This window comes from Rhizobium sp. R86522, assembly GCF_042466255.1.
Lineage (GTDB): Bacteria > Pseudomonadota > Alphaproteobacteria > Rhizobiales > Rhizobiaceae > Allorhizobium.
In genome coordinates, this window is record NZ_JAXHBX010000001.1 from 1130136 (window position 1) to 2040537 (window position 910402).

Sequence of the window (910402 nt, forward strand, 5' to 3'; positions counted from 1 at the left end):
TCGATGCGGTCGTGACGTCGTCGTCCCAGCCACGCGGCGCAGGTGCGGGTTCGGAATAGGGATCGTAGACGCCGGGCAGGCCTCGGTTTCCGCCACGCTGGCGGGGAGGATAATAGCTTTCCGCCGGAATCTCGGTTGCGACCAGATTGCCCATGCGGTCGATCAGCACCGTGCGGCCCATTCGGTCTCGGCTGATCATGACTTCGCCGGCTTCCGGCACATAGTCGAGGATATCGCCCTCCGGCGAGACGAGCAGCATCTGGGCGTTGCGACCGCCATAGGCCGATTGTGCCGAGGCTAGGCTCACAGATGTGAGAGAGGCGGCGGCCAAAACCGCAAGTATCAAGCTAGATTTCCTGAAGTCGAACACGATTCGGTTTCCTCGTCTGAGCCGGCGACAAACGCGATAAATTTGACACTAATGTGGAAAAGGTGAATTCATAATGAATTGAGAGTTAACTCGCTGTGGGGGCGGAAGAGATAACCGGGCTGGATGCAGGGTTGCAGCTCCGGGGTGAGAGGGGACAATGCAGGATAGACTGAGGATGGAGGCATTTATGCCCTTTCGGCTTTTACGCGTGGCCGAAAGCGTTGACCACGGCTTCATGCAGTTCTGCGGCCCGGAAGACGAGTTGTCGTGGTCCGAATGGCAGGTTCTCTGGTCGCTCGGCGAACACACGCCGACAACGGCGAAGGCCATCTCCTCCCATTCGGGTCTTTCCAAGACAAAAATCAGTCGTGCCGTGAAGGTCCTAGAGGACAAAGGATATCTCATTCGCAAAAAGGATCGATCGGACCGGCGCTTTGAACTTCTGTCGTTAACGCTCAAGGGGCAGCACAGGTTCGAACGGCTCGCGGACGAGGCTGGGGCTTTCCAGCAGTGGCTTGAGCGCAGTGTCAACATCGCCTATCTCTCCTCGCTCGACAGCGGGCTCTTGGGCTTGGAGGATCTCATCTCCACCGGTCACCTCAGGGCCCCGCAACGGCAGGCCGAGGAACCTCTTGCATGATCACTTTTTCCGGTCCCAGGGGACCGCGTCTGGCACTGGACGAAAGCTCGGTATTCGATATCGGCTCGTGCATCGTCGAGGGCGTCGATCTGTCTCCCGGCCGGGCGATCCCCGATGACGGCGATCCGCGGATTGACCATTCGCTGGAAGGGTTCCTGTTCACCTGCGGACCCGACCATATCCGCCACCGAGAGCCGATCGCGGGCACGGACCGGCACTTTCCTCTGCATGGTTCCTTTTCAGCCAACCCGGCGCATTCGATCGAGATGGCGGTCGAGGGAGAGGATCTCGTGGCGCGGGCCGTGGTCGATGTGACACTCGCGGCTGGCGGCCACGCGCAGTTGCGGCGGCAGTGGCGCCTGAAGGCCGAGAGCGGCGAGGTGCAGCTTTCGGATACGCTCGTCAATGTCGGCGAAACCGCCTTTCCGACCTTTCTGATGTATCACATAAATCTGGGCGCGAAGCACTTCGACGACGAAACGCAGCTCGAAGGGGCGATGCTCGACGGCGGTGGTTTTCCTTGGGCCTTCGGCGAAGCGGAGGGCGGCATCTTCTGTGTTTCAGCGGGTCATGGCGGCTGGGCGGAACTGCGTCTGGGGCCGATCGCGACGATCGGCGGCAGGCAACTCAAGGTCCGTTTCCGAACCGATACACTGCCGCATCTTCAAGTGTGGCGTAACCAGAGGCTGCCTGCCCATGTGCTTGGCATCGAGCCGGTCTCGCATCGCTGGGTGGGGCGTGCCGAGCTCGAGGCTGCGGGCGAATTCAATATCCTGCAGCCGGGCGAAAGCCGGGACTACGGACTTGCATTTTCCTTCGTCTGACGACCGATCGGTGCTCCCCTACGATTGACGCTCAGGGATGCCCGTCGTAGATGATTGGCCCTAAGGAAATTGACGAGGAGCCCCGATGAACATCCGCCAGATCAACGAGGAATATTCGGTCAGCGGCCAGATCACGGTCGACGAGGTCGACGAGATCAAGGCGCTCGGCTTCAATTCGATCGTCTGCCATCGCCCGGATGGTGAAGAATTCGGCCAGCCTGAATTTGCAGCCGTTGCCAAGCGCGCGGAAGAACTCGGCCTCAAGATCAAGCATGTGCCCGTCGGGCCGATGGGTGTCACGCCGGATGCCGTCGCCGACATGGTCGATGCGCTCGAAGAATTCGAACGCCCGATGCTCGGCTATTGCCGCTCCGGTGCCCGTTCGAACGCAACCTACGAACACGCACAGCGCCAGCGCGGCTGACGCGTCTTTTCCATTATCCTTGGCCGGACGTTCGCGTCCGGCCTGTCTGTTTTCTAAACCAGCCTCAAGCAGGAGTTATCCCATGAGCATCAAGCGTATCGAGCCCGGCAAGCGCATGAGCGGCGCCGTCGTCCACGGCAACACCGTTTACCTCGCCGGCCAGGTTGGTGAAGGCTCTACCGTGACGGAGCAGTCGAAGTCGGCGCTCGCCGAAGTCGACCGCCTGCTGGCCGCCGCCGGTTCGGACAAGTCGAAGATCCTGCAGACGATCATCTACCTCTCCGACATGTCGACCTTCGGCGAAATGAATGCCGTCTGGGAAGCCTGGATCGATCCGGCCAACCCGCCGGCCCGCGCCACCAGCGGTGCGCCGCTCGCGACGCCGGACTATCTGGTCGAGTTCATCGTCACAGCTGCTGTCTGATTTTTCAGGGCAACGCACAGAATGCGAAAGGCCGGGAGCGATCCCGGCCTTTTTTTCGTTTTCTCCGCCGGTTGCTCAGGGCTCACGGGCTGGCGGACTTGTGTCTCCTGGCAAGGAGCCAGCGATATAGGCGCCCGTCGATGGAGAGCAATCCGAGCGCGATCAGGCCCATTCCAGCGAAATGGTTGGGTGCCAGCCTTTCGCCGAGGAACAGATAGCCGAGCAGGATGGCGCTGACGGGAATGAGCAGGGTGACGAGGGAACTGTTGATAGCTCCACCGACCGCGAGGATGTGGAAGAAGAGGATATAGGCGAGCGCCGTCGACAGCAGCCCGAGGCCGAGAAGCGCAGCGATGGTCGTAATTCCCGGCATCGGCAGATGCCATGGGCTATCGACCAGCGCGACCACGGGCATCATCATCAACGTTGTCGCCGATACCTGACCGAATGCACTGGTTGCCGGCGAGATGCCCATGCGCCGGAAGCGCCGGCCGAATACGCCAGCAAAGCCATAGGACAGGGCTGCGCCAAGGCAGGCTAGCAGCGGCAGGAGCGGTATGGCCTCTGTCTTCACGTGGTTTCCGGCCATCAGCACTGCGACACCCAAGAACCCAAGGGCGATGCCGACGAGCTTGTTGCGCGTGATGCCTTCGTCCGATGTCAGAACATGCGCGACGAGGATCGAGAAGATCGGAGTGGTCGCGTTGAGGATCGAGGCGAGACCGCTGGCGATCTGGGTCTGCCCCCAGAAGAGAAGCGTGAAGGGGATGAGATTGTTGAGGAGACCCATGCCCAGGAAAGCGGTCCAGATGGTGGCGTCTGCGGGGATGGGCTGGCGGCGGATGCGCAAATAGACAAGCAGAGCCAATGCCGCGATCGCCACGCGGGCCAGGACCACCGTGAGCGGCGGAAGCTCAGAGAGGGCGACTTTGGAAAAGAAGAAGGAGCCGCCCCACAGAACGGACAGTGCCAAGAGTAGAGCCCAGCCGGCAAGGCTCATGGATTGGTTCGTCTGCATGCGATTGTTCCAGCGTTGATCTGATGGACATGAGTGGCGTGCCGAACCGCGATTTGCTCGCCGGATTCGGACTCTGTCCTTTTGAGGGGCCGAACGCTGATGTAATCTCTGATCATGAGCCTCGATATCCACCAATGTGAACAGGCATGGCTTGCGCGTGATCCCGAGTTTGACGGCCGGTTCTTCATCGGCGTTCGAACCACAGGGATCTATTGCCGGTGTGTCTGCCCGGTGCGCCAGCCTTATCGCTGCAATATCGAATTCCTGCCGAGTGCGGCAGCGGCCGAACTTGCGGGCTATCGCCCCTGCCTGCGCTGCCGGCCGGAAACGGCGCCGTTCAGCCCGGCGTGGAAGGGCAGTGCTGCCATCGTCGAAAGGGCAGCACGATTGATCCGCGAGGAAGGCGCGCTCGATGCGCCGGATGCGACCGTCGAGGCGCTTGCGGCCCGCGTCGGGGTCGGCGGTCGGCATCTGACGCGGCTGTTTCAGAAGCATCTCGGCGCAAGCCCGCTGCAGGTAGCAAAAACGGCGCGTGTTCAGCGCGCCAAGCGCCTGCTGACTGGCACGGACATGACGATCACCGAGATTGCGCTGCAGGCGGGGTTCGGCAGCGTCAGGCGGTTCAATGCCGTCTTTCAGGAGGTGTATAGACGTCCACCCACAGAGATCAAACGCCGGCTGTTATCGGCAAAAATCTGAGTTGCGGCGCAAGGCCGGGCTCACAGTGCAAGAAAAGCCGGGAGTGATCCCGGCCTTTATCATTTGGCTCAGCCTTCTATTCTCTCTGAATACTCACTGCTCCTCCGCGGTGCGAACATGGTGCGAAGCGTGGACAGTGCGCCGACTAGGGAGCTCACGGCACCCCGCAGCAGCTTGTGCCAGAAGGCGGCAATCGCCTTGCGGCGCAACACAGCTGCGCGGGCGCGGTGGAAGTCAAAGTCGATCTCTCCATCCGCGCCCACCCTTGCATCTGTGGCTTTCGAACGTCGCATGATGTGATCCGCCTGTTGTCATGACCGAGAATTCATGAATTATCATGGTTGATGCGGCTGATAATCAGCTCGTTTTGCCGCTATCTCGTGACTGAGGTTCATGAATATGACTGCATCGGCCGACATGAAGGCATTTGTCCGGATCGTTGAACTCGGTTCCTTTGCCAGAGCGGCGGAGGATCTGAGAGTTACCCCGTCTGCGCTGTCAAAACTTATATCGCGGCTGGAGGACCGATTGGGTGTGCGGCTGCTGATGCGCTCGACGCGGCGACTGGCGCTGACGCCGGAAGGCGCCCTCTACCATGAAAGGGCGCAACAGGTTCTCGCGCTGATCGAGCGGACAGAAGCTGACGTGGCATCATCGAGGTCACGACCCAAAGGGCTTTTGCGGATCAATGCCAGTACCGGCTTTGCGCGCCAGACACTGCTGCAAGTCGTCCCGGCCTTTATGGTGCGCTATCCCGAAGTGCGCATAGACCTCAGCCTGACCGACAGGCTGATCGACCCAGTCAGCGAACGCGTCGACATCGTGATCCGTGGAAGCCCGACAACATCGGGCGAGTTTACCGTTCGCGAACTTTCACGGGGGCGGCGGGTCATCTGTGCCGCACCTGCCTATCTTGCGCGTCGGGGCACGCCTTCCGTTCCGTCCGATCTCGCGTCTCACAATTGCCTGGCGCTGACGGGGCGGCTGCCGCCCCCAACCTGGTCCCTTTCCATAGCGGGGACCATGGTCGAATTCGAACCGCAGGGATCATTCTCCAGCGACAATGTCGGCATGCTGCTCGACATGGCGCTGGAAGGACATGGCATAGTCCGACTGGCGGATTTTGTCGTCGGCCCCGCGTTGAAGGACGGGCGGTTGGTTGAAATCCTGACGGACGCGAACTGCGGTGCGCCGATCAGTCTTTGGGTGCTGATGGCCAAGGGACGGTTCGTCAGTCCGCGTGTCCAGGTTTTCCTGGAGTTCCTGGAACACTTCCTCTCACGCTCGGGAGAAATGCGTCCCGCTCCTGCTTCCTGAGGCGACAGTCGGATCCGGATATCACGCTTTCTCTCTGATCTGGCTCAATGTCTTTGTCGGCGTGATCGCCTCCGGGTCGAGCTTGATCTCGATGATCGAAGGCTTGCCGGAGGCGCGGGCGCGCAGGAAGGCGGGGGCGAAATCCTCCGTCTTCTCGACGGTTTCGCCGTGGCCGCCATAGGCCTTGGCGAGGGCTGCAAAATCGGGGTTGGTCAGGTCAGTGGCGCTGACGCGGCCCGGATATTCGCGCTCCTGGTGCATGCGGATCGTGCCGTACATGCTGTTGTTGATAACGAGCGTGATGATCGGCAGGTCGTAACGGATGGCGGTCGCGAATTCCTGGCCATGCATCATGAAGCAGCCGTCACCGGCAAAGCAGATGACCTCACGCTCCGGGAAGAGCTGCTTGGCAGCGACGGCTGCCGGCAGGCCGTAGCCCATGGAGCCGGAGGTCGGAGCGGCCTGGGTGTTGAAGGCCTGAAAGCGGTGGAAGCGGTGCAGCCAGGTGGCGTAATTGCCGGCGCCATTGGTGAAGATCGCATCCTTCGGCGTGTTGGCTTCGATCCACTCCATGATCGGGCCCATCTGCACGGCGCCGGGGCCGGCCTTCGGCGGTGTCGACCAGGCGACATAAGCGGCGTGCATGGTAACTGTGCGCTCGGCCCATACAGGGGCGGCGGGTGCATCGAGCGATGCGAGTGCTGCGACGAATTCCTCAGGCGCGGCACAGATCGCCAGATCGGCGCGGTAGACCCGGCCAAGCTCGGACGGATCCGGATGGATGTGGACGAGCGTCTGCGCCGGGTAGGGGATGTCCATCAGGGTATAGGAGGAGGACGGCATTTCCGAGAAACGTCCGCCGAGCAGGATCAGGAGGTCTGCCTCCTTCACTTCCTTCGCGAGCGCCGGATTGATGCCGATGCCGACATCGCCGGCATAGGACGGATGCAGGTGATCAAACAACATCTGGCGGCGGAAGGAGCAGCCGACCGGCAGCTTGAACTTTTCCGCAAAGGCCTGGATGCCGGCAACGGATGCCTCACTCCAGCGCGTGCCGCCGAGAACCACCATCGGGCGCTTCGCGGTCTTCAGCATCTCGCCGAGGGCTGCGATCTGGCTTGGACCGGGATGGGCTTCTACGGGCGTGTAGGGCTTCGCTTCCGGGGCTTCGACTTCGTCGAGCAGCATGTCTTCCGGCAGCGTCAGCACGACGGGGCCGGGGCGGCCTGATGTGGCGACGGCGAAGGCGCGGGTGACGAATTCCGGGATACGGCGGGCGTCATCGATCTCGCCGACCCATTTGGCGAACTCGGTGAAGGCGCGGCGGTATTCGACTTCCTGGAAGGCTTCGCGCTCCTTCATGTCGCGACCGATCTGACCGATGAAGAGGATCATCGGGATCGAATCCTGCTTGGCGACATGCAGTCCGGCAGACGCGTTGGTCGCGCCCGGACCACGGGTCACCATGCAGATGCCGGGTTTGCCGGTGAGGCGACCCCAGGTGTCGGCCATCATCGCCGCGCCGCCTTCCTGGCGGCAGACCAGCGTCTCGATGCCGCTGTCCTTCAGCGAGTCGAGCACGGCCAGAAAGCTTTCGCCGGGAACGCAGGACACGCGCTCGACGCCGTTGGCCTTCAAGGCTTCGACTACAAGGGCTCCGCCGGTTCTCTTCATTTGATCTTCCTTTCCAGCTCGGCCAGTTCGGCCAGAATGTCTTCGCCATGCTCGCCAATGCGCGGGCTCGGGCGCTCGTAGCGCAGGGGTGTCTCGGAGAGCACGATCGGCGTGCGCACGCTTGGGATGACCGTGCCCTTGTCGTCGGTCAAATCGATCTTGAGGCCGCGGGCCTGGACCTGCGGGTCGGCGAACATTTCCTCGATCGAGTTGATCGGTCCCGCGGGCACGGCATTCGCCTCACAGGCCGAGAGCAGGTCGCGCTTCTGCCACTTCGCGGTTTCTGCCGTGACGATCTGGCGGACTTGGACCTTGTTGGCGACGCGGGCCTTGTTGGTGGCGAAACGCTCGTCCTCAGCAACAGCGGGGATGCCAAGGATCGTGCAGAGGCGCTTGAACTGGCCGTCATTGCCGACGGCGAGGATCAGGTGGCCGTCTGATGTCGGCACGACTTCATAAGGGCTGATGTTCGGATGGGCATTGCCGAGGCGTGTCGGCGGCTTGCCCGAGATCAGATAGTTCATGTTCTGGTTGGCCAGCACCGCCGACATCACGTCGAGCAGGGCCATGTCGACTAACTGGCCCTGGCCGGTTTTCATCACGTGGATCAGGGCGGCCTGGATGGCGGTCACGGCATAGATGCCCGTGAAAATGTCGGCAATCGCGACGCCTGCCTTCATCGGTTCGCCGTCCTTCTCGCCGGTGATCGACATGAAGCCGGACATGCCCTGGACGATGTAGTCATAGCCGGCGAAATCGGCATAGGGGCCGTTCTGGCCAAAGCCGGTGATCGAGCAGTAGACGAGCTTCGGGTTGATCGCTTTCAGGCTCGCGTAATCTAGACCGTATTTCTCAAGGCCGCCGCGCTTGAAGTTCTCGATGACGACATCGGCCGAGGCGCAGAGGCGGCGGACCGTTTCCTGGCCTTCGGGCGTCTTGAGGTCCACGGCAATCGAGCGCTTGTTGCGGTTGGTGGAGTGGTAATAGGCGGCCGAGAGGTTTTCGCCGTCGGCGCCCTCGACGAAGGGCGGACCCCAGGCGCGGGTGTCGTCGCCACCATCAGGGTTTTCGACCTTGATCACGTCGGCGCCGAGATCGGCTAGCATCTGGCCTGCCCATGGGCCTGCGAGTACGCGGGCCAGTTCGATCACGCGGATGCCGGTGAGCGGGGCAGGGGATGATGGCTTGGGCGTCATTGCGCGATCCTGTGCGGCGTCGTCAGGTTCGGCGATCCGACAAAATTGGATCTCCTGCCATGACAAGAACTGCTATCGACAGAGCTATATCGCCCCATTTTGCCATTCGCACCTGATATTCTCTCATGGCATCATTCCGTTTCGGCAAGATCTGGCCAGATCAGGGTCCGAGATTGCCGATCCAAGCGAGGAAATCGGCGATCGCCTTTTCGCGACCGATCTCGTTCAGCGTCTCATGGCGCATGCCGTCATAGACCGTGGTTTCGACATCGGTCATGCCGACATCGAGCATGCGCTGGCCGAGCCAGCGGATCTCGCGGCCCATATTGGTCGCGGGGTCCTCAGCGCCGCCGACCAGATAGACGGGGAGGCGTTGCGGCAGGCGCTCAAGACGTTCGGGGGCGGCGCCTGCGAAAGTCAGGCGAAAGATATCGCGCCACATGGAGACGCTGGCATCGAAGCCGCAGAGCGGATCGGCGATATAGGCGTCGACCTCGCGCGCGTCATGCGAGAGCCAGTCGAATGGCGTCCGATGGCCCTTGATTGCGTGGCCCCAGGCAACGAAGGTCGCCTTTGGCAGGATTAGTGACGGGACGTCGGAGCCCTTCAGCATCTGCTCAAGAGAAAGCACGGCTTGGGCGAAGCGTCCGGCAAGGCCGGGATTGAAGTTGGAATTCCAGATCGTCAGTCCATGGAAGGCTTGTGGATGTTCATTCGCGACGTTGAGCGCGATCAGGCCGCCCATGGAGTGACCGAAGAGGATGACCGGAAGCCCCGGATAGGTTTCAACGGCAAACTCGCGCATGGCCATGACATCGGCGATCACCTTTTCGGCCCCGTTGCGGCGCGCGAATATCCCGAGTTGAGCGTCCGGTGCCGTCGTCTCGCCGTGTCCGCGGTGATCATGGGCAAAGACGTGGTAGCCATGGGCGGCCAAAGACGAGGCAAATCCCGCGTAGCGCCGGGAATGCTCCGCCAGGCCGTGACAGATGAGGACGATACCGCGCGGCGCGGTCGTCGATGGCTGGTGGTGGTAGGCAAGACGGGCGCCTGATGGCGATTGGTGAAAGGCACGATCTGAAAACATTTGGTTCCCCCGATGGCGCGATAGGAGGTCATTTCTCTGCCATGCGCAATAGCGTCAGTGGCTTGACGCCGGATGCGCGAACAAGCCGCCGAGTAGCGACCCCGGCCGGCGAGGCGGGGATGTGGAATGATCTGAAACTTGCGAGAACTGCTGTATTTCTCGGCAGTTTTTTGTGCGCCGCATTGCCCCAAGGACGCAATTCGCCTACATAGCGGCAAATTCCCATTCCCGCCGGAGCAAGACCCCATGGCACGCCAGTTCATCTATCACATGTCGGGACTTAGCAAGTCCTACGGCGCAAAGAAGATTCTCGAGAACATCCACCTCTCGTTTTATCCCGATGCCAAGATCGGTATCCTCGGTCCGAACGGTGCGGGTAAGTCGACCGTGCTGCGCATCATCGCCGGTCAGGACACGGAATACACCGGTGAAGCCTGGCTTGCCGAAGGTGCGACCGTCGGTTATCTCGAGCAGGAACCGCATCTGGATCCGGCGAAGAATGCGTTCGAGAACGTCATGGAAGGCGTGGCCGACAAGCAGGCCGTGCTCGACCGTTACAACGAACTGATGATGAACTATTCCGACGAGACCGCCGACGAAGGCGCGAAGCTCCAGGACATCATCGACAGCCAGAACCTCTGGGATCTCGAACAGCAGGTCGAAATGGCGATGGAAGCGCTGCGCTGCCCGCCAAAGGACGCCGACGTCACCCTGCTTTCCGGTGGTGAACGCCGCCGCATCGCGCTCTGCCGCCTGCTGCTCTCGCAGCCGGACCTGCTTTTGCTCGACGAACCGACCAACCACTTGGACGCCGAGACGATCGCCTGGCTTGAAAAGCACCTGCGCGACTATCCGGGCGCCGTGATGATGATCACCCACGATCGCTACTTCCTCGACAACGTCACCGGCTGGATTCTCGAACTCGACCGTGGCCGCGGTATTCCGTACGAAGGCAACTATTCGGCTTACCTGCAGGCGAAAGCCAAGCGCATGCTTCAGGAAAACCGCGAAGAGGCCGGCCGCCAGAAGGCGATCTCGCGCGAACAGGAATGGATTGCATCCAGCCCGAAGGCCCGTCAGGCCAAGTCCAAGGCCCGTATCAAGGCCTATGAACAGCTGGTTGATGCGGCTGAAGGCATTCGTCCCGGTGATGCGCAGATCATCATTCCGGTCTCCGAGCGTCTCGGCCAGGTGGTCATAGAACTCGACGGAATCACCAAGGGCTTTGAAGGCCGCACGCTGATCAACGACCTGTCGATCAAGCTGCCGCCGGGCGGCATCGTCGGCATCATCGGCCCGAACGGCGCCGGCAAGTCGACGCTGTTCAAGATGATCACCGGTCAGGAAAAGCCGGATGCCGGTTCGATCCGCGTCGGTGATACTGTCCATCTCGGTTATGTTGACCAGAGCCGCGATGCGCTGGATGGTTCGAAGACCGTCTGGGAAGAAATTTCGGGCGGTGCCGAAATCATCAAGCTCGGCAAGTTCGACATGAACTCCCGCGCTTACTGCGGCGCCTTCAACTTCAAGGGCGGCGATCAGCAGCAGAAGGTCGGCAACCTTTCCGGAGGTCAGCGCAACCGCGTGCATCTGGCCAAGATGTTGAAGGCCGGCGGCAACGTTCTTCTGCTCGACGAACCGACCAACGACCTCGACACGGAAACGCTGGGCGCGCTGGAAACGGCACTCGAGAACTTCGCCGGCTGCGCCATCATCATCAGCCACGATCGCATGTTCCTCGACCGTCTGGCGACGCATATCCTCGCCTTCGAAGGTGATGGCCATGTCGAATGGTTCGAGGGCAACTTCGAAGACTACGAGCAGGACAAGATCCGCCGCCTTGGCCCGGATGCGCTCAACCCGGGCAGCCAGGCTTACAAGCGCCTGACGCGCTAAATCGAGACAGGCTTTCCCTGTTGCTCGTCAAACTGGTTCAATGTGGCTCGCAATCTCTGCGGGCCACATTTCGTTTGGCTTGCGCATCGTCGCAACAATAGCAATACTTTCGTGTATCACGATAAACTGAATCTAAACAGTTTGTGTATCATACCAGTTCCGGGAGCCGCGCATCAGGCGCAGTGGGGAATTGGCAGAAGACGACATCAGGTCCGCCTTCTCTGTCTGGAGGGAACTGACAGGTGTCTATCCTGGGAAAAATTTCGTTTCAAAAAGCGCTGACCCTGATCGCTTTGGTGCCGTTGCTGGCCGTCACCGGTCTTGGTGGCGCGGCTGGCTATAACAGCTATCTGGAGTATCAGAAGCTCACACGCGCAGCGGCGCTCGCAGAGCTCGCCTATCAAGGCGGCGAGCTGATGATGATCATGCCGCTGGAGACGGCGCCGAATCGCATGGAGATCCGCAAACAATCGGATGCGATCTATCAGGCCATGATGGATCAGATGGCCGAGCTCGACCGGATGGGATACGGCGATCCGATCACCCTGCAGCTCCGGGCCAATCTGGAGAAGATGTATGCCCGGATGCCGGAGTATCGACAGAAACTCGATGCCGGCGACAAGGATCCGATCCTGCCGCTGCGTTACGCCCAGCCAGTCGCCGCAGCCGGACTTGAGCTGACGCTCAGAACGGCGAACCTCACCGAGGATCTGACGCTCTCGTCCGACATCCGTGCGCATCATGCGCTGATGAAGGTCAACGAAGCCTATCTCGGTCTCAATCGCATGGGCCAGTTCTACATCGACAACGGCGCCTTCGGGAAGGCCGAGCTTGTCCGGTTCAGCGCGCTGCAGAGCCAGCTACGGACCTTCGACGGTCCCTTCCGTGAGCTTGCGCGTCCAGATGTGATCAGCCGCTTCTATTCCTTCTTCGATACGGCAGAGGGCAGGCAGATCAACGAAACGCTCCAGGCGATGGAAAGCCTCGAGGATTACGCTGGGGCGCGTGATCCGAAGCCTTTCACCGAAAGCATGGCGAAGCGCCGTGACTTTGCGGCCGCGATCATCCGCGACAACGCCACGGCGTTCCTCGAGGCGATCAATGATCGTCTGGCCGATGCGCGCTTCAGCATGATTTCCGTCATCGTCGGTCTTTCCAGCTTCATCCTGCTGGTCGTGGCCTTCAGCGTCTCCATCACCCGCACGTTGTCCCGTTCCATTGGGCGTGTCAGCTGTTCGATGATCGGACTGGCCAATGGCGATACGCTGCAGTCCATCCCCTTCACCGAGCGCACTGACGAGATCGGGGCGATGGCCCGGTCTGTCGAGGTCTTCCGTGAGGCTGCCATTCGCAATGCCGAGCTGGAAGCCGAAGCATCCGAAAGTCGGGTTCGCAGCGAGCGCGAGCGTGCCGAGATGCAGGCGCGTGCTGAGGCCGATGCCGAGGAACGCCTGACAAAGGCAACCGGCACGCTGGCCGCAGGTCTCAAGCGGCTGGCATCGGGCGATCTGCTTTGCGAGATCGAGGAGGAGTTTGCCCCTCAGTTCGAAGCTCTGCGTCACGACTTCAACACGTCGGTGCAACAGCTGCGTGGCGTTCTGGTCTCGGTTGGCCGCTCGGCCCATGCCGTCAGCGGTGGTTCCGGCGAGATCTCACATGCCTCCGACGATCTGGCCAAGCGCACCGAACAACAGGCAGCTTCGCTCGAGGAGACCGCAGCGGCGCTCGAAGAGATCACCTCCAACGTGACGGCCACGTCGCGGCGGACCGGAGAAGCGCGCGACATCGTGCGCAACACCCGCAGCCGTGCGGAACAGTCCGGTGTGGTGGTCGGAAACGCGGTCACTGCGATGGAGCGCATCGAGCATGCCTCCAAGCAGATCAGCCAGATCATCGGCGTGATCGATGAGATCGCTTTCCAGACCAACCTTCTGGCGCTCAATGCCGGTGTCGAGGCCGCGCGTGCGGGCGAGGCAGGCAAGGGCTTTGCGGTCGTCGCGCAGGAGGTTCGCGAGCTCGCGCAGCGTTCGGCGAATGCGGCGAAGGAAATCAAGGCCCTCATCGGGAATTCCGAAGTCGCTGTCAGCGAAGGCGTGAAACTGGTCAACGAGACCGGCGACGGCCTGACGGCGATCGCCGGCCTGGTTCAGGCGATCAACGAGCATATGGATGCCATCGCCTCTGCCGCGCAGGAACAGTCGGTCGGTCTCGGCGAGGTCAATCAGGCGGTCAACCACATGGACCAGGCGACCCAGAAGAATGCGGCCATGGTGGAGGAGATGAACGCGGCGTCCGCGGGTCTCGCTCAGGAAGCAGCAAGCCTTGCGGAGCTGTTGCAGCGTTTCCGGACGGGGCAGGGCGCGGCCTCGGCTGCTCAGGCTTCGCGCCAGACGCGTTCGATGGCTCCGGTATCGCCGCAACCAGCACGGTCTGCTGTTCCGGCCGCACAGCAGGCTGCTCCCCGTCGAGTGACACCCGCTGTGTCCGGCAATACCGCGCTCGCAAGCGAGAGCTGGGAAGAGTTCTGAGGCTTCTGTCAGTCGCTTGACGAGTGTCTCACTGAGATCGCGACGGCCGCCTGAAGAGGCGGCCGTTTTCCTTTTCACCGTCAAGCTAGCGGTGGTCGCGGATTAAGGCTTGCATCACATCGAAAACGGACATAAAGATATCTTTATGTCGTTATTGCGGTGGTGTGAATGAGACTCGGTGTCGATACTCTTGTGGAATTGCTGAAGGCGGCAGGCGAGCCGACCCGCCTGCGTCTCCTCACGCTTCTGTCTGCGGGCGATCTCACGGTTACCGATCTTACCGAAATTCTCGGTCAGTCCCAGCCACGAATCTCCCGTCATCTGAAGTTGCTTGCGGAAGCCGATCTGATTGATCGCTATCAGGAGGGCGCGTGGGCCTATTTTCGGCTGAAGCAGGAAGGCTCGGGCGCGGCACTGGTTCGACTGCTGCTGGATGCTGCCGAGGAGAGCGATCCTGTCCTCCAGCGTGACCGGGATCGCCTGGCCAGCGTCAAGCGGGCGAGGGCTGAGAAGGCGCAGGCCTATTTCAGTCGCAACGCTTCCGAATGGGATGAGCTTCGCCGGCTGCATGTTAATGATGCCGATGTAGAAGCGGCTCTGCTGCGGATCGTCGGAACCGACGCGGTCGAATCCATGCTCGACCTCGGCACAGGCACTGGCCGTATCCTGCAACTGCTTTCGCCACGCTACCGCCGCGCAATCGGGATCGATGCCAGCCGCGACATGCTGGCGGTCGCCCGCTCCAACCTCGACAAAGAAGGCATCCTGTCCGCCAGCGTGCGTCATGGTGACATCCTGAACCTGCCGCTCGATGCCGGCGACTACGACCTTGTCACGATCCATCAGGTTCTGCACTTCCTTGAGGAGCCGGAACTGGCTCTCGCCGAGGCTGCGCGCATGCTGAAGCCGGGTGGTCGGCTCGCGATCATCGATCTCGCACCCCATGCCCATGAATATCTCCGGGACGAGCACGCCCATGTGCGCCTCGGCTTCTCCCATGGCGTCATGGCCGAATGGCTCGACCGCCAGGGTTTGGCCGTCGAGGACGTCATCGACCTGCCGCCGGAAACTGCGGCGGGGCGCGGGCTCACCGTGACCATCTGGCTTGCCCGGCGTGGGAGCGCTGCGGGCAGGGCCACTTCAGTACAACCCCTTGCCTTGACCGGGAGCAGATAGATGACTATGCCCGAACGGCCGATCGCCAAGACCCCTGATGCGCGGATCTCCTTCGAGTTCTTCCCGCCCAAGTCGCCCGATATGGAGGATCAGCTCTGGCAGGCGGTGAAGGCCCTGCAGCCTTACCAGCCCGATTTCGTTTCGGTGACCTATGGTGCCGGCGGTACAACGCGCGAGCCGACCCTTGCGACCGTCAAGCGGTTGATTGCCGAGACCCCGCTTGCCACTGCTTCGCATCTCACCTGTGTGGGTGCGACGCGTGACGAGGTGCGCGCGGTCGTCGAAGAATTTCAGGCCGCCGGCGTTCGCCACTTCGTGGCGCTGCGTGGCGACCCACAAGGGGGCGTCGGCAGCCGCTATGCGCCGCATCCGGGTGGCTTCGTCAATGCTGCCGACCTCGTCTCCGGTCTGCGTGACCTCGGCGATTTCGAGATTTCCGTCTCGGCCTATCCCGAGCGCCATCCGGAAAGCGAAAACGACGACGTCGATCTCGACATGCTCAAGCAGAAGGTGGATGCGGGAGCAACGCGCGCGCTGACGCAGTTCTTCTTCGACAACGATATCTTCGAGCGCTACCTGGAACGTGTCCGCGCGGCGGGGATCACCATCCCGATCGTGCCCGGCATCATGCCGATCCAGAACCTGACGCAGCTGAAGCGTTTCGCTTCTATGTGTGGCGCCAGCACCCCGTCGTTTCTCGACGAGCGCTTCCAGGGGACCGAGGGCGATGCTCAGGCGCGTGCCGCCGTTGCGGCCGACATTGCGGCGGAACAGATCGCCGATCTCGCGCGTCGCGGTATCGAGGAGTTTCACATCTACACGATGAACCGGGCGCCGCTGACCATTGCGACCCTGGACCGGCTCGGCATCACGGCGAAGGCCGCCAAGGTTTCCAGCGCTGCTGCTTGATCTGAGGTCGCCGTCGGCATGAGAAAAGGCGCATGACGGTCCGTGTCATGCGCCTTTTATTCGTTTTGAAATCATATCTGCTGGAGAGGCCTAACCAGGCCAACTCATGGGTTTCAGTTACTCAGACCCGTGTCAGATAAACAGCATCGTTGCGATGAAAACAAACGCTGCACCGACGATCAGGACATTAATTGAATTAGTCAGTCCCATGTGTGCCTCCTTGCGTTGACCGTTAGATATTATGTCTGATTTGTGTCGGCGCAAGGGCAAATCTGTGCTGCGCTGCGTCATTCTACAGTGGATAAAGTATGCCTAACATTCGATAAGCTAGGCGTTTCAACGGCTTGTTTCAGATCTCGCGCTGTTAATGAAGTTTAATTTCCGTGAGCTTTTGTAGGCCGACTCAAGGCGCTGAAATCCTCAGCGTCAACAGATCGACAGCTGCTCGAAACAAAAAAGCCGGGGCGTGGAGGCGCCCCGGCTCGATCATGTGGTCTTTGATGCGGATATCAGAGTGCGGCCAGCAGTGCCGGTGTCGGCCAGCCATCGGCGGGTAGGCCGACTCGCTGCTGCTCCTTCTGCACCGCGACGCGCGTGCCGGCGCCGAGGATGCCGTCGATCTTGCCGACGTCGTGGCCAAGGCCCTGCAGCTTGGTTTGCAGCGCCATCATCTGGTCGGTGTCGAGGCCCGGTTCGGGGTTGCCCTTCTGATAGGCGGGCGCACCACCGAACTGGGTGGCGAAAAATGCCGCCGAGGTCGTGTAGATGAAGGACTGATTCCATTCGAGATAGATGTTGAAGTTCGGATAGGTGATGAAGGCCGGCCCCTTGCGGCCCTGCGGCAGGATCAGCGAGGCGGGCAGGGCAGAGAAAGCTGTCTCGCCATCGCGAGGCTGAACGCCGAGCGCAAACCACTCACCTGCCGTCATCGTGCCTCCAAGGCCGGACTTCTCGAAGGGCAGGTTTTCCGGAATGCTGACTTCCTGGATCCAAGGTTCGCCGCGCTTGAAGCCGAGATGCTGAATGAAGCGCGCAGCCGTGAGAAGGGCGTCAGGGCTGCTCTGCTTGACGTTCACATGGTTGTCGCCATCGCCATCCACGCCGAAGGCGATGATGTCTTCAGGGAGCATTTGCACCTGGCCAATTTCGCCGGCCCAGGCTCCGGTGTTGGTCGCAGGGTCGAGATCGCCGTGCTCGACCATCTTGATGAGCGCCAGTAGTTGCGGGCGGAAAAGTTCCGGACGGCGGCAGTCATGGGCGAGCGTGACCAGCGCGTTGCGGGTGTTGAAGTCGCCCTGCACGGCGCCAAAGTCTGTCTCCTTGGCCCAGAAGGCGGTGATGACGCCTGCCGGTACGCCATATTCCTGTTCGGCGCGTGCGAAGACATCGGCGTATTCCCTGATCTTCTTAAGGCCGGTGTCGAGGCGCGCCTGACTGCCGGTGCGGCTCGAGAATTCCAGGAAGGTCTGGCGGAAAACGCCCTGCGAACGGTCGCGCGAGAGAACCTTCTGGTCGATGGCCGCACCCGCGAGCGCCTTGTCGGCAATCTCTGGAGGCGAGCCCGCGGCAATGGCTTCCGCCTTCACGCCTTCGAGGAAGGTCGCGAGATCGCCGCCGCATTGCTGCTGCGCCTGGGCGAAACCGGCTGAGGCAAGAATGAGGGCGAGAGGGAGCGCATGACGCAGGGCTTTGTTCATCGATCAGTCCTTCGGGTTGCGTGCCGCCGCAGGCCGCGTTTGCACCGGCATGCGATGGCATGGGTTTGTTTCTCAGAGCCTCTAGGCTCCGTTTGCGATCATTTCGAGACGGCGGCGACCCAGTTCTGCCAGTTCTTCTGGGTGCCGGCGAAAACGTTGATATCGGTTTCGCCGCGGATGCCGGGAATGACGCCTGTCGACGTGTATTGCCAGAAGGACCAACGCCGTTCCGGATAAATCACGCTTGGATGCTGCGCCACGGCCCGGACCCAGAAGTGATGGTCCCTGAATGCGCCTTCGAGGTTGTCGCGGTGGAAGTCGACGGAGGTGTAGATGATCGGACGCTTGCCGAAATGGGCCTCTATGCGCTGCATGAAGCGCTGCATTTCGCTGCGCACCGTTGCGGGATCCGGCCGCAGGCGACAGGTCGGGGAGGTCGGGTTCCACTCGACGTCGAGCACCGGTGGCAGAAGGTTGGCATCGCGCGGCACGTTCTTGATGAACCAGTCGGCCTGCTCGTCGGCCGTCGAACAGAAATAGTAGAAGTGGTAAGCAGCGTGCGGGATCCCGGCATCGCTCGCGCCCTTCCAGTATTCGTGGAAGCGTGGATCAAGCATGTCCTTGCCTTCCGTCGCCTTGATGAAGACAAAGGATACGCCCGACTTTTTCACCTGGCGCCAGTCGACGTCGCCGTTCCATTTGGAGACGTCGATGCCATGTACCTCATGACGATGCGGTGTCTTGCCCTCGAAATGCTGGGGATCGGTGTCCTGGAAACGCGGAGAGAGGGAGGCTGTTTCCAACAGGTCGTAAGTGCCCGAGGTGCAGGCTGTGACTGCAAGGCAGAGCGGGAGAATAAGTGTGGGAAGCCACCGCATCGAGCGTCCGTGATCTCATCATTAAGGGAAGTTGCCCCACAAGGTGCAACAACGACACGCGTGGGAGCCGACCGTCGTCGCCCATCATCGTCAAATCCGGAATAGATGCAATCTTGCTTGCGCGAGGCCGTCAGCGGGTGAGGACGGCGTGCCAGGCATAGCCACGCCAGAGGGGCTCGAATCGCAACTGCAAGCCCTTTGCCGCCGCCCGCTCTTCGAGAACGCTTTTCAGATCCGGGCGGGGGCTGACGTGGAAGCGGGCGAGCCAGGCCTGCAGACCCTTCTGAAACCACTGGGGCAGGCGCTCCTGCTGGCCGAAGTCGACGATGTGCAGGGATCCCTCTGAACCAAGCGCTTCGATACCCCGGTCAATGGCCCCCTGCCAGTCGGGAATCATCGATAGGGCATAGGAGATCATCACCCGATCAAAATGCGGCTGTCCGAAATCGGCGGCGCGAAATGTCGTGGCGTCGGCGACCTCAAGCCTTGGGCGTGACGCCTTGCCCTCGAACTTGGCCTGGGCTGTTGCGAGCATCTCTGCCGATATGTCGAGGCCAAAGAGGTTTGCACGCTGAAAGTGCCGCCGGGCAAGGACAAGGTTGCGACCCGTGCCGCAGCCGATTTCCAGGAGTGAGCCGCCGTTTTGCAGATCGAGACCTGCGATCATGTGGTCTCGACCGAGCAGGTAGTATTTCCGCGTCAGGTCGTAGATATGCCGCTGATAGCGATACATCTGGTCCATGCGGTCCGCGTGGTCCTGGCTGGTGGTGGCAGCGAGGGCGGCAGGGCTCTCGCTCATGCGGGCCGCTTCTCATAGATGTGGAAGCCACCATAGATGGCGGAGCGGTCCTGAGTGTTCAGGGTATGCGAGCGTTCGGGCTGATAATGCCACTGGTCGAGCAGGGCGGGTGCGAGCTTTCCGTCCAGGATGCTGTCTTCCGCCGCGGTGCGGAAGATGACGCGGGCGCCTTCAGAGGCGGTACGCGTGATTTCGGTCCACAGCTCGTTCAGCTGTCGCTCGTTCATCCAGTCCTGTGCGTCGAGCAGCACGTAGCGATCGACGCTGCCGGCTGGCTTTTTCGCCAGGAGTTCGGTGAAATTGGCGTGGTGAACGGTCACGCGATCCGCTGTGTCCCGGATGGCGCGGTAGTGCTGTTCCTGCAGATAGGTGGGCAGAACGCCTTCCTCCGGCTTCGGATAGCGGCGGAGAAATGCCTGCCAGGCGAAATAGTTGTCGCGCAGCAGAAAATGGCAGCAGAGCTTTTCCAGGCGGTGGCGCAGCACGGGAGCGATCGTCCCGTCGTTGGCCAGCGATGCGAGCTCGTCATATTGCTGCGGCGGGATGCCAAGGCCGAAGAGTGAACTCTTGCGACGGGTCAGCCAGCGAATCAGCGGCTTGTCGAACAGCGGTGCGATGCGGCTGTCGAAAAACATCCGCTGTTCGCGCAAGGAGCGGGTTTCGGCAAGTTCTTCCAGGCGAACGCCATGGCTGCGGGCGATAAGGTGGCCGACGGTGATGAACCGCCCAAGAAGGCCGGTGCGGTAGATGTTGCGGTTGAAGACGGAAATTCGTTTGCGACCCGTCAAGCCGCGCGCTTCCCAGTGGCGCCGAGTCGCTGTGTCCAGGTTGGGCGCGATGTGGCGGTCATACATCCGGACATTGGTGCTGACGCCCTTTTCGCCAAGCAGGCGACGGACGGAGGCGTGGTCGGGCAGGTGGCGGAAGGCGGCAAGCTTCAGACGGTTGAGGGCGATATGGTTCGGGTTCAGGTCGACCACATCGATCGAGGCCGGGCGACGGCTGAGATAGGCGAGCATGTTGCAGCCGCCCGAGCCGATGGTGACGATGCGATGGCCTTCGGAAAGATCCATGGCCTGCATGTCGACCTCCGGATCCTCCCAGATCTGCGCATAGACGAGGCCGGAAAACAGCAGGCCGAAAAGCCGTTCCGAAAGGCCCGCCGGCGAAAGGGCGGCATGTTGCAGCAATGCACCCTTCAGCTTCTCGTTTCCGCGAAATCCGGCATCGGGTGCAAGCTCAGTCATGTCGATCCGCCCTCTTGTTGGGTTTCACGGCGTGTAGCGCCCGGGTGCTACAGTTTGATGACGTCGTTGACGGCGCGGCGGTAACCGAATTTCAATGCATTTTATACAAATTGTCCTCAGTTATTTTAGGGGTGTTTAACATGATGTTAAGTGAAATCCCGTTTGGGAGGCGACTGCGCTACGGTCTTGCGGGGTTTCTGGGCGGCGCTGCGGCTCCGGCAGCCATGGCTCTACCCGTTGTGGTGCAGTCCGGTTTTGTCGGTCTTTCCACAGCTTTTCTGAGTGAATGGTCCTCACTTGCGGCCATCAGCCTGCCGCTTGTCGGCGCCGCAGTCGGTTGGCGAATCGCCGCCTGGGAGGCCATGCTGCATGAGCGCATCAGTCGCCTCGAAGGTGGTGCGACAGCGCTTGAGGCTGCCTCACGTTTCGATCGTCTAACCGGGCTTGGAAACCGCCAGGCGCTGAACGAAGCACTTGACGCCCTGCTGGCGGCACGTGGTCCTTCCGGCGGTACGCTTCTGCTCATCGATCTCGACCGCTTCAAATATGTCAACGACACGCTGGGACATGCGGCTGGCGACGCACTGTTGGTCGTCGTGGCCGAGCGTCTGCGCCAGGCTTCGGGCGAGGGCGCGCAGTTGTTTCGTCTCGGGGCCGACGAGTTCGCGGCCATCCTGCCGCAAGCACTGCGCCGCCCGGTGGCAGAGTTCGTCTGCCTGGCGATCGAAGACGCGCTCGCCCGCCCCTTCGAACTGGAGCAGGGCCGCGTCTTGGCCGGGCTTAGCATCGGGGCGACGCTCATCTCGCCCGAGGACCGGAACGTCACGGCCTTGTTGCAGCGAGCGGACCTTGCCCTCTATCGCGCCAAGGAGGTCTTCGGCCCCGCCCATGCCTTCTACGATGAAAGTCTCGCCCGTGAAGTGCGGGAAGGCCTCGAGCTCGAGCGCGACCTTTCGCGCGGCTTCGTCGACGGGGAATTCTATCTTGAATACCAGCCGATTGTTGCCGTGGAGAATGGCGACGTGCGATCGCTGGAGGCGCTTCTGCGCTGGCGCCATCCGACGAGAGGATTGATCACGCCTGACATCTTCATCCCTCTCGCAGAGAAGACCGGCATCATTCAGGTGATCGGCAAATGGGTCGTGCAACAGGCTTGCGCCGCAGCCGTAACCTGGCCGGAACCGACGGGCGTCAGCGTCAACGTGTCGGGCGACCAGTTCAAGGATCCGAACTTCGTGACGCATATCCTCGATTGTCTGGTGGATACCGGGCTGGCGCCCGAGCGGCTGACGATCGAAGTGACAGAGGCGGTCTTTTCCGTCGATATCGATCTTGTTTGCCGCAGTCTCGCCGAGCTTCGCTCGAGCGGCGTGCGCATCGCGCTCGACGATTTCGGCACCGGCTTCTCGTCGATCAACAATCTGCGGCTCTTCCCGCTCGACGAACTGAAGATCGACCGCTCGTTTGCGAAACAGATGCTCGAGACCAGCCAGGGTGCGAAACTCGTCGACCTGATGCACAAGCTGTCGGAGACCTTCCAGATCCGGACCACCATCGAGGGGATCGAGACGAACAGCCAGTTGGATTTCGTCAAGCGCCTCGGCATCGGCGAGGCTCAAGGGTTCCTGTTTTCAAGACCCGTTGCAGCTGCGGAGGCGCTCAACTACCTGCAGGCCCGGCTCGCGCAACGCGCAGCGCCCGTCGGTTGAAAGTCGCGGGATAACTTCAGGCACGCGGCCTGCTCATCTTTCGCCTGTCATCCATTCCTGCTTCGATAGCGGCAACAGGAGGAGAGGCTGATGCGGAGACTGATGAAGTGGGGCGCACGGGTGGCGGTGGCCCTCGTAGGCATCGTTGCCGTGGCCGCAGCCTGGATCGTCGCATTTCCGCCCGAACTTCTCAGGGTCGGCACCGGCTATGCCGCCAAGATCGTCTGCTCGAACGTGTTCATCGCCGGTCGCGACGCCGACGAAGTGCTGCGCGACGATGTGCAGGCCCCCGGGCACCCCTTGCTCAAACTCGTGCGCGCCGAGGTCGATCTCGAACAGGGCCTGGTGAAAACAGCCTTGCTCGGTGTCGTCGCACCATCGGCCGCACTGCATCGCACCGGCCTGGGCTGTGCTGCAGTCAACGAATCCGAGATCGACGCGGCAAGACGCCTGTCTGCTCCGCCGGCCGACGTGGCCTCTGCGGATACGGCCCGGGCCTGGCCGGATGGTGACGCAGTGGCGCAGAACGATCCGCGGCTCCAGGCCGTGCTTTCCGATCCCGACCTTCTCGGGCCGAGTGCTCGTGCAGTCGTCGTCGTGAAGGACGGCCGGATCGTCGGTGAAGCCTATGGTCCCGGTTTCAATGCGGAAACACCGCTTCTGGGCTGGTCCATGACGAAGACGGTGACGGCCGCGCTGGTCGGCATCCTCAAGGGGGAGAGGCGGATCGACGAGAATGCGACGAACCTCTTTGCCGAATGGAATAGTGACAGCCGCGCCGAGATCTCGCTTTCGGATCTACTCGCCATGCAAAGCGGTCTCAGTTTCAATGAGAGCTATGGCGACGTGACCGACGTGACGCGCATGCTCTATCTCGAACCGGATATGGGTGCCTATGCGGCGTCGCTGCCTCCGGCGGCAGGGCCGGGCACGCGGTTCAATTACTCCTCCGGAGAAACGGTGCTGATCTCGCGTTACTGGATGTCGCGGTTTTCGAACCGGGAGGCGACGCTCGCCTACCCGCGGGAGGCTTTGTTCGATGTGATCGGTATGCGCAGCGCTGTGCTCGAAGCGGATGCGACCGGTACTTTTGTCGGCGGTTCCTATCTGTACGCGACTGCCCGAGATTGGGCACGGTTCGGTCTCTTGATTGCGGAGAACGGACGCTGGTCCGGCCGTCAGCTCGTCGATCCGTCCGTCATGGCACGCGTCTATGAACCGGCTGCCGTTTCCAACGGCGCCTATACGAGAGGGCAGGCCTGGCAGAATGGTCCCGGAGACAAGGACAGCAATTTTTCGCTGCCCGATGAGACGCTCTGGATGCTCGGCCATGACGGACAGTCGATTGCCGTCATTCCGTCTGAGAAACTGGTGGTCGTCCGGCTCGGGCTTACACCGCGCCGCCTGGACTACAGACCACAGAGGCTCCTGCAGGCCATACGTGATGCCCTAAGCTGAGGAGACGAGTTACTGCATCAGATGCAGCAGGCCCTTACGCTTGGCATCGTAGTAGTAGCCACGGGAGTAGAGGCGGACGGCCTGGTCGTGATCATTGTCGGCGACGACCCAGGCGCCCTTCAGATACTTGACCGCATATTTGATGTTGGTTTCGGCGTCAAACAGGCCATCGGCAGGGCCGTCATAACCCATGGCCTTGGCCGTGTTGTAGCGGATCTGCATCAGGCCGTAATTGCCCTTGCTGTAGGCGGCCGGATTGTAGCGGCTTTCGCGGTGCACGACGCGATGCACCAGATCAACCGGGATCTCGTGGAGCCGTGAGTATTTCTCGATAAGCGCGTTCAGACGCGTCGGGCCAACCGTATCCGGCTTCCGACCCGCATTGGGCACCTGCGGCTCGCCCGGAGGCGACACGTCGAAGGGGTCGCCGAAGCTGGTGAGCGCAGTCGCGCGCAGGGGGGCTGCATAAGCCAGGACGACGGGAGCCTGTACCGCTGCTGGCGCTGTCGCGGATGCCGGTGCAGGTGTTGCACTTGCGCCAACGCCAGGAGGGGTGAGCGTCGCTTCGGTCGAAGCTGCCGCAGCCGTCATCTGCTGGCTCCCTGTGGTAACAGGCGTTGTTACCATGGCCAGTGCATCGGTGGCCGCTGTCTGCGGCGTGGTGGGGGAGAGAGCCGAGGCCTTCAAGGCCGGGATCGGCGCTGCGGTTTCCGTGCCGGGAATGAGTGGTGCAGGGCCCGGGTTTGCGGCTGCGAGCTCGGCCTGCGTCATCAACGACGCCTGGGCCCCGGCTGTGCCATTCGTGGCGGCCTCGGCAGCCATGGCAGCCTGCATTTCCGGAGACTTCGGATTGGCGACCGGTGCGGCAGCGAGATCTGCCTTCACGCTTTCATCGATCGCGGTGCATCCACCCAGTCCAGCCAACAGTGAGGCAGCCATGCAGAGAGCGATGCCGCGGTCAGTTCTGACGTTCATGCCACTATCCGTTACGAGATGCACGCGAGGTCACCGGCAAATCAGCCGACTGTTCGTTTCCGTTTCTTAATCTATGCCCAGCATTGCGGCAAGCTTGCGACCTCGGGGGCATTTCGCAGACGCGTCCCGCGGCTCAGGCCGCGATCTTTCGATAGCCGGCCGTAACCGCCTTTGCCGCAATCAGGACGGTGCGGCCGGAACGGTTCACAGTACGGCGAACTGCATGTTTCCTAACGATTTTTCGGACGCGTTCGGGAAACAGTGCATAGACGATGCAGGACAAGGCCGAGAGGGCAACGAAGGTGGCGCCAAGCGCGATCGCCTGGGGAATGAACGGAGCGGCCGGCGTCAGGAATTGCGGCAGAAGTGCGGCAACGAGCAGGCTGCTGCGCGGGTCGCGGGATTCGCTTTCGAAGCAATGCGCGATGACGCGAAGCGGTTTTTCCTCCGGCAGATTGTCGTTGTCGGCTACCGGTTCGATGCCGGCAGGCGCACGCGCGAGGCCAAGCCCGAAGAGCATAAGCCAGAACAGGCCGACCCACTGGAAGATCGAAAATGTCAGCGTCGACAGCGAGATCAGGCCCCAGGAGATGGCGAGTGTCGCTGCGACCGACACGGCAGTGCCGAGTGCAACGCCCGTTCCCGTGGCGAAGACGCTCTTGCGGCCATGGGCCAGCGCATAGGACAGAACCATGCGCTTGGACCGGCCGGGCACGACTAGAAGGGCCGCGGCGACGACTGCGAACAGGATCCAGGTAGAATGGGGCATGACACTCACTCCTCCAGGAGAGGAAGCCAGCTTTCGGCGGTCAGGTCAATGGATGGGGCGGTACTTCTGCCCGAGATAGTCCATCACTTCTTTGAACCACGGCGTGCCGAGGTCAAAAGGCTTGCCACCCTTGATCCGCGGGAACTCTATGGTCCGTAGGCGTCCGCCCTTGTCTTCATCATGACCGGTCACGCCCGACACCTTGTTCAGACCGCTTTCGACCGCGAGATCGACCATGCTCTGGATGAGGCGAAGGTCTTCGTAGTTGGCGGGGGCAGAGCGGGCGTAGTAGCCTGATTTCTGCACCATCGAGCGATCGGCATCGAGCAGCTTGGCAAAGTGCTTCTGGAACCAGTTGCCGACATTGATCGTGTCGAGCTTCACATGGCCGAAGGCGTCACGCTTGATTTCCTCGCCGGCCGCCTCCCGGTCGGCGACGATCTCGTCCATGCAGGCTCCTTCCGAAACGAAGAGCGTGACGAAGCCGGTCCGGTCCATGATGTCCTTCAGGCGGGCGGCTTCGCCCTCCATGTCGAAATGGGTCTCGGGAAGATAGAGGCCGTCGATGTTCTTCAGCTCCTGGTTCATCATGAAGCCTTCGATGTATTCATTGTGCTGCGTGCGCTGCATGTAGGCGCGGGCGGTGGCTGCTGTCAGCCAGCCGCAGTGGCGGCCCATGACCTCATGAATGACCAGCGTGCGTGGCGAAGCGCTCTGTTCGTTGGAAACATGGTCGAAGAATCGGGCGCCGACTTCGGCGGCCGTCCAGGCGCCGAGCGTCTGCTTGATCGGGTAGACGTCGTTGTCGACGGTCTTGGGCATGCCGACGACCGTCAGGTCGTAGCCGTTGGCGCCGAGATAGGCGGCGAGGTCGGCAGCGGTTGTGTTGGTATCGTCACCGCCAATGGTGTGAAGGATCGTGACGCCATCTGCCGCGAGCCGTTCGGCTGCGACGCGGAGCGGATTCTGGTCTTCCCTGACCAGGCCGCGCTTCACGCAATCGGCGACATTGGTGAGCTTGACGCGGCTGTTGCCGATCGGCGATCCACCATAGCGATGCAGCACATGCGCCTTCTCGCGCATTTCCTTGGTTATCTCGATCTTGTAGTCCATCAGCAGGCCGCGAAAACCGGACTTGTAGGCGATGAGCTCGATTTCGGGTGCGATGTCGGTGTAGCGCTCGATCAATCCGCCGACAGCGGACGAGAGACAGGGCGCGAGGCCCCCGGCGGTCAACATCGCGACTTTCTGCTTGGCCATCGATCCTCCTCGGACGCTTCATCGCCCGTGCAACTTGGGTGTTCAGGTGGCAAATGGATGCGATAGGCGCGGCGGCCTGTAAAGCCAAAAAATCAAGGAAATCGGGCATTTCGCAACCATGCGAGCTTCAAATCCGAATATAATCGTTTCAATCGCGGCCGGGTGACGGGATGGCTTCTGTGGATAATCGATTGGAGCCGATGCCGGGCGTCGGGGCAGCGCGAGTTCAGCGAAACGGATTCAAGATGAAGAAACTTTAATCCTCGCTATTGGGCTCGGCTCCTTGCTTTTTCTGGGTATATTTGGTCAAGCTTTCAACATGATCTTCGATTTTGCCTGCGAACAAATATCGTCATTCTGGGACCGGTTGCTCGGCGCGATCGGTGATGCGGCTGGCAATGTGATCGGCAGTATCGTCGAGGCCGTGCGCACGGCCTTCGAAGGCGATCCGGAAACGCGCCGTCGCGTGTCCTTTTCGGTTGCCATCATCGCGCTCTCCGCGAAGATGGCGAAGGCCGATGGCGTCGTCTCGAATGCCGAAGTCGAAGCATTCCGCAAGATCTTCGAGTTTCCGCCGGAAGAGGCCCGCAATGTGGCCCGGCTTTACAATCTCGCCCGCCAGGACGTCGCGGGTTTCGAGACCTATGCGAAGAACCTCGCAGGCATGTGCCGGACCTGCGACGAGTTTTGCCCGGTGCTCGAGGATATCATCGACGCCCTGTTCCACATCGCCAAGGCGGACGGCCTCGTGCATGAGAAGGAACTCGCCTTCCTGTCGCGCATCGCCGAGATCTTCTCAATCTCGGAAGAACGGTTCGCGATGATCACCGAACGGCATATCCATCTCGACGGCGATCCTTATGGGGTTCTCGGCGTGCAGCCGTCCGACGATTTTGCGACGATCCGCAAGAAGTACAGGGCGCTGGCGGCCGAACATCATCCCGACCGACTGCATGCGCGCGGCATTCCGACGGAATTCCACAGCGTCGCCAACCATCGCATGGCCAAGTTCAACGAGGCCTATTCGGCGATCGAGAAGGCGCGCCGGGCGGCATGAGTTCGTTCACCGGGGATTTCAAGCGCGCGGAGGTCTGTCCTTCGCCCAATCACGGCGAACGCGTCGGCGTCGATCGCCTGGATATTCTCCTTTTGCACTATACGGGCATGCCTTCCGCCGAGGGCGCGCAGGCTTGGCTTTGTGCGCCGGAAAGCCAGGTCTCCAGCCATTATCTGGTGCATGAGGACGGCCGCGTGGTTCAGATGGTGCCGGAAGAGCGGCGTGCCTGGCATGCGGGCAAAAGCATTTGGGGCGGCGAGACCGACATCAACTCCCGCTCTATCGGCATCGAGATCGCCAATGCCGGACACCCGGGCGGCCTTCCGGACTTTCCCGAAAAGCAGATCGAAGCCGTCATCGAATTGTGTCTCGAATGCGTCAATCGGCACGGTATCGCCCCTGAAAGGGTGCTTGCCCACTCCGATGTGGCCCCCATTCGCAAGGTCGATCCGGGTGAAAATTTCCCCTGGGATCGGCTGCATCGGGCAGGGGTCGGACACTGGGTTGAGCCGGGTCCGATCGGCGGTGGTCGCTTCTTCCAACGCGGTGACCGGGGGCAACCCGTCGAGGCGCTGCAGTCGATGTTGTCGCTCTATGGGTATGGTCTTGAGATTACAGGCGAATTCTGCGCTCAGACGGAAGGCGTGGTCGCCGCATTCCAACGACATTTCCGGCAAGCCAAGGTTGATGGGGTTGCCGACAGCTCGACCATCGAGACCCTGCACAGGCTGCTGACCAGCCTGCCGCGGTTCGGCTGATCCAATCCCATCCCACGGTGTTTTCGGACCAAGGAAATCAACGCCTCTGGCGACGATTTGTTGCGGTGCCACAGGAATTCCTCATTGGGCGGCTCTAAAGGACGGGCTGAACAGCGCCGAGGGTTCGCAGACGGACCTGGCGCAAACATCAACTTGAGAGACCCGGAACTGGCGGCCTGACAGGGGCTCGCGGCGCTTAACTGCGCCCGCTTTGACGCGCGTGGATACCGGTGGCTCGACTGGAGACTGAACCTTCTCATGACACGACGACTTGTTGCTGCCGCGGCATGCATTGCAATGCTATTGACCAACGCCCAGTCCGCGCTTGCCGGCAGCGAGGAACGCCGCTTCAAAAAGCCCCTCAAGACGATCACTCGCGACGCCGGTTATCCGGCGGCGCCTTCCTTCTCGAAAAGCCCCTACAGCGCGATCATCACCAAATATGCGAAGAGCTACGGCGTCCCGGTTGATCTGGCCCATGCCGTCGTTCGCGTCGAGAGCAATTTCAATCCCAAGGCGCGTGGCAGTGCCGGCGAAGTGGGGCTGATGCAGATCAAGCCGGCGACGGCGCGAGCCATGGGCTATCGCGGCAAGACCAAGGGGCTCTACGATCCGGAGACCAACATCCGCTACGGCATGAAGTATCTCTCGATGGCCCATGAACTGGGGGGCGGCGAGACCTGTGGCACCATCCTGCGCTACAATGCCGGCCATGGCGCCAAGCGCATGAACCCGATCTCCAAGCGCTATTGCGGCAAGGTTATCGCCTTAATCGGAAACTGAGAAAGAGCTGTGCCCTTGCCGTTCCTGTCACTGGACACGGGGACTTGCCATGCTATCACCGGACGCAACGTAAGGATGGTGACGCATGATTGAGCGGTTCAAGTCGATAGTCGTTGGCCGAGGCATGATGGGTGCTGCGGCGGCCCGGTACATGGCACTTTCGGGAGAGGGCGTCGCCGTCATCGGTCCCGACGAGCCGAAGGACTGGTCGAGCCATCACGGTGTTTTTGCGAGCCACTACGACGAGGCCCGGATTACCCGGACGATCGATTCGAACCCCATCTGGGCCCGGCTCGCCAATCGCTCGATCGCGCGCTACGGCCAGATCGCTGCGGAAAGCGGCATCGCGTTTTATGATGAGGTCGGATGCCTGATCGTCGGGCCGAAGCGAGGCGGGCGCGATCCCTATGTCGGCCAGGTCGAGGCTGCCGCACGAGAGCTCGGGGTGTCCGTCGAAATGCTGTCAGACGCTGCGCTCAAGTCGCGGTTTCGCTATTTCGATTTCGGCTCCGATTGCGAGGGTGTCTACGAGCAGCGCAATGCGGGTTACGTCAATCCGCGTCGGCTCGTCGAGGCGCAGAGCCTGCTTGCGGAGAAAGCCGGTGCCAGGGTGATTCGTCAGACGGTGGTTTCCGTCCGGGAGGAGGGCGGTCTTGCCATCGTCACCACCGATGATGGCGCGGTCTACTCGGCCGAGCGCGTGCTGATCGCGGCCGGCGGCTTCTCGATCAACGAAAACCTGTTGCCGCGTCCCGTCGACCTTAAGGTCTATGCGCGTACTGTCGCCTTCTTCGAGGTCCCGGATGAGGATCTTGCCGCCTATTTCGGCATGCCGTCACTCATCCATCAGCCGGCTGATCCCACCGACCACATCTATCTTCTGCCGCCGGTGCGCTATCCCGATGGCAAGACCTATCTCAAGATCGGCGGGGATCCTGACGATCTGCAACTCGAGACGGAGCCGGAGATTCGGGCCTGGTTCAGGCGGGGTGGTCGACTGACCACGCGCGATCACCTGCATCGGATCATCACCGGCCTCGTGCCGACCCTGGCCGATGCGCCGATTTCAATGGCGGCCTGTGTGACCTCGTTCACCCCGGAGAACTATCCGTCGATCGGTTTTGCGAGTGAGCATATTGCAGTACTCACGGGCGGCTGTGGCGCGGCGGCCAAGAGCTCCGACGAGATCGGGCGGCTGGGTGCAGAGCTTCTCCAGCACGGCCGAATCATCGACGAGGCCTATGGCGACGTGTTCCGGCCGGTCTTCAGAGACTGATTTACCAAAAGCGCCCAAGTGGTCCTCGATGCTCGCTTTTCGATGGCAATCGGGCAAAGGGTCGGTTAAGGACGCCTTGCCAGTTGGCTGGGCAGCCGCGCTTTACCAATGCCGAAAGGCGGTAAGGTGAGGAAAGTCCGGGCTCCACGGAAACACGGTGCCGGATAACGTCCGGCGAGGGCGACCTCAGGGAAAGTGCCACAGAAAGCAAACCGCCTCGCATGCGAGGTCAGGGTGAAAGGGTGGGGTAAGAGCCCACCGCGTCGCTGGCAACAGGGACGGCACGGCAAACCCCACCGGGAGCAAGACCGAATAGGGATGACGCGGGTGGTGCGAAAGCACCGCTACAGCCTGTTTCCGGGCCAGTCATCCGGGTGGGTTGCGCGAGGCAGCGTGTAAACGCTGTCCCAGATGAATGGCTGCCACGTTCCGGGAAACCGGGGCCATACAGAACCCGGCTTACAGGCCAACTGGCAAATTTCCCCTTTTTCGACTTTTCGGCGAACCACCTGAAATTTCAGGTGGAACGGCCTCGGGTTCGGCGAATCACATTTGCGGCAACGATTGTCGAATTGCGCACCGAAAACAGCAGTTTCTAACCATTCGTTAAGCTTAACCGCCTATCAATGTTTGAATCGCGGAAGAGGTTCATCCCGGCCGTTCCCATTGACGCCCATATTGTCCCATGGTATCCCAATTGCATGCCGTTGCGGGGGTCGTTTCATCCCCGAAATCTCGTGAAGCAGGTGCTTCCTCTCGCATTTCAGGCGGGTGTGTTGCGGGTTCGACGGTTGGCGTAATCAGGTGTGTTCCGGGGTCTCTGATCGACCCTGCATCCAAGGGGAGGCCGGTTGTCAGTGATGAGCCGCTTCCTGTCCAACGCGACAAACAGGATCGATGCGAAGGGGCGGGTTTCCGTCCCGGCGGCGTTTCGTGCCGTGCTGGTGCAGCGCGGAATTCAGGAGCTTTATTGTCTCCAGGATTTCGTCTATCCGGCGGTCAACATCGGTGGTCCGGATCTGCTCGAGCGGTACGAGCGGAAGATGGCGGCCGAGGATCCCTTCGCGTTGGAGGCAAACGAGATGTCGCTGCTGCTTCATGGTGGCGGCGTCTTTGCGCGACTCGATGCCGAAGGGCGATTGGCGGTGACGGATTTCATCCGGGATTTCACGGGGATTTCCTCGGAGGTCTGTTTCGTCGGTCGGTCGGATCATTTTCAAGTGTGGCAACCGCAGGCGTTTCACGAGGCGCAGGCGAGAGCCAGAGAGGTGGTCAGGCAGCGAGGCCTGCGCACCTAGAAAGACGGAGAAACGGAATGGCGGCGAACTTTGGCGAAGGTTTTTCCGATGCCGATGGCGGACCAGTTCGCCACATTCCGGTTCTTCTTTCCGAAGTCCTGAAGGCTCTCGAGCCCGAGGCTGGCAAAGTCATTCTTGATGGGACCTTCGGCGCCGGTGGTTACACCTCCGCCATCCTGGCCAAGGGCGCCGACGTCATTGCGCTCGACCGCGACCCGAACGCCATTGCCGGCGGCAAGGCGCTCGTCGAGGCCAGCGGTGAGCGGCTGACCCTTCATCATACGGAATTCTCCAATCTTGCTGAGTTTGCTCCCGACGAGGGTCTCGACGGCGTGGTGCTCGATATCGGCGTCTCCTCCATGCAGATCGACGAGGCCGATCGCGGCTTCTCGTTCCAGCGCAACGGGCCGCTCGACATGCGCATGGCGGTCTCCGGTGTTTCGGCCGCCGATGTCGTCAATCGTGCCAAGGTGTCTGATCTGATCCGCATCTTCGGCTTCCTCGGCGAAGAGAAGCATGCAGGGCGTATTGCGCGCGCCATCGAAAAGCGCCGCGCGATCGAGCCTTTCCAGACGACGCGTGATCTCGCCAACCTCATCGAGACCGTCAATCCGCGCAAGGCCAAGGACAAGATTCATCCGGCAACGCGCGTCTTCCAGGCGCTGCGCATCTACGTCAATGACGAACTCGGCGAGCTGGCGCAGGCGCTGTTTGCGGCTGAGCGGTCTCTGAAGCCTGGTGGTCGGCTTGTTGTCGTGACCTTCCATTCGCTTGAGGACCGGATCGTCAAGAAATTCTTCTCCGAGCGGTCCGGCAAGGCGTCAGGTTCGCGCCATCTTCCCATGGTGGAAGCGCGGCCGGCAACCTTCGAGCCGGTCGGCAAGGGCATGGTGGCGGCGAGCGAGGAGGAGGCGGAGATCAATCCCCGCGCCCGTTCCGCGAAGCTGCGCGCCGGCATCCGTACCTCGGCGCCCGCCGAGCGGGCCGACATGTCGATCTTCGATCTGCCCGACCTTGCCACACTCGAAAAGATCGGAGGCTGACAGTGCTAAGAACCTTCGACTTTCTGATGATCGGAGCCATGCTGGCCGCAGCCACCGTGACCTACCAGATCAAGCACAACACGGACAACAAGGCAGCGGAAGTCCGTCGCCTTGAGGCCGAGATCAAGCTGGAGAAGGACACCATCGACCTGCTCAAGGCCGATAGGGCACTGCTCACCCAGCCGAACAGGCTTGAACGCCTGGTTCAGGCCTATGCCGCCGAGTTGCAGCTTGTGCCGACCGAGCCGAGCCAGCTGGCGCGGCCGATGGAGCTTCCCATGCTCAAGGATTTGGTGCCTGTGCCGGAAGGCGAAGAGGGAACCGTGAGTGCGACAGCACCCTCCGATCCCATCAAGGACCTCATCACGACAGGATCGGTGGACCGCTGATGACCTTTCTTTCGCGAATCATGCTGTTGAAGAGCCAGGCGCATTTCTCGACCGATGTGCAGCGTGGCGGTGCCGTCGTGAACGGAGCGACCTTCAAGGGGACCGGCAAGCGCAAGTCGGAAATGGCCAAGACCCGCGTCGGGCTGATGATCGCGACCTTTTGTGTCGCCTATGCCGTGATCGGTGGGCGTCTCGTGCAATACGGTCATGCGCAGCCTGAGACCGTGTCCAGCATCCTGCCGGCCGACCGGCTGATGGCCTCGCGCCCCGACATTCTCGATCGCAATGGTGAAGTGCTCGCCACCGATATCCGCACCGTCTCGCTGTTTGCCGAGCCCCACAAGATCGTCGATGCGGACGAGGCGGTCGAACGCCTGTCGACCGTCCTGAAGGACCTTGATGTCCGGGATACGTATCGCAAGCTTTCGTCGAATTCGCGTTTCCAGTGGTTGCGCCGGCAACTGACCCCGAAGCAGCAGAGCCAGATCCTGGCGCTCGGTATTCCCGGCATCGGCTTCCGGCCTGAGAAGCGACGCTTCTATCCGGGCGGCGCGACTGCCTCGCATATCGTCGGCTACGTCAATATCGACAATCGCGGCATGGCCGGGATGGAGCGCTATATCGACAATCAGGGCATGGCGGATCTGAGAGCGCTTGGCATGACCAGCGATGCGCCGCTGGAACCGGTCCGGCTGTCGGTGGACATCCGTGTCCAGAACATCTTGCGTGATGCGCTCGTCAACGCTGTTGCAAAATACGAAGCGATCGCCGCCGGAGCCGTGGTTCTCGACGTTCACACCGGTGAAGTGGTCGCCATGTCATCGATTCCCGATTTCGACCCGAATCGGCCTCAGGAAGGGGCCGAAGAAGGCTGGATGAACCGGATGACGAACGGCACGTTCGAGATGGGGTCGACCTTCAAGACGTTCACGACGGCCATGGCGCTCGATTCGGGCAAAGTGACCATGAATGACAGTTTCGATGCCCGTTATCCGATCCGCATCGGCCGGTTCACCATCAAGGATTTCCATGGAAAGCACCGAGTGCTGACCGTGCCTGAGATATTCCAGTATTCTTCGAACATCGGAACGGCCCGCATGGCCGAAGCCGTCGGGACCGCCGGCCATCAGGAATTCCTGACACGCTTGGGTCTCCTGACCAGACTGGAAACCGAACTGCCGGAAGTGAAGGCACCGTCGCAGCCGCGGGAATGGAAGCAGATCAACTCGATCACCATTTCCTTCGGCCACGGCGTCTCGACCACGCCGCTGCAGACTGCGGTTGGAGCCGCGGCGCTGGTCAACGGTGGAAAGCTTCTGCCGCCCACCTTCCTGACCCGCGACCGCGAGCAGGCCGATCAGATTGCCCAAGTCGTGGTGAAGAAACAGACCAGCGATGATATCCGGCATCTGTTCTGGATGAACGGCAAGGCTGGTTCCGGCAAGTATGCGCTTGTTGATGGCTTCAATGTCGGCGGCAAGACCGGCACGGCCGAGAAAGTCATCAATGGCCGCTATTCCGACGATCAGAATTTCAACTCGTATGTCGGCGCCTTCCCGATGGATGATCCGAAATATCTGGTGCTGAGCTTCATCGACGCGCCGAAGACGGGCGAGGGTGGTGGTCGGACCGCGGGTCTTACCGCCGCACCCATCGTCGGCGAGATCATCCGCAGAAGCGCCGCAATTCTTGGTGTAGAACCCAAATACGGGGAAGACGGCTCAGCATTGCTCGTCTCTTATTGATCAGATCGACTACAGGCGGGGCGATTCGCGTAACTTGCCCCTCAAGGATGGACTGCAAAATGCTTTTGGGTGCACTGGCTGGCGAGGAGTTTGGGGAACAGGTGGCAGCCAGTGGTGCTGCAGGCGTCGAGGCTCGTGGGCTTTCAGCCGATAGCCGCAAGGTCGAACCGGGCACCGTGTTCTTCGCTCTGTCCGGCTCCAGGGCGGACGGTTCGGCCTATGTAGCCCAGGCGGTCGAAAAGGGTGCCGTGGCTCTTGTTGCATCGCATGCGCTCGACGCCACTGTACCCGTCGTCATCGTCGATAATCCTCGCCGGTTCCTCGCGCTTGCCGCAGCCCGCCTCGTCGGGCGCCAGCCTGAGACGGTGGTCGCGGTGACCGGCACGGCGGGAAAGACTTCCGTGGCCTCCTTTACCCGTCAGATCTGGGCCGAGGCCGGCCATGCCGCCGCCCAAATCGGCACGACCGGCGTCATCTCGCCGAAACGCAACGACTACGGCTCGCTGACCACGCCCGATCCGCTCGCACTCCACACGCTTCTCGGCGAACTCGTCGATGAGGGCGTCACGCATGCCGCGATGGAAGCGTCCAGCCACGGCCTCGATCAGAGCCGTCTCGACGGCGTGGTGCTGTCGGCCGCGGGTTTCACCAATCTTGGCCGTGACCACATGGACTACCATCCGACCATGGAAGATTACATGGCGGCGAAGATGCGGCTCTTCGAAACGCTGCTGCCGACGGGCGCCCCTGCGGTCATCTTCGCTGATGATGCCTGGTCTGACGAGGCGATCCGGGTCGCCAAGGCCTGCGGCCACGATGTGCGCACGGTTGGCCGCAAGGGCGATTTCCTCAGCCTGAAGCGGGTCGAACATTTCCGCCACAAGCAGGTCGCCGAAGTGCATCATGGCGGTGACATCTTCGAAGTCCACATTCCTTTGGCCGGCGATTTCCAGATCGCCAACGCGCTGGTTTCAGCCGGTCTTGCCATTTCGACCGGCGTTGCCCCGGCCGTGGCGCTGAAGGCGCTGGAGCATCTCAAGGGGGCCTCCGGCCGTCTCGAACTGGTCGGTCAGACCAAGGCTGGCGCGCTCGCTTATGTCGACTATGCGCACAAGCCGGAAGCGTTGGAAAACGTGCTGACCTCGGTGCGTCCCTTTACGACCGGTCGTGTGATCGTCGTATTCGGCTGCGGCGGAGATCGCGACAAGGGCAAGCGGCCGATCATGGGCGAGATCGCCTCGCGGCTTGCCGACATCGCGATCGTCACCGACGACAATCCGCGTTCGGAAATGCCCGCGACCATCCGCTCGGAGATCATGGCGGCAACGCCCAGGGGGATCGAGATCGGTGATCGCGCCCAGGCCATTCGCGCCGGTGTGGCTATGCTCTCCACGGGCGATACGCTGATCGTGGCGGGCAAGGGGCATGAGGAAGGACAGACCGTCGGTTCCGAGACGCATCCGTTCTCGGACCACCAGGAAGTCCGCAAAGCCTTGGGGGAGTTCGACCGTTGACATTGCTTTGGACCGCGCGTGAAATGGTTGTCGCCATGGGCGGCCGGCCTTTCGGCAATCTGCCGGAAGGTGTGACCGGCATTTCGATCGACAGTCGGACGATTACGCCTGGCGAAGCATTCTTCGCCATCAAGGGCGACCGCGTCGATGGTCATAACTATGCCAGTATCGCCATCGCCAACGGGGCTGCCCTGCTCGTCGTCAGCGAGGCCAAGCTGCCGGCGCTCGGTCGGCTGACTATCCCGATGATCGTGGTCGAAGACGTTCTCGTCGGCCTGCAGAAGCTCGGCATGGCCGCCCGCGATCGCACGCCTGCGACCGTCATTGCTGTCACCGGCTCCGTCGGCAAGACGACGACCAAGGAGATGCTGCGCGCAACACTTGCGCCATCCGGCAAGGTGCATGCCTCCGTCGCGTCCTTCAACAACCATTGGGGCGTGCCGCTGACGCTCGCCCGCATGCCGATCGACACCCGTTACGGCGTGTTCGAGCTGGGCATGAATCATTCCGGCGAGATCGGGCCGCTGTCTCGCATGGTGCGTCCGGACGTGGCGGTCATCACGACGATCGCGCCGGCACATCTCGGCAATTTCGCCAGCGTCGACGAGATCGCGGACGCCAAGGCCGAGATCTTCGAGGGTGTCGTCAATGGTGGGGATGCGATCCTCAACCGCGACAATCCCTACTACGAACGCCTTGAGCAGGCGGCGCTCGCCCAGGGTGTCGAAAACATCCACAGCTTCGGTCAGCATGCCAAGGCCGAGTTCCGGCTGGCGGAATTCGATGGTGCTGCCGAGCTTTCCACCGTCTGGGTGTCCTTCGGTGGCGAGACGCGTGAAGTGACGATCGGAGCGCCGGGCCGGCATCTCGCAGAGAATGCCATGGCGGTTCTGGCAGCCGTATCGCTGGTTGGCGCGGACATTGATGCGGCAATCGAAGCCCTGGAAAACCTCGCTCCGGTCAAGGGGCGCGGTGAACGCCACAGGCTGCAGTTGCCCGATGGCATCCTGACGCTGATCGACGAGAGTTACAATGCCAACCCCGCGTCGATGCGGGCCGCCATTGCCGTGCTTGCCTCTTCCCAGCCGACAGGCGAGGGGCGGCGGATCGCCGTGCTCGGCGACATGTTGGAGATGGGCGAATTCGCGCCTTCCGTTCATGCGGAGCTCGCAGGTCCTCTGCTGGCCGCCGGGATCGAACATGTCTGGCTCGCAGGCCCGGAAATGGTGGCGCTGCGCGACGCCCTGCCGGAAACGGTTCACGTCGTCTATCTCGAAACCACGCAGGAGCTCGCGAATTTCGTCAGCGCCGAGGTCCGCGCGGGCGATGTCGTGATGGTCAAATCTTCTCTCGGCATCGGTTTCGGCAAGATCGTTTCGGCTCTGCTTGACAAGCATCCGGCATTCACCGACACGGAGCGCCACTTTTAATCCGGGCTTTTGGAAAGGGCTCCAATGCTGATCTGGCTTGTGGAACTGGCGGATAACCTTCAGTTTTTCAATCTCTTCCGTTACATCACCTTCCGCACCGGGGCTGCTCTCCTCACCTCGGCGCTGGTGGTGTTCCTGTTCGGCCCGGCCATCATCTCGTCCCTGCGCGTGCGCCAGGGTAAGGGACAGCCTATCCGCGCCGACGGACCACAAACCCATTTTAAGAAGGCGGGAACGCCGACGATGGGCGGGTTGATGATCCTGGCCGGCATCGTCGTGTCGTCACTGCTCTGGGCTGATCTCTCCAACGTCTATGTCGTCGCCACACTGCTGGTGACGCTCGGCTTTGGCGCAATCGGCTTTTATGACGACTATCTCAAGGTGACCAAGCAGACGGAGAAGGGCTTCTCCGGCAAGGCGCGCCTCGGCATCGAATTCGTGATTGCGGGCATCGCCGTCTATTTCATGATGTCGACGGCGCTGAGTTCCGGGCCTCAAGGCTCAACCTTCGGATCCTCGATCGCCTTTCCCTTCTTCAAGGACTTCCTGATCGATCTCGGGATCTTCTTTGTGCTGTTCGGTGGCTTCGTCATCGTCGGCGCCGGCAATGCGGTCAACCTGACGGACGGTCTCGACGGTCTTGCCATCGTGCCTGTGATGATCGCTGCTGCCTCCTTCGGCGTGATCGCATATCTCGCCGGCAATGCGGTGTTCTCCAACTATCTGCAGATCAATTTCACGCCGGGCACGGGCGAACTTGCGGTGGTGCTCGGTGCCGTGATCGGTGCAGGGCTCGGTTTCCTGTGGTTCAACGCCCCACCGGCTGCCATTTTCATGGGAGATACGGGTTCGCTTGCCCTTGGTGGCCTGATCGGCTCCGTCGCTGTTGCTACCAAGCATGAGATCGTCATGGCGATCATCGGCGGCCTCTTCGTCATGGAAACGCTTTCGGTCATCATCCAGGTCGGTTACTTCAAGCTGACGGGCAAGCGGGTTTTCCTGATGGCGCCGATCCACCACCATTTCGAAAAGCTCGGCTGGACCGAGAGCCAGGTGGTCATCCGCTTCTGGATCATCGCGGTTGGCCTTGCCATGCTCGGCCTTTCCACCCTGAAGCTGCGGTGAGGCGGCGATGATCGCGGCCAACACCTTCAAGGGCAAGACCGTCGCGCTGTTCGGGCTCGGCGGTTCGGGTCTCGCCACGGCGAAGGCTCTTCAGGCCGGTGGCGCAAATGTCATTGCCTGGGACGACAATCCCGACAGCGTTGCGCGGGCTGAAGCCGAAGGCGTACCGACCCGGGACTTGCGCGAAATCGACTGGTCGTCGGTCGCATCCTTTGTGCTCTCGCCCGGCGTGCCGCTCACCCATCCGAAGCCACACTGGACGGTTGGTTTTGCCCGCAATGCCGGCGTGGAGATCATCGGCGATGTCGAGATCTTCGTGCGCGAGCGGCGGGCGCAGGCACCGGATTGCCCGTTCATCGCGATCACCGGGACCAACGGCAAGTCGACCACGACGGCTCTGATTGCCCATATTCTTCAGGCGAGTGGTCGCGACACCCAGCTTGGCGGCAATATCGGCCGTGCGGTGCTGACGCTCGATCGGCCGAAGGATGGCCGCTTCTTCGTCGTTGAATGCTCGTCCTATCAGATCGACCTTGCCCCGACGCTGAACCCGACTGCCGGCATCCTGCTCAACCTGACGCCCGATCATCTCGATCGCCACGGCACGATGCAGCATTATGCCGAGGTGAAAGAGCGTCTTGTCGCCGGAGCGAAGACTGCGATCGTCGGGACCGATGACAGCTATTGCGAGCTGATCGGCGACCGTGTCGAACGTGCCGGGACCAAGGTCATCCGGATCTCGAAGCGGCAGCCGCTCGCCGATGGCCTCTATGCCGACGGCTCGCGCATCATGCGGGCCGAGAACGGAGCATCTGCTCCTCTGGTCGATCTCGATGGGATCCAGACGCTGCGCGGCAGCCACAACGCCCAGAATGCCTGCGCCGCGATTGCCGCCTGCCTGGCAGCAGGCGTCTCGGAAGACGAGATCCGCAAGGGCCTTCAGAGCTTCCCCGGCCTCAAGCATCGCATGCAGCCGGTCGGGCGGCGACGTCACGTAGTTTTCGTCAACGACAGCAAGGCGACCAATGCGGATGCTGCAGCACCCGCCCTTTCCAGCTATGAGCGGATCTACTGGATTGCCGGCGGTCTGCCCAAGGAAGGCGGCATCGCAAGCCTCGCACCACTCTTCCCGCGCATCGTAAAGGCCTATCTGATCGGCGAGGCTGCTTCCGCCTTTGCGGCACAGCTCGGCGACCGCGTGGCCTACGAGATCTCGGACCACCTCGAGCGCGCCGTGGCGCATGCCGCTGATGATGCCGATCGGGATGGCGAAGCTTCGGCCGTGATGCTCTCACCGGCTTGCGCAAGCTTCGACCAGTACAAGAATTTCGAGGTCCGCGGCGACGCCTTTGTTTCGCATGTCGCAGATCTGGACGGAGTGACGATGCTGATCGACCTGCCGACAGGAGGCAAATGAGATGGTAAGCCGCGTAGAGAGAGGACCTGTCGCAGACTGGTTCTGGACGATCGACCGTCTGTTCCTGATCACCTTCGTTCTCCTGATGGGGATCGGGTTGATGCTCTCCTTCGCAGCCTCGCCGGCGGTTGCCGAACGTCTCAATCTCGACAGCTTCCACTTCGTCAAGCGTCATGCCTTTTTCATGCTGCCGGCACTCGGGGTGATGATCGGACTGTCCTTCCTGTCGCCACGACAGGTCAGGCGGATGGCCATGCTGATCCTTGCGGCCTCGCTCATCATGATGGTGCTGGTGCTTTTCATCGGTCTCGAGGTCAAGGGCGGCCGCCGCTGGCTGTCTTTGGGCTCCATGTCGATCCAGCCGTCGGAATTCATGAAGCCGGCCTTTGTCGTGATCTGCGCCTGGTTGTTTGCCGAACATGCGCGCCAGCCTGAGATCCCGGGCAATCTCTTTGCCATTCTGCTCTTCGGAATTGCCGCAGCCCTCCTGATCGCCCAGCCTGACCTCGGGCAGACCATCCTGATTGGCAGCGTATGGGGGGCGATGTTCTTCATGGCCGGCATGCCCTGGCTCTGGATCGTCGTGCTCGGCGTACTCGGCGGTGCAGGCTTCTTCGGGGCCTATCTGACGCTGCCGCACGTCGCCGGACGAATAGACCGGTTTCTGACCGGCGAGGGTGATACGTTCCAGGTCGATACCGCCCGCGAAGCGATCATTCGTGGCGACTGGTTTGGCCAGGGGCCGGGCGAGGGTATCGTCAAGCGCATCATTCCCGACAGCCATACCGACTTCATCTTCTCGGTCGCTGCGGAAGAATTCGGCATCGTCTTCTGCATGGCGCTGGTCGCGATCTTCGCCTTTCTTGTTCTGCGCGGCCTCAGCCATGCCTACAAGGAGCGCAACGACTTCAACCGTCTCGCCGTGTCCGGTCTCGTTCTGCTCCTCGGCGTCCAGTCGATGATCAATATCGGCGTCAATCTCGAACTTCTGCCGGCCAAGGGCATGACGCTGCCGCTCATCTCCTATGGCGGATCGTCGATGACAGCGATCTGTGTCACGGCCGGCTTCATCCTGGCGCTGACCCGCCGCCGTCCGGAAAAGCGCGCCCAGGAGCGCAGCCTGTTCCGTTCGGTCGCGGGCGTGCCTGCGGAGTAAAGCGTAATGACCAAGGGTATCGTCTTTCTCGCCGCCGGGGGAACCGGCGGCCATCTCTTTCCGGCCGAAGCGCTGGCGCATGAATTGAAGGCGCGCGGCTATGGCGTGCATCTGGTGACCGACCGGCGTGCCGAACGTTACGCCGGAAGCTTCCCGGCCGATGAGATCCACACCGTTTCGTCTGCGACGATCGGTTCGAAGAACCCGGTCGCCGTGGTCAAGGCGTTTCTCTCGCTGTGGCGCGGTTATCGCGAGGCGCGAGCTCTGGTGTCACGCCTGAAGCCGAAGGCCGTTATCGGCTTCGGCGGATACCCGACCGTGCCGCCACTTTTCGCGGCCTCCGGTCTCGGCGTTCCGACGGCGGTGCATGAGCAGAATGCCGTGATGGGACGGGCAAACAAGCTGCTTGCCTCGCGAGTGCGGGCGATCGCTGGTGGTTTTCTGTCACCTGAAGGCGAACACAAGGCCAAGATGGTGCTCACCGGCAATCCGGTAAGGCCGGCCGTCATCGCGGCCGCGGCCCAGCCCTATGTCGCGTCCGGCGCTGGCGAAACCTTCAACCTCGTGGTCTTCGGTGGAAGCCAGGGCGCGCAGTTCTTCTCCGACGCTATTCCGGGCGCCATCCGGCTTCTCCCCGACGCGCTGCGTCAGCGCCTCGTGGTCACCCAGCAGGCCAGGCCCGAAGACCGCCAGAAGGTCATCGATAGCTATGCGACGCTTGGCATTCGCGCTGATGTCGCGCCCTTTTTCACCGACATGGCGGAGCGTATGGCAACGGCCCATCTCGTGATCTGCCGCTCTGGCGCATCGACGGTCTCCGAACTCGCGGTCATCGGTCGCCCGAGCGTGCTTGTTCCCTATCCGCATGCACTCGACCACGATCAGGCGGCGAATGCCGCAGCACTCGCGGCGCAGGGCGGCGCGCAGGTGATCGCCCAGTCGGCGCTTTCTGCCGAGCGCATTGCTGACCTTCTGACGACGGCGATGGAGGGCCCGGAGCGGCTCGCAACCATGGCGGCCGCCGCGAAAAGCACGGGCAAGCCTGACGCTGCCGGCTTGCTCGCAGACCTCGTAGAGGCTATTGCCGCCGGCAAGGGCATTGCCCAGTCGAAGGGAGCCACACAATGAAAATGCCGAAAACCATCGGCCTCGTCCATTTCATCGGGATCGGCGGCATCGGGATGAGCGGGATTGCCGAGGTGCTGCACAATCTCGGTCACAAGGTGCAAGGGTCGGACCAGGCCGAGAGTGCCAACGTCCAGCGGCTGCGCGCCAAGGGCATCGAAGTTTTCGTCGGTCACACGGCCGAGAACCTCGGTGATGCCGAAGTCGTCGTCGTCTCGACCGCGATCAAGAAGAACAATCCGGAACTGATTGCCGCCCGCGAGAAGCTCTTGCCGATTGTCCGGCGTGCCGAAATGCTCGCCGAGCTCATGCGCTTCCGCAACGCGATCGCAATCGGCGGCACGCATGGCAAGACGACGACGACCTCGATGGTTGCCGCTCTCTTGGAAGCGGGCAATCTCGACCCGACCGTCATCAATGGCGGCATCATCAATGCCTATGGCACCAATGCCCGCATGGGTGAGGGTGAGTGGATGGTGGTCGAGGCTGATGAGTCCGATGGTACCTTCCTGAAGCTTCCGGCCGATGTCGCTGTTGTCACCAATATCGACCCTGAACATCTCGACCATTACGGCACCTTCGACAATGCGCGGGCGGCTTTCCGCCAGTTTGTCGAGAACGTCCCGTTCTATGGCTTCGGGGTGATGTGCCTCGACCATCCGGAAGTTCAGGCGCTGGTGAGCAAGATCGAGGACCGCAAGGTCATCACTTATGGCGAGAACCCGCAGGCCGATGTGCGGTTCTCGAATGTGCGCCTCGATGGCATCCGTTCTATCTTCGATGTGGAGATCCGCCGTCGTCGTACCGGCCGGGTTTTCAATTTCAAGGATCTGGTGCTGCCAATGCCGGGCCGGCACAATATCTCCAATGCCTGCGCCGCAATTGCTGTCGCGAACCGGCTCGACATTTCGGAAGAGAGTATTCGCAAGGGACTTGCCGGCTTCGGCGGCGTCAAGCGGCGCTTCACGCTGACGGGCGTATCGAATGGCGTGCAGGTGTTCGACGATTACGGCCACCACCCGGTGGAGATCAAGGCGGTGCTCAGAGCGGCCCGCGAAGCCTGCCAGGGGCGGATCATTGCGGTGCATCAGCCGCATCGCTATTCGCGCCTTGCCAGCCTCTTCGATGATTTCGCCAACTGCTTCAACGATGCCGACACGATCTTCCTCTCGCCGGTCTATGCGGCCGGTGAGGATCCGATTGAGGGTATCGATTCAGAAACGCTGGTATCGCGCATCAAGTCAGGCGGTCATCGCGACGCGCGTTACTTGGCCGCGCCGGATCAGCTCGCCTCTCTCGTTGCAGGCATTGCACAACCGGGTGATTTCGTGGTCCTGTTGGGGGCCGGCAACATTACCCAGTGGGCTGCTGCCTTGCCGACGGAACTAGATGCAATTGCGGGAAAGTCTTGAATGAAACAGGTGGATGGGGAAAAGCTTCTGGCGTCGCTCGGCCCGGGGGTCAACGATCTCAAGGGGCGGTTGACGCCTGATGCGCCAATGGACCGGGTGACCTGGTTCCAGGCCGGCGGGCTGGCGGAGCTGATGTTCCAGCCGCATGACGTCGAGGACCTCACCAGTTTCCTGAAGCTTCTGCCGGAAGAGGTGCCGCTGACCGTAATCGGCGTCGGATCGAACCTTCTGGTGCGCGATGGTGGCATTCCCGGTGTTGTTGTTCGCCTGTCTGCCAAGGGTTTCGGACAGGTGGAGCTGGCCGGCGAGAACCGCATCCGTGCCGGAGCGATCTGCCCAGACAAGCACATCGCCGCCATGGCGATGGACAATAATATCGGCGGTTTCCACTTCTACTACGGTATTCCCGGTTCGATCGGCGGCGCGATCCGCATGAATGCGGGCGCCAATGGCGGTGACACGGCCGGCCGGTTGATCGAGGTCGAGGCCGTCGATCGCAAGGGCAATGTGCATGTCCTGTCGAATGCCGACATGGGCTACAGCTATCGCCATTCGGCCGCGTCCGAAGGCCTGATCTTTACCAGCGCGCTCTTCGAAGGCTATCCGGAAGAGAAGGCGAAGATCCGCGCAGACATGGATGCGGTTCGTCACCATCGCGAGACGGTACAGCCGGTCAAGGAAAAGACCGGTGGCTCGACGTTCAAGAACCCCGAGGGCCATTCGGCCTGGGAGTTGATCGACGAGGCAGGCTGCCGCGGTCTGATGATCGGCGGGGCGCAGATGTCGTCGCTCCACTGCAATTTCATGATCAATGTCGGCCATGCGACGGGCTACGATCTCGAATATCTCGGCGAGACCGTTCGCCAGCGGGTCTTCGAAACCTCCGGCATCAAGCTTGAATGGGAAATCAAACGCCTCGGCATTTTCATGCCCGGTCGCGAAGTGAAGCCGTTCATGGGCGTCGCCGAGGCCTAAGCCTTCGGCCTCTTTCCTACGAAGTTTTAACGTCGCTCGGTTAAGCTCCCCGAAGGTTCGGGGAGTTTCATGTTTGATCTGGTGCATGTCTGGGTAATCCGGCAGCTCACGCTTGGCGAGTTTTCCTCGCGGCAGGCGGTGCTGTGGAAGGCCGTGGCCATGGCAGCCAAGATTGCCGTGTTTGCCTATGGCCTCAACGTCATCAGTCACTTCATCCTCGTCGGTCTCGGGCTTCTGCCATATCCTCTGGGGCCGGCGCTTGTCGTCGCGACAATGCTGACGCCGCCCGTCTCCTTCATCGTCGCCGTGATTGCCTATTCGGTAGTCGGCCTTGCGATCTACGACCTTGGCGTATCGCGCCAGCGTTTCGAGACATTGAGCCGAACCGACATGCTGTCCGGTCTGATGAACCGCCGGGCATTCCTCGACACGTTCGAGGCCGCGCGCGGGCCGGTGGCCTTGATCCTGCTCGATATCGATCGTTTCAAGTTGGTCAATGACACTCTCGGTCACAAAGCGGGTGACGACGTCATCGTGCAAACGGCGAACTGCCTGACGAATGTCCTCGGCCCGGATGAGGCCATTGCCCGCATCGGCGGCGAGGAGTTTGCCGTCCTCTTGACCGGGCAGGGGACGGAGCGAGTGATGGAGATCGCCGAAGCGATCCGCGCATCTGTCGAAGGCATGGGTTTGGAAATTTCAGGGCGGCCTGTTTCGATTTCCGTGTCTGCCGGGGTCTCCGACGGCGTCGCCGAACTCGGCTTCAGCGAGCTGTTTTCAGGCGCCGACCGCGCCCTTTATCTCGCCAAGGCCAGCGGGCGGAATCGAATCGTGCATGCGAAAGATGTCCCTGTGGCACCTTTCGCGGCTCCGGTTTCTGACGATGGTCAATCCGCCGTGAACCGGTCGCGGCTCAGCGCCTGATTGATCTCATCCGTTAACTTTCTCTGTCTTTTCATCGGCTTCGTCCGATAGCCTCAAGTCTTTGTTTGGCTTGCAGGGTAGGCGCTTTTGCGACCAAATTAACAAAAGTAAACGGTTCATTAACCTTAATGTTGTTCAACTGATCTGACAAAGCCGGATCAGTCGGTGCGATTGCCGGTCGAATTTTAGATTTTGCGAGGCGTAGATGAGTGGCAAGCATGTCGCGGTTTTGATGGGTGGATTGTCCTCCGAGCGGCCTGTGAGCTTGTCCTCTGGCAACGCCTGCGCTTCGGCTCTCGAGGGTGAGGGCTTCAAGGTCACGCGCGTTGATGTCGGTCGCGATATCGGTCGTGTTCTCGAAGATCTGAAGCCGGATGTCGCCTTCAATGCGCTGCATGGTCCCTATGGCGAAGATGGCACCATTCAGGGCGTGCTTGAATATCTCGAAATCCCCTACACCCATTCCGGCGTGCTTGCGTCGGCGCTTGCCATGGACAAAAAGCAGGCGAAGATCGTGGCTGCCCAGGCCGGTATTCCTGTCGCCGAAGCCATGGTCATCAACCGCTTTGACGTCGGCAATACGCATCCAATGGCGCCGCCCTATGTCGTGAAGCCGGTTCGTGAGGGGTCGAGCTTCGGTGTCGTCATTGTCCGTGAGGACATGGCGCACCCGCCGCAGATCCTGACGTCAAGTGAATGGCGTTACGGCGATCTCGTGATGGTCGAGCGTTATGTGGCGGGTCGCGAACTGACGTGCGGCGTGATGGATGGCAAGGTGCTCGGCGTCACCGAGATCGTGCCGCTCGGCAACAGCTTCTACGATTACGACTCCAAGTATGCGGCGGGTGGTTCGGAGCACGTGCTTCCTGCGCAAATTTCACCGAAAATTTACCAAAAAATACAATCATTAGCGCTGAAGGCACATCAGGCGCTCGGGTGTCGCGGAGTGAGTTGGTCCGACTTCCGCTATGACGATCGCTTCTCCGAGGATGGTGATCTGATTTGGCTGGAGCTTAACAACCAGCCGGGCATGACCCCCACTTCGTTGCTGCCTGAAATGGCTGCCCTTGCGGGCTACAGCTTTGGTGAATTCGTACGTTGGATTGTGGAGGACGCTTCTTGTTCTCGTTGAGCGGCAACAAATTGGTGGGTGGGTCCGGCGTGTATCCGGCTGCGCCGATTGCGTCGGGTGAGACGAAGGTGCTGCCGCGTCCGCTGCGCCGCCTGGTGCGATTTGTGCTTGCCTTGTGCTCGGGCCGTATCGCGCTGCCGCGCCATCTCGGCAAGGTCGGTCTGGTGGCGTTCTATGGTTTGGTCAGTCTGCATGGAACTGTGGTCGGTGGCCACGGCCCGATCGTCATGCAGACCGTTACGGCGTCGGCTGGTTTTGCGGTCGAAGATGTTCGGGTCTCCGGCAATCAGCATACGTCGGAAATCGATATCCTGCAGCTGCTCGGTCTTGATGGGTCGACCAGCCTGCTCGGCCTCGACATTGCTGCTGCGCGTCAGGCGCTCTCCGAGCTTCCCTGGGTCGAATCGGCCGAGGTCCGCAAGGTCTATCCGTCGACCGTCGAAGTGGTTCTGCGTGAGCGTCAGGCCTATGGCATCTGGCAGCACGGTAATGATCTCTCGCTTATCGAGCGGTCCGGTTCGGTGATCGCGCCGCTGCGTGACAACAAGTTCGCATCGCTGCCGCTCTTCGTCGGTCGCGATGCCGAAACCGCAGCTGCAGCCATAGATGAGGAATTCTCCCAGTGGCCGGCGATTGCCTCGCGGGTAAAGGCCTTCATACGTGTTGGTGGCCGTCGCTGGGATGTTCACCTGGAAAGCGGCATTGTCGTTCGCCTGCCGGAAGAGAACGTCCCGGGTGCTCTCGCACTGCTCAATCGCTTTGACGCCGAGCAGCAGGTTCTGTCGCGCGACATCGCAGTCGTTGATCTGCGGCTGCCCGATCGTGTCGCCGTTCGGCTGACCGTCGGCGCGCAGGAGCGCCGTACGGTTGCCCTCGAAGAGCGTCGCAAGGCTCTGAAGAAACTGGAGCAGAAGATATGAGCATCTTCGGTGGCTCTTCCTTTGGTTTCCCGCGCACCAAGCCGCTTTCGTCGAAGCGGGCGCATGTCGTGTCGGTGCTCGATATCGGCTCGACCAAGGTGGTCTGCATCATCGCGCGCCTCACACCGCGCCGCGAGTTTGCTGTCCTGCCGGGTCGTACGCACAATGTCGAGGTCATCGGTCTCGGTCATCAGCGCTCGCACGGCATCAAGTCCGGCGTGATTGCCGATCTGGACGCCGTTGAAAATGTCGTGCGCTTGGCCGTCGATGCTGCCGAGCGCATGGCTGGCCTCACCGTGGAGAGCCTGATTGTCAACGTTTCTGCCGGTCGCATCGGTTCCGACGTCTACACCGCGTCCATCGATCTCGGTGGGCAGGAAGTCGAATCCGGCGATCTGCGCAAGGTGCTGATCGCTGCCGGTCAGCAGTCCCAGGGCAATGACCGTGCCGTCCTGCATTCGCTGCCGACAGGCTTTTCTCTTGACGGAGAGCGGGGAATCCGTGATCCACTTGGAATGTATGGCGACGTTCTCGGCGTCGACATGCATGTGGTCACGGCCGAACGTGCAGCGCTTCGCAATCTGGAGCTTTGCATCAACAGGGCCCATCTGACCGTCGAGGGTGTGGTCGCCACGCCTTATGCCAGCGGCCTTGCGGCCCTGGTCGACGACGAAGTGGAGCTCGGTTGCGCGGCGATCGACATGGGCGGTGGCATGACCACCATCTCTGTCTTCGCCGAAGGCAAGCTGATCCATACGGACGCCATCGGGATTGGTGGTCACCATGTGACGACCGATCTGGCGCGCGGGCTTTCGACCCGTATCGAGGATGCAGAACGTCTGAAGGTCGTTCACGGTTCGGCTGTCGCCAACGGCGCCGACGATCGCGAGGTCGTGTCCGTTCCGCCGATAGGCGAAGACGATCGTGATCAGCCGACCCAGGTATCGAAGGCACTTGTGACCCGGATCATCAGCGCGCGGATCGAGGAAACCCTCGAGATGCTGCGCGACCGGATTCAGAAGTCGGGCTTCTCGCCGGTGGTTGGCAAGCGCGTGGTACTGACCGGTGGTGCCTGCCAGCTCACCGGCATGCCGGAAGCGGCCCGCCGCATTCTGGCCCGGAACGTGCGTATCGGTCGTCCGATGGGTGTGTCCGGCCTCCCGGCCGCGGCCAAGGGACCGGCCTTCTCGACGGCCGTCGGGCTGACGATCTATCCGCAGATGGCGGATCAGGAAACACATGCCGGGCAGGGCGGGTTGTTCTCGCCCTTCGGCAACGGAAACAGCCGCTTCGCCCGCATGGGCCAATGGCTGAAAGAGAGTTTTTGAGTTTACCCGGCCGGACACAAGGTTCGGCCAAGGGAAATCTGTTGAAATGACATGGCCGGCTTGGCGATGCGGCCGGAAAAAGAAGGAACGGGTACCATGACCATCAAGCTGCAGAAGCCAGATATTACTGAGCTGAAGCCCCGCATCACCGTCTTCGGTGTCGGTGGCGGTGGCGGCAACGCCGTCAACAACATGATCACCGCTGGTCTGCAGGGCGTCGATTTCGTCGTTGCCAACACGGATGCCCAGGCGCTGACCATGACCAAGGCCGAGCGCATCATCCAGCTCGGCGTCAATGTCACCGAGGGTCTCGGCGCAGGATCGCAGCCGGAAGTCGGTCGCGCTGCCGCTGAAGAATGCATCGACGAGATCATCGACCATCTCAATGGTACCCACATGTGCTTCGTCACCGCCGGCATGGGCGGTGGTACCGGTACCGGTGCCGCTCCGGTTGTCGCCCAGGCTGCCCGCAACAAGGGTATCCTGACCGTTGGTGTCGTCACCAAGCCGTTCCACTTCGAAGGTGCGCGCCGCATGCGGCTTGCCGAATCCGGCATCGAGGAGCTGCAGAAGTCGGTCGACACGCTGATCGTCATCCCGAACCAGAACCTCTTCCGCATTGCCAACGACCGCACCACCTTCGCCGACGCCTTCGCGATGGCCGACCAGGTTCTGTATTCCGGCGTTGCCTGCATCACCGACCTGATGGTCAAGGAAGGCCTGATCAACCTCGACTTCGCGGACGTTCGCTCCGTGATGCGCGAGATGGGCCGTGCGATGATGGGCACCGGCGAAGCATCGGGTGAAGGTCGCGCAATGCAGGCTGCCGAAGCCGCAATTGCCAATCCGCTGCTCGACGAAACCTCGATGAAGGGCGCTCAGGGCCTGTTGATCTCGATCACCGGCGGTCGTGACCTGACCCTGTTCGAAGTCGACGAAGCTGCGACCCGTATTCGCGAAGAAGTGGACCCGGACGCCAACATCATCCTCGGTGCCACCTTCGACGAAGCGCTCGAAGGCATCATCCGCGTGTCTGTCGTTGCCACCGGTATCGACCGTGCAGCACTTGCCTCCAAGGGCTTCGAAGCCGCTCCGCTGGCAAAGCCCGCTATGCGTCCCTCCGCGGCCGTTGCTCCGGCACCGGCCGCATATCAGCCTGCAATGACGCAGGCCCCCAAGCCGACCATGGATCCGGTCGCAGACACCATTCGTTCGGCTGAAGCAGCCATGGAACGGGAACTCGAGATCGCAACTGCCCGCCAGCCGATCATGAGCCAGCCGCAGCCCGCTTCGCAGCAGGAATTCCGTCCGGCAAGCCGCCTGTTCGCTTCGCCGGCTCCGGAAGCAGCTCCCGCTCCGCTGATAGTCCAGCCGGTTGCTCCGGCTCCCGTCATGAGCCAGCCGGCACCGGTGATGCAGCAGCCCGCTCCGGTCATGCAGGCGCCGGTCGCTCCGGCACCTGTCATGGCAGAGCCGCGCATGGCAGCTGAGCCGGTCCGCATGCCGAAGGTGGAAGACTTCCCGCCGGTGCTGCGCGCCGAGATCGACCACCGCGCCCAGCCGGCAGCACCCGCTGCCCAGGACGAGCGTGGCCCGATGGGCCTCTTGAAGCGAATCACCAATTCGCTCGGCCGCCAGGCAGACGAGGAGACTGTCATGGGTGACATGACCGGTTCGGCTCCTGCCGCAGCATCGCAGCAGCGTCGTCCGCTGTCGGCCGAAGCCAGCCTCTACGCTCCGCGTCGTGGCCAGCTCGACGATCACGGCCGCGCCACGCCGGCCCGCGCCACAAGCGAAGACGATCAGCTTGAAATCCCTGCTTTCCTGCGTCGCCAGACGAGCTAAGGAAAGCAAGACTCACCTTCGAGAGACCCGGGTCGAGAGGCCCGGGTCTTTACGTTTCACGTTCTGTTGCAAGGCGTCGAATTCCTGAGGATAATCAAGGGACTGGCTTCGTTACAAAGCGAAAGAATCAGTGATTTGGCTCACGTCCCGGTCACACGTATGTATGTGATCGACAACAGGGTCTTTTGATCCTTGGACAAGAGATTGCGACGGGAAGCACAAGATCCACCGCCTCGTCGCTTCATTTTAAGGCTATCGGAATGGCAATTGCTTTGCTCGGATTTCAGACCACGATCGCAGCGTCTCTCACGCTGACGGGTATCGGGGTTCATTCCGGCCGCGAGGTCTCCATCACCCTCCAGCCGGCTGAAGCCGGGACAGGTATCGTGTTCGTCCGCCAACACGATGACGGTTCTACCAGTGAGTATCGCGCAGTGTCTGCGCATGTCGGCAATACCGATCTCTGCACCGTGCTCGGCACCAATCCGGCGCGGTCCGTTGCCACCATCGAACATGTCATGGCCGCATTTTATGCGCTCGGTCTCGACAACGTCGTCGTCGAAGTCGATGGCGCTGAAATGCCGATCATGGATGGCAGCTCGGAAGTCTTCATCGATGCGATCGAACAGGTCGGCATCACGAATCTCGGGGTCAAGCGCCGCTACATTCGCGTCACCAAGCCGGTTCGCATCGAGGCCGGTGCGTCCTGGTCCGAGTTCCGCCCCTATGACGGCACGCGTTTCGAGGTCGAAATCGACTTCGACAGCAAGCTGATTGGCCGACAGAAGTGGGAAGGCGACCTGACGGCCGAAACATTCAAGACCGAATTGTCGCGCGCGCGCACCTTCGGCTTTATGCGCGATGTCGAGCGCCTCTGGGCTGCGGGCTTCGCACTGGGTTCTTCGCTTGAAAACTCGGTGGTCATCTCGGACGACGATACAGTGATCAATGTCGAAGGCCTGCGCTACGAGAAGGACGAATTCGTCCGTCACAAGACGCTCGACGCCGTGGGTGACCTCGCTCTCGCCGGCGCCCAGTTCATTGGCTGCTACCGCTCCTATCGCGGCGGTCACAAGATGAATGCGAATGCACTGAAGGCGCTGCTCAGCGACCCGACCGCCTATGAGGTCGTGGAAGCGCCGAGCCGCAGCCACCAGGTTCGCGCCCGGGAATTCGTTCCGGTTCAGGTTTCGGAATTCGCGCCCTGGTCGGCGTAAGTACACGACAGGTCAATCAAAGTTCAACGCCGGCTTCTTCCTGAAGGCCGGCGTTTTGCTGAGCAGGCAAGGATAAGGGCAGAATGGCACTTTCTGGGTGCCCTGCCACAAAAATGCGTTAAAGTCACATCACTGCGTTGCCCTAGTGCCGCTTTTGTGGCTAGAAACGCCAGTTGAAGGCGACGGTTTTCAAGCGGCGCTGCAATCGGGATCTTTCGAATGAATCAAGTGGGATCGGTCGTTGTGAAGAATGCCGTGCGTATTGCGGGCCTGAGCGTGATGTTGTCTTTCGGCGCCGTGCTCGCGGGATGCCAAAGCGACCCTGATATCGACATCAGCAAACTCGCTGCCGAGACCGAGCCGCCGGAAGTGCTCTACAATCAGGGCCTTGCCAACATCAAGGCTGGCAACATGAGCGAAGCGTCCCGCAAGTTTGACGCGGTCGACGCCCAGAATCCTTTCTCTGAATGGTCGCGCAAGGCACTCGTCATGAGCACCTTCACGAAATACCGCCTTGGCCGCTATGCCGACGCGATTGCGACCGGCAACCGCTACCTGAGCCTCTATCCGAAGTCCGAGGATGCGGCTTATGCGCAGTATCTCGTCGGTCTGTCCTACTGGAAACAGATTTCCAACGTCACGCAGGATCAGCGCAATTCGGTCAAGACGATCGAAGCGATGCAGCGTGTCGTCAACGACTTCCCCGATTCGGAATATGTCGATGACGCACAGGCGAAGATGCGTTTCGCGCGTGACCAGCTCGCCGGCAAGGAAATGCAGGTTGGACGCTACTATCTGGAGCGGAAGGAATATCTCGCAGCCGTCTCGCGCTTCCGCGTTGTCGTCGAGCAGTATCCGAACACCAACCAGATCGAAGAAGCTCTCGCCCGTCTGGTCGAGTCCTACTACGCGATGGGCGTGGTTTCGGAGGCTCAGGCTGCGGCGGCGGTGCTCGGACACAACTATCCGGACAGCCAGTGGTATGCCGACAGCTATGCGCTGTTGCAGAGAGGCGGTCTCGAACCGCGTGAGAATTCCGGTTCGTGGATCACCCGCGCCGGTCGCAGGCTGCTGATCGGGACCTGATGGTCTTAAGTCACGAAGTGAGAAACTGAGCCTATGCTGGTCCAGCTGTCGATCCGCGATATCGTTCTGATCGAGCGGCTGGATCTTGCCTTCGAGACCGGTCTATCCGTGCTGACAGGGGAAACCGGGGCCGGAAAATCCATTCTTCTCGACAGCCTCTCGCTGGCCCTTGGTGGCCGCGGCGACGGTTCGCTCGTGCGCCATGGCGAGGACAAGGGGCAGGTCACTGCCGTCTTCGATGTTGGCGGTAGCCATCCGGCCCGGACACTGCTGAAGGGGAATGGCGTCGATGACGACGGCGACCTCATCTTCCGCCGCGTGCAATCCGCCGATGGCCGCACCCGTGCCTATATCAATGATCAGCCTGTCAGCGTGCAGCTGATGCGCCAGGTCGGCCAGTTGCTGGTCGAGATCCATGGCCAGCACGACGATCGTGCGCTGATCGACACGAACGCCCACCGCATGCTGCTCGACGCCTTTGCCGGTCTGACCGACGAAGCGCTTGAACTCGGGGACAGCTATCGCCGCTGGCGTGAGGCCGAGCGGGCCTACAAGACCCACAAGGCGAAGGTTGAGGCGGCCGCACGCGAAGCCGATTACCTGCGGGCCTCCGTCGAGGAGCTGGAGGGTCTCTCGCCGCTTGATGGCGAGGAGGACGAGCTCGCCGAGCGGCGCTCCGCCATGCAGAAATCCGAACGCATCGCCGGTGATATCGCCGAGGCCTCCGAATTCCTGAATGGCAATGCCTCGCCAGTACCGCATATCGCATCCCTGATGCGCCGACTGGAGCGCAAGAGCCATGAGGCTCCCGGACTGCTGGAAGAAACCGTGCAGCTGCTTGGCACGGCCCTCGACACGCTGTCTGCAGCGCAGATGGAAGTCGAAGCCGCCTTGCGCCGCACGGAGTTCGATCCGCGCGAGCTGGAGCGCGTCGAGGAGCGTCTGTTTGCGCTTCGCGCGGCGGGCCGGAAATATTCGGTTGCCGTGGCAGATCTCCCGGCACTTGCCGAAAAGATGGTGGCCGATCTCGCCGATCTCGATGCCGGAGAAGAGCGGCTTGGCCAGTTGGAGGCAGCCGTCCTCGAAACCCGGGCGCATTACGACCATCTGGCGCTGCAACTGTCCGGCAAACGGCAGAACGCCGCTCAGGCGCTTGCCGATGCCGTCATGCAGGAACTGCCGGCGTTGAAGCTTGAGCGTGCGCGCTTCATGGTCGAGGTCTCAGCCGACGCCGAGAACGCGACCGCGGACGGTATCGACACGGTCGAGTTCCACGTTCAGACCAACCCCGGCACGCGACCCGGCCCGATCATGAAGGTTGCCTCAGGCGGTGAGCTCTCCCGCTTCCTGCTGGCACTCAAGGTGGCGCTTGCGGATCGAGGCTCCGCGCCAACACTCGTCTTCGACGAGATCGACACGGGTGTCGGCGGTGCGGTGGCCGATGCCATCGGCCAGCGGCTGAAGCGCCTGTCTGCCAAGGTTCAGGTGCTGTCCGTCACCCATGCGCCGCAGGTTGCGGCTCGCGCTTCTGCGCATTTCCTCATCTCCAAGGGACCGACCGGTGATGCGGGGGACAAGATCGCGACCCGGGTTGCCATCATGGAGCCGGAGCATCGGAAGGAAGAGATCGCCCGCATGCTTGCCGGCGCTTCCGTCACCGATGAGGCGCGGGCGGCAGCCGCCAAACTGCTTGCCGCCGGCGAGTGAGCCACATCCATCCGGCCGTGGTTGCCTTCCACCCTGAAACCTGTTTCGTTGCCGCATCATGATGGACCTGATCCAGATCTACTGGGCCGAAACCCTTGCCGTTCTGTCCGTCGTTTTCGGCACGGTGGCGGCCACCCATGCGGCGATGACGAAACGCGAGGTGCGCTCGGCGCTTGGCTGGGTCGGCATCATCATCCTGTCGCCGCTGGTGGGCGCAATGATCTACGCGGTCGCGGGCATCAACCGCATCCGTCGCGCAACGCTGATCTCCAGACGCGCGCTCGAACTCGACGAGATCTGGCGCAGCCTTTCGCTCTACAGCATCGACCGCGAAACCGTGGCCGCCCAGTTCGGTGATCGATTCGGACCGATGAAACTGCTCGGTGACAGGGTAACCCGGCATCCTCTGTCGTCGGGCAACCACATCGCGATGCTCTCGACCGGGGAGGAGACCTTCGATGCCATGTGCCAGGCAATCGAAGCCGCGCAACACAGCATCATCCTCGAAACCTACATCTTCGATCGCGATGTCGTCGGCCGACGCGTGGCCGACTGCCTGATCGCCGCGCATCAGCGTGGTGTCGCCGTCCGGGTGATCGTCGATGCCGTCGGTGCGCGTTACAGCGTACCCAGCATCATCGGCTATCTCGAAGAGGGGGGCGTTCCGGTCGCCGTCTTCAACGGGCAGGTCATCATGGGCCTGCGGCTGCCTTACGCCAATCTGCGGACGCACCGGAAAATCCTGGTGACGGACGGGACCACAGCTTTTGTCGGCGGCATGAATATCCGTGCGGGGTTTACCGGGCCGGATGGCGCGCGCGACACCCATTTTCGGGTGACCGGACCTGTTGTCGCCGACATTCTGGCGGTTGCTGCCGAAGACTGGCACTTCGAGACCGGCGAAGTGCTGCTGGGGCCGGAATGGGGCGTCCGGCTCGATGACGCGGTGCCGGGGGCAGGGACCGCTGTTCGGGCGGTGGTATCCGGCCCTGACACCCATATCGAGACGAATCATCGGCTTCTGCTCGGCGCGTTTTCCGTGGCCGAACGGTCGATCCGGATCGTCTCTCCATACTTTCTGCCCGACACGACATTTATTGCGGCACTGAACACGGCTGCCCGTCGGGGCGTTCAGGTGGACGTGATCGTGCCCTCGCAGAACAATCTGGCGATCGTTGCGCGTGCAATGATGGGGCAGTTCGACCAGATCCTGCGCGAAGGGTGCCGGGTGCATCTGGCGGATGGTCCATTCGATCATTCGAAGCTGATGGTCATCGATCGGCAATGGTGTTTCATTGGCTCGTCCAATCTCGATTCGCGTTCGCTGCGATTGAATTTCGAGATCGATCTCGAGGTCTATGATCGTGACCTTGCCGCGCAGATCGAAGACCGGATCGATCTCAGGCTGTCCAGCGCCGGGCAGGTCACTCTTGATACACTCCGCACACGATCTCTGCCCAATCGGATGATTGATCGCTTGTTCTGGCTCGGATCGCCCTATCTTTGATCGAGGACGGCGTTTAGTGCGTGGCCTCAACCGCAACCGGCCCCCGGCCCAACCGACGACGGATGCAACAGGTGTGATGAAGAAGACCAAGCCGAGCCTCGCCCGCACGATGGTGACATCCATTCGCAATCGCAGATGGCGTCCAGCGGAGCGGGTGGTCCAGGCACAGGTCGATGGTGCGCTGACCGTCGCTTCCTACAATGTGCACAAATGCGTCGGCACTGACGGCCGATTTGATCCCGAACGCATCATCGACGTTATCAGGGAAATCGGTCCGGACGTGATCGCGCTGCAGGAGGCAGACCAGCGTTTCGGCGAGCGCTCCGGGCTTCTCGATCTCAATCGGCTGCGGCTGGAGACTGGCCTTCTGCCGGTACCGGTATTAACCGGGCCGAAGTCGCATGGATGGCGGGGCAATGTGCTGCTGTTTCGCGAAGGGATTGTGCGTGACGTGCATCAGGTGGCACTGCCCGGTCTTGAGCCGCGGGGCGCTCTGGTGGCCGAAATCGATATTGAAGGCCGGGCCGGGCTGCGTGTGATTGCGGCGCATCTCGGATTGTTGCGCTGGGCGCGCCGCCAGCAGGCGGATGTCATTCTCGATCTCTTGCAGAACCGCGCCGAGCGGGCCACGCTCTTGATGGGGGATTTCAACGAGTGGCGGCTGGGGCCCGGCTCGGCGCTCACACGGCTTGAGCCGGTTTTTGGGCCGTTACCGCCACCAATCCCGAGTTTTCCCGCTCGTCTGCCGGTTCTCTCGCTCGACCGGATCATGGCGAACCGGTCTGGCCTGATCGCCGATCTGACGGCCCATGATACACCTCTTGCTCGCCTTGCTTCCGATCATCTGCCGCTGACGGCAAGGCTCGATCTCAGCAAGGTGGAGGAGTGAGCGCACGCTCTTTTCATTCGCCGATTTTCCGCTAAACCCGACTGAAGAAATGCGGAGGTTGCCATGGCTTTTGAGACCATTCCTGTCGAGACCTTGACCGAGGAACAGGCGAAGGCCGAATTGCAACGGCTGGCAAGCGAGATTGCCCATCATGACGCGCTTTATCATGGCAAGGATAAGCCGGAGATTTCGGACGCGGATTATGACGCGCTGAAGCGGCGCAATGATGCGATCGAAGCGCAGTTTCCGCAGCTGGTGCGGACCGATAGTCCCTCGCAGCGTGTCGGTGCGGCCCCTGCCGGCATCTTCGCGCAGGTCGTTCATGCCCGCCCGATGCTGTCGCTCGACAACACCTTTTCGGATGAGGACGTCCAGGACTTCGTGTCTTCCGTCTACCGCTTCCTCGGTCAGTTGCCGGACAATTCCATTGCCTTTACCGCCGAACCGAAGATCGACGGGCTCTCCATGTCGCTGCGCTACGAGAACCGTAAACTGGTGACGGCCGCGACCCGCGGTGACGGGACGACGGGCGAAAACGTCACCGCCAATATCCTGACGATCAAGGAAATCCCGACCGAGCTCCCGGCGGATGCGCCCGATGTCGTTGAGGTGCGCGGCGAAGTCTATATGGCGAAGTCGGACTTCCTGGCGCTCAACGCGCAGATGGAGGCGGAGGGCCGGCAGACCTATGTCAATCCACGCAACACGGCTTCCGGTTCACTGCGTCAACTCGATCCGAAGGTGACGGCGAGCCGCAAGCTACGCTTCTTTGCCTATGCCTGGGGCGAGATGAGCCAGATGCCGGCCGAGACGCAATGGGAGATGGTGCAGGTCTTCGGCCGCTGGGGTTTCCCCATCAATCCGCTGACGCAGCGGCTGACGTCGATTTCGTCCATACTCGACCATTACCGCGAGATCGGGCTGCAGCGTCCAGATCTCGACTACGATATCGACGGTGTCGTCTACAAGGTCGACCGGCTCGATCTTCAGGCGCGCCTCGGTTTTCGGTCCCGATCGCCGCGCTGGGCGACGGCTCACAAGTTCCCGGCGGAGCAGGCCTTCACCACGGTCGAAGCCATCGACATCCAGGTGGGCCGCACGGGTGCGCTGACGCCTGTCGCGCGTCTGACGCCGATCACCGTCGGAGGCGTCGTCGTGACCAACGCGACGCTGCATAACGAGGACTACATCAAGGGCATCGGCAATTCCGGCGACCGCATCCGGCCTGACGACCATGACATTCGTATCGGCGATACCGTGATCGTCCAGCGCGCCGGCGACGTTATCCCGCAGGTGCTCGACGTGGTGCTGGAAAAGCGGCCAGAAGACTCGGCGCCGTATGTCTTTCCGAAGACCTGCCCGGTCTGTGGCAGCCATGCTGTGCGGGAGAAGAACGAGAAGACGGGCAAGCTTGATTCTGTCACGCGCTGCACCGGCGGTTTCGTCTGCCGTGCGCAGGCTGTTGAGCACATCAAGCATTTCGTCTCACGCAATGCTTTCGACATCGAAGGGCTCGGGACTAAGCAGGTCGACTTCTTCTTCGAAAGCGACGATCCGGCGCTGATGATCCGCACGGCGCCCGACATCTTCACGCTGAAGGCACGTCAGGACCAGTCGCTGACGAAACTCGAAAACATCGATGGGTTTGGTCGTGTCAGCGTGCGCAAGCTGTTCGAGGCGATCGATGCCCGGCGCGAGATAGCGCTCCACCGCTTGATCTTCGCGCTCGGCATCCGCCATGTCGGCGAGACCACGGCGAAGCTTCTGGCGCGCTCCTATGGCAGCTACGCTGCCTTTGCGGAAGCCATGCAGGCGGCCGGGCCAAAGTTTGGCGACGCCTGGAACGAGTTGAACAGCATCGATGGGATCGGCGAGGTGGTCGCCGCCTCGATCGTCGAGTTCTTCAAGGAGCCGCGCAATCTGGAAGTCGTGCAGCGCCTTTTGAGCGAAGTGATGCCCGTGGACGCCGAGGCGCCGGTCGCAAGCGACAGTCCCGTGGCTGGCAAGACCGTCGTCTTCACCGGATCGCTGGAGCGCTTCACGCGTGACGAGGCGAAGGCCCGAGCAGAAGGGCTCGGAGCCAAGGTTGCGGGCTCCGTGTCGAAGAAGACGGATTATGTGGTTGCAGGGCCGGGTGCCGGCTCCAAGCTCGACAAGGCCCGTGAGCTCGGCGTCCAGGTGATGACCGAAGACGAGTGGTTGGCGCTGATCGGCGGCTGAGGTCAGGCTGCGGTAATCGCCGTTTCCGCAAGGTCGAGCCGAACGGGTTCAGGCTGATAGGGCGTGCGCGGCAGATCGCGTTCGAGCACGATCCTGTTGCGGCCGGACGACTTCGCGAGATAAAGCGCCTGATCGGCTGCGGCGTAGACGGCCGTGAAATCGCGAAGCGGTGTGATGTCGGCCAAGCCGCCGGATATGGTGACGGCGATCGACTGGTGCATGGACTCGACCAGACGGTTGGCAATGTTTCGCCGTAGCTTTTCCGCCATCGCGATGACATCGGCAAACTCGGCATCCCGAAAGAGGATGGCGAACTCTTCCCCGCCGATACGCGCGACGAGATGGGCGGGTCCGGTGATTTCGCACAGCGTTCTTGCAACCGAGACAATCACGTCGTCGCCGGCCAGATGGCCATAGCGATCGTTGATCTGCTTGAAACGGTCGATGTCCAGGATCAGCAGATGCCCGCGCTCAACCTGAGAGAGATCATCGATGAAGGCGCGGCGATTGAGAAGGCCGGACAGCATGTCGGTTCGGCTCAACTGGCGGAACTCGAGCCGTGTTCTGGCGAGGTGAATGACCGCATAGCCCATGTAGAGCGAGCAGAGCATCGTCAGGACGAAGGATACAATCATGGCGATGCCGCAGCCGATTGCCAGATCGCGCAACAGCGGGTTGAGCAAGACATCGAAGGCATGCAGGACAAGCAAGATGCCTGCGACCATGAAGCAGGCGATGATGGAATTACGGATCGACAGTCTGGTTGCAAAGCGGATTACCGCATCCCAGTTGTCGAATTCTGTGAGCCCAATATCGCGGATGACCCACGCTTCAATCCGTTGCTTCAACATAGGTTTTGACCATACAGAATGACTTGAAACGAAAATCGATCAGTCGACGCGAGAGCTTATCTGCCGCCGTCTGCTGTCATGAAATATGTTTGCTCGCAAACATTGCGACCGCCTAGCGTCAAGGTGCCGAATGCAACCCTGGCCGTAAAGAGTTCATTTTCATTTATACTAGTATTAATCCCCTAAAAATTAAGGTTCGATGAATCCAAAACCCTGGATTGCATATGGCCGCGTGCCGATCCGAGACGTTCACGGCTCAGTGAAGCCGGATGGGACAACCTGCAGCTGATGGAGAGACGGATTGTTGACGAAGAGCAGGCCGCCCCGGGAAGTCGACCCGGCAGCGACGTAGTCGAAGGTCATTCCCGCTTCCTCGACCAGCTCAGGTCCGTCGAGGAGGGACGCCTTTATGTCCACTGCAGCGGCCGCCTGATCACCTGAATTGCGCACCTCGATCATGACGCGCCAGCCGGAGGGCTGGGGATCAATGGCGAGGATCTGGACGGCAAGCTCCGGTGGGCGATCGTCGCTCGTCATCGCTTCGAATGCCATCCAGCCGATCACTGCCACGACAATGGTGGTTGCCGCAAGGCCGGTGAGCCATTCCACCCAATGCGGGCGGATGGGGTCGGTCGCTTTGCTGGCATTGTCACGGGTCATGGCGGGCCTCCTTAAAGAATAAGTCTGGCGGCGGCCGCGCCGATCGCTGCCGGAAAGCCGAGCACGACCAGCGTCAGAAGGGCCTCTGCCATGCCGAGGTCATCCAGCCGACCGAAGGTCCAGAGGCTGTAGAGGCTGACGGCGAGGGCGACAACGTAACCGGGGATGGTGAACCTGACAAAGGCATGCCAGACCGGCGTTTCCTCCTGAAGACTGTGGCCGCCCTTGAAGGCGAGCGCATAAACGAAGCCATGCATCAGCATCATCGACAGTGCCATGAGGGCAAGCGCATGCCAGATGGTCATTTTGTAGGCGAGAAGGATCATCTCCTCTGTCGGGGCCAGATTGAGCGACAGGAAAAGTGCACCCACGGCCATCATGAAGAGCTCGGTGAGGTAGCCGGTATTGGCCTCCTGGCTTGGATCGGCACCGTCCTGCTCGTCATCGGCATCCTCGTCCTGCATGCTGAGCTGGCTTCGGCCGAGCAATGCACCGATGCTTGCCGGTACTGCCTGTAGCGCCACCATGCCGACCCATTCGCGCGGCGCCATATCGAGCTTAATCACCCCGAGCAGTACGAGGATCAGCGCACTGGCGGCGACGCCCATGCCATAGGCAACGATCGCGTCGCGGGCCGATTCGCGCCATGTGGCGGTCCGCTCGAAGCCGATACGGTGGGAAAGTCCGACGAGGAGAGGCAGGTTGAGGACCAGCAGCAGAAGAAGCCGCTCTCGGTCCATGTAGAAGCCGAGGAACCACATCTCCATGGTCATCAGCATGGGGATGGAGAAGAGAAGGGCACCGGCAAGCCCGCGTGCAAGGCCGACGAGAAACCGGCTTATCCGTGCCGATTCGTGAGTTTCGTTCGCGACTTCTGCCATTGTTCCACCGTCCCTTGCCGCGCAGGGAATGCGCAAATGGGGGTGGTTGTTCCGTCCGGCGGGAGGTTGACCGGCTGCCGTGAGGCAACCGGTTCATGTCTGGCAGGAGCGTTGCATGTACACGTCCTGCGGCCAGGGGCCGATCAGCCCTTCGGCTTGAAGGTCTTTTTCTTGGGGCCTGCCGATGGGCCACGGTCGTCGAACTTGCCCTTGGGCTTGCCGGCGCCGGCGAAGGCGGGCTTGTCGCCCTTCGGCTTGCCGGCCCAGTCGGGCTTGGCAGGCTTGTCCCAGGAATTCGACGCACCCTTCGGCTTCTTCTTGAAACCGGGCTTGTCGTCGCTCCAGTCGGGACGCTTAGGCTTCGGCGCGTCGCCCCAGACTTCCGAGTCCGTCACCGCCATGGCGTCGCGCGGTGGCCGGGCAGGGCCGTCGTCCTTGCGGGCGTAGGGCTTCTTGTCGCCGAACGGCTTCTTTTCACCATAGGGTGCCTTGTCGCCATAGGCCTTCTTCTCGCCGTAGGGCTTCTTGTCACCATAAGGCTTCTTGTCGCCAAAGGGCTTGCGATCTCCTTCCTCGCGCGGTGGGCGGGGGGCGCGCTCCTTCGGAGCCGCGTTGAAGTCCGGCATGCCTGGGAGCTGTGACAGCGTAATGCCGCGCTCAAGCGCCTTGTTCGGGCCAAGCGCGCCCAGGAACGTGTCGAGCGCGCTCTCAGCGATCTCGACGAAGGTTTCCTCCGGCTGCATCTTGATCGCGCCGATCTCGTTCTTGGTGATGTTGCCGTTGCGGCAGAGCATCGGGATCAGCCAGCGCGGCTCGGCATTCTGGCGGCGGCCGACGGAAACGGAGAACCAGACGCTGGCGCCAAAATCGCCACGCGGCTTGGTCGCCGAGTTGGCCGGGTTGGCATAGTCCGGCTCCTTGCGCGCCTTGCCGGCTTCTAGGCTGACGGGGATCAGATCTTCGGGTGCCGAACGCTTGCCGCGCTGCAAACGCAGGAAGGCGGCGGCCACCTGTTCGGCGCCGTGGGTCGCGATCAGCGATGCGATCATCGGTGCTTCGTCTTCGGTGATCACTTCCGTCAGCATGGGATCGCCCATCAGGCGTTCATCGTCGCGGGCCTGAACTTCGTCGGCGGAGGGCGGAAGCGCCCAGGTCGGGCGAACATTGGCGCCGCCAAGCAGGCGCTCGGCCTTGCGACGGGCACTGTTCGGCACGATCAGCGCCGAGACGCCCTTGTTGCCGGCGCGGCCTGTGCGGCCAGAACGGTGCAAAAGGGTTTCGGAATTGGTCGGCAGGTCCGCATGGATGACGAGCTCGAGGCCCGGCAGGTCGATGCCGCGGGCGGCAACATCGGTCGCGATGCAGACGCGCGCACGGCCATCGCGCATGGCCTGCAGCGCATGGGTGCGTTCATTCTGCGAAAGCTCGCCTGACAGCGCCACGACCGAAAAGCCGCGGTTGTGCAAGCGTGCGGTCAGGTGGTTGACGGCAGCACGGGTGGAGCAGAAGACAATGGCGTTGCGGGCTTCATAGAAGCGCAGCACGTTGATGATGGCATTCTCGCGATCGGGATTGGCGACGGCGAGCGCACGATACTCGATGTCGACATGCTGCTTCTGTTCGGACACGGCCTCGATGCGGCGTGCGTCGCGCTGGTAGCTCTTGGCGAGGTCTGCGATCGAGCGCGGCACGGTTGCCGAGAACATCAGCGTGCGTCGATCGTCGGGCAATTCTTCCAGGATGAATTCGAGGTCTTCGCGGAAGCCGAGATCGAGCATCTCGTCGGCTTCGTCGAGCACGACGACGCGCATCTGGGACAGATCGAGCGCGCGGCGGGTAATGTGGTCGCGCAGGCGTCCCGGTGTGCCGACGATGATATGGGCACCGCGCTCTAGAGCGCGGCGCTCATTGCGAATGTCCATGCCGCCGACGCAGGAACCGATGATTGCGCCGGTCTCGGCAAAGAGCCACTCCAGTTCGCGCATGACCTGCATGGCCAGTTCTCGGGTCGGTGCGATTGCGAGAGCCAGCGGTGCGCCGGCGCGCTCGAAACGACCGCCTTCCGGCAGCAGCGTCGGGGCCATGGCGAGACCGAAGGCAACCGTCTTGCCGGAGCCCGTCTGGGCGGAGACGAGCGCGTCGCGACCTTCCAGCTCGGGGTCGATCATGGCCTGCTGCACGGGTGTCAGGGTATCGTAGCCGCGCTTGCGCAAGGCCTCAGCGATCGCCGGAACGATGGCGTCGAAATCAGTCATGGAGTGGTCTTTCGAATGTGATGGATGATGCGGGCCAAAGCACCGCGCCCGCCGATTGCGGGTATGTTGGCGCTGTTCCTACCCGTCTCGACCCAGAAAGTCGAGGGGCAGGGAACGAAAACGCTGCGCTATGGTGAACCATAGGCCTCGCACCACCCGGACACGTCATCAGCGAAGCCGCGCCATGGCCAAGGCCTCGACATAGGCTCCGCCGCGAAAAGCGTAGTCCGCCATCCTCCCTTCCACGGTGAAGCCGAAGCTCTCATAGAGGGCGATCGCGGCGCAATTGTCCGCATAAACGGTCAGTTCAAGGCGTCGCAGGTTCAGCCAGTCATCGGCGATGCCGACGGCTTCGCCGAGGAGCGCGCGCCCGATCCCGCGTCGGGTGAAGTCGTCATGCACGCCCATGCCGAGCGTTGCGACATGGGCACGCCTGCCTTTTGCCAGCGACAAACCGATATCGCCGACCACCGTGCCGTCGAATAAGGCCACGAGGTATCGGGCATCGCCGGACTGCTGTTCTATGCCGCGCCTGATTTCCTCGACGCTGTGATAGGGGAGGCGCATGGTGCCCCAGCGGTAGCCTGGCAGATTGTGCAGGTCGGCGATCGCGGCGGCGTCTACTTGAGATCGCGCACGGATCATCAGGCCTTCTGGCCAGGGATGCTCCTCGCGGGAAGCGACGGGATGTGATTGCGGCATTCTTGCTCTCCATGTCGTGGGCGGGAGAGCGAACCGGACGCCTGCTCAACCGCAGGGCGTTCGGGATAAGTAGGTTCTACAGACGCGACCTGACCCGCACACCCTTGCAAAGGGGGATCACATGAAGGGTCATAGAGGTGATCGAGTAAGTTTTAGCCATAGGCAGATGATGGAGAGGGCGTAGGCGTCGGTCAAGAGCGACGCCCGGACCCTTGTCCGAATCCGCTTGAGGTTTTAAGGCTTTCGAATGTCCACCTCCCAATTCTCCGGCAAGACGATTGCCATCGACTTCGAGACCGCGACCGAGGCGCGTGCCAGTGCCTGCTCCATCGGCCTCGCCTTCATCGAGAATGGCCGTGTCGTGCGCGTCGAGGAGCGCCTGATCCGGCCGCCGGAGAACCGCTACTCGCCCTTCAACGTCGCCATTCACGGCATCCGTCCCGAACATACGGCCAATGCGCCCGAGTTTCCCGATGTGATGGCAGAGTTCGCCGGTGACTTCGAGGGCGCGCGCATGATCGCCCACAATGCCTCCTTCGATTTTTCGGTGCTGAGGGCCTGCCTCGATTTTTCGGGACTGGAGTATCCGGAGCTGTCCTATCTCTGCAGCGTCAAGCTCGCCCAGCGCCACTGGCCCTCGCTCGGATCGCACCGGCTGAACGTGCTGGCCGCGCATCTCGGCTTCAGCTTCCTGCACCACAATGCCGCCGAAGATGCGCGCATCTGCGCCGAAGCCTGCCTTGCCATGGCTTTGGAGGCCGAGGTCGAAGACCTCTTCGATCTCGCTGTGAAGCTCGGGCTCAATCCGGGGCGTCTGCACCGGCAGGGCTATGATGCCTGCTCCTTTGCCCGCAAGCCGAAGAAGAAATCGCTCGCCTTGCAAGCGTGACCGGGCATCCTATCTTCAGGGATATCACGAAGGAGTGAAGTCCATGTCGATTCGCAAAGCCGCCGCCGCTGCCGCCATTCTCGCCTCGACGGCGATCCCCGCATCGTCCGAAGTCGTCGGCAAGGTCGGCGTGGACTGGGTCGGCAATGACATCGTCATCGAAGCGATGACCGATCCCGAAGTGAAGGGCGTTACCTGCCACGTCACCTATTTCGATCGCTCGATTATAGATCGGCTGTCCAAAGGCAACTGGTTCGAGGATCCCTCGAACAACTCGATTGCCTGCCGCCAGACGGGACCGATCGAAATCGGCGATATCGATCTTTCGGAGGATGGCGAAGAGGTCTTCCGGGAAGGGCTCTCGATCATCTGGAAGTCGCTCGTCGTCAATCGCATCTACGACAAGAAGAACGATACGCTGATCTATCTTGCCCATTCGCGACAGGTTGTAGAAGGCTCGGCCAAGATGGCGATCTCGACCGTGCCGCTGTTCAATCAGACGGTCGTCTGGACATCGGGCAAGCCGAACTGACAGACCAGTTTTGGGGGGAATCGGGATCGGCATGCCCGGTGTGACATCTGTCACTTCAATGGGGCGATACAGTGGGTCATGCATTTTGAACCGGCTCCGCGTCACCCCCAATTTCGCAGCCGGACGGAGAGCATCCTGTTCAACTCTCCACACAAAGACGCCCTGGAGCCTTGCGGATCCAGGGCGTTATTGAACGTTACGTAAGCGAGCTTACTTAACGTAGACGACCTTGCCACCGTTTGCGGCCGTCTCGACGTCGATGACGTTCATGGTTTCGATGCTCTTTTCCTGCAGAGCTGCCATGATAGCCGCATCAGCGCTTGCTTCAGCCTGCGCTTCAGACAGGGCGCTCTGGTCGTTGACCATGGCTTCGAGGCGCGTATGCTGCTGACGGTTCTGATCATTGTTCAGGCTGTCAAGGTAAACGATGTTCACGCCTTCAGCCATCGTCGTGGAATTGGTGGTGGTCGTCGTGTCGACCATCGGTGTAGCGGTCTGCGCGAGAGCAACGCCCGAGACAGAGGCGATAGACATAGCACCGGCGAGCGCGAGCTTTACTGCATTATTCATGATGTTTCTCCTTGGTTTCTTTTCAGAAACTTCCGCTTCGTTGGAAGTCATGGAGAAACGTCAAAATGCCGCGACGGTTCCGTATTTGGTAAAATAAGTGTTGACTATAACTTGTAGTCCCGCTCGCCCAGGCGGATATCCACCGGGCCTGTCTGCTGCGCAAACGGGAACGAGCCCCGACAATGTCGAGGCTCCTTCCTGGGAAGAAATAAGATCTGATCAGGCGGCCTGAGCGAGCTCGTCGGCGATGACGGTGTCGAGATTGAGGAAGCAGACCATCGACTTCTCAAGTGCGACGATGCCGCGGCAGAAGGCGCGCTGGGCTTCCGGGATGATTTCCGGTGCCGGCTGCAGGTCTTCACTCTTGATCGTCATCATGTCCGAGACCTGTTCGACCAAGAGACCGACCAGCTTGCCGGCGATGTCGGTGACGATGATCGCTGCGCGTTCCGACGGTTCGGTCATCTTCATGCCGAGACGGCAGGCCATGTCGATGACCGGGATGACGGCGCCGCGCAGGTTGATCAGGCCGAGAACGTAAGGGGGGGTATGCGGCATCGGGGTGACCGGTGCCCAGCCGCGGATTTCGCGGATGGCCATGATGTCGATGCAGAATTCCTGATCGCCGAGGTGGAAGGATACGATTTCCAGATAGGCGCCCGACTGTTTGATGGCATTACTCATGTTCAGAACTCTTCCCAGTGTTCCTGTGCTGCGGCAGCAGAGGCTGTTGCCGTGGCGGTACGGTTGAACGATCCCGCAACCTTGTTCATCAGCGCCCGTGCGGGAGACGGTCTCTGAGGGGAGGCGGCGCGCGCAGCCTCCTGATATTGGTCATGAGCAGCCTCGCCCAAGTTCACCTTGAACTGTCCGACAAGTCGCGAAAGGTTTTCCGCGTCACTTGCCAGCGTGTGGCTCGCCGCATTGGTCTGCTCCACCATCGCGGCATTCTGTTGCGTGACCTGGTCCATCTGGCTGACGGCCGAATTGATCTCGCTCAGTCCAACTGATTGTTCTCTCGCGCTGGTAACGATTGCCTTAACGTGCTCGTTAATTCGTAAAACATCTTCGCCAATCCGGTGCAGCGCCTGTCCGGTCGCCGTCACCAGCTCCACCCCGGAGCGCACTTCGTCGTTGGAACGGGTGACCAGGGTCTTGATGTCGCGCGCCGCATCGGCAGCGCGTCCGGCCAATGCCCGGACTTCCTGCGCCACGACGGCGAAGCCCTTGCCGGCGTCGCCGGCACGGGCCGCCTCGACGCCCGCGTTCAGAGCGAGAAGGTTGGTCTGGAAGGCGATCTCATCGATGACGTTGATGATCTTGCCGATTTCGTCGGTCGCATCCTCGATGCGGTTCATCGCGGACATGGCGTCATTGACGACTGCGCCGGATTTCTCGGCGTAGTCCTTCGCATTGTCGACCATATGGCTGGCTTCTTCGGCCCGGTCGGTTGCGCTCTTGACGGTTTCGGTGATCTCGGAGAGGGCGGCGGACGTTTCCTCGAGCGAGGCGGCCTGCTGCTCGGTGCGACGCGCAAGATCGTCTGCGGCGCTCTTCATCTGCTGGCCGTTGGCGCGAATCGAGCTGCTGTTGGTCGCGATCTCGGTCATGACCCGCTTGAGGTTGATGGCCACTTCGTTGAAATCGATCCTGAGCCGCTCGAGATCCTGCGGGAAGGGGCCGGCGATGGTTGCGCAGAGATCACCCTGAGACAGGCGGGTCAGTCCTTCGCCGAGCGCGTCGACCGCGAGCTTGAGGGCGCGTGTATCGGCTTCCATGGTTGCCGTGCGGCTCTCGCGCTCAGCCTCGTTCTGCCGCCGCTGGGAAAGGCTTGCTTCCTCCAGGTCATGCTTTTCGATAGCCGCCTTGCGGAAGATATCGGCCGAACGGGCCATGCCGCCGATTTCGTCATGCCGGTCAGTCCCGGCGACTTCCGTCTGGTAGTCGCCATCCGTGATGCGTTGCATGCTCGTGCGAACGAGCCGGATGCCGTTGGCAATCGAGTTGCCGTGAATGAGCTGGAGTGCGATGACCGAGAAGAAGGCGATGCTGCCCAGCCCAAGCTGGAAGGTCAGCGCCTGATTGCTTCGGCGTGTCGCCTCGTTGACATAGTCCTCGACCAGATTGCCACCGAGGGCCGAGAGGTTGTTGAGCACGTTGCCCAGACGCTCGCCCGCACCGTCGATCGCATCGTCGATGGCGGCGTATTCTTCTTCCGGCGCGCCGGTCTCGACCATGCGTTTCAGGTCGACCTGGATGGCTTGCGCGACGGCATTCAGGTCGGCTTCGTAGCTCGCCACTTCCCCCGGCGAACCGGCTTCTGCAGCGACAGAAGCAAGGACGGACGCACCATCCCGAAGGAGCGCGACAGCGGCGTTGATGATCTCGACACGCTCCGGCTGGATGCTTCCTTCCCCGCTGTCGATGATCGTGTCCATGGCCGCCAGCACCATGTTGGCATTGGCCAGGCGCATCTCGTTGATGCGCTCGACTTCATTCTTGATCTCGATTGAGTCGTGGATTGCGGTCGATATGCGTGCGTTCTGGTACCAACCGACTGCCAGCATAGAGCCGATGCCCAGCACTGCCGCGGCGCCCAGCGTCATAAGGCGCTGTTTGACGGACAGGTCTTTACCCGTGATGAGATTGACCATGAAACTCCCCAGCCCTTGTCCCGACTGCCCCTGCACGCCGGTGACGTGTCATGCGCAATCCGGAGAGGAGTATCCCGGCGGACGATCATGTCCGCTTGGCTCATTTGAGCCAAAACGCCGATGCAGAATCTCTAATATTAGTTAATCAGGAACTAATAATGCAGCCAGCGGTCGAATTCTTTGTGTCTCGCGAGTTAGGTGGCTGTGATTGCGCGACGATAAAGGTGCCATGTCGCGTGTCCTGCGACCGGCAAGACGACCAGCAACCCGAGAAAAAGCGGCGCCATGGCGAGTATGGCCAAGGCGGCAATGATCAGTCCGAAGACGAGCATGGGGGCTGCGTTCTCGATCACCGTGCGCATGCTGGTCAGCATGGCGGTGACGAAATCCACATCGTGATCGAGAAGCAGCGGCATCGAGATGACCGTGGCGCTGAAGAGGATCATTGCAAGGACTGCTCCAACCACAGTGCCCACGGCGAGGAAGAGCAGACCTTCCGGGGTGGTGAGCACGACATTGACGAATGCGTCGAGGGTTGCGGGAACACGGAAGCCGAGGAACAGCGCCATCAAAAGACGAACCTGGTAGATCCAGATCCAGAAGATGAAGAGCACGACGAAGGCCATCCAGGACAGTTGCCGCTCGCGTTGGCGAAAGACTTCAGCGAGGATCGCCTTCCAACTGACGGGTTCGCCAAGCCTGTGCCGGCGGCTGATCTCGTAGAGACCAACGGCAATGAACGGTCCGATCAGCGGGAAGCCGATCGCGACCGGAATGATCATCCATGGCAGGTGGTAATAAGTAAGCATCACGGCGATGAAGATGCCGCCTGCCGCATAGATTGCACCAAAGAACAGGCCGTAGGCGGGATAGGTGCGAAAGTCACTCCACCCGTCGGAAAAGGCGGCACGGATATCGTTCATGCGCAGCCGGTTGATCTGCAGCTTCGGCAGAGAGCCCCGATCGAGTGCCTGCTGTTCCATGCGTCCCTCCCAAGACATGCGGTGCTGCGACAATCTGTCAGAAACTACCACGTGTGTTCCTTGATATCCGTCAAATCGCAAGGCCCGGAGTTCAAATTCTCGCGTTTCATCCTGAACGAACTGCGCTATCATAGCGTCATGTCCGATTTCGCGCGCTCACAGAAATGGTTGCCTCTGACCGCCCTCATGCTTGCAGGGACGTTGTTCACTGTGACTGTCTTCCTGGGCTGGCTGCACTATGGCTCGGACATCTTCCTAAGCTTGATCGAATCCGGTCTGGCCTATTGCTTCTAGCCATCGTGGTCCGTGACAAATCAGCGCTCGTTCCAGCATTTACAGCGAGTTGAATTGCCTTCTTTCGCCGGGAGGCTTATCCGGCTGGGCGAGAAGTTCGATTTCAAGGGAATGCCATCATGAAAACGGTCAGGGTCATCTTGTGGGCGGCGGTGGTCGTCATGGCGGGTGTTCTCGGCTGGCTGACCTACTCGGTCACGCAGTCGGATCAGAAGACAGCGGAGGCGCCCTTCGGCGTGCCGTTTGAGCTCGTCGACCAGAACGGCCAGCCGATCACCGAACAGGCGTTCCGCGGCAAGCCGACGGCGCTTTTCTTCGGCTTCACCCATTGCCCGGAAGTCTGCCCGACAACGCTTTTCGAGCTGGATGGCTGGTTGAAGCAGGTCGATCCCGACGCCAAGGGTCTGCAGGCCTATTTCGTGACTGTTGATCCCGAGCGGGATACACCGGAGATCCTCGGCCGTTATGTCTCCAACGTCACGGATCGGGTGAAGGCGATTGCTGGGGAACCCGACAAGGTCGCAGAGGTCGTCAGGGGGTTCCGGGTCTACGCGAAGAAGGTCCCGCTCGATGAGGCACAGCCCGATGGTGACTACACGATGGATCATACTGCTTCGATTTTCCTGCTCGATGCCGAGGGACGCTTCAAGGGCACGATCGCCTATGGCGAAAACCCGGATACGGCCGTCAAGAAGCTCGAAAACCTGATGAAGGGCTGATCTCAGCCGCTTCGCCGGAGGTTGCCATGGCGTCATTTGCGTTGTACCGCAACGCCTGACCGCCCAGACCTTCGAGGAAGACGACCGTGAGCGAAATTCGCCTCTATGTGAGCACCACCGAAAAGAACGCCAATCGGATCCTCGATCTGATGAGCTTTGCTTTCGGCGAAGAGGATTTCGCGATCGCGACCACCGAGGTCGATGAGAAGGCGGATGTCTGGGAAGCGTCCATCTATATGATGGCGGACCAGGAAGACGAGGTCAGGCCACGTGTCGAGGACCTGCTCGCCGAGGAATTCTCCGATGCGACGATCGTGCGGGAGGTTATCCCGGACATCGACTGGATCGCCAAATCGCTCGAGGGATTGAAGCCGGTGCGCGCCGGTCGCTTCCTGGTGCATGGTTCCCATGACCGGGACAAGGTGCAGATGCATGATGTCGCGATCGAGATCGACGCTGGCCAGGCCTTCGGGACGGGTCATCACGGCACAACGGCAGGCTGCCTGGAAGTCATCGAGAAGGTGGTTCGCTCCCGCAAGGTCCGCAATGCGATAGACCTAGGTACGGGCAGTGGCGTGCTGGCAATCGCCGTGCGCAAACTGCTCCCGGTGCCGGTGCTGGCGACGGACATCGATCCGATCGCCGTCCGCGTCGCCAAGGAGAACGCGCGTCGCAACCAGATCGTCGAGGGTATCGACTTCCGCACGGCGCCCGGGTTTCACTCGACGGCTTTTCGCGAGCATGGTCCGTTCGATCTCGTCATTGCCAACATTCTCGCGAGACCGCTGATCAAGATGGCACCGCAGCTGGTCGCGCATCTCGCGCCGGGTGGCTCCGTCATCCTCTCCGGTATCCTTGCCGAGCAGCGCTGGAAGGTGATTGCGGCCTATAGCGGCCAGGGCCTGTCGCATGTGAAGACGATCTGGCGCAATGGCTGGGTGACGATCCACTTCACGCAAGGGAAGGGCTGACACCTTACGTCAGCCAACGAAGAATACAAAAAAAAGGCGGCCCGCAAGGAGCCGCCTTTTTGGCATCGGCATCATGCCGCGCCGAGGTCCGCGAGCGTGGGAGGAGCGCTCAAGCGGATGCTAGACTGTACGGCCGTTCAGACCGTCAAGTGATCAGATGATCGAGTGCTGGTGCGGACGACGGCGCAGTTCCTCGCGCTTCAGGCCCATGGCCTCCAGCGATGCGTCATCGAGCGACAGGAGAGCGCCCGTCGTATAGAGATCGGCACGGCGCTGGCGTGCCTCGACGAGATTGCTGAGGGCGGTGCGCAGGAAAGACTTGGCCATCTCTCGGTTCCTTTTCCGTTGTGGACGCTGGTTTGTCGCGTCCTCGATGACCCTGATATAGTCTGTTCTCGCTTGTTCAGTCAGAGGGGCTAGAGCACGGGAGACTTGCGAATGCTGCATAGCAGCATAAGCTCTGCCTGAATTTGCGGCATAACAATAGCTGCTGACGCGCATATGCTGCGAAAGCGTGCGGCGGTGGTGGTGGGGGCGATGCGGCCTTGCTATAAGCCCTGACAGAATCCGAAACCCATCGCGAGCCATGCCATGTTTCAGTCCTTTGAGGTCAAGTCCACGCCGCATCACGGCAAGTCCAGGATCGCAGCCCTTCGCGCGCTGTTTGCCGAACTTCAGATCGATGGACTGCTCGTGCCGCGCTCGGATGAGTATCTCGGAGAATATGTGCCTGAGTCCGCCGAGCGTCTCGCCTGGGCGACGGGCTTCACCGGTTCCGCCGGCATGTTGATGGTAACCGAAACGCTCGCCGTCGTTTTCGTCGACGGCCGCTATGTCACGCAGCTTGCCCAGCAGGTCGATGCATCGGTGTTCACGCCGGGCGACCTCGTCGGCGAGCCGCCGCACAAGTGGATCGAAAACCGCGCATCGAAGGGTTTCCGCCTCGGCATCGACCCCTGGACCCATACGGGAGCGGAAGTCCGCCGGCTGGAGAAGGCGTTGGCCGACAAGGGCGGCAGTCTGGTGTTCCTGCCATTCAATCCCGTCGATCGCCTCTGGACCGACCGTCCGGCCGAGCCCAAGGGCGCGGTGATGATCCAGGCGCTGAACCAGGCCGGTGTTTCTGCCGCCGACAAGCTGAAAACCATTGCCGCCGATCTCCGCGACAAGAACCTGGCGGCTGTGCTGATTGCCGATCCCTCGTCGGTGGCCTGGATCTTCAACCTGCGGGGTAGTGACGTGCCGCATACGCCGCATCCGCTTTCGCGTGCGATCATCAAGGCAGACGGTTCGGCCGAACTCTTTCTCGACAGTGCAAAGACCAATCTCGAAGTGGAAAGCTATCTGCGCGATCTCTGCGTGCAGGTGGATCCGGCGGTTCTGGCCGAACACATCGAGCGAGTGGCGGGTGACGGTGCGCGCATTCTGGTCGATCCCGACCTCACGCCCTACGCACTTTCGCGGATGATCCGCGAGAGCGGTGGTGAAGTTGTCGAAGGCAACGACCCGGCGAAGCTTGGTCGGGCGGTCAAGAACATGGTTGAGCTCAACGGCTCGGCGGCTGCACACCTGCAGGACGGTGTGGCAATGGTCGAGTTCCTTCACTGGTTCAACGAACAGCCGCATGGCAGCCTGACGGAGATTGCGGCGGCGCAGAAGCTCGAAGCGGTGCGCGCAGCGGTTGGTGAGCGGATGCAGAACCCGCTCAAGGACATTTCCTTCGACACGATCTCCGGTGCCGGCGAGAACGCCGCCATCATGCACTACCGTGTCACCACCGAAAGCGACCGACAGATCCGTTCGGCCGAGATGTTCCTGATCGATTCGGGCGCGCAGTATGTGAACGGAACCACCGACATCACCCGCACGCTCGCTGTCGGCGAGGTTCCGGCGGAGCAAAAGCGCTTCTTCACGCTGGCGCTCAAGGGGATGATCGCGATCAGCACGGCGCGTTTCCCCAAGGGCACGCGTGGTTGCGATCTCGATCCCCTGGCGCGTATCGCTCTCTGGAAGGCCGGAGCCGACTTCGCCCATGGCACGGGCCATGGCGTCGGTTCCTATCTCTCGGTGCATGAGGGGCCGCAGAGGATTGCCCGGCTTTCGACCCAGGAGCTGCTGCCCGGCATGATCCTGTCGAACGAGCCCGGCTACTATCGTCCCGGCAGTTTCGGTATCCGCATCGAAAACCTGATCTATGTGCGCGAGGCCGAGGCGATCGAAGGTGGTGACCAGCCGATGCTCGGCTTCGAGACGCTCACCTTTGTGCCGATCGACCGTGCGCTCATCGTCGAGGACCTGCTGACGCGCGACGAGTTGCAGTGGCTGGATGCCTATCATGCCAAGACGCGCGCAGAGCTCTTGCCGTTGATCCGGGACGCTTCGACCCGGGAGTGGCTGGAACAGGCAACGGCGCCCTTTGGGCGCTGAGCGTCAGCCGACGAACTGACGCATCAGCATGACGGCGGCCCAACCGCCGATCAGCATCGGGATTGCACCGAAGCGCAAGCCGATCAGGAAGGCCGCCGCCATGGCGACCTTCACGTCGATCTCGCCATAGAAGAAGGCTGGCGCGACAAGGGTCGTCAAAACCGCTGCCGGAACCGCGTTCAGCGCCGCCTCAAGTCGGGGCGGCATGTGCTTCAAGCGCTTCACCAGAATATAGCCGCCAATGCGGGTCGCGAAGGTCGCAGCGGCGGCGGCTGCGATCAACAGCGTCATGTAGGGCGTGAAGAGTGTGCTCATCGGCTCGCCTCCTCGCGCTCGACCGGAGGTTCGGGCAGCGGCAGCAGGGCCGCGAGCAGGACGCCGGCGAGTGCCCCGACACTGATGTGCCAGGGTGAGCCGATCAGATGCTGGGCAATGATGGAGACCACCGCGCTGACCGCCACGATCAGCAAGAAATTGCCTCGCTTGCGGAATCCGAGCACCAGGCCGAGGAAGTAGATCGGCAGCAGGACGTCGATGCCCCAGTCTGCCGGGTCGCCCATCGCCTTGCCGACCAGTCCGCCAACGGCTGTCATGGCGACCCAGGGCACATAGATCATCGCACCGAAACCAAAATACCAGGGGAAGGACACGCCGCGGCCGCTTTCGCCACGCGCCAGCGTTTCGGCGAATTGCGGATCAGTGAGCAGGAAGAAGCTCAACATTTTCTGGGGCAGCGTGAAATGATCCATGAAGGGCGTGATCGCGGCCGAATAGAGGATGTGCCGGAAGTTCACCGCGAGGATCGACAGGACCACGACCCACATGGGCACGGCCTGGCCGAAGAGCTCGATGCCGACCAACTGACTTGCGCCGGCATAAACCGTCGCGCTCATCAGGGCGGCCTCGGCGACGGTCTGTCCATTTGCGACCGCCACGGCGCCAAACAGCACGGCGAAGGGGCCGGCTGATATGATGACGGGCAGGGCCTTCAACGCACCCACGGTGAACTCTGATCGGGACATGGCGCAGTTTCTCACGTTTCTCTGCTGGCTAGCCGCTGTCGGCTTGTCCGACAAACCAATTCCGCTGATGGAACGACCATCGGCATTGATGATTGCCTATTGGCCTTGGGTGACTGCCGGCGTCTTGTCGAAAAGTCGCATTCAAGGAAGTTCACGGACTGCCCGCGCTCCGGCTTCATCGCCGCGGCTGTCGATTGTGGTCAGATCGACACCGGGCTTCGGCCGTCAATCACGACCCGCTTGCGCTGTGAAATCGGCGGATATCTGAAAATACTGTTTTCAGGTTCCTCCTGAATCAGCGCTCCTTCCACTTCGACCGCGCTGATCCAGGATAGGCCATATTGGGTGGCGAGATCCCGAACGGCTCTCCAATGCGCCGCTTTAGCGGTGTCTCCGGCTCGGATGGCGCTTCTGATATAGGTGATGCACTCGTCGGACAGTCCCACTGTCAGAGGGTGTCCCCACGCCTCGCGCAGCGCACAGAAGTCGCGCCAAACCTCGCCGCTGACAACAAAGATCACGTCAGGGCGATAGTCCTTCATCGTCCTGGCCCGACTGTCACATGAGTGCGTTGCGCGACATCTGTGTCAGCGTTCCCCAGCGCCAACCGCGCTTCATCTAACTCCTGAGAGCAACCGTCGCGGAAACCATTCCGGTCAGCTGAGGGACCCATCGAAATTTTGGCTACTTCTTCGGCCGGATCTGGAATGTGTGTTCCTGGCCAGGGAAGATGCGCTCCTTGACCTCAGCCGCGTAGTCGCTTGCGGCTTTCTCGATCACCTCGGCAAGTTCGCTGTAGTGCTTGACGAAACGCGGCTTGAACTCGTTGAAAAGGCCCAGCATGTCATCGGAGACGAGGATCTGGCCGTCGCAGGCCGGCGAGGCGCCGATGCCGATTGTTGCTGCCTTCACAGTGGTGGTGATCTCGCGGGCGAGCGGTTCGACTGTGCCTTCGATCACCATGGCAAAGGCGCCGGCCTCGTCGATCGCCTTGGCATCGCGGCGGATCTTGTCCTGCTCGACTTCGCTATGCCCCTTCGAGCGATAGCCACCCGACGTATTCACCTGCTGCGGCATCAGGCCGATATGGCCGAAGACGGGCACGCCGCGGCTGACAAGGAATTCGACGGTTTCCGCCATTTCCGCGCCGCCCTCGAGCTTCACGCCGTCGCAGCCGGTCTCCTTCATAAGGCGGACAGCATTGCGGAAGGCCTGTTCCTTGCTCTCCTGGTAGGAGCCGAAGGGCAGGTCGACGATGACGCAAGCACGGGACACGCCGCGCATGACGGCCTGACCGTGGGCGACCATCATGTCCATGGTGACGCCGACGGTCGTGTCCATGCCGTAGAGCACCATGCCGAGGCTGTCTCCGACGAGCAGCAGGTCGCAGTGGCGGTCGAGGATGCGGGCGATGGGGGTCGTGTAGGCGGTCAGCGACACGATCGGCCTGACGCCTTTAAGGGCGGTGATGTCGGCCGGGGTGAAACGCTTCTGGCGGGGTGGTGTGCTCATTTTCAGGCGGCCTCCATGCCGGTGGCGGCCGCTTGGCCGATGATGCGGTTATCGAGAAGTTTGGTCTTGCCGAAGCGCACGTAAAGAAGCACGAGGGCGGTCTCCTTGACCGTCTCGATGCGCTCGAGCGTGCGCGGATCGCGGATGGCGACGACCTCCGGCTCTGCCAGCGGTTCCGTCTGCAGAAACTCGACGAGTTTTGCTTCCAGGGTCGCGACGTCGCGAATGCCGGTCAGCAGAAGCCTTTCGGCCTCGGCAAGAGTCTTCGGCACGATCACCGCTGCGGCGCGTTCGGCAGGCGAAAGATAGACGTTGCGCGAGGAGCAGGCGAGGCCATCGAATTCGCGCACAGTCGGGACCGGTACAACGCGCACCGGTTGTGCGAGGTCCTCGACCATCTTCTGGATGATGGTGACCTGCTGGTAGTCCTTCTCGCCGAAATAGGCGGCATCCGGCTGGACGATGTTGAAGAGCTTGGTGACCACGGTCGCCACACCGGCGAAGTGGCCCGGACGAGCCTCGCCTTCGAGCTCCGAGCCGAGTTTCGGCAGATCGACAGCCGTCTGCATCGGTTCGGGATACATGTCTTCCACGCCCGGCGCGAAGAGATAGTCGACGCCGGCTTGTTCCAGCATGGCGCTGTCACGGGCGAGGTCGCGCGGATACTTCTCCAGATCCTCGTTCTTGCCGAACTGAAGCGGATTGACGAAGATCGAGACGACCGTGACGTCGTTTTCGGACTTGGCGCGGCCGACCAGGCTCAGGTGACCCTGATGCAGATAACCCATGGTCGGCACGAAGCCGATGGTCTGGCCGGCGCGGCGGCGGGGCGCGAGCTTCTGTCGCAAAGCGGCGATCGTGGTGACGACTTCCATGACCGGCGTCCTCCCTGTCTTCTCACTGGCTCGGCTCTAGCGCTTGCCGTCAAAAAAGGCAATCGCACGAATCCTTTGCAGAAACTTCCTCAGAAACCGATTCGGCTGCTGTTGATGATCTCGACGTCCGCCTCGCGCATGGCCTCGATTGCGTCCTCCACGCCCCTCGCATCGATACCACGGCAACCATCGGCGATCAGGCGGACCTTGACGCCCGGCAGCATGTCCACGGCATCGAGAGCTGAAAACTTCACGCAGTAGTCTGTGGCCAGTCCCATGACGTGGAGTTCGGTCACAGCCTTCGCCTTCAACCAGTCGGCCAGACCGGTGAGTGCGGCTTTGTCATTGTCGCGGAAGGCGGAATAACTGTCCACGGCGGGGTTCTCGCCCTTGCGCTGGACGAAATCGATGCGGTCTGTGTCTAGATCGGGGTGAAAGTCCGCGTCCTGCGTGCCCTGCACGCAATGGTCCGGCCACATCACCTGCGGCTGCCCGGAGAGTTCGCCCATGTCGAAGGGCTTCTTGCCCGGATGCTGGGAAGCGAAGCTGCCGTGGTTTGCAGGGTGCCAATCCTGCGAGGCAACGACCAGATCATAAGTGCCGTTTGCCATCAGGCGGTTTGCCACGGACACGACTGCGTCGCCGTCTTCAACCGGCAGATTGCCGCCCGGGCAAAAACCGTTCTGGATGTCGATAAGCAGCAGGGCCTTGGTCATGATCGCACTCCCATTCTTGTGCGGCGCAAGATGGCAATCGATAGCGGCGGGATCAAGAGCATTCCACGGTTTCCGGAGAGGTTTCAGAAAATGGAACAATCACGCTTTTGCCACGTTCGGCCTTGGTGATTGTTGTCTTTACCTCAAAAGGTCAGGGCCAATTTTCCATCTCGCATTACGATTGGAACCGGTATGTTTCTCACTATCACCGCTGTCATATTCGGCGTGCTGGGCCTGGTGCTCGGCATCGGTGGCGCACAGCTCTTGCTGCTCGGCGGCAGCCCTTATTTCCTGATCGCCGGCCTTGTTTTTCTCGGGACGGCCTTGCTGCTTGTCTTGCGCAGGGTCGAGGCTCTCTGGCTTTACGGCCTTTTCATTCTTGGCAGCCTCGTCTGGGCGCTGTCCGAAGTCGGGCTCGACTGGTGGCAGCTTGGACCGAGAGGTGGACTGATCGTCGTTCTCGGCCTCTGGCTGATGCTTCCGGCGGTTCGCCGGCAATTGGGGCCGGCCCATCGCCGTGGCCGTGTGGCGGCGGGTCTCCTGCCGGTCGCCGTGCCCGTGCTGATTGCGACGGTGGTCGCTGTCATTTCGCTGTTTACCAACTCGTATGACCGCGATGGTCGGCTTCCGACCGAACAGGTGGCGGCAGCGCCGGCGCTTGGTGGTGACGTGCCCGACGCTGACTGGCACCAGTATGGTCGCACACCCTACGGGCAGCGCTATTCGCCGCTGACCCAGATCGATACCGAAAACGTTCAGGATCTGAAGATCGCGTGGACCTATCAGACGGGTGACGTCAAGCTGCCGGAGGATGTTGGCGAGACGACCTATCAGGTCACTCCGCTCAAGGTCGACGATACGCTCTACCTCTGCACGCCGCACAATTGGGCGATCGCAGTGGATGCCGAGACTGGGCAGGAAAAGTGGAAGTTCGATCCGAATGCCGGCCTCGAACCCGACCGCCAGCACCAGACCTGCCGCGGTGTCACCTACTACCGCGATCCGACAGCCGTTGAAGGCACTGTTTGTGCCGAACGCGTTTACCTGCCGACCTCGGACGCGCGTCTGATCGCGCTTGATGCCGGAACCGGCTCCATCTGCGAGAATTTCGCCAATGGCGGCACGCTGCGTCTCGAGCAGAACATGCCCTACAATCCGGCCGGTTACTACTACTCGACGTCGCCGCCGGTCATCGCTGCTGGCAAGATCATCATTGGGGGTGCCGTCAACGATAACTACTCGACGCAGTCGCCGTCCGGCGTGATCCGTGCCTTCGATGTCAACACGGGCGAACTGGTCTGGAACTGGGACAGCGGCAACCCGACGGAAACTGCTCCGATCGGCCCCGACGAGGCCTACACGCCGAATTCTCCGAATAGCTGGTCGATCTTCTCGGTCGATGAAGCACTCGGCCTCGTCTATATCCCGCTGGGCAATCAGGTTCCTGACCAGCTCGGTATGGGGCGTAGCGAAAGCGTCGAGAAATACTCGTCTTCGATCGTCGCGCTCGACGTCAATACCGGACAGGATCGCTGGGTGCGGCAGACCGTGCATCACGATCTCTGGGACATGGACGTGCCGGCACAGCCCGTGCTTCTGGATTTGACGAATGCCGAGGGTGCGGTGACACCCGCGCTGATTGGCCCAACGAAGCAGGGTGACATCTATGTGCTGGACCGCCGGACGGGCGAGCCGATCATTCCGGTGCGCGAGATCCCTGCACCGGGTGGTGCGATCCCCGAAGACTTCACAGCGCCGACCCAACCGATCTCGGATCTGACCTTCCGTCCGCCGACACTCACTGAAAGCAACATGTGGGGCCTGACGATCATCGACCAGATGATGTGCCGCATCCAGTTTCATCAGCTGAAATACGAGGGTCAGTACACGCCGCCTTCGCTGGAAGGGACACTCGTCTATCCCGGCAATTTCGGCACCTTCAACTGGGGTTCGGTCGCCGTCGATCCGGAGCGCCAGGTGATGTTCGGCATGCCGACCTATCTCGCCTTTACATCGAAGCTGGTTCCGCGTTCCGACATTCCGCCGAAGGAAGAAGGCGCAACAGGGTCCGAGCAGGGACTGAATCGCAACGAGGGCGCACCTTACGGCGTCGTCATGGGGCCGTTCCTGTCGCCGCTCGGCATTCCATGCCAGGCGCCGCCGTGGGGCACCATTGCCGGCGTCGACTTGCGGTCGGGCGATATCGCCTATCAGAAGCGCAATGGTACGATTTACGACATGACGCCGCTGCCGCTGCCCTTTAAGGTCGGGGTGCCCGGTATTGGTGGTCCGATGATCACCAAGGGCGGCGTGGTGTTCCTCGGTGCAGCCGTCGACAACTACCTGCGTGCCTATGACCTGACGACCGGCGAGCAGCTTTGGGAGATCCGCCTGCCAGCTGGTGGCCAGGCGACCCCGATGACCTATGCGCTCGACAACGGCAAGCAGTATGTCGTGATGGTCGCTGGTGGTCATGGCTCGGTGGGCACGGATCCGGGCGACTATATCATCGCCTACACGCTGCCCGATTGACCATGGTTCAATAGCATTGAACCCGCTCGCGATCGCGGGCGGGTTCACTTTCGGCACACTTCAGCGTGTCTGGCCTTGCTGCGAAACGGAACGTTAACCATGTGATTCTACACACATGTCGTAACGTGAGGATGTTTCGCATGAGTAGCCAAGCCATGAACGGCCAGTCCAACCCGACGACAATCGCCTTCTTTCCGCTCGCGAGCCGCCGGGATCTGGTGCGCCGTTCCGCGATCGAACTCGACCGCCTGAATGGCTATGCCGCGACGGAATTCTGGAAGACGACATGCCGCCGGCTCGGCAGCGAACTTCTCGAACTCGGTTGCCCGGAAGACGAGATGCGGGCCGAAATCATGGACTTCCAGGCGGCCGTCCAGGTCGAACTGATGTGGCTGCATCGCGAGGAAGCCGCGCAGGGCTGAGTGGCCCGAGGTCAGGCGCGATACTTCCTGTTGGCAACGCTGGCCGGTGCTTGTCCGCCATCTCATCTCTCCGGTATGACGGCGCCAGCATCACTCCAGTTCGAGCAGCGCAGCCTTGGCCAAACTTCATTTCATCTATGCCACCATGAATGCTGGCAAATCGACGCTTCTTTTGCAGGCTGCGTACAACTACCGCGAACGCGGCATGCGGGTGGCGATGCTGATCAGCGCGCTGGACAATCGCGCGGGCAAGGGCTTCATCGGGTCGCGGATCGGGTTAAAGGCCGAGGCCGATGCCTTTGGTCAGGAAGAAGATCTCTTCGCCGCAATCAAGGCCGATCACGAGACTTCACCGCTCTCCTGCGTCTTCATCGACGAGGCACAGTTCATGACGACGGATCAGGTCTGGCAGCTTGCGCGGGTCGTCGATGTGCTCGACCTCCCGGTCATGGCCTATGGTCTCAGAACGGATTTCCGCGGTGAACTTTTCCCCGGGTCCAAGGCGCTGCTCGCGATTGCCGACGAACTCACCGAGGCCCGTTCCATCTGCCATTGCGGCCGCAAGGCGACCATGGTCGTTCGCGTCGGCGAAGACGGCAAGGCACAGCGGGACGGTGCGCAGGTGCTGATCGGTGGAAACGAGACCTACACCTCTCTCTGCCGCCGTCATTGGCAATTGGCCTTCGCCGCGGAAGAAGTTACCGCCAGCAAGTGAGCATTTGCAGCGTCAGCCGTTCCGGTTGACCAGCTTCTGCCAGAGCAGCAGTCCGCCGCGCGCCAGAACCCGGCTCAGCTCCAGATAGGCCCGGTAGGGCAGAACCGTGAGATAACGCCAGCGCGGCAGCTTGTGGGCGTTTATATTGCCCTGGATCTGCGATTCGAAATCGGAATCCTGGCTCGCCACCAATGGGCTGACGAAGGCGCCCTTCAGACCTGATAGATATTCGAGATCGAAGGCGATGTCATACGCAAGGCGCATCGGCACCAGTTTCTCCGCAATCCAGCGGGCGGCCTTGCGGTTGATCATGTAGGCGCCCGAGCCCTTCTCACGGGTGAGGGCAATTGCCAGCGAGCGACGGTCCGTCAGCTTGCGATAGGGGAATTTCCGGCCGCTGCTGACTGTGGTGAGGCGCAAAATGTCCCAGGCGTCGGCATTCTTCGCTGCAGCATCGATCGTTTCGAGAAAGTCCGGCTCGAATGTCACGTCGTCTTCGAGGATGAGGCAAAGATCCGCGTCGGAGGCGAGAAAGCGGCGTGCGCAATCGACATGGCTCAGATAGCAGCCGACCTCGCCGTGTTTCAGGCGACGGCCATGCAGCAGCTTGTAGGAGAGTTCGGAGAATTCCGGAATCGGGAAGTTGAGGTTGCGCCCGATCACCGCCGGGACACGCTCCGCGACGATGCCCGCGGCAGCCGTCTCGCGGTTCATCACCTCCATGCGATCTTCCGCGCCGTCCATGTTGATCAGGTAGACGGCGAGGTTCAGGCGGCTTTCCGGAAGGACTTGCAAAGCTGTCTCCAATGACAGGGTCGAACAGACTGCCTTCTGCGCAATCCGCACGAAAGCGTCAATAGTGCCTGTCGTCTCAGGCCTTCTCGACGAAACCGTCGAGCACGCGCTTCTGGCCGGCGCGGTCGAAATCTATGGTCAGCTTGTTGCCTTCGATGGCCGAAATATTGCCGTTGCCGAACTTCATATGAAAAACGCGGTCGCCCACGGAAAAGCGTGACGGTTCCGATGTCGTGGACTTGGCGACGAGCTCGCCATCGATCGTCTTTGCGCGTGGTCCGCTTTCGCCGTAGCCGATGCGCTCAACCGCATGGCCGGAGCGGTTGCCCCAGTTGTCGCGTGTGGCGTCGGTCTTGTTGGCTTGGGCGCGCTTCCAGCCTGGCGTCGAATAGCTGTTCTGGAAGGGCTCCTGCTTGTCGAAGCGGGACTGGCCATAGGGGTTGCGGCCATAGCCGCCATAGGAGGTCTCGGCTTCGGCGACCTCGACATGGGCGGGCGGCAGCTCTTCTAGGAAGCGCGAGGGCAGGGTGGATTGCCAGAGGCCGTGAATGCGGCGGTTCGAGACAAACCAGATGTGGCAACGGCGCTTGGCGCGAGTGATGCCGACATAAGCGAGCCGGCGCTCTTCCTCGAGGCCTGAGCGTCCGCCTTCGTCGAGGGCGCGCTGATGGGGAAACAAGCCTTCTTCCCAGCCGGGCAAGAAGACGGTCTCGAATTCCAGGCCCTTGGCCGAATGCAGCGTCATGATCGACACGGCGTCGAGGTTCTCGTTGGTCTCGGCATCCATGACCAGCGAAACATGTTCGAGGAAGCCGCGCAGGCTCTCGAAGGCTTCCATCGAGCGGATGAGTTCCTTCAGGTTTTCCAGACGTCCCGGCGCTTCCGCCGACTTGTCGTTCTGCCACATGGCCGTATAGCCGCTCTCGTCGAGGATCTGCTCGGCAAGTTCGGTATGCGGCGTGTTTTCGAGCAGGGTCTGCCAGCGGCGGAAATCGGTGACGACGTCGAAGAGCGCCTTGCGGGCCTTTGGCTTCAGCTCGTCGGTTTCGATGATGTCGGCCGCTGCCGCGAGCATCGGGATGTCGCGGGCGCGGGCATAGTCGTGCAGATTGCGGACCGTGGTGTCGCCGAGACCGCGCTTCGGCGTATTGACGATGCGCTCGAAGGCGAGGTCGTCGGCCGGCTGGCAGACAAGCCGAAAATAAGCCATCGCGTCGCGGATTTCGAGGCGCTCGTAAAAGCGCGGGCCGCCGATGACGCGGTAGTTGAGACCCAGCGTGACGAAGCGATCTTCGAATTCGCGCATCTGGAAGGAGGCGCGGACCAGGATCGCCATGTTGTTCAGCGGGTGCTGGTTACGCTGCAGCTGTTCGATCTCTTCACCGACGGCGCGGGCTTCCTCTTCAGAATCCCAGGCGGCATGGACGACGACCTTGTCGTCGTTGGGATCGACGCGGTCAGTAAAGAGGGTCTTGCCGAGGCGGCCCTCATTGTGCGCGATCAGAAAACCGGCGGCACCGAGGATATGCTCGGTCGAACGGTAGTTTCGCTCGAGCTTGATGACCTTGGCGCCGGGGAAATCCTTCTCGAAGCGGAGGATGTTGTCGACTTCGGCGCCGCGCCAGCCATAGATCGACTGGTCGTCATCACCGACGCAGCAGACGTTCTGCGGCACGCCCGGCGGCCGCTGGGCGAGCAACCTGAGCCACATATACTGGGCGGTGTTGGTGTCCTGATACTCGTCGACCAGCACGTATTTGAAGCGCTGGTGGTATTCCTTCAGGACATCAGGGTTCGCCTTGAACATGCGGATCGGATGCAGGAGCAGGTCGCCGAAATCGCAGGCATTCAGGGTCTTCAGACGGTTCTGATAGGCGATATAGAGCTCGCGGCCCTTGCCGTTGGCGAAGGCGCGGGCGTCGCCCTCGGGAATCTGGCTTGGGTCGAGACCCTTGTTCTTCCAGCCGTCGATCATCTGGGCAAATTGCTTGGCCGGCCAACGCTTGTCGTCCAAACCTTCAGCCTGGATGATCTGCTTGATCAGACGCACGACATCATCGGTATCCAGGATGGTGAAGTCGGAGCGTAGGTCAACCAGTTCAGCGTGGCGGCGCAAGAGCTTGACGCCGATCGAGTGGAAGGTGCCGAGCCAGGGCATGCCTTCGACGGCGCCGCCGACAAGATGGCCGATACGCTCCTTCATCTCGCGGGCAGCCTTGTTGGTGAAGGTCACCGCCAGGATCTGGCTCGGGAAGGCCTTGCCGGTTGCCAGGATATGGGCAATGCGGGTGGTGAGCACGCGGGTCTTGCCGGTGCCGGCGCCTGCGAGCACGAGTACCGGACCATCGACGGTTTCGACGGCTTCACGCTGTTCCGGGTTCAGGCCGGAGAGATAATCGGGCGCACGAGCTTGATCACGGGCAGCCATAGCGCGGGCCGCAATGCCAAGCCCACCGGCAGCAGGAGCGCCAGAAGTGGGGGCAGGGGACGCGGCAGGCTTGCGCGGTGCGGGTTCTTCGTCGAAGAAGGGAATGTCGTCGAAACCGTTACTCATGCGGCTCAATGTAGTGATTCGGGTCGGAAAGGCCAGTGACGGCGTTCTGGTTTTATTCCTTGCGCCGTGTTGCTCACGGATTTCGGCAGGCTTTAGGCTTTAGGCTTTAGGCTTTAGGCTTTAGGCTGTGGGATGTGCTAAGCTCTCGTCCGGACGGTTTCGCCCGGCATGCAGGGGTTGCGGGATCACGGCGGCGTGAAAAGACGCGAGATTACAAATCAGTAAGCTTGACGTTCTGGCATTGCCACTGACTGTTTGCGCCCGATACTTAACCGCTGACATTCCGTTTTACATTTTGGAGCCTTGCATGCCGGTTTGGAAGCAACTCGCCATCAGTTTCGCCGTTCTTTTCGTCGGTCTCTGTTCCCTCGTCTATTTTTCACCCGGAGCGGGGCAGGCGCTCGTTTCAATGGGGGTGCCCGCTTCGGCCGTGGCGCTCGTGTCGGGCACGGCAGAAGGTGAAGGGCAGGGACAGCGGGGCCAGGGGCAGGGCGGGCAGCAGGCGCAGTCCGGTGGACAGGGGCAGGGCCAGGGAAACCGCCGTGGCGGCGGCAATCAGGCCATTCTCGTGGCCACGCAGCCAGTCGCCATGGGTGTCGTCAACGACCGCCTGAGTGCAATCGGCGATGGGGAGGCGATCGAGGCGGTGACTGTCATGCCGCAGGCGTCCGGAACCCTCGACCAGATCCTCGTGTCTTCCGGCCAGAAGGTCAGCAAGGGTGACCTCATCGCCCGGCTCGATCGTGAGGAGCAGGTCATCCTGCGCGATCAGGCGGCCGTTGCGCTTCGCAGTGCGAAGGAGAAGGCCGAATCCTACCGCAATCTCCAGAGCTTCTCGCGGCTCGACGTGCTCGACGCGCAAATTGCCGAAGAACAGGCGCAGCTGCAATTGACCACGGCCGAACTCAATCTGAAGCGCCGCGACATCGTGGCGCCGATCGATGGTGTGATCGGTATCGTTGGCGTCAGTGTCGGCGACAATGTCACGAATACGACAGCCATCGTCTCTCTCGATAATCGCAGCCAGCTGCTGGTCGATTTCTGGGCTCCCGAACGTTTCGTCGCGGCCGTGCGGCCGGGTATGCCGGTCGAAGCCAAGTCCGTCTCGCGTCCAGGCCAGGTTTTCCAAGGCACGGTCGAAGCGGTCGATAGCCGCGTGGATCAGGCGAGCCGCACGATCCGCATTCGCGCCAAGATCGACAATCCCGACGATGTGCTGCGCGCCGGCATGTCGTTTGCTGTTGCGATGCGGTTTCCCGGTGACAGCTATGCGGCCGTAAACCCGCTCGCGGTGCAATGGGACGGTGAGGGCTCCTTCGTCTGGCAAATTGTCGACAACAAGTCCGTGAAGACGCGCGTGACGATCGTGCAGCGCAATTCTGACCAAATCCTCGTCGAAGCACCGCTCAAGGAAGGCGACGTGGTCGCCGTCGAAGGGCTCCAGCGTGTGCGTGAGGGTGGGACCGTCGAAATTGCCGGCGAAACCCGCGCCGATGCCGAGGAGGTTGCTGTTCGATGAGCGCGAGTGAGAACGGTTCCGAACAGTCCGGGCGCAGCTTTACCGCCCTTTTCGTGCGCCGCCCGGTTCTGGCGGCGGTGCTGAATACACTGCTTGTCGTTGCAGGTCTGGCTGCCCTTGCCGGCATCGAAATCCGCGAATTGCCTGACGTCGACCAGCCTGTCATCACGGTCAGCACGGACTATGATGGTGCTTCCGCGCAGACCATGGACCAGGAGGTGACGCGCATCATCGAGGGCGCAGTCGCCCGGGTCAGCGGCCTCAAATCCATGTCGTCGCGCTCCCAGTTCGGCGAGAGCCGTACGACGCTGGAGTTCAGCGACAATGTCGACTTGGCAGTCGCCGCAAACGACGTGCGCGATGCGCTCGGTCGGGTGCGCAACCAGTTGCCCGACGACACGGACGAACCGCGCATCGTCAAGGCGGACGCTGATTCGCAGCCGATCATGCGGCTTGCCGTGACCTCCACCACGCTCTCGATGGAAGACCTGACGCTGCTGGTGGACAACGAGATCTCGGACCGGCTGGCCGCCGTCGAGGGCGTCGCCGACGTCCAGATCTATGGTGATCAGGAAAAGGTTTTCCGCATTGACGTCAATCAGGCGGCACTCGCCAGCCGTGGCTTGAGTGTGGCCAGCCTTGCATCCGCATTGCAGAATTCCTCGCTCGACGTTCCCGCCGGTTCGCTCGAATCACAGACGCAGGACATTGTTGTGCGGGCGACCGCCAGCCTCGCCACGGTCGACGATTTCGAAAATGTCTTGATCGGTGAGCGCGTGCGCTTGCGCGACGTGGCGACAGTGACGCTTGGGCCTGACGATGGTTCGACCTCGCTGCGTTCCAATGGTGTGCAGGGTGTCGGTCTCGGCATTATCCGTCAGGCGCAGTCCAACACGCTGAACATCTCCGCCGGCGTCCATGGTGCCGTCGAGGGCATGGCGAGCGCCCTGCCGGAGGGTACGCGGGTTATCGTCACCAGCGACGATGCGGTCTTCATTCAGGGCGCTCTGCACGAGGTTGAGATCGCGCTCGGGCTCTCCGCCGTAATCGTGCTTGTGGTCCTCTTTCTGTTCCTGCGCGACTGGCGCGCGACGTTGATCCCGGCGCTCACCATGCCCGTCGCTCTGATCGGCACGCTGGCTGCGATCTATATGGTCGGCTTCTCGATCAACATTCTCACACTGCTCGCAATCGTTCTCGCGACCGGCCTCGTCGTGGACGACGCGATCGTCGTTCTCGAAAACATCGTCCGCCGCCGGGCTGAGGGCATGGGGCCGCGCGCGGCTGCAGTGCTCGGAACACAGGAAGTTTTCTTTGCGGTCCTTGCGACCACGGCCACACTCGCCGCAGTCTTCGTGCCTTTGTCCTTCCTGCCGGGCCAGCTCGGTGGTCTCTTCCGCGAATTCGGCTTCGTGCTGGCCTTTGCGGTTCTGCTCTCGTCGGTGACGGCGCTTACCTTGTGTCCGATGATGGCATCGCGCATGCTCAAACGGGAAGCCGATGACGACCGGGGATTGCTCGGTGCGTTCGGCAAGCGCTTTGCCGGCTTCTATGGCCGAACGCTTCGGGCCTGCCTTTCAAATCCGTTGATCGTCTGCGTCGTTGCTGCGGTGTTCTCCGGCGCCGCCTATCTCGCGTTTACGTCAATCCAGAGCGAGATCACGCCCCGCGAAGACCGCTCGGTTGTGCTGATGCGGCTTTCCACCCCGCAGGGGTCGAGCCTTGCCTATACGCGTGATCAGGTGCAGCGGATGGAGGAGAACCTGAAGCCGCTCCGTGACAGCGGGGAGATTGTCAGCATATTCTCGATCTCCGGTCAGGGCTCATCCAACAGCGCCTTCATGGTGATGACGCTGGCACCCTGGTCGGAGCGTGAACGCAGTCAGAACCAGATCGTTCAGGACGTCAACGCCGCCGCCGCTCTGGTGCCCGCGCTGCGTGGCAATGTGTTCCAGACCAACAGCCTCAGAATCCGTGGTGCCGGCAGCGGCCTGCAGATGGCGGTCGTTGGTTCGAACCATGAAACGCTGACGGCATCGGCACTGCAGATCGTCGAGCAATTGCGTGACCGTCCGGAATTCCAGACACCGCGTCTCGACAATGAGCCGACCCAGGCACAGATCTCGGTGACGATCGACCGCGAACGGGCCTCCGATCTCGGCATAGATATCGGCGCCATCGGCACGTCGTTGCAGGCGCTGCTCGAGGGACGTTCGGTCACCGATGTCTTTGTCGATGGTAATTCGATCCCGGTTCGCCTTGTGTCGAGCACGCAGCCGATCAATGACCCGACGGATCTGGAAAACATCTTCCTCACTACATCCGACGGCCGCGTCGTACCGATGTCGACTATTGCCTCGCTCGAGGAAAATGCCGTCTCGCCGACGCTGAACCGAGATCAGCAGCTCGCCTCGGTGTCCTTCTCGGCAGGCCTTGGCGACGGCGTTGCGCTCGGAGATGCTGTCGAGATGGTGACACAGATTGCGCAGCCATTGCTGCCGCCAGGCTCGCGCCTGATCCCGCTGTCCGAAGCGGCGACGCTGGAGGAGAACAGCTATGGCATGGCGCTGACCTTCGGCTTCGCGATCGCGATCATTTTCCTGGTGCTCGCCGCGCAGTTCGAAAGCGTTGTGTCTTCGCTGATCATCATGGCGACGGTGCCGCTCGGGCTTGCCTGTGCCGTCTTTGCGCTTGTTGTCACTGGCTCGACGCTGAACGTCTATAGTCAGATCGGCCTTGTGCTACTCGTTGGCGTCATGGCGAAAAACGGCATCCTGATCGTCGAATTTGCCAACCAGTTGCGTGACAGGGGGCTATCCGTTCGCGAGGCGATCGAAACGGCCTGCACCATCCGTCTTCGTCCCGTGATGATGACGATGATCGCAACCGTGCTCGGTGGCGTGCCGCTGGTGCTGGCGCAGGGCGCCGGTGCGGAGGCGCGCATCGCGCTCGGTTGGGTGATCGTCGGCGGTCTCGGCTTTGCGACCCTCGTGACGCTCTACATCACGCCGGTCGCCTATCTCCTGCTTGCCCGCTTCTCCAAGCCGCATGCCCAGGAAGAGGCGCGCCTGAAGACGGAACTCGAGGATGCCACGCTGAAGATCGCCAATGATCGCGGCGCGCCGCCGAGGGTTGCGGCCGAGTAACAGGAATAGCTTGCCTGTGCGGCTGTCTGACGACTGGACAATCTCCGAGCCCTATCCCATAGCAGGGACGCACCAATTTCCCGGTGCGTCCCAAGGCTATTATTCGGGAGGTCGCGGATGGCCCGCAAGGATGTGATCGACGGCAAACGCAATGAAGAAGGCATCGCTCTGGCCTTGCCGCTCCTCAAGCAGCGTTTCGGGGAGCGCTTCCAGACAGGTCAGTCGTTTCGCGACCAGCACAGCCACACCACCACCTATCTGCCGTCACAACGACCGGATGGGGTCGTCTTCGCCGAAAGCAGCGAGGATGTTCGAGAGGTCGTGCGGATCTGCGCCACGCATCGCGTGCCGGTCGTGCCCTTCGGCACGGGCTCCTCTCTGGAGGGGCAGGTGAACGCACCTTGCGGCGGCATATCGATCGATTTCAGCCGCATGAACCGGATCATCGCGGTCAATGCCGAAGATCTGGACTGCACGGTCGAGCCGGGCGTGACGCGTGAGGATCTCAACACCTATCTGCGCGACACCGGTCTCTTCTTCCCCATCGATCCGGGCGCGAATGCGTCGCTCGGCGGCATGGCTGCAACGCGTGCATCCGGTACCAATGCGGTGCGTTATGGCACGATGAAGGACAATGTGCTGGCGCTGACGGTGGTGACGGCCGATGGTGAGGAGATCCGCACCGCGCAGCGGGCCCGCAAGTCGTCGGCCGGCTATGATCTGACCCGGCTGTTCGTCGGTTCGGAAGGCACGCTCGGGGTGATCACCTCGGTTACGCTCAGGCTCCAAGGCATTCCGGCGAAGATCAGCGGCGGTGTCGTGGCTTTCCCGACGCTCGAAGACGCATGCAATGCCGTGATCATGACGATCCAGATGGGCATCCCCGTGGCGCGCATCGAACTCCTGGACGAGATGCAGATCCGCGCCTGCAACGCTTATTCGAAGCTTTCCTATGCCGAGCGTCCGACCTTGTTCGTCGAGTTCCATGGCACGGAAGAGACCGTGGCGCTCCAGGCAGAACAGTTCGGCGAGATCGCGGCCGAGTTCGGCGGTGGAGAATTTGCCTATACCGCCAATGCGGAAGAGCGGAACCAGCTTTGGAAGGCGCGCCACAATGCCTATTGGGCAAGCCGGGCACTGGCGCCGGAACTTTCGGCCCTGTCGACGGATGTTTGCGTGCCGATTTCGCGTCTCGCGGAATGCGTGGCCGCGACGCAGGCTGATATTCGCGAACATGGCTTTCTGGCCCCGATTGTCGGTCATGCCGGAGATGGCAATTTCCACGTCCTGCTGTTGTTCAACGACAAGGACGCCGCTGATGTCGAGAAGGCCGAAGCCTTTCTGGAGCGGCTGAACGGGCGGGCACTTGCCATGGAAGGCACCTGCACCGGCGAACATGGGGTCGGACAGGGCAAGATCAGCTATCTGGAGCAGGAACTGGCCTCCGCACTGCCGGCGATGCGCGCCGTCAAGGCTGGGCTCGATCCTGACAATATCTTCAATCCCGGCAAGATCTTTCGGCTGTGACTGCAAGAGCTTGCGGGTTGCCCCTGCGGTGAATTGCGTTACCTTCGGGCCGTAATCAAGGGAGTGGCATTCGGTGCTCGGACGCATACTGGTAACGCTTGGCGGCCTGCTCGTGGTTGCGCTTTTTGCAGCGCTGCTTGCGCCGCTGTTCGTCGACTGGACCAATTTCCGCCGTGACTTCGAGGATCAGGCGAGCCAGTTGCTCGGCAAGAAGGTCGTGGTCAATGGTGAGGTTTCGGCACGGCTCTTACCGTTCCCGTCCGTCACCATGGAGGATGTCACTGTCGGGACCGACGTGGACGGTACGCCGCTCGTCAGGATCGCCCGCTTCTCGCTCGATGCGGAACTCGCGCCGTTCCTGTCTGGCGAGGCGCGCATCTTCGACATGCGCATCGAGGAGCCGAAGGCGCGTATCCGGCTTTTGCCTGATGGGACGCTTGACTGGTTGCGCGGCAGCAGACCCAGCATTCCGGCGCGCACGGTCGTTCTGGAGAAGGTCTCCGTCACCGGCGGTAGTGTCGAGTTCATCGATGAGCAGTCGGGGCGAAATCGCATGCTCACCGAGTTGGACGCTGCTCTTTCGGCGCGAACGCTTGCGGGCCCCTGGTCGGTCGAGGGCAGGGCCGTATTGGACGGAGAAGCGGCGCAGTTCGGCCTGACGACCTCGGAAGTCTCAGGCGTTGCCCTGCCGCTTCGCCTGCGGATCGAACCTGAAGCGCGTCCCTTCGACCTGATGCTCGAAGGCGAACTGGCGCTGGAAGAGGGCAAGCCGCAGTATGCCGGAAGCTTCTCGTCCACCTGGAAAGTCGCGACACCGGCCGAGGCCCTGGAGCCGGGGCAGACACCTGTGCCTGCACCGCGGATGCGGGGCGAGTTCAAGCTTGCCAATGACAGCATCACGGTTCCGAGCTACCGCCTTGAACTCGGCGAGGTCGTCGACCCTTATGTGATCTCGGGCGAAGCCAAGCTCGACACCGGTGCCAATCCGGAGTTCCTGCTGACGGCCGAGGGCCAGCAGGTCGACGTCAACAGGCTGGCGGCCGATGGTAGCCGGGCCAAGACCTCGCGCAATGGCAGCGTGTCCGTCCAGCAGCGCCTGGCGCTCTTGCTCGCCAGCGCTGCAGAGATCCCGATCCCCAAGGTTCCTGGCCGTGCCACGCTGCGCCTGCCGGCGATTGTCGCGGGCGATACCGTGTTTCGCGACCTGCAGCTCGACGTCCGCCCCGCAGGCAACGGCTGGGCCGTGGAAAAGGCCGTCGGCCTTTTGCCGGGCCGCACTCAGGTCGAGGCGAGCGGCCGGCTGACGCTCATCGGCACGCCATCTTTCGAAGGTAATCTCCTGATCGCATCGACCCAGCCGTCAGGCCTCGCCACTTGGATTGCGGGGCGCGTCGATCCGTCGATCCGAGGCCTTTCCTCGGCCGGATTTTCGGCCTCGGTCAATCTGACGCCCGAACTGCAACGGTTCGAAAACCTGGAGCTTGCGATCGGCGCGGAGCCTCTGAAGGGAAGGATCGAGCGAGAATCGCCCATCGGTCAAGCGGCGAGCCTCTCCATCGATCTGACGGGAGACGGTCTTGATCTCGATGCGGCTCGGGCGATCGTCGCCCTGGTCGTTGGCGAGGATGCCGAACAGCGGCTGCTCGCCGAACGGGTCGCGACCCGTCTGAAGCTCGGCACCCTGCGCGCGTTCGGTGTCAGCGCGGAAGATGTCGAAGCGATCGCCACATACGAGGCGGGGCAGCTTTCGATCGAGCGGTTCAATCTGGGTAGCGTTGCGGGCAGCGCGATCCGGGTGAGCGGTGCGCTGAGAGAGACAGAGACTACTCCAGTAGGTGAAGCGGAGATCGGTTTCGTCTCTGACGACCCAGGCCCGTTCCTTGCACTGCTGCGGGAACGCCTGCCGGCCAACGCTCTCGTCGATCGCTTGGCCCAGAGCGCGCAATGGTATGCCGACACTGACGTCAAGGGCAGGTTGCAGGTGACGGAGGCGGGTGCCGTGACGCTCGGCCTGACTGGCCGCGTCAACCAGACAGCGCTTGCCGCGACAGCCGAGGCTGACGAGATCTCTGCGTTTTTGGGCGGCGGGCAACGCAGTGTAGAAATCCGGCTGGAGAACGAAGAGGCACAGGTCCTGCTCGGGCAGGCAGGTTTTGATCCGCTGCCATGGACCACCGGTGAAGGTGGTGTCTTGACCTTGACGGTGAATGCCGCAGGTGAAGGCAATGCCGATGCCGTCGTCAGTTTTGCCGGGCCTGTCACCACGCTCGAGGCAACGGCGCAGCTGACGGCTATGGGCACGCCTGGCATGCTGGATGGCAAATGGGATGTGTCGCTTGATAGCCAGGACATCGGCCCCTATCTTATGGCGCTTGGTCTCAGCCTTCCCGACGCGGCAACCGGTCTGCCGCTCAAAGGAGAGACGCAATTCTCGTTTGGCGATGATCAGCTTGCGATCGAACGCATGACGGGCACGATCGGTGGACAAACGGTCGAGGCTGAGGGACAGGTGAACCTGACGGGATCCGTTCCCTCGATTGCCGGCACTGTGAGCCTCGATCAACTCGATCTCGACTGGCTTGCGGCGACCATGATCGGCCCGCTCACGGATCCGGTTGATGGCGCCTTGTCGGAGGCGGCTCTTGGCGTCGTCAGCTTGCCCTTCGATCTCGATCTCGGCCTGACCGTCAAGCAATTCTGGCCCGGTGCGGAAGAGGCCATGACGGATGTGTCCGGAACGCTGCGCAACAAGGCCGGTGAACTAAGCTTCGATGACATCGCTGGTGACTGGCTAGGCGGCAAGGCCAAGGGTCGGTTCTCGGTGGCCAACACCGACGGAAACGGCTTCCTGCAAGCCCGCCTCGATCTCGTGGGGGGCGATGTGCTGAGAACGGTCAATTCACTTCGCATCGGGCGCGGAATGACCGAGGCCGAAACGCCCGCCGGGCGCATGGATGTGACGCTGGTTGCCGAAGGCGCCGGCAAGACGCCGGCTGAGTTGATCGGTACGGCCAGTGGCTCTGGCGAGGCGCGGTTCAACAGCCTCACGCTCGACCGGCTGCAGCTCGACATCATGCCGGCACTGATTGCCGAGGTGGATGCTTTGGGAACGGAGATCAGTGAGGACAAGGTTCGGGATATCACCGATCGTCTGATCGAGGATGGCCGAACGGAACTGAGGGGATTGGTCCTGCCCTTTGCCTTGTCAGACGGTACGCTGCGCATTCAGGCGGCGAGCCACCAGGCGGATGCGGCCAAGCTCGGCGGTGCGCTCAGGCTCGATCTGCGATCCGGCCTGCTCGACGGGGAAATCAGTGTCGCCCTGAACGCCGGAGAGGCCGCCATGGAGGGGGGAGAGCCGAATTTCCGGCTTCTCTTCCAGGGTGACGCGCTCTCGCTCAGTCAGTCACTTGACGTTACGGAACTTACCAATTTTGTCTCTCTGCGCGCCTTCGAGGCCGAGCGGCGGAGGGTTGAGGCGCTGCAGGCAAGCGTTCTCGAAAAACAGAGGCTGAGGCGTGAGGCGGCACTTGCGCGGTCGCGTGCCGAAGAGCGGGCGCGGGCAGAAGCGGAACGCCTGCGGCTGGAGGAGGAAGCGCGGCTCAAGGCGGAAGCGGAAGCACAGGCTGCGCAAGAGGCCGAAGCAGCTGCTCAACCTGAGGCGCCGGCGGCCACACCGGTGGAGCCCCTGACGACGGACACGGTGCCCGTTGCGCCAGTTCTCCCGGTGGCACCGGAAGAGCGCGTGATCCGTCAGCCCTTGCCAGAGATGCGGTTCGAGGGACTGCCTGGGGTCAACTGACCGGATTGCGTTGGAAGTTCGCCTCTGCCGGTCGTTCCAAGACCTTCTCCTCCGCCTCCTCAACCGCCTGCTTGAACTCTCGCAACACGAACAGGCGGAGGGCAGAAGAGAGGTTCGAGTTGAGCGGCCGGCTTTCGTCGATTTCGGCGATCAGGGCAGCAAAGCTCAAACCGCGTTTCCTGGCGATGGTCTTCAACTCGTCGAGGAAGGGATCTTCGACCGAAAAACTGGTGCGGTGTCCGTGCAGGGTGATCGAGCGTTTGCGGATCATGGCGGTCACCGTCTGGATGTTCGAGGTATGGCCGTCCCGATGCGCCCAGGCATCTTTTCGGATCAATCCTGCTCGGGCTTCTCGATCCGCCCCTGTTCGTGCTGCCGGGCTGCCTTGTCGTTGCGTGCCTTGGTCAGCGATTTTTCCGCTTTGGTTCTGCCATGGCTTATGCGGTTCTGTTCGGCCACGCTCTCGCGCTCGTCGCGGGCTTTCGCCTTGCGGAACTGACGGAGATTGACGATGTCGGCCATGGTCTCAACTCCACGGAAAAGGCCGGGCAGGGGCCCGGCCGTTCGTCATGTCTTCACTGCTTCTTGCGGAAAGCGTCGAGCGAAACGACGGAGCCTTCCTTCTTTTCTTCCGTCTTTCCGGCTTCCGTCTCTTCCGTCTTGGCGACGGCTTCCAGCGGGTAGGCGGTGATCTCGGCCTCGCCTTCCTCCTCGTCCGCCAGCGGCACGTCGAATTCGAGTTCGAAGTTCACGGAGGGGTCGTAGAATCCACGGATGGCGTTGAAGGGCACCACGAGCTTTTCCGGTGTATCGGAGAAAGAGAGGCCGATCTCGAAGAGGCTGTCGGTTACCTTCAGGTCCCAGAACTGGTGCTGGACAACGATCGTCATCTGCTCGGCATATTTCGCCTTCAGATGCTGCGAGATCCGCACGCCCGGCGCGCCGGTCAGGAAGGTGATGAAGAAGTGATGGTCACCCGGCAGGCGCCCCGTCGCGGCAACCTCGGCCAAGACCTTGCGGATGACGCCACGGAGTGCGTCCTGGGCCAGAATGTCGTAGCGAATATGGTCGTGCCCCATCAGATCCCTGCTTTCGTTATCATGCCGATTTTCAGCGGCTTATGCCACGACGCGGCGGCGCGGAAAAGCCCCGGCGCGTGAAACTGGTTCGCGCAATGTACATCAAATCTCTGCCTGCTGGTAGCAGCGAAATCCGAAGCAAAGTCATGGGGAAAGACTGAGGGTTATTTGTGCGTAGGAGGTAGGTGAAGGCTTCTGTTGCCAGGTGCCTTCGGACCCCGCCTTAAGGGGCTAACCCTAAGGACTTAGAGCGGGTTTCCCGCACCGCCATTAGGCAGCGAGAGCGTAACCCTTAGCGTTGTTGTCGTTTGCAACTACACTTGTGACCCGATAACGGCGGTATCATGCCGAGCAAAAGTTCGATCTTTACGCCCTTGTCGATCCTATTTCGCCCCCATCAAAAGCCGGTCTGAAGAGATATCAGATCCGACCGGTTTTTGGTGGAGGCGCCGGGTACCGCCCCCGGGTCCAATAGGTTTATTACACCGACCGTTTATTGCCATAGCCGGAGCAAGCCCCAGCAAAGGTGATATAGGTGTTTCCGATCCCGATGAAAAGAGGGCGAACGGACCGGAACGCGGATTATGCCGCGCGGACGGGGAAAACCCATGAAACCGCATTGGTTCGGGGCTCCGGCAGCGATAAGATGACATCGTCAACGACTCGATGAATGGACCCATGCACCAGTATCACGACCTTCTGCGCCACGTTCTGGAGACCGGCAGCGATCGCGGTGACCGCACGGGAACCGGCACCCGCTCCGTGTTCGGTTACCAGATGCGCTTTGATCTGGCGGAAGGTTTTCCAGTCATCACGACGAAGCGCCTGCACCTGAAGTCGATCATTCACGAGCTGCTGTGGTTCCTGAAGGGCGATACGAATATCGGCTACCTCAAGGAAAACGGCGTCAGCATCTGGGACGAGTGGGCCGACGAGAATGGCGATCTCGGTCCTGTCTATGGTGCCCAGTGGCGCTCCTGGCCCGATTATGATGGCGGGCATATCGACCAGATGGCCAAGCTCGTCGAGAGCATCAAGACCAACCCGAACTCACGACGCCACATCGTCACGGCCTGGAACCCGGCGCTGGTCGACGAGATGGCATTGCCGCCGTGTCACTGCCTCTTCCAGTTCTACGTGGCCGATGGCCGCCTTTCCTGCCAGCTGTACCAGCGCTCGGCCGACATCTTCCTCGGCGTGCCCTTCAACATCGCGTCTTACGCGCTGCTGACCCTGATGATTGCGCAGGTGACCGGTCTGGAGCCGGGAGACTTTGTCCATACGCTGGGCGACGCCCATCTCTATGCCAATCATTTCGATCAGGCGAAGCTGCAGCTGACGCGCACGCCGAAGGCGCTGCCGGTCATGAAGCTCAATCCCGACGTCAAGGACCTGTTTTCCTTCGCGTATGACGACTTCAACTTGATCGGCTACGAGGCCGATGCAAGCATCAAGGCGCCTATCGCCGTCTGACGGTGTGGTGAAACAGGTTGGACATGGCTGACATCAAGACCGTCATCATCGTTGCCGTGTCGCAGAACGGGATCATCGGCCGCGACGGCGACATGCCGTGGAAGCTCTCGACGGATCTGAAGCGCTTCAAGGCGCTCAGCATGGGCAAGCCGCTGGTGATGGGACGCAAGACCTTCGAATCGGTCGGGTCGAAGCCGCTGCCAGGGCGGCCGCATATTATCGTCAGCCGCAGTCAGGCCTTCGACATGCCCGGCGTTGAAACCGTGACGAGCCTGGACGAAGCCCTTGAACGGGGCAGGGCAATTGCGGCCGAGCTCGGTGTGGACGAGGTGTGTGTCGTTGGTGGTGGCGAGATTTACCGCCAGGCACTGGGGTTTTCCGATCTCCTGCATGTGACCCATGTCGAGACGGTCGTCGACGGAGATACCTCATTCCCGACGATCGATCCTGCGACGTTCGAATGTGTCGAGGAAATCGACGTTCCGCCCGGCGAGAAGGACAATTACCCCACGCGCTACGCGATATACCGTCGCAGGGATGCCCGATAACGCAAAATTTGCCCTTTCCGAAGAAGAAGTTGGGCCCCTCGCGTTGAAAGCGGGGGCTTCGATACCTATAACCCTCTGGAACCTCATGCATGTCGGTCGATCGATCAGCGGGCGGGGGACTTGGGAGCTTTTACAGCAAAGAGGTATTGATGCCCTGGAGCAATCAAAACGGCGGCAGCGGCGGTCCTTGGGGCGGCGGCGGTGGCGGCGGTAACAATCAGGGCCCCTGGGGGCAGGGGCCAAACCGGCCGCGTGGAAACGGCGGTGGCGGCGGTGGCGGCAACCAGCCCCCGGATCTGGAGGATCTGATCCGCCGAGGTCAGGATCGACTGAAAAACATCGTGCCCGGCGGGTTCAACGGCGGTGCATTTGTGATCGTCGGTATCGTGCTGGTCGCCTTCTGGGCGATGCAGGCCGTCTATACGGTTCAGCCGGACGAGCGCGGCGTGGAACTTCGCTTCGGTAAGCCGAAGGAAGAAATTGCGATGCCGGGCCTGCATTTCCATCTCTGGCCGATCGAAGCGGTCGAGATCGTCAAGGTCACCGAACAGCAGCAGAACGTCGGCAGCCGCCCGACATCGAACAATCCCGGCGCCGGCCTGATGCTCAGCGGCGATCAGAACATCGTAAGCGTCCAGTTCTCGGTGCTCTACACCGTGTCGGATCCGCAGTCCTATCTGTTCAACCTCGAAGATCCGACGCAGACACTGCAGCAGGTGTCCGAAAGCGCCATGCGTGAGGTGGTCGGTCGTCGTCCTGCCCAGGACGTCTTCCGCGACAACCGCGAAGAGATCTCGACGCAGGTTCGCGACATCATCCAGGGTACCATGGACACCTATGGCGCCGGCATCGCGATCAACGCGGTTCCGATCGAAGATGCGGCACCGCCGCGTGAAGTGGCCGAAGCCTTCGAAGAAGTGCAGCGTGCCCAGCAGGATGAAGATCGTTTCGTCGAAGAAGCCAACCAGTACGCCAACCAGCGTCTCGGTCAGGCCCGAGGCCAGGCAGCACAGATCCGCGAAGAGGCAGCCGCCTACAAGGATCAGGTCGTCAAGGAAGCAGAGGGTGAGGCGCAGCGCTTCATTTCGATCTACGACGAATATGTGAAGGCGCCTGATGTGACGCGCCAGCGTATCTACCTGGAGACCATGGAGAACGTCCTGCGCAATTCGAACAAGGTGATCATGGGCGATCAACAGGGTGTCGTACCTTACCTGCCGCTCAATGAACTCATGCGCCAGCCGGGCAACCAAACGACCGGCCAGTCTACGACGGGAGGGAACTGACATGCAGAACCGTCTTCCCTATTTCCTCATCGCCCTCGGCGTCGCATTGTTCTTCGTCTACTCGTCGATCTTCGTGGTCAACGAGCGTGAACAGGCGATCGTTCTGCGCTTCGGTCAGATCCAGGACGTGAAGAGCGAGCCGGGCATCTATTTCAAGCTGCCCTTTGCCTTCATCGATGCTGATCGTGTCCAGTATGTCGAGGATCGCGCGCTTCGCTTCGATCTGCCTGACATCCGTGTTCAGGTCCGTGGCGGTGCGTTTTATGAAGTCGATGCATTTGCCGTCTATCGCATCAGCGATGCCCGCCGTTTCCGTGAAACGGTGTCGGCGGACCGCGAAGCTGCCGAATCGCGTCTTCGCACCCGTCTCGATGCAGCGCTCCGCCGCGTCTACGGTTTGCGGAACTTCGATGCGGCGCTTTCCGAAGAGCGTGGTTCGATGATGTCCGACGTTCGCAACGATCTCCAGGCGGCGGCTGAAAGCCTCGGTCTGCAGGTCACTGACGTTCGCATTCGTCGTACCGACCTGACGCAGGAAGTCTCGCAGCAGACCTTCGAGCGGATGAAGGCTGAGCGTTTGGCCGAAGCAGAATTCATCCGCGCCCGCGGTAACGAAGAAAGCCAGCGTCGCCGGGCTATCGCCGACCGTCAGGTCGTCGAACTCCAGGCCGAAGCGCAGCGCGATTCGGAAATCCTGCGCGGTGAGGGCGATGCCCAGCGAAACAACATCTTCGCTGATGCGTTCCAGCGGGATCCGAGCTTCTTCGAATTCTATCGCTCGATGCGCGCCTATGTTGCATCCATGAGCAACCAGGGCACGACGATGGTGCTGTCGCCCGACAGTGACTTCTTCCGCTTCTTCAACAGCGGAGCAGGCACGGGCAACTCGGCGACACCGACACCCGCACCAGCGGTTGCCCCGCAACCGGCTACGCCGCCGGCGCCTGCCGGCAACTGACACCATGGACGACCTGCTCGCAGGGATCGCCATATTCATGATCATCGAGGGGCTGGCCTATGCGCTGGCCCCTCGTTTTCTTGTGCGCATGGCCCGGCTCCTGCCGCAGATCCCGGAGGATCAGCTGCGTCTGCTCGGCCTCACCGCGATTACCACGGGCGTGGCAATCGCGTGGTGGGTGCGCGGCTGACAAGATCTGGTCGCAAGTCGAGGTTAGATCTCTTCCGGCAATTGTGATTTTCCCTCAGCCCATTCCGCCTTATGTTCACTACGACCCCAGACAAGCCAGTGAGGAAGCCGATGATGAAACCTGCCCGCGCGTCGCGAATGATTCTTTCGGCGCTTCTCACGGGGACGGCCCTGATCGTCGGGACCGTGAGTGAACCGAACCCGGTGGTCGCCCAGCAAGGGCCTCAATCCGTTGCCGATCTCGCAGGCGGCCTGCTCGGCGCCGTTGTCAATATCTCGACGTCGCAAAGCGTTGCCGACGAGGGCGATGGTCCGCTTCCGCAGGTTCCGGAGGGCTCGCCCTTTCAGGAATTGTTCGAGGATTTCTATCGGAATCGCGAAGGTGGCGGGACCAACAACAAGGTGAATTCACTGGGGTCCGGCTTTGTGATCGACCCGACTGGTTTCATCGTCACCAACAATCACGTGATCGAAAACGCCGATGACATCGAGGTCATTTTCTCCGACGGTTCGAAGCTCAAGGCGACGCTGGTCGGCACCGACACGAAGACCGACCTTTCCGTTCTCAAGGTCGAGCCGCCGCAGCCGCTGACATCGGTGAAGTTTGGCAATTCCAAGACAATGCGAATCGGCGACTGGGTCATGGCCATCGGCAATCCGTTCGGCCTCGGGGGCTCGGTGACCGTCGGCATCATCTCGGCAAGCGGCCGCAACATCAATGCCGGCCCCTATGACAACTTCATCCAGACGGATGCGGCGATCAACAAGGGGAATTCCGGTGGACCGTTGTTCAACATGAACGGCGAGGTCATCGGCATCAATACCGCGATTATATCGCCGAGCGGCGGCTCGATCGGCATCGGCTTTGCCGTGCCGACGGAATTGGCTGAAAACATCGTCAATCAATTGATCGAGTTCGGCGAAACGCGTCGTGGCTGGCTCGGCGTTCGCATCCAGCCGGTTTCCGACGAGGTGGCGCAGAGCCTGAACATCGACCGAGCCCGCGGCGCGCTGATCAGCGGCATCGTCGAGGGTGGCCCTGTCGCCAACGGGCCGATCAAGGTCGGTGACATCATCACCACCTTCAATGGACGGGCGATTTCCGAAACACGCGACCTGACCCGTATCGTTGCCGAAAGTCCGATCGGTGAACCGCTCGACGTTGTGATTCTGCGGGACGGGCAGGAGCAGTCGGTGAAGGTGACCCTTGGGCGTCTTGATGATGACGAGGTCGCAAGCAACGAGACGGATCCCGAAACTACCGTCGAGTCCAATGAGGAGGGCACGACACCCGATGGCGATCAACAGGCGCCTGCAGAGCCTCCGGCCGGCGAGGAGGCCCCTGACGGAAACGAGCAGGGCGAGCCTCCGGCTGCGCCCGATCAGGCACAGCAGAGCGCGCCCGTGACGGAAGGCTTGATCGGTGTGGAGTTGACGGCACTTACCGATGCGAACCGTCTGAGCTTCTCGATTGCCGAAGGTGTCGAAGGCGTTCTCATCACCCGTGTGCTTCCCGGCTCCAAGGCCGAAGGCAAGGGGCTGAAGGTCGGCGAGGTGATCGTGGAGGTCGCCCAGGAATTCATGAAGACGCCGCAGCAGGTTGCGGAAAAGCTCACCAACATCAAAGGCGAGGGGCGTCGCAGCGGCTATCTGATGATCGCCGACAAGGACGGCAATCTCCGTCTCGTGGCGGTCCCGCTGGAATAGCTCAGGCGTAGAGCCTCTCGACCGAGGTGCTGTTCTGCCTCAGATATTCCTCGAACTGGTCGACCGGCATCGGTCGGCCGGCGAGGAAGCCCTGGATCTCGCCGCAGCTCATTTGCCGAAGCAGGTCGAACTGACCCCGGGTTTCGACCCCTTCTGCGGCGACGCTCATGCGCAGATCGCGCGCCAGGCGAATGACGGAGTCGACGATGGCGCGGCTGTCGGCATTGGTCTCAAGGTCGGATATGAACGACTGGTCGATCTTCAATTTGTCAAAGCGATACTGGCGCAGGTAGCTCAAGGATGAGAAGCCCGTGCCGAAGTCATCGAGCGCTATGCGAAGCCCGAGCCTTGCAAGGGAGGCAAGGGTCTGTTCGACCCCGATCGTGGTTTCCATCAGCAGACTTTCCGTCACCTCCAGTTCGAGACGGTGAGCGGGCAGGCGGTTCTGCTTCAGCGCGCCTTCAACGAGTGGCAAGAGCCCCGGGCTCAGAAACTGGCGTGAGGACAGATTGACTGCCACGCGGATGTGGTCCGGCCAGTTGACGGCGTGCTTGCAGGCCTGGCGCAGAACCCAGCTGCCAATGGCGCCGATCTGGCCGGATTCTTCGGCGATCGGGATGAATTCGCCAGGGCTGATGGGGCCGAGCGTCGGATGGTTCCAGCGCAGCAATGCCTCGGCACAGACCACCTGCCGGCTCTGGGCGTCGACGAGCGGCTGGAAGTTGACGGTCAGGCTCTCCTGGGCAACTGCAAGCGCCAGTTCCTGTTCGATCAGATTGCGGCGTCGCGCAGCGGCATCAAGCGAGCTATCGAAGAAGCGGTAACGGTTGCGTCCGTCTGTCTTGGCCCGATAAAGGGCAAGATCGGCGTTGCGCATCAACTGGTCCGGATCGGTGCCGTCGATCGGGGCGCAGGCGATGCCGATGCTGACGCCGACATGGGCCGTGCCGCAGCAAAGACTGATCGGTTTGCCAAGCTTTTCGATGATGCGGGAGGCGAGGCCCGCAGCGCTTTGAGGATCGTCGCCAGACATATGGAGGATCGCAAATTCGTCGCCGCCAATGCGCGCCAGCGTGTCGGTCTCGCCGCGGATCTGGCTCAGAATGCTGGCAATGGCGCGCAGCAGTTCGTCGCCGCCGGCATGGCCGAAATTGTCGTTGATGTGCTTGAAACGATCGAGATCCAGCAGCAGGACCGAGAAAGGGTCGCCGAAGCGCTGATAACGCGATACCGCGCGTTCGAAATCTTCGGAGAGGAGAACCCGGTTGCCGACTTCCGTCAACGGATCATGGCGGGCCATGTGTTCGATGCGCAGACGGCTTTCGCGGCTCGCCGTGACATCGCGACCTACTCCGCGATAGCCGCAGAACTGCCCTTCGTCGTCCTGTATTGCCTTTGCTGTCAGGGACCAGATCGCCAGTTCCCCTCCCAGTTCGACACAGATATCCTGATCACGGAAGGACTGTCTCGTCTCCAGACAGGTGATGAAGTTCTCCCTGCAGTCCATGCCCTCGATCCCGACGGCGGCGAAGGGCATGATCGCGGCGAGCGGCTTGCCGATCACCATGGCTTCGGGGACCTGCATCTGTTCGTAGAAACGGTTGGAGGCGCGAACCAGGTTGATATCTTCGTCGGTGCCCCACAACCAGTCCGCCGCATTCTCTTCGAAGTCGTTCAGCAAGAGATTGATGACGTCTCGCTGTTCGTCGGCTGCAAGTTTGGCCCGGACGCGCTCCGTGAGGCTTCGGCAGACCGCGAGCGACGAGCGGATGATGATCGCGGCGAAGATCAGGTAGAGGACGAAGAGATAGGCGCCGACGATGGTCGGATCGCGGGAGAGGGCGATTGCGGCCCCGACAGCGACGGTGCCGCAAAAGACGATTGATGCCGACGGGATGGTCGCCAGGGCGAAGCCGCCGCCGCCGGCCATGCCGACGGTGAGCGCGATCAACACCATGCGCTGTGTTTCATCGGCCGTGTGGTAGGCGGCTACGTCGAGGGCCGCCCAGAGGCCGCTCAGGATCGCGGCATAAATGATCGCGCGAACTGTCCCGCGCAGGCTTGCCCGCTCGCGCATGCCGCGTTTGCGATTGCGCCACCAGGAAAGGGTCGTAAATGCAACTACAGTCAGGATCAGGCCGCAGATCACATAGACTTCGGTCGCGGATGGGCTGCCGTAAAAGGCAAAGACTGTCAGGACCGCGTTGCAGAGGTTGGCCACCATCATCCACGGCGTGCTGGTACCGACGACCGCCAGTCGGACTGCGCGGATACGCTCTGCCTCTTCCGCCGTCTGGTCACCTTCACCAAGGCGCAGGAAGCGGTCGTAAAGGTTCGCAATCGGTGCCGCGACATGCGCGGAAAACATCTTCTGCATACGGAAGTTCGTAGCAGATACATTTTAAGTCTCAGTAAATTAGGAATATCACCTTGTTCGGATCTCGATGGAATCGAACTGTGTTCTGAACAATACATGCCGCTTCAGGTGCGGATGCGTTTCGGGGACCTTGGGATGATCGAAATCCTGGCCAATCAGACGCTGCATGCCGATCCTTTGCATGACAGCGATCGAGCGATGATTGCGGTCCACGGCAAAGGCATGGACGTCGGGCAAGCGGAGGTCGGCGCGCGCGTATTCAATCAGTCGAGATGCCGCTTCGGTAACGTAGCCTCGACCCCAGAAGCGGGTGGCCAGCCGCCAGCCGATCTCGATTGCTCCCTCGGGCAGGATGCCGGGAAGGTCCACGGGTGAGAGGCCGCAGAAGCCCATCGCTTCGTTGGTTACACGATCGGTCAGCGCGTAGAAGCCAAGACCCGTTTCGCTGATCATGTCCCGGTTCCGGTCGAACATGATGTCGCATTCGGCATGGCTGCGGCGGAGCGGGAAGAACTCCATGACCTTTGCGTCGCGGTTGATCTCGTAGAACAGGTTGCGATCCTCGTCCTGCCAGTTGCGCAGGATCAGCCTCTCCGTCTCGACGATCAGCATGATCAACCCTTATTCGGTCACGAAGTCCGACTTGCGGTAGCCCTGCAGATAGAGAAGCGCGGTGAGATCGCCGTGGTCGATGCGGATCTTCGCCTCGGCGGCTACGGCCGGCTTGGCATGCAAAGCGACGCCGGAGCCGGCGATGCCGAGCATGCCCAGATCGTTGGCGCCGTCGCCGACGGCAATTGTCTCGTTCGGGCTGATGCCGAGGCGGCCTGCGATGTCGAGCAGGGAATCCACCTTGGCCTGCTTGCCGAGGATCGGTTCGGCAACCTCGCCGGTCAGGACGCCGTCCTGCTCGATCAAGATGTTGGCGCGGTTCTCATCGAAACCGAGCATGGTGGCGATCGGTCCGGTAAAGACGGTGAAGCCACCGGAGACGAGTGCGGTGTAGCCGCCTTTCGCCTTCATCGTCGCAATCAGTTCCTTGCCGCCCGGCGTCAGCGTAATGCGCTTTTCAATGACCTCGCCGACGACCGAGATCGGCAAGCCCTTCAACAGCGCCACACGTTCGCGCAGGGCCGGTTCGAAAGCGATCTCGCCGTTCATGGCGCGGGCCGTGATCTGGGAGACCTTGTCCTTTAGGCCGACCTCGGCTGCCAGTTCGTCGATGCATTCCTGGCCGATCATCGTCGAATCCATGTCGGCGATCAGGAAGGACTTGCGGCGGGTATCGGCATCCTGGACCGCGACATCGACGGGCTGACCCTCCAGCGCCTGCCGCAGGGCGCGCTCGGCCTCGATCGGATCAGTGCCATCGGGAAGGGGTATGTCGCAGGCGATCCCGTCGGCCAGCCAGTAGAGGCGCGAGGACGCGACGGCCTCGGTGGCCTTTTCGGCGAGGGCCCGGCTCAGAACAGGGTTTGACGGATTGGCGACAAGCGTGGCAACCAAGGCCATGATGGAAGATCCTGACAAGAACAACGACGCGATCCTGATAACCGGGCCGACCGCCAGCGGCAAGTCTGCGCTCGCGCTTCAATTCGCCCGCCGCCAAAACGGAGTCGTCATCAATGCCGACAGTATGCAGGTCTACGACACGCTACGTGTCGTCACTGCCCGCCCGGGCGAGGCAGAGATGGGTGGCGTGCGGCACGAGCTCTATGGTCATGTCCCGGCCGGCCGGACCTATTCGACCGGCGACTGGTTGCGTGAAGCGGGTGCGCTGGTCGAACAGTTGAAGCACGAGAAGCGTCTTCCGGTGTTCGTCGGCGGCACCGGGCTCTACTTCAAGGCGCTGACCGGCGGGCTTTCGGAGATGCCCGCAATCCCGGCCGACCTGCGGGCGGAGATCCGCCAGCGGCTTCAAACCGAGGGTGCCGATGCGTTGCATAGGGAATTGGTTGAGGTAGATCCGGCGATGGCGCAGCGCCTCAGTCCGGGCGATGGACAAAGGATCGTGCGGGCGCTCGAGGTGTTCCGGGCGACAGGACGGTCGATCGCCGAGTTTCAGAAGCAGTCCGGACCGCAGCTGGTCGATCCGGATCGCGCCCGCAAGCTCGTGGTCCTGCCAGATCGCACGGTGCTGCACGACCGGATCAACAGGCGCTTCGAGCTGATGATGGACGAGGGGGCGATCGAGGAGGTCGAAGCGCTTCTGTCGCTTGGCCTTAAGCCGGAGATGCCTGCCATGAAGGCGATCGGCGTGGCGCAAATCGCCGACATGCTTGCCGGCCGGATCACCCGACACGAGGCGGTCGAGCGCGCGTCTGCTGCGACGCGCCAATACGCAAAGCGCCAGATGACCTGGTTCCGTAACCAGATGGATGAAAGCTGGGAAAGGGTCGACCCGGCAGTTTTCCGGATCGGCTGACGTTTAGTCGCGCTTGTAGAGGCTCGATAGCGGCTTTTTCAGAATGCTCTCGCGCAGGGAGGAACCACCTTCGCGGCGCAAGGGCTGGGATCCGAACGTTGCCGAGGGGGGATCGGCAGCTACGGTGTGAGCCGGAGCCGGGGAGTCCATGCGTTGGCGAGGCGCGTCGTCGATACCAGAACGGGGCAGCATGTCCGGACGGTAGGGCTCGATCGTCGGCGTCTCCGAGGCTGGCAATGCCTGTCGCTGGATCGGCGTCTCGAAAGGCTGACGCGTCACGGGTGACGGTGATGTCATCGGGAAAGAGGCTGCGGTCGGTCGCGCCGGTGGCTGTGGGGCAGGCGACGGGCGCAACGAGGCGAAACCTCCGTCGTCGTCGTCGAACTCTTCGTCGTCGTAGAGGCCCTCCGGCGCAGTCGGTATGCCGCCGAAACTGGTCTCGAAGCTCTGCTGGAAGGCTGAGATGTCCGGCCCGGCGATGGCACGCATACGACCGACAATGGTGCGCAGATCGACGGTGTCAGGCGTTTCTTCGGTCTGTTTGGCGTTGACGCCGTTGGCTTTCGGCAGCGCCGACTCCGCCACACGGGTGAAGCGCATGCGCATGGGAACGGCGATCGCCTCACCGAAGGCGATGGCTTCGCCGTTGCCGATCGAGGAAATGAAGCTGGTGGTCGAGATCGAACTGTCGGGGATGGCCGAGCGGATGATCTCCTGGTCGCGGTCGTTGGCAAGGCGCATGGCAAACAGCGTCGAGCACTGCGACAGGATGGTCGGGTCCAGTTCGCCGGGACGCTGGGTGACTACACCCAGCGAGACGCCGTATTTCCGGCCTTCCTTGGCGATGCGGGCGATGGCCTGGCGCGTCGGGAAGAAGCCGAGAGTGGGGTCGGCAGGCACGTAGCGGTGGGCCTCTTCGCAGACGACGAGCATGTGGATCGCGCCGTTCGACCAGAGCGCCAGTTCGAAGGCCATGCGGCAGAGAACCGAAGCAACCGAGTTGACGACTTCCGACGGTATGCCGGCAAGCTGGAAGGTCGAGATCGGGCGGTCGTCACCCGGGATGCGGAAGATATGCGCGATCGTCTCCATGATCGTGTCGCTGATCGTATTGTTGGAGAACATGAAGTGATAGCGCGGGTCGTTGACCGCCGACATGATGCGCATTTTCAGCGAGCGCAGGAATGGCTTTTCGCCGCGACCTTCCAGACGTCCGATGCGCTCGTCGATGAGCGCGAGCAGGTCGGCGATGCGGTAGGGCACCGGTGTGTCGGCGGTCATCGAGCTCTTGTCGGCCATGCGCCGCATCAGGGCGCTCTCATTGCCACGGAAGGCGCGTTTGGCTTCGGGCATCAGGTCGCGCAGGATATCGAGTTCTTCGGCAACCGGCGGGCGGCCGCGGAACAGGACCTCGGCAAATTCGTCGAGGCGCATGAGCCAGAAGGGCAGGTCGAGCGTGTCGGTGTCGATGACGACGGCAAGCTCGGGGAAGGCGGCGGCAAATTCGTTATGCGGATCGAGAATTAGGATACGCAGCTTCGGATCGCTTTCGATCGCCTTGCGCAAGAGCAGCGAAACGGCGGTCGATTTGCCAACGCCGGTCGAGCCGACCACGGCGAAGTGCTTCGACAGCATGGACGGGACATGGATCGTCGCGTCGATCGTTTCGTCCTGGGTGAGTTTGCCGATGACTGCTGTGTCGCCGAGGCGGGTGTCGTAGATGCGCAGAAGATCGGCCGCACGAATGCGGTGGGCGATGGCTCCGAGATAGGGATAGCGCGAGATGCCGGTCGAGAACAGTTCCTGGCCGTCTTCGTGAACGTAGACTTCGCCGAGCAGTTCGACTTCGATCAGAAACTGGTTGTCGGCCCCTTCGCCCCAGTCCTTGCCCTCCGTCTGCATGGAATAGGCGAGTGCTACGACGCGGTTCTTGCCAACGGTGATCGAGATCAGACGACCGACGGACCAGAGCTCCGTGAGATCCGTGCCGCCGTCTTCGGCGACGGCTGCAATCGTTGCACGCGCGCCGTTGCAGGCGACGACGCGTCCTAGCATCCGGTTGCCAGGCCGCATGCCATCGCGGCGGTCTTGATCTCCGGCTGCGCCGGACTTGCGAAGATCATCATTCAACAAGCGCATTCTCCCTGCTGGCGCAAGCTTATGGGGGCGCGCTTAAAATTTCGTGTAACGCATTAGGCTGGCGGTGATGATTTATCATTGTCTGCGCAACAAACTTTCGCTTTGGCGTCGGAAATTTTGCAAAAGATGCGTTGACGCTTGCGGGCTTTCTGGCTAACACTTCGACCCATGAAAAACTCGGTTGCACTTATCGTGGTGGGACGGCGCATGGGCAGGATGGTGTAACCATCCGGCGATAGCCACCCATGCGCTAGATGACAGGCTCCTCAAGGGGCCTTTTTTTATGCCCTAAACCGGGTTATCAGCCCCAAAAACCAAGAAGGCAGATGGAAACACAGCATGACGGGTAAAGACAATCAGATGACCGGCGCCGAGATCGTCCTGCGCGCGCTCAAGGATAACGGTGTCGAACATATCTTCGGCTATCCCGGCGGCGCCGTGCTTCCGATCTATGACGAGATCTTCCAGCAGGAAGACATCCAGCACATCCTCGTGCGCCACGAGCAGGGTGCCGGCCACGCAGCTGAGGGATATGCGCGCTCGACCGGCAAGGTCGGCGTCATGCTGGTCACGTCAGGTCCTGGCGCCACCAATGCGGTGACGCCGCTGCAGGATGCTTTGATGGACAGCGTTCCGCTCGTCTGCATCTCCGGCCAGGTTCCGACCTCGCTGATCGGTTCGGATGCCTTCCAGGAATGCGATACCGTCGGCATCACGCGCCCCTGCACCAAGCACAACTGGCTGGTCAAGGACGTCAACCAACTGGCCTCGATCATCCATGAAGCCTTCCGTATCGCCCAGACGGGCCGTCCGGGCCCGGTTCTCGTCGATATCCCGAAGGACATCCAGTTCGCCACCGGCACCTACACGCCGCCGGATGCGCACAAGGCGCTGAAGAGCTACCAGCCAAAGGTTTCGGGCGATGCCCGCGCCATCCAGGCTGCCGTCGAGCTGATGGCGACGGCTCGCCGTCCGATCATCTATTCGGGTGGCGGCGTCATCAATTCCGGTCCGGAAGCAACCAAGCTGCTGCGTGAACTGGTCGGTCTCACCGACTTCCCGATCACCTCGACGCTCATGGGGCTCGGCTGCTATCCGGCTTCGGGCAAGAACTGGCTTGGCATGCTCGGCATGCATGGTTCCTACGAAGCGAACATGGCGATGCATGACTGCGACGTCATGGTCTGCATCGGTGCGCGCTTCGATGACCGTATCACCGGCCGTCTGAACGCATTCTCGCCGAACTCGAAGAAGATCCACATCGACATCGATCCGTCGTCGATCAACAAGAATGTCCGCGTCGACGTGCCGATCACAGGCGATGTCGGTCGCGTTCTCGAAGACATGGTCCGCGCCTGGCGCGCCCTGCCGAAGAAGCCTGAGGCGTCGCAGACGGCCGAATGGAATGCCAGCATTGCCAAGTGGCGGGCTCGCAATTCCTTCGCCTACACGCCGTCCAAGGACGTCATCATGCCGCAATATGCGCTGCAGCGGCTTTATGAGCTGACCAAGCATCGCGACACCTACATCACGACGGAAGTCGGCCAGCACCAGATGTGGGCGGCCCAGTATATCGGCTTCGAGCAGCCGAACCGCTGGATGACCTCGGGTGGCCTCGGCACGATGGGTTACGGCCTGCCGGCCGCAATCGGCGTCCAGGTCGCACATCCCGACGCATTGGTCATCGATGTCGCGGGTGATGCCTCGATCCAGATGTGCATTCAGGAAATGTCCTGCGCCATCCAGTACGAGCTGCCGGTCAAGATCTTCATCCTCAATAACCAGTACATGGGCATGGTCCGCCAGTGGCAGCAGCTGTTGCACGGCAACCGCCTGTCGAGCTCCTATACGGAAGCCATGCCTGACTTCGTCAAGCTGGCGGAAGCCTATGGCGCGGTTGGCATCCGTTGCGAAAAGCCCGACGATCTCGACGGTGCCATCCAGGAGATGGTCGACGTGAAGAAGCCTGTCATCTTCGACTGCCGTGTCGCCAATCTCGCCAACTGCTTCCCGATGATCCCGTCGGGCAAGGCCCATAACGAAATGCTGCTGCCGGACGAGGCGACCGACGAAGCGGTTGCCACTGCCATCGATGCCAAGGGCCGTCAGCTCGTCTGACCGGGAGGAAAAAGATCATGAACGCTCATCTTCAGCCGACCGGTTCGGCCTATTTCATCGCCAAGGAAACCTCCGCAATCGAGAGCCATACGCTCTCGGTGCTCGTCGACAACGAGCCCGGCGTTCTCGCCCGCGTCATCGGCCTGTTCTCCGGTCGCGGCTACAACATCGAGAGCCTGACGGTCTCGGAGACCGAGCACGAGGCGCATCTGTCGCGCATCACGATCGTGACGCGTGGAACGCCTGGTGTGCTTGAGCAGATCAAGGCGCAGCTTGAGCGCATCGTGCCAGTGCACCGCGTCCTCGACCTGACGGTTCGCGCTAAGGAGCTCGGCCAGGAGCGGCCGATCGAGCGGGAGGTGGCGCTGGTGAAGGTCGTTTCGACCGGTGAAATGCGTGCCGAGACGCTTCGGCTTGCCGATGCCTTCCAGGCCAAGGTCGTGGATGCGACGGTCGATCACTTCATCTTCGAGATCACCGGCAAGTCGTCGAAGATCGACCAGTTCGTCTCGATCATGAAGCCGCTTGGTCTGAACGAGATCTGCCGCACCGGCATTGCTGCGATGAACCGCGGCCCGCAGGGCATGTAAGGAATTCGGCAATTGCCGAAATGAAAAAGGGCGACCTCGCGGTCGCCCTTTTTTTGTTGCCGGCTGTTTCAGTTCATGCCGAGCAGATCGAGAAGGCCCATCTGCTGCGGTGCCGGAGGCAGATCGGCTTCCGCCTTCTTCGGCTTTTCCTTGGCCGGTTTTTCGGTGTTATCGGCTTCGGCGGCTTTCCTAGGCTTCTGGGTGGAGGCTTCGGCTTCTGCCGCACCGGTCTTCTTCTTCGAGGGCTTCTTCGCCTTGGCTGCTGCTTCCTCGGCGGTCGCTGCCTCGGTTGTTTCGCCGTCGACTTCGGTCGTGCTCAGCATGGCGGTCAGTGCATGGCGGAGGGCCGCCGGCCTCAGGCTGTAGTGGATATACTGGCCCTTCTTCTCGCCCTCGATCAGTTCGGCATTTTCGAGGATCGAGAGGTGCTGGGAGATCGAGGGCTTGGCCATGTCGAAGCGGGCGGCGATCTCGCCGGCGGTCAGGGTCGATTGCGACAGATGCACCAGCATCATCCGGCGTGGATCGGAGGCGAGTGCGTGGAAGACGCGGGACGAGGTCTTGTCCATTGCCGGATGTATTTCGGTTTTTCCGCGCTTTGCCATGTGGTCCCTCAGTCGTGCGGCTCTTTCTCCGCAATTCTCAAATTAGGCAATCTCCTAATTTCCTGAGGGGCTGGCGTAAAGTGCCGGAAATGCTGGGCCTGTGGATAGATCGCGATTTTCCGATGCATGGGAGAATTTCGGGCGCCCTGCTTTCTCTCTCCTTTACAACATTGCCAGCGGTACTTTCCGGGACGGGGGCGGGAAGGCCACGTCCAGACGCGCCCAGTCCTCATCGGCGATGTCGAGATCGACCGCCTCGCGATTCTCCTGCAGGCGGCGCATGTTCGAGGTCTTCGGGATCGGGATCACGCTTTCGCGCTCCAGCAGGAAGGCGAGCGCGACCTGTGCCGGAGTCGCCTGATAGGCCTTGGCGATGTGGATCAGTTCAGGGTGCTGGAGGATGCGGCCCTGCTCGATCGGCGAATAGGCCATGACCGGGATCTGGTGCTCCTGGCACCAGGGCAGGAGGTCGAATTCGATGCCGCGGCGGGAAAGATTGTAGAGGACCTGATTGACGGCACAGTTCCCGCCATCGGCCACCGAGAACAGTTCCTCCATGTCATCGATATCGAAATTCGAGACGCCCCAGGCGCGAATTCTGCCCGCAGCTTTCAGTTCTTCCATCGCCGCAACCGTGTCTTCGAGTGGGTGTTCCCCGCGCCAGTGCAGGAGATAGAGATCGAGATGGTCGGTCCCTAGCCGGTCGAGGCTGGCATGGCAGGCCTTGATCGTGCCGTCGTAGCTGGCATTCCACGGCAGGACCTTGGAGACGAGAAAGGCGTCTTCGCGCCGATCCTTCAGCGCTTCGCCGACGATGCGTTCGGCGCCGCCATCGCCATACATTTCGGCCGTGTCGATCACGGTCATGCCAAGGTCCAGTGCCAGCCTGATGGCATCGACTTCGGCTTTCGCGGCGGATCGATCCTCGCCCATCATCCATGTGCCGAAGCCGAGGCTCGGGACCTCTGCGCCGCCCGGCAAGGTGACAGTTGGAATGGTATCATGCATGGTGAAGCTCCTCGAGGCGGGGTGTGCGAAGGATAGCGAGGCGGTCCCGCGAGGCAAGCGACAAAGTCCCGCTCCTTCGTGTCACCATAACAAGAATGGTGATGGCGTGGGCTCAAAGGACAGATAGGCTGACATAAAAATCCGGGAGAAACATCCATGTCGGCCGATACGCTTCTGGCGCTTGTGGTCTTTGCCTTTGCGACCTCGATCACCCCGGGTCCCAACAACATGATGCTGTTTGCATCGGGGGTGAACTTCGGCTTCCGCCGGACCATTCCGCATATGCTGGGAATCGGGGCCGGATTCTTCTCGCTGCTGATCGGTGTCGGCCTCGGCCTCGGCGCTATTCTTTCGGCCTATCCACCTGCCTTCATCGCGCTCAAGGTTGCCGGCGGGCTCTATCTCCTCTGGATCGCCTGGAAAATCGGTTCGTCACGCACGATGGGTGAGGGGGAGGCCAAGGCACGACCGATGAGCTTCCTGGGGGCTGCCGCATTCCAGTGGGTCAATCCGAAAGCCTGGGTCATGGCCGTGACTGCCATGGCGGTCTATCCTAACCCGGAGCATTATGCTCTGACTGTCGGGATAGTCGCGCTGGTCTTCGCGGCAGTCAATGTTCCCAGTGTATCCACCTGGGCGGGTTTCGGCTCGGCTCTTCGGGAATGGTTGTCGGTCCCGGTGCGGCTCAAATGGTTCAACATCACCATGGCCTTGCTGCTGGTGCTGAGCCTTTGGCCCATGCTCAAATAGGAAACTTCGATGTCTGGTCACCACCCTGAAGATCATGATCACCACCATGACAACCGGTATTCCGATATGGAAGCCCGCGTGCGGGCGCTCGAGACTTTGATGACCGAAAAGGGCCTGACCGACCCGGCTGCCATCGATGCCATCGTCGAGACCTATGAGACGAAGGTGGGCCCAAGAAACGGCGCGCGGGTCGTGGCGAAGTCCTGGGTCGATCCCGAGTTCGCCAACTGGCTGAAGCGCGATGCAACGGCGGCGATCGCGAGCCTCGGCTATACGGGCCGTCAGGGCGAGCATATGCGCGCCGTCTTCAACACCCCCGACACCCACAATCTCGTCGTCTGCACGCTGTGCTCCTGTTACCCGTGGTCGGTGCTCGGTCTGCCGCCGGTCTGGTACAAGGCGCCGGCCTATCGGTCCCGAGCAGTAATCGATCCGCGCGGTGTGCTTGCCGAATTCGGGGTGACCTTGCCGGAGGAGATGCAGATCCGCGTCTGGGATTCCACGGCGGAGCTTCGCTATCTCGTAGTGCCCTTGCGTCCTGCAGGGACGGAAGGGCTGGACGAAGAGGTACTCGCCAAGCTCGTGACGCGCGACTCGATGATCGGCACTGGTCTCGCGTTGTCGTCGGAGGTCCTGTCATGAACGGGCCGCATGATCTTGGCGGGCAGATGGGCTTCGGTCCGGTCGCGCCTGAGAAAGGCGAACCCTACTTCCATGCAGAATGGGAGAAGCGGGCGCTCGGCATCACGCTCTCCTGCGGCGCGTTCGGTGCCTGGTCCATCGACGAGAGCCGGCATGCGCGCGAGAATATTCCGCCGGCGAGTTATCTGGCGGCGAGCTATTACGAAGTGTGGATACGCGGGATCGACATGCTGCTCGAGCGGCATGGTTTTGCCACCGCCGAAGAGCTGGCAACAGGGCAGTACGCGGAACAGGGCCGAGCGCCGAAGCGCGTCCTGAAGGCCGAGATGGTCGAAGGTGTGCTGGCCCGTGGCGGACCTTGCGACCGGCCCGTCGAGACCGAGCCGAAGTTTGCCGTCGGTGACCGGGTGCGGACGAAGAATTTCCATCCGACCGGCCACACGCGTCTACCCCGCTATGCCCGCGCGAAGACAGGTGTTGTCGAGGCCGTGCAAGGCGGTTTCGTCTTTCCTGATGATAATGCCCATGGACGCGGCGAGAACCCGCAATGGGTCTATACGGTCGTGTTCACGGGTGACGAGATCTGGGGCGAGGACGCCGACCCGACGCTGACCATCTCGATCGATGCCTGGGAGAGCTATCTTGAGCGTGTGTGACACGGTGACCGATCTTGCAGAATCGCCGGGCTTGCCGCGCTCGCCCGAAGGCGCGCCGGTCTTCGCCGAGCCCTGGCACGCGCAGGCCTTTGCCATGACCGTGCACCTACATGCACGTGGCGTGTTCAGCTGGACCGAATGGGCGGACAGCCTGTCTGCCGAAGTCCACAGACCGGAGCGGGCGACTGACGGTTCCGACTATTTCGACGCCTGGGTCGCGGCATTGGCCGGGCTGCTGGAGCGCAAGGGGCTGGCCGATCGCGATACCGTCGAGGCCTTGCGCGAAAGCTGGCAGCGGGCGGCCGAGGCGACGCCGCATGGTACGCCCATCGAGCTCGCCAATGATCCGCTCAAGGGCTGATGTCCACGATTTGTTCTGACTTTCCCGGCTTTGGCCTTGCATCGGGCCAACGAATCCGCGCATGACCTAGGTCATGCAATTCGCGCCCCAGCAAGACGAGGCCCTCAAGGCCGTTTCGAAATGGCTGAAGGAGGGGAAAACCCCTGTCTTCCGGCTGTTCGGCTATGCCGGAACGGGCAAGACGACGCTTGCCAAGCATTTCGCCGAGCACGTAGACGGCGACGTGCTGTTCGCGGCCTTCACCGGCAAGGCCGCGCAGGTTCTGCGCTCGCGTGGCGCCTCGAATGCCAAGACCATCCATTCGCTGATTTATCGCCCGCGCGGCGAGGAGGCGGTGGAGGACGAGGAAACCGGCAAGACCTCGATTGCGCCGATGTTCTCGATCAACCGCCAGAGCCCGGTCGCCAAGGCGGCACTCATTGTCATCGACGAATGCTCGATGGTCGATGAGGCGCTGGGACGCGACTTGATGAGCTTCGGCACGCCGATCCTGGTGCTGGGTGATCCCGGCCAGTTGCCACCTGTTTCCGGCGGTGGATTCTTCACCGATCAGGAGCCGGACTATCTGCTGACAGATATCCATCGCCAGGCGCGCGACAATCCGATCATCCAGCTTGCAATGCATATCCGTGAGGGCAAGGAGATCATGTATGGCGATTACGGCGATACCGCACGCGTGATCTCGAAGAACGAGGTGACGCAGGATCTTGTGCTGGGGGCGGATCAGGTGCTTGTCGGAACCAACAAGACGCGGCGGCGCTACAACATGCGGCTGCGCGAGTTGAAAGGCTTCACCGTCGACTATCCGCAGGCCGGCGACAAGCTCGTATGCCTTAGGAACGATCAGGTGAAGGGCCTGCTCAATGGGTCGCTGTGGCAGGTCATGACGTCGTCGCGCGAGACGGTGAAGCCCGGCATCAATCTCCTGATCAAGCCCGAAGACGACGACATGGATCGCGGGGCAGCCAAGATCAAGCTGCTCAAGGACGCCTTCGCGGATATCGAGACGGAGATACCTTGGTCGACGCGCAAGCGTTACGACGAGTTCGACTACGGCTATGCACTGACCGTGCACAAGGCCCAGGGCTCACAGTGGAACGATGTTGTCTTGTTCGACGAGAGCTGGGCGTTTCGCGATACACGCGAGCGCTGGCTCTATACCGCCGTGACCCGCGCGGCAGAGACGCTCACCATCGTCAGATGAGCGCTCCTGACTAGGTCACTTCGCCTTGAGGGCGGTCAGCGTCGCCATCAGCTCCACGTTGTCCTTGCCGGACGCCTCGGCGATCTCGGACAGGCTCGTAGCGCCATCCGCTGCCGCAAAGCCTTTCTGTTTCAGCCCATCGACCACTTCGGCTTCAGATCTTCCGAGCAGAGGTGCAACCTCACCCGGCGTGCCGGCTGCGATGATATTGATCATGGCAAAAGCCGGATTTCCACCGCTACCGCTTGCCGAACCTGTGATGGCAGGCCAGGCGAAGGCGAGGCCGGTGACCAGACAGAGGCCGAGCGACAGGGTCATCGGCAGGCGCTTGAAATAGGCGAGGAACGGGCGCCAGTTTTTCCAGACATGCAGGACGAAAGGCAGAATGAGAACAAGGCTCAGCCATTCATGCATCTCGCGGAAGGCGGTCGTGCCGTAGTGAAAGAACAGGGCTATCCCGGAGATCAGTGAGATCAGGAACAGGCCGGTGGTGAAGGGGGTTGCATAACGGGACAGGATACTCGGCATGGGGCGACCTCAGTCTTTGGGTATGACCCGCTCCTAGCTCCAGCTGCAGCCGCTGTCCCGTTAAACTTCCTCCACTATTGATGATGGACAAGACCAGGGCTGGTCTTCAATTGGCGACCAAACCGAGAAGAACGGCTTTCGCCACGGCCTGGAAGCGGTTTTGCGCTTGGAGTTTGCCGACGATGCTCGCCTCCACGGTACTGACCTCTTCGGTTTTCAGTTCGAGCGTCCGCGCGATCCGGATCGGCGTATAGCCTTCGACCATCAACTGCAGGCAGCGGGCTTCCGTCTCGGTCAGGGTTGGCCCCTTCTGTTCCGTGTTCAACTGACCGGCTTCGACCTCTTCGTGGTCGAGCAGGGCATTGAGTTGCTGGAGCTGACGGTGGACCGTCGAAAGGTTTGACGCCAGTTCACGGCGACGGCCGAGCAGGGCTTCCTCAAGAATCAGGTTTGCTTCGCTTGTCGAGGTAGCGGTCGAGAGTGTTTCGAACAGGTCCTGGATGAGCGAGACCGACATGCCGACCTCTCGGCACACATTGATCAGGGCCATCCGGGCGATTTCATCGCATCCGTAGACCCGCATGAGGCCCATGCGTCGGGCGGTGAGCAGGCCCTTTTCCTCGTAGAAATGCAGCGTTCGGTGGGTGACGCCGAAGAACTCTGCCATTTCGGCAATCGCGACCGGCTCTTTCGGTGGGGTTCTCGTCTGGACGAGGTCCGGCAAGAGAAACGCCTTGTTAGGCTGACCGGATACGCTGGTGATCGGTTGCAGATGGTGTGTTCCGTGCGGCATGTACCCCTCCATGTTCAGTGCCAACGCGTCTGCTGAAGCCGATAGTTCCTCTTTTGCTGTGCTGTCTCGCTGACCCCGCTGCATCTCGAATCGCCGTCTGATTGAAGATTATAGTATATTTGAAATCCGTAAAATAAGTTTTCGCAAAAGGGAATTGCGCCTCATGTCTGGAACGCGTGGCTCAGCGTGGCAGGGAGGAAAGGGCGATCAGCCTCGTCATCTCGGTGATGATCTCGCTGCTCTGGCCGAGGCCGGCCCATTGCTGCTGGGACTGACGGGCAGTGATATAGCTCGCATCCGAACGCTCCAGCGTATAGCGATAGGTGGCGTCGAGGCACTGCATCTGTCCCGTCGATAGATCGTTCTTGTGGCAGAAGCGATAGATCGAACCCGGTATCGTGAGGTTTGCTCCGGCAAAGCCGTTCGCCAGCGCACCGATTTCCAGACTGTCGCCGGAAGTCTCGCAGACGCCCATGCTGATCGGCACCTCGCTGCCGGAGCGGAGATGGCGCAGGCCGAGTTTGAGCTCGGTGCCGAGACTATGCGCCTTCAATTCGAAATGGAGGGGATGCGGTGCTCCGCCTTCGAAACTGGGTTTTTCACTCGGGCCTGCGATGCAGACCGCCCAGAGCCTCGTGCTCCAGAGCCGGGTCGCATTGACGAAGATCGAGGCGATGAGATCGTCGCCGTCCGGGCGGCGGATGAAAAGCCTTGGGAGTGAGGCCTTGTCGTCGGCGAGAGCAGGGCTCTCGACATCAGCGAAGGTGGTCTCGATCAATTCGAGGTCGCGCTCACGGACCATGCTGGCTTGCGATGCGACGCGGTCGTAGACCGGAACATAACCGCCGAGCGGAATGCGAATGCGTAGCGGATCATCGCGGCCCTCGCAGGCATAGAACTGGTTCAGCAGCTTGCGCAACTTTCCGGCCTGGACACGGACCAGCGGATCTGTGCCCGGATCGAAGCCGTGGCTGCGGCTGAAAACATCGATGCCGATCGTGTAGCCTTTCAACTGATGCGACAGGCCGAGCTGCTCCATCTCGACGATGAATTTGAGGAATGAGCGCAGTCTTTCGGAGCGTGCGAATGTCCTGCTCCGCAACACCCGCTGCAGAGCGTCCGAAACCTGCTCGCCATCGATCCCGGTTTCCGTCAACATGCTTGCTCCAACCGCTGCAGGGGACGCCTGCGCCGTCATCCGATAGTGCGCATTGTGCTATCCGTCACAATCGAGACCTGACTAAAGGATGGGGGCCAGGCGTCAATACCTTAAAGTCTAGGGGGTGGACGCGATTGCCATTCATCAATTTCCCGCATCGGAGCATTTGCGATTCTCGTTGGCCTTCGATACCGCGATGCCGTAAGGATGCCCCAGACCTCTTCATCGCCGGATCATGCCGCCATGCCTGCCAAGCTTTCCGTCAACCTCAATGCCATCGCCATGCTTCGCAACCGCCGGGATCTTCCCTGGCCTGACGTGGCCGGTCTCGGCCGTATTGCCCTTGCTGCTGGTGCCAGTGGCCTGACGGTGCATCCACGCCCGGATCAGCGGCATATCCGCTTCAGCGATCTGCCGGTGCTGCGGGCTCTGATCGACGACGCGTTCCCCACGGCCGAGTTCAACATCGAAGGTTATCCGAGCGAGGATTTCCTGGCGCTCTGCGAGGCAACCGAGCCGGAGCAGGTCACCCTGGTGCCTGATGACCCATCGCAGGCGACGTCCGACCATGGCTGGGACCTTGTCGCGCATCAGGATTTTCTCAAGCGTGTCGTGTCGCGGCTTCGCGCCAAGGGCATGCGGGTGTCGCTCTTTGTTGATGGCGATGGGCGGTCCGAACCGATGGCGCTTGCAAAGGCGACCGGTGCCGAGCGCGTCGAGCTCTATACCGGCCCCTATGGCGGTTGCTACGACAATCCGGATGAGGCTCTGCGCCAGGTCGAACTGCTCGGATTGACGGCAGATGCCGCCCGCGCCGAGGGGCTCGACGTCAATGCCGGGCACGACCTGACGGTTGCCAACCTGCCGCTTCTGGTCAAGCGCATCCCGCATCTTGCCGAAGTCTCGATCGGTCACGGCCTGACCGCCGATGCCCTGGAATACGGTATGGCCGAAACCGTCCGGCGGTTCTGCCGCGCCTGCGGCCAGACGATCTGAACGCAGGCCACTAATCAGGCAGCCCGGATGTCGCGATCGCCTTGCAGTGCGAAGGTAACGGCCGCTTCGGCATGGATGGTCGTCGAGTTGTAGCCGGGCAGCTGAAGTGTCGTCGGGTCGAGGATGAGGCAGATCTCCGTGCAGCCGAGGATAACGCTGTCGGCACCTTCAGCCTTGGCCTGTTCGATGATTCCGTTCAGCTTGTCGCGTGACGTGTCGAGAACCCGGCCCGCGCAGAGCTCTTCGAAGATGACATCATGGGTGACGGTCCGCCCTTCCGCATCCGGCACCATGATCTCGATGCCGTGGCGCTTCATGCGCTCGGCGTAAAACGGTTGTTCCATGGTGTAGCGTGTTGCGAGCAGCAGCGGGCGTTTTGCGCCGCCGGCCTTCAATGCATGGGCGGTTTCATCGATGATGTTGATGAGTGGTACGTCGATCCGTGCCTGCACCTCGTCGGCGACGAGATGCATGGTGTTGGTGCAGATCAGAACGCAGTCCGCGCCGGCCTTTTCCAGGCCTGTTGCGACGTCGCCCAGACGCTTCGCGGCAAGGTCCCAGCGGCCGGCCTTCTGCAGTGCGACGATCTCCGCAAAGTTCACCGAGTGCATCAGGACCTCTGCCGAAGTGAGGCCGCCGAGGCGGGCGCGGACGGCCTCGTTGACCTGGCGGTAATAGACCGCCGAACTTTCGAAACTCATCCCGCCAATCAAGCCAATCGTCTTCATGTCTCGTCTCCGTCATTTGATGCGAAGATGATGATGCGAATTCGGCGCAATTGGGTTGCAATGATCGGATAGAGAACAGCCCTTGGCGCATGGCAGTTGGCGCGATATGAGGGGATCGCGCAGATTATTTGCGCATTCATGGGTTTGGGCCGGGGAGATGTGGCGTGATTGACGAAAGAGACAGGAAGATTCTCGATCTGCTGCAGCAGGATGCGAGCATTGCGGTTGCGGATCTCGCTGAGCGCGTGGCCTTGTCAACGTCTGCCTGCTCGCGGCGGATCCAGAAGCTGGAGGAGCAGGGCTATATCGCCCGGCGCATCGTCGTCCTCGATCGCGAGAAAATCGGCGTGCCGACCACGGTCTATGCCCTGGTGAAGACAGCCCATCATGCCGACGACTGGATCGAGGAGTTTCGCCGCGCGATCAGCGATATCTCGGAGATTGTCGAAGCCCATCGATTGACGGGGCATTACGACTATATCCTGAAGCTGGTGCTGCCGCGCGTCGAGCATTACGACGTCGTCTATCGCCGGCTGGTGAAGCGCGTCGAACTCTTTGACGTCTCGGCATCTATCTCTATGGAAATTCTCAAGCAGGGGCTGGCCGTGCCTGTCGATTACGCGCGGTGATTATTCCGGCGAGGGCAGGGCCTTGTCGGCGCGGCATTGGCTGATCGGCAACTGCTTCACGGCGTAGATGGCCGAGATCCTGCCGAGGAAGCTGTCACCAAAATCGCTGCTGCGCTCGGTTTCAGCCTCGATGCAGCCGCAGGCATAGCCATAGTAGCCGTTCGTCTGGACGAAATCCCCTGTGGTGAAATCAGGCATGTTCTCCATGCCGAGCGGCTCGATCTCGGAGCCTTGCGTCATCAGTATCCATGAGCCTTCGCCATCATCGAGCCAGTAATTTCCGGGGGTCGGATTCTGTATCCAGCCGCAGCGGTTTTCCTTGGCGGAGAGGGCCGGGGTTCCGGCAAGTGTCAGGGCAAGGCAGATGAGGAGGTGTTTGGTGCGCATGGTGTTTTCCTAGATTTCGCCGCACCATACCCATCACCTTTGGCGCTGGGAATGACCAAGTCTGGACACTATCGCAAATGCAAAAAAAAAAGGCCCCGGGACTGATGCCCCGAGGCCCACCACGCACCCTGGAATCAGGAAGCGTTGGAAACTGTGCGGGTGACGAGGGTCACCGTCTGGTCGGCATTGACCTTATAGACTTCGTTCACGTCACGACCACTGCCGTCTGAGAAGGTGTGGAAGAAGGTCGAACCAACAGGTGCCTTTTCCAGCTGAACGTTTGCGTTGTCATAGGTGATCGAGCCCGGGATCGGCTGGACGGAAGCGAAGGCTGCCGAGCCGGCTGCGAGGGTAATCAGGGCTGCAGAGATGATGGTCTTCATGGTTATATTCCTTTGTGCGTTGGGTTGGCGGCGGCTCAGTGTCAGTGGGGGAGGGGCCGAGCCTGCCGCCGAAGGGTGTCGCGTCTTGGGAGGCGCGCTGATTACGAAGCGTTGGAGATCGTGCGGGTGACGAGGGTCACCGACTGGTCGGCGTTGACCTTGTAGACTTCGTTGACGTCACGACCACTGCCGTCTGAGAAGGTGTGGAAGAAGGTCGAACCAACAGGTGCCTTTTCCAGCTGAACGTTTGCGTTGTCATAGGTGATCGAGCCCGGGATCGGCTGGACGGAGGCGAAAGCGGAGGTGCCGGCAGCGAGGGTGATCAGGGCTGCAGAGATGATGGTCTTCATGATGATATTCCTTTGTGCGTTGGGTTGGCGGCGGCTCAGTGCCAGAGGGTAGGGGCCGAGCCTGCCGCCGAAGGGTTTTGCGTCCTGGGAGACGCTGATTACGAAGCGTTGGAGATCTGGCGGTTAACGAGGGTCACCGACTTGTCGGCATTGACCTTGTAGACTTCGCTGACGTCATGGCCGCTGCCGTCAGTGAAGGTGTGGAAGAAGGTCGACCCGACAGGAGCCTTTTCCAGCTGAACATTGGCGTTGTCATAGGTGATCGAGCCCGGGATCGGCTGGACGGAGGCGAAAGCGGAGGTGCCGGCAGCGAGGGCGATGAGGGCTGCAGAGATGATGGTCTTCATGGTCGTATTCCTTGTGTAGCGTTTTGTGGGCGGCGGCTCGGGGCGGTGGAGAGGGTCGAGCCTGCCGCTGGAGGTCTTCACGTCTTGGGAGGCGTGTTGGGTTGAGCGCTTCGATTACGAAGCGTTGGAGATCTGACGATCGACCAGGGTTACCGTCTGGTCGGCGTTGACCTTGTAGACTTCGCGAACGTCGCGGCCGTCACCGTTGGAGAAGGTGTGGAAGAAGGTCGAACCAACAGGTGCCTTCTCGAGCTGAACATTTGCGTTGTCATAGGTGATCGAGCCCGGGATCGGCTGAACGGAAGCGAAAGCGGCCGAGCCGGCTGCGAGGGTGATGAGGGCGGCAGAGATGATGGTCTTCATGATCGTGTTTCCTTATCTTGAATTGAGCTCAGCCTCAGGCGTTCAGCTCTAGATTGTATTGATGGGTAGCATCTACCCGTGATGGGGATCGTCTTGCGTGCCGTCAGTCGTTCGCCATGGAACGGGAGACGATGGAGACGGTCCGGTCTGCATTCACCTTGTAGATCTCATGGACTTCCGTGCCGTTGAGATGGAAGGTGTGGAAGAAGTTCGAACCGGCGGGTGCCTGTTCGAGCCTTGGCTGCGCACCGCCATAGGTGATTGAGCCTGGGACTGGCTCGATCGCGAAAGCGGCCGAAGCGGCTGCGATGGTGGTCAGGAGTGCTGCTGCGATGGTCTTCATAGTGTGTAAGCCTTTAGAACCTTGCTTTATCGAACTGCTCGGTTCGATGAGATGTATTTGGCGTATGGCGCTGGAGAAATCAATACCCCTTTGCGCACAATCGAACTGATTGGTTCGGTGAGAGTACCCGGTATCACGGAGGATACTTGAAGGGTGAGGTGAGGAAAAACAGCGGGTTAGGCTGCAAATGCACTGTCATTTAACTATGACATACAACGATTATTTTTTGTCACAATCACCCTTTTGTGACAGCTTGGTGGGGTGAAAGGGGAGGGAGTGATGCTCAAAACAGGATCTCCTTTCTGAGGCATCTGCTTGCTTTTTTCGCAAATTCATTCTTGACCCGCCCGCCTCCGCGGTACATAAAGCGTGCGAACCGTACCGTACGGTACCAGGAGCCGGCCATGTCCATCGACAATCAGACCTCGGAATTTACGCCGCGTCAGAACGCCGTTCTGGCGGAGGCTCTGCGTCTCCTCGTGGAGGGCGGCGACAAGGCAGTCACCACGGCCGGTCTGGCGCGCGCTGCCAATTGCTCCAAGGAAAGCCTCTACAAATGGTTCGGCGACCGCGATGGTCTGCTGTCAGCGATGATTTCCTATCAAGCCAGCAAGGTACGGACGTTTGAGCGGCCGGGTGAGCGCCTGACTGTTGCCACCCTTACAGATCATCTGGAGGTCTTTGCCCAGGATCTGCTCGAGGTTCTCGCCGGCGATGTTTCGCTCGCCCTCAACCGGCTGGCCATCGGCCAGTCGAGCCGTGACGGTTCGAAGCTCGGCACGTTGCTTCTGGAGCGTGGTCGGCGCCAGATCGATCGCCGGGCAAGGGCGCTGCTCGATGCCGGCCAGCGAGACGGCCTGTTGCGTTTCGGCGATGGCGAGGACGCGTACCGTACCCTTTACGGCCTGATCGTCAGCGATCTGCATGTCCGCATGCTGCTCGGCGAGGCGCCGCAGACCCACAAATTCGGCGCCCGGGCGACGAAGGCGGTTTCCGCCTTTCTCGCTCTCTACGGGACCGACCGCGTACTGGCGGGCCTGGATGGGGCATCCCGTTCCGGCTCTCCGATCAACAACATCCACCACAACTGAAAAGCATAGGGAAGGACACTACAATGCGCGTCTATTACGATCGTGATGCCGACTTGAACCTGATCAAGTCGAAGAAGGTTGCCATCATCGGCTACGGTTCGCAGGGCCGCGCCCATGCGCTGAACCTCAAGGATTCGGGCGCCCAGAACCTCGTCGTTGCCCTGAAGGCCGGTTCGCCGACCATCAAGAAGGCTGAAGCCGATGGTCTCAAGGTCATGACGGTTGCCGAAGCTGCCGCCTGGGCCGACCTGATGATGATGGCGACCCCGGACGAACTCCAGGCCGACATCTACAAGGCCGACATCGCACCGAACATCCGCGACGGCGCCGCCATCGCATTCGCGCACGGCCTGAACGTCCATTTCGGCCTCATTGAGCCGAAGTCGACCGTCGACGTTGTCATGATCGCTCCGAAGGGCCCCGGCCACACGGTTCGCGGCGAATACCAGAAGGGCGGCGGCGTTCCCTGCCTCGTCGCAATCCATCACAACGGTTCGGGCAACGCGCTTGAACTCGCTCTCTCCTACGCCTGTGGCGTTGGCGGCGGTCGTTCTGGCATCATCGAAACCTCCTTCAAGGAAGAGTGCGAAACCGACCTCTTCGGCGAACAGGTCGTTCTCTGCGGCGGTCTCGTCGAGCTGATCCGCGCTGGCTTCGAAACACTGGTCGAAGGCGGCTACGCGCCGGAAATGGCCTATTTCGAGTGCCTGCACGAAGTGAAGCTGATCGTCGACCTGATCTATGAAGGCGGCATCGCCAACATGAACTACTCGATCTCCAACACCGCCGAGTGGGGCGAATACGTCACCGGTCCGCGCATCATCACGGCTGAAACCAAGGCTGAAATGAAGCGCGTGCTGCACGACATCCAGACCGGCAAGTTCACCTCGGACTGGATGCAGGAATACCGTGCCGGTGCTGCCCGCTTCAAGGGTATCCGCCGCATGAACGACAGCCACCAGATCGAAGAAGTCGGTGCCAAGCTGCGCGGCATGATGCCGTGGATCGCCAAGAACCAGCTGGTCGACAAGGCCCGCAACTGATCTTCATCTTCAGGGATGAATGAGAGGCCGGAGAGGGAAACTTCTCCGGCTTTTTCGTATCCGTGTGGCGTGCTCAGGCGGAGCCCACGAGCCTTTCCTCATGGTCGGTGTCAAAGACCCTGTTCCTGCCGCAGGCCTTGGCATCGTATAGCCTGCGATCGGCAAGGGCGATCAGGCTGCGCTCATCGTCTTCAGGGCCAGCGGTTGCAACGCCGATGCTGACAGTCAGGTCCGCTGATCCACCATCTGCCGTCGGCAGGAACAGGGAAGCGACGCGTTTGCGCAGATCTTCGCCGAAGACAGCCGGCTGCAGGGCATGATTGCCCTGCAGGACGACGGCGAATTCTTCTCCGCCATAGCGTGCAGCCGTGCCGTCGACGTCCCGCATGCATGCAGCGATCACTTCCGCCACCACCTGAAGTGCAGCGTCCCCGGCCTGGTGGCCCCGGGTGTCGTTGAAGAGTTTGAAGTGGTCGATGTCGATCAGGAGCAGCGCCAGAGGTTCGCGGTCATTGCGGTATCGACCGAGACAATGGCTTAACTGCACGTCGAAGCCACGCCTGTTGCCAAGGCCCGTCAGGGCGTCGGTCTCGGCATGACGGCGCAATTGCTCGTTGGCATAGGTGAGTTTCTCGTTGCTTTCGGCCAGGGCTGCCACCAGCGTTCGGGTCTTCGTCTCTGCCGCCAGGCGTCTCTCGTCCATGGCGATCAGCCGGATCATGTAGCTGGCGAGAAAGCCGACATAGGCGAGGCAGATCGGAACCATGATCCAGTTGCCCTCGCGGACCGCGACCAGGTTGATCGCGGCGATCATCACGAAAATGACCAGCAGAGTAGAACGGGGCGCCATATAGGCGCGTGCCGCACTCGATTGGAGGATGCCGCAACCGATGGCGAGGATGACCACCTGCGTGTCGGGGCTGCCGCCACTATAGAGGATGGCAAGTGAAGCGCCCCAGGCGACGCCCGAAAGGACCGAGACAAGGGTGAATCGCTTGAGCCATTTCTGCGCCGTGTCGGATGGATGCCGTCGCCGGAAGCCAAGGTCGGCAACCCCTCGCATGATCACCTGCAGCGAGAGGATCGCAAACACGACCAGGACCTCGAACGTCCGACCCTCCATATATGGGAGGGTGGCGGCCGACAGGATCGCAATGGCTGCGACGATGTGGGGGAATATATGGAAGAGAGTGCTCAGATGCTCCCAGGGCGGATCCGCTTCATTGTCGATGCCGACCATCGGCAGGGTAAGCTTTTGGATCGGCAAGTGGCGGGTCCTTTCACTGTTGCGGAGACTATAGAGCGAATCATCTCGCGTTTTAGGCTTGCCTGAAGAAACAGCAGCAACATGGTTGCCAAACTGTAAAGTGCAGCGGTCAACCTCGATAGGTCAGTATTGTTGACCTATCGAGGTTTTCATGGTCTGCTGCCTCAGATAACAACAAGTCTTGAGGAAACACCGATGCTGAACTGGGATCATGTCTTTGCCACGCGATCGTCCCGCATGCGCGCCTCCGAAATTCGAGAGCTCCTGAAGCTCCTCGACAAGCCCGATATCATCTCGTTTGCGGGCGGCATTCCCGATCCGGCACTGTTTCCCGAACGGGAGTTTGCCGAGGCTTATGCCGGCCTGTTTGCCGATGGAAAGGCCGGCGGCGCGCTGCAGTATTCGGTGTCTGAGGGGTATCTGCCGCTGCGTGCCTGGTTGAAGGAGGAAATGAGGCGGTTGGGCATTGCCTGCGAGCTCGACAACATCTTCATCACGTCAGGCTCGCAACAGGCGCTCGACTATCTCGGGAAGCTGTTTCTGTCGCCCGGCGACACGGCGCTTGTGACCTGGCCGACCTATCTCGGCGCGTTGCAGGCCTTCAATGCCTATGAACCTGCCTATGATCAGCTGTCGATCGGAAACCGGACGCCCGAGAGCTACAGGGCGGAGGCGGCGACGCAGGGGAGTGCCGTGAAGTTTGCCTATCTCTCCACCGATTTCGCCAATCCGACGGGTCAGACTGTCAGCCTTGAGGAGCGGCACCAGATCCTGGCCTTGGCGGACGAGCTCGACATTCCGGTGATCGAAGACGCGGCCTATCAACATCTGCGCTATGACGGCGAGGCCATCGCGCCCATCCTTGCGCTCGACATTGCCCGCAGCGGCGGCATCGACGCCTGCCGGACCATCTATTGCGGCAGCTTTTCCAAGACGCTGGCACCGGGTCTGCGCGTCGGCTATGTCGTGGCTGCCAAGCCGGTCATCCGCAAGCTGGTTTTGATGAAGCAGGCGGCGGATCTGCATTCCTCGACGATCAACCAGATGGTCGTGGCCGAGGCGGCCGCAAAGCACTTTCCGGCACAGATTGCGAAGATACGGGCAGCCTATGTGGCGCGCCGCGATGTCATGCTGGCGGCGCTGGAAAAATACATGCCCGAAGGTGCCGAATGGACGCGGCCGGAGGGCGGGATGTTCGTCTGGGTCACGCTGCCTAACGGTATGGACGGCGCAGAACTGCTGGCCCGGTCGGTCGAGACGGAAAAGGTGGCTTTCGTACCGGGCCAAGCCTTCTTTGCCGATCGTTCCGGTGCCAATACGATCCGGCTTTCCTATTCCTGCGCCAACGAAGCGATGATCGAGGAAGGCATCCGTCGTCTGGGCCGGCTCGTCGGGCATGCGCTGGCCCAGGCGGCCTGACAGCTTTAGGCGCGCCTGCTTTGGGTTGCGGATACGGAAGGGGCGTGATTGACTGCCGTCGATCCGCCGCTTTCGCAACCGACCTCCCGTCAGGTGTTCATGTCCATTCGCATCGCGACCTTCAACATCGAAAACCTGATCGCCCGCTTCGATTTCACCGGCTATCGCAACCAGCTGAAATCCGATCGGGTGTTGAAGCTGTTCGACATCAAGTCGGAAGCCGACTACCAGCGGCTCGAAGCGGCGCGGGTCGTATCCTCCACCGACGATACCCGGCAGCTCTCGGCGCTGGCGATTGCGGACACCAATGCCGACATCCTGTGCCTGCAGGAGGTCGACAACATGGAGGCGCTCAAGGCCTTCGAATACGGCTATCTCTTCCGCATGATCGGCTCTGGCTATCGGCAGAAATATCTGGTCGAGGGTAATGACAGCCGCGGCATCGACGTTGCCGTGCTGATGCGAGAGAAGACCCGCGACGGTCAGCCGATCGAGCTGCGCGACGTCACCAGCCATGCAGCGCTCACCTATCACGATCTCGGCCTCTATCATCCGGGGCTCGGTGAGCGGGTCCGGCCGGATGACCGGATCTTCAAACGCGACTGCCTGGAACTCGACCTGCGCGTCGGAGGTCGGCCACTGACGGTCTATGTGGTGCATTTCAAGTCGATGACCAATGGCCGTGATGGAATGGATGGCCGCACCTCGACCATGCCGATCCGCGAGGCCGAGGCAAAGGCGGTACGGCACATCATCGAGAATTGTTTCGGGTCAGAGAGTGCTTCGCGGCACAACTTCGTGATCTGCGGCGACATGAACGACTATCAGGAGCGCATCGACGTGATCGGCGATCGGCGCTCGGGCTATGACTACATCCACCGGCCGGACCTGCCGAGTGCGCTCGATGTGTTCTCACATGACGGTTTTGCCGAAAACCCCATGCTGCGGCGGGACCCGCTCGATCGCTGGACGCTCTATCATTCGCGCGGACCCGAAGAGCAGCACCTGTGTCAGCTCGACTATATCTGGCTTTCCAAAGGGCTCGCACAGGCCAATCCGCAGGCGCTACCAGAGGTCATCCGCAACGGTCAGCCATTCCGCACACCCTTTCCGCCGGGGCAGGAGGTCGAACGCTATCCGCGTACCGGATGGGACCGGCCCAAGGCATCCGACCACTGCCCGATTGCCATCACCTTGCATCTGCCATGAGCGATCTCTTGACTGACGAGGTTGGCCTGCCGACCGATGGCAGCCTGTATCCGGTTCGCTCGCTGGCGCTCAGGGTGGCAGCCGATCCTCATCCGCTGGACCTCACTCAAAGCACCGCCATCTCTGCCAATTGGGAGCGTGAGGTGACGGCGAACCCGGCACTCTTCAACGGCCGGATGATCCTGCAGCGTCAGATCCGCTATCGCGATGGGCATCTTGAGGCACTCGGCCATGTGTCGAACTTTGCCACCTTCCTTTGGTGGCGGCGCCAGCCGGAGCTTGCCGGTGCCTGTCACCTGTTCGGCTATCCCGTCATCGTCTCATCCGACGGGGCGCTGGTCGCGGTTGAGATGGCGCCGCACACCGCCAATCCCGGACAGGTCTATTTTGCGGCGGGCTCGCTCGACTTGTCCGATGTCGTTGACGGGGCCTGCGACATCGAGGGCAACATGCGGCGCGAGGTGATGGAGGAGACAGGGCTCGATCTTGATCTGGCGCATGCCGATCCTGTGCTTTACGCCAGCTATCGCTCGCGACGCCTCACCTTGGCACGCGTCTTCACGTTTTCGGAGACGGCGGAGGCTCTTGTCGATCGGATCGACGCCTTTGCCCGCGATTGTTCGGAGCCGGAAATCTCCCGTGCGGTCGTGATCCGCTCTGGCGATCCTGCAGCGCAGCGTTACGGGGCCGCGATGCTGCCGATTCTCGGCTGGTATTTTCAGGATCGAGGATGATCGGGGCTCGGCTTGCCTTGCCGTTTCGCCTCGGGCAGTGTGTGCCGCGAGCGTGACCTTCAACGGAGATAGGCCCGTGGCGAGACAGTATGCCATCTATGACGTGTTCACCGACCGCAAACTGGCGGGCAATCCGCTCGCTGTGATCTTCGACGGTGCCGGCCTGTCCGACGAGATGATGCAAACAATTGCCGGAGAGATGAACCTCTCGGAGACCGTTTTCGTCCAGCCCGCCGATCACGCATCGCACACCGCCCGGATCCGGATCTTTACCCCTGGCCGAGAACTGCCCTTTGCCGGGCACCCGACGGTGGGTAGCGCGATTGCGCTGGCCGAGCGCGCCTATAGTGGCGAGACCGCCAACATGGATCTCGTTTCCGTGCTGGAGGAGACGATTGGTCCGGTGCGCTGTGCCGTCCGGGTCAGGCCGGGGGAGGCAAGCTTCGCCGAATTCGACCTGCCGCGCCTGTCGAGCCGCCATGAGTTGCAATTGGATCGGCAGGGGCTTGCCGATGCGTTGTCCGTCAAGGCCAGCGCCATAGGGTTTGAAAACCATGTGCCGATGGTGTGGAGTGCCGGCGTCCCGTTTCTTCTCGTGCCTCTGCACGATGTGGCGACGATCGAGAGCGTCGAATTCGAGCCGCAACTGTGGGAACGCGTGGCGCCGATGAGCGAGGGGCGACTGACGTCTGCCTACATCTATTGTCGCGGCGGGGTGCATCATGCCGCAAAATTCCATGCGCGGATGTTCTCGCCCGATATGGGCATTCATGAAGATCCGGCGACAGGGTCTGCCGTGGCAGCGCTTTCAGGCGCCATCCATCATTTCGACGCACTGCCGGACGGTCATCACCCGATGATGATCGAGCAGGGGGTTGAGATGGGCCGCCCTTCCTACATTCACCTGCATATCGATGTGAAAGACGGCGCCGTCTCGCGGGCGCGGATCGGTGGTCAGGCCGTCCGCCTGGCCACGGGAACGCTGGATCTCTGAAAACATTGGGTATTTCCAGGTTTTTGAAATTTTTTTGACCAAACGGCCAAGAATTTTTGCAGCGGCGCTAGACAAGGTCGCAGATCCTGTTTATACGCCCGGTCACGCCACCAGAAACGGGGCGGACGAGACCGGAAACGGTGTCAGGCGGGTGATTAGCTCAGTTGGTAGAGCAGCTGACTCTTAATCAGCGGGTCGTAGGTTCGAGCCCTACATCACCCACCATTTTCTTCTTCAAAACAATATGTTGGCCTTATGCGCAGTTATGCGCACCTCGGGTTTGTTGGTGTCTTCAGGGCGTGCCTGGATGGCGATAATCAACCTGACTGGTCGTTCGGCAAGCCCTTCCTGGCCGAGTCACAAACCAGCTTAGCCGGCTATCAAAAAGTCGTTGGAAAAAGCGGGCGGACATCTGTCGCTCTGGTCGCCGATGTTCGCTAGGTGTTCTCACGTCTGGTCGCGTGTGTTCCTTGTTCGTTGCGGTTTTTTGTGCGTGTTCGTTGATTTTGCCCTGTGGATAACTGTGGACAACTAAGGTAGCCGGCTCAGCGTGTCGCGCTGAAGCGGGCCTGGGGCAAGACATAGGGTATCGCCTCGCTCGGCAGCCGTCCGACACTGCCAGCAATGCCGTAGACATGCGCGATGGTCCCATCGTCGATGGTTTCCTTCGGATGGCCTTCCCGGATGAGTTTGCCGTGGTGAAGGACGGCCAAATGATCTGCGAATTCGGCGGCAAGGTTGAGGTCGTGCAGAATGGCCAGGACGACACCGCCGCGTCGGGCAAAGTCACGGGCGAGCTCAAGAACCGAGATCTGGTGACCGATATCGAGGCTTGCCGTCGGCTCGTCGAGGAAGATCGCGCGTGGACGACCATCAAGAACAGGATCGGGCATCTGTGACAGCACGCGGGCCAGCTGCACGCGCTGTTGTTCGCCACCTGATAGCGCGTTGTAGCTGCGCCCCTCAAAGCCACTCAGCCCCACACGGATGAGCGCCTGGCGTCCCGCAAGATTCGGATCGCGGCTGCCATGCGCAACGGCGCCCATGCGCACCACCTCAAGCGCCGTGAAGGGGAAGGAGAGTGCTGTGGATTGCGGCAGCACTGCCCGCTCTCGGGCGAGCTCCACGGGGCTCAGCGAGGCGATGCGCCGGTCCTGGTAAAGGATGTCACCGTGGTCGGGGCGCATCTCGCCAGAAAGGGTCTTCAAGAGGGTGGACTTGCCCGCCCCGTTGGGGCCGATGATCACGGTGACCTTGCCCGCTTCCAGATGGAGGCTGACCTTGTCGACGAGAACGCGTCCACCGCGGCTGATCGTGATGTCGTGTGCGCGGATCATTACAAGCCCTCCATGGCCTGGCGGCCCTGTTTGCCGAGTAGAAGCATCAGGAAGACGGGCGCGCCGAGGATCGCGGTGATGATGCCGATCGGCAGTTCTGCCGGTGCGGCGATGGTGCGGGCGACCGTATCAGCGAGAAGCAGCAAAGCTGCCCCGCCGAGCGCGGAAGCCGGCAGCAGGAAGCGATGTGACGGACCGATCGCGAGACGCAGCAGATGCGGCACGACAATTCCGATGAAGCCAATCGAGCCGGCAGCCGCAACGGTTGCGCCACAGGCGGCTGCCACGGCGAGGATCGTCATGCGCTTCAGCCGCTGCACGGGTACGCCCATGTGGAAGGCTGCGGCGTCACCGAGGATCAGTGCGTCGAGGCCGCGTGCGACGAAGGGGATGATCGCCAGCACGAAGACAACGAAGGGCAGGATGGCGATGATCTTGTCCGTCGTCGCGCCGCTCAATGAGCCGAGAGACCAGAAAGTGATGTCGCGCAGCGCCCGGTCATCGGCGATGAAGATCAGGAGGCCGGTGGCAGCCCCTGTCATGGCGGCGATCGCGATCCCCGAGAGGATCAGGGCTGTCGTCGATGTCTGGCCGTTACGGGTGGCGATGACGTAGAGCAGGAAAGTGTTGCCGAGACCACCGAGGAAGGCCATCAGCGGCAGAAACTGTTCGCCGAACACGACCTGCAACGGAAAGAGGAGGGTCGGGCCGAGCACGATGGCGATTACGGCGGCAAGTGCTGCCCCGGAAGTGACCCCGACGATGCCGGGGTCGGCCAGCGGATTGCGGAAGAGGCCCTGCATCATGGCGCCGGAGACACCCAGTGCTGCACCGATCAGAAGGCCCATGCCGGTGCGTGGCAGACGCACGGCTTCCAGGATGATCAGGTTCTGCTGGTCCATGCTCGCATGATCGCCGGTCACATAGGCGATCAGATGCGGCAGGCCGACGCCGGTTGGACCGATCACGATCGAAACGAAGATGGCGATCGCCAGCAGAACTGCCAGCAGGGCAAGGACGATAAACCCGAGAGCGGAGCGATCTCCGTCACGCCTGCCGAGGGTCGACATCAGGGCCAGCGTGTTCACGATTACTGCCCTTCCGGATAGAGCATGGCGTTCAGGTCACGGGCGGCGTCGGCAGCACGCGGTCCAAGACCGAGGAGATAGAGGCCGTCCATGGTGAGGAAGGCCTTGTTCGCGCCGGCCGGGGTTGCTGCAAGGGCGGGGAGCTCAAAGGCCTTTTCGGCCGTCAGATGCTGGGCGCCGCCGCTCATCACGAGGATAACGTCGGGGGCTGCGGCAATCACCGCTTCATCGGTCAGCGGCTTGTAACCGGAGATCGTGGACACGGCGTTCTCGCCACCGGCGAGCCGGATCATCGCGTCTGCAGAGCTCTCACTGCCGGCCGCCATGACGCGTCCATTGGCGAGGGAGAGAGCGAACAGGACTTTCTTCTTCGGCCCTGTTGCCGCCTTCACCTTGTCTTCAATGGCTTTGAGGCTGGCCTCGACCGACTTTGCCAGTTCGTCTGCCTTTTCCGCGCGCCCGATTGCCTGGCCGATGGCGCGGATCTTTGCTGGGATAGCCGATGTTTCAGGGGGCGAGGGGATGCTGACGAAGCTGAGGCCGCTCGCCTTGAGGATGTTGATCGAATCGATAGGGCCGGCACCGGCTTCCGCGATGATCAGATCGGGTCTTTGGGAGAGGACACCTTCTGCCGAGACCTGGCGAACATAGCCGATATCAGGCTTGGAGCTTGCCTCCGGCGGATAAAGGCTCGTCGTGTCGACGGCGACCACCCTGTCCCCCTCGCCGAGCGCATAGATGATCTCCGTCACGGTGCCGCCGATCGCGACGATCCGCTCGGCATCCTTGGCCCCCGCCGTCTGCGGCAGAACAAGCGGCAAGGAAAGCGAGAAGGCGAGGGCGGAGAGGAGCTTGCGGCGGGATGGGCGAAGGGACAACATGGATGTGCTCGAACCTATGATCCGGGCGCCCGGAGGCAGGCACAAAGCCGTCTCCGGATCGCCGATAATGAGAATACGCATGTGCGGGGAACTCCCGACATTTAACTTGACTGTGCTACACAAGTTTAAATAGGAAGGCAACAGAGCGCGGTCGTTCCAGAACGCCGGTTTTCGAGGTAAACTCGCCAGCCGAGCGCATGCCCGATCGCGACGATCAGATCTTGTCTTGCAAAGAGGGAAGCAGACCCATGTACATCGCCATGAACCGTTTTCGCGTCGTCCCGGGCTTCGAGGAAGCCTTCGAGAACCAGTGGAAGGCCCGCGAAGGCCGACTGGCCGAAATGCCGGGTTACATCGAATTCCACATGCTGAAGGGTCCGAAGGCCGAAGACCATACGCTGTATGCCTCGCATACCGTGTGGGAGACCCATGGCCATTTCGTCGCCTGGACCAAGTCTGAGCAGTTCCGCGCCGCCCATGCACGCGCTGGCGAGAGCAAGGTTCAATACCTCTCCGGCCCGCATTTTGAAGGCTTCGACGTCATCATCCACGAAGATCGCTCGGGCAAGCGCTCGGCTTCCGAAGCCGCGTGAGGCTCTGATGGACACGTTGACGCAAAGCCACGGCGAAAGACGCGAGCGGGCGCTGGCTGCGCTTGCCGAAAAGCCTGACGGTGTGATCGAACAGATCGCCGCCAAGGCCGAGGTGACACCTGCCGACGTGCTCGCCATCCTCCCGGAAGGGGCCGCTGTGCTGGTGCCTTCCGAGAAGTGGGAGCCGATCTGGAAGGACCTCACATCCTGGGGCGAGATCCTGATGATCGTCCACACCGAAGACATCGTGCTCGAAGTCGAGGGCAGTCTGCCCGAAGGCAGCGAGGGGCATGGCTGGTTCAACATCCATGGCGACAGTCCGATCGGCGGTCACATCCGCAAGGAACGTTGCGACTCGATCGCTTTCGTCGATCGCGGCTTCCATGGGCGCCGGTCTTGTTCTGTCTGGTTCATGAATGCCGACGGAAAGGCTATGTTCAAGGTCTTCGTCCGTCGCGACAAGGAGCGCAATCTCCTGGAAGATCAGGTCGCGCGTTTCGAAGCTTTGCGACAGACTTTCGCCTGACGCATCAATTTGGCCCGCCGGTCCGTCAGGGGCGGCGGGTTCTTCCATTAAGCCCTTCTTTCTTTTGCCTTTAACTGGATCTATTGTCCTGCGGCTTTCATCCACGCACTGGACCACGTTTTGATCCGATTCCGTTCGATTTCTTTCGCCGTCGCGCTCTGCCTGCTGGCGGCGGGTTCTTCTTTCCTGCTTACGTCAGGCGTCGGTCTGGCACAGGACACCGATGCCACGCCGGCGGTGACTGAGCCGGCCCCGGTTGAAGCGCCAGAGGGACCGCAGCTGCAGCCGGAAACATCGGCGCCGGCTGCGGCCCCTGTCGCGCCGCCGCCGCAACGTGACGAGCAGATCGTCGCCGCCGAGAAGCGCGTCGAGGAAGCGCGAGCGCGCCTGACCGGCCTGCGCGATCAGGTCGAGAAAAACCTCCAGGAAGACGGCGTCCTTGCAGATCTCAAGGTTCAGTCCGATGCTCTCGGGCGGGAAGCGCTTGCGATTACCGTCGATTTGCGTCCGCGGATCGATGCCATTCAGGGTCGGTTGACGGAACTGGGCGAGCCACCCGCCGAGGGGCAGCCGGCGGAAAGCGCGAGCGTCGCTGAGGAGAGGTCGCGGCTCAATGCCGCGCGGGCGGAAGTCAATGCGCTCACCGGCCAGGCCGAGGATCTGTCGATCGAGGCGAAGACGCTGTCCGATCGGGTCTCGGACACGCGTCGGGCACTGTTTACCAGCCGGCTGCTCGAGCATACCGAAATCAATGGAAGTGTGCTCGAGGAGGCGCTCCAGTCTTTCTCCGCCGATGCGGCGCGGGTTCAGCGCAGCATCACGAGCTGGCTGAGCTTCGTCATCAAGTTCAAGGCCTTGCAGTTGGCCATTGCAGTATTTCTATCGATGGCCTTGGCTTCGCTGATCCTGTTTGTCGAGTACCGTCTGTTCGGACGGATCAACAGGCGCGATCCGACCAACGAAGCCCCCTCCTATCTCAGCCGCTTCTCGGTCGCCTTCTTCTCGACGATCCTGCCGTCTCTGGCACTCAGCTTCTTTTTGGCTTCCACCTATTTCCTGCTCGACACGTTCAATGTGCTGAGAACCGACATCGCTCCAATCGTTGCATCGGTCTTTGCATTGATCGGTCTTGTCTTTTTCGTCATGGCCATTTCAAGAGCGGTGCTTGCGCCCGCGGCGCCTAACTGGCGGTTGGTCAAGCTTTCAAATAAGGGAGCGCGCGACCTCAGTATCGCAATCTTCCTGATGGCGCTCGTCAACGGCCTCGACTACGTCGTGTCCGTCATTAACGAGAGCTACAGCTCGCCAGTCGTGCTGACGGTGATGCGCAGCTTTGCCTCCTCCGTGGTTATCGGCCTGCTGCTGTTCTTCGTGTCCTTCCTGCGGCCGGTGCTCGCCGAGTCAGGCGATCCCGCTGTCCGGGGACGGCCCTGGCCACGGGCGGTGGCGATCACGCTTCGGATTGTCGGCGCCGTCCTGATCCTCGCTGCTGCCATCGGCTATGTCGGGCTCGCGCGTTTCCTCGCGACCCAGATCGTTCTCACGGGCGCGGTTCTGGCGACGATGTATATCGGCATCCTGACCGGCAAGGCGATTTCCGCTCCCAATCAGTTCGGTGAAACCAGGGTCGGTCGGTTCATCGGCCGCCGTTTCCGCCTCTCGGCTGTCGTGCTGGACCAGAGCGGTATCGGCGCCGGTCTGGTCATCTACGCCTTTGCGCTCGTGACCGGCATTCCGCTCATCCTGATGTCCTGGGGGTTCCAGCCGCGCGATCTGCAGCTCTGGCTCTTCAACCTCTTTACCGAGATCAATGTCGGCACGATCCGCATCTCGATCTTCGGAATTCTCGGCGGTATCCTGCTTTTCGCTGCCGGCCTGTTCGTGACGCGCTGGTTCCAGAAGTGGCTGGACGGCAATGTCATGGCGCGCAGCCATATCGACGTCGGCGTGCGCAATTCGGTGAAGACCGGTGTCGGTTATCTCGGTACCGGCATTGCCGGCATCATCGGCATTTCCGCAGCCGGTATCGATCTCTCCAGCCTGGCGCTTGTTGCCGGTGCCCTGTCTCTCGGTATCGGCTTTGGCCTGCAGAACATCGTCTCCAACTTCGTCTCCGGCCTGATTCTGCTGGTCGAGCGACCCTTCAAGGTCGGCGACCACGTGATCACGGGGGTCAATGAAGGCATCGTCAAGCGAATCTCGGTCCGCGCGACCGAAATCGAGACCTTCCGGCGCCAGTCGATCATCGTGCCGAATTCAGAACTCATCAACTCGCCGCTCGGCAACTGGACGCATCGCAACCGCATGCAGCGCTCCGAAGTGCCGGTCAGCGTGGCTTATGATGCCGATCCGCAGGAGGTGATTGACGTGTTGCTGGCCGTGGTCAACGAGCGGACCGACGTCTTGCGCAATCCCGAGCCGTATGTCGAGTTCTTGCGCTTCGGAGCATCCTCGCTCGATTTCGAACTTCGTTTCCACCTCGGTGACATCGCCGATGGTCTGCGGGTGCGCAACGAAGTCCGTATCGAAATCCTCAGACGTTTTCGCGCCCGCGACATCGTCATGCCTTACCCGCATCAGGACGTCATGCTGCATCTCCAGGAGCATGACCGGCAAGCTCTTGTCCGGCGCAAGAAACGGGCGGACGATCGTCCCGAGGTGGCGGAGGAATTGTCTCCGGACCCGGATGATGACAAACTCCTGCCATGAACGCCGCATTCAGCCGCCATTCAGGCGAAATGGGGCACAAGAGGGGCAGGAGCGGTCGGAAGTGTACCGGGCGCGATTGAGAGGACGGAGCCTTTGGCTCCGCTATCGGCATGAAGCAGTTCTATGCGCAGCTGGTTGTCGTGGTGGTTAGCAGCTTGTTGGCGGGGACGACACTGGCAGCCTCGGTGCTGAACACCGGCAGCTCCGCCGTGGTTATCGTCGTGGTCGAAGAAGGCACACGAACCGAGATATCGCTCGATGCCGGGGGCTCCGACACGATCTGCGCATCCGGGTGTTTCCTGACACTGCCCAACGGAGACCGGATCGGGCTCGCCGGTGATGAAACCGTCGAAATCAAGGATGGTATCGCCACCATCAAGTGAACGGCTTTGACGCTGCTCGCCGAGATACCTGGATATTCTTGAATGCTTAACTATGCGGGAGTGTTGATACGGGCCGAGGGCCTGAGTTAACGCTTCCGCAAAGGGCCTTTGTTAGATGTCTTACAAATAAACAAGACAGTGAAGGCTGGTCATGGCAGTTCTCGGCATTTCTGGAATGCAGTATTCGGGAGAGACATTTCCCGACGTTCGGATTGTTCTCGGTGAGGACTCCAATGTCTTCACGCAGATGATCAGTCAGCGCCTGAAGGAGCTGATGGGTGTCGACATCGAGATATGCCGCACGTTCGAGGACTTGCAGATGGCCAATGAGCTGTCGCAGGAGCCGGTGGTGCTGGCGATCTCGAACATCAACCTGCCGGGCGCCGAAAACGGCGAAGCGCTGGAATACCTGATCGACTGCAACATCCCGACCGTGGTCTTCACAGGGACTTTCCAGGACGAGATGCGCGAAAAGCTGCTCGCCAAGGACATCGTTGACTATATCCTCAAGGACAATGTCTTTGCCGTCGAAATGCTGGCGGAGTTGGTCTATCGCTTCCTGACCAACCACCGTCACCACGTTTTGATCGTCGATGACAGCCCGACCGCACGCGCCCTTCTGTCGAGCCGCCTGCGCCGCTACAATTTCCGCGTCAGCCTCGCCGAGAGTGGCGCCAAGGCGATCGAGATCCTGAAGGCCAATTCGGATATCGGCCTCGTGGTCACAGACTACAACATGCCCGATATCGACGGTTTCGAACTGACGCGACGCATCCGTTCGGTGCGCGGGTCGCATGAACTGCGAATCATCGGCGTCTCGTCGTCGACCAACCGACTGCTGTCGGCACGCTTCCTGAAGGTTGGCGGAAACGACTTCATGCTGCGTCCCTTCATCGACGAAGAGTTCTATTGCCGCGTGAACCAGAACCTGGACACGCTCGTTCAGATTAAAGCTGCGCAAGCCCGCAAAAAATAGGTGCGACTTATAATTAAGGTCGCTAGTGTTCTGCCGAGGGAGGAGGTCGCTTGTTGAGCGATCTCGGGAATTCGGTGGACATTTTATGTATTTTTCTGAGCAGTTTGACACCAAGCCCGCTGTCGTGGGTTCAAAACGCGCGGAGCAGGGCCGAGTCCTGATCATCGAGGATTCTCGCGCGGTCTCCCAGGTGATGCGTCACCGATTGGAAAACGACTTCTTCTGCCAGGTGACCCAATGCGCCTCGGCAGACGTCTTTCGCAACGCGATGCGCGGCGGCGACACGTTCGACGTCGCGGTCGTCGATCTCAACCTGCCCGGTGCATCGGACGGCGAGATCCTTGATGCCGTGATTGCGCAGGGGATCCCGGCGGTCGTGTTCACTGCCGATTTCAATCGTGACCTGCGCGAGCGCCTGCTGCAAAAGGGCGTGGCCGACTACCACGTCAAGAACAATGAAGGCGCGATCGACCTCGTCGTCTCGTCTGTCCTGCGCCTCCTTGGCAATCGACAGGTCGGCGTGCTCGTCGTCGATGACCTGCCTTCGGCCCGGGCCATGCTGGCCGACCTCCTGCGAGTGCAGAAATTCCAGGTCTACGAGGCGGCTACGGGATATCAGGCCATGGATATCCTGACGCGCCAGCCGCATATCGAGCTCGTGATCACCGATTACAACATGCCTGACATGGACGGCTATGAACTGACGCGACGAATCCGTCGCGACCACAATAGCGACCGTCTGAGGATCATCGGCATTTCCTCGTCCGCCGACCGCCTCTTGTCGGCAAGCTTCCTGAAGGCCGGCGCGAATGACTTTGTCTATCGTCCCTATGTCATCGAGGAGTTGCAGTGCCGTATCCAGCACAATATCGAAACGCTTGCGCAGCTCCGGCAGCTCCGCGTGGCCGCCTTCAGCGATTATCTGACAGGTCTTCCCAATCGCCGCTATTTCTTCGACGAGGGGCCGGCGCAAGTGGCAGGACGGCTTGAGCGGGACGAGCCGTGCTGCATCGCCATGCTCGACATCGATCACTTCAAGAAACTCAACGACACCTATGGTCATGAAATCGGCGACCGGGTTCTGCAGGCTGTCGGTGCCAAGCTCGCGCGCCGGCTCGACGGCAGCGGTCACCTCATGGCCCGGCTCGGTGGCGAGGAGTTCAGTGTCTTGATGCTGGGCCTCGATGTCGAAAAGGGATCAGCGCTCTGCGAGACATTGCGGCGCGAGATCGAGAGCCTGCGAGTTGCACTCGACGACCAGGATATCAACGTGACCATCTCGATCGGGCTTGCGGAAATCGCCGGACGGGAGAGTTTCAGCAATTATCTCGCAGCGGCCGACCAGTTGCTTTACCTCGCGAAAAGCTACGGCCGGAACCGTGTCTATTCCGAGACCATGCTTTCCTGACCTGAATTCCATTGCGCTCTGGTCGTGCTGCGGGCGCATGCCCATATGTGTGCGACCATCCGCAGCCCGGAGAGTCAAATGCCTCCCATTATTTCTATTAATTCTCTCTCCAAGACCTATTCCAATGGTTTCAAGGCGCTCGACAGCGTCAGTTTCGACATTGAAGAAGGCGAGATCCTCGCGCTTCTCGGTCCCAATGGCGCCGGCAAGACGACGCTGATCTCGATCATCTGCGGTATGACCAATCCCAGTGGCGGGCAGGTGACGGTCTCCGGTCATGACGTGGTCAAGGACTTTCGCAAGACCCGGGCCGAGATCGGTCTGGTGCCGCAGGAACTGACGACCGACATGTTCGAGACGGTGTTCAACACAGTCAGTTTCTCGCGGGGCCTGCACGGCAAGAAGCCCGATCCCGCCTATATCGACCAGATCCTTAGGGATCTCAGCCTCTACGAGAAACGCAACAATGCGCTTCGCGAATTGTCGGGTGGCATGAAGCGGCGGGTGTTGATCGCCAAGGCGCTGTCGCACCAGCCGCGCATCCTCTTCCTCGACGAGCCCACCGCCGGCGTCGACGTGGCGCTGCGCAAGGACATGTGGCAGCTCGTCGAGCGCCTGCGCAAGACCGGCGTGACCATCATCCTCACCACCCACTACATCGAGGAGGCGCAGGGCATCGCCGACCGTGTGGGCGTCATCAATCGTGGCAAGCTGCTGCTGGTCGAGGAGAAGAATGCGCTGATGCGCAAGCTCGGGCGCAAGCAATTGACCATCGTGCTCACCGAACCCATCCAGGCGATACCGGCAGACCTCGCCGGCTATTCGCTCTCACTCGGCGAAGACGGACGCGAACTCGTCTACGACTATGAACTTGGAAGCGAAGACGGTGAGATTGCCCGGCTTTTGGCTGCGATCGATGCCGCCGGCCTGAAATTTAGCGATGTCTCCACGCGCCAGACGTCTCTGGAAGACATTTTCGTCTCGCTGATCGGAGAGGCTGCATGAACATCGAAGCGATCAAGTCCATCTATGTCTACGAGATGGCACGGATGCGCCGCACACTGCTGCAGAGCGTGATCTCGCCCGTCCTGTCAACAGCGCTCTATTTCATCGTCTTCGGGGCAGCCGTTGGCTCGCGCATGGAAGAGATCGGCGGCGTCTCCTATGGCGCCTTCATCACGCCCGGCCTGATCATGCTGGCGCTGATCACCCAATGCGTGTCGAATGGTTCGGCGGGCATCTATTTCCCGAAGTTCACCGGCACGATCTATGAAATCCTCTCCGCACCGGTCGCGATGACGGAGATCCTGATCGGCTATGTTGGTGCTGCGGCCACTAAGGGCATGATGATCGGTCTGATCATCCTGGCAACGGCGATGTTCTTCGTCGATCTCGAAATTGCCCATCCCGCACTCATGCTGTTCTTCATGGTGCTGACATCGATCACATTCAGCCTCGCCGGCTTCATCATCGGCATTCTGGCGAAGAATTTCGAGCAGTTGAGCCTCGTGCCGTCGCTGGTCGTGCCGCCGCTCACCTTCCTGGGCGGTACCTTCTACTCGATCGACATGCTTCCGCCGTTTTGGCAGGCCGTCAGCCATCTCAATCCGGTGCTCTATCTGGTGAGCGGTTTCCGCTGGAGCTTCTTCGAGGTGTCGGATGTGCATCCGCTCATCAGCCTCGGCATGATCGGCATTTTCCTCGCCGCATGCCTCGGTTTCCTCGCCTGGATCTTCAAGACGGGCTACAAGCTCCGACCCTGAAGCGATCCGTCAATCACGCAGCCTGAGTTCGTCGGTCTGCATCTGCATGGAACTCAGCGTCGAGAGAAAACTCATGCCGAGAAGGCTCTGGTCGAGCAGGCCTTCTTCGAGCACGACGGCATCCACGTTTGTTCGAACGATGGGGCCGAGCCGCATTTCGGGAATGCGCAAGGGGGCAGCGGAGGCGCGACCGTTGGCGGTAAGCACCGTGCGGGTGAAGCTGAGCTCGCCTGGATCGATCCCCATCACCATGGCGTCTTCGTAACGCAATGCGACGGAACTCGCTCCGGTGTCGATCAGCACGGGCACTGCGACGGCACCAATCTCGACCGTGGTCTCGAAATGCCCACCGAGCGCCTTGTGCAGGATCACTTCGGCGGAACCATCGGCTGTCGTGACTGTAATCGCCCGACCCGGGATCAGGCCTGCGAGAACACGCTCGCCAACGCTGCGAAAATCGCCGCGATAGAGATAGCCGGTGACGAGGACGAGAGCGATCAGTACCCAGATCGCCATCTGGCGCAGGCTTTGGCCCAGATTGCGCCGGCCGACCAGAATGCCGGCTGAGATCATCAGCAGGATTGGGAGCGCCACGACCAGGCGGCCGAAGGCTTCGTTGTCCAGGCCGAAGCTCTGGCCGCTATCGTGGTTCATCACGAGAATGACGAGGCCGACCGCAAGAATGGCGATGCCGATAACAAACCGCATCAGCCGCCCTCGCGTTCGCGCACCAGTCGCGTTCGGCGCGTTTCGCGGCGGGGCTTGCGCTCGACGTTTTCGAGGCGCGCCGGCAGTTCAGCCATGATCGATCGCCGCTCGAGGCCGGTATAGCTCGTCCACAGGCCGATCTCTTCGCGCGTTCGGCCGCATCCGAAGCAGTAGCCGGTCTTGTCATCGATCGAACAGATGAGAATGCAGGGAGATTCCATCGCGAGCCCTTTGGTTTCGCTCCTATATCGGTCGCTCAGAGAATGATGGCAAGGGCCACGAGGAAGGCGATCTCGCAGAGTTGTTGACTGGCGCCGATCGTGTCGCCGGTATGCCCATCGATGCGCTTGCGGCAGTGGCGCGTGAAGGCCGCCACGATGCCGGCCGCAAACAGACCGGCGGCAAACCACGCGTGGAACGGGAGGGCAAGGAGGCCGATGCCGGCCGTCAATACGCCACCGAGAAAGAGGGCTATGCGCGTCGCCTCCGGATCAGGGGCGCCGGCCGATCCAGCCACGCCATCCGGCCGAGCCGAGGGCAGGGCGGACCAGTGCCAGACCATAAGGCTTCGGCTGAGGTTTGCTGCAGCCAGCCAGGCAAGGGCCATGGCAAGCGGTGGTAGGGTTTCGATCAGGATCGCGAGCGCCGCGACACGGAGCGCGATCGACAGGATCAGCGCCAGCGCACCATAGGTGCCAATGCGGCTATCCTTCATGATCGCCAGCGCCTTCTCGCGGCTGCGACCACCTCCGAGCCCGTCCGCGGTGTCTGACAGGCCGTCCTCGTGCAGGGCGCCGGTCAGCATGACCTGCAGCCCGATACCTATCAGAGCCACAAGCACCGGGTCGACACCGGAGGCCGACAGGAGTGCCATGATCAAGGCAGCGGGGAGGGCGATGATCAGGCCAGCCAGCGGGAATCCGGCGACCGTCCGGCTTAAGCTCCCGTCATGCCCTGCAAAGAAGCGATCCGGGACCGGCAGGCGGCTCAGGAAGGAAATGGCACGTGCCGTTTCCGTGACGAGGTTCTCGACGACCTGCATGGGTCCTTTCCGTTTTGTCATCGACCGACTGCGTCGCTTTTTTTGAGTTGAGCGGTGCGGGTCCGGTCTTTAAGAGAGAGGCCACAAAGCCTGATTTGCTGGAAGAATACAAGGAAGCCCGACCCATGAGCGTTACCGGCCTGCCATTCGACGATTTTCGCACGCTATTGCGTGACCTGCCGGGACCCAGCACTGCGGCGCTCGTGGCGGCGCGCGAACGCGACAAGCAGCTGACCAAGCCGCCGGGCGCGCTTGGACGGCTCGAAGAGATTGCCATGTGGCTTGCCGCCTGGAGTGGACGGGCCCCTGCGGTCAATCGTCCACTGGTCGCGATCTTCGCCGGCAATCACGGGGTTACCAAGCATGGCATCACGCCGTTCCCGCCATCAGTCACCCAGCAGATGGTCGAGAATTTTGCAGCCGGTGGCGCTGCCATCAACCAGATCTGCGTGACGCATGATCTCGGCCTGAAGATCTTCGACCTCGCACTCGATTACCCGACCGGTGACATCACCTGTGAAGCCGCACTGTCGGAGCGCGATTGCGCCGCGACCATGGCCTTCGGCATGGAGGCGATTGCCGGTGGAACCGATCTTCTTTGCATCGGGGAAATGGGCATCGGCAACACGACGATTGCAGCCGCGATCAACCTCGCGCTCTATGGCGGCGAGGCAGAGGACTGGGTCGGTCCGGGCACGGGCTCGGAAGGCGACGTGCTGGCGCGCAAGGTGGCCGCCGTCAAGCAGGCGGTCGAGTTCCACCGGGAGCATCTGTCCGATCCGCTCGAAGTCCTTCGTCGTCTCGGCGGTCGCGAGATCGCCGCAATGGCCGGTGCGATCCTCGCAGCCCGAATGGAAAAGATCCCGGTCCTGATCGACGGCTATGTGGCAACGGCTGCTGCCTCGATCCTGAAGGCGGCCAATCCTTCCGCGCTCGATCACTGCCTGATCGGCCACGTCTCGGGCGAGCCGGGGCATCTGCGCGCAATCGAACGCCTCGGCAAGACTCCGCTTCTGGCGCTCGGCATGCGACTGGGTGAGGGTACCGGTGCGGCACTCGCGGCCGGCATCGTCAAGGCTGCGGCGGCCTGCCATTCCGGCATGGCAACCTTCGAACAGGCTGGGGTATCCAACAAGTCACATGAGTGATCGCACATCAAAGCCCGGCGATGCGGAGCCGCTCGCCTCTAAAGTCATCAAGAAGAAGACAGGTATCGCGCATCTCTTTGCCGCCGCTCAGTATTCGGCTCAGGGATTTCGACGTCTGATCCAGGAAGCGGCCTTCCGGCATGAGCTTCTGGCATTTGTCGGCGGTCTGGTCGTGTTCGTTCTCGTCGGTGCGAGCCTCTTTGAATTCCTCGGCTTCGTCGTTTTGATGATGCTGATGTTTTCGGTGGAGGCGCTCAACACCGCGATCGAAGAACTGGTCGACCGCATCTCGCCGGAGATCTCGACGGTCGGCCGCAATGCCAAGGATCTAGGATCCTTTGCTGTCTTCTGCCTGATCATGGCCAATGGCGCCTTTGCTGCTTACGTCGTCATCAGCCGGCTGTTTCTCGCCTGATCAGGCGAATTGCCGGCGGCGCGGTTCGATGGCTTTGACTTCCGAGACAGCCGGCAGGCTTTCGAGCACGCGGCTCGATGGCAGGATGGCGATGACTTCCGTGCCTTCCCTGAGCTTCGACTTCAGCTTGAATTCGCCGCCATGCTTGGCGAGGATCGCCTGGACGATGGGCAGGCCGAGCCCCGTGCCCTGTTCGGCGCTCTTGATCGCGATCGAGCCCTGACCAAAGGCGGAAAGCACCACCGGGATTTCGTTTTCCGGAATGCCCGGGCCGTTGTCCTTGATCGAGATGTATTGTCCGCCGCCGGCGGTCCAGCCGGCCTTGACCATGATCTCGCCGCCCTGGGGTGTGAACTTCACCGCATTCGACAAGAGGTTCAGGATCACCTGGCGCAGAGCCTTTTCGTCAGCCCAGAGTGACGGCAGTGCCTTTTCGAATTGCTGGTCGATGCGGATGTTCTTCGATTTGGCGCGCAGCTGGATCATGCCGATGCAGTCTTCGGCGACCTCCAGGAGAGACACGCTTTCTTCGCTCAGCTCGTATTTGCCGGCCTCGATCCGCGACAGGTCGAGGATCTCGTTGATCAGTTCGAGCAGATGGCTTCCCGAGCGGTGGATGTCTCCAGCATATTCCTTGTAGAGCGGGTTGTTCAGCGGCCCGAGCACTTCCGTCGCCATGACTTCGGAAAATCCGAGGATGGCGTTGAGCGGGGTTCGCAGTTCGTGGGACATGGAGGCGAGGAAGCGCGACTTTGCCATATTGGCCTCTTCGGCCCGACGCCTTGCCTCATCGGACAGGGACTTGGCGACTTCCAGTTCCGCAATCAGGTCGTCCTTTTCCGTCTGGAAGGACAGAAGCTTGAGATTGGCCTGATGCAGTCGGTTGGTGATGTAGATGAAGAAGATCAGCGCAGTGGTGAAAACCGCCGTCAGGCCGATGTCGAGGATATTCCGGCCGGTGATCGACACGACGGTCAGCGCCGCCACCGTGGGCAGGAAGCCGAACAGCACGGCCTGACGCAAAAGCATGCTGGCCATGGCCGTAATGGAAAGGGCCACCAGTAGCACGGCACCCTTGTAGAAGGTGAAGGCTGTCGGATTGCAGGTGTCGCAGTCCTGCAGGACGAAGATCGCCCAGGACAGTCCCATGGCTGCCTGCGCGGCCAGCAAGATGCGACGCCATCTGATCTGGTTTTCCGGCGAGATTTCGGTCTTGGATGCGCGCCTGACGATCAGGATGCCGATTGCATGCATCGTGAGCGCAAAGAGGCCCCAGATGATGAAATGCGGCTGCGCAGTGAAATAGGCACCGGAGGCCGCGATCAGTAGGATCGTGATCGGGATGACGGCCGCACCCTGCAGGCAGGCGCCGACATGCATCGCGAGGATCTCTGCATCGAAGGCCGGGGAGGTGCCCGGGCCCGTCTGAAGACGTTCGCGGGTGGTCCGGACAGCGCGCGTCGTTGCCCTGTTGCGATTGTGTCGCGTCAGGTCGAGAACGTTTTTGTCCGCCGATGTATCTACGCCGTTACTCATTGCGTTGCAGTCTTCCGCGCCTTGGTGAACCCTAGCGGGGAATTCTTAAGAAGATCCTGTCTTGGAAGGTTTTGTTTGCCATGTGTAAAAAGGATCTGTTGTTGAAGTGGGTGGAAATGTGACGAGACACGTTCGGCGCCTGCGCGACCTGGTTCTAGGGCTCGCCATCCTGGCGCTCGCATTGCTTGTCATCGCCAAGCTCGAGAACGAACAGGCGCTGCGCTTTTCCGGCTCGTTCTCGGTGATCGATGGCGACACGCTGAGCGCAGACGGCGAACGGCTGCGGATCGAAGGGATCGATGCGCCCGAACTTTCTCAGGTTTGCAAGGCGGCGGATGGGGCACCCTATGCCTGCGGCGAGGAGGCGCGCCGTGCCCTGATCGCGCTCGTGTCCGGGCGTAGCTTCGAATGCACAGGTACACGCCGTGATCGTTACGGCCGGTTGCTCGTGGTCTGCAAGCGGGGCCTCGACGATCTCGGGGAGATACTCGTGCGGACCGGGTCTGTCGTTGCCGATGGACGTTACCTTGCGAGCGAGGCAGAGGCTCGGCGGGCGGGCGAGGGGATCTGGCGGGGCAATTTCGAGCGCCCGGCTGACTGGCGACGACAACGACAGATCGAGGAAGCGGAACTCACGGGTTGGGTCGAGGCGTTACTGCCGCGATGGCTGACGAATTGGTTTTGAGGACGAAAGAGAGAATGGCCGCTGACAATCCTTCGCTGCCGAGCATGCCCCGCGATGACGTGCCGCCGACGATCGACGCCTTGTCGAGCGCGATCGCCCGCTGTCGCGTCTGTCGCGATTGTCCGGCCGGTGGCCCCGAGCGGCGCATGCCGCATGAGCCTCGACCGGTCGCCTGGCTTTCGGCGACGGCAAGGGTGCTGATTGCCGGGCAGGCGCCAGGGCTTCGGGTGCATGAGACGGGCATCCCCTTCAACGACGCCTCCGGTGACCGCCTGCGCCAATGGTTGGGCATTGATCGCGACACCTTCTATGATCGCAGCAAGCTGGCGATTGCGCCGATGGGCTTCTGTTTTCCCGGCTATGACGAGAACGGACACGATCTGCCGCCGCGCCGGGAATGTGCGCCGCATTGGCGACAGACGGTGATGGATGCCATGCCGCAGGTCGAGCTCATTCTCGCCATCGGGCAATATGCGCAGGCCTGGCATCTTGGACGGCTGCGCCGCAAGACCATGACCGAGACGGTGACCCATTGGCGGGACTTCCTTCTCGCCAATCGCGAGGGGCCACGCGTCTTGCCCCTTCCCCATCCGAGCTGGCGAAACACGGCCTGGCTGAAACGTCACCCCTGGTTCGAGGCCGAGGTGCTGCCGGTGCTGCGACGAGAGGTTTCCTTGTTGATAGCTTGAAATGATTTTCCATAATTTTTATCAAATCGGCTATATCAAGAAAAATCAGTTTTTATAGGGTTTGCCATGGACCGCCTCGATCGCAAAATTCTCCGTATTCTTCAGGAAGATTCGACGCTGGCCGTTGCCGATCTCGCCAAAAAGGTCGGGTTGTCCACGACGCCTTGCTGGCGCCGCATCCAGAAGATGGAAGAGGACGGTGTCATCCGTCGGCGCGTGGCATTGCTCGATCCCGCCAAGGTCAACACCAAGGTGACGGTGTTCGTCTCGATCCGCACGTCCAGTCACTCGATCGAGTGGCTGAAGCGGTTCTCCGAGGTCGTGTCCGAGTTTCCGGAAGTGGTCGAGTTCTACCGCATGAGCGGCGATGTCGATTATCTGCTGCGCGTCGTCGTGCCTGACATCGCGGCCTATGATGCCTTCTACAAGCGGATGATCGCCAAGATCGAGATCCGCGACGTGTCTTCGGCCTTTGCCATGGAGCGGATCAAATACACGACCGAGCTGCCGCTCGACTACATGGTGCTCGACAATAATAAAGCCGGCGAAGAATAGACCGCGCTGGCGATTACCTGAGCTTCGCGATCCGCTTGGGGTCGCGCATTTCCCGCAAGGCATCCTTGCCGATCCAGCGGGCTGTGGCATCGCTCTTTCCCGCCAGTTTTTCAGCCAGAAGGACCGCACCCGTGTGGCAGGCGCGGCTGCGCTTGCCCGTGTTGCGCAAGGCCCAGTTCACAGCCTTCTTGACGAAGTTGCGGGGATCGGTGGCGTGCCGCTCAATCAATGGCAGCCATTCGAGGAACGTCGCGTCCGGCTCATTCCGGTTGTGAACAGTCGCGCCCGCGATCATGGCGAAGGCGCTTCTGCGGATGAACTCCCGGTCGTCGGCGGCGAAGTCTTCAACCAGTTTGCGCCAGCCGGGCGTCCCGGTCAGCAGGTCGGCCGCCGCGTCGACGATTTCCCACGAGTTGAATTCGTCGGCGAGCCGCCGGATGTCGTCCGATGACAGCAGCGTCGGAACGAAAGTCCAGATCGCCAGCAGGCGCGCTTCTCGTATGCCGGATGCCCAGAGGTCTTTCGCGCGCGCCTGATTCGGGCCGATCACCTTGGCCATCTGCCGCAAAGCGGGATTGCCGATGCCAAGGGCATCCTCGGTGACAATCCCGTAGCGCGCCAAGCCGGCTATGTTCTCCTCCGACCGCATCGAGCGCAAGTATGCGATGATCTCGGCTGCGGTGGAGGAGGGGCCGATCATTTTGTTTCGAGCCGGGCCAGCAGGGAAGATGTGTCCCAGCGGTTGCCGCCGAGTTTCTGCACCTCGCCGTAGAATTGATCGACGAGCGCCGTGACCGGCAGGTTCGCACCGTTGCGGCGCGCTTCCGAGAGCACGATGTCGAGGTCCTTGCGCATCCAGTCGACGGCAAAACCGAATTCGTATTTGCCCTGGTTCATGGTCTTGTGGCGGTTTTCCATCTGCCAGGAGCCGGCAGCCCCCTTGGAGATGACCTCTATCACCTTTTCGATGTCGAGCCCGGCCTTCTTGCCGAAATGCACGCCCTCGGCCAGGCCCTGGACGAGGCCTGCAATGCAGATCTGGTTGACCATCTTGGTCAACTGGCCAGCGCCGGCGGGGCCCATCAGGCCGACCATGCGGGCAAAGGAGTCGATGATCGGCTTGGCGGCCTCGAAGGTGTCCGGTTCGCCGCCGCACATCACGGTGAGCACACCGTTTTCAGCACCTGCCTGGCCGCCCGAAACCGGGGCGTCGATGAAGCCGCAGCCTTTGGCCGCGGTGGCTTCGGCGAGTTCGCGTGCGACCTCGGCGGAGGCCGTGGTGTTGTCGATCAGGATCGCGCCCCGCTTCATGGCGGCAATCACGCCGTTTTCGCCCGTCGTGACCGAACGCAGGTCGTCGTCATTGCCAACGCAGGTGAAAATGAACTCTGCGCCCTCTGCGGCCTCAGCCGGGGTCAAGCCATGGCTGCCACCGAACTTCGCCACCCAGTCCTCGGCCTTGGCCGTCGTGCGGTTATAGACCTTTACCTCGTGGCCACCCTTGACCTTCAGGTGTCCTGCCATGGGAAAACCCATCACGCCCAAACCGATGAATGCGACCTTTGCCATTTCGTCTCTCCTGCCTTGCGGTATGAGACATGCATAGTCGAAGCTCCGTGGCCTTGAAAGGCCTTCTACTGTTATTGGGCAGTGTCGGGGGCAGCCGCTTTCCGACGGATCTCATCGTCCGGGGTCAGTTCAAGGCTCATCTTGCCCAGACGGCTTGAGATCTCGTTCCACAATCGCCGTAGACGGCGAACATGGAGGTCGTCGCCGATCCAGTCCATCAGATGCTCGATGGCGCGCGAGGACATCTCCGGCGTTTCACTGATGGTCGTCAGTGCCCAGATGCTGAATTCCCGCGCATCGACTTCCTTGATCTGCCCGTCTGCACCGGGAATCAGGAATTTTGCCGTACTCGTTTCCTGAACGTGCTTCATCGGCCCGGTCGGGGCCAGAAGAACTGCTGCATAGATGCGGTCAAAGGCATCGATTGCCTTTTCTTCCGTTGAGGTGTCGCTGTTACGGTTCTGTTTCAGGGCCCGTTCCAGGTCGAAGATCGTGCGGACGTTGAACTGGCGCAACAGCAGAAAACGATCGAGACCGACGACGCAGCACAGTTGGGCCTGGGCTATCCAGTCAACCGTCTGGTAGATGCCGAAGGGTGTTTCGATGTGCAGCATGATCGGATTGTAGGTGGCGAGCGACTGCACATCGGAGATTCCGCATTCTTCCAACCGGAAGCGCGTGAAGAAGTCGATGCCGTCGATCGCGTCGAGCGGCACGACCCTTGTCCACTCGATGAAGCGGTTGTCGGATTGCTTGATCCAGTTGATCTGGCTCCCCACCTTGACGAGGATGAACTGGAGCACGCTGCCGGGCAGCAGGCCGAAGGCCAAGCCAAGCAAGATCCAGAGAGAGGACAGCTCGGTGACGGGCGCGGTTCTCTCGATGCTGATCACCTCCTGGACCGCACTGAGATCCGGCAAGGCTCGATAGAGTGCGGCCGAGGCAAGCACCGAGATCACGATCATCGCCGCCTGTCGGATCATCGTGTAGCCGTTCAGATCGAAGACCGCGAGCGCCTGGATGAGATAGCGCAGAGAGGACAGGTAGGCGCCGACAAATGTAATCGCTGCGACAGTCAGGACGTTTTCGGCGAGCTGCCTGAGGTCGGTTGCGGCGGTATCTGCCGCAACATTCATTCCTCCGACGGTCAGGAGGTTGAAGGTCGGAATGCTTGGGCAGTCCCCGGTCGGTGCAAGACATCCAAAGCCTGAGAGGGTTAGCGTGAACCCGGCAAAGACGACCAGCGAATAGGGAAGGGCCGCGACGAGCAGTCTCATGTCACCGCGATTGAGGAAAAACCGTGTCTGTGAGATCGTCTCGTTGATCTCGGTGATGATGTCTTCCGGAGATCGTCCTGTGTGATGCGCACTCGCGTCACCGTTCTCGCCATTGCCTCTCACATCGGCGGCATATTTGGTCCGGACAAACTCGAAGGAGGGGCTCGTCGCATCCTCAGCCTGATCGACGACCGGAAAGGTTTTGACGTAGTCCCGGATGAGGCGCAGACGCCTCAACCTGATCTCGTATCGCCCGAAGATCAAGGCGAAGACGGTCACCAGAGAGATTACAAACGCTAAGATAAGCGTCCAGATGACGGGCCCGCTCCCGCCAAGCGCAGTGGCAACTTCTGTTTGCATGACTTCCCCCTTTTTGTCAGGGGAAGCCTAGGGATCGGGCGCTTCTTGGCTACTAATCGTATGCAGCCCTGGGTGGAAAATACATCCTTGGGTTTAGGTTGTGGTCTTTTTCGCGACGACCAGATGCCCTGGCGACGGGTTGCCGTCCTGCATGCGTACGTTGATGTCGGTGATCTCGACCACTTCGAAGCCTGTCGCGGCCAGTCGTTCACGCACATAGGTCTCGGAATGTACGAAGCGCTGGTGCGGGCCGACCATGAAGGGCCTCCCGGCCATGATGTCGTCCGGCATCGTTTCGGACGAGAAGACGAAGATCCCGCCGTCGCTCATGTTCTCGGCAGCGCCAAAGAAAAGCGGTTCGAGGGCGCCGAGATAGGGCAGCACGTCGGTTGCGGTCACGAGGTCGAAGGGTTCGTCGTCATTGTCCTCGAGGAAATCCTCGAGTTCGGCCACATAGAGGGTCTCGTAGAGATCCTTTTCATGGGCGATCTCGACCATCTTTTCGGAAATGTCGATCCCGGTCATGTCGTCCACCACGTCGCGCAGCGCGCCGCCGGTCAGGCCTGTGCCACAGCCGAGGTCGAGAAGGCGCTTGAACGGGCCGAGACCGAGCGACTGCAGGCGCTGGCGGACCATCATCGGCACGGTGTAGCCGAGCTGTTCGACGAGAATGTCCTCGAAGGCATCGGCGTGCTGGTCGAAGAGCGTCTCGACATAGGCGTCGGGTGCTTTGGGCGGGGCTTCGCCGCGGCCAAGTGCAGCAATACGGACCGATGCGCCGCCGTGGTCATCGGGGTCGATCGCCAGCACTTCCTCATAGGCCTTGACAGCTGCGTCGATATCGCCTGCCTTCTCAAGGGTGAGTGCGCGGTTATAGGCTTCTGCCAGGGCTTCTTCGTCGATCTTGGCCATGTAAGGCTCCTGTTATCGCGGCCGCTCATCGGGCCTTTGCCGGTCGTCTAACGGGTCAGGCCGAGCTTGGCAATGCAAACGGAACACTGCGGGGGCTCTTGGTGTTTCCTGATCAGGGAGCTAAGCATGGAACAAACGTCTGAGGATAAGTCCGGCATCCTGCCGCTGGAGAGCGCAGAGCCCGCGCGCCTCGCACCGGCCTTGCCGGCGAGTTCGGCCGAGAAGGCCAACATGATCATCCACTATTATCGGGGCGAGATCGGTCGCATGACGAGCTGGCGCGACCGGATAGACCGAACGACGAACTGGTCTATGACGGTCGTGGCGGGCCTTTTGTCCGTTTCGCTGTCAACGCCGTCGTCGCATCATGGCGTGGTGCTGTTCGCCATGCTTCTGGTCTCGGTCTTCCTCTTTATCGAGGCGCGCCGCTATCGCTTCTTCGATGTCTACCGGGCGCGGGTCCGCCAGCTCGAGCGGCACTATTTCTCCCAGGCGCTCTGCCCGCAGGCCGAATTGAAACCCGATTGGGCGGCGGCGATCGCGGCCAGCCTTCGACGGCCCGTCTTCCTGATGGCGTACCGCGAAGCACTCTTCCGCCGTATCCGGCGAAACTACATCTGGATGTATCTCATTCTGCTTCTCGCCTGGGCGCTTAAAATCTCCAGCCCGAAGCTGCAACAGAACGAGGCGCCCGCCGAGTTCGTCAGCAGCCTGTCCCAAATCGTCCAGAACGCCCATCTTGGACCGCTGCATGGCGGCATCGTGCTGGCGCTGGTCGGCGCCATCTATATCGCGCTGCTCCTCGCCATCCTATACCGGGAGCCGAAAGATGGGGAAATTGCCCATGGCGAGGTGCATGTCTGATCTCAGTGCAGAATGAACTCGCCCTTCAGAGAACGCCATTCGCTGGCCGCGATCATCCTCTTGTGCACATAGGTCACCGAGTGGAGCGGGCCTTCGATCTTGTCCTGCCAGAAGCGCAGGAAGCCGCGCATCTCCGGAAAGTCCGGAGCCAGATCGTAATGCTGCCAGATATAGGTCTGCAGCAGGGAAGGATGATCGGGCAGGCGGTAGAGGATCTGGGCGGTTGTCAGCCCGTAACCCTTCAGCATCAGTTCCATTTCGCTGTTCATGTGCCGACATTCCCCGTGTTCTCGTGGAAGACGGATCGACGCGGGCGGTGTCATCGCTTCCGCGACCGACCGGGGCCGCGACCGACGCGGGCCCTGACATGATGGAAACATCTGTTGGTGAAGGAAGTGCTAATAAAGGCGGTTGGCGACCCAAGACGGGGTCGCCAACCGATGGTCAGCGTTTCAGGTGACGGGTCAGGCGCGCCTCGATCGCACCCCATGCGTGGCGCAGCGCCTCGACGATGGCGAGATAGAAGATCGCCGCCCAGAGATAGGTCTGGTAGTCGAAGGTGCGCGAGAAGGCATAACGGGTCTGGCCCATGAGATCGAGAACGGTGACGACTGCGACGACGGCCGAGCCCTTGATCATGAAGATGATCTCGTTGCCATAGGGGCGAAGGGCGACGATCAGGGCCTGCGGCAGGATGATCTTCCAGAAGGTAATCGACGTGGGCAGGCCAAGAGACTTGGCGCCTTCCGTCTGACCACGCGGTACGCTTTGGATAGCACCGCGCAGGATTTCCGCCTGATAGGCTGCCGTGTTCAGCGTCATGGCAAACAGCGCGCAATACCAGGCCTCGCGGAAGAACCACCAGAGGCCGATCGCTTCGATCTGCGGACGGAATGAGCCGAGGCCATAATAGATCAGGAAGATCTGCAACAGCATCGGCGTGCTGCGGAAGACATAGACATAGGCATAGGCGACCGTGTTCAGGATCGGGTTCCGCGCCATGCGGGCGAAGGTGACGGGAAGGGAAAGGAGCGCGCCGAGGGTGATCGACCCGAAGGTCAGCATCAGGGTGGTGGCGAGACCGTCCAGGTACCGCCAGCCATAGCGCTCGATCTTTGCCGGATCCCAGCTCGATGCGAGGTACCAGACAAGTGCGAGCCCGAGAACAGCCCAGAGAGTGAGGATTCCATAGCCGGCGACGCGGGCCAGGTTGATGCGGCTTGCCTTCACCGGTGGCGCCGGGCGGGCAGGGATCATCTCCAATGCGTGGGTCATCGGCTCGCCTCCGCGCGGTTTGCCCAGCGTGCGATGGCGTTCAGGCCGATCGAGGAGACTGTGGCAAGCACGAGATAGAGAAGGCAGGCAATCCCGTAGAACATGAAGGCTTCCTTGGTCACGCGCGCCGCAACACCCGTCTGCCGCACGATATCGGCAAGGCCGATGACCGAGACGAGCGCCGTATCCTTCAGGAGCACCAGCCAGAGATTGCTGAGGCCCGGTAGGGCGATGCGGATCAACTGGGGCACGATGATCAGCCACATGGTCTTGCGCCTCGACAGGCCGACCGCGCTACCGGCCTCGTACTGACCGCGCGGGATGGCCTGGAACGCCGACAGCAGAACTTCCGAGGCATAGGACGAGAAGACGACGGAGAGGGCGATCATGCCGGCCACGAAGGCATTGATCTCGACGCGTTGGTCGATTCCGAGCCAGGTCAGGACGGACTGGACGAGAATCTGGAAGCCGAAATAGACGATGAAGAGTGTCAGGAGTTCGGGCAGCCCGCGAAAGATGGTCGTGTAGACCCCGGTCGCAGCCCGCAGGCTCCATTCACCCGATTGGCGCGCCAGTGCAATCAGGAAGCCGAGGGCAAGACCGACGGGCAGGGTCGCAAGTGCCAGCGAGATCGTCACCTTGACGCCGAAGGCAATCTCGTCGCCCCAGCCGGTGTCGCCGCAGCCGACAAGCGTATCGGTCGCCAACAGCCGGAAGAGCCCAACGGGACCACAGAGCGGATCGAACGTATAATTGATCCAGTCCCAGATCGAGCCGAGCGCGGAAGACAATCCGCCCATGCCATTCCCCCTTGGCGGTTTTTCCCGCCTTTTTCATGTCGTTGCAGTTCAAATGCAAAATGGCGGAAGTGTTCGACTTCCGCCACTTGGTTTTATCGGTCTATCCCGGGATCACTCGCCGTAAACGTCGAAATCGAAATACTTCTTGTTGATTTCTTCGTACTTGCCATTGGCACGGATGCCGGCGATCGCTGCGGTGAACTTGTCGGCCAGCTCTGTCTCGCCCTTGCGGACGGCGATACCAGCGCCATCGCCGTTGATTTCGACATCAACCGGAAGCGGCGTCAGGATCTTGCAGCAGGCGCCGGCTTCGGTCTTCAGCCATTCCGAGAGAACGACGATATCGTCGACGACGGCGTCAACGCGGCCGCCTTCGAGGTCGAGCTTGTATTCGTCAGCGGTCGGGTAGAGCTTCAGTTCGCTGTCCGCCATATGCTTTTCCGCATAGTTGGCATGCGTGGTCGAAGACTGGGCGCCGATCGTCTTGCCAGCGAGGCCGGCTACGTCGGTGATGGTCGAATCCTTCGGCACGGCAACGGCCGGCGGAGTGTTGTAGTACTTCTTGGAGAAGTCGACCTTCTCCAGACGTTCCGGGGTGATCGACATGGATGCGATGATGGCGTCGAACTTCTTGGCCTGAAGGGCTGGAATAATGCCGTCCCAATCCTGGGTGACGAATTCGCAGGTGACCTTCATCTCCTCGCAAAGCGCCTTGGCGATGTCGATGTCGAAACCAGACAGCGAGCCGTCGGCTTCAAGGTTGTTGAAGGGCGGATAGGCGCCTTCGGTGCCGATGATCAGCTTTTCCTGCGCCATGGCCGAACCGGCAAAGAGCGAAAGGGCAGCGATCGATGCTGCGGCCAGAAAACGTGTCGGAATACGCATGAGATCCTCTCTGTTGGGTGGACGCCGTTTGTTGTTTTGAGGCGGCTGTCCGTGATCGTGTGGTATGGTCGACCACACTTGGGCCCAATATTCGTCTGGTTTCCCAGCCGAAATCAACTACAAACCGCGTGATCGACAAAATTTGCCCCCTTAATTCCACCAGGGGCCACGGAAGACATTTTTTTGTTCAGCCCGGTGTTGTCTGGTGGAGCAAAAGCCGCTCCAACTCGTTCAGCCACGGTTAATTATGAGAAATCTAGTTTGGCAGCAGCTTCGGTTCGCACAATCGAGCACGCATTCAACAGCACGGACCCGGATGACACTGTCACCGGCCCGTGCGTAGGGAAGGAAACGCAAGGTATGTTCAACAAGAGATTGCTCAACACAGTGGCAATCCCGGTCCTGTCTGTCGCGGTACTGGCGAAGCCTGTCGCGGCGTCTGTCACCGGACATCCAGAACGCCAGACGCAGACGCGACAGGCTGAAGAACAGCTGATCCAGCTGGCCCAGGCAGTCACCTGCACGGATGGCTCGGAAGCGCCTGATGCTGAGACGTGCGCTGCCCGCGATGCCCAGGCGGCGGCTGAGGAAGAAGCACGCCGCCAGGCCGAAGCGGAAGCTCAGGCTGCCGCCGAGGCGGAGGCGCAGCGTCAGGCTGAGGCAGAAGCCCAGGCAGCCGCTGAGGCGGAAGCTCAGCGTCAGGCTGAAGCCGAGGCTCAGGCCGCTGCCGAAGCGCAGGCCGCCGCCGAAGCAGAAGCTCAGCGTCAGGCCGAAGCCGAAGCCCAGGCAGCCGCCGAGGCGGAGGCACAGCGTCAGGCCGAAGCGGAAGCTCAGGCCGCCGCCGAGGCAGAAGCCCAGCGTCAGGCCGAAGCGGAAGCTCAGGCCGCCGCCGATGCAGAGGCTCAGGCAGCATCAGCAGAAGCAGAAGCTCAGGCCGCTGCAGAAGCGGAAGCTCAGCGTCAGGCCGAAGCAGAAGCTCAGGCTGCCGCAGAGGCCGAAGCCCAGCAGCAGGCTGAAGAAGCGCAACCTGTCGAGGAACCGCAGGTCGTGACCTGTGCCGATGGTTCGCAGGCAGCCTCAGAAGCTGAATGCCCGGCTCCCGCAACTGAGCCGACCGAGGAGCCGCAGCCCGCTCAAGAACAGCCAGCCGAAGAGCAGCAGCCGACCGAGGAAGAGGCAGCTCCCCAACAGTCCGACGAGCAGGCTCCTGCCGCCGAAGAAGAGCTGCGCCCCGGTCAGGACGCTGCAGGCGAACAGCCGGCGACCGAAGGCGAAGTGCCTGCCAATCAGGCTGAACAGCCGGCCGACCAGCAGCCCGTGGAAGAGCAGGCAACCGGTGAGGACGTACCAGCGGAAGGCCAGCCGGAAGGCGAGCAAGTGCTCGTTCCTGCCGTAGAGCCGCCGGCCGATCAGCCGGTGCAGGAGATCACCGACACCCGCACGACCGAAGAGAAGGAAGCCATCGCCGAGGATCCGTCCCAGACGTCCGAGACGGTCGTTCTGCCGGTTGAAAACGGTGCAGCCGTCCTCGACAGCGACAAGGATGCCGACAACACGGGCGGCGAGGGTGTGCGTGAGCAGCGCAACGAATTGCGTGCCCTGGAAGATGTGGCGCCGCCGCCGGAAACCGATGCTGAGGCTCAGGTCGAGACGACCGCCGCCGATCAGGAGACGATGCAGGCGACGATTGCCGAGCAGGGCACGACGCTTGATGCTGCGCCGACCTTCGAAGTGCCGACAACCGTCGTCAACAACGTGTCGAACAGCACGGTGACCAACAATGTCACCAATAACGTCACCAACAACACGATCGTGCAGAACAACGTGGTCAATCAGGTCACAGAGGTCCGGGTCATCGAGCAGATCGATAACCGCACGGTCATCAATGTCGGCGACCGGATCGTTGTTCGTGGCGACGACCGCGAACGTCTGCGCTACGATGCCGAGGAGACCTATTACGAGCAGCTCCCGCGTGGCCGCACGCGTGAGACCATCGAGCGTGCCGACGGCAGCAAGCTGGTGACGGTCTACAACCGTTACGGTGACATCATCATCCGTTCGCGCATTTCTCCGCGTGGTCGGGAATATGTACTGATGTATTCGCCGGAAGCCGACAGAGAACGTCCGACCATGTATGTCGACGTCGGTCTGTCCTTGCCGCCGATGCGTCTGACCATTCCGGTCAGCGACTACATCGTCAGCACAACGCGTTCGCCGGACCGGGACTACTATGAGTTCCTCGGCCAGCCGCCGGTCGAGCGTGTCGAGCGCGTCTATTCGATCGACGAAGTGAAGTCGTCGGCGCGTATCCGCGACAAGGTTCGTCGTATCGACCTCGATACGATTACCTTCCCGTCGGGTTCTGCCGAGGTGCCGCTGGAACAGGCTCGTACACTGCGCAAGGTTGCCCAGGCGATTGAGCAGCTGCTCGAAAAGGATCCGGGCGAAGTCTTCCTGATCGAAGGCCATACGGACGCCGTCGGTTCGGATCGTTCGAACCTCGTCCTTTCCGACCGGCGTGCAGAAACCGTCGCGAACCTACTGACCGAAGTTTACGGCATCCCGCCGGAAAACATGTCGGTCCAGGGCTACGGCGAGCGCTTCCTGAAGATCCGCACGGAAGCGGCCGAACAGCAGAACCGCCGCGTCGCGATCCGCCGCGTGACCACGCTGGTCCGCCCGGCCGGTGTGTCGAGCAACGATTGATCGACCAACTGACGAAACGAAGAAGGCCGCCGGAGCGATCCGGCGGCCTTTTCTGTGGGGGTATGTCAGGACAGCGGTGGCAGCCCCGTGACCGAGGCGATGAAGTCGGCAATCGCCGTGGTGTCGTCGAGGTCGAAGACCGGCAGATCGGTGTCCTCGATGCGGTGGTCAGCCGCGATCGCGCGGATGTGCGGATCCGTTGGTGCCAGAGGTTCGCGGTTGGCGGATGCTTCCCGACGCGCTTCGATCTTCGGGACGGGCTCTCGCTTGTAGCCTTCGATCAGCACGAGGTCGCAGGGGCCGATGCGGGCGAGGATTTCCTCGAAACTCGGTTCGCGAGCGCCACGCAGCTCGTGCATGATGGCATAACGGGTTCCGGACACGATGACGACCTCGTGGGCGCCGGCCTCGCGGTGCCGATAGCTGTCGGCACCGACCTTGTCGATGTCGAAGTCATGATGGGCGTGTTTGATGGTCGAGATCTTGTAGCCGCGCCGGGTGAATTCCTCGACCAGCCGCACGGCAAGCCCGGTTTTTCCGGAATTTTTCCAGCCGGCAATGCCGAAAATGCGCGGGGTTTTGGTCATCTTGAACCCTGATCGACGATGGCCTCGGCGATTGCGAGGTCGTCGGGCGTATTGATGTTAAAGAAGGGGTCGACTGGACCAAAGGGCCCTTCGAAAGGGTCGAAATCCACAACCTCCACCGGGTGGCGGGCGACGTAGTCGAAGACGCGCCGATGCTTCGGGTCATCAAGCCAATGTTCGAGATCCTCTGCCAAAGCGACCGGCCAGAGCGCCGTGATCGGATGGGTGCGGCCGTTGCTGGCTGCCAGCACGATCGCTTCGCTTCTCGCGACTTCTGCCAGGCGCATCACCAGATCGCTGGGCAGGAAGGGCGTGTCGCAGGGGGTGGTCAGGAGATGCGTCGCCGCATCAGGTAATTCGGTAAATCGCTTCATGCCTGCCAGCACTCCAGCGAGAGGACCGGGCCGGTCGGGACGCGTGTCCGGGATCAGCGGGAGACGCGCTGCAAGCGGATGTCCTTCAGAAGCGTTGAGGTAGACTGCGGAAGCCTGCGGCTGCAACCGTTCGGCCACCCTGAGGGCTAGCGGTATCGCTCGCAGTTTCAGTTCCGCCTTGTCTGCGCCCATTCGGCGTGACATGCCGCCAGCGAGAATGACGGCGGGCGGTTGGAACTCGTACATCACGGGATCACCCTTCTTGCCCTGGCGCGAAGCGCAGGAAAGCAACCGCGACGAGGGCAAGGATGCAGCAGGCGAGCATGACGAGAAGCAAGGGCATGGCGCCGGTTTCGACCGACAGGATGCGGGATGCAAGCCAGGAGACGAAGGCGCCGCCGCCCATGGTGATCGCGCCACCGAGCCCGGAAGCCGAGCCCGCGAGTTCCGGCCGGACGCTGACGATGCCGGCATTGGTGCTCGGCAGGGAGAGGCCGTTGCCGAAGCCGACGACGACCTGCGGGGCGAAGAAGGCCAGATAGGAGGCATATCCCTGGGCAAGCAAGATGATCGGAATGGCGGCGCCGACCAGGGCGACCACGCCACCGACCAGCATCATCATGTCTATGCCTGCGCGGCGAGCGAAACGTCCGGACAGATAGTTGCCGGCGATATATCCGGCTGCGATGAACATGAATTGCAGGCCGAGCATGCTGGGCGTCAGGCCCATCAGTGTGCCGCCGACGAAGGGCGCACCGCCGAGAAAGGCGAAGAAGGCGCCAGACGTGAAGGTGCCGGCCATGGTGTAGCCCCAGAAGCGGGGTGACGCGAGAAGCCGCGGCCAGGCCCGGAACTGCTCGGAAAAACTGCCGCTCTTCTGGCGGTTGGTCTCGCCGAGATCGCGGTAGACGAGCAACAGGACGGCAAGTGCTGCAATCAGGATGGCTGCGAAATTCGAGCGCCAGCCGAAATTGTCGCTGAGCACGCCGCCGAGCGTCGGGCCGATCATCGGGATGAGCGTCATGCCCATGGTCACATAACCGATCATCGAGGCCGCTTCGTCCATGGGGACCATGTCGCGGATGATGGCGCGGGAGAGAACGAGACCCGCGACCACAGCCGTCTGGATCATCCGGGCGAATGTCAGGACCTCGATCGAACTTGCCAGCAGGCAGACCAGCGAGGAAACGATCAGGATCAGCAATGCGCCGATCATCACCGGTCGCCGGCCATAGCGATCCGACAGAGGGCCGATCACCAGCTGCACCAGCGCGGTCATCGCAATATAGCCTGAGACCAGGACCTGCACCCGGTCGTAGTCGACACGCAAATCGAGGGCCATGGCCGGCAGCGCCGGCAGAAAGATGTTCATCGTCAGCGCCGACAATCCGGCAATCGCCACGAGACTGACGATATGCGGGGCCGTGGTCCTGTCGAAAAAGCGAGACTGCTGCTGCACGCTCAAATGTCCTTGCACTGCAAACGAGATCAGCCCGGGGAGGCCGGATCGGCGCGGCGGGCGAGGGCCGCCTTCCGCTTGCTCTCGCGATAGAATGTGTAGAGGCCGGAGCCGATGACAATGGCAGCGCCGACGACCATCCAGACATCCGGCACTTCACCGAAGAAGATCATGCCGAGCAGCACCGCCCAGAGCAGGCTGGTGTAGCGGAAGGGCGCGATGAAGGAGATCTCGCCGGTGCGCATGGCCATGATGATCGCCTGATAGCCGGCAAACAGGAAGATCGAGGCAAAGGCGAGCTTGCCGAGCGCGCTGCCGGACATCGGTTGCCAGCCACCAAAGGCTGGAATGAGCAGCAGGCCGGCAAAGGAGATGGAGGCTGCGGTGAAAAGGGTGACCGAGAGCGAAGAGATGCTCGGATCGATCCGGCGCGTGACGAGATCACGGCCGGCTGCGGTGATCACGCAGAAGACGATGTAGAGCGAGGCGAGCGTAAAGCCCTCCGGGCCTGGCTGAATGATGACGAGCACGCCGATGAAGCCGAGACCGATCGCCGTCCATCGACGCCAGCCCACGGGCTCCTTGTAGAACAAGGCGGCGCCAAGGGTCACGGCCAAAGGCAGAGACTGCAGGATCGCAGAGGCATTGGCCAGCGGCACCTGGCCGAGTGCTGCGAGAAAGGCGACGGCTGCGACCGTCTCGAAGGCGATGCGCAGCAGGATCAGGGGCTGCAGGATGTTCTTGATGTGGTCGAGCGCACCCATGCGGCGCGCAACGATATAGACCAGAACCGCGGTAAATGCACCGCGCACGAACATGATCTGCGCCACGGTCAGTTCAGCGGTTACCGATTTCGTCAGAGCGTCGTTGAAGGTGAAGCCCGCCATCGAGATCGCCATCAGAAGGGCGCCTCGGGTGTTCTCGGATAATGCCATGCTCGATTCCCGTGCGTACCCGCTGGTTCTAGACCAAGGAGCACGCGCGAGAAACCTTATTCCCGCTGTTATGGCCCTGAAACGATGCTGCAGTGCCAAAAACGCGGTCGCCGGTTAACCTTTGTTCAAACTCCCGAAGACAAGCTCGCCGATGGAACTGCATGAGGCGGCTCCTTTCCTTCGATCCTGCGCGATGAGCTCGCGGGATTTCGGCCTTCCCGAGGGTCTCATGAGTTTTATTGATCGCCTCCTGCAAAGTCGCAGGATCGTCACCAAAGTTTTGCTTTTTGTTGTTCCTCTCGTTCTGCTCATGGCCGGTGTCGGCCTCCTGGGCTATTGGACTGCCACCACCCTCAACGGGCATATGACCGTCACGCGTGCCACGATCGGCAATATCAGTGATCTGGAAAAGCTGCAGCAGGGCCTGCAGGAGTTCAGCCTCGATCCGACAGAGGAGAGCAGGGCAGCTCTTCTTTTGGCCATCGACGGCCAGGACAGGGGGCTCGGCGTGCTGAATGGCGTGCTCGCCAAGCAGGCTCAGACCGTCGACCTGTCGGCACTGACGCAGTTGCCGGTCCAGATGCGGGCTCAGACTTCAACCTTGTGGGACAACAAGACCGCGCGCGAGGAACTGGATTCTGGCCTGAACGCGGCCGTTGCCGCCTTGCAGGCGGAGGGCCAGCAGATCGTCAAGCAGGTCGATTTCGTCCGCGACGATCTTGCCGGCAAGGAGCGCTTCGCCAAGGAATTGCTGTTCGACGCCTCCGCCTTCAAGTCGCTGCTTGATCGTCTCGGCAAATTGCGTGTCGGCGTGCAGATGGCCTTCACACCGGAAGAACAGCTCGACGAAGCGAAACTCTATCTCGCTCCGATGCAGAAGGATCTGGCCAAGGCGAACGAGATCGCCTCCGAAAAGGGCAAAGTCCTTGTTGGCGAGGTCGGTGCCGCAATCGGCAAGATCGAAACGATCCTTGCCCAATCCAACCCGGTTGATGCCAAGGCCCGGGAACTCGGCCTTGTGCTGTCCGAACTCGTTGAGATCGAGCAGAAGATCACGTTGCAGGCCGCCAAGAACAGCGATGTCGCCGCCGACCGTTTCGTCAGCCTCGACAGACTCGTTGCCGAGCAGAAGGAACTGATGGCCCTCGTCGATACCGCAGCACTCGGAGTGGCGACCATCGAGTTGCGGGTGCAGCAGATGCTGGGTTCGCTCGACGACGACCGCCGCATCGTCGTCATCCGCGAAATGGACGCTCTTCAATCTGTCGCAGGCCGGATCTCTGAACTTGGCGCCAAGAACAGTGCACTGCGCGACTTCCCCCAAAAGATTGCACCGCATCTGGCGGCAATCACGGAGATGTCCCAGGCTAGGCTCGACGCCGGGCGTAGCTGGCAGAACGAGCGACTGGCCGCCAATGCGGCCGTTTCTGCCGCCATGGAATCGCTGCGAAATTTCGTCGCCCAAGCCCAGGAAATCGGCCGCGAGGACAGCGAACGGTCGGCGACGATTTCCGTGATCACCATGGTTGTCGGGACGCTGCTTGCGATCATCGGCGGTCTGATGCTTGTCGAGACACTGCGTGCGCCGCTCAAGCGGATCACCGGCGTGATGTCGCGACTGGCGAGTGGCGACCTGTCTGTCCCGATCGAGGGCCGCAATCGCGGCGACGAAATCGGCGATATGGTGCGGTCGGTCACCGTTTTCCGTGATGCGGCGCTCGAAAACCGGCGACTGGAAGAAGAGGCTGAAGCTGCGCGCACGCGCTCGGAGCAGGAAAGCGCGCAGCGTGCCCAGGACCGGGCCCGCGTCGAGGCCGACCAGCGGTCGGCGCTCGAAGCGCTGTCCTCGGTGCTTGAGGCACTTGCCAACGGCCAGCTCAACGTCTCCATGCGTGACGACCTGCCGGCCGATTTCGTCGCCATGGCCTCGACATACAACCAGGCGGTCGAAGCACTGCGTGCGACGCTCGAAGAGGTTCGTGCGGCGAGCGTCGACATCAATGCCGGAACGGAGAACCTTGCGGTTTCCGCCGATGATCTTGCTCGCCGGACCGAACAGCAGGCGGCGGCGCTTGAGGAAAGCGTACGGGCGCTCTCGCATCTGAGCGATGTCGTACGCTCGACAGCCGACGGGGCAGGGCGCACCGCACAATCCGTCCAGTCGGCCCGCGATCACGCCCGCCAGTCCGGCGTGGTGGTCAAGAAGGCGGTTGAGGCCATGGCTGAAATCAGCCGTTCCTCTGAGAAGATCTCGACCATCATCGGCGTCATCGACGAGATCGCCTTCCAGACGAATCTGCTGGCATTGAATGCGGGTGTCGAAGCGGCTCGGGCCGGCGAGGCTGGTCGTGGCTTTGCTGTCGTCGCGCAGGAAGTGCGTGACCTTGCTCAGCGCTGCGCCAATGCGGCGAAGGAGATCAAGACGCTGATCTCCGTCAGTGGCAATCAGGTCAAGTCGGGTGTCGAACTCGTCGAGAACACCGGTGTCGCGCTGCAGTCGATCATCGATCAGGTCGAAGAGGTGCAGTCGCTGGTGGAACGCATTTCGGCGGCGACCCGTGAGCAGTCAACCGGCATCAGCGAGGTGACGTCCGCCGTGCGTGATGTCGAGCTGATTACCCAGCAGAATGCCGCCATGGTCGAGGAAAACAATGCCGAGATCCAGGGCCTGCGTCAGCGGGTCGATATCCTGATGCACAAGATCTCGCGCTTCCGGACCGATACTGAGCGCGGTGCGCCACAGGCTTATCGCCGGTCGGCGTAACTGTGAAGAACAAGCCGGCGGCGCTTAGCCGCCGGTGACGCTCATGTGGCGGGCCACCGCTGGTTTGCGGTGGTTGCGATCGATGATGAAGTCGTGGCCCTTGGGCTTGCGCGAAATCGCTTCGTCGATTGCGGCAGAGAGATAGGCGTCGTCGTCGGAGGCGCGCAGTGCTGTACGCAGGTCTGCGGCATCATCCTGACCGAGGCACATGTAGAGCGTGCCGGTGCAGGTCAGCCGGACACGGTTGCAGCTTTCGCAGAAATTGTGGGTGAGCGGCGTGATGAAGCCGAGGCGCCCGCCGGTTTCCTTCACCTCGACATAACGGGCGGGGCCGCCGGTGCGGTAGGGAATTTCGTCGAGGGTAAACTGTTCCTCGAGCCTCTGACGCACGAGGGAGAGCGGCAGATACTGGTCTGTCCGGTCTTCGCCGGTCTCGCCCATGGGCATGGTCTCGATCAGCGTCAGATCCATGCCTTCGCCATGGGCGAAGCGCAGCAGCTCCGGGATCTCGTGTTCATTGAAATCCTTCAAAGCGACAGCGTTGAGTTTGATGCCGATGCCGGCGGCCTGGGCCGCGCGAATGCCTTCAAGCACCTTGTCGAGTTCGCCCCAGCGTGTGATTTCCTTGAATTTTGCAGGGTCAAGCGTGTCAATGGAGACGTTGATGCGGCGAACGCCGCAATCCGCAAGCTCTGCGGCATGGCGGGCGAGCTGCGAGCCGTTGGTGGTGAGGGTCAGTTCGTCCAGACCGCTGCCGAGATGGCGGGAGAGGCCGCGTACGAGATGCATGATGTTCTTGCGCACCAGCGGTTCGCCGCCTGTCAGGCGTAGCTTGCGCACGCCTTTGGCGATGAAGGCGGAACAGAGTTGGTCGAGCTCTTCCAGTGTCAGGAGATCCTTCTTCGGCAGGAAGGTCATGTTCTCCGCCATGCAATAGGTGCAGCGGAAATCACATCGATCGGTGACGGAGACGCGCAAGTAGGTAACCGACCGGCCAAAGGGGTCGATCATCGGGCTTGCTTGGTCAACGAGCGGTTCTGCTTGGCGCCAATCGGCGGGGCTATGATCCAAAAAACTCTCCCGGGTGTTTGGATCAATGTGGTGCCAAGCCTTGCAGGCGTCAAGTTGACACCGGCCCGTTGCATCAATTCGGATTGCAAACGGCGCGGGATCGACCTAGGTCTGCGCCAACTGCCTGGAACACTGCGAGGACTGCATGACCGAGATCTGGCCGACCGAACTGAAGGTGTCCAAGGACAGGCGCCTGCTGACCGTGAGCTTCAATGACGGTGTCACAGCTATGCTTCCTGCCGAGATGCTGCGCGTGCTGTCTCCCTCGGCAGAAGTCCAGGGCCATGGTCCGGGCCAGAAAGTCACCGTGCCGGGCAAGCGCAATGTCGCAATCCGGCAGATGGTGCCGACAGGCAATTATGCCGTTCGCATCGCCTTTGACGACGGCCATGATACCGGCATCTTCACCTGGAACTATCTGCGCGAACTCGGTGAGAGCGGCGGCGAAAAGTTCGCGGCTTACGAACAGGAACTGGCAGAGAAGAAACTCAGCCGCGATCCTCGCTGAGGTCAGGATCGACCAGAACGTCGGACGAGAGCATGCGCTGGATCAGGAGGTCCATCGTCTCGGCGAGGCGTTGGCAGTCGTCGAGGGGCGTTGCAGACAGTGTCCGCTCGATGAGTTCCGTCTGGATCTGCATCGCCTTCTCGCTCAGGCTCCGGCCCTCTTCCGTCAGGAAAAGTCTCAGCACCCGCTTGTCCCGCTGGTCGGCCCTGCGCTCGAGAAGCCCGCGCTTTTCCATCTGTGGCAACAGCATGCTCATATTGGAGCGCCCAACCAGAAGCTTGCGGGCGAGTTCCTGCTGGGAAATCCCCTCGAACCGGTAGAGATTGACCAAGATGTCGAGGTGCGGTGGCTTGATGTCGAGCGGAGCGAGCGCGCGTGCGAGTGCCTGCTGCATCAGCTGGCAGGCGCGCGCCACCGATATCCAACTGCGAAAACGAGGATGGTCCCAGGGGAAGGCTTGCTTTTCGTTCATTCTTGTACTTTATTGTTCAACATTGAACATTATGATGGGATTCCGACTATGCCATCCTTTCCTCTCAAGGTCACCCGCCTGGCTTTCGCGCAGCTGGAGAAGGTCTCGCCGACCGTTGCCGGCCGGATTGCCTTCGAGCTTTTCTGTCGAACCCCGAGCCGCCGCCCGAAAGGCGACAAGGCACGGCAGGTCTTCATCGCCGGACGCAGTCGGCTGCGTCAGGCCTCGACCGTTCGTCTGGCACTGACGCGCGGCATGGCCGCCGCCCACCATCTCAGCTCGCAATCGGGGAGCGGTTCTGCCCCAAGGTTTCTTGTGGTCCACGGCTGGGGCTCGCGTGCTGAGTATCTCTCCGAAATGGCGCTCGGATTGCGTGAAACGGGTGCCGAAGTGGTGGTCCTTGATCTGCCTGGGCACGGTGCGTCGAGCGGCCGCCGGCTCGACCTCAAGATTGCGGCCGAAGCCATCGTTGCCGCCGAGCGCCATTTCGGGCGGTTCGATGGCGTCGTCGGCCACTCTTTCGGTGGTGCCGCCGTCATGATGGCGGCAGGGCGCGTGTTTCCGGAACTGCAGCCGCTAAATGCGCCCAGGATCGCGCTGATCGGTTCACCTTCCAGCATGGGCGAGGTGTTCAACGGTTTTGCTGCCATGGTGGGGCTTGGGCGTGGCAGCGTCGGCGCCATGCGCAATCGGGCCATGGATCTTGTCGGCGCGCAGGTCGAAGATCTTGATGGTGTCGCGGTCGCACGACGCATCGATCGGCCGCTGCTTGTGGTGCATGCCGAAGACGACAAAGAGGTCAATGTCGGCCATGCGCAGCGCTATATCGGCGTGTCGCCGCATATCCGCCATCTCTGGGCCAATGGCCATGGACATCGAAGGATCGTCAGCGCGCCGGAGGTCATCGCCGCGGTTGCCTCCTTCCTCGCCGGCGCGGAGGGCATGTCGAGGGCCGGGGACCGCAAGGTGTCATAGAGCCGTCATTGCTCTTGCCTAACCCGAGGCTGCCGCTAGGCTCGGCGGTCGGAGTGAGGAGTTCGGCATGACAGTGATAACGACGGTCGAGGACTTGAAAGCGATCTATGGCGAGGCAGGCGAGGCCTCGACCGCCAAGGTGACGGCCTCTTTGACCCCGACTTACAGGACGATGATCGAGCGCTCGCCCTTCGTGGCGCTCGCGACCGTCGGGCCGGAGGGCCTCGATTGCTCGCCCCGCGGCGATCGCGGCGCTGTGGTGCGGATAGAAGACGACCGGACGCTCGCGCTTCCGGACTGGCGCGGCAATAATCGCGTGGATTCGCTTTTGAACATCGTGCGGGACCCTCGCATTGCACTGATGTTTCTCATTCCGGGCTCGGACAGTGTCATGCGGATCAACGGCCGGGCTGTGGTTTCGGTCGCGCCCGAACTTCTGGAAAGCTTCGAGATGGATGGACGCCATCCGCGAAGCATCGTCGTGGTGACGATCGAGGAGGCATACTTCCAGTGTGCGCGGGCCGTCATGCGGGCGGAGCTGTGGAATGCCGAGAGACAGGTCGCGGCGAACGACCTGCCGACGCCTGGTGACATGCTGAAGGCTGCAAAGCAGGACTTCGATCGCGATACCTATGATCGCGAATGGCCTGAGCGGGCTGCCAAGACTATGTGGTGATCACCGGTAGGGATCACCGTTTGTAGATCAGCCAGCTCTTGGTGAAGTCCTTCTTCATCCCGTCTTCATAGGGCTTCGTCCGGTTCCTGCCGGCATTCTTGGCGCAGTAGAGGGCGATGTCGGACTTCGCGTAAAGTTCGCCGGCATCTTCAGCATCGGCGGCCATGGCGAACCCGAGCGATATGGTGATCGGGCCGTAGTTGACGCCGGTCTTGGAGTTCTTGAACGGCGTCGTTTCAAGCGCAATGCGGACACGTTCGCAGGTCTGGAAGATTTCCTCTGCGGTGTTGCCCTCGATGATGATCGCGAACTCTTCGCCACCTGTGCGGGCGACGAAGCAGTCCTTGCGGACATTGCTGCGGATCACGGTGGCAACTGTTGCGAGGATCTTGTCGCCGACCGGATGGCCGTACGCGTCGTTGACCTTCTTGAAGTTATCGATGTCGGCGAGCACGAGAGCCGCCAGCGGTCTGGCATCGCTCGTGTAGACGGCGGCGAGCTTTTCGTCGAAGGCGCGACGATTGGCAATGCGCGTCAGGGAATCGGTGTTGGCAATTCGCTTGTATTCGTCGAGTTCGCGACGGACTTCGTCCATCTCCTTCGACCGTTCGGACATCTGCACGACGGTTTGTTCGCCATGCGCCATGGTCGAGCCTGTGGCTTCCGTCAGGATGTTGATGGCGCTGCGCAGGATGTCGGTACTGTTCGTGCTCTTCGAGTTGATCCGGTGATAGGTTTCGCCGAGGAGCCGGTTGTAGCTTTGCAGTGATGTCTGTTCCTGCTGCAGCAGGCGCAACAGTCCATCCAGCTCGCCGATCAGCTTCGAATGGGCGTTCTCGATGGCGCGGCCCTGATGGTTGCCGAAATACTGCTCTCCGAGCGCGTCGAGCTCGTCCTGCGTGGCACGGCTACCAAGTGCTGCCAGCTCGCGGGTGAGAGACGGATTGGAGCCGATATAGGCTTCATAGAACAGTTCATAATTGCGCGGGATCGGGGCGACCCCCATCGAGCGCATTGCGTATGTGATCTGTGCCGCAACGTCAGGTACCTGCGTCTTTGGCGGTGTTGCCGTGCTCATTCGGCCAACTCCAATTGTGGTCACTCGAGACATTCAAGGGTCCAAAGATTTAATTAGCGGCAAATGATTTGAAAATGTTTAATCTTCTCGCCATGAGAAGTGACGGGCGCGAAATGAGCGCTTAGCGCCCACTTTCACAACATCTTGTAAAACAAGCGGTAATTTACCGTTGCGGAGGTTTCCCTCCGCAACGTGCGAGCATTGTTTTCGACGAATTTCAGCCGAGATTGAATTCCTGGAAGAAATCGTTGCCCTTGTCGTCGGTGACGATGAAGGCCGGAAAGTCTTCGACTTCGATCTTCCAGACGGCCTCCATGCCGAGTTCAGGATACTCCAGAACCTCGACCTTCTTGATGCAGTCCTGGGCGAGACGGGCGGCCGGGCCGCCGATCGATCCCAGGTAGAAGCCGCCATGGGTCTTGCAGGCCTCGCGCACGGCGCGCGAGCGGTTGCCCTTGGCCAGCATTACCATCGAGCCGCCGAAAGACTGGAACTGGTCGACATAACTGTCCATGCGGCCGGCGGTGGTCGGTCCGAAGGAGCCTGAGGCATAACCCGTTGGTGTCTTGGCCGGACCGGCGTAGTAGACCGGATGGTTCTTCATGTAATCCGGCATGCCTTCGCCCTTTTCCAGGCGGTCGCGGATCTTCGAATGGGCGAGGTCACGGGCGACGATGATCGTGCCGGTCAGCGACAGGCGGGTCTTGACCGGATGTTTGGTGAGCTCGGCCAGAATGCCGCTCATCGGCTGGTTGAGGTCGATCTTGACGACGGAGGAGGAGAGCGCGGTGTCGTCGATATCTGGCATGTATTTCGACGGATCGGTCTCAAGCTGCTCGATGTAGATACCGTCGCGGGTGATCTTGCCCTTGGCCTGACGGTCGGCGGAACAGCTGACACCGAGGCCGATCGGCAGCGACGCGCCGTGGCGGGGCAGGCGTATGACCCGCACGTCATGACAGAAATACTTGCCGCCGAACTGAGCGCCCACGCCCAGAGACTGGGTGAGCTTGTGGATTTCCTTTTCCATCTCCAGATCGCGGAAGGCGTGGCCGCTCTCCGAGCCTTCGGTCGGCAGGTCGTCGAGATAGCGCGCCGAGGCGAGTTTGACGGTCTTTAGCGTCATCTCGGCGGAGAGGCCGCCGATGACGATCGCCAGATGGTAGGGGGGACAGGCTGCCGTACCCAGCGTCAGGATCTTCTCCTTGAGGAAGTCGATCATCCGGTCATGGGTCAGAAGCGACGGCGTTCCCTGATACAGGAAGGTCTTGTTGGCCGAACCGCCGCCCTTCGCCATGAACAGGAACTTGTAGGCATCCTCACCCTCTTGATAGAGGTCGATCTGGGCCGGCAGGTTGGTCTTGGTGTTCTTTTCCTCGAACATCTTGATCGGTGCGAGCTGCGAATAACGCAGGTTGCGGCGCTCATAGGCGTCGCGCACGCCTTCGGCCAGTGCGGCATAGTCCTGGCCATCGGTCCAGACGCGGCGGCCCTTCTTGCCCATGACGATCGCGGTCCCTGTGTCCTGGCACATGGGCAGGATACCGCCAGCGGCGATATTGGCATTCTTCAGGAGGTCAAAGGCGACGAAGCGGTCGTTGTCAGTCGCCTCAGGATCTTCGAGGATGGAGGCGAGCTGCTTCAGGTGGCCGGGGCGTAGGAGGTGGTTGATATCCGAGAGTGCGGTTTCGGCGAGCAGGCGCAAGCCCTCGGGCTCGACCGTCAGGATATCCTGACCCTTGAAGGTTTCGACAGAGACGTAGTCGGACGTGATCTTGCGGTAGGGGGTCGTGTCTTCGCCAATTGGGAACAGATCGTCTGCCATCACGGGGCCTTTCGTGGCATCAGCTTGGAGTTTGCGGTGGTTTAAGCGTTAGCCCTTAAGATTTCAATGCGCCGAAAGCCGAAGGCTCAAGCGTTGACAGGGCGGCCGCGTATCTGAAAAACCCCGGCCCGGACACGCGTTGCGTGCGTTGGATTCGGAGGTGCATCATGGGCTTGAATGTAACGCAGGGAACGAGCTGGCGACGATCGATCGTCGTCAAGATTTTTCTGGTCTGCTTCGTCTGCATCCATATCCCGTTGATCGCCTTGCTGCTCAACTTCGGCACTGGCGCCAGTTCGAACGCGCTGTCCGTCGGCCTTGTCGTTCTGGTGGCAACGCTGATCGGTACGATTGCCTGCCTCGCAACGATGTGGTGGCTGACGCTACCGCTGCGAAACCTCGCGAGCGCAATCAGCCAATACCGCGCCGGCGGCACCTTCACCGAGGAAAAGCTGAGCAAACACGGCGAAGACGAGATTTCGGTGGTCACGCGGGCTGTCTGCGGCATGGTCGGGGAGATTTCGGCACTTGCGGAACGGGTGAACGGACAGCCGGCACTTGATCCGCTGACCGGTCTCTTGAACGCCAGCGCCGCTTACGCGGTGCCACTGCCGCACCTTCCCGGTCAAGTCGACGGTGGCATCGACATCATCGTCGTCGTCTTCGAACTGGAGACGATCGAGGCGGTGAGTGCCAGGCATGGACGCGAGGTGGCCGATCTTTCGCTCGTGGCCGTCGGCGATCTGGTGCGCCATCATTTTGCGCCTCGACAGATTGCTGCACGCATGTCGGGAACGACCTTCATGCTGCTTTTTGCCGATGACGCGCCCGCCGTGGTCCATGCCTGCTGCGAGGCCATTCGGAGAAGCGTCGAGCAACTTGAAGTCGGCCTGCTTTCTCCGGGCAGCCTCAAGCTGACCTTTGGCCTTGCTCCACGCCGGGGTGATGAAGCAATGGCCGACCTCCTGCACAGAGCGGACATGGCGCTTTTCAGAGCCAAGGATACGCTTCGCACCGGACTGGAGACATTGAAGCCCTGAGGCGAGGGGCTCGTACCCCTCGCGTCTTGCGGACCTGATGACAGGTGTCACTGCGGTCCGATCATCAGCTCCGGCCGCACATATTGGTCGAATTCCTCGTTGGTGAGATAGCCGCCGCCGACGGCTTCCTCGCGCAGAGTGGTGCCGTTCTTGTGGGCGGTCTTGGCGATCTTGGCGCAGAGGTCGTAACCGAGCTTGCCGTTGAGCGCCGTCACCAGCATCAGCGAATTCTCGACGCCCTTGCGGATGTTGTCTTCGCGGGCCTCGATGCCTACGACGCAATTGTCGGTGAAGGAGACGGCGGCGTCACCGAGCAGCTGGACCGACTGCAGGAAGTTGTAGGCCATCATCGGATTGTAGACGTTGAGCTCGAAATGGCCCTGGCTGCCGGCGAAGGTGATGGCCGTCTGGTTGCCGAAGATGTGGGCGCAGACCTGGGTGAGGGCCTCCGACTGGGTCGGATTGACCTTGCCCGGCATGATCGACGAGCCGGGCTCGTTTTCCGGCAGCGCCAGTTCGCCGAGACCGGCGCGGGGACCCGAGCCGAGGAAGCGGATGTCGTTGGCTATCTTGAAGAGAGCTGCGGCGGCTGCATTGATCGCGCCATGGGCAAAGACCATGGCGTCATGGGCGGCCAGCGCTTCGAACTTGTTCGGCGCGGTGATGAAGGGCAGGCCGGTGATCTTGGAGATTTCGTCCGCCACCTTCTCGGCAAAGCCGATCGGGGCGTTCAGGCCCGTGCCAACGGCCGTGCCGCCCTGGGCGAGTTCGTAGAGGCCGGGCAGGGTGATTTCGATGCGCTTGATCGATGAGGCGACCTGAGCGGCATAACCGCCAAATTCCTGACCAAGTGTCAGAGGCGTCGCATCCTGCGTGTGCGTACGGCCGATCTTGATGATGTGCGCAAAGGCTTTCGCCTTGGCATCCAGCGCGGCGTGAAGGTGCTTGAGCGCCGGCAGCAGATGATGGACGACATGTTCTGCCGCCGCGATATGCATGGCCGTCGGATAGGTGTCGTTCGACGATTGGCTCATGTTGACATGATCGTTGGGGTGAACAGGCTTTTTCGAGCCCATCTCGCCACCCAGCATCTCGATGGCGCGGTTCGAGATCACCTCATTGGCATTCATGTTCGATTGCGTGCCGGAGCCCGTCTGCCAGACCACCAGGGGAAAGTGATCGTTGAGCTTCCCGTCGATCACCTCCTGGGCCGCCGTGACAATCGCATCGCCGAGAGCCGGATCGAGCTTGCCGAGCGCCATATTGGCGCGTGCGGCCGCCTGCTTGACGATCCCCAGCGCTCGCACGATCGGCAGCGGCTGCTTCTCCCAGCCGATCTTGAAATTGCCGAGCGACCGCTCAGCCTGTGCGCCCCAATAGCGGTCGGAGGCGACCTCGATCGGGCCGAAAGTGTCGGTTTCTGTGCGATGGGCCATGGGTTTTCCTGCCTGTGAGATGGTGGGTCTGGCTGGTAACGGAGCGGTGCTTTGCATTTAGGGAGCGACGCATGTGATGCAAGCCGATGAACATAAGTAGACAAATCATGTCAAGTAATCTGTGGTGCCGCTCACGCATGCCTGATGTCGGGCGGCTGTGTCCTTTCCGGCACGTCTCACGACTATTTGTCCGCGGCTTGAAAGGGTTCGTCCGTCGTCTCTGTGCAGGATTTGTTAACGTCAATCAAAATTTAACGAATATTTCCATTTAGTTTGCGCTGAGGCGATGGCGGAAATCGCCGGTCGGGTCACGCAAAGTTGAGGCCGACGGGTGAACCCGCATGACATTGTCCAACTTTTCAATGAAATGCCGATCCGCTAGTGATCCGCGCATGGCCAAACGCGCCGCGAGTCCTTTTGCGACTCGGACCGGGAGATGGAACAGAGAATGACGAGAAACAGGAAATTCGCAGTCACCGCACTTCTTGCTGCGACGACTGCGGTCGGAACTCTTCCGGGCGATGCTGCCGCCACCACGCTTCTCGATCTTCTCCGGGGTGGGCCCGGACGCCAGGCAAAGGAGCAGGCAGCTCCCGCCTCGCTGGAGAGCCAGGCCCAGGGCGGCCTCGAAATGGGCGATCCCGAGCCGCTGCCGAAAATCGCCGGCCCGCGTTACTATACCTACAAGCCCGAGGCGCAGCGCGCGATCAAAATCAAGCTGCCGGTGACGGAAGCCGCAGCCGGATCGACTGAAGCACCTTCCGCAGAAGTGCTTGGCGCCCGCCGTTTTCTGTCCGATGTCTCCGTCCGCGCTACGGATGAAGTCGCCAAGACCGTTGAGGCGTACTACGGCAACCCCAACAAGCCGCTGATCTGGACCAGTGAAGACGGTATTTCCGAGCGCGGTCGCGCCATGATGTCGGCGCTCGCAAGCGCCGACACGGTCGGTCTGTCGCCGGACGATTACCTTGTGGCGATGCCGGCCGAGACCGCCGACCCGACGGATCCCGAAAAACGCCAGCGCGAACTGATGGCCTTCGAGGTTGCTCTGTCCGCCAAGGTTCTCACCTACGTCCAGGACACCACGCGCGGCCGGATCGATCCGAACAAGATATCCGGCTACTACGATTTCAAGCGCAAGGGCGTGAACGTTGCGCCCGTGCTCGACATGCTGCGCATGAGCCCTGACGTCGCGGCCTATCTGCGCAACCGCGATCCGAAGAGCCCGCAATTCGTGGCACTGCGCGATGAACTCGCGCGACTGAAGGCTGAGGATGCTAAGGCCGATACGCAAACCGTCACCATTGCGCCCGGCACGCTTCTGAAGCCCGGCCAGAGCAAGCCCGAAACGGCGCAGGTCATCGGCGCCCTGAAGCAAGTCGCGTCGGACGCGGTTCTCACGCAGCATGCTGCGACGCTGACAGCCTATACCGGGACGCCGGAATACACCCCCGAACTCGTTGCCCTGGTCGAGCAATTCCAGGAAGAGAAGGGCTTGAAGCCGGATGGTGTCGTTGGTCCTGCGACGATCCGGGCAATGACCGGTCACACCAATGCCGAGAAGATCGCCAAGCTGCAGGTCGCCATGGAGGCGATCCGTTGGCTGCCGGCCGATCTCGGTTCGCGTCACGTCTTCATCAACGCACCGGCCTTCGAGGCGACCTATGTCAACGAGGGCAAGGAGCAGCTGTCGATGCGGGTGGTTGTCGGTTCGAAGGCGAACCAGACCTATTTCTTCCAGGATCAGATCCAGACCGTCGAGTTCAATCCCTATTGGGGCGTGCCGAAGTCGATCATTGTCAACGAGATGCTGCCGAAGCTCCGGGCCGATCCGTCCTATCTCGATCGTCTCGGCTATGAGGTTTCCTATGGTGGCCGTAAAGTGGCCTCAAGCCAGGTCGACTGGAACGCCACCCATGCGGTCGATGTGCGCCAGCCGCCTGGTGGTGACAATGCGCTGGGCGAACTCAAGATCCTGTTCCCTAACGAACACGCCATCTACATGCACGACACCCCATCGAAGAGCTACTTCAACAGGGACATGCGCGCGCTGAGCCATGGTTGCGTGCGTCTCTCCGAGCCGCGAGTGATGGCGGCAGCCGTCATGGGCACGACCGTCGAGGAGATTGGCAAGCAGATCGCATCGGGACAGAACCGTGCCGTGCAGGTGCCGGAGAAGATCCCGGTCTACGTCTCCTACTTCACGGCCTGGCCGAACAAGGATGGCGTGATCGAGTACTTCGATGACGTCTATAGCCGCGACGACTTTACGGCCAAGGCGTTCAAGGCGACGACCGACGCGCGTGCGCCGCGCGTCTGAGTTTGCGATCGGATTTGAGGCATGACGGATGGCGGACCCTCGGTCCGCCATTTTGCTTTTTGGCTGTGTCAGCCAACCAGCTGTTCGACGAGTTCGACCGTCAGTTCGTCGAAATGGCTGATGATGCGCGAGGCGCCGAGCTCTTTCACCGGTACGTCCGAATAGCCGAAGGGCACCGCAATCGAGGGGATGTTGCCATTGCGGGCGGCCATGATGTCGTTGATGCTGTCACCGATCATGAGGACCTTGCCTGCCTGACCGCCAGCACGCTCGACCGTCGCAAGAATATGTGCCGGATCCGGCTTGCGAAAGGCGAAGGTGTCGCCGCCGGTGATCGTGGCGAAATAGGCTGTTAGTTCCAGACGCTCGAGGAGCGGGAGCGCCAGTCGCTCCATCTTGTTGGTGCAGACAGCGAGAATATAGCCAGCAGCCTTCATTCGCTCGAGTGCCTCGATCAGCCCGGGATAGGGGCGGCTCTTGCCCGGCATGCCGACTTCATAGTGGGTGATGAAGCGGTCGAGCAGGGCAGGGATCTCATCTTCTGCAATCGGTGCGCCGCGCAGGGAAAAAGCGCGCTGGATCATCACGCGCGCGCCCTGGCCGACCAGATGCGTCAGGTCCTCGTAGCTCACGGGTGCGAGATCGCGGGCCGCGATCGTGTGGTTCAGGCTTTCGACGAGATCGGGTGCGGTGTCGATCAGGGTACCGTCGAGGTCGAAAACGATGGTCGTGGTGGTCAAGCCGGCTCTCCCGAGACAATTCCAATGTGCTGGCGGGTTATGGGAAATCCTCTGAAAAGGCAATGTCGCATGGCGATGCAGGGCTTTCACTCGATCGAGGAGGCGTGTAAACAGCTTCCAACGAAACGGACGGGAGCTTTCGGCGCATGGACGCCCGCGAAATGAAGATCAAGGCCGCAGCCGCGGCGCTGGAGCATGTTGAAGACGGCATGCGTCTTGGGATCGGAACCGGTTCTACGGCCGAAGAATTCGTCCGGCTGCTGGCCGAGAAGGTTGCCGGTGGGTTGAAGGTTCAGGGTGTGCCGACGTCCGAGCGTACGGCGCGTCTCTGCCTCGAACTCGGCGTTCCGCTGAAGTCGCTCGATGAATTGCCCGAGCTCGATCTGACCATCGATGGCGCTGATGAAATCGATCCGCAGTTCCGTCTGATCAAGGGTGGTGGCGGTGCGCTGCTGCGTGAAAAGATCGTCGCTGCGGCCTCGACACGGATGATCGTGATTGCCGACGAAACAAAGCTTGTCGAGACGCTTGGGGCATTCCCGCTGCCGATCGAGATCAACCCGTTCGGCCAGGCATCGACCGTCTTGGCCATCGAACGTCTGGCATCCGAATTAGGCCTGTCCGGACCGATGAAGCTCAGGACCCGGTCGGATGAAAGCCTGTACATGACGGATGGCGGTCACCTCATTCTGGACGCATCTTTTGGCCGCATTCCTGATGCAGACGCACTGGCAAGCCGGCTCAATCAAATCCCCGGCGTGGTGGAACACGGCCTTTTCATAAACTTGGCATCGCTTGCAATCATCGCCGGACCGGCAGGTGCGCGAGTGCTGGAGCCGAAGAACTAACAGGAGCATAGAATTTCATGATCAGCTTTACGCGTATGGGCCGCTTCGCCTCGATCGCCGTGATTGCCGGTAGCGTCATGCTGGGTGCGGTCTCCGCCAAGGCCCAGGATGTGCCGGCAGAGCATCTGCAGGCTGCACGCGAGGCGATCAGCGCACTCGGCGTGACCGATCGCTTCGATGCCATCCTGCCGAACATCGTCGACCGGCTGACCGCCCAGCTCATCCAGGCCTATCCGAATCTGCAGGACGTCATCTCGGCGAAGGTCGAAGAGGAAGCCCTCAAGCTCGCCGCGCGCCGTGCCGATCTGGAGCGTGAAGCAGCTGTCGTTTACGCGAATGCCTTCACCGCTGCGGAACTGAACGAGATCTCCGCCTTCTACGGCAGCGAAACGGGCAAGAAGCTTCTCAAGGATGGTCCGATCGCCACCCGCGAATTGCTGAAGGCCGCGGATATCTGGACTGCCGGTATTGCACGCGATCTGGAACAGCAGGCGAATGATTCGCTGCTTGCCGAGGTCCAGGCAGAACAGCCTGCCGCTGAAGCGGCGCAGCCGTAAGTCGACCAGCGTTGATTTTTAAGCCCGGGCGAAAACCCGGGCTTTTCTTTTTGTGCTGCCGTCTCCTATATCAGGCGCAGTTGCAGCAAGAGCCCGACCGGGCAGGAGATCCCCCATGAGCCAATTCGACTATGACCTCTTCGTCATCGGTGGCGGCTCCGGCGGGGTGCGCAGTGCGCGGGTCGCGGCATCCCTCGGCAAAAAGGTTGCGATCGCAGAAGAGTACCGGTTTGGCGGCACCTGCGTGATCCGGGGCTGCGTGCCGAAGAAGCTGTTCGTTTATGCGTCGCAATTCCACGAACATTTCGAAGATGCCGCTGGCTACGGCTGGACCGTCGGAGAAAGCCGTTTCGACTGGCCATCGCTGATTGCGGCCAAGGACAAGGAGATAGCGCGCCTCGAAGGCCTCTATCGCAAGGGGCTGGATAACGCCGGCGTCGAAATCCTGGAGACGCGCGCCGAATTGACCGGGCCGCATAGCGTTCGTCTGGTGAAGTCCGGCAAGGAGGTGACCGCCGAGCGCATCGTCGTGGCCGTTGGTGGTGCCGCCAATCCCCATGCCGCACTTCCTGGCCACGAATTCTGCATTTCCTCCAACGAGGCTTTCCATCTGGAGGCGCTGCCGCGATCGATCCTGATCGCCGGCGGCGGTTATATCGCGGTGGAGTTTGCGAACATCTTTCACGGGCTTGGTGTCGAGACGACGCTGATCTATCGCGGGGCGGAAATCCTCAGCCGCTTTGACCTGGACATGCGGCGCGGCTTGCACGAGGCGATGGAAGCCAAGGGTATTCGCATCATCTGCCATGACCACATCCAGAAGGTGTCGAAGTCAGCCGCCGGCAATCTGGAAGTCGAGACGATCAACAATGGTCGGCTTGTCGTGGAGCAGGTGATGCTGGCGCTCGGCCGCGATCCGAACACGACGGGCCTTGGGCTCGAAGCTGCGGGTGTGGAGACCAACGAGCGCGGTGCGATCGTGGTCGACAGATATTCCTGCACCAATGTGCCGAGCGTCTTTGCGCTCGGCGACGTCACGGATCGTGTCCAGTTGACCCCCGTCGCCATTCACGAAGCGATGTGTTTCATCGAGACGGAGTACAAGAACAATCCGACGTCGCCTGACCACGAACTGATTGCCACCGCCGTCTTCTCGCAGCCGGAAATCGGAACGGTTGGCCTCTCCGAAGAAGCTGCGGCGAAGAAGTTCGAGGAGATCGAGGTCTATCGAGCGCAGTTCCGCCCGATGAAGGCGACGCTGTCGGGGCGCGCCGAGAAGATGATCATGAAGCTGATCGTCAATGCGGCCGATCGCAAGGTTGTCGGCGCGCACATTCTTGGACACGACGCCGGCGAGATGGCGCAGCTTCTCGGCATCACGCTGAAGGCCGGCTGCACCAAGGATGACTTCGACCGGACCATGGCGGTTCATCCGACGGCAGCGGAAGAACTTGTAACCATGTACACGCCGAGCTACCGGATCAGGAACGGCGAACGGGTCTGATCCGTCGCCGCTCTCACGCTCAGCAGGCATTGCGGGCCTCGAAAAGGCCCGCCTTCGCCACTCAAAGTTTCGAGATGAGATCCAGGCCCAGAACGGGTGCCGACAGGGCGGCGAGGCTCAGGAGAGAGAGCAGGATGATCCGCAGTCTGCGGCTCTTTCGGGTTTGTATGCCAGTCCAATCATACGCCATCACACGATCCTCATGATCAACGCAGGAAGCCGAAACTTCCCGAACACCACGCTACGCCCCCGGGTGGCCGAGGTAGAGGTCGAGGCTTGCGTGAGGCTTGCCTCCGACCGGATCCATGAACGACTGCTTAACTCACAGTCCCTTCAGACATTACATGCTGGCATCAATGATTTGCTTTGCAAGGAAATGCTGATGCGGCGACGGGATTGCCCCTGTGAATCATGTGGGTAACGATGGTGCGGTGCAGCAGTTGCTCAACGTTTCAACCAGTCGATTGCCGGCTGCCACAATGTGTCTTTGAAGGCTGAACGGAAGAAACCAAGGTGTCCGACGCGGCCGCCAGCTTCCTCCGGCGAAATCCAGCGGATCTCCGTCGGAGCACGGTTGTAGTATTTGAGCAGCGCCTGCTGCGCTTTCGGTGTGCCCCATGGGTCGTCCGTCAGGCCGATCACGAGGATCGGGGTCTCGACTTCCGCAAAGCGGCGGGCGGCATCCATCGTCGGGTCGGCGAAGAAGTATTCGGGATGTCTGCCCCAGCGCGCCCATTCCCGGAAGATGGTGCCTGGCAGGGTCTGGCCAAGGCCGATCTGGCCTGGGACCCTGCCGAGCAGCGTTGCCAGGGGAACGCCGACGAGGTTCATCTGGCTGAAGACACGAAAGCGCGGCTTGGTGTTGCCCCAGTAGCCCGTCATTGTCGCCACCATCAGATAGCGGGAGAAGCGCTTCGAGCGCCCGCCAAGGGCAAGAACCTGTCCGCCGAAGGACTGGCCGATGCCGACGAGCGGGTGATCAGGTGCTTCCAGTTCAAGTCGATGCAGGGCGGCGGGCATGTCGAAATGAGCCCAGTCGCGCATCAGCAAAGGACGTTTCCAGTGGCGCGGAGCCTGTGAGCCGGCGACCCCGCGATAGTCGTAGGTCAGTGCGGCTCTGAAACCGTGATGGCTTACGAGGTGTTCGGCGAAGCGGGCGTAAAACCCGCGGGGTACGGCGGCGGCCGATGAGATGAGAGCCATCGGACCATTGCCGCTGCCGCGCATCAATGTGCCGTGCAGGGGGAAATGATCCGTGGTTTCGAACTGGATCTCGGATTTTTCCATCACGTGTTGCGTCATGCCGAACCTCCCGTTCCGGATGTCAACTCAGATCTTACGTTTACGTTCATGTCATATCAAGCGCAGGGCTAGGTTCGTTCGTAAGAGGCGACTTTTCCTCATGTGGACGATGTCCGCCCCCGGTGTCCCACCCTTCGAAAGTCCCTAAACTACGGCTTTGCAAGCGGAGATTAACCGTTTATAAGCCCCCATCCGATGCGGCCGGGAGGTTGCCGCAGTTAGTTTCAGACAGGTGAAGACCATGGCGCAGAATTGGACCCCGAGCAGCTGGAGACAGAAGCCCATCAAGCAGGTTCCGGCTTATCCGGACCTCGATGCATTGAAGGCTGCCGAGCAGCAGCTCTCGACCTATCCGCCGCTGGTCTTTGCGGGTGAAGCCCGTCGCCTGAAGAAGTCGCTTGCCCAGGTCGCCGAAGGCGAGGCATTCCTGCTGCAGGGCGGCGACTGCGCCGAGAGCTTCGCCGAGCATGGCGCCGACAATATCCGCGACTTCTTCCGCGCCTTCCTGCAGATGGCCGTAGTCCTGACCTTCGGTGCGCAGCTGCCGGTGGTCAAGGTCGGTCGTATCGCCGGCCAGTTTGCCAAGCCGCGCTCGTCCGACATGGAAAAGATTGGCGACGTGGAGCTTCCGAGCTACCGTGGTGACATCATCAACGGCATCGAGTTCACCGAGGACGCACGCATTCCGAGCCCGGAACGGCAGCTGATGGCCTATCGTCAGTCGGCCGCGACGCTCAACCTGCTGCGCGCTTTCGCCATGGGTGGCTATGCCAACCTCGAAAACGTCCATCAGTGGATGCTCGGCTTCATCAAGGACAGCCCGCAGGCCGAGCGTTACCGCAAGCTCGCCGATCGCATCTCTGAAACGATGGACTTCATGAAGGCCGTCGGCATCACCTCGGAAAACAATCCGAGCCTGCGCGAAACCGATTTCTTCACCAGCCACGAAGCGCTGCTTCTCGGCTACGAGGAAGCACTGACGCGCGTCGATTCCACCTCGGGCGACTGGTATGCCACATCCGGCCACATGATCTGGATCGGCGACCGTACCCGCCAGGCCGACCATGCGCATCTGGAATACTGCCGCGGCATCAAGAACCCGATCGGTTTGAAATGCGGCCCATCGCTGCAGGCGGACGATCTCTTGAACCTGATCGACATCCTGAACCCGCAGAACGAGGCCGGTCGCCTGACGCTGATCTGCCGTTTCGGTCACGACAAGGTTGCCGAGCACCTGCCGCGTCTTATCCGTGCTGTCGAGCGCGAAGGCCGCAAGGTCGTGTGGTCCTGCGATCCGATGCATGGCAACACGATCACGCTCAACAACTACAAGACCCGCCCGTTCGAGCGGATCCTGTCGGAAGTCGAAAGCTTCTTCCAGATCCACCGTGCGGAAGGCTCGCATCCGGGCGGCATCCATATCGAGATGACTGGCAAGGACGTGACCGAATGCACCGGCGGCGCGCGCGCGGTCACCGGCAATGATCTTGCCGACCGTTACCACACCCATTGCGACCCGCGCCTCAATGCCGACCAGGCGCTGGAGCTGGCATTCCTGCTCGCCGAGCGGATGAAGAGCGGCCGCGATGAAAAGCGCATGATGGTTGCGAACGGCTGAAGCATAGGTTCAGCTTTCCGAGTTTGACGACCGGGCGGGCTTCCACGAAGCTCGCCCGGTTCTCGTTTCGGAGGTGGATATCATGCAAGACAAGATGGGGCGCTGCCTGTGCGGCGCAGTGACCATTGCGGTTCGCGGAAAACTTGGTCCGGTCAGCTATTGTCACTGCTCGCAGTGCCGGAGACAGACCGGGCTCTACTACGCGACGACCGATGCCCTGATCACAGACGTCGAGATCACGGGGCGCGATAGCATAGGGACCTTTCGTGCAAGCGCCGACGCGGAGCGAGCCTTCTGCCGCGAATGCGGCTCGGCGCTCTACTGGAAGGGTGATGGAGAGGGCAGGATTTCGCTCTTGGCCGGCCTTTTCCCGAACCCGACGGAGTTCGAAGGCGGCTATCACATCTTCTGCGCTGACAAGGGCGACTTCTACGAGATCAATGACGGACTGCCGCAGTATGCCGCGAGCCGCGACTGAGCGTCGTCAGGCTGCGGCGGAGTCGGCGTCTGCTGTCTCGATCCCGAGTTCCGCCAGGGCTTTGTGGTAGGAGAGATCGACGGCGGCGAATTTGGCGGATTGCCAGGCGAAATAATCCTCGACGAAGCGGCTGCTGAGCATCAGATCACCTCGGCGTCGCGGCTGTTCCCACTGCAGCAGGTTCTCGGTCTCGGCCTTTTTGAACATGCGCTTCAGATTGGTGGTCGAAACCTGATAGGTCTCGCTGAGATCCGTGAGGCTGACCGGGCCGCAGGAATGGGCCTCGGCCGTGCGGTTCACGTCGTCCAGGCGAGAGATCAGATCGTGCAGTATGATGCCGCCGAGATCAGACCACAGGAAATGGCCGATCGTATCCGGCGGATCGCGCCAAATCGGATCGCCCACCATAAGCTCAGCGCCGATCGGCTGGGCGATCAGGAAAATCCGCTCTTCCGCATGCGATGTCATTTCCCGGTTTCCGCCATCGAGGCGGTCTAGGCAGGCGAGGTGCCCGTTGAACCAGCTTCTCAGGCCATTCAGGCTGAGTTCCGTCGGTTCGAGGACGCGCACGCGCTTGTCGGGCACTTCGGGAACATCCCGCAAGAACTTGTAGGCGACCAGCTCGGCGAGGTAGCCAGTTGCCGTGTTGCGGCTGGCTGCGCCAAGGCGCATGACCGTTTCGACGAAACGAGTGGCCGTCAAACCCGACAGCGGATCATCAGGCGTGCGCCGCAGTGCCAGCGCAAAGACCGACTGCGTCATCAGCCACTTGCGATGCGATGCCTTGAGACGCGACATGCGCGGTGTGCGCATGTGGATCGCAATCAGGTGCTGGGCAATCTGTTTTTCGATGGCCGGGTAAAGCTGATGTGCAAATATTTCGGCGCGCGTCAAAAACGGCATGGCAATGGCTCGTCTCTAAACTATGAGTGCCAACAAAGGGTCCGGCTACACACGCAATCCGGACACGACAGCATTCGCAATACTGTCAAGAACTCTGATTTGTCGAACAAAAAAAGTCTATGGCCGAAATCGGGGGGCTCTGCAATAGCAGTTCCCCGTCAAACTCTCTTTATGGATAATTGTGATCGCAAGTAACGGCCCGCTTAGCTGCTGGGCTGAAGTCTACCCGACTGTTCCGGGAAGAAACGATCCATACCGTAGCCTTCGCCGAACATCACGTCATGCTGAAGCAGGCGATAGTCGCGGATTAGCGGATCGATCCGGCCCGAAAGGGCCCAATCGGCCTGGGCCTTGTTGTTACGGCCAATCAGCTGATGGCGGTCGATGACGGCGTAACGTTCGGCCACACGACCGAGCATGCCGGTGTAATAGGGATGGCGGTAACCTGCCATACGCACGATGTAATAGGGCAGCTGCGACGGGCTCACGGAGCCGATATCCTTCTGGACGCCACGCTTCGACGACCAGACGACCAGCGGCGTCTCATGCTCGCGCTTCATCGTCTCGACCGACGCCTTGCGGGTCGCCACCACATTCGCCATGTAGCCGCTTTCTGTATAGACCTCGTTCAGCGGCGGCAGATGGTCGCCGAACAGCACAATGATCGTTTCGCGGCGCCGCTTCTTGGCCCAGTCCATCAGATCCTTGAGGCTCTGGTCGGCTTCCTTCACACCCTGCGTGTAGGTCTCCAGTGCGCTCACGTTGTGCTCGGACAGGGTGGGTGCGTCCACGCCGATCGTATTCTTTGCATAGCGGTTGCGCTCGTAAGGGCCGTGGCCCTGCAGCGTGACGGCAAAGAAGAAGAAGGGCTCGTCCGTGTTGTCGGCCTCCTTGATGATGTAGCTTGTCAGCGCGTCGTCGGACGCAAAGATGCCCCGCTTGTCCATGGCCGGCATCGTTTCTTCCGAATGGAACTGGCGGAAGCCGAGCGACTGGTAGACGTTGTTGCGGTTCCAGAACCAGCCCTGGAAGGGGTGGAAGGCCTTCGTCACATAGCCCTTGGATTCAAAGAAGGTCGCAAGCGAGGGGACCGGGCGGCGGATATACTGCTGATAGGGGATGCTGCCATAGGGCAGGAAAGCGTTCGAAAAGCCGGTCAAGGCCTCGAATTCGACATTGGCAGTCATACCGCCGAATTCCGGCGAGAAGACGTGGCCGGATTGGCTCTGACGGATGGTCGGCATCGGATCCGCCGAATAGCGGATGCTGCTCATGCGGGTCGGATCCCAGAGGGATTCGCTCATCACGACGATGACATCGGCCTGACGGCCGGAGAAGAAGGAAGCCGGCAGCAGATCGGTCTGCATGTCGGTGATCGCGACCTTGCTGTAGCCGTCGGGTGCTGCGACGTTGGCCATCGGTACATTGAAGGCGAAGGCGAGCAGGAAGCCGTTGTGGCGATAGTTTTCCTTCTGGTCCCACATCATCGGCACGATGTTCAGCCGATCCCGGACAGCGGAAAACGCCATCGGATCCATCAGCGACGCGAAGCCGGCGAGCAGCGGAATGGCAAGAGCAGCCCGAACTCCGCGGCATGTCAGGTTGAGGCGTGGGAAGACCTTCCGGCTCTTCCAGATCAGCGCGACAAAGGCCGCAACGGCAACAAAGCCGCCAATTGCGAGTGCGACTGCCTTCATCGGTTCTGCGGCGACCATAGCCGGCAGGAGCTGCAGGATCTGGCGACCAAAGAGAAGGTCGCTGGGAAAGAGCGGATCCGACAGGAAGAGCTGTTTCTGGCCGGAGAAAAAGGCCGGCAGGAGTGCCAGCGGGGCGACGAGAAGTGTCGACTGATAAGCCTTGCCAATGATGGCATCTGCAAAGGCGAGTATCAGGAATACGATGCCGACCGCCACCAGACCCGGACGGCTCAACTCCGTCATGTAGTCAACCACATCGACCATGGTGCCTCGCGCCAGGATCTCGCTCAGCAAGACAATGGCGACGGCGATCAGTGCGGTGTTGATCAGCTGGATTGCGAGCTGGACGATTGCGGAGCTGCCGTATTCGCGTTCGCGCACCGCGCCAAAGGCGCTGACAATTGTTGCGACTCGCGATTTCGGGCTCGTTTGGACCACGTCTAACTCCAGATCATGGGAGGGTGTCATCAAAGGTTCGCATAGGTGTCACATAAGCGTCATGAATGCTACATGAACCACGACATATGAGCTTAAGTTCCCGGTGTTTTCCGCGGTTTGGTTAGTGTCGGGCTCGCCTGCAGTCCGCCTTCGAAAGAAGCGACGTTGCGATCCGTGCGACGAGCCGCTAAATCGGTGTCATGAGCGAAACAAAGAAGATCTCCGACGTCCTGCGCATTGCGGTGGCACAGTTCAATCCTGTTGTCGGCGATGTCGTCGGCAATCTTGCCAAGGCCCGTGCGGCTCGTGCGGACGCTGCCGGGCAGGGGGCTGACCTCGTCTTGCTGACGGAGCTCTTCATTTCCGGCTACCCGCCCGAAGATCTCGTCCTGAAACCGTCTTTCCTCAAAGCCTGCCTGCAGGCTGTGGAAGCGCTCGCTGCTGATACCGCCGATGGCGGACCGGGCGTCATTGTCGGCTTTCCGCGTCAGGGTGAGAAGGGACGGCACAACTCCGTCGCTATCCTCGATGGCGGCAAGATCCTCGCCTTCCGCGACAAGATCGATCTTCCGAACTATGGCGAATTCGACGAGAAGCGGGTGTTTACCGAAGGCGAGATGCCGGGACCGGTCAATTTCCGCGGTGTCCGCATCGGCGTGCCGATCTGCGAAGAGATCTGGAACGATCTCGGCGTCTGCGAGACGCTGGCCGAGACGGGCGCCGAAATCCTGCTCGTGCCGAACGGCTCGCCCTATTATCGTGGCAAGGTGGATATCCGTCATCAGGTGGCGCTCCGCCAGGTGATCGAGACCGGCCTGCCGCTGATCTTCGCCAATCAGCTGGGCGGGCAGGACGAACTGGTCTTCGACGGCGCGAGCTTCGCCTTCAACGGTGACAAGTCGCTCGCCTTCCAGATGAGCCAGTTCGAGGAGACGCTGTCTGTCACGACCTGGAAGCGGACCGCGGATGGCTGGCGTTGCGATCAGGGGCCGATGTCGCGCATTCCGGAAAAGGAAGAGGCCGACTACCGCGCCTGCGTGCTCGGCTTTCGCGATTATGTTAACAAGAACGGCTTCAAGAGCGTCGTGCTCGGGCTTTCGGGTGGCATCGATTCCGCCATCTGTGCGGCGATCGCCGTGGATGCGCTCGGCGAGGAGCGGGTGCGCACGATCATGCTGCCTTACCGCTATACCTCGCAGGAGAGCTTCTCCGATGCCGAGGCCTGCGCCAAGGCGCTGGGCTGCCACTATGACATCGTGCCGATCCAGGAACCGGTCGAAGGTTTCCTCTCGTCACTTTCCGACATGTTCGAGGGGACCGAGAGCGGCATTACCGAAGAGAACCTGCAGAGCCGGACGCGCGGTACGATCCTGATGGCGATCTCCAACAAGTTCGGCTCGATGGTGGTGACGACCGGCAACAAGTCCGAGATGTCGGTGGGTTATGCCACGCTCTACGGCGACATGAATGGCGGCTTCAATCCGATCAAGGACCTCTACAAGATGCAGGTCTATGCGCTCTCGGCCTGGCGCAACGAAAACGTGCCGCCCGGTGCGCTTGGTCCGTCCGGCGAGGTGATCCCTGCCAATATCCTGTCGAAGGCGCCGTCTGCGGAACTGCGCCCGAACCAGACCGACCAGGACTCCCTGCCGCCCTATCCGGTGCTTGACGACATTCTCGAATGCCTCGTCGAAAAAGAGATGGGTGTCGATGAGATCGTCGCGCGCGGCCATGACATTGCGACCGTTCACCGGGTCGAGCATCTGCTCTATCTCGCCGAATACAAGCGTCGCCAGTCGGCGCCGGGCGTGAAGATCACAAAGAAGAACTTCGGACGTGATCGCCGCTATCCGATCACGAACCGGTTCCGGGATCGCTGAGCGTGTCGATAGAGGATATCGATGCCTTGGCTGCTTTGCCTGATTTCACGGCGGAGGAGCGCAGCTATATCTTTGCTGTCGGAGCGCATGACAATCAGGATAGCGGGCTGTACCGGACGCTCTCGGGCGCCGCCTATTTCCTGCCCTCGATCGCGATTGGCTGCTACGGCCTGTGGGACGGGAGCTACAAGATGCTCGGCATCGGGTTCCTCACGCTGAACGTCAGCCTGATCTGGGGTTTCTACACCGAATGGCGCAGTGCTCATGTTGAGCAGACGGGCCGGGCGATCTTCGCCAAACTGCGCCAGGCGATGGAAAATCGCTCGACCGCAGACTGACTTTTCCAAGGAGACCATGATGCGCAGTTCGGTCGAGATCTACGATATGACGACCCGTGAATGCGAGGTCGTCTGGCAGACGGATGACCTCGTCGAGGCGCCCAACTGGTCGCGCGATGGCGAGTTTCTGGTCATCAACGGCGATGGTCTTCTTTATGCGTTGCCGCTCGACGAAGACGATCCCGAACCGGAGCTGATCGACACGGGTTTTGCCGTGCGGCTCAACAACGATCATGGGATCTCGCCCGATGGCGCCTCGATCGCGTTTTCCGATCATACGCTTTTCGGCAAGTCCTGCATCTATCTGCTGGGTGATGGTGACGACGAGCCGCGCCAAGTCACCGACAAAATGCCGTCCTACTGGCACGGCTGGTCGCCGGACGGTAAGGAGCTTGCCTATTGCGGCGAGCGCAACGGCGCCTTCGATATCTATACCATCTCGACCAAGGGCGGGGCCGAGCGGCGGCTGACGAACGGCGAAGGGCACAATGATGGCCCTGATTACACGCCTGATGGACAGTGGATCTATTTCAACTCCAGCCGTACCGGCACCATGCAGATCTGGCGCATGCGCAGCGATGGCAGCGACCTGCAGCAGCTGACCTCAGACGGTTATGGTGACTGGTTCCCGCATCCCTCTCCGGATGGGAAGAAGATACTCTTCCTCTCCTACGATGCCGATGTCGAAGGTCATCCGCGCGACAAGCAGGTGCGACTTCGGCTGATGGACGCCGATGGCGGCAATGTCGAAACACTCATCGAGTTCTTCGGCGGTCAGGGCTCGATCAATGTGCCGAACTGGGCGCCGGACGGATCGGCTTTCGCCTTTGTCCGCTACTTCCCGGTCGAGGCTTGAGCCTGTCGCATTCCACTCTGTCCTGCGGCTGGTTCTTGCGGTATTGATCCGACGTCAGGTGCTTGCCGTTAGGTGAGAGAATCGGGAAGCCGGCGAAAATCCGGCACGTGCCCAACGCTGTGAGGCGGACATGATGCGCGAGGGGAAACCCGGCCACTGGAGCAATCCGGGAAGGCGCGCATCCTGGATGATGCCCAGTCAGAAGACCGGCCTGGCGAGATAGACCTTTCCCGCGTGGACGGCGGGTGGTTGCGCATTGTGGGGATTACGATGCACGACAGACCGAACGAGTTCCTCGTCCGGACGGCGCCCTTCGCCGACCAGGACAAACAGGCCGTCTACCGAGCCATTCACACGCGACGCGACGTCCGCGACCAGTTTCGCTCTGATCCGCTGCCGGATGATCTGGTGCGGCGATTGCTCGAAGCGGCGCATGCCGCCCCCTCCGTGGGCTTCATGCAGCCCTGGAGTTTCCTGCTGATCCGCTCTGCTCGAAAGCGCGAGGCCATCTGGCAGGCGTTTCTGCGGGCGAACGAGGAGGCGGAGGCCATGTTTCCGGTTGAGCAGCGGGACGTCTATCGATCCCTGAAACTGGAAGGCATCCGCAAGGCGCCGCTCAATATCTGCGTCACCTGTGATCCCGATCGTGCGGGACCCGTCGTGCTCGGACGCACCCATGATGTCAGGATGGACGCCTTCTCGACTGTCTGCGCCATCCAGAATCTCTGGCTCGCAGCACGTGCGGAAGGGGTCGGGCTTGGATGGGTCAGCATCTTCCACGAGGCCGAGGTGAAGGCGCTCCTTGGGATCCCGGAGCGGATCCAGATCATCGGTTATCTTTGCCTTGGCTATGTCGACGAACTCTATGCGACGCCGGAGCTCGAGGTGAAGGGATGGCGCAAGCGATTGCCGCTCGACGATTTGATCTTCGAGGAAAGCTGGGGGCAGATCGCGGAGCGGCCGATCACTCCTGCAGCGGCTGTGGACCTGACGTCGCCGGGTTCCTGAGGTCGATCGTGCCCTTGTCGGAGGGGAGGAAGGCCGGGCCGACGCGGCGTACGTTGAGGCTGGCCTCATCCAGCACGCGCTCCGTGGCAGGCACCGTCGCTGACGCAGCCTCCCGTTTTCCCGGTGCAACTTCGATGAAGGACGACTGGTAGTCCGGTACGGCCGGACGCGGCGTCATGCGCTGGTAGTATTGCTGCAGGTTGCAGGCGCAGGCGGGTTCCGCGTCGCTGCGTCGGTTGCGGTAGAGGAAGGCATTGGGCAGATCGCGATAGGGGCGGCCGCTGACTGCCGAGATCATGTCCACGGTCTCGCTGCGCTCCGGCGCGTGGAAAAACAGCTCCGTTTCCGTGCCCGGACACATCTGCTGGCATTGCGCCGCATCGCGGCCGAAGTTCATTGCCGAGGTCTGTGACGAGATCGGGAAGAAACCGCCATCGCAGGTGCGCACACACAGCGTGCGGACATTGCCGCTGGGCATCATGCTCATCGGCGGGGGCGGCGCTGAGTAGGCGGCTTCGGCTGCCCGGTCCGGACGGTAGGGTTCCGCCAGCGTGTCGAGGTAAGGGATACGCTCTGCTTCTTCCGGATAAGCCGCTTGATCCGGCCCACAACCATTCGCCTCAAGTGCTGTGACGAGGGCGGCGCGCGCATCTTCTACGCGGCTTTCGCGCAGATCCGAAAGCCTTGCTGCCAGGATGTCGCGATTGGCCTCCATGCGGGAGATTGCCGATGCCAGATCGCTGCAGTCATTGCCGCCATCGGGACGGATCTGGACGATGGACGAGGTCAGGCAGCGCAGCCGCCGCTGATCCTGGCGGGCCTTGCGAAGTTCGAGGTTCTGCTGGGCTATGGCGCTGGCATAGCTGTTAATTTCAGGCGACTGTCCGCCCTGTTCGACCAGAACCAGCCTATCGCGCAGCCGCTCGCAGAGCGCCGAGGCCTCAGCCTCGTTCGGCAGCGCGCTGCCGAGGGCGATCAGCAAAGCAATGGAACTGACTATCCTGCTCGGCACATCCGGATCCCAGTTGTCGTTTGCAGGGCGGAGGACGACCCTAGTGACATCAGGATAGCCGAGTGCCGGCCAAATGAAAATGACGGATGACGTGGCGGAGGCGCGAGCGGCCATCCGCCACGTCTCGCGTCAGGCGGCCTGCGCTGCCGTCAGGGTCATCGGCGCTTCGAGCACGCTGCCGTCGATTGCTGCCACCGCCTTCATTCGATCGAGCAGATCCTGCGACACCTCCCAGGAGACTGCGACCGCCTGGACCACACCAATCCGCTGAGGTTCACCGATCCGAATGCCCGGGCAGCCCATACGTTTGAACATGCGTTCCAGGAAAACATCGGTGACGGTAACGATATGGCTGAGACCGGATGCAAGGCCCAGCTCGCCCACCCCGCACATCAATTCGGCCGCCGCGATCGTCACCTGGTTGCTTGCCCGGTCTTGAGAAATCTCCGGATCGATGCAGAAGCGGCTCGATTCCCAGACTGCTGCGCTGCGGATCTGCGGTCCATCACCGAGGAGGACGGGAAAGGTGTCGTCGAGCATGTTGGGGCCGAGCGTCGGCAGCAGGCGCAATGACCCGCGCAGTTTTCCCTCGTCGCCATAGGAGAGGACATAGAGAGGATTGGCGCGATCATAGTCGTCGATTTCCCAGGCGTCGCGCACCTGGACGTCCCAACCCAACAGGTCATGGAAGACCCGCTTTCTCAACCTGTGCATGGCGTCGATATCGGCGGGAAACTGATTGCGACGGGTGCCGTTGATGATCCTGATCATGCTTTGCTCCTTCTTGCAGAACGGAACAGGCAGCATGCGTTTCCAAGGAAAATTCTAAAACTGGCGGTGGCGCCAGCTTTCGGAAATGCAATCTATGATATCGTGAAGGGATTTCTCCTTGTCATGGGGATTCTGGCTCGACGAGCCGCGGGATCAGGCCGCGCCAGACTGCTTCCGCGACGGCCTGGGCATTGTTGACGACGTCGAGCTTCTGCCGCGCATTGGCCATGAAATGCCGGATGGTTCGTTCGGAGATGCCGAGGATGACGGCTGTTTCCCAATAGCTCTTGCCGGCTGCGATCCATGCCAGTGTTTCGCGTTCTCGGCGGGTGAGAGGACGGGCGCGGGCCGCTTCCAGCTGTGCATCGGTCGATGCTCTGGCGAGGCGCGCGTTCAACAAGGTGCCGAGGCTCAGCATGTCGCGGTCATGGGCGCGGCGCCAGGCCGCCAGGCCCTCCGCAGTGGCGTTCAACTCGACCAGCAGACAGCTTTGCCGTCCCGGCAGGGGGTAGCCGACGATCCGGTGGTCGCGATTTGCGCTGCGCTGCCATGCCTTGAGCTCGACAGGTTGAAGCCCTGGCAAGAGGCTGGCGATCTGTTCAAAAGCCGCTTTGCGGTTGAGTGAGCGGGCGAGGTGAAGGGAATTTCGTCGATGGCTGTCGTGAATGTTGTGGGGGCGCAGGCGTGCGCTAGCGATCAATCCACCGAGATAGGTGATGCGGCCCGTCCGGTAAGCGCTCTGAAGCCTTGACAGGAAGTCTCCGGGATCAAGCGTCTCCTGGCGCTCCAGCAACTCCAAGAGATCGAAATACGTGCCTGAGAGCCCCATCAACAATACCCGAGATTTCAAGGGGCGCAGTGTCGGGGCTACAGCTTTGGCTTGTCCAGATGGCAAATTTCGTGAAAGCGAGCGGCAAACCTGATCGCCGCTCGCAAAAGCTTTTTCAGACCGCCGGCTGCGAAGCCTCGACGACGGCAAGCGCCGCCATGTTGACGACGCCGCGCGAGGTGACCGAGGTGGACAGCACGTGGGCGGGCAGGGCGGCACCGAGGAGGATCGGGCCTACATGCAGCGCGTCCATCATCATGCGGACGATGCCGAGCGAGATATTCGCGGCATCGAGGTTCGGGAAGACGAGCAGGTTTGCTTCGCCGGTCAGCGTGCTGTCCGGCATGGCGCGCTTGCGCAGAACTTCCGACAGCGCCGAACCGCCCTGCATTTCGCCGTCGACCTCCAGATCAGGGGCGCCAGCGCGGATGATTTCCAGCGCCCGGCGCATCTTCGAGGCGCTGGCGGACGGCCGCGAACCGAAGTTCGAATGCGACAGGAGGGCTGCCTTGGGTGCAATGCCGAAGCGACGGATTTCCTGGGCCGCCAGCATCGTCATTTCGGCGATCTCTTCCGCACTCGGGTCGTCGGTGACGAAGGTGTCGGTGAAGAAGATTGCACCGCGCTGCGAGATCAGAAGGCTCAAGCCCGAATAGTCGCGTACACCGGCGCGCTTTCCGATGATCTGGCGAACGTCGCGCACGTGGCGGTCGAAACGGCCTTCTACGCCGCAGATCAACGCATCTGCGTCACCGCGTTTCACAGCCAGAGCACCAATCACGGTGGTGTTGGTGCGCACGATCGTGCGAGCCGCTTCCGGGTTGATGCCGGCGCGGCCGACGAGGGCGAAGTAGTCGTCGACATAGTCGCGGTAGCGCGGATCGTCTTCCGGGTTGACCAGTTGGAAATCGGTGCCCGGGCGGATGCGCAGGCCATAGCGCTTCAGGCGAGTCTCGATGATCTGCGGGCGGCCGATCAGGATCGGTTCGCCGATGCCGTCTTCGAGCAGCACCTGGGCGGCACGCAGCACGCGCTCGTCTTCACCTTCGGAGAAGATCACACGCTTTTTGGACGCAGTCTTCGCTGCCGCGAAGATCGGCTTCATCACGAAGCCGGAGCGGAAGACGAAGCGGTTCAACTGGTCGAGATAGGTGTCAAAATCGGCAATCGGGCGGCGAGCGACGCCGCTGTCTGCCGCGGCCTTGGCGACAGCCGGTGCGATGCGCAGGATGAGACGCGGATCAAACGGCGAGGGGATGAGATAATCCGGACCAAAGGTCGGCGTTTCCCCGGTATAGGCCTTGGCCGCGACTTCCGAGACTTCTTCGCGGGCGAGCGCTGCAATCGCACGCACCGCCGCCATCTTCATCTCTTCGTTGATGGTGGTTGCGCCACAGTCGAGCGCGCCGCGGAAGATATAGGGGAAGCACAGGACGTTGTTGACCTGGTTCGGGAAATCCGAGCGGCCGGTGCAGATCATCGCGTCCGGACGGGCGGCGCGCGCCTCTTCCGGCATGATCTCGGGCTTCGGGTTGGCCAGGGCCATGATCAGGGGCTTCGGCGCCATGCGGGCCAGCAGCTCCGGCTTCAGGACGCCGGCTGCCGAGAGGCCGAGGAAGACGTCGGCATCGTCGATGCTTTCGGAAAGCGCGCGCTTTTCGGTTTCCTGGGCGTAGACTTCCTTCCAGGGATCCATCAGCTCGTTGCGGCCCTTATAGACGAGACCCTCGATGTCGTGCACCCAGATATTCTCGCGCTTGGCGCCGAGGATGACGAGCAGGTTGAGGCAGGCAAGGGCGGCTGCACCGGCACCCGAGGCGACGATCTTGACGTCCGCAATGGTCTTGCCGGCCAGTTCCAGACCGTTCAGGATAGCGGCCGCAACGATGATCGCGGTTCCGTGCTGGTCGTCGTGAAAGACCGGGATGTTCATCTTGGCGCGGAGCTGGTCTTCGACCTGGAAACATTCCGGTGCCTTGATGTCTTCGAGGTTGATGCCGCCAAAGGTCGGCTCAAGAGCCGAAATGGTCGAGACCATGTCGTCGACACCGGGTGCATCGATTTCGATGTCGAAAACGTCGATGCCGGCGAACTTCTTGAAGAGGACGGCCTTGCCTTCCATGACAGGCTTGGAGGCGAGCGGTCCGATATTGCCGAGGCCGAGAACGGCCGTACCGTTGGAGATGACGGCGACGAGGTTGGAGCGCGCCGTGTAGTCATCGGCTGCTGCCGGATCGTCCTTGATGGCGAGACAGGGGGCTGCGACGCCGGGCGAATAGGCAAGCGCCAGGTCGCGCTGGTTGCCAAGCGGCTTGGTGGCCTGAATCTCCAGTTTCCCGGGACGGGGATAGCGGTGATAGAAAAGCGCCTGCTCGTCGAGATCAGCGGTCGGGTTTGCAACTTGCGGCTTGTTCTTGTCCTGAGAAGTCATCGGTTCACCGGCAATTCCTGTCTTCACTTACTCCTTGTCGTCATACACGAATTGGCTGCGAGTGGTAGACTTTAGTTCCGCGATCCCCTGTCTGCGCGGAATGCGTGCCGGAACCGGCGATCCGCCGCGAATCTCCCGATGTCATCTTCCTGAAACACGAGTTTGATTAAGCGCTCATCAGACAGCGATGAGGACCGTGCCGTGGAAGACGCCAGCGAAACACGCCATTTCAGGACCCTGTTCATTTCGGACGTTCACCTCGGATCGAAAGCCGCCAAGACCGACTTTCTCCTGGATTTTCTGCGCACGCACGAGGCCGACACCATCATCCTGGTCGGTGATATCGTCGACGGCTGGCGTCTGAAGCGCAGCTGGTACTGGCCTCAGTCCTGCAATGACGTCGTGCAGAAACTGCTGCGCAAGGCCCGCAAAGGCACGCGCATCGTTTACATTCCCGGCAATCACGATGAGTTCATGCGCGACTTCCCGGGCATCCATTTCGGTGGCATCGAAGTTGCGCAGCGGATCGTGCACGAGATGGCCGACGGCAAGAAATATCTGGTTCTGCATGGCGACGAATTCGACGTTGTGGTTCGCAACGCCCGTTTGCTGGCCTATCTCGGTGACTGGGCCTATGATACGGCGATTGCGATCAATGTCATGCTGGCGGCTATCCGTCGTCGTCTCGGCATGCCCTACTGGTCTTTCTCCGCCTGGGCCAAGTTGCAGGTCAAACATGCGGTGAACTTCATCGGCGAATTCCAGCGGGTGGTGGCCGACGAGGCTCGTCGCGCCGAGGTCGACGGTGTCATCTGCGGCCACATCCATCATGCTGTCATGGAAGACATCGACGGGATCCACTACGTCAACACGGGCGACTGGGTCGAAAGCTGCACGGCGATCGCCGAGCACCCGGATGGCCGTCTGGAGCTGATTTCCTGGGGTCACAAGATCAGTGAAGCACCAGCGGCCAGCAAGCGTGCGAACAAACTCGTCCCCATCCTGCTGCCAAAACCGATTGCCGAAACGGCCCAGGACGACGGGATACGCGCGGCCTGAACCACCGCTCTGTTGCAAAGCGGTCATGACGCCCCGCAATCGGGTTGGAAAACGCGATTAACGGTTTGCAAAGGATTTCTTCGCAGGCGGCGATGGTTATAGTGTGCAGCCATCTGTCACGTGATTTGCGAACCCGGATCCCCCGGCGCGAATTTGGAAGTTGTCGCCACCTTGAGTTCGGTTGAGCAAGAAGACGCCCGTATTGAGATCGATGAGCAGCCGGACGGAAACGCCCGGCTTATCCGGCTTGCCGGTCGCTGGAAGAACAACAGCCTCACCGCGATGATCAAATCCGCCGGCCCGCTGGTCGATTCTCCGGTCGTGCAGCGAGAGACGATCGATCTCAGTGCCGTAAGCGACATGGACACGGCCGGCGCATGGCTGGTTCGACGTTTCATCACCGAAAGGCGCGAGCGCGGCGGTTCGATCGAGATCGTCGGCGGATCCCCCGGCATGCGCGAGTTGATCGAAGCCCTTCCTGAGCACGTCACTGCTCCGGAAAAGCCCGTCGATCACCGCACCCGTTTCGAGCGCATCTTCGAACCTGTAGGGAAAGTCACACTCAGCCTTTGGGGCGATCTGATCGCCATGATGTTCGTCCTCGGATCTGCTGTCCGCGGTGCGCAGACCAAGGCTGGTCGCGGCTCCGGGGTGTCTCCGGCGTCCGTGGTCAACCAGCTTGACCACATGGGGGTGAGGGCGGTGCCGATCATCGTCCTCATGTCCTTCCTGATCGGCGCGATCATTGCCCAGCAGGGCGCGTTCCAGTTGCGCTATTTCGGAGCGGAAGTTTTCGTCGTCGATCTCGTCGGCATCCTGCAGCTGCGCGAAATCGGCGTGCTGCTCACCGCGATCATGATCGCGGGTCGTTCCGGCAGCGCCATCACGGCTGAAATTGGTTCGATGAAGATGCGTGAGGAAATCGATGCCCTGAAGGTCATCGGCCTCAATCCGATCGGGGTGCTGGTCTTTCCGCGACTTGTTGCGCTGACGATTGCACTGCCCCTGCTGACGATCGTCGCCAACTTCTCGGCGCTCTACGGCGCAGCGGTCGTGGTCTGGGCCTATTCCGGCATCACATTCGATGTCTTCATCACCCGCCTTCACGAGGCGGTCGATTATTCGACGCTTGCGACCGGCATGATCAAGGCACCGTTCATGGCGCTGATCATCGGCATCATCGCGGCTGTCGAAGGCATGAAGGTGGGCGGCAGCGCCGAATCTCTCGGACGCCATGTGACAGCATCCGTGGTCAAATCGATCTTCGTTGTCATTCTCGTGGACGGGCTGTTTGCCATGTTCTACGCCGCGATCGATTTTTGAGGAGGGCCAGATGAACACCAGACCCTCCCAGGACCGCGAGGTCATCCTGTCGGTAAAAGATCTGACGGTCGGCTTCGGCGAGAAGATCGTTCTCGACAAGCTGAACCTCGACATCTACCGCGGCGAGATCCTCGGCTTCGTCGGAGCATCCGGCGCGGGCAAGTCCGTTCTGATGCGCACTGTGTTGCGCCTCCTGCCGCGTCGTTCCGGCAAGATCGAGATCCTCGGCGCGGATTACGATGCCGTCGACGACCTGCAGCGCATGACGCTCGATACACGCCTGGGGGTTCTTTTCCAGCACGGCGCCCTATTTTCCTCGCTGACTGTGAAGGAAAACATCCAGTTGCCGATGCGTGAATATCTGGATCTGCCGCAATGGCTGATGGATGAGCTTGCCTATCTCAAGATCGAGCTGGTCGGCCTCCATCCCGATGCTGCGGACAAATACCCATCCGAACTCTCGGGCGGCATGATCAAGCGTGCGGCACTTGCGCGTGCACTGGCGCTCGATCCGGATCTCGTCTTCCTCGACGAACCAACCTCCGGTCTCGATCCGATCGGGGCTGCCGAATTCGATGAATTGATCGCGCAGCTGCGCGATACGCTTGGATTGACCGTCTATATGGTGACCCACGATCTCGACAGCCTGTTCTCCGTCTGCGACCGTATTGCGGTCCTCGGGCAGAAGAAGGTTCTGGTCGAGGGGACGCTGGACGATATGCTCGCCTTCGATGATGCGTGGGTGCAATCCTATTTCCGGGGCAAGCGTGCCCGTTCCATTCCCCGGCCGGAGCAATCCGCCGGACATCCGGTAGAGTGAGCCATGGAAACCAAAGCCAATTACGCGATCGTCGGTTTTTTCACGATGCTGGTCATCGGGGCCGCCTTCGGGTTTGTCTATTGGATGGCGGAATATGGAAGGGGCGGAGAGATGGCGCCGCTTGCGATCCGCATCCCGGGCTCGGCCAACGGTCTGAGCATCGGCTCGCCCGTGCGCTTCAACGGCATCTCCGTCGGTTCGGTCCGCAATCTCTACATCGACAACGAGGACCCGAACTTCTCTGTCGCCTTCACGGAGGTGCGTGCTGATGCACCCGTGACGTCGGGCACGAAGGCTGTTTTGGAAATTCAGGGTCTGACCGGTGCGGCTTATGTCGAGCTTTCCGGCGGAGGTCCAGGTTCCGGTGACGCGATCCTGAAGCGGGCACTCGATACCGGGGAGCCGGCCATTCTGATCGCCGACCAGTCGAGCGTGACCAATCTGCTTTCGACGGCAGACCGCATCTTGCAGCGCGCTGACGGCGCTGTTGCCGAGCTGCAGGGGTTCATCGAGGATGCACGGGGACCGCTGACCAACACGGTGCGCAACGCGGAAACCTTTTCGAAATCGCTCGCAGACAATGCCCAGGGCATCGATGAATTCCTGAAGAGCGTCAGCGCCCTTTCCAATTCCGTCTCGGGCCTGTCCGGCCGCCTCGACTCGACATTGTCCGCCGCCGAAGATCTGTTCAGAGCACTCAACTCCGACAAAATCGATCAGATCCTGACCAATACCGAGGAGGCGACGGCAAGCTTCGCGCAGGCCTCTAAGAGCATCGGGCCTGCGATCGACAGCTTCCGCGAGACGGCCACCACCTTCCAGCGCTTTGGCAACAATGCCGATCAGACGCTTGAGAAGGTCTCCAGGCTGATCGATGCAGTGGACAGCCAGAAGATTGGCCGCGTGGTCGACGACGTCTCTGTCGCGACTGCCGATGCGCGTCAGGCCATTGCCGGCTTCCGGGATCTGTCGAACAGCATTACCGGCCGCAAGGACGATATCGACCGGGCGATCGACGACTTCACGCAGCTTGCGAACCGTCTGAACACCTCATCCCAGCAGGTCGACGGGATCCTTAGGAAGGTTGATGCGTTCCTTGGCTCGGGTGATGCAAATTCGCTCAGCGTGGAAGCCCGCAAGACGCTCGAGGCCATCCGCATGACGGCCGAGAACCTCAACGCCCAGATTGGACCGATTGCCGCCAACCTGCAGCGCTTCTCGGCGACGGGTCTGCGCGATATCCAGACGCTGGTGAACGATACCCGCAACACCGTTCGCGGCCTGAACGACGCGATCACCAATTTCGACCAGGATCCGCAGCGCCTGCTCTTCGGCGGCGACACGGTCAAGGAATTCGATGGACGGACACGCCGATGACGAGCAGCACCGAAAAGGACGACAGCATGGACGGGATCGGCGTGAAGGGGGTGGCGGGCGTGGCTCGGTTCCGGCGGCTTCTTCTGGCCTCGGTGCTCGTGCCTGGCCTCGGCCTTGGCCTTGCGGCCTGTGGCTCGAAAGCGAACAACGACACATTCGATCTGACCGCTTCCGTGAGCGAGGTGGCGACATCTGCCAGCGCCCGCAACAGGCAGCTTCTGGTGGCCGATCCGTCGGCGCTCAAGGCGCTCGACAGCGAGCAGATCCTGGTGCGCGTATCCGGCGCCGAGATTCGCTATCTGTCGCAGTCCCAGTGGAGCGATCGGCTCACGCGGGTCGTTCAGTCGAAACTCGTGGTCGCCTTCGAAAATTCCGGGCGCCTCGGTGGCGTTGGACGGCCGGGGCAGGGACTGGCGATCGACTTCCAGCTGATCACAGATGTGCGCGCCTTCGAAATTTCAGCCGAGGGAACAGATCGCGGGGTCGTCGAGATATCGGCCAAGCTGCTCAACGATCGCAATGGCACCGTCAAGGCGCAGCGGGTCTTCCGCGCCGAAGTGCCGTCCTCCGGCTCGGACAACGCAGCTTACGTGGCGGCACTCGACCGTGCTTTCGCCCGCGTCACGGCTGACATCGTGGCGTGGACGCTGCAATCGATCTGACCGGCGACAATTCCCATTCCGTCGAGCAAAAGAAAACCCCGGATCAAGCAATTTGATCCGGGGTTTTTCCGTCTGTGAAGAGCCGGATGACCGGCTCCTTTATTGGTTAGCTATCAGCTGAAACGGCCTGCCGCATGGGCGAGCATTGTGTAGACCTTGCCCGTGTCCGAGGTCAGGTAGGACTGGGTGATCGACTTGTCGCGGTCGGTGCGGGCAACGTCCGAAAGCAGTTTCTCGAAATCGGCGATGTAGCGATCCACGGCAACGCGGAATTCCGGCTCGCGGTCATACTTGCGCTTGATCTCGTCAAAGGTCTGCTGGCCCTTGAGCGTGTAGAGGCGACGGGTGAAGATGTCGCGCTCGCCGCGCTGGTAGCGGCGCCATAGGTCGACCGAGGCGTCGTGGTCGATGGCGCGGGCGATATCGACCGAGAGCGAGTTCAGCGATTCGACCATGTGACGCGGATTGCGGGTGTCACCCTGGCGGGCCGGCTGGCCTTCGGCCACCGGGCGCTGCGGTGCAGGGGCAGGGGCCGGGCGGGCCGGAGCCGTTTCCTGCGGCTCCTCGCGCGAGGCGCCTCGCAGCAGATCGCTGATCCAGCCACCGCCTTCGGCGCGCGTCGTGGCCGTGCTCTGCTGGCCGTAGGCTTCTGTTGCGCCGAGGCTGCCGCGAAGCCCGAGGGTTTCGGTCTGGCGCGCCGGCGGCTGTGGCTGCGGTGCGGCGGGTGCGGCGGCCGGCTGGCGGCGTACCGGTTCAGGCTGGGCTTCGGCCAGGCGGCGTGCAACCGGCTCGGAGATTTCCAGCGTCTGGCTGGTTCGGCCGACGAGTTGCGAGATGTCCTGCAGGGCTTTGATCTGCTCGGAGACGGCGCGGCGCATCTGGGCGGCGCTTTCCTTGGCTTCCTCGGGCAGGTCGAAGGCACCACGCTTCAGCTCGTTGCGGGTCAGGTCGAGTTCCTTGCGGATATCGACTGCCGAGCGGCGGATCTCGTCGGTGGCGCCGGTGAAGCGGGCAACAGCCTCGCTGACGGCTTCCTGCATGGCCTGACGCAGGGCAGCGGCTGCCCCTTCCGACTTCCGGCCGGCTTCGCCAAGCAGGTGGTCGATGTCGCTGAGCGAGACTGCCAGTCCGCCGCGCAGGCGGTTTGCCAGTTCGCCTGAACGCTTCTCGGCCTCGGTCAGCGTCTTGTCGATGGAAACCTGTGCTTCCTGTTCGGCTGACAGGAGGGCATTGCGCATGTTGGCGGCGGTGATCTGCGCCCTTTTCTCGGTCTCGCCGAGCATCTGTCCCACGTCGGAGAACGAGGCCTGGACGCTGTCACGCATGGAGGCAGCCGTCGACTGGGCGCGCTTTTCGGTCTCGCCGAGGATTTGGCCGATATCGGAGAAGGAGGCCTGGACGCTCTGGCGCAGGTTGCCGGCCATCTGGCCGGAGCGCTGCTCGGCGCGATCGAAGGCGGTCTCGACCATCTTGCCGAGGGTCTGCATCGTCGTTTCGATCTCTTCCGAGCGCTTGACGAGGCCGATGGAGAGATCGCGGAGAGCCTGCTGGCGTTCCTCAAGCGTGCCCACGAGGTTGGACTGGGCGGCCGACAGAAGCTCGGAGGCCTTGCCCAGCACCTGGGTGTGGTCGCCGAAGCGGCTGACGATCGACGATACCTGCTGTAGCGTCTCGCCGGAGACGGCGGTGAGGCGGCCGAGCTTGTCGTCGAGCAGGCGGTTCGAGGTCGACAGCATGTCGGTTGCCTGGTTCGCCGTTTCGCTGAAACGGTTTGCCGTTGCGCCGAGGCGGCTGTCGAGCGAGCCGATGCTCTGCACCGCCTGATCGATCATCGTGGACAGGCCGACATTGCTATCGCCGAGGCGCTCGATGAGCTGCGAGGCACTGGCAACCAGGTTCTGCTCGGCGGTGCCGAGGGTTGCAACAGCGCGGTCGGTGCGCTGGCTGATCGCGTCGACGAGGGCTGCGTTTTCGGCGCGCAGGCGCTCTGCGCTCTGTTCTGCTGCGGCGGCAATCTGCTCGGCGGCTGCACGGCCGGTCTCGGCATAGGAGGCGACCACGGGGGCTGCCTTCTCGTCGATGAGGCGCGACAGTTCGGCCGAGCGCGTCGAAAGCATGGAGTTCAGCTCGCGGGTCCGGTCGTCGAGCACCGAGCGGATCGAATTGCCGCGGGCTTCCAGTGCCTTTTCCACCGCATTCATGGTGGTGGCGAATTCCTGCGTGTTGCCGGAGATCGCGTCGCGGATGGAGTTGCCGCGAGCCTCAAGTGCCTGCTCTGCCGCATTCATGGCAGCAGCGAGTTCCTGAGTGTTGCCGGAGATCGCGTCTCGGATTGCGGCGGCGCGCTGTTCCAGCGTGGTGCTCACTTCGCCGACAGTCCCCGAAAGGTTGGCAACCTGGGCGCTGACCAGGGCTTCTGCCTGGTTCACCTTGTTGCTGATGACATCGCCGGCCTGCGAGAAGGTTTCGGCGATCGTCGCGGCCTGTCCGGCGAGGCGGTTCTGTGTGTCGGTGATGCGCCGCGCGAGGTCCTCCGAGCGCTCCTCGACCGTGCGGTTGAGTTCGGCGCTGCGTTCGCCAATCTGCTCGGCAAACTGCGAGGTGGTGGTTGCGAGGCGATCGACCGAGCGCTGAGCCTCGGCATCGAGGTCGCGGGCAGCGTCGGTGACGGCGCTGCGCAGTGCGGTTGCAAGACCGGCTGCCTTGCCTTCGATGGTGCGATTGACGTTTTCGAGGCCGATATTGAGGGCACGGTCCATGGTCGCCAGACGCTCTTCGATGACCGGCGTGCGGGTGTCGAAGGTTTCGGCGACGCGGGTGGTGCCTTCATCGAGGACCTGGGCGACGCGCATGCTGGCTTCTGCGCCGACACGTTCGATCGTCGCGACCTTGTCGTCGAGGCGTGAAGCGAACTTTTCGCCGGCATCGTTGACGCGGGCGTCGACACCATCGAGGCCATTGCGCAGACGGTCTTCCAGCGTCCCGAGGCTCTGCTCGATGCGGGTGCTGGTTTCGTCAAGGCGGCTGGTCATGCCGGATACGGATTGTTCGACCGTGCCCGAGAAGCCCTGCGCCGAGCGCGTGATGTCGTCGGCGGCGTCGCGGATCTGCTCGGTCAAGGCGCCGGCCGTGCCACGCAGGCGCTCGTCCAGCGCACGGCTCGATTCGTCGATCGCCTTGCGCAGGCTTTCCTCGTGATCCTCAAGGCTCATTTCGAGCATGCCAGCGCTTGCTGCAACGGAGGCACCGATCGAGGTCGCATGTTCGCCGAGGCTCAAATCTAGCGCATCGCGCGCGTCGCCGATGGCCGCCGTGATCGCCTGTGTCCGGTCGTCGAGCGTGGCGCGGATCCGGTCATGCGTGTTGACGAGACGGTCGTCGATCGCGTTGACGCCCTGGTCGATCGTCTGCGCGATCCGGTCGGTGTTCTCGCCGAGCGTGGTTGCCAGCGCGCCGGTCGCGGCATCGAGGCTGGAGCGCAGATAGGCGCCGGTCTCGGCAATGCGGCCGTCGATGTCGTTGACGCCGGACTTCAGCGTTTCGGCGATCTGGCTCGCATTGTCGGCAACGGTATTCGAAATCGTGCTCGAGGCGGTCGTGAGCAGGGTATCCAGCTGCTGCTGGCTCGCACCCAGTCTGGTTTCGAGCTCGGAGATGCCGTTGGTGACGGTTTCCGCGATCTGGCCCGAGGCTTGGCCAAGGCTACGCTCGATGTCGCCGGTGGCGTCTTCCAGCGTAGAGGTGAGGTAGGAGGTATGGCTGGCAAGCGAAAGTTCCAACCGCTCCTGGTTTTCGCCATAGGCATTGCGGATAGTCTCTGCCTTTTCGCTGAAGGCTGCGTCGATGCGACGGTCGGCATCGGCGACCGTCTCGATGATCGCGGAGGCGCGCTGGGTCAGTGTCTCGTCGATCCGGCGCTGGCTGTCGTTGAGTGTCTCGGAGAGATCCTGGGTGCGGGCGGTCAGCGTCAGGTCGAGTTCGAGGCTCTTGGTGTTGAGAGCATCGATCAACTGCTCGCTCTGACCTTCGACCAGGCTCGCGATGCCGCGCGCCTTGGTGTCGAGGGTTTCGGCGAAACGGTCCTGGTTGGTTTCAAGCGCGTTGACGATGTGCTCGGCTCGGGTCGAGAGGGTCTGCTCGAAGCGCGACTGGTTGTCGGTCAGCGCATTGTAGAGCGAGCCACTGCGCTCTTCCATCACCTGGTCGATCCGCTTCTGGGCGTTTTCCAGGCTTTCGGTGAGTGCCGCCGCGCGTGCCGACATCGCTTCCGCGATTTCCTGAGCGCGGTCGGACATGGAGCTATCAAGCATTTCCTGGCTGGTGCTCAGGGTCATTGCAAGCGCAAGCGACTGATCGGTCAGCGTTCCGCCGAGACGCTCGATGCTTGAACTCAGGATGCCACTGATAGAATCCGTTCCGCCGTTCACCGTTTCGTTGATGCGGGCGAGGCTTTCCATCAGCTTGGAATCGAGCGAGCCCGAGCGCTGGTCGAAGGCGCTGGCGAACTCCGCGACCCGCTGGTCGAAGGTTGCGTTGATCTGGCCGATGGTGGTCTGGAAGCGATCCTCGAACAGGCCCGAACGCAGGTCGAGGTCGACGATGGCATCGTCGGCGCTGGCCTGAAGGCTCTGGCGGAAGCTGCGGCCACGCTCGTCGAGCGAGCTGTTGAGGCGTCCCAGCACGTCGTCGAGCGATGAGGTGATCGCGCTTTCGCTGCCCTTCAGGGTCTCGGCGATGTCACGGGTACGCTCGACCAGCGTTTCGTTCAGCTGGCGGGCACGCTCGTTGAGGGCCGCGTTCAGCTTCTCCGTGTTGGCGTCAAGCGTTGAAGCTCGGGTCGCGAATTCACCGAGAAGTTCGCGACCGCGTTCGCTGAGCGTTGACGTCAGCGACTTGAGCTGGGTGTCGAACTCGCTGGACAGAGACATGCCGGACGCGGCCAGCGTCTGGACCATGTTTTCCGTCTTGTGCGCGAGCAGGGAGCCGAGTGCGGTTACGGCCGCATCGGACTTTTCCATGATCGTTGCCGCGCGCATGTCGATCATCGAGGCGAAGGCCTCGCCCGACGTCTGCAGGCGGACGGAAATCTCTTCGGTCGCCAGCGACAGCTCTTCCTTGAGCTGCTCATGGGCGCCGACGATGGAGGAACGGATGCGCTCGGCGTGGTTGACGATCGCGTCGCGCTCGGCGCCGAGTTCGTGGACCAGGCCGCGGACGCGCAGTTCGTTATCGGTGTAGCTGCGTTCGAGCGCCGTTACCTCGGAATGAACGAGCGTTTCAAGCTCCGTTGCGCGCGCAATGGTGCGTTCGATGCCTTCGTTCATCGCCGAGACTTCGCGGCGCACCGCCTGGCCGACGGTCATGATGCGTTCGGAGGCGATCGTTTCGGGTTCGGCCAGACGAAGCGCCACTTCCGCCATCGAGCGGGCGGCATTGCGCAGGTCATGGGCGCGGGCCATCATGATGGCGAAGGCGAAGAACAGCATGATCGGCAGGAAGGTGCCGACGACGATGGCGACCACGCCCGGCATGGCGACGATGTCGGCAATCGATCCAGCCTGCCAGATCGCGCCACCGTAGAGCAGTTGGGTCAGGCCGAGGGCGCCGAGGACCCAGAGTGCCGAAACGACAGCAGCATTGCGCAGTGCAGAGGTCAGCGACGCGCCGTCCAGAGACTTCAGTATGGCGGAGGGTGTGCGCCGAGAGCCGTCATTGGCTGGAGCGAAGGCTGGCGCCTTGGGGGCAGGTTCGGGATTGAGTTCACCGGCGCGGGCGGAGCGCCGCTCGATCGTCTTCTTCGCGGCGGAACGCGGGATACTATCGGACACATTTGCCTCCGGGGCGCGTGCTTGAGACCGTGCCTTGGGGGGCGCGGCGGCTTCCTCACCGTCGAAATCGATGCTCAGGGCCGCCTCGAGTGCCTGGAACGCGTTCTCGTCAATCGAGTCGGTCTTCTTGTTCGCCATAGGGTTACGCCTCGTTACCGCTTACTCTCGGGAGGACGGACTGAAGCGGCGATGCCGCTCATCGCCATGCCGTATCCGGACCTCACCGTTTACCTGAAACCCCGCCTGCCGCCACGCCAGACGAAATCCCTTCTTTTCACAGTGCGGCCACTGACAGCCGGCGTTCCCGCCGGAAGTTCTAGCACCGACTGGCTTGCAGGCAAAGTTCACGCAACTTTGCCCAATCAACCGTATCGTACTGACACATTTGGTCATCCGTTACAATTAATGCGCTTTCGCGGTGCCTGGTCCCGCAGCTCTTGTTAACAGTATTTCAATCAAGGTTGCGGCTGAAAAGCCAGTCTGCGTCGGGGTTTAATTTGCATTAACCATACCTCAAGCTTTTTGCCGCCATCCCCGGCATTTTTAACGGCATGCCCATGTGGTGGCCGCAAACTGGCGGCAGCAAATAACAAGAAATCAGGATCAAGGGCATGGCAGCAGCAGTCAATATCGCATTCGAGGCTCCGGACAACCTGCATGGCCTCACCCCTGCGCAACAGCGTCCGATCGACCTCGTGCATCTGGCGACGCAGACGAAGGGCGACAAGGCCGTCGAGAGCGAGATCCTGCAGATCTTCGCGCGTCAGGCCCGCGGTTGCCTGGTGGCGCTCTCCAGTGGTCGCAGCAAGGTCGAGGTCAAGGCTGCCGCCAATCGCCTTCGCAATGCCGCGATGGCCGTTGGCGCCCTGCGTGTCGCGACGGCTGCAGATCTGATCGAAACCAGGGGTGCCGATGCGGATGCGCTTGCGTCCGTTGCGGCTGCCGTGCTCGAAGCCGAGCACTTCATCCTGAAGTTGGCCCGCTGAGCCGCACACCATCGCGACGCGAAGCGATCCCTTGATCGCTTCGCCGTGAGTTGACTGACTTTCCGATTTGGGAGATGACTTCGCCGGTTTTCACAAGGCGAAGTCTGGACAGGAACTCATGGCAAACATCAGCATCATCGCATTTGACGGCACACGTTTTGACATCGCGGCAGCCGACGGCTCCACGGTCATGGAAAACGCCGTCCGCAACTCGGTCCCCGGGATCGATGCCGAATGTGGCGGTGCCTGCGCCTGTGCCACCTGTCATGTCTATGTCGATGATTCCTGGTCAGAAAAGGTCGGCCAGCCGTCGGCCATGGAAGAGGACATGCTGGATTTCGCCGTCGACGTGCGCCCAACTTCGCGACTTTCCTGTCAGATCAAGGTGACGGCGGCCCTGGAGGGGCTCGTCGTTCACGTGCCCGAGCGCCAGGGCTGAGCACTACTGTCAGCGCTACCCGCCCAAAAAAGCCCCGCTTTCGTTTTCACGAAAGCGGGGCAAGGGGGCGCATCGCCAACCAGGCGAGGGAGGAAGCACCTGTGGCACCAGGACGCGCCGGGAGAACGGGGAAATCGCTTACGCTCATGCAACGTATTCGATGACACTTATATTTCAGATTTGTATCAAGGGCCACGCCGAGAAATAGCCGGTTATTCACAGGCCATGTCGCAAGCTTCGTGCAAGCCGAAGCCTTGCAGCAACACTTCCCCTTGGAAGTCAGGGGTGATTTCTACTGATTTTCCTGGCTTTCGCGACGGTAGCGCAGGATCCGCAGCATGCGATCCTGGAAATTCTTCGCTTCAACACGATCGAATTGCATCTGTGCTGCGTCATGGGATGCAGTCACGTCGTCGGTGACGACAGCGACCCGATCCTGCAGGATCTCGCAATTGCGTTCCGGTCGCAGCTTCATCAGCCTCTGTTCGAGCAGCTTTGCATGCTGGCGCGCGATTTCGGCATGACGCTCCTCGTGCCGCTTGATGTCGGCCGACAGTGCGTCCCACAACAACGCCATCTCGGTGGATGCGCGTTTGCGGTTCTTCCAGCGCGGCAGGATGAGCTTTGTTTCGACAGTGACGCGCACATCATCGATTGCGCAACGGGTTCCGCGTCGTGTGTAGGTGAGGTCGCCGCCGAAGCGTATCTGGGTGGCGCCGGGGTGGCGACTTCCGCTCGCCTGGGTGAAGGGCCCTTTGCGCGACAGTTCCGCATCGAGTTCGGCTGCCGTGCGGCCGCCGATCTGAAAGTAGGTAATGGACTTCTGGACGACGACGTCCGCGCTGGCCGAAAGCGGCAGGGATATGCCGGTCAGGACTGCCATGATCACGGCGGCCCGAAGACGGCGGGAGTGCTTCATTCTTTTTTCCGCAATGTTGTATTCGCCGCGCCCTTGGGGCATAGCCAACCCGGTCTGCACTATCGCAGCTTCATGCTTTTCCGTCGAGGGGTTCGAAGGTCGGGTGGCCATAGTTGAGCATACAATTTGGCGCGTAGGGCACGGTCGCACACTCGACCTCGCCGAGCGTGGCGTGATCATGGCCATCGTCAATGTGACGCCGGATTCCTTTTCCGACGGCGGTCTGCACAATACCGTCGATGCGGCCGTGCGGCACGCGCTGGCGTGTGTCGATCAAGGTGCCGTGATCCTCGACATCGGAGGTGAATCGACGCGCCCGGGTGCGGCCGAAGTCAGCGTCGAAGAGGAGATCGCCCGGGTCGTTCCGGTGATCGCAGCGCTCCGCGATCAGACCGACGCGCTCATTTCCATCGATACCTATCGAGCGGCCACCGCAAAAGCGGCCGTCGAGGCCGGCGCGCATATCATCAACGACGTGCATGGCCTGCAGCGGGAAGCCGAGATTGCGAAGGTCGCGGCAGAACATGGCTCCGGGCTTTGCATCATGCATACCGGCCGCGGCCGCGAGAAACTGGCCGATCCGATTGCCGATCAGCGGCACTTTCTCAAGCACTCTCTTGGGATTGCCGCGCAGGCCGGTGTTGCGTTGGAAACAATCGTGCTCGATCCGGGTTTTGGTTTCGCCAAGGAAAGCCCGGAGGAGAACATGGAGCTCATCGCCCGCTTCGAGGAACTGCACGACTTCGGTCTGCCACTCCTGGCCGGCACGTCGCGCAAACGCTTTCTCGGCGCGCTGACCGGCCGGGAAGCCGCCGACCGGGATGTGGCAACTGCGGCGACGACTGTTGCGCTGCGCTTGAAGGGCGCCTCCGTTTTCCGGGTGCACAATGTCGCGATCAACCGGGATGCCCTGATCATGGCCGATGCTATGCTCGCAACCGAGCGGCGGATTGCTGCGAGGAAGGATAAGACTGCATGAGCGGTGTTTTCACCATCACCCTGAAGAATTGCGCTTTCTTCGCCCATCACGGCGTTTTCCCGGAGGAGGGGGTGCTTGGACAGCGTTTCTTCGTCGATGCGGAGTTCGACGTGGACGCGATTGCTGCCGCAGAGACCGATACGCTCGATGGGACGGTGCATTACGGCATTGCCTTCGAGGTGATCCGCGACATCGTCACCGGCAGCCGCCGGCAGTTGATCGAGGCGCTGGCGCTGGCCATTGCGCGCGGACTGCTCGACCGTTTCCCCGAAATGCTGCGCTGCAGGATCACGGTGCGCAAGCCGAGCGCGCCGATCGCCGGCATCCTCGACCATGTGCAGGTGAGCGTTGAACAAGTCAGAAGTTAAGCGCTGGCAGGCCGCCACACTGGGTCTCGGTGGCAATGTCGGCGATCCCGTCACGGCGATGGCCGAAGCGCTGCGCCGGCTCGACCAGCGGTCCGATTGCCGCGTGATCTCCGTGTCGAGGCTCTATCGCACGCCTCCCTGGGGCAAGACGGATCAGGCCGATTTCTACAATGCCTGTGCAGCGGTCGAGACGCTTCTCGAGCCGCAGGAACTGCTCGCCGCCTGTCTTGAGATCGAGCGGACAATGAAACGCGTGCGCGTCGAGCGCTGGGGGCCGCGGACCATCGATATCGACATTCTGACCTTTGCTGGGCGCATGATCGATGCCGAGCATCTGAAGATCCCGCATCCGCGCATGACAGAGCGCGCTTTCGTGCTGATGCCGCTCGCCGACATCGATCCGCAGCTTCCTGTCAAGGATCGGGTGGTCGCTGACTGGCTCGCGGATGTCGATCGGACGGGTATTGCCGTTGCAAACGAAAACCGCGCCTGGTGGCGCGGTTGAACTTCTAGCCGAAGGTTAACAGGCGGATCAGTCGTTCTCGGCCATGGCGGTTGCTTGGCGGTTCAGCTTGAGGCCGATGACAGGGATCATCCGGTCTTCTACCTTCACTGAAATGGTGATGTTCATTGAATCGCCCTCTTCCAGGCGCGCGACCATGGCACCGTTCAGCTTGGCGCGATTGATGCCCATGACAGCGCGGTTGCCGGTGACCTGGCCCGATACGATGTCGAGGCCCTTGCCGTCTGCGCCGTCCAGGAACTGGCCCTTATAGCTGCCGCCGGCCTGAGAAATGACGGCCGACATCGGCTGGCTGAACATGCCGACGCGGCAGGTGCCGTCCAGCTTCAGCCCGGTTTCCTTGCCCTCGGCCGGCAGGCCGATGAGATTGCAGGTGAACTTGGTGCCCTTGTATTTGCCGGCAACGATCTCGCCCGGGCCCTTCCAGGATCCGGCGACGGATTCGAAGAAGCGCTTGTCGCGCGAAGCAGCATCAGCGACCGTGACCGGCACGAGTGCGGCAACGGCAAGGATGGCGGCGCAACGGCCGAATGTCGAGGAGCGAGAGAACATCGATTTGCCTTGGTACGAGAAACCAGAAACCCCGCGAAGACCCTAGCGGAAAAATGGTTAATGCATCCTTGCCAATACCCTCAAATCGGGTGCTCGACAATCGGCAAAACACACTGGTTTCCCGGGTGTGGCCCGTCTGCCTCACCCGGCCCTGGTTTCATCCTTGCCCGTCATCGACGGCGTCAGGTCACCGATGAAGTCGCCGATGCCGGGGCGTTTGGCTGCGCGAAACGGCAAGGGCCGGCAGAGATCCATGGCGGCGATGCCGATCCTTGCCGTCATCAGGCCGTTGATAACCCCTTCACCGAGGCGGGTCGACAGCCGCGCCGCGAGGCCATGGCCCAGCACCTGCTGGGCAAGGCCATCGCCTATGGCGATGGAGCCGGTGACCGCGAGGTGGGCAAAGACGTCGCGGAGCAGCCGCAGCATGCCCAGCGAGCCGGGGCGTCCGCCATAGAGATCCGCCATGCTGCGGACGAGGCGAACCACTTCGAAGAGAACATAGGCGAGGTCGACCACCGCGCGAGGGCTGACGGCCGTGACGACCGAAACCCGCTTGGCCGAATTCAGGATGAGAGCCCGCGCCTTGATATCGAGGGGTGACAGCAGTTCCCGTTCGGCAAGTTCGATCAGCTGCGGTGCATCGATGATGTCGTCCTCGACGGCGGCGAGCGTCTTCTGACCGCGTGCGGTCTCGGCGCGATGTGCGACGAGTGCGGTCAATTTCTTCACCACCGTGGCTGCCTGCTTGCGCTTGCCGCTCTCGGCTGCTGCTTCCGCCTCAACCTTGAGGTCTTGCACAGTATCGAGGCGCCAGAGCCCGACCAATTCGCGTCCGACGGCGACAATCAAGGCCAGAAGCCCGATGGCCAGTGCGCCTATCGCGAGGTAGCCGAGCCAGTCTGCCCGGGCGAAGAGATCCGAGATCAGGCGGTCAACCCAAAGGCCGAAGGCGAGCGACAGGAGGAGCCCGAAGGCTCCGGTCGCAAGCTTGGCGAAGGAGAAACGTTTGCGGCGCGGTGCAGCGACGGGCACTTCGGGCAGGGTCTCGGTTGCGGCGATGAAGGGGTCCTGGTCGTCAGGCACGATGACAACGTCGCCGGCAAAGCTGCGCGGCGTACGATTTTCGGCCGTGCGGGTGCGTGGTGCCTCGGGCTCGACAGTGAAGGACGCCGGCCGCCTCTGGGGGGCAGAGTGGGATGACGAAGACGGGCCGGTCGGAGGTACGGTCGGTTTCTTCATGCGAGACGGTCTCCGAGCAGGAATTGCAGCGCCCGGTCGAGGCGGATATGCGGCACGGACAAGGTGATACCCTGCTTCTCATCGAGTTCGGGCGGCCTGAAACGCACGATGCTGAGATCGGGCAGGGCGGCGGAGGCGTCGTTTTCATCGACCGAGCGGAAGTAGGCTTCCGGATCACGCGGCAGATCGCCGGGAAACACTGCCGTCTTGCGTTTGCCGTCGAAGAGTTCGTCGCCGATGCGCTCGCCGGCCATGGGGGTGCCCACGATAACAGGGAGGTCGTGGCCGTCCTGCTTCACATTCGCTTCACGGGTCGCTCGCACGGAGGCCAGCGCCATGACCTCGATGCCGGCGCCGCTCATGCCGATCGTCTTGATGGCGCGGTTGACAAGGCGTCTCGTCAAAACCTCAAGACGGTCATGGCTTTCATGGTGCAGGTGGTCCGCCTTGGTGGCGGCAACCAGCACCCGGTCGATCCGGCGGCGTACGAGGGCCGTCAACATATTGTTCGATCCGGCCCGGAAGCAGGCGAGCACGTCGCCGAGCGCCCGTTCGAGATCCTGGACCGCTTCGGGGCCGCGGTTGATCGCCTGGAGGGCATCGACCAGCACGATCTGGCGGTCGAGCCGGGCGAAGTGCTCGCGGAAAAAGGGTTTAACCACGACGGTCTTGTAGGCCTCGAAGCGGCGCTCCATCATCGCCCGCAGCGAACCCTTCGGCGCTCGGCCTTCCGGCAAAACGGGGAGCGGGGCAAAGGTCAGGGCCGGCGAGCCGTCGAGGTCGCCCGGCATCAGGAAGCGCCCCGGCGGAAGCGTCGAAAGGGAGCGCTCATCCGACTTGCAGAGCCGCAGATAGGTGGTGAAGGCTTCGGCCAGCCGTTTTGCCGTAATCTCGTCTGCCGGCCCATCGGGATCCACCGCAGCTGCGAGCGCCAGCCATTCCTGCGCCAGTTCCGCGCGAACGCCGGAGGCGGCGAGGCTCACCGTGTTTTCGGAGAATGTCCTGTAGTCCTGCCCCAGCAAGGGAAGGTCGAGAAGCCATTCACCGGGATAGTCGACGATGTCGATCGACAGCTTTCCCGAAGACAGCATCCGGTTCCAGGTGCTGGCGCTCTTGTATTCGATCGTCAGGCGCAATTCCGAGATCGCACGGGTCGAGTCCGGCCACACCCGCTCCTCCACCAGTGCGCGGATGTGATCTTCGTATTGGAAGCGCGGCACGGCGTCATCGGGTTGCTCCTGAAGTGCAGCACCGATCATGCGCCCGGAACGGAGCGGCTCGAACAACGGCAAGCGACCGCCATGCAGGAGATTGTGAACCAGCGACGAGATGAAGACCGTCTTGCCCGCCCGCGACAGTCCGGTCACGCCGAGCCGGATGGTCGGATTGACCAGGTGGGCAGCGCGGTCGGCGAGATTGTCGAATGCGATCGCGGCTTCGTCGGTCAGGCTGGTGAGGGAAGGGGGCAAGGCATCGTCCTGCAGAGACTGTGGCGGGTATGGCTTGTCGGCGGCACGCGGCCGTCAACGCCATTTCACTACATATAGGCGGGGCGTGCAGCGCAAAAAAGAGGCGACCTACGCGTCGCGGCTGATCTGGTCAGCCGACGAGAAAGTCCCGAAGCGCATAGGCTTCCTCGCTGATGGCGTCGATCACCGCGAGGCCAGAGGTCGGATAGCCCTCTGGCACGGTGCGGGCCATGACGTCGTTTCCGCACAGACGTGCAAAGACTTCCTCAATGGCCGGGTTGTGGCCGACGAGCATCAGGGCCTCGACGCCACGGATCGAGCTGACGATTTCGAGATAGGCCTCGGCGGGTGCATTGTAGAGCGCGTCTACATGGCGAAACTCGACGAGGCCGGAGAAGACGCGGTTGATCGCCTCTGCCGTCTGTCGGCAACGCTTGGCGGTCGAACATATCACCAGATCTGGGCGATAGCCCCTGTCGGCTGCTGTTTCTGCCAGGATCTCCGCTTCGGCGAAGCCGGCATCCGAAAGGCTGCGGTCGAAATCGCGACCGCCGGGCTCGGCCCAGCCGGATTTCGCGTGACGCAGCAGATAGATGCGCTGGGGAAGCTGAATGGAGGGCGTCATCCTTGAGGTATCCACATGCGATGGAGCTTGAGAATTGACCTACCGGTTCTTGTGCCTTGCCGTCAACCATGCCGCATTGAAGCCAGTATCAGCCTATCGCGGTGGAAGGGTATGTATCGGCCGTCTGGATGCAAGCAATTTATGCTTAAAAAATAGAAGTTTAGATGAAAAATGTAACAGATTTAAAAATGGCTTTGAAACAGTCAGAAGGCTTGAACCGGTTGCCTTGAAAGGATATACACCCGCCCATTGAGATGTTCTTCAGGAGAATCGCGTTGAGTGAGAAGATCAATCTTAGCAATTATGTGCTCTCGGAGGACGAAGAGTTCATGAACGCCAATCAGCGGGCCTATTTCAGGGCAAAGCTGATCGCCTGGAAAAACGACATCCTGCGCGAAGCGCGTGAGACGCTCGACCATCTGGCTGAAGAGAGCGCCAATCATCCTGATCTTGCAGACCGGGCTTCCTCGGAAACCGACAGAGCCATCGAGCTTCGAGCCCGTGATCGGCAGCGCAAGCTGATTTCCAAGATCGACGCGGCACTGCAGCGGATCGATGACGGGACTTACGGCTATTGCGAAGAGACCGGTGAGCCGATCGGTCTGAAGCGTCTGGATGCCCGCCCGATTGCGACGCTGTCGATCGAGGCACAGGAACGGCACGAGCGCCGCGAAAAGGTCTATCGCGACGAGTGAGGTCGAAGCCTCAGGTAAATCTTCCGAACGAGTTCAGACCCGCCATTGGCGGGTCTTTTCGATTTTGCGGCATGCTTTGATGCCAGAGCCGTAACCCGTCACGGATTTCGGCTGGCCGACATCTCGCCGAAGATCCGGGCAATCTCGTTCTGCAGATTGGGTTCGGGAGCCGGCTGTGGGGCGTTGGGTGTTGCGGCAGTTGCGCGATTTGCTTCCGGCAAAATGGCGGCAATCGGCGGGCGCGGGCGGTCGGCGCGGGTTTCAGGCAGGATCTGCGGCGTTTGAGGCGCCGGCTGCGGCGCCGGGTCCGTGGCCAGATGCAGAGCCATTTCTTCTTCGAGGACGCGCTCGAAATCGCTCATGTCTCGCGCTTCGGGTTCGGCCGGTACGCCAGAAGCCTCGCTTTCGACCTGCGGTTCAAAACGTTCCGGTTCCACGAGACGGGAGGTTGCGGGCGCTTGAACCGGCACAAGAACCCGTTGGCGTGCCGCTTCCAGCAGATCTGCTGCGGCGGGCGCATCGATGACGGTGGGCGCTGCCGCTTGCGGTCCGACCTTGATGTCCTCCACCTTAGGGGCATCAAGCTCGTTCCTCATGATCGGCTCGACCGGCTCAACCCTGAAAGCTTCAATCGGAGGCGTGCCGCTCGTCTTGGCCTCCGAGGGGCTGTCACCCCTGTCGAGCATCGGCTCATTGCGGCGCATGACCTGTTCGACGGCGGCAGAAGCGGTTGCGGTTGGCGCAGGTGCGACCATCATCGGCTCAAGGCTTGCGGTCGGCTGGGTTGCTGACGGCTCGACAGGCGGTTCAGGGCGCGCGATCGGTTCCATTGCGGGCGACTGGACCCGAACGGGAGGCGCAATCTCCGGGCGTCTTGCGGTGGTCACGGCCGCAGCCGCTATGGGGGCCGCTGCGGCGGCCGCAACTGCTGCCACCGGGGGTGCTGTCACCACGTTCTCGACGGCAGGTTCGGGGCCGCGCACAGGTGCCGCTTGCTGACGACGCTGCTCGACCACAGGCGTCGGCGCGGGCTGGGGATCGGCCGGCGGAGAAACGGTTGCGGGCCGGGGCGTTTCCGCGGCCACAGGGCGTCTGGCCGGCGCTTCTGCTGCGCCATTGGCCACAATGGCAGGCGATGCCACAGCGGGGGATGCGATGGCCGGTGCGGCCGGTTCGGTCGCTACGAGCGCCGGTTGAGCAGCGGGTTTGGGTAAATCCTGCTGCTCGGCCAAAGCCTGGGGCTGGATTGGTCTTGCGCTGAGATAGGGACGTTCGTCGCCGATACCGCTTTCGATCACGATGTCGGTCGGGCCACCGATCATCACGAGATGCTCGACATTGTCGCGGCGGACCAGCACGATCCTGCGGCGAGTGTCGACGGCTGCGGCATCAAGCACTTGCAGCCGGGGCTGGCGGTTGCGGCCGCCACGCACAAAAGGCGAGGGAGCCCGGTTGCGCAGAATCCAGAGCACGATGAACAGGCAGAGCAGAGCGAGGCTGACGCCGAGTGCCGCCACGAGAAAACGATTGCCATAGGCCGAGATCAGGTCATCCAGCATGTGCGTGCTCCTTTTGACTGGCTTTCTGGCAGAAGACGGCCCCTTCCGCAATCTTGCGTGCGACCGCGCCCCTGTCGCCGGGGGCGGAAGGTCGGGCAAGATCGGCCAGGATTGCGGCATTCCTGTGGGGGAGCGGCTGGGCGGAGCCGTATGGCCCTTTCTTTGCTTTTTGCAGCTACGGCATATTGATAAACAGGTGGGAGCGCCAATTCTCGCTAGGTCGGATCTTCCGTGCGCTTAGGCAAGAGGCATCAATGACACGAAAGCAGTATGATCGAGATGGAGACGGCCCGCTGGTCGATCGCCGTAATGGCGTCGGCATGGCGTTGCGCATCCTGCTGCTCGCCCTTGCCCTGATCGCGGCGTCCGCCGCCTTCATCTTTTTCCGCGACCAGCTCGACAATCAGGTTGTGCTTGGCGTTCTCGGCATCCTTGCGATGATGGGGATCTTCTTCATCGTGTCCGCGGTGATCGGTTTCGTCGAGGTCATGCCGCAGTCGAACAACGACACGCTTGCGCGCCGTTTCCTCGCAAGCCAGCCGGATGGCACGCTGATTACCGACAGCGAAGGCCGCATTGTCTTCGCCAACGTGGCCTATGGCACGATGACCGGCGCGCGCAAGCCAACGGAGGTGCAGACACTCGAAGCGCTGCTCTCGCGTTACCGGGAATCGAGCGAGGCGCTCTACCGCCTGACCAATGGTCTTCGCGAGGGGCGCGACAGCTACGAGGAATTCCGGCTGCTGAAGCCGCTCGGCAATCAGACGGTCAACGGCTCGGGTGCACACTGGTACCGGCTGAAGGCGCGGTTGTTGTCGGGCGAAGGACGTGGCAAGCCGCTGCATGTCTGGCAGATTTCGGACATCACCGCCGAACGTGACGATCAGGAGCGCTTCTTCAAGGAATTGCAGCACGCGATCGATTATCTCGACCATGCCCCCGCCGGTTTCTTCTCCGCCGGCCGCAAGGGCGAGATCTATTATCTCAACGCGACGCTCGCCGAATGGCTGGGTGTCGATCTCACCCAGTTCAATCCGGGCTCGATGACGATCTCGGATCTCGTGGCCGGGGAAGGCATGGCGCTGATCGATTCGGTGCAGGCCGAACCGGGCCAGGCTCGCACGGAAACCCTCGACCTCGATCTCAGGCGCGTGAACGGCCAGAGCCTGCCCGTGCGCCTCGTGCACCGCGTCCGCGCCGCCCGCGATGGTGCGCCAGGTGAAAGCCGGTCGATCGTGCTTGCGCGGAGCCAGAGCGAGAACGGCGACCAGTCCAATTCGGTCGCTTCGATGCGCTTCACCCGCTTCTTCAACAATACGCCGATGGCGATCGCCTCTGTCGACGGCGAGGGCCGGATCCTGAGGACCAACGCCCCGTTCATGAAACTCTTTGCCGATATCATCTCGCGGGACGAGATCGAACGGCACGGGCTGATCGAGGTGGTTCTGCACGAGAGCGAACGTGAAGGCTTCCGGGGCGCGCTCGCCGCCGCCATGGACCGACAGGTGGACATCTCGCCGATCGACAGCCGCCATCCGACAAATGACAGCAGGCATTTCCGCTTCTACGTGAACGCCGTGATCGACCAGAGCGACGAGGCGCCGGAAGAGGCGGCGATCGTCTATGCCGTCGACGTGACCGACCAGAAGGCGCTTGAGGCGCAGATGGCGCAGACGCAGAAGATGAACGCGGTGGGAACACTCGCCGGTGGCATCGCGCATGACTTCAACAACGTGCTGACGGCCATTCTTCTGTCCTCCGACCACCTGCTTCTGCAGGCGCGGCCGTCGGATGCAAGCTTCGCCGACCTCATGGAGATTAAACGCAACGCCAACCGCGCTGCCGTTCTTGTGCGGCAGTTGCTTGCCTTCTCGCGCAAGCAGACAATGCGGCCGAGTGTGTTGAACCTCACCGATGTGATCGGCGACCTCAGAATGCTGGTCGATCGATTGATTTCGGGCACGAACGTCAAGCTCAAGGTCGAATACGGCCGCGATCTCTGGCCGGTGAAAACAGACCTGTCGCAGTTCGAGCAGGTTCTCATCAACCTCTGCGTCAATGCGCGCGATGCGATGCCCGATGGCGGTTCGATCACCGTTTCGACACACAACATAACTGCCGAGCAGGCCGAAGGCTTTGGTTATCGCGGTCTGCCGTCGGAAGACATGGTGCTGGTCGAGGTGGCCGATACCGGCACCGGTATTGCGCCCGAGATCATGGACAAGATCTTCGAGCCCTTCTTCACGACGAAGGAAGTCGGCAAGGGTACGGGCCTCGGGCTTGCGATGGTCTACGGCATCGTCAAGCAGTCCGGGGGCTACATCTATCCCGAGTTCGAGGTCGGCAAGGGGACGACTTTCCGCATCTTCCTGCCGCGCCACGTGCCCGAGGTTCAGCCGGTGGCCGAAGGCCAGGTCCTGGCCTCCGTCAGCGGTGACACGATCACGGTTGCGACGGCCAGTGCCAAGGCTGAGGCGCAGGATGCTCCTGATCTCACAGGCAAGTCGGCCGTCGTTCTTCTCGTCGAGGATGAGGAGGCCGTTCGGCGCGGCGGTAAGCGCATGCTTGAGACGCGCGGCTATACCGTGCATGAGGCCGGCTCCGGCGTCGAGGCGCTCGACATCATGGAAGAGCTCGACGGGGCGGTAGACATCGTCGTCTCCGACGTCGTCATGCCCGAGATGGACGGCCCCACCCTGCTCACCGAGCTGCGCAAGAAATATCCGGATCTGAAGTTCATCTTCGTGTCGGGTTATGCCGAGGACGCCTTTGCCCGCAATCTGCCGGCCGACGCCAAGTTCGGCTTCCTGCCGAAGCCCTTCTCGCTCAAGCAGCTGGCCGTCGCCGTGCGTGAAATGCTGGATGGCGAAGGCTGAGGGCGTTTGTAGAGTTATGGAGTGTGCTTGAAACAAAGAACCCGCCGGATCGCTCCGGCGGGTTCTTTTCTTGTCACGTGATGTGTGGCTGTCAGCCGTTCATGGCGACGGCGATCTCGGCTGCCAGGCGGGCATTGTTCTCGACCAGCGCAATATTGGTCTTCAGCGAGCGACCGCCGGTCAGGTGGAAGATGTTGTCGAGCAGGTATGGTGTCACTGCCTTGCCGGCGATCTCGTCGCGTTCGGCATTGGCAAGCGCCCGGCTGATGTAGATTTCCATCTCCTCGCGCGGGATCTCGTCGCCTTCCGGAACCGGATTGGCGATCAGCATGCCGCCATCGATGCCGAGCTGGTCGCGCATCTTCTGGAAATTGGCGATCGCGGCCGGGCTCTGCAGGTTGAGCAGGCTCTTCAGGCCCGAGCTGCGCGACCAGAAGGCGGGGAAGTCTTCGCTGTCATAGGTGACGACGGGCACGCCGCGCGTTTCCAGAACTTCCAAGGTCTTCGGAATGTCGAGGATCGCCTTCGGGCCGGCCGAAACGACGATCACTGCCGTGCGCGCCAGTTCTTCGAGGTCGGCGGAGATGTCGAAGCTTTCTTCGGCGCCACGGTGCACGCCGCCAATGCCGCCGGTTGCAAAGACATGGATACCGGCGCGGTAGGCGGCGATCATCGTTGCTGCAACGGTCGTCGCACCGTTGCGCCGCTCGGCGATCGCAAAGGCGAGATCGGCGCGCGAGAGCTTCATCACATGCTCCATCTGCGCCAGCGCCTCGAGCTCTGCCGGTTCCAGGCCGATATGCAGCACGCCCTTGATGACGGCAATGGTCGCGGGCACGGCGCCCTGCTGGCGCACGATGTCTTCGACGCTGCGGGCCATCTGCAGATTGCCCGGATAGGGCATGCCATGGGTGATGATCGTCGATTCAAGTGCGACGATCGGCGCGCCGCGCTGCTTGGCGGCGCTGACTTCGCTCGAATAGGTGATGGGCAGAAGGGGCGAGATGGAACGGGTCATGGGGGGATCTTCCGTTAGAAATTCAGGGTCTCATGACAGGAAACGGGCCGGCGCGACAAGAGCCATCTGACGTGCAAGCTTTTCCGGGGAGAGATTTTCATCGGTGGCATTGGGACAGGCGAGCGTGATCGCGGCACTTGCCGTGCCATGGCGGAGCGCTTCGTCCAGTTTCGCGCCGGACAGGCGGGCATGCAGGAAACCGGCGGCGAAGGCATCGCCGGCCCCGGTGACGTCGGCGATCTGCTCGAGCGGCTTCGGCTCTATCACGGCGACGCTGCTCTCATCGAAGACGACGGTTAGGCCGCTGCCGCTTGTGACGCTGCCACCGCGCAAGCCCTTGGCGCGCAACAGGTCCGGCCAGTCCTCCGGCCGCTCGGGGCGCTGACCGGCAATCGCTTCAGCCTCAGCACCATTCATGAAAAGATGGGTGAGCAAGGGCAGGGCGCGCGCGAATTTCACCACCTTGGCAGGTGAAATCGCGATGGCCGACAGCCCCTTGCCGGCCGCATGGCAGGTCGCCGCCAGTACAGTCAATGTGTCTGCCGGCAGGTTGGCGTCGGCCAGAACATGATCTGCCTCGGTCAGGCTGTCGCGCAGCGACCGCGCCCGCATCCGCCGCGCTGAAAAGGCGTCATACAGTGCCATGTCGGCAAGGGCGATGACCAGATTGCCGTCGCGCTCAAGGATGGCCGTGTAGCTCGGGGTCGCGCGATCGAGGAACATCACGGGCTGGTCGTCGAGACCGGCGCGTTCGGCTGCATCCGCCACCATCTGGCCTGCCGCATCGCCGCCGCGTGGCGCAATCAGGCGGACCGAACGGCCCAAGCGGGAGAGATTGCAGGCCGCGTTGAACACGCCGCCGCCCACCTCCTCGAACCATTGGCCGGGATTGCTGGCGCCCGGCTTCGTCTCTGCAAAAATGCGGCCGCGTCGGTCGATATGGGCGCCGCCGATCGCCAGGATTTCGATCGTCATGGGCATGCCTCCAGCATCGTCGAAACACGAATCGAACCGCTACCCGGCCGCGTTGACTTAGCAGCTACGCCCGCCACGCGCGGACTCGTGCAGGCGCGCGGAACATCATTCGAACACGCTCTCGAAAACGATTGAGATTCAACCGCTTGGCTTGCTCTTGCAAAATGAGAACAAAAAGAGTACATATTCCCCATCGGCGGCTTCATTGCCTATGCGGCCTCAATAACCTAAAGGTGGATCAAATGGCACAGAATTCTTTGCGGCTTGTAGAGGACAAATCGGTGGATAAAAGCAAGGCATTGGAAGCGGCGCTCTCGCAGATCGAACGGTCGTTCGGCAAGGGCTCGATCATGAAACTCGGCGCGAACGAGAGCGTGGTCGAAGTCGAGACGGTCTCGACGGGGTCGCTCAGCCTCGATATCGCGCTCGGCATTGGCGGCCTGCCGAAGGGGCGCATCATTGAAATTTACGGGCCTGAAAGCTCGGGTAAGACGACGCTTGCGCTGCAGACTATCGCCGAAGCGCAGAAGAAGGGCGGCATCTGCGCCTTCGTCGATGCCGAACATGCGCTTGATCCTATCTATGCCCGCAAGCTCGGCGTCGATCTGCAGAACCTCCTGATTTCGCAGCCGGACACCGGCGAGCAGGCACTTGAAATCACCGATACGCTGGTGCGCTCAGGCGCGATCGACGTGCTCGTGGTCGACTCGGTTGCTGCGCTGACGCCGCGTGCGGAAATCGAAGGCGAAATGGGCGACAGCCTGCCGGGCATGCAGGCTCGCCTGATGAGCCAGGCGCTGCGCAAGCTGACGGCCTCGATCTCCAAGTCGAAGACGATGGTCATCTTCATCAACCAGATCCGCATGAAGATCGGCGTCATGTTCGGCTCGCCGGAAACGACGACCGGCGGTAACGCGCTGAAGTTCTACGCCTCCGTGCGTCTCGACATTCGCCGTATCGGTGCTGTCAAGGATCGCGAAGAGGTCGTCGGCAACCAGACCCGCGTCAAGGTCGTCAAGAACAAGATGGCGCCGCCCTTCAAACAGGTCGAATTCGACATCATGTATGGCGAAGGCGTCTCCAAGACCGGTGAGCTCGTCGATCTCGGCGTCAAGGCGGGCATTGTCGAGAAATCGGGGGCCTGGTTCTCCTATAACAGCCAGCGTCTCGGCCAGGGGCGTGAGAACGCCAAGCTCTTCCTGCGCGACAATCCTGCGGTGTCCCAGGAAATCGAGATGGCGCTGCGCCAGAATGCCGGACTGATCGCGGAGAAATTCCTTCAGAACGGCGGGCCCGACGCCAACGACGGTGATGTTGCCGACGACGCGTAAACTGCCCTCCATTTTCGACTATCGTGTCGGCCGCGTTTCCTTCGAGACGCGGCCGGTTTTCGTTTCGGCTGCTGGACAGGGATGAAGCCGGGCGATAAAAGCCATTGATTTTGCAAATTGGCCGGCTTCCCGGCCTGAATGAAGGGCGTGACATGAGCGGTGTAAACGACATCCGGTCGACTTTTCTCGATTACTTCAAGACGAACGGTCACGAGGTCGTTTCCTCCAGCCCGCTGGTGCCGCGCAACGACCCGACGCTGATGTTCACCAATGCCGGCATGGTGCAGTTCAAGAACGTCTTCACGGGTCTTGAGCAGCGCCCCTACTCGACAGCTGCGACCGCGCAGAAATGTGTTCGCGCCGGCGGCAAGCACAACGACCTGGACAATGTCGGCTATACCGCGCGCCACCACACCTTCTTCGAAATGCTCGGCAATTTCTCCTTCGGTGACTACTTCAAGGAACGTGCCATCGAGCTTGCCTGGAACCTGATCACCAAGGAATTCGGCATCGACCGCAACCGCCTGCTGGTCACCGTCTACCATACGGATGATGAGGCCCATGGCCTCTGGAAGAAGATTGCCGGCCTCTCGGACGACAAGATCATCCGCATCCCGACCAGCGACAATTTCTGGGCGATGGGTGATACCGGCCCCTGCGGTCCATGCTCGGAAATCTTCTACGATCATGGCGACCACATCTGGGGCGGCCCTCCGGGCTCGCCGGAAGAAGACGGCGACCGGTTCATCGAAATCTGGAACCTCGTCTTCATGCAGTATGAGCAGGTGACGAAGGAAGAGCGTATCGACCTGCCGCGGCCGTCGATCGACACCGGCATGGGTCTCGAGCGCGTTGCGGCCCTCCTGCAGGGCAAACACGACAACTACGACATCGACCTGTTCCGCGCATTGATCGACGCCTCCGTTGATCTCACCGGTGTGAAGGCCGAAGGCGAGCGTCGCGCGAGCCACCGCGTCATCGCCGACCACTTGCGCTCGTCCGCCTTCCTGATCGCTGACGGCGTGCTTCCTTCAAATGAAGGTCGTGGCTACGTGCTTCGCCGCATCATGCGCCGTGCGATGCGTCACGCGCAGCTGCTCGGCGCGAAAGATCCGGTCATCTACAAGCTGCTGCCGGTCCTCGTTCAGCAGATGGGCCGCGCCTATCCGGAACTGGTGCGCGCCGAGGCGTTAATCTCCGAGACGCTCAAGCTCGAGGAAACCCGCTTCCGCAAGACCCTGGAGCGCGGCCTGACGCTGCTGTCCGATGCGACGGCTACCCTCGACAAGGGCGACAGCCTCGACGGCGAGACCGCCTTCAAGCTCTACGACACCTATGGCTTCCCGCTCGACCTGACCCAGGACGCGCTGCGCGGCCGGGGTATCGGCGTTGACCTCACCGGCTTCAACGATGCCATGCAGCGCCAGAGGGCCGAAGCCCGTGCCAGCTGGGCGGGCTCCGGTGACAAGGCCCAGGAGACCGTCTGGTTCGAGCTCAAGGAAAAGTTCGGCGCAACCGAATTCTTGGGTTACAGCTCGGAGACCGCCGAAGGCCAGGTCCTGGCCGTCGTCAAGGATGGCAAGGTCATCGAGCAGGCGAGTGCCGGTGACGAGGTGCAGATCGTCGTCAATCAGACGCCGTTCTACGGGGAGTCCGGTGGCCAGATGGGCGATACCGGCGAGATCGTTGGCGAAGGCTTTTCGCTTGCCGTTAGCGACACCCAGAAGAAGGGCGAGGGCGTCTTCGTGCATGTCGCGACCGTCCAGAACGGCGTGGTCAAGGCCGGTGGCGCGGTTCAGCTGAACGTCGATCATGCCCGTCGCTCGCGGCTGCGCTCGAACCATTCCGCTACCCATCTTCTGCATGAGGCACTGCGCGAGGTGCTCGGCACGCATGTCGCCCAGAAGGGTTCGCTCGTTGCACCCGAGCGCCTGCGTTTCGACATCTCGCATCCGAAGCCGATCTCGGCCGACGAGCTGAAGGTGGTCGAGGAGATGGCAAACGAGATCATCATCCAGAATGCACCGGTCACCACCCGCCTGATGGCGGTTGACGATGCGATTGCCGAGGGCGCCATGGCGCTGTTCGGTGAAAAGTATGGCGACGAGGTTCGCGTCGTATCGATGGGAACGGCGCTGCGTGGCGAGAAGGCCGGCAAGTCCTACTCAACCGAACTTTGCGGCGGCACGCATGTGTCGGCGACCGGCGATATCGGGCTGGTTCGTCTGGTCGGAGAAAGCGCCGTGGGTGCCGGTGTGCGCCGCATCGAAGCGCTGACGGGTGAGGCGGCGCGCGCCTATCTCGCCGAGCAGGACGAGCGCGTGAAGACGCTCGCTTCGACGCTCAAGGTTCAGCCGACTGACGTCGTCGCCCGTGTCGAGGCCCTCGTCGACGAGCGCCGCAAGCTCGAGAAGGAGCTTGCGGATGCCAAGCGCAAGCTCGCCATGGGTGGCGGCGCATCGGGCGGTGCCGAGGCACCGAAGCAGGTGAACGGCATCAATTTCATCGGCCGCATCCTGGCTGGCATCGACGCCAAGGATCTGAAGGGCATGGCTGATGAGGCGAAGGCCGATCTCGCGACCGCTGTCGTCGTCCTGATCGCAGTTGCCGAAGATGGCAAGGCGAGCGCTGTGGTCTCCGTCACGCCTGACCTGACCGACCGTTTCAGCGCCGTCGATCTGGTGCGCGTGGCCTCTGCCGCGCTCGGCGGCAAGGGCGGCGGCGGACGTCCCGATATGGCCCAGGCCGGTGGTCCGGATGGTGCTGAGGCCGAGGCAGCGATTGCTGCAGTGGAGGCAGCACTTGCCTGATCTGATTGCATTTACGGGATGATCGAGGCCGGGCTTTGCCCGGCCTTTTTCGTTTGAGATTATCGGGATTTACCAATTACTTTTCAATTTCCTTCAGCCTTGCGTGCTAAGTCACAGTCCTCTTTGAGGTTCGCGACTTGGCCCAAGTTTTCCACATTCCGACGCTTACCGTTTGCCTGGCGGGAACGCTGATCATGGTGTCGGGCTTTCTGACCCTGCTCTGGACCCATGAGCGGGACAACCGAGCCCTGGGTTTCTGGGCGCTGGGTTTCTCGGCCGGTGCGCTCGGCATGATTCTGGTCAGCCTTCGCGACCTGGCCCCGCCGTTCATCGCGCTTGGTCTCGGCAATGGGCTTGGGATTTTCAGTCTTGGCCTGATCTGGCTCGGCTGCCTTGCCTTCGAGGGCGAAACCAGAAAGGGAGCTGGTTTGGTTGCGGCGGCGGGCGGTATCGTCTGGCTGTCGCTTTTTGCCGTGCCGACATTTGTCGCAGACTTGGGCGTCCGCATTTTCGTCGCCTCCGTCCTCTATTCGGGCTATTCGTTCCTGATCATGCCGGTCCTGTTTCGGGGGCAGCGTCGCGAACCTCTTCCCGCTCGCATGCTCGCGCTCATCGCCTTTGGAACGCATGGGGCCGCCTATCTCATCCGTATCCCGATGCAGTTCGTCGAGCCGGTGCAGCTCGTCGCCGGGCATGCGCCATTCTGGTATGGCGCCATGACATTCGGCTTCTTCCTCCAGGGGCTGGTTGCCGCATTGGCTATCTTTGCCATGGTGCATGAACGGGCCACACGCCGATACAAGATCGCCTCCGAAACCGATGCTCTGACCCTCTTGCGCAACAGACGGGCGTTTATCGACGCCATCACCCGGGCGCGTGCCGATATGGGCGGTTCAGCGCCAGGTGCGGTGCTCGCAGTTGTTGATGCGGATCATTTCAAGCAGGTCAACGATACTTACGGCCACGCCGCAGGCGATACGGTTCTGATGCAACTCGGCCGCCTCTTAACACGTGAGGTTCCCGAGGCTGGCATCGTCGGGCGTCTGGGTGGCGAAGAATTCGGTGTCTATCTGCCGGCCAGTGTCGTGCTGCGTCAGCCGGATCTCTTGGATGTTCTGCGTATCCATGTCAGCAGCATGATCGTCCACCATGAGGTTCTGCTACCGACGATAACCGTCAGCATCGGTGCGGCGTCGCTACCCTCCGGGCCTCTCGATTTCCCCCGTGCCCTGGCGCGCGCCGACAAGGCGCTCTACGTTTCGAAGAAGGCCGGGCGCAACCGGGTGACCTGGGGCGGCTTGGACTGTCCTGCGGATAGCCAGCACCATCCCCAGGCGACAGAAACTTCCCCCGAAGCGGCTTCCCCCGAAGCGGCTTCCGCCGAATCAAGGTCCGCAGCCTGATCGGTTCAGTCGTGACCTTGCGCCGGGCCATTGGCGAGGGTTTCGCGTGCTTCTGCGAGTGTTTTCACGAAGTGGACGCCCGTTTCCGGGATTTCCTGATGATGCAGCATCGTCTTCAACTCGCTGCGTTCCGTGACAACATAAACCTCGACGCCGTGGCGGACGGCCTTGCGGATCACGCTTGCCAGTAGATTGACGCCTGAGGTGTCGACGAAGCGGATCCCGGTGCAGTCGAGTACAAGGTTGCGATGGTCGTCCCCGATGCGGTCGAGCACCGCGCCGGCCGCTGCCACGGCGCCGAAGAAGAAGGCGCCGTCCAGGCGATAGGTGACGGTCGCCGTGTCCGTCGCATCAAGCGGCTTTTCCGGCCCTTCGGCGGTCACGCGAATGTTCTTCGACATGTGGTGGATGAACTGTAGCGCGGCCAGCGAAAAGCCGACCACGATGCCTTCGGTCAGGTCGCGGAAGACGACGAGCAGGAATGTGACGGCGAGGATGAGTGCTTCGCCGCGCGAGGAGCGGACGAGGGCGGCAATCGCCGATTTCTCAACCATGTTCCAGGATACGACGGCGAGCACGCCCGCGAGTGCTGCCAGCGGGATATAGGCGGCAAGCGGGGCGGCGACCAGCATGAAGGCAAGCAGGAAGGCCGCATGCAACATGCCGGAGACGGGGCTCGTGGCGCCGGCTCGCACATTGGTCGCGGTGCGCGCGATCGTGCCTGTCACACAGATGCCGCCGAAGAACGCCGAGCCGATATTGGCAACGCCCTGTGCCAGCAGTTCCGTGTTCGACCGATGGCGCCGTCCGGTCATGCCGTCCGCAACGACTGCGGAAAGAAGCGACTCGATCGCGCCCAGGAGCGCAAACGCGATGGCATCCGGGAGAACGGCGATCGCCAGTTCGGGCGTGATGGTCGGCAGGGACGGCAGAGGCAGGCCGGAGGGAATACCACCGAACTTCGAGCCTATCGTTGCGACCGGCAACTGCAGCAGTGCAGCGGCGAGCGAGGCGACGACGACCGCAATCAACAGGCCCGGCCATGTTGGCCGGACCCGGCGCAGGACAAGGATGATGGCAATGGTGAGAGCCGCGATTGCTGCGGCTGAGGGGGAGAAGGCCGGAAGGGCGGCGACAATTGCTTCGAGTTTGTCGGCCAGAGGGCCGGGTTCGCCACCGGGGAATGTCAGGCCCAGCAGTTCGCCGATCTGGCTTGCGAAGATGATCACGGCAATGCCGGCCGTAAAGCCGACGGTCACCGGATAGGGGATGAACTTGATGTAGTCGCCGAGCCTCAGCAGGCCGCAGGCGATCAGCATCAGTCCGGCCATGGCGGTTGCGAGCAGCAGGCCGTCGATTCCGTGGGTGGCAACAGTTGTGCTGACCAGAACGATAAAGGCACCGGCCGGTCCGCCGATCTGGTGGCGGCTGCCGCCCAGAAGCGAGACGAGGAAACCACCGATGATCGCAGTATAAAGCCCACGGTCCGGCGTCACGCCGGAGGCGATCGCAATGGCCATGGAAAGCGGCAGGGCCACGATGGCAACGGTCAATCCTGCCAGCGCATCCGCCTTGAGGCGGCCAAGGCCGTAGCCTTCGCGAAATACGCTGATGGTTTTGGGCAGGATGACGTCAGTCATGGTGGTCGCGCTTGCCGGTGGGGGCGTGGCTGGCCCCTCCCGCCACACCTGTCATTCTATTGGACGCTGAGTCCCGACTTTTGACAACATGGCCAAAGGGATAGTGTCGGTGCGCTGCGCTAGCGGCTCCCAGCGAACGCTGACCGACAGCTGCTGCCAAACCGGTTCTGTTCGCCGTCGCGAATCTTGCCTATGGTGATCGTTGATGAAGACCGAGACAACATATCCCACCCTGATCGTCTATCCGCGCCGGGGCTTTGCCGTCCTCTGGGCGGCGACATCCGCAATCGTCATGTCCGTGGCCTTCGGCGGATTGCTGGCCAGCCTGCTCGGGAGCGGTTGGGCCAGTCCCATGGTGCTGGTCTATCTCGCGCTCCTGGCGCTTTCACTCTTCGGTCTTCGAAGGGGCTGGCAAGGGATTGCAGGGTCGATGCGGCCCCTTGTCGAGCTCAACAACGAAGAGCTGATCGACTATCGCACCGATCGGCGGATCGCCTGGGCATCCATGGTCGAACTGGCGCAGCGGCGCGTCGAAGGGCGCTGGGTGATCGATATCGACCATCTCGGTGAGGATGAACCCGAGCGGCTGGAGACCTATGCGCTCCCGCTTTCGGGCTATCACATGACCGGCCGCAGGCTCGGTGCGGAAATCCGCAAGCGCTTCGACGAGGTCGATCAGGGCGAGGATCTTGCTGATCCAGAATTGGAAAACCCGGCCACGTTGCCGTGACCGGGTTCTGAATGCTCAAACCTTGGCTGCCGATCAGGCGGCCATGGCCTTCTTCAGGTTCTCGTCAACCTTGTCGAGGAAGGCGGTCGTGGAGAGCCACGGCTGGTCCGGACCGATGAGCAGGGCCAGGTCCTTGGTCATGAAGCCTGCCTCAACCGTGTCGATGCAGACCTTTTCCAGCGTCGTTGCGAAGTTGGCCAGCTCGGTGTTGTCGTCCAGCTTGGCGCGGTGGGCGAGGCCACGCGTCCAGGCGAAGATCGAGGCGATCGAGTTGGTCGAGGTTTCCTGACCCTTCTGATGCTGGCGGTAGTGGCGCGTGACCGTACCGTGGGCAGCTTCGGCTTCGACCGTGCGGCCATCGGGCGACAGCAGAACCGAGGTCATCAGACCGAGCGAGCCAAACCCTTGCGCAACCGTATCCGACTGTACGTCACCGTCGTAGTTCTTGCAGGCCCAGACGTAACCGCCGGACCACTTCAGAGCCGAGGCGACCATGTCGTCGATCAGGCGGTGTTCGTAAACGATGCCGATTTCCTCGAACTTCGCCTTGAACTCGGCCTGGTAGACTTCTTCGAAGATGTCCTTGAAGCGACCATCATAGGCCTTGAGGATCGTGTTCTTGGTCGACAGGTAGACCGGCCACTTGCGCATCAGGCCGTACATCATCGAGGCGCGTGCGAATTCGCGGATCGATTCGTCGAGGTTGTACATCGCCATGGCAACGCCGGCGCCCGGTGCGTTGTAGACTTCCTTCTCGATCACTTCGCCGTCTTCACCGACGAACTTGATGGTCAGCTTGCCCTTGCCCGGGAACTTGAAGTCGGTCGCCTTGTACTGGTCGCCGAAGGCGTGACGGCCGACGACGATCGGCTTGGTCCAGCCGGGAACGAGGCGGGGGACGTTCTTGCAGATGATCGGCTCGCGGAAAATGACGCCGCCCAGGATGTTGCGGATGGTGCCGTTCGGGCTCTTCCACATTTCCTTGAGGTTGAATTCCTTGACGCGCTGCTCATCCGGGGTGATCGTGGCGCACTTGATGCCGACGCCGTGCTTCTTGATGGCGTGGGCGGCGTCGATGGTCACCTGGTCGTTGGTGGCGTCGCGGTTCTCGACGGACAGGTCGTAATATTCAATGTCGAGATCCAGGTAGGGCAGGATCAGCTTGTCCTTGATGAACTGCCAGATGATGCGGGTCATCTCATCGCCGTCGAGATCGACGACCGGGTTGGCTACCTTGATCTTGGTCATGAATATCCTCACGAGTTTTTGCCTGACGCGCAGGCGCGGGGAGGGCGCTCTGCCGATGGCCTGCCTATAACATTCTCTCGTTACAAGGCAAACAGCAGAGGCCGCCTTCGGGGAAAATCTCGCTCAGACTTTTGGCGTGCGTTTTCGTCCCAAACTTGGTCCTTATGGCGCGCACGCTTTCAGTTAGAACGGCGGCAGAGAGAGCCTCGGGAGAGTTTTCATGAAGAGCACCTGGATCGTATTGCTGCTGATGCTGTCGTCGGGCACTGCCATGGCAGCGGATGTCACGACGCCTGTTCGCGAAGTGGTGGAGGCGACCGCCCGGAATTGGGCCGAGGGCACCACTGGCCAGGAAGAGGACGTCTTTTCGAAGGACCGGCTGTCTCGCGTGTTCAGCGAGGACTTCGCATCGGCTTTTGAAGCGGCTTCGAAGAATCCGCCCTATGACATTCCCGAAGGAGAGACTACGGGCTTCCCCTTCGACTATGACCCGATCGCGCAGGGACAGGATGGATGTCCCTTCGAAGACATCAGGATCGAGGACGACGGCGACGGGCAGGTAACCGCCCTGTTCGACAACCGTTCCTGTTTTGGTGGCGGCGATGCGCCGGATACCGTCCTGATCTTCCACGTTGTCGAGGAGGGCGGTCGCCCTGTCATCGACGATATCTATCCCGTCGAGAACGGGCAGTCCGGCAGTTCGATCAAGCAGGACCTGAAGCTGCAGGGTGGCCTGTGAACCGCCTCCGCTCCGTCGGCCTCACCGCCGTTGCCGCAATGGTGGGCTTAATTCCGGCAAAGGCGGTCTTGGCGGCCGATCTGCTTGAACCTGTCCGGATCGTGATGAGCATCGCTGGATGGAAAGACAAGGATGCGCCCAAGGTGGAGGCGTCCGGCTATTTCGATGATCGCCTGCTTGCGACGATCTACAGCGCAAGCTTTGTCGACGTCTATCGTCTCGCCGAGAAGACGGACGCGTTGCAGGATGGCAGCGGCTACATGCTCGGCTACGACGTGGTCATCGGCGGCCAGGACAGTTGCGAATTGAAGGATGTCCGCATCGAGGCCCGGGTGGAGCGGGATGGGGTTACCCCCGTCGACGTCTATTTCGATGCCGTCTCCTGCTTCGGCCATGCGCCTGATCTCTCTCGACCACAGACGGTTTTCCATGTCGTCGAGGAGAACGGTCGCTACGTGATCGACAACCTGTGGAGCGATAGCGACCGCGAGGTTGCGCTCGAAAGCTCGGTCAAGGCGCAATTCGCTGCCATGACCAAGGCCTATCTCGATTTCCGGCTGACGGGATCTTGGCCCAAAGAGTAGGCCCTCCTCTTTGCCTGCGGGGTATTTTGTGCCAAGGGGTGCGCGAAATAGCTTTGAGGGAAACGTAATGGCAGGGACGAACAGTGAGCGCGTTCTGCTGGCCGAGGGGCCGGCAATCATTCTGGTGGAGCCGCAACTCGGCGAAAACATCGGCATGGTGGCGCGCGCCATGGCCAATTTTGGCCTGGTTGAGCTGCGTCTCGTCAATCCGCGTGACGGTTGGCCGTCCGATAAGGCCCGTGCTGCGGCCTCCAAGGCCGATCATGTCATCGATGGCACTGTCGTCTATGACACGCTTGAGGAGGCTATCGCAGACCTGAACTTCGTCTACGCGACGACTGCGCGGTCCCGCGACGGCTTCAAGCCTGTCCGCTCACCGGTGACGGCGGCGGAGACGCTCCGAGCCAAGTTCCGCACCGGTGAAAAGACCGGCATCCTCTTCGGTCGCGAAAAGTCCGGCCTGTCGAACGAGGAAGTGGCGCTCGCCGACGAGATCGTCACCTTTCCCGTCAATCCTGCCTTCGCCTCGCTGAACATCGCCCAGGCCGTTCTGCTCATGTCCTACGAGTGGATGAAATCCGGCATGGAGGATGTGCATGGGGTGCCCTTTGACGCGCCGGAACAGCCGCCAGCGACCAAGGAGCAGGTCATCGGCCTGTTCGAACATCTGGAAGAAGCGCTCGATGCGCGCAACTACTTCCATCCGGTCCACAAAAAGGCCAGGATGATCGAGAACCTGCGAGCCGTGTTCAGCAGACGTGCTTTCACCGGTCCGGAGATCCATGTGGTCCGCGGTGTCATCAGTTCGCTCGACCGTTTTGCACGGCCGGGCCAGAGACCGCCTGCGGGAAAGAGCGAGAGCGAGGCTGAGGCTCAGCATGACGACAACCGGGACGCCTGATCTCAAGCCTATCCTGGTCTTCGATTCCGGGATTGGCGGTCTCACCGTCTTGCGCGAGGCGCGGCTGCTGATGCCGGAACGTGGCTTCATCTATGTCGCCGACGATGCCGGCTTTCCCTATGGTGGCTGGGAGGAAGAGCCACTCAAGGCTCGTATTGCCCTGCTGTTCGAAGAGCTTTTCGACCGCTACGATCCAGACGCCGTAATTGTCGCCTGCAATACGGCGTTCACGCTTGCCGGCGCCGATCTCAGGCATCGCTTCCCTGACATGCGCTTCATCGGTACGGTGCCGGCGATCAAGCCTGCTGCGGAACGCACGCGATCCGGGCTTGTCTCGGTTCTGGCGACGCCGGGCACTGTCAAGCGGGCCTATACCCGCGATCTGATACAGTCTTTCGCCTCGCAATGCCATGTGCGGCTCGTCGGCTCCGAAAACCTCGCGCGCATGGCAGAAGCCTATATCCGCGGCGAAACCTTGGATGACGCGGCCGTTCTGGCAGAAATCGCGCCGTGTTTCATCGACAAGGACGGCTTGCGGACAGACATCGTGGTGCTCGCCTGCACCCATTATCCCTTCCTCGCCAATGTCTTTCGCAGGCTTGCGCCCTGGCCGGTGGACTGGCTCGATCCGGCGGAAGCGATCGCGCGTCAGGCGCGGCGGCTTGTCCCGCTCGTCGACGGGGCCGAGCATCCCGATAATTTCGATTTTGCGGTCTTTACGTCCGGCAGCCAGGATTTCTCCACTCGGCGCCTGATGCAGGGCATGGGATTGGCCGTGAAGCCGCTCGACACGCCATTTTTCCGCTGATCTCCCTTTGGGACCTGAGGTGCGCCGTGTTACCTATGAGGCGTTGCCGGACGCTCAGCCGGTGTAGAGGAGCTTAGCCCCTTAGTTGTTTACCGAAATTGCGATTGTTCTCTTTCTGACCGTGCTCAACGGCGTTCTCGCCATGTCGGAGCTTGCGGTCGTTTCTGCCCGTCCTGCGCGCCTCAAGGTGCTTGCGGAACAGGGCAGCCGGGGAGCCGAAACGGCGCTCAAGCTTCAGAGTGACCCCGGTCGTTTTCTGTCCACTGTCCAGATCGGCATCACGCTCGTCGGCGTCCTGTCCGGCGCTTTCTCGGGCGCCACGCTCGGTGCGCGGCTTTCCAGCTGGCTGCAGTTGCAGGGGTTTTCAATTGTCGTCTCCGATGCGCTCGGCGTCGGTACGGTGGTCGTTCTCATCACCTATCTGTCGCTGATCGTCGGCGAACTGGTCCCGAAACAGGTCGCACTGCGCAACGCCGAAGGTGTTGCTGCACGTGTCGCCATCGCGATGTCGGTCCTATCGAGGGTTGCTGCGCCGCTCGTCTGGCTGCTGGACGGGTCGGGCAAGCTGGTGCTTGCCCTTCTCGGACAGAGTGGTGCTGGAGGTGGCAAGGTGACGGATGAGGAAATCCGTACAGTGTTGGCCGAGGCCCACAGCGCCGGTGTCATCGAAACCAGTGAATCCGCCATGCTCTCTGGCGTCATGCGGCTCGCCGATCGGCAGGCACGTGGCCTGATGACGCCGCGTCGCGACGTGCAGATCCTCGATATCGGGGACACGGTGGAGGAAGTCCGCCTGAAACTACGCGAGATCCCCCATTCGCGCATCCCGGTGCGCAGTGGCGATTCCGACGAGATTGTCGGCGTGCTCTTCACCAGGAAACTTTACGAGCAGATTGCCGAAGGCGGCGCGCTCAATCTGCCGGACCTCATCAGCGAAGTGCCCGTAGTCTCTGATCTGGCCAAGGCGTCCGACATCATCGAATCCCTGCGCCGTACCGCTCTGCATATGGTCCTCGTCTACGACGAATACGGCCATTTCGAAGGCATCATCACCTCCGGCGACATTCTCGAAGCCATTACCGGTGCTTTCAGTCAGGACGAGACGGAAGAGCAGGCGATGGTGCAGCGCGAGGACGGCTCCTATCTGGTGGCCGGCTGGACCCCCGTCGACGAGTTCATCGACATCATCCGTGTGCCGATCGATCCGGATCCGGACTACACGACCATTGCCGGCTTCGTACTGGACGAACTGAAGCGGATCCCCGAACTCGGCGAGAGTTTCGTCAAGGGCGACTGGCGTTTCGAGGTGATTGTCCTCGATGGCCGCCGGATCGACAAGCTCCTCGTTTCCCGCGCCGTCGAGGTCTAAAGTCGACGGACGCCCTGCGACAATTTGTTGCATAAGTGCAACGGCTCGCCGCAAGTTCTGCAATCTCGAATTGCGCGCTTGCGGCGCGCTTTTTGGCGTGGCATGTTCCCAGCATCCGCAACACAAACAACAGGAGGCGACAGATGACTCAATTTTTCATGCGTATGCGCCTCTCTGGCGGATCGGTGTCACCGGCTTTCGTGGGATTTTCCGCGACCTGCCGCTACACCCGATGACTGTCTGATCAGTCATTTTCCCTGCCTTTTTCGGCGTTTTTCCACCATCTGACGTGACTTGCCGCCTGCGCGTGTGAATGCGTTCGCGTGCCTGCATCACGTCGCTTTTCATCATCGAAAGGACCTGGGCGCATCCGCGTTTCCGGGACGGACAAGTCATGCACAAAAATCAATCCATAGTTGAATTGCCGCTGGCCGAGCGGATGGACGAACTTCTTGAGCGTTTCGGCTCCTGGCGGCTTTTGGCCGCTCTGGTCAGGGCGAGCTGGAGGCGGCGGCAGATCCGCAATCTGGCGTCTCATCTGTCGCCCCAGCTGCGGCGCGACATCGGGCTCCCGGAAGAGGACGAGGCGTGGAGGAGACCGAGAAGCCTCGTCCTCTGGGATTTCCGTGTCTGAGGCAAGGAAGAACGGTTCAGGCGACTGAGCCGTTATTCCTTTTTTGCCGGCAAGAAGACCAGTCGACGCAGTGGTCTTCTTTCCAAACCGCTGCCGCTCGCTGACAGTTGGGATCGACGTGATTCCCTGCCATACCTCCCTCCGGTTCGTTGATGTCCCCCAAACTCACCATCATGGTAGCCTTCTTCTTGCAGCCGATTGCCTTTGGCAGCTGGCTGCCGCAGATCCCCGGCGTTCAGGAGCGGCTGTCGCTCGGCCCTGCCGAACTCGCCATGGCATTGCTCGGACTGCCTACGGGCATACTGCTGATGCTGCCCTTTGCCGGGCAATTGGTTGGGCGTGTTGGTAGCCGCAACACGCTGATCTTCGGGTTTCCTGTGTTTCTGGCGCTCGTGCCGCTGCCCGTGGCTGCCCCCGGTCTTGCCTCGCTGTTCTTCCTGCTCGTGCTTCTCGGGATCGGCCTTTCGACGATTGAGCTTGGGCTCAATGTCGAGGCGGATGTTATCGAGAAGCGCGGCACGGTGTCGATCATGAACCGTTGCCACGGTTTCTGGAGCCTCGGTATCATGATGGGTAGCCTCATCGGTGCCGGTTTCCTTGCGCTTCAGACATCGCCCTTCGTGGCGATCGGTCTGCTGTCGCTCGTGCTGGTCCCTATTTCAGTGATGGTTTGTCGCGCACTACCCGTCCACGAGGCTCCCGTGACCGAAGCGCAGCCTCGCTCGTCGTGGCGGCGCCCAAGCCCCGGTATTCTCGGCATCAGTCTCTTCGTCTTTGGCATCACGATGACGGAAGGGGCGGTGGCCGACTGGTCCGCCGTCTACCTCAAGGATGTGTTCGCGACGTCCGGCATGGCAACCGGCATGGGTTACGTCGTCTTCGCCCTGATGGTCTCGGTCGGGCGATTTGTCGGTGATGGTGCAAAGGAGCGGTTCGGTTCGGTCATGCTTGCGCGGGTCTGCCTCGTATTCGCGCTTTCCGGCATGGTGCTGGTCGTCATGGCGCCGGTCACGCCGCTGGTATATCTGGGGCTCGCCTGCGTCGGGCTCGGCGTCTCAGTCGGGTTCCCGCTCGCGGTCACGGCGGCCGCCGATCTCGGCGACCGTCCGGCGGCCGAGAATGTTGCGATCTTGAGCTTCATTGCGCTTCTCGGCTTCCTGGTTGGGCCGCCGATGATCGGTTTCGTCGCCGAGGTGCTCGATCTGCGTAGCGGGCTTGCCACGCTGCTGCCGGCACTGCTACTCAGCATTCTGCTTGCAGGACTGTTGCGTCCGCGCCGGGGCGCCTGAGAACGCGCAGTTCCCTGTGGGTTTCGCGGATGCGCCCCACACGCAAGCGTCCAAGTCTGTTAGGGACTTGAGATCAACACATGATTTGAGGATGCCGCCATTGAAGGTCGGAATCGATATGGGAACGGTGCAGGGGGGACAGCCTGCCAAGCTCGATATCGAGGAGCTTCTCGCCACGCGCCTTTTGGTGCAGGGCAATTCGGGCTCGGGCAAGTCGCATTTGCTTCGCCGCCTGCTCGAGCAGTCTGCCCAGTGGGTACAGCAGGTGATCATCGACCCCGAGGGTGACTTCGTCACGCTTTCCGACAAGTATGGCCATGTGGTCGTCGACGGCGAGCGCACTGAAGCCGAGCTTGCCGGTATCGCCGACCGCATCCGCCGCCACCGTGTTTCCTGCGTGCTGACGCTGGAAGGTCTCGATGTCGAGCAGCAGATGCGCGCCGCCGGCGCCTTCCTGAACGGTCTCTTCGATGCCGATCGCGAATTCTGGTATCCGGTGCTGGTCGTCGTCGACGAAGCGCAGATGTTTGCGCCGGCCGTCGGCGGTGACGTCTCGGAAGACGCGCGCAAGATGTCGCTCGGCGCGATGACCAACCTGATGTGCCGTGGCCGTAAGCGTGGACTTGCGGGTGTCATCGCGACGCAGCGTCTGGCAAAGCTCGCCAAGAATGTTGCGGCCGAAGCCTCCAACTTCCTGATGGGGCGCACTTTCCTCGATATCGACATGGCGCGTGCAGCCGACCTGCTCGGCATGGACCGTCGCCAGGCGGAGATGTTCCGCGACCTGCAGCGCGGCAATTTCGTGGCGCTTGGTCCTGCCATGTCGCGTCGTCCGCTGCCGATCGTCATTGGGGCGGTAGAAACGTCGGCGCGTTCGTCATCGCCGATGCTGATGCCACTGCCGGATGCACTGCCGGATGTCGAAGACCTGATCTTCACGCCGGATCCGGAAGAGTTCACACGGCCGATCGTGCGGCGTGCACCACCGGCGCCGCGTCCGACGACGGATATTCTGGCCGAACTCTCCCGCTCGACGCCGGCTTCACTGGCTCCCTCCTCGAGTGAGGCGCCCAGCCGTGGCGCGGAAATGTCGGCCGAGGAGCGTGAGGACCGGCTATCCGCCGTGCTTGCCGAAATCCTCGGCGATCCGCAGGCCGCTTACCGGACCGACAGCGTGCTCTACCAGGAGTTCCTGGTGCGCGCCCGCATGCGCCGCGTGTCCGGCCCGCCCATGCCGATGGGAGAATTCCGCCGTCGTGTCGCAATCGCCCGTGCCGGTGTGGACGAGGAGACAGCGGCGAGCGAGGGCTGGCAGACGGCGCTGTCGCTGTCCGTCCGCGTTTCCGACGATTTGCAGGGCGTGTTCCTGCTGCTTGCCAAGGCGGCGCTTCGCAATGAGGAGTGCCCCTCCGACCAACGCATTGCGAGAGCGTACGGCACCCATTCGGCCCGCCGTGCCCGGCGTCTTCTCGGCTATTTCGAGGAGCAGGGGCTGGTTGTCGTGCACACCGACTTTTCCGGCAAGCGCATCGTCGCCTTCCCTGATCTCGAAGCCGAGACGCAGCCCGGCGATCCGAACCAGGTGGATGCCGAGGAGCGGACGCCATCGGCTGCCGAGTGAGAGCCTGGCGGCTCTTTACCGGGCGGCTTAGGCCGCCCGCTCTTCCCAGACCCGGACGAGAGCGACAATCGTCTCCACGGCCTTTTCCATGTCCTGAACGCTCACCCATTCGAGCGGTGAGTGATAGGCGTGGCCGCCGGTGTAGATGTTGGGGCAGGGCAGGCCCATGAAAGAGAGGCGCGAGCCGTCGGTGCCGCCACGAATGCTGTGGCGGACGGGTTCCAGTCCGACGCGGCGCACGGCTTCCTCGAGATTGTCCATGATCTCCGGATGGCGGTCGAGGACTTGCCGCATGTTGCGATACTGGTGCCTGACCGTGAGCGTGTGGTTCGAGCCCGGATAGGTTGCCATGACCTCCTGGGTGATCTTCTCCAGCAGCTCTTCCTTCTCTTTCAGGCCGACTTCAGTGAAATCTCTGACAATGAGCTGCAGTCTGGCGCTTTCCATGCTGCCGGAGATGTCGACCGGGTGGATGAAGCCCTGGCGTCCGTCGGTGCTCTCCGGTGCGATGTCACGCGGCAGGCGGGCGACGATGTCGCTTGCGGCTTTGATGGCGTTCTCCATCTTGCCCTTGGCATAGCCTGGATGCATGGCGACGCCGGTGATCTCGATCGCCACACCATCGGCGGAAAAGGTCTCGTTTTCGATCTCGCCGACCGTCGAGCCATCGAGCGTATAGGCGAAGCGGGCGCCGAGCTTCTCAAGATCCACCTTGTCGGCGCCACGGCCGATTTCCTCATCTGTCGTGAAGAGGATCTTGATCGTGCCGTGCCTGATGTCGGGGTTGGCCATGAGATGAGCGGCTGCCGTCATGATCTCGGCCACACCTGCCTTGTCGTCCGCGCCGAGCAGCGTCGTGCCGTCGGTCGTGACGATGTCGTTGCCGATCTGGTTCTTCAACTGCGGATGGGAGGCGACGCGGATCACCTGGCTGGTGTCGCCGGTCAGCGTGATGTCGCCGCCCTGGTAGTTGCGCACCAGCTGCGGCTTGACGTTCGTGCCGGTGAAGTCGGGCGCCGTGTCCATGTGGCTGCAGAAGCAGATGACCGGCACGTCCCTGTCCGTATTGGATGGGATCGTCGCATAGACGTTGCCGTGCTCGTCGAGATGGGCGTCGGTGAGACCAAGCGTCAGCAGTTCGGCGACTAGAACGCGCCCGAGATCCTTCTGCTTCTCCGTCGAGGGCTGGCTGTCGGAGGCCGGATCGGACTGTGTGTCGATAACGACATAGCGGAGGAAGCGGTCGAGAACGGCGTCGGTCATGGCAATGGCTTTCTTGGGGCTTCCTGTCGTCACTGGCTGGCTTTGGTTCCGAAGTGACGGTCGAACAGCGTGATCATTTCCTGCGTGCGAGCATTGGCGCTGTCAGCACCCAGAACCACGCCGATCAGGCGGCGGTCACCCTGGCTTGCCGATGTCACGATGTTGTAGCCCGAGGCATTGGTGAAGCCGGTCTTGATCCCTTCGGCGCCCGGATACTGCACCAGGAAGGCGTTGTGACCGCGAAATTTCATGCTGCGGAAGATCATGCCGCGCGAGGCGAACAGCTTGTACTCTTCGGGGAAGTCCCGCAGCAGCGCCAGACCAAGACGCGCCATGTCGGTGGCGGTCGTCACCTGGCGGGTGTCGGGCAAGCCCGATGGATTGGTGAAGACGGTGCTGGTCATTCCGAGTTCACGGGCTTTCGATGTCATCATCTGTCCGAAGGCTTCCTCCGAACCGGCAAGCGTTTCGGCGACGGCCGTCGCTGCGTCATTGGTCGACAGTACGACCATGCCCATGACCGCTTCCTGCACGCTGATCGTGTTGCCGGCTCCGACTGCGAACTTGTATGGCTCCTTGCCGTTCGCATTCTCGGACATGACGAGGCGCTCGGCCCACTTCAATCGTCCGGAATGCAAAGCCTCGAAGGTCAGATAGAGCGTCATCATCTTCGTCAGCGATGCCGGATAGAGAACCATATCGGCATTTTGGGCCTCGAGGATCGCACCGGTGCCAGCGTCTATCAGGATATGGGCATGACCGGGTTTCTGGACTTCGGCCGCTGCCGACGCACACATCGAGAGCGTTACTGCGAGGGCGAGCAGGATACGGCGGGACAGGTCTGTCATCATCGAGGAAGAGACTTCTTTCATGGAGGATGGTATGGGGGATAGCGAACTTCTCTGCCTCTGTCAGCCTTTGCAGGCGCTATCGCCCGGTTTTCCGCCAGAGAATGGGCCAATGCTGCAGTCACTCTTTCGTCACACACGCTCCTGATAACGTGTTGACATTTCTCACGCACCCCACTAATGACGCCCCAACGCCGGGCCGAAACGCCCGGTGTTTGTTTTGACATGTCCCGTGGTTTTCTCCGTTCGCTGACGTGAGAATCCTGTCGGAGCCTCGGAAACGGAGGCTCAGAGGAGGGCGTGTTTCCTTAAGCGGCTTGGTAACAAACCGCTGTAACCTGTTGAGAGGAAATACGGATGAGCAAGCGCGCATCTTCCAAGTACAAAATTGACCGCCGTATGGGCGAAAACATCTGGGGCCGTCCGAAGTCCCCGGTGAACCGCCGCGAATACGGCCCGGGCCAGCACGGCCAGCGCCGCAAGGGCAAGCTTTCGGACTTCGGCGTGCAGCTGCGCGCCAAGCAGAAGCTCAAGGGCTACTACGGCGATATCCGCGAGAAGCAGTTCCGCGCCACCTACGACGAAGCCAACCGTCGCAAGGGTGACACCGGCGAAAACCTGATCGGCCTGCTCGAGTCGCGTCTGGACGCCATCGTCTACCGCGCCAAGTTCGTACCGACGGTCTTTGCTGCCCGCCAGTTCGTCAACCACGGCCACGTCACTGTCAACGGCGTTCGCGTCAACATCGGTTCGTACCGCTGCAAGGCCGGCGACGTCATCGAAGTTCGCCAGAAGTCGAAGCAGATGGTCACGGTTCTGGAATCCGTATCGCTCGCTGAGCGTGACGTTCCTGACTACATCGAAGTCGACCACAACAAGATGGTTGCCACCTTCGTTCGCGTTCCTGGCCTTTCGGATGTTCCGTATGCGGTCATCATGGAACCGAACCTGGTCGTCGAATTCTACTCGCGCTAATTGCTCGCGAGACGGATTTGTGGAAAGCCGCCCTTCGGGGCGGCTTTTTCTGTTTGCAGTGCAGCGTTCACCGGGAAAGATGTCGGGGTACGAACGCGGGTAAGGGGAACGACATGGATCTGCAGCTGATCGCCGACGAGATTGTCAGTGCGCTCGAACCGCGCCTTGGCGAGGGCAAGGTGGCCGACTACATTCCCGAGCTCGCGCGTGTCGATCCGAAGCAGTTCGGGATCGCGATCACCACCGTTGACGGGCAGACCTACAAGGCCGGCCATGCCGACACGGCCTTTTCGATCCAGAGCATTTCCAAGGTCTTCATGTTGACGCTGGCGCTCGGCAAGGCCGGCGAATCGATCTGGAAGCGGGTGGGTCGCGAGCCGTCCGGCTCCTCCTTCAATTCCATCGTCCAGCTCGAACACGAGCATGGCATCCCGCGCAATCCCTTCATCAATGCCGGTGCGATCGTCGTCACCGACATGGTGCTTGCGGGCCATGCACCGCGCGAGGCCATCGGCGAGTATCTGCGCTTCATGCGCTATCTCGCCGATGACGAGACACTGTCGATCGACGAGAAGGTGGCCCAGTCGGAGCAGCGCACCGGTTACCGCAATTTTGCGCTGGCGAATTTCATGCGCGGCTTCGGCAATCTGCAGCATCCGGTCGAGCACACGCTCGGGGTCTATTTCCATCAATGCGCGCTGGCGCTGTCCTGCGTTCAGCTTTCCCATGCCGGCCTGTTTCTCGCCAACAGGGGCACCAATCCGCTGAGTGGCTTTTCTGTCGTCTCGCCGAAGCGGGCGCGCCGCATCAACGCGTTGATGCTGATGTGCGGCCATTACGATGGCTCGGGCGATTTCGCCTATCATGTCGGTCTGCCGGGCAAGTCGGGCGTCGGCGGTGGCATCCTTGCCGTTGCTCCGGGCAAGGCGTCGATCGCCGTCTGGTCGCCCGGGCTGAACAAGGTCGGCAATTCGGCGCTCGGCTCGGCAGCGCTTGAAATGCTTGCCACCCGCACGGGCTGGTCCGTCTTCGGGACTTGATCTTGCCGGTCGCAAAGGGCATTGGAGAGCCGAACAGCCGCCGAGGCCGGAGCCGAAGATGAACCTCGTCAACATGATCGACAGTCAGAATGCCGCCGCGCTTGAAAGCGAGGACGAGCTTGATCTCTCGACGGTGCATCCGGTCTTCACTAGGGCACCGCGCTCGGTCTCGTTCAACAAGCTGCGCAAGCGGCTGATCCGCCAGGTGCGCCAGGCAATGTCTGACTTCGACATGCTCAAAGGTCAGAAGCGGTGGCTGGTCGGTCTGTCGGGAGGCAAGGACAGCTACGGCCTGCTGGCGATCCTGCTCGATCTGCAATGGCGTGGCCTGCTGCCGGTCGAACTGGTCGCCTGCAATCTCGACCAGGGGCAGCCGAATTTTCCGAAGCATGTCCTGCCCGAATATCTAGCCTCAATCGGTGTGAAACATCGCATCGAGTATCGCGATACCTATTCGATCGTGAAGGAGAAGGTCCCCAGCGGCGGCACCTATTGCTCGCTCTGTTCGCGGCTGCGTCGCGGCAACCTCTACCGGATCGCCCGCGAAGAGGGCTGCGATGCGCTGGTGCTCGGCCATCACCGCGAGGACATTCTCGAAACCTTCTTCATGAACTTCTTCCATGGTGGCCGCCTCTCGGCCATGCCGGCCAAGCTGTTGAACGACGAGAAGGATCTCTTCGTCCTGCGTCCGCTGGCTTACGCTGCGGAAGAGGACATGGCGCGTTTTGCGCAGGCCATGGAATTCCCGATCATTCCCTGCGACCTCTGCGGATCGCAGGACGGTCTGCAGCGCAATGCGATGAAGGAGATGCTGGCTGGTATCGAAGCGAAGATGCCCGGTCGCAAGGATGCGATGCTGCGCGCGCTTGCCCATGTCGATCCCTCGCATCTGCTCGACCCGAAGCTCTTCGATTTTGCCGGGCTCGCTGTCATGACGCCGTCACAGACGGACGGCTAAGAACGACCACCTTCAACCTCAAGACCCCAAGACAGATCTTCATGCAAGGGCTCCAAGGAATGCCAAGTGGCGATCCGCGAGAGCTCGACGTATGTCTGTCATCCTGGCGTCCAGGCAGTGCAAGTCGGACCAAGTGCATGACTTTTCGCGACAGTGATCTCTTCGATATCCTCGACCTTGTCAGGACGGCCGGGCAGAGGGAGATCCTTCCGAGGTTCCGCCGCTTCGATGCGCCCGATATCGTCGAAAAGAAGTCCTCGATCGATCTTGTAACCGATGCGGATCTCAAGACCGAGGCCTATCTCACGGCAGAGCTTCTGAAGCGATGGCCGGAGGCGCTGGTCGTCGGAGAGGAGGCCTGTGAAAGCAATCCGGCGCTCGTATCCGCTCTGCCCGATGCAGACCTGGCGTTTGTCATCGACCCCGTGGACGGGACCTTCAATTTTCAGGCGGGATTGCCGGTCTTCGGGACCAACCTTGCCGTGGTCAAAAGGGGCGAGACGATCGCGGCATTGATCCATGACTGCGTGCTCGCTGACACGCTGGTCGCGAGCAAGGGTGCGGGCGCGCGCTGGCTGAGGGCCGACGGCACTGAGGCCGCGATCCGGGTTGCAGCGGCGACGGAACTTTCGATGATGGTGGGCACGATATCGATCAATGACATCGGCGAGGAAGAGCGTCGGCGTATCGCCGGCAATCTGGCGCAAACCAGGATGGCCTTTGCCTATAACTGCTCAGCCTACGAATACTGGCTTGTCGCAACCGGCAAGGTTCACTTCATCGGGCACCACAAGCTGATGCCGTGGGATCATCTTGCTGGCGTTCTTCTGCATGAGGAAGCCGGTGGCGTGACGAGGAGGTTTGACGGCTCGCCCTATCTGCCTGGGCAAACGACCGGTGGCATTCTCAGTGCACCGGATGCCGATAGCTGGGAGATGATCCTGTCGAGAGTGGTTCTTGCGAGCTAGGGCGATTTGCGATGGGTCGTTGGCGGGCTGCCTCCGGGTGGCTCGATCGGCAGGTCCCAGGTCTGTCGCAAACAAGACACAGGAAATGTCAGTATTTCCGGAAGTGCTTGTGACTTTGGCTGGACTGTGTCGGAGCCTTCTTGCACATTGCGGGTCAACGAAGATCCTTGAGCCTTGCTCTAGGTTTCGAGCAGTGCGTAGGAGTAGGAATGTCTGAGGTCGCTCAGCCTTCGGTGTCGAGACGTGCCGTGTTTCTCGTCGGAGGATATGAACGCAACGATGCTGCAGGCTTCTTTCGGCGCATCGGCCGCGAAATGGAGCGCTTCTGCAAGTGCTGGTCGGTCGAAGCCAAGCTGGGGGTACCGGTCGAAGCGACCGGCACCATGGCAATGACTGCGGTGGCCGATTATCGCGGGCCCGACGGTGCCTGCCGATCCGAGATCACTTTTTTGAGTTTCGACGATATCGTCAAGCATGATGGGGCCAGACCGTTCATCTCGCGGCTCTTTGCCTATCTCATTGCGTTCATCGACTATGTCGTCTCTGGAACGATGTTCCGCTTCTTTGCCACCAACTGGCGCTTCGCACTCTATTTCCTATATCCGCTGGTCATGCTGGGGCTGTTCGTCTGGTTCGGGACGATCGCTTACCGTCTCGTGGACTGGATCGGGCTTCCCGGTGGCCCGCTTCTGCCGGGACTTGCCGGCCTTGCTGTCATCTATGCTCTCGGGCGTTCTGTCGGCCGCCGCTATTTCGTCTACCATCTCATGGATCTCTGGTCGTTCAGCCGCGAGCACCTCCATTGCCGGCGCCCCGGCATGGATCAGCGGATCGATGCCTGGGCCGCGTTGATTTCGCAGCGCATGGCGCAATCGGTCTATGACGAAGTCCTGCTTGTCGGGCATTCGACAGGTGGCGCTCTCATCCTCGACGTCGCTCACCAACTGGCCGAGAGGCTGCTGGCTGAGGGCAGGCCAGTCGACTTCCAGCTGCTCACTGTCGGCTCGACATCGCTCAAGGTTGCACTGCACCCGGCCGCATCACGGGCACGTTCGCGCCTTGAGGCGCTTGCTCGTCATCCCGGCATTCGCTGGACGGAGTTCCAGGCGCTGACCGACATCATCAACTTCTACAAATGCGATCCTTACACCCGCGCTGGCCTCAATCATCAGCGGGCTGACCAGTTCCCGCGGCAGTTCCAGGTGCGCATTCGCGACATGCTGGAGCGGGAGACCTATCGGCGCGTGAAGAAGAACTTCTTCCGCGTTCACTATCAGTTTATCTCGGCCAATAGCCGCCGGTATTTCTACGATTTCTTCATGATCTGCTGTGGCACCCGGCCGATCGAAGCCGTAAGAGGCGATAGGCTGCCGCTATCGGCAGAGGCAGGCAAGACGGTAGAGGCGACTTCATGATCCGCATTTCCTTCATCCTCTGGGCCCTGATGCTGGTGACCTGGTGCGGCATGCGTTATCCGGCTATGCGTCGGGCGCGGCGGCAGAAGACGGCGGTCGACAAGCGCACGCCGCTCGACATTTCACTGCTCGTCTTCTGCACGTTCGGGCTGGTTGTGATGCCGGTTCTCTGGCGGCTGGAGGTCCTTGGAGGGCTGGCCGATCGCGGGCAGGGGGCGGTTATCCTGGTCCTCGGGACGCTCTCCGGGATAGCCTTTCTCTGGCTCTTCCGCCGCAGCCACAAGGATCTCGGCAAGAACTGGTCGGTGACCCTTGAAGTGCGAGAGGGACATCAACTGGTCACCGGCGGTGTCTACGCCTATGTGCGTCACCCGATGTATGCCTCCTTCCTGCTCTGGGGCGTGACCCAAGCGCTGCTCATTCCCAACTGGATTGCAGGCCTTGCCGGACTGGTCGCCGTCTTTGCCCTTTATGCCGTGCGTCAGTCGCGCGAGGAGGCAATGATGCGGGACACCTTCGGCGCCGAATACGACGCCTATTGCGCCCGCACCAAGCGGCTGGTTCCCGGCATATTCTGAGCGCCTCAGCGACGACGAAGCGCCTGCTTGATTTCCTTGATCGACCGCTCATGCAGCTTCGGGTTCTTGTCGATGTTGAAATGGCCGATGCCACTGATCGCCGTTTCGCCCTGGCGCAGGTTGATGTTGGCGAGTTCGCCCTTGAAGCCGGGCGCGGGCAGGACGGGTGACCAGAGGTTTTCGCCACCGGTGTAGAAGTTTAGCGTCTTCTTGACGTTGGCGGGCACCGGCCCCTTGCCGGTCGGATCGAAGCTCAGGATCAGAGCGACCGGGATCTTCATTGGCTGCAAGGCGCGTGCAACTGAAAAGGTCATGTCGGCCCCGAGCGAATGCCCGACCAGGACTATCGGGCGGGCACCCTTCGAGGCGCGGTAGCGATCGGCAATCCTGCGTGCAAAGGTCTGAGCATTCGGGAGAGACATCACCTGCGCGTTGACGCCATCCGCCTTCAGCTGCTGCCCCAGGGTATTCAGACCCGTCGAGAAAATATCGGCAAATCCGCGAAACAGGTAAACCTGGCCATTCGGCTGCTGCGGCTTTCGGGGCTTTGCGGCTTCGGCGGGCAGGACGGAGGCTGCGAGAAAGAGAGATGCGTGGGAGAGGAGGGTGCGCCTGGAAATCATGTCTGAAGGACATCCTCGAAAATGGAGTGCTTTCGGATTCATGCATGATTTGACGAGCCTGACAACCGACATGCCGGGCCATCGGCCCTGTACTTCGCCCTTGTCGGCAGGCTAGAACGGGCGCACCCCGGACGGCGCCAGATTTCGCGCCTCTCTTTCACGGATCAGAAAGGCCACTCATGACCGCGACCATCGATATCGCCGCCCTTGCAAATCTCCTGCAGGAGGCTGCCGTCGAAGAGATCCTGCCGCGCTTCCGCAATCTCGGCGACGGTGATGTCAGGATGAAGACCGAAGCGATCGACCTGGTGACAGAAGCGGACGAGGCTGCCGAGCGTGTCATCCGCAAGGGGATCGAGGCTATCATGCCTGATGCCCTGTTCGTCGGCGAGGAATTGGTCGCGGCCGATCCGGCGCTTCTCGATCGACTGAAGGGCGCCGAGCTTGCCGTCGTGGTCGATCCGATCGACGGGACCTTCAACTTCGCATCGGGGCTAACACTGTTCGGCATGATCCTCGCCGTGGTGTCCAAGGGCGAAACCATCGGCGGCGTCATCTACGACCCGATCGGTAACGACTGGGCGCTGGTAGAGAAGGGATCGGGTGCCTGGATCTATCGGCCAGATGGCAGCCAGGAGCAGATGCAGGTGCGGCCCAGCGGCCCGCTCGAACAGATGATCGGGATCGCCAATACCGGTTTCTTCGATATCGAGACTCGCCGAAAGATCCTGTCCAATCTCGCAGAGGTCCGTCTCTTCACCAGCTATCGCTGTGCCGCCCATGAATACCGGCTGCTCGGCCAGGGGCATATGGATTTTGCCATGTACAACAAGCTGATGCCCTGGGACCACCTCGCCGGCGCGCTGATGATGCAGGAGGCGGGCGCCCATGTCGCGCGCTTCGATGGTTCGCCCTACCTGCCGCATCATACGTCGGGCGGACTGCTCGTGGCCTCCGATGCCGACGCCTGGCAGGAGTTGCGCGAACGCATCTTCACCGTCGACTGATCAGGAAAAAGGCCCGGCGATGACCGGGCCTTTCGCTTTTCCGAGGAGTGTCTTGGATCAGACCGGCTTGTTGTGGGCCTGGAACAGCCGACCCTTCTCGCCGATCAGCACGAAGATCAGACCGATCACCGAGACCACGAAGAAGCCTGTGACCATCGGCAGTGCGGTGCCATCGAAAGCCTGGCCAATGGCCGCGCCGATGATCGAGCCGCCGATCGTGCCCATGAAGCCTAGAACCGACGACGCGGTGCCCGCGACATGGCCGAGGGGCTCCATGGCCAGCGAGTTGAAGTTCGAACCGATCCAGCCGAACTGGAACATCGCCAGCGAGAAGAAGGTGATGAACAGGAAGAAGGGCATCGGCTGGGGGCCGAGTACCTGCACCACCAGCCAGATCAGGTTGATCGCGATGAAGCCGAGCAGCGAGCCATGCGAGAGCTTGCGCATCCCGAAGCGGCCGACCAGCTTGGCATTGACGAAGGACGACAGTGCCATGAACAGGGCCACTGCCGCGAAGGCGACCGGGAACCAGACGCCCAGACCATAAATGCCGACATAGACCTGTTGGGCGGAATTGATGAAGCCGAACAGCGCGCCGAAGATGAAGGTACTGGCGATGGTGTAACACAGCGCCACACGGTCGGTGAGGACGATGCGGAAGCCGTCGAAGATCACCTTCACGGTGAAAGGACGGACATCTGCGGGCGCCAGCGTCTCCGGCAGGCGGACATACATCCACACGCCGACGATCACCGCGATCACCGCCATGAAGACGAAGATCCAGTGCCAGTCGCCGAACAGCATGATCACCTGACCTGTGCCGGGAGCGACGACCGGAATGACCATGAAGACCATCATGATCAGCGACATGACTTCCGCCATCTGGCGGCCACCGAAAACGTCACGGACAATCGAGACCGTGATGACGCGGGTTGCCGCCGAGCCGATGCCCTGGATGAAGCGCAGGATCAGCAGTGATTCGAAGGAGGGAACAAAGACGACGGCAAGCGACGATACTACGTAGATCGCCAGGCCGATGATCATTGGAATGCGCCGCCCGAAGCGGTCGGCGATCGGGCCGTAAAAGAGCTGGGCGAAGCCGAATCCGATCAGGTAGGCGGAAACGACATACTGGCGATGGTTTTCGTTTTCGACATTCAGAGCCGCGCCAATTTCCTGGAGACCCGGCAGCATGATGTCGATCGCAAGCGCGTTGAGCGCCATGAGGAATGCCATCAGCGCTATGAATTCGGCACGTCCCATTCCCCCAAGTGTCTTGGGAGGGGACTGTAATGAATCTGACATGAATAATGACCTTAGAACGGCATGAAGGCGTTGCTTGGGACAACGCCTTCATGCCTGGAGATTTTTTGAAGCCTTGCGGCTGATGTTGTCAGGCAGCGCCGCGGACGGCGATGCCCTGATCTTCGAAATGCTTCTGCAGTTCGCCCGCCTGGAACATCTCGCGGACGATGTCACAACCGCCGACAAACTCACCCTTGATGTAGAGCTGCGGGATCGTCGGCCAGTTGGAATACTGCTTGATTCCTTCGCGGATTTCCATGTCGGCCAGCACGTTCACGCCCTTGTAGTCCACGCCGAGGTAGTCAAGAATCTGAACAACCTGACCGGAGAAACCACACTGCGGAAACTGCGGGCTGCCCTTCATGAACAGGACGACATCGTTGGTCTTGACTTCGTTGTCGATGAATTCGTGGGCGCTCATAGCATTCTTCCTTTTCACATGCCGTTCAAGGCGGCAGCTTCGATCTGTCGTAGAAATAGCAACACGGTTTTACTTTTGCCAGTGGCGACTTTGCGACAGCGCCGGAATTAACGGCTGCGCTGGCGGCTACGCTTGGCAGCCGTGCGGCGACGGCTCACTTGTTTGCGGGGAGGGGCTTTGACACGTTTCGTCGTCTTGCGGACATAACGGCCCGTGGTCGCGGAGCGGGTCTGGCGCTTGCGCCTGCGCGTGGTGCCCTTGCGGGTCGACTTCTTGAGTATTTCCTTCAGCACGCCCTCTACGACGTCCTTGACGATGTTGCCGATCAGATCCGCCATCTTTCCTCCCCCATGCCCTCGAATTGAGAGGGTTTTTGTTCCCTCTGCTCTTTAAATCAGCGCAATTCTCGTCTAGCAAGCGCCACCTGCGGCGGCGAGCCGTCTATCAAGTGACCGTCTCAATGATCCAAAGCCGCATCGTGCTGCATTTCCCGGGCTTCGAACCCCTCGACGCCGAAGCCCATCGTCAGCGCTACAAGCGTTCTGCAGCGCAAGCCTCGGCCGTCTGGCCGGCGCGGTTTGAGGTCGGTGACCTCTTGGTTGACGGGCAGGGTGCGCATTTCGCGGTGAATGCCCTTGGGGACGGTTATGCGGTCCGGTCGCAGATCCATGTTTTCGACCATAATGCCCTGATTTCTGCCATGCGGTCAGAGCCGCTCTGGATGCAGATTGCGAAAGGCTTCAAGGCGGGCTTTGACGTGGTGCGGCAGGGCGGTGCCTGGCGCTATTTTCGCAACGCCTGGCGCTTTGGTCTGTTCTTTCTCTTCCCCTTCCTGTTCGTGGCCGCGGGCCTCGCGCTTGCGGTGAACATCGCGGCCATTCCCTCTACCTTCGAGCTCTCCGCCTGGTGGTTCCTGCTGGCACTTCCTGCCGGCTATCTCGTCTTCCGCCACGGGGTCATTCCGTTTTCGGACCGGTACCACGTCCTGCATCTGCTTGCAGACTGGCGCCTCGCCGTGGCGGTCGCGGAAAATCGCCGAGAGATCGATGCCTTCATCGAACGGGCAGCAGACGAGGCGGCTTCTGCCTTGGAAGGCCCAGCCGACGAAATTCTTGTTACATCCCATAGCATGGGCGCGAATTTCGCCATCTCCGTCGTGGCCCGGCTTCTCGAAAGGTCTCCAGGCGCGCTCCAAGGGCGACGGCTCGTCTTCGTTACCCTGGGCGGTGCCGCCCTGCAGTGCAGCCTTCTGTCGTCTGCGTCCGTCCTCAGGCAACGGATCGGCGCGCTCGCGCGCCATCCATCCGTCGACTGGTTCGATATCCAGTGTCTCACGGACCCGATCCATCTCTATAAATGCCACACCGTTGCGCTGTCGGGACATTCAAACGCGCCGCAGCCCAAGCTTGTCTTTATCCGATTCAAGCATGCGCTCTCTGCGGAGCGCTATCAGAAGAACCGCCGCGACTTCTTGAGAATGCACCGGCAATATGTGCTGGGACCGGATCAGCCGAGCGGTTTCGACTTCACGCTGATGACGGCGGGACCGTTGCCGGCGCGTTCGTTCGAAGCGCTGGAATCGGCAAAGCCCCCGAAACTCGAAGCCTTCGCAATATAAAAAGGCCCGCCACTGATAGGGCAGGCCTTTGGCAGTGTCTCGATCGGGTCGGCTTAAATCAATCAGGGATGCTCGTCTGCAATGCCAGCGCATGCAGCACGCCGCCCATATTGCCCTTCAAGGCGTCGTAGACCATCTGGTGCTGCTGGACGCGGCTCTTGCCCCGGAAGGCTTCGGCGACGACCTCGGCGGCATAGTGATCGCCGTCTCCCGCGAGGTCACGGATAACGACCTTCGCTCCCGGAATGCCGGCCTTGATCATGTCTTCGATGTCGCCTGGTTTCATCGGCATGTAATGGATCCCTCATGCAAATCAGCTATGCGAGAACTATCGTGCATTCGCAGAAGCGATTCAATGGGGCAGGCAGCGCCTACCCCATGCTCCACAGGCATGTGATCGCAGGCTTCAGGCCAGTTCGCCGTCCATAAGCGCCGGGAACCAGGCTTCGTGGGCCGTCTTGAGGTCCTCGACCGCGACAGGCTTGGCATCGCCGAGCACGACGTTCGAACCGCCGGTGCGGCCGATCCAGGGGCAGAAGACGCCCGCGGCTTCGGCGCGGACCTGGACCTGGTCGACATTGGCTTCGGTGACGGTCAGGACATAGCGGCCCTGGTCTTCGCCATAGAAGACGGCGATCGGGTTCGCATCGTTCAAGGCGTTGATATGCGCGCCGATGCCGGAGGCCATGGCCATTTCGGCTACGGCCAGGCCAAGGCCGCCCGACGAGCAATCGTGAACGGCGGTCGCAAGGCCGTCCTGGATCAGGCCGCGGACGAAATCGCCGACCTTCTTTTCATGCGCGAGATCGACATGCGGGGCAGGGCCATCGGTGCGGCCATGGATGTCGCGCAGATAGACGGACTGGCCGAGATGCGAGCCCCAGCCGGACGGAGCGCCGGCCAGCAGGATCGCCTCGCCCTGAGCGGCAAAGCGGATGCGGGCCATCTTCTTCCAGTCCTTCATCAGGCCAACGCCGGCAATGGTCGGGGTCGGCAGGATGCCCTGGCCGTTGGTCTCATTGTAAAGCGAGACATTGCCCGACACGATCGGGAAGTCGAGGGCGAGGCAGGCCTCGCCAATGCCCTTGATGGCGAATACGAGCTGACCCATGATCTCGGGGCGCTCGGGATTGCCGAAGTTCAGGTTGTCGGTCGCGGCGAGCGGGAGGGCGCCGGTCGCGGTGATGTTGCGCCAGCATTCGGCAACCGCCTGCTTGCCGCCTTCGAAAGGATCCGCCTCGACGTAGCGCGGGGTAACGTCCGAGGAGAAGGCGAGCGCCTTGGAGGCATGGCCTTCGACGCGGATGACGCCAGCGTCGCCGCCCGGCAGCTGAAGCGAATTGCCCTGGATCAGCGTGTCATACTGTTCGTAGACCCAGCGGCGCGAGGAGTTGTTGGCCGAACCGACGAGCTTCAGCAGGGCGTCTGCGACGTCGCCGGCCGGGGTGTCGTTTTCGGCAAGCGGGGCAGGCGTCTTCGGCTCGATCCACGGACGGTCGTACTCCGGGGCTTCGTCGCCCAGTTCCTTGATCGGCAGGTTTGCGACTTCCTCGCCCTGGTGCAGAACGCGGAAGCGCAGGTCGTCGGTGGTGTAGCCGACGATCGCGAAATCGAGGCCCCATTTGACGAAGATCGCCTTGGCGACTTCTTCCTTGGAGGGTTCGAGTACCATGAGCATGCGCTCCTGGCTTTCCGACAGCATCATTTCATAGGCCGTCATGCGCTCTTCGCGCACCGGCACCTTGTCGAGATGCAGCTCGATGCCGAGGTCGCCCTTGGCGCCCATTTCGACAGCCGAGCAGGTCAGGCCGGCCGCACCCATGTCCTGGATGGCGATGACGGCGCCAGTCTTCATCAGCTCAAGGCAGGCTTCGAGCAGGCACTTCTCGGTGAAGGGGTCGCCGACCTGCACGGTCGGGCGCTTTTCTTCGATCGACTCGTCGAACTCGGCCGATGCCATGGTCGCACCACCGACGCCGTCGCGGCCGGTCTTTGCACCGAGATAGACCACCGGCAGGCCGACGCCCTTGGCTTCCGAGAGGAAGATGCCGTCTGCCTTGGCCAGGCCGGCTGCGAAAGCGTTCACCAGGATGTTGCCGTTGTAGCGGGCGTCGAATTCGACTTCGCCGCCAACCGTCGGCACGCCGAAGGAGTTGCCGTAACCGCCGACACCGGCCACGACGCCGGCCACCAGATGTTTGGTCTTCGGATGATCCGGCGCGCCGAAGCGCAGCGCGTTCATGGCGGCGACCGGACGGGCGCCCATGGTGAAGACGTCGCGCAGGATGCCGCCAACGCCGGTTGCCGCGCCCTGATAGGGCTCGATGTAGGAAGGGTGGTTGTGGCTCTCCATCTTGAAGACGACGACGTCGCCGTCATCGATGTCGACGACACCGGCGTTTTCGCCCGGACCCTGGATGACGCGCGGCCCCTTGGTCGGCAGCGTCTTCAGCCACTTCTTGGAAGACTTGTAGGAGCAGTGCTCGTTCCACATCGCCGAGAAGATGCCGAGCTCGGTGAAGGTCGGCTCGCGCCCGATCAGGTTCAGGATGCGATCGTATTCGTCCGGCTTCAGGCCGTGGCTTGCGATCAATTCTGCGGTGATGGGACGGGAGTTGGAAACGGTCATCTGGCTCTCAGGGCAACGGGAGATCGGTGGGAGATCGGTTTCGAGGCAGGCTATAACCCAAGCCTGCGCCCGGCGCACTTGAAAAATGCGCGCAATCAAGCCTTTCCTGCCGGTTTCGGCGCCTTACGTCTGGAGCTTTCCCGATGGATCAGACGATGGCGCTGGTGCCAAGCGGCGACTGGTCGAGGATGCGGCGGACCGTCTTGAGGCCTTCGATCGATATGGTGCGATCCCGGCCCTCGCTGAAGCCAACGCGGACATGGTGATAGACCCGCGAAGAGCGGGCTGGCTTGAACTCGTCCTCATCGTCGATCAGAACATCGGCATCGAGCACGGCCTGCTTGAATGTGCCGGACATCCAGGGTTCGGGAAGCTTCAGCCAGAAGAAGGGCAGGCGCGGATGGGAGCGGAAATCCTTGCCGGCAAAAAGCTCGCGGACCACTGTCTCCCGTTCGCCGATCTCGGCGAGCACCTTGCCGCGTATTTCGGCGGCGGCACCCGACAGCACCAGCCGGGCCGAGAGTTCGGCGAGCAGAAAAGGCAGACCGCCGCTTACCATCTTCTGGGTCACGCGCACGCGCTGGCTCATATGCGGCGGACAGGCCACCCAGCCGCCGCGCACGCCGGCCGCCACGCATTTCGACAAGCCGTTGAGCAGGAATGTCCGGTCCGGTGCCAGTTCCGCCAAAAGCGGGATCTCGTCTGCGATCATGCCACCATAGAGATAATCCTCGATCAGCCAGACATTGTACTTGCGGGCGATGTCGACGATGTCCTTACGGCGGGAGAGCGGCAGGCAGGCGAGCGTCGGGTTCTGGCCCGACGACATGATGAAGGCTGCCTTGGGGTGTTCGCGGGCGCAGACGCGTTCGAAATCCCCGGGAAGAATGCCGTCCTGATCCGAATCGACCAGCGCGATCTGGCGGCCCATGAGGTTGGCGCTGCGCGACACCTGCGAATAGGTGAGGTGCTCGCAAACGATCCGGTCACCGGCGCCGCTGACTGCGGCGACAACGGCGTTGATGCCGGCATGCACGCCAAGCTGCGGCAGGACCTGCTCGGCCTCCGGCTGCCAGCTACCCGAAGCGAGCCATTGCCGACCCGCCTCCAGCCAATCGGGAGAGAGTGTGCGGGTATAGCTCGAAATCTCGCCCGGATGGGCCGTGGCGATCTCCGCCATGATCCGGCCGACCGTCTCGGCCTGACCGACGTCTATCGCCGCCGTGGTGTCGAAGCGCAGTTTGCCCGGCGGCGGAACCATCGCCCGGGTGCCCCCATAATTGATCGTCACCGGGTCGCGGGCCGAAAGCTCGTTGCCGCCGCTGCTCGCCTGGACATAGGTGCCGCGGCCAACCTCGCCGGTCACCAGTCCGCGCTCTCGAAGCAAAGCGTAGGCGCGCGAGATTGTCCCTATTGTCACCCCAACATCATAGGCGAGATCGCGCTGCGGCGGCAGCTTCGCTCCATGGGGGAGGGTGCCTGATTTTATGGCGCTTTCCGCATCATCCGCAATGCGTATGTAAAGCGGACCAGTGCCGGTATCGAGTGAGGGGAGCCAATTTGTCATGAGGACAATTCTATAGATTGTCACCCTCTTCCAGTCAATTCATAGAGAATTCCTAGAAGAGAAAAACCAGGATTTGCCGCCATGGTGACAATAGATACAATGCCGTCGAGCGACTCCCGTCAAAAGATCGCTTTGCCGATCCGCAACGAGGCGTCGTCGCCATTGAGCAGTCTTGCCAGAATGCTCAAGCTGTGGTGGCGGGTGCGGAAGACGCGTGTGCAGCTTTCGCAATTGACGGAAGAGCAATTGCGCGATGTCGGACTGTCGCCTGATATGGCCGAGCGGGAAATCAGGAAGTCGCGGCTGCTTTTGATCGATCGGTGTTTTCAGCCGCCCATGTGATCAGCAGTCATTCCTGCCGTTGGCCCATCGAACGACGTCCTGGCGAATCCGCGGCGCGACATCCTCGTTCAGGAGTGGGCCGAATGCGTCAAGGCGAGGGGGCTTTCCTTCCGCCTGAACCACCAGCACGGGGCGGTCGTCGCGTGATCCCTTGCGCACCAGGAGGATCCGTGGACGACCGGAGAAAGAGCTGAGTTCAGGGGAAAGCTGGTAGGTCTTGAACGCGGCGTCTCCGGACTTGAACCAGCAGCGGTTCGCAGCGACAGCGACTTTTTCCATGATGTCGAGTGCCGATTGACCGGCTGCCGGCGGGCGCGGTGCCTCCGGCTTGCAGGCGGAAAGGCCGGCTGCTGCAACGAGAATGGCGGAGAAGGCGAGGCGGCGCATGGGCGATCTTTCGGCTGATGGCCGCCTTCCCTTAAACGTCCGTGGTTAAGCGAAGCTTACTTCAGGCCGCGATGACGTCCAGCGCCGAGGCGAAGATGCCGCGGCCATCGTTGCCGCCGTGGGCAGCTTCGATCAGGTTTTCCGGATGCGGCATCATGCCGAGCACGTTGCCCTTCGCGTTGATCACGCCGGCAATGTCGTTCATCGAGCCGTTCGGATTGGTGCCGTCGGCATAGCGGAAGACGACCTGGCCATTGCCCTCGATTGTCTTCAGCGTCTCTGCGTCTGCGATATAGTTGCCGTCGTGGTGTGCGACCGGGCAGCGAATGATCTGGCCCTTGGCATAGGCGCGGGTAAAGTCGGTATCGGCGTTGACGACCTCGAGCTTGATTTCCTTGCAGACGAACTTCAGCGAGGTGTTGCGCATCAGTGCGCCCGGCAGCATGCCTGCTTCGACGAGGATCTGGAAGCCGTTGCAGACGCCGATGACCTTGACGCCCTGTTCTGCCTTTTCCTTGATCGCCTGCATGACAGGCATTCGGGCGGCGATCGCGCCGCAGCGCAGATAGTCGCCGTAGGAGAAGCCGCCGGGGATCACGATCAGGTCGACATCCGGGATCTCGGTCTCGGTCTGCCAGATCGTCACCGGCGCTTGGCCGGAGATCTTGGTGAGGGCCGCGATCATGTCGCGGTCACGGTTGAGGCCTGGGAGCTGGACGACGGCTGATTTCATGGCTGTGGCTCGAACCTTGCTTGGGCTTCCTGGAACTCGCGCAGTTCCAGACGATTGTCGATCCGGTCTAACCGGCTTTCGAAGTGTCCGACGGTTGCGCGCAGGTTGTTGACGTCGCCCTGCAGCGCATGCAGTTGCGCGCGCATTGTCTGATTATCCGCGCGCAACTCGCTGATGGCAAAGTCCACCTTGTCAAATCTCTGATGGAGCTTCTTCAGAAGCTCGAACATCAATTCGCTGGTGACTTCAGCCATCGCGCATCTCCTACAACCCTCAGGCGATGGAGATAGTATAGTTCTCGATGACCGTGTTGGCGAGGAGCTTCTCGCACATCGCCTTCAGGTCGCTTTCAGCCTTGGCCTTGTCTTCGCCTGCAAGCTCGAGATCGAAGACCTTGCCCTGGCGGATCTGGCCAACGCCGTCAAAGCCGAGCGCGCCGAGCGCGCCTTCGATGGCCTTGCCCTGAGGGTCAAGTACGCCGTTTTTCAGGGTTACGGTGACGCGTGCCTTGATCACTGATCTCTTCTCCAAAGCTTACTTGACGAGAACCGGGCCAGTGCCGCGCACCGGTTCGTTTTCATTCATGATGCCGAGACGACGGGCGACTTCCTGATAGGCTTCAAGCAGCCCACCCAGATCCTGGCGGAAGCGGTCCTTGTCGAGCTTCTCGCGGGTCTCGATGTCCCACAGACGGCAGCTGTCCGGCGAGATCTCGTCCGCCAGGATGATGCGCATCATATCGCCTTCATAGAGGCGGCCGCATTCGATCTTGAAGTCGACGAGCTGGATGCCGATGCCGAGGAAGAGGCCTGAGAGGAAGTCGTTGACGCGGATGGCGAGCGCCATGATGTCGTCGAGCTCTGCAGGGTTCGCCCAGCCAAATGCCGTGATGTGCTCTTCGGAGACCATGGGGTCACCGAGCGCGTCCGACTTGTAATAGAACTCGATGATCGAGCGCGGCAGCACGATGCCTTCCTCGATGCCGAGGCGGGTTGAGAGCGAGCCGGCGGCGACATTGCGCACAACGATCTCGAGCGGGATGATCTCGACTTCCTTGATCAGCTGCTCGCGCATGTTCATGCGGCGGATGAAATGGGTCGGGATGCCAATCTTGTTCAAATGCGTGAAGACGTATTCGGAGATGCGGTTGTTTAGAACGCCTTTCCCGTCGATGACTTCATGCTTCTTCTTGTTGAATGCCGTTGCATCGTCCTTGAAGAACTGGATCAGCGTGCCGGGCTCGGGACCTTCATAGAGGATCTTTGCCTTGCCCTCGTAAACGCGGCGGCGACGGTTCATGGGTGGTTTTCTCTATTGTTGGCATCCCGGCGCGCCTGGCGCGGATGCAGTGGATCGGTCTTTGAAGCGGTCCCTTAACGGAAAACCTCGGTTTTCACAATGCGCAGATCACCCCTTCCTGCCAAAACGTCGCGCTGCCAACGACTCATCCGGACTCTGCGGAAGTTTGCATTGCACTTTGTACTCCCTTTTGATTAATGGGGAAACGAAACCGCACGATGGCGGCACAAAATGGGAGATCGATATGAGCGGCATCAGTGATCGCGAAAAGGCCTTCGAAAACAAGTTTGCACACGACCAGGAGCTTCGCTTCAAGGCAGAAGCCCGCCGTAACAAGCTGGTGGGTCTGTGGGCCGCCGGCCTGCTCGGCAAGGCCGATCCGGACGCCTATGCGAAGGAAGTCATCGCTGCCGATTTCGAAGAGGCTGGCGACGAGGACGTGATCCGCAAGGTCATGGGTGATCTGACTGCCGGTGGCGTGTCGATCACCGACGAAGAGCTGCGCACGAAAATGGTCGAGTTCCTCGGTCAGGCCATCGACCAGATCCAGAACAGCTGATCAAACGATCCGCGACTGCAACGACAATCCGCCCGGGCTCAGCCTTGGGCGGATTTTCTGTTTCTGAGCCGTTCGGAGACATCACTGAAGCTGGCCGGCCAGGCAAGGCCGTAGCCCTGCAGGATATCGCAGCCGAGCCGGGCGAGGATGCGGGCATGCTCCTCGGTCTCCACCCCTTCTGCCGTCACCTTGATGCCGAGTGAGCGCGCGATCTGGATGATCGACTTGACCAGGATGCGCTGCTCCTGGCTGTCGGGCACGTCCTCGATCAATTGTCGATCGATCTTCAGTGTGGTCGGTTTGAGGTTCAAAAGCCCGACGATCGATGCATGTCCGGTGCCGAAATCGTCGATCTCGATGTCTATCGCCAGGCGCCGCAGCATGTCGAGGTTGCTCATGACAGCGGAGTCCTGACGGTCGAGGAAGACGCTTTCCAGAAGTTCGAACGACACCGTGCCCGGCTTGATGTCGAGATCGGCGAGGCCACGTGCCAGGTCGGGGTCCGTCAGCCGGCGGGCGGAGACGTTCACGGAGATCTTCGGTGGAGCGATGCCCTCCTGGCGCCAGGCGTCCAGGTCGCGAAGCGCCTTTTCAAGGATCAGGCCGTCGATCTGGGCGAGGATGCCATACTCTTCAGCAATCGGAAGGAACTTGTCGGGGCCGAGGATGCCACGGGTTGGGTGGCGCCAGCGTGCGAGGCACTCCGCCCCGGCAACGGCCCGCGTGCGTGCGTCGAACTGCAGCTGGTAGTGGGGGAAAATCTCATCGTTCTCCAGCGCCCGCAGCAGTTCGCTGGAGAGACGGTTGGTATCGGCGATCAAGGTTCGGCTTGCCTGGACATAGAATTCGTAGCGGTTGCGACCGAGATTTTTTGCCTTGTAGAGCGCAATATCTGCATTCTGCAGCAATTGCTTCGGGTCGATGTCGCGGGTCAGGGTATGCGCGATACCGATGCTTGCGCCAAATCGGCATTCGTGGCCATTGTACCAGGCCGGTTGCCGCATCTGGGCTATGATGCGGTTGGCGATGGCGATGAGAGTGGGTGTTGCGCCGTCGTGGTCAAGGAGAACGACGAACTCGTCTCCCCCGATTCGCGCGGCAAAGTCGGTGATCCGGATGTTTTCGCGCAGGATGCGGGCCGCCAGCATCAGCATGGCGTCGCCGGCGCCGTGACCGAGCGTGTCGTTGATCTGCTTGAAGCGGTCGAGGTCGATGTGCAGGATCGCGATGCCTGATCCGAGCGTGCCCTTGCCGGCGCGCCATTCTTCGAGCTTTTCCTCGAGGTAGCGCCGGTTCGGCAATCCCGTGAGGTAGTCGTGCAGGGCCGACTGCTCGGCCTCCAGTCTTGTCCGCTCAAGCTCCGCATTGCGTGCTTCGGCGAGCATCTTCTGCTGCTCTAGTTCCTGTCTGAGGCGCTGATCCTCGGTCACGTCCCAGTTCACGCCGATCATCTTCAGCCGGCCGTCGTGGTCCACGAAGGGGAGGCTGTTTGAGCGGATATAGCGTGTGCTGCTGTCCCGGGCGATGATCCGGTAATTGTCAGTGAACGGTTTCAGTTCGGCAATCTTTGTCGCGACGTAAGCCAGCGTCCGGGCACGGTCTTCCGGATGAAGCTTGCTCTCCCAGAAACCGCCGATCTGGACTTCGCAATCGTTTTCGACCTCGAAGATGCGGCGCATCCCTTCGTCCCATTCGCTGGTGCCGGCGTCGAAATCCGTTTCGAAGATGCCGATACCCGAGATGTCGATTGCGAGCTTCAGGCGGCGGGAGAGCCCCTCCAGCCATTCTTCCTGCTGCTTGCGGGCGCTGATATCGGTGTCGGTGCCGATGATGCGGGCGGGCTTGTCGTTTTCGTCGCGCTCTACGCAGGCGCCACGGCACTCGATCCAGACATAGTGACCGTCCCGATGGAGTTCCCGGTACTGGAAGACGCTGTAATCCGGGTCGCCCGCGTTTTGCCGTTCGATGCAATGCACGACGCGCTCACGATCCTGAGGATGCACGAGTTCCAGCCATTCCTCCATCGTTGGCGGGAAAGTGTCGTGCGGTCCCAGTCCCCGGATCTTGCGCCAGACGTCGGAGTAATAGAGTTCGCCCGAACTGCGTTGATCCCAGACACCCAAGATCGAGCCGACCAGCGCGTGGTTCCAGCGGCTTTCGCGCTCTTGCACCTCATGCAACTGTCGGCGAAGGGCTGTCACGTCCGTCATCTGGAGCAGCACGGAACCGACCCTGGAGTCTGCTGAGGCTTGGCTTGCCAGCGTGACGATGAAATGTCGGGCGTCGCCGCCCGGCGTCGAAATTTCCAGTGTCGACGGAGCCCCGTCCATCCGCCGGCCAAGGGCCAGCAGCAATTTGGCGGCGTCGGCGCCCTGCAGGTGTCTGGCGAGATTGTCGCCGGGCGCAACGGCCTCCCCGAGGGCCGCGCCCAGAGCCTTGTTCATCGTCCGGATTATGCCGTCGGGATCGAGCCAGGCCGCCGGGAAGGGAAGGCAGGCGATGTCGATACCATCCGCGCCGGGAGTAGAGGGAGAGGCCGCGTGTGGGCGCAAAATCAGGCTCCTCGCTTCACATGATTGCAAGGAGTTTATGAGTACCCGCTTAAGAAGGGCTTAAACTGGTCCTGAAGATGCCAGGATTAACCCAACGTTTGCATCTCTTCGGATTGGACGCTTGCTCTCGAACTCAGGCCTGCAGGCGGCCGATGAACTGCGCGAAGACCATCGTGCCTTCCGGCCATGGTCCGTGCCCGGATTCGGCGTTTATGTGACCCGATTCGCCTGCATCGATCAGGAACGAGCCCCAGGCATTGGCGATATCCTCTGCATGGGCATATTCGCCGAAGGGATCATTCCGGCTCGCGATCAAGAGCGATGGAAAGGGCAGGGTCAGGCGCGGATAGGGCCCGAAAGTCATCAGGTGCTTGGGCCGGATCTCGGGATTGGAAACGTCGGGCGCGGCGACGAGAAAGGCGCCGGCGACCTTGTTCTTCATCTCCGGGATCGCATGCACGATCGCGGGCACGCCAAGCGAATGCCCGACGAGTACGACCGGCTTGGTGGCCGCGTTGACCTCTTCGGCCACGCGGGCGACCCAGTCTTCGCGCACGGGCTTTGACCATTCCGCCTGTTCCACGCGCCGCGCCGTCGATAGCTTGCCCTCCCACCGGGTTTGCCAGTGGTCGGGGCCGGAATTGGTGTAGCCGGGAACGATCAGGATTTCTGCGTCTGAAACTTTCATGGCCCCTATCTGCTGTCCCGCATGGTCCTCGTCAAGATTATGCCTCCTCGAAGGCTCGATAAAAATAATACGCAACACATACTAGTTCGATCTTGTGGGCGGTGTTACGATCAGATCTTGCCCGGATCGGGAGGAGATCGATCGGGGCTGTTATCGGGAGGAATTTCATGAAGCACGTCCATTTGACGGCGGCGGCACTGCTGCTGCTCGGCCTTGATCCGTCTGCCGCGCGCGCTGCTATCACTTGCGCCGACCTCGCCAAAACAGAGAACACGCCCGCCGACGTAACAATCACCGAGGCTGTCGAAACGCTTCCGAGTGAGGAGGTTTCCGTCGCCCATTGCCTGATCAGGGGCAAGACGCCCGACAGGCAGGGGATCGATGGCAAGGCCTATGCGATCCGCTTCGAGTTGCGGCTGCCGGTCGAATGGAACGAGCGTTTCGTTCACCAGTTCAATGGCGGGAATGACGGCGCTGTCGTTCCGGCGCTTGGTCCTCTCCTCGGAGGTCGCAAGAGTGACACGGCGCTTGCGCGGGGTTACGCCGTTGTTTCGAGCGATGCCGGTCATGACGGCAAGGCCAATCCGGACCGGGGTCTGGCCGGCGGAGCGGCCTTCGGCTTTGATCCGCAGGCGCGCCGTGATTATGGCTACGGCGCCGTCGCGACCCTGCAGCCGATCGCCGAGCAGATCGTCGAGAAGCATTACGGCAAGCCGATCGCCTATCGCTATGGGATTGGCAGCTCCAATGGCGGCCGGCACGGCATGATGGCGGCTGAGCGGATGCCCGAGGTCTTCGACGGATTGCTGGTCGGTTATCCCGGTTTCAACCTTCCGAAGGCGGCGATCCAGCACGCGCTCGACATCCAGGCCTGGTCGACCGTCGATCCCGATATTGCGAAGGCTTTCAGTCGCGATGACCTCAAGACCGTGGCGGATGGTGTGCTGGCCGCCTGCGACAGTCTCGACGGTGTTCCGGACGGCATCGTCGCTGATGCCGACGCTTGTGAAGCGACTTTCAAGATCGAGACCCTTGCCTGCGCGAGCGCGGCCGATACAGGCTGCCTTCGTCCGGAGCAGATCGAAGCGCTCAAGACATCCGTTGCCGGGCCCAAGGATGTGGAGGGCAGGGCGCTCTACACCCGTTGGATCTTCGATACCGGGATCGCCTCGTCCAACTGGCGTACATGGAAGCTCGAGAGCCCGATCGAACCCTGGGCCAAGAGGCCGATCATCGGGGTGATGGGGGCAGCCTCCCTGGCCCAGGTCTTCACGACACCGCCGACGGAAGTGGGCGGCACTCCGGACGAGCTGATCGCTTTCCTGCGCGACTTCGACGTTGCGCGCGACGGTGCGAGGATCGCGGCGACCGATGGCACCTTTACCGAGTTGGCCATGGACTTCATGGTGCCGCCCGGTGCCGATAATCCCCGGCTCGACGCCTTCCGGGAGGCGGGCCACAAGATGCTCGTCTTCCACGGCAATTCCGACCCGGTTTTCTCGGTCGTCGATACGGTCAATTGGTACAAGAAGCTCGATGCCAACCATGATGGCAAGGCGTCGGATTTCGTGAAGCTCTACCGCATCCCGGGAATGCCGCATGGGGCGAGTGGTCCGAGCTTCAACGACTTCGATTTCTTCACGCCGCTCGTCGACTGGGTCGAGCAGGGTAAGGCGCCTTCGGGCGTGGCGGCAGGAATAACGGAAGACAATACGGAAGCGGCTTCGCTCGAGGGCACGCGCTTCCTTTATTGCCCCTATCCTTCCGTGACGCGTGCGGGCGCCGATCCGGCCGCCGACGGCGAGGGCCGCTATACCTGCCGTTGACGGTCCGGCCCCGGCAGCGGCACTGCCGATCCGCCGGGGCTGTCACGGCTTCGTGCGCAAGTTGCGCAGGACATGGCAAGTGTTAGCTGATACACTAATTAGCTCAGGACAAAGTGCGTCGCATGTTTCTTGAAGTATGCGATGTCCCTGTTTACGGCGCGTTGTCGCGACCGCTCCGGCCCCGACGCCGCCCACGCATTTCACTTTGCAGCTTACAGACCCTGTTGCTCGAGGAGGAAGTGAGAATGTCGACATTTCATGTGATGACCGGTGCGACCGGCACGATTGTCAGGCCTACGGTACGGCAGATCGCCGTGTCCGATGTCTTTGCAGCACTGCGTGAAGGTTATGAGGATTTTCGTGAAAAGCCTTCCCACTATGCCTTCGTGGCGCTGATTTATCCGATTGCCGGCGCAATCATGATCGGTTGGAGTTCAGGCGTCGAACTGCTGCCGATGGTTTATCCGCTGCTGGCCGGCTTCGCGCTTGTCGGCCCGCTTCTGGCGCTCGGGCTGATGGAAATCAGCCGTCGCCGCGAACTCGGCCAGCCTGCCAACTGGTCCGACGTGCTCAGCCTCTTCAAGTCGCCATCATTGCCTGCGCTTCTGATGATGAGCCTCTACCTGCTGACGCTGTTCATGGTCTGGCTGGTGGTGTCGCGCGGGCTCTATCTCTCGCTGATCGGTGACTATCCGTCGCCGGGCCTCTTTGCCTTCGCGGGCGGCATTCTCGACCATCCGAATGCCCTGGCCTTCCTGTTCTGGAGCAATGGCTTCGGCTTTGTTCTTGCGCTGATCGCGCTTGTGATCAGCATCGTCGCCTTTCCGATGTTGCTGGACCGCGATTGCGGCGCTGCCTCGGCGGTTTCGACGTCGGTCAGGGCAAGCCTTGCCAATCCGGTGCCGGTCGCCGTCTGGGGCCTGATGGTCGCTGGACTGCTGGCGATCGGGATGGCGACGCTGATGGTCGGGCTCGTGATCATCGTGCCGGTACTTGGCCATGCGACCTGGCACTTCTATCGCCGGCTGGTGGTCTGATGCTCGACCCTCATGCGCCGCCGACGGCATAGGCGGCGAGCGCCGCCAAGGATAAGACGAGAGGCAGCAGGCGCTCGCCTCTCGTTCGCGCGTTGGTGATCAAGGCCATCATCGCAGATGCAGCCAGCGCGGCCGCAAGCAGTAGCGTGCGAACCAGCGCGCGGCTGCCATCAGTCTCGATCCCGGAGGGGTCGATGGTCGGATCAAGCCCCGGCATCCAGTCGTATCGGTCGCCGCTCAGCAGCAAAATGCCCGAAATGGCAAGGATAGCGGTTGTCGAAAGAAAGAGGCGTGACAGGCGCGCCATGCTTCACTCCTCCCCAATCAAAACGGGCGCGAATGTCTCCGCGCCCGTCTCGTTGTGTCCCATGTCCGTTCGCCGGGTATCAGCCGAAGACGCGGGCAAAGATCGTGTCGACATGCTTGGTATGGTAGCCGAGGTCGAACTTTTCGCGAATGTCTTCTTCCGAAAGCGCTGCGCGCACCTCTTCATCACCCAGAAGTTCCTCGAGGAAGTCGGCGCCTTTTTCCCACACCTTCATCGCGTTGCGCTGGACGAGCCGGTAGCTGTCCTCGCGCGAAACGCCGGCTTGCGTGAGCGCCAGCAGAACGCGCTGGCTCATCACCAGGCCCTTGAACTTGTTCATGTTCTTCAACATGTTCTCGGGGTATATCACGAGCTTTTCGATGACGCCGGCCAGACGGTTGAGCGCAAAATCAAGGGTGATCGTGGTATCGGGGCCGATGGCGCGCTCGACGCTCGAATGGCTGATGTCACGCTCGTGCCAGAGGGCGACGTTCTCCATCGCCGGAACGACCGACATGCGCACGAGGCGGGCGAGGCCTGTCAGGTTCTCGGTCAGAACCGGGTTGCGCTTGTGCGGCATGGCGGACGAGCCCTTCTGGCCCGGCGAGAAGAACTCTTCGGCTTCGAGTACTTCCGTGCGCTGCATGTGGCGGATTTCGATCGCGACGTTCTCGATCGAGGACGCGATGACGCCAAGCGTGGCGAAGAACATCGCATGGCGGTCGCGCGGGATGACCTGGGTCGAGATCGGCTCCGGCACGAGGCCGAGCTTGGCGCAGACATGTTCTTCGACGCGCGGGTCGATATTGGCGAAGGTGCCGACGGCGCCGGAGATCGCGCCGGTCGCGACTTCCGCACGGGCATTGACCAGACGGTCACGGTTGCGGGCCATTTCGGCATAGAAGCGGGCGAAGGTCAGGCCCATGGTCGTCGGCTCGGCATGGATGCCGTGGCTGCGACCGATGCGGACCGTGTCCTTGTGCTCGAAGGCGCGGGCCTTGAGGGCTGCCAGAACACGGTCCATGTCGGCGATCAGGATGTCGGCGGCGCGGACCAGCTGAATGTTGAGGGTCGTGTCGAGCACGTCCGACGAGGTCATGCCCTGGTGCACGAAGCGGCTATCCGGGCCAATGAACTCGGCGAGATGCGTCAGGAAGGCGATGACGTCGTGCTTGGTGACGGCCTCGATCTCGTCGATGCGGGCGACGTCGAATTCGGCCGGACCACCCTTTTCCCAGATGGTGCGTGCGGATTCCTGTGGGATCACGCCGAGGTCAGCGAGCGCGTCGCAGGCATACGCCTCGATCTCGAACCAGATGCGGAACTTGGTTTCGGGGGACCAGATGGCGACCATTTCCGGCCGGGAGTAACGCGGGATCATCGGGCTCGTCTTTCGTTGGACATGGGAAAATGCTGGCCCCCCTTAGCAAAGTGGGGCGGCAAGCTCAACGGCTGCGGCGGGCCATCACCATGCTGAGCACCAGAAGCATGGCCAACCCGGCCGGCAGCAGGTGGCGCAGCCCGAGCACGGCAAACTGGTAGAGGGCGGATGCCGTGGTGAAAATCTGCTGATAAACCCAGATGCGCGAGGGGAATGGCGCGTGCCAGTGGGCATAGAAGCTTCGATATTGCAGGGCATAGATCCCGGAGATCGCACCGACCGTGACGACGCCGAGCAGCAAAAGCCAGGCTGCCAGAACGGTCTGCGGCCCTCCGCGCTTTTCGACCACGTGGATCAGGGGCAGGGCGACGAGCCAGCCGATCAGACCGCCGGCAGCGTAGATCAGGGTCAAGGCGAGGTCATGACTGCTTGTCGCGCGTCCGAAGAGATGGACGGAAAGCTGAAAGCTTGCCGCCATGGCCAGAGCCCAGGCAAGCGAACCGCCCATCCACAACTGCACCGACGGCAGCGGGCGGCGCGGCATCAGGGCTTCACCGGGACGGCCAGCCAGCGCAGATTGTTGCCCTCGAAGCCAAGGGATGCCACTTGGACCATGATCATGTGCGGTCCGTTCGAGCCGTAGCCTGGGGTAACGACACCGCCGACGGCGTAAGCACTCGGGCAATTGCGGCTCTTCGCAATGGATTTGTCGCGGTAGACCTCGCGCCGCACCTCGGGTTTTGCATCATCGGCGATCGAGAGCGCAAAGCCGCGCACATTGACGTTCAGGTTGACACAGAGATCCTCGCCCTTGGCCTCGAATTGTTCGAGGCTCACGCGGTACACTCCTTCCGACACATAGAAGCTCGGATAAGCCTGGTAGCGTAATTCATCGGTTTTGCCAGCGAGTTCGCCGATCGGTGCCATGGCCACCAGATGCCCGGGGTCGTCACCGATTTTGCGTTCATCGAGGATGGCCTTCGCCTGTTTCAGGCTCTCCCGTCGTGCTTCACCGATGGGGGCTTCCTCCCGCTTGATCAGAACGCTGACCGGCGTGCCCGGAACATACTGGTCCGTTTCGGTGTCGATCACCTGAATTTCGGCATAGGCGAAGCCGGAGCCATCCTGCTCGCCGAACTGCTCGAAGGCGAAGAACTTGCCGTCAGGCGAGAAACCCAGGGGACGCATTTCCGCCACGTCTCCGGCTGAGGCCGCAGAGGCCGTCAGAAGCGCGAGCGCGATTGCAGATAGCTGCAGTTTCAAGCCCGACCTCCCTCGGCTGCCTGGCGCAGACTGTCGACCGTCTTGCGGTAGTCGTCAACGCCCTTGCCCTTGAAGATTGCCGAGCCTGCAACCAGCGCATTGGCGCCGGCCTTGGCGATTTCGGCGGCATTGTCGGCGGTGACGCCGCCATCGACCTCGAGGTCGATCGGGCGGTTGCCGATCAGGGCCTTCGCCTTGGCGATTTTGTCCGTCATCGCCGGAATGTACTTCTGGCCGCCGAAGCCCGGGTTGACGCTCATGATCAGGATCAGGTCGAGATCATCCATCACATGCTCGAGGACCGAAAGCGGCGTTGCCGGATTGAGCGAAACGCCGGCCTTCTTGCCGAGCGCCCGTATGGTCTGCAGCGAGCGATGCAGGTGCGGACCGGCTTCCGCATGCACCGTGATGATGTCGCAGCCGGCATCGGCGAAGGCGGCGAGATAGGGATCGGCCGGCGCGATCATCAGGTGGCAGTCGAAGACGGCCTTGGTCCAGGGGCGCAGCGCCTTGATGATCGCGGGGCCGAAGGAGATGTTCGGGACGAAATGGCCGTCCATCACGTCGAGATGCACCCATTCTGCGCCGGCGTCGACGACGTCGCGCACTTCTTCTCCGAGGCGGGAGAAGTCGGCAGCCAGAATGGAAGGCGAGATCAGGAGAGGGCGGGTCATCGGAAGCTCCTCGCGGGCCAGGGATCGATCGATGCCGTCGCGGACGAGAGACGCGGGCACCAGCTGTTGATGGCGGTCCGCATAGCATCGGCGCCCTTGAGCGGCAACCATGCCTTCGGATGAGACGCCAGTCATCGGCATGGCTGGCCTTGACGATTGCTGCCCGGCGCTGCATCCCTCGGCAAAAGCATAGCCATCCGGGAGGACGTCGTGGCCAAATTTGCAATCATCACCGGCGGAAGCTCCGGCATCGGCCGTCATCTGGTGTCGGCCTTTGTGCGCGAAGGATATGACGTCGCCTTTACCCATCTCGGTCAGCCGGATGCCGCAGCGGAGGTCGAGAAGGATGTGTCTGCGCTTGGTGGTCGCGCGATCGGTCGGGAATGCGAGGTGGCCAACAGCGCTGACATCGAAGCATTCCTGGACGAGGTGATCGCCTGGGCGGGACAGGTGCCGGACGTGCTCGTCAACAATGCCGGCATCCAGACCTGGGCCTCGATGCTTGAGCTTTCCGAAGAGCGCTGGGACGCCGTCATCAGCACCAATCTCAAGGGCACCTTCCTCAACAGCCAGCGTGTGGCGCGCCGCATGGTCCAGGCGGGCAAGGGCGGGTCGATCATCAATCTCGGTTCCGGCTGCAACAAGCAGGCCTTTCCGAAACTGGTCGACTATACTGCATCGAAGGGCGGCATCGAGCAGCTGACCAAAGTGTCGGCCGTCGAGCTCGGGCCGCATCAGATCCGCGTCAATTGCGTGGCACCCGGTGCGATCGAAACGGCACGCACCCAGGCCGAGGCTCCCGATTATGCGAAGACCTGGGGCGATGTGACGCCTCTGCGTCGTGTCGGCACGCCGGAAGACATTGCAGGACCGGTCCTTTTCCTCGCCGGTCCGCAATCGGCTTTTGTGACCGGCCAGACGATCTGGGTGGATGGCGGCGTGTTCAGCCAGGCCTTCTGGCCCTACCGCGACTGATCGCGGTTACTGCGATGGTTCGGACACGGGCACGAATGCGTTGTCCTGCCATTTCAGCAAGCGATAGGGGTTCTCGGTCAGCTCGTGATCCTCACCGAAGGTGATCGGGCCGATCACCGTCTCGAAGGTCGTGCCGATCAGTGCATCCGTGACGGGTGTGCCCATGGCGGACGAGATGCCCCAGGAATCCGCGAGCATGGTGACGGCCGCATGGGCCGGCAGAACATAGCCCTCTGGAGCTATCCCTGCCGCCTCGAAATCGCCGATCAGCGCCGGAGCCGATGGCCCCTGCGGTGTCTCCACGAGACCGACCGCGAGCACGCCATCTTCCAGTGGAACCGGTTCATCTGCCGCCCGCATGGCTTCGCCGCCGAGAAGCGTCAGTGACAGGTCTTCAGCCTTGGCGTCACGGGCGATGATCGAGACATCGTTGCGATCGCCACCGACAAAGACATGGCTGATGCCGGCCGTCTTGAGCCGACGGACCAGTGTCAGCTGCTGCTCCTGACCCGGTCGGAAGGTGTCAATGAAGGCGGGTTTCAGGCCGCGTTCTTCGAGCGTGATCCGGATCGCCTCGGTCAGTTCTCGGCCGCGGATCGTGCCGTCTTCCAGCAGAGCCACCGGTTCGCCTGGCCAATCACGCAGGATGACCTGAGAGAGCTTGCCGGATTCCTGATCGCCATTGGGTGCGAGACGGAACAGCGGCCAGCCGGCCTTTACCGCATCCTCCATCAGCCCTTTCCAGCGGACCGACAGTGTCAGTGCGGGAAGGTTGGCATCTGCCAGAACGGGCAGGCCCTCCTTCAAGGTTTCGCTGCAGAGAAAGCCGACCGCTGCCTTCACCCCTGCCGCCGTGATCGCTTCGGCCACCGCCTGGCCGCTGCCTTCCGCGCAGGGCTCGTCGATCTCGACAATGCTGATTGATAGTCCTTCTGCGGCCAGCGCCGCGCCCTCGCGCACCTGGTCGCCGAGCACGGCGAAGCTACCGGCCGTCGGGGCGACCACAGCAAGTTTCAGCTCCGCAGCCGACGATGCGGGCACGCTGAGCACGAGCAAAGCGGGGAGCGAAAGCCAGGTTGTGAAAGGGCGTGCGTGGGTCATGGCACGATCCTAGCCGAACGCGCAGGCAATTGGAAATGCTGGCTTTACGCCGGGCAATGCGGGGCATCACCGAAATCGTGATGGTGTTGTGGAAAAGATAAGGGCTGCGGCCCATATTGCGGTGTCTTGAGTGCAAGCTTCCAAGGGGGAAACGTGAGTTTGAGCATGCAAGTTCTGGATCCAGCCGTTTATCGCGAGGCCATGAGCCATTATGCGGGGCATGTGCAGATCGTGACGACGGAGCACCAAGGCATCCGGCGCGGGGTTACGATCACCGCCGCCTGCTCGGTGTCCGACAGCCCGCCCATGGTGCTTGCCTGCCTCAACAACAGCAATGCGAGCAATGCCGTGCTTTTCGAGAGTGGGCATTTCGCCTTGAATACGCTGGGCGCCCATCACCAGGATCTGGCCAATGCCTTTGCAGGGTTCGGCAAACTCTCTGCCGAAGACCGGTTTGCCCAGGCTGAATGGCAGGTGATGGAAACCGGGTCGCCGGTGCTTGTCGATGCGATCGTCGCCTTCGACTGTGTCGTGACCGACCGCAAGGTGACGAATACCCATACGATCCTTTTCGGCGAGGTGAAGGCGGTGCATTTCGGTCAGCGTGAGCCGTCGCTCATCTATCTGGACCGGGGCTATCACACGCTATAGACTTCCCCTCGAACATGGGAGGAGACATGGCAGAGACCTCGGGAAAGGTGCTGCCGGAGACGATCGATGGCATAATCGATCTGCTTTCGGCTGAGGATTATCTGGCCGGCAGGCCGCTGGCGACGGTGCTATTTCTCGCGCTCAAGATGAAACGGCCGCTTTTCCTGGAAGGGGAAGCCGGTGTCGGCAAGACCGAAGTCGCCAAGGTGCTGGCCAAGGCGCTCGACCGCCCGCTGATCCGCCTGCAGTGCTACGAAGGCCTCGATGTGGCCTCCGCAGTCTACGAGTGGAACTACCCGGCACAGATGCTGGAAATCCGCATGGCTGAAGCCTCCGGCGTCTCGGATCGAACCCGGCTCGAGGGCGATATTTTTTCCGAGCGCTATCTGATCCGCCGTCCGGTCCTTCAGGCGCTGCAAGGCGAACCGGGACGCGCGCCGGTTTTCCTGATCGACGAACTCGACCGCACAGACGAGGCCTTCGAGGCTTTCCTGCTGGAAGTCCTCTCGGATTTCCAGGTGACCATCCCCGAATTCGGGACGGTGAAGGCCTCCGAGCCGCCGATCGTCATCGTCACGTCGAACCGCACCCGCGAGGTGCATGACGCGCTGAAGCGCCGGTGCCTCTACCATTGGGTCGACTATCCGGCCGCTGCCGACGAACTGGCGATCATCCGCCGCAAGGTGAAGGGCTGCAACGAACAGCTCTCCCGGCAGATCGTCGCCTATGTGCAGAAACTCAGGACCATCGACCTGTTCAAGAACCCCGGCATCGCCGAGACCATCGACTGGGCAACGGCGCTTACCGAACTCGACCGGTTGGCGCTCGATCCGGAGACGATCGCCGATACGCTCGGCACGCTTTTGAAGTACCAGGAAGACATCGCCCGCATCCAGGGCAGCGAGGGCGAGAAGCTGCTCTCGGAAGTCAAAGCCGAACTCCTGGCGAAGGCCGGCTGAGATGGAAAGCTTCGGGCCGCATCCCGCCAGTGGACGTGACGGAATCGTTGTGCCGCCACCGGTCAAGGGTGATGGGCGGCTTGCCGACAATATCGTGCATTTTGCCCGCGTTCTGCGCAGGGCCGGTCTTAAGCCCGGACCGGGAGCCGTGATCGACGCCATCGAGGCGATCGACGCGATCGGCATCGGCTCGCGCATCGAGTTCCATGCGGCGCTCTCGGCGATCTTCGTCAAACGCCACGAGGATCAGCCGGTTTTCGACGAGGCCTTTTCGATCTTCTGGCGCTCACGGGATCTCGTCGGCAAGATGATCGCGCTGATGTCGCCGGTGGCGGCGATCGGAGAGCGGCAGAAGCCGAAGGCCGGCGGAGCGCGTGTCAGCGATGCTTTGTTTGCCGACAGAAAACGCGAGCCGAAGCCACGCGACGAGCCGGATGTCGAGATCGATGCTCGGCTCACCGTTTCGGGCCAGGAGGTCTTTCGCCGACTTGATTTCGGGCAGATGACAGCGAGCGAACTGAAGGAGGCGCGGCGTGCCATTGAACGCTTGGCCATGCCGCTCGATCTCGTTCAAACGCGCCGTTACCGGATGTCGCCACGCGGGCGCATCATCGATCCGCGCGCCAGCATGCGCCAGTCGCTGCGGACCGGCGGCGACCTGATGCTGCCCAAGTTTCGAGAGCGCCGGCAACAGCCGCCGCCGCTCGTCATCCTCGCGGACATTTCCGGTTCGATGAGCCAGTATACCCGCATCTTCCTGCATTTCCTGCATGTTCTGACCGAGCGTCGCCGCCGGGTGCATACCTTCCTCTTCGGTACGCGGCTGACCAATGTGACGCGGCAACTCCGTCACCGAGATCCGGACGAGGCGATTGCGCAATGCACAGACGCCGTGGCCGACTGGTCGGGCGGTACGCGGATCGGCGAAACGCTCAGGCTCTTCAACCGCCATTGGGGCCGTCGCGTTCTGGGGCAGGGTGCCGTTGTCCTCCTGATCACCGACGGGCTGGAGCGGGACGAGGTCGATATGCTTGCCCGCGAGACCGACCGGCTACATCGTTCGTGTAGGCGCCTCGTCTGGCTCAATCCGCTGCTGCGCTTTGCCGGTTTCGAAGCGCGCGCGCGGGGGGTGCGCGCAATGCTGCCGCATGTCGACGAGTTGCGGTCAGTCCATAATCTGGAAGCGCTTTCGGATCTCGTCCAATCTCTTTCCGGGGCGCCGGATCGGAACTGCGACCCCCGGCGTTACCTCGCTTCAGACAGGAGCCAGCCATGATGACCACCGACGCCGTTCTGCGCGATCCGCTCGAAATTGCCGAAAGCTGGTTCGCCGAGGGACGATCCGTCGCGATCGCGACCGTGATCGAGACCTGGGGCTCGGCGCCGCGCCCGATCGGCAGCCATCTTGTCATCGATGGCGAGGGTAATTTCGAGGGCTCGGTGTCCGGCGGCTGTGTCGAAGGGGCTGTCATCACGGAGGCGCTCGACGTGATCGAGAGCGGGACGCCGAAGATGCTCGAATTCGGCGTGGCCGACGAGACCGCCTGGCGGGTGGGGCTGTCCTGCGGCGGCCGCATCCGCGTGCAGGTCGAGAGGCTCGGCTGATGGAGATTTCGACGCTTGCGGCTCTGAACGCCGCGAAACGTGACCGTCTCGGCGCCGTGCTGGTGAGCGACCTCGACACGGGCGTCTCGCAACTAATCACCGAGGATCAGGTTGCGACCGATGCCCTGGGGCAGGAGATCCGGGCGCGTCTTCTCTCCGGCAAGTCGGGCACTGCCGAGATCGCGGGCAAGAGCCTGTTCCTGAACGTGCATCTGCCGCCGCCGCGGATCGTCGTGATCGGCGCCGTGCACATCAGCCAGGCACTGGCGCCGATGGCGGCGCTATCAGGCTTTGCCGTCACCATCATCGATCCGCGCACAGCCTTCGCAACGCCCGAGCGCTTCGCCGGTATCGATCTACGGGCTGACTGGCCGGACGAGGTCTTCGCCGGGATGCCGCTCGACCGCTATTCCGCCATGGTGGCCGTCACCCATGATCCGAAGATCGACGATCCCGGCCTGATCGCGGCGCTGCAGGCGCGCTGCTTCTATGTCGGTGCGCTTGGCTCCCGCAAGACGCATGCGAAGCGCGTCGAGCGCTTGACGGCGGGCGGTCTGGATGCCGAGACCATTGCCGCCATCCGGGCCCCGATCGGCATCGATATCGGCGCTGCCACACCGGCCGAAATCGCGGTCGCGATCCTCGCCGATGTCATCCAGTCGCTGCGCCGGCGTAGTGTCGGGGCGGCCTCCGGCTCCCATGAGGCATCGCCGTGAAGTTCGGGCCGATCCTGACACCAGAAGCTGAGGGTGCGATCCTTGCGCATTCCCAGCCACTCGCCTCCGGCAAACTGCCGAAGGGACACCGCCTGCAGACGGCGGATCTCGTCCGCTTGCAGGCAGAGGGGGTAACGACCGTCATTGCCTGCCGGCTGGAACCGGGCGACCTGATGGAAGACGAAGCGGCCGACCGGTTGAGCGCTGCAATAGAGCCCAGAGGCCTGACCCGCAGTCCGGCCTCGACCGGGCGGGTGAATTTCTATGCCTCTGCAAACGGTCTCTTTCGCGCGAACAGGACGTTGGTCGATTGCTTCAACGCCGTCGATCCCGCGATCACGCTCGCCTGTCTCGCTGATCGGCGGGACGTGCGGGCCGGTGATCTCGTCGCGACCGTGAAGATCATCCCGCTGGCCGTGGCCGGTGCACGTGTTGCAGAAGCTGCTGCCCTCCTGCAGGAGGTCATCGCCTTTGAGGTCGCGCCCTATTGTCGCCACCGGGTACATCTCGTCGCGACCCATCTGCCGTCCCTGAAACCGTCTGTCATGGACAAGACGACCCGCGTGCTTGAAGCCCGGCTTGCGCCCTCGGCGAGCCGACTTGCATCTGAACACCGGGTCCCGCATCGGGCTGACGCCGTGGCGGACGCCATCCGCGCCTCGCTTAACGACAGAGCTGCCGTGGAAGACGGTCCGCCGCTCTTCGTCGTCTTTGGTGCCTCGGCCGTGGCAGATGCCGATGACGTGATACCCTCCGCCATCCGCCTTGCCGGTGGCGTGGTCGATCAGGTCGGCCTGCCCGTGGATCCTGGCAATCTGCTGGTTCTCGGTCATGTGGGCGATGTCCCCGTCATCGGTGCGCCAGGCTGCGCCCGCTCGCCGAAGGAAAATGGTTTTGACTGGGTCCTGAATGGCATTCTCGCCGGTCAACCGCCCGACCGCATGGAAATGGCGGGCTGGGGCGTCGGTGGTCTGCTGATGGAGATCCCGAGCCGTCCGCTGCCGCGTCTAAGTGCCACGAAGGACGTCGATCCGGCGGCCTTTGGCCTCGTGGTGCTTGCCGCAGGGCGGGCAAGCCGGATGGGCGAGGGTGGTCGCCATAAGCTGCTCGCCGAGTTCGAGGGCGAGCCGCTCGTACGACGCTCCGTGCGTCAGGCGATCGAGGCCGGCGTCGGTGCTGTTACGGTCATCACCGGCCATCGCAGCGGCGAGGTTGCCGAGGCGCTTGCAGGGTTCGCTGTTGAAGTGCTGGAAAATGAACACTTTTTGACCGGTATGGCGAGTTCGCTGAAGGCGGGTCTTGCCTCGGTCGAGGCCAAGGGGCTGCCTGGCATGATGGTGCTGCTGGCTGACATGCCGAACGTCTCCAGCGCGGATATCGCAGCACTTGCAAGCGCTTACGGTAAATCCGGCGGCAAGGCGATTGTGCGCGCCGTTTCCGATGGCCAGCGCGGCAATCCCGTCATTTTGCCCGCAGCAACCTTCGAGGCCTTGAAGACGCTTGAAGGCGATATCGGCGCCCGGCCTGTGATCGAAAGCGCGGGGCTTGCCGTCATCGATGTCGAGATCGGCCCCGCTGCCCGTCTTGACGTCGATACGCCCGAGGCCATTCTGGCAGCCGGCGGGATCCTGAAGGATTGATCATGGACAATGCGGCGATTGAGGAGATGTTCGAGGCGGTCGGGCCGGTGTCGATCCGTCGGATGTTCGGCGGCAAGGGCATTTATGCGCGCGGCATCATCTTTGCACTCGAACTGCGCGGCGAACTGATGCTGAAGGGTGACGAAGAGAGTGCGCCCTTGCTCGAAGAAGCCGGCGCCCGGCGCTGGTGCTACGAGGGTCGAAGCGGCAAGCCTGTCGCCATGCCCTATTGGACGATCCCCGACGAAGCGCTCGACGACCCCGACATCATGGCGAAATGGGCTCGGATCGCGCTCGATGCCGCGAGGCGGGTTACTGAGCGTGAGGCCGCTCAGCGCAGATAGGTCAGAACCGTCTGGGTGAAGACGGAAAGCGGCTGCGGCAGGTCATCGAGATCAAACCAGCCGATTTCCGAAAGCTTGTCCGGTTCGGTCAGTTGTGGATCGCCGGATGTGTCGTCGGTGACGTAGAGCAGCGAAATCCAGTGCTGACGGTCCGCCTCGATCAATTGTTCGGTAATGCCGAGATAGCGGATCGGACCGATCGAGAGCCGCGTTTCTTCCTCGGCCTCACGGCGCGCGGCAAGTTCCGCCGGTTCCATGTGGTCGACCTTGCCGCCGACGATGTTCCAGTGGCCGGCTTCCGGCGCCTTCATGCGCTTGCACAAAAGCAGTTTGCCATCCCGAAGGATGGCAAGACCAACCCCGAGACCGGGGAAATCGATACCGGGCTGACCCACAGGGATCAGGCCTTGGCGGCGGCGACGATCAGCATGAAGGCCGGGATGTCATCGCCGAAGCCAACGGGCGTCGGGCCGTCGTCATGGTCGTTATGACGGTTGCGGCGGCGATCACGATTGTCGTCGTTTGCCGGATAAGGATTGTTGCGGTTGTTGCGCGGGTTCTGATCGCGGCGCTTGTCCGTTTTGCGTTCTGTCGCCACCGGCTCCACCTTGATCGCTTCCACTTTCACCGCTTCCATCACCTGTTGTTCCTCTGCCGGTTTGACATACTCGCTGCGCGTATCGGATTTATGACCGCCGCGCCGCTCACGACCCTTGTCGCGGCCGCGTTTTCCACGGCTTTCGTCATGGCTCTCAGCCGGCGCCGGTAGGGCCGACAGGTCGCCATCAAGCCATTCGATCTTTTGATCGATGAGCTTTTCGATGGCATCAAGGAACTTGGTGTCGCTGCGCGTCACCAGGGTAAAGGCCGCGCCTGAGCGTCCGGCACGACCGGTACGGCCAATGCGGTGGACATAGTCTTCGGCGTGGATCGGAACGTCGAAATTGAAGACATGGCTGACATCGGGGATGTCGAGGCCACGGGCGGCGACGTCAGAGGCGACGAGCAGCGTGATCGCGTTGGCCTTGAAACCAGCCAGCATGGTCGTACGAGAGCGCTGGTCCATGTCGCCATGCAGCGCGCCCACCGAGAAGCCGTGGCGCTCGAGCGAACGGAAGAGGTCGGCGACATCCTTCTTGCGGTTGCAGAAGATGATCGCGTTCTTCAGGTCGTCCTGGGCGCGGATGAGGTCGCGCAGTTTCGAACGTTTCTCGTAGTCTTTGTTGTGGCATGCGACGAGGCGCTGCGTCACCGTCTTCGCCGTCGATGACGGCGGAGCGACTTCGATTCGCTCTGGATTCTGCAGAAACTGGTCGGCCAGCTTCTGGATTTCTGGCGGCATGGTTGCCGAGAAGAACAGCGTCTGACGCGTGAACGGGATCATCTTGGCGATGCGCTCGATATCGGGGATGAAGCCCATGTCGAGCATTCGGTCGGCTTCGTCGATCACGAGGATCTCGACGCCTGTCATCAGAAGCTTGCCGCGCTCACAATGGTCGAGCAGGCGGCCTGGTGTGCAGATCAGGACGTCGGCACCACGTTCCAGTTTGCGATCCTGCTCATCGAACGACACGCCACCAATCAGCAGCGCCACGTTCAACTTGTGATTCCGTCCGTACTTCTCGAAGTTCTCGGCGACCTGGGCTGCCAATTCGCGCGTCGGCTCCAGAATGAGCGTGCGCGGCATGCGAGCCCTGGCGCGGCCCTTCTCGAGCAGCGTCAACATGGGGAGAACGAAGCCTGCCGTCTTGCCGGTGCCTGTCTGGGCGATGCCGAGAATGTCACGCCGCTGCAGGGCCGGCGGAATTGCGCCTGCCTGGATCGGGGTCGGAATGGTGTAGCCGGCATCGGTGACGGCAGAAAGGACTTTTTGGCTCAGGCCAAGGTCAGCAAAAGTGGTCAAAGGGAAGTAGTTTCCGTTCCTGTTCTCGCGAACATCGCTCAATAGCCCGGAAGATCGGGCAACAATGGTTGCGGCGAATAGAAGGAAACTGCCGGAAAGTCAAGGAAACGGGCGGATTTACCCCTACAAAGGCTTAATGATCACGATTAATTGGCTTGCAACGTCATGGTGATCCGCAAACCGGAGCCCTGCTGACGGAAAATCTGCTGCGAATCGTCCTGTCGCCGTCAATTGATCAGCGGCGTCAGCTTCATTCCGGCATTGAGAAAACGCATGGGATCGACAGGGTCGCCATTGCGCCGGACCTCGTAGTGCAGATGCGGCCCGGTCGACCGTCCCGTCGAGCCTGCCAGGCCGAGAATCTGCCCGGTTTCGACCGTGTCGCCCTCGCTCACCAGAATGCGGGACATGTGCCCGTAACGGGTGGAGAGGCCGAGGCCGTGATCGATTTCGACCATGTTGCCATAGCCGCCCGAAAAGCTTGCGGTGACGATCTTGCCTGCCCCGGTGGAGCGGATTTCCGTGCCCGTCGGAGCGCGGAAATCGATGCCGGCATGCATGGCAAGTCCGCCGAAGAAGGGATCCGGACGGTTGCCGAATTGGCTGGTGATTTCCCTGCCAGGGGCGGGGTTTGCAAAGGGCAGGCGCTTGGCCGTGTCGCGAACCGTTTCCAGCCGCGTGAGGGCGACATCCAGCGCATTCAGCGAAGCGTTGAAATCGCGGTCTGACTGCGGCGCCAGATATGGACCACCGACGGCGTCGGTTGCCGGCAGTGCCGCCTGTTCGTCGATCGGCACGCCCTGACGCCTGAGGATCGCGGCAATCTCGTCGGCGGTCTGCGAGGCGCCGTTCGCCAGTTCCTCGATTCGTTGCAGCTGTTCGGCCTCGATCTCCTTCAGCGACAGCGTCATGTTCGAAAAGAGGCGGTCGGCGCGATCGGCGACATTTTCGCCGGTCATCGGCACGTAACCAAGCGCGAGCGCCGGCCTATGCGGGACCTCGGTCTTGGGTTCTGGTGCTGTTTCGCCGAGCAGGGCGGCGAAGGCCTGTGTGCCCGTTGAGAAGGAAGCCTGATCCTTGCCATCGACCACTGGCTTCTCGGCAGGCAGGGGGCCATCCGTCGGCAAAGCGTCAGGCTCACTTCCCGTCTGCAGAAGCGCGTCGATCCGGCCATGGCGGGAGGTGAGAGCCATCTGCTGCTCGAGCAGTTTCTCGACCTTTTCCTCGACTACCTGCTGGTCGAGCAATTGGCGCGAGGTGACACGGTCGACTTGGGCGCGGAGCGCTGCGATCCGGTCTTCATATTCATGCTGCATGCGCGCCTGGCGTGCCATCGTGGCGCCAATCAGGTTGTCGCGCAGGACGAGGTAGGTCGTGGCGCCGAGGTAGCCGATCGCCATGGTGCCGAGGAAACAGACTGTGAGCGCCACCATCCAGGGACGGATCGTCATGTGCCGGATGCGGTCGCCGCTCGCCAGGATGACGATATGCTGCTCCCTGCGCTTTCCGAAGACCTGGCTGTTCGAACCCGTCGTCACGCTGTCCCCCAATAAAGTCGGGCGCGCCTCGCGTAGCGTCATGCCCGATATCGGCGAGTCGCCTGTCCGATCCGCCGTTAGCAATTACGCATAATTAGGGTTAATGAAGCGTTAGGCGCTTGGAATTGCGCGTCAAACCGACGAGTTGTTCTTGGAGGACAGCGACCGGTAGAAGGATGGCGTCAGGCCCGCTTCGGCGCGTGCGACATCGTTGAAAGGTGCCTTCAGCTGGCCGCGGAAATTGGCGCGCACCAGGTCCTGAAACGCCCGTGCGGGGTCACGCTTTTCGCGGGCGCAGAGGAAGCGGAACCATTTCGCGCCGACGGCCACATGGCCTTTTTCGTCTTCGTAGATGACCTTCAGCACGTCGGCGCTTTCGAGATCGCCCGTTTCTCGCATCTTGTCCTGCAGCGACGGCGTAACATCGAGGCCGCGGGCTTCGAGGATGAGCGGCACCACCGCAAGGCGGGCCGTGAGGTCGTTCTTCGTCGAGTGCGCCGCCTGCCAGAGCCCGTCATGGGCGGGCATGTCACCATAATCTGCACCGAGCGCCCGCATGCGGTCGCGCACCAGCCGGAAATGCTTGGCCTCCTCGTAGGCCACCTTCATCCAGCCGTCGAAGAAGGAATGCGGCACCGGTTCGGTGGCAAAGCGGGCGACGATGTCGAGGGCGAGATCGACGGCATTGAGTTCGATATGGGCGAGCGCGTGCAGCAGAGCGATGCGGCCGGGCAGGGTGTGCAGCGAGCGCTTCCCGACGGCCTTTGGCGGCACGAGCTCGGGTTTTGCCGGGCGGCCCGGCCGATCCGGAAGCGGCGGATCGAGCGGCGAGCGCAGCGACAGGCGGCGCTCATGCCAGCGGATCGCAGCAGTCTGGGCGAGCGCCGTCTTCTCGTCGAGGTCGGCGCTCAGGATTGCGAGGGTGGCAGCGCCGCGAAGGGAATGGAAAGCCGTCTCGGGCTGCGTCGTCTCCAACATGTCAGAGAGCCTGCGTCGCCTTCAACACGGCCTCGGCATGGCCGGGGACCTTCACCTTGCGCCAGACCTCGGCCACCTTGCCGGACTTGTCGATCAGGAAGGTGGAGCGTTCGACACCCATATAGGTCTTGCCGTACATGCTCTTTTCCTTCCAGACGCCATAGGCTTCCAGTGCCTTGTGCTCCTCGTCAGCGGCCAGCACCACCGAAAGGTTGTGTTTGGCAGCAAACTTGTCATGGCTCTTCACCGAATCAGGCGACACACCGATGACGGTCGCGCCGAGCTTTGCGAACTCCTCGGTCAGACCCGAGAAGTCGACCGCTTCGGTCGTGCAGCCGCTGGTGTCGTCCTTCGGGTAGAAATAGAGAATCACCGGCTTTCCGGCGAAATCGGAAAGAGAAACGGTGCCGCCGCCATTGCGGGGCAGGGAGAAATCGGGGGCCATGTCCCCGGCAGTCAAATCCGTCATGGGATAACCTTTCTTTTGCCCGTTTTGTGGGTGAATGTGGGCGCCTTCGATATATAGTCCGCTCCGCAGTCGTCCAGAGCGACTTGTTAGCGGCATCGATCGACGGAGACAATCACCAGGACATGTCGGAGATCCGGGGCGAAAAGCTACGGTTTCGCAAGCGGGACATTGTGCCGCTGCATGCTCTTCCGTCTGCCCAGGCCGAGGATCCCCTCATTGTGCATTGTCCGCCGCCGAAGCGATCGCTGTTTCGGCGCCTGTTGCGGGTACTGGCCGGCTTCGCGGGGCTCTGGGTCGTCGTGTTCTTTGCGGTCTATGCCGTGGTCGAAAGCGGCACCCTCGATGCCGCCCTTGCGCAACGAGCGCAGGCCGTCCTCAACAATGCGCTCGGACCGCAGTTCACCGCCAAAATCGGCGGCACGGAAGTGCGCTTCTCCAATGGGATGGAATTGTCCGTCGAGGCGCGGGACGTCACTTTGCACGAACAGGCCGGCGGCGAACGGGTCGCCCTGACGAATTCGGTCCGATTCATCCTTGAGCCCTTGGCGCTTCTAGGCGGTCGGTTCTCCATACGCGAGATCGTCAGCGAGGGCATCGATCTCGATGCGACGGTGCTGCCGAAGGGTGAGCGTGTCGACATCTCGGATTGGCGGATCGATCATATTCCGGCCCGGTTGGCAGATGCCTTTGCCGAACTCGACCGGCTGCAGGGTTTCATTGCCCGCGGCGGTCTCGACCGTATGCGCCTTGCCGGACTGGAGATCGCCTCCACGAGTACAAGTGGGCGGCCGATGACGCTTGCGATCGACGACATCGTGCTGGAGCGCGGGGATGACGGTTCCCTTTCGATCTTCGGCGCGGTTGCAGTCAACGGGCAACAAACGGAACTGACGGCGCTGACCACGAATGTCGACGGCCGTGCCGATTCGCTGACGATGCGGGTTGCCGATGTGCGGCTGACCCCGTTCCTGCTGCGGCGTTCCAGCACGGGCGAAGCGCGCCAGGGCATCGACGGCTCGGCCGAATTGCTGCTGAATGCTCGGCGCGAGGCGCCGGATCAGGATGCCAGCGTCTCGCTCGGCATCAACATGCAGAAAGCCGGCTTCTACTCCGACGGCCAACGCCAGGAGATCACCGACGCTCGTCTCAGGCTTTCCTACGACTTTGCCAAGGATACGATAGAACTTGCCGATTCGACTGCCCGATTCGACCAAACCATCTTTCCGCTCTCCGGCGGCCTGATCGATCTCGATCGGCTGCCGGAAGGCAGTAGTTTCGGCAAGGGTTTCGGCATCGATCTTGTGGTCACCGATGGCCGAGCAAATGTGCCGCGCGCCGGCGAAGCACCGTTTCCCTTCTTCCTGAAGGGCTATGGTCGCTACCTGGTCGAAGAGAACCGCCTGCAACTCGACACGCTCGACGTTTCCACGCCGTCGGGCAACATGCGCGGCAAGCTTCAGGTGGGCTTCGGTGGAACGGGGCCGGAGATCCGGTTCAACGCCGTGGTCGAGAACATGCGCACCACCGTGGTGAAGCAGTTGTGGCCCTACTGGATTGCCTCCAAGCCGCGCGAATGGGTTCTCGGAAACCTCTATGGCGGCCTGATCCCCAAGGGGACGATCGACGTCTTCATTCCGCAGAACCGCCTGTCGATCGACCCGAAGCCGGTGCGGCTTGATGCCGACGAACTGAAGATCGGTTTCGATCTGGAAGACGCGCGCCTTAACCTGACCGGCGAACTGCCGCCGCTTCGCGACGTCTACGGCCGCTTCGACATGGTGGGCGAGCGGGTGGATGTCGCCATCCGCTCAGCGGGTTCCTTCTTTCCGTCGGGCCGCATGGTCAAGCTGGAGAGCGGTCGTCTGGTGCTGCAGGACGCCTATGAGAAACCTCTGATGGCGGATATCGATCTCGATATCGCAGGCGCTGCGGATGCCGTGGCCGAACTCGTTTCCTTCAAGCCGATCGAAGCGCTGAAGGTCGTCGACTTCCAGCCCTCGGACTTCTCGGGCAAGGTTCGCGGGCAGGCGAAGATCCGGCTCGGTCTGGTGCCGGATCAGTCGCCGCCCGATCCGAGCTGGACGGCTGAAGTCGCGCTCAACGATGTGGATGTGGCCAAACCCTTCGACGGGCGTCAGATCGCCGATGTCACCGGATCCCTGTCTGTCGATCGCGACAAGGCCATGCTCGATGCATCAGCGAAGATCGACGATGTCCCGATGGAGGTGAAGCTCACCGAACCGGTGCGTCGCGGCGATGGTGCCGTAGCCCGCGAACAGGTCGTAACGGCGACACTTGACAATGCAGCCCGCGAAAAGCTCGCGCCGGGGCTCGGCGAGATCGTCAACGGGGCGATCAAGCTGGAGCTGCGCCGGCTCGACGATACGACACAGGCCGTGTCCGTTGATCTCCGATCCGCGACGCTGACCATTCCCTGGGTGGGGTGGTCGAAGGGGCAAGGCATTGGCGCGACCGCCAAGTTCGAGTTGACCAAAGACGGAAAGCTGTCGGTGATCCGCAAGTTCGCTCTGGATGGTGAGGGCTTTGGCGCCTCCGGCGACATGAGCATTGATGATACCGGGCTTGTTGCGGCCAATCTGTCGCGCGTCCGCCTGTCGCCGGAAGACGAGGTGGCGCTGACCGTCCGTCTCAGCAAGGGCGTCTATTCGGTTGTGGCCAATGGCCGCGCCTTCGACGCTCGCTCTCTGATCTCCACCCTGCAGCGACCGTCCGGCGAGGGCGGCGATACGAAGGCGGCGCGGACTTCGCTCAGGATCGAAGGACGCTTCGACCGTGTGGTCGGCTTCAGCGGCGAGCAGTTGTCTGGTGTTTCGATCATCTATGGAGCGAGCAAGGGCCGGGTCAGTGCCGTCGACTTTTCCGGTGTGACAAGCAGCGGTCAGGCACTGGTCGCCAAACTGCGTCAGCCCGAAGCAATGAGGGAACTCTCCGTCACCACCAGCGATGCCGGTGCCGTCCTGCGCTTTCTCGACACGTACAAACGGCTGGGCGGCGGTCTTGCCAACCTGCGCCTGACGGAAACGCGCGACGGCGCCTGGAGCGGCAATCTCGATCTGCGCAACTTCCAGGTCGAGAACGAAGAGCGGCTTCAGACGATCGTCTCCGCGCCGACCGGTGCCGGCGGACGCAGTCTCAACAATGCCGTACGCAGCGATATCGATGTGAGATCTGCCCGCTTCCAGCGCGCTTTTGCCCGGCTTGCGCTGGTCGGCGGTACGCTTAGCGTCGAAAACGGTATCGTGCGCGGCGAGCAGGTGGGTGCGACCTTCCAGGGGATCGTCCGGGATCAGGCCGGGCGGATCGACCTCACCGGCACCTTCATGCCGGCCTATGGGCTCAATCGACTGTTCGCCGAACTGCCGGTGATCGGCGCCATCCTCGGCAATGGGCGCGACCGCGGCCTGCTCGGCATCACCTTCAAGTTGACCGGGCCGACGATGAAGCCGAATCTGGTGATCAACCCGCTGTCGATCATCGCGCCGGGTGTGTTCCGCCAGATCTTCGAGTTCCGCTGAGCCGCAAGCTGTTCAGTCGCGTTCGAGCATCACGACGGGCATGGCGAGGCGTCGTGCTGCAAGGATCTTGGCATAGCCGGCGGGACCACCAGAATTGCGGCAGACGAGATGCGTGACGCCATGTGCCGTCAAGAGGTCTGCCTCGCGGTCGGGATCGCTTGCCGGTTTGCCAAGGACGAGGGTGTAATCCGCGAAGGCGAGCGGCGTTTCCGGCGCATCGACCATTCGGATCACGAAGCGGCAGTCGTCCCGCCCGACGAAAGCGTCGAGATACTGTCGGCCAAGGGCGAGGAAGACAGTCGCGCCCGATGGCAAGGCCTCGGCCGCCGCCTCGAGTGTGGCTACGCTCCTCCAGCGGTCACCCGGCTGTTTCTGCCAGCGAGGGCGCAGCCGCTGTTCGAGCGGCACGCCTGAGATCGCCGCAGCCTTGATCGCATTCTCGCTGATCCGCCGCGCGAAGGGATGGGTGGCGTCGATTATCCGGTCGAATCCCTCCGTCTTCAAATAGACCGCCAGGCCTTCCGCCCCTCCGAATCCTCCGATCCGCACTGCGCCCGCAGGCAGGATTGGGTCAACCGTTCGCCCCGCCAGCGAGGTGGTGACAAGATGGCCTTCGACCACGAGCCTTTCCGCCAGAAGACGGGCCTCGGCCGTGCCGCCAAGGATCAGGATTTTCTGCGGCGCATCCTCCGGTTCAGCTCGCATGGGCGATGATCGCTCCCTTGCGATCTGTGACGATGATGTCCACCACAACGCCACTGTCGCGCAGCACGCCCTCGGCCGTGCGTTTTGCCGCCTCGGCCACAGATGCGGCGATTGCGATCCCTTCTTGTGTCATGATCTCAAGTACTTCCATCGCAGTATTCGCGTTTTCGACGGCACTACGAGCAGAAGCTTTGAGGATATGACTGCAAGGCATTGAAAGAAAGAAATTATTGTCGATTTGGCTGCGTGAGGAATGCAGGTCGAGAGCGCCCTGGGCCAGTTTCGTCATCTTGGCAAAGCCGCCAGCGATCGTCAGCTTGGGGACTGGGTGGGCACGCAGGTATTTCAGCAATCCGCCGGCGAAGTCGCCCATGTCGATCAGGGCGCCGTCCGGCAGGTTGTGAAAGATCTGGGCCGCTTTTTCCGATGTCGAACCGGTCGCGCCGAGCAGATGGGTCAGGCCTTCGGCGCGGGCGACGTCGATGCCGCGGTGGATAGAATGGATCCAGGCAGCGCACGAGAAGGGATGCACGATGCCCGTCGTGCCAAGAATTGAGATCCCACCGAGAATGCCGAGCCGAGGGTTCCAGGTGCTTTCTGCGATCTGTGCGCCGCCGGGAACGGAGATCTTCACCTCGAGATCCGGCGTGACCTCATGAGCTGCAGCAATCGCTTCGATCTCCGCCGTCATCATGGCGCGGGGTACCGGATTGATCGCCGGTTCTCCGACGGCAATCGGAAGGCCCGCTTTGGTGACGGTGCCGACCCCGTCGCCAGCCACAAAGCGGATGCCGTTTCCGGGAGGTAGGCGGGTCACCGTCGCGATTACGGTGGCGCCATGGGTCACATCCGGATCATCACCGGCATCCTTGACGATGCCCGCATAGGCGCTCTCGCCGTCGAAACCTTCGCGGGCGAGGGCGAAGGCCGGCGTTTCGCCTTTCGGCAGTGTGATCGAGACGGGGTCTGGAAAGTTGCGCGTCAGAAGAGCCGTGAATGCCGCCTTGGTTGCCGCCGTCGCACAGGCTCCCGTCGTCCAACCATTGCGCAAGGGGGTGCCTTCCGGCTTTTCAAGCCGGTGGCCCTCGGCCCCATTTCTTCCAGCCTGTTTTTCGACGTCACTCATGGCTCGCTTATAGGCGAGCCGGCGGTCTTGAGGAAGGCGTATGGGCGAAGGTTTGGGGCGGAAAGGGCCATGGCGGAATTGCAATTTTGCCGCACGAGGCCTAGACCATGACCATGAGTGACACGATGCGTCTAGCCCTTCCCATGAGCCTGCCGGCCCTCGAGCCCGGCCATGTGTGGCTGGCCGGCGCCGGCCCCGGCGATCCTGGCCTCCTGACGCTGCTGGCCGCCAAGGCGCTGTCGGAAGCCGATGTCATCGTGCACGACGCTCTGGTGAACGACGACTGCCTGAAACTCGCGCGCAGTGGCGCCATTCTCGAATATGCAGGCAAACGCGGTGGGAAGCCGTCGGCCAAGCAGCGAGATATATCGTTGCGTCTTGTCGAACTCGCAAAGGCCGGCCACCGCGTGCTCAGGCTGAAAGGCGGCGATCCCTTCGTCTTTGGACGGGGCGGCGAAGAGGCGCTAACGCTCATCGAATATGGTGTGCCCTTCCGCATCGTTCCGGGCATCACGGCGGGGATCGGCGGGCTTGCCTATGCCGGGATCCCGGTCACCCACCGCGAAGTCAACCATGCCGTGACATTCCTGACCGGCCATGATTCCTCCGGCGTCGTGCCCGATCGAATCGACTGGGCCGCCATCGGTCGCGGCTCACCCGTCATCGTCATGTATATGGCGATGAAACACATGGGCCAGATCGCCGCCAATCTGATGGCCGCCGGACGCCGGGCAGACGAGGCCGTGGCCTTCGTCTGCAATGCCGCGACCCCGGAACAGACCGTGCTCGAAACCACACTGGGACGCGCCGAAGCGGACATGCTTGCCGCGGGGATCGAACCGCCGGCGATCGTTGTCATCGGTGAGGTCGTGCGTCTGAGGCCTTCGCTCGACTGGCTGGGCGCCCTCTCGGGCCGCAAGCTTCTGCCCGATCCCTTCGCCGTGGAGCGGAAAGACACGGCATGAGCGGATTGCTGATCGCCGCGCCGGCTTCCGGTTCGGGCAAGACAGTGGTGACGCTCGGCTTGATGCGGGCGTTGAAGCGTCGCGGTCTAGTGGTCGCGCCCGGCAAGGCCGGTCCGGACTATATTGATCCCGCCTTTCATACGGCTGCGAGTGGTACACCCTGCTTCAACTTCGATCCCTGGGCCATGCGCCCGTCGTTTCTCCACGCACAGGCCGCTCAGACATCACCTGATGCCTTGCTGGTCATCGAGGCGATGATGGGGCTCTTCGATGGCGCGGCCGACGGGAGGGGAAGTGCAGGGGATCTCTCGAGCCTTCTGTCCCTGCCTGTTATGCTGGTTGTCGATTGCGCTCGTACATCGCAATCCGTCGCGGCTGTCGCAACGGGCTTTGCCCGATTTCGCGCTGACGTGCGGGTCGCCGGCGTCTTCCTCAACCGCGTCGGCAGCGACCGCCATGAAGCCATGTTGCGCGCCGCAATGGCCAAGACCGAGGTGCCGGTGCTGGGTTGCCTCAGGAGTGACCCGCAGCTTTCCCTGCCGGAGCGGCATCTCGGTCTGGTGCAGGCCGGCGAACATGCTGCTCTCGAGAACTTCATCGAGCGAGCGGCCGATGCGATCGATGCGGGGATCGATATGGGCGCACTGCTTTCCATCGCCCAGGCAGCGCCTCGCAGAGAAAGCGCGCCGGTGCGCGGCATCGCCCCGCTCGGTCAGCACATCGCCGTCGCCCGCGATCTCGCCTTCGCCTTTTCCTATCCGCATCTCCTGGAGGGCTGGCGGGAGCAAGGCGCGACACTCTCCTTCTTTTCGCCGCTCGCCGACGAGGGGCCATCGCCAGATGCCGATGCGATCCACCTGCCGGGTGGTTATCCCGAATTGCATGCCGGGAGATTGGCCACTGCTGACGGCTTCCGCTCGTCAATGATGGGAGCGGCGGACCGGGGAGCGCGGATCTATGGGGAATGCGGCGGCTATATGGTTCTGGGCGATGGGCTCGTCGACGCTGACGGCCATCGCCACCCCATGCTCGGCCTCTTGCCGCTGGTGACGAGCTATGCGGTCCGCAAACGTCATCTGGGTTATCGGCGGTTGAGATCGCTCGCGCCCGATCTGTTTGCCGGCAGCTATACCGGCCACGAATTCCACTATTCCACGGTTGTTGCGGAAGGGGCGGCGGACCGCCTGTTCGAGGCAGAGGACGCTCTCGGCGAACCGCTCGGTGCCGTCGGGCTGAGGCGCGGTTCCGTTGCGGGGTCTTACATGCACCTCATCGACATTGCAGGAGCGGGCGCATGAGCGGGCCGATCCAGCATGGTGGCGGTCTCGCCGCTGCTTCAGCCCTCTATGGCGGGCGCATTGAAGACTGGCTCGACCTGTCGACCGGCATCAACCCCTGTCCGCCTGATCTGCCCGAGATCCCGATGCGGGCCTGGCATCGCTTGCCCGACCAGGAACGGGAGACGGCGTCACGGCACGCGGCTCAGCGCTTCTATCGCGCGGGCCATCGGCTGCCACTTCCGGTGCCGGGGACGCAATCGGTCATCCAGTTGCTGCCGCGCCTGGTGCCATCAGGTGCCCGGGTTGCAGTGGTCTCGCCAACCTATGGCGAATATGCGCGCGCCTTCACGCTTGCCGGGCTTGCCGTGGATGCTATCAGTGATCTCAATGAGATCAGCAAGGCGCATGGTCTTGTCGTGGTGGTCAATCCGAACAATCCGGACGGACGGCTCCACACACCGACCGAGCTTCGAGCGCTGGCCGGTGATCTCGCAGATCGGGGCGGGATGCTTGTGGTCGACGAGGCCTTCGGTGACATGCTGCCCGACCAGAGCCTTGCCGGCGATGACAGTGCGAACCTGATCGTCTTCCGCTCCTTCGGAAAATTCTTCGGCCTTGCCGGCATTCGCCTCGGATTTGTCATCGCCGCCGACGAAGTCGCAGCGCAATTTTCCGAATGGCTTGGACCTTGGGCCGTATCCGGCCCGGCGCTCGTGCTTGCCGAGCGTTTGATGTCTTCCGATACCAGCCTCATTGCCCAGCAGATCCGAAGCCGCGCGCTTGCACTTCAGGAGATTCTGTCCGAAGCCGGCTTCACAGTCAGCGGTGGCACCGAGCTTTTCCAACTGGTCGAAGATGCGAGAGTTGGCGAATTGTACCGGCATCTCTGCAGCCGCCAGATCCTGACGCGCAAGTTCGACTACCGACCGGACTGGCTGCGTTTCGGCCTTGCCCCCGACGAGGCGGGCGATACGCGTCTCCGCGAGGCGCTCAGAACATTCCGGAGTTCGTCAGCATGAACCATCTGCTGCTCCTTCTCGTCGCCATCCTTGTCGACCGGGTCGTCGGCGATCCGCCATGGCTCTGGCAACGTGTGCCGCATCCGGTGGTGATCTTCGGCAAAGCGATCGATCTCTTCGAAAAGCGCCTGAACAGAACAAGTTTCACAGCCGAAGGTCGACGCTTGAATGGCGTCTTCACGATCGTGGCGTTGCTCGCCGCCTCGGCGGCCGTCGGCATGCTGCTTTCTGCCCTGTTCGACCATCTCGGCCTTGTCGGCATCATTCTCGAATTGATCGTCGTGGCCGTTTTCCTCGCCCAGAAGAGCCTTGGCGATCATGTCCAAGCGGTGGCCGACGGTCTCTTGCGTGATGGTCTCGGGGGAGGTCGTCAAGCGGTTGCGATGATCGTCGGGCGCGATCCGAAGACCCTCGACGAGGCCGGCGTTTCGCGCGCGGCGATCGAAAGCCTGTCCGAAAACTTTGCCGATGGTGTCGTTGCACCGGCTTTCTGGTACGCGATTGCCGGCCTTCCCGGCATCCTCGCCTACAAGATGCTGAACACGGCTGATTCGATGATCGGCCACAAGAATGAGCGCTTCCTGCAATTCGGCTGGGCCTCCGCCAGGCTCGATGATCTCGCGAACTGGCCGGCTGCGCGGCTATCCGCCGGGTTCATCGCCCTGGCTACAGTCTTGAAACGCGGGGCAGGGGCCGGCCGTCGCTCATTGTCTGCGGCCTTGCGCGATAGCGGATTGCATCGCTCGCCGAATTCCGGTTGGCCGGAAGCCGCAATGGCGGGAGCACTCGATCTGCAGCTCGCTGGTCCGCGCGTCTATGGCGGCACCAGAGTGAGCGAGCCGATGATGCATGCATCCGGCCGCAGCGATGCCGGGCCTGCTGATATCCTTGCGGGAATCGGTGTTTTCTACGCAGCCTGCGTCGTCATGGCGGCATTAATCGCCCTGATATGGGCGATCTCGAAAATCATCTGACGTTTCTAGCTTAAATTGGCTCGCGTTATGCCCCGGCTTCGCCTCTGACAGCACAACTTATCAGTCTATACCGGCTGCGTCGCGCAGGCGTTCGAGTTTCGGCACGATGACGTGGCGGTTGTTCTCGATGACGATGATGCCGTCCTTGCGCAGTTTGGTCATCTGGCGGCTGACGGTTTCGATGGTCAGCCCGAGGAAGTCGGCGATATCGGCACGCGACAGCGGCAGATCGAAGGTCTGTGTGCCCTCGCTTTCGGGGTCAATGTGAGTCGCGATCAGATAGAGGAAGCTCGCCACTTTCTCCTGGGCTGTCTTGCGGCCCAGCGTCAGCATCCAGTCGCGGGCCTCGTCCAGTTCCTTCAACGACTGGGAATGGAGCTTGCGCTCCATGTCGGGCACTTCGCCAACCATGCGGTCTACGATGTTGCGTGGGAAGGTGCAGATTTCCGTATCCGTTGCGGCTTCCGCCGTGATCGTGCTTTCGCCAAGGAACGGGCGGCCAAGGAAGTCGGGTGCAAATTGCAGGCCGACGATCTGCTGGCGGCCATCCGCCATCATCTTCGACAGCTTGATAACGCCCTTGAGGATGTTGCTGTAGCTTCCGACCTGTTCGCCCTGGCCGATAACCTCGTTACCGGCGTCGACCCGGCGGCGGATCGAATGCTTGTTCAGTTCGGTCAGTTGGGCGGAGGTCAGGACTGAGCAGAGGCCGCCATGGCGCGCGTCGCAGGATCGACAAACGGCAGGAGCCTCACATTCCGGAAAATGTTTTCTGAAAGTGTCCATGGTCGTGCCATCCAATCAGACCGTCTCTGGACGCCATGCGTCCCTCGGTCAGTGCCCAATTCGGGCTTCTGAGTTTCAATAAACTCTACGTGAGAAATGTATCAGTAAATTGATCGATGTCAAAGGCCGGGACAAGAGACGGCGCTATCTTTGGTCGCAGCTCGACACGTCTCAAGGCAGCGCAAAACCATGCAAAATTCCCTTCTGGCCAAATACTCCGGCGCTGTCCCTCGTTACACCAGCTATCCCACGGCGCCACATTTTCACGAAGGCATCGACTGCGGCAAATATGCGCAGTGGCTGCAGGCGATCACTGGACAGGAGCGCATCTCGCTCTACATCCATGTCCCCTATTGTGACCGCCTCTGTTGGTTCTGTGCCTGCCACACCAAGCAAACGCTGAAATACGAGCCGATTGCGATCTATCTGGAATCGTTGAAAAAGGAGATTGCGGCCGTCGGCGCGCTGGTCAGTCGCGACGCAGCCGTGACGGCGGTTCATTTCGGCGGGGGGTCTCCCACGATGGTCCGGCCGGACGACATGATCGACCTGATGGCAGCACTCCGCTCGGCCTTCACCTTCGCCGAGGATGTCGAGATCAGCGTCGAGATGGATCCGAACGACCTCGATGAGCCGCGTTACGATGCACTCGCCGCCATCGGCATGACGCGCGCCAGTCTCGGCGTTCAGGACTTCCACCCTGAGGTGCAGAAGGCGATCAACCGTATCCAGACCTTTGAACACACGAAGTCGGTGGTCGAGGCTGTCCGCGCGCGCGGCGTGCATTCCGTCAATTGCGACATCCTCTATGGTCTTCCGCACCAGACGGAGGCGACTGTCGCTGAAACGGTGAAGGACATCCTTTCCCTTGCCCCCGATCGGATCGCGCTTTTCGGTTATGCGCATGTGCCGTGGATGAAGAAGCACCAGACGATGATCAAGGACGAAATTCTACCCGGGCTTGATGAGCGTTTCGCGCAGATGAACCTTGCCGCCTCGATGCTGGTTGCCGCCGGTTACGAGCCTATCGGCATCGACCATTTCGCGCTGCCCGACGACCGGATGGCGATTGCAGCGCGGGAAGGGCGGCTGCGGCGAAATTTTCAGGGCTATACCGACGATGCCGCCGAAGCGCTGATCGGGCTGGGCGCCTCCTCGATCGGTCAGTTGCCACAGGGCTATGTCCAGAACATGCCGGCAACCGGCGAGTATCAGCGCATGGCCGACGCCGGCGGACTGGCAGCCGTGCGCGGCATCGAGGTCAGCGAAGACGACAGGCTGCGGCGTCGGGTGATCGAGGAAATCATGTGCCGCTTCGCCATGTCCTTCTCGGAACTGCGGCAGGAGTTCGGTGATGCGGTCGATGCGATCGCAGCCGAGGCGAAGAGCTTTGCGCTATCCAACCAGGATCGTATCTGCCTCATCGAGGGTGATCGTTTCGTCATCACGGATGCCGGCCGGCCCTTCGCGCGGACCATTGCCGCCGTCTTCGACAGCTATCTCGCCAATGGCAAGGGACGCCATTCGATTGCTGTTTAAGCAACACTTAGGCTCCAAATTTCGCTGTCGCACAAAACCACCATTGGCATTTGACCGTGTTTTCCTTATGTGGAACCCAGAATTTGAGACACATGAGGTACTGGCGTGACCGCTACATTCGACAAAGTTGCCGACATCATTGCTGAGACCAGCGAAATCGACCGCGAGACGATTACGCCGGAAAGCCACACGATCGATGACCTTGGCATCGACAGCCTCGACTTCCTCGACATCGTCTTTGCGATCGACAAGGAATTCGGCATCAAGATCCCGCTCGAGCAGTGGACGCAGGAAGTCAACGAAGGCAAGGTTTCGACCGAAGAGTACTTCGTGCTGAAGAACCTCTGCGCCAAGATCGACGAACTTCGCGCCGCCAAGGGCTGACCCGTCTCCAAAGGAGCGGACACCGTCATGCTGCTTGAATATTTCCAGATGATTGACAAGGTCGAGAGCGTGGATCTCGGCCTTGGTCGTTTGAAGGCCACGTCGACCGTGCCGATGGAAAGCCCTGTCTTCGAAGGGCATTTCCCCGGCATGCCGCTGGTTCCCGGCGTGCTTTTGATCGAGACCATGGCGCAGGCCTCCGGCATGCTTTTGCTTGCCGTCAAGGACTTTGAGGCCATGCCTTTCCTGATGTCGGTCGATGGCGCGAAGATGCGTACCTTCGTCGAGCCCGGCGCTGTCCTCGATATCGAGGCGGAGCTTGAGCATGACGGTTCGGGCTTTGCCGTCACCAAGGCGAAGATCACGAGCGGCGGCAAGAAGGTCTGCGACGCCCAGTTGAAGCTCCGCACCATGCCGTTCTCCGAGGTGCCGCTCGCGCCGATCGTGCGCAAACGCGCCGAAGAGGTTGGTCTGATGGCCGCGATGGCGACCCAAGGCTGACACGCTTTCGGCCGCAAGGGCGCAATTCCTATTGACCTTGGGGCCTTATTCGGGAAAACCCGCATTTTACGTCGGTGAGCCTGCCGGCGAGAGGATTGCATATGGTCAAACAACCGAATGATGTGGTGATCACCGGCATCGGGATCGTCACCTGCCACGGCACCGGCAAGGACGCGCATCTCGCGCTGCTCTCCGCAAAGACCGCACCTGAACCGGTGCTCGAGACCGAAAAGTTCGCGCCTTACGTCGTGCACAAGCTGCCCGAGATCGACTGGTCGCAGCAGATCGCCAAGCGTGGCGACCAGCGCCAGATGGAAAACTGGCAGCGCCTCGGCGTCTTTGCAGCTGGCCTCGCGCTCGACGACGCCGGCATGAAGGATGACGCAGACGCCTGCGGCACCATGGACCTGATCGTCGCCGCCGGCGGTGGCGAGCGTGACATCGCGGTCGACAGCCTGATCGTCGACGAGGCGCTGAAGCGCAATGACCGAGAGAAATTCCTGATCGAAAAACTGAAGACCGAGCTTCGTCCGACACTGTTCCTGGCGCAGCTTTCCAACCTGCTCGCCGGCAATATCTCGATCGTTCACAAGGTCACCGGTTCCTCTCGCACCTTCATGGGTGAAGAAGCGGCCGGTATCTCGGCGATCGCAACCGCATTTGCCCGCATCAAGGCAGGCCAGTCGACGCATACTCTTGTCGGCGGCGCCTTTGTTTCCGAACGCCCCGACATCCTGCTTCTGGTCGAAGGTATCCGCGCCCATCAGACCGGACCTTGGCAGCCGCTCTGGTCGCGCGATGGTTCCTCGGGCGGTGGCATGATTCTCGGCACGGTCGGCGCCTTCTTGGTGCTGGAATCGCGTGAACATGCCGAAGCCCGTGGCGCGCATATCTATGCCGTGCTCGACGCTGTCGAAGGTGATCGCGGCAATCGCGATGAGGGCAAGCTCGAAGCGCGTCTGGGCCGCATGGTGCCGGAGGCCGAATCGCTGTCCGCTGTGGACACCGTCGTGTTCTCGGGTGCGTCCGGCCTCGCCGATCTTACGCAACGTGAGAAGGCTCACCTTGCGGAACGTTTCGCCGGCATGCCGGTGCGTGGGTATGCCGGTTCGATCGGCCATTCCGTGGAAGCCCAGTTCCCTGCGGGCCTCGCGCTGGCAGCGCTTGCCATCGACGCCCGCGCCACGGTGCCTGCCTTCGACGCTGCGAACGAAGCGGCCCAAGCCGGTCCCGCCAAACATGCCATCATCTCCACCGTCGGCTATGTGCGGGGCGAAGGCCTTGCCGTGCTCTCGGCGAATGCGTGAGGATTTAGATCCATGACCGACAGCCGTTTCAAGGATCATCTCGGCCGCCCGATCATCGCCGTCACCGGCATGGGCGTCATCACCTCGCTCGGCCAGGGGCTTTCCGACAACTGGTCGAAGCTGACGTCGGGACTATCCGGCATCCACTACATCAAGCGATTCGACACCGAGGGCATGTCGACCCGCATTGGTGGCACGGTCGATTTCATTGCCGTGCCCGCCAACAATGCCGTCGAGCGCTCCTATGCGCTGGCTCGCGAAACGACCATCGAGGCACTGGCCCAGGCCGGCATCAATGGCGACTTCAACGGTCCGCTGTTCCTGGCCGCCCCGCCGGTCGAGCCGGAATGGCATGACCGCTTTGCGCTGGCCGAACGTGCGCCGGCCTCGACCCAGCCGGGCGACGCCTATGACCGCTTCCTCGCCGCCATGCGCGAAAAGCCGGATCCGGTCTTCCTCGAAGCCGTGCAGTTTGGCTCGATCTCAGAGCGTCTTTCCGACAAGTTCGGCACGCGCGGTCTTCCGGTGACGCTGTCAACGGCCTGCGCCTCGGGTGCCACCGCCATCCAGCTCGGCGTCGAAGCAATCCGCCAGGGCCGCACGGAGCGTGCGCTGACGGTTGCGACCGACGGCTCGATCAGCCCGGAAGCCGTGATCCGCTTCTCGCTGCTCTCGGCGCTTTCCACCCAGAACGATCCGCCGGAAAAGGCATCCAAGCCGTTCAGCAAGGAACGCGACGGCTTCGTGATTGCCGAGGGCGCGGCAACGCTCGTCTTGGAATCGCTGGAATTGGCGATTGCCCGCGGCGCCAAGGTGCTCGGCATCATCAAGGGCTGCGGCGAGAAGGCGGATCATTTCCACCGCACACGCTCCTCGCCGGACGGCGGTCCTGCGATCGCCACGATCAAGGCAGCGCTTGTCGATGCAGGCCTGTCCGAGAATGCTATTGGCTACATCAACGCTCATGGCACATCGACGCCTGAGAACGACAAGATGGAATATGGCGCCATGCTGTCGGTCTTCGGCGACCGGCTGAAGGATGCTATTCCGGCCTCGTCGAACAAGTCGATGATCGGCCACACGCTGACGGCCGCCGGAGCGGTCGAGGCGGTGTTCTCGATCCAGACCATGCTGACCGGCACGGTGCCGCCAACCATCAACTACACGAACCCCGATCCCTCGATCGTGCTCGACGTGGTGCCGAACGTGAAGCGGGAGGCCTCGGTTTCGGCTGTGCTCTCCAACTCCTTCGGTTTCGGTGGTCAGAACGCCAGCCTTGTCATGACGCGGGAACCGGTCTAAGGCCTGCGCCAACAATTCGGGACGTCATCCTCGGCCTTCGAGCCGGGGATCCACGCACCTCGCAAGAACAACGAAGGTCGGCAGATGCCAGGGATTAGCCCCTGGTATGACGATGAAAGCGTGACGACGCCTCATCCACATCTGCCCGATAGGCCCTGAAGGAAACATGTCATGCGCGCACTGCAACTCGTCGAAGACCGCAAGCTTGAAATCGTCGACCTGCCGGAGCCGGATGCTCCGGGTCCAGGTGAGGTTACGCTGCGCGTCAAGGCGGTTGCGCTGAACCATATCGACGTCTGGGGCTGGCGCGGCATGGCATTCGCCAAGCGAAAGATGCCGCTCGTCATCGGTGCGGAAGCCTCCGGTGTCGTCGAGGCGATCGGTCCAGGCGTCGGCAATATCCTGCCTGGCCAGCTCGCCGCCGTCTATGGCGCGCGCACCTGCGGTCTCTGCAAGCCCTGCCGCGAAGGCCGTGACAATCTTTGCGAAAACGTTTCGGGCGTGCACGGCTTCCATCTTGACGGCTTTGCCCAGGAAAAGATCAACCTGCCGGCCCGCCTTCTCGTGCCGGCCCCTCCGGGCGTCGATGCGGTTGCCGCGGCTCTCGCCCCCGTCACCTTCGGCACAGTCGAACACATGCTGTTCGACAATGCCAAGCTCCAGCCGGGTGAAACCATCCTCATCCATGCCGGCGGTTCCGGTATCGGCACGGCTGCCATCCAGCTTGCCAAGAAGATCGGCTGCACTGTGATCACCACCGTCGGCTCCGACGACAAGATCGAGCCGGCCAAGGCACTTGGCGCCGATCACGTCATCAACTATCGCACCGACCGCTTCGAAGGCATGGTCCGCAAGATCACCAAGAAGAAGGGCGTCGATGTCGTCTTCGAACATGTCGGCAAGGACACGTTTGCGGCATCGATGTTCTGCCTGAAGCGCGGCGGCCGCCTCGTGACCTGCGGCTCCACCTCTGGTGTCTCGACCGAAGTGAACCTGATGATGCTTTTCCAGCAGCAGCTCAAGCTCTTCGGCTCCTTCGGCTGCCGCATGGAAAACATGGCGGATGCCATGCAGAAGATGGCGCGCGGCCTCGTGCACCCCGTCATCGACACGCAGGTCTCTTTCGACGATATCGACAAGGCCCTTGCCCGCATGGAAGGCCGCCAGGTCTTTGGCAAGATCATCCTGAAGATGGACTGACCGCGTGCGGATGCTCGTCACCCGCATCGTTCTGGCGCTGCGCAAGTTCTATCAGTGGTCCGTCGCCCAGGCGGCCTTCGGCTTCCTTACGGCATTGAAGATCCTGCCGGCGGATGCCGCGATCAACTTTGCCGACCGGCTGATGCGCTGGGTCGGGCCGAAGACGAAGCGCCATCGGCTGATGCAGGTGAACCTGCGCAATGCGTTTCCCGAGAAGTCGGATGCCGAACGGGAGGAGATCGCGCTGGCGAGCTGGGGCCATATGGGCCGGCTTGCCGCCGAATATGTCTTCCTCGACCGTCTGTTCGACTTCGATCCGGAAAAGCCAGGCGAGGGCAGGGTAGAGGTGTCGGGCGTCGAGCAGTTTCTCGACCTGCGCGATAATCCGCGTCCCTTCATCGTCTTTACCGGCCATACCGCCAATTTCGAACTGCTGCCGGTCGCGGGTGCCGCCTTCGGGCTTTACGTCACCGTCCTCTTCCGGCCGCCGAACAACCCCTACATCGCCGAGAAGGTCTTCGAATTCCGCCGCAAGCGCATGGGCAAGCTTGTGCCGTCGCATGCTGGGTCCTCCTTCGCACTGGCCCGGCAGCTGGAGCAGGGGGGTGGCGTCGGCGTGCTCGTCGACCAGAAGTTCTGGAAGGGCGTCGAGACCCAGTTCTTCGGCCAGCCGGTCAAGACCAATCCGCTGCTCGCCAAGCTGACGCGTCAGTTCGACTGTGAAGTCTATCCGGCGCGTTGCATCCGCCTGCCCGGCAATCGTTTTCGTCTGGAGATCGAGCCGCGCATCTCGGTGCCGCGCAACGAGCGGGGCCAGGTGGACGTGAACGCCACCGCCCAGCTGCTCAACGACAAGGTCGAGGCCTGGGTTCGGGAATATCCGGAGCAGTGGCTCTGGTATCACGATCGCTGGGCGATCAAGGACAAGATCTGACGGTCTCTGCTTCAGGCTCGTCTGAAAGATAAATCGGAATGTGCGCGGAGCGTCGCGGCCGGTCGCCATGCGCATTATCGCCTATTCGTTTCATCTGATATTGCAGATATTTTTTGGGCTGCGATGCGCGTGAGTGCCCGTAGCGATTGAAGGTGACGCAACCTCATGTTACGGACGCCGAAAGTGGTGTGACGTAATCATTTCTTTTGTCACACCTGAGGGATGAGGTTGCTGATGTCTTTTGGCGAATTCCGTGATTCGAATCTGCGCGCAATGTTCGAAGCGGTTTCGTTGAAGAACCTTCAGTTGCAGCAGGCCATCCGCAATGGTGACGACCATCTCGTGCGCATGCTCGATCGCGAGATCGATCCGCTGATCGCAACGCTCGTCAACTACCGCGCCACGGATCTCGACGATGTCTATCTTCAGATGCGGCTTCTGACGAAGCTGCTGCGGGAGGATGCCGATGACGGGGCCTGCGTGCTGCGCCACGCCTCCATGCTGTCCTTGCTCGTCGAGCGCTATTTCGGTCCGAAACGCAGTGATCAGAGCCCAGCACCACGCGCTTTCGACACGCGCCAGCCGCGTGATGGTGACGATGAGCAGCTGAACGAGGCGATCCTCAACAATTTGCCGGAACGTGTGGCCGTGGTCACCCGCGACTGTCGCTATCTCTTCGCCAACACGGCCATGGCCAGAATGCTCGGCATGCGACAGATCGAGCTGATTGGACGCAGCGTCTTCGATCTCGGGCTTGCGGCCGGCGGTCATGATTGGCTTCAGGATGCACTCGATTCGGCCTTTGCAGGACGTTCGGGATCCTTTGTCGCCCGGATGTCGGCCGCAACCGTCACCGGCGACATGCCGGCTCGTTTCAGCCCGTTTCGGGCCGCAGACGGCAGCATTAGTGGTGCCATCCTGACGCTTGGGGAATGCGAGCCGGTCTATGGTGGCGTCGCCGCCTGATCAAGGCCGAGGCGCGCAGTACCAATCTGGCGGCAGGCTCTTGCCGCCCCGTTTTTCTCAATCCGTGACGCCCTGAAGCAGATGTTCTCGCTCGAAGGCGATGTGGCGTCTGATACCCTCGAAGAAGCCTCGCAACATGTAGCCGACGGCCTCCATGTTCACACGATCTCCGGATCCCAGCTTCAGCAGCGCATCCGTCAGTTCCTCGGCGAAGCACTCGTCCTCGCAATGCTCGAACTTTAGCCGCTCCAGCGTCGGTCCCAATGCGTCCGTCGCGTCGGGGCTCGACTGTAGCTGCGGAAACAGCACCGTCTCCTCGTAGTGATGGATGCCCTTGATGAGCGGGCCGAGCGCCTTTGCCGCATAGATGCATTTCTGCCGGTTGATGCTTGCCGGCAATGAGTCGGCGATCTCTTCCAGTTCCCGGCAGAGCGCGAGCTGTTCGGTGTGAGCGCGGTGAAGCCAGGCGAGGTCGCGCTTGCCTGCATCGAGCAGGCGGTTGCCCGTCCATGTGTCGCTCGCACTCCGCTTGCTGTTCTCGATATTCGTCAGCATGTCCGTTTTCTCCAACGGGGCTTTTCGCCGCGCGTAACCCCAGTGCTCCAAGACACGCACGAGCGGGCCTTGGCCCAAGCGATGTGCCGGCCTTGGTGTCCGAAGGTCGCAAACCCGATTGCAGCTTCGAGCCTCGCGAATTTTAGAGAGACTTGCATTGACTTGGATCAAGGTGGCTGGGCGGCCCCAGTGCGATTGGTGCATTCGACGCGGGAGGCATTTCCCCAGGGTGAGGCCCCCGCGATGAGATCAGCAAGCCGTTGGGGGATACCAACAATGAACTATACGTTAGAGACACTGGTGATGGCGGTACTCGCCTTCGCCGCGCTGCTCGGGGTGGCTTTCGCCCATGACAGCCTCTTCGCGGCCCATATGTGGGTCGCCTTCTTCGTGCTCGCGGGGGGCACGATCATCATGCTGCGCCGGATGCAGTTTGCACCGACCACGGCATCCTCCTCCTCTTCCGGCCAGTCCAAGGCAACACAGTCGGAGTATTTCGACGACGTGGTGCGTTACGGCGTCATCGCCACCGTCTTCTGGGGCGTCGTCGGCTTCCTGGTCGGCGTTGTCGTCGCGCTGCAGATGGCCTATCCCCAGCTCTATATCGAGCCCTGGTTCACCTTCGGCCGCTTGCGTCCCCTCCACACCTCAGCCGTTATCTTTGCCTTCGGTGGCAATGCGCTGATCGCCACGTCGTTCTACGTCGTCCAGCGGACCTCGCGTGCACGCCTGTTTGGCGGCAATCTCGGCTGGTTCGTTTTCTGGGGATACCAGTTCTTCATCGTCATGGCGGCCACCGGCTATCTGCTGGGCATCACCCAGGGCCGCGAATATGCCGAACCGGAATGGTATGTGGACATCTGGCTGACCGTGGTCTGGGTCGCCTATCTGATCACTTTCATGGGCACGATCCTGAACCGCAAGGAGCCGCATATCTATGTGGCGAACTGGTTCTACCTGTCCTTCATCGTCACCATCGCGATGCTGCATATCGTCAACAATCTGGCGATGCCGGTGTCCTTCCTTGGCGTGAAGAGCTACTCGGCCTTCTCGGGCGTGCAGGATGCGCTGACCCAGTGGTGGTACGGCCATAACGCCGTCGGCTTCTTCCTGACGGCCGGCTTCCTCGGCATGATGTACTACTTCGTGCCCAAGCAGGCTGGTCGCCCTGTCTATTCCTACCGCCTGTCGATCATCCACTTCTGGGCCCTGATCTTCATGTATATCTGGGCAGGTCCCCACCACCTGCATTACACGGCTTTGCCTGACTGGGCGCAGACGCTCGGGATGGTGTTCTCGATCATGCTCTGGATGCCGTCCTGGGGTGGTATGATCAACGGCCTGATGACGCTGTCTGGCGCCTGGGACAAGATCCGCACCGATCCGATCATCCGCATGATGGTGATTGCCATTGCCTTCTACGGCATGTCGACCTTCGAAGGCCCGATGATGTCGATCAAGGCCGTCAACTCGCTCAGCCACTACACTGAGTGGACCATCGGCCACGTCCATTCGGGCGCTCTCGGCTGGGTCGGCATGATCACCTTCGGCGCCATCTATTACCTGACGCCCAAGCTGTGGAACCGCAACCGCCTCTACTCGATGCGCATGGTCAACTGGCACTTCTGGCTCGCGACGCTCGGCATCGTGGTCTATGCCGCCGTGCTCTGGGTCGCCGGCATCCAGCAGGGTCTGATGTGGCGCGAATACGACGATCAGGGCTTCCTGGTCTACTCCTTCGCCGAGTCGGTCGCTGCCATGCATCCCTACTACGTGCTGCGCACAATCGGCGGTGTCATGTATCTCCTGGGCGGCATCATCATGGCCTACAACGTCGCCATGACCATTCTCGGCTACGAGCGTCAGGAAGCACCGATTGCCGGAGCGATCGCGCCTGCTGCCGCGCAGCCTGCTGAATAAGAAGGAAGGCTCACATGTCCATTCTTGATAAACACGCAATCCTCGAGAAGAACGCGAGCCTTCTTTTCCTCGGTTCGCTGGTGGTCGTGACCATCGGCGGTATCGTTGAAATCGCTCCGCTCTTCTATCTCGAGAACACGATCGAAAAGGTGGAGGGCATGCGGCCATACTCGCCGCTCGAACTCGCCGGCCGCAACATCTACATCCGTGAAGGCTGCTATGTCTGTCACAGCCAGATGATCCGGCCGTTCAAGGACGAGGTCGAGCGCTACGGCCACTACAGCCTCGCAGCGGAATCGATGTACGACCATCCGTTCCAATGGGGATCGAAGCGAACCGGGCCTGACCTCGCGCGCGTCGGTGACCGCTATTCCAACGAGTGGCACGTCCAGCATCTCGTCAATCCACGCGACGTGGTGCCGGAGTTGATCATGCCTGGCTATGCCTTCCTGAAGGAAACGCCGCTCAAGATCACTGATATCGGCATGATGCTTCAGGCCAACCGCACCGTCACCGTCCCCTATACGGACGAGATGATTGCCGAGGCCGAAGCCGATCTCACGGCACAGGCTGATCCGAACGCCGATACGACAGGCCTGATGGAGCGCTATCCGAAGGCCAAGGTGGGTGATTTCGACGGCGATCCTGCCAAGCTGACAGAGATGGACGCGCTCGTCGCCTATCTGCAGATGCTCGGCACGCTGGTCGACTTCTCCACCTATGACGACGCAAGCGGTTACCGCTGAGGAGGACATCATGGAAACCTATACCGCCATGCGCCAATTCGCCGACAGCTGGGCTCTGCTTGCAATGACCCTGTTCTTCGTCGGCGTCGTCCTCTTCACATTCCGCCCGGGCGGCAAGAAATCTGCCGACGACGCGGCCAGCATCCCTCTCAAGGAGGATTGAACAATGGCAGACAAGAAACACATCGACGAGATCAGCGGCGTCGAGACCACCGGCCATGAGTGGGATGGCATTCGCGAGCTGAACAACCCGATGCCGCGCTGGTGGGTCTATACCTTCTACGCGACCATCGTCTGGGCGATCGGCTACACGATCATGTATCCGGCCTGGCCGCTCCTGACCGACAACACCAAGGGTCTGCTCGGCTATTCGAGCCGTGCAGAAGTCGCTCAGGAACTGGCGGCGGCGAAGTCTTCGCAGGCAGTCTATCTCGACAAGATCGCGACCCTGCCGCTCGAAGAGATCATCGCCGACAAGGAACTGACCCAGTTTGCCGTTGCCGGCGGTGCAGCCGCCTTCAAGGTCAACTGCTCGCCTTGCCATGGTTCGGGTGCTGCCGGCGGCGCCGGTTATCCGAATCTCAACGACGACGACTGGCTCTGGGGCGGTGATCTCGAAGCGATCCACACCTCGATCGCCCACGGTATCCGCTATGACCAGGATCCGGACACCCGGTTCTCCGAAATGCCGGCCTATGGCGACATTCTCGACGCCGATCAGATCAAGCAGGTGGCGGCTTATGTCGTCAGCCTGACCGGCACGCCCCTCGAGGCCTCGATGGTCGAGCCCGGCCAGCAGATCTATGCCGAAAACTGCGCAGCCTGCCATGGCGAAGATGCAAAGGGCGGGCGTGACTTCGGCGCGCCGAACCTCGCTGACGCCATCTGGCTGAAGGTCGATGGCGAAGCGCAGATTGCGGCCCAGATCCGTCAGCCGCGTCACGGCGCGATGCCCGGCTGGGGCCAGCGCCTGGGCGACACCACTGTCAAGCAGCTGACCGTATACGTGCATCAGCTCGGCGGCGGCGAATAATCGACCTGTCCTCCGAAAGCTTGGGCCGCATCCGGTGATGCGGCCCTATTCGTTTTATATTGCGCAAAACATATGTATTGCGACGCTTCGCCGCTGCTTGACTTAAGTCAAGGCGAGCTGGTCTGCGAGATGGGACAAGGCGAGCATCAGAAGAAGGTTCTCGTCCCATGAACATACTTTCCGAGCCACACCGAGCACCGGACGCGCCCGAGGTCGAAAGACTCGACGCCGAGGCCGTGATGTCGGCCAAGAGCCGGGGTCCGCTCTATGAAGCTCGCAAGAAAATCTTTCCCAAGCGTGCCGAAGGTGCATTCCGCCGATTTAAGTGGATTATCATGGCGATCACGCTGGGCATTTATTACCTCACGCCCTGGCTCCGCTGGGATCGTGGCGAATTCGCGCCCGACCAGGCCGTGCTGATCGATATTGCCCACCGCCGCTTCTATTTCTTTTTCATCGAGATCTGGCCGCAGGAGTTCTTCTTCGTCGCAGGCCTGCTCGTCATGGCCGGATTCGGCCTGTTTCTCGTCACCTCGGCCGTCGGCCGTGCCTGGTGCGGCTATACCTGTCCGCAGACGGTCTGGGTCGATCTCTTCCTCGTCGTCGAGCGTTTCATCGAGGGCGACCGCAATGCCCGCATCAAGCTTGAATCAGCGCCCTGGACCTTCGACAAGATCTGGAAGCGTGTCAGTAAACACGCGACCTGGATCCTGATCGGTGTGCTGACGGGTGGTGCCTGGATCTTCTATTTCGCCGATGCGCCTTCGCTTGCCATGGATTTTCTCACCGGCAACGCCGCTCCGATCGCCTATATCACCGTCGCCATCCTGACCGCCACAACTTACGTCTTCGGTGGCCTGATGCGCGAACAGGTCTGCATCTACATGTGCCCGTGGCCGCGCATCCAGGCCGCCATGCTCGACGAGAATTCGCTGGTCGTGACCTATAATGACTGGCGCGGCGAGCCCCGTACCCGCCATGCCAAGAAGGCGATTGCATCAGGCGAATCGGTCGGCGACTGCGTCGACTGCAATGCCTGCGTCGCCGTCTGTCCCATGGGCATCGATATCAGGGATGGCCAGCAGCTCGAATGCATCACCTGTGCGCTGTGCATCGACGCCTGTGACGGTGTCATGGACAAGATCGGCAAGCCGCGCGGACTGATCGCCTATGCCACCCTCGACGAGTATCAGTCGAACATGGCGCTCGCCACCAATGGCGGCGTAACTGCGATCGATCCGAAGATGGTGCGCAACGCCGATGGCAGTTTCTCCGACAAGATTTGCCATTTCGACTGGCGCGTGATTTTCCGCGCTCGCACGCTCCTCTACATGGCAGTTTGGACTGCCGTCGGTGTCGGCATGCTGGTTGCGCTTCTTGGTCGCGACCGACTGGAGGTCAACGTCCTGCATGATCGCAATCCGCAATTCGTGCTCGAATCCGATGGTTCGATCCGCAACGGCTATACAGTGCGCATTCTGAACATGATCGCCGTCCCGCGCGACATTGAGGTGTCGATCGAGGGATTGCCGGATGCCTCGATGAAGATCAACGGCATCAACCAGCCGCCGTCGCGTGCCTTCACGGTATCGGTCGAGCCGGATGAAGCCACGACACTCAAGGTCTTCGTTACACTTGCCGGTGACAAGGTCACCGATGCCAACCAGAATTTCCAGTTCATCGCCCAGGATGCCGACGGCGACGAGCGGGACGTCTATGATGCAGTCTTCATGGGGCCGGGAGCCAGGAAATGAGCACTTACGCCAAGAAACCCTTCACCTTTACAGGCTGGCACATGCTGGCGATCATGCTGGCCTTCTTCGGCACGATCATCACTGTCAACTTCACCATGGCCTATCTCGCCACATCGACGTGGAGCGGTCTGGTGGTGAAGAACACCTATGTCGCCAGCCAGCAGTTCAACGGCAAGACTGCCGCGATCCGCGAGATGCTCGCAACCGGTATTGCGGGTGAATTCTCTGTCGATGCCAAGGGCATGCGCTACCGCCTGACATTGCCTGAAAACACCCCTGTCATTGCCGATTCGGTCACCGCCCATTTCAAGCGTCCGGTCGGCACTGCCCAGGATTTCGAACTGCAACTGACGCCGGCCGGTGATGGCCTCTACCTCGCCGAGATGGACGTGCTTGCGGGCAGCTGGATCGTCGAGATTCAGGCGATCAAAGACGGCAAGATGATCATGCATGAGGCGAAGCGGATCACCGTTTCGGGAGAATGACGATGAGTTGCTGCGCGGCAGGGACCGAAGGGGCACTGGACATGGAGCGGGCAGGGGTCTCCCTGCCGTCGGCTGAAGAGCTGAAGCTCTGCAGCCGTGCGGTCGGGCCCGGCCTCTGGCAGCTCGACATGAGCGTGCCCGCGGTCCATTGCGGCACCTGCATCTCGACAGTAGAAGGTGTGCTCAAAGCCTTGCCGGAAGTCGAGCGGGCCCGCGTCAACCTCTCGACCAAGCGCGTTTCCGTCGTCTGGAAAGAGGCGGTCGACGGGGTCGAGACCGATCCGGTGAACCTCGCGCGTGCCATCGCCACAACAGGCTATTCCGCCCATCTCTTCACAGCCGCAGAAGAAGCCTCTGACGCCTTGCGCAATCAGCTGGTCCGCGCGGTTGCCGTGTCGGGCTTCGCTGCCACGAACATCATGCTCCTGTCCGTGTCGGTCTGGTCGGGTGCAGATGCCTCGACACGCGATCTCTTCCACTGGATCTCGGCGATGATCGCGGCCCCTGCGCTGATCTATGCCGGCCGCTTCTTCTACGAATCGGCCTGGAATGCGCTGAAGCACGGGCGCACCAACATGGATGTGCCGATCGCCATCGGGATCACGCTCTCCTATTTCGCTTCTTTGTGGGAGACCATCCATCACGGCGAACACGCCTATTTCGATGCGACGGCCTCGCTGCTCTTCTTCCTTTTGATCGGCCGCACGCTCGATCACATCATGCGTGACCGGGCGCGCTCCGCAATCAGCGGGCTTGCCCGCCTCAATCCGCGTGGTGCCATGGTGCTTTCTGACGATGGCTCGCGGGAGTATCGCGCGGTCGATGAAATCCGCGTCGGCGATCAGGTGTCCATCGCTGCCGGCGACCGGATCCCGGTCGACGGTGTCGTCATCTCTGGTGAGAGCGATCTCGACATGTCGATCGTCAATGGCGAAAGCGCACCTGTTTCGGTCCGCCCAGGCTCCGACGTCCAGGCGGGTACACTCAGCCTGACCGGTTCGCTGACGGTCAAGGCGACAGCCACGGCGCAGAACTCGTTCCTCTCAGAGATCATCCATTTGATGGAGGCAGCCGAAGGGGGCAGAGCACGATATCGGCGGATCGCTGACCGTGCAGCTCAGTATTATTCGCCTGTCGTGCACCTGCTCGCCATCATCGCCTTCATGGGCTGGGGGCTTTATGACGGCGACTGGAAACACGCGATGATGGTGGCGATCGCAGTCCTCATCATCACCTGCCCCTGTGCCCTTGGTCTCGCAGTCCCGGTCGTTCAGGTCGTCGCTGCTGGTCGGCTGTTCAAGGCCGGCGTGATGGTCAAGGACGGTTCCGCCATGGAGCGGCTCGCCGAAATCGAGGCCGTCGCCTTCGACAAGACCGGCACGCTGACACTGGGGCGCCCGAAGCTGGTGGACGTTGCCAAAATTGAGCCGATTGGCTTCGCTGTCGCCGCCGGTCTTGCCGCCCATTCCCGCCATCCGCTGTCGCGGGCGCTGTGGTCCGCTTATGGCGGCCAGCCGCGCGGCTTCGACACCGTTCGTGAAGTGCCGGGCGCTGGTGTTGAGGCGGAGACGGAAGAGGGTGTCTGGCGTCTCGGCAATCGCCGCTTTGCCTGTGCGACCGAGGCGATCGATGTCAGCGACAAACCCTATTCCGAAGTCGTCCTCTCTCTCGACGGTATCGAACGCGCCACCTTCCTGTTCGAAGATACGCTCCGGCCACGGGCCCGTGCCTCGATCGAGACGCTGAAGAATGGTGGCCTCGAACTCGGCATCCTCTCGGGTGATCATGCGCCTGTGGTGGCCAAGCTTGCCGCCGATCTCGGGATCACCAACTGGCGCGCTGGCCTCACGCCACGGGACAAGGCCGAAGCCTGCGCTGAGGCGTCCGCCCACGGCCAGCGCGTGCTGATGGTCGGCGACGGCATCAATGATGCTCCGGCGCTTTCTGCAGCCCATGTCTCCATGGCGCCGGCGACGGCTGCCGATGTCGGGCGCCAGGCAGCCGATTTCGTCTTCATGCGCGATGGGCTCGAAGCCGTGCCCTTCGCCATCGAGGCCTCGCGCCGGGCCGGACGTCTGATCCGCGAGAACTTCGCGCTCGCCATCGGCTATAATGTCATTGCCGTGCCGATCGCGCTGCTCGGCTATGCGACCCCGTTGATTGCCGCGGTCGCCATGTCCACCTCGTCTATCATCGTGGTTGCCAATGCGCTCCGGCTCAACCGGCTTTCGCTCGATGAGCGGACATTGACCGAGCGCCCGGCCGCTGTCCTCTCGACGGGCGCCTCCGACAATGCGAGGATCGCCGCATGAACATGCTGATCTACCTCATCCCGATCGCACTCTTTCTCGGCGGGCTCGGTCTGTTCGCCTTCCTCTGGTCGCTGAAGAGCGGTCAGTACGAAGACCTCGACGGAGCGGCCTGGCGAGTGATCTCCGAGAAGGACGACCAGCCGGACGCTTGATACAGCGTTTACCGAACGGTCAAATTTCAGTCTTGCCGCATCCCTTCGCGAATGCGAGAAAGCCCCATCCATGAAATTGCATGCGGAGGCTTCATCGTGCAGCAGGCGGAAATCGGACTGATCGGTCTCGGAGTCATGGGCTCCAATCTGGCGCTCAACATTGCCGAGAAAGGCAACCGCATCGCGGTCTTCAACCGGACGCCTTCGCGCACGGATGAATTCCTCGGGGAAGCCGGCGATCTGGCCGGCCAGATCATCGGTTGCCATACGATCGAAGAGTTTGTTGCCGCTATCCGTCCGCCGCGTCCGATCATCATCATGATCAAGGCGGGCGAGGCCGTCGACCAGCAGATGGCAGCCCTTCTGCCGCATCTTTCCAAGAACGACATCATGATCGATGCCGGCAACGCCAATTTCCGCGACACGGTTGCGCGCTTCGAAAAGCTTGCCGGTACCGACGTCACTTTCATCGGCATGGGTGTGTCCGGTGGTGAGGAAGGCGCCCGCCACGGGCCCTCGATCATGGTCGGCGGCACCGAAGAGAGCTGGAAGCGCGTCGAGCCGGTGCTGACCTCGATCGCCGCCAAGTTCAACGACGAGCCCTGCGTTGCCTGGCTCGGGACCGATGGTGCGGGCCATTTCGTCAAGACGATCCACAACGGTATCGAATATGCCGACATGCAGATGATCGCCGAGATCTACGGTATCCTGCGCGACGGCCTCAAGATGTCAGCCGCCGAAATCGGCGAGATCTTCGGTCAGTGGAACAAAGGCCGCCTCAATTCCTACCTGATCGAGATCACAGAGAAGGTTCTCAAGGCTACCGATCCGGAAACCGGCAAGCCGATGGTCGACGTGATCGTCGATGCCGCCGGCCAGAAGGGCACCGGCAAGTGGTCGGCCATCGAGGCGCAGAACCTCGCGGTCGCCGCATCCGGAATCGAGGCCGCGGTTGCCGGTCGCGTGCTTTCCTCGCTGCGCGAAGAGCGTATCGCTGCGGAAAAGCTCTTCGGCCTGCCGGGACTGACGGAGGCTCCCAAGGACAAGGCCGCCTTCATCGCCGACCTTGAGAATGCGCTGCTCGCTGCCAAGATTGCGGCCTATGCGCAGGGCTTTGCCGTGATGTCCTCGGCCTCGGAAGAGTTCAACTGGTCGCTGCCCATGCCGACGATCGCCAAGATCTGGCGCGCCGGCTGCATCATCCGCTCGCAGTTCCTCGACGAGATCACCTCGGCCTTCACCAAGGATCCTGATGTGGCGAACCTCGTCGTCACGCCGGCCTTTGCCGCCATGGTCAAGGAAACCGACGGGGCACTTCGCCGCGTGGTTGCCCATGCCGTCCTGTCCGGCCTGCCGGTCCCGGCGCTGGCCTCGGCGCTCTCCTACTTCGACACCTATCGTCGCGGCCGTGGTACGGCGAACCTGATCCAGGCACAGCGCGATTTCTTCGGCGCGCATGGTTTCGATCGTCTAGACGGCAAGGACATCCATCACGGCCCCTGGGCCGGCCAGTTCTGAGCGATCCCGCAACGTCTAGCAGTTCGAGGCCCGATATCCCGCGATGTCGGGCCTCTTTTTCATTGGGGGCAGATCATGACAGACAGGCTTACGCTTCTCGGCACCAAAGGCGGCCCCGCGATCCGTCCCGGCGGACCCAATCCGACGTCGTTGCTGCTTGACCTGTCCGGGCGCCGTATCGTCATCGATTGCGGGCTCGGTGTGGCGCGGGGTCTGGTCGAGACCGGCATGTCGCTCAAGGAACTCGACCTCGTCTTCATCACCCATCTGCATTCCGACCATGTCCTGGAGCTCGGGCCGCTTATCCACACCGCCTGGACAACGGGGCTAGATCATTCCGTTACTGTCTATGGTCCCAAGGGTACGCAGAACGTCTGGACGGGATTTCTCGCCTCGCTCGCCTATGACATTGAAACGCGGATCGCCGACGAGGGGCGTCCGGATCTGGCGAGCCTGGTCGAAATTGTCGAATATGGTCCGGGCGAGATCTTCCGGCAGGGGGATCTGGTCGTTGAGGCACTGCGCGTCGACCATCCTCCCGTGACGGACTGTTTTGCGCTGAAGGTCTCCGGTGCGGATAAGACGCTCGTCTTTTCCGCCGATACCGCGCCGTTCCCGCCGCTTGTCGACTTTGCCCGGGGGGCCGATATCCTCGTGCACGAGGCGATGCTGCCGGAAGGGCTGGACAGCATTGTCAGGCGGACCGGAAATGGTGCCCGTCTGCGCGAGCATCTCGTTGCCTCGCACAGTTTCGCTGCGGATGCGGCTCAGATTGCAACGAAGGCTGGCGTCGGCATGCTCGTCCTCAATCATCTCATTCCGGCCGATGATCCCGCCTTTACCGAGGACGACTGGCGGGCGGCCGTCGCGCCGCATTGGACCGGACCGCTCATCATCGGTCGCGATGGCTTCGCAATTGCCTTGTGAATGAAGGCGTCGGCGCGCCGATTTTGGTAAAATCCTATGTTTTCGTTTACCTTGGAGTTAACGCCTGTCGCCTAGCGTGCCGGAGCGGTTAACGATTCCGCGCGTATTTCAGGCGATTCATGATGGTATCCGTTAATCTATCTACACTGGCGCTCGGCGCATTCGCAGTTCTGGCGGTCTTTGCTGCGCTTTATGCGCGGCATTGGCGCGAGGAGCCGAATCGAAACGAATTCTTGCTGTTTGCCGCGGCATCCGGGCTTGCTGCGCTCGGTGCATTGCTCTCGGCCTTCTCGGATGGCGGCCACGGACTGATGACGGTTGTTATTGCCCAGACGCTCATTCTGTCGGGCGCGGCACTTGCCTGGCAGGGCATGCGTGCTTTCGATCACCGGGCTCTTGATCTGAAGCTCGCCGCCGTGGGGCCGCTTGCCTTTTTCCTGCTCGCGGCGTCTGCGCCCCTTTTGCAGGACGACGTGACGGCCCGTTTTCTGGTCGCCGCCGTTGTCGGCGCGATCTATACCGGATTGGCTGCCTGGGAGCTGAAGGCGTCCGAAGTCGAAGAGCGACTTTCCAACCGTCCCTTTGCCTATCTCTGGTTTGCGGCCCTATCCGTGGTTCTGCTCATCGCGGCTCTTGTGGCCTATGTCTGGCCGTTTAACGCCTCCGATGTCGTCGGCTCCGGACCTCTCTGGCTGACCGTCGTCGCGTTTGCTGCCTTCCTGCACGCGGTAGTCGCGCCGCTGTCGATCTTTCTTCTGGTGCGCGACCGCCTGCTGGTGGAACATCGCTGGTCGGCAGCGACCGATAACCTGACCGGCCTTGCCAATCGCTTCACCTTTCTCGACATGCTGCAGACGCTCTCGACCAAGGTGCGCGGCGAGGGGGCCTTCCTCTATGTCGATGTCGATCATGTGAAGCGGATCAATGACCAATACGGGCATTCCGGCGGTGACGAGGTCTTGAAGACCTGTGCTGAACTCATCCTGCGCGAGTTGCCCGAGCATGCCCTGCTCGGCCGTCTGGCAGGCGCCGAGTTTGCCGCCTATGTGCCCTTCTGCAAGGTCGAGGAGGCCGAGAAGCTCGGCCACGTCATCCATGACAGTGTGGAGCAGCAGATGTTCTTCCTCGGTGGCGAACTCGTGCCGGTGACGGTCAGCGTCGGCGTGGCCCATGGCGCAATGCAGGTCACGGCGGACGAGCTCTTGAAGCGGGCGGACGCGGCGCTGCATACGGCCAAGGTCAACGGCCGCAATTCCGTGGTGGTCTGGGACGGCGGCCAGCGTCCGTCCTACGCCTGACCGAACTCAACGCGCAAAACGGGTTGTCCTTGGTCTGCGTTAGGACTGCTCCCAGCGCGGCTCGCTGATGCTCTGCAGCAGTCCAGGGTCGACGCCGTCGATCCGGGCGATGACCGCCTTGGCGAGCTCTCGGCCTGATTGCCGCACATCCTCGTAGACGGCGATAATCTCGGGACGTATCCAGTTGAGGATTGGTGTGCCCTGTTTGGCCACCAGGTCAATCTCTACGCCGACCCGCTTGCCTGCCGCTTCGATGCCGGCATTGGCGGCAATCGCGCTGCTGCCGGAAGAGGAGATCAAGCCGTCCGGCGCATCCGATCCTCGCATCAGATCCTCGACCGCCGCGCGGATCTGTCCGAGCGAGGCGTCGATGTTGATGTGTAGCGGCACTTCCTCCGCACCGAAGGCCTTCAGGCCGCGCATGAAGCCGTCGAAGGTGTGCTTGTAATAGGTCAGCTTGCTCGGGGGCGGCAGAAGTGCGATGCGCTTGCGGCCGCGCTTCACCAGCCGTTCGACCGCCTGGAAAGCGAAGGTCTCGTTGTCGAAGTCGTGATAGGGATGCTCGATGCCCATGTCTGTGCGACCATGGGTGACGAAGGGCATGTTCTGCTCGGTGAGCAGTCGCACCCGGGCGTCATCCGGCTCGGTGCGTGAAATGATCACACCATCGGCAGACCCGGTCTCAAGGATGTAACGCACCGGCAGCATCGGATCCTTGGTATGCGCATGAGGCGTCACGACGATATGGTAGGGCGTACCGGCCAGCACCTCCGATATGCCGACGACCATCTGGTTGGAAAAGCCGAGGATTTCCTCGTCGATCCCAAGCACCAGCGCGATCACGTTGGTCTTGCCGGTCCTGAGGCGGACACCCGCGCGGTTCGGCTGATAGCCGAGCTGACGTGCGACCATGCGCACGCGTTCCTTGGTCTCCGCGCCGATGTCGGGCGCATCTTTCAGGGCGCGCGACACCGTGGTGATGCCGAGCCCGGTCATGAAGGCGATGGTCTTGAGCGTCGGCCGCTCTTTCGTCGCCACTGGGCGGTCCATCAGGCCGCTCCCCTGCTGATCTGTCATGTCGTCCCCGTCACTCGCACAAGTCACGCTTATAGTTGGCTTTTTCCTGCCTGCAAACCTGGAGACCGGCACCTCCTCCCGGTGCGGTGAAGGAAAAATCTGAAACGATACAGTCGATTTGTCGAGCCCTTTTCCATGCTGCGCTGCGAATGGGTGCAACCAAGACGGGAGATGGCGCGTTATTCTGTGGTTTACGTCGGATATATGCGCTCCTGGACGCCCATGCAGCAAATTATTCTTGATTTGTCCGCAAGACATTGGAGCTGTAACGATACTTCTCATGCTGCTGCGCAATATCCATCTCCCCCAAAGCGTTTTGAGCGACGCGCCTGAAGCACACGCCTGCGCTGAAATTTGGCTGTAATGGAAAATTTACAATCCGACAGGTTGCGCTCCAAAATTCTTTGACATAAGTTTTTCCGGCAACGTTTCAGTGAGGGAGGAGACTCATGAATTTTCGTAGCTTTGCGGCAGCTTTGGCCGCTACTGTTGTCATGCCGTTTGCGGCAGCGCAGGCCACCGATCTCGAAGTAACCCATTGGTGGACGTCGGGCGGTGAAGCCGCTGCTGTCGCCGAGCTTGCCAAGGCATTCGACGCCACCGGCAACAAATGGGTCGACGGTGCTATCGCCGGTTCCGGCGGTACCGCCCGCCCGATCATGATCAGCCGCATCACCGGTGGTGATCCGATGGCTGCAACCCAGTTCAACCACGGCCGCCAGGCCGAGGAACTGGCTGAAGCCGGTCTGATGAAGGACCTCACGGCCGTCGCCGAAAAGGAAGGCTGGAAGGACATCATCAAGCCGGCAAGCCTGCTTGAAAGCTGCACGATCGACGGCAAGGTTTACTGCGCCCCGGTCAACATCCACTCCTGGCAGTGGCTGTGGCTTTCGAACGGAGCATTCGAAAGTGCGGGCGTCGCCGTGCCGAAGAACTGGGACGAATTCGTCGCGGCAGCCCCCGCACTTGAAGCGAAGGGCATTATTCCGCTCGCCGTTGGTGGTCAGCCGTGGCAGTCGGCTGGTGCCTTCGACGTTTTGATGGTCGCCATCGCTGGTAAGGAAACCTTCGAAAAGGTGTTCAAGGACAAGGATGCAGACGTTGCAGCCGGTCCTGAGATCGCCAAGGTGTTCGCCGCTGCCGACGATGCGCGCAAAATGTCCAAGGGCTCCAACGTTCAGGATTGGAACCAGGCTACCAATCTGGTCATCACCGGCAAGGCCGGCGGCCAGATCATGGGTGACTGGGCACAGGGCGAATTCGCTCTGGCCGGTCAGGTTGCCGGGAAGGACTATACCTGCCTTCCGGGCCTCGGCGTGAACGAGATCATCTCGACCGGCGGTGACGCATTCTACTTCCCCGTCCTCGATGACGAAGAAAAGTCTGCTGCACAGGACGTTCTGGCTGCCACCCTGGTTGCACCCGCAACACAGGTTGCGTTCAACCTGAAGAAGGGCTCGCTGCCGGTTCGCGGTGACGTCGATCTCGCTGCTGCCAACGACTGCATGAAGAAGGGCCTCGACATTCTCGCCAAGGGCAATGTCATCCAGGGCACCGACCAGCTGCTTTCTGCCGACAGTCAGAAGCAGAAGGAAGACCTCTTCTCTGAGTTCTTCGCCAATCCGTCCATGACCGTCGAAGATGCGCAGAAGCGCTTCGCCGACATCATCGCTTCCGCTGATTAATCGCGGGTGACCTGTCCAGCCAGGGGCGACCCTGGCTGGACGCAGGCCATTTCGACCGGGGTAGGGCGTCCGCGCCCGTGTAACGGCTGCGTGCGGGAAGCGTGTGTTTTCAGCGTGACGGCCTTGGTACGAGCACCCGTGTCCAGGACGAGGAGGACTGACCCATGGCGAGCCCGTCGCATGCTGGTCGACCCAACAAGCTGTTTCGCAATCTGAACGCCAAGATCGCGTCCATTCCAATGGTGCTGACCGCCATGGTCATCTTCCTTGGAGGGACAATCTGGACGGTCGTCTATTCCTTCACCAATTCGCGGCTTTTGCCGCGCGCCAACTTCATAGGCTTCGAGCAGTATGAACGTCTGTGGGATGCGCCGCGATGGATCATTTCGATCCAGAACCTGGCGATCTACGGGATACTCTCGCTGATCTTCTCGATCGTTATCGGGTTCCTACTGGCCGCGCTGATGGATCAGAAGATCCGTTTCGAAAACGCGTTCCGCACGATCTTTCTCTATCCCTTCGCGCTGTCCTTCATCGTCACCGGTCTCGTCTGGCAATGGATCCTCAACCCGGATTTCGGGGTGCAGTCGATCGTGCGGTCGTTGGGCTGGGAGACCTTCACCTTCAACCCGCTCTACAATTCGGAGATCGTCATCTACGGCATCCTGATCGCCGGTCTGTGGCAGGGCACGGGTCTCGTCATGTGCCTGCTGCTCGCGGGTCTGCGTGGCATCGACGAAGACATCTGGAAGGCCTCGCGCGTCGACGGCATTCCCATGTGGAAGACCTATCTCTTCATCATTATCCCGATGATGCGCCCTGTCTTCATCACCACGCTGGTCATCATCACATCCGGCATCGTCCGCCTCTACGACCTCGTCGTCGCCCAGACCAGCGGCGGCCCCGGTATCGCCTCCGAAGTCCCTGCAAAATACGTCTACGACTATATGTTCCAGGCACAGAATCTCGGCCAGGGCTTCGCCGCATCGACCATGATGCTGCTGACGGTCGCGATTATCATCATCCCCTGGGCCTATCTCGAATTCGGAGGAAAGAAGCGTGGCTAATCCCGGTTCTCTCAACGCTACCGCCGCCGGTTTCGACGCGGTCTCAAATCAGGTTGGCTCCGATCATGTCGGGTCGGGCCCACGCGGTGCCAAGCCGAAGCGCACCTTCTCGGGGCGCAACATCATGCTCTACGGGTCGCTGATCTTCTTTGCGATCTACTATCTGATCCCGCTCTACGTGATGATCGTGACGTCGCTGAAGGGCATGCCGGAGATCCGTCTCGGCAATATCTTCTCGCCACCGATGGAGATCACCTTCGAGCCGTGGGTCAAGGCCTGGGCAACCGCCTGCACCGGCCTGAATTGCGACGGCCTGTCGCGCGGGTTCTGGAATTCGGTCCGGATCACCGTGCCTTCGACGCTGATCTCGATCCTGATCGCCTCGGTCAATGGCTATGCACTCGCCAACTGGCGCTTCAAGGGTGCGGAACTGTTCTTCACGATTCTGATCATCGGCGCCTTCATTCCCTATCAGGTGATGATCTACCCGATCGTCATCGTGCTGCGCGAACTCGGCATCTACGGCACGCTGACCGGCCTTGTCGTCGTGCACACCATCTTCGGCATGCCGATCCTGACGCTCTTGTTCCGCAACTACTTCACCTCGCTGCCGGAAGAGCTGTTCAAGGCCGCCCGTATCGATGGGGCGGGGTTCTGGCAGATCTATCTCAGGATCATGCTGCCCATGTCGTTGCCGATCTTCGTCGTCGCCATGATCCTGCAGATCACCGGCATCTGGAACGACTTCCTGTTCGGCGTCGTGTTCACCCGACCGGAATACTACCCGATGACGGTCCAGCTCAACAACATCGTCAACTCGGTCCAGGGCGTGAAGGAATACAACGTCAACATGGCCGCAACACTTCTGACCGGCGCCGTGCCGCTCATCGTCTACTTCATTTCCGGACGCCTCTTCGTCCGGGGCATCGCCGCCGGCGCAGTCAAGGGTTAAGCTCATGTCGCATAGTGTATCGATCAAGGACCTCTCTTTGAGCTTCGGCGCCGTCAAGGTGCTGGAAAACCTCAATCTCGACATTGTCGACGGTGAGTTCATCGTTCTCCTGGGCTCATCCGGCTGCGGCAAGTCCACGTTGCTCAACTGCATCGCGGGACTGCTCGAGCCGACCGACGGGCAGATCTTCATCAAGGGCAAGAACGTCACCTGGGAGGAACCCAAGGACCGTGGCATCGGCATGGTGTTCCAGTCCTATGCGCTCTATCCGCAGATGTCGGTAAAGAAAAACCTCTCCTTCGGCCTGCAGGTCGCCAAGATGCCGAAGGACGAAATCGAAAAGCGCGTCCAGCGTGCCGCCGATATCCTGCAGATCGGTCCGTTGCTCGACCGCAAGCCCTCGGCACTCTCCGGTGGTCAGCGTCAGCGTGTGGCGATCGGCCGTGCCCTGGTGCGCGACGTCGACGTCTTCCTGTTCGACGAGCCGCTTTCCAACCTCGACGCCAAGCTGCGCTCGGAACTGCGTGTCGAGATCAAGCGCCTTCACCACAGCCTCAAGAACACGATGATCTACGTCACGCACGACCAGATCGAGGCGCTGACGCTTGCCGACCGCATTGCGATCATGAAGAGCGGCGTCATCCAGCAGCTCGCCGATCCGAACACGATCTACAACCAGCCGCGAAACCTCTTCGTCGCCGGCTTCATCGGCTCCCCGTCGATGAATTTCCTGAATGGTGATCTCGTCAATGAAGGCGGCGAGGTCTTCTTCCGCACCCATGACGTTCTCTTCTCGTTGAAGGGATATCGCTCGGCGGAGCCTCTGACCGGCGGTCGCAAGGTGGTGCTCGGCGTGCGTCCGGAGCATATCAAGGTCGACGAAGAGGCCGGTATCGGCGAGCTGCACGAGGCGATCGTCGACATCGAGGAGCCGATGGGCGCCGACAACCTGCTCTGGCTCAAACATGCCGGCCACACCATGTCGGTCCGCATCGGCGGCACCCGTCGTTATGCGCCGGGCGCCAAGGTTCGCCTCGGCTTTGACATGGAAGTTGCCTCCCTTTTCGATGCGCAGACCGAAGAGCGCATCTGACACGTTCCCCCCTGCGTCCCGGCCTGTGACCGGGGCGCCTTTTTCTTCTGCAGGACTGTCGTCATGACCCAGAATGCCCACAACGGCGCCATCGATCTTCACGGCGAATGGCGTCTTTCGTCCGCCAACGGCGACCATCAGGCGGCGATCACGCTGCCGGGCGATGTGCATTCGGCGCTGCATGCCGCAGGCCTGATCCCCGATCCCTATTTCGGTCGGAACGAAGAGGTCGTGCAATGGGTTGCCGAGCGCGACTGGGTCATCGAACGTCAGGTCGTCGTTCCCGATATTTCCGGCAGCTGGTATCTCGACATCGACTATCTCGATACGGTCGCCGTCGTCTTCGTCAACGATGTGCCGGTGCTATCCGCCGACAACTGTTTCCGCCGCTATCGGCCCGATGTCAGCCACGCGCTGCAGCCGGGCGAAAACACCATCCGCATCTTCTTCCATTCCAGCATCACGGCTGGCGCCGAACGCCAGGCGCGCCAGCCCTTCTATATTCCGTATTCGACTGCGAATTCCCCGATCCCGAACGGCAACATGCTGCGCAAGCCGCAATGCCATTTCGGCTGGGACTGGAACATCGCGATCGCCCCCCTCGGGCTCTACGGGATCATGGCTCTCAAGAAGCTCGACCCGGCGCGCATCGAGCACGTGGAGACCGAGCAGGTCCATCACACCGATGGTCGCGTCGAGCTCAAGGTTACCGCTACCATCCACTCTGTTGAGCCGGCCGTCGTGCCCGTGCATTTCTCGCTCGACGGTGAGCGTGTGCGCCTGGACGTCGGCATTGCCGCTGGCGAGACGAAGATCGTGCATGTCTTCGAGATCGAAAACCCGCGGCTCTGGTGGCCCTCCGGTTCCGGCGAGCAGGCGCTCTATACGCTGACCGTCGACCTGCCGAGCGAAACCGTGACCCGCCAGATCGGCCTTCGTACCGTCGAGCTGATCACCGATCCGGACGAGGCTGGCAGCCGCTTCGCGCTCAAGGTCAACGGTCGCGAGATCTTCTGCCGCGGCGCCAACTGGATCCCGGCGGATGCGCTGTTCTCCCGCTCGTCGGAGGAGAAGACCACGGACCTGCTGCAGTCGGCCGCCGACGCGCATATGAACATGATCCGCGTCTGGGGCGGAGGCTTCTACGAGCCGGACTGGTTCTACGATCTGTGCGACCGGCTCGGGCTGATGGTCTGGCAGGACTTCATGTTCTCTTGCAACCTCTATCCTTGCACCGATGACTTCCTCGACAATGTGGCCCACGAAGTCGAATACCAAGTCAAGCGTATGTCGAGCCATGCCTCCATCGTTATCTGGTGCGGCGACAACGAGCTCGTCGGTGCGCTTACCTGGTTTCCGGAATCCCGCGACAACCGCGACCGGTATCTCGTCGCCTATGACCGCCTCAACCGTGTCATCGAGCAGGGCGTCAAGAAGACTTATCCCCAGGGCATCTGGTGGCCATCGAGTCCAGCGTCGGGGTATCTCGACTATGGCGATGCCTGGCATGCCGATGGCTCCGGCGACATGCATTACTGGTCGGTTTGGCATGAGAACAAGAGTTTCGATAATTACCGAACCGTCAAACCGCGCTTCTGCTCGGAATTCGGCTTCCAGTCCTATACCTCGCTGCCGATCATCGAAGGGTTCGCCGACAAGGGCGACATGAACATCGCGTCGCCGGTGATCGAGCTGCACCAGAAGAATGCCGGCGGCAATGAGCGGATCGCGGGCACAATGTTCCGCTACTTCCGCTTCCCCAAGGACTTCGCCAATTTCGTCTATCTGAGCCAGATCCAGCAGGGCCTCGCCATCAAGACCGCCGTCGAATACTGGCGGTCGCTGAAGCCCCATTGCATGGGCACCATCTACTGGCAGCTCAACGACACTTGGCCGGTTGCTTCCTGGTCCAGCCTCGACTACGGCGGCAGCTGGAAGGCGATGCATTACATGGTGCGCCGCTTCTTCCAGCCGGTCGCGGTCGCCGCCATCCCGTCCGAAGACGGCAGCACCATCGCGCTATCCATGGTCAACGACACGCTCGATACCGTCACCATCGACGCCAATCTCTTCGTTTTGACGCTGTCCGGCGATCGCATTCCGCTGAAAAGCGTGCAGGGCGATTGCGGTCCTGATGCCGCAGATGTGCTGGTCACGCTCGATGCCAGCGAGATCCCGGCCGACGGGCTGCTTGCCTGGAGCTTCATTGCGTCCAACGGCATGAGCGGGGAGGGGCATTTCCTTGATGGCACCTACAAGGCGCTGGAGCTTGAACCCCCGCGTCTGGAAACCACTGTTGCCCCGACCGTCGACGGTGCGTTCGAGGTGACGGTCACGGCCAGAGGCCTGGCACTCTTCGTCATGCTCGAAAGCGCAACCCCCGGGCGCTATTCCGACAACGCCTTCGACCTTTCGGCCGGCGAGAGCCGCCGCATCACTTTCAAACCGGATGCCGCGCTGCCCGCAGGCACCCTGCCGGCGTTCCGCATCTACGATCTCTATAGCTGCCAGTCGGTGGACTGACAGGCGACACAGATAAGGCCCTGGGCGCCCGATCCAGGACCAAACGAGGAGGAGACTACCCCCATGACCAAACTCGGCTTCCAACTTTACAGCGCCCGCAATTTCCAGCCCTTCAGCGGCATCTATCCGAAGCTTCAGGCCGCCGGCTACGGTGAGGTCGAGGGTTATGGTGCGCTTTACGCGTCGCTTGCCGATGGCGAACTCGATGCGTTCCGCAAGGAGCTTGATGACAACAGCCTGACCATGCCGACCGCCCATTTCGGCCTCGACATGATCGAGAACGATCCGGCCCGTGTGATCAAGATCGCCAGGACGCTCGGCATCGACGCGGTCTACTGCCCCTATCTGATGCCCGATCAGCGTCCGACGGATGCGGCCGGCTGGTTCGCCTTCGGCCAGCGCCTGCAGGCCGCCGGCAAGCCGCTGCGCGATGCGGGCCTCGTCTTCGGCTGGCACAATCACGACTTCGAATTTGCGGCCCTGCCGGATGGATCGACCCCGCAGGAACAGATCTTCGCCGGCGGTCCCGAGCTCGACTGGGAAGCCGATATCGCCTGGGTCATCCGTGGCGGTGCCGATCCCTTCTCCTGGATCGAAAGCTACGGCAAACGCATCAGTGCCGTGCATGTAAAGGATATCGCCCCCGCAGGTGAAAACACCGAGGAAGACGGCTGGGCGGATGTTGGCCATGGCACCGTCGACTGGAAGGGCCTGATCGCGGCGCTGAAGAGCACCCGCGTCAAGCATTTCGTCGTCGAGCACGATAATCCCAAGGATATCGACCGGCTGATCACCCGTTCGATCGCTTCCTTCAACACCTATTGAACCCATCGCAGCAAGCAGGACATTTCCATGGCACGCGAACTCGGCGTCGGCATCATCGGATGCGGCAATATTTCCACCACCTACTTTACGCTTGCGCCGCTGTTTCGCGGTCTGAAGGTCGTCGCCTGCGCGGATCTCAACATGAGTGCGGCACAGCTGCGCGCCGAGGAATACGGCGTCAAGGCACAGACGATCGACGAGCTGCTGGCCAATGACGAGGTCGACATCGTCGTCAACCTGACGATCCCGGATGCGCATTATCCCGTCTCCAAGCGTATCCTTGAAGCCGGAAAGCATGTCTATTCGGAAAAGCCGCTCGTGCTCTCACTGGAGCAGGGCGAAGACCTGCGTGCCATTGCCAAGTCCAAGGGCCTGTCGGTCGGCTGCGCACCCGATACCTTCCTTGGTGGCGCCCACCAGCTGGCGCGTGCCTATATCGACAAGGGCGGCATCGGCCGCGTCACCTCCGGCACCTGCCATGTGATGAGCCCCGGCATGGAAATGTGGCATCCGAATCCGGACTTCTTCTTTCTGCCCGGCGGCGGACCAGTTCTCGACCTCGGACCCTATTACATCGCCAACCTGATCAACCTGATCGGCTCCGTGAAGCGTGTGGCGGCCCTGACCTCGATGGCGAACGAGACCCGCACCATCACCAGCCAGCCGCGCAATGGCGAGACGATCCCGGTGAAGACCCCCACCAACATCCATGCGCTCCTCGAATTCCAGAGTGGCGCGACGATCACCCTGTCGGCCAGCTGGGATGTCTGGAGCCACCGCCACGCCAATATGGAACTCTACGGCACCGATGGCTCGCTCTACGTGCCCGATCCGAACTTCTTCGGCGGCGTCGTCGAGGCATCCGGTCGCGACAAGAACATCCAGCCGCTCGAGGCCTGGGATCATCCCTTCGGTCGCAACAACCAGGAAAGCCCGCAAGGTCCTCGCGCCAACTACCGCACGGCCGGCCTTGCCGACATGGCGGTCGCGATCCTCGAGGGCCGCGATGCCCGCTGCTCGCTGGACCGAACGCTACACGGCGTCGATGTCATGGTGTCGATCCTGAAGTCCGGCGAGACGGGTGAATTCGTAACCCTGTCGACAACCTGCACCCAACCGGCGGCTCTGGGTATCGACGAAGCGCAGGCTCTGCTTAGATAAGGGGGAGCTATGCCCCTCATCCGGCTGCCGCCTCCTTCTCCCCGCCTGCGGGAAGAAGGTCCCGGCAGGGGGATGAGGGGCAAGCAACAAGCGTCTGCATCCGGGAGAGAACCATCCATGACCTATACCCCCGCCGAAAACCGCTATGAGCGGATGACCTATAATCGCTGCGGAAAAAGCGGGCTGAAGCTGCCGGCAATCTCGCTCGGCCTCTGGCACAATTTCGGCAATGACACGCCGCATTCCACCAAGCAGGCGATCTGCCGTAGGGCTTTCGACCTCGGCATCACCCATTTCGACCTCGCCAACAATTACGGCCCGCCGGCCGGCTCTGCAGAAGAAGCCTTTGGCGAGATCCTCAAGACCGACTTCCGAGGCTACCGCGACGAACTGATCATCTCGTCCAAGGCCGGCTACAACATGTGGCCAGGTCCTTACGGCGAGTGGGGTAGCCGCAAATATCTGATCGCTTCCTGCGACCAGAGCCTGAAGCGCATGGGCCTCGACTATGTCGACATCTTCTATTCGCACCGCTTCGATCCCGACACGCCGCTCGAGGAGACCTGCGGCGCGCTCGACCACATCGTCCGTTCGGGCAGGGCGCAATATGTCGGCATTTCCTCCTACAATTCCAAGCGCACCCGCGAAGCCCATGCCATCCTGAAAAACCTTGGCACGCCGCTTCTCATCCACCAGCCCAGCTATTCGATGATCAATCGCTGGATCGAGGAAGACGGGCTGATCGATACGCTGGAAGAACTGGGCGTCGGTTCGATCGTCTTCTCGCCGCTCGCGCAGGGCATGCTGACCTCGAAATACCTGAACGGCATTCCGGAAGGCACCCGCGCCACGCAGGACAAGTCGCTTGATCCGGGCTTCCTCAACGACCGCAATCTCGAAAACATCCGGGGCCTCAACAAGATCGCGGAAAAGCGCGGCCAGACGCTGGCGCAGATGGCGCTGTCCTGGGTGCTGCGTGGTGGCCACATCACCACGGCGCTGATCGGCGCGTCGAAGCCCTCCCAGGTCGAGGATTGTGTAAAGGCGATCGAGACACCTGATTTCACGGCGGAAGAACTCGCCGAGATCGACGTCTTCGCCAAGGACGCCGACATCAACATCTGGGCCGCGTCCGCCGAGCGCAAGGGCCCGCCACGGAAGAAGAAGTAGAAACCTATCTCCCCCCTTGCGGGGGAGAACGGGATTTCAGCAGCTTAGCGTCAGCAAAGTGCTAGAAATCCCAAGAGAGGGGCTTGTCAGTCAGGCAGCCCCTCTCCTGAAAAATCTAGGGCTTGAGCCTTTGGCTAGACCCTGATTTTTCTTCCTCTCCCGCAGGGGGAGAGGTAACTGCGGAGGAGGAACCACACGTCATGATCATCAACCCCATCCTGCCGGGCTTCAATCCGGATCCGTCGATCTGCCGCGTGGGCGAAGACTACTACATCGCCACCTCCACCTTCGAATGGTACCCCGGCGTGCAGATCCATCATTCACGCGACCTCGTGAACTGGGACCTCGTGACCCGCCCGCTCAACCGCGCAAGCCAGCTCGACATGCGCGGCAATCCCGACAGCGGCGGCGTCTGGGCGCCGTGTTTGTCCTATGCGGACGGGTTGTTCTGGCTCGTCTATACCGACGTGAAGCGTTTCGAAGGTTCCTTCAAGGACGCACACAATTACATCGTCACCGCACCTTCGATCGAAGGGCCCTGGTCCGATCCCATCTATGTCAATTCCTCAGGCTTCGACCCCTCGCTCTTCCATGACGATGACGGCCGTAAGTGGTTTACCAACATGCAGTGGAACCACCGCCCCGAAGCCCGCAACACCATCGGCCATGCCAAATTCGACGGCATCCTGCTGCAGGAATGGGACCCGAAGACGAAGACGCTCACCGGCCCGATCAGGAACATTTTCGAGGGCAGCAAACAGGGCCTCGTCGAAGGCCCGCATGTCTTCAAGCGGAATGGCTGGTACTACCTGACGACTGCCGAAGGCGGCACTGGATATGACCATGTCGTCACCATGGCCCGCTCGCGCGCCATCGAGGGTCCCTATGAGATGCACCCGAATACGCATCTCATCACCTCCAAGGATGACCCGGACGCCGATCTGCAACGCGCCGGTCACGGCCAATATGTCGAAACACCGGATGGTCAGTTCTATCACACCCATCTCTGCGGGCGTCCCATGCCGCCCAAGCGTCGCTGCACGCTGGGCCGCGAAACGGGCCTGCAGAAATGCGTCTGGAAGGAGGATGGCTGGCTCTATCTCGAACAGGGCGGCGTCGTGCCCGCCGTCGAGGTTCCGGCGCTTAATGGAGCCATCAAACGCGACGAACCGGTCGAGATCGTCAGGATGTTTGACAGCGCAGACTTACCTAGAGAATTCCAGTGGCTGCGCACTCCGCATCCGGAACGCCTGTTCAGCCTAAGCGAGCGGGCCGGGCGCTTGCGCCTTTTCGGCCGGGAAAGCATCGGTTCCTGGTTCGAACAGTCGCTGATTGCCCGCCGTCAGGAGCATCACAGCTTCCGCGCCGAAACGCGCCTCGAATTCTCGCCCGAAACCTATCAGCAGGTCGCAGGCCTGACGCATTACTACAACCGCACCAAATTCCACGCGCTCGGCATTTCCACGGACGAAAAGCTCGGCCGCTCGCTGATCATTCTCTCCTGCCCGGGTGACTATCCCTCCGGTAATCTGACCTTCCCTGTTGGTATGGGCCAGTCGATCCCCGAAGGTGCCATCGATCTCGCCATGGATATCACCGACAACGATCTGCAATTTTTCTGGCGGGCCGTAGGCGAGGGCGCGTGGCAGGCCATCGGCCCCGTCCTCGACGCCGGCGTCGTCTCCGACGAAGGCGGCTTCGGCGAACACGGCTCGTTTACCGGGGCGTTTGCCGGCATGTTCTGTTTTGATGTGTCGGGGCAGGGCAAAGCGGCGGATTTCGAACGGTTTGTCTATCGGCGGGGGTAAGGGGCGCGCTGACATACGCCGCCGTCATCCTCGGCCCTGCACCTAGGATCTGCCGACGTCGCACATGCCGAGCATGGCGATCAGATTCTGGGCGGACAGCCTGTCGACTAGGTGGCGAAAAGGATTGCCAAGCCAAGTCTCAGCATCGAGACGGGATTGCTCAGGCCGAACATCACGAAGGCGACTACGGTCAGCAGCCCCCATGACAGCCAGTATGTTCGATAGTTTCCTGTGCGATAGCCGAGAACGCAGACCAGCAGGTTTGACACCACGAGCAGCGAGCCCAACCAGATTGATCTAACGCCCATCATCGGTAGCAACTGAGCCAGGGCGGCGATAACCACCGCCGAAACGAACTACTGCCGGGTTTTGTTCATGGCCTGTGTGTCCCCTCTGCGAGGAAATAGCCGGCTGAGTGAACGGTATCACCCCAACCGCTGCGCATGCCACTTCAGATGATCCTCCATGAAGGTCGAGATGAAGTAGTAGGAGTGGTCATAGCGCTCATGCATGCGCAGCGTCAGGCCGATATCCGTGCCCTTCACCGCCTTTTCGAATTTCCAGGGGGCGAGACCTGTCTCGAGGAAGCTGTCCGCCTTGCCCTGATCAACAAGGAATTCCGGGAAGCGGGCGCCGTCCTCGACCAGCGCGCAGGCATCGTATTCGCGCCACTTGGCGCGGTCGGCCCCGAGGTATTTTTCGAACGCATCCTGCGTCCAGTCGGCGGTCAGCGGATTGACGATCGGGGCGAAGGCCGAGCAGCTCTTGAAGCGCTCAGGGTTCTTCAGCGCAATCGTCATGGCGCCATGGCCGCCCATGGAATGGCCGAAAATGCCCTGGCGGTCCATGTCGGCGCGGAACTGCTCGGCGATCAGGCTGGGAAGCTCTTCCGTGATGTAGGAATACATCTTGTAATGCTCGGCCCAGGGCGTTTCCGTGGCATTCAGATACATGCCCGCGCCCTTGCCCATCTTCCAGTTGGTCAGCTCATCGGCCACGTCATTGCCGCGCGGGCTCGTATCCGGGCAGACGACGATCAGGCCGAGTTCGGCGGCCATGCGGCGGTACTCGCCCTTTTCCATCACATTGGCATGGCTGCAGGTCAGCCCTGAGAGATACCAGAGCACCGGCCGCTTTTCGGTGGTCGCCTGGGGTGGCACGAAGACGGCAAAGGTCATCTCGGTGCCGGTCGCCTCCGATGCGTGAGAGAAGACGCCCTGCATGCCGCCGAAGGCGGTGTTCTGGGAAAGGATATTCATGGGGATCTGTCCTTGTTCAGGGCCCTTTCGGGGCTCATTTCTTCACCCGACGGCAAAGCCGGTCGAGCGTTTCGAGGAAGGCCGAACGGTCGCGCGGCGAAAAGGCGGCATTGTAGCCCTTGCTCTCGCCGGTCTCGCGCAAGTGTGCGCCAAGGTCGCGCATCGCCGTCGCCATGCCAATATTGGCCGTGTCGAAGATCCGTCCTGTCGGGCCGGTGACCAGTGCACCGGCGGCGACGCATCGACCGGCCAGCGGCACATCGGCGGTCACGACGATGTCACCTTCGCTGCAGCGCTCGGCAATCCAGTCGTCAGCCGCATCGAAGGCGCCTGATACAATGACATTCTTCACCATCGGATCGCGCGAGGGGCGAAGGCCGGAATTCGCAACAAAGGTCACCGGTAGATCATGCCGCTCGGCCACTTTCAGGATCTCCGGCTTCACCGGACAGGCGTCGGCATCGACATAGATTTCGGGCATCGGCTATCCTTTCCGCAGCATATCCACATGCGGGATGCCATCCTCCAGATACTCCTCCGAGATCACCTCAAACCCCAGCGACCCATAGAATTTCTGCAGATGGCTCTGCGCCGAAATCTCGATCGGTTCACCCGGATGGCGCTTCTCGACCTCTGAAATCGCCTCGCGCATCAGCGCTTCGCCAAGCCGCTTGCCGCGATGATCAGGAGAGACCGCGACGCGGCCAATGCGCGGATGGTGCTCCGCCGAAGGCCGCCACAGCCTTGCGCAGGCGAGCAGGTCCTCGCCATCGAGCAGGCGAAGATGCAGGCAGTCCTTGTCGTTCCCGTCGAGCTCCGGATAGGGGCAATGCTGCTCGACGACGAAAACGTCGACGCGCAGCTTCAGCATGTCGTAGAGGTCGGCGGCGGAGAACTCGTCGAGCCTCCGCACGTCGACAGTGTAAGGCGCAGACATCAATAGACCACGACGCCGCGGATCGATTTGCCCTTGTGCATCAGGTCAAAGCCCTTGTTGATGTCTTCGAGCGGCATGGTGTGGGTGATCATCGGGTCGATCTGGATCTTGCCCTCCATGTACCAGTCGACGATCTTCGGAACGTCGGTGCGGCCGCGCGCGCCGCCAAAGGCGGTGCCCATCCAGTTGCGGCCGGTGACCAGCTGGAACGGACGCGTCGAGATTTCCTGCCCGGCACCGGCGACGCCGATGATGACGGACTTGCCCCAGCCGCGATGCGAGCTTTCCAGCGCCTGGCGCATCACCTTGGTATTGCCGGTGCAGTCAAACGTGTAGTCCGCGCCGCCGATCAGATCGTTGCCGCGCTTCGTCATGTTGACGAGATAGGGCACGATGTCGTCGCCGACTTCCTTCGGATTGACGAAATGCGTCATGCCGAATTTTTCGCCCCAGGCCTTGCGATCCGGGTTGATGTCGACGCCGATGATCATGTCGGCACCGGCCAGGCGCAGGCCCTGCAGCACGTTCAGACCAATGCCGCCGAGACCAAAGACGATGGCGGTCGAGCCGATCTCGACCTTGGCGGTGTTGATGACCGCACCGATGCCGGTCGTCACACCGCAGCCGATGTAGCAGATCTTGTCGAAGGGTGCGTCCGGGTTGACCTTGGCAACGGCAATCTCGGGCAGAACGGTAAAGTTCGAGAAGGTCGAGCAGCCCATGTAGTGGTGGATCTTGTCCTTGCCGATCGAGAATCGGCTCGTACCGTCGGGCATCACGCCCTGTCCCTGGGTTGTGCGGATCGAGGTGCAGAGATTGGTCTTGCGCGAGGTGCAGGAATAGCATTCGCGGCATTCCGGCGTGTAGAGCGGAATGACATGGTCGCCCTTCTTCACCGAGGTCACGCCCGGGCCGACATCAACCACGATGCCTGCACCTTCATGGCCGAGAATGGCCGGGAAGAGACCTTCCGGATCGGCGCCCGAGAGCGTGAAATCGTCGGTGTGACAGATCCCGGTGGCCTTCACCTCGATCAGCACTTCGCCGGCGCGCGGGCCTTCGAGTTGAACGGTCATGACCTCAAGCGGCTTTCCAGCCTGCACGGCGACGGCGGCGCGAACATCCATGGTTTTTCTCCTGACAAATCGTTGGTGGCGACTTTGGCACGCCTTCGCCATCCGGCTCAAGGCCCGAGCCGGATTTTCTCAAAAGTCTGATTTTTATCGTCTATTCGGCGGTGAGCACGGGGAAATGCGGGGCTGCATCTGGCCGCAGTTTACCCGTCTGTCTGGGATCTTCGAAAATCTCGACCATGCGCTTGTAGGGCTTGAAGCCGGAGCGCTGGTAGAATGCGAGTGCCGCCGGATGGTCGAGATGGCAGGTGTGAACCCAGAGGCGTGAAATGGGCTTTTCCCAGGCCGTGTCGATCGCGACATTCATCAGGATACGCCCGGCGCCCGATCCAATCAGGCTCTGGTCGAGACCGAAAAAAGCGAGTTCGCATTCTGCGCCTTCGCGGAAGTCGAGTTCCAGCAGCCCGAGCTTTTCGCCGTTGCGCGTCAGCGCATGGATTTCAACGGCGGGATCTTCGATGATGGCCCTCAGCTTCTCGTCATCCATCACGGCGCGCGAGACCCAGAGCCAGTCCTCTCCCACGCGGCGGTAGAGCGCGCGGTAATCCTCAAGCGCCGGCGCGTTCCAGCGCTCCACCGTCAGCCCATCGGTCGGCGGATTGGGGCGAGGTGCTGGTCTTGTCGTCATTTCAAGGCAGGTGACGATGGTCGCGAGCATGTTCGGCGCGACGTCGTGATAGCCGGCGGGGAGGAGCTTTTGATCGGTATCCATGCGGTCTCTTGGAGCTTGAGCGCCGCCGCATGTCAAGCGGGTGAAGCAGCGGCGGGATCAAGGAAACAGTCTGTCGCAGGCATAGATTACGGCGTAGACGTGGATGGCCAAGGCTGCATAGTAGCCGAAGCCGGTCATCAGGCGCTCCGGACCATTCATCGGCACGAGGGCCTCGCGGGGCTTTGCCGACTTCGTCCTGATCATGCCAAGCAGGGTGAAAAGTGCCACGCCGATCGTCAGTGCTGGTGCTGAAAGCCCAATTCGCCATCCGGTCCAGGCCACCACGCCCGTCACCAGAAAACTGGTGAGCGCGAGGGCGCGTGGCGCCTGAAACACCTGTCGCAGCACCTGGCCGCCGTCAAAGCGGTAGGTCGGAAGAAGGTTGAGAAGATTAAAGGCGCCGAGAATCACCAGAAAGACCAGGATCGGGCCATCCATCGCCGTCGAATGGGGAATGTCCCCCGCCGATTGATGGGCAGCGACAAGGATCGGGACAAGCAGCGCCGAGAAGCCGGCCCCCATCAGGGCGCAGGTTGCGACCTCGAAATGGGTATTGTAGGGGCGCCCGCCGATGGCCACGCCGCCAAGCAGCGGCACGAACAGCATGCGCGTCGTCGGATGGCCGAAGGCGCGGTAGGCCACCATGTGGCCGAGTTCATGCAGCAGGATGACGAGGGTCAGGAACACCGAGATCATCAGGCCCTGTGCGGTCAGGCCAAAAAATGGCCAGAGCAGAACGGTCGAGAGCAGCACGAGTACGGTTTGCCAAAGCGGGTGTTCGAAATGCAGAAGGCCCGACGCCGGACTTTCCTCCACATGGTTCTGCAATGCGGAGAGTTCGCGGGCGAGGGCTATGCGCCGGAACAGATAAAAGGCGAGCCCGCGGTAGTTGTCCGTCTGCTCGAAGGTGACCCGGCTGCCGAGGGGGGCACGTTCGACCTTGCGGCTTTCGCGATAGCCTTCCCAGAAGGTGTGGTCGAGCGTCGTATCATTGACCACCCTCAGTTCGCAGGTGAAACAGCCGGCGGCCGTCATCGCGGTGCGGTCAACGATCATGGTTCGTCTGCTGGGATGCCCGTGACGATCGCTTTGCCGATAGGCGAATTCCACCAGGTCCGGTTTGCCATCGACAGGTTCGACGGCAATGACGTTGGGATGCCAGGAGGTTTGGTCGCCAGCGGGACGGGTGATGTTCCACAGCTCTTCAGGACGCTCGCGGATGATACGGCTCACGCGGATGGTCCGCCGCCCAAGCGGTGCTGCCATCAGAAGCCACAGCAGGCCGAGATTGAAGGCGGCCAGAAACACTGCGGCCTGATACGTCGCCAAGAAGCTCTCCCGGTGCTGCGGATGAATGCGCCGAACCTAGGCGAGAACCCTTAGAATCCCGTGATTGAAATCATTCAAATGCCGTCGAACGGCCGGTCTTTCAGGCAATGTCCGCGACGGTCCGTGCCGGCGTTGTGCGTCTCTGTTCGCGCCAGAGAATGAAGAGACCCGATCCGACGATGATCAGGATGCCGAGCCATTTGGACGGTGTCGGAAATTCGTCAAACAGCAGGTAACCCAGCGCAACGGCGGCGATGATCTCGAAATACTGGAAGGGCGCGAGCACGGACAGCGTCGCCATGCGAAAGGCGCGGACTACGAGGAGATGGATGTAGCCGGAGATCGCGCCGAGCAGGACGAGCAGGACGAGGCCAAGCCATGAGGTCGGCAGCGACATCTCGAAGTCGACGCCGTCGGCAGCGGTGCCGAGCAACAGGGCGCCCCCCATGAAAATCGTGCCACCGATCCCGGCCATGGTCTGCATGGTCATCGGGGTGTCGGCCTCGCCGATCGCCCGGTTCAGGAACATGTAGAGCGCATAGAGAAAGGCGCAGGCGACAGGCAACAGGGCCTTCATGCCGAATACTTCGTAGCTCGGCTGGATGACGATCATCGCACCGCCGAAGCCGACCGCGATCGCCAGCCAGCGGCGCCAGCCGACTTTTTCCTTGAGGAAGATGGCCGACATGGCCGTCAGAATGAAGGGCTCGACAAAGTAGATGGCGAAGACATCGGCGAGCGGCATGTATTTGACCGCCATGAAAAACATCAGGCTCGCGGCGCCATGGATCGCGCCGCGCAGCAGGTTCATCCACGGCCGTTTCGCCGAAAAGGCTGCCAGACCGTTGAGGGCGATCAGAACCGGCAGGACCGAGGCCAGCTGGAAGAAGAAGCGGTAAAAGGTTACCTGTCCCGGTGACATGCCTTCGACCGTCGCCATGTATTTGGCAATGGCATCCATCACCGGAAGCACGAGCATGCAGCCCGCCATGAGGACCATGCCGCGAAATGGACTGGAAGGCGTGGCGCTCATTGTCGGGACTCACCGGAGGACTTCGTGCTTGAGAGAACAAGCATGAGGCGCGCTCCGTGATCAAGCAAAGAAAATGCGGAACAAAATTTCGCTGGCAGCGTTTACGACGCGTTTGTACGCATCTCCAGGATGTCGCCGTGTGACGGGTTTTCACCTGTTGGTGGCGCCTGCGGAAAGATGCAGGATCATCATGTCGTCTAATGTAGCGATGTGAGATCGAGGTAGAAAGGACCGTCGCCCTCCGGGTCGGCGTTTCCTCACGGTCAGGAGAAGTCGCATGCCCACACGTAAGGTCTATCCCCGGATGACGGATTCGAGTGACGATACGCTTGGGGGTCGCCTGTCGGCTGCGCGCGACGCATCTGGCCTCTCACTTGCCGATGTCGCAAACCGCGTCGGTGTGAAGCGCGACAGCCTCTTGGCCTGGGAAGCGGATCGTGCCGAGCCGAGACCGTCAAACCTGATCGATCTCGCAGGCATTCTCGGTGTTTCGCCCATGTGGCTGATGACCGGCGTCGGTTCGGGCCCCATTCAGGAGGCCGGCGATCTGCCGCTCGAAGCGCTCAAGCTCGATCTTCAGCGCCTGACCGAGGCGCATCTCGAATGCGGCCGGCTGATCGAGAAGATTGCACAACAGATCGAGACTTACGAGGAACGGCACGAAAGTCGCCGCGATTCCGGCGATCTCGACGGTCCGGTGATGGGACGCGCCTGAGGTCTCAGCCTTCGTTCACCGTAGGCCCGAAGACGTCTTCGAACGCTTCGCGCAGGCGCATGTCGACGTCTGCCATCATCACCGGCAGCCCGAGATCGACGAGGCTCGTCACACCATAGGCGGAGATGCCGCAGGGCACGATCCCGGTGAAGTGCGAGAGATCGGGATCGACATTGATCGACAGGCCGTGAAAACTCACCCAGCGGCGCAGGCGAATGCCGAGCGCTGCGATCTTGTCCTCGCTCATCGTGCCATCGGGCAGAACAGGCTTTTCCGGACGACGCACCCAGACGCCGACGCGGTCCTCGCGGCGCTCGCCCTTGACGTTCATGCTGTCGAGCGTGCGGATCACCACTTCTTCGAGGGCCGCCACATAGGCGCGGACATCCTGGCGCCGGCGCTTCAGGTCGAGCATCACATAGGCCACCCGCTGGCCCGGACCATGATAGGTGTATTCGCCGCCGCGACCGGTCGCGAAAACCGGAAATCGTTCGGGCTCGATCAGGTCCTTGGAATCAGCACTGGTGCCGGCCGTATAAAGGGGAGGGTGCTCCACCAGCCAGACCAGTTCGTCGGCCTTTCCGTCGGCAATCAGAGCCACCTGATGCTCCATTTCGGCAACCGCATCCTCATAACCCACGAGACCGTCCGAGACTCGCCAACGCACCGAAGGTGAGCCTTCACGAGGGTGCATGGCATGGTCGAGATCTGTGCGAAGCATGAAAATTGCCTTGGGCTGTGGATTGGCGAAAAGCCTTGTTTTCCCTGTATTTGGCAAGAAAAGCCCCGGAGTTCAAGGGCGCCGGCCTCCCCCATGCAGGGGGCTTATCCACCGGTCATGACGAATTTTCAAAAATCTGTCACGGCGGGCTTGTGGACCCCCAAGGCTTTTGCTACATGCAGCCCCGCCGGAGCAATTCGGCGCCTACCACGATGCGGTCGTGGCGGAATTGGTAGACGCGCAGCGTTGAGGTCGCTGTGGGGCAACCCGTGGAAGTTCGAGTCTTCTCGACCGCACCAAAAAAAACCCGGCCTTCGAGCCGGGTTTTTTGTTGCCCGCATGGCGGGCCGCCTGTTCGGCACCCAGCGGATGCCTCAGAAATTCTCTTGTGTGCAACGCTAGTAGCGCGACAATTTCTTGTGTACGATTTTTACACTTTGCTAAACATTGGCATCGGCATAGTCTGATATTATATTATGTGCGAGGGGCGTTATGTATCAAACACTTGCCAGTGCCGGCGGGCTTGCTTCAGGCCGTATCCCGCGTTCGCTCTCGTTCGGCATATTCCCTCGCGTCCTCGGTCTTGCCTTGATGATCCTAGTTGGCCCGCTCGCGGCGAACCCTGGACTTGCGCAGACCCCGTCGTCCGACGAGGGTCGGCTTGTCGAGAGTGTTGATATCGTTCTCGCCAATCCCTCTGCAGATGCGGCAGCGAATGACCGAGTGATCGATGCGATCCGGCGCAATATCGGCCTGTTTCCAGGCGCATCCTTCAACCGTGCCGAATTGGAGATCGCGATTGCCCGGGCCAGCCGTCAGGCGACGGTGGCGTCGGCCGAACTCGAAGTCTCCTCCGGGCGCTCGGGTGGGGTCGCCCTGACGATCAATGCAACGCTCAGCGACCAAATTCTGCGCGCGGATCGGGGGTATTTGGTCAGTGGAGACACCAAGGATCTGCCCATCCTCTATGACAGCGAAGGGACCATCATCGTCGGGAAACTCGAGACCCTGACGATGCTCTATGGCAATGTCGATGCTTGGTATGGACGCCCCGACCTGTTCCTAAATGGAAATCCGTTGGCGTCTGGAAACATGGCCGGCAGCGGCGCAAGCGGATGGGGGGAAGGCTTCATCCATACGGGGCTCTATGGATTGACGCCGATTGGCGACGATATCTATGCCTATGGCGGCCTCAGCGGCATCGTCAGCGGGTCGGCGGGAACCGAGTTGTTCACCGATGAAAGCCGCGCACACTTTGGTGTCGAAGACGCCTATGTCGGTCTTGTCGGAGGTCAAACCTACGACTCGGGCGACCGGCTCGTGTGGAACGCCTCAGTCGGGCGCAAGCGCTATGCGATCGCCGACAGCATGATTATCGGAAACACCGCATCGAACGGCGATGAACGGGCTGCGCTGCAGTCCAATCCGCGCTGGGCGGCGGACATGCTGGTGCTGGGGCAGTTGCGCTACAACAACAGCCTGTTCGAGCTGTTCTACCTCGATCCCGACGAACTTCCCGTCGTCGATTCTCGCACGCGCATGGTTGGGCTGAATGTCGAGACGCCGGTGGGCGGCGGTTTCAAGCTCGGCGGCAGCTATATCAGAGTTCTGGAATCGAGCTCTTCCTATTTCGCCCAGACTGCGCCTAATCCCACCACGGCCAAACTGGGGCGCAAAGGGCTTGAGGTGTTCAATGCGCGCATTCGTTGGGATCAGCCGAATGGCGACTTCTTCGGCAATGCGGAATTCGCCCTGCAGCGCAACGACAATTTCGATATGCACGCGACAGCGCTGGCGGCCGAAATTGGCTACCAGTTTTCCGAGATAGCGTGGCAACCCGTCGTCAGCTATCGCTACGCCCAGTTTTCGGGTGACGATCCCGCCACCGCGCGTTTCGAACGCTGGGATCCGCTGCTGTCCGGCGGAAACGGCGAGCAATGGGTGCAGGGGATCAACCATTTCAAGGTGTTCCAGGATAGCAACCTGATCGCCCACCGTCTGCAATTGCGTTTGCGACCCACACCCATGGTCGAACTGGTGCCGCAATTCTGGGTCTTCAGGGCTGACAGCGCCACCAATCTCGGTGGCAACCCCGCTTTGTCATCACTAGGTTCGAAAGAACTCGGCTACGAGGCCAACCTGACGGCCAAGTGGTTCATCTCCCCCAAGGTGATGCTGCAGGGCCATGTTGCCGCGACTTTCCCGGGCGATGCGGTCAAGCAGGCGACCTCGGGTGGTGCCGATACTTGGTGGAGCGCGATGGCCTTCCTGCGCGTGGCGTTTTGAGTTTAACAATTTCCAAGGAGGATGCCGAAATGGACAGACGTGATTTGTTGAAGGGCGTGTCGCTTGCTGCCGGTGCGGTCGCAGCGAGCGCGGTCATTGATGGGGTCGCCGGTAACGAGGCCACTGCGCAGATGGGTGGCGGCCGAGCCGATGGCAACGCCGTTGTCGGCATTACGCCCACGCCTGAAGATTTCTTCATATCCAACCGATTCGCGGGTCGAACCTTCATCGTGACCGGCTCGGCGCGCGGCATGGGCCAGGCAGCGGCGATCCGGCTTGCGCGCGAAGGCGCCAATGTCGTCGGCGTTGACTGGATCAAGGATCTCGGAGAGGCGACGCACAATTCAATTCTTGCCGGCGGCGGCAAGAGCGTTTTCGTGTTCGGTGACGTCGGCGATCCCGCCGTCTCGGAGCAGGCCGTTGCCCAGGCCGTATCGCAGTTTGGCAAGCTCGACGGGGCACTCAACAATGCGGGGGTGATGGACGGCGTCTACTCGGGTGATCCGATCAATTACGAGAAGCAGCGCGACCTGATCTTCGCGCCGATTCACGAGGCCGGCGACCTCTATTGGGACAATGTCTTCAAGACGAACGTGACCGGCGTGTTCTACAGCATGCGGGCGCAGTTGAAGCAGCTGGTCAAGCAGAGCGCCGGCGGAGCGATTGTCAATGTGGGCTCCATCGCCGGCATGACGGGGCTTTCCGGCAATCCGGCCTATGTGGCGAGTAAACATGCCGTCACCGGATTGACCCGGAATGCGGCGATCGACTACGCGCCCTACGGCATTCGTGTGAATTCGGTCAACATGGCGGCGACCGATACGCCGATGGTGGCGCGCGCCGGCGAACTGGTGGCGCTCGCGTCGCAGGCCGCGACCGGACCGACCATGGGGCGAATCAAGATCGACAGCATCCTCGCCTATACCGACAAGAAGCATCGTCCGGCGACTGTGGCCGAGCAGGTGAGCATGATGTTGTTCCTGCTGTCCGACGAGGCGTCCAATTTTACCGGCGGCATCTACGCGACCGACGGAGGCTGGACGGCCTATTGAACCGACCGTGCAAGGCGGCGTATCATCGGTTCAAGACCAATGATGCGCCGCCGGCCATCTTCGTCTGCATTCTTCCTGGCCGATGCCCGGCGAAAAGGAGCGGTCCATGACGATCTCACTGGATGCTGCAGCCCAAGTTTATCGTGAAGCGGTGCGCCAGTCCGTGCGCAAGCATGCGACGTTCCATCTCGTCGAGGCGGCACTGCTGGTGGTGACGGGCATCTTCGCGGCTTTGTTTCCGTTGGTCTCGTCCGCCGCGGCAGTTGTCACCTTCGGCTGGCTGATGGTGCTGACAGGCCTGATCCAGTGCCTTGGACTGATCAGTGCTCGCCACGCGCCGAATTTCTGGCTGCAGTTCACTTCCGCCGTGCTTGCGGTGCTGCTGGGTATCCTGCTGCTGCGCAATCTCGGCGAAGGCCTTCTGCTTCTCTCGCTGCTGATGGTGATCTTCCTCATGATCGAAGGGATTTCGAAGGTCGTCTTTGCGATGACGATCCGTCCCCTGCCAACCTGGGCCTGGACGCTGGTGAGCGGACTTTTGTCGATTGCACTTTCGCTGGTTCTGCTTGCGGCCATGCCGCTCGCCGCGCTATGGCTGATCGGCTTGATCCTCGGAATCAATCTGATCGCCATTGGTATGGCCCTCGGCGCTCTGGCATGGGCTGTTCGCCAAAGCGCCGCCTGAAAGGGCGGATTAATCCCCATCATGAGGAATGTGACTGTCGACGCCGAGCGTTGTGATGAAGTTCTTCACGTCGCTGACGCCGTTCACGCCCAGTACCTTCAACTCGACCATCCGGCGCTCCTCCGCCGTGTCGACCGACCCGCGCAGCGTCACGGCATGGCCGTCCACATGGATATCGAGACCGGCCAGAATGGTGTCATCAAGACCTTCAAGCGCGGTCGCGATATCGGATTCGAGCTGGTCATCGTCTTCTCGGCCATCCGTGGTCGGCAGTACCGGTGTGGCGACATCAGGCTCGAAGCCGTCGGCATTGACCGCGTCGATCCGAAAACCTTCGTTGCGGTCACGATCGAAGTTGGCGCCGGTTTCGCCATAGCCGCGATTCTCGACCGGTGTCGCCGTCGCACCCGCGCCATCGGCATAGGGCCAGCCTTCGCCGATATTGCGCTGGTCGTAATCGCGGTAATCGTCTTCGCGGGAAAATTCGGTCTTGCGGTCGTCCTTGGCCATGGGAGGGCTCCTTTTCATCTCGTCTGACGGAGATAACGCCCGGCCACTGGCTTTGTTCGATGCCGTCAGCGCGGCGCCTTGTCCCATTTCTTCAACAGCCGCTCACGCTTCAGGCGCGAGAGCCTCATGATCCAGAAGATGCCGTCGAGCTGGTCTATCTCGTGCTGCATGCAGATCGCGGCAAAACCTTGCATCTCCTCCTCGACCACGGTCCCGTCCAGCGTCTGATAGCGGATCCTGACGGCCTCGGGTCGCGTGACCTCGTCGGTCATTCCCGGCATCGAGACACTGCCTTCAGTATGGGTCATCATGACATCGGAGGCCCAGAGGATTTCCGGGTTCACATAGTCGCGCCGCCCGCCAATTTCGGGGAGGTCGATCACCGTCAGTCTTTGCAGAATGCCGCAATGGGGTGCGGTGATGCCGACACCGGGGGCAGCCTTCATCGTTTCGTAGAGATCGTCGGCGAGGGTGGCGAGGTCAGCCCCGAAGTCGCTGACGGGCTCGGTGGTCGCCTTCAGGGCGGGGTCGGGATAGCGGCGGATGGTCAGGCGGGTCACGAAAAGCTCATGTCTTCAGGTGTGATGTGATTGTCGGCTGTGGCGGTCCGGCGACGCTAGCAGGCGCAGCATCGCTTTGCACTGACAACAGGAGATTTCCGCTATCTGCTTGTTGACTTGAGGGTTTTTGCGGCCATTCTCCGGGGCGTCCGAGTGTGGTGCCGCGAGTGAGAGGTTGGGATGACAGAGAACGAAGACGAAATTGTCAACCGTCCCGCGGCCGAAGAAAGCCACGACGACATCTATGACGACGAGGGATCTGTCCGTCACGATTTCCTGACGTTGGTCGGGGCGGCGATCACTGATCGTGACGTGCTGTTTCTCCGCCAGAACGTCGCGCGATTGCACGAATCGGAACTCGGCGACCTGATCGAGGCGATCCAGCCCGATCAGCGTTTGGCAATGATCCGCCTTCTCGGCGACGACTTCGACATGACGGCGCTGACCGAGGTCGATGAAACGATCCGTATGCAGATCGTCGACCAGATGCCGAACGAGCAGATTGCTGCTGCCATCGGCGATCTCGATTCGGACGATGCCGTCTATATTCTCGAAGATCTCGACGACGAGGACCGCGAGGAGATCCTTGCCCAGCTGCCGTTCACCGAACGGGTGCGTCTGCGTCGTGCGCTCGACTATCCCGAAAGCTCGGCCGGCCGACGCATGCAGACCGAATTCGTTGCCGTGCCGCCCTTCTGGACGGTTGGGCAGACGATCGACTATATGCGCGACGAGGAAGACCTGCCGGAGAGCTTTACCCAGATCTTCGTTATCGATCCCACCTTCAAGCTGCTCGGCGCGGTCAATCTCGATGCGATCCTGCGCACCAAGCGCCAGGTGAAGATCGAGACCATCATGCATGCGACCAACCACCCGATCCCGGCCGAGATGGACCAGGAAGAGGCGGCCCAACTCTTCGAACAATACGACCTCTTGTCGGCCGCCGTCGTCGACGAGAACGAACGGCTGGTCGGCGTTCTCACGATCGACGACGTGGTCGACGTCATCCAGGAAGAGGCGGAAGAAGACCTGTTGCGCCTCGGCGGCGTCGGCGACGAAGAACTCTCCGACAGCATTGCCGAAACGTCTCGTTCGCGCGTGCCGTGGCTTGCGGTCAATCTGGTGACCGCATTCATGGCGGCCTCGGTGATCTCGCTGTTCGAGGCGACCATCCAGGAGATCGTCGCACTCGCCGTCCTGATGCCGATCGTCGCTGGCATGGGTGGCAATGCCGGTTCGCAGACGATGACGGTGACGGTGCGGGCGCTTGCGACCCGCAATCTCGACATTCACAACGCCTTCCGCGTCGTGCGCCGCGAGGCGGGCGTCGGCCTTTTGAACGGTCTGATCTTCGGCGTTTCGATCGGTGCGGTGGCGGGTTTCTGGTTTCAGGACCCCAATATCGGCGTCATCATTGCCACGGCGATGCTGATCAACATGATGGCGGCCGCCATCGCCGGGATCCTCATTCCTATGTCGCTTGATCGGTTCGGCGCCGATCCTGCCGTCTCCTCGGCCGTCTTTGTCACAACCGTAACCGACATCACTGGCTTCTTCGCCTTTCTGGGGCTCGCGACCTGGTGGTTCATGTGACCGGCGACACAGGCAAGACTGCATAATCGCGCAAGAGGCGGTCAGGGCAATGCCGAAAAATTGACTTGTACGTAAAAGTCAATATCATGGTCATCCCTACAGGATCGGATGACCGTGAAGAAATACTATAGCATAACAGAGCTCACGCGAGAATTCGGTGTGTCAACGCGCACCCTGCGTTTCTACGAGGACGAGGGCCTGCTGCATCCGGAACGTCGTGGCCGGACGCGCCTCTACCGTGCCGCTGACCGCCGTTTCCTGCAGGAGATCCTGCGCGGTCGCCGTATCGGCTTCACGATCGCCGAAATCCGCGAAATCGTTCACGTCTACAAGGAGCCGCCGGGCGAAATCGGGCAGCTCAAGCTGATGATGAAGAAGATCGACGAGAAGCGCGACGAGCTTCGCCAGAAGCGCCGCGATATCGACGAGACGCTCTCGGAACTCGATCAGGCCGAAGAAGCCTGTCTCACCCGCCTGGTGGAAATCGGCGTCGGGACCTGATCCCGGGCCGGCAATCTCCCCGAATCAGATCCAGCGCCGCGTGCGCTTGCGGTAGCTTTCGTAATCGTAGCCGAAGCGGGCTTCGAGATGGCGTTCCTCCCTGGGGATCGCCAGGATCCGTGTCGCCAAAAGCGCCAGGAATGCCGCGATGAAGAACCAGGCATTGCCGGTTATAAAGCCGAGCGCCACCGTGAACAGCGTATAGGCGAGATAGATCGGATTGCGGCTGAACCGAAACGGACCGCAGGTCACGAGATGGCGCGCACAGCCGGTATCGAAAACCGGGGTCTGTCGCTCCATAAGGGTGCGCACCGCCCAGATGTCGAGGGTAACGGCAAAGAGGCCGATACTGAATCCGATCGACGGCAGAAGGTAGGGAAGCGGCGAGGGGACCGGCGCCAGGGCAGTGAACCTGCCGGCCATGATCGCACCGATGATGCCAGCCAGATAAAGCAGTGGCGGCCAGGGATATCGCAGAGGCTTCGCGCGGTAGGCATTCATATTAGAATTCCCCCTTGTACCAAGTCGAGGTGATGGAGGACCTATGGGGGCCTATCGTCGAGATTTGGTACTACGGCGCTGGCTGACTCCTGATGGTGCATTCCTCGGCCAGCGTCTGGATGCGTGTATTCTGCTCGTCCAAGTTTGCGCCAGACTGGACAGGGTCGAGGAGGTTTTCTGCCTGCAGGCGCTCCAGGGTGCAGCTGCAGAAACGCTCGCAGAGGCCCGCATCGTTGCCCTGCTGTGCACAACTTGCCTCGCAGCTCCCGATATAGGATGCGACCGGATCCAGGGCGGGCGGCGGTATGACGAAGCTCGCCAGATAGACGCCGGCAATCAGCACCGGTTGGTGTAGCAGATAGACGGTCAGCGAGTGGCGTCCGCCCCAGCGTAACCAGCGAGGCCCCGCCGGCAGCCGGTCGATCCAGCCGAGGCGGTTGCGATCGACCAGAAACCGTGCCGTGGCGATGCCGGTCAACAATGCGCCGATCCAGGGCAGGAGGGGCACATAGTCATTGGATCGGGGCAGGGTCTCCGAGATCCCGAGGAACCAGAACCAGGCCGAATTGAAGGCCGATGAGCGCAGGAATTCGGGGAGAGAAAACGCCACGACTGCCGAAAGCAGTGTCAAAATCGGCGGGACCCGGAGGAAGAGAAGGCCGATCAGGCTCGAGAGCGCGATGGCATGCAGAATCCCGAAAAAGATCCAGCTGTCGGGCGTGAACCAGTAGGTGGCAATGGAAATGGCGGCCGCTGCGGCGGCGATCACGCCAAGGCGCCGCAGGAAGGGGTCAAGCCTGAGCCTCGGATAATGCGCAAGCACGAGGCTGAAGCCCGCAAGGAACAGAAAGCTCGACGCGATCATGCGGGCGTAGAGACGCAGGAACCCTTGAGTAGATGTCCCGGGCGCGAGGTAACCGAAGAATTCCAGGTCCCAGCTGAAGTGATAGGTCGCCATTGCGATCAGGGCGAGCCCGCGCGCCGCATCAAGCGCCAAAAGGCGCGGTCGGGTCGCAACGGTTCGGGGCTCGGTCGGATCTGCCACTTGCTCTTCCTTAAGCTCTTCGACGGTGGACCTCGCCATCGTCACTATGGTTCGGCGGGGTCGGCACCAAAGACGGCGAATTCAAGGCTGCGGCCACCATGCCTGCCATCACCTGTCGCTCGTGTTGAGGAGGGCAAGGCGCGCCTCGGAGAAAAACTGACGGCGCAGCAGCACGATGAAGACGAGTACCGTGGCGATCATGAAGACCCAGGGGCTGACGAACCAGCCGAGATAACCAATCGAATAGAAGATCGCTCTAAGTCCCATGTTGAAGTGGCTGGCAGCGATGATGTTCATGCGAATTGTTCGCTCGGCGGTTTGCATCGCCCGCTCAGGATCCTTTGCCGCTTCGTCCGCCATCGGGATCGCGCCGAAGAGAATGGTGCAGTAGTTGAACAGGCGATAGGACCAGCCGAACTTGAAGAAGGAGTAAGCAAACAGTGCGATCAGGCCGCAGACCTTCAGCTCGAAGATCGCGCGCCCGCCCTGCACGATGTAGGGGATGTCCCTCAAGATGGCATCGACCTGCTCGGTCGCACCAAGAAGCGCGAAGCAGCCACCGATCGCGAAGATCGTCGTGGAGGCAAAGAAGGCTGTTCCGTTCTGCAATCCGCCCATGATCTGCGTGTCGATCATCTTCAGATCACGCTTCATCGAGTTCAGGATCCATTCGCGTCGGCGCTCGGCCATGGCCTTGGTGAGGCTCGTTCTCGACAGGATCTGCTGGTCGCCGGTGATGCGAGCATAAGCGAGCCAGAGCAGCAGAAAGAGCGCCATGGCGCAGTAGTCGACAATGGTCATATCGAGCGAATCCCAGGGGCAAGATCGGTTGGGGCATTATCCTGCCGTTCGGTTCATCCACAACGGAAATTAACCACCCGAAAGATATTGGCCCGAATTGGGGCAGGGCGGTTGCGGTTCTGATGTACGCAGCAAGCTGCTATCCCATTGAAATCTCGACAATCCATGCAAGCTGCGCATGCCTGCCTCCCATCTGGAGCCTTCCTTTTGCCATTTTTGCAGTTGCGAACCCGCTCCGATTTTAATAGATCAGGCGTCAGAAAGCGGTCGGGGGACGGCTTTCCCTGTGAATGTGATCTCACTCGGAGTTTTCATGGAAGGTAGTTTCCATAAGTCGTGCTGGGGTGTTACATTTCGTGCCTTGATGGGTTTCGCCGGCTTCATGTGCCTGGCTTACCTTTTTGGGTCGATCTGACTCCCGCCACAGGCGATTGATCAAACAGCGCGGTCCTCACGGCCGCGCTGTTTGCGTTTCCGCAGTTCCGATCTCATCTCTCGTCATGTCGCGGCGGTGAAAGCCGATGTCGATTGCAAGGAGCATTCGTGCTACGCGATGCTCTAGCCTTTGCGCTTTCAATCCCGCATGCGAGGAGCTCCATGTTTCTTTCGGTTTTCGACGTGTTCAAGATCGGCGTCGGCCCCTCGAGTTCCCACACCATGGGTCCGATGACGGCGGCCAACCGGTTCCTCGACCTCATTCTCTCCGACCAGTGGCCGCGTCCGGCTGGCGCGCAAGTGGCAGCGCTCAAGGCCAGCCTGCATGGTTCGCTCGCCTATACCGGCATTGGTCACGGCACGGGCAATGCTGTCATCATCGGTTTGATGGGCGAAGCGCCTGATAGCATCGATCCCGATCGCATGGAGGGCATCATCGCCGAGGTCGAGCGATCCGGGCGCGTCACCCCTCCGGGTCACCCGGCTTATCATTTCCAGCCCAAGGACGATCTTGTCTACGACAAGAAGACGCCGCTCTCGGGCCATGCCAACGGCATGCGGCTTTCTGCGCTCGACAAGGACGGTCGGGTTCTGCTCACCCAGATCTACTATTCGATCGGCGGCGGTTTTGTCGTCACCGATACCGAGCTGCTCGCCATGCAGAAGCAGAAGAAGCAGGCCTCGTCGCAAAAAGTGCCCTATCCCTTTTCCTCGGCGAAGGAAATGCTGGCGATGGCCGCGGCTTCAGGGCTTTCGATTGCCCAGATGAAGCGGGCAAACGAGGAAGCGGTCCGCTCGCGCGAGGATCTGGATGCCGGGCTCGACAAGCTCTGGGACGCAATGTCGAGCTGCATTGATCGTGGCCTGCGCCAGGAAGGCCAGCTACCGGGCGGTCTCAAGGTTCGCCGCCGGGCCAAATCGATCCACGACAAGCTGCAGGAAGAGTGGCGCTCCAACCGTCTCAATCCCGTTCTCGCCAATGACTGGCTCTCGGTCTATGCCATGGCCGTCAACGAGGAAAACGCCGCTGGTGGCCGCGTCGTAACCTCGCCGACCAATGGGGCGGCCGGTGTGGTGCCGGCGACTGTCCGCTATTACCTGCATTTCCATCCCGATGCCGATCAGGAGGGCATTCGCGACTATCTGCTGACGGCGGCTGCCATTGGTGGGATCATCAAGCACAACGCTTCGATCTCGGGCGCGGAAGTCGGCTGTCAGGGCGAAGTCGGCTCGGCCTCGGCCATGGCCGCAGCGGGTCTTGCCGCCGTTATGGGCGGCACGCCGGAACAGATTGAAAACGCTGCCGAAATTGCGCTCGAACACCATCTCGGCATGACCTGCGACCCCGTGGCAGGCCTTGTCCAAGTACCATGCATCGAGCGCAATGCGCTTGGCGCCGTCAAAGCCGTCACCGCCGCCTCGCTCGCGCTCAAAGGCGACGGCGTGCATTTCGTGCCGCTCGATGCCTGTATCGAAACCATGCGCCAGACCGGCAACGACATGAGCGAGAAATACAAGGAAACCTCGCTCGGTGGGTTGGCCGTCAACGTCGTGGAATGTTGATGCGGGCAGGGGGGCTGGCGTGGCGGCGGCTGTCTCGACACCTTCCCTCCGTCATCCTCGGGCTTGTCCCGAGGATCTGCCGCCGCTGCGATGTGTTCGGCGCCAGTGGTCTGTTCTTCCTGAACGTTCGGTCCTCGGCCTCTCTCAATAGATCCTCGGGGCAAGCCCGAGGATGACGCCGTGTCCAGAAAAACACCGAAACTGTTGAGCACATCACCCCTGCGACACGCGGGCCCTTGACCCGCCAGTGGGACTGTCTATCTCGGGTGTCATGGCACTGCATCTCCTCAAGCTCTGCGTCGGAGCCGACTCCATCGATGATCTGCGCGACTGGGTCGCCGAACGCTGCCTCGTCGCGGTTGCGGCGGGCCTGGAGCCGCATTCTTCGCATGTCACCCGCATGGTGCCGAAGCGCATGGAGGAACTGCTCGATGGCGGTTCGCTCTACTGGATCATCAAGGGCCAGTTGTCTGCGCGGCAGAAGCTCCTTGATATCAAGACCTTCACCGGCGGCGACGGGATTACGCGCTGCGAGCTGATCCTCGGCCCCGAGGTCATCGAGGTGGCACCGGCGCCGCGCCGTCCGTTCCAGGGCTGGCGCTATCTGGATGCGGATGTCGCCCCGCGCGACCTTGCTGCCTCCGGCGCCGATATCGAGGACATGCCTGACGATCTCAAGCGGGAACTGGCCGAACTCGGCCTGCTTTGAGTTGTCCTTTTTGATCCGCATCAGGAGAAGGTTCCGGCTTGTGAGTGCCGGTCTCTGACGGTACCCTAAATTTTGGGTGGATTGCGCTGCCAGGGGGCAGGGCGCGGTCCGGGATCAGGGGGAACCATGCCGTCTTATAAAATGCCTTGTCTTGCGCTGGCGCTGGCTGTCGCCGCGTCGCATCCTGCTGTGGCGGAAAACTCGTCGATCGATCTGAAGCTCTTCGGCAAACACGAGATCGAGGGCGGCCTCAGCACCTGTCATCTCGCCTTCTGGCAGAGCAACAAGGATCCCGAGACCGACAAGTATGCCTATCTGATCTATATGCCCTTTGATCAGGACGGCGTGCCGTTGCAGGCGGTTGTCGAGATCGGCACGGAGAAGATTGCGCTGACGGAGAGCGCGCGCGGCGATTTCGATCCGCCGTCGCGGCTCGGTTACCGCCTCTTTTCCAGCATCGACCACGAGACGCATATGCTGGTTCGGATCGAAGAGGCTGTCGTGACCGGTTCGTTGCAGACGGTCGGCAAGGCAACCGTCACTGTGGTGCGGCAGGATCTCCCGCCCTTCGTTGCGGGCGCCAAGGGCGTCATCGGCTGCCCTGGCACATCGGCGCCCGAGACGGCTGCCGCTATTCCTTCTGAGCCCGTCTCCGACGAGGGTGCCGCCGCCGGCGGGCCGTCGCCCTATACCGGCCCCGTCGGGCTGCCGCTTGCCCCGCCTGTCCTTCTGGCATCGACAAGCGAGGTGCCGGATGCCGTTCGCCGCGAGATTGCGACCTATGCGCCGGATCAATGCAGCGAGCCGGAAACGCTTGCCTATCCCGGTCAGCGTTATGCCGTGAACGACAACTTCACTCTCTGGGAAGTACCGTGTTTCCTCGGCGCTTATCAGGGCACGAGCATCTTCGCGATTACCCAGAACCCGCCTGCCGACTGGGCGACGATGCTGAGCCTGCCCAATCCGCCAGCGCTTGAGGGCGAGAACAATGCCCAGATGATGAACCCGGAGGTCTTTGCCGAAAAGGGTCTGTTCATCTCGACATCGCTCGCGCGCGGCGAGGGGGATTGCGGCACCTATCAGGTCTTCCGCCTGATGGATGCGCCGGGCGAGACCCTTGAATTCCAGCTGATGGAGTATCGCGAGAAGGTGAATTGCGACGGCGTGCAGAGCGAGCCATCCGAATGGCCGCTGCAGTTCCAGCCCGGAGAATGAATAGCGCGGGTGCCCTCATGCTGACCGAATTGCAGGATCTGCGACCAGGTCGGATACTTCGGCCATCGAAACGTCCCAATTCGATTTCAGTCGTCGATGACAGTCAACCAGTCGGCCATGAGAGGAACTCGTTTGCGCGCCCATGATCTGCCGATCTCCGATAAGACGCCTCAGCGGACAGGAACCCTCGCGCGGCGGATCGCGCTGCGCCTTGGGCTTACCCTTGTCGGCCTCGCCGGCCTATTCGGTGTCTATGACGGCCTGCTGATCTTCTCGGGCAATTTCCACGAAATTGTGCCGGGCCAGTTCTATCGCTCGGCGCAGCTTTCCGGCGAACGCCTCGGCGCCGAGATCGATCGCTACGGGATCAAGACCGTGATCAATCTGCGGGGAGAAAGTCCGGACAGGGGATGGTATATCGACGAGGTTGCGGCGACGGCTGCGCATGGGGCAACCCATGTCGATTTCGGGATGTCCGCCAGCCGCGACCTGACGCCGGAGCGGACACAGGAATTGCTGACGCTGCTGAAAACCGCCAAGCAGCCGATCCTCGTGCATTGCATGTCCGGCGCTGACCGCACCGGGCTTGCCTCTGTGATCTTTCTTCAGCAAGTGGCCGGCATCGACGAAGAGCAGGCCGAGTGGCAGCTTTCGCCGATCTACGGCCACATCAACCTGCCCTTCCTTGCCGTCTATGCCATGGATGATACCTGGGAGAGCCTTGAAAAACTGATCGGTCTGGAAAGCTGACGCAGCCACCCCTGGGCGCGATCGGTCGGTGTCCTTTCGTCGCAAAGCATGCTATGGGCGCGGCCATGACGACAGAACCCGACTTTTTCACCCGCGCCACTCCCGGTCCCGTCCCCTATGGGCGGGCGGTGTTTGCGGTTGCGCCCATGATCGACTGGACGGATCGGCATTGCCGGTTCTTCCACCGGCAGCTTTCGGCCCGCGCGCTGCTCTATACCGAGATGGTGGTGGCGGATGCAATCATCCATGGGCCGCGGGAGAAATTGCTATCGTTCAACGAGGCGGAACATCCGGTGGCGCTGCAGATCGGTGGTTCGGATCCGCGAAAGCTGGTCGAGGCGGTGAATATTGCTGCTGATTACGGCTATGACGAGATCAACCTCAATGTTGGATGTCCCTCGGACCGGGTTCAGTCGGGGACGTTCGGGGCTTGTCTCATGCAGACGCCCGCAGTGGTCGAGGCCTGTGTCACGGCCATGAAAAAGGTGGCGACGGTACCGGTGACCGTCAAGTGCCGGATCGGGGTGGATGAGCAGGAGCCGGCGGAGGTGCTTCCCGATTTCCTCGCCCGGATGATCGGGGCGGGGGCGGATGCGATCTGGATCCATGCCCGGAAGGCCTGGCTGAAGGGGCTTTCTCCGAAGGAAAACCGCGAGATCCCGCCGCTGGATTACGAGCTGGTCTACCGGATGAAGCGGGAAAACCCCGGTGTTTTCCTCGGCATCAATGGCGGGATCAGCGATCTCGATCAGGCCGTTGAGCATCTCTCCGTCATGGATGGGGTCATGCTGGGGCGGGCGAGTTATCACAATGCGACGCTTCTGACCGAGGTCGATTCCCGTATCTACGGCGAGCCGGCCGTGGCGGTCGATTGGGACCAGGTGCGTGATGTGATGATCGAATATGCGGAGCGGGTGATCGCATCCGGCGGGCGGCTCAACCATGTCACGCGGCATATGGTCGGGCTGTTCCAGGGCTATGCCGGTGCCCGCCGTTACCGGCAGATCCTGTCGTCGGAGGCGACCAAGCCGGGTGTCTCGCCACAACTCATCGCCGAGGCCTTTGCGGCGGTCGATATTGCTGGCGGGCCAAAAACACACGGCGCGTCAAGCACCTCTGCCGCTGCGGAATAATCTCTAGCGCTGCTTTTCGGCAAATCTTGGTCTGAAATCGAAAATGGCGTCCCGTGGGACGCCATTCGAAAGTCAGATCAGGCAGCCTGGATGTTGACGGCCTTGGGGCCCTTGCCCATGCGGTCCGGCTCGGTGTCGAAGGTGACCTGCTGGCCGTCCTGCAGGGTCTGGAGACCCGAGGCCTGAAGCGCGGAGATGTGGACGAATACGTCCTTCGCGCCGCCTTCCGGGGTGATGAAGCCGAAGCCCTTGTCCTGGTTGAAGAATTTTACGGTGCCCTTGGTGGCCATGGGGATAGTCCTTATTCCCGTGTTGTCGTCTGCGCCGCGGCCGGCTGACCGGAAGCGGCTGGTTGAAGTTCCGCCGAAACGGAACCGTCGAGGGATCGCGATAACGGGGAAAGAACGTCTACCGGCGGGAGAAGGCCCCCAATGACCGCGCGGGCGGTCGATACAAGTCAGTCCAGTCTCCGGGATCATTTGTGCCCGAACCTACAAAGAGGTAGGGACATTTCGGAATCTTGGCAAGTATGAAAAGTCACAGTCGGGCCGACAAAAGCGCGGCAACGGGCTGAAATCCTTGAGATTTAAAGGGTGGTACCGTTTCCATGCACCCGTCCTGCACCCGATACCCTTGGGCAGGCCGTGCAGATCGCGACCGGGGACAGATGTTTGTTCCGTCTTGAAGCAGCCGCCATCCGGGTTTAGGGGAGAGGTGGCTGGGCACGGGAGTGGATGAGTATGGCAAAGACGGGTGCCGCAGTGATCGACCCTTACGAGGTCCTGGGCGTGGCCCGCGATGCCGACGAGGCCGCCATCAAGGCCGCCTACCGCAAGGTGGCGAAAACAGCCCATCCGGATGCCGGTGGCGATACGGAAGCCTTCGCGAAGATCTCCGCCTGCTACGAACTGCTGAAGGATCCCGTGCGCCGCCGCGTCTTCGACGACACCGGCTATGATCCGCAGCTGGCCGAACCCGCCGACCTCAAGGGGCTGATGGTGCTGGAAACGCTGATCAACGACATGATCCTCGACGAGCGCGAACCCGGCTCGTTCGATCCGGTCGCGGGGCTGCGCCGCAAGCTGACCGACGACATCCTGAAGGCCCGCTTCCACATTCTTGAGCTGGAGCGCCACCGGGCGCGGGTGCGCAAGCATCTCGACCGGCTCGGCCGCCGCCCCGAGACCGATGTGCTCGGCTCGATGCTGCGGGCCCGGGCGCAATCGATCACCGATGCCATCAAGGCCTCCGATGTGCAGATCGCCGCGATCGAGCGGGCCTATTCCATGCTCGAGGGCTATTCCTACGAGATGGAGCCTTTGCCTTTGGAAGTCGAGACCGAGGAGCTGCCGAAGGCGGCTGAGTAGGGGCGGAACGTAAGCTCCGGCTGACCTTTTCCGGCCGAAAGCCTGACAAAACACAAATCTCGTGGAGAACCTGTCAACGCCTGTTGACAGTGACTTAGCGTTTTTTAGTATCGCGACATACTCCGGTGAACTGGCCCTTGTCGAAGACAGTATCGGCACTGTCACCCCAGTAGGACTGGCATGGCATGACATGGCATGGCATGGATCAGGTCCGCCGGGCGCTGCGCGCGTTTGCGCTGCCTCATCCTGATCCGTGAGCCCCTGGGAGGGGGTCCCCAGATACCAACAACTGGAGAAGGCACAGATGCATAGCGACGGCTTCGTATCGCAGGCGCGCGAGACGATCATACACTTCCCCCTTGCGCATCGTCGGCAACTCGTTCGCTCCGCCGCCTGTCGGCTGGATCAGCTGAACGGACAGGCGGCGACCGATTTCTGGAAAACGCTCTGCAGCCGGTTGAAAACCGAGCTGTTCGATACCGGCCAAACCTATGAGGATGTGCGCCGGGAGATCCTCGCCTTTCAGGCCGAGGTGCACCGGGAGCTGTTCCTGCTCTACGAGCCTAATGGCTGCGAGCGCAGTCTCGCGGCGACCTAGCGTCGCTTCCACTCCCTTGCGACAACAATGGCTTTGCGGCCTGTCTGGCGTGACGACGGCAGGCCGTGTCATTGCGTGTCGCAGGATGGGGGCCTGCCTCCTGACGACGCGGAGCCCGGATTTGCGCGTGGGTTTGTCTCCCGCTTGGAGTGGCGCCAGATTCGGCGGCACAGGGCGGATAGTTGCGGGTTTGGGTCGCTGGCGGCCCAGGCGGCAAGCGCTGTCCGTTCGCTCTCCGGATGCGGGCCTGGGCGGGTGTGGATGCGCTCGACGATCGCCAACGCCTGGCGAAGGTTGTTGGCCGCCTCTCTGTCATCCGGCCAGATGCCGGGGGCGGTGCTGTCATCAAGAGGCGGAAGCAGGTCACTCGCCATGGCCAGGAACTGCCGGCGTGCTTCGGGTTTGGCGCGGAGGGCGCAGGGCGGCAGCCTTTCGTCTGCGGTGAGCGGGGCGACCGGGCTGAGTGCTGCGCCGCTGCAGTGTCGGCTGCGCCGGCACTGGCGCCGTGGGCAGCGGCGCGGGATTCCGCGTTCGTCGAAGGTGTCGCGCAGCAGGCGCAGCTCCAGCGGTTCGGGGGCGGGGGTTCGTGGGTCTGGCATGTCGGGCTCCTTTCGGTTGTTAGGGAATTGGCGAAATAGGGAAGCAAGGAATGGGCGGGTGGGGTGCCTCTCCCCTTGTGGGAGAGGTTACAAAATCGAGGGCTTAGCCCGATCAGGGCTAAACCTCAGATTTTGTTGGTGAGGGGATCGGTGATGGTGGCACGACGAACGGACCCCCTCACTTGCGATTTCAGATGTTTAGGCGGCTTGCGCTCGCCTAATTCATCGAAATCGCTTTCTCCCCCACCAAGGGGGAGAGGGGCTCCGCGCTTGCGGCCCGCTCTCCACCCTCCAGGAACTGAACTGTCAAAAACCCCAAGCTTCGCCGCCGGTCGGGATCACCTCCCTCCGGGTGGGTCATGCTTGTTTCGGACGAGGCGCCAGAAGCAACCTGTCTAAGTAATGTATGTGGCTCCTTCCGGCGCCTCGTTCGGCGTCTATTCCCGCTGCATGCGTCTCTCTGGCAAGGCGGCGACGGTCCTTGGAACTTGCGTTCCAGGAATGACCGGGCGTAGGGTCCGGCTTGGCAGAGTCCCCCGAAGAGTGTTCTGCCAGAGCCTGGCCGGTGGCCCGGGAGGTTCCCGCCGGATGGTGCACCATGCCGACCGGGACCCTCGCCCGGGGGATGTTTTTGGATCATTGGCGACCGTCCATCATCCCCGCCGTTTTGTTCGCCCCGCCGTCTGGATATTCGCGACAGCGTGGGCGCCTTGTCTGTGTGCCTCTGAGGCACGTCCTTCCGATCGGGGTATCCGGTGAGAGGCATCCGACCCCGTCACCTTCGTATCCAGCCCCACGTCCGGAGGGAGACCGTTGCAGCGGGCCGGGGATTTGGATCTGCGACAACCCTCCACCCCGGCGCCGGCCCCGCCTCGCCTGACATCGCATCGTCAGGTGTATCCGAGGGCGGGACGGGGATTAGGGTAAAACAGGGAAAATGGGCGGGGATGAAAAAACTTTGTTTTGTTGATTTTGTTGGGGGATTTTCGAAAGTCGTCCCCCTCCGACTGCGGGAATTGAGGGGTTTTTGGCGGCTTTTCTCTTCTCCCCAGCGGGGAGAAGGTGCCCCGAAGGGGCGGATGAGGGGGCGGCGCAGCCGAATGCCGACGGGCACAGAATAGCCCGGAACCCTCAACCATCGTGCCTTGCGCTCCGCGCCCCCCTCATCTGGTCCTGCGGACCATCTTCTCCCCGCTGGGGAGAAGCGGGAGCGAAACGCAAGCGCGACGCCCATCTCCCCCCTTGCGGGGGAGAAAGCGAAATCGAGGAATTGGCCCGATCAGGGTCAAACCTCAGATTTCGCAAGAGGGGGGCTCGGTGAGGTGAGTGCCAACGGAACCGTGCCCCTCTCCAGGAAAATCTGAAGTTTAGGCGGCTTGCGCGGACCTCAAGCCTTCAATTTTTTGTTCAGATGGGCATGGGCGGAGGGGGGGCCATCTACCACCGTCTAAACGAACTGGATTGACACTGGTCGTCGATTATAGCCTCCGATATAGCAATGATGGGGAATACAACTTCAGCGGGGGACTATACCGATGGGAATTCGGCCGCCGGACAATGTCATGGCTTGGCTTGGCTCGGGCCTCTGGTGCTGATCAACACTTTCCTCTGGATTCTTCTTTCGGTGCCTGAAGCAGGTCAGGCTGTTTGCGGGCAGTCCGACACGTGTTTGGTTGACTGGGTCGGTGCGCTAAGCGGATGGGCCGGCGCTTTCGGCGCTTTGATCGCGGCTTGGTGGACAGTGTCGGGTCTCCGAAAGCAGATTCAACTACAGCAATTCCAGATTGATTTTCAGCTAGGCGATGGTGCGCCGACAATCCAACCGCTCGGCAAGAGAGGAGATCGCGCGCCAGCTCGATTCAAAATCGTCAATTGGAATCGAAGAACGATTTCCATCACTAGAATAACCGCTACGGCTGGAGACTTTGTGGCACCAATAATTGCGATGGAGCAAGAAATTGCTTCGACTAAAGGGGGTAGCGATTATTCCGTAAGACCCGATGGGACATTAGATTGGAAGCCCTATTTGGAAGGCTGGCTCGACCGTAGCGCAGCTGCTCCAGCTTTAGTCTTTAAAATCAAGTACAACGAAGAAGATCTAGATGTTTTTCCGACTTAACCGCGTCAACCGGTAACCATCCAAGTGTACCTCCGAGCTGTCGGCGAACCTACAGCTATGGAGTGGCGAATTGAGTTAACAATGGATCGATGGGCTGTGTTTCCGATCAGTGAGGCCTACTATTTTGACCATGACCATCTATTTCGGCAAGGAAATTACGAAGGATGAATTTGGCTGACGCGTAGGTGAACACAAATCAGGTTAGTGTTGTCCACAACACCCACACCAACCCTAGCACCAATGTTACCGTCACACCCCGCACCAGCCAACGCACGCCGCGGGAACGGCTGCGCGAGCCGGCGGTCATGTAACTGAGGATATCAGAGAGCAGGTTTGCCAGGTCTTGCATGGTGTCCGCTTGTGCCCCTCTCTTGGAATTTCTATCACTTAGCTGCGCTAAGATGCTGAAATTCCATTCTCCCCCGCAAGGGGGGAGATGACCTAGCGCCCCGGCCGCCCCGTCTTGCCCTTCGTTCGGCCCTTGCGCTTCTGATCCACCGGATCCTCGTAGGAGCCGGCGCCGGAGCGGGCGCGGATGATGGGGCGGGGGTCGTCGGACCCCCTCACCAAGTTCGCCTCGCCAATCGGCTTCGCCTCTTGGGGCGAACTATCCTCTCCCACAAGGGGAGAGGCGGGAGCGCGGGGCTTCTCGGGTAGCTTGCCGGTGACAGGCTTTTCCGTGCGGCCGACGGTCATTTCGTCGAGGGTGTTCTTGCGGAAATAGGAGCTTTCCGGGCCGGATTTCGGCATGGGGACGGCGCCATCGGTGCCGGGGCCCATGTCGTCGATATGGGGTTTGGAGAAATAGCTGCCCTTGCCTTCCGGGGCGCCGGATTTGTTGCGGCCGGAGGGGGAGATGCGGGGTTGATCGGCGTCGCCGGTTGTGGGTCCTTGGGTCAAGCCCGAGGATGACGACGGAGGGGGCGGCGCCAAGTTTTTCCCTCTCGTGCCTTCGGCACTCGACGCCTCTTGCTTGGCGATCGGGTCGTCCATGGCGGCGAGTTCGACGGCCTTGAGGCGTTTGATTTCGTCGCGCAGGCGGGCGGCCTTTTCGAAGTCGAGGTCGGCGGCGGCGTTGCGCATGTCTTTTTCGAGCGCGTTGAGATGGGCCTGGAGGTTGTTGCCGACGAGGTGGCCGCCATCGGCAAAACCCTTGCCGGAGGTGCCGGATATGTCGGCGCGGACGTGGTCGCGCTCGTAGACGGAATCCAGGATGTCGGAAATGCGGGCCTTGACCAACTCAGGCGTGATGCCGTGTTCGATGTTGTAGGCCATCTGCTTTTCGCGGCGGCGGGACGTCTCGTCCATGGCGCGCTGCATCGAGCCGGTGATCTGGTCGGCATAGAGGATGACCTTGCCGTCGACGTTTCTGGCTGCGCGGCCGATGGTCTGGACCAGCGAGGTTTCCGAGCGGAGGAAACCCTCTTTGTCGGCATCGAGGATGGCGACGAAGCCGCATTCGGGGATGTCGAGGCCCTCGCGCAGCAGGTTGATGCCGACGAGCACGTCGAAGGCGCCGAGGCGAAGATCGCGGATGATCTCGATGCGCTCCAGCGTGTCGATGTCGGAGTGCATGTAGCGGACGCGCACGCCCTGTTCATGCAGGTATTCGGTGAGGTCTTCGGCCATGCGCTTGGTGAGCACGGTGACGAGGGTGCGGTAACCTTTCAGCGCCGTTTCGCGGATCTCGCCGAGCACGTCGTCGACCTGGGATTTGGCCGGGCGGATCTCGACCGGCGGGTCGATGAGGCCTGTGGGTCGGATGACCTGTTCGGCAAAGACGCCGCCGGCGGCTTCCATTTCCCAATTGCCGGGCGTGGCGGAGACGGCGACGGTCTGGGGGCGCATGGCGTCCCATTCCTCGAAGCGTAAGGGGCGGTTGTCCATGCAGGAGGGCAGGCGGAAGCCGTATTCGGCCAGTGTCGCTTTTCTGCGAAAATCTCCTCGGTACATGCCGCCGATCTGGGAGACGGAGACATGGCTTTCGTCGATGAAAAGCAGCGCGTTGTCGGGGATGTATTCGAACAGCGTCGGCGGCGGCTCGCCGGGCTTGCGGCCGGTGAGGTAGCGCGAATAGTTCTCGATGCCGGCGCAGGAGCCGGTCGCCTCGAGCATTTCGATATCGTAGCGGGTGCGCTGTTCCAGCCGCTGGGCTTCGAGCAGGCGGCCGCCCTTTTCGAGCTCGGCGAGGCGGATCTTCAGCTCGTCCTTGATCGATTTGATCGCGCCGTTGAGGGCGGGGCGCGGCGTGACATAGTGGCTGTTGGCATAGATCTTCACCGTCTTCATGTCGCCGGTCTTGTGGCCGGTGAGCGGGTCGAATTCGGTGATGCTCTCGATCTCGTCGCCGAACAGGGTGATGCGCCAGGCGGCATCCTCCAGGTGGGCGGGGAAGAGTTCGATCGTGTCGCCGCGCACCCGGAAGGAGCCACGGACGAAGTTGATGTCCTGGCGCTTGTATTGCTGGGCGACGAGGTCGGCGAGCAGCTGGCGCTGGTCGATGCGGTCGCCGACCGACATCTGGAAGGTCATGGCGGTGTAGGTTTCGACCGAGCCGATACCATAGATGCAGGAGACGGAGGCGACGATGATGCAGTCGTCGCGCTCGAGGATGGCGCGGGTGGCGGCGTGGCGCATGCGGTCGATCTGTTCGTTGATCGAACTCTCCTTCTCGATGAAGGTATCCGAGCGCGGCACATAGGCTTCCGGCTGGTAGTAGTCGTAATAGGAGACGAAATATTCGACCGCATTGTCGGGGAAGAAGTTCTTGAACTCGGAATAGAGCTGGGCGGCGAGCGTCTTGTTCGGCGCGAGGATGACGGCGGGGCGCTGGGTCGCCTCGATCACCTTGGCCATGGTGAAGGTCTTGCCCGATCCGGTGACGCCGAGCAGGACCTGGGTGCGGTCGTTGTTCTCAAGGCCCTCGACGAGGTCCTTGATCGCGGTCGGCTGGTCGCCGGCGGGCTCGAAATCGGAGGCCATGCGGATCGGCACGCCGCCTTCGGATTTCGCCGGGCGGGCCGGTCGGTGCGGCATCCAGAGTTCGCCGTTCTTGAACAGCGGGTTGCCGCTTTCGATCAGGGCGGAGAGAGCTTCGACGGTGGCGGTGACGGCGCCGGGGGCGAGCAATTCGGCTTCCTCAAGCGAGACGTCCATGCCGGCGATCGGATTGAGGCCGGCGGCGGCGCGGGTCTTCGGATCGGAGGAGGCGCCGATCGAGACGCCGCGGGAGGTCTTCTGCGAGGTGGTGTTCTTGGCGGTTGGTTTGGTCGTCGCCTTTTCCAGCGCGACCTTTTCCGCATGGCGGCGGGCCTCGATCTCGATCTTCTTGCGGTGCTTGCCGGCTTTCGAAGCGAGTTCCCGCTGGCTCTCGACCGTGGATGCCTCGGCTTCCGCCTCCAATTGCTTCACCCAATCCGAAACCGACCCGGACAGGGGCGCGCCTTCGAATGCAGTCTGCGGGGCTTCCTCGAAACTATCAGAGGGGGCGGAGGATTTGGGAGACTTTGCCATGGCCGGAATATGGAGAAGCGCGCCGGCAAAGGGAAGGGGCGGGGCCAGGATAATCAGAACAAAAACGCAACAGGAAGAGGAGGTTGTTGCCAGCGTGGTGGCAGGAGGGAAAGGGCGTCAGTGCTTGAAGACGTTGTCGCGATGCCAGCCGAGATAATGCGGGTGGGGACGCAGATGCGGGGCGGCCGGGACGCGTGCCTTGCCGTCCTTGACGAGCAGGTGGGAGATGTCCTCGTTCAACTGGCGGGACTGCAGGATGGTGAAGTCGTCTGCGAGTGACAGGAGGCCGCGATCGAACATCCAGTGGACGGTGCCTGAGAGGGCGATACCGTTTTGCACGGAATCGTTGCCGCCACGTTCGACGGGCACGATATGGGCTGCTTCCACTTCGGGCCGGCCTCCGCCGTTGATCAGGCGAAGGCCCGTGAAGGCGCAGGTGCGATCATAGACCCGACGGATATGCTGGCGGAATTTCGCATCCCGGAACGGACGATTGATCGTGTGCTGCAGGATCGGCCGTTCATAGCCGTCTGCGACATACCCGGCTTGCGCCGGCTCATCGACTTCGAAGTAGGTTAGGGGGTCGGCTGGCAGATGACTGTCTCCCGCCTGGTCGATCCTTTGCGGCCACTCATCGGGTTCGGACAGGCCGCTGTTCACCAGGGCAGCAAATTCACCGTCACTGATCACGCGGACTGCCTGGACGCTGCGCCCGGGATTGACGCTTCCATCGGGGCTTACCAACTGCCGCTCTAACCCGCCGTTTTCGCGGTAATCCAGTGGACGGTCAAAATCGATATAGTCAGCCAACCTGGCGTAATAGTGATCCGCAATCTCGTTGTCGTCGTCGATCGCCGTGACCCTGGCAAGGCCAGAGTAGTAGCGGCTCGGCATGCCCGTCAGGGGGCCGTAATAGACGATCCAGTCACCCAGAGACTGCTGCACTCGGGAGAGGTACATTTTCGGGAAGTGATAAAGCTGTCCTCGGACATCCTTATAGCCGCTCCCGTCCTTGTGGTAGAAAATCGCCTTTGCCATGGCCGTCCCGAGTCATTTCGCTTCGCCACTATGCAGCCGTAGTCGGCGGACGCAACCATCGTTCAATCACGCCACCGACAGATGTTTTGACCGGGTCTTGCGCTTGAGTGCGGTCGGCTGGTTCTCGGCGATCCAAGTGTCGAGGGCGTTTGCAGGCATGGGGCGGGCGAAGAGATAGCCCTGGGCGATGCTGCAGCCGAGGCGGGCGAGGATGGCGGCGTCTTCGGGCGTCTCGACGCCTTCGACGACGATGTCGAGGGAGAGGGACTGGCCGAGGCTGATCATGGCCGAGATCAGTTTCTGGTTGGTCTCGCTGCGGGCGACGTCCTTGACGAAGCTGCGGTCGATCTTGAGGCGGTCGACCTTCAGGCCGATCAGATAGGCGAGGGATGAATGGCCCATGCCGAAGTCGTCGACGGCGAGCTTGTAACCATCCTGTTCGAGCTGCTTCAACTGCTCGTCGGCCAGTGCAGGATCGAGAATGGCCTCCTCGGTGATCTCTATCTCGAGTGCCGATGGCGCCACGCCATGGGCGCTGGTGACACGCTGCAGCATGCAAGGCACGGAATAGAGCGCAAATTCCCGCGGCGAAACGTTGAGTGCCACCGTCACCTCGCCGAGGCCGACATCAGGCAGGCGGCGGGCGAGCAGGCAAGCATCGCGGGCGATACTTGCCGTGAGCTGTTCCGAGAGATGCACCGTGCGTGCGGCGTTGACGATTTCCGGTGGTGACACGAAGCCGAGCTGCGGATGCTGCCAGCGCACCAGCGCCTCGAAGCCGGTGATGCGGCGTGTCGTCAGGTCGACCTGGGGCTGGAACCAGGCGCCAATGGCGCCGCTCTGTATGGCGCGGTCGAGATCCTGCTCGATGATGCGCTTGCGCTCGGCATTGCGGCGCAGGTCGGGGTCGAACTCCCGCAGCTGGCGGCGATCGGCGCGCTTGGCGTCGTAGAGTGCCATGTCTGCGCAGGCGAGCAGTTCTTCGGCATTGTCTGCGTGATCTGGATAGGCCGCGAGGCCGACGCTCAGGCCGATGACGGACTGGCGCTGGTGCCAGTGAATCGGCCGGCGGCTGGCTTCGAGCACGGCGGCCGCATGGGTGCGGGCGCGATTCAAGGCATCCGGACCGCTGACGACCACGGCGAATTCATCGCCGCCAAGACGGGCGATCAGGCTGCCGTCCTCGACGAGCGATGCAAGGCGGGTGGCGATCTCACGCAGCAGCGCATCGCCGGCGCTATGGCCAAGCGTGTCGTTGATCGACTGGAAACGCTCGACGTCGAAGATCAGCAGGGCGACCTGTTCGTTGACAACGGCGGCCCTGGCGATGTCGCCGGCGAGGCGTCCGTGAAAGAACATGCGGTTGGCGAGGCCGGTCAGCGTGTCACGGTTGGCCAAGGCTTCGAGACGCGAGTTCTGACGAAGGATGTCGCTGTTGGCACGGGTCAGACTATCAGCGAGTGCGGTCGCCTCATGGCGGGCGACCTGGCTGTTGACGAACATACGCTCCGCCCAGAGGCTGCGGCGGATGAAAACGAAGATCATCAGGCTGAGGCAGACGCCGACCAGCACGTCATTGAAGCGCCAGTTGCCGATCAGATTGACCATGAGGGAGAGTAGAATCGGGATGGAGTAGTTCAAGGCGAGCGGCGTGTAGCCGATCTGCTTAACGACCGATCCGGCGGCCATGCCGCCCATCATCAAGAAGAGTGGGGCATGGCGCCCGAGCGGTTCGAAGTCGTCAATTGTCCAGGGCAGTGCGGCCCAGACGATGCCCGAGGCGAGCGCGCCGAGCGAGAGAATGGTCAGGCTGCTCTGCGGCGCCGACAACAGCTTGCCGCGCCGATTGAGCGCATTCATGGTATAGGCCCTGATGGCGACCACGATGATCGACACGACATACCAGGAGACGTTTGTCCAGCCTGCCTCGTTCTGAAGGTGCAGGATGAACAGGCAGACGGTGAGTGTGATCAGGTTCAAGACGAGTGTGGAGCGATAGCCGTCGGCGATGTCCGCCACCTGGGCTTGCAGCACTGCCGGCACTGTTCCGCCGCTTCGGCTCTCGTTCAACCACATAAAACAAAACCCATACCAATCGCAATAAAACATCAATAACAAGAGCGACTTAACGGGGTGTTATCGCGGCTCGCCGCAATTTAACTAGAAATCATCGGCAACTTTTTGGTGGTGCAAAAATGTGAGTTCGCGTCGCTTTTGCCCGCTTTCACTCTGGCCTTCCAGGCCCTGATTTCGTCGCGCAGGTTGCAAAACGCTACACGCAAGGGAATTCATTGGCGGCCAAGAATGCACAGCCCATAGTCGAGACCATTTAATATGTAGAGATGTGCAGGCGACTCATGGGTCGCCTGCATCTCCCCCTCCATCTCACGAGTTCTCCATGCCGAGCCTCTCTCCCGCCGCTCTCTGGCCGATCCTGCTTCTTTCCCTCTCGAACGTCTTCATGACATTCGCCTGGTACGGGCATCTCAAATACAAGACGTCCGCCCTCTGGATCGCGATCGTCGCGAGCTGGGGCATCGCCTTCTTCGAATATTGCCTGGCGGTTCCTGCCAACCGGATTGGTGCGGAGGTCTATTCGGCCGCGCAGTTGAAGACCATTCAGGAAGTCATCACGTTGATCGTCTTTTCCGGCTTCTCGGTGTTCTTCCTCAAGGAAAGCCTGACCATCAACCATGTGATCGGCTTTGCCCTGATCGCTGCCGGGGCTGCCTTCGTCTTTCGCGGATGAAAGGCGGCGCGACCAAGTTCTGGTCGCGCCGTCTTCTGGCCGGTTTGGGGCCGCCGTGTCTCTAGCTTGCGGTAGCGACGCGATCCGTGCCGATACGCCAGGCCGGAAGGACGATGGCAGCCAAGAGGAGAGTGTTGAGCAGGACGTTGACGCTCGCGCCGGATACGAAGGAGCCAGTGCTGTCGACGAGATACCAGGCAAATGTCCCCTCGATCATCAATAAACGGGCAAGCTTTGGATCGGCCGGCAGCAGGCGGTCGATGATCAGCCACATCATGACCCCCCAGCCGACCATGACCCCGCCGCCTATGGCAGCGAGTACGCGGGCGGCCTGGGTATCTATGGGCTGTGCGCCGTCAAGCGGCCAGAACACCGCGTCGGCGAGGAGGGTTGCCGGCAGCGAAACGGCCGGGTGGGCGCCGAGGGCGACGAGCAGGCCCAGCAATACGATGAAGAGACTGGTCAGCTTCAGCCAGGTGGCGGCAAAATCACGGGACATTGGCAATTTTCCTTTCCGGTTGCGATGACGTGACCATGGCGGCCGGCCGGACGTGTCGCAATTACTCCGCAGGTAAGTGACGAGGCGCGCTGCATCTGCCAGAAGTTTTTGCAATTGCCGCTCGGAACGCTGCAGCATGGAGGATGTCATGACGGGTGATTTTGGTGGCCAGTTGCGCAACTGGCGCGGCAAGCGACGGATGAGCCAATTGCAGCTGGCGCTGGTTGCCGATGTCTCCGCGCGGCACATCGCCTTTCTTGAGACGGGACGGGCGAAGCCGAGCCGGCACATGGTTCTGCGGCTCGGCGAGGCGCTGGAGGTGCCGCGGGCCGAGCGCAACCTGATGCTGGATGCGGCAGGCTACCGCGCGGCCTATGCCCGCCGGCCGCTGGACAGCGCAACCATGGCACCTATCCGCAGGGCGATCAGCCACATGATTGCCGGGCATATGCCCTATCCGGCCTTTGTCTTCGATCGCTGCTGGACCGTGATGGATGCCAATGCGAGCGGTCATGCCATGTTGTCGGGCTTCGGCCTTGCTGCCGGGGACAGCTTCGTCGACTTCCTGCTGCAGCCCGGACGGGGCGCCGAACTGGTGGAGAACTGGCATGAGGTTGCCGGGCATCTGGCGGCCCGTTTCAGACTGGAAAGCGCTCATCTCGGCGGCGATGCGATGCTGGAGCGGGCAGCCGAGGCGCTGGCTTGCGAGGTGGGAGAGGGCGATCACGGCGTAAGCGGCGACCTGCCACCGGTTCTGGCGGTGCGCTTTCGCTTCGGTGGAATGGTCTATCCGATGTTCTCAACGATCACGCAGTTCGGCACGGCGGATGACATCGCGCTCGCGGATATCAAGATCGAAATGTTCTTCCCGTCGGATGACGCCTGCGAAGCTTTCTTCCTCAGCATGGCCGGCTGAGGCCGGTCAGGCCTGGGGCACCGGCGTCGGCTTGCCATCAGCATCGAGCGCGACCATGACGAAGGTCGCTTCGGTGACTTTTTCCATGACATGGGTCAGATAGCGCTGGGCCCAGGTCTCGACCTTGAGCGTCATGGATGTGCGGCCGACGCGGCTGATTTCCGTATAGACGCACAGCGTGTCGCCGATTTTGACCGGCATGGCAAAGGCCATCTCCTGGACGGCAGCCGTGACGACGCGGCCTCGGGCACGCTCGGCCGCCCGGATGCCGCAGGCAAGGTCCATCTGGGCCATGACCCAGCCACCGAAGATATCGCCTGCCGCATTGGCGTCTGCCGGCATGGCAAGTGTCCTCAGGGTCAGTTCGCCGGTGGGTGTTTGCGTTGTGCCGATCATCATTCTGTCGAGACTCCTGTGTGTGCTGCACAGAGAAGTACGCGGAGCAGCCGGTGCGCCACTACTAATATTCACATACAAAAAAGTACCCGTAACATTTTGTAAGACCGCATTTACGGAGTTTAGAACTGATAAATATCAAAATTTGGCATTCGAATCAAAGTTGGGGGTGGAAAGCATGAAATCGGTGTCTCTGTCTGTGCGGCTATACGCACTGGTCGCACTGGCTCTGGCGGTACTCGTGGGCACACTGACATACAGCCTCGTTCAATCGTATGACGCGCTGGTACACGAGCGTCGTCTGGGTCTGGCCCAAATCAATGATCAGGCGATCTCGATTTTCGACACGTATCACAAGCAGGAGCTCGACGGCACGCTGACGCGCGAGGAGGCGCAGGCGCGGGCCAAGGAAGTCACCGGCGCGATGCGCTACAATCCTGACGGCTACTACTTCGTCATCGATATGCAGCCGGCCATGGTCATGCATCCGATCAAGCCGGAACTGAACGGCAAGGATCTGAGCCAGAACAAGGACCCGAACGGCAAGTTCCTGTTCGTCGAGTTCGTCAATACGGTCAAGGCTAGCAAGGAGGGCTTCGTCGACTATTACTGGCCGAAGCCTGGCTTCGAAGAGCCGGTCGAGAAGCTGTCTCATGTGATCGGCTACGAGCCATGGGGCTGGGTGGTCGGCACGGGCGTCTATTCTGATGACCTCGCAGTGCTCTTCCGCGGCACGGCGCTCCGCTATGGTGTCGTGATTGGTCTTGCGGGCATCGGCATGGTGTTCTTTGCCTATCTCGTTGTGCGCAGCATCGTGCATCCGATCAACCGCCTGAAGGGCGCAATGAACGACATCGCTGAGGAGCGCGTCGACGTTTCCATCGGTGACATCGAGCGTCGGGATGAGATCGGCGGCATGGCCAAGACGCTTGAGGTTCTGCGTGGCAGCGTGCGCGAACGCATCGAGCTGCGCGATCGCGAAGCGCAGCAGCAGGCTAATCTGAACGGCGAACGCGAGCGCAACGAGCTCAATCTGCGCACCTCTTCCGAGCGGCAGAACCATGCGATCAATGCGCTGGGTTCGGCGCTGGAGCGTCTGGCAGAAGGTGATCTCACCGTGCAGATCGGCGTCATCGGTTCGGAATACGAAAAGCTGCGCGACGACTTCAACCGCGCAGTGGAATCACTGGGCGGCGTCATTGCCGCGATCAACCAGACGAGTGACATCGTAACGTCCTCGGCCGGCAATATCAGCGAGGCGACCAACAACCTGTCGAAGCGCACCGAGCAGCAGGCGGCAGCCCTCGAAGAGACGGCGGCGGCCCTCGACGAGATCACCGCAACCGTTCGCACGGCGGCTGAACGCGCCAATGAGGCACGTCAGATGGTGGCCGAGACCAAGTCGAGCGCCAACCGCTCCGGCGAGATCGTGCGCAGCGCGGTCGATGCCATGGGCCGGATCGAGGGCTCTTCGCAGAAGATCAGCCAGATCATCTCCGTCATCGACGAAATCGCCTTCCAGACCAACCTGCTGGCACTGAACGCCGGCGTCGAGGCGGCGCGTGCCGGTGAAGCGGGTCGCGGCTTTGCGGTCGTGGCGCAGGAAGTGCGGGAACTGGCGCAGCGTTCGGCGAATGCGGCGAAGGAGATCAAGACGCTGATCAGCGCATCGGCTGCCGAAGTCGATACCGGCGTTGGCCTGGTGCGCTCGACCGGCGAGGCACTGATCGAGATCGAGGCCTTGGTCAACCGCGTCAACGAAAGCGTCAACACGATCGCGACCGCGGCGAAGGAACAGGCCACGGGCCTGGCCGAGATCAATACCTCGGTCAACCACATGGACCAGATGACGCAGCAGAATGCGGCGATGGTCGAGGAAACCTCGGCTGCCGGCCAGTCGCTGGCGGAAGAGAGCTACAACCTGCGCCAGCTGCTCTCGCGCCTCAAGGTGAACGCTGCGCAGGCGGCGGCCGGTCATCGCCGAGCGGCGTAAGCGTCAGGCTTGACGCACGGACAATCGACAGACCGGGGCCGGCGGAGCGATCTGCCGGCCCCTAATTTTTGCCCTGGATTCCTCAAGGTTTTCGTTCATGGCGCATTAAGCCGGGATCGCCTATGCTGTCTTTCGTTGTCCCATAAGGGGATATCGAGGGTGAAATGAGTGTTGCGTTTTCGTCCCTTGGCAGCCGGCTGACGGTTGCCGTCCTTTCGCTCCTTCTCGTCGCCGGTTGTTCCGGCAGCGACCGGATTCCTTTCGCTGACGTTGGAGGGCCGCGCGCCGGCGACCAGCTGATCGGCAAGGTCGATCGCAGCAAAGACGGGCGGGTGCTTGTCGGTCGCGTCGGCGACCCACGAGCGGAGGCGGCGGCCTATGCGCCGCGGGCTGCCCAAAACGGTGGCGCCCAGGGGCTCGACTATCTCGATACACCCAACCTGGCTGACAGCGATGCCCCACAGGCCGCGCCGATGATGGCGGCGGGCACTGAGGCGCTTGTTGACGCCCAGGACCAGACGATGAGCGCGATGGTGATCCCGGAAGGTGGCGTCAATATTGATGGCGCGCTCGGGATCGGGGCCGAGCCCGGGATTTCCGATGTCGCTTACGCGGATGCGACGAGCCCGGTCGGCGTGCAGCCGCATGTGGTGACGCGAGGCGGGGCCATGGCGATCGCCGAGGGCTATACCAGCCAGCCGGTGGTCGACGGGATCGGCTTCGACGAGCCGACGCAGATCGTGACGGGGCCGAGCGGGGCGCAGCAGCCCGTAATGCAGGAAACGCAGGTGGCCGCGATGTCGGAGGAGGGCGGGATCCTGCCGCTTTCGGTGGATAGTGGCAATTCCGGCATTGATGATCCGGTCCCGGTTTCGAGCCGGCGGACAGTGGCGGCTTCGAAAGCGCGGGCGCCTGCGGGCAAGGATTGTTCGCTCTATCTCGACAAGCGGAACTGCCGCTGAGCGGCTCCTCAGCCCCTATCCTATTTTGCTAAATGCCTAATCGTTTCCTGGTAAGCGCTTGCTGACGTTCTGGTCCGGACCTCACCGGCGGGTGCGGGGGTGCTGGGGGGGGATGGGTGTGGGTGCTTGGCCATCATGCGTGGATTTTGGGAAAAGGCCCCTCCCAACCCTCCCCACAAGGGGGAGGGCTTAATCCGGCGGTACGGTCGTCTTTGCTGCCGGGTGCCGGGGCGATGGGCGATTGTGGGGGCAGGAGGGGCGCGAGCCGTACCGCCCGGGGCTTTGGCAGGCTTGCGGGCGGGGCGGTGAGCGCCTAGAGGCTTGGACAGGGGTGGTTGGCCTTCCACCACAGTCACTGTCGCGCGGGGCCCCGCGCTTGATCCTGCCGCTTTCCTCGCCGCCCGGCCGGGCGGTTTTATCTCCGGAGTGAGCCATGCCGCCGATTGCCGATATCCTGTTTTTCGTCGCCCTGCTGGTGGCGGCCGGCGCCGTGGCGGGGCTTCTGGCCGGTGTGTTCGGGATTGGCGGGGGGGCGGTGCTGGTGCCGGTCTTCTACCAGGTCTTCGGCTATGCCGGGATCCCGCAAGAGGTGATCATGCATCTGGCTGTGGGAACCTCGACGGCGCTGATCGTGCCGACCTCGATCCGCTCGTTCCAGGCGCATCGGAAGCGCGGGGCTGCTGATATGGACCTCCTCAAGGGCTGGACGATCGCGGTGCCGCTGGGTGCGCTGCTCGCCACCGTGGTCGCGGCTTACGTCTCGAGCGAAGGTCTTCGCCTGTTCTTCGCTGTCATGGGCCTCGTGCTCGCCGCCCGCATGCTCTTCCTCTCCAACCGGATGCATCTCGGCACGGAACTGCCGGGCCAGCCATTTCGGTTCCTCACCGGTTCGGCGATCGGGCTCTTCTCCGGGCTGATGGGGGTCGGCGGCGGGGTGTTCAACAACACCTTCATGACGCTTTACGGAAGGCCGATCCACCAGGCGGTGGCGACCTCGTCGGGCGTTGGCGTGCTGATCTCGATCCCGGCCTTTTTCGGCTTCATCTATGCCGGCTGGGGCGAGGCGGGGCTGCCGCCGTTTTCGACAGGTTTCGTCAACTGGATCGCCTTTGCGGTGATCTTCCCGATCGCCATGCTGGTCACGCCCTATGGCGCGCAGCTGGCGCACCGGCTCAACAAGCGGCAGCTTGAACTGGGTTTTGCGGTGTTTTTGTTATTTGTGTCGGCGCGGTTTTTCTGGAGCCTGTACGGCTGACGGCATGGACGCACCGGCCTTGTCGATGCGTTCCTGTTAAAACAGCAATCCCTTCTTGAGTTTGTCGTAAAGCTGGTCTCTCCTATCGGCACCGATCAACGGTGACACAATGAGGGAGACCGGCATGGGTTTGTTCAATTTCATCAAGAGTGCGGGCAAGAAGCTCGGGATCGGCGGCGATGACGACGCGCCGGATGCGGAGGCCGTGCAGAAGGAACTCGCCTCGCACGGGCTCGGCACCGATGCCGTCCAGGTCGAGGTCGTCGAGGACAAGGTGGTGCTGAAGGGCACGGTCAAGGACCAGTCGATCTTCGAGAAGGCCGTCGTCGCCGTCGGCAATACGCTCGGCATTTCCTCGGTCGAGGCTGCCGAACTGACGATCGCCGAGACGCCGGACGCAGCCCCGGTCGCCGCCAAGGAGCCGGTCTTCTACACGGTCAAGAAGGGCGACAATCTCTGGAAGATCGCCGAGGCGCAATATGGCAAGGGCAAGGGCGCGAAGAACCCGGTGATTTTTGAGGCCAACCGGCCGATGCTCAGCCATCCCGACAAGATCTATCCGGGGCAGGTGTTGCGGATTCCGGAATTGGCCGATTGAGAAGAGCGCGCGGGTGGCCACGATGGCGGCCCGCGCTTTTGCACCGGTTATGTCAATTGCATCGCCTTTGCGGTGATCTTCCCGATCGCCATGCTGGTCACGCCCTATGGCGCGCAGCTGGCGCATCGGCTGAACAAGCGGCAGCTCGAGACGGGCTTTGCGGTGTTTCTGCTGTTTGTGTCGGCGCGGTTCTTCTGGAGTTTGGTGGGATGAGGGACGAAAGGCAACTTATGGGCGTGACTAGCCGTTGCGGCTTATTCTGCCGCTATGGACGATCCATGCCCTCTATAGAGCTTTGATCGAAGCGTTGAAAATATGGCCTCAGAAATGATCGGCGATACACTATTTCCAATCATGCGGAAGCTGTGCCAAACGGTCGGGTGGAATACGAAGCTATCTGGAAAGCCTTGCAGCCGAGCAGCTTCCCTCACAGTTATAACACGTGGAAGGTCAGGGTGTATTGGACGCACCGATTGAAACGACCCTCGATCACTTCCGGTCCCCGCCCGTAATGTTGGGCATTGCCCATCCCAGGCAAGCCGCGGGTGTCGACCGACTTTATCTATTCCACCCATCGGAACATTTTTGAACCGCGCCGTTACTTCGTCAGTGTGCAGTGTCGGTCGATGCCCGGTAAATCTTCGATCTGCTGTAAGAAGTGCGTCACGATACCGATTTGGCACGACCTCAGGCGGCAACTGCCATATGTCGAAGCCATCAGTATGACCAATCTCTCTCGCGTGTCTCAGGTCTTCAATTGCATCTGCGACAGTCGCAGCAGGTCTGCGAGCTCCGAGGAAGTCCGCCGTGGTTAAGTCGTCGCAACGGGCTCGATCATAGCCTATTACAAAGAGACGGCGCCTTTTAGTTGCGGCTCCATACTCCGCAGCATCAAGCACGACGGGGCCGACGATTTCGTAGTTGCTGGTCACCAGGCTGAGCGCTTCTTCAAGCACCGGTTTGGCGTCTGGGTAACTAAGGCCTACCACATTTTCCATTACGAAGAACGACGGCCTTACTTCCGCAACCAGTCGGAAGAAATGCCCTAGCAGTTCTCGGCGTGGATCTTCACTATTTCTGTGCCCCATTGCGCTGAAGCCTTGGCATGGCGGCCCGCCGAATATTCCGTCAATTTCGTGCCCGGCGTACTGTATCAGTTGCTGTCCCGTCAGTGTCGAGACGTCCCTGTTTAGTAATGTGGTCTGGCCGAAATTTCTGCTGAAGGACGATGTCAGGGTCTGGTCGATGTCTATAGCTGTTGTGACTTCAAACCCCGCCCGGTGTGCTCCAAGCGAAAAGCCTCCGGTGCCGCAGAAAAGGTCGACGAGCTTCGGGCGTATCATGTTAGGTATTTGGTCTCCGGGTGCGGCTCGTATGCCTATGACAGGATTTGAGCAAAAGAAGGGTACTGGCGGTAGTAAGTCTGAAAGGCTTCGATCTGCTGATCCTCAAGGTCAAATCCTAAGCTCTGTATGATAGCCCTAGTTAGCTTTTCTTTTCGCGGCAGCTTTGCTTGGAGCATTGCCGCTTCCTTCAGGGTTAAATGCGGAGCGGTAATGGGTTTAGATGGTCTCCCGCACCAGTCTTGAGCATCGACCAAATCGCGCACTAACTTTGATGCCCCTTTAGTCGGCAAAACTCCGCCTACCGTGACCATCGGCGCAGAATCCTGATAGACAATTCGGAATCCTGGCACAAAGCCACCTGGCCGTCTGATGTCCAATGCGATCGACTGCATGAAATCTAGCAAGAGATCCGCAAGCGTCTCTTGCATACGCTCGTCGCGGCATGCCCTTTTCGGCATTTCGTCTGGAACAATTGCACCAAATATATCGCGGAGGCGCTCTACACGGTCAGGCACTCGACCGTAAGACATCTCATGCCCGTTCACCGTAACTAAGAGTACTGAATTCGCCGGTGCGTTTTCGATCACCGAACGGACATCATCAGCGCATCCCTCATCAAAGGCGCCGTCATAATCTAACCAGATCATCCACGGACGAGCGGAGTACGTTGGGTCCAGAAACAGTGCTGGAAGCACCTCGTGTGTGTATCCCTGCTTCACCTGTACTGTTGCATAGGGTGCATTGAACACTGCTCTCTTGTATCCTACTTCATGGGCCTCAATAGAAACCATATCTTCGATGCCAAGAACTTTATGGGCCATAGTAAAATCTGTAAACCATACCGATCCAAGGCCGATGTATGCCATCTTCTCCCAGTCCATGTGGTTTTGAAGACGTCTAGCGCCCTCAAATATAACATAACGCTGTATGCTTTTGCTTGGGCGGAGGCTGTAATTGATGCTGTCGAACGATGCCATTCAATCCTCTCCGACGAAATCATCAAACGCATAGTCGAACGTCTTCAGGCCGACGTCGCGGTAGGACATGTTGGAATTCCCAAGCTCTTTCGCCAGGCGTTTGAGGCGAGCCAACGGTACAGAATATGCGACGTTTGCAACTCTCTCTCTGGGCGCGGCAACCAACTTGGGTAGATTGACAGATGCTCTGGGAGCAACTTGGTAAATTGAGACGGTTTTCGCAGCCGCTTCAGCTTCCTTCGCGGCCTCTAGCGCCTGTTTGCGGACGTTTGTGTAATCTATCCATGCTCGTGACGCATCTCGCATCCTAGGCTTCGCTCGTCGGTAGACTTCCGAAGATTGATCAACGCTTCTTTTTGTAGTTGTCATCGGTAGGGCCGCAGCGTTCGCCGATGTGAACAGTATGATGCCTATAAAGCCGGAGTACTGCCTGTGCCACTGCGGCCAATTGTCAGTTCCCCAACCCGCGACTGTGCTCTTATCTGCAGCAAGCACGATACGGCCGTTACAGACCACATACCATCCGTATCTTTTGTCACCTTCGTCTTCTTCGTCTGGATCAGAGTCTTCGGGTGGTGGCGCGGCCATTCCAGCAATGATTTCGACCAACACGTCGTCTGGACCCGTATGGTCAGTATATTCAACTCGTACTGGCGCGAAGATATCGCTTTGTCGGAGTTCAATCGTCCATCCCGTGATCTTCTCGCCATTGAGTGTTATGGTAAGCCCCCGGTTGAGGTGCAGCGAGTAATCCCGACTAATCGTGCGCCGGAGATTCTGTAGGAAAGCCGCGCTTTCGAATGCAGCAGCTGCGCCGTCAGTCAGATCATTAATGGAAATTTCGACACCGTTCGAGATGAGATGCTTGCTAGCTTCGATGTCGAAATCCCATGGTGGGGTATCATCATTAAGCCAACTATTGACATTAATCGGCACAACGAAAGACTCGCTTAATCCCGCAGCGGTTTTGTATGTGCTCCGCACCTTGATGTCTCGTCCAATCTTGAAAACGGCACGCTTCATACCAATGCCGTAAACTCCAATACTATATTGGTCGTGCTCCTCTTTTGCGGGGCGTCCGAAGCTAAACGCGTGGTTGACAGCATCGTCTAGCGTCATGCCACCACAGTTATCTATAATCGAGAAGAGACCGCCCGATGCGATGATGTCAACGCGGTATTTGGCAAGATCGGCGCCTTCGGCGAGGCCTATCGGTTTCCCGCCTTCGCAACTCCAGGCACCATCAATGCTATTATCGATAAGATCCAGGATGCAGTCTTCGAGAGTAATGTCTCTCGTTATCATTGTGACGAAAAACTGTTTGGTTGGATTAGCAGTTGCTCTCTTGTCCGTTGTCGCCATCACTGTCTCCCTCTCGCCTGCTATGGATAATATGTCTCGATGAAGATGACAATCGCAGGTTGGGGAAACGTTTCAGCTAAAAATGCGCGCTATTTGCGTTACCGCGCCGAGACTTCGTGTCTGAGATTTGCAGCCTTTATTCGGATACATTCCATCTAAGCCAGGCGCATGTTTGAGCCATTATTGAAGCCTCAAGAGATCGATCTGGGTGCTTCGACGACCTCGGGTGGCGGACTTACACCACAACCCCCGTCCTATTGCTCGACATTGTGAGCTTCCGCTCCGCGCGCTCCTGCTGGGGGGAGCGGTTGTAGAGTTCGCGGTAACACTTGGAGAAGTGGGAGGCGGAGACGAAGCCGCAGGCGACGGCGACTTCGACGACTGGCATGGAGGACTGGACCAGTAGGTGGCGGGCGCGGTCGAGGCGGATTTCGAGGTAGTAGCGGGCGGGGGAGCGGCCCATTTCCTGTCTGAACAGGCGTTCGATCTGGCGGCGCGAGAGGCCGGCGTCATCGGCGATTTCCAGAAGCGACAGGGGTTCTGCGAGATTGGCTTCCATCAGCTCGATGATCTGCAGCACCTTGGAATTCTGCACGCCGAGGCGGGCCCGTAGGGGAAGACGCTGGCGATCGTTGGCGGAGCGGACGCGGTCGGTCAGGTGCTGTTCGCAGACGCGGTTGACGAGGCCTTCGCCGAAATCCTGGCCGATCAGGTTCAGCATCATGTCGAGCGAGGCAGTCCCGCCGGCGCAGGTGTAGAGATTGCCGTCGACTTCGTAGAGGTCGGCATAGACTTCGGCCTGCGGGAAGGTTTCGGAGAAACCGGGCAGGTTTTCCCAGTGGATGGCGCAGCGCTTGCCGTTCAGCAAGCCGGCCTGGGCCAGCACATGGGCGCCGGTACAGAGGGAGCCGACGGCGACATTCCGGTTGTAGGCTTCGCGCAGCCAGGCATTGACCGACTTGTTGTTGAACTCCTCAACATAGATGCCGGAACAGACGATCGCCATGTTCGGGCGGTTTTCGCCGCCGAGAAAGCGGCGCTCGTCGGCGAGCGAGGAATTCACCTCGATGCCGATGCCCGAGGAGGAATAGACCTTCTGGCCATCGACGGAGGCGAGGCGCCACTCATAGGCGGCATAACCCAGCATGCGGTTGGCGATGCGCAGCGTCTCGATGGCGCCGGCAAAGGGCAGAAGGGTGAAATGCGGGACGAGGAAGAAGACGATGGATCGCTTCTTGGTTTGCGGCTGTATCTTGCTCATGATGATGCCCAGTTGTCCTTGCTGCCGTTCCCTTGTTTTGCAGGCATGCTCCGCCTGAATCGATCGGCGCGATTGTCGTTTTACGACATTGTCATCCTATCGCGCGCCGCGCCCGCATCGGCAATTGCTAAAGAACGACATTTTCCGACTTTTTTCAGGCTGCGACGCCGTGAGCCAGGCGCCTGATGCGGCTCGGCGGCAGGTAATTGAAAAACCTTGATTTCGCGGACCGGGGTGGCTTGGACTGGGAGGTGGGCACTGCCCCGTTTGCGACGCGGTTGGGCGGCTCCGTCGCAAACGGGGTGCCGGATCGGCGCGAGGCGCCGCCGGGGTCGGCGGCCAGTGTCAGGGCGCGGTGTCGCCGGAAGGCCAGCCGAGGTCCTTGCGCAGGTCGAAGGGCAGGGCTTCGAGGGCGGCCGCGTCAAGACGCCGGCGGCGGTGCTCGGCGAGGGCGCGGGACAGCGTCCGGATGATGGTCGCGAGGCGATCGGCGGCATGGCTTGCGCGCTCGTCGAGCGTTCGCGCGGCGGCGGTCAGGCCGGCGCTGTCCGTGCGCGCGTTGAGCCGCGGGATCGTCCGGGAACTCGGCCGAGGCAAAGGGGTGTCGCAGCAAACCATGGTCATGGTTGTTATCCTCTTGGTGGTGGCCCGTCTTTCGCCTTGCTGGTTGGGCCAGAGCTCTGTTGTGATCGGCTTCATTCCATCAATCAAACGAATGTTTCTGATGTTTGGCATTCTGAAAACTGATCAATTGGCGATGGCGGGTGAGGCCGATATCATCGCGCAGGGCGGGGCCGAGGATGGCGAGCGCCGCGCGGGTCTGCTCGCGCACGGCATGGCGGCGAGTGTTGCTGAGCAGCGTCTCAAGCTTCTGCTGGACGGTCTGGAAACCTTGCTGTGTCATGCGGCAATCCTCCTGTTGGCGGTCTGTGAGGAGAAGGATGCGCCCGGATTGACATTCAATCAAACGCAATAGTATCGTTCTCAAGTTCAATTTTGTTGAAGGTCAATCCTCATGACTCTCATGCTGCGCCAACCGCTTCCGCTGCTCGACAACGATGTTCTCCGGACCTTCGTGGCAATCGCCGAGACCGGCAGTTTCACCACCGCCGCCGACCGGGTCTATCGCACGCCGTCGGCCGTCTCGATGCAGATCAAGAAGCTTGAGGAGCAGCTGAATGTGACGCTGTTCCTGCGCGATGCGCGCTCGGTGACGCTGACCGAAAGCGGCGAGGTGCTGCTTCCCTATGCGAGGCGGATGCTGGCGCTGTCGAACGAGGCGGTGGGGCGTTTCCGCATGCCGGAGATGAAGGGGGTCGTCAGGCTCGGCGCGCCCGACGATATCGGCGAGCGCTTCATGCCGACGATCCTGCGTCGCTTTGCCGAGCTCTATCCGCTGATCATGGTGGACCTGACGGTCGATACATCGGGTGCGCTTCGGCGCAGGCTTGCCGAACAGCGGCTGGATCTGACACTGGTCAATTGCGCGCCGGGTCAGGTGGTGCATGAGGGCGAGGTGATCCACCAGGAACAACTGGTCTGGGCGGGTGCCAAATGCGGTACGGCGCATATCCGCGATCCGCTGCCCGTGTCGATCTGGGAGGATGGCTGCTGCTGGCGGGCGGATGCGCTGGCGAGACTCGACAAGGACAAGCGACCCTATCGCATCGCCTATCTCTCGGCACACACGATGGCGCAGCGGGCCGCCGTGATTGCCGATCTCGCGGTGGCGCCGCTTCCGCGCAGCTATCTCACTGATGACATGACGGCGCTGGGTTCCAAGCACGGGCTGCCGGAGCTGGGGTCCTTCGAGGTCAGGTTGCTCACCGGCAAGGAGACGAGTGAGACGATCCAGGCGGTGGCCGACAGCGTGCGTTATGCCTTTTCCGAGATGATCGGGATGGCGGCGTAAGCCTGCGCGATCGGTAAACGGTTAGGGAATTGGCTAAGTGGCGAATAGCGAGTAGGATTTGATTTGATATGACGGATGACAAGCGGCCGGCACTGCGGCTCGAGGATTTTGCGGGGCAGGCTTACGACAAGCTGCGTTATGGCGATACGGACCGGCAGGGGCATGTCAACAATGCCGTCTTTGCCACCTTCATGGAAACGGGGCGTGTGGAGCTGATCTACAACCCGCAAGATCCGCTGCTGGACGAGGGTTTTTCCTTCGTGCTGGCCAAGCTCGATATTGACTATATCGCCGAGGTTTTGTGGCCGGGTAAGGTCGAGATCGGTACGCGGGTAACGCGCGTCGGGCGGTCGTCGGTCTCCATGCAACAGGCGGTGTTTCAGGCGGCCAAGCTCTGTGCCTCTGCCGAGACGGTGGTGGTGCATTTCGACCAGACGACGCGCAAGTCGCATCCGTTTTCGGAGGCGCAGCGGGCGAAGCTCGAGGGGTGGATGCAGGTGGGGTGAGGTGTCAGGCGATCCCGGCGAGGTGGGCTTTCTCGCCGAGCTGGATCACACTGCGGCTCTTCCACTGGGTGTTTTCCGCGAGATGGGTGATGCTGCCGGAGGGGACGGGGAAACTGACCCGGCCGAGGCAGTCAATCGGCATGCCGATCCACCAGGCGATGACGAAGGTCAGTGCGAAGCCGTGGGTAACGATGACAAGGGCATCGGCCGGATCGGCCATCAGCGCATCCATGGCGGCGTATATTCGGGTGCCGGTCTGGCGTCGGCTTTCGGCCCCTTCGATGCCGCCGGTGTCGTCGAGGCCGCCTTCATCGGGCACCGGCAGGCGGCGCGTGTCGAGCCAGGCCTGTGGCTTTCCTTCCGCGACACCGTAGCTCATTTCGCGCAGGCCGGGCGTCAGGCGGGGCGTGAGGGAGAGGTGTCTGCCGATGATTTCGGCGGTCTCGCTGCAGCGCAGGAGGTCGGAGGAGACGAGGGCCGGGGTGTCTTCGGCGCAGAGTTCGGTGATGCGGGCGGCGATCGCGTCTGCCTGACGGCGGCCGAGATCGGTGAGCGCGGTATCATACCAGCCGCCGACGCGGCCTTCGACATGATGGACCGATTGCGGATGGGTGACGACGTAAAGGGTCTTCATGCGGGGCCTCGCTTTCGATGCGCGCCCCGCAATCGGAGGCCTGGATCAGGTCTGCTTTTCGTAGAGAGCCTGGCTCTCCGTCAAGACCTCGTCGAGGCGTCTGCCCGCTTCAAAGTGGGCGAGGTGGTCGGGGAAGGTCACACCTTCGGGCACCTTGGGGCAGATTTCGGGCAGGCCGAGCCGTGTCTCGACCGGGATGACGCCGGCCCAGACGCGGGCATCGACATCGGCTGGGTCGTCGGAGACGCCGCCTGAGCGGACCTTTGCCGAGGCCTCCTCGATGCGCATGCCGATGACCATGGTGCCCTTGGCTTCCTGCGGGTCGTTTTCGCGCAACACGTCGGTGCGGCCGGGATAGAAGCGGTCGACGACGGCTTTGAGCGCGTCCGCCTTTTCCTCCGGGTCGTCGATGATATGGGCCGTGCCAAAACACATGGCGGAGCGGTAGTTGGCGGAATGGTGGAAGCCGGAGCGGGCGAGCACCAGGCCGTCGAGATGGGCGACGGTGAGGCAGACGGGGATGCCGGACTTCTGGCTCTTCAGCATGCGGCTGGCGGACGAACCGTGCCAGAACAGCCAGTCGCCGTCGCGCCAGTGGATGGTCGGCGTGCAATAGGGCTGGCCGTCAATGACATAGGCGACGTGACAGAGCAGGGCCGCATCGAGCACGGCATAGACGGCGTCGCGGTCATAGGCTGCGCGCTCATGCAGGCGTTTTGCCCGGTTGCGCGGGGTAACGGGGAAGGATTGTGGCTCGGGTCTCTCGTTCATGCTTGCCTCCTGACGGCTGATGCGGCAGGGATAGTCTGATAGATTGGTCCAAAGAAGATCCATAATGGCTAAAAATATCCGAACCAATTCCGACTGGTCTGCGAGCACGCCGATGCTGCCGGCGCAGGGGCCTCGGCGGCTGGCGCTCTATCGTTCGCTGCGCGGGCTGATCGAAAGCGGCCAGATGAAGCCCGGCGACAAGCTGCCGACGACGCGGGATATCGCCAAACGGTTTGGCGTGTCGCGTGGGGCGGCTGTCGCGGCTTACGAGATGCTGGTGGCGGATGGGTTTGCCGAGGCGCGTGTGGGGGCAGGGACCTATGTGGCCGAGGCCGTGCCACTGCTGCAGGCGGTGTCCGAGCCGCAGGTGATCGAGGTCCAAGAGGTGGAAGCGCCGCTGCCCGGCGCACTCGGTTGTTCGACGGCGGACGAGACGACGCTTCGCATCTTCCGCATGCTGATGAACCGGCATCTCACGCAGCCCTCGGCGCGGCATTTCCACTACAACGATCCGGCGGGAAGTCATGCGCTCCGTGTTGAGGTCGCGGCCTATCTGAAGGCGGCGCGCGGGGTGGTGTGCGAGCCGGATCAGTTGATCATGACGGCGGGGACGCAGCAGGGGCTGGATCTGGCTGTCAGGGCACTTCTGAAACCCGGCGATCCGGTCTGGATCGAGGACCCCTGTTATGCAGCGGCGCGCGAATTGTTTGACGGCACGGGGATTGCCGTGACGCCGGTGCCTGTCGATGGCGAAGGGATCGATGTGGCCTCAGGGATTGCGGCGCGGCCGGATGCCAAGGCCGTCTATGTGACGCCGTCGCATCAGTATCCGCTGGGTGTGACGCTTTCCATGGCCAGGCGGCTTGCCCTGATCGACTGGGCGCGGGCCACGGGAGCCTATATCATCGAGGATGATTACGACAGCGAGTTCCGCTTTGCCGGCCCGCCCTTGAGCGCGCTTCAGGGCATCGATGGCGAGGGGCGGGTGATCTATTTGGGCACGTTTTCGAAGACGCTGCTGCCCGGTTTTCGCTTCGGCTATGTCGTAGTGCCCCGACACTTAAGTGAGCGGATCCTGACGATTCGCCGGCTAATGGATCGCTTCCCGTCGACGCTGGCGGAGGATGCTCTGACGGAATTCCTGCGCGACGGGCATTTTTCGGCGCATATCAAGCGGGCGCGCAAGCGGGTGAAGGCGGCGCGGGATGCGCTCATCGAGGCGCTCCGCTGCGATCGGCTCGCGGTGACCGTGCCGGAACAGGGTTTGCATCTGGTGGCCGAGCTCGACGGGGCGGAAGACGATGTGGCGCTGGCGGCTGAGGCGCGGGCCGTTGGTTTCGGCGTCAAGGCGCTGTCGCCGCTTTATCATGGCGAGACGAAACGGCGCGGACTGGTGATCGGCTTTTCCGGCTTTGCGCCTGACGTGCTGGCGCAGGCGGCCCGGCGTTTCGTGTCAGGCCTTCAAGGCTCGCCGATACGCGACGCCGTCGACCCAGATCGTCAGCATCTGAGATAAGAGCTGCTGCGGCGGCGCAGGGTTTGGCCGCGACTGCTTTAGCCCTTCCGACATTTCGAAGACGATGACCTCATGGAACAGCGCCTGGGCACCCCGGGCGTAAAGGCGTGCTTCGCCTGAGGTGAGAGAAGGATAGACGCGGGTGAAGAGGGCGGCGACCTGGTCTTCCACCTCGAAGCAGAGGCGCATGAAGGTCTCGGTATAGGGGCCGGTGACGATGGCCGCCTGGCTGAGATAGAGCTCGGCAAAGGCCGGCTCGCGGCAGAAATAGGTCAGCCAGGGGCTGAGCAAAGCGCCAATCTGGGTGTCGAGCATTGATTCTGGATCGATGCCGACGCCCTTGCGGCCGGCTTCGGCCAGCTGTTCGATCTCGGTCAGGCCGAGGGCCGCCAGGAGATTGGTCTTGTCGCCGAAATGGGCAAAGACGCTGGATTTCGCGACTTTGGCGGCATTGGCGATCTGGTCGATGCTGGTCTGCTCGTAACCCTGACGGGAAAAGAGGTCTCGCGCGGCGGCCAGAATATGATCCCTGGTCTGACGGCTGCGGGTTTGGCGAAGCTTCATGCGCGAATCCTTTTGGTCGAGCCTACGCCAAATATATGTTGACCACGGTCAATTTCATCTCCATAAAATGACCACGGTCAAAAATACGAGTATTCCTCATGTCCTTCCTGTCGCGCGATGCACAGCCCTCCCGGCTTCTTGTTCTCAACGGCAATCCGGCCAGGGATGCCCTGTGCGGCGCCATGGCGGAAAAGATCGCCAACGAGGCGCGGCGGCGCGGCCAGACGGTTCGGCTGGTGCATCTTGAGGATCTCGATTTCGACGCCAATCTCCGCCAAGGCTACCGCGCGCGCATGGAATGGGAACCGGATCTTCAGGCCTTTGCCGATAGCCTGACCTGGTGCGACCGGCTGGTGATCGTGCATCCACTCTGGTGGGGATCGGCGCCGGCGCAGCTCAAGGGCCTGCTCGATCGTATCCTGATGCCCGGTTTCGGCTTTCAATACATCGAGGGTAAGGCCTTCCCGAAGCCGTTGCTGGCAGGCCGCAAGGCCCGCGTCGTCATCACCTCGGATACGCCGACCTTCTTCCTCAAATGGTTTTACGGCAATGGCTGGGTGAAGGTGCTGAGACGCCAGATCCTGGGCTTTTGCGGCTTCAAGGATTTGAAGGTGAAGTATTTCAGCCCCGTGCGCGGTGCAAAGCCGGAGGCGCTTGCGAAGATGGTGGAGGATGCGGCGGGGATTTTGGGGTGAGGAGAGCCGGGATTCAGCTTTAGTAGTGCCCGATGTGGAATGGCGGGTTTGGTACCCTGTGTCGCGCTACGCCTTCGGCGTTGAGGTTCTCACGAGGGTGCTCCGATTACTCGAACTCGCCGCGGACCGTTCGGCGAAGTCTCGAAACGAGGTCCCGCAAAGCGAACTCACCACCGCGATGGGTGGGGCGATAATAGTCTTTTCCAACCAGCAGATCCGGCGGATACTGCTGCTGGAGAACACCGTCTGCGTTCGTATGCGGGTAGCGGTAGCCGACTGCATTTCCCAGCGCCTTTGCGCCGGAGTAGCGACCATATCTCAGGTGTGCCGGTATGGATCCGACAGCGCCCGCTCGAACATCCGAAATAGCCTCATCGATCGCCATGATGACCGAATTCGATTTCGGGGCCGTCGCTAGATAAACTGTTGCCTGCGCCAGCGCCAAGCGCGCCTCGGGCATTCCGACGAGTTCAACAGTCTCTGCCGCAGCCACCGCAGTTACCAAGGCACTGGAATCGGCCAGCCCGACATCTTCACTGGCATGGACAATCAACCGTCTAGCGATAAATCGGGGATCTTCTCCCGCAACAATCATCCGTGCAAGATAGTGGAGGGCAGCGTCCGCGTCGGAACCTCTAATCGACTTAATGAACGCGCTTATGACATCGTGATGTTGGTCGCCATCGCGATCGTAGCGCACTGAGACTTCTGCAATCACCCTTTCCACCGCACTCAGATCGACCAAGCAGTTATCTTTGGAAATCAGGCCATCTGCGCTTGCCTCCAACACCGTGAGGGCTCGGCGGGCATCCCCCGCTGCAAGACGAACTATCGCGTCGATCGCTTCGGACGAGATCGAGATGCGGCGGTCAAGTCCGCGTGGATCCGTCACGGCCAAAGCAATGACTTCACGAATATCGGAATCGGTTAGTGATTGAAGCTGGAGCACCAGCGACCTCGACAGGAGCGGTGCCACGACTGAGAATGACGGATTCTCAGTCGTGGCGGCCACCAAGTGCACAACCTGGTCCTCAACGGCACCCAGCAGCGCGTCCTGCTGGGTCTTAGAGAACCGATGCACCTCATCTATGAACAGTACCGTCTGTTGAGAGAATTGATCCCGCCGCCGCCGCCCATCGTCGATAACTTCGCGTATTTCCCTGACGCTGGTGGAGAGCGCTGACAGAGCCACAAAGTGGCGCGACTCGACTGCGGCGAGCAGACGGGCGATCGTCGTCTTTCCGGTTCCCGGAGGCCCGAACAACACTATTGATGCTGCTGGGCCACCTTCGATGAGGCGTCGAAGAGGAGTGCCGGGACCCAATATCTGCGACTGCCCGACAACCTCCTCGACCGAACGCGGACGCATGCGTACCGCCAATGGTAAACGCACTCCCGTTTGTTTCGACTGAGAGGCGCCGGATTGCAATCCTTGGAACAGATCCTCTGTCACGATCGCCCTAGCTCCTTGACATCAATCCAGGGCAACAACTGCCTCTACCTCGAAGAGCATCGGGTCGATCGCCAGCTTTGGCACTGAGATCATGGTCTGTGCCGGCAGCGTTTGCCCAAACATACGGGTTACGTTTTCCGTGAGGATGCCGAGCTTGGACATGTCGTGATCGACAACAAAAACCGTAAGCTTGGCAACCTGATCCGGTCGAGCGCCGATCGCTTCGAGGGCCACCGCGAGATTGTCGTAGGCCTGCGTCACTTGGGTGGCAAAATCGGGGGAAAGTTGGCCTCTGCTGTCGAAGCCTCCCTGTCCCGATACAAAGGCCAGGCGTTTCCCCTGCGGGATAACGACTGCAGTGCTATAACCCTTTGACGTTGGGTCACCCAGGCTCGGCGGGTTCACTATAACCAGATCATCGGCAGTTGCATTTCCTGTAAGACCCATAATGATTGCTCCTCCAATGAGCAGATGTTTGCAGCCTTTTGTCATCGTGTTGTTCCCTTGCGTCTCAACACGATCAGCAGTACGAGCAAATGGTGCCAGAAATTGTCACCAATCATGCTAGGGTGTGGTCATGAAAAGCCGCACCCGCCAAGATGCAATAGTTCGCGCCCTCCGTCGCTCCTCAAGCGCGACAGTGGACGAGTTGGCCTCAGAAGTAGAGGTCTCTCGCCGGACGGTGCTTCGGGACATCAGCTCGCTGCGGGATCAGGGCTTCGTCATCCATTCGGAACCGGGGCCGGGAGGCGGCCTTCAGCTGGAACCGCGGTCAGTGCAGACTGCGTCGCCACTTTCTGTCGCCGAGGTGTTTGCGCTGGTAATCAGCGTCTCCACGATGCAGAACGGGCAGAGCTTTCCCTTTTCCACTCTGGCCGATTCCGGCCTTGGCAAGATCGAACGGACCCTTCCCCCGGAAAAGGTGCGTGAGCTACGTAGCCTTCTCGCCAGTCTGCATGTTGGCCGGTTATCCCCACTCCAAGACATCTCGGGAGCCGGCCCGGTCGATCCTGACTTGCTTCCCGCTTTCGAGGCTGCATTCCTTCAGCGAAGACTGCTGCGCTTCAGCTACAAGGATGCAAAGGGCGCGCAAACCTACCGAGAGGTTGAACCGCAAGCCATGCTGATTCTACCGCCGCTTTGGTATCTTGTGGCGTGGGATCCGGGACGCGCCGACTTTCGGCATTTTAGGATGGATCGGATCAGTAGCCCCCTTGTCGTTGACGGAGCAACGTTCCGCAAAAGACGCGTACCCTTCGAGGACGACGTATGCCCGTTCCGAGACCTGAAGGATCGTGGAGCTTGAAAGTGTCTGAGCTATAGAGGCATGCAGGCGCGGTTTCTTGGCCTATAGTCACATTCAAGGCAGAAAGCTGCCTATCATGATAAAACGCCCCCCTTCTACTCCCTACTCCTCCTTCTCCTCCGCCCGCCACCCTCACCATCCCCCTCCGCCAGCACCTTCCGCTCCGGCAGTGTCACGACGCTTGCGAGCTTCGGGAACGGATCGACCTTGTTGGGCAGCGCCATGGCGTCGATGAAGAGTTGCTGGAAATGCGGCTCGAGGGCTGTTTCGATCTTTTCGATGCGGGTGACGGTTTCCTCGATTTCGCGGCGGTAGTCGCGGTTGAGGAGGGCCATCAGGGCGCCTGTGCCGGCGGCGTTGCCGACGGCCTTGACTTCATCAAGCTCGCAATCGGGGATGAGGCCCAAGACCATCGCGTATTTCGGATCGATGAAGGAGCCGAAGGCGCCGGCGAAGCGGATGGTGTCGACGGTCTCGACTTCGAGCTTTTCCATCAGGAGCTTGATGCCGGCATAAAGGGCGGCCTTGGCGAGCTGGATGGCGCGCACGTCGTTCTGGGTGACGGTGATCTTCTGGGCGCCGTCATGCAGCAGGTAAGAGAAGGTGCGGCCGTTTTCGAGAATTCTATGGCTTTTCGCAGCCATGCCGCCGTCGACGACGCCATCGGTGGAGATGACGCCGGAGAGATACATTTCGGCGACGACCTCGATGATGGCCGAGCCGCAAATGCCGGTGATGCCGGTCTTTTCGGCGGCCTCGGCAAAGCCTTCCTCATCCGACCACTGCTCGACGCCGATGACCTTGAAGCGGGGTTCGAGGGTAACAGGATCGATGCGGACGCGCTCGATGGCGCCAGGGGCGGCGCGCTGGCCGCAGGAGATTTCGGCCCCTTCGAAGGCAGGACCTGTCGGGGACGAGGCTGCTACCGTGCGTTCGCGGTTACCAAGGACGATCTCGGCATTGGTGCCGACATCGACCAGCAGCATCATCTTGTCCTGACGGTGCGGGCCTTCCGAGAGCGTGGCGCCGGCGGCATCCGCGCCGACATGGCCGGCGATGCAGGGGAGGCAATAGACGCGGGCGCCATGATTGATGGCAAGATCGATCTCGCGCGACCAGGTGTGCACGGCGCCGGAGACGGCGAGCGCAAAGGGTGCCTGGCCGAGTTCCGTCGGGTCGATTCCGAGGAAAAGGTGGTGCATGATCGGGTTGGCGACGAAGACGGCGTCGAGGATATCATTCGGATCGACGCCAGCTTCCGCGCAGACCTTGACGGTGAGATCGTTGATCGCCTGACGCACGGCCTTGGTCATCGCCTCGCGGCCATCCGGGTTCATCATCACATAGGAGACGCGGCTCATCAGATCCTCGCCGAAGCGGATCTGCGGGTTCGACGTGCCCGAGGAGGCGATGACGCGGCCTGACAGAAGCGAGACGAGATGCATGGCGATCGTCGTCGAGCCGATGTCGCAGGCGATGCCATAGGCCTCGTTGTGCAGCCCCGGCCAGAGCGCGATCATGTTGGGGCGCGAGGTGTCGAGGTCGCGGTGGATGGCGGCGGTGACGCCCCAATTGCCCTTGCGCAAGGTCTTCTGGACATCCGGCAGGAGATGCTGAGCGACGAGGATGTCGTTGAAACCCCAGTCCTTTTCCAGCATCAGGTTCAGGCGGTCAAGATCGCCAAGCGGCTTATGCATGTCGGGTTCGTCAACCTCGACATAACATAGCTGGATGGCCGGATTGCGCGGGAAGGTGCGGTCGGTCGCGGCCTTGCGGATGACCTGGGCATTGACGACCGTATCCGGCGGCACGTCGACGACGAGATCGCCCTGGATGGTGGCCGAGCAGGAGAGGCGGCGGCCTTCCGGGATGGTGCGGACCTCGGCGTAACGCTTTTCCTTCGGGCCGACGGGCGAGATATGGTCGTTCGACGAGGTGATGCCGTGTTTGGCGAACTGGCCTTCCTGGACCTCGATCTGGCAACGCCCGCAGGTGGCGCGACCGCCGCAAACGCTCTCCACGTAGACGCCAAGCGTGCGCGCTGCTTCGAGCACTGTGGTGCCGATGGGGAAACGGCCACGCTTGCCGGAGGGCATGAAGAGGACGAGGGGATCTGCGGTCTCGGTCATCAGGGTCTTTCAGTTTCGAGGGACGTCTCCCTCATTGTTGGCGTCGGGGGTGGTATACCCCCCTCTGTCACTGCGTGATATCTCCCCCACAAGGGGGAGAGTGGTTTCCTTCTCTTCTCCCCAGCGGGGAGAAGATGCCCGAAGGGCAGATGAGGGGGCTGCTTGCGAGACGGTGGCTTCGCTCCCCCTCATCCGGCGCTGCGCGCCACCTTCTCCCCGCTGGGGAGAAGACAAGCAGCCAGCGTCTCATTCACTCCGTAGGTGCGCCACCGCCCACACGCGCGGCACGGCCGCCGCGGCGGCCGCCGCCGGTTGCGGCAGAGGCGGGGGAAGCGGCCGGGGCTGCGTGGGCGCCGCCTTCGGCGGGCTTGTAGTCGCGGTAGGTCTTGATCCAGTTGTAGCAGTTCTCGTCGGTGCCATTGAGCACGTTGGCGGCGCGGACGGCTTCCATTTCCTGCGGGCGGCAGGGGTTCATGATGGCAGAGGTCATGCCGGCACCAATGACCATGGGGATGAAGCCGGCATTGATGCCGTGACGATGGGGCAGGCCGAAGGAGATGTTGGAGAGGCCGCAGGTGGTGTTGACCTTCAGCTCTTCGCGCAGACGGCGGACCAGCGCAAAGACCTGCAGGCCTGCCGAACCGATGGCGCCAATCGGCATGACCAGCGGGTCGACAACGATGTCATGCGGCTTGATGCCATAATCCATGGCGCGCTCGACGATCTTCTTGGCGACGGCAAAGCGGACGTCCGGATCCTGGGAGATGCCGGTTTCGTCGTTAGAGATGGCAACGACCGGGACATTGTACTTGGCGCAGAGCGGCAGGATGGCTTCGAGCTTTTCCTCCTCGCCGGTGACCGAATTGACCAGCGGACGCCCCTTGGCGACCTTCAGGGCTGCCTCGATGGCGGCGGTGACGGAGCTATCGATCGCGAGCGGCACGTCGACGAGGCCCTGGACGATTTCCATGGTCTTGACCAGAAGGCCGGGCTCGGTCTCGTTCGGATTGACGGAGGTGACGCCGGCATTGACGTCGAGCATGGTGGCGCCCGCGGCGACCTGTTCCAGCGCGTCCTTGATGACCGTGTCGAAATTGCCAGCCTGCATTTCGGCAGCAAGCTTCTTGCGACCCGTCGGGTTGATGCGCTCGCCGATGACGCAGAAGGGCTGGTCGAAACCGATGATGATTTCCTTGGTGGCGGATGCGACGATGGTGCGGGTCATTTCAGTCCTCCGGTCGGTGCCGGCTCTCGCACGGCGGGAATGGGGTGTGCCGGCAAGAGCCGGGGAGAATCAATGGGGCTGGGTATTGGCGGCAAGGCCTGCGAGCGTCTGCTGGTCCTGGACCGGATCGGCGCCGATTTCGCGCATACGCTGGGCAGCGATGTCGTCGGCGCGGCCGTGCTCGCGCTTCCATGGGCGGCGGCCTTTGAGGATGCCCGACTCATGGACGATCTCGGCGACATATTCCTCCTGGCGATAGGCCATGACATGCACGCCGGAGACGCCCTCGATCTCCTTCACCTCATTGATGATGTCGATGCAGAGCTGCTTGCCTTCCTTCTTCTGATCCTGCGCCCCTTCGAGGCGGGCGATCACGTGGTCCGGAATGTGGATGCCCGGGACGTTGGAGCGGATCCACTTGGCCGTCTTGGCAGAGGCGAGCGGACCGACGCCGACGAGGATGTAGCATTTCTCGTGGAATCCGAGGTCGCGGACCTTCGCCATATAGTCGCGGAACATCGGCACGTCGAAGCAATACTGGCTCTGGACGAACTGGGCGCCGGCCTCGATCTTCTTGCCAAGCCGATAGGGGCGGAAGTCATAGGGCGGGGCAAAGGGATTGATCGCGGCGCCGAGGAATACCTTAGGCGGACTGGTCAGTTTGCGGCCGGACAGGAACTTCGATTCGTCGCGCATGGTGCGCACGGTCTCCAAGAGCGACATGCAGTCGAGATCGAAGACGGGCTTGGCGCCAGGCTGGTCGCCGGCCTGAACGCCATCACCCGTCAGGCACATGATGTTGGCGACGCCCATGGCGGCGGCACCGAGAACGTCGCCCTGGATGGCGATGCGGTTCTTGTCGCGGCAGGCGATCTGCATGATCGGGGCGTAACCCATGCGGGTCAGAAGCGCGCAGATGCCGACCGAGGACATGTGGCAATTGGCGCCGGAGGCATCGACCGCGTTGATGCCGTCGACCCAGCCGTCGAAAACCTTGGCGCGCTCATAGACGTCTTCCGGGTCGGCACTATCAGGCGGGTTGAGTTCGGCGGTGACGGCGAATTCGCCGCGGCGCAGGACGCGCTCCAGTCGGCCGAGCGAGGAATGGCCGGGCAGGGGATCGAGCGGCAGGTGGACCCCAAGCGGATTTTCATCGATATGGGCCATGCTCAGGCTTCCTTTGCCGTCTGTTTTTCCCGCTCGGCGGCGGCTTCCGCCGTGACGCGCAGCCAGGAGGATGTCTCGCGCAGCGACTGGTTGACCGGCTTCTGCACTTTCAGGATCGTGTCTCCTGCGACCATGTTGCGCGAGCCGTTCCAGGCCTGAACCCAGACGCAGGGCATGTCGGGCTCGACTTCGCAATTGCCGTTGGCGCGCACGCCGCCGCAGGGTCCGTTGCGCAACTGCTTGGGACAGTTCATCGGGCAGGACATGCCGGTCGAAGACAAGACGCACTGGCCACACATGCGACAGTCGAAAAGCAGGCCCTTCACATTGCGTTCGACGAAGGTGACCGGCGTTTCAACCCTGTTGTAGCCGAGCTTCTTCCAGACCGGATGGAGGAAGAGGAAGGCATTGGCGAAGTTGCGGTAGAACCATTCGAGGAAGCGCGAATTCCGTACGGCCCAGAGGCGGATCGTATAGGAGCGCCGGGCGCGGCGGTTGGGAGACACGCCTGCCGGCGTGAATGCACCGGTCTTGGCCTTGGCTGCGGGAGCGGCATTGCCCTTTTTTGGCGGGCCGGGATCCACGAGAACAGGTTCACCCATTGTCGCGGCCTCCGGCATGGACAAGCGCCACGAGGCGGGCCTTGTCGTAGGCGGCTTCTATTTCGGCGGCTGCCGTTTCGGCTTCGGCTTCGAGATCGTCACCGACCGGAACCGGATCGGCCTTGCGCCAGTCGGCGAGATAGGCGTCGGTTTCCGCAGCGCCAGTGCGCATCGCGGCCATGTCGATCGCCTCGGTGAAGCGCAGCGAGAGCTCGCGCTTGGCCGATTTGCGACCCTGCTTGACGATCACCTGAGCCGGAATATCCCGCCAGTAAACGACGATCTTGTCTGCCATGCCACTCTCTCCCTTTGGTGCCAGAATGCACGGGGGGCATTCGCCGGACTGCGCTTTTCACGACGTCGCTTGTCGCCAAAAACGACGCTGCCATGAGTCCTGATGTTTTTACCAGATTCGGCGCGTGAGACCGCACCAGATCCACGACCAGAGAGTGGGTGGGAAGCGCAGGGCGGACGGACCTTGCGGCTTGATGGGGGCGAGGCGACCGTTGAGCGCGTCGTCGATCGATTGGCGGGTGATGTCCAGAGCGGCAAGGGTCAGCAGAAGGGGATAGGTGGAGATGAAGTCTGATGATGCGGGTTTCGTGCGGACCTCGTAGAGCGTGCCGCCGGTATCCGTTCCGGCATCGACGAGATGCAGGGTGGCGCCGAAATTTTGCGGGTCGTTTTCGCGCAGCGACCAGTAGCCGCCCATCTGGCCGCGATAGTTCGGATTGATCCCGGCATGCAGGTTGATGACCGGGCAGGGCATGGCGGCGAGCTGACGCGCCGACATCAAGCGGGTCGATACGAGCAGGATGGCGCCGGGCTTCAACTGCTCGACGAGGACTTTCGTCTCCGGGGCGTTGATCGAGGTGACCGGATGGATCGGGACAGTGTCGGGCAGTGTGCGGTCCAGATCATGTTCGGCCAGCAGCGCCTCGACACGGCGATCCGCAAGGCGGCGCAGAAGGCGGGCGGCGATCATCGTGCCAAGCTGGCCGAGCGCTGTAATCCAGCCCAGTCTCCGTGCGCGACGTCGGGTGATCTCGCCCTTTCCCTCCGGGTTTTCCAGGAGAACGTGGACATCCATGCCGGCCTTGGCGAGATGCTGGATGACAATAATGGGATTGAGCCTGCCGGCGGTCATGACGACTACGCGGCGGGGTTCCGGTTCGGCTGCGTTCTCCATCATCATACGACGAGCGCGACAACGGCCACGGCGGTGTAGACGACAAAGGCGGCGACGACGAGAGAAAGCACTCCGATCACACAGCCGGCGACGACACCGAGACCGTCACGCTGGGAATGGGCAAAGCCGAGGACTGCCAGCGCAAAGGCCGGAGGCCAGTTTCCGAGCGGGATCGGCAGGAAGACGACGATGGCGAGGATCAGCGCGAACACCCCGATAAGCCGTTCGGCAAAGCGGCTCTCGAACAGCCAGAAGCGTGGGACTACCAGCTTTTCGGCCCAGCGCATCCAGGGAACCAGACGCTTGACGATTGCCTCGAAGGTCTGCGGCTCGACGCCGTAATCGCTTACGACACGAGGAAAGAACACACGCCCGCCCGGAGAGGCCATCATCTGCCAGGCGACGAAGATCAAGGGTAGCCCCAGGATGAAGGTGGCACCCGGTGGCATCGGCACGAGATTCGGAAGCGCGAAGACCAGAAGGAAGGCGCCGAAGGAGCGGTCCTGCAGCGCGATCGCGATGTCGCGGATCGTCACCTTGCGGTCCGTCGTGCGGGCCAACCGGACCAGAAGATCCGAGAGGTTTTCGGGATGCTTGTGTTCACGCGCGGTGGCAAGACCAGCCACCCATGTTTCCGCCCTGTCGGTCATTCGTTTTCTCTTGGTTCTTTGTTGACCTGACTGGCAGTGTCGCAAGGGTAGATTACAGGGAAATTAAAGCGGATCGGTGACACGGTCACGCTTTTGCGAATGGTGAAGGGAGAGTGAAGAGCGATAGGTCGAGTTATCTGATCATCGACGTAAGCCGCTGCCTTGATTTTTCCGCATGTGCTGGGCACCTAAGACGTCGGATATCGATCAGACGGGGAATCAGGATGACTGTTTTTTCTCAGCGCTTTGCAGGTGTCGGCGCCCTCATCATCGCCATCATGTTCGGCCTTTCCTCTTGCGGCAACACCATCCGCGGGATTGGCAATGATCTCGGCAATGCGGTCGACGCGACGCAGGATGCCGGTCGCAGCGTTGCGAATTCGGTGCGCTGACGCAGAGGTCACCCAAATTTGAGATGATCAGGCGGCCGGGGCGGCGCCCAGTGCTGCCGCAACCAGTTCAGGCTGCAGATCGCCGTAGCCTGTGAAGCGGTATTCGTAGTCCAGCTTCAGATAGTCTGCCGCCCATTTCGCCTTGGCTTGCAGTTCGGCGTCCTCGGTCTGGGCGAGGTAGACGATCTTCGTGTAATTGCCGAAGACCATGTCGCGCAGTTCGGGGTGCCGGTCGAGCTTCAGGGGTTCGATGACGAAGGCCTCGAACTGGCGGGTAATCAGGTCGGTCAGGTAGAATGCGGTAAATTCGGTCTCGCATTCAGCGAGAAACTTCTCGGTGCCGGTGAAGAAGGCATAACAGTGAGGCCCAGACAGGCGCTCGATGCCTTCCTCGCGACAAATTCTGTCAACTTCGCCTTGAGTGCCGCATTCGGCATAACCAATGAAGATGTTGTCATGGCCGGCAGCGCGGGCTTCAGCGATCTTTTCGTGCAGTGCCGGAGCGATGCGGTCCGGCCAGACATGCCAGATGGCGGGCAGACATTCCAACGTCAGATGATCAAGGCCATTCAGGGCTTTGACGGCCAGAATCTCGCGGGCAATCGCTCCGCACGCAATCACGTGAACCTTTTTTGATTTGGCGCGTTGTTCCATCGCATTCCACTCGTCACCCATACAGAAGGTACATCAACATGATGGCGAAAAAACTGACAGCCGGCGCAGCTCTCATCCTCACCGTCTTCGCACTGTCGTCCTGCGGCAATACGATCCGTGGCGTTGGCCAGGACGCTGCCAACACCGTCGATGCGACGCAGTCTGCGGGCCGCAACGTCGACGCTGCGGCTTCGCGCTAACCAGCGAGGCGAGGCAAGGCCCTGAGCGGCGCTGTAACAGGAGAGGGAGCATGACGCTCAGACGATTGCAAAGGCCAGTGCCATCTACATGATGGCGGCCATCCTGTACGCCGGAGGGCATGTCGCATGGCAATCCATGGCGAATGCCCCTCAGGACAACGTTTACGCAGAAGCCGGCCTCTAAGGCCGGCTTCTCTGTTTCTCAACCTCAGGCGCGAGCACCCATGCTGTTGTGCTTGCGGGAAATGAATTCCTTGGCCGTTTCAACGGCGACAGCGGCATCGCGGCAATAGGCGTCGGCACCGACAGCCTTGCCGAACTCCTCGTTGAGCGGCGCGCCGCCGACGAGCACGACATAATCGTCGCGGATTCCCTTTTCCTTCATCGTATCGATCACGACCTTCATGTAGGGCATGGTCGTGGTCAAAAGTGCCGACATGCCGAGGATATCGGGCTTTTCGCGTTCCAGGGCTTCCAGATAGTTTTCGACCGGGTTGTTGATGCCGAGGTCGATGACGTCGAAGCCGGCGCCTTCCATCATCATGCCGACCAAGTTCTTGCCGATGTCATGGATGTCGCCCTTGACGGTGCCGATGACCATCTTGCCCTGCTTCGGTGCGCCGGTTGCGGCGAGCAGCGGGCGCAGGATCGTCATGCCTGATTTCATGGCGTTGGCGGACAGGAGAACTTCCGGCACGAAGAGAATGCCATCGCGGAAGTCGATGCCGACGATGCGCATGCCTTCGACGAGTGCCTGGGTGAGGACGTCGTAGGGTGCCCAGCCACGGTCGAGCAGAATACGTGTCGCTTCCTCGATCTCTTCCTTGAGGCCGTCATAGAGGTCGTCATGCATCTGCTGCACGAGCTCTTCATCGGAGAGTTCGGAAAGAATGATGTCGTCTTCGGCCATGGTGGTGCTTCCCGCTTCTTTTCAAACGCGATTCCGGTCGCGCCGGGCATGAGACTGCCCGATCGAAAGTTAAACCTCAAGTTCGTGAAAAACTCTTTTCGATTACGACGTGGCAACCCTGAAAAGCGACGGTCCGGGACTAGTACGCCCAAAAGGCGATGTCTGTGAGACGCAAGCGGTTGGCGCATAAAGGATGGTTTCACATGCGGATTGGAATAGCATAATGGAGGAGAGAAGCAGCGCGGACGAGCGCTCGAGCGAGGAAGCAGACATGGACGACATCACGGCAGAACCGGGAGCAGGCCGCCGCCAACGCGGCGAAGGACGAGGGGCTGCGGCCCGCAGGGCATCGCGCAGCGGCGGCGGTGCCGGTCCGTCGATGCCCTATATCACCCGCAAGATCAAAACCTACGAGGTCCTCGACGAGGAAGGCCTGGAGCTGATCGAGCGCAATGCCGACACCGTTCTCGAAGAGATCGGCATCGAATTCCGTGAAGACGCAGAAGCGTTGGAGCTGTGGAGACAGGCTGGCGCCGACGTGAAGGGCGAACGCGTGCATTTCCCGAAGGGTTTGTGCCGCGAACTCTTGAAGACGGCCCCGTCGGAATTCACCTGGCATGCGCGCAATCCCGAGCGCAGCGTGCAGATCGGCGGCAATGCCACGGTGTTTGCGCCGGTCTATGGCTCGCCTTTCGTGCGCGATCTCGAAGGCGTTCGCCGTTATGCGACGCTCGAGGATTTCCGCAACTTCGTGAAGCTGGCCTATATGGCGCCATCGATGCATTCGTCGGGCGGCACGGTTTGCGAACCGGTCGACATTCCGGTGAACAAGCGTCACCTCGACATGGTCTACAGCCACATCAAATATTCCGACAAGCCGTTCATGGGCTCGGTCACGGCACCGGAGCGGGCGGAAGATTCGGTTGCGATGGCGAAGCTCGTTTTCGGTGACGAGTTTGTCGAAAACAATTGCGTCATTCTGAACCTGATCAACGCCAACTCGCCGATGGTCTTCGACGAGACCATGCTCGGCGCGGCCAAGGTCTATGCCCGTCACGGTCAGGCCTCGGTCATCTCGCCTTTCATCCTGTCCGGCGCAATGAGCCCGGTCACGGTTGCGGGCACGCTGACGCAGATCCTGGCGGAAGTTCTGGCTGGTGCCTCGTTCACCCAGCTCATCCGTCCGGGTGCGCCGGTGCTGTTCGGGACGTTTGCCGCTTCGATCTCGATGCAGTCGGGTGCGCCGACCTTCGGTACGCCGGAGCCGGCACTGGTGTCCTATGGAGCTGCCCAGCTCGCACGGCGCATGGGTCTCCCCTTCCGTACGGGTGGCTCACTCTGTGCGTCGAAGGTTCCGGATGCTCAGGCAGCCCATGAGAGCGCCAATACGCTCAACATGACGCTGCTTGCCGGTGCCAATTTCGTCCTGCACGCGGCCGGGTGGCTCGAGGGCGGCCTTGCTGCCTGCTACGAGAAGTTCATGATCGATCAGGACCAGCTCGGCATGATGCAGAAGATGGCACAGGGCGTCGATCTGACCGAAGACGGTCAGGCGATGGATGCCATCCGCGAAGTGGGTCCGGGTGCGCACTATCTGGGCTGCGCTCATACGCAGGCGAATTTCCAGACGGCCTTCTACCGCTCGGCGCTCGCCGACAACAACTCTTTCGAGCAGTGGGAAATCGAAGGTCGCAAGCGGATCGAGGATCGCGCCAATGTGCTCTGCCGCTCCTGGCTCGACGCTTACGAGGCGCCGGCGCTCGATCCTGATATCGACGAGGCGCTGCTTGCTTTCATCGCAAGCCGCAAGAATTCGATGCCTGACGCCTTCACTTGAAAGGGTCCCGTTGCCAGGGAGCAAGGCGGAGCCAACCAGGTTGCCGACATGATCCAAGAGGAGGTCTGGCGACCCCATTACAAGATCGAGGGGCCGCGATGAGCGGCCCTTCATTCGTTGTGCACAGTCTCGAGGCGCGGTTCGCTGCGCATGGACTTGCGCCGCGCGGACTTGTTCACTTCGGAGGGCAAGACGAGGCGCCGATGCTTGCCGACGGCGCGCCGGCAAAGGCCGCTCTCCTGATCGGGGTCATGGGTGGTGCGATGTGGCCGCATTTCGAGCGCTGGCGGATAGCGCAAGCCGACCATGGTGGCGCCGATCCGCTCGACCGTTGGTCGAAGCTGGTGATCGATCAGGTCGCCGATGAGATCGAGGCGGAAGCGTGCTATCCGTCAGATACGCCTTACCAACCCTTCCATCGCTGGGCGATGCGGGCCGAGGGACTGAAAGCATCGCCGCTCGGGATCCTGATCCATCCGCAGTTCGGTCTCTGGCACAGCTATCGTGGGGCGCTTCTGTTTCGCAACTGGGACGAAGCACAGGAGGAGCGGCCTGTGACCGGGCCGCAGCCCTGCGAGACCTGTCGCGGCAAACCTTGCCTGTCGACATGCCCTGTCGGCGCCATCTCGCTGGACGGGTTCGAAGTGGCGGCGTGCCGCGCGCATCTGGCGAGCCCTGAAGGGCAGGGTGGTTGCATGGCGTCGGGTTGTCTCGCCCGCAATGTCTGTCCGGTTGGAGCCGACTATCGCTATCCGAATTCGCAGCTGCGCTTTCACATGCAGGCGCTGAATTTGCTGGGATGATGGGGCTGCCCCGGTTCTTGGGATTTTCAGGCAAATGGCCTTCACATCGCCCGGAATCAGCGCCAAGAAGCGGGCTCACGAACAAGGGGGCTGCGTGCGAAAACTCCTCTCCATTCTCGGTCTTCTGATCGGCTCGAGCCTGCCTACGCTTGCGCTAGCGGCCTGCGAGGACCTTATCGACGGGGATGCCCGCTATCTCGCCTGCCGGTTCGATCCTGCCCGCGACGAGATAAGGCTGCATCTGGCCTCGCCCGAGGGGCAGGTCTATGGCGGGTTTGCCAGCTTGAGGCGCCAGCTCTGGGCCGAACGGCGCGTGCTGACATTTGCGATGAATGCCGGTATGTATCACGAGGACCTTTCGCCGGTCGGTTACTTCGCCGAATATGGCAAGGTGCTGAAACCGGCTGTCACGGGCGGTGGATGGGGGAATTTCCACCTGCTGCCGAATGGTGTCTTCCTGATGAAGGATGGCAAGGCGTCGGTGATCGAGACCAAGGCCTTCGTCGCCAGCGGACTGACACCCGACTTCGGCACGCAGTCCGGCCCGATGCTGGTCATCGACGGCAGACTGCATCCGCGGTTTCTGGCCGATAGCGACAGCTTCAAGATCCGCAACGGCATCGGCGTCGATGCCGAGGGGCAGGTGCACATGGTGGTGTCGCGGGTACCGGTACGGTTTTACGATTTCGCCCGCCTGTTTCGCGACAGGCTCGGTTGCGCCAACGCACTCTATCTCGACGGCACGATTTCAAGCGTGTTCATCGCCGAAGAAAAGCGGATGGACCGGCTCTTTCCCATGGGGCCGATCCTCTCGGTCAGCATGCCGATCCCGCAGTGAGACTGGGGTCAGACGGCGGCCTTGGGATAGGCGCGCTCGAGGCCTCCGGAACGATTGAGACCGGTGCGGAAGGCGGCAAATGCCGGGTGCTGGCTGGAGCGGGCGGCTTCCATCAGGCGGATCTGCAGGCGAGCCGGGGCATTGGCGCCGATCCACTCGCCATTGCGCTCGAGCTTTAGCGAATTCAGAAACCGGGATTCCGAGGCGATCTCGAGATAGACGTAGAGACCTTCAAGCAAGGCATCGTCCTGGGCCGGGTTTTCGAAGATGAGCTTCAGGAAGGCCTGGTCGGGCTCCTGCATAGAGGCGATCTTGGCGGCGACGGTGTCGCGGTCCGGAAAGGCGGACATGGGCTTACTCCCTCTGCTGGTCAAAATACTCATGAACGCATAGCCGGGCCACGCATCCATTAGGTCAAGCTACAGCATGCCAAGTTTGCCCCAAGCTGGTCGCGCAGTTCCGGGACCGGCCGTCATTCGTGGCGGAGCGCGTCGATCGGGTTCATCTGCGCGGCGCGGCGGGCGGGGAAATAGCCGAAGACCATGCCGATCGCTGCGGAAAAGGCGAAGGCGAGCAGGATGATCGAGGGGCTCGCGACAAAGGGGACCGACATCAGCGTGACGGCCGTATAGGCGATGCCAAGGCCGAGTGCGATGCCAACCACGCCGCCGAAGACGGACAGCGTGACCGCTTCGACGAGGAACTGCATCAGCACCTGGCGCTCGACTGCGCCAATCGCCAGCCTGATGCCGATCTCGCGCGTTCGCTCGGTGACGGACACCAGCATGATGTTCATGATGCCGATCCCGCCGACGAGCAGCGAGACGGCGGCGACCGCACCGAGCAGGCCCGTCATCAGCGTCGTGGTGCCGGTGAGCGTCGCTGCCATCTGGGTCATGTCGTTGACGGTGAAATCATCGTCGCGACCAGCAATAATCTTGCGGCGCTCGCGCAGCAGGCGTTCGACATCGGCCTGCACCTTTGCCGTGGATACGCCGTCTTCGGCCGAGAGCATGATGCTGGAGATATCCGTCGAGCCGCCGATGCGGCGCTGGAAGACCTTGAGCGGCATCATCACGACATCATCCTGGTCGCTGCCCATGCCGCTTTGCCCCTTCTTGTCGAGAAGGCCGATCACCTGGCAGGCGACATTGCCGACGCGGATGGTCTGGTCGACGGCCGGGGTCGAGCCGAACAGCCTGGAGCGCACCGTCTCACCGATGATGCAGACGGCCTGTCCGCCGCGCTCTTCGGATGGCAGGAAACTACGGCCGGAGGCGAGTTCCCAGTTCTGGGCCACGAGATAATCGTTACCCGAGCCGATGATCGTGGTCTGCCGGCTCTGGCCGCTGAAAACCACCGTCTGGCTGGACTGGTTGATGGCGGCCACGGCGCGCAGGCCCGGGATCTGCTCGCGGATCGCGTCGAGGTCCCGGATGGTGAACTTCTTGGCATCGGTTGCCGCGCGACCGGGGCCGAATTGGCCGGGGCGGACGAAGAGCAGGTTGGTGCCAAGCTTGGAGATTTCCGCCGTGACCTGAGCCGTGGTGCCGTTGCCGATCGTCACCATCGCGATGACGGCGGCGACGCCGATGACGACGCCGAGCACAGTGAGGAAGGAGCGCAACAGATTGCGGCGGATGGCGCGGAGTGCGAGCTTCAGGGTCTCAAAGAACATCGGCGACCTCCGCTCCAGCATGGGTGTCGGACTGGATATGGCCATCGACGAAACGCAGCGTGCGCTTGGCATAGGCTGCAATATCGTCTTCGTGGGTGACCATGATGACGGTTATTCCGTGGTCACGGTTGAGGCCGGTGATCAGTTCCATGATCTCGCGGCTGGTCTTCGTGTCGAGATTGCCGGTCGGCTCGTCGGCCAGGAGCACGGATGGGCTGGTGACGATCGCCCGGGCAATGGCCACACGTTGCTGCTGGCCGCCGGATAGTTCCTGGGTCGTGTGGTTTTCGCGGCCGGCCAGACCGACCTGCGACAGCGCGGTCAAGGCGCGGGTTCGCCGTTCACGGGCATCCATGCCACGATAGACAAGGGGCAGTTCGACATTCTCGACGGCCGAGGTGCGGGCGAGCAGGTTGAAACCCTGGAAGACAAAGCCCAGCATGTGACGGCGCAGCAACGTGTATTGCGCTCGGTCGAAGCCCGTCGTGTCGATGCCCTGAAACAGGTACTGACCAGAGGTCGGCACATCCAGGCAGCCGAGGATGTTCATGGCGGTCGATTTGCCCGAGCCGGACGGGCCCATGATCGCGACGAATTCATGCCGATCGATCGTCAGGTCGACCTTGTCCAGCGCGCGGATGGTTGCTTCACCGCGGCCATAGACGCGGGAAATCTGGCGAAACTCGATGAGTGGAGCCACTGCCATCCTGTGCCTCAACCGTTGCGAACCGTTTGATCGGTGATCACCCGGTCGCCTTCCTTCACATCGCCCTTGACGATCACCGTATTCTGCCCGTCGGAGGAACCGATCTCGATGTTGACGGCGACCGGCTGACCGTCGCGCAAGAGCCAGATGGTGCGTTCGCTGCCCGTCGGCTCAGGCGCGCTGGCGGGTGCCATGCGTGGTGGGCGAAACAGGCTGAATACGCCGCTGCCGCCTTCGGCGGTCTCGGTCTGCGTGGCGGGGGGCGAGTAACGCAAGGCGGCATTGGGAATGAGCAGGCCGTCTTCGACCGACTGGACGACGATATCGGCGGTCGCCGTCATGCCCTGGCGCAGAAGAAGCTCGTCATTGGCGACGGACAGGATGCCCTTATAGGTCACGACATCGTTGACCGTTTCGGACGCATAGCGGATCGAGGTGATCTCGGCCGGGAAACGCTGATCGGGAAAGGCATCGACCGTGAAGGTGGCGGTCTGACCCACGGCGACCTGCCCGACATCGGCCTCGTCGATAGAGACCTGCAGCTCCATTTCCCGGAGATCGCCCGCGATGGTGAAGAGTGTCGGCGCCTCCAGCGAGGCTGCCACCGTGGCGCCGGGATCGACATTGCGCGAGAGAACTATGCCGTCGATCGGCGACGCGATGGTCGCCTTGGAGAGTGACAGATTCGCCTGTTCGAGAGCGGCTTGTGCCGAGATGACATCGGCGTCTGCGCTCTGGCGCGCGGCAGATGCGGCCTGGAAGGTGTATTCGGCGGTGTCGAGATCCTGCTGGGTGGAGACGCGGCTGGAGACCAGCGTGGTCAGCCGGTCGAGCTTGGCCTTGGCGGACTGCTCGTCGGCCTCAGCCTTGGAAACGGAGGCGCGGGCAGAGGCAAGCGCAGCTTCCTTGGCCTTCAGATCGGCATTCAGCTTGTCTGTATCGAGGCGCGCCAGGACGTCGCCCTTATTCACCTCGCTGTTGTAGTCGACCAGTACCTCCCGCACGGTGCCTGATTGTTCCGAGGAAACGTCGACCTGAACGGTGGGCTCGACCGACCCGGTGGCGGTGACGATCACCGTCAGATTGCCGGGTTTCGGCTCCGACGTCGTATAGCTCACCGTCGTGCCGCCGGCCGACCAGAGATATGCGCCGTAGCCGAGACCAGCGAGGGCGAGGATGACAAAAACGCGCAGACCCCAGCGCCGCTTTGGCCGCGCGGCATTGGCCAGGATCGCTTTCAGTTCCTCGGCTTCGGCGGAGTTCTCCGGTTTTACGTCTTCGCTCACGTCTGCTCCGTCACACTGCATTCTCACTTTGCCGGGACCATGGCCCAAGCTCGGGCCGTCGCCCTTGATCGGGGTCAAGTGGCGACGGGTTCCCTATTGATGCAGATAGACCTTCGCGGCGGAAAGGACAGTGAAACATTGGTAAGGTTGGTGGGAGGTGCGGCAACTGCTCTCAGATGAGTGCTGGAGGCTGAGCATATGGTCGGCCTGACCGGCTATTTCCGTGCATCATACATAGACCGGGCGGCGTCGATCTCGGCTCGATGCTCAATCGCCCAGGTGGCGAGAGGGGAAAATCGAGCGAACAGGCTCTGACCCAAAGGGCGCAGCAGATAATCCACCCGCGGCGGGGCCGTTGGAGTGACGATGCGTTCAATCAGCCCGTCTCGTTCCAGCTTTCGCAGCGTCTGCGTCAGCACCTTTTGCGATAGGTCGGGGATGTCGCGACGCAATTCCGAGAAACGGCGCGCCGAAAGATGCAGCGCCGCCATGACCAAGATGGACCACTTGTCGCTGACGCCGTCCAGCACATGGCGGACGGGACAGGTCGCCGGGTCAAGCGAAATGCCGGGGGTCTCTGACAATTCTTGTATAATCACGACGTCCTCACGGGTTCCTGATCAGATTTGGCACGGTTACCAAAAAGTGCCTCCTTTATCAATTGCAACATTATTAATAGGACGTTGGTATCGAACGGATACCTACTTGTTGTGACGCTCTGTCTTGCGCTTCCCAATCGGTTCGGTGCCGGCTTGATCTCGCTCGTGAAACCTCAAAAATAGGAATCTTCCATGTCCCTTCTCAGAACCGGCGCGCTTGCGCTCGCGCTCACCTTTTCATCCCTTGCTGGAACCGCAATGGCGCAAGAATCCAACAAGGATTTTGTCGTGAAGGCTGTCACGGAGCTATTTTCCGAGAAGGATCTGACCGCGATCGACCGCTATTGGGCCGACAGCTACATGCAGCGTAACCCGGGTCTTGCCTCGACCAGCGCGGTGCTGAAGGAGGCGCTGAAGGACATGCCGGCCAACATGACCTATGAAATCGGCATGGTGATCGCCGACGGCGATCTGGTGGCCATCCATGGTCGCTATACCGGCTGGGGACCAACGCCGCTGATCGTCGTGGACATCTACCGCGTCGAGAATGGCAAAATCGCAGAACATTGGGATGTCGGCCAGGACGAGGTGCTGGAAACCGCCTCCGGCCTGCCTATGTTCGAACCGATGAAATGAGCCTGGTGGCGGGGGCTGCGGCCCTCGGCCCACTGCCTTTTCGAGCCGGTGGTTGCCGGCCGCGTCAACGACAGGAGACAAACCATGACCGACCAGAGCAAGGCCCCCGCCCGCCGCAGGTTTCTGAAATTTGCCGCCATGGTGCCGGCCAGCCTTGGCCTCTCGGTCTCCTGGGCCAAAGCACAGGAGGCCATGATCCCGACCTCCGACGACATGGAGGGCCCCTATTACATCAGCAACACCCCCGTAGTTCGCAATCTGAACCGCTTTGGCAAGCCGGGGGAGGTGATGCGGATCGCAGGCCAGGTGATGAACGCTGCGGCCCCGGATGTGCCGGTTGCTGGCGCAAAGCTCGAACTATGGCAGACGGACGGTCGAGGTCGCTATCACCCGCAAGAAAGCGGGGACTATAGCGATTTTCGCGACGACCAGATCGATCTGCGCGGCACAGTGATCGCTGATTCGCAGGGCCGATTTGATGTTCTTTCGGTCTTTCCGGCTGAATACTGGCCTCGACCGCCGCATATCCATTACTGGATCAAGGCCGAAGGTTTCCACCCGCTGGTAACCCAGCACTATCTCGATACGGGGCCCGGCACGCGGCCGCATCGCACCGCGCGCGTCCTGCGCGATCAGAGACCGGCACTCTATCCGGCACCGACATTTTACATCGAGCCAGTCTAGCCACCGTGTCACAGACGACGGGAAGCAAGGCTTGCGGAATATTCCGATGGCCTTGAGACGTGGGTAAGCACCACCCTCAGCGACCACCAATCGGACTGAACCGCGCAGCCAGCTCCCGCAAGGTCGAGCGGGGCGCAACCACAAGAGGTCCCTAATCTCTATTCAACCAATCTTAATTTCTCATCGGTACCGAAGTCATGCCGATCCGATAAACTGAAATGCCGCTCGATACGGAGCCCAGATGAGATCCTTGATATCGCCGAGTTTGCAATCCGCTTTGGAAGCGCAGGCCCTTGAGGAGGGGTTGCTTAGCCGAGATGATTACAGCTACGGCGAACTCTATGACGTGCCAGCGGCGCTGCGCAGCATCAAGGACCACAAAAAAATATTGCCCTATCTATGCCTCTTCCCCAACGTTGAAGGGACGGAGTCAGAGTTCGATAACAGAAAATTGGCGAGTCGGATCGGAATGGAGTTTGAGCCCGTCTCGGTTCGCGGCATCCGTTCACAGTTTTTCAAGCAGAAATCTGCTGACGGGGAAGGTTCAATAGAGGCATTTATGTACGAGTGTCACAGCCGCGCCTTCGCAACGTTTGAGTCACAACGCGACCAAATCCTGCCGATCGTATTTGCTCATATGAGCAAAGAGTGGAACAGCCCCTCGGCGACCCGCCATAGGCAACTGAACTTTTATACCGAGAGTTTCGCCATCCGCGAGGCGGCTTTGCATGCCGTCGATATGATGGCACAATGGTATGCAACCGACTTGGCATCTCCGATGTGGAGGTATGATACCCGCGCCGAACAGAGATTAGCCGACTGGTCTGGTCTGCCTCGGAACCTAATCGCGGAACCCGATTTTGAGCTCTGGCTGGACAAACTTGACGATTTTTATGTTCGGCACTTTGCGACCATTTTCTGGTCTGGCGTAAACGAGCGCGCCTTGTCTATTCAAGGTGAGGGGCGAACCGCTGCATCTCAATCAGTTGAAGTCAAGAAAAAGGCGGCGGAGACCGCCGCGCTTTTATCAATCAACTTTCGCGACGAGTTGAGGGTAGTGCCAGACCCGCGGAGCCTCGCTGAGGCAATCGAGATGGCGCATTCGACCGAGATGTCACGTCTGCGAGAAAAAATTTTTGAATGGATCTCTATCGCAGGCCAATCTGACGCCTCTCTAGATCAGCGAATCCGAAGAGACATCGCAAAGGCGTCGGCGGAGTTGAGGAGATTGCGCAGCTATAGGGAGTTAAACTCCAGCCCCTGGTTCTTCACTGCCAAGTTCTTAACTGCGCAGGTGCCGTTAGTTTCTAACGTCGCATCTGTTATTGAATATGGCCTCACTTGGTATGAAAAATGGGCTACAGAGAAGAATGTGTGGGTCGCCATACGCTGATCGCGAAGACCAAGATTTGCCAAATGAAACGTCCTAGTGACTGCCGACTAGTCAAACCTCCCCGAAGGGCAGGGGCTTCTTCATGGCTCATGTGCCGCAAATTACCATTATTACATCGTTGAAATCATTTAGACTTCGTTGGTGAGAGCGCAGGGATTCGAACCCTGGACCTACTGATTAAAAGTCAGTTGCTCTACCGGCTGAGCTACGCTCTCCCGTGCGGTTTTGCGCCGCCTCAAGAAGTGCGCGGAACATAGGCAGGTGACCCCGGCCGGTCAACCGCAAAAATGCAGTTTCGGCAGCAAAATTCAGTCCTGTTGTCGCAGTCTACGCAATGGTGATTGGCAAGCACCGGCTTGCGGGATTAGGAAGGGCCGGTTCGGGTTCCGGAGTTCACAGTGTCGATTGCCGATATTTCCTTTTTCAGCGCGCTTCTGGCCGGAGCCCTGTCGTTCCTTTCGCCCTGCGTGCTGCCGCTGGTGCCGCCGTATCTCTGTTATATGGCCGGTATTTCGGTCGATCAGTTCCGCGACGGAGCCCAGGCTGAAAATGCGGCTGCCCGCCGGACGGTGATGTTGACGGCGCTTGTCTTCACGCTCGGTTTTGCCACCGTCTTCGTCGCGCTCGGTGCCGGTGCCTCGACGATTGGCGGGCTTTTGCGTCAGCACATGGATCTCTTGTCGAAGATCGGCGGCGTTATCATCATCATCATGGGGCTGAACTTCCTCGGCGTCTTCCGCCTCGGGCTGCTTTCCTCGGAATATCGATTCGCAGGCGGGGGAAAGCCCGCAACGCTTTCGGGCGCCTATGTGATGGGTCTCGCTTTCGCCTTCGGTTGGACGCCCTGCATCGGCCCGGTCCTGGGCGCCATCCTCGGGGTTGCGGCCTCGAAGGAGACCGTCGGGGATGGTGCGCTGCTGCTGGCGATCTATTCTCTGGGGCTTGCCGTGCCCTTCTGGATCGCGGCCGGCTTCTCGGGCGCCTTCATGCGGTTTCTCACGCGCTTCCGCCGGCATCTCGGCGTGGTGGAAAAAGCCATGGGCGGGCTGCTGGTGCTGACCGGGCTTGCCTTCATCTTCGGTTATGTCTCCGACATGGCGATCTGGTTTCAGCAGACCTTTCCAATCCTGTCGCAAATCGGCTAAGTCCGGTCTGAACGCATCGTCGCGTTCGGGGGGAGTGAGCCATGGCGGATATCATCGCGCTGGTCTTGCCGTTTTTCGGCCTGATCCTGATCGGCTACGTGTCGGGGAAGCTCGGCGATCATTCCGCCCAGGCGCTCGGCTGGCTGAACTTCTTCGTCATCTACGTCACGCTGCCGGCGCTGTTCTTCAAGCTCGTTTCGCGCACGCCGATCGAACAGCTGACGCGGATCGACTTCATCGCGGCCTGCCTTGCGGCCACCTATTCGATCTTTGTCCTCGTCTTTGTGATCGGCCGCTATGTTCGCGGTAACAACATCGCCGAATTGACCGTCCAGGCGCTGGCGGGCGCCTATGGCAATATCGGTTACATGGGGCCGGGCCTGGCGCTGCTCGCCTTCGGCGAAAAGGCTGCCGTCCCGGTCGCACTCGTCTTCTGCTTCGAGAACGCGGCGCATTTCATCGCCGCCCCTGCCTTGATGGCCTTTGCCGGTGGCGACAAGCGTCCGCCGTTGCAACTGGCGCTCGATGTGGCGAGAAAGATCCTGACCCATCCCTTCATCATCGCGACCTTGGTGGGTTTCGTGGCCGCCGCCTTTGCCTTCGAGCCACCGCTCGCGCTGCAACGCCTGATCGACTACCTCGCTCAGGCGGCGGCCCCTTGCGCTCTGTTTGCCATGGGCGTGACGCTTGCGCTGCGGCCGCTCAAGCGCATTCCCGCCGAGATCGGCTACATCGTGCCGATCAAGCTCGTGCTGCATCCGATCCTGGTCTATGTCGTCCTGAGTTTTGTCGGAAACTTCGACCCGCTCTGGGTCTATACTGCAGTGCTGCTCGCCTCGCTGCCGACGGCCACAAATGTCTTCGTCATCGGCCAGCAATATGGCGTGTGGCAGGAAAGGGCGTCTGCGACGATCCTGATCACCACGGTCATTTCGGTATTCTCGGTGTCGGCGCTGCTGTTCGCCATCACCCAGGGTTACCTACCGGCGGACCTTTTCCCGTAGCAGTAACGGCAGGTTCTTCAGTCCACGCCCGGGCGCCACGCCTTCCTGCATGACGAGATTGCGCAGTGGGCCGACGCTCGCCAGCACCTGGAGGCCGGCCGCCCGCAGCATCTGAACGGGCAGCAGGCCCGACAGCAGCGATCGATTGAGAAGATCGACGCTTGCCGTTCGGCTTGCGATGTCAAGCCGGCGCTTGCGGTCGAAGAGGTCGCCCGCGTCCGCCGCAATCGGTGAAGAACTGGGGTCGAGCAGAATGTCTTCCAGGGCTGCGATGTCGCGCAGGCTGAGGTTCAAGCCCTGGGCACCGATCGGCGGGAAAGCGTGACCGGCTTCGCCGATGAAGGCCGAGCGGCCCTTGCCATACTGACGGGCCGTCATGCCCGAGAGGGGCCAGGCCTGGACGCCGTCCTCCACCTGAACCTTGCCCAACATGGACTGCATGCGCGCCTCGACTTCGGCCGAGAGTTGATCCGGTGACTGCGAGATCATCCTGTCGGCTTCCTGCGGCGGCAGGACCCAGACGAGGCTCGAGCGCAGGCCGGGCAGTGGGACCTGGGTGAACGGACCCGATTCGGTGTGGAACTCCGTCGAGACGTTCTGGTGCGGCAGGCTGTGGATGAAGTTCATCACCACGGCCGTTTGCGGGTAGGACCAGGTTTTCACGCCGACGCCTGCACTTTCGCGGGTCTTGGAGCGGCGGCCGTCCGCTCCGATCGCAAAGCCTGCGGTGATTGCGTCTTCACCGTGAATGCCGATGGTGACTGCTTCTGCGCCGATATGGATGGTCTCGGCCGCCAAGGTGCGGCGGGTAATCAGCGGCTCGGCCGCGACCGCCTTTGCCAGTGTTTGCAGCAGTGCGGAATTCGGAACGTTGTAGCCGAAGGCGTCGAGCCCGATTTCCGCGCTCCGGAATGCCACTGTCGGTGCGCGCAAGAGGCGCCTTGTGCCATCGACGATCTGCATGACGGTGAGGGCGGCGGCGGTCTCTTTCAACTCCTGCCAGAGACCAAGGCGTTCGATCATCGCCAGCGACTGGTCCATGAGGGCCGTAGTGCGCCGGTCCGAGCCGTTGGGTTCCGGTCCGACGAGCACGACGCGGCGACCGCCGCGGGCCATAGCAAGGGCGGCAATCTGTCCGGCGGGACCGGCGCCGATCACGGCAATGTCGAATTCGTAGCTCATGGTGAAGGTCCCGATTGGCATCTTGTAACGTTATCTAGAGCCGCCGCACGGTAAAATCCATGGGCCGAAATGGCGCATGCTCCTGGCGGGTAACGGGCGAAATCCGGGCATAGACCGCCACTTGTGTTGCAATGCGCGCCATTTCGTCCGATACCGTTTCCTCCGAAGTGCCGCCGACTGGAGCAGGGATGAAGATCTTTAATTACAAGCGTGTGCCCTATGCCGAAATCCGTGCCTTTTCGGTTCATATGCTCACTGCTTCCGGATCCTTTCTGGCCTTTCTGGGTGTCGTTGCTGCAGCTGAGAACCGCTTCGTCGACATGTTCTGGTGGCTGGGGCTTGCACTTGTCGTGGACGGCATCGACGGACCGATCGCCCGCAAGGTGCGCGTCAAGGAAGTCCTGCCGAACTGGTCCGGCGATACGCTCGACAATATCATCGACTATGTCACCTATGTCCTTCTGCCAGCCTTTGCGCTCTATCAGAGCGGCATGATCGGCGAGCCCTGGTCCTTCGTTGCCGCCGGACTGATCGTGGTGTCGAGCGCCATCTATTATGCAGACATGGGCATGAAGACGGATGAATACTTCTTTTCCGGCTTCCCGGTCGTCTGGAATATGCTGATCTTCACGCTCTTCGTGATCGATGCGAGCGCCACCACGGCCCTGATCGCGGTGCTCGTTTCTGTTGTCCTGACCTTCCTTCCGATCTTCTTCCTGCACCCCGTGCGTGTGAAACGGCTACGCAATCTCAACATGGCGGTTTTCCTGCTGTGGTGCGCTTTCGGCGGTTATGCACTCCTCCTGCATTTCCAGTCGCCTCCCTGGGTCGTCTGGGGCATGATCCTGACCGGGATCTACCTGTATGTCATCGGCGGCGTGTTGCAGTTTTTCCCGAGCCTTGGTCGCCGCGATTGACCGTTCTGGCACGTGGCTGGGCAAAACCAAAAAAAACTTTTGCCTATATATTGTGCGCTGCCGCAAACAGGTTATGAATTGAGCGGTGGACCGGGCGCAAGACCCGGCCGACGCGCATGAGAGTGCAAGGGGGACCTGTGCCGCATCAACCGCCCGAGGGCGAAAAGCCGCTTTTGACCGTGCGGGGGCTGACGAAGCTGTTCGGCAGCTTCAAGGCCTGCGACGACATCGACCTCGACATCGGCCATGGCGAGATCCACGCTCTTCTCGGCGAGAACGGTGCCGGCAAATCCACCCTTGTGAAGATGCTATTCGGTATTCTCGCACCCTCGGCGGGCACGATCGCCTGGCAGGGGCAAGACCAGGCCATCCCCAATCCTGCCGCAGCCCGGCGTCTCGGCATCGGCATGGTCTTCCAGCATTTTTCGCTTTTCGAAGCGCTGACGGTTGCCGAGAACATCGCGCTGTCGCTCGACGAGAAGATCTCGATCTCCGAGCTTTCCAAGAAGGCGGCAGAGCTTTCGGTCGCCTATGGACTGCCGCTCGATCCCAATGCCCATGTCGCCGATCTCTCGGTCGGTGAGCGCCAGCGCATCGAGATCGTCCGCGCGCTCTTGCAGAACCCCAAACTCATCATCCTTGACGAGCCGACCTCGGTGCTGACGCCCCAGGAAGCCGACAAGCTGTTCGAGACCCTGTTCAAGCTGAAGGCGGAAGGTCGCTCCGTTCTCTATATCAGCCACCGGCTTGAGGAAGTGCAGCGCATCTGCGATCGCGCAACCGTGCTCCGTCACGGCAAGGTCACGGGCGCCTGCGACCCGCGGCAGGAAACGCCGGCTTCGCTTGCCCGGATGATGGTGGGCGCCGATGTCGCCGGCGTCGAGAAGGTCGAGCCGCCCACGGATGGCGTCGTCCAGCTGCAGATCACCGAGCTCTCGGTCAGCCCGCGAACACCTTTTGCCATGCCGCTAAAAAACGTTTCGATGACCGTCAAGGCGGGCGAGATTCTCGCCATTGCCGGGGTCGCCGGCAACGGCCAGAGCGAGCTTTTCGATGCGCTTTCCGGCGAGTATGTCGTGCCCAATCCCGATGCAATCCGCCTGCGCGGCAAGTCCGTCGGTCGCCTCGGGATCAACGAACGCAGGCTGCTCGGCGCTGGCTTCGTGCCTGAAGAGCGCCACGGCCATGCGGCAATTCCGGCCATGAGCCTGTCGGAAAACCTGTTTCTCTCGCGCAATGCGTCCGACCGTTCAGCCTACCTCGCAGGCGGGAAAATTGGTCTCATACGCCATGGGCTGGTGCAGCAGGCAGCGCGTCGCATCTCCGAGATGATGGATGTGCGCAAGAGTGGTGATGATCCCTCCGCCGGTTCACTCTCGGGTGGCAATCTGCAGAAATTCATCGTCGGCCGCGAACTCGACCGCCAGCCTTCTGTGCTGGTCGTCAACCAGCCGACCTGGGGCGTCGATGCCGGCGCTGCAAGCCGTATCCGCCAGGCGCTGGTCGATCTTGCCAAGGCGGGATCCGCTGTGGTCGTCATCAGCCAGGACCTCGACGAGATCTTCGAGGTCGCAACTTCGATTGCGGCCATCTCCGAAGGCACGCTGTCCGACGCCTATCCCGCCTCGACCATGACCCGCGAACGCATCGGTATCCTGATGGGCGGCGTGCATGGCCTGACCACTGCCCCGGAGGCGGCCCATGCGCATTGAACTCGAACGTCGTTCCCGGCAGTCCAGCCTGTTTGCCATCGTCTCGCCTTTGCTGGCGCTGGCGCTCACCGTCTTCTTCGGCGGCATCATGTTTGCGATGCTTGGCAAGGACCCGGTCTCGGCACTCTTCAGCTTCTTCATCGAGCCGCTGCTGGAGGTCTGGTCGCTGCATGAGCTTGCGGTGAAGGCCGCACCGTTGATCCTGATCGGTGTCGGCCTGTCGGTCTGTTATCGCTCGAACAACTGGAATATCGGTGCCGAGGGGCAGTTCATCGTCGGGGCCATCGTCGGCTCGATCCTGCCGATCACCTTCTATGAATGGAACTCGCCGCTGCTCTTGCCGATGATGATCGTCATGGGTGCCATCGGCGGTGCCGCCTATGGCGCCATTCCGGCGCTCTTGAAGACCCGCTTCAACACGAATGAAATCCTGACCAGCCTGATGCTGGTCTACATCGCCCAGCTTTTCCTCGACTGGCTGACGCGCGGGGTCTGGAAGGACCCGGCCGGCTACAATTTCCCGCAGTCGCGCTCTTTTGTCTCGGAAGCCGTGCTGCCAGAAATCCTGTCCTCCGGCCGCGCGCATCTCGGCATCATCTTTGCGCTGATTGCCGCCGTCGCCGTCTGGTTCATGATGCGCTACACGCTGAAGGGCTTTCAGGTCGTGGTTCTCGGGCAGTCGGAACGGGCAGGGCGCTTTGCCGGCTTCTCCTCGCGCAAGATGGTCTGGTTCTCGATGATGTTCTCGGGCGCGCTGGCCGGGCTGGCCGGCATTTCGGAAGTGTCGGGCTCGATCGGTCACCTGCAGCCGACCATTTCGCCGGGCTACGGCTTCACGGCCATCATCGTTGCCTTCCTCGGGCGTCTTAATCCGCTCGGCATCATCGCCTCCGGCTTCGTGCTGGCGCTGACCTATCTGGGCGGCGAGGGCGCACAGTTGTCGATCGGCGTCTCCGACAAGGTCACACGCGTCTTTCAGGGGCTGCTTCTTTTCTTTGTGCTCTCCTGTGACACACTCATTCTCTACAAGGTGCGGATCGTCTTTGATCGTGCCCGCAATGCCGCGACGAAGGGGGCTTGATCATGTTCGAGGCCATCCTTCTCACTGTCATCACCGCCTCGACGCCGCTGGTGATCGCCGCCATGGGCGAACTCGTGGCCGAGCGTTCAGGCGTGCTGAACCTCGGCGTCGAAGGCATGATGATCATCGGTGCGGTCTGCGCCTTCATCGCGACGAACCTGACCGGCTCACCCTATGTCGGCGTTCTTGCAGGGATCGCGACCGGCGCGGCCTTCTCGCTGCTCTTCGGTTTCCTGACGCTCACCCTCGTCGCCAATCAGGTGGCGACCGGTCTGGCACTCACCATCCTCGGCCTTGGCGTCTCCGGTATGATCGGCGAAAGCGTGGTCGGTGTGCCCGGTGTGAAGATGCAGCCGATCGTCATTCCGCTTCTGTCGGACATTCCTGTAATCGGCCCCATCCTCTTCGCCCAGGACCTGTTTTTCTACCTTTCCATTCTGCTGGTTGCCGGCGTGAACTGGTATCTGTTCAAGAGCCGCTCGGGCCTCAAGCTGCGCGCGATCGGCGACAGCCACGGCTCGGCGCATACGCTCGGGCTACCCGTCATCCGGACGCGCTATCTGGCGGTGATGTTCGGCGGCGCTTGTGCCGGTCTTGCCGGTGCGCAGCTGTCGCTGGTGTATACGCCGCAATGGGTGGAGAACATGTCCGCCGGCCGCGGCTGGATCGCGCTTGCGCTCGTCGTCTTCGCCGCATGGCGGCCCTGGCGGGTTCTTGCCGGCGGCTACCTCTTCGGTGCCGTGACCATCGGGCAGCTGCATGCGCAAGCGCTCGGCATCGGTCTGCCCTCGCAATTTCTGTCCGCGCTGCCCTATGCGGCGACCATTGTCGTGCTGATCATAATCTCCCATAATCGCCGCACGACGCTGATCAACACGCCGGCCTGCCTCGGCAAGCCGTTCGTGCCGGATAGATAATCAAAACAAAAGCTTCAACCTAACCAGACAGGGGTACATCATGAAAAACATCCTCCTCGCGCTTGCCGCATCGGCAGCCGCAATCGTCGGCGTCGCGGCACCCGCCGCCGCTCAGGACAAGACGAAGATCTGCTTCGTCCACGTCGGCTCGAAGACCGACGGTGGCTGGACCCAGGCGCACGATATCGGCCGTCAGGAGCTTCAGGCTCATTTCGGCGACAAGATCGAAACGCCTTACCTCGAAAACGTGCCGGAAGGTCCGGATGCCGAGCGCGCCATCGAGCGCATGGCCCGTTCCGGCTGCGCCCTGGTCTACACGACCTCCTTCGGCTTCATGGATGCAACCCTGAAGGTCGCCGAGAAGTTTCCGGACGTGAAGTTCGAACACGCCACCGGCTACAAGACTGCAGACAATGTCGCGACCTACAATTCGCGCTTCTATGAAGGCCGCTTCATCAACGGTCAGATCGCCGGCAAGATGTCGAAGACCGGTGTCGCCGGTTACATCGCTTCCTTCCCGATCCCGGAAGTCGTCGCCGGCATCAACGCCTTCCTGCACGGCGCCCGCACCGTCAACCCGGAATTCAAGCTGAAGGTCATCTGGGTCAACACTTGGTTCGACCCCGGCAAGGAAGCCGATGCCGCAAAGGCGCTGTTTGACCAGGGCGTGGACATTCTGACCCAGCACACCGACACGACGGCTCCGATGCAGGTTGCCGAAGAACGTGGGATGAAGGCCTTCGGTCAGGCCTCCGACATGATCGCCGCCGGCCCGACTGCGCAGCTCAGCGCCATCGTCGACACCTGGGCGCCCTACTACATCAAGCGCACCCAGGCTGTTCTCGACGGCACATGGAGCTCGGCGCAGACTTTCGACGGTCTCGTCGACGGCATTCTGTCGATGGCGCCCTATACCAACATGCCCGACGACGTGAAGGCCATGGCCATGGACACTGAAGCCAAGATCAAGTCCGGCGAACTGAAGCCCTTCACCGGTCCGCTCAACAAGCAGGACGGCTCCGTCTGGTTGGCGGAAGGTGAGTCGGCTGACTACGGCACCATCCTCGGCATGAACTTCTACATTGAAGGTGTAGACGACAAGCTGCCGCAGTAATCTGCGACTTGCGGAAATGGAAAGAGCGCCTTTGGGCGCTCTTTCTTGTTTAGGATTCCTAAAATTGCAGGAATACTCAGATAGCGCCTTCACCCGCATTGGCCTTTCGTATAACTACCCCAGCAAATAAGTCGGGGTGTGAGTCAGGATGCGGAAGGAAGAGGTTCGGGAACTGAAGGTCGTTTCCAATCTTCGGACGAGCCATGCGAAGGTGGTCGAGCAACTCGGCCTTGCGATCGTCGGGGGTCGATTTGGCATCGGCGAACCCTTGCCTGGGGATGCTGAACTGGAGGCTCAGTTCGATGTGTCGCGGTCCGTGCTGCGCGAGGCGATGAAGACGCTGACCGCCAAAGGTCTGGTGGTTGCCAAATCGCGTGTCGGGACACGGGTGACTGACCGCTGTCACTGGAACCTTGTCGATGAAGACGTGCTGCGCTGGCATTTCCGGACGGGCGTCACACACGAGTTCATCGATCATCTCTATGACGTCCGCATGGTCCTGGAGCCGGCATCGGCTGCGTTCGCGGCGCTGCGCGCTTCGGCGGCGGACTGTGCGGAACTGCGTCATTACGCCATGCTCCTGGGTTCCAACGAACTCGACTGGCAGGGACAGGTGGAGGCAGACTTACGCTTCCACGTTCTTTTGACCCTCGTCGGGGCCAACCCGTTTCTCGAAAGCATGGTCGGTTTCATAAAGGCCTCGCTCGACGGCGCTTTCACCATGGCCTTCGATCCTGAACTTGCCGGCCGCGGGGAGGCGATCAGCGAGCTTCATCTGGCCATCGTCGATGCGATCGAGCAAGGCGATGCCGAGACTGCGCGGGCCGCCACCGAACGGGCGATCGAGCAGGGGCGTGCAGCAGCGCTGAAGGCCGTCGAGAACTCCCAGAAGCGCGGCTAGTTCTCCGAACACTTGCGGGCGGCACCTGCTGGTATTAGTGAGGAACGCCATTCTCAGCTTGGAGCCATCCATGAACCGTACCTGTCTCGCCGTCGTTCTCGCTGCTGGTGACAGCACCCGCATGAAGTCGTCGATGTCGAAGGTGCTGCATCCGGTGGGTGGGCGTCCGATGATCGCGCATGTCATGGCATCGATCGCCGCGTCTGGTGTGTCTGATGTGGCGCTGGTTCTCGGTCGTGATGCCGAGAAGGTCGAAAAGGCAGCCTCGATCGAAGGGCTTGCGGTCGCAGGCGTGTTGCAGACCGAGCGCCTCGGCACCGGTCACGCCGTTCTGATGGCCAAGGAGGCGATTGCCCGCCGTTATGACGAGATCCTCGTTGCCTATGGCGATGTGCCGCTGATCACTGCCGCGCCGCTGAAAGCTGCCCGCGAAGCGCTTGCCGGCGGTGCCGATGTCGCCGTCATCGGTTTTCATACGGCCAATCCGACAGGTTATGGCCGTTTGCTTGTCGAAAATGGCGAGCTGGTCGCCATCCGCGAGGAAAAGGATGCGACCGAGGCCGAGCGCGCCGTGACCTGGTGCAACAGTGGTTTGATGGCGATCGACGGCAAGAAGGCCCTCGATCTCCTCTCCCGGATCGGCAACCAGAACGCCAAGGGTGAGTATTATCTGACCGACCTCGTCGAGATTGCCCGGTCCTTGGGTGGCAAGGCTGTCGCCGTGGACGCGCCGGAGAGTGAACTGACCGGCTGCAACAATCGCGCCGAGCTCGCCGTCATCGAGCGCCTCTGGCAGGAGCGCCGTCGCCACGAGCTGATGGTTTCGGGCGTGACGATGATCGCACCTGAGACGGTCTTCCTGAGCCACGACACGGTCATCGGACAAGATGCGCTGATCGAGCCGAACGTCGTCTTCGGTCCCGGGGTCACCGTCGAGGGCGGTGCCATCATCCATGCCTTCTCGCATCTCGAAGGCGCCCATGTGGCTGCTGGCGCGACCGTGGGCCCCTTTGCCCGCCTGCGTCCCGGCGCCAGCCTCGCCGAAGGCTCGAAGGTTGGCAATTTCTGCGAGGTGAAGAAGGCCGAGATCGGCCGTGGCGCCAAGGTCAACCACCTGACCTATATCGGCGACGCCGTCGTTGGCGCCGAGACCAATATCGGCGCTGGCACCATCACCTGCAATTATGATGGCGTGAACAAGTTTGAGACGCATATCGGGGCCGGGGCCTTCATCGGTTCCAATTCGTCGCTGGTGGCCCCGGTGAAGATCGGCGATGGCGCGCTCATCGCGTCCGGCAGCGTCATCACCGAGGATGTGCCCGCCGATGCACTCGCCTTTGGCCGTGCTCGCCAGGAGATGAAGCCGGGCCGCGCCGCAGTGATCCGCGAACGCAATCTGGCAATCAAGGCCGCCAAGAAGTCCGGCAAGTAAGAGCGCTAAAACAAACTTCACCGCTTGTTATGCTGCGTTGCATTACGAGACGAAATGCAATTTGACCTCACGCACAATTGCCTATTGCGGTGGAACCGCTAGGAAAAGCCGCGTGGTTGATACGAAACGGAGAATTTCATGTGCGGCATCGTTGGCATGGTCGGTAACAAGCCCGTAGCGGAGCGTCTGGTCGACGCCTTGAAGCGGCTCGAATATCGCGGCTATGATTCCGCCGGTGTGGCCACCATCAACGACGGCAAGCTCGACCGCCGCCGCGCTGAAGGCAAGCTCTTCAATCTTGAGACGAAGCTCGCAGGCGATCCGCTGCCCGGCAATATCGGCATTGCCCACACCCGCTGGGCAACCCATGGCGTGCCGAACGAAACGAACGCGCATCCGCATTTCGTGGAGGGCGTGGCGGTCGTTCACAACGGCATCATCGAGAATTTCTCCGAGATCAAGGAAGAACTCGCTGCCGAAGGTGCCGTCTTTGCCACCCAGACCGACACCGAAGTCGTCGCCCAGTTGCTCGCCAAGTATTGCCGCCAGGGTCTTGGCCGCCGCGAAGCCATGCACGAGATGCTGCGCCATGTGACCGGCGCCTATGCGCTTGCCGTCATCTTCCAAGACGATCCCTCGACCATCATGGCGGCCCGTTCCGGCCCGCCACTGGCGATCGGCTTTGGCGATGGCGAGATGTTCCTCGGCTCGGATGCCATTGCGCTCTCGCCCTTCACCAACCGCATCGCCTATCTCCACGACGGCGACTGGGCTGTCATCGGCAAGCAGGGCGCCCACATCTTCGACATGGACGGCAATCCGGTCGAACGCCCGGTGCAGATCTCCTCGGCGTCGGCCTACATGATCGACAAGGGCAATCATCGCCACTTCATGGAGAAGGAGATCTACGAGCAGCCGGAGGTGATCTCCCACGCCCTGTCCCATTACGTCGACTTCGCCAAGCACACCGTGCGCGAAGCCGCGAACGAGATCGATTTCGCCGGTTTGCGCGGCCTCGCCATTTCCGCCTGCGGCACAGCCTATCTGGCTGGCCTCGTCGGCAAATACTGGTTCGAACGTTATGCCCGCCTGCCGGTCGAAATCGATGTCGCCTCGGAATTCCGCTACCGCGAAATGCCGCTTTCGAAGGACCAGGCCGCCCTTTTCATCTCACAGTCCGGTGAAACTGCCGATACGCTCGCGTCGCTGCGCTACTGCCGTGATAACGGGCTGAAGATCGGTGCTGTCGTCAACGTCAAGGAATCGACGATCGCCCGCGAATTGGATGCTGTCTTCCCGATCCTCGCTGGTCCGGAAATCGGCGTCGCTTCCACCAAGGCCTTCACCTGTCAGCTCGCCGTGCTCGCCTCGCTGGCGCTCGCCGCCGGTCGTGCCCGTGGCACGATTGATGAGACGGAAGAAAAGCAGCTGGTGAAGAGCCTGGCCGAAATGCCGCGCATCATGAGCCAGGTGCTGAATGCGGTACAGCCGCAGATCGAAGCCCTGTCGCGTGACCTCTCCAAGTTCAAGGACGTGCTCTATCTCGGCCGTGGCACCAGCTATCCGCTGGCACTCGAAGGCGCGCTGAAGCTCAAGGAAATCTCTTATATCCACGCCGAAGGCTATGCCGCCGGCGAGTTGAAGCATGGCCCGATCGCCCTGATCGACGAGAACATGCCTGTGATCGTCATTGCACCTTTCGACCGCTTCTTCGAGAAGACCGTGTCGAACATGCAGGAAGTGGCAGCCCGCGGCGGTAAGATCATCTTCATCACCGACGAGAAGGGCGCTGCCGCCTCGAAGCTTGAGACCATGGCAACCATCGTGCTGCCCGTCGTCGCCGAGATCATCTCCCCGATGGTCTATTCCATCCCGATCCAGCTTCTCGCCTATCACACAGCTGTCTTCATGGGCACCGACGTCGACCAGCCGCGCAACCTCGCCAAGTCCGTCACGGTCGAGTGATCCCCGATCGGGGCAGTCCGCTGCCCCAATTCTTGCTCTTGCGCCATAGGTGTCACTCCGGCATTGTCCGCAGCGTTACGGCACTGCACAATGACGGCGGGCATGACCGAAGGTTCTGACAGGATTTCGATGGCGACCCGGCTCAGGAACAACTTCCTGACTGGTCTCATCATCTGCGCGCCGATGACGATCACCATCTATCTGACCTGGACCTTCATCCGCTGGGCAGACAGTTGGGTGAAGCCCTATTTGCCGGATCGCTACAATCCGGAAGCCTATCTCAAGTTCGCGGTGCCCGGCACCGGACTTCTCATCGCCATCCTCTTCATCACGCTCGTCGGCTTTCTTGGCCGCAACCTGATCGGTCGCTCGATCGTTTCCTACAGCGAGAATATCCTCAACCGGATGCCGCTGGTGCGTACCGTCTACAAGAGCACCAAGCAGATCTTTGAGACCGTGCTGAAGGAGCAGGGCAATTCCTTCAAGAAGGTCGGCCTGATCGAGTTTCCGCGCGCCGGGACCTGGGCGCTGGTCTTCGTTTCGACGGATGCCAAGGGAGAGATTGCCGCGAAGCTCAACCAGGACGGCGAGGAAATGGTGGCGGTCTTCCTCGCGCCGACCCCTGTTCCCACAGCCGGCTTCCTGATGTTCGTGCCGCGCAGCAAGCTGATGCTGCTCGATATGAGCCCGGAAGAGGGGGTGAAACTCTTGATCTCGGCCGGTCTGGTCACGCCGGACTACAAGCCGACCGTCGCGGACGCCATGGCGGCGTTTCAGGACCTCGCTGCGGACGACCCGGTTGGACCGCCCAAGCGCGCCGGCCGTTCCTGAATACGTCTTTCCTCACCCCGCATGCAGGAAGCGGATCGCCTCGTCGCGGCGATGCAGATAAAGCAGCGTTCTGACGGCTTCTCCGCGCTCCGACGTGAGTTCGGGGTCCCGCTCCAGCAGATAGGCCGCATCCTTGCGGGCGATCTCCAGCAGGTCGCCATGATGTTCAAGGCTGGCTATCTTGAAGCCTGGCGTGCCCGACTGCCGTGTGCCGAGAAGCTCGCCTTCACCGCGGAGCTTCAGATCCTCTTCGGCGATCAGGAAGCCATCTTCCGAATCGCGCAGGATCGACAGCCGCGCCTTGCCGGTTTCGCCGAGCGGGCCCTTGTAGAGCAGGATGCAGCTAGAGGCCTCATCGCCACGCCCGACGCGACCGCGCAGCTGGTGCAGCTGGGCAAGACCGAAGCGTTCGGCATGTTCGATCACCATGATCGTCGCATCCGGCACGTCGACGCCGACTTCGACAACGGTGGTGGCGACCAGCAGCCGCGTCTCGCCATTCTTGAAGGCAAGCATCGCGGCATCCTTTTCCGGCCCCGCCATGCGCCCATGCACCAAGCCGATCGGCGCCTTGATGAACTGGGCCAGCACCGATTGCCGCTCCTCGGCCGACATCAGCTCGCTTTCCTCCGTTTCCTCGACCAGCGGGCAGATCCAGTAGGCCTTCTTGCCCTCTGATATCGCGGCCCTCAGCCGTTCGATGACATCGGGCACACGCTCGGTCGGCACGGTCACTGTCTGGATCGGCTTGCGGCCTGCGGGCTTCTCGGTGAGCTTGGAGACATCCATGTCGCCGAAGGCGGCGAGCACCAGCGTGCGCGGGATTGGCGTTGCCGTCATGACCAGCATATGCGGCGAGATGCCCTTGGAGGTCAGCCGCAGACGCTGATGCACACCGAAGCGATGCTGCTCGTCGACCACGGCCAGCGTCAGGTTGTTGTAGCTGACGGCATCCTGGAAGAGGGCATGTGTGCCGATGACGATCTGCGCCTCGCCGGATGCGATCCGCTCCAGGATTGCCTCGCGCTCCTTGCCCTTTGTGCGGCCGGTCAGGACCTCAATCTTCAGACCGGCCGGCGCGCCGAGCTTGGCAAGGGTCGCATGATGCTGCCGCGCCAGGATTTCCGTCGGCGCCATCAGCACGGCCTGTCCGCCGGCCTCAACGGCTGCTGCCATGGCAAACAGCGCCACCAGCGTCTTGCCGGCACCCACGTCACCTTGCACCAGCCGCAACATGCGCTGGTCCGTCGCCATGTCCTTCAGGATGTCGTCGATCGCCGCCAGCTGGCTGTTGGTCGGCGTGAAGGGGAGGGTGGCGCGGATCTTTTCGCTGATCTCGCCGGTCGGCTTGATGGGGATGCCGGGAACCCTACGGAGCTTCTGCCGCACCAAGGCGAGCGACACCTGGCCGGCGAGGAATTCGTCATAGGCGAGCCTGCGTCTCGCCGGCGCCTGCGGGTCGATGTCCTTCTCGTCGCGCGGATTGTGAAGCGCAACGAGGCTTTCGCGCACGCTGGCGAAGCCCTGTTTCATGGCAAGCGGCGCATCCGCCCATTCCGGCAGCTCCGGCATACGCTCGACCGCAGCCTCCACCGCCTTGCGCAGCACCTTGGGTCCAAGCCCCGCCGTCAGCGGATAGACCGGCTCGACCAGCGGCAGGTTTTCCGCCTCGCTCGCCTTCATCATCAGGTCCGGATGCACCATCGAGGGGCGACCGTTGAACCAGTCGACCTTGCCCGACACCATGACGATTTCGTCGACGGGCAGCGCCTTTTCGAGCCAGTTGCCCTTGACCCGGAAGAAGGTGAGCGCCAGTTCCCCCGTCTCGTCATGCAGCATCACGCGGTAGGGCAGGTTGCTCTTGCCCTTAGGCGGCGGCAGATGTCGGTCGACACGGCCGGTGATCGTTACCAGCGAGCCCTGTTGGGCGTAGGCGATGCCCGGCTGGTGGCGCCGGTCGATCAGCCGGTGTGGCGCGAGGAAGAGCAGGTCGACGACGCGTGCGTCCTCGGCATCCTCGCGCCCGAGCAGTGTGGCGAGAAGCTGGGCAAGTTTGGGACCGACTCCGCTGAGCGAAGCCACGGAGGCAAAGAGGGGATCGAGAAGATGGGGACGCATGATGGGGGCAAAATGCCTCGCAAAATGCCTGTTTGGCAAGCTGACATTTGCCGGTCGCTGCTCTATAGAACGCCTAGAATTGGAAGGATGCTAAGATGACTGGACTGGTGAAAAGCAGTGCCGACCTCGATCCGCGCCGTCGGCGCATCCTGTTCCGCTGCTGGCATCGCGGTATCCGCGAGATGGACCTGATGCTTGGCCAGTTCTGCGAGGCCCATATCAGCGAGCTCTCTGATGAGGAGCTCGACGAGCTGGAGCGCATCATGGTCGAGGAGGACAACGATCTCGTCCGCTACATCACTGGTGCCGATCCCGTGCCGGCCCATCTCCAGACACCACTCTTCGAACGCATAGCCGCCCTGCGCCCGGATTTCTCACCGGTGACCGGCGAAGAAACCGCTGCAAAGTAACTGATATGCCCCTGATCGATGTGAAGCGGATTGTCGGCGCACAATCCGCGCTGACGCTTTCCCATGTACCCGACGGCATGGATGCCTTCATCCTCGCCGAACTGGCGCGTGAGGGGAAACCTGTCGCCTATGTGGTATCCGACGGGCAGCGGCTGCAGAACCTCGAGCAGACACTGAGTTTCGCAGCACCGGACATTCCGGTGCTGAGCCTGCCGGCCTGGGACTGCCTGCCTTACGATCGCGTCTCGCCGTCCGCTGATGTCTCGGCCCGGCGATTGGCGGCACTGTCGGGTTTGATTGCGCTCTATCTCAATCCGCATCCGGCAATCGTGCTGGTGACGGTCAATGCCATGCTGCAAAAGGTGGCACCGGCAGACGTGATCGACAGCCTCGGTTTTTCGGCGAAGCCCGGCAACCAGGTGCGCATGGACGACATTGCCGCACGTCTGGAGCGCAACGGTTTCGACCGCGTCGCAACGGTCCGCGAGGTCGGCGAATTCGCCGTGCGCGGCGGCATTCTCGATGTTTTCGTGCCTGGTGCGGAAGAGCCTGTTCGCCTCGATTTCTTCGGTGACACACTCGAAAGCATCCGCTCCTTCGATCCGGCAAGCCAGCGGACGATCGCACAGGTCCGTTCGCTAGATCTCAACCCGATGAGCGAGGTGACGCTGACGCCGGAGAGCATCAGCCGTTTTCGCAAGAACTATCTCTCGCTCTTTGGAGCCGCGACCCGCGACGATGCGCTCTATGCCGCCGTCTCGGAGGGGCGCCGGTATGCCGGCATGGAACATTGGCTCCCGATGTTCTACGACAAGCTGGAAACCACCTTCGATTATCTGCGCGGCTTCCGTATGGTCACCGACCATACCGTGCGTGAGGCAGCGGAAGAACGCGCCAAGCTGATCCGCGACTATTACGAGGCTCGCCTCAACTCGGCGACACCCGGCAAGGGCCATCTCGCCCAGGGCACGCCCTACAAGCCAGTTCCGCCGGAGCGGCTCTATCTCGGCGCTGGCGAATTCGGCAAGGCGCTCGACGCCTTCGATCCGATCCGCATCACGCCCTTTGCCGAAGCCAGTGGCGAGAGCCGCAAGGTGATCGAGGTCGAGGCACGACCAACACCGCGCTGGGCGAAGTCTGCCAATGAGGCGAGCAGCGAAGAAGGCAATCGTGCCAACGTCTTCGGCCAGGCCGTCAGCTATATCGCTGACAAACGTGCGGCCGGCTCCAAGGTCGTGGTGTCTGGTTGGTCGGAAGGTTCGCTCGACCGACTGCTGCAGGTGCTCAACGAACACGGACTGGAGCGGCTGGTGCCGGTCGCAGCACTCAAAGATGTCGACAAGCTGAAGAAGGGCGAGGCGGGCACTGCCGTGCTCAGCCTCGAAGGTGGTTTCGAGACAAACAATCTCGTCATCATCGGCGAGCAGGACATTCTCGGCGACCGTATGGTCCGCCGCTCCAAGCGCCGCAAGAGGGCCGCCGATTTCATCTCGGAAGTGGCTGGTATCGACGAAGGCTCGATCGTTGTGCACGCCGAGCATGGCATTGGCCGCTTCGTCGGTCTGCGCACCATCGAGGCCGCGGGTGCCCCGCATGCCTGTCTTGAATTGCAATATGCCGATGAGGCCAAGCTCTTCCTGCCGGTCGAAAACATCGATCTTCTCTCGCGCTATGGCGGCGAGGCGACCGAGGTGCAGCTTGACAAGTTGGGCGGCGGCGCCTGGCAGATGCGCAAGGCGAAGCTCAAGAAGCGCCTGCTCGATATGGCAGGAGCCCTGATCCGCATCGCCGCCGAGCGCATGACGCGGACGGCTCCGGTGCTCACCACCCAGGAAGGCCTCTACGACGAATTCGCCGCTCGTTTCCCCTATGACGAGACGGAAGACCAGGAAACGGCCATCGAATCCGTCCGTTCCGACCTCGGCGCCGGCCGGCCCATGGACCGCCTCGTCTGCGGCGACGTTGGTTTCGGCAAGACGGAAGTGGCGCTTCGCGCTGCCTTCATCGCCGCGATGAACGGCATCCAGGTGGCCGTCGTCGTGCCGACCACGCTCTTGGCCCGCCAGCATTTCAAGACCTTCTCCGAACGCTTCCGCGGCCTGCCCATCCGCGTCCAGCAGGCCTCGCGCCTTGTCGGCACGAAGGAGCTGAACCTCGTCAAGAAGGAAGTGGCAGACGGCAAAACCGACATCGTTGTCGGTACCCACGCGCTGCTCGGCACCGGTGTCAACTTCGCCAATCTCGGCCTGCTGATCATCGACGAGGAGCAACATTTCGGCGTCAAGCACAAGGAACGGCTGAAGGAGCTGAAGTCGGACGTGCACGTCCTGACGCTTTCGGCCACACCCATCCCGCGCACTCTGCAGCTTGCCATGACCGGCGTGCGCGAACTCTCGCTGATCACCACGCCGCCGGTGGACCGAATGGCGGTGCGCACCTTCATCTCGCCTTTCGATCCGCTCGTCATTCGCGAGACCCTGATGCGCGAGCATTATCGCGGCGGACAAAGCTTTTATGTCTGCCCGCGTCTCGCCGATCTCGCGGATGTGAAAAGCTTCCTCGACGAGAACGTGCCGGAGCTGAAGGTGGCGATCGCCCATGGCCAGATGGCCGCCGGTGAGCTCGAAGACATCATGAACGCCTTCTACGAGGGCCGCTACGATGTGCTTCTTTCGACGACCATTGTCGAATCCGGCCTCGACGTTCCCACGGCCAACACGCTGATCGTCCACCGTGCCGACATGTTCGGTCTCGCCCAGCTCTACCAGATCCGTGGCCGCGTCGGTCGCTCCAAGGTCCGCGCCTTTGCGCTGCTGACGCTGCCGGTCAACAAGGTGCTGACGGCGGGTGCCGAACGGCGTCTGAAGGTTCTGCAGTCGCTCGATACGCTGGGCGCCGGCTTCCAGCTCGCCAGCCACGATCTGGATATCCGCGGCGCCGGCAATCTGCTCGGCGAGGAGCAGTCCGGCCACATCAAGGAAGTCGGCTTTGAACTCTACCAGCAGATGCTGGAAGAGGCGGTTGCCGAGGTGAAGGGTGTCGATGAAGTGGTCGATACCGGCTGGTCGCCGCAGATCCAGGTCGGCACCTCGGTCATGATCCCGGAAAACTACGTGCCGGACCTGCATCTGCGCATGGCACTCTATCGCCGCCTCGGCGAATTGGACGACCTCAGAGAGATCGACGGATTCGGCGCCGAATTGATCGACCGCTTCGGTCCGATGCCGATCGAGGTTCAGCACCTGCTCAAGGTGGTTTACATCAAGGCGCTGTGCCGCACGGCCAATGTCGAGAAGCTGGAAGCAGGCCCCAAGGGTGTCGTCGTTCAGTTCCGCGGCAAACAGTTCCCCAATCCGGCAGCGCTGGTCGGCTATATCGCCAAGCAGGGCAGCATGGCGAAGATCAGGGCGGACCACTCGGTGTTCCTCACCCGCGACCTCCCGACGCCAGAAAAGCGGTTGGCAGGGGCTGCAGTGGTGATGACGCAGTTGGCGGAGTTGGCGAAGGGCTGATCCGTCGGCTCTTCCTGTTCGCCAGCGAATCGGTCTAGTTTCGTTGGGTGCACGGCCCGTGCCTCCCCCCTCCACTCGGGAAAGCATTTTCTATGTTGGGCGTTGATTGACATCCGAACCGAAGATTCGGGCGCGGCATGAGGAGGGGTTGCGATTTTTGCCCGTCATCAGAGGTAATACGATGACGCAATCCATTCCGTTATTTTATCTGAAGCGCAAAGCACGTCTCATGAGCAGACGGGAGGGCATTCCCCTGGCCGCAGCGCTCAACGAAGTCGCACGCGAACAGGGTATTTCGAGCTGGAGTCTGCTTGCAGAAAGGCGAACTGCTACAACATCTAACCGCATGAATTATCGGCGTTTGCGGGCGGGTGAACTGGTGCTGGTTGCCGCCCGACCAGGGCAGGGGAAGACACTTCTCACCCTGCAGATACTAATCGATGCCATGCGCAATGGTCAGCATGGCGTGTTTTTTACCCTTGCCTATACCGAACGCGAAGTTCTTGAGCGGATGCATCGGCTCGATGCAACCCCGTCGGAATTCAACGGTCTCTTCGAGCTTCATGATTCCGACCGTATTGATGCGGATTACATTATCGCCTCGCTCGACGGTCTGCCGTCGGGCACTGTGGTGGTGATCGATTACCTTCAAATGCTGAACGAACGACGGGAGACCCCTGACCTCGAGCATCAGGTTGGTCAGTTGCGCGCCTACGCAAAGGCAAACGGGCTCGTAATGATCTTCATCTCGCAGGTCGATCGACGCTTCGAGGCGGAGCGGGGCGGATTGCCGGGGCATGCCCATATCCGCCTGCCCAACCCGCTTGATCTCTCCCTGTTCGATCGCTTCATCTTTCTGAACGCAGGTGCAATACAAGAGGTGAATGCAGCCTGACAGGGCTAAAAGAGGTCAATCACCGGCGCGGCGAGCTTCGCCGTCCTCCGGCTTGATCGCCAGCGCCGCATCCGTCTTGCCGGCTACCGGCGGCGGAAGCGGCGTGTCGCGTTTGCGCTCGCGGATCAGCGTCAGGAGCCCTGACCCGACGATCAGCACGATGCCGATGCCCATCGGCCAGTCGACCTTGTCGCCGAAGACGAGGTAGCCCAGCAGGATGGCCCAGAGCATCTGGCTGTACTGGATCGGTCCGACGATCGGGGCGGGGGCATAAAACGACGCCAGCATCATGAAGATGTTGCCGACGGCGGCGAGCAGGCCGAAGGCGGCAAGCAGCATCAGGTCATAACGGTCGGGTGCCTGGAAATCCGGCAGAGAGAAGGCAGCACAGATGATCACGCTGCCGAGCAGGCCCGCGCCGTAGAGCGAGATGTTCTTCTCCTGCGGGCCCATGGCGCGGAAGATGATGATCGTGACGGCGCCGGCAAAACCGGAAATCAGCGCTGCCAGATGCCCGATTTCAAGTTCGCGAAAACCAGGCCTCAGCACCACCAGCACGCCGAGGAAGCCGATCAGGACGGCTGCCCAGCGTTTCATACCCACCTCTTCCTTGAGGAAGATCACCGACATGATCGTCGCAAAGCTCGGCAGCAGGAAGATCAGGCAGAATGCTTCCGCCATCGATAGCTGGGTAAAGGCAATGATGCTGCCGACCGTGCCCACGGCAGAACAGACGAAGCGGAGGCCCCATAGCGGCCAGTTTGTGCTGCGCACCAGATCCGTATAGCGGTCGCCGCGCTTCATCAGGAAGGGGATTGCCAGGAAGCCGAACAGGCTACCGATGAAACCTGCCTCGAAGGCGGGTACGCGCCCTTCCACCAGCTTCACGGCGGCATCGCTGAAGGAATAGGCGGCAAAGCAGATGAAGGCGAAGAAGACGCCTTTGAGGGTCGTGTCGGAGGATGACAAGGTCATGATCCCGGGGAGGAGGTTGCCTCTCCGGGATACGGCTGTTCGTTACAACCGTCAATTCAGATTGCGGAGAGCTTCGGCCTTCGCCTTGGCGATTTCGCGCAAGGCATTGGCGAGTTCCGCCGGCGGCTGGGCGCCGCTGACCGCGTATTGCTGGTCGAAGATGAAGAACGGCACACCGTTCACGCCCATCTGCTTGGCGGCTTCCACCTCGGACAGTACGTGGTTGACGTCAGCATCGCCTGACAGCAGCGATTCGATCACCGGACGCGACAGACCGGCCTCGGTCGCGATGTCGAGCAGTACGGCAGTGTCGCCGATATTACGGCCCTGCTCGAAGTTTGCCTTGAACAGGAGATCGACCACGCGGGTCTGCGTCTCCCGGCTTTCCTGGCCGGCCCAATGGATCAACCGGTGCGCATCGAGCGTGTTCGGGCCGACTTTGATGGCTTCGAAATCGAAGGCAATGCCGACCTCGGCGCCGAGCGACTTCAGATGCGCATGCGCCTGGTCCATCTTGTCCTTGCCGCCCAGCTTCTTCGCCAGTTCCACCTGCTGGTCGACACCTTCTGGCGGATAGTCGGGATTGAGCTGATAGGGGCGCCAGTTGATGTCGACGCTGACTTCGTCTTGCACTTCGGCGATCGCGAGTTCGAGCCGCGCCTTGCCGAGATAACACCAGGGGCAGACCACGTCGGATACGAGGTCGATGGTGATGCGGTCCATGAGGGTGTCCTTTCCTGGCAGAGGTATGCCTGTCACTTAAAGCAAAGCGGGCCGGAGACAAGCTCCGGCCCTGAAACACAGCGTCAATTGCTTGGGGTTACTGGGCGCGTGCGTCGAACCAGGTCGAGCGCTGGTAGCCATAGAGCGGGGCTGCGTCCGGCCGTCCGATATGCTTCCAGCGGGCGACCCATTGCTCGCCGATATGATAAAGCGGCACGAGATAGTGCCCGGCAACCAGGAGCCGGTCATAGGCGCGTACGGCCGCCTGGAAATCGGCTGGATCGCGGGCCTGCAGGAGCGCCTCGATCATGCGGTCGATGTCGGGATCGGCAACGCCGGCGTAATTGAAGCTGCCCTGGGCGTCCTTTGCTTCGGATGCCCAGCGATTGACCTGCTCGGCGCCGGGCGAGAGCGACGAGGTGTATGCTTTGATGATCATGTCGTAGTCGAAGCTGTTGGAGCGCGCCTGATACTGCGCGTCGTCAACTGTCCGGATGGCCATGTCGATGCCGATCAGCTTCAGCGTCCGCTGAAACGCGATGGCCATCTTCTCCTGACCTTCGTTCTGGGTCATCACCTCGAAGGTGAGCGGCTTGCCGGCGGCATCGATCATCTTGCCGCTCTGGATCTTGTATCCCGCTTCCTGGAAGAGCCTGACGGCCTTGCCGAGCGCCTTGCGGTCGCCTCCAGAGCCGTCCGTGGCCGACTGCGTAAAGGTGCCGGCGAGAATTTCCGGCGACAACTTGTCCTTCGCAGGCCCGAGCAGAGCGAGTTCCTTCTCGTCTGCGGCATTGCCGAAGGCCCCGAGCCTAGAGTTCTGCCAATAGCTTTGGGTACGGGTGAAGGCATTGCCGAAGAGTGTCTTGTTCATCGATTCGAAATCGAAGGCGGTGCTGATTGCCTCGCGTACCTTGACGTCCGAAAAGATCGGGCGGCGGGTGTTGAAGACAAAGCCGAGCATGCCGGAGGGAAGGCCAGGTTTGAAGGCTTCCTTCACGACATCGCCATTCTCTGCGGCCGGGAAATTGTAGGCCCGCTGCCAATGGTTGGAATCGCCATCCGGATAGATGTCGATCTCACCCTTCTTGAAGGCCTCGAACAGCGTTGCCTCCTGGAGGAAATAGGTGACGCTGATCTCGTCGTAATTGTCGAAGCCGACCTTCGAAGGAAGGTCCTTGCCCCAATAGTCGGGATCACGCGCCCAGGTGACCTTCTCGCCGGGTTTCAGCTCCTTGATCCTGTAGGGACCCGAACCGACGGGGATGGCAAGTCCGCCCTGATCGAAGGTCTCAGGATCGATCGCGTGCTTCGGCAGGATCGGAGTTGAATTGGCGAAGATCAGCGGTGTCTCGCGATTGGCCTTTTCGTTGAAGGTGAACTTGATGCCGTGCTCGCCGACCTTCTCCATGCTGGCGACGGCATTGAGCCGGCCGTTGAAGGGCGGTCGTCCCTTGTCGCGCAACAGTTCGAAGGTGAAGATCACATCTTCGGGAGTGACCGGCTTGCCGTCATGCCAGCGCGCTTTGGGGTTGAGATTGAACTGCACATAGGTGCGGTCGGCATCCCATTCGACGGTTTCTGCAAGCAGGCCGTAGAGCGTGAAGGGTTCATCGGCAGACCGGGACATCAGCGGCTCGTAGAGCAGATTGCCGAATTCCGGATCCCAGACGCCGCGCGCCGTCGTGCGCATGCCCTTGAGGACAAAGGGGTTCAGCGCATCGTAGGTGCCGACCACGCCGTAATTGACCTTGCCACCCTTCTTCACATCAGGATTTACATAAGGAAAATGCGTGTAGTCGGCGGCAAGCGCAGGCTCGCCATGCATGGCGATCCCGTGCATGGGTTGTGCCTGAGCGGCAGCGGCAAAGGGTAGAATAAGCAGAGTGAACAAGAGACGGCGCAAGGCGGCGATCCTCCCCGAATTAGAATCTCGAATGTACCGGGACGCTAGCACACTCACCATAAAACCAACACAAGCGGGTGAGAATGAGGAGATGTGAGTCGATCCGGCGTCAAAGAAACGCTGGATATTGTGGCCGCCGCGATGTAACAGGTGAGCCAGATCGCAGGGTCATGTATTTGCCTCATTTGAACCACAGGTGAGGGCAGACAAGACCGGTGAATGACGCGGCACACAAGTCCGCGCGACAGGGGTTTTCAGGAGACGGAATACGTATGATGTTCAAACTTAGCAACGCAACGCGGACGGCTGTGTCTGCAATCGCTCTGTCCTTCGCGGCAAGCGCCATGCCGGTCGTCGCACAGGCACAGGAAGCCGCCGCTCCCTCCGAGCCGCGGTGGTTCAAGACCTGCGCCAAGCAGGAAGAATCCGACGTCTGCGTGGTCCAGAACCAGCTCGTCGCCGCAAACGGCCAGCTGATCACCGCCGTCGGCCTGATCACGGTCGAAGGCAAGGTCAATCGCAAGCTGCTGCAGGTCACGGTTCCCTCGGCCCGTCTCATCCCGCCGGGCGTGATGATGCAGATCGATGGCGCCAAGGGCACCAAGCTCGACTACGCTGTCTGCCTGCCCGACCGCTGCACCGCCGAAATCCCGCTGACCGACGCGATCATCGACAGCCTGAAGAAGGGTGGCGAGGTCGTGTTCACCTCGATCAACTTCCGCCGCGCGCCGAACCCGATCAAGATCCCGCTGAGCGGCTTCACCGGCGCGTTTGACGGCGAAGCGATGTCGCAGTCGCAGGCCGAAGAGCGCCAGCGTCTGCTGCAGGAAGCGATGCAGAAGAAGCAGGAAGAGCGCAACAAGGCGATCACCGACGCCCAGAACGCTGCCAAGCAGGGCAACTGATCCGCTTCACGGCACTGAAATGAAAAAAGCCCGCGTCATCAGACGCGGGCTTTTTCGTATCAGGCATAGGGCTTGCGTTTAGTGCGCAAAGTTCATCTTCGGCTTGTAGCGACCCGTCTGCTGGGGTTCGAAGATCTGCTGGATCTGCGGATTGCGCAGAGGCTCCGGGCTCTGGTCGCGCTCAAGATTCTGCTCGGACACGTAAGCCACATATTCCGTCTCGGAGTTCTCCGCGAGCAGATGATAGAAGGGCTGGTCCTTGTGCGGCCGAACCTCGGCAGGAATTGCGTTCCACCATTCCTCGGAATTGGCAAACTCCGGATCAACATCGAAGATCACGCCGCGGAACGGAAAGAACTTGTGCCGTACGACGTCCCCGATACCAAATTTAGCGCTTCGTTGTTTCATGGTTTGACTTCCTTTCCTTGTCATATCTGGGAAGAAAGCCCGGCAAAATCAAGGATGGTGTGTGACAGCGTGGCCGGATGCCACAGCTAGGCCGTTTTTCGCCCAGGTGCGGTTGCAAGGATCAGTCCGCCGGTCACCAAGACGATGCCGATGGCGTGATAGTGTTCGAAGCGTTCGCCGAGGAAGACGACGGCCATCAGGATGGACATCGGCGGCATGAGGTAAAGGGTCATTCCGGCGATCCCGGGCCCGAAGACCTGGACGGCATGCTGGAAGCAGTAGAAGGCCGCCAGCGAGGCAAAGAGAATGATCCCGGCAAGCTTGGCGAACTCCATCCAGGTGTCGGGCAGGGGGCCGCCCGAGGCCATTTCGATCAGTCCCGGCGGGATCAGGACAATCGCGCCGGACAAAGCCAAAAGAGCGAACAGAGGCAGCGGTGGCATTGCGCGGACGGAGGGGCGCCGCAGCAAGAGGGAATAGGCGGCAAAGGCGACTGCAGCCACAAGGATGGCGAGATCACCGATGTTGAAGGTGAGTTCGAGAAGCGCTTCGGGGTGGCCCTTCAGCACGATCGCAACGACCCCGCCGAAGGCGATGATCATGCCGAGAAGCTCACGACCGGTGATCGCGCGCTTCTGAAACAGCCACTGGAACAGGATGATGAAGAGCGACGAGGTCGTGTAGATCAGCGTCGCGTTCGAGGCGGTGGTGAGGGTCAGCGCCCAGTAGACCACGCCGCCGCAAATACCCATGCCGAGAATGCCAAGCGTCAGCCAGAGCGCGGTGTGTTGCCGGACAAAGGCCATGCAGGCCTGCCGCTGCTGCCAGATGAAGGGCGACATCAGGATCGCGGCTCCGACCCATCGCAACAGCGCCGTGGTGAAAGGCCCGACCTCACCGGTGATCCCGCGACCGAAGATCAGGTTTGACGAGAAGAACAAGGGCGCCAGGAAGAACAGCAGCCAGTCGTAGAGGCGCGGATCGGTGGTCTGGTGGGGAGCGGGCATGGAGGATCGCTGTCGCGGAGGGAAGGGCTATCCAAGTGCTAGCGCGTCACTGTCCTTCATGAAAGCAGCATTTCCTCGAAACCGTACCCATGTGAACGAAAAACGCCGGCGGATCTCTCCGCCGGCGCCTCTTCATTGTCAGGCTCGGACAATCAAGCCGAGTAGTACATGTCGAATTCGACCGGATGCGGGGTCATTTCGAAGCGCATGACTTCCTGCATCTTCAGTTCGATGAACGAATCGATCTGGTCGTCGTCGAAGACGCCGCCGGCGGTCAGGTACTTGCGATCCTTGTCCAGGCTTTCGAGCGCTTCGCGCAGCGAACCGCAGACCGTCGGGATCTTCTTCAGTTCCTTCGGCGGCAGGTCGTAGAGATCCTTGTCCATGGCCTTGCCAGGATGGATCTTGTTCTTGATGCCGTCGAGACCGGCCATCAGCATGGCAGCGAAAGCGAGGTAAGGGTTCGCGGTCGGATCCGGGAAGCGGACTTCGACGCGCTTTGCCTTCGGGTTGGAGCCGAACGGGATGCGGCACGAGGCCGAACGGTTGCGGGCCGAATAGGCGAGCAGAACCGGTGCTTCGTAGCCCGGGACCAGACGCTTGTAGGAGTTGGTCGACGGGTTGGAGAAGGCGTTGATCGACTTGGCGTGCTTGATGATGCCGCCGATGAAGAACAGGCAGCTTTCCGAAAGACCGGCATATTCGTCGCCGGCGAAGGTCGGCTTGCCGTCCTTCCAGATCGACATGTGCACGTGCATGCCAGAGCCGTTGTCACCGAAGATCGGCTTCGGCATGAAAGTCGCGGTCTTGCCATAGGCATTGGCGACCTGGTGGACGACGTACTTGTAGATCTGCATCTTGTCGGCGTTGCGCACCAGCGCGTCGAACTTGATGCCAAGCTCGTGCTGGGCTGCTGCCACTTCGTGGTGGTGCTTTTCGACGACGACGCCCATTTCGCCGAGAACCGTCAGCATTTCGGAACGCATGTCCTGCAGGCTGTCGATCGGCGGAACCGGGAAGTAGCCGCCCTTGACGCGCGGACGGTGACCGAGGTTGCCGGTTTCGTAGTCGGTGTCGTCGTTCGACGGCAGTTCCGTCGAATCGAGCTTGAAGCCGGTGTTGTAGGGGTCGGCCTTGTACTTCACGTCGTCGAAGACGAAGAATTCGGCTTCCGGACCAACGAAAATGGTGTCGCCGATGCCCGATGCCTTGAGATAGGCTTCGGCCTTCTTGGCGGTGCCGCGCGGGTCGCGGTTATAGGCTTCGCCCGAGACAGGATCGAGGATGTCGCAAAGGATGACCATCGTCGACTGGGCGAAGAAGGGGTCCATGTGGACGGTGGCCGGATCCGGCATCAGCACCATGTCGGACTCGTTGATGGCCTTCCAGCCGGCAATCGAGGAACCGTCGAACATGACGCCATCGGCGAACATGTCTTCGTCGACGCAGGCGATGTCCATCGTCACGTGCTGCAGCTTGCCCTTCGGATCGGTGAAGCGCAGGTCGACGAACTTGATGTCGTTGTCCTTGATCTGTTTCAGAATATCGTTTGCGGTCGTCATATTCTTATATTCCTCGCGTGAGCTGACGATTGAAACCCGACCTCCCTTGGTGTCGGGTCCGATTATATGGCGTCGATACCGGTTTCGCCGGTTCGAATGCGGACGACTTCTTCGACGTTCGAAACGAAGATTTTGCCGTCGCCGATGCGGCCCGTCTGAGCTGCATTGCGGATGGCGTCGATGACGGCCTCCACGTTTTCGTCGGCCAGTACAACTTCGACCTTCACCTTGGGCAGGAAGTCCACGACATATTCGGCGCCGCGATAGAGCTCGGTATGGCCCTTCTGGCGACCGAAGCCCTTGGCTTCCGTCACGGTGATACCCTGCAAGCCGACTTCCTGAAGGGCTTCCTTCACTTCGTCGAGCTTGAAAGGCTTGATGATCGCTTCGATCTTTTTCATGAGAAAATTTCTCTCCGCTTCCTCAGTAAAGCAGGATGAGCCCCGCCCGCCGGGCTGGATGCAGGGAATGTGCCAGTTTTTCGCGAAAATCGCGCGAAAACCGTCGCCTCCTCCGTCCGACAGGGCAAATCTCCAGCAAAATGACCGGAAAAGCCAGCCCGTTTCCTGCAAAATATCGATTTTAGCCAATCTTTTTTCCAGGGCTGCTATACCACTAACATGCTGGCCTCCTTGCGCATTTTCTGATCTTAAAGCCTGCAAACTAGGCATTTGCACAGAAAGACATCAATTGCCTTTGCCTAAAATCGTGCAGCGTTGCGCAAGGCGTGGATTCTGCTCTAACCTTGATCCATGACCCGCCCAAGCAAGCACGCCCGCCCCGAGATCCTTCTGACACCGAATGCCATGGCCCGTGTGGATGCGGCCGCTGCTTCGTCTGGGATCGACAGCTTTGGGTTGATGCTGCGTGCGGGGGAGGCGGTCGCGGCGGCAGCCCTTCGTCACTTTCCCGGAGCCTTGAGGTTCGTGATCTTCTGCGGGCCGGGAAACAATGGCGGAGACGGATATGTCGCGGCTTCTGCCCTGGCGCGCTCGGGCGCCGATGTCCACGTCTACAGTCTGGTGGAGACGGCGGCGCTCAAGGGAGATGCCGCTCGCGCGCATGCCGCCTGCCCACTTCCGGTGATGGCCATCGAGCGGTTCCACCCTGATGCAGGCGAGGTGATCATCGATGCACTGTTCGGGGCGGGCCTGACGCGGGATCTTCCGGACGCCGTGCAGGCGCTCATCCGCATGATCCGCGAGGCGGGACTGCCTGTGCTTGCCGTTGATCTTCCGTCCGGCATCGACGGTGCAACGGGGGAAATCAGGGAGAATCCTTCGAAGCTAGCCACACTGTGACCTTCATGACGAGGAAGCCTGGGCATGTGCTCCTGCCAGGGCGTCTCCAATGCGGGCCCCTTGAAGTTTTCGACATCGGCATTCCCCGGCGGATCGTCGAGGCGGACGCCCGACCGCTCTGGATCAACGGTCCTGCGATCTGGGCCGGGCATGCCCGACACAGTTCGGCGCACGACCACAAGTACCGCCGTGGCCATGTGACTGTGTTTTCCGGTCCGCAGACGGCGACCGGGGCAGGGCGCCTTTCCGCGGAGGCTGCGTTGCGGGCTGGTGCCGGACTGGTGACGCTTGCGTCGCCATCGGAGGCGCTTGCGACCAATGCCGCCCACCTGACGGCCGTGATGCTGAGTTCGGTCGACGGTGTCGATGACTTGTCCGAATGGCTGTCCGACACGCGCCGCACCACATTCGTGCTTGGCCCGGGTTTCGGTGATCGGCATCGTGCCTGCGCTTTTGCGGAGATGATCGGCCGGGCCGGACGCACGCTCGTTCTGGATGCCGACGGTATCACTGCCTTTGCGGGTGCCGCTGAGCGATTGGACGCGATTTTCAGTACCAATGAGCCGAGACTGGTCGTCACGCCGCATGAGGGCGAATTTTCACGCCTCTTTCCGGAGATTGCGGCGGACCGCAGCTTGGGCAAGTTGGAAAAGGCGCTGGCCGCTGCCAAGTGCCTGGGTGGCATCGTCGTCTACAAGGGAGCGGATACCGTGATTGCGGCGCCGGACGGGCGCTCAGCCATTGAGGAAAAGGCGCCTGCGACCCTCGCTACTGCCGGATCGGGTGATGTCCTTGCCGGCATCATTGGTGCAAGGCTGGCCAATGGGATGCCGGCGTTCGAGGCGGCCTGTGCGGCTGTCTACCAGCACGGTCAGGCGGCGCTCCGTGCCGGTCGCACGCTGACGGCCGAAGACCTGATCACCCAGATCCAGGCGGACTAGGCGTCAGCAACCTCGACTTTAGCGCTCACAACTCCGCCGGTTGCATGAGGCGGCTGCGCCGCAACATGCCTTCGCCCTCGAGCAAGGGATAGGCGATCGAGACGAAGAGGGAATTGATCTCTTTCAGATCGCGCATGGTGTCGATATGCAGCGAGCTCGATTCGAAACTTGCGGCATTGCCCTGGCGCAGGCGCTGAAGATGGCTCTCCTCGCTGGTCTTCACCAGGTTACGGATCGCTTCCTTGCGGGCGACGAGCTGGCGGGCATGCTCGAGATCGCGGGTGACGAGCAGGTTGAAGGCGAGGTGGGCATTCTTCACCACCTCGTTGTGCATGGCGCAGAGCTCCGCCCAGCCCTCGGCCGAGAAGGCGACGTTGCGCTCCTTCTTCTTGCGGGCGCGTGTCAGCATGTTCTGCGAGATGATGTCTGCCGCCTGCTCGATCTTGATCGTCGCGCCTAAGAGGTTCTGGCATTGCGCTGCCGACGTCTGGTCGAGTGCGGTTGCGGAAATGCGGGCGAGGTAGAACTTGATGTCGCGATGGATCGTGTCGATCTGGTCGTCGAGCGTTTCAATCCGCTCCATCTTCTTTGGATCCCAATGCTCGAAGAGATCGAAGATGCCGTCCAGCATCACCTCTGTCTTGTCGCAGACAGCCAGAACCTCACGCGTCGCGTTGGAGATCGCCTGCTGCGGATTGCCGAGATCCAGCACGTTCAGGGCCGAAAGACGATCGTCATTGGCCGGCCGCTCCTCGCTGCGGGCGAGCATGCGCTCCAGAAGGCCTGCAACGAGCCCGGCAAAGGGCAGACCGAGCACGAGCACGGCGCCGTTCATCGCCAGATGCACCATGACGACGGCATCCCCGGGAAGGGCGGCAAAGACCGTCGGGCTAATCGCAAACACAAACTGGGCCGCGAGCGCGATCAAAGTCATCATCCCACGGATCACAACATTGCCGAGCGGCACGATTCTGGCGTTCGGCGCGGCATTCTTGGTGAGCAGTGCAGCGATAATGGCGGCGCCGAAATTGATGCCGAGCACCAACGGAATGATCAGCGCATCCGGCAAGAGATGCTGGTCGGCGAGCGAAGCGACCAGGAGGACGGCGGCGACACTGGAATGGAAGGCCCAGGCGAGCAGGGCTGCGAGCGCAAAGGCGCTGATCCAGTCGCTGGCGAGATAGTTGAAGAGCACGGGCAGTATCCGGCTCTCGCGCAGCGGTTCCGACGCCTCGCCGATCAGTCTGAGAGACAGGAGCAGCAGGCCGAGACCGAACAGGATGCGGCCAATCTGCCGCCAGCCACGCGCCTCGGATGTTCGGAAGGCGACGGTGCCCGCGAGAAGCAGAACGGGAACAAGCAGCGAGAGATCGTAGCGCAGAATGCGCACGACAAAGGCAGAGCCGAAGTCGGCACCAAGCAGGGTCGCTACACCGATGGCCGGCAGCACATAACCGGCTGCGGAAAAGGACGAAACGATCAATGCGACGGCAGTTGCACTTTGCAGCGCTACCGCGAACAGAAAGCCTGCGAATGCCGCCGAAAAGCGGTTGCCGACGGCATGCCGGAGCTTGTCCTTCAAAACGCCGCCATAGGCGCGCTCGATCCCGGTGCGTACCATGCGGGTCGCCCAGAGAAGCAGCGCAACGGCGCCGGCGAGATGAATGAAGACGGCAATGCCCGACATGAAAGTGCCCCGAAAATTCGCAATGGTGGACGCGCACGTCCAAAACGGAAACCATGCCGGCCGAGGCCGCGGTCTTGTCCGCGACTCTGCGACCGAGCCTAGTCCAAATTCGCCATTGTCACAAATTGATGACTTTCAGTCGGCTGGAGCGCTCAACCAACCTTCTTTTGCAGTTCCATCGCGCCGCGCGGCGCATTCACCTTGCCGCCGGAGATGAAGAAGGCAAAGACGTCGCGAGGTTTTTTGGTCGCTGCACTGTCTTTGGCAATCAGCGGGAGATCGTCGGGCACACCGCCGCTAGCGTAGGTTTTCAGCCGTTCTGACCAGGCATCGAGTTCCGCCGGTGGGTAGCAGGTCGGCGTCTCGTCCGTGCCCTTTTGCAGCCGTGCATAGACGAAATCGGCCGTCGGATCGGCGAACATCGGGTAGTCGTGATGATCGGCGCAGACAGCGGCCACGCCATGGCGCCTCAGCATCTCGATGAATTCTGGCACCTGGAAGGAAGCATGACGCGGCTCGACGACATGGGTGAGGGGACGACCTTCCAGGGTCTTCGGCAGAAGCGCCAGAAAGGCTTCGAAATCCTCGGGCTCAAACTTCTTCGTCGCCATGAACTGCCAGAGGATTGGTCCGAGATGATCCCCGAGTTCGGCAATTCCCTGGTTGACGAATTTCTCGATCGACGGACCGGCCTCGGCCAGCACCTTGCGGTTGGTGCAATAGCGGCTTGCTTTCAGCGAAAAGACGAAACCCTCCGGCACCTCCGATGCCCATTTGGCGAAGGTCGCCGGCTTCTGGCTGGAATAGTATGTGCCGTTGACCTCGATCGCAGTCAGCTGCCGGCTGGTATAGTCGAGTTGCCGCTTCTTGGGCAGATCGGACGGATAGAAACTGTCGTCCCAGGGATCGAAGGTCCAACCACCGATGCCGGTGCGGATCGTGCCGGATTTGGTCATGAAACCTCTCTTGCGAAATAAATTTAGGCAACTGGCTAAACAAAGAAATACCAGCTTAGTAGCCGAGACGCCCCAGCGTTCGAAAGCGCGGGCGGATCACTCCGCCGCCTGCACCTTCTTCACCGGCCGCCGCTGCAAAAGCTCCTTCAGAAACTGCCCGGTATAGGAGGCCTCGACCTTCACCACCTCTTCCGGTGTGCCCTGGGCGACGATCTGGCCGCCGCCATCGCCACCTTCCGGACCGAAATCGAGAATATAATCGGCGGTCTTGATGACCTCGAGATTGTGCTCGATCACGACGACAGAATTGCCCTGATTAACCAGTTCCTGCAGCATTTCCAGGAGCTTGGCGACATCGTGGAAATGAAGGCCAGTCGTCGGCTCGTCCAGGATATAGAGCGTGCGGCCCGTCGAGCGCTTCGACAGTTCCTTAGCCAGTTTGACGCGCTGCGCTTCGCCGCCCGACAGCGTGTTTGCCTGCTGGCCGACCTTGATATAGCCGAGGCCAACATCAAACAGCGCCTGCAGCTTGTCGCGCACCGCCGGCACCGCCTGGAAGAATTCGACACCTTCCTCGACCGTCATGTCGAGAACGTCGGCAATCGACTTGCCCTTGAAGGTTACGTCGAGGGTCTCGCGGTTGTAGCGCTTGCCGTGGCAAACGTCGCAGGTGACATAGACGTCGGGCAGGAAGTGCATCTCGATCTTGATCACGCCGTCGCCCTGGCACGCTTCGCAGCGGCCGCCCTTGACGTTGAACGAGAAGCGACCGGCCTGGTAGCCGCGCGCCTTGGCTTCCGGCAGACCGGTGAACCAGTCGCGGATTGGCGTAAAGGCACCGGTATAGGTCGCCGGATTGGAGCGTGGGGTGCGCCCGATCGGTGACTGGTCGATGTCGATCACCTTGTCGATGAATTCGAACCCGTCGATCCGCTCGTGCTCTGCAGGATTTTCGCGCGCACCCATGACACGGCGGGCCGCCGCCTTGTAGAGCGTCTCGATCAGGAAGGTCGACTTGCCGCCACCCGACACGCCGGTGACTGCCGTGAACACGCCGAGCGGGATCGAGGCGGTGACGTTCTTCAGATTGTTGCCCTTGGCGCCGACGACCTTGATCTGCTGGCCCTTTTTCGGCTTGCGCCGTTGGGCTGGGACACTCACACCCATCTCGCCGGTCAGGTACTTGCCCGTCAGTGATTTCGGATTGGCCATCACGTCCTGCGGCGAGCCCTGCGCGATCACCTGGCCGCCATGGATGCCGGCCGCCGGGCCGATATCGACGACGTAATCGGCGGTCAGGATCGCATCCTCGTCATGCTCGACGACGATCACGGTGTTGCCGATGTCGCGCAGGTGTTTCAGCGTGTCGAGGAGCCGCGCGTTGTCGCGCTGGTGCAGGCCGATCGACGGCTCGTCCAGCACATAGAGCACACCCGTCAAGCCGGAGCCGATCTGCGATGCCAGACGAATGCGCTGGCTTTCGCCGCCAGACAGTGTGCCGGAATTTCGCGACATGGAGAGATAGTCGAGGCCGACATCGTTGAGGAAGCGCAGTCGCTCGCGGATTTCCTTGAGCACGCGCACGGCGATCTCGTTCTGCTTATCGGTCAGCTTCGCCGGCAGCTCCTCGAACCAAGAGCCGGCATTGCGGATCGCCATGTTCGTCACCTGGCCGATATGCAAGCCATTGATCTTGACGGCCAGCGCCTCCGGCTTCAGGCGGAAGCCATTGCAGGCCGGGCAGGGGGCGGCCGACATGAAGCGCTCGATTTCCTCGCGGGCCCAGGCACTGTCGGTCTCCTTCCAGCGCCGCTCGAGGTTCGGCACGATGCCTTCGAAGGTCTTGGTCGTGGTGTAGGAGCGCGCACCATCGGCATAGTGGAAGTCGATCTTCTCCTCGGTGCCGTGCAGGATCGCCTTCTGCGCCGCCTCTGAAAGATCCGACCACTTGGCCGTCAGCTTGAAGCCGAAGGCCTTGCCCAGCGCTTCCAGCGTCTGGTTGTAATAAGGCGAGCTGGATTTGGCCCAGGGCGCGATTGCTCCGTCGTTCAGCTTGCGATGCACTTCCGGAACGATCAGCGCTTCATCGATCTTCTGCTGCGAACCAAGGCCATCGCATGTCGGGCAGGCGCCGAAGGGATTGTTGAAGGAGAAGAGGCGCGGCTCGATTTCCGGAATGGTGAAGCCGGAGACGGGGCAGGCGAATTTCTCCGAGAACAATACGCGTTCATGCGTTTCGTTCAGCGACTTGTTGGCCGAACCGCCGGCAGATGTTTCCTCTGGCGGCAGCGGCTTGTCAGCAAATTCCGCGACCGCCAGGCCGTCGGCCAGCCGAAGGCAGGTTTCCAGACTGTCAGCCAGGCGGCTCGCGATGTCAGGCCGCACAACCACGCGGTCTACGACCACATCGATATCGTGCTTGTATTTCTTGTCGAGCGTCGGGGCCTCGGCGATTTCGTAGAACTGTCCGTCGATCTTGACGCGCTGGAAGCCCTTCTTCATCAGCTCGGCGAGTTCCTTCTTGTACTCGCCCTTGCGGCCGCGGATCATCGGCGCGAGGATGTAGAGACGGGTGCCTTCCTCGTAAGCGAGTATCCGGTCGACCATCTGGCTGACCGTCTGGCTCTCGATCGGAAGGCCGGTCGCCGGCGAATAAGGCACGCCGACACGCGCAAACAGCAGGCGCATGTAGTCGTAGATCTCGGTGACCGTGCCAACCGTCGAGCGCGGGTTGCGCGAGGTCGTCTTCTGTTCGATCGAGATCGCCGGCGACAGACCCTCGATCTGGTCGACGTCTGGCTTCTGCATCATCTCGAGGAACTGGCGGGCATAGGCCGAGAGGCTCTCGACGTAGCGGCGCTGCCCCTCGGCATAGATCGTGTCGAAGGCGAGCGACGACTTGCCTGAGCCGGACAGCCCGGTCATCACGATCAGGCTGTTGCGCGGCAGATCGAGGTCGATGCCCTTCAGATTGTGCTCGCGCGCACCACGGATGGAAATGGTCTTGAGTTCGCTCATGTCAGGCTCTGATCGGCAAAGGGAAGGGGACGGTCCTTGGGAGAACTGTCCTTATGTAGGCAACGGCGCCGTTGAGTCGAGGCACAAGGCGCAACGGCTGTGGAATTTCGATTCTGTTGACAGGATCATAGAGAAATACTAGAACAAATAAAGAACATTTTCGCTGTGGATTTAGCCGCCTGTTCTCCCACTCGCGGGAACGGATGGGATAAGGTGGCATTTGATTGGATTTTGAACGCCGCGGCGGCGCGGCAGTAAGGTGAGTGTCATGGCTGGTAGCGTCAACAAGGTCATTCTGATCGGCAATCTCGGTGCCGATCCCGAAATTCGCCGGACCCAGGACGGCCGGCCGATCGCCAACCTGCGCATCGCGACCTCGGAAACCTGGCGCGACAAGAACAGCGGCGAACGCAAGGAAAAGACCGAATGGCATTCGGTCGTGATCTTCAATGAAGGCCTCTGCAAGGTTGCCGAACAGTATCTGAAGAAGGGCTCGACCGTTTACATCGAGGGCCAGCTGCAGACCCGCAAGTGGCAGGACCAGAGCGGCGCGGACCGTTACTCGACGGAAGTCGTGCTGCAGGGCTTCAGCGGCAACCTGACCATGCTTGGCGGTCGCGGTGATGGCGGCGGCGCCTCGCGTGGCGGCAATGACTTTGGCGGTGCCGATTACGGCGGCGGCGGTGGCTACGACGGCGGCTACGGTTCGCCTGCACCTTCGCGTGGCGGCGCCTCCGGTGGCGCAAGCCGAGGCGGCAGCGCCCCTTCCGGCGGCTTCTCCCGCGATCTCGACGACGACATCCCGTTCTGAGAACAGGCCGGATCAGATGAAAAATGGGGGCCTCGGCCCCCATAATCATTTGCGGTCAATGCTGGTCTGCAAGTCGCCCGCCCGAAGGGAATTCGGCAATTGGCGAATTGCCTTCGGGCCTGTCAGCCAGCGAAGGCGGACTTCACGCCATCGACGACAAACTGGACCGAAAGCGCGGCCAGCAGCACGCCCAGCAGACGCGTGAGCAGCGCGCGGCCAGTCACTCCGAGGAACTTGTTCAGCCTTTCTGCGAGGTAGAGCGATACCAAGACGAGGCCGAGGACCACGGCGATGACGGCAATCAGCTGCAGCTTTCCGATCCATCCGTCCATCGTACCCGAGATCAGCACGGTGGCCGATATGGCGCCGGGGCCGGCGATCAGCGGGATGGCGAGCGGGAAGACGGCGAGGTTGTGGATGTGATCCTTGGTGATCGCATCGCCTGTCGTCTTTTCCTTCCGCTCGTTGCGCTTCTCGAAGATCATCTCGAAGGCAATGGCAAACAGCATCAAGCCGCCGGCGATGCGGAAGGCGCCCATGGAAATGCCGAGCGCGCCGAGAATGGTGGCGCCGAACAGCGCAAAGACGGTCAGGATGGCGAAACCCATCACGGAGCCGCGAATGGCAACCTGCTGGCGCTGCTCGCGCGTCATGCCCTGGGTGAGGCCGAGGAAGAGCGGGGCCAGCCCCGGCGGATCGACGGTGACCAGCAGGGTCGTCAGCGCGCTGATCATCGTTTCTGTCATCGCCATGGTGTATCTTTCTCCTGTCCAGGCACGCATAAAGCCGAAGCCTTGGTGGCCTTGCAAGGCTGGCCCCCAAGATATTGACGAAAATGCCTTTCCCAGGCCGTAAAAGCCTGTTTATAACCGGCCTCGAAATTGGCGCGCGCGCGCGTGTTCCGCTATAGATTTCCCAGTGATTCCGAACAGAGATCGTGACCTGATTTGACTGAGCAAAGCACTCCCGGCGGCGGCAAGTTCCCGCAAGGCATCGAGCCTATTTCCATCATGGAGGAAATGCAGCGGTCCTATCTCGATTATGCGATGAGCGTGATCGTGAGCCGCGCACTTCCCGATGTGCGTGACGGGCTCAAGCCCGTGCACCGCCGTATCCTTTACGGCATGAACGAGCTCGGCCTCGACTGGAACAAGAAATACGTCAAGAGCGCCCGCGTCACCGGTGACGTCATGGGTAAGTATCACCCGCATGGCGACTCCGCGATCTATGACGCGCTCGCCCGTATGGCGCAGCCATGGTCGCTGCGCATGCCGCTGATCGACGGCCAGGGCAATTTCGGCTCCGTTGACGGCGATCCGCCGGCAGCACAGCGTTACACGGAATGCCGCCTGCAGAAGGTCTCGCACGCGCTGCTCGACGACCTCGACAAGGAAACGGTCGACTTCCGCGACAACTATGACGGCACCATGTCGGAGCCGGTCGTCGTTCCTGCCAAGTTCCCGAACCTGCTGGTCAATGGTGCGGGCGGTATCGCGGTTGGCATGGCCACCAATATCCCACCGCACAACCTGGTGGAGGTTCTCGACGGCTGCACGGCGCTGATCGACAATCCGGCGATCGAGCTGCCGGAACTGATGCAGATCATTCCGGGTCCCGACTTCCCGACCGGCTCCATGATCCTCGGCCGCTCGGGTATCCGGTCTGCCTATGAGACGGGTCGCGGTTCCGTGGTCCAGCGCGGCGTCGCCCGCGTTGAGCCCATGCGCGGCGACCGCGAGCAGATCATCATCACCGAGATCCCCTACCAGGTGAACAAGTCGACGATGATCGAGAAGATGGCCGAACTCGTGCGCGAAAAGCGCATCGAGGGCATCTCCGACCTGCGCGACGAATCCGACCGCGATGGCTACCGCGTCGTCATCGAGCTGAAGCGCGACGCCAATGCCGATGTCATCCTGAACCAGCTCTACCGTTACACGCCGCTGCAGACCTCCTTCGGCTGCAACATGGTGGCGCTGAACGGCGGCAAGCCGGAACAGCTGACCCTGCTCGACATGCTGCGCGCCTTCGTCAACTTCCGCGAGGAAGTCGTCAGCCGCCGCACCAAGTATCTGCTGCGCAAGGCACGTGACCGGGCCCATGTCTTGGTCGGTCTCGCGATTGCCGTTGCCAATATCGACGAAGTCATTGCGCTCATCCGCAAGGCGCCGGATCCGGCAACCGCCCGCGAACAGCTGATGACGCGCCGCTGGCCGGCCCATGATGTCGAATCGTTGATCCGCCTGATCGACGATCCGCGCCACCGGATCAACGAGGACCTCACCTACAACCTGTCGGAAGAGCAGGCACGCGCCATTCTCGAACTGCGTCTCGCTCGCCTGACGGCACTCGGACGCGACGAAATCGATGAAGAGCTGAACAAGATCGGCGCGGAGATTTCGGACTATCTCGACATCCTCTCGTCGCGCGTTCGCATCCAGCAGATCATCAAGGATGAATTCACCGCTATCCGCGACGAATTCGGCACGCCGCGCCGCACCCAGATCGTCGATGGCGGTCCCGACATGGACGACGAGGATCTGATCGCCCGGGAAGAGATGGTGGTCACCGTTTCGCATGCCGGCTACATCAAGCGCGTACCGCTGACGACCTACAGAGCCCAGCGCCGTGGCGGCAAGGGTCGCTCCGGCATGGCGATGAAGGACGAGGATTTCGCGACCCGCCTGTTCGTCGCCAACACTCACACGCCGGTTCTGTTCTTCTCCTCGCGCGGCATCGTCTACAAGGAAAAGGTCTGGCGTCTTCCTATCGGTACGCCAACCTCGCGCGGCAAGGCGATGATCAACATGTTCCCGCTGGAGCCCGGCGAGCGTATCACCTCGATCATGCCGCTGCCTGAGGACGAGGCAAGCTGGGGCAATCTCGACGTCATGTTCTCGACGACCCGTGGCACGGTTCGCCGCAACAAGCTGTCCGACTTCATCCAGGTCAATCGCAACGGCAAGATCGCGATGAAGCTCGAGGAAGAGGGCGACCAGATCCTCGGCGTCGAGACCTGCACCGAACATGACGACGTGCTGCTGACGACGGCCCTTGGACAGGCGATCCGCTTCCCGGTCGACGAAGTGCGCGTCTTTGCCGGCCGCAACTCGATCGGTGTCCGTGGTCTGACCTTGGCCGATGGCGACCGGCTCATTTCGATGACCATTCTTGCGCATGTCGATGCCGAACCGTGGCAGCGTGCGGCCTATCTCAAGCGTTCGGCAGCCGAGCGCCGGGCCATGGGCGTCGACGAAGACGATATCGCCCTGGTCGGCGAAGAAGTCGGCGCCGAAGGCGAGTTGTCGGAAGAGCGGTATCAGGAGCTCAAGGCCCGCGAGCAGTTCGTGCTCACGGTCTCCGAGAAGGGCTATGGCAAGCGCTCTTCGTCCTACGATTTCCGTACCTCCGGTCGTGGCGGCAAGGGCATCCGTGCTACCGACACGTCTAAGACGGCGGAAATCGGCGAGCTGGTTGCGGCCTTCCCGGTCGAGGAAACAGACCAGCTGATGCTCGTCTCGGATGGCGGCCAGCTTATCCGCGTACCGGTCAACGGTATCCGCATCGCCAGCCGTGCGACCAAGGGCGTGACGATCTTCTCGACCGCCAAGGATGAGAAGGTTGTTTCGGTCGAGCGCATCACTGAACCGGAAGCGGATGACGAAGTCATTGAGGCTTCGGAAGGCGTCGATGGCGAGGGCACTGCTGCTCCGGTCGAAGACGCAGGCGGCGAGGCCCCTACGGAATGACATCTGGCCGGCCCGCAAGGGCCGGTTTCTCCATTCATCAATCGACAAACGAAAAGCCCGCCGGATTGTGATCCGAGCGGGCTTTTTGCTGGAGGTCTGCATCAAGTTTGACGCGGTCTTGTTTTTGGGCCGGTGTGTGGATCCACCGACTGTGACCGCTTGGGATCGGTCTCAGAAGGCCTTGCGGCGCTCCATCATGGCCCGGAAATCGTCGTTTTCGCGCTTCAAGGCCGTGAGCGCCGAGGCGACCGAGGCGACGAACATGCCGCTGATCAGAGCAGCCAGAACAGACAGGGTGATAAACATGTCATTCCTTTCTTTCTCAGCGTGTCGTTGCGTTTCTAGCGGCGAAAACTCGTATCCGATTAGTGGCCGAAGCTATGGTAACGGGCCGTCATCGGGGGGCCGTAGAATGCAGCGTCACTGCTATCCTTGATGTAAAAGGTTGCAGAGGTGGCAACCATGGCAGTCATCATCATCATCCATACGAGGTTGATCAGGGTAACTTTGTCATGCATTGCTTTAGTCCTTTGAATGCCGGCATTCGCTGCCGTAAAATGCTTGCGTGCGGAAATAGTTCCCGCACAGTGTAGGAAGACGTTTAGCGGGATGCGCCTGAAGTCCTCTTGAACGTGTCGTTCATCTCCCGTTCATCTTCGCAGTCCAATGGCGACAGCTCCATCCAGTCCCGCGCGACCATCAGCCCAAGCTCGATGAGCAGAGACGCGGCGATGGCGGAAGCGATCAGAAGAGCGAGCATTGGAACGTCCTTGAACTGTCTCGGTTTGGTTGACGATTCGAACTTAGTTATCTCGGCCTGAAGCACGCTTGAATGGCGCGTTCATCTGCGGTTCAGCGGTCTGACCCGGAGCGCCATTTGGGAAATACGTGACAAAGACGCGCGCTCAGAGTGCTTGCGATCAGCCGCCTTCCGTGACAAAAGGCGAGCGAAACCAACCGACGGGTTCTCATGGCGAGTGCATTTTATCCTGGCTCTTTCGATCCGATGACCAACGGCCACCTGGACGTAATCGTTCAGGCGCTGAACATCAGCGATCGCCTGGTGGTCGCAATCGGAACGCATCCGGGAAAGACGCCGCTGTTTACCTACGAAGAGCGTGCCGATCTGATCCGTGCGTCGCTTGTTGCAGTTCTGCCGGACAGGGCAGGGGACCTTGAGGTCGTGTCCTTCGCCGACCTCGCCGTCGATGCCGCCCGCAGGCATGGCGCCCGGATCATGGTGCGCGGTCTGCGCGACGGAACCGATTTTGACTACGAGATGCAGCTTGCCGGCATGAATGCCACCCTGGCGCCGGATCTGCAGACCGTCTTTCTGCCGGCGGCAACCGCCTCGCGGCCCATAACCGCCACATTGGTCCGCCAGATCGCCGCCATGGCTGGCGATGTCGGCTCCTTCGTGCCGGCCCCGGTGCTGGCTGCCCTCAATTCCAGATACGGCCGCTGAGCCGCAATTTTCAGAACGGGAGTGATCATGAAGCTCGTCCAACTCGCAACCGCATTCCTTCTGGCTGTAGTCGGTTTCGGCTCCGCCCAGGCCCAGTCCAACGAAGACTTCCTGACCATCCAGCTGAAGGACGGTCCGGTCGTGATCCAGCTGATGCCGGACGTGGCACCGAAGCACGTTGCGCAGATCAAGGATCTCGCCGCCAAGGGCGAATATGACAATGTCGCCTTCCACCGCGTGATCGAAGGCTTCATGGCCCAGACCGGCGACGTTCAGTTCGGTGATATGGAAAACGGCTTCGAGCCGGGTCGTGCCGGTACCGGCGGCTCCAGCCTGCCCGACATCGAGGCTGAATTCTCGAGTGTGCCCTTCGAGCGCGGCACCGTCGGCATGGCGCGCAGCCAGGACCCGAACTCTGCCAATTCGCAGTTCTTCATCATGTTCGCCGAAGGCGGCTTCCTGAACGGCCAGTACACGGTCGTCGGCAAGGTCGTGTCCGGCATGGAATATGTCGACAAGATCAAGCGCGGCGAAGGCGGCAACGGCGAAGTCACCGACCCGGACCGCATGGTCAAGGTCACCGTCGGTCGCAACTGATATCAAAAGGGCGCTACGCCCCAATCCAAGGAGAAACACCATGGCCGAGATCAAGGATCCGGAAAACACCATCCTGATGGAAACCACCAAGGGCAAGGTCGTCATCGCGCTCTTCCCGGATCTGGCCCCCGGCCATGTCGCCCGCATCAAGGAACTGTCGCGCGAAGGCGCCTATGACGGCGTTGTCTTCCACCGCGTCATCCCCGACTTCATGGCCCAGACCGGCGACGTGAAGTTCGGCAAGAAGGGCGGATCCGACTTCAACCCCGGCCGTGCCGGCATGGGCGGCTCCGACAAGCCGGACCTGAAGGCTGAATTCTCGGCCACCCCGCATGTGCGCGGCACCTGCTCCATGGCGCGCTCGCAGAGCCCGAACTCGGCCAACTCGCAGTTCTTCGTCTGCTTCACCGACGCACCCTGGCTGAACAAGCAGTACTCCGTCTGGGGCCAGGTCATCGAAGGCATGGACATCATCGACCAGATCAAGAAGGGCGAGCCTGTCAGCGATCCCGATTCGATCGTCTCGATGAAGGTTGCCGCCGACGCCTGATCGGCTTAAAGCCACACGAAGCCCGCCTCGGTGCCTGGCACCCGGGCGGGTTTTCGCGTTTAGATCTTCCACCCACATTCTGACAGACAGCGATGCGTGTAGACCTCTTCGACTTCGATCTTCCGGACGACAATATTGCGCTCAGGCCCGCAAGCCCGCGCGACCATGCCCGCTTCCTGGTGGTACGGCCGAATGCCACGCAGGTGCTCAAAGACCACCATGTTTACGACCTGCCGTCGTTCCTGAGACCTGGCGATGCGCTTGTGTTCAACGACACAAAGGTTATCCCGGCCCAACTCGAAGGCATCCGCCATCGTGACGGCGCGGAAGAGATCGCGGTCTCCTGCACGCTGCATATGCGGGTTGGTGCCTCCAGATGGAAGGCCTTTGCCAAGCCCGGCAAGCGCATCAAGCAGGGTGATCGCATCGATTTTGGTCTAGGGCAGGGCGAGGGTGCCGCCTGCCTCACGGGTTCCCTCGTTGCGACCGTCGCCGAAAAGGGCGAGGCGGGCGAAATCGACCTCGCCTTCGATCTCTCGGGCCCCGACCTCGATCAGGCGATCGCTACCGTCGGCCACATTCCGCTTCCGCCCTATATCGCAGCCAAGCGGCCGGAAGATGAAATGGATCGCGCCGACTACCAGACCATTTATGCCCGCGAGGAGGGTGCGGTTGCGGCCCCGACCGCCGGCCTGCATTTCACACCCGACCTCTTCGCCAAACTCGATGCCGCCGGCGTCGAGCGCCATTTCGTCACGCTGCATGTCGGCGCCGGCACTTTTCTGCCCGTCAAGGCGGATGATACCGCCGAGCACAAGATGCACGAGGAGATCGGCTATATCTCGCCGTCGACGGCCGCCGCGCTGAATGCCGTGCGTGCCCGTGGCAACCGCATCATCGCCGTCGGCACCACCTCGCTGCGGCTGCTTGAAAGTGCTGCGCTTGACGATGGCACCATCCCCGCCTGGTCGGGTGCGACCGGCATCTTCATCACGCCCGGCTATCGGTTCAAGGCAATCGATATGCTGATGACCAATTTCCACCTGCCCAAATCCACGCTCTTCATGCTGGTATCCGCCTTTGCCGGCCTCGACACGATGCGGGACGCTTATGCCCACGCCATCGAGACCGGCTACCGCTTCTATTCCTACGGGGATTCCAGCCTGCTCTTCCGGAAAGACGACTGACCGATGTCCGAGAATTTCACGTTCAATCTGAAGGCCACCAGCGGCAAAGCCCGTCTCGGCGAGATCACCATGCCGCGCGGCACGGTCCGCACACCGGCCTTCATGCCCGTCGGCACCGTCGGCACGGTCAAGGCCATGTATCTCGACCAGGTCAAGGAAGGCGGCGCCGATATCATTCTCGGCAATACCTATCACCTGATGCTGCGCCCAGGCCCCGAACGCGTCGCCCGCCTCGGCGGCCTGCATGAACTGATCCGCTGGCCGGGTCCCATTCTCACCGATTCGGGCGGCTTCCAGGTCATGTCGCTGTCAGGCCTGCGCAAGCTCGATGAGCAAGGCGTCACCTTCAAGAGCCATGTCGATGGCTCGCTGCACCATATGTCGCCGGAACGCTCGATCGAGATCCAGGGCCTGCTCGACAGTGACATCCAGATGCAGCTCGACGAATGCGTGGCGCTGCCCAACGAGCCGCGCGAGATCGAGCGCGCCATGGAACTGTCGCTACGCTGGGCCGAACGTTGCCGCGTCGCCTTTGGCAATCAGCCCGGCAAGGCCATGTTCGGCATCGTTCAGGGTGGCGACCAGCCGGCGCTTCGCATCCGCTCGGCAGAGGGCCTGAAGCAACTCGACCTCAAGGGTTACTCGATCGGCGGTCTCGCCGTCGGCGAACCCCAGGCCGTCATGCTCGACATGCTGCGCATCACGCTGCCAGTGCTGCCCACCGAAAAGCCGCGCTACCTTATGGGCGTTGGCACGCCGGACGATATGCTGAAATCGGTCGCTGAAGGCATCGACATGTTTGACTGCGTCATGCCGACCCGCTCTGGTCGCCATGGCCTCGCCTTCACTCGTCGCGGCAAGGTCAACATCCGCAATGCCCGACATGCCGAAGACATGCGCCCGCTGGACGAGCAGTCGTCCTGCCCGGCGACCCGCGACTACTCGCGCGCCTATCTGCATCACCTCGTGCGTTCCAATGAAGCGCTCGGCGGCATGCTCTTGTCCTGGAACAACCTCAGCTACTATCAGGAACTGATGCAAGGCATCCGCCAGGCGATCGCGGAAGACCGGTTCGAGGATTTCAAGGCCGAAACGATCGAGATGTGGGCACGCGGCGATATCGACCCGGTCTGATAAAGGTCAGGGCAGGGCGGTCATGCCGCCCACCCATCTTTCAGATCAGATGCCCTGACTGTTCGTTTCGCGCTTGATGCGGACACCGTTGATGGCGAACTGCCCATCGCGCTGGCGCTTCAGCTCGTAATAGACGGCCCAGTCCTTGCCGTCAGGCGCCGAGATCAGCACTTCCTGATAGGCGACCGTACCGTCGGGTGAGACCTGGTTGCGGCCGAAGGCGTAGTTGCCCGGTCTGTAGACGGGGCCATAGCTCTTCTTCACCATATCGAAGAAGCGCTCGGCATTGGGGAACACCGACTTGATCTCCGGCGAGGCGAAGGAATAGGCGGTCGTCGCATCGTCATTGAGGAAGGCTGCGATCTGCTGCTCGATCACGTCCTTGGCGAGACCCGCGGCCTCGGTCTTAGCATCCTGCTGGGCAATGGCCGGGGCAGCGAGCAGGCCGGCCATGAGAAATAGGGCAACTCCAATCCGCATGCGCATCATCATCCCCTTGTTTCAGGAAGTCCGAAATAAAAGGATAGGCCGATTCGTGACAATGGGAAGTCCGTTCAAGCGGATGTGAGCGGGGCATGCTCACATCCGCCGCTCAGCGGTACCAAAGTGTGGGCAGCCAGAGTGTCAGATCAGAAAACACCGTAATCAGCATCAAGACGGCGAAGAGAGGGATGAGAAAGGGTGCGGTCGCTTTCACCGTTTTCTCGATCGACAGGTTGGACACCCTGGCCAACACGAACAGAACCATGCCGATCGGCGGCGTGATCAGGCCAATCATCAGGTTGAGGACCATCACCACACCGAACTGAACCGGGTCGATCCCGACATGCAGGACGGCCGGCATCAGGATCGGCACAAGGATCGAAATCGCTGCGATCGTCTCCATGAAGCAGCCGACGATCAGAATGATCACATTGATGATCAACAGCAGCATGATCGGGTCATCGGTGATCGTCAAAAGCAGTGCCGTGAACTGCGCCGTGACCTGGGTTACCGTCAACACCCAGCCGAACAGCGAGGCAGCCGCGACGATGACGAGGACAGACGCCGTCGTTTCGATCGTCTGGATCGAAATCTGGTAGAAGCGTTTCACCGACAGGGTCCGATAGACGACAAAGCCGAGGATCAGCGCCCAGGCACAGGCCGCAATCGCAGCCTCCGTCGGCGTGAAGGCCCCTGTGGCGATCCCGCCGATGATGATTGCCGGTGTGAGCAGCGCGGGTACGGCGTTAATGAAACTCGTTGCCAGCACGCGCAAACGAAAGGCCTGATCTGCGCCGATCTTGTGCCGCCACGAATACCAGGTGATGTAAAGCATCAGGGAGCCGGCCATCAGCAGGCCCGGAATGAAGCCTGCGGCGAACAGCTGTCCGATCGAGACATTCGCCATCACCCCGAAGATCACCATCGGCAGGGACGGGGGGATGATCGGTCCAATCGTCGACGATGCGGCAGTCACACCGACGGCGAGGTGATCATTGTATCCGCGGTCCCGCATGGCCTTCACTTCGATCGTGCCGAGCCCACCCGCATCCGCGACGGCCGCCCCTGACATGCCTGCGAAAATCACAGATGCAATCACGTTGACATGGCCGAGTCCGCCCTTCAGCCAGCCGACGGCCGCCGTGGCAAAGTCGAAAATCCGGTTGGTGATCCCGGCGGAGTTCATCAAATTTCCCGCCAGGATGAAGAAGGGCACGGCAATCAGCGGAAAGCTGTCAACGCCCCCCACCATCCGGTGCAGTACGACGAAGTCCGGAAGATTGCCGATGAAATGCGTATAGGCCAAGGAGGCTCCGCCGAGTGCGACAAAGACCGGGACGCTGATCAGGAGCAGGACGAAGAAGACAACAAGAAGAAGGACCATAGCCAGACCTCAATCGAACATCTGCGAGGGATCCGACACCGGATCCCAGCGACGCTTGGCATTGGAGATGAAGGCCTGAACAGCCCTCCAGAGGATCAACAGGCAGCCGACGAGCACGCCGCCATAGACCACGCTCATCGACACATCGATCACGGTCATCCGCTGGATCATCATGCGCTGGGTCAGGTTCCAGGCGAACCAGACGAGCAGGATCACGAAGCCGAGCGTGATGACATCCGCGATGCAACGCATGATCCTTGCCTGCGGACGGGGAAGCATGTCGACGATCACCTCGACGGCGATATTGGTTCGTCGCCTGAAGACGATGGCGGCGCCAAAGAAGGTCACCCAGATCAACAGATAGCGCCCGATTTCTTCCGTCCAGGCAACGGAATCATTCAGGACGTAGCGGCTGAAGAATTGCAGAAAGGTGACGCCGCCGAGAAGCCAGAACAGGCAGAAGGCCAGAACATCATCAACGCGGAAAACAATGGGCGGATCGGCCTCGTCTTCCAGATGCAGCATGGTGGCTGCGTTCACAGGCTCGTCAATCGGCTCGTGTGTCATGTGCCTTGCTCCGCGCTGGCTGGCCACTGAAGCGGCTGCGGCGCCGGGCGCCACAGCCAGAGATCCTGAACGCGCGAAGTGTCAGAGCGCCTGCAAGGCGTCGTATTGCTCCTTAGACCAGCCGGCGCCGGCCTCCGGATCGTTGTGCAGAGGCACAGCCGCATCGATGAATGGTTGGCGATCCACCTCGACAACCGTCTTTCCGAGGCCCCGGAACTCGTCGGCAAGACGGCCTTCTGCGGCACGGATCTCATCCGTCGCGCGGGAGGCGGCCTCTTTCAGGACCTCATCCATGACAACCTTCTGCTCATCGGACAACTGCCCCATGACATGGCCACCGACGATGGTCAGGAGCAATTCCGTGATATGGCCGCTGAGCATGATATGGCTCTGTACCTCGTAGAACTTCTTGGCCATGATCGTCGGCAAAGGGTTCTCCTGGCCATCGACCGTGCCCTGCTGCAGGGCGAGATAGACTTCGGCAAAGGCGATCGGGGTGGCATTCGCACCGACAGACTTGGTGAACATCAGGAAGAGCGGAGCGGGCGGGACGCGAAGCTTCATGCCCCTCATGTCATCGGGCTTGGTCACTTCCCGGTTCGCTGTCAGATGCCGCTGGCCGTAATAGGTCAACGCATGCACCTTGTGGCCGGTCGCAGAGTCGTAGCCGCCCGCAATATCCTTGAAGAGGTCGCTGTCGCGATAGGCTTGCCAGTGGTCGAAATCCCTGAGAATGAAGGGGGCATTGGAGATCGCGATCGGCTTGTGGATGGCGCCGGCGAAGGCAACGCCGGTGTAGATGATGTCGACGGTCCCGAGGCCAAGTCCCTCGTTGATCTGGTTCTCATTGCCGAGTTGCGAGGCCGGAAAGACAGAGATCGAGATCTCGCCATTGGTCCGCTTCTTGATCTCCTCGGCCGCCCACATCGCTTGCGTGTGATAGGGCTCGCCGGTCTCGTATACATGCGCCCATTTGAACTCCATGGCCGCCTGTGCCGGTGCTGCGAAAATGCCTGCCAATGACAGTGTGGCGAGCGCCAGGGTGGCGCCTCTGCGCGTCAGTTTCATGATCAGTCCTCCCAATGCCGGGGATCCCGGCCGTTCCTCCGAATGATCGTCCAGCCGCGCAAGACAGCATGCCCGCCTTCCGCCGACGTGCCGCATGCGCCGTCGCTCTGTCCGAGGCTGAAACGCGACCTCCATCACGCCAACCTGTCATACAGGTAGTTTCTGATAAGTCGATGGTCAACAGACAACTTTGAGCGAGCTCAAATTTGCGCGGCTGGGCGCTCTAAACAGCCATGACGTGCATATTGCCCTTGTATTCTTGGCGCCTTTGTCGTTGGCTCCGGACAAAAGTATCCTCTTGGGGATTACCGCGTGCCCCGAGACATGAGATCAGGAGGAAGACGCGTGCTCGACGAATTGCTCGACCAGATGACCCTTGAGGAGCAGGTTGCGCTGCTGGCGGGGGCAGATTTCTGGACCACGGTTGCGGTTGAACGCCTCGGCATTCCCAAGATCAAGGTGACCGACGGGCCGAACGGCGCACGCGGTGGTGGATCGCTGGTCGGTGGCGTCAAATCGGCCTGCTTCCCCGCAGCCATCGGCATCGGCGCCAGCTGGAACCCCGAGCTGGTGCGCGATATGGGCGTGGCACTGGCTGAAGAGGCGAAGACAAAGAGCGCGCGGGTCCTTCTCGCGCCGACCGTCAACATCCACCGCTCAGGCCTCAACGGCCGCAACTTCGAATGCTATTCGGAGGACCCGATGCTGACCTCGGCGCTGGCGGTCGCGTATATCGAGGGGGTGCAGTCGCAGGGCATCGCTGCCACGATCAAGCATTTCGTCGCCAATGAAAGCGAGGTCGAGCGGCAGACCATGTCGTCGGATCTCGACGAGCGCACCCTGCGCGAGATCTACCTTCCGCCCTTCGAGGCGGCCGTGAAAAAGGCTGGCGTCTGGGCGAACATGTCCTCCTACAACCGGTTGAACGGTGTCTGGACCAGCGAAAATCACTGGCTGCTGACCGAACTGCTGCGCGCGGAATGGGGCTATGACGGAATCGTCATGTCCGACTGGTTCGGCTCGCATACGACAGAAGCCTCTGTGATTGGTGGGCTCGATCTTGAAATGCCCGGTCCGACGCGCGATCGTGGCGAGAAGCTGGTCGCAGCCGTCCGCGAGGGCAGGGTGCCGGCCGAAACCGTCAAGGCTGCCGCACGCCGCATGCTCTTGCTGCTCGAGCGAGTCGGAGCATTCGAAGACCCGAAGATGGAAGAAGAGAAGGCCGTCGATCGCCCCGAACACCGTGCGCTCATCCGCAAACTTGGCGCCGAGGGCATGGTTCTCTTGAAGAATGATGGCATCTTGCCGCTCGACAAATCTGCCCTCGACCGTATCGCGGTGCTCGGCCCCAACGCCGCCGAACCGCGCGTCATGGGCGGCGGCAGCGCCCAGATCAACGCGCATTACAAGGTGAGCCCGCTCGAGGGCATTCGCACAGCGTTGTCGGGTACCAATCGGGTCATGCATTTGAAGGCTTGCCGCAACAATCGCCTGACGCAGATGATCAGAGGCGAGGTATTCGTCGACTTCTTCCATGGCCGTGACTGGTCCGGCCCGGTCGTGCAGCGCTCCACGGCCGAGGAAAGCCAGTTCTTCTGGCTCGACATGCCGGATGCCTCCCTCGACCCTCGGAATTTCTCGGCGCGCATCACCACGCGCTTCCGCCCTGAGGAGACAGGCAACCATGTCTTCGGCCTGACCAATGCGGGCTTCGCCAAGCTCTGTGTCGACGGCGAACTTGTCGTGGATGGCGAGACCGGCTGGGCGAAAGGCGACAATTTCTTCGGCCTCGGGAATACCGAAGTGAGGGTCGAAAAGCCGCTCGAAGCCGGACGCACCTATGAGATCCGCGTCGATTACCGCGCCATGCCCGAGGGTTATGAGGGCATCGAGATCCGTGCCGTGCGCTTCGGCGTGGAACTCCCGACGTCCGATGCGGCGATCGCCGAAGCCGTCGAGCAAGCCAAGGCCTGTGACGTCGCCATCCTACTTGTTGGCCGGGAAGGGGAGTGGGATACCGAAGGCCTCGACCTGGCCAACATGCGCCTGCCCGGACGGCAGGAGGAACTGATCGAGAAGGTCGCAGCCGTCAATCCGCGCACCGTTGTCGTCCTCCAGACCGGCGGCCCGGTGGAAATGCCATGGCTCGACAAGGTCTCGGCCGTCATCGAGGCCTGGTATCCGGGCCAGGAAGCGGGCAATGCGATTGCCGACGTGCTCTTTGGCGATGCCGAGCCTGGCGGGCGTCTGCCGCAGACCTTCCCGCAGCGTCTTTCCGACAATTCCGCCATGACAGGTGATCCCAGAACGTATCCGGGCGAAAACGGCCATGTCGTCTACGCGGAAGGCCTCGCGGTCGGCTATCGCCACCATGATGCGGATGGCGCAAAGCCGCTCTTCCCATTCGGTTACGGCCTGTCCTACACGACATTTGCCTGGTCCGTGCCGCGTGCCTCGAGCGTCGATATGGGGGCTGACGGCGTTGCTATCGAAATCGAAGTGACGAACACAGGCGACCGGGCAGGGGCCGAACTGGTCCAGCTCTACGTCAAGTCAAAGGCGTCGCGCCTGCGGCGTCCGGTAAAAGAACTGAAGGCCTTCGCAAAGCTGCATGTCCCGGCCGGCGAGACTGCGACGGCAAGGCTTTCGGTCGCCGTCCGCGACCTCGCTTACTTCGATCCGCAAGCCCGCGCCTGGATTGCCGAAGCCGGCGAGTACGAGCTCGTCATTGCCGCCAATGCCGAGGATGTCCGCGCCAAGCTGCCGCTGAAGTTGGTCAGCGAGTGGCGGGAAGTGGTATCGGCCCCGCCTCTGCCTGCGGTCGTCGACTGAAGCGATACGCGATGCGGCGGAGAGATCGAGCCCTCCGCCGTCTCTTGCCGTGCCGTGAAATTCGATTAGAAGGCTATCATGTCTTCGAAACCGCAGCGGATCCCTTGAGTATGCGCCTCTTCCTCGGATCCGACTTTCACGTCGATTACCGTCAGAACCTTGACTGGCTGCGAGCGCTGTCCCGCGCCGATTTCACCGATGATGTGCTTATGGTCGCCGGCGATCTCTCCGACGAACTCGATCTGGTGAAAGCCAGTTTCGACGAACTGGTGCCGCGCTACGCCAAGGTGCTCTTTCTGCCGGGCAATCACGATCTCTGGACGGCGAGAAGCGGGAAGGGGCCGTCCTTCGAGAAATTCGAAACTCTGAACGCGCTCTGCCACGGCTACGGCATCGAAACCCGACCGGTGGCCTTCGGCAAGACCCTGATCGTGCCGCTACTCGCCTGGTATGATTATTCCTTCGGCGAGCCCGGCCCGACCATCCGCCGCGGCTGGATGGACTTCTACAAGTGCAACTGGGAAGGCTTGGACCCCGCCGAGGTCGCGGCCCGTTTCGACGCGATGAATTTGATGCCGGATACGTCAGGCTTTGATGCCATCTACAGCGTCTCGCATTTCGTGCCGCGCATCGACCTGATGCCGGCGCGTTATCCCGAGAAGCACAAGGCGCTGTTTCCGGTGCTCGGCACAGACCGCCTGGAGCGCCGCATTCGTTCGCTTGGATCCTCGAAGCATTTCTATGGACACAGCCATCTGAACCGCAACAAGGAGATCGACGGCGTCACCTACATCAACAATGCCTTCGGCTATCCCAAGGAAACCGAGATCTCGGCCAAGACCATCCTGCAGGTCGCTGATCTCTAAGCATGGGGAAGCGCCCGACCGAGCGCCTCGACCATACAAACAAAGATCGCATAAGATAGATTATGGAACTTAAGTGCACATTGTAGTGGGGCCTAGTCCGGTCACAATGCATTGAATATCACCGCCTCGCAGCAAACTCAGCTTCTCAGGAAACTCAGATATCCAATTCAAATTCCATGACAAACTGATCGTAGCCTGGCTCGACATGCGGCGGCGTCTCACCCATCACGGTTTCATAGTCGAGCGGCGTATGCATATGCGTGAGCACCGCATGTTTGGGCGCCAGACGCTCGATCCAGCCGAGTGCCTGTTCGAGCGACAGATGGCTCGGATGCGGCCGGTACTGCAGTGCGTCGATGTAAAGCAGCTCAAGCCCTGAGAGCTTGGCGACCGTCTCTTCGGGAAAGTCGGAGACATCGCAACAATACGCCACATCACCGATGCGAAACCCGAGCGATATGATGTCACCATGCTGCTGGACCAGCGGCAGAAGCATTATGGAACCACCGGCGCCATCTATGACGATGGGTTGGTCCATGTCCTCGACAATGACCGGCGCCACGATCGGCGGATAGCTGCTGCCCGGCGGCGTCTTCAGGCAATAGCCGAAACCTTCCTCGATGCGGGCCATCGTCGCTGGCTCCGCATAAATCGGGATCCGGTTCTTCTGGGTGATGAAATATCCTCTGACATCGTCGATGCCATGCAGATGATCCGCATGGGCATGGCTGTAGACGACGGCATCGAGATGCTCGACCTTGGCGCGGATCATCTGCTCGCGAAAATCCGGGCCGGTATCAACGACGACAGTCGTTTTGCCGCCATCGGGTCCGATCTGTTCGATCAGGAAGGACGCGCGGGTCCGCCGGTTGCGCGGATTTTCAGGGTCGCAATTGCCCCAGTCGCCGTTGATCCTGGGGACGCCGGGAGACGAGGAACAACCGAGCAGCGTGAACCGGCGCGTGACCTGCATCAGGGTTCCCTCAGCCCAGCCTGGGCATCTTCGAGAAGCAGCGGAAGGCGTTCTCTGTCGTCACGTCTGCCATCTCCGCGTAGCTCACGCCTTTGACCTCGGCAAGAACCTCGGCCGTGTTCACCACATAGGACGGTTCGTTGCGTTTTCCACGCCAGCGCTTCGGCGCCAGATACGGCGCGTCTGTCTCGACCAGCAGCCGGTCCATCGGCACGCTTTTCACGATCTCGCGTAGCTCTTCCGACTTCGGGAAGGTCACAATGCCGGAGAAGGAGACGTAACCGCCGAGCGCCACACCGGTATCGGCAAGCGCCTGGCCGGACGAGAAGCAGTGCAGAATGAAGGGGAAGGCGCCCTTCCCTGTTTCCTCGGTCAGGATGGCAGCCATATCTTCGTCAGCGCTGCGGCTGTGAATGACGAGTGGCAGGCCCGTGCGCCGCGCCGCCTCGATATGGCGGATCAGGCCCGTCTTCTGGTCCTCGGGCTTCTGCGTGTCGTAGAAATAGTCGAGACCAGCCTCGCCGATCGCCACGATCTTCTCGTGGCTTTCCGCAAGTTCCACCAGTTCATCTGCCGTCACATCCAGCTCGTCGCCGGCATTGTTCGGATGCGTACCGACCGAGCAGAAGACGCTGGGGTAACGCTCGGTGAGCGCCAGCAACGTCGGAAGCTTGCGAACCCGCGTCGAGATCGTCACCATCTGTTTCACGCCGGCCTGATGCGCGCGCGTGACAAGCTCGTCACGCTCAGCGTCGAAATCGGCGAAATCCAGATGGCAATGGGTATCGATCAACATCGTCTCACGCCTTGCCCGCGTCCGGGGCAACGTAGCGCGGATAGACCGGCGAGGGTGCCGGCAGTTCCGTGCCCGGCTGGAGACGTCCTGCAGCGCCGAGCTTGGCGAAGACGCGGTCTTCCTCAGCCACGGCGACCAGATCGAGGATCTTCGCCGAAGTTTCCGGCATGATCGGTTGGAAGAGGACCGCGATCTGGCGCACGACGTCCGCCGTCACATAAAGCACCGTGCCCATGCGCGCCTCGTCGGTCTTCTTCAGAACCCACGGTGCCTGGGCCGCGAAATAGCGGTCGGCCTCGTTGACGATGTTGATGATGGCAGCGACCGCCTTGTGGATCTGCTGCTTGCCCATTTCTTCGCGGCAGATATCGATCGCCTCGTCGGCGATCTTCAGGATCGCCTCGTCTTCCGGCGTCAGCGCACCGGGTGTCGGCACCCTGCCCTCGCAGTTCTTGTTGATCATCGACAGCGAACGGGAAGCCAGATTGCCGATGCCATTGGCGAGATCGGCATTGATGCGTGTCCCAATGCCCTCTTCCGAATAGCTGCCATCCTGACCGAAGGAAACTTCGCGCAGGAAGAAGTAGCGGACCTGGTCGAGGCCGAAATGGTTCACGAGGTTCACCGGATCGACGACATTGCCGAGCGACTTCGACATCTTCTCGCCCTTGTTGAGCAGGAAGCCGTGGGCATAAACTCGGCGGGGCAAAGGCAGACCCGCCGACATCAGGAAGGCCGGCCAGTAGACGGCGTGGAAGCGGATGATGTCCTTGCCGATGATATGCACGTCGGCCGGCCAGTATTTGGCGCGCGGGCCGTTTTCGTCTTCGACATAACCGGTGGCTGTGATGTAATTGGTGAGCGCATCGACCCAGACGTACATGACATGTTTGTCATCACCGGGCACCTTAATGCCCCAGTCGAAGGTGGTGCGCGAGATCGACAGGTCCTTCAGACCCGACTTGACGAAGGAAGTCACCTCGTTGCGGCGCTCGTTCGGACCGATGAAATCAGGCTGGTCCTCGTAGAGCTTGAGAAGCTTGTCTTCATAGGACGAGAGCTTGAAGAAGTAGCTTTCCTCTTCCACCCATTCGACTGGCGTGCCCTGGGGACCGTAGCGCACGCCATCGGGCCGCACTTCGGTTTCCTCTTCCTGGTAATAGGCCTCGTCGCGCACCGAATACCAGCCGGCATAGCCGCCCTTGTAGATGTCGCCGTTCTTCTCCATCCGGCGCCAGACTTCCTGCACCGTCTCGTGATGGCGCTTTTCGGTCGTGCGGATGAAGTCATCATTCGAGGAATTGAGCAACTTGCCCATTTCGCGGAATTCGTTGGAATTGCGCTCGGCAAGCTCTTCCGGCGAAATGCCCTCGGCGCGTGCCGTCTGCTGCATCTTCTGCCCGTGTTCATCCGTGCCCGTCAGGAAGAACACATCCCGGCCGTCGAGCCGCTGAAACCGCGCCATGGCGTCGGTCGCGATCAGCTCATAGGCATGGCCGATATGCGGCTTGCCGTTCGGATAGGAGATGGCAGTCGTGATGTAGAAGGGATCGCTCATGGCTTCTTGTTGTCTTTTCGTCGGTTGCGATTGTCGTGTGCTGTTGTCTCGGCGCCTGACCATGGCGGCGCGCAGCGGCCTGCCATGAACAGCGAAAACAAATGGGGTCGAACGCTCTTAAAACATTCCTCAGGCTTTAGGAACATCCGTTTTGCTGCAGCGCCATGAAGACGGGTAATCGCGCCCGTCAGCGCACGATCGCCGCGAGCACGTCGAGCATGGTCTGCTTGCGATCGAGATTGTAGGCCGCGGCAATGCCGAGCTGCTGATTGATGACAGACGAAAGCCGCGCATAGTGCTCGGCGCCTGAGAGATCGCCCGTCAGCGCGAGGCTTCTCGCGGTTTCGGCCAGGTGGTCGCCCAGATGTTCAACGAAGAAGCCGAAGGCGACCTCGCTGTCCTTGCCCGAGAGCGCATCGGCGATCTTGAACATCATCTTGCGCTGCGCGGGGCCGGATGCAGAAAGCATCTGCTCAAAGGCGTCGAGAATGTCGGCGCCACCGTAATTGACGAGCTTCAACGCGCGGGCGACGCTGCCCTTGGCGAGCGTCAGCACGGCTTCGCGCTTTTCGGCCGGGATCGTGAGACCCAGTTGTCCGAGCGCCTGATCCATCGCCTGAGGTGGCAGTTCGTGCAGCCGGAGCGGCAGGCAACGCGAGCGAATGGTCGGCAAAAGCTTGCCTGGGGCATGGGAGAGCACCAGGAACATTGCCCGCTTTGGCGGCTCTTCGAGGATCTTCAGAATCGCATTCGCCGCGTTGCGGTTGAGGTCGTCGGCCGGGTCGATGATCACGATGCGCCAGTTTCCGGTGCCCGAGGTCTGGGCGAAGAAATGTCCGGCCTTGCGGACCTCGTCGACGGTGATCGCGGTTTTGACCCGTCCGGTCTTTTCATCGACCGGCCGCGAAAGGTGCAGAAGGTTGTGACTTGCCCCGGAAGCGAGCTGGCGGGTGACCGGATGCTCGGGATCCGGATCAGAAATCACCTCCGGTGCGCTTGCCGGATCAGGATGGCGCAGGATGTGGTTGGCGAAACGGAAGGCAAGCGTTGCCTTGCCGATGCCTTCCGGCCCCTCGATCAGCACGGCGTGGTGCCCCTTGCCCGAACGGTAGCTGCGCGCCAAGAACGCCTCTGCGGCTTCGTGACCGAAGAGATGCCGATTGCTGACGGGTGCAATCGCCCCGTCAAGAAGCCCCGCCCTCTCCTCGCTCATGAGCGTGCCGCCTGTCCGCCGTCGCCGGGCGTCGCCGCCTTGCGCGTTATGACCTGCAATACCTCCGACAGTATACCGCTGGCGATCCTAGTCTGGTCGAGCGACGCATCGATCACGCGGCAGCGTTCCGGTTCACGGCTGGCAATATCGAGGAAGCCCTGCCTGCGCTTCTCGTGGATCTCGAGCTTTTCCTTTTCGAAGCGATCGGGGGCAGCAGGTGCCGCCTCCTCCCCTGCCCGTTTGCGGGCGCGCTGGAGGCCGACATCGGCTGACAAGTCCAGCACCAGCGTTACATCGGGCATGGTGGTGCCGATCGAAACGCGCTCAAGGGCCGCCATAAGCGGCGGCTCGATATTGCCGGTGACACCCTGATAGACGCGGGAGGAATTGACAAAGCGGTCGCAGAGCACGATATCGCCGCGGGCGAGCGCCGGCCGGATCACGCAATCCAGATGATCGGCACGGGCGGCGGCAAACAAGAGCGCTTCCATGCGCACTCCGAAGGCCTCGGCGGCGCCGGACAGGAGCACATGGCGGAGGGCTTCAGCACCCGGCGATCCGCCCGGCTCGCGTGTGGTGACGACCGTGTGGCCCTTCGCGCGCAGGTTCTCGGCCAGCAGGCGGATCTGGGTCGATTTCCCGGCCCCCTCGCCTCCCTCGAAACTCACGAACAATCCGCGCGCCGTCGTCAATGCCTTGCTACTTCCCGCCTGAAGCGTTTCAGAACCAGCCCCTCGGGCTTTCCTACGGCTCTAAACCAAGATGGCAGCCTGCGAAACCGCTGATGACCTGGAGGCTCCAAATTTTCCGTCAGATCCAGAAAAGCAGGAGCTCTATCAAGGCATCCCAGGCCCGCTGACTGAGCGTTCCGACTTCGACGGCTTCGGCACTCTTCAAGGGCACGCTGACCAGCGGTCGATCGCCTGAGAAGACATTGAGCGTAGCGATCGCGGCGTCGGCTGCAACCGGCGGATTGAGCGGCCAGCGATAGACGATGCGTGCCTGCAGACGTTCCGGATTGTTGACGGGGACATAAACTTCCACTGGCTGCGCGGCGACCAGCGGGACCTTGGACTGCGCCCCGCCATAGATGCTCGCCTCACCGATGATCTCGCCGGTCTGGAACAGGGTGCGCATCTCGAAGCTGTCAAAACCCCAGTTCAGCAAACGTCTTGCCTCTTCCGTCCGCTCCTTGTCGGTTGCAACGCCGCTCAGCCCCAGAAACAGCCGTCGCCCGTCGCGCTCGATCGAGGCGACGATGGCAAAGCCGCTGCCTTCGGCAAAGCCGGTCCCAAGCCCATCGGCGCCGAACGACAGAAGCGGATTGCGGTTGCGCTGCAGGATCTTGTTCCACTCGAATTCCGGCAGGCCGAAGGTCTGGTAGAGATCGGGATAGGTTGCGACCAGATGGCGCGAGAGCTTCACCAGGTCATAAAGGGTCGACCGGTTGTCTGGATGCGGCAAACCGGTGGCATTGCCGAAACGGCTTTCGACAAGTCCGAGTTCGGCCGCCCGCGCATTCATCCGCTCGACGAACTTCGCCTCCGAGCCAGCCATGCCCTCAGCGATGATCAGGCAGCCGTCATTGGCGGTCTGCACCGCGATGCCCCTGATCAGATCGGCGACCGGAACCTGGCTTTTCACGGCCGCGAACATCGTTGAGGTGCGGGACGGTGCGCCGCCTGTCCGCCAGGCATATTCCGAGACCGGAAAGTTCGTTTCCGGCCTGATTTCGCCCTTCTTGAGGGCATCGAAGACCACTTCCAGCGTCATCAGCTTGGCAAGCGATGCCGGCGCAAAACTCTGTCGCTCGTTCTTGGCGAGCAGAACCGTGCCGGTCGACGCCTCGACCAGATAGGCCTGGGCAGACTTGGTTTCGATCAACTGCGGTGTCGGAACGGCTTGCGCCCGTGCGGTGCTCGTGATGGACCCGTTTGGTGACAGCAATGCCAGCAGCAGGAAGGCGGAGAGGATAAGACGCATGTTCACACTTCGGCTGGCCGGCTCAACAGTGATGCGCCTTTTCCAGCACGGTCGCTGCGGGTTCAGCGCCCGCTGGAGAGCGTGATACCGCCCTTTGCGACCGAAGCGAGAATCGAACGCTCGGTGAGACCGTCATTGCGCACGAGAATAGCCTCGAAGGCAAGCGCGCCAGCTTCCGGACGTTCCGGTGCATAGGCTGCCGCGTAGCCGGATCCGTCGTAACCGTCGATATGGTGAGGACGCGCCATCGGCATCGGCCCAAAGTCCGGAAGGGCCGCGAAGCTTTCGCCTGAGACCACGGCACCCGGGGCGGCCGTGCCCGCCTGCATCAGCAGCTGCGCATCGAGCGTCTGAGGCGTCGTATTGCCGCTCGGTGTCGGCCCTGCGAGCGCCGTCTGGTAGGTCGTGGCCACTGGCGGCTGATAATCGGGCGTATTGGTCTCATTCGACGCCACCATCACGCCGGAGGCGATCTGGCCGCCCGGATCGATGACCGGTCCGCGCTCGCCCTTGCGGATGTAAGAGGCCATCAGATAGGGCATGTCATGGCCGTCCATGCGTGCCGGCCCGATATACTGCACCCGCACCTCACCGGTACCGCTGTGCTTCATGTCGAGCATGTCAGCCGTCTTGCGCGACAGATCGATGATGCGCCCCTTGTGAAACGGTCCACGATCATTGATTCGCACGATGACAGAGCTGCCGGTGTTGAGATTGGTGACACGGGCATAACTCGGCAGAGGCAGTGTCGGATGGGCGGCCGACAGATGTTCCTTGTCGTAGAGCTCGCCATTGGCGGTCAGCCGGCCGTGGAAGGCATCGCCATACCAGGACGCGACACCCACCTTGTCGTAGCGCGGATTTTCCTTCGGCACGAAGGTCTTTCCCTTCACCACATAGGGCTTGCCGACCATATAGCGGCCACCGCCCTTCGGGATCGGACCGCTCGCCACAACCCTCGGGCTCGCCTTCACGCCATAAACGGACTCGGCGAAATATTCCTTCGAGCGCTTCGGCTTTTCAGCCGTGTCCTTGGTGGTCGAGCAGGAGGCGGTAAAGGCACAGAGCAGGGTTAGCGCCAGCCACTTCCGGGAATTGGCCAAGAGGCCGCGCGTCGTCAGATGCATGTGTCCCACTTCAGATCGCGGACGCTGATCATCTGCGCCCTGTCCAAGAGGCCGCCATGCCTCCGCTCACTTGCGCGCAATGAAGGCTGTGCAAAAATGGCCAAAATGGGAAAAGTCACAATTTCAGTGATCATTCCGTTCCGGATTCGATGAGCATGGTTAACGCTTCGTTGCCGCTCGGCACTGTCGAAAACAGGTTTTGAGCACCAGCCAAGGCGCCCGCGTATGCCTTACAATTTGCTAGAGCACACCCTTGCCAAATCCTGCAGCTTTGCGCATAACGCAGCCGTCCGGATGGGTGTCCGAGTGGTTTAAGGAACCGGTCTTGAAAACCGGCGTGCGGGAGACCGTACCGTGGGTTCGAATCCCACCCCATCCGCCATTATTCTCACCAAGATACAGAATTCATTGTTTTTTCTTGTGGGTCGAAAATTCTGGCCCGCCACGCACAACTGACGTCAAACCGACGCGGAGACTTGTGGATCACGGGGCAAACTCAGAATTTCCAAATGCGATGACATTCGATTACACCGCACTGGTATAGGCATAGAACCTTTGCGCAAGACGTGCTCAGTCCTTCAGAAGGGACTTCCATGTCTGAATGCAGCTCTCCCTCGCTCCCCTCTTCCACGGATCTTCTCGAATCGAGTTCACCTTGCGAGGAAGTGCGGACGGAGGTGCGGGCATCTTCGGCTGCGCCACTAGCTGGAACGCCCGAAGCAACATCTTCCACAAAAGCTGCCCGCACGTTGAAACCCGGCTTCGAGGGCGGAGTTGAAGACGAGCGCTTCCTGTCGGCTCAGGACGTTGCGTTGCGATTGCGGTAAGTGTCGCCACCATTTGGCGCCAAACCAAGGAAAACACGGCATTCCCGAAGCCGCTGAAGGTCCTCAACGGATCAACGGGCGACGAATTGCCGGAGGCGGCGGAACGAGGGAACTGCCGAGTTGGTGGGTTGAGGCGACTCTGAGCCAGCTTGGTTCCTGGCAAGGCGGAGGCACGCCCGACAAATCAAGCGCGGCGCACTGGACCGGTCGCAGTATCCCTTGGGCATCTCCCAAGGACATGAAGCGCTTTCACATCTCAGAGGCTGAAGATCAGATCACGGAAACAGCTTTGGCTGGATCGTCGTCGAATTTGGTCGCCGAGAATTCTGTGCTCTTGGTCACGCGAAGTGGCATCGAATCCGCGCCGGGCGCGAGGCGGCACCGAAGGTGAAACGCGGGCGGGGAGCGAAGGGATGACAACGCTCTGTAAGCTTCGGCCGGGGCGCCTCTCGCCTCTGCGCTTGGACGCTGGAATGCAGGTAGAAGTCTTCATCATGACGGATGGCCGAACGCCCCTGCAGTTCTTCCTGAAGCCTGTTCAGGATCAATTCGCGCGGGCCTTCCGAGAAAGGTGACGAAGCAGCGCTTAGAGCGGCGGTGGCCGGGCCATGAGTTTGGTTTGAGCCTGGCGAGGACCAGAACATGTTGACGCTTGCCTCGTGAACAGATCTGCCATCAGTGACTGATCATCCAGGGGCGTGCGGAAGGAAAGGTCTTTGCGCCATCGGCGCGAAAGATTGTTTTGGATTTTTTCGGTGCACCACTGCAGCAGACACATCCAGCGCCGTGACCAAGCGACTTCGATGTCTTCGGCTCATGGGCAGATCGCTCGTTGGTGCCGATCGCACTGCGGGTCGCATTGTCCATCAATGCGAAGAAGGGGGTCGAGAAGAAGGCCCTCGGCGAGGCCGCGCCGCAATTTGGGCAGTCGCAAGGATCACCGGACATCGCCATTGGGCGGTTCTGAGTGAATCCGCCACAGTCCGTGCAGTTGTAGTCGTAGTTCGGCATGCTCTGTCTCTCCATCAGGGGGCTGCAGAAAGGTGCGGAGGGCGCGGATGGTCCATCGACGCCCTCCCCTTCCACCTTACAGGTCGCGGGCTAGCGGTACGTCGATCTTGCCGTCGAGGAACTTCTTCGGCCCATCGGAACCGGGCTTCATGTCGAATTCGAAGATGTCGAGCGGGAGCCAGAGCGTCGCGCAGGCATTTGGGATGTCGACGACGCCCGAGATGTGACCCTGGACCGGGGCTGTGCCGAGGATCGCATAGGCTTGCGCCCGGGTGTAACCGAACTTGGTCATGTATTCGATCGCGTTCAGGCAGGCCTGGCGATAGGCGATGTGGACGTCGAGGTAGTGCTGCTTGCCGCCCTCATCGACGGAGATGCCCTCGAAGATCAGGTAGTCGTCGTATTTCGGCGTGATCGGTGACGGCCGGAAGATCGGGTTCTTGATCCCGTATTTGGCCATGCCGTCCTTGATCAGCGAGACCTTGATATGCAGCCAGCCGGCCATTTCGATCGCACCGCAGAAGGTGATCTCGCCGTCGCCCTGGCTGAAATGCAGGTCGCCCATCGAAAGACCCGCACCGTCGATATAGACGGGGAAATAGATCTTCGAACCGCGCGACAGGTCCTTGATGTCGCAATTACCGCCATGCTCGCGCGGCGGCACGGTGCGCGCACCTTCGGCTGCGGCCTTGTCGCGCCCCTCCCCCTTGAGGCTGCCCATATGGGCGGTCGAACCACCATCCGGCAGGGCGGCGAGCGGTGGAACACGACCGGGATCCGTGTCGAACAGCGCCTTTTCCCGGCTGTTCCACATCTCAAGCATCTTGTGATCCGGCAGGCAGCCGATCAGGCCTGGATGGATGAGCCCGGCATATTTGACGCCTGGCACGTGGCGCGAGGAAGTGAACATGCCGTGGAAATCCCAGATAGACTTTTGCGCCTCGGGGAAGTGCTCGGTCAGGAAGCCACCACCGTTCTTCTTGGAAAAGAAGCCGTTGAAACCCCAGAGACTGTTGTCGAAGGCTCCAATGTCGAGAATGTCGACGACCAGCAGGTCGCCGGGCTGGGCGCCCTTGACGCCGATCGGCCCGGACAGGAAATGCACCTGGCTGAGGTCCACATCGCGCACATCAGCGGCATCGTCGTCATTCTTGATCTGGCCGCCGGTCCAGTCATAGGTCTCGACCCGGAAGTCGTCGCCCGGCTCGACCCAGCAGGCCATCGGAATATCAGGGTGCCAGCGGTTGTGGATCTTCTCGTTGGTATAGGGCGACTCGTTAAGATCAACCTTGATCAGTGTATCGGGCATGGCTTGGCTCCTTCCTTGGGTGTGAAGCGACTTGGTTTGGTGGGTCAGACGGAGAGGAAGCTGGAGACGCGCGCCTCGTCGATACCGGCGCGCGGCGCCTCATGGACGATCTCGCCCTTTTCGATCACCAGCACCCGGTCGGCCATGTCGAGCGCAAAGCTCAACACCTGTTCAGAGACGACGATGGAAAGACCGATCTCGTCGCGGATCCGGCAGAGCGTTCGCGCCATCTCCTTGATGATCGACGGCTGAATGCCTTCGGTCGGCTCGTCGAGCAGCAGCACCTTCGGCTTCGACGCAAGCGCGCGGGCGATCGCCAGCTGTTGCTGCTGGCCGCCGGAGAGATTGCCGCCGCGCCGCCCCTTCATCTCGAGCAGGACGGGGAAAAGCTCGTAGATCTGCCCCGGCACGGACTTTTCGCCAGTAACAGTGAGCCCGGTCTCGATGTTTTCCTGGACGGTGAGTGTGGAGAAGATCATCCGCCCCTGCGGCACATAGGCGAGCCCTTTGGCCACACGTTCGTAGCTTTCGAGCCGCTCGACCGGGGTCTCGCCGATCCGGATCGATCCGGCGGCGGAGGGAACGACCCCCATCAGCGACTTCATCAGCGTCGTCTTGCCCATACCGTTGCGACCCATGATCGCAACGATCTCGGCGGGTTTGACGTCAAAGGACAGACCGTGAATGACCTCGCTCTGGCCATAACTGACCTTCAGTTTTTCGACAGACAGCATGACGATCTCCTAGTGACCGAGATAGACTTCGACGACCCGGGGGTCGTTCTTGACGCGCTCCATGCTGCCTTCCGACAGGACCTTGCCCTGGTGCAGCACGGTGACGCGGTGGGCGATGTCCTCGACGAACTTCATGTCGTGCTCGATGACGATGACCGACTGGTTCTTCGTGATCGTGTTGAGGAGCTCTGCCGTCTTGATGCGTTCGGCCACACTCATGCCGGCGACCGGCTCGTCGAGCATCAGAAGCCGTGGCTTCTGGATCAGCAGCATCCCGATCTCCAGCCACTGCTTTTGGCCATGGCTGAGGATCGCCGCGTCGGTATTCAGGTGATCCTTGAGGAAGATCAGTTCGGCCACTTCCTCGACCCGCTCGATCACCTCGCGGTCGCGTCGGAATGTGAGCGCGCCGAAGACGGAGCGTCCTCGGGGAAAGGAGAGTTCGAGGTTCTCGAAGACGGTGAGATCTTCGTAGATCGATGGGTTCTGAAATTTTCGACCGACGCCGGCATGCACGATCTCGTGCTCGCGCATCCGGGTGAGCTCACGGCCATCGAACCGGATGGAACCGGAAGTCGCCTTGGTTCTCCCGCAGATGAGGTCGAGGACCGTGGTCTTGCCGGCCCCGTTCGGGCCGATGATCACCCGGATCTCGTTCTCATCGACATAGAGCGAGAGATCGTTCACCGCCTTGAAGCCGTCGAATGACACGGTGAGCGCATCAATGCTGAGGATGAAGTCTCGGGCGGGCTGGGCAGCAACTTGCATGATCGCCTCCATCATTCGGCTGCTTGCGGCTGCGTCAGCGGCGCGCGTTTCAGGAAGCCAGGCATCCGACGTGCGAAGAAGGGCTCGACATGGTCCTTGACGAGGCCCGCCAGGCCGTAGGGGAAGGCCATGACGACAGCGATGAACAGACCGCCCATGGCGAACAGCCACAGCTCGGGGAAGCTCTCGGAAAAGGTCGTCTTGGCGGCATTGACGAGAAGCGCGCCATAGATCGCCCCGAACAGCGACAGGCGTCCGCCAACGGCCGCAAAGATCACCATCTCGATGGATGGCACGATGCCGACGAAGGACGGCGACATGAAGCCGACCTGCAGCGTGAACATCGCACCACCGATGGCCGACATCGCGGCGGCCAGGCAAAAGATGAAGATCTTGAAATTGGCAACGTCATAGCCGGAGAAGCGAACCCGGTCCTCGCGGTCACGCATGGCAATCAGCAGCCGGCCGAATTTCGAGATGCGGACCGCCTGGGCGAGCAGCAGCACGCCGATCAACAGCACGGCGTTGACGAAGTAGAGGATCAGCTTTGCCTCGTCGGTACGAATATCCCAGCCGAGCAAAGTCCTGAGATCGGTGATCCCGTTGACACCGCCGGTATAGCCCTGCTGGCCGATGATCAAGATGGTGAGGATCGCGGCAACGGCCTGGGTGATGATGGCGAAATAGACTCCACCGACCCGTCGCTTGAACATGGCCGCCCCGATGATGAAGGCGAAAACCGATGGCACCAGGATGATGGCCACAAGCGTGAAGGAGAAGGAATAGAAGGGCGCCCACCACGATGGCAGCGCAGTGATCTGGTTCCAATCCATGAAGTCGGGAATACCCGGCGTCGATTGGATCTTCGTCGCTTCAGGCGTGGAGGCCTCAAGCTTCAGGAACATGGCCATGCAGTAGCCGCCGAGGCCGAAGAAGATCCCCTGACCGAGGCTGAGGATGCCGCCATTGCCCCACAGAAGCACGAGGCCGACGGCAACGAAGGCATAGGTCAGATACTTGCCGATCAGATTGAGCCGGAAGATGTCGAAGCCAAGGGGCAGAACGACGAGGAGCAGCGCGGCCAGGATAGCAAAGTAGAGCCATTCCTTGCGGGTAAAGAGAAAGCCGACAGCAGGCATGGGAGGTCTCCTTAGCGGCGGATGTTGAGGGAGAAGAGGCCTTGCGGGCGCAGCATCAGGATGCCGACGACGGTCAGCAGCGTCAGGACCTTGGCCATGGAGCCGCTGAGGAAGAATTCCATCGTTGACTGGGCCTGGGAGATGGTGAAGGCCGAGGCGATGGTGCCGATCAAGCTGCCTGCACCGCCAAAGACGACAACAAGGAAGGTATCGACGATGTACAGCTGTCCGGCGGTCGGACCGGTCGAGCCGATCATGGTAAAGGCAGAACCGGCAATGCCGGCGATGCCGCAACCGAGACCGAAGGTCATGCGATCGACTTTCTTGGTATTGATACCGACGGCACCGGCCATGACGCGGTTCTGCACCACGGCGCGCACCCGCTTGCCCCAGGAGGAGCGATACATAAGGAAATAGACGGCGCCCGCGATGATCAGGGTAAGGGCCATGACGAAGAGACCGTTGAGCGGCACCTCGATCGTGTCACTGACGGCAACGGAGCCCATCATCCAGTCGGGCAGGGTCACGCCGACCTCTCGGGCACCGAAGACCGAGCGATAGAGTTGCTGCAGGACGAGCGATAGGCCCCAGGTGGCGAGCAGCGTGTCCAGAGGGCGGCGGTAGAGATGGCGGATCAGCGCCCATTCCACGAACACGCCAAGCGAAAAAGAGGCGGCGAAAGCGAGCGCCATGGCAACGAAGAAGTAGAAGGGGAAAAGCGCGGGCAGATAGGCAGTCACCAAAGTGGAGACGAGATAGGTGACATAGGCGCCAAGGATCATGAACTCCCCATGCGCCATGTTTATTACCCCCATCTGTCCGAAGATGATGGCAAGACCGAGCGCCATCAGCACGAAGACGGAAAACAGGATCAACCCTGCAAAACCCTGCATGGCCAGGATCGAGAAGAATTCACTATAGGTATATTCGCCGATCATTGCGTCACCTCGCATGCCCTCGAAAACGTTCGGGAAAAAGGGGGCCGGCCTGTGCCGGCCCTCCAGGCGGGGAACAATGCTTATTGATAGCCTTCCGGGAACGGGTCCGGCTCCATCAGGTCCGTCGTCTCGTAGACGACGTCGTACTGGCCGTCGGCACGGGCGTGCCCGATGCGGGTCTTGGACCAAAGGTGGTGGTTCTCGTGGACCTTCACATAGCCTTCCGGTGCCGTCGTCAGTTCGATGCCAGGCGAAGCGGCGCGCACCTTGTCGATGTCGAAGGAACCAGCCTTCTCCACCGCCGCCTTCCACAGCCAAGGGCCGAGATAGGCGGCCTGGGTGACGTCGCCGATGACGATGTCGTCGCCCCACATCTTCTTGAACTCGGCGACAAAGGACGTGTTGTTGTCGTTCGGCAGGCTCTGGAAGTATTTCATGGCGGCATAGGCGCCCACCATGTTCTCGCCGCCAATGCCGAGGATCTCGTCCTCAGTGACCGAGATCGTGAGAAGCAGCGGCTTCTCCTTGGTCATATCAATGCCGGCAGCCTTCAGCTGCTTGTAGAACGCAACGTTCGAGCCACCGACGACGATGGCATAGATGACATCGGGCTTCTTCAGCTTGATCTTGTTGATCACCGAATTGAACTGGGTATGCCCGAGCGGGTAGTATTCCTCGCCGACAACTTCGAGGCCGAGTTTCTCGATGTGCTTGCGGGCGATCTTGTTGGACGTGCGCGGCCAGATATAGTCAGAGCCGAGCAGATAGAAGCTCTTTGCGCCCTTCTCCTTTACCACCCAGTCAATGCCAGCGAGAATCTGCTGGGTTGCTTCCTGACCGGTGTAAATGACGTTGGGCGACTGCTCGAGCCCTTCGTAGAATGTCGGATAGTAAAGCATGCCGTTATACTGCTCGAAGACGGGCAGAACAGCCTTGCGCGAAGCCGAGGTCCAGCAACCGAAGACGGCCGCGACCTTGTCCTCAACGAGCAGCTTCTTCGCCTTTTCGGCGAAGGTCGGCCAGTCGGAGGCACCGTCTTCCTGGATCACCTCGATCTTGCGACCAAGAATGCCGCCACTGGCATTGATCTGTTCGATGGCGAGCTTTTCAGCTTGAACCGAGCCGGTCTCGGAAATCGCCATGGTGCCGGTAACAGAATGCAGGATGCCCACTTTCACGGTGTCGTCGGTCACAGCCAGGCCAGTGGCATTGACGACTGCAGTGGATGTGTCCTGCGCGAAGATCGGCGTGCTCAGCGCCGTCAACAGCGGGATCGATGCCACGCCTGCAAGCAGGGCTCGGCGACTGATGCTCAGCGGTGGGATTTTGGGGTCGTCAGACATGGCGTGCCTCTTCGTCGTTGTGGAGGGTTGCAGCAGGGCCAGCAGCGAGGGAACCGGCCAACTGGAGGTAACCTCGTCGCAATTGGTGCAACGCAACAATGGAGCGTTTGACGTATACCCACCCGGGTCTTTGTCCCTTAAGGTCGTATCCAGTTGAGGCAATCCGACCGAGAAACAAAGAGAAACCAAGGACCTGCGCTACCCGTCCATTTGACCCGCATCCGTCTTTTGTAGGGTTATGAAAACGCTCGTTCTTTGACTGGTACGAGAATTGCTTCGCGAGAGGGCGTACAGCGCGCGACCGGCCGTCGCCGGTCGCAGGGGGATGAATTGAACCAGGCCGAGCGGATTCCCAGAATTCGGCGGACCTACAACAAGTGGGTCGCCAACCAGACCTTGGAGGATTATGCCCTCCGCTTCACCGCACACGAGGTGCGTCGCTTCTCGCCGGGGCGGATCGCCAATACGGCACTAGGCGCCATTTCATTCCTGGCGCTGGAGGCGATCGGGGGGGCTATAACCCTGAGCTACGGCTTCACCAATGCAACGCTTGCGATTCTGGTCGCATGCTCGGTCATGCTGGTGATCGGCATTCCGATCGCCTACAGCGCCGCCCGTTACGGGGTGGATATCGATCTGCTCACCCGTGGTGCCGGTTTCGGCTATCTCGGCTCCACGGTCACCTCGCTGATCTATGCCTGCTTCACCTTCCTCTTCTTCGCCATTGAGGCCGCCATCATCGCCAAAGCGCTGGAGTTGATTACAGGACTGCCGCTCTCGATCGGCTATATCGTCAGTGCAGTCGCGATCATTCCGCTGGTCACCCACGGCGTGACGTTCATCAGCCGGTTTCAAGCCTGGTCGCAGCCCTTCTGGGTGGTGCTACAGCTTGCTCCCTTTGTCTTCATAGCATCTCAGGGGCTGCAGCCGGTGCGGGACTGGACCGGTTACACCGGGCTCCTCGGCCCGATGGACCACAGCTTCGATGTTGCGCTTTTTGGTCTCTGCTCGGCCGTGGTCTTCTCTCTGGCCGCACAGATCGGCGAGCAGGTGGACTATCTCCGCTTCCTGCCACGTAAAACCGAAAAGAACCGAATCCAGTGGTGGGTCGCTCTTCTCAGTGCAGGTCCTGGCTGGATCGTGATCGGCGGCCTGAAGATTCTGGCCGGCTCCTTCCTCGCCTTTTACGCCTTCCGCAATGGGGTTGCATTCGAGGATGCATCCGACCCGACGCAGATGTATCTGACCGTGTTCAGCCAAATGCTGGGCTCACCCGAATTTGCGCTCGGCGTCACCGGCATCTTTGTTGTGATCTGCCAGGTCAAGATCAATGTCACGAACACCTATGCAGGCTCCATCGCCTGGTCGAACTTCTTCTCGCGCCTGACACACAGCCATCCGGGCCGTGTGGTCTGGCTCGTGTTCAACGTGCTGATCGGCCTGCTGCTGATGGAATTCGGCATCTACAAGGCGCTGGAGACCGTGCTCGGCCTCTATTCTATTGTTGCGATCGCCTGGACCGCCTCGATCGCCGCCGACCTGATGATCGCAAAGCCTCTCGGCCTGTCGCCGCCGATCATCGAATTCAAGCGTGCCCATCTCTACGATATCAATCCGGTTGGCTTCGGCTCGATGACGATCGCCGTGCTCGCGGCCTTCGCCGCCTATGGCGGGCTGATGGGTGAGCTCGCCACCAAGATTTATGTCTACGTCGCACTCGCTTTGCCGTTCCTGCTCGTACCCTTGATTGCGAAGGCGACGGGCGGGCGCTACTACATCGCCAGAACGAGCTGCGTTGAGGCCGACGCCCAGGGGCATACCGGATGTTCGATCTGCGAACTGAAGTTCGACCGGGAGGACATGGCGCATTGCCCAGCCTATTCGGGACCGATCTGCTCACTTTGCTGCTCACTGGACGCACGATGCCACGACATTTGCAAGTCCGATGCGCGGTTCAGCCAGCAGGCGAAGTCACTTGCCCAGTCCTGGCTGCCGGCCGGAGTGGCCGAGGCGGTGAACGGCAGCGTGATGCGCTATCTGGCGCTTTTCTCAGTTGTGAACGCCTTTATGGGCAGCGTCTTCTGGCTCATCCACTTCCAGAGCACGATCGAATATCCGGATGCTGCGGAACTGATCGGTTTCGAGCTCTGGAAGCTCTACATCATCCTCTTCATCCTGGCCGGCATCGTCACCTGGCTTTTCGTTCTGGCACAGGAGAGCCGTGACTTCGCAGAGGAAGAGGCCAGTCGCCACACCCGCTTGCTCATGGACGAAATCCGGGCGCATGAAGAAACCGACCGGCTGCTGCAGAAGGCGAAGGAGGCGGCGGAATCGGCCAATCTTGCCAAGAGCAAATATGTTGTTGGCCTCAGCCACGAACTACGCACGCCGCTGACCGCGATCCTGGGTTATGCTCAGGTGCTTGAGCGTCAGCAGGGCATGCCGAACATCGTCCACAATGCCGCCCGGACCATCAAGCGCAGCGGAGAGCATCTCGCCGACATGATCGAGGGGTTGCTTGATATCTCCAAGATCGAGGCCGGCAAATTTGAGATCTACCGCCACAAAATCGCGCTCGGTCCGTTCCTCGACCAGATTGTCGATATGTTCAGCCTGCAAGCCCAGGCCAAGGGTATTGGCTTCGAGTTCCGCGCCACCTCCCCCATCCCGGATTATGTGTTCGCCGACGAGAAGCGCCTGCGACAGGTGCTGATCAACATGCTCTCAAACGCCATCAAGTTCACCCATCGCGGGCAGGTCTGCTTCACGCTATCCTATCGCGGCCAAGTGGCCACCTTTGAAATCGAGGATACCGGCGTCGGCATCAAGCAGCAGGATCTGGAGCGGATCTTCCTGCCGTTCGAACGCGCGGAGCAACCACACGGCCAGACCCAGCCCCCAGGAACGGGGCTTGGGCTCACGATCACGAGACTGTTGGTCGAGATCATGGGCGGAGACCTGAAGCTCGCAAGCCGCCCGGGTAAGGGCACGCAGTTCACCATCCGGCTGATGCTCTCCGAGGCGCAAAGGCCTGAGGACATGGTGGCGCCGGCTCTGGCCGTCGCCGGCTATGAGGGACGCCGCCGGATGATCCTGATAGCCGATGACGATACAACCCAGCGGGCGCTGATGGAGGAGGTTCTGACCCCGCTCGGTTTCTCGGTGGTAACGGTGAATGATGGTCCGGCCTGCCTCTCCACGCTCGCTCTCCATCGCCCGGATATTGTCATTCTCGATCTTGCGATGCCCAGCATGTCCGGGTGGGACGTGGCCAAGCGCATCCGCCAACGTTACGGCCGGGATCTTCCCATCCTGATCCTGTCGGCCGATGCCGGAAACGAACGCACCAAGCCCGAATATGCCCCGCTCTTTGATTCCTACCTGATCAAGCCCTTCAATTTCGAAGGACTGTTCGAACGTCTGGCGACCCTCATTCCGCTGACATGGATTCTCGATGACGGCGTTCACGTCGAGGCTTCCCAACGACCTTCTTTCACGCTGGAGGAACTGCCCGAGCCGCGCAAGCTACAGCAGCTCAAAACGCTGGGCGAGACAGGCTTCGTCCGTTCGATAGAAGCGATGCTCAACGATCTGGAAATCTCCACCCCTGGAACAGAGCGCTTCTGCAGGCATATGCGCCAACTGGCCACGAACTATCGCCTCCGCGAGTTCCTGGCGATTATTGAGGATACCAAGAGCCATGCCTGACGCATTCGATGGCAACCGTGTTCTGATTGTAGACGATTCCAGCGAGGCGCTCGCCATGCTCTCGGACGCCCTCAGCCTTGAGGGCCTTGAGGTGCACACCTCAAGCAGCGGAAGATCAGCCATTTCCATGGCCAATTTCAAAGTGCCTGACATCGTCTTGATGGACGCGATGATGCCTGGACTGGACGGTTTCGAGACCTGCAGGATTCTGAAGGCGGCCCGCGGCTTCGAAGACCTGCCGGTAATCTTCATGACCGGGTATAACGAGAATGAGCATGTCGTGAAGGCGCTTGCATCAGGCGGCGTCGACTTTGTCGTCAAGCCGATCCGGCTCGATCAGCTCTTTGCCCGCATGCGTGTCCATCTGAGCAATTCTAAGCGCGCGCGGTCGGCCCGTCATGCTCTCAATTCTACGGGTCGCTGGATTGTCGCTTGCGACACGAACGGGCTGATCGCCTGGTCGACACCCCAGGCATCGGATCTCTTGGCCAAGGTTGGCATAAGGGCAGACACCAACAGCTATCTGCCGCTCGAGATCCTCTCCTGGCTGGCGGACGGCGCTTGCAATGATGTTGGCGGCAATCCGAACGTCTTTCATTACGCGCGGCTTGGCCACGACATTGAGTTTCGGCGCCTTTCGGACAGCGGGGACGACGAGATTTTGCTGCGGCTTGTCGACCGTCGTCGCGGCGCCGACGAGGAACAGCTTGCAAGGGCCTTCGGCGTGACACTGCGTGAGGCGGAGGTTCTCCTATGGGTGGCCCACGGAAAGTCAAACAAGGAAATTGCAGATATCCTGGACATGTCACCGCGCACCGTAAACAAGCACATGGAGCAGATCTTCAACAAACTCGCTGTTGAGAAGCGGACCTCCGCCGCCACTCTGGCCGTGCGAGTGCTGTGGCGGGAGTGATGAAAGAGCGACCACGAGTGCCATCATACTGGCCCGCTGCCGGTTTCATGGAAATCGGGCTAAAGCGTTCCTGCTGAACCCGGAGAGCAGGAATTCAAAGATGAATACTCACCCCGTGAGTCCAAGCTTGAAGCCGTGACGTTGCCGCGAGAACCTGGGGTCAGTGTTGCGCAGACCTCATGATCCTGATGTTCAAAAGGTGACCCGCGTTTCGGTCAACCACTGCCATCTGGCTCGACAAGTTGTCCGGCGTGTGGATAGTGTGAGGCCAGGAGGCTGGGAGGCGAGCCGAACGCAGATCAGTGAAAGCCGCAGTATCGATCGCTCGTGCCATCGCATGAGCGATGCATAGGAATGTCCGAAGGTTGCAAAGACAGCTATGACGGAACTCACCACATCGTTCAGCTATAGCCCGGTCCTCGTCGCCCTTTCAGTGGTGGTGGCAATCCAGGCGGGATACGTCGGCATCAGTCTCGCGCTTCTCATACCAGCCGCCTTTGCCAACCGACGCCGCCTCCTGATCGCAGGCTCGGCGATGACGCTCTCAGTCGGCATCTGGAGCATGCATTTCATCGGCATGCTGGCGATCACCACCGCCGTCGCGATCGACTATGCCGTCGTACCCACGCTTCTCTCATTCCTCATTTGCTGTCTTGTCACGGGCGTCGCGATCTACCTTGCGAGCCTGCGATCGCAACGCCTGCTGGTGATCGCCGCAGTGCTCATGGGCATTGGCATCACCACAATGCACTATGTCGGCATGACGGCCGTGCATTCGGTATTTCATCTCACGCACGATCCCGCCTACGCTCTGGCCAGTATAGCGATTGCCATCGCTGCGTCCGGCCTTGCGCTCTGGCTCGCCTTTTCCGCCGACAGGCGACCGCCACTGTTTCTCTGTGCCGTGGTGCTCGGCTGCGCAGTATCGGGTATGCACTATATGGCGATGGCAGGAACGACACTGCATCTGGCCGCTGCAGAGGTGGCAAACACGACATCCTTGATGTCCGGCGACATACTGGCAGCCATTGTGAGCGTGGTCGCCTGTAGCATCTCGGCCGTGTTCATGCTGGCGCTGGTCCCAACAGAGCCGAAAGATACGCGCGGCGAGAACGCCTGGAACGCGGCACATGCTGTGCCAGACGCGCGCCCACAGGAAGGCCCCCAATCGGACATTACCCCAACGATCTCGCTAAATCCGGCCGAGCAGCACCTCATGCAGACCGCGACCGAACCCGGCCCGATGGTGGCCGCAGTCGCTGCGTCGCCTGCCCCAATTCTGTCCGCAGACGATCTCCTGCTGCCGATCGAAAGGAACGGCAAGCGTTTTCACATTGCAGCAGATGACATCGTTTCGGTTCATTCCAACGCGCATTACACCTATATCTTCAACGGTCGTGACGACCTTTTCTGCCCACTGTCGATCTCCGACATCGCAGCACGCCTGCCCGAGACGATTTTTTCCCGGGTCCATCGCAGCTATATCGTGAACCTCTTCTTCGTTGTCCGCATCAAGAAGACCGGTGACTCGGGCGCGGTCGAACTGGATACGCCGATCAGGCGTACGGTGCCTGTCAGTCGGTCGAGGCTGACAGGCTTTCGGTCTGAGCTCGCCGCCTTCAAAGCATCGAGAAGCGGCACCACCCCCGACTGTCGTTAGGTCAATTCTCCTGCCGCATTTCGTGCGGAACTCGCTGCATTTCGTGCAAATGGAGGCGTTTTGGTGTGCTTGCCATTGTTTGGCGGCAACATTCATCGCCTGCTGTGCTGACTCGACAAAGGCCAAGGAGGTTCGGCCTTTAACGATGCGAGACGAAGCTTTGGGAGGAGCGACGGATGATACCTGGCACGTTCGATTACCATCGGCCAACGACAGTCGAAAGCGCTGTCGCATTGTTGTTGCAACTCGGCGAGGATGCCCGGCCGCTGGCCGGCGGTCACAGCCTGATACCGCTGATGAAGACACGGCTGGCAGCGCCTGAGCATCTCGTTGATCTCACCGCTATCGAGGGGTTGCGTCGCCTGGAAGTGGTCGGCACTGATGTGATCATCGGGGCGATGACAACACAGCATTCGGTCATCACCAGCACCTTGCTCGCAGACCTCGTTCCAATCCTTCGCGAGACAGCCCTCGTCATTGCCGACCCACAGATCCGCTACAAGGGCACGATCGGCGGCAATTGCGCCAACGGTGATCCCGGCAATGACATGCCGGCTCTGATGCAGTGTCTTGGAGCCAGCTACCAGCTGACCGGCACCGGTGGCAGCCGCCAGGTTCCGGCGCGGGATTTCTATCTCGGTGCCTATGAGACCGCTCTGGAACCCGGCGAGATCCTGACCGAGATCCGTATTCCGATCCCACCTGCCGGTCATGGCTACGGCTATGAAAAACTCAAGCGCAAGGTCGGAGACTATGCAACCGCAGCTGCGGCGGTGGTCATCACCATGGCGGGAGGCACCTGCACCAGTGCCTCCATCGGCCTGACGAATGTGTCCGAAACGCCGCTCTGGGCGTCCGAGGCAGCTGGCATTCTGGTTGGCAGCACGCTCGATGCGGCAACCGTCAATGCGGCAGTCGCTGCGGCCGAGGCCATCACCAATCCGGCCTCCGATATGCGTGGGCCTGCCGAATACCGCACCAAGATGGCCGGTATCATGCTGCGCCGGGCACTCGATCGGGCACAGACCCGCGCCAAGGGTTGAGGGGGGGAAACCATGACAAAGTCGCATATCAAGGTCACCATCAATGGCAAGGCTGTGGAGGCTCTCGTCGAGCCGCGCACTTTGCTGATCCATTTCCTGCGTGAGCAGCAGAACCTGACGGGCGCCCATATCGGCTGCGACACCGGCCATTGCGGCGCCTGCACGGTCGACATGGACGACATGTCGGTGAAGAGCTGCATGACCTTCGCCGTCCAGGCCGATGGCGCCAGCATCACCACGATTGAAGGCGTCGCCAATCCGGACGGAACGCTCAGCGCTCTGCAGGAGGGCTTCCGCATGATGCACGGCCTGCAATGCGGATACTGCACGCCGGGCATGATCTTGCGCGCCCATCGCCTTCTTCAGGAAAACGCCAATCCGACCGAGGAGGAAATTCGCTACGGCATCGCCGGCAATCTCTGTCGTTGCACCGGCTATGTGAACATCGTCAAGGCCATCCAGTATGCGGCGGCCAAGATCAATGGAACACCGTTTCAGGAGGCCGCGGAATGAACGAGCAAGTCAAGATTGACACCGATCGTGCCGAGCGGACCGAAAAGCTGCAGGGCATGGGCTGCAAGCGCAAGCGCGTCGAGGACATCCGCTTTACGCAAGGCAAGGGCTCTTATGTCGACGACCTGAAACTGCCGGGCATGTTGTTCGGCGATTTCGTCCGGTCGCCCCACGCGCATGCGCGCATTGTCAGCATCGACACGTCGCGCGCCAAGGCGCTGCCGGGGGTGATTGCGGTGCTGACAGCTGCCGATCTGAAGCCGCTTGGCCTGCACTACATGCCGACGCTTGCCGGCGACGTCCAGGCGGTTCTGGCTGAAGAGAAAGTGCTGTTCCAGAACCAGGAAGTCGCCTTCGTCATCGCCGAGGATCGCTACATCGCCTCTGATGCGACCGAACTTGTTGATGTCATCTATGAGGCGCTGCCCTGCATCGTCGACCCGTTCAAGGCCATGCTCCCGGATGCGCCGATCCTGCGCGAAGACATCAAGGACAAGATGGTTGGCGCCCACGGACCGCGCAAACATCCCAACCACATCTTCGAATGGCAGATCGGCGATAGACAAGCGACAGACGATGTTTTTGCCAAGGCGGATGTGACGATCAAGGAAATGCTGGTCGACCACCGCACCCATCCGTCGCCGCTCGAAACCTGCCAGTCGGTCGCCTCGTTCGACAAGGTCAAGGGCGAACTGACGCTCTGGGGTACCTTCCAGGCACCGCATGTCATCCGCACGGTCGTCTCGCTGATCTCCGGCCTGCCGGAACACAAGATCCACGTGATCGCGCCGGATATCGGCGGTGGCTTCGGCAACAAGGTCGGCGCCTATGCCGGCTATGTCTGCTCTGTCGTCGGCTCGATCGTGCTGGGCGTGCCGGTCAAATGGGTGGAAGACCGGATGGAGAACCTCTCCACCACATCCTTTGCCCGCGACTATCACATGACCACGGAACTGGCCGCCACCAAGGACGGCAAGATCCTCGGCATGCGGGTGCATGTGCTGGCCGATCACGGTGCCTTCGATGCCTGCGCCGACCCGTCCAAATGGCCGGCCGGCTTCATGAACATCTGCACCGGCTCTTATGACATCCCGGTGGCACATCTGGCCGTCGATGGTGTCTATACCAACAAGGCGTCCGGCGGTGTCGCCTATCGCTGTTCGTTCCGGGTGACGGAGGCGGTGTTTGCCATCGAGCGGGCCATAGAAGTGCTGGCCCAGAAACTCGGCATGGATGCCGCGGAGCTGCGGATCAAGAATTTCATCAAGGCCGAGCAGTTTCCCTATCACTCGGCGCTCGGCTGGGAATATGACAGCGGCGACTATCACACCGCCATGAAGAAGGCGATGGACGCAATCGACTATAAGGCCCTGCGTGCCGAACAGGCGGAAAAACGCGAGGCATTCAAACGCGGCGAAACGCGCGAGTTAATGGGCATCGGCATTTCGTTTTTCACCGAAATTGTCGGCGCGGGACCGGCCAAGAACTGCGACATTCTCGGCATCGCGATGTTCGATTCCGCTGAGATCCGCATCCATCCGACCGGCTCCGTGATTGCCCGGATGGGCACCAAGAGCCAGGGGCAAGGGCACGAGACGACCTATGCCCAGATCATCGCCACCGAACTTGGCATTCCCGCCGACGACATCATGATCGAGGAAGGCAATACCGATACCGCACCTTATGGTCTCGGCACCTACGGCTCCCGCTCAACCCCGGTTGCCGGCGCTGCAACCGCAGTGGCTGCCCGCAAGATCAAGGCCAAGGCCCAGATGATCGCCGCCCATATGCTCGAAGTGCATGAGGGCGATCTGGAGTGGGATATCGACCGCTTCCGCGTCAAGGGCCTGCCAGAGAAGTTCAAGACGATGAAGGAGATCGCCTGGTCGGCCTATAATGCCCCGCCGCCGAACCTCGAGCCCGGTCTGGAGGCGGTCAACTATTACGAGCCGCCCAACATGACCTATCCCTTCGGCGCCTATTTCTGCGTCATGGATATCGATGTCGATACGGGTGTGGCCAAGACGCGACGCTTCTACGCGCTGGACGATTGCGGCACGCGCATCAATCCCATGATCATCGAGGGACAGGTGCATGGCGGGCTGACGGAAGCCTTTGCCTGTGCCATGGGCCAGGAGATCCGCTACGACGAGATGGGCAATGTCATGGGGGCGTCCTTCATGGACTTCTTCCTACCGACCGCCGTCGAGACGCCGCATTGGGAGACGGACTTTACCGTCACGCCCTCGCCGCATCATCCGATCGGTGCCAAGGGCGTCGGTGAAAGCCCGCATGTCGGCGGCGTGCCGTGCTTCTCCAATGCGGTCAACGACGCCTATGCCTTCCTCGATGCCGGCCATATCCAGATGCCGCATGATGCCTGGCGGCTGTGGAAGGTCGGCGAACGTCTCGGGTTGCACGGGTAAGTACGGATCAGTCAATGGCAGTGACACTTCCTCAGGAGAAGATTGCCGCGCAGATGGCCGCGGTCGGGTATGTGCCCGATCGCGACCTGTCGACCGCGCTATGGCTGATGGACAGCCTGTCACGGCCGCTGCTTCTGGAAGGCGAGGCAGGTGTCGGCAAGACGGAGGTCGCACGCGCCCTGGCGCTGGCGCATGAAACAAAACTGATCCGGTTGCAATGCTATGAAGGGCTGGACCAGAGTTCGGCCCTCTATGAATGGAATTACCAGCGGCAGTTGCTGGCGATCAAGGCGCGCGAAGGCATCAATGCCGACGAGGTCGAAGAGGCGATCTTCTCCGAAAAATACCTGCTTGAGCGGCCTCTGCTGGCCGCCATCCGGCAGGCCAAGGCACCCGTTCTGCTGATCGACGAGGTTGATCGGGCAGACGAGGAGTTCGAGGCCTTTCTTCTGGAGATTCTATCGGATTTCCAGGTGTCGATACCGGAACTCGGGACGATTACGGCGACGGCCATTCCGCGGGTTATCCTGACCAGCAACGGAACCCGCGAGTTGTCCGACGCGCTCAGGCGCCGGTGCCTCTACCATTACGTCGATTTTCCCGATGTTGACCGCGAGGCGCGGATCATCCTGTCGCGGCTGCCGGGCATTGATGCGGCGCTGGCCTTGCAGATCGCTTCGATGGTCGGCCTCATCCGCAAGGAGGACCTGCGCAAGACACCGGGTGTCGCCGAAACGCTGGATTGGGCCGCAACGCTTGCCGGCCTCGACATCCGGCATCTGCATGACGAGCCCGAAGCGGTGCATGAGACCTTGATGTGTCTGATCAAGACAGCGGAGGACAAGGCCCGCATGTCGCGCCAGGTTACCGAGCGACTGCTCGGAAAGGTGGCGTGAGATGAGCGCGCTGCGGATGGCCGAGCCAGACCTGGGTGAGTTGATGCGGACTAAGCTCTCTGGCTTCGTGGCGACGCTGCGCGACAACGGTTTCATTGTCGGTCTCGCAGAATATCGTGATGCGCTCACTGTGATGAGCGGCGACAGCGCCAGCCGTCCGTCGCGGCTGCGTCCGGCACTCCGATCGCTCTTCTGCAGCCGACATTCCGACTGGACGATGTTCGATGAGATTTTTGATGCCTTCTGGCTAAAACGGGGCATGAAATCTGCCACGCGGATGTCGGGCGCACCGCAAAAGGCCCCTGACGGGGTGCAGGCGGCCGCGTCCGGAGCGCGCGGTCAGGGGGCCCAAGAACACGCGGATCATGTCCAGCGTGGTCAGGGTGAAGAGGCTTTCGAGACCGGCGAAACCCGGCGTGAGGGCGCGTCCCGCGCCGAGTTCATCGGCAAGACCGACTTCCGGCACCTGACGCATCCGGACGATCTCGCCGAGGCGCATCGCCTGGCTGAACGCCTCGCCGTTTCGATGCGTGCGCGCATCACGCGGCGCATGCGGGCACGGCGCCAAGGCCAGCGGCTTGATCTCAGGCGCACGATCCACAAGAGCATCGCGAATGGCGGCACGCCGATACAGTTGGTGTTTCGGAAGCGGCGGGAAAAACCGCTGCGGCTGGTCGTGCTTCTCGACGGTTCCGGCTCGATGAGCCTCTACTCGGCGGTGTTCCTGCGCTTCATGCATGGCGTGCTCGACGCATTTCGCGAGGCCGAGGCATTCCTCTTTCACACGCGCCTCGTTCATATCGCGCCGGCGCTGCGGGAGCGCGATCCGCAGCGTGCCGTCGAGCGGATGGCGCTGATGGGTCAGGGAACCGGCGGCGGAACCCGCATCGGCGACAGTCTTGCAACCTTCAACAGATGGCATGCGAAACGCTGCATCCATTCGCGCACCTGCGTCATGATCGTGTCGGACGGTTACGATACGGGTCCGGCAGAACGGCTGGGCGACGAGATGCGGGCGCTCCGGCGGCGGTGCCGGCGGATCGCATGGCTGAACCCGATGATCGGCTGGCAGGACTATGCCCCGGAGGCGGCCGGTATGAAGGCGGCGCTTCCTTACGTCGATCTCTTTGCGCCGGCTCACAACCTGGAGAGCCTCAAGGCGCTCGAACCCTATCTGGCGAGGATCTGAGCATGCAGGACACCTCCGATATTCTCGATCTGGTCAGTCAGACCAAGGCGCGTGGAGAGCCCTTTGCCATCGCAACGGTCGTCCGCACCGTCTCGGTTACGGCTGCCAAGGCGGGTGCCAAGGCTGTGGTCTTGGCAGACGGTAGCATCTCTGCCGGCTGGATCGGCGGCGGTTGCGCCCGTGGTGCCGTGCTGAAGGCTGCGGCTGAGGCCATCCGCGACGGTCAGCCTCGCCTGATCAGCATCCAGCCGAAAGACCTGCTTGAGGTGCAACAGGTCAAACCCGGCGACATGAAGGACGGCGTGTTCTACGCCCGCAACATGTGCCCGAGCCAGGGCACGATGGATGTGTTCGTCGAACCCGTCCTGCCGCGCCCGCACCTTGCTATTCTTGGCACCTCTCCGGTGGCTGTGGCCCTTGCCGATATCGCCCGGCGCATGGGATTCTTCGTCACGATCTGCGCGCCGCAGGCCGATCATGCCGCGTTTGGCATCACGGACCGGATGGTGGATGGTTTCGACCTGCCGACCGACGGTTCACAGCAAGGATATATTGTCATTGCGACCCAGGGACGCGGTGATAGCGCAGCGCTGAAGGCGGTTCTTGGCATCCAAAGCCGCTATACCGGCTTCGTCGGTTCGCGCAAGAAATTTGCGGCGCTGAGACGCGACCTGGAAGGCGACGGGATCGATGCCAGAGCGTTGGACGACATTCACTCGCCGGCAGGCCTCGACCTCGGCTCCATTACACCAGACGAAATTGCCTTCTCGATCGTCGCGGAAATAATCGAGATCAGGCGACGCGGCCAAAGAAACGCATAATGGGAGAACAATCATGGACATGAACGGATCACAACGCATAGAAGCGTCGCGCGAAGCCGTCTATGCGGCTCTGAACGACGTGGACATCTTGCGCCAGTGCATACCCGGCTGCGACTCCATCGAAAAGACGTCCGAAACCGAGATGGTCGCCAAGGTGACGCTGCGCATCGGCCCGGTCAAGGCGAGCTTTGCCGGCACTGTCACCCTGTCCGATCTGGATCCGCCGAATGGCTATACGATCTCTGGAGAGGGGTCAGGCGGCATGGCCGGTTTTGCCAAGGGGGGCGCCAATGTCACGCTCGAACCGGATGGCGATGCAACAATTCTGCACTATGTCGTGAAAGCCGAAATTGGCGGCAAGCTGGCACAGATGGGCAGCCGGCTCATCGACAGCACGGCGAAGAAACTGGCGGGCGACTTCTTTGAGAAATTCGGCGCGGTTGTCGGCGAACCGGCTGTCGTAGAGCCGCTTGCTGTCGAAGAACCTTCTGAAGAGAAGGCCAGCAAGGGGTGGATGAGCCGCATCCTCGGTACCAGCACCACAGCCTTCCTCATTCTCGCCCTCACACCGGGCCTATGCTGCATCGCCGGCGATCATTCGGCTATGGGAGAAGACATGATGATGTCCTCGATCTGTTCAGAGCAGCCAGGGTCGCTCTGAACACCTGCAGGCCTTTCGTTGCGTGTAAGCGGTGCGCAGGAAAACTTGAGGCATTTCTCCCAAGAATCTGGTTTTCGTCCATATTGCTTTTGAGGCATTCACATCCACCAAGCTGTTCCGATTCACGATGCCTTGCAGCTCTGGTCCCAGATCACAAGCGTTTCAGGAATACGGTGCAGGTGTGTGTGAACAGCACGCAAATGAGATTTCCAGTCCCGACTTTGCCTGCGGGAACCAGATTAGAGACCTGTGATCGTTCCATCCGATACTGGCTTGTCGTCCGGTTTCAACCGCCTGGCCTTGGCGTCGCCCAACATCAAAAAATCACTTCATTTCGCATCGCATGCATCCGGCCTAGCCCGCCATTTGGCCCGCCACTACCACTGAAATTCGGCGCAAAGACATGCGACGAAATGGAGTGTGGAAGATCGCGAAAGCTACATTTTGTGTTGTGCGTTCAATGCGATACGAGCCAAAAGTAGATCGATCGAGACTCAACGGTAGGCAGAAACCCGGTCCGCCACGAAACACAAATGTCCATACCGAAGACTTCCGTGATCGCTCGCGCCGGATCCACGGTGCCCTCCCCCGAACCTGACGTGCGCCCTACGGCGGTTGCCCTCCGGAGCTGCCCGTAAGGATTTCGCGTGCCGCGCCAGGGTGGAGCTCTGTTTTTTCCGCAAGATCGATCAGATTGTAATAATTGATTTAGCCGATCACCAAGGCCCGTGTCCTATTCTGGATCAAGGCAGGTTGGCAGGATTGGTTTCATGCGTGTGACGGTGGCCCTGATGATCGCGGCGGTGTTCAGCATCCTGGCGATCAAATATTCCGAGCAATCCCTCGGTGGCGGACGGTTGACGGCATCTGCGACCGATGTTTCTGCAGGTTGATCTTCTCAGACGACCGGGGTTGTGGCTTTTCGACCACAGCCTGCTGTCTTTCGATGTATTTCCAGCTTGAAAGCGGCCTCAGAGGAACCGGTTTTGCCGCAATCTCGTTGAGGATCGCCAGGCAGGAGCAAAGACCATGAGATACATTTTCATCCTGCTGATCGCCTCGGTGCTCAGCATACTCGCCTTAAAACATGCGAACAATTCGCTCGGCGGCGGCGAACTGATGGCATCGCCGATGGATGTGTCGCAGGAAACCTGATTGCGCAACCGTTCATCCGGCGGCTCAGAATGCGCCGCCCCGTCAGCCTAGAAGGCCATCCAGCCATTCACGCGACAGGCGTGTTTCCAACTCCGTCGCCAGATCGTCCAAGGCCGCGTCGACACTCGCCCGATAGTTCGTTCCGCCGCCATGAACCCCGAAACTCTCGAGAAGCTTGCGTCTATAGGCGTCGCTCGAGAATAGCCCGTGCAGGTAGGTTCCGATAACGCGCCGATCGGCGGAGCCCGCACCGTCAGCCCGTCCGTCGATGCGAATCGGGGCTCGTAGCGTATCCGGTCCTTGTGTCACCCCGAGATGGATCTCGTAACCCGCGAGAGCGACGTCGTGTTCGAGAGAGTGGGCCTCGCTGTTGCGGACCGTTTTTTCCGGCGCCATCACGGTTTCGACGTCGAGCAGGCCAAGTCCGTCAACTGTGCGTGGCGCGCCTTCCAGACCAAGGGGGTCGGAAATCTGGCGACCCAGGATCTGATAGCCGCCACAAATGCCGATTACGCGTCCGCCGCGCCTGACATGCATTTCAAGATCCCGGTCCCAGCCGTGGCTCCGTAGTTCCTCCAGATCAGCGATCGTGGACTTGGAGCCAGGCAGGACCACCAGACCAGCATCGACAGGCAAGGGTTCGCCTGCGCGGACATAAACGAGATCGACCTCCGGTTCGGCTGCGAGCGGATCGAGATCGTCGAAATTGGCAATGCGCGACAGGACGGGCACGGCGACCTTCAAGGCGCCGCCGGTGCCCTTGACCAGGCGCTCCAGGACGACGGAATCCTCCGCCGGCAGGCGCGCGGCGGCCTTCAGCCAGGGGATGACGCCGAAGCAGGGCCAGCCGGTAAAGGTGCCTATCGCCGAAAGACCGTCGTCGAACAGCGTGACGTCACCACGGAACTTGTTGATGATGTAGCCGATGATCTGGGCGCGATCCTCGTCCGGCAGTATCGTATGCGTGCCCACGAGGGAGGCGATCACCCCTCCCCGATCGATGTCTCCGACAAGCACTACAGGCACGCCGGCGCGGGTGGCAAAGCCCATATTGGCAATATCGCCGGCCCTGAGGTTGATTTCAGCGGGCGAGCCGGCGCCTTCGACGATGACGAGGTCCTTACCCGCACAGACAGTTTCAAAACTTTCAAGGACGGCGCCCAAAAGCTGCGGTTTCAGCCGTTGGTAGTCACGACCCTTGGCCTGGCCGAAGACCTTGCCCTGGACGATGATCTGGCTGCCAGTTTCGCTCTGGGGCTTGAGCAGAACAGGATTCATGTGAACGGATGACGGCGTGCGGGCGGCGAGCGCCTGGAGCCATTGCGCACGGCCGATCTCCCCGCCGTCATCGGAGACGGCTGCGTTGTTGGACATGTTTTGCGGCTTGAAGGGCGCCACCTTGAGCCCCCTGTTCGCAGCCAGACGGCACAGTCCGGCCACAAGTATCGTCTTTCCGACATCCGATCCTGTCCCCTGCAACATGATCGCTCGTGTCATCGTGTCCTGTCCCGTTTCCGCCGCGGCATTGTCTGCCTATTTTTCATGATCTTGCAGCGATCTCGCCCGCAAAGTTGATGCAAATGCGACACTGCGGCAGCCTGTCGCGGCCGATAGCTCAGCAGTTGATCATTTGCGACATTCAATGACGGTTTGCGCGCTGGTGCGGAGACTTCGCAGTGATTATCTGCGGCTCGAAACCAGCGCCCTCAAGAGCGCGGCAATCTAGGAAACACCCATGCTCTACATCCTGCAGAACCGCAATAGCCTGGCTATCGCCTGGAACGGCCGTGCGCCGCAGCACAAGACCATCGCACGCTGGGAAGTGCGCAATCCGATCTCGTTTCGCAAGGGTTGATTCTCAGCAGGCGGCCGATCGGTGACTGCACCTCTTGCGAAGTCACTCTGACTATCGGTCGAGCCTGAAAAACAAAACGCCCCGGGACGCAATACTCGATCCGGGGCGCAACCGACAGTAACGCGTCGGCCCTCTCATCTACCGCTGTAGATGTTACCGGATCGTTAGCCCGCCGCCGCGGGCGACATTTTTTCAATTTTTTTTGTGCCTGCACGCGCGCGCCTTCGCGCCTGTCATATTGACGCAGTTGGGACAGGTTAGGTCTCACGTTGGATTGCAGCCAAACCACGCTTCTGTTCCGCCCGACACAACTGCTCGTCCGTTGGGCGCATTGACCTCGCGCCGAGGCCGAAATGCGGCAAAATCAGTCGCAACAATAGCTTGGCGCCGCTGCCGCCGCTGATCACAGGGGTCGCGAGAGGTTGATTTTCGAAACCAAAGACGTAGGCTTAGTGTCGTGACACGAGGTCGACGGGCAACAACGCCCCTTAAGACAAGGCCTGGTCCACTGGATGACGCACCGGCCAGACGCGTCCGGGCGCTCATGCGCATGAAGACAAAATTGGCAGCGCGGTCCGCAGTAGCCGCCCCTGCCCTTCCCGATGAACGCTGCAAGATAAGACTGGGAGGTCTTAACTCCATGAAGAAGCTGATTGCTTCCACCATTCTCGCCGCGGGTCTCTACGCAGTTGCCGGCTCTGCCCAGGCTGCCGAATGCGGTGATGTTTCGATTGCCGAAATGAACTGGGCGTCGGCCGGTGTCGCCGCCTATGTCGACAAGATCATCCTGGAAAGCGGCTATGGCTGCTCGGTGACGGTCGTCACCGGCGACACGATGCCGACGTTCGCCTCCATGAATGAAAAAGGCCAGCCGGACATGGCTCCGGAATTCTGGGTCAATGCCGTGCGTACCGCGCTTGACGAAGCCATTGCCGAAGGTCGTCTGATCCAGGCCGCTCCGTTGCTGTCGGATGGCGGCGTGGAAGGCTGGTGGATTCCGAAGTTCATCGCCGACGCCAATCCGGACATCAAGACTGTCGAAGATGCGCTTGCCCGTCCGGAGCTTTTCCCGGCGCCGGAAGATGCAACCAAGGCTGCAGTGACCAACTGCCCCTCGGGTTGGAACTGCCAGGTCTCGACCGCCAATCTCTATCGTGCACTCGGCGCCAAGGAGAAGGGTTTCGAGCTGGTTGATACCGGCTCGGCTGCCGGCCTTGACGGCTCGATCGCCAACGCTTTCGAAAACAAGAAGGGCTGGCTCGGTTATTACTGGGCTCCGACCGCAATTCTCGGCAAGTACGAGATGGTGAAGCTCTCCTTCGGCGTTGAACATGACAAGGCCTCCTGGGATGCGTGCACCGCCGTTCCAGACTGCGCTGATCCGAAGGTAAATGCCTATCCGGTTTCCGACGTCTACACCGTCGTCACCAAGGGCTTTGCCGAAAAGGCAGGCGTTGCCATGGATTACGTGAAGACCCGCAAATGGGACAACGCGACCGTCGGCAAGGTTCTCGCCTGGATGGAAGAAAACCAGGGCACCAACGAAGACGGCGCCAAGCACTTCCTCGAAACCTATCCGGACATGTGGACGACCTGGGTTGCCCCTGAAGTCGCCGAAAAGGTCAAGGCGTCTCTGTAAGCAAGATCGACGACTAACTGCGGCGGGCCCTGGTGCCCGCCGCGCTTTCTGCGAAGCGGCATGCCGCATCACGCCATTCAACGACTCCCGACGTCGCAGACGGCATGAATTCCCTTCCGGAACTCAATTAGCCTCTCACTCGGGAATATGGCATCGCCGTCAGGGGCCCATCGCAGCGTTTCACACGTCATAAAGTGCGAGGGTCGACAAGGGGAACGAGATGGCTTCGACTTTATGTAACTACCTGCCCGAAGTGCTGTGCAGGTTTCCAGAAATCGACGATACCGTCATGCGCGTCGCGCGAAAAAGTATCGACGACAGTTTCAAGGGCTTCGTGCGTGCCTATGGCAATGTCATTGACGCGGTGACCCATCCACTACAGCTCTTCCTGAACTGGCTTGAAGCGCTGTTCGTCAGCACGCCCTGGTTCATCTTTCTGGCGGTCATGGTCCTGATTGTGTATTACGCCAGCCGCAACATGCGGATCGTAGGTTTGACGATCATCGGCATGCTGTTCATCGGCTTCGTCGGTCTCTGGGAAGATACGATGATCACATTGGCCATCGTCACCGTGTCCACTCTGCTCGCCATTATCATCGGCATCCCGCTGGGGATCCTTATGGCGCGATCAGACAGAGCCCAATCCATCATCAATCCGATCCTTGACGTCATGCAGACGATGCCGAGTTTCGTCTACCTCATTCCGGTCGTCATGGTCTTCGGCATCGGCAAGGTTCCGGGCGTCATCGCCGTTGTCATCTATGCCGTTCCGCCGATGATCCGCCTGACCAATCTCGGCATCCGACTGGTCGATCGCGAAGTGCTGGAAGCGGCAGATGCTTTCGGGTCCTCACCGCGGCAGAAACTGATGAACGTGCAGATCCCGCTCGCGCTGCCGACCGTCATGGCCGGCATCAACCAGACCATCATGATGTCGCTCGCCATGGTCGTCGTCGCCTCGATGATTGGTGTCGGCGGGCTCGGCAAGAACGTGCTGCAGGCGATCTCCAACCAGTTCCTGACGATCGGGTTCCTCAACGGTTTTGCGCTCGTTGCCATCGCCATCATCTTCGACCGCGCCAGCCAGGCTTACGGCAAGCGCCTTCAGCGCCACACGGAGGTGGTCCATGGCTAGTCACGACATCGAAATCCGCAATCTCTACAAGATCTTCGGCCCCAATGGCGGTGCCTTCATCGACCAGGTGAAGGCCGGCATGTCGAAGTCGGAGCTTAATGAGACCCACGGACATGTGCTTGGCCTCAAGGATATCAACATCGAGATGCCCGGCGGCGGCATCACCGTCGTCATGGGCCTGTCGGGCTCCGGCAAGTCGACACTGATCCGCCACATCAACCGGCTGATCGAGCCGACGTCGGGCGAAGTTCTCTATGACGGCGTCGACGTCTGTCAGATGAACCCGCTGGAGCTTAGAGAGTTTCGCCGCCACAAGACGGCGATGGTGTTCCAGAAATTCGCACTGCTGCCACACCGCACCGTGCTCGAAAACACCGTCTATGGTCTCGACATCCAGGGCATTCCACGCTCAAAGAGCGAGGAGATCGGTCGCCGCTGGATCGACCGCGTCGGGCTCTCGGGCTTCGAGGGGCATTATCCGAACCAACTCTCGGGTGGCATGCAGCAGCGTGTGGGGCTTGCCCGGGCGCTCTCCAACGATGCTGACATTCTGCTGATGGACGAAGCCTATTCGGCTCTCGATCCGCTCATCCGCGTCGATATGCAGACGGTTCTGCTCGATCTGCAGCAGGAATTGAAAAAGACTGTCGTCTTCATCACCCACGATCTCGACGAGGCGCTGCGTCTCGGTGACAAGATCGCGATCCTGAGGGATGGCGAGGTCATTCAGCAGGGTTCCGGCCAGGACATCGTGTTGCAGCCGGCCGACGACTACATCTCGGCCTTCGTCAAGGAAGTGAACCGCGGCCGTGTCATCCGTCTCGACACGATCATGGGGCCTCTGACCGGGACTGCCGAAGGTCTCGCGATGCCGGGCGCAACGGTCTTGGAGGCTGCAGCCCGCACCATGACGGATGCGCGGCAATCGAGCGCAGTGGTCACCAACGACGGCGGCACGCCAATCGGACGCGTCGATCTGCAGCAGATCATTGCCGCCATGGTCACGCCGAAGAGTCACGAAGACAACCAGATCGCCGCCGAATAACGACGATACTAGTCGATGTCTTCTACAATACGGCCCCGTCTCTCGCGGGGCCGCTCTGTTTTTCGAGATTGAAACCATATAAAGACTTCTTTATATGATTGGCATGACCATTAGAGGATCCGCCATGGTAACCGCTTCCAATCCGCTCTCCGAACTTCTGGCCGAAAAGGGCGTGTTGCTCGCCGACGGCGCGACCGGCACCAACCTCTTCGCTCAGGGCCTCGAGGCCGGTGAGGCGCCGGAACTCTGGAACGAGGCGCAGCCGGAAAAGATCGTCAAGCTGCATCAGGATTTCGTCGATGCCGGCGCCGACATCATCCTGACCAATTCCTTCGGCGGCACGCGCCATCGCCTGAAGCTGCACCATGCCCAGGACCGCGTTCATGAACTGAACAAGAAGGCCGCAGAGATCGCTCGTTCGGTTGCCGACAAGGCACCGCGCAAGGTGATCGTCGCCGGCTCTGTCGGCCCGACCGGCGAGTTGCTGATCCCACTCGGTGCGATGTCTTACGAGGAAGCTGTTGCTGCCTTTGTCGAGCAGATGGAAGGCCTGAAAGCGGGCGGTGCCGATGTTGCCTGGATCGAGACCATGTCCTCGGCGGACGAAATCCGCGCGGCTGCCGAGGCCGCCGTCAAGGTCGGCATGCCATATACCTTTACCGGATCGTTCGACACGGCCGGCAAGACGATGATGGGTCTTCACCCGAAGGACATTCATGGTGTTGCGCCCGACATCGGGACCGGTCCGCTGGCGGTTGGTGCCAATTGTGGCGTCGGCGCGTCCGACATCCTGCAGAGCCTGCTCGACATGACCGGGGCCAATCCGGAGGCGACTGTCATCGTCAAGGGCAATTGCGGCATCCCGGAATTCAAGGGAACCGAGATCTTCTATTCGGGCACGCCGCCGCTGATGGCGGATTATGCACGCCTCGCCCGCGATGCCGGCGCGAAGATCATCGGTGGCTGCTGCGGGACGTCCTGCGATCATCTAGCCGCCATGCGCAAGGCGCTCGACGACTATACGCCCGGGCCCCGCCCGACGCTCGACGTCATCGTCGATCGCATCGGGCCGCTGCGCAACAAGACTGCAGACGAGAGCGGCGCGCAGGAAAGCAGTCGTCGCCCCCGCCGTCGCGGCAACTGAGACAGCCAAACGAATGCAAATGGAAAAGGGCGCCACAGGGCGCCCTTTCTGTTTCCACGGTAAGCCGAGGGGATCGGCCGACGAAGCCGCAGATGACGAAGAGTTGGCTGATGGCGCCGAGGCAGCCAAACAGACATTCGAGATCGCCATCCCGCGCGTCACCTAAACGTGAGATGTAACTTCGAGCGCCCTTCGACACAGTCCGGCTATTGGACGGGTCCTCAAGGCTTCGGCTTTGCATCAAGGAGACATCACTGTGCGAAAATCAGGCCTTTTGACTTGGCTCGCAGTCAGCATGACTGCAGGCTTCGTTTCCGCCCAAGATATGAGCAGACTGCCGGATGGTGAGATAACCCGCTTTGGCAGCTATTCCGCATGGCTGGTTGGTCCGACAGATATCTATCGCCATGCGGCTCTGGGGGACGCCATTGAGGCGGAAGGCTTCGTCATCGAGCGAGACGGATCGCCTCTCTCCTATCGGCTACAGGCGGATCAGGTCTATGAAGATCGGCGTGTTCGGCTGACCGATGTGGATGGCGATGGCAGTCCGGAAGCCTTGATCATTCGGGCCGATCTGGCACAGGGCGCGTCCCTTGCCCTATACACAATCAAGGGAGACGAGATCGAGTTGATGGCGGAAAGTGAGCCTATCGGCCAGAGGAACCGCTGGCTCAATCCCGTCGGCATTGCCGACTTCAGCGGCTCAGGCGAGCCGCTCATCGCCGCAGTTGTCACGCCCCATCTGAGCGGATCGCTGCGCTTCTATCGCATCGAGGGCAAAGGGCTGGTCAATCTGGGCGGCATTGACGGTGTGACAAACCACATCAATGGTAGTCGGGATCTGGACCTCTCGCATGTTGCAGACCTGGACGGCGACGGCAGCATGGAGATCGTTCTGCCCTCGCTGGACAGGACGCGGTTGGTCGCAGTTTCCTTTCGCCAAGGACGCGCCAAAATCGAGACGGAATGGCAGGTGCCCTCGCCCATCCAACGAATGATCACGGCCGGCGACGGCACAGTCAAACTTGAACTGGCGAACGGCCAAAGATCGACTGTTAACCTGCAAAAATGAAAACGCCCGGCGCAATGGCCGGGCATCCTGTCGGAACTGCGTTTTCAATCAGCCAACGAAGGCGCGTTCGATGACGAATTCCGCCGGCTTGTTGTTGGCACCTTCGGTGAGACCCGCCTTTTCCAGGAGTTCCTTGGTGTCCTTCAGCATGGCAGTCGAACCGCAGATCATGCCGCGATCGATGGCCGGATCGAGTGCCGGGACGCCGAGATCGGTAAACATCTTGCCGTTCTCGATCAGGTCGGTGATGCGGCCCTTGAAGGGATAATCTTCGCGGGTGACCGTTGCGTAGTGCTTCAGCTTGTCGCCGACCACCTCTGCCAGGAATTCGTGGTTCTTGATTTCCTCGATGAGGTCGAAGCCGTATTTCAGTTCGGCGACGTCGCGGCAGGTATGGGTGAGGATCACTTCCTCAAACTTCTCATAGGTCTCGGGATCGCGGATCAGGCTCGCGAAGGGTGCGATGCCGGTGCCGGTCGAAAACATGTAGAGGCGCTTGCCGGGGGTGAGCGCGTCGAGAACCAGCGTTCCGGTCGGCTTCTTGCGCATCAGCACCTTGTCACCCGGCTGGATGCGCTGCAGGTGCTGGGTCAGCGGACCGTTCGGCACCTTGATCGAGAAGAATTCGAGTTCCTCGTCCCACGCCGGGCTTGCGATCGAATAGGCGCGGTAGATCGGCTTGCCCTCGACCATCAGGCCGATCATCGCAAACTCGCCGGAGCGGAAGCGGAAGCCGGCCGGCCTTGTCATGCGGAAGCGGAAGAGATGGTCGGTGTAATGGGTAACGCTCAGAACCGTTTCGGCATAGACGCCCTCGGGCACGATCAGTTCGGCATTGTCGGTCTTCACAGGAGCATTCATAGGCTGTCGGTCCTATCGTTCAGTCGATTGGGATCAAGCCTATAATCCAGACCGTCCCATTCCACAATTAAGCCGGCATGCAGATTTCGCAGCCGAGATATCCAGGAAAGCGAAGGCGGCATCCTTGACCGACGTCAATTCGCCGCCCTCACATTGCGATTTATTGATGTCTCAGGCGCCGGTGGAGCCGAGGCGACGCCAGCTGAAGCCGCCAACTTCCTCGGAATCCCGAGCCGTCGGCTGGTAACGCTGGGCAACGCCCGTGAGACAGTTTTCGGCCAGACGGCGCTGGGCGACCGGATTGGTGACGGCGAAGCTGTCGAAGCCGGTGCGCAGCATCAGCGGCACCTGGTCAATCAGCACATCACCGACGGCACGCAACTCGCCGGTATAACCCAGACGTTCGCGGAGCAGCGTTGCATGGCTGAAGCCTCGACCGTCGTTGAAGGCCGGGAAGGCGACGGCGATCAGCGCGATGCGGTCTAGATACGGCTCGAGCTTCGTCACGTCGTCCGCCGGTGCGATCAGCACGCCGAGGCCGACGTCGTTGGTTTCGCCAACGGCTTCGACGAAGGCTTCCAGCGATAGAATGGCCTTCTCCCCCTCGCCTGCCTTGCGCTCTTCCGTTTCGGTCACCCAGCTATCGCCAACAACGAAACCGGTTTCTTTCCAGATCTTGGTCATGTCTCGTTCCGTCTCACGCGGCTTCAACTGGGGCAGCGCCATAGAGCGCGTCCTTGAACGGCTTCGGACCGACACGGCGATATGCTTCGAGGAAGGTTTCCTTCGGATCGAGGCGCAGGCCGAGATAGGTATCGACGATCGTCTCGACGGCGTCCGTCACCTTTTCCGGCTCGAAGCCGCGACCGATGATCTCGCCGATCGAGGAGTTCTCGTCGCCGGAGCCGCCAAGCGTGATCTGGTAGAGTTCGGCTCCCTTTTTCTCGACACCGAGCAGGCCGATATGGCCGACATGGTGGTGGCCGCAGGCATTGATGCAGCCTGAGATCTTGATCTTCAGTTCACCGATTTCCTGCTGTCGCTCCAGCGAGCCGAAGCGGGTCGAGATTTCCTGCGCGACCGGAATGGAACGTGCATTGGCCAGCGCGCAATAGTCCAAGCCGGGACAGGCGATCATGTCAGTGATCAGGTTGGAGTTGGCCGTGGCGAGGCCTGCCTTTTCGAGTGCCTCGTAGAGCGGATAGAGATCACCTCTGGCGACATGCGGCAGGATCAGGTTCTGCTCGTGGCTGACGCGGATCTCATCGAAGGCGTAACGCTCGGCGAGGTCGGCGACCAGATCCATCTGTGAGTCGGAGGCATCACCCGGCGTTCCGCCAATCGGCTTCAACGAGATCGTGACCATGCCATAATCGGGATGGCGATGCGCCTGAACGTTCTGCTTGACCCAGGCGGCAAAGGCCGGATCCGCCTTCTGGGCGCGGGCGAGTGCTTCCCAGCCGTCCGGACGGTCTGTCAGCGCCGGCGGGGCGAAATAGGTTTCGATGGCGCGGATATCGCCTTCCGGCAGCTTCAATTCGCCGTCACGGATCTGGTCGAATTCGGCATCAACCTGACGCGTCAGTTCCTCGACGCCCGTCTCGTGGACCAGGATCTTGATGCGCGCCTTGTACTTGTTGTCGCGGCGGCCATGCAGGTTATACACGCGCACGATCGCGGTGATGTAGGTCAGAAGATCGGCCTCCGGCAGGAAGTCGCGGATCTTCTTGGCGATCAGCGGCGTGCGGCCCTGGCCACCGCCAACATAGACGGCAAAGCCGAGTTCGCCGGCTTCGTTCTTCTTCAGATGCAGGCCGATGTCATGCACCTGGATCGCGGCACGGTCCTTTTCGGCACCCGTCACGGCGATCTTGAACTTGCGCGGCAGGAAGGAGAATTCCGGATGCAGCGAGGACCACTGGCGCAGGATCTCGGCATAGGGGCGCGGGTCGGCGACTTCGTCGGCGGCAGCACCAGCGAAATGGTCGGCGGTCACATTGCGAATGCAATTGCCGGACGTCTGGATGGCGTGCATCTCGACGCTTGCGAGATCCTCCAGAATGGCCGGCGTGTCCGAGAGCTTCGGCCAGTTGTACTGGATGTTCTGGCGGGTGGTGAAGTGACCATAGCCGCGGTCGTACTTGCGGGCGATATGCGCCAGCATGCGCATCTGCCTGGAATTCAGCGTGCCATAGGGAATGGCGACGCGCAGCATATAGGCATGCAGCTGGAGATAGACGCCGTTCATCAGGCGCAGCGGCTTGAATGCGTCTTCGGCAAGCTCACCCGACAGGCGGCGAGCCACCTGGTCGCGGAACTGTTCTACGCGGGCCGACACAAAAGCGTGGTCGAATTCGTCATAACGATACATGTCTTACCTCAGGCCTCAAGCCGCGATGAATGCCGGGTCGGCATAACCGTGACCCTCGGCATAAGCAATGGTCGGGCCTTCCGCCCGGATGCGTTCCCGCAGGCGCAAGGGGCGCAGCTTGCCGTCTTTCTCCTCGATCTCGATGACGTTCACATCGACAACGAGATTGCTGGCAAAGGCCTGCTTGCCGGCGGTTTCCAGCGCTTCGACAGCCTCGGCATGGCGGGCAATGAACGCTTCCTGCAGACGCTCGGTCCACTGGCCATTTGCGTCGAGCCAGACGGCGATGCCGTCGGTCAGGCGGTTTGCGGTCAGAACCTTGTCTACCATGTCAATTCCTCTGCGTTTCCAGTTCAGCCGTCACGCGCGCGCCCAAAGGTTCGGAGCGGCTGAAATCGGCACCGGCGACGGCGTCGCCGATGATGACCATGACCGGACCCGTGAGCTCGGTGCGAGCCTCCAGGCCTGGCAATTCCTTCAATGTACCATGCAGCAGGCGGCTGTCGCGGCGTCCAGCATTTTCGACGACGGCGACCGTCGTGTCCTCAGCGAGCCCGCCTGCCATCAGCCGTTCGGCGACCGAGGCCGCCACTGTGCGACCCATATAGACGGCAACGGTCGCGCCGGACAGCGCGAGACGCGCCCAATCCGGCAGCACATTGCCCTGAAGATCATGGCCGGTCGTGAAAACCAGCGACGAGGACACGCCACGCAGCGTCAGCGGCAGTTCGAAATCAGCGGCGGCAGCGAGTGCCGAGGTAACGCCCGGCACGATCTCGTAGGCGATGCCGGCGTCGCGAAGTGCTGCCATCTCTTCTCCGGCACGACCGAAGACCAGCGGATCGCCGGACTTCAGGCGGACGACACGCTTGCCGGCATGGCCGAGTTCGACCAGCAGCGCGTTGATTTCGCTCTGCGACTTCGAATGACAGCCCTTACGCTTGCCTACGGGAATGCGCTCAGCGTCGCGGCGACCCATGTCGACCACTTCGCGCGGCACCAGCGCATCGTAGACGATCACGTCGCATTCCATCATCAGGCGATGGGCGCGGAGCGTCAGCAGATCTTCGGCACCCGGGCCTGCACCGACGAGAAACACGCGGCCCTCGACGCGGTCGGCAGCGACACCCTTCAGAATACGTGTCGCCTCACGGCGGGCGAGGCTGATCTCGTCGGATTCGACGTGGTCGGCGACCTTGCCCTTGAAGAAATCGCGCCAGAACAGCCGGCGCGGCGCACCGCGCGGCACGAGGCGATCGACGGCGCGCCGATAGGAATTGGCGAGGCGACCGAGCTTGCCAAGCGAACGCGGCAGGAGACGGTCGATGTCGGCACGTATCATTTGCGCGAGAACCGGGCCTACGCCTTCGGTGCCGATGGCGACCGCAATTGGTGCGCGGTTGACGAGCGCGGGCGTATAGAAATCGCAGTAGTCGGGCTGGTCGACGGCATTGGCGGGAATGCGGGCAGCGCGGGCGGCGGCCACGATCTCGCGGTCGAGAGCACCCTCACCCGTTGCAGCAAACACCAGGCGCGCACCGTCAACCTGCGAGGGCTCGAAGGGCAAAGCCACCTGTTCGATGCCGTGCTGGGCGAGGAAGGCAGCGTAGTCATCTTCCGGGGCATCGGCATAGGCGATGATGCGGGCTTCGGTGTTTTTCAGCAGGCGTGCCTTCGCATAGGCCTCGTCGCCGTTTCCGAAAACGGCGGTAACCTCATTCTCGACCTTGAAGAAGGCCGGAAAGACCGAAAGCTGTTTGTCCTGCTGCACCATGAATCATCCGTTCAACGTCGAACGCATCATCGCGTTTTGGCCTTAAGAATTGAAGAAACAGGAATCCCTTCGCCCCCACTCTGCGGTATTTCTGTCCTAGTCCCCCAGCCCTTGCGAGCAAAATGCACCGGCTTGCACACACTCCATCGCGATCCCGTCGACCTCTAGCAAATGGCGGGAAAAACCGAACTCAGCGCATCATTTCCCTTTCGGCTGGCGCTCGGCAAGCGCTAGGATCGCATTGCACAACATTGCGGAGCGTATCACCTTGACCACACCGGAGCTCACCCGTCGCCTTCTCGACGTGATCGAACATGACATCCTGCCGCTGACGGCCAAAGGTGTCGCAGCCGGCAACAAGGTTTTCGGCGCCGCGATCCTTAGGAAGACGGACCTGTCTCTCGTTCTCGCCGAGACCAACAATGAGCTCGAGAACCCGCTCTGGCACGGCGAGGTGCATACGCTCAAACGCTTTTACGAACAGGGCGAGCGTCCTGATACCAAGGACCTGATCTTTCTCTCGACCCATGAACCCTGCACGATGTGCATGTCGGCGATCACCTGGGCCGGTTTCGACAATTTCTACTATTTCTTCAGCCACGAAGACAGCCGCGACGCCTTTGCCATCCCGCATGATCTGAAGATCCTGAAGGAGGTTTTCGGCCTCGAACCCGGTGGCTATCGGCGGCAGAACGCCTTCTGGCTAAGCCATGCGATGATCGAAATGGTGGCCTCCGCCAGCGATGCCGATCGCCCTGCCCTTTTTGAACAGGTGAGCCGCATCAAGGCGGAATATGACCTGTTGTCGGAAACCTACCAGTCGTCCAAGGGCGACAATGACATTCCGCTCAACTGAGCGAGCCATACGGGATTACAATGGAAGCCTCCACCGACATCAACCGCCTGCTCGAGATCATGGCGGCGCTGCGCCAGCCCGAGACGGGCTGCCCCTGGGACATCGTCCAGACATTCGAGACGATCAAGCCCTATACGATCGAGGAGGCCTATGAGGTGGCGGATGCCATCGAGCGCAAGGATCCGGATGATCTCTGCGAGGAGCTGGGCGATCTCTTGCTGCAGGTGGCATTCCACGCCCGTATCGCCGAGGAGGAAGGCCTTTTCTGTTTCGGCGACGTCGTCGAATCCATCACGCGCAAGATGATCCGTCGTCATCCGCATGTCTTTGCCCGCTCGGATGCCGATACGCCGGAAGCCGTGAAGGCGCAGTGGGACACGATCAAGCAACAGGAGAAGGCGGAACGGCTCGCACGCCGCGCGGCCCGTGGCTCGGCTGCCGATCCCGACACCGGCTATCTCGGCTCGGTGCAGCGCTCCTTCCCGGCACTCACCGAAGCGCTGAAGCTACAGGAACGGGCCGCCAAGGTCGGGTTCGACTGGTCGGAAGCTGCCCCCATCCTCGACAAGATCGAGGAGGAGATCGGCGAATTGCGCGAGGCGCTGGCCGGGAACCAGCCGGACAAGGTCAAGGACGAACTCGGCGACCTGATCTTCGCATTGGTCAACATCGGTCGGCATGTGGGGGCAGAACCGGAACAGGCGCTGCGCGGAACGAATACGAAGTTCCGCAATCGTTTCAGCTATATAGAAACGTCTCTTCATGCATCAGGCGGAACGCTGGAAGCAACTCCGCTCGAACGGATGGAAGAGCTCTGGCAGGCGGCAAAAGGCATCCAGCGGCAAATTGGTTGAACCAGCATGAAGCTCACGGGACTTGATGTTGCCATTGCAGGTGCTGGCGTCGGGGGATTGGCGCTCGGCACCATGCTCGCCCGGTTCGGCGCCTCCGTGACACTTTACGACCAGATGGATGCGCCCCGTCCAGTTGGCTCCGGTTTCGTGCTGCAGCCGACGGGGGCTCAGATTCTTGCGGCCATGGGGCTTCTCGATATAGTCGCCGCACGCGGGCGACGCATCGACCGGATGGTCGGACGCTTGAAAGACGGCGGCAAGCCGGTGCTCGACGTGCGCTACCGGTCGGGCGAGTTCGGGATCGCTGTCCAGCGGGTGGCGCTGTTCGACACCTTGTTTGAGGCGGCGCGCGCGGCCGGCGTGACTTTCGAGGCATCGGCGCGGATCAGCGGCGTTGAGCCGGGGCCACGTGCCCGCCTTGTCTTTCAGGACGGTGTGCGTTCATTGCCGGCAGATCTTGTGATCGATGCCATGGGTGCCAATTCCCCGATCGGCAGTCGCCCGGATAGCGAACTCAGTTATGGCGCACTCTGGGCCACGGTGCCCTTCCCCGATGGCGGGCCATTCCAAGAGAACCTGCTCGAACAGCGCTACGACCGTGCCTCGCTGATGGCAGGTGTACTGCCGGTCGGGACCGCCCGCGAAGGGGCGCCCGCCATGGCGACCTTCTTCTGGAGCCTGCGAACGGCTGACCATCCCGAATGGGTCAAGGCTGGACGCGACGCTTGGCTGGAGGCGGTGGCCAAGCTCTGGCCCGCTGCGCTTCCGCTCGCGGCCGTCGCGGAGCCGGTTCATGCCCGCTATCGCCACCAGACGCGCCCGCCGGTGATCGGGCGGCATGTCGTGAGGATCGGTGATGCCTGGCATGCGACAAGCCCACAGCTCGGCCAGGGCGCGAACATGGCGCTGCTCGACGCTGCATCGCTCACCTCCGCACTGGTTGATGCAGAGGACGTCGAAGCGGCGATCACACGGCATCTGCGGCAAAGGCAGATGCATGTGCGCAGCTACCAGTTCCTCAGTCGGGTGCTGACGCCCTTCTACCAATCGGACAGCCGCCTCCTGCCTGCCTTGCGGGATCATCTGATCGCGCCAGTGACGACCTTGCCGGGCGTGCGATCCATCATCTCGACGCTTGTGACGGGCGATCTTCTCGACCCCGTCGGTCGGCTGCGGCTCTCCGAGACATTCGGGCCCGCCGCAGTGGCCCGGTCGCACTCGTAATCGTCCATTCGCAACAGTCATTGCCCTTGGCTTGGCAGCGAGGATGCAGGACCGAGACTTGGGTTGCGGTCAAGGTGGCGAAGAGGCGTTCGAAGACGGCGCCATGCCAGGGGCAGCCGGGCGTAGCAAGCGGGTTTTCCTGGATTGCTAGCTGCACGACCGGTTGGCGCCAGCCACGGACCTCACCTGAGAACCGGCCGCTCCCGGCAAAGGTCCAGGCATGGGCCGAGATAGCACGGACAAGCACGCGAGCCGAGACGGCGGCCGGCAAGTGCGGCAACAGGCGGCGGGCCGGTTTCGGGATGCGATGGGCCAGCAGATAGTGGCCGGTACGGTGTCCCGCTTCCGCCAGGACGCGGGTGGCGTCCTGATCCGACAAGGTGTCGCAGAGTACGGCGAAGAGGCGCTGCGGCTCGCGTTCATCCAGCATCGTGCCGGGTGGATCGGCGTAACGATGGCCGATGCCCGCGCGATCAAAGATCTGGCGGGCCGTTTCTTCGCCAAACAGCGCCGATAGCGCCTGTCCCGTCTGGATCAGGCTGTTCGGCCCGATCCGGGCTGGCGGCCTGGCTTCTGGGACATCATCTGCGACATCGTCGTCGTACAGTCGCGCCAAGCTGCTGTCAGACGTGGGCATCGTGGCTCTCCGGCCCTCCGCCGCAGGCCAAGACCGGGGTGCGCGCCTCTTCCGCCGCCCCAGCCTTGCGTGCGCGCAGCTGGCTTGCTCTGTCGGAGGCCGCCTGCCAATCGTCGATCTGGGCCGGTGCGATCTTGCGGGTCATGTCGAAGCCGAAATCGACCTTATCTTTGGATTGCGGGCCCCAGTAATTGTGCTTGCCGAGATCGTAGAATTTTCGTTCGAAGCCGGCTTTCATGAAGGCCTTGAGACAGCCGAGAAGATAGCGCCGCCGAAAGCCCTTGCCGCGCCAGGGGTAATGAAAGAGCGCCTTGATCGTGTAGAAGCGTCGGTAGTTGTTCATGACGCGGTCGAGCAGTTCTGCGCGGTCCATGGCATCCGGCTTCATGATCGGTGTTACGAAATTGTATTTCGAGAAGTCGAAGATCTCGACCTTGTCGCCGAGTTCCTGGAAAAGCGGCGAGAAGGGCCAGGGCGTATACATCGCCCAGTTGGCGAGATCCGGGTTCCAGTCGCGCGCCATGCGATAGGTCTCTTCCAGCGTCTCCGCCGTCTCATTTTCGAGGCCGACGATGAACTGCGCCTCGGTGAAGATGTCGGCCTCACGCAAGAGGCGGATCGCCTTCTTGTTCTCAGCGACCTTGGTCTCCTTGTTGAAGCGGTCGAGCTTCAGCTGGGCGGCGGCTTCCGTGCCGAGCGAGACATGCACGAGGCCGGCCCTGCGATAGAGGGCCAAATATTCCTCGTCGCGGATGATATCGGTAACGCGGGTGTTGATGCCCCATTTCACCTTGTCCGGCAGGCCGCGGGAAATTAGCTCTTCGCAGAAGGCGATGAACTTCTTGCGATTGATGGTGGGCTCCTCGTCGGCGAGGATGAAGAAGCCGACCTGATGGTCGTTGACCAGCTTTTCGATCTCGTCGACCACCTTCTTCGGATAGCGGATGCGGTAGTCGCGCCAGAACTTCCACTGCGAGCAGAACGAGCAGGTGAAGGGGCAACCGCGCGCCATGTTGGGGATCGCGACGCGCACGCCGAGCGGCACATAGATGTATTTCTCCCATTCGAGCAGCGTCCAATCCGGCTCGACGGCATCGAAGTTCTTGACGGTGGGAGCCGCTGGCGTCGCGATGATCTTGCCGTCGTCGGTGACATAGGCGAGACCCTTGATGCCCGCCCTCGCCTCCTTCCAGTTGCCGGCGGCAAAGGCGCGGGCAAGTTCGACGATGATCTCCTCGCCCTCGCCACGGACGATGACGTCGATATAGGGCGCCTCGGTCAAGACCTGCTGGTACATGAAGGTGGCATGGATGCCGCCGAGAACCCGGAGCGCCTTGGGGCAGACCTCTTTTGCGATTTCGAGACAGCGTTCGGCCATGTAGATCGACGGGGTGATCGCGGTGCAGCCGATCAAGTCCGGCTGAAGGCGGCGCAATTCGTCACGCAGCCGATCCTCGGTCATGTCGTTGGTCATGGCATCGAGGAAGTGGATGTCGGTGAAACCTGCGGACTTCAGCGCGCCGCCGAGATAGGCGACCCAGGCGGGTGGCCAGTTGCCGGCAATCTCGGCGCCGCCGGAATGATAGTTCGGATGAATGAAGACGACGCGCATGACCACCTCCCAAATGTGTAAACAAAAATTGACACATCTTGTCGGGCGATCAGTTGACCTGGATCAATGGGTTGAGAGGGGGCTCAGCGCTCCCAATCTTCTTTTTCGGTTGGCTTCTGGGCCCCGAGCTTGCGTTCGAGTTCCTGGGCCTGGCGGTCGGTCAGGCGCACGTCGAGGCTGACGGAGCCGTCTTCATGGTCCTCCCGGTCGCTGACTACGGCGTTTTCATAAAGCCAGGAGATCACCGCGTGCTTGTCGGCGGGAATGGTGATCGTCGCCTCGGTCAGGACGCCGGAGAGGCGCTGCGAGATCACGTCGAGAAGGGTGTCGACGCCCTCCCCGCTGATGGCAGAGACGGGCAGGACGTTTTCGCGGCCGGCCGCCTTTTGAAGGATGCCGTCGTGGTTCTCGGGATCGAGGCGGTCGATCTTGTTCCAGACTTCAAGGATGCGCTCGGCGCGTTCCTTCTCGTCGATGCCGAGGTCGTCGAGGATGCGCAGCACATCCGCCGACTGGGCACCGTTGTCCGGGTCCGACATGTCGCGGACATGCAGGACGAGATCGGCTTCCAGCACTTCTTCGAGCGTTGCGCGGAAGGCGGCGACGAGGTGGGTCGGCAGGTCGGAGATGAAGCCGACGGTATCAGACATGATCACGGTGCGGCCATGCGGCAGCTTCATCCGGCGGAGCGTCGGATCGAGCGTGGCAAAAAGCATGTCTTCGGCGAGCACGCCCGCACCGGTGATGCGGTTGAACAGCGTCGACTTGCCGGCATTGGTGTAGCCGACAAGTGCCACGATCGGATGCGGCACCTTGCGGCGCTTGGCGCGGTGCAGCTGGCGGGTCCGGACCACCTGTTCGAGCTCGCGCTCAAGCTTGATGATCTTGTCCTGCAGCTGGCGGCGGTCGGCTTCGATCTGGGTTTCACCCGGACCACCCATGAAGCCAGCACCACCGCGCTGGCGTTCAAGGTGGGTCCAGGAACGGACCAGACGGCCCTTCTGGTAATTCAGATGGGCGAGCTCGACCTGCAGCGTGCCTTCCTTGGTGGAGGCGCGGCGGCCGAAGATCTCAAGAATCAGGCCCGTACGGTCGATGACCTTGGCGCCCCATTCCTTTTCGAGATTGCGTTGCTGAACCGGGGTGAGCGGATGATCGACGATGACGAGACCCGCGTCGAACTCGTCGAGCAGTGCCTTCACTTCGGCGATCTTGCCAGATCCCATCAGCGTTGCCGGGCGCGGCTGGTTGACCTGAACAATCAGACCCTGAACGATGGTGAGGTCGATGGCACGGGCAAGGCCGATCGCCTCTTCGAGACGTGCTTCGTTGGACCGGCTCGGGGCCGGCGGGGCCCCTTCAGGCAGTGCTTGCGCCTTCGCCTGCTTCAGGACGGGCACGAGCACGAGCGCCCGCATGTCATCCCGGCGCTTTTCGTCCTCCGGGATGATCGATTCGTTCTTTGTATCTCGGCTTGTGATGATCTCAGTCCTGTCCGGAAGAGGCTTCGTCGTTCTCGAACATCGTCATCGGCTGGCCGGGCATGATGGTCGAGATGGCGTGCTTGTAGACCAGCTGGGAATGGCCGTCGCGTCGCAGGAGAACACAGAAATTGTCAAAGGATGTCACAACACCGGTCAGCTTCACGCCGTTGATCAAGAAGATCGTCAGCGAAATCTTCTGCTTTCGTACGGTGTTGAGGAAGAGATCCTGCAGGTTCTGAGAACGTTCCGCCATGGCGCCGCTTCTTTCTTTCTTGCCGGTCCTTTGTCGACCGGTGTGATTATTGTTTGTTAACTGATCAGCGTCGGGAAAATGCCCCTCGTCCCTTCGCCGAAAAAACGTGGTATCAAATCACCGTCTTCTCCGCAACGTCGAAAAAGGTCGAACGGATGCGCTCGGCCATGGCGCCGGGATGGCCGTTTCCGATCGGCTGGCCGTCGATTTCGACGATCGGAAAACAGATGCTGGTGGCGGCGGTGATGAAGACCTCGCGCGCATTGAGCATTTCCTCGCGGGAAAACTCTCGCTCCTGCACGTTGATCCCCAACCTGTCCGTTACGTCCATCAGGCCTGTGCGCGTGATGCCGCGCAGGATGCCGTGTTCGGCGGGACGGGTGACGAGCACCCCATCCTTATCGACGATCCAGACATTGGTCGCCGCCCCTTCCGTCACCATGCCGCGCGAATCGACATAGATCGCTTCCTGCGCACCCTTCTCCTTGGCCGCCTGACGGGCCATGGCATTGGGCAAAAGGCCGACTGTCTTGATGTCGACGCGGTCCCAACGGTTGTCCGGCAGAGTGATCGCCTTCAGACCCGTCTCATTCTTCTTCGCGATCACAGAGGGATCGGTGATCTTGGCTGTGATCACCAGGCTCGGCGGCGTGTCGGCTGAGGGATAGACATGGTCGCGCCGGGCCACACCGCGCGTCACCTGGAGATAGAAGAGACCATTCTTCACACGATTGCGGCGTGCCACTTCACGGATGACCTGGGTCAGGGCCGCGCGGCTCATCGGGGACTTCATCTGGAGTTCGGACAACGAACGATCAAGGCGATCAAGATGTCGGGTGAGATCGACGATCACACCATGGCGGATTTCGCAGACCTCGTAGACGCCATCGGCGAATTGATAGCCGCGATCCTCGATATGCACCGCCGCGTCGGCATGAGGCAGGTAACGGCCATTGACATAGGCGATGCGTGGCATGGGGTTGGGACCTTCAGAAATACTGGATGGAAACGCGGAAGAGTTGCTCGACGTGGCGCACGGCGTCGGCAGCGGCGAACATCACGACGCGATCCTTGGCCTTGATCTTGGTTTCACCATTCGGGCGGATAACCGTCTTGTCGCGCAGGATCGCGCCCACGCGCAGGCCGGGCGGAAGCTCGAGTTCACGGAAAGGTTTGCCAACCAGAGGCGAGGTCTCAAGCGCCTCAGCCTCGATGACCTCGGCTTTGCCTTTCTGGACCGCATAGACGGCGCGGATACGGCCTTTGCGCACGTGCTGGAGTACGCGCGAAATCGTCACGGCACGCGGATTGATGTGAGCATCAATGCCAATCGACGTCGCCAGATCATGGAAGGACGGGCTGTTGATCAGCGCCATACCCGACTTGCAGCCCAGGCGCTTGGCCATCGCGGCACTCAGGATGTTTGTCTGATCATTGTTGGTCAGTGTCACCATCAGGTCGGCGTCCTGGATGTCGGCCTGCTGGAGGATGTTCTGATCGAGCGCCGAGCCATGCAGCACGATGCCGTCCTGCAGTTGATCCGATACGGACAGCGCGCGCTCGCGGTCGTTCTCGATGATCTTCAGACGCGTCTTCGGCTGCATCTGCTCGATAGACTTGGCGACGTAGTAACCGATGTTACCGCCGCCGGCGATGACGATACGGGCGGCTTCCTGTTCTTCATGACCGAAAAGGCCAAGGGTTCGACGGGCGTGGTCCCGCTGGCAGATGACATAGGCCAGGTCGCCGACCTGCAGGTGGTCCTGCGAGCGAACGACGTGCAGCCGACCGTTACGCCAGATTGCGCAGACGGTCGCCATCAGATCGGGGAAAAGTTCGCTCAACTGATTGAGCGGCGTATCCACCACCGGGCAATCTTCCATGCACTCGATGGCAAGCATCGCAATATGGTCGTCTGCGAAACGGACGATATCGGTGGCGCCGGGGAAGGAAATCCGGCGCAACACCATCTTGCCGACTTCGATCTCGGGCGAGATCGTGACGTCGATCGGCAGATTGTCGCGACTGAAAAGGTCCGAATATTCGGGACGCAGGTAGTTTTGCGAGCGAATACGGGCAATCTTGGTCGGCACGTTGAAGAGCGAATGCGCGACCTGACAGGCCGTCATGTTGATCTCGTCATAAAGCGTGACGGCGATCAGCATTTCGGCCTGGTCTGCGCCGGCGCGCGCCAGCACGTCCGGATGGGCGCCGTGCCCGACATAACCGCTGACATCGAGGGTCTCGGTAATGTGGGAGACAAGCGATGCCGAGGTGTCGATCACCGAGACGTCGTTGCCCTCCTGGGAGAGGCGTTCGGCGATACCGTAACCGACCTGGCCCGCGCCGCAGATGATGACTTTCATGGCAAGCTTCCTGCCCCAGGTTCGCGTCTACCGGATTCGTTTCGCCCGCTTATACGCCAAGCGATTTCAGTTTGCGATGGAGGGCCGAGCGTTCCATGCCGACGAATTCCGCGGTCCGCGAAATATTGCCACCGAAGCGGTTGATCTGGGCAATCAGATAGTCGCGTTCGAACATCTCGCGCGCTTCGCGCAGCGGCAGCGTCATGATGTGCGTGTCGTTGCGAGCGGACACCTTCGGCAGCATGTCCGAGAGATCCTGCGGCAGCATTTCGGCGCTGATCGGCGAATCAGGGCTGTCGCCCTGAGCCAGGATCATCAATCGTTCGATGTTGTTGCGCAGTTGACGGATGTTGCCCGGCCAGTCGTTCGCCTGCAGAACCGCCATCGCGTCGTCGCCGATCTTGCGCTGGCGGATGCCGGCCTGTTCGGAAACCTGACGCATGAACATGTCGACGAGGAACGGGATATCCTCGCGGCGCTCGGCGAGTGCCGGCACCTTGACCGGGACCACGGCCAGGCGATGAAACAGGTCCTCGCGGAAGCGACCCTCCGCGATCAGGCTCTCCAGGTTGTAGGCGCTCGACGAGATGATGCGGACGTCGACCTTGACGCGCTTGGATCCGCCGACACGCTCAAACTGCTGTTCGACGAGCACGCGCAGGATCTTGTTCTGCGTCTCGCGCGGCATTTCGCCGATTTCATCGAGATAGAGAATACCGCGATGGGCCTCTTCGAGCGCACCGATCCGGCGCGGTTGGCCAGGTGTGCCCTCGGTGCCGAACAATGCCATTTCCATGCGATCAGGCGTGATCGCTGCCGCGTTCAGAGAGACGAACGGTCCGCCCGAGCGGGCCGATCGCTTGTGGATCATGCGTGCGACGAGTTCCTTGCCCGAACCTGAGGGCCCGAAGATCATGATGCGGCTGTTGGTCGGCGCAATCTTTTCGATCGTCTGGCGCAATTGCGAGACGGCGACCGAAGTGCCGATCAGTTCGATCGCGTCACCCGTGCGGCGCTTCAATTCGGAGACCTCGCGTTTCAGCTTGGAATTCTCCAGCGCGCGCTCGGCAATCAGGATCAACCGATCCGCCTTGAAGGGCTTCTCGATGAAGTCGAAGGCGCCCCGCTTGATCGCCGAGACTGCTGTCTCGACATTGCCATGTCCCGAGATCATCACCACAGGCAAGTCGGGATGGCGCAGCTTGATCTCGTCGAGCAGCGACAGGCCGTCGAGGCGGCTGCCCTGCATCCAGATATCGAGGAAGACCAGACGCGGCACCCGATCCGAAATGGCGGCCAGTGCGCTATCGGCGTCATGGGCGGTACGGGTTTCATGCCCTTCATCGCTCAGGATGCCGGAGACGATCTCGCGAATGTCTTCTTCGTCGTCGACTACGAGAATATCAGAGGCCATGGACCTTTTCCTTGTCGCTTTCAGTCTCGATGGCGGTAGCGTCTGCTCGCGGCAGGATGATGCGGATCATCGCGCCCCTGCCCCGGTCGAAATCGGCCGGTGCGTCATGCAGCTCGAGCTGCCCGCCATGCTCTTCAATGATCTTCTTCACGATCGCGAGTCCAAGGCCGGTGCCCTTCTCGCGCATCGTCATGTAGGGCTCGAGAATCCGATGGCGGTTCTCGCTCGGCAGCCCGCGGCCATTGTCGATGACATCGACAATGAACCGGTCCTGGTCACCGTCGAAGGCCGACCGAACCAGGATCTTGCCGCCCTCGCCAAGTTCGTCCTTCGGCACGGCTTCGATCGCTTCGACGGCGTTCTTGACAATGTTTCCGACCGCCTGCGCCAGCATGCGTGCATCGAAGTTTCCTTCGAGCGGCTCGGTGCCAAAGTCCCGCTGGAACTCGATTTCAGCACTGCCGATTTCGCGCAGAAAGACGGCGTCCGTCAGGATCTCGCGCAAGTCGGAGCGTTGCTTCGTCGGCTTCGGCATGCGGGCAAAGGCCGAGAACTCGTCGACCATGCGGCCGATGTCCTCGACCTGACGGACGATGGTATCGGTGCACTGGTTGAAGACGGCCTTGTCGTCCTCGGCAATCTGCTTGCCAAAGCGACGCTTGAGGCGTTCGGCCGACAGCTGGATCGGCGTCAGCGGGTTCTTGATTTCGTGTGCGATGCGCCGTGCAACGTCGGCCCAGGCCGTCGAACGCTGGGCCACGACCAGATCGGTAATCTCGTCGAGGGTGATGACGTAGGAATCGACCGAGCCCCGTGTCTCCTCGCGGGTGACCTGCACGTTGAGCGTCCGCTCCTTGCCACCTCGGATCATGTTGATCTGCTCGCGATAGCCACCGCGATGACGGACGGCGGCCTCTGCGAGAACGCGATCCACTTCCGGCGCCACCAGAGCAAGTTTCTGCCCGATCAGCTGCTCGGAGGGCAGCGCCAGGAAATACTCGGCCGATGGATTGACGATTGTGATGATGCCGTCGTCTTCGACGCCGATGACGGCAGCCGTGACACCGGACAATACGGCCTCGATGAAGCGGCGGCGGTCATCGACCTCATCCTTGGCCTCGAGGATCTCGTCACGCTGCGAACGGATTTGCGAGACCATCTTGTTGAAGGTCCGCGAAAGGCTGCCGACATCGCCATCGGCGGCGCGAACCGGCACGATGACGCTGAGGTTGCCCGAGGCGATGCTGTCCGCCGCCCCGATCAACAGCCGGATCGGCCTGACGATCCGGTCGGCAACCGCAATCGCCGTCCAGATGGCCGCGAGCAGAACGATCAACGCGAAGCCGAGATAGAGAATGGCGAAGGCGATCTGCAGCGTCGTTCGGCCATCTTCCATCGACTGGTATTCGGCGGTGTTCTCCTCCATCAGGCGCATGGCCTGCATGACCTTCGGATCGACGGCGCGTATGGTGTAGAGGAATGTGCCGGAAATGCTCTCCAGCTTGATGATGGCGCCGACGAGGTTGGTCACGCCGGGTGGGATCAGCGTCGGCTGGCCGGAAGCGGCGCTGCCAAGGGCATCGCGCGGAATCGCTGGAAGTGGCTTGTCCGTATCGATATCGGCCTGTGTGATCGCCGATCCGTCCTCGCGCACCAGAAAGGCACCGAGCATGCCGCGGCCCCGGGCCTGGCGCGTCATCAGATCCACAAAGCCCTGGCGGTCGAGATAGAAGAGGGCGCGATTGCGTTCCAAGTCGTTGGCCATCGAGATCGTCTGGCCCTGCAGATAGCTTGCGCTTTCCAGCATGTAGGCCTGGGCGACATTCATCGACGAGGAGACGATCGACTGCGTTCTGATGGAGAACCAACGGTCGAGGCCGACATTGAGCGTGATCGACGCGAAAATCGCCACCAGGATCGCCGGCGTGATCGCGATGATGGAAAACAAGGCAACGATTCGTACATGCAGTCGCGCGGCGGCACGCCCTCGGTTGCGCGCCTTGAAGAGACGCATCACCTCGCGGCCGATCAGGAACATCAGGCCGACGATGAACAGCGAATTGATGACCGCAGACGCAATGAGGACCTCCGAGGTCGGCTCGATTGCCGTAAGGCCCAGCAAGATCGGCAGCGTCAGTGATGCACACAGGAGCGCGCCGCCAGCCAAAAGAAGGCCCGGCAGTGCGAAGGATGCGCGCCGATCCTGCGCCAATGCGCTGTCGACGTCTGCTGCGGAGGCAGTCCTCACGCGTGCCATCATTTTCCCCCGGATCCGCGAAACCGGATCTCGTTGATGCGGCGACCTCTCGATCGCGGCAAATCTCTATGCTTCAAAGCTCCGACGAACCTGCCTCGCGTCAAGAGCGCGTCAGGCGTCGAAGCAACGTGGCTTTTGAGCAACGCATTGTGGCGAAATTGCAACGGCGGCTTGAGCCTTGTCAAGCCGAGCGGGAACTGCGGTAAACCGACACGCCGAGCTCGCGGATCTTCTTGCGCAGCGTGTTGCGGTTCAGGCCGAGCAGATCGGCCGCCTTGATCTGGTTGCCTCGGGTGGCAGTCAGGGCGGCAAGGATCAGCGGATACTCCATCTCGGTCAAGACCCGGTCGTAGAGACCCGACGGCGGAAGCGCTTCACCGAAGGATGCGAAATAGGTCCGCATGTTTTCTTCGACGGCCTGGGAGATCGTCATCGTGCCCGAGGGCATGCCGACCTTGGAGATCGGGCTGTCGGCGACATCGGCGCGCAGTTCCTGCTCGACGATTTCACGGGCAATCACGTCCTGTGGGTAGAGCGCCATCAGGCGGCGTACCACGTTCTCCAGCTCGCGCACGTTGCCGGGCCAGGCATAGGCCTTCATCACCTCGAGCGCCTCGTGGTCGAAACGCTTGGCATCGAGGCCTTCTTTTTCGCCCTGCTGAATGAAGTGTCGGACCAGATCGGGGATATCTTCGGCGCGGTCGCGAAGCGGCGGCAGGCGCAGCGGCACGACATTCAGTCGGTAATAGAGGTCTTCGCGGAAGAGGCCCTGATTGATCGACTGTTTCAGATCCTTGTTGGTCGCCGCGACGATACGGACATCAGTGCGTATCGGGGTGCGCCCGCCAACGGTCGTGTATTCGCCCTGCTGCAGCACGCGAAGCAGACGGGTCTGGGCGTCCATCGGCATATCGCCGATTTCATCGAGGAAGAGCGTGCCGCCTTCGGCCTGTTCGAACCGGCCGGTGGAACGGTTTTGCGCGCCGGTGAAGGCACCTTTCTCGTGGCCGAAGAGTTCCGATTCGATCAGGTCCCGCGGGATGGCCGCCATGTTGATGGCAACGAAAGGACCATTCCGACGCTTGCCGTAGTCGTGCAGCGCCTTGGCGACCAGTTCCTTGCCGGTACCGGATTCGCCGGTGATCATCAGCGTCAGGTCCGTCTGCATCAGGCGCGCCAGCACGCGGTAGATTTCCTGCATGGCGGCAGAGCGGCCGACGAGCGGCATGCCATCCTGCATGTCGTCGTCGAGACGGGCTGGACGCTTTTTCGGCTCCGACAGCGCGCGGCCGATGATGGCGATCAGTTCGGTGAGGTCGAAGGGTTTCGGCAGGTAGTCATAGGCGCCCTTCTCGGACGCCTTGATGGCGGTCATGAAGGTGTTCTGGGCGCTCATGACCAGCACCGGCAGATCCGGCCGCGCCTTCTTGATGCGCGGCAACAGATCGAAGGCGTTTTCGTCGGGCATGATGACATCGGTGACGACGAGGTCGCCCTCGCCCGCCGAAATCCAGCGCCAGAGGGTCGCCGCGTTGGAGGTGATCCTGACGTCGTAACCCGCGCGGCTCAGCGCCTGGTTCAGGACCGTGCGGATCGCAGCATCGTCATCTGCAACAAGGATCGTCGCTGTCATCAGTTCGTTCCCGTGGATTTTGGCAGAGGCGCGTCTTCGAGCGCCGTCTCTTTCGACATGGGCATCAAGACCCGGAAGGTGGTGCGGCTCGCCTGGCTGTCACACTCGACGATGCCGCCATGGGCGCCGATGATCTTGGCGACGAGCGCCAGACCGAGCCCCGAGCCGTTCGTCTTCGTCGTGATGAAGGGATCGAAGAGATGGGGCAGAAGGTCTGATGGTACGCCGGGCCCGTTGTCATGGACGCAGAATTCCAGCGGCAGGGAGATCTTTTCGCGCGAGCCAGCGACCGAGAGGCGAATGCCGGGTCGATAGGCCGTGGTGAGCTGGATTTCGCCGTCGGAGCGCTCGCCGATGGCCTCGGATGCGTTCTTCACCAGGTTCAGAAAGACCTGCACCAGCTGGTCCCGGTTGGCATAGACCGGCGGCAGCGACGGGTCGTAATTCTCGGTGATCCTGATGTTGCGGGCAAAGCCTGCTTTCGCCACAGCCTTTACCTGATCGAGGACAGAGTGGATGTTGATCGACTGACGATCGACCGGCCGCTCGTCGGAAAAGACCTCCATGCGATCGACAAGCGAGACGATACGATCCGTCTCGTCGCAGATCAGGCGGGTCAGCGCCCGATCTTCGTCTGTGACGGCTGTCTCGAGCAGCTGCGCAGCACCACGGATGCCGGAGAGCGGGTTCTTGATCTCATGCGCCAGCATGGAGGCAAGGCCGGTGACCGAGCGGGCCGCTGCGCGATGGGTCAGCTGGCGGTCGATCTTGTCGGCCATCGACCGTTCCTGGAAAACGACCACGACATTGCCAGGCTGGCTGAGGACCGGTGCCACATAGAGGTCAACGAGCTTTTCCTGACCGAGGCGCGGCGAGCTCAGGTCGACGCGGTATTCGTTGACCGGCGCGCGGCGTTCGCGCACCTGTTCGATCAGCGACAGCAGCGGACTGCCGAAAGGGATGAATGTCGAAATACGGTAGCGGGCGAGATGCGTGGCGCTGGCGCCAAAAAAGGCCTCGGCCTCCCAATTGGCAAAGGCGATATGCCCATTGGCATCCACCATCACCACCGGGTTCTGGATGGCGTTGAGCACGGCCATGGCGAGGCCACCGCTCTTGTCATTCGCCGTCATGCGGCCTCCTGTCTGGCGCGCGCGCCATCGTTCTCCGAGAGTGCCCGCTGCAAGGCCCCGACAACGAAGCCCTGATCTTTCGATGTCATGATGGCTGCCTTCGCCTCCGGTGCGAGATCCGGCGCGTGGCGATCGAGATACCAGCCGAGGTGCTTGCGGGCGTGGCGCACGCCGACTTCGGCACCATAGTGATCCAGCATCGCCCGATAGTGGTCCACGACGACATCTGATATCTCAGATGGAGCGGGGGCGGCATGACCTGCGAGAACGCCGGCATGCCATGGGCGGCCCTGGCAACCGCGACCGATCATGACGGCGTCGGCGCCGGAGCGGCGCAGGATCTCGTTGGCATCCTCGACGGTTTCGACGTCGCCATTGGCGATCAGCGGAATCCGGATGGCGTCGCGAACTGCGGCGATCGCATCCCAATTCGCCTTGCCCTCGTAGAACTGCATTCGGGTGCGGCCATGCACGGTAATCAGCTGCACACCGGCGGCTTCGGCGCGGGCAGCAATGTCGGGCGCATTGATCGAGGTGTCGTCCCAACCGAGGCGCATCTTGACTGTCACCGGGATCTTTACCGCCTTGACTGTTGCCTCGATCAGAGAGAGGGCGTGATCAGGTTCGCGCATCAGGGCGGAACCGGCATAGCCACCGATCACCTTTTTGGCCGGGCAGCCCATGTTGATATCAATGATATCGGCGCCATTGGCCTCAGCAATCACCGCCGCTTCGGCCAGCCATTTTGCTTCGCGCCCGGCCAGCTGCACCATATGCGGGGTGAGACCTGCCCCGTTCAGCCGTGACCAGCTTTCGGCTGCGTTGAAGACCAGTTCGCGGCTCGCCACCATTTCAGTGACCACGAGGCCTGCGCCAAAGCGGAAGGCGAGCTGGCGGAACGGCAGATCCGTGACGCCCGACATCGGCGCAAGCACAACACGGTTCCGAACAGGAACCGGGCCAATGCTGAAGGGCGTGTCCAACGCGACGGAAATCAAATGATTATCTTTCAGGCAAAGGGCGAATTTGCACTATTTTTAGCCAGCGTTGTCCGGCTTGCCAAGAGGCAAAGCTCACCGTTCGACAAAAATTCGTGCAAATGCTGGAAAAGCCGATAGCGAGCCGATAGAGCACGGTTGCGAAGGAAATGTGTCATGGACCAGGCGGAACGATGGAGCAAGAGCTGAGCGATACAATCGGTGTTGTCGTGGTTGCCGCCGGCCGTGGCGAACGCGCCGGAGCCTCCGTCGAAGGGCCGAAGCAATACAGGCGCATTGGCGGCAAGCCCGTCATCTGGCATACGCTGAAACGCTTTCTGGACTGGCCCAAAAGTGGCCCCATCGTCCTCGTCATTCACCCGGAAGATCATGGACTGCTGGAAGCTGCGATTGTCGACCTGTCTCCCCGGGATACTTTGATCGTGGTCGAGGGCGGCGCCACCCGTCAGGCCTCGGTGCTCAACGGGCTGCAGGCGTTGCACGACCAAGGCATTAGACACGTGATGATCCAGGACGGTGTGCGTCCCTTTGTCGACGAGGCTCTTCTCGACCGGATCGCCGTCGAACTCGATGCGGGGAAACCGGCCGTGTTGCCCGCCATCCCCTTGTCGGACACAATCAAGCGCGGCGACGCCGCAGGCCTCATCACCGGCACGGTGCCGCGCAAGGATCTTTACGCGGCGCAGACACCGCAGAGCTTTCACTACGCAACCATACTCGCCGCCCACGAGCGCGCCGCGACCGAGCAAGCCGCGGACTTCACGGACGACGCCTCGATCGCGGAATGGGCTGACATCCCCGTCCAGTTGGTTGAGGGATCAATCGACAATGTCAAACTGACCGTAAAGAGAGATATCGCCATGGCCGACGAAAAACTGAAGGCTAGCGCCCTCCCCGACGTTCGCACTGGAAACGGCTATGACGTGCACCAGCTCGAGCCCGGCGATGGCGTCACGCTCTGCGGCATCTTCATTCCGCATGATCAGAAGCTGAAAGGCCATTCCGATGCCGATGTCGCGCTGCATGCCCTGACAGACGCATTGCTCGCCACCTGCGGCGCCGGCGATATCGGCGATCATTTTCCGCCGTCGGACATGCAGTGGAAGGGCGCGCCGTCGCGTATCTTTCTCGAACACGCAGCGCGGGTCGTGCGCGGTGCCGGCGGCACGATCATGAATGCGGATATTTCGCTAATTGCCGAAGAACCTAAGATTGGGCCGCATCGTCAAGCCATGCGCGAGAAGCTCGCCGAGATCCTCGACATCTCGCTCGATCGCTGCTCGGTGAAAGCGACGACCAACGAGAAGATCGGCTTCATCGGTCGTCGCGAAGGCATCGCCGCCATCGCCACGGCAACCGTCGTCTTTCGAGGAACGGACTGATGGGGCTCTATCCGGGAGATATCGAGCAGCAGGCCGCAGCGATCATCGCGGCCTATCGGGATCTCGGCTGGATGATTGCGACGGCCGAATCCTGCACCGGTGGCCTGATCGTCGGTGCGCTGACAGAGATTGCCGGTTCGTCGGCGGTCGTTGATCGCGGTTTCGTCACCTATACGAACCAGGCGAAAATGGATTTGATCGGCGTTTCGAGCGCAACGCTTGAAGATTTCGGAGCCGTCTCGAAGGAGACCGCATTGCAGATGGCGCAAGGCGCACTTATCCGTTCGACCGCGCATGTGGCGGTCGCTGTGACAGGCATTGCTGGACCGGGTGGCGGATCGGCTGGCAAGCCGGTCGGGCTGGTGCATCTCGCGCTTCGGAGTCGCAGCGGGGAAGTCGAGCACAGGGAAATGCGCTATAGTGATATCGGCCGCGATCAAGTGCGGCTCGCCACTGTCAGAACAGCACTCGACATGCTGGCACGCGCGGCTCAGCTGCCAGCGTAAATCTTGTCGGCACGCTCCTCGAAGGCTTCCGAAAACATGCGGAAGGCACGGTCGAACATTGAGCCCATCAGAGCCCCGAGGATGCGGTTCTTGAATTCGTAGTCGATGTAGAAATGGACCGAGCAGGTGCCCTCGCCTGCGTCTTCGAAGCGCCAGCGATTGTCGAGATACCGGAACGGACCTTCGATGTATTTGACATCGATGGCGCGCTCGGCAGCCGTCAGCAGAACCTGCGTCGTGAAGGTCTCGCGGATCGCCTTGTAGCCCACGGTCATGTCGGCGAGCAGCAGTTCCTTGCCGTCACGCTCCCGGCGCGAGCGAATGGTCAGCGCTTCGCAGAGCGGCAAAAATTCCGGATAGCGCTCGACGTCGGCGACGAGGGCATACATACGTTCGGGCGAGTGCTTGACGAGGCGGCGGGTTTCAAACTGTGGCATGCCAGCGACTTAATGAGGAAGCCCCGCAAGATCAAGCAGGTGCGCCATTTCGCCATGGGATTTCAGGGTCACGACCGGCACGTTCGGGCCTTGACGCTCGATTTCCTGGATGATCCGCGGGGCATAGCGACGCTCGAAATTCCAGATGTAAGAGAGGAAATCGCGATCGGGCAAGGGCTCGGGGCAGCCTTCCGCCATATCCGGCCGTACCGTACCCCTGAAACGACAAACCCTCTTTGCAACGCCCAGCAGACATCTCCATCGGGGAATTCGCAACCAAAGGATGAGATCTGTGCGCGGCAGCCTGATATCGAATGATGACGAACCACTGCCGTCGATGACCCAGCCGTCGCCGTTGACAAAGGCGCCCAGTCGCTCACGCTGCTCCTCCCTGCTACGCTCCTGCCAACCGGGCAGCCAGCGCACATCCCTGTCCAGGGATACATAGCTCAGGCCCAGAGCGCTCGCGAGCTTCTGCGACAGAGTGCTTTTTCCGCTGCCAGACGATCCAATCACGCAGATGCGGCGGGCTTGGCGCAGGGCTTGTGCAGCAGCACTAAACGGCTCCAGTTCACGCATTTGGAGCAGTCCGTCAAGCTGCCGCAACAGGCCTGATCTGGTCGATCCCGGTCGCTGTTTTGCTGGCCAGGGCGAGGTCGTAGGTGCGCTGAAGATTGAGCCAGAACTCCGGTGTGGTCGAAAAATAGCGGGCCAGCCGCAGAGCAATCTCGGCCGTTATCGCACCATGGCCATTTTGCAGGCCCTCGAGCGCAGCCCTTTCGATACCGGTGTCAGTGGCAACCTGGTCAAATGTCAGGCCGAAGTCGGCGATGAAGTCGTCAAACAACACGCAACCGGGATGGATTGGTTCTTCAGTCACATGCAGCATTGCGCACCTCAGTGATAGTCGCACACTTCGACATCAAACGCGTCCCCGTTGGCCCATCGGAAGCAGATCCGCCACTGATCATTGATGCGGATCGAATGCTGTCCCTCGCGATTTCCCTTGAGCGCTTCAAGCCGATTGCTCGGTGGCACGCGCAAATCCGAAAGGACATGAGCTGCGTGGATCGCCATCAGCTTTCGCCGGGCACGCTCGGTTACGTCTGGCGGAAATCCTCGGACGTTCGATGTTCTGAAAAGCTGCTCCGTCAGTTTGTCTTTGAAATCTCGTATCATGATTTCACCCAAACCGACAGAGGCAGCCTAGGCCCGAACCAATTGCAGCTTCTCCCGCGCCGCCTTCAGCCGGGCAAAGTCATCGCCGGCATGGTGCGACGAGCGGGTCAGCGGGCTCGAGGACACCATCAGGAAGCCCTTGGTGTAGGCGATGTCCTCGTAGGACTTGAACTCTTCTGGCGTGACGAAGCGCTCGACCTTGTGGTGCTTGCGGGTCGGCTGGAGGTACTGGCCGATGGTCAGGAAGTCGACGTCGGCAGAACGCAGGTCGTCCATCAACTGCAGCACTTCGTTGCGCTCTTCGCCGAGGCCGACCATGATTCCGGACTTGGTGAACATGGTCGGGTCGAGTTCCTTCACCCGCTGCAGCAGGCGAACGGAATGGAAATAGCGGGCGCCGGGACGGACCGTCAGATAGTTGCCCGGCACGGTTTCCATGTTGTGGTTGAAGACGTCGGGCTTGGCCGCGACGACTCGCTCAAGGGCACCAGGCTTCTTGAGGAAGTCAGGGGTGAGGATCTCGATCGTCGTCTCGGGCGATGCTTCGCGGATCGCCCAGATCACCTTCTCGAAATGTTCGGCGCCGCCATCAGCCAAGTCGTCACGGTCGACGGAGGTGATGACAACGTGCTGCAGACCCATCTGGCGGACGGCTTTGGCCACATTTGCGGGCTCGTCGAGATCGAGCGGGTTGGGCTTGCCGGTCGCGACATTGCAGAAAGCGCAGGCGCGGGTACAGATCTCGCCCATGATCATGAAGGTCGCGTGTTTTTTGTCCCAGCACTCGCCGATATTCGGGCAGCCGGCCTCTTCGCAGACCGTCACCAGCTTGTGGGAGCGGACGAGCTCGCGGGTCTCGTGATAGCCCTTGGATGTCGGCGCCTTGACGCGGATCCATTCCGGCTTGCGCAATACCTCGGTGTCGGGCTTGTGGGCCTTTTCCGGATGGCGCACACGCTTTTCGTCTGCAGGCGCCAGGGGTGCCGCGTTCGAAAGATTGGTCCTGTCGAGAATGGTGACCATGGTCAAAACCCTATCCCGCCGCTGGTGCGGCTAATCGAGATTACCGCCGGACAAGCCGGGCAATGAAGAGAAGGAGGCTGGCGCCAACGAAACTGGTGATAAGGTATCCGAGCCAGTCACCCTCGACAAAGATGCCGAGGCGACGGAAGATCGCCGCTGCGATTGCCGCGCCGACAATGCCAATCACGATGTTCATGAAGACGCCAAAGCGCATGTCCATCAGCTTGCCGGCAAGCCAGCCAGCGAGGCCGCCGAAGAAGATCGTCGCGATAATGCCGACTTCAAACCCTGCCACGTCGAACTCCCTTTGGATCGTCAATTTGGAACCTGCCGCCCATATAGGCGGCGAGGTCCCGTTTCACAACCTTACTTCAGGCGTTCAGCACCCGGCCGTAGGCATCGAGCACGCTTTCCTTCATCATTTCCGACAGCGTCGGATGCGGGAAGATCGTGTGCATCAGCTCTTCCTCTGTCGTCTCGAGGTTCATCGCGACAACGAAGCCCTGGATGAGCTCGGTCACTTCCGTGCCGACCATGTGCGCACCGATCAGTTCGCCGGTCTTCTTGTCGAAGATCGTCTTGATCATGCCTTGGTCTTCGCCGAGCGCGATCGCCTTGCCGTTGGCGGCGAAGGAATAGCGACCAACGCGGATTTCGCGGCCCTGCTCCTTGGCTTTGGCTTCCGTCAGACCAACCGAAGCGACCTGCGGGTTGCAATAGGTGCAGCCGGGGATCTTGGCCTTGTCCATCGGGTGAACGTTCGGCAGGCCCGCGATCTTCTCGATGCAGATGACGCCTTCGTGCTCGGCCTTGTGGGCGAGCATCGGGGGCCCTGCCACGTCGCCGATCGCATAGAGGCCCGGCACGTTGGTCTTGCCATAGCCGTCGATGACGATGCAGCCGCGATCGGTCTTTACGCCGAGCGTTTCGAGGCCGAGGTTCTCGATATTGCCCTGAACGCCGACGGCGGAGATCAGGCGGTCAGCGGTGATGGTCTGGACCTTGCCGTCCTTGGTCTCGACATGGGCAGTGATGGAGTTTGCACCCTTCTCGACCTTGGAGACCTTGGCTTCGGTAATGATCTTCAGGCCGCGCTTTTCAAGCTGCTTGCGGGCGAAGGTGGAGATCTCCACATCCTCGACCGGCATGATGTTGGCCATCAGCTCGACAACGGTGACGTCGACACCCATCGAGCGATAGAAGGAGGCGAATTCGATGCCGATCGCGCCCGATCCCATGACCACCATCGACTTCGGCATGAAGTCCGGCTTCATCGCTTCGAAATAGGTCCAGATCAGCTTGCCATCCGGCTCGATGCCAGGGAGTGCACGCGGACGGGCGCCGGTCGCAACGATGATGTGCTTGGCGGTGTAGGTGCCTTCAGCCAGCACGCCCTTCGGAACCGGGTGTTGCGGCTCGACGACGGGCTTCGACATCTTGCCGACGACGATTTCGCCGGGCTTGGTCAACTTGGCTTCGCCCCAGATCACGTCGATCTTGTTCTTCTTCATCAGGAAGCCGATGCCACCATTGAGGCGGGCAGAGACACCGCGGGAGCGGGCGACGACTTCCTTCACGTCGGCTGTCATGGTGCCGTTCAGCGTCAGGCCGTAGGATTTCGCATGGTTGGCGTGATCGAGGATCTCGGCTGAGCGCAGCAGCGCCTTTGTCGGGATGCAGCCCCAGTTCAGGCAGATGCCGCCCAGATGCTCGCGCTCAACGATCGCGGTTTTCAGTCCGAGCTGGGCGGCACGGATGGCGGTGACGTAGCCGCCGGGGCCGGAGCCAATGATGATGACGTCGTAAGCGTTCGACATAGGTGCTTCCACTCCTCGGTTTCCTGCGAGCCTCCATTCTCACGGAGGCCCGTTTCGGGACTGGAAGCGAAACCCTCAGGCTGCGGGTGTCTCGGCTTCCGGTTCGTGACGAACCAGCATCCCGTAGATTTCATCCTTGAGCTGCATCCGCTTCTTGCGCATTTCCACGATGTGGAAGTCGTCTGCAGGCTCGATATCGGTTTCGGCGCGGTGGATGGCCCGGTTCACCTCATGATAGGTTTCGAACAATCTTGCAAAATGCCCATCCGTTTCTTTCAGATGACGCATCAGCGCGACGTGTTCCGGGAATTCCACTGCCAGTTCGTGCGGTGTGTTCGACATGATCCCATCTCCTCTTGTCGGGGTTGATGGGTACAGGTTAGACGCAGCGCACAAGACCTCCTTGATTTTGATCAACGCGCCCTGCCAGAGGATGCAGGATGCGGTCTTTCTTCAAAGCCCAAGCATCATGCGGACGACAGGCTCAAGACCGCGACCGATCGCACGGGTGTTTTCCGCATCGAGATGGATGCCGTCGAGCGGCGTGGTCTCTGCGACCGATCCTGCGTCGAAGAAGGCGCATCCCGATTCGTCTGCCGCATCGCGGTACATGCTGGCGAGCATGGCGCCTTCGTCCACCGAGTGGTTGAACATGGCGCCGAACACCGAATTGGCCGTCTCGCGGATCGCCGGCGGCGCGACGATCAGGATTTCGGGCTCGTCGAACTCGAAACCCCAGTCGTGCTTCTGAACGAGCTTGACCAGCCGCTTGACGCCACTGGTCGCGCCGATGGCCGTGCCCTGAATGCCCCGCTTGAGGTCATTCGTCCCCAGCATGATGACAACGAGATCGATCGGCTTGTGCGTTGCGAGAAGCGTCGGAAGCAGCTTGGTTCCGTTGCGCTCGCAATCGCCCAGATGGTCGTCATAGGCGGTGGTACGACCGTTCAAGCCCTCGGCGATCACCCGGACCCCGTGGCCGAGCGCCTTTTGCAAGACACTCGTCCAGCGGTCCTCATAGGCATGCCGACCCAGATTCACCGGGTCATATCCCCATGTCAGGCTATCGCCATAGGCGAGAACGGTCTTCATCTTAACCGCCCCCGGTTCAGACCAGCATACCCATCGGATTTTCGATGTAGCGCTTGAAGGCACCGAGCAATTCGGCTCCGAGCGCGCCATCGACGCAACGGTGGTCGGTGGAGAGCGTCACGGTCATGACATTGGCGATCTTCATCTCGCCGTTCTTGACAACGACCCGCTCCTCGCCGGCGCCGACCGCAAGGATCGTTGCATGCGGCGGATTGACCACGGCCGAAAAGCTCTTCACGCCCATCATGCCCATGTTGGACACGGCAGTCGTGCCGCCCTGGTATTCCTCGGGCTTCAGCTTGCGGTCCTTGGCGCGCTTGCCGAGGTCCTTCATCTCGTTGGAGATGGTGGACAGGCTCTTTTCCTCCGCCTTGCGGATGATCGGAGTGATCAGGCCGCCGGGGATCGAGACCGCCACGCCAACATCGGCATGCTTGTGCTTGACCATGTTGGTGTCGGTCCAGGAAACGTTGGCATCTGGCACGTCGCGCAGCGCGAGAGCCAGTGCCTTGATCACCATGTCGTTGACCGAGAGCTTGTAGGCCGGCTTGCCGTCTTTTTCGGGGGCTGCTGCATTGAGCTGGGCACGAAGTGCCAGCAGCGCATCCAGTTCGCAATCCACGGAGACGTAGAAATGCGGAATTGTCTGTTTGGATTCCTGTAGGCGCTTGGCGATCGTCTTGCGCATGCCGTCATGCGGCACGAGCTCGTAGGAGCCTTCGGCGAAGTTCTTGAGAACAGCTTCTTCCGAGGCGCCCTTGGCCATAACCGGGGTAGCTGCAGCAGTTGACGCTGCTGCTGGCGCCGGGGCAGCCTTTGCACCACCGGTGCTGACGGCCTTTTCGACGTCGCTCTTGACGACGCGGCCCTTCGGACCGGAGCCAGAGACTGCCTTCAAGTCGAGACCGGCTTCCTTGGCGAGGCGACGGGCGAGCGGCGAGGCAAAGACCCGTTCCCCGCTCGACGCTGCCGGAGCAGCCGACGCGGCAGCAGGAGCCGGCGCTACAGCTGCAGCCGTGGCGGGCGCAGGTGCTGCTTCCGCCTTCGGAGCAGGAGCCGCCTCAGCCTTCGGCGCGGACGAGCCGCCACCAGCAGCAGCGGCTGCGACGTCCTCGCCTTCCTCAGCAAGGATCGCGATCAGCGCATTGACCTTCACGGCCTCTGTGCCGGCGGGAACAACGATCTTTGCGACGATGCCTTCATCGACGGCTTCCACTTCCATGGTCGCCTTGTCGGTCTCGATCTCGGCGATCACGTCGCCGGACTTGACCTTGTCGCCTTCCTTGACCAGCCACTTGGCCAGATTGCCCTCTTCCATCGTCGGAGACAGGGCCGGCATGGTGATATTGATCGGCATGACCTTGCCCCCCTTACTTGTAGCAGACGGTTTTGACGGCCTGAACGACTTCGGCAACGCTCGGCAGTGCCAGCTTTTCAAGATTGGCCGCATAAGGCATCGGAACATCCTTGCCGGCGATCGTGAGGATCGGCGCATCGAGATAGTCGAAGGCCTGCTGCATGACGCGGGTCGCAATTTCGGTGCCGACGGAGGACTGCGGATAGCCTTCCTCGACGGTGACCAGGCGGCCGGTCTTCTTGACGGATTCGATGACGGTCGGCAGGTCCATCGGACGGATGGTCCGAAGGTCAATCAGTTCGACGTCGATGCCTTCCTTCGCCAGCTCCTCGACGGCCTTGACCGAATAGGTCATGCCGATACCGAAGGAAACGATGGTCGCGTCCTTGCCGGTCTTGTGGATGCGTGCTTTGCCGATCGGCAGGACGAAGTCATCCATCTTCGGCACTTCGAAGGAGTGACCGTAGAGGATTTCGTTTTCCAGGAAGATGACCGGGTTCGGATCGCGGATGGCCGCCTTCAGCAGCCCCTTGGCGTCAGCCGCCGTGTAGGGCATCACGACCTTCAGGCCCGGGATCTGGCTGTACCAGGCAGCGTAGTCCTGGCTGTGCTGGGCGCCAACGCGGGCAGCTGCACCGTTCGGACCACGGAAGACGATCGGCGCACCCATCTGGCCGCCGGACATGTAGAGCGTCTTGGCAGCCGAGTTGATGATGTGGTCGATCGCCTGCATGGCGAAGTTGAAGGTCATGAACTCGACGATCGGCTTCAGGCCGGCCATTGCCGCACCAACGCCGAGACCGGCAAAGCCATGCTCGGTGATCGGGGTGTCAACGACGCGCTGGGCGCCGAATTCCTGCAGAAGCCCCTGCGTGATCTTGTAGGCGCCCTGATATTCGGCGACTTCTTCACCCATGATGAAGACGTCAGGATTGGCGCGCATTTCCTCGGCCATGGCTTCGCGCAGCGCTTCACGCACCGTCATCGTCACCATTTCGGTGCCAGCCGGAACGTCCGGATCGGCAGCGACTTCAACCTTCGGAGCAGCCGGAACGGCGGCAGCAGCAGGCGCTTCGGCTGCCGGTGCGGATACCGGCTCGGCGGCAGCAGGCGCTGCCTTCGGAGCGGGGGCAGCATCAGCGCTTTCACCATCCTGAAGCAGAACGGCGATCGGCGTATTGACCTTGACGTTCTCGGTTCCGGCCGCGATCAGCAACTTGCCGAGCACACCTTCATCGACGGCTTCCACTTCCATGGTCGCCTTGTCGGTCTCGATCTCGGCGATCACGTCGCCAGACTTTACGGTGTCGCCTTCCTGCTTGATCCACTTGGAAAGCGTGCCTTCTTCCATTGTCGGAGAAAGGGCGGGCATCAAAATTTCGATCGGCATGGGTTCCCTCCCCGATTACAGAAGAATGTCGGTGTAGAGCTCGGAAACATCCGGCTCCGGATCGGCCTGGGCGAAATCGGCACTGTCCGCAACAATGTCACGCACATCCTTGTCGATCGCCTTGAGCTGGTCTTCTGAGGCCCAGCCATTCTCGAGGAGACGAGCCTTGACCTGTTCGATCGGATCCTGCTCCGACCGCATCTTCTGCACTTCTTCCTTGGAGCGATACTTCGCCGGGTCTGACATCGAGTGACCGCGATAGCGATAGGTCAGCATTTCAAGAATGATCGGACCCTTGCCGGAGCGGCAATGTTCAAGCGCCTCATCGGCGGCCGCCTTCACCGCGCGCACATCCATACCGTCAACCTGGACGCCGGGGATGCCGAAGCCGGAGCCGCGCAGCGAATAGTTCGACTGTGCCGTGGCGCGCGCCGTCGAGGTGCCCATGGCGTAACGGTTGTTCTCAACGATGTAGATGATCGGCAGCTGCCAAAGGGCAGCCATGTTGAAGCTCTCGTAGACCTGGCCCTGGTTTGCAGCGCCGTCGCCGAAATAGGCAACAGCAACATTGTCATTGCCGCGATACTTGTTGGCAAATGCAAGACCGGTTCCGAGCGAAACCTGCGCGCCGACGATGCCGTGGCCACCATAGAAATGCTTCTCTTTCGAGAACATGTGCATGGAGCCGCCCTTGCCCTTCGACAGGCCGCTGCGGCGACCCGTGAGCTCGGCCATGACGCCGCGGGCACTCAAGCCGGCTGCGAGCATGTGTCCATGGTCGCGATAAGCGGTGATGACCTGATCACCTTCCTTCTGCGCCATCTGCATGCCGACAACGACCGCTTCCTGGCCGATATAGAGGTGACAGAAGCCCCCGATGAAGCCCATGCCGTAAAGCTGGCCGGCCTTCTCTTCGAAACGGCGGATCAGAAGCATTTCACGATAGGCGTGAAGCTCTTCATCCGCGCCGAATTCGGGTGCGTTTTTTCCGGTGAATTCCTTGCCGGCCGACTTGGCCGAAGACTTCCGACCGTTCGCAGCTGCTGGCTTGCGAGGCGCCATGCATCCCTCCCATGGGTTTATTATGGTCCAGAGTTGGGGACAGAATAGGGAAGAAAGAGGACGGCGGCAATGCCATAAATGCATGGCTCACATTCGCCGCAAGCAACTGTAATGACTAAAAAATTTACGATTAACTCAATTCAGGTTAATCAGAAATAGGTATTGAAGATGACGATTTCGTCCGGACGCGACATGTTGAGCTGATAACGCGCCTTTTCGTCGATGATATCCTCATCGAGAGAGCCGTCACTCAAGAGACTGACATCCTTTTCAAGCACTGTCCGCTGGGCGACGAGCGCCTCAAGCTCCGATGCGCGCTCCTGCCGGATGCGCTCGAATTCTTGCCCCGCCCTGAGGCCGTAATCACCATGGATGGAATGGTAGCCGAAATAGGACAGGAAAGCGACGGTGACAGCGGGAAGAATAAGACGGCCGTATTTCTTCTTCTTGTGATGCCTGGTCCACATGCCGACAAATGCCCTGAAACGCGAAACTTGTCGCAAGAGTAACCGTCAGATCTTAACCGACCGTTGACCCTAATCGCAGCGCAAAAGAAAAAGCCCGCGCCGGGGAACCGGCACGGGCTTCGAAGGAATTCGACCGAGATCAGCCGCGCAGGATCGACGAGCCTGCGTAAACGGCCTGCGGTCCGAGTTCTTCCTCGATACGGATCAGCTGGTTGTACTTGGCGGTACGGTCAGAGCGGGCCAGCGAGCCCGTCTTGATCTGACCGCAGTTGGTGGCAACCGCGAGATCAGCAATCGTCGAATCCTCGGTTTCGCCCGAGCGGTGCGACATCACGGCCGTGTAGGCGGCACGGTGTGCGGTCGAGACGGCGTCGAGGGTTTCCGACAGCGATCCGATCTGGTTGACCTTGACCAGGATGGAGTTGGCCACGCCCATCTTGATGCCGTCGCGCAGGCGGGCCGAATTGGTGACGAAGAGATCGTCGCCGACGAGCTGGATCTTCTTGCCGACCTTGTCGGTGAGCGCCTTCCAGCCGTCCCAGTCGTCTTCAGCCATACCGTCTTCGATCGAGAAGATCGGGTACTTGGCGGCAAGCTCGGCGAGGTATTCGGCCATGGCTTCCGGCTCAAGCGTGCGTCCTTCACCTTCCAGCACATACTTGCCGTCCTTGAAGAATTCGGTCGAGGCACAGTCGAGCGCGATGTGCATGTCTTCGCCCGGACGATAGCCGGCCTTCTCGATCGACTTCATGATAAAGTCGAGGGCGGCAGGCGCGGAGGCGAGACCCGGCGCAAAACCGCCTTCATCACCGACATTCGTGTTGTGGCCGTCGGCCGCGAGCTGCTTCTTCAGCGTGTGGAAGACTTCCGAACCCATGCGAACGGCGTCGCGGATGCTGTCGGCACCGACAGGAACGATCATGAATTCCTGGAAGTCGATCGGGTTGTCAGCATGCGCGCCGCCATTGATGATGTTCATCATCGGAACCGGCAGGACATGGGCGTTCGGGCCGCCGACGTAACGGTAGAGCGGCAGGCCAGAGGACTGGGCTGCAGCCTTGGCGACGGCGAGCGAGACGCCGAGGATGGCATTGGCGCCGAGGCGCGCCTTGTTCGGCGTGCCATCGAGCTGGATCATCAGGTTGTCGATCTGGATCTGGTTCTCGGCATCGTGACCGCCGATCGCATCATAGATCTCACCGTTGACCGCTTCGACCGCCTTTTCGACGCCCTTGCCGAGATAGCGCGAACCACCGTCACGCAGCTCGACGGCTTCATGCGCGCCGGTCGATGCGCCCGAGGGAACCGCAGCGCGGCCCATGCTGCCATCTTCGAGATAGACGTCGACCTCGACGGTCGGGTTGCCACGGCTGTCGAGGATCTCGCGGCCGATGATGTCGGTGATGGCGGTCATGTTCGCTCCCTGTAGACGGAAATTGGACAAGGCTCGGTAGGCCGATCGCAAGCCAGAAGCCAGCGGACCCGCCCGTTGAGTCATCCTCTCTTATCCGATGATCGGGAAAATACAATGACGGATCAGAGCCGAAACGAACGAAATCTAATCGATTTAAACGGCGATGACCTCCGGCGCTTCCGGTTCAACCGATTGAAGCGCCGCGATAGGACGATCAGGATGCCTTGGCGATGTCGTCGAAGGCGATGAGTTTTTCGAGCAGACGACGCATGTCCGTGATCTTGACCATGTTCGGGCCATCTGACGGTGCGTTGTCCGGATCCTGATGAGTCTCGATGAAGAGACCACCGACACCGACGGCAACAGCTGCACGAGCCAGCGTTTCGACGAATTCCCGCTGGCCACCAGAGGACCCACCCTGCCCGCCCGGCTGCTGGACCGAATGGGTGGCGTCGAACACGACAGGTGCGCCCATGGCCGCCATGATCGGCAGCGAGCGCATGTCGGAGACCAGCGTGTTGTAGCCGAAGGAGGCACCACGCTCGCAGAGCAGGACGTTCGGATTGCCGGAACCGGTGATCTTGTTCAGGACATTCTTCATGTCCCAGGGCGCCAGGAACTGGCCCTTCTTGACGTTGATCGCCCGACCGGTCTTCGCCGCAGCCACCAGCAGGTCTGTCTGGCGGCAGAGGAAGGCCGGGATCTGCAGGATATCAACGGTCGGGGCAACGGCGGTGCATTGCTCTTCCGTGTGGATGTCGGTGAGAACCGGAACGCCGAATTCCTTCTTGATGTCGGCGAAGACTTCCATTGCCGTTTCCAGGCCAATGCCGCGCTCAGCAGACAGCGAGGTGCGGTTCGCCTTGTCGAAGGATGACTTGTAGACAAGGCCGAGTCCGAGTTCGCGGCAGAGCTCGACGAGCTGGCCGGCGATCATGAAGGCATGGTCGCGGCTTTCCATCTGGCAGGGACCAGCGATCAAGGCAAAACGGCCCTTCTGGGAGAAGACGGCCTTGGCCGCGCCTTCGCCAACGACGACTTCCGAATTGGGGGACACGCTCATTTCAACTCCTCGAAGGCAAAGGTAACACCCTGCCCCTTCTCCGGCGCGACGACGAGGCGTGCGCCCGTTTTTTGATAGGTGACGCCCTTAGCAGCGAGGCAGGCTTCTGTCACGCCGAGATCATCAACCGCGAAAACCACGGCTGCCCCGACGAGCCCCCGTTCCGAGACCGCCACGTCCTGTCCGAAGTGAAGCCGGAAACCCTCCGGTGTCAGGACATCGACGGACGTATGGGCGGCCTGGATGGAGAGGCCGAAGGAATGGGCCGTGACATCGCGCTGGTCGAGGACCATTTCCAGCAGATATTGGAAGTCGCTCGGGTTCTCTTCGACCAGCACCACGCTTCGAATCCCTGCTGCGCCATTGGCATGTACGAGCAGGGCCCCCCGATCGGTCGGGAGAGGATTGATGCGCTGACAGGCGAAGGCGAAGAAATCAGGCGCGCGCAGGTCTGCGGCAAAGGCGAGGCGGAACGAACCCTCCGCGGTCCGCCCATCCGGAAAACGAAACTGGCGTGCGAAATCAAGCACAGGGCCGGCACTCATGCCGTCTTGGCGATACTGCGAATCGTCAGCCAACGCGTCCTGCGTCTTCACGACAATGCCGGAGAGGCCCTCGCCTCGTCGAAAGCGAAAGGCCTGATCGCGAGCGACAAAGACATTGCCCATGCGCGCCGCTTCCAGACAGTCCTCTCGGCTGCCGACCGCCAGCGGTTCCAGATAGGTGTCGTCAGCGAAGAACACACAGGCATTCTCTGTGCCGAACGGGTGGCGGGCATCCGCCGCAACGGTAAAGCCGAGACGCCCGAGCCTGTCGCGGGCGGTTTCGAGCTCGAAGACCGGCAGGACGAGATGATCGATGGCGCGGGCTGAGGAAATGGGATTGGACATGTTTGCTCTCGATTAATTCTTCAGTCTTGAGAATTGTGCGCCTGGCTTGAAAGGGTCTCGATCGCCTGGCGCAGCGCATTAATCTCCTGGCGCGCCTCGCGCAGCTCTTTCACCACCTCCTCGTCGATCTTGTGGTGCAAGGCCAATACCTCGATCTCTGCCTTGAGATTGATCTCGTAGTCTTTCGCCGCCATGAAGCGATCCCGCTCGGTCTGGCGGTTCTGGCTCATCATGATGATCGGTGCCTGGATGGCGGCGAGCATCGACAAGAGCAGGTTCAGGAAGATGAACGGATAAGGATCGAGCGCACCTGTTGCCAGAATCACCGTGTTGAGGATGACCCAGGCGACCAAAAACAGCATGAAGCCGATGATGAAACCCCAGGAACCACCGACCCGTGCGATGCCATCAGCGACCCGCTGGCCGAACGTGGCATGAGCCAGAAAGTCCTCGCCGGCATTGGTCGACACCGTGCGTCGCTCGCGCGCCCGCTTCAGCACCTTCTGCTCTGCTGACGAAAGATCGGATGACGACTTTCCCAGAACGAGCTTCTCGATATCCTTCAGCATTTACAGCATCCTTGAGGGCGGTTTGCCTGATGTGTGGGGGGCGGATCTGCACTCTCCTCTGCAACACGCCAAAATCCGACAGTTTCAAGACCTTTGTCCGCGGCTATCGCATTTTATCACTGGCTCTTCACAAAAATTTATCCCCTTGCGGAACACAACTGGAACATATAGTGTCTGTTCTGTATTTGTTTCACCTCGGGGGCACCGCATATGCTGACGCGCAAGCAACAGGAACTGCTTCTCTTCATCCATGAACGGATGAAGGAATCGGGTGTCCCGCCGTCCTTCGACGAGATGAAGGATGCGCTGGACCTCGCATCGAAATCCGGGATCCATCGCCTGATCACTGCGCTCGAGGAACGCGGCTTCATCCGACGCTTGCCGAACCGGGCTCGTGCACTGGAGGTCATCAAGCTTCCGGAAGCCTATTCGCCAAGCATCCAGCCGCGCCGCGGCTTTGCGCCGAGCGTGATCGAGGGCAGTCTCGGCAAGACGCCGCCGGCGCCAGCACTGACAAAGCCGCCCGTCGAAGACAACGGCTCGTCCGTCTCGGTTCCGGTCATGGGCCGAATCGCAGCCGGTGTGCCGATTTCAGCCATTCAGAACAACACTCACGACATCACGGTACCGGCGGAGATGATCGGCGCGGGCGATCACTACGCGCTTGAGGTCAAGGGCGATTCGATGATTGAGGCCGGTATTCTTGACGGCGATACGGTTATCATCCGCAATGCCTCGAACGCCAATCCCGGTGACATCATCGTGGCGCTCGTCGACGACGAGGAGGCGACACTCAAACGCTTCCGCCGCCGCGGCGCATCGATTGCGCTGGAGGCCGCCAATCCGGCTTACGAAACCCGTATCTTCCCGCCGGATCGCGTCAAGATCCAGGGCAAGCTGGTGGGCCTCATTCGCCGCTATCACTGATCGGGCTTCGGCCTCGGTCGGACGTTCCTAGTCGGACCCGCAAATTCATGCGTGTTATCGGAAAGGCCGCTGCGCCAGTCGTAAAGTCGGTGCGCAGTCCAAGGTCTTGAGGGTCCGTCGAGCGCTGACCTGACCGTCATGGCTTGTGAGGTGGCGGCTAGGCCCGCGACCTCGAGGGAGCCGGTTGCGCGCTGGCTCGCCTCGGAAATCAGGAGCGCGCCAGAGCGGCAGGTTTTGACGCGCGTGCGCGCCGACAGAACCACGATATCAGCGCGGTCGCAGGCTGCGCCGATGAGGTCCGGGCGTTCCAGCGTCAGCAGCGTGTTGCCGTTCTCCAGTCTGATGGCACAGGCCTGCTTTACGCAGGTGAACTGTTCTCTCCCGGCGGCCTTGAGTAGGCTATAAAATACAGCCTCTGCGAGTTTGCGCTGCTCCTCCGACAGGGTTTGGCCATTACGCCATTCTGGCGCTGGCGGCAGGGGGGCGGTCTCGAGCATCACCGGGCGCCTTGGTTCATCGATGCCGAGCACGGGTCGCCATTGATCGAAGATGAAGGCAGGCGGGCGGGCTCGGTTGATTGCAATGATGGACGTGTCGTCATTTGCGACCCGAATCGCGACCAACCGAGCGTCCTCGCTGATCATCAGTTCGCCACCCGGGGGTCGTGGAGCAAGGAAGGCAGCAGCGAGCGTTGCGACGATGAGAGCCGTGCCGACATGCCTGATCGGGGTTCTGAGTAGCATCAGCAAGAGCATGCCGGCGATTGCGCCGGGCATGAACCATGCCGGCAGACGCGGGAAGACGTAGCCGCCGCCCCAGCCGGAGACGGTGTGAGCGACAATGAGCACCATTTCCAGGCCCTGTCCCATGATCCAGAAGAACGGCGCGTCGAGGCCAAATGGCATGAGCAGCATGGCAATGAAGCCGGACGGCATCACGACCAGCGAGATCAGCGGCATGGCGGCGAGGTTTGCCTCCAGTCCATGGGTCGACAGCCGGTGGAAATGGCTGATGGCAAAGATGGCGGTCGAGACCCCGCCGATGAAGGAGGTCGCCAGCGTCCCACCGACGAACATGGCAAACCCCGCCACAATCCGCATGGCAAGCGAGCGGGCTTTGGGCAGGATCGCGCGCGGTCGCGCCCGCCACCCGGCATAACCGGCAATCAGGGCTGCAGTCGCCGCGAAAGACATCTGGAAGCTCGGCCCCATGACGGTCGAGGGCTGGACCGCGAGGATCGCGGTGGCCGCAAGCGCGAGATTGTGGAGGCTGACAGCCGGGCGGTCGAAGAGGACGGCGCCGAGCATGACCGCCGTCATCAGATAGGCCCGCAGCGCCGAGACCTGGTAGCCGGAAATGAGCACATAGCCGGTCGTCGCCAGAAGCGCGCCGGCGGCCGCGATCTTCTTTACCGGAAAGCGATGCGCAAAAGTCGGCATTAGGCTCAGAAGCCCTCGCAATCCGACAAAGAAGATGCCGGCGGCAAGCGCCATGTTGAGGCCCGAGATCGCAGTGATGTGAGCGAGGCCCGAGACGCGCAGCGCCTCCGTCGCCTCTTCCGACATCGATCGGCGTTCGCCGGTAATGATCGCAGCTGCGAAGGCGCCGGGATCTCCGGGCAGGATGCTGCGAATGCGGTTTGAGATGCGATCCCGGAGCGAGAACAGGGCCGCGTCGAAGCGCGCCCACAGACCCTTTTCCTCCCATGAAGCGGAGGTTTTGGCCTGGGGCGGACCGAGGAAGAAGCCGACAGCGCCGATGCCGGCGAAGTAGCTTTGGAAGCTAAAGTCGTTCAATCCCGGCAAAGCCGGACCTGACGGTGGTGACAGACGGGCGCGGCCGCTCAATTGCTCGCCGATGGCAGCTGGCACATGCTTGCTTCGGGCAAGGAGGGACACGCGTCCCGGCGACCGGCGAATGCTCGGCTCTGCGGTCTGGATCACGCGTAACACGTAACGCCATTCACCGCCCGCCCCCTGCTCCCGTCGCTCGACGACCCCGGTGACCGTGGTGACGAGCGGCTGATCGAGGATCACGGTGGACGCTCGCCGTGTCTCCCATTCGGCCATCAGCATGCCGAGAAGGATCAGGCACATACTCCACAGGACCACATGCGCCACGGTGTCGCGCATCGCCCGCAAAAGTGCAAAAGCCAGGCAAGCAAGGAGCAGTCCGAGGACGATGGCCGGCGGGGGTTGCCCAACGGAAAACCAGATTGCAGCACCCGCGCCGAGCCAGACAGGCACGAAGAGGAAAAAATGCCCGTGCCGACTTTCGTCTGAGACGTACTGTCGAACCTGCCTGAGAATGCGATGCAAAACAGCGCGAGCGGCGACAGCACGGCCGATCGTCGTCAAACCGGGCATTGCGCGTTTTTCGAGTGGTCGAGGCAGGTCTCGCCGGCCCGATATACCACCGGACCGGAGGTGCCCTTCCCCCTGTATTTCCGCTACTTCCCCCATCAGCCATACCCGGCCGGATCTACCCCATCTGCAGACAGAATAAGCGAAAACTGTCAGCAATCAATGCGTGCAACGAATCGGGTTTTCGCCGCCTATCCAGGCTTCAAACGATTAGAACCGTTCGGTTCGATTGTTGCTGTTTTCGCGACGCACAATTTGCCCTTTGGATAGCTTGGCATTAACTTCGGTATCATATAGCTACATCACACGCTTAACCGATGGCGGCTTTTTCAAGACGCCTTCCCGCCAATTCCGGAGGATCAGCATGACGGACAAAAGCGCTTCTTTGAAACTCGGTGACAAGACGGTCGACCTGAGCGTCAAGGCCGGCACGATCGGCCCAGATGTCATCGACATCGGCGCCCTTTACAAGCACACGGGTACGTTTACCTACGATCCGGGCTTTACGTCCACGGCATCCTGCGAATCCAAGATCACCTATATCGATGGCGACGAAGGCACGCTGCTGCATCGCGGCTACCCGATCGAACAGCTTGCTGAAAAGGGCGACTTCCTCGAGGTCTGCTACCTGCTGCTCTACGGAGAACTGCCGACAGCTGCGCAGAAGAAGGACTTCGACTATCGCGTGACGCACCACACCATGGTGCACGAGCAGATGAGCAAGTTCTTCTCCGGGTATCGCCGTGACGCCCATCCGATGGCGGTCATGGTCGGTACGGTCGGCGCGCTCTCCGCCTTCTATCACGACTCGACCGACATCACCGATCCGCATCAGCGCATGGTCGCCTCGCTGCGCATGATCGCCAAGATGCCGACGATCGCGGCCATGGCCTACAAGTATCACGTCGGCCAGCCCTTCGTTTACCCGAAGAACGATCTCGATTACGCGTCGAACTTCCTTCGCATGTGCTTTGCCGTGCCCTGTGAAGAGTATCAGGTGAACCCGGTTCTGGCGCGCGCCATGGACCGCATCTTCATCCTGCATGCCGATCACGAGCAGAACGCCTCGACATCGACCGTGCGTCTCGCCGGCTCTTCAGGCGCCAATCCGTTCGCCTGCATCGCAGCCGGTATCGCGTGCCTTTGGGGCCCTGCCCATGGCGGCGCCAACGAGGCTGCCCTCAACATGCTGCAGGAAATCGGCTCGGTCGACCGCATTCCGGAATACATCGCCAAGGCCAAGGACAAGAACGATCCGTTCCGTCTGATGGGCTTCGGCCACCGGGTCTACAAGAACTACGACCCGCGCGCCAAGATCATGCAGAAGACCATGTACGAGGTCCTCGAAGCGACCGGCCATGCCGACGACCCGCTAATGAAGGTGGCACTCGAGCTCGAGAAGATCGCGCTCAACGACCCCTACTTCATCGACAAGAAGCTCTACCCGAACGTCGACTTCTATTCGGGCATCACGCTGCGTGCGCTCGGCTTCCCGACGACCATGTTCACCGTTCTCTTCGCGCTTGCCCGCACCGTCGGCTGGATCGCGCAGTGGAACGAGATGATCGAGGATCCGCAGCAGCGCATCGGCCGTCCGCGTCAGCTCTATACCGGTGAGCCGAAGCGCGATTACAAGGCGCTCTCGGAGCGCTGAGACATTCGTCTATCTTGAAGTATCGAGAAGGCCGGCTTTGTCCGGCCTTCTTTCGTTTTGACGAGGGCCGATTGCGTCCCGGATCGCAGGCAAGAATCAAACTCCCCGTGATGGTCGCGCATTTCGCCGTCGGATGCCTTCAATTCCCCGGAGCTTTGTTCTAAGGAAGTCAACCTGCTTCGTCCCGGACGAAGATTTACAATGAGGTTTATGCGTCCCGATGCTCGTCTTCTTGAGAAAAGCTTCCCAAACCCTGTTTGCCAAGATCTTGCTTCTCCTGCTCGTCCTCTCCTTCGGCGTCTGGGGTGTGTCGGCCTCGCTGTTCAGCAATACGTCCGACACCGTCGTCGCCGTTGGTGACCAGTCAGTGTCGTCTGCCGACTTCGCCTTCGCCTATCAGCGGCAGGTGACGGACATGAGCAACCGGTTCGGGATGCAGCTCACGACCGAACAGGCGCGCGCCTTCGGTATCGAATCCCAGGTGTTCTCGCAGCTTGCCGCAGGTGCTGCGCTGGACCAGTTGGCCGCAGACATGAACCTCGGCCTGTCTCAGGACCGCCTGGCGCAGCTGATTGCCGATGATCCGGCCTTCAAGAACTCTGGCGGAAATTTCGATCGTGCGCTCTTCTCCTCGCGGCTGCGCAATGCAGGTCTTCGCGAAGACGACTATATCGAGGAGCGCTCAAAGGTCGCCATCCGCAGCCAGATCGTCGACGCGACCGCTGACGGCTTCGTTGCGCCGAAGGTGTTGATCGACGCGATCAAGGCCTATCGCTACGAAAACCGCGACATCAATTACATCCTGCTGACCAACGCCAACATCGAGCTCATCAAGGCACCCGATGATGCGACCCTGGCAGCCTGGTTCGAGACGACGAAGTCCGGTTACCGCGCACCGGAATATCGCAGCTTCAACTATGTGAAGCTGGAACCCTCCGACATTGCCGACACGGCCTCCATCACCGACGAACAGATCCGCGAAGACTACGAGCGCCGCAAAGCTTCCTACGAGATCGCCGGGACACGCACGATCGAGCAGTTGAGTTTCGAAAACCGCGAAATGGCGGAAGCAGCGCTTGAAGAACTGCAGAAGGGCACGAGCTTCGACCAGCTTGTCACGGATCAGGGCAAGACTGCCGGCGACGTGCTGCTCGGCGACTTCACCCGCGATCGCCTGCCTGATCCGACCCTTGCCGAGGCAGCCTTTGCCGTGACGGCCGAGGGCGGCACGACTGGTGTCGTCGACGGTGCGTTCGGCCCGGTCATCCTGCGCGTCACCAACATCAAGGAAGGCCGCACACAGAGCCTCGACGAGGTCAGGGAAGAGATCCGCGAAGCGCTGGCCGAACAGGCCGCGATCGCCGACCTCACGGCTGTCCACGACCAGTTCGAAGATCTGCGGGCCGGCGGCTCGACGCTCAAGGAAGCAGCCGACCAATTGCAGCTTCAGACAGTGACTGTCACCGATATCGACCGCCGCGGGCTCGACAGTCGCGAGACGGAAGTTGCCGGTATCCCTGAACGGGACAAACTGCTCGCAGACGTTTTCAGTACCGAAATCGGTGTCGAAGCCTTGCCGGTTACCCTGGGCAGCAACGGCTTCATCTGGTTCGATGTCACCGACATCAAGGCAGAGCGCGAGCGCGAACTGGCCGAAGTGCGCGAGAAGGCCATCGCCGACTGGACCGCAGAACAGCAGCGCATCGCACTCGGTGCGAAGGCGGAGAGCCTGCGCCAGCGGATCGCAGACGGCGGCAATCTGGAAGAGGTCGCGGCCGAACTGGCGCTTGCAGTTGAAAGCAAGGCCGGCATCACCCGCCGCACCGAAGACGCAGTTCTTGGCGCAACGGCAATCACGGCCGCCTTCTCTGGCCCGCAGGGCACGGTCTCGACTGCCTCTGGTGCCGATCCCTCCACACAGATCCTGCTGACGGTCACGGCCGTTCGCGACCAGCCTACGGGCGGCGTGCCGCTCAATGAGGACGAGCAGATCGCTCAGGTCGCGAACTCCGCAGGCGACGACATCCTCGACCAGATGGTGGGTCAGCTGCAGTCGGAATATGGCGTGACGATCAATCAGGCGCTGGCTCAGCAGGCCATCGTCCGATAACCGTCGGCCAAAGGGGGAGTTGCAAATGTCCGGGTTGAAGCCCTTCATCGCCAAGATCGCAACGCGCCAGCCGCTTTCGCGGCAGGAGGCGAGCGACGCCTTCGAAATTCTGATGTCGGGCGAAGCCAGCATGGCGCAGGTCGGCGGCTTCCTGATGGGGCTTCGGGTCCGCGGCGAAACCGTCGACGAAATTGCCGGTGCCGTGTCGATCATGCGCCAGAAGATGGTGCCGGTGGATGCTCCCGAAGATGCCATTGACATCGTCGGCACGGGCGGTGACGGGACCAACACCTACAACATCTCGACGCTGGCCGCCCTGATCGTTGCAGGCGCGGGTGTCCCGGTTGCGAAGCATGGCAATCGGGCGCTGAGCTCGAAGTCAGGCACGGCCGATGCGCTGTCGCAGCTTGGCGTCAAGCTCGATATCGAACCGGACATGATCTCGCGCTGCATCCGCGAGGCAGGGATCGGCTTCATGTTTGCGCAGCTGCATCATCCGGCCATGCGGCATGTGGGCCCCGCCCGCGTGGAACTCGGGGCACGGACCATCTTCAACATCGTAGGGCCGCTTTCGAGCCCTGCCCGCGTCAAGAAGCAGCTCTTCGGCGTCTACTCGCCGGAATGGCTCGTTCCCGGGGCGGAAGCCTTGCGCGATCTAGGCCTCACCAGTGCCTGGGTCGTGCACGGCAGTGGGCTCGACGAAATCACCACCACCGGCCCGAGCCAGGTGGCCGAGCTGAAGGACGGCGAAATCCGGACCTTCGAGCTGACACCGGCTGATTTTGGCGTGGAAACCGTTTCTCTCGATGCGATCAGGGGTGGCGATGGAACTGTCAACGCAGCTGCACTGCGCGACGTGCTGGGTGGCGCCAAGACTGCCTATCGCGACGTGGCACTCTGCAATGCCGCAGCCTCGCTGATCGTTGCTGGCAAGGCCAAGGACGTGACCGAGGGCATGCATCTCGCCAGCCAGTCGCTGGACACCGGCAGTGCAGCACGGGCACTCGAAACGCTGATCGCCATTTCCAATTCTGCCGCTCAAGAGTAAACTTCAGACCATGACCGATATCCTGAAGCGCATCGAAACCTACAAGCGGGAAGAAATCGCGGCCGCCAAGGCTGCCGTCTCGCTGTCGGAACTCATGGACCGGATCGCGAGCCAAGACGCGCCGCGCGGCTTTTACCGTTCGCTTCTCAGCGCTCGGGACGAAGGCCGGTTCGGCCTCATCGCCGAGATCAAGAAGGCGAGCCCCTCCAAGGGTCTCATCCGCCCCGATTTCGATCCGCCTGCATTGGCGGCAGCCTACGAAGCCGGTGGAGCCGCATGCCTGTCCGTGCTCACGGATATGCCGAGCTTTCAAGGGGCGCCCGAATACCTGACGGCCGCTCGCAAGGCCTGCTCGCTGCCGGCGCTGCGCAAGGATTTCATGTTCGACGCCTATCAGGTCTACGAGGCCCGTGCCTGGGGCGGCGACTGCATCCTGCTGATCATGGCCTCGCTGTCTGATACAGAGGCCGCGGAACTGGAAAGCGTCGCCTTCGACCTCGGTATGGATGTACTGATCGAAGTGCACGATGCCGAGGAAATGGAACGTGCGCTGAAACTCAAGTCGCCTCTCGTCGGCATCAACAACCGCAATCTGCGGACCTTCGACGTCAGCCTCACGGTCAGCGAAGACCTTGCTGCCATGGTGCCGCCCGATCGGCTCCTGGTCGGCGAGAGCGGCATCTTCACCTATGAAGACTGCCAGCGGCTGCAGAAATCGGGTATCACGACTTTCCTCGTCGGCGAGAGCCTGATGCGCAAGGACGATGTTGCCGAGGCAACACACATGCTTTTGACCGGCAAGACCGGCGCGCTGGCTGCGGAATGACGGCCGCCGCCGGTGGTCTCACCCATATCGGCGCCTCCGGCGAGGCGCATATGGTGGACGTCTCGGCCAAGGATGACACGGTTCGAATCGCGGTCGCCGAAGGCTTCGTGAAGATGAAGCCGGAGACGCTTTCAACGATACGCGAGGGCAATGCCAAGAAGGGCGATGTGATCGGCACCGCCCGCATTGCTGGCATCATGGCGGCCAAACAGACGAGCAATCTCATTCCGCTTTGTCATCCGCTGATGCTATCCAAGGTGACTGTCGATATCGAGGAGGACTCGAATCTGCCGGGCCTGCGCGTCGCGGCGACCGTCAAGCTGACCGGCAAGACCGGAGTCGAGATGGAGGCGTTAACCGCCGTTTCCGTGACATGCCTGACGATCTACGACATGGCCAAGGCCGTGGACAAGACGATGGAAATCGGTGGGATCCGCGTGATGGAAAAGAGCGGCGGCAAATCGGGCGATTTTCGCCACCCGGAGCGGAGCTGATGTCGCTGCTGCCGGTCGAGGAAGCGCTCTCGCGGCTTCTGGCCGCAGCGCGACCTATGACCGATACACAGCAGGTTTCGCTGCATGAGGCCAATGGTCGGGTGCTTGCGGCCGATCTGGCGGCCCGCCTCACCCAGCCCCCCTTCGATGCCTCGGCCATGGACGGCTATGCGCTGCGCGCTGCAGACGCCACCCAAGTCGGGTCCATCCTCACGGTCATCGGCGAATCGGCAGCCGGGCATGGATACTCTGGAACCGTCGCTTCAGGCGAAGCCGTGCGCATCTTTACCGGGGCCCCCGTCCCTGCTGCTGCCGACAGTATTCTTCTTCAGGAGGATGCCGAAAAGCTTGAGGGCGGTCGCATCCGAAGCAATTTCGCCGTGACCAAAGGGCGACATATCAGACCACGTGGACAGGATTTTGCCGAGGGTGACGTCGCGCTGTCTGCGGGCCTAAGCCTCGATTTCAGCCATCTGACGCTCGCGGCTGCGATGAACCATGCGACGCTTCCCGTCTTTCGTCGCCCGCGCGTCGCAATCCTTGCCACGGGTGACGAACTGGTGTCTCCGGGGACGTCCCCCGGCCCAAGCCAGATCATCGGCTCCAACACGTTTGGCATTGCTGCACTTGCCCGCGACAATGGCGCCGAGGTCATCGATCTCGGCATCGTCGCCGACAACCGGGGCCTGTTGCTTGAGGCGATCGAGCGAGCGCGCGCCAGCGGTGTCGATGTCCTCGTCACCCTGGGAGGGGCCTCAGTCGGCGATCATGACCTTGTGCAATCGACGCTCGTCTCCGCTGGCATGGAACTCAACTTCTGGCGGATCGCCATGCGGCCAGGCAAGCCGCTGATGGTCGGCCGGCTGGGCGCGATGCAGGTCCTGGGACTTCCCGGCAATCCGGTCTCCAGCCTCGTCTGTGGGCTTTTGTTTCTGGAGCCTCTGCTGTGCCATCTCGGACATCGGCAGTCCCCCCGGCGGATGGCCTCGGCGACGCTGCGCAATGCCCTGCCGGCCAATGACAAGCGGCAGGACTATGTGCGGGCGAAGCTAACAGACCGAGACGGCGAACTGCCTTTGGTCGAGAGCTTCGGCAAGCAGGACAGCTCGATGATGCGGATCTTCTCGCAGTCGGACTGCCTGATCGTAAGGCCACCGCATGCGGCGGCTGCTGAAGCGGGTGAGACTGTCCCGGTTATGCTGCTCCGACCCTGAGCGCACCACACACCCCTCTAGAACGCGATTGAAAGCAGAAGACCCGGCACGAGGCCGGGTCTTTGCATTTGTTTATCGTCGGCCGCCTCAGACCAGTCGGCTCTGCTCCAGCGCCGCACCGATGAAGCTCGCAAACAGCGGGTGCGGGTCGAGCGGGCGCGACTTCAGTTCCGGATGGTACTGAACGCCGATGAACCAGGGATGGTCAGGATATTCGACGGTTTCCGGCAGCAGACCGTCCGGCGACATGCCGGAGAAGACCAGACCGCAGGCTTCCAGCCGGTCCTTGTAGTCGACATTGACTTCGTAGCGGTGGCGATGACGCTCGGAGATATCCTGGGAGCCATAGATCTCGGAGATCTTGGTGCCCTTCTTCAGCGAGGCCTTGTAGGCGCCGAGACGCATGGTCCCACCGAGATCACCGACAGCCGAACGTTTTTCGAGCTCGTTGCCCTTCATCCATTCGGTCATCAGGCCGACGACCGGCTCTTCGGTCTTGCCGAATTCGGTCGAGGACGCGTTCTCGATTCCGGCAAGATGACGGGCCGCTTCAACGACGGCCATCTGCATGCCGAAGCAGATACCGAAATAGGGCACCTTGCGCTCGCGGGCGAATTGGGCCGCGAGGATTTTGCCTTCCGAACCGCGCTCGCCGAAGCCGCCGGGCACGAGGATACCGTTGACCTTTTCAAGCCACGGCGACGGATCTTCCTTTTCGAAGATTTCCGACTCGATCCATTCGAGCTTCACCTTCACCCGGTTGGCGATGCCACCGTGATAAAGCGCTTCAATCAGCGACTTGTATGCGTCCTTGAGGCCGGTGTACTTGCCAACGATCGCGATCGTCACTTCGCCTTCCGGCGTGCGGATGCGGTTGCAGACCTCTTCCCAGGCATCCAGACGCGGCTTCGGCGCCGGCTCGATGCCGAAGGCGGCCAAAACCTCGTTGTCGAGGCCTTCCTTGTGGTAGGCCATCGGGACATCATAGATGTTGGCGACGTCAAGCGCCTGGATCACGGCACTTTCACGCACGTTGCAGAACAGCGACAGCTTGCGGCGCTCGGCCTGCGGGATCTCACGGTCGGCACGGACCAGCAGAATGTCCGGATGGATACCCAGCGCCTGCAGTTCCTTGACGGAGTGCTGGGTCGGCTTGGTCTTCAGTTCGCCGGCCGCCGGAATGTAGGGCATCAGGGTCAGGTGGACATAGACGGCCGTGCCGCGTGGCAGGTCGTTGCCGAGCTGGCGGATCGCTTCCATGAAGGGCATGGCTTCGATGTCGCCGACAGTGCCGCCGATCTCGCAGATGACGAAATCGTATTCGTCATTGCCTTCAATGACGAAATCCTTGATCTCGTTGGTGACGTGCGGAATGACCTGAACGGTTGCGCCGAGATAGTCGCCGCGACGTTCCTTGTCGATGATGTTCTTGTAAATGCGACCGGTGGTGATGTTGTCGGTCTTGGTGGCCGACCGCCCCGTGAAGCGCTCATAGTGACCGAGATCGAGGTCGGTCTCGGCACCGTCGTCGGTGACGAAGACTTCGCCGTGTTGAGTCGGGCTCATGGTGCCCGGGTCAACGTTCAAGTAGGGGTCCAGCTTGCGCAAACGTACGCGGTAACCGCGTGCCTGCAACAATGCTCCGAGTGCCGCGGCCGCAATTCCTTTGCCAAGAGAGGAAACCACGCCGCCAGTGATGAATACATATCGCGCCATGGGCTTCACCGGATACCGTTTCAGATTCGATTCCGCCAGCCCTAATCGGGTTTGTCCCACATTTTTCGTGGAAATGGCGGAATATGGACAAAAGAAAACCGGCGGACCCTGGAGCCCGCCGGAGTGATGGAAGTCGTTCCGATCAGTTGTTCGGAACGGCGTTGGGGTCTGCTGCAGGCGCTGCAGGCGTCGGCTGAGCCGGTGCCGTGCCCGGAAGCTGGTCGAGCACACTGCCGCCGCCCTGGGTCGTACCGTTGCCCGCCGGGATGCGGTCGAGGATATCGGTCGGACGCGACTCATGGCGGGCCAGAATACCGAGCGCCAGCGAGATCACGAAGAACAGGGTCGCTAGGATCGCCGTGGTGCGCGTCAGCGCATTGGCCGTGCCGCGTGCCGACATGAAGCCCGAGCCGCCGCCGATGCCGAGGCCACCGCCTTCGGAGCGCTGGATAAGGACGACGCCGATCAGGGCGACGACGACCATGAGATAGATAACGAGCAATACGGTCTGCATGGAATGTCCATCCTGCCCGATAAGGGCAAAATCAATGAGGTTGGCGGCTCTTTACATGAGAGGAACGGGCATTGAAAGCCCCTCTTCCGCATTTCGGGGCTTTGCCCCTCAGGCGGTGAGTTCCTCATAGACCTGGTATATGGCGAGGAAATCGGCTGCCTTCAAGCTCGCACCACCGATCAGGGCACCATCGACATTGTCGACCGCCATCAGTTCCTTCGCATTCGAAGGCTTGACCGAGCCGCCATAGAGAAGGCGCATCTTCTTGCCCACGTCGCCGAAGCGCTTGACCAGTTCGGCACGCAGGAAAGCATGCGCTTCCGCCACGTCCGCAACGGTCGGCGTCAGGCCGGTCCCGATCGCCCATACCGGCTCATAGGCGATAACGGTGCGTTCTGCCGTCGCGCCATCCGGGACGGAGCCGGCAAGCTGACGCTTAAGTATGTCGAGTGTCTGACCGGACTTGCGCTCGTCTGCCGTCTCGCCAATGCAGATCACGGCTGTCAGGTCCGCCGCAAAGGCGGCTTCCGCCTTGGCGCGCACCAGGTGATCGGTTTCGGCGTGGTCGGTGCGGCGCTCGGAGTGGCCGACGATGACATGCGTGCCAAAGCAGTCAGCGATCATCTCGGCCGAGAGATCGCCCGTATGGGCCCCCGACGCATTCTGATGGCAATCCTGGGCGCCGATCTGAAGCGGGCTGTCGGTACACAGCGCGGTCGCGACATAAAGCAGGGTTGCCGGCGGGCAGATCAGGCATTCGACCTTCTCGGACAGCGGTCCCTGGACACCTTCAGCAATCGCCTTGATCTGATCGAGCGAGGCTCGCGTGCCATTCATTTTCCAATTGCCCGCAACAAGCGGGCGAACATCCGGTGTCATATCGTCTCAACCCCTATTTCGCTTGTGCGAAGTAGCAAATCTGAGCCCAGAAGAAAAGATTGCGCTATCCGATTGGCCCGTTTATCGGGCGACATGGTGAAAATGTGAACCTCGGCCGCCCGGATAACCGGCAGACCAACCCGTTAGCGGATCAGCCAATTGAGAAGGGCACGCCAATCCGACATACGTACCGGCGTCCCGTGCGATCCGGTCTCGAACAGAGTGAAGCGTACCGGCTGACCGGCTGCGCGGAGCTTCCTGAAGATAGAAACCTGGCCTTCGGCCGCGTAGACACTGTCGCGGCTGCCATGGGTGAACCAGATCGGCAGCCTGGCCTTGGCTGCGGCACTCTTCGGCAGTGCCGGATCCGGCGCACCGCCGAGGATCGCCATGCCTGAGAGCTTCGCCACGGTTGCCGGGTCCCGCGACAGGCCCGAGCAGATGAAGCTGCCCATGGATGCACAAGCCAGAACCACCGGCTTGCCACCGGATTGAGCCGAGGCGTAGGCAACAAGGGACGCGATCTCGCTGACGCCCTTGTCGTCGAAGCTTCTCACCGAAGGCGCGTAATAGGTGCCGCCGTTTTCGGCGGCGAGGTTCTTCAGGCGATTGAAATTGCCACCGAAGCTGATGTCGTTCAGCCCAAGGCGTCTGTCCCCGCCCCTGCCGTGAATGAAGATCACGGTGAAGGCCTGGCCCTGATCACGGCCGACCCGTCCGACCTCCATCGGCCCGGTCGGGAGCTGCAGTGTCTGGTTCTCCTGGACCCGTCGAACCTTCAGCGACACATAGCGATCCTTCACGCGACGCTCAGGGATGCTGTCGCGACCGTTGATGTCGCGCATCTCATCATAATCGATGCGGGTGAAATCGCCGCCGTCTCCAGTTTCCAGCACCGTCTGGCTTGAAAACAGCTCATCCTTGAATGGTGCGATGGTCTCGGCTCTGGCACTCGACAGGAACAGAAACGGAAAGAGAACGCAGGAAATCGCCGCAGTGCGGAAATGAGCTGTGGACATCTGCATGGAAGATGGGTTTCCTCTCGGCTCACGCTTGCCTTCGCGAAATGCGCCACGCAAAGCTGGCCCGAATTCAACATGCGCCGGCTCTATGGCCCTTCGCGCCTGCCCTGCCTATCTGGCACAATCCGACCAATTCGCAGATGCGACTGGCCTGATGCGGCGGCTTTATGAAGGTGCCGCGAAGCCGGCATCGAACAGCAACAGAGTATCGAACGACGCCATGGACGACAACGATCTCTTTTCCGGCATGCCGCTCGCTCAGAAGGTCGAGGCGGAAACCGTAACGACGCCGACACCGACCCCTACGCCTGCCGCGCGACCGGCGGCCCCTGCTTCGACGGCGGGACCTGAGGAATATGGCGCGTCCTCCATTCGCGTTCTCGAAGGCCTCGAGCCGGTGCGCATGCGTCCGGGGATGTATATCGGCGGCACGGACGAAAAGGCGCTGCATCACCTGTTTGCCGAAGTCATCGACAACTCGATGGACGAAGCGGTTGCAGGACACGCCAACTTCATCGACGTGCATCTGGATACCCAGGGCTTTCTGACGGTCACGGACAATGGACGTGGTATCCCGGTCGAACTGCATCCGCAGGTGCCGGGCAAATCGACGCTTGAAGTGATCATGACCAAGCTGCATGCCGGCGGCAAATTCGACGGCAAGGCTTATGAGACTTCAGGTGGTCTGCACGGCGTCGGTGTCTCCGTCGTCAACGCGCTGTCCGACCTGCTCGAGGTCGAAGTCGCCCGCAACCGCAAGCTCTATCGCCAGACCTTTTCGCGCGGCGTGCCGCAGGGCGGGCTTGAAGAACTGGGCGAAGTGCACAACCGGCGCGGCACGCGGGTACGCTTTCACCCCGATCCGCAGATCTTCGGCGATCATGCAAAGTTCGATCCGGGCCGGATCTTCCGCATGGCCCGGTCGAAGGCCTATCTGTTCGGCGGCGTCGAGATCCGCTGGTCCTGCGATCCGGGCATGGTGCCCGAGGGTGGCGACATCCCGGAGAAGGCCGTCTTCCACTTCCCCGGTGGCCTGAAGGACTATCTTGCCGCGACGCTCGGCAAGGACTTCACCGTCACCCGCGAGATCTTCGCCGGCAAGACCGAGAAGACCGGCGGCCATGGTGCGATGGAATGGGCGGTCACCTGGTATGGCGGTGACCCGGCTCTGCATTCCTATTGCAACACCATCCCGACGCCTGAAGGCGGCACCCATGAAGCCGGTCTGCGCATTGCGCTGACCAAGGGCTTGAAGAACTATGCTGAACTGACGCAAAACAAGCGCGCCAAGGAAATCACCACCGACGACGTGATGATATCTGCTGTCGGCATGCTGTCGGTTTTCATCCGTGAGCCTGAGTTCGTCGGCCAGACCAAAGACAAGCTCGCGACCGTCGAGGCCCAGCGTCTTGTCGAAAACGTGCTGCGCGACCCCTTCGACCATTATCTCGCCGACAATCCCAACGAAGCGGCCAAACTGCTGGACTGGGTGATCGAGCGCGCGGAAGAGCGATTGCGCCGCCGCAAGGAAAAGGAAGTCAATCGCAAGACGGCCGTGCGCAAACTGCGTCTGCCGGGCAAGCTTGCCGACTGCTCACAAAACACGGCCGAAGGCGCCGAACTCTTCATCGTCGAGGGTGACTCGGCTGGTGGCTCGGCCAAGCAGGCGCGCAACCGCTCCAATCAGGCGATCCTGCCGCTGCGTGGCAAGATCCTGAACGTCGGGTCGGCGAGCCGCGAAAAGCTGATGGCCAACCAACAGATCGCTGACCTGATCCAGGCGCTCGGCTGCGGCACACGGACGAAGTATCGTGACGAAGACCTGCGTTACGAACGCATCATCGTGATGACCGATGCTGACGTCGACGGCGCACATATCGCATCGCTGCTGATCACCTTCTTCTATCAGGAAATGCCCGAACTCATCCGCGGCAACCATCTCTATCTCGCGGTGCCCCCGCTTTACGTCATTCGCCAGGGCGCCAAGACGGTCTATGCCCGCGACGACGCCCACCGGGCCGAGTTGATGGAGACCGTATTCAAGGGCAAGAAGGTCGAGATCGGACGCTTCAAAGGCCTTGGCGAAATGATGCCGGCTCAGCTCAAGGAAACGACCATGGATCCGAGCAAGCGGACGCTGCTCAGGGTCGGCATCGATGACGTGGATTTCGAGGGCACGCGGGACGCGGTAGACGCCTTGATGGGAACGAAGCCTGAGGCCCGCTTCCGCTTCATCCAGGAGCGCGCCGCCTTCGCCGAGAACCTCGACATCTGAGGCATAGTGACGATCACTTCCGGGGCCGCCGCTTGTTTCCAGCGCGAGAATGCGCCATATGCAGGGCAGCATTAACGGGATAGTCCAGAACGTGAGTCAGGCTGAAATTCAGACCCCGTCGAAAGGGCCGCGTTGGCTCGGTCAGGCAACGGCAAATCGTATCGCCCTGATTACACCGATCTCCGTCGCACGCTGGCTGCTGGTACTGATCGGCATTGCCGCGATCTACTTTTTCCACGGTTTCGTCGTGCCTGTGATGGCCGCGCTCGTCATCGCCTTTGCAAGCTGGCCGCTTTACCGCCGGCTGCTTGAACGCATCGGCGGCAACACGACGATCGGCGCAACGATCGCGCTCATCGCCATCTTGGCCTTCCTCATCATCCCGATCGGCATCGCGATTTCTTATGCGGTTGACGAGATACGCCAGTGGATCAGCTGGGCGGTGCAGGCAAACGAGACCGGCGCCCCGCCTCCGGCCTGGATTGCGGCCCTGCCACGCATCGGTGACTGGCTCGTTGCGCAATGGAACGAGCATATCGGGCAGCCAGGTGCGATTGGCGAACTCATCCAACTGGTGAGTGGTGCCAATATCGGCAACATCTATCGGGCTGTGATCGCCGCAGGAGATGGTCTTTTCCATCTGGTGTTGACGCTTCTGTTCATGCTGATCGCCCTCTTCTTCGTCTATCGCGATGGCGCCAACTTCTCGCGCCAGCTCGACCTGCTCGGCGAGCGCATTCTGCCCAACCGCTGGGAACGGATTTCACGCGTGGTTCCCGCGACGATCAGTTCCACTGTCACAGGCATGACGCTGATCGCAATCGCCGAAGGCATCATTCTCGGCATCGCGTATTGGCTCGCTGGCGTGCCCTCCCCGGTCACCCTGGGCGTGATCACCGGCGTCATGGCACTCATTCCGGGTGGCGCACCGCTCTCGTTCACACTGGTTTCGATCTATCTCGTCGCCAGCGGCTCCATGTTCGAAGGCGTTGCCCTTTTCGTCTGGGGCTCGGTCGAGCTCTTCATCGTCGACAAGACCGTCCGTCCGCGCCTCGTCGGAGGTCCCATCAAGCTGCCGTTCCTGCCGACCTTCTTCGGCCTGGTGGGCGGCGTGAAAACCATGGGCTTCCTCGGCCTGTTCATCGGCCCGGTGCTGATGGCGCTCCTTGTCTCCATCTGGCGCGAGTGGATCCGCGAGGTCGAACGCTCCGACGACGTCCTTCCCGTGGACGAGCAAGGGGAACTCGATCTCTTCACCGATTCGGGCCGTGAAGCCACGCGGGTTTCGATCGCCTAGCGGGATCTGCCGGTGCACGAGTTTTCGGCCCGTACTCGCCTGAAGCCCTTCGTCGACGAAGCAACGGTATCCTGCCTTGCTTCGGCTCCAATCATTCTGTTTCGTCTGACCGCCAACGACCCTGACGGGAGCCCCCTGCGATGAAGACTGCACTGATCATGATGACGATCCTTGGCTGCGACGACAGCGTCAGCCATTGCGAGTTCGTCGAGACGCCGGTCGAGCAATTCGTCTCCATCGAGCTGTGCAACGCTGCATCGGAACAGGTCCTGGGGCGCTATACCAATATCGGCTATCCGACGGCCGTTGCCGTCTGCCAGACGCCTCCACCAGAGATCATGGAGGCACTGGCTGCGCAGTCACCGCAGACGGACAGCAGTGCTGCTATTGTGGTGCCGACAGCAGAACAGGAGCGTACTCTAAAGGATCGTGCGATCGACGCGGTCCGCGAAGTCCTGCCCGGCAAGGCTGCGATCAAGATGATCTTCGAGAAGCCGATCCACGTTGTCTCGGAAAGCTATTCATGGGTCGCCAAGAAAATCGTGCCGTGACGGGTCAGGCGGCGGCGAGCGCGAAGCCGGAGGCATAATCCCGCGCCAGGCGACGTTCTTCCGCGATGGCGAGCCGCTCGATCATGTCGACGAGCACACTTGCGGGTTCAGTGAGATTGCTGTCCCCGCGATAACGCTGCACAAGGCGATGGGCGATGTGATCGAGGTCGAAGCCGCTCGCCGACTGGATGAGCCCGCGCCACAGCATGACGGCATCGACGAAAAGCGGGCTGACATCGCGGCCGAGACCAGCGGATTCCAAGAGTGCGCGCACGGCGTGGAAGCGTCCGGTTGCGAGGATAGAGCGCACGCGGCGCTCGTCGAGCCCGGAAATCGCAACGATGGCGCAGGAGAAAAAGTCGGTCCGGCCAGCGCATAGCGCATGCATCAGGAAGGCGGGAGTCAGCCGGCCTGCGACCCGGAGCTGCTCCGTCAGGCGCGCGAGTTCGTCGCCATGAACGTCGGCAAGCAGGGCGATGGTGGCGCTGTCGCCAGCTTCGCGTGCGATTCGCTCGATGCGACGACTGCCGATGGCGCCGATCACCAAACCTGAGCCGGCGAGCGCTTCAGTGACGAACTGGACGAGGAGTTGCCGCACACCACTCGTCAGATCGTCACGATCCAGAAGAAGGGCGCGGATTCGTTCGCTGTGGCCGTGACGCTCGGCAATGCGGCGCAGGGTAAAGGCAGTGATGCGGGCGCCGGGATTTTCCAGGAGGACCTCAAGCTCGGCCGCATCGCCGATCTCAGCAAGTGCTGCGGCCACGCCAACGCTGACCTGCTTGCGAGCAGCAATCAGGGCACGGGTTTCGACGGTGCCACGGCCGGCAATGTCGACCAGATCGGCATCTGACAGAACCGGCGAGCACAGAATGACGACCGAAGCGATTTCCGGCTGATCCTCGGCCAGCGATACCATCAAGGCCCGTGGAGCCCGCTCTTCCGGGGCAAGAATATCGGCGAGCGCGAGCCGCACCTGTGGTGCCGGGTCGTCGAGCAGATAGGTCATCGCCATCTGAGCTGCCTGGCGCTCGTCCGGGGCCATGTCGGACTTCAAATAGGCGCGAGCAAGCGCGTTTGCTGCACGCGCCCGATCCTGCGTCTTTGCCGTTTCGACCCATCTGAGAAAAGCTGCAACGATCAAAGTCGAACCCACTCGCCACCTGTACAAACCCGAAGCATTCGGTGTTTTGACAGTAGGATCAAAGTGTTTAAGAAACGTTCACCACGTTCATTAACCACAACACTCGACCCGGTTCAGCACCGCGTGGACCGGGTCGAGATGCCATGTCAGGTCCTCTGGCTCGGCCGTTTGAGTTCGAAGACAGGCCCCATGCCGGCATAGTCCATATAGCCAAGGCGCATGATCGGGTCGGCAACAGCCAGATCGAATTGTCCGTTCCGGATCACCGCGTCGGCAATATGGATGCCGACGATCTGGCCGAAGACGGCATGGCTGTCGGTGTCATTCCCGTCCATGTCGGGCAAGGTCAGAACCTTGGTCACCCGGCATTCGAGCGCCGCGACGGCTTCCCCGACAAAGGGAGCGTCGACGATTCTCCCGGGTGCGGGGGTCAGACCCGCCAGCTCGAATTCATCCGTCTCATAGGCAACGGCGGCCGACAATTCGTTCATCCGGTCCATCAACGTCCGGCTCACGAAGCTTGCCGTGAAGACGCCGGTTTCCTCGACGTTCCTTAAGCTGTCCTTGCGGCCGCTGGACGAGAACATGACCATTTTCGGTCTGTCGCCGACGGCGTTGAAGAAGGAATAGGGGGAAAGATTGCGGATGCCGTCCCTGCCCTTCGTGCCGATCCAGCCGATGGGCCTCGGCGCCACGATCGCCTTGAAGGGATCATGTGCCATGCCATGGGCATTCGTCTCGGTGTCATAGAACATCAGTCTTCGCCACCCTGCCAGGAAACAAGATCTTCCACCGCCGGACGCGGACGCTCGACGATCGGAAACTCGGTCGAGCCGATGTGAATGAATCCGGCTACCTTCTCACCGGCCTTTACGCCGAGAAGCGGATGGGCGCGCTCGTCGAAGGCGAACCATTCACTGAGCCAGTTCGATACATAGCCATGGGCATTGGCCGCCATCAGCAGATTGAGGCAAAGGGCACCGGCGGACATGACCTGCTCCCATTCCGGGATCTTCGCATGCGGGGCTGCCGTCGAGATCACAGCAACGACCACCGGCGCCCGGGTGAAACGCGCGCGTTCGACCTGGATCATCTCCTCGGAAAGACCAGGGTTCTTTTCCACTGCCATCTTCAGCAGTTCTTCGCCGATGCGGACGCGTTCTTCGCCACGGTAGACGATGAAGCGCCAGGGAGCGATCTTGCCGTGATCGGGAACGCGGACCGCCAGCGTCAGAATCAACTCGATTTCCGCCTTGTCCGGACCCGGCTCGCACATCTGAAAGGCGGGCACGGAGCGGCGAACTGCGAGATAATCGAGCAGCTTGATGTCTTTTTTCATTTTCTTGATACCTTCATAGGCCTTTACGGTAGCGGCAGGTCTTGAAATTGCCATGCGGTTCGGTTTGAAGTTGCCGGCATTGGGAAGGAAGTCAACACACAGTGCATCGCATGTCACGCCAATCTGGTCTTGTCCGACTGCTGCTCTGGCTACTCGTTGCCTCGGCGGCAGCGTCGCCGTCTTTTGCTCAGGAAGCCTTTGAGACCTTCAAACAGCTGAACGGCTCGACCAAGATGCCTAAGCTGAAGGCGTTTTCGGCTCCGGGTGCAGCCGCGATCGCCAATGTGACGCAAGGGCGCAGCGTCAAGCTCGATGCCAAGCTGACCGACCAGGGCGAACCGATGCAGCATGGGCTGTCCTGGCGCGTGTTCAGCCCCATTCCCGGGGCCGACGGCAAGCTGCCCTTGCTTGCCAGTGCCGAAGGTGGATCGGCTGCGTTTCAGCTGGCGCCCGGTGACTATTTCGTCAACGTATCCTTCGGGCGTGCAGGTGCTACCAAGAAGCTCAACGTGCCGGTCGAAGGTGAAGTCGCCAATCAGGTTCTGGTGCTTGATGCCGGCGGCATGTCGCTAAGTGCCATCTCTGGCGCCGACACCCATATTCCCGACAAGCAGCTGAGTTTCGACATCTACGCCTCCGAGGTGCGCGAGGACGGAGAGCGCGGCCTGGTGCTTGCGGATGTTAAGCCGAACACCATCGTGCGCCTGAACGCCGGAACCTATCATGTCGTATCGGAATACGGATCGATCAACGCCGTGGTACGCGCCGACATCACGGTCGAAGCTGGCGAACTGACGGAAGCGACGATCCAGCATCGCGCTTCTCAGGTGGGCTTCAAGCTGGTCTCTGACGAAGGCGGGGAAGCGATTGCTGATACCGCCTGGTCCGTCCTGACATCAGGCGGCGACATCGTGGCGGAAAGCGTCAGCGCCTTCCCGGTGATGGTGCTGGCGGAAGGCCAGTACACGGCGGTTGCCCGCAACAAGGACAAGCTCTTCCAGCGGGATTTCGAGGTGAAGGCCGGGGTCAACCTGGATGTCGAGCTGATGCTCGACCAGCCCTGACGCCTCAAGCGACGCGGCGAAACTTGCTTCGTTCGACGGGCGCCATGCTGAAAACCGCGCCGAAAAGCCGCGCCAAGAGATCCTTGCGGTCCGCATGCGTGCTCAGCTCTTCCCACGGAATCATCACCCCGACGCGCGCCCGAATCGTCGAACCGGACAGACGGCGGAACTCGCGGATCAGCAGCGACACGCGCAAGGTCAGTGAGATCTTGCTGGCGAGATGAAAGAGGCGGCCGTTCTGGCCTTCGAAGAAAACCGGCACGACATTGGCCTTCGCAGCCTGGATGAGCTTGGCCGGAAACATCTTCCAAGGCAGATCCTCCGCCCGGCCAAAACCCTTCCGGGCGGTCGCGACGCCGCCTGCCGGAAAAATCACGACGGTCACGCCTTCTTTCAATAAACGCAGAGCTTCGTGCCGGGTCTGCATGTTGATGGCGAGCGCTTCCTTGGTTTCCTCGAAGGAGACGGGCAACGAGTAAGGCGTCATTTCCGGCACCTTCAGAAGTTCGTTGTTGATAAGCACGCGGAACGGACGGCCGAGCTGTTCAGCCAGCGCGAGGACCGCGATGCCATCGCCGATGCCGAAGGGATGGTTGGCGACGATGACAACAGGGCCTTCGGGAATGTTCGCCGGCGGCCAAGTACCCTCGACCTTCAGATCGACATTGATCAGGTCCAGCATCTTGCCGAAGACGCGATCGGTCTTGCCGACGATATCGTTGCGCCAGATCTCGTAGAGCCGGGTAAAACGGTCGCGACCGGAAAGCCCTTCGATCGAGCGTATGAACCAGCGCTTGAGCTTCGGGTCACGCTCGTTGGCATAAGAGAGTTCTTTGAACTTCACGATAAGGCTCCGGTGATACGGAAAGTCATCGGACCGTCATATGCCGTTTCGATGACAGCCGTCTGACAGTGCGGCAACACACTGTCAGACGGCCAATTTTGGTTAGGCCTTACGGTTCGCCAGCTTGCGCTTAACGTCCGGCGGGGTCGCCTCGCCTGCCAGCACCGCGACGGCCTCAACGAGCGGCATCGCAACCTGCTCCTGCGAACCGAGACGACGGATGTTGACAGTCTTTTCTTCCGCCTCGCGCTTGCCGCAGACGATGATCACCGGCACCTTGGTGACGGAATGCTCGCGGACCTTGTAGTTGATCTTCTCGTTGCGGAAGTCGGTCTCGACCTGCAGGCCCGCGTCGCGGAGCTGCTCGGCCACTTCACGACCGTAGTCGTCGGCATCCGAGGTGATTGTCGCAACGACGACCTGCAACGGTGCGAACCACAGCGGCATGTGGCCGGCGAAGTTCTCGATCAGGATGCCGAGGAAACGCTCCATCGAACCGCAGATGGCGCGATGGATCATGACCGGCTGAACCTTTTCCGAGTTCTGGTCGATATAGAAAGCACCGAAGCGCTCCGGCAGATTGAAGTCGACCTGCGTCGTGCCGCACTGCCATTCGCGGCCGATTGCATCGCGCAGGGTGTATTCGAACTTCGGACCGTAGAACGCGCCCTCGCCCGGCAGAATGCCGGTCTTGATGCGTCCGCCGGACTGTTCCTCGATCTGCTTCAGCACGTCCATCATGACGCTTTCAGCGCGATCCCAGAGCTCGTCGGAGCCGACACGCTTTTCCGGGCGGGTCGAGAGCTTCACGACGATCTCGCCGAAGCCGAAATCCTCGTAGACCGAGAGAATCAGGTCATTGATGCGCAGGCATTCGGCCGCCATCTGCTCTTCCGTGCAGAAGACATGGGCGTCGTCTTGGGTGAAGCCACGCACGCGCATCAAGCCATGCAGGGCGCCGGAGGCTTCGTAGCGATGAACCGTGCCGAACTCGGCGAGGCGGACGGGAAGCTCGCGATAGGATTTGAGGCCATGCTTGAAGATCTGCACGTGACCCGGGCAGTTCATCGGCTTCAGGGCGAAGACCTTCTGGTCGGCTTCCTCGTCATCCGGATGCATGAAAGCATGCGCCGACTTCACGGCGAACATGTTCTCCTGGTACCAGCCCCAGTGACCCGAGGTCTCCCAGAGCGACTTGTCGAGGATCTGCGGCGCGTTGACTTCCTGGTAGGTCCCATCGAGTCGACGGCGCATGTAGGAGGTCAGCGTCTGGAACATGCGCCAGCCCTTGCCGTGCCAGAAGACCACGCCGGGGCCTTCTTCCTGGAAATGGAAGAGATCCATTTCACGGCCAAGCTTGCGGTGGTCGCGCTTTTCGGCTTCGGCCAGGATATGCAGATAGTTGTCCAACTGCTCCTGTTCGGCAAAGGCCGTTCCGTAGATGCGGCTCAGCATGGCGTTGTTGCTGTCGCCGCGCCAATAGGCTCCGGCGACCTTCATCAGCTTGAAGGCCATACCGATCTGCCCGGTGGACGCCATATGCGGCCCACGGCAGAGATCGAACCAGTCGCCCTGATAGTAGATCTTCAGATCCTGGTCTTCCGGGATCGCATCGACCAGCTCGACCTTGTAGTTTTCGCCCTTGGAGGCAAAGACTTCCTTGGCCTTGTTGCGCGGCCAGATTTCCTTGGTGAATGGCTTGTTGCGCTGGATGATCTCCGTCATCCGCTTTTCGATCTTCGGCAGATCCTCGGGCGTAAAGGGCTCAGCCTTGGCGAAGTCGTAGTAGAAGCCGTTCTCGATCACCGGCCCGATGGTCACCTGCGTACCGGGCCAGAGCTCCTGCACGGCCTCGGCCATCACATGGGCAGCGTCATGGCGAATGAGTTCCAGTGCCCGCGGATCCGTGCGGGTGACGATCTCGATCTTGCCATCAACGATCGGGTCCGAGAGGTCGCGCAGGGTGCCGTCGAGCGCAATGGCGACGGCCTTCTTTGCCAGCGACTTGGAAATGGACTCAGCGACCTCAGCGCCGGTCGTGCCGGCTGCGTATTCGCGGATAGAGCCATCGGGGAAAGTGAGAGATACGGAAGCGGACATAAACGTCTCCTGATCCAGTCCCGCCAACGAATGCGGGTGGTGAAAATTGCGGGGTTAAAACCTCGCCACGAACCGGCGCTTGATAGGCTGAAAGTGCTGATGAGTAAAGGATCTTGCTAGGCCGATCCCATCGACCAGAAGCCGCGGGCTTCGTCGGACAAGGTCTTCATGACCCGGTCGAAGGCAGCAGGGTCGACATGTCGCCTGATCGTTGAAGTTACTTCTTCGATCGCGGTTTCGGTCGACAGATTGTGTTCGTGGCGGAAGGCGCGGACTTCCTTCATCAACGCATCCCTTTGAGCAAAGGGCACCGTTGGAGACTCGACATCCCAATCGCTGATGAAGATGGCGCGCAAGACGGGCGGCAGCACACTTGCGAAGGATATGGCCTCAGCAGCGGTCAGCCGTCGCCGGAAGACCTGCAGCACAGCCTGCAACATCGTATAGGCCTGATGCGACGATGTGAGCATCGAGGTCGCGACCAGATCCTTCATGAAGGCATCGAAGTCGGCGGAGGCCTGGCGATATTCGAGCGGCATGGGCATGCGTTGTCTCCCGAGCGATTCGGAATATCAATCCTAGGGCGAAGTCCGGCCGCCTTCGAATTGTGATCACGGAGCCGGTTTACGGCCGAAGGTCCAAAGTCGCCAGGGCGCATACCAGGTGTAACGCTGAGCCAAAGTCTCGGGCACGGGATCCGGTCCCCAGGTTCCGCCGGGACCGCAGCGGACGACGCGAAACAAGGTCAGCCATCCGCCCTGCCAGAGACCGTGGCGCGCGACAGCCTCGTAGCCATATTCGGAACAGGTTGGCATGTGGCGGCATGAGCTGCCGACAATGCTGGACAAGGTCAGCTGGTAAAGGCGGATCAAGCCCATGCCGAGCAGCCGGCCCGGGGTCTTGCGGAACGGCCCCTGCCAATTGCGGCTCTTCAGTCCACCGCCCGCCGGCTGGTGACCGAAATCGGGGCTGTTGCACATGTTAGCTGGCCTCGGCGGCCGCAGCCGGGGATTCGAGACGGTCCAGACAGTCGACGACTGCGTCAAAAGTGAGCATCGTGGAGGCGTGGCGTGCCTTGTAGTCCTTTACGGGCTTCAGGAAGCGCATGTCCTCGAAGCGACCCGAGGGTCCCTCTCCGTCTTCCTTCAACATGGCCAGCATGTCCAGTCGTGCCTGCCGCAGTTCGGCCGATGTCGCCCCGACCACATGGCGGGCCATGATTCCCGACGAGGCCTGACCCAATGCGCAGGCCTTCACCTCATGGGTGAAATCGGTCACCACGCCGTCGCGAACCATAAGATAGACGCGAACCTTGGAGCCACAGAGCTTGGAATGCTTTTCCGAAACGGCATCCGCTTCGGCGAGCACGCCAATGCGGCCGATGTTTCCGGCAAATTCGAGGATCTTGGTGTTGTAGATGTCGTCCATGGTCAATCCGGTTCAGCGCCTCTCCCGTATATAGGAAGGAGTTCTGGCAATGCAGCCTTCATCATGTCGCAGCGGCCGTCTTTTCGTCGTTCTCGAAGGACACTATATCGGACTGACAGAGGCAGGACAAACGCAGGCTGGCCACGGACGAAACGATCTTCTCGGCTGAAACACCGATAACGGACTTGCATTATGAGCCGCATTACGCCTTTACAATCCGGCAAAGCCAAACCAGCGGCTCGCCTCACGCGGGACCGGGAGACCAAGGCCATGGATGCCATCGTCAAGAAACTGTCCGTCGAAGCCCCGCGGCCGACGCGCGAAGAGGCCGAACAGGCCGTGCGCACGCTTTTGCTCTGGGCAGGTGACGACCCGGAACGCGAGGGCCTGCTCGATACGCCGGCACGCGTGGCAAAGGCCTATGAAGAGCTGTTTTCCGGCTACAGCGCTGACATCGAGGACGTACTCGGCCGGACCTTCGAGGAGGTCGGCGGCTATAACGACATGGTGCTCGTCCGGGATATCTCGTTCTTTTCGCATTGCGAACACCACATGCTGCCAGTGATGGGCAAGGCGCATGTCGCCTATCTCCCCAACGGCCGCGTACTCGGCCTTTCGAAGATTGCGCGCATCGTCGATGTGTTTGCCAAGCGCCTGCAGACTCAGGAAAACATGACCGCACAGATTGCCCAGGCGATTGACGAGACTCTGCTGCCACGCGGGGTTGCGGTATTCCTCGAGGCCGAGCATATGTGCATGGCCATGCGCGGGATCCAGAAGACGGGTTCCACGACGCTCACCACAACCTTCACCGGCGCCTTCAAGGACAATGCGGCCGAACAGGCACGCTTCATGTCCATGGTTCGGAGCCGCTAAGACCGCGAGTGCCCATGTCCGGTTTCGTTTTCGACGCTCCCTCGGCAGACAAGAAGATCCTCGAGGAGGGTCTCGCCTTCACCCCCAAGTTCGATGACCATGGGCTTGTGACCGCCGTCGTCACGGATGCGCGGGACGGCGAGCTTTTGATGGTGGCGCATATGAACGCCGAAGCCATCGCGCTGACGCTCGAAACCGGGATCGGTCACTATTACAGCCGCTCACGCGCGAAGATCTGGAAAAAGGGCGAGAGCTCCGGCAACCTTCAGACGGTCAAGGAAATCAAGGTCGACTGCGACCAGGACGCGATCTGGCTGAAGGTCGAGGTCGCCGGTCATGATGCGACCTGCCATACCGGACGCCGCTCCTGCTTTTATCGGACCGCCCAGCTCGTTGACGGCGAGCCGTCTCTCAAGATTGCCGACGACCACCGGCACTTCGATCCGGATAACGTCTACGGCCATTGACCTCTGGCGTCTGCATAACGAAATCGTAAGCAGACGATGTCCTAATGGAGCCCTGAGTGTTCAGCTTATGGGGTAGCGGAGATGCTGAACTGGAGCATGATTTCGAACGGCGGTGCGACTGTCTCGCAACCGTCCAAGGACGTCGGCACGCCGCCGGCTGGTCCGATCGTTCCCGAGGTACGCGCAAAGGCTAAAGTGGCGCTTGCCCTTGGCGGCGGTGCGGCTCGCGGCTGGGCGCATATCGGCGTCTTGAGAGCGCTCGACGAGGAAGGCATCGAAGTCGGCATGATCGCGGGCACCTCGATCGGCGCCCTGGTCGGCGGCTGTTACCTCGCTGGCAAACTCGACGAACTGGAAGCCTTCGCCCGGTCGCTGACCATGCGCCGGATTGCCTCGCTGCTCGACCTGACCATCGGAGGCGGCGGGCTTCTCGGCGGCATGCGCCTGACCAAGCGCATGCAGGAGCATCTCGAGGGCCTGAATGTTGAGGATTTGCCGAAGCCCTTCGTTGCGGTCGCATCGGAGCTCAACAGCGGCCACGAAGTCTGGATCGACGGCGGCAGCCTGATCACGGCGCTTCGGGCATCTTACGCCCTGCCCGGCATTTTCGAACCCATTCATTGCAACAATCGAACGCTGATCGACGGCGCGCTTGTCAATCCGGTGCCTGTGTCCGTCTGCAGGGCTTATGAGCAGCCGCTGGTGATGGCGGTCAATCTGCATTACGACGTTTTCGGACGGTCCGCAGTCGTCAAGCACAAGGCTTCAACGCCGGACAAGGCGAGCGCAGAAACAGCCAGGGCACCAAACAAGGTCGGCCTGACCGGCGTGATGGTGCAGGCCTTCAACATCATTCAGGACCGCATTTCCCGGGCGCGCCTCGCCGGAGACCCGCCGGACCTCGCCCTGCATCCGCGTCTGAACGACATCGGTCTTTCCGAGTTTCATCGGGCCGGCGAGGCGATCGATCGCGGCTATGAGGAAGCGAAGGCCCGCGTGACGGAAATCCGCCGCATGCAGGAAGCAGTTCTCCGCTAGGCGCAGCGTCTGCCGCACCTTCTGACGGGCCTTCGCACAATCTGAGAATCAGCCGGCGATATAGGCCTTGATGTGTTCGGCTTCCTGCTCGATCTCGCGGATGCGCGACTTCACCACGTCACCGATCGAAATGATGCCTGAAAGCTTGCCGTTATCCTCGACGGGCACGTGGCGGAAACGCCGGCTGGACATCATCTCCATCAATTCATTGACGCCGGTCTCTTCGCGGCAACGATAGACATTTGCGGTCATGAAGGCCGAGACCGGCTGGTCAAAGGCATCTTTACCGCCTGTCCCGATCGCACGAACCACGTCACGTTCGGTGAAGATGCCGACGATGCGGCTTTCCATGCCGACGACGACGACGGCACCGATCTTGTGTTCTTCCAGCACCCGGGCCGCCTCGCCCAAGCTGATGCTCGGGCTGATGGTGATGACATCGCGGCCCTTCTGTTCGAGTATGCTTCTGGCTGATGCAGGCATGAGTTCCTCCTCGCATAGAACACTCGCGCGGCGGCCCAATCCTCCTTGGACCGCCAGGACGAAGGGTGCCCTTTATTCAAGGAGAATGCAATAAGTCCGGCATCACGCCCTTGTGTGACGGCCCGTGTAGGGATCGAAGGCTGCAAATCCGAAGAAGCCGAGCAGGAAGCCGCCGATATGTGCATCCCAAGCAATCGACGCGGAACCACCCCCGAGCATCGGAACGCCAAAGGCGATGGCAATATTGCCGAGAAACCAGACGATGATGAAGACGCGGACGGTACGGTCAGCCAGGGCCTGCCCCACCGACAGCAAGGGAGGCTGCCATCCGGACAATCGAGCCAGGCTGCGCTGCCGTTCGCCGAAAGCGAATCGGCAGGCGGCACCCATCAGAGCAGAAATCACCCCGGACGCGCCGACCATCAAGGATGGCTCTCCCCAATTGACGAATGCATGCAATGCGGCGGCAGCCACTGATGACACCACCCAGAACAGGAGAAATCTGACCTCACCGATGCGGCGACAAACGGGTGTCCCGAATGCGGCAAGCCAAAGACTGTTGAAGGCGAGATGCTCGAAGCTGCCGTGCAGCAACGAATAACTCACCGGCGTCCAAAGCCACGCCAGCGACTGTTCATCGAGCGGATAGAGATAGCGGATTGGCGAAAAACCGAATTCGACGGCGACCCACTGATTGAGTGCCGGCGACAGCAGGAATTGCTGGATCGCATAGTTGCCGCAGATCAGGGCAAGCGCCACAAGGATGCCGGTCGGCAGGTTGAAGATGGGCGGGTTCTCTTCGGATCGCGCGCCGATCTCGGGCACAAGGCCGTCGTTATCCCGGCGCTCCTCGCCTCGAGATCCTGTCTCATCCTGCATCTGCAATTCCTTCTGTTGCGAAACCATCAGGTAATGCAGGCCGCGGATAAAAAAAAGGCCGCCCGGAAACCGAGTGGCCTTGCTGGCGCTAGGCGGATCGTCGCGCCGACTGGAGTTGGTGCCGAAGGAAGCCCTTCGCGTTTGGTAGAACCCTCATGCCATGAGCAAGCGAGGGCCACAACCGAAAGCCTTCCTTAACCTTAATCCTGCGGCGATATCGTTCCGTCTGGAAAAAGCGCACCCAAAAGCAAACACTATATTAACGGCTCGCCCCCTAATGTCGAGCCATAGAGAAACAGACAGAATCTCCGAGATGTACTCAACGCAGGCAAGCCATACGAACACGATCGCTTCGCCGGGACAGCAACGCGCCTTTCAGCGCGTCGCCGTCAGCCTGCAGGGTCGTCTCATGCTTGCCAGCTATGAGGAGTATGTCTGCAAGGTTATCGACATGTCGCCAGGCGACGTGCGCTTCGCGTGTGCCGGCATGCCGCGTCCGGGCGAACGTGTGATCGCATATATCGATCATCTCGGGCGCATCGAAGGCACCGTGATCAAGTTGACCGATGACGGTTTCGTCATCTCCATCAACGCCACTGTTCGAAAGCGTGAAAAGCTTGCGGCCCAGCTGACCTGGATCGCCAATAAACATGAGCTTGGACTGCCGGAAGACCGTCGTCACGATCGTTTGACGCCGCGCCAGACGAGAACAGAACTCACGCTCGAAGACGGCAAGACCTATCCGTGCCGCCTGATGGACCTGTCCCTTTCGGGTGCGGCCGTCGATATCGACATTCGTCCGCCGATCGGCTCGGCCGTTCGCCTCGGCAACATGCGCGGACGGGTGGTTCGCCATTTCATGGAAGGCGTCGCCGTCGAGTTCCTGACACTGCAGTCCAAGGAAGCACTCACGGAATTCCTCTGAGGGGCTGAGAATTCCTCCCCCGACAAGGCGCCTGCGGACCCCGCAAGGCGCCTTTTTCTATCGCGAGACGAAAATCGTCTCAGACCGGCACAGTTTTTTTCAAAAAAATTCAGGCTCGAAAATGGCCTTGAGACGGCGCTCAAGGTGGATGATCGAACCAAGTTTCGACATCCGGAACAGTCAGCAACGCCACACTCGTCGGCCCAGAATCCAGGATCGCAACCTCCGACCTGAAATGACACCCCCCAATTAGCTCGCTGTATTTTCTAGCTTTTTGACCTTCGCAACGACCCAAGCCACATCAAAAGGTAGAATACCGATCAAATTTTCATCAAACTTGTCATGAATTCTATTCAAATATAATTCGAATAACTCTCAATATAGATTCTCTTTTTCATAGATTTAAGCTTATATCTTACCACTAATATTCGCGGGCCATCAAAATATCTCTGTCATTGCTATCTCCATTACCGGGAGACAACCAATGACAACAAAGAAAAATCTGGGTATTGGAACTCTGGCCGCCGCCATCGCTGGCGCACTGGCCTTTCAAGTGTCGGCCATGCCGGCCAACATGCAGGTGGTCGGCAAAGCCAATCCACCGATCGGGCATTACGAATTCTGTCAGACCTATCAGGGCGAATGCGCGGGCAGCCAGACGGATAGCGGACCGATGATGCTGACAGAGCAGCTCTGGAAAACCATCCTTGACGTCAATTATACCGTCAACAGCTCGGTCACGCCGCTGACCGATCTCGAGATCTATGGTGTCGAAGAACGCTGGACCTACCCCCGCAGCGTCGGCGACTGCGAAGACTTTGCACTCCTCAAGCGCAAGATGCTGGTTGATCGCGGCCTCGACCCCGCCGACCTTCTGATGACCGTGGTCCTGCAGCCGAATGGCGAAGGTCATGCCGTACTGACCGTCCGGACCGACCACGGCGACTTCATTCTCGACAACATGCGCAACAAGGTGCTGCTGTGGTCCGAGACCGAATACACCTATCTGAAGCGCCAGTCTTCGAGCCATCCAGCCCGCTGGGTGAAGCTTCAGGATGGTCGCGCGAGCTACGTCGGCAGCGTATCGCAATAATCACGTTGCCGCCGCCTTCTGGCCCGGTCTGTCCCCGCCTACCCGTCCCCCGACCGGAGCCAATGAGCCGGTCCCGTCCAACCGGGACCGGCTCTCTTTTTGCCCCCATCGCCGACACCCGACCTTAATCAGAATTTAACCACGTTCACCGAAGTCTGATCTCGCGGGCGCATTCCAAGAAAGCCGCACCGAGAGGATCAGGGCGAGATGCAAGGCGACGATAAAGGTCTGCAGGCGGACGAAGAACGTTCACCGCTCATTTCGACGCGCTTTCTGGTCATCGCGACAATCACCATCTTGGCCCTGGCTGCAGCCTCGATTGCCATCAGCTGGTTTGGCAGTGCCTACGGTGCGCGGCTCTCGCTCGCAGGCCACAGCGAAAGCACCGAGATCGTCGACATCACGATTGGCCGAGATCGGCTCGCCTTTCCCGCAAACGCCATCCGCTTCGAGCATCAGCGCCGCAGCGGCCTGGCCGAACGGATAGACCTGTATCTGCTCTGGCCCGAGATGACCGGCTATTCAGCCAAAGAACGACGCCGTTTCGACGACCTTGCGCTATCACAGTCTCTTGTCTTCCTGCAGATCTCGCAAAGCACGATGTCGAGAGACATGTCCGGACGCGTCGAGCCGATCTACAGGAGCCTCCTCGAGCCACAGACCAGCGAGGGGCCCGCCGGACTGCATAGCCACGTCTTCAGGGCGGGAACAGGTTACGAGGGAGAAAGCTTGCTGACAGCCACGGCTCCCGACGGAACCGCCTATGCGATCCGCTGTCTCCTTCCTTCAGTCGCCGAGAAAGCCACCAGCAGCGATTGCCAGCGCGACATCCATGTTGGAGAGGATCTTACGGTTCTCTATCGATTCTCAAGCCGAATGCTCGACGATTGGCAATCAATAGACGCGGCGGTTCGGGCCTATGTTGCGGGGCGTTCGGGCCCCGCAACCGCAACCACGACGCTTAAAAATCAATCCAAAGCGTCAACCGACCGTTCATCATAAACCTCTTGGTAAGGCTAATTCCGTAGGGTCCACGGGAGATGGTCGCGATTGGGGGAAGAGCGTCCGGTCGTCAATGGTGAGATTCAAAGAGTATCGTGGTGCATAAAGTTTTCGGAAGCTCCAACTTCGCAGCCGCAGTGCGTCGGCTTTTCCTCGCGGCGTTTGCGGTCTTCGTGGCGACGGTCGCTGCCGTCAGCACTGCACAGGCAAATCCTAAATATGCCGGCATCGTCATCGACGCCAAGACGGGCAAGGTTCTCTATAGCGAGAATGCCGACAGCCTGCGCTATCCGGCTTCGCTGACCAAGATGATGACCCTCTATATGGTCTTTGAGGCGCTGGAGGCGGGCCGCGTTTCGCTGAACAGCAGAGTTCCGTTCTCTGCCAATGCCGCCAAGGAGCCGCCGTCAAAGCTCGGCGTTGGCACCGGCCGCAGCGTCACCGTCGAGCAGGCGATTCTCTCGCTCGTTACGCGTTCGGCCAATGACGTTGCGACCGCCCTTGCAGAATATCTCGGTGGTTCCGAGCAGCGTTTCGCCCAGATGATGACCGCCAAGGCCCGGAGCCTCGGCATGACGAAGACAACCTACCGCAACGCCCATGGCCTGCCGAACACGGCTCAGATGACCACTGCTCGCGATCAGGCCCGGCTCAGCGTCGCGCTGCGCCAGCACTTTCCGCAGTATTACGGCTACTTCTCCACGCGCAGCTTCAAGTTCGGCAAGCAGACGATCGGAAACCACAACCGACTGCTGGGCCAGGTCCGCGGCGTCGACGGTATCAAAACCGGTTTCACCCGGGCTGCCGGTTACAATCTCGCGACTTCGGCTGAACTCGGTGGTCGCTCCATCGTCGCAGTTGTGCTGGGTGCAACATCCGGTGCACGGCGGAATGCGCAGATGACCAGCCTGGTTCAGCGTTATCTGCCGGCCGCCACAAGCACCCGTGGCGGCAGCAACCTGATCGCCAAGAACAACACCTCGGTTGCGCCTTCAGGGTCCGCTGCTCGGGCGGCCGGTGGCCTGCCGCAACTGCCGCAGACCGGCCCCATGCCTGACGTACGCTACACCGGTGTTGCCCAGGCCTATGCTGCGGCGCCGGCCGGCAATGCGGCAAGTGCTGCTCTGAACACCATGCCTGCCGCACCGTCGGCGTCGGCGCCCCCCGTCCCTGTACCGCAGCCTGCCCCGGCCTATCTGCCCAATGAGGGTGCGGCAGCTGCACCACCGGCAACCGCGGCGCAGTCGGTCGCAACGGCTGCCACCACGCCCCCCGACGTCGACGCCATGACGACCGCATCGACTGCTCCGTCCGGCGGTTGGGTCGTGCAGATCGGCACGTCGCCGGATCGGGAACTGGCCATGGAACTCCTGCGTGACGCGCAGGCGAAAGGCGGAAAGGTATTGCGTTCCGCCACCCCCTTCACAGTCGCTTACGGCGACGGCTCGAAGCAGATCTTCCGGGCACGCTTTGGTGGCTTTGACGAACAGAAGGATGCAGTCAACGCCTGCAAGGCGCTCAAGAAGAAGGGAATCGGTTGCTGGGCCGCCGCCCAGTAAGACGATCGCCCAAAACCCTCGATTTGTATTGTTTACGAGGATCATGAAATGGCATCGAAAGACTTCCACTATGGCTTGGTCGAGGATCAGGACAATGGCGGCCTCGCGTCCGCGAGCAGCGTCCTGCATCCTCTCCACGAGGCCGCTTATCGTCTGGCCGATCTCGGCTTGCGCGAAAAGCGCTCAAAGACCAAGGATCTGATCGGTTTGCTGCTCAGCCACGGCGCGCGCGCCTGGCGCTATTCGCAGCCGGAGGCCAACATCCATCTGCATGTCTCGGCACAGTCCGGCCGGTTCCCCGTCATCCTGCGGCTGCGTTGACGGAAAGGCGCCTGAGATGCCGCTCTATCGCCTCGGGGACAAGGCTCCCGTCCTTCCCGCAGCTGACCGGTTCTGGCTGGCACCCGATGCCCAGGTGATCGGTGACGTGCGTCTGGCAGAGGATGTCGGCATCTGGTTCGGGGCGGTTCTTCGTGGCGACAATGATCCTATCGTGATCGGTGCAGGCACCAATATCCAGGATGGTGTCATGGTGCATACCGACCCCGGCAAGGGTGTCACGATTGGCGAAGGCTGCACGATTGGCCACCACGCCATTATTCACGGCTGCACGATCGGAAACAATTCGCTTGTTGGTATGGGGTCGACCGTCCTCAATGGTGCACGGATCGGTGATAACTGCCTCGTCGGGGCAAACGCCCTGGTCACCGAAGGCAAGAGCTTCCCGGACAATTCACTGATTGTCGGCTCCCCAGCACGGGCGATCAGAGAGCTTGACGCCGCTGCTATTGCGGGACTTCGGCTGTCAGCCGAAAACTACGTGCGCAACTGGCGCCGCTTTGCACGGGATCTGCATCCGCTCTGACAAAGCCTAAGCCGCGATCTCCGTGCACTCAGCACAAAACCCTCTGATTTCAATCGTCGTCTTTTCAGGCTTGAAGCTGCGCCCACGGGTGATCGTTTCCAGGCGGTGATCGATCTCGTGGTCGTGGAATTCCGTCACATGACCGCACTTGTTGCAGATCATGAAGGCGACGGTGCCATGGCCCGTGCAGCCCTCATGCGGATGGGCGCAGGCGACAAAGGCGTTCAGGCTTTCGAGGCGATGGACCATGCCGAACTCGACCAGCTTGTCGAGCGCGCGATAGACCTGCAGGGGCGCGCGAAAGCCGTGTTCGCGCAACTTGTCGAGCAAGGTATAGGCCGAAAGGGGCCCTTCGGCATGGACGAGCGCATCGAAGACGAGCGACTGATTGCGAGTGAGATCGGTCTTGGTCATGTCATGCCCTCGTGCTGATGTCGCGAGCCTTGCTGCCAGGACGCGGCAGAAGGCTGACGAGGAAGAGAAGAAGTGCTGCAACGACGATCGACGGTCCCGACGGCGTGTCGTAGGTCAGTGAGCCGAAGAGCCCCATGACAACAGCAACGGCACCGATCAGCGAAGCGAGGACCGCCATGATTTCCGGTGTCGAGGCGAAGCGCCGTGCGGCGGCGGCCGGAATGATCAGCAGGGATGTAATCAGCAGAATACCGACGATCTTCATGGCAATCGCAATGACGAGCGCCATCAGCAACATGAAGATCAGGCGGGCACGTTCGGGCTGCATGCCCTCGGCCTCGGCCAATTCGGCATTAACGGTGCCGGCAAGCAGCGGTCGCCAAAGCCAGGCAATCACGCAGACGACAAACAGGCCGCCGATCCAGACGATGGCGACATCGGTCGGCGTGACCGCGAGAATGTCACCGAACAGGAAGGCGATGAGGTCGAAGCGCACCCAGGTCATGAAAGCCACCATCACGAGGCCGATGGCAAGCGTTGCATGACTTAGGATGCCGAGCAGGGCATCGGCCGACAGTCCCTGACGCTTCTGCAGGACGATCAGGATCAGCGACACCATCGAGGCAACGACGAAGACGCTGACCATCAAATTGAGCGAGAAGAACAGCGAGAGAGCCACGCCGAGCAGAGCGGAGTGAGCCATGGTGTCGCCGAAATAGGCCATGCGCCGCCAGATCACGAAGCAGCCGAGTGGACCCGTCGTCAGGGCGAGGCCGATGCCGGCGAGGATGGCGCGCACGAAGAAATCATCAAGCATTGCCGTGCTCCCGGTCCTTCACCGCCGCCACGGCAGGCGGCCCATCGTGATGATCATGGCAGTCATGATGGTGATCATGCCCGTGATGATCGTGATCGTGGCCATGGTGGTCGTGATGGTCGTGATGGCCATCATCCGGGTGGCAGTGGTCGGTGACGCTGCCATCGGCATGGAGCACGCGCCCGTCCGGCAGATGGGTATGGTCATGGTCGTGGCTATAGACGGCGAGCGTCCGTGCTGCCTTGGCACCGAAGAGCTGCATATATTCCGGGCTCTGGCTGACGGCCGCCGGCGTCCCGCGGCAGCAGACATGGCCGTTGAGACAGATGACCGTATCGGTTTCAGCCATGACGACATGCAGGTCATGCGAGATCAGCAGGATGCCGCAGCCCGTCGAGTTGCGGATGGAAGTAATCAGATCATAGAGCGCGATCTCGCCGGAGAAATCGACACCTTGGACGGGCTCGTCGAGAACAAGGATATCGGGCTTGCGGGCCATGGCACGCGCCAGCAGAGCACGCTGAAACTCGCCGCCAGAGAGGTGCTGCACCTCGGCACCCGCGAGGTGGGCGATGCCCACAGCCTCGAGAGCCTCTTCTACCTCCGTATTCGAAAGGGGGGAGGTCAGCGTCATCAGACGGCGAACCGTGAGCGGCATGGTCCAGTCAACGCTCAGGCGCTGCGGCACGTATCCGACGCGGAGACCCGCTTTGCGCTCCACCCTGCCCTCGTCTGCCTTGATCACGCCGATCGCCATCTTGGCGCTCGTCGACTTACCCGATCCATTCGGGCCGATCAGGGTCACGATCTCGCCGGGACGGACGGAAAAGTCGACCCCGCGGACCAGCCAGCGTCCGTTTCGGTAGACACCGGCGCCGGTGAGGGACACCAGCGGTGCGGCCTCCCGTGATTTCATCGCATTCATGGAGATCTCAAGATTTTGATGTTGCCTCTCCCTATGCCACACGTTATAGCATAACGCAACTTGGGTAATATTATTACATAACCATCCTCAGGAGCTGTGCATGACCCGCTATCGCCTCGGACTGGCTGCCTCGACGGCGTTTCTCTTTCTGTCTCCGACGCTCGCCTCAGCAGCGCCGGATGTCGTCGTCTCGATCAAGCCTGTGCATTCGCTTGTCGCCTCGATCATGAAGGGTGTCGGCGAACCGTCGCTGATCGTCGAGGGTGCGGCTTCGCCGCATACCTATTCGCTGAAACCTTCCAATGCGCGTGCACTCGAAAACGCAGACTTGGTCTTCTGGGTTGGCCCCGGACTTGAGGCCTTCCTTGAAAAGCCGCTCGAGGCGCTGCCAAAGAATGCCAAGGTCGTCGAACTGGAAGATGCGCCCGGCCTCACCAAGCTTCCGTTCCGTGAAGGCGGGGCATTCGAGGGCCATGACCATGACGCGAATGAGGAAGAAGGCCATGCCCACGGACATGATGACCATGGCCATGAGGAAACTGCCGCCGAGGCCGGCCATGATCATGACCACGGTCACGGGCATGATCATGGACACGAACAGGAAGCCGCCGAGGCTGGTCACGAACACGAGCACGACGACCACGCGCATGGCGGCATGGACATGCATCTCTGGCTCGATCCGACAAACGCTAAAGCCATGGCCACCGAGATCACCAAGAGCCTTATTGAAGTCGACCCATCGAACAAGTCGACCTACGAGGCCAATCTGACGGCCGTCAATGCCGAGATCAACGCTCTCGATACAGAGATCGCCGCGCAGCTGAAGCCTGTACTCGAGAAGCCGTTCATCGTCTTCCACGACGCCTATCAGTATTTTGAGAAACACTACGGTGTGCGCGTTGCCGGTTCCGTGACGGTGAGCCCAGAGACCATGCCGGGTGCAGAACGTCTGTCCACCATCCACGCCAAGATCGAGGAGCTCGGAGCGGCCTGCGTCTTCGCCGAGCCGCAGTTTGAACCCAAGCTGATCGGCGTCGTGACGGAGGGAACCGAAGCCAAGTCCGGCGTTCTCGATCCCGAAGGTGGTGCGCTGGAAGCGGGGCCTGCGCTGTATGGCCAGCTGATGCGCAATCTGGCGACGTCGATCAGCACCTGCTTGTCTCAGTAATCCCATCCCTCCCCCGGGCGACAAAGGCGGGACTTCGGTTCCGCCTTTTTCAGATTTACATTTGTTATGTTATTACATTAAATAGGAGCCTCATGAAAAAGCTACCTGTCACTGTTCTCTCCGGGTTTCTCGGCGCCGGAAAGACGACGCTGCTCAATCACGTACTCGCGAACCGCGACGGGTTGCGCGTTGCCGTCATCGTCAACGACATGAGCGAGGTCAATATCGACGCGGCACTCGTGCGCGGCGGTGATGCAGCCCTGTCACGCACGCAGGAACAACTGGTCGAAATGAGCAATGGCTGCATCTGTTGCACGCTGCGTGATGACCTGTTGAACGAAGTTCGCGGCCTCGCCGAGCAGGGTCGCTTCGACTATCTGCTGATCGAGGCGACGGGCATTGCAGAGCCCTTGCCGATCGCCACCACCTTCGATTTCCGCGATGAGGAAGGCCGCAGTCTCTCTGATATCGCGCAGCTCGATACTATGGTGACCGTGGTCGATGCCGCCAATCTGATCGGAGACTACTCCTCCAGCGACTTCCTTGCCGATCGTGGCGAGACGGCTGGTGAAAACGACAACCGAACGCTGGTCGATCTGCTAGTCGAGCAAATCGAGTTCGCCGATGTCATCATCCTCAACAAGGTCGGCACAGCGACCCCGGATCAGCTCGACGCGGCACGCAAGATCATTGCAGGTCTCAATGCCGATGCGCGGGTGATCGAAACCGATTTCGCCGAGGTGGCGGCAAAGGACATCCTCGGAACCGGGCTGTTTGATCTCGCCAAGGCGGAGACGCATCCGCTGTGGTTCCAGGAACTGCATGGCTTTCGCGATCATGTTCCGGAAACCGAGGAGTACGGCATCCGCTCTTTTGTCTACCGGGCACGAGCGCCATTCGATCCGACACGCTTCCGGGCCTTTCTCGATCGTCCCTGGCCGGGCGTCATTCGCGCCAAGGGCTTCTTCTGGCTCGCTACCCGACCGCATCACGTCGGCGAAATGAGCCAGGCAGGACCGCTCGTCCGCACGACGAAAATGGGGCTCTGGTGGGCATCTGTGCCGAAGTCACGTTGGCCGGACGATCCTGGCTTCCTCGACGCGATGGCACCCTATCTGGACAAGGAATGGGGCGACCGGCGACAGGAACTCGTATTCATCGGCGCCGATCCAATGGATCAGCGCAGGATCGAAGCCGAGCTCGATGCGTGCCTGGTGGCGGAAAAGAGCTTCACGCCTTCTGCCTGGGAAAGCCTTGCCGATCCCTTTGTGCGATGGGCTTGAGTCAGAGCCTGCCGCGCTTTTGAAGCACAGACAGAACCACGGCCGCGCCGGCTTGACCGGCCGGCCTTTCCGTCTGCAGCCTTTGCCAGACGTCGTCATAGCCCGCGAGCATCGAGGCGCGCTGTGGCGTGTCCGCCGACAGCCGTTCCGCCCAACGGACGAGGCTTGCAGGGCGCAAGACATCGTTGAAGTATTCCGGAATGACCGCGTAGTCGGCGATCAGGTTCGGCAACGCACCGGTCCAGATCTTGATGCGGTGACTAAGCATTCTGACGATCCAGTCGCCCTTGTAGGTCGAGACCACGGGCACATGCGCCAATGCCAGTTCCAGGATCACGGTCCCTGAGGCGGCGATCGCGGCATCCGCCTCTTCGAAGGCGCGCCACTTCGCTTCGTCTCCGAGCACGATCTCGGGCCTCAATGTCCAACTCTGAGTGATCTCCCGGACACGTGCTTCCTGACGCGGCACAGTGGGGAGCACGAAGCGTGTATCGCCATTGCGGACGACGAATTCCTGCATGGCTTCACCAAATACCGGCAGAAGCTGCGTGATTTCGCCACCGCGCGAACCGGGCAGGAGAAGGATGGTCCGCTTGTCGCCCGCAGCTCTCACTTCCCTCACCTTGCGTGCTTCCCGTATCCTCAGAATGTCGGCATTGCTTGCGAGCCGATGACCGACGAAATGGGTCTCCGGACCGCCGAGACGCTGCATCACTGACGGCTCGAAGGGCAGAACGGCGAGAACCGCATCGACATAGGCGAGCATGGCCTTGGCGCGATATTCCTTCCACGCCCAGACGCTGGGGCAGACATAGTTCACGACCGGCAGATCCGGCAGCTTGTGCCGAACCTTCCTGGCCACGCGATGGGTGAAATCGGGACTGTCGACGATCAGGAGCAAGTCCGGCTTGGCCGCAACAATCGCATCGGCTGTCCAGGAGATCAGCTTGATCAGCCGGGGCAGCTTCGACAGCACCTGGGTAATGCCCATGATCGAGAGTTCGGAGAAGTCGAAGAGCGACTTCAATCCTTGAGCCTCAAGCGCCTCACCGCCGACGCCGACCAGTTCGACCGGCCCTGAATGCAACGTCTTCAGATACGCAACCAGATCTGCACCCAGGAGATCGCCGGAGACCTCGCCGGCAATGACGGCAATCTTCAAGGGTTTGTCCGACATATTGCCTACTCCTTGCGCGAACGATCCAGACCGACGACGAACAGACCGGCAGCATCTGCCGCCGCAATCATCGCCTCACGCTCGACAACCAGCGCGCGGCCGGCTTCAACCGCTATGCCGGCAAGCCCTGCGGCCTTGGCATTCTCGACGGTCGAGACGCCGATGGTCGGCAGATCGGCCCGCAGATCCTGCTGCGGCTTGCAGAGTTTGACCAGAACGCCCTTGCGGCGCCTGGAAATTCGCCCCTCTGCGCGCAGACCCTGGACACGTGAGAGCATTGCGTCGGTGCCCTCGACGCCCTCCAGCGCCACGATGCGGCCGCCGACGGCGACAGCACCCTGCCCCACATCCAGCCGGCCAAGGGCTTCGGCGGCCTCTGCCGCCTTTTCAATGTCACGCTCATCATCAGCATCGGGGGATACGGCACCAAGCGGTCCGACCGTCGCCAGCAATCCCGGCAGGATCTCGTGGGCACCCAACACTTCGCAACCCTGTGCCTCGATCAGCGAGATGACCATGCGCAGCACCGCATCGTCTCCCCCGGCCAACAGCGTTTTCAGCGCCCTCGGCAATTTCAGCAGTGATTTCAGATTGACGCGGATTTCGCCGAAAGCCGGTCGGCGCTTGACCGCACCCGACATGACGACCCGGCGAATGTCGTGCTGGCGAAACAGCGCTGATAGGCCGGCCATGTCGCCGACGCCGATGACGGCGTTTTCAAAGCCCTGCCAGATATCGTCGGCCTCGTTCTTCAGCCTGAGAACGAAAGGATCTTCGCCGGCTGCCCGTGCTGCTTCGGCAAGAAAAAGCGGCAGCTTTCCACTGCCGGCAATAATGGCCAGACGACCGGTCCTTGGCAGGCCGTCCGGTTGAGCGGCCGCCGTCATCACTCAGTTCTTGCCGCGATTGGGCGAGGACAGTGCCCGATCGCTTTCGGCGGCGATGAAGTCGAGGATTTCGATCACCGGAGCGCAATCCAGATACTCGTCGCGAATGGCGGCCGCATTGGTACGGGCCGATCCTTCGCTTTCGAAGATCTGTTTGAAGGCGCGACGAACCTGGTGGATCACCGAGCGCTCGATGCCAGCGCGGGTCATGCCGACCACATTCAGGCCGCCGAGAATGCCGGGATTGCCGTTCAGCATGCCATAGGGAATGACATCGTAGGCAACGGCGGACAAACCACCGATGAATGCCTGACGGCCGATACGAGTGAACTGGTGCACGGCGCAGCCACCGCTGAGAATGGCTTTGTCACCGACGTGAACATGGCCGGCCAACATGACGTTGTTCGACAGGATGATGTCATTGCCGAGAATGCAGTCATGGGCGACATGCGAATTGGCCAAGAACAGGCAGTTGTCGCCGACGCGGGTGATACCGCCACCGCCGACCGTGCCGCAGTTCATTGTCACACCTTCACGCATGGTGCAGTTTTCACCGACGACCAGCGTGGAATCTTCGCCCGCCTCGTGCAGACTTTGCGAGACACCGCCGATCACGGCCATCGGGTGGATCTTGGTGCCGGCGCCGATTTCGGTCAGACCGGTGACAACAGCGTTCGAAACGAGCTCGACGCCGTCTTTCAGCGTCACGCGCGACCCCACCCGGCAAAACGGACCGATCCGGACATTCTCGCCGATCACCGCGCCGTCTTCGACCACGGCCATCGGATGGATGACGGCGCTTGCGGCAATCTGGCTCATTTCTGATCCTTGCGCATGATCATGGCACCAATGTCGGCCTCGGCGACCAGAGCTCCGTCGACCTTGGCGTCGCAATGGAATTTCCAGATATTGCCGCGCTGCTTCTGCTTGACGACATGGAATTCAACGCGGTCGCCAGGAACGACCGGCTTGCGGAACCGCGCGTTATCGATCGTCATGAAATAGACGAGATTTCCGCCCTCGCCCTGAAGCCGAGCACAGATGGCGCCGGCGGTCTGGGCCATGCCTTCGATCAGAAGGACGCCCGGCATGATCGGGCTTTCCGGGAAATGTCCGGTGAAATGCGGTTCATTCGCCGTGACATTCTTGATGCCAATGGCGGAATTGTCGCCGTCAATCTCGATGATCTTGTCCACCAGCAGGAAGGGATAGCGGTGGGGCAGAAGCTTCATGATCTCGAGGATATCAGCCGAACCCAATTCGCTCTTCGCGAGTTCAGTCATTGCTGGTTCCTTTTTCCTTGGCGCGGCTGTCGTAGCGGCTGAGCGTATCGGCCACCTCGCGCAGATAATCCTTCAACGGGCGGGCTGGAACGCCGCCGTATTTCTCACCGGGCGGCACCTCGGCCAGAACGCCGCTCATGGCGGCAATCTGAGCACCATCGCCGATCTTGATATGGCCGTTGATGCCGGCAGCACCGCCAATCATCACGCCATCACCGATCACCGTACTTCCGGCAATGCCGACCTGGCTGACGATGCCGCAGTGGCGGCCGATACGAACGTTGTGGCCGATCTGAACGAGGTTATCGATCTTCGTCCCCTCACCGATCACGGTGTCGTCCATCGTGCCGCGATCGATCGTGGTGTTGGCGCCGATCTCGACATGGTCCTGGATGATCACGCGACCGATCTGGACGATCTTCAGCATGCCGCGAGGACCCGGTGCGTAGCCGAAACCGTCCTGTCCGATGCGGGCACCGTTATGAATGATGACATTGTTGCCGACGAGAGCGACCTGGATTGTCGCGCCACCTGCAATCACGCAGTCGCGACCCATCCGAACACCCGGACCGATCACCGCACCCGGGCCGATCCGCGTACCACTGCCGATTTCGACATCAGCGCCGATCACGGCCATGGCCTCGACTTCGACACCATCTTCGAGCTTCGCTGTCGGATCGATATAGGCTGCCGGTGAGATCCGCGCCGGCTCGGTCGTCATCCTGATCGGCTTCAAGGCCGTCGGATGCAGGATTGCGCCTGCAAGCGCGAAAGCGGTCTGAGCGCTCTTGGCGAGAAGAACTGGAATATGCGCGGGAATGAGCGAGAGAAGCGGCTTTTCGCAAAATATCGCAGCAGCCTGGCAGGTTGCCAGCTCTTCCTTGTTGCGACGGGAGAGGATGTAGCAGACATCCCCTTCCTTCGCTCTTGAGACCGGCGATACGGACCTTACGATCCGTCCGCCGTGGCTCTCGTCCTGCAATTCCGCCCCCGTCTGAACTGCAAGCGCAGCCAGGGTCACCCCGGCATGGGGCGGAAAGAAATGATTATGGTCCATCAGCAAACGCTCCAGAACGTCAACCTGTCAGCAGTTCTGGACAACCAGTCTTAGAACTGGTTCGCCATGCTGAAACGGAATTCCTGGGTATCGTCGAAGTCTTCCTTGGCGACCGGAACCGCGTAGTCGACACGAAGCGCGCCGAACGGCGAGTTCCAGATCACGCCTGCACCAACCGACGCACGGAGCGACATGTCGGTACCGACGGCGCCCGGCTGGTTGCGCAGGTCGCTGCCGTAGAGCGTACCGGCATCTGCGAAGACCGCACCACGGAAACCGAGGTCCTGGGGCACGAGCGGAAGCGGGAACGTCGCTTCAGCCGAGGCCGTGAAATAGGTTGTGCCGCCGATCGAGTCGCCATTGATGCGCGGGCCGATACCGCTGTTGTCGAAGCCCCGGATTTCCTTGCCGCCGATCTTGAACTGATCGAAGACGTTCAGGTTGTCACCGAGGGCAACGACATGGCCGGCCGAACCAGCGAGCGATCCGACGATGTCGAACTCGTCAGACAGCGTGTAGAAGGCGCGAGCGCGGACAAATGCCTTATAGTATTCGGAGTCACCGCCGAGGCCGGCATATTCATGCGTAAAGCTCGCATAGATGCCTTCGTGCGGGTTCTGACGGTCGTCAACGGTGTTGTAGACGATCGAGTGACCGAGGATCGACTGCTTCCACGTGCTGCCCGTGATCGCATCGATGTAGGGGGCTGCCACACGATTATCAGTGCCGGTAGCAAGGCCGTCCGGCCCAAATGCACCGTCATTGATATAGTCGAGTTCCTTGTAGGTGTAGCGCAGCGTCGTCGCCAGATCTTCGGTGATCGGCGCAGTGACGCGAACGGTACCGCCCTGCTCTTCGTAATCATAGTAGGAGTTCGCGCTGGTCGAGCTCTTGAACACGTCAAAGCCGGCAGCCAGGCGATAACCGAGGAAGTAAGGCTCGGTGAAGGAGAAGTTGTAGGTCTGCGTCTCGTCGAAGCCACCACCGGCGGCAACGCGGATGAACTGACCACGGCCGAGGAAGTTCTTTTCTTCAACCGAGGCTTCAAGAACCAGGCCACCGTCACCGACGGAGTAGCCTGCACCGATACCGAACGAACCGGTCGGCTGATCCTGCACGTCAACAATCACGACAACGCGGTCCTGCGAGCTGCCAGCCTGGGTCGTGATGTTGACCGAAGAGAAGAAGCCGAGGGCTTCCAGGCGACGCTTGGCGCGCGAGATGGTCTCCTGGTTGAAGGCGTCGCCTTCGGAGATATCGAATTCGCGGCGGATGACGTAGTCACGAGTACGGGTGTTGCCACGCACTTCGATACGCTCGACGTAAGCGCGCTCACCCTGGTCGACCAAATAGGTCACGCCGATGGTGTTCGTTTCGAAGTTGCGGTCACCGCGCGGAACGACGCGAGCGAAGGGGTAGCCGGCCGACGACACGCGGCGGGAGATGGCTTCCATCGACTTCTGGATCTCACGGGCGCTGTAGGTCTGACCCTCGCGGGTCTCGAGAAGACCCTCAAGCTCCGCACCGTCGATGCCATCAACGGTCGATTCGACCGATACGGCGCCGAAGCGATAGCGCTGACCTTCGTCAACAGTGATATTGATCGTGTATTCGTTACCGGTCTCGTTGAGGACGGCTTCAGACGAGATCACGCGGAAGTCGGCGTAACCGTGGTTGTAGTAGAACTGGCGCAGCGCTTCTTCGTCCGCGCGCAGCTTGTCCTCGTTGTAGACGTCCTTGCGGGTCAGGAAGGACAGGATGCCCGATTCCTTGGTCTGCAGGACGGCGGCCAGACGGCCGTCGGAATAGGCGTTGTTGCCAACGAAGTTGATCGAGCTGATCTTGGTGCGCTCGCCTTCGTTGATGACGAAGGCGAGGTTTACGCGACCTTCGGCAACCGGAACGACCTGCGTCGTCACCTCGACATCGGAACGACCGATGGCGGAATAGGCTTCGCGGATGCGCTGGATGTCGGCGCTGATCAGGCTGTCGCTGTAAGGACCCTGGCCCTGCGTCTGAACGATGCCCTGGAGCTTGTCGTCCTTGATCTTGCGGTTGCCGTTGAAGACCACCTGATTGATCAGCTGGTTTTCAGCAACCGTCACCACCAGCGTCCCGCCGGAAACGGAGATCTGGACATCGGAGAAGAAACCGGTCGCGTAGAGGCGCTTGACCGATTCATCGATGTCGGCATTGGAGAAAGTCCGACCCGGCTGGATCGAAAGGTTGGAGCGCACAGCTTCCGGACCAACACGCTGAGCTCCGCGTACGTCGATACGCTGAACCACTGCGGCTTCGGCAGCAATTGCCGATGCAAGAACGGCAATACCTGCGCCCGAAGACACGACACCAGCAGACAGCGCGACCGCCGATACTGCGTTCAAAAACTTTGAACCAGCCTTCATGTGTATACTTTACCTTCTTCCATTGCCCCGTAGTCGGCACCCGACTCCGGCCCGTGTGTGGTTTTAACGGGTTTTACCCTACAAGCAAGTGCGTGCGTTAATTTCTGTTTACTTCATTTCAACGCGTGGCCCAATCGCCACTATCAATTTGAAACAGCGTAAACAAATCCTTTCGCGACATGCGTGCTCCCGCCTAGCCAATCAACCGGCTGATATCATTCCAAGTGGCGAAGACCATCAAAGACAAGATCATCGCCATACCGATCCGGAACGCGATTTCCTGTGCACCCTGCCCCATCGGCTTCCCCCGCACTGCCTCAATCGCGTAGAGAACGAGATGGCCGCCGTCAAGGACCGGAACTGGGAACAAGTTCAAAAGCCCCAGCGAAACGGAAAGAACCGCGGCCAGATTTAACAGAGCGATAACGCCGAGCGTCGCCATCTGACCAGAGGCCTGAACGACGCGAACCGGGCCGCCGAGCTGATCGGCATTCATGCGGCCGGCAATCATGTTGCCGATATAGTCGAAGGTCCCGGTGACGATGTGCCCGGTCTGACGCACGCCTTCCCAGACGGCCTCAAGCGGGGACAGCTCCACGATCCGGAAATTGCCGGCCTGCTGGTCGGTGATGATACCGATCTGGCCGACTTCCATTTCATTGCCGAATTGATCGCTGGTGACGGCACGCTTGGGGGTCAGGGCGAAATCGATCTCCTGGCCCTCGCGCCTCACCGTCACTTCCACCGGGATCTCCGGGCGCATGGTGATATAGCGGACGACATCGTCGAAAGTCTCGATCATGCGGCCGTCAAGCGCGAGCAGGACGTCGCCGCGCTGGATGCCAGCCTCTTCCGCAGCACTGCCGGCCTTGATGTCGGCGACGACAGGATCCGATACGGGCTTGCCCATGGTGGCGAACATGCCGGCGAAAATGACAATGGCCAGCAGGAAGTTTGCAAGAGGGCCCGCGGCGACGGTGACGGCGCGCTTCCAGAGCTTGGCGCCGTTTAGGGTCTGGGCACGCTCTTCCTCGGTCAACTCTTCTGCGAAGGAGCCGTCCGGACGGCTCGCAGCATCCGCATCCCCGTAGAACCGCACGTAACCGCCCAAGGGAACCGCGGAAAGTTTCCAGCGTGTCCCGTGCTTGTCGGTATAGCCTACGAGCTCAGGACCGAACCCGACGGAAAACGCCAGAATGCGTATTCCCGACCAGCGCCCGGCCAGATAGTGACCCATCTCATGAATGAAGACGAGCAGTGACAGAATGAGAATGTAAGGCAGGATGTATCCGCCGAGAAAGCCGAAGACTGCGCTGATGTGATCCATCTGTCCGTTTCCTGCACTCGCTTCAGCGAGAATTTATACCCGTCACCTGAGGCCCACCATCCGCCTCAGAGACCGAAGAGGAAGGCGCCCATCGAGACGACGGTGCCGACACCGCCGGCAGAACTGCCGATCGCCAAGAAGAACGCGGCAAAACAGGCAAATACAAGGCCATCGACTCGGTCCATGACCCCGCCATGCCCCGGTATGAGGCGGCTCGAATCCTTCACGCCGAACCGGCGCTTGATGAATGATTCGAAGAGGTCACCGATCTGGCTTGCGACCGACAAGGCGAAGGCGACGACCGCAACCCAAAGCCCGACATCCTGGAAATGTGCCATCGCGATCAGAACGCCGCCGATGACGCCGGCCACCGTGCCCCCGATTGCCCCCGACCAGGTCTTTCCAGGGGAGATCTTCGGCGCAAGCTTCGGTCCGCCGATCGCCCGTCCGACAAAATAGGCAAGGATGTCGGTCGACCATACGACGATGAAGACGAAAAGCATCGCAACGAAACCGAGCGAATCTTCGCCGCGGATAGCCGACAGCGAGATGGTGCTCAGCCCCGCGTAAAACAGTCCGCCCGGCTGCCACCAGTTCACACGGCGCAGAAAGGCCGGGATTGCCGCCGTGACCACCAGGCCTGCAAAGAGCGGCACGGTAAATTCCGCCTGCCCGAACAACATGTTGAGGCTGATCACCGCCATCGAGAACCAACCGAAGGCATTCGCCCGGATATTGCTTTCCGCGAGCCGCGTGATCGTCGACCATTCGTAATAGATCAACAGGCCAATGCTGGCAGCCACGAGCTTGAAGGACAGTCCGCCAAACCAGGTTGCCGCGAGAACCACCGCGATCATGACGATGGCGGAAACAATTCTGAGCTGAAGTTCTCGCGACATCGTAAGCGTCATGAGCCGACGGCCACGGCTTTGGCCGAGAGGCCGCCGAAGCGACGGTCGCGGGCAGCATATCGCTCGAGCACGGAATCAAACAAAGCCGGCGTGAAGTCCGGCCAGAAGTCCGGCACGAACATCAATTCGGCATAAGCCGCCTGCCACAGGAGGAAATTCGACAGACGTTCCTCTCCGCTGGTGCGGATCACCAGATCGGGATCGGGGATGCCCGCGGTATCCAGGCAGTCGTTGAGCTTGCCTGCGTCGATCTGCGACGGTTCAAGCCGGCCCGCCTGCACGTCGGCAGCCAGACGCGCGGCGGCGCGCGCAATTTCGTCACGTGACCCATAATTGAAGGCGATGACGAGCGTCATGCGGGTGTTATTGGTCGTGGTTTCTTCCGCTTCCAGGAGCAGTGAGCGGATATCGTCCCGCAGGTTGACGCGATCGCCAATGATCCGGATACGGATGCCGGCACGATGCAGATCGGCGAGATCGCGGCGAATGAATGCCTTGAGCAGACCGAACAGTTCGTTGATCTCAGCCTCGGGACGACGCCAGTTCTCCGAGGAGAATGCAAAAAGCGTCAGAAAACCGACACCTGCCTCGCCGGCAGCCTTCACGGTCTCGCGGACAGTCTCAACACCCTTGCGATGGCCAAACGTCCGGGGCAGGCCCCGGGCGTTTGCCCAGCGACCATTGCCATCCATGATGATCGCAACATGCTGCGGAACGATGCGATGTTGAACTGTCGACATTGGCGAGGATCCAGGCGGCGTTAAGAGTGCTCGAGCGAAACGACTCTGCCTTAAACCTGCATGATTTCCTTTTCCTTCTCCGCGAGCAAGCGGTCGACATCGACAATCGTCTCGTCGGTCATCTTCTGCACCCGCTCCGACTGGCTGCGGCTGTCATCCTGACCAATCGTGCCGTCTTTTTCGGCCTTCTTCAGGCCATCCATACCGTCGCGGCGGACGTGGCGAATCGCGACCTTGGCCTTTTCGGCGTAGTCGTGTGCCACCTTGACCAGCGACTTGCGGCGCTCTTCGTTGAGTTCAGGCAGCGGAATACGCAAGTTCTGGCCATCCACGATCGGATTGAGGCCGAGATTGGCTTCGCGGATCGCACGGTCCACAGCGCCGACCATGGACTTGTCCCAGATCGAAACACCGAGCATGCGCGGCTCCGGCACCGTCACGTTAGCGACCTGGTTCAGCGGCACGCGCGAACCATAGGCTTCGACCACGACCGGATCCAGTACGTTGGCGGAGGCCCGGCCGGTGCGCAGCGATGCGATGTCGTTCTTGAACGCGTTGATCGCGCCGTCCATGCGGCGCTTGATGTCGTTGAGATCAACCCCTGCGGTCATCATGGTTCTCCCATTGCTCTGTCAGTCGGCGGCATCAGATCGCCGCCATTCATGTGAAATCAGTTGTCGGTAACGATCGTCATACGGCCAGCGCCGGACAGAATTTCGCCGAAACCACCCTTCTCGTGGATCGAGAAGACGATGATCGGAATATGGTTTTCGCGTGCGAGTGCAACGGCGGCGACGTCCATGACGGCAAGGCCCTTCTGCAGGACTTCATCATGGGTCAGGCTGTCGAAGCGGGTTGCAGCGGGGTCCTTCTTCGGGTCGGCCGAGTAGATGCCATCGACCTGGGTGCCCTTGAATATGGCCTGTGCGCCAATTTCGGCTGCGCGCAATGCAGCGGCGGAATCGGTGGTGAAGAACGGGTTGCCGGTACCACCGGCAAAGATCACCACCCGGCCCTGGGCCAGATGGTGCAAGGCGGCGCGCTGCGAGAAGCTCTCGCAGATCTCAGGCATGGCAATGGCCGAGAGAACCACGGTGTCGATGTCGAGCTTGCGCAGCGACGTGGCAAGCGCCAGCGCGTTGATGACGGTCGCCAGCATGCCCATGTGGTCACCGGTCACGCGATCGCCACCCTTCGACGCGACGGCCACGCCACGGAAGATGTTGCCACCACCGACAACGACGCCGACTTCCACGCCCATGCGGCGGGCTTCGGCGATGTCTCCGGCGATCCGGTCGGCCACTGCCACATCGATCCCGAATCCCTGGCTACCCATGAGGGCTTCGCCCGAAGCCTTGAGGAGGACGCGCTTGAACAATGGCTTGGCTGACATGAATACTCCCGAGATCAATTCTGTGCCGGATACACGAAGGGCACCGCGTTGTCACGCGATGCCCGATGTTTTCCCTCGAAGAAGGGTAACTGAGATCAGCCCTTGGCGACGGCAGCCACTTCAGCGGCGAAGTCGCTCTCTTCCTTCTCGATGCCTTCACCGAGGAGAAGGCGGGCCATGCCGGTCACTTCGATCGGGGCGCCAGCATCCTTCTCGGCAGCCTTGATCGCGTCGCCGACGGTCACCTCAGGATTGATGACGAAAGCCTGCGAGAGAAGGGCGACTTCCTCGAAGAACTTGCGCATGCGGCCTTCAACCATCTTTTCGATGATGGCGTCCGGCTTGCCCGAAGCGCGGGACTGCTCGATGAAGACGTTGCGCTCGCGTTCGGCAACAGCGGCATCAACTTCTTCCGAACGGATCGCGAGCGGGTTGGTCGCAGCGATGTGCATGGCGACCTGGCGGCCGATGGCAGCCAGCACGTCCTTGTTGCCGGTCGACTTGAGCGCGACGAGAACGCCGAGCTTGCCGAGGCCTTCAGAGGCGGCATTGTGGATATAGGTCGCGACAACACCGTCTTCGACCGAGAGCTTGACGGCGCGGCGCAGCGTCATGTTCTCGCCGATATGGGCGATTGCGTCCTTGATGGTGTCGGTGACGGTCTTGCCGCTGGCCGGATAGGTGGCAGCGCCGATCGCCTCGACGGAACCGTCGGTGCCGATGGCAACCGAAGCCACACCGCGGACGAGGTCCTGGAAGGCGTCGTTGCGGGCAACGAAGTCGGTTTCGGAGTTGACTTCGACGACCACGGCCGAGGTGCCGGCGCCGTTGATGCCGATCAGGCCTTCAGCAGCCGTGCGGCCCGACTTCTTGTCGGCCTTGGCGATACCCTTGGCGCGCAGCCAGTCGATGGCGGCTTCGATGTCACCGTTGTTTTCGGTCAGAGCCTTCTTGCAATCCATCATGCCTGCGCCGGACTTTTCGCGCAGTTCTTTTACCAGTGCTGCAGTGATTTCAGCCATTGTGTGCCTCTTGTCTGTTCAGGCGGACGATCCGTGGCTTTGGGCGAACGGAGGACCGCTATGTTGGGGACGAAATGTACCCGGATGTATGACAACGTGATGAAGCAGGTCACCACGGAAACAATCGGCCGTCTTCGACGCCCTCTCGCCTATGGCAAGCGGCATCCGGAAGAACGGAGGCCGCCCGCTGCTCGAAGAGCGCACAGGCGGCCATTCCCTTGACGGGAAAAGCGGCGGGGAGCCCGCCGCTATACGCGATTATGCGTCGGCTTCGGTTTCGAGAGCCGGCTCGATCGGAGCTTCGGCAGAGGCGCCGATGTCACGACCGGAAGCGCCCTGCTGGCGAGCAATGCCGTCGATGGCAGCGCGCGAGATCAGTTCGCAGTAGAGAGCGATGGCGCGCGAAGCGTCGTCATTGCCCGGGATCGGATAGTCGATCAGGTCCGGATCGCAGTTCGAGTTGATGACAGCAACAACCGGGATGCCGAGGCGCTTGGCTTCGTCGATCGCGATCTTTTCCTTGTTGGTGTCGATGATGAACATCAGGTCCGGGGTGCCGCCCATGTCGCGGATACCGCCGAGAGCCTTTTCAAGCTTCTCGCGTTCGCGCTCAAGGTTCAGGCGCTCCTTCTTGGAGTAGCCAGAGGCTTCCGAGGCCAGGATCTCGTCGAGCTTGCGCAGACGGGCGATCGAGTTCGAAATGGTCTTCCAGTTGGTCATCATGCCGCCGAGCCAGCGGGAGTTGACGTAGTACTGGGCCGAACGCTTGGCGGAATCAGCGATGATTTCCGAAGCCTGACGCTTGGTGCCGACAAACAGAACGCGGCCGCCACGAGCGACGGTGTCGGACACGACCTGAAGGGCGCGCGACAGCATCGGAACGGTCTGAGCCAGGTCGATGATGTGGATGTTGTTACGATCGCCGAAGATGTACGGCTTCATCTTCGGGTTCCAGCGGTGCGTCTGGTGACCGAAGTGAATGCCAGCTTCCAGAAGCTGACGCATGCTAAAATCAGGCAATGCCATGCCTTTTTCTCCTTTTCCGGTTGAACCCCCGTGAAGCAAACAGCAGTCCTTTCGGACTGCCACCGGGCGGAAGCGGCAGGATTTCTCCCTGTCGATCCCAAGCCTCACGTGTGGAATAAGGCCGGCCATACAGGGGCGCCGGTCAAAAATCAAGGGTAAAACAAGCGATTTCCAGGCGTGCAGGCAGCTTTACGGGCAACCAACGTCCGGCTTGCCGAGAACTTCGAGCTTGGTCAGCTTGCCGGCCAGAACGAAATCGCCGTAGTCCAGCGTCAGGTCGCGTGTGACGCCGTTATCATACAGCTTGAAAGACTGACTGTAGATCGGCTCCTGATCGCCCCTGGTCTTCTCATCGAAATAGGCGATCGACACGGGCCAGTAGTCTTGGGCGCCGAGCGACTCCAGGGCCTTGGCTTCCGGATCTGTGTCGCTCGACTTCGTCGGGCCACCGACGATGGTCGTTGTCAGGTAGGTCTGGTCGCCATCCTCGGAGCCGTCGAAGATCCGCAATTCGAAGACCTGTTCACCCTTTCGCGCCCGGGCAATCACTTCGAGCATGTGCTCGGCCGGAAACCGGCTATCGGCAAGCTCGAGCGCCCGCTTGTCGGGGCCGGTCAGCTCGATCTTGACCTTGCCACCGGCTTCGGCCGCGGCGCCGCTGACATCCTTGTCGAGCTGATCGTCCGTGAAGGACTTGTTCTCAAAGCGAAATGTGCCAGCCGCGACATCTTCGAAGGTGGAAGAACGCTGGTCGGTGACACGCACGCCCTCACCGACGTCGATGCGGGTGACGAAACGGAACTGGGTGTTGAAGCCCTTGCAGGCCGAGCCGCTGAATTCATAGACCATGCGGCCGCGTACCAATTCGATACCGGAGCGGTCGGACGCTTCCTTCAGCCCGATCTCGTAGACGGCGCGATGCGGCACGAGGCCGACGGTCGCCGCGGATGCAACCTGCCCGGTCGCACCAAAGGCAGCCAGGGAAAGCGTCGCACGGACCGCCATTCGCAAAGGAAACATCGACACCCTCCTGTTGAACTCGTCGTCGATGTTATAAGAACACATCCGGCAAAAGCGAGACATGCTTTTCGTCACCACAACTTTCTCAACTTTTATCAACAGACCGGGAATCGACCATGTCCGACACAATCGACGGCCGCCTTGCAGCGCTGGGCATCAGCCTGCCGGAAGCCGCAGCCCCCGCCGCCAATTACGTGCCCTATGTGATCAGCGGAAACCTGCTGTTCCTCTCGGGACAGTTGCCGATTGAAGGCGGAAAAGTGGCGGTGATCGGTCTCGTCGGTGGCGATGTCGCGCTTGCCGAGGCTCAGAGAGCGGCAGAACTCTGCGCCATCAACATCCTTGCCCAGGCGAAAGCGGCGCTGTCCGGCGACCTTTCGCGGATCAACCGTGTCGTGAAGCTGAATGGTTTCGTTGCATCCGCTCCGGGCTTTATCGAGCAGCACCTCGTCATCAACGGTGCCTCGAACTTGATCGCAAACGTGCTTGGTGACGCCGGCAAACATGCACGCGCGGCCGTGGGCGTTGCGCAGCTGCCGCTGAATGCCGCCGTCGAAATCGACGCCATCCTGGAGATTGCCTTGTGAGCGATATCGACTGGATCAAGGACGTCCCCGTCGCCCATCGCGGCTATCACGACATGAACAGAGAGATCTGGGAAAACACACTATCGGCCTTCAGCCGGGCGATCGAGGCAGGCTTTGCCATCGAATGCGACATCCAGCTTTCGTCCGACAGCGTGCCGATGGTCTTCCACGACCACGATCTGCAGCGGCTCTGCAACATGAATGGTGAAGTGCGCGAGCGCACAGCGGGCGAATTGCGGATGCTGTCGATCGGCGGAACCGCAGACAAGATCCCGACGCTTCGCCAGATGCTCGATCTCGTGAAAGGCCGGGTGCCGCTGGTGATCGAACTCAAGGGCCTCGATGCCGAGCAGGATGACGGTTTCGTCGAGGCCGTGCTTGAGGTGCTTGAGGGTTACGAAGGCAAGGTCGCGCTGATGAGCTTCGACTATCACCTGCTGCGGGCATTGAAGGTCGCGGAATGCCCCTGGCCCGTCGGCCTGACTGCGGAAGGCGTGAAGCCGGAAAACTTTGCGGCGCATCGCGAAGCCATGGATCTCGGGCTTGATTTCACGTCGTATTGCGTCGCCCATCTGCCGAATGATTTCGTCGCAGACCTGCGTGAAAAGGGCGCGCCCGTGATTACCTGGACAGTCAGGGATGAAATCATGCGGGCACAGACCTATAAATATGCAGACCAGATGACATTCGAAGGCTTCGACCCGCGCCAGTCGCCGGCGATCGCCTGACGGGAGATCCATGGCAGACGAGGTGACAATCCGTGTAGTGCGCTCCTTCAAGGAGATCGCTTCCGCCGAATGGGGAGAGCTCACTGGAGCGTCCCGCTCCGCCCCAGGCTACAACCCCTTCACCTCGTTTGCCTTTCTCTCGTCCGTCGAGGAGTCGGGTTCCGCAACCGCCGAGACAGGCTGGATGGGCCACCATCTGCTGCTTGAACAGGAAGGGCGCCTCATCGGCGCCATTCCCTGTTATCTCAAGAGCCACAGCCAGGGTGAATATGTCTTCGACCATGGCTGGGCCGATGCCTTCCACAGGGCCGGCGGACGCTACTATCCCAAGCTCCAGGCTTCCATCCCTTTCACTCCGGCCAGCGGGCCCCGGCTGCTCGTCCGACAGGGCGAGGACGTATCTCGCGTCCAGGCGCTACTCGCCCAGGGACTGCAGCAGGTCGCCCGCGAACTCGGGACATCCTCGGCACACGTGACGTTCCTGCCGCAAGGGGAGCTTACTGCCCTTACGGAAGCCGGCTTTCTGCAGCGCACGGACCAACAGTTCCATTTCATCAATCGCGGCTATGCCGATCACGAGGCATTCCTCGCCGAACTCTCCTCGTCGAAACGCAAGAACCTGCGCAAGGAAAGGCGGAACGCGCTCGAGAACGGCATCAGCATCGACTGGCTGACGGGCAGCGATTTGACCGAGGAGATCTGGGACCAGTTCTTCCGCTTCTACATCGACACCGGTAGCCGCAAATGGGGCCGGCCTTACCTGACACGCCAGTTCTACTCGCTGGTCGGCGAGCGCATGCCGGACGACGTCCTGCTCGTGATGGCAAAGCGTGACGGTCGCTATGTGGCGGGCGCCATCAACTTCATCGGTTCGGACGCACTTTATGGCCGCCACTGGGGCTGCGCCGAGGACCACCCCTTTCTGCATTTCGAAGTCTGCTATCATCAGGCAATCGACTTCGCGCTTCACAAGGGCCTTGCCCGTGTCGAAGCCGGCGCGCAGGGCGAACACAAGCTCGCGCGCGGCTACGAACCCGTCACCACACATTCCGCCCACTTCATTGCCCACCCGGGGCTGCGCAGGGCCGTCGCCGACTATCTCGAACACGAACGGCGCGAAGTGGCCCAGGTCGGGGAGTATCTCGGGGAACATACGCCCTTCCGCAAGGGCGAGCGCCAACCGCGCGAGGGCGAGGAATTCGACGGTTGAGAGCCGCAAGCTCAGGCTTGAAGCCCAGCGTTCCTTGCCGTTAAGTGGCCGCAGAAATCGAGGAGACCACCATGACCGCCTATGATCCCAACAACATCTTCGCCAAGATCCTGGCCGGCGACATTCCGTCGGTGAAACTCTACGAGGATGAAAACACACTGGCGTTCATGGATGTCATGCCGCAGGCGCCGGGGCACTTGCTCGTCATTCCCAAAAAGGGTTCGCGCAACCTGCTCGACGCCGAGCCGGAAGTGCTGTCGACGCTGATGCCGGTCGTGCAAAAGCTTGCCAACGCCGCGAAGGACGCCTTTGACGCCGACGGCGTCTATATTGCGCAGTTCAACGAACCGGCAGCCGGGCAGACCGTCTTCCACCTGCACTTCCACGTCATCCCGCGCCACGAGGGCGTGCCGCTCAAGCCGCATGCGGGCGGCATGGCCGATGTCGACGTGTTGAAGGCTCAGGCCGAGAAGATCAAGGCGGCGCTCTGAAGCGAGCGCCAGCCCGATATTGCCGCGCCATCAGCCAATGAAGCCGCCGATCACCAACACGGCGGCAACACCGACGAGCGAGAGCACCATCAACGGAAAGGAGCCCGTCGCGCTCCAGCCGCCACTGCGGGCCGACGTCTTGCGCAGGTCATCCGGCAAGACCTTGAAACGGGGTGGGTCCCCGTGCTTCAGCTTTCGGAAGCGTACTACCTTTGACATTTCGCTATCCTCTGGTTGATCGGACACCCGATTTGGGAAGCGAAATGTGGCAATTACAGCGATCACACGTGTCTGTGAACGGAGATGAAGTCAGAGCCAGAGCAGGCCCGCACCCAGGATCGCCAGGGGAACCACGACACCGACGATGACACGCTGGCCGGCCAACAGGAAGGCAGCAAAGCCGATTCCGGCCGCCGCGAGCCTCAGCCAGAGCGGAGAGCTCTCGAGTGTACCCGTCGGGAAGACGACGAGTTTTGCCGTCACCGCCATCACCAGCGCCGTCGCGACCGCCCTCACCCAGTTCAGCGCTTCGGATCCCTCCTGCAGCCGGTTTCCGGCCAGCACGCCGAGCCAGCGCCAGATGTCCGTGGCAAGCCAGCCGGCGACGATGATGACGATATAAGGCCAATAATCCTGCATCAAACCACCTCGTCTGCTTGGGTGGTCGGATCGATGCCAGCGGCGGTGGCCTGTTTCTGTCCTGCACGGATCACGTAGCGGTCAAACAGGTAGGCCAGCGTGCCGCCGCCAAGGCCGGCAATCAGGATGTCGAAACCGGGTATGACCAGCGCCAGGAGCGGGCCGGAGACGGCGCCGACGACGAAGCCCACCTTGACGACGGACTGCCGGCCCGTCGCCCAGATGGACGCGATGAAATAGACCGGGGTCAGGAAGAAGAGAAGGCCGGCAACCACGGGCGGGAACTTCGCCACCAGCCCATAGCAGACGCCGACGAGGATCGTGTTCACCGTCACCAGGGTGATGCCGAAGCCGGCGAAATAGGCGACCCGCCCTTCCCTCGGCACAGTCTTGAAGCTGCCCATGGCAAAGACCCAGGCGGTTATCGCGATGAAATGCGACAGGAACAGCAAAAGCCAGGTCGGCGTGCGTTCGGTGCGCATTTCCGGCACGAGCGAGGCGACCATGGGCATCATGCGGATGGAAGAGAGCGAGACGGCCAGGAAGATCGCCAGCAGATTGGCGCCGCTGGTCATCGTGCCGATCAGAATCATCTTGGCCGGCAGCGCCCACACCGCCGCTGTCATGAACATCGCTTCCGCGCGACTGACGCCCGATTCAAGTGCGAAGGCAGAAAAGCCGACGAAGGAAATCATCAGGATGATCGCAGGCAGGCTGTAGAGCCCGCGCATGCCGGTGAAAAACCACCGTGTTTGGGAAATATCTGAAGAGGCCGAAGACATCTGAAAATCCGGATCGGCAAAAAGAAAGTGCCGGGCGGAACGCCCGGCACGGGTCTCTCAAGCTTGGGGTGCTTACTTCTTCTTCGGCACCTTCGGCACGGCGGAGCGTTTCGGCTGCTTCGGTGCCTCGTCGATGACGGCGACATCACCCTCATCGACAATCGCCGTGGCCTTTGCCGCCGGCTTGCGCTTCGCCTTGGCAGGCTTGGCCGATGCCACTTCGGCTTCCGGCTTCGGCTTGACGGCGGGCACCTCTGCAATCGACTCCAGATCGAGCACTTCCGCGCCGGTGTCGTCGGTCTTGGTCCCGACCTTGACGACGCCACCCTTCTTCAGCTTGCCGAAGAGGATCTCGTTGGCGAGCGGCTTCTTGATGTGCTCCTGGATCACGCGACCCAGCGGGCGGGCACCCATCTTCTCGTCGTAACCGCTCTTCGCCAGCCAGGCGATCGCGGATTCGGACAGATCGAAGGTCACGTTGCGCTCGGACAGCTGGGCTTCCAGCTGCATGACGAACTTCTGCACCACCTGATGGATGACTTCCGTCGGCAGCGGTGCGAACGGGATCGTCGCATCAAGGCGGTTGCGGAATTCCGGCGTGAACAGGCGGTTGAGCGCCTCTTCGTCTTCGCCGGTGCGCTTGGACGAACCGAAGCCGATCGCCGACTTCGCCATTTCCGACGCGCCCGCATTGGTCGTCATGATCAGGATGACGTTGCGGAAGTCGATCTTCTTGCCGTTGTGATCGGTCAGCTGGCCATGGTCCATGACCTGCAGCAGGATGTTGTAGATATCCGGATGCGCCTTCTCGATTTCATCGAGCAGCACGACCGAATGCGGGTGCTGGTCGACGCCATCGGTCAGAAGACCGCCCTGGTCGAAGCCAACATAGCCGGGAGGCGCACCGAGCAGACGCGATACCGTGTGCCGCTCCATGTATTCCGACATGTCGAAACGCAGGAGCTCGACACCGAGCGACGACGCCAGCTGCTTGGCTACTTCCGTCTTGCCGACGCCCGTCGGACCGGAGAACACATAAGAGCCGATCGGCTTGTTCGGTTCACGCAGGCCGGCACGGGCAAGCTTGATCGAGGTGGAGAGGGCTTCGATTGCCTTGTCCTGACCGTAGACGACGGAACGCAGTTCCTTTTCGAGATTGGCGAGCACCATCTCGTCGTCCTTCGACACCGTCTTCGGGGGAATGCGTGCCATCGTCGCGATGGTAGCCTCAATCTCCCTCTCGGTGATCAGCTTGCGGCGACGCGAGGCCGGCAGCAACATCTGGGCCGCACCCGTCTCGTCGATCACGTCGATCGCCTTGTCCGGCAGCTTGCGGTCGGAGATGTAGCGGGCCGAAAGCTCGACAGCCGACTTGATCGCTTCGTTGGTGTAACGGAGCTTGTGGTAGTCCTCGAAATAGGGCTTCAGGCCCTTCATGATCTCGATCGCATCATCGATCGAAGGCTCGTTGACGTCGATCTTCTGGAAGCGGCGGACGAGCGCCCGGTCCTTTTCGAAGAACTGGCGATATTCCTTGTACGTGGTCGAACCGATGCAACGGATCGCCCCTGAAGAGAGCGCCGGCTTCAAGAGGTTCGACGCATCCATGGCGCCGCCAGAGGTCGCGCCAGCGCCGATCACCGTATGGATCTCGTCGATGAACAGCACGGCACCAGGATAGTCTTCGAGCTCCTTGACCACCTGCTTCAGCCGCTCCTCGAAGTCACCGCGATAGCGGGTGCCGGCGAGCAGCGTGCCCATGTCGAGCGAGAAGATCGTTGCATCAGCAAGCGCTTCCGGCACCTTGCCTTCGACGATGCGCTTGGCGAGACCTTCGGCGATCGCGGTCTTGCCGACGCCGGGATCACCCACGTAAAGCGGGTTGTTCTTGGAGCGACGGCACAGAACCTGGATGGTGCGGTTCACTTCGTCGTGGCGGCCGATCAGGGGATCGATGCGGCCAGTCTTGGCCTTCTCATTGAGATTGACGCAATAGGCCTTCAGGGCCTCCTGCTTGCCCTTGGCGGAGGCTTCATCCGGCTCACGGCCCTGCTTGGCCTCGGGCTCGCCTTCATCAGAACCGCGCGGGCTGCGAACCTGCGACGCACCCGGACGCTTGCCGATGCCATGGGAGATGTAGTTGACCGCATCGTAGCGGGTCATTTCCTGTTCCTGCAGGAAGTAGGCGGCATTGCTCTCGCGCTCGGCGAAGATCGCAACGAGCACATTGGCGCCGGTCACTTCCTCGCGACCCGAGGACTGGACATGGATCACGGCCCGCTGGATGACGCGCTGGAAGCTCGAAGTCGGCTTCGAATCCTCGTCATAGCCGGTAATGAGATTGGCGAGATCGTTGTCGACGAAATCGGCGACAGTCTTTCGCAAGGCATCGAGGTTGACGTTGCAGGCCCCCATGACGGCGGCGGCATCAGCGTCGTCGATCAGAGCGAGCAGCAGGTGCTCCAGCGTCGCATATTCGTGGTGACGCTCGTTTGCGTAGGTCAGGGCCTGATGCAGCGCTTTTTCGAGGCTGGGTGAAAATGTTGGCACGTCTGATCCTCACTTCTTTTCCATGACGCATTGAAGCGGATGTTCATGTTGCCTGGCGAAATCCATCACCTGTGAGACTTTGGTTTCGGCGACTTCGTAGGTGAAGACACCACATTCCCCGACACCATGATTGTGGACGTGCAGCATGATGCGGGTGGCGGCTTCCCTGTCCTTCTGGAAAAAGCGCTCCAAGATGTGGATCACGAATTCCATCGGGGTGTAGTCGTCGTTCAGAAGCAGGACGCGATACAGGTTCGGCTTCTTCGTCTTCGGCTTGGTGCGGGTGATCACCGAGGTGCCGCGATTGGCATTCTCCCCGTCACCCTGGCTCTGCATGAAGACCGGCTTGGCAGTCATTTCAGTTCATTCTCCGTTGTCCGGCCGGTTTGCCGTTACACATCGGTGCGGACGAACACTCAGCACAGTAAGGTAGTTCATTATGCGGTGATTTTAAGCCCCCCAGGCTGCCATGACGACAATTTGTCACGAAGCCCGGAAATGCGAGGAAATGGAAGAATTAGGTTATACCAGCAGCCACAAATGACAAGACCGGCCGTGCGGGGCACGGCCGGTCTCGAATGTTACGCGCAAGCTTCGATCAGGCAGCAGAAGACATTGGCGCCATGGCCTTGCCGACAACACCCTCGTAGGGCTTGTAAGCGATCTTGGCGAGATCAGCATACATTTCGCCCATCTTGGTCGCTTCGGCAACGAAACTCTCATAGGAGGACTTCATGAAGGTCGTCTGGAGCTCGAAAGCAGCTTCAACGCTCTTCACCGATGTCAGGGCTTCCATGTAGGACGCCATGTCCTGGAACGACTTCTTGGAGTAGTCGGTCGCTTCTGTGGCGATCGCCTGAAAACCCTTGGTGACTTCCGAATAGTTCTTCATCATGGCTTCCATGGCTTCCTTGCCCTTCTTGCTGGCGTCATCGATATTGATCATGCGGACACTCCTCCTTGTTGGGCATATCAGATAGCGCGAAGATAGCAGTCGCACAAAAAGGGTCAAGTGAATTTGTGCGGCGCACAACAATCGTCAATTGTAAGCCGGATAAAGAAATGAGGCCGCACCAACAGGCGCAGCCCCATCTTCATGACACTTCTTTTGGCGCACTAGCGCTCTTCAGCGCCTTACAGAGATCCCTGCGATCAAAGGTCGACGTCGAGGATCGCCATCGAGAAATTGTAGGAGAGATCGCCGTCTTCGTCGTCCTTGAAGACAACGCCGAGGAACTCGTCACCGACATACACTTCAGCGGAATCGTCCTTGCGCGGACGGGCCTTCACACTCATCGTCGGGTTGAAGGTGCGCTTGAAATAGGCGTCGAGCTTCTTCAGTTCTTCGGGCTTCACACTGCGTCTCCGTGGACTGTTTCTGGGGTGCGCGCTTGTCGCACGGGCATTCCGGACCTGTAAAGACGCGAAGTGAAGTTTGCCCCAGGGAACCCGGGCAAACCTTGCCGTTCACGTTCTCGTGCTGTCAGTCGTCCGAAGCGATCATCTGGTCCATTGAGCGCGCCGGCTCGGCACAACCCGCCTCCCCGACCACGCGTGCGGGAACGCCGGCGACTGTTGTGCATTTCGGCACGGGCTTTAGAACGACGGAACCTGCAGCGATGCGCGAGCAGCTGCCCACTTCAATGTTGCCGAGGACCTTGGCACCCGCTCCGATCATCACGCCATCACCGATCTTCGGATGTCGATCTGCACCTTCCTTGCCGGTACCACCCAGGGTAACACCATGAAGAATGGAAACATTGTCTCCGATGCGTGCGGTTTCGCCAACGACGAGACCGGTGGCATGGTCAAGGAAGATGCCCTTGCCGATCCGTGCGGCCGGATTGATGTCGGTCTGGAACATGTTGGACGAGCGGCTTTGCAGGTAAAGCGCAAAGTCCTTGCGGCCATTGTTCCACAGCCAATGGGCCAGACGGTGGGTCTGGATCGCATGGAATCCCTTGAAATAGAGCACCGGCTCGAGGAACCTCGTGCAGGCCGGATCGCGGTCATACACGGCCTGAATGTCGACACGCAGAATGCCCGTCCATTCCGGCCAGTCGGCCATCATCGCCTCGAAGGCCTGGCGCAACACGATCGCCGGCACGTCGGAGTGATCGAGCCGTTCGCAGATCCGGTAGATCACACAATCCTCCAGCGAGCGGTGGCTGAGCACCGTCGAGTGGAAGAAGGCCGCCAGCATAGGATCGCGATCGGCGGCCACGCGGGCTTCATGCCGCAGGCTATCCCAGATCGGATCCATGGACTTGACAGTCTCGGTCTTGAGGACGTCGTTGTGTGCGACCATTGCCGGTCTCCTCATTCGTCGTAGAGACGCATTATATAGTCCAAGACCTGATGAACTCAAATGGGGGCCGCATGAAACAGTCGATCAGCTTCGCCAATGGCTTTATCAAAGCTTTCGTTGAAGCAGGAACGGGGCTGTTGATCCTCGACAATCCGCAACGCAAGAATGCCGTTACGGCGGCCATGTGGCGGGCGATCCCCGAGGCCATTCATTGGCTGCATGTCGAGGCGGAGGCACGCGTGATCGTGATTTCCGGGGCCGGCACCGCAGACTTCAGCGCCGGAGCAGACATTTCGGAATTTACCGAATTACGCAAGGATACTCAGACCGCACGCGTCTATGAGGCCTCGAACAGCCGCGCGTTTGCAGCCATCCGGGAAGCGCCGGTTCCGATGATCGCGGCGATCAGGGGCGTCTGCTATGGCGGCGGCTTCGGCCTCGCGGCGGCGACCGACTTGAGGATTGCGGCATCCGATGCGGTGTTTGCGGTGCCCGCCGCCAAACTCGGCCTTGCCTATCCGGCCGATGCCGTCCAGGATTTTGTCCGTGGCCTTGGAAGCCAGATGGCACGGCGCGCGCTTTACACCGGCGCCGCGATGAAGGCCTCAGACCTCTTCGACTGCGGCTTCCTGTCTGAAATCACCGAGCCCGACGAACTGGAGCAGCGGGTAAAGATGCTGGCCGACACCATTGCCGCGAATGCCCCCTTGTCGCTGCGCGCGTCGAAACTGGCCCTGCGCGCCGTCGAACAGGCCGATGATGACCTGCTGCGAGAAGCCGAGATCATTGGTGCAACGACCTTCGAAAGCGCTGACTATCGCGAGGGCCGCTCAGCCTTTGCAGAACGCCGACGGCCTGTTTTCACCGGCCGCTGAGTTTCAGTTTCCGGCTAGTTCCGAATAGAAGTCGAGGGCCGCCTTCTTGAACACCCGGTCGCCAACCGCCAGCATATGGTCGCGATTGGGGATATCGAGCGCCACGGCTCGCGGCATCAGTTCGGCCAGCGCATGCGGCGATCCGGCAATGTCATCCTTGGTCCCCACGCCGATCAAGGTCGGGATCTCGACCCTGGCTATATCCTCCCGACGCACCAGGTCTCGGGAGGTGCGAATGCAGGCGGCAAGTGCCAGACGGTCTGACTTCGTCTGGTCCGCAAAGGCGCGGAACATGCGGCCACGCTCGTGGGTCACGTCTTCGAGCGAGGGCGCAAGCAGTGCGTCAGCGATCGGATCCCAGTCGCCCACACCGTCGCACATGCCGATGCCGAGGCCGCCGAAGATCAGCGAGCGGACGCGGTCGGGATGTTCGATCGCCAGGAAAGCGGAAATCCGGGCGCCCATGGAATAGCCCATGACATGGGCATCGGCGATCCCGAGATGGGTGAGCAATGCCGCGGCATCAGCGGCCATCGCGGTCGGATGGTAAGCTTCCGGATCATGCGGCTTGGCGCTTGCGCCATGGCCGCGATTGTCGATGGCGATCACCCGGTAGCCGGCATCGCCCAACGTGCGCAGCCAGCCGGGATAGACCCAGTTGACGCTTGCCGAAGAAGCAAAGCCATGAATCAGCAGCACCGGATCGCCGGCCGGATCTCCATCATCAAAATAGGCAAGGTCGAGCCCATCGTTGCGGAAGCTGAAAAACGGCGGCGCGTCGAGATTCATCGATCAGTCCTTGTGAGCATGGGCCGGCAACCATAGCCATGGTTACGATGACATCAATTGCCGCAGGCAGATTTTCTGTGACTTTTGCGTCCGCCCGGCTCTACACATTTGGCGATGACGGCGCTAATGTCCGCGCAAATTCGCACAGCATTCGGAGCAAGTCATGGCCGGCCACACCATTCCCCATTTCCAGAACGACGGCGGTCACCGGGTGATCGAAGTCGGCGTGAAAGAATTCATGTGCACCGGCGCCTCCGTGCCCTACGACCATCCGCATATCTTCATCGACATGGGACATGACAACGAAAAAGTCTGCTCCTACTGCTCGACGCTCTACCGCTACAATCCGAGCCTGAAGGCCGAACAGACCAACCCGCCGGGCTGCGTCTTCCACATCAAGGCGGCGTGACCGCGGCGTCACGATCGGCATAGATTTCATGTCCATCAAGCACGCCGCCATCGTCGGAGCCGGGGTGGCGGGGCTGACTGCTGCCCTGTCGCTGGCCGCCAAGGGCATCTCCTCCGATATCATCGAGCAGGCTCCGCAACTCGGAGAAGTCGGCGCCGGCCTCCAGCTATCGCCGAATGCGACCCGCGTCCTCGACGCGCTTGGCGTGCTCGGCGAACTCGAACGTCACTGGCTGGAGCCGACGGCGATCAGCCTGGTTTCAGGCAAAGACCTGCGCCCCCTTGCATCGGTACCCGCCGGTCAATTCGCGAGGAAGCGCTGGGGTCATCCTTACGGCGTTCTGCACCGCTCGACACTCCAGCAAGGGCTTCTGCGGGCCGTGCTCAATCAACCGCTGTGCCGGATGCATCTCGGCCATCGGGTGCAGGGCGTAGGCATTGACGTTCTCGCCGCGATCACTCAGCGCAAACCCGATCTGGTCATCGGCGCCGACGGCGCCTGGTCGGTCGCCCGCGATGCGATCACCGGTGCGCCGAGCGTCAGCTTTTCCGGCAACATCGCCTGGCGCTTCACCATCAGCCGGGCTGCGGCGCCCGCCTTCCTGTCGCGGACGGGTGTGACTGCCTATCTCGGCGCCAAGGCGCATCTCGTGAGCTATCCACTGAACGAGATCGAGGGCTTCAATCTGGTTGCCATTGCAGCCGGCACGAGGAGCGACGAAAGCTGGGCCATCGATGCGGATGCGGCGCGACGCGCGATGCTGCTCGAACAGTTTTCAGGCTGGCATCGCGACATCAGAACAATTCTGGCCGGCGCGGAGCGCGCCACTTTCTGGCCGCTCTATCAGGCTTCGGAGGGCAACTGGCACAATGGGCGCGATACGGTCCTGATCGGGGATGCGGCGCATGCGATGATGCCCTTTTCCGCGCAGGGTGCGGCCATGGCGATCGAGGATGCCTTTGCTCTGGCGGCCCATGTCGCTCGGGCACCCCTGCCCTCGGCCCTTGCCGCCTTTACGAGCGAACGCAAGGCGCGCGCTGCCCGGGTCAAGGCACGCGGCGATTTCAACCGCTTCGCCTACCATGCGCGCGGCCCATTCCGCCTCGGACGAGACATCGTTTTGTCGCTGCGTTCACCCGAGACGCTCGCCGCCGACCTGGACTGGCTCTACGGCCACCGCATCGACGGCTGAACGATTTTGGCGTCAGACAGACGCTGCCGCTGCAAATCCACGCTCGAGATCAGCGCAGATGTCCTCGACATTCTCGAGGCCGATCTGGAGCCTGATCACGGCGCCGTCGGTGGGACCCTTGCGGATCTTGCGGTCTTCGAGATTGACGAGAACCGCGAGGCTCTCGTAACCGCCCCAGGACCAGCCCAGGCCAAAAAGCTGCAGGGCATCGAGGAAAGCGTGCGCCTTCGGCTTGATCTTGTCCTTGGAGGCTGCCGGAAGGACGAAGGAGAAGACGCCGCTCGCGCCCTTGAAGTCGCGCTTCCAGATGGCATGACCGGGAAAGCTTTCAAGCGCCGGATGCAGGACCTGCCCAACGTCGTCTCGGCCTTCCAGCCAGCGCGCGACCGAAAGAGCACTCTTGCAATGGTGCTCCAGACGCAGGCCCATCGTGCGCAGGCCCCGCAGGATCTGATAGCTGTCATCGGGAGCGCCGCAGATGCCGAGCGTGATGTTCGCTTCCTTCAGCACCGGCCAGTGCTTGGCATTGGCAGAAACGGTCCCCATCAGGATGTCGGAATGGCCCGACGGATATTTCGTGGCGGCGTGGATGGAGATGTCGGCGCCAAAATCCAGGGCGCGGAAATAGAGCGGCGTCGCCCAGGTGTTGTCGATCGTGACCACGCAACCATGCTTGTGCGCCGCGTCGGAGATCGCTCTGATATCCTGCATTTCCATGGTGTTGGAGCCCGGCGCTTCGGTATGCACCAGTCTGGTGTTCGGGCGGATGAGACGCTCGATGTCGGATCCGATCTCGGGATCGTAATACTCCACCTCGACCCCAAGGCGGGTCAGCATCGTGTCGCAGAAATGGCGGCAGGGCGAATAGACGGAATCGACGATCAGGGCATGGTCGCCGGCCGACAGAAAGGCGAGAAAGGGAACCGTGATCGCAGCCAGGCCCGACGGCACAAGTATCGTTCCGGCCGATCCCTCCAGCTCATCAATCGCACGGCACAGAGCATCCGTCGTCGGCGTTCCGCGCGTGCCATAGGTGTAGGGCTGCGTACGCGTTTCCATGGCCCGCGCATTGGGAAACAGGACTGTGGAGGCATGCACGACCGGTGGATTGACGAAGCCGTGGTAGTCGGCCGGATCATAGCCGATATGGCACAGTCTCGTGTCGGTGCCGGCAGACGCCAGCCAGTCTTTGGATTTGCTCATGGATTGACAATTCCTCAGGCTCGGATGTCTTGGTTTTCGCGCCTCATTGAAGAGCGGTCAAGTTGCACAATTCCGTGATCCGCGGCGCAAGTCTTGCAGTTCGAGCACATCAGAACAGTCAAAAAGGCGCGAATTTCATCACTTCAGGCTAAAAACCACACATTTTTGCCTATTTGGAGGGCGAATTTGGTAAATTCGCGCTTTTGTGGCCGTTCTACGGCATAAAGACTTGACCCTGCATGAATTTACGAATGGAATATGAATGCTCGCACCGGGAGGCTGCGAGCCGACGCGCACCGCTGAATTCGGCTGGTGGCCGTCGCTGGCATACAACAAGAGAAAAAAGGTTGGGAAAAATGAACAACAAGTTCCTGTCAGCTGCCATCGGCGCTGCGGTCCTGGGTTTTGGCGCGTCCGCAGCTTCCGCCGCGACGCTTGATGACGTGAAGGCCAAGGGTTTCGTCCAGTGCGGCGTGAACACGGGTCTCGCCGGCTTCGCTTCGCCGGATGCTGCCGGTAACTGGACCGGCTTCGACGTCGATTACTGCAAGGCCGTTGCTGCCGCCGTCTTTGGTGACGCCACCAAGGTCAAGTACACGCCGACCACCGCCCAGAGCCGCTTCACGGCGCTGCAGTCTGGCGAAGTCGACATGCTCGCACGCAACACCACCTGGACCATCAGCCGCGACACCGCGCTCGGCTTCAACTTCCGTACCGTCAACTACTATGACGGTCAGGGCTTCATGGTCACCAAGGGCCTGAACGTCAAATCCGCTCTCGAGCTCTCGGGCGCCGCCGTCTGCGTTCAGTCCGGCACCACGACCGAACTCAACCTCGCCGACTACTTCAAGGCCAACAACCTCGAGTACAAGCCGGTCGTTTTCGAAAAGCTGGAAGAAGTCAACGCTGCCTATCAGGCTGGCCGTTGCGACGTTTACACGACCGACCAGTCGGGCCTGTATTCGCTGCGTCTGACGCTGACCAACCCGGACGATCACATGATCCTGCCGGAAATCATCTCGAAGGAGCCGCTTGGTCCGGCCGTTCGTCAGGGTGACGACCAGTGGTTCGACATCGTTTCGTGGACCCACTACGCCCTGGTACAGGCCGAAGAATTCGGCATAACCCAGGCCAATGTCGACGAAATCAAGTCGTCTTCGACCAACCCGGACATCAAGCGCTTCCTCGGCGCCGAAGCCGACACCAAGATCGGTACCGACCTCGGCCTGACCAATGACTGGGCCTACAACATCATCAAGGGCGTCGGTAACTACGGCGAAGTCTTCGAGCGCAACATCGGCGCCAACACCCCGCTCAAGATCGAGCGCGGCGTGAACGCCCTGTGGACCAACGGTGGCCTGCAGTACGCACCGCCGGTCCGCTAAGATCAGGCTGGACTTTGCGAGGCGGCGAAAGCCGCCTCGCGCTTATCCAGACTACGTGTTCAGACCGGCACACGCGCTGCGGTCAGCGGCGATATCAGAGAATGCCGGCTGTCTCGAAAAACAATAACATTTAGGGCTCACAGAAGCCTCGGGGATTTGGCACAGCATGACAGATCACGCCACCAGTTTGCCCGCCGAAGGGCGGAGCCTTGGCTCGCTGATCTACGATCCGAAAGCAAGATCGATCTTCTTTCAGATCGCTACGATCGCCGTCATGACGTTTATCGTCTGGACCATTGCAAACAACACCATCGCAAACCTCGCCCGCAGCAACACCGCCACGGGCTATGACTTTCTGAACGGCCGTGCCGGTTTCGACATCGGGCAGAGCCTGATCGCCTACACGTCGGATTCGACCTATGGCAGGGCAATTCTCGTCGGCCTGCTGAATACGCTGCTGGTCGCCGCAACCGGTATCGTGACAGCGACCGTGATCGGCTTTCTCATCGGTATCGGTCGTCTGTCGCGGAACTGGCTGATCGCCAAGCTCTGCACTGTCTATGTGGAAGCCTTCCGCAACCTGCCGCCGCTGCTCGTCATCTTCTTCTGGTATTCGGGCGTGCTTTCGACCCTGCCGCAGCCGCGCGATTCGCTGGAACTGCCGTTCTCGACCTTCCTCAACAATCGTGGTCTCGCCTTCCCGAAGCCGATCTGGGGTGATGGCGCGGGCATGATCCCGATAGCGATCGTCGTCGGCATCATCGCGGCCATCGTCGTTTCTCGCTGGGCGAAGGCGCGGCAGATGCGCACCGGCCAGATCTTCCCGACCGGTTGGGTCAGCCTCGGCCTGATCATCGGCCTGCCCGTTCTCGCCTTCCTGGCGGCCGGCTCGCCATTGACGTTCGACTACCCGGTCGCAAGCCGTTTCAACATGTCCGGCGGCGCTGTCATCGCACCGGAGTTCGTTGCACTCTATCTCGCTCTGTCCTTCTACACCGCTGCCTTCATCGCGGAAATCATCCGTGCCGGCATCAAGGGTGTCTCGAAGGGACAGACCGAGGCTGCGTCCGCGCTCGGCCTGCAGCCGTCGACCACGACGCGTCTCGTGATCGTGCCGCAGGCGATGCGCATCATCATTCCGCCGCTGACCAGCCAGTATCTGAACCTGACGAAAAACTCGTCTCTCGGTGTCGCCGTAGGCTTCCCCGAACTGGTCTCTACCGGCGGGACCACTCTCAACCAGACCGGCCAGGCGATCGAGATCGTATCGATCTGGCTGGTGGTCTATCTCTCCATCAGCATTGTGACCTCGCTCTTCATGAACTGGTTCAATGCAAGAATGGCCCTGGTGGAGCGTTGATCATGGCGTCTGAAGTCACTTATATCCGCCAGGAAATGCTGGCTCCGCTGCCCCCGCCGACCTCGGAAGCGAGCGTCGTGGGCTGGGTTCGAAAAATCTTCTGGCAACCCCGAAGGATGTCGTCCTGACCATCATCGGGCTTGCCGTGCTGGCTCTGATTCTGCCCGGGGCCATCAACTTCCTGTTCCTCGACGCTGCGTGGTTCGGTGCCGATCGCTCTGTCTGCGCAACGATCGCCCAGGGCGGCACCCAGCCTAATGGTTGGAAAGGCGCCTGCTGGGCCTTCGTCGAGAGCCGGTTCTCGCAGTTCATCTTCGGGCGCTACCCGCTCGAGGAACGCTGGCGCGTTATCCTCGTCGGCGTGATGTTCGTCGCACTCCTGGTGCCGATGCTGATCCCCAAGGCGCCGCGCAAGGGCCTCAACGCCCTTCTGCTGTTCATCGTCTTCCCGGTCGTCGCCTTCTTCCTGCTGCATGGCGGGTTCGGCCTCACGGAAGTCGAAACACCGCTCTGGGGCGGCCTGATGGTGACGCTGATCCTGTCCTTCGTGGGCATTGCCGTCTCGCTGCCGCTCGGCATCCTGCTGGCACTCGGCCGCCGTTCGGACATGCCTATCATCAAGATGATCTGCGTTGTCTTCATTGAAGTCGTTCGCGGCGTGCCGCTGATCACAGTGCTCTTCATGGCCAATGTGATGCTGCCGCTGTTCATGCCAACGGGCTGGACCATCGACAACTTCCTACGCGCGCTGGTCGGCGTGTCGCTGTTTGCCTCTGCCTATATGGCGGAAGTCGTGCGCGGCGGCCTGCAGGCGATCCCGAAGGGACAGTATGAGGGCGCAGACTCGCTCGGCCTCTCCTATTGGCAGAAGACCCGCCTGATCATCCTGCCGCAGGCGATCAAGCTGGTCATCCCGGGCATCGTCAACACCTTCATCGGTCTGTTCAAGGATACCTCGCTCGTGTCGATCATCGGCATGTTCGACCTCCTGGGCATCGTCCGTCTCAACTTCACCGATGCCACCTGGGCGACACCTGTGACACCGCTCACGGGTCTGATCTTCGCTGGCTTCGTATTCTGGATCTTCTGCTTCGGCATGTCGCGCTACTCCGCCTTCATGGAGCGGCACCTCGACACCGGCCACAAGCGATAAGGACAAGGGGAAAAACAATGGCTGAAGCCAACTCCGCTAAAAAGACCGTGTCGGGCACCGATGTGGCGGTCGAGCTGATCAACATGAACAAGTGGTACGGTGATTTCCACGTGCTGCGAGACATCAACCTCAAGGTGATGAAGGGCGAACGCATTGTCGTGGCCGGACCGTCCGGATCCGGAAAATCGACGATGATCCGCTGCATCAATCGGCTTGAGGAACACCAAACGGGCAATATCCTTGTCGACAATATCGAGCTGACGAACGACCTGAAGAAGATCGACGAAGTTCGGCGTGAAGTCGGCATGGTGTTCCAGCACTTCAACCTGTTCCCGCACCTGACCATCCTGGAAAACTGCACGCTGGCACCGATTTGGGTGCGCAAGATGCCGAAGAAGGATGCTGAGGAAGTCGCGATGCACTTCCTGAAGCGCGTCAAGATCCCGGAACAGGCCAACAAATATCCGGGCCAGCTCTCTGGCGGCCAGCAGCAGCGCGTGGCGATTGCCCGTGCGCTCTGCATGAAGCCGAAGATCATGCTGTTCGACGAGCCGACCTCGGCGCTCGACCCTGAGATGGTCAAGGAAGTGCTCGACACCATGGTCGGCCTTGCCGAAGAAGGCATGACGATGATCTGCGTCACCCATGAAATGGGCTTCGCCCGCCAGGTTGCCGACCGCGTGATCTTCATGGACCAGGGTCAGATCGTCGAGCAGAACTCGCCGGCCGAGTTCTTCGACAATCCGCAGCACGAGCGTACCAAGCTCTTCCTCAGCCAGATCCTGCACTGATCTGCCTGTCAGGCACAAAACAAGAGAGCCCGCCGCGACACCGCGGCGGGCTCTTCTGCATTGAGGGCAGAGACTCAGCTGCCGTCAGGGGCACCAACTCTGCTGACGCGCCATGCGCGGCTTGGCCAGACCTTCCGAGACGAGAATGGAGCCCAGCGAGCGACCGTCGCGGGTCGCCACGCGCAATACCCCGGGTGCGGCGCCTGTTGCTTGCACCTTGAGCGTCTCGAGATCGAATTGGCCGGAACTCAAGAGATCCTTGAGCCGCACCTTGGCGGCGAAGCCCCGGTCGCGTTCCTGCTGGCAGGCGGCGCCATCGGTGCGCGGGGCGGCAATATCCGCCAGCACGATCTTCGTCTTGCGGTACCAGAAGGTGTCACCGCTCATGACGCAATTGTCGAGGCCGGACGTGCCGCAGAAATAGAACTTTCCGGAGAAATTCTCACCCGTCAGAGCAGCCGTCTCGGTCGAAGCAATGGCAGGCCGTGACGCAGGCACCGCTGCCTTCGCCACACCGACTGAAGCTGGTGGGACGGGCCCCTTTGCGGCAGTCGATTGCGTCTTCGCCTGTGGCTGCTTTTCCCGGCTCGTGTCCGGTTTCGGCGTCGGGCTCGCCGCGACGGATCGCTCCTTCGACAGCAAAGGTGACAGTTCCTTGAGGACGGTGGCCCTGTTGTCATAGAGCGCAATACCACCCGCCACCACCGCCAGGATGACGAGCCAGGATGTCATGCCCTGACCTGCGGAAGAACGGCTCGACTTGCGGCGCTTTGCGGGCGCGCGGCGGGATGAAGCGGTGCGACTGGACATGGTTAACCTCTCGTGAGCGCATCATGACGCCCAAGAGTTTCCGAAAGGTTGGCATGGGTGAGAAAACGTTGCGCTGTTTCGATTCTGCACAGGTCGTTTAGACGCCGGAATAACGAAGCTCGGCGGCCCGGCTAGTCGTCATGCATTGTGGCAGAGGATGGCGATCCCTGTAGGGCTCGAACCTACGACCTAGTGCTTAGAAGGCACTTGCTCTATCCAGCTGAGCTAAGGGACCGTCTGAGGACTGCAGAAAGCGGTTGAAGCCGGTTCAGTGCGTCCAGGGCTGCAGACGATTGTAGCGGAAATTATCGGTGTAGGAGACAACCTGGCGCTTGGCTTCCTTCGGCAGGAGCACGCGATACTCGATGCCCTCGCGCGTGGCATAGGCTTCGGCCTGCTCAAGCGTTTCGAAGGTCAGCTTGACCTGCTGGCGGGTGTCTCCCGAGGTGGTGTAGCCCATCATCGGATCGATCTTGCGCGGCGCGGACTGGTCGAATTCCAGAACCCAGAGATGGGTCTTTGCCTTGCCTGACTGCATGGCGGTTTTCGCGGGGCGGTAGATCTTTGCAGACATGGGTCTCATCCATCTCCAAGACTTCACGGCAAGGCAGCCTGCCGCACACTTCCCGACCGCCTTAGCCGGCGGTCTTTGATTGCTGGTCGGAGTGGAGAGATTCGAACTCCCGACCCTCTGGTCCCAAACCAGATGCGCTACCAGGCTGCGCTACACTCCGTTCCAGCAATGTTGCCGGAATACACGGTTCACCCTGCCCCCGCAACAGTAAAAAAGCGGTTTTACCGGCACTGATTTTTCAGGCGGCAGAGAGCGGAGACTTCGTCATTTCGGCAGATCGAGCGGCAAGACCAGGCGCGCGGATGTATCGAGCCCGAGTTCGGCCGCATGGCCGCCGCGAATCTCCAGGGCGTAGCGGACCGGCTCGCCTGAGGACACGATCGATTCGGACAGGGGCGTGGTGCGCTCTGCGATGCGAACGATGCGGCCGGTCTCGTCGATGAAGATCATGTCCAGCGAGGATGGCGTGCTGGCCATCCACATGGTGACCATGCGGGTATCACCGAAATCGAACAACATGCCGGTTCGATCGGGAAGCGGCGGCCGTTCCATCAGTCCCCTCGCCCGCTGTTCGGCCGTCAGGGCCCATTCGACGTCGATCGTAATGGTCTCGCCGGCACTTGTCTCGAAGCCGAGTTGACCGCGTTCGAAGATCACCTCGCTCAAGGCAGAAGTGACAGGACCGAAAAACACGAAAAGCGCCGCAAGGGCGCTTCTCAGAAGAATTGACATGCCGGCCATAGGCTCAATGCGCCCGTGCTGCGGGACCAGGATTGTCCGGATGGATTTCGGCGGCCATCAGCCCCTTGTCCCCCGGTCCGAACCGCACAAGCACCGTCTGACCCGGACGCAATTCCGTCAGGCCGAACCGGCGCAGGGTTTCCATGTGGACGAAGATGTCTTCCGTGCCCTCGCCGCGCGTCAGGAAGCCGAAGCCCTTGGTGCGGTTGAACCACTTGACCAAAGCGCGCTCAAGCCCGCTGGTCGGCGTGACCTGGACATGGGTGCGGACCGGCGGCATCTGCGATGGATGGATCGCGGTCGACTGGTCCATCGACAGTATCCGGAAGGCCTGATAGCCGCGATCACGCTTCTGGATGAGCGCCACGATGCGCGTGCCTTCCAGAATGGTCTGGTAGCCGTCGCGACGCAGGCAGGTCACGTGCAGCAGGACATCCTGCATGCCGTTGTCGGGAACGATAAAGCCGAACCCCTTGGCGACATCGAACCATTTGATGACGCCGGTGATCTCGATCAGGTCTACGGCCTCTCCGGACAGCTCTTCGAACTCGCCGAGCCCCTTCGATGATATCCTGTCCGCCATTTTCCCAAGCCCCTCGAAAACGCGTCACATTGCTCAGTTAACTGATTCTTGAGATTCAGATTAACATTTGGTCAACGGATCTGCGCAAGCCCTAGTTTTACATTTCACCAATTGCTTTTGCACCGCAGCCTTGCTCGAAGCTGACGGCTGTTCCATATCGTCCGGGTCAAAGGAGAACACCCATGCGCTACCTACACACCATGGTCCGAGTGAAGGATCTCGAGGCTTCCCTGCACTTTTATTGTGAGCTGTTCGGCCTCACTGAAATCCGCAGGTATGAAAACGAGAAGGGACGCTTCACGCTGGTCTTCCTGACCGCCGAGAAGGATCTCGAAAAGGCTAAGGCCGACATGTCGCCCTGCCTCGAGCTCACCTATAATTGGGATACCGAAGACTATACGGGCGGCCGCAATTTCGGCCACCTCGCCTACGAGGTCGACGATATCTATGCGATCTGCCAGAAGCTGATGGACAATGGCGTCACCATCAACCGTCCGCCCCGCGATGGCCACATGGCCTTTGTCCGCTCGCCGGATGGCATCTCGATCGAGATCCTGCAGAAGGGCGAAAACCTGGCGCCCGCCGAGCCCTGGGCATCGATGCCGAACACCGGCGCCTGGTAAGACCACCGCTTCGCGCAAGTTTGCGCGCCTAGTCTCCGCATCAGACGAGGGCCGCCCCGGCGGCCCTCCCTGCTTCCCCGATGGGAGCGATGACGGAGACCTGCCATGACCAGCAATTCCCATGCTCGCAGACCGACCCTCGGCATTCTTGCCGTCGCCAGCGGCCTGATGCTCGCCTCTTGCCAGACGAGCGCGGACGAAGTGCTCTCGCTCGGAGAAGCCTCGGCTGCGGAAGAAGCGTCCGGCAATTCCGCAGCCCAAAAAGCGTTTCGCGATCCCTATGTGAGTGCTGTTTCGGGACAGGTTGCCGACGCATCGGCCTCAATGCCGTCCCAGAACGAGACGGACCCTGCGCGCCTTAAGCGCAAGCCGGTGCCGATGGCCGCCGCCTATAGCGACATTGCCGAACCGCCGCCGGAAGTTCTCGCCCTGCAGCAACAGGCGACACAAGTCGATCCCCCTCAGGCCGCCTCCCGGGCCTCCGCCGATCTCGGCGACATCACCATGCAGCCGACCAATGCCTCGCCCAGGAGCAACAGCCTGTTCTCTGCCGGTCAGAGGCAGCAGGCGGCAGTCGTGCAGGCCATGGAGCCAGCTACCGCCCAGGCTGCGGCCGGAGAACCTGTGCCGAGCGGCAGCCTCGTGCCGAACGAAATGCCGACGCTCGGTGTCAATGCTGTCAGCAAGAGCCTGTTCAGTCCGTCTGCCGAACAGCAGATGCTGATGCAACAGCGGGCACTGGAGGAACAGGCGCGCGCGGAAACCGCAGTTCAGAACTCCGCTCGCCGAGCCTGCCGCAGTCGGCGGCGACGAACCGGTCCTGAAGAAACTCTCGGATCCCCGTCCGAAGCGAAAGATCCTTGCGCTGCGCGAGCCTGCCGGATCGGTGCCGGATCGGGTTCAGCTGACGCCGGACCAGTTGCAGGCCATGGGTGCAATCGAGGAAGCCGATCCGGCCGAGCCGCTCTCTGCCGAGGAACTGGTGGCGGATGCCGAGGCTGTAAAGAAGAAGAAGGGATGGTTGCCATCCTTTGCGGATCTCTTGAGAGGCGGCAAGAAATCACAACCGACGACCGCAGAGCCTTGATTCCTTCGGCAAGCGGCCTGGGCGCCAAGTCCTTCCAAAGACAGGGATTATCCGAGTTTTCAGGGGCCTGCGCGGCCCCTGTCATATTTTTTGCATGAAAGGCGAAAATGCCGCTTGCGGTCTTCAAACAGCCTGACTATAAGGGCGCCACGAAGCAGACGCGCCCTTCGTCTATCGGTTAGGACACCAGATTTTCATTCTGGGAAGAGGGGTTCGACTCCCCTAGGGCGTGCCACTTCGTTTCTCTTTTCCAGACATTATGAACTTCTTGATTGGTGTATCGCCGGACGCGGTTACGCCGTCATTCTGCGGGTTCACCCGCTCGGAATTTTTCCACTTCGGATCGTCAAATTTCCGCTTGCGGTCGTCAAGAGGCCTGACTATAAGGGCGCCACCGAAGCGCACGCGCCCTTCGTCTATCGGTTAGGACACCAGATTTTCATTCTGGGAAGAGGGGTTCGACTCCCCTAGGGCGTGCCACTTCGATCTCTTCCCGACATTGCAGAACCTGTGGACCAGCAAGGCTCAAGTGCTTGTTTGTACTTACGTTACCGTGCCTCGCCAAGCCTGTGGATAAAATCGTCACACGGGCCGAAAGAGCACTTGCGCTCGCGGCGAGTTCCGGCCATAAGGGCGCCACCGAAGCGCACGCGCCCTTCGTCTATCGGTTAGGACACCAGATTTTCATTCTGGGAAGAGGGGTTCGACTCCCCTAGGGCGTGCCACTTCGATCTCCCACACACGACAATCCTACAGCCCGTTCAGGGCGCCTTTGCGGCGTCCATGACGCGGAACTGCACCCGCCTGTTGCCCTGCCAATGGTCAGCACTCAACGTGCCAGCGACATGCACCTGGTTGCCACGATTGTTCATCAGGAAATGGCCGAGATCGGTTTCGGCTGCGCGGAATGCGATTCCCTCCAGTCGACTGCCGTCCATGCCTTCGAGCGTGATCTTGATATGGGTGGTGCCGACGGGACGGGCGTCCCTCAGGCGGTGCAACGGTACGGCAAAGATCGGCTGCGGATGACCGGAGCCATAGGGACCGGCGGCCTCCAGCTGGTCGACCAGTGCAAGTGTGGCACCGGAGGCGCCGATTGCGCCATCAATCTTCAGGGTCTGGTTTGCCGCGAGCGCCAAGACCTGCGAAGATGCCTGCTCCTCGAAGAAGCTGCGCAGCCGGCCGAGATTGGCACGATCGACCGTCAGGCCCGCCGCCATGGCATGACCACCGCCCTTGACCAGAAGCCCCTCGTCCACGGCTGCACGCACCATACGACCCATGTCGAAGCCATTGATGGAGCGTCCCGAGCCGGTGCCCTTGCCGAGCGGATCGAAGGCGATCGCAAAGGCGGGGCGTTTGAACTTCTCCTTCAGGCGGGCTGCCAGTAGCCCGACAATCCCCGGATGCCACTGCTCCTTGGCGGTCACGATGACCGAGGCTTTTTCACCGGTCCCATATTCGGCCATGGCTTCGGCTTCTGCCTCGGCGAGCATCACCGCTTCCATCGCCTGGCGCTCGCGATTCAGCTCGTCAAGCTTGGCTGCGATCTGGTCTGCCTCACTCGCATCGTCCAGCGTCAGCAGTCGGCTGCCCAAGGCCGCGTCGCCAATTCGGCCGCCGGCATTGATTCGGGGGCCGAGAAGAAATCCGAAATGATAGGGCGTCACAGGACCACCGATGCCCGCCACCCGCAGGAGGGCCGCGAGCCCGGCATTGTTCTGGTGGCGAGCCGCGATCAGCCCCTTCGTCACATAGGCGCGATTGAGGCCCTTGAGCGGCACGACATCGCAGACGGTCGCCAGCGCCACAAGGTCGAGCCATGCGAGCAGATCGAGCGAGCGCGCATGCGGATGGCCTGCCTCGCGCAGGACGCGGAGGGTCGCGACCAGCACCATAAAGACGACGCCGGCAGCACAGAGATGGCCCTGCCCTGAAAGGTCGTCCTCGCGATTCGGATTGACCAGGGCATGGCAGACCGGCATCTCGTGGCCCATCTGGTGGTGGTCGATGACGACGACGTCGACGCCGCGCCGCTCGGCAGCCCCCAGGGCTTCGATGCTGGTCGAACCGCAGTCGACGGTAATCAGGAGATTGGCGCCGCGCTCGATCAACTGGTCGATGGCGGCGGCATTGGGGCCATAGCCTTCAAAAATGCGGTCCGGGATGTAGATCTCGGCCTCGACACCGAAATGGTGCAGGAACCGCGCCATGAGGGCCGAAGAAGCAGCCCCGTCGACGTCATAGTCGCCGAAAATGGCGACGCGTTCCTTTCGGTCGATCGCGCCGAAGATGCGTGCAGCCGCCGCATCGCAATCGGTCAGCTTTGAGGGATCCGGCATCAGACTGCGGATGGTTGGGTCAAGGAATGCCGGCGCCTCGTCCACGCCCACACCGCGGCCTGCCAGAACGCGCGCGACGAGTTCGGGGATACCGTGGAGCTGGCTGATGGCCAGCGCCTTGTTCTGTCCTGCCTGGTCCGTGCGCGACATCCAGCGCTGGCCACTTGCTGACTGTTCAACGCCGAGAAAGGCGCGGATGACGGGATCTACCGGTTCGGTCGACATTCTTGCTCTTTACGGGGCGCGGCCAAGGTGTGGCTGCGCGACAGGGCCTTAGGCGGCGGAACCGCCCCTCCCCGTTCTATACCGATCGCAAAAAATCACCAGAGGCAGGAGGCCGCATTCAATCCGGTCGCAGCCGCATCACGCCATCAGCCAGGCGACCAGCGCGAAGGGCACGGCCATGACTGCAGCAAAGGCCAAGAGCGGCCCCCAGCCGGACTTCGTCTGCGCGGCCCGCAAACCTTCGTGCTCAACCTGGCCCTGATATATGGCAAACTCATCGCTGCGGCTCGGCGGCGGCGGGGCAGTGCCCGCGTCGTCCCAAAGCGCACTCCCCTCGCCCAGTGCCATCGACGAACTCCTCCCCAAGATCCCGACAGTGGGCGCAGATTACGCCCGCATTAGACTTTTGGCGAGAGTGTAAGTTTTGGCAGGGCCGAAATCATCAGATTGATGGCGTTTCAGACTATGCCAAGCCGTTCGGAGGCGGACTGGCCCTCGAACGGCATCTCTTGAACTCAGGTCTTGGGGCGCTCGATGCGAATCACCTGTGGCTCGCCGATCAGGTAGCCCTCGCCCTTGATTGCCCCCACGGCCTTGCGGACGGCGCTTTCCATCGTCGCGTGGGTCACGAGGATAATCGTCTGGGGACGGTCCGGCGTTACCGGTTGCTTCGAATGCTGGACGATCGATTCGAGCGAAATGGCGTTCTCCGCCATCTTCGTTGCAATGCTGGCGAAGACGCCGGTGCGGTCCTGCACGGTCAGGCGGATGAAGTATCCGCCTTCGTGGCTCTGCATCTCGGCCTGGCGATAGGGTTCCAGCAGATGGGCCGGGCGACCGAGAACGGGCACTTCCTGGGCACCCGGACGGCTCTTGGCGATGTCGGTGATGTCGCCGAGCACGGCGGATGCTGTCGCATTGCCACCGGCTCCGGGGCCGACCATCAGCAATTCGCCGAGAATGTCGGATTCGAGCGCTACTGCATTGGTGACGCCGTCGACCTGAGCAATTACCGAATCGAGCGGCACCATCGTCGGGTGGACGCGCTGCTCGATGCCGCTTTCGGTCTTCTGGGCAACACCGAGAAGCTTGATGCGATAGCCGAGATCGGCCGCCGCGTGGATATCCTCGATCGAGATATTGGTGATGCCTTCGAGGTAGATCTGGTCGGCCGAGATCTCGCAGCCGAAGGCAAGCGTCGTCAGGATCGACAGCTTGTGGGCCGTATCGTTGCCCTCGATGTCGAAGCTCGGATCGGCTTCGGCATAACCGAGGCGCTGGGCTTCCTTCAAGCAGTCGGCAAAGGACAGGCCCTCGCGTTCCATCCGGGTCAGGATGTAATTGCAGGTGCCGTTCATGATCCCGTAAATGCGGGAAAAGTTGTTGCCGGTCAGCGATTCGCGCAGCGTCTTGATGACGGGAATGCCGCCGGCGACGGCTGCCTCGTAGTTCAGAAGGCGACCTTTTTCCTCGGCGAGTTTGGCCAGCTCCACGCCATGACGCGACAGGAGCGCCTTGTTGGCCGTCACGACATGCAGACCGCGTCCAAGCGCTGCACGGACCAAGTCTTCGGCTGCCCCTTCGGAGCCACCAACGAGTTCGACGAAGACCTCGATATCGGCTTCCTTCGCCATCTCCACAGCATCGGCATACCAGTCAATGCCGTCCATCTGGATGCCGCGATCCTTCGACGCGTCGCGGGCAGAGACGGCCGTCACGGCAATCGGGCGCCCGCAGGCAACGGCAAGCGCATCGGCGCGGGTCTGGAGGATACGGACAAGCGAGGCACCGACGGTGCCGAGACCCGCCACGCCGATTTTAAGGGCATTCGCCATGAGGCATTCCTGACGTCATCGAAAAGGAAGTGAGGCGGTCCTGACGGGACCGCCTTTGGATCAACGCGGGGCTCAACGGTGGGCGTTGAGCGAAATCACGTTGTGCATCGTCTCGTCGGCCGTCGACAGGAACTTCTTGATGTTGCGGGCGGCCTGACGGATGCGGTGCTCGTTCTCGACGAGGGCGAGGCGCACATATTCGTCGCCCATTTCACCGAAGCCGATGCCGGGGGCAACGGCCACATCGGCCTTTTCTACCAGCAGCTTGGAGAACTCCAGCGAACCGAGATGACGGAATTTTTCCGGGATCTTCGCCCAGGCGAACATGGTGGCAGCCGGTGGCGGCACTTCAAAGCCGGCCTTGCCGAAGCTTTCGACCATCACGTCGCGGCGGCGATGGTAGACGCTGCGGACTTCCGCGATGTCGGAGCCGTCGCCATTCAGGGCGTGGGTCGCGGCGACCTGGATCGGCGTAAACGCGCCGTAGTCGAGATAGGACTTGACCCGCGTCAGCGCCGAGATCAGACGTTCGTTGCCGACGGCAAAGCCCATGCGCCAGCCGGGCATGGAGAAGGTCTTCGACATCGAGGTGAATTCGACGGTGCAGTCCATGGCGCCGGGCACTTCAAGCACTGATGGAGGCGGATTGCCGTCGAAGTAGATTTCCGAATAGGCGAGGTCAGAGAGCACGATGATGTCGTGCTTCTTCGCGAATGCGATGACGTCCTTGTAGAAGTCGAGGCTCGCGACGCGGGCCGTCGGGTTGGACGGATAGTTGATGATCAGCGCCAGCGGCTTCGGGATCGAGTGCTTCACGGCGCGCTCGAGCGGCGGGAAGAAGGTCTCGTCCGGCTCGATCGAGATCGAACGGATCACGCCGCCGGTCATCAGGAAGCCGAAGGCATGGATAGGATAGGTCGGGTTGGGGCAGAGGATGACATCACCCGGCGCGGTGATCGCCTGCGCCATGTTGGCGAAGCCTTCCTTGGAACCCAGCGTCGCCACGACCTGCGTATCGGGATTGAGCTTCACATTGAAGCGACGGGCATAATAAGCGGCTTGCGCGCGGCGCAGGCCCGGGATGCCCTTGGACGAGGAGTAACGATGGGTGCGCGGGTCCTGGACCACTTCGCAAAGCTTGTCGACGATCGCCTGCGGGGTCGGAAGATCGGGATTGCCCATGCCGAGGTCGATGATGTCGGCGCCACCGGCTCGCGCGCTCGCCTTCAAACGGTTGACCTGTTCGAAAACATAGGGCGGCAGGCGCCGGACTTTGTGAAACTCTTCCATCTTCAACCCCTGAAACCGCGCGGATCATAACCGCGGCAGGCGCGCTCGTTTTCCCAGTGACCACGCGCTCCGCAACGAACCGCAGAACCGAATGCACGTGATGATATCCCAATCAGAGCGCTCGCAGGAAATTTTGTCGCAAATCCGGCGTGAAGCCTGAATCGCCGACGAAATTTTATGTCAAAAACGCTTCGGTTGCTTTGCGAAAAAAACGCCGCCAGCGCAAGCCTTAATTGGCGATCTGAGCCTGCGTTTCGGGCCCGTGCTGGGCTGCGAGATTGCGCAGTTCAGCCAGTCTTGCCTGGTATGCCGCTTCGGTGATCGTGCCGGCCTGACGGGCAGCGCCTAGCGAGCTCAGCTGGGCCTGCAGCGCGGTCGCCTCTTCATTGCTCAACTGGACATTCGCGGCATTGAGCGAGCCGGCAAAATTCGGATAGCCGTCGGCATAGGTCGGACGGGCTTGTGGCGCGTCCGGGTTGTCGGGATCCTCGACATTGACTTCGAGCGCTGTCGGCACCGCCGCGACTTGCGTCGTCGCTGGCGCAGAAGACTGGCAGCCCGTGCCCGCCATAAGCGCGACGAAGGCCAGGACCAGCGCCTGCAGAGAATGACCCGAGAGACTGAACTTCTTGTGCACCATGGCCCCGACCGCCCGCATCTGCGCGGAAAACTGACATTCCTCAAGGGCGCAACCGTCGATCCTCATCGAAAGACTATGCGCCAACAGCTGGAACTTGTAGTCGTTTTCATGCAGGATAGGCAAACACAAAAGACACCAGAACAATCCTGGGGAGGATGGCATGGACAGGACGCGGGAAGAAGCCGAAGCGAGTGCCGCGTTCGATCCGAAGCTGATCGAGCCCTATATCATCAAAGATCCGCAGGCATTCGCCGTGAATGCCGCCAAGGCGCTTGAGAACCTTGGCAGAGCCGCATCCGCTTGGCTCAAACCTCGTGAAACTGGCGAAATCGTCGATCCCGTTTCCGAGCCGATGGCCGAGCTTGTGAAGATCATGGGCAAGGTGGCGGAATACTGGATGTCCGACCCGAAACGGACGCTCGAAGCGCAGACCCACCTGCTCAATGCGGTCTTCGTCGTCTGGAGCCGCTCGCTGGCGCGGTTCGCCACACCGGAGCAGCCGCTCGCCGATCCGCTGCCCAAGGACAAGCGCTTCTCCGACGAGGATTGGGAGCGCAATCCGTTCTTCGATTTCCTCCGCCAGACCTATGTCGTCTTGACCCAGTGGGCCGAAAAGATGGTCAATGACGCCGGCGGACTCGACGAGCATACGCGGCACAAGGCCAATTTCTACATGCGGCAGATCACGGCCGCACTCTCTCCCGCCAATTTCGTCGCGACCAATCCGCAACTCTACAAGGAGACGGTGCAGAGCAGCGGCGCAAATCTCGTCAAGGGCATGCAGATGCTCGCCGAGGACATAGCGGCCGGGGGTGGAGATCTCAGGATCCGGCAGACAGACACGAGCAAGTTTGCCGTCGGCGAGAACATGGCGATCACGCCGGGAAAGGTGATCGCGCAGAGCGACGTCTGCGAGGTCATCCAGTATGACGCGACGACCGAGACGGTGCTGAAGCGCCCTCTCCTCATCTGCCCACCCTGGATCAACAAGTTCTACATTCTCGATCTCAACCCGCAGAAAAGCTTCATCAAGTGGTGCGTTGACCAGGGCCACACGGTCTTCGTGATCTCCTGGGTCAATCCGGACGAGCGCCATGCGACCAAGGACTGGGAAGCCTATATCCGCGAGGGCGTCGATTTTGCGCTCGACACGGTGGAGAAGGCGACGGGGGAAAAAGAAGTCAACGCCATCGGCTACTGCGTCGGTGGCACGCTGCTTGCGGCGGCTCTGGCTCTTCACGCCCAGGAGAAGAACAAGCGGATCGCCAGTGCCACGCTGTTCACCACCCAGGTCGACTTCACCTATGCCGGTGACCTCAAGGTCTTCGTCGACGAGGAGCAACTGTCGGGCCTCGAAGAGAAAATGAAGTCCACGGGCTATCTCGACGGTTCGAAAATGGCAGCGGCCTTCAACATGCTGCGCTCCTCCGAGCTGATCTGGCCCTATTTCGTCAACAACTACCTGAAGGGCCAGGATCCAATGCCCTTCGATCTTCTCTACTGGAACTCCGATTCGACCCGGATGGCAGCTGCAAACCACTCCTTCTATCTGCGCAACTGCTACCTCAACAACACGCTGAGCCAGGGCAAGATGCAGCTCGCCGGCAAAACGCTGTCGCTGAAGGACGTGAAGATCCCGATCTACAATCTGGCCACCAAGGAAGATCATATCGCGCCTGCGAAGTCAGTCTTCGTGGGAAGCAGCCTCTTTGGTGGTCCGGTCGATTTCGTCGTCTCAGGCTCGGGCCATATCGCCGGCGTCGTCAATCCGCCGGACAAGCAGAAGTACCAGTACTGGACCAATGGCAAGGTTGTGGGAACCTACGAAGACTGGATGGCGAATGCCAAGGAGACATCCGGTTCCTGGTGGCCTCACTGGCAGATCTGGATCGAAAAGCTTGCCGACGAACGCGTTCCGGCCCGCAAGCCGGGTGGCGATGCCTTGAATGCGATTGCGGACGCGCCCGGACGTTATGTGCTTGCCCGCGTCTGAGTGCAGCGCCATCACAGGATGATCTTCTCCCCGCCCCTCATCCCTGCGCGGCTGGTGCGCCGCTACAAGCGTTTCCTCTTCGATGCGCTGCTGGAAGATGGCACTGAAGTCACCGGGTTCTGCCCGAACACGGGCTCGATGCGCGGGCTGACGGAACCGGGATCGCGGATCTGGCTCTCGCAGCACGAAGCCGCGACGCGCAAATATGCTCACGCCCTCGAACTTGTCGAGGCAGACGGGACTGTGGTCGGGGTCAACACCGCCATGCCGAACCGGCTCGCGGAGGAAGCGATCCTGGCCGGGCTTGTGCCGGAACTGTCAGGCTTTTCCTCCCTGAAGCGCGAGCAGCGTTACGGCCGCAATTCGCGGATCGACATCCTGCTGGAGGACACGACCAAGGGCAGCGTGCATGTCGAGGTGAAGAACGTGCATTTCATCCGAGAGGCAGGGCTTGCGGAGTTTCCCGACAGCGTGACGACCCGCGGCGCCAAGCACCTCGACGAAATGGGGGACCTTGTTCAGACTGGCCGGCGTGCGGCCATGCTTTTCGTGATCCAGCGCGCCGATTGCGACCGCTTGAAAATCTGCTCGGATCTCGACCCTGGTTATGGCCGCGCCTTCGCCCGTGCAATCGCTCGCGGTGTGGAGGCCTATGCCGTTCGCTGCCACCTCGAACCGGGCAAAATCGTGCCTGAAAGCCTCATCCGGATAGACGAAGACGGGTTTGGTCGTTTATGAACGGCCAAAGCTCCTAGATTAGAACTTGCGAAAGCCACCCCATGGTCACCTATATCGACGCGGCGACGGCACCGCTCAAGAACACCGGCGCGATCCGCCTCTACGGCGCAGACGACTTCGAAGGCATGCGCCGCGCCTGCCAGTTGACCGCCCGCTGCCTCGACGCGCTCGTGCCAATGGTCAAGCCTGGCGTGACGACAGCCGCCATCGACAAGTTCGTCTTCGAGTTCGGTGCCGATCACGGTGCCCTGCCCGCGACACTGAACTATCGCGGTTATAAGTATTCGGTCTGCACCTCGATCAACCACGTCGTCTGTCACGGCATGCCCGACGACAAGCCGCTGCGTGACGGCGATATCGTCAATATCGACGTGACCTACCTGCTCGATGGCTGGCACGGCGATTCGAGCCGCATGTATCCCGTCGGCCAGGTCAAGCGTGCCGCCGAGCGGCTGATGGAAGTCACCTATGAATGCCTGATGCGCGGCATCGCAGCCGTGCGCCCCGGTGCCCGTACCGGTGCCATCGGCGAGGCGATCCAGACCTATGCCGAGGCAGAACGCTGCTCGGTGGTGCGCGACTTCTGCGGCCATGGGGTCGGGCTTCTCTTCCACGACAGCCCGAACATCCTGCATTACGGCAAGGCGAACGAGGGCCCGGAATTGCGCGAGGGTATGATCTTCACCATCGAGCCGATGATCAATCTCGGCAAGCCGCATGTGAAGGTACTCTCGGACGGCTGGACCGCCGTCACCCGCGACCGGTCGCTGACGGCGCAATACGAGCATACGGTCGGCGTGACCGCCAATGGCTGCGAGATCTTCACCCTCTCGCCTGCCGGTCTCGACCGTCCGGGCCTCGGCTGACAGACGCGCGTCAATACGACCTGCCGCAACTTGAACTTGCGCACGGCGGCAGTCGTGTCACTATATCCTTGCGGCGGATCAGCCGCTCGACCATGAGGGTCAGGATTGGGTGGCATGACGAGCAAGTTTCCGTTCTCAGGTGAATCCCTGCGCCATGAAAGCGCAGCCGCACAACAGGTCAGCGACCTCTTCGGCTCCGGTCGACAGCTGCCCCATGATGAAGCCGACGAGCGCAGCTTCTTCGCAGAGCAGCCAGCAAGAGAAAACACCATTGCCAAGGCCGCATCGACACGCGCCGCAATGCCGCCAGAGGCCCATTATCTGGGGCACAGGGAAAGATTGCGCAGCCGCTTTCGCGAGGGAGGCGAGACGGCACTAGCAGATTACGAGATCCTCGAACTGCTGCTTTTCCGGCTGATCCCGCGCCGCGACACCAAGCCGATCGCGAAAGCACTGCTTGCCCGTTTCCAGACACTCGCCGGCGTGCTCGGTGCGCCTCCCGCGCTGCTGCAGGAGGTGAAGGGGGTTGGCGAGACAGTGGCGCTCGATCTGAAGCTGATCGCCAATGTTGCCCAGCGCATGCTGAAGAGCGAGCTTCGCGAAAAGCAGGTTCTGTCTTCCTGGTCGTCAGTCATCGACTATTGCCATGCCGCCATGGCCTATGAGACCACAGAGCAGTTCCGCATCCTTTTCCTCGACAAGCGCAACGTGTTGATTGCTGACGAGATCCAGGGCCGCGGAACGGTCGATCACACGCCGGTCTATCCGCGCGAGGTGGTCAAACGGGCGCTCGAACTGTCCGCGACCGCCATCATCCTGGTCCACAACCATCCGAGTGGCGACCCGACACCCTCGCGGGCGGATATCGACATGACACGAACCATTGTCGAGACCGCCAAGCCATTGGGTATCACCGTGCATGACCACATCATCATCGGCAAGGATGGCCATGCCAGCCTGAAGGGCCTGCGGCTGATCTGAACATGACGGTTCCCCCCATCTTGGGTGACCGAAAGCCTCATCTGTGGGTCGGCGATAACGAAACGGTGACGTTGCCCTGTCATACTGCTTCTTGATAATGTGCACTGCAGCATGGCGGCAGGCAAATCAGAGGCATCTCATGAACCAGTATGACTTCGTCGTGATTGGCAGCGGACCAGCCGGACGCAGAGCGGCGATCCAGGCGGCCAAGCTGGAAAAGAAAGTTCTCGTCATCGAGAAGGGCACGCGCGTTGGTGGCGTGTCGGTCCATACCGGAACCATTCCCTCGAAGACACTGCGCGAAACTGCTCTCAACCTCACAGGCTGGCGCGAACGAGGCTTCTACGGCCGCAGCTACCGTGTGAAGCAGGAAATCAACGCCGACGACCTGCGTCGCCGCCTGCTCATCACGCTCGACCACGAGGTCGAGGTGCTCGAACACCAGTTTTCGCGTAACCGCGTGCAGCAGATGCGCGGCACGGCGCGTTTCATCGATGCGCATACGATCGAGGTGACCAAGGAAGATGGCGAAGTGCTGCAGGTGCAGGCCGCCTCGGTCCTGCTCGCCGTCGGCACGCGCCCCTTCAAGCCCTCGCATATCCCCTTCGACGGTGTCAGCATTATCGACAGCGACGAGATCCTCGAGATCAAGGAACTGCCACGCTCGATGATCGTGATTGGTGCAGGTGTCATCGGCATCGAATACGCGACGATCTTCTCGGCGCTCGATACGGTCGTGACCGTCGTCGAACCGCGCGACACCATGCTCGATTTCATCGACAAGGAGATCGTCGAGGACTTCACCTACCAACTGCGCGACCGGAACATGAAGCTGATCTTCGGTCAGACGGTCGAGGGTGTAGAGAAGGTCGACGGCAAGTGCCGCGTGACGCTGAAGAACGGGCGTGTTCTGACCGCCGAAATGGTCCTTTTCGCTGCCGGTCGCGTCGGCGCAGTCGATTCGCTGAACCTGGAAGCCGCAGGGCTGGAAGCCGACAATCGCGGTCGGCTAAAGGTCAACCCCGAGACATTCCAGACCGCCGTCCCCACTATCTATGCGGCCGGTGACGTGGTCGGCTTCCCGTCGCTCGCCTCGACATCGATGGAGCAGGGCCGGATCGCGGCTCGCCATGCCGTCGGCGCGCCATCTCATGAACCGCCACAGTTCTTCCCCTATGGCATCTATGCCGTGCCTGAGATCTCGACCTGCGGTCTGACGGAGGAAGAGGTCATTCAGCGCAGCATTCCCTATGAAACCGGGATCGCGCATTTCCGCGAGACGTCGCGCGGCCATATCATGGGTCTCGACAGCGGCATGCTGAAGATGATCTTCTCGCTGAAGACCCGTCGTCTTCTCGGCGTGCACATTGTCGGCGAAGGAGCCACCGAACTTGTGCATATCGGCCAGGCGGTGCTCAATCTCAAAGGTACCGTCGAATATTTCGTCGAGAACACCTTCAACTATCCGACGCTGGCCGAAGCCTACAAGATCGCCGGCCTCGATGCCTGGAACCGGATGGGCGAGTTGAAGGTGGAGAAGATCGAACGACGCGCGGCGGAATGACTGCCGGACGGGGCAACGGGTCAGATCTGGCACGAGACGTAGCGCTGATCGGCTGCTAAGCAGGCGACCTCCTCATAGTTGCCCCCGAGTCGGCCATGTCCTCCTCCCTTCGCCAGATTGCTGACCGTCCGCAACTGGTCATTCTGTCCATCATGATCTTCGTGCAGGGCTGCGCTTATGGCTCGACCCTGCCCTATCTGGGTGTGACCGCCATCGGTGCGCTCGGCATGAGCGATCAGGCCTATTCCGCGCTGACGGTGGTCGCCTCGATCATGACCGTTTCGATCAGCGTTTCGCTCGGCATCCTTTCCGACGGCATGGGCGACAAGCGGAAAATGATCGCTGTTCTCGCGTTTGCGGGCACGATCGGCTACGGCGCCATATTCCTGTTCCCTTCTGTCACCGTCTTCGTTGTTGCGACCGCGCTCGTCATTCCCTTCGCCCAGGCTGTGCACTCGCTGCTCTTCGCCTCTGCACGGATCGAGACCTCCGCCCTGTCTCAGCGTGACGCAGCCGCGGTCAACACGGTGGTGCGCTCCTTCATGTCTATGTCCTGGGTGGTGATGCCTGCCGTGCTTGGCCTGGCCTTATCGCAATCGGCCAACATGATCGGCGCTTGGGGTGCGGCCGCCGCCTGCACGCTTTTGATTGTGTTGGCATCACTTCTCGTTCTTTCGCCTCCGAAGGCCGCAACACCAGCCACCGGCACCAGCGGTGCCGCATTCTTCGAAGCCTTGCGCGAACTCGTGCGAGCCGAGATGCTGATCCGCATGATCGCAATGGCCGCAGTCACCGGAATCACGCGACTGGCGATGATGATCTGGCCCCTGATTCTCACGCTTGAACTCGGCGGCTCCACACGGGATGTCGGCTTTATCGCCGCCCTCGTCGCATTCATCGAGATCCCGTTCATGCTGGTCGCGGCCATACTTCTCAAGCGCGTCAGCCTGCTCATGCTGATCATCGTGTCGGCGCTGCTCTACGGCTTGCATATGGTCGGTTTCGCCTTTGCGACGGCGCCCTGGCATTTCTATGCCCTCGCCGTGCCGGGCGCGGCTGCGGCTGCCGGGCTCCTCTCCCTGCCGATCACCTATTTCCAGGAGCTCTTTCCGACTCGCCCGGGTCTCGGTACCGCCTTCATGCCGATCAACTCCTTCCTCGGAAACGCGGTCGCCGCCAGCACCTTCGCGATCGGCGCACACTTCTTCGGCTACTCCGGAACCGCCTTGCTCGGGCTCGGGCTCGGGCTCGCCGTTGCCGGCGTCGCGGGGCTTCTTGCCATCGATAAGGATCGCATCAGGCTCACCTGAGGGTCCTGTCAAAGGTTCAGCGTTTCTCCGTCCTCAAGGATCCGGAGCCGTTCTGCGCCTTGTGTCTGACGATCCCTCATGGAACGGATATCGGCGCGCGAGACCGTCGCATGATCAACGGCGTCCAGGTGGGTTACGAGGACGATTGCAGCACCGGCGAGACGCAGCGTCTCCCGCACCATGGCCGCGTCCATCACTATGGGCCCTTTGCCATGCCAGAGCGCTCCACAACCATGCACCACGACGACATCAGGCTTTTCATCGGCCAGTACGGCCGCCACCTCAGGGCACAGGATCGTGTCACCCGCCCAGTAGAGGATCGGCTCACCTCGCGCCTCGATCAGAAAACCCGAGACCTCCCCCATGTCGTTAAGAACCTCCGGCGGGCCGTGTTGGCCATCCGTCGTGCGGATCTGGACCGAACCAAGCGCGAGCCCCTGCCCGATTGATCGGACGTCCTCGAAACCCATCGCCATGATCGCCGCCTGATCGCGACTATGGCAGAGGATCGGCATCGACTTCGGCAGCGCCCGTTGTGCCGCTTCGTCAAAATGGTCGGAATGGAGATGCGAAATCAGGACCGCATCGATGCCATCCAGCAGTTCTTCGACCGCCAGAGGCAGGTCTACGAGCGGTGATGTGGCGCGGCCGGAATAGCTGCGCCCTTCGCCCTTGGCCGCAAGCCAGGGATCGATGAGCAGCCGGCTGCCAGCCACATCGACAGTGAGCGTCGCACTGCGAATTAGCCTGATCTGCATGCCCCGTCTCCATCGCTTAAAGACGAAAAAGCCGCCCAGAAGGACGGCTTTCTCTCAAGTTCAAGAAGGCACGAAGATTACTCGGCGTCGCCTTCGGCGGCCTTCTTCTTCGGGGCTGCCTTCTTCTTCGGGGCAGCGTCGTCGCCTTCAGCAGCGTCTTCAGCCTTGGCAGCAGCCTTCTTCTTCGGAGCAGCCTTCTTGGCCGGCTTGTCGCCTTCTTCGGCGTCGTCAGCGAGGAGCTCGTCCTTGCTCACGGTCTTGTCGGTGACGGAGACTTCAGCCAGCAGCTTGTCGATGACCTTCTCTTCGAAGATCGGTGCGCGCAGGGAAGCGGCTGCACCCGGCGTGTTGCGGAAGAAGTCGAGGATCTGCTTTTCCTGGCCCGGGAACTGCTGCAGCTGAGCGAAGAGCGAACGCTGCATTTCTTCTTCGGTCACTTCAATGCCGGCCTTTTCGCCGATTTCGGAGAGAACGAGGCCGAGACGAACGCGACGCTCGGCAAGCGCGCGGTATTCGTCGCGGGCAGCTTCTTCGGTCGTGTCTTCGTCAGCAAACGTCTTGCCGGACTGGGCGAGATCGGTGTTGATCTGGCGCCAGATGTTCTCGAACTCGGCATCGACGAGCTTCGAGGGCGACTCGAACTTGTAGAGCTCGTCCAGCTGGTCGAGGATCTGACGCTTGACCTTCTGGCGGGTGACGTTGCCGTACTGGCTTTCGATCTGGCCGCGGACGATTTCCTTCAGCTTCTCGACCAATTCGACGCCGAGCTTGGTGGCCAGTTCGTCATTGATTTCGGTCTTGGCCGGGCTTGCGACTTCCTTGACGGTGATGTCGAAGGTAGCTTCCTTGCCAGCGAGGTTGGCTGCCGGGTATTCGGCCGGGAAGGTTACGGTGATGACCTTTTCGTCACCAGCCTTCAGGCCAACCAGCTGCTCTTCAAAGCCCGGGATGAAGCGGTTCGAGCCGATGACCAGCTCTGCGTCTTCGTCCTTGCCGCCGTCGAAGGCTTCGCCATCGACCTTGCCGAGGTAATCCATGGTGACGCGGTCGCCATCAGCGGCCTTGCCCTTCTTCGCTTCGAAGGTGCGGGCGCTCTCAGCGATCTTTTCGATCTGCTCGTTGATCTCGTCTTCAGAGACTTCAACGACTTCGCGGGTCACCTTGATGCCATCGACCGACTTCAGTTCGATCGCCGGGATGATTTCGTAAGACAGCGTGAACTCCAGGTCAGCCTGGGCCGACAGGATCTTTTCCGCTTCCTTCTCGTCCTCGGTCATGACGATTTCCGGCTGGGTCGCCGACTTTTCGCCGCGCTCCGACAGGATCGCCGACGGCTTGTCACGGATGATCTCGTTGACGAGTTCGGCCATGATCGACTTGCCGTACATCTTCTTGACATGGGAGGTCGGCACCTTGCCCGGACGGAAGCCGTTGATGCGGACCTTGTCCTTCACATCGGCCAGGCGCTCATTCATGCGCTGTTCCATGTCCTTGGCCGGAATGATGACCTTGATTTCGCGCTTCAGCCCTTCAGCGAGCGTTTCGATAACCTGCATGTTCTTACCTTCATGTCGTGGCGGCCGTGCTCGGACAGCCGGTGTTTTCCCTGAGCACGACGCCGGAATTGATTTTCCCGGACGTGGCTGCGTCGCAATTCGTCAACAATCTGCCAAGCAAAACGGCGCCGGACTGACAGGAGCCACACCTCGGTGTTCTCTCGTCGATCCCGCGCGGCTTAGCTGGTGCGGGTAGAGAGACTTGAACTCCCACGCCTTGCGGCACCAGAACCTAAATCTGGCGTGTCTACCAATTTCACCATACCCGCGTCCAAAAGCGCATGTCGCATTCGCGCATGGCCCCTCCGGAGCGCGCGTCTCTATAACACCCGTTTTCCCGCACGCAAAGGAAAAATGACAGGATTGCAGGGCGCTCGCGACCCACTTCACAGGCATTGCAGCAGGCAAGTGGCGCGGTTCAGTAAAGCGGCTCCTCGTAGAGTGGCTCGCCGTCGAGCATCAGGGCGCGAATCTGTGCCTGCCCCGTCTCCGAGATACGAACCGCGACCGAAACCCGGCCCTGGTTCCGACCATCTTCGATCGGCTTGCCCTCGCCTTCCGGCACGTAGTAGCGCTCGATCCCGTAGGAGACCGTCAGGTTGCCCGCGTTCTGCCACTCCCAGTCGTAAATCGTGACAGGCATCGAAAGCAGGATCACGCTACCCTCTTCAGCCTGAAGCGGATCGAAGGATGCCTCCGAGACAATCCAGTATCCGTCCGTGCCCGGCTTCAGGCGGACATGCAACCGCTCAGCGTCGCCAGTTTCGGGTTTCTGACCGGTGACCGAGGTCGTTGAGATGGTCGAGATGTCATAGGTGAGGATGACATAGTCGCCGCGCAGCAGATCACGCGGGTCGACAGGCGCCGTCTTCAACAGCACTTCTGTTCCCGATCTCAGGATGCCCGCGCGTCCCTCTATCATATAGCCGAGGATCGCCGTCTGCAGGAGTGCGACGACGAGTGCAGCGGCGGCAAAGGGTTTGGCAGCGATCATGACTTCACCTCTGCGGCAGGACGGGAGAAGCGCTTCTCGAGGCGGATGACCACGAAGGCAAGTACCGCAACCACGAGACCGGAGAGGAGGAAGAAGGCGGACGTGCCGAGAATGCTGTCGATCGTCTCGTAGGAGAGGTAGAGAATTTCCGCCGCGAATGCCCCGTAGGCAAGCAAACGCACCGCGCCATTGTCACGACCATCCAGGGCGATGGCGGCAATCGAGAGCGCCAAAATGATGATGCCGAGCACGGCGATAGACACCGCATCCACGGCACTTCCCTGCGCATAGGCGAAGCCGCTCATCGCTATGATCAGGGTATAGAAGCTCGCAGACGCGCCGAGCCTGCGATGCAGGTCCACCAGAGGCGAACGCGGCAGCGTCAGTGACAGGAAGAGAAGCGTCGCGACGACGGCCACGACGAGGGCGTGGAGCTCGCCCCGCTCAAGTATGACCATCCACCAGATCCAGGCGAGGAGAAGCATGTAGCCGAAATGCTTGGCTCGGTTCGGGGCCGTCCAGCGCGACAGGCCAAAGACCAAGGCCGCACCGAATGGCGGCCACCAGGCCCAAAGGCCATGGCTACCGACATCCCAACCGAAACTGTCGAAACCGCCGCCGAAAGTGACGAGTGCGAGCACACCGGTCACCACGGTCAGCGCGCCCGACCGGAAAAGGGCCGCCGAAACGGCGGTCACCGAAAACCACAGGAACATGGCTGAAAAGGTATCGCCCGAGAGGTGATACAGCTGGCCGATCAGCGCGATCGCCCCACCGAAGGCCGCAGACCCCAGAACAAGGGAGGCCGCCGCAATGCGGTCGGCGCCGCGGCTCCTGGCAAGCAGTGCCGCCAGATGAAAGATCCAGATCAGACCGATGATGCCGGCGACCTTGATCAGTCGGGGAATCAGTTCCCAGTTGGCCGCGATCAGCATCAACAGAGAGGCCGCGATCAGGACAGCTGCGAACATCGACAGGATCGACCCGATGCTGAAGCCCGAGCCGCGGCGATCCACGTCATCGAGCAGCCTTGCGGCCGCGGCGGCGTCGATCAGCCCCCGCTTGACCCAGTCGTCGAGGTCGCGTTTCAACCTGCCTCTGTACATCTGCCTGCCCCCTTGAATTCGAAGGCAATCTGAAACGACACAGGTAGAAAAACAAGCCGCAAGGCACAGGGAGCAACGAGGCCAGCCGCCCATGCAATAACCGCATGCCTTCCATGCTCTTTTTGCACTGCACAAAGTCGTACGTGTCGCCTATATTCATTCTCAACAGAGCGACGGAACTTCTGGCGCTTCTTCTTCGACCCGCTCACTCCTCCTCCCAGAGCGGGATCGATTGGCCAACGACACTCCTCCTCCCAGTCGTTGGTCTGCAAAAATGACGCTCACCGGACCTCCTCCCCCGGTGAGCGTTATTTTTTTGTCTTCTCCCCCCACTTCTGACTGCCTTGCGTTGCGGGCTGCCGCGTGACCTGCACGAATGCAATGCAAGATGGGATCTGAGGCAAACGCACAAAAAATCACCAGTTAACAATGGGTTAAATCGATCGATATGCGTAGAGCGCATGGGTGCTCTGCCGCATTATGTCTTCAATGATTTCGCATTGCAGCATATATTCAGATCAACAAATTCGAAGGGGCCCACAGACGGGTCCAAACCACCAAAGAGGTAGACCCCATGAACATCGCTCGCTCGCTCAACAACTGGCGCAAGTATCGTCAGACCATCACCGAACTCGGCCGCATGTCGGACCGCGAACTGCGTGACCTCGGCATCGGCCGCGAAGACATCCGTCGCGTTGCCCGTCACGCCGTCAACGGCTGATTGGTCCCGGCTTCGGTCGGATCCCAAATAGAAAAACCCCGGATCTCCTCCCAGATCCGGGGTTTTTCTTTGTCTGCTCGGCGCTGCTGCTCAGTCTTCGCGGACGGCCACGATCACATCGTGGATCAGCTTCAATACAGCCGGCGCATCGATCTCGGTGCAGATCTTCTGGCTCGGCAGGTCACCATCCCAGTCGGAGGGACCGAATCCGCGACCATCCGGCTTCTGGATCGTCTGGCCATCGGCAATGCCGCCGCAGACCACACGGATGACGCCGCTGCGGGTCTTGAAGAGTTCCGGTGCGACGACATAGACGCAGGCGCAGCTGTCATGCACGACCATGCCGTCATCGACCAGGCCCTCGTAGAAATCGATGTAGAACTGCGAGAGGTCGAAGAGCAGGCGCGCGCGGCTGGTGCCGGCGGCGTCCCTGATGTCGGCGAGCTGCGAACGCGTCATCACCGTCTGCATGGTGACATCCAGGCCGACGACCACCACAGGCCACCTTGCGGTCATCACCACGTCTGCCGCTTCCGGGTCACCGTGGATGTTGGCTTCGGCCGCCGGCGTCACGTTGCCGTTGACGTCGAAGGCGCCGCCCATGATGACGATCTCCTTCACCAGATTGACGATCTCGGGGTCTTCTTTCAGCGCATTGGCGAGATTGGTCATGCGGCCAACGGCAACGATCGTCACCTCGCCCGGATTGGCACGGACCGTTTCGACGATGAAGCGGTGGGCTGGACGCGGATCGGGATGGACGTCCGTCACCTCGGGCACGCCGATGTTGCCGAGCCCGTCATCGCCATGGATGAATTTCGGCGGCTCGTGGCTGACGCGATGCGGAATGAAGGTTTCGCCGGCGCCGCGTGAAACGGGGGCATCGATCTTCCATTCACGCTTCAGGTACAGCGCGTTGCGGGTCGTGATGTCGATCTCGGCATTTCCGAACACGGTGGTGATACCGAGGAGGTCGATCTCCGGATGATGGTGCAGGAAGAGGAGCGCCATGGCGTCGTCGACGCCGGGATCCGTATCGAAGATGACCTTGTGCATGGAAGAAATCCTTTTTTTGTTGTTGTTGTTCGGCGTCCGCCGAGCGCGTCGGACGATAGACCTGAAGCGTGACGGCGGGAAGACCGGGTATCAGCCGGCTGCCTTCTTCTTTTTGCCGACGTTTCTCAAGACATGGCTGAAATCCGAATTGTAGAGATCGCTGTCGCGGAATTCGACATGACCGAAGACCTTGCCGACCAGCACCAGTGCGGTCCGCGTGATCTTCGCCTTGCGTACCTCTTCCGCCATGTCCTTCAGGGTCGTGCGGATGAAGAGTTCGTCTGGCCAGGTGGAGCGATAGGCGATCACCACGGGGCAATCCTCGCCGTAATAGGGGGTCAGTGTGTCCCGGATATGTGCGAGATTGCGGATCGAAAGGTGGATCGCAAGCGTAGCCCGGGATTTGCCGAGGATCTCCAGCGTTTCGAATTCCGGCATGGACGATGCCTTCATCTCGGTGCGGGTGACGATGACCGTCTGGGCGATCTCCGGCAGGGTCAATTCGGTCTTCAACCGCGCTGCCGTCGCAGCAAAGGCCGGCACGCCGGGGACGACGTCATAGGGAATACCCAGCGCATCAAGACGGCGCATCTGTTCGGCGATCGCGCCATAGATCGAGGGATCGCCGGAATGCACACGGGCTACATCCTCGCCGCGCGCATGGGCGGACACCATATCTGCGACGATCTCGTCGAGATGCATGGGCGCCGTATCCTTGACGATCGCATCCTCGGGTGCCGCCGCGACGATCTCCTCCGGCACCAGCGAGCCGGCATAGAGGCAGACCGGGCAGCGCTCGATGAGCCGCAGGCCGCGCACAGTGATCAGATCGGGGGCTCCGGGGCCGGCGCCGATGAAATAGACGGTCATGCTTCAATTCCCTTCATGCCACTGTCTGCCTTGCCCGAATAACCACGCGGCGTGTAGACCCAGGTCTTGCCGTCGCCGGTCGTCACAGTCCGGCTCTCGGACGAGCCGACCACCACGACGGTCAGCATGTCGACATCGTCGACGTTCAATTCGCCAAGCGGCACGGTGCGCACGTTTTCGCCCTCGCGGCCAAGATTGGTGGCGAGGATTACGGGGGTCGTGGCCGGGCGATATTTCAACAACTCGTCGCGGGCATAAGCGAGCTGCGTGCGGCGTTTCATCGATACGGGATTGTAGAAGGCGATGACGAAATCGCCCTCGCCCGCCGCCTTGACCCGGCGCTGGATATGTTCCCAGGGGGTCAGAAGGTCGGACAGCGAGATGGTGCAGAAGTCGTGGCCGAGCGGCGCGCCGATCCGGGCAGCAGCGGCCTGCAGCGCGGAAATACCGGGCGAGACCTGCACTTCGATGCGGCTCGCGCCATCGGTGATGCCGCCCTTGTCGAAGAGTTCGAAGACCAGCGTCGCCATGGCATAGATGCCCGCATCGCCGGAGCAGACCAGGGCCACCGTCTTTCCCTCACCGGCCAGCTCCATGGCATGCACGACGCGGGCTTCTTCCTTGCCGAGATCGAAATCGTGGCGGGTCTTGCCATCGGCGAGCGGACCGAGCAGGTCGAGATAGAGCGAATACCCTATGAGATCGGTGGAGGCCGCAACCATGCGCGACACCTCGGGCGACCGCCAGCCTTCCGAGCCCGGGCCGATACCGACGACGAAGAGCGTGCCTCGAGCACGGCCTGTTGTCTTCGGGTCAATGATATCAGCAGCCCTCGCAATCGCGGCTGTGGCCCCCTTGGATTTGATCTTCTCGACAACGAGTTCGCCAGACGCGCCGACGGCCGCAAGCGCTGCCCCTTCGGCCACACCGTGGCAGCCGACTTCGGCAAAGACGACCTCAGACGGGTTCTTCAGACGCGGTGCCTCGGCTTCGAGCGCGGCTGCGCTGAAGAAGCGGGCCGGCACGCCGAAATGGGCGGCCACCGCATGGATCGCCGTCTCATCCGCCTTCAGGTCGATCGAGCAGACGGCCGCCAGGCTTTCCCGCGCGAAACCACCCTTTGCGAGCGCTTCCTCGGCAAGCGCGATGGCCTCTTCCGGCTTTGCATGCCGCTCGCAGCCCATGCCGAGCACCAGCGTCTTGGGGTGATAGACGAGTTCGAGCTCGCCTGCGGTCTTCTGTTGGTCGGTCACGGAGAGCGTCACACGGGCCTCTTGCTGAAATGGAAGTCTTGATTGAGTGAGCCAGGCGGCGGTTTCACCCTCGAGCCGGGCGCCAGCGCCGACCACGAGCTCGGCCATCACCAGCTTGGCGCTCTCGGGATTGACCAGCACATAACCTTCCGGTGGCTGGTCAAGTGCTAACCCGAACTTGAGATCGCCGGCTGTCGTGATGGCGGCATGGGCACCGATGGCGGTCGCAATTTGTCGAGCGAGGTCATTGGCGCCATGGTGGCCGCCGAGCAGCGGCACAACGGAGGAACCATCCTCGGCGACGGCAAGCACCGGCGGTTCCGCATGTTTGTCGGACAGGAGCGGCGCGAGGAGCCGGATCAGCGCGCCAGCGGCCATTACGGCAATAATCGGTCGACCGGCGGCAAACAGCGTCTGGACGTGATCTTTGGCAGATGCAAAGCGCAGATCTGCCTCCTCGACCCGGGCGGCAGCACCATGCAGTTCACCGCCGATGTCCGCTGCAATGCGGCGACCCAGCGAAGCGGCTGATGCACTTAGGATGACGACCACGGGCTTGGCCGGGGATGCGAGGACAGGCGTCATGCGGCTCCGCTTCCAAGCTTTTTAGCAAGTGCCGGATGCCAGCGCTCGTCACCCTTGTAGATCAGGATCATCGAGAAATAGGGGGCGGTGTCCTCTGCCACGTCGGCCAGCGGCGTGAGCTTCTGTTCGGCAAGGCTGACCCGCTCCGCATAGCCGGCCTGCGCCGTCAGTCCGAGGCTTTCGATCAGCGCACGGATACGGGCGAAATGCCGGCCGAGCTTGATGATCGCGACGGCGCCGGAGGTCTCGATGCGAGCTGCTAACTCTTGATCCGAGAGAGGTCCTGGCAGCACGGTCAGCACATCGTTGCGGGCAGCAAGCGGCCGTCCGAGACCAGCGGCAGCCGCCATCATCGAGGAAACGCCGGGCACGACCTCTGTCGGATAACGATCGGCGAGCCGCTCGAAAAGATACATGAATGAGCCGTAGAAGAAGGGGTCCCCCTCGCAGAGGACCGCGACATCGGAGCCTGCGTCGAGATGATGCGACAGCGTCTCGGCTGCCTTCGTGTAGATGTCCTGGGCCGGAAAGCGTTCGACCCGCATCGGCACGATGATCGGTACTTCCAACTGAGCGGCGGTCAGATACGGAGCCGCGATCTGACGGGCAAAGCTCGGGCCGGTATCGGGCGCCGGATAGGCGACGACAGGGCAGCTCGTCAGGATGCGATGTGCCTTCAGCGTCAGCAGCTCCGGATCGCCGGGGCCGAGGCCGAGGCCGTAGAGTTTACCGGTCATGTGGACTGCTCCTGAATGCCTACGTGTCCCTCATCCCCCTGCCGGGACCTTCTCCCCGTGAACGGGGAGCAGGCGGCACGACGTCGGCCACGATGGCCTTCTCCCCGCCTGCGGGGAGAAGGTGCCCGAAGGGTGGATGAGGGGCCAAGGTTCAAACTCATGCGCCCTCTCCCTTCACGACCGTCCACATCGTCACCGGCATCAGCGACTTCCAGCCACAATAGCGACCAACCGGGGCCGCCCGCGCCACCTGAATCCGTGAGAGATCACCGCCATGGCGGCTGCGCAGATCTACGAGTTTAGCCTCGCCTTCGATCGTAACAGCATTGGCGACCAGCCGTCCGCCGGGAGGAAGCGCTGCCCAGCAGGCCTCGAAGAGCCCCTCGCCGCTGATGCCGCCGCCGATGAAGATCACGTCAGGTGTTTTCAGGCCCGACAGCACCGCCGGCGCGTCGCCTTCGACGATTTCGAGGTCGGGCACGCCGAGAATTTCGGCATTCTCGCGGATCATCGCCAGCCGCTCGGGTTTCGCCTCGATCGCGATTGCTCTGGCGCCCATGCCAGCACGCATCCATTCAATCGCAATCGAACCACAGCCGGCGCCGACATCCCAGAGACGGGCATTCGGAAAGGGCGCAAGCTGGGCAAGGGTCGCCGCGCGGATCTCGCGTTTGGTGAGCTGCCCGTCGTGACGGAAGGCGTCATCGGGCAGGCCCGGCACAGGTGACAGCAACGGACCGTCCCAGGCGCAGTCGATGGCCAGCGTGTTGAAATCCGAGATGACGGGGCATGTCTCGGCCATTTCGAGCGCTGTCATGCGCAGGATACGCTCTTGCGTGCCGCCCATATGTTCCAGCACCTGCAGCACGGAAGCGCCGAAGCCGCGCTCGGCGAGCAGTACGGCCGCGGCCTGGACGGTAGAGGCGTCCGAGGTCAGCGCCAGGATGCGGGCGCGCGGCGTGACATGCCGGTTGAGGAAGGCGAGCGGGCGGCCATGCAGCGAGATCTGCGTCACCGATTGCAGCGGCCAGCCAAGCCGGGCAGCGGCGAGCGAAAAGGCGGACGGGCTCGGCAGCACGAACATTTCGTCAGCCGCCACATAGCGCCGAAGCGTCGCGCCGATGCCGAAATGCATGGGGTCGCCGGTGGCCAGTATCGTTACGGGCGTGCCACGCAGTTTCAGGATTTCGGTCAGCGTCTCGCGAAAACCGGCGCCCCAGGTGAGGATACGCTTCAGATCGGGCAGGTTTGACCCATCGATCACCGCATCGAGTCGTTCGCCGATAACAAGCGTTTCCGCCTGCCAGACGATCGCCTGCGCCTCGGGGGTGAGGCTTTCCAGCCCGTTGTCGCCGATGCCGATGATGGTGAGCCAGGGGGTGTGCAGCGCGTTAGACATTGGTGCCGAGCCCTCCTGCCAGGGCATTGACAGCAGCCGATGCCATGGCCGAGCCGCCCCGACGACCGCGCACGGCGATGTAGGGAATGCCTCTGGAATGGGCGATCAGTTCGTCCTTGCTTTCAGCGGCCCCCACGAAGCCGACGGGAAAACCGAGGATGATGGCCGGCTTGGGCGCGCCGGCATCGATGCGTTCCAGCAGGCGGAAGAGCGCCGTCGGCGCATTGCCGATCGCGACCACTGCGCCGGCAAGATGTTCATCCCAGAGGTCGACCTGTGCGGCCGAGCGGGTATTGCCGATTTCCTCTGCCTTCGGGCGCACGCGCTCGTCGTTCAGAAGGCAAAGTATCTCGTTCTCGGCCGGCAGCAGGCGGCGGATGATGCCGTGGCGGACCATCTCCACATCGACAAGAACCGGGGCACCCTTTTCAAGCGCTGCAGCACCGGCCTCGAAAGCGCCTTCGGACCACCTGACATCATCGGCGAGATCGACCATGCCGCAGGCATGGATGAGACGGATGACCAGCGGCTGCAGAACGGTCGGGAAGCGGTCGAGTGCTGCCTCCTCGCGAATGGTGGCGAAGGACTGGCGGTATATTTCATCGGGGTTGCGGATGTAGTCCAGAGAACCGGTCATGCGGCCAGCTCCGTCGCAAGTTCCCGATGCCCGATGCCGAGCACCCAGCCCTCCTCAGCAAGCGATGTCGCGACCTCCTCGTCTGACAGCATTGGCGGACGATCCAGAAGCATTGCAAGTCGGCCATCCGCATCGAAGCCTGCAAAGGCCTCGGCGACGGTGCGGACCTGCGCCTGGTCCTTCACCTCGTCCCGAGAGGCCAACGTGAAGAGCGAGGGATAGATCTCGGCAAAGACGACGGGCTGTTCGAATGAGGCAGCAAAACCGGTCTCGAAGGGCCAGACGGCGATGTTTTCACCGTGGCCGCTTTCGTCGAGGAAGCGCGACAGGCGTGCGATCCCGAGCAGTGTCTGGCTGCCGACGGAACCATTGTAGGTCAGTTGCCAGACGGACTTTGCTCCCTTGGCGAACTGCTCAGATCTGCGAAAGGCAAGCGGGGCCTCTGTCGACGCCGGCGGCTTCTTGTCGGAGAGATCGGCATAGGCATGCTGATGCGGCCGCCCCCAGAAGCGTGGTTCGCCGGCAAAATGGGTGGCATTCCAGCGCGAGGCGAGATCGAAGCGATTGTTTCGGTTATCGGGCGCATCCTCGATTTCATCGGCGATCTTGCGCCAGAGGGCCCGCCAGTTGGGCTCTCCTGTCAGCCGCTCGGCGGTGCCAGCAGGATAGCCGAAGGCGAAGTCGAAGCCGCAAAGCAGGCGTTGGCCCTCGGAGACCGCTGCGCCGACCACCGCGTCGAGGCGCTGCATGAAAGCATGACGGGTCGAGAAATTCTCGTTCCACTCGATCACATGACCATCGCCCTCGCGCCGGGCTAGGCACGCCCAGAGCGAGTTCTTGCCCGTGACCGGTTGCCCGGCACCGGACCAGTCGACGATCAGGATGCGATCGAAGAGCGGCATCACTTTTTCTTCTGCATCGACTTCGGCCCCAGCGGATGGTCGGCATGGGGATAAGGCGCATGGTGATGATCGTGACCATGCGAATGGCCATGCTCATGTGCATGATCATGGCCATCATGGTGATGGTCGTGCCCATGGTCATGCTCGTGGTGACCGCAGCCACAATTCGGTCCATGCTCGTGATGGGCCGCCTTGACCGAGGAAGGCGCGTCCATCACGGCCTGCAGTTCGGCATCCGGCGTCTTGTCTTTGAGGCCTGCATATTTGCCGCCCAAAGTGAACGACGGCGCGTAGTCGAAGGCCGGCTCCACGGCAACGGGCTTCAAAGGTGCCGGTTCCGCATGGCTGTGCACCGGCGTCCAGGGCAGACCATGCTCGCGACAGAAATCGGGGTCGCGGCAGGAGGCATCGCAATCGCCCTTGCAGGGACAGTTTTCCAGGCCACCGCCGATACCCTCCACATGGTGGTGGTGGCTCTCCTGCGGCTGGCCGACATCCGCTTCGAATCCGAGCACCTGTTCGCGATACTTGCACATCTGGCAGTTCATCACAGCGGCACCCTCGAGGATCTCCCTGACGCGATCCTGGAAGGCATCGAGCACCAGCGGGTGGTCGTTCAGGTAGCTCGCCTTGACGAACTGGATCTCCGGATAGCGCGCTGCCACCTCGTCGGTATAGCTGTAGATGCGCTTCACCAGGACGCCAGTGAAGAGGAAATAGGGGAAGACGACGATGCGCTTGTAGCCCAGCTTTGCAGCATGGGTCAGACCCGGCTCGACCAGCGGGAAGGTCACGCCCGAATAGCAGGTCTCGCCCCAACCGAACCCCATGCCTTCCCAGAGCATGCGCATGACCTTGGTGGCGTTGGAGTTGGCGTCCGGATCGGACGAGCCGCGACCGACCACCATCAGCAGCGTCTCGTGTTTGTCGACGAAACCAAGGGTATCGTTCGCCTCGTCGACAGCCGTCTGGATGCGGTCGCCGGCGGCGCGGATCATCTTCAGGTCGATACCGAGCTCACGGCCGTAATTGATGACGAAATCCTTGTGCTGCGCCTGGTAGGTGTTGAGCACCGAAGGGATGTCGTTCTTCGCGTGGCCTGCGGCAAACAGCATGCCGGGGACCGCAAGCACGCGGGTCACGCCCTGTTCGCGCAGGCTGTCGAGACCGGCTGAAATCACCGGATTGCAGAATTCGAGATAGCCATATTCGACCGGCATGTGCGGATTGCGGGCGCGCAGCGCCTCTGCAATCACGGCGAATTCCTTCGCTGCGTTCTGATTGCGGCTGCCGTGGCCGCAGACCATGATTCCGAGTTTTTCCGCCATGATGATACAAGGCCTCCCTGCTTCGTTCTTTCTGCCTGTACGAAGCGCCGGACTTATCGCGCCTTTCGGCACGGTCCATGGCCTTTGGGACAGCTCCGGAATTGGCCCCCTGATTGGGTCGGCCGCACCGGACTATTTCCAGCCTGTCGAACAGGCGCCGTCGCACATTACCACGAGCTTTATCGAAGCCTTATCAAACGGTCAAACCGGATTGCGGCGCTTTATGTGACGGAAGCGGCAGTTCACAGAATGTCCCTTGTGCGACCTGCACGACACGCTCTCGCAAGGTTGCGCAGCCGAGGCGTTTGGTCCACAAGAGCGCCACCTTCCCTCACCCTTCACGAGTCTCCCCGTGGCCGATCTCGCTTTCCAAGCTTTGCTGCTGCTGTTCATTGCCGCCTTCATCGCCGGCTTCATCGATTCGATTGCGGGTGGCGGCGGGCTGATCACCATTCCCGCGATGCTGATTGCCGGCATTCCGCCGCTGGAAACGCTGGGCACCAACAAGCTGCAGTCGATGTTCGGCGCAGGGTCGGCAACGCTCGCCTATGCGCGCAAAGGTCACGTGGATCTGAGGAAGCAGCTGCCGATGGCTGTCATGGCGGTGATCGGTGGTGCCATCGGTGCCCTGATCGCAACGGTGGTGCCAGGCGACGTGCTGCGTGTGCTCATGCCCTTCCTGCTGGTTGCCATCGCGCTCTATTTTGCGCTGAAGCCGAACATTTCCGACGAAGACCGCCATCAGCGCATGACGCCCTTCGTCTTCGGCGTGACGCTTGTGCCGCTGATCGGCCTCTATGACGGCGTCTTCGGTCCCGGCACCGGCTCGTTCTTCATGCTCGCCTTCGTCTCGCTTGCCGGCTTCGGCATGCTGAAGGCGACGGCGCATACGAAGCTTCTGAACCTCGGCTCCAATCTCGGCGCCTTCCTGATCTTCGTCGCCAGCGGCGTGGTGCTCTGGAAAGTCGGCCTCCTGATGGGCGTCGGCCAGTTCCTCGGCGCCCAGACCGGTTCGCGTTTCGCCATGCGCAAGGGCGCCAAGATCATCAAGCCGCTGCTGGTCGTCACCTGCGTGGCGCTTGCCATCCGCCTACTTGCCGACCCGACCAACCCGATCCGGGTGTGGATCGGGGTCTGAGGTTCAGTACTCCACGCCGATCTGAGCCTTGATGCCCGAGCGGAAGGGATGCTTCACCAGTTCCATCTCCGTCACGAGATCGGCAAGTTCAATCAACTCGTCCTTAGCGTTGCGGCCGGTCAAGACGACATGGGTCATCGGCGGCTTCTCTGTCGCCAGGAATGCCAGCATCTCCGCAAGATCGATGTAGTCGTAGCGGATGGCAATGTTCACCTCATCGAGCAGCACCATGGAATTCGAGGGATCGCGGATCAATTCCTTGGCCTTCTCCCAGGCGGCCTGCGCCATCGCAATGTCGCGCGCCTTGTCCTGGGTTTCCCAGGTGAAGCCTTCACCCATGGTGTGGAAGTCGCACAGCTCCGAGAAATGCTTGAGGATCATGTCCCGTTCGCCTGTTGACATGGCGCCCTTGATGAACTGGACCACGGCGCATTTCTTGCCGTGTGCGATGTGCCGGAAAATCATGCCGAAGGCAGCAGAGGACTTGCCCTTGCCCTTGCCGGTATGGACGATGATCAGGCCCTTTTCGCCGGTCTTGGTCGCCATGATCTTGTCACGGGCGGCCTTCTTCTTGGCCATCTTTTCCGCATGGCGGGCGAGATCGGTCTCGCCGGTGGCAATCGTTTCCTCAGTCATGTCGTACTCCCGGAAGTATTGAATTCTTTTGCGAATTAGATGGCTTGCGGTTTACTACAACGGTGACCGCGGCCCGTCTTCAAGAGACGCCACCTTGCCCCTTTGGCAAGTCGTCCACTATGTTGAGCCAGTCGACGCGCTCGTCCCAGTGCCAGTGCTCTCGGATCGCTACGGAAAGCCCATCATCAAGGCTCGCGACATAGAAATCGATATCATCAGGCCGTCGCTCAGTCTCGAATGACATGGGCGACCCGCAACGGCTGCAGAAGCCGCGCCGCACACCCGGGGATGAGGCGTAAAAGTGCAGACTATCTCCTTCGAGGCGCGTGCTGTCGCGCGGAACGGTGAAGAAGGTCGTTACAGGCGAAGAGGCAGCCCTGCGGCAGCTCTCGCAATGGCAATGACCAGAGCTGCGGACGGGTCCAGAGGTACGGAAGCGCACACCTCCACACAGGCAATGCCCCCGCAAGGCCATCGGGTCACTCTGTTGAACGTCAGACATGCAACTCTCCCTCAGCAAGTTCGCTCAAGGTGAATTTGGCTGAGTTGCTCTTCGGCGTCCACAGGCCGCGCTCGATCGCCTCGATCAAGCGGTCGGCGAGTTCCCTCTGCGCCGGGGCATTCTTTTCTGCCATGAAGTCGCGCACGCGCTCGTCCAGAATGAAGGCCTGGTAGACGGCTTCGAAATGGTGATCGCGGACGGCACCCGTCGTTGCGGCAAAGGCGAACATATAGTCGACGGTCGCGGTCATCTCGAAGGCACCCTTGTAGCCGTGGCGCATGACGCCTTCGATCCATTTCGGGTTGACGACACGGGCACGCACGACACGGCCGATCTCTTCCTCAAGGCTGCGGATGACAGGCTTTTCCGGCCGCGAATGGTCGTTGTGATAGACCTTGGGCCTGACGCCTGCGACATGCTCGATCGCCGCCGTCATACCGCCTTCGAACTGGTAGTAGTCGTCGCTATCGAGCAGGTCGTGCTCGCGGTTGTCCTGGTTCTGTACCACGGCCTGGACCGAGCGCAGGCGTTCCTCGAACAGCCCGCGTTCCGCCTTGCCCTCCTCGCCAGCACCATAGGCGTAACCGCCCCAGACGAGATAGCTCTCGGCGAGGTCGGCACGGTCATTCCAGCCCTTCTCGTCGATCAATGCCTGCAGTCCAGCCCCATAGGCGCCAGGCTTGGAACCGAAGACGCGGTAGCCGGCGCGGCGGGCGGCCTGCTTTTCGTCCAGCCCTTCGGCGATCAGTACCTCAGTTTCGGCCCTGACCCGTGCTGCAATCGGGTTGTCACCCTCGTCCTCGTCGAGGCTGGCCACCGCACGCACCGCCTTGTCGAAAAGCGCGATCTGCTCGGGGAAGGCATCGCGGAAGAAACCGGAGATGCGGAGCGTCACATCGACTCGCGGCCGTCCCAGCAAGGCCATGGGGATCACTTCGAAGCCGGTAACGCGCCGCGAGGCCATGTCCCAAAGCGGCTTGACACCGATGAGCGCCAGGGCCTGCGCGATGTCATCGCCACCGGTGCGCATATTTGACGTGCCCCAGGCGGTGATGCCGAAGGAAACAGGCCATTCGCCGTGATCCTGCACGTAACGCTGGATCAGGAGCTCTGCGGATTTCTTGCCAAGTTCATAGGCCGCCGGCGTCGGCACGGCGCGGCTGTCGACAGAGTAGAAGTTGCGGCCCGTCGGCAGCACGTCCGGTCGACCGCGCGTTGGCGCGCCTGAGGGGCCAGGGGAAACGAATTGGCCGGCGAGGCCCTTGAGCAGGCCATCGATCTCGGCGGGGCCGGAGGAGACGACGGCGAGTTTCAGGCGGGTCTCGATCTCGGCGAGCACGGCGCGGGTGCACGGCCAGTCATCTGGGCAGGCGATCTCTCCGGCGACCAACTGCGCAGCTAGTAACTCGATCCGTTCCACGGTGTCGCCGTGGGTACGCCAGGGGGCTTCGGTGAGATCGGCGAGGATCGCGGGCGTGGGGCCTGTCCAAGGGGCGGACATGACGCAGTCGAGGGGATCGAAGCCTTCGGTCTTCAGCAGATCCCCTGCGATCGCCCGCTGCAGGCTGGCATCGCCGCCATCACCCTGCCCACGCGGCACCCGGGCCAGCGCGACGACGAGATCGGTCAACAGCCGCCCTTCGGGTGCGAGCCCGAAGATGTGCAGCCCGTCACGGATCTGCATTTCCTTGAGGTCACATAGATACGCGTCGAGCTTTTCCAGTGCCGTCTCGTCTGCCTCGCCCTTGGCGATGCCGGCGTCCTGGTCGAGGCCGATATCGGTGATCAGCTCCAGGATCTGCTTCTTCAGCAGCACCAGACGGCGTGGATCGCCGCCCGAGGCTTCGTAGTATTCGTCGACCAGCGCCTCAAGATCCTTCAGCGGCCCATAACTCTCGGCACGCGTCAGCGGTGGCGTCAGGTGGTCGATAATGACGGCGGAGCTGCGGCGCTTGGCCTGCGTGCCCTCGCCGGGATCGTTGACGATGAAGGGATAGAGATGCGGCAATGGGCCGAAGACGGCTTCGGGGAAACAAGTTTCCGACAGTGCCAGCGCCTTGCCCGGCAGCCATTCGAGATTGCCGTGTTTGCCCATGTGGATGAGCGCCTGAGCGCCGAATTCACGCCTCAGGAAGGCGTAGAAGGCAAGATAGCCATGCGGCGGCACGAGGTCCGGGGCATGATAGGTTTCCTTGGGATCGATGTTGTAGCCACGCGCCGGCTGGATGCCGATCATGAGCTTGCCGAAGCGCATCAGCGGCAGCGCAAAGGCACCTTCCAGGTGAAAGGGATCGGCCTCCGGGGCACCCCAGCGCGCGGTTACGCGCTCCTGAACTTCTTTGGGAAGATCATCGAACAACTTTATGTAATCGCTGATGGAAAGACGTTCGCGAATGACCCGTCCGTCGTTCGCAGCATTCGTAGGGCCTGCCATCAGGGTCTGCATCAGCGCGTCACCATCGGCGGGTAGATCGGCAATGTCATAACCCGCGTCGCGCATGGCGCGCATGACCTCGATCGTGCCGGCTGGCGTATCCAGTCCGACGCCATTGCCGAGACGTCCGTCGCGGTTCGGGTAATTGGCCATAACAAGCGCCACGTGGCGGTCGGCGGGATCAGTTGCCCGGAGCTTCGCCCAGTTCGCCGCCAGTTCGGCGACGAAACGCATGCGGCCGGCATCCGGCTCGTGGCTGACCAGATTTACCTCGACCCGCTCGTCAAAGCGCGCCTTGGACTTGAAGGAGACGGCGCGGGTCAGCACCCGGCCATCGACTTCCGGCAAAGCGACGCTCATCGCCAGATCGCGGGCGCTCAAGCCCTGGCTCGAACTCTCCCAGGTGGTGCGGGGCGAGGATGAGAGGATTGCCTGTAGGACCACGGCACCTGTTTCGTCCAACACCGTCGACGGCTTTTCCGCGCCAGGCGTCGAGACGGCGAAACCGGTGGTGTTGATGACAACAGATGGCGGGAATCGGTCGAAGATGGCGCGGAGCGTATCGACCGAGACCTGATCCTTGAGGCTCGAGACGAAGACCGGTAGCGGGATCAGTCCCTCAGCCTTCAAGGCTTCGACCATGGCTTCGACGGGTGCCGTTTCGCCGCTCTGTACGAGGGCGCGATAGAAGCAGAGGGGGGCGACATTGCCTCCCCCTGCAGCCAAGGAGAGTGTCAGGGTGAGGGGCTGGTCTTGCGCAGAGGTTCGCCCCTCATCCGCCCTGCGGGCACCTTCTCCCCGTGAACGGGGAGAAGGAGGCATGCCGCCGGCCGCAACGCTGCTCTCCCCCCTTGTAGGGGAGATGGCCGGCAGGTCAGAGGGGCGCGCCAGGAACGCGAGCCTCTCCCATTCCTCGACCCCAATCACGCCCCTGCCCGGCCACCAGATGCCAGCTTTCAGCAGTGGACGCGCCGGTTCCGGACGTTCGTCCCCACCCAGCATAGCCTCAGCATAGGAGACGAAGGCCGAGGCATTGCCCGCCCCGCCTTCGGTGAGATAGGTCCAGAGCGCTTGCCGGTCGTCATCAACGCAAGCCTGGAACGGTGCTAGCCCCTCGTCCGGCTTGTCATCGCCAGGCAACACAACGATTGCCGTACCGCTGCGGCGGGCTGAGGCATGTAGCGCTTCCAGCGCATAGTGGAAGTAGCTAGCCCCACCCAGAGCCCGCACCACGATCAGCCGCGCATGCCGCGCCGTGCGCTCGATATAGGTATCGACCGACATCGGATGCTTCAGCGTCATCAGGCTGGCAAGCCGCCAGCGAACCACCTGTTCGCCCCTCGCCTCGACAGCTGCGGCTATTGCCGCAAGCTCCGTGTCCGCCGCAGAGAGAAACAGTACATCCCCCGGCGTCTGGCCGAGATCGATCGCCTCGTCGCCGTCGCTGATCGATCCCTTTTGGGCAAGGAGCAGATGCATGGATCAGCCAGCCGCTGCCTGGACGTCCTCGACCACGGCACCGAAATCCCATTCATGCAGGCCGATGACGACGATACGCGTCTCGCGCTTTTCGGCGCTTGTCCAGGGACGGTCGAAATAGGTTTCGATGCGGGTGCCGACGGCCTGGATGACAAGGCGCATCGGCTTGCCCGGCACGTCGATGAAGCCCTTCAAACGCAGGATGTCATGCTTCTCGATAACAGGCTTCAGGCGGTCTATGAAATCGGAAGCGTCCTTGATCGCGCCGAGCTTCAGGACGAAGCTTTCGAACTCGTCGTGATCGTGGTGATGGTCGTGGTCTTCGCCCGAGGCATGCAGCGCCTCGTGCTCCATCTCGTGATGCGACTTGCGGTTTTCGATGTCGTCTTCTGTGCTTGCACCGATGCCGAGCAGGACGAGCGAGGGCACTTCGCCGTTCTTCGCCTCGATCATCGAAGGCTTACGGCTGGTGCGGCCCGTGACTTCCGCGCGCACGGCAGCGATACCGGCAGCGTCCAGGAGGTCGGCCTTGTTGAGGACGATGAGGTCGGCGCAGGTCAGCTGATCCTCGAAGAGTTCTTCGATCGGGCTTTCGTGATCGAGATTGTCGTCCTCGGCGCGCTGGGCGGCGACCGCGTCATGGTCGTCGGCAAAACGGCCAGCGGCGACGGCGGCACTATCGACCACGGTCACGACGCCATCGACGGTCACACGCGTGCGGATATCCGGCCAGTTGAAGGCAGCGACCAGCGGCTGCGGCAGCGCCAGACCCGAGGTCTCGATGACGATATGGTCAGGCTTCACGTCGCGCTCAAGCAGCTTCAGCATGGTCGGTACGAAGTCGTCGGCGACCGTGCAGCAGATGCAGCCATTGGTGAGTTCGATGATGTCATCTTCGGTGCAATTGTCGGCGCCGCAGCCCTTCAAGACATCACCGTCGACGCCGAGGTCGCCGAATTCGTTGATGATCAGCGCGATCTTCTTGCCGCCGGCATTCATCAGCATGTTACGGATGATGGTGGTCTTGCCTGCCCCCAAAAAGCCGGTGATGACGGTGGCGGGGATCTTTTGCTGCAACATGGTTCAACCCTTCATTTTCAACGGCAAACCCGCCGCGATAAAATAGACTTCAGCCGCCTCGGCGGCGATGGCTTGGTGGAGACGGCCGGCATGGTCGCGGAAGGCGCGGGCCATCTTGTTTTCGGGCACGATGCCGAGGCCGACTTCATTGGAGACGAAGATGACGGTGGCGTGGAGTTCTCCGAGGATTGCAGCGAGTTCGGCGCCATCCGCGTCGACGTCACGGCCTTCTTCCATCATCAGATTGGTGACCCAGAGCGTCAGGCAGTCGACGAGGATCACCCGCTCGGGCTTGTCGAGCGTCTTCAGTGCACCGACGAGATCCAGCGGCTCCTCATGCGTCGTCCAGCCGTCATCGGCACGGTCGGCCTTGTGGGTCTCGATGCGGGCGCGCATCTCGTCGTCCCAGGCGCGGCCCGTGGCCAGATAAACGCGATCTAGGCCGGTGTTGCGCGCCGTTGTTTCGGCGAAACGCGACTTGCCCGAGCGCGCACCGCCGAGAACGAGGATGGATGGGGAATTGGATGCGGTCATGGTGCGCCATGACCTTCGACCGCGCGCAGACGGCCAGCGGTGCATGCCTTCAGCATGCACAAGAAAACAATCGATGCCGCGTCCGCGCATGCGGACCGGCACCGGCGGGGCGCAAAGGACCCGCGGATGCAGAACGTCGCCACGACAACCTCCGTGCTGGCAACGGGGAGACCTCCCCAGTGTGGGCACCATGCCCGTGGATGGCAGGTCTCCTGGCTCGCAGGTCGTGATCCTCGAAAGGACCGTCGGGTTCTCCTCGCCTTCCCAGGGTTTGCGGCAACACGAAAGAGCGGACGATTCGTAGAAAAAGAGGCGTCCTGCCCCGGCTGATCGCGTTGCCACCCCAGTGGCTTTTCCGTCCTGCCGTTCTGGCGAGCCGGTCGCACCCTGCGACCCGTCACTCGTTCAACGACAAAGCGGATGGAGAACCCTCGCTGCAATACAGTCGCGGGGTCGGCTGCGTTCGGCGTGCCCGGTTGGGGTCCACGCCTTCGCATTCCCTTTTGCTCTCCGGACAACATCTCTGCCGTTCGGAAACCATCCATCATGAGGATTAGGCCGAGGTCGAAGCCGAGTCAATCACAGCTGCGGCGCAGAGCTGCGTCATTGCGCCCGAGGGCCGATCAAGGGCTCGTGGAGCAGTCCGGCGTGACGGCGGGGTCGCAATCCGGCCGCAGGCGAATGGCACCCACGGCTCCCTGTTCGACCGGCGTGCCCTGGCCGATGTCGGCAGCGCGACGCGCAGGCTGGGCCGGGGCTGCGGGCCGAGGTGTCTGCACGTCGGCGACCGGCGGCGCGGCCATTTCGCGCGGTGGCGGAGGAACAGCCGTCTCCGGCACAGCCATAACGGACGAGTTTTGCGGCGCCGCCTGCCGCACCACCGGGGCGGCGCGTGGCGATTCCACCCGAGCATTCGGCACGATCACCGGCGGTGGCTCCGAAGCGAGCCGCGTTGATATGGTTCGCGGCTGCTGGGCCTTGCGGACACGCGGCGTGGTCAGCGAGAAGGCAAAGCGGATGCGGGCCGCGAGTTCTTCGGCAAGCGCCTGACGGGCCCAGCGCGGGTCGTCGGTCGGGCCGTTCACCCTGAAGCTTCCCTTGGCGACCGGCTCGCCGGTTTCGACCGAAACAGCAGTCACGGTAAAGTCAGCCTGAGCGAGGCGGCGACGGGCGCCCTCCCCAAATCCAAGGCGATCGATTTTGACCAGAAGCACGACGCGCTCGGCACCCGCGGGCGGGCGCGTCGCCGCAATCGCGGCAGAGACGCGGCGATCGACGCTTTCAATGAGGTCGAGCGGGATGCGTGCATCGGCCATGACCGTCACGTTGCGGACGTAGTAAACCAACGGACGGTCAATGCTGCGCCCGAAAAAGACGGAGCAGGAAGCGAGCAGCAGGGCGAAGCCCATGGCGACGGCGATGCGAAGGCTGCGAGCGAACATAAGGACCCCGGACAGGTGATTCTGAACCTGCCCGAGAATTCGCCATTTATGGTTAGTGTAGAGTTAACTTGCTGCCTGAAGGACCGCGAAGAGTGACGCTGCCGATGCGAACTCGCCGTAACGGGCCTCACGACGCGCTTCGGCCTCGGCATCGGAACCCCAATGCTCGATCGTCCAGTCCTCGTCGAGATGGGCAAGCGACCAGACATCGTCCAGATCGAAGGCACCCTCGGCAAAGGCAAGTGTCAGCACAGCCGAACCCGTCAGCGTCGTCACCACGTTGAGGCAGGAGATCTGGAAGGGATCGCGGTAGCGCTCCAGCGCCCGAGCGTAGGCGCCGATTGCCTCCTGTGGCTGTTCCTGATGCATCACGCCTTCGACAAGGATGAAGCGCGCGCCGTGCGCAGTCGATATCCAAGCAAGCAAAGGATCCCAGCGAGCCGACTGACGGTCGATCAGTTCCTTCGGTCCGTCAGCGCGGTAGCAGAGCAGATCGGTGCCGGCGAAACGGACGATCTCGTGGAACACGTCGTCCAGGCTGTTCGAAACGGCATCGATGGCGGTATTCGCGAGTTTGGTGATCGGCATGGTCGCCGGGTCGATGAACTCGCCCTGCCCGGCCCATTCGGCAACCACGAGTTCTGCGGCCTCACGGTTCGGCAGCGTCAGCAGGTTCTTCGCCGGCGTCTTCACGGACTTTCCATCCAGCGTAATGGAGAAGCCGTCATCGCGGGCCTCGGTGCCGACGGCCTCGTAGAAGCGCTTCGGCAGCGGCCGCTTCATCTGGATCTGCGCCCGGCGCACCGGATCCTCATGGCTCGGCTCCGGAATGAAGGTGCCGAAAATGTCCTGGCTGAGTTCGTCGCGCATCAAGAGCTCCTAGTGGATATAGGCCAGAAGGTCGGCCGCACGCTCGACCACGGCATCGGCACCAGCCTTCCAGAGATCGTCGGCCTTGGCATAACCCCAGGCGACACCGATCGCGGTCGCCCCAGCGGCCTTCGCCATCTGCATATCGTAGATCGCATCGCCGATGACGATGGTCTCGCGCGGCGCAATGCCCGCCTCGTCACAGCATTCCGTCACCATGGCCGGATGCGGCTTTGACGGGCAGTCGTCGGCCGTCCGGCAGAAGAGGAAATGGGGCTTCAGCCCATGACCTTCAAGAATGGTTTCCAGCCCGCGTCGCGACTTGCCGGTGACGGCGCCGAGCCAGACGTCCTCGCGGGCGATGAGCGCATCCAGCACTTCGCGGATGCCGTCGAACATGGTCTCGCCAAAACCAGAATCTCGGCGGACATCAGCGAAAATCGCCTTGTAATGGGCAGCCATGGCGACCGCTTCGTCATCGGCATGCGGTTTGCCGTCCATGCGGGCAATGGCGATGTCGAGCGTCAACCCGATGATCGACTTTGTCGTCTCGACGGCCGGCTCCGGCTTGCCGAAGGCGATGAAGGTGTGGCGCATGACTTCATGGATCAGCCCGGCGCTGTCGACCAGCGTGCCGTCGCAATCGAACAGAACAAGCTTCATTCGCCGTCCCTGTCACCGTCGCGCTGATCGAGGCCAAGCAGGTTCCAGGTCTGGACCATGTGCGGCGGCAGCGGCGCCGTCACCTTCAGGCGGCCACCGTTCGGGTGCGGCAGATCGATGAAGCGTGCATGCAGGTGCAACCGCTTCTGAACACCGCCCGGGAAATCCCAGTTGTGATCCTCGTCGAAGTATTTCGGGTCACCAATGATCGGGTGGCCGATATGCAATGCGTGGACGCGCAATTGGTGGGTACGGCCGGTGTAGGGTTCCATCTCCAGCCAGGCGAGGTTCTGCGCTGCGGTGTCGATCACACGGTAATAGGTGATGGCGTGGTCTGCGCCGTCCTCGCCGTGCCTGCAGACCCGCATACGGTCGCCTTCGTCGGTCTGGTCCTTGGTGAGCCAGGTCGAGATCTTGTCCTCATGCTTGCGCGGGACGCCCTTCACCAGCGACCAGTAGATCTTTTTGGTGTCGCGCTCGCGAAACGCGGCCGTCAGCTTCTGGGCAGCCCCGCGGGTACGCGCCACGACAAGCACGCCGGAGGTGTCGCGGTCGAGGCGGTGGACGAGGCGTGGCTTTTCGCCCTTCCGGCTCGTCCAGGCTTCGAGCATCTTGTCGATATGGCGATTGAGACCCGAGCCGCCCTGCACGGCAAGGCCGGCGGGCTTGTTGAGCACGAAGACCTTCTCGTCTTCATGCAGCAGCATGCGCGACAGGAGCTCGTGGTCATCACCATGCTTCAGGTCATGACTTGCGATCGGACCGGTCTTCTTGGCGTCGACATCCATCGGCGGCACACGGACCACCTGACCGGGCTGAACGCGTGCATCGGTCTTGACGCGACCGCCGTCGACACGGACCTGGCCGGAGCGCAGAAGCTTCTGCAGCGCGCCGAAGCCTAGACCCGGATAATGGATCTTGAACCAGCGGTCGAGCCGCATGCCAGCCTCGTCGACTTCCACGGTGATATGTTCGATGCCTGCCATCAGGATACTTTCTCGCTCGGGTTCTCCACCCACTTATCCCGTGCCTTTAGTAGATTTCGGGCGGAAAGGGAAAGCGGAAATGCAGGCTCGGGCGTCAGAACAGGCTGCGGCCGAGGGCGAGACCACCGAAAGCGGCCGAGAGGGACAGGACAAGGCTCGCTCCGACATAGGCCAGGGCCAGGTGACTTTCGCCACGTTCGAAGAGCGCCATCGTGTCGAGCGAGAAGGAGGAGAATGTGGTGAACCCTCCAAGGAAGCCGACCACGAGCAGCAGCTGCATTTCCATCGATGCGGAGAACTTCCGCGCCAGCAGTTCGGTTAACAGACCTATAATGAACGAGCCGACGATGTTGACGGTGATCGTGCCCCAGGGGAAGCCCATCCCCAGCCAGCGGGTCATGGCAATCCCGGCGAGATAGCGGGCTACCGATCCGGTCGCACCGCCGATCGCGACGAGCAGGATATTGAACATGGATGACTCCGGCTTGAACGGCTGTTGCGCGAGCCGTTCAAGCCGGTTCGGGCCGCCGCGTCAAGCCTTGGCCGATGCCAGAAATCCCGCCACGAACGCCGACAGCGCCTTCCAGTCGGTGAATTCGTGGTCCCGGCTCACATCCGTTGGAGCATTCTCGTGCTCTGCCATGCGCCGGATGATCCAGCGCTTGAAGAAGTCATATTCGGTATATCTGAGCGCGCCAGCCGCGTGATGGATCATGCCGGGCTTCCATCCGCTCTCCTCGAACAGGTGGTCGGGGAAATGCGTCGCTTCTTCCCGCTCCTCCTCGAATTCGGAACGGATCAGCAGGGATACGGACACGAAAGCCGAGGGCACAGCATTCAGCCAAGCGGCTTCCTGCCGAACGAACCGGGCGAAGGCAGCCGGATAGCGGGCCGCGTGAACCGGCGCACAAAGGATGGCTGCCTCGGGATGGGCAACCGCATATTCGCCACCCGAGGATATGTCGAACAGAAGTGCCCGGTCGCCTGCGGCCTCGACCGCCGACGCGACCGCTTCCGCGATCTTGCGTGTCTGCCCCTCAACCGTCGCGTAGCCGACAAGAATAATCATGGCTCTGGTCCTCTGCTGATGACGCACTCAGTGTGCGGCAAGGACATGGATGGCGCTTTGATCTGGCGCAAAGCGCCACATCCGAGGACGCCAACGCAACCAATACATTTTTATTCAAAGACGCTCATTCGACTTAAAGATGCATAGATAACCGTGGTTTATGATAATGTCGTTATGTATTATCTGGGAAACGCCCATGACACAGGTTGTCACAGTCTCTGCGCATACCGCGGCCTACGCGATGGAACCGGTGAAGCCGCCGCAACGCGCCTCCCGAGCGTCCTACGTGGAAGAGCATACGCGTGTGCTGGCGCAGCAGGCAGCACAGAGTGAGGATCTGCGGCTCAGGGCGCTCGTCAACGTCGTGCAGCCTCCGGCGCTCGCCCTCTACTTCCTCACCTCTTCGCAGCAACAGTTCGAGCAGGCCACGCTTAAGGAAACGATCGAGGCCTACAAGAGCTCGGTCGCCTGATCTCCCAAGCCCCCATCCGGGCAAAGAAAAACCGCGACCGGTGACGGTCGCGGTTTCTTATTTTCAGGGCATAGCGATCAGGGTCATTTGCCCCGGGCCGGACCGACTGGCAGCGCCACATCCACAGCACCGGCCTTCTCGAAGGTCAGTGTGACGTTGACGGTCGCGCCTTCCTGGAAGGGCTCTGTCACCTTGAAGAACATCAGGTGCAGGCCGCCAGGCTTCAGCTCAACCGTCTCACCGGCCGGGATGGCGATGCCGTCCGTCAGCTGACGCATCTTCATCACCTCGCCTTCCATCGCCATCTCGTGCAGCTGGACCTCGCCCGCCTGGGCTGAGGTTGCGGAAACGAGCTTGTCTTCTTCACCGCCATTGTTGACGATGGTGATGAAACCGCCGCCGACCGGCTGGCCTGGCAGCATCGCCCTGGTGAAACCGGCGGTCAGTTCGAGGTCACCGGCAGTCACGGCCTGAAAACCACCGGGATCGGTTGCCGCCATGTGATCGCCGTGACCGGAATGGTCACCATGGGCGCCATGCGCGCCGTGGCCATCCGCTGCAGCCTGCTCGGCGGGAGCACCGTGACCGGCATGCGCGCCGTGTGCACCGTGTGCGCCATGACCATGTGCGTCGCCTTCAGCGGCCGCGAGCTTGAGAACTGGCGCCGGACCGTCGAGGTCGTGCGGATCCTGGCCGGGGGCCGCGATCTGATCCCAGGCGACCTTGGCGTCAGCGCCGCAAAGCTGAACCGTCGGGAAGGCAAGTCCCGTCGCCGGATCGCCGGCAGCGACCTTACCGTAGACGACAAAAGTGTCGTAGAAATTGTCCGGCAGGTCACCGTTCTTGAAGCGGATTTCGACCGGGCCTGATGTCACTGCCTTGCCGTGGTTGTCGTAGCTGTTCTGGTAGTCGCCGGTGATGACCTCAACGTCCCAGCCGGCCTTCGGCATCGGCTTGGCGGAGATAAAGCCTTCCGGCAGCTTGATATGGACTTCGTTGGTCGCCTTGCCGTCGCAACCATGCGGCACCTGCAGCGCGGCGGCGACATAGGAGCCGACCTTGGCGGGCTGGTTGGCAAAGGTCGCATGGGCGAACACAGCCGTGGTCGATGCGAGTGTGGCAATCGCGGTTGCGAGAATGAGATTGGTCTTCATGGGTGTCTCTCCTTGCCGCGGTCCTTCTTGGCCGTCGGCAGTCGTCAGTCTTCGTCGATTGAGTGAGGGCGATCAGACGAAGAGCGGCGGCCCACGGAGGCGCGGACGATGGAGGAGATGGCTGGAGCGGACAGTTGTTTCAACAGGTGCAATCTGACCCAGACTTGTGAACCGGCTGAGCAGCCAGGATTGGTCCGAAGGCTCCGGCAGTAGAATCGCGCCAGCGAGACGGCAGGCCTCGCAATCCGCAGAAGGTCGCGCATGCTTCTGGCCACTATCGGCGATGCAGAGATCGGCAAACGATCCGTCGGGAAGCATATAGGCGACCGACTGAACTTCGCTGGCAAGAGCGGCGGGTGCCCGGTGGCCAAAACCGACAGACAGGAAGACCATCGCGCAGAAGATGCGCAATAGGATCGTCGCTGGCCTGACCTTCGGTTTCATCGTTGCCCCCGTTTCGCCGAATCCTTTATCGCGATGCCGGGGACAAGCCAAGTGGCGAGATGCCGCGCCTGCGGAGCAATCGCCAAGGTGTCTGCGCGCCAGCCAATCACGAGGCCTCAGCGACAATTATTTGTTCGGGAGCGACGCAGCCTCTTGCCAAGCCGCCACACTGCCAGATAATGCCTTGAAGACCTTGTTGGGAGATACCGGTTTGATCCGGAGCCGAAGGAGCAACCGCCCCGGAAACTCTCAGGCAAAAGGACCACAAGGCGTCGACTGCACTCTGGAGAGAGGCCCGTTTCCAAAGCGGGCAGCGCCGAAGGGATAACAATCTCAGGCACAAGGACAGAGGGGGCTCATGAAGCGGCACAACCGTGCCCAGACTTGAGCAAGCGCGCGAGCGCTCAAACCCGGAGGCGACGTCTTGGACGATCAGACCCAACTCAAACACACCCCCCTTTATGATTTCCATGTGTCGCTTGGCGCCAAGATGGTGCCCTTCGCCGGCTACGACATGCCGGTGCAGTATCCCGCCGGCGTGCTGAAGGAACACCTGCATACGCGCGCTGCCGCTGGCCTCTTCGACGTTTCCCACATGGGCCAGGTCGAACTGGTTGCGGCCTCTGGCTCTTATGAGGACGCTGCCAAGGCGCTCGAAACCCTCGTTCCCGTCGACATCCTCGGATTGAAGGGCGGGCGCCAGCGTTACGGCTTCTTCACCGATGAGAATGGCGGCATCCTCGACGACCTGATGATCAGCCGCCTCGGCCAGCGCCTGCTGGTCGTGGTCAATGCCGGCTGCAAGGATTCCGACATCGCCCATCTCAGGGCGAAGCTGCCTGATGGCGTCGAAGTTCTCGTGCATGACGACCGTGCGCTGCTCGCCCTCCAGGGTCCGAAGGCGGAAGCCGTGCTTGCGGCGCTCAATTCCGACGTCGTAACCATGAAATTCATGGATGTGCGCGAGCTTGCCCTTGGCGACATCCCTGCCCTCGTCTCTCGCACAGGCTATTCGGGCGAGGACGGTTTCGAAATTTCCGTGCCCGCAGACCGGGCGACCGATCTCGCCAAGGCGCTGCTCGATCAGCCGGACTGTCAGCCGATTGGTCTCGGCGCGCGTGATTCGCTGCGCCTCGAAGCCGGGCTCTGCCTCTACGGCAACGACATCGACACGACGACGTCGCCTGTCGAAGCCTCGATCGAATGGGGCATCCAGAAGGTCCGCCGCTTGGGCGGCGCCCGCGAAGGCGGCTTTCCGGGTGCTCATCGCATCCTTGGCGAACTGGAGAATGGCGTCTCTCGCCGCCGCGTCGGATTGAAGCCCGAGGGCAAGGCGCCGGTGCGTCCGCCGGCAAAACTCTTTGCCGACGCCGAGGGCAAAACCGAGATCGGCCACGTTTCCTCCGGTGGATTCGGCCCGAGCGCCGAAGGCCCGATCGCCATGGGCTACGTCCCGACGGAAATGGCCGAGGCGGGAACCCAGGTTTTCGCTGAGGTGCGTGGCAAGCTGATGCCGCTCACCGTCACTGCGCTTCCTTTCGTTACCCCCACCTATAAACGCTGACAAAAAATCTCCGGAGAGAACCATGTTGAAATTCACCGCTGAACACGAATGGCTGAAGATCGAAGACGGTATTGCCACCGTCGGCATCACCACGCACGCCGCCGGCCAGCTGGGCGACCTCGTCTTCGTCGAACTGCCGGACGAAGGCTCGAGCTTCAAGAAAGATGGGACCGCCGCGACCGTCGAGAGCGTCAAGGCGGCGTCCGACGTCTACTGCCCGCTCGATGGCGAAGTGGTCGAAATCAACCAGGCGATCGTCGACGATCCGTCGCTGGTGAACTCCGATCCGGAAGGTGCCGCCTGGTTCTTCAAGCTGAAGCTCGCCAACCCATCTGACGCCGACGCCCTGCTCGACGAGGCTGCCTACAAGGAGTTGATCGCCTGATGACGACAGAATTCCAGTTCACGGATTACGATCCGTACGACTTCGCCAATCGGCGCCATATCGGCCCCTCGCCCTCCGAGATGACCGAGATGCTGAAGGTGATCGGCTATCACTCGCTCGACGAGATGATCGACGCGACCGTCCCCGGCTCGATCCGCCAGAAGGTGCCGCTCACCTGGGGTGCGGCGATGACCGAGCGCGAAGCGCTCGACAAGCTTCGCGAGACGGCGAACAAGAACAAGGTCCTGACCTCGCTTCTCGGCCAGGGCTATTATGGCACGATCACGCCGCCGGTCATCCAGCGCAACATTCTGGAAAACCCGGCCTGGTACACGGCCTATACGCCCTACCAGCCGGAAATCAGCCAGGGTCGCCTTGAGGCGCTCCTCAACTACCAGACCATGGTGACGGATCTCACCGGTCTCGACGTCGCCAATGCGTCGCTGCTGGACGAGGCCACCGCTGCCGCCGAAGCAATGGCGCTCTGCCAGCGCAGCGCCAAGACCAAGGCGACCGGCTTCTTCGTCGACAAGGACTGCCACCCGCAGACGATCGCCGTCATACAGACCCGCGCCGAGCCACTGGGCTGGACGGTCACTGTCGGCGATCCCTTCACCGACCTCGATCCGACGGAGGTCTTCGGCGCGATCTTCCAGTATCCGGGCACACACGGTCATGTCCGTGACTTCTCCGGCCTGATCGCCCGTCTGCACCAAACCGGCGCGCTTGCCGCCGTTGCCGCTGACATTCTCGCCCTGCTTCTGTTGAAGTCGCCGGGCGAAATGGGTGCCGATATCGCCATCGGTTCGACCCAGCGTTTCGGCGTTCCCATGGGTTACGGCGGTCCGCATGCGGCCTATATGGCGGTCAAGGATGCGATCAAGCGCTCCATGCCCGGCCGTCTGGTCGGCGTTTCCGTCGATGCGCGCGGCAACCGCGCCTATCGCCTGTCGCTGCAGACCCGCGAGCAGCATATCCGCCGCGAAAAGGCGACATCGAACATCTGCACCGCGCAGGTCCTGCTCGCCGTCATGGCATCAATGTATGCCGTCTTCCACGGGCCTCAAGGCCTGAAGGCGATTGCCCAGCAGGTGCACCAGAAGACGGTCATCCTCGCCAAGGGTCTGGAAAAGCTCGGCTACACGATCGAGCCGGAGGCCTTCTTCGACACGATCACTGTCGAGGTTGGCCACATGCAGGGCCTCGTCATGCGGGCGGCTGTCGCGGAAGGTGTGAACCTGCGCAAGGTCGGCGAGACCAAGGTCGGCATCGCGCTCGACGAGCGGACCCGCCCGGCCGTGCTCGAAGCCGTCTGGCGCGCTTTCGGTGGCAACTTCAAGGTCGCTGATTTCGAGGCCGATTATCGCCTGCCCAGGGATCTGCTGCGCACCAGCGATTACCTGACGCATCCGATCTTCCACATGAACCGCGCGGAAAGCGAGATGACCCGCTATATCCGCCGGCTCTCGGACCGCGACCTCGCACTCGATCGCGCCATGATCCCGCTCGGCTCCTGCACGATGAAGCTGAATGCAACGGCGGAAATGCTGCCGATCACCTGGCCGGAATTCTCCGACATCCATCCCTTTGTGCCTGAGGATCAGGCGCTGGGTTACAAGGAGATGATCGACGATCTCTCGGAAAAGCTCTGCGCGGTCACCGGTTATGACGCGATCTCGATGCAGCCGAATTCGGGGGCTCAAGGCGAATATGCGGGGCTTCTGACGATCCGCGCCTATCACCTCGCCCGGGGCGATACGCATCGCACGGTTTGCCTCATCCCGACCTCGGCGCATGGCACCAACCCGGCATCAGCCCAGATGGTCGGCATGACGGTGGTGCCGGTGAAGTCGAAGGACAATGGCGACGTCGATCTCGACGACTTCCGCGCCAAGGCGGAAGAGCATGCGGCAAACCTCTCCTGCTGCATGATCACCTATCCCTCGACCCATGGCGTGTTCGAGGAAACGGTGCGCGAGATCTGCGAGATCACCCATCAGCACGGTGGCCAGGTCTATCTCGACGGTGCCAACATGAATGCCATGGTCGGCGTATCCCGTCCCGGCGATATCGGCTCTGACGTCTCCCACCTCAACCTGCACAAGACCTTCTGCATTCCGCATGGCGGCGGTGGTCCGGGCATGGGTCCGATCGGGGTCAAGGCGCATCTTGCGCCCTTCCTGCCCGGCCATGTCGTGACCGACGGTCGTCCGGGCGCGGTCTCCGCCGGTCCCTACGGTTCGCCGTCGATCCTGCCGATCAGCTGGTCCTACTGCCTGATGATGGGTGGCGAAGGTCTGACCCAGGCCACCAAGGTCGCGATCCTCAACGCCAACTACATCGCGGCACGGCTGAAGGGCGCCTATGACGTGCTCTACACGTCGGCCTCGGGTCGCGTGGCGCATGAATGCATCATCGACACCCGTCCGCTGCAGGCTTCTGCCGGCGTGACCGTCGACGATGTGGCGAAGCGCCTGATCGACTGCGGCTTCCATGCGCCGACCATGAGCTGGCCGGTGGCTGGCACGCTGATGATCGAGCCGACGGAATTGGAGACCAAGGCCGAGATCGACCGCTTCTGCGAGGCGATGCTGGCGATCCGCGAGGAAGCCCGCGACATCGAGGAAGGCCGGATGGACAAGGCCAACAATCCGCTGAAGAACGCACCGCATACGGTGGAAGACCTCGTCGGCCAGTGGGATCGTCCCTATAGCCGCGAACAGGCCTGCTATCCGCCGGGCGCCTTTCGGGTGGACAAGTACTGGTCCTCAGTCAACCGCGTCGACAATGTCTATGGGGACCGTAACCTGGTGTGCACCTGCCCGCCGATGGAAGCCTACGCGGAAGCGGCAGAGTAACAGCCTGAAATTCGCCATGAGAACGCCGCCCTTGAGGCGGCGTTCTTCATTTGTGGTGACATGCCGAAACGCCCTGTGATGGAACGGATCTGGCCACTATCCGTTTCCCCCGCTGTCCAACACAGGAGAACAGACATGCGCAACACTCTCATCCTCGCTGGTGCAGCGGCATTCATGACGCTCTCGGCGTCGGCCCATGCGCAGGACACCGTCATCATCCAGCAGGCCCCGCCGGTCACCTCGCAGTCGACCATCATCGTGCCGGCTCCGGTCGAAACTTATGTCTTGCAGCGCGAAGTGCGCTCGGTGCCTTATGAAGGCGACGTCCTGATTGGCCGCGTGATCGAGGATCCGGTCGAGCTCTATCCCGTTGATGGCTATGAGGATTATTCCTATACGATCGTCAACGAGCGACGCGTGATCGTCGATCCCCAGACCCGTCAGATCATCCAGATCATCGAGTGACCCGATCGCTGGTCAGCTACCGGAACCCGGCTCAGGCCGGGTTCTTTTGGTGCAAGACGCCAATCAACTGTGCCTGTCCCGTTTTCGCACAACTCTTCCCGGCGCTGTCATAAGCCGGAAACCCTGCCCGTTCGGAAAGTTCTAACACCTGCCGCTTATCCTGCGCTGAAGACCATCGAGACGGTTGGAAAGACGATGAGCATCTCAGCGATCATGGGCATCTCGCTTTCGGGCATGCAGGCGCAGCAAACGCGCCTTGCTGCGACCGCCAACAACGTCGCGAATGCCATGACACCTGGTTACGATCGTCTCGAAACCAGCTTTACCAGTCGCGCCCAGGGCGGCGTGTCCGCCACTGTTGCCCCGTCCGATGGACCGGTCCCCGATGACACGTCCAATGTCGACCTTGCGTCGGAAATGCTCTCGCTCGTCGAAACCGAGATCGGCTTCAAGGCGAATGCCGCGGCCTGGGAGACGGGTGCTGACATCTGGGACGTCCTGCTCAGCATCAAGCGCGACTGATTCCCTGACATGTATGGCACGCGTTTCCACCGTCAAAAGACGGTAACGCGAACGCGCGTTCCGTCATACCCTGTCTCCGCAAAGCGCGGATAGCACTGACTTTTTTAGGCCAATGGCTGCTCCGCCAGGCAAAAGCAGCCGAGGGAGCGAATTCTCCGATTGCAAAGATCCGGACATCCAGACACAGTCGGGAGTTGCATAAGGTTGCATCGAGGATGGCATGTATAACGACTCACTCAACTACCTGAAGACACAGATCCTTTCCGCACAGGTCGGGGACGCCGCCGGCATCCGCGGCCTGATCAAACAGCGTCTCGACCAAGCGCTCACATCCGTCCATACGAATGATTATGTCGAGGACTGTCTGTTTCAAATCACCGAGGCGCTCGAACAACTCGACACCGGATCAACGGACCCGGCGAAGCTTCGCGACTACTTATTGGGCGCGATCGAGGCGTTGCGAGACGAACTCCATCTTTGCGACATCGAGCCGGATGTCCGCCAGTCCGCTGTCGGTTTCTGAGGCACTGCGCTTGCGGCCTCCACCGGCGCGGCGGCGATCGAGACCGTCGGCGGCAGCAAGCGACACCATCTCCAGAAGATGATCGAGGAAGAGCGCGTCATCGCTGAGCGGGGCTTTCTGCGAAACACCCTTGATGATCTCCCGAAGACTACGAACCTGCTCTTCCACGATCGAGCGAACGTAGATTTCAGAGGATGGAAGTTGGCCATCCGGCATGTCATTCTCCTGCAATTCTTGCATATTCTATATGTCCGTGAAGTTCTTCGGCGAAGGCCAGACGTTGAAGGGCCGCCGAGGCGAAGGGATTGCCCGGTGCGCGCTCGAGATCGAGGACGCTGCCGGTAATCCCGTAGAGTTCGTGATGCCGCAGCAGCCCTGCCATGGAGGGTTTGGCCGTGATCGGAACGATCAGCGATCCGTCGAGCATGCTTGGAGCCGCCAGCGGCATCACATCCCAACCGGTCGTCAGAAGCAGGTTGACGAGCTTGGGATGTGTCTCGACAACCAGCGTGCCGATGCCCGCAACGAGGCAATACTCCATGACTCCGGTCATCAGGATGTTGGAAATCGGGACGCCGGCGATCGACCTGTCGCACACTTCGGCAATGCACCGGGTCCATTCATAGACACGCGGCCCACGCGGCCAGTCGGCACCGTCCATCAGATGCGGATAGACATCCGACAGAAGATGCGGCTTCAGTGTCGGCAGGAGGCGGCTATATCCCACCACATTACCGCCGACGATGAGCGGCAGATGGATGGCCTCGTCACCGTCGAACTGGTCGATCTCCCGTTCGTCGCCACGACGGCAGGCTTCCCATCCCAATCGGTCTACGAACTGGCGATGGCGAAACGCCCAGACCTGCTCCATGACGTCGGCATGGTCATGCGTGTTCCTGCCCAGAATTGTCGCAAGCATGTAGATCCCCAGAAAATCCAGGGGCAAGGATGCGATAAGCGGACCGAATTCAATATAGGCCGTTCTGCCTATTTATCGGATTATTCCAAGCCGAATCAATTCGGCAATCAGTTGCGCACGGTTCACGGAATTCAACTTACGGCACGCCGCCGCGATTTCGTGCTGAACTGTTTTCTCCGATATTCCAAGAATTTGGCCAATCTCCCAATTGGTCTTGCCGGCCGAGCACCAGAGAATAACCTCGCGTTCGCGCGGCGTGACCTTGGCCGCAACTGCCGCGCTGCGCTCGCTGCTGTCGACGAGGAAGGCACGCAACCGGTTGTGCGCGTAGATTGAAACGATGTGCAGCGCACCGCGCTGCTCGCTGGACAGCTCGACCTTGCGCGCACCGAAGGTGACGATCGCCTGAAAGCCGCCGACAGAATGGAGCGGCACACTGTAACCATCCAGCATTCCGAACTCGGTGGCCTCGTTCATGACGCGCTTGGCGGAGCGACTGAGCGGCTTGTCGGCCAGCGCTTCCGACCAGACGAATGCCTCGTTCGACATCTTCGTCCGGTAGATCACCGGATCGACATGCACATAGTTTTCCTGGACATAGCGCTCGAACCAGCCCTCCGGCCAGGCATTCAGCATGAAATAGGGATCGATCCGCTCGCCGGGGAGCGGGATGCCGGACACCGCATAGCAGTCCATGCCGAAGGCACCCGCCACCTTGCCAAGGCAGGCTAGGACTTCCTCATTGTCGCGGGCTCGCGACGATTCGGTGATAAAATCGAACATCGCATTGGCTGTCGCCTGCCTGTCTGACATCCGCACCCTCAAGATAGCCAGTCATCACATTTGTGACTTCTAGCACAGCCGGCGACCAGTCGATCCGATAAACATTGGATTTCCAAGAGAATTGATGGAGCATCCCGCAGTGCTCACCTGCAGGGTGACGGCATGTGCCGACACGCGTTGAAGGGGTTCAGATGGCGTTCAATGCGGCATGCAGCAGCGCGATGATACCGAAGGCGATCAGAATGAACGCAGAGACCCGGCTGACCAGGGTTGCAAATCCCTCGGGGAGCCGCGTGCGCACCACGGTCACGGCACCGCTCAGGAAGAACCACCAGGCAAGCGAGCCGAAGAAGACACCCGCCACCAGTAGCACGCCTTCCCAACCGCCCTCGCCCGCCGCGAGCCCCAGTCCGGCAAAAATCGCTGCGAAGGTAAGGATCGTCGCGGGATTGGCGATGGTGAGCAGGAAGGTCGCGGCAATTGTCGACAGCAGGCTGTGGGCCTGGACAGAAGCTGCGGAGACCTCTGGTCGCGGCTTGAGCGCCGTCACGCCAAGAGAGAGCAGGAACAAGCCGCCTGCGACCTGCAAGGGAAACACGATCCAGTCGAGATAGGATCCGAGCGCGTTAAAGCCGGCTGCAGCCATGGCGGCATAGACGCCATCGGCAATTGCGGTGCCCAGCCCTCCGGCAACGCCGGCCCAGAAGCCACGCTCCAGCGTACGATTGATGCAGAGCGCCCCTATGGGTCCGAGTGGTGCCGCGATCGCGACGCCCAGCACGAGCCCTTTCCCGAAAAGGAGCGCGTCCATGTCACTCCGTGCCGATCACGTAGCTGCGTTCACTCGCCGTCGACAGCGCGATCATCGTCTCGCTGCGCGCAATCAGGCGCTCGCCCTTCAAGTCGGCGAGGAATGTCTCGATGCCCGTGAGGTCGGCCGTCCGGATCTTCAGCATATAGGACCAGCTACCGGTTACATGATGACATTCGAGCACGGCCGGGTGGGATTCTGCATAATCGCGAAAGGCAGCCTGTTCGGTGTCCTGCGGCAGGGTCACCAGCATGAAGGCGGTGATCGGCAGGCCCAGCGCCGCAGGATCCACCTCCAGGGTGAAGCGTCTGATGGCTCCCGACGCGACCAAGCGACGGATGCGTTCATTGACGGCGGAGGGCGAAAGCCCTACCACATCCCCGATGCTGGCGAGCGAACGGCGAGCATCCTCGGCTAAGAGATCGATAATTTTGCGGTCACTGGTATCCATAACCGCAGTTTATTTGCCTACATCGATATATCGCAAGATATTTTTTCGAATCTTGGCGAAAAAGAATATTCTCACCGAATGAGAGCCGCCGAACTCTCCCGATCGGCGCATCGCCGTTCAAATCAGGCAGGAGCTGCCTGTCGCTGTTTCGCGAGTTCCGATAGATCAGCAGCCTTCAACTCCACGGACTCGCCGCAGCCACAGGCAGATGTCTGATTCGGGTTGTGGAAGGTGAAACCGGACCGCAGCGTTGTGGTCTCGAAGCCCATTTCCGTACCGAGCAGATAGAGAACTGCGGCCGGATCGATCCAGACTGACGCGCCATCTTTCTCGATGCGGTCATCCCTCGGATTTGGTTCAGTCACCATATCGATGGTGTATTCCATCCCGGCGCAGCCACCCTTCTTGATGCCCACGCGGATGCCCTTGGCATCGGGACCGGAATTCTCGACGATCGCCCTGACGCGTGCGGCAGCCGCATTGCTCATGGTCATTACCTGAAAGCCCATCGGCACAGTCTCCATCAACAACCGGGTTCAAGGTCCGGCGTTTCTTCTGGCAATGTAAGGGAGGCGCCTCGTCGGTTCAATAGCTTAGGCTGCCAAGTGTGCCGCAGGCAGCGCATTGCGAACATGCCCGTCGCCTGATGATGATCAATCCTTGAGCACGACAGGATCACCCGAAAAACTTGATCTTTATCAGAAGCTTGAAACGCGCTCTTGCATGACGCTCCCCTCGTCCGCGATCAAAAACATTGCAGTGCACAGCGAAAACGGATGCAAACTCGGGCAAAGGCTCGCGAAATCGATAGAAATTTTGACCATCCGGTAAATTATTCCTCGAGTCTATATCTAAGCAACTGTTATTATTGTTTTTTTCGGATTGGCATAGCGATTGCTTCGTTCTCTGCGAAACAAAAAGGCGCCCAGCGCGCCTCCAGAAGCGGAGAACAAATATGGAAATCGGCGTCTTTATCCCGATCGGCAACAATGGCTGGCTCTTGTCGGAGAATGCCCCCCAATACAAGCCAAGCTTCGAACTCAACAAGGCGATCACGCTCAAGGCCGAATCTTACGGCTTCGACTTTGCGCTTTCGATGATCAAGCTGCGTGGTTTCGGCGGCAAGACGGAATTCTGGGACTATAACCTGGAAAGCTTCACGCTGATGGCAGGCCTCGCCGCCGTCACCTCGAAGATCAAGCTTTTCGGCACGGCGGCGACCCTGATCATGCCGCCCGCTATCATTGCCCGCATGGCGACCACGATCGATTCGATCTCGAATGGCCGCTTCGGCGTCAATCTGATCACCGGCTGGCAGCGGCCCGAATACAGCCAGATGGGCCTGTGGCCCGGCGACGACTATTTCTCCGACCGCTACGAATATCTGACCGAATACACGACGGTGCTGAAGGACCTCTTGACCACTGGTCAGTCGGACCTCAAGGGCAAGCATTTCCAGATGGATGATTGCCGGATGAAACCAATCCCGGAAGGCGACGTGAAGCTGATCTGCGCCGGTTCTTCCAATGCCGGCATGGATTTCTCGGCGAAGTTTGCCGACTACAGCTTCTGCTTCGGCGTCGGCGTCAATACGCCGAAGGCTTTCGCGCCCACCAACGAACGGCTGCTCGCCGCCACGGCAAAGACAGGTCGCGACGTGCGTTCCTTCGTGCTGACCATGGTTCTGGCCGAGGAGACCACCGAGGAAGCTTTCGCCAAGTGGGAGCACTACAAGGCAGGCGCCGACGAGGAAGCCATCAAGTGGCTCGGCTTGCAGAGCGCCGTCGACACCAAGTCCGGCTCCGACACCAATGTCCGCCACATGGCGAACCCTGTTTCTGCCGTCAACATCAACATGGGCACGCTGATCGGCTCCTATGCCGAAGTCGCCGCCATGCTTGACGAGATGAGCGAAGTGCCTGGTACCGGCGGCGTGATGCTGACCTTCGACGACTTCCTCGAAGGCATCGAAAAGTTTGGCAAGTTCGTCCAGCCGCTGATGAAGAGCCGCGCGCATGTCAACCAGATGTTGGAGGCCGCCGAATGAGCGAGGCCGTTGTTGCAGGCTATCAGCCACGCCCGGAACTGACCAAAAGCGTCACGCTTCCGGCCCGCCCCGAACCGATCACGCTGAAGCCGTCGGAAACGGCCGTCGTGGTCGTCGACATGCAGAACGCATATTCGACCGAAGGCGGTTACGTCGATCTCGCCGGCTTCGACATCTCGGGGGCAAAGGGCACGATCTCCAACATCAAGAAAACGCTTGATGCAGCCCGCGAAGCCGGTGTGCTGGTCGTCTATTTCCAGAACGGCTGGGATCCTGATTATGTCGAGGCTGGCGGCCCCGGATCGCCCAACTGGCACAAGTCGAATGCGCTGAAAACCATGCGCAAGCGGCCCGAACTGCAGGGGCAACTGCTTGCCAAGGGCACCTGGGATTATGCGATCGTCGACGAATTGCAGCCTAAGCCGGGCGACATTCTGGTGCCGAAGAGCCGCTATTCCGGCTTCTTCAACACCAACATGGACTCGGTTCTGCGGGCCCGCGGTATCCGCAACCTGGTCTTTGTGGGCATTGCCACCAATGTCTGCGTCGAAAGCTCGCTTCGCGATGCCTTCCACCTCGAATATTTCGGCGTGATGCTCGAGGACGCGACCCATCACCTCGGCCCCGACTTCATCCAGCAGGCGACCGTCTACAATGTCGAAAAGTTCTTCGGCTGGGTCGCGACCGTCAACGACTTCTGCGGTGCGATCGGACAGGCAGCGCCTGCCGATGCAGCCGAGTGATCATCCCCATACGAACCAGGCCCCATCAAACCAGGAGAATGTGAGAATGCCCAAGACCATCGTCGTCCCGGAAGGCACCCAGAAGCCGATCGCCCCCTATTCGCCCGGCGCCCTTGCCGATGGCGTGCTCTATGTCTCGGGGACCCTTCCCTTCGACAAGAACAACGACGTCGTGCATGTCGGCGATGCGGGTGCCCAGACGCGCCATGTGCTGGAAACCATCAAGTCCGTCATCGAGACCGCCGGCGGCACGATGGACGACGTGACCATGAACCACATCTTCGTCACCGACTGGGCCAACTACCAGGCCGTCAACAAGGTCTATGCCGAATATTTCCCGGGCGACAAGCCGGCGCGCTACTGCGTGCAATGCGGCCTGGTGAAACCCGACGCGCTGGTCGAAATCGCGACCGTCGCACACATCGGGAAGAAGTGAGGGGAAGCACAGCCCCTCATCCCCTGCCGGGACCTTCTCCCCGCAAGCGGGGAGAAGAGACCTTTACGCAATCGCCTGCACCTGGGCTTCCCCTGCACAAAGGGCGGCCATCCCCTCTCCCCGCCTGCGGGGAGAGGGTCAGAGTGAAGGGCTAAGCCAGAGCAAAGACGTATGCATTACAACATCCACGGCCTTACCTCCCCCGATGCGCCGACCATCCTGCTCTCGTCAGGCCTTGGCGGCTCGGGCGGTTATTGGGCACCGCAGATCCCGGCCCTCTCAGAGCGTTTCCGCGTCATCACCTATGACCATCGCGGCTGCGGCAAGACTGGTGGCTCAGTGCCCGAGGTTGGCGGCATCACGGCCATGGCCGACGACGTGCTCGAAATCGTCGATACGCTCAAGCTCGAAAAATTCCATTTCATGGGTCATGCGCTGGGTGGCCTGATCGGGCTGGATCTGGCACTGCGCAGGCCTGAGCTCATCGAGAGCCTGATTCTCATCAATGCCTGGAGCAAGGCCGATCCACATTCCGGGCGCTGCTTCGACGTACGCATCGCACTCCTGGAAAACGCCGGCGTGGAGGCCTTCGTCAAGGCGCAGCCGCTGTTTCTTTATCCGGCGATCTACATGGCCGAGAACCCCGAGAAGATGGCGGCTGAAGAGGCCCATGCGCTCGCCCATTTCCAGGGACACGACAACATCCTGCGCCGGATTGCGGCACTGCGCGCCTTTGATGTCGACGACCGCCTCGGCGAGATCGGCACGCCGACGCTTGTCATCGCCACCCGCGACGACCTGCTCGTCCCCTATTCGCGGTCGCTGCGCCTCGCAGAAGGCCTGCCCAACGCAAATCTTGTGCTCACCGTCGCCGGTGGACACGCCGTCAACGTCACCTATCCGCAAACATTCAACAGCGCGGTGATCGACTTCCTGTCGACCCTCGAACACGCTTGAAGGAACCATCCATGCTGGCCACCAAGACCATCGCCCCTGTCGCAGCCGAGGGCAGCTCGCCGGAAGTGAGTGCGGCCTATCGCAACGGCATGGCCCGCCTCGCCGCAGCCGTGACCATCGTCACCACCGATGGCCCTGCCGGACGCGCCGGCTTTGCGGCAACCGCCGTCACCAGCGTTTCGGACAATCCGCCGACGCTGCTCGTCTGCCTCAACAAGGGCAGTTCAGCCTATCCGGCCGTTACCGCCAACGGCCTCGTATCAGTCAACGTGCTCGCCGCCGAGCATGAACCCGTCAGCCGGCTCTTTGGCGGCAAGACGCCCGTCGATGAGCGCTTCGCCGCCGCCACCTGGGATACGACGGCATCAGGCACGCCGCGCCTCGCAGACGCCCTCGTCTCGTTCGAGTGCCGGATCTCCGAAGTGCATGACGGAAAGACCCATGACGTTCTGTTCTGCGAAGTCCTCGAAGTCACTACCCGCGAAGAGGGTCAGGCTCTCGTCTATTTCGACCGCGGCTATCGCACCGTCTAAACAGTTGTGCCTAAACGCAAAACGGCCCGCGCAAGGCGGGCCGTTTCATTAATTGCCTAATTCTCTCAGTACCAGCCGACGGCGACCTGCGCCTCTTCGGACATGCGGTCCGGCGTCCACGGCGGATCGAAGCTCATTTCCACTTCGACACCCGACACGCCTTCGACCGAACCGACGGCATTTTCCACCCAGCCCGGCATTTCGCCGGCGACCGGGCAACCGGGGGCCGTCAGCGTCATGACGATCTTGACCGTGCGATCGTCTTCGATATCGATCTTGTAGATTAGGCCGAGTTCGAAGATGTCGGAGGGAATTTCCGGATCATAGACTGTCTTCAGCGCGGCGATGATATCGTCCGACAGGCGGGCAACTTCATCCGACGGGATCGCGGTGTGGATGATGCCGTCACGGACATCGGGCTTGGTTTCGGTATCACTCATGGTGTTCATTCCTCAGGCGAAGAAGCTGCGGGCGTAATCCAGCGCGTCCGCCAGCGCATCGACTTCTTCCCTTGTGTTATAGAGACCGAACGACGCCCGGCAAGTGGAAGTCACGCCGAAACGGGCGAGCAGCGGCTGGGCGCAATGGGTTCCGGCGCGAACGGCAACGCCGCGACGGTCGATCATGGTAGAGACATCATGGGCATGAATGCCGGCGAGTTCAAAGGAGAAGATCGCCCCCTTGCCCGGCGCATTGCCGATGATCCGCAGCGAATTGATCGCCGAGAGACGCTCATGCGCATAGGCGCGCAAGCTTTCCTCATGGGCGGCAATTGCCGGACGCCCCAAGCTTTCCATATAGTCGAGCGCATAACCCAGCCCGATCGCCTGGACGATCGGCGGCGTGCCCGCCTCGAAGCGGTGCGGCGGCTCGTTGTAGGTGACGTAACCCTGCGCCACCTCGATGATCATCTCACCGCCACCCATGAAGGGGTCCATATCCCTCAGGCGGTCCATCTTGCCCCAGAGCACGCCGATGCCTGAGGGGCCGTAGAGCTTGTGGCCGGTGACGGCATACCAGTCGCAGCCGAGATCCTGGACATCGACGGGCATGTGGACAGCCCCTTGAGAGCCATCGACAATGACGGCTATTCCGCGCTCATGGGCGATCCGGCAGACTTCCTTGATCGGCACGACCGTGCCAAGCGCGTTCGACATATGGGTTATGGCGATCAGCTTTGTGCGCTCGGTAAGGCAAGCCACGAATGCTTCCATGTCGAAGGCGCCGTCATCGGTAACAGGCGCCCAGACGAGCTTGGCACCCTTGCGATCGCGCAGGAAATGCCAGGGCACAATGTTGGAGTGATGCTCCATGATCGAGAGCACGATCTCGTCGCCCTCGCCGATATGCTTCATGCCCCAGCCATAGGCGACCGTGTTGATCGCCTCGGTCGACGACTTGGTGAAGATCACCTCGTCAATCGAGGGGGCATTCAGAAAACGGCGCACCTTTTCGCGCGCCGCTTCATAGGCGTCCGTCGCGGCATTGGACAGGAAATGAAGGCCACGATGCACATTGGCATATTCGTTCGAATAGGCGTAGCTGATCGCGTCAATCACCTGGCGCGGCTTCTGGGAAGAAGCTGCATTGTCAAGATAAACCAGCTTCTTGCCATAGACCTCGCGCGACAGGATCGGGAAATCCCGCCTGACGGCTTCGACGTCATATCCTGTCTTTACCGCGATCGTGTCAGCCATGATGCTCCAGCCAGTCGGTGATGATCTCTTCCAGGGCCTCGACGAGCGGCTCGTTTTCGAGCTCCTCGACGATTTCGGCGACGAAGCCGTTGATCAGCAGCGCGCGCGCCTTCTTTTCCGGAATGCCACGCGACATCAGGTAGTAGAGATGGCTCTTGTGAATGTCGGCAACCGTTGCGCCATGGGCGCACTGCACGTCGTCGGCAAAGATTTCGAGCTCGGGCTTGACCGAGAATTCGCAATCGTCGGACATCAGCAGCGTGTTGCAAGCCATGCGGGCATCGGTCTTCTGGGCGTCCGGGGCGACCCGGATCATGCCCTGGAAGACACCCTTGGCGCGATCGAAGACGACGTTGCGGATCACTTCCGTCGAGGTGGTGTTCGGCACGTCGTGGCCGAGCGTCATGGTGACGTCGGTATGGGTGTCACCGCCAAGCAGGTTGACGGCGCGCAGCGTGAAGTCGGAGCCTTCGCCAGCCGTCTTCACATGAATTTCCTGGCGCACCAGCTTGCCGCCAGCGTTGACGATGAAGAGGCGGAACTTGGCATCGGTGCCGAGCTCTGCACGGATCTGGCCGAGATGGGTATCGGCATCGCCTTCACCCTGGAGGATGATCCAGGTGATCTCGGCACCCTCGCCGAGCTTCAGGTCGGCGACGACGGAGGCAAGCGCTGCCGAACCGCTCTGGCCGACATGGCGCTCGATGACGGTGGCCTTCGAACCCTTGCCGAAGGTGGCCGGGAACCGCAGATGCAGTTGGCCTGCAGCATGCACAGACTGCAGTTCGATCGGTGCTTCGATTTCGGCGTCCTCGGCCACGTCGAGCGTGAAGCCGTCCCGCACGAAGGCGCCGTTCAGGCGGCCGATCGTGTCGTCGGCGTTGAAGGCGTTCAGGCCTTCGGCTGCGTCACCGTTCGTCAGCGCATCGCGATAGAGCGACACAGCAAGGCCTTCCGGCAGCGAAGCCGGCACCTCAGACACGCCCTGGAGGACGTTGAGCACGGTTGCGCCCGAAACCAGCGAACTGATCGCCTTGGCCACCGCCTGCGGCTCTTCGGCCGGAAGCGCCCGCAGCAGCGCCTTGAGGTCCGTGTAGTGGAAGGTCTCTACGCGGCGCGTCGGCAGACCCTGGCGCTTCAGGGCGTCGAACAGGCCGTCGCGCTTCAGAAGCACGGCGCCATCGCCCGGAAGGCTGCCGATCTGGTTGGTATAGGCGTCGATGATCTGGGTCTCGGCTACGGTGAGCCGGTTGGCCGCTTGCAATGTCATCGTTGCAACTCCTTTAAAACTTGAGAGCCCTTAGGCGGCCTGACCGGTGATGTCGGCATAGCCGTTGGCTTCGAGTTCCAGCGCCAGGCTCTTGTCACCCGACTTGATGATCTGGCCCTTGTAGAGGACGTGCACGCTATCCGGCACGATGTAGTCGAGCAGGCGCTGGTAGTGGGTGATGACAACCGTTGCGCGGTCCGGACGCTTCAGCGCGTTCACACCATCAGCGACGATCTTCAGCGCATCGATGTCGAGGCCGGAATCGGTTTCGTCGAGGATGCAGAGCTTCGGCTCGAGCAGCGCCATCTGCAGGATTTCGGCACGCTTCTTCTCACCGCCGGAGAAGCCGACATTGAGCGGACGCTTCAGCATATCAGGATTGATCTTCAGTTCAGCGGAGGCTTCCTTGACGCGGCGGATGAATTCCGGCGTTGTCAGCTCGTCTTCACCACGCGCCTTGCGCTGCGAATTCATCGCGACCTTGAGGAACTGCATAGTCGCCACGCCCGGGATTTCGACCGGATACTGGAAGGCAAGGAAGATGCCCTTGGCAGCGCGCTCGGCCGGGTCGAGTTCCAGAATGCTCTCGCCGTTATAGAGGATGTCGCCTTCGGTCACTTCATAGTCTTCGCGGCCTGAGAGTATGTAGGACAGCGTCGACTTGCCGGAGCCGTTCGGGCCCATGATGGCAGCGACTTCGCCGGCCTTCACGGTCAGGTTCAGGCCCTTGATGATTTCGGTGCCGTCTTCGGCGATGCGGGCATGGAGATTGCGGATTTCAAGCATGTCTGTGTTCCTGTCCATCGGGCGGTTCAAGGGCCGCCTGTCGTTTCCTGTTGCGCCGCGCGGCGCCTGTTCAATTCCGTCATCCTCGGGCTCGTCCCGAGGATCTACTGCCGTTTCAGTTATAGTCCGACCATTGCGGAGAGCTCGGGTGCGGTGAGTAGACGTTTTCGATCTCGTAAATCCGGTCATAGAGATCGAGCCATGTTGGGTTTAACCCTTCGATCAGCTTGATCTTCCAGTCCCGCAAATAGCGCTTCAGAGACTTCTCTCGTCGGATCGCGAGGACGATGTTCGGATGCTGCTCGAACCACACCAAAAGCTTCGCATTGTATCTGGACGTAAAACCCTTCTGAATTTCATTCCGGTGTTCCCAAACGCGCCCCTGAAGGTCGCTGGTCACACCGGTGTAAATCACGCCACGTGGCTTGTCCGACATCATGTAAACGAAGCCGGACATAGCGCATCAGCCTTGCCGGTAGTAGATCCTCGGGACAAGCCCGAGGATGACGACCGCACGTGGCTGATAGCGCCGTTTCATCAGCCGACCGACCCCTCGAGCGAGATGTTGATCAGCTTCTGCGCTTCAACCGCGAATTCCATCGGCAGCTGCTGGATAACGTCGCGGACGAAACCGTTGACGATGAGGGCGATCGCCTCTTCTTCCGGGATGCCGCGCTGCATGGCGTAGAACTTCTGGTCCTCGGAAATCTTCGAGGTCGTCGCCTCGTGCTCCACCTTGGCCGTCGAGTTCTTCACCTCGATGTAAGGCACGGTATGCGCGCCGCAGGTGTCGCCAATCAGCAACGAATCGCAATTGGTGAAGTTGCGGGCGTTTTCCGCCTTGCGATGCATCGAGACCTGGCCGCGGTAGGTGTTCTGCGACACGCCGGCCGAGATGCCCTTGGAGATGATCCGGCTCTTGGTGTTCTTGCCGAGATGGATCATCTTGGTGCCGCTATCGACCTGCTGGTGGCCGTTGGAGACGGCGATCGAGTAGAACTCGCCCTGGCTGTCGTCGCCGCGCAGAATGCAGGACGGGTATTTCCAGGTGATCGCCGAACCGGTTTCGACCTGGGTCCAGGAGATCTTCGAACGGTCGCCACGGCAATCGCCACGCTTGGTGACGAAGTTGTAGATGCCGCCCTTGCCGTCCTTGTCGCCCGGATACCAGTTCTGGACGGTCGAATACTTGATTTCGGCGTCATCCATGGCGACGAGTTCGACGACCGCTGCATGCAGCTGGTTTTCGTCGCGCTGGGGCGCCGTGCAGCCTTCGAGATAAGAGACGTAGGCGCCTTCTTCGGCGATGATCAGCGTGCGCTCGAACTGGCCGGTGTTCTTCTCGTTGATACGGAAGTATGTCGACAATTCCATCGGGCAGCGAACGCCCTTCGGAATGTAGACGAAGGAGCCGTCGGTGAAGACGGCGCAGTTCAGCGTCGCATAATAGTTGTCCGTGACCGGAACGACCGAGCCGAGATATTTCTTCACCAGATCCGGATATTCGCGGATGGCTTCCGAGATCGACATGAAGATCACGCCGGCCTTCATCAGTTCAGCCTTGAAGGTCGTGACGACCGAGACCGAATCGAAAACGGCGTCGACGGCGATCTTCGAGGTCTGGACACCTGCCAGCATTTCCTGCTCACGCAGGGGAATACCAAGCTTTTCATAGACCTTCAAAAGCTCCGGATCGACGTCGTCGATCGTCGTCGGGCCGGCTGTGCTCTTCGGCGCGGCGTAGTAATAGATGTCGTTGAAGTCGATCTTCGGATAATCGACGCGGGCCCAGGTGGGCTCGACCATCGTCAGCCAGCGCCTGTAGGCGTCAAGGCGCCATTCAAGCATCCATTCCGGCTCGTTCTTCTTTGCCGAAATGAAACGGACGATGTCTTCCGACAGGCCCTTCGGGGCCTTGTCGACTTCGATGGTGGTTTCAAAACCATACTTGTACTGATCCACATCGATCTGGCGGACCTGATCGATCGTTTCCTGCACAGCAGCCATGGTCGTTCTCCAATCTTGCCGGGCCAAATTCCGGCAGCTTGTTAACGTTGGGCGGTGACCCGCCATACTTAAGGTTCCCGAGCCACCATTTCACCCCTCTTGGCAAGGGAAAAACGACGTTTGGCCCGGTTTTTCGCCGCCTTAGGCGGCCTGCCCCGCCGGTTTGCGGCGGGCAGCAATCTTCACAAAGGCGCCCAGAAAGCGATCGATGTCGCTTTCCGTCGTATCAGGGCCGATCGACAGGCGCAGCGCCCCGGTCGAGGCATCCTCACCCATGGCGGTCAGCACATGGCTAGCGCCGACCTTGCCCGACGAGCAGGCGGCACCGGCCGATAGCGCAATACCTTCGAGATCGAAAGCGATCTGACCGGTTTCTGCCTTCAGCCCCGGCAGATGGAAGAAACTCGTATTGCCGACCCGCGCCTCGCCTCTCCCGTAGATGACCGTATCCCGTGCAGCAGCAAGCATACCGGCTTCGGCCTTGTCTCGCAGCGCTGCGATCGCGGCATTTCGCTCGACCAGATCCTTCGTCATCACGGAGGCCGACGCACCAAAGCCGGTCATAGCTGCCAGGTTCTCCGTGCCGGCGCGGTGGCCCTTTTCCTGGCCACCGCCGCGCACCAGAGGTTCCGGCATCAGCGTTTCGCCGCGCGCCACAAGCGCGGCAACACCCTTCGGGCCGCCCAGCTTGTGGGCCGACAGGATCAGGAAGTCGGCGCCGAGATCTGCGATCGACAGCGGAATGCGGCCTGCCGCCTGCACGGCATCAACCACCAGCAATCCGCCAAACTTCTTTACGGTGGCGGAGATCTCCCGGATTGGCTGGATGATCCCGGTTTCGTTGTTTACGAGCATGACGGCGACCAATGGCAGACCGTCTGCCGGATCATGCGACGCTAGCTGAGCGGCCAGCGCATCGACATCCAGTATGCCCGAACGGGTCACCGGAACTTCCGTCACCTGATCTGCGGAAAACCGGCCGCCGGCCCTCACTGCCGGGTGCTCAATGGCGGAAACATAAAGACGCCCGAGCGCCACACGGGACTTACCCATGCGATAGATGGGCGACAACACCTGATTGGCGGCTTCGGTCGCACTCGCGGTGAAGGTCACATGCGCCGGCTCGGCACCGACGAGGTGCGCCACCTCGCGGCGTGCCTTCTCGATGACGGCCCGGGCTGCGCGCCCCTCGGCATGAACGGAAGACGGATTGCCGGGCATTGAAAGCGCATCGAGCATGGCCTCGCGCGCCGCGCCCATCAGGGGTGCGGTGGCGTTCCAGTCGAGATAGATGCGCGCAGCGGCCATCCTTGCTTCAGACTCCCATACTCATGTCGGCGCATTTTCCTTGAAATATCCGCCGGGCTTGCCTTATGACACCTTCACCCCGGATGCGACGCCATCCAGTTTCGAACGGTTCTAAACTTCGTTCTAGAAAAGCTGACTGACGCCGTCAAGTCAGCTTTCTAATTTGGTGTTGACGAACCGCAAAAATGTCAGGGACCGGAACCTAATGCCCGAAGTGATTTTCAACGGCCCCGCGGGTCGTCTCGAAGGCCGTTATCAACCCTCCAAGGAAAAGAGCGCACCGATCGCGATCATCCTTCATCCGCATCCGCAATTCGGCGGGACGATGAACAACCAGATCGTCTACCAGCTGTTCTACATGTTCCAGAAGCGCGGTTTCACCACGCTCCGCTTCAACTTCCGCGGCATCGGCCGCAGCCAGGGCGAGTTCGACCATGGTGCCGGCGAGCTTTCGGATGCCGCATCGGCCCTCGACTGGGTTCAGAGCCTGCATCCGGATTCGAAGAGCTGCTGGGTTGCCGGTTATTCCTTCGGGTCATGGATCGGCATGCAGCTCCTGATGCGTCGTCCCGAGATCGAAGGCTTCATGTCGATCGCGCCGCAGCCGAACATCTACGACTTCTCGTTCCTCGCCCCTTGCCCGTCATCAGGCCTGATCATCAACGGCGACAGCGACAAGGTGGCCCCTGAAAAGGATGTGCTTGGCCTCGTCGACAAGCTGAAGACCCAGAAGGGTATCCTGATCACCCACAAGACGGTGCCGGGCGCCAACCACTTCTTCAACGGCCAGGTGGAAACGCTGATGGGCGAATGCGAAGACTATCTCGACCGTCGCCTCGATGGCGAACTGGTCCCCGAACCGGCCGCCAAGCGGATCCGCTAAGATGATCCGGATCGTGGCCGATACAAACGTTCTCGTCAGCGCTTGTATCGGCCGCGGCCCAGCCTCGAAAGTGATCGAGGCGTGCCTGGACGGGCGTCTCGTCCCTTTTCTGTCCGGTCCACTTCTGCTCGAATACCGCGACGTACTCTCCAGAACAGAGCCTTTTGCGAACGGACGAATGTCCGCCAACGAACGGCTAGCGCTGATGGATATCTTTGTTTCTCGCTGCCAATGGCGGACCGCGCATTTCAAGTGGCGGCCCAATCTCGTCGATGAAGCCGACAATCACCTGCTCGAATTGGCAATCTCGGCCAACGCGCATATACTCGTGACGTCGAACGTCCGAGATTTTGAAAAGGCGGAACTCAGGTTCCCGCACATCAAGATCGAGACACCAGCGGCTACTGTGCGGAGGCTTGAAGATGAACGCTTTAACCGTTGAGCTGAGTTCAGAGGTTCACGAAAAGGTGGATCTGATTGCAGCTGAGAAGGGTGTCTCTCCTGAACGCCTAGTGTCAGAGATGGCCGCGGAAATGGTCAAGCAACATGAGGCCTACCGGCTGTTCGAGGAAATGGCGGCGCGCGGCAAGGGAAGAGAAGCGGAAGCTCTCGAACTTCTTCGGCGTGATTAAACACTCTTTCGATTTCAGACTGTGATTTTGAATGACCTCACCCCTCACCTTTGACGCCGTCGGCCTCGCAGGCGGCGGTAACCGCTGCTACTGGCAGAGCGGCTTCCTCAAGGCCTATAGCGAACATCATCCGCTCAAGCCGCGCTTCTATGTCGCCGTTTCGGCCAGCGCCTATCACGGCGCGATGCACCTTGCCGGCGTCGGCGACCGTGTCAGGGCTTCCGCCTTCGCCTTTGCCGAAAAGGGCCATCGCGGTGTTGACTGGCGGGCGCTCCGGCGGCGGGAATCGCCGCTCGTGGTCGGCGCCCTCTTCCGGCAACTGCTCGCAGACGCGTTTGGCGAACAAGAACTCGCCGCGCTAAAGGCAGCACCGCCGATGCTGATCCAGCTCTCCGGCCTGCCGGACTGGATGCCCGGTGCGCTCGGTGCACTGGGCTCGATCGGCGCCTACCAGATCGAAAAGCTTCTGACCGACGGCACCCATTCCAAGGCGGGTCTGCGGATGAAATTGCGCCCCACCTGGATCTCGACGCACAATTGCGACTATCCCGGCGAACTTGTCGATGCGCTGATGGCAACCTCGTCCGTGCCGCCCTTCATGCCGGTCGGGCGCGTCAGGGGTCGCGCCTATCTCGATGGCGGCCTCGTCGACAATCCACCGCTGATGAAACTGAGCGAGGTCGAGACCAAGGGCTGGAAGACACTGCTTCTGACCACCCGATTTGGCCGACAGCCGCCTTCCGCCCCCAATCGCGTGGTGGTCGGCCCGAGCGAGGACATCCCGGTCAGCAAGTTCTCTGTCGGCGACGCGGCCGGGATCCGGCACGCCTATGAAGTGGGTTTGCGGGACGGGCTGGCGTTTGCGCGATCCGCATAAACGGCTCGGGTCATTTCAAAGAAGCGGCAGGGTTCCCCTCGCACGGTGCGCATGTCAATTTCCCGGAAGCCTGTCTTTTTGAGGATGTGTAAGGAGGCTGCGTTGTCGACATGCGCCATGGCCTCCAGCCGTTGTCCGATCTCTGCCTCGAAGAACCACCCCACCAGAGCACTGGCGATCTCGCCGGCATATCCCATCCCCCATTTCGACCGTTCGATCGAATAGGCAAGTTGATGGACCTGCGCGTCCTCATACCAGCTGATGCCGGCGCGCCCGACGAATTGCGAACCACTGGCCGTCATCAGCTTCAAGGTGGAGAAGCCATGGCGGTGAAAGCCTGTCCGCCACCCCGCCAGTCGCTCTCGTGCGTAGTCCCGATCCCAGGGCTTGCCGTTCCCGACATAGGCGCTGGTCTCCGGCGTGCCGTGCAATTCGACAAGACGCTCTTCGTCACCATCCAACCACCGTGTCAGGACAAGACGCGGTGTCCGCAGGATCACGGATGGCGCCAGCACACCACCAATGACCGGCGCTTTCACGCCGGTCGTTCCCGGAAAGGTCAGCGGCAGCCCCCGCGCCGAGCGCACCGCAAGATAAGCCCAGGCCTCTGCCTCCATGGCGTCACCATCGAAGCTCGCCTGTTCGGCAGTGAGCACCGTCGCCCCCTGTTCGCGGGCAAGGCTCACAAGATCTACCATGATCGTTCGGTTCAGGCGGCCCCCGCCGCAGATCACATAGGTCTTCGGAGAGCTGGGGAGATGGCCGGCCGACTTCAGGATAGCGGCCGCAGAGACATAGGCGAGTGTGCGGGCACCGTCGGATAGCTCGGCCTCGTGGCCTTCAGGCGGACGAAAATCGTTGCGGTCCAGCGAGCGGCGCGTGCTTGCGGTGAAGAAGGAACTGTCCAGATAGCGCTCGGCGAGCGGCATGATGACCGAACCTTCAGAGGCGATGCGACCGCCGTCGTCGTAAGGTATGCCCGCATGGGCCTCGACCCATTGATCGATCAGCGTGTTGCCCGGTCCGCTGTCGAAGCCGATGATCGTGCCGTCGCGATCGAGGTAGGTGAGGTTCGAGATGCCACCGATATTGACGAAACACACCGGCCAGTTCTCGGGCAGAATCTGCTGCGCCAGAGCCTGGTGATAGACCGGGACCAGCGGAGCGCCCTGCCCGCCATGCACCATGTCATTGGCGCGCATGTCATAGACCACGTCGATGCCAGTTTCGTCCGCCAGCAGCGGCCCGTCGCCAAGCTGCACGGTCAGGGCGTCGTCCGGCCTGTGCAACACCGTTTGGCCGTGGAGGCCGATGAGGTCGATGTCCTCACGCTTGAGCTTCTCTTGCTGCAGGAAAAGCGCCACGGCCTGTGCATGACGTAGAGTCAGGTCCCTCTCCATACGGGAGAGTTCTCCCGGCCGTTCGTCGCGTTGCTTGATGGCTTTCGCGTCTTCCAATGCCTGCTTCAACCGCTCGCGGAAGGCGGGCTCGTAGGGCACGGAGAGGAAACCGCCGCGCTCGACGACCGCCTCGCCATCGGTACGGACCAGCGCCACATCGATGCCATCCATCGAGGTGCCGCTCATCAACCCGATTGCCGTCCTGATTTCCGCCATTTCACACCCGATTCGGTCCGTCAACTCGCCGGACATTCATGACCGAGACGGGTGCACAATTCAAAAAACAATGCTAAAGCCCGCGCGGATTTTAAAGTGTGCCACCGAAAGACCAGAGAAACCGAAAGCAACAGCGTCATGACGAAGTTCAAGTCCGATTTCCTCCGCATCCTCTCCGAGCGCGGCTTCATTCATCAGATGTCCGATGAAACGGGGCTTGACGACCTGCTCGCCAAGGAGAGCGTGACGGCCTATATCGGCTATGACCCGACGGCATCCAGCTTGCATGTCGGCCACCTGATGCAGATCATGATGCTGCGCTGGTTCCAAGCCACCGGCCACCAGCCGATCTCGCTGATGGGCGGCGGTACCGGCATGGTCGGCGACCCCTCCTTCAAGGAGGAGGCGCGCAAGCTGATGACGATCGAGACGATTGAAGAAAATATCGCCTCGATCAAACGCTGCTTCTCGCATTACCTCGACTACAACCAGGGGCCGAAGGGCGGCGCCCTGATGATCAACAATGCCGAATGGCTGCGTCCGCTCAACTATCTCGAATTCCTGCGCGATGTCGGCCGGCATTTCTCGGTCAACCGCATGCTCTCCTTCGACAGCGTCAAGACGCGGCTTGACCGCGAGCAGTCGCTGTCCTTCCTCGAATTCAACTACATGATCCTCCAGGCCTACGACTTCGTCGAGCTGAACCAGCGCTACGGCTGCAGGCTGCAGATGGGCGGTTCCGACCAGTGGGGCAACATCATCAACGGCATCGACCTCGGCCACCGCATGGGCACGCCGCAGCTCTATGCGCTGACCGCACCGCTGCTCACCACCTCCTCCGGCGCCAAGATGGGCAAGTCGGCCTCGGGCGCTGTATGGCTCAATGCCGACCTCTTGCCGGTCTATGACTTCTGGCAGTACTGGCGCAACACCGAGGATGCCGACGTCGTGCGCTTCCTCAAGCTCTTCACCATCCTGCCGATGGACGAGATCGCGCGTCTCGCAGCGCTTGGCGGGTCGGAGATCAACGAAGCCAAGAAGATCCTAGCCACCGAAGTGACGACACTGCTGCATGGCCGGGAAGCCGCTGAGCAGGCTGCCGAAACGGCCCGCAAGACCTTCGAGGAAGGGGCGCTTGCCGACACGCTGCCGACTGTCGAAGTCGCCTCGGCGGAACTCGAAGCCGGGATCGGCCTGCTCGGACTGATCGTCAAGGCGGGCCTTGCCGCCTCGAACGGCGAAGCCCGCCGTCACGTGCAGGGCGGTGCGGTCAAGATCAACGATGCAGGCGTCTCCGACGAGCGCATGTCTGTGGGCACTGCAGAGGTCACGGCGGATGGCGTCATCAAGCTTTCGCTCGGAAAGAAGAAGCACATCCTGATCAAGCCGGTCTGATCAACGACCAAGCCCCCAGAACGCCTTCGAAAAGCCCGCAATCGCGGGCTTTTCTGCATCGGTAAACGGGCGTTAACGCATGGCGCATTTTTCGCCAGCCGACCCGGCCTGCCACATATCACGGCAACCTCATGCACAAATGCATAGCAGTCGCATATTATTTGCACTGCACAATCTTGTTTTACGAGCGTATAAGAAGGTCAATCGCCGATGCGGGAAAGACCGCAGGATCAGCGAACATTCGACGAGGAAACGACCATGAACCCGATCCGCATTGCAAAGAACTGGATCAGCTACCGCCGCACGATGAACGAACTGGGCAACCTGTCTTCGCAGACCCTGAACGACATCGGCATCACCCGCTACGAAATCCGCAACATCGCTTCGCGCTCCTTCCGTTAATCGGACCTGCGAGAAGCAGCCTGTCAAACGGCACCGCATGGTGCCGTTTTTGATTCCTGCGTCGCGAATGTGAACGCTCAGCGAGCTGCATGGCTTCAGACATGATAGACCTCGCGCCGCGAGCCGTGATATGGAGCCGCCCATGACAAACAGCTCCTTCTCCCTCATTCACATCATCGGCGGCGGTCTTGCAGGCTCGGAGGCCGCCTGGCAGGTGGCCCAGGCCGGCGTCCCGGTCATCCTGCACGAAATGCGCGGCGTGCGTGGCACCGATGCACACAAGACAGACGGCTTGGCCGAACTGGTCTGCTCCAACTCCTTCCGCTCCGATGATGCGACCTCGAATGCCGTCGGCGTCATCCATGCCGAGATGCGGCTCGCCGGTTCGCTGATCATGGCCTGCGCCGACAAGCATCAGGTGCCGGCGGGTGGCGCGCTCGCCGTCGACCGCGACGGCTTTTCGGACGCCGTCACGGCCGAGATCCAACATCATCCGTTGATATCAGTCGTGCGTGAGGAAGTGACGGGCCTGCCGCCGGAGGACTGGGATCTCGCCATCATTGCGACAGGCCCCCTGACCTCGCCGGCACTCGCCGAAGCCATCCGCGAGCGGACCGGCAAGGATGCGCTTGCCTTCTTCGATGCGATTGCACCGATCGTGCATACCGACAGCATCGACATGGACACCTGCTGGTTCCAGTCGCGCTACGACAAGGTAGGCCCCGGCGGCACGGGCAAGGACTATATCAACTGCCCCCTCGACGAGACACAGTACAATGCCTTCATCGACGCACTGATTGCCGGTGACGCCGTCGGCTTCAAGGAATGGGAAGGGACGCCCTATTTCGACGGCTGCCTGCCGATCGAAGTCATGGCGGAACGCGGCCGCGAAACGCTGCGCCACGGGCCGATGAAGCCGATGGGCCTCACCAATGCCCACAACCCGACAGTCAAGCCCTATGCCGTCGTGCAGCTGCGCCAGGATAATGCGCTGGGCACGCTCTACAACATGGTCGGTTTCCAGACGAAGCTGCGCTACGGCGCCCAGGCCGAGATCTTTCGGATGATTCCGGGCCTTGAAAATGCGGAATTTGCCCGGCTCGGCGGGTTACACCGCAATACCTATATCCACTCACCGACCCTTCTCGACCAGAGCCTGCAGCTGAAGGCCCGTCCGGGCCTGCGCTTCGCCGGCCAGATCACCGGTTGCGAAGGCTATGTAGAGAGCGCCTCGATCGGCCTGCTGGCCGGGCGCTTTGCAGCGGCCCAGCGCAAGGGCGAGACGATCAGCGTGCCACCGGCGACGACCGCGCTAGGCTCGCTGCTCAACCACATTACCGGCGGCCATATCGTTTCCGACGAGGAGCCTGGCAAGCGCTCGTTCCAGCCGATGAACATCAATTTCGGATTGTTCCCCGAGCTTGAGCCCGGATCGATCGTCAAGCCAGAGGGCGTCAAGCGCTTCCGCGGCAAGGACAAGACGATCATGAAGCGTCAACTGATCGCCGCGCGCGCCCTTGAACACTGCAAGACCTGGCTCGGCGCTGCCTGACGGCGGCGTCAGCCGGTCGTGCCTGAGGCGGGGTCCGCCTCTCGGTCGGCATGGCCGAGGTAGTTTCCGAGCAGCCAGAGGGAAACCTCTGCCGCGATTGCCGGGTTGGCAAAGGTGAACTCGCCGTTGTGGGAGGGGGCGTCGAGAAACTCGACGGCGATCCCCTTGCCGTTCGGCAAGGCGCGGACACGTACAGTGCCGGGCTCGATCAGATGGCAGGCGAAATGGTTGCGCATGCTGCGCATGAAGCCTGCCTTGTTGTCATGCAGACGGACGAAGACGGCCTTGCCGTCGACTGTGGCGTGCAGGCTGCGGATTGCCTCCTGCGGAAAGGCGCGGCCGAATTCGAGGATAGCGAGGCCAGCGTCCTGAAATCCCTCATCCTCCTGGCGCATACTACGCGTAGAGAAATAGGCCAGCCCCATGACGAGCGCAAAGACGATACCCCAGGTCACCATGATTTGATCTCGCCTCCTTCCGCGCACACACACTATCGCAATGGCTGCTAACAGGCGAGCCTTGCGTGAACGTGGTGTATCCGGGACGTGACCGCTGCGTCAGACCCGCCCCGTCAGCAGCAGACGCATCATCGCCATCTGCCGTCGCCATTGCGGCGGGCGAATATCGGTCGAGAGAGTGGCATGGCCGATCTTCATCGCTCGCTTGAGCAACGGTTCTGCCAGCGTCGCCGGCAGGAAGGCGGCAAGCAGGCTCTTCGGTATTGCCCCGGCCGCACGCGCCTTGCGCAGGTGATCGAGACCGAAACCGGCAAAGGCCTGGATGGCGGCAGTCACCCGCTCGTCGTTGCCCCCGGCCAGAAATGCGTCCCGGTCCAGTCCGACGGAGGCAAGGATCTGTGTCGGCAGGTAAATCTGCCCTCGGGCCCGATGGATCGGCATCAGCAGGATCGCGCCGGCAACTGCAAGCGCCACACCCGCATGCCCTGCGATCTCGGATACAGCTTCGGCAGCCTCTACATCAAGGACCAGAGATGAAAGCTGGATGAGCGCCGCTGCCGTCTCGCCGGCATAGCCTTCGAACATCGCGGTCGTTTCCATCGGATCGTCGTAAAGGTCGAAGATGCGCGCGTCGGCCATGGCGACGAGTGGCGCCACAGGCAGCCGCCAGGTCTGTACGGCGCGAAGAAGCTCGGCTGCAACGGGGTTTGCAGCGGTCTCGCCATGCGCCGAGCCCTCGAGCAGGTCGCGCCAGTATTGCAGTCGCACCTCGCCCGGCAAGGGTTCACGGACGACGTCGCGCACGCGGGCAAGCTCGGCGTTGTAGGCATAGAGCGCGACGATAGCAGCACGCCGATCGGCCGGCGTCAGAAGGCTCGCGAGATAGCGGTCGCGATCCGACTCTTGCAAGGCCCGCAGGCAAGGAGCCTCATTGGCCGACGGGGTCTCGCTCACAATGCACCTTTCGAGGGACGGGTTCAGACTGCGATCAACGCGGCCGCGACCGGACGCTGCTCGGCCAGCATGATGTTATACGTGCGGATTGCAGCACCGGTTCCCATGGGATCGGTCGCAATGCCCCTCGCCTTCAATGCGACCCGCAAATCGGGGACGACAAGGCGCAACTGCCGGCCGGTGCCCAAGAGCAGGAATTCGATGCCGGTTTCGGCAAATACGCGCGCGAGTGAGGCTTGCGTGATCGGCTCCTCTTCGGTCTGCTCCCAGCCATAGACACCGGAAGGAAGCAGGAGAAGCGATCCACGATGCGACATGTCGGCAAAGCGGAAGCCACCATTGCCGTAACTGTCGATACCGGGCCGCCCGGGGAAATGGGCGTCACGGATGGTGACGCCCTTGTCTCCGAAGCCAAAAACCATCGGATCAGGCCCCGGCCTTGGCCGGAACCTGCTCGCCCTCGGTCTCGTCCCGCTGGAAGTTTTCCGGACGCAGCTTGAAGGCGATCAGAACCGGGCCAGCGATGTAGATCGACGAGAAGGTTCCGATCAGAACGCCTGCCAGCATGGCGAAGGTGAAGGAGGCAATGACTTCCCCGCCGAACAGATAGAGCGCCCCAAGAGCGAGGACCGTACTGCCGGCGGTCAGAACCGTACGCGAGAGCGTCTGGTTGATCGATTCGTCGATCAGCACCTCAAGCGGCATCTTCTTGTATCGCCTGAGGTTTTCTCGCATTCGGTCATAAACGACGACCGTATCGTTCAGCGAGTAGCCGATGATCGTCAGGATCGCCGCGATACTTGTCAGGTTGAATTCAATGCCAGTCAGGACGAACAGGCCGAGCGTGAAGACAACGTCGTGCAGGGTGGCGATGATTGCGCCCAGCGCGAACTGCCACTCGAAACGGAACCAGATGTAGATCAGGATGCCGAACAGGGCTGCCGCAACGCCGATCGTCGCCGAATAGGTCAGGTCGCTCGAGACCGATGGTCCGACCACCTCGACACGGCGAAAGTCGTATTCCGCCTCCAGTTCGCCACGAACCTTGCTCAGAGCCGACTGTTCGGCATTCTCGCCGCCATCCTGCGCCTGCAGGCGGATCAGCGCGCTGGCATCGTCGCCGAAGCCCTGCGCCTGCACTTCGCCGAGGTTCAGCTGGCTCAGACGGTCGCGGATATCGGAGAGATCGGCGGTTCCGTCACGTGCCTGCACCTCGATGATGGAGCCCCCCTTGAAGTCGATCCCGAGGTTCATGCCAACAGTCGCAAACCCAACCAGGGAGGCAACCGAGATGAGCATGGCCAGTCCGAAATTGAACTTCCGGGCCGCCATGAAGCGAATGTTGCGGTTGTCGAAGAAACCAGTGCGTACGCTTTTCGGAATGTGCTTCGGGCGCTTCCAGCGGTACCAGAAGGCCATCAACCAGAAGGTCAGGGTGAAGGCAGTAAAGACGGTCGTCACGATACCGATCGACAGGGTGACGGCGAAGCCGCGCACTGGGCCGGACCCGAGGAAGAAGAGAACGACGGCCGCGATCAACGTCGTCAGGTTCGCGTCGATGATCGTCGCAAAGGCCTTCTTGAAGCCGACCTCGATCGCCTGCACCAAGGGCCGGCCATTGCGGGCTTCCTCGCGAATGCGCTCGTAGATCAGAACGTTCGAGTTGACGGCCATACCCATGGTGAGCACGATACCGGCGATGCCAGGCAAGGTGAGCGTAGAGCCGATCATCGACAGGGCCGCGAGGATCAGGGCAATATTGGCCGCGAGCGCGATGTTCGCCATCACGCCGAAGGTGCCATAGAAGGCGAGCATGAAGAGAACGACCGCGATGCCGCCAATGATGCTGGCGGTCACGCCGGCATTGATCGAATCCTGGCCGAGGCCGGGGCCAACGGTGCGCTCCTCGACGACCGTCAGCGTCGCCGGCAGAGCACCGGCGCGCAGCAGAACTGCGAGATCGTTTGCGCCTTCGACCGAGAAATTGCCGGAGATCTGTCCGGAACCGCCGAGGATCGGCTCGCGGATGACGGGCGCGGAAATGACCTGCTGGTCGAGGACGATGGCGAAGGGATTGCCGACGTTTTCCTGCGTTGCCTGGGCAAAACGCTGGGCACCGCGGCTGTCGAAGCGGAAGCTGACGACCGGCTCATTGGTGCGCTGGTCAAAGGCTGCCTGGGCATCAACGAGGTTTTCACCCGAAATCAGCGCACGACGCTCGATGAGATAGGGAACGGCCGGGTCATCGGCCGAATAAAGGATCTCCGACTGTGCCGGCGGACGCGTGTTCATCGCTTCCGTGACCGGCATCGTCGTGTCGACCATGTGGAAGGACAGTTTGGCCGTCTGGTTCAGAAGCGCTTTCAGGCGCTGCGGATCAGTCAGGCCCGGGACCTGGACGATGATGCGGTCATCCCCCTGGCGCTGGATGAGCGGTTCGGTCGTCCCCAATTCGTCGACACGGCGGCGAACGACTTCCATCGACTGCGTCAGGGCAGAGGATACGCGGTAGTCGATGCCCGCGTCGGTCAGCGTCAGGCGCAGCACGCCGCCTTCGGCCTGCTCAAGAGCGACCTCGGTCACAGAACCGCCGGTCAGACCGCCGATGCTGACGGGATCGGTCAGCGAGCGCAGCGCTTCGATTGCTTCCGGCACCTTGTCCGCATCGGTAATGCGAACCTGGATCTGCTGGCCGACGCCGGAAAGGCCCGTATAGCGGATGCCGGCTTCGCGAAGCTGGGTCCGGACGTCGCCGACGATCGTCTCAAGGCGTTCCTTGACGATATCCTGGCGCTCGAGCCTCAGCATGATGTGCGAGCCGCCCTGCAGGTCGAGGCCGAGCGTCACCTTGCTCGTGGGGAACCAGGAGGGGAATGCTTCCAGTTCCTCGTCCGTGAAGGCATTGGGCAGGGCGACAAGGACGCCGAGCGCAACGGTCAACCAGATGAACAATGTCTTCCAGCGGGAAATGTAAAGCATGGAACTCTCGAATCAGGGCATCGGAAAATGGCAAAGGCCGGCGCAAGGCCGGCCCAGCGGGATCAGGCGGCGGTTTCGGTCTTGACCGGTTCGCCCTTGACGCGGACTTCCGCCACATACTGGCGCATTGCACGAACCTTCACGCCGTCGGCGATTTCGAGTTCGAGTTCCTTGTCGTCGATCACCTTGGTGACCTTGGCGACGATGCCGCCACCCATGATGACCTGATCGCCACGACGGATGGCAGACAGCGTCTCTTCACGCTTCTTCATCTGCTGGCGCTGCGGACGGATCAGGAAGAAATACCAGACCACCATCAGCGGTGCGAAGAGCAGCAGCATTTCCAGTCCGGATCCCATCGCGCTCGGGGCAGTAACTGCGTCCTGGGCAAAGGCCTCGGTGATAAACATGAAAGACTCCCTATTGAAGCGTATTGGGGAGCCGCCCGGCCCCCTCGTCAGGTCGCCGGAATATAGTGAGAGAGCCCATGAATGCAACAGAAACAGCGCCGGGGCGTACCATTTTCAGGCCCCTTACCCTTTATGCCCGCAATTCTGCGTGATACCGCCCAAGCTCAGGCTTGCACAGCCGGACCGGACGACGAGGAGCAGGACGATGGATGATCAGACCGTGAGCGCACTTCTGGCGGAAGTGAAGCGTCTCACCGAGGCCGTGGAACGGCTGGCAGGGCCGGCACCCGCCGTCAACGACTGGGAGGCCGCAGACTGTTTCGTCTGGTCTCCGGCACGGCTTCACCTGCAACCCGTCAAGCGACCGAACCGGGTGGAACTGGGCCTGATCCGCGGTGTCGACCATGTGCGCGACATCCTGCACGAAAATACATTGCGCTTCGCCGAAGGTTATCCTGCGAACAACGTGCTGCTCTGGGGTGCGCGCGGCATGGGCAAGTCGTCACTGGTCAAGGCCGTCCATGCCGACATCATCAAGACCAACGGCATCGCGCTGAAGCTCGTCGAAGTGCATCGGGAGGATATCTCGACGCTGCCGGGGCTGCTCGAGATTATCAAGGATGCGCCGCACCGGATCGTCGTCTTCTGCGACGACCTCTCCTTCGACCATGACGACACCGCCTACAAATCTCTGAAGGCAGCGCTGGACGGCGGCGTCGAGGGCCGGCCGGACAATGTGCTGTTCTACGCCACCTCTAACCGGCGCCATCTTTTACCGCGCCACATGATGGAAAACGAGCAGTCGACGGCGATCAACCCGTCAGAAGCCGTAGAGGAGAAGGTCTCGCTCTCGGACCGGTTCGGCCTCTGGCTCGGCTTCCACAAATGCAGCCAGGACGATTATCTGACGATGATCGACGGCTATGCCACGCATTTCACGCTGCCGCTGCCCCGCGAGCAGTTGCATCATGAAGCGCTGGAATGGGCAACCACTCGCGGCGGCCGCTCAGGGCGCGTTGCCTGGCAATACATTCAGGATCTCGCCGGACGCCTTCGGATCTCCACCGACCGCCGCTGAATCTTTACACCCGCAGAATCAGAAAGGCCCGGAGCGCGAGCTCCGGGCCTTTTCACTGACCTGTACGCAATACACTATTCCAGGTAAGTGATCGGGTTGACCGGAGCTGCATCCTTGCGGACTTCGAAGTGCAGCATCGGACGCTTGACGTTGCCGGTCATGCCGGATGTGGCGATGGTCTGGCCGCGCTGGACCTTCTGGCCACGCTGAACCGACAGGCTGTCGGCATGGCCGTAGACGGTGACCTTGCCATCGTCGTGACGGACGAGAACCGTGTTGCCGAGTTCCTTGAGGCCGTTGCCGGCATAGATGACCACGCCGTTCTCGGCGGCCTTGATCGGCGTGCCCTGCGGCACGGAGATCGCGATACCGTCGCTGCGCTTGCCATCGATATTGGCGCCAAAATTGGCGATCACGGCACCGCGGGCCGGCCAGCGATACTTGCCGATGCCGGTCAATTCGGGTGCGGCCGTTTCCGGCTTGGCAGCGGCGACTTCCGTCACCGACTTGTTGGCGGCCGGGGCCTGGTATTGAGCGGGCTGACCGGCAGCCGGCACGGAGGCCGTCTTGACCGGATCGGCGGCCGCTGCAGCCGGAGCCTGGGCAACTGCGGGTGCCGCGGCCCTCTTTGCCGGGACGACGAGCGGCTGTCCGATGCGGATGTTCCCGGTCGTCAGACCGTTGGCGCTCTTGAGATCATCGACCGAAATGCCATTGGCCTTCGCAATTCGCGCCAGGGAATCGCCGGGCTTCACGATGTAGGAGCCGGCACCAGCACCGGCGCCCGCATCCGACTTGCCGGTGGCGGCCGATGCCGAGACCTGCTGCTTTTCGCGGGAATTCGGGGCATTCGGCAGGACGGCGACGTTCTGCTGCTGGTCGCCCGGCAGCACAGGCTTGCGGCCATCGGTCGGCAGGCCGGAAGCATCGGCCGCAGCGCGGGCAGCATTGGGACCGCCGAAGGTCGGGATGATCACGAGCTGGCCGGGGGCCGCATCGCTGACATGGGTCAGACCATTGGCCTTGAGGAGTTCCTTCTGCGGAACGCCATAGCGATCGGAGAGCGTCGCGATGGTCTCGCCGGGCCGCAAGGTCACGCGGGCAGCACCGGCCGTCGACCAACCGCCCTGACGGGGCGTCGAACCGGTCGATGTCGGCTCGGCCAGAACCTGACCTGGGTTGACTGCAGCCACCTGACCGGCTTGCGGCCGAGGCGCAGATGGGAAGGGCTGCGCAAGCGCTGCAGCACGCTCGGAATTATTGCCAGAACCTGATGGCGCGGCGAGTTCGGCGCGCTGCACGGAGGCCGGCGTGCTTGCCGCCCGGGCAGATGCCGGTGCCTCGTAAGCCGGGCTTGCCGGCATCGGCTGTGCCATGGCCTGAGACTGGCCGTACATGCCGCCGCCACCGATGTTCTCGGCGGGGACCGGCGGCTGATTGCGCAGCGCGGACTGACGTGGGATGGAGGCTGTGGTCAGACTGTCGGTGGAGAAGACCGAGCTGAAGCGCGAAGCGTCTGAACTACACCCGGCCGCCGTACCGGCCAGGAGGAGCGCGCCGCACAAACGAGCGACAGACAATCCAGCTTTCGGCGATACACTTTTACGCATGACTCGACCCACATATGACACAACTTGATGTGGGTTCATTAAAGCGCGTTAGTATTACCGGTCAGTTAACCCCGTGGATTCGTTATGAACGAATTCGGCGAAGCGCATATAAATTATGCAAAGGCGGGCGCTCTTGCGCCTGCGCTCAAAGGGATCTGGAAAGTTCGGAAAATATGAATTCAGAGGTGCTGGGCGATCTTCGGCTGCAGGGGCAGGAAGGGCACCTCGAACAGATCCTCCCGCTCGAAGCGGCTCCCGGTCTTGGTCAGACGGACCATGACGCAGCGCTCCTCGTCCAGCATGATCGGTGCAAGCAGCATGCCGCCGGACACGAGTTGTTCGGCAAAGAATCGGGGCATGACGGGATAGGCCGCCGTGGACACGATACGGTCGAAGGTCCCCTCGCCCGGCAGCCCGTTCGAGCCGTCGACCTGGCGCAGGATAACGTTACGAAGCGCAAGCCGCTCCAATCGACCCTGGGCGCTCGCAATCAGGGTCTTGTATCGTTCGATCGAGATCACCCGCTCGGCGAGCCGCCCGAGAACGGCGGTCGCGAAGCCACTGCCGGTGCCGATCTCAAGCACCCGATGTCCTGGCTTCACCTGCAGCATGGAAAGCAGTCGAACGGCGAGATCCGCGCCCTCCATGAACTGCCCGCATTCGATCGGGATCGAGCGGCTGGAATAGGCGCTCTGGGCGTATTCGGGTGGAACGAAGCTCGAGCGATGGGTCTGCTCGACGGCCGTCAGCAGGTCGAGATCGGTGATGCCTTCGGCCCTGAGCCGCAGGACCAGAGCCGCAAAGCCCTCGCGCTCGACCAGGGCAGATCTCACACTGCATCCCCATCGGCGAGTGCTGCCGCAACCATGTCCTGCACTGCATAGTCGGTCATGTCGAGCTTCAGCGGCGTCACGGAAATCTTCTTCTCGCGCAGCGCATGAATGTCGGTTCCGGCGCGGAAGTTGCCCTTGCGGTCGCCGAATCGCAGCCAGAAATAAGGAAGGCCGCGCCCATCCTGACGCTCTTCCACCGAGAGGCCGAAGTCCAGCTTGCCCTGCGACGTGACATCAATGCCCTGCACCTCTTCCGGTTCACAATTCGGGAAGTTGAGATTGAGAAATGTGCCGGGTGGCAAATCGATCGTCGAAAGCTTCCTCAGAAGATCCGGCGCCAGGGCTTCTGCAACATGCCACGGGATCGGCGCACCCGCCTCGTAGCTATAGGCCTGGCTCAGCGCGAAAGACCTGACACCGTGCACCGTCCCTTCGATCGCACCGGCAACCGTTCCCGAATAGGTCACGTCGTCAGCCATGTTTGCGCCGGCATTGACGCCGGACAGGACGAGATCAGGCTTGCGGTCGAGCACCTTGCGGATCGCCATGATGACGCAATCGGTCGGCGTGCCACGCAGGGCAAACTTCTTGTCGTCGAGCTCGCGCAGACGCAAGGGTTCCGACAGCGTCAGCGAATGGGCAAGCCCGCTCTGGTCGGTCTCTGGCGCGACGATCCAGACATCGTCGGACAGGCTGCGGGCGATGCGCTCCAGGGATGCAAGGCCCGGAGCGTTAATACCGTCGTCATTCGTCAGCAGGATGCGCATGGCCACTCCGGTTGCGGCGTGATCAGGCCGCCTTCTCGATTTTCTTGATGCCGCCCATGTAGGGCAGCAGAACGTCAGGCACAGTGATCGAACCGTCCTCGTTCAGGTAGTTTTCCATGACGGCGATCAGGCAGCGGCCGACGGCCGTGCCAGAACCGTTCAGCGTGTGCACGAAGGTCGTGCCCTTGCCGTCCTTGTTGCGGTAACGCGCATTCATGCGTCGGCCCTGGAAATCGCCACAGACCGAGCAGGAGGAGATTTCGCGATAGGTGTTCTGGCCCGGCAGCCAGACCTCAAGGTCATAGGTCTTGCGGGCGCCGAAGCCCATGTCGCCGGTGCAAAGCGTCATGGTGCGGAAGTGCAGGCCAAGACGCTTCAGGACCTCTTCTGCGCAGGCCGTCATGCGCTCATGTTCGGCCATCGAGCTTTCGGCATCGGTGATCGAAACGAGTTCGCATTTCCAGAACTGGTGCTGACGCAGCATGCCGCGTGTGTCGCGACCGGCAGAGCCAGCCTCCGAACGGAAGGACGGTGTCAGTGCTGTAAAGCGCAGCGGCAGCTTTTCCTGGTCGAGGATTTCGCCCGAGACGAGGTTGGTCAGGGTGACCTCCGCCGTCGGGATCAGCCAGCGACCGTCGGTCGTCTTGAACAGGTCTTCCGCGAATTTCGGCAGCTGGCCGGTGCCATACATGGCGTCGTCGCGCACCATCAGCGGCGATGACACTTCGGTATAGCCGTGTTCGCTCGTGTGCAGATCGAGCATAAACTGGCCGAGGGCGCGCTCAAGCCGAGCGAGCTGGCTCGTCAGGACCGTGAAGCGGGCGCCCGAGAGTTTCGCGGCGCGCTCGAAATCCATGTAGCCGAGGTTCTCGCCAATCTCGTAGTGCTCGAGCGGCTTGTGGTTCCAGGTCGGCTTTTCACCGACAACGCGGGCGACGACGTTGTCGTGCTCGTCCTTGCCAACGGGCACGTCATCATGGGGAATGTTCGGGATGCGCGACAGGGCGTCGTTGAGCTCAGCGGTAAGCTGGCGTTCTTCCTCTTCGGCTGCCGGCAGCGTGTCCTTGAGCGAAGCGACTTCCGCCTTCAACTTCTCGGCGAGCTCCATGTCCTTCTGCGCCATGGCGGCGCCGATTTCCTTGGAGGCCGAGTTGCGGCGCGACTGCATGTCCTGCATCGCCTGGGCGACAGACCGGCGCTTCTGGTCGAGCGCGATCAGCGAGGCAGACAGCGGCTCGGCACCGCGCTTGGCGAGTGCGGCGTCGAGGGCCTCGGGGTTTTCACGGATCCACTTGATATCGAGCATCGTCGTTCCAGGTCTTGGTTTTCGACCGGGATCGGAGCTGGCCGGCGGCCACGTCCGGCCCCATGTCGGCATGGGTTAAATGCGGCGGGACCGCCCGGTCTGCCTCAGGCCTGCTCTTTAGAGCCAGCCTCGGCGAGTTCCGTGGCAGCGCGCTTCTTTTCGATGAGTCGCGCCGCATAGATCGCAACCTCGTAGAGAAGGATTGTCGGCAGTGCAAGACCGATCTGGGACAGCGGATCCGGCGGCGTCACGATGGCTGCGATGACGAAGGCAACGACGATGAAATACTTGCGCTTGTCGGCAAGCCACTGGCTCTCGAGGATGCCGACCCGCACCAGAAGACTGGTGACGACCGGCAACTGGAAGACGAGGCCGAAGGAGAAGATCAGGGTCATGATCAGACCTAGATATTCCGAGACGCGCGGCAGAAGCGAGATCGCAACGCCGCCCTCTTCAGGCGCCTGCTGCATGGCCAGGAAGAACCACATCACCATAGGCGTGAAGACGAAATAGACGAGCGAGGCGCCGAGCAGGAAGAGGATCGGAGACGCGACCAGGAACGGCAGGAAGGCAGCGCGCTCGTTCTTGTAGAGGCCCGGTGCCACGAACTTGTAGACCTGCGAGGCTATGACCGGAAAGGCAATGACCATGGCGCAGAAGGCGGCAACCTTCACCTGGGTGAAGAAGAATTCCTGCGGCGCCGTATAGATGAGTTCGGTCTTCGTTACGTCGAGCCCGGCCCAGTCCACTGCCCACTTATAGGGGACGACCAGCAGGTTGAAGAGCTGCTTGGCGAAGTAGAAGCAGACGAGGAAAGCGACGAAGAAGGCGCCGAGCGCCCACATCAGGCGCGAACGCAACTCGATCAGATGCTCAATCAACGGCTGGGGCTTGTCGTCCATATCGCCGCTCATGCGCGGTCCTCACTCTTGCTCTTGCGTGCCTTGGGCGCCGGCTTGGCCGTAGGTTCGGGAGCGGGCGCGGCCTTTGCCTTGGCAGAAGCAGCCCCAACAGTCGCCGGCTTCGGCTTCGCGGTTTTGGCGGCCGGGTTCGCTTCGACAGCGACGGGCACCGTCTTGGTCGACTTGGCAGGCGCCTTTATAGCAGCTGGCGCCTTGGCGGCCGGCTTGCGGGCTGCCGTCTTCTTTGCAACCACGGGCGTGGAGGCCGGTGCGGAGGTCGCCGGAGCCGTGGCAGCAACCGCAGGCGCCGCAGCGGCTGCTGCCGGCGCAGGTGCTGCTGTTGCGGCGGGTGCTGGCGACGCGGGCTGGGCGACTGCTGCCGGCGCAACAGGCTGCTGGACCACGGGCTTCAGCTCCTCGGGCGGTTCGCCAAGGCCGAGCGGCATCTCGGGCAGGATCGAATTGTCCTCGTAGCCGTTGTCCAAAGGCGCGGATTTTGGCTCAAGACGCGTGGACCGCTCCAGGTCGGACTTGATCTCCTGCCCCATCTGGCGCAGCGGATTGAGCGTCTCGCGGATCGTGTTTGCCGGATTGAGCGACCGGATGTCGTTGACCGAATTCTTCAGGTCATCGAGCTCTGCCTCGCGCAGGGCCTCGTCGAACTGGGCGCGGAATTCGCCTGCAGTCTGACGCAGGCGCTTGGTCATCTTGCCAAAGGCCCGGATCATCGGCGGAAGGTCCTTCGGACCCACCACGACGATCAGGATGACCGCAATCACCAAAAGCTCGGTCCAGCCTATATCCAGCATGCAAACGGGCTCCTGATGCCACGCCATGGCGCCTCAAGACGGGCGCCGGTCTTCCAAGATTTCAACGAAGAACGGGCAGCTCAAGGAGCCGCCCGTCCGATCGGCTTCGGCCGATCACTTTACCTCGTCGGCCTTGTGGTCGACCGTCTTCGTCACGGTGGGCTGTGCGTTGGAGGCGGTCTGCTTCTCGCTCTCGTCCTCTTCGCTGATGCCCTTCTTGAAGCTCTTGATGCCCTTGGCAACGTCACCCATCAGTTCCGGGATCTTGCCGCGACCGAAGAGAAGCAGGACGATCGCCAGAACGATGATCCAGTGCCAAATGCTAAACGAACCCATGCCTGCCACTCCTTAGATTTTCGTTTCCCCGATGTAGGGGCTTTGCGGTGTCTTTTCAAACACCAAAATGTCCTTGGGCTCAACCGCAATCGTCACGTCGCGCACACCCGCTGACAACATGTCGGCCCGAATCCGCGCTCGAACCGGTCGCTCTGTGCCGGGAACGGCAAGATCGAGCAACTCGACGACGCCAAGGAAGCGCCGCGCGATGATGCGGGCCGGAATGGGACCGCCGCTTTCGCGAACCGACAGACCGGAGAGCCGCACCGCAACTTCAACCTCGGCGCCTTCGGCAATGTCTCCGGAATCGGCGGCCCCCAAGGGCGTCTCGACGCGACCGCCACGCACTCTCCCGGAGAATTCGTTGATCTCCGAGAAGAAGGCAGCCGCGAAAATGTCGTTGGGCCGGCGATAGAGATCGTCCGAGGTCCCAACCTGCACGAGCCGACCATTCTTCAGCAATGCAATCCTGTCGGCCATGCGCATGGCTTCCTCGGCGTCATGGGTGACGACGACGGCAGTCGCGCGGGTCTCACGGAGAATTGCGAGCGTGTCCGCCCGCACGGTGTCTTTCAGGCGCGAATCGAGGCCGGAAAAGGGCTCGTCCATCAAGAGCACGCTCGGCCGGGGTGCGAGCGCTCTCGCCAGTGCCACGCGCTGCTGCTCGCCGCCCGACAGGGCATGCGGAAACTTATCGGCATAACGCGCGAGGCCGACGCGCTCCAGCGCAACCATGGCTTCGGCCACAGCCTCTTTGCGTGGCAGTGCAGTCAGGCCAAAGCGGGCATTGTCGAGAACGCTCATGTGCGGGAACAGGGCAAAATCCTGAAACATCAGCCCGATGCCACGCTTCTCCGGCGGCAGAAAGGTTTGGGGACCGGCCACTTCGCGGTCGTTGATCAGAACCCGGCCTGCGGCCTGCGCCTCGATACCGGCAGCGATCCTGAGCAGTGTCGTCTTACCCGATCCGGAGGGACCCAGCAGGCAAAGCACTTCGCCCGGTTCGGCGGTCAGCGACACGCCACGGATCGTCTCCTTGCCGTGATAGCGATGCTGAATGTCCTCGAAGGTCAGGCGCGCGGCAAAGGTTACGCCCGCCGTGCGCTGGCCGTCTCCATGCTGGATCTTCGCTGGGTTCATTCTGCCGTCCGCGCGGCTCATCCCGGATCGTTGCGGATTTTTGGAGCCGCACGACCCGGCATCACCGGTCACCGTTGAAAAAGCTGACCCTATTCCTCTGCTTCACCGCCCGGAGTCAAGAGGCCGAGTTCCTCAAGGTCGAGCTGGGTAATCGGATCTTCCTCGTCGGTCAGATCGTCATGGGCCATGGGAAGCGGTATGTTGAAGTTGGCGGGGATGCGGCCAGACAGCAGCCCTGCCCCCTTCAATTCTTCGAGACCGGGCAAATCACGCAACTCTTCCAATCCGAAATGATCGAGGAAATCGCGGGTCGTGCCGAGCGTGACAGGACGGCCCGGCGAACGACGGCGACCGCGAAACCGCACCCAGCCGGCCTCCATCAGCACGTCGAGCGTGCCCTTGGAGGTCTGGACGCCTCTGATGTCCTCGATCTCGGCGCGCGTTACCGGCTGGTGATAGGCAATGATCGCAAGCACTTCGAGGGCGGCACGCGAGAGCTTCTTGACCTCCGCCTCGTCGTTGCGGATGGCAAAGGACAGGTCTGCGGCTGTGCGAAAGGCCCAGTGGTCGTCGACCTGCACGAGGTTCACCCCGCGCGCAGCATAGTCCTGCTTCAGCTGGTGGAGGATTTCGGGCGCTGAAATACCGCGCGGCAGACGCTCCTCGATAAAGCTTGTCGAGACGGGCTGGGCCGAGGCGAAGATGAGGGCTTCAGCGATCCTCAGCGCCTCGCGGCGATCGAGCTCTGCGCGCAGGGATGCGGAATGACCGCCCTCCTCTGGTTCCATGCCCTCCTCCGGCTCGCGATCGTCCACATCGGCCACGGCTTACTCCACCGCCTTGAGCGCCTCGGCCCTCGGGCCGCTGCGCATGTAGATCGGCTGAAAGGCACCGTCCTGGCGGAGTTCGAGGCGGCCCTCGCGCACCAGCTCAAGCGAGGCTGCGAAGGCACTGGCGATCGCGGTCACCCGTTCCTCCGGGCTCGGCAAGTAGCGCAGCAGGAAATGGTCGAGCGCCGTCCAGTCGGAGATCTCGCCGATCATGCGGGTGAGAATGCCGCGCGCGTCCGAGAGTGACCAGACGCGCCGCTTCTCGATGGTCACCTGCGTGATCGCCTGGCGTTGACGCAGTGAGGCATAGGCGGTCAGCAGGTCGTAAAGCGATGCCTCATAGGCGCTTACCGCGCGCGAGGGGACATGCTCCGGCGCCCCGCGCGGGTGGACGTCACGACCGAGACGATTGCGGTTGATGAGGCGGCTTGCGGCCTCGCGCATCGCCTCCAGCCGCTTCAGGCGGAAGGCAAGCGTCTGGGCCATTTCCTCGCCCGAGGGACCATCGTCCTTCGGCTGCTGCGGGATCAGAAGACGCGACTTCAGATAGGCGAGCCAGGCGGCCATCACGAGATAATCGGCGGCAAGCTCGATGCGAATGCGCCGCGCACTTTCAATGAAAAGAAGATATTGCTCCGCCAATGCCAGCACCGAGATGCGGGCGAGATCGACCTTCTGGTTTCGGGCGAGGAAGAGCAGCAGATCCAGCGGCCCTTCGAAGCCGGCGACATCGATCAGCAGCGCGGGGTCGCTTGCGGCCCTCTCCTCGGCCGTATCCTGCCAGAGGCTGTCCATCGGCGTCGGTGCCGGTGTCTCCCCGTTGGAAGTCCGGTTCAAAACCGTCGGCTGGACGGGACCACGCACCATCAGGCCACCGCCATCAGGTTGGCGAATTCGTCGCGAAGGGCCTGCTCGTCGGCAGCTTCCGGAACACCAAATACCGCCTCGACGGCATCCGCCCGCTCCCGTGCCTTGCCGGAGAGCTGCGACACGGCTGCAGCAACGGCTTTCATCTCGTCCATATGGCCATGGCAATGCAGGACCACATCGAGGGCGGCGGCGATACGCACCGCGCGCTCGCCGATCGTGCCCTTCAGTGCATTCATCGAGATATCGTCGGACATCAGCAGCCCCTCGAAGCCGATCGCCTTGCGCACGATTTCCTCAGTCACAATCTGAGAGGTCGAGGCGGGATGATCGGGGTCGATGTCGGTATACACGACATGGCAGCTCATGCCCATCAACTCGTGGGCCAGCGCCTTGAAGGGCACGAAATCATGGGCTTCGAGTTCAGCCCGCGGCACGGTCACAACAGGCAATTCGTGGTGGCTGTCGGCCATACCCCGACCGTGGCCGGGTATGTGCTTCATGACCGGCAGCACGCCGCCGGCCTTCAGGCCATCGGCTGCCGCCTGCCCCATCTTGGCAACGACATGCGGATCGTTGGAATAGGCCCTGTCGCCGATGACGTTGGAGGCACCGACGATCGGCACATCGAGGACCGGAAGGCAGTCGACATTGATGCCGAGGCGATAGAGATCGAAGGCGTGCAGGCGCGACATCAGCCATGCGGCGCGCAGCCCCTTCTCAGCGTTCCGGTCATAGAGCGCACCGAGATCGGCGCCGGAGGGATAACGCGGTGCGATCGGCTCGCGGATGCGCTGCACGCGCCCGCCTTCCTGGTCGATCAGCACCGGAACTTCGGCGCCGCCACCGACCGTCTCGCGCATTTCGGCGACCAGATCCTTGACCTGCTCCGCCTCGCCGATGTTGCGCCCGAAGAGGATGAAACCCCAGGGCTGTTCATCACGATAGAAAGCCTTCTCGTCAGGGCTCAAGCGCTGGCCGAGGCAACCGAGGATCATGGCTTTGGCGGGTCGGGACTGTGTTGTCATGGCAAGACCATATCGAGAGGGAGAAGAAAGCGAAGGGCCCGGGAGTGAGCGCCAAGCCCTCATACACAAAAAAAGAGGCGGAACGCGCGGTTCCGCCTCTCGAAGATTTGACAATTGGGTCTGACCTCAGCGTGAAACGAGGCAGCTTCCGCCGGCGGCGCGATACTGCTCACAGAGCGCCACGGCGTCATCCTTGGAGCCCGCGACGACCCGCACGCGGTAGAAGGTGCCCTTGCCGGGAATGTCCGCCTGACGGATTTCCCAGGGCTTGCCACCCAATACGCCAGCAAACTTGGTGGACAGGTTGCGATAGCTCTTCTGGGCGTCGGCCTCGGACGGCAGGGACGCGATCTGAACGCCGAAGCTGCCCGCCGGTGCTGCAGTGGCAGGAGCAGGCGTTGCCGCGGCCGGTGATGCCGCAGCAACCTCAGCCGGGGCTGCTGGCTGCGCCGGTGCCGTGGCAGCAGGAGCAGACGGACGAAGATTGCCCTGATCCGTTACGGTGCCGACGACGTTGACCGGCTGGTCGGCCGGGCGGGTCGTCGGGACCGGCGCACGCGATGCGGTTGTATCTGCGGGAGCCGCTACCGTCTCTGCCGTCACAGGCGTTGCGGCAGCCAGCTCAGCTGCAGCGGTCGTCGTGGCGGCAGGGGCAGTCGCCGACGCGTCGGTCGTACCACCCGGGGTCACGACGCGAGTATCGACGGTCCTCACAGTATCGGCGGCATTGGTGTTCGGGACGCTCGGCGGTGCAAGCACCGGAGCGTCGGCTGTCGATTGCGACGAAGGCGCAGACGCCGTCTCGACCGGAGCCGGTGTCGGCTCGGCTGGGACTTCCTGAGCGACCAGCGTGCCGTCGGGGCGAACGATCATCGTGCGCACCTTGCGCGGCGTGATCGTCGCCGGGTCTTCGGCGGCGGCCTGCGGCAGCTGGCCATCGGGGAGCAGGCGCGGATCCTCGGTTTCGCCAACAGGCGTCGCCAGGGCTTCGCTTCCACCATCCATCGGCAGCGTTTCCGGAATCAGGGTACGCTGGACAACATCGATCGGCTGCTCTTGCGAGGAAATCAGGCTGGGCTGCGTGGGATCCTCGACCCCATTGCCGGCCACGCGATCATAAACTGCCTTGTCCTGGTTCGGGACGGACTTGCCGCCCGGGTCCTCGGGGACAATCTTGACCGGAGACTTGTCAGCAGCGATCACCTGCGGCTCGCCGCTGCTCAGCGTGCCAACTGCTCCGCTGCCGAGCCAGGCATAGAGGCCGCCTGCACCAGCGAGCAGCACGATCACGGCCGTGCCAGCCATCAAATACGGCTTGATGTGACGGAAACGGAAGCCCTGCCCCTCACCTGAAATGGTGATGTGGCCACGACTTTCAGGCTCCAGAGCCCCCGAGGAGGTCATCGAGCTGCGGAAATCTTCCTCCAATGCCTTCTCGAAGGCGTCGAAGTCATCCAGCGGTGCGGCAGGCGCCCGGGCGCCCGTTGCTGCGGCCGGTGCAACCTCTGCAGCAACACGGCTCACTGCGGCCGGGTTCGGCTGGCGTGCTGCCGGTACCACGGGCTGCTCGAACAAGGTTGCCAATTCCGCATCGATGTCGATGTCGTAATCTGGCTGGGGCGCCTGTGCAGGGCGTGCATCAGCCACCGGAACGTCCGGCACGTCCATGCCGCTCAGGGTTTCCAGCAGATCGTCCTGCTCGGAGATCTCGGACGGATCGAAGGCAAAGCTGTCGTCGACCGGCGTTGCAGGGCGCGCGGGCGCGCTTGGCATGGCGGGCGTAGCCACTTGGCTTTCAAAAGCCGGGCGAGCGACGGCCGCTGCGAAGGCGGAAGCCGAGACGGTTGGCGCGGCAACATAGGCAGGCGCCGAAGTGCTGGCGCCGTAGGACGGTGCCGTGACAGCAGGCTCGACGCGGGCCGGTGCGACAGCAGGGGCAGTGGCAGCCGCGAACGCAGCAGCGCTGACGGCCGGTGCAGGCTGCGGCACAGATTTCTGAGGTGCGACGTCGAGCTCGGAAAGATCGAGCTCGATATCGTCAAGCTGCAGATCGAATTCCTGGTCATGGAAAGGATCGAATTCCTCGTCGGCAATCACAGGGGCCGCGCGCTGAACGACCGGCTCTGCGGCCTGGGGCTGAACGACAACATCCTCGTCGATCGCCAGTTCATCGAGAAAATCGAAGCTGAAATCGACGTCGTCGCGGTCCGCCACAGGCACTGCCGGAATGGGCGCAGGTGCAGTAACCGTCGAGGTGGCACGCGGCTCCGCCTGCACGGCGAAGCCTTCGAAATCAGCCGAAACGGCAGGAGCAACAACAGGCTCGATCCGCTGCGGAGCGGGAGTGCTTGTCGGAATTGGCTCTACCGGACCCGCAGCCCAGTCAAAGCTTGCCTTGCCGAAATCAAGCGCCATCGGCTCCTTCGCGACCGAAATCGACGGACCGCTCGGGGCATCGTAACCCTGCAGATCGAGTGCCGGAATATCGCGCGGCGGCTCGACAGCAAGCTGCGGCTCCGGGCGACGGGCCGGCTGGGCGGAAAAATTGGCGAGCGGCAGCCGCAGACGCGGCGGCTCGACCTGAGCCGGCTGCTGCGGCGCGACCGGGCGCAGATCAGCATCGGCGACAGCGAATTCAAGTTCGTCGGCAAGATCAAACGTCACTTCCGGCTCGACCTGCTCCGCGACAGGCGCGTGATCGACACGACCCGGCTCCTGGGCATCGGCCACGTACAGATCCATATCCGATACAAAGGCGTCATCATAAGCTGAGACTGGCTCAGGATATTCGACCGGTTCGGGCGCATAGGCCGCCTGCGGCGCAGAATAGGAAACGATCGGCTCCGACTCGAAACGCGGCTCTTCGCGGTACTGAGCCACAGGAACGCTCTCGACGATGGCCGGACGCGCGACGACCGGCTCGGGCACAGACAGGGGCGGCGCATAGGACGGCGGCGCGGGCGAGGCCTCATAGCCCTCGAACTCGCGCATCAATTCGTCTTCGAGATTGAATTCGGCCGAGCGCATGTCGGGCGCCTGCGGAAGCGAGACAACCGGCTCACGCTTCAGCGGCTGATCGAACCCAACGATGCGGGCGAGTTCCGCCAACGGATCATCGTCCGCGAAACCGTCGCCCTGCGATCGAATGCTGTTTGCAGCCTGCTTCTGTACCATTACCTGTTCCACTCACTCACGCGACTCAACGCCTGCCAGCGCAATGTGGGGAATTGGTGACGATACTATCGCATTTCTACCGGAGCTTCGGTGCCAGTAATGGCCAGTCCCGACTTCAACACGGAGGCGACAGCATGCACCAGCCCAAGCCTGGCGATGGTTAATTCTCTATGTTTATCGTTAACAAAGCGTAATTCGGGCGAATCCTTGCCCTTGTTCCAGTGAGTATGGAGTGAGCTTGCCAGATCATGCAGGTAAAATGCAAGTCGATGCGGCTCCTGCGACAGTGCGGCCGCCTCGATGATCCGGGGATATTCGGCAAGCTTGGCAATCAGGGCGAGTTCCGTCGGATCTTCGATCTGTCCCATTACGGCACCGGCAAGGTCGAGCTGCTCGATATCGAGATCGGGCAAGGCTTCCTTCGCCTGGCGCATGATCGACATGCACCGCGCATGGGCATACTGCACGTAGAAGACCGGATTGTCCTTCGACTGCTCGGTTACCTTGGCGAAGTCGAAATCGAGCGGTTCGGAGTTCTTCCGGTAGAGCATCATGAAGCGCACCGAATCGCGGCCGACTTCCTCGACCACTTCACGCAGCGTTACAAAGTCGCCCGAGCGCTTCGACATCTTCACCGGCTCGCCGTCACGATAGAGCTTGACCAGCTGGCAGAGCAGCACGGTCAGCTTCGACTTGCCTTCCGAGACCGCGCGGTTGACGGCTTCCAACCGCTTCACATAGCCGCCGTGGTCGGCACCGAGCACGTAGATCATCTCGGAGAAGCCGCGGTCGAACTTGTCCTTGAAGTAGGCGACGTCGGCGGCGAAGTAAGTGTAGGAGCCGTCAGACTTCATCAACGGACGGTCGATGTCGTCACCGACCTCGGTCGAGCGGAACAACGTCTGCTCGCGGTCTTCCCAGTCTTCCGGCAGTTGCCCCTTCGGCGGCGGCAGCGTGCCGCGATAGACGTGGCCCTTGAAGGTCAGGTCGTTGATGGCGGTACGGATCTTGGCTGCACCATTTGTATGCAATGTGCGCTCAGAGAAGAAGATGTCGTGATGCACATTCAGCGTGGCGAGATCGTCGCGGATCATCACCATCATCGCATCGATGGCCTTTTCCTTGACGATGGCCAGCATGTCCTCTTCCGGCATGCCGTAAAGCTTGGTGCCGTATTCGTCGGCAAGCGCCTTGCCGACCGGCACGAGATAATCGCCCGGATAAAGCCCAGTCGGGATCTCGCCGATATCCTCACCGAGCGCCTCGCGATAGCGCAGGAAGGCCGAGCGGGCGAGCACGTCGATCTGTGCGCCGGCGTCGTTGATGTAGTATTCCTTGGTTACCTCATAGCCGGCAAAGCCAAGCAGGTTGGCGAGTGTGTCACCGACGACGGCGCCACGGCAGTGGCCGACATGCATCGGCCCGGTCGGATTGGCCGAAACATATTCGACATTGACCTTGTGGCCGGCACCGACGGTCGCGCGACCGAAATCGGTCCCCTGACGGATCATGGTCGCCAGCAGACGCTGCCAATAGGGCACCGACAGGCGGATGTTGATGAAGCCTGGACCGGCGACGCCGACGTCTGCGATGTCGGGATCCTGCTTCAGCTTTTCGCCGATCAGGTCGGCGAGCGCGCGCGGGTTCATGCCCATGCCCTTGGCGAGCACCATCGCGGCATTGGTCGCGGCATCGCCATGGCTCGGATCGCGTGGCGGCTCGACAACGATGCGGCTGAAGTCGAGGCTGTCGCGCTTCTCGCGCACCGCCTCGATCTCGTCGAGCGCTGCTTTGATCCGGATTTCGAAATCGGCGAAAAGGTTCATGGCGTGTCCCTGCGCGCCGGAGCTCAGTCCCGGCGTTCTCTAAAGAATTTCGTCGGGTGCCTATCGCAATTCAGGAGTCCGGTCAAACAGCTCGCGATGCGTTCGCACCGCATAGGTGTCGGTCATGCCGGCCAGATAGTCCCCGACATGGCGGGCCTTCTGGCCATCGTTGAGGCCCGAGATATGGTTCACCCAGAAGTGGCTCTTCATCAGCTTCGGGTCGTTCATATAGGCGTTGAAAAGATCGGTGACGATCTCGGCCGCCGCGGCCCGGATGCGCATGATGTCGGGGTGGCGGTAGATACGGCTGAACAACAGCTTCTTGATTGCCTTGTCGGTCTCGGCCATCTGATCGGAGAAGGTCGCGATCGTCATTGAGGCCGCCCTCACCTCCTCGACGCTCTGCGGTTGGACCGTCTTCAGCCGCTCCTGCGCCACGCTGATCACGTCCTCAACCATGCGGGTGATCTGCCGGCGCATGATCTCGTGGGTGAACCTGTCAGGATCGAGATGCGGATAACGGTCGCGCACCTCCTTCATCAGGCCGGCGAGAAAGGGGACGTCCTCCAGCATATCGAAGGTCAAGTAACACGAGCGCAGACCATCGTCGATGTCATGAGTGTTATAGGCGATGTCGTCTGCAATCGCCGCGACCTGGGCTTCGAGCCCAGCAAAGCTCGCCAGTTCCAGATCATGGATCTCGCAGTAATCAAGGATCGGCTGCGGAACCGGGCCGCGGGTGCCCTGCCCGTCCTTCGTCAGCAGGGGCCCATTATGCTTGACGAGGCCTTCGAGCGCTTCCCAGGTGAGGTTCAGGCCGTCGAAATCGGCATAGCGCCGTTCGAGCTTGGTGACGATGCGCAACGACTGGGCATTGTGGTCGAAGCCGCCATAGGGCTTCAGCACCTCGTGAAGGGCATCCTCGCCCGTATGCCCGAATGGCGTATGACCGAAGTCGTGAACCAGCGCCACACCTTCTGCCAGGTCCTCGTCGAGCTTCAGGGCGCGGGCGAGAGCACGGGCGATCTGTGCCACCTCGATCGTATGGGTAAGCCGGGTGCGGTAGTGGTCGCCATCCGGGCCGATGAAGACCTGGGTCTTGTGCTTGAGGCGGCGAAAGGCGGTCGTATGGACGATGCGGTCACGGTCGCGCTGGAATTCGGAGCGGGTGAGGCTGCCGCCCTCTTCGAAGAGACGGCCGCGGCTCGCCCACGGATTGGTCGCGTAGATCGCCCGTTCTCCGGTCCCGAAACCCAATGCTGCTTGATCGATCGTCATGCGCGTGCCGCCTGCTCCCCATTGACGCAACTCGTGTGCCTTCATACCTATAGCGGACAAAGCCGCAAGGCGATGCAGGTTCCGAAGGGTCTTCGGGCCGTCTCGCCGGATCAAAAGTCGCGCAATTGCGTGACATTGTGGTGATTTGCGCCGAATAGAACCGTTTTCACCGGGCCTTGAACCCGGCAGGAGGCAGAATGAGCACCGAAACCGTTACCCTTTCCGAAGCCGCAGCGAAGCGAATCGCCGCGATCGTCGCAGCCGATGCCGACAAGCAGGCGCTGCGCGTTTCCGTCGAAGGCGGCGGCTGTTCCGGCTTCTCCTATAAGTTTGACCTGGACGGCCAGCCTGCTGGCGACGACATCGTGATCAGCCGTGACGGCGCCACCGTCCTGATCGACCCGATGTCGATCATCTACATGGCGGGCTCGGAGATCGACTTCGTCGACAACCTGCTCGGCCAGTCCTTCCAGATCAAGAACCCCAATGCGGTGGCGAGCTGCGGCTGCGGCACCAGCTTCTCCGTGTGAGTGCATGATGAAAATTGCCACCTGGAACATCAACGGCGTCAAGGCGCGCATCGAGAACCTGTGCCAGTGGCTGAAGGATAGCCAACCGGATATTGCCTGCCTGCAGGAGATCAAGTCGGTCGACGAAGGGTTTCCGCGTGGAGAGATCGAGGCGCTTGGCTATCACGTCGAGACCCATGGTCAGAAGGGCTTCAACGGCGTGGCGCTTCTGTCGAAGATCAAGCCCGACGAAGTGAACCGCGGCCTGCCGGGTGACGAGACCGACGAGCAGGCGCGCTTCATCGAAGGCGTCTTCTCCGTCGAGGGCGGCGTCCTTCGTGTCGTCTCGCTCTATCTGCCCAACGGCAATCCGTCTGACGACCCGGTCAAATATCCCTATAAGCTCGCCTGGATGGCACGCCTTGAGGCCTTTGCGCGCGATCGCATGGCGCTCGAAGAGCCGCTGATCCTTGCCGGTGACTACAATGTCATCCCCGAGCCGCATGATGCCAAGGACCCGAGCCAGTGGGTCACGGATGCACTCTTTTTGCCGCAGACACGGGCGGCCTTCCGCCGCCTGGAAAACCTCGGCTTCGTTGACGCCGTTCGTGCGACCAATGACGAGACGCCGCTGTTTTCCTTCTGGGATTATCAGGCGGGTGCCTGGCAGAAGAACAATGGCATCCGCATCGACCACCTGTTGCTTTCGCCCGAGGCGTCCGACCGGCTGCGTTCGACGGCGATCGAAAAACACGTGCGGGCCTGGGAAAAGCCGTCGGACCACGTGCCGGTCGTTGGGCATTTCGCGTTCTGAGACAGCGACGGATCGCAAACGCAGAAATGGGCGCTGAGGCGCCCATTTTCATATCCGCATTCGGGGACGAACGGCTTAGTCGCCCTGTTCGTAGACCTGCGGCGCAAGCGCCACCGCCACCCTGCGGTCGTCTTCGGTGGCGAGGGAAAACGCCCGCTCCTGCAATTCCTGCATCCAGGGACAATCCTTGGCGCTGCAACGATCCAGGGCTGCGGTCAGGAAAGCGAGCCCGCGCACCGTCTGGCCTTCTTCGAACAGTACATTGCCGAAGATCGACATGGCGCCGGCATGACCGCTCTTGCGGGCCATGTTCAGCCACTTCTTGGCCTGCTGGACATTCACCCTGCCGCCCTCGCCAGCGAGGATCATACGCGCCAGCTGGAATTGCGCTTCCGGCACACCAAAGGTCGATGCTACCTGGAAATAGATCTGCCGTGCCTGCGCGAGGTCCGCCTTTACGGGGCTGTCCGGGATCCCCTGCCGGTAATAGCGGGCAAGCGAAAGAAGCGCATTGACGAAGAAACCGGTATCCGCCGAACCCGGCTCGACACCCTGATTGGCAATCTCCGCATAGATCTTGAAGGCCTCGAAGTCGTTTTCGACGACGCCGTCGCCAGCCGCATACATGTTGGCGAGCGCCCAGCGCGAGCCGGTATGGCCCTTTTCCGCTGCGTAGCGATAGGCCTCGACGGCCTCTTCCTTCTGGCCCTTCTTGTAGGCATTGAAGCCGAACTTGAAGAGATCGAAGGGACCGGATTCCTTGTTCACGCCAGCATTCATATCGAATGCACGAGCGGACGGGCCCGACGACAGCAGAAGAGCCGCCGTCAGAAGCATTGCCGAAGTCTTCCAGTCACCGAGACGCATGGGTCCGCACAATTTCCAAGTCATGATGGACATCAGAAGCCTCGCCCCACGTGTGCGACGAGTTCACCTGCGCCCGATCCGAAGAATACATCCAACCGATGAATAGACGGTTCATGACCGATTGCCCGGTCGGAGCTTCCGTCATCGCTCCTTCTTGTTCTCGTCTGCATGGAAGAGAGACTAGACTCGATTTCCGGCAAGACCGGGGCGATCGATCGCGCCCGATCCATTTTCCCTTCGAGACAGTCTGTACGCTCCCCAAAAGCGACCGAAGTCATTGCTATCAGCACCGAATTTTCGCCCCAGAGGCTCATGTGAAACTCTTAACACCACGCTCGGAAACAGCCCCCGCCGTTCCACGCAACACCGGTGCTCTTCGTTTGTGGCGGGAAATGGACAAATTCACCCGATGGGCGGCCTGACAGGAAGGATAGAGGCGATGTTGCAGAATCATCACATTCCGGAAAGCTGAAAGACCGTTGCACGGGCTTAAACGAAAGAAGCCCGGACAAGCCGGGCTTCGATCAATTCGATGTCGCAGAGATCAGAAGCGAACCTTGAGCGACGTGGATACGGCTGCAGCGAGGTCGGTGCCGAAGTCGTAAGACACGTCGCTGCCGTAGGTTTCACCACCAACGGTGATCTGGCCCGAGCTACCTGAGGTGAGCAGGCTTACAGCGCCTGCGAGACGGAACTCAATATTCTCTGAGGGATTGTAGGAAACACCCGTACCGAATGTCCAGGTATCAGTCTGGCTGCCAAAGCCCTGCGACGTTCCCCGATCCCAAGTCACGGAACCTGCAACACTCCACTGTTCGTTCAGTTTGTGACCGATACCGCCACTGATCGTCCAACCGTCACGATAGGCAAGATCAAGAGAAGTGCGCTCCGCATTCGTTGTCGAGCTGTAGAAGCGAATTCGCTGCAACTGGCTCCAATCGGTCCACTTCACCGAGCCGAAAGCCAACCAGTCCGGCGCGATACCCGACTGAAGCTTCATTTCGATGGAGTCGGGCATTGCTGCCGAACCGTAGACGTTTTCGATGGAAGATGCCGTGACCTGACGCAAATCCAGGGTACCGGTAATGTCGTCCAGCTTCACCTGGCTGTTGTAGACGAGGCTTGCACGGAGTGCGTATTCGGGGATCTCGTAGGCTGCCCCGATCCGCCAGCCATAGCCATCCCCAGCAAGGTCAAGGCGACCGATACCCGTTCTTCCGGTAAAACCGAGACCAGCCAGAACCGCAGGATCGAGGACGATGCGCTCTTTGAAGCCATCAACTTCCTGATAGAAACCGCCGCCGATCACTCGAAGCTGGCCCGGACCCACATCGAACTTGTATGAGCAAGTCAGCCCGTAGTTATGACTGTTGACCTTCGTCTCGACGTTCTGGTTGGCGCCAGCCCAGTTTGTACCCGGCTTCGTGTGCACGCCCCACGGCTGTGAGTAGTCAGCCATGCAGGCTACACCTTCATTAAGGTTTGCCTTGAAGCCGACGCGCGGCACCCAATAGCCCTCGGTCTCGTCTACTGAGTTTGCACGCGCATTCAGATTACCGCCGCCAATCGCATTGTTCGCCGTGTTGGTATCCACGACATTGTTCAACGTCCTGTCCGGCGCCACATAAACAACGCCACTCTCGAACGTGTACTGGCCCGGATCGAACAGAAGGTCGATGTTGTAACCGCCACGTTCAAGACCGCCTGCCTGCGCGCCTCCCACGAATGCGCATGCTGCGATCAGCCCGAGGGCCGTTGTCTTCATCAAATGGTTCGCCATGTCTCTCCCCAATTCAGGCAAAACTGTGATTGGCATACTAGACATGTGCGAGAGGATGGCAATCCGGTGACGGCCATCACAGGATTGTTCCCTCACCCAAATTTTTACGTAACGATCCTTACGCGCACGTCAAAACGCCGGGGCCATGGACAAAACTTCTCCAATGCCGCCCAAAAATCCTGATCTGTGAGAAAAATATTTTACACAAAACACCATGCGTTGCGCGTGCGCAACAGTATTGCCGATCATCACCTTGGTCGAATTTTATGCATCTCGCCCGGCCCAGGCAGGCAATTAGGACCTTGGCAACGAGATAACGCTCAGAATCAATATGAAATAGAGCAAAACACCCTTTTCAGCATGGTGCAGCGCAAAAAAGAAAAGGCCGGATGCAAGATCCGGCCTTTAGAATTTCATTCCTGAAGCTTTTGCAGATCAACCTGCCTCGATAACCCGCGAAAGCGCGGTCAGGAGGCCCGCCTTCTGCACTTCAAGCTCCTGCTGGCGTTCGCGCTCGGCAGCCACCACCTCCGGATTGGCATTGGCGACGAACTTCTCGTTGCCCAGCTTTCCGGCGATGCGGCCCAGCTCCTGGTCCACCTTGGCGATTGCCTTTTCAATTCGGGCCTTTTCGGCAGAGAGATCGATCAAGGCCCCCAGCGGCAGGCAGGCGGTTGCCTCACCGACGACAATCTGGGCAGCGCCCTTCGGTGCGACATCGGCAACGGTAATCGCCTCGACACGGGCGAGACGCTTGATCGCCGCATCATGACGGATCAACCGCTCCTGGGTCACGCCATTGGCGCCGACGACGACGAGCGGGGCTGTCGCGCCCGGCGGCACATTCATTTCCGAACGGGCAGAGCGGATACCAGTGACCAGATCGATCAGCCAGTTGATGTCAGCTGCCGAATTCTCATCGGAGAATTCCGGCGTCGGCCAGTCGGCGTGGCAGAGTAGCGTATCGCGGGACACACCCTCGCCTGCCGTGTGGGCCCAGAGCTCTTCCGTCATGAAGGGCATGAAGGGATGCAAGAGCTTGTAGATCTGCTCAAGCACAAAGGCCGCGCAGGCCTGCGCTTCCTTCTTGGCGCTTTCGTCCTCGCCCATGAAGACGGGCTTGAGCAATTCCAGATACCAGTCGCAGAACTGGTTCCAGACGAAGCGATAGAGGCTGCCGGCGGCGTCGTTGAAACGATAGTTCTCGATCGCCTCTGTCACCTCGGCTTCCGTGCGGGCAAGCTCGGTGAGGATCCAGCGGTTGATGGCGAGCGAGGTTGTCTCCGGCAGGAATGCCGGATCGGCCTTCACGCCGTTCATTTCGGCAAAACGCGTGGCGTTCCACAGCTTGGTGCCGAAGTTGCGGTAGCCAGCAATACGTGCCGGGTCGAGCTTCACGTCGCGACCCTGCGCTGCCATGATCGCCAGCGTAAAGCGCAGGGCGTCGGCACCGTATTCTTCGATCAGCTCCAGCGGGTCGATGACGTTGCCCTTGGACTTCGACATCTTCTGGCCGTTCTTGTCGCGAACCAGCGCATGCACATAGACCGTGTGGAAGGGCTCGACGGGCTTGCCGTCCTCGTCCTTCATGAAGTGCAGGCCCATCATCATCATCCGGGCGACCCAGAAGAAGATAATGTCGAAGCCGGTGACCAGAACGTCGGTCTGGTAATACTTCGCCAGTTCCGGCGTCTCGTCCGGCCATCCGAGCGTCGAGAAGGGCCAGAGTGCGGACGAGAACCAGGTGTCAAGCACGTCCTCGTCGCGGGTCAGGATCTCGCCGGGCTGGAAATTCTCGAGCTTCTCTTCGACCCAGGCCTTCCAGGGGCCTTCATGGGCGATGTAGTGCTGGATCGCAGAATGCAGCGCCTCTTCCTCGGTCTTCTCGACGAAGACCTGACCGTCGGGACCATACCAGGCAGGGATCTGGTGACCCCACCAGAGCTGGCGGGAAATACACCAGGGCTCGATGTTCTCCATCCACTCGAAGTAGGTCTTTTCCCAGTTCTTCGGCACGAAGTTGGTGCGGCCTTCGCGCACGGAAGCAATCGCCGGCTCGGCCAGCGTCTTTGCGTCAGCAAACCACTGGTCGGTCAGCATCGGCTCGATGACGACGCCGGAACGGTCGCCGAAGGGCTGCATGATCTTCTTGTTCTCGACGAAGGGAATGTCGTTGCCTTCGGCGTCTTTCACCATGACGGCGAGACCTTCCGCATTGATCGTCTCAACGATGCGTTTGCGGGCTTCGTAACGGTCGAGGCCGCGATATTCTTCGGGGACCAGATTGATATCGTCAACCTCGGTCTCGTTCGGCAGTTCGCCTGATTTGGCGATGTCGAGGGCACGCGCGGCGTAGACGGCATAATCCTCGCCATCGGCGCGCATCTTCGCCTGGGTATCCATCAAGCGGTAGAGCGGGATCTTGTTGCGGCGGGCGACCTGGTAGTCGTTGAAGTCATGCGCGCCGGTAATCTTCACCGCACCCGAGCCAAACTTCGGATCCGGATATTCGTCGGTGATGATCGGGATCAGACGGCGATGCTCCTTGGGTCCAACAGGGATCTCGCAGAGCTTGCCGACGATCGCCGCGTAACGCTCATCCGAGGGATGGACGGCCACCGCGCCATCGCCGAGCATGGTCTCAGGCCGCGTCGTTGCGATCGCGATATAGTCGCGCTCCTCCTGGAAGGTGACGTTGCCATCCTCATCCTTCTCGACATAGGTGTAGGTTGCACCACCGGCGAGCGGATATTTGAAGTGCCACATATGGCCTTCAACTTCCTTGTTCTCGACCTCGAGGTCGGAAATCGCCGTCTCGAACTTCGGATCCCAGTTGACCAGCCGCTTGCCGCGATAGATCAGGCCCTCTTTATAAAGCGAAACGAAAACTTCGAGGACTGCGGCCGACAGACCCTCATCCATGGTGAAGCGCTCGCGCGACCAGTCACAGGAGGCGCCGAGGCGCTTCAGCTGGTTGAAGATCAACCCGCCCGATTCTTCCTTCCATTCCCAGACCTTCTCGATAAAGGCCTCACGGCCCATGTCACGGCGCGAAAGGTTCTGGCCGTTTTCAGCAAGCTTGCGCTCGACGACCATCTGGGTCGCAATGCCGGCATGGTCCATGCCCGGCTGCCACAGCACATCCTTGCCGCGCATGCGCTCGAAGCGGACCATGATGTCCTGCAGCGTGTTGTTCAGCGCGTGACCCATATGCAGCGAACCGGTGACGTTCGGCGGCGGGATCACGATGGTGAAGGTGTCCTCGCCCGGCTTCGCATTGGCGCCGGCACGAAACGCATCGGCGTCTTCCCATGCTTTCGCGATTTTCGGTTCGACGGCGGCTGAATCATAGGTCTTTTCGAGCATTTTCCGACCGGATTTTCGAGTTCTGGATGTGGCTTGGTAAATAGGACTGACAAAACCAAGTCAATAAAAAAGGCCGCTCTTGCGAGCGGCCCATGATCCCCAAAGGGAGTTCGATCAGCGTCGCGGACCGCGGGCAACGCGTTCGATTTCCTCGCGCACGAGACGCTCCACCAGCGTCGGCAGATTGTCGTCGAGCCAGTCCTTGAGCATCGGACGCAGCATCTCCTCGGCAACCTCGTCGAGTGAACGGCGCTCGCTGCCGTCAAAGGCGGCGGCGAGTTCGGAGAAGGAGCGCGAAACCTGCTCGACGGTTGCGGCGGAAACAAGGGCGGTCAGATCCCGTCCCTCGTTTTCCGTCTTCTGATGCATATCGGTGGCCGCGGACGTCGCCTGCATGTCCACCTCGAACGATGGCTCTGCCTGCTCCGTGGCGGGTTCCAGGAATGTCGGCTCCCTGCGTTCAGCGCGAACCTCAACATGGGCCATGCGCGCGATCGGCGACGGTTCTGCGGGGCGCTCGGCTTCCCGTTCGGCACGCGGCACTGGTGCCTGAGCCGGTTCGGCGGCGATCGTCGGGCGCAGCTGCTGGTCGCGCATCTCGGAGAGACGCGTCGTCATCACCGGCGCCCTATGCTGCGCCTCGTCGGCAGAAATTTCGCTGTCGCGACGTGGCTGCGAGACCGTCACATGGGCAGTCGTGTTGGACAATTGCGGCGGGCTCGGACGTTCGGTGCGCTCGGAGGCGGATCGTACACGGGCGGCGAGATCGGCAAGCGACACGCTCTTGGGTGCTTCCGGAGCCTGTTCGGGGACCGGCTCGCGACGCGGCTCGACTTCGGCGCGCTCCATGTCCCGCTGCGGAAACAGGGGGAAAGCGGAACCGGCATCGTTGGCCGGGACGAATTCGCCGCCGTCATAGCCCATGTCCTCGTCGCTTTCGCCCTGATCGTCGGTCAGCGACGCTGCATCCTGCGTCAGGCTTCCACCGTTCACGGGATCATTGCTCTCGATGATCCGGCGGATGGATGCCAGGATCTCTTCCATGGACGGTTCACGCGCTACGCTTGGCTGAGCCATACTAATCCCCGTTGTCCTCAGAAATTCTCGGTCGGGACATAAGCACCCACACCGATTCGCGCCCACCCTAGGATACGCGCCTCTCGAAAAAAATCACGTGCGCAGAATGAATTGCGGTGATGCACAGCTTTGTTGCGCACCAACGAAAAGGCCCGCACGTGGCGGGCCTCAAATGCACTCGTTGAACGTCGAGCTTCAGAAGACGAATTCGGCTGCCTTACGGAAACCGGGCAACGGCTTCACGGCGGCATTGAAATATTCGGTGTGGGAGGTGATGCCGCCGTTCTTGACATAGAGGCGGGCGCGGGCCGCATTGCCATAACCGACGACGGCGACAAGACGACCACCCTCGCGCAGCTGCGCCAGCAGGGTTTCCGACAGCTCCTCGACGGCACCGTTGACGAAGATCACGTCATAGGGTGCTTCGGCGGCATAGCCGTCCTCCAGCTTGGCGGAGACCACGGCGACATTGTCATAACCGAGTTCGGAGAGCGTTTCGGTCGACCGGGCCACAAGCGCCTCGTCACTCTCGGTCGCCACGACGGAACCGGCGAGCAGCGACAGAAGTGCTGCGGCGTAACCTGCACCACAGCCGATCTCGAGCACCAGGTCATCCTTGGTGATGGCGGCCAGCTGCAGAAGCTTGGCGAGCGGCGACGGCTCCATGATGTAGCGAGCCGGATTGCCATTGGCGGCGGGAGCCACCTGCATATCCTCGTCGATATAGGCGAGCGGCTTCAGCTCGGCTGCAACGAAGGCTTCGCGCGGCACCGTAAGGAAGGCGGTCAGCACGGAATGGGACGTGACGTCCGTCGTCCTGATCTGGTTGTCCACCATCTTGGTGCGTGCTGCTACGTAATCCATCATTTCATTCGCGCCCCGTGTCGACCGGCCATAGCGGCTTATTCCACCCGTGTCTTTAATTGCAGGGCGAGGCGCTTTCAAGCCGGTCTTCTTCTCGCACACCAGAATATCGCGGTCGCGAAGTGACGCAGTCGCTCTTGCGGAACGCGCAAAGACGACATCACCGATGCCGCCGGGATAAGGTCGATTGTATCTATGGAGAGAGTTCGGATGGAGGCCTCGCCCGGAATTGAACCGGGGTACAAGGATTTGCAGTCCTCTGCGTCACCACTCCGCCACGAGGCCATCCGAGTAGAAAAGTGCGTGTGGTGGGCGGCATTTAGAACGGATCGAGAGTGAGCGCAAGGGGAAATTCATCAAATTTCGCGGCGCTCCTGTGGATGCCCGAAGGCGCCCTTCCCCGCCCGATTTTCCTTAAGAGTCCTCTCGCCAGCGACGACGATCAAGCAGGCGTGTTGCGGCCATGGTGCTGGCGGCTTCGGCCAGGCGTCCGGGATCGGTCATGCCCGATGTATAAAGCCGGATCACCGCCTTGCCCACCGCTTCGCGATGGCCGTCATCGGAATAAGCGGGCTGTGCCGGTTCGGCCGCCCGCATCGCGTGATCGATAATGTGAAAATCTCTTGGCGTCAGAATCAAGGAACTCTCCGCCTGGATTAATATGTTCATGTCGTATGACCTTTCCGGGAACCAGACGGCGAGCGCCGCGTTCGGTATCCCCGATTGAGTCCGCCCAAGGTATCGGGTTGGAACCATCAGGTCATTTCACTATGACATGTGCCGCGTTGTGGGCGTCAGCTCCCGCTGCCGGGGCGTGACGCGTCCTTGCGGCGACTCCACCAGACGGTCAAACGCCGACGACGGCGTCGAACGGCCGGCAGGTCATGCGAGAGAACGATCAGGCCAAGCGGCACCATCCAGAAGCCCAAGATCGGCAGGAAGCCCAGAAAGCCACCGCCGACGAGTGCCGTTCCCGTCACGATTCGACCGGCCTTGGAGCGCGGAACGGGGATCTCGAGCCTGCCGAGGACAAGGCGCCCTCGCTGTTGGTCGAGCCGATACCGACGTTCTGGCATTCACGAGACTCCCTGCGTTTCAGCGGTTTTGGGCCCCCTTCCCACGGCCCTCCAGATGGTGAGCCCACAAATAAAAACAAGACGATGACATTTTTTTTGAAAAACCGCTTGGCAAACGGAGCGAGCATCAGTATTACCCCGCTCACACCGCGGCAAGCGGCTGTTCCCTGGTAGCTCAGCGGTAGAGCATTCGACTGTTAATCGACAGGTCGCCGGTTCGAATCCGGCCCGGGGAGCCATCTAATTTCAAAGCCCGCGCCTCACAAAGGCAGCGGGCTTTTTGATTCAATGCTCGTTGCCGGCCCACAAAATCTAATGTGGACTTTCCGGCAATGGTTCCGAAACCCCCTCTTCACCTTTCGCTGCTATTTCCCTCCTCGTACGGAAAAGAATGCAAGGAGGACGGCCGATGTGGCTTGAGCTTCACGATGGGGACGGCTTTCCCTTCTACGTCAACATGGACAATGTGGTGGATTTCCGCTGGTACGGGCGGGAAGGCTATACCTGCCTGCTGACCACCGCCCCGGTCGCCGAAAAGCTGCATCGCCTCTATGTCCGCGAAAACGCCCAGGAAATCATGGCCATGCTTCGGGCCGAACAGGCCCGGCGCATCCCTGCACGCTCCGCCGCCTGACAAACCGGCATGCAGGCGCATGCCAGAGTGTGAGATTCGTGACAGCGGCGTGATCTTGTCGCGGTAACCCTTCGTATGGCTTTGAAAGCCAACGAAGAAGAACAACGCATGCCGCAATCCGCCAAGACGCTCATCCTCTGGTTCCGCAAGGATCTCCGGATCTCCGACCACGCCGCGCTCGCAACCGCGGCGGATGAGGGGTTTCGCATCGTACCTCTTTATATAAGGGAGCCAGAGCACGCCGGCACCGGACCGCTCGGCGCGGCGCAAGCCTGGTGGCTGCATCACTCGCTCGAAGCCTTCGGGGAATCGCTGGCAAGGCTCGGCTCCAATCTGATCCTGCGCAGCGGCGCCGCAGACGCCGTGCTCGCCGATCTCATCACAGAAACCGGCGCTTCGGCCGTCTTCTGGAATTGTCGTTATGATCCCTCAGGCATTGCTGTCGACAAGGCGTTGAAGGCAAAACTGATCGCTGATGGCATCGACGTGCGCACCTTTGCCGGCCAGATCCTGCACGAGCCGACCAAGCTCAAGACCGGCGCCGGCGGCCATTTTCGCGTCTATACGCCCTTCTGGAAGGCGCTGGACGGGTCCGGCGAGCCGCCCGAGCCGATCCCTGCCCCGAAGTCGCTCACCGCACCTGAGCATTGGCCGAAGAGCGAGACGCTTTCGGACTGGAACCTGCTGCCGACCAGGCCGAACTGGGCGAAAGGCTTTGAAAGCGAATGGCAGCCCGGCGAAGACGGCGCAAGCAAGCGCCTCGCCGCTTTCATCGCATCCGGCCTCAAGGGCTATCGCACCCGCCGCGATTTTCCCGGTGAAGCGCATGTCTCGATGCTCTCGCCGCACTTAGCGCTGGGCGAAATTTCGCCCGCGTCCGTCTGGCACGCAACGCGCGGGCTGCCGGACGCCTATTCGAGTGAGGACTATATCCACTTCCGCAAGGAGCTTGTCTGGCGCGATTTTTCCTATCATCTGCTCTTCCATTTTCCCGATCTCGCGACCAAAAACTGGAACGCCAAGTTCGACGTCTTCCCCTGGCGCGACGCGCCGGATCTGCTCGAAAAGTGGCAGCGCGGCCAAACCGGCTACCCGATCGTCGATGCCGGCATGCGCCAGCTCTGGCAGACGGGCTTCATGCACAACCGCGTGCGCATGATTGTCGCCTCCTTCCTGATCAAGGACCTTTTGATCGACTGGCGCGAAGGCGAACGCTGGTTCCGCGACACGCTTGTCGATGCCGACCCGGCCTCGAATGCAGCCAGCTGGCAATGGGTCGCCGGCTCCGGCGCCGATGCCGCTCCCTTTTTCCGCATCTTCAACCCCACCAGCCAGGGCGAGAAATTCGATCCCGAAGGGGCTTACATCCGTCGCTTCGTACCGGAGCTGAGAGGCATGTCGAACAAGTTCATCCACAAGCCATCGGAGGCGCCCTTCGCGATGCTGAAGGAAGCAGGCGTGAGCCTCGGCAAGACCTATCCTCTGCCGATCGTCGATCACGGCAAGGCAAGGGATGCGGCGATGGCGGCGTTTCAGGGGTTGAGGGGGGAGTGATGCGGCCACGCCGAGTTGTGCAAATCACGGGGCACCCTGCAGAAAGACAGCAAGTGTTGCTTCTTGTACGCGATCAAGTACAACAAAGGAATGAGAACGACCTCCTACAGCGACCTGCGCAAGAACCTGGCCTCTCTGCTCGACAGCGTGACTGAGGACCGGACGCCCGTGCTGATCACCCGTGATCGCGGCAAGCCTGCTGCCGTTCTGATGTCGGTGGAGGATTTTGCGTCCTATGAGGAAACGCAGCATCTCCTAAAGAGCCCCCGCAACGCCGAACGCCTGCTTGAAGCGGTGCGGGACCTCGATGAAGGCAAGGGCGAGGCGCGCGAGCTCTCGGAGTGAAGCTCATCTTCCATGCGCGCGCCTGGGAGGACTACCTGTATTGGCAGTCTACCGATCCGAAGATGCTGGCGCGCGTCAATCAATTGATCAAGGACAGCAGCCGATCACCCTTTCATGGCATCGGCAAACCGGAGCCGCTGCGGGGCGAGTTGCGCGGCTGGTGGTCGCGGCGGATCGATCAGGAGCATCGGCTCGTCTATCGTCCGAAGGAAGACGGGCTCCTGATCGCGCAGTGCCGCCATCACTACTGATCGACTTTGGGAAGGACCCTAGTGGCCAGTTCGACGGCCAGCAAACTCAGCCCCCCGCACTGGACCTTGATCCATCTCTCCGCTAAAATGACTATACATAGTCATTTTAGGAGATCCACATGTCGAGCATGAGTATTGCCGATGCCAAGGCCGGATTCGCCAGCCTCGTGGATGATGCCGCCAACGGCGAATTCGTTACGATTACCCGTCACGGGAAGCCTGCCGCCATGTTGGTCAGCGTCGAGGCCGGAGAGGCGGCGAAACGGGCGATGTCGAAGCCGAGACCGAATTTCGGAGAGTTCCTGATGTCTTATCCCGGCCCCGCCGATCTAGTCCGCAATCCATCCCCCATGCGGGACGTCGAGCTTGAGTAGCGGCTTCCTCATCGACACCAACATCATCTCGCTCTTTTCGCCCGACCGGAAGCAGACGCCATCCGAGGCGATGCGTATGTGGTTTCGAAATGAAGGCGAAGTCCTCTATGTGTCGGCCATCACGCTGGCGGAGATCGAGAAGGGCCTGCGCAAATTGCATCGTCGCGGCGGCTTCGAGCGGTCGCAGCGCTTAAGCGACTGGCTCGATACGATCACTGAAACCTTCGGCGACCGAATCTTGCCCGTCGACCCCATCGTTGCCCGGATCGCCGGCGGGCTCGACGATGTCGCTACCGCGAGCGGCGCGCATCCCGGGTTCGCCGACATCCTGATTGCCGCCACAGCAAAGGCTTACGGGCTGATAGTGATTACCGCCAATCTGAAGCACTTCATGCCTCTTGGCGTGGCCTGTGATTTTCCGGAAGCCCTCAGATCCTAGTCCCGAACGCATTTTCCCTCTCTCCGCCGCCACGCGAAAAGCCATTCCTTGCCTTTGCCTGCCCTCGGGCGGAAAAGACCTGTCCACGTTTCGCGCTGACCGCTGCCCCGCAGAATCTTGCCCAGAAGGACAAAATTGCGCGGCATACCGGTTTTCTTCCCCGCGCATTTGGTTCTAGTGTCCGCGTCAGACAAAAAAGGCAGGCATCATGGCATTTCACCCCTCCGTGCTCGAGGCGATCGGCAATACGCCCCTCATCCGGCTGAAAGGCGCCTCGCAGGCGACCGGCTGCACCATTCTCGGCAAGGCCGAATTCCTCAATCCCGGCCAGTCGGTCAAGGATCGCGCGGCGCTGTTCATCATCCGTGATGCCGAGCGGCGCGGGCTGTTGCGCCCCGGCGGCGTGATCGTCGAGGGCACGGCCGGCAATACCGGCATCGGGTTGACGCTGGTTGCCAAGGCGCTTGGCTACCGCACCGTGATCGTCATCCCGGAAACCCAGAGCCAGGAAAAGAAGGATGCGCTGAAGCTGCTCGGCGCCGAACTCGTCGAAGTGCCGGCAGTGCCGTACAAGAACCCGAACAACTATGTGAAGATCTCGGGGCGTCTCGCCGCCCAGCTAGCGAAGAGCGAGCCCAACGGTGCGATCTGGGCGAACCAGTTCGACAACACCGTCAACCGTGACGCCCATATAGAGACGACGGCGAAAGAGATCTATGAGCAGACCGGCGGCGCCGTCGATGGCTTCATCTGCGCGGTAGGCTCAGGCGGCACGCTCACCGGCACCGGCATCGGCCTTCGCAACATGAAACCATCCGTCAAGATCGGCCTTGCCGATCCGGAAGGGGCAGCCCTCTTCGAATACTACAAGAACGGTGAGCTCAAGTCCTCGGGCTCCTCGATCACCGAGGGCATTGGCCAGGGCCGCATCACCGCGAACCTCGAAGGTTTTGCGCCTGACTTCGCCTATCAGATCCCCGATTCCGAAGCGCTCGACATTGTCTTCGACATCGTCGAGAACGAGGGCATCTGCCTCGGCGGCTCGTCAGGCATCAACATTGCGGGTGCCATGCGTCTGGCTCGCGAACTCGGCCCCGGCCACACGATCGTGACGATCCTCTGCGACTACGGCAACCGCTATCAGTCGAAGCTCTACAACCCGGATTTCCTGCGTTCGAAGGGCCTGCCGGTTCCGGCCTGGCTGGAAAAGCGCCCCGCCTTCGACCTGCCCTTCGAAACTGCCTGATTGTTATTGAAAGCATAGCCATGACCACCATCGCCCTCTACCGCGACGATTTCTATCTCTCGACGGCGGAAGCGGTGGTCACGGCCGTGCATGAAGACGGCGCGGTCGAACTCGACCAGACCTGTTTCTATGCGGCATCCGGCGGGCAACCGGGCGATACCGGTTTCCTGGAGCGGGAGGATGGCAGCCACATCCAGCTTGCCGAGACGCGCCACGGCGCCAGCAAGGATATCATTTTGCACCGCCCTCTCGACGGCGAACCTCTGCCCGCAGTCGGCGAAAAGCTCGTGCTGCATGTCGACTGGGCGCGCCGCTACAAGCTGATGCGCATGCACACAGCCTGCCACCTGCTCTCCGTCGTCTGCTCCTATCCGATCACGGGTGCGGCCGTCGGCGAAGAGGAAAGCCGGGTGGATTTCGACATGTCAGAGACGATCGACAAGGACCAGGTGACGGCAGACCTGATGAAGCTCGTCGGCGAAAATCACCCCGTTTATCTCCAGTGGATCACCGACGAGGAGCTCGCGGCCAACCCCGGCATCGTCAAGTCGAAGAATGTCCGCCCGCCCGTCGGCCTTGGTCGGGTGTCTTTGGTCTGTATCGGCGAGCATTCCGCCGTTGACAGTCAGCCCTGCGGGGGCACACATGTTTCCGAGAGCCAGGAGGTCGGTGCGATTCATATCGCCAAGATCGAAAAGAAGGGCAAGGAGAACCGCCGGTTCCGCATTCGCTTTGGAGCCCCGGAGACCTAAGCCATAGGAACTTACGGGAGAAGTGCATGTCCGGTGAAAGAAGCCGTTTCGTCGTTTCGGCGGATTGGGTGGAAAAGAACCTCGGGTCTCCCGGCTTCAAGCTCGTCGATGCCTCCTGGTATCTGCCGGCTCATAACCGCAACGGCGCCGTGGAATATGCCTCCGGCCACATTCCAGGTGCGGTCTTCTTTGATCAGGACGTGATTGCTGACACGACCACCGGCCTGCCCCATTCCCTGCCCTCGCCCTCCTTTTTTGCCCAGGCCGTCGGCCAGCTCGGCATTTCCGCCGAGGATACGATCGTCGTTTATGATGGTCCCGGCTTCTTTTCGGCGCCGCGTGTCTGGTGGATGTTCCGTGTCATGGGCGCGCGGCGCGTCTACGTGCTTGAAGGCGGCATCGATGGCTGGAAGGCGGAAGGGCGAAAGCTTGAAACCGACCTGCCGGAACCGGCACCTGTTACCTTCGAGGCGCAGTTCGACCGCTCGAGACTCACCTCCTTCGACCAGATGTCGGCGATTTCAGACGAGGGCGACAAGCAGATTGCCGACGCCCGTCCGGCCGGCCGCTTCACCGGCGAAGAGCCCGAACCCCGCGAAGGCATGCGCTCCGGCCATATCCCCGGGGCACGCAGCGTGCCTGCATCATCGCTGTCGGAAAACGGCCGCTTGAAGGATCTCGCCACGCTGCGCTCGATCTTCACCAGTGCCGGTATCGATCTCAACAATCCGGTGGTGACGTCCTGCGGCTCAGGTGTGACGGCAGCTGTCGTGACGCTGGCGCTTGAAAGCCTGGGGCATACCGACAATTCGCTCTATGACGGCTCCTGGTCGGAATGGGGCTCGAAGACCGATACGCCTGTCGTCACCGGCGACGCTTCATCGCTCAGCTCGAAGACGTCGGGGCCGCTGACCGCCCATGTCACGCGGCTCGAAATGACGGCCCCGCCGAAATCCAGCCTTCCGGTGCCGGTCAACATTCAGACGGCAATCATGCGCACGCATGAAATCCCGCTTTCCTTCTACCGCTTCCTGCACCGCCAGGTTGGTGCACGCTGGCACTGGTATGAGCGCCTGCGTTTGCCCGACGAGCAGTTGAAGGCGATCATCCATGCCGAGAAGGTGTCGATCTCAGTTCTCTATGTGAACGGGGCGCCGGCCGGCTTCTACGAGCTCTCGCAGGAAAGCGACGATCTCGTCGAGCTCTCCTATTTCGGCCTCTTCGAACATGCGCTGGGGCTCGGCATCGGCAAGTGGTTCCTGCTCCAGTGTCTCTATGCCGCATGGGCGAGCAATCCGAAGACAGTCACCGTCACCACCAATTCGCTCGACCATCCGCGCGCGCTGCAGCTCTACCAGCAGTTTGGCTTCTCGCCCGTCGGCACCTATGACGCCCTGGTCGATCCCCTGACCGATCAGGAGCTGTTGGCGCTCATCAAGCGCGACGGCTGACGCCGCCGTCGCTCATTCCTTCCTCTTCAGCTTGACGGACGTCGCCTCATCGCCGGAACCGGTCGCGTCGTCGTCGCTCGAGGTGTCCTCCGAGCCCTGGTTCTCGAACCAGTTGGCGATGAGACCGGCATGGAAGGCGGCCATCTCGTAGCAGTAGGTGATTTCGCGCGCCTCTGGATCCCAGAAGGCATTCTCAACGCCACAGGCCGTGCCGGTGATCTTGATGCCGTCCTTCAGATTGTAGCCCTCGCCGAAGACGGTGGCGATCGTCTCCAGAGCGCCAGCGCTCTTCAGCAGATCGGCAAAAGTCTGCAGGTCCGCGTCACCCGCCGGTTCGTAGCGGACGTCGAAGCGGGTCTTGGCGCCTTCCTTCATGTTGGCAGCGAGCAGGCTCATCCAGCTGTCGCGCGCCTTCTCGTATTCGAAGAGGCATTCCTCGCGACGATCCTCGGGAAATTCGAGCGAGTCGGCAAACTCATCAAAGAACTCCGCATTCGCCCCGGTCATCATGCAGACGATCGAATAGGCACGCTGGCGATCCAGGCCATGGGTGCCCATGAAGTCATCTTCCTGCGGACCATCCTCATTGGCTTCATCGAGCAGGAACCAGCCATCGGCGGCATCCTGCATGGTCGTGTAGAGATCCTCGTCCTCGGCGCCGAGCAATAGCACAGAGGAGAGCGCATCGACCGCGTCCTCCTCGCGTCCGAGCACCGGCAGATTGAACTCGGAGACCAGCATGTGGCCGGCCTCGTGGAAGAGGATGAAGATGGCATTGTTGACGACGAATTGCTGGCCTTCCTCCACCTGTTCGGCAGTCAAATCTTCTGCCTGAACACGCGTGGTTGGCTGGAAAAGCCATGCTGCAGCGAAGGCCAGCATGACTGTTGTGACGGACTTGAGCGACAGCATATAAGAGACCCCGAACCCCTGATACCTCGCCCATTCTCTACAGCAGAGATGCGGCGAGAGAGAAGCACCATTTCTGACCGCACGAACGCACGCAGGAATCGGGTGGCCGCAGATGCCTCAGTGACAGAAGCTAGCCTATCTCAACTGTCGACATGAGGCTTCCATGATGTCCGATCTCCGTTTTCTCGCCATACCTTCGCAACAGGCCGCAGCCTATCGTCAGGGGGCCCCCGACGCCTATGGGCTCACGCCCGAGCGTCGCATCTCCCCCGGCGGTTATCCCTGCCGCCATTGCCTTGGCGACATTGCCGAAGGTGAGGCCTATCTGACGCTCGCCTATCGGCCTTTTCCCACGCTCCAGCCCTATGCCGAGACCGGGCCGGTCTTCCTGCATGCCGATGCCTGCCCGCGCTATGAAGCAAGCGACGTCCTGCCGCCGATGCTGGAAAGCCCCGACTACATCGTGCGCGGCTATGGCGCGGACGACCGGATCGTCTACGGCAGCGGTAGCGTGGTCCAGACAGAGGCCATCATCGCGCGGGCGCAGGAACTGCTCGCCAGTCCAGGGATCGCCTATCTGCATGTCCGATCGGCACGCAATAACTGCTATCAATGCCGGATCGAGCGCGCCGACACGGCAGTGACCGACAGCCGGAGACAAGCATGACTACCGCCCGCCCCTCCATGACCGCCACCGAATGGGGCCTGCTGCTCTTGCTTTCCGTCATCTGGGGCGGATCCTTCTTCTTCACCGGTGTTGCCGTTCGCGAATTGCCGCCGCTCACGATCGTCGCAGCGCGCGTTGGTCTTGCTGCCCTTGCCCTGCACGCCGTGGTGCGCCTCTCCGGAAAACACATGCCGACTTCACCGAAGATCTGGCTCGGCTTTCTCGGCATGGGGCTTCTCAACAACATCCTGCCTTTCAGCCTGATCGTCTGGGCGCAGACCCATATCGAAAGCGGCCTCGCCTCGATCCTGAATGCCACGACGCCCCTGTTCGGCGTGGTTGTGGCGCATCTGCTGACGAGCGACGAGAGGATGACAGGCAACCGCCTCTCAGGCGTGATCGTGGGCTTTGCCGGCGTTGCCGTGATGATCGGCCCATCTTCGCTGTCCCATCTTGGACAGGATCTGCTCGCACAGATCGCCATCCTCTGCGCCGCTCTCTCCTATGCTTTCGCAGGCGTGTATGGCCGTCGGTTTCGGCTCTGGGGGCTCAGCCCGATGGTTACCGCCTGCGGCCAGCTCACGGCGTCGAGCGTCGTCATGCTGATCTTCGCCATGGCTTTCGATCACCCTTGGACCCTTCCGGCTCCAAGTGCTGCCACCATCGCCGCCGTGATCGCCATCGCGCTCATCTCGACTGCGCTTGCCTATGTCATCTTCTTTCGCATTCTGGCGAGCGCCGGCGCCACCAATATCATGCTGGTGACCTTCCTGATCCCAGTCAGCGCCATCATGCTCGGCGCCGTCTTTCTGGGTGAACGCCTTGATCCGGAGGATTTTACAGGCATGGCGATCATCCTTCTCGGCCTCGCCCTGATCGACGGTCGGGCATGGCCTCGTGTGCGACGCATCGCGACCCATGCTCTTGATCGCAGCGGGCGGGGCTGAAGCAACGGCCTTTGGCCTCTTGGGAACCCGGGTCACTGACGCTGCGTTCCGTTCGCTTGTCTACAGAGAACGGAGCCCTTGATGCAGCCCAACACGCCAATCCGCTACCATGCCGACCTCGAAAGTCCCTCCGCCGACGAAAAGGAGGCGATCGAGGATATCAAGGAGAGCATGCTCTACATCATAGAGAAGACACACGAGGATCTTGGCCATGCGCAGCGCAGCGTACATGCCAAGAGCCACGCCCTGCTCGAAGCCTCCATCACCGTCCATCCGGATCTTTCGGCCGAACTGCGGCAGGGGATCTTCGCTGCACCGGGTCGGACCTATCCGGCGATCATCCGCATATCCACCATCCCTGGCGATCCCTTGCGCGACAGTGTTTCACTGCCGCGCGGTTTCGCCATCAAGCTCTTCGACGTCGAGGGCACGCGGTTGCCAGGCAGCGAAGGCGATCTCACGCAGGATTTCCTCTTTGCCTCCGCGCCGGCTTTTGCTGCACCGGATGCCGCAGGTTTTGCCAAAAACCTGAAACTCATTTCCCGCACCACCGATCGGGTGGAATGGGCCAAGAGTGCGCTCAGCTGGATCCTGAGACCCATCGTCCGTGGACTGGAAGCCATGGGCGCGGATGCCGGAGCGTTGAAGGCGATGGGCGGCTATCCGGAGACCCATCCACTTGGCGAGCACTACTACACCCAGGTTCCCTTGCGCTTCGGCGACTATGTGGCAAAGCTCGACATCGTGCCGCGGTCCGAGAGCTTCAAGCGCCTGGTCGACGAAAGGATCGATCTATCCGAGGGTCCCGACGTGCTGCGCGAAGCGGTTGCCGAGGTGATGGCGCGCGATGGCGGAGAATGGACCTTGCGCGCACAGCTCTGTCGCAATCTCGAAACACAGCCGATCGAGGATGCTTCCGTCGTCTGGCCAGAGGAAGACAGCCCCTATCTGGAGATCGCGACCATCAGTGTTGCGCCGCAGACGGGCTGGTCGGAAGGTCGTTCGCGTGCCGTCGATGACGGACTGACCTTCCGCCCATGGCGCGGCATCGAGCAGCATCGACCCCTCGGCAATGTCATGCGCGCCCGCAGGGAGGTCTATCCGGTGGCGGCGGCAAAGCGCAGCGCCTTGATCGGCTGCCCGATGCATGAGCCGAAGAGCCGGCCCGATCTGCCTTGATCTAGGCATAAAAAAACGGGCCGGCCGATGGGAAGGCCGGCCCGGATCGGCCGCTTTACACGTTACATTCGCGGACCTGACGCAGCGTGAGGCGACCGGAGAGTGCAGCCTTACGCAACGTTGAGTACGGATTCCGGCGCATGGGCCGGATAACCCAGAGCATCGGCCACCGGCTTGTTGGTGATCCGGCCCTTGTGAACATTGAGACCGTTGCGCAGGTGACGATCCTCGGCAATCGCGCGCAGACCGCGATCGGCGAGCGCCAGACCGTGGACCAGCGTTGCATTGTTGAGGGCATGCGCCGAGGTAATCGGAACCGCGCCCGGCATGTTGGCGACACAGTAATGCACGATGCCGTCGACGACATAGGTCGGATCGGAATGGGTCGTGGCATGCGAGGTCTCGAAGCAACCGCCCTGGTCGATGGCGACGTCGACGATGACAGCGCCCTTCTTCATGCCGGACAGCATCTCGCGCGTGACGAGCTTCGGGGCAGCCGCACCGGGGATCAGGACCGCGCCGATGACGAGATCGGCGGAGAAGGTTTCCTGCTCAAGCGCATCGATGGTGGAGTAAACGGTGTGAACGCGACCGCCGAAGATGTCGTCGAGCTGGCGCAGACGCGGCAGCGAGCGATCGAGGATTGTGACATCGGCGCCGAGACCGACGGCCATCTTGGCCGCATGCAGGCCGACAACGCCGCCACCGATGACGGTGACCTTGGCCGGCAGCACGCCCGGCACGCCGCCAAGCAGGATGCCGCGGCCGCCATGAGCCTTCTGCAGGGCCGTCGCACCCGCCTGGATCGCCAGGCGTCCGGCGACTTCCGACATCGGCGCCAAAAGCGGCAGGCCGCCACGCTCGTCGGTTACAGTTTCATAGGCAATGGCAGTCACGCCCGAGTCCAACAACCCCTTGGTCTGGTCCGGATCCGGCGCAAGGTGGAGATAGGTATAGAGGATCTGGCCTTCGCGCAGCTGCACCCATTCGGAGGGCTGCGGCTCCTTGACCTTAACGATCATGTCGGACTTTTCGAACACGTCCTTGGCCGAGGCTGCGATCTTCGCGCCAGCGGCGATATAGGCGTGGTCGTCTGCGCCGATCCCGGCGCCTGCTCCCGTTTCGATCAGGACATCATGGCCATGAGCCACATATTCTCTGACTGCACCGGGGGTCAGACCGACACGGTATTCATGGTTTTTGATTTCCTTCGGGCAACCGACACGCATGAAGCGTTCCTCTCTCTTATTCGCAGCCGAAGCTGCTTTGTTTCAGATACGGAAATTCAAACATTCTCCGCGCAAAATGTCCTTGCAAAGTGAAGCCTGGGACATCAGACAATTCGCAGCTTCTTGCGTCAGGCAGCTGCAAAACGGAGAAATCTACGAATGGCGGAACTGGATGCCATTGATCGTGCCATTCTGAAGGCGCTTCAGGAGAATGGACGGATGACCAATGCGGAGCTTGCCGAAACGGTGGGCTTATCGCCCTCCGCCTGCTCGCGACGCCATGACATGCTCGAAAAATCGGGCGTGATCAGCGGCTATCATGCGCGCCTGTCGCACAAGGCGATCGACTACAAGATGATGGTGATCGTGCACATCTCGCTGTCCGGCCAGTTCGCCAAGACGCTGACCGAATTCGAGGCCGCCGTGAAGCGCTGTCCGAACGTGCTTGTGTGCTATCTGATGTCGGGCGAATACGATTACATTCTGCGTGTGGCCGCCAAGGATCTCGAGGATTACGAGCGCATCCATCGCGACTGGCTCTCGGCACTGCCGCATGTGGTGAAGATCAATTCGAGCTTTGCGCTGCGCGAAGTGATCGAACGTCCCAATGTGGGTCTTTGATGGGGGATCCTGAAAATCCTAATGAATTGGTTTAGACCGTTCTCACAGATCGGGCGTAGGTTCGTGCCATTCCTTTTTCTATTCAGGACGGCATCATGAGCAATAATCTCGGTATGGATGTTCGTAAATCACCCCGTAACCGCTGCCGGATCGACAGCAAGATCCGCTATTTTCAGCAGCAGGCGGATGCGCGCGTGATCAACATTTCGCGCACCGGACTTGCTCTGGAACTCGCCACCAAGCTGACCGCCGCCGCCGGCAGCCAGGTGACCATCGAGAACGCGGATATCGGCCATCTCGAAGGCGTCGTCCGCTGGAATTATGGTGGCCGGATCGGCATCATGTTCCGCCCGAACAGCAACTCGATCGCCAAGGTCGCGGCCTATTTCCGCAACTACCACCAGGAAGTCCGGCCGGTCCTGCGCGGCTGACCCTGCCGAGCGGAAGTTAACGGTAAACACCCCGCATAACTGGCAAAACACCCAAAATCTCCTGAGGAGATCGCTCGCATTCTAATGACCTTGGCCAGATGCCGTTAAGGCGCCTGACCGAGGTTTTCTGCGTTTCTTTCATCAATTTGACGGAGCGCAATTTTATGCTTGCTGCCAAATTCAATCCGGACGGCCGCCGAAGCCATCGTATCCGCTGTCACATCAGGGGCACGCTGGAATTCATCGGCCAGAAGTTCAACGTCCGTATTCTCGATATTTCCCGAACCGGCATGGCCCTGCATCTGGAGGGCTGGATCGAAGCCAAGCGCGGCGCGACTGTTACCGTCAGCTGCGCCGAACTCGGTCACATCGAATGCACCGTCCGCTGGTACCGCGCTGGCAAGATGGGGCTCGAATTCGAGCAGACCACCAATGCGGTTGCGCAGGTCACCGCCTATTTCCGCCACTTCCATCGGGATCCGCGGAACCTCGTGCCGAGCTAGACACGGCCATGGCAACGTCTCACCCCTGTCATTTTACAGGTGCAAGCCTCTTGAAAGCGACTTAACCTCTGTCGCTTTCAGAACCTGTTCTTCGCGAGGCCCCCATGCCGTCTTTGCTCGATCTTCATCCGATTTCCCGCCGATCTTTCCTCAGCGGCGTCGCGGCCTCCGCGGCGCTAATCACGCTTCATCAGTTTGCGGCGCGCGCCAATGGCAATCAGGCGCATCTCAGGCTGATGGAGACCACCGACATCCACGTCAACGTGATGCCTTACGACTACTATGCCGACAAGCCGAACGACACGATGGGCCTTTCGCGCACCGCAAGCCTGATCGATTCCATCCGCGCCGAGGCCGCCAATTCGATGCTGATCGACAATGGCGACTTCCTGCAGGGCAATCCGATGGGCGACTATATGGCCTATCAGAAGGGCATGAAGCCAGGCGACGTACATCCGGTGATCAAGGCGATGAACGTGCTCGGCTATGACTGCGGCACGCTCGGCAATCACGAATTCAACTACGGCCTCGACTTCATGTTCAACACTCTGGCGGGTGCGCAGTTTCCCTTCGTCTGTGCCAACCTGACCAAGGGCCAGCTTGCGGCCGATCCCAAGCAGGATCCACTCTATTTCAAGCCTTACCACATCATCGAAAAGCAGATCCGCGACGGATCCGGGGCCACCAGCCCGATCAAGGTCGGCTTCATCGGCTTCGTGCCGCCGCAGATCATGCTCTGGGATGCGAAGAACCTCGAGGGCAAGGCGATGACGCGCGACATCCTGCAGGCGGCCCGCGCCTGGGTGCCGCAGATGAAGGAGGACGGCGCCGACATCGTGATTGCCCTTTCCCATTCCGGGATCGACGGGCAAGGCGAGACAGAGGGCATGGAAAATGCCTCGCTGTATCTCGCAGGCGTCGAAGGTATCGACGCGATCTTCACCGGCCACCAGCATCTCGTCTTCCCCGGCCCGAAGGATTTCGAGGGCGTGCCTGGCGCGGACGCCGTCAAGGGCACGCTGCTCGGCAAGCCTGCCGTGATGGCCGGATTCTGGGGCTCGCATATGGGGCTGATCGACCTGCTTCTCGAAAAGGACGGCGCAAGCTGGAAGATCGTCGACTTCACCTGCGAGGCACGCCCGATCTATCATCGCGACGACAACCGCAAGGTCGTTGCCGACGTCAAGGACAAGCCCGAGGTCATCGCCTCGGTCGCCGCAGAGCATCAGGCGACGCTCGACTATGTGCGAACGCCGGTCGGCAAGAGCTCGGCACCGCTCTATTCCTATTTCGCCCTCGTGGCAGACGATCCCTCGATCCAGATCGTCTCAATCGCGCAGTCCTGGTACATAAAAGACATGCTTAAGGATGGGCCGCACAAGGATCTGCCGGTGCTGTCGGCGGCGGCCCCGTTCAAGGCCGGCGGTCGTGGCGGCGCCGATTACTTCACCGACGTGCCGGCCGGCGATATCGCGATCAAGAACGTCGCCGATCTCTATCTCTATCCGAACACCATCCAGGCCGTGGCGATCACCGGCGAACAGGTGAAGAACTGGCTTGAAATGTCGGCCGGCATCTTCAACCAGATCGAGAAGGGCGCGAAGGACGCGGCCCTGATCAATCCGGATTTCCCGTCCTACAATTACGACGTCATCGACGGCGTGACCTATCAGATCGATCTCACCAAGCCCGCCCGCTACGACAAGGACGGCGTGGTCGTCCATCCGGAGGCGAGCCGCATCGTCAACCTGCAGTTCGACGGCAAGCCGATCGACCCCGGCCAGACCTTTGCGGTCGCGACGAACAACTACCGCGCCGGCGGCGGCGGCAAGTTCCCGGAGATTGCCTCCGACAAGGTGATCTTCGTCGGCCCGGATACCAACCGGGACATCATCGTTCGCTACATCGTCGAACAGGGCACGATCAATCCGTCAGCCGACGGCAACTGGTCGTTTGCACCGATCGGCGAGACCAGCGTGATCTTCGAGACCGGCCCGAAGGCACGCGAATTCCTCGCCGACTTCAAGGGCGGCCAAATCGAAGATGCCGGCGAAGCGGCGGAAGGTTTCGCGAAGTTCCGGCTGATGCTCTGAGCAGGGCCAGCATGATGCTGATCCATCAAGAACGGAGTCGATTCAGGATGTTGAATCGATTCCTTAAACTGCCGTTGCAAGTGGCGGTGGGGATGCCAGATCCATGGGGCAGTTCGAAAGCTGTTCTTCGAAGGCCCGGATCAGCCAGGTTCCGGCGGGGCCCGGCGGATTGTCGGTCCGCCTGATGGCATAGAGATTGTAAGACCCCTGCTCATAAGCCGGCAGATCGAGATGCACGATCCGGCCGCTTGCCATGTCTTCGCGAATGATCGAGGCCGGCAGCCCGCCCCAGCCGAGACCGCCACGAATCAGCTGATGTTTGGTTGCCATGTCGCTCACCCGCCAGATCTTGAACGACAGTACGTTGAAATCACGCCCCGACGTCAGATCCGAGGCGTCGCTGACGACGATCTGGGTTTCCTCGCGCACGTCCTGCAGGGACAGCGTGCCTCTGCGCTGAGCGAGCGGATGGTCGGCCGCCGCCGCGGGCAGAAGGAAATTGTGGCCGATGCGGGTGACGATCAGCGTGTCGTCCTGCCGGGTCGGCGCACCGCCGATGCCGATGGTCGCCCTGCCGCTCATCACCAGCTCGACCAGCCGTCCGAGTTCGCCCACTTCCAGTCGCAGCGAAACGGACGGAAACTGCCGCTGAAACTCGCGGAGCACCGCCAGCATGGCGCCGGTCGGGACGAGCACGCTGATGGCAACCGAAAGTTCCGCCTCAAGCCCCTGATGCATGCTGCGCACCTTGGCGCGCATCACCTGCAGATCACCGACGATCCGGCGGGCATCGGTCAGCATGGCTCTGCCCTCTTCCGTGAGCTTGGGTTGCCGTGTGCCGGTCCGCTCGAACAGGGTCACGCCGAGCTGGCTTTCCAGATTGCCGATCGTATAGCTCACCACGGATTGGGCGCGATTGAGCTGCCGGGCGGCCGCGGAAAAGCTGCCGGTATCAGCCACGGTGAGAAAGACCTGCAACTGGTCGAGAGTGGGATTGGCATCCATGCGATCGGGCATCCATCCAGTTATTCGATATGACCGATCTAGATTATCACAGTTTCATTGATGCGTGCTCGGACATAGATGCATGGCAGGCCTGCTCCCAAGGGCCCACCACCATTCGAGGAATTGCACATGTCTTCCATCCTTCTCGTCACCTCCAGCCCGCGCGGCTCGGAATCCCTCTCGAACGCGATCGCCACCGAGCTCGCCGAGAAGTTCGCCGGTCAAACCGGTACGCTGGTCCGCCGGGATCTCGTCGAAACCCAGCTCGACCACGTCGACGGCGCCTTCACCACTGCGATCCGCAAGTCGGCCGATGCACGCACCGCTGAAGAAACCGCTTCTGTTGCTATCTCCGACGCGCTCGTCGCCGAACTGATGGCCGCCGACACGATCGTCATCGGCACCGGCCTCATCAACTTCAACATCTATTCTTCGCTGAAGAGCTGGATCGACCACATCGCCCGTGCCGGCCTCACCTTCAGCTACACGGAAAACGGCCCGGTCGGCCTCGCCAAGGGCAAGAAGGCATATCTGGTTCTCGCCGCCGGCGGCATCTACTCCTCCGGCCCCGGCGCCCCGATGAACCATGCCGAACCCTATCTCAAGACGGTTCTCGGCTTCCTCGGCATCGAGCTGGTCGAGACTGTCTATGTCGAAGGCGTGGCATACGGTCCGGAAGCCGCCGAAAAGGCCGTGGCTTCAGCCAAGGCCAAGGTCGAGGAACTGGCGCGCGCCGCCTGATCCATTGACGATCCAGCGCGGCAGCCTCGCTGCCGCCCCACTTCTGCAAACGGCAAGAACCTTCAGTTGCCGTTTGCCGCCAGAGCAAGCCCTGTCTCGCTCCCCGTTCGGGACAGGCGCTTGTGGCGATGCGCTGCCAGCCGCGCGACACTGGTCAGCTCGGAGACAATCTCTGCGCTCACCTCGGATGCGACGCTGTCGAGCGGCTGAGGCCGGCCGAGCAGATATCCCTGCAGCTCGTCACAGCCCGCGACGCTCAGGTAACGAGCCTGGTCCACCGTCTCCACACCTTCCGCCACGACCCGCATGCCGAGCCCGCTGCCGAGATCGATGATGGTGCGGACGATGGCGTCGGCGGTCTCCTCTGTGCCGAGGGCAGACACGAAGCTGCGATCGATCTTGATCACGTCGAAGGGGTAGCGGCTCAGATAGCTGAGCGACGAATAGCCGGTGCCAAAATCGTCGAGCGCAATCCTCAAGCCCAGCGTCTTCAGATGGCCGAGAATGAGGCGCGCCCGTTGATCGTCGTCGATCAGCACGCTCTCCGTGATCTCAAGCTCCAGCTGATGCGGCGAAACCCCGGAAGCATCCAGGATCGCTTCGATCCGTTCCAGAAACTGCGGATGGCGGAACTGTACCGGCGAGACGTTGACGCTGATATGCAGATGCTCTGGGAAATCGGTTGCCAGACGGCAGGCTTCGATCAGTACCCATTCTCCCAGTTCGATGATCTTGCCGGACACCTCGGCGACCGGGATGAAATCACCCGGCTGCACCATGCCGCGCTCCGGATGTTTCCAGCGCACCAGCGCCTCGTATCCGACGATCAAAGCATCCGATGCCGAGACCCGAGGCTGGAGATAGAGCTCGAACTCACCGCGCTCCAGTCCGCGCTCGATATCGGCTTCGAGCGCACGTCGCTTCTCGATCAGTTCGTCCATGCCCCTGCGGTAGGATCTGAACGTGTTCCGACCGGACTTCTTGGCGTGATAGAGGGCGATGTCAGCACGGCCGATCAGTTCGTCGAGCTCGCCCGCATGCTCCGGGCAAAGCGCACCACCGATGCTGACACCGCATTTGATGCGTTCGCCTTGGCCGGTGTCAAAGGGTTGCCGGAAGGCTTCGACCAGGCGGCGACCGAAATCTTCGCATTGGGCTTCGAAATGGCAATTGCCGAGGATGATCGCGAACTCGTCACCGCCGAGGCGGGCCGCCATGTCGGCGGGACCGAGCGCCGCAGACAGGCGCCGCGCCGTCTCTCTGATCACCTCGTCGCCAGCAGGGTGCCCGTAAAGATCGTTGACGTCCTTGAAATGGTCGAGATCGACCAGAAGAACCCCGCAACCCCACCCGTCATTCGCCTGTTTGACATGGGCGGCGAGCGTTTCGGTAAACAGCGCACGGTTCGCAAGCCCTGTCAGCGGATCGTGCTGCGCCAGATGGCGCATGCGGCTTTCGACGGCCTTGCGCTCACGAAGATCGACGAGGCAGCTGATCCGGATATGCCGGCCGCGATATTCTATATTGCGGCCCCGAGCCTCGATCGGGATGCTTGAGCCGTCGGCGCGGACGATCTGGAACTCTCGCGACACGTCGGGCGCCGGATTGGGATCCTCGATGAGCATGCGCCGCCCGGTCTGGTCGACAACATCGAGGATCGACGTTCCGATGAGATCTGCAATCTTGCGACCAGTCAGCACCTCGAACTGCTCGTTGCCGTCAATGATCACGCCGCCTTCGTGCATGACGATCGCTTCAAAGGTGGCGTTGGCGAGCGCCGACACCCGATCCGCCTCTTCCTGGTCGCGGACCTGGGATTCGAGTACGCTTCGATTGCGTTCCTGTTGCTGGATATTGTCCATCAGGTGGTTGAACAGCCGGGTCAGCTTCTCCGCCTCGTCGCCCGGATCGACCGGTAACCGGTCGCCCAGATCGGCCTTGCCGGAAACGAGCTTTGAAAGAGCGTCCTCGACATGGCCGACACCGAGCCGCGTCCCATGTTCGGCGACGTTCAGGCCGATGTCTTCGGCCTCGGCCGTGACGCGAACCGGCACGAGTTTGTCGAGCGTCCAGAAGAAGGCATAGCCGAGGCCGAAGGCCCAGTAGAAGTTCAGCGCGGAGCCAAAGATCTGGATGTAGAGCTGATCGAATTGTCCACCGAGCGGCAGCCGATCGACCGGCGCCAGCAGTGCAAGTGCCACGGTTCCGGCGACACCGGCGAAAGCGTGCACGCCGACGGCTCCGACGGCATCGTCGACCTTGAGCTTCTCTTCGAGATACTGGTTGCCGACGATGGCGACGATGGCGCCGAGCGCGCCCGTGATGAGGGCCCCACCCGGCTCAAGCAGGTGGCAGCCCGCCGTGACGGCGACCAGCGCACCCAGCATGCCACACAGCGCCTTTTCCGGCAGCACCACACCATCTTGCCTCGCACCGATCACATAGCCGACGCAGGTGCCCATTCCGCCGGCGAGAACCGTGTTGAGAATGATCGGCGCCACATCCGCATTGGCTGCCAGGGTGGAACCGCCATTGAAGCCAATCCAGCCGAAAAACAGGATGAGGCCCCCGGTGGTCGCCAGAACCGGATTGTTGCCGGCAAGGCGTACCGGGCGTCCCTCGGCATCAAAACGCCCGCGTCTTGCGCCGATCACCAGGCATGCAGCAAGTGCTACCCAGCCACCCGTGGCGTGCACCACCGTGGAGCCGGCAAAATCGACGAAGCCGAGATTGGCGAGAAAGGCACCTGAGTTCGGCCCGATCGCCGCTCCCCAGACCCAGTGCACGAAAATTGGATAGATCAGCGTCGACAGGATGATCGACCCGAGCACATAGGCCGAGAGTGTCATGCGCTCGGCGACGGCACCGGAAACGATGGTCGCCGCCGTACCGCAGAACATCACCTGGAAGACGAAGAACCCGGCGAGCCAGCTATCGAGGCCCTGCAGCAGGAAATAGTCAGGATCGAGCCCGACCGGCAGGAAGCCGGAGCGGCCGAAGGCGAGCATGAAACCCACGACTGCGAAGCCGACAACGCCGAAGACAAAATCCAGGAGGTTCTTCTGGGCGACATTGATGGAATTCTTCGAGCGCACCATGCCGGCTTCAAGAAGCAGGAATCCCACCTGCATCATCATCACCATGCCGGCCGCCGCCATCAGCCAGGCGAGATCGGCAGAAGCCTTGGCCGCCTGAACGGACACTGCGTCAGCGGCATGAACGGGGAGCGCTAAGCCGAACACGAGGCTCGCTGCCAAACCGTGAAAAGCAAGGAATGAAACGGAGCGAAACGCAATGATCACTGGAAAACCCGGACAATATCTCAGGGGCCAGTGTTGCGGCGCATCATTAACATTCGGTGATCGCGAAGAAACATTTCTTCGCAATATCAAAGTGCAACGTCAGACGATGCGCGTTTCCTCGCCATCACCGAACAGCGAGGGGCCATTCTGATCGATGATCTGCTGCGCCTTGCGGAAGGTGCAATCGAGGGCATCATCGAGCGAGGTGAAGACGTCGGCGCGGATGAACTTGCGCTCGAGCACCCGACCATCCACGGTCTGTACGATGCGACCGGCCAGACGATACTGACTGCCTTCACGCATGGGTTCGGCATGGATGACGCAGTCCTTATAGGTCTGCGGCTCGGCCAGGGGCTTGGTAGCGGTCTCGGAAGAGGAACCACCGGTGAAAATGGAGAGGATGCTGGACAGAATAGACATGGCCTGACCTAGCATAACCGGGCCTGCCGAGGAAGAGCAGGTGGGACGGCTTCCCGCATCATGATGGCGTGATACAGTCGGCACCGGTCGGGAGGGACCGTGGGAGGCTTGAGGATGCGGATCGTCATGGGCTTGTTGCTTGCACTCGTTTTTCTCAGCATCGCGGCTATCGTCTTTCTCTATCTGAGACCACCGGTACTCGCCCTGGAACGAGAGGCAGAGATCGGTGCGGACACGCCGCTCGATTCGCTTGAAGCCCTGATCGCCGACAATGAGCATGACGCAGGCCGCATCCGCGAAGGGCTTGCCAAGCAGATCGTCTGGGCGGACCCCATCCGCAAAGCGAAGACGCCGGTCTCGGTGGTCTATGTGCATGGCTTTTCCGCCTCATCCGCCGAGGTTCGCCCCCTGCCCGACCTCGTGGCACAAGCGCTCGGCGCCAATCTCTTTCTCACCCGTCTCACCGGTCATGGCCTCGACGATCCCGACGCCTTGGGCCTCGCGACGATCGATGACTGGGCGGCGGATGTGGGTGAAGCGCTGGCCATCGGTAAACATCTGGGGGAGCGGGTCGTCATTATCTCGACATCCACCGGCGCCTCGCTTGTCACCTGGGCGCTCGGTCGCCCTAAGCTTGCGGACAAGATCGCGGCTTCGGTGTTCCTCTCACCCAATTATGGCGTACAGGCATCCGGCAGCTTCCTGCTGACCGGCCCGTTCGGCGCCCAACTGGCCCGCCTGATCATCGGCAAGCGCACGGGATTTGAACCGATCAGCCCGCTCAACGCACACAACTGGACGACAAGTTACCCGGTGGCCGCGCTCATTCCCATGGCGCAATCGGTCCGGCTGGCAAACCACACGCCGGTGCAAGAGATCCGCGTCCCCGCCCTCTTCCTCCAGTCGGCCGAGGACAAGGTTGTCAGGCCGGATCGGACGGCGGCGGTTGCGGCGCGCTGGGGTGCCGATCACAAGCTCGTCGATCCAGGCCCGACCGGCGACGCCAACAACCATGTAATTGCCGGCGACACCTATTCGCCCGAGACCACCGAGCCGATTGCGAAGATAATCGTGGACTGGCTCGCCGGCCAGGGCATCAGATGATCAGGTTGGCCAGGATCTCGTTTTCGGTGATGTCCTCGAAGCCAAGACCTGCCTGATCGAAACGGTCGAACAGCTCTGCGAAGTTCTCGCGCTTGCCCGTCTCGATGCCGATCAGGATCGAACCGAAGTTGCGCGCCGACTTCTTCAGATATTCGAAGCGGGCGATATCGTCTTCGGGCCCGAGAAGATTGAGGAAATCGCGCAGGGCGCCTGGACGCTGCGGCAGACGCAGGATGAAGTATTTCTTCAAGCCGGCGTAGCGCATGGCGCGTTCCTTGACGTCAGGCAGCCGCTCGAAATCGAAATTGCCGCCGGAGACGACGGCGACGATTGTCCGCCCACTCAGGGCAACCCGCGGCAGAAGGTCGAGTGCGGCAAGTGCCAGCGCGCCTGCCGGCTCCAGAACCACGCCCTCGACATTCAGCATGTCGGTCATCGTCACGCAGATCGCGTTTTCCGGCACGATCAGCACCTGATCGGGGCGGAAAGCCTTCAGCGCCTCGAAATTATGGTCACCGATCCGGGCGACGGCTGCCCCATCGACGAAGTTGTCGACCTTGGGGAGCGTGACGACCTTGCCGGCCTCGAGGCTCTTCTTCAGGCTCGGCGCGCCCTGGGGCTCGCAGAAGATCATTGCCTCGGGCGAAACCTTGCCGGCGAGATAGCCGGTCATGCCCGACGAGAGCCCGCCACCGCCGACCGGCATGATGACGAGATCCGGCGTCACGCCTTCCGGCAACTGCTGCATCATTTCAGCCGCGACCGTCGCCTGGCCCTCGATGATATCGGGATGGTCGAAAGGCGGCACCATGTAGCCGCCGATCGCCTCGACATGTTCGCGGGCAGCCTGATAGCACTGGTCGAAAATGTCGCCGATCAGGCGGATGGTGATGAATTCGCCGCCGAAGATGCGGGTCTTGTCGATCTTCTGCTGCGGCGTCGTCACCGGCATGAAGACCACGCCCTGAACGCCGAAATGGCGGCAGACATAGGCAAAGCCCTGGGCATGATTGCCGGCAGAGGCGCAGACGAAGGTGGTACCGGAAGGGCTGTCTTCGACGATCTTGCGGAAGAAATTGAAGGCGCCGCGAATCTTGTAAGAGCGAACCGGCGTCAGGTCCTCGCGCTTCAGATAGACATTCGCACCGTAACGGGCACTCAAATGCTCGTTGAGCTGCAGCGGTGTCTCGGGAAAAAGCCCGCGCATGGCTTCCAGCGCTTCGTCGACCTGATCGGGGGTCACGTCAGCCTCCGTTGAATTTTGGACAGAGCCCCGCTATGGCATAGACATCGGGCAGAGACAAAGCCTCTTTGCGCTGCAACAGACGGAAGTCATTCCTTGAACACCAATCTGCTCCGCTCCGTCGTCTATATCGCAGCCCTTTGCGGGCTCTATCTGTCCACGGCCATGCTGATCCCGGCCATGGTGGACCTCTATTACGGCGACCCGCACTGGTCTGTCTTCACGGTGTCTGCCGCCATGGTCGGCGGTCTATCGGTCACGGCTGCCATGGCGACGCGGGGGCCGCCGCCGGCCTTCTCCAAGCGCATGGGCTTTCTGCTCGTCAACGTGCTCTGGGCCACCTTTTCGCTGGTCGGTGCGATCCCGATCTATTTCTCCGAACTGGACCTGACCTTCGCCCAGGCCCTGTTCGAATTGGTTTCGGCCATCACCACGACAGGCTCGACGGTTCTTGCCGGACTGGACGACATGGCGCCCGGGCTTCTCGTCTGGCGCTCGCTGCTACAATGGCTGGGCGGCATCGGGATTGTGGCGCTCGGGCTGTTCGTGCTGCCATTCCTGAGAGTAGGCGGGGTCTCCTTCTTCAAGATGGAATCCTCCGACATCGCAGACAAGCCGTTCGCGCGGATCGCCACCTTTACCAGCGCCTTCGTCGCCATCTATGTCGCGATCACCCTGATTTGCATGATCGCCTACGACATCTTCGGCATGAGTCATTTCGATGCGCTCAACCATGCCCTGACAACGATCGCCACAGGTGGCTTCTCCACCCATGACGCCTCCTTCGGCTATTTCGACAGCTATGCGCTTCGCGGGATCGCAACCTTCTTCATGACGGTCTGCAGCCTGCCTTTCTCGATCCTGATCGTCTTCTTCATAAAGGGGCGCCTCGACGCCCTGCGCGATCCACAGATTCTCGTCTTTCTTGGCTATCTCGCAGCCTTCGCCGTTTCTGCAGCACTCTACAACCACCTGCGCAATGGCGTGGACCTGCCGCTCGCGCTGTCGCATTCCTTGTTCAATTTCGCATCGATCCTGTCGACCACCGGCTATGCCAGTGAAGACTACACTCTGTGGGGGCCGTTTGCAGTGGCCGCAGCCTATTTCGCCACCTTCATGGGCGGCTGCTCCGGCTCGACGGCCGGGGGCATCAAGGCCTACCGTTTCGTCATCATTTTCAACATCATCGTGACGGGGCTGAAGCGGCTCATCTATCCGAACGCCGTCTATTCTGTCCGCTACGGCAACCAGATCGTCGATGCAGACACGCAGCGCGCCGTGTTCCTGTTCTTCAGCGCCTATATCTTCATCTGGGTGATCGGCAGCCTCGCCATGGCGCTGGCCGGCTACGATTTCGCCACTGCCTCATCCGCCATGATCACGGCGCTCTCGAATGTCGGCCCCGGCATCGGGTCGCTGATCGGCCCGGCCGGCAACTTCGCCACGATGCACGATCCGGAACTCTACATCCTGTCGCTTGCCATGCTGCTCGGTCGTCTCGAAGTGCTGACCGTCATGGTGCTGCTGGTGCCAATGTTCTGGCGCTCGTGACCATCAGGCCAACGTGATCGCACAGAACCGCTCTGCGCTTGACGCCCGGGCCTGGTTCTTCCCACACTCCCGCAAGATCAATGCGGGAGAATCACGTGTCCCTGATGCCCTCAGCCCCTGCCCGCGGCCTTGCCGTCACCCTGATCGGCGCATTCCTTTCTGCGGCACCGGTTGCGGCCGGCCCGCTTCTCGATGCGGCGATCGAGGCGGAGAAACTTGCGGCACAAAACGATGCGAAGGGCGCCTTCGAGGCCATGCGTTCGGGGCTTGCAGCCTTCAGCCAGAGCTTGCCGCTCACGGTCCCCCGCGCCGTCTTCATCACGGAAGTCCCGAAGGCCTACAGGGCCTATACCGCAAAAGCGGAGCCGGTCTTCGTCACCGGCGAGAAGCTCATCACCTATGTCGAGGTGGCTGGGCTCAAATGGCAACAGGCGCCTAACAACCAGCGGCAATCGCATTTCACCGTCGATCTCGAACTCACCGACGACGAAGGCAAGACGCTCGCGCTGCAAAAGGAATTCGGCAACTTCACCTTCACCGGCCATTCGGATGCGATCGAGGTCTATACCCATCTCACGCTCGACGTCGATGGCGCCAAGCCCGGCGCCTATGTGCTGCGCTATACGGTGAACGACGTAATCGCCGAACGCTCGACGCCTTTCGAACTGGCCTTCACGCTGAATGACAAGAGCTGAACGCCCACATCGGGCGTCCAGTTTTTCGGATCAATTCGCCATGGTCGAGCGATGCGCCCAGCCGGTCATGCGCTTTTCTAGCCAGGCCATCAGCGCATACATGGCGATGCCCTCGACGGCGAGCGCCAGAAGCCCGGCAAAGACCAGGGGCACGTTGAACTGGCTCTGGGCCGAGCTCATCATGTTGCCGAGACCGTAATTCGAGGCCACCGTCTCCGAGACAACCGAGCCGACGAAGGCGAGCGTGATCGCAATCTTCAGCGAGCCGAAGAAATAGGGCATCGACCGGGGAATGCCGACCTTCAGCATGATGTCGAGCTTCTTCGCGCCCAGCGCCCGCAGCACGTCTTCCGTCTCCGGCTCGATCGTGGCGAGACCCGTCGCGACATTGACGACGATCGGGAAGAAGGAAATCAGGAAGGCGGTCAGCACAGCCGGCACGGTGCCGATGCCGAACCAGATGACGAGGATCGGCACGAGTGCCACCTTGGGGATTGCATTGAAGCCGATCATCAGGGGGTATAGCCCGGCATAGATGGACTTCGACCAGCCGATGAAAAGACCGAGCCCCAGTCCGGCGACAACGGCGATCATGAAGCCGAGCGTCGTCGTGTAGAGCGTCTGCAGCGAGTTCTTCCAGATCGGCGACCAGTATTGCACCACCGCTTCAAAGACCCGTGACGGTGCCGGCAGGATGGTCGGCGGCATGTCGAGCACGATGACCGTCAGTTCCCAGATGGCAAACAGGGCCAGCGTGTAGAGGAAGGGCGCTGCCCGCACCCAGTTGATGCGCTGCATCAGGGGCTTTACGACCGGGCGGGTCGGCGCTGTCTCGATCGTCATCGTCATGCCGCAACCCTCGCCTTTGCGATCTCGCCGTGCAGCACATGCACCATGTCGTTGAATTCGGTCTGGTACATCAATTCCAGATCCCTTGGTCGCGCGAAGGGCACCGTGTGTTCCTTGACCACCTTGCCGGGTCTGGCACTCATCACGAAAATCCGGTCGGCGAGGAAGACCGCCTCGCGAAGGTCATGGGTCACAAGCACGATGGTCACGCCCTGGGCCGCATGCAGATCGCGGATGACGCACCATAGCTCCTCGCGGGTGAAGGCATCCAGCGCACCGAAGGGCTCGTCGAGCATCAGGAGTTCCGGTTCGTGGATCAGCGCCCGGCAGAGATTGGCGCGCTGCTGCATGCCGCCCGACAACTGCCAGGGAAATTTCGAGCCGACACCCTTCAGGCCGACGATCTCCAGGAGGTTCTCGGCCTTTTCGACATACTCCTTCTTGTTCGCTCGAAGCCGATGCCGATGCTTCTCGACGATCTCGAGCGGCAGGAGAATGTTTTCGAGCGTCGTGCGCCAGGGCAACATGGTCGGGTTCTGGAAGGCCATGCCGACGATCGACACCGGCTTGGTCACCTGCTGGCCGGCGACGATGACGACGCCGGATTGCGGGATGTGCAGCCCGGTCACGAGCTTCATCAGGGTGGACTTGCCACAGCCGGACGGGCCGACCACGGCGGAGAATTCGCCCTTGTCGACGCGCATGGTGAGGCCGGATACGGCAAGCGTTCCGTCGGCGCCGCCATAGCGCATGTCGACATTGTCGATGGAAACGAGGTGGGACATCGGGGCTCCGGTCTAAATGGGATTACCCAACCTCCCCTTGAGGGGGAGGTCGCTGCGAAGCGGCGGGTGGGGTGATCTCGCAAAAAGGTCACCCCGCCCCGAACCTGCGGTTCGACCCTCCCCCTCAAGGGGAGGGTGAGGTCATCAAGGCAACATCCGCTCTTCCTTGGCCGGCAGGAAGCTTGCGTCGAAGACCTGCTCGGCCGTGACATTGCCCTTAAGGCCCATGGAGACCTTGAGCGTCTCGATCGAGGCGGAAAGGCGCGCCATGTCGACGCTGCCCATGCCGTTTTCGACAACATAGGGCGTCTTGATGTTCATGGCGTTGGCCATTTCGAGACGTTCCTTCTCGATGTCGACATTCAGCGTCTCGTTGCGCTTCAGGACAGCGGCGGCACCCTCTTCCGGATTGGCAACGGCATCGGCAAAGCCCTTGGCCAGCGCCTTCAGGAAGCCTTTCACAGCCTCAGGGTTTTCGGCGGCGAAGTCGGAGTTCACCAGAACGCTGTTGCCATAGAGGTTCAGGCCGTTATCGGCCATCAGGATGGTCGCGATGTCGTCTGCCGGGATGCCTTGCGCCTTGAGGTTCAGGATGACCGAGAAGGCGAAACCGAAGACGGCATCGACGTCGCCCTTGGCGAGCATCGGCTCGCGCACGGGAAATCCGATCGATTCGATGGTGATGCCGCTGTCGTCGATGCCGGCGGCCTGCTTGAAGGCCGGCCACTGGGCAAACGCGCCATCCGGCGGCGGTGCGCCGAGCTTCTTGCCTTCCAGCGACTTCGGATCTTCCGTCACGCCGAGCGACTTGCGGCCGACGACCGAGAAGACCGGCTTGTCATAGACCATCATCACGGCCTTGACCTTCTGGGACGGATCCTCATCGAGGAACTTGATCACCGAGTTGATGTCGCCGAAGCCCATCTGATAGGCGCCGGTTGCCACGCGCGGGATCGCCTCGACCGAGCCATTGCCCGAATCGATCGTCACATCCAGGCCTTCCGCTGCGAAATATCCCTTGTCCTGCGCCAGCAGGAAGCCGGCGGCCGGGCCCTCGAACTTCCAGTCGAGCGTGAACTTGATGGCCGTCTCGGCATGCGCCTGACCGACCGGCAGCGTCACGCCGGCAAGCAGACCCGCCGCCACAACGGCGGCCGAAAAGAGACGTCTTGATATCATGGATTTGAGCTCCCCTTGTTTTTGGTGGTCGCATCAAAGCAGGAATTGAGCAGGCCGCAAAGCGGAAAAATGCTCAAACTTTCGCCAACAATGGATTTGCACAAATTTGGCGCATTGAGTGCAAAGAGATGTACGACATCAAGAACCTGTCCCGAAGGGAAGGGGCCAGCGCTAACAGTCAAGAAACAGGAAGATTTGGTGCGGACGGCGGGGATCGAACCCGCATGACCTAAGGCCGAGAGATTTTAAGTCTCTTGCGTCTACCAGTTTCGCCACGTCCGCGTGCGGGCCCTGTTTCGATCAGATCGGCGGACGCGTCAAGGGTGGCGGGCCAATGCTGTGGCCCGCCCCGTGTCATCGATCACTCAGCTTGCAAGCGCATCCAGGAATTCGACGCCGATCTCGCGGGGGCTGCGCCATTTGACGGCGCAGTCATGGGTCGTGCCGTCCTCCAGGCGCAGGCGGAACTGAGGGGGAATGTCGGCGGTCGATTCGAAGCTCATCTTGGCGCCGAGAGGCGACAGATTGCGAATCATGCAGTCGAAGGTGGAATGGCCGCCGGGGAGGATGGCGCGGCCGGCTTTGAGCGCCCGCAGGCGGGGCTGGCGACGACGATCTGGCTGTTCCATGGCATGCGTCCTTTCAGGTCTTACAACCCGAAGCATGCGCCAAAGCGCTCAAGAGACCCTTGAAACGATCGATCACCTTTTACCGATCGGGTGGCCCAGTTGCCCCAAAGACGAAAAAAGGCGGAGCTTGCGCCCCGCCTTTTGACGATAGTCAATTCTACGCTCAGGCCAGCTTGGCAGCAAGCTTCGCCACATGGGCGCCCTGATAGCGAGCACCTTCGAGTTCGATCTCGGAGGGCTGGCGCGAACCGTCGCCGGCCGTGATCGTGGAGGCGCCGTAGGGCGAGTTGCCCATGACTTCGCTCACACCCATCTGACCCTGGAAGGCGTAGGGCAGACCGGCATAGAGCATGCCGTGATGCAGGAAGGTCGGAATGAAGCCCATGATGGTGGTTTCCTGGCCGCCGTGCTGGGTCGCGGTCGAGGTGAACATCGAGCCGAGCTTGCCGGTCAGCTTGCCCTGGGCCCAGAGGCCGCCGGTCTGATCCCAAAAATTGCGCATCTGCGAGGCGACCGTGCCGTAACGGGTCCCGGCACCGACGATGATGGCGTCATACTGATCGAGCTCGGACGGGTCGGCGATCGGCGCCTGCTGGTCCATCTTGTAGTAGGAAGCCTTGGCGACATCGTCCGGCACGAGTTCCGGAACGCGCTTGACGGTGACGTCGGCACCGGCCGACTTTGCGCCTTCGGCAACGGCATAGGCCATGGTTTCGATGTGACCGTAAGCGGAATAATAGAGAACCAGTACCTTGGCCATGTCGTATCTCCCTTTGAACATGCGGCCCTGCCGCGCTGTGGATGTGCGAGATGTAGCGCATTCCGCATCGGGAACCAGTCGCGGCTGCGGGAACGCAGTGTTCAATCAATGAGTGCCTTTACTTCTCTTCACGGACATAAAACGGTAACCTCTCGGTCCCCGCCTGCCCCATTCCCATAGGACTTAATCCATGACCTCGACGATCAAGACCGCCGCCATGCTCGCCATCGGCGACGAACTCCTGTCCGGCCGCACCAAGGACAAGAATATCGGCCATCTCGCCGACCTGCTGACGGTTGCCGGCATCGATCTGAAAGAGGTCCGCATCGTCTCGGACGAGGAGGATGCGATCGTCGAGGCGCTGAATGCGCTCAGGTCGAAATACACTTATGTCTTCACCTCGGGCGGCATCGGCCCGACGCATGACGACATCACGGCCGATGCCGTGTCGAAGGCCTTCGGCGTGCCCTGCCTGCACGACCCTGACGCCATGAAGCTGCTCGGCGACATGTATGCCGGCCGAGGACTGGAATTCACCGAGGCCCGCCAGCGCATGGCGCGCATGCCGCAAGGCAGCCGCCATATCCCGAACCCGGTCTCGACCGCCCCCGGCTTCATCATCGGCAATGTGCATGTCATGGCCGGCGTGCCGCAGGTCTTCCAGGCGATGATGGCGCATGTGATCGAAACACTGCCGGCCGGCCAGCGCGTGCTGTCGCGCTCGATCGCATGCCCGTTCGGTGAAGGGGATATCGGCACGGCGCTTGGCGCGATCCAGAAAGCGCATCCGGAAACCTCGATCGGCTCCTACCCGCATTTCGACGGTCGGCGCTTCTCGACCGAACTTATTGTCAGGGCGCGCGACCAGGCGATCGTCGATGCGGCAGCCGCCGATGTCGAGGCGATGATCGATGCGATCCGGAACGAGAAGGATGCGGCCGCCACGCGCGATCTCGGCACCGGCGAGGTGGCCTGAGCCCGCTTTCCTTTGTGCCTCAAACCACTCCCGACTTGACCTCGGTCAAGGCGGAACCTGGTGATGGAACCCATAGTTATCTCATGCGGACAATAAATAAGGGCCGCAAGAGGAGACGACCATGGGTTACCGCACACTTCTTGCCATATTGGACACACCGAAAACCACGCAACAGGTGACGGATTTTGCCGTCGCCATTGCCAACCAGTTTCAATCGCATGTGATCGGCGCCCATGCGGAGGCCGTGGCCATGGTGCCGCTGGTCGCGCCGATGGAAATCCCCGATCCCGCCACCGTGCAGGCGCTGCAGGACATGGCGCATCAGGAGACGGAAAGCGTGGAGCGGATCTTCCGCGGTATCGGCAACCGCGAAGGCCTGTCGCATGAATGGCGCAGCTTCGTCACATCCTCCGGCTTCAATTCCGCCGCCCTGATCGACAGTGCGCGCAGCGTCGATCTCGTCATCGCCGCCCAGGGTGAAGCGGGCATGCTGTCGGAGACCCGTTCCGAACTCGAGAGCTTCCTGTTCGAAAGCGGACGCCCAGTGCTGCTCATCCCGCATATCCTGAAGACGCCCAAGCCGATCCGCCGGGTGCTCGTTGCCTGGAACGGCTCGCGCGAGGCGGCCCGCGCCACCTTCGACGCCCTGCCCTTCCTGATGGCGGCGGAAGAGGTCGAGATCTTCACCGTCGACGCTTCCGACACCTCCACACAGACCGGCGCAATCGCCGGCGCCGAGATCGCCGCTTCGCTTGCCCGCCACGGGATCAAGGTGACCGTCACGGCGTCGGAAAAGACCGGCCTCGACCCGGCGATCGCCATCGAGAACCGGCTGTCGGACAGCTCCATCGATCTCCTGGTCATGGGCGCCTATGGCAACAAACGCTGGTGGGAAATGCTGTTCGGCGGCGTCACCCGCACACTGCTCGATTCGATGACGGCACTGACGCTTCTGTCGCGCTGATTGATCGGCTGACCGGGCGGGAACGCGAGGCCTTGCCAGAGGCTTCGGATTCCCGCTAATAGCAACGGCCAAAGACTGGAACCCTTTGAGGGGACGAGGTTCGCGCGGTATCTGCCGCGCGAAACGCGTTTCGGGACCGCGCAAGACGGTCCGCCTGAAAGGATCCGGTCGACGGCGCCGCAATCCGGCGCGGACGATATCATCCAGCCAGCGGAGCCCCGTGCATGTCTCTCCCCGATAAAGCCTTTCCCGTTTCCTGGGATCAGTTCCACCGCGATGCGCGTGCGCTCGCCTGGCGCCTCGCCGGCCTCGGCCAGGACTTCCGCGCCATCGTCTGCATCACCCGCGGCGGCCTGGTACCCGCGGCGATCATCTCGCGCGAACTCAACATCCGCCTGATCGAGACGGTCTGCATCGCCTCCTACCATGACTACGTCAACCAGGGCGAAATGAACCTCCTGAAGGGCATCACCGCCGAGCTGATGGTCAATGGCGGCGAAGGCGTGCTCGTGGTCGACGATCTGACCGACACCGGCAAGACGGCGCTTGAAGTGCGCGAAATGATGCCGAAGGCGCATTTCGCCTGCGTCTATGCCAAGCCGAAGGGCGTGCCGACCATCGACACCTTCGTTACCGAAGTGTCCCAGGACACCTGGATCTATTTCCCCTGGGACATGGGCTTCACCTATCAGGAGCCGATCGCCAAGGGCTCGAAGGGCTGATCCAAGCCCCGCCGCCAGCATCAAACCCGCCTGTCACCCGCAGGCGGGTTTTTTCTTGGCCGGCAAAAGCCCTCCTACCCTCCAATATCTCGGCCAGACGCCTCGCTTATTGCGCACGCCTGGTGATAGGACGGAACAATTCGGCCGCTCGGCCGTATGGCTCTCATGTTCCACTCCCAACGGTAGAGAGCAACTGATGGCCACCCTCCACTCGCCGCCGACAGCCTCGAACGCCTATCCGGCTTCGGCGCTATTCGTCCCCTTCCCCTTCGTCTGCTTCACGCTGACGCTGATCACCGACATCCTCTACTGGCGGACGTCACATCTGATGTGGAGCAACTTCTCCGACTGGCTCTTGTTCTTCGGCCTGATCTTCGGCGGCTTGTCCATCCTGGCCGGCCTCGTCGATCTCGCCCGCCCGGCAACTCGGGCGCTGCGCCCGAGTTGGCCGGCGGTGCTTGCCTATCTCGCGGTTCTGGTGCTCGCCTTCATCAACAGCTTCATTCACGCCGGCGACGGCTGGACGGCGATCGTACCTTACGGTCTTGCCGCATCCCTGATCACCGTGATCGCGATGATCGCCTGCGTCTACCTCACCGCCGAACAGCGCAGCGCCGACGCCTGGAGAACACCATGACCCGCACCACCTTCACGCTCCGTCACGCCGCCCTCGCCTCCACCGCCGTCCTGGCGCTGGCGCTTGCCGGCTGCAGCGACGACAACGGCAATTTTGACGTCACCAGCCAGATCGGCCCCGACCCCGTCCTGCCCGAACCGAGCCAGTCGCTTGTGCCCGACCTCAAGGTCGCGGAGGTCATTGGCTGGGGTGCAGACGAAACACCCGACGTCATCGACGGCTTCACGATCACGGCCTATGCGAAAGATCTCGTCAATCCGCGCACGGTGCACACGCTGCCGAATGGCGATGTGCTTGTCGTGCAGAGCAAGGCACCTCCCGGCAAGCCGGTCGAGCGACCGAAGGACGTCATTCGCGGCTTCATCATGTCGATGGCATCGGGTGGGGGTGGCGGCGACAAGCCGACCAACCTCATCACACTGCTGCGCGACACGGACCGCGACGGCACGGTCGATGAGCGCCACGATCTGCTGACCGATCTCAATTCGCCTTTCGGTCTCGCCTTCGCCGACGACACGCTCTATGTCGCGGCCGCCGATGCAGTGCTCGCTTACGACTACCAACTCGGGCAGAACGCGATCACCACGCCACCGCGCGTGCTCAGCCCCTTGCCGGGTGGCCCGATCAATCACCACTGGACCAAGGATCTGGCGCTCAGCTCCGACGGTCGTTTCCTCTACGCCTCGGTCGGCTCGAACTCGAATGCCGGCGAACGCGGTCTGGAGGCCGAGAAAGGCCGCGCCGCAATCTGGCAGATCGACCGGGAAACCGGTGCCTCGCGCGTCTATGCATCAGGCCTGCGCAACCCGAACGGCCTGACGATCAACCCGGAAAGCGGCGCGCTCTGGACCGTCGTCAACGAGCGCGACGAACTCGGCCCCAATCTCGTGCCCGACTACATGACCTCGGTGCAGGACCGCGGCTTCTACGGCTGGCCGTGGAGCTATTATGGTCAGCATGTCGATCCGCGCCTGCATCCGCCACGGCCTGACATGGTCGAGCAGGCGATCAAGCCGGACTATGCGCTCTCGAGCCATGTCGCCGCGCTCGGTCTCGCCTTCTCCATGGGCATGGCCATGCCTGACGACTTTACCAACGGCGCCTTTGTCGGCAATCGCGGCAGCTGGAACCGCGACCAGTTCAACGGCTACAAGGTGCTTTACGTGCCCTTCGAGAACGGCGCACCCGCAGGCGAGGCGCGTGATGTCGTGACCGGCTTCCTCAATGGCGAGGAACAGGCGCGCGGCCGCCCCGTCGGCCTCGGCTTCGATGGCACCGGCGCTCTGCTTGTCGCCGACGATGCCGGCAATACGGTCTGGCGGGTCGCGGCGCAGAATGCGACGGCGCTTGCCGAACCACTCGGCACGGACGAAATGCCGCCGGGCTCCCCAGTTGCTGCTGAACAGGCTGCCGCGGCGGAAGCCGTGGAAGGCACGCCTCCGGCGAACGCACCGGCCGAGGGCACACCAGCCAGCGACACCCCTGCGCCGGACGCCACAACGCCGTCCTCCACGCCGCCGACCTTAGAAGATCCGGCGGTAGCACCAACCCCGGATGCGCCGGCCAATACTGGTGATGGCACGCTCGCAGCCCCGACCCCGCCACAGACGGATGTCCCGGCAACGGGTCCGGGAGGTGCTGTCCAGGACGCGACGCCTGCAACGCCAGCGCCTGCACAGCCCTGACCTTTTGCGGCTTCGAAAGACCAGAAAGCCCTCTGCCGGATATGGCGGAGGCTTTCGATTTGATCAGGCTCACTTCTGTGGTCAGGCTGGCAAACGCCGATCGTATTCGCCCTTGAGCTTGAGCCAGCCATCCCAGAACGGTTCCGCCCGCGTGCCGTCGAGCTTGGCCTTGAGAATGTCGATATGCATGTGCCAGCCGGCACCGACCATAAGCAGATTGGCACGATCGGAAATGCGGCGATGGGTGATCGTCAGCAGCACCTCATCTCCGTCCGCCTTCAGATCGAAGGCGACCTCACCACTCTCGCCCCAGGTGAAAACGAGCCGTTTCTCCGTCTGCACCTCGAGCACGCGGCTTGTCATCCGCATCTCCTCACTGAACCCTTCCGGCCTATGCCCGGGCGGATCCGTCAGTTCCTCGTTGCGCCATACCAATTCAAAGGTCGAACCCGCCTTTTCTTCCATCGCGCCGGCCGCCAGCCATTTGCGCCGCATCTCGCCATCGGTCAGGTATGACCAGATCCGCGAAGCGGGTCCGGGCAACAGCCGTTCGATCACCAGCGTTGCGGGCTCGGTCAGTCGGCCATAGGGATTTATGTCCAGTCTTTCCGTCATCGTCATTCTCAATCAGGTTTCTGTCGGGGAAATGCGGCATCCTCCGCGTGAAGGAGCCGTTCGAGGACATCCAGCCGGCCGGTCCAGAAGTGCTCGTAGGCGCTCAGCCACTGGTGGGCACCGGCGAGCGGTCCCGGATCCAATCGGCAGAGATGGGTGCGGCCCCGGATCTCGCGGCGGATGAGGCCGGCGGCTTCCAGGACCTTGATGTGTTTGGAGGCGGCGGCCAGCGACATGGAAAAAGGCTCGGCCAGTTCGCCGACGCTCCTTTCTCCTTGCGACAGGGCCGCCAGCATGCGCCGACGCGTTTCGTCGCCCAGCGCGTGAAAGATCATGTCCAAGGGGATTTGCGCAATATCAACCATGTGGTTGAATATCTGCGGACATCACTCGATTGTCAACCTTTTGGTTTAATGACGGATGATCTGGGAGCTCTAGAAGAGTAGCAGTCCAGCGACAAACAGCAGGATGAAGCTGCCGCCGATGACGAGTGACCAGGCCGAGAGCGCAAAGCCGGGCTTTGCGCCACTGTCTGACTGCGCGGAGTAATCGGTGGTCCGTAGCACCTCCGTGCCTTCGCCGTTTTCGCTTGGCTCCGTCGCCATCAGTGTCTCCCTTGTCGTTACCTCAGCAGGTAACCCGTCGATTATCCCTTGGTTCCGATGACTGTCCGGTGTGCTGACGCAAGAAGGCAAGGAACCCTGCCCCCCCTCCTCCGTTTCTTCCTCACAGCAGGAGAGGATTTCCATGAACACGCGGTCGAAATTTCAACTGATGGCACGGGCTGGTTATGGCGCCCGCGGCATCGTATTTCTGATGATTGCAGCTATCGCTCTGTTTTCGAGCTTCGCCGGATCGAAGCCGGACACCAATTCGGCGTTGGAGACAATCCTGCAGCAGCCGTTCGGACGGATCTGGATCGGCCTCATCGGCCTCGGCCTTGCGGGCTTCGTCGTCTGGCGTCTCGCCCAGTCGCTTGCCAACGCCGACGGGCAGGACAATGACATGAAGGGCTATGCGATCCGCGCCGCCCTTTTCGGCAGCGCGATCACCTATGCGGGTCTTGCGATGACAAGCCTGTTGATGGCACTCCAAATGTCCGGTGGCGGTGGCTCGGGCGGCGAGGAAGGTCTGGCCGCCTGGGTGATGGCCCAGCCTTTCGGTCGCTATCTCGCCGGTATCATCGGCATCGGCTTTGTCATCGGCGGTATCGTCACGGCCTTGAAAGGTATCAGGCGCAAGTTCGGCCGCTATCTCGACCTCGACGCAGAGAAGAACTCGCCGGCCGTGCTGATCTCGATCTACGGGCTCGTCGCGCGCGGCCTGGTCTTCGGCATCATCGGGGTCTTCTTCCTCTATGCCGCCTTCACTGTTGATCCTGACCAGGCCGGCGGCATGGCCGACGCTCTGGCCTGGGTGCAGAGCCTGCCCTTCGGCGGCATCATCTATGCCGTGGTCGCAGTCGGCCTCGCCGCCTTCGGTGTCTACAACTTCGTGGAGGCCCGCTACCGGCACATCAATGCGCCCGAGGCCGGCGACCTGCGCCGTCATCTACCCATCGGTGGCACGAACTGACCTTTGAGAAGGTGTTTCGCGCGCCGTCACAACAGAGCCTGTGACGGCACGATGGTCACCCCCGATGTCGCCGACACGGCGGCATCGAGCATGGCGCGGGCGATCGCGTGCGGCGGGTTCGGCTTGATGGAGGGCGGCAGGATCGGATCCAGAATCGAAAGCACCCTGCCCGCCCAATGCTCCATAGGCCGTGGCTCTTGGCGCGGACCATCGATGAGCCCGGGACGAACCAGCACGGTCCGTTCGAAGCCGAGCTGAAGGATATCACGCTCCGTCTCTCCCTTGACCCGACTGTAGAAAAAGAGCGACGTCACATCCGCTCCCTTTGCCGAATTGAGAACGAAGGTCCGCGCGCCATGGGCCTTTGCCAGCCTTGCAATCTCCAGAGGATAGTCGTGGTCGACCTGACGGAAGCGCTCGCGTGATCCGGCCGTCTTCAGCGTTGTGCCGAGAGCACAGATCACCGTATCGACGGCCCAGATCGACGGATCCTGCGGAAGATTGTCGAAATCCACCACCGGCGCCGAAAGGCCAGCTCGTTCCGGCAGCGGCCGGCGGGTCGGGGCGGTTACCGCCGATACGCGTGGGTCGGCGAGCGCCAGGTTGAGGACATGACTGCCGACAAGTCCGGTGGCGCCCAACAGCAACAGATGCATGATCCCGTCTCCTTCGTTCCGATGTCTCGCCTCAGGGCCAGTGCCACGGCGCAATGCAGGTTTCAATGCCGGCCGAGACTGACCGTTCCATCACACAAAAGAAAGAAGCGCCGCATTGCTGCGACGCTTCTGCATTTAACTAGTTAGCTATTTCCCGAAATTTCTCAGGCGGCCGTACGATAGCCGGCCGAGCCGGCCGATGCGCCACCTTCCAGCTTGAAGCGGGCGAGCTGCGCCTGCAGCTGGCGGGCTTCGCTGGCGAGAACCTGGCTGGCGGCCGTTGTCTCTTCGACCATGGCGGCGTTCTGCTGGGTCATCTGGTCCATGTGGTTGACCGAGGTGTTGATCTCGCCGAGCGCTGCCGACTGCTCTTCGGCAGCACGGGCAATCGTCACGACGTGATCGTTGACGCGGTTGACCAGCGATTCGATTTCCTTCAGCGCCTCGCCGGTGGACAGAACGAGCGACACGCCGCCCTTCACTTCCTCGGCCGAGGTGTTGATCAGGGTCTTGATCTCCTTCGCAGCATTCGCCGAGCGCTGGGCCAGTTCACGCACTTCCTGAGCGACGACGGCGAAACCACGACCGGCTTCACCGGCGCGCGCAGCTTCGACGCCTGCGTTCAGCGCCAAGAGGTTGGTCTGGAAGGCGATCTCGTCGATCACGGAGATGATCTGGCTGATCTTCTGCGAGGACTGCTCGATGCGGCCCATGGCGTCGATCGCGTTGCGAACGATATCGCCCGACTTGCCAGCGCTCGACTTGGTCTCGTCGACCATGTGCGAAGCTTCCTTGGCGCGCTGGGTCGAGGTCTTGACCGTGGTGGTGATTTCCTCAAGCGCTGCGGCGGTCTCTTCCAGCGAAGCAGCCTGCTGCTCGGTGCGGCGGGCGAGCTGGTTGGCGGCCGACGACAGCTCGCCGGAATTGCCGGTGATGGTGCCAGCAGCGCTCAGGATGTTCTGCATGGTCTGGCGCAGAACGGCCATGGTCTGGTTGACGTTGCCCTGCAGTTCGGCAAAGGCGCCCTGGAACTGGCCCTGCATGTCATGCGTGAGGTCAGCATCGGCAAGCGCTGCAATGACGCGGCGCACTTCGGTCACGCCGCGATCGACGCTTTCGACCAGCTCGTTGACCGAGGCTGCAAAGCGCTGCAGGTCCGCATCCTCATAGGTCTTGGAGATGCGCTTTGAGAAGTCGCCGGCAGCAGCAGCGGCGACGATATCGCTGATCGAGGTTTGCAGGTCACGGCTCTGGGCGTGGAGGGCCGCTTCCTGCGCTTCCATGGCACGCATCTGCGCTTCATTGGTTCGGAAGACTTCGAGCGCACGCGCCATCTCGCCGATCTCATCCTTGCGCTCGGTACCGGCAATCGCGTTGCCGAGCTTGCCGGAGGCCATTTCCGTCATGACGGCGGTCAGGCTGCGGATCGGGTTGACGATGCCGCGGCGGGCAAGCAGGAAGCTGATCGCGACGCCTGCGAGAATGCAGACGGCGGCGGTGACGATCTGGACCAGCATGGTGAAGCCAGAGGCGGCCAGCGCGTTTTCACGCGAACCTGTCAGGCTCTCGGCCGACGAGGTCGAATACTCCTTGACGACTGATGTCACCGTCTTCTGCGCCTCGAGCGCCTTGGCGAGCTCGGCCTTCATGACGGCGAGATCCTGACCAGCCGGCGTGGCGGCAACGGCCACCATGGCGCGGATCTGGTTGAAATAGGCATCGAGCGCCTGCTTGGTGCGATCAAGGATCTGGGCTTCGGCCGGGCTTGCGGTGGTCGCGATCTTCGGCAGGCGTGCGAGCATTTCGGCGGCCCGCTTGTCGGTTTCAGCCGCGAAATCTGCCGCCTTTTCAGGCGCCAGCGCCAGCTGGTAGGTCATGCGCGAAATGGCGATGATGTCGACGCGCAGGTCCATGGCCTCGCGGGCCACCTCCTCACGGGCACCGGTATCCTTGAGGGCCGCGCCCAGCGAGGACAGACCGCTTGCGCCGACGGCTGCAATAGCGGCAGCCGCCACGCCCATCAGGACGACGACAAGGCTGACCTTCTTCAGAATGGAAAGATTGGCAATACTCATGGAAAATCTCACTCCGTGCGAACCCGCCATCCTGGCAGGCGGCCCTGACCGGCCGGGCATGGAGCTCATTCCACACGTCTGCACCTCTTCTAAGCGTCACATGTTGCAATTTCGTTGCTGCGCAATACAGGAAAGACGCAGATGATTTTTAGGCCACTCCCCGCGGGGCGCGGACGGGGCGGGCGATGCAGCGTGTCAATGAGCAAATTCTTGGCAGGCCTAATCCCCAGGTTTTTGAGCAACAGGTGCAGCCTTTCGCGAAAGCCCCCAAATGCGGGGCGCCGTTTGCCCCGGCGGCTCATTTCGGCACGAATTTTATCCCGTGACATCTGGTTGACGGAGCGACATGCGGGGCCGCTTGCATCACATCGTCCGAGAAAGCCCTTTCATTCCCGTGACTTCGCTCTTTTGCCCGTTATCCACAATCCAACACCACAAGATATAGCGTTAACATTTCCTTCACAGACCACCCCTTGACGGAATCAGTCGGGACGATGTTAATGGACCCTGTTGCGGCGGCGACTGGACCGGGCATTAACGAGGCCGGGTTTCATCAAACATTGTGGCGGCTTTCTTTGAGGTGGAACGGCGTTCTGACGACGCCCTCCGCGGCGGGAAATTTGTGCGATTTTTGACCGCCGGACAGGGGGTCTGGGTCTGGCGGCAATTGTGTGGTAAAACTATATTTAGTATTTGCAGCCACCATCACCACAAGATAGAGGGTGCACTCATCTCCGGATGAATCACCTGACGGACGAACCAGTGAACGGCTGCGCGACCCATCGTGCGACCGAACGAAATTTCTCGCGCCGATTTCCGGCGCCCTAGATCGAGGGACACAGGCAGATGCGCATTGAACGTCGCTTCACCAAACCGGGACAGTCCGCTTACGCGGAGATCGAGTTCCGCAAGGCCATCAGCGAAATCAAGAACCCCGACGGCTCAATCGTATTTCGTCTTGCCGACATCGACGTCCCCGCCCAGTTCAGCCAGGTGGCGGCGGACATTCTCGCCCAGAAGTATTTCCGCAAGGCCGGCGTGCCGAAGGTGCTGAAGAAGGTTGAGGAGAACGATGTTCCTTCCTTCCTCTGGCGCTCGGTTGCCGATGAAAAGGCACTCGCTGCCCTCCCCGAGAACGAGCGTTATGGCTCGGAAACCGATGCTCGCCAGGTCTTCGATCGCCTGGCCGGCACCTGGGCCTATTGGGGCTGGAAGGGCAAGTATTTCTCCTCCGAAGAAGACGCTGCCGCCTTCAAGGACGAGCTTGCCTACATGCTCGCCACCCAGCGCGTCGCACCGAATTCGCCGCAGTGGTTCAACACCGGCCTGCACTGGGCCTATGGCATCGACGGCCCCGGCCAGGGCCATTTCTATGTCGACCCCTTCACCGGCAAGCTCGTCAAGTCCAAGTCGGCCTATGAGCACCCGCAGCCGCATGCCTGCTTCATCCAGTCCGTCGAGGACGATCTCGTGAACGAAGGCGGCATCATGGACCTCTGGGTTCGCGAAGCCCGCCTCTTCAAGTACGGCTCCGGCACCGGCTCCAACTTCTCCTATCTGCGCGGCGAAGGCGAAAAGCTGTCCGGCGGCGGTCGCTCGTCCGGCCTCATGTCCTTCCTGAAGATCGGCGACCGGGCTGCGGGCGCGATCAAGTCTGGCGGCACCACGCGTCGTGCGGCCAAGATGGTCGTCGTCGACATCGACCATCCGGATATCGAAGCCTATATCGACTGGAAGGTGAAGGAAGAGCAGAAGGTTGCCGCCCTCGTCACCGGTTCCAAGGTCGTCGCCAAGCATCTGAAGGCGATCATGAAGGCCTGCGTCAACTGCGAGGCTGACAACGGCGCCTGCTTCGACCCGAACGAGAACCCTGCCCTCAAGCGCGAAATCAAGGCCGCGAAGAAGGACCAGGTTCCGGAAAACTACATCAAGCGCGTCATCCAGTTCGCCCAGCAGGGCTACAAGGATCTCGACTTCAAGACCTATGACACGGACTGGGATTCGGAAGCCTATCTCACCGTGTCGGGCCAGAACTCCAACAACTCGGTTTCGCTGAAGGACGACTTCCTGCGCGCCGTCGAGAATGATGGCGACTGGAACCTGACCGCCCGCAAGGACGGCAAGGTGATGAAGACGCTGAAGGCCCGCGACCTCTGGGACAAGATCTCCTATGCCGCCTGGGCATCGGCCGATCCGGGCCTGCACTTCAACACGACGATGAACGACTGGCACACTTCGCCGGCAGCGGGCCCGATCCGCGCGTCGAACCCGTGCTCGGAATACATGTTCCTCGACGACACGGCCTGCAACCTGGCTTCGCTGAACCTGCTCCGCTTCAAGGATCAGAAGACCAAGAACATCGACATCGCCGACTACGAACATGCCGTTCGCCTGTGGACCGTCGTTCTCGAAGTCTCCGTGATGATGGCGCAGTTCCCGTCGCGCCAGATCGCCGAACGCTCCTATGAATACCGCACGCTCGGCCTCGGTTATGCCAACATCGGCGGCCTGCTGATGTCCTCGGGCATCCCGTATGATAGCGCCGAAGGCCGTGCCATCGCCGGTGCGCTGACCGCCATCATGACCGGCGTCTCCTATGCGACATCAGCCGAAATGGCCTTGGAACTCGGCCCCTTCCCGGGCTTTGCGCCGAACCGCGACAACATGCTGCGCGTCATCCGCAACCATCGCCGCGCAGCACTCGGCCTGTCGGACGGCTATGAAGGCCTCTCCGTCAACCCGGTCCCGCTGGTCCATGCCGAATGCACGGATCCGGCCCTCATTGCCCATGCCACGGCTGCCTGGGACAAGGCGCTGGAACTCGGCGAAAAGCACGGATACCGCAATGCCCAGGTCTCGGTCATCGCGCCGACCGGCACGATCGGTCTTGTCATGGACTGCGACACGACAGGCATCGAGCCCGACTTCGCGCTCGTGAAGTTCAAGAAGCTCGCCGGTGGCGGCTACTTCAAGATCATCAACGCTGCCGTTCCGGAAGCGCTGCGCTCGCTCGGCTATTCGGAAAGCCAGATCGCCGAAATCGACGCCTATGCCGTCGGCCATGGCAACCTGAACCAGGCGCCGGGCATCAATCCCTCGACGCTCAGGGCCAAGGGCTTCACCGACGAGAAGATCGAAGCCGTCAACGGCGCGCTGAAGGCCGCCTTCGACATCAAGTTCGTCTTCAACCAGTGGACGCTCGGCGCCGACTTCCTCAAGGAAACCCTCAAGGTCTCCGACGAGCAGCTCGCCGACATGAGCTTCAACCTGCTCGACCACATGGGCTTCTCGAAGAAGGACATCGAGGCCGCCAATATCCATGTCTGCGGTGCGATGACGCTGGAAGGCGCGCCGTTCCTGAAGAAGGAGCACCTGCCCGTCTTCGATTGCGCCAATCCGTGCGGCAAGATCGGCAAGCGTTATCTCTCTGTCGAATCCCACATCCGCATGATGGCGGCTGCCCAGCCGTTCATCTCGGGCGCGATCTCCAAGACGATCAACATGCCGAACGAAGCCACCGTCGAAGATTGCGGCTCCGCCTACATGCTGTCCTGGAAGCTGGCACTGAAGGCCAACGCGCTTTACCGCGACGGCTCGAAGCTCTCCCAGCCGCTCAATGCCTCGCTGATCGAGGACGAGGATGACGAGGACGGCGTCGACGAACTGCTGCAGCAGCCGATGGCGGCCCAGGCGGTCACCATCACGGAACGCATCGTCGAGCGCATCGTCGATCGTGTCGTGCGCGAGCAGGAAAAGCTGCCGACCCGCCGCAAGGGTTACACCCAGAAGGCCAAGATCGGTGGTCACACCATCTTCCTGCGCACCGGCGAATATGACGACGGCCGTCTCGGCGAAATCTTCCTTGACATGAACAAGGAAGGCTCGGCCCTTCGCGCCTTCATCAACAACTTCGCCATCTCCGTCTCGCTCGGCCTGCAATATGGCGTGCCGCTTGAGGAATATGTCGACGCCTTCACCTTCACCAAGTTCGAGCCGGCCGGCATGGTCACCGGCAACGACGCGATCAAGAATGCGACGTCGATCCTCGACTACGTCTTCCGCGAACTGGCGATCTCCTATCTCGGCCGCCATGATCTCGCCCATGTCGACACCTCGGACTTCTCGACCACGGCACTCGGCCGCGGCATGAAGGAAGGCAAGGCGGATGTCGTCTCCAAGGGCCTGACCCGCGGTTACAAGCCGACGCTCGTCTCGAGCCACATGCCGGCTGCGGCAGGGGCTGAACCCAAGGGTGCAGCAACCGCCGCCCCCGCCAAGGCATCGGCCACCGTCACCGCCTTCTCCTCTTCGGGCGCCACTGCCCGCAAGCTCGAAGTGACGACCGCAATCGCCACCTCTGAAGTCGTGTCCTTCAAGCGCGACTACGAGGAACGTGCCGTGGAACTGGCCGAGGAAATCGCCTCCGAAAGCGTCTTCACCGACGCCGCCGCGGATGAGGCAGCCACCGCCAAGGCCGACGCCAAGAAGCTCGAGGCCTCGCGCCGCATGCGCTCGATTGCGCAGGGGTATACGGGCAACATGTGCTCGGAATGCCAGAACTTCACGATGGTGCGGAACGGCACCTGCGAGAAGTGCGACACGTGTGGTGCGACGAGCGGGTGCAGCTGAGGATGACAATCGACATCGTCGGTTATGAAATGAAGAAGGCTCGGGGTTCAGTACCCCGAGCCTTCTGCGCAATGAGCCGAGGCAGACATAAAGACTTCCACATGTCTGCAAGGTCCAGAAACGCCAAAGCCGAGACTGGCAGGTCTCGGCTTTGGTTACCACGAACAAGCTCTCGCTCTCGTGGGACGAAGAGTAGCTCTCCATCCTGTAGCAAGGTCACCATATGGGGAGTTGATCTCAGAGTCGAGTTGGGCGAGATGTTTCTCCAAAGCATGCTGCGGCATGCGGACAGGATATCGCAATGAAAACAGCTCCAAAAATAGCTTTGAACAAGCTCATTGAGTACGCGTTGGCGAACGGCCCTCGTCGTACCAGGATCATCGAAGACATCCTTCGCCCTAAGCACTACTTGTTGGACACTGGCTACAACGATATCGAGCGCGCCTTCTCTATGAGGCTTTCCAGCGGTGGCACGAGTTCGGCTAATCTTCTCGACCTCGATCTCCAACTCCAGCACAGAGAAGCGCGAACTGATCACGAGGACAGCAGAATTCTTAACGCACTCGACATGATCGAAAGAGCTAGAACGCTAGACCTTTCCATTTTCACAGCTCTGAAGATTGAACCCGTCAATGCAAAGATGCCAAAACTCGAAGTTTCGGGCCTCGCTGTTAGTGTGAACCCCAGCAATTTCGTCTCTTGCGCGCGGCGCGGCACTAAAACCAGACTGGTGGGCATCGTGAAGCCTTATTTCTCAATGACCGCGCCGCTGACTGGAAAACGTTCAGCCGAGAGAGCCGCGTTGCATGGAATGATGTTGCACTGGTACGCTGAAACTTTTTTGGAGCATTTGGGTGATGTGGCACCGTCCATGTGTTTTTCGATTGACGTATTCGCACAGAAAATCACATCAGCCCCTAAAGCTTTCAAGTCTCGTCGTAGACACATAGAAGCGTGTGCTCTGGAAATTTGCGATCGTTGGTCAGTGATTGAAGCCCGTCTTGTGGAAGATGAGGGAACAATACATCGACGGGCATCCCGATAACTTCAGATCGGGCACCTCTCCCCTTTGTGGGAGAGGTTGCAAAATCGAAGGCTTAGGTGAGCGCAAGCCGTCTAAACTTCAGATTTTCCTGGAGAGGGGATCGGTGCTGGGGGCACGACATAACCGACCCCCTCACTTGCGATTTCTGATGTTTAGGCGGCTAACGCTCGCCTAATTCATCGAAATCGCTTTCTCCCCCACCAAGGGGGAGATGGGCGTTGCGCCCGGCGGTTCGCTCCCGCTTCTCCCCAGCGGGGAGAAGATGGTCCAAAGGACCAGATGAGGGGGGCGCGAAGCGCAAGGCAAGATGGTACAGCGGTTGAGGGTTCCTCACTATTCTTGGCCCGCCGGCATTCGGCTGCGCCGCCCCCTCATCCGGCGCTTGCGCGCCACCTTCTCCCCGCTGGGGAGAAGAGGAAAGCCGCCGTCAGCCCCCCATTTCCCGAAAAAAGGGGGACGAATTCCAAAAATCCCTCAATAAAATCAACACAACAAAGTTTTTTCATCCCCGCCCATTCCCACCGCTTTACCCTGATCCCCGTCCCGCCCTCGGATACACCTGACGATGCGATGTCAGGCGAGGCGGGGCCGGCGCCGGGGCCAAGTGCTGTCGCAGACACAAATCCCCGGCCCGCTGCAACGGTCTCCCTCCGGACGTGGGGCTGGTAACGAAGGTGATGGGGGCGGATGCCTCGACCCGGATACCCCGATCGGAAGGACGTGCCTCAGAGGCACACAGACAAGGCGCCCACGTCGTCGCGAACATTACCAGACGGCGGGGCGGACAAAACGGCGGGGATGATGGTGAGGTCGCGAATGGCCGGACGATCATCCCCCGGGCGAGGGTCCCGGTCGGCATGGTGCACCATCCGGCGGGAACCTCCCGGGCTACCGGCCAGGCTCTGGCAGAACACTCTTCGGAGGTCTCTGCCGCAGCCGGACCCGCGCCCGGTCATTCCTCGGTCCTCGGGTCAAGCCCGAGGATGACGAGGACCGTCGCCGCCTTGCCAGAGAGACGCATGCAGTGGGAATAGACGCCGAACGAGGCGCCGGAAGGAGCCACATACATTACTTAGACAGGTTGCTTCTGGCGCCTCGTCCGATCCCTCGGGTCAAGCCCGAGGACAAGTTTCAAACCACCCGGAGGGAGTTGATCCAGACCGGCGGCGAAGCTTGGGGTTTTTGAAATCGACAGATCACCCTCACCCTGAGGTGCCCGACACATCAGGGCCTCGAAGGGCGAGGCCGCCGGTACATCAATGCAGAGGAATGCTTCGAGGCCCGCGCTTCACGCGGGCACCTCAGCATGAGGGCGTTCAACCGCCCGCAGTCCCCGTGGGCCCCGTGGGCCCCTGGGGGCGAGAAGCAGGACACCGGAACCAATTGCAATTGAAACTGTTAGCCCCTTGCAACAACCAAGGAGCGAACATCATGCGCGCACTCCACCTCGTCACCCTGCTGCTCGTCATCGTCGGCGGCGTCAACTGGCTGCTCGTCGGGCTGGCCGATTTCGACCTCGTCGCCACCCTGTTCGGCGGTCAGGATACAGCACTTGCCACGATCGTTTACGTTCTGGTCGGCCTGTCGGCCCTCTGGCAGATCGTCCCCTTCGCCAAGGCCATGCAGGTCGGCGAGACGCGGGCAGAAGCCAATATCGGCGGTCATCGCTGATTGAAGCCATCTTCCGGATTGCAGCCCCATTTCAGGCTGCAACTCACAGGGCCAGCCACGCCGGCCCTGTTTTCGTTCGGATGGCACCTTTCATTCCGATGAACCCCGCGTCCCAAAAAAGTCCGCCCTGCCCCGTCCTTCGGCACCGCCCGGCCAACGCTTCCTTAACGGCCTTGCGGTACATTATGATAGATTAAAAGACTGGACGGAGACCCGAGCGAAATGTCCAAACCGACCTTCCGCTTCACCCATTATGACCTGAAAGAACAGCGCGCCGGAACGATCATCGAGGTGACGCTGTCGGCCGTGAACAATGTGCGGCTGATGACACCGACAAATTTCCAGCGGTTCAAGGAAACGCTGGACTTCAAGTTCCTCGGTGGCGTGGCGAAGAAATCGCCGATCAATATCGTCATTCCCGAGAGCGGCCACTGGCACTTGATCGTCGACATGGAGGGCCATCACGGACTGGCCGAATCCAAGGTCAAGATGATCGCGGCCCCTGCCGTGCAGCCGAAGCAGAAGGCCTCGTAAGGCCTCCATCCCCTTCCGCCAAACCTTGACCGTCAGCCCCTGCCGCGCTTGAGAACGGCTAAGGCGGCGCGTTGGCCGCTTTCCAGCGCGCCATGCACCGTGCCGAAATGGTCGCGGCTCGTATGCTCGCCGGCAAGCAGCAGCCGGTCTGAAGCCGGCCCCGCCAGCACATCGTGATCCCCAGGCCTCGCCCCGACGGCAGGATAGGAATAGGTCCCAAGCGTCAGAGGGTCGGTCGACCAGGCGTGGCGGGTGATGGCTTCAGGTGCCGGCACCGCCTGCCCGAACATGTCGCGCAGCACCGCCGTCACATCGGCGCGCAGGGCCGCCTCGTCCATGGCATCCACCTTGTCGGCGTAATCGCCGCTCGCCATCAGCGTGAGCACCGGGGCGTCGTGGATCGGCACCAGGCTGAGCATGTCGGCAAAGCGGCCACGCTCCTTGCCGGCATAACCGAGATAATGCAGGTCCGTCGGCCAGAAGACCCTGTCGAACAGCACGGAGACCTTGGCGAGATTGCCGAAGCCGATGGCGGCAATCGCGGCCTGATGTTCCGGCGGCAGCGGCGGATCGAAGGCGATGGCGCCAGCCTTCAGCACGCCGAGAGGCACCGCAACCACACAGTGATCCGCCTCGAACCGTGCCGTTGCGGTCTCCACGGTCACGGTGTCACCCGCATGGCGGACGTGGCGGACCGCCTCGCCCAGCCTGATGTCGAGACCGTCGGCAAGATGGCGCGGCAGGAGATCATAGCCCTGGAGCAACACGGCGTCCGGACCCGGATAGACCTCGCCGGAATTGAAATGCAGCGCCGAAATCGCCGAGAGCGGCGCACCGAGCTCGTTCTCCCACATGTCGGTGAGGCCCCAGTTGCCGATCGGCTCCTGCAAGAGTGCAGGGTCGAGCAGTTCGATGATGTCGAGGAGCGAGAGTGAGGCATCACCATCGGCTTCCTCGACCGCCTTTTCCTCGATGCGCTCGATCTCCTCCCAGAGATCATCGATCTCGAAATCCTCGGGCTCCTCGCCGCCCGGAAGCAGGACGGAGGACTGCTCCTCGTCGACAAAGAAGGGCATGCCACCTGCCTTGGAGGCGAGCGCCGCGACGGGATTGCCGTTGAAACCGTGGATGAAATTGGCACCCTGCTCGACCGGCACACCGAGGCTGCGGTCGGTGAAGATTCGGCCACCGATCCGGTCACGGGCCTCGAGAACAACGACTTCGGCACCGGCTGCAACCAGCGTTGCGGCGGCAGAAAGGCCGGCCATGCCGGCGCCGACAACCACGACCTTCAGCCCCTTGCCGGCATCGGATGCCGGCGCCTGTGTGCCACTGCGTGAGGGCCGCGCGGCCTCTGCGAGCGCCCGGCGTGCAAGCGGTGCGGAATACAGTGTTGAGGCCGTGAGCAACAGCAACAGGCGGCGTCGACGCAGGTCAGGCCGCATGCACCGCCTCCCCGGGGGGCAGGTCCTCGGCAAAGAAGGCGCGGCCACGACCGCCCTGCTTGGAGGCATAGAGGGCGCGATCGGCGTTCGACATGATGGCACGGGCCGAAGCGCCGTCTTCCGGCGCCGTGGCAATGCCAAGGCTGATGCCGACATCGACGACGGCTCCGTTCGACAGCGTCATGGGCTGGGAGACCGAGGCGATGATCGACTGGGCGAGCATCGACAAGCGCGCCCTGTCGCGGAAGGCATGGACGAGGATGACGAATTCGTCGCCGCCGACCCGGCCGACCAGACCGTTTTCACCAACGGCCTCGCGGAGCCGCTCGGCCACCACGCGGATGACCTCGTCGCCGGCGCCGTGACCATGGAGATCGTTGACGGCCTTGAAGCGGTCGAGATCACAGGCGATCACCGCAAACGGCGCATGGGCCAGCCGATCCGCGGCCTCGTTCAGCGCCTTGTCGAAGCAGAGGCGGTTGGCAAGGCCCGAGAGCGCATCCCGATGGGCGAGCTCGCGATTGCGCCACTCGCTCTCCTCCAGCCGCTCCGACAGCCGGCCGATATAGCGGCCGAGCACGAAGCTTGCGGCGAACATGAGGCCGCAGAGCAAGACGACGGCGGGAACGACGATGGTCCAGATATCGGCACCCGGCTTGAACAGCGTGAAGTCGAAACTGCCGAGTGCCTGACCATCGGCGCTTTTCACCGTCAGCAAGCCGTCGCCATTGCGGTTGAACTGCAGGTATTCATATTCGAGTTGCGAATTGAGGTCCGCCACCAGATCGGCATCGATCGGACGGGCGGAAACCAGGATGACCGGATCGCCTTCCGGCAGCGCCACCTCGCCGTCATCGGGCACGATCGCCATGGCGGTCGCCAGCATGACCTCTCCCTCGACTTCGGCAAAGCCGAAAGCCGCGATGGCATGGACCTGCGATGCCGGCACCGGCCGCTGGCCGAAACCGCCGTCGATCGTGGTGCGATGCGCATGGTGGCGGGTCAGCGCGAGTTCGGCGATTGCCCTCAGGTCATCGCCGGGCTTGAGATCGCGGGCGGTCAGATCCACCTCGTCCTGCCAGGCCGACATCAAGACACGGCCATCAGGGCCGATCAGGAAACTGCGCTCATGGCCAAAATCGTACCAGAGCGAAGAGACGAATTCCTCGATGACGTAGGAGGCGTGGAATTTGAGGGTGATGTATTTGACCGAGCGATCCCAGCGCGCCAGACCCAGCTGGTCGCGCGCCAGCAGGCTCTGGCGATCGCGCAGCACATTCTCCAGCAGTATGATCTGCTTTTTGGCAGCGATATCGTCGGCCTTGCGTGAGGCGATATAGCCGATGAAGAGCAGCGACAGAGCTGAAAGCGTGATGAGCACAATAGAGAACAGCTTGACCATGGCCGGCAGGCCAAAACGCGGCGCGACGGTCGCGCCCTGCATGTGCCATCCATCCATCTCTTTCGCCATGCACGATCCCCTGTTCGACCAGGAGCCTAGAGCACAGCGCTTAAATTCGGCTTAAGCTGAAATGACGATAAGCAAGTCTGTTTCAGCCGCCTCGCTCGCGGCGAAGCTTCGCCCACCAGTCGAGACGCTTCTTGATCTCCCGCTCGAAGCCGCGTTCCGGCGGATCGTAGAAGGTCTGGCGGCCCATTTTCTCGGGGAAATAGTCCTGGCCGGAAAAGGCATCCGGCTGGTCGTGGTCATAGCGATAGCCGTCGCCATAGCCCTCGCCCTTCATCAGCTTGGTCGGGGCATTGAGGATATGCTTGGGCGGCAGCAGCGAGCCGTGTTCCTTCGCCGCCCGCATGGCCGCCTTGTAGGCGACATAGACGCCGTTCGACTTCGGGGCCGTCGCGAGATAGACGCAAGCCTGCGCCAACGCCAGCTCACCTTCCGGGGAGCCCAGATAGTCATAGGCGTCCTTGGCGGCATTGCAGACGACAAGCGCCTGCGGATCGGCAAGCCCGATGTCCTCGACGGCCATGCGGACCAGGCGACGGCCGAGATAAAGCGGATCTTCGCCTGCATCGAACATGCGGCAGAGATAGTAGAGGGCTGCATCGGGATCCGAGCCGCGCACGGCCTTATGCAGGGCGGAGATCAGATTGTAGTGGCCGTCCTGGCCCTTGTCGTAGACGGGGGCGCGGCGCTGGACGATGCGGCCGAGGCCCTCGGTGTCGAAGACCTCGTCCGGACGGGCGGCGCGCCAGACTTCCTCGGCCAAGGTGAGCGAGGCACGGCCGTCACCATCGGCCATGCGGATGAGGGCCTGGCGGGCATCGGCATCCAGTGGCAGCGGCTTGGCTTCGGTTTCCTCGGCGCGTTTCAAAAGCGTCTCGATGCTTTCGGCATCATGGCTCTTGAAGGTCAGGACCCGGGCGCGCGACAGGAGAGCGGCGTTCAGTTCGAAGCTCGGATTTTCCGTCGTGGCACCGACCAGAATGACGGTGCCATCCTCCATGACGGGCAGGAAACTGTCCTGCTGGGCGCGATTGAAACGGTGGATCTCGTCGACGAAGAGCAGCGTCTGGCGGCCTTCCATGCGCCGCAGGCGGGCACTTTCGAAAACTTTCTTGAGGTCGGCGACGCCGGAAAAGATCGCCGAGATCTGCTCGAAGGCAAGGCCCGCCTCGCCGGACAGGAGCCGGGCGACGGTGGTCTTGCCGGTACCCGGCGGCCCCCAGAAGATCATCGAACCGAGCGAGCCGGAGGCGATCATGCGGGCGAGCACGCCATCCTCGCCGGTCAGGTGCTCCTGGCCCGTGACTTCACTCAGGCTTTTCGGCCGCAGACGATCGGCGAGCGGACGGCGCTCGGCCATTTCCTTCGACATCTGCGGCGCAAAGAGATCACTCATCGGAAGATCTGCCGGATGCGCTGACCGCCACGCTCGATCTCGACGCGCCAGAAACCGGGATCGCTTTCGGCCATGGTTTGCAGGTCATCAACCGAATTGATCGCCTCGCCATTGACCGAGACGACAATATCGCGCGGTGCAAAGCCGAGCCGGGCGGATGGAGAACCGCGCAAGACTTCGGTGACGACAACGCCGGTTACGTCGGAGGGCATCTTCAGCTCAGAGGCAAGACGCGGCGACAGATTGCCGGCACGGATGCCGGCAAAGGGGCTGCGGCCTTCGATCAGCTGGATATCACGCGGGCGGGTTTCAGGCGCGGAGGCAAGTTGAAGCGCCATGGTTTCCTGCGCGCCGTCCTGCTGGATCGTCAGTTCGGCCCGTTTGCCAAGACCGGCTGTGGACAGGCGGTACCCCAGGGCATCGGGATGCTCGACGGGGATGCCATTGACGGCGGTGATGACCTGGCCGGGTTTCAAGCCCGCCTTTTCCGCCGGGCCGCCTTCGACCACGCTCACCACGAGCGCGCCGCGCACGGTCTTCAGCCCGAGTGCTTCGGCAACGTCGGAGGTGACAGGCTCGAAACTTGCGCCGATATAGGGGCGCTCGAAGGAGGCATCGCCGCGGTCGGCTGCATCGAGGAAGACGCGAACGAGATTAGCGGGAATGGCGAAGCCGACGCCGTTGGAGCCGCCGCCGCGCGAGAAGATTGCCGTATTGATGCCGATCAGCTCGCCATTCATGTTGACGAGAGCACCGCCCGAATTGCCGGGATTGATCGCGGCATCGGTCTGGATGAAGAAGCCGAAATCGCCTTCCGTCACCTGGTTTCTGGCAAGTGCCGAAACGATGCCCGAAGTCACCGTCTGGCCGACACCAAAGGGGTTGCCGATGGCCAGCACGAGATCGCCGACCTCGGTCGCATCGGAATTGCCGATCGGCAGCGTCGGCATGGCCTCGTTGGTCTCGAATTTCAAAACCGCGAGATCGAGCCGGTCGTCCTTCAGCACAACCTTGACCGGAAACTCGCGGCCATCTGCGAGCGCCACCTTGATATCGTCGGCGCCATCAATAACGTGGTTGTTGGTGACGACGACGCCATCCGCCTCGACGATGACGCCGGAGCCGAGCGAAGACTGCTTCTCCGTGCGGTTCGGCATGCGCTGGCCGAAGAACTGTTCGAAGAAGGGGTCGCCGGCAAACAGGCTGGAGCGGGTCTGAACGAGGCGCTCGGCATAGACGTTGACGACGGCGCCCCGCGCCTGCTTGACCAGCGGCGCGAAGGAGAGCTGCATCTCGATCTGGCTTTGCGGCACCGCCTTGTCCTGGGCAAGCGCCGGCGATGCGACAGGCGCGATCAGGGCGATGATGACGGCAACAGGTTTGAGGCAGTCGAAGCGCGGCATTCGAAGATCCTTCATGCGATATGGACGTTCTAGACCCGGTTCGTGCGCCGTCAAATAGGCAGAACCAAGGAAGGTGTATCGCAGATGGGGATAACGCGCGTCGGCCTCAAGTGCTGACGGTTTCGATGATGCGTGTCATGAGGCCGTGAAGCTCGTCCCGGTAGCCGGTGCGTGCCGATGGGGCGCTTTCATTCGATGTCATAGTGACGGTTACACCAAGGCTCGGTGTGATGTAGAGCATCTGGCCGCCATAGCCCCAGGCATAGTTCACCTGCTCGCCGGCCATTTCCTTGAGGAACCAGGCGTAGCCATAGCCATCGCCGTTGAAAACGGAGTTGGTGCGGCGGATCCAGCTTTCGCGGATCCATTCTTCCGAGATCAGCCGTGTACCGTCCTCGGTGACGCCACCGCGTCGATACAGTTCGCCGAAGGCGTGGAGCGACCGCGGCGTCATCGCCATCTGATTGCCGCCAAGATAGTAGCCCTGCGGGTCGCGGTGCCAGGAGCCGATGCGGAAACCTTCAAGCGGCTCCAGCCATTCACGGGCGAGCGCCAGCGTCGGCTTGCCGGAGACCTTGGTGAGGATGACGGAGAGGAGGTGGGTGGACGCGGTCGAATAGAGCATGCCGCCGCCGGGCTCCCCGACGAAGTCGGCGGCGAGCGCGAAACGGGTCCAGTTCCGGCTCGCGACCCAGCGGCCATAATTGGGGCCGGACATGCGATCAAGGCCAGCGCGCATCGAGAGCAGGTGGCCGATCGTGATCTGTGACAGGCGGGGATCGGGATCGGCGGGAAACTCCGAGCGCAAGACAGTTTCGATGCGCTGGTCAACGCCTTCCAGCAGCCCCTTGTCGATGGCGATACCGACCAGCGCGGAGACGACGCATTTCGACGCCGACTTGATGTTGGTCGAACCTGTCAGCGAGTTGTTGCCATAGGCGCGCTCGGCGAGCGTCTCCCCATTGCGCGTGACGATCACCGTTTCCAGCGTCTCCAGGCGGCGCGCCTCCTCCAGCAGATTTGCGATTCGTGGTCGCAAAGCATCGAGATCCAAGGGGGCTGCTGTGGCCGGCGTTGTCGCGGGCGACGGCTCAACCGTGGGCCCGGCCTCCGGCGCGGCGGTTTGTGCCAAGGCCTGTCGGCCGGAGATGACGGAGACAGCACCGGAGGCGCCGAGGATGGAAAGGAATGTTCTTCTCTGCATGTGTCCCAAGGTAGTGAGCATCGCGCGTGAGGGAAGCCTGAGCAGCCAAGATCTCACCGGATCGTGACGGATTTGCAAGAGACGTCGCGCGGAACGTTCTCCACGCGGCAACCGTTGCCCTGTTATCAGGAAAGGAGACCGACCATGTCCCGAACCCGCCCAGTTATATCCACCCTTGCCGCCTTCACGCTGGCCAGCCCCCTGTTGATCGCCCTTCCCCAACTGCTCCAGGCCGCCAGTTTCGATTGCCGTACGCCTGGCCTTGCGCCCGACGAGGCGGCGATCTGCCAGAACATTGACCTCAACGACATGGATGTGCGCATGGTGACGACGTTCGAACTGTTGCGCGAAGTCTTGCCGATGGGCAGCCGTGGCGCGTTGGAAGCCTCGCAAATCGAATGGCTGGAAAAGCGCCGAGCATGTGAGGCGAACCTCGACTGTCTGGCCGCCGCCTATGCCAGCCGCATGGCAGAGCTGCGCAATGGCGTGGGCGAAGTGCTGAGCCTCATCGAGGGCGTGCCGCCCATCCAGAAAGTCAATTAGCATATTGCCTAACCGGCAAAATAATACAGCCACAGGGCAGCAGCCAGCAGTGCCGCGACGCCGCCAAAGACGAGGCTCCGACGACGATCCTGGCGCGAGGTCGCTCCTCCGGCGTAGTCGAACCGCTCGTAGACCACGTTCTTCATCGGAAGGCCGAGATCGAGCAAGGTGTCGGACACAGCCGTAACCATGCCGCCGGGGCCACACATCATTGCGACACAGCTGCGCGGCTCGATCCCCACAAGGAGATCCTTCAGCCGGGCGTGATCGAGCCGACCGACCGCACCCTCGTAGCCGGGCGGCGAATCCTCACTGATCAACAGGACTTCCAAGTCGAGCGCAGCACCGGCAGCGGCTATTTCGTCCAGACAGGCGAAATTGCTTGGCGTTCCCACAGCATAGGCGAGCCGGATGGGCCGATTGTCGCGCCGTGCGGTCAGATCCCTCAGCATGCCGATGATGGGCGCAATCCCGACACCACCGGCGATAAGGAGGACGGCATCGCCTGGATGTGCCTCCATGGCGAATTCGCCATAGGGCCCGTCAATGCCGATGGGGGTGCCGGGTTGCAGATTGCCGATGCGCCGGGTGAAATCGCCGACCTCCTTGATGATCAGGCTCAAGCCCGGACGGGTCGGGCTGTCGGCGATCGAAAACGGATGATCAAACAGCGGGAAGCGCCTTCGGCCTTCCGTCATCCAGACGAACTGGCCGGCATGATATTCGAGCGTCGGGGTGTTGTCGGCGGGCTGGATGTCGAGCTCCCACAGACGATCGGCCCGGCGCGTGACAGACCGAAGCCGCCACGGCTTGCGATGCAGATTGAGCCAGCGATAACCATAGAGGATCGCAAGCACAGCAAGAATCGTGGCGGCGATCAGGAACCAGTAGATCTCCAGAGGCCCCCTCGCCGCAAATCGGCCCGTGGAAATGGCATGGAGCAGCCCGCCGGCGGTTGCCACTGTGCCGAGAACGAGATGCGTTCCCCGCCAGACTTCGTAACGCCAGGGCAGACTGTTGCGCAACACTGACGACAGGACCAGGAGGATAAGGGCTGCCCAGGCAACCACGCCAGAGCGATAATGCGGCTGGGTCAGGTATGCGACCAGACGCTCCGTACCGAGGTTGGGATCCTCAAGCCAGGTCGGAGCGACATAGGCCAGAGGATGAAGGACGATGGCCAGAAGGATCCACCAGGCGGCAAGTTTGTGAAAGGCCATGATCTTGTCGATGCCGAGACGGCCGGAGACCACTTCGAAACGGCCGGAGGTCACAAACTGCACGGCCATGGCAGCCAGTCCGACCATGCCGAGGCCGGCGGCCAATCGCTCCAGCGGATCGTGCGGAGAAACATCAGTCATCAGGGAGAGAGCAAGTGGCAGGGTGCATAGCCCGAGATAAAGGGCTGCCAGAAGGCTGGCCGGCAGACGGGGCAAGCGGCGGGCGGAGCGTTGCGACATGGCGGCCATGTCAGGCGTCACGGTTTCGGTCATGAGGTCCTCCTGAATGCCTTTCTAGCAGAAGAACGCGGTCCGGATTTGATCTCGGTCATGTCGCGACGTCGCTTTGCAGCTCATCATGCTCCCATCGCCACGACGCATACGACCGAGGAGGATCCCATGACGCCGCGACGACCAACCCGCATTTTCACCCTTTTCGCCAGCCTGGCGGCATGGACCGCCGTGCTGATCGCCGCACCGTCCGTGCAGGCGAGCGACGACACTCCGATCAGCAAACTGGTCGAAGCCTGGCTCTCTTCGCCACATGGCAACTACCACTCCCCGTCCTTCACTTACTGGAACAAGGAAGGCGAGGTGCCGAAGGCTTGCGCCACCTGCCACTCCGAGACGGGCTTCCTCGATTTTCTCGGCGCAGACGGCAGCGCTGCAGGCAGCATCGAGCAGCCGGGTGTGATCAATTCGCCGATCGGCTGTGCCTCCTGTCATGCCGAGGCGGCGCATGCGCTGGATGCGGTGCGCTTCCCATCCGGCACGCAGGTGAGCGGACTGGGGAGTTCCGCGACCTGCACCGTCTGCCATCAGGGTCGGCAGTCGGGCGCTTCGGTCACCAAGGCGGTCGGCACACTCGGGGAGGACGAGGTTTCGGCCGATCTCTCCTTCATCAACATCCATTATGCCGTGGCTGCCGCGACCCTGCATGGAGCGGATACGGCAAGCGGCTATCACTATCCCGGCAAGACCTATGCAGGGCGCTTCCAACATGTGCCAAGCGCCAACAGCTGTGTCGCCTGTCATGATCCGCACACCACCAACGTGGCTGAAGACAGCTGCATGACCTGTCACAGGGGCGTCGAGACCATTCGCGACATTCGCATGCGGCATGCCGATTACGATGGTGACGGCAATACCAAGGAAGGCGTGCATGGCGAGATCGGCACGCTGCATGAACGGCTCTACGCCGCGATTCGGGCCTATGGCGACACCGTGCTCGACACGCCGATTGGCTATCACAAGGGACGTCATCCCTATTTCTTCGGGGATACGAACGGAGACGGGATCATCGGCGACGACGAGGCAGTGCGCGACAATGCCTACAAGGCCTGGACCCCTCGCCTGCTCAAGGCCGCCTACAACTACCAGGTCGCGATGAAGGACCCGGCGGGCTATGTCCACAACCCGGCCTATCTCCTGCAATTGCTGTATGACAGCCTCGAAAGCCTGTCATCGGCGGTGGAGATCGACATGCCCCAGATCTCCCGGCCTTGAGGTGGCGTCAGCGGGTTGAACTCTCCGCCTCCGCCCCAAGCCACGCCACGAAAGCGTTCACGGGAGGCCGCTTTGCCGCTGCCGGCGCGACCGTTGCGAAATAGGCGGTGCCGAGATCGAGGGCGCCATCGGGCCAGGACTTGAGGCTGCCGTCGGCAACGAGCTTTTCGGTGATCGAACGCCAGCCGAGCATCAAGCCACGGCTGTCGAGTGCCGCCTGAACCGCCTGGACGTAGTTGTCGAAGACATGGGACTGGCAGCGCTGCTTAGGCAGGCCGCGTCTTGCGAGATAATCGCTCCAACCTTCCCAGTGTCGCGCCTCCACTGTACGCACATGAATGAGCGGCGCGGCGTCCAGCCCGGCGCCCCTGGCCAAGAGGTCGTCGACCAGAGACGGATGGCCGACAGGGCAAACGGTTTCGGAAAAAAGGCGCTGGGTCGTGCCATCTGTCCAGGTGCCACGGCCGTAGCGCAGGACGAGATCGGTGCCCGGCCAGATCTGCGGCAGGTCGGTGGGCGGCACCTGCACATTGACGAAGAGACCGGGATGGCGGGCGTAGAAATCGCTGAGGCGCGGCATCAACCAATGGGTGGCGAAACCCATGGTGCAGGCAACGGTCAAGCGCTGGTCTTCGAGGCCGCTGCTGGTGCGGATCTCCTCGATCGTCTCGACGATCAGGTCGAGGCCATCGCGGGTAGCGCGGGCGAGTTGCTGACCGGGTTCGGTGAGCCTGGCCGGCCGGGTCGAGCGGTCGATCAGGACGGCGCCGACATGGTCTTCCAGCGCCTTCAGCGCCTGGGTAACGGCGGGCTGGGTGACATTCAAGGCGGCGGCTGCCTCGCGCATCGAGCCGAGCCGCGCGACGGCTTCGAACGTGGTCAGCAGACGCAGGGGCGGCAGACGGCTCAACTTAACCTCCAGCTTAACTCAGCATAAGCATAATCGCTCTGTTTTCCCCTGGGAAGTCGGATGATGATCTACAAATAAGATCCGCTCTCTCGCCAGCCAGACTTAAGGAAAACCGCGATGAACATGCATGTTGCGACCGGGGCCGTCACACTCGCCGAAAAAGGCCTGCACCTGCCGCTCGCTGACGGCAAACAGGCTTACTTCAATTATTACTGGCTGCGCGACAATTGCCCCACTTCGTTCGACAGCAAGACTCGCGAGAGGAGCTTCGACGTTTTTCATCTCTCAGCGCCCCCGCGCGCGGAGAGCGCCGAGTTGGAGGGTGATACGCTGGTCATCCGCTGGGCGGGCGAGAACCACGTGTCACGTTTTCCGCTCGCGCTGCTTGAGCTCTACAGCGAAGGCAAACAGCGGCCGGATCCGGGCGACCTGCCGCGCAAGGCGTGGTTCAGCGACCACTATCCTGACATTCCGCGTTTCTCGCAACCGGAGCTGATGCGCGATCCGGCCAAGGTTGCGGAGTGGATCGAGGCGATGATCGTCGAGGGCCTGACGATCGTGACCGACATGCCGGACAGCCATGAGGGGTTGACGGAAACCGTCAAGCTGATGGGCCATGTACGGCCGACCTTCTTCGGCGAATATTTCGACGTCAAGACGCATATCAACCCGACCAACACCGCCTACACGGCTAAGGCCTTGGAGCTACATACCGACACCCCGGCAGAGGAACATGCGCCGGGCATTCAGTTCCTGCATTGCCGGGCCAATACCGTCGAGGGCGGCATGAGCATCTATTCCGACGGCGTCGCAGTCGCCAATGCTTTCCGCGAGATCGATCCTGATGGCTTCAAGCTGCTGTCGGAAATCGACATTCCCTTTTTCTGTGAGCACGACACCTACGACATGCGCTCGCGGCAGCGGGTGATCGAGCTCGACAAACATGGCGAGGTCTCAGGCCTGACGATCAGCCAGCACATGGCTGATCTGTTCGACCTGCCGCAGACCGTGCTCGACGACTATTACCCGGCCTTCTGCCGCTTCGGCAAAATGCTGCAGGACGACAAGTTCATGATGCGCTTCCTGATGAAGGCGGGTGACTGCATGGTGTTCGACAACCACCGCATCGTGCATGGACGGATGGCCTATTCGGCGACCAGCGGCGATCGCTATCTGCGCGGCTGTTATGCCGACCGCGAGGAGATGCGTTCGACCTACCGCGCGCTGACGACGGAAGGACGGTTCAAGGCATGAATATCGCAGCTTCCGGAAACGATATGCTCGACGATGCGGCACTGACCACGCTGCGTCAGGATCTCGCCGCTGCCTTCCGGCTCTGCCATCGCTTTGGCTGGAGCGAGTCGGTCGGCAATCATTTCAGCGCGGCGGTCTCGGCGAATGGGCGCAAGTTCCTTCTCAATGCGCGCTGGCAGCATTTTGCGACGATCAAGGCGAGCGATCTGCTGCTGCTCGATGCCGACGATGCCGATGTGATGAACCGACCGAATGCCCCCGACCCTTCCGCCTGGACCGTACATGGCACGCTGCACCGGATGCTGCCGGAGGCACGCGTGATCCTCCATTGCCATTCGCCCTATGCGGTGGCGCTTTCCTGCCTCAAGGACCCGACGCTTCTGCCGCTCGACAACAACACGGCACGTTTTTTCGGTCGGATCGGCTACGACCTCGACTTCGGCGGGATCGCCGATGCGGCGGAAGAAGGCGAGCGGCTTGTCGAAATGATACGCGGCAAGGCGGTGCTGGTCATGGGCAATCACGGCGTGTCGGTTGCCGGCGAGACGGTGGCGGATGCTTTCGAGGACCTCTATTTCTTCGAGAAGGCGGCCCAGACGATGGTGCTGGCGCTTTCGACCGGCAAGCCGCTGGCGGTGCTGTCGGATGAGATCGCGCAGGGCACGTCAGACGGCTGGATCCCCTATCGCGGCATGGCGGAGAAGCATTTCGCCTATCTTAAATCCTGCCTGGATAAGGAAGATTCGTCCTGGCGGGATTAGAGTTCACAGATAAACGGGAATGACAAAGACCCGCCGGATCGCTCCGGCGGGTCTTTGATTTTGCAGGTGGCAGGACCGTTGACCTTTATTCCGGCAGCTGGCGCACCGCGCCCTTGTCGGCTGACGAGGCGAAGGCGGCGTAGGCCTTGAGTGCTGTCGTGACGTTGCGCTTGCGCTTTTCTTCGGGGAACCAGCCCTTGGCATCCTGTTCGGCGCGGCGGCGGTCCAGCTCGGCGGGGTCGACGACGAGGTTGATCGTCCGGTTCGGGATGTCGATGTCGATCAGGTCGCCTTCGCGCACCAGGCCGATCGCGCCGCCCTGGGCGGCTTCCGGCGAGGCATGACCGATCGAAAGACCGGAGGTGCCGCCGGAGAAGCGACCGTCGGTGACCAGCGCGCAGGCCTTGCCGAGGCCTTTCGACTTCAGATAGCTCGTCGGATAGAGCATTTCCTGCATGCCGGGGCCGCCCTTCGGGCCTTCGTAGCGGATGACGACGACGTCGCCGGCGACGACCTTGTTCGACAGGATGGCCTTGACGGCGTCATCCTGGCTTTCGAAGACGCGGGCCGGGCCCTTGAACTTCAGGATCGATTCATCGACGCCGGCCGTCTTCACGATGCAGCCGTCGAGCGCGATGTTGCCCTTCAGAACGGCGAGACCGCCGTCCTTGGAGAACGGGTGATCGACCGAGCGGATGACCCCCTTTTCGCCGTCGGTGTCGAGATCATCCCAGCGCGAGGCCTGCGAGAAGGCCTGGGTGGTGCGAACGCCACCGGGGGCGGCCTTGAAGAATTCGCGAACCGTTTCCGAATTGGTGCGGGTGATGTCCCAGCGGTCGATGGCATGGCCAAGCGTTTCGGCATGCACGGTCGGGCAATCGCGGTTGATCAGGCCGCCGCGATCGAGTTCGCCGAGGATGCGCATGATGCCGCCAGCACGGTGGACGTCTTCCATGTGCACGTCCTGCTTGGCAGGCGCCACCTTGGACAGGCAGGGCACCTTGCGCGATAGGCGGTCGATATCGTCCATGGTGAAGTCGATGCCGCCTTCATGGGCAGCGGCCAGGATGTGCAGAACCGTGTTGGTCGAGCCGCCCATGGCGATGTCGAGAGCCATGGCGTTTTCAAAAGCCTGCTTGGAGGCAACATTGCGCGGCAGAACGCTTTCGTCGTTCTGTTCATAGTAGCGGCGGGTGATGTCGACGATCAGGTGGCCGGCCTCGACGAAGAGGCGCTTGCGGTCGGCATGGGTGGCGAGCGTCGAGCCATTGCCGGGCAGCGACAGGCCAAGCGCTTCGGTGAGGCAGTTCATCGAATTTGCGGTGAACATTCCGGAGCATGAGCCGCAGGTCGGACAGGCGGCTTTTTCGATCTCATCTACTTCAGCATCGGAGATGCTGTCGTCGGCAGCGGCAACCATGGCATCGACAAGATCGAGTGCCACCTTGCGGCCCTGCAGGATCGCCTTGCCGGCCTCCATCGGACCGCCGGACACGAAGACGGCGGGGATGTTGAGGCGCATGGCGGCCGACAGCATGCCGGGCGTGATCTTGTCGCAGTTCGAGATGCAGACCATGGCGTCGGCGCAGTGGGCGTTGACCATGTATTCGACCGAGTCGGAGATGATTTCGCGCGACGGCAGCGAATAGAGCATGCCGTCATGGCCCATGGCGATGCCGTCATCGACGGCGATCGTGTTGAATTCCTTGGCCACGCCGCCGGCGGCTTCGATTTCACGGGCAACGAGCTGGCCGAGGTCCTTCAGGTGGACGTGGCCTGGCACGAACTGGGTAAAGGAGTTGACGACCGCGATGATCGGCTTACCGAAATCGCCGTCCTTCATGCCGGTCGCGCGCCAGAGGCCGCGGGCACCGGCCATATTGCGGCCGTGGGTGGTGGTTCTCGAACGATAGACGGGCATGGGTGTCACCTCGATGGCTTGTTCGCCGCCATGCCTGCACCCTCGGCGCCAAGGCAAGGCGGCCACTTTGGAACTGGTCTAAGCCATGTCCCCTGCCCTGTCACTAGCATCCAAGGGCAAATCGGTACGCCTTGACCTCACGGAGGGTGCGTCTTTGTTCGCATTTTAGTGATCGGCTTAAGCCTGCGGCAAGATGTGTTTACTAGAGTTTACCGCGGAAAGGGGAGTCATGATGACCCGGAAACCTGCCCGCGTGATTCTGCTGAAAGATGCCCGCCAGAAGCTCAATCCCGAGCCTGCGCCGCGCTGGAACCCGTTCAAGGCACTCTACCGGATGCGCCGCATCCTGATGATGGCCTGCCTTGCGGTGCTGGCCGTCATTCATTTCGAAAAGCTTCCCTATTCCTATCTGGTTGTCCCGGCATCGAACAAGCTGATCGACTACGCCATCACCGGCGCGGTCGCGCCCCGTACCGAGCCAATCGAAGGCCGCTTCGTTACCTGTGTCGGGGCGCAGCGGATCAACTGCGTCGTCGACGGCGATACCTTCTGGTATCGGGCGGTGAAATACCGGATCTCTGATATCAATACGCCGGAGATCGGGCGCCCTGCCTGCGAGCGGGAACGCGCGCTCGGGCTCGAGGCGCAGGTTGCGCTGCTTGATGCCCTGAATGGCGGCGATCTCGTGATGGAGCGCCGGGAGCGTCGCGACACCGATCGGTATGGCCGCAAGCTTCGGGTGGTCCTTCACGACGGACGCTCTGTCGGCGATGACATGATCGCACGCGGCATCGCTCATCGGTGGGAAGGGCACAAGCAGAACTGGTGCGGCTGAGGCGTGTCGGCGAACGCCGCCGATCCTTACACGCGCCGGCCGGCGCGGACCTACACGAAATTGTTCCTGTCGGACTTCTTTTCCAGACGATGAAACTCTGGTCTCTATGCTCCCGTCTTCTATTTTAGAGTGACAGAGAAAGCCTCAAGAGGTCTGCCATGCCGGTCTACCATCCGCCAAAGATTGCAAGTTCCGAGATCACGCCAAAGTCGCTCTATCTCAAGCGACGGCATTTCATGGGTGTAGCGGCCGGCGGCATCGCCGCGGCCGGGCTCGGCGCTCCGGCTTTGGCGGCGCCACTGGCTGCAAAACCCAGCATCTACAAGCTCGATGAGAAGCTGACCTCGAAAGAGGACGTGACGACCTACAACAACTTCTATGAGTTCGGCACGGGCAAGGAAGATCCGTCCCGCAATGCAGGGTCTCTGACCACGCGGCCCTGGACGATCGAAGTGGGCGGACTGGTCGCCAAGCCGCAGGTGATCGACATCGAAACGATCATGAGCGAGATTGAGATGGAAGAGCGCGTCTACCGGATGCGCTGCGTGGAAGCCTGGTCGATGGTAATCCCGTGGATCGGCTTCCCGATCTCGGCTCTGCTCGACCGGGTCGAGCCTCTGGGTTCGGCGAAATATGTGGCGTTCGAAACGCTTGTAAGACCCGAGGAGATGCAGGGACAGGCCGGCATCTTCCAGGCGCTGGAATGGCCCTATCGCGAGGGCCTGCGCCTCGATGAGGCACGCCATCCGCTGGCGATCCTTGCGACCGGCCTCTACGGCGAGACGCTGCCCAACCAGAACGGAGCCCCGATCCGCCTCGTCGTGCCGTGGAAATACGGCTTCAAGGGCATCAAGTCGATCGTCAAGATCACGCTGACGGAAGAGGAGCCGGTGTCGACCTGGAATAAGCTTCAGCCGTCCGAGTATGGCTTCTACGCCAACGTCAATCCTGCTGTCGATCACCCCCGCTGGAGCCAGGCGACCGAGCGGCGGATCGGCGAAGCGGACGGGCTCTTCGGTGGCGCGCGGATTGATACGCTGCCGTTCAACGGTTATGCCGACGAGGTCGCAAGTCTCTATGACGGCATGGACCTAACGAAGTTCTACTGATGGCTGCGCTTGCACTCCCTGCCCTGCCCGCCCGCTACAAGCCGGCGTCAATCTGGGCGCTTTATGCCATCGGGCTGATGCCGGGGCTCTATGCCTTCTATCTCGGGATCTTTGGCGGACTGGGCGCTGATCCCGTGCGTGCCTTCGAGCATCTGCTGGGGCTCTGGGCCTTCCGCTTCCTCTGCCTCGGCCTGGCTGTCACCCCATTGCGGGATCTGCTCGGCATCAATCTCATCGCCTATCGGCGCGCGCTCGGTCTGTTGGCATTCTACTACGTGCTGGCGCATTTTGCCGTCTACCTGACGTTGGACCGGGGTCTGATCCTGTCCTCGATCGTCGGCGACATCCTGAAGCGTCCCTACATCATGCTCGGCATGGCGGGGCTTTTGATGCTGATTCCGCTGGCGCTGACCTCCAACCAGTGGTCGATCCGGAGGCTCGGTCAACGCTGGAACAAGCTGCACAAGCTGACCTATCCGATCCTGCTCGTGGCAATCCTGCACTACGCGCTGTCGCTGAAGGTGATCGATCCGGAGGCGGCCTTCTATATCACAGTCACGATCCTGTTGCTCGGTTACCGGCTGCTACGGCCGAAGATCATGGAGCGGCGGCGGGCCAAGCGCATGGCGGCGACGCGGGCCTGACAGCTTTTTCGACAATCGACAAACAAGGGGTGTAACCGATGAGAAGCCTTCGAAAGACATGGAGTGCGGCGCTTGCCGGTGCCGTGATGCTCGCCACGGCCGGTATTGCCAATGCCATCGAGATTGCGCCCTTCCAAGCTTCGGCTTTCGAAGCTGCGAAAGCGGAAGGTAAATCGGTGGTCGTCGACGTCACAGCCAGCTGGTGCAGCACCTGCAGGGCCCAGACCAAGATCATCGACACGCTGGCGGCCAAGCCGGAATTCAAGGACGTCCTCGTCCTGAAGCTCGACTACGACAAGCAAAAGGACGAGATGCGCAGTCTTGGGGCACAGAACCGCTCGACGCTGATCGCGTTCAAGGGTGCAGACGAGACGGGCCGCAGTGTCGCGGACACGAACCCGGCCTCGGTCGAACAGCTCTTCGCCTCGACCCTGGGACAATGATGCCATGCTGGGCAGCGCTCTCCTTGCCTTTCTCGCGGGCGTGCTGTCCCTGCTCAATCCCTGCACACTGCCGCTGATCCCGATTGTTCTGGGAACAGCGATCAACCGTCATCGCTACGGACCCGTCGCGCTTGCGGCGGGGCTGACGCTTTCCTTCGTGACGATCGGTCTCTTCGTCGCGCTGGTCGGCTTCTCAGTCGGCCTCGACTTCGCCGTCTTCCGGATGGTGGCCGGGATCATCATGATCGTGTTTGGGGCGGTTCTCATCGTGCCGATGGCCCAGCATAGGGTCGCTGCGGCCGCCGGACCGGTCGCGGCCTGGTCGCAGTCACGCTTCGGTCAGGTCGACGACAAGGGTCTCAAGGGGCAGTTTCTCGTCGGTCTGCTTCTTGGCGCCGTCTGGAGCCCCTGTGTTGGCCCTACCCTCGGCGCTGCCTCGCTGATGGCTTCCCGTGGCGAAAACCTGCTGCAGGTGATCACGACCATGGTCGCCTTCGGTTTCGGTGCGGCGCTGCCGCTGCTCCTGATCGGAATGCTGTCACGCGAGGCACTTGCACGGTCGCGTCATCGTCTGCTGACGCTAGGTCAGGCCGGCAAGAGCCTGATGGGCGGGCTGCTGATCATCACAGGCGCGCTCGTTGTCTCAGGCTTCGACAAGACCATCGAGATCTGGCTTCTGGAATATTCGCCGGAGTGGCTGATCGACCTGACCACACGCATCTAGAGCCGCGCGTTAGCCAGGCATACTGCTGGCGCGGGCCAAGTGGCGGTTCTCGAGCCGGGCAGCGATCACAATGCCGAGGGCATAGGCGACAATGTTCCACCAGGAGAAGATGCGCCCGAGCAGGAGAGCGCCCGCCAATGTCAGACGGAATTCATCGAGCCAGGGTGTGTGATAGAGCCGGCTGAACTCGATGAGGGCCGCCGCGATGATGGACAAGAGCGCAAGGCGACCGAGGGGCTGGCGGGGCAAAAGCGAGGCGAGGAGGAAAAAGACCATGCCGCCCCAGAGCGTCGAACCACCGTATTTCACCAGATAAAACGGCAGTCCGATCTCATAACCGCCGAGCCTCAAAGCCACGCCACACGCGATGATGGCAAGCGCTATCCCCAGCCGGCGCATGCGTTGTGACATCGTTGCCTTGATTTCGTCCATCAGCGCTTAGTACTGAGGTTGCAATGGAATGCAACAGCGGGGCTGGCAAATGACATTGGTGGCAGAGGGGCGCAGGGATCTGCTGAGTGCGCTGGATCGGCGACTTATCGACAATGCCCCGCACCCTCATCTCACCGGCATCAGGCGATTCGTCGTCGAGTTCGTCATGTTCGGCATCAAGGAGGCGCGCGCCTGCCTGTTTGCCGGCCTGTTCTTCATCTCGATATTTGCGGTGCCACGCGCCGGCCTCTTCGGTATTCCGCGCTACGACGTGCTGCTGATCATCGCGCTTGCCATACAGATCTGGATGGTCTGGACCAAGCTCGAGACGATGGACGAATTGAAGGCGATCTGCCTCTTCCACGTGGTCGGTTTCGCGCTTGAAGCCTTCAAGACCGCTGGCGCCAATCCGTCCTGGACCTATCAGGACTTCGCCTATACGAAGCTGCTCGGCGTGCCCCTGTTCTCCGGTTTCATGTATGCTGCGGTCGGCAGCTACATCATCCAGGCCTGGCGATTGCTCGATGTCAGGATCCGCCATCACCCGCCCTACTGGATGGCGATTGGCGTGGCTGTCGCCATCTATCTGAACTTCTTCACCCACCATTATATCGGCGATTATCGCTGGTATCTGGCAGCGCTTGCCATCGGGCTCTATGCGCGCACCACCGTCATCTACCGGCCCTTCGACCGCGACCGGCAGATGCCGATGCTGCTTGCCTTCATCCTGATCGGCTTCTTCATCTGGGTGGCGGAGAACATCTCGACCTTCTTTGCAATCTGGCACTATCCGAACCAGCTGGGCGCCTGGTCGACCGTGCATCTGGGCAAATGGAGTTCCTGGACGCTGCTGGTGATGATGACGTTCACGATCGTCGCCTCGCTCAAGCATATCCGCGCGACGATCCACATTCCGAAGTGACAGACATAGACCGCGATAGATTTTTTTCGCATGTCGTGTCGAAATGGGTTTAGCTCATTCGTTGGGGGAGCAGGATCGCAAGGGCGGTCCTGACAACGAGAGGAGTGAAGACATGCGTGTCATGGTGATGGTGAAGGCGACCGAAGACAGCGAAGAAGGGATCATGCCGCCGCCCGAATTGTTCGAGGCCATGGGCAAGTTCAACGAGGAACTGGTGCAGGCCGGGATCATGCTCTCGGGCGACGGCTTGAAACCCTCGAAGATGGGCAAGCGGATCGCCTTCAACGGTCCGGACCGCCGGGTGATCGACGGGCCCTTTGCCGAGACCCGGGAACTGGTCGCCGGCTACTGGATCTGGGAGGTCAAGGACATGGACGAGGCCGTTGCCTGGGTGAAGCGTTGCCCGAACCCGATGATGACGCCAAGCGAAATCGAGATCCGGCCTTTCTACGAGATGGAAGACTTTGCCGAAGTGGCCTCACCCGAGGGCCAGGCGAGCCATGACCGCGCGGCAGAAGGGCTTGCAGCTCAGCAGAAGTCGAAGGGCTGAACCGTCATGAGCAAGATGATCTTCATCAACCTGCCGGTGACGGATCTTGGTGCCTCGACCCGCTTCTACGAGGCGCTGGGGGCGACGAAGAACCCGCAATTCTCGAACGACAATGCCACCTGCATGATGCTGACCGATACGATCGGCGTGATGATCCTGACGCATGACTTCTATCGGACCTTCACCAGCCGTCCGATTGCAGACGCCAAGGCGACGAGCCAGACGCTTCTGGCGCTGACTGTCGAAGCGCATGCGGATGTCGACCGGGTTGTGGGGGCAGCGAGTGCTGCCGGCGGACGGGCTGACCCCAACCCGCCGCAGGATCACGGCTTCATGTGGAGCCGTTCGGTCGAGGACCCGGATGGACATGTCTGGGAGATCTTCTGGATGGACCCGGCGGCTGCCGGTGGCGACACGACTGGTGTTGACGCCTGACACGATGACCGCGGTTGACCGGGCTCAAGCCGTGTCCATACTCCGGACCATGACACGAAACGGACAGGCGGGGCCGAACGTTGCAGACAGCCAGGCGCTGGCGCCCCCGGACATCGAGAGGATCTATCGTATGGAGCGGGTCCGGCTGGTCGCCGGGCTCGCAAGACATGTCCGCGATCTGAGCCTCGCCGAGGACCTGGCGCAGGAAGCGCTTGTGGCGGCACTCGCGGCATGGCCGGCTTCCGGCATACCGCCCAATCCCGGCGGCTGGCTGATGACGACGGCGAAGCGCCGGGCCGTCGATCTCTGGCGCCGACGGCGGATGATGGCCCGGCACGAGGCCGCATTGGCGCATGACATCGAGACCGGCAGGGGGGACGAACAGGCTGCCATCGAGGCCGCGCTCGACAACGAGATCGGCGACGAGCGGCTGTCGCTGATCTTTACTGCCTGCCATCCGCTGCTCTCCCGCGACCAGCGCACGGCGCTGACGCTGAAGGTCATCGGCGGACTGGCGACGGAGGAGATCGCCCGGGCCTTTCTCACGCAGGAAACGACAGTGGCGCAGCGGATCGTGCGGGCGAAGAAGACCCTGCGCGAGGGCGATGTGGCGTTTGAAGTACCTGTGGGTGAGGCGCGCGGTGCCCGCCTCGCCTCGGTGCTGGAAGTCATCTACCTGATCTTCAACGAGGGTTATGCGGCGAGCTCAGGCGAAGACTTGATCCGACCGCAGCTTTGCGAAGAGGCGATGCGGCTCGGACGCATCCTGGTGGGGCTGGCACCGGAGGAACCGGAGGCACATGGCCTGCTGGCACTGATGGAGTTGCAGACATCGCGCTTCAAGGCGCGGATCGGACCGGATGGCAGTGCTCAGACGCTGGAAACGCAGAACCGGCGGCTTTGGGACAGGTTGCTGATCCAGCGCGGTCTGGAAGGCTTGTTAGCGGTGAAGCGGCTTGGCGGCGAAGACGGGGTCTATGCGCTGCAGGCGGCGCTCGCAGCCGTGCATGCTCGGGCGGCAAGGTTTGAGGACACGGACTGGGCGCTGAGTGCTGCGCTTTACGACAAGCTGTTGGCACGCTCCCCCTCGCCCGTGGTGGCGCTGAACCGGGCGGTGGCGCATGCGATGGCGTTTGGACCCGAGACGGGTCTGCTGCTGCTGGCGGAGATCGAGGCAGAGCCGCAGCTGGCCGGTTACGCGGCGCTCTATGCCGCGAAGGGCGATTTTCTGATGCGGCTGGGACGGATGTTTGAGGCGCGCGTGGAGTTTGAGCGAGCGGCTGAATTGAGTGGGAACGAGACAGAGCGGTCGTTTCTGATGGGGCGGGTGCGTAGCTGCACCGAGGCACCAGACTGAATAAACGACACCCGGCCATTCGACCGGGTGTCCTTGTGCTTCGCAAGTATCAGAACTGCTTCTTGAACAGCAGCTGGTCGAGCGAGAGGTAACCGCCGCCAAAGGCGGCGAAAAGGAAGGCGCCACCCGTCCAGAAGAGCGAAGCGAGTTCTGCCTTGCTCTGCACCTGATGCAGGAAGACATGGCCGCTATCAGCAAGCCGTGCCATGGCCTGCGGCGTGAAGAAATCGCTGCCTGCCTTCAGCGCATCGATGCCGGCCTGGGTGAGGAAGGCGTCGCCATACGGGTTGGCCATGTGGAAATAGAGGGTGATTGCCAGCATCACGCCATTGGCCAGCGCTGCGGGCCTCGTGAAGAGGCCGAGCGCGATCAGGAGGCCGCCCAAGACCTGCATGACGGCCAATGTCGGGGACCAGAGCCAGCCCGGATAGAAACCGAGCTTCTCGACGAAACCAACCTGGGCGAAAGGCGCCATGATTTTTGGCAAGCCTTCGATGACCAGCATGCCGCCGACAGCAAGACGGAGGATCGTCCAGGCCATGGGCTGGGCAACCTTATCATAAAAGGTCGAGAGCGGCGGGATGATGAGCTTGTCTTTGTCATTGCTGAAAATGGATGCAGTAATCATTGGGAACCTCGCTTACATCGATAATTCGATGCAGGGAGATTAGCGCTGTTCGTCAGCTTGACCTTGACGCAGATCAATTAGTTATATTGCACATCTATTAGCATTCAATTTCTAATATAGATACCCCTACCCCATCGGCGGGCTCCCTGCGGCTGGCCTTGCAGACGCCTCACGCCACTCAACGCTGAGGAAAGAAGCGCCCATGCCAGAGATACCCCAACGTCAAAAGGCCGGGTGATCGCTCACCCGGCCTTTTGCACATCCTTCCCTTAGGGGAAGTAACTTACGCTGCTTCAGCTTCGGCTTCAGCGGCGACGCGGGCCTTGTCGGCTGCGCCCTTGGCATCAACGTCGCGCTCGACGAACTCGATGACAGCCATGGCGGCATTGTCGCCCTGACGGAAACCGGCCTTCATGATACGCAGGTAGCCGCCGTTGCGGGTGGCGTAGCGCGTCGCGATGGCGTCGAACAGCTTGGCAACGACGGTAACGTCGCGGATCTGCGAGATCGCCTGGCGGCGAGCATGCAGGTCGCCGCGCTTGCCGAGCGTTACGAGCTTTTCGACGATCGGGCGAATTTCCTTCGCCTTCGGCAGGGTGGTGACGATCTGCTCATGCAGGATGAGCGAAGCCGCCATGTTGGCGAACATCGCCTTACGGTGGCTGGCGGTACGGTTCAGCTTGCGGCCGGCTTTCTGGTGGCGCATTGCTATTCTCCTTTAAGTGCAGGCTCTGTCTCAGAGGCTGCCGTTTCCTGACACATACGGGCATTCACCCGCAGTTTGACGGGGAAAGGCAGATTTAGAGGCTGCCTTCACTGTTATTAATACTGGTCTTCGTAACGCTTCGCGAGATCTTCGATGTTCTCGGGCGGCCATGCCGGTACTTCCATACCGAGGTGCAGGCCCATGGAAGCGAGAACTTCCTTGATTTCGTTCAGCGACTTGCGGCCGAAGTTCGGCGTGCGCAGCATCTCTGCCTCGGTCTTCTGGATCAGATCGCCGATGTAAACGATGTTGTCGTTCTTCAGGCAGTTTGCCGAGCGGACCGAAAGCTCCAGCTCGTCGACCTTCTTGAGCAGCGCCGGGTTGAAAGCGAGCTCGGTGACGGCTTCCTCTTCGGCTTCCTTCTGCGGTTCGTCGAAGTTGACGAAAACGCCGAGCTGGTCCTGAAGGATGCGGGCAGCGAAAGCGACAGCGTCCTCACCGGTGACGGAACCATCGGTTTCGATGGTCATCAGCAGCTTGTCATAGTCGAGAACCTGGCCCTCACGGGTGTTTTCGACCTTGTAGGACACCTTCTTGACCGGCGAATAGAGGCTATCGACCGGGATGAGACCGATCGGTGCATCTTCCGCGCGGTTGCGCTCGGCCGGCACGTAACCCTTGCCGTTGTTGACCGTGAACTCCATACGGATTTCGGCTCCCTCGTCGAGGGTGCAGATCACGTGGTTGGGGTTCAGGATCTCAATGTCGCCGACCGTCTGGATGTCACCGGCGGTTACAACGCCCGGACCCTGCTTGCGGACAACCATGCGCTTGGCATCGTCGCCGTCCATCTTGATGGCGATTTCCTTGATGTTCAGGACGATATCGGTGACATCTTCGCGAACGCCCGGGATAGACGAGAACTCGTGCAGAACGCCGTCGATCTGGACAGCCGTGACGGCTGCACCACGAAGCGACGACAGGAGAACGCGACGCAGAGCGTTGCCGAGCGTCAGGCCGAAGCCACGCTCAAGCGGCTCGGCGACGAGCGTCGCCTTGGTGCGGCCGGAGGAGGAGAATTCCACCTTATTCGGCTTGATCAGTTCCTGCCAATTCTTCTGAATCATGATTTTACCTTCCGTTCGCCATCACCATTCAATCGTGACGGCCGAATATGAGAAGCACCGGGAAGGCGAACCGCCTGCCCGGCAAAACGAAGAATGATTAGACGCGACGCTTCTTGCGCGGACGGCAGCCATTGTGCGGGATCGGGGTCACGTCGCGGATGGACGTGATCATGAAGCCGGCAGCCTGGAGGGCGCGCAGAGCGGATTCACGACCGGAGCCCGGACCGCAAACTTCAACTTCCAGCGTCTTCATGCCGTGTTCCTGAGCCTTCTTGGCGCAGTCTTCAGCAGCGATCTGGGCAGCGAACGGGGTCGACTTACGCGAACCCTTGAAGCCCTTGGCACCGGCAGACGACCAGGCAATTGCGTTGCCCTGTGCGTCGGTGATGGTGATCATCGTGTTGTTGAAGGTCGAGTTGACGTGAGCAACGCCCGACGAGATATTTTTACGTTCGCGACGGCGAACGCGTGTGGCTTCCTTGGCCATGGTCTTCCTTTCAGTTGATCTAAGCACCGCCGTAATGCCAGCGGCTACACCAATCGCGGCAACAGGATGAAGGCAGTGGGCATCAGGTCACCCTGACGCCCACTGCCCTTTTCCGAATGCCGCGAAAAATTACTTCTTCTTACCAGCGATCGCCTTCGCCGGACCCTTGCGGGTGCGGGCGTTGGTGTGCGTGCGCTGACCGCGAACCGGCAGACCACGACGATGGCGCAGGCCACGGTAGCAGCCGAGGTCCATCAAACGCTTGATGTTCATCGCGGTATCGCGACGCAGGTCACCTTCGACCTGGTAGTCGCGGTCGATGGTTTCGCGGATCTGAAGAACTTCAGCGTCGGTCAGCTGGTGAACGCGCTTGTCAGCCGGAAGACCGACCTTCTCCATGATTTCAGATGCGAACTTCGGTCCAATCCCGTGAATGTAGGTCAGCGCGATAACAACGCGCTTCGCAGTCGGGATGTTGACGCCAGCGATACGTGCCACGCCTATTCTCCTTGCTTCCAGTTGCCATCCGGCAAGTGGTGTCTCGTTACACGGCCCAAAGGGACCGCAATTACAATTCGGGTTCTCGACAAACCAAAACGATCGAACCCGGTCTCCCAGCGTTTTGGAAGAACGCGCCGATCGCAGTCATGTCGCGAGTTGGCGCGGTCTTTAGCGGAATCGGCTGCCAAAAGCAACCGGCCCCGCGAAGATTCTTGGACTGCCAGCCTTTAGAGCTTGGCGAGAATGGCCTCGATCTCGCCGGTGACGGCATCGATCTCACCCATGCCGTCGACCGAATGTAGCTTACCCTTGGCGTGGTAATAGCCGATCAGCGGCGAGGTTTCCTTGTAATAGGCCTGCAAGCGGGTGCGGACCGTATCACGGTTATCGTCGGGACGACGCTTGAAATGGGTCGAACCACACTTGTCGCAGACGCCATCCACCTTCGGCTTCAGGTTCTCGTCGTGATAACCGGCGCCACAGTTTGCGCAGGTGTAGCGGCCGGCAATTCGATCCGCGAGGATCTCGTCGTCGACGCGGATCTCGACGACTGCCGACAGATCGAGGTCCTTGCCCTTGAGCATCGCCTCGGTGGCATCCGCCTGGACGAGCGTCCGGGGAAAGCCATCGAGGATGAAGCCATTGGCACAGTCGGGCGCATCGATGCGCTCGGAGACGATGGCGATGACGATATCGTCGGAAACCAACTTGCCAGCATCCATCACGGCCTTGGCGCGCTTGCCGACCTCCGTGCCCGCGGATACCGCGGCACGGAGCATGTCACCGGTGGAGAGCTGCGGAATGCCGTGCTTCTCCACGATCCGCTGGGCTTGGGTTCCCTTCCCCGCGCCCGGCGGTCCTAACAGAATCAGTCTCATCGTCCCCTCTTTCCTCCACGCAACTTCGACTTCTTGATCAGGCCTTCATATTGCTGGGCGATCAGATGTCCCTGAACCTGTGCTACAGTATCAAGGGTCACGCTGACAACAATCAAAAGCGAAGTACCACCAAGGGCTAATGGGATCCCGGTGCGTGCGATGAGGATTTCAGGCAGGACGCAGACGAAAACGAGGTAGGCGGCGCCAACGACCGTAATACGGGTCAGCACGTAGTCGATGTACTCTGCGGTGCGCTCACCCGGGCGGATGCCGGGGATGAAGCCGCCATGCTTCTTCAGGTTGTCGGCCGTATCCTTCGGGTTGAAGACGATAGCCGTGTAGAAGAAGGCGAAGAAGGCGATCAACGCGCCGTAGAGCATCATATAGACCGGATGACCATGCTGCAGAGCGGCGATCACAGTGGTCGCCCAGCCCGGAAGCTGACTGTTGCCGGAGAAGCCAGCGGCGGTGGCCGGCAGGAGCAGCAACGACGAGGCAAAGATCGCCGGAATGACGCCTGCAGTGTTCAGCTTCAGCGGCAGGTGCGAGGTGTCGCCCTGGAACATGCGGTTGCCGACCTGGCGCTTCGGATACTGGATCAGAAGACGGCGCTGAGCACGCTCGACGAAGACGATCAGCGCGATGACGGCGATGGCCACGAAGATGACGGTGAGAATCATCAGGGTGGACAGCGCGCCGGTGCGGCCGAGTTCAAGCGTCTGGGCGACAGCGGCCGGCAAACCGGCCGCGATGCCGGCGAAGATGATCAGCGAAATACCATTGCCGATGCCGCGCGAGGTGATCTGCTCACCGAGCCACATCAGGAACATGGTGCCGCCAAGCAGCGTCAGAACGGTCGAAATGCGGAAGAACCAGCCTGGATCGGCAACGATTCCCTGCCCCGATTCGAGACCGACGGCAATGCCGTAGGCCTGCAGCGTGCCGAGAAGCACGGTGCCGTAGCGGGTATACTGGTTGATGATCTTGCGGCCCTGCTCGCCCTCTTTCTTGAGCTGCTCGAGGGACGGCACGACCGACGTCATCAGCTGCACGATGATCGACGCGGAGATGTAGGGCATGATGCCCAGCGCGAAGATCGCCATGCGCTCGACGGCGCCACCGGCAAACATGTTGAAAAGACCGAGGATACCACCGGACTGGCCCTGGAAGGCCGCGGCATAAGCCTCCGGGTTGAGGCCGGGCAGCGGAATATGCGTGCCGAGGCGATAAACCAGCAATGCGGCCAGAGTGAACCACAGACGCTTCTTCAGATCTTCCGCCTTGGCGAAAGTCGAGAAGTTGAGGTTCGAGGCCAGTTGTTCCGCTGCAGAAGCCATAGAATTCTCCGCAAACCTAAACCGGCGACGGTAATCCGTCGAAACCGGAGGCTATTCGTTCAAACTGTTTTTAAGAAAACAGGGCGCGGGAGAAGTTGCGAACAACCGCATGCCTCACACTCGTGTTTTCCAGATGACCCGGAAGACGAAACGACGTCCATTCCGTCCTGGGATCGTGAGGCTCACATATGGGAGCAAAATCGCCCGGTGTGAAGCACCCCGGGCGATTGTCTTTCACTTATTCAGCGGCTTCCTTGGCTGCTTCGAGCAGCTTGATGGAACCGCCGGCCTTTTCGATCTTCTCGACGGCTGCCTTGGAGGCGCCGGCGACTTCGATCGTGACCTTGGCCTTCAGTTCGCCATCGGAGAGCACGCGCACGCCGTCCTTGGTGCGACGGATCACGCCGGCTGCCTTGAGCGAAGCGGCATCAACCGTTGCCTTGGCGTCGAGCTTGCCAGCATCGATCGCGGTCTGAATACGGCCGAGCGAAACGGTGACGTATTCCGATGCGAAGATGTTGTTAAAGCCGCGCTTCGGCAGACGACGGTAGATAGGCATCTGACCGCCTTCGAAGCCGTTGATGGCAACGCCAGAACGAGCCTTCTGACCCTTGACGCCGCGACCACCGGTCTTGCCCTTGCCAGAACCGATACCGCGACCTACGCGGATACGTTCCTTGGAAGCGCCTTCGTTGTCTTTGATTTCATTCAGTTTCATGATGACTTCCCCCGTCTCACTTCTCGTCGACGACGCGAACGAGATGCTGGACAGCACGGATCATGCCACGAACGGAAGGTGTATCTTCCAGGGTGCGGACCCGGTGCATCTTGTTGAGGCCCAGACCAACCAGCGTTGCGCGCTGGACAGCCGGACGGCGAATAGGCGAACCGATCTGCTCGACCGTGATCGTCTTTGCTTCAGTCTTCTTCGTAGCCTTGGCCATGGATCAGACTCCTCTTATTCTTCAGCTGCGTTGCCAGAAGCAGCGCGGCGAGCCTGGAGGGTAGCATACTTCAGACCACGCTGAGCAGCGACGTCCTTCGGATGCACCTGGTGCTTCAGGGCGTCGAAGGTAGCGCGAACCATGTTGTACGGGTTCGACGAACCGGTCGACTTGGCGACAACGTCGGACATGCCGAGCGTTTCGAAGACGGCGCGCATCGGACCACCGGCGATGATACCGGTACCGGCCTTGGCGGAGCGCAGCAGAACCTTGCCGGCGCCGTGGCGGCCATTGACGTCGTGATGCAGCGTACGGCCGTCACGCAGGGGAACGAAGATCAAGTCGCGCTTTGCAGCTTCGGTCGCCTTGCGGATGGCTTCCGGCACTTCACGTGCCTTGCCATGACCGAAGCCTACACGGCCCTTCTGGTCGCCGACGACGACGAGGGCTGCGAAGCCGAAACGACGGCCGCCCTTGACGACCTTGGCGACGCGGTTGATGGCGACCAGCTTGTCGACAAACTCGCTATCGCGCTCTTCACGGTTCTGACGGTCATCCCGCGAACCACGCTTTTCTTGTGCCATTGTCCTTTTCCTTTTTCTTTTCCGGGTGCAATCGGCAGATTACGCAAAGTTCCACCCTGCCCTGTCGGGTCAAGGTGGAATCCGGTGTGACCGGCATAAAGCCGGAAATCCACCCGGACGCAAGCCCGGGTGGAAATTCAGTCTTAGAAGGTCAGACCACCTTCACGAGCCGCTTCGGCGAGAGCCTTGATGCGGCCGTGATAGATGAAGGCGCCACGGTCGAAGACAACTTCGTTCACGCCAGCCTTGACAGCGCGCTCGGCAACCAGCTTGCCAACGGCAGCAGCTGCTGCGATGTCGGCTCCGGTCTTGAGCTCGGCCTTCAGGCCACCATCGAGGGTCGAGGCAGCCGCAAGGGTCTTGCCAGCGACGTCGTCGATGATCTGAGCGTAGATGTTCTTCGAAGAGCGATGTACCGACAGACGCGGACGGCCATTTGCCACCGCCTTGATCTGACGCCGTACGCGGTTCGCACGGCGAACAAGTGCTTCTTTTCTGCTTGCCATTTCGCGCGATCCTTACTTCTTCTTGCCTTCTTTGCGGACGATCCGCTCTTCGGCATACTTGACGCCCTTGCCCTTGTAGGGCTCCGGACCGCGATATTCGCGGATCTCGGCGGCAACCTGGCCGACCTGCTGCTTGTTGATGCCGGACACGATGATTTCGGTCGGCTTCGGAACAGCAATCGAGATGCCAACCGGCGGCTCATAGACGACATCATGGCTGAAGCCGAGTGCCAGCTGCAGGTTCTTGCCCTGAAGCGACGCACGGTAACCAACGCCGTTGATTTCGAGCTTGCGCTCGTAACCGTCCTTAACACCCTTCAGGATGTTTTCGATCATCGTGCGGGACATGCCCCACTTCGAACGAGCATCCTTGGAGTCGTTGTTCGGCTGAACGACAACAGCGTTGTCTTCGAGCTTCACGGAGATTTCGTCGTTTGCGACGAAGAAAAGTTCACCCTTCGGGCCCTTGACGGAGACCTTCTGGCCTTCGACAGAGGCGGTCACACCAGCCGGAACCGGAACGGGCTTCTTACCGATACGAGACATAGTTTTTATCCTGTCTGTTCGCTATGGAGATCCCCTGCCCGTCTTAGAAGACGGAGCAGAGTACCTCACCACCAACGTTCTGTTCGCGAGCCTGGTGATCGGCCATCACACCCTTCGGAGTCGAAAGGATGGTGATGCCGAGGCCGTTCGCGACCTGCGGGATGGACTTAACCGAGACATAAACTCGGCGGCCCGGCTTGGATACGCGGCCGATTTCGCGAATGACCGAAGAACCTTCGTAGTACTTCAGTTCGATCGTGATCTCGGACTTGCCATTGTCGTAATCGACCTGGCTGTAGCCACGGATGTAGCCTTCGGCCTGCAGAACGTCGAGAACGCGGGCACGGAGCTTGGAGGCCGGGGTGGTGACAGAGCTCTTGCGGCGAGCGGCACCATTCCGGATACGGGTGAGCATATCGCCCAACGGATCAGTCATCGTCATATTGGCGTCTCCTTACCAGCTCGACTTTACAACGCCCGGCACCTTGCCGGTGTTGCCAAGCTCACGAAGCGCGATACGCGACATTCCAAGCTTGCGGTAGAATGCACGCGGACGACCAGTGACTTCGCAACGGTTGCGAATACGGGTCTTGGAGCCATCGCGCGGCAGTTCTGCCAGCTTCAGGGTGGCCTTGAACCGCTCTTCAATCGAAAGAGACTGGTTCATGATGATCGCCTTGAGCCCGGCGCGCTTTGCGGCCTGGTTTGCGACGATCTTGCGGCGGCGCTTGTTCTTTTCAACTGCGCTTGTCTTCGCCATATTGAAGTTCCTCTTCTACGCTCGTCGTTACGGTTACTGACGGAACGGGAAGTTGAACTCTTTCAGAAGAGCCCGAGCTTCGTCGTCGTTGGTCGCCGTCGTGCAAACGATGATGTCCATGCCCCACATCTGATCAACCTTATCGTAGTTGATCTCCGGGAACACAATGTGCTCCTTGATGCCCATGGCGAAGTTGCCACGGCCGTCAAAGGACTTCGGGTTCAGGCCGCGGAAGTCGCGAACGCGCGGAAGCGCGATGTTGACCAGGCGGTCCAGGAACTCATACATGCGGGCGCCGCGCAGGGTGACCTTTGCGCCGATCGGCATGTGCTCGCGAACCTTGAAGCCAGCGATCGAGTTGCGGGCCTTGGTGATGACCGGCTTCTGGCCGGCGATCGCAGCAAGGTCAGCAGCAGCAACGGTGGGCTTCTTGGAGTCGGCAGTTGCCTCACCCACGCCCATGTTGATGACGATCTTGTCCAGCTTCGGGATCTGCATCTCGTTGGCGAAGGAGAACTGCTCCTGCATCGCCTTGCGGATGCGGTTTACGTATTCAACCTTGAGCCGCGGCTCGTACTTGGACTCAGCCATCGATCACTTCTCCCGAACGCTTGGCCACACGAACCTTCTTGCCGTCGACGACCTGGAAACCGACGCGGGTCGGCTTGCCGTCCTTGTCGACGATCGCGATGTTCGACAGATGGATCGAAGCTTCCTTGCTGATGATGCCGGCTTCCGCGGTCTGCGTCTGGCGCTGGTGGCGCTTGACAACATTGATGCCACGGACGACCGCACGGTCTTCCTTCGGCATGACCTGGAGGACTTCGCCCGAACGGCCCTTGTCCTTGCCAGCGAGTACGACGACCTTGTCGCCCTTACGAATCTTGTTCATCGCTCGTCGCTCCCTTACAGTACTTCCGGAGCCAGCGAGATGATCTTCATGTGGTTCTTGGCGCGAAGTTCGCGCGGAACCGGTCCGAAGATACGGGTGCCGATGGGCTCTTTCTTGTTGTCGATAAGAACAGCTGCGTTGTTATCGAATCTGATGACGCTGCCGTCGGCGCGACGGATGTCCTTGGCGGTGCGCACGACAACCGCCTTCATCACGTCACCCTTCTTCACGCGGCCGCGCGGAATGGCTTCCTTGATCGAAACGACAATGATGTCGCCGATGGAAGCGTACTTGCGCTTGGAGCCGCCCAGCACCTTGATGCACATGACACGACGTGCGCCGGAATTATCCGCCACGTCGAGGTTAGTCTGCATCTGAATCATGTCAGGTCGCCTTCTTGTTGTAACCCGAACGGTTGGGCCGAGGCCCCCTATTCCGGCTTATGATAAATTTCTGGTGTGCGCGGGAAGACAAATACAGGGTGGTTTCCCATATGGGACCTTCCGTGCGCTCAAAGCAAAAGAACGCCCGATTCCGAGCGTTCTCAGCCAGTGGCCTGCTTCATACAGATTTCTGCGCAAGGTGCAAGCCCTTGCGCAGGAAGTCCGTAAATTAAGCCTGGGCGGTGATAACCGTCCAGCACTTGTCCTTGGAGATCGGAGCGCATTCCTGGATGGAAACGACGTCACCGGTCTTGAACTGATTGTTTTCGTCATGTGCCTTGTACTTCTTGGACCGGCGAACGGTCTTCTGAAGCAGAGGATGGGCGAATCGACGCTCAACGCGAACAACGATGGTCTTGTCGTTCTTATCGCTGACAACTACGCCCTGCAGAATGCGTTTCGGCATATTTCTCGGTCCTTAGGCCTTGGCTTCTGCCGCCTTCTGGCGGGCAATGGTTTTCACGCGTGCGATGTCACGACGGACTTCCTGAATACGGGAAGACTTCTCGAGCTGGCCGGTGGCCTTCTGGAAGCGCAGGTTGAACTGCTCCTTCTTCAGCTTTGCAAGCTCGTCGTTCAGCTGGTCAGCGCTCATGGCGCGTACGTCTACGGCTTTCATCGACTTGATCCTCACTCTGCAATGCGCTGTACGAAGCGCGTCGTGACAGAGAGCTTGGCGGAACCGAGGCGGAGAGCCTCGCGCGCGATCTCTTCCGATACGCCGTCGATCTCGAACATGATACGGCCGGGCTTGACCTTGCATGCCCAGTATTCGACCGAACCCTTACCCTTACCCATACGAACTTCGGTCGGCTTGGCCGTGACCGGAACGTCAGGGAATACGCGGATCCACACGCGACCAGCACGCTTCATGTAGCGGGTGATCGCACGACGGGCTGCTTCAATTTCGCGAGCGTTCACGCGGTTCGGTTCCAGAGCCTTCAGGCCGAATTCACCGAATGCCAGATCAAAACCGCCCTTGGCGACGCCCTTGATGCGGCCCTTGAACTGCTTGCGGTACTTTGTACGCTTTGGCTGCAACATTTTCTTACTTCTCCGAGCTTATCTTTCGCCAGCGTTCAATCAAGCGTTCTCGCGGCGACGGTCGCCACGATCACCGCGTTCGCGGCTTGCGGGACCCTGGGCATCGCCCTCCATCGCACGGCGTTCCGATGCCATCGGATCGTGCTCGAGGATTTCGCCCTTGAAGATCCAGACCTTCACGCCGCAGATGCCGTATGCGGTTTCGGCTTCAGCCGTACCGTAATCGATGTCTGCACGCAGGGTGTGGAGCGGAACGCGACCTTCGCGGTACCATTCGGTACGAGCGATTTCGGCACCACCGAGACGGCCGGCGCAGGTGATCTTGATGCCTTCGGCACCGAGACGCATGGCCGACTGAACGGCGCGCTTCATGGCGCGACGGAATGCAATACGACGCTCGAGCTGCTGGGTGATCGACTGAGCAACGAGCGTTGCGTCGACTTCCGGCTTGCGCACTTCAACGATGTTGAGGTGGGTTTCCGAGTTGGTCATCGAGGAGATCTTCTTGCGAAGCTTCTCGATGTCTGCACCCTTCTTGCCGATGATCAGACCCGGGCGAGCCGAGTGGATCGTGACGCGGCACTTCTTGTGCGGACGCTCGATGACAACCTTGGCGATGCCGGCCTGCTTCAGCTCGTCCATCAGATACTTGCGGATCTTCAGGTCTTCGTGGAGCAGCTTGCCGTATTCGGCGTTGTCGGCGAACCAACGGCTATCCCAGGTGCGATTGATCCCGAGGCGGAAGCCAATCGGATTGATTTTCTGACCCATTATGCGGCCTCCCCTTTGGCTTCGACTTCACGCACCACGATGGTGAGGTGCGAGAACGGCTTTTCGATGCGCGATGCGCGGCCGCGGCCACGAGCGTGGAAACGCTTCATGGTGATCGACTTGCCAACATAGGCTTCGGCGACGACCAGCTGGTCGACGTCGAGGTCATGGTTGTTCTCGGCGTTGGCGATCGCAAACTCGAGAGTCTTGCGAACGGTTGCGGCGATACGCTTGCGGGAGAATTCCAGCTCAGCGAGAGCGCGCTCGACCTTCTTGCCGCGGATGAGCGCGGCAACCAGGTTGAGCTTCTGGGGGCTGACGCGGATCGTGCGGGCGACTGCCTGCGCTTCGTTGTCCTTGAGCCGGCGTTCGGTTTTAGCCTTGCCCATCGTTACTTCCTCTTCGCCTTCTTGTCCGCACCGTGACCGTAATAGGTCCGGGTGGGAGCGAATTCACCAAACTTGTGTCCGACCATGTCTTCGTTGACCGAGACGGGCACATGCTTCGAGCCGTTGTAAACGCCGAAGGTGAGACCTACGAACTGCGGCAGGATGGTAGAGCGACGGCTCCACATCTTGATCACTTCACTGCGGCCGGTCTCGCGAACCTTCTCAGCCTTCTTGAGAAGATAGCCGTCGACGAACGGGCCTTTCCATACTGAACGAGCCATTTCTGACTACCTCTCTTACTTCTTCTTCAGGTGGCGCGAACGCATGATGAACTTGTCAGTCGACTTGTTCGAGCGAGTCCGCTTGCCCTTGGTCGGCTTACCCCACGGGGAAACCGGGTGACGACCACCGGATGTGCGGCCTTCACCACCACCGTGCGGGTGGTCGACTGGGTTCATGACGACACCGCGGTTGTGCGGGGTCTTGCCGCGCCAACGGGTACGACCGGCCTTGCCGTCGTTGGTGTTGCCGTGGTCCGGGTTGGAAACGGCGCCGATGGTTGCCAGGCAGGAGCCCGGAACCAGACGCTGCTCACCCGAGTTCAGGCGCAGGATTGCCATGCCGGCATCGCGGCCGACCAGCTGGACGTAGGTGCCAGCCGAACGTGCAATCTGACCGCCCTTGCCAGGCTTCATCTCGACGTTGTGGACGATCGAACCGACCGGGATGTACTGCAGCGGCATGGTGTTGCCGGGCTTTACGTCGACAGCCTTTTCCGATGCGATGACCTTGTCGCCGGCAGCGATGCGCTGCGGAGCAAGGATGTAGGCCTGCTCGCCGTCGGTGTAGGTGACGAGAGCGATAAAGGCCGAACGGTTCGGGTCGTATTCCAGGCGCTCGACGGTGCCTTCGACGTCGAACTTGCGACGCTTGAAGTCAACCAGACGATAGGTGCGCTTATGACCACCACCGATGAAGCGAGCGGTGATGCGACCGTAGTTGTTACGGCCACCGCTCTTCGAGAGACCTTCCGTCAGCGCCTTGACCGGCTTGCCCTTCCAGAGGCCAGAGCGGTCGACGATGACCAGCTGACGCTGGCTGGGGGTCGTCGGATTGTAGCTTTTCAATGCCATTGTTCTTGTTCCCTACCTCAGACGCCCGTCGACACGTCGATGGACTGACCTTCGGCGAGCGTCACGACGGCTTTCTTGACGTCCTTCTGCTTGCCGGCGAAGCCGCGGAAACGCTTGGTCTTGCCCTTGCGGACGAGCGTATTGACGGCGGTGACCTTGACGCCGAAGAGGGCTTCGACAGCAGCCTTGATTTCCGGCTTGCTTGCACCCTTGGCGACGTTGAAGACGACCTGGTTGAACTCAGACACCATGGTCGACTTTTCCGTGATCGACGGAGATACGATCACATCATAGTGGCGAAGATCCGTCATTTGAACCGCTCCTCCAGAGCTTCCACCGCAGCCTTGGAAAGCACGAGCTTGCCACGGCGCAGGATGTCATAAACGTTGATGCCCTGAACCGGCAGAACATCGATGTTCGGGATGTTCGAAGCGGCGAGCTTGAAGTTGCTGTCGATTTCGGCGCCGCCGATGACGAGAGCGTTGGTGAGGCCGAGCGAGGCGAAGCTACCGACGAGCAGCTTGGTCTTGGCTTCAGCAGCCACCAGGTTGTCGACGATGATCACGTCTTCCGACTTCATCTTGGCAGAGAGAGCGTGGCGCAGAGCGAGCGCACGAACCTTCTTCGGCAGATCATGAGCGTGGCTGCGAACAACCGGGCCATGAGCCTTACCACCGCCGCGGAACTGCGGAGCGCGGGCCGAATGGTGACGAGCACGACCGGTGCCCTTCTGCTTGTACATCTTGGAGCCAGTGCGGGAAACTTCCGAACGGCCCTTGGTCTTGTGCGTACCGGCGCGCTTCTTGGCGAGCTGGTAGCGGATCATGCGAGCGATCAGGTCTTCGCGGGGCTCAAGGCCGAAGATTTCGTCCGACAGAGAAAGCTTGCCGGCGTCCGTGCCCTCGAGGGTCTTGACGTTCAATTCCATGTGCTTGGCTCCCTTACTTCGCCGACTTCACGGCGTCGCGGACGATGATCCAGGAACCCTTGGAGCCGGGAACGGCGCCCTTCACAAGGATAAGACCACGATCTTCATCGGTCGAAACGACTTCGAGGTTCTGGGTGGTGACGCGCGTCTGACCCATATGACCAGCCATGCGCTTGCCCTTCCAGACCTTGCCCGGATCCTGGTTCGAACCGGTCGAACCATGCGAGCGGTGCGAAACGGAAACACCGTGGGTCGCACGAAGACCACCGAAGTTGTGACGCTTCATGGCACCGGCGAAACCCTTACCGATCGTCGTGCCCGTGACGTCGACTAGCTGGCCGGCTTCAAAATGGCTCGCGGTCAGCTGTGCGCCGACATCGATGAGGTTGTCTTCGGAAACGCGGAATTCAACGAGCTTGGCCTTGGGCTCAACGCTCGCAGCTGCGAAGTGACCACGAAGGCCCTTCGACGTGTTCTTGACCTTCGACGTACCGGCACCGAGCTGAAGCGCGACATAGCCGTTCTTGTCGGCCGTGCGCTGAGCCACGACCTGTACGTTATCCAGACGCAGAACTGTTACCGGGATATGTTCGCCGGCGTCGTTATAGACGCGGGTCATTCCCACTTTCTGTGCAATCACACCTGAACGCATTGGTTCATTCCTCTTGAGAGTCGCGGCCGGGAAAAGTGATCCAGGCCTTTCCTCTTTGTTTAAGGATTCCACTCAGGCCCTTCCGAACCATCGGGTTTCCCGTTTCGAGAAGTCGTTGGCAGGTCTTGCCACGTACCTTCCTTGTTATTACGGCTCTCGCCGGAATTTCTTCTTAGAGCTTGATTTCGACGTCAACGCCGGCAGCCAGGTCGAGCTTCATCAGCGCGTCCACGGTCTGCGGGGTCGGGTCTACGATGTCGAGCAGGCGCTTATGCGTGCGCATTTCGAACTGTTCGCGGCTCTTCTTGTCGACGTGCGGCGAACGGTTGACGGTAAATTTTTCAATGCGTGTCGGGAGCGGTACCGGGCCGCGAACGCTTGCACCGGTGCGCTTTGCCGTCTGCACGATCTCGCGCGTGGAGGCATCGAGAACCCGGTGATCAAACGCCTTCAGGCGGATGCGGATATTCTGGCCGTTCATTCGACTTGTCCTTGTTTCTTTTCTTGCGTCCCGCATACGCAGAGACAGTGAATTACCATGACTGGCCGGCCCCTAATTTTCAAAAATCACAGCAGCACCGCGGGGTGCCCCTGTCACTCTCTTCATTCATGAGGAGCCCTGCCGAACTCAGCCCGTCACCAGGCCTTGAAATCTGCAGCGCTGAGAACCGCGGTGCAAATCACCGTGCGATTCTGATCGTGGCCGGCGACATACACCGCAATCGGCCTCTCGTCAATCCGCCCGACTGGACGAATTGGCGACATGCGCGCTGTCTGCATGACTGGCTTGCACCAATCAACAGACGGAAACGAAAAGCGGCCCCGGGCTCGTGGCCCAGGGCCGCCATCTCAATCGATTACTCGATGATCGAAGCGACGATGCCGGCGCCGACGGTACGGCCGCCTTCGCGGATAGCGAAGCGCAGCTTTTCTTCCATCGCGATCGGAACGATCAGCTCGACTTCAACCGTGACGTTGTCGCCCGGCATAACCATTTCCGTGCCTTCCGGAAGCGACACGATGCCGGTCACGTCCGTCGTACGGAAGTAGAACTGCGGACGATAGTTGGTGAAGAACGGCGTATGACGACCGCCTTCTTCCTTCGTCAGGATGTAGGCTTCTGCCATGAACTTCTTGTGCGGCTTGACAGAGCCGGGCTTGCACAGGATCTGGCCACGCTCAACCGCATCGCGGGTCACGCCACGCAGAAGTGCGCCGATGTTGTCGCCAGCCTGGCCCTGATCGAGCAGCTTGCGGAACATTTCAACGCCCGTGCAGGTCGTCTTCGTCGTCGGACGGATGCCGACGATTTCGATTTCTTCGCCGACCTTGACGATACCGCGCTCAACGCGACCCGTCACAACCGTACCACGGCCAGAGATCGAGAACACGTCTTCGATCGGCATCAGGAACGGCTGGTCGATCGGACGCTCAGGCGTCGGGATGTAGGCGTCAACCTGAGCCATCAGCTCGCGGATCGCGTCTTCACCGATCGTCTTGTTCGAATCTTCAAGAGCGGCCAGAGCCGAACCCTTGACGACCGGGATGTCGTCGCCCGGGAAGTCGTAGGACGACAGAAGTTCGCGAACTTCAAGTTCAACGAGCTCGAGCAGTTCGGCGTCGTCGACCTGGTCAACCTTGTTGAGGAAGACGACGATCGCGGGAACGCCAACCTGACGGGCGAGCAGGATGTGCTCGCGGGTCTGCGGCATCGGGCCGTCAGCGGCCGAGCAAACCAGGATCGCGCCGTCCATCTGCGCTGCACCGGTGATCATGTTCTTGACGTAGTCGGCGTGGCCGGGGCAGTCGACGTGCGCGTAGTGACGGGCAGGCGTCTCATACTCGACGTGCGCCGTCGAGATGGTGATGCCGCGTGCCTTTTCTTCCGGAGCGGCGTCGATCTGGTCATAGGCCTTGAACTCACCGAAATACTTGGTGATCGCTGCCGTCAGAGACGTCTTGCCGTGGTCGACGTGGCCGATCGTGCCGATGTTGACGTGCGGCTTGTTGCGCTCAAACTTACTCTTTGCCATTTTCGGCTCTCCATTTTCTGGTCCCCGTCAGGGGAAATTCACAAATTCAATTGAATGGGCGGGGTATCCCGGTCACTTCTGACCGGAATACTTTGCCTGGATTTCAGCAGCAACGTTCGACGGGACCGGTGCGTAGTGATCGAAGGTCATCGAGTACTGTGCGCGGCCCTGCGACATGGAGCGCAGGTTGTCGACGTACTTGAACATGTTCGCGAGCGGGACGTGAGCATTGATCACGATCGCGATGCCGCGCTGTTCCTGGCCCTGGATCTGACCGCGACGCGAGTTCAGGTCACCGATCACGTCACCGACGTAATCCTCAGGCGTTACCACTTCGACCTTCATCATCGGCTCGAGCAGCTGTGCGCCGGCCTTCTTGGCTGCTTCACGGAAGCAGGCACGCGATGCGATTTCGAAGGCGAGAACCGAGGAGTCGACGTCGTGGAAGGCGCCGTCGATGAGGGTCGCCTTGACGCCCAGCATCGGGAAGCCCGCGAGCGGACCAGACGACAGAACGCTTTCGATACCCTTCTGAACGCCCGGGATGTATTCCTTGGGAACAGCACCGCCGACGATCTTCGACTCGAACTTGAAGTCTTCGCCTTCAGGGTTCGGTTCGAAGACGAGCTTGACGCGCGCGAACTGACCGGTACCACCGGACTGCTTCTTGTGCGTGTAGTCTTCTTCGTGCGTCTTCGTGATGGTTTCGCGATAGGCAACCTGCGGCGCACCGACGTTGGCTTCAACCTTGAACTCGCGACGCATGCGGTCGACGAGGATATCGAGGTGAAGTTCGCCCATGCCGGCGATGATGGTCTGGCCGGATTCCTGGTCGGTCTTGACGCGGAAGGACGGGTCTTCGGCAGCGAGGCGATTGAGCGCGAGGCCCATCTTTTCCTGGTCGCCCTTGGACTTCGGCTCGATCGCGATCTGGATGACCGGCTCAGGGAATTCCATGCGCTCGAGGATAACCGGCTTCAGGGGATCGCAGAGCGTGTCACCCGTCGTGGTTTCCTTGAGGCCGGCGAGAGCAACGATGTCGCCTGCAAAGGCTTCTTCGATGTCTTCACGGCTGTTGGAATGCATCTGCAGCATGCGGCCGACGCGCTCGCGCTTGTCCTTGACCGTGTTCAGAACCGACACGCCCTTTTCGAGCTTGCCCGAATAGATGCGTGCGAAGGTGAGCGAACCGACGAAGGGGTCGTTCATGATCTTGAACGCGAGCATGGCGAGGGGCTCGGCATCGTCAGCATGACGCTCGATCTCGGCTTCCGTCTTGAAGTCGATACCCTTGATCGCCGGGATGTCCAGCGGCGAAGGCAGGTATTCGACGACGGCGTCGAGCAGCGGCTGAACGCCCTTGTTCTTGAAGGCGGTACCGCAGAACATCGGATGGAACTTGACGTCGATGGTGCCGCGGCGAACCAGGGCACGGATCTTGTCGTTGTCCGGCATGATGCCGTTCAGGTAGTCTTCCATCGCCTGTTCGTCGATCTCGACAACGGTCTCGATCAGCTTTTCGCGATATTCTTCGGCCTTGTCCTTCAGGTCGTCCGGGATCTCGACAACGTCCCAGGCAGCGCCGAGGGACTCGTCACGCCAGACGAGAGCGTTCATCTCGATCAGGTCGACAACGCCCTTGAACTCGAACTCAGCGCCGATCGGGAGCTGCATGACAACTGCGGTGGCGCCGAGACGGGTCTTGATCATTTCTACCGAGCGGTAGAAGTCAGCACCGGTCTTGTCCATCTTGTTGCAGAAGATCATCCGCGGGACGTTGTACTTTTCAGCCTGACGCCAGACGGTTTCGGTCTGCGGCTCAACGCCGGCATTGGCGTCGAGAAGGGCTACTGCACCGTCGAGAACCCGCAGCGAACGCTCGACTTCGATGGTGAAGTCAACGTGGCCGGGGGTGTCGATGATGTTGAAGCGGCGCATCTTGCCGTCGCGACCCTTCCAGAAGGTCGTCGTGGCAGCGGAGGTGATCGTGATGCCACGCTCCTGCTCCTGCTCCATCCAGTCCATGGTGGCTGCGCCGTCATGAACTTCGCCGATCTTGTGCGACTTACCGGTGTAGTAAAGGATACGCTCGGTGGTCGTGGTCTTGCCGGCGTCAATGTGCGCCATGATGCCGAAGTTGCGGTAGTCTTCGATTTTATATTCGCGAGCCATAACGGACTGCCTTTCGATATTCGATCGGTTGATTACCAGCGGTAATGCGAGAAGGCGCGGTTTGCATCGGCCATCTTGTGGGTGTCTTCGCGCTTCTTGACGGCGCTACCGCGGTTGTTCGCTGCGTCGAGCAGCTCGCCGGAAAGGCGGTCGACCATAGTGGTCTCGTTGCGCTTGCGGGCAGCAGTGATCAGCCAGCGGATCGCGAGAGCCTGACGGCGCTCCGGACGAACGTCGACCGGGACCTGGTAGGTCGCACCACCAACGCGGCGCGAGCGGACTTCAACATGCGGCGCGACGTTGTCGAGCGCCTGATGGAAGATCGCAATCGGTTCCTGCTTGGACTTGTTCTGAACGACGTCGAAGGCACCGTAGACGATGCTTTCAGCAACCGACTTCTTGCCGTGAAGCATGATGGCGTTCATGAACTTGGTGACGACGAGATCGCCGAACTTCGGGTCCGGATTGATTTCGCGCTTTTCTGCACTGTGGCGACGGGACATACTATTTGTCTCTCAACGGTTAGGGACGCTTTATCACGCGGAGAACCTCGCGCAGCGCCGGTATCTTGTGAATGAAGGACCGAATCTTACTTCGGACGCTTCGCACCGTACTTCGAACGGCGCTGCTTACGGTTCTTGACGCCCTGGGTGTCGAGAACGCCGCGGATGATGTGGTAACGAACGCCCGGCAAGTCCTTTACGCGGCCGCCACGGATCATGACGACAGAGTGTTCCTGCAGGTTGTGACCTTCACCCGGAATGTAGCCGATGACTTCGAAGCCATTGGTCAGGCGGATCTTGGCAACCTTACGGAGAGCCGAGTTCGGCTTCTTCGAAGTCGTGGTGTAGACGCGGGTGCAAACGCCACGCTTCTGCGGGTTTTCCTGCAGAGCAGGAACCTTATTGCGCTTTACCTGTGCCTGACGCGGCTTGCGGATCAGCTGGTTTACGGTAGGCATATACCCATCCCTTGCAAAATCTAGTCTCAAGCCCTTTCAGGCCCTTGTGGTTTGCCGTTTCCGGCGGCGGCCGCACAGTTTTCTTCATGCGCAAAATGTGGCCCGACCCGTTTTCGCGGATGGACCACAAAAGACAGAGGACGCACTGCAAGAGTGCGTCGTGCGAGCAGCATTTGTGTCGTCAACGTGCGTTTGGAGACCTGTTTGAGATGAACTTCAGGACGAGTCGTCCCGAAAAATGCGATCTCACATGGGCTCCGATGGCCGGGGTACTACTGTTTTCCCCCCTGAACGTCAAGTCACATCTCACAATTAATGGCCTGAGCCCCCTGCCCGGCCGGGAGTCTGGCCGTTTCCGCACGGGAAAACGGAGATGCGAAGACGATTTGGCTTGGCTTGCGCCGCGAAACTTCTAGATAGGTAGAGACAGAGGGTCAACCGCCCTACCGTCTGGTCGAATCGGCCGAGGCGAAAGAATCGTTCCGCCACAACAGGAAGACCAGGCGCCATGATCACCAGCCCCGACAATGACAACAACCGCGACGAGCCCATGGTGTTCATCGTCATCGCCAAGGCCTATGAGACCGAAGGCGGCCAGCCGATCGATCTGCACGTCATGCTGACCGCCCCCGACGATGACACGGCCGTGCGTCTCACGCTGAACGCGCTCTCGGAAGAAGGCTTCCTGGAAGCCGATCTCGACCAGATCGGCATGATCACGGGTGCGCCCGACGAAGAGCCGCATGCCTCAGCCTATCAGGGCGCGCTCGAAGGCGAAGTCGCGATCATCCGTTTCGCCTGAGATTACACCCACACAGCCGCTGAGCCAGAGGCCGGTCCCATCGACCGGCCTTTTTCGTTGCGTGTTTCAGGACGCATGCTCGTGGCGACGGCAGCCGAAAGCGTGGCTGACGCCCACCCTCCCGCCAAGAGCCGGAATGAAAAGACCGCCCGGAGATGGCTCCGGGCGGTCTTTCTAGGTTCAGAACGGTCCAGCTTCCGATTACTCGGCGGCAGGCGCGCTTTCGCCAGCGAGGTTCTGCAGCATCGGCGTTGCGACATCTGCGCCGGTGCCCTTCTTGCGTTCCTCGAGGATGAGGTCGTCGCGAGACGTGGCGATGCGGCGGATCTGCGTCATGGTACCACCGGTACCGGCCGGGATCAGACGGCCAACGATGACGTTTTCCTTCAGACCCTGCAACGTGTCGGTCTTGCCGGCGATCGCAGCTTCCGTGAGAACCTTGGTGGTTTCCTGGAAGGATGCGGCCGAGATGAACGACGGCGTCTGCAGCGAGGCCTTGGTGATGCCGAGAAGGACCGGATCGCCGTATGCCGGCTTCTTGCCCTCTTCGACCAGGCGGTCGTTGTTGTCGTCGAGCTCGATGCGGTCGACGTTGTCACCCACAATATAGTGGCTGTCGCCCGCGTCGGTGATCTCGACCTTCTGCAGCATCTGGCGAACGATCACCTCGATGTGCTTGTCGTTGATCACAACGCCCTGCAGACGGTAGACTTCCTGGATTTCGTTGACCAGGTACGAGGCAAGTGCCTCGACGCCCTTGATCGCCAGAATGTCGTGCGGAGCCGGGTTACCGTCGAGGATGTAGTCACCCTTTTCGATGTAGTCGCCTTCCTGAAGGTGGAAGGGCTTGCCCTTCGGGATCAGGTATTCGACAGGCTCGACACCGTCTTCAGCCGGCTCGATGATGACGCGACGCTTGTTCTTGTAGTCGCGGCCGAGGCGGATCGTACCATCGATCTCAGCGATGATGGCATGGTCCTTCGGACGACGAGCTTCGAACAGTTCGGCAACGCGCGGCAGACCACCGGTGATGTCCTTGGTCTTGGCGCTTTCCAACGGCGAACGTGCAAGCACGTCACCCTGAGAAACCTTCTGACCAGGCTCGACCGAAAGGATCGCTTCAACCGACAGCTGGAACCGGGCTTCGCCACCACGGGCAACCTTCAGAACATTGCCGCTGGCATCCTTGATGACGATCGCCGGCTTGAGGTCCGTACCGCGCGGGGTCGAACGCCAGTCGATAACCTGACGCTTGGTGATGCCGGTCAACTCGTCGGTGGCTTCGAGCACCGAGATACCGTCGACGACGTCCTCGAAATGCACGATACCCTCGACTTCCGTCATGATCGGGCGTGTGTACGGATCCCACTCGGCCAGACGCTGGCCGCGCTTCACCTTGTCGCCATCGTCGACGAAGACCTTCGAACCATAGGCCACGCGCTGAGACGAACGCTCAACGCCACGCTCGTCCAGGATCATCACCGCCATGGAGCGACCCATGGCGATCAGGGTGCCATCGGAATTGCGCAGCATGTTGCGGTTCTTGATCTGCACCGTACCTTCGTACGAGGCCTCCAGGAACGACTGGTCGACCACGGTCGCGGTACCGCCCAAGTGGAAGGTACGCATGGTAAGCTGGGTGCCCGGCTCACCGATCGACTGTGCGGCGATAACGCCGACGGCTTCGCCCATGTTGACGGGCGTGCCGCGTGCAAGGTCGCGGCCGTAGCAGATCGAGCAAACGCCGGTCTGAACTTCGCAGGTCAGGGCCGAACGGATGCGGATCGACTGGATACCAGCCTTTTCGATCTCGATGACATCGGGCTCAAGGATCATCTTGCCGGCATCGACGATGCGCTCACCCGTGATCGGATGATCGATATCATCGAGGGCCGTACGACCGAGAACGCGGGCACCGATGGAGGCAACGACCTGACCGGCATCGACGATCGCCGTCATGGTGAGGCCCTTGTCGGTGCCGCAATCCACGAGGTTGACGATGCAATCCTGGGCCACGTCGACGAGACGACGGGTCAGGTAACCGGAGTTCGCGGTCTTCAGAGCGGTGTCTGCGAGGCCCTTACGGGCACCGTGGGTCGAGTTGAAGTACTCGTTAACGGTCAGGCCTTCCTTGAAGTTCGAGATGATCGGTGTCTCGATGATTTCGCCCGACGGCTTGGCCATGAGGCCACGCATGCCGCCCAGCTGACGCATCTGGTTCGGTGAACCACGAGCACCCGAGTGCGACATCATGTAGATGGCGTTCATCGGCTTCTGGCGGTTGGTTTCCGGATCGAACTCGACAGCCTTAATGCGGGCCATCATGTCTTCGGCGACCTTCTCAGTGGCCTTGCCCCAAGCGTCGACGACCTTGTTGTACTTCTCGCCCTGGGTGATCAGGCCGTCGTTGTACTGCTGCTCGTATTCCTTGACCAGCGTTTCGGTGTCGCCAACGATCTTCGCCTTGGTTTCCGGGATGATCATGTCGTCCTTACCGAACGAAATGCCAGCCTTGCAGGCGTGGGTGAAGCCGAGCTGCATGATGCGGTCGCAGAAGATGACCGTGTCCTTCTGGCCGCAATGGCGGTAGACCGTGTCGATCATCTTGGAGATGTTCTTCTTGGTCATTTCCTGGTTGCAGGTCTCGAAGGGCACGTTGACGTTCTTCGGCAGAAGTTCGCCGATGATCATGCGGCCAGGCGTGGTCTCATAGATCTTCGATACCGGGTTGCCCTCGGCGTCGACGGTCTTGAAGCGGCCACGGATCTTGGCGTGCAGCGTGACGACCTTGTTCTCCAGAGCGTGGTGCAGTTCGCCCATGTCGGAGAAGGCCATGCCTTCGCCCGGCTCGTTCTGGTTCTGGATCGACAGATAGTACAGGCCGAGAACCATGTCCTGCGACGGAACGATGATCGGCTGACCGTTGGCCGGGTGCAGGATGTTGTTCGTCGACATCATCAGGACGCGGGCTTCGAGCTGAGCTTCGAGCGACAGCGGCACGTGAACGGCCATCTGGTCACCGTCGAAGTCGGCGTTGAAGGCCGTGCAGACGAGCGGGTGCAGCTGGATGGCCTTGCCTTCGACCAGGATCGGTTCGAAGGCCTGGATGCCCAGGCGGTGCAGCGTCGGTGCGCGGTTCAGCAGGACCGGATGCTCGCGGATGACCTCGTCGAGGATATCCCAGACTTCCGGCTTTTCCTTTTCAACCAGCTTCTTGGCCTGCTTGACGGTCGAGGAGTAACCCTTGGCGTCGAGGCGGGCGTAGATGAACGGCTTGAACAGTTCGAGCGCCATCTTCTTCGGCAGGCCGCACTGGTGCAGCTTCAGTTCCGGACCCGTCACGATGACCGAACGACCGGAATAGTCGACGCGCTTGCCGAGCAGGTTCTGACGGAAGCGGCCCTGCTTGCCCTTGAGCATGTCGGACAGCGACTTCAGCGGACGCTTGTTGGCGCCGGTGATGACGCGGCCACGGCGACCGTTGTCGAAGAGCGCGTCTACAGATTCCTGCAGCATGCGCTTTTCGTTGCGGATGATGATGCCCGGAGCGCGCAGTTCGATCAGGCGCTTCAGACGGTTGTTACGGTTGATGACGCGACGATAGAGATCGTTCAGGTCAGACGTTGCAAAGCGGCCGCCATCGAGCGGGACCAGCGGGCGCAGGTCCGGCGGGATGACCGGAACGACCTTCATGATCATCCATTCCGGACGGTTGCCCAACTCCATGAAGTTCTCGACGATCTTCAGGCGCTTCATCAGCTTCTTCTGCTTGAGATCCGAGGTGGTCTCGGCAAGCTCAGCGCGCAGATCGCCAGCGATCTTCTCGAGGTTCATCGAGGCCAGCATCTCGTAGATGGCTTCAGCGCCGATCATGGCGGTGAACTGGTCTTCGCCGAACTCGTCGACGGCCATCATGTACTCTTCTTCAGAGAGCAGCTGGTTTTCCTTGAGCGAGGTCAGGCCCGGCTCGGTCACGATGTAGTTCTCGAAGTAGAGAACGCGCTCGACATCCTTCAGCGTCATGTCCAACAGCGTGGAGATGCGCGACGGCAGCGACTTAAGGAACCAGATATGGGCGACCGGGGCTGCGAGCTCGATGTGGCCCATGCGCTCGCGGCGAACGCGCGACAGCGTAACTTCGACGCCGCACTTTTCGCAGATGATGCCCTTGTACTTCATGCGCTTGTACTTGCCGCACAGGCATTCGTAGTCCTTGATCGGTCCAAAGATACGCGCGCAGAAGAGGCCGTCACGCTCGGGCTTGAACGTGCGGTAGTTGATGGTTTCCGGCTTCTTGATCTCGCCGTAGGACCACGACAGGATCTTTTCCGGGCTCGCGATCGAGATCCGGATGGAATTGAAGTGCTGAGCCGGCACTGTCGGGTTGAAAAGGTTCATGACCTCTTGGTTCATGCCTGTCTCCTTGATGGGGCTAAAAAGCCCTCGATTGGGTCGCGGTGGCGGCGAATTCCCGGGATGCCGCACCAGACCCTGAAATGACAATAACCGCGAAATGCGGCGAAACTCCCCTTCCCGTCCCGATATTGGCCTTCGGGACGATCAGGGAATGGCGTGCGCGGCCGAAGCCTCGCACGCCTTTGTCAAACCGTTATTCGGCGGCGTCCGGCAGCTGACCGTCTTCCGTCAGGAGCTTCGAGTTCTCGAGTTCGACGGAAAGGCCGAGAGAGCGCATTTCCTTGACGAGAACGTTGAAGCTTTCCGGAATACCGGCCTCGAAGGTGTCGTCGCCACGGACGATCGCCTCATAGACCTTGGTACGGCCGGCCACGTCGTCCGACTTCACCGTCAGCATTTCCTGCAGGGTGTATGCCGCACCGTAAGCTTCGAGCGCCCAGACTTCCATTTCCCCGAAGCGCTGACCGCCGAACTGCGCCTTACCACCGAGCGGCTGCTGGGTGACGAGCGAGTACGGGCCGATCGAGCGAGCGTGGATCTTGTCGTCAACCAGGTGGTTCAGCTTGATCATATACATGTAGCCAACGGTGACCTGACGGTCGAAGGCTTCACCGGTACGACCATCATACAGGGTCGACTGACCCGACGGGTTGAGACCTGCACGCGTCAGCATCTCGGAGACGTCGCTTTCATGCGCACCGTCGAAGACGGGCGTGGCGATGGATACGCCGCGCTTGGCTTCTTCGGCGAGCTTGACGAGTGCGTCGTCGTCGAAGTGCTTCACTTCGTCATGCGCTTCCGACTCGTAGATCTCCGTCAGTTCCTTGCGCAGATCGGTGATGTCGAGGTGCTTGCGATAGTCCTCAAGCATCTGACCGATCTTCTTGCCCATGCCGGCGCAAGCCCAGGCAAGGTGGGTTTCGAGGATCTGACCGACGTTCATACGCGAGGGAACGCCGAGCGGGTTCAAGACGATGTCGACATGCGTGCCGTCTTCGAGGAACGGCATGTCCTCGACCGGTACGATGCGCGAGACAACACCCTTGTTGCCGTGACGGCCGGCCATCTTGTCGCCTGGCTGGATCTTGCGCTTCACAGCGACAAAGACCTTGACCATCTTCATGACGCCCGGGGGCATCTCGTCGCCGCGCTGGACCTTTTCGACCTTGTCCATGAAGCGCTGTTCAAGGCGCGACTTGGATTCGTCGTACTGGCCGCGGAGCGCTTCGAGTTCGCCCTGCACCTTTTCGTCTTCGACTGCAAACATCCACCACTGCGAGCGGGGATATTCGGAGACGACGGCGTTCGTGAGTTCGACGCCCTTCTTGAAGCCCTTCGGACCCGCGATCGAGACCTGACCACGGAGCATGTCGATCAGACGGCCGTAAACGTTACGGTCGAGGATCGCCTGCTCGTCGTCGCGGTCCTTGGCGAGGCGTTCGATTTCCTCGCGCTCGATGGCCATCGCGCGCTCGTCCTTCTCAACGCCGTGGCGATTGAAGACGCGAACTTCGACAACGGTACCAAACGTGCCCGGCGGCATGCGCATGGAGGTGTCGCGAACGTCGGAGGCCTTTTCACCGAAGATGGCGCGCAGAAGCTTTTCTTCCGGCGTCATCGGGCTTTCGCCCTTCGGCGTGATCTTGCCGACCAGGATGTCGCCAGGAGCAACTTCCGCACCGATGTAGACGATACCGGCTTCGTCGAGGTTCTTCAGCGCTTCTTCCGAAACGTTCGGAATGTCGCGCGTGATTTCTTCCGGACCGAGCTTGGTGTCGCGGGCCATGACTTCGAATTCCTCGATGTGGATCGAGGTGAAGACGTCTTCCGAGACGATGCGCTCCGACATGAGGATCGAGTCCTCATAGTTGTAGCCGTTCCACGGCATGAACGCGACGAGCGCGTTGCGGCCGAGCGCCAGATCGCCGAGGTCGGTCGACGGACCGTCCGCGATGATGTCGCCCTTGTTCAGAATGTCACCGACGGTGACCAGCGGACGCTGGTTGACGCAGGTGTTCTGGTTCGAACGCTGGAACTTCTGCAGACGGTAGATATCGACGCCGGACTTGGACGGATCGAGATCTTCCGTGGCGCGGATAACGATACGCGTTGCATCGACCTGGTCGACCACGCCGCCGCGACGGGCACCGATGGCAGCACCGGAGTCACGGGCAACGATCGGCTCCATGCCGGTTCCAACGAACGGGGCTTCGGCACGCAGAAGCGGCACGGCCTGACGCTGCATGTTCGAGCCCATGAGAGCGCGGTTGGCGTCGTCGTTTTCCAGGAACGGAATGAGAGCGGCCGCTACTGACACCAGCTGCTTCGGCGAGACGTCCATCAGGTTGATGGTGTCGCGCGGGGACAGCATAACTTCGCCAGCATGACGGCAGACGACGAACTCTTCGACGAACTGGCCATCGGCCGTCAGCTCGGAGTTGGCCTGGGCCACGTAGTACTTGGCTTCTTCCATTGCCGAGAGATAGACGACGTCCATCGTCACCTTACCGTCGATGATCTTGCGGTACGGGCTTTCGATGAAGCCGTACTTGTTGACCCGTGCGAAGGTGGCGAGCGAGTTGATCAGACCGATGTTCGGGCCTTCCGGCGTCTCGATCGGGCAAATACGGCCGTAGTGGGTCGGGTGAACGTCGCGGACTTCGAAGCCAGCGCGCTCGCGGGTCAAACCGCCCGGTCCAAGAGCCGAAAGACGGCGCTTGTGGGTGATTTCCGAAAGCGGGTTCACCTGGTCCATGAACTGCGACAGCTGCGAAGAGCCGAAGAATTCGCGGACGGCTGCAGCAGCCGGCTTGGCGTTGATCAGGTCCTGCGGCATGACGGTGTCGATTTCGATCGACGACATGCGTTCCTTGATCGCGCGCTCCATGCGGAGCAGGCCAAGACGGTACTGGTTTTCCATCAGTTCGCCAACGGAGCGAACGCGACGGTTGCCGAGGTTGTCGATATCGTCGATCTCGCCCTTGCCGTCGCGCAGTTCGACCAGCATCCGGACTACCGCCAGGATGTCGTCCTTGCGCAGAACGCGGACGGTATCCGGGCAATCGAGGTCGAGACGCATGTTCATCTTGACGCGACCAACGGCCGACAGGTCATAACGCTCGGCGTCGAAGAACAGCGACTGGAACATGGCCTCGGCCGAGTCCATGGTCGGCGGCTCACCCGGACGCATGACGCGATAGATGTCGAACAGAGCGTCCTGACGGTTCTCGTTCTTGTCGGCTGCAAGCGTGTTGCGGATGTAGGCGCCGACATTGATGTGGTCGATGCCGAGAACCGGGATCTCTTCGAAGCCAGAATCGAGGATCTGCGGGAGCGTCTTCTCGTCGATCTCCGCGCCGGCTTCCATGTAGATTTCACCGGTCGACATGTTGACCAGATCTTCGGCAAGGTAGTTGCCAAACAGGTCTTCGTCCGATGCCTTCAGGAACTTCAGGCCCTTGTCGGTCAACTGACGCAGAAGACGCGGGGTCAGCTTCTTGCCGCCTTCGACGACGACTTCACCGCTGTCGGCGTCGACGAGGTCGGAAAGCGCCTTCGCACCCTTGAGGGTCTCAGGGTTGAACGGGAAACGCCAGCCCTTGCCATCACGCTCGTAGACCGACTTCGAGTAGAAGGTCGACAGGATTTCTTCGCCGTCCATGCCAAGCGCCATCAGCAGCGAGGTCACGGGGATCTTGCGGCGACGGTCGATACGGGCGTGGACGATGTCCTTGGCATCGAATTCGATGTCGAGCCAGGAACCACGATAGGGGATGACGCGGGCAGCAAACAGAAGCTTGCCCGAGGAGTGGGACTTGCCCTTGTCATGGTCGAAGAAGACGCCCGGCGAACGGTGCATCTGGGACACGATGACGCGCTCGGTACCGTTGACGATGAAGGTACCGTTGTTGGTCATCAGGGGCATGTCGCCCATGTAGACGGACTGTTCCTTGATGTCCTTGATCGAGCGTGCGCCCGTATCCTCGTCAATATCGAACACGATCAGGCGAAGCGTGACCTTCAGCGGTGCAGCATAGGTCAGGTCGCGCTGACGGCATTCGTCGACGTCGAACTTCGGCGGCTCGAATTCGTAGGAGACGAACTCCAGCATCGATGCACCGGAGAAATCGGTGATCGGGAATACGGACTTGAAAACGGCATTCAGCCCCTCGTCGGGACGGCCACCCTTGGGCTCGTCAACCATGAGGAACTGGTCATAAGATGCCTTCTGAACCTCAATGAGGTTCGGCATTTCTGCGACTTCTGGAATTTTTCCGAAAAACTTGCGTACGCGCCTGCGACCGTTAAAGGTAAGGGTCTGAGCCATCGTCGCTCCTTGTCAGTTTGCACCCGGGCCTGCAACAGACGGTGACCGCTGGCCAGGCGGCTCCGTCAAAAAATGGATCGCTCAATCTCGTCTCGAGATCCGGACGGCCGGCCGGTTTGCCGGGCGCGCGGGTCAAGACCATCCTCTTGAGAACCCATTACCCAGGAACCGTTTTCATACGGTTCCTGGGTAATATGTTCGGAGGAAACGGGCGGGAGAAGAAACTTCCCCCGCCGCATTCCGATATTACTTGACGTCGACCTTAGCGCCGGCTTCTTCAAGCTTCTTCTTGAGGTCAGCAGCTTCAGCCTTCGAAACGGCTTCCTTGACAGCCTTCGGAGCGCCTTCGACGAGATCCTTGGCTTCCTTGAGGCCCAGGCCGGTGATGGCGCGGACTTCCTTGATGACGTTGATCTTGTTGGCGCCGGCATCCGTCAGGATGACGTCGAATTCGGTCTTTTCTTCTTCAACGACAGCAGCAGCAGCGCCGCCAGCAGCAGCAACGGCTACCGGTGCAGCAGCAGATACGCCCCACTTTTCTTCGAGCAGCTTGGAAAGCTCAGCAGCTTCCAGAACGGTCAGAGAGGAGAGGTCTTCAACGATCTTTGCGAGATCAGCCATGATACTAGTTCCTTAATAGATGTTCGGTTCGAAGCGAACGGGTTAGGGTATGAACAGCGAAAAACCGCCTTACGCGGCTTCGTCCTTCTTTGCATAGGCCGCAAACACGCGAGCAAGCTGAGCTGCCGGTGCTGCCACAACACCTGCGATGCGGGTAGCCGGGGTCTGAATCATGCCGACCAGCTTTGCACGCAGTTCGTCCAGCGAAGGCAGGGTCGCAAGCGACTTGACTGCATCTGCGGACAAGGTGGTTGTTCCCATGGCGCCGCCCAGTACAACGATCTTGTCGTTGGTCTTGGCGAAATCCATGACGACCTTCGGAGCCACAATCGGATCAGCGCTGAATGCAATCAGCGTCTGGCCCTTGAAGAGATCGGTGATCCCTTCGGCTTCCGTGCCCTGAAGAGCGATCTTGGCCAGGCGGTTCTTCGCGACTTTGACGGTGCCGCCAGCAGCGCGCATCTTCGAACGGAAGTCGTTCATCTGCGCAACCGTGACACCAGCATAGTGGGCCACAACAACCGAACCGGAAGCCTTGAAGACTTCGTTCAGTTCTGTGACGAATTCGCGTTTTTCCGCTCTTTCCACTGTCTGTCTCCAGTTGATGGGACCGCAATCCTGCAGGCCCCACCGGGTTTGCCTTTGCCTCAAGGGATCCATGTATCAGATCCCAAGCGACGCTTGAGGATCCTGTCCCCTCCGGTTGGAAAATGTTTCCAGCCAAAAGGCGAATAAGGCTCGAACCGAACTTCAAGACGTCATCAGACGTTTAAATACCGGATCTCACCCGTCTCATGCAGGCATGTATTAAGGCCCTAAGGCCGCCCACAATCTCGGACAGGAGTGCCTGGTTTTGACACCAGGCATTTCCGGCCCCGAAAGGCCGGAAACTTGGTCAGGCCGGCGCTTTCGCCCCGGCCGAATTGATAATCAGGCCGTAACCGTGGACGGGTCGATCTTGACGCCCGGGCCCATGGTCGAGGAGATGGCTACGCGCTTGACATAGTTGCCCTTGGCGCCAGCCGGCTTTGCCTTGATGACGGCGTCAGCGAAAGCCTTGATGTTTTCTTCGAGCGCCTTGGCGTCGAAGGAAGCCTTGCCGATGCCGGCATGGATGATACCAGCCTTCTCGACGCGGAACTCGACGGCACCGCCCTTGGAAGCCTTGACGGCGCCCGTGACGTCCATGGTCACCGTACCGACCTTCGGGTTCGGCATCATGCCACGCGGGCCGAGAACCTTACCGAGGCGACCGACGAGCGGCATCATGTCCGGGGTCGCGATGCAGCGATCGAAGTCGATCTTGCCGCCCTGAACGATTTCGAGCAGGTCTTCGGCGCCGACGATGTCTGCGCCAGCAGCCTTGGCTTCGTCAGCCTTGGCGCCACGTGCGAAAACGGCAACGCGAACGTCACGGCCGGTGCCGTTCGGCAGGTTGACCACGCCGCGGACCATCTGGTCTGCGTGGCGCGGGTCGACGCCGAGGTTCATGGCGATTTCGATCGTTTCGTCGAACTTGGCGACGGCACGTTCCTTGACCATCGAGATGGCGTCGGTGAGGGCGACGAGCTTCGTCGGGTCAACACCTTCACGGATCTTCTGAATACGCTTTGCTACCTTGGCCATGATCAACCTACCACTTCCAGGCCCATGGAGCGGGCAGAGCCCTCAACCATCAGCATTGCGCCTTCGATGTCGGCGGCGTTAAGATCCTTCATCTTGCCTTCGGCAATTGCGCGGACCTGCGCCTTGGTGATCGTACCGACCTTCGCACCCTTGCCCGGAGTCTTCGAGCCAGAGGTGATCTTTGCTTCCTTCTTCAGCCAGTAGGTAACCGGCGGCTGCTTCATTGCGAAGGTGAAGGACTTGTCCTGGTAATAGGTGATGACGACCGGGATCGGCATACCCTTTTCCATTTCCTGCGTGGCGGCATTGAACGCCTTGCAGAATTCCATGATGTTAATGCCACGCTGACCAAGTGCCGGGCCGATCGGCGGGGACGGGTTAGCCGATCCTGCCTTGACCTGGAGCTTGAGCTGGCCTGCAACTTTCTTAGCCATTACTCTCTGCCTTTCATTTCAGACCGGTTTCCCGATCCATTATGCCAACTTTAGGTTGGCGGCTGCGGTTGCGTGGTGCGTCTGGACGGTCCGGCTTAAGAGACCGCCATCCTCCCACGCGGGTCGGGGAGTTACCTCCCCTTCTCCGATCAGACCTTTTCGACCTGACCGTATTCGAGTTCGACGGGGGTCGCGCGACCGAAGATCGAGACCTCGACCTTGAGGCGCGAGCGCTCTTCGTCCACGTCCTGGACGATCCCGTTGAAGGAGGCGAAAGGACCGTCGGAGACGCGAACCTGTTCGCCGATTTCGAAGGACACGGAGGACTTCGGACGCTCGACGCCTTCCTGGACCTGCCCCAGGATGCGCTCAGCCTCGAAATCCGGGATCGGAACCGGCTTGTTGTCGGAACCGAGGAAACCCGTGACCTTCGGGGTATTCTTGATCAGGTGGTAGGCTTCGTCGGTCAGGTTTGCCCGCACCATGACGTAGCCCGGGAAGAACTTGCGCTCGCTATCCACCTTGCGGCCGCGACGAACCTCGACGACCTTTTCGGTCGGAACGAGGATCTTTTCGAAGAGATGATCAAGACCCTTCTGCTTGGCCTTGTTCTCGATGTCTTCCGCGACCTTCTTCTCAAAATTAGAATACGCGTGGACGATGTACCAACGTGCCGCCATGTTCGTCTCCGCCCGATTAATTGCCGACGCTCAGCACAAGGCCAAGCAACCAGCTTATCAGCTGGTCCGCGCCGAAGAAAAACAGCGCAGCGAAAAACACCATCGCCAGGACCATGAGCGTCGAAATCGTGGTCTCGCGACGCGAGGGCCACGTCACCTTGGACGTCTCGGAGCGAACCTGCTGCAGAAACGCGAATGGATTACCCTTGGATGCCATTTATTGCCCACGCATTTACGGCGCGTAAAGCCGACCTTCGTCAGCCCCACGCACCGCGTGTCTGTTTGAACCCTACATAGAGACCGATTCCCCTTTTCACAAGAGGAAATCGTCTCCAGCACTCTTTCGGCTTTGCCAGATCCTTATGCTCGTCGCAGCATGATGCGCGCCGTGCGACTTGGCAGGGGCAGCCGGGCTTGAACCGACGACCTGCGGTTTTGGAGACCGCCGCTCTACCAACTGAGCTATACCCCTAAGCCTTACATCGGACCGGAACGTTCCCGTCCGAGGCATGGAGCACCCTTTAAGGCGGGCGCGCCGGATTGGCAAGTGTCTTTTTTCTGCTTTTCACAGAGCGGTCAATGGCATCGCTCACCACTGCCGCTCAAACCGCGCATTGACCCGTGCGGCAGGTTCGTGCGCGATATCGGAAATGACCGCGCGCAGCTTGATGCCGGGCCACAGGCGCTTCTCGACAGCCAGTTCGGCATGAAATGGCGCGGCACTGTCCATCACCACACTGCCGGTCACGGTGGTGTCTATCCCGCCGAGGAAAAGCCGGAGATTCTGGCGCGGACAAACACCGCTTCGCCATCATGGCGGCGTCCCGCCTCCAGTGCGCGGTCGTGCGAGAGCGTCGCCGGGCCCTCGTCCACGAGGGCGCGGTGTTGGCGGAGTGCTGCGCGGGCTGCACCGCTCACGAGATCGACCGTGAGGCCGACAGAGGCGGGGTTTGGCGCAGTCTTGCGCAGATCAACCTCACCCCAGAGGCGCATGGGCGGATGAGTCGTGCCCGAATCGGTGCGGGTGGCACGACGCAGGTTCGATTCGGCGCCGAGCCGAGGGCGCCCGGGCATATCGAGGGCGACACCGGTGCCGATACCAAGATCGTCCGCAGAGCCCGTGGCATTCCACAGAAAGGCGCCTTCCTCGGCCGCAGCCGCCCAAGGCCAGAGGGGCAGCGCAATCAGCAACCAGGTAGCAAGAGGTGAGCGGGCCATCGGCAGTTCGTCCGATATGTGGGGCACAGCCAACGGCAGGCCTGGGCGAATCAGGATGGTTTCAGAAGTAACCGAGGGGGAATCAGACGAGAAGTAGCAAGCGCGCATGGAAGCCATGCAGAGAGGAGGTCAGGAGTTTCCAGACGTTACGGGTCCAGGAGTGGCGCCGGGCGCCCGCTTGCCATGTTCTCGGCTTTGGCTGATACTTGGCCTTGAGCCCTCGCGGAGGACAGCCATGATCCGTATCAGCAATGCCGCCCTGCCCGGTTCCGAGTTCGACGATGCCGACCTGTCGGAAGCCCGCTTCAGCGACGTCTCGCTCAAGGAAGCCGTGTTCAGCAACGTGGACCTCGGCCGGAGCCTGATCACAGATGCCAATGCCGAGCAGATGGTGATCCGCAATGTGGCGATGAATGCCGCGGTCATGGAGAATGTGGTGATGCATGCGGCAAGCCTCACCCATGTCGACCTCAACGGCAGCACCATCCAATTCGCCAGCCTCGCCGGCACGTCGATTGCCGAATGCGATCTGACGGGACTAACTATCAACGGCTACCTGGTGACGGATCTCCTGCGGCTTGCCGAAGAGCAGCTGCTGCAGCGGGCTTGAGGCCCCTCATTCCAGACTAGCAATTTCATAGCCACGCTGGCGGTAGCGCTCTCGCATTGTCCTGAACATCGGATACATGGTCGCGCCACTCTTGAACCATGCGACGTAGGGCTGAGGCTCCGATATCCACCAACCTGGAGCCAGTGTTCGGCGGGCTTCCTCATCATCCCAGAAAGTCTGATCGGGTACACCGCTATAGGGCCGCGTAGCGAGCCAGGACGTTTTCAAGGGATTGTGAGCTGCGGTGTATCTGTCTCTGTATCTTAAGTGGTCAGGGCTGCCGCACGGATGGATCGCGATGTCGCGTCCTTCCCCGAATTGATCTGCGGTACCATCCACCAGGGTGCCGTCCGACATCATGTTCCATGAGTGCAGAAAGATCGGGCGTCCGTCGGGCAACTCATACACGCCATCGATGCGGCGCCAGTCAAACTGATGTTCGATAAAGCAAGCGACCTCGAAACACGCACCCCAGCACCCCGCCAGCCTCATCTCGTGACGGAAGCTTCGGATCACATCGGTCTGCTGAGGCGTGATGAGCATAAGATAATCCATAACGGAAAAGGCCCCGCTGTTTCCAGCGAGGCCTCTTTATTCTTATCGATCGATCAGATCACCGATTACTCGATGATCGAAGCGACGATGCCGGCGCCGACGGTACGGCCGCCTTCGCGGATAGCGAAGCGCAGCTTTTCTTCCATCGCGATCGGAACGATCAGCTCGACTTCAACCGTGACGTTGTCGCCCGGCATAACCATTTCCGTGCCTTCCGGAAGCGACACGATGCCGGTCACGTCCGTCGTACGGAAGTAGAACTGCGGACGATAGTTGGTGAAGAACGGCGTATGACGACCGCCTTCTTCCTTCGTCAGGATGTAGGCTTCTGCCATGAACTTCTTGTGCGGCTTGACAGAGCCGGGCTTGCACAGGATCTGGCCACGCTCAACCGCATCGCGGGTCACGCCACGCAGAAGTGCGCCGATGTTGTCGCCAGCCTGGCCCTGATCGAGCAGCTTGCGGAACATTTCAACGCCCGTGCAGGTCGTCTTCGTCGTCGGACGGATGCCGACGATTTCGATTTCTTCGCCGACCTTGACGATACCGCGCTCAACGCGACCCGTCACAACCGTACCACGGCCAGAGATCGAGAACACGTCTTCGATCGGCATCAGGAACGGCTGGTCGATCGGACGCTCAGGCGTCGGGATGTAGGCGTCAACCTGAGCCATCAGCTCGCGGATCGCGTCTTCACCGATCGTCTTGTTCGAATCTTCAAGAGCGGCCAGAGCCGAACCCTTGACGACCGGGATGTCGTCGCCCGGGAAGTCGTAGGACGACAGAAGTTCGCGAACTTCAAGTTCAACGAGCTCGAGCAGTTCGGCGTCGTCGACCTGGTCAACCTTGTTGAGGAAGACGACGATCGCGGGAACGCCAACCTGACGGGCGAGCAGGATGTGCTCGCGGGTCTGCGGCATCGGGCCGTCAGCGGCCGAGCAAACCAGGATCGCGCCGTCCATCTGCGCTGCACCGGTGATCATGTTCTTGACGTAGTCGGCGTGGCCGGGGCAGTCGACGTGCGCGTAGTGACGGGCAGGCGTCTCATACTCGACGTGCGCCGTCGAGATGGTGATGCCGCGTGCCTTTTCTTCCGGAGCGGCGTCGATCTGGTCATAGGCCTTGAACTCACCGAAATACTTGGTGATCGCTGCCGTCAGAGACGTCTTGCCGTGGTCGACGTGGCCGATCGTGCCGATGTTGACGTGCGGCTTGTTGCGCTCAAACTTACTCTTTGCCATTTGAATGCTTCCTGTGAACGAAACGGGGTTGCCCCGGCGAACCGGTTTGGTCCCGCCGTTTAAGGCTTTCATGCGCAATGCGCAAGCGTTAAATAACAAGCCTTCCGGAGGCCGAAACGCACGGTTTCCACAGCCGAATCCTGCAGCTGCGCAAAGCACTTCACGCAAGGCGAAGCAGCGCCGGAAAACCGTTTGAAATTCGAACGTTAGGATCGGAAGGTGTCTGGAGCGGGTAACGGGAATCGAACCCGTGTATTCAGCTTGGAAGGCTGCTGCTCTACCATTGAGCTATACCCGCATTTTCAGATCCGAGGACGAATGGTGGAGAGAGTTGGATTTGAACCAACGTAGGCTGAGCCAACGGATTTACAGTCCGTCCCCTTTAACCACTCGGGCATCTCTCCATTCTTTCGTCCGGATCTGGCGACCAAGCTTTCTAGTCCAGACCAGAGTGCGTCGCCCCCTGATCTGCGGCGGGTATATGACGGCCCAACCGGCTCATGTCAACACGAAGTTTGACGAAAAATTCCGAAAAGTTTCATAGGCCAGACACATGCCCGGACACACAGGGGATTTTCTGCCTGGGTCTATGCCCGTCCCCTGCCCGCCGCTATAAGGGCGCATGGCCAAAGATCCGAAAACCGAAAAAACCGCCCGTGACACTCATTATGCGACGCTGCGCCGACAGGTGCGCGATGCCAAGCGTGAGCGGGGCGAAATCCCGACGCCGGGGCCGCAGAAGCCACGCAAGAGCAATGCAGACTGGACGCCGCCGAAACTTGCACCCGAACAGGTCCTGCTCTACGGACTGCATACCGTGCGCGCCGCCCTCGACAATCCCGAGCGCAAGCTGATCAAGCTTTCGGCGACACAGAATGCGCTCGTCAGGCTCGAGATCTCCTCTGTGGAAAACTTCGGCATCCCCTTCGAGACGGTGACGCCGCAGGACCTCGACAAGATCCTTGGTCCCGAAGCTATTCATCAGGGCGTCATGCTGGAAACCCGTCCGCTTCCCCCGCGCCGACTGGAAGCATTGAAAGACAGCCCGCTGATCCTCGTGCTCGACCAGGTGACCGATCCCCACAATGTCGGCGCGATCATGCGCTCGGCGGTCGCCTTCGATGCGGGTGCTGTCATCACCACACAGCGGCACAGCCCGACGGAATCGGGCGTGCTGGCGAAGTCGGCTTCCGGCGCGCTGGAACTCATCCCCTATATCCAGGTCACCAACCTTTCGGATGCACTAGGCGAGTTGCACAAGCTCGGCTTCTTCTCGGTTGGGCTCGATTCGGAAGGACCGGCCCCGATGGAAGGCACGCTCACCGGCGACCGCATTGCGCTGGTGCTCGGGTCCGAAGGCAAGGGCTTGCGACAGAAGACGCGTGAAACCGTATCGGCACTCGCACGCCTCGACATGCCCGGCACCATCAAGTCGCTCAACGTCTCCAATGCGGCGGCGATTGCACTCTACGCCTCACGCCAGCATCTGGCGGCCAAGGGCTGATGAAGCTCGTCTTCACCGATCTCGACGGAACGCTGCTCGATCACGACAGCTATTCCTTCGAGGCGGCGCGGCCGGCGCTCGATCTACTGGCGTTACGCGGCATTCCCGTCATTCTCGCCAGCAGCAAGACAGAAGCAGAGATGCGACCGATCGCGGAAGCGATCGGCATTACCCATCCGATGATCGTCGAAAACGGCGCGGGCGTCGTTGGACTTGATACGGAAACAGCCTTCTCCAAGGGGAATTTGCAGAGTCCTTACAGCGACCTGCGTTCTTTTCTTAGGGAATTACCTAAGGAGCTCGGCGCCTGCTTCGAAGGCTTTGGTGACTGGGACGTTGCGCGGGTCGCCTCTGAGACCGGGCTGCCATTCACCGCAGCCGAACTTGCTCGCCAACGGCACTTTTCCGAGCCGGGGCGCTTTACCGGCACCGAGGTGCAGAGGCAGGCATTTATCGCGCTGCTTGACGCGCAAGGTTTCAGCGCCGTGCAGGGCGGACGCTTCTTCACCTTGATGCCCAAGACCTCCAAGGCCGAGCGCATGGCCGAGGTCGTCGCACATTACCAGCGCCTCAACGGCGGCGAGATAATCCGCACAGTCGCGCTCGGCGATGCGCCGAACGATCTTGCGATGCTGGAAGCCGCCGATTGCGGCATCATCATCGCCAATCCCGCACACAAGGCCCTGCCCGTCACAGAGCGGGAAGAACGGGGCTTTATCCTGCGCTCGGAACAATTCGGCCCGGAGGGCTGGAACATCATGATCCACCAACTCGTTGCCACGGGGTTTCTCTGAGTCGGCCGCAACCGGCTTCATCACGAAAGGATTTAGACATGGCGGATTTTCACCAGAACGGCGTGGTTGCCACCCTGCACAATCTCAGGGAGCGATCGCTGGAACGGATGGAGAAAGAGCTCACCGTCTTTTCCGCCTCGCGACCGATCACGCTGATCCTGCCATCGCTCTATTCCGAACTTGAGGCCCCTGCCCTCGAACACATCGTATCCGAGCTGTCGCAGGCACCCTACATATCCGAGATCGTCATTGGCCTCGACCAGGCCGACCAACAGCAGTTCCGCCATGCGAAGCAATACTTCTCGCGGCTGCCGCAGAAGCATACGATTCTCTGGCATGACGGGCCCCGGCTGCGTGCCGTCGACGAGAAACTGAAGGCCGAGGCCCTTTCGCCCGACCAGCCCGGCAAGGGACGCAATGTCTGGTTCTGCATGGGGTATGTGTTGGCCGCCCGGCAGGCCGGCGTGGTTGCCCTGCATGACTGCGATATCACCACCTATTCGCGCGACATGCTGGCACGGCTCGTCTATCCCGTCGCCAATCCGCGTTTTCCTTACGTTTTCTCCAAGGGATATTATCCGCGCATCGCCGACCGATCGCTCAATGGTCGCGTGACAAGGCTGCTGGTCACGCCGCTGCTGCTCAGCCTGGAAAAGGTCATCGGACACCACCCCTATATCGACTTCCTCAAGGCATTCCGCTATCCGCTCGCCGGCGAGTTTGCCATGCAGACCCAGATCCTCTCCGATATCCGGATTCCTTCCGACTGGGGGCTGGAGATCGGCGTCCTCTCGGAAATGTGGCGCAACTACTCGACCCAGTCGATCTGCCAGGTGGATATTGCCGATTCATATGACCACAAGCACCAGCCGCTCTCGCCCGAGGATGCGGCCAAGGGTCTGTCGCGCATGTCTGTAGACATCACCAAGGCGCTCTACCGCAAGCTCGCGACCGACGGGGTCGTGTTCGGCAATGACGCCTTCCGGACGCTCAAGGCCACCTATTACAGGACGGCACTCGATCTGGTGGAAACCTATTACCACGATGCCCGGATGAACGGGCTCACCACCGACCGGCATCGCGAGGAACAGGCTGTCGAGCTGTTTGCGGCGAACCTGATCGAGGCGGGCCAGGTCTATCTCGACAATCCGAATGCCACGCCCTTCATGCCGAGCTGGAACCGCGTGCAGGCCGCCCTGCCCGACCTGTTGCGCGACATACAGGATGCCGCGCGGCTCGATGCCGAAGACTGAACGGGAAGCTGCCGGCCCTCACCTTCACATGGAAGGACGGCAGACGAGGTCGCCATCCACGGCAACGAAGGACGTACCGGATGCTGAAAGTTTGCGCTCGACCGGATAGTCGATGACGCTTGGCCAGGCTTCGATCGCTTTGGCAGCGTCCGGATCGGCGTCGATTGCCGGCTGATAGGCGGGGCGGCAATCGGGCATGGGACGATCGGCAGCGAGACCAAGCTCCTGGCGGATGGTCGCAGCACAGGTCTCCGGAGCCGCCAGCAAGGAACAGGAAGCGGCATAGGTGCGGCGATAGCGCAGGGTAAGCTCCTCTCCGACCAGGGAGAGAGCGGCAAAATCGCCGGCAATCAGATCCTCAATCAGTCGTGCACCAGTGCGGGCGTCATAGACGACGAATGGCAGGCCGCCATTCAAGCCATCGGCACCGCGGAAGAAGGCATAGGGACCGACAGCACCCCAGAGATAGCCGGCCGTGTCGTCCTCTATCTTGCGGTCGAGCGTCGGATTGAGCTGGCAGGGGCCCTCGGACGACGCGATGTAGATCCCTGCTGCACCCTTTTCGCCGAGGTCGAGTTCTTTCAAGGCGAAGTTGGGATAGCGCAGGCAGGTGAGCTTGCCCTTGATGTCAAAGCCGGTGTCCTTTTCGGCGAGCTCGACCTCGGCGCGCGTGGCGCGATCGAACTTACCCGCCGCCTCGCCGGCATTGCGGCAGGTGACCGGCGCCATGCGGCCGATGGCAAACTGTATTTCCTCGCCCTTGCCGCGCATCTCGTAGCGGCCATTCGAATACCAGAAGCCGCTCGCCGCCTGCTGCTGCGGCAGCCCGATCTTCGTGCCGTCGGGGATCGTCACCTCGGCTTGCGCGTCGCTGAACGCAACGGTGAGCGAGGTGCCGTCTTCACATGCATATTTGATGTCGGCAGCCCGGCTCTCGGCCGGCAGCAGAAACAAGGCAGTCGCGGCCAAAGCCAGACCGGCATGAAATGTCTTGCGCATCGGATCTCCATCGGCTGTCGGCCGAGACCATGCCAAACAAGTGCCTGTTAGGACAATGGGAAAAACGAAAATGTGTGGTGAGAAGTGGTGCCCCCGGCAGGGTTCGAACCCGCGACCCCCTGATTACAAATCAGGTGCTCTACCAACTGAGCTACAAGGGCAGTGCGGGGTGTTTAGGCGGAAATCGGTTTGCGGTAAAGCAAAAAATCGGGCCAGGGTTAGCGGAAATGGTGAATAAGTGACCGCAGGCCAAATGCTTCGCCCGCCGGCGCGCCGAACCAATTCCGGGGCAAAACGGCTTGTGGTTACAGGTAGATGTCATGTACCACTTGGCGACATTTCATCAGGGCTCGCCATGTCTCGCACGTTCCGGTCGCTCGCCTTCATCGCCTCCAATACGGACGAAGCCCAGGCTTCGCGCAATGAGCTGATTCGTCGCTACGGCCATACCGAGCCGGCCGAGGCCGACGTCATTGTGGCCCTCGGCGGCGATGGCTTCATGCTGCAGACGCTGCATGACACGATGAACACCGGCAAGCTGATCTACGGCATGAATCGCGGCTCCGTCGGCTTCCTGATGAACGACTATTCGACCGACAATCTTCCCGAGCGGATCTCGGCGTCGGTCGAGAACGAATTTCATCCGCTGAAGATGACCACGAGTAATTCGGACGGGTCGGTCTCCTTCGCATTGGCGATCAACGAGGTCTCGGTGCTCCGGCAGTCCTATCAGGCAGCCAAGCTCCGGGTGATTGTCGACGGACAGGTACGGCTCGAGGAACTGATCTGTGACGGTCTGATGGTGGCGACGCCGGTGGGTTCGACCGCCTACAATCTTTCCGCCCATGGGCCGATCCTGCCGCTCGAGGCACCGCTTCTGGCGCTGACACCCGTCAGTGCGTTCCGGCCACGACGCTGGCGTGGAGCGCTGCTGCCCGACAAGGTGACCGTGGTGCTGGAGGTGCTGGAGCCGGAGAAGCGGCCGGTCAATGCGGTGGCCGACCATACCGAGGTCAAATCGGTTCTTCGGGTAGAGATAGCGCAATCGGAAGACACGACGGCGCGTATCCTGTCGGATCCCGATCGCTCCTGGTCGGACCGGATCATTGCCGAACAGTTTTCCGATTGAGGTTCCCGATGAAGGTTCTCACCGTCTCCGCCCTACTGGCCCCTATCCTGTTTTCCGCTCCCGTCATCGCGGACGAGATCAGTGCGCTGCCGGTGACGGCAACCTTTGTGATCAGCGGCGGCTATTGGGAATCAGGGGCGGAAGGTGCGGCTGATGTCGAGGCGCCGGTTGAAGCCGGCGAACGCGGCTATTACAAGCTCGTCGCGATCCGCCAGCAGGACCGAACCGCCCGCCTCCATCTGCAGATGATCGCCTCTGGCGAAGGCGGGCTCAGGCTTGTCGAGAGCGTCGAGCTCGAAGAATTCACGGCCATCAAGCCCTATGTCACCGGCATTCGTCCCGAAAGCATGACCGGAGTTGCGGCAACGCCCGGATTCTTTGCCACCGTCTATCTCAAGACTTCGCCGGAAACCGATCGTGTCGAGGAATGGACAGTGCTGATCGACGAACTCGGCGACATCAAGGTGGAACGCGCGAGCAACTGATGCTGCGTTAACCAAGCATTAAGCATCAGATTTACAAGCACAACACGAATTGCCTATGGGTTTCCTTCTCTGCCAGCGTCAGGAACCCTTTATGCTCAACATTTCCCCGACTTCTTCGGGCAATCGGTTCCGTCGCAGACGCATCGAACAACTTGGACGAATGATCGACGATGTCGTTCGGACGAAGGGCACCTGCCGCATCATCGATCTTGGAGGGACTGCCGAGTTCTGGCAGACATGGCAATACCAGCTCGATCTGGCGCACACTTCGGTCGAATGCATCAACGTTGCGGACCAGTCCGAGAACCAGGGCGGCCATCTGCCAGGCGTGAAAACCACGATCGGCGATGCCTGCTCGCTTCCGATGTTCGAAGACAATGCCTTCGATATCGTCTTCTCCAACTCGGTGATCGAGCATGTGGGATCCTGGGCCAGGAAGCGGGCCTTCGCCGCTGAAGTCAGACGGCTTGCGCCATCCTACGCGATCCAGACACCGAGCTTTTCTTTCCCGATCGAACCGCATGCGAGGCTGCCCTTCATCCACTGGCTACCCAACCCGATGCGGTATCGGACACATCTGATGATGCGCACGGGATTTTATCCGAAGGCCGCCAACCTCGACGAGGCCATGGGCGCGTTGGAGGATGCGAGCCTGCTGGATCGGCGTCAGATGCAGCACCTGTTCCCGGACGCCTCGATCTGCACGGAGACCTTTCTCGGATTTGCGAAGTCCTTCACAGCGATACGCCACACCGTGGCGGGTGCTCAGGCCGGGGATACGCCTGGGGTGGCGAGCAAGGTATCGGCATGAAAAAAGGCGGAGCACCCGGTGCCCCGCCTTTTTGATGTCCATTGACCGATCTGATCAGTCGATGTCGGAAACCTCAGATGCCTTGCCGCTGATGCGGTGGGCGAGAGCGGCTTCCATGAACTCGTTAAGCTCACCGTTCAGGACGCTATCCGGATCGGTGCTTTCGACGCCTGTGCGCAGGTCCTTGACCAGCTGGTAGGGCTGCAGAACGTAGGAGCGGATCTGGTGACCCCAGCCGATATCCGTCTTGGAGGCCGCTTCGGCATTGGCCAATTCTTCGCGCTTCTTCAGCTCGACCTCGTAAAGGCGGGCGCGCAGCATGTCCCAGGCCTTGGCCTTGTTCTTGTGCTGCGACCGTTCCTGCTGGCAGGCAACCGCGATGCCGGTCGGAATATGGGTGATGCGCACGGCCGAATCGGTCGTGTTGACGTGCTGGCCGCCGGCGCCTGAGGAGCGGAAGGTATCGATGCGGCAATCGCTCTCGTTGATGTCGATCTGGATCGAATCGTCGACCACGGGATAAACCCAGATGGACGAAAACGAAGTGTGGCGACGGGCGTTCGAATCATAGGGCGAGATGCGGACCAGACGGTGCACGCCCGATTCGGTTTTCATCCAGCCATAGGCATTGTGGCCCTTGACCAGGATGGTCGCGGACTTGATGCCGGCCTCTTCGCCGTCATGCACTTCCAGCACTTCAACCTTGAAGCCCGAGCGCTCTGCCCAGCGGGTATACATGCGCAGAAGCATGTTCGCCCAGTCCTGGCTTTCCGTGCCGCCGGCGCCGGAATGGACTTCGATATAGGTGTCGTTGCCGTCGGCTTCGCCAGACAGCATGGCCTCGACCTGGCGGCGCGCCGCTTCCGTCTTCAGGGCCTTCAGCTGGTCTTCGGCGTCCTTGACGACGCTTTCATCGCCCTCTTCCTCGCCCATCTCGATCAGCTCGATGTTGTCATTCATCGCCTGTTCGAGCCGCTTTACGCCAGCAATGCTGTCATCCAGCTGCTGGCGCTCGCGCATCAGCTTCTGGGCTTCCTGGGCATCGTTCCAGAGGTTCGGATCCTCGGCCTTGTTGTTCAACCAGTCCAGTCGTCTTATCGCCTGGTCCCAGTCAAAGATGCCTCCTCAGCAGGCTTATGGCCTGCTTGATTTCGTCGACGACATTCTCGATTTCATTACGCATGCGTTCGGTTCTCAACCTCTGAAACTGGTGAAAATCTGGTCTTCCGCATAGTTGCGCCCGGCCCTGATGTAAAGGGCCGGGTCGCGACTGATGGTCATATGAGGGTTAGAACAGGCCGCCGGAACCCGAGGTCACTGCCTGGTTGGCCTGCGGCGAGTCGCGCAGAATTTCTTCTGGCGGCGCGTAGCCGTCCATGCCGATGATCGAGAGCGTGTCGGCCGGACCCGTGCCGGGCTTGAAGGCCTCGATGATCGTGTCCGGCTCGCCCTCATAGGCGAACATGCCAGTGGTTCTGTTGACCGGAATGAAGCTCATGCCGGCGGGCACGAAGAACTGGCCGGGTGGGGTGTCGGCCGTCGCCATCTGCATGAAGTCATTGAAGACGGGGGCTGCAAGCGAACCACCGGTCGAGCCACGCCCCATGGGCGCCGGCTGATCGAAACCGATATAAACGCCGGCGACCAGATCGGGGGTATACCCGACGAACCAGGCATCTTTTTCGTCATTCGACGTACCGGTCTTGCCAGCAACGGGGCGGTCGAGCTTGATCTTGCCGCCTGCCGTACCGCGGGTCACAACACCTTCCATCATCGAGGTGATCTGGTAGGCGGTCATCGGATCGAGAACCTGTTCGCGGTTGTCGACGACGACAGGCTCTTCCTGGCCGGTAAAGCGCTCCGCGTTGCAGGCCTCGCAGATGCGGTCCTCGTGGCGGAAGATAGTCTTGCCGTGACGGTCCTGAATGCGGTCAATCAGTGTCGGCTTGATCTGCTTGCCGCCATTGGCAAACACGGCGTAGGCGGAGACCATGCGCATCACCGTGGTTTCGCCCGAGCCGAGCGACATGGCAAGCACCGGGTTCATCTTGTTGTAGATGCCGAAGCGTTCGGCATATTCGGCGACGAGGTTCATGCCCATGTCGTTGGCGAGGCGGACCGTCATCAGGTTACGCGACTTCTCGATGCCGAGGCGCAGGGTCTGTGGGCCGGCCGATCCGCCGCCATAGTTCTGCGGACGCCAGACCTGGCCGCCGGAGACGAATTCGACGGGCGCATCCATGATGACCGACGCCGGGGTGTAACCGGTGTCGAGAGCGGCCGCGTAGACAAAGGGCTTGAAGGACGAACCCGGCTGACGCATCGCCTGTGTCGCGCGGTTGAATTCGGACTGGGCGTATGAGAAGCCACCGGCAAGTGCCAGCACGCGGCCGGTATGCGGGTCCATGGCGACGAGACCGCCCTGGACCTTCGGCAACTGGCGGAGACGGTAGGCACTTGAACCCTCTTCCTTGGCCTCGACATAGACCACATCACCTGGATTGAGGACACCGACGGGCGACTTGGTCGACTTCCGATCGGCGCTCGCGGAGCGGAAGGCCCATTCCATGTCATCGGGTGCAATGCGGCCACGAACCCGCTCGGCGACGACCTGACCACCGCCTTCCTTGGCCGGCTGCAGGCCGATATCGACGCCATCGGCGACGACGTCGAGCACGACGGCGACCTTCCATTCCGGCACGTCGGCAAGCCCGGAGATTTCGGCGAGCGGAACGCCCCAGTCGCCGTCCAGCGAAATGGTCTTAATCGGCTCACGGAAGCCGCGACGCTGATCGTAGGTCAAGAGGGCCGATTGCAAGGCCTTGCGGGCTGCGATCTGCATTTTCGGGTCGAGCGAGGTGCGGACCGAAAGGCCACCTTCGTAAAGTGCCTTGTCACCATATTTCTCGATGATCTGGCGGCGGACTTCCTCGGCGTAATAGTCGGACGCGAAGAGCGAGGAGCCGGTGCGACGCAGATTGACGCCGAGCGGTTCCTTCTTCGCCTCCTCACCCTCTTCCCGGACAACGAAACCATTTTCGACCATGCGGTCGATGACCCAGTTGCGGCGCTCAATCGCCGCCTCGGTGCGGCGGAAGGGATGGTAGTTGTTCGGCCCCTTCGGCAGGGCTGCGAGATAGGCTGTCTCGGCGATGGTGAGTTCAGTCACCGACTTGTCGAAATAGGTGAGCGCTGCGCCGGCGATGCCATAGGCGTTCAGGCCGAAGAAGATCTCGTTCAGATAGAGTTCGAGGATCTTGTCCTTCGAATAGGCCTGCTCGATGCGGAAGGAGAGGATCGCTTCCTTGATCTTGCGGTCCATGGTCTGGTCGGACGACAGAAGGAAGTTCTTTGCCACCTGCTGGGTGATCGTCGAAGCGCCCACCGGGCGACGGCCAGACCCGAGGTTCTGCACGTTCACCAGGATCGCGCGGCCCAGGCCGGTGATGTCGACGCCAGGATGGTTGTAGAAATTCTTGTCTTCAGCGGAAAGGAAAGCCGCCTTGACGCGGTCCGGGATCGCCTGGATCGGCAGGAACAGCCGGCGCTCGCGGGCATATTCGGCCACAAGCGCGCCGTTGCCGGCATGAATGCGGGTCGTTACCGGCGGCGAATAGCTGGCGAGAACCTCGTAGTCCGGCAGGTCCTTGGTCACACCTATCAGATAGACGGCAACAACCGCCGCGACGCCGAGCGCAAGCACGGACGCCAATCCGAAGAGATATCCAATCAGTCTGATCATGTTTCCGCTACCGGCTCTGCTTCAGGTTCGCGCGCCCTTTTTTTAGAGCTTCGCATACCCTGTGGCGTTTTGCACGTCATGCGGTGGATGGCAAGACATGCGGACTTCACGTGTAAGGCCCCGCGATTCGAGATCGCTCACCTTTGCGTAACCTACATCGGAGTAACGGAGACAATGTGAGGAAAATAGGGCCGTTAGCGGTAGAAATCCGCCTCGACCACAGGTTCCCTCGGCGGATGTTGCCTAACCGCCATTGGCGAACTGCGGCTCGCGATAGCGCTTGATCGCCTCGACCAGAAGATCGGCCACCCTGTCGCGCCAGGCCGGGTCGAGCAGGAGCTTTTCGTCTTCCTTGTTCGACAGGAATCCGAGCTCGAGAAGAATGGAGGGCACATCAGGCGCCTGCAGCACGCGGAAGCCGGCGTGGCGATGGGGATTGTTGATCAGCGAGATCTGCCCCTCGAAGGATCCGACCACGGCCTGGGCCATGGCGATCGAGAAAGCCTGCGTCTCCCGGCGGGTCAGGTCAAGCAGGATATCCCCCACCTCCGCCTCGGTTTCCGTCGGCAGTTGCACCCCGCCGATGGTGTCGGAAAAGTTCTCGCGCTCCGCCAGCTGGGCCGCCATGTGGTCGGAGGCCTTGTCCGAGATTGTATAGACGGTGGCTCCCCGGATGTCCGCCTGGCGCAGCGTGTCGGCGTGCAGCGAGATCAGGAGATCCGCGCCCTTCTGCCTCGCAATCAGCACGCGCTCGGAGAGCGACAGGAATTTGTCGGCGTCACGCGTCATCACGGCGCGGATGCCGGGCTGCCCCTTCAGCTTTTCATTCAAGATCTTGGCAAAGGCGAGCGTGATGTCCTTCTCTGCCGCCTTGGTGGACGCCCCTGTGGCGCCGGCATCGATCCCGCCATGGCCAGCGTCGATCGCAATGACGAATTCGTCGGTCGCGGCTGCCGCAACCGGCAGCGCGCTCGTGGACGAAGCTGCTTCTTGCGGTTCGCTCCAGGCCTGGCCCGACGCGAGGGCTGCGAAGTCCTGGGCAGGAACCAGTTCGGCATCAAGCACCAGCCGATAGCCGCCTTCGGCCTCGTTCGGCATCACGGTGGCGGCTGCAAGCCGTGCGGGACGTGCCGCCGTCAGGACCAGACGGGCAGAGGTGGAATCCATAGACCCATAACGGATGTCACTGAACAGTCCGGTCGCCTTCAAGTCGCCTTCCGCGAAGGCAAAGGCCGTGGCCGGAAGGTCGACGACGATCCGGTCGGGGTTGGCGATGTAGCGGGTGGCGATCGTCGGTGCGCGATCGAAATCGAGAACGATGCGGGTCCGCGCCTCGTCTCCAGCGATGCGCGCGCCATAGGCTACGAGACGCTCGACAGGAGGCTCAGCGGTTACGGTATGGGCCGTGCCGACGACAGGCGCAATCGGCGCCAGCCAGACGAGCGCCGCCAGACCGATTCGGGCCCAAAGCGCAGGTTTTCGCCCCGCCGGCACCGCCAATGCTCTTGTCAAATCCTGCCCCCGTCGCGGCAACGTCACAACTGTGATACAAATCACAAGCCGCACGCTTCGCCATTTTCTGCAATTGTCCGCCGCATGCCTCGTCCTGTCGGCCCGATGAGCGTCGAAATTGCGGTTCGGAACCGCTTTCACCCTCGGAATCACGCGCACAGAGGCAATGTCTCTAATTCACTGCCATTATGGCATAAATCCGTTTGCTCTTGCTATTGTGACGTAGAAAACATACAAGGCACACGAGGGATAAAAGTGCAAACGGGATAGAATTCCGCCCACGGCTGCCAACCTCAGATAATGGAATTGGCGCCTGTTCAACCGGACATTCATCTGCCGTCGCCGCATTTTTTCCTGAAACTGGTTCAACACGCCGACAAGGTCGGCACATCATCGGTGGCTCTCCACCATCAGCTCTTTACCGAGCATTCATCGGGCCCCGTGGGGTTCATATCATTGTCGTTGACGTACGGTTTTTGATGTCTTTGCAACAGGTTTACATAACCAGGAACGGATCGGGATCAGAAAGTGTCCCGCTGTCCGTCCGTATGTTGCAAACCCGGTCCTCCGTGCGTCCACATCTATATCCGGCGCACAGTCCGCTAGGTTCCAGCCGCTTTAAAGTTCAGCGCGCGGGTGGACCACCGACCGAGGGCGCCGAGGAGCACAGCTTAAATGGCAGACAAAATGCTAATCGACGCGTCTCACGAAGAAGAGACGCGCGTTGTCGTCGTTCGCGGTAACCGTATTGAAGAATTCGACTTCGAATCCCAACACAAGAAGCAGATACGCGGCAACATCTATCTGGCGAAGGTAACGAGGGTCGAGCCCTCGCTGCAGGCCGCTTTCGTCGATTACGGCGGCAACCGTCACGGCTTCCTGGCTTTCGCCGAAATTCACCCCGACTACTATCAGATCCCCCTCGCCGACCGTCAGGCACTGCTTCGTGCGGAAGCCGAAGAGCACCGCAAGGAAAACGACGTCGAAGGCGATGAGGTCTTCAACGACCCTGCCCAGCAAGATCAGCCCGACATCGGCATCAACACCACCAACTCCGTCACCTCGGCGATCGTCGATGACGTGGCAGCCGAACTGGCGGCTGAGGCCGATGCAGATGTCGCCGCGACAGCCGTCGTCGAAGGCGAGAGCGAAGCCGCAGCCGAAGAGCCTGTGGCCAAGGCCAAGCCGAAGCGTGTCCGCAAGCCGCGTGCCAAGAAGGCCGCCGCAGAGGAGACCGCAGCCGAAGAAGGCAGCGAAGGTTCTGATGACGTCGAAGGCGGCACGATCGCTGCCATGGTCGACATGGACGAGATTTCCGAAGAAGCCGGCGGACGCCGTGGCGGCCGTCGCGACGATGATGACGGCGACGATGATGACGACGATCACATCGAGGAAAAGGAAGAAATCGAATCCGTTGGCGCTGAAGACGCCATGGAAGAGGTTCCGGATCGCGTCGTGCGCAAGCCGCGCAAGCAGTATCGCATCCAGGAAGTGATCAAGCGCCGGCAGATCCTGCTGGTGCAGGTTGCCAAGGAAGAACGCGGCAACAAGGGTGCAGCGCTCACGACCTATCTGTCGCTCGCCGGCCGTTACTCGGTCCTGATGCCGAACACGGCGCGCGGCGGCGGGATTTCCCGCAAGATCACCCAGCCGACCGACCGCAAGCGTCTGAAGGAAATCGCCCGCGGCCTCGAAGTGCCGCAGGGCATGGGCGTGATCCTGCGTACCGCAGGTGCCAACCGCACCAAGGTCGAGATCAAGCGCGACTTCGAATATCTGATGCGCCTGTGGGAGAACGTCCGCACGCTGACGCTCGCCTCGACCGCGCCATGCCTCGTCTATGAAGAAGGTTCGTTGATCAAGCGCTCGATCCGCGACCTCTACAACAAGGACATTTCCGAGATCATCGTCTCGGGCGAAGAAGGCTATCGTGAAGCGAAAGACTTCATGAAGATGCTGATGCCGAGCCATGCCAAGGTGGTTCAGCCGTATCGCGACCTGCATCCGATCTTTGCGCGCTCGGGTATCGAAGCCCAGCTCGACAAGATGCTGCAGCCGCAGGTGACGCTGAAGTCGGGCGGCTACATCATCATCAACCAGACCGAAGCGCTCGTCTCGATCGACGTCAACTCCGGTCGCTCTACCCGCGAATACTCGATTGAGGACACCGCCCTCCAGACGAACCTCGAAGCGGCTGAAGAAGTCGCCCGCCAGCTGCGTCTGCGCGACCTGGCCGGCCTGATCGTCATCGACTTCATCGACATGGAAGAAAAGCGCAACAACCGCGCTGTCGAGAAGAAGCTGAAGGATTGCCTGAAGAACGACCGCGCCCGCATCCAGGTTGGCCGCATCTCGCATTTCGGCCTTCTGGAAATGTCGCGCCAGCGTATCCGCGCTTCGGTTCTGGAATCGACCACGCAGGTCTGCCCGCATTGCGCAGGCACCGGCCTCATCCGCTCACAGTCTTCCGTTGCCCTGCATGTTCTGCGCGGTATCGAGGAGTTCCTGCTGAAGGCAACAACGCACGACATCATCGTGCACACGACGCCGGAGACGGCACTGTACCTCCTCAACCAGAAGCGCGACACGATCGTCGACTATGAAGGCCGCTTCGGCGTTTCGATCGTTATCGACGGAGGCATGCCCGCCCAGCATGGCGGCTCGCAGCACTTCACCATCGAGCGCGGCGAAGCCGTCGAGAACCCGGTGAAGATCGAAAGCCTGATGTCGCTTCTGCCCGAGATCGAGGAAGAGGACGACTACGTTCCGGAACCCGAGGACGAAGACGAGGAAGAAATCGTCGTCGCTGCCGCCAAGGCCGAGAGCGCACCGCAGCCGGCGCGCGCCGACAGCGATGAAGGCAATCGCAAGCGCAAGCGTCGTCGTCGTCGCCGCGGCAAGAATGGCCAGAACGGCAACGGCACCCATGCAGACGGCCAGAATGGCGACAACGGCACCGACCTCGATGACGAGGATGGCGACGAGGGCGAGGACGATGCCGGCGAGAGCAATGGCGAAATCCGCGCAGTCGAAGCCGAAGGTGACGGCAACGGTGACGACGCCCAGAAGCGCAAGCGCCGCCGTCGCGGCAAGCGCGGTGGCCGTCGTAATCGTCCGGGCGAAGAAGGCTCGATGGAAGCATCCGACGAGAACGACGACAATGGTGATGGCGATGACGCGGACGATGCGCCCGTCGACGCCGCAGCCACCGAGACCGTAGAGGTCGTTGCGCCGGAGACTGCAGAGGTCGTCGAGGAGGCTGTTGCGGCCACAAAGCCGAAGCCGCGCCGCACTCGCAAGGCCAAGTCTACCGCAGAGCCCGAAGCTGTGGCTGAGGTGGCACCTGCCGCCGTTATCGCGGCGCCGGTGGCACCTGTCGCCGAGACCGTCGTCGAAGAAGCACCGGTTGCCGCACCGGCTCCGGTCACTGCGCCGGCCCCTGCCCCGGCTGCCGAAGAGGCAAAGGCCGCCCGCGCCAATCGCGAATCCAACGTAGCGTCGTCCGAACCGGTCGTGACTTCGGTCAAGGCCACGGAAGACAGCACCGATGCCAAGCCCAAGAAGGGCGGCTGGTGGCAGAAGCGCGGTGGTTTCTTCTAAGACCCGCGCGGTTGTGATCGAATGCAAGAAGGGCCCTTCACGGGGCCCTTTTTTTATCTCCAGGATCTGGCCGGTCAGGCGCTGGGACGTGCGCGTTTCATCACTGATGTCAGACCACCGGCGAAGTTGGTGTCATAGGCGTGGGCATAGCCGCATTTCTCTGCCACGCGGATCGATGCAGCGTGTTCTGGCGCCAGGATACAGACGGTCTGGCCATGGGTACCATGAGCATCGATCCACGCATGGGCGGCCTGCATGGCTTCGGTTGCGAGACCACGCCCGTGGCTTGCCGAGACGATCGCCCAGCCGGCTTCTGGCGCAGACCCGAGCGGTGGATCCATGTCGCGGTGAAAATCGGCGAAGCCCGCTTCTCCGAGGTAAAGCCCCGTCTCACGGTCCTCGATCACCCAATAGCCAAAGCCGAGGGAATGCCAGTGGCCGATATAGCGCAGGAGCCGGGACCAGGTTTCGTTTGACGTCGAGGGGCGACCGGTGATGTGGCGGACGATGACCTCGTCCTGCCACATGGCGAGCATCGCATCGAAATCCTCGAGCCGGTGGGCGCGCAACCGCGTCCGCTCGGTGAGAATGTCGGGCGCGCTGACCAGCTGGCTGATCCGTTGCGATATTATGACCCCACCTCCCCATGCCTTTGATCCGGCGACTTCAGAAACTGATTCAGCTTGCTTTCAAACAGAGTCAGCAAAATTCCCGAAGCCCTTGATTGTGAATCTATTTCGCTCAATGCCTAAGCGCTTTTCGGCAGCCACTTCTCCAACCGATCGGTCGCCTCGACCATGTCGGCCATGGTGCCGGCATAGGACAGCCGCAGTGCCAAATGGCCATCGATCGGATCGAAATCACGGCCGGGTGTGACGGCCACATCGGTCTCGGCGAGGATGCGCTTCGCAAAGCCCATGCTGTCATTCGTAAAGCTGCTTGCATCGACATAGGCGTAGAAGGCGCCGTCCATCGGCGACAGCAGCGGCAGGCCAAGCGCCGGCAGTCGGGCCATCAGGAAGTCGCGGTTGGCCTGACAGGCGGCCTTGTAGTGCTCCAGCTCGTCGGTCGCGCTCAGGGCGGCAAGCGCTGCGATCTGCGAGAGTTCCGGGGCGGAGATGTAGAGGCTCTGGGCGACACATTCGACGGGACGCACCAGTTCCTCTGGCAGCACCATCCAGCCGATGCGCCAGCCGGTCATGCAATAGTATTTGGAAAAGGAATTGATGATGACGGCATCGTCGCCGATCTCCAGCGCGGTCGCCTCTTCTGCGCCATAGGTCAGGCCGTGATAGATCTCGTCGGAGATCAGCGTGATGCCCTCACCCTGGCAGTAGTCATAGACGGCCTTCAGCTGCGCCTTGGTCGTGACCGTGCCGGTCGGGTTGGCGGGGCTTGCGAGCAGCACGCCCTTGAGGCGAACGCCCGCTTCGGCCTGCGCAAGTTCCAGACTTTCCGGCGTCAGCGTGAAGCCGGTATCCGGACCAACGGCGACCTCGACCACTTTCAGGCCAAGCGCTGCCAGGATGCTGCGATAGGCGGGATAGCCGGGCCTGGCGATTGCCACGGCATCGCCGACATCGAAGAGCGAGAGGAAGGCAAGGTTGAAGCCGGCCGACGAGCCCGTGGTGACGACAATGCGGTTCCAGTCGACGGAGACATTGTGGCGACGCTGGTATTCCTCGGCGAGCGCCTGGCGAAGGCCGGTCAGCCCAAGCGCATCGGTATAGCCGATACGGCCGCCTTCCAGCGCTTGGCGGGCGGCATGAAGCGCCGCCTGCGGTGCCGGATGGCCCGGCTGACCAACGGCCATGGAGATAACCGGGCGCCCCTCCTGGCGTCTGCGGGTGGCCTCAGCCAGGATGTCCATGGCGTGGAAGGGTTCGACGGCACTGCGCTTGGAAATGGAAATCAACGGATCGCTCCTCGGTCTGACGCCCGACATTTGCCGCAAAGCGCGTGGCATCACAATGGAGAGGCTAGACAAGGCAGTGCAAAAAAGCCATTCCGCTTGAAAGCATGAGCCTTTAGGCTCGATATCAGCCGGTGACGACGAGCCGATATCGGCGCGCCTGACGAATGAAGACGGCAAGGACGAGGAACAACATGGCCCTGAACTTCAAGATGATCGCCAGCGCAAGCGTGGCACTCCTTCCCGCCCTGATGCCGCTTCCGGCCGTGGCTCTCGACGAGGCACAGAAGAAGGAATTCGGCGAATTCATCCGCGAATACCTGATCGAGAACCCCGAGATTATGCTCGAAGTGCAGGATGCCCTGCAGAAGAAGCAGGAAGAGATCCGCTCGCAGCGCTCGGCCGAGGCGCTGTCGACCAATCAGGATGCGATCTTCAACTCCGCCTATGATCTGGCCATCGGCAATCCTCAAGGCGATGTCACCGTGGTCGAGTTCTTCGACTACAATTGCGGCTATTGCCGCCGCGCCCATGCCGACATGGAAGCCGTCATCTCCGAGGACAAGAATGTCCGCTACGTCCTGAAGGAATTCCCGATCCTTGGACCGGACTCGGAAGCCGCGCACAAGGTCTCGGATGCCGTACGCAAGCTGTCGCCCGACAATTACGGTGCCTTCTTCCGCGCCATGATGACCCAGGACGGCCGGGCCTCGGAAGAGAGCGCGATTGCCATTGCCAGCGAACTCGGCATTGCGGAGGATGCCATCCGCGCCAAGATGGCCGAAAGCCCGAATTCCGCACAAGTGCAGGAAGCCTATCAGCTGGCGACCAGCCTCGGCATCACCGGCACGCCTTCTTACGTGATCGGCAATGAAACCGTTCCCGGCGCCGTTGGCAAGGAAGCGATCGTCGCCAAGGTCGGCAATGTCCGCGCCTGCGGGAAGGCCACCTGCTAAGGGGCGACCTGCTGAAGGCAAAACCACTCTTTTCCCCTCCCCGCGCCTGCCAATACCCGGTTTTCCGGGGACGGTTTGGCGCGATCACGGCAAAGGGCTTTCCCTACAGGGGCTCTCGGTCTATAGGAGGCGGTTGAAAGTCGACGGAAGCGTAGATGAGCAAAACCATTTTCGTGCTGAACGGCCCCAATCTCAACATGCTGGGAAAGCGGGAACCGGGGATCTATGGCGGCAAGACGCTCGCCGATATCGAGGCAGACTGCAAGGCCGCCGGCGCCGAACTCGGGCTGACCATCGACTTCCGCCAGTCCAATCATGAGGGTGACCTCGTGAGCTGGTTGCACGAGGCAGGCGAGAAGTCGGTCGGCGTCGCAATCAATGCCGGAGCCTATACGCACACGTCGATTGCCCTGCATGACGCGATCAAGGCCGTATCCCCGCTTCCGGTGATCGAGGTGCATATTTCCAACGTGCATGCGCGCGAGGAATTCCGCCATAAATCGGTGATAGCGCCCGCGTGCAAGGGCGTGATCTGCGGCTTCGGACCTCATAGCTACATCCTGGCGCTTCAGGCGCTGAAAACCATCACGCAATAACAAGAATTACAGGACATCCACCCATGGCTGAAAAGAAATCGGGCATCGATCAGAAGCTGATCCGCGATCTCGCGAACATCCTCAACGACACCGATCTCACCGAGATCGAAGTGGAGCAGGACGACCTGCGCATCCGCGTTTCGCGCAATGGCACCCCTGTCATGATGCCGCAGCAGATGCAGGGCTATGCCTACCAGGCACCGGCCGCACCGGCTGCTGCTCCTGCCGCTGTCGCTGCACCCGCTGCCCCTGCCGCCCGTGACCTTTCCAACGCTGTCACCGCACCGATGGTCGGAACCGTTTACCTGTCGCCGGCCCCGGGCGCGCGCGCCTTCGTTGAAGTCGGCCAGATGGTCAAGGAAGGCCAGACGCTTCTCATCATCGAAGCCATGAAGACCATGAACCAGATCCCCTCGCCCAAGTCCGGCAAGGTCGTCGAGATCGTTATCGATGATGCAAGCCCGGTCGAATACGGCGAGCCTCTCGTGATCATCGAGTAAGCCGATGACAGCCATCTCGAAGATTCTCATCGCCAACCGCGGCGAAATTGCGTTGCGCGTTCTGCGCGCCTGCAAGGAGCTCGGCATTCAGACGGTGGCGGTTCACTCCACCGCCGACGCTGACGCCATGCATGTGCGGCTTGCCGACGAAAGCGTGTGCATCGGCCCGCCGCCGTCGCGCGACAGCTATCTCAACATCCACCAGATCGTCGCTGCCTGCGAGATCACCGGCGCTGACGCAGTGCATCCGGGCTACGGCTTCCTGTCTGAGAACGCCAAGTTCGCCGACATCCTCGACGCCCATGGCATCACCTTCATCGGACCGACGGCTGAACACATCCGCCTGATGGGCGACAAGATCACGGCAAAGAAGACCGCGGTCGAGCTCGGCATACCCGTTGTTCCGGGCTCGGATGGCGAAGTGAAGCCGGAAAACGCGCTGGAAATCGCCCGCGAAATCGGCTTCCCCGTGCTGATCAAGGCGACGGCCGGTGGCGGTGGTCGCGGCATGAAGGTGGCAAAGACCGAGGAAGAGCTGGAAGAGGCTGTTTCGACGGCGCGCTCCGAAGCGCTTGCAGCCTTCGGCAACGACGCCGTCTACATGGAAAAATACCTCGGCAAGCCGCGCCATATCGAGGTGCAGGTCGTCGGTGACGGTGCCGGCAACGCCATCCATCTCGGTGAACGCGACTGCTCTCTGCAGCGCCGCCACCAGAAGGTCTGGGAAGAGGCGAACTCCCCGGCCCTCAACGTCGAGCAGCGGATGAAGATCGGTTCGATCTGCGCCGAAGCCATGAAGAAGATGAAGTACAGGGGCGCCGGCACGATCGAATTCCTCTACGAAAACGGCGAGTTCTATTTCATCGAAATGAACACCCGCCTGCAGGTGGAGCATCCGATCACCGAAGCCATCACCGGCATCGACCTCGTGCATGAGCAGATCCGTGTCGCTTCCGGCGCCGGCCTCTCGGTCACGCAGGACCAGGTGGTGTTTTCGGGCCATGCCATCGAATGCCGCATCAATGCCGAGGATCCGCGCACCTTCGTGCCCTCGCCCGGCACGATCACGCATTTCCATGCACCGGGTGGCCTCGGCGTTCGCGTCGATTCGGGCGTCTATGCCGGCTACAAGATCCCGCCTTACTATGACAGCCTGATCGGCAAGCTGATCGTGCATGGACGCACCCGCGTCGAATGCATGATGCGTCTGCGCCGCGTGCTCGACGAATTCGTCGTCGACGGCATCAAGACGACGCTGCCGCTGTTCCAGGATCTCGTGGCCAATCAGGACATCGCCAACGGCGACTACGACATCCACTGGCTGGAAAAATATCTGGCCGAAACTTCGGCCAAGTAAAAAATGGCTGGGCGACGCAGCAGGGACCGAAGCATCACGCCGGAGCTCCTGCTGCGCGCCTATTCCATCGGCATGTTCCCGATGTCGGAATCGGCCGATGACCCCGAGCTCTTCTGGGTCGAGCCAGATATCCGCGGGATTATCCCGCTCGACGACTTCCACGTCTCGAAAAGCCTGCAAAAGGCGATCCGCAAAGCCCCCTTCGACATCCGCTTCGACACCGCCTTCGACCAGGTGGTGGCCAAATGCGCCGAAGCAGCAGACGACCGGCCGAGCACCTGGATCAATCAGACCATCCGCGACCTCTACAGCGCGCTGCACCGCCTCGGCCACGCCCATAGCGTCGAAGCCTGGGAGGGCGACGAACTCGTCGGCGGCCTCTACGGCGTCACGCTTGGCTCCGCCTATTTCGGCGAGAGCATGTTCTCAAGGCGCACGAATGCCTCGAAGATCTGCCTCGTGCATCTGGTGGAGCGGTTGAGGGAGCGCGGGTTCACGCTCTTGGATACGCAGTTCACGACGGAGCATCTGAAGACGTTCGGGGCGGTGGATATTCCAAAGGCGGAGTATGGCGTGTTGCTGGACCGGGCGATGGAGGGGGATACGGTTCGGTTTTGAGTGGTTCTGATTTGAGAGATGGAAATACATGAAACAGAATCAACCGATCTGTAAGCATGATCGGTATCGGGTCCCATACATGTAGCCGTCGCTGCCTTGGCGTCTCATTTTCGAGGCATCGGCTCCCGGCACGCGATCTGAGTTGCCGAAGAGAGCATCAAAGAGAATCGCGCGAACATTTAAATGGATTATTGAAACTTTAGGTGGCTATACTAGTTTGACGATTCCCAAGAGCGAGTTTGAATACAGTCATCGACACGCGTTTTTTTTGGAGCCGCAACCATGGATACATATGCAATTATCGCTGGAAGCGTACTTGTCCTATCGTTTGGCGTGTATATAATATTTAATGATAGAAAGATCGCTACCAAGCTTATTAACAAATTCAACAAAAAGAACATCAATAGGCTTCTTTGATGCGGCGTCCGGGGGCACATGAAGCTAAAAACAAATCTAAACTTCTTGGGTTGGCAAATCGCTGTCCTTGGGGCAAGCGCTGGTTTTTTCACGGCTGATTTGTATTCAGCGTTTGGCTTGGATTCAAACTATAGCAAGCTGGCATATTATTGGTTCGGACTTCTGTGTTTGGCCATAGTGCTTACTGTTTGCCATATTTGCTGGAGGCTAGCGGCAGAAAACATTAGGGTTTCAGATTACTTTAGGCGAGAAGGCAGTTTTGACACAGACGTCTGCGACATCGAAGACCTCGAGTACATAATTGCCCACAGCAGCACAAATTCTGACAATCACACCAATGACGATGAAACTCGCCGTCTCTATGATCTGGATAATGAGTCCTTCACAGTGATCAAGGATAGGAAAGGGCACCGTCGAGGATACTTCTGCCTAATAAAACTGACAAAGGCCGGCGAAGAAGCAATAAATGAGGGTGTCTTTTCCCTCAGAAAACTTAGTTCCGGATTCGTCCGTAAGGACAAAAAGGATAAATATTTACCTTTATACATTGCTGGCCTTTATGGCGACAGCTCATCAATTTCCAACACATTTCTCATAGCTTCGATCAATGCGCACGTAAGGGCCCGCAAAACTCCGAGGGTCTACGCTAGAGCTGAAACAGACAAAGGACTCTACTGGCTCAATCGCTATTACTTTAAGCCGGTTGATGTAAGCAAAGTCGGGCTTGGTCATTTCTACGTCCGCCGAATTAGGTATTAAAGATGGTCGTGCGCGACCGGACGTTACATCCTCTGTTTTAGGTCGCTCCACAATATCTCAGTTATATTTGTGTTAGCCTTGGGCAGAGATTCGTCTTAATCCAGTCGCTAGCTAAAGTTTCGATGGGCTCACAAGTCCCAAGCCCCCAGAACTTTCCTCTTGAGCCGGACCCAAGGTTATAGCCTACAACCGTCCCATCCGATGACGGAGGCGACATGACCGACCACAGAACAAACGCCATCTGGCTGACGGCAGCGCAATGCGCCAAGCGCACGGGGCTGACCGTGCGGGCGCTCAGGATCTATGAGGCGGCGGGGCTTCTCGCCCCACTCCGCACAGAGAAGAACTGGCGGCTTTATGGCGCGCAGGATCTGGCGCGGCTGACTGAAATCCTGACTCTGAAGCGGCTCGGGCTGACGCTGGAGCAGATCAGCCGGCTGCTGGCCGGGCAAACAACCGATCTTGATCGTGTCCTGTCCGTCCAGGCGAGTGCACTCAGGGAACAGATCGTGCGCGTCCAGCAGAGCCTCACCCTCATCGATAACATGCAAACGAAGATGGCAACCGGGGAGATCCTCTCCACGGATGACCTGCTCGCACTCGCAAGGGATCATTCGATGACCGAAACAACCTCTGACACCATCGCCTGGCGGCGTTATGACCAGATGCGGCCTCGCACGGAGCGTGCGATCGACAGCAGGCTCTATGCCGACTACGCGGGGCATTATCGGCTCGACACGGTCGTCTTCACCATTCGCCACGAGGACCAGAGGCTCTTTGCCCGTGTCACCGGGCAGGTCGAACTTGAGCTCTTTGCCGAAGAGGTCGACCGGTTCTTCTACAAGGCGGTGCCGGCGCAGATCAGCTTCATCCGGAATGCGGAGGGGATGGTCACTTCCCTGACTCTGCATCAGAACGGATACGAAGAGACCGCGGAGCGAGTGGAGACTGGCGCCGCCGCAACGTTAGAGGCGACACTGGCCGAGAGGATCAGGGAGAAGCGTCCCGTTGAGAACAGCCGGCTTCTTTTACAAGAGCTCGTGCACCAGCATCAGAAGGGGGAACCCGATTATGCCAAGATGACGCCACCGCTTGCCGCGATCGCGCGCGAACAGGCCGAGATCATCCGGGGCGAGTTGCAGCGGCTTGGAGCCTTGAAAGACATCAGATTCAAGGGTGTGACAGATGACGGCTGGGACGTCTACGATGTGAGCTTCGAGAAGGGATGCCAGGAATGGAGTTTTTCGCTGGCGTCAGACGGGCTATTCGACGGGATGATAATGCGGCGGACAATGTGAGGCCACCCTCTACCCGCCCGCCTTCCGCCGCCTCGGCCGCTTCAACATCCCTCTAAACAGCCCCCGCTTCTCGATCGGCTCAAACACTGCATCCGAGCCTTCCGGGTCGAGGATCTCGTGGTCGGCGAGCCATTCTTCGAGGTCTGATATCGCCGGCGTCTCGTAGGGCTTCAGCGTTTCGCCCCCTGCGGCCTCGTTTTCTGCCCTCAGCATATCGATGGCCGCAATCAGCGAGCCGCATTGAGCGATGGCCCGGTCGATCGTCTCGGGCGTCACCCCCAGATGCTCGGCCAGCAAGTCGTTGCGGAAGCTTGTGATCTTCGCCGAGAGGTCTTCCGAACCGCCCGCCTCAAGCGCCACATCGCATTCTTGGTCGAAGCGCATCGAGCGGTTGTTGATGTTGGAGGAGCCGACGCGGAGATACTGGTCGTCGACGATCATCAGCTTGGCGTGGACGTAGATCGGCTGGCCCTTGGCGGTGACCGGGTGATAGATCTTGAAGCGTCCAAAGTCGTCGTGTCGGCGCATGGATTCGGCGAGCCGGGCGCGGGCCGTGTCCATGGCGATCGTGCCCAGCCAGTTGTCCGAGATGACAGGATTGATCAGCACGAATTCCGGCCCGTCCGGTTCGGCGAGCCTCCGGGCGATTGCCTGTGCGATGGCACGCGAGGCGAAATACTGGCTTTCGGCATAGACGGTGTGCCGGGCCGCGTTGATCATGTCGAGATAGAGCTGCTCGATCTCGGTGACGGCGCTCTCCTCCTGATAGGCCGGGCTCGTGCGGGCGATCGCGAGGTTGACGCTGCCGAAGGAAAAGTTCGGCGCAACCTCGGCCTGAGCCGGCTCTGACGTCACCGGGGCCACGTCCTTTCCGCCGGCACGCGTCCAGCGATGACGGCAGAGTTCGCCGAGCGCCTGCGCGGCCGGGCCGGTAAAACGGCTCGAGATGTCGTGCCAGGGGCCGTAGGGCTTGCCATTGGGGCGGCGCCTGTCGGGGTTTTCATCGAGATGCTCGCGCGTGTCCCAGCGATCGAGCGTCACGTCGATGCCGCCGCAATAGGCAACCGCCTCGTCGATCACCAGCATCTTCTGATGGTGCGAACTCCCCAGGGGATGCTTGCCGTCGAGGCGGACGGTAATCTGCCTGTTCCATTTCCAGCGCAAGAGATAGGGCAGGTTCGCAGGCCTCGCCCAGCTGGCCAGTGGAGCCGGGCTCCACAGCAGGATCTTGATTTCGAGGCCCGGCGTTCGACGGGCCAGCCAGAGCAGGAAGTCGCCAACCCGGCGGGGGGCTCCATCATCGACCTTGGGATGACCAAGGGTGATCGTGGCATCGAAGTCCCAGCCGACAAAGTAGATCACCCGCTTTGCCGCCATCATCGAGGCACGGATCGAGGCGAAATAGTCATTGGCATCGATCAGGATAGAAAAGTCGTCGGCTTTCTCGACGCGCCAGCAGTTCCGGGAAGGCGAAAAAAAGGGGGAAGGCGCCATCTCATACTCCAGACACTGGGTCGCCCTATCCGGCTATCGCAATGGCGGCGTGAGGTCCAGTCTTTAGGGTCGTGGCTACGCTCCGGCTTGCTGACCGCCGGGGATGAGAATGCCCGGCGCACACCGTATTCCAAGAGCGGACGCCTCACCCGGTATGTGTAGACGCGCAAGCTGTTGTTCCCCGCCCCGCGCAACCAATCGCGCCTCCAGTCGTTCTCCCTTCGAAACACTTTGGAAGGGAGCGGATAATGGCGAAGGATGATGCGACGGTGACGTATGACGGGCCGGCCGGCGGCTGGGGTTCGCTTCGGGGGATTGCCCGGATCGCCGGCGACGAAGGCATCAGCGCCGGGGCGATCGCGACACTTCTGGAACAGAACAAGCCGGGTGGTTTCGCCTGCGTCTCCTGCGCCTGGACGAAGCCCGCCGATCACCATCCCGTCGAGTTCTGCGAAAACGGTGCCAAGGCAACGCTCTGGGAGCTGACCAGCCGAACAGCCACTCCAGAAGTCTTTGCCCGGCACAGCGTGACCGAGCTCAAGACCTTCAGCGATTACGATCTGGAGCAGCTGGGACGGCTGACCCATCCGATGCGTTATGACCGGGCGAGCGACCATTACGTGCCCTGCTCCTGGGACGAGGCATTCGCCGAGATCGGGCGCGAGTTGAAGGCCATGGATCCGAAGAAGACCATCTTCTACACCTCGGGCCGCGCGAGCCTTGAGACGTCCTATTGCTGGGCGCTGTTTGCCCGCGCCTATGGCCACAACAATCTGCCCGACAGTTCCAACATGTGTCATGAGACGACGTCGGTCACCCTGAAGAAGGTGATCGGCTCGCCGGTCGGCACGGTCGTGCTCGACGATTTCAAACATTGCGACGCGATCTTCTTCTTTGGCCAGAATACCGGCTCGAACAGCCCGCGTTTCCTGCATGTGCTGCAGGCGGCGGTCAGGCGCGGCTGTCGGATCGTGACCTTCAACCCCGTTCGCGAGCGGGGGCTGGAAAGCATGATCAATCCACAGGAACCGACGGCGATGGTGACGGGCAGCGAAACGGCGCTGTCCTGCCAGTATCACCAGGTGAAACCGGGGGGCGACATCGCCGTGCTGCTTGGGCTCTGCAAACATGTTCTGGCCGCTGACGATGCGGCGCAGGGGGATAATCGCCATGTCATCGACCGGGCCTTCATCGCCGAGCATGCCGTCGGCTTCGAGGACTTCGAGGCGCGGCTGCGGGCGCTCGACTGGGCCGAAATCGAGGACGTCTCCGGGCTCACGCGTGCGGCCATCGAGGCGGCGGGGACGGTCTATGTGGAAGCCGAAAACACCATCGGCATCTATGGCATGGGGCTCACCCAGCATGTGCATGGCTTCGAGAATGTCTCGACCTATGTGAATTTGCTGCTGATGAAGGGCAATATCGGCCGACAGGGAGCCGGGATTTCACCCGCGCGCGGTCATTCCAATGTCCAGGGTCAGCGCACCGTCGGCATTGCGGAAAAGCCGGAACTCGTGCCGCTAGACCGGCTTGCGGAGATGTTCGCTTTCTCGCCGCCGCGCGAGAAGGGCATGAACACGGTCGAGGCCTGCGAGGCCATTCTCAAGGGCGAGGTCTCGGCCTTTGTCGCGCTCGGCGGCAATTTTCTGCGCGCGATCCCCGAACAGAAGGCGATGGAGGAGGCCTGGCCGCAGCAGCGGCTCACGGTGCAGATCGCCACCAAGCTCAATCGCGGTCACCTGTTCAACGGCGAGATCGCCTATCTCCTGCCCTGTCTCGGGCGGAGCGAAATAGATCCATTGACCGGCCATCCGCAAGTCGTGTCGATGGAAGACAGCCTGAGCTGCGTGCATGGTTCCGTCGGCAAACGCACGCCGGCGAGCGAGCACCTGAAATCCGAGATCGAGATCGTCAGCCGGCTCGCTGAGGCTACCCTGCCGCAAAACCCGAAAATGCTGTGGAGCCACTGGGCGCGCGACACGGCGTCCGTCCGCAATCTGATCGAGAAGACCTATCCGGAGGAATTCCGCGATTTCAATGCCCGGATCTTTACGCCCGGCGGCTTCTATCGCGGCAACTCCGCCCGCGAGCGGCAGTGGAAGACGGAGAGCGGCAAAGCCGAGTTCGTCACGCCCGACATGCTCTCGGCCACCGGGTTTCAGCCAACACCGGGCCGAATGAGCCTGGTGACCCTGCGCAGTAACGACCAGTTCAACACGACGGTCTATGGCTATAGCGACCGTCTGCGAGGCATCGAGGGCAAGCGCGACGTGCTGCTGATCAGCCCCGCCGAGATCGAGCGGCATGGGCTCACCGTCGGCGAGCGGGTGACGCTGGTGAGCGATGCCGAGGATGGGGTCGACCGTCGCGTCGGCGGTCTCGAGGTTCTGCCCTTCGACCTGCCGGACGGCTGCGTCGGCGGCTATTACCCGGAGCTCAATCCGCTGGTGCCGCTTGCGCATCACGACCGCGCGTCAAAAACCCCGGCCTATAAGTCCGTTCCGGTCCGGATCGAACGGGGCGGCTGAGGTCGTTCCATCCGGCTTCTCCGATCTCCCGAGCCGATGGAACAATTTGCATGGAACAATGTGGCGTCACGCGTGTTGCCCTCGCAGGGCAGCGGCCGAACGGAGGGTGCGCGTGCGCGGGGCAATGACCGACTTTGACGGCAATTCGGGACTGACATCATGAACCTCGATATCTATTGCGGCCCGGCGCCGACACCGGAGATGCTCTGGCGTGACTGGAATTTCGATCCGCCCCTGCTTGCGGCCATTGGTGCGGTTTTCGTGCTTCTGATGACCACGGCCAGCAATCCGCGGCAGCGGATGGCGGCCGGTGCTGCCCTTCTGGTGATGCTGATCGCTTTCGTCTCACCCCTCTGCGCACTGGCATCCGCGCTATTTTCGGCCCGTGTGCTGCATCACATCCTGCTCGTCACGTTTCTGGCGCCGTTCATCATTCTTGCAATCCCGCCCAAGGCGCGCGAGCGTCAACCCCTGCCGGCGCAGCTCTCCTTTCTCGTGCACACGATCCTGATGTGGACCTGGCACGCCCCGGAGCCCTATCTCTTCGCCCTCTCATCGCCTGCCGCCTACTGGCTGATGGAACTGACGCTGATCGGATCGGCGGTCTGGCTCTGGTACGACATTCTCTCGCCACGGCGCACCGTCGGGCCTTCGGTGGCACTTCTGCTCGGCACGACGATCCAGATGGGCATGCTGGGGGCTTTGCTGACATTTTCGCGCGAGCCGCTGTTTGCCGCGCACATGGACACAACGCATCCCTTCGGCCTCTCCCCGCTCGCCGACCAGCAGCTTTCAGGGCTTCTGATGTGGGTGCCGGCGGCCCTGCCCTATCTCTTCGCCGCTCTTCTCAAGCTGCGCAGTCTGTTTGCGGGACGAAGCTTCGACAGCGAGGCGCCACGCTGATGATCGCCCTCCTGAAATTCGTCCATATCGCAGCCATTGCCATCTGGACCGCCGGGCTTATCAGCCTGCCGAGCCTCTACGTCCAGCGGGCACATGTCGAAAACGACGATGCGCTCTACCGCATGCAGCGGATGACACGCTTTGCCTTTGTCGTGCTGATATCGCCGGCAGCTTTCATTGCTGTGGCAAGCGGCATCGCGCTGAGTTTCATGAGAGAGGTGTTTGCACCCTGGTTTTCGTGGAAGCTCGCCTTTGTCGGGCTGCTCGCCATCTTCCACGTCTTTTCCGGCCTCGTCGTCATCCGGCTGTTTAAGCAGGGAGAAGTCTATCCGGCCTGGCGTTTCGTCGTCGCGACCGCGAGCTGCTGCGCGGTAGTGCTCGCGATCCTCATCCTCGTGCTGGCCAAGGAAGCGCCCCAGTTCACCCTGCCTCCGGTCATGTCCGAGCCGGGCGGGCTGAAGCGCCTTCTCGAACCACTCAATCCTTGGGCGACACCATGAGGCCGATTCCGTGATCGAAGATCAGCTTACCACCGTGCCAGCCAGCAACACCGGTCAGGACGGCCGCCAGAACCGAGAGCAGCATGCCATGCGGCAGAACCACATTGGGATCGATGAGCCGCAAGCCCCAGTTGGCGCCGGCAACCGAGATCAGGGTAATGGCCGCAATCGCATGGGCCCAGCTTGCGGCACGCGCGCGAATGCCGGGCACGAGCAAGAGCTCGGCCGTTCCGACCAGGCCCGCGGCGACACCGGCCCCAAACGCCGTGCCGGAGGACCAGAGGCCGACGCGCAGCCAGAAGGGGTCCGCCGTGAACCAGTAGAAGACATCGACGGCGAGCGTGCCGAAGACCAAGGCAATCGGGAAATGCACGCTCATGGCATGCAAGGGGTGACCGGCAACCGCGACGGCGGAGGTCTTGTCCTTTTCTTCCAGCTGTTCAATGACGGGATTGGCAGCGTCGGTTTGAGATGTTTCGGCCATGGGGGTTCTCCGTTTGCGGGGAAAAGGCCTGTGATCGGCGGAATGTTCCATCGCCTTGCGCCGCTCTCTCTGGGGGCGCTGTTTCTCACTTCCTGTTCCGGCGATCTCTCAGCGCTTGATCCCGCAGGGCCTTATGCAGGCGCGATCGCCGACCTCTGGTGGATCATGCTTTTCGGGGCCGGATTGATCCTTTCGCTGGTGCTCGTGCTTCTCGGCCTCGTTTTCTTCAGGCCCGGCTTCGGACGCAGCCTTTCACCCAAGGGCTGGATGATCGCCGGCGGGCTGTTCCTGCCTGTTCCCGTGCTGATCGCGCTGATGACCTATGGCATGGCGCAGGGGGAATATCTGATTGGCGCCTGGCAGAACGAGCCGGTGGTCGCCCGTGTCGAGGCGCATGGCGCCATGTGGCAATGGGGCTTCCGTTATCCGGATCTCGGGGATGGTGTCAGTACCGACGGGACCTTGCATATTCCGGCCGGCGGCGTGGTGGAGGTGCGGGTCACCAGCGCCGATGTCGTGCACAGTTTCTGGATACCGAGGCTCGCCGGCAAGATCGACGCCGTGCCTGGGCATGAGACGGTCGTGCGCATCCGGGCCGATGTGCCGGGCCGCTATGGCGGCATCTGCGCCGAATATTGCGGCAACGGCCATGCCGGCATGCGCTTCACCGTCGAAGCCCATCCGCCCGAAACCTATCGCCAACGTCTCACAGCACTGTCCGCAGGAGTGTCCGCACCATGAACGATGCCAGACCCGAGACGGGCTATCAGACACCGGAAACGGCGATCCGGCTGCACCATGAGCTCGACGCCGTCTGGGGCTCGGGCCATGGCCTCGAGAGGCTGTCGGCGGTGAACCACACCGTTGTCGGCAAGCGCTTCATGGTGACGGCACTCGTGTTCTTCGCGATCGGCGGCGTGCTTGCCATGCTGATCCGGGCACAGCTCGCCTCGACCAACAGCGCCTTCCTCGATGCCGCCCAATATGCCCAGGTCTTCACGATGCATGGCGTCATCATGATGTTCCTGTTCGCCATCCCCTTCTTCGAGGGCCTGGCGATCTATCTCCTGCCGAAGATGCTCGGTGCCCGCGATCTCGCCTTCCCGCGCATGTCTGCCTATGGCTACTGGTGCTACCTGTTTGGCGGCACCTTCCTGGTCGCAGCCCTCCTGTTCGGCATTGCCCCAGATGGCGGCTGGTTCATGTATACGCCGCTCTCCTCGCGGCCCTATTCCCCCGGCATCAATGCCGATGTCTGGCTGCTCGGCATCACCTTCGTCGAGATCTCGGCGCTGTCAGCGGCGATCGAGATCATGGTGACGATCCTCAAGCTCCGGTCACCGGGCATGTCGCTCACGCGGATGCCGATCTTCGCCTGGTACATGCTGGTTGTCGCGGCGATGATGATCATCGGCTTCCCGCCGCTGATCCTCGGCTCCATTCTGCTGGAGGTGGAGCGGGCCTTCGACCTGCCCTTCTTCGACCCTACACGCGGCGGTGATCCGCTGCTCTGGCAGCACCTGTTCTGGCTGTTCGGCCATCCGGAGGTCTACATCATCTTCCTGCCCGCGGCCGGCGCGCTATCGACCATCATTCCGGTTCTGTGTCGCACACGACTGGAAGGTTATGGTCTGATCGTGGCCGCCATCGTCGCCATGGCCTTTCTCTCCTTCGGGCTTTGGGTGCACCACATGTATACGGTGGGCATTCCACATGTGGCGCTCTCATTCTTCTCGGCGGCCAGTGCGCTGGTTGCCATCCCCACCGGCATCCAGATCTTCGCCTGGCTTGCCACCATGGCGCATGGCAGGCCACGCTATTCCATCCCGATGCTGCATGTCTTCGGCTTTTTCTTCGTCTTCGTGGCGGGAGGCCTGACCGGTGTCATGCTGGCCATGGTGCCCTTCGACTGGCAGGCGCATGACACACACTTCGTCGTGGCGCATCTGCATTACGTGCTGGTCGGCGGCTTCGTCTTTCCGATGATGGCGGCCGCCTATTACTGGCTGCCGCACATCACCGGGCGCCAGCCCGTGCAGCATCTGTCGAAGCCCGCCTTCTGGCTGATCTTCATCGGCTTCAACGTCACCTTCTTCATCATGCACCTGACGGGCCTGCGCGGCATGCCGCGCCGGGTCTTCGAATACCCACAGGCCGCCGGCTGGGAGGTCTTGAACTTCATCTCCTCGGTCGGCAGCTTCGTGATGACGATCGGTTTTGCGCTGGTGGCTCTCGACCTGATCATGCTCATTCGCCATGGCCGGCCATTCCGTCGTGACCCTTGGGAAGCCGGCACGCTGGAATGGGCGACGCCCACGCCGCCGCCGTCCTATAATTTCGGCTCGTTGCCACACATCGACATCCGCGCCGATGCGCTCGCGCCGCGCAGCCTCGGTCCGGAGCTCGCCGCCGGACGGGGCTATCTCGGCTTCATGCGCAATGGCTGGATGGAAACGCTGACCGTCGACATGGTGAGCGGTCGCCTCGACCATGTGGTCATCCTGCCCCGCCCGACCTATCTGCCGCTCTGGACGGCGATCGCGACGGCCGCCTTCTTCGCCAGTCTGCTCGCCAAGATCTACTGGTTCACACCCGTCGCCTTCGTGGCGGTCGTCATCCTTTTCTTCCTCTGGACGCCGGCGACGGGGCTGAAGCAGGATGTCGGCCCGCTGGAAGTCGGGCGCGGCGAGCGGGCTCTGCATCACCAGGAAGTGGCGCAACCGCCCTCGTGGTGGGCCGTGGTCTTTGCGCTCGCCGCCAATGCGACGCTCTACACGTCACTGGTCTTCGGCGCCTTCTTCCTCTGGCTATCCGCCCCCAACTGGCCGCCGCCGGATCTCGACTTCACCTTCGTTCTGCCGTCGCTGATCGGTGCTGGCACGCTCGTCACAGCCGCCATCGCCGGACGGTTCGCCAATGGTCAGGCCGGTCGGACGGTCACGAGCCTCGCGGTGACGCTTGTCGCACATATGATCAGCGTCGGCGCGGTCGCGGTACTGCTGATGTCGATCCCGGCGCCAACTGGGCATGCTGCCTCTGCGGCCGCCTTTGCCGTCGCCGTTTACGTCGGGCTGCATGCGGCGATCGGCGCGGTGCTGGCGATCTACGGTCTGTGGCGCTGGAACAGCGGGTATATCGGGCCGTCACGCATGCTCGATCTGCGGATCGGGCGGCTGTGGCACGACTATACCGCCGTTGCCGGTCTGATCGGGCTCGCCTTCCCCTTCGTGTTGCAGAGCCTGACCGGGATCGGAGGGCGATGAGATGAAAGTATCCCCGTTCGTCCTGCTGCTCACAGGCTTCGTGATCTGGTCAGGTGCCTTCCTGCTTCTCTATGGGGTGCAGGCGACAGGATGCCATCTCGGCTGGCACCAGATCGATGTCGGCCCGACCTCGGCGCTGCGACTTTTGCTGGCGGTGATGCTCGTCATTGTTTTGGCGCTGATCGGTGGGCTACACCGGTTTGCGACCAGGGCACTCACAGAGCCGCAAACCGATGAGGTACGGCTGCTGCACAAGATCGGCGGAATGCTGCAGGCAGCCGCACTGGTGGCGACGCTGATCACCTATGGCGGGGTGATGTGGCTGACCTTGTGCTAGAGGCTCGCCTCAACCACGGCTAGCTGCGACGATCTTGGCGACGCCGATCTTGCTCTCTTCGCTCATCTCTTCAAAGGCCCGCTTCGCCGTCGCCTGCGGCCATGACTCTCTCGCGCCCATCAGAGCGGGTCAGCCGGCAGCTTGCGGGTCGTCATGATCCCCCGCTTATTGCGGGATCGGCGCCCTCATTGTGCAGACGAGGCCTGTCGGGTGGTATTCGACGCTGACCTGTCCGGCGAAATCGGCAGCGAAGATGCGCGAGATGAGCTTAGAGCCAAAGCCTTGCGTCTTCGGCTCTTGCACATGCGGCCCACCACTTTCCTGCCAGACGAAGTGGAAAGCTTCGTTGGGATTGTCAGCCTTGCGATCGACCTGCCAGCGAATGTCAATCTTGCCATTGCCATCGGAAAGCGCGCCATATTTCGTCGCGTTGGTGGCAAGCTCGTGGATGGTCAGCGCCACCGTCAGGGCGTGTTTGGCGGTCAGGTCGAGATCGTGACCGGAAATCGAGAACCGCTGCTCGCTCTGCACATGCGGGCGCAGCGCGTTTTCGACCACGGCACGGATCGGCGCATCCTGGAGGGCCTTCGTCGAAATCATGTCATTGGCCTCGGCGAGCGCCTGCAAGCGGCCGGTAAAGGCATCGCGGCGATCGCGGATATCGTCGCCTTTCAGCGTCTGACGCGCGATAGCGCTAACCACGGCGAGCGTATTCTTAATGCGGTGTTGCAGTTCACCGTTCAAAAGCTCCAGCCGCTGCCTGGCGTCGGTGACGTCCGAGATGTCCTTGGATATCGACAGGATATGGGAGGGGCTGCCATCGGCGTTGAATATGGGTGCCACCTGCACATCCCAGAAGCGGCTATTGCCCTTCACGGTGTTCGCTTCACCCACGAAGCGGGATGGTTTTCCGGCAATCGCCGCTTCCACGGCCTGTCTGGCGGCGGTGTTGCCATCGCCACTCCAGAGGTCCGGCCAGGGGCAGCCCTTGAGCGGCGCGAAATCGTCGACTTCCATGACCCGCTTGCCGCCTTCGCTCATGAATTGCAAGCGACCCTGGAGATCGAGCACCTTGATGCAGTCGCCGCAGCCACTCAGGACCGCCGCGAGAAGCGCATCGTTGCCGACCAATAGCGGATCAGCCGCCGTCAGTTCGCCAACCATGCTGTCAACGGCACCAGCCGTCGTTGTGGACCGCATCACAGGGTCAGTCATTTCAAATGTTGGTCCAATTGAAAAAGAAAATATCCGGCTGAATCCTTGCTATCAAAAACGACAGGTGGCAACCCAAAAACGTCATGCCGGGGCCGTGAAGGCTCCGTCAGTTCACGGTCAGGTCTGCCGTTTCGCCGAAGGCGATGATCAGCTTGGGACTGTTCATGTCGCCGCTCTCCTCGTCGACCTGAATGGAATAGGCGGCGACACCGAGGTGGCGGGCGGACATGGCGGTGGCGATCTTCTCGGCGGCGGCGGCGCTGGAGGCCTGGCGCATCTCGCCGGGCACGATATTGCCACGGTTCTTCTTGAAGGGAAGGACGATGAATTTTTCAGAGAGAGACATGGGTGAACTCCTGTTCGTTCGCCTCTTGTTCTCCCTATTGGGGAGGATGTCAACCGCGAAGCGTCTCGCCGTCGAGGCGCCCGCAGGAAGGCGCTGTCGTTTCCCGGAGAACCGCTGCTCTCAGGTCAAACTCTTGTTGAAGCCGGGCACCGCCCAAGCAGAGGAGACCGCATTGCGGGAAAAGCAGGTGAGGCGCCCGGTGGTCTGGAAGCACAGCTATCGTGTCTGATTTGACCGACCTTAATCGCCTCAGAAGAGACCAACGCCCGGAGGCGGTGTCACCTGGGTCGGTGGCGGCAGCGGCTGGCCGCCCGGAATGAGATCGTCCTGCTGCAGACCGTCCTGCTCCGGCAGCGCGCCTCCAAAGACCTCATTGGGGACTTCCACCGGCGCATCGAGCGGCGGCAGGGCGGTCTGGTTGGGATCTACACCCGGCACGGTGGCCTGAGACGGATCCGTGACTGCCGCACCCGGCTGCGCGGAGGCTGCGGTCGGTGCCGGCGTAACGGCATCGGCAGTCTTTGCGGGTTCCGGCGCGGGCTTGGCGACAGCCTCGACACCCGGTGGTGGCGGGACTTCCGACTCGACCTTGCAGCCGGTCAGCCAGACGTCATAAATCGGGTGCTCGACGGCATTCAGCGCCGGGCTGTCAGCAAACATCCAGCCGGAAAAGATGCGGCGGATCTTGCGGTCGAGCGTGATTTCGTCGACCTCGATAAAGGCGTCGATCTTCTGCGCTTCCGTCTCGTCACGCGAATAGCAGACCTTGGGCGTCACCTGGAGGGCGCCGAACTGGACCGTTTCGTTGACATAGACGTCGAAGGTGGTGATGCGGCCGGTGATCTTGTCGATACCAGAAAACTCAGCGACGGGATTTTCGAGGCGGGCGGCATCAGCCTTGCCGGCAAGACCAAGCGACGCCGCGGCGGCAAGCCCGACAACCGGAATGGCCCATGCCCATCCACTCAACTTCATCGTCCCGCTCGCTTTCATCGATCCTCTTGCCCGTCTCGACCGGATGCCAGATACAAGAAGGGCCTCACGATAGAGGCCCTAATGCCGGATTATGGCCAAATCGGGTATCAGCTGCCCGGCGTCCAGGCATCATAGTCGCCGGTGACACGCGGACGCTCGCCGGTGGCGGAAATCGAGCCCTGCGGGCGATAGGCAGCAGCCGTGCCGGTCTGGTTCGGGCGATGCGCCTTTTCCCATTCGCGCGGCTTGTAGTCTTCCTTCGACGGCGGGGTATCGGTGCGGTAATGCATCCAGCCGTGCCAGCCGGAGGCGATCTTCGAGGCTTCGGCGTAACCGCTATAGATTACCCAGCGCTTCGGTTGACCCCAGCTCGTCATCGGACCTTCGTAATAGACATTGCCGAACTCGTCTTCGCCGACGCGCTTGCCGTGACGCCAGGTGAAGAAACGCGTGCCCATGGTCTGGCCGTTCCACCAGGTGAAGATCTGCAAGAGAAACTGCTTCATCGTGTATCCTTGGGCAATTAACGCAGGCCGCAGAACGGCCTTGTCGAACCTGTCTCGCTTATGCCGCCTCGACCGGCTGTTGTCCAGTGATTCCCCGTCGCACCCCCGTCATTTCAGCTTCAGCTTGAAGCCGATATGGGAGGGCGTGAAGCCGAGCCGTTCGTAGAAGCGATGGGCATCCTTGCGCACGGCGTTCGAAGTCAGCTGGACGAGGCGCATGCCGGTTTCGCGGGCATGCTCAATGGCAAAGTCGATCATGGCCGCGCCAATACCCCTGCCCCGCATGTCGGCCCGCGTCTGAACCGCTTCAATGATCAGCGAGGAAGAACCGAGCGCTGTCAGGGTGGTGGTGACCATCGTCTGGAAAGTGCCGACAACCTGACCGTCGAGTTCCGCGACATAAAGCGTCTCGTTTGGAGACGCGGCAATCTTCCGGAATGCGGCGCGATAGTTGGGCAAAGCCTCAGGATCGGTCGTGTCGCCATGGCCGCCGAGGGGATCATCGGCAAAGAGGGAGACGATCGCCTCCAGATCATTCTCGGTGGCTTCTCTTATCTGCACTGATTGGACTTGCATGCCGCCCCCGCTGTTGCACTAGTCTCGTGCTCCATAGCGATCCGGGAGGACTTCTTGATGACAGTGATGCGACGGCTGGTGACAATTCTGTGCGTAACTCTTTCTGCCATGGCGGCCGAAGCTCAGGAAGGCGGACGCAAGGCGATTGCCTATGTGCAGGCGCCGGAGATGAGCTCAGGGCTCTGCGCGGAAAAGGACGCGACCAGCGCAATCGACTGCGCCGTCAAGCAGTGCATCGCGGGCGGCGGAACGGTCGAGGCCTGCGAGGTAAATGCTGTCTGTTCCCCGGGCAACTGGAGCGTCGACATCTTCATGATGGCCGATGGCGGACCGCACTGGCACCAGTTTTCCTGCGGCTGGCAGACTAGGGAATTGGCGCTGAAGGCCGCAGAGCTTGCCTGCAGCAATGCCAAAGCGGACGGGCTTATCGAATGCACCGCCGTGCAACTGATCGACGAAGATGGCACGGTGACGGAAGCCCCGTTCAACTGACTGTCGCGCAAGCAACAAAAAAGCCGATCACTTGAGCGGCTTTTCCATGATCACAGCCTCGATCCCGCTGTCGGGACCGCCGCAATTCTTGGTACGGTCGACCTCGACGAAGTCATGTGCCTCGTAAAAGGCGATGGCGCCAGCATTCTGCGGCTCGACTTCCAGCCGCAGGATCTCGGCATCCGGAAAGCAGGTCTCGATCTCGGCGAAGAGATCGCGACCGATGCCCTGGCGCTGATGGTCCGGGTGGACATAGAGCTGATGCAGAATGGCGGTCTTGGTCAGCTTCTCGGAGATGGCCGCGAAGGCCATGCCGCCGATCCGCTTACCGTCGTCGGCGACGAGATATTCGCCGCCTTTGACGTGAATGCGCCGCTTGATTTCGGCCGGCGAATGCCAGGCCGCGATCAGCTCGGCGACCTTGGCCGGTCCGTAGAACCGGTCATAGGTCGCGTGGAAACTCTGCGTCAGCAAGGCGCGAATTGGTTCGACATCCCGGTCGTTGGCCGTGCGGACGAAGAACACCGATCTTACTCCTCGACGATGCCGAGCTTGGCCTTAACGAGTGCCTGGACAGCCTGCGGATTGGCCTTGCCGCCGGTCGACTTCATCACCTGGCCGACGAACCAGCCGGCGAGTGTCGGCTTGGCCAGCACCTTGGCGACCTGGTCAGGGTTGGCGGCAATGATCTCGTCGACGGCCTTTTCGATGGCGCCGGTGTCGGTCACCTGCTTCATGCCGCGGCTCTCGACGATTTCCGCCGGGTCGCCGCCCTCGTTGAATACGATCTCGAAGAGGTCCTTGGCGATCTTGCCGGATATGGTCTCGGCCTTGATCAGGTCGATGATGCCGCCGAGCTGAGCGGGCGAAACGGGAGTCTCTTCAATGGCTTTGCCGGCTTTGTTCAAGGCGCCCAGCAGGTCATTGATGACCCAGTTGGCGGCCGTCTTGCCGTCACGGCCTTCGGCCACGGCTTCGAAATAGTCGGCGATCGCCTTTTCCGAGACGAGCACGGAGGCGTCGTAGACGGAGAGGCCGAGTTCCGCCACGAAACGCGCCTTCTTGTCGTCGGGCAGCTCGGGAAGCGACTTCTTCAGCTCCTCGACGAAGGCATCGTCGAATTCGAGCGGCAGCAGGTCCGGATCGGGGAAGTAGCGATAGTCATGCGCATCTTCCTTGGAGCGCATCGAGCGCGTCTCGCCCTTGCCCGGATCGAAGAGGCGAGTTTCCTGGTCGATGGTGCCGCCATCCTCGATGATCGCGATCTGGCGACGGGCCTCATACTCGATGGCCTGGCCGATGAAACGGATCGAGTTGACGTTCTTGATTTCGCAACGCGTGCCGAACTCGCCGCCGGGCTTGCGCACGGAGACGTTGACGTCGGCGCGCATCGAGCCTTCGTCCATGTTGCCGTCGCAGGTACCGAGGTAACGCACGATCGAGCGCAGCTTGGTCATATAGGCCTTGGCTTCGTCCGAGGAGCGCATGTCGGGCTTCGACACGATTTCCATCAGAGCGACGCCGGAGCGGTTGAGATCCACATAGGACATGGTCGGATGCTGGTCGTGCATCGACTTGCCGGCATCCTGCTCCAGATGCAGGCGCTCAATGCCGATCTCGATATCCTCGAACTGGCCCTGGCGATCAGGTCCGAGCGAGATGATGATCTTGCCCTCGCCGACGATCGGGTCCTTGAACTGCGAGATCTGGTAGCCCTGCGGCAGATCCGGATAGAAGTAGTTCTTGCGGTCGAAGATCGAGCGCTTGTTGATCTGGGCTTTCAGACCGAGACCGGTGCGCACGGCCTGGGCCACGCATTCCTCGTTGATGACGGGCAGCATGCCGGGCATGGCGGCATCGACCAGCGAGACATTGGAATTCGGCGCATTGCCGAAGACAGTCGAGGCGCCGGAAAACAGCTTGGACTTCGACATCACCTGGGCATGGACTTCCATGCCGATGATGACTTCCCAGTCACCGGTGGCACCGGGGATGAAGCGTTTCGGATCGGGCGTGCGGGTGTCTACCAGGGTCATCGGATGCTCGTGTCATGCGTGGACGTGTTGTCTCGTGAGGTAGAGCAATTGGGCCGAAGGTGCAAGACTTGTGGGATGTTGGCAACGCGACCCTCCGTTGACGGAAAAGGCACAATGACTGGCTAGACTTCGGTCGCCATGCCAACTGACACCGTCCTCACCCTTCTCGCGATCTTTGCCCTGTGGAACGGGATCGTGTTCTGCGTCTATGCCTTCGACAAGATTGCGGCCACGCAAGGGGCGTGGCGCGTACGCGAGGACACACTCATCCTGCTTGCGGTTCTCGGTGGCGGCCTGGGCGCCTTTGCCTGCCAGCGGCTCCTGCGTCACAAGACACGGAAAGCGCCCTTTCCTGTCCTGTTGCCGCTGATGGCGGGGCTGCACATTGTTATCATCCTGCTGATTGCACTCGTTCCAGACGCGGTCCTTCATACGGCGGACGAGGCTGCTCTTCTTTTGGAACGGCTCATCTAGAATTCCTGACCATAGCCGCTGCCGCCAGCATCGGATAGTAACTTGGACAGGCCGACCGACTGCACATCGCGATCGAGTTTGGGATTGTAGCTGACGGTAAGCCAGTTCACCTGATAGCCCCTTCTTTCGAAGAACTTCAGTGCATCGGTGTTCATCGCATGGGTCTGAAGGCGGGCGAGCGGGATGCCTTGTGCCCTGAGTTCATCCTCGACCGCCTCAAGCAAGGCAGTGCCGAGCCCCTGGCCTTCCAGATCCGGTTCGATCCAGAAATCGGTGATGTTTTCATCCATGTCTTCGCGCGCGGCCCAGCCGGCGGGAACACCGGAGACCTCGACGACGGTGATGGTGATCCAGCCATCTTCCGCGAAGCGCGCAAAAGCGTCCCGCGCATTGGCCGCCATTTCCTCCGCCTCGCCGACGGACGCCATGGCCTTGCGCCAGGCACGCATGCCGACCTCCGTCAGCAGCCTTGCATCATCCTTTCGTGCCTTGCGGATCGTGACCATCCTCACCTCGTCGTTGAGAATAGTAAAACATCGGTGATGATTCTTGGCCAGAGCGTGTGACATTGCGGTCATGGACGCCGCAAACCGCATCGTGATATCAAAACACTGTCTACAGGAGTTTTGATGTTCGGTTTGTCCGAGACCCGGTAAAGGCCCTGCCCGCGCCCCTTCGAGGGAGCGATCGGCCAGGGCCAGAAAACGAAGCCCCGACGCCTTCAGGCGCCGGACCCGTTTTCATGCGCGCTACGCGGCGCGCTTCTCCGGACATCACAACATGGATATTTCACGCACGGATCAGCGTATCCTTCATCTCATGGCCCAGGGCGGCTGGATCGAACTTCACCGCGACGACCGCCGCAGGATCGAGAAGGCCTTGTGCTTCTCCCGCGACGGCTGGCTCTATCCCGGCTTCGACGTCGAGCTCTTTCGCAGGCTGAAACGCCTGAAGGCGATCAGTTCGAAACAGGGCAAGCCCTATCGTATTACCGAACGGGGCTTGAGGCTTGTAAGGGCTGAACTGGATAACCGGTGAGCTGGACGCGAGACTCTTGCCCGCCACTACATTCGTAGTTACACTTAAACATGAACTACGAGTGGGACGCCGCGAAGAATATCACCAACCAGATCAAGCACGGCATCTCCTTTGAGGAAGCCCGGCTGATCTTCGAGGGCGATGTTCTGACCGGCGTCGATGGGCGTCGCGATTATGGTGAAACCCGCTACATGAGCATCGGCGCAATCCAGGGATTGATCGTGATCGCCGTCATGCATACAGACCGCGACGGCACCACCCGCATCATCTCAGCCCGTCTCGCGAACCGCAGCGAAAGGCAAAAGTATCATGACCATCTCAGCCGCTCGTCTTAAGGAGCTTCAGTCCCGTCCGGACGCAGAGATTGATTACAGCGATATCCCGGAACTCGATGACGCGTTCTTCGAGACGGCCGTCCTCGTGACACCATCCGCTAAAACGCAGATCACGGTCCGGCTCGATAGCGACGTGCTTGACTGGTTTCGACAGCAGGGCAAGGGGTATCAGACGCGGATGAATGCGGTATTGAAGGCCTATATGGAAAGCCAGCGTCGGCGCTCGCGCTAAAACACCAGCTGCATCTTCACCTTGTCGACCGCCATGCCCATGGATGGCGAGTGCTGCATTCCGCGCCAGACGATGGTGAAGCCCAGATCCTTGTAAAGCCGGATCGCAGCTTCGTTGGCGGCGTGCGTGTCGATCCGTGCGCGTTTCAAACCTTCGGCGCGCATCTCGCGCAGCAGCCTCGAGACGAGCGCCGAGCCGATGCCGAGGCCCTGATGGGCGGGGCTCACCCAGAGATCGGAGATGTAGTCACGCGCACCGTCACGGGCGATCCAGCCCGCAATTTCGTCGCCGAGCTCGCCGATGGTGATCAGGCTGTAATGCTCATGGGCAAAACGGCGGAAGCTCAGGCGAATGCGAACCATCATGTCGACGCCGAAGGCATTCAGCACGGGATTGGCGGCCCAGGCGTCGAAACCGACGCGGCCGACGCTATCCGCATCGGCCGCTGTCATGTCACGGATGACGAAGTCCTTTACCACCACTTGGCCGGCGTGAACTTGCCGGCAGCCTGTTCGATGACATGGGCCGTCTTGAAGAGGGTTTCCTCCTCGAAGGGCTTGCCGATGACCTGAAGACCGAGTGGCAGGCCCTTGGCATCGAGGCCGGCGGGAACCGAAATACCCGGCAGACCGGCCATGTTGAGCGTGATGCTGAAGACGTCCTGCTGATACATCTTGACCGGATCGGCCGCGAGTTCCTTGTCGCCGATCGCGAAGGCAGACGACGGCGTGATCGGCGTCAGGATTGCGTCGACGCCGGCTTCGAAAGCGAGTTCGAAGTCGCGCTTGATCAGCGTGCGGACCTTCTGGGCCTTCAGATAGTAGGCGTCGTAGTAGCCGGCGGACAGCACGTAGGTGCCGATCATGATGCGGCGCTGGACTTCCTTGCCGAAGCCTGCTGCACGGGTCTTTTCATACATGTCGACAATGTCCTTGCCGTCGACGCGCAGACCGTAACGGACGCCGTCATAGCGGGCGAGGTTCGACGAGGCTTCGGCAGGTGCCACGATGTAATAGGCCGGCAGCGCGTATTTCGTGTGCGGCAGGGAAATATCGACGATCTCGGCGCCGGCCTCCTTGAGCCAGGCAATACCCTGTTGCCAGAGGGCCAGGACCTCTTCCGACATGCCTTCGATATGGTATTCCTTGGGAATGCCGATCTTCATGCCCTTCACCGAGCCGCCGATGGCCTTTTCGTAGTCCGGAACCGGCAGGTCGACAGAAGTCGTGTCCTTCGGGTCAACGCTGGCCATGGATTTCAAAAGGATTGCCGCATCACGCACGTCGCGGGCTATCGGACCGGCCTGATCGAGCGACGAGGCAAAGGCGACGATGCCGAAACGCGAGCAGCGGCCGTACGTCGGCTTGATGCCAACGGTGCCGGTCAGAGCAGCCGGCTGGCGGATCGAGCCGCCGGTGTCGGTTGCCGTGGCACCGGCGCAGAGATGCGCAGCAACGGCTGCGGCAGAGCCACCGGAGGAGCCGCCGGGAACCAGCTTCTCATCCGACCCCTTGGCCTTCCACGGGTTGACGGCAGGACCGTAATAGGAGCTCTCGTTCGACGAGCCCATGGCGAATTCGTCCATGTTGAGCTTGCCGAGCATGACAGCGCCGGCATCCCAGAGGTTCTGGGTCACGGTCGATTCATACTTCGGCTTGAAACCGTCGAGGATGTGGCTGCAGGCCTGGGTATGCACATCGCGGGTGGCGTAGAGATCCTTGACGCCGAGCGGAATGCCTTCGAGCACACCGGCCTTGCCATCCGCGATGCGGGCGTCGGATGCCTTCGCCATGTCGCGGGCAACATCCGGGGTCACGGCGACATAGGCGTTCAGATCGTTATTCGCACCCTCGATCGCGGCGAGATAGGCGTCCGTCAGTTCGACGGCCTTGATCTCCTTGGCGGCGAGTTTCGCGCGGGCTTCGGCGATGGTGAGGCTGATCAATTCGCTCATGGTCGGTTCACTTCAAACTGTCGGCGGGCCGGCAGGCCCTCAAGAAACGGGAGGCGCACTTAGGATGCGGACGGCGTCTTATTCGACGACCTTCGGCACCTGGAAGAAATTGCGATCGGTGGCCGGCGCATTGGCGACGATGTCGTCGGCCTTGTTACCGTCGGTGACGACGTCTTCACGCTTCTTCATGGCCATGGGGGTGACCGAGGTCATCGGCTCGACACCGGTCACATCCACTTCGTCGAGCTGCTCGACGAAACCGAGAATGCCATTCAATTCCCCGGTCATGCGTGCAGCATCCTCCTCGCTGACAGCGATGCGGGCAAGGCGCGCGACGCGCTTGACGGTGGCGAGGTCAACAGACATGGCATTCTCCGGATAAGCTGTTTTCTTCGCTATAATGGCCGTCAAGCGCCGAAGCAACGGGGTTTGTCAGACCTCGATGGCCGTTCCGGCCTGCGGGGTCGCCACACGGGTGCGCGTTCCATCCATGCCGGCGACGAATTTCTCCGGCGTCTGGTCGATGATCGGGAAGGAGCCGTAGTGGCAGGGTATCGCCGTCTTGAAGTCGAAGAAGCGCTGGCAGGCCAGTGCCGCCACCGCGCCGCCCATGGTGAAACGGTCGCCGATCGGGACGATGCCGACATCGGGCTGATGCAATTCGTGGATCAGCTTCATGTCGGAAAAGATGTCCGTGTCGCCCATGTGGAGCACCGAAGCTTCGTCGTCGAAATGCATCATCAAGCCGTTGGCATTGCCAAGCGCGTGCGACACGCCGTCTTCGGTGATCTGAGCGGAGGAATGCAGGGCGTTGGTGAAGGTCACCGTGAAGCCCTCGAAATGGATGGTACCGCCGGTATTGCCCATTTCCAGCTTGTCGACACCCTTGGAGCCAAGCCAGGCGGCGAGATCGGCATTGGCGAGGACGGTCGCGCCGGTTTCCTGGGCAAGCTGGACCGTATCGCCGACATGGTCGCCGTGACCGTGGGTGAGCAGAATATGCGTGACCCCCTTGGTCATTTCCTTCCGGTCGAGACCGGCAAAGCCTGGATTGTGGGTCAGAAAGGGATCGATGAGGATCGATGCCTTGGCTGAATCGAGACGGAAGGCGGCGTGGCCGAGCCAGGTGATTTTCATGCGTTGAGTCTCCGGTCCTTGAATATGGTCTGCAATATATGGCGAGGCGCTCCGTCGGCAACGGTCGCGCCGAGTTGCTTCTATGCCTATGCTGGTCTAAGCGACCAGCATGACAGCCGTAGCGCTGAGTGCAAGAAAGGAACCACCATGGCCGATGACGACTACGTGTATGACGAGGCGACCGGCGAATGGCGTCCGGCGTCCGAAGTTGCAGCGGCAGCCGCGGCCAAGCCCGTCGCCCGTGACGCCTCCGGGACCGAACTTGCCGATGGCGATTCGGTGGTGCTCATCAAGGATCTCAAAGTGAAGGGTGCCGGCCAGACGCTGAAGCAGGGCACTGTTATCCGCTCAATCAGACTGACGGATGATCCCGAGGAAATCGACTGCCGCTTTGACGGGATCAAGGGCCTGGTGCTCAGAACCGAATTCGTACGCAAGCGTTGATCGGCGAGACAAGATGGCCACGCTGACGATCGAGGAACTGGCTGAACGGTTGAGACCTGGCGAGGCCATCGCCGGGCTCGACCTGGGCACGAAGACGATCGGGCTTTCGGCTTCCGATCTCGGCCGGCGCTTTGCCACCCCTCGCCCTGTTATCAAACGGGTGAAATTCACGCAGGACGCGGAGGTTCTGCTCGCCTTTGCGGCGAAGGAGAAGATTGTCGCCTTTGTCATCGGTCTGCCGGTCAACATGGACGGCTCGTCGGGCCCGCGCGTCCAGGCGACACGGGCCTTCGTGCGCTCGATGTCGGAAAAGACCGACATCCCCTTCGTCTACTGGGACGAGCGGCTGTCGACGGTCGCGGCCGAAAGAGCGCTTCTGGAAATGGATGTCTCCAGGGCAAAGCGCAGCGAGCGGATCGATTCCGCCGCTGCGAGCTTCATCCTTCAGGGGGCGCTCGACAGGCTCTCAGGGCTTGCCCGCACTTCGGACAATTCCGCCGACTTCGCCTGACGGGAGGCCCACCAGGCCCTGATCTGCTTGCGACGGCGGAAGCCGATGATCGCGAACAGGATGAGGCTGTCGACGATGATGGCGCGCAGCACCAGCGGCGGTATTGTTTCAGGCGCAATGCCGAGGACGTTGCCATAGATCTGGAAGACCAGATCATGGGCATCCCGCGTCAGCATGAATATGCCGAAGCTCATGTCGTAGTAGGACAGACCGTACCAGGCGCCCAGGATCGTGATGGGCAAAGCCCACAAGAGCAGAAGTGTCTTCATGCCGTTTCCGCCTTTTGATCAAACGACAAATCATTTGCCGCCGGCCAGTTTTCCACCAGCCATTTCAGGGAAGCCATGACGGACAGCACGGCAGCCGGGACGGCGATATCGAGCGCCAACCCCGAGAAAAATACCATCATCATGATGGTCGCTACCGGCCGTGAACCAGCGTCCGTCACCACTCTACCCTTTAACGTCTGTCCCGTGCAAAAGGTGGCCTGTTCGACACGAACACGCAACGTAAACCCTTTGTTAAGGTTAACGCCGCCTGTGGATGAGCAGTTACAGCCACTTGGCCGAAAATGTCGCCGGGACACGATTTTCGATTGAAAGCAGGGGTTGCCGGGTCTACCCCTCCCCTGCCCGCCATCCTGGACCTGCCATGCTCATCATCTTCGAAAGCATCCTGCCGATCTTCCTGCTCGTGATTCTCGGTGTCGTGCTGAAACGCACCAGGCTCATCAATGAGAGCTTCTGGAGCGGGCTTGAGCAGTTCGGCTATTTCGTTTTGTTTCCGGCCCTGCTTTTTCAGACGCTATCGACCACCGACTTCTCGTCGCTCGACAGCGGAAGCGTCGGACTGGTGTCGCTGCTCGCGGTCGGGGTCATGACCGCACTCGTTCTTGCGATCTGGCCCCTGCTCAAGGCTCGCGGCATGGGCGGGCCTTCCTATACCTCCGTGTTCCAGACATCGACGCGCTGGAACGGCTTCATGGCACTCGCCATCGCGGAGAAGCTGACGGGACAGACGGGCCTCTCCGTCATCGCCATCATCATGGCTTCGATCATCGTACCGCTCAATCTCATCAATGTCGGCGTGATGGTCTGGTTCTCCGGCGAGAGTCGGGGCTTGAAGACCTTCGTCGTCCGGATCGTCACCAATCCGATCATCATCGGTGCCTTGCTGGGTGTGCTCGTGAACTTTGCGGGGATTTCCATATATGCGCCTGTCATGACCGCGGTCGACCTGATTGCCAGCGCCTCGCTCGGGCTGGGTCTTGTGACCGTCGGCGCAGGTCTGCGGGTCGCGGATGCCCTCAAACCGCAGCCGAGTGTGCTGATGACGGTCGTGCTGAAGCTCCTGGTCTTCCCGGCTGTCGCGGTGCTGCTCGCTCTAGTTTTCGGTCTCTCAGGCGAAATCGTCGTGATGATCGCGCTGGGTGCCGCAGTTCCCACCGCGATGAACGGCTATGTGCTGGCCAAGCAGATGGGTGGCGACGCCGATCTCTACGCGGCAGCGGCGACCGTGCAGACGGTCGCAGCCTTCTTCACGATCCCCGTCGTGCTCTATCTCGCCGGTCAGGCAGCCGGCGGATAGAGGAGATCGAGCACGTAGCGCGAATCGAATCGCGCATCGAGCACGCCGTAGGTATGGCGCCATCCACCCGCGAGGCGTGATTCGAGGAAGGCATCGGCGATCTTGCCGGCACCCAGACGATAGAGCTCGGCGGCACCGGCCGCGAGCGCCAGTTGCTCGATGAGCAGGCGACCGGCGGCTTCGTCACGTTCGGCAAGCGCCGTTGCAGCGCGCAGGACTTCGACGGTCTTCTTGCCGGAGGGGCCGAGATCGCGCTCAAGGCCGGCAAAGAGTGTTTCGAAGAGATCCTTGCCACGGCTCAGCACGCGCAGAACATCGAGCGCCATGACATTGCCGGAGCCTTCCCAGATCGCATTGACCGGTGCTTCGCGGTAATGCCGGGCGATCGGGCGCTCCTCGACATAACCGTTGCCGCCGATGCATTCCATGGCCTCGTAGATCAGCCCGGGGGCGATCTTGCAGATCCAGTATTTGGCAACCGGTGTCATGACGCGGGCATAGGCCGCATCAATGGGACTTTCGCGCGCCTTGTCGAAACTGTCGGCCAGACGGAAGGCGAGTGCGGTCGCTGCTGCGACATCGAGCGCCATGTCGGCGAGCACGCGGCTCATCATCGGTTGGTCGATCAGCGTCTTGCCGAAAACCATGCGGCCACGCACGTGGTGAACCGCCTCGGCCATAGAGGCGCGCATCATGCCGGCAGAGGAGAGCGCGCAGTCAAGGCGCGTCAGCGTCACCATGTCGAGGATGGTTCGCACGCCATCGCCGGGCGTGCCGAGAAGAAAGCCGAAAGTTTCGGAGAACTCGACTTCGGAAGAGGCATTCGAGCGATTGCCGAGCTTCTCCTTCAGGCGCTGGAATTCAAGGCCGTTGGCAGAGCCGTCCTCGAGCAGGCGCGGCACCAGGAAGCAGCCCATGCCATCCTTGGTCTGGGCGAGCATGACGAAGGCGTCACTCATCGGGGCCGACATGAACCACTTGTGGCCAGCGAGGCGGTAGATCCCCTCGCCCACCCGTTCGCCCATCGTGGTGTTGGCGCGCACATCCGTGCCGCCCTGCTTTTCGGTCATGCCCATGCCGATGGTGACTGCGCTCTTCTGCATCGGCGGCTTGTTGCTGCTGTCGTATTTGCGCGACAGGATGCGCGGCGTCCATTCCTTCTGGACAGCCGGAGACGCGACGAGGGCAGCGACCGAGGCACTGGTCATGGTGAGCGGGCAGAGATGGCCCGATTCGAGCTGGGCGGTCAGGAAGAAGCGGACGGCACGGGCCTTGTGTTCATGGCCACGGGCTTCCGGTGCATTTTCCCAGACGGAGGAATGCAGGCCTGATGCCATCGAGCGGCGCATCAGGGCGTGCCAGGCGGGGTGAAATTCGACGACGTCGAGGCGTTCGCCACGCACGCCATGGGTTCTGAGCTGCGGCGGGCTGGCATTGGCCATGCGCGCCAGTTCCTGGGCTTCCGGCGAGGTCACATATTTGCCGATGACATCGTATTCCTCGCGCAGCGGGCGTGACAGCGAGGATGTAAGATCGACGAGAAGCGGATCGGACCGATAGGCATTGATGCCGGACCAGGGCTTGGGCTGGTTCAACGCTGCGAGTTTTTCTTCAGTCCGGTTCATCAATCCTGCCGATCTTGAAAGGAGACATGCGCTGGCCCGCCAACGCTTCGTCTTCGTCATTCCATTGCGGTCGGAGCATCCAGGGCGAAATCTGCCGGTGTTCCCTACCGTTCATTCGCTCCTATTACATGGGGACCGTGCGTCAATCCACCTAGCATGTGCTTGCCCGGCCCGATCCCACACTTTATAGACCGCGTGACATCTCAGGAGGACGTCCATGGTCTTCTTTCCCCATCGCCATCTCATCGGCATCAAGGGCCTTACCGAGCAGGACATCACGTTCCTGTTAGACAAGGCAGACGAAGCCGTCAAAATCAGCCGCCAGCGGGAGAAGAAGACTTCCACGCTGAGGGGCCTCACCCAGATCAACCTCTTCTTCGAAGCGTCGACGCGGACGCAAGCCTCGTTCGAGCTCGCAGGCAAACGCCTGGGTGCCGACGTGATGAACATGTCGGTCGGCAATTCCTCGGTGAAGAAGGGCGAAACGCTGATCGATACGGCGATGACGCTGAACGCCATGCGGCCGGACGTGCTGGTCGTGCGGCACTCGTCTGCCGGTGCGGCCGCCCTTCTCGCGCAGAAGGTCGCCTGTTCAGTGGTCAATGCCGGTGACGGACAACACGAACATCCGACCCAGGCCCTGCTCGATGCGCTGACCATCCGGCGCGCCAAGGGCAAGCTGTCCCGCATTATCGTCGCGATCTGCGGCGACGTGCTACATTCGCGCGTGGCGCGCTCCAACATCCTGCTGCTCAATGCCATGGGTGCCCGCGTCCGCGTCGTGGCTCCCGCCACGCTTCTGCCGGCCGGGATCGCCGACATGGGCTGCGAGGTCTTCCACGACATGAAGGAAGGGCTCAAGGACGCAGACGTTGTCATGATGCTGCGCCTGCAGCGCGAGCGCATGTCCGGCTCCTTCGTGCCGTCTGTGCGCGAATACTTCCACTTCTATGGCCTTGATGCGGAGAAGCTGAAGGCTGCCAAAGAGGATGCGCTCGTGATGCATCCGGGCCCGATGAACCGCGGCGTCGAGATCGCCTCCGAAGTCGCCGACGGTCCGCAGAGCGTGATCGAGAGCCAGGTCGAGATGGGCGTTGCCGTTCGCATGGCCGTGATGGAAACGCTGCTCGTCTCGCAAAACCAGGGTCCGCGTTCGGAGGGAATGAGCGCATGAAAAAGCCGCTTGTCCTCAAGAATGCCCGCATCGTCGATCCCTCGCGCAAGCTGGACGAAATCGGGACCATCATTGTAGGAGCAGACGGCAAGATCCTTGCCGCTGGCGCCGACGCCCAGAACCAGGGCTCGCCCGAGGGCGCTGAGATCCGAGATTGCCGGGGCCTCACCGCCATTCCGGGTCTCGTTGACGCTCGCGTCTTCGTCGGCGAGCCGGGGTCGGAGCATCGCGAGACGATTGCGTCCGCAAGCCGGGCGGCTGCGGCCGGTGGCATTACCTCCTTCATCATGATGCCGGAAACGGATCCTGTCATCGACGACATTGCGCTCGTCGAGTTCGTCAAGAAGACGGCCCGCGATACGGCCGATGTGCGCGTCTATCCGGCAGCGGCTCTGACCAAGGGCATGACCAGCGCCGAGATGACAGAGATGGGTCTCCTGCAGCAGGCCGGAGCCGTTGCCTTCACCAATGGCCGCTACGGGTTGAACGACAGCCAAGTTCTGCGCCGTGCCATGACCTACGCCCGCGAATTCGGCGCCGTGATCGCGCTGGAAACGCGGGAGAAGTATCTCGCGGCCAATGGCGTGATGAACGAAGGGCTGCTTGCAAGCTGGCTCGGGCTTGGCGGCATCCCGCGTGAGACCGAACTCATTCCGCTGGAGCGCGACCTCAGGATCGCGGCGCTGACGCGGGCCAAGTATCACGCCTCGCAGATCTCTATTCCTGAATCGGTCGAGGCGATCGAGCTCGGGCGCAAGCGCGGTGCCAAGGTCACCTGCGGCATCTCGATCAATCACCTGAGCCTCAACGAAAACGACATCGGCGAGTACCGGACCTTCTTCAAGCTCTATCCGCCGCTGCGCTCGGAAGACGATCGCATGGCAATGGTCGATGCGCTGGCCAAGGGGCAGATCGACATTATCGTTTCCTCGCACGATCCGCAGGACGTCGACACCAAGCGCCTGCCTTTCGGCGAGGCCGCCGATGGTGCCATCGGCTTGGAAACCATGCTCTCGGCAGCGCTTCGCCTGCATCACGCGGACCAGGTGCCGCTGATGCGGCTCATCGACGCAATGTCGACGCGTCCAGCCGAAATCTTCGGGCTGCCCGGTGGCACGCTGAAGCCGGGTGCGCACGGCGACATCGCGCTTGTCGATCTCGACGAGCCGTGGCTCGTGTCGCGCGACAATCTTCTTGCACGCTCGAAGAACACGCCTTTCGAAGATGCCCGCTTCTCGGGCCGGGCCGTTGCGACCTATGTTGCAGGCCAGTGCGTCCACGCGCTCTAGACTAAAGAGGACAGGGATACCCATGATCGACATTTCCGCCCTCGGCTGGGGCAATCTCGCAATCGTCCTCTTGTTTGGTTACCTGCTCGGCTCCATTCCCTTCGGCCTCGTGCTGACCAAGATGGCGGGCCTCGGCGATCTGCGCTCGATCGGTTCGGGCAATATCGGCGCGACCAACGTGCTGCGCACCGGCAACAAGAAGCTGGCGGCCGCCACCCTCCTCCTCGATGCGCTGAAGGCCACGGCTGCGGCGCTGATTGCGCATGCGATCTTCGGCCACAATGCTGCTCTCTTCGGTGGCTTCGCAGCCTTTATTGGTCACCTTTTCCCGGTCTGGCTGGGATTCAAGGGCGGCAAGGGTGTCGCGACCTATATCGGCACCTTGCTCGGGGTTGAGCCTCGGATGGTTCTGGTCTTCGCTATCGTCTGGCTCGCGGTCGCCTTCATCACCCGCTACTCTTCGTTGTCCGCACTCGTCGCCACACTTGTCATTCCGGTTGCATTGTGGATACTTGGGGTTGAAGAGGCTGCAGTCGTAACGGCGGTCATGACCGTCATCACTTACTGGCGTCACAAAGAGAATATCGGACGGCTGATCGCGGGAACGGAAAGCAAGATCGGCAAAAAGGGCTAGAGGAAAGCCATGGGGTCAGAAAGCGCAAGACGAAAGGGGATTGCGCTGACGGACCGCCAGAGGATCGCCTGGCTGAGGCTCATCCGCAGCGACAATGTCGGCCCCGCAACCTTTCGGGACTTGATCAACCACTTCGGCTCGGCCGAAACGGCGCTCGAAGCCCTTCCGGAACTCTCGAGGCGCGGCGGATCGACCCGCAGCATTCGTATCGCAACCGTCGGTGAGGCCGAGCGCGAAATCGAGACGGCCTCGCGTTTCGGGGCCCGCTTCATCGGCATCGGCGAGCCCGACTATCCGGCAGCGCTCAGACAGATCGACGCAGCCCCTCCCCTGCTTGCTGTCAAGGGCGACCTAGACGTCGCGACCCTCCCGGCAGTCGGCATCGTCGGATCGCGCAATGCCTCGATCAGCGGTGCGAAGTTCGCAGCGATGATGGCGGGGGAGATCGGGCGTGCCGGCTATGCGATCGTGTCGGGCCTTGCCCGCGGCATCGACGCATCAGCGCATCGGGCCAGCCTCGACACCGGCACGATTGCGGCCATGGCGGGCGGTCTTGACCAGACTTGACGGACAGCCTACAACAATTCTATCCCTCTGAGATCACAGGGGGATAGCCGCTTTGGAACTGTCTGATCTCAAAGGCCGCAAGGCCATCTCTTACGCCCGATGGTCGTCCGGGAGGCAATCGAAAGGCAGCTCCTCCGAGCGCCAGTCGAAGATGGCCGAGGTCTTCGCAGAGCGTTACGGCCTCACCCTAGAGAGCAAGATTGTTGACAACGGGGTGAGCGCCTATACCGGCGACAACCTCAACGAAGGCCTTGGTAGGTTCCTCGACGGGATCACGAACGGCGACATTCCGACTGATACCGTTCTCCTGATCGAAAACATGGACCGCTTTTCACGGCAGAAGCCCGTGAAGGCCGTGCCAAAGTTTCTAGATGTGCTGTCTACCGGGCTGACCATCGTCACCCTGAGGGATCAAGCTATCCATACTTACGACCGCTACGACCGGGAGCCAACCGCGCTACTTCAATCGCTGCTGATGATGCAGATGGCGCATGAAGAGAGCAGACAGAAGGGCGACCGTATCAAGGCTTCTTGGGACACCCGGCTTTCCCGGATCGCCCAGGGACAGAAACTCAGCATCAGCAAGCTCCCCTTCTGGATCGACCGGACAACAAACGGGTTGAACGAGAGGGCCAAGGACGCAAACCGCTTGTTTGAGATTGCCATGGAGGGCAACGGGGCAAGCAATGTCACCCGCATGTTGAACGCTGAGGGCATCGTTGCGCCCCGTGGCTCAGGGACGTGGGGAAGGAGTGTTGTGCAAGACATCCTCAAGTCCCGTGCCGCCTACGGCTCACTGGTCATCAGGGGTGAAGAGCACCGCGACTACTTCCCCGCGATCATCTCTGAGGACAACTGGCTTGCCCTCCAGAACCGCGCTCAGCGGCAACGGAAAAACCCGCAAGCTTCGACCAATGCGAACCTTTTCTCCCGGCTCCTCAAATGCGGAGGATGCGGAGGGCCGATCTCAGTCAGCTCCTACAAGGAGTACCGTTACGCCCGTTGTGACAATCAGGTGCACAAGCGGCTTGAGTGCGATGCCGGGTCATGGCCGTACAATGAGTTGGAAGAGTTAGTGGTGTCCAACCTCGGTGCGATCCTCAGCGTACCCGGCAAGCCCCTTGAGGCTCCCGCTGAGGCCGTGGCGATTGCTGAGCAATTGGAAAGCCTTAGGTCCAGACAGCAACGCGCCCGTGACATGGGCATGGATGCTGAGACAGCGGACAACATCGCCTACTTCCGGCAACTTGCCGATGACCTATCCCGGCAGATCGATGGACTGTCAAAGAAGCTCTCAGAGGTTCACGCAAAGAGAGCGGCAAGGGTTCTCGCGGGACAAGTCGCGGATGACATTCAGGAGGCTTGGGAGGCAGCGCAGGAAATGCGCACCTCTGACCGACGACAGCTACAGGCTATGATTGCGGCTGTCGTGGATCAGATCAAGCTTGAGCCGTTCGACCCTGAGGAGGAGTTCAACGTTGCGGTGGTCCACTTGAAGACCCGCAGCGAACCACACAATCTGATCCTAGAGCACTACCGGCTCAAGAGGCGGAGGAAGTACACAAGGAAGGCGCGAACTGTTGTCACTCCTAAAAGCTCTGATCGCTGACGTCATCCATGGCGCTCAGGATCACCACACACTGAGCGCCGCACTCTGCGTCGCGTCGTACCATGCCCCGTACGTAGTAGCCTTGCGCCCTCAGTGATAGCAGTCCCCGCACGATCTCCCTCGTGGAATCGTCATCTCCCGAAATAGTATCCAAGCCGATAGCAATGTTTTTCTCCTCACCGCGCTTGGCCCGTTTTTCGAAGCCTTGAACGTGCCGGTCAAACATCACAGCCATCTTCGCATTGATTTCGCCAGACAGCATGACCAAGTGAAATGCGCCATTCAACCGTTTATATATCGCCTCACCTGCCAAGGCTTGAACGCCTACCGACAACGCGATGCCGAACACAATCGCAGCCACCAACCCACGCAAGCGCATAAACTCCCCCTATACCTGCTTACCCGATACAATCGATGGCTGATTTCTAGGAGGAAGACAAGCTGTGTGGAGTCCTCAGGCTTCAAGCGCCGTGTCACACCAAGAGATCTCCGGGCGGTCCAAAGGCTGTCACTTGACGATTTCGTAGGGGCCGCTTGGAGGGCAGTAGACGAAGTATTTTCCGCCCAATCGTTGCGTCAGCTTCCCGTGCACCCGAAACCTTGTGCCAAGAGCGTGAAGGGACCGCATTTCATTTGAGCAAGACACGTCAAGCCCCTCAGGAAATGGTTGTCCTGCTATGACACGAACCCTGCGGTCATGTTGGTGGCCACCCTTGGAGCCTGAGTAAGTTTCCACGACTACCACCTTGTAAGGCGGTTTCGGCTTCGGCAGATCAGACAACTGCACCTCCAAGCGAGTCGTTACGCTGCATATTCTTCCTCGACGGCAGCAACGTGTCCAGCAGACACCTCGACGGCCCCGCAAACACCCCTAAGGGACTCGCTGGGGGCGATCCGGCGAATTTTGGTGTGCAGATACCGGAAAGCAACTTATGCGCGTCAATGAGCCCCTGAGGCCCCTCAGCGCAAACCATCCGTTCCCCTCCGGTTCACCTGCCGTTCCCGATCCATTAGCTCAGCTTCATTCACCAGCCCAAGAATGGAACAAAGCTCATGTGACGAGCCGCACAATTACCCGCCCATACTGCACTACGAAGCGCCCTCCGGGATAACCGGCCATGCCGCAGCGGGAACCCGCATAATCGGCCTCGACGGCAACAGAAAGAATGCAGGTTTCAAAGCGGGGAGCAGGTCACCGGCAGCAACTTCGGAATAATTGCCCCTTCATACAGAGAACTACGAAGTTTTCGGCTCGATCTGGCACGGCCCCGGCATGATCCCGGCGACCACCCTGCGTTAACGTAGGGATTACCCCTGCATACAGCACTACGAAGAATTTTCCCGGCTCTCCGAGCGACCATCGCGACGATTTCTTGTGATGTTTCGGTCGTGAAAATCGACCGTCGCAGCATCGAAAATCGGCACCTATAAGCAATTCCTTTAATTTATTGAATTCACAGCATAAAGTGAATTTCCCCTCCATATTGTACATAAGACGAATTTTCTCAGCCCGAAAAGCGGAACGCGCCGGGGCGAGAAGTGAAGAGCAACCCAAGCAAGAAAGAGACCATCATGCGTGTAAAGGTATCAAGCATGTTCGACAGCATCACCGTCTTCGGAAAGAGCGTCCTCGTCAGAGAATTCAAGGGCCGGACCTATGTCGCGGCAAAGCAGCTTGTCGAAGCGCTCAGCCTCCCCTGGCCGACCCAAGCGGCGGCTATGCGGCGCAGACTTGAGCGAGTCCGCTGCCTTCATTTCAAGGACGCGCACGGTAAGCGGAAATGGATGCTGGCAATCCCGGCTGTTGACGTGAACGAGTGGGCTTCTGCCGTCACGGCCACATCCAATTCCGACAGCGATCTTCTGTTGACGGCTTTCATGGATATGCTGGAGGACGAAGCGTTCGAAGAGTCGGCTGAGATGGTCCTCAATGCTCGCACAGTGAGCCTTGGCGACAAGTATGCGAACCTTCCCCTGACTTCTCCCGAGTTGAAACTGATCTACACAGACCGCAGAAGTTACGGCACCCCGCTGGACGGCTTCATGACGTTCCTAGGTTACAGGCGTATCGCAGCGTCTGCGAAGCGAGAACTGGAGTGGACATTGACCAAGCAGAGGCTGGGGGAAATCGAAGCTCTTGCGGCTTGACTTGGCACAGCGGAAAGACAGAGGGGGCGGTTGTCGCCCCTTCTCTGCTAGCAGGAACTGAGGACGGCCAAAGAGGCGCACGAAACAAAATGCAACCCTAAGTATTGACAAAGCAACCGAGACCAATTAAGGTATCTCTCTAAGATAACTTAGAGATATCTCTGAGTCTTAGGATAGTTATCAGCAGGAGTAGTACCCTGGGGTTAACTCAAGGTATTCCATGGCTCCTGCCGGATGTCCTCTCGAGACCTCCACCTCCCCTGGCTCCATCAGCACCTATACTGCCGAGTCCCACAGCGACTCGCTGAGGGCCCTCCCGCTCTCTCCTCTATCTCGACACCACCGGGATCCCTGAACGCTCTCCACGGGCTTCTGTGAGTCAAACAGGGCACCTTCCGCCCGACACTGCTCCCCATCCTCGCAACCCCATCACCCCTTCCGCCCCTCTGGGACACCCAGCGGGACGCCTCAGCGTGTCCAGTCGCAGCCCCGCGCTGCCTCGATCGCTCTCAGCGTCACACGACGCAATCCCACCGGGACACCCTCCCGGCTCTCCGCATACTGGAAAAGGTATCCAGCAGCATGACCACCACCTTCCCGTTACATCCTACCGAAACCATCGAACTCGTCGGCTCCTACACGGCTCGCCATGTCGAGAGCGGCACGACCGTTGATCTGACTGCACGACGGAACCGCAGCACCACCAAAAGCCCCCTGCCGGTTCTCTGCCGGGAACTCCTCGCCTACGGCTTGGACCCTGAGACCCGCGCCCATGTCATCACGAAGTCTCTAGACCGTGACGGCTTCATTCCTGTCTTCAAGCGTGATCGCACCCTAGCCGTCTGGGCAGGGCTGGACGCCGTGGAGAGTGAGACCCGTTCCGTCCATGTCGAGAAGCACCGGCCATACCGTGGCCCCGTCAGGGGCAAGGGAGAGCAGGAGGTTGCCGAGGTAACCAGTGACACCCCGGAGAGCCAGCCGCAGAAAATCGCCTCGACGGCAGCACGGGAAACGGCAGTGAGGGCAGCTGCATGACCAACGCTACCGCAGCCATCGCCCCGACCATCCGTCCCGGAATGGGCATGCAGTACACCTCCGAAATCTTCGACAGGAAGACAGGGGAGATGGTTTCCATCGACCAGGGCCACTGGATCACCATGGATGAACTCAGCAAGGCCTTCGAGATCGGCAGGAGGCAACTCGCTACTGTCCTCCACCAGATGGACTTCCTCCAGATTGAAGGCACCGGCAGAAATGCCCGTAACCGCATCCAAGATTGGGTGATCGCCAAGGGGTACGGCAAGCGCAACAAGCGCAAGTCTGACGGGATGCCGTTTGATGTTGTCTCAGCCGAAGGTGTCCGATGGATTGCGGAACGCTGGGAAGCGGCAAAGAAGGCGGTGGAGGCGAAGACCTCAGGTCCCGCCGAGGAAGCCCGAGAAGCCTTGCAGGAGTTCAAGAAGCGCCGCAGCGGCCCCATGGGTGGAAAGCAGGAAATCCACTGGGTTGCCGACCACTTCCCACACCTCACCCACGATCAGATGGCGCAAGCTCTCAGCCTGTCACGCCAGTTGGTTACAAGGTTCATGAGGATGAGGAGTGATCAGATTGCCAATGCAAAGGCACTCCGAGAACGCCACCGGAGACCCACGGGGGACACCTCGCGGTATGTTGCGTAGTAGACCTATACACAAGAAGGCAACACCCTGAAAAATGACCGCGGGAGCGGGAGAGAGCTTAGGCCCTGTCGCTCCTGCCGGTACTTGCGCTGATCTCGCAGAGAACCCCGAGGGCCACACCTACAGCAAGCGCTATTGCAGCAGTGTCGAGCTTATCACCTAGCCCTTCAAGACCGCCGCTGCCGATGTACCGCCTCACGAAAGCCTGTCGCTCGTCAAGACTGAGAGGCCCGAACATGGCGAAGAGACACATGGCGACCCGAAAGGCGCTAAGCCAGAAGACGAGGTGAGCAATCACCTTGCCGATGCGAGTGAAGAACATGAACCTATACCCTCCAAAGTGGTCCCCGGCAGCGGCCTTAGCAGAGACCGGCAGTGGGGAGCAAGGCAGGGTGTGGAGACAGGTGGAGCGCTGATCTCAGCGTTTCCCGAGAGGATCGCCGGGGATGATCGAACAATAATCTACTCACCGCCCCCCGCACCGCTCCAGCCCCCCCAGCGATCAGCAATTAGGGTGCAACCAGTCAAAATTCACTGGATGTTCCTCAGAGCTTATTGATTTCTTGCCAGCCTTTGCACTTATGGTTGAGGAGACGGTGTGACTGACATTGAGGGGAAGATGGCGGACAACGATCCCGAGGGTTTGTACAGAGTTTTAGGAGTGCAACCTTCTGCGACTGCAGCGGAAATCAAGACCGCCTTCAGAAAGCTTGCGAAAGAGACCCACCCCGACATTTCACACGACAAATCGAGCGATACCTTTCGCAAGATATCTGCCGCCTATGAAATCTTGAGCGACCCTATAAGGAGAGCAGAGTATGATAGCTCAGCCTTTCAGCATTCTGCGTATGAGAGTAAAGCTATTGCTCCGATTTGCTGTTCACGGTGCGGACAGGTCACCGCTCAGCCCCGCAACATCGTATTCTTTCGAGTTTATAGCTTCATTTTCGTGACAACCCGCAATCCAATACAAGGGATATTCTGCGCAAGTTGCGCCAGAAAAGAAGGCTTGAAATCCTCCGTCATCACCTTGTTCACCGGTTGGTGGGGGGCACCTTGGGGGCCGATTTATTCAATTGGCTCGATACTCAGTAACGGTTTCGGCGGCAAACACGACCGCTCTGCGGACGAGGGTATGGCTTGGTATAACGCCCTTGCCTTCCTCTCACGGGGAAATATGCAACTGGCGTACGCTCTCTCCTTGAAATCCAAAAAAGCACTGAACAAAGACATTGCGCGGGATGCCGCCGAGTTAGTTGCTCAGCTTGAAAAGGCTGGGGCCAATCCCAAACAGGGCAAATTGCTCAACCCGTGGCGCACGTCGCTAGCCTACAAGGCGGGTCATTTGTTTATGGCGTTTGCTCTGCCTGTAGCGCTGGGGATAGCGATATTCGCGAGCACACAGGGCAGTCGTGCAGGTAGTGGTGACGGAGGAAGTCAGCTGTATTCAGCACCTCCGGCTTCAACACAGTATCGGCCCAGTACACAAACTACAGCCAGAAACACAAATGTACCAACATGCATGAACGAGCCTTTTAGTGGCCAATTGTTGGGCGCTAGCCGTCTTTCGGAGCTTGAAGGTCACTCGTTGGAAATCCAGAACGGCTCCAGCGGGAACGCTATCATTAAGGTGAGAGCCGAACTTTCTGGTTCGGTAGTCGCAGCATTTTTCGTACGCAGCAACCAGACCGCACAAATCACTGGCATTCCTGACGGACGCTATACAGTGCAGTATGCTTTCGGTGATGTCCTCGATGTAAGTTGCCGGAATTTCGTGAGTTTAGCTGGGGCCGGTCAGTTTCCCGGCACTGAAACACTACAGACTGAACGGACAGAAACCCAAATTATTACTCAGGTCCTGTCGTACACGTTATACGCGGTACCCGCCGGAAACGTCAGACCGCAGAGCATTTCGGCTGAGGAATTCGAGCGGCAATGAGTATCAGGCCCCGCCGGGGGATCATCAGCCCCCGGCAGGTCCCTCCCGTGTCACGGCGAGAACACCGAGGGAACCCCGTGTTGCCTCAAGAGGGTCCGCAGGGACACCGTGATGTCATGCGTCATCTGTCGAACCTCCAGCACCTCGTCAAAAGCCTCGTACCTAACGGCTCCGCCTGGCATGTGCCGGGAGGCGTAGAAGCCCACATCATCCGGCCCGTAAGCCCTCCGGGTTTCCGTTAGGACCACCTCCCCGGCCTCGTCGTAGAAGACAACCGTGTAGAGGGTTTTCTTGTCGTACTTACGCCGTGGCATCGCAAGCACCCTCCTCCGCCTTGTCCCTGCCCAGCAGGTCGAGCAGGAGCGAGTAGATCGAAGGACCGAATAGCTGGCGGTTCCCAGAGGGTGCCAAGGGTCCCACGATATCGAGACCTTCGACCAACTTGAACTCCAGCCCGTCAGCCTCTTCTAAGGCTTGGTCCGCAGCGTCGAAGTAGTCCGTCGCATTAAGGAAGTCCGTGCAGAGGACCGTGCCGTCCTCTTCGAAGTAGATGACACCCCAGAGGTTCTCCAGCGTGGTCACAGTGGCGGCATTGGTGAGCGTGTGCATGTCCCTTGTTCTCCTTTTGGAACGCCGCAGGATCGCGGCAGGGACCTCCTACAATTCACACGAAATGACAGGCCGCAACATTATAAAATCTACGATATCGCAGGGATTTCAATAACTTCGTTATCGCAGGGACAGCCGACAGTCTCTCACCTTGTGGGTCCCATGGGAAACATCAGCCCACTTCCGGCTGTCTCTGCGATAACGCAGCATCGCTCTTTTTTTGGGCTAGTGTATCTCCTGCCTCTTCCTCCGCCTCTCCTGACTCCGCAGAGCCCAACAGAGAGCGTTCTGTTGCGGGAGGTGTCGCAGGTCATCCGAGTTGCTGGAGGCGCATAAATGCCCTCGACGGCAACAAAAAGAAACGCCATGGGACCACACGGGAGACCCCGCGACCTTTTTCAGAAAAGTTGTGTGAGCGTCTTACGTATACTCCCCTTCCCTCAAAACCCCCCGGTGGCGGGGGTGGGGGTCCCGCCCCGCCCTATCCCGGCCCATCGACCCGAGACCCCGGCACCTCTTGGTGCTCCCGGCATGTCCTGCCGGTTCGTCCTGTTGATCGCCGCTGATACCTCCGCACTGTCCCGGAGGATCGGCAAGGGGCAAGGGAGGGGCGGGAGCGGCCCCTGCTAGTTCAAGGCAGGTGGAGGGGTGACACGGCAATCAAAATTGCCCTTGATCCTCGCATTGTAGAACCTGCCGAGGGATGGCGAAGACAGGAAAGCGGTAACGGTCCCGGCATCTACTCCGCAGTAGTGGTAGTACGTGCTCTTCAATTGCAGGACCATGTAGCCGTGCTGCTCATTATAGCAGACGCGATTGACCAAGCTGCTTTCCGTCCATGAGCAGGTGAAGGCAGAGGCGGGAGCGCAATCCCCATACTTCGGACAAATGTCCTCCGCCGAAGCAGCCCCGGCACCGAGCATTGCGGAAGCAGTAACAAGGGCTAACAGTCTTTTCATTGGTCTCCACTCCTTCACCTATCCCGCCAAACCATCGACCATGGCGAAACGAAGCGCAACGCCTCCCATTAGTGTTTTCAGCCGGTCCCATTTGGATATATCCCAGCCGAACCGACGAATACCTCCTCTTCTCCCGGTCTCATAATTCCTCTTGACCATTTAAAACGAACCGGCATATATGGAACCACCCATATCGAACCGGAGACGTTTCATGTCCTTCATCCGCGCTTACCTCAGGGCTTCCACCAAGGACCAAGACGCAAGCCGTGCCCAGTCCGACCTCCAGCGCTTTGCAGAGGAGCGAGGATTGAGGATCGCAGCCACGTACATGGAGAATGAGAGCGGCGCGTCCCTGCAACGCCCGGAGTTGTTCCGGCTCCTGTCGGATTGCCAGCCGGGGGACGTGCTGCTGGTCGAGCAAGTGGATCGCCTCAGCCGCCTTAATGCGGAGGACTGGGAACGCCTTAAGACCGAGATTAAGTCTCGTCGTGTGAAAGTGGTGGCTCTGGACCTTCCGACCTCTTGGGGAATGGCGACAGCCTCAGCGGATGACATCCAAAGCCGGATGCTGGACGCAATCAACGGCATGATGCTGGACATGCTCGCAGCAATCGCCCGGAAGGACTACGAGGACAGACGGCGGAGACAGTCGCAGGGCATTGCCAAGGCCAAGGACGCCGGAGCGTACCGAGGGAGACCCGAGGACACCGACAGGAACGCAGCAATCCTAAGGATGCTCCAGTCCGGCCAATCGTGGAGCACCATCATTGCCGCAACGGGATGCTCCCGCTCAACGCTGTCACGCCTTGCCAAGCGGCTAGTGACAAAGGAGGAGGTGCACACCTGAGGGACCCGTGGGCAATCTTGCTCGCGTCTGTCCTTCCACATTTTTCCACCTCCCCGCCTGAACCTCTCCTATCCCGCTGCGAACCCCGCAGATTACCCGCAAGGAACCCGCCATGACCACCGAAGAAACCATCTTCCTCACCCTCGTGACCATCGTGGGCTATGGGACCCTCTTTGGCCCTCCGATTGTCGTCCTCATGAGCAAGCTTCGGGAACGCAAGCAGAGTGGGAAGTGAGTAGTCGGTCACTCCAATTTTTGTATACTGCTCACCACGTCCAGCCTTACCCTCCAGAGAATGTCGATCTGCTAGACCAGATCTGCAGCGGTCGCGGCCTCGCCATTTCCGAAATGCCCTTTGGCTGGGAACCGCGGGCACGGGATTTTCCCCGACGCAACCGGCTGATCGCCGGCGTGGCTCTGGGTGTAGTGGTGATCGAAGCGGCTGCACGCTCCGGTTCGCTGATCACCGCAAGACTTGCGGGAGAATTCGGTCGGCAGGTCTTTGCCGTTCCCGGCTCACCACTCGATCCGCGCTGCGAGGGCACCAACGGCTTGCTCAAGGATGGGGCGACCGTCACCACCAGACCACAGGATGTGCTGCAGGCGCTGGCTCCGATCTCCGAGCTCGATCTCTTCAGTCCGAACGAAGCAGACGAGCCCGCTGACGAGCCCGGCGAGAGACCGCTTGCACCTCCGCCGAATGACAACGAACGCCTCGTCATCGTGCAGGCGCTTGGCCCGACGCCTGTCGAGATCGACGATATCATCCGCCATACAGCCTTGCCGGCGTCTTCGGTCTATCTGGTCTTGCTGGAGCTCGATATTGCCGGACGGCTAGAGCGGCATGCGGGAGGGTTTGTCTCGCTGAGCATGATGGATTGAAAGCGCACGACGGCCGGACTGGACATCGCCGGCTTCGACATAGGCCATCTCGATCAGATAACAGAGCATCTCGGCGCCTTCATTTTCGGCAACAAGCCGCAACTCGGCGAGCATCTGGCGGATGTAGGCGATGTTTTCCATCGTGCGGGTTCCGCGACCGTTCGTGTCGGCTGTGTCTCGTGCCATCGCATTTGTCCGTCTTCACCGGAGGCCATCACAACCCAGCCTCGCCATGCCCTGTAAAATACAATAGATCATTTATCTAGGATTGCAATCTACCTGTGATCTCTCTCCGGTTGCATATATTCACAGGTCGGAAAATAGGCCCCGCCTCTTGACCGCAGCCGTTTCGCCCTCCATGTCGGAAAACCGTGTTCCGAAGACTGTGGTGCGGTGCCGCTGATCGGATGCGTTGAAGGTATAGTTGTCCAATGAACGTCGTAGTCGTAGAATCCCCGGCCAAGGCCAAGACGATCAACAAGTATCTGGGTCCCGGATACAAGGTGCTCGCCTCGTTCGGCCATGTGCGCGATCTGCCGGCCAAGGATGGCTCCGTTCTGCCGGACCAGGATTTCGAGATGTTCTGGGAGGTCGATGCCGCCTCGCAAAAACGCATGAAGGACATTGCCGATGCGGTGAAGTCCTCCGACGGCCTGTTTCTCGCGACCGACCCTGATCGCGAAGGGGAAGCGATTTCCTGGCACGTGCTCGACCTTCTGAAAAAGAAGAAGGTGATCGGCGACAAGCCTGTGAAGCGCGTCGTCTTCAACGCGATCACCAAGAAGGCCGTGCTCGACGCCATGGCCAATCCGCGCGATATCGACACGCCGCTGGTCGACGCCTACCTGGCGCGCCGTGCACTCGATTATCTCGTCGGCTTCAATCTGTCGCCGGTTCTCTGGCGCAAGCTGCCGGGTGCGCGCTCAGCCGGTCGCGTGCAGTCTGTGGCGCTGCGCCTCGTCTGCGACCGCGAAAACGAGATCGAACGTTTCGTCGCCGAGGAATACTGGAACATTTCTGCGCTGCTGAAGACGCCGCGCGGTGACGAGTTCGAGGCAAGGCTTGTCTCGCATCTCGGCAAGCGCATGCAGCGCAACTCGGTGACCAATGGCGACCAGGCCTCAGGCATCAAGGCATTGCTCGAGGGTGCAGCCTTCGCTGTTGACAGCGTCGAGGCAAAGCCGGTCAAGCGCAATCCTGGCCCGCCCTTCACCACGTCCACGCTGCAGCAGGCCGCATCCTCGAAACTCGGCTTCTCGGCGTCGCGCACCATGCAGATCGCCCAGAAGCTCTATGAAGGCATCGACATCGGCGGCGAAACCGTTGGTCTCATTACCTATATGCGAACCGATGGCGTGCAGATGGCGCCCGAAGCGATTGAGGCAGCGCGTGCAGCCGTGCTTGACCAGTTCGGCCCGCGCTATGTGCCGGAGAAGGCGCGCCTCTATTCCACCAAGGCGAAGAACGCCCAGGAAGCCCACGAAGCCATCCGTCCGACCGATTTCAACCGCTCGCCGGACAAGCTTCGCCGCTTCCTCGACAGCGACCAGATGCGGCTCTACGACCTGATCTGGAAGCGCGGCATTGCGAGCCAGATGGCGTCCGCCGAAATCGAGCGCACGACGGTCGAGATCCTCGCCGACAACAAGGGCGAGAAGGCAGGCCTGCGCGCCGTCGGTTCCGTCATTCGTTTCGACGGTTTCATTGCCGCCTATACGGACCAGCGCGAGGAAGGCGAGGCGCCCGAGGATGGTGACGACGAGGATGGTCGTCTGCCCGAGATCAATGCGCGCGAGGCACTGGCCAAGCAAAAGGTGAATTCCAGCCAGCATTTCACCGAGCCGCCGCCGCGTTATTCGGAAGCCTCGCTGATCAAGAAGATGGAAGAGCTCGGCATCGGCCGCCCTTCGACCTATGCAGCGACGCTCAAGACGCTGAGCGACCGCGAATATGTGGTCATGGACAAGCGCAAGCTGATCCCGCATTCGAAGGGGCGTCTGGTCACGGCCTTCCTGGAGAACTTCTTCAACAAGTATGTCGAATATGACTTCACCGCCGAGCTCGAGGAGAAGCTCGACAAGATCTCGGCCGGTGAGCTCAACTGGAAGGACGTGTTGCGCGCCTTCTGGCAGGACTTCTTCGCCCAGATCGAAGACACGAAGGAGTTGCGCGTCACCAACGTGCTCGACGCGCTGAACGAGGCGCTTGCGCCGCTCGTCTTCCCGAAGCGCGAGGACGGATCCGATCCGCGCATCTGCCAGGTCTGCGGCACCGGTAATCTGTCGCTGAAGCTCGGCAAGTACGGCGCCTTTGTCGGCTGCTCGAACTATCCGGAGTGCAACTTTACCCGCCAGCTGTCCTCCGAAGGTGGTGCCGAAGCCGACGCCGGCGGTAATGAGCCGCGGGCACTTGGGAAAGACCCGGTCACCGAAGAAGAGATCACGCTACGTTCGGGCCGGTTCGGGCCTTACGTCCAGCGGGGCGACGGCAAGGAAGCCAAGCGCTCCTCGCTGCCGAAGGGATGGGCGCCAGCGGATATCGATTTCGAAAAGGCGCTTTCTCTGCTGTCGCTGCCGCGCGACGTGGGTGCGCATCCGGAAACCGGCAAGATGATTTCGGCCGGTCTCGGGCGCTACGGGCCCTTCGTGCTGCATGACGGCACCTATGCCAATCTCGAAGGTATTGAGGACGTGCTGTCGATCGGTCTCAATCGCGCCGTGACCGTGCTCGCCGAAAAGAAGGCCAATCCGGGCGGCCGTGGCCGCACGGCGGCGGTTGCGCTGAAGGAACTTGGCGAGCATCCTGACGGTGGAGCGATGACGGTCCGCGAAGGTCGTTTCGGTCCCTACGTCAATTGGGGCAAGGTGAATGCCACCCTGCCGAAGGGCAAGGACCCGCAAAGCGTCACCGTCGAGGAAGCGCTTGTGCTGATCGCCGAACGCGCGGCCAAGGATGGTGGCGGCAAGAGCAAGACCAAGAAGGCTCCGGCCAAGTCTGCCAAGGCGAAGTCGGACGACGGTGCGGCGGAAAAGCCGAAGAAGACGGCCGCCAAGCCGAAGGCCGCTGCCACCAAGAAGGCGCCGGCCAAAACGGCCACGAAGGCAAAGACAACGAAGAAGAGTGCGACTTGAGCAAGAGACACCGCGACCCCTCCGAGACACCCGGCTCCGGCAACCGCAAGAGCCGGCGTGCGGAAGGTGCGGCCAAGGCGAGGAGCGAAAACCCCACCGCCCTCATCCACGGGGAAGTGCCTCCCCGTGAAGTGCTCATGCAGTTCATCACCGACAATCCGGATCGCGCCTCGAAGCGCGAGATCGCGAAGGCCTTCGGGCTGAAGGGCGAGCAGCGGGTCGAACTCAAGCAGGCGCTGAAGGATCTCGAAGAAGACGGCCTCGTGCAGAAGAGCCGCAAGTCCCTGACACGACCCGGCGCCCTGCCCCCGGTCACGGTTCTCGATATCACGACACGTGACAAGGACGGTGAGCTGATCGGCAGGCCGGCCGAGTGGCCCGAAGAGGCTGGGGCGGCGCCAGCTGTTTTGATCCGCCAGTCGAGTTCCGACCGTTCCAAGGGCAAGACGCCTGTTGGGGGCCTCGGCGACCGGGTGCTTGCCAAGATCTTCGCCAACAAGGACCGATCCGGTCCAGCCTATACCGCCCGTGTGATCAAGATCCTCGATCGTCATGTCGGTGCCGTGATGGGCGTGGTGCGGATGATGCCTGACGGTGGGGCACGCCTGATGCCGATCGAGCGCCGCGGCGAGGAAATGCAGATCGACGCCAGCGACATCGGCGAGGCCAAGGATGGTGATCTGGTCGAGGTGGAAGTCGCGCGTGCCAGCCGTTTCGGCCTGACGCGGGCCAAGGTGCTCAACGTCGTCGGCTCGGTTGCCTCGGAAAAGGCGATCTCGATGATCGCGATCCACGCCCATGGCATTCCGCATATCTTCCCGCAGTCGGTAATATCGGAGGCCGAGGACGCGAAGCCCGCGTCCATGTCGCATCGCGAGGACTGGCGCGACCTGCCGCTCATCACCATCGACCCGCATGACGCCAAGGACCATGACGACGCCGTCTATGCCGAACTCGACACCTCGCCCGACAATCCTGATGGCGTGATCGTGACGGTGGCCATCGCCGATGTCTCCTATTACATCCGGCCGAAATCGGCGCTGGATCGCGAAGCTCTGAAACGCGGCAATTCCGTCTATTTCCCTGATCGCGTCGTGCCGATGCTTCCCGAACGGATCTCCAACGATCTCTGCTCGCTGCGCGAGGGCGTCGACCGGCCGGCGCTTGCCGTGCGCATGGTCTTCTCGCATGAGGGCCGCAAGGCGAGCCATACCTTCCACCGCATCATGATGAAGAGCGCGGCGAAACTCTCATACCAGCAGGCGCAGGCGGCAATCGACGGCAAGACCGACGACAAGACCGGCCCCCTCCTGGAGCCGATCCTGAAGCCCCTGTGGCATGCCTATGCCGTGATGAAGCGCGGCCGTGACCGTCGCCAGCCGCTCGAGCTCGACATGCCGGAGCGCAAGATCATCCTCAAGGAGGACGGCACGGTCGATCGCGTGCATGTGCCCGAGAGGCTTGATGCGCACAAGCTGATCGAAGAGATGATGATCCAGGCGAACGTCGCGGCTGCCGAGACGCTGGAGAAGAAGCGGCAGGCGCTGATCTACCGGATCCATGACGCGCCGACGCTCGCCAAGCAGGAAGTTTTGCGGGAGTTCCTCGCCACGCTCGGCATGTCGCTGGTCAAGGGCGGCAACATGCGCTCCAACTCGTTCAACGGTATTCTGGCGAAAGCCGAAGACACGCCGCATCAGGTCATTGTCAACGAGATGGTGCTGCGCAGCCAGAGCCAGGCGATCTACAGCCCCGACAATATCGGCCATTTCGGCCTCAACCTGATGAAATACGCCCACTTCACCTCGCCGATCCGCCGTTATGCCGACCTCATCGTTCACAGGGCGCTGGTGGGTTCGCTTGGTTTGGGCGAAGGCGGGATCACGCCGGACGAGGAAGCAAGCCTCGAGGACATCGCGGCTGAGATCTCGACCTTCGAGCGCCGCGCGATGGCGGCCGAGCGCGACACGGTCAACCGCTTGATCGCGCATCATCTTGCCGGGCGTATCGGCGATGAGTTCGAGGGACAGATCCGGGGCGTGACCAAGTCCGGCCTTTTCGTCGCCCTGCCGCAATTTGGCGCAGATGGCTTCATCCCGGTTTCCACGCTGGGCCGGGACTACTATATCTACGACGAAGCGCATCAGGCCCTGACGGGCGAGAAGTCCGGGCTCGGTTATCAGCTCGGCGACATCGTCGAGGTCAAGCTTGTTGAAGCGGTGCCACTGGCCGGCGCGCTGCGCTTCGAGATGCTGAGCGAGGGACGCAAGATGCCGGTGGCGACGCGTTCCTTCCACAAGGCAGGACGGCGGAACGGGCACAAGCAGCCCGGCACACGTCCGCCGCGCTCGCGACGTTGACACTTTCGCCCCGGAGGCATGACATGAGCGGCAACCAGACCCAGGCAACGATCCAGTACGGCGGCGGCGAGAAGGCCGATCGCCCGCTCGGTCGCTCGATCAAGCGCGGCATGCTCAATCAATGTCCGTCCTGCGGCTCGGGCAAGCTCTTCCGCAGCTATCTCAAGGTGGTGGATAACTGCGCGGCTTGCGGCGAGGATTATCATCACCATCGGGCGGACGACCTGCCGGCCTATCTCGTCATTCTCATTCTCGGCCATGTCCTGGTCGGCGGCTTCATGGCCACCGATCTGGTCTTCGTTCTGCCTGCCTGGGTGCATTTTGCCATCTGGGCACCGATCGGCGTCGTTACGTCCCTGCTCTGCCTGCAGCCGATCAAGGGCGGAGTGGTCGGGCTGCAATGGGCACTGCGGATGCACGGATTCGGTGGGCATGATGACGCGCCAGAAACCTTCAAGGACGGCCGCGACTGAGTCATCGATCCGTCACGCGGCTGTGGCGGTTTTTCGTTAAACGTCGCCCAGAGGCGCAGTCTTGATTCGTACCGTGAGATCAGAAGCGCTTGACAGGCGTGCGGTTTCCAGTCTGAACATGCCGCGCCGATCGACTATGCCCAGGAGCTGGTACGCGCCGATGCCATCACAGATTTCGACACATGCGCGCCTGCGGTCATGCCTCAGGCCGGAATGCGACATGAGCGACCGGGTGTCCGATGTCTGAGACGAATGTCGGCCTGAACGGCGATCGCGACGAAATCCACTGGCCCTCGCTTTTCGCAGCGATTTCAGCGATTTCGGCTGTGGGCATTGCAATTGGCCTCGGCCTACCGTTGCTCAGCATCATTCTCGAAAAGCGCGGCATCTCCTCGACGCTGATCGGTCTCAACTCGGCGATGGCCGGGATCGCCGCCATGGCGGCTGCTCCCGTGACCACCAAACTCGCTCACAAGCTCGGCGTCGTGCCGACCATGCTCTGGGCCGTAGTCCTGTCGGCAGTAAGCGCGGTCGGCTTCTATTATGCCGAACAGTTCTGGATGTGGTTTCCGCTGCGCATCGTGTTCCACGGTGCGACAACGACGCTCTTCATCCTCTCAGAGTTCTGGATCAATGCGGCGGCCCCTTCGCGCAAGCGCGGCCTGGTGATGGGCATCTACGCCACTATGCTCGCCGTCGGATTTGCCTGCGGCCCCCTGCTCTTTTCCGTGCTGGGGAGCGACGGGCTCCTGCCCTTCGCGGTCGGCGCCATCGCGATCCTTGCGGCTGCCATCCCGATCTACATCGCCCGCAACGAAAGCCCGGTGCTGAGCGAAAAGCCGGAGATGCATTTCTTTCGCTACATCTTCCTGGTGCCGACAGCGACGGTTGCCGTTTTCGTCTTCGGGGCGGTCGAAGCCGGCGGCCTTTCCCTCTTCCCGATCTATGCCACCCGCAGCGGCTTTACAGAGACGCAGGCAGCGCTTCTCCTGACCGTCATGGGCGTCGGCAACATGATCTTCCAGATCCCGCTGGGGCTGCTCTCCGACCGTATGCGTGACCGGCGCCTGCTTCTGTCGATTCTCGCCATTGTCGGGCTTGCCGGATCCCTGACATTACCCTGGCTGTCCGGCCACTGGCACCTGATGGCCATCGTTCTGCTGTTCTGGGGCGGATGCGTTGCCGGGCTCTACACCGTCGGCCTGAGCCATCTCGGCTCGCGACTCACCGGCGCCGACCTCGCGGCGGCCAATGCCGCCTTCATTTTCTGCTATGCTGTCGGCACCGTCGCCGGTCCTCAGGCCATAGGAGCGGCCATCGATATCACCGGCAATGACGGATTTGCCTGGGCAATTGCGGGCTTCTTCGCGCTCTACGTGGTGCTTTCCCTGGGACGCCTGCTTTTTAAGCCGAAACGCACTTGACTTTTCGGGCGCGATTTGTAGTTTCGCGCCAGATTTGCCGTGGGCCTCGTTCGGTCGTCCACGGCTTCGTTTATTAGAGGCAGGACGACCATGGCCAAGGCTACAACCATCAAGATCAAGCTTCTGTCGACGGCTGACACGGGTTTCTTCTACGTAACCACGAAGAACAGCCGCACGATGACGGAAAAGATGACGAAGACCAAGTACGACCCGGTTGCTAAGAAGCATGTCGAGTTCAAGGAAACCAAGATCAAGTAAGACTTGATCGAGGGCTTCTCAAAAAAGGCGTGTCGCATTCTGCGACACGCCTTTTTCTTTTGCAGTGATGCCACCTGCTCCAGGCATATCGCCAAACGAAAAACACCGGCTTCCTTGCGGAAACCGGTGTCCTATTAGGGGGTCGGCCGGCACACAACACGGCACGAGGAACCGTTTTTGACGTTGCATACCAACCGACCGACCCCACGACCCAGGAGATGCGGCGGACCTGAGCATCATGGGGTATTGATGACCTCCGAAGGGGTCTTGTCCGATGGCTGCAAGTTCTCTCAAGTAGAGACAAAAATCAACAGATTATTAACTGCTTACCCGGGCTTCGCTGCTTTATGGTTAAATTAGGCTCAGATGAACTTGCGATTCACAGGTGATAGTCAGTTCTACACACATTGAGACTTGAGAATACCGCAGACACATTTCGGATGTTCTCAAGCTTAGTTGTGAAAGATCACAGAGACTGACTTGAGCGGGTGAGATCAGTCAGCGACAGCGGAACCTAATATTCAATTAAATACAAAACCGAGTAAGCACATTCTCGATCCAGTCGGGCGTCATTGGCAGGATCAGCCTCAATACTATTCGGGCTGCTAAAAATAAGTCGCTTTGTAACTGCTCAAAAAGTCAGCAAGATTTACCCGGCATGCCAAGGATGGCGGCAATTGAAAAAGCTGTGAAGATCTTTCAGGGCGACGGTCGAAACTTGAGATTTTGTCACCGCCCTTGGTCCCTGGGGTCAAGCAGCAGCGCCCACGACGCGGTTGCGACCGGAGTTCTTCGCTTCATAGAGAGCCCGGTCGGCCTGCTTCAGAAGCTGCTCGGGCGTTTCGATACCGGGACCGATCGTGGCAATGCCCATGGATGCTGTCAGCATCAGAGGGGTCTCACCCGATCGAAGCTGGAAGGGCCGTGCCTCGATCATGCCACGCAGCCTCTCGGCAACGGTTGCGGCGACTTCCGCCGGTGTGTCGGGCATCACGACGACGAATTCCTCGCCGCCAAAACGGCAGGCAAGATCGGCCCCCCGCACGGTCGAGCGGATCCGGCCGGCAAACTCCTTCAGCACTTCGTCGCCGGCATCGTGCCCGTAGACATCGTTCACCTGCTTGAAGCGGTCGATATCGGTGATGCATAGCGTCAGCGGCCGACCACGCACCTTGGCGCGGGCGAACAGTGTGCGCAGATGCGTATCGAGATAGCGGCGATTGTGGAGGCCCGTGAGCCCATCGGTGACGGCAAGTTCGATCGTCTGACGCACACTGTTGCGCAGGCGATCGTTGAAGCGCTTGCGGCGAACCTGGGTCAGCGTGCGGGCGATCATTTCGTTGGGATCGAGCGGGCGCACGATGTAGTCGTTCACGCCGAGATCAAGCGCCCGGATGATCATCTGCTCATCCCCCTGCTCCGTGATCAGGAGAATCGGAATGAAGCGGGTGCGTTCCAGCGAACGGATCTGCGAGCAGAGACGCAAGGGGTCGTAGTCTTCGAGATTGCTGTTGACGATGACCAGATCGAAAGCGTTCTCAGCCGCCTCGAACACCGCCGCCTGCGGGTCTGACATGGCGCTGACTTCGGCAATCGGCTTCAGCGCCTTGATAATGCGCTCCTGGGAGGCACCGCGGCTGTCGACGAGCAGAACCTGCGCCTGCTCTTCGAGGCGCCCCTCCTGGAGCCTGAAGACGTCACCGATGCCGGCCTCACGGGTCGTGTCGTGGCGGATGCGCAGCTCGTCCGTCAGCGTCTTCAAGCGCACCAGGCTCTTCACCCGGGAGATGAGCTGCAGGTCGTTGACCGGCTTCGTCAGGAAATCGTCGGCACCGGCCTGCAGACCGCGGACACGATCAGAAGGCTGATCGAGGGCAGTGACCATGACGACCGGGATATGCGCCGTACGCGGGTTGGACTTCAGCCGCTCGCAGACCTCGAATCCGTCCATCTCCGGCATCATGATGTCGAGGAGGATGACGTCGACCTGGGTGCGATCGCAGATATCCAGCGCATCACGGCCATTGCTTGCCGTCAGCACGTCGAAATACTCCGCCATCAGCCGCGCTTCGAGCAGCTTGACGTTGGCAGGAATATCATCGACGACCAGAATACGGGCAGTCATGGCTGTCAGTCCTCACGCATCTCCGAGATAGGTCTTGATCGTCTCGATAAACTTGGGGACCGAGATGGGTTTGGAGACATAGGCTTCACAGCCACCCTGCCGGATCCGCTCCTCATCGCCCTTCATGGCGAATGCCGTTACGGCAATCACAGGGATCACGTGGAGCTCGGGATCGTCCTTCAGCCACTTGGTCACTTCAAGTCCTGAGACCTCCGGCAACTGGATGTCCATCAAGATCAGATCCGGGCGGTGGCGCCGCGCGAGATCCATGGCTTCCATGCCGTTGCGGGTCTGCACTGTCTCATAGCCGGATGCCTCGATCAGATCGCGGAAGAGCTTCATGTTGAGCTCGTTGTCTTCGACAATCATCACTTTTTTCGGCATTCACCCGGTCCTTTGTCTCGCGCATTCAGTCAGTCCGGAACACCGGACCCAGCGCGAGTTGCGTCTTCCGTCAGCGAACATGCTAGTGCTATTTGGTTTCGAAATCGGTAATTTGCCAGGGCAAGAGGAAAAGACTTTATGAAAAACAGAGATATACCTGCCGATGCCGAAGCCACTGCGGTTGCCGTGCTTGGCTGGTTGGCAAATGAACCGGAGATGCTGTCGCGTTTCCTCGCATTGTCTGGCGTACAGCCGACACAGCTTCGCCAGGCGGTCGGCGACCCGGCCTTTCTCGCCGGCATGCTAGAGTTTCTGATGCAGCACGAACCGACGCTGATGGAATTCTGCACCGCGACGGACACCAAGCCTGAAACGGTGGTCGAGGCCTATCACCGATATGCGGGTCCGAGCTTCGATTCGGCCGATTTCTGATGCTGACGGATCTCGACCACATCCGCCTGACGGACAGGCCTTTGATCGTCTGCGATGTCGATGATGTCGTCCTGCAGTTCGCCGCACCGTTCGAGGCCTTCCTGCAGAGCCGCGGCCACAGGCTGTTGCCGCGCTCCTTCAAGCTGACCGGCAACATCGTCACCGGCGCCGATGAAAGCGTGATCGAAGCGCCAGCCGTCAAGGCGCTGATCGATGATTTCTTCGTCGAGCAGGAGCGCTGGCAGACGCCGTTTGCCGATGCGGTCGACAGCCTTCATGCGCTCGGCCAGAATGCCGATCTTGTGTTCCTCACTGCCATGCCGCCTCGCCACGCCGAGGTGCGGCGACGGCTGCTCGACCAGCTGACACTGACCTTTCCAATGATTGCAACGGAAGAGGCCAAGGGGCCGATGGTAGCGGCGTTGCAAGGGGAAAGGCCCCTGCCCGTCGCCTTCGTCGACGACATGGTGCACAATCTGCACTCGGTCGGCCAGCACGTGCCAGACTGCCTTTTGATCTATCTTCCGCCACCGCTCGAAATCTTCCGCTTCGCACCCGAGCCACCCGAAACGGTCCGGCGTGTCGGCACCTGGCCGGAGGCGTCCGAGCTGATCCGATCGCATTTCGCGGGCTAACCGAACGACAACCGCTCGTCCCGGCCTTGCCGCCCTTGCCTGCATTCGCAGCGCGGCCTATGGTGGGAATGTTCAATCTTTGTTCTGGCCATGACGCGCGCTGCTCCTGATCACCCTGGCTTTTGTCGTGACTGCCTGACCGGGCAGGCAGAGGGTGCACGGCGCTGTCGTTCCTGCGGCAGCCCGCGGCTCGTCTACCATTCCGAACTCTACGACCTGTCGATCGCGCATATCGATTGTGATGCTTTCTACGCCTCGGTGGAGAAGCGCGACAATCCGGAGCTGATCGACAAGCCCGTGATCATCGGCGGCGGCAAGCGCGGGGTCGTCTCCACCGCCTGCTACGTCGCACGCATACATGGGGTGCGGTCTGCCATGCCGATGTTCAAGGCTCTGGAAGCCTGTCCGCAGGCCGTGGTCATCAAGCCCGACATGGAGAAGTATTCGCGCGTAGGCCGCGAAATCCGGGCGATGATGGAGGAACTGACACCGCTCGTGCAGCCGATCTCGATCGACGAGGCCTTTCTCGATCTTCGAGGCACCGAACTGCTGCATCACGATCCGCCGGCCCGGGTGCTGGCAAGGCTCGCCCGACGCATCGAGCAGGAGATCGGCATTACCGTTTCCGTCGGGCTGTCCTACTGCAAGTTCCTCGCCAAGGTCGCTTCCGACCTGCAGAAGCCGCGCGGTTTCTCCGTCATCGGCGAGGCCGAGGCGCTCTCCTTCCTTGCCGACAAGCCGGTCACGATGATCTGGGGTGTCGGAAAGGCACTTGCCACGACACTACAGGCCGACGGCATCCGGACCATCGGCCAGCTCCAGGTGATGGACGAGAGCGATCTCATGCGCCGCTATGGCTCGATGGGACAGCGTCTGGCGCGTCTGTCCCGCGGCATCGACGAGCGGACGGTGCATCCGAACGACCCGGCCAAGAGCGTCTCGGCCGAGACGACCTTCTTCGACGACATTCACCGGCTCGACGAGCTCGTGGTGCATCTGCGTGCCTTGTCCGAAAAGGTCGCCTGGCGGCTGAAGCGACACGAGATCGCCGGGCAGACCGTCGTCCTGAAGCTCAAGACGGCCGATTTCAAGCTCAGAACGCGCAATCGACGGCTGGATGACCCCACCCAGCTGGCCGATCGGATCTTCCGCACCGGCATGTCGCTGCTGGAGAAGGAAACGGATGGAACGCGATTCCGGCTGATCGGCATCGGCGTCAGCGATCTGCAGGATCCAATGCTTGCCGACCCGCCTGACCTCGTTGATGCCCAGGCAGCAAGGCGGGCAGCGGCAGAGGCGGCGATGGACAAATTGCGCGACAAGTTCGGCAAGGGTACGGTTCAGACGGGTTACACTTTCCCGTCCAAACGATAGGCGACTACGTGGCGCAGGCACCCTCCATCATCACGGATCACAGCCGGCTCCCAGGGCGCCAGGGCGGATACATGCGGCTCTTGCGGTTTGCCGCCGCCCATCGCCGCACGCGGCCTAACGACCTGCTGCTCGGCACAATCCTGGCTTTTGTCGCGGGCGCGATGAATGCCGGCGGCTTCCTTGCCATCGGTCACTACACCTCGCACATGACCGGCATCGTCTCCGCGATTGCCGACAATCTGGCACTCGGGCTTTTCGGGCTGGTCGGCGCTGGCATCGCACTTCTGGTCAGCTTCACGCTCGGCGCTTCGTGCTCGGCAGTCCTTATCAACTGGGCCCGGCGCCATGCGCGCCGACAGCAATATGCCTATCCGCTGGCGCTCGAATCCGGCCTGCTGATTGCCTTTGCCGGGATCGGCGCCGTCGTGCCGGCGGCTTCAGCCGCAGCGGTGACGGCCCTTCTCCTCTGCTTCGTGATGGGCCTCCAAAACGCGACGATCACCAAGATCTCCGGCGCCCGCATCCGCACCACCCACCTGACCGGCATGATTACCGATGTCGGCATCGAATTCGGCAAGCTCGCCTATGGCCGGATCGTCCGGCTCCTCGATCAACCACCGCTTGCAACGGACAGCCGCAAGCTCGGCATCCTACTGCCCATCGTTGGCATGTTCTTCGTCGGCGGCCTCGTCGGTGCTCTCGGCTTCAAGCATGTCGGCCATGCCTTTTCCCTGCCGCTTGCGGCCCTGCTGCTCGTGGTCGTCTCACCGCAACTGCGACCGCGGCAGACAGCCACCCCGTGAACAAGTCACAGCTCGTGACAAGTGTGGAAACACGATCACAGCCGCGTGAGTAGCAACGCAACGGCTTTTCGCGAAACTTTTCTTAAACATCGTCGCTTACACTGCGATTGCTTGTGTATTGCGTTTCAAATGGTCGACCATGTTTCAGCGTTTCGCCCTCGCCGTCAGCCTATCTCTCATATCCAGCACGGCGCTTGCCGCCGATGGTCCGCTCCAGATCTATATCTCAAAGGCGGAACAGACGCTGACCGTCTACGACGGTGACGAGGTGGTGGCGACGACAAAAGTATCGACCGGCAAGCCCGGACATACCACGCCATCGGGGATCTTCTCGATCCTGGAGAAGCGCAAGTATCACGAGTCCAACCTCTATTCGAACGCGCCCATGCCCTTCATGCAACGTCTGACCTGGTCGGGCATCGCGTTGCACGAGGGCAAGCTGCCCGGCTATCCGGCCTCGCATGGTTGCGTGCGCCTGCCGAACGGCTTCGCCAAGACGCTCTTTTCCATGACCGAGCGCGGCGCGCATGTGATCATCACCGACGATGCCATAGCGCCAAAGTCCATCACCCACGCCAATCTGTTCACGCCGCGCCTCCCGATTGACGATGGCGGGCTGCTGTCGGACGTAGAGCTCAGGCCCGGACGTGTCGAGCCGGGGCTGGGCCCCGTCGAAGTGGCCATGAACGCAGTTCCACCGCGCAGCGGTGCCGAGACAAAGGTGACGATCGAGGAACCACCTCCGCTGCGTATCCTGATTACACGACGCACCCAGCGCGACGTCGTGTCCGACGTCCAGCGGCTTCTCGGCACGCTCGGCTTCGATGCCGGCGTTTCCGATGGCTTGCTCGGCACGCGGACCATTGCGGCGATCAAGGCGTTCAAGGAGAAGCATGAAATAGCAAAGGACGCACAGATCCTGTCTGAGACTTTTCTCGGGACGCTCTATGTGCAGGCCGGCGAGGACCACCCGCCGACGGGCCAGCTGATGATCCGGCAGAAATTCGCGCCACTCTTTTCAGCCCCCGTCAACATCCGGGAGCCAGAGAAGGCGCTTGGCACCCATTTCATCGAAGCGACTGCTGTCGATCGCTACAAGCGGAAGGCCGAATGGCGTGGCGTGACGCTCGATGACCACCTTCCTGCATCGACGCAGAAGCGTCTTGGCATCGTCACCCCGGCGGACGACAAGTCGATCTTCTCGGCCGAGGCGGCGCTGTCGCGCATCGTCATCCCGGACGACGTGCGTGCCCGCATCGAAACCATGCTGAGCGAGGGATCCTCGATCACCATCTCGGATACCGGCATCGGCCCGGAGACCGGCGACGGGACAGACTTTATCACCGTGACGCGTTCGAAGCCGCAGGCCTGACGATCAGACCAGTTCTACGTCGAGAACACCGGGGGTGGAGCGCATGGCGGCGGCGATCTCCGGGGAAATGCGGAAGCGCTCCGTCAGTTCTACCTCGATTTCACGCTGGCCTTCGTCCTTGATGACGATGAAGGAGACAAGGCCGTCGCCCCTTGCGTTCAGATGTGCAGCGACGGCGCGCAAGGGACCGGAATCCCGGACGAAAACGCGCATCGCCTTCTGCATGCGGATCGACTGTTCTTCGAGCGACTGCGCCGTCTGGATGCGCAGGCCGATGCCCTCGGGGCGCTCTTCCGCCTGCACAGTCAGCACCAGCGACTTGCCGGCCTCGAGCAGGTCGCGATACTGGTTGAGACCTTCCGAGAAGAGAACCGCTTCATACTGGCCCGAGGCATCCGAGAAGGTGATGATGCCCATCTTGTTGCCAGTGCGGGTCTTGCGCTCCTGGCGGGAGATGACGGTGCCGGCGAGCCGGCCGGCGGAGGCGCCCTGCTTTACGGCAACCGAGAAATCCGCGAAATTCTGGACGCGCAGTTTGTCGAGCAGGTCTCTGTACGCGTCGAGGGGGTGAGCGGAGAGATAGAAGCCGAGCACCTGGAATTCCCGCATCAGCTTTTCCGAGGAAAGCCAGGGCGTATAGGGTGCAAAGGCGATCCGTTCGGGCCCGCTTGCGCCGCCGGAGCCGAACATGTCGGACTGGCCGCTGACGGCATTTTCCTGGGCCCGCTGGGCATAACCCATGATGCGATCGATGCTGCCGACGAGTTCGGCGCGGTCGCGACCGAAGCAGTCGAAGGCACCGGCGGCGATCAGGCTTTCAAAGACACGGCGGTTGATCTGTTTCGGATCGATCCTGAGGCAGAAATCCTCGATGCTGTCGAAAGGCTTGTCGCCTCGGACCTCAACGATGTGATCGACGGCGCCTTCTCCGACACCTTTGAGAGCGGCGAGCGCGTAGTAGATGCAATTCGGCCCGGTCTGGAAGTGCCGGTAGGAGGTCTGGACGGAAGGCGGCACGACTTCGATGCCGAGACGGCCGGCATCCTGGCGGAAGTCGACGAGCTTTTCGGTGTTCGACATATCGAGCGTCATCGATGCGGCGAGGAACTCGACCGGATAATGCGCCTTCATGTAGGCCGTCTGATAGGAGACGATGGCGTAGGCTGCGGCGTGTGACTTGTTGAAGCCGTAGTTGGCGAATTTTGCCAGCAGTTCGAAGATGTTGTTCGCCTGTGGCTTGGAGACCCCATTCTTCATCGCGCCGTCGACGAAACGGACCGACTGCTGGTCCATCTCCGCCTTGATCTTCTTACCCATGGCGCGGCGCAAAAGGTCAGCTTCGCCGAGCGAGTAGCCCGACAGGACCTGCGCGATCTGCATGACCTGTTCCTGGTAGACGATAACGCCCTGAGTTTCCTTGAGCAGGTAGTCGATCTTCGGATGGATCGAGGCGATCTCCTCCTCGCCATGCTTGCGGGCATTGTAGACGGGGATGTTTTCCATCGGGCCCGGACGATAAAGCGCGACGAGGGCGATGATGTCCTCGATGCAGTCGGGGCGCATGCCGATGAGGGCCTTGCGCATGCCGGCACTTTCCACCTGGAACACGCCGACCGTTTCACCACGCGAGAGCATTTCGTAGGTCAAGGTGTCATCGAGCGGGATGGCCGCGAGATCGACCTTGTGGCCACGCTGCTCCTCGACGAAATCGACAGCCGTCTTCAGGACAGTCAGCGTCTTCAGGCCGAGGAAGTCGAACTTCACGAGACCGGCCTGTTCGACCCATTTCATGTTGAACTGGGTGACCGGCATGTCGGAGCGCGGATCGCGGTACATCGGCACCAGCTTCGACAGCGGGCGATCGCCGATGACGATACCGGCAGCGTGGGTCGAGGCGTGGCGGTAGAGACCCTCGATCTTCTGGGCTATCTCAAGAAGCCGCGCCACCACGGGCTCCTCCTCGGCAGCCTCTTGAAGCTTTGGCTCCTCCTCGATCGCCTTGGAGAGCGGCGTCGGATTGGCAGGATTGTTCGGCACCAGCTTGCAGATCTTGTCGACCTGGCCATAGGGCATTTCCAGCACGCGGCCGACGTCGCGGAGGGCCGCGCGGGCCTGCAGCGAACCAAATGTGATGATCTGGCCCACCTGCTCGCGACCATACTTTCGCTGAACGTAGCGAATGACCTCTTCGCGGCGCTCCTGACAGAAGTCGATGTCGAAGTCGGGCATCGAGACGCGTTCCGGGTTGAGGAAGCGTTCGAAGAGCAGCGAGAAGCGCAAGGGATCGACGTCGGTGATGGTCAGGGCATAGGCGACGAGCGAGCCCGCACCCGAACCACGGCCCGGACCGACCGGGATGTCATGCTGTTTCGCCCATTTGATGAAGTCCGAAACGATCAGGAAGTAGCCTGGGAACTTCATGCGTTCGATGACCGAGAGCTCGAACTCCAGCCGGTCGCGATAATCCTTTTCCTCGTAGCCCGGCGCCATGCCGAGGGCTGTCAGACGCTGGTCGAGCCCCTCCTCCGCCTGACGGCGCAGCTCGAGTGCTTCCTCGCGTTCGGCTTCTTCCGGATCGTCGCTGCCACCGGTAAAGCGCGGCAAGATGGGCTTGCGGGTATCGAGAACGAAGCAGCAGCGACGGGCGATCTCGACGGAATTCTCCAGCGCTTCCGGCAGGTCGGCGAAGAGCTTCATCATATCCGCCCGGCTCTTCAGATAATGATCGGGGGTCAGGCGGAAGCGGTCGTCGTTCGAGACGATGGCATTGTGAGCGACCGCCATCAGGGCGTCATGGGCATCGTAATCGTCGCGGGCCGGGAAGAAAGCCTCGTTGGTCGCGACCAGCGGCAGATCATGCTCATAGGCGAGCTGGACCATGCGCCGCTCATGCGTGCGATCATAGTCGCCATGGCGCTGCAGTTCGACATAAAGGCGATCGCCGAACAGGTGCTTCAATGCGACGAGGCGGCTTTCGGCCTGGGTCTTGTGACCGTCTTTGAGGATACGATCGACCGGCCCGCCACCGGCGCCCGTCAACAGGATCAGGCCCTCGGTGCCGCTCTCTTCGAGCCAGGAAAGCTTTACATGGGTCGGCTGCCCCGCGTCGCCGCCGAGATAGGCCCGGCTGACGAGATCGACGAGGCGCTCATAGCCGTCAGCGTCGGAGGCCAGGACCACAACCGACGGCAGATCCGGCATATGGCCATTACCGCCGCGCTTCTCGCCGGTCGAATCTTCCATGTCGATCGACAGCTGGCAGCCGATGATCGGCTGGATGCCATCGCCGAGCGCCTTCTGGGAAAACTCGAGCGCAACGAAAAGATTGTTTGTGTCAGTGATCGCGATCGCCGGCTGGTCGTCGGCGACAGCTTTGCCAAGGATCTTCTTGAGCGGCAGAGCGCCCTCAAGCAGCGAATAGGCAGAATGCACCCGCAAGTGCACGAAACCCGGGCCATCACCCAGTCCACCGGACGCCTGCCTGTCGACGCTGTCCTCGCCCATACCGCTTCATTCCCTGATTTCTGAATCGGTCGTGATTTTCGGCTTTCAGGCTCACGAAGTCCAGAAGGAAGTCGGGCGGCAAAGCCTTCCTCACCAGCTTTGCCGCCCGCAGTATCAGAGCGCCATCATCAGCAGAGCCATGCTGGATACGAAAACGGCCATCGAGGCAAATGCAGCAACGTCACGAAGAATTTCGGTCATTTCTGTCTCCTTGTCCCTTTATGTTTTTATTTTGTTCCGCTCTTGTTCCAATGTCAACCTAAAAAAACCGCAACCTCGGCTGAACAAACTCCACCGAGGCGCACGGCCATCAGGCAAGAAGACAGAAACTGGAGAGAGGTCAGACCTGGAATTCGACGACCTTGCCATCGACCAGGGTGACGCAGCGGTCCATCCGGCGGGCGATGTCGTGATTGTGGGTCGCAATCATCGCTGACAAACCAGACTGGCGGACCAGTGCTTCGAGCGCCGAGAAGACATAACTTGCCGTCTCGGGATCGAGGTTGCCGGTCGGTTCGTCGGCAAGCAGCACCAGCGGGGCGTTGGCGACTGCGCGGGCGATCGCCACGCGCTGCTGTTCGCCGCCGGAGAGTTCGGCCGGGCGGTGATCGGCGCGATTGCCGACACGCATGTAGTCGAGAAGCTGCTTGGCGCGTTCGGCGGCCTCCGGCTTGGTGAGCCCGGCGATCAGCTGCGGCATCATCACGTTTTCCAGCGCGGTGAATTCGGGCAGCAGATGGTGGAACTGATAGACGAAGCCGATCGACTTTCGGCGAATTGCGGTGCGCTGCTCGTCGCCCAGTTCCTGGCAGGCAACGCCGCCAACCGTCACGTCGCCGCCATCGGGGTGCTCAAGAAGCCCGGCAACATGCAGAAGCGTAGACTTGCCGGTGCCCGACGGGGCGACCAGCGCCACGGTCTCGCCAGTGCGCAAGGTAAAGTCCGCACCTTTCAGGATCGAGAGCACGGTTTCGCCCTGACCGTAATGGCGATCGATGCCGGCAAGCGAGAGAACCACGTCTTTTGCCATTGATTTCGGCATCCTCATTCGTAACGCAGGGCCTGGACAGGATCCAGGCGCGAGGCCCGCCAGGCCGGGAAGATGGTGGCCATAAAGGACAGGCTGAGCGCCATGATGACCACCGAGATGGTCTCACTCGCATTCATGTCCGCCGGCAGCTGGCTCAGGAAATAAAGCTCGGGATCGAAGAGCATCGTTCCCGACACCCAGGAGAAGAACTGGCGGATGCTTTCGATGTTGAGACACACGACCACACCCATCACGACGCCGGCAAGCGTGCCGGCCGTGCCGATCGCTGCACCCGTCATGAAGAAGATGCGCATGATGGCGCCCGATGTCGCGCCCATGGTGCGCAGGATCGCGATGTCGCTCGCCTTGTCCTTCACCAGCATGATCAGGCCGGAGATGATATTGAGCGCCGCAACAAGCACGATCAGCGTCAGGATCATGAACATGACGTTGCGCTCGACCTGGAGCGCCGAGAAGAAGGTCTGGTTGCGCTGGCGCCAGTCGGTCAGGAAGATCTGGCGGCCGGCGGCTTCCTCGATCAGCGGGCGCAGTTCGTCGACGGCGTCAGGATCCGAAATGAAGAGCTCGATCGACTGCACGATGCCTTCGACGTTGAAATAGAGCTGCAATTCCTCAAGCGGCATATAGATGATCGACGCATCATATTCCGACATGCCGATCTCGAAGATGGCCGCAACGGGGTAGGACTTCACGCGCGGATTGACGCCGAGCGGCGTGATGTCGCCTTCGGGCGAAACCAGCGTAATCGTATCACCGGCGGACAAGCCCAGTTGGGCTGCCATGCGCGAGCCGATCAGCACGCCCTGCCCCGTGGCAAAGCCGACCATGTCGCCCTGTCGGATATTGGAGGAGACGACGGTGAGCTTGGTCAGGTCATCCGGACGGATGCCGCGCACCAGCGCACCCGTGCCAGCGCCCTGGCGACCCGAGGCAAGCGTCTGGCCTTCAACCAGCGGCAGCGCCATGGTGACGCCCGGAACGGCAGCAAAGCGCTCGGCAAGCCCCGCATAATCGGTCAGCGGCTGATCGACGGCTTGAACGATCATGTGGCCATTGATGCCGAGAATGCGCGAGACGAGTTCGGTGCGGAAGCCGTTCATCACCGCCATGACGATGATCAGCGTCGCCACACCGAGCATGATGCCGATGAAGGAGAAGCCGGCAATGACGGAAATGAAGGCTTCCTTGCGCCGGGCGCGCAGATAGCGCCAGGCCACCATGCGTTCAAAGCCGGAAAAGGCGCGCGCTGATGCGGCCTTGTCCGTGTCCACCGTCTCTTTGCCAACGGCCGTCGTCGCCATGGTTTCTCCTTGCCTCGGGATCAAGTCTCAAGACCCGACCTTGGTTCGGCGTAAGGCTTTTGCCTCAGGCCGTCAGCTTGTTGATCGCCGCTTCGATCGTCAGCGTCTCACGGGCACCGGTCTTGCGGTCCTTGAGCTCGACTTCGCCGGCAGCGACGGCACGCGGGCCCGCAATGACCTGGACCGGCACGCCGATCAGATCGGCAGTCGCGAACTTCGTACCCGCACGATCGTCGGTGTCGTCGTAGAGCACGTCCTTGCCGGCATTCTGCAGCGCGACGTAGAGGCGATCGCAGGTCGTGTCGCAGCCCTCGTCACCCGGCTTCATGTTGATGACAACAGCATCGAAGGGCGCGACCGAAGCCGGCCAGATGATTCCGTTCTCGTCATGCGAGGCTTCGATGATGGCCGGAACAAGGCGCGTCGGACCGATACCGTAGGAACCCATGTGGACAAGATGCTCCTTGCCGTCGGGCCCTTGCACCTTGGCGCCCATTGGCTCGGAATATTTGGTGCCGAAATAGAAGATGTGACCGACCTCGATGCCGCGCGCCGAGAGACGATCATTCTCACCGATGGCGTCAAAGGCGGCTTCGTCATGCATTTCGGAGGTGGCGGCGTAAACCGAGGTCCACTTGTCAAAAACGGACTGCAGGCCATCAACGCTGTCGAAATCGGTGTCGGCAGACGGAATGTCGAAATCGACGAAGCTCTTGTGGCAATAGACTTCAGATTCGCCGGTGTCGGCCAGAATGATGAATTCGTGGCTGTGATTGCCGCCGATTGGGCCGGTGTCGGCGCGCATCGGGATGGCGCGCAGACCGAGGCGATCGAAGGTGCGCAGGTAAGCGACGAACATCTTGTTATAGGAATGGATCGCGTCGGCCTGGGTCAGGTCGAAGGAATAGGCATCCTTCATCAGGAATTCGCGCGAGCGCATGGTGCCGAAGCGCGGACGGATCTCGTCGCGGAACTTCAGCTGGATGTGATAGAGGTTGAGCGGCAGGCTCTTGTAGGACTTGACCGACGAGCGAAAGATGTCGGTGATCATTTCCTCATTGGTCGGGCCATAGAGCATCGGACGGTCCTGCCGGTCGCGAATGCGCAGCATTTCCTTGCCGTAATCCTCGTAACGACCGCTTTCCTGCCAGAGCTCGGCCGACTGCAAGGTCGGCATGGAGAGTTCGATGGCACCGGCGCGGTTCTGCTCTTCGCGGATGATGGCGTTGACCTTGTCGAGCACGCGCTTGCCGAGCGGCAGCCAGGAATAGATCCCCTGGCTCTGCTGGCGGATCATGCCCGTCCGCAGCATCAGGCGGTGGGAGACGATCTCGGCTTCCTTGGGGTTTTCCTTCAGGATCGGCATGAAGTAGCGCGACAGACGCATAACGAATTCCAGATGGTTATCGATGCCGCCAAATCAGGCGGAATCAGCGATTGAAACGGGATGTCAGGAAGCGTTCATAGCCGGTTGGACATGAGAAGAAAACCCGCAAGCGCCGTTCGCTGCCCTCGCCCACAGCCGGCACCTCAAGCGCGCCATTGGGCCGCGCAGGGGACACGTGATTGCGACGTCGAAACCTGAAAATCAGATCATTCCATGACGCTTATGCGACAAAGCGACATGAGGAATTTTTTTTGGATGGGTGTAACAAATCTGCAAGATTCAGGGGTGACAAGGGTCACTGATTGGGCTAGGTTCAGCCCATAAAAGAGGCAGGGAGTACAAATCTTTGCCACACTCGCGGTCAAGTCTTGGGAGGATCAGATCTAGGCGCGCCCGTTCGCAGCCCCTTAATTGGTGAAGGATCACGCGAAGCTTCGAACAAGGTCTTTTGACCTTGTTTTTTTTTGCCTAGTCGACGGAATGGGCGCGCTGAGAGGCGCCGATCAGCCTTGCGGCTCAACGCCCGGCATGATGACCGGCAGATCGTTGAAGCTGATGCCGAAATAGGCGCCGGCGACATACCAGGCGCCA

871 protein-coding genes, 17 tRNA genes, 2 other RNA genes, 8 pseudogenes and 3 riboswitches (2 of these 901 only partly in view) are annotated in these 910402 nt (G+C 61.3%); of the genes and pseudogenes, 428 read left to right on the forward strand and 470 right to left on the reverse strand.

Annotation, left to right across the window (positions count from 1 at the left end; all coding sequences use genetic code 11):
* On the reverse strand, positions 1-370 hold the start of the coding sequence (locus SJY08_RS05375) for a L,D-transpeptidase (RefSeq protein ID WP_377274934.1). Its footprint begins 986 nt before the window's first position; only the first 370 of its 1356 coding nucleotides appear in the window; it begins with the start codon at positions 368-370; its stop codon lies beyond the left edge, outside the window.
* A 187-nt stretch (positions 371-557) separates the two neighbouring features.
* On the opposite strand from SJY08_RS05375, the gene SJY08_RS05380 reads away from it, so the two are divergent.
* The 4 genes from SJY08_RS05380 to SJY08_RS05395 all read left to right on the forward strand — a co-directional run bounded on the left by SJY08_RS05380 (position 558) and on the right by SJY08_RS05395 (position 2682).
* Positions 558-1010 (forward strand): MarR family winged helix-turn-helix transcriptional regulator, encoded by a 453-nt coding sequence (locus SJY08_RS05380; RefSeq protein ID WP_245280920.1) that lies wholly within the window; start codon positions 558-560, stop codon positions 1008-1010.
* A complete protein-coding gene (locus tag SJY08_RS05385; protein WP_377274935.1) occupies positions 1007-1834 on the forward strand; it encodes a DUF4432 family protein in 828 nt (275 codons plus the stop codon). The genes SJY08_RS05380 and SJY08_RS05385 overlap by 4 nt, the downstream gene beginning before the upstream one ends.
* Positions 1835-1919: 85 nt before the next feature.
* Complete coding sequence (locus SJY08_RS05390; protein ID WP_377274936.1) at positions 1920-2258, forward strand: TIGR01244 family sulfur transferase; 339 nt, start codon at positions 1920-1922, stop codon at positions 2256-2258.
* 82 nt (positions 2259-2340) lie between these two features.
* Positions 2341-2682, forward strand: a complete 342-nt coding sequence (locus tag SJY08_RS05395; protein ID WP_006728347.1) for a RidA family protein — start codon at positions 2341-2343, stop codon at positions 2680-2682.
* Positions 2683-2764: 82 nt separating this feature from the next.
* On the opposite strand, the gene SJY08_RS05400 is transcribed toward SJY08_RS05395, so the two are convergent.
* Positions 2765-3700: a DMT family transporter gene (locus SJY08_RS05400; RefSeq protein WP_377274937.1), complete on the reverse strand. Its 936-nt coding sequence runs from the start codon at positions 3698-3700 to the stop codon at positions 2765-2767.
* A 114-nt stretch (positions 3701-3814) separates the two neighbouring features.
* Between SJY08_RS05400 and SJY08_RS05405 the strand changes: the two genes are divergently transcribed.
* Together SJY08_RS05405 and SJY08_RS05410 are read left to right on the forward strand one after the other, a co-directional pair.
* Positions 3815-4399, forward strand: a complete 585-nt coding sequence (locus tag SJY08_RS05405; protein ID WP_377274938.1) for a bifunctional transcriptional activator/DNA repair enzyme AdaA — start codon at positions 3815-3817, stop codon at positions 4397-4399.
* Between the two features lie 393 nt (positions 4400-4792).
* Positions 4793-5716 (forward strand): LysR family transcriptional regulator, encoded by a 924-nt coding sequence (locus SJY08_RS05410; protein ID WP_245280921.1) that lies wholly within the window; start codon positions 4793-4795, stop codon positions 5714-5716.
* Between the two features lie 21 nt (positions 5717-5737).
* Here SJY08_RS05410 and SJY08_RS05415 read toward each other — a convergent pair whose 3' ends face one another.
* From SJY08_RS05415 to SJY08_RS05425, 3 genes are all read right to left on the reverse strand, one after another.
* Positions 5738-7390: a thiamine pyrophosphate-binding protein gene (locus tag SJY08_RS05415; protein WP_377274939.1), complete on the reverse strand. Its 1653-nt coding sequence runs from the start codon at positions 7388-7390 to the stop codon at positions 5738-5740.
* Positions 7387-8586, reverse strand: coding sequence for a CaiB/BaiF CoA transferase family protein (locus tag SJY08_RS05420; protein WP_377274940.1), 1200 nt, complete (start codon positions 8584-8586; stop codon positions 7387-7389). The genes SJY08_RS05415 and SJY08_RS05420 overlap by 4 nt, the downstream gene beginning before the upstream one ends.
* Before the next feature lie 160 nt (positions 8587-8746).
* On the reverse strand, positions 8747-9673 hold the full coding sequence (locus SJY08_RS05425) for an alpha/beta hydrolase (protein WP_377274941.1): 927 nt from the start codon (positions 9671-9673) through the stop codon (positions 8747-8749).
* Positions 9674-9919: 246 nt separating this feature from the next.
* On the opposite strand from SJY08_RS05425, the gene ettA reads away from it, so the two are divergent.
* The 4 genes from ettA (at position 9920) to metF (ending at position 16182) form a co-directional block, all read left to right on the forward strand.
* On the forward strand, positions 9920-11569 hold the full coding sequence (gene ettA, locus SJY08_RS05430) for an energy-dependent translational throttle protein EttA (RefSeq protein WP_377274942.1): 1650 nt from the start codon (positions 9920-9922) through the stop codon (positions 11567-11569).
* Positions 11570-11811: 242 nt separating this feature from the next.
* Complete coding sequence (locus SJY08_RS05435) at positions 11812-14097, forward strand: methyl-accepting chemotaxis protein (RefSeq protein WP_377274943.1); 2286 nt, start codon at positions 11812-11814, stop codon at positions 14095-14097.
* Positions 14098-14265: 168 nt separating this feature from the next.
* Positions 14266-15273 (forward strand): metalloregulator ArsR/SmtB family transcription factor, encoded by a 1008-nt coding sequence (locus SJY08_RS05440; protein ID WP_069041102.1) that lies wholly within the window; start codon positions 14266-14268, stop codon positions 15271-15273.
* Positions 15274-16182 carry a methylenetetrahydrofolate reductase [NAD(P)H] gene (gene metF / locus SJY08_RS05445; protein WP_377274944.1) on the forward strand — a complete coding sequence of 303 codons (909 nt, stop codon included), beginning with the start codon at positions 15274-15276 and terminating at the stop codon, positions 16180-16182.
* A 509-nt stretch (positions 16183-16691) separates the two neighbouring features.
* On the opposite strand, the gene SJY08_RS05450 is transcribed toward metF, so the two are convergent.
* The 4 genes from SJY08_RS05450 to SJY08_RS05465 all read right to left on the reverse strand — a co-directional run bounded on the left by SJY08_RS05450 (position 16692) and on the right by SJY08_RS05465 (position 20803).
* Positions 16692-17879: a lytic murein transglycosylase gene (locus SJY08_RS05450; RefSeq protein ID WP_377274945.1), complete on the reverse strand. Its 1188-nt coding sequence runs from the start codon at positions 17877-17879 to the stop codon at positions 16692-16694.
* A 98-nt stretch (positions 17880-17977) separates the two neighbouring features.
* A complete protein-coding gene (locus SJY08_RS05455) occupies positions 17978-18757 on the reverse strand; it encodes a GH25 family lysozyme (RefSeq protein WP_377274946.1) in 780 nt (259 codons plus the stop codon).
* 130 nt (positions 18758-18887) lie between these two features.
* A complete protein-coding gene (locus tag SJY08_RS05460) occupies positions 18888-19556 on the reverse strand; it encodes a class I SAM-dependent methyltransferase (RefSeq protein WP_377274947.1) in 669 nt (222 codons plus the stop codon).
* Positions 19553-20803, reverse strand: coding sequence for a DUF3419 family protein (locus SJY08_RS05465; protein ID WP_300888439.1), 1251 nt, complete (start codon positions 20801-20803; stop codon positions 19553-19555). The genes SJY08_RS05460 and SJY08_RS05465 overlap by 4 nt, the downstream gene beginning before the upstream one ends.
* Positions 20804-20943: 140 nt before the next feature.
* Here SJY08_RS05465 and SJY08_RS05470 point away from each other — a divergent pair, with 140 nt between their 5' ends.
* On the forward strand, positions 20944-22512 hold the full coding sequence (locus SJY08_RS05470) for a putative bifunctional diguanylate cyclase/phosphodiesterase (RefSeq protein WP_377274948.1): 1569 nt from the start codon (positions 20944-20946) through the stop codon (positions 22510-22512).
* A gap of 90 nt (positions 22513-22602) precedes the next feature.
* Complete coding sequence (locus tag SJY08_RS05475; RefSeq protein WP_377274949.1) at positions 22603-23970, forward strand: serine hydrolase domain-containing protein; 1368 nt, start codon at positions 22603-22605, stop codon at positions 23968-23970.
* Positions 23971-23979: 9 nt separating this feature from the next.
* Here SJY08_RS05475 and SJY08_RS05480 read toward each other — a convergent pair whose 3' ends face one another.
* The 3 genes from SJY08_RS05480 to SJY08_RS05490 all read right to left on the reverse strand — a co-directional run bounded on the left by SJY08_RS05480 (position 23980) and on the right by SJY08_RS05490 (position 26974).
* A complete protein-coding gene (locus tag SJY08_RS05480) occupies positions 23980-24945 on the reverse strand; it encodes a lytic transglycosylase domain-containing protein (protein WP_083229529.1) in 966 nt (321 codons plus the stop codon).
* A 133-nt stretch (positions 24946-25078) separates the two neighbouring features.
* Positions 25079-25714 carry a LysE family translocator gene (locus SJY08_RS05485; protein WP_377274950.1) on the reverse strand — a complete coding sequence of 212 codons (636 nt, stop codon included), beginning with the start codon at positions 25712-25714 and terminating at the stop codon, positions 25079-25081.
* A 45-nt stretch (positions 25715-25759) separates the two neighbouring features.
* Positions 25760-26974, reverse strand: coding sequence for a pyrophosphate--fructose-6-phosphate 1-phosphotransferase (locus SJY08_RS05490; protein WP_377274951.1), 1215 nt, complete (start codon positions 26972-26974; stop codon positions 25760-25762).
* A gap of 319 nt (positions 26975-27293) precedes the next feature.
* Between SJY08_RS05490 and SJY08_RS05495 the strand changes: the two genes are divergently transcribed.
* The 28 genes from SJY08_RS05495 to ligA all read left to right on the forward strand — a co-directional run bounded on the left by SJY08_RS05495 (position 27294) and on the right by ligA (position 60252).
* Positions 27294-28031, forward strand: a complete 738-nt coding sequence (locus tag SJY08_RS05495) for a DnaJ family molecular chaperone (protein ID WP_054151665.1) — start codon at positions 27294-27296, stop codon at positions 28029-28031.
* On the forward strand, positions 28028-28789 hold the full coding sequence (locus tag SJY08_RS05500) for an N-acetylmuramoyl-L-alanine amidase (protein ID WP_377274952.1): 762 nt from the start codon (positions 28028-28030) through the stop codon (positions 28787-28789). The genes SJY08_RS05495 and SJY08_RS05500 overlap by 4 nt, the downstream gene beginning before the upstream one ends.
* Before the next feature lie 258 nt (positions 28790-29047).
* Entirely contained in the window at positions 29048-29572 is a 525-nt protein-coding gene (locus tag SJY08_RS05505) for a lytic transglycosylase domain-containing protein (RefSeq protein ID WP_054151667.1), read from the forward strand.
* 85 nt (positions 29573-29657) lie between these two features.
* A complete protein-coding gene (locus SJY08_RS05510; RefSeq protein WP_300888443.1) occupies positions 29658-30848 on the forward strand; it encodes an FAD-dependent oxidoreductase in 1191 nt (396 codons plus the stop codon).
* Between the two features lie 79 nt (positions 30849-30927).
* Positions 30928-31326, forward strand: an RNA gene (rnpB, locus tag SJY08_RS05515) — RNase P RNA component class A.
* Positions 31327-31708: 382 nt separating this feature from the next.
* Entirely contained in the window at positions 31709-32146 is a 438-nt protein-coding gene (mraZ, locus tag SJY08_RS05520) for a division/cell wall cluster transcriptional repressor MraZ (RefSeq protein WP_006725930.1), read from the forward strand.
* A 17-nt stretch (positions 32147-32163) separates the two neighbouring features.
* On the forward strand, positions 32164-33189 hold the full coding sequence (rsmH, locus tag SJY08_RS05525; RefSeq protein ID WP_300888444.1) for a 16S rRNA (cytosine(1402)-N(4))-methyltransferase RsmH: 1026 nt from the start codon (positions 32164-32166) through the stop codon (positions 33187-33189).
* Between the two features lie 2 nt (positions 33190-33191).
* The gene (locus SJY08_RS05530; RefSeq protein ID WP_054151671.1) at positions 33192-33578 is read left to right on the forward strand and encodes a hypothetical protein; all 387 of its coding nucleotides are present in this window, start codon (positions 33192-33194) and stop codon (positions 33576-33578) included.
* Entirely contained in the window at positions 33578-35323 is a 1746-nt protein-coding gene (locus SJY08_RS05535) for a penicillin-binding protein 2 (protein ID WP_153762412.1), read from the forward strand. Before SJY08_RS05530 ends, SJY08_RS05535 begins: the two co-directional genes overlap by 1 nt.
* 59 nt (positions 35324-35382) lie before the next feature.
* A complete protein-coding gene (locus tag SJY08_RS05540) occupies positions 35383-36837 on the forward strand; it encodes a UDP-N-acetylmuramoyl-L-alanyl-D-glutamate--2,6-diaminopimelate ligase (protein ID WP_377274953.1) in 1455 nt (484 codons plus the stop codon).
* Positions 36834-38267 carry a UDP-N-acetylmuramoylalanyl-D-glutamyl-2,6-diaminopimelate--D-alanyl-D-alanine ligase gene (locus SJY08_RS05545; protein ID WP_069041116.1) on the forward strand — a complete coding sequence of 478 codons (1434 nt, stop codon included), beginning with the start codon at positions 36834-36836 and terminating at the stop codon, positions 38265-38267. Before SJY08_RS05540 ends, SJY08_RS05545 begins: the two co-directional genes overlap by 4 nt.
* Before the next feature lie 24 nt (positions 38268-38291).
* Complete coding sequence (gene mraY / locus SJY08_RS05550; RefSeq protein ID WP_377274954.1) at positions 38292-39392, forward strand: phospho-N-acetylmuramoyl-pentapeptide-transferase; 1101 nt, start codon at positions 38292-38294, stop codon at positions 39390-39392.
* Positions 39393-39399: 7 nt separating this feature from the next.
* Positions 39400-40809: a UDP-N-acetylmuramoyl-L-alanine--D-glutamate ligase gene (gene murD / locus SJY08_RS05555; RefSeq protein ID WP_377274955.1), complete on the forward strand. Its 1410-nt coding sequence runs from the start codon at positions 39400-39402 to the stop codon at positions 40807-40809.
* A gap of 1 nt (position 40810) precedes the next feature.
* On the forward strand, positions 40811-41965 hold the full coding sequence (gene ftsW / locus SJY08_RS05560; RefSeq protein WP_054151676.1) for a putative lipid II flippase FtsW: 1155 nt from the start codon (positions 40811-40813) through the stop codon (positions 41963-41965).
* 6 nt (positions 41966-41971) lie between these two features.
* The gene (murG, locus tag SJY08_RS05565) at positions 41972-43093 is read left to right on the forward strand and encodes an undecaprenyldiphospho-muramoylpentapeptide beta-N-acetylglucosaminyltransferase (RefSeq protein ID WP_377274956.1); all 1122 of its coding nucleotides are present in this window, start codon (positions 41972-41974) and stop codon (positions 43091-43093) included.
* Positions 43090-44502 (forward strand): UDP-N-acetylmuramate--L-alanine ligase, encoded by a 1413-nt coding sequence (murC, locus tag SJY08_RS05570; protein WP_054151678.1) that lies wholly within the window; start codon positions 43090-43092, stop codon positions 44500-44502. Before murG ends, murC begins: the two co-directional genes overlap by 4 nt.
* Positions 44503-45477 carry a UDP-N-acetylmuramate dehydrogenase gene (gene murB / locus SJY08_RS05575; RefSeq protein WP_153762407.1) on the forward strand — a complete coding sequence of 325 codons (975 nt, stop codon included), beginning with the start codon at positions 44503-44505 and terminating at the stop codon, positions 45475-45477.
* Between the two features lie 69 nt (positions 45478-45546).
* Entirely contained in the window at positions 45547-46401 is an 855-nt protein-coding gene (locus SJY08_RS05580; RefSeq protein WP_377274957.1) for a GGDEF domain-containing protein, read from the forward strand.
* Positions 46402-46606: 205 nt separating this feature from the next.
* Positions 46607-47533, forward strand: a complete 927-nt coding sequence (locus SJY08_RS05585; RefSeq protein WP_377274958.1) for a D-alanine--D-alanine ligase — start codon at positions 46607-46609, stop codon at positions 47531-47533.
* A complete protein-coding gene (locus SJY08_RS05590) occupies positions 47521-48453 on the forward strand; it encodes a cell division protein FtsQ/DivIB (RefSeq protein ID WP_377274959.1) in 933 nt (310 codons plus the stop codon). The genes SJY08_RS05585 and SJY08_RS05590 overlap by 13 nt, the downstream gene beginning before the upstream one ends.
* Positions 48450-49781 (forward strand): cell division protein FtsA, encoded by a 1332-nt coding sequence (gene ftsA / locus SJY08_RS05595; protein ID WP_377274960.1) that lies wholly within the window; start codon positions 48450-48452, stop codon positions 49779-49781. The genes SJY08_RS05590 and ftsA overlap by 4 nt, the downstream gene beginning before the upstream one ends.
* Positions 49782-49877: 96 nt before the next feature.
* Positions 49878-51626, forward strand: a complete 1749-nt coding sequence (ftsZ, locus tag SJY08_RS05600) for a cell division protein FtsZ (RefSeq protein WP_377274962.1) — start codon at positions 49878-49880, stop codon at positions 51624-51626.
* Positions 51627-51886: 260 nt separating this feature from the next.
* Positions 51887-52843, forward strand: coding sequence for a UDP-3-O-acyl-N-acetylglucosamine deacetylase (lpxC, locus tag SJY08_RS05605; RefSeq protein WP_377274963.1), 957 nt, complete (start codon positions 51887-51889; stop codon positions 52841-52843).
* Positions 52844-53122: 279 nt separating this feature from the next.
* Positions 53123-53929, forward strand: a complete 807-nt coding sequence (locus SJY08_RS05610) for an outer membrane protein assembly factor BamD (protein WP_371418484.1) — start codon at positions 53123-53125, stop codon at positions 53927-53929.
* 33 nt (positions 53930-53962) lie between these two features.
* Positions 53963-55636, forward strand: a complete 1674-nt coding sequence (gene recN, locus SJY08_RS05615; RefSeq protein WP_377274964.1) for a DNA repair protein RecN — start codon at positions 53963-53965, stop codon at positions 55634-55636.
* A 58-nt stretch (positions 55637-55694) separates the two neighbouring features.
* On the forward strand, positions 55695-57143 hold the full coding sequence (locus tag SJY08_RS05620) for a phosphatidylserine/phosphatidylglycerophosphate/cardiolipin synthase family protein (protein WP_054151687.1): 1449 nt from the start codon (positions 55695-55697) through the stop codon (positions 57141-57143).
* Positions 57144-57219: 76 nt separating this feature from the next.
* Positions 57220-58032, forward strand: a complete 813-nt coding sequence (locus SJY08_RS05625) for an endonuclease/exonuclease/phosphatase family protein (RefSeq protein WP_377274965.1) — start codon at positions 57220-57222, stop codon at positions 58030-58032.
* 63 nt (positions 58033-58095) lie between these two features.
* Positions 58096-60252 carry an NAD-dependent DNA ligase LigA gene (ligA, locus tag SJY08_RS05630; RefSeq protein ID WP_377274966.1) on the forward strand — a complete coding sequence of 719 codons (2157 nt, stop codon included), beginning with the start codon at positions 58096-58098 and terminating at the stop codon, positions 60250-60252.
* 2 nt (positions 60253-60254) lie between these two features.
* Here the strand turns inward: ligA and SJY08_RS05635 are convergent, their stop codons facing one another.
* The 5 genes from SJY08_RS05635 to SJY08_RS05655 form a co-directional block, all read right to left on the reverse strand.
* A complete protein-coding gene (locus tag SJY08_RS05635) occupies positions 60255-61103 on the reverse strand; it encodes a GGDEF domain-containing protein (RefSeq protein WP_069041128.1) in 849 nt (282 codons plus the stop codon).
* Positions 61104-61352: 249 nt separating this feature from the next.
* Positions 61353-61763, reverse strand: a complete 411-nt coding sequence (locus SJY08_RS05640; protein ID WP_300888455.1) for a hypothetical protein — start codon at positions 61761-61763, stop codon at positions 61353-61355.
* 11 nt (positions 61764-61774) lie between these two features.
* Positions 61775-62644, reverse strand: a complete 870-nt coding sequence (locus SJY08_RS05645) for a TIGR02587 family membrane protein (RefSeq protein ID WP_300888456.1) — start codon at positions 62642-62644, stop codon at positions 61775-61777.
* A 143-nt stretch (positions 62645-62787) separates the two neighbouring features.
* Positions 62788-64899 carry a DEAD/DEAH box helicase gene (locus SJY08_RS05650; protein ID WP_377274967.1) on the reverse strand — a complete coding sequence of 704 codons (2112 nt, stop codon included), beginning with the start codon at positions 64897-64899 and terminating at the stop codon, positions 62788-62790.
* 168 nt (positions 64900-65067) lie between these two features.
* Positions 65068-65601 carry a GNAT family N-acetyltransferase gene (locus SJY08_RS05655; protein ID WP_377274968.1) on the reverse strand — a complete coding sequence of 178 codons (534 nt, stop codon included), beginning with the start codon at positions 65599-65601 and terminating at the stop codon, positions 65068-65070.
* Between the two features lie 247 nt (positions 65602-65848).
* Here SJY08_RS05655 and SJY08_RS05660 point away from each other — a divergent pair, with 247 nt between their 5' ends.
* Positions 65849-66490, forward strand: coding sequence for a 3'-5' exonuclease (locus SJY08_RS05660; RefSeq protein WP_377274969.1), 642 nt, complete (start codon positions 65849-65851; stop codon positions 66488-66490).
* Positions 66491-66533: 43 nt separating this feature from the next.
* Positions 66534-67022 carry a CreA family protein gene (locus SJY08_RS05665; RefSeq protein ID WP_054151695.1) on the forward strand — a complete coding sequence of 163 codons (489 nt, stop codon included), beginning with the start codon at positions 66534-66536 and terminating at the stop codon, positions 67020-67022.
* A 210-nt stretch (positions 67023-67232) separates the two neighbouring features.
* Here SJY08_RS05665 and SJY08_RS05670 read toward each other — a convergent pair whose 3' ends face one another.
* The 4 genes from SJY08_RS05670 to SJY08_RS05685 all read right to left on the reverse strand — a co-directional run bounded on the left by SJY08_RS05670 (position 67233) and on the right by SJY08_RS05685 (position 71229).
* Complete coding sequence (locus SJY08_RS05670) at positions 67233-67592, reverse strand: hypothetical protein (protein ID WP_377274970.1); 360 nt, start codon at positions 67590-67592, stop codon at positions 67233-67235.
* Positions 67593-67811: 219 nt separating this feature from the next.
* Complete coding sequence (locus tag SJY08_RS05675) at positions 67812-68276, reverse strand: chemotaxis protein CheW (RefSeq protein WP_006725961.1); 465 nt, start codon at positions 68274-68276, stop codon at positions 67812-67814.
* A gap of 2 nt (positions 68277-68278) precedes the next feature.
* Entirely contained in the window at positions 68279-70246 is a 1968-nt protein-coding gene (locus tag SJY08_RS05680; RefSeq protein WP_377274971.1) for a methyl-accepting chemotaxis protein, read from the reverse strand.
* A 194-nt stretch (positions 70247-70440) separates the two neighbouring features.
* Positions 70441-71229: a DUF2189 domain-containing protein gene (locus SJY08_RS05685; RefSeq protein WP_069041135.1), complete on the reverse strand. Its 789-nt coding sequence runs from the start codon at positions 71227-71229 to the stop codon at positions 70441-70443.
* A 413-nt stretch (positions 71230-71642) separates the two neighbouring features.
* Here SJY08_RS05685 and SJY08_RS05690 point away from each other — a divergent pair, with 413 nt between their 5' ends.
* A complete protein-coding gene (locus SJY08_RS05690; protein ID WP_069041137.1) occupies positions 71643-72242 on the forward strand; it encodes an SCO family protein in 600 nt (199 codons plus the stop codon).
* Positions 72243-72328: 86 nt separating this feature from the next.
* Positions 72329-73213, forward strand: a complete 885-nt coding sequence (locus SJY08_RS05695; protein ID WP_377274972.1) for a 50S ribosomal protein L11 methyltransferase — start codon at positions 72329-72331, stop codon at positions 73211-73213.
* A gap of 153 nt (positions 73214-73366) precedes the next feature.
* On the opposite strand, the gene SJY08_RS05700 is transcribed toward SJY08_RS05695, so the two are convergent.
* On the reverse strand, positions 73367-73540 hold the full coding sequence (locus tag SJY08_RS05700; RefSeq protein WP_054151702.1) for a hypothetical protein: 174 nt from the start codon (positions 73538-73540) through the stop codon (positions 73367-73369).
* A 264-nt stretch (positions 73541-73804) separates the two neighbouring features.
* Between SJY08_RS05700 and SJY08_RS05705 the strand changes: the two genes are divergently transcribed.
* Positions 73805-75640, forward strand: a complete 1836-nt coding sequence (locus tag SJY08_RS05705; protein WP_300888463.1) for an aminopeptidase P family protein — start codon at positions 73805-73807, stop codon at positions 75638-75640.
* 3 nt (positions 75641-75643) lie between these two features.
* On the opposite strand, the gene SJY08_RS05710 is transcribed toward SJY08_RS05705, so the two are convergent.
* The 6 genes from SJY08_RS05710 to pncA all read right to left on the reverse strand — a co-directional run bounded on the left by SJY08_RS05710 (position 75644) and on the right by pncA (position 79765).
* Positions 75644-75955, reverse strand: coding sequence for an AzlD family protein (locus SJY08_RS05710; protein WP_054151704.1), 312 nt, complete (start codon positions 75953-75955; stop codon positions 75644-75646).
* Positions 75952-76662, reverse strand: coding sequence for an AzlC family ABC transporter permease (locus tag SJY08_RS05715; RefSeq protein WP_377274973.1), 711 nt, complete (start codon positions 76660-76662; stop codon positions 75952-75954). The genes SJY08_RS05710 and SJY08_RS05715 overlap by 4 nt, the downstream gene beginning before the upstream one ends.
* A 200-nt stretch (positions 76663-76862) precedes the next feature.
* The gene (locus SJY08_RS05720; protein WP_054151706.1) at positions 76863-77204 is read right to left on the reverse strand and encodes a hypothetical protein; all 342 of its coding nucleotides are present in this window, start codon (positions 77202-77204) and stop codon (positions 76863-76865) included.
* Positions 77205-77346: 142 nt separating this feature from the next.
* A complete protein-coding gene (gene panB, locus SJY08_RS05725) occupies positions 77347-78174 on the reverse strand; it encodes a 3-methyl-2-oxobutanoate hydroxymethyltransferase (RefSeq protein WP_054151707.1) in 828 nt (275 codons plus the stop codon).
* Between the two features lie 2 nt (positions 78175-78176).
* Positions 78177-79049: a pantoate--beta-alanine ligase gene (gene panC / locus SJY08_RS05730; protein WP_377274974.1), complete on the reverse strand. Its 873-nt coding sequence runs from the start codon at positions 79047-79049 to the stop codon at positions 78177-78179.
* Between the two features lie 89 nt (positions 79050-79138).
* The gene (pncA, locus tag SJY08_RS05735) at positions 79139-79765 is read right to left on the reverse strand and encodes a bifunctional nicotinamidase/pyrazinamidase (protein WP_377274975.1); all 627 of its coding nucleotides are present in this window, start codon (positions 79763-79765) and stop codon (positions 79139-79141) included.
* A 192-nt stretch (positions 79766-79957) separates the two neighbouring features.
* On the opposite strand from pncA, the gene SJY08_RS05740 reads away from it, so the two are divergent.
* The 3 genes from SJY08_RS05740 to SJY08_RS05750 all read left to right on the forward strand — a co-directional run bounded on the left by SJY08_RS05740 (position 79958) and on the right by SJY08_RS05750 (position 83434).
* Entirely contained in the window at positions 79958-82297 is a 2340-nt protein-coding gene (locus SJY08_RS05740; protein WP_377274976.1) for a glucose/quinate/shikimate family membrane-bound PQQ-dependent dehydrogenase, read from the forward strand.
* Between the two features lie 140 nt (positions 82298-82437).
* The gene (locus SJY08_RS05745; protein ID WP_153762385.1) at positions 82438-82719 is read left to right on the forward strand and encodes a DUF6074 family protein; all 282 of its coding nucleotides are present in this window, start codon (positions 82438-82440) and stop codon (positions 82717-82719) included.
* Between the two features lie 115 nt (positions 82720-82834).
* On the forward strand, positions 82835-83434 hold the full coding sequence (locus tag SJY08_RS05750) for a thymidine kinase (RefSeq protein ID WP_054151712.1): 600 nt from the start codon (positions 82835-82837) through the stop codon (positions 83432-83434).
* 12 nt (positions 83435-83446) lie between these two features.
* On the opposite strand, the gene SJY08_RS05755 is transcribed toward SJY08_RS05750, so the two are convergent.
* Entirely contained in the window at positions 83447-84229 is a 783-nt protein-coding gene (locus SJY08_RS05755; RefSeq protein WP_069041144.1) for a glycosyltransferase family 25 protein, read from the reverse strand.
* Positions 84230-84305: 76 nt separating this feature from the next.
* Entirely contained in the window at positions 84306-86783 is a 2478-nt protein-coding gene (locus SJY08_RS05760; protein ID WP_377274977.1) for an ATP-dependent helicase, read from the reverse strand.
* A gap of 307 nt (positions 86784-87090) precedes the next feature.
* Between SJY08_RS05760 and SJY08_RS05765 the strand changes: the two genes are divergently transcribed.
* From SJY08_RS05765 to SJY08_RS05780, 4 genes are all read left to right on the forward strand, one after another.
* Positions 87091-88302, forward strand: coding sequence for an efflux RND transporter periplasmic adaptor subunit (locus tag SJY08_RS05765; protein ID WP_377274978.1), 1212 nt, complete (start codon positions 87091-87093; stop codon positions 88300-88302).
* Positions 88299-91448, forward strand: a complete 3150-nt coding sequence (locus SJY08_RS05770; protein WP_377274979.1) for an efflux RND transporter permease subunit — start codon at positions 88299-88301, stop codon at positions 91446-91448. The genes SJY08_RS05765 and SJY08_RS05770 overlap by 4 nt, the downstream gene beginning before the upstream one ends.
* A gap of 117 nt (positions 91449-91565) precedes the next feature.
* Entirely contained in the window at positions 91566-92975 is a 1410-nt protein-coding gene (locus SJY08_RS05775; RefSeq protein WP_377274980.1) for an FAD-binding oxidoreductase, read from the forward strand.
* A gap of 73 nt (positions 92976-93048) precedes the next feature.
* Positions 93049-96777: an AsmA-like C-terminal region-containing protein gene (locus SJY08_RS05780; RefSeq protein WP_377274981.1), complete on the forward strand. Its 3729-nt coding sequence runs from the start codon at positions 93049-93051 to the stop codon at positions 96775-96777.
* On the opposite strand, the gene SJY08_RS05785 is transcribed toward SJY08_RS05780, so the two are convergent.
* From SJY08_RS05785 to ssrA, 4 genes are all read right to left on the reverse strand, one after another.
* Positions 96770-97048: a ribbon-helix-helix domain-containing protein gene (locus tag SJY08_RS05785; RefSeq protein WP_377278485.1), complete on the reverse strand. Its 279-nt coding sequence runs from the start codon at positions 97046-97048 to the stop codon at positions 96770-96772. The genes SJY08_RS05780 and SJY08_RS05785 overlap by 8 nt on opposite strands.
* A gap of 62 nt (positions 97049-97110) precedes the next feature.
* The gene (locus SJY08_RS05790; RefSeq protein ID WP_054151719.1) at positions 97111-97299 is read right to left on the reverse strand and encodes a DUF4169 family protein; all 189 of its coding nucleotides are present in this window, start codon (positions 97297-97299) and stop codon (positions 97111-97113) included.
* A 53-nt stretch (positions 97300-97352) separates the two neighbouring features.
* A complete protein-coding gene (locus SJY08_RS05795) occupies positions 97353-97856 on the reverse strand; it encodes an SspB family protein (RefSeq protein ID WP_069041150.1) in 504 nt (167 codons plus the stop codon).
* 184 nt (positions 97857-98040) lie between these two features.
* Positions 98041-98417, reverse strand: a transfer-messenger RNA (tmRNA) gene (gene ssrA / locus SJY08_RS05800).
* A gap of 117 nt (positions 98418-98534) precedes the next feature.
* On the opposite strand from ssrA, the gene SJY08_RS05805 reads away from it, so the two are divergent.
* From SJY08_RS05805 to SJY08_RS05830, 6 genes are all read left to right on the forward strand, one after another.
* The gene (locus tag SJY08_RS05805) at positions 98535-99329 is read left to right on the forward strand and encodes a thymidylate synthase (RefSeq protein ID WP_377274983.1); all 795 of its coding nucleotides are present in this window, start codon (positions 98535-98537) and stop codon (positions 99327-99329) included.
* Positions 99330-99352: 23 nt separating this feature from the next.
* Positions 99353-99877, forward strand: coding sequence for a dihydrofolate reductase (locus tag SJY08_RS05810; protein WP_377274984.1), 525 nt, complete (start codon positions 99353-99355; stop codon positions 99875-99877).
* Positions 99878-100026: 149 nt separating this feature from the next.
* Entirely contained in the window at positions 100027-101163 is a 1137-nt protein-coding gene (gene hflK / locus SJY08_RS05815) for an FtsH protease activity modulator HflK (protein ID WP_377274986.1), read from the forward strand.
* A 1-nt stretch (position 101164) separates the two neighbouring features.
* Positions 101165-102121, forward strand: coding sequence for a protease modulator HflC (gene hflC / locus SJY08_RS05820; protein WP_377274987.1), 957 nt, complete (start codon positions 101165-101167; stop codon positions 102119-102121).
* Positions 102122-102125: 4 nt separating this feature from the next.
* Positions 102126-102311 carry a DUF2065 domain-containing protein gene (locus SJY08_RS05825; RefSeq protein ID WP_054151725.1) on the forward strand — a complete coding sequence of 62 codons (186 nt, stop codon included), beginning with the start codon at positions 102126-102128 and terminating at the stop codon, positions 102309-102311.
* A 110-nt stretch (positions 102312-102421) separates the two neighbouring features.
* Positions 102422-104017 (forward strand): Do family serine endopeptidase, encoded by a 1596-nt coding sequence (locus SJY08_RS05830; protein WP_377274988.1) that lies wholly within the window; start codon positions 102422-102424, stop codon positions 104015-104017.
* A 1-nt stretch (position 104018) separates the two neighbouring features.
* On the opposite strand, the gene SJY08_RS05835 is transcribed toward SJY08_RS05830, so the two are convergent.
* Genes SJY08_RS05835 through serB form a run of 3 tightly spaced genes read right to left on the reverse strand, consistent with a single transcriptional unit; the run spans position 104019 to position 107906 of the window.
* Positions 104019-106394 (reverse strand): putative bifunctional diguanylate cyclase/phosphodiesterase, encoded by a 2376-nt coding sequence (locus SJY08_RS05835; RefSeq protein WP_377274989.1) that lies wholly within the window; start codon positions 106392-106394, stop codon positions 104019-104021.
* A gap of 48 nt (positions 106395-106442) precedes the next feature.
* On the reverse strand, positions 106443-107006 hold the full coding sequence (locus SJY08_RS05840) for a GNAT family N-acetyltransferase (protein WP_377274990.1): 564 nt from the start codon (positions 107004-107006) through the stop codon (positions 106443-106445).
* A gap of 9 nt (positions 107007-107015) precedes the next feature.
* Positions 107016-107906, reverse strand: coding sequence for a phosphoserine phosphatase SerB (gene serB, locus SJY08_RS05845; RefSeq protein ID WP_069041156.1), 891 nt, complete (start codon positions 107904-107906; stop codon positions 107016-107018).
* Here serB and miaA point away from each other — a divergent pair.
* Positions 107905-108819, forward strand: coding sequence for a tRNA (adenosine(37)-N6)-dimethylallyltransferase MiaA (miaA, locus tag SJY08_RS05850; protein WP_377278487.1), 915 nt, complete (start codon positions 107905-107907; stop codon positions 108817-108819). The two genes, serB and miaA, sit on opposite strands and share 2 nt — an antisense overlap.
* A gap of 3 nt (positions 108820-108822) precedes the next feature.
* Here the strand turns inward: miaA and SJY08_RS05855 are convergent, their stop codons facing one another.
* Complete coding sequence (locus tag SJY08_RS05855; RefSeq protein WP_377274991.1) at positions 108823-110952, reverse strand: helicase HerA domain-containing protein; 2130 nt, start codon at positions 110950-110952, stop codon at positions 108823-108825.
* Between the two features lie 345 nt (positions 110953-111297).
* Between SJY08_RS05855 and SJY08_RS05860 the strand changes: the two genes are divergently transcribed.
* Entirely contained in the window at positions 111298-113076 is a 1779-nt protein-coding gene (locus tag SJY08_RS05860; protein WP_054151730.1) for an acetolactate synthase 3 large subunit, read from the forward strand.
* Between the two features lie 17 nt (positions 113077-113093).
* A complete protein-coding gene (ilvN, locus tag SJY08_RS05865; protein WP_054151731.1) occupies positions 113094-113666 on the forward strand; it encodes an acetolactate synthase small subunit in 573 nt (190 codons plus the stop codon).
* A gap of 248 nt (positions 113667-113914) precedes the next feature.
* Here ilvN and SJY08_RS05870 read toward each other — a convergent pair.
* Together SJY08_RS05870 and SJY08_RS05875 are read right to left on the reverse strand one after the other, a co-directional pair.
* Positions 113915-114271 (reverse strand): annotated as a pseudogene (locus SJY08_RS05870) (metalloregulator ArsR/SmtB family transcription factor); the annotation flags it as partial.
* A 162-nt stretch (positions 114272-114433) separates the two neighbouring features.
* Positions 114434-115279, reverse strand: coding sequence for an aldo/keto reductase (locus tag SJY08_RS05875; RefSeq protein WP_377274994.1), 846 nt, complete (start codon positions 115277-115279; stop codon positions 114434-114436).
* 156 nt (positions 115280-115435) lie between these two features.
* On the opposite strand from SJY08_RS05875, the gene SJY08_RS05880 reads away from it, so the two are divergent.
* The 5 genes from SJY08_RS05880 (at position 115436) to SJY08_RS05900 (ending at position 118892) form a co-directional block, all read left to right on the forward strand.
* The gene (locus SJY08_RS05880) at positions 115436-116029 is read left to right on the forward strand and encodes a LysE family translocator (RefSeq protein WP_300888482.1); all 594 of its coding nucleotides are present in this window, start codon (positions 115436-115438) and stop codon (positions 116027-116029) included.
* Positions 116030-116038: 9 nt separating this feature from the next.
* Positions 116039-116671 carry a nitrile hydratase subunit alpha gene (nthA, locus tag SJY08_RS05885; protein ID WP_377274995.1) on the forward strand — a complete coding sequence of 211 codons (633 nt, stop codon included), beginning with the start codon at positions 116039-116041 and terminating at the stop codon, positions 116669-116671.
* Positions 116668-117327, forward strand: coding sequence for a nitrile hydratase subunit beta (nthB, locus tag SJY08_RS05890; RefSeq protein WP_300888484.1), 660 nt, complete (start codon positions 116668-116670; stop codon positions 117325-117327). The genes nthA and nthB overlap by 4 nt, the downstream gene beginning before the upstream one ends.
* Positions 117314-117688 (forward strand): nitrile hydratase accessory protein, encoded by a 375-nt coding sequence (locus SJY08_RS05895; RefSeq protein ID WP_377274996.1) that lies wholly within the window; start codon positions 117314-117316, stop codon positions 117686-117688. The genes nthB and SJY08_RS05895 overlap by 14 nt, the downstream gene beginning before the upstream one ends.
* 73 nt (positions 117689-117761) lie before the next feature.
* On the forward strand, positions 117762-118892 hold the full coding sequence (locus SJY08_RS05900; protein WP_377274997.1) for an ATP-dependent RecD-like DNA helicase: 1131 nt from the start codon (positions 117762-117764) through the stop codon (positions 118890-118892).
* A 15-nt stretch (positions 118893-118907) separates the two neighbouring features.
* On the opposite strand, the gene SJY08_RS05905 is transcribed toward SJY08_RS05900, so the two are convergent.
* From SJY08_RS05905 to SJY08_RS05915, 3 genes are all read right to left on the reverse strand, one after another.
* Positions 118908-119420 (reverse strand): DUF4405 domain-containing protein, encoded by a 513-nt coding sequence (locus SJY08_RS05905; protein ID WP_153762368.1) that lies wholly within the window; start codon positions 119418-119420, stop codon positions 118908-118910.
* Positions 119421-119526: 106 nt separating this feature from the next.
* The gene (locus SJY08_RS05910; RefSeq protein WP_300888487.1) at positions 119527-120213 is read right to left on the reverse strand and encodes a MerR family transcriptional regulator; all 687 of its coding nucleotides are present in this window, start codon (positions 120211-120213) and stop codon (positions 119527-119529) included.
* A 181-nt stretch (positions 120214-120394) separates the two neighbouring features.
* A complete protein-coding gene (locus tag SJY08_RS05915) occupies positions 120395-121372 on the reverse strand; it encodes a hypothetical protein (RefSeq protein ID WP_377274998.1) in 978 nt (325 codons plus the stop codon).
* A 243-nt stretch (positions 121373-121615) separates the two neighbouring features.
* Between SJY08_RS05915 and SJY08_RS05920 the strand changes: the two genes are divergently transcribed.
* Entirely contained in the window at positions 121616-122368 is a 753-nt protein-coding gene (locus tag SJY08_RS05920; protein ID WP_153762366.1) for a pyridoxine 5'-phosphate synthase, read from the forward strand.
* A gap of 14 nt (positions 122369-122382) precedes the next feature.
* Here SJY08_RS05920 and SJY08_RS05925 read toward each other — a convergent pair whose 3' ends face one another.
* Entirely contained in the window at positions 122383-123096 is a 714-nt protein-coding gene (locus SJY08_RS05925) for an aspartate/glutamate racemase family protein (protein WP_377274999.1), read from the reverse strand.
* 164 nt (positions 123097-123260) lie between these two features.
* Here SJY08_RS05925 and SJY08_RS05930 point away from each other — a divergent pair, with 164 nt between their 5' ends.
* A complete protein-coding gene (locus SJY08_RS05930; protein WP_069041167.1) occupies positions 123261-123725 on the forward strand; it encodes an Lrp/AsnC family transcriptional regulator in 465 nt (154 codons plus the stop codon).
* Here the strand turns inward: SJY08_RS05930 and SJY08_RS05935 are convergent, their stop codons facing one another.
* The 6 genes from SJY08_RS05935 to SJY08_RS05960 all read right to left on the reverse strand — a co-directional run bounded on the left by SJY08_RS05935 (position 123726) and on the right by SJY08_RS05960 (position 125898).
* Positions 123726-124112, reverse strand: coding sequence for a DUF4087 domain-containing protein (locus tag SJY08_RS05935; protein WP_377275000.1), 387 nt, complete (start codon positions 124110-124112; stop codon positions 123726-123728).
* A gap of 134 nt (positions 124113-124246) precedes the next feature.
* Positions 124247-124495: a hypothetical protein gene (locus tag SJY08_RS05940; protein ID WP_069041169.1), complete on the reverse strand. Its 249-nt coding sequence runs from the start codon at positions 124493-124495 to the stop codon at positions 124247-124249.
* A 101-nt stretch (positions 124496-124596) separates the two neighbouring features.
* On the reverse strand, positions 124597-124845 hold the full coding sequence (locus SJY08_RS05945; protein ID WP_377275001.1) for a hypothetical protein: 249 nt from the start codon (positions 124843-124845) through the stop codon (positions 124597-124599).
* A gap of 98 nt (positions 124846-124943) precedes the next feature.
* Complete coding sequence (locus SJY08_RS05950) at positions 124944-125192, reverse strand: hypothetical protein (RefSeq protein ID WP_377275003.1); 249 nt, start codon at positions 125190-125192, stop codon at positions 124944-124946.
* A gap of 114 nt (positions 125193-125306) precedes the next feature.
* Positions 125307-125555 carry a hypothetical protein gene (locus tag SJY08_RS05955; protein WP_054151764.1) on the reverse strand — a complete coding sequence of 83 codons (249 nt, stop codon included), beginning with the start codon at positions 125553-125555 and terminating at the stop codon, positions 125307-125309.
* A gap of 103 nt (positions 125556-125658) precedes the next feature.
* Positions 125659-125898, reverse strand: a complete 240-nt coding sequence (locus SJY08_RS05960) for a hypothetical protein (protein WP_054151765.1) — start codon at positions 125896-125898, stop codon at positions 125659-125661.
* Between the two features lie 404 nt (positions 125899-126302).
* Between SJY08_RS05960 and SJY08_RS05965 the strand changes: the two genes are divergently transcribed.
* Positions 126303-126989, forward strand: coding sequence for a TetR/AcrR family transcriptional regulator (locus tag SJY08_RS05965; RefSeq protein ID WP_054151078.1), 687 nt, complete (start codon positions 126303-126305; stop codon positions 126987-126989).
* A gap of 23 nt (positions 126990-127012) precedes the next feature.
* Positions 127013-128032 carry a ketol-acid reductoisomerase gene (ilvC, locus tag SJY08_RS05970; protein WP_054151077.1) on the forward strand — a complete coding sequence of 340 codons (1020 nt, stop codon included), beginning with the start codon at positions 127013-127015 and terminating at the stop codon, positions 128030-128032.
* 73 nt (positions 128033-128105) lie between these two features.
* Here the strand turns inward: ilvC and SJY08_RS05975 are convergent, their stop codons facing one another.
* Positions 128106-129299 carry a GGDEF domain-containing protein gene (locus tag SJY08_RS05975; RefSeq protein ID WP_377275004.1) on the reverse strand — a complete coding sequence of 398 codons (1194 nt, stop codon included), beginning with the start codon at positions 129297-129299 and terminating at the stop codon, positions 128106-128108.
* Between the two features lie 195 nt (positions 129300-129494).
* On the opposite strand from SJY08_RS05975, the gene SJY08_RS05980 reads away from it, so the two are divergent.
* The 5 genes from SJY08_RS05980 to SJY08_RS06000 all read left to right on the forward strand — a co-directional run bounded on the left by SJY08_RS05980 (position 129495) and on the right by SJY08_RS06000 (position 133880).
* Positions 129495-130718, forward strand: a complete 1224-nt coding sequence (locus SJY08_RS05980) for a PLP-dependent aminotransferase family protein (RefSeq protein ID WP_377275005.1) — start codon at positions 129495-129497, stop codon at positions 130716-130718.
* Positions 130719-130817: 99 nt separating this feature from the next.
* Positions 130818-131927 carry an endonuclease/exonuclease/phosphatase family protein gene (locus SJY08_RS05985; RefSeq protein ID WP_377275007.1) on the forward strand — a complete coding sequence of 370 codons (1110 nt, stop codon included), beginning with the start codon at positions 130818-130820 and terminating at the stop codon, positions 131925-131927.
* The gene (locus SJY08_RS05990; protein WP_377275008.1) at positions 131924-132661 is read left to right on the forward strand and encodes an NUDIX hydrolase; all 738 of its coding nucleotides are present in this window, start codon (positions 131924-131926) and stop codon (positions 132659-132661) included. The genes SJY08_RS05985 and SJY08_RS05990 overlap by 4 nt, the downstream gene beginning before the upstream one ends.
* A 76-nt stretch (positions 132662-132737) precedes the next feature.
* Positions 132738-133655, forward strand: coding sequence for a PhzF family phenazine biosynthesis protein (locus tag SJY08_RS05995; RefSeq protein WP_300889786.1), 918 nt, complete (start codon positions 132738-132740; stop codon positions 133653-133655).
* A 149-nt stretch (positions 133656-133804) separates the two neighbouring features.
* Positions 133805-133880: transfer RNA gene (locus SJY08_RS06000), tRNA-Lys, on the forward strand.
* A gap of 320 nt (positions 133881-134200) precedes the next feature.
* On the opposite strand, the gene SJY08_RS06005 is transcribed toward SJY08_RS06000, so the two are convergent.
* The 3 genes from SJY08_RS06005 to SJY08_RS06015 are packed head-to-tail and all read right to left on the reverse strand — an operon-like array spanning position 134201 to position 136961.
* On the reverse strand, positions 134201-134992 hold the full coding sequence (locus SJY08_RS06005) for a heme ABC transporter ATP-binding protein (protein ID WP_377275009.1): 792 nt from the start codon (positions 134990-134992) through the stop codon (positions 134201-134203).
* Positions 134992-136062: a FecCD family ABC transporter permease gene (locus tag SJY08_RS06010; RefSeq protein WP_377278489.1), complete on the reverse strand. Its 1071-nt coding sequence runs from the start codon at positions 136060-136062 to the stop codon at positions 134992-134994. The genes SJY08_RS06005 and SJY08_RS06010 overlap by 1 nt, the downstream gene beginning before the upstream one ends.
* A gap of 20 nt (positions 136063-136082) precedes the next feature.
* Positions 136083-136961, reverse strand: a complete 879-nt coding sequence (locus tag SJY08_RS06015; protein ID WP_377278491.1) for a hemin ABC transporter substrate-binding protein — start codon at positions 136959-136961, stop codon at positions 136083-136085.
* A 248-nt stretch (positions 136962-137209) separates the two neighbouring features.
* Here SJY08_RS06015 and SJY08_RS06020 point away from each other — a divergent pair, with 248 nt between their 5' ends.
* The 8 genes from SJY08_RS06020 to SJY08_RS06055 all read left to right on the forward strand — a co-directional run bounded on the left by SJY08_RS06020 (position 137210) and on the right by SJY08_RS06055 (position 145319).
* Positions 137210-137554, forward strand: coding sequence for an antibiotic biosynthesis monooxygenase (locus SJY08_RS06020; RefSeq protein ID WP_054151069.1), 345 nt, complete (start codon positions 137210-137212; stop codon positions 137552-137554).
* A gap of 7 nt (positions 137555-137561) precedes the next feature.
* Positions 137562-138080, forward strand: a complete 519-nt coding sequence (gene hutX, locus SJY08_RS06025) for a heme utilization cystosolic carrier protein HutX (RefSeq protein WP_153762358.1) — start codon at positions 137562-137564, stop codon at positions 138078-138080.
* A 120-nt stretch (positions 138081-138200) separates the two neighbouring features.
* Positions 138201-140789, forward strand: a complete 2589-nt coding sequence (locus SJY08_RS06030; protein WP_377275010.1) for a mechanosensitive ion channel domain-containing protein — start codon at positions 138201-138203, stop codon at positions 140787-140789.
* Between the two features lie 110 nt (positions 140790-140899).
* Positions 140900-141172 carry a hypothetical protein gene (locus tag SJY08_RS06035; protein WP_377275011.1) on the forward strand — a complete coding sequence of 91 codons (273 nt, stop codon included), beginning with the start codon at positions 140900-140902 and terminating at the stop codon, positions 141170-141172.
* 151 nt (positions 141173-141323) lie between these two features.
* A complete protein-coding gene (locus tag SJY08_RS06040; RefSeq protein ID WP_377275012.1) occupies positions 141324-142148 on the forward strand; it encodes a response regulator in 825 nt (274 codons plus the stop codon).
* A gap of 85 nt (positions 142149-142233) precedes the next feature.
* Positions 142234-143556 (forward strand): diguanylate cyclase, encoded by a 1323-nt coding sequence (locus SJY08_RS06045; RefSeq protein WP_377275013.1) that lies wholly within the window; start codon positions 142234-142236, stop codon positions 143554-143556.
* Positions 143557-143634: 78 nt separating this feature from the next.
* Positions 143635-144561 (forward strand): ABC transporter ATP-binding protein, encoded by a 927-nt coding sequence (locus SJY08_RS06050; protein ID WP_069041182.1) that lies wholly within the window; start codon positions 143635-143637, stop codon positions 144559-144561.
* Positions 144558-145319, forward strand: a complete 762-nt coding sequence (locus SJY08_RS06055; RefSeq protein WP_153762354.1) for an ABC transporter permease — start codon at positions 144558-144560, stop codon at positions 145317-145319. Before SJY08_RS06050 ends, SJY08_RS06055 begins: the two co-directional genes overlap by 4 nt.
* A gap of 9 nt (positions 145320-145328) precedes the next feature.
* On the opposite strand, the gene SJY08_RS06060 is transcribed toward SJY08_RS06055, so the two are convergent.
* From SJY08_RS06060 to SJY08_RS06070, 3 genes are read right to left on the reverse strand one after another with little or no spacing between them, the layout of a single operon-like run.
* A complete protein-coding gene (locus SJY08_RS06060) occupies positions 145329-146030 on the reverse strand; it encodes a TIGR02281 family clan AA aspartic protease (protein ID WP_377278493.1) in 702 nt (233 codons plus the stop codon).
* Entirely contained in the window at positions 146027-146248 is a 222-nt protein-coding gene (locus tag SJY08_RS06065; protein ID WP_054151060.1) for a DUF1289 domain-containing protein, read from the reverse strand. The genes SJY08_RS06060 and SJY08_RS06065 overlap by 4 nt, the downstream gene beginning before the upstream one ends.
* Positions 146249-146283: 35 nt before the next feature.
* Positions 146284-147069, reverse strand: a complete 786-nt coding sequence (locus SJY08_RS06070) for an adenosylcobinamide-GDP ribazoletransferase (RefSeq protein ID WP_377275014.1) — start codon at positions 147067-147069, stop codon at positions 146284-146286.
* Between the two features lie 125 nt (positions 147070-147194).
* Between SJY08_RS06070 and cobT the strand changes: the two genes are divergently transcribed.
* Positions 147195-148217: a nicotinate-nucleotide--dimethylbenzimidazole phosphoribosyltransferase gene (cobT, locus tag SJY08_RS06075; RefSeq protein WP_069041187.1), complete on the forward strand. Its 1023-nt coding sequence runs from the start codon at positions 147195-147197 to the stop codon at positions 148215-148217.
* Positions 148210-148632: a diacylglycerol kinase gene (locus SJY08_RS06080; protein WP_054151058.1), complete on the forward strand. Its 423-nt coding sequence runs from the start codon at positions 148210-148212 to the stop codon at positions 148630-148632. The genes cobT and SJY08_RS06080 overlap by 8 nt, the downstream gene beginning before the upstream one ends.
* Here the strand turns inward: SJY08_RS06080 and SJY08_RS06085 are convergent, their stop codons facing one another.
* The gene (locus SJY08_RS06085) at positions 148633-150168 is read right to left on the reverse strand and encodes a HAMP domain-containing sensor histidine kinase (protein WP_054151057.1); all 1536 of its coding nucleotides are present in this window, start codon (positions 150166-150168) and stop codon (positions 148633-148635) included. It abuts the gene before it with no gap.
* 118 nt (positions 150169-150286) lie between these two features.
* On the opposite strand from SJY08_RS06085, the gene SJY08_RS06090 reads away from it, so the two are divergent.
* The 3 genes from SJY08_RS06090 to SJY08_RS06100 all read left to right on the forward strand — a co-directional run bounded on the left by SJY08_RS06090 (position 150287) and on the right by SJY08_RS06100 (position 152097).
* Positions 150287-150853, forward strand: coding sequence for a thermonuclease family protein (locus SJY08_RS06090; RefSeq protein ID WP_377275015.1), 567 nt, complete (start codon positions 150287-150289; stop codon positions 150851-150853).
* Positions 150854-150867: 14 nt separating this feature from the next.
* On the forward strand, positions 150868-151542 hold the full coding sequence (locus tag SJY08_RS06095) for a uracil-DNA glycosylase family protein (RefSeq protein ID WP_377275016.1): 675 nt from the start codon (positions 150868-150870) through the stop codon (positions 151540-151542).
* 66 nt (positions 151543-151608) lie between these two features.
* Complete coding sequence (locus tag SJY08_RS06100; RefSeq protein WP_054151055.1) at positions 151609-152097, forward strand: Lrp/AsnC family transcriptional regulator; 489 nt, start codon at positions 151609-151611, stop codon at positions 152095-152097.
* A gap of 13 nt (positions 152098-152110) precedes the next feature.
* On the opposite strand, the gene SJY08_RS06105 is transcribed toward SJY08_RS06100, so the two are convergent.
* From SJY08_RS06105 to SJY08_RS06120, 4 genes are all read right to left on the reverse strand, one after another.
* Positions 152111-152797 (reverse strand): DNA alkylation repair protein, encoded by a 687-nt coding sequence (locus SJY08_RS06105; RefSeq protein ID WP_377275017.1) that lies wholly within the window; start codon positions 152795-152797, stop codon positions 152111-152113.
* Positions 152794-153666: an NAD(P)-dependent oxidoreductase gene (locus SJY08_RS06110; RefSeq protein WP_377275018.1), complete on the reverse strand. Its 873-nt coding sequence runs from the start codon at positions 153664-153666 to the stop codon at positions 152794-152796. Before SJY08_RS06110 ends, SJY08_RS06105 begins: the two co-directional genes overlap by 4 nt.
* Positions 153667-153737: 71 nt before the next feature.
* Positions 153738-155303, reverse strand: coding sequence for a hypothetical protein (locus tag SJY08_RS06115; protein WP_377275019.1), 1566 nt, complete (start codon positions 155301-155303; stop codon positions 153738-153740).
* A gap of 93 nt (positions 155304-155396) precedes the next feature.
* The gene (locus tag SJY08_RS06120) at positions 155397-156215 is read right to left on the reverse strand and encodes a class I SAM-dependent methyltransferase (RefSeq protein ID WP_153762349.1); all 819 of its coding nucleotides are present in this window, start codon (positions 156213-156215) and stop codon (positions 155397-155399) included.
* Positions 156216-156341: 126 nt separating this feature from the next.
* Here SJY08_RS06120 and SJY08_RS06125 point away from each other — a divergent pair, with 126 nt between their 5' ends.
* Complete coding sequence (locus SJY08_RS06125; RefSeq protein WP_054151050.1) at positions 156342-157079, forward strand: DUF2270 domain-containing protein; 738 nt, start codon at positions 156342-156344, stop codon at positions 157077-157079.
* A 2-nt stretch (positions 157080-157081) separates the two neighbouring features.
* Here SJY08_RS06125 and SJY08_RS06130 read toward each other — a convergent pair whose 3' ends face one another.
* The 4 genes from SJY08_RS06130 to SJY08_RS06145 form a co-directional block, all read right to left on the reverse strand.
* Positions 157082-157348, reverse strand: a complete 267-nt coding sequence (locus tag SJY08_RS06130; protein WP_054151049.1) for an usg protein — start codon at positions 157346-157348, stop codon at positions 157082-157084.
* A gap of 175 nt (positions 157349-157523) precedes the next feature.
* Positions 157524-158354 (reverse strand): ABC transporter permease, encoded by an 831-nt coding sequence (locus tag SJY08_RS06135; protein ID WP_153762348.1) that lies wholly within the window; start codon positions 158352-158354, stop codon positions 157524-157526.
* Positions 158351-159154 carry an ABC transporter permease gene (locus tag SJY08_RS06140; protein ID WP_054151047.1) on the reverse strand — a complete coding sequence of 268 codons (804 nt, stop codon included), beginning with the start codon at positions 159152-159154 and terminating at the stop codon, positions 158351-158353. The genes SJY08_RS06135 and SJY08_RS06140 overlap by 4 nt, the downstream gene beginning before the upstream one ends.
* A gap of 111 nt (positions 159155-159265) precedes the next feature.
* Positions 159266-160039 (reverse strand): ABC transporter substrate-binding protein, encoded by a 774-nt coding sequence (locus SJY08_RS06145; RefSeq protein ID WP_054151046.1) that lies wholly within the window; start codon positions 160037-160039, stop codon positions 159266-159268.
* Between the two features lie 360 nt (positions 160040-160399).
* Between SJY08_RS06145 and SJY08_RS06150 the strand changes: the two genes are divergently transcribed.
* Positions 160400-162745, forward strand: coding sequence for an OmpA family protein (locus SJY08_RS06150; RefSeq protein ID WP_377275020.1), 2346 nt, complete (start codon positions 160400-160402; stop codon positions 162743-162745).
* Positions 162746-162810: 65 nt separating this feature from the next.
* Here SJY08_RS06150 and mobB read toward each other — a convergent pair whose 3' ends face one another.
* From mobB to SJY08_RS06170, 4 genes are read right to left on the reverse strand one after another with little or no spacing between them, the layout of a single operon-like run.
* Positions 162811-163332, reverse strand: coding sequence for a molybdopterin-guanine dinucleotide biosynthesis protein B (gene mobB, locus SJY08_RS06155; RefSeq protein ID WP_377275021.1), 522 nt, complete (start codon positions 163330-163332; stop codon positions 162811-162813).
* Complete coding sequence (gene mobA, locus SJY08_RS06160) at positions 163329-163952, reverse strand: molybdenum cofactor guanylyltransferase MobA (protein WP_377275022.1); 624 nt, start codon at positions 163950-163952, stop codon at positions 163329-163331. Before mobA ends, mobB begins: the two co-directional genes overlap by 4 nt.
* A 7-nt stretch (positions 163953-163959) precedes the next feature.
* Positions 163960-165165 (reverse strand): multidrug effflux MFS transporter, encoded by a 1206-nt coding sequence (locus tag SJY08_RS06165; RefSeq protein ID WP_377275023.1) that lies wholly within the window; start codon positions 165163-165165, stop codon positions 163960-163962.
* A 29-nt stretch (positions 165166-165194) separates the two neighbouring features.
* Positions 165195-166100: a DMT family transporter gene (locus SJY08_RS06170; RefSeq protein ID WP_069041201.1), complete on the reverse strand. Its 906-nt coding sequence runs from the start codon at positions 166098-166100 to the stop codon at positions 165195-165197.
* A gap of 229 nt (positions 166101-166329) precedes the next feature.
* Between SJY08_RS06170 and SJY08_RS06175 the strand changes: the two genes are divergently transcribed.
* Complete coding sequence (locus tag SJY08_RS06175) at positions 166330-168864, forward strand: methyl-accepting chemotaxis protein (protein WP_377275024.1); 2535 nt, start codon at positions 166330-166332, stop codon at positions 168862-168864.
* Between the two features lie 24 nt (positions 168865-168888).
* Here SJY08_RS06175 and moaA read toward each other — a convergent pair whose 3' ends face one another.
* Entirely contained in the window at positions 168889-169875 is a 987-nt protein-coding gene (gene moaA, locus SJY08_RS06180; protein WP_377275025.1) for a GTP 3',8-cyclase MoaA, read from the reverse strand.
* Positions 169876-170080: 205 nt separating this feature from the next.
* Here moaA and SJY08_RS06185 point away from each other — a divergent pair, with 205 nt between their 5' ends.
* Positions 170081-170443 carry a gamma-butyrobetaine hydroxylase-like domain-containing protein gene (locus SJY08_RS06185; RefSeq protein ID WP_377275026.1) on the forward strand — a complete coding sequence of 121 codons (363 nt, stop codon included), beginning with the start codon at positions 170081-170083 and terminating at the stop codon, positions 170441-170443.
* On the opposite strand, the gene SJY08_RS06190 is transcribed toward SJY08_RS06185, so the two are convergent.
* On the reverse strand, positions 170424-170915 hold the full coding sequence (locus tag SJY08_RS06190) for a MarR family winged helix-turn-helix transcriptional regulator (protein WP_054151039.1): 492 nt from the start codon (positions 170913-170915) through the stop codon (positions 170424-170426). The genes SJY08_RS06185 and SJY08_RS06190 overlap by 20 nt on opposite strands.
* Positions 170916-170963: 48 nt before the next feature.
* Between SJY08_RS06190 and SJY08_RS06195 the strand changes: the two genes are divergently transcribed.
* Together SJY08_RS06195 and SJY08_RS06200 are read left to right on the forward strand one after the other, a co-directional pair.
* The gene (locus tag SJY08_RS06195; RefSeq protein WP_377275027.1) at positions 170964-171890 is read left to right on the forward strand and encodes an alpha/beta hydrolase; all 927 of its coding nucleotides are present in this window, start codon (positions 170964-170966) and stop codon (positions 171888-171890) included.
* A 67-nt stretch (positions 171891-171957) separates the two neighbouring features.
* Positions 171958-172566, forward strand: a complete 609-nt coding sequence (locus SJY08_RS06200) for a pyridoxamine 5'-phosphate oxidase family protein (RefSeq protein ID WP_377275028.1) — start codon at positions 171958-171960, stop codon at positions 172564-172566.
* A gap of 13 nt (positions 172567-172579) precedes the next feature.
* On the opposite strand, the gene SJY08_RS06205 is transcribed toward SJY08_RS06200, so the two are convergent.
* A complete protein-coding gene (locus tag SJY08_RS06205) occupies positions 172580-173644 on the reverse strand; it encodes a GGDEF domain-containing protein (protein WP_054151036.1) in 1065 nt (354 codons plus the stop codon).
* Positions 173645-173861: 217 nt separating this feature from the next.
* Entirely contained in the window at positions 173862-175469 is a 1608-nt protein-coding gene (locus tag SJY08_RS06210) for a fumarate hydratase (RefSeq protein WP_377275029.1), read from the reverse strand.
* A gap of 167 nt (positions 175470-175636) precedes the next feature.
* Between SJY08_RS06210 and SJY08_RS06215 the strand changes: the two genes are divergently transcribed.
* Complete coding sequence (locus SJY08_RS06215; protein ID WP_377275030.1) at positions 175637-176509, forward strand: GGDEF domain-containing protein; 873 nt, start codon at positions 175637-175639, stop codon at positions 176507-176509.
* 47 nt (positions 176510-176556) lie between these two features.
* Here SJY08_RS06215 and fumC read toward each other — a convergent pair whose 3' ends face one another.
* On the reverse strand, positions 176557-177945 hold the full coding sequence (gene fumC, locus SJY08_RS06220) for a class II fumarate hydratase (protein WP_054151033.1): 1389 nt from the start codon (positions 177943-177945) through the stop codon (positions 176557-176559).
* A 448-nt stretch (positions 177946-178393) separates the two neighbouring features.
* On the opposite strand from fumC, the gene SJY08_RS06225 reads away from it, so the two are divergent.
* On the forward strand, positions 178394-180265 hold the full coding sequence (locus SJY08_RS06225; RefSeq protein WP_377275031.1) for a murein L,D-transpeptidase: 1872 nt from the start codon (positions 178394-178396) through the stop codon (positions 180263-180265).
* 68 nt (positions 180266-180333) lie between these two features.
* Here SJY08_RS06225 and SJY08_RS06230 read toward each other — a convergent pair whose 3' ends face one another.
* Entirely contained in the window at positions 180334-181005 is a 672-nt protein-coding gene (locus SJY08_RS06230; protein WP_377275033.1) for an HAD family hydrolase, read from the reverse strand.
* 146 nt (positions 181006-181151) lie between these two features.
* Here SJY08_RS06230 and rpiA point away from each other — a divergent pair, with 146 nt between their 5' ends.
* The 3 genes from rpiA (at position 181152) to gor (ending at position 183914) form a co-directional block, all read left to right on the forward strand.
* Entirely contained in the window at positions 181152-181853 is a 702-nt protein-coding gene (gene rpiA, locus SJY08_RS06235) for a ribose-5-phosphate isomerase RpiA (RefSeq protein WP_054151030.1), read from the forward strand.
* Positions 181854-181870: 17 nt separating this feature from the next.
* Positions 181871-182410: a DUF2059 domain-containing protein gene (locus SJY08_RS06240; RefSeq protein WP_054151029.1), complete on the forward strand. Its 540-nt coding sequence runs from the start codon at positions 181871-181873 to the stop codon at positions 182408-182410.
* Between the two features lie 115 nt (positions 182411-182525).
* A complete protein-coding gene (gene gor, locus SJY08_RS06245; RefSeq protein WP_377275035.1) occupies positions 182526-183914 on the forward strand; it encodes a glutathione-disulfide reductase in 1389 nt (462 codons plus the stop codon).
* A gap of 444 nt (positions 183915-184358) precedes the next feature.
* On the opposite strand, the gene SJY08_RS06250 is transcribed toward gor, so the two are convergent.
* On the reverse strand, positions 184359-185216 hold the full coding sequence (locus tag SJY08_RS06250) for an alpha/beta fold hydrolase (RefSeq protein ID WP_377275036.1): 858 nt from the start codon (positions 185214-185216) through the stop codon (positions 184359-184361).
* Between the two features lie 241 nt (positions 185217-185457).
* Here SJY08_RS06250 and SJY08_RS06255 point away from each other — a divergent pair, with 241 nt between their 5' ends.
* Complete coding sequence (locus SJY08_RS06255; protein ID WP_054151026.1) at positions 185458-186834, forward strand: class II 3-deoxy-7-phosphoheptulonate synthase; 1377 nt, start codon at positions 185458-185460, stop codon at positions 186832-186834.
* An 82-nt stretch (positions 186835-186916) separates the two neighbouring features.
* Entirely contained in the window at positions 186917-187312 is a 396-nt protein-coding gene (locus SJY08_RS06260) for a GFA family protein (RefSeq protein ID WP_377275037.1), read from the forward strand.
* 6 nt (positions 187313-187318) lie between these two features.
* Here SJY08_RS06260 and SJY08_RS06265 read toward each other — a convergent pair whose 3' ends face one another.
* Both SJY08_RS06265 and SJY08_RS06270 read right to left on the reverse strand, forming a co-directional pair.
* The gene (locus SJY08_RS06265) at positions 187319-188215 is read right to left on the reverse strand and encodes a hypothetical protein (protein WP_377275038.1); all 897 of its coding nucleotides are present in this window, start codon (positions 188213-188215) and stop codon (positions 187319-187321) included.
* Between the two features lie 203 nt (positions 188216-188418).
* Positions 188419-190380, reverse strand: coding sequence for an LTA synthase family protein (locus SJY08_RS06270; RefSeq protein ID WP_377275039.1), 1962 nt, complete (start codon positions 190378-190380; stop codon positions 188419-188421).
* 170 nt (positions 190381-190550) lie between these two features.
* Here SJY08_RS06270 and SJY08_RS06275 point away from each other — a divergent pair, with 170 nt between their 5' ends.
* From SJY08_RS06275 to bluB, 4 genes are all read left to right on the forward strand, one after another.
* The gene (locus SJY08_RS06275) at positions 190551-192230 is read left to right on the forward strand and encodes an NAD+ synthase (protein WP_153762333.1); all 1680 of its coding nucleotides are present in this window, start codon (positions 190551-190553) and stop codon (positions 192228-192230) included.
* A 26-nt stretch (positions 192231-192256) separates the two neighbouring features.
* Positions 192257-192568, forward strand: coding sequence for a hypothetical protein (locus SJY08_RS06280; protein ID WP_377275040.1), 312 nt, complete (start codon positions 192257-192259; stop codon positions 192566-192568).
* A 19-nt stretch (positions 192569-192587) separates the two neighbouring features.
* Complete coding sequence (locus SJY08_RS06285) at positions 192588-193424, forward strand: hypothetical protein (protein ID WP_377278495.1); 837 nt, start codon at positions 192588-192590, stop codon at positions 193422-193424.
* A gap of 39 nt (positions 193425-193463) precedes the next feature.
* Positions 193464-193654: riboswitch (cobalamin riboswitch) on the forward strand.
* A gap of 40 nt (positions 193655-193694) precedes the next feature.
* Positions 193695-194432 carry a 5,6-dimethylbenzimidazole synthase gene (gene bluB / locus SJY08_RS06290; RefSeq protein WP_377275041.1) on the forward strand — a complete coding sequence of 246 codons (738 nt, stop codon included), beginning with the start codon at positions 193695-193697 and terminating at the stop codon, positions 194430-194432.
* Here bluB and SJY08_RS06295 read toward each other — a convergent pair.
* The 4 genes from SJY08_RS06295 to SJY08_RS06310 form a co-directional block, all read right to left on the reverse strand.
* A complete protein-coding gene (locus tag SJY08_RS06295; RefSeq protein WP_377275042.1) occupies positions 194389-195558 on the reverse strand; it encodes a DUF2865 domain-containing protein in 1170 nt (389 codons plus the stop codon). The genes bluB and SJY08_RS06295 overlap by 44 nt on opposite strands.
* Before the next feature lie 15 nt (positions 195559-195573).
* Entirely contained in the window at positions 195574-196215 is a 642-nt protein-coding gene (locus SJY08_RS06300) for an acyl-homoserine-lactone synthase (RefSeq protein WP_054151081.1), read from the reverse strand.
* Positions 196216-196336: 121 nt separating this feature from the next.
* A complete protein-coding gene (locus SJY08_RS06305) occupies positions 196337-197044 on the reverse strand; it encodes a LuxR C-terminal-related transcriptional regulator (RefSeq protein WP_377275043.1) in 708 nt (235 codons plus the stop codon).
* Between the two features lie 115 nt (positions 197045-197159).
* Positions 197160-199475, reverse strand: coding sequence for an NADP-dependent malic enzyme (locus tag SJY08_RS06310; protein ID WP_377275044.1), 2316 nt, complete (start codon positions 199473-199475; stop codon positions 197160-197162).
* A gap of 201 nt (positions 199476-199676) precedes the next feature.
* Here SJY08_RS06310 and SJY08_RS06315 point away from each other — a divergent pair, with 201 nt between their 5' ends.
* From SJY08_RS06315 to SJY08_RS06335, 5 genes are all read left to right on the forward strand, one after another.
* Positions 199677-200534 carry a UDP-2,3-diacylglucosamine diphosphatase gene (locus tag SJY08_RS06315; RefSeq protein ID WP_377275045.1) on the forward strand — a complete coding sequence of 286 codons (858 nt, stop codon included), beginning with the start codon at positions 199677-199679 and terminating at the stop codon, positions 200532-200534.
* A gap of 171 nt (positions 200535-200705) precedes the next feature.
* Positions 200706-201857, forward strand: a complete 1152-nt coding sequence (locus tag SJY08_RS06320; RefSeq protein ID WP_377275046.1) for an ABC transporter permease — start codon at positions 200706-200708, stop codon at positions 201855-201857.
* A 10-nt stretch (positions 201858-201867) separates the two neighbouring features.
* On the forward strand, positions 201868-202677 hold the full coding sequence (locus tag SJY08_RS06325) for an ABC transporter ATP-binding protein (RefSeq protein WP_069041218.1): 810 nt from the start codon (positions 201868-201870) through the stop codon (positions 202675-202677).
* A 3-nt stretch (positions 202678-202680) separates the two neighbouring features.
* On the forward strand, positions 202681-204054 hold the full coding sequence (locus SJY08_RS06330; RefSeq protein ID WP_377275047.1) for an MlaD family protein: 1374 nt from the start codon (positions 202681-202683) through the stop codon (positions 204052-204054).
* 26 nt (positions 204055-204080) lie between these two features.
* Positions 204081-204716: an ABC-type transport auxiliary lipoprotein family protein gene (locus SJY08_RS06335; RefSeq protein WP_377278497.1), complete on the forward strand. Its 636-nt coding sequence runs from the start codon at positions 204081-204083 to the stop codon at positions 204714-204716.
* 113 nt (positions 204717-204829) lie between these two features.
* On the opposite strand, the gene SJY08_RS06340 is transcribed toward SJY08_RS06335, so the two are convergent.
* Positions 204830-210682, reverse strand: a complete 5853-nt coding sequence (locus SJY08_RS06340; protein WP_377275048.1) for a hypothetical protein — start codon at positions 210680-210682, stop codon at positions 204830-204832.
* Positions 210683-211155: 473 nt separating this feature from the next.
* On the opposite strand from SJY08_RS06340, the gene SJY08_RS06345 reads away from it, so the two are divergent.
* Positions 211156-211530 carry a hypothetical protein gene (locus tag SJY08_RS06345; protein WP_054151011.1) on the forward strand — a complete coding sequence of 125 codons (375 nt, stop codon included), beginning with the start codon at positions 211156-211158 and terminating at the stop codon, positions 211528-211530.
* Between the two features lie 118 nt (positions 211531-211648).
* Positions 211649-211969 (forward strand): 2Fe-2S iron-sulfur cluster-binding protein, encoded by a 321-nt coding sequence (locus SJY08_RS06350; RefSeq protein ID WP_054151010.1) that lies wholly within the window; start codon positions 211649-211651, stop codon positions 211967-211969.
* A gap of 292 nt (positions 211970-212261) precedes the next feature.
* Here the strand turns inward: SJY08_RS06350 and SJY08_RS06355 are convergent, their stop codons facing one another.
* The gene (locus tag SJY08_RS06355) at positions 212262-212888 is read right to left on the reverse strand and encodes a DUF922 domain-containing Zn-dependent protease (protein WP_377275049.1); all 627 of its coding nucleotides are present in this window, start codon (positions 212886-212888) and stop codon (positions 212262-212264) included.
* A gap of 178 nt (positions 212889-213066) precedes the next feature.
* Between SJY08_RS06355 and folP the strand changes: the two genes are divergently transcribed.
* The 3 genes from folP to folK are packed head-to-tail and all read left to right on the forward strand — an operon-like array spanning position 213067 to position 214740.
* Positions 213067-213867, forward strand: a complete 801-nt coding sequence (gene folP, locus SJY08_RS06360; protein WP_377275050.1) for a dihydropteroate synthase — start codon at positions 213067-213069, stop codon at positions 213865-213867.
* A complete protein-coding gene (gene folB / locus SJY08_RS06365; RefSeq protein ID WP_054151007.1) occupies positions 213864-214235 on the forward strand; it encodes a dihydroneopterin aldolase in 372 nt (123 codons plus the stop codon). The genes folP and folB overlap by 4 nt, the downstream gene beginning before the upstream one ends.
* The gene (gene folK, locus SJY08_RS06370; protein ID WP_377275051.1) at positions 214216-214740 is read left to right on the forward strand and encodes a 2-amino-4-hydroxy-6-hydroxymethyldihydropteridine diphosphokinase; all 525 of its coding nucleotides are present in this window, start codon (positions 214216-214218) and stop codon (positions 214738-214740) included. The genes folB and folK overlap by 20 nt, the downstream gene beginning before the upstream one ends.
* A 27-nt stretch (positions 214741-214767) precedes the next feature.
* Here folK and SJY08_RS06375 read toward each other — a convergent pair whose 3' ends face one another.
* The 4 genes from SJY08_RS06375 to SJY08_RS06390 all read right to left on the reverse strand — a co-directional run bounded on the left by SJY08_RS06375 (position 214768) and on the right by SJY08_RS06390 (position 218646).
* Complete coding sequence (locus SJY08_RS06375) at positions 214768-215310, reverse strand: hypothetical protein (RefSeq protein WP_377275052.1); 543 nt, start codon at positions 215308-215310, stop codon at positions 214768-214770.
* 141 nt (positions 215311-215451) lie between these two features.
* Positions 215452-216552, reverse strand: coding sequence for a YcjF family protein (locus SJY08_RS06380; protein WP_377275053.1), 1101 nt, complete (start codon positions 216550-216552; stop codon positions 215452-215454).
* On the reverse strand, positions 216549-218021 hold the full coding sequence (locus SJY08_RS06385; RefSeq protein ID WP_377275054.1) for a YcjX family protein: 1473 nt from the start codon (positions 218019-218021) through the stop codon (positions 216549-216551). The genes SJY08_RS06380 and SJY08_RS06385 overlap by 4 nt, the downstream gene beginning before the upstream one ends.
* A 130-nt stretch (positions 218022-218151) precedes the next feature.
* Positions 218152-218646 carry a histidine phosphatase family protein gene (locus SJY08_RS06390; RefSeq protein ID WP_076397573.1) on the reverse strand — a complete coding sequence of 165 codons (495 nt, stop codon included), beginning with the start codon at positions 218644-218646 and terminating at the stop codon, positions 218152-218154.
* Positions 218647-218921: 275 nt separating this feature from the next.
* Here SJY08_RS06390 and dksA point away from each other — a divergent pair, with 275 nt between their 5' ends.
* On the forward strand, positions 218922-219341 hold the full coding sequence (gene dksA / locus SJY08_RS06395; protein WP_006726101.1) for an RNA polymerase-binding protein DksA: 420 nt from the start codon (positions 218922-218924) through the stop codon (positions 219339-219341).
* Positions 219342-219439: 98 nt separating this feature from the next.
* On the opposite strand, the gene SJY08_RS06400 is transcribed toward dksA, so the two are convergent.
* A complete protein-coding gene (locus SJY08_RS06400) occupies positions 219440-220900 on the reverse strand; it encodes a flagellar biosynthetic protein FliO (RefSeq protein WP_377275055.1) in 1461 nt (486 codons plus the stop codon).
* A 254-nt stretch (positions 220901-221154) separates the two neighbouring features.
* Between SJY08_RS06400 and cckA the strand changes: the two genes are divergently transcribed.
* On the forward strand, positions 221155-223776 hold the full coding sequence (gene cckA / locus SJY08_RS06405) for a cell cycle histidine kinase CckA (RefSeq protein ID WP_377275056.1): 2622 nt from the start codon (positions 221155-221157) through the stop codon (positions 223774-223776).
* Positions 223777-223867: 91 nt separating this feature from the next.
* Here cckA and SJY08_RS06410 read toward each other — a convergent pair whose 3' ends face one another.
* Complete coding sequence (locus tag SJY08_RS06410; protein WP_054149779.1) at positions 223868-224794, reverse strand: pseudouridine-5'-phosphate glycosidase; 927 nt, start codon at positions 224792-224794, stop codon at positions 223868-223870.
* Positions 224795-224824: 30 nt separating this feature from the next.
* Positions 224825-225769: a carbohydrate kinase family protein gene (locus SJY08_RS06415; protein WP_300889744.1), complete on the reverse strand. Its 945-nt coding sequence runs from the start codon at positions 225767-225769 to the stop codon at positions 224825-224827.
* Between the two features lie 242 nt (positions 225770-226011).
* On the opposite strand from SJY08_RS06415, the gene recA reads away from it, so the two are divergent.
* The 3 genes from recA to SJY08_RS06430 all read left to right on the forward strand — a co-directional run bounded on the left by recA (position 226012) and on the right by SJY08_RS06430 (position 231313).
* Positions 226012-227100 carry a recombinase RecA gene (gene recA / locus SJY08_RS06420; protein WP_054149777.1) on the forward strand — a complete coding sequence of 363 codons (1089 nt, stop codon included), beginning with the start codon at positions 226012-226014 and terminating at the stop codon, positions 227098-227100.
* A gap of 152 nt (positions 227101-227252) precedes the next feature.
* Positions 227253-229910 (forward strand): alanine--tRNA ligase, encoded by a 2658-nt coding sequence (gene alaS, locus SJY08_RS06425; RefSeq protein ID WP_377275057.1) that lies wholly within the window; start codon positions 227253-227255, stop codon positions 229908-229910.
* A 137-nt stretch (positions 229911-230047) separates the two neighbouring features.
* The gene (locus tag SJY08_RS06430) at positions 230048-231313 is read left to right on the forward strand and encodes a diguanylate cyclase (RefSeq protein ID WP_377275058.1); all 1266 of its coding nucleotides are present in this window, start codon (positions 230048-230050) and stop codon (positions 231311-231313) included.
* A gap of 5 nt (positions 231314-231318) precedes the next feature.
* On the opposite strand, the gene SJY08_RS06435 is transcribed toward SJY08_RS06430, so the two are convergent.
* On the reverse strand, positions 231319-232953 hold the full coding sequence (locus SJY08_RS06435) for a SulP family inorganic anion transporter (protein ID WP_377275059.1): 1635 nt from the start codon (positions 232951-232953) through the stop codon (positions 231319-231321).
* Between the two features lie 205 nt (positions 232954-233158).
* Between SJY08_RS06435 and SJY08_RS06440 the strand changes: the two genes are divergently transcribed.
* Positions 233159-233683 (forward strand): hypothetical protein, encoded by a 525-nt coding sequence (locus SJY08_RS06440; RefSeq protein WP_377275060.1) that lies wholly within the window; start codon positions 233159-233161, stop codon positions 233681-233683.
* 33 nt (positions 233684-233716) lie between these two features.
* Here SJY08_RS06440 and SJY08_RS06445 read toward each other — a convergent pair whose 3' ends face one another.
* Positions 233717-234931, reverse strand: a complete 1215-nt coding sequence (locus SJY08_RS06445) for an NADP-dependent isocitrate dehydrogenase (protein WP_054149773.1) — start codon at positions 234929-234931, stop codon at positions 233717-233719.
* 220 nt (positions 234932-235151) lie between these two features.
* On the opposite strand from SJY08_RS06445, the gene SJY08_RS06450 reads away from it, so the two are divergent.
* The 5 genes from SJY08_RS06450 to SJY08_RS06470 all read left to right on the forward strand — a co-directional run bounded on the left by SJY08_RS06450 (position 235152) and on the right by SJY08_RS06470 (position 239332).
* On the forward strand, positions 235152-235670 hold the full coding sequence (locus SJY08_RS06450; RefSeq protein ID WP_377275061.1) for a hypothetical protein: 519 nt from the start codon (positions 235152-235154) through the stop codon (positions 235668-235670).
* Positions 235667-236254: a hypothetical protein gene (locus SJY08_RS06455; RefSeq protein WP_377275062.1), complete on the forward strand. Its 588-nt coding sequence runs from the start codon at positions 235667-235669 to the stop codon at positions 236252-236254. The genes SJY08_RS06450 and SJY08_RS06455 overlap by 4 nt, the downstream gene beginning before the upstream one ends.
* A 67-nt stretch (positions 236255-236321) precedes the next feature.
* The gene (locus SJY08_RS06460) at positions 236322-237155 is read left to right on the forward strand and encodes an RNA methyltransferase (protein WP_377275063.1); all 834 of its coding nucleotides are present in this window, start codon (positions 236322-236324) and stop codon (positions 237153-237155) included.
* Complete coding sequence (gene murI / locus SJY08_RS06465; protein WP_377275064.1) at positions 237133-237963, forward strand: glutamate racemase; 831 nt, start codon at positions 237133-237135, stop codon at positions 237961-237963. Before SJY08_RS06460 ends, murI begins: the two co-directional genes overlap by 23 nt.
* A 142-nt stretch (positions 237964-238105) precedes the next feature.
* Positions 238106-239332, forward strand: coding sequence for a hemolysin family protein (locus SJY08_RS06470; RefSeq protein WP_377278499.1), 1227 nt, complete (start codon positions 238106-238108; stop codon positions 239330-239332).
* 244 nt (positions 239333-239576) lie between these two features.
* Here SJY08_RS06470 and SJY08_RS06475 read toward each other — a convergent pair whose 3' ends face one another.
* Positions 239577-239870, reverse strand: coding sequence for a hypothetical protein (locus tag SJY08_RS06475; protein ID WP_300889737.1), 294 nt, complete (start codon positions 239868-239870; stop codon positions 239577-239579).
* 248 nt (positions 239871-240118) lie between these two features.
* Between SJY08_RS06475 and SJY08_RS06480 the strand changes: the two genes are divergently transcribed.
* On the forward strand, positions 240119-241255 hold the full coding sequence (locus SJY08_RS06480; protein WP_377275065.1) for an MFS transporter: 1137 nt from the start codon (positions 240119-240121) through the stop codon (positions 241253-241255).
* 100 nt (positions 241256-241355) lie between these two features.
* Positions 241356-242876 carry a helicase HerA domain-containing protein gene (locus SJY08_RS06485; protein ID WP_377275066.1) on the forward strand — a complete coding sequence of 507 codons (1521 nt, stop codon included), beginning with the start codon at positions 241356-241358 and terminating at the stop codon, positions 242874-242876.
* 27 nt (positions 242877-242903) lie between these two features.
* Here SJY08_RS06485 and pepT read toward each other — a convergent pair whose 3' ends face one another.
* On the reverse strand, positions 242904-244139 hold the full coding sequence (pepT, locus tag SJY08_RS06490) for a peptidase T (protein WP_377275067.1): 1236 nt from the start codon (positions 244137-244139) through the stop codon (positions 242904-242906).
* A 29-nt stretch (positions 244140-244168) separates the two neighbouring features.
* Positions 244169-244990, reverse strand: a complete 822-nt coding sequence (locus tag SJY08_RS06495; RefSeq protein WP_377275068.1) for a D-alanyl-D-alanine carboxypeptidase family protein — start codon at positions 244988-244990, stop codon at positions 244169-244171.
* A gap of 354 nt (positions 244991-245344) precedes the next feature.
* On the opposite strand from SJY08_RS06495, the gene rpsD reads away from it, so the two are divergent.
* The 6 genes from rpsD (at position 245345) to SJY08_RS06525 (ending at position 250921) form a co-directional block, all read left to right on the forward strand.
* Positions 245345-245962, forward strand: a complete 618-nt coding sequence (rpsD, locus tag SJY08_RS06500; RefSeq protein ID WP_006726124.1) for a 30S ribosomal protein S4 — start codon at positions 245345-245347, stop codon at positions 245960-245962.
* Between the two features lie 113 nt (positions 245963-246075).
* The gene (locus tag SJY08_RS06505; RefSeq protein WP_377275069.1) at positions 246076-247002 is read left to right on the forward strand and encodes a glutaminase; all 927 of its coding nucleotides are present in this window, start codon (positions 246076-246078) and stop codon (positions 247000-247002) included.
* A gap of 58 nt (positions 247003-247060) precedes the next feature.
* The gene (gene ttcA, locus SJY08_RS06510) at positions 247061-247960 is read left to right on the forward strand and encodes a tRNA 2-thiocytidine(32) synthetase TtcA (RefSeq protein WP_377275070.1); all 900 of its coding nucleotides are present in this window, start codon (positions 247061-247063) and stop codon (positions 247958-247960) included.
* 137 nt (positions 247961-248097) lie between these two features.
* The gene (locus tag SJY08_RS06515; protein ID WP_377275071.1) at positions 248098-248928 is read left to right on the forward strand and encodes an inositol monophosphatase family protein; all 831 of its coding nucleotides are present in this window, start codon (positions 248098-248100) and stop codon (positions 248926-248928) included.
* Positions 248929-249137: 209 nt separating this feature from the next.
* Entirely contained in the window at positions 249138-250343 is a 1206-nt protein-coding gene (locus SJY08_RS06520) for a lipase (protein ID WP_377275073.1), read from the forward strand.
* A complete protein-coding gene (locus SJY08_RS06525; protein ID WP_377275075.1) occupies positions 250340-250921 on the forward strand; it encodes a protein-S-isoprenylcysteine O-methyltransferase in 582 nt (193 codons plus the stop codon). The genes SJY08_RS06520 and SJY08_RS06525 overlap by 4 nt, the downstream gene beginning before the upstream one ends.
* Positions 250922-250926: 5 nt before the next feature.
* Here SJY08_RS06525 and SJY08_RS06530 read toward each other — a convergent pair whose 3' ends face one another.
* Positions 250927-251544, reverse strand: a complete 618-nt coding sequence (locus SJY08_RS06530) for a thioesterase domain-containing protein (protein ID WP_054149759.1) — start codon at positions 251542-251544, stop codon at positions 250927-250929.
* 179 nt (positions 251545-251723) lie between these two features.
* On the opposite strand from SJY08_RS06530, the gene SJY08_RS06535 reads away from it, so the two are divergent.
* Complete coding sequence (locus tag SJY08_RS06535) at positions 251724-252551, forward strand: inositol monophosphatase family protein (RefSeq protein ID WP_377275077.1); 828 nt, start codon at positions 251724-251726, stop codon at positions 252549-252551.
* Positions 252552-252608: 57 nt separating this feature from the next.
* Here SJY08_RS06535 and SJY08_RS06540 read toward each other — a convergent pair whose 3' ends face one another.
* The 3 genes from SJY08_RS06540 to SJY08_RS06550 form a co-directional block, all read right to left on the reverse strand.
* Positions 252609-253814: a multidrug effflux MFS transporter gene (locus SJY08_RS06540; RefSeq protein WP_069041244.1), complete on the reverse strand. Its 1206-nt coding sequence runs from the start codon at positions 253812-253814 to the stop codon at positions 252609-252611.
* A gap of 130 nt (positions 253815-253944) precedes the next feature.
* Complete coding sequence (grxD, locus tag SJY08_RS06545; RefSeq protein ID WP_054149756.1) at positions 253945-254277, reverse strand: Grx4 family monothiol glutaredoxin; 333 nt, start codon at positions 254275-254277, stop codon at positions 253945-253947.
* Positions 254278-254384: 107 nt separating this feature from the next.
* Positions 254385-254615: a hypothetical protein gene (locus SJY08_RS06550; protein ID WP_054149755.1), complete on the reverse strand. Its 231-nt coding sequence runs from the start codon at positions 254613-254615 to the stop codon at positions 254385-254387.
* A 122-nt stretch (positions 254616-254737) separates the two neighbouring features.
* Here SJY08_RS06550 and SJY08_RS06555 point away from each other — a divergent pair, with 122 nt between their 5' ends.
* The gene (locus SJY08_RS06555; RefSeq protein WP_377275078.1) at positions 254738-255895 is read left to right on the forward strand and encodes a hypothetical protein; all 1158 of its coding nucleotides are present in this window, start codon (positions 254738-254740) and stop codon (positions 255893-255895) included.
* 58 nt (positions 255896-255953) lie between these two features.
* On the opposite strand, the gene SJY08_RS06560 is transcribed toward SJY08_RS06555, so the two are convergent.
* The 3 genes from SJY08_RS06560 to SJY08_RS06570 form a co-directional block, all read right to left on the reverse strand.
* Positions 255954-256187, reverse strand: coding sequence for a BolA/IbaG family iron-sulfur metabolism protein (locus tag SJY08_RS06560; RefSeq protein ID WP_054149753.1), 234 nt, complete (start codon positions 256185-256187; stop codon positions 255954-255956).
* A gap of 114 nt (positions 256188-256301) precedes the next feature.
* The gene (gene purL / locus SJY08_RS06565; RefSeq protein ID WP_377275079.1) at positions 256302-258524 is read right to left on the reverse strand and encodes a phosphoribosylformylglycinamidine synthase subunit PurL; all 2223 of its coding nucleotides are present in this window, start codon (positions 258522-258524) and stop codon (positions 256302-256304) included.
* Between the two features lie 148 nt (positions 258525-258672).
* A complete protein-coding gene (locus tag SJY08_RS06570) occupies positions 258673-260091 on the reverse strand; it encodes a PLP-dependent aminotransferase family protein (protein ID WP_377275080.1) in 1419 nt (472 codons plus the stop codon).
* Positions 260092-260223: 132 nt separating this feature from the next.
* Here SJY08_RS06570 and SJY08_RS06575 point away from each other — a divergent pair, with 132 nt between their 5' ends.
* The gene (locus SJY08_RS06575) at positions 260224-260433 is read left to right on the forward strand and encodes a DUF1127 domain-containing protein (RefSeq protein ID WP_210251772.1); all 210 of its coding nucleotides are present in this window, start codon (positions 260224-260226) and stop codon (positions 260431-260433) included.
* Here the strand turns inward: SJY08_RS06575 and SJY08_RS06580 are convergent, their stop codons facing one another.
* From SJY08_RS06580 to purC, 5 genes are all read right to left on the reverse strand, one after another.
* Positions 260434-260820: a hypothetical protein gene (locus SJY08_RS06580; RefSeq protein WP_054149749.1), complete on the reverse strand. Its 387-nt coding sequence runs from the start codon at positions 260818-260820 to the stop codon at positions 260434-260436.
* 61 nt (positions 260821-260881) lie between these two features.
* Entirely contained in the window at positions 260882-261553 is a 672-nt protein-coding gene (purQ, locus tag SJY08_RS06585) for a phosphoribosylformylglycinamidine synthase subunit PurQ (protein WP_377275081.1), read from the reverse strand.
* Positions 261550-261807 carry a hypothetical protein gene (locus tag SJY08_RS06590; RefSeq protein ID WP_377275082.1) on the reverse strand — a complete coding sequence of 86 codons (258 nt, stop codon included), beginning with the start codon at positions 261805-261807 and terminating at the stop codon, positions 261550-261552. Before SJY08_RS06590 ends, purQ begins: the two co-directional genes overlap by 4 nt.
* Positions 261808-261826: 19 nt before the next feature.
* Positions 261827-262069: a phosphoribosylformylglycinamidine synthase subunit PurS gene (gene purS, locus SJY08_RS06595; RefSeq protein ID WP_069041250.1), complete on the reverse strand. Its 243-nt coding sequence runs from the start codon at positions 262067-262069 to the stop codon at positions 261827-261829.
* Positions 262070-262087: 18 nt separating this feature from the next.
* Positions 262088-262852, reverse strand: a complete 765-nt coding sequence (gene purC, locus SJY08_RS06600) for a phosphoribosylaminoimidazolesuccinocarboxamide synthase (RefSeq protein ID WP_054149745.1) — start codon at positions 262850-262852, stop codon at positions 262088-262090.
* Positions 262853-263096: 244 nt separating this feature from the next.
* Here purC and SJY08_RS06605 point away from each other — a divergent pair, with 244 nt between their 5' ends.
* The gene (locus SJY08_RS06605; protein ID WP_377275083.1) at positions 263097-263411 is read left to right on the forward strand and encodes a DUF1476 domain-containing protein; all 315 of its coding nucleotides are present in this window, start codon (positions 263097-263099) and stop codon (positions 263409-263411) included.
* Between the two features lie 38 nt (positions 263412-263449).
* On the opposite strand, the gene SJY08_RS06610 is transcribed toward SJY08_RS06605, so the two are convergent.
* Together SJY08_RS06610 and SJY08_RS06615 are read right to left on the reverse strand one after the other, a co-directional pair.
* The gene (locus tag SJY08_RS06610; protein ID WP_377275084.1) at positions 263450-265963 is read right to left on the reverse strand and encodes an EAL domain-containing protein; all 2514 of its coding nucleotides are present in this window, start codon (positions 265961-265963) and stop codon (positions 263450-263452) included.
* A gap of 133 nt (positions 265964-266096) precedes the next feature.
* Positions 266097-266651, reverse strand: coding sequence for an alpha/beta hydrolase (locus SJY08_RS06615; RefSeq protein WP_054149742.1), 555 nt, complete (start codon positions 266649-266651; stop codon positions 266097-266099).
* Positions 266652-266818: 167 nt separating this feature from the next.
* Between SJY08_RS06615 and SJY08_RS06620 the strand changes: the two genes are divergently transcribed.
* Together SJY08_RS06620 and SJY08_RS06625 are read left to right on the forward strand one after the other, a co-directional pair.
* Positions 266819-268477 (forward strand): tannase/feruloyl esterase family alpha/beta hydrolase, encoded by a 1659-nt coding sequence (locus SJY08_RS06620; protein ID WP_377275085.1) that lies wholly within the window; start codon positions 266819-266821, stop codon positions 268475-268477.
* 245 nt (positions 268478-268722) lie between these two features.
* Positions 268723-269514: a DUF2189 domain-containing protein gene (locus SJY08_RS06625; protein ID WP_054149740.1), complete on the forward strand. Its 792-nt coding sequence runs from the start codon at positions 268723-268725 to the stop codon at positions 269512-269514.
* A 10-nt stretch (positions 269515-269524) separates the two neighbouring features.
* On the opposite strand, the gene SJY08_RS06630 is transcribed toward SJY08_RS06625, so the two are convergent.
* The 5 genes from SJY08_RS06630 to rpe all read right to left on the reverse strand — a co-directional run bounded on the left by SJY08_RS06630 (position 269525) and on the right by rpe (position 273139).
* Positions 269525-269821, reverse strand: coding sequence for a hypothetical protein (locus SJY08_RS06630; RefSeq protein WP_377275086.1), 297 nt, complete (start codon positions 269819-269821; stop codon positions 269525-269527).
* Positions 269822-269900: 79 nt separating this feature from the next.
* The gene (gene purB, locus SJY08_RS06635; RefSeq protein ID WP_377275087.1) at positions 269901-271202 is read right to left on the reverse strand and encodes an adenylosuccinate lyase; all 1302 of its coding nucleotides are present in this window, start codon (positions 271200-271202) and stop codon (positions 269901-269903) included.
* 64 nt (positions 271203-271266) lie between these two features.
* Positions 271267-271746, reverse strand: coding sequence for a hypothetical protein (locus tag SJY08_RS06640; protein WP_377275088.1), 480 nt, complete (start codon positions 271744-271746; stop codon positions 271267-271269).
* On the reverse strand, positions 271746-272465 hold the full coding sequence (locus SJY08_RS06645) for a DUF2259 domain-containing protein (RefSeq protein WP_377275089.1): 720 nt from the start codon (positions 272463-272465) through the stop codon (positions 271746-271748). Before SJY08_RS06645 ends, SJY08_RS06640 begins: the two co-directional genes overlap by 1 nt.
* Positions 272462-273139 (reverse strand): ribulose-phosphate 3-epimerase, encoded by a 678-nt coding sequence (gene rpe, locus SJY08_RS06650; protein ID WP_377275090.1) that lies wholly within the window; start codon positions 273137-273139, stop codon positions 272462-272464. Before rpe ends, SJY08_RS06645 begins: the two co-directional genes overlap by 4 nt.
* Before the next feature lie 210 nt (positions 273140-273349).
* Here rpe and SJY08_RS06655 point away from each other — a divergent pair, with 210 nt between their 5' ends.
* The gene (locus tag SJY08_RS06655) at positions 273350-274114 is read left to right on the forward strand and encodes an SDR family NAD(P)-dependent oxidoreductase (RefSeq protein WP_377275091.1); all 765 of its coding nucleotides are present in this window, start codon (positions 273350-273352) and stop codon (positions 274112-274114) included.
* Between the two features lie 6 nt (positions 274115-274120).
* Here SJY08_RS06655 and SJY08_RS06660 read toward each other — a convergent pair whose 3' ends face one another.
* The gene (locus SJY08_RS06660; protein ID WP_377275092.1) at positions 274121-275215 is read right to left on the reverse strand and encodes a branched-chain amino acid ABC transporter substrate-binding protein; all 1095 of its coding nucleotides are present in this window, start codon (positions 275213-275215) and stop codon (positions 274121-274123) included.
* A gap of 165 nt (positions 275216-275380) precedes the next feature.
* On the opposite strand from SJY08_RS06660, the gene SJY08_RS06665 reads away from it, so the two are divergent.
* Genes SJY08_RS06665 through SJY08_RS06695 form a run of 7 tightly spaced genes read left to right on the forward strand, consistent with a single transcriptional unit; the run spans position 275381 to position 281130 of the window.
* Positions 275381-275866, forward strand: a complete 486-nt coding sequence (locus SJY08_RS06665; protein WP_069041258.1) for a flavin reductase — start codon at positions 275381-275383, stop codon at positions 275864-275866.
* Between the two features lie 26 nt (positions 275867-275892).
* Complete coding sequence (locus tag SJY08_RS06670; RefSeq protein WP_069041259.1) at positions 275893-276825, forward strand: MoxR family ATPase; 933 nt, start codon at positions 275893-275895, stop codon at positions 276823-276825.
* Between the two features lies 1 nt (position 276826).
* On the forward strand, positions 276827-278101 hold the full coding sequence (locus tag SJY08_RS06675) for a VWA domain-containing protein (RefSeq protein WP_377275093.1): 1275 nt from the start codon (positions 276827-276829) through the stop codon (positions 278099-278101).
* Positions 278101-278430 carry an XdhC family protein gene (locus SJY08_RS06680; protein WP_054149788.1) on the forward strand — a complete coding sequence of 110 codons (330 nt, stop codon included), beginning with the start codon at positions 278101-278103 and terminating at the stop codon, positions 278428-278430. Before SJY08_RS06675 ends, SJY08_RS06680 begins: the two co-directional genes overlap by 1 nt.
* Positions 278430-279146: an XdhC family protein gene (locus SJY08_RS06685; RefSeq protein ID WP_377275094.1), complete on the forward strand. Its 717-nt coding sequence runs from the start codon at positions 278430-278432 to the stop codon at positions 279144-279146. The genes SJY08_RS06680 and SJY08_RS06685 overlap by 1 nt, the downstream gene beginning before the upstream one ends.
* The gene (locus tag SJY08_RS06690; RefSeq protein ID WP_377275095.1) at positions 279143-280786 is read left to right on the forward strand and encodes an NTP transferase domain-containing protein; all 1644 of its coding nucleotides are present in this window, start codon (positions 279143-279145) and stop codon (positions 280784-280786) included. The genes SJY08_RS06685 and SJY08_RS06690 overlap by 4 nt, the downstream gene beginning before the upstream one ends.
* Before the next feature lie 2 nt (positions 280787-280788).
* Positions 280789-281130 (forward strand): TfoX/Sxy family protein, encoded by a 342-nt coding sequence (locus tag SJY08_RS06695; protein ID WP_377275096.1) that lies wholly within the window; start codon positions 280789-280791, stop codon positions 281128-281130.
* On the opposite strand, the gene SJY08_RS06700 is transcribed toward SJY08_RS06695, so the two are convergent.
* From SJY08_RS06700 to bcp, 5 genes are all read right to left on the reverse strand, one after another.
* Complete coding sequence (locus tag SJY08_RS06700) at positions 281118-281525, reverse strand: NUDIX domain-containing protein (protein WP_377275097.1); 408 nt, start codon at positions 281523-281525, stop codon at positions 281118-281120. The two genes, SJY08_RS06695 and SJY08_RS06700, sit on opposite strands and share 13 nt — an antisense overlap.
* Before the next feature lie 5 nt (positions 281526-281530).
* Positions 281531-283033, reverse strand: a complete 1503-nt coding sequence (locus SJY08_RS06705) for a DEAD/DEAH box helicase (RefSeq protein WP_054149728.1) — start codon at positions 283031-283033, stop codon at positions 281531-281533.
* Positions 283034-283260: 227 nt separating this feature from the next.
* Positions 283261-284571, reverse strand: a complete 1311-nt coding sequence (locus SJY08_RS06710) for a peptidoglycan DD-metalloendopeptidase family protein (protein ID WP_377275098.1) — start codon at positions 284569-284571, stop codon at positions 283261-283263.
* Positions 284572-284703: 132 nt separating this feature from the next.
* The gene (locus SJY08_RS06715; RefSeq protein ID WP_377275099.1) at positions 284704-285549 is read right to left on the reverse strand and encodes a ferritin-like domain-containing protein; all 846 of its coding nucleotides are present in this window, start codon (positions 285547-285549) and stop codon (positions 284704-284706) included.
* Position 285550: 1 nt separating this feature from the next.
* Positions 285551-286018 carry a thioredoxin-dependent thiol peroxidase gene (gene bcp, locus SJY08_RS06720; RefSeq protein WP_054149726.1) on the reverse strand — a complete coding sequence of 156 codons (468 nt, stop codon included), beginning with the start codon at positions 286016-286018 and terminating at the stop codon, positions 285551-285553.
* A gap of 122 nt (positions 286019-286140) precedes the next feature.
* On the opposite strand from bcp, the gene SJY08_RS06725 reads away from it, so the two are divergent.
* The gene (locus tag SJY08_RS06725) at positions 286141-289554 is read left to right on the forward strand and encodes a DUF3971 domain-containing protein (protein WP_377275100.1); all 3414 of its coding nucleotides are present in this window, start codon (positions 286141-286143) and stop codon (positions 289552-289554) included.
* A 12-nt stretch (positions 289555-289566) separates the two neighbouring features.
* Here the strand turns inward: SJY08_RS06725 and SJY08_RS06730 are convergent, their stop codons facing one another.
* Both SJY08_RS06730 and SJY08_RS06735 read right to left on the reverse strand, forming a co-directional pair.
* Positions 289567-290259 (reverse strand): cobalt-precorrin-6A reductase, encoded by a 693-nt coding sequence (locus SJY08_RS06730; RefSeq protein ID WP_377275101.1) that lies wholly within the window; start codon positions 290257-290259, stop codon positions 289567-289569.
* Positions 290249-291385: a cobalt-precorrin-5B (C(1))-methyltransferase gene (locus tag SJY08_RS06735; RefSeq protein WP_377275102.1), complete on the reverse strand. Its 1137-nt coding sequence runs from the start codon at positions 291383-291385 to the stop codon at positions 290249-290251. Before SJY08_RS06735 ends, SJY08_RS06730 begins: the two co-directional genes overlap by 11 nt.
* Positions 291386-291492: 107 nt before the next feature.
* Between SJY08_RS06735 and cobA the strand changes: the two genes are divergently transcribed.
* The 4 genes from cobA to cbiB are packed head-to-tail and all read left to right on the forward strand — an operon-like array spanning position 291493 to position 295623.
* Positions 291493-292350: a uroporphyrinogen-III C-methyltransferase gene (cobA, locus tag SJY08_RS06740; protein WP_171901542.1), complete on the forward strand. Its 858-nt coding sequence runs from the start codon at positions 291493-291495 to the stop codon at positions 292348-292350.
* A complete protein-coding gene (locus SJY08_RS06745; protein ID WP_377275103.1) occupies positions 292347-293648 on the forward strand; it encodes a cobyrinate a,c-diamide synthase in 1302 nt (433 codons plus the stop codon). The genes cobA and SJY08_RS06745 overlap by 4 nt, the downstream gene beginning before the upstream one ends.
* Positions 293645-294649, forward strand: coding sequence for a threonine-phosphate decarboxylase CobD (gene cobD / locus SJY08_RS06750; protein WP_377275104.1), 1005 nt, complete (start codon positions 293645-293647; stop codon positions 294647-294649). Before SJY08_RS06745 ends, cobD begins: the two co-directional genes overlap by 4 nt.
* Complete coding sequence (gene cbiB, locus SJY08_RS06755; RefSeq protein WP_377275105.1) at positions 294646-295623, forward strand: adenosylcobinamide-phosphate synthase CbiB; 978 nt, start codon at positions 294646-294648, stop codon at positions 295621-295623. Before cobD ends, cbiB begins: the two co-directional genes overlap by 4 nt.
* A gap of 60 nt (positions 295624-295683) precedes the next feature.
* On the opposite strand, the gene SJY08_RS06760 is transcribed toward cbiB, so the two are convergent.
* Positions 295684-296409 carry a Crp/Fnr family transcriptional regulator gene (locus SJY08_RS06760; RefSeq protein ID WP_377275106.1) on the reverse strand — a complete coding sequence of 242 codons (726 nt, stop codon included), beginning with the start codon at positions 296407-296409 and terminating at the stop codon, positions 295684-295686.
* 189 nt (positions 296410-296598) lie between these two features.
* On the opposite strand from SJY08_RS06760, the gene hemN reads away from it, so the two are divergent.
* From hemN to SJY08_RS06800, 8 genes are all read left to right on the forward strand, one after another.
* Positions 296599-297948, forward strand: coding sequence for an oxygen-independent coproporphyrinogen III oxidase (gene hemN, locus SJY08_RS06765; RefSeq protein ID WP_377275107.1), 1350 nt, complete (start codon positions 296599-296601; stop codon positions 297946-297948).
* 105 nt (positions 297949-298053) lie between these two features.
* On the forward strand, positions 298054-298332 hold the full coding sequence (locus SJY08_RS06770) for an acyl carrier protein (RefSeq protein WP_003502893.1): 279 nt from the start codon (positions 298054-298056) through the stop codon (positions 298330-298332).
* Between the two features lie 27 nt (positions 298333-298359).
* Positions 298360-298833: a 3-hydroxyacyl-ACP dehydratase FabZ family protein gene (locus tag SJY08_RS06775; protein WP_377275108.1), complete on the forward strand. Its 474-nt coding sequence runs from the start codon at positions 298360-298362 to the stop codon at positions 298831-298833.
* A 101-nt stretch (positions 298834-298934) separates the two neighbouring features.
* The gene (locus tag SJY08_RS06780; RefSeq protein ID WP_377275109.1) at positions 298935-300140 is read left to right on the forward strand and encodes a beta-ketoacyl-ACP synthase; all 1206 of its coding nucleotides are present in this window, start codon (positions 298935-298937) and stop codon (positions 300138-300140) included.
* Positions 300141-300152: 12 nt separating this feature from the next.
* Positions 300153-301442 (forward strand): beta-ketoacyl-ACP synthase, encoded by a 1290-nt coding sequence (locus tag SJY08_RS06785; protein WP_377275110.1) that lies wholly within the window; start codon positions 300153-300155, stop codon positions 301440-301442.
* A gap of 171 nt (positions 301443-301613) precedes the next feature.
* Positions 301614-302642 carry a zinc-binding dehydrogenase gene (locus SJY08_RS06790; protein WP_006726181.1) on the forward strand — a complete coding sequence of 343 codons (1029 nt, stop codon included), beginning with the start codon at positions 301614-301616 and terminating at the stop codon, positions 302640-302642.
* A 10-nt stretch (positions 302643-302652) separates the two neighbouring features.
* Positions 302653-303576, forward strand: a complete 924-nt coding sequence (locus tag SJY08_RS06795) for a lipid A biosynthesis lauroyl acyltransferase (protein WP_377278502.1) — start codon at positions 302653-302655, stop codon at positions 303574-303576.
* 234 nt (positions 303577-303810) lie between these two features.
* Complete coding sequence (locus SJY08_RS06800) at positions 303811-304542, forward strand: PAS domain-containing protein (protein ID WP_377275111.1); 732 nt, start codon at positions 303811-303813, stop codon at positions 304540-304542.
* Between the two features lie 57 nt (positions 304543-304599).
* On the opposite strand, the gene SJY08_RS06805 is transcribed toward SJY08_RS06800, so the two are convergent.
* Entirely contained in the window at positions 304600-305097 is a 498-nt protein-coding gene (locus SJY08_RS06805; protein WP_054149712.1) for a hemerythrin domain-containing protein, read from the reverse strand.
* 276 nt (positions 305098-305373) lie between these two features.
* Here SJY08_RS06805 and ccoN point away from each other — a divergent pair, with 276 nt between their 5' ends.
* The 11 genes from ccoN (at position 305374) to SJY08_RS06860 (ending at position 317242) form a co-directional block, all read left to right on the forward strand.
* Positions 305374-307017 carry a cytochrome-c oxidase, cbb3-type subunit I gene (gene ccoN, locus SJY08_RS06810; protein ID WP_377275112.1) on the forward strand — a complete coding sequence of 548 codons (1644 nt, stop codon included), beginning with the start codon at positions 305374-305376 and terminating at the stop codon, positions 307015-307017.
* A 14-nt stretch (positions 307018-307031) separates the two neighbouring features.
* Complete coding sequence (gene ccoO, locus SJY08_RS06815; protein ID WP_377275113.1) at positions 307032-307763, forward strand: cytochrome-c oxidase, cbb3-type subunit II; 732 nt, start codon at positions 307032-307034, stop codon at positions 307761-307763.
* Between the two features lie 10 nt (positions 307764-307773).
* Positions 307774-307926 (forward strand): CcoQ/FixQ family Cbb3-type cytochrome c oxidase assembly chaperone, encoded by a 153-nt coding sequence (locus SJY08_RS06820; RefSeq protein ID WP_054149709.1) that lies wholly within the window; start codon positions 307774-307776, stop codon positions 307924-307926.
* Positions 307927-307929: 3 nt separating this feature from the next.
* Complete coding sequence (ccoP, locus tag SJY08_RS06825) at positions 307930-308796, forward strand: cytochrome-c oxidase, cbb3-type subunit III (RefSeq protein WP_153762278.1); 867 nt, start codon at positions 307930-307932, stop codon at positions 308794-308796.
* A gap of 167 nt (positions 308797-308963) precedes the next feature.
* Positions 308964-310550 carry a cytochrome c oxidase accessory protein CcoG gene (ccoG, locus tag SJY08_RS06830; protein WP_377275114.1) on the forward strand — a complete coding sequence of 529 codons (1587 nt, stop codon included), beginning with the start codon at positions 308964-308966 and terminating at the stop codon, positions 310548-310550.
* Positions 310547-311035 (forward strand): FixH family protein, encoded by a 489-nt coding sequence (locus tag SJY08_RS06835; RefSeq protein ID WP_377275115.1) that lies wholly within the window; start codon positions 310547-310549, stop codon positions 311033-311035. Before ccoG ends, SJY08_RS06835 begins: the two co-directional genes overlap by 4 nt.
* A gap of 2 nt (positions 311036-311037) precedes the next feature.
* A complete protein-coding gene (locus SJY08_RS06840) occupies positions 311038-313347 on the forward strand; it encodes a cation-translocating P-type ATPase (RefSeq protein ID WP_377275116.1) in 2310 nt (769 codons plus the stop codon).
* Positions 313344-313499: a cbb3-type cytochrome oxidase assembly protein CcoS gene (gene ccoS / locus SJY08_RS06845; RefSeq protein WP_006726192.1), complete on the forward strand. Its 156-nt coding sequence runs from the start codon at positions 313344-313346 to the stop codon at positions 313497-313499. Before SJY08_RS06840 ends, ccoS begins: the two co-directional genes overlap by 4 nt.
* Before the next feature lie 96 nt (positions 313500-313595).
* Positions 313596-315017 carry an NADP-dependent phosphogluconate dehydrogenase gene (gene gndA / locus SJY08_RS06850; RefSeq protein ID WP_069043793.1) on the forward strand — a complete coding sequence of 474 codons (1422 nt, stop codon included), beginning with the start codon at positions 313596-313598 and terminating at the stop codon, positions 315015-315017.
* Between the two features lie 75 nt (positions 315018-315092).
* Positions 315093-315944: an MBL fold metallo-hydrolase gene (locus SJY08_RS06855; protein ID WP_377275117.1), complete on the forward strand. Its 852-nt coding sequence runs from the start codon at positions 315093-315095 to the stop codon at positions 315942-315944.
* A gap of 119 nt (positions 315945-316063) precedes the next feature.
* Positions 316064-317242, forward strand: coding sequence for a diguanylate cyclase domain-containing protein (locus tag SJY08_RS06860; protein ID WP_377275118.1), 1179 nt, complete (start codon positions 316064-316066; stop codon positions 317240-317242).
* 39 nt (positions 317243-317281) lie between these two features.
* On the opposite strand, the gene SJY08_RS06865 is transcribed toward SJY08_RS06860, so the two are convergent.
* Complete coding sequence (locus SJY08_RS06865; RefSeq protein WP_377275119.1) at positions 317282-318319, reverse strand: LacI family transcriptional regulator; 1038 nt, start codon at positions 318317-318319, stop codon at positions 317282-317284.
* Positions 318320-318768: 449 nt separating this feature from the next.
* On the opposite strand from SJY08_RS06865, the gene SJY08_RS06870 reads away from it, so the two are divergent.
* The 9 genes from SJY08_RS06870 to SJY08_RS06910 all read left to right on the forward strand — a co-directional run bounded on the left by SJY08_RS06870 (position 318769) and on the right by SJY08_RS06910 (position 330603).
* Positions 318769-320004 carry an ABC transporter substrate-binding protein gene (locus SJY08_RS06870; protein WP_054149701.1) on the forward strand — a complete coding sequence of 412 codons (1236 nt, stop codon included), beginning with the start codon at positions 318769-318771 and terminating at the stop codon, positions 320002-320004.
* 164 nt (positions 320005-320168) lie between these two features.
* A complete protein-coding gene (locus SJY08_RS06875; RefSeq protein WP_054149700.1) occupies positions 320169-321071 on the forward strand; it encodes a carbohydrate ABC transporter permease in 903 nt (300 codons plus the stop codon).
* Positions 321064-322023, forward strand: a complete 960-nt coding sequence (locus SJY08_RS06880; RefSeq protein ID WP_054149699.1) for a carbohydrate ABC transporter permease — start codon at positions 321064-321066, stop codon at positions 322021-322023. The genes SJY08_RS06875 and SJY08_RS06880 overlap by 8 nt, the downstream gene beginning before the upstream one ends.
* A gap of 4 nt (positions 322024-322027) precedes the next feature.
* Positions 322028-323116 (forward strand): ABC transporter ATP-binding protein, encoded by a 1089-nt coding sequence (locus SJY08_RS06885; RefSeq protein WP_153762274.1) that lies wholly within the window; start codon positions 322028-322030, stop codon positions 323114-323116.
* A gap of 63 nt (positions 323117-323179) precedes the next feature.
* Positions 323180-325639, forward strand: coding sequence for a glycoside hydrolase family 2 protein (locus tag SJY08_RS06890; RefSeq protein WP_377275120.1), 2460 nt, complete (start codon positions 323180-323182; stop codon positions 325637-325639).
* Between the two features lie 63 nt (positions 325640-325702).
* Positions 325703-326464 carry a sugar phosphate isomerase/epimerase family protein gene (locus SJY08_RS06895; RefSeq protein WP_377275121.1) on the forward strand — a complete coding sequence of 254 codons (762 nt, stop codon included), beginning with the start codon at positions 325703-325705 and terminating at the stop codon, positions 326462-326464.
* Between the two features lie 27 nt (positions 326465-326491).
* Positions 326492-327625, forward strand: coding sequence for a Gfo/Idh/MocA family protein (locus SJY08_RS06900; protein WP_377275122.1), 1134 nt, complete (start codon positions 326492-326494; stop codon positions 327623-327625).
* A gap of 117 nt (positions 327626-327742) precedes the next feature.
* Positions 327743-328795, forward strand: a complete 1053-nt coding sequence (gene mgrA / locus SJY08_RS06905; RefSeq protein ID WP_377275123.1) for an L-glyceraldehyde 3-phosphate reductase — start codon at positions 327743-327745, stop codon at positions 328793-328795.
* Positions 328796-328995: 200 nt separating this feature from the next.
* On the forward strand, positions 328996-330603 hold the full coding sequence (locus SJY08_RS06910) for a glycoside hydrolase family 43 protein (protein ID WP_377275124.1): 1608 nt from the start codon (positions 328996-328998) through the stop codon (positions 330601-330603).
* Between the two features lie 425 nt (positions 330604-331028).
* Here the strand turns inward: SJY08_RS06910 and fghA are convergent, their stop codons facing one another.
* The 7 genes from fghA to SJY08_RS06945 all read right to left on the reverse strand — a co-directional run bounded on the left by fghA (position 331029) and on the right by SJY08_RS06945 (position 337006).
* Positions 331029-331862 carry an S-formylglutathione hydrolase gene (fghA, locus tag SJY08_RS06915; protein ID WP_377275125.1) on the reverse strand — a complete coding sequence of 278 codons (834 nt, stop codon included), beginning with the start codon at positions 331860-331862 and terminating at the stop codon, positions 331029-331031.
* A 34-nt stretch (positions 331863-331896) separates the two neighbouring features.
* Complete coding sequence (locus SJY08_RS06920) at positions 331897-332343, reverse strand: YaiI/YqxD family protein (RefSeq protein ID WP_054149691.1); 447 nt, start codon at positions 332341-332343, stop codon at positions 331897-331899.
* 3 nt (positions 332344-332346) lie between these two features.
* Positions 332347-332799: a GNAT family N-acetyltransferase gene (locus tag SJY08_RS06925; RefSeq protein ID WP_377275126.1), complete on the reverse strand. Its 453-nt coding sequence runs from the start codon at positions 332797-332799 to the stop codon at positions 332347-332349.
* Positions 332799-333926, reverse strand: coding sequence for an S-(hydroxymethyl)glutathione dehydrogenase/class III alcohol dehydrogenase (locus SJY08_RS06930; protein WP_377275127.1), 1128 nt, complete (start codon positions 333924-333926; stop codon positions 332799-332801). The genes SJY08_RS06925 and SJY08_RS06930 overlap by 1 nt, the downstream gene beginning before the upstream one ends.
* Positions 333927-334026: 100 nt before the next feature.
* Positions 334027-334644 (reverse strand): GNAT family N-acetyltransferase, encoded by a 618-nt coding sequence (locus SJY08_RS06935; RefSeq protein WP_377275128.1) that lies wholly within the window; start codon positions 334642-334644, stop codon positions 334027-334029.
* Between the two features lie 57 nt (positions 334645-334701).
* A complete protein-coding gene (locus SJY08_RS06940) occupies positions 334702-335973 on the reverse strand; it encodes a hypothetical protein (protein ID WP_377275129.1) in 1272 nt (423 codons plus the stop codon).
* Positions 335974-336073: 100 nt separating this feature from the next.
* Entirely contained in the window at positions 336074-337006 is a 933-nt protein-coding gene (locus SJY08_RS06945; protein ID WP_054149686.1) for a DMT family transporter, read from the reverse strand.
* Between the two features lie 277 nt (positions 337007-337283).
* Here SJY08_RS06945 and SJY08_RS06950 point away from each other — a divergent pair, with 277 nt between their 5' ends.
* Entirely contained in the window at positions 337284-337721 is a 438-nt protein-coding gene (locus tag SJY08_RS06950; protein WP_377275130.1) for a helix-turn-helix domain-containing protein, read from the forward strand.
* A gap of 4 nt (positions 337722-337725) precedes the next feature.
* Here SJY08_RS06950 and lipB read toward each other — a convergent pair whose 3' ends face one another.
* A complete protein-coding gene (lipB, locus tag SJY08_RS06955; protein WP_054149684.1) occupies positions 337726-338442 on the reverse strand; it encodes a lipoyl(octanoyl) transferase LipB in 717 nt (238 codons plus the stop codon).
* 214 nt (positions 338443-338656) lie between these two features.
* On the opposite strand from lipB, the gene SJY08_RS06960 reads away from it, so the two are divergent.
* The 4 genes from SJY08_RS06960 to SJY08_RS06975 all read left to right on the forward strand — a co-directional run bounded on the left by SJY08_RS06960 (position 338657) and on the right by SJY08_RS06975 (position 342465).
* Positions 338657-338741: transfer RNA gene (locus SJY08_RS06960), tRNA-Leu, on the forward strand.
* 424 nt (positions 338742-339165) lie between these two features.
* Entirely contained in the window at positions 339166-340728 is a 1563-nt protein-coding gene (locus tag SJY08_RS06965; protein WP_194842809.1) for an alginate export family protein, read from the forward strand.
* Positions 340729-340757: 29 nt separating this feature from the next.
* Positions 340758-341780, forward strand: coding sequence for an SDR family NAD(P)-dependent oxidoreductase (locus SJY08_RS06970; protein ID WP_083229533.1), 1023 nt, complete (start codon positions 340758-340760; stop codon positions 341778-341780).
* Between the two features lie 106 nt (positions 341781-341886).
* Positions 341887-342465 (forward strand): HdeD family acid-resistance protein, encoded by a 579-nt coding sequence (locus SJY08_RS06975; protein WP_069041295.1) that lies wholly within the window; start codon positions 341887-341889, stop codon positions 342463-342465.
* Positions 342466-342474: 9 nt separating this feature from the next.
* Here the strand turns inward: SJY08_RS06975 and SJY08_RS06980 are convergent, their stop codons facing one another.
* On the reverse strand, positions 342475-342975 hold the full coding sequence (locus SJY08_RS06980; RefSeq protein WP_377275131.1) for a BON domain-containing protein: 501 nt from the start codon (positions 342973-342975) through the stop codon (positions 342475-342477).
* Between the two features lie 65 nt (positions 342976-343040).
* Positions 343041-343535 carry a peptide deformylase gene (locus SJY08_RS06985; RefSeq protein ID WP_377275132.1) on the reverse strand — a complete coding sequence of 165 codons (495 nt, stop codon included), beginning with the start codon at positions 343533-343535 and terminating at the stop codon, positions 343041-343043.
* Positions 343536-343715: 180 nt separating this feature from the next.
* On the opposite strand from SJY08_RS06985, the gene mgtE reads away from it, so the two are divergent.
* Both mgtE and SJY08_RS06995 read left to right on the forward strand, forming a co-directional pair.
* Entirely contained in the window at positions 343716-345128 is a 1413-nt protein-coding gene (gene mgtE, locus SJY08_RS06990; protein WP_377275133.1) for a magnesium transporter, read from the forward strand.
* A gap of 108 nt (positions 345129-345236) precedes the next feature.
* Positions 345237-345629: a MerR family DNA-binding transcriptional regulator gene (locus SJY08_RS06995; protein WP_054149681.1), complete on the forward strand. Its 393-nt coding sequence runs from the start codon at positions 345237-345239 to the stop codon at positions 345627-345629.
* A gap of 24 nt (positions 345630-345653) precedes the next feature.
* Here SJY08_RS06995 and SJY08_RS07000 read toward each other — a convergent pair whose 3' ends face one another.
* The 3 genes from SJY08_RS07000 to SJY08_RS07010 all read right to left on the reverse strand — a co-directional run bounded on the left by SJY08_RS07000 (position 345654) and on the right by SJY08_RS07010 (position 347976).
* Entirely contained in the window at positions 345654-346130 is a 477-nt protein-coding gene (locus SJY08_RS07000; RefSeq protein WP_377275134.1) for a methyltransferase family protein, read from the reverse strand.
* A gap of 70 nt (positions 346131-346200) precedes the next feature.
* Positions 346201-347214: a heparan-alpha-glucosaminide N-acetyltransferase gene (locus SJY08_RS07005; protein ID WP_377275135.1), complete on the reverse strand. Its 1014-nt coding sequence runs from the start codon at positions 347212-347214 to the stop codon at positions 346201-346203.
* Positions 347215-347283: 69 nt separating this feature from the next.
* A complete protein-coding gene (locus tag SJY08_RS07010) occupies positions 347284-347976 on the reverse strand; it encodes a DUF599 domain-containing protein (protein WP_054149678.1) in 693 nt (230 codons plus the stop codon).
* 597 nt (positions 347977-348573) lie between these two features.
* Here SJY08_RS07010 and SJY08_RS07015 point away from each other — a divergent pair.
* The 5 genes from SJY08_RS07015 (at position 348574) to dusA (ending at position 353781) form a co-directional block, all read left to right on the forward strand.
* A complete protein-coding gene (locus SJY08_RS07015) occupies positions 348574-349974 on the forward strand; it encodes an L-serine ammonia-lyase (protein ID WP_377275136.1) in 1401 nt (466 codons plus the stop codon).
* Positions 349975-350245: 271 nt separating this feature from the next.
* Positions 350246-350683 (forward strand): DUF1489 family protein, encoded by a 438-nt coding sequence (locus SJY08_RS07020; RefSeq protein WP_054149676.1) that lies wholly within the window; start codon positions 350246-350248, stop codon positions 350681-350683.
* 126 nt (positions 350684-350809) lie between these two features.
* Complete coding sequence (locus SJY08_RS07025) at positions 350810-351898, forward strand: DUF1176 domain-containing protein (RefSeq protein ID WP_377275137.1); 1089 nt, start codon at positions 350810-350812, stop codon at positions 351896-351898.
* A 117-nt stretch (positions 351899-352015) separates the two neighbouring features.
* Positions 352016-352648 (forward strand): tyrosine-protein phosphatase, encoded by a 633-nt coding sequence (locus SJY08_RS07030; protein ID WP_377275138.1) that lies wholly within the window; start codon positions 352016-352018, stop codon positions 352646-352648.
* A gap of 65 nt (positions 352649-352713) precedes the next feature.
* Entirely contained in the window at positions 352714-353781 is a 1068-nt protein-coding gene (dusA, locus tag SJY08_RS07035) for a tRNA dihydrouridine(20/20a) synthase DusA (protein WP_377275139.1), read from the forward strand.
* A gap of 77 nt (positions 353782-353858) precedes the next feature.
* Here the strand turns inward: dusA and SJY08_RS07040 are convergent, their stop codons facing one another.
* Positions 353859-354071 carry a cold-shock protein gene (locus tag SJY08_RS07040; RefSeq protein ID WP_006724570.1) on the reverse strand — a complete coding sequence of 71 codons (213 nt, stop codon included), beginning with the start codon at positions 354069-354071 and terminating at the stop codon, positions 353859-353861.
* 450 nt (positions 354072-354521) lie between these two features.
* On the opposite strand from SJY08_RS07040, the gene SJY08_RS07045 reads away from it, so the two are divergent.
* Both SJY08_RS07045 and SJY08_RS07050 read left to right on the forward strand, forming a co-directional pair.
* Entirely contained in the window at positions 354522-355148 is a 627-nt protein-coding gene (locus SJY08_RS07045; RefSeq protein ID WP_377275140.1) for a J domain-containing protein, read from the forward strand.
* 304 nt (positions 355149-355452) lie between these two features.
* The gene (locus SJY08_RS07050) at positions 355453-355746 is read left to right on the forward strand and encodes a DUF6074 family protein (RefSeq protein ID WP_054149656.1); all 294 of its coding nucleotides are present in this window, start codon (positions 355453-355455) and stop codon (positions 355744-355746) included.
* 68 nt (positions 355747-355814) lie between these two features.
* Here SJY08_RS07050 and SJY08_RS07055 read toward each other — a convergent pair whose 3' ends face one another.
* A complete protein-coding gene (locus SJY08_RS07055; RefSeq protein ID WP_377275141.1) occupies positions 355815-356345 on the reverse strand; it encodes a hypothetical protein in 531 nt (176 codons plus the stop codon).
* A gap of 1498 nt (positions 356346-357843) precedes the next feature.
* On the opposite strand from SJY08_RS07055, the gene SJY08_RS07060 reads away from it, so the two are divergent.
* On the forward strand, positions 357844-358464 hold the full coding sequence (locus SJY08_RS07060; protein WP_377275142.1) for a hypothetical protein: 621 nt from the start codon (positions 357844-357846) through the stop codon (positions 358462-358464).
* A gap of 441 nt (positions 358465-358905) precedes the next feature.
* Here the strand turns inward: SJY08_RS07060 and uvrB are convergent, their stop codons facing one another.
* From uvrB to SJY08_RS07075, 3 genes are all read right to left on the reverse strand, one after another.
* Positions 358906-361977, reverse strand: a complete 3072-nt coding sequence (gene uvrB / locus SJY08_RS07065; RefSeq protein WP_377275143.1) for an excinuclease ABC subunit UvrB — start codon at positions 361975-361977, stop codon at positions 358906-358908.
* Positions 361978-362094: 117 nt separating this feature from the next.
* The gene (locus SJY08_RS07070) at positions 362095-363015 is read right to left on the reverse strand and encodes an HNH endonuclease (RefSeq protein ID WP_377275144.1); all 921 of its coding nucleotides are present in this window, start codon (positions 363013-363015) and stop codon (positions 362095-362097) included.
* A gap of 66 nt (positions 363016-363081) precedes the next feature.
* Positions 363082-365091 (reverse strand): putative bifunctional diguanylate cyclase/phosphodiesterase, encoded by a 2010-nt coding sequence (locus tag SJY08_RS07075; protein ID WP_377275145.1) that lies wholly within the window; start codon positions 365089-365091, stop codon positions 363082-363084.
* 322 nt (positions 365092-365413) lie between these two features.
* Here SJY08_RS07075 and SJY08_RS07080 point away from each other — a divergent pair, with 322 nt between their 5' ends.
* Positions 365414-365764: a DMT family protein gene (locus SJY08_RS07080; protein WP_054151378.1), complete on the forward strand. Its 351-nt coding sequence runs from the start codon at positions 365414-365416 to the stop codon at positions 365762-365764.
* A gap of 61 nt (positions 365765-365825) precedes the next feature.
* Here the strand turns inward: SJY08_RS07080 and SJY08_RS07085 are convergent, their stop codons facing one another.
* Positions 365826-366263 carry a hypothetical protein gene (locus tag SJY08_RS07085; protein WP_054151377.1) on the reverse strand — a complete coding sequence of 146 codons (438 nt, stop codon included), beginning with the start codon at positions 366261-366263 and terminating at the stop codon, positions 365826-365828.
* A gap of 148 nt (positions 366264-366411) precedes the next feature.
* On the opposite strand from SJY08_RS07085, the gene SJY08_RS07090 reads away from it, so the two are divergent.
* Positions 366412-367179 (forward strand): helix-turn-helix domain-containing protein, encoded by a 768-nt coding sequence (locus SJY08_RS07090; protein ID WP_377275146.1) that lies wholly within the window; start codon positions 366412-366414, stop codon positions 367177-367179.
* 6 nt (positions 367180-367185) lie between these two features.
* On the opposite strand, the gene SJY08_RS07095 is transcribed toward SJY08_RS07090, so the two are convergent.
* Positions 367186-367575 carry an acyl-CoA thioesterase gene (locus SJY08_RS07095; RefSeq protein WP_082347838.1) on the reverse strand — a complete coding sequence of 130 codons (390 nt, stop codon included), beginning with the start codon at positions 367573-367575 and terminating at the stop codon, positions 367186-367188.
* Between the two features lie 178 nt (positions 367576-367753).
* On the opposite strand from SJY08_RS07095, the gene SJY08_RS07100 reads away from it, so the two are divergent.
* The 5 genes from SJY08_RS07100 to SJY08_RS07120 all read left to right on the forward strand — a co-directional run bounded on the left by SJY08_RS07100 (position 367754) and on the right by SJY08_RS07120 (position 372596).
* Positions 367754-369568, forward strand: a complete 1815-nt coding sequence (locus SJY08_RS07100; protein WP_377275147.1) for a methyl-accepting chemotaxis protein — start codon at positions 367754-367756, stop codon at positions 369566-369568.
* A gap of 164 nt (positions 369569-369732) precedes the next feature.
* Entirely contained in the window at positions 369733-370530 is a 798-nt protein-coding gene (locus tag SJY08_RS07105; RefSeq protein ID WP_377275148.1) for a hypothetical protein, read from the forward strand.
* A gap of 433 nt (positions 370531-370963) precedes the next feature.
* Entirely contained in the window at positions 370964-371785 is an 822-nt protein-coding gene (locus SJY08_RS07110; protein ID WP_377275149.1) for a sulfite exporter TauE/SafE family protein, read from the forward strand.
* Between the two features lie 124 nt (positions 371786-371909).
* A complete protein-coding gene (gene lysM / locus SJY08_RS07115) occupies positions 371910-372383 on the forward strand; it encodes a peptidoglycan-binding protein LysM (protein WP_377275150.1) in 474 nt (157 codons plus the stop codon).
* 72 nt (positions 372384-372455) lie between these two features.
* Positions 372456-372596, forward strand: coding sequence for a hypothetical protein (locus SJY08_RS07120; RefSeq protein ID WP_377275151.1), 141 nt, complete (start codon positions 372456-372458; stop codon positions 372594-372596).
* A 41-nt stretch (positions 372597-372637) separates the two neighbouring features.
* Here the strand turns inward: SJY08_RS07120 and SJY08_RS07125 are convergent, their stop codons facing one another.
* The 5 genes from SJY08_RS07125 to SJY08_RS07145 form a co-directional block, all read right to left on the reverse strand.
* A complete protein-coding gene (locus SJY08_RS07125) occupies positions 372638-373726 on the reverse strand; it encodes a DNA cytosine methyltransferase (protein ID WP_377275152.1) in 1089 nt (362 codons plus the stop codon).
* Positions 373727-373761: 35 nt separating this feature from the next.
* The gene (locus tag SJY08_RS07130; protein ID WP_377275153.1) at positions 373762-374706 is read right to left on the reverse strand and encodes an O-methyltransferase; all 945 of its coding nucleotides are present in this window, start codon (positions 374704-374706) and stop codon (positions 373762-373764) included.
* Positions 374707-376068 (reverse strand): ATP-binding protein, encoded by a 1362-nt coding sequence (locus SJY08_RS07135; protein ID WP_377275154.1) that lies wholly within the window; start codon positions 376066-376068, stop codon positions 374707-374709.
* Between the two features lie 235 nt (positions 376069-376303).
* A complete protein-coding gene (locus tag SJY08_RS07140) occupies positions 376304-377329 on the reverse strand; it encodes a GlxA family transcriptional regulator (protein WP_006727769.1) in 1026 nt (341 codons plus the stop codon).
* 345 nt (positions 377330-377674) lie between these two features.
* Positions 377675-377953 (reverse strand): hypothetical protein, encoded by a 279-nt coding sequence (locus tag SJY08_RS07145; protein ID WP_054151368.1) that lies wholly within the window; start codon positions 377951-377953, stop codon positions 377675-377677.
* On the opposite strand from SJY08_RS07145, the gene SJY08_RS07150 reads away from it, so the two are divergent.
* The 3 genes from SJY08_RS07150 (at position 377946) to SJY08_RS07160 (ending at position 379747) form a co-directional block, all read left to right on the forward strand.
* Positions 377946-378305 carry a hypothetical protein gene (locus tag SJY08_RS07150; RefSeq protein ID WP_377275155.1) on the forward strand — a complete coding sequence of 120 codons (360 nt, stop codon included), beginning with the start codon at positions 377946-377948 and terminating at the stop codon, positions 378303-378305. The two genes, SJY08_RS07145 and SJY08_RS07150, sit on opposite strands and share 8 nt — an antisense overlap.
* Positions 378306-378344: 39 nt before the next feature.
* Positions 378345-379241, forward strand: a complete 897-nt coding sequence (locus SJY08_RS07155) for a LysR family transcriptional regulator (protein WP_054151366.1) — start codon at positions 378345-378347, stop codon at positions 379239-379241.
* 68 nt (positions 379242-379309) lie between these two features.
* Positions 379310-379747 (forward strand): acyl-CoA thioesterase, encoded by a 438-nt coding sequence (locus SJY08_RS07160; RefSeq protein WP_377275156.1) that lies wholly within the window; start codon positions 379310-379312, stop codon positions 379745-379747.
* A gap of 4 nt (positions 379748-379751) precedes the next feature.
* Here SJY08_RS07160 and SJY08_RS07165 read toward each other — a convergent pair whose 3' ends face one another.
* On the reverse strand, positions 379752-380381 hold the full coding sequence (locus SJY08_RS07165; RefSeq protein ID WP_377275157.1) for a histidine phosphatase family protein: 630 nt from the start codon (positions 380379-380381) through the stop codon (positions 379752-379754).
* 45 nt (positions 380382-380426) lie between these two features.
* Positions 380427-381152: a pyridoxamine 5'-phosphate oxidase family protein gene (locus SJY08_RS07170; RefSeq protein ID WP_377275158.1), complete on the reverse strand. Its 726-nt coding sequence runs from the start codon at positions 381150-381152 to the stop codon at positions 380427-380429.
* A 64-nt stretch (positions 381153-381216) separates the two neighbouring features.
* On the opposite strand from SJY08_RS07170, the gene SJY08_RS07175 reads away from it, so the two are divergent.
* Positions 381217-382668, forward strand: a complete 1452-nt coding sequence (locus SJY08_RS07175) for a PLP-dependent aminotransferase family protein (RefSeq protein WP_377275159.1) — start codon at positions 381217-381219, stop codon at positions 382666-382668.
* Here the strand turns inward: SJY08_RS07175 and SJY08_RS07180 are convergent.
* Positions 382606-383232, reverse strand: a complete 627-nt coding sequence (locus SJY08_RS07180) for a TetR/AcrR family transcriptional regulator (protein WP_377275160.1) — start codon at positions 383230-383232, stop codon at positions 382606-382608. The two genes, SJY08_RS07175 and SJY08_RS07180, sit on opposite strands and share 63 nt — an antisense overlap.
* 98 nt (positions 383233-383330) lie before the next feature.
* Here SJY08_RS07180 and SJY08_RS07185 point away from each other — a divergent pair, with 98 nt between their 5' ends.
* Positions 383331-383927 carry an NAD(P)H-dependent oxidoreductase gene (locus SJY08_RS07185; protein ID WP_377275161.1) on the forward strand — a complete coding sequence of 199 codons (597 nt, stop codon included), beginning with the start codon at positions 383331-383333 and terminating at the stop codon, positions 383925-383927.
* 106 nt (positions 383928-384033) lie between these two features.
* Here SJY08_RS07185 and SJY08_RS07190 read toward each other — a convergent pair whose 3' ends face one another.
* Positions 384034-385380 (reverse strand): replication-associated recombination protein A, encoded by a 1347-nt coding sequence (locus SJY08_RS07190; protein WP_377275163.1) that lies wholly within the window; start codon positions 385378-385380, stop codon positions 384034-384036.
* A gap of 21 nt (positions 385381-385401) precedes the next feature.
* A complete protein-coding gene (locus SJY08_RS07195) occupies positions 385402-385872 on the reverse strand; it encodes a RidA family protein (RefSeq protein WP_377275164.1) in 471 nt (156 codons plus the stop codon).
* 85 nt (positions 385873-385957) lie between these two features.
* On the opposite strand from SJY08_RS07195, the gene SJY08_RS07200 reads away from it, so the two are divergent.
* The gene (locus tag SJY08_RS07200) at positions 385958-386686 is read left to right on the forward strand and encodes a helix-turn-helix transcriptional regulator (protein WP_377275165.1); all 729 of its coding nucleotides are present in this window, start codon (positions 385958-385960) and stop codon (positions 386684-386686) included.
* 95 nt (positions 386687-386781) lie between these two features.
* On the opposite strand, the gene SJY08_RS07205 is transcribed toward SJY08_RS07200, so the two are convergent.
* The 7 genes from SJY08_RS07205 to SJY08_RS07235 all read right to left on the reverse strand — a co-directional run bounded on the left by SJY08_RS07205 (position 386782) and on the right by SJY08_RS07235 (position 393648).
* Entirely contained in the window at positions 386782-388815 is a 2034-nt protein-coding gene (locus SJY08_RS07205; RefSeq protein WP_377275166.1) for an ASKHA domain-containing protein, read from the reverse strand.
* Positions 388816-389065: 250 nt separating this feature from the next.
* Positions 389066-390040 carry a methyltetrahydrofolate cobalamin methyltransferase gene (locus SJY08_RS07210; protein WP_377275167.1) on the reverse strand — a complete coding sequence of 325 codons (975 nt, stop codon included), beginning with the start codon at positions 390038-390040 and terminating at the stop codon, positions 389066-389068.
* 69 nt (positions 390041-390109) lie between these two features.
* Positions 390110-391207, reverse strand: coding sequence for a methylenetetrahydrofolate reductase (locus SJY08_RS07215; RefSeq protein WP_069041320.1), 1098 nt, complete (start codon positions 391205-391207; stop codon positions 390110-390112).
* Positions 391208-391209: 2 nt separating this feature from the next.
* Positions 391210-391809 carry a methylenetetrahydrofolate reductase C-terminal domain-containing protein gene (locus tag SJY08_RS07220; RefSeq protein ID WP_377275168.1) on the reverse strand — a complete coding sequence of 200 codons (600 nt, stop codon included), beginning with the start codon at positions 391807-391809 and terminating at the stop codon, positions 391210-391212.
* Positions 391802-392104 (reverse strand): virulence factor, encoded by a 303-nt coding sequence (locus SJY08_RS07225; RefSeq protein WP_006727754.1) that lies wholly within the window; start codon positions 392102-392104, stop codon positions 391802-391804. Before SJY08_RS07225 ends, SJY08_RS07220 begins: the two co-directional genes overlap by 8 nt.
* Positions 392105-392212: 108 nt before the next feature.
* A complete protein-coding gene (locus SJY08_RS07230; RefSeq protein WP_377278504.1) occupies positions 392213-392998 on the reverse strand; it encodes a formyl transferase in 786 nt (261 codons plus the stop codon).
* 2 nt (positions 392999-393000) lie between these two features.
* Entirely contained in the window at positions 393001-393648 is a 648-nt protein-coding gene (locus SJY08_RS07235) for an exopolysaccharide biosynthesis protein (RefSeq protein ID WP_054151311.1), read from the reverse strand.
* A 278-nt stretch (positions 393649-393926) separates the two neighbouring features.
* On the opposite strand from SJY08_RS07235, the gene SJY08_RS07240 reads away from it, so the two are divergent.
* On the forward strand, positions 393927-394040 hold the full coding sequence (locus SJY08_RS07240) for an entericidin (protein WP_150127522.1): 114 nt from the start codon (positions 393927-393929) through the stop codon (positions 394038-394040).
* Between the two features lie 27 nt (positions 394041-394067).
* On the opposite strand, the gene SJY08_RS07245 is transcribed toward SJY08_RS07240, so the two are convergent.
* Positions 394068-394694, reverse strand: coding sequence for a DUF1638 domain-containing protein (locus SJY08_RS07245; RefSeq protein ID WP_377275169.1), 627 nt, complete (start codon positions 394692-394694; stop codon positions 394068-394070).
* 38 nt (positions 394695-394732) lie between these two features.
* Here SJY08_RS07245 and SJY08_RS07250 point away from each other — a divergent pair, with 38 nt between their 5' ends.
* The gene (locus SJY08_RS07250) at positions 394733-394894 is read left to right on the forward strand and encodes an entericidin (RefSeq protein ID WP_377275170.1); all 162 of its coding nucleotides are present in this window, start codon (positions 394733-394735) and stop codon (positions 394892-394894) included.
* Between the two features lie 208 nt (positions 394895-395102).
* Here SJY08_RS07250 and SJY08_RS07255 read toward each other — a convergent pair whose 3' ends face one another.
* Complete coding sequence (locus SJY08_RS07255; protein ID WP_377275171.1) at positions 395103-395804, reverse strand: corrinoid protein; 702 nt, start codon at positions 395802-395804, stop codon at positions 395103-395105.
* A gap of 271 nt (positions 395805-396075) precedes the next feature.
* On the opposite strand from SJY08_RS07255, the gene SJY08_RS07260 reads away from it, so the two are divergent.
* From SJY08_RS07260 to SJY08_RS07270, 3 genes are all read left to right on the forward strand, one after another.
* Positions 396076-397641, forward strand: a complete 1566-nt coding sequence (locus tag SJY08_RS07260; protein ID WP_377275172.1) for a trimethylamine methyltransferase family protein — start codon at positions 396076-396078, stop codon at positions 397639-397641.
* A gap of 98 nt (positions 397642-397739) precedes the next feature.
* Positions 397740-398444: a ferredoxin gene (locus SJY08_RS07265; protein WP_377275173.1), complete on the forward strand. Its 705-nt coding sequence runs from the start codon at positions 397740-397742 to the stop codon at positions 398442-398444.
* A 94-nt stretch (positions 398445-398538) separates the two neighbouring features.
* Positions 398539-399282 carry a phosphodiester glycosidase family protein gene (locus SJY08_RS07270; protein WP_377275174.1) on the forward strand — a complete coding sequence of 248 codons (744 nt, stop codon included), beginning with the start codon at positions 398539-398541 and terminating at the stop codon, positions 399280-399282.
* Positions 399283-399290: 8 nt separating this feature from the next.
* Here SJY08_RS07270 and SJY08_RS07275 read toward each other — a convergent pair whose 3' ends face one another.
* The 5 genes from SJY08_RS07275 to SJY08_RS07295 all read right to left on the reverse strand — a co-directional run bounded on the left by SJY08_RS07275 (position 399291) and on the right by SJY08_RS07295 (position 403536).
* Complete coding sequence (locus SJY08_RS07275) at positions 399291-399632, reverse strand: hypothetical protein (protein WP_150127382.1); 342 nt, start codon at positions 399630-399632, stop codon at positions 399291-399293.
* Positions 399633-399754: 122 nt separating this feature from the next.
* Positions 399755-400960, reverse strand: a complete 1206-nt coding sequence (locus SJY08_RS07280; protein WP_300890489.1) for an ABC transporter permease — start codon at positions 400958-400960, stop codon at positions 399755-399757.
* Positions 400950-401666, reverse strand: a complete 717-nt coding sequence (locus tag SJY08_RS07285) for an ABC transporter ATP-binding protein (protein WP_377275175.1) — start codon at positions 401664-401666, stop codon at positions 400950-400952. The genes SJY08_RS07280 and SJY08_RS07285 overlap by 11 nt, the downstream gene beginning before the upstream one ends.
* A gap of 8 nt (positions 401667-401674) precedes the next feature.
* Positions 401675-402973 (reverse strand): efflux RND transporter periplasmic adaptor subunit, encoded by a 1299-nt coding sequence (locus SJY08_RS07290; protein WP_377275176.1) that lies wholly within the window; start codon positions 402971-402973, stop codon positions 401675-401677.
* 194 nt (positions 402974-403167) lie between these two features.
* A complete protein-coding gene (locus tag SJY08_RS07295) occupies positions 403168-403536 on the reverse strand; it encodes a winged helix-turn-helix transcriptional regulator (protein ID WP_377275177.1) in 369 nt (122 codons plus the stop codon).
* A gap of 207 nt (positions 403537-403743) precedes the next feature.
* On the opposite strand from SJY08_RS07295, the gene SJY08_RS07300 reads away from it, so the two are divergent.
* The 3 genes from SJY08_RS07300 (at position 403744) to SJY08_RS07310 (ending at position 406264) form a co-directional block, all read left to right on the forward strand.
* On the forward strand, positions 403744-404187 hold the full coding sequence (locus tag SJY08_RS07300; protein WP_377275178.1) for a nuclear transport factor 2 family protein: 444 nt from the start codon (positions 403744-403746) through the stop codon (positions 404185-404187).
* A gap of 84 nt (positions 404188-404271) precedes the next feature.
* Positions 404272-404871 carry a twin-arginine translocation signal domain-containing protein gene (locus tag SJY08_RS07305; RefSeq protein WP_377275179.1) on the forward strand — a complete coding sequence of 200 codons (600 nt, stop codon included), beginning with the start codon at positions 404272-404274 and terminating at the stop codon, positions 404869-404871.
* A gap of 241 nt (positions 404872-405112) precedes the next feature.
* Entirely contained in the window at positions 405113-406264 is a 1152-nt protein-coding gene (locus SJY08_RS07310; RefSeq protein ID WP_377275180.1) for a hypothetical protein, read from the forward strand.
* Positions 406265-406403: 139 nt separating this feature from the next.
* Here SJY08_RS07310 and SJY08_RS07315 read toward each other — a convergent pair.
* Positions 406404-406479 (reverse strand) — tRNA-Lys (locus SJY08_RS07315).
* Between the two features lie 183 nt (positions 406480-406662).
* Here SJY08_RS07315 and SJY08_RS07320 point away from each other — a divergent pair.
* Together SJY08_RS07320 and SJY08_RS07325 are read left to right on the forward strand one after the other, a co-directional pair.
* Positions 406663-407409, forward strand: a complete 747-nt coding sequence (locus tag SJY08_RS07320; protein WP_054151323.1) for a cytochrome c biogenesis CcdA family protein — start codon at positions 406663-406665, stop codon at positions 407407-407409.
* 41 nt (positions 407410-407450) lie between these two features.
* Positions 407451-408413: an AEC family transporter gene (locus SJY08_RS07325; protein ID WP_377275181.1), complete on the forward strand. Its 963-nt coding sequence runs from the start codon at positions 407451-407453 to the stop codon at positions 408411-408413.
* On the opposite strand, the gene SJY08_RS07330 is transcribed toward SJY08_RS07325, so the two are convergent.
* Positions 408390-409595, reverse strand: coding sequence for a UbiH/UbiF family hydroxylase (locus tag SJY08_RS07330; protein ID WP_377275182.1), 1206 nt, complete (start codon positions 409593-409595; stop codon positions 408390-408392). The two genes, SJY08_RS07325 and SJY08_RS07330, sit on opposite strands and share 24 nt — an antisense overlap.
* A gap of 188 nt (positions 409596-409783) precedes the next feature.
* On the opposite strand from SJY08_RS07330, the gene pcsA reads away from it, so the two are divergent.
* The 9 genes from pcsA to SJY08_RS07375 all read left to right on the forward strand — a co-directional run bounded on the left by pcsA (position 409784) and on the right by SJY08_RS07375 (position 420465).
* Complete coding sequence (pcsA, locus tag SJY08_RS07335) at positions 409784-410512, forward strand: phosphatidylcholine synthase (protein ID WP_377275183.1); 729 nt, start codon at positions 409784-409786, stop codon at positions 410510-410512.
* Positions 410513-410628: 116 nt separating this feature from the next.
* Positions 410629-412224, forward strand: a complete 1596-nt coding sequence (locus SJY08_RS07340; RefSeq protein ID WP_377275184.1) for an ABC transporter ATP-binding protein — start codon at positions 410629-410631, stop codon at positions 412222-412224.
* Positions 412214-413305, forward strand: a complete 1092-nt coding sequence (locus SJY08_RS07345; RefSeq protein WP_300890496.1) for an ABC transporter permease — start codon at positions 412214-412216, stop codon at positions 413303-413305. The genes SJY08_RS07340 and SJY08_RS07345 overlap by 11 nt, the downstream gene beginning before the upstream one ends.
* Positions 413302-414222, forward strand: a complete 921-nt coding sequence (locus tag SJY08_RS07350) for an ABC transporter permease (protein ID WP_300890497.1) — start codon at positions 413302-413304, stop codon at positions 414220-414222. The genes SJY08_RS07345 and SJY08_RS07350 overlap by 4 nt, the downstream gene beginning before the upstream one ends.
* 40 nt (positions 414223-414262) lie before the next feature.
* Positions 414263-415336: a BMP family ABC transporter substrate-binding protein gene (locus tag SJY08_RS07355; RefSeq protein WP_153762213.1), complete on the forward strand. Its 1074-nt coding sequence runs from the start codon at positions 414263-414265 to the stop codon at positions 415334-415336.
* A gap of 148 nt (positions 415337-415484) precedes the next feature.
* On the forward strand, positions 415485-416237 hold the full coding sequence (locus SJY08_RS07360; RefSeq protein WP_377275185.1) for a FadR/GntR family transcriptional regulator: 753 nt from the start codon (positions 415485-415487) through the stop codon (positions 416235-416237).
* 70 nt (positions 416238-416307) lie between these two features.
* The gene (gene glmU / locus SJY08_RS07365; protein ID WP_377275186.1) at positions 416308-417669 is read left to right on the forward strand and encodes a bifunctional UDP-N-acetylglucosamine diphosphorylase/glucosamine-1-phosphate N-acetyltransferase GlmU; all 1362 of its coding nucleotides are present in this window, start codon (positions 416308-416310) and stop codon (positions 417667-417669) included.
* 138 nt (positions 417670-417807) lie between these two features.
* Positions 417808-419634 carry a glutamine--fructose-6-phosphate transaminase (isomerizing) gene (glmS, locus tag SJY08_RS07370; RefSeq protein WP_377275187.1) on the forward strand — a complete coding sequence of 609 codons (1827 nt, stop codon included), beginning with the start codon at positions 417808-417810 and terminating at the stop codon, positions 419632-419634.
* Between the two features lie 102 nt (positions 419635-419736).
* Positions 419737-420465, forward strand: coding sequence for a DUF502 domain-containing protein (locus tag SJY08_RS07375; RefSeq protein ID WP_377275188.1), 729 nt, complete (start codon positions 419737-419739; stop codon positions 420463-420465).
* A 12-nt stretch (positions 420466-420477) separates the two neighbouring features.
* Here the strand turns inward: SJY08_RS07375 and recG are convergent, their stop codons facing one another.
* The gene (recG, locus tag SJY08_RS07380) at positions 420478-422583 is read right to left on the reverse strand and encodes an ATP-dependent DNA helicase RecG (protein WP_377275189.1); all 2106 of its coding nucleotides are present in this window, start codon (positions 422581-422583) and stop codon (positions 420478-420480) included.
* A 95-nt stretch (positions 422584-422678) separates the two neighbouring features.
* Between recG and SJY08_RS07385 the strand changes: the two genes are divergently transcribed.
* From SJY08_RS07385 to SJY08_RS07395, 3 genes are all read left to right on the forward strand, one after another.
* Positions 422679-422993, forward strand: coding sequence for a succinate dehydrogenase assembly factor 2 (locus SJY08_RS07385; protein WP_054149205.1), 315 nt, complete (start codon positions 422679-422681; stop codon positions 422991-422993).
* Positions 422994-422998: 5 nt separating this feature from the next.
* The gene (gene mfd, locus SJY08_RS07390; RefSeq protein ID WP_377275190.1) at positions 422999-426505 is read left to right on the forward strand and encodes a transcription-repair coupling factor; all 3507 of its coding nucleotides are present in this window, start codon (positions 422999-423001) and stop codon (positions 426503-426505) included.
* Between the two features lie 181 nt (positions 426506-426686).
* Positions 426687-427400 carry a DNA helicase gene (locus SJY08_RS07395; RefSeq protein ID WP_377275191.1) on the forward strand — a complete coding sequence of 238 codons (714 nt, stop codon included), beginning with the start codon at positions 426687-426689 and terminating at the stop codon, positions 427398-427400.
* 15 nt (positions 427401-427415) lie between these two features.
* Here the strand turns inward: SJY08_RS07395 and SJY08_RS07400 are convergent, their stop codons facing one another.
* The 3 genes from SJY08_RS07400 to SJY08_RS07410 all read right to left on the reverse strand — a co-directional run bounded on the left by SJY08_RS07400 (position 427416) and on the right by SJY08_RS07410 (position 431001).
* On the reverse strand, positions 427416-428375 hold the full coding sequence (locus SJY08_RS07400) for a DMT family transporter (protein ID WP_377275192.1): 960 nt from the start codon (positions 428373-428375) through the stop codon (positions 427416-427418).
* A gap of 51 nt (positions 428376-428426) precedes the next feature.
* Complete coding sequence (locus tag SJY08_RS07405) at positions 428427-429098, reverse strand: DsbA family oxidoreductase (protein ID WP_153762206.1); 672 nt, start codon at positions 429096-429098, stop codon at positions 428427-428429.
* Between the two features lie 97 nt (positions 429099-429195).
* Positions 429196-431001, reverse strand: a complete 1806-nt coding sequence (locus tag SJY08_RS07410) for an extracellular solute-binding protein (RefSeq protein ID WP_377275193.1) — start codon at positions 430999-431001, stop codon at positions 429196-429198.
* A 272-nt stretch (positions 431002-431273) separates the two neighbouring features.
* On the opposite strand from SJY08_RS07410, the gene SJY08_RS07415 reads away from it, so the two are divergent.
* The gene (locus SJY08_RS07415; RefSeq protein WP_054149211.1) at positions 431274-431906 is read left to right on the forward strand and encodes an invasion associated locus B family protein; all 633 of its coding nucleotides are present in this window, start codon (positions 431274-431276) and stop codon (positions 431904-431906) included.
* Between the two features lie 78 nt (positions 431907-431984).
* Here the strand turns inward: SJY08_RS07415 and hspQ are convergent, their stop codons facing one another.
* The 4 genes from hspQ to SJY08_RS07435 all read right to left on the reverse strand — a co-directional run bounded on the left by hspQ (position 431985) and on the right by SJY08_RS07435 (position 435284).
* Complete coding sequence (gene hspQ / locus SJY08_RS07420; RefSeq protein WP_054149212.1) at positions 431985-432314, reverse strand: heat shock protein HspQ; 330 nt, start codon at positions 432312-432314, stop codon at positions 431985-431987.
* An 86-nt stretch (positions 432315-432400) separates the two neighbouring features.
* Positions 432401-433321: a DMT family transporter gene (locus SJY08_RS07425; RefSeq protein WP_069041354.1), complete on the reverse strand. Its 921-nt coding sequence runs from the start codon at positions 433319-433321 to the stop codon at positions 432401-432403.
* A 152-nt stretch (positions 433322-433473) separates the two neighbouring features.
* Positions 433474-434883 (reverse strand): type I glutamate--ammonia ligase, encoded by a 1410-nt coding sequence (gene glnA, locus SJY08_RS07430; protein ID WP_069041355.1) that lies wholly within the window; start codon positions 434881-434883, stop codon positions 433474-433476.
* Between the two features lie 62 nt (positions 434884-434945).
* On the reverse strand, positions 434946-435284 hold the full coding sequence (locus SJY08_RS07435) for a P-II family nitrogen regulator (RefSeq protein WP_006727717.1): 339 nt from the start codon (positions 435282-435284) through the stop codon (positions 434946-434948).
* 351 nt (positions 435285-435635) lie between these two features.
* On the opposite strand from SJY08_RS07435, the pseudogene SJY08_RS07440 reads away from it, so the two are divergent.
* Positions 435636-437125 (forward strand): annotated as a pseudogene (locus SJY08_RS07440) (NAD(P)H-hydrate dehydratase).
* A gap of 25 nt (positions 437126-437150) precedes the next feature.
* Here SJY08_RS07440 and SJY08_RS07445 read toward each other — a convergent pair.
* The 3 genes from SJY08_RS07445 to uvrA form a co-directional block, all read right to left on the reverse strand.
* Positions 437151-438812: a Na/Pi cotransporter family protein gene (locus SJY08_RS07445; protein WP_377275194.1), complete on the reverse strand. Its 1662-nt coding sequence runs from the start codon at positions 438810-438812 to the stop codon at positions 437151-437153.
* 152 nt (positions 438813-438964) lie between these two features.
* Positions 438965-439768, reverse strand: coding sequence for a DUF72 domain-containing protein (locus tag SJY08_RS07450; protein ID WP_377275195.1), 804 nt, complete (start codon positions 439766-439768; stop codon positions 438965-438967).
* Positions 439769-439864: 96 nt separating this feature from the next.
* Complete coding sequence (uvrA, locus tag SJY08_RS07455) at positions 439865-442786, reverse strand: excinuclease ABC subunit UvrA (RefSeq protein ID WP_300890509.1); 2922 nt, start codon at positions 442784-442786, stop codon at positions 439865-439867.
* A gap of 268 nt (positions 442787-443054) precedes the next feature.
* On the opposite strand from uvrA, the gene SJY08_RS07460 reads away from it, so the two are divergent.
* On the forward strand, positions 443055-443597 hold the full coding sequence (locus SJY08_RS07460) for a single-stranded DNA-binding protein (RefSeq protein ID WP_300890510.1): 543 nt from the start codon (positions 443055-443057) through the stop codon (positions 443595-443597).
* A gap of 122 nt (positions 443598-443719) precedes the next feature.
* Here the strand turns inward: SJY08_RS07460 and SJY08_RS07465 are convergent, their stop codons facing one another.
* Positions 443720-444349 carry a MarC family protein gene (locus SJY08_RS07465; RefSeq protein ID WP_054148128.1) on the reverse strand — a complete coding sequence of 210 codons (630 nt, stop codon included), beginning with the start codon at positions 444347-444349 and terminating at the stop codon, positions 443720-443722.
* Positions 444350-444544: 195 nt separating this feature from the next.
* Here SJY08_RS07465 and gyrA point away from each other — a divergent pair, with 195 nt between their 5' ends.
* On the forward strand, positions 444545-447346 hold the full coding sequence (gene gyrA, locus SJY08_RS07470; protein WP_054148127.1) for a DNA gyrase subunit A: 2802 nt from the start codon (positions 444545-444547) through the stop codon (positions 447344-447346).
* A 171-nt stretch (positions 447347-447517) separates the two neighbouring features.
* Here gyrA and SJY08_RS07475 read toward each other — a convergent pair whose 3' ends face one another.
* The 3 genes from SJY08_RS07475 to SJY08_RS07485 all read right to left on the reverse strand — a co-directional run bounded on the left by SJY08_RS07475 (position 447518) and on the right by SJY08_RS07485 (position 448106).
* Positions 447518-447652, reverse strand: coding sequence for a hypothetical protein (locus tag SJY08_RS07475; RefSeq protein ID WP_256367283.1), 135 nt, complete (start codon positions 447650-447652; stop codon positions 447518-447520).
* A gap of 59 nt (positions 447653-447711) precedes the next feature.
* Positions 447712-447864 carry a hypothetical protein gene (locus SJY08_RS07480; protein ID WP_153762199.1) on the reverse strand — a complete coding sequence of 51 codons (153 nt, stop codon included), beginning with the start codon at positions 447862-447864 and terminating at the stop codon, positions 447712-447714.
* Positions 447865-447947: 83 nt separating this feature from the next.
* Positions 447948-448106 (reverse strand): hypothetical protein, encoded by a 159-nt coding sequence (locus tag SJY08_RS07485; protein ID WP_153762198.1) that lies wholly within the window; start codon positions 448104-448106, stop codon positions 447948-447950.
* A 210-nt stretch (positions 448107-448316) separates the two neighbouring features.
* Between SJY08_RS07485 and coaD the strand changes: the two genes are divergently transcribed.
* The 5 genes from coaD to tgt all read left to right on the forward strand — a co-directional run bounded on the left by coaD (position 448317) and on the right by tgt (position 452279).
* Positions 448317-448811 (forward strand): pantetheine-phosphate adenylyltransferase, encoded by a 495-nt coding sequence (gene coaD, locus SJY08_RS07490; RefSeq protein WP_377275196.1) that lies wholly within the window; start codon positions 448317-448319, stop codon positions 448809-448811.
* 27 nt (positions 448812-448838) lie between these two features.
* The gene (locus SJY08_RS07495) at positions 448839-449408 is read left to right on the forward strand and encodes a peptidylprolyl isomerase (protein ID WP_377275197.1); all 570 of its coding nucleotides are present in this window, start codon (positions 448839-448841) and stop codon (positions 449406-449408) included.
* Between the two features lie 40 nt (positions 449409-449448).
* Complete coding sequence (locus SJY08_RS07500; protein WP_069041377.1) at positions 449449-449958, forward strand: peptidylprolyl isomerase; 510 nt, start codon at positions 449449-449451, stop codon at positions 449956-449958.
* Positions 449959-450050: 92 nt separating this feature from the next.
* Entirely contained in the window at positions 450051-451145 is a 1095-nt protein-coding gene (gene queA, locus SJY08_RS07505) for a tRNA preQ1(34) S-adenosylmethionine ribosyltransferase-isomerase QueA (RefSeq protein ID WP_377275198.1), read from the forward strand.
* Between the two features lie 3 nt (positions 451146-451148).
* The gene (tgt, locus tag SJY08_RS07510; protein ID WP_069041379.1) at positions 451149-452279 is read left to right on the forward strand and encodes a tRNA guanosine(34) transglycosylase Tgt; all 1131 of its coding nucleotides are present in this window, start codon (positions 451149-451151) and stop codon (positions 452277-452279) included.
* A 45-nt stretch (positions 452280-452324) separates the two neighbouring features.
* Here the strand turns inward: tgt and SJY08_RS07515 are convergent, their stop codons facing one another.
* The 4 genes from SJY08_RS07515 to SJY08_RS07530 all read right to left on the reverse strand — a co-directional run bounded on the left by SJY08_RS07515 (position 452325) and on the right by SJY08_RS07530 (position 455775).
* Positions 452325-452759 carry a DUF4864 domain-containing protein gene (locus SJY08_RS07515; protein ID WP_069043809.1) on the reverse strand — a complete coding sequence of 145 codons (435 nt, stop codon included), beginning with the start codon at positions 452757-452759 and terminating at the stop codon, positions 452325-452327.
* Positions 452760-452871: 112 nt separating this feature from the next.
* Positions 452872-454146, reverse strand: coding sequence for a TRAP transporter large permease (locus tag SJY08_RS07520; RefSeq protein ID WP_083229547.1), 1275 nt, complete (start codon positions 454144-454146; stop codon positions 452872-452874).
* A gap of 9 nt (positions 454147-454155) precedes the next feature.
* Positions 454156-454713 (reverse strand): TRAP transporter small permease, encoded by a 558-nt coding sequence (locus SJY08_RS07525; RefSeq protein WP_377275199.1) that lies wholly within the window; start codon positions 454711-454713, stop codon positions 454156-454158.
* A gap of 81 nt (positions 454714-454794) precedes the next feature.
* Positions 454795-455775 carry a sialic acid TRAP transporter substrate-binding protein SiaP gene (locus tag SJY08_RS07530; protein WP_377278507.1) on the reverse strand — a complete coding sequence of 327 codons (981 nt, stop codon included), beginning with the start codon at positions 455773-455775 and terminating at the stop codon, positions 454795-454797.
* A 351-nt stretch (positions 455776-456126) separates the two neighbouring features.
* On the opposite strand from SJY08_RS07530, the gene SJY08_RS07535 reads away from it, so the two are divergent.
* Together SJY08_RS07535 and SJY08_RS07540 are read left to right on the forward strand one after the other, a co-directional pair.
* A complete protein-coding gene (locus SJY08_RS07535) occupies positions 456127-458613 on the forward strand; it encodes a glycoside hydrolase family 3 C-terminal domain-containing protein (RefSeq protein WP_377275200.1) in 2487 nt (828 codons plus the stop codon).
* Positions 458614-458723: 110 nt separating this feature from the next.
* Positions 458724-459479, forward strand: coding sequence for a metallophosphoesterase (locus SJY08_RS07540; protein ID WP_377275201.1), 756 nt, complete (start codon positions 458724-458726; stop codon positions 459477-459479).
* A gap of 154 nt (positions 459480-459633) precedes the next feature.
* Here the strand turns inward: SJY08_RS07540 and SJY08_RS07545 are convergent, their stop codons facing one another.
* From SJY08_RS07545 to SJY08_RS07575, 7 genes are all read right to left on the reverse strand, one after another.
* Entirely contained in the window at positions 459634-460452 is an 819-nt protein-coding gene (locus SJY08_RS07545; protein ID WP_377275202.1) for an MBL fold metallo-hydrolase, read from the reverse strand.
* Between the two features lie 10 nt (positions 460453-460462).
* Positions 460463-461248 (reverse strand): TatD family hydrolase, encoded by a 786-nt coding sequence (locus SJY08_RS07550; protein WP_300890524.1) that lies wholly within the window; start codon positions 461246-461248, stop codon positions 460463-460465.
* Positions 461249-461252: 4 nt separating this feature from the next.
* Entirely contained in the window at positions 461253-462869 is a 1617-nt protein-coding gene (gene metG, locus SJY08_RS07555; RefSeq protein WP_377275203.1) for a methionine--tRNA ligase, read from the reverse strand.
* 124 nt (positions 462870-462993) lie between these two features.
* Entirely contained in the window at positions 462994-464019 is a 1026-nt protein-coding gene (locus SJY08_RS07560; RefSeq protein WP_377275204.1) for a DNA polymerase III subunit delta', read from the reverse strand.
* A complete protein-coding gene (gene tmk, locus SJY08_RS07565) occupies positions 464016-464711 on the reverse strand; it encodes a dTMP kinase (RefSeq protein ID WP_377275205.1) in 696 nt (231 codons plus the stop codon). The genes SJY08_RS07560 and tmk overlap by 4 nt, the downstream gene beginning before the upstream one ends.
* Positions 464712-464829: 118 nt before the next feature.
* On the reverse strand, positions 464830-466002 hold the full coding sequence (locus SJY08_RS07570) for a D-alanyl-D-alanine carboxypeptidase family protein (protein ID WP_377275206.1): 1173 nt from the start codon (positions 466000-466002) through the stop codon (positions 464830-464832).
* A 62-nt stretch (positions 466003-466064) separates the two neighbouring features.
* Positions 466065-467129 carry a septal ring lytic transglycosylase RlpA family protein gene (locus tag SJY08_RS07575; RefSeq protein WP_377275207.1) on the reverse strand — a complete coding sequence of 355 codons (1065 nt, stop codon included), beginning with the start codon at positions 467127-467129 and terminating at the stop codon, positions 466065-466067.
* Between the two features lie 292 nt (positions 467130-467421).
* Between SJY08_RS07575 and SJY08_RS07580 the strand changes: the two genes are divergently transcribed.
* Positions 467422-467511, forward strand: a tRNA-Ser gene (locus SJY08_RS07580).
* 1120 nt (positions 467512-468631) lie between these two features.
* On the opposite strand, the gene SJY08_RS07585 is transcribed toward SJY08_RS07580, so the two are convergent.
* The 7 genes from SJY08_RS07585 to urtA all read right to left on the reverse strand — a co-directional run bounded on the left by SJY08_RS07585 (position 468632) and on the right by urtA (position 475198).
* Entirely contained in the window at positions 468632-468967 is a 336-nt protein-coding gene (locus tag SJY08_RS07585) for a zinc ribbon domain-containing protein (RefSeq protein WP_377278509.1), read from the reverse strand.
* Positions 468968-469043: 76 nt separating this feature from the next.
* Positions 469044-470276: a formamidase gene (gene fmdA / locus SJY08_RS07590; protein WP_377275208.1), complete on the reverse strand. Its 1233-nt coding sequence runs from the start codon at positions 470274-470276 to the stop codon at positions 469044-469046.
* A gap of 44 nt (positions 470277-470320) precedes the next feature.
* The gene (urtE, locus tag SJY08_RS07595; protein ID WP_054148108.1) at positions 470321-471010 is read right to left on the reverse strand and encodes an urea ABC transporter ATP-binding subunit UrtE; all 690 of its coding nucleotides are present in this window, start codon (positions 471008-471010) and stop codon (positions 470321-470323) included.
* A gap of 9 nt (positions 471011-471019) precedes the next feature.
* Positions 471020-471778, reverse strand: a complete 759-nt coding sequence (urtD, locus tag SJY08_RS07600; protein ID WP_054148142.1) for an urea ABC transporter ATP-binding protein UrtD — start codon at positions 471776-471778, stop codon at positions 471020-471022.
* Positions 471779-471789: 11 nt separating this feature from the next.
* Positions 471790-472917, reverse strand: coding sequence for an urea ABC transporter permease subunit UrtC (gene urtC, locus SJY08_RS07605; protein WP_054148107.1), 1128 nt, complete (start codon positions 472915-472917; stop codon positions 471790-471792).
* A gap of 11 nt (positions 472918-472928) precedes the next feature.
* Positions 472929-473855 carry an urea ABC transporter permease subunit UrtB gene (gene urtB / locus SJY08_RS07610; RefSeq protein WP_054148106.1) on the reverse strand — a complete coding sequence of 309 codons (927 nt, stop codon included), beginning with the start codon at positions 473853-473855 and terminating at the stop codon, positions 472929-472931.
* Between the two features lie 80 nt (positions 473856-473935).
* Entirely contained in the window at positions 473936-475198 is a 1263-nt protein-coding gene (urtA, locus tag SJY08_RS07615; RefSeq protein WP_069041394.1) for an urea ABC transporter substrate-binding protein, read from the reverse strand.
* Positions 475199-475528: 330 nt separating this feature from the next.
* Here urtA and SJY08_RS07620 point away from each other — a divergent pair, with 330 nt between their 5' ends.
* From SJY08_RS07620 to SJY08_RS07675, 12 genes are all read left to right on the forward strand, one after another.
* The gene (locus SJY08_RS07620) at positions 475529-478906 is read left to right on the forward strand and encodes an ATP-binding protein (RefSeq protein ID WP_377275209.1); all 3378 of its coding nucleotides are present in this window, start codon (positions 475529-475531) and stop codon (positions 478904-478906) included.
* Positions 478899-479819: a response regulator gene (locus tag SJY08_RS07625; protein ID WP_377275210.1), complete on the forward strand. Its 921-nt coding sequence runs from the start codon at positions 478899-478901 to the stop codon at positions 479817-479819. The genes SJY08_RS07620 and SJY08_RS07625 overlap by 8 nt, the downstream gene beginning before the upstream one ends.
* 379 nt (positions 479820-480198) lie before the next feature.
* Complete coding sequence (locus tag SJY08_RS07630; protein WP_377275211.1) at positions 480199-481479, forward strand: MHYT domain-containing protein; 1281 nt, start codon at positions 480199-480201, stop codon at positions 481477-481479.
* A gap of 176 nt (positions 481480-481655) precedes the next feature.
* Entirely contained in the window at positions 481656-482522 is an 867-nt protein-coding gene (locus tag SJY08_RS07635) for an FAD binding domain-containing protein (RefSeq protein ID WP_377275212.1), read from the forward strand.
* Positions 482523-482534: 12 nt separating this feature from the next.
* Positions 482535-483035, forward strand: a complete 501-nt coding sequence (locus SJY08_RS07640; RefSeq protein ID WP_069041398.1) for a (2Fe-2S)-binding protein — start codon at positions 482535-482537, stop codon at positions 483033-483035.
* The gene (locus tag SJY08_RS07645; protein ID WP_377275213.1) at positions 483032-485461 is read left to right on the forward strand and encodes an aerobic carbon-monoxide dehydrogenase large subunit; all 2430 of its coding nucleotides are present in this window, start codon (positions 483032-483034) and stop codon (positions 485459-485461) included. The genes SJY08_RS07640 and SJY08_RS07645 overlap by 4 nt, the downstream gene beginning before the upstream one ends.
* A 14-nt stretch (positions 485462-485475) precedes the next feature.
* Positions 485476-486357, forward strand: a complete 882-nt coding sequence (locus tag SJY08_RS07650; protein ID WP_377275214.1) for an AAA family ATPase — start codon at positions 485476-485478, stop codon at positions 486355-486357.
* Position 486358: 1 nt separating this feature from the next.
* Positions 486359-487546 carry a VWA domain-containing protein gene (locus tag SJY08_RS07655; RefSeq protein WP_377275215.1) on the forward strand — a complete coding sequence of 396 codons (1188 nt, stop codon included), beginning with the start codon at positions 486359-486361 and terminating at the stop codon, positions 487544-487546.
* A 2-nt stretch (positions 487547-487548) separates the two neighbouring features.
* Positions 487549-488367 (forward strand): XdhC family protein, encoded by an 819-nt coding sequence (locus SJY08_RS07660; protein WP_377275216.1) that lies wholly within the window; start codon positions 487549-487551, stop codon positions 488365-488367.
* 13 nt (positions 488368-488380) lie between these two features.
* Positions 488381-489028, forward strand: a complete 648-nt coding sequence (locus SJY08_RS07665; RefSeq protein ID WP_377275217.1) for a carbon monoxide dehydrogenase subunit G — start codon at positions 488381-488383, stop codon at positions 489026-489028.
* A gap of 770 nt (positions 489029-489798) precedes the next feature.
* Entirely contained in the window at positions 489799-489921 is a 123-nt protein-coding gene (locus SJY08_RS07670; RefSeq protein ID WP_256367282.1) for a hypothetical protein, read from the forward strand.
* Positions 489922-490057: 136 nt separating this feature from the next.
* Complete coding sequence (locus SJY08_RS07675; protein ID WP_377275218.1) at positions 490058-490183, forward strand: hypothetical protein; 126 nt, start codon at positions 490058-490060, stop codon at positions 490181-490183.
* 42 nt (positions 490184-490225) lie between these two features.
* Here the strand turns inward: SJY08_RS07675 and SJY08_RS07680 are convergent, their stop codons facing one another.
* Positions 490226-491680 (reverse strand): cobyric acid synthase, encoded by a 1455-nt coding sequence (locus SJY08_RS07680; protein ID WP_377275219.1) that lies wholly within the window; start codon positions 491678-491680, stop codon positions 490226-490228.
* A 998-nt stretch (positions 491681-492678) separates the two neighbouring features.
* Here SJY08_RS07680 and SJY08_RS07685 point away from each other — a divergent pair.
* The 5 genes from SJY08_RS07685 (at position 492679) to SJY08_RS07705 (ending at position 498073) form a co-directional block, all read left to right on the forward strand.
* Positions 492679-493677 (forward strand): ABC transporter substrate-binding protein, encoded by a 999-nt coding sequence (locus SJY08_RS07685; RefSeq protein ID WP_069041404.1) that lies wholly within the window; start codon positions 492679-492681, stop codon positions 493675-493677.
* A 220-nt stretch (positions 493678-493897) separates the two neighbouring features.
* Positions 493898-494812 (forward strand): proline/glycine betaine ABC transporter permease, encoded by a 915-nt coding sequence (locus SJY08_RS07690; protein ID WP_054148093.1) that lies wholly within the window; start codon positions 493898-493900, stop codon positions 494810-494812.
* Positions 494805-495857 carry a glycine betaine/L-proline ABC transporter ATP-binding protein gene (locus SJY08_RS07695; RefSeq protein WP_054148092.1) on the forward strand — a complete coding sequence of 351 codons (1053 nt, stop codon included), beginning with the start codon at positions 494805-494807 and terminating at the stop codon, positions 495855-495857. The genes SJY08_RS07690 and SJY08_RS07695 overlap by 8 nt, the downstream gene beginning before the upstream one ends.
* 124 nt (positions 495858-495981) lie before the next feature.
* Complete coding sequence (gene bmt / locus SJY08_RS07700; RefSeq protein ID WP_377275220.1) at positions 495982-497001, forward strand: betaine--homocysteine S-methyltransferase; 1020 nt, start codon at positions 495982-495984, stop codon at positions 496999-497001.
* A 295-nt stretch (positions 497002-497296) separates the two neighbouring features.
* Positions 497297-498073 carry a hypothetical protein gene (locus SJY08_RS07705; protein WP_377275221.1) on the forward strand — a complete coding sequence of 259 codons (777 nt, stop codon included), beginning with the start codon at positions 497297-497299 and terminating at the stop codon, positions 498071-498073.
* 48 nt (positions 498074-498121) lie between these two features.
* Here the strand turns inward: SJY08_RS07705 and SJY08_RS07710 are convergent, their stop codons facing one another.
* The 5 genes from SJY08_RS07710 to cysG form a co-directional block, all read right to left on the reverse strand.
* The gene (locus tag SJY08_RS07710) at positions 498122-498934 is read right to left on the reverse strand and encodes a ferredoxin--NADP reductase (protein WP_377275222.1); all 813 of its coding nucleotides are present in this window, start codon (positions 498932-498934) and stop codon (positions 498122-498124) included.
* 171 nt (positions 498935-499105) lie between these two features.
* Positions 499106-499618, reverse strand: coding sequence for a DUF934 domain-containing protein (locus tag SJY08_RS07715; RefSeq protein WP_300890153.1), 513 nt, complete (start codon positions 499616-499618; stop codon positions 499106-499108).
* Positions 499619-499631: 13 nt separating this feature from the next.
* Positions 499632-501305 carry a nitrite/sulfite reductase gene (locus SJY08_RS07720; protein WP_300890152.1) on the reverse strand — a complete coding sequence of 558 codons (1674 nt, stop codon included), beginning with the start codon at positions 501303-501305 and terminating at the stop codon, positions 499632-499634.
* 15 nt (positions 501306-501320) lie between these two features.
* Positions 501321-501635: a DUF2849 domain-containing protein gene (locus SJY08_RS07725; RefSeq protein ID WP_054148088.1), complete on the reverse strand. Its 315-nt coding sequence runs from the start codon at positions 501633-501635 to the stop codon at positions 501321-501323.
* Between the two features lies 1 nt (position 501636).
* Positions 501637-503079, reverse strand: coding sequence for a siroheme synthase CysG (gene cysG, locus SJY08_RS07730; RefSeq protein WP_300890151.1), 1443 nt, complete (start codon positions 503077-503079; stop codon positions 501637-501639).
* Between the two features lie 268 nt (positions 503080-503347).
* Between cysG and SJY08_RS07735 the strand changes: the two genes are divergently transcribed.
* Genes SJY08_RS07735 through SJY08_RS07745 form a run of 3 tightly spaced genes read left to right on the forward strand, consistent with a single transcriptional unit; the run spans position 503348 to position 506013 of the window.
* Positions 503348-503935: a deaminase gene (locus tag SJY08_RS07735; RefSeq protein ID WP_377275223.1), complete on the forward strand. Its 588-nt coding sequence runs from the start codon at positions 503348-503350 to the stop codon at positions 503933-503935.
* A 20-nt stretch (positions 503936-503955) separates the two neighbouring features.
* Entirely contained in the window at positions 503956-504789 is an 834-nt protein-coding gene (gene mazG, locus SJY08_RS07740) for a nucleoside triphosphate pyrophosphohydrolase (protein ID WP_377275224.1), read from the forward strand.
* Positions 504790-504795: 6 nt separating this feature from the next.
* The gene (locus tag SJY08_RS07745) at positions 504796-506013 is read left to right on the forward strand and encodes an FAD-dependent oxidoreductase (RefSeq protein ID WP_377275225.1); all 1218 of its coding nucleotides are present in this window, start codon (positions 504796-504798) and stop codon (positions 506011-506013) included.
* Here SJY08_RS07745 and bchJ read toward each other — a convergent pair.
* The 11 genes from bchJ to dusB form a co-directional block, all read right to left on the reverse strand.
* Positions 505913-506650 (reverse strand): bacteriochlorophyll 4-vinyl reductase, encoded by a 738-nt coding sequence (bchJ, locus tag SJY08_RS07750; protein WP_153762169.1) that lies wholly within the window; start codon positions 506648-506650, stop codon positions 505913-505915. The two genes, SJY08_RS07745 and bchJ, sit on opposite strands and share 101 nt — an antisense overlap.
* Positions 506637-508262, reverse strand: a complete 1626-nt coding sequence (bchE, locus tag SJY08_RS07755; protein WP_377275226.1) for a magnesium-protoporphyrin IX monomethyl ester anaerobic oxidative cyclase — start codon at positions 508260-508262, stop codon at positions 506637-506639. The genes bchJ and bchE overlap by 14 nt, the downstream gene beginning before the upstream one ends.
* Positions 508263-508345: 83 nt before the next feature.
* The gene (gene hflX, locus SJY08_RS07760) at positions 508346-509680 is read right to left on the reverse strand and encodes a GTPase HflX (protein WP_054148082.1); all 1335 of its coding nucleotides are present in this window, start codon (positions 509678-509680) and stop codon (positions 508346-508348) included.
* A gap of 67 nt (positions 509681-509747) precedes the next feature.
* The gene (gene hfq, locus SJY08_RS07765) at positions 509748-509999 is read right to left on the reverse strand and encodes an RNA chaperone Hfq (protein ID WP_006728386.1); all 252 of its coding nucleotides are present in this window, start codon (positions 509997-509999) and stop codon (positions 509748-509750) included.
* 112 nt (positions 510000-510111) lie between these two features.
* A complete protein-coding gene (locus tag SJY08_RS07770) occupies positions 510112-510975 on the reverse strand; it encodes a D-amino-acid transaminase (protein WP_054148081.1) in 864 nt (287 codons plus the stop codon).
* A 13-nt stretch (positions 510976-510988) separates the two neighbouring features.
* On the reverse strand, positions 510989-512365 hold the full coding sequence (gene trkA, locus SJY08_RS07775; RefSeq protein WP_054148080.1) for a Trk system potassium transporter TrkA: 1377 nt from the start codon (positions 512363-512365) through the stop codon (positions 510989-510991).
* A 49-nt stretch (positions 512366-512414) separates the two neighbouring features.
* Positions 512415-513779 carry a sigma-54 dependent transcriptional regulator gene (locus SJY08_RS07780; protein WP_006728389.1) on the reverse strand — a complete coding sequence of 455 codons (1365 nt, stop codon included), beginning with the start codon at positions 513777-513779 and terminating at the stop codon, positions 512415-512417.
* Complete coding sequence (locus SJY08_RS07785) at positions 513769-516036, reverse strand: PAS domain-containing sensor histidine kinase (protein ID WP_150127390.1); 2268 nt, start codon at positions 516034-516036, stop codon at positions 513769-513771. Before SJY08_RS07785 ends, SJY08_RS07780 begins: the two co-directional genes overlap by 11 nt.
* Positions 516037-516217: 181 nt before the next feature.
* Positions 516218-517669 (reverse strand): nitrogen regulation protein NR(I), encoded by a 1452-nt coding sequence (gene ntrC, locus SJY08_RS07790; RefSeq protein ID WP_054148077.1) that lies wholly within the window; start codon positions 517667-517669, stop codon positions 516218-516220.
* Positions 517669-518802 carry a nitrogen regulation protein NR(II) gene (locus SJY08_RS07795; RefSeq protein ID WP_006728392.1) on the reverse strand — a complete coding sequence of 378 codons (1134 nt, stop codon included), beginning with the start codon at positions 518800-518802 and terminating at the stop codon, positions 517669-517671. Before SJY08_RS07795 ends, ntrC begins: the two co-directional genes overlap by 1 nt.
* Positions 518799-519815, reverse strand: coding sequence for a tRNA dihydrouridine synthase DusB (gene dusB / locus SJY08_RS07800; protein WP_377278511.1), 1017 nt, complete (start codon positions 519813-519815; stop codon positions 518799-518801). The genes SJY08_RS07795 and dusB overlap by 4 nt, the downstream gene beginning before the upstream one ends.
* 158 nt (positions 519816-519973) lie before the next feature.
* Here dusB and SJY08_RS07805 point away from each other — a divergent pair, with 158 nt between their 5' ends.
* On the forward strand, positions 519974-521182 hold the full coding sequence (locus SJY08_RS07805; protein WP_377275229.1) for a bifunctional 2-C-methyl-D-erythritol 4-phosphate cytidylyltransferase/2-C-methyl-D-erythritol 2,4-cyclodiphosphate synthase: 1209 nt from the start codon (positions 519974-519976) through the stop codon (positions 521180-521182).
* A complete protein-coding gene (locus tag SJY08_RS07810; protein WP_377275230.1) occupies positions 521182-521688 on the forward strand; it encodes a CinA family protein in 507 nt (168 codons plus the stop codon). Before SJY08_RS07805 ends, SJY08_RS07810 begins: the two co-directional genes overlap by 1 nt.
* On the opposite strand, the gene SJY08_RS07815 is transcribed toward SJY08_RS07810, so the two are convergent.
* The 17 genes from SJY08_RS07815 to SJY08_RS07895 all read right to left on the reverse strand — a co-directional run bounded on the left by SJY08_RS07815 (position 521673) and on the right by SJY08_RS07895 (position 535448).
* Positions 521673-522125, reverse strand: coding sequence for a type II toxin-antitoxin system RatA family toxin (locus SJY08_RS07815; protein WP_054148073.1), 453 nt, complete (start codon positions 522123-522125; stop codon positions 521673-521675). The two genes, SJY08_RS07810 and SJY08_RS07815, sit on opposite strands and share 16 nt — an antisense overlap.
* 9 nt (positions 522126-522134) lie before the next feature.
* Positions 522135-522704 (reverse strand): AAA family ATPase, encoded by a 570-nt coding sequence (locus SJY08_RS07820; protein ID WP_377275231.1) that lies wholly within the window; start codon positions 522702-522704, stop codon positions 522135-522137.
* A gap of 13 nt (positions 522705-522717) precedes the next feature.
* The gene (locus SJY08_RS07825; RefSeq protein WP_300890140.1) at positions 522718-523014 is read right to left on the reverse strand and encodes a HigA family addiction module antitoxin; all 297 of its coding nucleotides are present in this window, start codon (positions 523012-523014) and stop codon (positions 522718-522720) included.
* A gap of 8 nt (positions 523015-523022) precedes the next feature.
* On the reverse strand, positions 523023-523304 hold the full coding sequence (locus SJY08_RS07830) for a type II toxin-antitoxin system RelE/ParE family toxin (protein ID WP_153763581.1): 282 nt from the start codon (positions 523302-523304) through the stop codon (positions 523023-523025).
* A 27-nt stretch (positions 523305-523331) separates the two neighbouring features.
* Positions 523332-524327: a lipoyl synthase gene (gene lipA, locus SJY08_RS07835; protein ID WP_054148071.1), complete on the reverse strand. Its 996-nt coding sequence runs from the start codon at positions 524325-524327 to the stop codon at positions 523332-523334.
* Positions 524328-524367: 40 nt separating this feature from the next.
* The gene (locus tag SJY08_RS07840) at positions 524368-524622 is read right to left on the reverse strand and encodes a GlsB/YeaQ/YmgE family stress response membrane protein (RefSeq protein WP_054148070.1); all 255 of its coding nucleotides are present in this window, start codon (positions 524620-524622) and stop codon (positions 524368-524370) included.
* A 76-nt stretch (positions 524623-524698) separates the two neighbouring features.
* Complete coding sequence (gene lpdA, locus SJY08_RS07845) at positions 524699-526144, reverse strand: dihydrolipoyl dehydrogenase (protein ID WP_377275232.1); 1446 nt, start codon at positions 526142-526144, stop codon at positions 524699-524701.
* A gap of 75 nt (positions 526145-526219) precedes the next feature.
* Positions 526220-526486 carry a YdcH family protein gene (locus SJY08_RS07850; protein WP_069041420.1) on the reverse strand — a complete coding sequence of 89 codons (267 nt, stop codon included), beginning with the start codon at positions 526484-526486 and terminating at the stop codon, positions 526220-526222.
* 111 nt (positions 526487-526597) lie between these two features.
* Complete coding sequence (locus SJY08_RS07855) at positions 526598-527236, reverse strand: SGNH/GDSL hydrolase family protein (protein WP_377275233.1); 639 nt, start codon at positions 527234-527236, stop codon at positions 526598-526600.
* Between the two features lie 16 nt (positions 527237-527252).
* Positions 527253-528593, reverse strand: coding sequence for a pyruvate dehydrogenase complex dihydrolipoamide acetyltransferase (locus SJY08_RS07860; RefSeq protein WP_377275234.1), 1341 nt, complete (start codon positions 528591-528593; stop codon positions 527253-527255).
* Between the two features lie 13 nt (positions 528594-528606).
* Positions 528607-529983, reverse strand: coding sequence for a pyruvate dehydrogenase complex E1 component subunit beta (locus SJY08_RS07865; RefSeq protein ID WP_054148065.1), 1377 nt, complete (start codon positions 529981-529983; stop codon positions 528607-528609).
* Positions 529984-529998: 15 nt separating this feature from the next.
* Positions 529999-531045: a pyruvate dehydrogenase (acetyl-transferring) E1 component subunit alpha gene (gene pdhA, locus SJY08_RS07870; RefSeq protein WP_054148064.1), complete on the reverse strand. Its 1047-nt coding sequence runs from the start codon at positions 531043-531045 to the stop codon at positions 529999-530001.
* Between the two features lie 149 nt (positions 531046-531194).
* Positions 531195-531512: a septum formation initiator family protein gene (locus tag SJY08_RS07875; RefSeq protein ID WP_377275235.1), complete on the reverse strand. Its 318-nt coding sequence runs from the start codon at positions 531510-531512 to the stop codon at positions 531195-531197.
* Positions 531513-531651: 139 nt separating this feature from the next.
* Positions 531652-532926: a phosphopyruvate hydratase gene (gene eno / locus SJY08_RS07880; RefSeq protein ID WP_054148062.1), complete on the reverse strand. Its 1275-nt coding sequence runs from the start codon at positions 532924-532926 to the stop codon at positions 531652-531654.
* A gap of 214 nt (positions 532927-533140) precedes the next feature.
* Complete coding sequence (gene kdsA, locus SJY08_RS07885; protein WP_069041423.1) at positions 533141-533989, reverse strand: 3-deoxy-8-phosphooctulonate synthase; 849 nt, start codon at positions 533987-533989, stop codon at positions 533141-533143.
* Complete coding sequence (locus tag SJY08_RS07890; protein ID WP_377275236.1) at positions 533986-534879, reverse strand: VOC family protein; 894 nt, start codon at positions 534877-534879, stop codon at positions 533986-533988. Before SJY08_RS07890 ends, kdsA begins: the two co-directional genes overlap by 4 nt.
* A 20-nt stretch (positions 534880-534899) precedes the next feature.
* Positions 534900-535448, reverse strand: coding sequence for a DUF1003 domain-containing protein (locus SJY08_RS07895; RefSeq protein WP_377275237.1), 549 nt, complete (start codon positions 535446-535448; stop codon positions 534900-534902).
* A gap of 210 nt (positions 535449-535658) precedes the next feature.
* Between SJY08_RS07895 and lexA the strand changes: the two genes are divergently transcribed.
* Positions 535659-536375, forward strand: a complete 717-nt coding sequence (lexA, locus tag SJY08_RS07900; protein WP_054148058.1) for a transcriptional repressor LexA — start codon at positions 535659-535661, stop codon at positions 536373-536375.
* Here lexA and SJY08_RS07905 read toward each other — a convergent pair.
* Entirely contained in the window at positions 536369-538741 is a 2373-nt protein-coding gene (locus SJY08_RS07905; RefSeq protein WP_377275238.1) for a ComEC/Rec2 family competence protein, read from the reverse strand. The genes lexA and SJY08_RS07905 overlap by 7 nt on opposite strands.
* Positions 538742-539102: 361 nt before the next feature.
* On the opposite strand from SJY08_RS07905, the gene gltA reads away from it, so the two are divergent.
* From gltA to glp, 6 genes are all read left to right on the forward strand, one after another.
* Entirely contained in the window at positions 539103-540392 is a 1290-nt protein-coding gene (gene gltA / locus SJY08_RS07910) for a citrate synthase (protein WP_054148057.1), read from the forward strand.
* 220 nt (positions 540393-540612) lie between these two features.
* Positions 540613-542502: a SurA N-terminal domain-containing protein gene (locus SJY08_RS07915; RefSeq protein WP_377275240.1), complete on the forward strand. Its 1890-nt coding sequence runs from the start codon at positions 540613-540615 to the stop codon at positions 542500-542502.
* Between the two features lie 25 nt (positions 542503-542527).
* A complete protein-coding gene (trpD, locus tag SJY08_RS07920; protein ID WP_377275241.1) occupies positions 542528-543550 on the forward strand; it encodes an anthranilate phosphoribosyltransferase in 1023 nt (340 codons plus the stop codon).
* Positions 543551-543560: 10 nt separating this feature from the next.
* Positions 543561-544376 (forward strand): indole-3-glycerol phosphate synthase TrpC, encoded by an 816-nt coding sequence (trpC, locus tag SJY08_RS07925; RefSeq protein ID WP_054148054.1) that lies wholly within the window; start codon positions 543561-543563, stop codon positions 544374-544376.
* Complete coding sequence (gene moaC / locus SJY08_RS07930) at positions 544373-544870, forward strand: cyclic pyranopterin monophosphate synthase MoaC (RefSeq protein ID WP_069041429.1); 498 nt, start codon at positions 544373-544375, stop codon at positions 544868-544870. The genes trpC and moaC overlap by 4 nt, the downstream gene beginning before the upstream one ends.
* On the forward strand, positions 544867-546084 hold the full coding sequence (gene glp / locus SJY08_RS07935) for a gephyrin-like molybdotransferase Glp (RefSeq protein ID WP_377278514.1): 1218 nt from the start codon (positions 544867-544869) through the stop codon (positions 546082-546084). Before moaC ends, glp begins: the two co-directional genes overlap by 4 nt.
* An 87-nt stretch (positions 546085-546171) precedes the next feature.
* Here glp and SJY08_RS07940 read toward each other — a convergent pair whose 3' ends face one another.
* The 4 genes and pseudogenes from SJY08_RS07940 to SJY08_RS07955 form a co-directional block, all read right to left on the reverse strand.
* Positions 546172-547809 (reverse strand): CTP synthase, encoded by a 1638-nt coding sequence (locus SJY08_RS07940; protein ID WP_082347556.1) that lies wholly within the window; start codon positions 547807-547809, stop codon positions 546172-546174.
* A gap of 136 nt (positions 547810-547945) precedes the next feature.
* A pseudogene (gene secG / locus SJY08_RS07945) lies at positions 547946-548314 on the reverse strand (preprotein translocase subunit SecG); the annotation flags it as partial.
* Between the two features lie 108 nt (positions 548315-548422).
* Positions 548423-549193, reverse strand: a complete 771-nt coding sequence (tpiA, locus tag SJY08_RS07950) for a triose-phosphate isomerase (protein ID WP_054148049.1) — start codon at positions 549191-549193, stop codon at positions 548423-548425.
* 143 nt (positions 549194-549336) lie between these two features.
* Entirely contained in the window at positions 549337-550218 is an 882-nt protein-coding gene (locus SJY08_RS07955) for an alpha/beta fold hydrolase (protein WP_377275242.1), read from the reverse strand.
* A 217-nt stretch (positions 550219-550435) separates the two neighbouring features.
* On the opposite strand from SJY08_RS07955, the gene parE reads away from it, so the two are divergent.
* The 3 genes from parE to SJY08_RS07970 all read left to right on the forward strand — a co-directional run bounded on the left by parE (position 550436) and on the right by SJY08_RS07970 (position 554338).
* A complete protein-coding gene (gene parE, locus SJY08_RS07960) occupies positions 550436-552490 on the forward strand; it encodes a DNA topoisomerase IV subunit B (RefSeq protein WP_054148136.1) in 2055 nt (684 codons plus the stop codon).
* 58 nt (positions 552491-552548) lie between these two features.
* Positions 552549-553787 (forward strand): AI-2E family transporter, encoded by a 1239-nt coding sequence (locus tag SJY08_RS07965; RefSeq protein WP_150127393.1) that lies wholly within the window; start codon positions 552549-552551, stop codon positions 553785-553787.
* Between the two features lie 140 nt (positions 553788-553927).
* Positions 553928-554338 carry a hypothetical protein gene (locus tag SJY08_RS07970; protein ID WP_377275243.1) on the forward strand — a complete coding sequence of 137 codons (411 nt, stop codon included), beginning with the start codon at positions 553928-553930 and terminating at the stop codon, positions 554336-554338.
* A gap of 4 nt (positions 554339-554342) precedes the next feature.
* Here the strand turns inward: SJY08_RS07970 and SJY08_RS07975 are convergent, their stop codons facing one another.
* The 3 genes from SJY08_RS07975 to SJY08_RS07985 form a co-directional block, all read right to left on the reverse strand.
* Complete coding sequence (locus tag SJY08_RS07975; protein ID WP_377278516.1) at positions 554343-555482, reverse strand: DUF2336 domain-containing protein; 1140 nt, start codon at positions 555480-555482, stop codon at positions 554343-554345.
* Positions 555483-555628: 146 nt separating this feature from the next.
* Positions 555629-556237, reverse strand: a complete 609-nt coding sequence (locus tag SJY08_RS07980; protein WP_377275244.1) for a flavin reductase family protein — start codon at positions 556235-556237, stop codon at positions 555629-555631.
* The gene (locus tag SJY08_RS07985; RefSeq protein WP_377275246.1) at positions 556237-556821 is read right to left on the reverse strand and encodes a nitroreductase; all 585 of its coding nucleotides are present in this window, start codon (positions 556819-556821) and stop codon (positions 556237-556239) included. The genes SJY08_RS07980 and SJY08_RS07985 overlap by 1 nt, the downstream gene beginning before the upstream one ends.
* Before the next feature lie 110 nt (positions 556822-556931).
* On the opposite strand from SJY08_RS07985, the gene SJY08_RS07990 reads away from it, so the two are divergent.
* Positions 556932-557885, forward strand: coding sequence for a hypothetical protein (locus tag SJY08_RS07990; RefSeq protein ID WP_377275247.1), 954 nt, complete (start codon positions 556932-556934; stop codon positions 557883-557885).
* Positions 557886-557889: 4 nt separating this feature from the next.
* Here the strand turns inward: SJY08_RS07990 and SJY08_RS07995 are convergent, their stop codons facing one another.
* From SJY08_RS07995 to SJY08_RS08015, 5 genes are all read right to left on the reverse strand, one after another.
* Positions 557890-558729 (reverse strand): lysophospholipid acyltransferase family protein, encoded by an 840-nt coding sequence (locus SJY08_RS07995; RefSeq protein WP_377275248.1) that lies wholly within the window; start codon positions 558727-558729, stop codon positions 557890-557892.
* Between the two features lie 102 nt (positions 558730-558831).
* Complete coding sequence (gene thrS / locus SJY08_RS08000; protein WP_377275249.1) at positions 558832-560829, reverse strand: threonine--tRNA ligase; 1998 nt, start codon at positions 560827-560829, stop codon at positions 558832-558834.
* Between the two features lie 116 nt (positions 560830-560945).
* Positions 560946-561374: a DUF2267 domain-containing protein gene (locus SJY08_RS08005; RefSeq protein WP_377275250.1), complete on the reverse strand. Its 429-nt coding sequence runs from the start codon at positions 561372-561374 to the stop codon at positions 560946-560948.
* Between the two features lie 66 nt (positions 561375-561440).
* Positions 561441-561809, reverse strand: a complete 369-nt coding sequence (gene yidD, locus SJY08_RS08010) for a membrane protein insertion efficiency factor YidD (protein ID WP_377275251.1) — start codon at positions 561807-561809, stop codon at positions 561441-561443.
* Between the two features lies 1 nt (position 561810).
* Complete coding sequence (locus tag SJY08_RS08015) at positions 561811-562257, reverse strand: iron-sulfur cluster assembly scaffold protein (protein WP_054148040.1); 447 nt, start codon at positions 562255-562257, stop codon at positions 561811-561813.
* 270 nt (positions 562258-562527) lie between these two features.
* On the opposite strand from SJY08_RS08015, the gene folE reads away from it, so the two are divergent.
* The 3 genes from folE to SJY08_RS08030 all read left to right on the forward strand — a co-directional run bounded on the left by folE (position 562528) and on the right by SJY08_RS08030 (position 564638).
* Positions 562528-563133, forward strand: a complete 606-nt coding sequence (gene folE, locus SJY08_RS08020; protein WP_054148039.1) for a GTP cyclohydrolase I FolE — start codon at positions 562528-562530, stop codon at positions 563131-563133.
* Between the two features lie 14 nt (positions 563134-563147).
* The gene (gene hisI / locus SJY08_RS08025) at positions 563148-563600 is read left to right on the forward strand and encodes a phosphoribosyl-AMP cyclohydrolase (protein ID WP_377275252.1); all 453 of its coding nucleotides are present in this window, start codon (positions 563148-563150) and stop codon (positions 563598-563600) included.
* Positions 563601-563681: 81 nt separating this feature from the next.
* Positions 563682-564638 carry a patatin-like phospholipase family protein gene (locus tag SJY08_RS08030; protein ID WP_054148037.1) on the forward strand — a complete coding sequence of 319 codons (957 nt, stop codon included), beginning with the start codon at positions 563682-563684 and terminating at the stop codon, positions 564636-564638.
* A 48-nt stretch (positions 564639-564686) separates the two neighbouring features.
* Here SJY08_RS08030 and SJY08_RS08035 read toward each other — a convergent pair whose 3' ends face one another.
* The gene (locus SJY08_RS08035) at positions 564687-565121 is read right to left on the reverse strand and encodes a CBS domain-containing protein (protein ID WP_054148036.1); all 435 of its coding nucleotides are present in this window, start codon (positions 565119-565121) and stop codon (positions 564687-564689) included.
* Positions 565122-565223: 102 nt separating this feature from the next.
* A complete protein-coding gene (locus SJY08_RS08040; protein ID WP_377275253.1) occupies positions 565224-566000 on the reverse strand; it encodes a rhomboid family intramembrane serine protease in 777 nt (258 codons plus the stop codon).
* Positions 566001-566313: 313 nt separating this feature from the next.
* On the opposite strand from SJY08_RS08040, the gene SJY08_RS08045 reads away from it, so the two are divergent.
* From SJY08_RS08045 to SJY08_RS08070, 6 genes are all read left to right on the forward strand, one after another.
* On the forward strand, positions 566314-566925 hold the full coding sequence (locus SJY08_RS08045; RefSeq protein ID WP_054148035.1) for a PilZ domain-containing protein: 612 nt from the start codon (positions 566314-566316) through the stop codon (positions 566923-566925).
* Positions 566926-567409: 484 nt separating this feature from the next.
* On the forward strand, positions 567410-568018 hold the full coding sequence (locus SJY08_RS08050; RefSeq protein WP_377275254.1) for a transglutaminase-like cysteine peptidase: 609 nt from the start codon (positions 567410-567412) through the stop codon (positions 568016-568018).
* 207 nt (positions 568019-568225) lie between these two features.
* Complete coding sequence (locus SJY08_RS08055) at positions 568226-569020, forward strand: hypothetical protein (RefSeq protein ID WP_377275255.1); 795 nt, start codon at positions 568226-568228, stop codon at positions 569018-569020.
* 98 nt (positions 569021-569118) lie between these two features.
* Complete coding sequence (locus tag SJY08_RS08060) at positions 569119-570579, forward strand: D-alanyl-D-alanine carboxypeptidase (protein WP_377275256.1); 1461 nt, start codon at positions 569119-569121, stop codon at positions 570577-570579.
* A gap of 48 nt (positions 570580-570627) precedes the next feature.
* A complete protein-coding gene (locus SJY08_RS08065) occupies positions 570628-570900 on the forward strand; it encodes a hypothetical protein (protein WP_054148032.1) in 273 nt (90 codons plus the stop codon).
* Positions 570901-570916: 16 nt separating this feature from the next.
* The gene (locus SJY08_RS08070; RefSeq protein WP_377275257.1) at positions 570917-571444 is read left to right on the forward strand and encodes a gamma carbonic anhydrase family protein; all 528 of its coding nucleotides are present in this window, start codon (positions 570917-570919) and stop codon (positions 571442-571444) included.
* A gap of 6 nt (positions 571445-571450) precedes the next feature.
* On the opposite strand, the gene SJY08_RS08075 is transcribed toward SJY08_RS08070, so the two are convergent.
* The 3 genes from SJY08_RS08075 to znuC are packed head-to-tail and all read right to left on the reverse strand — an operon-like array spanning position 571451 to position 573600.
* The gene (locus SJY08_RS08075) at positions 571451-571858 is read right to left on the reverse strand and encodes a Fur family transcriptional regulator (RefSeq protein WP_377275258.1); all 408 of its coding nucleotides are present in this window, start codon (positions 571856-571858) and stop codon (positions 571451-571453) included.
* A gap of 1 nt (position 571859) precedes the next feature.
* On the reverse strand, positions 571860-572675 hold the full coding sequence (gene znuB, locus SJY08_RS08080; protein ID WP_377275259.1) for a zinc ABC transporter permease subunit ZnuB: 816 nt from the start codon (positions 572673-572675) through the stop codon (positions 571860-571862).
* Positions 572668-573600, reverse strand: a complete 933-nt coding sequence (gene znuC / locus SJY08_RS08085) for a zinc ABC transporter ATP-binding protein ZnuC (RefSeq protein ID WP_377275260.1) — start codon at positions 573598-573600, stop codon at positions 572668-572670. The genes znuB and znuC overlap by 8 nt, the downstream gene beginning before the upstream one ends.
* A 121-nt stretch (positions 573601-573721) precedes the next feature.
* On the opposite strand from znuC, the gene SJY08_RS08090 reads away from it, so the two are divergent.
* Both SJY08_RS08090 and SJY08_RS08095 read left to right on the forward strand, forming a co-directional pair.
* Positions 573722-574768, forward strand: a complete 1047-nt coding sequence (locus tag SJY08_RS08090) for a zinc ABC transporter substrate-binding protein (protein WP_377278518.1) — start codon at positions 573722-573724, stop codon at positions 574766-574768.
* Positions 574769-574860: 92 nt separating this feature from the next.
* On the forward strand, positions 574861-576051 hold the full coding sequence (locus tag SJY08_RS08095; RefSeq protein WP_377275261.1) for a GTP-binding protein: 1191 nt from the start codon (positions 574861-574863) through the stop codon (positions 576049-576051).
* 1 nt (position 576052) lies between these two features.
* On the opposite strand, the gene lpxB is transcribed toward SJY08_RS08095, so the two are convergent.
* The 14 genes from lpxB to SJY08_RS08165 form a co-directional block, all read right to left on the reverse strand.
* Positions 576053-577228: a lipid-A-disaccharide synthase gene (lpxB, locus tag SJY08_RS08100; RefSeq protein ID WP_377275262.1), complete on the reverse strand. Its 1176-nt coding sequence runs from the start codon at positions 577226-577228 to the stop codon at positions 576053-576055.
* A 5-nt stretch (positions 577229-577233) separates the two neighbouring features.
* Entirely contained in the window at positions 577234-578115 is an 882-nt protein-coding gene (locus tag SJY08_RS08105; protein ID WP_054148025.1) for an LpxI family protein, read from the reverse strand.
* 3 nt (positions 578116-578118) lie between these two features.
* Positions 578119-578934 carry an acyl-ACP--UDP-N-acetylglucosamine O-acyltransferase gene (gene lpxA, locus SJY08_RS08110; protein WP_069041445.1) on the reverse strand — a complete coding sequence of 272 codons (816 nt, stop codon included), beginning with the start codon at positions 578932-578934 and terminating at the stop codon, positions 578119-578121.
* Positions 578931-579398, reverse strand: coding sequence for a 3-hydroxyacyl-ACP dehydratase FabZ (fabZ, locus tag SJY08_RS08115; RefSeq protein ID WP_006728455.1), 468 nt, complete (start codon positions 579396-579398; stop codon positions 578931-578933). The genes lpxA and fabZ overlap by 4 nt, the downstream gene beginning before the upstream one ends.
* Entirely contained in the window at positions 579391-580455 is a 1065-nt protein-coding gene (gene lpxD, locus SJY08_RS08120) for a UDP-3-O-(3-hydroxymyristoyl)glucosamine N-acyltransferase (RefSeq protein WP_377275263.1), read from the reverse strand. Before lpxD ends, fabZ begins: the two co-directional genes overlap by 8 nt.
* Positions 580456-580505: 50 nt before the next feature.
* Positions 580506-582860, reverse strand: coding sequence for an outer membrane protein assembly factor BamA (gene bamA / locus SJY08_RS08125; protein WP_054148022.1), 2355 nt, complete (start codon positions 582858-582860; stop codon positions 580506-580508).
* 193 nt (positions 582861-583053) lie between these two features.
* Positions 583054-584187 carry an RIP metalloprotease RseP gene (rseP, locus tag SJY08_RS08130; protein ID WP_377275264.1) on the reverse strand — a complete coding sequence of 378 codons (1134 nt, stop codon included), beginning with the start codon at positions 584185-584187 and terminating at the stop codon, positions 583054-583056.
* Positions 584188-584252: 65 nt separating this feature from the next.
* Entirely contained in the window at positions 584253-585086 is an 834-nt protein-coding gene (locus SJY08_RS08135; RefSeq protein WP_377275265.1) for a phosphatidate cytidylyltransferase, read from the reverse strand.
* 8 nt (positions 585087-585094) lie between these two features.
* Entirely contained in the window at positions 585095-585838 is a 744-nt protein-coding gene (locus SJY08_RS08140; RefSeq protein WP_377275266.1) for an isoprenyl transferase, read from the reverse strand.
* Between the two features lie 50 nt (positions 585839-585888).
* Positions 585889-586449, reverse strand: coding sequence for a ribosome recycling factor (gene frr / locus SJY08_RS08145; protein WP_069043818.1), 561 nt, complete (start codon positions 586447-586449; stop codon positions 585889-585891).
* A gap of 59 nt (positions 586450-586508) precedes the next feature.
* Positions 586509-587231 carry a UMP kinase gene (gene pyrH, locus SJY08_RS08150; RefSeq protein WP_054148019.1) on the reverse strand — a complete coding sequence of 241 codons (723 nt, stop codon included), beginning with the start codon at positions 587229-587231 and terminating at the stop codon, positions 586509-586511.
* 95 nt (positions 587232-587326) lie between these two features.
* Complete coding sequence (gene tsf, locus SJY08_RS08155) at positions 587327-588253, reverse strand: translation elongation factor Ts (protein WP_069041450.1); 927 nt, start codon at positions 588251-588253, stop codon at positions 587327-587329.
* 258 nt (positions 588254-588511) lie between these two features.
* Positions 588512-589279 carry a 30S ribosomal protein S2 gene (rpsB, locus tag SJY08_RS08160; RefSeq protein WP_377275267.1) on the reverse strand — a complete coding sequence of 256 codons (768 nt, stop codon included), beginning with the start codon at positions 589277-589279 and terminating at the stop codon, positions 588512-588514.
* Positions 589280-589468: 189 nt separating this feature from the next.
* Complete coding sequence (locus tag SJY08_RS08165) at positions 589469-590299, reverse strand: cell envelope integrity EipB family protein (RefSeq protein WP_377275268.1); 831 nt, start codon at positions 590297-590299, stop codon at positions 589469-589471.
* A gap of 116 nt (positions 590300-590415) precedes the next feature.
* Between SJY08_RS08165 and SJY08_RS08170 the strand changes: the two genes are divergently transcribed.
* The 4 genes from SJY08_RS08170 (at position 590416) to SJY08_RS08185 (ending at position 593315) form a co-directional block, all read left to right on the forward strand.
* On the forward strand, positions 590416-590886 hold the full coding sequence (locus tag SJY08_RS08170) for a RidA family protein (RefSeq protein ID WP_054151305.1): 471 nt from the start codon (positions 590416-590418) through the stop codon (positions 590884-590886).
* Positions 590883-591614, forward strand: a complete 732-nt coding sequence (locus tag SJY08_RS08175; RefSeq protein ID WP_377275269.1) for a glycerophosphodiester phosphodiesterase — start codon at positions 590883-590885, stop codon at positions 591612-591614. The genes SJY08_RS08170 and SJY08_RS08175 overlap by 4 nt, the downstream gene beginning before the upstream one ends.
* A 10-nt stretch (positions 591615-591624) precedes the next feature.
* A complete protein-coding gene (locus SJY08_RS08180; RefSeq protein WP_377275270.1) occupies positions 591625-592824 on the forward strand; it encodes a GNAT family N-acetyltransferase in 1200 nt (399 codons plus the stop codon).
* A 71-nt stretch (positions 592825-592895) separates the two neighbouring features.
* On the forward strand, positions 592896-593315 hold the full coding sequence (locus SJY08_RS08185; RefSeq protein WP_377275271.1) for an HIT family protein: 420 nt from the start codon (positions 592896-592898) through the stop codon (positions 593313-593315).
* A gap of 30 nt (positions 593316-593345) precedes the next feature.
* Here SJY08_RS08185 and SJY08_RS08190 read toward each other — a convergent pair whose 3' ends face one another.
* The 8 genes from SJY08_RS08190 to cysE all read right to left on the reverse strand — a co-directional run bounded on the left by SJY08_RS08190 (position 593346) and on the right by cysE (position 599594).
* The gene (locus SJY08_RS08190) at positions 593346-593534 is read right to left on the reverse strand and encodes a hypothetical protein (protein WP_054151301.1); all 189 of its coding nucleotides are present in this window, start codon (positions 593532-593534) and stop codon (positions 593346-593348) included.
* 90 nt (positions 593535-593624) lie between these two features.
* Positions 593625-593954, reverse strand: a complete 330-nt coding sequence (locus SJY08_RS08195; protein WP_377275272.1) for an AzlD domain-containing protein — start codon at positions 593952-593954, stop codon at positions 593625-593627.
* Positions 593954-594736, reverse strand: coding sequence for an AzlC family ABC transporter permease (locus SJY08_RS08200; RefSeq protein ID WP_377275273.1), 783 nt, complete (start codon positions 594734-594736; stop codon positions 593954-593956). The genes SJY08_RS08195 and SJY08_RS08200 overlap by 1 nt, the downstream gene beginning before the upstream one ends.
* Positions 594737-594808: 72 nt before the next feature.
* Positions 594809-597286, reverse strand: coding sequence for an ATP-dependent Clp protease ATP-binding subunit ClpA (gene clpA, locus SJY08_RS08205; protein WP_300890100.1), 2478 nt, complete (start codon positions 597284-597286; stop codon positions 594809-594811).
* 9 nt (positions 597287-597295) lie between these two features.
* A complete protein-coding gene (gene clpS, locus SJY08_RS08210; RefSeq protein ID WP_113461216.1) occupies positions 597296-597643 on the reverse strand; it encodes an ATP-dependent Clp protease adapter ClpS in 348 nt (115 codons plus the stop codon).
* 241 nt (positions 597644-597884) lie between these two features.
* The gene (locus SJY08_RS08215) at positions 597885-598232 is read right to left on the reverse strand and encodes a phasin family protein (RefSeq protein WP_069041458.1); all 348 of its coding nucleotides are present in this window, start codon (positions 598230-598232) and stop codon (positions 597885-597887) included.
* A gap of 206 nt (positions 598233-598438) precedes the next feature.
* Positions 598439-598642 carry a DUF3126 family protein gene (locus SJY08_RS08220; protein ID WP_006728476.1) on the reverse strand — a complete coding sequence of 68 codons (204 nt, stop codon included), beginning with the start codon at positions 598640-598642 and terminating at the stop codon, positions 598439-598441.
* A 127-nt stretch (positions 598643-598769) separates the two neighbouring features.
* Entirely contained in the window at positions 598770-599594 is an 825-nt protein-coding gene (gene cysE, locus SJY08_RS08225; RefSeq protein ID WP_069041459.1) for a serine O-acetyltransferase, read from the reverse strand.
* A 71-nt stretch (positions 599595-599665) separates the two neighbouring features.
* Between cysE and SJY08_RS08230 the strand changes: the two genes are divergently transcribed.
* On the forward strand, positions 599666-600469 hold the full coding sequence (locus SJY08_RS08230) for an enoyl-CoA hydratase-related protein (RefSeq protein WP_377275274.1): 804 nt from the start codon (positions 599666-599668) through the stop codon (positions 600467-600469).
* A 3-nt stretch (positions 600470-600472) separates the two neighbouring features.
* Here the strand turns inward: SJY08_RS08230 and SJY08_RS08235 are convergent, their stop codons facing one another.
* Complete coding sequence (locus SJY08_RS08235) at positions 600473-601258, reverse strand: alpha/beta fold hydrolase (RefSeq protein ID WP_377275275.1); 786 nt, start codon at positions 601256-601258, stop codon at positions 600473-600475.
* Between the two features lie 163 nt (positions 601259-601421).
* Here SJY08_RS08235 and SJY08_RS08240 point away from each other — a divergent pair, with 163 nt between their 5' ends.
* Both SJY08_RS08240 and SJY08_RS08245 read left to right on the forward strand, forming a co-directional pair.
* A complete protein-coding gene (locus tag SJY08_RS08240) occupies positions 601422-601667 on the forward strand; it encodes a zinc-finger domain-containing protein (RefSeq protein ID WP_076396256.1) in 246 nt (81 codons plus the stop codon).
* Between the two features lie 28 nt (positions 601668-601695).
* On the forward strand, positions 601696-602859 hold the full coding sequence (locus SJY08_RS08245) for an FAD-dependent monooxygenase (protein WP_377275276.1): 1164 nt from the start codon (positions 601696-601698) through the stop codon (positions 602857-602859).
* Between the two features lie 12 nt (positions 602860-602871).
* Here the strand turns inward: SJY08_RS08245 and SJY08_RS08250 are convergent, their stop codons facing one another.
* On the reverse strand, positions 602872-604062 hold the full coding sequence (locus tag SJY08_RS08250; RefSeq protein WP_069041463.1) for a cystathionine beta-lyase: 1191 nt from the start codon (positions 604060-604062) through the stop codon (positions 602872-602874).
* A 356-nt stretch (positions 604063-604418) separates the two neighbouring features.
* Here SJY08_RS08250 and SJY08_RS08255 point away from each other — a divergent pair, with 356 nt between their 5' ends.
* From SJY08_RS08255 to SJY08_RS08270, 4 genes and pseudogenes are all read left to right on the forward strand, one after another.
* A complete protein-coding gene (locus tag SJY08_RS08255) occupies positions 604419-605447 on the forward strand; it encodes an amino acid ABC transporter substrate-binding protein (protein ID WP_054151289.1) in 1029 nt (342 codons plus the stop codon).
* A gap of 166 nt (positions 605448-605613) precedes the next feature.
* Entirely contained in the window at positions 605614-606807 is a 1194-nt protein-coding gene (locus SJY08_RS08260) for an amino acid ABC transporter permease (RefSeq protein WP_377275277.1), read from the forward strand.
* Between the two features lie 2 nt (positions 606808-606809).
* A pseudogene (locus SJY08_RS08265) lies at positions 606810-607960 on the forward strand (amino acid ABC transporter permease).
* A 17-nt stretch (positions 607961-607977) separates the two neighbouring features.
* Positions 607978-608751, forward strand: coding sequence for an amino acid ABC transporter ATP-binding protein (locus SJY08_RS08270; protein ID WP_054151286.1), 774 nt, complete (start codon positions 607978-607980; stop codon positions 608749-608751).
* 84 nt (positions 608752-608835) lie between these two features.
* Here SJY08_RS08270 and SJY08_RS08275 read toward each other — a convergent pair whose 3' ends face one another.
* The 6 genes from SJY08_RS08275 to SJY08_RS08300 all read right to left on the reverse strand — a co-directional run bounded on the left by SJY08_RS08275 (position 608836) and on the right by SJY08_RS08300 (position 611459).
* A complete protein-coding gene (locus SJY08_RS08275; protein WP_377275278.1) occupies positions 608836-609561 on the reverse strand; it encodes a nuclease in 726 nt (241 codons plus the stop codon).
* A 158-nt stretch (positions 609562-609719) separates the two neighbouring features.
* Positions 609720-609796, reverse strand: a tRNA-Arg gene (locus SJY08_RS08280).
* A gap of 33 nt (positions 609797-609829) precedes the next feature.
* Positions 609830-610135: an ETC complex I subunit gene (locus tag SJY08_RS08285; RefSeq protein ID WP_076396238.1), complete on the reverse strand. Its 306-nt coding sequence runs from the start codon at positions 610133-610135 to the stop codon at positions 609830-609832.
* A gap of 83 nt (positions 610136-610218) precedes the next feature.
* A tRNA-Pro gene (locus SJY08_RS08290) sits at positions 610219-610295 on the reverse strand.
* Between the two features lie 104 nt (positions 610296-610399).
* Positions 610400-610876: a DUF192 domain-containing protein gene (locus SJY08_RS08295; protein ID WP_377275279.1), complete on the reverse strand. Its 477-nt coding sequence runs from the start codon at positions 610874-610876 to the stop codon at positions 610400-610402.
* Between the two features lie 4 nt (positions 610877-610880).
* Complete coding sequence (locus tag SJY08_RS08300; RefSeq protein WP_054151282.1) at positions 610881-611459, reverse strand: cold-shock protein; 579 nt, start codon at positions 611457-611459, stop codon at positions 610881-610883.
* Between the two features lie 182 nt (positions 611460-611641).
* On the opposite strand from SJY08_RS08300, the gene gloA reads away from it, so the two are divergent.
* The 5 genes from gloA (at position 611642) to SJY08_RS08325 (ending at position 613894) form a co-directional block, all read left to right on the forward strand.
* A complete protein-coding gene (gene gloA, locus SJY08_RS08305) occupies positions 611642-612082 on the forward strand; it encodes a lactoylglutathione lyase (RefSeq protein WP_069041466.1) in 441 nt (146 codons plus the stop codon).
* An 886-nt stretch (positions 612083-612968) separates the two neighbouring features.
* The gene (locus SJY08_RS08310) at positions 612969-613169 is read left to right on the forward strand and encodes a hypothetical protein (RefSeq protein WP_377275280.1); all 201 of its coding nucleotides are present in this window, start codon (positions 612969-612971) and stop codon (positions 613167-613169) included.
* A gap of 160 nt (positions 613170-613329) precedes the next feature.
* A tRNA-Glu gene (locus tag SJY08_RS08315) sits at positions 613330-613404 on the forward strand.
* A 170-nt stretch (positions 613405-613574) separates the two neighbouring features.
* A tRNA-Glu gene (locus SJY08_RS08320) sits at positions 613575-613649 on the forward strand.
* A 170-nt stretch (positions 613650-613819) separates the two neighbouring features.
* A tRNA-Glu gene (locus SJY08_RS08325) sits at positions 613820-613894 on the forward strand.
* 36 nt (positions 613895-613930) lie between these two features.
* Here SJY08_RS08325 and recJ read toward each other — a convergent pair.
* The 5 genes from recJ to SJY08_RS08350 form a co-directional block, all read right to left on the reverse strand.
* Positions 613931-615736 carry a single-stranded-DNA-specific exonuclease RecJ gene (recJ, locus tag SJY08_RS08330; RefSeq protein WP_377275281.1) on the reverse strand — a complete coding sequence of 602 codons (1806 nt, stop codon included), beginning with the start codon at positions 615734-615736 and terminating at the stop codon, positions 613931-613933.
* A gap of 138 nt (positions 615737-615874) precedes the next feature.
* Positions 615875-616084 carry a hypothetical protein gene (locus SJY08_RS08335; RefSeq protein ID WP_377275282.1) on the reverse strand — a complete coding sequence of 70 codons (210 nt, stop codon included), beginning with the start codon at positions 616082-616084 and terminating at the stop codon, positions 615875-615877.
* Between the two features lie 167 nt (positions 616085-616251).
* Positions 616252-617571 (reverse strand): homoserine dehydrogenase, encoded by a 1320-nt coding sequence (locus SJY08_RS08340; RefSeq protein ID WP_377275283.1) that lies wholly within the window; start codon positions 617569-617571, stop codon positions 616252-616254.
* Between the two features lie 72 nt (positions 617572-617643).
* Positions 617644-618861: an LL-diaminopimelate aminotransferase gene (locus tag SJY08_RS08345; RefSeq protein ID WP_054150219.1), complete on the reverse strand. Its 1218-nt coding sequence runs from the start codon at positions 618859-618861 to the stop codon at positions 617644-617646.
* 229 nt (positions 618862-619090) lie between these two features.
* Entirely contained in the window at positions 619091-619501 is a 411-nt protein-coding gene (locus SJY08_RS08350; RefSeq protein ID WP_236759309.1) for an SHOCT domain-containing protein, read from the reverse strand.
* 160 nt (positions 619502-619661) lie between these two features.
* On the opposite strand from SJY08_RS08350, the gene SJY08_RS08355 reads away from it, so the two are divergent.
* From SJY08_RS08355 to SJY08_RS08380, 6 genes are all read left to right on the forward strand, one after another.
* On the forward strand, positions 619662-621494 hold the full coding sequence (locus tag SJY08_RS08355; protein WP_377275284.1) for a PHA/PHB synthase family protein: 1833 nt from the start codon (positions 619662-619664) through the stop codon (positions 621492-621494).
* A gap of 18 nt (positions 621495-621512) precedes the next feature.
* Positions 621513-622232 carry a DNA/RNA nuclease SfsA gene (sfsA, locus tag SJY08_RS08360; RefSeq protein WP_377275285.1) on the forward strand — a complete coding sequence of 240 codons (720 nt, stop codon included), beginning with the start codon at positions 621513-621515 and terminating at the stop codon, positions 622230-622232.
* A gap of 41 nt (positions 622233-622273) precedes the next feature.
* Entirely contained in the window at positions 622274-623098 is an 825-nt protein-coding gene (gene map, locus SJY08_RS08365; RefSeq protein WP_377275286.1) for a type I methionyl aminopeptidase, read from the forward strand.
* A gap of 114 nt (positions 623099-623212) precedes the next feature.
* Positions 623213-624079, forward strand: coding sequence for a DNA repair protein RadC (radC, locus tag SJY08_RS08370; RefSeq protein ID WP_153762114.1), 867 nt, complete (start codon positions 623213-623215; stop codon positions 624077-624079).
* 139 nt (positions 624080-624218) lie between these two features.
* Positions 624219-625643 (forward strand): Si-specific NAD(P)(+) transhydrogenase, encoded by a 1425-nt coding sequence (gene sthA / locus SJY08_RS08375; protein WP_054150215.1) that lies wholly within the window; start codon positions 624219-624221, stop codon positions 625641-625643.
* A gap of 95 nt (positions 625644-625738) precedes the next feature.
* The gene (locus tag SJY08_RS08380; protein WP_377275287.1) at positions 625739-626953 is read left to right on the forward strand and encodes an MFS transporter; all 1215 of its coding nucleotides are present in this window, start codon (positions 625739-625741) and stop codon (positions 626951-626953) included.
* Between the two features lie 8 nt (positions 626954-626961).
* Here the strand turns inward: SJY08_RS08380 and SJY08_RS08385 are convergent, their stop codons facing one another.
* The 5 genes from SJY08_RS08385 to SJY08_RS08405 all read right to left on the reverse strand — a co-directional run bounded on the left by SJY08_RS08385 (position 626962) and on the right by SJY08_RS08405 (position 631367).
* A complete protein-coding gene (locus tag SJY08_RS08385; protein WP_377275288.1) occupies positions 626962-627711 on the reverse strand; it encodes an MBL fold metallo-hydrolase in 750 nt (249 codons plus the stop codon).
* Between the two features lie 77 nt (positions 627712-627788).
* Positions 627789-629267 (reverse strand): trigger factor, encoded by a 1479-nt coding sequence (gene tig / locus SJY08_RS08390; protein WP_377275289.1) that lies wholly within the window; start codon positions 629265-629267, stop codon positions 627789-627791.
* Between the two features lie 184 nt (positions 629268-629451).
* A tRNA-Leu gene (locus tag SJY08_RS08395) sits at positions 629452-629536 on the reverse strand.
* 149 nt (positions 629537-629685) lie between these two features.
* Complete coding sequence (locus SJY08_RS08400; RefSeq protein WP_069041476.1) at positions 629686-630261, reverse strand: GDYXXLXY domain-containing protein; 576 nt, start codon at positions 630259-630261, stop codon at positions 629686-629688.
* A complete protein-coding gene (locus tag SJY08_RS08405) occupies positions 630258-631367 on the reverse strand; it encodes a DUF2157 domain-containing protein (protein ID WP_377275290.1) in 1110 nt (369 codons plus the stop codon). The genes SJY08_RS08400 and SJY08_RS08405 overlap by 4 nt, the downstream gene beginning before the upstream one ends.
* A 574-nt stretch (positions 631368-631941) precedes the next feature.
* Here SJY08_RS08405 and SJY08_RS08410 point away from each other — a divergent pair.
* Positions 631942-632088 (forward strand): DUF1127 domain-containing protein, encoded by a 147-nt coding sequence (locus tag SJY08_RS08410; protein ID WP_006728511.1) that lies wholly within the window; start codon positions 631942-631944, stop codon positions 632086-632088.
* A gap of 90 nt (positions 632089-632178) precedes the next feature.
* Here SJY08_RS08410 and SJY08_RS08415 read toward each other — a convergent pair whose 3' ends face one another.
* The 8 genes from SJY08_RS08415 to SJY08_RS08450 form a co-directional block, all read right to left on the reverse strand.
* The gene (locus SJY08_RS08415) at positions 632179-633144 is read right to left on the reverse strand and encodes a nucleoside hydrolase (protein WP_069041478.1); all 966 of its coding nucleotides are present in this window, start codon (positions 633142-633144) and stop codon (positions 632179-632181) included.
* A 90-nt stretch (positions 633145-633234) separates the two neighbouring features.
* Positions 633235-634014: a precorrin-4 C(11)-methyltransferase gene (cobM, locus tag SJY08_RS08420; RefSeq protein WP_069041479.1), complete on the reverse strand. Its 780-nt coding sequence runs from the start codon at positions 634012-634014 to the stop codon at positions 633235-633237.
* Positions 634011-635852, reverse strand: coding sequence for a precorrin-3B C(17)-methyltransferase (cobJ, locus tag SJY08_RS08425; RefSeq protein WP_377275291.1), 1842 nt, complete (start codon positions 635850-635852; stop codon positions 634011-634013). Before cobJ ends, cobM begins: the two co-directional genes overlap by 4 nt.
* Positions 635849-636589 (reverse strand): precorrin-2 C(20)-methyltransferase, encoded by a 741-nt coding sequence (gene cobI / locus SJY08_RS08430; RefSeq protein WP_377275292.1) that lies wholly within the window; start codon positions 636587-636589, stop codon positions 635849-635851. The genes cobJ and cobI overlap by 4 nt, the downstream gene beginning before the upstream one ends.
* A 157-nt stretch (positions 636590-636746) precedes the next feature.
* Complete coding sequence (cbiE, locus tag SJY08_RS08435; protein ID WP_377275294.1) at positions 636747-637988, reverse strand: precorrin-6y C5,15-methyltransferase (decarboxylating) subunit CbiE; 1242 nt, start codon at positions 637986-637988, stop codon at positions 636747-636749.
* Positions 637981-638625 carry a precorrin-8X methylmutase gene (locus SJY08_RS08440; protein WP_377275295.1) on the reverse strand — a complete coding sequence of 215 codons (645 nt, stop codon included), beginning with the start codon at positions 638623-638625 and terminating at the stop codon, positions 637981-637983. The genes cbiE and SJY08_RS08440 overlap by 8 nt, the downstream gene beginning before the upstream one ends.
* Positions 638622-639527, reverse strand: coding sequence for a hypothetical protein (locus SJY08_RS08445; protein WP_377275296.1), 906 nt, complete (start codon positions 639525-639527; stop codon positions 638622-638624). The genes SJY08_RS08440 and SJY08_RS08445 overlap by 4 nt, the downstream gene beginning before the upstream one ends.
* Positions 639527-640855, reverse strand: a complete 1329-nt coding sequence (locus tag SJY08_RS08450) for a sirohydrochlorin chelatase (RefSeq protein WP_377275297.1) — start codon at positions 640853-640855, stop codon at positions 639527-639529. Before SJY08_RS08450 ends, SJY08_RS08445 begins: the two co-directional genes overlap by 1 nt.
* Positions 640856-641207: 352 nt before the next feature.
* Between SJY08_RS08450 and SJY08_RS08455 the strand changes: the two genes are divergently transcribed.
* Complete coding sequence (locus SJY08_RS08455; protein ID WP_300890077.1) at positions 641208-641993, forward strand: TSUP family transporter; 786 nt, start codon at positions 641208-641210, stop codon at positions 641991-641993.
* Positions 641994-641996: 3 nt separating this feature from the next.
* Here the strand turns inward: SJY08_RS08455 and cobO are convergent, their stop codons facing one another.
* The 11 genes from cobO to SJY08_RS08510 form a co-directional block, all read right to left on the reverse strand.
* Complete coding sequence (gene cobO, locus SJY08_RS08460; RefSeq protein ID WP_377275298.1) at positions 641997-642629, reverse strand: cob(I)yrinic acid a,c-diamide adenosyltransferase; 633 nt, start codon at positions 642627-642629, stop codon at positions 641997-641999.
* 79 nt (positions 642630-642708) lie between these two features.
* On the reverse strand, positions 642709-643131 hold the full coding sequence (locus SJY08_RS08465) for a GFA family protein (protein ID WP_377275299.1): 423 nt from the start codon (positions 643129-643131) through the stop codon (positions 642709-642711).
* Entirely contained in the window at positions 643124-647044 is a 3921-nt protein-coding gene (cobN, locus tag SJY08_RS08470; RefSeq protein WP_377275300.1) for a cobaltochelatase subunit CobN, read from the reverse strand. Before cobN ends, SJY08_RS08465 begins: the two co-directional genes overlap by 8 nt.
* 3 nt (positions 647045-647047) lie before the next feature.
* Positions 647048-648124, reverse strand: a complete 1077-nt coding sequence (gene cobW, locus SJY08_RS08475; protein WP_377275302.1) for a cobalamin biosynthesis protein CobW — start codon at positions 648122-648124, stop codon at positions 647048-647050.
* Positions 648125-648127: 3 nt separating this feature from the next.
* Entirely contained in the window at positions 648128-648658 is a 531-nt protein-coding gene (gene cobU, locus SJY08_RS08480) for a bifunctional adenosylcobinamide kinase/adenosylcobinamide-phosphate guanylyltransferase (RefSeq protein ID WP_377275303.1), read from the reverse strand.
* 184 nt (positions 648659-648842) lie between these two features.
* Positions 648843-649215, reverse strand: a riboswitch (cobalamin riboswitch).
* A 66-nt stretch (positions 649216-649281) separates the two neighbouring features.
* Positions 649282-650100, reverse strand: a complete 819-nt coding sequence (locus tag SJY08_RS08485; protein WP_377275304.1) for a hypothetical protein — start codon at positions 650098-650100, stop codon at positions 649282-649284.
* A 63-nt stretch (positions 650101-650163) separates the two neighbouring features.
* Positions 650164-650970: an ATP12 family chaperone protein gene (locus SJY08_RS08490; RefSeq protein ID WP_377275305.1), complete on the reverse strand. Its 807-nt coding sequence runs from the start codon at positions 650968-650970 to the stop codon at positions 650164-650166.
* A gap of 9 nt (positions 650971-650979) precedes the next feature.
* A complete protein-coding gene (locus SJY08_RS08495) occupies positions 650980-651633 on the reverse strand; it encodes an HAD-IA family hydrolase (protein ID WP_377275306.1) in 654 nt (217 codons plus the stop codon).
* On the reverse strand, positions 651630-652619 hold the full coding sequence (locus tag SJY08_RS08500) for an RluA family pseudouridine synthase (RefSeq protein ID WP_377275307.1): 990 nt from the start codon (positions 652617-652619) through the stop codon (positions 651630-651632). Before SJY08_RS08500 ends, SJY08_RS08495 begins: the two co-directional genes overlap by 4 nt.
* Positions 652620-652713: 94 nt before the next feature.
* Positions 652714-653091: a fluoride efflux transporter CrcB gene (gene crcB, locus SJY08_RS08505; RefSeq protein ID WP_054150191.1), complete on the reverse strand. Its 378-nt coding sequence runs from the start codon at positions 653089-653091 to the stop codon at positions 652714-652716.
* Positions 653092-653151: 60 nt separating this feature from the next.
* Positions 653152-653688, reverse strand: a complete 537-nt coding sequence (locus tag SJY08_RS08510; RefSeq protein WP_069041495.1) for a flavodoxin domain-containing protein — start codon at positions 653686-653688, stop codon at positions 653152-653154.
* 196 nt (positions 653689-653884) lie between these two features.
* Between SJY08_RS08510 and SJY08_RS08515 the strand changes: the two genes are divergently transcribed.
* Positions 653885-654160, forward strand: a complete 276-nt coding sequence (locus SJY08_RS08515; RefSeq protein WP_377275308.1) for a hypothetical protein — start codon at positions 653885-653887, stop codon at positions 654158-654160.
* Between the two features lie 83 nt (positions 654161-654243).
* Here SJY08_RS08515 and SJY08_RS08520 read toward each other — a convergent pair whose 3' ends face one another.
* Positions 654244-655314 carry a DUF1775 domain-containing protein gene (locus SJY08_RS08520; RefSeq protein WP_377275309.1) on the reverse strand — a complete coding sequence of 357 codons (1071 nt, stop codon included), beginning with the start codon at positions 655312-655314 and terminating at the stop codon, positions 654244-654246.
* A gap of 72 nt (positions 655315-655386) precedes the next feature.
* Complete coding sequence (locus SJY08_RS08525; protein WP_377275310.1) at positions 655387-655758, reverse strand: DUF2946 family protein; 372 nt, start codon at positions 655756-655758, stop codon at positions 655387-655389.
* 186 nt (positions 655759-655944) lie between these two features.
* A riboswitch (glycine riboswitch) is annotated at positions 655945-656033 on the forward strand.
* A 149-nt stretch (positions 656034-656182) separates the two neighbouring features.
* Between SJY08_RS08525 and gcvT the strand changes: the two genes are divergently transcribed.
* From gcvT to SJY08_RS08550, 5 genes are all read left to right on the forward strand, one after another.
* Positions 656183-657322, forward strand: a complete 1140-nt coding sequence (gcvT, locus tag SJY08_RS08530) for a glycine cleavage system aminomethyltransferase GcvT (RefSeq protein WP_377275311.1) — start codon at positions 656183-656185, stop codon at positions 657320-657322.
* A 22-nt stretch (positions 657323-657344) separates the two neighbouring features.
* Positions 657345-657707, forward strand: a complete 363-nt coding sequence (gcvH, locus tag SJY08_RS08535) for a glycine cleavage system protein GcvH (protein ID WP_153762097.1) — start codon at positions 657345-657347, stop codon at positions 657705-657707.
* The gene (gene gcvP / locus SJY08_RS08540) at positions 657707-660565 is read left to right on the forward strand and encodes an aminomethyl-transferring glycine dehydrogenase (protein ID WP_377275312.1); all 2859 of its coding nucleotides are present in this window, start codon (positions 657707-657709) and stop codon (positions 660563-660565) included. Before gcvH ends, gcvP begins: the two co-directional genes overlap by 1 nt.
* A 135-nt stretch (positions 660566-660700) precedes the next feature.
* Positions 660701-661030 carry a DUF1236 domain-containing protein gene (locus SJY08_RS08545; RefSeq protein ID WP_054150183.1) on the forward strand — a complete coding sequence of 110 codons (330 nt, stop codon included), beginning with the start codon at positions 660701-660703 and terminating at the stop codon, positions 661028-661030.
* A 195-nt stretch (positions 661031-661225) separates the two neighbouring features.
* Entirely contained in the window at positions 661226-661552 is a 327-nt protein-coding gene (locus tag SJY08_RS08550) for a flagellar basal body protein (RefSeq protein ID WP_054150182.1), read from the forward strand.
* 436 nt (positions 661553-661988) lie between these two features.
* Here SJY08_RS08550 and SJY08_RS08555 read toward each other — a convergent pair whose 3' ends face one another.
* From SJY08_RS08555 to sufA, 6 genes are all read right to left on the reverse strand, one after another.
* The gene (locus SJY08_RS08555; RefSeq protein WP_054150181.1) at positions 661989-662291 is read right to left on the reverse strand and encodes a hypothetical protein; all 303 of its coding nucleotides are present in this window, start codon (positions 662289-662291) and stop codon (positions 661989-661991) included.
* Position 662292: 1 nt separating this feature from the next.
* Positions 662293-662994 (reverse strand): acyl-homoserine-lactone synthase, encoded by a 702-nt coding sequence (locus SJY08_RS08560; protein ID WP_377275313.1) that lies wholly within the window; start codon positions 662992-662994, stop codon positions 662293-662295.
* A gap of 72 nt (positions 662995-663066) precedes the next feature.
* Positions 663067-663807, reverse strand: a complete 741-nt coding sequence (locus SJY08_RS08565; RefSeq protein WP_377275314.1) for a LuxR family transcriptional regulator — start codon at positions 663805-663807, stop codon at positions 663067-663069.
* A 157-nt stretch (positions 663808-663964) separates the two neighbouring features.
* A complete protein-coding gene (locus SJY08_RS08570; protein ID WP_377275315.1) occupies positions 663965-664588 on the reverse strand; it encodes a LysE family translocator in 624 nt (207 codons plus the stop codon).
* Position 664589: 1 nt separating this feature from the next.
* A complete protein-coding gene (locus SJY08_RS08575) occupies positions 664590-665039 on the reverse strand; it encodes an Lrp/AsnC family transcriptional regulator (RefSeq protein WP_153762093.1) in 450 nt (149 codons plus the stop codon).
* A gap of 122 nt (positions 665040-665161) precedes the next feature.
* On the reverse strand, positions 665162-665548 hold the full coding sequence (gene sufA / locus SJY08_RS08580; protein ID WP_377275316.1) for a Fe-S cluster assembly scaffold SufA: 387 nt from the start codon (positions 665546-665548) through the stop codon (positions 665162-665164).
* A 446-nt stretch (positions 665549-665994) separates the two neighbouring features.
* Between sufA and rutA the strand changes: the two genes are divergently transcribed.
* The 5 genes from rutA to SJY08_RS08605 all read left to right on the forward strand — a co-directional run bounded on the left by rutA (position 665995) and on the right by SJY08_RS08605 (position 669755).
* Positions 665995-667086, forward strand: coding sequence for a pyrimidine utilization protein A (gene rutA / locus SJY08_RS08585; protein ID WP_377275317.1), 1092 nt, complete (start codon positions 665995-665997; stop codon positions 667084-667086).
* The gene (rutB, locus tag SJY08_RS08590; RefSeq protein ID WP_054150174.1) at positions 667083-667829 is read left to right on the forward strand and encodes a pyrimidine utilization protein B; all 747 of its coding nucleotides are present in this window, start codon (positions 667083-667085) and stop codon (positions 667827-667829) included. Before rutA ends, rutB begins: the two co-directional genes overlap by 4 nt.
* A 46-nt stretch (positions 667830-667875) precedes the next feature.
* Positions 667876-668265, forward strand: a complete 390-nt coding sequence (rutC, locus tag SJY08_RS08595) for a pyrimidine utilization protein C (protein ID WP_300890059.1) — start codon at positions 667876-667878, stop codon at positions 668263-668265.
* A 171-nt stretch (positions 668266-668436) separates the two neighbouring features.
* Positions 668437-669222, forward strand: coding sequence for a pyrimidine utilization protein D (rutD, locus tag SJY08_RS08600; protein WP_300890058.1), 786 nt, complete (start codon positions 668437-668439; stop codon positions 669220-669222).
* An 11-nt stretch (positions 669223-669233) separates the two neighbouring features.
* Positions 669234-669755 (forward strand): flavin reductase, encoded by a 522-nt coding sequence (locus tag SJY08_RS08605; RefSeq protein WP_300890057.1) that lies wholly within the window; start codon positions 669234-669236, stop codon positions 669753-669755.
* A gap of 65 nt (positions 669756-669820) precedes the next feature.
* Here the strand turns inward: SJY08_RS08605 and SJY08_RS08610 are convergent, their stop codons facing one another.
* The 7 genes from SJY08_RS08610 to SJY08_RS08640 all read right to left on the reverse strand — a co-directional run bounded on the left by SJY08_RS08610 (position 669821) and on the right by SJY08_RS08640 (position 676823).
* Positions 669821-670195, reverse strand: a complete 375-nt coding sequence (locus SJY08_RS08610) for an SUF system Fe-S cluster assembly protein (protein WP_082347690.1) — start codon at positions 670193-670195, stop codon at positions 669821-669823.
* 12 nt (positions 670196-670207) lie between these two features.
* A complete protein-coding gene (locus SJY08_RS08615) occupies positions 670208-671452 on the reverse strand; it encodes a cysteine desulfurase (protein WP_377275318.1) in 1245 nt (414 codons plus the stop codon).
* Entirely contained in the window at positions 671445-672722 is a 1278-nt protein-coding gene (sufD, locus tag SJY08_RS08620; RefSeq protein WP_377275319.1) for a Fe-S cluster assembly protein SufD, read from the reverse strand. The genes SJY08_RS08615 and sufD overlap by 8 nt, the downstream gene beginning before the upstream one ends.
* Before the next feature lie 30 nt (positions 672723-672752).
* Positions 672753-673508 (reverse strand): Fe-S cluster assembly ATPase SufC, encoded by a 756-nt coding sequence (gene sufC, locus SJY08_RS08625; RefSeq protein WP_300890054.1) that lies wholly within the window; start codon positions 673506-673508, stop codon positions 672753-672755.
* Between the two features lie 115 nt (positions 673509-673623).
* The gene (locus tag SJY08_RS08630) at positions 673624-673965 is read right to left on the reverse strand and encodes a GIY-YIG nuclease family protein (RefSeq protein ID WP_377275320.1); all 342 of its coding nucleotides are present in this window, start codon (positions 673963-673965) and stop codon (positions 673624-673626) included.
* An 80-nt stretch (positions 673966-674045) separates the two neighbouring features.
* Positions 674046-675515 carry a Fe-S cluster assembly protein SufB gene (gene sufB, locus SJY08_RS08635; protein ID WP_076396111.1) on the reverse strand — a complete coding sequence of 490 codons (1470 nt, stop codon included), beginning with the start codon at positions 675513-675515 and terminating at the stop codon, positions 674046-674048.
* Between the two features lie 141 nt (positions 675516-675656).
* The gene (locus SJY08_RS08640) at positions 675657-676823 is read right to left on the reverse strand and encodes a cysteine desulfurase family protein (protein ID WP_377275321.1); all 1167 of its coding nucleotides are present in this window, start codon (positions 676821-676823) and stop codon (positions 675657-675659) included.
* 205 nt (positions 676824-677028) lie between these two features.
* Here SJY08_RS08640 and SJY08_RS08645 point away from each other — a divergent pair, with 205 nt between their 5' ends.
* From SJY08_RS08645 to SJY08_RS08660, 4 genes are read left to right on the forward strand one after another with little or no spacing between them, the layout of a single operon-like run.
* Positions 677029-677706 (forward strand): alpha/beta hydrolase, encoded by a 678-nt coding sequence (locus SJY08_RS08645; RefSeq protein WP_054150164.1) that lies wholly within the window; start codon positions 677029-677031, stop codon positions 677704-677706.
* Between the two features lies 1 nt (position 677707).
* Positions 677708-678148 (forward strand): putative toxin-antitoxin system toxin component, PIN family, encoded by a 441-nt coding sequence (locus SJY08_RS08650; RefSeq protein WP_069041511.1) that lies wholly within the window; start codon positions 677708-677710, stop codon positions 678146-678148.
* Positions 678129-678338 carry a hypothetical protein gene (locus SJY08_RS08655; protein ID WP_054150162.1) on the forward strand — a complete coding sequence of 70 codons (210 nt, stop codon included), beginning with the start codon at positions 678129-678131 and terminating at the stop codon, positions 678336-678338. Before SJY08_RS08650 ends, SJY08_RS08655 begins: the two co-directional genes overlap by 20 nt.
* Before the next feature lie 31 nt (positions 678339-678369).
* Positions 678370-679215, forward strand: coding sequence for a patatin-like phospholipase family protein (locus SJY08_RS08660; protein WP_377275322.1), 846 nt, complete (start codon positions 678370-678372; stop codon positions 679213-679215).
* On the opposite strand, the gene SJY08_RS08665 is transcribed toward SJY08_RS08660, so the two are convergent.
* Complete coding sequence (locus SJY08_RS08665; RefSeq protein WP_377278521.1) at positions 679167-679730, reverse strand: GNAT family N-acetyltransferase; 564 nt, start codon at positions 679728-679730, stop codon at positions 679167-679169. The two genes, SJY08_RS08660 and SJY08_RS08665, sit on opposite strands and share 49 nt — an antisense overlap.
* Positions 679722-680831 (reverse strand): annotated as a pseudogene (locus SJY08_RS08670) (anhydro-N-acetylmuramic acid kinase); the annotation flags it as partial. The pseudogene SJY08_RS08670 and the gene SJY08_RS08665, both read right to left, overlap by 9 nt.
* A 138-nt stretch (positions 680832-680969) precedes the next feature.
* Between SJY08_RS08670 and tyrS the strand changes: the two are divergent.
* From tyrS to trmFO, 3 genes are all read left to right on the forward strand, one after another.
* Positions 680970-682226 carry a tyrosine--tRNA ligase gene (gene tyrS, locus SJY08_RS08675; RefSeq protein WP_300890651.1) on the forward strand — a complete coding sequence of 419 codons (1257 nt, stop codon included), beginning with the start codon at positions 680970-680972 and terminating at the stop codon, positions 682224-682226.
* Between the two features lie 258 nt (positions 682227-682484).
* Entirely contained in the window at positions 682485-682628 is a 144-nt protein-coding gene (locus tag SJY08_RS08680; RefSeq protein WP_006728564.1) for a DUF1127 domain-containing protein, read from the forward strand.
* 142 nt (positions 682629-682770) lie between these two features.
* Positions 682771-684180 (forward strand): methylenetetrahydrofolate--tRNA-(uracil(54)-C(5))-methyltransferase (FADH(2)-oxidizing) TrmFO, encoded by a 1410-nt coding sequence (trmFO, locus tag SJY08_RS08685; protein WP_377275323.1) that lies wholly within the window; start codon positions 682771-682773, stop codon positions 684178-684180.
* An 8-nt stretch (positions 684181-684188) separates the two neighbouring features.
* Here trmFO and SJY08_RS08690 read toward each other — a convergent pair whose 3' ends face one another.
* The 5 genes from SJY08_RS08690 to yajC all read right to left on the reverse strand — a co-directional run bounded on the left by SJY08_RS08690 (position 684189) and on the right by yajC (position 688981).
* On the reverse strand, positions 684189-684638 hold the full coding sequence (locus SJY08_RS08690; protein ID WP_377275324.1) for a hypothetical protein: 450 nt from the start codon (positions 684636-684638) through the stop codon (positions 684189-684191).
* 99 nt (positions 684639-684737) lie between these two features.
* A complete protein-coding gene (locus tag SJY08_RS08695; protein WP_377275325.1) occupies positions 684738-685592 on the reverse strand; it encodes a phytoene/squalene synthase family protein in 855 nt (284 codons plus the stop codon).
* Between the two features lie 23 nt (positions 685593-685615).
* Positions 685616-686014, reverse strand: a complete 399-nt coding sequence (locus SJY08_RS08700) for an Mth938-like domain-containing protein (RefSeq protein WP_377275326.1) — start codon at positions 686012-686014, stop codon at positions 685616-685618.
* Positions 686015-686018: 4 nt separating this feature from the next.
* The gene (gene secDF, locus SJY08_RS08705) at positions 686019-688571 is read right to left on the reverse strand and encodes a protein translocase subunit SecDF (protein WP_377275327.1); all 2553 of its coding nucleotides are present in this window, start codon (positions 688569-688571) and stop codon (positions 686019-686021) included.
* 62 nt (positions 688572-688633) lie between these two features.
* On the reverse strand, positions 688634-688981 hold the full coding sequence (yajC, locus tag SJY08_RS08710; protein WP_377275328.1) for a preprotein translocase subunit YajC: 348 nt from the start codon (positions 688979-688981) through the stop codon (positions 688634-688636).
* Between the two features lie 205 nt (positions 688982-689186).
* Between yajC and SJY08_RS08715 the strand changes: the two genes are divergently transcribed.
* Positions 689187-690059 carry an ATP-binding protein gene (locus tag SJY08_RS08715; protein WP_377275329.1) on the forward strand — a complete coding sequence of 291 codons (873 nt, stop codon included), beginning with the start codon at positions 689187-689189 and terminating at the stop codon, positions 690057-690059.
* Positions 690060-690133: 74 nt separating this feature from the next.
* Here SJY08_RS08715 and SJY08_RS08720 read toward each other — a convergent pair whose 3' ends face one another.
* The 14 genes from SJY08_RS08720 to SJY08_RS08785 form a co-directional block, all read right to left on the reverse strand.
* The gene (locus SJY08_RS08720; protein ID WP_377275331.1) at positions 690134-691669 is read right to left on the reverse strand and encodes a peptidoglycan DD-metalloendopeptidase family protein; all 1536 of its coding nucleotides are present in this window, start codon (positions 691667-691669) and stop codon (positions 690134-690136) included.
* A gap of 179 nt (positions 691670-691848) precedes the next feature.
* Positions 691849-692502, reverse strand: a complete 654-nt coding sequence (locus tag SJY08_RS08725; protein ID WP_054150151.1) for a protein-L-isoaspartate(D-aspartate) O-methyltransferase — start codon at positions 692500-692502, stop codon at positions 691849-691851.
* The gene (gene surE / locus SJY08_RS08730; protein WP_377275332.1) at positions 692499-693269 is read right to left on the reverse strand and encodes a 5'/3'-nucleotidase SurE; all 771 of its coding nucleotides are present in this window, start codon (positions 693267-693269) and stop codon (positions 692499-692501) included. Before surE ends, SJY08_RS08725 begins: the two co-directional genes overlap by 4 nt.
* 22 nt (positions 693270-693291) lie before the next feature.
* A complete protein-coding gene (gene serS, locus SJY08_RS08735; protein ID WP_054150149.1) occupies positions 693292-694575 on the reverse strand; it encodes a serine--tRNA ligase in 1284 nt (427 codons plus the stop codon).
* A 104-nt stretch (positions 694576-694679) separates the two neighbouring features.
* Positions 694680-695489 (reverse strand): twin-arginine translocase subunit TatC, encoded by an 810-nt coding sequence (tatC, locus tag SJY08_RS08740; RefSeq protein ID WP_054150148.1) that lies wholly within the window; start codon positions 695487-695489, stop codon positions 694680-694682.
* Positions 695486-696286 carry a Sec-independent protein translocase protein TatB gene (gene tatB, locus SJY08_RS08745; protein ID WP_377275333.1) on the reverse strand — a complete coding sequence of 267 codons (801 nt, stop codon included), beginning with the start codon at positions 696284-696286 and terminating at the stop codon, positions 695486-695488. Before tatB ends, tatC begins: the two co-directional genes overlap by 4 nt.
* 114 nt (positions 696287-696400) lie before the next feature.
* Positions 696401-696622: a twin-arginine translocase TatA/TatE family subunit gene (locus tag SJY08_RS08750; protein ID WP_054150147.1), complete on the reverse strand. Its 222-nt coding sequence runs from the start codon at positions 696620-696622 to the stop codon at positions 696401-696403.
* Positions 696623-696634: 12 nt separating this feature from the next.
* Positions 696635-697762 carry an ABC transporter ATP-binding protein gene (locus tag SJY08_RS08755; protein WP_377275334.1) on the reverse strand — a complete coding sequence of 376 codons (1128 nt, stop codon included), beginning with the start codon at positions 697760-697762 and terminating at the stop codon, positions 696635-696637.
* Between the two features lie 89 nt (positions 697763-697851).
* Complete coding sequence (gene scpB / locus SJY08_RS08760; protein ID WP_377278523.1) at positions 697852-698577, reverse strand: SMC-Scp complex subunit ScpB; 726 nt, start codon at positions 698575-698577, stop codon at positions 697852-697854.
* A 12-nt stretch (positions 698578-698589) separates the two neighbouring features.
* Positions 698590-699459 (reverse strand): segregation and condensation protein A, encoded by an 870-nt coding sequence (locus SJY08_RS08765; RefSeq protein WP_377275335.1) that lies wholly within the window; start codon positions 699457-699459, stop codon positions 698590-698592.
* Positions 699459-700487 carry a beta-N-acetylhexosaminidase gene (nagZ, locus tag SJY08_RS08770; protein WP_377275336.1) on the reverse strand — a complete coding sequence of 343 codons (1029 nt, stop codon included), beginning with the start codon at positions 700485-700487 and terminating at the stop codon, positions 699459-699461. Before nagZ ends, SJY08_RS08765 begins: the two co-directional genes overlap by 1 nt.
* Positions 700488-700613: 126 nt before the next feature.
* On the reverse strand, positions 700614-703661 hold the full coding sequence (locus SJY08_RS08775; RefSeq protein WP_377275337.1) for an SPOR domain-containing protein: 3048 nt from the start codon (positions 703659-703661) through the stop codon (positions 700614-700616).
* Positions 703662-703726: 65 nt separating this feature from the next.
* Positions 703727-705487 (reverse strand): arginine--tRNA ligase, encoded by a 1761-nt coding sequence (gene argS, locus SJY08_RS08780; protein ID WP_377275338.1) that lies wholly within the window; start codon positions 705485-705487, stop codon positions 703727-703729.
* A gap of 60 nt (positions 705488-705547) precedes the next feature.
* Positions 705548-706765, reverse strand: a complete 1218-nt coding sequence (locus SJY08_RS08785; RefSeq protein ID WP_377275339.1) for a deoxyguanosinetriphosphate triphosphohydrolase — start codon at positions 706763-706765, stop codon at positions 705548-705550.
* A gap of 197 nt (positions 706766-706962) precedes the next feature.
* Between SJY08_RS08785 and erpA the strand changes: the two genes are divergently transcribed.
* Complete coding sequence (erpA, locus tag SJY08_RS08790) at positions 706963-707295, forward strand: iron-sulfur cluster insertion protein ErpA (protein ID WP_054150140.1); 333 nt, start codon at positions 706963-706965, stop codon at positions 707293-707295.
* Positions 707296-707302: 7 nt separating this feature from the next.
* Positions 707303-708088, forward strand: coding sequence for an exodeoxyribonuclease III (xth, locus tag SJY08_RS08795; RefSeq protein WP_377275340.1), 786 nt, complete (start codon positions 707303-707305; stop codon positions 708086-708088).
* Between the two features lie 75 nt (positions 708089-708163).
* Here the strand turns inward: xth and exoR are convergent, their stop codons facing one another.
* The 8 genes from exoR to SJY08_RS08835 all read right to left on the reverse strand — a co-directional run bounded on the left by exoR (position 708164) and on the right by SJY08_RS08835 (position 717118).
* Positions 708164-708925: an exopolysaccharide production regulator ExoR gene (gene exoR, locus SJY08_RS08800; RefSeq protein ID WP_377278525.1), complete on the reverse strand. Its 762-nt coding sequence runs from the start codon at positions 708923-708925 to the stop codon at positions 708164-708166.
* Positions 708926-709499: 574 nt separating this feature from the next.
* Positions 709500-710735, reverse strand: a complete 1236-nt coding sequence (locus SJY08_RS08805) for an OmpP1/FadL family transporter (protein WP_377275341.1) — start codon at positions 710733-710735, stop codon at positions 709500-709502.
* 435 nt (positions 710736-711170) lie between these two features.
* Positions 711171-714101: a valine--tRNA ligase gene (locus SJY08_RS08810; RefSeq protein ID WP_377275342.1), complete on the reverse strand. Its 2931-nt coding sequence runs from the start codon at positions 714099-714101 to the stop codon at positions 711171-711173.
* Between the two features lie 114 nt (positions 714102-714215).
* Entirely contained in the window at positions 714216-715178 is a 963-nt protein-coding gene (locus SJY08_RS08815) for a DUF2497 domain-containing protein (protein WP_377275343.1), read from the reverse strand.
* Between the two features lie 195 nt (positions 715179-715373).
* The gene (locus tag SJY08_RS08820; RefSeq protein WP_377275344.1) at positions 715374-716045 is read right to left on the reverse strand and encodes a protein-L-isoaspartate O-methyltransferase; all 672 of its coding nucleotides are present in this window, start codon (positions 716043-716045) and stop codon (positions 715374-715376) included.
* 208 nt (positions 716046-716253) lie between these two features.
* Positions 716254-716327 (reverse strand) — tRNA-Cys (locus SJY08_RS08825).
* A gap of 129 nt (positions 716328-716456) precedes the next feature.
* Complete coding sequence (locus SJY08_RS08830; protein WP_150127398.1) at positions 716457-716681, reverse strand: hypothetical protein; 225 nt, start codon at positions 716679-716681, stop codon at positions 716457-716459.
* A gap of 155 nt (positions 716682-716836) precedes the next feature.
* The gene (locus tag SJY08_RS08835) at positions 716837-717118 is read right to left on the reverse strand and encodes a hypothetical protein (RefSeq protein WP_069041534.1); all 282 of its coding nucleotides are present in this window, start codon (positions 717116-717118) and stop codon (positions 716837-716839) included.
* A gap of 164 nt (positions 717119-717282) precedes the next feature.
* On the opposite strand from SJY08_RS08835, the gene SJY08_RS08840 reads away from it, so the two are divergent.
* The 10 genes from SJY08_RS08840 to sseA all read left to right on the forward strand — a co-directional run bounded on the left by SJY08_RS08840 (position 717283) and on the right by sseA (position 724164).
* Positions 717283-717357 (forward strand) — tRNA-Asn (locus SJY08_RS08840).
* 170 nt (positions 717358-717527) lie between these two features.
* Positions 717528-717752 carry a hypothetical protein gene (locus SJY08_RS08845; protein ID WP_377275345.1) on the forward strand — a complete coding sequence of 75 codons (225 nt, stop codon included), beginning with the start codon at positions 717528-717530 and terminating at the stop codon, positions 717750-717752.
* A 108-nt stretch (positions 717753-717860) separates the two neighbouring features.
* On the forward strand, positions 717861-719306 hold the full coding sequence (locus SJY08_RS08850; RefSeq protein WP_377275346.1) for a cryptochrome/photolyase family protein: 1446 nt from the start codon (positions 717861-717863) through the stop codon (positions 719304-719306).
* Between the two features lie 90 nt (positions 719307-719396).
* On the forward strand, positions 719397-719651 hold the full coding sequence (locus SJY08_RS08855) for a type II toxin-antitoxin system Phd/YefM family antitoxin (RefSeq protein WP_054150137.1): 255 nt from the start codon (positions 719397-719399) through the stop codon (positions 719649-719651).
* The gene (locus SJY08_RS08860) at positions 719648-719902 is read left to right on the forward strand and encodes a Txe/YoeB family addiction module toxin (protein WP_377275347.1); all 255 of its coding nucleotides are present in this window, start codon (positions 719648-719650) and stop codon (positions 719900-719902) included. Before SJY08_RS08855 ends, SJY08_RS08860 begins: the two co-directional genes overlap by 4 nt.
* Positions 719903-720021: 119 nt before the next feature.
* Positions 720022-720276 carry a type II toxin-antitoxin system Phd/YefM family antitoxin gene (locus tag SJY08_RS08865; protein ID WP_377275348.1) on the forward strand — a complete coding sequence of 85 codons (255 nt, stop codon included), beginning with the start codon at positions 720022-720024 and terminating at the stop codon, positions 720274-720276.
* On the forward strand, positions 720269-720715 hold the full coding sequence (locus SJY08_RS08870) for a type II toxin-antitoxin system VapC family toxin (protein ID WP_377275350.1): 447 nt from the start codon (positions 720269-720271) through the stop codon (positions 720713-720715). The genes SJY08_RS08865 and SJY08_RS08870 overlap by 8 nt, the downstream gene beginning before the upstream one ends.
* A 208-nt stretch (positions 720716-720923) precedes the next feature.
* A complete protein-coding gene (locus tag SJY08_RS08875) occupies positions 720924-721961 on the forward strand; it encodes a cysteine synthase A (RefSeq protein ID WP_377275351.1) in 1038 nt (345 codons plus the stop codon).
* A gap of 20 nt (positions 721962-721981) precedes the next feature.
* Complete coding sequence (locus SJY08_RS08880) at positions 721982-722713, forward strand: alanyl-tRNA editing protein (protein WP_377275353.1); 732 nt, start codon at positions 721982-721984, stop codon at positions 722711-722713.
* A 26-nt stretch (positions 722714-722739) separates the two neighbouring features.
* Complete coding sequence (sseA, locus tag SJY08_RS08885) at positions 722740-724164, forward strand: 3-mercaptopyruvate sulfurtransferase (protein WP_069041539.1); 1425 nt, start codon at positions 722740-722742, stop codon at positions 724162-724164.
* A gap of 12 nt (positions 724165-724176) precedes the next feature.
* Here the strand turns inward: sseA and SJY08_RS08890 are convergent, their stop codons facing one another.
* Positions 724177-725076, reverse strand: a complete 900-nt coding sequence (locus SJY08_RS08890) for a DUF4344 domain-containing metallopeptidase (protein WP_377275354.1) — start codon at positions 725074-725076, stop codon at positions 724177-724179.
* Positions 725077-725242: 166 nt separating this feature from the next.
* Here SJY08_RS08890 and SJY08_RS08895 point away from each other — a divergent pair, with 166 nt between their 5' ends.
* The 3 genes from SJY08_RS08895 (at position 725243) to SJY08_RS08905 (ending at position 727869) form a co-directional block, all read left to right on the forward strand.
* A complete protein-coding gene (locus SJY08_RS08895; RefSeq protein ID WP_377278527.1) occupies positions 725243-725743 on the forward strand; it encodes a DUF1203 domain-containing protein in 501 nt (166 codons plus the stop codon).
* The gene (locus tag SJY08_RS08900; protein WP_377275355.1) at positions 725740-726690 is read left to right on the forward strand and encodes a DMT family transporter; all 951 of its coding nucleotides are present in this window, start codon (positions 725740-725742) and stop codon (positions 726688-726690) included. The genes SJY08_RS08895 and SJY08_RS08900 overlap by 4 nt, the downstream gene beginning before the upstream one ends.
* 81 nt (positions 726691-726771) lie before the next feature.
* Positions 726772-727869, forward strand: coding sequence for a catalase family protein (locus SJY08_RS08905; RefSeq protein WP_377275356.1), 1098 nt, complete (start codon positions 726772-726774; stop codon positions 727867-727869).
* Between the two features lie 110 nt (positions 727870-727979).
* Here the strand turns inward: SJY08_RS08905 and ald are convergent, their stop codons facing one another.
* A complete protein-coding gene (gene ald / locus SJY08_RS08910; protein WP_054150115.1) occupies positions 727980-729098 on the reverse strand; it encodes an alanine dehydrogenase in 1119 nt (372 codons plus the stop codon).
* A gap of 159 nt (positions 729099-729257) precedes the next feature.
* On the opposite strand from ald, the gene SJY08_RS08915 reads away from it, so the two are divergent.
* From SJY08_RS08915 to SJY08_RS08930, 4 genes are all read left to right on the forward strand, one after another.
* Entirely contained in the window at positions 729258-729719 is a 462-nt protein-coding gene (locus SJY08_RS08915) for an Lrp/AsnC family transcriptional regulator (protein ID WP_054150114.1), read from the forward strand.
* Positions 729720-729814: 95 nt separating this feature from the next.
* Positions 729815-730150 (forward strand): PilZ domain-containing protein, encoded by a 336-nt coding sequence (locus SJY08_RS08920; protein ID WP_054150113.1) that lies wholly within the window; start codon positions 729815-729817, stop codon positions 730148-730150.
* Positions 730151-730314: 164 nt separating this feature from the next.
* Entirely contained in the window at positions 730315-730653 is a 339-nt protein-coding gene (locus SJY08_RS08925; RefSeq protein ID WP_377275357.1) for a PilZ domain-containing protein, read from the forward strand.
* Between the two features lie 104 nt (positions 730654-730757).
* A complete protein-coding gene (locus SJY08_RS08930; RefSeq protein WP_377275358.1) occupies positions 730758-732746 on the forward strand; it encodes a bifunctional 2',3'-cyclic-nucleotide 2'-phosphodiesterase/3'-nucleotidase in 1989 nt (662 codons plus the stop codon).
* Positions 732747-732809: 63 nt separating this feature from the next.
* Here SJY08_RS08930 and SJY08_RS08935 read toward each other — a convergent pair whose 3' ends face one another.
* Positions 732810-733751, reverse strand: coding sequence for a LysR family transcriptional regulator (locus tag SJY08_RS08935; RefSeq protein ID WP_377275359.1), 942 nt, complete (start codon positions 733749-733751; stop codon positions 732810-732812).
* A 129-nt stretch (positions 733752-733880) separates the two neighbouring features.
* Between SJY08_RS08935 and SJY08_RS08940 the strand changes: the two genes are divergently transcribed.
* Complete coding sequence (locus tag SJY08_RS08940; RefSeq protein WP_054150110.1) at positions 733881-734492, forward strand: FMN-dependent NADH-azoreductase; 612 nt, start codon at positions 733881-733883, stop codon at positions 734490-734492.
* 62 nt (positions 734493-734554) lie between these two features.
* Here the strand turns inward: SJY08_RS08940 and amt are convergent, their stop codons facing one another.
* Positions 734555-737734, reverse strand: coding sequence for an ammonium transporter (gene amt, locus SJY08_RS08945; protein ID WP_377275360.1), 3180 nt, complete (start codon positions 737732-737734; stop codon positions 734555-734557).
* Positions 737735-737893: 159 nt separating this feature from the next.
* On the reverse strand, positions 737894-738214 hold the full coding sequence (locus tag SJY08_RS08950; RefSeq protein ID WP_300890679.1) for an HlyU family transcriptional regulator: 321 nt from the start codon (positions 738212-738214) through the stop codon (positions 737894-737896).
* Positions 738215-738328: 114 nt separating this feature from the next.
* On the opposite strand from SJY08_RS08950, the gene SJY08_RS08955 reads away from it, so the two are divergent.
* Complete coding sequence (locus SJY08_RS08955; RefSeq protein ID WP_377275361.1) at positions 738329-739318, forward strand: alpha/beta hydrolase; 990 nt, start codon at positions 738329-738331, stop codon at positions 739316-739318.
* Here the strand turns inward: SJY08_RS08955 and ilvA are convergent.
* A complete protein-coding gene (gene ilvA / locus SJY08_RS08960) occupies positions 739311-740525 on the reverse strand; it encodes a threonine ammonia-lyase (RefSeq protein WP_377278530.1) in 1215 nt (404 codons plus the stop codon). The genes SJY08_RS08955 and ilvA overlap by 8 nt on opposite strands.
* Positions 740526-740657: 132 nt before the next feature.
* Between ilvA and SJY08_RS08965 the strand changes: the two genes are divergently transcribed.
* The gene (locus SJY08_RS08965) at positions 740658-742112 is read left to right on the forward strand and encodes a TrkH family potassium uptake protein (protein WP_377275362.1); all 1455 of its coding nucleotides are present in this window, start codon (positions 740658-740660) and stop codon (positions 742110-742112) included.
* Between the two features lie 104 nt (positions 742113-742216).
* Positions 742217-742807 carry a hypothetical protein gene (locus tag SJY08_RS08970; RefSeq protein WP_377278532.1) on the forward strand — a complete coding sequence of 197 codons (591 nt, stop codon included), beginning with the start codon at positions 742217-742219 and terminating at the stop codon, positions 742805-742807.
* Positions 742808-742837: 30 nt separating this feature from the next.
* Here SJY08_RS08970 and SJY08_RS08975 read toward each other — a convergent pair whose 3' ends face one another.
* From SJY08_RS08975 to wrbA, 6 genes are all read right to left on the reverse strand, one after another.
* Positions 742838-743656 (reverse strand): ABC transporter permease, encoded by an 819-nt coding sequence (locus SJY08_RS08975; RefSeq protein ID WP_203015511.1) that lies wholly within the window; start codon positions 743654-743656, stop codon positions 742838-742840.
* Positions 743653-744441 carry an ABC transporter ATP-binding protein gene (locus SJY08_RS08980; protein WP_069041548.1) on the reverse strand — a complete coding sequence of 263 codons (789 nt, stop codon included), beginning with the start codon at positions 744439-744441 and terminating at the stop codon, positions 743653-743655. The genes SJY08_RS08975 and SJY08_RS08980 overlap by 4 nt, the downstream gene beginning before the upstream one ends.
* A gap of 144 nt (positions 744442-744585) precedes the next feature.
* The gene (locus SJY08_RS08985; RefSeq protein ID WP_300890684.1) at positions 744586-745620 is read right to left on the reverse strand and encodes an ABC transporter substrate-binding protein; all 1035 of its coding nucleotides are present in this window, start codon (positions 745618-745620) and stop codon (positions 744586-744588) included.
* 196 nt (positions 745621-745816) lie between these two features.
* Positions 745817-745902: transfer RNA gene (locus tag SJY08_RS08990), tRNA-Leu, on the reverse strand.
* A gap of 83 nt (positions 745903-745985) precedes the next feature.
* Positions 745986-746249 carry a PilZ domain-containing protein gene (locus SJY08_RS08995; protein WP_054150102.1) on the reverse strand — a complete coding sequence of 88 codons (264 nt, stop codon included), beginning with the start codon at positions 746247-746249 and terminating at the stop codon, positions 745986-745988.
* Between the two features lie 163 nt (positions 746250-746412).
* Entirely contained in the window at positions 746413-747009 is a 597-nt protein-coding gene (gene wrbA, locus SJY08_RS09000) for an NAD(P)H:quinone oxidoreductase (RefSeq protein WP_102020337.1), read from the reverse strand.
* A 190-nt stretch (positions 747010-747199) separates the two neighbouring features.
* On the opposite strand from wrbA, the gene SJY08_RS09005 reads away from it, so the two are divergent.
* The 5 genes from SJY08_RS09005 (at position 747200) to SJY08_RS09025 (ending at position 751993) form a co-directional block, all read left to right on the forward strand.
* Positions 747200-747985, forward strand: coding sequence for a competence/damage-inducible protein A (locus SJY08_RS09005; protein ID WP_069041550.1), 786 nt, complete (start codon positions 747200-747202; stop codon positions 747983-747985).
* Positions 747986-748106: 121 nt separating this feature from the next.
* Positions 748107-748949 carry a universal stress protein gene (locus tag SJY08_RS09010; protein WP_377275363.1) on the forward strand — a complete coding sequence of 281 codons (843 nt, stop codon included), beginning with the start codon at positions 748107-748109 and terminating at the stop codon, positions 748947-748949.
* Between the two features lie 224 nt (positions 748950-749173).
* Positions 749174-749671 carry a xanthine phosphoribosyltransferase gene (gene gpt / locus SJY08_RS09015; protein WP_054150099.1) on the forward strand — a complete coding sequence of 166 codons (498 nt, stop codon included), beginning with the start codon at positions 749174-749176 and terminating at the stop codon, positions 749669-749671.
* Positions 749672-749867: 196 nt separating this feature from the next.
* Positions 749868-750308: a DUF2231 domain-containing protein gene (locus SJY08_RS09020; RefSeq protein ID WP_054150098.1), complete on the forward strand. Its 441-nt coding sequence runs from the start codon at positions 749868-749870 to the stop codon at positions 750306-750308.
* Positions 750305-751993: a PQQ-dependent sugar dehydrogenase gene (locus SJY08_RS09025; protein WP_377275364.1), complete on the forward strand. Its 1689-nt coding sequence runs from the start codon at positions 750305-750307 to the stop codon at positions 751991-751993. Before SJY08_RS09020 ends, SJY08_RS09025 begins: the two co-directional genes overlap by 4 nt.
* A gap of 81 nt (positions 751994-752074) precedes the next feature.
* Here SJY08_RS09025 and SJY08_RS09030 read toward each other — a convergent pair whose 3' ends face one another.
* The 3 genes from SJY08_RS09030 to SJY08_RS09040 all read right to left on the reverse strand — a co-directional run bounded on the left by SJY08_RS09030 (position 752075) and on the right by SJY08_RS09040 (position 753213).
* On the reverse strand, positions 752075-752614 hold the full coding sequence (locus SJY08_RS09030; protein WP_377275365.1) for an SRPBCC family protein: 540 nt from the start codon (positions 752612-752614) through the stop codon (positions 752075-752077).
* Between the two features lie 2 nt (positions 752615-752616).
* Entirely contained in the window at positions 752617-752973 is a 357-nt protein-coding gene (locus SJY08_RS09035) for an ArsR/SmtB family transcription factor (protein ID WP_377275366.1), read from the reverse strand.
* A 69-nt stretch (positions 752974-753042) separates the two neighbouring features.
* Positions 753043-753213 (reverse strand): hypothetical protein, encoded by a 171-nt coding sequence (locus SJY08_RS09040; protein WP_377275367.1) that lies wholly within the window; start codon positions 753211-753213, stop codon positions 753043-753045.
* A gap of 142 nt (positions 753214-753355) precedes the next feature.
* On the opposite strand from SJY08_RS09040, the gene SJY08_RS09045 reads away from it, so the two are divergent.
* Complete coding sequence (locus SJY08_RS09045) at positions 753356-754183, forward strand: DUF1206 domain-containing protein (protein WP_054150094.1); 828 nt, start codon at positions 753356-753358, stop codon at positions 754181-754183.
* A 26-nt stretch (positions 754184-754209) separates the two neighbouring features.
* Here the strand turns inward: SJY08_RS09045 and SJY08_RS09050 are convergent, their stop codons facing one another.
* Both SJY08_RS09050 and SJY08_RS09055 read right to left on the reverse strand, forming a co-directional pair.
* Complete coding sequence (locus SJY08_RS09050) at positions 754210-754839, reverse strand: NAD-dependent epimerase/dehydratase family protein (RefSeq protein WP_377275368.1); 630 nt, start codon at positions 754837-754839, stop codon at positions 754210-754212.
* A gap of 164 nt (positions 754840-755003) precedes the next feature.
* Positions 755004-756914 carry a methyl-accepting chemotaxis protein gene (locus SJY08_RS09055; RefSeq protein WP_054150092.1) on the reverse strand — a complete coding sequence of 637 codons (1911 nt, stop codon included), beginning with the start codon at positions 756912-756914 and terminating at the stop codon, positions 755004-755006.
* An 846-nt stretch (positions 756915-757760) separates the two neighbouring features.
* On the opposite strand from SJY08_RS09055, the gene SJY08_RS09060 reads away from it, so the two are divergent.
* From SJY08_RS09060 to SJY08_RS09075, 4 genes are all read left to right on the forward strand, one after another.
* Positions 757761-761543: a vitamin B12-dependent ribonucleotide reductase gene (locus SJY08_RS09060; RefSeq protein ID WP_377275369.1), complete on the forward strand. Its 3783-nt coding sequence runs from the start codon at positions 757761-757763 to the stop codon at positions 761541-761543.
* 301 nt (positions 761544-761844) lie between these two features.
* Positions 761845-762588 carry a hypothetical protein gene (locus SJY08_RS09065; protein WP_377275371.1) on the forward strand — a complete coding sequence of 248 codons (744 nt, stop codon included), beginning with the start codon at positions 761845-761847 and terminating at the stop codon, positions 762586-762588.
* 1431 nt (positions 762589-764019) lie between these two features.
* Positions 764020-764259 (forward strand): DUF378 domain-containing protein, encoded by a 240-nt coding sequence (locus tag SJY08_RS09070; RefSeq protein ID WP_377275372.1) that lies wholly within the window; start codon positions 764020-764022, stop codon positions 764257-764259.
* Positions 764260-764481: 222 nt separating this feature from the next.
* Complete coding sequence (locus tag SJY08_RS09075; protein WP_054150997.1) at positions 764482-764793, forward strand: DUF1883 domain-containing protein; 312 nt, start codon at positions 764482-764484, stop codon at positions 764791-764793.
* Between the two features lie 32 nt (positions 764794-764825).
* On the opposite strand, the gene SJY08_RS09080 is transcribed toward SJY08_RS09075, so the two are convergent.
* The 5 genes from SJY08_RS09080 to SJY08_RS09100 all read right to left on the reverse strand — a co-directional run bounded on the left by SJY08_RS09080 (position 764826) and on the right by SJY08_RS09100 (position 771709).
* A complete protein-coding gene (locus tag SJY08_RS09080; RefSeq protein WP_377275373.1) occupies positions 764826-766238 on the reverse strand; it encodes a flavin monoamine oxidase family protein in 1413 nt (470 codons plus the stop codon).
* Positions 766228-767709: a diguanylate cyclase domain-containing protein gene (locus SJY08_RS09085; protein ID WP_377275374.1), complete on the reverse strand. Its 1482-nt coding sequence runs from the start codon at positions 767707-767709 to the stop codon at positions 766228-766230. Before SJY08_RS09085 ends, SJY08_RS09080 begins: the two co-directional genes overlap by 11 nt.
* A gap of 82 nt (positions 767710-767791) precedes the next feature.
* On the reverse strand, positions 767792-769102 hold the full coding sequence (locus tag SJY08_RS09090; RefSeq protein WP_377275375.1) for a replication-associated recombination protein A: 1311 nt from the start codon (positions 769100-769102) through the stop codon (positions 767792-767794).
* Complete coding sequence (locus tag SJY08_RS09095; protein WP_069041563.1) at positions 769099-770505, reverse strand: DegQ family serine endoprotease; 1407 nt, start codon at positions 770503-770505, stop codon at positions 769099-769101. Before SJY08_RS09095 ends, SJY08_RS09090 begins: the two co-directional genes overlap by 4 nt.
* A 106-nt stretch (positions 770506-770611) precedes the next feature.
* Positions 770612-771709 (reverse strand): serine hydrolase, encoded by a 1098-nt coding sequence (locus tag SJY08_RS09100; RefSeq protein WP_156322955.1) that lies wholly within the window; start codon positions 771707-771709, stop codon positions 770612-770614.
* 144 nt (positions 771710-771853) lie between these two features.
* Here SJY08_RS09100 and SJY08_RS09105 point away from each other — a divergent pair, with 144 nt between their 5' ends.
* Positions 771854-772252, forward strand: a complete 399-nt coding sequence (locus SJY08_RS09105; RefSeq protein ID WP_377275376.1) for a lysozyme inhibitor LprI family protein — start codon at positions 771854-771856, stop codon at positions 772250-772252.
* Between the two features lie 8 nt (positions 772253-772260).
* Here the strand turns inward: SJY08_RS09105 and SJY08_RS09110 are convergent, their stop codons facing one another.
* Positions 772261-773745: a ferric reductase-like transmembrane domain-containing protein gene (locus tag SJY08_RS09110; RefSeq protein WP_377275377.1), complete on the reverse strand. Its 1485-nt coding sequence runs from the start codon at positions 773743-773745 to the stop codon at positions 772261-772263.
* A 126-nt stretch (positions 773746-773871) separates the two neighbouring features.
* Here SJY08_RS09110 and SJY08_RS09115 point away from each other — a divergent pair, with 126 nt between their 5' ends.
* Positions 773872-774978: a polyheme membrane-associated cytochrome C gene (locus SJY08_RS09115; protein WP_377275378.1), complete on the forward strand. Its 1107-nt coding sequence runs from the start codon at positions 773872-773874 to the stop codon at positions 774976-774978.
* Positions 774979-774985: 7 nt separating this feature from the next.
* On the opposite strand, the gene SJY08_RS09120 is transcribed toward SJY08_RS09115, so the two are convergent.
* Positions 774986-775888, reverse strand: a complete 903-nt coding sequence (locus tag SJY08_RS09120; protein ID WP_377275379.1) for a LysR substrate-binding domain-containing protein — start codon at positions 775886-775888, stop codon at positions 774986-774988.
* A gap of 117 nt (positions 775889-776005) precedes the next feature.
* Here SJY08_RS09120 and SJY08_RS09125 point away from each other — a divergent pair, with 117 nt between their 5' ends.
* A complete protein-coding gene (locus SJY08_RS09125; protein WP_377275380.1) occupies positions 776006-777142 on the forward strand; it encodes a TauD/TfdA family dioxygenase in 1137 nt (378 codons plus the stop codon).
* Positions 777139-777903: a class II aldolase/adducin family protein gene (locus SJY08_RS09130; RefSeq protein WP_377275381.1), complete on the forward strand. Its 765-nt coding sequence runs from the start codon at positions 777139-777141 to the stop codon at positions 777901-777903. The genes SJY08_RS09125 and SJY08_RS09130 overlap by 4 nt, the downstream gene beginning before the upstream one ends.
* An 85-nt stretch (positions 777904-777988) precedes the next feature.
* Here SJY08_RS09130 and ilvD read toward each other — a convergent pair whose 3' ends face one another.
* Positions 777989-779824 carry a dihydroxy-acid dehydratase gene (gene ilvD / locus SJY08_RS09135; RefSeq protein WP_054150990.1) on the reverse strand — a complete coding sequence of 612 codons (1836 nt, stop codon included), beginning with the start codon at positions 779822-779824 and terminating at the stop codon, positions 777989-777991.
* Positions 779825-780056: 232 nt separating this feature from the next.
* Between ilvD and SJY08_RS09140 the strand changes: the two genes are divergently transcribed.
* The 5 genes from SJY08_RS09140 (at position 780057) to SJY08_RS09160 (ending at position 783579) form a co-directional block, all read left to right on the forward strand.
* Positions 780057-780659: a thermonuclease family protein gene (locus tag SJY08_RS09140; RefSeq protein WP_377275382.1), complete on the forward strand. Its 603-nt coding sequence runs from the start codon at positions 780057-780059 to the stop codon at positions 780657-780659.
* A gap of 158 nt (positions 780660-780817) precedes the next feature.
* The gene (msrP, locus tag SJY08_RS09145) at positions 780818-781768 is read left to right on the forward strand and encodes a protein-methionine-sulfoxide reductase catalytic subunit MsrP (protein ID WP_069041568.1); all 951 of its coding nucleotides are present in this window, start codon (positions 780818-780820) and stop codon (positions 781766-781768) included.
* Positions 781765-782412 carry a protein-methionine-sulfoxide reductase heme-binding subunit MsrQ gene (gene msrQ, locus SJY08_RS09150; protein WP_194842831.1) on the forward strand — a complete coding sequence of 216 codons (648 nt, stop codon included), beginning with the start codon at positions 781765-781767 and terminating at the stop codon, positions 782410-782412. Before msrP ends, msrQ begins: the two co-directional genes overlap by 4 nt.
* Before the next feature lie 38 nt (positions 782413-782450).
* A complete protein-coding gene (locus SJY08_RS09155; protein ID WP_069041570.1) occupies positions 782451-782855 on the forward strand; it encodes a thioredoxin family protein in 405 nt (134 codons plus the stop codon).
* 4 nt (positions 782856-782859) lie between these two features.
* Complete coding sequence (locus SJY08_RS09160) at positions 782860-783579, forward strand: cytochrome c biogenesis CcdA family protein (protein WP_377275383.1); 720 nt, start codon at positions 782860-782862, stop codon at positions 783577-783579.
* 9 nt (positions 783580-783588) lie between these two features.
* On the opposite strand, the gene SJY08_RS09165 is transcribed toward SJY08_RS09160, so the two are convergent.
* Positions 783589-784011: a DUF2809 domain-containing protein gene (locus tag SJY08_RS09165; protein WP_377275384.1), complete on the reverse strand. Its 423-nt coding sequence runs from the start codon at positions 784009-784011 to the stop codon at positions 783589-783591.
* 49 nt (positions 784012-784060) lie between these two features.
* Here SJY08_RS09165 and SJY08_RS09170 point away from each other — a divergent pair, with 49 nt between their 5' ends.
* From SJY08_RS09170 to SJY08_RS09185, 4 genes are all read left to right on the forward strand, one after another.
* Positions 784061-784933: a DUF817 domain-containing protein gene (locus SJY08_RS09170; protein WP_069041573.1), complete on the forward strand. Its 873-nt coding sequence runs from the start codon at positions 784061-784063 to the stop codon at positions 784931-784933.
* A 112-nt stretch (positions 784934-785045) separates the two neighbouring features.
* Positions 785046-785483, forward strand: coding sequence for a YciI family protein (locus SJY08_RS09175; RefSeq protein ID WP_377275386.1), 438 nt, complete (start codon positions 785046-785048; stop codon positions 785481-785483).
* A 6-nt stretch (positions 785484-785489) separates the two neighbouring features.
* Positions 785490-785918 carry a VOC family protein gene (locus tag SJY08_RS09180; protein WP_377275387.1) on the forward strand — a complete coding sequence of 143 codons (429 nt, stop codon included), beginning with the start codon at positions 785490-785492 and terminating at the stop codon, positions 785916-785918.
* A 49-nt stretch (positions 785919-785967) separates the two neighbouring features.
* The gene (locus SJY08_RS09185; protein WP_377275388.1) at positions 785968-787275 is read left to right on the forward strand and encodes an RNA polymerase sigma factor; all 1308 of its coding nucleotides are present in this window, start codon (positions 785968-785970) and stop codon (positions 787273-787275) included.
* Positions 787276-787324: 49 nt separating this feature from the next.
* Here the strand turns inward: SJY08_RS09185 and SJY08_RS09190 are convergent, their stop codons facing one another.
* The 32 genes from SJY08_RS09190 to rpsL all read right to left on the reverse strand — a co-directional run bounded on the left by SJY08_RS09190 (position 787325) and on the right by rpsL (position 807697).
* Entirely contained in the window at positions 787325-787903 is a 579-nt protein-coding gene (locus SJY08_RS09190; RefSeq protein ID WP_377275389.1) for a DoxX family protein, read from the reverse strand.
* 283 nt (positions 787904-788186) lie between these two features.
* Positions 788187-788609: a 50S ribosomal protein L17 gene (gene rplQ, locus SJY08_RS09195; protein ID WP_054150978.1), complete on the reverse strand. Its 423-nt coding sequence runs from the start codon at positions 788607-788609 to the stop codon at positions 788187-788189.
* Between the two features lie 116 nt (positions 788610-788725).
* Entirely contained in the window at positions 788726-789736 is a 1011-nt protein-coding gene (locus SJY08_RS09200) for a DNA-directed RNA polymerase subunit alpha (protein WP_006728661.1), read from the reverse strand.
* Between the two features lie 97 nt (positions 789737-789833).
* Positions 789834-790223, reverse strand: a complete 390-nt coding sequence (gene rpsK / locus SJY08_RS09205; RefSeq protein WP_006728663.1) for a 30S ribosomal protein S11 — start codon at positions 790221-790223, stop codon at positions 789834-789836.
* Positions 790224-790352: 129 nt separating this feature from the next.
* On the reverse strand, positions 790353-790721 hold the full coding sequence (gene rpsM / locus SJY08_RS09210; protein WP_054150977.1) for a 30S ribosomal protein S13: 369 nt from the start codon (positions 790719-790721) through the stop codon (positions 790353-790355).
* Positions 790722-790951: 230 nt separating this feature from the next.
* Entirely contained in the window at positions 790952-791602 is a 651-nt protein-coding gene (locus tag SJY08_RS09215) for an adenylate kinase (protein ID WP_054150976.1), read from the reverse strand.
* Positions 791599-792939, reverse strand: coding sequence for a preprotein translocase subunit SecY (gene secY / locus SJY08_RS09220; RefSeq protein WP_054150975.1), 1341 nt, complete (start codon positions 792937-792939; stop codon positions 791599-791601). Before secY ends, SJY08_RS09215 begins: the two co-directional genes overlap by 4 nt.
* A 238-nt stretch (positions 792940-793177) precedes the next feature.
* Positions 793178-793657, reverse strand: a complete 480-nt coding sequence (gene rplO / locus SJY08_RS09225) for a 50S ribosomal protein L15 (RefSeq protein ID WP_069041579.1) — start codon at positions 793655-793657, stop codon at positions 793178-793180.
* Positions 793658-793673: 16 nt separating this feature from the next.
* Entirely contained in the window at positions 793674-793883 is a 210-nt protein-coding gene (gene rpmD, locus SJY08_RS09230; protein ID WP_006728669.1) for a 50S ribosomal protein L30, read from the reverse strand.
* A 14-nt stretch (positions 793884-793897) separates the two neighbouring features.
* Entirely contained in the window at positions 793898-794467 is a 570-nt protein-coding gene (gene rpsE, locus SJY08_RS09235) for a 30S ribosomal protein S5 (protein ID WP_054150973.1), read from the reverse strand.
* Between the two features lie 143 nt (positions 794468-794610).
* On the reverse strand, positions 794611-794973 hold the full coding sequence (rplR, locus tag SJY08_RS09240; RefSeq protein ID WP_054150972.1) for a 50S ribosomal protein L18: 363 nt from the start codon (positions 794971-794973) through the stop codon (positions 794611-794613).
* Positions 794974-794985: 12 nt separating this feature from the next.
* Positions 794986-795519, reverse strand: a complete 534-nt coding sequence (rplF, locus tag SJY08_RS09245; protein ID WP_006728672.1) for a 50S ribosomal protein L6 — start codon at positions 795517-795519, stop codon at positions 794986-794988.
* Positions 795520-795562: 43 nt separating this feature from the next.
* The gene (rpsH, locus tag SJY08_RS09250) at positions 795563-795961 is read right to left on the reverse strand and encodes a 30S ribosomal protein S8 (RefSeq protein ID WP_006728673.1); all 399 of its coding nucleotides are present in this window, start codon (positions 795959-795961) and stop codon (positions 795563-795565) included.
* A gap of 12 nt (positions 795962-795973) precedes the next feature.
* Positions 795974-796279, reverse strand: a complete 306-nt coding sequence (rpsN, locus tag SJY08_RS09255) for a 30S ribosomal protein S14 (RefSeq protein WP_054150971.1) — start codon at positions 796277-796279, stop codon at positions 795974-795976.
* A gap of 33 nt (positions 796280-796312) precedes the next feature.
* The gene (gene rplE, locus SJY08_RS09260) at positions 796313-796870 is read right to left on the reverse strand and encodes a 50S ribosomal protein L5 (RefSeq protein WP_054150970.1); all 558 of its coding nucleotides are present in this window, start codon (positions 796868-796870) and stop codon (positions 796313-796315) included.
* On the reverse strand, positions 796863-797171 hold the full coding sequence (gene rplX, locus SJY08_RS09265; protein WP_054150969.1) for a 50S ribosomal protein L24: 309 nt from the start codon (positions 797169-797171) through the stop codon (positions 796863-796865). Before rplX ends, rplE begins: the two co-directional genes overlap by 8 nt.
* A 14-nt stretch (positions 797172-797185) precedes the next feature.
* A complete protein-coding gene (gene rplN / locus SJY08_RS09270) occupies positions 797186-797554 on the reverse strand; it encodes a 50S ribosomal protein L14 (protein WP_006728677.1) in 369 nt (122 codons plus the stop codon).
* A gap of 229 nt (positions 797555-797783) precedes the next feature.
* On the reverse strand, positions 797784-798020 hold the full coding sequence (gene rpsQ / locus SJY08_RS09275; RefSeq protein ID WP_054150968.1) for a 30S ribosomal protein S17: 237 nt from the start codon (positions 798018-798020) through the stop codon (positions 797784-797786).
* A gap of 12 nt (positions 798021-798032) precedes the next feature.
* Positions 798033-798233 (reverse strand): 50S ribosomal protein L29, encoded by a 201-nt coding sequence (rpmC, locus tag SJY08_RS09280; protein WP_006728679.1) that lies wholly within the window; start codon positions 798231-798233, stop codon positions 798033-798035.
* A gap of 11 nt (positions 798234-798244) precedes the next feature.
* On the reverse strand, positions 798245-798658 hold the full coding sequence (gene rplP, locus SJY08_RS09285; RefSeq protein WP_006728680.1) for a 50S ribosomal protein L16: 414 nt from the start codon (positions 798656-798658) through the stop codon (positions 798245-798247).
* Positions 798659-798697: 39 nt separating this feature from the next.
* Entirely contained in the window at positions 798698-799429 is a 732-nt protein-coding gene (gene rpsC, locus SJY08_RS09290) for a 30S ribosomal protein S3 (protein ID WP_054150967.1), read from the reverse strand.
* On the reverse strand, positions 799429-799818 hold the full coding sequence (gene rplV / locus SJY08_RS09295) for a 50S ribosomal protein L22 (protein ID WP_377275390.1): 390 nt from the start codon (positions 799816-799818) through the stop codon (positions 799429-799431). The genes rpsC and rplV overlap by 1 nt, the downstream gene beginning before the upstream one ends.
* Positions 799819-799820: 2 nt before the next feature.
* On the reverse strand, positions 799821-800099 hold the full coding sequence (rpsS, locus tag SJY08_RS09300) for a 30S ribosomal protein S19 (RefSeq protein ID WP_006728683.1): 279 nt from the start codon (positions 800097-800099) through the stop codon (positions 799821-799823).
* Positions 800100-800114: 15 nt separating this feature from the next.
* Positions 800115-800951 carry a 50S ribosomal protein L2 gene (rplB, locus tag SJY08_RS09305; protein WP_006728684.1) on the reverse strand — a complete coding sequence of 279 codons (837 nt, stop codon included), beginning with the start codon at positions 800949-800951 and terminating at the stop codon, positions 800115-800117.
* A gap of 17 nt (positions 800952-800968) precedes the next feature.
* Positions 800969-801262, reverse strand: a complete 294-nt coding sequence (locus SJY08_RS09310) for a 50S ribosomal protein L23 (protein ID WP_006728685.1) — start codon at positions 801260-801262, stop codon at positions 800969-800971.
* The gene (gene rplD, locus SJY08_RS09315) at positions 801259-801879 is read right to left on the reverse strand and encodes a 50S ribosomal protein L4 (RefSeq protein ID WP_377275391.1); all 621 of its coding nucleotides are present in this window, start codon (positions 801877-801879) and stop codon (positions 801259-801261) included. The genes SJY08_RS09310 and rplD overlap by 4 nt, the downstream gene beginning before the upstream one ends.
* A 13-nt stretch (positions 801880-801892) precedes the next feature.
* Positions 801893-802531 carry a 50S ribosomal protein L3 gene (gene rplC / locus SJY08_RS09320; protein ID WP_006728687.1) on the reverse strand — a complete coding sequence of 213 codons (639 nt, stop codon included), beginning with the start codon at positions 802529-802531 and terminating at the stop codon, positions 801893-801895.
* Between the two features lie 172 nt (positions 802532-802703).
* The gene (gene rpsJ, locus SJY08_RS09325) at positions 802704-803012 is read right to left on the reverse strand and encodes a 30S ribosomal protein S10 (RefSeq protein WP_009109911.1); all 309 of its coding nucleotides are present in this window, start codon (positions 803010-803012) and stop codon (positions 802704-802706) included.
* A 376-nt stretch (positions 803013-803388) separates the two neighbouring features.
* Entirely contained in the window at positions 803389-804564 is a 1176-nt protein-coding gene (gene tuf, locus SJY08_RS09330) for an elongation factor Tu (protein WP_069041580.1), read from the reverse strand.
* 72 nt (positions 804565-804636) lie between these two features.
* The gene (fusA, locus tag SJY08_RS09335; RefSeq protein ID WP_377275392.1) at positions 804637-806736 is read right to left on the reverse strand and encodes an elongation factor G; all 2100 of its coding nucleotides are present in this window, start codon (positions 806734-806736) and stop codon (positions 804637-804639) included.
* 32 nt (positions 806737-806768) lie between these two features.
* Complete coding sequence (rpsG, locus tag SJY08_RS09340; protein ID WP_006728778.1) at positions 806769-807239, reverse strand: 30S ribosomal protein S7; 471 nt, start codon at positions 807237-807239, stop codon at positions 806769-806771.
* Between the two features lie 86 nt (positions 807240-807325).
* Positions 807326-807697 (reverse strand): 30S ribosomal protein S12, encoded by a 372-nt coding sequence (rpsL, locus tag SJY08_RS09345; protein ID WP_377275393.1) that lies wholly within the window; start codon positions 807695-807697, stop codon positions 807326-807328.
* 508 nt (positions 807698-808205) lie between these two features.
* On the opposite strand from rpsL, the gene SJY08_RS09350 reads away from it, so the two are divergent.
* Positions 808206-808499 (forward strand): hypothetical protein, encoded by a 294-nt coding sequence (locus SJY08_RS09350; RefSeq protein WP_054149591.1) that lies wholly within the window; start codon positions 808206-808208, stop codon positions 808497-808499.
* Between the two features lie 201 nt (positions 808500-808700).
* Here the strand turns inward: SJY08_RS09350 and rpoC are convergent, their stop codons facing one another.
* The 11 genes from rpoC to SJY08_RS09405 all read right to left on the reverse strand — a co-directional run bounded on the left by rpoC (position 808701) and on the right by SJY08_RS09405 (position 821821).
* The gene (rpoC, locus tag SJY08_RS09355) at positions 808701-812912 is read right to left on the reverse strand and encodes a DNA-directed RNA polymerase subunit beta' (protein ID WP_377275394.1); all 4212 of its coding nucleotides are present in this window, start codon (positions 812910-812912) and stop codon (positions 808701-808703) included.
* Positions 812913-813108: 196 nt separating this feature from the next.
* A complete protein-coding gene (gene rpoB, locus SJY08_RS09360; protein ID WP_054149593.1) occupies positions 813109-817242 on the reverse strand; it encodes a DNA-directed RNA polymerase subunit beta in 4134 nt (1377 codons plus the stop codon).
* A 246-nt stretch (positions 817243-817488) separates the two neighbouring features.
* Positions 817489-817863, reverse strand: coding sequence for a 50S ribosomal protein L7/L12 (rplL, locus tag SJY08_RS09365; protein WP_054149594.1), 375 nt, complete (start codon positions 817861-817863; stop codon positions 817489-817491).
* 69 nt (positions 817864-817932) lie between these two features.
* Complete coding sequence (gene rplJ, locus SJY08_RS09370) at positions 817933-818451, reverse strand: 50S ribosomal protein L10 (RefSeq protein WP_054149595.1); 519 nt, start codon at positions 818449-818451, stop codon at positions 817933-817935.
* A gap of 342 nt (positions 818452-818793) precedes the next feature.
* Complete coding sequence (gene rplA, locus SJY08_RS09375) at positions 818794-819489, reverse strand: 50S ribosomal protein L1 (RefSeq protein ID WP_054149596.1); 696 nt, start codon at positions 819487-819489, stop codon at positions 818794-818796.
* Between the two features lie 2 nt (positions 819490-819491).
* Positions 819492-819923 carry a 50S ribosomal protein L11 gene (gene rplK, locus SJY08_RS09380; protein ID WP_006728786.1) on the reverse strand — a complete coding sequence of 144 codons (432 nt, stop codon included), beginning with the start codon at positions 819921-819923 and terminating at the stop codon, positions 819492-819494.
* Positions 819924-820072: 149 nt separating this feature from the next.
* On the reverse strand, positions 820073-820603 hold the full coding sequence (gene nusG, locus SJY08_RS09385) for a transcription termination/antitermination protein NusG (protein WP_054149597.1): 531 nt from the start codon (positions 820601-820603) through the stop codon (positions 820073-820075).
* 16 nt (positions 820604-820619) lie between these two features.
* The gene (gene secE / locus SJY08_RS09390; protein ID WP_054149598.1) at positions 820620-820820 is read right to left on the reverse strand and encodes a preprotein translocase subunit SecE; all 201 of its coding nucleotides are present in this window, start codon (positions 820818-820820) and stop codon (positions 820620-820622) included.
* A 179-nt stretch (positions 820821-820999) separates the two neighbouring features.
* Positions 821000-821075: transfer RNA gene (locus SJY08_RS09395), tRNA-Trp, on the reverse strand.
* Between the two features lie 117 nt (positions 821076-821192).
* Entirely contained in the window at positions 821193-821351 is a 159-nt protein-coding gene (locus tag SJY08_RS09400) for a hypothetical protein (RefSeq protein ID WP_377275395.1), read from the reverse strand.
* Positions 821352-821359: 8 nt separating this feature from the next.
* The gene (locus SJY08_RS09405) at positions 821360-821821 is read right to left on the reverse strand and encodes a hypothetical protein (protein ID WP_377275396.1); all 462 of its coding nucleotides are present in this window, start codon (positions 821819-821821) and stop codon (positions 821360-821362) included.
* A gap of 235 nt (positions 821822-822056) precedes the next feature.
* Here SJY08_RS09405 and SJY08_RS09410 point away from each other — a divergent pair, with 235 nt between their 5' ends.
* Positions 822057-822431, forward strand: coding sequence for a pentapeptide repeat-containing protein (locus tag SJY08_RS09410; protein WP_377275397.1), 375 nt, complete (start codon positions 822057-822059; stop codon positions 822429-822431).
* Positions 822432-822437: 6 nt separating this feature from the next.
* Here SJY08_RS09410 and SJY08_RS09415 read toward each other — a convergent pair whose 3' ends face one another.
* The 4 genes from SJY08_RS09415 to SJY08_RS09430 all read right to left on the reverse strand — a co-directional run bounded on the left by SJY08_RS09415 (position 822438) and on the right by SJY08_RS09430 (position 824631).
* Entirely contained in the window at positions 822438-822986 is a 549-nt protein-coding gene (locus SJY08_RS09415; RefSeq protein ID WP_377275398.1) for a hypothetical protein, read from the reverse strand.
* Between the two features lie 65 nt (positions 822987-823051).
* Positions 823052-824227 carry an elongation factor Tu gene (gene tuf, locus SJY08_RS09420; protein WP_069041580.1) on the reverse strand — a complete coding sequence of 392 codons (1176 nt, stop codon included), beginning with the start codon at positions 824225-824227 and terminating at the stop codon, positions 823052-823054.
* A 224-nt stretch (positions 824228-824451) separates the two neighbouring features.
* Positions 824452-824525: transfer RNA gene (locus tag SJY08_RS09425), tRNA-Gly, on the reverse strand.
* A gap of 21 nt (positions 824526-824546) precedes the next feature.
* Positions 824547-824631: transfer RNA gene (locus SJY08_RS09430), tRNA-Tyr, on the reverse strand.
* A gap of 218 nt (positions 824632-824849) precedes the next feature.
* Here SJY08_RS09430 and rlmB point away from each other — a divergent pair.
* From rlmB to SJY08_RS09445, 3 genes are read left to right on the forward strand one after another with little or no spacing between them, the layout of a single operon-like run.
* Complete coding sequence (rlmB, locus tag SJY08_RS09435; protein ID WP_377275399.1) at positions 824850-825731, forward strand: 23S rRNA (guanosine(2251)-2'-O)-methyltransferase RlmB; 882 nt, start codon at positions 824850-824852, stop codon at positions 825729-825731.
* Positions 825731-826525 (forward strand): HAD-IIB family hydrolase, encoded by a 795-nt coding sequence (locus tag SJY08_RS09440; RefSeq protein ID WP_377275400.1) that lies wholly within the window; start codon positions 825731-825733, stop codon positions 826523-826525. Before rlmB ends, SJY08_RS09440 begins: the two co-directional genes overlap by 1 nt.
* 38 nt (positions 826526-826563) lie before the next feature.
* On the forward strand, positions 826564-827778 hold the full coding sequence (locus SJY08_RS09445; RefSeq protein WP_054150700.1) for a glycosyl transferase: 1215 nt from the start codon (positions 826564-826566) through the stop codon (positions 827776-827778).
* A gap of 24 nt (positions 827779-827802) precedes the next feature.
* Here the strand turns inward: SJY08_RS09445 and SJY08_RS09450 are convergent, their stop codons facing one another.
* Positions 827803-828777, reverse strand: a complete 975-nt coding sequence (locus SJY08_RS09450; RefSeq protein WP_377275401.1) for an MliC family protein — start codon at positions 828775-828777, stop codon at positions 827803-827805.
* 85 nt (positions 828778-828862) lie between these two features.
* A tRNA-Thr gene (locus tag SJY08_RS09455) sits at positions 828863-828938 on the reverse strand.
* 194 nt (positions 828939-829132) lie between these two features.
* On the opposite strand from SJY08_RS09455, the gene SJY08_RS09460 reads away from it, so the two are divergent.
* From SJY08_RS09460 to SJY08_RS09470, 3 genes are all read left to right on the forward strand, one after another.
* On the forward strand, positions 829133-829906 hold the full coding sequence (locus SJY08_RS09460) for an NAD kinase (protein WP_054150698.1): 774 nt from the start codon (positions 829133-829135) through the stop codon (positions 829904-829906).
* Positions 829907-829914: 8 nt separating this feature from the next.
* Positions 829915-830391: a hypothetical protein gene (locus SJY08_RS09465; protein ID WP_377275402.1), complete on the forward strand. Its 477-nt coding sequence runs from the start codon at positions 829915-829917 to the stop codon at positions 830389-830391.
* Positions 830392-830482: 91 nt separating this feature from the next.
* Positions 830483-831202: a class I SAM-dependent methyltransferase gene (locus tag SJY08_RS09470; RefSeq protein ID WP_377275403.1), complete on the forward strand. Its 720-nt coding sequence runs from the start codon at positions 830483-830485 to the stop codon at positions 831200-831202.
* A 54-nt stretch (positions 831203-831256) separates the two neighbouring features.
* Here the strand turns inward: SJY08_RS09470 and prfB are convergent.
* The 3 genes from prfB to SJY08_RS09485 all read right to left on the reverse strand — a co-directional run bounded on the left by prfB (position 831257) and on the right by SJY08_RS09485 (position 836456).
* Positions 831257-832385 (reverse strand): peptide chain release factor 2 gene (gene prfB / locus SJY08_RS09475; protein ID WP_171901550.1). Its coding sequence is split into 2 segments (ribosomal slippage): positions 831257-832315 and positions 832317-832385, totalling 1128 coding nucleotides; the frame shifts between segments, so codons are not numbered across the junction.
* Positions 832386-832490: 105 nt separating this feature from the next.
* The gene (locus SJY08_RS09480) at positions 832491-834944 is read right to left on the reverse strand and encodes a penicillin-binding protein 1A (protein WP_377275404.1); all 2454 of its coding nucleotides are present in this window, start codon (positions 834942-834944) and stop codon (positions 832491-832493) included.
* Positions 834945-835187: 243 nt separating this feature from the next.
* On the reverse strand, positions 835188-836456 hold the full coding sequence (locus SJY08_RS09485) for an N-acetylmuramoyl-L-alanine amidase (RefSeq protein ID WP_377275405.1): 1269 nt from the start codon (positions 836454-836456) through the stop codon (positions 835188-835190).
* A 675-nt stretch (positions 836457-837131) separates the two neighbouring features.
* Between SJY08_RS09485 and SJY08_RS09490 the strand changes: the two genes are divergently transcribed.
* Positions 837132-840056, forward strand: a complete 2925-nt coding sequence (locus tag SJY08_RS09490) for a ribonuclease E/G (protein WP_377275406.1) — start codon at positions 837132-837134, stop codon at positions 840054-840056.
* A gap of 74 nt (positions 840057-840130) precedes the next feature.
* On the opposite strand, the gene SJY08_RS09495 is transcribed toward SJY08_RS09490, so the two are convergent.
* Both SJY08_RS09495 and SJY08_RS09500 read right to left on the reverse strand, forming a co-directional pair.
* Positions 840131-840625: a GNAT family N-acetyltransferase gene (locus SJY08_RS09495; RefSeq protein ID WP_377275407.1), complete on the reverse strand. Its 495-nt coding sequence runs from the start codon at positions 840623-840625 to the stop codon at positions 840131-840133.
* A gap of 179 nt (positions 840626-840804) precedes the next feature.
* A complete protein-coding gene (locus SJY08_RS09500; protein WP_377275408.1) occupies positions 840805-841971 on the reverse strand; it encodes a pyridoxal phosphate-dependent aminotransferase in 1167 nt (388 codons plus the stop codon).
* 191 nt (positions 841972-842162) lie between these two features.
* Here SJY08_RS09500 and SJY08_RS09505 point away from each other — a divergent pair, with 191 nt between their 5' ends.
* The 7 genes from SJY08_RS09505 to SJY08_RS09535 all read left to right on the forward strand — a co-directional run bounded on the left by SJY08_RS09505 (position 842163) and on the right by SJY08_RS09535 (position 848469).
* On the forward strand, positions 842163-842924 hold the full coding sequence (locus SJY08_RS09505; RefSeq protein WP_300890981.1) for a DsbA family protein: 762 nt from the start codon (positions 842163-842165) through the stop codon (positions 842922-842924).
* Positions 842925-843079: 155 nt separating this feature from the next.
* The gene (aroQ, locus tag SJY08_RS09510; RefSeq protein WP_054150689.1) at positions 843080-843520 is read left to right on the forward strand and encodes a type II 3-dehydroquinate dehydratase; all 441 of its coding nucleotides are present in this window, start codon (positions 843080-843082) and stop codon (positions 843518-843520) included.
* Positions 843521-843543: 23 nt separating this feature from the next.
* On the forward strand, positions 843544-844020 hold the full coding sequence (accB, locus tag SJY08_RS09515; RefSeq protein WP_054150688.1) for an acetyl-CoA carboxylase biotin carboxyl carrier protein: 477 nt from the start codon (positions 843544-843546) through the stop codon (positions 844018-844020).
* 4 nt (positions 844021-844024) lie between these two features.
* A complete protein-coding gene (gene accC / locus SJY08_RS09520) occupies positions 844025-845377 on the forward strand; it encodes an acetyl-CoA carboxylase biotin carboxylase subunit (RefSeq protein ID WP_054150687.1) in 1353 nt (450 codons plus the stop codon).
* A 3-nt stretch (positions 845378-845380) separates the two neighbouring features.
* On the forward strand, positions 845381-845995 hold the full coding sequence (gene aat, locus SJY08_RS09525) for a leucyl/phenylalanyl-tRNA--protein transferase (protein ID WP_377275409.1): 615 nt from the start codon (positions 845381-845383) through the stop codon (positions 845993-845995).
* Between the two features lie 435 nt (positions 845996-846430).
* Positions 846431-847171, forward strand: coding sequence for a hypothetical protein (locus tag SJY08_RS09530; protein ID WP_377275410.1), 741 nt, complete (start codon positions 846431-846433; stop codon positions 847169-847171).
* 215 nt (positions 847172-847386) lie between these two features.
* Positions 847387-848469, forward strand: coding sequence for a MerR family transcriptional regulator (locus SJY08_RS09535; protein ID WP_377275411.1), 1083 nt, complete (start codon positions 847387-847389; stop codon positions 848467-848469).
* 9 nt (positions 848470-848478) lie between these two features.
* On the opposite strand, the gene SJY08_RS09540 is transcribed toward SJY08_RS09535, so the two are convergent.
* Positions 848479-849963, reverse strand: a complete 1485-nt coding sequence (locus tag SJY08_RS09540; RefSeq protein WP_377275412.1) for a phospholipase D-like domain-containing protein — start codon at positions 849961-849963, stop codon at positions 848479-848481.
* Positions 849964-850211: 248 nt separating this feature from the next.
* On the opposite strand from SJY08_RS09540, the gene SJY08_RS09545 reads away from it, so the two are divergent.
* From SJY08_RS09545 to SJY08_RS09555, 3 genes are all read left to right on the forward strand, one after another.
* A complete protein-coding gene (locus SJY08_RS09545; RefSeq protein WP_377275413.1) occupies positions 850212-852491 on the forward strand; it encodes an FdhF/YdeP family oxidoreductase in 2280 nt (759 codons plus the stop codon).
* Between the two features lie 159 nt (positions 852492-852650).
* Entirely contained in the window at positions 852651-853394 is a 744-nt protein-coding gene (locus tag SJY08_RS09550) for a cytochrome c oxidase assembly protein (protein ID WP_377275414.1), read from the forward strand.
* Positions 853394-853894: a CopD family protein gene (locus tag SJY08_RS09555; RefSeq protein WP_377275415.1), complete on the forward strand. Its 501-nt coding sequence runs from the start codon at positions 853394-853396 to the stop codon at positions 853892-853894. Before SJY08_RS09550 ends, SJY08_RS09555 begins: the two co-directional genes overlap by 1 nt.
* On the opposite strand, the gene SJY08_RS09560 is transcribed toward SJY08_RS09555, so the two are convergent.
* Positions 853872-854378: a DUF2231 domain-containing protein gene (locus SJY08_RS09560; protein WP_054150679.1), complete on the reverse strand. Its 507-nt coding sequence runs from the start codon at positions 854376-854378 to the stop codon at positions 853872-853874. The genes SJY08_RS09555 and SJY08_RS09560 overlap by 23 nt on opposite strands.
* A gap of 42 nt (positions 854379-854420) precedes the next feature.
* Here SJY08_RS09560 and coxB point away from each other — a divergent pair, with 42 nt between their 5' ends.
* From coxB to SJY08_RS09575, 3 genes are read left to right on the forward strand one after another with little or no spacing between them, the layout of a single operon-like run.
* Positions 854421-855119 carry a cytochrome c oxidase subunit II gene (gene coxB / locus SJY08_RS09565; protein WP_377275416.1) on the forward strand — a complete coding sequence of 233 codons (699 nt, stop codon included), beginning with the start codon at positions 854421-854423 and terminating at the stop codon, positions 855117-855119.
* Positions 855116-857641: a cytochrome c oxidase subunit I gene (gene ctaD / locus SJY08_RS09570; RefSeq protein WP_377275417.1), complete on the forward strand. Its 2526-nt coding sequence runs from the start codon at positions 855116-855118 to the stop codon at positions 857639-857641. Before coxB ends, ctaD begins: the two co-directional genes overlap by 4 nt.
* A gap of 1 nt (position 857642) precedes the next feature.
* Entirely contained in the window at positions 857643-857978 is a 336-nt protein-coding gene (locus tag SJY08_RS09575) for a hypothetical protein (protein WP_377275418.1), read from the forward strand.
* 165 nt (positions 857979-858143) lie between these two features.
* On the opposite strand, the gene SJY08_RS09580 is transcribed toward SJY08_RS09575, so the two are convergent.
* The 5 genes and pseudogenes from SJY08_RS09580 to SJY08_RS09600 form a co-directional block, all read right to left on the reverse strand.
* Positions 858144-859178 (reverse strand): sensor histidine kinase, encoded by a 1035-nt coding sequence (locus SJY08_RS09580; protein WP_377275419.1) that lies wholly within the window; start codon positions 859176-859178, stop codon positions 858144-858146.
* A 121-nt stretch (positions 859179-859299) separates the two neighbouring features.
* Positions 859300-859539, reverse strand: a complete 240-nt coding sequence (locus SJY08_RS09585; RefSeq protein WP_054150675.1) for a hypothetical protein — start codon at positions 859537-859539, stop codon at positions 859300-859302.
* A 549-nt stretch (positions 859540-860088) separates the two neighbouring features.
* Positions 860089-860514: pseudogene (locus tag SJY08_RS09590) on the reverse strand (DUF2155 domain-containing protein); the annotation flags it as partial.
* Positions 860515-860621: 107 nt separating this feature from the next.
* Positions 860622-861020 carry an NADH:ubiquinone oxidoreductase subunit NDUFA12 gene (locus SJY08_RS09595; protein ID WP_054150672.1) on the reverse strand — a complete coding sequence of 133 codons (399 nt, stop codon included), beginning with the start codon at positions 861018-861020 and terminating at the stop codon, positions 860622-860624.
* A 108-nt stretch (positions 861021-861128) separates the two neighbouring features.
* Complete coding sequence (locus SJY08_RS09600; RefSeq protein ID WP_377275420.1) at positions 861129-861596, reverse strand: GNAT family N-acetyltransferase; 468 nt, start codon at positions 861594-861596, stop codon at positions 861129-861131.
* Positions 861597-861653: 57 nt separating this feature from the next.
* Here SJY08_RS09600 and SJY08_RS09605 point away from each other — a divergent pair, with 57 nt between their 5' ends.
* Positions 861654-862088, forward strand: a complete 435-nt coding sequence (locus SJY08_RS09605) for a hypothetical protein (RefSeq protein ID WP_300890838.1) — start codon at positions 861654-861656, stop codon at positions 862086-862088.
* A gap of 27 nt (positions 862089-862115) precedes the next feature.
* Here SJY08_RS09605 and SJY08_RS09610 read toward each other — a convergent pair whose 3' ends face one another.
* Both SJY08_RS09610 and gatB read right to left on the reverse strand, forming a co-directional pair.
* Positions 862116-862613, reverse strand: a complete 498-nt coding sequence (locus SJY08_RS09610) for a GNAT family N-acetyltransferase (RefSeq protein ID WP_377275421.1) — start codon at positions 862611-862613, stop codon at positions 862116-862118.
* Between the two features lie 5 nt (positions 862614-862618).
* Entirely contained in the window at positions 862619-864124 is a 1506-nt protein-coding gene (gene gatB / locus SJY08_RS09615; RefSeq protein ID WP_377275422.1) for an Asp-tRNA(Asn)/Glu-tRNA(Gln) amidotransferase subunit GatB, read from the reverse strand.
* 138 nt (positions 864125-864262) lie between these two features.
* On the opposite strand from gatB, the gene SJY08_RS09620 reads away from it, so the two are divergent.
* The gene (locus tag SJY08_RS09620) at positions 864263-864598 is read left to right on the forward strand and encodes a DUF1294 domain-containing protein (RefSeq protein ID WP_054150667.1); all 336 of its coding nucleotides are present in this window, start codon (positions 864263-864265) and stop codon (positions 864596-864598) included.
* Here SJY08_RS09620 and SJY08_RS09625 read toward each other — a convergent pair.
* On the reverse strand, positions 864595-865104 hold the full coding sequence (locus SJY08_RS09625) for a GNAT family N-acetyltransferase (RefSeq protein WP_377275423.1): 510 nt from the start codon (positions 865102-865104) through the stop codon (positions 864595-864597). The two genes, SJY08_RS09620 and SJY08_RS09625, sit on opposite strands and share 4 nt — an antisense overlap.
* 274 nt (positions 865105-865378) lie before the next feature.
* On the opposite strand from SJY08_RS09625, the gene SJY08_RS09630 reads away from it, so the two are divergent.
* From SJY08_RS09630 to SJY08_RS09640, 3 genes are read left to right on the forward strand one after another with little or no spacing between them, the layout of a single operon-like run.
* On the forward strand, positions 865379-865636 hold the full coding sequence (locus tag SJY08_RS09630) for a YjhX family toxin (protein ID WP_377275424.1): 258 nt from the start codon (positions 865379-865381) through the stop codon (positions 865634-865636).
* 50 nt (positions 865637-865686) lie between these two features.
* Positions 865687-865971 (forward strand): BrnT family toxin, encoded by a 285-nt coding sequence (locus SJY08_RS09635; RefSeq protein WP_377275425.1) that lies wholly within the window; start codon positions 865687-865689, stop codon positions 865969-865971.
* Positions 865946-866203 carry a BrnA antitoxin family protein gene (locus tag SJY08_RS09640; protein WP_082347753.1) on the forward strand — a complete coding sequence of 86 codons (258 nt, stop codon included), beginning with the start codon at positions 865946-865948 and terminating at the stop codon, positions 866201-866203. Before SJY08_RS09635 ends, SJY08_RS09640 begins: the two co-directional genes overlap by 26 nt.
* On the opposite strand, the gene SJY08_RS09645 is transcribed toward SJY08_RS09640, so the two are convergent.
* The 4 genes from SJY08_RS09645 to SJY08_RS09660 form a co-directional block, all read right to left on the reverse strand.
* Positions 866200-866682: a GNAT family N-acetyltransferase gene (locus SJY08_RS09645; RefSeq protein WP_377275426.1), complete on the reverse strand. Its 483-nt coding sequence runs from the start codon at positions 866680-866682 to the stop codon at positions 866200-866202. The two genes, SJY08_RS09640 and SJY08_RS09645, sit on opposite strands and share 4 nt — an antisense overlap.
* Positions 866676-868157, reverse strand: a complete 1482-nt coding sequence (gene gatA / locus SJY08_RS09650) for an Asp-tRNA(Asn)/Glu-tRNA(Gln) amidotransferase subunit GatA (protein ID WP_054150662.1) — start codon at positions 868155-868157, stop codon at positions 866676-866678. The genes SJY08_RS09645 and gatA overlap by 7 nt, the downstream gene beginning before the upstream one ends.
* 78 nt (positions 868158-868235) lie before the next feature.
* Positions 868236-868523, reverse strand: a complete 288-nt coding sequence (gatC, locus tag SJY08_RS09655) for an Asp-tRNA(Asn)/Glu-tRNA(Gln) amidotransferase subunit GatC (protein WP_054150661.1) — start codon at positions 868521-868523, stop codon at positions 868236-868238.
* A gap of 66 nt (positions 868524-868589) precedes the next feature.
* Positions 868590-869294, reverse strand: a complete 705-nt coding sequence (locus SJY08_RS09660) for a metal-dependent hydrolase (RefSeq protein ID WP_069041609.1) — start codon at positions 869292-869294, stop codon at positions 868590-868592.
* 147 nt (positions 869295-869441) lie between these two features.
* On the opposite strand from SJY08_RS09660, the gene SJY08_RS09665 reads away from it, so the two are divergent.
* On the forward strand, positions 869442-869738 hold the full coding sequence (locus tag SJY08_RS09665; protein ID WP_054150659.1) for an alkylphosphonate utilization protein: 297 nt from the start codon (positions 869442-869444) through the stop codon (positions 869736-869738).
* A gap of 13 nt (positions 869739-869751) precedes the next feature.
* On the forward strand, positions 869752-870249 hold the full coding sequence (gene ruvX, locus SJY08_RS09670) for a Holliday junction resolvase RuvX (protein ID WP_069041610.1): 498 nt from the start codon (positions 869752-869754) through the stop codon (positions 870247-870249).
* On the opposite strand, the gene SJY08_RS09675 is transcribed toward ruvX, so the two are convergent.
* Together SJY08_RS09675 and SJY08_RS09680 are read right to left on the reverse strand one after the other, a co-directional pair.
* Positions 870183-870518, reverse strand: coding sequence for a DUF6105 family protein (locus SJY08_RS09675; protein WP_377275427.1), 336 nt, complete (start codon positions 870516-870518; stop codon positions 870183-870185). The genes ruvX and SJY08_RS09675 overlap by 67 nt on opposite strands.
* Positions 870515-870697 carry a hypothetical protein gene (locus tag SJY08_RS09680; RefSeq protein WP_236759315.1) on the reverse strand — a complete coding sequence of 61 codons (183 nt, stop codon included), beginning with the start codon at positions 870695-870697 and terminating at the stop codon, positions 870515-870517. Before SJY08_RS09680 ends, SJY08_RS09675 begins: the two co-directional genes overlap by 4 nt.
* Positions 870698-870900: 203 nt before the next feature.
* Between SJY08_RS09680 and SJY08_RS09685 the strand changes: the two genes are divergently transcribed.
* Entirely contained in the window at positions 870901-871836 is a 936-nt protein-coding gene (locus SJY08_RS09685) for an AEC family transporter (protein WP_069041611.1), read from the forward strand.
* Here the strand turns inward: SJY08_RS09685 and SJY08_RS09690 are convergent.
* Positions 871818-873461, reverse strand: a complete 1644-nt coding sequence (locus tag SJY08_RS09690) for an acyl-CoA dehydrogenase family protein (RefSeq protein WP_377275428.1) — start codon at positions 873459-873461, stop codon at positions 871818-871820. The two genes, SJY08_RS09685 and SJY08_RS09690, sit on opposite strands and share 19 nt — an antisense overlap.
* A gap of 217 nt (positions 873462-873678) precedes the next feature.
* Here SJY08_RS09690 and SJY08_RS09695 point away from each other — a divergent pair, with 217 nt between their 5' ends.
* The 5 genes and pseudogenes from SJY08_RS09695 (at position 873679) to SJY08_RS09715 (ending at position 878734) form a co-directional block, all read left to right on the forward strand.
* Entirely contained in the window at positions 873679-874635 is a 957-nt protein-coding gene (locus tag SJY08_RS09695) for an aspartate carbamoyltransferase catalytic subunit (protein ID WP_377275429.1), read from the forward strand.
* Positions 874632-875924: a dihydroorotase gene (locus SJY08_RS09700; RefSeq protein ID WP_377275430.1), complete on the forward strand. Its 1293-nt coding sequence runs from the start codon at positions 874632-874634 to the stop codon at positions 875922-875924. The genes SJY08_RS09695 and SJY08_RS09700 overlap by 4 nt, the downstream gene beginning before the upstream one ends.
* Positions 875925-875946: 22 nt before the next feature.
* A complete protein-coding gene (plsY, locus tag SJY08_RS09705; protein WP_069041615.1) occupies positions 875947-876558 on the forward strand; it encodes a glycerol-3-phosphate 1-O-acyltransferase PlsY in 612 nt (203 codons plus the stop codon).
* Positions 876559-876567: 9 nt separating this feature from the next.
* Positions 876568-877119, forward strand: a pseudogene (locus SJY08_RS09710) (DNA-processing protein DprA); the annotation flags it as partial.
* A 58-nt stretch (positions 877120-877177) separates the two neighbouring features.
* Positions 877178-878734, forward strand: coding sequence for a recombinase family protein (locus SJY08_RS09715; protein ID WP_377275431.1), 1557 nt, complete (start codon positions 877178-877180; stop codon positions 878732-878734).
* On the opposite strand, the gene SJY08_RS09720 is transcribed toward SJY08_RS09715, so the two are convergent.
* Entirely contained in the window at positions 878715-879113 is a 399-nt protein-coding gene (locus SJY08_RS09720; protein ID WP_377275432.1) for a hypothetical protein, read from the reverse strand. The genes SJY08_RS09715 and SJY08_RS09720 overlap by 20 nt on opposite strands.
* A 1214-nt stretch (positions 879114-880327) precedes the next feature.
* On the opposite strand from SJY08_RS09720, the gene SJY08_RS09725 reads away from it, so the two are divergent.
* The 4 genes from SJY08_RS09725 to SJY08_RS09740 all read left to right on the forward strand — a co-directional run bounded on the left by SJY08_RS09725 (position 880328) and on the right by SJY08_RS09740 (position 884500).
* Positions 880328-880882, forward strand: coding sequence for a hypothetical protein (locus SJY08_RS09725; RefSeq protein ID WP_377275433.1), 555 nt, complete (start codon positions 880328-880330; stop codon positions 880880-880882).
* Positions 880883-881464: 582 nt separating this feature from the next.
* Positions 881465-881917 (forward strand): hypothetical protein, encoded by a 453-nt coding sequence (locus SJY08_RS09730; RefSeq protein ID WP_377275434.1) that lies wholly within the window; start codon positions 881465-881467, stop codon positions 881915-881917.
* Entirely contained in the window at positions 881914-882561 is a 648-nt protein-coding gene (locus SJY08_RS09735; protein ID WP_377275435.1) for a hypothetical protein, read from the forward strand. The genes SJY08_RS09730 and SJY08_RS09735 overlap by 4 nt, the downstream gene beginning before the upstream one ends.
* A gap of 598 nt (positions 882562-883159) precedes the next feature.
* Positions 883160-884500, forward strand: a complete 1341-nt coding sequence (locus SJY08_RS09740) for a DnaJ domain-containing protein (protein WP_377275436.1) — start codon at positions 883160-883162, stop codon at positions 884498-884500.
* Between the two features lie 50 nt (positions 884501-884550).
* Here the strand turns inward: SJY08_RS09740 and SJY08_RS09745 are convergent, their stop codons facing one another.
* The 3 genes from SJY08_RS09745 to SJY08_RS09755 form a co-directional block, all read right to left on the reverse strand.
* On the reverse strand, positions 884551-884814 hold the full coding sequence (locus tag SJY08_RS09745) for a hypothetical protein (RefSeq protein ID WP_377275437.1): 264 nt from the start codon (positions 884812-884814) through the stop codon (positions 884551-884553).
* Positions 884801-885109, reverse strand: a complete 309-nt coding sequence (locus tag SJY08_RS09750; protein ID WP_377275438.1) for a hypothetical protein — start codon at positions 885107-885109, stop codon at positions 884801-884803. Before SJY08_RS09750 ends, SJY08_RS09745 begins: the two co-directional genes overlap by 14 nt.
* 626 nt (positions 885110-885735) lie before the next feature.
* Positions 885736-886068 carry a KTSC domain-containing protein gene (locus SJY08_RS09755; RefSeq protein WP_377275439.1) on the reverse strand — a complete coding sequence of 111 codons (333 nt, stop codon included), beginning with the start codon at positions 886066-886068 and terminating at the stop codon, positions 885736-885738.
* 211 nt (positions 886069-886279) lie between these two features.
* Between SJY08_RS09755 and SJY08_RS09760 the strand changes: the two genes are divergently transcribed.
* From SJY08_RS09760 to SJY08_RS09770, 3 genes and pseudogenes are all read left to right on the forward strand, one after another.
* Positions 886280-886915, forward strand: a complete 636-nt coding sequence (locus SJY08_RS09760; protein WP_377275440.1) for a recombinase family protein — start codon at positions 886280-886282, stop codon at positions 886913-886915.
* 112 nt (positions 886916-887027) lie between these two features.
* Complete coding sequence (locus SJY08_RS09765) at positions 887028-887150, forward strand: hypothetical protein (RefSeq protein ID WP_377275441.1); 123 nt, start codon at positions 887028-887030, stop codon at positions 887148-887150.
* 41 nt (positions 887151-887191) lie between these two features.
* Positions 887192-887797: pseudogene (locus SJY08_RS09770) on the forward strand (DNA-processing protein DprA); the annotation flags it as partial.
* Here SJY08_RS09770 and SJY08_RS09775 read toward each other — a convergent pair.
* Positions 887750-887983 (reverse strand): hypothetical protein, encoded by a 234-nt coding sequence (locus SJY08_RS09775; protein WP_054150650.1) that lies wholly within the window; start codon positions 887981-887983, stop codon positions 887750-887752. The pseudogene SJY08_RS09770 and the gene SJY08_RS09775 overlap by 48 nt on opposite strands.
* Before the next feature lie 245 nt (positions 887984-888228).
* Between SJY08_RS09775 and topA the strand changes: the two genes are divergently transcribed.
* From topA to rpmG, 5 genes are all read left to right on the forward strand, one after another.
* On the forward strand, positions 888229-890928 hold the full coding sequence (topA, locus tag SJY08_RS09780) for a type I DNA topoisomerase (RefSeq protein WP_054150649.1): 2700 nt from the start codon (positions 888229-888231) through the stop codon (positions 890926-890928).
* 104 nt (positions 890929-891032) lie between these two features.
* The gene (rnr, locus tag SJY08_RS09785) at positions 891033-893288 is read left to right on the forward strand and encodes a ribonuclease R (RefSeq protein ID WP_300890852.1); all 2256 of its coding nucleotides are present in this window, start codon (positions 891033-891035) and stop codon (positions 893286-893288) included.
* A gap of 23 nt (positions 893289-893311) precedes the next feature.
* Positions 893312-893761: a DUF983 domain-containing protein gene (locus SJY08_RS09790; protein WP_054150647.1), complete on the forward strand. Its 450-nt coding sequence runs from the start codon at positions 893312-893314 to the stop codon at positions 893759-893761.
* Positions 893762-894000: 239 nt separating this feature from the next.
* Positions 894001-895185, forward strand: a complete 1185-nt coding sequence (locus SJY08_RS09795) for an MFS transporter (RefSeq protein ID WP_300890850.1) — start codon at positions 894001-894003, stop codon at positions 895183-895185.
* A 90-nt stretch (positions 895186-895275) separates the two neighbouring features.
* On the forward strand, positions 895276-895443 hold the full coding sequence (rpmG, locus tag SJY08_RS09800) for a 50S ribosomal protein L33 (RefSeq protein WP_006727600.1): 168 nt from the start codon (positions 895276-895278) through the stop codon (positions 895441-895443).
* Between the two features lie 751 nt (positions 895444-896194).
* Here the strand turns inward: rpmG and SJY08_RS09805 are convergent.
* On the reverse strand, positions 896195-897568 hold the full coding sequence (locus SJY08_RS09805; RefSeq protein ID WP_069041620.1) for a PleD family two-component system response regulator: 1374 nt from the start codon (positions 897566-897568) through the stop codon (positions 896195-896197).
* A gap of 12 nt (positions 897569-897580) precedes the next feature.
* Positions 897581-897952 carry a response regulator gene (locus tag SJY08_RS09810; protein ID WP_054150644.1) on the reverse strand — a complete coding sequence of 124 codons (372 nt, stop codon included), beginning with the start codon at positions 897950-897952 and terminating at the stop codon, positions 897581-897583.
* Positions 897953-898090: 138 nt separating this feature from the next.
* Between SJY08_RS09810 and SJY08_RS09815 the strand changes: the two genes are divergently transcribed.
* The 5 genes from SJY08_RS09815 to SJY08_RS09835 all read left to right on the forward strand — a co-directional run bounded on the left by SJY08_RS09815 (position 898091) and on the right by SJY08_RS09835 (position 902568).
* Positions 898091-898384, forward strand: coding sequence for a DUF3572 domain-containing protein (locus SJY08_RS09815; RefSeq protein ID WP_054150643.1), 294 nt, complete (start codon positions 898091-898093; stop codon positions 898382-898384).
* Positions 898384-899019: a hypothetical protein gene (locus SJY08_RS09820; RefSeq protein WP_054150642.1), complete on the forward strand. Its 636-nt coding sequence runs from the start codon at positions 898384-898386 to the stop codon at positions 899017-899019. The genes SJY08_RS09815 and SJY08_RS09820 overlap by 1 nt, the downstream gene beginning before the upstream one ends.
* A 90-nt stretch (positions 899020-899109) precedes the next feature.
* On the forward strand, positions 899110-900393 hold the full coding sequence (locus SJY08_RS09825; protein WP_377275442.1) for a DNA polymerase IV: 1284 nt from the start codon (positions 899110-899112) through the stop codon (positions 900391-900393).
* Between the two features lie 71 nt (positions 900394-900464).
* Positions 900465-901196 carry a YoaK family protein gene (locus tag SJY08_RS09830; RefSeq protein WP_377275443.1) on the forward strand — a complete coding sequence of 244 codons (732 nt, stop codon included), beginning with the start codon at positions 900465-900467 and terminating at the stop codon, positions 901194-901196.
* Between the two features lie 139 nt (positions 901197-901335).
* A complete protein-coding gene (locus tag SJY08_RS09835; RefSeq protein ID WP_377275444.1) occupies positions 901336-902568 on the forward strand; it encodes a L,D-transpeptidase family protein in 1233 nt (410 codons plus the stop codon).
* Positions 902569-902571: 3 nt separating this feature from the next.
* On the opposite strand, the gene dnaE is transcribed toward SJY08_RS09835, so the two are convergent.
* The 5 genes from dnaE to SJY08_RS09860 form a co-directional block, all read right to left on the reverse strand.
* On the reverse strand, positions 902572-906072 hold the full coding sequence (gene dnaE / locus SJY08_RS09840; RefSeq protein ID WP_377275445.1) for a DNA polymerase III subunit alpha: 3501 nt from the start codon (positions 906070-906072) through the stop codon (positions 902572-902574).
* A gap of 340 nt (positions 906073-906412) precedes the next feature.
* Positions 906413-907102, reverse strand: coding sequence for an ABC transporter ATP-binding protein (locus SJY08_RS09845; RefSeq protein ID WP_377275446.1), 690 nt, complete (start codon positions 907100-907102; stop codon positions 906413-906415).
* 14 nt (positions 907103-907116) lie between these two features.
* Positions 907117-908424: a lipoprotein-releasing ABC transporter permease subunit gene (locus SJY08_RS09850; RefSeq protein WP_377275447.1), complete on the reverse strand. Its 1308-nt coding sequence runs from the start codon at positions 908422-908424 to the stop codon at positions 907117-907119.
* Positions 908425-908488: 64 nt separating this feature from the next.
* Positions 908489-909811 (reverse strand): proline--tRNA ligase, encoded by a 1323-nt coding sequence (proS, locus tag SJY08_RS09855; RefSeq protein ID WP_300891014.1) that lies wholly within the window; start codon positions 909809-909811, stop codon positions 908489-908491.
* A gap of 503 nt (positions 909812-910314) precedes the next feature.
* Positions 910315-910402, reverse strand: partial view of a DUF1467 family protein gene (locus SJY08_RS09860; protein ID WP_300891010.1) — the 3' end only. The gene runs 191 nt beyond the window's last position; 88 of the gene's 279 nt are visible here — the last part of the coding sequence; its start codon lies off the right edge, out of view; the stop codon is at positions 910315-910317.

What these genes read in the sequence shown, in the direction of transcription:
- SJY08_RS05380 (WP_245280920.1), top strand. Translation starts at nt 558, where the DNA reads ATGCCCTTTCGGCTTTTACGCGTGGCCGAAAGCGTTGACCACGGCTTC.
- SJY08_RS05385 (WP_377274935.1), top strand. Translation starts at nt 1,007, where the DNA reads ATGATCACTTTTTCCGGTCCCAGGGGACCGCGTCTGGCACTGGACGAA.
- SJY08_RS05390 (WP_377274936.1), top strand. Translation starts at nt 1,920, where the DNA reads ATGAACATCCGCCAGATCAACGAGGAATATTCGGTCAGCGGCCAGATC.
- SJY08_RS05395 (WP_006728347.1), top strand. Translation starts at nt 2,341, where the DNA reads ATGAGCATCAAGCGTATCGAGCCCGGCAAGCGCATGAGCGGCGCCGTC.
- SJY08_RS05400 (WP_377274937.1), bottom strand. Translation starts at nt 3,700, where the DNA reads ATGCAGACGAACCAATCCATGAGCCTTGCCGGCTGGGCTCTACTCTTG.
- SJY08_RS05405 (WP_377274938.1), top strand. Translation starts at nt 3,815, where the DNA reads ATGAGCCTCGATATCCACCAATGTGAACAGGCATGGCTTGCGCGTGAT.
- SJY08_RS05410 (WP_245280921.1), top strand. Translation starts at nt 4,793, where the DNA reads ATGAATATGACTGCATCGGCCGACATGAAGGCATTTGTCCGGATCGTT.
- SJY08_RS05415 (WP_377274939.1), bottom strand. Translation starts at nt 7,390, where the DNA reads ATGAAGAGAACCGGCGGAGCCCTTGTAGTCGAAGCCTTGAAGGCCAAC.
- SJY08_RS05420 (WP_377274940.1), bottom strand. Translation starts at nt 8,586, where the DNA reads ATGACGCCCAAGCCATCATCCCCTGCCCCGCTCACCGGCATCCGCGTG.
- SJY08_RS05425 (WP_377274941.1), bottom strand. Translation starts at nt 9,673, where the DNA reads ATGTTTTCAGATCGTGCCTTTCACCAATCGCCATCAGGCGCCCGTCTT.
- ettA (WP_377274942.1), top strand. Translation starts at nt 9,920, where the DNA reads ATGGCACGCCAGTTCATCTATCACATGTCGGGACTTAGCAAGTCCTAC.
- SJY08_RS05440 (WP_069041102.1), top strand. Translation starts at nt 14,266, where the DNA reads ATGAGACTCGGTGTCGATACTCTTGTGGAATTGCTGAAGGCGGCAGGC.
- metF (WP_377274944.1), top strand. Translation starts at nt 15,274, where the DNA reads ATGACTATGCCCGAACGGCCGATCGCCAAGACCCCTGATGCGCGGATC.
- SJY08_RS05450 (WP_377274945.1), bottom strand. Translation starts at nt 17,879, where the DNA reads ATGAACAAAGCCCTGCGTCATGCGCTCCCTCTCGCCCTCATTCTTGCC.
- SJY08_RS05455 (WP_377274946.1), bottom strand. Translation starts at nt 18,757, where the DNA reads ATGCGGTGGCTTCCCACACTTATTCTCCCGCTCTGCCTTGCAGTCACA.
- SJY08_RS05460 (WP_377274947.1), bottom strand. Translation starts at nt 19,556, where the DNA reads ATGAGCGAGAGCCCTGCCGCCCTCGCTGCCACCACCAGCCAGGACCAC.
- SJY08_RS05465 (WP_300888439.1), bottom strand. Translation starts at nt 20,803, where the DNA reads ATGACTGAGCTTGCACCCGATGCCGGATTTCGCGGAAACGAGAAGCTG.
- SJY08_RS05470 (WP_377274948.1), top strand. Translation starts at nt 20,944, where the DNA reads ATGATGTTAAGTGAAATCCCGTTTGGGAGGCGACTGCGCTACGGTCTT.
- SJY08_RS05475 (WP_377274949.1), top strand. Translation starts at nt 22,603, where the DNA reads ATGCGGAGACTGATGAAGTGGGGCGCACGGGTGGCGGTGGCCCTCGTA.
- SJY08_RS05480 (WP_083229529.1), bottom strand. Translation starts at nt 24,945, where the DNA reads ATGAACGTCAGAACTGACCGCGGCATCGCTCTCTGCATGGCTGCCTCA.
- SJY08_RS05485 (WP_377274950.1), bottom strand. Translation starts at nt 25,714, where the DNA reads ATGCCCCATTCTACCTGGATCCTGTTCGCAGTCGTCGCCGCGGCCCTT.
- SJY08_RS05490 (WP_377274951.1), bottom strand. Translation starts at nt 26,974, where the DNA reads ATGGCCAAGCAGAAAGTCGCGATGTTGACCGCCGGGGGCCTCGCGCCC.
- SJY08_RS05495 (WP_054151665.1), top strand. Translation starts at nt 27,294, where the DNA reads ATGATCTTCGATTTTGCCTGCGAACAAATATCGTCATTCTGGGACCGG.
- SJY08_RS05500 (WP_377274952.1), top strand. Translation starts at nt 28,028, where the DNA reads ATGAGTTCGTTCACCGGGGATTTCAAGCGCGCGGAGGTCTGTCCTTCG.
- SJY08_RS05505 (WP_054151667.1), top strand. Translation starts at nt 29,048, where the DNA reads ATGACACGACGACTTGTTGCTGCCGCGGCATGCATTGCAATGCTATTG.
- SJY08_RS05510 (WP_300888443.1), top strand. Translation starts at nt 29,658, where the DNA reads ATGATTGAGCGGTTCAAGTCGATAGTCGTTGGCCGAGGCATGATGGGT.
- mraZ (WP_006725930.1), top strand. Translation starts at nt 31,709, where the DNA reads ATGAGCCGCTTCCTGTCCAACGCGACAAACAGGATCGATGCGAAGGGG.
- rsmH (WP_300888444.1), top strand. Translation starts at nt 32,164, where the DNA reads ATGGCGGCGAACTTTGGCGAAGGTTTTTCCGATGCCGATGGCGGACCA.
- SJY08_RS05535 (WP_153762412.1), top strand. Translation starts at nt 33,578, where the DNA reads ATGACCTTTCTTTCGCGAATCATGCTGTTGAAGAGCCAGGCGCATTTC.
- SJY08_RS05540 (WP_377274953.1), top strand. Translation starts at nt 35,383, where the DNA reads ATGCTTTTGGGTGCACTGGCTGGCGAGGAGTTTGGGGAACAGGTGGCA.
- mraY (WP_377274954.1), top strand. Translation starts at nt 38,292, where the DNA reads ATGCTGATCTGGCTTGTGGAACTGGCGGATAACCTTCAGTTTTTCAAT.
- murD (WP_377274955.1), top strand. Translation starts at nt 39,400, where the DNA reads ATGATCGCGGCCAACACCTTCAAGGGCAAGACCGTCGCGCTGTTCGGG.
- ftsW (WP_054151676.1), top strand. Translation starts at nt 40,811, where the DNA reads ATGGTAAGCCGCGTAGAGAGAGGACCTGTCGCAGACTGGTTCTGGACG.
- murG (WP_377274956.1), top strand. Translation starts at nt 41,972, where the DNA reads ATGACCAAGGGTATCGTCTTTCTCGCCGCCGGGGGAACCGGCGGCCAT.
- murC (WP_054151678.1), top strand. Translation starts at nt 43,090, where the DNA reads ATGAAAATGCCGAAAACCATCGGCCTCGTCCATTTCATCGGGATCGGC.
- murB (WP_153762407.1), top strand. Translation starts at nt 44,503, where the DNA reads ATGAAACAGGTGGATGGGGAAAAGCTTCTGGCGTCGCTCGGCCCGGGG.
- SJY08_RS05580 (WP_377274957.1), top strand. Translation starts at nt 45,547, where the DNA reads ATGTTTGATCTGGTGCATGTCTGGGTAATCCGGCAGCTCACGCTTGGC.
- SJY08_RS05585 (WP_377274958.1), top strand. Translation starts at nt 46,607, where the DNA reads ATGAGTGGCAAGCATGTCGCGGTTTTGATGGGTGGATTGTCCTCCGAG.
- ftsA (WP_377274960.1), top strand. Translation starts at nt 48,450, where the DNA reads ATGAGCATCTTCGGTGGCTCTTCCTTTGGTTTCCCGCGCACCAAGCCG.
- ftsZ (WP_377274962.1), top strand. Translation starts at nt 49,878, where the DNA reads ATGACCATCAAGCTGCAGAAGCCAGATATTACTGAGCTGAAGCCCCGC.
- lpxC (WP_377274963.1), top strand. Translation starts at nt 51,887, where the DNA reads ATGGCAATTGCTTTGCTCGGATTTCAGACCACGATCGCAGCGTCTCTC.
- SJY08_RS05610 (WP_371418484.1), top strand. Translation starts at nt 53,123, where the DNA reads ATGTTGTCTTTCGGCGCCGTGCTCGCGGGATGCCAAAGCGACCCTGAT.
- recN (WP_377274964.1), top strand. Translation starts at nt 53,963, where the DNA reads ATGCTGGTCCAGCTGTCGATCCGCGATATCGTTCTGATCGAGCGGCTG.
- SJY08_RS05620 (WP_054151687.1), top strand. Translation starts at nt 55,695, where the DNA reads ATGATGGACCTGATCCAGATCTACTGGGCCGAAACCCTTGCCGTTCTG.
- SJY08_RS05625 (WP_377274965.1), top strand. Translation starts at nt 57,220, where the DNA reads ATGAAGAAGACCAAGCCGAGCCTCGCCCGCACGATGGTGACATCCATT.
- ligA (WP_377274966.1), top strand. Translation starts at nt 58,096, where the DNA reads ATGGCTTTTGAGACCATTCCTGTCGAGACCTTGACCGAGGAACAGGCG.
- SJY08_RS05635 (WP_069041128.1), bottom strand. Translation starts at nt 61,103, where the DNA reads ATGTTGAAGCAACGGATTGAAGCGTGGGTCATCCGCGATATTGGGCTC.
- SJY08_RS05640 (WP_300888455.1), bottom strand. Translation starts at nt 61,763, where the DNA reads ATGACCCGTGACAATGCCAGCAAAGCGACCGACCCCATCCGCCCGCAT.
- SJY08_RS05645 (WP_300888456.1), bottom strand. Translation starts at nt 62,644, where the DNA reads ATGGCAGAAGTCGCGAACGAAACTCACGAATCGGCACGGATAAGCCGG.
- SJY08_RS05650 (WP_377274967.1), bottom strand. Translation starts at nt 64,899, where the DNA reads ATGACTGATTTCGACGCCATCGTTCCGGCGATCGCTGAGGCCTTGCGC.
- SJY08_RS05655 (WP_377274968.1), bottom strand. Translation starts at nt 65,601, where the DNA reads ATGCCGCAATCACATCCCGTCGCTTCCCGCGAGGAGCATCCCTGGCCA.
- SJY08_RS05660 (WP_377274969.1), top strand. Translation starts at nt 65,849, where the DNA reads ATGTCCACCTCCCAATTCTCCGGCAAGACGATTGCCATCGACTTCGAG.
- SJY08_RS05665 (WP_054151695.1), top strand. Translation starts at nt 66,534, where the DNA reads ATGTCGATTCGCAAAGCCGCCGCCGCTGCCGCCATTCTCGCCTCGACG.
- SJY08_RS05670 (WP_377274970.1), bottom strand. Translation starts at nt 67,592, where the DNA reads ATGAATAATGCAGTAAAGCTCGCGCTCGCCGGTGCTATGTCTATCGCC.
- SJY08_RS05675 (WP_006725961.1), bottom strand. Translation starts at nt 68,276, where the DNA reads ATGAGTAATGCCATCAAACAGTCGGGCGCCTATCTGGAAATCGTATCC.
- SJY08_RS05680 (WP_377274971.1), bottom strand. Translation starts at nt 70,246, where the DNA reads ATGGTCAATCTCATCACGGGTAAAGACCTGTCCGTCAAACAGCGCCTT.
- SJY08_RS05685 (WP_069041135.1), bottom strand. Translation starts at nt 71,229, where the DNA reads ATGGAACAGCAGGCACTCGATCGGGGCTCTCTGCCGAAGCTGCAGATC.
- SJY08_RS05690 (WP_069041137.1), top strand. Translation starts at nt 71,643, where the DNA reads ATGAAAACGGTCAGGGTCATCTTGTGGGCGGCGGTGGTCGTCATGGCG.
- SJY08_RS05700 (WP_054151702.1), bottom strand. Translation starts at nt 73,540, where the DNA reads ATGGCCAAGTCTTTCCTGCGCACCGCCCTCAGCAATCTCGTCGAGGCA.
- SJY08_RS05705 (WP_300888463.1), top strand. Translation starts at nt 73,805, where the DNA reads ATGTTTCAGTCCTTTGAGGTCAAGTCCACGCCGCATCACGGCAAGTCC.
- SJY08_RS05710 (WP_054151704.1), bottom strand. Translation starts at nt 75,955, where the DNA reads ATGAGCACACTCTTCACGCCCTACATGACGCTGTTGATCGCAGCCGCC.
- SJY08_RS05715 (WP_377274973.1), bottom strand. Translation starts at nt 76,662, where the DNA reads ATGTCCCGATCAGAGTTCACCGTGGGTGCGTTGAAGGCCCTGCCCGTC.
- SJY08_RS05720 (WP_054151706.1), bottom strand. Translation starts at nt 77,204, where the DNA reads ATGAAGGACTATCGCCCTGACGTGATCTTTGTTGTCAGCGGCGAGGTT.
- panB (WP_054151707.1), bottom strand. Translation starts at nt 78,174, where the DNA reads ATGAGCACACCACCCCGCCAGAAGCGTTTCACCCCGGCCGACATCACC.
- panC (WP_377274974.1), bottom strand. Translation starts at nt 79,049, where the DNA reads ATGGAAGTCGTCACCACGATCGCCGCTTTGCGACAGAAGCTCGCGCCC.
- pncA (WP_377274975.1), bottom strand. Translation starts at nt 79,765, where the DNA reads ATGACCAAGGCCCTGCTGCTTATCGACATCCAGAACGGTTTTTGCCCG.
- SJY08_RS05740 (WP_377274976.1), top strand. Translation starts at nt 79,958, where the DNA reads ATGTTTCTCACTATCACCGCTGTCATATTCGGCGTGCTGGGCCTGGTG.
- SJY08_RS05745 (WP_153762385.1), top strand. Translation starts at nt 82,438, where the DNA reads ATGAGTAGCCAAGCCATGAACGGCCAGTCCAACCCGACGACAATCGCC.
- SJY08_RS05760 (WP_377274977.1), bottom strand. Translation starts at nt 86,783, where the DNA reads ATGAGTAACGGTTTCGACGACATTCCCTTCTTCGACGAAGAACCCGCA.
- SJY08_RS05765 (WP_377274978.1), top strand. Translation starts at nt 87,091, where the DNA reads ATGCCGGTTTGGAAGCAACTCGCCATCAGTTTCGCCGTTCTTTTCGTC.
- SJY08_RS05770 (WP_377274979.1), top strand. Translation starts at nt 88,299, where the DNA reads ATGAGCGCGAGTGAGAACGGTTCCGAACAGTCCGGGCGCAGCTTTACC.
- SJY08_RS05775 (WP_377274980.1), top strand. Translation starts at nt 91,566, where the DNA reads ATGGCCCGCAAGGATGTGATCGACGGCAAACGCAATGAAGAAGGCATC.
- SJY08_RS05785 (WP_377278485.1), bottom strand. Translation starts at nt 97,048, where the DNA reads ATGATCCGCAAACGCTCGATCACCCTGCACGGACACCGCACCAGTTTT.
- SJY08_RS05790 (WP_054151719.1), bottom strand. Translation starts at nt 97,299, where the DNA reads ATGGCCGACATCGTCAATCTCCGTCAGTTCCGCAAGGCGAAAGCCCGC.
- SJY08_RS05795 (WP_069041150.1), bottom strand. Translation starts at nt 97,856, where the DNA reads ATGGGGCACGACCATATTCGCTACGACATTCTGGCCCAGGACGCACTC.
- SJY08_RS05805 (WP_377274983.1), top strand. Translation starts at nt 98,535, where the DNA reads ATGCACCAGTATCACGACCTTCTGCGCCACGTTCTGGAGACCGGCAGC.
- SJY08_RS05810 (WP_377274984.1), top strand. Translation starts at nt 99,353, where the DNA reads ATGGCTGACATCAAGACCGTCATCATCGTTGCCGTGTCGCAGAACGGG.
- hflK (WP_377274986.1), top strand. Translation starts at nt 100,027, where the DNA reads ATGCCCTGGAGCAATCAAAACGGCGGCAGCGGCGGTCCTTGGGGCGGC.
- hflC (WP_377274987.1), top strand. Translation starts at nt 101,165, where the DNA reads ATGCAGAACCGTCTTCCCTATTTCCTCATCGCCCTCGGCGTCGCATTG.
- SJY08_RS05825 (WP_054151725.1), top strand. Translation starts at nt 102,126, where the DNA reads ATGGACGACCTGCTCGCAGGGATCGCCATATTCATGATCATCGAGGGG.
- SJY08_RS05830 (WP_377274988.1), top strand. Translation starts at nt 102,422, where the DNA reads ATGATGAAACCTGCCCGCGCGTCGCGAATGATTCTTTCGGCGCTTCTC.
- SJY08_RS05835 (WP_377274989.1), bottom strand. Translation starts at nt 106,394, where the DNA reads ATGCAGAAGATGTTTTCCGCGCATGTCGCGGCACCGATTGCGAACCTT.
- SJY08_RS05840 (WP_377274990.1), bottom strand. Translation starts at nt 107,006, where the DNA reads ATGCTGATCGTCGAGACGGAGAGGCTGATCCTGCGCAACTGGCAGGAC.
- miaA (WP_377278487.1), top strand. Translation starts at nt 107,905, where the DNA reads ATGATGGAAGATCCTGACAAGAACAACGACGCGATCCTGATAACCGGG.
- serB (WP_069041156.1), bottom strand. Translation starts at nt 107,906, where the DNA reads ATGGCCTTGGTTGCCACGCTTGTCGCCAATCCGTCAAACCCTGTTCTG.
- SJY08_RS05860 (WP_054151730.1), top strand. Translation starts at nt 111,298, where the DNA reads ATGACGGGTAAAGACAATCAGATGACCGGCGCCGAGATCGTCCTGCGC.
- ilvN (WP_054151731.1), top strand. Translation starts at nt 113,094, where the DNA reads ATGAACGCTCATCTTCAGCCGACCGGTTCGGCCTATTTCATCGCCAAG.
- SJY08_RS05875 (WP_377274994.1), bottom strand. Translation starts at nt 115,279, where the DNA reads ATGCATGATACCATTCCAACTGTCACCTTGCCGGGCGGCGCAGAGGTC.
- SJY08_RS05880 (WP_300888482.1), top strand. Translation starts at nt 115,436, where the DNA reads ATGTCGGCCGATACGCTTCTGGCGCTTGTGGTCTTTGCCTTTGCGACC.
- nthA (WP_377274995.1), top strand. Translation starts at nt 116,039, where the DNA reads ATGTCTGGTCACCACCCTGAAGATCATGATCACCACCATGACAACCGG.
- nthB (WP_300888484.1), top strand. Translation starts at nt 116,668, where the DNA reads ATGAACGGGCCGCATGATCTTGGCGGGCAGATGGGCTTCGGTCCGGTC.
- SJY08_RS05900 (WP_377274997.1), top strand. Translation starts at nt 117,762, where the DNA reads ATGCAATTCGCGCCCCAGCAAGACGAGGCCCTCAAGGCCGTTTCGAAA.
- SJY08_RS05905 (WP_153762368.1), bottom strand. Translation starts at nt 119,420, where the DNA reads ATGCCGAGTATCCTGTCCCGTTATGCAACCCCCTTCACCACCGGCCTG.
- SJY08_RS05910 (WP_300888487.1), bottom strand. Translation starts at nt 120,213, where the DNA reads ATGCCGCACGGAACACACCATCTGCAACCGATCACCAGCGTATCCGGT.
- SJY08_RS05915 (WP_377274998.1), bottom strand. Translation starts at nt 121,372, where the DNA reads ATGTTGACGGAAACCGGGATCGATGGCGAGCAGGTTTCGGACGCTCTG.
- SJY08_RS05920 (WP_153762366.1), top strand. Translation starts at nt 121,616, where the DNA reads ATGCCTGCCAAGCTTTCCGTCAACCTCAATGCCATCGCCATGCTTCGC.
- SJY08_RS05925 (WP_377274999.1), bottom strand. Translation starts at nt 123,096, where the DNA reads ATGAAGACGATTGGCTTGATTGGCGGGATGAGTTTCGAAAGTTCGGCG.
- SJY08_RS05935 (WP_377275000.1), bottom strand. Translation starts at nt 124,112, where the DNA reads ATGCGCACCAAACACCTCCTCATCTGCCTTGCCCTGACACTTGCCGGA.
- SJY08_RS05940 (WP_069041169.1), bottom strand. Translation starts at nt 124,495, where the DNA reads ATGAAGACCATCATCTCTGCAGCCCTGATTACCCTCGCAGCCGGCTCG.
- SJY08_RS05945 (WP_377275001.1), bottom strand. Translation starts at nt 124,845, where the DNA reads ATGAAGACCATCATCTCTGCAGCCCTGATCACCCTCGCTGCCGGCACC.
- SJY08_RS05950 (WP_377275003.1), bottom strand. Translation starts at nt 125,192, where the DNA reads ATGAAGACCATCATCTCTGCAGCCCTCATCGCCCTCGCTGCCGGCACC.
- SJY08_RS05955 (WP_054151764.1), bottom strand. Translation starts at nt 125,555, where the DNA reads ATGAAGACCATCATCTCTGCCGCCCTCATCACCCTCGCAGCCGGCTCG.
- SJY08_RS05960 (WP_054151765.1), bottom strand. Translation starts at nt 125,898, where the DNA reads ATGAAGACCATCGCAGCAGCACTCCTGACCACCATCGCAGCCGCTTCG.
- SJY08_RS05965 (WP_054151078.1), top strand. Translation starts at nt 126,303, where the DNA reads ATGTCCATCGACAATCAGACCTCGGAATTTACGCCGCGTCAGAACGCC.
- ilvC (WP_054151077.1), top strand. Translation starts at nt 127,013, where the DNA reads ATGCGCGTCTATTACGATCGTGATGCCGACTTGAACCTGATCAAGTCG.
- SJY08_RS05980 (WP_377275005.1), top strand. Translation starts at nt 129,495, where the DNA reads ATGCTGAACTGGGATCATGTCTTTGCCACGCGATCGTCCCGCATGCGC.
- SJY08_RS05985 (WP_377275007.1), top strand. Translation starts at nt 130,818, where the DNA reads ATGTCCATTCGCATCGCGACCTTCAACATCGAAAACCTGATCGCCCGC.
- SJY08_RS05990 (WP_377275008.1), top strand. Translation starts at nt 131,924, where the DNA reads ATGAGCGATCTCTTGACTGACGAGGTTGGCCTGCCGACCGATGGCAGC.
- SJY08_RS06005 (WP_377275009.1), bottom strand. Translation starts at nt 134,992, where the DNA reads ATGATCCGCGCACACGACATCACGATCAGCCGCGGTGGACGCGTTCTC.
- SJY08_RS06010 (WP_377278489.1), bottom strand. Translation starts at nt 136,062, where the DNA reads ATGTCGACCCTCGGCAGGCGTGACGGAGATCGCTCCGCTCTCGGGTTT.
- SJY08_RS06015 (WP_377278491.1), bottom strand. Translation starts at nt 136,961, where the DNA reads ATGTTGTCCCTTCGCCCATCCCGCCGCAAGCTCCTCTCCGCCCTCGCC.
- SJY08_RS06020 (WP_054151069.1), top strand. Translation starts at nt 137,210, where the DNA reads ATGTACATCGCCATGAACCGTTTTCGCGTCGTCCCGGGCTTCGAGGAA.
- hutX (WP_153762358.1), top strand. Translation starts at nt 137,562, where the DNA reads ATGGACACGTTGACGCAAAGCCACGGCGAAAGACGCGAGCGGGCGCTG.
- SJY08_RS06035 (WP_377275011.1), top strand. Translation starts at nt 140,900, where the DNA reads ATGAAGCAGTTCTATGCGCAGCTGGTTGTCGTGGTGGTTAGCAGCTTG.
- SJY08_RS06040 (WP_377275012.1), top strand. Translation starts at nt 141,324, where the DNA reads ATGGCAGTTCTCGGCATTTCTGGAATGCAGTATTCGGGAGAGACATTT.
- SJY08_RS06045 (WP_377275013.1), top strand. Translation starts at nt 142,234, where the DNA reads ATGTATTTTTCTGAGCAGTTTGACACCAAGCCCGCTGTCGTGGGTTCA.
- SJY08_RS06050 (WP_069041182.1), top strand. Translation starts at nt 143,635, where the DNA reads ATGCCTCCCATTATTTCTATTAATTCTCTCTCCAAGACCTATTCCAAT.
- SJY08_RS06055 (WP_153762354.1), top strand. Translation starts at nt 144,558, where the DNA reads ATGAACATCGAAGCGATCAAGTCCATCTATGTCTACGAGATGGCACGG.
- SJY08_RS06065 (WP_054151060.1), bottom strand. Translation starts at nt 146,248, where the DNA reads ATGGAATCTCCCTGCATTCTCATCTGTTCGATCGATGACAAGACCGGC.
- SJY08_RS06070 (WP_377275014.1), bottom strand. Translation starts at nt 147,069, where the DNA reads ATGCAGGTCGTCGAGAACCTCGTCACGGAAACGGCACGTGCCATTTCC.
- cobT (WP_069041187.1), top strand. Translation starts at nt 147,195, where the DNA reads ATGAGCGTTACCGGCCTGCCATTCGACGATTTTCGCACGCTATTGCGT.
- SJY08_RS06080 (WP_054151058.1), top strand. Translation starts at nt 148,210, where the DNA reads ATGAGTGATCGCACATCAAAGCCCGGCGATGCGGAGCCGCTCGCCTCT.
- SJY08_RS06085 (WP_054151057.1), bottom strand. Translation starts at nt 150,168, where the DNA reads ATGAGTAACGGCGTAGATACATCGGCGGACAAAAACGTTCTCGACCTG.
- SJY08_RS06095 (WP_377275016.1), top strand. Translation starts at nt 150,868, where the DNA reads ATGGCCGCTGACAATCCTTCGCTGCCGAGCATGCCCCGCGATGACGTG.
- SJY08_RS06100 (WP_054151055.1), top strand. Translation starts at nt 151,609, where the DNA reads ATGGACCGCCTCGATCGCAAAATTCTCCGTATTCTTCAGGAAGATTCG.
- SJY08_RS06105 (WP_377275017.1), bottom strand. Translation starts at nt 152,797, where the DNA reads ATGATCGGCCCCTCCTCCACCGCAGCCGAGATCATCGCATACTTGCGC.
- SJY08_RS06110 (WP_377275018.1), bottom strand. Translation starts at nt 153,666, where the DNA reads ATGGCAAAGGTCGCATTCATCGGTTTGGGCGTGATGGGTTTTCCCATG.
- SJY08_RS06115 (WP_377275019.1), bottom strand. Translation starts at nt 155,303, where the DNA reads ATGCAAACAGAAGTTGCCACTGCGCTTGGCGGGAGCGGGCCCGTCATC.
- SJY08_RS06120 (WP_153762349.1), bottom strand. Translation starts at nt 156,215, where the DNA reads ATGGCCAAGATCGACGAAGAAGCCCTGGCAGAAGCCTATAACCGCGCA.
- SJY08_RS06125 (WP_054151050.1), top strand. Translation starts at nt 156,342, where the DNA reads ATGGAACAAACGTCTGAGGATAAGTCCGGCATCCTGCCGCTGGAGAGC.
- SJY08_RS06130 (WP_054151049.1), bottom strand. Translation starts at nt 157,348, where the DNA reads ATGAACAGCGAAATGGAACTGATGCTGAAGGGTTACGGGCTGACAACC.
- SJY08_RS06135 (WP_153762348.1), bottom strand. Translation starts at nt 158,354, where the DNA reads ATGACCCACGCATTGGAGATGATCCCTGCCCGCCCGGCGCCACCGGTG.
- SJY08_RS06140 (WP_054151047.1), bottom strand. Translation starts at nt 159,154, where the DNA reads ATGGGCGGATTGTCTTCCGCGCTCGGCTCGATCTGGGACTGGATCAAT.
- SJY08_RS06145 (WP_054151046.1), bottom strand. Translation starts at nt 160,039, where the DNA reads ATGCGTATTCCGACACGTTTTCTGGCCGCAGCATCGATCGCTGCCCTT.
- SJY08_RS06150 (WP_377275020.1), top strand. Translation starts at nt 160,400, where the DNA reads ATGTTCAACAAGAGATTGCTCAACACAGTGGCAATCCCGGTCCTGTCT.
- mobB (WP_377275021.1), bottom strand. Translation starts at nt 163,332, where the DNA reads ATGACCAAAACCCCGCGCATTTTCGGCATTGCCGGCTGGAAAAATTCC.
- mobA (WP_377275022.1), bottom strand. Translation starts at nt 163,952, where the DNA reads ATGTACGAGTTCCAACCGCCCGCCGTCATTCTCGCTGGCGGCATGTCA.
- SJY08_RS06170 (WP_069041201.1), bottom strand. Translation starts at nt 166,100, where the DNA reads ATGGCATTATCCGAGAACACCCGAGGCGCCCTTCTGATGGCGATCTCG.
- SJY08_RS06175 (WP_377275024.1), top strand. Translation starts at nt 166,330, where the DNA reads ATGAGTTTTATTGATCGCCTCCTGCAAAGTCGCAGGATCGTCACCAAA.
- moaA (WP_377275025.1), bottom strand. Translation starts at nt 169,875, where the DNA reads ATGATCGACCCCTTTGGCCGGTCGGTTACCTACTTGCGCGTCTCCGTC.
- SJY08_RS06185 (WP_377275026.1), top strand. Translation starts at nt 170,081, where the DNA reads ATGACCGAGATCTGGCCGACCGAACTGAAGGTGTCCAAGGACAGGCGC.
- SJY08_RS06190 (WP_054151039.1), bottom strand. Translation starts at nt 170,915, where the DNA reads ATGAACGAAAAGCAAGCCTTCCCCTGGGACCATCCTCGTTTTCGCAGT.
- SJY08_RS06195 (WP_377275027.1), top strand. Translation starts at nt 170,964, where the DNA reads ATGCCATCCTTTCCTCTCAAGGTCACCCGCCTGGCTTTCGCGCAGCTG.
- SJY08_RS06200 (WP_377275028.1), top strand. Translation starts at nt 171,958, where the DNA reads ATGACAGTGATAACGACGGTCGAGGACTTGAAAGCGATCTATGGCGAG.
- SJY08_RS06205 (WP_054151036.1), bottom strand. Translation starts at nt 173,644, where the DNA reads ATGAGCACGGCAACACCGCCAAAGACGCAGGTACCTGACGTTGCGGCA.
- SJY08_RS06210 (WP_377275029.1), bottom strand. Translation starts at nt 175,469, where the DNA reads ATGGCAGACGATCTGTTCCCAATTGGCGAAGACACGACCCCCTACCGC.
- SJY08_RS06215 (WP_377275030.1), top strand. Translation starts at nt 175,637, where the DNA reads ATGGGCTTGAATGTAACGCAGGGAACGAGCTGGCGACGATCGATCGTC.
- fumC (WP_054151033.1), bottom strand. Translation starts at nt 177,945, where the DNA reads ATGGCCCATCGCACAGAAACCGACACTTTCGGCCCGATCGAGGTCGCC.
- SJY08_RS06225 (WP_377275031.1), top strand. Translation starts at nt 178,394, where the DNA reads ATGACGAGAAACAGGAAATTCGCAGTCACCGCACTTCTTGCTGCGACG.
- rpiA (WP_054151030.1), top strand. Translation starts at nt 181,152, where the DNA reads ATGGACGCCCGCGAAATGAAGATCAAGGCCGCAGCCGCGGCGCTGGAG.
- SJY08_RS06240 (WP_054151029.1), top strand. Translation starts at nt 181,871, where the DNA reads ATGATCAGCTTTACGCGTATGGGCCGCTTCGCCTCGATCGCCGTGATT.
- gor (WP_377275035.1), top strand. Translation starts at nt 182,526, where the DNA reads ATGAGCCAATTCGACTATGACCTCTTCGTCATCGGTGGCGGCTCCGGC.
- SJY08_RS06250 (WP_377275036.1), bottom strand. Translation starts at nt 185,216, where the DNA reads ATGACGCAACACGTGATGGAAAAATCCGAGATCCAGTTCGAAACCACG.
- SJY08_RS06255 (WP_054151026.1), top strand. Translation starts at nt 185,458, where the DNA reads ATGGCGCAGAATTGGACCCCGAGCAGCTGGAGACAGAAGCCCATCAAG.
- SJY08_RS06260 (WP_377275037.1), top strand. Translation starts at nt 186,917, where the DNA reads ATGCAAGACAAGATGGGGCGCTGCCTGTGCGGCGCAGTGACCATTGCG.
- SJY08_RS06265 (WP_377275038.1), bottom strand. Translation starts at nt 188,215, where the DNA reads ATGCCGTTTTTGACGCGCGCCGAAATATTTGCACATCAGCTTTACCCG.
- SJY08_RS06270 (WP_377275039.1), bottom strand. Translation starts at nt 190,380, where the DNA reads ATGACACCCTCCCATGATCTGGAGTTAGACGTGGTCCAAACGAGCCCG.
- SJY08_RS06275 (WP_153762333.1), top strand. Translation starts at nt 190,551, where the DNA reads ATGAGCGAAACAAAGAAGATCTCCGACGTCCTGCGCATTGCGGTGGCA.
- SJY08_RS06285 (WP_377278495.1), top strand. Translation starts at nt 192,588, where the DNA reads ATGCGCAGTTCGGTCGAGATCTACGATATGACGACCCGTGAATGCGAG.
- bluB (WP_377275041.1), top strand. Translation starts at nt 193,695, where the DNA reads ATGCACGACAGACCGAACGAGTTCCTCGTCCGGACGGCGCCCTTCGCC.
- SJY08_RS06295 (WP_377275042.1), bottom strand. Translation starts at nt 195,558, where the DNA reads ATGGCCGCTCGCGCCTCCGCCACGTCATCCGTCATTTTCATTTGGCCG.
- SJY08_RS06300 (WP_054151081.1), bottom strand. Translation starts at nt 196,215, where the DNA reads ATGATCAGGATCATCAACGGCACCCGTCGCAATCAGTTTCCCGCCGAT.
- SJY08_RS06305 (WP_377275043.1), bottom strand. Translation starts at nt 197,044, where the DNA reads ATGGGGCTCTCAGGCACGTATTTCGATCTCTTGGAGTTGCTGGAGCGC.
- SJY08_RS06310 (WP_377275044.1), bottom strand. Translation starts at nt 199,475, where the DNA reads ATGACTTCTCAGGACAAGAACAAGCCGCAAGTTGCAAACCCGACCGCT.
- SJY08_RS06325 (WP_069041218.1), top strand. Translation starts at nt 201,868, where the DNA reads ATGAACACCAGACCCTCCCAGGACCGCGAGGTCATCCTGTCGGTAAAA.
- SJY08_RS06330 (WP_377275047.1), top strand. Translation starts at nt 202,681, where the DNA reads ATGGAAACCAAAGCCAATTACGCGATCGTCGGTTTTTTCACGATGCTG.
- SJY08_RS06335 (WP_377278497.1), top strand. Translation starts at nt 204,081, where the DNA reads ATGGACGGGATCGGCGTGAAGGGGGTGGCGGGCGTGGCTCGGTTCCGG.
- SJY08_RS06340 (WP_377275048.1), bottom strand. Translation starts at nt 210,682, where the DNA reads ATGGCGAACAAGAAGACCGACTCGATTGACGAGAACGCGTTCCAGGCA.
- SJY08_RS06345 (WP_054151011.1), top strand. Translation starts at nt 211,156, where the DNA reads ATGGCAGCAGCAGTCAATATCGCATTCGAGGCTCCGGACAACCTGCAT.
- SJY08_RS06350 (WP_054151010.1), top strand. Translation starts at nt 211,649, where the DNA reads ATGGCAAACATCAGCATCATCGCATTTGACGGCACACGTTTTGACATC.
- SJY08_RS06355 (WP_377275049.1), bottom strand. Translation starts at nt 212,888, where the DNA reads ATGAAGCACTCCCGCCGTCTTCGGGCCGCCGTGATCATGGCAGTCCTG.
- folP (WP_377275050.1), top strand. Translation starts at nt 213,067, where the DNA reads ATGGCCATCGTCAATGTGACGCCGGATTCCTTTTCCGACGGCGGTCTG.
- folB (WP_054151007.1), top strand. Translation starts at nt 213,864, where the DNA reads ATGAGCGGTGTTTTCACCATCACCCTGAAGAATTGCGCTTTCTTCGCC.
- SJY08_RS06375 (WP_377275052.1), bottom strand. Translation starts at nt 215,310, where the DNA reads ATGTTCTCTCGCTCCTCGACATTCGGCCGTTGCGCCGCCATCCTTGCC.
- SJY08_RS06380 (WP_377275053.1), bottom strand. Translation starts at nt 216,552, where the DNA reads ATGAAGAAACCGACCGTACCTCCGACCGGCCCGTCTTCGTCATCCCAC.
- SJY08_RS06390 (WP_076397573.1), bottom strand. Translation starts at nt 218,646, where the DNA reads ATGACGCCCTCCATTCAGCTTCCCCAGCGCATCTATCTGCTGCGTCAC.
- SJY08_RS06400 (WP_377275055.1), bottom strand. Translation starts at nt 220,900, where the DNA reads ATGCTGGATGACCTGATCTCGGCCTATGGCAATCGTTTTCTCGTGGCG.
- cckA (WP_377275056.1), top strand. Translation starts at nt 221,155, where the DNA reads ATGACACGAAAGCAGTATGATCGAGATGGAGACGGCCCGCTGGTCGAT.
- SJY08_RS06410 (WP_054149779.1), bottom strand. Translation starts at nt 224,794, where the DNA reads ATGACCCGTTCCATCTCGCCCCTTCTGCCCATCACCTATTCGAGCGAA.
- SJY08_RS06415 (WP_300889744.1), bottom strand. Translation starts at nt 225,769, where the DNA reads ATGACGATCGAAATCCTGGCGATCGGCGGCGCCCATATCGACCGACGC.
- recA (WP_054149777.1), top strand. Translation starts at nt 226,012, where the DNA reads ATGGCACAGAATTCTTTGCGGCTTGTAGAGGACAAATCGGTGGATAAA.
- alaS (WP_377275057.1), top strand. Translation starts at nt 227,253, where the DNA reads ATGAGCGGTGTAAACGACATCCGGTCGACTTTTCTCGATTACTTCAAG.
- SJY08_RS06435 (WP_377275059.1), bottom strand. Translation starts at nt 232,953, where the DNA reads ATGACTGACGTCATCCTGCCCAAAACCATCAGCGTATTTCGCGAAGGC.
- SJY08_RS06440 (WP_377275060.1), top strand. Translation starts at nt 233,159, where the DNA reads ATGAAGACCGAGACAACATATCCCACCCTGATCGTCTATCCGCGCCGG.
- SJY08_RS06445 (WP_054149773.1), bottom strand. Translation starts at nt 234,931, where the DNA reads ATGACCAAGATCAAGGTAGCCAACCCGGTCGTCGATCTCGACGGCGAT.
- SJY08_RS06450 (WP_377275061.1), top strand. Translation starts at nt 235,152, where the DNA reads ATGAAGAGCACCTGGATCGTATTGCTGCTGATGCTGTCGTCGGGCACT.
- SJY08_RS06460 (WP_377275063.1), top strand. Translation starts at nt 236,322, where the DNA reads ATGGCAGGGACGAACAGTGAGCGCGTTCTGCTGGCCGAGGGGCCGGCA.
- murI (WP_377275064.1), top strand. Translation starts at nt 237,133, where the DNA reads ATGACGACAACCGGGACGCCTGATCTCAAGCCTATCCTGGTCTTCGAT.
- SJY08_RS06470 (WP_377278499.1), top strand. Translation starts at nt 238,106, where the DNA reads ATGTCGGAGCTTGCGGTCGTTTCTGCCCGTCCTGCGCGCCTCAAGGTG.
- SJY08_RS06475 (WP_300889737.1), bottom strand. Translation starts at nt 239,870, where the DNA reads ATGAGACGCCAGATTGCGGATCTGCCGCCGCCTCCAGCTCGCCCTGAC.
- SJY08_RS06480 (WP_377275065.1), top strand. Translation starts at nt 240,119, where the DNA reads ATGTCCCCCAAACTCACCATCATGGTAGCCTTCTTCTTGCAGCCGATT.
- pepT (WP_377275067.1), bottom strand. Translation starts at nt 244,139, where the DNA reads ATGACCGACGCCGTTCTCGACCGCTTCCTCCGCTATGTCGTTATCGAC.
- SJY08_RS06495 (WP_377275068.1), bottom strand. Translation starts at nt 244,990, where the DNA reads ATGATGACAGACCTGTCCCGCCGTATCCTGCTCGCCCTCGCAGTAACG.
- rpsD (WP_006726124.1), top strand. Translation starts at nt 245,345, where the DNA reads ATGAGCAAGCGCGCATCTTCCAAGTACAAAATTGACCGCCGTATGGGC.
- SJY08_RS06505 (WP_377275069.1), top strand. Translation starts at nt 246,076, where the DNA reads ATGGATCTGCAGCTGATCGCCGACGAGATTGTCAGTGCGCTCGAACCG.
- ttcA (WP_377275070.1), top strand. Translation starts at nt 247,061, where the DNA reads ATGAACCTCGTCAACATGATCGACAGTCAGAATGCCGCCGCGCTTGAA.
- SJY08_RS06515 (WP_377275071.1), top strand. Translation starts at nt 248,098, where the DNA reads ATGACTTTTCGCGACAGTGATCTCTTCGATATCCTCGACCTTGTCAGG.
- SJY08_RS06520 (WP_377275073.1), top strand. Translation starts at nt 249,138, where the DNA reads ATGTCTGAGGTCGCTCAGCCTTCGGTGTCGAGACGTGCCGTGTTTCTC.
- SJY08_RS06525 (WP_377275075.1), top strand. Translation starts at nt 250,340, where the DNA reads ATGATCCGCATTTCCTTCATCCTCTGGGCCCTGATGCTGGTGACCTGG.
- SJY08_RS06530 (WP_054149759.1), bottom strand. Translation starts at nt 251,544, where the DNA reads ATGATTTCCAGGCGCACCCTCCTCTCCCACGCATCTCTCTTTCTCGCA.
- SJY08_RS06535 (WP_377275077.1), top strand. Translation starts at nt 251,724, where the DNA reads ATGACCGCGACCATCGATATCGCCGCCCTTGCAAATCTCCTGCAGGAG.
- SJY08_RS06540 (WP_069041244.1), bottom strand. Translation starts at nt 253,814, where the DNA reads ATGGGACGTGCCGAATTCATAGCGCTGATGGCATTCCTCATGGCGCTC.
- grxD (WP_054149756.1), bottom strand. Translation starts at nt 254,277, where the DNA reads ATGAGCGCCCACGAATTCATCGACAACGAAGTCAAGACCAACGATGTC.
- SJY08_RS06550 (WP_054149755.1), bottom strand. Translation starts at nt 254,615, where the DNA reads ATGGCGGATCTGATCGGCAACATCGTCAAGGACGTCGTAGAGGGCGTG.
- SJY08_RS06555 (WP_377275078.1), top strand. Translation starts at nt 254,738, where the DNA reads ATGATCCAAAGCCGCATCGTGCTGCATTTCCCGGGCTTCGAACCCCTC.
- SJY08_RS06560 (WP_054149753.1), bottom strand. Translation starts at nt 256,187, where the DNA reads ATGCCGATGAAACCAGGCGACATCGAAGACATGATCAAGGCCGGCATT.
- purL (WP_377275079.1), bottom strand. Translation starts at nt 258,524, where the DNA reads ATGACCGTTTCCAACTCCCGTCCCATCACCGCAGAATTGATCGCAAGC.
- SJY08_RS06570 (WP_377275080.1), bottom strand. Translation starts at nt 260,091, where the DNA reads ATGACAAATTGGCTCCCCTCACTCGATACCGGCACTGGTCCGCTTTAC.
- SJY08_RS06580 (WP_054149749.1), bottom strand. Translation starts at nt 260,820, where the DNA reads ATGCGCCGCCTCGCCTTCTCCGCCATTCTCGTTGCAGCAGCCGGCCTT.
- purQ (WP_377275081.1), bottom strand. Translation starts at nt 261,553, where the DNA reads ATGAAATCAGCCGTCGTCCAGCTCCCAGGCCTCAACCGTGACCGCGAC.
- SJY08_RS06590 (WP_377275082.1), bottom strand. Translation starts at nt 261,807, where the DNA reads ATGGCTGAAGTCACCAGCGAATTGATGTTCGAGCTTCTGAAGAAGCTC.
- purC (WP_054149745.1), bottom strand. Translation starts at nt 262,852, where the DNA reads ATGAACCGTCGCCGCCGCGTTTACGAGGGCAAGGCAAAGATCCTCTAT.
- SJY08_RS06605 (WP_377275083.1), top strand. Translation starts at nt 263,097, where the DNA reads ATGAGCGGCATCAGTGATCGCGAAAAGGCCTTCGAAAACAAGTTTGCA.
- SJY08_RS06615 (WP_054149742.1), bottom strand. Translation starts at nt 266,651, where the DNA reads ATGAAAGTTTCAGACGCAGAAATCCTGATCGTTCCCGGCTACACCAAT.
- SJY08_RS06620 (WP_377275085.1), top strand. Translation starts at nt 266,819, where the DNA reads ATGAAGCACGTCCATTTGACGGCGGCGGCACTGCTGCTGCTCGGCCTT.
- SJY08_RS06625 (WP_054149740.1), top strand. Translation starts at nt 268,723, where the DNA reads ATGTCGACATTTCATGTGATGACCGGTGCGACCGGCACGATTGTCAGG.
- SJY08_RS06630 (WP_377275086.1), bottom strand. Translation starts at nt 269,821, where the DNA reads ATGGCGCGCCTGTCACGCCTCTTTCTTTCGACAACCGCTATCCTTGCC.
- purB (WP_377275087.1), bottom strand. Translation starts at nt 271,202, where the DNA reads ATGATCCCGCGTTACTCCCGGCCGGAAATGGTCGCCATCTGGTCCCCC.
- SJY08_RS06640 (WP_377275088.1), bottom strand. Translation starts at nt 271,746, where the DNA reads ATGCCGCGCCGCCCGCTGCCGTCGGTGCAGTTGTGGATGGGCGGTTCG.
- rpe (WP_377275090.1), bottom strand. Translation starts at nt 273,139, where the DNA reads ATGACCCGCCCTCTCCTGATCTCGCCTTCCATTCTGGCTGCCGACTTC.
- SJY08_RS06660 (WP_377275092.1), bottom strand. Translation starts at nt 275,215, where the DNA reads ATGACCCACGCACGCCCTTTCACAACCTGGCTTTCGCTCCCCGCTTTG.
- SJY08_RS06665 (WP_069041258.1), top strand. Translation starts at nt 275,381, where the DNA reads ATGCAAGTTCTGGATCCAGCCGTTTATCGCGAGGCCATGAGCCATTAT.
- SJY08_RS06670 (WP_069041259.1), top strand. Translation starts at nt 275,893, where the DNA reads ATGGCAGAGACCTCGGGAAAGGTGCTGCCGGAGACGATCGATGGCATA.
- SJY08_RS06675 (WP_377275093.1), top strand. Translation starts at nt 276,827, where the DNA reads ATGGAAAGCTTCGGGCCGCATCCCGCCAGTGGACGTGACGGAATCGTT.
- SJY08_RS06680 (WP_054149788.1), top strand. Translation starts at nt 278,101, where the DNA reads ATGACCACCGACGCCGTTCTGCGCGATCCGCTCGAAATTGCCGAAAGC.
- SJY08_RS06685 (WP_377275094.1), top strand. Translation starts at nt 278,430, where the DNA reads ATGGAGATTTCGACGCTTGCGGCTCTGAACGCCGCGAAACGTGACCGT.
- SJY08_RS06695 (WP_377275096.1), top strand. Translation starts at nt 280,789, where the DNA reads ATGGACAATGCGGCGATTGAGGAGATGTTCGAGGCGGTCGGGCCGGTG.
- SJY08_RS06715 (WP_377275099.1), bottom strand. Translation starts at nt 285,549, where the DNA reads ATGTTGGAGACGACGCAGCCCGAGACGGCTTTCCATTCCCTTCGCGGC.
- bcp (WP_054149726.1), bottom strand. Translation starts at nt 286,018, where the DNA reads ATGACGGATTTGACTGCCGGGGACATGGCCCCCGATTTCTCCCTGCCC.
- SJY08_RS06725 (WP_377275100.1), top strand. Translation starts at nt 286,141, where the DNA reads ATGTCGGAGATCCGGGGCGAAAAGCTACGGTTTCGCAAGCGGGACATT.
- SJY08_RS06730 (WP_377275101.1), bottom strand. Translation starts at nt 290,259, where the DNA reads ATGCGAGCTGAACCGGAGGATGCGCCGCAGAAAATCCTGATCCTTGGC.
- SJY08_RS06735 (WP_377275102.1), bottom strand. Translation starts at nt 291,385, where the DNA reads ATGAGTGACGTCGAAAAACAGGCTGGAAGAAATGGGGCCGAGGGCCAC.
- cobA (WP_171901542.1), top strand. Translation starts at nt 291,493, where the DNA reads ATGACCATGAGTGACACGATGCGTCTAGCCCTTCCCATGAGCCTGCCG.
- SJY08_RS06745 (WP_377275103.1), top strand. Translation starts at nt 292,347, where the DNA reads ATGAGCGGATTGCTGATCGCCGCGCCGGCTTCCGGTTCGGGCAAGACA.
- cobD (WP_377275104.1), top strand. Translation starts at nt 293,645, where the DNA reads ATGAGCGGGCCGATCCAGCATGGTGGCGGTCTCGCCGCTGCTTCAGCC.
- cbiB (WP_377275105.1), top strand. Translation starts at nt 294,646, where the DNA reads ATGAACCATCTGCTGCTCCTTCTCGTCGCCATCCTTGTCGACCGGGTC.
- SJY08_RS06760 (WP_377275106.1), bottom strand. Translation starts at nt 296,409, where the DNA reads ATGGACACTTTCAGAAAACATTTTCCGGAATGTGAGGCTCCTGCCGTT.
- hemN (WP_377275107.1), top strand. Translation starts at nt 296,599, where the DNA reads ATGCAAAATTCCCTTCTGGCCAAATACTCCGGCGCTGTCCCTCGTTAC.
- SJY08_RS06775 (WP_377275108.1), top strand. Translation starts at nt 298,360, where the DNA reads ATGCTGCTTGAATATTTCCAGATGATTGACAAGGTCGAGAGCGTGGAT.
- SJY08_RS06780 (WP_377275109.1), top strand. Translation starts at nt 298,935, where the DNA reads ATGGTCAAACAACCGAATGATGTGGTGATCACCGGCATCGGGATCGTC.
- SJY08_RS06785 (WP_377275110.1), top strand. Translation starts at nt 300,153, where the DNA reads ATGACCGACAGCCGTTTCAAGGATCATCTCGGCCGCCCGATCATCGCC.
- SJY08_RS06790 (WP_006726181.1), top strand. Translation starts at nt 301,614, where the DNA reads ATGCGCGCACTGCAACTCGTCGAAGACCGCAAGCTTGAAATCGTCGAC.
- SJY08_RS06795 (WP_377278502.1), top strand. Translation starts at nt 302,653, where the DNA reads ATGCTCGTCACCCGCATCGTTCTGGCGCTGCGCAAGTTCTATCAGTGG.
- SJY08_RS06800 (WP_377275111.1), top strand. Translation starts at nt 303,811, where the DNA reads ATGTCTTTTGGCGAATTCCGTGATTCGAATCTGCGCGCAATGTTCGAA.
- SJY08_RS06805 (WP_054149712.1), bottom strand. Translation starts at nt 305,097, where the DNA reads ATGCTGACGAATATCGAGAACAGCAAGCGGAGTGCGAGCGACACATGG.
- ccoN (WP_377275112.1), top strand. Translation starts at nt 305,374, where the DNA reads ATGAACTATACGTTAGAGACACTGGTGATGGCGGTACTCGCCTTCGCC.
- ccoO (WP_377275113.1), top strand. Translation starts at nt 307,032, where the DNA reads ATGTCCATTCTTGATAAACACGCAATCCTCGAGAAGAACGCGAGCCTT.
- SJY08_RS06820 (WP_054149709.1), top strand. Translation starts at nt 307,774, where the DNA reads ATGGAAACCTATACCGCCATGCGCCAATTCGCCGACAGCTGGGCTCTG.
- ccoP (WP_153762278.1), top strand. Translation starts at nt 307,930, where the DNA reads ATGGCAGACAAGAAACACATCGACGAGATCAGCGGCGTCGAGACCACC.
- ccoG (WP_377275114.1), top strand. Translation starts at nt 308,964, where the DNA reads ATGAACATACTTTCCGAGCCACACCGAGCACCGGACGCGCCCGAGGTC.
- SJY08_RS06835 (WP_377275115.1), top strand. Translation starts at nt 310,547, where the DNA reads ATGAGCACTTACGCCAAGAAACCCTTCACCTTTACAGGCTGGCACATG.
- SJY08_RS06840 (WP_377275116.1), top strand. Translation starts at nt 311,038, where the DNA reads ATGAGTTGCTGCGCGGCAGGGACCGAAGGGGCACTGGACATGGAGCGG.
- ccoS (WP_006726192.1), top strand. Translation starts at nt 313,344, where the DNA reads ATGAACATGCTGATCTACCTCATCCCGATCGCACTCTTTCTCGGCGGG.
- SJY08_RS06855 (WP_377275117.1), top strand. Translation starts at nt 315,093, where the DNA reads ATGACAGACAGGCTTACGCTTCTCGGCACCAAAGGCGGCCCCGCGATC.
- SJY08_RS06860 (WP_377275118.1), top strand. Translation starts at nt 316,064, where the DNA reads ATGATGGTATCCGTTAATCTATCTACACTGGCGCTCGGCGCATTCGCA.
- SJY08_RS06865 (WP_377275119.1), bottom strand. Translation starts at nt 318,319, where the DNA reads ATGACAGATCAGCAGGGGAGCGGCCTGATGGACCGCCCAGTGGCGACG.
- SJY08_RS06870 (WP_054149701.1), top strand. Translation starts at nt 318,769, where the DNA reads ATGAATTTTCGTAGCTTTGCGGCAGCTTTGGCCGCTACTGTTGTCATG.
- SJY08_RS06875 (WP_054149700.1), top strand. Translation starts at nt 320,169, where the DNA reads ATGGCGAGCCCGTCGCATGCTGGTCGACCCAACAAGCTGTTTCGCAAT.
- SJY08_RS06885 (WP_153762274.1), top strand. Translation starts at nt 322,028, where the DNA reads ATGTCGCATAGTGTATCGATCAAGGACCTCTCTTTGAGCTTCGGCGCC.
- SJY08_RS06890 (WP_377275120.1), top strand. Translation starts at nt 323,180, where the DNA reads ATGACCCAGAATGCCCACAACGGCGCCATCGATCTTCACGGCGAATGG.
- SJY08_RS06895 (WP_377275121.1), top strand. Translation starts at nt 325,703, where the DNA reads ATGACCAAACTCGGCTTCCAACTTTACAGCGCCCGCAATTTCCAGCCC.
- SJY08_RS06900 (WP_377275122.1), top strand. Translation starts at nt 326,492, where the DNA reads ATGGCACGCGAACTCGGCGTCGGCATCATCGGATGCGGCAATATTTCC.
- mgrA (WP_377275123.1), top strand. Translation starts at nt 327,743, where the DNA reads ATGACCTATACCCCCGCCGAAAACCGCTATGAGCGGATGACCTATAAT.
- SJY08_RS06910 (WP_377275124.1), top strand. Translation starts at nt 328,996, where the DNA reads ATGATCATCAACCCCATCCTGCCGGGCTTCAATCCGGATCCGTCGATC.
- fghA (WP_377275125.1), bottom strand. Translation starts at nt 331,862, where the DNA reads ATGAATATCCTTTCCCAGAACACCGCCTTCGGCGGCATGCAGGGCGTC.
- SJY08_RS06920 (WP_054149691.1), bottom strand. Translation starts at nt 332,343, where the DNA reads ATGCCCGAAATCTATGTCGATGCCGACGCCTGTCCGGTGAAGCCGGAG.
- SJY08_RS06925 (WP_377275126.1), bottom strand. Translation starts at nt 332,799, where the DNA reads ATGTCTGCGCCTTACACTGTCGACGTGCGGAGGCTCGACGAGTTCTCC.
- SJY08_RS06930 (WP_377275127.1), bottom strand. Translation starts at nt 333,926, where the DNA reads ATGGATGTTCGCGCCGCCGTCGCCGTGCAGGCTGGAAAGCCGCTTGAG.
- SJY08_RS06935 (WP_377275128.1), bottom strand. Translation starts at nt 334,644, where the DNA reads ATGGATACCGATCAAAAGCTCCTCCCCGCCGGCTATCACGACGTCGCG.
- SJY08_RS06945 (WP_054149686.1), bottom strand. Translation starts at nt 337,006, where the DNA reads ATGAGCGCCACGCCTTCCAGTCCATTTCGCGGCATGGTCCTCATGGCG.
- SJY08_RS06950 (WP_377275130.1), top strand. Translation starts at nt 337,284, where the DNA reads ATGCCCACACGTAAGGTCTATCCCCGGATGACGGATTCGAGTGACGAT.
- lipB (WP_054149684.1), bottom strand. Translation starts at nt 338,442, where the DNA reads ATGCTTCGCACAGATCTCGACCATGCCATGCACCCTCGTGAAGGCTCA.
- SJY08_RS06970 (WP_083229533.1), top strand. Translation starts at nt 340,758, where the DNA reads ATGGACAGACGTGATTTGTTGAAGGGCGTGTCGCTTGCTGCCGGTGCG.
- SJY08_RS06975 (WP_069041295.1), top strand. Translation starts at nt 341,887, where the DNA reads ATGACGATCTCACTGGATGCTGCAGCCCAAGTTTATCGTGAAGCGGTG.
- SJY08_RS06980 (WP_377275131.1), bottom strand. Translation starts at nt 342,975, where the DNA reads ATGGCCAAGGACGACCGCAAGACCGAATTTTCCCGCGAAGACGATTAC.
- mgtE (WP_377275133.1), top strand. Translation starts at nt 343,716, where the DNA reads ATGACAGAGAACGAAGACGAAATTGTCAACCGTCCCGCGGCCGAAGAA.
- SJY08_RS06995 (WP_054149681.1), top strand. Translation starts at nt 345,237, where the DNA reads ATGACCGTGAAGAAATACTATAGCATAACAGAGCTCACGCGAGAATTC.
- SJY08_RS07000 (WP_377275134.1), bottom strand. Translation starts at nt 346,130, where the DNA reads ATGAATGCCTACCGCGCGAAGCCTCTGCGATATCCCTGGCCGCCACTG.
- SJY08_RS07005 (WP_377275135.1), bottom strand. Translation starts at nt 347,214, where the DNA reads ATGGCGAGGTCCACCGTCGAAGAGCTTAAGGAAGAGCAAGTGGCAGAT.
- SJY08_RS07010 (WP_054149678.1), bottom strand. Translation starts at nt 347,976, where the DNA reads ATGACCATTGTCGACTACTGCGCCATGGCGCTCTTTCTGCTGCTCTGG.
- SJY08_RS07015 (WP_377275136.1), top strand. Translation starts at nt 348,574, where the DNA reads ATGTTTCTTTCGGTTTTCGACGTGTTCAAGATCGGCGTCGGCCCCTCG.
- SJY08_RS07020 (WP_054149676.1), top strand. Translation starts at nt 350,246, where the DNA reads ATGGCACTGCATCTCCTCAAGCTCTGCGTCGGAGCCGACTCCATCGAT.
- SJY08_RS07025 (WP_377275137.1), top strand. Translation starts at nt 350,810, where the DNA reads ATGCCGTCTTATAAAATGCCTTGTCTTGCGCTGGCGCTGGCTGTCGCC.
- SJY08_RS07030 (WP_377275138.1), top strand. Translation starts at nt 352,016, where the DNA reads ATGAGAGGAACTCGTTTGCGCGCCCATGATCTGCCGATCTCCGATAAG.
- dusA (WP_377275139.1), top strand. Translation starts at nt 352,714, where the DNA reads ATGACGACAGAACCCGACTTTTTCACCCGCGCCACTCCCGGTCCCGTC.
- SJY08_RS07040 (WP_006724570.1), bottom strand. Translation starts at nt 354,071, where the DNA reads ATGGCCACCAAGGGCACCGTAAAATTCTTCAACCAGGACAAGGGCTTC.
- SJY08_RS07045 (WP_377275140.1), top strand. Translation starts at nt 354,522, where the DNA reads ATGGCAAAGACGGGTGCCGCAGTGATCGACCCTTACGAGGTCCTGGGC.
- SJY08_RS07050 (WP_054149656.1), top strand. Translation starts at nt 355,453, where the DNA reads ATGCATAGCGACGGCTTCGTATCGCAGGCGCGCGAGACGATCATACAC.
- SJY08_RS07055 (WP_377275141.1), bottom strand. Translation starts at nt 356,345, where the DNA reads ATGCCAGACCCACGAACCCCCGCCCCCGAACCGCTGGAGCTGCGCCTG.
- SJY08_RS07060 (WP_377275142.1), top strand. Translation starts at nt 357,844, where the DNA reads ATGATGGGGAATACAACTTCAGCGGGGGACTATACCGATGGGAATTCG.
- uvrB (WP_377275143.1), bottom strand. Translation starts at nt 361,977, where the DNA reads ATGGCAAAGTCTCCCAAATCCTCCGCCCCCTCTGATAGTTTCGAGGAA.
- SJY08_RS07070 (WP_377275144.1), bottom strand. Translation starts at nt 363,015, where the DNA reads ATGGCAAAGGCGATTTTCTACCACAAGGACGGGAGCGGCTATAAGGAT.
- SJY08_RS07075 (WP_377275145.1), bottom strand. Translation starts at nt 365,091, where the DNA reads ATGTGGTTGAACGAGAGCCGAAGCGGCGGAACAGTGCCGGCAGTGCTG.
- SJY08_RS07080 (WP_054151378.1), top strand. Translation starts at nt 365,414, where the DNA reads ATGCCGAGCCTCTCTCCCGCCGCTCTCTGGCCGATCCTGCTTCTTTCC.
- SJY08_RS07085 (WP_054151377.1), bottom strand. Translation starts at nt 366,263, where the DNA reads ATGTCCCGTGATTTTGCCGCCACCTGGCTGAAGCTGACCAGTCTCTTC.
- SJY08_RS07090 (WP_377275146.1), top strand. Translation starts at nt 366,412, where the DNA reads ATGACGGGTGATTTTGGTGGCCAGTTGCGCAACTGGCGCGGCAAGCGA.
- SJY08_RS07095 (WP_082347838.1), bottom strand. Translation starts at nt 367,575, where the DNA reads ATGATCGGCACAACGCAAACACCCACCGGCGAACTGACCCTGAGGACA.
- SJY08_RS07100 (WP_377275147.1), top strand. Translation starts at nt 367,754, where the DNA reads ATGAAATCGGTGTCTCTGTCTGTGCGGCTATACGCACTGGTCGCACTG.
- SJY08_RS07105 (WP_377275148.1), top strand. Translation starts at nt 369,733, where the DNA reads ATGAGTGTTGCGTTTTCGTCCCTTGGCAGCCGGCTGACGGTTGCCGTC.
- SJY08_RS07110 (WP_377275149.1), top strand. Translation starts at nt 370,964, where the DNA reads ATGCCGCCGATTGCCGATATCCTGTTTTTCGTCGCCCTGCTGGTGGCG.
- lysM (WP_377275150.1), top strand. Translation starts at nt 371,910, where the DNA reads ATGGGTTTGTTCAATTTCATCAAGAGTGCGGGCAAGAAGCTCGGGATC.
- SJY08_RS07125 (WP_377275152.1), bottom strand. Translation starts at nt 373,726, where the DNA reads ATGATACGCCCGAAGCTCGTCGACCTTTTCTGCGGCACCGGAGGCTTT.
- SJY08_RS07130 (WP_377275153.1), bottom strand. Translation starts at nt 374,706, where the DNA reads ATGGCATCGTTCGACAGCATCAATTACAGCCTCCGCCCAAGCAAAAGC.
- SJY08_RS07135 (WP_377275154.1), bottom strand. Translation starts at nt 376,068, where the DNA reads ATGGCGACAACGGACAAGAGAGCAACTGCTAATCCAACCAAACAGTTT.
- SJY08_RS07140 (WP_006727769.1), bottom strand. Translation starts at nt 377,329, where the DNA reads ATGAGCAAGATACAGCCGCAAACCAAGAAGCGATCCATCGTCTTCTTC.
- SJY08_RS07150 (WP_377275155.1), top strand. Translation starts at nt 377,946, where the DNA reads ATGGTCATGGTTGTTATCCTCTTGGTGGTGGCCCGTCTTTCGCCTTGC.
- SJY08_RS07145 (WP_054151368.1), bottom strand. Translation starts at nt 377,953, where the DNA reads ATGACCATGGTTTGCTGCGACACCCCTTTGCCTCGGCCGAGTTCCCGG.
- SJY08_RS07155 (WP_054151366.1), top strand. Translation starts at nt 378,345, where the DNA reads ATGACTCTCATGCTGCGCCAACCGCTTCCGCTGCTCGACAACGATGTT.
- SJY08_RS07160 (WP_377275156.1), top strand. Translation starts at nt 379,310, where the DNA reads ATGACGGATGACAAGCGGCCGGCACTGCGGCTCGAGGATTTTGCGGGG.
- SJY08_RS07165 (WP_377275157.1), bottom strand. Translation starts at nt 380,381, where the DNA reads ATGAAGACCCTTTACGTCGTCACCCATCCGCAATCGGTCCATCATGTC.
- SJY08_RS07170 (WP_377275158.1), bottom strand. Translation starts at nt 381,152, where the DNA reads ATGAACGAGAGACCCGAGCCACAATCCTTCCCCGTTACCCCGCGCAAC.
- SJY08_RS07175 (WP_377275159.1), top strand. Translation starts at nt 381,217, where the DNA reads ATGGCTAAAAATATCCGAACCAATTCCGACTGGTCTGCGAGCACGCCG.
- SJY08_RS07180 (WP_377275160.1), bottom strand. Translation starts at nt 383,232, where the DNA reads ATGAAGCTTCGCCAAACCCGCAGCCGTCAGACCAGGGATCATATTCTG.
- SJY08_RS07185 (WP_377275161.1), top strand. Translation starts at nt 383,331, where the DNA reads ATGTCCTTCCTGTCGCGCGATGCACAGCCCTCCCGGCTTCTTGTTCTC.
- SJY08_RS07195 (WP_377275164.1), bottom strand. Translation starts at nt 385,872, where the DNA reads ATGACAAAAGGCTGCAAACATCTGCTCATTGGAGGAGCAATCATTATG.
- SJY08_RS07200 (WP_377275165.1), top strand. Translation starts at nt 385,958, where the DNA reads ATGAAAAGCCGCACCCGCCAAGATGCAATAGTTCGCGCCCTCCGTCGC.
- SJY08_RS07205 (WP_377275166.1), bottom strand. Translation starts at nt 388,815, where the DNA reads ATGACCGAGACCGCAGATCCCCTCGTCCTCTTCATGCCCTCCGGCAAG.
- SJY08_RS07210 (WP_377275167.1), bottom strand. Translation starts at nt 390,040, where the DNA reads ATGACCCGCACCATCGTCGCATCCGCCACCAAGGAAATCATCATCGGT.
- SJY08_RS07215 (WP_069041320.1), bottom strand. Translation starts at nt 391,207, where the DNA reads ATGGCCCATATCGATGAAAATCCGCTTGGGGTCCACCTGCCGCTCGAT.
- SJY08_RS07220 (WP_377275168.1), bottom strand. Translation starts at nt 391,809, where the DNA reads ATGGGTGAACCTGTTCTCGTGGATCCCGGCCCGCCAAAAAAGGGCAAT.
- SJY08_RS07225 (WP_006727754.1), bottom strand. Translation starts at nt 392,104, where the DNA reads ATGGCAGACAAGATCGTCGTTTACTGGCGGGATATTCCGGCTCAGGTG.
- SJY08_RS07230 (WP_377278504.1), bottom strand. Translation starts at nt 392,998, where the DNA reads ATGGAGAACGCAGCCGAACCGGAACCCCGCCGCGTAGTCGTCATGACC.
- SJY08_RS07235 (WP_054151311.1), bottom strand. Translation starts at nt 393,648, where the DNA reads ATGACCGACAGGGCGGAAACATGGGTGGCTGGTCTTGCCACCGCGCGT.
- SJY08_RS07240 (WP_150127522.1), top strand. Translation starts at nt 393,927, where the DNA reads ATGTTCGGCCTTTCCTCTTGCGGCAACACCATCCGCGGGATTGGCAAT.
- SJY08_RS07245 (WP_377275169.1), bottom strand. Translation starts at nt 394,694, where the DNA reads ATGGAACAACGCGCCAAATCAAAAAAGGTTCACGTGATTGCGTGCGGA.
- SJY08_RS07250 (WP_377275170.1), top strand. Translation starts at nt 394,733, where the DNA reads ATGATGGCGAAAAAACTGACAGCCGGCGCAGCTCTCATCCTCACCGTC.
- SJY08_RS07255 (WP_377275171.1), bottom strand. Translation starts at nt 395,804, where the DNA reads ATGGCCGAAGACGACATCATTCTTTCCGAACTCTCCGATGAAGAGCTC.
- SJY08_RS07260 (WP_377275172.1), top strand. Translation starts at nt 396,076, where the DNA reads ATGGACGACATCACGGCAGAACCGGGAGCAGGCCGCCGCCAACGCGGC.
- SJY08_RS07265 (WP_377275173.1), top strand. Translation starts at nt 397,740, where the DNA reads ATGAGCGGCCCTTCATTCGTTGTGCACAGTCTCGAGGCGCGGTTCGCT.
- SJY08_RS07275 (WP_150127382.1), bottom strand. Translation starts at nt 399,632, where the DNA reads ATGTCCGCCTTTCCGGACCGCGACACCGTCGCCGCCAAGATCGCCTCT.
- SJY08_RS07280 (WP_300890489.1), bottom strand. Translation starts at nt 400,960, where the DNA reads ATGTTCTTTGAGACCCTGAAGCTCGCACTCCGCGCCATCCGCCGCAAT.
- SJY08_RS07285 (WP_377275175.1), bottom strand. Translation starts at nt 401,666, where the DNA reads ATGGCAGTGGCTCCACTCATCGAGTTTCGCCAGATTTCCCGCGTCTAT.
- SJY08_RS07290 (WP_377275176.1), bottom strand. Translation starts at nt 402,973, where the DNA reads ATGCAGTGTGACGGAGCAGACGTGAGCGAAGACGTAAAACCGGAGAAC.
- SJY08_RS07300 (WP_377275178.1), top strand. Translation starts at nt 403,744, where the DNA reads ATGTCCCTTCTCAGAACCGGCGCGCTTGCGCTCGCGCTCACCTTTTCA.
- SJY08_RS07305 (WP_377275179.1), top strand. Translation starts at nt 404,272, where the DNA reads ATGACCGACCAGAGCAAGGCCCCCGCCCGCCGCAGGTTTCTGAAATTT.
- SJY08_RS07310 (WP_377275180.1), top strand. Translation starts at nt 405,113, where the DNA reads ATGAGATCCTTGATATCGCCGAGTTTGCAATCCGCTTTGGAAGCGCAG.
- SJY08_RS07325 (WP_377275181.1), top strand. Translation starts at nt 407,451, where the DNA reads ATGGCGGATATCATCGCGCTGGTCTTGCCGTTTTTCGGCCTGATCCTG.
- SJY08_RS07330 (WP_377275182.1), bottom strand. Translation starts at nt 409,595, where the DNA reads ATGAGCTACGAATTCGACATTGCCGTGATCGGCGCCGGTCCCGCCGGA.
- pcsA (WP_377275183.1), top strand. Translation starts at nt 409,784, where the DNA reads ATGAAGATCTTTAATTACAAGCGTGTGCCCTATGCCGAAATCCGTGCC.
- SJY08_RS07340 (WP_377275184.1), top strand. Translation starts at nt 410,629, where the DNA reads ATGAGAGTGCAAGGGGGACCTGTGCCGCATCAACCGCCCGAGGGCGAA.
- SJY08_RS07345 (WP_300890496.1), top strand. Translation starts at nt 412,214, where the DNA reads ATGCGCATTGAACTCGAACGTCGTTCCCGGCAGTCCAGCCTGTTTGCC.
- SJY08_RS07355 (WP_153762213.1), top strand. Translation starts at nt 414,263, where the DNA reads ATGAAAAACATCCTCCTCGCGCTTGCCGCATCGGCAGCCGCAATCGTC.
- SJY08_RS07360 (WP_377275185.1), top strand. Translation starts at nt 415,485, where the DNA reads ATGCGGAAGGAAGAGGTTCGGGAACTGAAGGTCGTTTCCAATCTTCGG.
- glmU (WP_377275186.1), top strand. Translation starts at nt 416,308, where the DNA reads ATGAACCGTACCTGTCTCGCCGTCGTTCTCGCTGCTGGTGACAGCACC.
- glmS (WP_377275187.1), top strand. Translation starts at nt 417,808, where the DNA reads ATGTGCGGCATCGTTGGCATGGTCGGTAACAAGCCCGTAGCGGAGCGT.
- SJY08_RS07375 (WP_377275188.1), top strand. Translation starts at nt 419,737, where the DNA reads ATGACCGAAGGTTCTGACAGGATTTCGATGGCGACCCGGCTCAGGAAC.
- recG (WP_377275189.1), bottom strand. Translation starts at nt 422,583, where the DNA reads ATGCGTCCCCATCTTCTCGATCCCCTCTTTGCCTCCGTGGCTTCGCTC.
- SJY08_RS07385 (WP_054149205.1), top strand. Translation starts at nt 422,679, where the DNA reads ATGACTGGACTGGTGAAAAGCAGTGCCGACCTCGATCCGCGCCGTCGG.
- mfd (WP_377275190.1), top strand. Translation starts at nt 422,999, where the DNA reads ATGCCCCTGATCGATGTGAAGCGGATTGTCGGCGCACAATCCGCGCTG.
- SJY08_RS07395 (WP_377275191.1), top strand. Translation starts at nt 426,687, where the DNA reads ATGACGCAATCCATTCCGTTATTTTATCTGAAGCGCAAAGCACGTCTC.
- SJY08_RS07400 (WP_377275192.1), bottom strand. Translation starts at nt 428,375, where the DNA reads ATGACCTTGTCATCCTCCGACACGACCCTCAAAGGCGTCTTCTTCGCC.
- SJY08_RS07405 (WP_153762206.1), bottom strand. Translation starts at nt 429,098, where the DNA reads ATGGACCGCATCACCATCGACCTCGTATCCGACGTGGTCTGCCCCTGG.
- SJY08_RS07415 (WP_054149211.1), top strand. Translation starts at nt 431,274, where the DNA reads ATGATGTTCAAACTTAGCAACGCAACGCGGACGGCTGTGTCTGCAATC.
- hspQ (WP_054149212.1), bottom strand. Translation starts at nt 432,314, where the DNA reads ATGAAACAACGAAGCGCTAAATTTGGTATCGGGGACGTCGTACGGCAC.
- SJY08_RS07425 (WP_069041354.1), bottom strand. Translation starts at nt 433,321, where the DNA reads ATGCCCGCTCCCCACCAGACCACCGATCCGCGCCTCTACGACTGGCTG.
- glnA (WP_069041355.1), bottom strand. Translation starts at nt 434,883, where the DNA reads ATGACGACCGCAAACGATATTCTGAAACAGATCAAGGACAACGACATC.
- SJY08_RS07435 (WP_006727717.1), bottom strand. Translation starts at nt 435,284, where the DNA reads ATGAAAAAGATCGAAGCGATCATCAAGCCTTTCAAGCTCGACGAAGTG.
- SJY08_RS07445 (WP_377275194.1), bottom strand. Translation starts at nt 438,812, where the DNA reads ATGTCGGGCATTGCCGTCTTCATTCATCTCGCCGGCGCCGTTGCGCTG.
- SJY08_RS07450 (WP_377275195.1), bottom strand. Translation starts at nt 439,768, where the DNA reads ATGACCAAATCCGGCACGATCCGCACCGGCATCGGTGGTTGGACCTTC.
- uvrA (WP_300890509.1), bottom strand. Translation starts at nt 442,786, where the DNA reads ATGAGCGAACTCAAGACCATTTCCATCCGTGGTGCGCGCGAGCACAAT.
- SJY08_RS07460 (WP_300890510.1), top strand. Translation starts at nt 443,055, where the DNA reads ATGGCTGGTAGCGTCAACAAGGTCATTCTGATCGGCAATCTCGGTGCC.
- SJY08_RS07465 (WP_054148128.1), bottom strand. Translation starts at nt 444,349, where the DNA reads ATGGCGATGACAGAAACGATGATCAGCGCGCTGACGACCCTGCTGGTC.
- SJY08_RS07475 (WP_256367283.1), bottom strand. Translation starts at nt 447,652, where the DNA reads ATGTTTATCACCCTGTCTGTTCTGGCTGCTCTGATCAGCGGCATGTTC.
- SJY08_RS07480 (WP_153762199.1), bottom strand. Translation starts at nt 447,864, where the DNA reads ATGCATGACAAAGTTACCCTGATCAACCTCGTATGGATGATGATGATG.
- SJY08_RS07485 (WP_153762198.1), bottom strand. Translation starts at nt 448,106, where the DNA reads ATGCTCGCTCTTCTGATCGCTTCCGCCATCGCCGCGTCTCTGCTCATC.
- coaD (WP_377275196.1), top strand. Translation starts at nt 448,317, where the DNA reads ATGGCGAGTGCATTTTATCCTGGCTCTTTCGATCCGATGACCAACGGC.
- SJY08_RS07495 (WP_377275197.1), top strand. Translation starts at nt 448,839, where the DNA reads ATGAAGCTCGTCCAACTCGCAACCGCATTCCTTCTGGCTGTAGTCGGT.
- SJY08_RS07500 (WP_069041377.1), top strand. Translation starts at nt 449,449, where the DNA reads ATGGCCGAGATCAAGGATCCGGAAAACACCATCCTGATGGAAACCACC.
- queA (WP_377275198.1), top strand. Translation starts at nt 450,051, where the DNA reads ATGCGTGTAGACCTCTTCGACTTCGATCTTCCGGACGACAATATTGCG.
- tgt (WP_069041379.1), top strand. Translation starts at nt 451,149, where the DNA reads ATGTCCGAGAATTTCACGTTCAATCTGAAGGCCACCAGCGGCAAAGCC.
- SJY08_RS07515 (WP_069043809.1), bottom strand. Translation starts at nt 452,759, where the DNA reads ATGCGGATTGGAGTTGCCCTATTTCTCATGGCCGGCCTGCTCGCTGCC.
- SJY08_RS07520 (WP_083229547.1), bottom strand. Translation starts at nt 454,146, where the DNA reads ATGGTCCTTCTTCTTGTTGTCTTCTTCGTCCTGCTCCTGATCAGCGTC.
- SJY08_RS07525 (WP_377275199.1), bottom strand. Translation starts at nt 454,713, where the DNA reads ATGACACACGAGCCGATTGACGAGCCTGTGAACGCAGCCACCATGCTG.
- SJY08_RS07540 (WP_377275201.1), top strand. Translation starts at nt 458,724, where the DNA reads ATGCGCCTCTTCCTCGGATCCGACTTTCACGTCGATTACCGTCAGAAC.
- SJY08_RS07545 (WP_377275202.1), bottom strand. Translation starts at nt 460,452, where the DNA reads ATGCAGGTCACGCGCCGGTTCACGCTGCTCGGTTGTTCCTCGTCTCCC.
- SJY08_RS07550 (WP_300890524.1), bottom strand. Translation starts at nt 461,248, where the DNA reads ATGTTGATCGATACCCATTGCCATCTGGATTTCGCCGATTTCGACGCT.
- metG (WP_377275203.1), bottom strand. Translation starts at nt 462,869, where the DNA reads ATGGTCAGGCGCCGAGACAACAGCACACGACAATCGCAACCGACGAAA.
- SJY08_RS07560 (WP_377275204.1), bottom strand. Translation starts at nt 464,019, where the DNA reads ATGAGCGAGGAGAGGGCGGGGCTTCTTGACGGGGCGATTGCACCCGTC.
- SJY08_RS07570 (WP_377275206.1), bottom strand. Translation starts at nt 466,002, where the DNA reads ATGCGTCTTATCCTCTCCGCCTTCCTGCTGCTGGCATTGCTGTCACCA.
- SJY08_RS07575 (WP_377275207.1), bottom strand. Translation starts at nt 467,129, where the DNA reads ATGCATCTGACGACGCGCGGCCTCTTGGCCAATTCCCGGAAGTGGCTG.
- SJY08_RS07585 (WP_377278509.1), bottom strand. Translation starts at nt 468,967, where the DNA reads ATGCCGAACTACGACTACAACTGCACGGACTGTGGCGGATTCACTCAG.
- fmdA (WP_377275208.1), bottom strand. Translation starts at nt 470,276, where the DNA reads ATGCCCGATACACTGATCAAGGTTGATCTTAACGAGTCGCCCTATACC.
- urtE (WP_054148108.1), bottom strand. Translation starts at nt 471,010, where the DNA reads ATGCTGTCTGTCGAAAAACTGAAGGTCAGTTATGGCCAGAGCGAGGTC.
- urtD (WP_054148142.1), bottom strand. Translation starts at nt 471,778, where the DNA reads ATGCAAGTTGCTGCCCAGCCCGCCCGAGACTTCATCCTCAGCATTGAT.
- urtC (WP_054148107.1), bottom strand. Translation starts at nt 472,917, where the DNA reads ATGCCTGCTGTCGGCTTTCTCTTTACCCGCAAGGAATGGCTCTACTTT.
- urtB (WP_054148106.1), bottom strand. Translation starts at nt 473,855, where the DNA reads ATGATCGGCGAATATACCTATAGTGAATTCTTCTCGATCCTGGCCATG.
- urtA (WP_069041394.1), bottom strand. Translation starts at nt 475,198, where the DNA reads ATGTCTGACGACCCCAAAATCCCACCGCTGAGCATCAGTCGCCGAGCC.
- SJY08_RS07625 (WP_377275210.1), top strand. Translation starts at nt 478,899, where the DNA reads ATGCCTGACGCATTCGATGGCAACCGTGTTCTGATTGTAGACGATTCC.
- SJY08_RS07630 (WP_377275211.1), top strand. Translation starts at nt 480,199, where the DNA reads ATGACGGAACTCACCACATCGTTCAGCTATAGCCCGGTCCTCGTCGCC.
- SJY08_RS07635 (WP_377275212.1), top strand. Translation starts at nt 481,656, where the DNA reads ATGATACCTGGCACGTTCGATTACCATCGGCCAACGACAGTCGAAAGC.
- SJY08_RS07640 (WP_069041398.1), top strand. Translation starts at nt 482,535, where the DNA reads ATGACAAAGTCGCATATCAAGGTCACCATCAATGGCAAGGCTGTGGAG.
- SJY08_RS07645 (WP_377275213.1), top strand. Translation starts at nt 483,032, where the DNA reads ATGAACGAGCAAGTCAAGATTGACACCGATCGTGCCGAGCGGACCGAA.
- SJY08_RS07650 (WP_377275214.1), top strand. Translation starts at nt 485,476, where the DNA reads ATGGCAGTGACACTTCCTCAGGAGAAGATTGCCGCGCAGATGGCCGCG.
- SJY08_RS07655 (WP_377275215.1), top strand. Translation starts at nt 486,359, where the DNA reads ATGAGCGCGCTGCGGATGGCCGAGCCAGACCTGGGTGAGTTGATGCGG.
- SJY08_RS07660 (WP_377275216.1), top strand. Translation starts at nt 487,549, where the DNA reads ATGCAGGACACCTCCGATATTCTCGATCTGGTCAGTCAGACCAAGGCG.
- SJY08_RS07665 (WP_377275217.1), top strand. Translation starts at nt 488,381, where the DNA reads ATGGACATGAACGGATCACAACGCATAGAAGCGTCGCGCGAAGCCGTC.
- SJY08_RS07670 (WP_256367282.1), top strand. Translation starts at nt 489,799, where the DNA reads ATGCGTGTGACGGTGGCCCTGATGATCGCGGCGGTGTTCAGCATCCTG.
- SJY08_RS07675 (WP_377275218.1), top strand. Translation starts at nt 490,058, where the DNA reads ATGAGATACATTTTCATCCTGCTGATCGCCTCGGTGCTCAGCATACTC.
- SJY08_RS07680 (WP_377275219.1), bottom strand. Translation starts at nt 491,680, where the DNA reads ATGACACGAGCGATCATGTTGCAGGGGACAGGATCGGATGTCGGAAAG.
- SJY08_RS07685 (WP_069041404.1), top strand. Translation starts at nt 492,679, where the DNA reads ATGAAGAAGCTGATTGCTTCCACCATTCTCGCCGCGGGTCTCTACGCA.
- SJY08_RS07690 (WP_054148093.1), top strand. Translation starts at nt 493,898, where the DNA reads ATGGCTTCGACTTTATGTAACTACCTGCCCGAAGTGCTGTGCAGGTTT.
- SJY08_RS07695 (WP_054148092.1), top strand. Translation starts at nt 494,805, where the DNA reads ATGGCTAGTCACGACATCGAAATCCGCAATCTCTACAAGATCTTCGGC.
- bmt (WP_377275220.1), top strand. Translation starts at nt 495,982, where the DNA reads ATGGTAACCGCTTCCAATCCGCTCTCCGAACTTCTGGCCGAAAAGGGC.
- SJY08_RS07705 (WP_377275221.1), top strand. Translation starts at nt 497,297, where the DNA reads ATGACTGCAGGCTTCGTTTCCGCCCAAGATATGAGCAGACTGCCGGAT.
- SJY08_RS07710 (WP_377275222.1), bottom strand. Translation starts at nt 498,934, where the DNA reads ATGAATGCTCCTGTGAAGACCGACAATGCCGAACTGATCGTGCCCGAG.
- SJY08_RS07715 (WP_300890153.1), bottom strand. Translation starts at nt 499,618, where the DNA reads ATGACCAAGATCTGGAAAGAAACCGGTTTCGTTGTTGGCGATAGCTGG.
- SJY08_RS07720 (WP_300890152.1), bottom strand. Translation starts at nt 501,305, where the DNA reads ATGTATCGTTATGACGAATTCGACCACGCTTTTGTGTCGGCCCGCGTA.
- SJY08_RS07725 (WP_054148088.1), bottom strand. Translation starts at nt 501,635, where the DNA reads ATGGTAGACAAGGTTCTGACCGCAAACCGCCTGACCGACGGCATCGCC.
- cysG (WP_300890151.1), bottom strand. Translation starts at nt 503,079, where the DNA reads ATGGTGCAGCAGGACAAACAGCTTTCGGTCTTTCCGGCCTTCTTCAAG.
- mazG (WP_377275224.1), top strand. Translation starts at nt 503,956, where the DNA reads ATGGAAGCCTCCACCGACATCAACCGCCTGCTCGAGATCATGGCGGCG.
- SJY08_RS07745 (WP_377275225.1), top strand. Translation starts at nt 504,796, where the DNA reads ATGAAGCTCACGGGACTTGATGTTGCCATTGCAGGTGCTGGCGTCGGG.
- bchJ (WP_153762169.1), bottom strand. Translation starts at nt 506,650, where the DNA reads ATGCCCACGTCTGACAGCAGCTTGGCGCGACTGTACGACGACGATGTC.
- bchE (WP_377275226.1), bottom strand. Translation starts at nt 508,262, where the DNA reads ATGCGCGTCGTCTTCATTCATCCGAACTATCATTCCGGCGGCGCCGAG.
- hflX (WP_054148082.1), bottom strand. Translation starts at nt 509,680, where the DNA reads ATGCGGGCGCTCGTGCTCGTGCCCGTCCTGAAGCAGGCGAAGGCGCAA.
- hfq (WP_006728386.1), bottom strand. Translation starts at nt 509,999, where the DNA reads ATGGCGGAACGTTCTCAGAACCTGCAGGATCTCTTCCTCAACACCGTA.
- SJY08_RS07770 (WP_054148081.1), bottom strand. Translation starts at nt 510,975, where the DNA reads ATGCCACGCATCGCCTATGTCAATGGCCGTTACCTGCCTCATGCCGAC.
- trkA (WP_054148080.1), bottom strand. Translation starts at nt 512,365, where the DNA reads ATGAAAGTCATCATCTGCGGCGCGGGCCAGGTCGGTTACGGTATCGCC.
- SJY08_RS07780 (WP_006728389.1), bottom strand. Translation starts at nt 513,779, where the DNA reads ATGGCCTCTGATATTCTCGTAGTCGACGACGAAGAAGACATTCGCGAG.
- SJY08_RS07785 (WP_150127390.1), bottom strand. Translation starts at nt 516,036, where the DNA reads ATGGCACGCGTGAGGACTGCCTCCGCAGCAGACGTCGACAGCGCATTG.
- ntrC (WP_054148077.1), bottom strand. Translation starts at nt 517,669, where the DNA reads ATGACAGCGACGATCCTTGTTGCAGATGACGATGCTGCGATCCGCACG.
- SJY08_RS07795 (WP_006728392.1), bottom strand. Translation starts at nt 518,802, where the DNA reads ATGACGGCGAATGACAAGAGCGGTGGCCTCGCCATGGCCGTGCTCAAC.
- SJY08_RS07805 (WP_377275229.1), top strand. Translation starts at nt 519,974, where the DNA reads ATGGAGCAAGAGCTGAGCGATACAATCGGTGTTGTCGTGGTTGCCGCC.
- SJY08_RS07810 (WP_377275230.1), top strand. Translation starts at nt 521,182, where the DNA reads ATGGGGCTCTATCCGGGAGATATCGAGCAGCAGGCCGCAGCGATCATC.
- SJY08_RS07815 (WP_054148073.1), bottom strand. Translation starts at nt 522,125, where the DNA reads ATGCCACAGTTTGAAACCCGCCGCCTCGTCAAGCACTCGCCCGAACGT.
- SJY08_RS07820 (WP_377275231.1), bottom strand. Translation starts at nt 522,704, where the DNA reads ATGCGTGAACTGGAGCCGTTTAGTGCTGCTGCACAAGCCCTGCGCCAA.
- SJY08_RS07825 (WP_300890140.1), bottom strand. Translation starts at nt 523,014, where the DNA reads ATGCTGCATGTGACTGAAGAACCAATCCATCCCGGTTGCGTGTTGTTT.
- SJY08_RS07830 (WP_153763581.1), bottom strand. Translation starts at nt 523,304, where the DNA reads ATGATACGAGATTTCAAAGACAAACTGACGGAGCAGCTTTTCAGAACA.
- lipA (WP_054148071.1), bottom strand. Translation starts at nt 524,327, where the DNA reads ATGGTCACCATTCTCGACAGGACCAATCTTTCGAACGCGGCACCCCTG.
- lpdA (WP_377275232.1), bottom strand. Translation starts at nt 526,144, where the DNA reads ATGTCGAACGCTTACGACGTCATCATCATTGGCTCCGGCCCCGGCGGC.
- SJY08_RS07850 (WP_069041420.1), bottom strand. Translation starts at nt 526,486, where the DNA reads ATGTCGAACACACCGCACGAACTGGCAGTGGAATTCCCGGAACACGTC.
- SJY08_RS07855 (WP_377275233.1), bottom strand. Translation starts at nt 527,236, where the DNA reads ATGAAGACCGTTCTCGCCTATGGCGATAGCCTGACATGGGGATATGAC.
- SJY08_RS07860 (WP_377275234.1), bottom strand. Translation starts at nt 528,593, where the DNA reads ATGCCGATCAATATCACCATGCCGGCCCTGTCTCCGACGATGGAAGAG.
- SJY08_RS07865 (WP_054148065.1), bottom strand. Translation starts at nt 529,983, where the DNA reads ATGCCGATCGAAATTTTGATGCCCGCCCTTTCTCCGACAATGGAAGAA.
- pdhA (WP_054148064.1), bottom strand. Translation starts at nt 531,045, where the DNA reads ATGGCGCCTCGCAAGCCAGCAGCTGCGAACGGTCGGAAGTCTTCGGCC.
- SJY08_RS07875 (WP_377275235.1), bottom strand. Translation starts at nt 531,512, where the DNA reads ATGTGGACCAGGCATCACAAGAAGAAGAAATACGGCCGTCTTATTCTT.
- eno (WP_054148062.1), bottom strand. Translation starts at nt 532,926, where the DNA reads ATGACCGCCATCACCGACATCATCGGCCGCGAGATCCTCGACAGCCGT.
- kdsA (WP_069041423.1), bottom strand. Translation starts at nt 533,989, where the DNA reads ATGAGCGTGTCCCCCAATTCGGAAGTCGTCGTTGGCGAAGGCGCGGCC.
- SJY08_RS07890 (WP_377275236.1), bottom strand. Translation starts at nt 534,879, where the DNA reads ATGTCCAATCCCATTTCCTCAGCCCGCGCCATCGATCATCTCGTCCTG.
- SJY08_RS07895 (WP_377275237.1), bottom strand. Translation starts at nt 535,448, where the DNA reads ATGCTGAAGGATATCGAGAAGCTCGTTCTGGGAAAGTCGTCATCCGAT.
- lexA (WP_054148058.1), top strand. Translation starts at nt 535,659, where the DNA reads ATGCTGACGCGCAAGCAACAGGAACTGCTTCTCTTCATCCATGAACGG.
- SJY08_RS07905 (WP_377275238.1), bottom strand. Translation starts at nt 538,741, where the DNA reads ATGCCCGGTTTGACGACGATCGGCCGTGCTGTCGCCGCTCGCGCTGTT.
- gltA (WP_054148057.1), top strand. Translation starts at nt 539,103, where the DNA reads ATGACGGACAAAAGCGCTTCTTTGAAACTCGGTGACAAGACGGTCGAC.
- SJY08_RS07915 (WP_377275240.1), top strand. Translation starts at nt 540,613, where the DNA reads ATGCTCGTCTTCTTGAGAAAAGCTTCCCAAACCCTGTTTGCCAAGATC.
- trpD (WP_377275241.1), top strand. Translation starts at nt 542,528, where the DNA reads ATGTCCGGGTTGAAGCCCTTCATCGCCAAGATCGCAACGCGCCAGCCG.
- trpC (WP_054148054.1), top strand. Translation starts at nt 543,561, where the DNA reads ATGACCGATATCCTGAAGCGCATCGAAACCTACAAGCGGGAAGAAATC.
- moaC (WP_069041429.1), top strand. Translation starts at nt 544,373, where the DNA reads ATGACGGCCGCCGCCGGTGGTCTCACCCATATCGGCGCCTCCGGCGAG.
- tpiA (WP_054148049.1), bottom strand. Translation starts at nt 549,193, where the DNA reads ATGACACCGGATGTTCGCCCGCTTGTTGCGGGCAATTGGAAAATGAAT.
- SJY08_RS07955 (WP_377275242.1), bottom strand. Translation starts at nt 550,218, where the DNA reads ATGCAGATGTCCACAGCTCATTTCCGCACTGCGGCGATTTCCTGCGTT.
- parE (WP_054148136.1), top strand. Translation starts at nt 550,436, where the DNA reads ATGGACGACAACGATCTCTTTTCCGGCATGCCGCTCGCTCAGAAGGTC.
- SJY08_RS07965 (WP_150127393.1), top strand. Translation starts at nt 552,549, where the DNA reads ATGCAGGGCAGCATTAACGGGATAGTCCAGAACGTGAGTCAGGCTGAA.
- SJY08_RS07970 (WP_377275243.1), top strand. Translation starts at nt 553,928, where the DNA reads ATGAAGACTGCACTGATCATGATGACGATCCTTGGCTGCGACGACAGC.
- SJY08_RS07980 (WP_377275244.1), bottom strand. Translation starts at nt 556,237, where the DNA reads ATGTTCTATGACACCGAGACGAATGCCCATGGCATGGCACATGATCCC.
- SJY08_RS07985 (WP_377275246.1), bottom strand. Translation starts at nt 556,821, where the DNA reads ATGAAAAAAGACATCAAGCTGCTCGATTATCTCGCAGTTCGCCGCTCC.
- SJY08_RS07990 (WP_377275247.1), top strand. Translation starts at nt 556,932, where the DNA reads ATGTCACGCCAATCTGGTCTTGTCCGACTGCTGCTCTGGCTACTCGTT.
- thrS (WP_377275249.1), bottom strand. Translation starts at nt 560,829, where the DNA reads ATGTCCGCTTCCGTATCTCTCACTTTCCCCGATGGCTCTATCCGCGAA.
- SJY08_RS08005 (WP_377275250.1), bottom strand. Translation starts at nt 561,374, where the DNA reads ATGCCCATGCCGCTCGAATATCGCCAGGCCTCCGCCGACTTCGATGCC.
- yidD (WP_377275251.1), bottom strand. Translation starts at nt 561,809, where the DNA reads ATGTGCAACAGCCCCGATTTCGGTCACCAGCCGGCGGGCGGTGGACTG.
- SJY08_RS08015 (WP_054148040.1), bottom strand. Translation starts at nt 562,257, where the DNA reads ATGGACGACATCTACAACACCAAGATCCTCGAATTTGCCGGAAACATC.
- folE (WP_054148039.1), top strand. Translation starts at nt 562,528, where the DNA reads ATGGATGCCATCGTCAAGAAACTGTCCGTCGAAGCCCCGCGGCCGACG.
- hisI (WP_377275252.1), top strand. Translation starts at nt 563,148, where the DNA reads ATGTCCGGTTTCGTTTTCGACGCTCCCTCGGCAGACAAGAAGATCCTC.
- SJY08_RS08030 (WP_054148037.1), top strand. Translation starts at nt 563,682, where the DNA reads ATGCTGAACTGGAGCATGATTTCGAACGGCGGTGCGACTGTCTCGCAA.
- SJY08_RS08035 (WP_054148036.1), bottom strand. Translation starts at nt 565,121, where the DNA reads ATGCCTGCATCAGCCAGAAGCATACTCGAACAGAAGGGCCGCGATGTC.
- SJY08_RS08040 (WP_377275253.1), bottom strand. Translation starts at nt 566,000, where the DNA reads ATGCAGGATGAGACAGGATCTCGAGGCGAGGAGCGCCGGGATAACGAC.
- SJY08_RS08045 (WP_054148035.1), top strand. Translation starts at nt 566,314, where the DNA reads ATGTACTCAACGCAGGCAAGCCATACGAACACGATCGCTTCGCCGGGA.
- SJY08_RS08050 (WP_377275254.1), top strand. Translation starts at nt 567,410, where the DNA reads ATGACAACAAAGAAAAATCTGGGTATTGGAACTCTGGCCGCCGCCATC.
- SJY08_RS08055 (WP_377275255.1), top strand. Translation starts at nt 568,226, where the DNA reads ATGCAAGGCGACGATAAAGGTCTGCAGGCGGACGAAGAACGTTCACCG.
- SJY08_RS08065 (WP_054148032.1), top strand. Translation starts at nt 570,628, where the DNA reads ATGGCATCGAAAGACTTCCACTATGGCTTGGTCGAGGATCAGGACAAT.
- SJY08_RS08070 (WP_377275257.1), top strand. Translation starts at nt 570,917, where the DNA reads ATGCCGCTCTATCGCCTCGGGGACAAGGCTCCCGTCCTTCCCGCAGCT.
- SJY08_RS08075 (WP_377275258.1), bottom strand. Translation starts at nt 571,858, where the DNA reads ATGACCAAGACCGATCTCACTCGCAATCAGTCGCTCGTCTTCGATGCG.
- znuB (WP_377275259.1), bottom strand. Translation starts at nt 572,675, where the DNA reads ATGCTTGATGATTTCTTCGTGCGCGCCATCCTCGCCGGCATCGGCCTC.
- znuC (WP_377275260.1), bottom strand. Translation starts at nt 573,600, where the DNA reads ATGAATGCGATGAAATCACGGGAGGCCGCACCGCTGGTGTCCCTCACC.
- SJY08_RS08095 (WP_377275261.1), top strand. Translation starts at nt 574,861, where the DNA reads ATGAAAAAGCTACCTGTCACTGTTCTCTCCGGGTTTCTCGGCGCCGGA.
- lpxB (WP_377275262.1), bottom strand. Translation starts at nt 577,228, where the DNA reads ATGTCGGACAAACCCTTGAAGATTGCCGTCATTGCCGGCGAGGTCTCC.
- SJY08_RS08105 (WP_054148025.1), bottom strand. Translation starts at nt 578,115, where the DNA reads ATGACGGCGGCCGCTCAACCGGACGGCCTGCCAAGGACCGGTCGTCTG.
- lpxA (WP_069041445.1), bottom strand. Translation starts at nt 578,934, where the DNA reads ATGAGCCAGATTGCCGCAAGCGCCGTCATCCATCCGATGGCCGTGGTC.
- fabZ (WP_006728455.1), bottom strand. Translation starts at nt 579,398, where the DNA reads ATGACTGAACTCGCGAAGAGCGAATTGGGTTCGGCTGATATCCTCGAG.
- lpxD (WP_377275263.1), bottom strand. Translation starts at nt 580,455, where the DNA reads ATGGACCATAATCATTTCTTTCCGCCCCATGCCGGGGTGACCCTGGCT.
- bamA (WP_054148022.1), bottom strand. Translation starts at nt 582,860, where the DNA reads ATGAAGGCTGGTTCAAAGTTTTTGAACGCAGTATCGGCGGTCGCGCTG.
- rseP (WP_377275264.1), bottom strand. Translation starts at nt 584,187, where the DNA reads ATGGATCACATCAGCGCAGTCTTCGGCTTTCTCGGCGGATACATCCTG.
- SJY08_RS08135 (WP_377275265.1), bottom strand. Translation starts at nt 585,086, where the DNA reads ATGTCGCGAGAACTTCAGCTCAGAATTGTTTCCGCCATCGTCATGATC.
- SJY08_RS08140 (WP_377275266.1), bottom strand. Translation starts at nt 585,838, where the DNA reads ATGTCGACAGTTCAACATCGCATCGTTCCGCAGCATGTTGCGATCATC.
- frr (WP_069043818.1), bottom strand. Translation starts at nt 586,449, where the DNA reads ATGACCGCAGGGGTTGATCTCAACGACATCAAGCGCCGCATGGACGGC.
- pyrH (WP_054148019.1), bottom strand. Translation starts at nt 587,231, where the DNA reads ATGTCAGCCAAGCCATTGTTCAAGCGCGTCCTCCTCAAGGCTTCGGGC.
- tsf (WP_069041450.1), bottom strand. Translation starts at nt 588,253, where the DNA reads ATGGCTGAAATCACTGCAGCACTGGTAAAAGAACTGCGCGAAAAGTCC.
- rpsB (WP_377275267.1), bottom strand. Translation starts at nt 589,279, where the DNA reads ATGGCATTGCCTGATTTTAGCATGCGTCAGCTTCTGGAAGCTGGCATT.
- SJY08_RS08165 (WP_377275268.1), bottom strand. Translation starts at nt 590,299, where the DNA reads ATGTTTCCTTTGCGAATGGCGGTCCGTGCGACGCTTTCCCTGGCTGCC.
- SJY08_RS08170 (WP_054151305.1), top strand. Translation starts at nt 590,416, where the DNA reads ATGTCCGACACAATCGACGGCCGCCTTGCAGCGCTGGGCATCAGCCTG.
- SJY08_RS08180 (WP_377275270.1), top strand. Translation starts at nt 591,625, where the DNA reads ATGGCAGACGAGGTGACAATCCGTGTAGTGCGCTCCTTCAAGGAGATC.
- SJY08_RS08185 (WP_377275271.1), top strand. Translation starts at nt 592,896, where the DNA reads ATGACCGCCTATGATCCCAACAACATCTTCGCCAAGATCCTGGCCGGC.
- SJY08_RS08190 (WP_054151301.1), bottom strand. Translation starts at nt 593,534, where the DNA reads ATGTCAAAGGTAGTACGCTTCCGAAAGCTGAAGCACGGGGACCCACCC.
- SJY08_RS08195 (WP_377275272.1), bottom strand. Translation starts at nt 593,954, where the DNA reads ATGCAGGATTATTGGCCTTATATCGTCATCATCGTCGCCGGCTGGCTT.
- SJY08_RS08200 (WP_377275273.1), bottom strand. Translation starts at nt 594,736, where the DNA reads ATGTCTTCGGCCTCTTCAGATATTTCCCAAACACGGTGGTTTTTCACC.
- clpS (WP_113461216.1), bottom strand. Translation starts at nt 597,643, where the DNA reads ATGACTGCCAAGCCGGTCTTCATGCAGAGCCAGGGTGACGGGGAGAAT.
- SJY08_RS08215 (WP_069041458.1), bottom strand. Translation starts at nt 598,232, where the DNA reads ATGATCAATATCGATGACGCCAGCAAGAAGGGCAAGGAAGCCATGGAA.
- cysE (WP_069041459.1), bottom strand. Translation starts at nt 599,594, where the DNA reads ATGGTCGCACACAACGACGTCCTCAAGACCGAGACTGTCAAGTCCATG.
- SJY08_RS08230 (WP_377275274.1), top strand. Translation starts at nt 599,666, where the DNA reads ATGAAACAGTCGATCAGCTTCGCCAATGGCTTTATCAAAGCTTTCGTT.
- SJY08_RS08235 (WP_377275275.1), bottom strand. Translation starts at nt 601,258, where the DNA reads ATGAATCTCGACGCGCCGCCGTTTTTCAGCTTCCGCAACGATGGGCTC.
- SJY08_RS08240 (WP_076396256.1), top strand. Translation starts at nt 601,422, where the DNA reads ATGGCCGGCCACACCATTCCCCATTTCCAGAACGACGGCGGTCACCGG.
- SJY08_RS08245 (WP_377275276.1), top strand. Translation starts at nt 601,696, where the DNA reads ATGTCCATCAAGCACGCCGCCATCGTCGGAGCCGGGGTGGCGGGGCTG.
- SJY08_RS08250 (WP_069041463.1), bottom strand. Translation starts at nt 604,062, where the DNA reads ATGAGCAAATCCAAAGACTGGCTGGCGTCTGCCGGCACCGACACGAGA.
- SJY08_RS08255 (WP_054151289.1), top strand. Translation starts at nt 604,419, where the DNA reads ATGAACAACAAGTTCCTGTCAGCTGCCATCGGCGCTGCGGTCCTGGGT.
- SJY08_RS08260 (WP_377275277.1), top strand. Translation starts at nt 605,614, where the DNA reads ATGACAGATCACGCCACCAGTTTGCCCGCCGAAGGGCGGAGCCTTGGC.
- SJY08_RS08270 (WP_054151286.1), top strand. Translation starts at nt 607,978, where the DNA reads ATGGCTGAAGCCAACTCCGCTAAAAAGACCGTGTCGGGCACCGATGTG.
- SJY08_RS08275 (WP_377275278.1), bottom strand. Translation starts at nt 609,561, where the DNA reads ATGTCCAGTCGCACCGCTTCATCCCGCCGCGCGCCCGCAAAGCGCCGC.
- SJY08_RS08285 (WP_076396238.1), bottom strand. Translation starts at nt 610,135, where the DNA reads ATGTCTGCAAAGATCTACCGCCCCGCGAAAACCGCCATGCAGTCAGGC.
- SJY08_RS08295 (WP_377275279.1), bottom strand. Translation starts at nt 610,876, where the DNA reads ATGGCCGGCATGTCAATTCTTCTGAGAAGCGCCCTTGCGGCGCTTTTC.
- SJY08_RS08300 (WP_054151282.1), bottom strand. Translation starts at nt 611,459, where the DNA reads ATGGCGGACAGGATATCATCGAAGGGGCTCGGCGAGTTCGAAGAGCTG.
- gloA (WP_069041466.1), top strand. Translation starts at nt 611,642, where the DNA reads ATGCGCTACCTACACACCATGGTCCGAGTGAAGGATCTCGAGGCTTCC.
- recJ (WP_377275281.1), bottom strand. Translation starts at nt 615,736, where the DNA reads ATGTCGACCGAACCGGTAGATCCCGTCATCCGCGCCTTTCTCGGCGTT.
- SJY08_RS08335 (WP_377275282.1), bottom strand. Translation starts at nt 616,084, where the DNA reads ATGGCACTGGGCGAGGGGAGTGCGCTTTGGGACGACGCGGGCACTGCC.
- SJY08_RS08340 (WP_377275283.1), bottom strand. Translation starts at nt 617,571, where the DNA reads ATGGCGAATGCCCTTAAAATCGGCGTGGCGGGTCTCGGCACCGTCGGT.
- SJY08_RS08345 (WP_054150219.1), bottom strand. Translation starts at nt 618,861, where the DNA reads ATGGAAGAGTTTCACAAAGTCCGGCGCCTGCCGCCCTATGTTTTCGAA.
- SJY08_RS08350 (WP_236759309.1), bottom strand. Translation starts at nt 619,501, where the DNA reads ATGGTGCACAAGAAGTTCAGTCTCTCGGGTCATTCTCTGCAGGCGCTG.
- SJY08_RS08355 (WP_377275284.1), top strand. Translation starts at nt 619,662, where the DNA reads ATGGACAGGACGCGGGAAGAAGCCGAAGCGAGTGCCGCGTTCGATCCG.
- sfsA (WP_377275285.1), top strand. Translation starts at nt 621,513, where the DNA reads ATGATCTTCTCCCCGCCCCTCATCCCTGCGCGGCTGGTGCGCCGCTAC.
- map (WP_377275286.1), top strand. Translation starts at nt 622,274, where the DNA reads ATGGTCACCTATATCGACGCGGCGACGGCACCGCTCAAGAACACCGGC.
- radC (WP_153762114.1), top strand. Translation starts at nt 623,213, where the DNA reads ATGACGAGCAAGTTTCCGTTCTCAGGTGAATCCCTGCGCCATGAAAGC.
- sthA (WP_054150215.1), top strand. Translation starts at nt 624,219, where the DNA reads ATGAACCAGTATGACTTCGTCGTGATTGGCAGCGGACCAGCCGGACGC.
- SJY08_RS08380 (WP_377275287.1), top strand. Translation starts at nt 625,739, where the DNA reads ATGTCCTCCTCCCTTCGCCAGATTGCTGACCGTCCGCAACTGGTCATT.
- SJY08_RS08385 (WP_377275288.1), bottom strand. Translation starts at nt 627,711, where the DNA reads ATGCAGATCAGGCTAATTCGCAGTGCGACGCTCACTGTCGATGTGGCT.
- tig (WP_377275289.1), bottom strand. Translation starts at nt 629,267, where the DNA reads ATGCAGGTTATCGAAACGCTCGCTGAAGGGCTGAAGCGCGAAATCAAG.
- SJY08_RS08400 (WP_069041476.1), bottom strand. Translation starts at nt 630,261, where the DNA reads ATGATCGCTGCCAAACCCTTTGCCGCCGCTGCACTCGTCGTCGCACTC.
- SJY08_RS08405 (WP_377275290.1), bottom strand. Translation starts at nt 631,367, where the DNA reads ATGTACAGAGGCAGGTTGAAACGCGACCTCGACGACTGGGTCAAGCGG.
- SJY08_RS08410 (WP_006728511.1), top strand. Translation starts at nt 631,942, where the DNA reads ATGAACATCGCTCGCTCGCTCAACAACTGGCGCAAGTATCGTCAGACC.
- SJY08_RS08415 (WP_069041478.1), bottom strand. Translation starts at nt 633,144, where the DNA reads ATGCACAAGGTCATCTTCGATACGGATCCCGGCGTCGACGACGCCATG.
- cobM (WP_069041479.1), bottom strand. Translation starts at nt 634,014, where the DNA reads ATGACCGTCTATTTCATCGGCGCCGGCCCCGGAGCCCCCGATCTGATC.
- cobJ (WP_377275291.1), bottom strand. Translation starts at nt 635,852, where the DNA reads ATGACGCCTGTCCTCGCATCCCCGGCCAAGCCCGTGGTCGTCATCCTA.
- cobI (WP_377275292.1), bottom strand. Translation starts at nt 636,589, where the DNA reads ATGACCGGTAAACTCTACGGCCTCGGCCTCGGCCCCGGCGATCCGGAG.
- cbiE (WP_377275294.1), bottom strand. Translation starts at nt 637,988, where the DNA reads ATGTCTAACGCGCTGCACACCCCCTGGCTCACCATCATCGGCATCGGC.
- SJY08_RS08440 (WP_377275295.1), bottom strand. Translation starts at nt 638,625, where the DNA reads ATGACCGGTTCTCTGGACTACATCCGCAACCCCGATGAAATATACCGC.
- SJY08_RS08445 (WP_377275296.1), bottom strand. Translation starts at nt 639,527, where the DNA reads ATGCCGCTCTTCGATCGCATCCTGATCGTCGACTGGTCCGGTGCCGGG.
- SJY08_RS08450 (WP_377275297.1), bottom strand. Translation starts at nt 640,855, where the DNA reads ATGGCGGAAAAACTCGGAATCATGGTCTGCGGCCACGGCAGCCGCAAT.
- cobO (WP_377275298.1), bottom strand. Translation starts at nt 642,629, where the DNA reads ATGACTGAGGAAACGATTGCCACCGGCGAGACCGATCTCGCCCGCCAT.
- SJY08_RS08465 (WP_377275299.1), bottom strand. Translation starts at nt 643,131, where the DNA reads ATGTCTGACGTTCAACAGAGTGACCCGATGGCCTTGCGGGGGCATTGC.
- cobN (WP_377275300.1), bottom strand. Translation starts at nt 647,044, where the DNA reads ATGCATCTGCTCCTTGCCCAAAAGGGATCGATCAGCGACGGCGACGAG.
- cobW (WP_377275302.1), bottom strand. Translation starts at nt 648,124, where the DNA reads ATGTTGCAGCAAAAGATCCCCGCCACCGTCATCACCGGCTTTTTGGGG.
- cobU (WP_377275303.1), bottom strand. Translation starts at nt 648,658, where the DNA reads ATGACCGCATCCAATTCCCCATCCATCCTCGTTCTCGGCGGTGCGCGC.
- SJY08_RS08485 (WP_377275304.1), bottom strand. Translation starts at nt 650,100, where the DNA reads ATGTTCGCTCGCAGCCTTCGCATCGCCGTCGCCATGGGCTTCGCCCTG.
- SJY08_RS08490 (WP_377275305.1), bottom strand. Translation starts at nt 650,970, where the DNA reads ATGCGCGACGAACTCAGCCAGGACATTTTCGGCACCTTCATTCCGGAG.
- SJY08_RS08495 (WP_377275306.1), bottom strand. Translation starts at nt 651,633, where the DNA reads ATGAAGCTTGTTCTGTTCGATTGCGACGGCACGCTGGTCGACAGCGCC.
- SJY08_RS08500 (WP_377275307.1), bottom strand. Translation starts at nt 652,619, where the DNA reads ATGGCAGGCATCGAACATATCACCGTGGAAGTCGACGAGGCTGGCATG.
- crcB (WP_054150191.1), bottom strand. Translation starts at nt 653,091, where the DNA reads ATGTTCAATATCCTGCTCGTCGCGATCGGCGGTGCGACCGGATCGGTA.
- SJY08_RS08510 (WP_069041495.1), bottom strand. Translation starts at nt 653,688, where the DNA reads ATGATTATTCTTGTCGGCTACGCGACGGTTGAGGGGCAGACACGCAAG.
- SJY08_RS08515 (WP_377275308.1), top strand. Translation starts at nt 653,885, where the DNA reads ATGACACAGGTTGTCACAGTCTCTGCGCATACCGCGGCCTACGCGATG.
- SJY08_RS08520 (WP_377275309.1), bottom strand. Translation starts at nt 655,314, where the DNA reads ATGAAGACCAATCTCATTCTCGCAACCGCGATTGCCACACTCGCATCG.
- SJY08_RS08525 (WP_377275310.1), bottom strand. Translation starts at nt 655,758, where the DNA reads ATGAAACCGAAGGTCAGGCCAGCGACGATCCTATTGCGCATCTTCTGC.
- gcvH (WP_153762097.1), top strand. Translation starts at nt 657,345, where the DNA reads ATGTTGAAATTCACCGCTGAACACGAATGGCTGAAGATCGAAGACGGT.
- gcvP (WP_377275312.1), top strand. Translation starts at nt 657,707, where the DNA reads ATGACGACAGAATTCCAGTTCACGGATTACGATCCGTACGACTTCGCC.
- SJY08_RS08545 (WP_054150183.1), top strand. Translation starts at nt 660,701, where the DNA reads ATGCGCAACACTCTCATCCTCGCTGGTGCAGCGGCATTCATGACGCTC.
- SJY08_RS08550 (WP_054150182.1), top strand. Translation starts at nt 661,226, where the DNA reads ATGAGCATCTCAGCGATCATGGGCATCTCGCTTTCGGGCATGCAGGCG.
- SJY08_RS08555 (WP_054150181.1), bottom strand. Translation starts at nt 662,291, where the DNA reads ATGCCGGATGGCCAACTTCCATCCTCTGAAATCTACGTTCGCTCGATC.
- SJY08_RS08560 (WP_377275313.1), bottom strand. Translation starts at nt 662,994, where the DNA reads ATGCTTGCGACAATTCTGGGCAGGAACACGCATGACCATGCCGACGTC.
- SJY08_RS08565 (WP_377275314.1), bottom strand. Translation starts at nt 663,807, where the DNA reads ATGTCAGACAGGCAGGCGACAGCCAATGCGATGTTCGATTTTATCACC.
- SJY08_RS08570 (WP_377275315.1), bottom strand. Translation starts at nt 664,588, where the DNA reads ATGGACGCGCTCCTTTTCGGGAAAGGGCTCGTGCTGGGCGTCGCGATC.
- SJY08_RS08575 (WP_153762093.1), bottom strand. Translation starts at nt 665,039, where the DNA reads ATGGATACCAGTGACCGCAAAATTATCGATCTCTTAGCCGAGGATGCT.
- sufA (WP_377275316.1), bottom strand. Translation starts at nt 665,548, where the DNA reads ATGGGCTTTCAGGTAATGACCATGAGCAATGCGGCTGCCGCACGCGTC.
- rutA (WP_377275317.1), top strand. Translation starts at nt 665,995, where the DNA reads ATGGAAATCGGCGTCTTTATCCCGATCGGCAACAATGGCTGGCTCTTG.
- rutB (WP_054150174.1), top strand. Translation starts at nt 667,083, where the DNA reads ATGAGCGAGGCCGTTGTTGCAGGCTATCAGCCACGCCCGGAACTGACC.
- rutC (WP_300890059.1), top strand. Translation starts at nt 667,876, where the DNA reads ATGCCCAAGACCATCGTCGTCCCGGAAGGCACCCAGAAGCCGATCGCC.
- rutD (WP_300890058.1), top strand. Translation starts at nt 668,437, where the DNA reads ATGCATTACAACATCCACGGCCTTACCTCCCCCGATGCGCCGACCATC.
- SJY08_RS08605 (WP_300890057.1), top strand. Translation starts at nt 669,234, where the DNA reads ATGCTGGCCACCAAGACCATCGCCCCTGTCGCAGCCGAGGGCAGCTCG.
- SJY08_RS08610 (WP_082347690.1), bottom strand. Translation starts at nt 670,195, where the DNA reads ATGAGTGATACCGAAACCAAGCCCGATGTCCGTGACGGCATCATCCAC.
- SJY08_RS08615 (WP_377275318.1), bottom strand. Translation starts at nt 671,452, where the DNA reads ATGGCTGACACGATCGCGGTAAAGACAGGATATGACGTCGAAGCCGTC.
- sufD (WP_377275319.1), bottom strand. Translation starts at nt 672,722, where the DNA reads ATGACATTGCAAGCGGCCAACCGGCTCACCGTAGCCGAGACCCAGATC.
- sufC (WP_300890054.1), bottom strand. Translation starts at nt 673,508, where the DNA reads ATGCTTGAAATCCGCAATCTCCATGCCCGCATCGCCGAAGACGGCACC.
- SJY08_RS08630 (WP_377275320.1), bottom strand. Translation starts at nt 673,965, where the DNA reads ATGTCCGGCTTCGTTTACATGATGTCGGACAAGCCACGTGGCGTGATT.
- sufB (WP_076396111.1), bottom strand. Translation starts at nt 675,515, where the DNA reads ATGGCTGCTGTGCAGGAAACGATCGATCAGGTCCGCCAGATCGATGTG.
- SJY08_RS08640 (WP_377275321.1), bottom strand. Translation starts at nt 676,823, where the DNA reads ATGGCCGCTGCGCGCATCTATCTCGACTGGAACGCCACCGCACCCCTG.
- SJY08_RS08645 (WP_054150164.1), top strand. Translation starts at nt 677,029, where the DNA reads ATGCCCGAAGTGATTTTCAACGGCCCCGCGGGTCGTCTCGAAGGCCGT.
- SJY08_RS08650 (WP_069041511.1), top strand. Translation starts at nt 677,708, where the DNA reads ATGATCCGGATCGTGGCCGATACAAACGTTCTCGTCAGCGCTTGTATC.
- SJY08_RS08655 (WP_054150162.1), top strand. Translation starts at nt 678,129, where the DNA reads ATGAACGCTTTAACCGTTGAGCTGAGTTCAGAGGTTCACGAAAAGGTG.
- SJY08_RS08660 (WP_377275322.1), top strand. Translation starts at nt 678,370, where the DNA reads ATGACCTCACCCCTCACCTTTGACGCCGTCGGCCTCGCAGGCGGCGGT.
- tyrS (WP_300890651.1), top strand. Translation starts at nt 680,970, where the DNA reads ATGACGAAGTTCAAGTCCGATTTCCTCCGCATCCTCTCCGAGCGCGGC.
- SJY08_RS08680 (WP_006728564.1), top strand. Translation starts at nt 682,485, where the DNA reads ATGAACCCGATCCGCATTGCAAAGAACTGGATCAGCTACCGCCGCACG.
- trmFO (WP_377275323.1), top strand. Translation starts at nt 682,771, where the DNA reads ATGACAAACAGCTCCTTCTCCCTCATTCACATCATCGGCGGCGGTCTT.
- SJY08_RS08690 (WP_377275324.1), bottom strand. Translation starts at nt 684,638, where the DNA reads ATGGTGACCTGGGGTATCGTCTTTGCGCTCGTCATGGGGCTGGCCTAT.
- SJY08_RS08700 (WP_377275326.1), bottom strand. Translation starts at nt 686,014, where the DNA reads ATGGTTTTTGGCTTCGGAGACAAGGGCGTCACCATCCGTGACGCCCAT.
- secDF (WP_377275327.1), bottom strand. Translation starts at nt 688,571, where the DNA reads ATGCTTTACATTTCCCGCTGGAAGACATTGTTCATCTGGTTGACCGTT.
- yajC (WP_377275328.1), bottom strand. Translation starts at nt 688,981, where the DNA reads ATGTTTATCACCGAGGCCTTTGCCCAGGACGCAGTTACTGCCCCGAGC.
- SJY08_RS08715 (WP_377275329.1), top strand. Translation starts at nt 689,187, where the DNA reads ATGGATGATCAGACCGTGAGCGCACTTCTGGCGGAAGTGAAGCGTCTC.
- SJY08_RS08720 (WP_377275331.1), bottom strand. Translation starts at nt 691,669, where the DNA reads ATGCGTAAAAGTGTATCGCCGAAAGCTGGATTGTCTGTCGCTCGTTTG.
- surE (WP_377275332.1), bottom strand. Translation starts at nt 693,269, where the DNA reads ATGCGCATCCTGCTGACGAATGACGACGGTATTAACGCTCCGGGCCTT.
- serS (WP_054150149.1), bottom strand. Translation starts at nt 694,575, where the DNA reads ATGCTCGATATCAAGTGGATCCGTGAAAACCCCGAGGCCCTCGACGCC.
- tatC (WP_054150148.1), bottom strand. Translation starts at nt 695,489, where the DNA reads ATGAGCGGCGATATGGACGACAAGCCCCAGCCGTTGATTGAGCATCTG.
- tatB (WP_377275333.1), bottom strand. Translation starts at nt 696,286, where the DNA reads ATGCTGGATATAGGCTGGACCGAGCTTTTGGTGATTGCGGTCATCCTG.
- SJY08_RS08750 (WP_054150147.1), bottom strand. Translation starts at nt 696,622, where the DNA reads ATGGGTTCGTTTAGCATTTGGCACTGGATCATCGTTCTGGCGATCGTC.
- SJY08_RS08755 (WP_377275334.1), bottom strand. Translation starts at nt 697,762, where the DNA reads ATGAACCCAGCGAAGATCCAGCATGGAGACGGCCAGCGCACGGCGGGC.
- SJY08_RS08765 (WP_377275335.1), bottom strand. Translation starts at nt 699,459, where the DNA reads ATGGTGCGTGGTCCCGTCCAGCCGACGGTTTTGAACCGGACTTCCAAC.
- nagZ (WP_377275336.1), bottom strand. Translation starts at nt 700,487, where the DNA reads ATGACAACACAGTCCCGACCCGCCAAAGCCATGATCCTCGGTTGCCTC.
- SJY08_RS08775 (WP_377275337.1), bottom strand. Translation starts at nt 703,661, where the DNA reads ATGGTACAGAAGCAGGCTGCAAACAGCATTCGATCGCAGGGCGACGGT.
- argS (WP_377275338.1), bottom strand. Translation starts at nt 705,487, where the DNA reads ATGAACCTTTTCGCCGATTTCGAAATCCGGATCAAAGCAGCGCTCGAC.
- SJY08_RS08785 (WP_377275339.1), bottom strand. Translation starts at nt 706,765, where the DNA reads ATGACGATCGATCAAGCAGCATTGGGTTTCGGGACCGGAGAACGGGCG.
- erpA (WP_054150140.1), top strand. Translation starts at nt 706,963, where the DNA reads ATGAGCACCGAAACCGTTACCCTTTCCGAAGCCGCAGCGAAGCGAATC.
- xth (WP_377275340.1), top strand. Translation starts at nt 707,303, where the DNA reads ATGAAAATTGCCACCTGGAACATCAACGGCGTCAAGGCGCGCATCGAG.
- exoR (WP_377278525.1), bottom strand. Translation starts at nt 708,925, where the DNA reads ATGCTTCTGACGGCGGCTCTTCTGCTGTCGTCGGGCCCGTCCGCTCGT.
- SJY08_RS08805 (WP_377275341.1), bottom strand. Translation starts at nt 710,735, where the DNA reads ATGGCGAACCATTTGATGAAGACAACGGCCCTCGGGCTGATCGCAGCA.
- SJY08_RS08810 (WP_377275342.1), bottom strand. Translation starts at nt 714,101, where the DNA reads ATGCTCGAAAAGACCTATGATTCAGCCGCCGTCGAACCGAAAATCGCG.
- SJY08_RS08815 (WP_377275343.1), bottom strand. Translation starts at nt 715,178, where the DNA reads ATGGCTCAGCCAAGCGTAGCGCGTGAACCGTCCATGGAAGAGATCCTG.
- SJY08_RS08820 (WP_377275344.1), bottom strand. Translation starts at nt 716,045, where the DNA reads ATGATGGATTACGTAGCAGCACGCACCAAGATGGTGGACAACCAGATC.
- SJY08_RS08835 (WP_069041534.1), bottom strand. Translation starts at nt 717,118, where the DNA reads ATGCCAGAACGTCGGTATCGGCTCGACCAACAGCGAGGGCGCCTTGTC.
- SJY08_RS08845 (WP_377275345.1), top strand. Translation starts at nt 717,528, where the DNA reads ATGTGGCTTGAGCTTCACGATGGGGACGGCTTTCCCTTCTACGTCAAC.
- SJY08_RS08850 (WP_377275346.1), top strand. Translation starts at nt 717,861, where the DNA reads ATGCCGCAATCCGCCAAGACGCTCATCCTCTGGTTCCGCAAGGATCTC.
- SJY08_RS08855 (WP_054150137.1), top strand. Translation starts at nt 719,397, where the DNA reads ATGAGAACGACCTCCTACAGCGACCTGCGCAAGAACCTGGCCTCTCTG.
- SJY08_RS08865 (WP_377275348.1), top strand. Translation starts at nt 720,022, where the DNA reads ATGTCGAGCATGAGTATTGCCGATGCCAAGGCCGGATTCGCCAGCCTC.
- SJY08_RS08875 (WP_377275351.1), top strand. Translation starts at nt 720,924, where the DNA reads ATGGCATTTCACCCCTCCGTGCTCGAGGCGATCGGCAATACGCCCCTC.
- SJY08_RS08880 (WP_377275353.1), top strand. Translation starts at nt 721,982, where the DNA reads ATGACCACCATCGCCCTCTACCGCGACGATTTCTATCTCTCGACGGCG.
- sseA (WP_069041539.1), top strand. Translation starts at nt 722,740, where the DNA reads ATGTCCGGTGAAAGAAGCCGTTTCGTCGTTTCGGCGGATTGGGTGGAA.
- SJY08_RS08890 (WP_377275354.1), bottom strand. Translation starts at nt 725,076, where the DNA reads ATGCTGTCGCTCAAGTCCGTCACAACAGTCATGCTGGCCTTCGCTGCA.
- SJY08_RS08895 (WP_377278527.1), top strand. Translation starts at nt 725,243, where the DNA reads ATGTCCGATCTCCGTTTTCTCGCCATACCTTCGCAACAGGCCGCAGCC.
- SJY08_RS08900 (WP_377275355.1), top strand. Translation starts at nt 725,740, where the DNA reads ATGACTACCGCCCGCCCCTCCATGACCGCCACCGAATGGGGCCTGCTG.
- SJY08_RS08905 (WP_377275356.1), top strand. Translation starts at nt 726,772, where the DNA reads ATGCAGCCCAACACGCCAATCCGCTACCATGCCGACCTCGAAAGTCCC.
- ald (WP_054150115.1), bottom strand. Translation starts at nt 729,098, where the DNA reads ATGCGTGTCGGTTGCCCGAAGGAAATCAAAAACCATGAATACCGTGTC.
- SJY08_RS08915 (WP_054150114.1), top strand. Translation starts at nt 729,258, where the DNA reads ATGGCGGAACTGGATGCCATTGATCGTGCCATTCTGAAGGCGCTTCAG.
- SJY08_RS08920 (WP_054150113.1), top strand. Translation starts at nt 729,815, where the DNA reads ATGAGCAATAATCTCGGTATGGATGTTCGTAAATCACCCCGTAACCGC.
- SJY08_RS08925 (WP_377275357.1), top strand. Translation starts at nt 730,315, where the DNA reads ATGCTTGCTGCCAAATTCAATCCGGACGGCCGCCGAAGCCATCGTATC.
- SJY08_RS08930 (WP_377275358.1), top strand. Translation starts at nt 730,758, where the DNA reads ATGCCGTCTTTGCTCGATCTTCATCCGATTTCCCGCCGATCTTTCCTC.
- SJY08_RS08935 (WP_377275359.1), bottom strand. Translation starts at nt 733,751, where the DNA reads ATGGATGCCAATCCCACTCTCGACCAGTTGCAGGTCTTTCTCACCGTG.
- SJY08_RS08940 (WP_054150110.1), top strand. Translation starts at nt 733,881, where the DNA reads ATGTCTTCCATCCTTCTCGTCACCTCCAGCCCGCGCGGCTCGGAATCC.
- SJY08_RS08950 (WP_300890679.1), bottom strand. Translation starts at nt 738,214, where the DNA reads ATGTCTATTCTGTCCAGCATCCTCTCCATTTTCACCGGTGGTTCCTCT.
- SJY08_RS08955 (WP_377275361.1), top strand. Translation starts at nt 738,329, where the DNA reads ATGCGGATCGTCATGGGCTTGTTGCTTGCACTCGTTTTTCTCAGCATC.
- ilvA (WP_377278530.1), bottom strand. Translation starts at nt 740,525, where the DNA reads ATGCGCGGGCTTTTTCCCGAGACACCGCTGCAGCTCAACGAGCATTTG.
- SJY08_RS08970 (WP_377278532.1), top strand. Translation starts at nt 742,217, where the DNA reads ATGCCCTCAGCCCCTGCCCGCGGCCTTGCCGTCACCCTGATCGGCGCA.
- SJY08_RS08975 (WP_203015511.1), bottom strand. Translation starts at nt 743,656, where the DNA reads ATGACGATGACGATCGAGACAGCGCCGACCCGCCCGGTCGTAAAGCCC.
- SJY08_RS08980 (WP_069041548.1), bottom strand. Translation starts at nt 744,441, where the DNA reads ATGTCCCACCTCGTTTCCATCGACAATGTCGACATGCGCTATGGCGGC.
- SJY08_RS08985 (WP_300890684.1), bottom strand. Translation starts at nt 745,620, where the DNA reads ATGATATCAAGACGTCTCTTTTCGGCCGCCGTTGTGGCGGCGGGTCTG.
- SJY08_RS08995 (WP_054150102.1), bottom strand. Translation starts at nt 746,249, where the DNA reads ATGGAACAGCCAGATCGTCGTCGCCAGCCCCGCCTGCGGGCGCTCAAA.
- wrbA (WP_102020337.1), bottom strand. Translation starts at nt 747,009, where the DNA reads ATGGCCAAGGTACTGGTTCTCTATTATTCCGCTTACGGTCACATCGAA.
- SJY08_RS09005 (WP_069041550.1), top strand. Translation starts at nt 747,200, where the DNA reads ATGACCTCGACGATCAAGACCGCCGCCATGCTCGCCATCGGCGACGAA.
- SJY08_RS09010 (WP_377275363.1), top strand. Translation starts at nt 748,107, where the DNA reads ATGGGTTACCGCACACTTCTTGCCATATTGGACACACCGAAAACCACG.
- gpt (WP_054150099.1), top strand. Translation starts at nt 749,174, where the DNA reads ATGTCTCTCCCCGATAAAGCCTTTCCCGTTTCCTGGGATCAGTTCCAC.
- SJY08_RS09020 (WP_054150098.1), top strand. Translation starts at nt 749,868, where the DNA reads ATGGCCACCCTCCACTCGCCGCCGACAGCCTCGAACGCCTATCCGGCT.
- SJY08_RS09025 (WP_377275364.1), top strand. Translation starts at nt 750,305, where the DNA reads ATGACCCGCACCACCTTCACGCTCCGTCACGCCGCCCTCGCCTCCACC.
- SJY08_RS09030 (WP_377275365.1), bottom strand. Translation starts at nt 752,614, where the DNA reads ATGACGATGACGGAAAGACTGGACATAAATCCCTATGGCCGACTGACC.
- SJY08_RS09035 (WP_377275366.1), bottom strand. Translation starts at nt 752,973, where the DNA reads ATGGTTGATATTGCGCAAATCCCCTTGGACATGATCTTTCACGCGCTG.
- SJY08_RS09040 (WP_377275367.1), bottom strand. Translation starts at nt 753,213, where the DNA reads ATGGCGACGGAGCCAAGCGAAAACGGCGAAGGCACGGAGGTGCTACGG.
- SJY08_RS09045 (WP_054150094.1), top strand. Translation starts at nt 753,356, where the DNA reads ATGAACACGCGGTCGAAATTTCAACTGATGGCACGGGCTGGTTATGGC.
- SJY08_RS09050 (WP_377275368.1), bottom strand. Translation starts at nt 754,839, where the DNA reads ATGCATCTGTTGCTGTTGGGCGCCACCGGACTTGTCGGCAGTCATGTC.
- SJY08_RS09055 (WP_054150092.1), bottom strand. Translation starts at nt 756,914, where the DNA reads ATGAGTATTGCCAATCTTTCCATTCTGAAGAAGGTCAGCCTTGTCGTC.
- SJY08_RS09060 (WP_377275369.1), top strand. Translation starts at nt 757,761, where the DNA reads ATGCGCATTGAACGTCGCTTCACCAAACCGGGACAGTCCGCTTACGCG.
- SJY08_RS09065 (WP_377275371.1), top strand. Translation starts at nt 761,845, where the DNA reads ATGAAAACAGCTCCAAAAATAGCTTTGAACAAGCTCATTGAGTACGCG.
- SJY08_RS09070 (WP_377275372.1), top strand. Translation starts at nt 764,020, where the DNA reads ATGCGCGCACTCCACCTCGTCACCCTGCTGCTCGTCATCGTCGGCGGC.
- SJY08_RS09075 (WP_054150997.1), top strand. Translation starts at nt 764,482, where the DNA reads ATGTCCAAACCGACCTTCCGCTTCACCCATTATGACCTGAAAGAACAG.
- SJY08_RS09080 (WP_377275373.1), bottom strand. Translation starts at nt 766,238, where the DNA reads ATGCGGCCTGACCTGCGTCGACGCCGCCTGTTGCTGTTGCTCACGGCC.
- SJY08_RS09085 (WP_377275374.1), bottom strand. Translation starts at nt 767,709, where the DNA reads ATGGCGAAAGAGATGGATGGATGGCACATGCAGGGCGCGACCGTCGCG.
- SJY08_RS09090 (WP_377275375.1), bottom strand. Translation starts at nt 769,102, where the DNA reads ATGAGTGATCTCTTTGCGCCGCAGATGTCGAAGGAAATGGCCGAGCGC.
- SJY08_RS09095 (WP_069041563.1), bottom strand. Translation starts at nt 770,505, where the DNA reads ATGCCGCGCTTCGACTGCCTCAAACCTGTTGCCGTCATCATCGCCCTG.
- SJY08_RS09100 (WP_156322955.1), bottom strand. Translation starts at nt 771,709, where the DNA reads ATGCAGAGAAGAACATTCCTTTCCATCCTCGGCGCCTCCGGTGCTGTC.
- SJY08_RS09105 (WP_377275376.1), top strand. Translation starts at nt 771,854, where the DNA reads ATGTCCCGAACCCGCCCAGTTATATCCACCCTTGCCGCCTTCACGCTG.
- SJY08_RS09110 (WP_377275377.1), bottom strand. Translation starts at nt 773,745, where the DNA reads ATGACCGAAACCGTGACGCCTGACATGGCCGCCATGTCGCAACGCTCC.
- SJY08_RS09115 (WP_377275378.1), top strand. Translation starts at nt 773,872, where the DNA reads ATGACGCCGCGACGACCAACCCGCATTTTCACCCTTTTCGCCAGCCTG.
- SJY08_RS09125 (WP_377275380.1), top strand. Translation starts at nt 776,006, where the DNA reads ATGAACATGCATGTTGCGACCGGGGCCGTCACACTCGCCGAAAAAGGC.
- SJY08_RS09130 (WP_377275381.1), top strand. Translation starts at nt 777,139, where the DNA reads ATGAATATCGCAGCTTCCGGAAACGATATGCTCGACGATGCGGCACTG.
- ilvD (WP_054150990.1), bottom strand. Translation starts at nt 779,824, where the DNA reads ATGCCCGTCTATCGTTCGAGAACCACCACCCACGGCCGCAATATGGCC.
- SJY08_RS09140 (WP_377275382.1), top strand. Translation starts at nt 780,057, where the DNA reads ATGACCCGGAAACCTGCCCGCGTGATTCTGCTGAAAGATGCCCGCCAG.
- msrP (WP_069041568.1), top strand. Translation starts at nt 780,818, where the DNA reads ATGCCGGTCTACCATCCGCCAAAGATTGCAAGTTCCGAGATCACGCCA.
- SJY08_RS09155 (WP_069041570.1), top strand. Translation starts at nt 782,451, where the DNA reads ATGAGAAGCCTTCGAAAGACATGGAGTGCGGCGCTTGCCGGTGCCGTG.
- SJY08_RS09160 (WP_377275383.1), top strand. Translation starts at nt 782,860, where the DNA reads ATGCTGGGCAGCGCTCTCCTTGCCTTTCTCGCGGGCGTGCTGTCCCTG.
- SJY08_RS09165 (WP_377275384.1), bottom strand. Translation starts at nt 784,011, where the DNA reads ATGGACGAAATCAAGGCAACGATGTCACAACGCATGCGCCGGCTGGGG.
- SJY08_RS09170 (WP_069041573.1), top strand. Translation starts at nt 784,061, where the DNA reads ATGACATTGGTGGCAGAGGGGCGCAGGGATCTGCTGAGTGCGCTGGAT.
- SJY08_RS09175 (WP_377275386.1), top strand. Translation starts at nt 785,046, where the DNA reads ATGCGTGTCATGGTGATGGTGAAGGCGACCGAAGACAGCGAAGAAGGG.
- SJY08_RS09180 (WP_377275387.1), top strand. Translation starts at nt 785,490, where the DNA reads ATGAGCAAGATGATCTTCATCAACCTGCCGGTGACGGATCTTGGTGCC.
- SJY08_RS09185 (WP_377275388.1), top strand. Translation starts at nt 785,968, where the DNA reads ATGACACGAAACGGACAGGCGGGGCCGAACGTTGCAGACAGCCAGGCG.
- SJY08_RS09190 (WP_377275389.1), bottom strand. Translation starts at nt 787,903, where the DNA reads ATGATTACTGCATCCATTTTCAGCAATGACAAAGACAAGCTCATCATC.
- rplQ (WP_054150978.1), bottom strand. Translation starts at nt 788,609, where the DNA reads ATGCGCCACCAGAAAGCCGGCCGCAAGCTGAACCGTACCGCCAGCCAC.
- SJY08_RS09200 (WP_006728661.1), bottom strand. Translation starts at nt 789,736, where the DNA reads ATGATTCAGAAGAATTGGCAGGAACTGATCAAGCCGAATAAGGTGGAA.
- rpsK (WP_006728663.1), bottom strand. Translation starts at nt 790,223, where the DNA reads ATGGCCAAGGAAGCCACACGCGTTCGCCGTCGCGAACGTAAAAATATC.
- SJY08_RS09215 (WP_054150976.1), bottom strand. Translation starts at nt 791,602, where the DNA reads ATGAGACTGATTCTGTTAGGACCGCCGGGCGCGGGGAAGGGAACCCAA.
- secY (WP_054150975.1), bottom strand. Translation starts at nt 792,939, where the DNA reads ATGGCTTCTGCAGCGGAACAACTGGCCTCGAACCTCAACTTCTCGACT.
- rplO (WP_069041579.1), bottom strand. Translation starts at nt 793,657, where the DNA reads ATGAAACTGAATGAAATCAAAGACAACGAAGGCGCTTCCAAGGAACGT.
- rpmD (WP_006728669.1), bottom strand. Translation starts at nt 793,883, where the DNA reads ATGGCCAAGGCTACGAAGAAGACTGAAGCAAAGACGATCACGGTCGAG.
- rpsE (WP_054150973.1), bottom strand. Translation starts at nt 794,467, where the DNA reads ATGGCACAAGAAAAGCGTGGTTCGCGGGATGACCGTCAGAACCGTGAA.
- rplR (WP_054150972.1), bottom strand. Translation starts at nt 794,973, where the DNA reads ATGGCAAGCAGAAAAGAAGCACTTGTTCGCCGTGCGAACCGCGTACGG.
- rplF (WP_006728672.1), bottom strand. Translation starts at nt 795,519, where the DNA reads ATGTCTCGTATCGGTAAGAAGCCCGTTCCGGTTCCGGCTGGTGTGACC.
- rpsH (WP_006728673.1), bottom strand. Translation starts at nt 795,961, where the DNA reads ATGACGATGACTGATCCGTTGGGCGATATGCTCACCCGTATCCGGAAT.
- rpsN (WP_054150971.1), bottom strand. Translation starts at nt 796,279, where the DNA reads ATGGCGAAGACAAGCGCAGTTGAAAAGAACAAGCGCCGCCGCAAGATC.
- rplE (WP_054150970.1), bottom strand. Translation starts at nt 796,870, where the DNA reads ATGGCTGAGTCCAAGTACGAGCCGCGGCTCAAGGTTGAATACGTAAAC.
- rplX (WP_054150969.1), bottom strand. Translation starts at nt 797,171, where the DNA reads ATGAACAAGATTCGTAAGGGCGACAAGGTCGTCGTACTCGCTGGCAAG.
- rplN (WP_006728677.1), bottom strand. Translation starts at nt 797,554, where the DNA reads ATGATTCAGATGCAGACTAACCTCGACGTGGCGGATAATTCCGGCGCA.
- rpsQ (WP_054150968.1), bottom strand. Translation starts at nt 798,020, where the DNA reads ATGCCGAAACGCATTCTGCAGGGCGTAGTTGTCAGCGATAAGAACGAC.
- rpmC (WP_006728679.1), bottom strand. Translation starts at nt 798,233, where the DNA reads ATGAAAGCCGTAGACGTACGCGCCATGAGCGCTGACCAGCTGAACGAC.
- rplP (WP_006728680.1), bottom strand. Translation starts at nt 798,658, where the DNA reads ATGTTGCAGCCAAAGCGTACAAAGTACCGCAAGCAGTTCAAGGGCCGC.
- rpsC (WP_054150967.1), bottom strand. Translation starts at nt 799,429, where the DNA reads ATGGGTCAGAAAATCAATCCGATTGGCTTCCGCCTCGGGATCAATCGC.
- rplV (WP_377275390.1), bottom strand. Translation starts at nt 799,818, where the DNA reads ATGGGCAAGGCTAAAACCGAACGCCGGCTCAAGGACAACGAAGCGCAG.
- rpsS (WP_006728683.1), bottom strand. Translation starts at nt 800,099, where the DNA reads ATGGCTCGTTCAGTATGGAAAGGCCCGTTCGTCGACGGCTATCTTCTC.
- rplB (WP_006728684.1), bottom strand. Translation starts at nt 800,951, where the DNA reads ATGGCATTGAAAAGCTACAATCCGACGACCCCCAGCCAGCGTCAGCTG.
- SJY08_RS09310 (WP_006728685.1), bottom strand. Translation starts at nt 801,262, where the DNA reads ATGACGGATCTTCGCCACTATGATGTGATCGTATCTCCGTCGATCACG.
- rplD (WP_377275391.1), bottom strand. Translation starts at nt 801,879, where the DNA reads ATGGAATTGAACGTCAAGACCCTCGAGGGCACGGACGCCGGCAAGCTT.
- rplC (WP_006728687.1), bottom strand. Translation starts at nt 802,531, where the DNA reads ATGCGTTCAGGTGTGATTGCACAGAAAGTGGGAATGACCCGCGTCTAT.
- rpsJ (WP_009109911.1), bottom strand. Translation starts at nt 803,012, where the DNA reads ATGAACGGCCAGAATATCCGCATCCGCCTGAAGGCGTTTGATCACCGG.
- tuf (WP_069041580.1), bottom strand. Translation starts at nt 804,564, where the DNA reads ATGGCAAAGAGTAAGTTTGAGCGCAACAAGCCGCACGTCAACATCGGC.
- fusA (WP_377275392.1), bottom strand. Translation starts at nt 806,736, where the DNA reads ATGGCTCGCGAATATAAAATCGAAGACTACCGCAACTTCGGCATCATG.
- rpsG (WP_006728778.1), bottom strand. Translation starts at nt 807,239, where the DNA reads ATGTCCCGTCGCCACAGTGCAGAAAAGCGCGAAATCAATCCGGACCCG.
- rpsL (WP_377275393.1), bottom strand. Translation starts at nt 807,697, where the DNA reads ATGCCTACCGTAAACCAGCTGATCCGCAAGCCGCGTCAGGCACAGGTA.
- SJY08_RS09350 (WP_054149591.1), top strand. Translation starts at nt 808,206, where the DNA reads ATGATCACCAGCCCCGACAATGACAACAACCGCGACGAGCCCATGGTG.
- rpoC (WP_377275394.1), bottom strand. Translation starts at nt 812,912, where the DNA reads ATGAACCAAGAGGTCATGAACCTTTTCAACCCGACAGTGCCGGCTCAG.
- rpoB (WP_054149593.1), bottom strand. Translation starts at nt 817,242, where the DNA reads ATGGCTCAGACCCTTACCTTTAACGGTCGCAGGCGCGTACGCAAGTTT.
- rplL (WP_054149594.1), bottom strand. Translation starts at nt 817,863, where the DNA reads ATGGCTGATCTCGCAAAGATCGTTGAAGACCTCTCCTCTCTGACCGTT.
- rplA (WP_054149596.1), bottom strand. Translation starts at nt 819,489, where the DNA reads ATGGCCAAGGTAGCAAAGCGTATTCAGAAGATCCGTGAAGGTGTTGAC.
- rplK (WP_006728786.1), bottom strand. Translation starts at nt 819,923, where the DNA reads ATGGCTAAGAAAGTTGCAGGCCAGCTCAAGCTCCAGGTCAAGGCAGGA.
- nusG (WP_054149597.1), bottom strand. Translation starts at nt 820,603, where the DNA reads ATGGCGGCACGTTGGTACATCGTCCACGCGTATTCTAATTTTGAGAAG.
- secE (WP_054149598.1), bottom strand. Translation starts at nt 820,820, where the DNA reads ATGGCATCCAAGGGTAATCCATTCGCGTTTCTGCAGCAGGTTCGCTCC.
- SJY08_RS09405 (WP_377275396.1), bottom strand. Translation starts at nt 821,821, where the DNA reads ATGGCCCGCTCACCTCTTGCTACCTGGTTGCTGATTGCGCTGCCCCTC.
- SJY08_RS09410 (WP_377275397.1), top strand. Translation starts at nt 822,057, where the DNA reads ATGATCCGTATCAGCAATGCCGCCCTGCCCGGTTCCGAGTTCGACGAT.
- SJY08_RS09415 (WP_377275398.1), bottom strand. Translation starts at nt 822,986, where the DNA reads ATGGATTATCTTATGCTCATCACGCCTCAGCAGACCGATGTGATCCGA.
- tuf (WP_069041580.1), bottom strand. Translation starts at nt 824,227, where the DNA reads ATGGCAAAGAGTAAGTTTGAGCGCAACAAGCCGCACGTCAACATCGGC.
- rlmB (WP_377275399.1), top strand. Translation starts at nt 824,850, where the DNA reads ATGGCCAAAGATCCGAAAACCGAAAAAACCGCCCGTGACACTCATTAT.
- SJY08_RS09440 (WP_377275400.1), top strand. Translation starts at nt 825,731, where the DNA reads ATGAAGCTCGTCTTCACCGATCTCGACGGAACGCTGCTCGATCACGAC.
- SJY08_RS09445 (WP_054150700.1), top strand. Translation starts at nt 826,564, where the DNA reads ATGGCGGATTTTCACCAGAACGGCGTGGTTGCCACCCTGCACAATCTC.
- SJY08_RS09450 (WP_377275401.1), bottom strand. Translation starts at nt 828,777, where the DNA reads ATGCGCAAGACATTTCATGCCGGTCTGGCTTTGGCCGCGACTGCCTTG.
- SJY08_RS09460 (WP_054150698.1), top strand. Translation starts at nt 829,133, where the DNA reads ATGTCTCGCACGTTCCGGTCGCTCGCCTTCATCGCCTCCAATACGGAC.
- SJY08_RS09465 (WP_377275402.1), top strand. Translation starts at nt 829,915, where the DNA reads ATGAAGGTTCTCACCGTCTCCGCCCTACTGGCCCCTATCCTGTTTTCC.
- SJY08_RS09470 (WP_377275403.1), top strand. Translation starts at nt 830,483, where the DNA reads ATGCTCAACATTTCCCCGACTTCTTCGGGCAATCGGTTCCGTCGCAGA.
- SJY08_RS09480 (WP_377275404.1), bottom strand. Translation starts at nt 834,944, where the DNA reads ATGATCAGACTGATTGGATATCTCTTCGGATTGGCGTCCGTGCTTGCG.
- SJY08_RS09490 (WP_377275406.1), top strand. Translation starts at nt 837,132, where the DNA reads ATGGCAGACAAAATGCTAATCGACGCGTCTCACGAAGAAGAGACGCGC.
- SJY08_RS09505 (WP_300890981.1), top strand. Translation starts at nt 842,163, where the DNA reads ATGGCCCTGAACTTCAAGATGATCGCCAGCGCAAGCGTGGCACTCCTT.
- aroQ (WP_054150689.1), top strand. Translation starts at nt 843,080, where the DNA reads ATGAGCAAAACCATTTTCGTGCTGAACGGCCCCAATCTCAACATGCTG.
- accB (WP_054150688.1), top strand. Translation starts at nt 843,544, where the DNA reads ATGGCTGAAAAGAAATCGGGCATCGATCAGAAGCTGATCCGCGATCTC.
- accC (WP_054150687.1), top strand. Translation starts at nt 844,025, where the DNA reads ATGACAGCCATCTCGAAGATTCTCATCGCCAACCGCGGCGAAATTGCG.
- aat (WP_377275409.1), top strand. Translation starts at nt 845,381, where the DNA reads ATGGCTGGGCGACGCAGCAGGGACCGAAGCATCACGCCGGAGCTCCTG.
- SJY08_RS09530 (WP_377275410.1), top strand. Translation starts at nt 846,431, where the DNA reads ATGAAGCTAAAAACAAATCTAAACTTCTTGGGTTGGCAAATCGCTGTC.
- SJY08_RS09535 (WP_377275411.1), top strand. Translation starts at nt 847,387, where the DNA reads ATGACCGACCACAGAACAAACGCCATCTGGCTGACGGCAGCGCAATGC.
- SJY08_RS09540 (WP_377275412.1), bottom strand. Translation starts at nt 849,963, where the DNA reads ATGGCGCCTTCCCCCTTTTTTTCGCCTTCCCGGAACTGCTGGCGCGTC.
- SJY08_RS09545 (WP_377275413.1), top strand. Translation starts at nt 850,212, where the DNA reads ATGGCGAAGGATGATGCGACGGTGACGTATGACGGGCCGGCCGGCGGC.
- SJY08_RS09550 (WP_377275414.1), top strand. Translation starts at nt 852,651, where the DNA reads ATGAACCTCGATATCTATTGCGGCCCGGCGCCGACACCGGAGATGCTC.
- SJY08_RS09555 (WP_377275415.1), top strand. Translation starts at nt 853,394, where the DNA reads ATGATCGCCCTCCTGAAATTCGTCCATATCGCAGCCATTGCCATCTGG.
- SJY08_RS09560 (WP_054150679.1), bottom strand. Translation starts at nt 854,378, where the DNA reads ATGGCCGAAACATCTCAAACCGACGCTGCCAATCCCGTCATTGAACAG.
- coxB (WP_377275416.1), top strand. Translation starts at nt 854,421, where the DNA reads ATGTTCCATCGCCTTGCGCCGCTCTCTCTGGGGGCGCTGTTTCTCACT.
- ctaD (WP_377275417.1), top strand. Translation starts at nt 855,116, where the DNA reads ATGAACGATGCCAGACCCGAGACGGGCTATCAGACACCGGAAACGGCG.
- SJY08_RS09575 (WP_377275418.1), top strand. Translation starts at nt 857,643, where the DNA reads ATGAAAGTATCCCCGTTCGTCCTGCTGCTCACAGGCTTCGTGATCTGG.
- SJY08_RS09580 (WP_377275419.1), bottom strand. Translation starts at nt 859,178, where the DNA reads ATGCGGTCCACAACGACGGCTGGTGCCGTTGACAGCATGGTTGGCGAA.
- SJY08_RS09585 (WP_054150675.1), bottom strand. Translation starts at nt 859,539, where the DNA reads ATGTCTCTCTCTGAAAAATTCATCGTCCTTCCCTTCAAGAAGAACCGT.
- SJY08_RS09595 (WP_054150672.1), bottom strand. Translation starts at nt 861,020, where the DNA reads ATGAAGCAGTTTCTCTTGCAGATCTTCACCTGGTGGAACGGCCAGACC.
- SJY08_RS09600 (WP_377275420.1), bottom strand. Translation starts at nt 861,596, where the DNA reads ATGCAAGTCCAATCAGTGCAGATAAGAGAAGCCACCGAGAATGATCTG.
- SJY08_RS09605 (WP_300890838.1), top strand. Translation starts at nt 861,654, where the DNA reads ATGACAGTGATGCGACGGCTGGTGACAATTCTGTGCGTAACTCTTTCT.
- gatB (WP_377275422.1), bottom strand. Translation starts at nt 864,124, where the DNA reads ATGACCCTGGTAGACACCCGCACGCCCGATCCGAAACGCTTCATCCCC.
- SJY08_RS09620 (WP_054150667.1), top strand. Translation starts at nt 864,263, where the DNA reads ATGCCAACTGACACCGTCCTCACCCTTCTCGCGATCTTTGCCCTGTGG.
- SJY08_RS09625 (WP_377275423.1), bottom strand. Translation starts at nt 865,104, where the DNA reads ATGGTCACGATCCGCAAGGCACGAAAGGATGATGCAAGGCTGCTGACG.
- SJY08_RS09630 (WP_377275424.1), top strand. Translation starts at nt 865,379, where the DNA reads ATGGATATTTCACGCACGGATCAGCGTATCCTTCATCTCATGGCCCAG.
- SJY08_RS09635 (WP_377275425.1), top strand. Translation starts at nt 865,687, where the DNA reads ATGAACTACGAGTGGGACGCCGCGAAGAATATCACCAACCAGATCAAG.
- SJY08_RS09640 (WP_082347753.1), top strand. Translation starts at nt 865,946, where the DNA reads ATGACCATCTCAGCCGCTCGTCTTAAGGAGCTTCAGTCCCGTCCGGAC.
- gatA (WP_054150662.1), bottom strand. Translation starts at nt 868,157, where the DNA reads ATGAGCGAATTGATCAGCCTCACCATCGCCGAAGCCCGCGCGAAACTC.
- gatC (WP_054150661.1), bottom strand. Translation starts at nt 868,523, where the DNA reads ATGTCTGTTGACCTCGCCACCGTCAAGCGCGTCGCGCGCCTTGCCCGC.
- SJY08_RS09660 (WP_069041609.1), bottom strand. Translation starts at nt 869,294, where the DNA reads ATGAAAATCACCTGGCTCGGCCACGCCGCCTTCCGTCTCGATTCAGCC.
- SJY08_RS09665 (WP_054150659.1), top strand. Translation starts at nt 869,442, where the DNA reads ATGGCCGATGACGACTACGTGTATGACGAGGCGACCGGCGAATGGCGT.
- ruvX (WP_069041610.1), top strand. Translation starts at nt 869,752, where the DNA reads ATGGCCACGCTGACGATCGAGGAACTGGCTGAACGGTTGAGACCTGGC.
- SJY08_RS09675 (WP_377275427.1), bottom strand. Translation starts at nt 870,518, where the DNA reads ATGAAGACACTTCTGCTCTTGTGGGCTTTGCCCATCACGATCCTGGGC.
- SJY08_RS09685 (WP_069041611.1), top strand. Translation starts at nt 870,901, where the DNA reads ATGCTCATCATCTTCGAAAGCATCCTGCCGATCTTCCTGCTCGTGATT.
- SJY08_RS09690 (WP_377275428.1), bottom strand. Translation starts at nt 873,461, where the DNA reads ATGAACCGGACTGAAGAAAAACTCGCAGCGTTGAACCAGCCCAAGCCC.
- SJY08_RS09695 (WP_377275429.1), top strand. Translation starts at nt 873,679, where the DNA reads ATGGTCTTCTTTCCCCATCGCCATCTCATCGGCATCAAGGGCCTTACC.
- SJY08_RS09700 (WP_377275430.1), top strand. Translation starts at nt 874,632, where the DNA reads ATGAAAAAGCCGCTTGTCCTCAAGAATGCCCGCATCGTCGATCCCTCG.
- plsY (WP_069041615.1), top strand. Translation starts at nt 875,947, where the DNA reads ATGATCGACATTTCCGCCCTCGGCTGGGGCAATCTCGCAATCGTCCTC.
- SJY08_RS09720 (WP_377275432.1), bottom strand. Translation starts at nt 879,113, where the DNA reads ATGCGCTTGCGTGGGTTGGTGGCTGCGATTGTGTTCGGCATCGCGTTG.
- SJY08_RS09725 (WP_377275433.1), top strand. Translation starts at nt 880,328, where the DNA reads ATGTTCGACAGCATCACCGTCTTCGGAAAGAGCGTCCTCGTCAGAGAA.
- SJY08_RS09730 (WP_377275434.1), top strand. Translation starts at nt 881,465, where the DNA reads ATGACCACCACCTTCCCGTTACATCCTACCGAAACCATCGAACTCGTC.
- SJY08_RS09735 (WP_377275435.1), top strand. Translation starts at nt 881,914, where the DNA reads ATGACCAACGCTACCGCAGCCATCGCCCCGACCATCCGTCCCGGAATG.
- SJY08_RS09745 (WP_377275437.1), bottom strand. Translation starts at nt 884,814, where the DNA reads ATGCCACGGCGTAAGTACGACAAGAAAACCCTCTACACGGTTGTCTTC.
- SJY08_RS09750 (WP_377275438.1), bottom strand. Translation starts at nt 885,109, where the DNA reads ATGCACACGCTCACCAATGCCGCCACTGTGACCACGCTGGAGAACCTC.
- SJY08_RS09755 (WP_377275439.1), bottom strand. Translation starts at nt 886,068, where the DNA reads ATGAAAAGACTGTTAGCCCTTGTTACTGCTTCCGCAATGCTCGGTGCC.
- SJY08_RS09760 (WP_377275440.1), top strand. Translation starts at nt 886,280, where the DNA reads ATGTCCTTCATCCGCGCTTACCTCAGGGCTTCCACCAAGGACCAAGAC.
- SJY08_RS09765 (WP_377275441.1), top strand. Translation starts at nt 887,028, where the DNA reads ATGACCACCGAAGAAACCATCTTCCTCACCCTCGTGACCATCGTGGGC.
- SJY08_RS09775 (WP_054150650.1), bottom strand. Translation starts at nt 887,983, where the DNA reads ATGGCACGAGACACAGCCGACACGAACGGTCGCGGAACCCGCACGATG.
- topA (WP_054150649.1), top strand. Translation starts at nt 888,229, where the DNA reads ATGAACGTCGTAGTCGTAGAATCCCCGGCCAAGGCCAAGACGATCAAC.
- SJY08_RS09790 (WP_054150647.1), top strand. Translation starts at nt 893,312, where the DNA reads ATGAGCGGCAACCAGACCCAGGCAACGATCCAGTACGGCGGCGGCGAG.
- SJY08_RS09795 (WP_300890850.1), top strand. Translation starts at nt 894,001, where the DNA reads ATGTCTGAGACGAATGTCGGCCTGAACGGCGATCGCGACGAAATCCAC.
- rpmG (WP_006727600.1), top strand. Translation starts at nt 895,276, where the DNA reads ATGGCCAAGGCTACAACCATCAAGATCAAGCTTCTGTCGACGGCTGAC.
- SJY08_RS09805 (WP_069041620.1), bottom strand. Translation starts at nt 897,568, where the DNA reads ATGACTGCCCGTATTCTGGTCGTCGATGATATTCCTGCCAACGTCAAG.
- SJY08_RS09810 (WP_054150644.1), bottom strand. Translation starts at nt 897,952, where the DNA reads ATGCCGAAAAAAGTGATGATTGTCGAAGACAACGAGCTCAACATGAAG.
- SJY08_RS09815 (WP_054150643.1), top strand. Translation starts at nt 898,091, where the DNA reads ATGAAAAACAGAGATATACCTGCCGATGCCGAAGCCACTGCGGTTGCC.
- SJY08_RS09820 (WP_054150642.1), top strand. Translation starts at nt 898,384, where the DNA reads ATGCTGACGGATCTCGACCACATCCGCCTGACGGACAGGCCTTTGATC.
- SJY08_RS09825 (WP_377275442.1), top strand. Translation starts at nt 899,110, where the DNA reads ATGACGCGCGCTGCTCCTGATCACCCTGGCTTTTGTCGTGACTGCCTG.
- SJY08_RS09830 (WP_377275443.1), top strand. Translation starts at nt 900,465, where the DNA reads ATGCGGCTCTTGCGGTTTGCCGCCGCCCATCGCCGCACGCGGCCTAAC.
- SJY08_RS09835 (WP_377275444.1), top strand. Translation starts at nt 901,336, where the DNA reads ATGTTTCAGCGTTTCGCCCTCGCCGTCAGCCTATCTCTCATATCCAGC.
- dnaE (WP_377275445.1), bottom strand. Translation starts at nt 906,072, where the DNA reads ATGGGCGAGGACAGCGTCGACAGGCAGGCGTCCGGTGGACTGGGTGAT.
- SJY08_RS09845 (WP_377275446.1), bottom strand. Translation starts at nt 907,102, where the DNA reads ATGGCAAAAGACGTGGTTCTCTCGCTTGCCGGCATCGATCGCCATTAC.
- SJY08_RS09850 (WP_377275447.1), bottom strand. Translation starts at nt 908,424, where the DNA reads ATGGCGACGACGGCCGTTGGCAAAGAGACGGTGGACACGGACAAGGCC.
- proS (WP_300891014.1), bottom strand. Translation starts at nt 909,811, where the DNA reads ATGCGTCTGTCGCGCTACTTCATGCCGATCCTGAAGGAAAACCCCAAG.